This is a genomic window from Bacillus sp. FSL R10-2780 (genome assembly GCF_038006125.1).
GTDB classification, from domain to species: Bacteria; Bacillota; Bacilli; order Bacillales; family Bacillaceae_G; genus Bacillus_A; species Bacillus_A cereus_U.
The window spans coordinates 1,037,123-1,959,868 of the sequence record NZ_JBBOUQ010000001.1; the positions used below are offsets into that span (position 1 = coordinate 1,037,123).

Genomic DNA, 922,746 nt, shown 5'->3' on the forward strand with positions numbered 1-922,746 from the left:
AGAAAAACCTTAGTCGCATTAATTACCGTATTTACGTTTGGTTTAGTGACGCCTCCTTCCATATTACTTGATAATGCCAAAGCTGCGGACAAGCCTACGAGCACAGCTGGGCAACAAAATTTGGAGAGTACGTCCTATACATATGAAGAAACGAATGATAGGTTAACCACCGATACTTTTGTTAACTATGCGATGCAAGAAGCAGAGAAGCAATCTATGCAAAAATTTGGCTCTAAAATTGGGCCTGTAATTGAAGATGAATTTAAAGATGTTGTATTACCTAAAATTGAAGAGGCAATTGCGGAACTTGCAAATGATGTACCAGAAGAATCGTTACAATCATTAGCGATTTCTCAAAGACCAGCTGGCGGAAATAATGAAAAGATTTTTCATGTTTATGACACGAAATCAGGAAATGACTTACTGCGATTTCATGTAAGGAGAGATCATCCACCGCAAGATGGATATTATTTTAATTTCCACTATCATCGTTTTGATGATGGATACTCAGGACACCATGAGTTAGGAAATATTTATTGGAATACGAATGTACCGCCGAAATGGTTGTCTTAATGAAGAACAAGAGAAAATCTTGTTCTTTTTTTATGTGTATGAAAGGGTAAGACATTTATGCTGTTGAATAACATAGGTTTAGGAAAAAAACAAAGGGAGTCTGGGAATGCAAAAATACATTGTTTTTGACTTTGATGGCACGTTAGTAGATTCACAAAATATATTTGTACCAATTTATAATCAACTTGCTGAAAAGCATGGATATAAGACAGTTAGTGAGGAAGAAATCGAGCCTTTACGAAAACTGACTATTGCTGAAAGATGTAAACAACTCGATGTACCACTGTATAAATTACCGATATTAGCGTTAGAGTTTTATAAATTATATCAACCTGCTATAAAAGATCTCGTTTTATTCCATGGGATGAAGGATGTTTTAGATGAATTACATAAAAAAGGCTACGGGATTGCGGTTATATCTTCGAACTCAGAAGAGCATATTAGGGCATTTTTACGTAATAATAGAATAGAAAATATTCAAGAAGTGTATTGTTCTAAAAATTTGTTTGGTAAAGATAAAATGATAAAAAGATTTTTAAAGTCGAAAAAGCTAACAGAACAAGATATGTTGTATGTCGGTGATGAACAACGTGATATTGCAGCTTGTAAAAAAGCTGGTGTGAATGTCATTTGGGTTTCGTGGGGGCATGACGTAATTGAGACGGTAAAAGGAGACGCGCCAGATTACATGGTTAATACGCCAGGGGAAATTGTGCAAGTAGTACAGGCAGCACATTCTTAATATAAATAAACTTCGAGCAGGTATTCATCATATTGAATTTTGGGTTGCAAAGTTTCTTGCGGGTAATAAGGTGAAGGTTATACGTAGTCCTATTGAAATGAATCATTATTCGGATGGTTATACAATAGACTTTTATGACCCGAATGGCTTTATTGTAGAGGTTGCGTATACACCGAATACAGAAATGTAAGGAGAATAGACATGAAGATAATTACAACGTGGAAAAACAGTATACAAATAGTAAAAAATGCCGCAAACATTGAAGAAATCTCTAAAGGTTTCTCTCCTGATAAAAAATATATTATTACGACTACTGATGATGAAAAATATTTATTACGGGCAGGCAATATAAAAGAGTATGAAAGAAAGAAAATAGAGTTTCAAATTTTAAAAGAAATGCAAAAACGAAACGTACAAGCACAAAGACCGATTGAACTCGGTATGTTGGAAGAAGTAGGTTTATGCTATAGTGTTTTTTCATATTTAGAAGGGGAAGATGCGAAGAATCTGTTACCAACATATACGCCAAGAGAACAATATAATATTGGTATAGAAGCAGGAAAAGACTTAGCAACAATGCATACACATGAAGCTCCTAAGGATATACTCCCATGGTATGAAAGAGCAATGAAAAAACATAGAAAATATTTAGAGGCATATAAAACATGTGGAATAAAAATAAAAAATGATGATAAAATTATTAAGTTTATAGATGAAAATGAAATGTATGTACAAAATCGCCCAAATCGATTTCAACACGATGATTTTCATTTAGAAAATATAATTGTGCGGGATGGGAAATATGTAGGTGTTATTGATTTTAATGGTTATGATTGGGGCGACCCACTTCATGATTTCGTAAAAATTGCACTATTTGCAAGGGACATTAATATCCCGTATTCAATCGGACAAATAGAAGGATACTTTAATGGTAGAATACCAGAGGAGTTTTGGAAATTATATGCGGTGTACGTTGGCATGACGGTTTTCTCTTCAGTTGTTTGGTGTTTACGAGCAGCGCCGCATATGTTAGATGATACGTTAGAACGTCTTACTATAGTTTTAGAGGATCATAAAGACTTTGAGTTATCAAAGCCAATTTGGTTTGATGGTGAAATAATGAATAGAAAATAAGGATAGCAGGTGGGAGATCTCACACCTGCTATTTGTAAATAACTCATGAGATAATCTCTTTACATACTATATATGTAGTTTTTTTATGAAGGAATGAAAACCTTGACGTCTACTTTATAATATAAAAAGGGGGTGGACTATTGAAAATCAGGCAAGGCAAATATGAAGAAATAAAATTACGCGATAGAATTCCAGGAATGGTTGAATATATAGAGGATACAATGCTACCTACTGGTTTTCACTATTATATTCCTCCTCACTGGCATAGAAGTATTGAAATTAGCCTAGTCGTATATGGAGAAGTTTTCTTGTATGTGAATGGGCAAAAAAAGAAAGTATCCGCTGGCGAATTTATTTTTGTAAATAGTGGCGATGTTCATGAATTCGAAAAAGTTGAAAATACAAGTTGTGCAGTAATGATGTTAATTATTTCTTATGAATTTCTTAAAGAGGTAAATGGAGATTTTGATAAATATAGATTTAATATAAAAGAATCAGTTGTTCAGAAAACTAACCTCCAGCAAATATTTTATGAATTAAAGGAGTTAGTCGCAAATTCTGATGATTTAAGTTACATAAAAATTAATAGTCTAATTTATGAAATTGTTTATATTCTATTGCGATATTGCAAAGATGGAGAGAGTATAGACAATAATTATCAACTTGGAAATAAACAGAAAGAAATGATTACATATATTTATAAACATTATGATGAAGAACTTAAACTGAAAGATGTGGCTAAACATTTTTTTGTAAGTGAAGAACATTTTTCACGTATGTTCAAAAAATCGTTCGGATCAAATTTTACCACTTTTTTAACGAGATATAGGCTCTATAAAGCTTATGAAGATATTATTAGAAGTACAAATTCTATACAAGATATAGCAGTAAAACACGGATTTCCAAATGTAAAATCATTTATTTCACAGTTTAAAGAGAAATATGGATATACACCATTACAGTATAGAAAAAATATCATATCAAAAAATGCCTATAATTGCATCAAATATAAACAACAATAAAAAAACGTTCCATGTTACATTTTGTACATGGAACGTTTTTTTATTTAGTAATAGTAAATGAAGTGAGATTCAATAGAGATTTATCTAATCCGAAGAAATGAAAGCATTTAAAAAAGGGAGGATGAATACTAGATGACTAGAAAATATGACTTAAATCTATTAGAAAAAATTCAAGAAAAACAAGAAAACATCAATGTACAGGGGGCAAAAGTCTTAGTAAAAAACATACCAGATTGTGATGAAAAAGGAGCGATGGATCCACGTCTTTATAAGGATATGAAGGTTCAAATGAATATCATGAGGTTTATGCCTAAAAATATGATGAAAATGGACGCTTCTGAAAAATCGGTAAGGAATATGCGAAAACAATTTAATGGAATTAAAAGTGTTCCAATTGTCACTAAAGACATTAATATTACACATAAAACAGTGAAAGCGGAAGATGGATATGATATTCCGATAAGAATTTATAACAGTGTTTCTAAACAGGAGAATGCGCCAGTTTTATACTTTATTCACGGTGGTGGATTCATGGCAGGATCACCAGATGTAGTAGAAGAACTTGTGAAATTGATAGTAGAAAAAACAGATATACTAGCCGTTTCTGTGGATTATCGATTAGCTCCGGAAAATCCTTTTCCAACTGGGCATACAGATTGCTACACTACTTTAAAGTGGATTTATGAAAATGCTGATACATTAGGCGGAGATAAGAATAATATCTTTGTGGCAGGTGATAGTGCAGGAGGGAACTTAACACAGTATTGTACAACTAAAGATATGGAAGATGGTAGGAAGTACGTGAAGGGACAGTTGCTTCTGTATCCTACAATTAATATGTGTGATTATGAAGATGAATTTTATTCTTGGAGTATAGATAAATATGAAATTGCTCCTAAGTATAAAAAAGGATTAGAAAAAATGCTTAATATTATGCATTCAATGGTTGGAGGTATGTCAGAAGTGCTTGGTACGACAGAAATTCATTCTAAGTATTTAAGTCCATATGTTGATGTATCCTCAGATTATCCAAGTACATTTATTACGGTAGGAGAGCATGATTTTTTAATGATAGAATGTTTAGCGTATGCAGCTAAATTAACTAAAAAAGGAGTTGATACTGAAACAGTTCTTTATCGTGGTTTAGGGCACGCTTATGGAGATAACGTAGGTGTCTATCCTCAAAGTGAAGATTTAGCAATTGAGATGGGGAATTTTATATTAAAACATAGTGGGAAGTAGGAGGGATGATGAAAAGTAGAAAAGTGATATTAATTTCCAGCTTCGCTATTTTACTATGTATCTTTGCATTTACAGACTTACAAATATCCCATAGTTTATATGAACCAACTAATAAGATCGCTCTTTTTTTACAAGCTATAGGAGAAATTCCAGCGATGCTTATTGCCTTATTTTCTAGTATGTATTTATTTAAAACTAGAAAGAATAAAGGTTCAAGAGGGTATTATCTATCTGGAATTGGCTATGGAGTAATCATTCTTTTGTTCGCTTTCATAGCTTCATTTATGCTAGTACATTATTTAACTATTTCAAAAATATTGATTCCAACTTTTATGCTTTGCTTTATTGTAGCTTGTTATATGATTTCTAAATCATGGAGTAAATACGATGATGCAAAATTGAGAGACATTGCATTAATTGGATTATTAAGTGTAGTTATTGTGTTAATTACATTTAATCTAATAAAACTAGGATGGGGTAGAGAACGCTATCGTCATATGATTTCTATTGGATCATTTGAAGGATTTTCAAAATGGTTTATACCTCAAGGAATTGCTAAAAGTGATGAGTTTATGTCATTCCCTTCAGGCCATAGTGCTAATGCAGCGTTGGTCATTTTGTTTAGTTTATTACCAGAATATTTCGCTTCACTAAAAAGAAAAAAAATAGGTGTTTGGATTCTCATTCTTTTATGGATGATACTAGTACCAATGAGTCGTATTATGGTAGGAGCTCATTTTGCTTCAGATGTTACAGTTGGAGTCGCTATTTCAGTAACTGTGTTTATGTGTTTGAAAAAATTCATATGGAGAGATAAGAAAAATAAACGCACCAATAATAATGATGTTCTTCCACATTCATTGAATCGGTGATAAGAAAGTCTTGTCCGTTGAGGGAATATATAATAATTAATGCATCGCTTGTTCATTAAGCTGTTTTGATAAATGAGTTAGTATTTGGGTTATCCTCATTTCATTTATTAAATTCAATAATAGGATTATAGGTTTCAAGGTGGATTTCTAATTTCAAAATAATAGAGGGAAGAGTAATCTTCCCTCTATTTAATTTGTTATTTAATTTTCGTAAATGTAAGAGGCTGAGTACTTAAAGTTGCAGGTACATGTAATTGAAGAGTCGGGAATTCACCATTTACATTCATATCATAAGCGAATAAAAGCCCCATTTTCATTTGGAACAAACTAATTGATGCTGAGAAGATGTCGTAATGATGGTGCTGTAGTTTAATTTCCGTATCCATGAATTGTACATGTAAGGAATCATCTTGTTTGTATATTTTCAGTGTTCCATAAGCAGGGTGCTCAAAAGTTCCAGTGTAGTCATCTAATGTATGAGAAGGGGTAGTCCCATTTATTGCTTCAGGAAGTGATTCAGTTGCCTCTTTCATCATTTCTTTCATTTTTTCACTATCTTCTATAGCACGTTCATGCCAGTCGATATATTCTAGTCCGAGAAGTTCGTCGTAAATATGTTTTGTAATATAAGTAGGGAGTAAAGTTTGTCCAGAATTTGTTAGCACGATAACACCGATATTTTCGTTGGGCATAAATGACGCAAGTGCAGAAAATCCATCAATATTACCGCCGTGATGAATCAGTTTATAACCGCGGTAAGCGCTAATAAACCAACCGAGTCCGTAGCTATTTAATGGTGATTCAGTCGTTGATAACATTGGCTGATCTGGAATTGGAGTATGCGGTGTATACATTTCTTGGAGTAGTTCAGTAGAAATCAAATCATGATTTTCTGTTTTTCCTTTGTTTAAATGAAGTAGAACCCATTTTGCCATATCTTCAATGGTAGAGTTAATACATCCAGCTGCTCCAACGGTATCGATATTTCGGAATGGAATTTCTTTCATTTCACCATTATCTTCAGTGTAAGGTAATGCGTAATCATCTGTATGTTGTGAGTCTGTAACAGAGAAGTTTGTATGCCTCATATTTAAAGGTTCTAAAATATGTTCTGTAACGTATTGCTCCCACGTTTGATTCGTAATGCTTTCCACAATATAACTAATTGTCGCATACATTAAGTTGTTATAAAGAAATGCTGTGCGGAACGGTGCATCAAGTGATAAATGTTTTATTTTTTCTACGATATCTTTTCGAGTTAAGGAAGAACTGTACCAAAGAGCATCGTGACGACTTACCCCAGTACGATGAGAAGCTAAATCTCGTCCTGTAACTTGCGAGTTAGCGAGCATATCAGATAAAGAGAAGTTAGGTACGTAAGTTTGGACAGGAGTATCCCAATTAAACTTTTTTTGCTGTGCTAATAAGCTTAATGAAAGTGTACCGAATGCTTTCGTTGCGGAACCGATTGCGAATCGTGTCTGCGGAGTAACAGCCTCTTTTTTCTCTATGCTACGATAACCAAAACCTTCAGAAATAATGACCTCACCATCTTTTATAACGGCTATAGCAGCGCCAGGAACGTGTAAATCCCTCATCATCTTCTCAACCTTATGTTGTAACGTACTTAAAACAGGAGTTTTGATTTTAGACATGCTTCCAACCTCCAAATATAATTTTTATGTTCCGCACTATACTTTCTGTAATAGAAAAGTGAAAACCTTTTTTAATATTGAAAGTTAATAATTTTGTAAGAAATATTGAAAGAATTTTTATTAATTTGGATTATTAAATTCGCTGTTTTTCATGTTATGATAAATCTCATATAAGATTGAAAGAAGGTTTTCCTACATATGAAACATGCTGAATATGAATACTTAAATTTATGCCGTCATGTAATGGAGCACGGTACGAAGAAAGAAGATCGTACAGGGACAGGTACTGTATCTGTATTTGGATATCAAATGCGTTTCGATCTAAGTAAAGGATTCCCTTTATTAACTACCAAGAGAGTCCCATTTCGCCTTGTAGCAAGTGAACTGCTTTGGTTTATGAAAGGTGATACAAATATTCGTTATTTATTACAACATAATAATAATATTTGGAATGAATGGGCGTTTAAGAGCTGGGTAGAAAGTGACGAGTATAATGGCCCTGATATGACAGATTTCGGTCTTCGCTCTCAACAAGATGAGGAATTTAAGAAGCAATACGATGAGCAAATGGAATTGTTTAAAAAGAACGTTCTAGAAGATGATGATTTTTCGAATAAATATGGTTATTTAGGAGATGTATACGGAAAGCAGTGGCGAGCTTGGAAAACGACAGCTGGTGAGACGCTTGATCAGCTAAAAGATGTAATTGATATGATTAAAAAAACGCCAGATTCACGTCGCCTAATTGTTTCTGCTTGGAATCCTGAAGATGTACCGAGTATGGCTTTACCGCCTTGTCATACGCTATTCCAGTTTTATGTAGCAGATGGAAAGCTTTCTTGTCAGTTATATCAAAGAAGCGGTGATATTTTCCTTGGCATTCCATTTAACATTGCAAGCTATTCACTTTTAACACATTTAATTGCACATGAATGTGGTCTCGAAGTAGGAGAGTTTGTTCATACAATTGGTGATGCACATATTTATACAAATCATTTTGAACAAGTAGAAAAGCAGTTGGCACGTGAACCACGTCCGTTCCCTAAACTTACATTAAATCCAGATGTGAAATCTGTGTTTGATTTTGAAATGGACGATTTAACTATTGAAGGATATGATCCACATCCAGCAATTAAAGCACCAGTTGCAGTGTAATTGTAGAGGAGATGAAAAGATGATTATTTCATTTATGGTCGCAATGGACGAAAATAGAGTAATTGGTAAAGATAATAAATTGCCTTGGCATTTGCCAAGTGAATTACAGTATGTGAAGAACACGACAATGGGTCACCCGCTTATTATGGGAAGAAAGAACTACGAAGCGATTGGTAGACCACTGCCAGGAAGACGTAATATTATCGTAACTCGCAATGGAGAGTATCATGTTGAAGGTTGTGAAGTTGCTCATTCTGCGGAAGAAGTGTTTGAGCTATGCAAAGATGAAGAAGAAATCTTTATTTTTGGAGGAGCGCAAATTTATGATTTATTCTTACCGTATGTGGAGAAATTGTATATAACAAAGATTCATCATGCGTTTGATGGAGATACATTCTTCCCGGAAATAGATATGACTGATTGGAAAGAAGTTTTTGTGGAGAAGGGCTTAACGGATGAAAAAAATCCGTACACGTACTATTATCATATTTATGAAAAGCAACAATAAAAAAAGATTGATGTGAGCATTCACATCAATCTTTTTATTTATATTATTAAATGTATCTTTATAGAGGGGATTCGATAGTGCTATAATGAGAGTTAGCATGTATAGAATGCTATAAATCTTTAGAAGTACGCTATGTAATAAAAGGAGGAGAATCGGTTGAGAAAAATATGGGGGATTCTTTTTCTTTGCTTTGCATTAATGCTAGTCGGATGCGGCAAAGAAGAAAAACCACAAGAAGCGTTTGATACATATGTAAAAGCATGGAATAAACAAAAATTTGCAGATATGTATGATCAATTATCAGAAAATGCAAAAAAAGATATTTCACAGAAAGAGTTTACTGAGAAATATGAAAAGATTTATTCTGGTATTGAAGTGAAAGACTTAAAGGTAGAAACAGGGGAAGTAAAAGAAGATAAAAAAGATGAAGGCCCTGTTCCTTTTAAAGTAAGCATGGATACAGTTGGTGGTAAAATCACTTTTGGCCATGAAGCAAAAATGGTGAAAGAAAAAGATGGGGATAAAGAGTCTTGGAAAATAGATTGGACTCCTGATTTCATTTTCCCTGGCATGACAAAAGATAGTAAAGTGCGTATGCAGACAACACAACCAAAACGTGGTGAAGTTTACGATCGTAATGGAAAAGGTCTTGCGACGAATGGTAAAGCTTCTGAAATCGGAATGATTCCTGAAAAGTTAGGGGATGCTGCTCCGCAAACGAAAGAAACGGTAGCGAAGTTGTTAAATATGTCTGTAGAAGAGATTGATCAAAAACTAGCTGCGAAATGGGTAAAACCAGGGTATCTCGTACCAATTGGAATTTTGCCTGAGGGGGCAACGCAAAATACGTACATCGATTTACCAGGTGTTGCAACAAAACCTGTAAATGTTCGTACATATCCGTTAGGGGAAGCAGCAGCGCATCTTACTGGTTATATCGGAAAAGTAAATGCTGAAGATTTAAAAACGCTTCAAAAGAAAGGCTATCAAGCCGATGAACCAGTTGGTAAGGCTGGATTAGAGCAAGTATTGGAAGAACAGCTACGCGGGAAAAAAGGTGGCCGTGTCTTCATGGAAGATGCACAAGGAAAAGAAATTAAAAATTTAGCGAAAACAGATGCTGTTGATGGGGAAAATGTAACTTTAACTATTGATAGTGCTACTCAAGAAAAAATTTATAATGAAATGAAAGGAGAGGCTGGATCTAGTGCTGCAATTAATCCGAAAAGCGGGGAAACGATTGCACTTGTAAGTAGTCCAGCATACGATCCTAATCTTATTGCGAGAGGGACATCAAAAGCTCAACGTGAAGCTTGGAATAATGACCCGAAAAAACCGATGACGAATCGATTTACACAATTATCGGTTCCGGGTTCTGTATTTAAGCCAATTACAGGTGCAATTGGACTTGAAACAAAAACAATTGATCCGAAAGAAGAATTGAAAATTGAAGGATTGAAATGGACGAAAGATTCTTCTTGGGGCAATTATTACGTAACACGTGTAAAAGATGCAAATCCGATTGATTTTGATAAGGCAATGAAATACTCGGATAATATTTACTTTGCACAAGAAGCTTTGAAAATTGGAAAAGATAAATTTATGGCTGAGGCGAAAAAATTCGGATTTGATGAGAAATTACCAATTGAATACGGATTCCCGGTTTCTAAAATCGCAAGTGATGGCATAAAAAATGATATTCAAATGGCAGATACAGGATATGGACAAGGACAAGTCTTAATGACCCCTCTTCATTTAGCTTTAACGTATGCACCGATTGTAAATGATGGAACGATTCCGTCGCCATATCTTATTAAAACAGATAAACAACCAAAGGCCTGGAAAGAAAATGTGATTTCTAAAGGAACTCAAGATATATTGAAAACGGCTTTAACAAAAGTAATTAACGATCCAGATGGTACGGGGAAAATTGCGAAAATTGATGGTATGACCCTTGCTGGTAAAACAGGAACAGCAGAATTAAAAGTATCAAAAGAGGCAGAAGGAAAAGAACTAGGTTGGTTCGCTGCGTTTGATTTAAATTCACCTGATATGGTCATTACAATGATGATTGAAGATGTAAAAGGTAGAGGTGGAAGTAATATTCCGGCTGAAAAAGTGAAACATGTTTTTCAAAAGTAGTAATTGATGAAGACTATCTCCATGAAATATGGAGGTAGTTTTTTTATTTGATTAAAACCTTAATATTTATATACAAAAACCAACTGAAATAATATAACTTATTAACTTACGAAAAAAAAGCAGCTATTTTTTTATTGACAGCCATTAAAACTTTTTGTATTATACTTACATAAGGTAAGTTATTTACTATAAAATAATAAATCTCAAATTAAAGATAAATTTGAAAAAGGGAGATAATACAATGACAAAAGTACTATTTATTACAGCAAATCCAAATTCAGCAGAAGGTTCTTTCAGTATGGCAGTAGGGGAAGCTTTCATCGAAGCATATAAAAACGAACATCCACAAGACGAAGTTGTAACAATTGATTTATTCAATACAACTGTACCAGCAATCGATGCAGACGTATTCGCTGCTTGGGGTAAATTTGCAGCAGGCGAAGGATTCGAAACTTTAAGTGAAAATCAGCAACAAAAAGTTGCAGCAATGAACAATAACTTAGAAACATTTATGCATGCAGACCGTTATGTATTCGTGACTCCAATGTGGAACTTCAGCTACCCAGCAGTAGTGAAAGCATACTTAGATAACTTATCAATTGCAGGCAAAACATTCAAATATACTGAAAATGGTCCAGTTGGCTTACTAGAAGGCAAAAAAGCACTTCATATTCAAGCTACAGGCGGCGTTTACTCTGAAGGAGCATACGCATCTATGGACTTCGGTCGCAATCACTTAAATGCAGTATTAGGATTCATGGGTGTATCAGACACTGAATATATTGCAGTTGAAGGAATGAATGCAAATCCTGAAAAAGCACAAGACATTAAGGAAGCAGCAATTGTAAATGCACGCGAATTAGCAAAACGTTTCTAATATAGAAAACTTCAAAATGTCCAAACACTTGTTGTTTGGACATTTTTTCTTCTTTTTCCTTCGTTTGTCTAGTATAATGAAGGTCGGAATGATAATAGGTGGGGGTTCTGTATGATTCAAACGTTTTTTAAAATCTTTTATTTAATTTTAATCGTAATTGCGATTACACCAAGATTGTGGCGTATAAAAAGAAAAGCAAATGCGATGTCACCGCAAGAAAAAGATAGTGTTGTGTATAAAACCACAAACTGGTTTGGTAAGAAAATGGTGGGTGTAACTGGATCGACTGTAGAAGTAAAGGGACTTGAAAATGTTCCGAAAGACAAGCCAGTGCTAGTTGTAAGTAATCATCAAAGTAATATGGATATTCCTGTTTTACTAGGTTACTTAAATAAGCCAATTGGATTCGTTTCAAAAGCGGAAATTAAAAAGTTTCCGGTTGTACCAACATGGATGGAACTAATGAATTGTGTGTTTATGGACCGCAGCGATCGCCGTCAATCTCTTAAGGCAATTAAAGATGGAATTGAACTGTTAAAGAACGGGCATTCTATCGTAATTTTTCCAGAGGGAACGAGAAGTAAGGGTGGCGAAATCGGTGAGTTTAAAGCAGGGAGTTTTCACCTTGCTGTAAAATCTGGCGTATCTATATTACCAGTAACTTTAGATGGTACATATAAGATGTTTGAGGCTAATGGAAATCGTATGAAACCAGCTCATGCAACATTAACAATTTCTAAGCCAATTACACCTGAAGAATATGCAAGTATGGATGCTAAAGAGTTAACCCAGCATACAAAAGATATTATTGCATCTCAATTACATAAGTAATAAAAAAAGTTTCAGCTTAAACAAGCTGAAACTTTTTTTATGCTGCGGGTAAGACATAAAACAGTACGCAGAAAAACATCATTGTACTACCGCCTAGTACGAAGAGATGCCAAATGGCATGATTGAACGGAAGCTTTTCCCAAAGGAAGAATATAGCTCCGACAGAATACAAAATGCCGCCTATTAATAGTAGTGAGAAGCCGTGACCGGTTAAATTTTCATAAAGGGGTTTAATGGCAACGATGATGAGCCAACCCATAATGATATAACATAATGTTGATGTTTTAATAAAGCGACGAACAAAGAAGATTTTGAAAATAATTCCACCAATCGCAAGGGTCCAAATAATTGCGAGTAAAGTCCAACCGAGCGGGCCACGCAGTGTAATGAGTAGAAATGGTGTATACGTGCCGGCAATTAATAAATATATGGCGGAGTGATCTAAAATGGTAAATAACTTTTCTACTTTTGGATGATGGATACTATGTAGCAGTGTAGAAAATAAGTATAGCAAGAACATGCTTACGCCATAAACGGTAAAACCAACAACAGCAGATGCTGTACCATGTTTGGAAGCATGAATAATTAATATGATTAAGGCAGGGATGCTTAAAATGGCACCGATACCATGGGTAATTGCATTCGCAATTTCTTCTTTTACAAATTGGGTCATTCTTGTAATTTTTTGCGTCATAATGTTAATCCCTTTCACTGTATTGAGATAAGTTATATTTTCCTTAACCATATCATATACAAAAGGAATAGAAAATGATATTTGTATAATTGATTTTATTTTTGAATTTTTTTGACAAAAGACAACGGATACATTGACGTTTACAAAATTTTTTGACAAAATGAACTTATGGAATAGTAGGACAAGAATCTACTTATGAAGGGGATGGGGAAATGTTTTCAAATATTGGCTTTCCAGGGTTAATTTTAATTTTAGTAGCAGTGTTAATTTTATTCGGCCCAAAAAAGTTACCGGAAATTGGGAAAGCTTTAGGGGAAACGTTAAAAGAATTTAAAAAATCAACAAAAGAATTGACTGATGAGGCATTTCAAGAGAAAGAAAAAAATAAATAAAAGAATCTGATGAAGTTTTTCTAGGAATGGATAAATAAAGTGTGGTGAACGAGATGGAAGATCGGGAAATGAGCGTAGTAGAACATATTGTTGAGCTTCGCAAACGAGTAATATATACAGTATTATCCTTTGTATTATTTTTAATTATTGGATTTACTTTTACGAAGGATATTTATTTTTGGCTTGTAAAAGATTTACCAATGAAATTAACTGTTCTCGGTCCAAGTGATGTGTTGTGGATTTTTTTCTTGATTGCTACAGTATTTGCTATCGTTTGTACAATTCCTTTTGCTGCGATACAAATTTGGTTATTTGTAAAACCAGGTTTACATCCCAATGAACAAAAAATGACATTAATGTATATACCGGTATTGTCTATATTATTTATAGCAGGCCTATCTTTCGGTTATTTTATCGTCATGCCATTTTTATTTCATTTCCTAACTACAATTGGTAATGAGATGTTTAATACAATGTTTACAACGGAAAAATATTTTCATTTCGTATTAAATTTAACAGTTCCGTTTGCTGTTATATTTGAATTACCTGTAGTTGTTATGTTTTTAACGAGTATAGGTCTTCTAACGGCAGAATTTCTGCAGAAAATAAGAAGATATGCTTATGTCGTGTTGATTATAATTGCATCGTGTATATCGCCGCCAGATTTTTTATCACATAGTTTAGTAGCGGTACCGCTTATTTGTATTTATGAAATTAGTATCGCTTTATCAAAGATAGTTAGTAAACGAAAACAGAAAAGAGAAGAAGAAACACAGTCGAAAAGTGCCTCGTTATAAAGGCACTTTTTAATTTATTTGTTATACTCTAGCCATAATTGTATACAATATATAGAAGAAAAAAATTATAGAATCTCCAAAATTTAGACAAACTTTTCATTTTTATAAGGTTATACTGAAGTTATCAAGCTATATATGGGTAATAAGACTCCCGTCTCAAAGTATATATAGGACAGGGTTCGAATTAGGTGGATATAAATGAAGTATTAACTTCTAAACGGGGGCAGTTTAAGGATATTTTAGTATTCATAGGAAACCTACACTAAAAAACGTGTTAAAGAATAAAGTGGAGGAAGTTCAAAAATCCAACGAAAAAGAGGATTGATATTGTGATTACGAAAAGTTTTTATTTCACTCATGCAACAGGGAATTGTATTAAAATATTTGAAATCCCTGTCCTACAAACACAGCATCCATTAGCGTTTCTAATTCAGTCTCGTCTTCAATTGTTTATTGCAAAAATTCAAAAACATAAAAACCCAAGAGTCTCGTACTCTTTCCGTGAATATTTACAAAGTTGTTTGAAGTGGAATGATTATTCAAATGTATATAAAACAAATACTCTTGAAAAGAATGCATAATACACAGCAGGGACAGAGTTAGGTAGGCTCTGTCTTTTTTATTTTAGGTATAAAAATATAATTAATTTGGTGAAATTTATTCGAAATTGTTGAAAGCATCAGGAATGCTAGTATAATAACAGGGAGAGCGTATTCGAAAGGGAAGAATATAATATGCAAAAAATTAAAATTGTAACAGATTCAACGGCAGATTTAACTCAAGAAGTGATTGAGAAGTATGATATTCATGTTTTACCATTATCTATTTCTGTAAATGGACAAACATACTTAGATCGCGTTGATTTACAACCAGATGAATTTATTGAAGAAATGGCGAAATCAGGAGAATTACCAAAAACATCACAACCAGCTATGGGTACATTTGTAGAAATGTATGAAAAGTTAGGGGAAGATGGAAGTGAAGTACTTTCCATTCATATGACAGGTGGAATGAGTGGCACAGTTGCAACAGCAAATAGTGCTGCATCAATGACAGATACGAAAGTAACAGTTGTTGACTCTCAATTCATTAGCCATGCATTAGCATATCAAGTAATTGAGGCTGCTAAAATGGCAAGAGAAGGAAGTTCATTAGAAGCTATTTTAAAACGTATTGATGAAGTGAGAAAAAATACTCGTTTATACGTAATCGTAGATACATTAGAAAACTTAGTAAAAGGTGGGCGCATTGGTAAAGGTAAAGCACTTATTGGTTCTTTACTTAATATTAAACCAATCGCAAGTTTAGAGGGCGGCGTATATAATCCGGTAACGAAAGTACGTAGCCAAGGGCAGATTGTAAAAACATTGGCTAAAATATTCGAGGAAGATACTGCTGGAAAAGTGGTGAAGGCTGTTGCGATTCCACATGCTAAAGCAATTCCTTTAGCAGAAAGTGTAAAAGCTGCTGTTGAAAAAGTGAATGGATTCACTCAATCAGAGATTTTCTATACAACACCAGTTATCAGTACTCATACAGGACCAGGAGCAATTGGTTTTATGTATTTAGCAGAGTAATAAAAAAGCTACTTGAAATGAATTTTCAAGTAGCTTTTTTATGTGTATATGAAGTAAGAAATGAGAAGGGCAATACAGGCGCTTCCGCTAATGACATAGCGAGTCTGTAAATAATCTTTCATGGAAAACACCCTTTTCGATTTTTTAAAGTATATGATAAATTACTCGGAAAAATTAGTTCTATTATACAGGAGAGGTTTCTGTAATTTTTACGGGTTCTTTATCTGAGACAATAGGGCTATAAGTGAAAGTTTGGCCTAAAAAGAGAACATGTAGTTGTTCCCACGGTAGCATTCGTAAATTCCAGTTATTTCGTAGTCGTGTTACTGCTTCCCTTGGTGTTTCATCTGCTAAAGCAAAAGTACCGTAGTGCATGGGAATGAAATGTGTAGCTTTTATATCTAGATAGGCTTGCACAGCTTCTTCTGGTGAAACGTGAGACACTTTCATAAACCATTCTGGTTCATAGGCACCAATTGGCATAAGTGCAATATCGATTGAAAAACGTTTGCCGATTTCTTTAAATCCTTGGAAATAACCACTATCACCACAAAAATAAATGGTTTCTGAAGAAGTCATATTATCAATGATCCATCCTCCCCAGTGAGAGGTATTCATATCAAATAATGTTCTTCTCGTCCAGTGCTGGGCAGGTACGAAGTGAAAAGAGACTTCATCAATTGTTGTACTTTCCCACCAATTGTATTCTGCTACATTGGTGAATTTTTTACGAGTAAATAATTTTTTTAGCCCAATAGGAACTAGGTATAAAGTATCATCGTTTAGTTGACGAAGAGATGAAAAGTCTACATGATCGTAATGACCGTGTGAAATAAGAACGATATCGATTTTAGGTAGTTCTTTTATAGTGAGCCCAGGCTCAGTAAGTCGTGGAACTAACTTTAATTTATTAGCCCATACTGGATCTGTTAAAATATTTAAGCCGTTCGTTTGAATGAGAAAAGTTGAATGACCAATCCATGTGACAGTCGTTTTTTCAAAGTTATTTAGCAGAAATTTACTTTGTTTAACAGGTGATTGTTCTACTAGGAAAGAAAAGTCTTTTTTGTTTTGCTTTCTCTCTTTACGCCAGCGTAAGAAGGAGCGAATTGATTTTTTTGTACTTATATTATCCATATTTTCATAGCGCTTTGCCATGAACATCACCTCATTTAAAATCGTTGTAGTTGTATTGTACCGAAATGTTGTTAAGGAATACAGTGTTTAACATGGATTAATGTTTAAGTAATTGTAAAAAAATAGGGAGATTTATTTACAAATTTAACAATGAACTTTGTTTCGCAAATAATGGTTAGAGAAATAATAGTAGTAAAATATATTTTGTCTAGTAATTAGCTTGAAATAAAGAAGTAACATACGTAAATTCGTACGATTTCGTGAACAAATGAAGTAAACAATTTTCTCATAGTATTTACTTTTGTTATGATATACATAACTTACATAAATTAAGGATAGAGAAAAGAGGTTTAATAATGAAGCGTTATCAAAAATTAATTGGTCTTATGGTTGTATTTTGTCTCTTTGTACTTGCCGGTTGTAGCAGCTCAGGGTCAAAATTACGTAAACCGTTAAACTGGGATTTAGAAACTTTCCAATTTACAAATCAAGAAGGAAAGCCGTTTGGTACAAAAGATTTAAAAGGGAAAGTCTGGGTAGCTGATTTCATGTTTACAAACTGTCAAACGGTTTGTCCGCCAATGACTGCTAATATGGCTAAATTACAAAAAATGGCTAAGGAAGAGAAATTGGATGTTCAGTTTGTTTCGTTTAGTGTAGATCCTGACCTTGATAAACCAGAAAATTTGAAAGCTTTCATTCAAAAGTTTACAGAAGATACAAGTAACTGGAACTTGTTAACAGGTTATTCACTAGAGGATATTACAAAGTTTTCAAAAGATAACTTCCAATCGCTTGTAGATAAACCAGAGAATGGGCAAGTTATTCACGGAACATCATTTTTCTTAGTCGATCAAAATGGAAAAGTAATGAAAAAATATAGTGGTATTAGTAATACACCATACGAAGATATTATACGTGATATGAAGCGATTAGCTGATTAAAAAGAAGGGTGCTTAGCACCCTTCTTTTTTGTCTTTTAGTCTATGGATAATATGTCATGCTGTTGTGGTAGTTTCGGTGCGCGAATTTCTAACACACCGTTTTGATAAGAAGCTTTCGCTGTTTTTTTATTAATTAAATATGGTAACTTAATAATTCTTGACGCTTCTGAAATGGAACGTTCTCGGCGATAATAATTGTGAGAAGATTCTTCTTCTGTCTCTTCAAGTATATCTTCTTTTACAGAGACTTTTAAGTATTCGCTTTGTATTTCAATTTGAATTTGTTCTTTTTGTATACCTGGTAGTTCGGCTGTAACGACGAGTTCGTCACCAACTTCGTATAAATCTACTGGGAATGTTAATAAACGGTTTCCTTTTTGGAAAAAATGATTTAAATCAGCAATTACGCCACGAAGAGGTGTTTGTTCGAAAAAATCATCAATTTGTTTTAAGTAATTACGAACCGGTGGGCGAGAAGAATCTTTTTTTTCTTCACTCATGGTATTACCTCCTAGAAATCAATTTGCAATATCATATGACAAAAGCGGAGAAAGGTGAGTGCCTAGTTTTCATGTTTTCATAAAAAATTGTTAAAAATGTGAAATGGAGTGAGTTTTTTATAGTTTTTGGTCGCCATATTCAGTTGATTATGCTAGTATAAATAGGGTTGATATAGTAGTATAGAGACAGAATGAAAACTGAAAGAGGGTAAGAAGTATGTGTGGTTTTGTAGGATGTTTATGTGAAAACCCTAGAGAGTTTTCAGAAACAGAAAAACATCAATTTGAAAATATGAACACGATGATTTTCCACCGCGGTCCAGATGACGAAGGATATTTTCGTGATGAACATGTACAATTTGGCTTCCGCCGTTTAAGTATCATTGACTTAGAGGCAGGACATCAGCCGCTAACTTATGAAAATGATCGATATGTAATTATTTTTAATGGTGAAATTTACAATTATGTAGAACTACGTGAAATGTTACTTGAAAAAGGTGCAACTTTTGCTACACAATCTGATACAGAAGTTATTATTGCATTGTATGCACATATGAAAGAAAAATGTGTAGACTACCTTCGTGGTATGTTCGCATTTATGATTTGGGATCGTGAAGAAAAGAAACTTTTCGGTGCACGTGACCACTTCGGTATTAAGCCTTTATACATCGCACAACAAGGTGATACTACATTCTTCGCATCTGAGAAGAAAAGTATTATGCATGTAATGGAAGACAAAGGGGTAAACCCAAAGTCACTACAACACTACTTTACGTACCAATATGGTCCAGAGCCAGAAACATTAACAATTGATGTTAACAAAATTGAGCCTGGTCATTACTTCGTAAAAGAAATCGGTAAAGAGATGGAAATCCATCGCTACTGGAATCCTTATTTCAACGCTTCAAGCGCAACGAAAGAGGAGCATATCCAAGCAATTCGTGATGTATTATACGATTCTGTAAAAGTACATATGCGTAGTGATGTACCAGTAGGTTCTTTCTTATCTGGTGGTATCGATTCATCTATTATTGCTTCTATCGCAAGAGAAATGAATCCAAATCTATTAACATTCTCTATTGGTTTCGAACAACGCGGTTTCAGTGAAGTTGATGTTGCGAAAGAAACTGCTGAGAAATTAGGAGTTAAAAACCATAACGTATTCATTACAGCGCAAGAATTTATGGATGAGTTCCCAAAAATTATTTGGCATATGGATGATCCTTTAGCGGATCCAGCAGCTGTACCATTGTATTTTGTTGCGAAAGAAGCGCGTAAACATGTAACGGTTGTTCTTTCTGGTGAAGGTGCAGATGAGCTATTTGGTGGATATAACATTTATCGTGAGCCAAACTCTTTAAAAATGTTCTCTTACATTCCTAGCCCAGGAAAGAGTGTTTTAAAGGCATTAAGTGGTGCTCTTAAAGAAGGGTTTAAAGGAAAAAGCTTCTTAGAGCGTGGATGTACGCCAATCGAAGAGCGTTACTATGGAAATGCGAAAATCTTCCGTGAAGAAGAGAAAGCTGAATTAATGAAGTATTACGATGAAAGTGTTAACTATATGGATATCACGAAACCATTGTATAACGAAATTAAAGATTATGATGATGTAAGTAAAATGCAGTACATTGATATGTTCACATGGTTACGCGGCGATATTTTATTAAAAGCTGATAAAATGACGATGGCAAATTCATTAGAACTTCGTGTACCGTTCTTAGATAAAGAAGTATTTGACGTTGCATCTAAAATTCCGACAGAATTTAAAATTGCAAACGGAACAACGAAAGCTATATTACGTGAAGCTGCCCGTGGAATTGTTCCGGATCACGTGTTAGATCGTAAAAAGCTTGGATTCCCAGTACCAATTCGTCACTGGTTAAAAGATGAAATGCACGATTGGGCTGTAAATATTATTAAAGAAAGCAAAACTGAGCATTTAATCGAAAAACAGTATGTATTAAACTTACTGGAAGCACATTGTGCAGATAAAGGCGATTATAGCCGTAAAATTTGGACTGTACTTGCGTTTATGGTATGGCATCAAATTTATGTTGAGCATAAATACGATACGAATAAGTTCCACGAAGAAACAAAGCGTGCGTATAGCTTAGTTTAATAAAAAACCTTAAGGTCGCATTCGATCTTAAGGTTTTTTTCATAAATTGCATTTATTATTGATACAATAATAGTAAAAGGATGGACAACATATGATTACGTTTGAGAAAGTAAATATAGAAAATGAAAGCGCTGTAAAAGAAATGTTTCACTCACACAGCTTAGATGAGAAAAAGGTTCAGTATTGTGTAAAAGTTGATGATACATATATTGGTGTAATAGATTATAGCGTTCAAGAAGAGAGTGCTATTTTGTCACAGTTAATTATTCATTTTGATTATCAAGGTTATGGATACGGGACAAATACGTATTTTACATTTGAAGAAATGATGAAACAGAGAAATGTGAAAGAAATAAAAGTATTGCATGAGGTATTTACGGAACAAGCTAAATCTTTCATAGAGGGATCTGGTTTTATTGAGGAAAATGGAATATATGTAAAGAAAATATAGTGAATATTGATTGCTTGATGAAATGAATATGGGGTAGGTGAACGTATGACAATGACTGCTGGTCTTGCATTAGTTGGAAGTTGCTTTATTGTAGCAGAATTATGCCAGATTTTCATTCGAAAAAGAATGTATAAGAAGAGAAGACCATATGAATTACAATATATACCTGTGTTTGTAATTTTGTTTTGCATGTTATTTGTATTACAAAACGCATCTCATTTCCCGCCTCTTTTGAACATCTTTTTGAAGTTTGGTTTGCTATATAGCGGCGTTGGAATATTTCTTTTATTTCTTTTATTTTGCGTACGCTACATCCACTATCAATCATACATATTCATTTTAAATTGGTTAAAAAAAAGTGATAGAACCCCCCTTACATAAGGGGTTTTTTTATTTGTACTTGTAACGAAACTTGTACAATTAACATAAAATAGGACGAGTAGAAATGAAAGCTTATTACAATAAAGAAAGGAACGAAAAAGATATATGAAACTTGTTATAGACGCAGGGCATGGTGGATATGATTCGGGTGCTGTTGGTAATGGGTTAGTGGAAAAAGAGTTAACGCTTCAAATTGCTAGACGTGTACGAGATATTTTATCTGCAAATTATCCAATCAATATTAAAATGACACGTGATAGTGATGTGTTTATCTCTTTATCAGAACGTGCTAATATTGCTAATTCATTTGGTGCAGATTATTTTATCTCATTTCACATTAATAGTGGCGGTGGCACTGGATTTGAAAGTTATATTTACAACGCGCTATCTAATAGTAGTTCCGCATATGAAAAGCAACAAAAAATGCATGCAGCAGTCAATCCTGTATTAACAAAATACGGCCTTCGTGATCGAGGAGCAAAAAAAGCAAATTATGCGGTACTAAGAGAGACTGCAATGGATGCAATTTTAACTGAGACTGCTTTTATTGATACAACGTTTGATGCTAATTTATTGAAAAACCCACAATTTATTGAAGATTTAAGTCAAGCATATGCAAACGGAATAGCAGCTATTTTTGGAGTAGCTCCAAATCCGAATCCTCCAAATCCACAACCTCCAAATCCTCAGCCAACACCACAAACGAAGGGGATTGCTTATATCCTTGGGAAAAATGTGAATTTAAGAAGTGGTCCATCAACGTCTTCTTCGGTTATTCGTCAACTAAACTCCCCAGAATCGTATGTCGTATATCAGGAAAGTAACGGATGGTTAGACTTAGGAAATGGACAATGGGTGTATAATGACCCTTCGTACATTAATTTTGTAAAGACGAGCAATAGTGATGGAAGCGCAATTGGTGTCGCATATATTCAAGGAACGAATGTGAATTTAAGAAGTGGTCCATCAACATCTTCTTCAGTTATTCGTCAATTAAATAAACCAGAATCTTATTTAGTATTTATTAATCAAAACGGTTGGTTGAACCTTGGTGGAAATCAGTGGGCGTATAATGATCCGTCATATATTAAATATAATCAATATTGAAAAGTATAATTGAACATGTCTCCATCTTATTGCTGAGATGGAGACATGTTTTTGTATTACTTATGTTATTTGTTGACTGGAATAATAATTACTTTCTTATGGTCATTGATTTTTCAAATGTTTCGAATGAAAAAATGAGGGTTAAAGACGGATATATATGTATTTCGAATGGGGAAGAGTGTCTAAATTATATATATTTAAAAAGTTTTCTGATATATGTATTGACAATATGTAAGATATACATTACTCTTTTAAATGTTATTGATAATCACTTTCAACTAGGAGGACGTATGACACGAACTAAAAATATGCTTATACTTTGTATTATGTTACTAATGGTCATAATCGCAGGGTGTGGTAAAGAAGAGAAGAAAGAAAACGATACATCGGTAAAGGCAAAAGATTCATATAGTATCAAGCATGCAATGGGCGAAACGACAGTAAATGGGACACCGAAAAAAGTTGTTGTTTTAACAAATGAAGGTGCGGAGGCACTTTTAGCTGTCGGAGTAACGCCAGTTGGAACTACAAAACCACGTGCTGGTGATGAATGGTATCCTCATTTAGCGAAAGAGTTAAAAGATACGAAAGTTGTAGGAACTGAGCGTGATATTAATTTAGAGGCAGTTATGAAGCTTAAGCCGGATTTAATTATCGGGAATAAAATGCGTCATGAAAAAATATATGAGCAATTGAACGAAATAGCGCCAACTGTATATGCTGAAACGTTGCGCGGGGATTGGAAGGAAAACTTTACGCTCTATACAAAAGCTGTAAATAAAGAAAAAGAAGGGCAAAAGGCTCTTGAAGATTATAAAAAACGTATTAAAGGAATACAAGAGAAGTTAGGAGATAAATTGAATTCTAAAGTTTCTATTATTCGCTTCGTACCAGGTGATGTTCGGATTTATCAGAAAAACTCATTCTCAGGTGCTGTTTTAAATGATATTGGATTTAAGCGACCACCACTACAAGATAAAGATGAATTTGCGATAAAAGGAATTACAAAAGAGCAAATTCCGAATATGGATGGGGATTACTTATTTTACTTCACATCTGATAAAGATACAGATAAGAATAACGAAGGAACCACGTTAGCAAAAGAATGGACAGAAGACCCACTCTTTAAGCAGCTACAGGCTTCTAAAGACAATAAAGTATTTCAAGTGGATGAAGTAATTTGGAATACAGCAGGCGGTATTAAAGCTGCAAACTTAATGCTAGATGATATTGAAAAATATTTTTTGAAATAAATGAATGGTTGAGTGCATCACTTTAAATAGGTGATGTACTTTTTTGTTGAATTAAATACAGAAAATTCCTTCTTTTAAGTGTGGATAAGTTGTACAATAAAACCAATCATGGAATAAAGGAGTGGGAAGGAATGAAAGCTACTCATAAAGATTGGATTTTGTTTAACGGAAGACTTATCAATACGAAAGAAGAACAGCCAATGGTTGCGTTAGAAGAGCGAGGACTCCAATTTGGTGATGGTATATATGAAGTATTTAGGCTATACGATGGGAAGCCTCATTTATTAGACTTACATTTGGAACGCTTTTTTAAATCTATGAGGGAAATAAATATTGTTCCGCGGTTTACAAAGGAAGAGTTAGTTGAAGAACTTCATCAAATGATTGAAAGAAATCAATTTCAAGAGGATGGGAATGTGTATCTTCAAATATCACGTGGAGCTCAAGCTCGAAATCATGTGTATGAAAAAGATTTACAGCCAACATATTTTGCGAATATTGTTTCGTTTCTAAGGCCTACCGCTACTATGGAACAAGGAATAAAGGTTACTGTAGAAGAGGATATACGCTGGAAGTTCTGCCATATAAAATCTTTAAACCTTCTACCTAATATCATGATTAAAAATAAAATAAACGAGCAAGGGTATCAAGAAGCGATATTAGTACGAGATGGAGTTGTAACAGAAGGGTGTCATTCGAATTTCTTTATGGTGAAAAATAATAAATTAGTTACACATCCGGCCGATAATTTCATTCTACACGGTATTACTCGCCACTACGTTATTACATTAGCAAAAGTTTTACATATTGAAGTAGAAGAGCGTGAATTCTCATTGCAAGAAGTATACGAGGCTGATGAATGTTTCTTTACAGCGACACCACTTGAAATATTCCCTGTTGTTCAAATTGGTGATGAGAAGTTTGGAAGCGGCGAAAGAGGACCTATTACGAAAAAACTACAAGCTGCATATGAAGAAAGTATTAGTTTGTTTAAAGTGAGAAATTAATAATGAGGAAAAAAGCTGGTATTCCCCCAGCTTTTTTTCATGATATAATTCAACCGTAGGACAAATTTTGAAAACGCTGTAAAAAGGGGATTTAATGTATGAATTATGAAGATTTTAAAGAAGTAATTCACGGTAGAAGAAGTGTTAGAAAGTTTACAGAACAAGAAGTATCCACTAGTGATATAAAAGAAATTATTGATTGTGCTCGTTATGCACCGAGTGATACGAACTCACAAACGTGGGAGTTCTTGGTCATTATGAATCGAGAGAAAATTAAAGAAATTGAACAAATGACATGGGATGCATTACATAAACTCGCAGCAAGGGCGGCAGAAAATGGAGAAGAGAAAGCAGGGAAATTACTTACACGTTCTTTCGGTCCATATGCGACAGCTTTCTCTGAGGCGCCAGTATTAATCGTATGTTTGGCAACACCATATGAATCAAAGTTTCGTGAAAAGATATTTGACCCAATTGCCTTCGTTCCTGATTCAGTATGGGAAGAGGAAGGAATTAAGAGTAGCTGTTTAGCAGCACAAAACTTAATGTTGGCTGCACATGCGAGAGGACTTGGCACTTGTCCAATGACAGGACCTGTATTATTAGCTCAAGATGAACTGCGAAAATATTTACAAATTGAGCCTCAAAAACAAATTAATATGGTAATTTCACTCGGCTATCCGAAAGATAAGCCGAAGAAACTTTCTCGAAAAGAAGTTGATGAGATTACAACACTTATTTTCTAAATGTTATGTAGAAAAGACATTGAAATGCCAATGTCTTTTTATTTTGAATGAATATTTCTTTAGTGAATTGGGCTAAAATGATGAATAAGGTGGAATTACTATTTATTTCTTAAAAAAAATTAATGTTCTTAAAATGAAAGTATGGTACAGTAATCGTGAGCAAGCTAATATTTGTTCATGCAAGTGTTAAAAACTAGTTTTAAAATTAAGAAGTTATTTTTGTATAATAAATTATAATGAAATAACAGGGGGGATGAATTTTGAAGAAATTCATAATCACTGGATTGTCTGTATTGTTATTAGTAGGCTGTGGTGCTCCAAAGGAAAAAGAAGATGCACAGTCAAATCAGGAAGAACAAGTTGTAAATGCAAGTGATGAGAATATGGTCGTATTTCCGGAAGGAGCAGTGCCAATCGGAGAAGGGAAAGTAAAAGTAACTACGCCAGATGGTACTTCTGAAAATGGCAATATACCGACTGTATTTATCAAAAAAGATACTTTAATTCAGCAAGTTGAATTAGAACTTTCTAATTTTCAAAACGATAAAGAAACATTCGTATTTGTAGATCAAATATTTGCAGATAAACATCAAGTAACTAGTACAACACAGACAACAGTACAATTAAAAGAAAAGACACTTGAGACAGGTAGTCATACGATTACTGCAGCTCAGTTTGAAAACAATGACCCGAAAGGAAAAGTCATTAGCTTTAATCAAGCGACGTTTGAAACGAAGCCTGCGTCTTAATTATGGATAAAAAGTACATTACTTAAAGTGGTAGTGTACTTTTTAATTTGGATAGAATTAGGTTGTTGAGAATAATTTGTTTCACTTTCTAGTACGTATGAATAGTAAGAAATTACTCTTTACTACTACGAAAGTGAAAGAGGTTGAAGATGTGAATCGGTTTGTTCGTATCTAAATTAAGTTAAGTTATCAAATCCATGACTTGATAATAGGAACTGTATGTTTTGTCATTGTGTACCGATTGTAGGATAAACTCGGATTAAGGTAAGTATTGAGAGGGAAATGTAGGTATTTCATTTGTAATGTCGAATAGTACATACGATGTCGTAATAACAAATTTTCTATTGTTTACTGTGAAACAGAAGAAGGAGAGATTGTAGTTATGAAAAGAGCTCTTATAAATATTGATTATACATATGATTTTGTAGCTGAAAAAGGTGCTTTAACATGCGGGAAACCAGGTCAAGAAATTGAGAGGGAACTTGTAAGTGTGACGAAGCAATTTATTGAAAAAGGTGATTACGTAGTATTTGCGATCGATAAACATGAAGACAATGATGTATATCATCCTGAAGCGAAATTGTTTCCACCTCATAATATAGCAGGTACAAATGGAAGAGACTTATTCGGTGAATTACAAGATGTATACGAAAAATATAGAAATGCTGCGAATGTATATTATATGGACAAAACGCGATACAGTGCATTTGCTGGAACAGATTTAGAGATGAAGTTAAGAGAAAGAGGAATAGAAGAAGTTCATCTTGTAGGGGTTTGCACTGATATTTGTGTTCTTCATACAGCAGTAGATGCTTATAATAAAGGATTTAAAATTGTTGTATATGAAAAGGCAGTTGCATCTTTTAATGCGCAAGGGCATGAATATGCAATTGGACATTTTAAATCTTGTTTACATGCAGAAGTGAAGTGAAAAAGAGGCCTTCAAAAAGGTCTCTTTTTCACATTTAAATAGAAACGACTTGCTGTTGAATTAACTTTTTAATGAACGGGCTAATGTTTTCTGGTAGCCCATTTAAATCAAAAAATTGTACATGTAATGATTCAACTCCATCAGCTTTTAGCAAGCCACCTTTAATGTCTTTGCAAAGGTAAGCGATTGTTATAGGATAAAATTCATCTCCGTTCGCTAATTTCACAAAAAACTCTTTACCTGAAAATACACTTACTAACTGAAGTGTACCAATTTCAATACCTGTTTCTTCAAGCACTTCTCGTCTTCCGGCTTCTTCTGTGGATTCACCAAGTTCCACAAAACCTCCAGGAACACCCCACATGCCATTTCGTCTTTGTTGTAGTAATATTTGTTCTTGATCATTTAAAACAGCTACAGCAACTCCTGCTAAATTGAGTGGCCTTGACCCAACAATCTCTCTTAGTTCTTCGATATATCCCATTAATTGTAACCTCCGTGAAAAAAGTATCAAATGAACTATTCGGTGTTATGTGAATGTATTCCTTTGAACGAGGTGAGTATTACAAAGTTGTTTATAAAAATTTCTATTGTAATCTCCCTTTAGATTATTAAAAAGGGTATATTTATAGTAAATAGAAAAGAACATCTGAAGTGGAAAGATTGATGAAAGGGTTATATTGCTGAAGATGAACAATGAATACAAATACATAGTTAAGAAAGTACGATTTAAGATCAGGATGAAAGATGTTTCGAAAACAAGTGTTGGGATGATAAATGCGTATTTACAATAGAGTAGTTCTGTATGAAATTTTCATTAGTAAGGAAGTGGATAGATGAGTTTATTAGCGTATACTGAGGAGTTTTTTAATTATGTAAGGGAGTTTTTACTATTAAGGTTTTTACTATTTGCTTTAGTTCTTATGATTATTTCTTTTGTCATAAACCGCATTATTGATTGGTTTTTTAGAAAATCAAGCTTTTTTGATGAAGAGGTAGAGCAGACGATTCAAAGTGTAATTCGATCTATTTTTAGGTATATCATTATCATCAGTCTGATCATATATTTAATTAGTCAATTTGTAGATATAAAAAGTATTATTGCAGGCGCAGGGATAGCGGGAGTGGTCATCGGTTTTGCTGCACAACAGATGCTAAAAGATGTAATATTAGGCTTTGCAAGATTAGCGGACAAAGAGTTTCGTGTTGGCGATTTTGTTACTTTTAACGGAACAAATTCAGGAACCATTGAGGAAATTAGTATTCGTTTTATGCAAATTCGTGAATGGTCAGGAAAACTCCTTACCATACCACACGGAGAGATTAGAACGATACAAAATTTTAATAAAGGATGGATGCGAGTTATTGAACGCATCACGGTAAGTTATCAGGAAGATCCTACAAGAGTTAAGGAATTGTTAGAAGAGGTCTGTGTTATGTGTAATGAAAAATTGGATCAAAGTCTTTATAGAGTAGAGGATGAAGCTGTTGAACCATTTAAATATGTTGGAGTTACAGACTTAAATCCTAACCTTAAATATGTAGGATATGAATTTTGTATTACAGGTTTGATTAAACCGGAAGATTATTTTGAAACTTCAAGGCAAGTAAGATTTGAATTAATGTCTATGTTCCATAAAAATCAAGTACAAATGCCAGCAGCGAATATGTTCGTTACTACTGAAAGTTTACAAAATATCCATGTGGGGCAATCTTTATCAGACAGTTAATGAAAACCAGCTAATTTCTGTTTTGGTTTTGAATTTAGATTTGCAAATCAGCAGATTTGAATGCACTGTATGGGATATCTCCTAAAAAAGAGCTGAAGGAATTCAGCTCTTTTTTTGTTTGTAGTATTTAGAAATTTCTTAATGTTATAATGGTAGTTGGTGATGAGAATGAACATAGATGAAAAAGAGATGCATCGTTTAGAAGCTTTAAAAAAAATTGCTGAATTACTAAATGAAGCAACAAACTTACAGGACATGTTAGAAAAAGTGTTACATACATTGTTACAAGTTATGAATTTACAAACAGGCTGGATATTTTTCATTGATGAAAGAGGACAGCACCGTATGCTTGTAGATCAAAACTTACCCCCAGCTCTTACGTGGCAGGAAAAAAAGCCGATGTGTGAAGGAGATTGTTGGTGTGTAGAACGTTTTGTGAATGGACGATTGGAAAAAGCGACAAATATTATTGAATGTAAACGAATAGAGGATGCGATTGAATGTAATTGGGGCGAGACAGAAGATGTTACACATCATGCGACAATCCCGCTAAGATCTGGATCAGAGAAATTTGGTCTATTAAATGTGGCCTCGCCCCATAAAACACATTTTTCTGAGGAAGAGTTAGCGTTATTAGAAGCGATTGCATTTCAAATTGGAACGACAATACAACGTATTCAATTAGTTGAGAAAGAACGAAAATATGTAGTAGTAGCTGAAAGAAATCGACTTGCACGTGACCTACATGATTCCGTTAAACAATTGTTATTTTCAATTATGCTAACAGCGAAAGGGACTCTAAATATGACGAAGGATAGAGACTTGCAGGAGATGTTAAGTTATATTGGAGAATTATCACAGGAAGCATTGCAGGAGATGACACTTTTGATTTGGCAATTAAGGCCTGAAGGATTAGAGAAAGGTTTAGCAGAAGCGATTCAAAATTACGGAAAACTGTTAGGGATTCAAGTGGAAGTTCGAATTGATGGAATGGTTTTAATTGAAGATGAAATAGAAGAAGTTTTATGGCGTATAAGCCAAGAGGCATTACATAATTGTAAAAAGCATGCTTCGTGTGAAAAAGTATGTGTTTATTTAAGGATTGAAGATAATAAGCTGCACTTTTACATAGAAGATAACGGAATAGGATTTATACAGGATCAAGTAAGAGAGTCAGCACTTGGTTTGAAAAGTATGAAAGAACGAATTGAATTAATGAGGGGAATTTTTCGAATAAAAGCAGAACCGGAAAAGGGGACAAAGATAGAAATTCAATTACCGGTTTGAGAGGGAGAACATCAGTGAAAATTAAATTATTACTTGTAGAAGATCATCATATCGTTCGAAGGGGACTCGTATTCTTTTTGAAAACGAGAGAGGAATTTGAAATTATTGGGGAAGCAGAAAATGGTGAAGAAGCATTAACATTCGTCCAAACAGAAAGGCCAGATGTAGTATTAATGGATTTATCAATGCCGAAAATGGATGGTATTGAAGCGACAAAACGCATAAAACAATACGATGAGACAATAAAAATTCTTATGCTCAGCAGTTTTTCAGAACAAGATTACGTTTTACCAGCATTAGAAGCTGGGGCAGATGGTTATCAATTAAAAGAGGTGCAGCCAGATCAACTCGTTGCGTCAATTGTTGCGGTATATCAAGGAAATGCGAATTTTCACCCGAAAGTAACACCTGCACTATTAGGACGGTCAGCAGTCAAGAAAGAAAATGAGAATCCTTTTTCCATGTTAACGAAAAGGGAGCAAGAAGTACTTCGTGAAATTGCGAAAGGAAGGAGTAATAAGGAGATTGCAGCGGCGCTTCATATTACAGAACAAACGGTTAAAACACATGTTTCTAACGTATTGGCTAAATTGGAAGTAGATGACCGCACACAAGCTGCATTATACGCAGTAAAGCATGGGGAAAACTAGAAATAAGTATGAATAATTGTGTCATATGCTACGGAAGAATACATATGAGAAATTAAAATGTATAGAGATGACGAATAAAGGTTTTTCTTCTTTTAATAATTAGGTACAATAAAGTGAAACTTTAATCAGTGGGGGGGGCCATCCCCACTGATTATTAGTTGAACCAATCGGGTTTTTACGGGCAGTTGATCTCCCACCTAACTCCCTTGCATTCATCGAATTTTGAGGTGGGAGTCTTACTGCCCGTTAATACGGGATAAAGCTACTATGGAAGGGGAAGATACGCTATGCCTGGTACAAAAAGTGGGATTGGAAAGATTCAGGCTTCGTTAAATGGTTTATCACCGAAATTACGAAGTATTGCCGAACATATTTTGAAACATCCACAAGATGTTGTACATAAATCGATTACGGAATTAGCGGAAGTTACGAATAGTTCCGAAGCAACGATATTCCGCTTATGCAAACACTTAGGTTTTCAAGGGTTCCAAGACTTGAAAATTACATTAGCTCGTGAGATTGTACATACCCCGATGCAAAATATTCATGAGGAAGTATCGGTAGAAGATAATATGGTCACTGTTGCTAAAAAAGTTTTTCATTCACATATTACAGGACTGCAAGATACATTGCATTTGTTAAATGATAATGCGTTGGAACAGGCAGTAAGTGCGCTGAATGAAGCGAAACGAATTGAATTTTATGGAAATGGTGGGTCGGGTATTATTGCGATGGATGCTTATCATAAGTTTATGAGAACGGGTATTTCTTGTATTGCTCATACGGATTCTCATTTTCAAATTATGGGAGCTGGCTTGCTGACAAAAGAAGCAGTGGTCATTGCAATTTCTCATTCGGGTAGTAATAAAGGATTACTTGAAGCATTAGAAGTAGCAAAAGCAAGAGGAGCTCGCATTATTGCGATTACGAGCTATCAAAAATCGGCATTAAGCCAACTTGCTCATATAACGCTATATACTTCGACGCGTGAGACTGAATTTCGTACAGAAGCAAGTTCATCACGATTAGCGCAGCTTAGTTTATTAGATACTTTGTATGTGGGTTTGTCGTTGCAACGACAGGAGGAAACACTGCAAAATTTACAAAGCATACGTGAAACAATTTCAATGAAGCGAATATAAAAAGCTCTTCAAATGAAGAGCTTTTTAGTTTGTTGATATATCCTCAAGATCTACTTGTCCGTAGAAATACGCAACATGTTCATCTTTAGCCTTTTAATTAGTTTTATCCCGCTATTTGCGGGCAGTAAGACTCCCGTCTCAAAATTAGGCACAGGCGAGGAAGTTAGGTAGGAGAGTAACTGCCCGTAAAAGCCCGATCGGTGATATCCCATCACAATCAAGCTAAGAAAAGTAAATACCCCAAGATGAACTACAAAAAAATTGTTTGAAACGTTTTACTTATAGTCATAATCTCCCATCTTTACAACCATTCATTTTTTCTAACCTCTATATACTTCACATTTAAAATCAAAAGAATAGCTTGATAAATTCAAATGTAGATATAATAAAGTTTCAGATTTTCCTTTTAAATACATCAAAAATCCTTTATGTAATAATTCGAATATTGTTCAATATTTCGCAATTTGTTTATAAAATTCCATGTTATGATGAACCTGTAATGATGATTGAACACTTAAATTTGGTACAATAATTAGCCAAAACAGTGAGGACAGAATTTGTGAGATGAACTCATTAAAACTCTAAAACACTAAAGGGGAGATCACATATGAAAGCAGTAGTAGTTAATAAAAACAGCAAAGCAAACATTGAAGTTATTGAAAAAGAATTACGTCCGTTATGCTCAGGCGAAGCGTTAGTAGATGTAGAGTATTGTGGAGTTTGCCACACTGACGTACACGTTGCGAATCATGATTTTGGTAATACAGATGGCCGCATCCTCGGTCATGAGGGTGTAGGTATTGTTACGAAAATTGCTGATGATGTTACTTCACTTAAGCTTGGTGACCGTGTAAGTATTGCATGGATGTTCCAATCTTGTGGACGCTGTGAATATTGCGTAACTGGTAGAGAAACATTCTGTCGTGAAGTTAAAAATGCTGGTTATACAGTAGATGGTGGTATGGCTGAACAATGTATCGTTACAGCTGATTATGCTGTGACAGTACCAGAAGGATTAGATCCTGCTCAAGCATCATCAATCACATGTGCAGGCGTAACTACATATAAAGCTATTAAAGTATCAGACATTAAACCTGGTCAACCTATCGTAATCTATGGTTGTGGTGGATTGGGTAACCTAGCAATCCAATATGCTAAAAATGTATTTGGTGCAAAGGTAATTGCAGTAGATATCAATGACGACAAATTAGTCTTAGCAAAAGAAGTTGGTGCCGATATGACTATCAATCCAATTACTCAAGGTCCTGCTGATAAGATTGTTCAAGAGGCGTTTGGTGGCGCTTATGCTGCTGTAGTAACAGCGGTTTCTAAAGTAGCCTTCAACTCAGCAGTTGATACAGTACGTGCTTGCGGTAAAGTAGTTGCGGTAGGTTTACCAGTAGAAACTATGGATTTAAACATTCCACGACTTGTATTAGACGGGATTGAAGTAGTTGGTTCTCTAGTTGGTACTCGTAAGGATCTGGAGGAGGCATTTATGTTCGGCGCAGAAGGAAAAGTAGTGCCAGTTGTTCAAACGTGTTCTCTAGATAAAGTACAAAATGTATTCGAAGAAATGGAACAAGGTAGAATTCAAGGACGTATGGTAATCGATTTTAAACAGCATAATTGTGATTGCAAATAATTCACTTTAAATATAAAAAGCATGAGTCTAGCAAAGGACATTTAAAAAAGTTAGACGGCATAAAAAAGATGATCCCTCGTATTCAATAGGGATCATCTTTTTTATATTCTACTAATATCAATGCCAATTAATACTTGATTGATGAGACATGATTAAAAGTTCACTTTATTTGCAAACGAAAAAGAATCTTTATTTTCAACAAATTTTTTATGATCTGGAACGGTTTGAATTGCTACAACTTGCGAATCTCTTGCTTTCAGTGCATCTTGAATCCCGATTGTCATAAGCTTAATAAAAAGAATCGTAATAAAGAATGAAATGAGAGTATAAAAAATAATCCACCATGAAAGATTCATTTCATAACGATTTAATCCAATAAGACCTGCCCAATCATTAGATAGAGAAACAGGTTTGGGCACTCCGTCATAGAGTTCCCGCATTTGTATCCCGCCAATTACAATGTTAAGCAACGCTAAATGGATAACGAGTATGAGTGTTTGGACGATATGTTCCATAAATAACACAAATAAGCGATCAAGTAATAAGACTCGTAAGTGTTTTTTGATAATATGAAAACGGCTAGCACCCAGTAATTGTGAACTTAAAATGTAATCTCGTTTCATAAATTCATCAACCTCTGAGGAGATATATAAAGAAAGTGTAGGTAGAGCGACGAAAATAAGTACGAGAACTTGATAAAACGTAAATGAAATATTTGGATCTAATCTATCAGCATTTGATGTAATTACAATATTAACGGGCGTGATGAGTATGAATGCGATAAATAGAGTTGGGATATAATAAAAAACTTCTGAGCATGCCTGGAAAAATCTCTTGAATCTTGGAGCGTATAAACTCAAGAGGATTCCTATACATGTTCCGCATAAAATTCGAAAGAAGCTAATTGCCACGGCTAATAAAATGGTGAATTTTGCTCCTTCTACAATTTGTAAGAAAACAGACTCTCCAAAACGATCAGATCCAAAAGGCGGCATTAACGATGGCGAAAAGGGGGCCTTTCCAAGTAATTCGTTATTGTCATTGTAAAGTAACTGAGGAGGTTTTGGGATGTTATCTTTAAAGAACCAACTATAAATAAAACTAGCTGAAACAAGTATGAATAGATAAGTAAACCCGATTAAAAATCGTTTTGATTTCCAAATAGATTTCATAATGCTGCTCCTTTCAATTGCTTTTGCCATCTATTCATCATGAATGAGATTATTTGAAAAATGGCATAAAACGGTAAAATAATCATAACAAGTATGATAAATGCAGCTGGAGGTGAAATAAACGCCTTCTTAAATAAAAATTGAATAATGCCTTCCATATTAAAAACAAATTCTAAAATGAATAAGTTAGAAAGTAAGAAAACAAAAATCGTTTTTAAATGATGAAAGAAGTGGATAGATATATTTTTGAATAAATGAATGCATAGTATATAACTTGATGAAAGTCCTTTTCCATATGCAACCTCTACGTAATGTTTTTCATGTTCTTCTTTTATGTATAACACCATCATCCGAAACATTTGTAATGTAGGTAAGACTGCTAAAGATAAAATAGGGAGTAAATAAGCTCGATTTTCATTAAAAGAAATAATGGTGACAGGAGATTCCCCGAATTTCTGAAGTACCCATATGAAAAATATTTGCAAACAAATCATCATCATCATATCAGGGATAGCTTCTAATATGAATACAATTCGGTTTATCCATTTTTTTATATAATCTTTTGCTAAAAAATAAAAAAATGCCATACTAGATGATAGAAAGAGCGCAAGAAAAAAGGCTATAAATAATACAGTAAATGAATATAGGTAAGGTTCTAAAACAGTTGGAAATAATGGTGTCTTTTTGAAACTACCAAATTTTGGATCTGATCCTATAACTACTAATGATTCAGGTGAGAAAACCTGTTTTAACATAGTAACGATCTGATTAAAAAAATGAATTGGTTGAAAAGTGAATCCCTGTTGAGTGATAAATAAATAAGGTAAATTTAGTAATAGTAAGAGTGATAAAAGAATTGATGAAAGTTTTATTGTGAATTGAGATATTTTATTTAACATTAAATCCCTCCGACATCTTTTTACAACATTATACAATAAAGTTTATATTTTGTTTTGATTTTTCTGAAAAATATAAATGCTATTAGATTTTATAGTATGGAACATATATTTACAAGGTAAAAAAGTGATAGTAGGGAGCCGTGCTCTATGTCCATCAAGATAAAAGGACTAGTGAACCTAAAGCAATAAAAAGAGCAAAATGCACAAAATTTACGTATTGGTGGTAATTGCTTTTCTTAACTTGATAGCGATGTGATGTGACCCCTAATAATGAATATTGCTTTTCAACTCCTTTTTCATGCAAATGAGTAGAAAGTATGGAAGGACTATGTATGTGTTGTTAATGAGAGGAAAAGAGTGTGTTGCGAAACGAATATAATGCAACTTTACCGCACGGAAAAGCTAATTTTAGTTTGTAAATGAAATGGAATGAAGGGGTTTATTTTTTTGTTGTGAAAAAAATTTTCTTTCTAAAACTTGATTTATGAAAAAATATTTTATATACTAATTCATGTAAACGGTTTACTAGATCGTATTTTGCTAGAAACGAAGGGAAGATTCGCATGGAAACAAGGGGGAGAGTAATCGGGATTGACATCGGTACCACTAGTACGAAGACGGTTGTATTCACTGAAAAGGGAAAAGTCGTTGCTTCACATGCAATTGATTATCCAATCATTCAACCGAACGTCGGATGGGCGGAGCAAGATCCTGATGTAATATGTGCTGCTGTATACAAAACTGTAAGCGTTGCCATCGAGAAGGGTAATGTGTTACCGGAAGATATTTCTTCTATCGGGATTAGTACAGCAATGCATGCCTTAATTGCAGTAGATGAAAACGGTGCGCCGTTAACGCGCTCTATCATTTGGGCAGATAATCGAAGCACAAAACAATCAGAAAAACTTTTACAACAAATGAATGGTCATGACATTTATAGAAGAACTGGTACACCAATTCATCCGATGTCACCACTTTCTAAGTTACTGTGGATGAAAGAAGAAGAATCGGATTTATTCAGAACTGCTCATAAATTTATTTCTATTAAAGAGTATGTCATTTATCAATTGTTCTCACGCTATGTAGTTGATTATTCTATCGCATCTGCTACTGGGTTATTTAATTTAGAAACATTAAACTGGGATGAAGATGTTTTAACTATGTTAAATATGTCACCAGAACAATTATCAACACCTGTACCGACTACATATATTTTATCGGGAATGAAGCCGGAATTAGCACAAAAGATGGGGATTAGTGAGGATACTCCAGTTGTTATTGGTGCAAGTGATGGTGTTCTTGCAAATGTAGGTGTCGGTGCAATATCACCTGGCTCAGCTGCAATTACGATTGGAACAAGTGGAGCAGTTCGAACAATTTCATCAAGTGTTAATACAGATGAAAAAGGAAGAACTTTTTGTTACGCATTAACAGATGAGCACTGGGTAATCGGTGGACCGACGAATAATGGCGGGATTTTATTAAGATGGCTACGTGATGAATTCGGTAGTCCAGAGCAAGAAGTTGCAAGGAAGCTTGGGATTGATCCTTATGATTTATTAATTAAGTATGCAGAAAGTGTACCAGCTGGAGCAGAGGGATTGCTATTTTTACCGTTTTTATCTGGAGAACGTGCACCCTACTGGAATGCAAATGCTCGTGGTACATTCTTCGGTATAAACCTTCAGCATAAACGTGAACATTTCATACGAGCTGTCATGGAAGGAGTTTGTATGAGTGTGTATTCAGTTGCACTTGCCATTCGTGATTGTACGGGGCCACTTTCTGAAATACGTGTTTCAGGAGGCTTTGCAAAGTCTGCATTTTGGAGACAAATGTTATCTGACATGATGGGGAAAGAATTGCTTGTTCCAGAAAGTCATGAAGCATCTGCGCTTGGGGCAGCGGCACTTGCTTTGTATGCAATTGGGAAAATTGATTCGCTTGAAGAGGTGAAGGATTGGATTGATATTGTCCATCACCATGTACCGAATAAAGAAAATACGGCTTTATATTTAGAGATGTTTTATATGTATGAACGACTTTACAATCGTTTGAAAGAAGAATTTGATTGTATAGCTGCTTTCCAACGTAAACAATAGGGGGATTGGGAGAAATGGTAGTTGGGATCATACTAGCGGCTGTTGTCATATTACTTTTACTAATTACGGTAGTAAAATGGCATCCATTTGTCGCGTTAATTTTAACAGCAATCGGTGTAGGGCTAGCAATGGGGATGCCCTTAATTGGAACTTCACCACAACATCCAGGGATTATCGATTCTATTAAATTAGGTCTTGGTAATACGTTAGGATTTTTGGCGATTGTTTTAGCTTTAGGAACAATGCTTGGAAAAATGATGGCTGAGTCTGGCGGTGCTGAACGAATTGCTAACACATTAATTGGACGTTTTGGGAAAAAGCGTGTTCACTGGGCAATGATGTTCGTTGCATTTATAGTAGGGATTCCGGTATTTTTCCAAGTTGGATTTGTACTATTAATTCCGTTAGTATTTACAATTGCGTTAGAAACAGGGGTATCACTTATTACAATCGGTATTCCGCTAGTAGCAGGTCTTTCGGTTGTACACGGACTTGTTCCACCGCATCCAGCAGCTATGGCAGCGGTAGGTATATTTAAAGCAGATGTAGGGAAGACAATTTTATATGCATTAATTGTCGGACTTCCAACTGCAATAATTGCAGGTCCGCTTTACGGGAAATGGATCGGTGCTCGTATACATAAAGAAGTACCATTAGATATAGCGGAGCAATTTATTGAAAGAGATAAGAAGAAGGAACTTCCTAGCTTCGGAAATACATTGTTTACTATTTTACTTCCAGTATTTCTTATGCTAGGTGCATCGATAGCGGAAGTAGCATTAAATAAAACAAGCCAACTTGCACAAGTATTGCACTTTATTGGAGATCCAATAGTCGCATTATTAATTGCAACGATATATTCTTTCTTTAGTCTTGGCTATGCAAAAGGGTTTTCTAAAGACAAAGTCTTACAAGTCACAAATGATTGTTTAGGCCCAATTGCAAACATACTGTTAGTTATCGGTGCAGGTGGCGCCTTTAATAAAGTGTTATTAGATTCTGGAATTGGAACTACAATTGCGGAGATGGCGAAAGAATCACATATTTCACCAATATTATTAGGGTGGGGAATTGCTGCACTTATTCGAATCGCGACTGGCTCTGCTACTGTTTCCATGATGACAGCAGCAGGAATAGTGGCACCGATTGCGGCAAGTACACCAGGAGTGAATGTAGAGTTACTGGCACTTGCAACAGGAGCAGGGTCATTAATATTATCACATGTGAACGATTCTGGATTTTGGATGATTAAAGAGTATTTCGGAATGACTGTGAAAGAAACATTATTAACATGGACTGCAATGGAGACAATACTATCTGTTGTAGCACTTGGACTGATTTCGTTATTAAATATATTTGTATAGAATGGGAGATTGATTAATATGAAACTAGGTTTAATTGGATTAGGAAAAATGGGATTCCCATTAGCTGAACACTTACATGAAGACAAGCATGAAGTAGTTGTATACGATGTAAATAATGAGCTTGTTGAAAAGGCAGGAAAACTAGGGATTACTGCACGTCATACATTAAAAGAAATGATCGCTGAACTAGAAGCACCTCGTACAATTTGGGTAATGGTACCTGCAGGAGAAGTTGTTGAGTCAGTACTAAAAGATGTATATCCATTATTAGAGGAAGGCGATATTGTTATTGAAGGTGGAAATTCATTCTATAAGGATACGTTGCGCCGTGCTGAAGAAGCGAAAAGCTTTGGCTTACATTACGTAGATATCGGTACATCAGGTGGTGTAGAAGGAGCTAGATACGGTGCGTGCTTAATGGTTGGTGGAGAAAAAGAAATCTATGATCAATTAGAACCGTTATTTAAAGACTTAGCAGTAGAAAACGGTTATTCTTATGCAGGCCGCGTTGGAAGTGGTCATTTCTTAAAAATGGTTCATAACGGTATTGAATATGGAATGATGCAAGCAATCGCTGAAGGATTTGAAGTGTTAGATAAAAGTGATTTTGATTTCAATTATGAAGATGTTGCAAAAGTATGGGCAAATGGATCAGTTATCCGTGGTTGGTTAATGGACTTAACTGAAAAGGCATTTGCAGATGATCCGAAACTTGATGGTATTAAAGGTGTAATGAACTCTTCCGGGGAAGGAAAATGGACTGTTGAAACTGCGCTTGAACTACAAGCAGCGGCACCAGTTATCGCAATGTCATTATTTATGCGCTACCGTTCTCAAGAAGATGATACATTCCATGGGAAAGTTGTTTCAGCTCTTCGTAATCAATTCGGTGGACATGAGGTTGTGAAAAATTAGTTTTGTGAAACTCATACGAAAGTATGAGTTCTTTTTTATTTCTCATACTATTTTATGAAAGCTTTTACCTCTTTTTGCTGTATTTTGTATAGAAATTTCTGATAATATAAAGGTAGAATTTGAAAACAAAGGGGAGAAATGATTATGAAACTAGTCGTAATTAATGGTACACCAAGAAAGTTTGGAAGAACTCGCGTTGTGGCAAAATATATTGCAGAGCAATTTGAAGGGGAGTTATACGATTTAGCAGTAGCGGAATTGCCTTTATATAATGGAGAAGAATCACAACGTGAATTAGAGGCAGTAAAAAAATTAAAAGCTTTAGTGAAAGCTGCAGACGGTGTAGTATTATGTACACCAGAATATCATAATGCGATGAGCGGAGCGCTGAAAAATTCGTTAGATTACTTAAGTAGCAGTGAATTCATCCATAAGCCTGTCGCATTATTAGCGGTTGCTGGAGGAGGTAAAGGGGGAATTAACGCATTAAATAGTATGCGCATTGTTGCTAGAGGCGTTTACGCAAACGCAATTCCAAAACAAGTCGTGCTGGATGGATTACATGTGCAAGATGGTGAACTTGGAGAAGATGCAAAACCATTAATTCATGATTTAGTTAAAGAATTAAAAGCATATATGAGCGTATATAAAGAGGTGAAAAAACAATTAGGAGTTGAGTGATATGTCCTCTCTTTATCATGATTCTCGTTTGTATTACATTCTAGGAGCCAATAGTTTATCTGCTATTGGTTCTGGGATTGTTATGATTACGATTCCATGGCTATTGATTAGGGAAAGTGGAGGAGAGACGACATTTGGTTATGTTTCTATCGTTGCAACTCTCATAATGTTTTTATTAACGCCATTTATTGGGCAAAGTATAGATCGTTTTTCAAGAAAATATTTGTTGTTATGTAACGAAGGTATCGGGATAGCGATTATAGGAATGATGGCTATTTGGGGATTTGCTGGGCAATCATATAATTCTATTCATTACATTATTATTTATATAGCGGGTTCTTTCTATTATCTATTATTCTATCCTACAATTTTTGCATTCAACCAAGAAATATTTCAATCTGAGCATTATAAAAGTTTAAGCGGCACGATGGAAATACAAGGACAATTAACGCAAGTTATTTCAGGGGCAGCTGCTAGCTTTTTAATTGAGATCATTTCTTTGAAATGGATCTTGTTAGTAGATATGTTAACTTTTGCAGGAGCATTTTTTCTTTTCTTATGTATACCGTATGTAAAGAAAAAAGAAGTAAAACGGAAAGTAACATTTAAGAAGCAATTGTTCGAAGGTATTCATTTTATGAAAAAACGTCCTAAGTTCTTTTGGTTTTTACTTGCCACATATACATCAAGCTAGTAATATCAACCGTTTAGGCGGTTGTGGTAACGCTTTGGTAACGATTATAACAAATCTTCTTCCATAAATGCCACTACTTCTGCTTGTTTGGATGGATACAAGTGACTATAAGTGTTTAAAGTTGTTGCTACATTTGAATGACCTAAGCGTTGGGCTACGACAAGCGGACTTACACCTTTATTAATGAGGTAAGATGCATGAGAGTGCCTGAATTCATGAAGTACAATCTTTTTCACTCCTGATACCGCTAAAAAGAATTTATATTTTCTAGCTAATGTGGTAGTTGCTATACTATCATAAAATTCACCAAACACAACATAATCCTTTTTCAAAGGAACTTTTAATGTAGCATTATTTTTTATTTCTTTTAGTAGATCCATTACAATAGTAGGTAACATAATGATTCGGTTGGATGCTTTCGTTTTTGGTTTAGTAATATGTTTATTATAGCTTGTTTTATTGATATCAATTGTTTTTTCTTCAAAATTAACATCCTCCCAAGTTAAAGCTAAAAGTTCTCCTTTTCTAGCTCCACTATAATAGAGTGTTGAAAAAAAGGCTATATATATCGATTCGTCTACAACACTGATAAACCTTTTGAATTCTTCAAATTCCCAGAAGTTCATTCTTTTATTAGACTCAATCTCAAAATTTCCTGCAATTCGTGCTGGATTACGATTTAAGCCGTGGAACTTAATTGCAAAATTAAATATAGCGGAAAGTACGTTATGAATCTTTTTTAAAGTTTCAGCTGAATAGTCATGAATTATCTTATTTTGATAATTCATGACATGTTTTGCTGTAATCTTATCCATCTTCATTTTTCCAAATTCTTTTAGTAAGTGATTATATATCATATTTTTAATAGTGTTTATAGAAGACTGTTTTCTCCTCTGGCAGTACCATTCAAAATATTCTTCGGCTAATTGTGAAAAGGTTAGGCTGGGATTAGATTCTGTTTGAATGAGAGCTTTTGCTTCTGCAATTCGTGCTTCTTTTTGTGTTTTAAAGCCACGTCGTTTTACTTGCTTCAAAGTGCCATCAAACTGTCGAATTCTCGCGATAAAGTAATAAGTTCCTCTTTTTTCATCTTTATAAATTGTCATAAGAATCTCCTTTCTTGTAGTAAAAGAGTAGACCGTCGCCTACTCTTTGGTGTTAAATTGCTAGCGCTAGAAATTTAATAATTCTTTACTGCTTGTACAACTCGCCCGATTATTTTTACATCTTGAACTGAAAGATCGTAAGTCTGTGGTTCGTGGATAGGGTCATTACTCAATGGTATTAAAGTAATGATGTCTCCTGATTTTGAAATCTTTTTAACGGTAGCATCATAACCATTGACTTTTATAACAGCAATTTGTCCATTCTCAACAAACGGAGTTTCCTCCACAAGAACATAGGAGCCGTCAGGGAATTCAAGATTCATGCTAGTACCTGTAACAGTAAGGTAAAAATATTTTTTACGCCTATTTAAAAATGTACTTAACATTGGTAAATAACCTTCTATATTTTCTTCTGCTAATATCGGCATACCAGCTGCAACAGAACCAATGATAGGAATATGAATAATGTTTGATTGGTCGTTTCGAATAGTTTCGTATATAGAAACATCCTCTTTTATTGAATTATGCTTATCGTTTGCTAGTTTCTCTAAATCATCGGTAGTAAGCCCTAATCCTTTGCAAACTTTTATTACATTATCGACAGATGCTTTACCTATTCCTCTTGATAACATTGATTGCAATGTTGTAGGAGGAAGTCCAATTTTTTCTGCGAAAGCTCTTTTGCTATATCCAGCTTCTTTTATTAAGCGTGTTACAATCTCTGCTTTTTCCATTAATTTCACCACCTTTCTTATTAAAATGTATACGATATTTCGTATATCTACTTATATCATAACCTAACCATATTTGTATGTAAATAGAAAAACGTACGAAAATGAGTATTTTTTTTCGTTTTTCCGTTGACTTTGTACGAAAATGCGTTTATATTGAAATAGAAATGAACGCAATATCGTACAAAATGTTAGGTGGTGAGGAAGTGTATCCGAATTTGCGTGCAGAGATGGCGAGAAAAGGAATTATGATTACAGAAGTGTCTTCGCATCTGAATCTTCGCCACGCGACAGTGAGCGATAAAATAAATGGAAAGTTTCGTTTTTACTATGATGAAGCACTTGAAATTAAGAGAACTTTTTTTCCGGAACATAACTTAGAGTATCTTTTTGAGTTTGAAGAAAATAAAGTTAATTAAATTTCGAGGAGAAATCCTCATTTTTTTTCGAGATAAAATGTCGAATTTCGTCATTTTATAAAGGACAAATCGTTCTTAACAGAGAATTTTTTTTAGCGGAATGAGGTGATGAGATTATGTATCAAAATCTTTTTATCGCTCGTAGAGAGAGTAGGATGACTCAAGAAGTCGCTGGGAAAGTAATCAATGTAACAAAGCAAAGCTATCACTTGAAAGAATGTGGTAAACGAGATTTTACCCTTACTGAAGCAAAAACACTTGCTAAATATTTTAAAACAACAGTCGATAATCTTTTTAAAAGATAAAAAGGGATGGTGAAAAATATGAACGGAGTATTATCAGCGAGTAAATTAATGAAGGCATCTGATGTTGTAAAGAAATGTGCTGAAATGCGCAAGAGTCCAGCGTTGTTGCTTATTACTGAAATCGAAGCAAAGTGTCAGCTAAGGGAAATGAGCCGTAATGTTTCATCTCGAAGGGAGATGAGTTAATTGAAGAACGGTAAAAATCCAACCAAGAAGGAAAAGAGTCATATTAAGTCATACAATCTTAATCCTGATAATTGGTTAATCTTCAAAAAAGTAAGTAACGAATTACATTTGGTACATCGCAATATGAATAAAACTAAGGTTATTCCGTGTTTGTAGTTGGGAGGAAATTCAAATGAATCAATTAACTGTAGTGAATGAAACGCCAATACATAGTGAACTGGTATTTGAAAGCAACGGAGAAGTTGTTACAGATAGTTTGATGATTGCGGAAGTATTTGATAAAACCCATGACAACGTATTGAAGGATATTCGCAAGCAAATGGGTTATGCGGGTCGTGAATTTTCGCTCGTAAATTTTCACGAGCGAACTTATGAAAACAGAGGACGTCATTATCCTAAAGTTGACCTAACAGAGGAAGCTTTTACATTAGTCGTTATGAGTTATAACACAAAAGAAGCTGTTCAAATGAAAATTAAGTTTATCGAAGAATTTAAACGCATGAAACAACACATACAAAATCAGCAAAAAATACCTACAGATCCAATGGGTGTTTTAAAACTAACGTTTCAAGCTTTAGAGGGGCATACTCAAGAGATTCAAGTTATTAAATCTGAGGTAAAGGACTTACGAGAAAATGCTCCTTTATATGCTGTCGAATGTGATGAAATATCAAAGGCTGTAAGAAAGTTAGGGGTTCTTCTATTAGGTGGTAAGGATTCTAATGCATACCGGGATATTAGCCTTAGAAGAAAATTATATAGCGATATTTATAGTCAACTACATAGGGAGTTCGGTGTGAATAGCTATAAGGCTATTAAACGTCATCATTTAGATAGAGCTATTCAAATCATTAATGAAGAATATTCAATTCCAATTGTTTTAGATGAAGAAATTACAGCTACAAATGCACAGATAAATATGGCGGAAGTTCAATAGGAGGAAAAGAAAATGAGAGAAACTAAATATTTTGTACTTCACAATAGGGGATATGGTCTAAACGCTTACGAGTGTGAATCAAAAACTGAAGCAACTCGTAAGATTAAGAGGTTAATTGAAGATGGTGAACCAACATCATCTATCATACTTACACAACAGGTTCCCCTAAAAACACAGATTCACTATGTAACAGTTGAAATTGATGATAAATAATACGCTGAATTTATTTGGAAGGGAAGTGATTTTGTGGAAGATTCAACATCGTTAGCTTTATTCGGAGTGTTAATCGCATGTAGTGTATGGTTGTTTTACATTACTTACAAACCAATAAAACAATGGGCTTGGAGTGATGTAGAACAAAAGGAAAAGACCCACTGCAATGGGTCCCTTTAGAAAAAACACTTGTTATTAGTATATCACGGAAAGTAGGGAAATAGTACATGCACTTAGTGCATTATCAAGTGCTATTACCTAATAAGTTCTGGGAATTAGCAAAAAGAAAAGAAGAATTAAAACGAATGATTGAACAGTATTTTAGTGTTGGTTATCCGCATTATGAGATTCAACGAATTATCAAAAGTGGACAATCACATATAGCAGTTTGCATAAGGAGGTAAGGACTATGTCTGAAGTAAAAGTGAAATGGATTAAACTTTCAACAACGATGTTTGAGGATGAAAAAATCCGTCTAATTGAGAGCATGCCTGAAGCTGATACATTATTAATCATTTGGATTAAGTTGTTAGCTCAAGCTGGTAAAACAAATGCAAGTGGGTATATTTTTTTAAACGAGAATATCCCATATACGGAAGATATGCTAGCAACACTTTTTAATAGACCCCTAAATACAGTTCGAATGGCACTAAATGTATTTCAAAAATTCGGGATGATTGATATTGACGATAATCATTACATCAATGTCATTAATTGGGGAACCCATCAAAATCTAGATCGTTTAGAAAAGATTAAGGAAGACACTAGAAAACGTGTAGCCGCACACCGAGAAAGAAAAAAACAACAAACACTTAGTTGTAACGTTACATGTAACAATGACGTAACGGACATAGATAAAGATTTAGATAAAGATTTAGATAAAGATATAAAAGAAGAATATAGTCCTGAAAAATCTCAGGACAACGCTCCATCTATTCCGTATCAAGAGATTATTGATTACTTCAACATGAAAGCAAAAACCAATTATAAACATACATCTAAAAAAACACAGGATCTAATCAAAGCAAGATGGAAAGAAGGGTTCGAATTAATGCATTTCCAACAGGTAATTGACATCAAGACTTCACAATGGATTGATAATACGGAAATGAGTGGCTATTTGAGACCTATCACATTATTTGGAACTAAATTCGAAAGTTATTTAAATGAAAAGCCTGTGCAACGAAAAGGAACATTTAAAGGAGGGCCAACTAATGCAAGTAATCAAAAAAATAGTAGCTTCATCGACAAATACGACTTCAAGAAACACTAGTCAAAGATATGTATTGTCTCCTAATAGATGTACGAATGTCTTTTTAGTAGGGAAAGAAAAATTTAAAGACGTTTGCAGTAAACGCATGTTGATAGATATAGAAACAAATGAGGAATTTTGTCCTCAATGTAGATCGGTAGAAAAAGAAGATCAGAAATTAGCTATAGAGACACTAGCTATAAAAAAGAAAAATGAAATCATTCATTTATATGATTCATTTGCTGATAACAGCTTAATAAATGACAAACTCAAAAAAGCCACATTTGAAAATTATTTACCAACTAAAAAAGAATTGGCTGATGCGAAAGAAACGATTATGGATTTTGTTACTTCATTCAATAGAGAAGAACCAACAAGCATGATAATAACGGGTGATTACGGAGTGGGAAAAAGTCATTTGTGTGTGGCAGCCACTAAAGAACTTATGAAAAAGGGTCACAGTGCAATGTTTATTCAAATGAATAAGCTATTTACCAAAATCAAATCAACTTGGAATAAAAACAGTGAAATGACAGAGGACAAGCTTATGTCCCTTCTAGCAAAAGTTGATGTCTTGATTATCGATGACTTTGGAGCGGAATTCACGGAGAAAGATAAAGAAGGCGTCACTTGGAAGCAAACGAAGACAAACGAAATCGTAGATAGCCGTATAGGTAAGAGTACTTTGTTTACTACTAATTTTAATATCGGTGAATTAGCAGGAATGTATGGAGAACGTGATTTTAGTCGGATGATGGAAAATGCCGAAATGTTAGAAATGCATGGAGAAAATTACAGATTACGCAATTTTAAAAAGGGGGAATAACAATGTGTACTAAGCAATTAAATATTTTCGATGTAGAGCCAGCCATTTGTGAGTTTGATGTAATGAAAGCCAATGTGAAGAAAGGAACTGGACGCGTTACATATGCTGATGTACGTGTCCAGGTTCCAAAGAGTGCAAAGTGTACGGATGAATTGCCTCGCACAACTAAACAAGATGATCGTTATGACATCTTTGAACAATATGTAATGTCAATTTGGCGATTCCAGCGTGCGGTAGATACGTTTTTTAATTGGGATACAGCTGAAGAATTGTGTAAGGCAGCAAGGGATAAAAAAGAAGCTATTTCGGTAAGGATTTATTTAGGAAGTGGCTTTAAACCAGATGTTGTCGAGTACATGCGGTAAGAAAAGGGAGATGGACATATGAAAATTGAAATCGATGTTACAAGCAATAAGCTATATGTAGTTAAGGATGGAAATGTTATAGCTGTTAATCCACCAGTGAGCGGATTTGGTGAACAAGTTGCTGTTTGGGTTAATGGGAAGGTTGATCGCGTGGATACTAAGTTTACTGAAAAGATAAAATAATTATTTTTAGAAGGTAGGTTCGCTTATGAGCGTAGCAAGAAATCATGAAGCGATGAAGGAATCACGATTGGAAATATACATCGCTTTAGAAGAAGCTAACTTCATTTGGGATGAAAGAGATGTAATTCGTTTTCGTGAAATGTGGAGTCAAGGTATGAGTTTACCGAAGATGGCAAAAGCGTTAAGGAGACACCAAGCAGAGGTGGCGCTCCTCGTAATAGATCAGGCTGATAAGTATATGATTGAAAATCGTCCGATAGGATTAGGGATTTGCTAAATAGGAAGGGGAAATCAAAATGAAAGCAATGGAAAACGGTGTATATGCAACAACTAAATTAGTTAGTGAATCAAAGGGAGGACAAGCTGTAATGAATATCAATCAAATCTGTGAATTAGATCAATATCAAGAAGCGACATTACGAACTTGGAATAAGAGAAATGATTTTGGATTTCGTGTTTCTAATGCCGCTTTAGGACTTACAGGAGAAGCTGGCGAGGTTGCTGATCTAGTCAAAAAAGCAATTTATCATGGGCATGGATTTCAGCCAGCTCATTGTCCAGGAGAAGCGAACGGAAATGTTCACAAGCTCGCGTTAGAGTTGGGAGACATTATGTATTACGTAGGGATTATGGCGCACGAAATGGGATATACCTTACAGGATATTGCTGAAATGAATATTAAGAAATTAGCAAAAAGATATCCGGATGGATTTAGCAGGGAAGCAAGTCAAAATCGTGTTGATGTGAAGTAAGACCAAATTTGAATTTTATTCAGGATGGTAATTCAGTGCAACAAAAAATAATGAATAAAAGGGAAAATCCCTGCAAGGGACAGGGATTTTCTGGGAGAGATATCATTGTCGTAATCTGTCGAAAATTGTCGTAATCTGTCGAAAATTGGTGTATTCGACAGATTAATATTATCACGAATTTTAAAGTAATTGTGATGATTGAGGTGTCAAAAATGTGTACGACTTTCATATAAAAGCGTTATTTTGTACAAGAATTTTTACGATTATACACAAAAACAGCGGGCAACTGATTAAGTTGCCCGCCATGTTCTTGCACGGCACGGAGGAGCGCTTTCCCTTTTGAAAGAGTGCAGCCGGGGAGAGATCGGCTTAGAGGTAGTATGTGTAATACAAAAAAGATTATTCGTAAAGGGGAATGTAACGGTTCAAAACTAAACAAAATAGTTATTTTTTATTAAAAACTGCCCTTGTATTTTGGGGTCACAAGGGCAGAACAGATATATGGATTTGCAAAGGGGAATCTGCAAAATCATATAAATTGTAACATGTATATAAGCCTAAAGTGGTTACGGAAAAGTAACAAAATCGTTATTTGAAAAGAAAGGGAGAATGGATATGTCATTAGTTAAAAATCTGAAAGAAATTCAAGAAAAGGCTATCGATGAAAAAGTATTGGAATTTGCAGAAGAGATGGAAATTACAATAATCGAAAGCGCTGCAAGCGGATATTCAGGTTATAGATATAATATTCACAAGGAAAATCCAGATAAGCATATTATGCATTCAAACCTATTTATAGAAAAGTTACAAGAATTAATGGATGGTGTGAAGGTTGATTTTAGGACAGAAGAAACGAAGGGCATTTTAGGAATAACTTACTATGAACGTTACATTCACTTTAGTTGGAATGACTAATTACTTTATAAAAACGTCATTTTGTACAACAAGGTAGTCAGCGCAATTAACTAACTGTTTATTGAAAAAAGAAGCCCCACAGGAAATGTTAAAGGGCTTCATAAGATTGAGTTATGTCGTACTCACAAAAGATTTTAACATGAATTTCGCGGTAAATAAATTGGTAAATGTGTCCAAGTAGTTCGGAGCTATTATTTTAAACAAAAACGCTATTTTATACAATAAAACAGCTAGCGTGATTAGCTAGCTGTCCTGTTAAGAAAAGAAAACGGTGCTTATCAAATATTGCTGTTGTAATTGCGAATTACAACTATAGTATGAACAGAGTTGAAAATGTTATGCGAAAATAATCTAATAAAAATTTCATTTTGTAGAAAAAAGTAAAAAGAGCACTATCAATTAGTGCCCTTTGTAAAAATAGCGTAAGTGGCCAGCTCACGTTATAAAGAAAGGTAGAATTTAATATATTCTAACCCTGCTTAAATGGTGAAAACAAAAGAACAGCTAGCAAAAGCTAACTGCTCCATTGCAACTTGTTAACAAAAGAAAAAGGTCGTTATTCAGGAATTGAACAACTTGTAGATATTATGTGGAAGTTTTGGAATTTTATTCAGAAAAATTTAAAAAAGCAGCTAGCAAAAGCTAACTGCTTAGCCCCAAGTAAGAGAGAGGAGCGTTTTATTAGGTCTAAGACTGAAATAAGGGTTTTAGATGTTAAGACCTAAATATAGTATAGATCTCACTTCAGAAATTATGCATATAAATTGTATTCCTACAAAAATGGTTAAAAAACAAAGCAGCTAGCTCAATTAGCTAACTGCTCATCTCCAAGGGGGAACAAGGAGAAAATCTAATGTCATATACAGCATTGACGGAATATTGAGTTTTATTCAGGGGAGGAAAAGGAAAATAAACAATTCTAGACTGTCCCAACTTGGTTTTGGTCTGCAATATCAGAATCGTATGTGTTTGTTGCACTAACACCGCTAAAGGTATTGGCAACAAAAGCAACAGTGGATGATCCTGAACCATTATAAGCTTTTGTATTTTCCTTTGGAGAAACGTTATAAAAATCACCTAAATTGAAAGAACCGTTACTATTTTGTACAACCAGATTTCCAACAACAGATGGCATAGTTTTCACCTGCTTTCCTAGAAAGTATTTAAATTAGTATATGGTGTATGTGTCTAGAGGTTCATCTGGATCTGAAAATTTTGAAATGAAGTTTGTTAGAAAACATAACAAAATAATCCTTTTGTGGGGAAAAGGAATTTATAAAATAGGTACAATTCACGTTTAGATTATTTTTGAATGTAATAGGTATCAAAAGGAGTAAAACGCTCCAAAGTGGAAATGAGAGACGTTTGCATGAAAGGGATGAGAGGAATGGGAAATGCAAAGAAAAAGAAAATAAGAAAAGCTATCGTTCGTCGTGCGATATCCGTTGATAAATACCAAGTTAACAAAGCTTGGAGAAACATCTTTGTGCAGGCTGGTATTATCAAATAAATGAAAATAGAATACAGTCCGGCTAGAAAACTAGAGGACACCAATTTTTAGAGCAGTAATAAAGCTGTTTTAAGAAATGGTGTCCTCTTTATTTTTGAAAGGGGGATGGGTAAATATGAAAGCACTAAAGGATCAATTACGTGAGTGGAAAAAGCAATCGAACCAAACAAAAAAGAAAACTAAGAAAAAACGAAAAGAGAAGTTAAGCACTCGTGACATTGAAGATTTAATGGGAATTCATGGACCACGTTATGAACGCAGACGTGGAGCATTAAGACAAAAGTAATCTAAAAATAAAAAGGAGTGGTCTTACATGACTAAACAATTATCTTTCTTACCAAAAATCGATAGAACAGCAACACAAGAAGAATTAGAAGGTGTGTTGGAAAGCGTACGTATACATAGGCAATTTGGGATGATTCGTAAAGAAATGAAAGTCACTCCTTCTTATGAAATGCGTGAACACGGTCCTACACATGCAGTTGGTAAGCCATTAGAAGATGTTGCTATAGCAAATATTCAACAAAGCAAACGAGAAGAGTGGCTTGAAAAAATGTCATTACGTATTGATCAGTTTCTAAATCGATTAGGAAAGGGACGTGCAGGAAGTATTCAAAGGGATATTATTTGTAAACGTTATTTAGAAGAAGAGGATATGTGTGATTACATGGTTTATAACGAAATCGGAATGTCAGAGCGTACTTATCGACGTTGGAAGTCTAAAGCGTTTTATAAACTTGCTTTTGCACTTGGATTAGAAGTTTACGAGATAGAAGAAACGGGAGGTAATGAATAATGAATTTTGTTCAACCTATACGTGATCCAGAGCAAATACAACAAATTAAAGAGTATTTAAGGGAAAAGAGTGAACGGAATTATATTTTATTTGTAATGGGAATCAATACGGGTTTACGTATTAGTGACATTTTAAAACTGAAGGTTGGAGATTTAAAGGGAAGCCATATCTCAATGCGTGAAATGAAGACAGGTAAACAAAAACGTATTCACATTACTGCAGCATTAAGAAGAGAATTGAAATGGTACATTGAAGAGATGGAAGATCATGAGTATCTAATTAAGAGTAGGCAAGGAAAGAATAGACCAATAGGAAGAAGTATGGCGTATAAAATACTTAGCAGTACAGCGGCAGAGTTTGGTTTAGATGAGATTGGAACACATACACTGCGTAAGACATTCGGATATCATATGTACATGCAGACAAAGAATATAGCCTTGCTAATGGAGATATTTAATCATTCAAGTCAAAGAGTAACATTACGATATATAGGGGTAAACCAAGATGTAATGGATAAAGCAATGACCAGGTTCAAAATTTGAGATATAATCTAACCTATAACTATATTTATTTAGAAGAATATAGAATGATATGGCTGTAAGTTAGATTAAATTAATATAAAGGTGGATCAAAATGGAAAAAGGATTGGGTGTAGAGGTTCAAGAGAAAAAAGAATCATTCAGTAAGAAATGGTATGACATATTAGAGGAAATTGCAATTTTTAGAAGGGAATCGAAAGGGAATTGGATATGGTTTAGGGGACATGGTAATGAAAAATATAAATTAGATTCAGGACTATTTCGTGTGTTATCTCAAGGTGAAAAGTTACCTTTGAAAACCTACTTAGCTATAGAACAACACTTAATAGTGAATTTTAAGAATCAATCGCCTACTTTTGTTAGAGAAGATATGATTGATTTGTCTTTTCATATGCAACACCACGGTTTGAAAACAAGATTATTAGATTGGACAGATTCTTTTGGTACGGCTTTATATTTTGCTTTTGAAGGCTGGGATTATGACAACAATAATAATGCGTGTATATGGTTATTAGACCCGCATGTCTTAAATGAACAATTACAAGGTAATCCATCTATTCAAACTGCAGATTCGATTAGATTTGCAGCTGAAGATATAGATGGTATAATATGGGATTTGTCAGATGTTCTCGAAAAGGCAAATGTGAAGAATACTTTTGCAATGTATCCATCAAAAAATAACTCAAGGTTATTGGCACAGAATGGTTATTTTACAGTTCAAAGTAATAGCTTAAAAGATATAGAGGCTGAGTTAGAAGTAGTTTGTCCGGAATATAAAGAAAAAGTATTAAAAAAAATAATTTTAACACCAGATTTAGTAGAAAGTATATATGAGTATTTGACTTTAAATGGAATTAATCATTTTTCTGTATTCAATGATATTGATGGATTGTGTCATTATTTAAATAAAGAATTAACTGAAAATGCATATGATGAAAGATTGATGCGTATAGCTAAGTTCAGAGACATTAATAATATAAGATAGACAGAAATTACAGTGATTAAGACGCCCTTTGTTTTTGGGCGTCTTTTTGATTGGTGGATCTTAGAGTTAACCATTTTTTTAGTACTGTGTAACTCAATAGAGGAAGTGTTATAAAGCTATGAATATCAAGGGATGTAGCGTTTAGTTTAGTTACACAAAATATAAGATATGGGTAAGTGGTAAAGATGGTATTTATAAGTATAAAAAAAGGAACCTATGCAGGTTCCTTTTTTATTTATCACAAGCTAATCCGTCACCATCTCTATCTAACTTAGAGGAATAAGCAGGGTGATCTCTTGTGATATTTGAGAATCCAGCTGCTTTGGCTTCTTTACAGCTTTTAAAATTGTAATTTCCTTGGGGGAGATTATTGTTTGGTTGTTGCTGTATGCTTTGTTTCTGTTCTTCTTGTTTCTTTTGCTCTTCTTGTTGTTTTTGTAATTCTTGTTGCTTTCGTTGTTCCTCTTGCTTCTTTTGCTCTTCTTGTTGTTTTTGTAATTCTTGTTGTTTTCGTTGTTCCTCTTGCTTCTTTTGCTCTTCTTGTTGTTTTTGTAACTCTTCTTGTTTACGCTGCTCTTCAAGTTTCTGTTGTTCGTTATCTTTTTTAGTAGTATCTGTATCTACAACTTTTGTTGTTGAGGCCGCTGTATTTTCATTTTTATTATCTATCATTCCGCTAATCCCAGCTGTGAGAATAAATAAATATATTATACATGCTACAACCATTTTCCATTTTGTATTAGAACGGAAACCAAGTATTTTTTTGTACCACTTACGACGTACCTTATGTATTTCAATAGAGGTGTTATTTTCGATAAAGCGCTCGATGTCTTTTCCTTGTTCTGTTGGGATAAAACGAAATGGTGTTCCTGATCCATTAAACTCGAATACGGATTTAATAGCAAAGTGATCTACTAGAACAGTGGAATAATTAATAAAGTAGTATTTAGCAATACTGACAACATCATTTACATCTTTATTGTACTTGAATAATTGAATATGGTCAGTTGCTACAGCAGCATAACCAGTTTGCATACTTTCTAAGTTGGTAGAAACGATAATGGGTGTACTTCCATACTCTTTTTGATACTTTTTAGCAATTGCTTGTTTAGCAAGAGTAGATTCACTAGGCTTTTTCTTTTTCTTACTCATTATTTAGATCTCCTCTCAAATTTTACATAATATCTAATGTATATATTATCAGAAAGTAAGATTAATTCTAGTACGAATAATCTATTAAAAGGTAATGGTGAAGATACTGTTAATTATGCATGGCAATAAAAAAGAAAGATGTTTGTCAGTTTGTAAGGTATATAACTAAATAGATTTACTTGGTAATAAAACTTGAAAAAGGTTTATAAAGTTATTGGTATCAAGGAAGCTGGTATTTCAGTCAGCTATACAAAATATAAGATATGGGTAACTAAGCGCTGTTAAAAGATTGGTGCTGTTTGTTAGAATTAAAATAGTAAGGAGTTGAGAAGATGAGGACCTATAGTGTAAAAAAACTTTTTATAGAAGGGTTAGGAGAGGAAATCAATTATAATCAAGTTTATTTTAAGATGCATGGAGAAAAGAATTGTAAATGGACAATAGACATTGAATATCCAGGACCAAAAGATTTTTTCATAATGGCAGCATACTATGGTAAAGAAGTGGAGTTTACATTCTCTACAATTTATGTAACTGACATTAAAGGCATTGCTGAAGTTAAAAAAGTGCAAGCTAATAGTAACTATGTTCAATTAAGTGGAATCGGACTATTATAAGTAAGGATAACGGGAATAAAATAAGTGGCAGAGTCGTGACCGCTTTTTGGCAGTAAATGTACCGGTTGTTTTGGAATCATCGTGTTATATTTGTATTGTGAGAAGTGGCGGAAAACGTTACTTACAAAGATTGCTTTATAAAATTCTAAACGGCTTTATAATTGAGACACATAAAATCCGAAACCAGCAGATGGCACTGATTGAATGATACCGTTAATGAGGAGAGTTTTGCTCTTTTTCCAGTTCCTTAATAATGTTTGGTATACAGGAGTATAAAGCAACATTAGGTGATTGGAAGAAGGTTAAAACTTCATTTACCGTAATTGAAGAATAGAATAGTAAGTTATGAAAAAGCATCCATTTGGATGCTTTTTGTTTTGCTATCTTTAGCAAATATAAGGTGGTGCCTTAACTTATCAATTTAAAGAGGTTTAGAGTAAGTTTTATTTTGAAGGAAAAGAATCATACACCTATTATGATCCGCATATATTTTGAATAATTAAATGTTTAAAGGGAAATTTTCATTTTGTTCTAAAATATGACAAATTTCGACACCAAGAGATGATAAAATATATTAATGAATACATTTCTTGGGGGAAAGTAAATTGTCGACAATATATTTTGCTAAATTTAATATCAACGAAAAAATTTATGAAGTCTATGATGGAAAAGAGAATTTGGATGAGCTATTAACTAAGGTATTCTTAGGGATGCAAACAGATGTTGAATTGGGAGAAATTAGACGGAAAAAAAATGTGAATTTTAAATTCATTACATTAAATAAAGATCCTGATAAATTCACAGTAAATGGAAGGCTGGTCGCTTATGCACCAGGTGTTCATGTATCATATGATGAAGAGAAAGACGATGTTGTTGAGACACAAGATAATAAAAAAGCAACCTATGTTACTTTCTATTTTGATGTGAGAAGAGAAACTATTGGATTTGTTCCAAAAAATGATTTTGGTAGAAAAATGTTTATTGAACGTTTTAAAAAGTTAATTGAAGAATTAGTTCCTGATGTGGGTGAAGTGGAAATCATCCCAGAAAAAGATAGACAGATATTAGATGAAAAATTAAAATTGATAAATCATGTAGATGAAATATCTATAAATTTAATTCCACCAAATAACGATAAGAAATTATTTGAATCATTATTTGGAATGAATTCAGACGACTTAACCGATACTGGAGGTAGTAAATATACCTTTAACATCAAGGGGACAACGAAGAAAGGGTTGAATTTAGGTTCTACATTTATAAAAAATTTAGTTAATGGTGTTATTGTAGGTTATGGGAATTTGGTCGCGCGTGGAAAAAATACATCAGGGGAGCCGGTAAATGTAAATAGTGAAGATGAAGCGCTATATACTAAAGGAATTGCAGATATAAATAAAGATAGTATACCTGAAATTTCGGAAAAATCTAGGAGTGGTATTGTCAATTTAGCTGTCATGAAGGCAACTGCTAAAGATGATTTAATTCAAAGGCAACAGGAGTTAAAGCGTGAACTGTTGAGGGAGATAGAAAATGAGCGAACAAAAGCTGAATGAAGACGAAAAAATATTGGGTCAGAAAGACATTGAGTATTATTATAGAAAAAACAGGTTTTTAAATTTATTAAAAGATACAAATAAGCATAAAGATTTGTGGAAAAGCAAAGAAGCTTTTTTAAGTTGTGTTTTAGCTTTCGTAATCACTTTAGTATTAACGCTTATTCTTTTTGAAATATCATCATTGAATTATAATACTGCAATTACTGAAAAAGGTGTTTCAAACTTTCTTGAATCGATAAGACCAATTATTTTAACTGTATTAGGTGGCTTTTTTAGTCTTTTAGGTTTTACAATTTCAGGTCTTGCCTTATTAACGGGTACAATTGGAGCAAAAGTAATTACAAAAATAAGGGAAGAAAAAAAGATAGAGCATTTAATGAGTGTTATTTTCAATTTTTATTTTTGCGGAGTAATAATTGGTACAACTACAATCCTCTCTCTTTTAACGTATCTTGTTACTTTTGTACAAATGCCTTTAAATATGACTTTATTTTATGTATGGACTTTTTTATACTCTTACTTAATAGTTTTTTCAATTATCTATTCAGTAATGTTATTAGGTACATGTATCAGATTGTTTTTATTGCAGTATTTTTATACGAATCAATCAAAGGATTAAACAAATTTATGCAGATTATAGTAATAAATTTAAAATTAGAAACAAAATTCTATTAATGCTGAAAAAAGATTGAATTACCTGAAGCAAACCAAATGAAAACATGCCAAGCGAAAGCATTCCTTATGGAGTGCTTTTTAATTTGAAGAAAGATAAGGAGTGAGGATAGATGTGTGATGATAAGTATCAAGTGTTAGATAGTGAGACTACTTCTTTTTATTCTGATACTAAACATTATGGCTTGGATATCTCTGCTACTTTCTATTGTGAAAAGTGTCTTGATATCCAACATCGCGAGAAGAGAATTGATACAGGAGTGATTGAGGTAAAGATTAGTGAATGAATACAAAACCAAACAACAGAAGCGTAAGTTCTATGACAGTGGTGAGTGGAAGAGTCTTCGTGAACAAGTAAAGAAGCGTGACAACAATGAATGCCAAGAGTGTAAACGTAATGGTCATGTTCGTGTTGATACCAATGAGTATAGTGAGAGTGCAAAGCGTAAGAAGATACAGTTAGTTGTCCATCATATCAAAGAGCTTGAACATCATCCAGAACTTGCATTAGAAATAGATAATTTAGAAACAGTTTGTGTGGATTGCCACAATAAAGAACACGGTAGAACATTCAAAAAGAAGCCGAATAAATGGCAACACGATGAAAAGTGGTAAAAATAATTCGGAAACAATCCCCCCCCTTAAAAAAATCCATCAATTTTTCGTCTAAGGGGCACCGGAGGAGGGGGTTAACTGTCAGGTTTTTTTCGGAATTACGCACGTAAGGGGGGGTGGGTAGATGGCTGTTAGTATTGTAAGGTTAAAAGAACAGCTCTTGAATAGTATTGATATTACAGATCTAGTCGAAGTTGAAAAGGTAGAAAGATATATTGATCTTGTCAAAGCATTTAGAAAAATAAATAAAACTATTAATAAAGAAGGCGAGTCCGTAACAGTAAAAAACGGTTCTCAAGTTTTTGTTAAAGCCCACCCTCTTATAGGTGAAAGGAATAAAATTAACAGTTCTTTAATTGCGTTAGGCAGAGATATAAAGTTTGTTGTTAAGGCTAACATTCCTAATGCGGGTTATAGTGAAAGTGATCTAACATGATTAGGCAAAAGTACATTGATGAATATATTGAACTTTATCGAAGTGGAAAAGTGAAGTTCAATAAAGAAAGAGAATTGTTAATTGAATATCTAGAAAAATATGTTTTGAACAGAGACGATTTATATTTTGATGATGAAATGATTGAGAAGTGTATCCGCTTTGGTGAGAAGTGGTACTTTCCATTACAATCTTTTCAGAAATTCTTAATAGCATTCGTCTTTTTATTTTACAAGAAAAATGGGCGCGTATTTTATCGTAAATTCCTATGGATGCTTGGGCGTGGTGGCGGTAAAAACGGATTAATATCAGTCATCATTCACTTTTTAATTAGTGAAATGCATGGTATTCCGGAGTATAACATTTCCGTTGTTGCAAACAGTGAAGAACAGGCGAAAACAAGTCCTGATGAAGTTCATAAATGCGTTAAACGAAATGAAATATTGCAACGAGCATTTAAAACAACATTAACTCAAACTGTCTCTAAAGCTACAGGAAGTGTATTGAAGTTTAGGACATCAAATGGAGATACAAAAGATGGTTTGCGTGATGGTGCGGTTGTATTTGATGAAATCCATCAATATGAAAGTAATAAAGATGTTCGAGTCCATATCAGCGGTTTGGGGAAAAAGAAAAACCCACGAGAATTTTACATTGGAACAGATGGATATGTACGTGATGGTTTCTTAGATAAGCAAAAAGAAAAAGCAATGAAGGTTTTAAACGGTGAAGCCCGTCCAAACGCTATCTTTCCATTCATTTGTAAATTGAATGATGAAAAAGAAGTTGATGATCCAGATGATTGGGAAATGGCAAACCCTATGTTATCGCAGCCTTTAAGTGAGTATGCCGAAGGATTGCTTGAAACAATCAAGGAAGAATACGAAGATTTAGAAGATGATCCAAGTAACCGAGAAGAGTTCATGACAAAGCGTATGAACTTACCAGTTACAAATTTAGAACGTTCTGTTGCAAAATGGGAAGAAATTGTTGCAACTAATCGTCCATTTCCTGATTTATACGGTAAAGAATGTATTGGTGCATTAGATTTTGCAAGTATTCGAGATTTCGCATCGTGTGGCCTTTTATTTAGAGTAGATGGCGACTATATTTTTAAAACTCATTCCTTTGCCCGTAAAGAATTTGTTGATATTTATTATGGATATTCTAAAAAAGCAGGTGAGTATAAAAAGCAGAAGTTTGCCCCAATTAAAGATTGGGAAGAACAAGGTCTACTAACAGTCGTGGACGAGCCAACTATTAATCCAACGCATATTGTAAATTGGTTTGTGGAAATGCGTGAGATGTATGGATTAAAAAAAATCATAGGCGATAATTATCGATTAGAAGCTATAAAGCCCTTATTAATAGATGAGGGATTTGAAGTAGAGATTATCAGAAACCCTAAAGCAATCCATGGCTTATTGGCACCACGGATTGAAATGGCATTTGCAAATCGTCAAATTATTTTTGATGATAACCCTCTAATGCGTTGGTATACACAAAACGTATTGGTTGTTATTAAAGGTGATGGAAATAAGGTTTACGAAAAGAAAGAGCCAGTACGTAGAAAAACTGATGGATTCCAGTGTTTTGTCCATGCTCTTTATCGAGCGGATGAAATACAAGAAGCAACCGACTTCATACTAAGTGATATTAAGTTCTAATAAAGGGGGTGATAACCATTGGATGGTTAGGTTCAGTATTCAAAAGAAATAAAGAACTAGAATTTATGGTCGATCTGGATTTAATTGCTGATACAGCAAACAGGGTTCATATGAAACGATTAGCAATCGATACATGCGTATCTTTTCTAGGAAGAACGATTAGTCAATCTGAATTCAGAGTAAGAAAAGGTAAAGCATTTGAGAAGAATGAGCTTTATTATCGATTAAACGTTAGACCGAACAAAAACATGACGGCTAGCACTTTCTGGGAAAGATTTATTCGTAAACTTATTTATGATAATGAATGCTTAGTTATACAAGCAGATGATGGTGATTTACTTATTGCCGATGGCTTTCAACATAATGAGTATGCCGTGTTTGAAGATACTTTTACTGATGTAATAGTAAAAGATTATACGTTTAAGAGAAGTTTTAAGCAAAGTGAAGTTATTCATTTGAAATATCGGAATGATAAATTATCTCCGCTTATCGATGGTTTATTTTCAGATTACGGGGATTTATTCGGTAGGATATTAAACTCTCAAAAACGTAAAAATCAAGTTCGTGGCACAGTTGATATGGATATGATCGGTGCAAAAACAGAAGAACAGATAGCTAAGTTACAAGAGTTTATTGACAACATGTATAAGGCAATTGGTACGAAAGATATCGCTATTGTTCCGCAACAAAAAGGGATTGAGTACAAAGAAGTATATAACGGTTCCACTAACGGTCCTAGTGTGGAAGAAATCAACAAAGTAACCAATGGTTTTTTAAATCAAGTAGCAATGGCTATCGGTATTCCAACAGCTTTATTATATGGGGAAATGGCTGATGTAGAAAAGCAAACGAAAAATTACATGCTTTTCACAGTAAGGCCATTATTAAAAAAGCTATCTGATGAAGCGAATGTTAAATTCTTTGGAATGAATGAATATCTTTCAGGACAAAAGATTGAAGTTAAGGCTGTTTCCTATCAGAGTATATTTGATCTTGCGACAAGTATTGATAAGCTCATTTCTTCAAGTGCATTTACCGGAAATGAAATTCGATTAGAAGTTGGATATGAAGATTCTGATGATCCTAATTTAAATATCCATCATATTACGAAAAACTATACGAAATTAACCGAATCTGAAGGAGGTGAGAAATGATGGAGCATTTGAGTATGAATAAACTTTTAAATTTAAAACGAGATGTTCGTTTTGAAGCTAAAGGTGAAAATGAGTATAAGTTAACTGTTTATGGGTCAATCGGTGGATGGTTTAGTGAAAACAATGCTGAAGCAGTGAGAAGAAAAATTCAAGATATAAAAGCAGAAAAAATCCACGTTCATATTAATTCGGGTGGAGGCTCCGCGTTTGATGGTGTAGCAATTTGCAATCTGTTAAAGCAGCATGATGCTGAAATTATAGTTCATATTGATGGTTGGGCCGCTAGTGCCGCGTCTGTAATTGCAATGGCTGGCGATAAAATTATTATGCCTAGTAATACCATGATGATGATTCATCAAGCGAGTACTATTGAATATGGAAATGCAGATCTTTTTGAAAAAACAGCAAGAGATTTACGAAAAATCGATTCGGCTTTAGCAGCATCTTATAAAAAACGTTTTGTTGGAACAGACGAAGAATTAAAAAAGCTTTTAAAAGATGAAACTTGGCTAACAGCAGAGGAAGCAGTTGCTCTTGGTTTAGCTGATGAAATTGCTGATGAAATCGAAATAGATGATACGCAAGAAGAGGAAGAAGAGGAAATTGTAGAAAATTTCAAAGAAGATTTAGTAGCTAAGTATACGAAGCAGCCAAATAATCAAAATCCAAAAGAGTCTATTCAAGAGCCTGTTAATACGAAACAGAATCTGGGTACGCTCTTTTTAAATTTAGGAGGAAAATAAATTATGGTAATTAAATTTAATAACTTTGAGGAAAAGAAACTAGCATTTGCGAAAGCGACACAGGAAGGAACACCAGAAGAACAAGCAGCAGCATTAAATTCTATGATTGAAGCACTTGCTACAGATGTTCGTTCGGATATCTTGAATCAAGTCAATGAATCTATTGTAGACCGTTCTATTATGCAGTCTCGTGGTTCTAACGTATTAACGAGTGAGGAAATGAAATTCTTCAATGCAGTCGTTCAAGATGGTGGATTTAAAGATACTGAAACATTACCTAAGACAACACAAGAACGAATTTTTGATGATTTAGTTCAAGGTCATCCGTTGTTAGAACATATCGGATTAGAAAACTTAGGTGCTGTGACAGAATTTATCTATGGAGATCCAGAGGGTGCAGCTGTATGGGGACCATTATTCGGTGATATTAAAGGACAATTAAATGCTATATTCCGAAAAGAATCTATATCTCAACTTAAATTAACGGCATTTATCCCATTGGCAAATGACATGCTCAAACTTGGTCCAGTGTGGGTGGAACGCTATGTTCGTACAATGATTTCAGAAGCTATGTCTGTAGGTTTAGAACGTGGATTCGTAATTGGTACAGGTAAAGATGAACCTATCGGATTGTTAAAAGATCCAAGTGGAAGTGTTGTTGGAGGAGTATATCCAGATAAAAAAACAGCAGGGACTTTAACGTTTGAACCAGGTCGCAAAACAATCAATGAATTAAAAGGCGTTGTTAAATTACTGGCTAAAAAGCTAAATCCTGATGGTAAAACTGATGCAGACAGACCAAAAAATATTGCTGGGAAAGTAGTTATGGTAACAAATCCGTTTGATACTTTTGATATCCAAGCAAATTCAACAATTCAAAATGCAGCTGGGGTGTATGTGACAAGTTTACCTTTCAATCCAACTCCTACAGAATCAGTATTTGTACCTCAAGGTAAGGTGCTGTTTTTTGTTAAAGGAGAGTATATTGCAGCGATGGGCGGAACTGAACCAATTAAAAAGTATGAAGAAACATTAGCTTTAGAGGATGCAACACTTTATATCGCCAAGCAATACGCTACAGGTAAGCCAAAGGATAAATATACTTCGCAAGTTTACACATTAAAACTTGAAGAAACACCAACTCCGCCAGTTCAAGGGTGATGTGAATGGATACAGTAATTTCAAATGAAATATTACAGCAATTCAAAGATAGGATGCGATTAGGTGATGATGAAGATGATAACCTAAGACGTATCCTTTTTGCATCTAATAAAGATTTAATTAGGGTTTGCGGTAATTACGATCTTAATAATGACGAGGTGTTCAAGGAGTTAGTCTTTGAACGCTCTCGTTATGTTTATAACGATGCTTTAGAGTATTTTGATAAGAATTTTTTAAGTCAGATTAATAGTTTAAGCATTGAAAAAGCTTTAGAAGAAATCAAATTGGACGGTGATTAATATGCGTCCTTTTCAATATAAAAAGCCACTGAATACCGGTGATTTTAGGAATCGAATTATTATTGAGCAACCTGAAGTAATAAAAGATGAATTAAACCAAGTTATCGAAACGTCTTGGCAGGAATTTAAAAAAGCATGGTCGATGATAAAAACGGTGAAAGGGTCTGAGTACATTGAAGCTTCAGCTTCACAGGCGACACGAGTTTATCGATTCGTTATTCCGTACACCTCTGGTATAACGGAAGAAATGCGAATTAATATGAAAGGCCGTATCTTTGATATCATCGAGCCACCGATGAATGATGATGAAATGAATCAAACATTGACCATTATCGCAAAGGAGCATGTTTAATATGAACGATTTTGCGAGTGAGATTGCTAGAGAGTTACAAAGATATGCAAATGTTGTGGAAGAAGAATTAGAAAATGAGATCGATGAAATAGGAGATATTGCTGTAGGTAAATTAAAGCAAGGTAGTCCTAAAAAAACAGGGGGTTATCGTAAAGGCTGGCGTAAGAAAAAAGAAGGAAAGGGCGTTGTTCTTCATAATACAAAAGGACAATTAACACATCTTTTAGAAAATGGACATGCGAAAGTTGGTGGTGGTCGAGTCCCAGCACAAGTGCATATTCGTCCGGTTGAAGAGTATGTAATTGACGAATTGCCAAGACGTATCGAAAGGGCGATTCAACGATGACATTAGGTGAATTAACGAAAATTCTTGAAGCTACAGGTTATCCTGTGGCTTATTCGCATTTCACAGCAACGCCAACTAATCCAGTTCCAGCGCCACCTTATATATGTTTTCTTGTGGATGGCTCTTCAAACTTGATGGCTGATAACAAGGTTTATCACAAGATTAATGATTTAAATATAGAGCTTTATACAACTAGAAAAGATTTAGTTGCAGAAGCCAAACTTGAAAAAGTCCTAGACGATCATGAGATTCCTTATGATTCATACGAGACTTTTATTGAATCTGAAAAATTATTTCAAAAAATATATGAAACGAGGTTGATGTAAATGAATAAGGAAAATAAAGTTACTTTCGGTTTGAAGAATGTACATTATGTACCAATTGATATTGAAGAATTTTTAGTGAAGTTTGGTACACCAATTCCACTACCTGGTGGAGTTGAATTAACTTTCGAACCACGCGGTGATTTAATTGAATTCTATGCAGATGACATGCTTTATTATGCAGCAAGTAATAACCAAGGTTATGATGGAACGCTATCCATTGCGACTATTCCAGAGCAATTTGCTATCGATGCATTAGGTGAGCAATTAGATGAAACAGACGGTGTATTAAATGAGTTAGCTGATGCCAAAGGAAAATCATTTGCATTACTATTTGAATTCGATGGCGATGTGAACGCAACGCGACATGTTATGTATAACTGTGCAGCAAGTCGCCCAACAATTGGATCTAAAACAAAAACAAATTCTGCTGAGCCAAATACAAATGAATTGAAATTCGTTTCTAGTCCAATTGTTTTAGCTCCTGGTGGCAGGCCAATGGTTAAAACAAAAACAACATCTAAAACAACTCAAGCAATTTATGATAACTGGTATAAAAAAGTATATGTAAAAACAACAACACAAGGGGCGTAATTAGATGGAAAAAACAATTGTAATAGATGGTAAACAAGTTCGATTAAAAAGTACAGCAGCAACAGTTAAACGTTATAAAGCGCAATTTAGACGAAATTTATTTGCAGATATGATGGGGTTAGGAGCCATTAATGCATTAACTTCACCAGATGGATCACAACAACCTATCGATATGTCTAATTTTGATATAAGTAAGGTAGACTTTGAACTTATTTATGATTTGACTTGGTTATACGCTAAAACAGCTGATTCAAGTATTCCTGATCCTATGACGTGGTTGGATGAATTTGAAGAATTCCCGATTGAAGAAATTATGCCAGAAGTCATGGAATTAGTTCAAGTTACTATGGGAGCAAAAAAAAAATAAAGAAAAATAATGGAGAGCAAGGGACTTTCGGTGATGAAGAGTTAACAACCGATACGTTCCTTGCTCTTTGTTATAAATCAAAGTTAACACATGGTGATTTAGAAGATATGACAATCGGTGATTGCTTTGATTATATTGCTGAATTTGCTGAAATGGAAAATCCAGATAAAGAAAAAGTAAGAAAAGCGAATCAAAAAGATTACGATTCTTTCTAAGAAATGAGGTGAGAATATGGCAGGAAGAATTAAAGGAATCACGGTTGAAATTGGCGGTAATACCGTCGGTTTACAAAACGCCTTAAAAGATGTTAATAAACGCAGCAATGATCTAACAAAAGAATTAAAAGATGTAGAACGTCTTTTGAAATTTGATCCAGGTAATGTGGAAGCATTAGCGCAAAAACAAAAATTATTAACACAACAAATTGAAAATACAACTGAAAAACTAGATAAGTTAAAGGCTGCTGAACAACAAGTACAGGCCCAATTTCAAAACGGTAAGATTTCTGAAGAACAATATCGTGCGTTTAGGCGTGAAATTGAATTTACAGAAGTGTCACTTAATGGTCTTAAAAATAAATTAGGAAGCATGAAAGCCGAGCAAGAAAATGTAGCAAGTTCAACTAGACAATTAGAAACATTATTTAGGGCTACAGGAAAAAGTGTTGATGATTTTGCAGGAGCATTAGGAAATCGTCTTGTGAATGCAATTAAAAGTGGAACGGCTACCAGTAGACAGCTAGAACAAGCAATTGGAATTATCGGCCGAGAAGCATTAGGGACAGAAGCGGATATTGAGAAATTACAGAGAGCGTTACGATCTGTGGATGATGGAAATTCGATTCAACAAGTACGAAACGAATTACGAGATTTACAGCAAGAAGCCCAAAGGACGGAAAGAGAATTTAAAGAATTAGATATTGGCTTAGAAAACGTTCTTGGAGCAATGGTAGCTGGTGGCGGTATTGCCGGAACAATCGAACAAGCACTTGATATGTCAAAGTTAAAGACAAAAATCGATATCACTTTTGATGTTCCAGAGTCTTCAAAAAAGTCAGTTGAAGAAGCTGTTAGAGGGATAACTGCTTACGGTGTGGATGCAGAAGCATCTTTAGAAGGTGTGCGCAGGCAATGGGCGTTGAATAAAAATGTTAGTGATGAAGCGAATGCAGCAATTGTTAAAGGAGCGGCGGCAATCGCGCAATCATATGAAGGTATTGATTTTACTGAGTTAATACAAGAAACAAATGAAATTGCAAATGAATTAGGTGTTTCACAAGAAGGCGCTCTTGGTATGGCTGATGCCCTATTGAAAATGGGTTTCCCACCGGAACAGTTAGACATTATCGCTGAATATGGAGGGCAGCTTACACGAGCTGGCTACAATGCTGAAGAAGTCCAAGCTATTATGGAAGCTGGAATTGAAACAGGTACCTGGAATATCGATAACCTGTTAGATGGATTGAAGGAAGGGCGCATCAAAGCGGCTGAATTCGGTCAAGGTGTCGATAAAGCTATGAAGGAAACGCTAGAAGGTACTAATATCTCAGCTGAACAATTGCAAAAGTGGGGACAGGCTGTAGCTAATGGCGGTAAAGAAGGTTCAGCCGCTATGACTGATATTGCTCTAGCGTTATCACAAGTTGAAAATGAAACGAAGAGAAACGAATTAGGTGTAAAACTCTTCGGTACGATGTACGAAGACCAAGGGCAAAACATAATTAATACATTGCTAGGTGCAAAAGAAAAAACGGTCGATTTCAAAAATAATCAAGATCAATTGAATGACTCAATAAAGAAAATGGATGCGAATCCAGCTGTTAAAATGCAAAAGGCTTTAGGTGATTTAAAGATGGCGCTAGAACCAGTGTTATCAGTTGTAGCTGATCTGGTATCTAAATTTGCTGAGTGGGTCACAAATAACCCAGCACTTGCAGCGACACTTGCAGCCGTAGCAACTGCCATTGGTATAATTTCCGGTGCGATTATGGCACTTGCGCCAATAGTTGTAACGGTGATGAGTATTTTTGGAATTGGTGCGGCTGCAGCCGCTGGGATAGTTGCCATTGTGCCGATTATCATAGCAGCTATAGTCGCTTTAGGTGTAGCGATTTATCAAAACTGGGAATCTATAAAAAAATGGACGATAGATACTTATAATTTTATTAAAGAATATCTAGTCGAATTATGGAGTGGGATTGTCGAAACGGCATCAACTTGGCTATCTTCACTTGTAGAATCAGTTTCTGGTTGGTGGTCCTCTTTAGTAGAATCAACGACAACATGGCTGTCATCAATGGTCGAAACGGCATCAACTTATTGGTCCTCTTTAGTAGAGACGGCTTCTTCTTGGCTATCTTCTTTAGTTGAAACAGCAGTAGGATGGTTGTCTTCCTTAGTAGAGACGGCATCGACTTGGTGGTCATCCTTGGTTGAAACGGCATCTCAGTTCTTTATGCAATTGTTCCAAAAATGGCAAGAAATTTGGACTTCTATACTTACATTTTTAGATCCAATTATTTCTTTAATTTCAACCGTACTACAAGCTGGATGGTTATTAATACAGGCAGGAACGCAAATTGCATGGGCGGTAATAAGTCAATATATTATTCAACCGATTCAAGAAGCTTACAACTGGGTAAGTACACAAATCGGTGCATTAGTTACCTGGTTAAGCCAACAATGGGAAATTGCGAAATTGGCAGCCCAAATTGGATGGTCTTTATTCAAGCAATATATCATTCAACCTGTCCAAGAAACTTGGACCTTAGTCAAAGAAAAATTCACTGATTTAGTTTCATGGTTAAGTTCACAGTGGGAATTAGCGAAATCTTATACACTAGCAGGATGGAATTTAATAAAACAGTATGTTATTCAACCAGTTCAAGAATTGTGGAATACAACGAAAGAAAAACTTGGAGATTTAGCAAATTGGATATTAAGTAATTGGGAATCTATAAAATCCTATACACTCACAGCTTGGAATTTGGTGAAGAAATATGTGATTGATCCAGTCACTGAAACGTATAATCAAGCCAAGCAAAAATTCACCGATTTATATAATTCAGCTAAAGAAAAATTTGATGCTGTAAAAAATGCAGCGCAAGAAAAATTTGAAGCAGCTAAACGATTTATTATTGATCCAATAAAAGATGCGGTTGGTAAAGTAGAAGAATTAATTGGGAAAATTAAGGGATTCTTTAATGATTTAAAGTTAAAAATTCCGAAGCCTGAAATGCCTAAAATGCCACATTTTAGTCTGCAGACTGGCACGAAAAATATTTTAGGTAAAGAGATTGAATATCCATCTGGAATCAACATAGATTGGCGTGCGAAAGGTGGTATCTTCACTAAGCCCACAATTTTCGGAATGAACGGAGGAAACTTGCAAGGTGCTGGTGAAGCTGGACCAGAAGCGGTTCTACCTTTAAATAAAAGGACACTTGGATCTATTGGTGAAGGTATTGCTAAAACTATGATTGGTACTACCGGATCTATGAGTCAATTAATGGGTGATATGAGTCGCATGATGGATAGTTCTATGAGCCAGTTATCAGGATTAAAAACTGTTATGAGTGGTGTGTATGGAAGTATGTCAAATAGCAGACAAGCTATGACAAATACTACCGCAAACCAAGTATTCAATTATTCACCTGGTCAATCAGGTGTAAATGGAGTGATTCCAACACAAGGTGGAGATTTGGTTATTGAAGTACCAGTTGTATTAGATGGTCGTGATCTAGCGCGTGGAACGTATCGATATACAAAAGAGTATCAAGAAAGAGAAGAACGAAGAAACTCAGACTTTTAGGTTTGTGTTTCTTTTATTTTATATAGAAATGAGGTGTTAACATGAGTTCTTTTACATTTAACAACCAACGGAAAGATTTCATTCAAATAGAAAAGGGATGGAAAAGACCAGCATGGGCACCGTTAAAAAGGAATTTTCTAAGTGTTCCAGGTTATCCAGGGGCAAGGTTATTAAACACACAAACTGACATACGTGTTCTTTCGATTCCTGTTGGAATTATCGTCCCCGATGGATTGGATTTAGAAACATTGAAAGAAGAAGTAGCTGATTGGCTTATTACAGAACAGCCAGTAGAGCTTATTTTTGACGTAGAGCCAAACAGAACATATCTAGCTGTTGTGGACGAGGGGTTTGATCCAGATGAATTCGTCACTCTTGGTAAAGGAATTCTTAAATTTATTTGTCCGATGCCTTATAAGTTAGGTCCTGTACAGAAGAAAATGATGGCTATTGATAAGTATGGTGACTTAAAAGCTGGATTCCGTAACATTGGATCCGTGGATTCTAATCCTATTATAGATATCACTGTAGGAGCGCAAAGTCCTTTCCTTGACGTATGGAATGATGATGAATACTTTCGAATTGGATATCCTACTGGGATTCAAAACAAGGTAGTCAAGAAAGAAGACCGTGTTATCTATGATGAAATGAACACGCTTAGCCCTTGGACTAAAATGACAGGAAAACTTGGAGATTATTTTGCAACTGGGGAAATGGAAGTAATCAACAATGCATATTTCAAAACTAAATCGTTCGGATCTGATATGAATTGGCATGGGCCTATTTACACTCGTGATATTCCAAATGGTCCCTTAATCGACTTTAGAGCAGATATGCAATTAAAACTATTTTCTTCTTACTTTAATCAGGTAGGTAAAGTAGTTCTAATGTTCTTAGCGCAGGATGGTTCAATCATCTCAGAGTTGAACATGAATGATAAATACGACTCACATATCATTACAAAAGCAAGCGCCACTATTGGTGGGTTAAAGACCTTAGCAGATACGACTGGAACCTATACAGATACATTCAATGACTTCAACGGTCACTACTCAATCGCTCGCAGAGGCAAAGAATGGAGTGTTTACTTTGCTAAGTTTGATGGCCCAAACGGAGTAGATGGGACCTCTTTAGTTCAACGCTGGAATGATGTTTCCAATGAGAGCCCTGCTACTGCTAAGCCAGTCACAAAAGTCGCTATTGCTTTCTTACAATACGGCTCACAATATACTCCTATGGATATGCAAATACATGAACTAAAAGTATGGAAACTTTACAGTATAAACGTAGATGACACTCCTTATATTTTTGACGTAGGAGATAAAATTCATATAGATACAGAACGTTCACTTGTAACAATAAACGGAACAAACGCAATAGCGTTGAAAGATATATTCAGTTCATTTCCAATTGTAAAACGTGGACAAAATGAAATTATAGTACGTCCAGCCAATGTAGGGATAGCAGAATTAAGGTATAGGGAGCGATTTAGATGAGGACACCAAGTGGAGACTTACATGTTGTTGATTTTAAAACAAGTCAAATCGTTTCAGCTATACAACCCAAAGACTATTGGGATGACAAACGACATTGGGAAATTAAAAATAATATCGATACATTAGAGTTTAGAGTGTTTGAGAATACAGAGTATGCAGCAACGCTTGTACAACAAAATTTAGTGTTGAAAGAAGTACGTGGTGGTAGAATCGTTCCTTATGTCATTACGGAAGCAGAAAAAGATTCTGATGATAGGTCATTAATGGTTTATGCATCTGGTGAATGGATTCAGCTTGCTAAAGCAGGAATTATCGAACCGCAAAAAATTGAAAGTAAAACATTAAAACAATGTATGGAAATAGCCCTCAAAGGGACGAAGTGGGAAATAGGTAAAACAGAACATGATGGAGCACATTCTTTTACCGTTGATGAGTTTATTGATCCATTGAATTTACTTAAAAAGATTTCGGCTTCATTTGAGTTAGAGGTTCAATATCGTGCCGAAGTTGTAGGTTCCCAAATAGTTGCTCGTTATGTGGACATGGTTAAGAAAAGAGGACGAGATACAAGGAAAGAAGTAACTCTTGGTAAAGACTTGATGGGAATTAAACGTATAGAAAACTCTCAAAATATTTGTACTGCCTTATTAGGTTACGTTAAAAAAGAAAATGGAGAATTCATTACAATCTCAGAAATAAATAATGGTGTGCCTTATCTTGTGGACGATGCCGCATACCAAAGATGGAATGAAAAAGGAAAACATAAATTTGCTTTCTATACTCCACAAACAGAAGATCAAGATATGTCTCCACAGAGACTGATGACTCTCATGAAAACGGAAATGAATAAGCTTGTGAATACTTCTGTTTCATACGAAGTTCAAGCTCAAAGTATAGGGCGCATATTTGGACTAGCGCACGAACTAATCAATGAAGGCGATACAATCCGAATTATAGATACAGGTTTTACACCTAAGTTATATCTTGAAGCTCGTGCTATTGCTGGTGATGAATCATTTAAAGACCCTACACAAGATAAATATGTGTTTGGAGATTATCGTGAAATAGTTGACCAAAACGATGAGTTACGTAGATTGTACCAAAAGATACTAAGTTCATTGTATGACAAGGTTCCGCAAGACTTATTTGACCAATTAAAGGATAAAGTAAATGAACAAAACCAAGACATAATCGATGCTAAAGATAAAGCAGATCAGGCTCAAAAAGAAAGTCAAACAGCCAAAGATTTAGCAGAAGCTACCGTTGATTATGTGGAGAAGAATCTTGTAGATATCATAGAAGGGGTTAATCCTCCTACCGCTAATCTTAAACCAAATAAAACTCTATGGCGTGATATTAGTAATGGTAAGCCTGGTATTTTAAAAATATGGACGGGTACAACTTGGGAGTCGGTTGTTCCAGATGTAGAAAAAGTAAAGAAAGAAACATTAGAGCAGGTCAGCAAAGATATTAAGTCCACAAAAGATGAATTAAATCAAAAGGTTCAAACTGTGGAAAATAAAACGAAAGAAATAGCTGGACAAGTAGCCGATGTAGCAAAAGAAGTTGGAAATAAAGTAGATCAAACGTGGATTAATAACCAACTAAAAGATAAGGCTGATAAATCCGGTGTTTATACGAAAGATGAAATTAAAGATGGTTTCATAGGTAAACAAATTTATGAAACTGATAAGCAGGGTAATGTTAAGAAGTTCCAGGACATTAATACATCTATTGGTCAAACAAATGAAGCTCTTACACAAAAAGCAGAGAAGTCAGAGTTAAAGAAAACAAGTGAAGGTTTATCACAACTGGAGCAGAAGACAAATGAGATTAAAACAACAGCTGATGGTACGAAGCAAACACTTACACAACTTAAAACTCAAGTGGATAACACTAAGGTTGGCGGGAGGAATTTACTTGTAAAAGGCGATTTAGAAAAAACTAATTCAAGGGAATTCGTTAAGTATGCAGATTTAGCGCCGATCATAGACTTACACGGCTTGATTGAGTACACGATAAGTTTCGATATTAAGGTTGCGGTAGCTGGAGAAGTACAGGTTTATATGCAAAATGGAAGTGGAGCTAAATATAAATTCGCCAAAAATGTAAATGCTACTACTCAATATGAGAGAAGATTTATTATAGTTACGCCTACATTAGATAACAAAACCCTTACTGAATCATGGTTATCGTTTTATGGTACTTATGACTCAGGACGGTTCATAACTGTGAAAAACGTAAAAATGGAAAAGGGAAATGTTCCGACAGATTACTCTCCTGCTCCTGAAGAACAAGTAACAACAACTGACTTCACTAAGAAAACAGTAGAAATTGAGACTACTATTAAAGGCATAAATACTACCGTTTCCAATGTTCAAAACGAACAAGGGAAGCTTACTGAACGTGTTACCAAATCAGAGCAGACCGCTGATGGATTTAAACAAACCATTGAATCGTTGACAAAGAAAGATACTGAAATTAGTAATAAATTAAATACGGTTGAATCCACTGTGGAAGGCACGAAAAAGACTATTTCTGATGTGCAGCAAACAACAAATGACCTTAAAAAAACAACAACTGAAATTAAAGAGCAAGCTGGGAAGATTAGTGAGAAGTTAGAGAGTGTAGAAAAGAAAGCCAATACTCTAAATGATGAATTCACCAAGAAAACAACCGAGATTGAAAAAAGTGTGGATGGCGTTAAAACCACTGTAACAAACGTTCAAAACAACCAAACTGGATTTGAAAAACGTATGAATACCGTGGAGCAAACTGTAGATAAGAACTCTCAGACGATTACATCATTAAGCACAACTCAAGGTGAGCAAGGAAAGTTAATCCAAAAGAATACATCTTCTATTGAGCAATTAAATAATGAGATTAAACTATCAGTGTCAGAAACTCAAATGCAGGACTATATAGGCGAGATAGGGACGACAAACATATTCTTAAATACTCCGTTTGAAATTAAGGAGATAGATAAGGACGGTAATGTAACTAAAAGAACGCCTTCCCTAGATAAGTGGAGCTTTACAAGTAACACAAAACCGGGAATAATTACAGAGGCATCTGTATCGAGACACCATGCAGGTTATAACTCACTGCATATCCAATCTACAGGGCAAACAAGTAACGTATATGTGAATGCATTCCAGGATGCTCCTATGCTATCAAACTCAGGAGCTTATGTACTATCATTTTGGATGTATACAGAGGACGTTAATGCTATAGATGAAGGAGCCACTGTAGGTATGTATGTGTACGGTGGAGGCTCACAGGTAAGTAGGAAAGAGCTTGCACTTAAGCCTCTGCTGAAGTCAGGCGCATGGGTGTTTATCGTATTGAATGTAGATGCTCCCACAGTTCCAACTACACACGCTAGAATGTATCTAACTCTAGTGAAGAACGGATCTATCTACTTATCTCAGCCTCAGTATCAGCAAGGTACAAAACCTAGCACGTATATGCCAAATCCTAAGGATATTACGAACTATAAGGAAATGATTGACCTTGTAGGTAGTAAGGTAGCTACTTCAGATTACAACAAGCAGGTAACTAAGTATGATACTCAATTCGAACAGAATACCAGAGAAATCAACTTAAGAGCTACTAAAGAGAGTGTATATACGAAACAAGAAGGTGACGGACGTTACGGAGATAAAGCCATGGTTGTCCGTCACGAGTCAGAAATTAAACTCAACGCAGACCAGATACTCCAACGAGTTAAGTCAGGTGAGATAGCATCTACGATTAACCAAACAGCTCAGAGTGTATTGATTCAAGCTCAGAAGATCAATCTAGTCGGTGCCGTAACTGCAGAATCTATTAACTCAGGAATCTTGAGAGGAACGCAGATATACACGAACGCGGACGTATCAGGCGCTTATATCAAGCTAGAGAAACAGCACTTAACTTTAATGAATGGTACGCAACCACGTGGATACTTTGGTTTTATAACTCGTAATGACTCTAATACACAGACTGCTCTAGTTTTAGGTAATGACTATGCTGTAAATAAACAGCTTGAGGGCTCACTTGTTATTGATCAGGTTTCCCCAGGGACTAACTGGTCAAACGCTGTAGCATCTATTGGTATCGCCTCAGGTGGTAAGACAGGTAACGATATAAACAAAAACTCATACATCAACTTTAAAAGATATATGGGAGATATGGAGATTCGCGCTGAGGGTGGAATAGATATGAAGGCGCAAAACGGCATCATGAAACTCCAAACGAACTCTAGTAACGGAATCTACCTAGACTCAGCTAGTATTATTAACATCAACTCAAATAAAGGCGTGTATACATTCCAAAATGGGCGAGACTTAATGGGGAGATGGGCTCTACAGATTAAAGACTCAGATAGTGGAGTTGTAAACTCAGGTGACGTCGATTTAAATATCGGTAACCAGTTAATTCTTCGGGTAGCTAGACAGTATCCTTACACTCAAGAGGGACTGCAAGTTAAAAACAATAAAGGTAATGACTATGTAGGCATATCTTGTGGGGTTGTAACTTACAGCTCACTATCTCAACGTTCTACTCGCCAGCTGAAGACATCAATTAAAGATATTGGAGCTATTGACCCTCTACAGAAACTAATGGAGTTGCAACCTCGTCAGTATTACATGAAAGAGGACGTAAACAAACTCTATGAGAAGCGCCAGGCTATATTAGATAGTGAATCAGGTGAGAAAATGCCAACTTACGAGGATATCCCTCATCAGTATGGATTTATCGCTGAGGAAGTCCCTGAGGAATTTTCTACACCTCAAAGGAAAGCTGTCAATATGTATCCACTTATAACTATGGGTATTGCCGGGACTCAGGAAGTCTACAAGAAGCATCTAGATTTAGAAGAAACTGTCAAGGCGCAAGCTACTCAGTTAGCAACGCAAGAGGATAGAATCGCACGATTAGAAGAGTTACTACTACAACAATTAATAAATAAGAAACCAGAGCAGCCATAAGCTGGTCTTTTTTTATTGTCTAAAAAGGAGCTGAACCAATGCAAGAAGTTCTAGATTTAAAGCAAGAGATCCTCCAAATTAAGTCAGATCAGAAAAACATGCAGGATGATATTCGCAAATTAGAAACACGTACTATCATCAATGAAAAAGAAATTATAAATATCAATAAGCAACTCGAAAAGATTAGTGTTAATACTACTTGGATTCTTCGAATCATCATTGGTGCGATTGTAACAGCGCTTATTGGATTGCTTCTGAAAGGAGGTGTATAAGTTGGTTGAAGTCAGTGTAATAATTGCGGTTGTTGTAGCTTTATCTCAAGTAGCGAAAATGCTCGGATTACAAACTAAATACATTCCATTACTTAATTTAACGCTTGGCATACTGCTGGGCGTTTTATTTTTGCCTTTTGACATAAAAATGAACGTATTTCAGGGAATCATCATCGGTTTATCAGCAAGTGGACTATACGATCAGTCCAAAATAACGAAAAAGGATGTTGATAATAAATGAAAAAAACAATGAAACTAGCTTCCTCTGTATTTATGGCTCTATTGCTCCTGTTAAGCTTTACTACAGGGGCTTTTGCTGATAGAACACTTATTATTCCTGATTTACCAAAACAACCATACCGTTATGGAGTAGGTGCTTATGAAGGCGTTGTGGCTCATTCAACAGCGACTCCAGAAGCTCCGGCTATTAATATCCAAAAGTATGAGTCTCGTACATGGAGAAATGCATTTGTTCACTACGCAGTAGACTGGAACGAAACAATTCAAATTGCTGATACTAAATACATTGCTTATGGCGGGGGACCAGGTGCAAACAAACGCTTTGTACACGTAGAGCTTTGCGAAACAGCAAATTATGATAAATTCAAACGCAGCTATGATAAATATGTAAAGCTACTTGCTAAAATCCTACGTGACCGTGGTTTATCTGTTGAAAAAGGATTATGGACTCACTATGACGTAACGAAGTATCTTGGTGGTACAGACCATGAAGATCCATTGGATTATTTAAAAGGTCATGGTGTTTCTGAAGCGCAATTCCGTGCTGATGTGCAACGTGCATACAATAATTCCAATGTAGAAGTTTCTGTTCCAGAAAAACCATCTAAGCCAACTGAAGTGCCAACGGCTGTAACTGATGGTGTAGCTTATATTGAAGGTAAAAACGTTAACTTACGTAAGGGACCTGATACAAGTTATTCTAAGATTCGTCAGTTAAATAAACCAGAATCATATATTGTGTGGGGCGAAAAGGATGGTTGGTTAAATCTTGGTGGTGAGCAATGGATTAAAAACGATCCATCTTATGTGAAGTTTAATAAGAAAAGTACAGTAGATTCATCTATTGTAGGGAAGCGTGTTGTTTCTAAAGTAGATAACCTACGTTTCTATGATTCTGCTTCTTGGCAGGATAAAGATGTTGCTGGTTCTGTAGATGCAGGGTTAGGATTCACAATTGATGCGAAAGTAAGTGTCAATGGATCGTCACAATATAAAGTACACAACAGCCAGGGGAAAACATACTATGTAACAGCTAATGAAGCTTATGTGTATGTGAAGTGAAAATAAGAGCCGATTCCAATTAAGGAGTCGGCTTTTTTTATTTTAAACTACATGATTGCTATTTCCAGGTATGTATTTAAATATTCTTTCTCGTCCCTCTTCAAACTCATCATCCCAAATTAATTTTACTGTAATGGATTGTTCACTTAATAGATTAGTTCTAATTTGAAATGAAACTGATAAACCTGCACTAATTTCCGTTGGAACAAAGTTATTTTTTAAAGGAATTAATTTTATCCCATCAAAGGAATATTTAATCGGAACTTCGCTTCCTGGTATTTTATCGCTCTCTTGAAGCAATTCTATTTCTTTGTTATGGATCATAACTCGAAAGTTCTTTGCATCGGATTTCCCTGTATTACTTATTTTTATTGATTTGACACCGTTTAGAGCTGTACTTCCTTTAGTTTCATCCCAAATTATATTAGCTTTCTTTTTATCATCTTGCTCATGTTTAAACTTCTTTTTGTTAATGCTAGTATTCTGCCAATTTAAAAATAAAGCAATACAAGAGAAAATCAAGCTGATTACACTTATAACACCAGTCCAAGTCCAATTATTTAATATATAATCTAACAAAATAAACATCCTTTCTGTAAATATAGCAGTTAAAAACCGACTTCTGTAAGTCGGCTTTTTTATTAACATGATATTTAAAATTTACTTTTAGATAATGCTTTAAGGATTGGTTTTACAATTAAACCTATTAAACGGAATCCTTTAAATATAGAGCGTACAACCTTCATGAAGATGCCTCCCGTTTATATCAAGCGTTTATTAAAAAAAGGCTGGCTCTTAATTGAGTCGGCTTTTTTACTATGTATTAAACTTTAGCATTCATAAGTAACTCTTTTAATTCTTCTGTAGATAATTTGCTTTCTAACGATTTACTTAAGTCAAGTATAGAAGTTTTATAATCTACTACTACTTGTAAACTATCAGTCTTCTTTTTTTTTGCATTGTCTTTAGAACAACCTACCCCTGCTACTAACATAATTGGTAATGCTACTGCTAATAGTTTACGTTTCATTGTTATATACCCCTTTGTTTGGTTTCTTATTATTCGTTTTACGATTTTGTTAAGCTTAAAATAACTCCAAGTGACTCCATAAGACCGTCACTACCTTCATCAATCAGTTCACCTGACTTATTAATCTTTGTTTCATCTAATGTTGTAAACCCCTCTACCATTATGTCTAGACCTTTATCAAAAGTATATAGAGATTGAGATAACTCTGATTGCAAGTTATCGTACTCTACTGGTGGTTTAATTTCTCTTAATTTCTTGTTTGCTGACTTCATTTCACTTACTACTTGCTTTAATTCATCGTGTGTGTTAAGGAATGTAGGGTCTTTCTTTTCTAACTCACTGAATTTATTTTGTGCTTGTACCCAAACCATAGATATGTTTTGTACTTTTAAAACGTAATCTGTTTTACTCGTTAGTCTACCTTCTTCGTCTGTCTCAAATACCCTTTCGCTTACTGCAATGTTGTTAGACTTCTTTTTCTTATTCGTGTATCTCTTTATTATCCATGTTAGTAGAAGAATAGGTACTGCTATGGACATTACTCTAGCCACTACCGATGTTTCCCCAGTTCCTAAACTAGCTATTGCCCCTGCAAGAGCGAAAAAGAGAGCAGGAACTATGATTACGAACACTAGTATTTTTCGTCCCATATGTAAAACTCCTTTGTTTGAATACTGTTATTGACTATTACCTACGTTTTACTTGACGCATCACGCTACCATCGTCTCCTACCATCTTGTATCCCGTATCAGTAAAGTTCTCCATTTTATAGGTCATAGATTGTTTCATTTCACCAGGTTCAGCCTTTTTGCCGTCTTTTACATATTCGTCTATTGTCAATGTCATTTCTCTCGTGTCTCCATTGTAAGACCATTTTCCATCCATATGTGAGTTCTCATAAGGTGTGTTGTCTACATCATCAAATATAGTGTATGTACCATCTTGACGGAACTCTGTTCCTTTAGTGAATTTATCACCAACATAACTACCCCATTCACCTACTATTTCTTTACCGTCTTTTGATAAAGGGATAGCGTCAGGTCTTTTGGTATGTTCTACAGCTTCCTCAATTGGTGTCATACCTTTTTCTAAGTAGTTATTACCTTTGTACATTAAGTCTTTTAATTGCTCCGTCTTATTCTTTGTTACAGAACCACTTTTTGCTAGACTTAATTGTGTGTCAATCGCTTCTTTATAACAGTCTATTGCTTTTAAAACAGATTTGTGTTGTTCTTCAAACTCTTTTGGTGGGTCTATCTTGTAAAACTTAACATATATTTCTTGTAACTCATCTGCACTTTTTAAGATTTTCTTGTTTTGCTCTTTTACATCCTTGTCTTTTCCTTTTGATACTTCAGTTAGTTCTTCCATCTTCAACTTTAACTCATAATGTAAGTTTGACATACGTGAAGGGTATGCTTCTTTCGTTAGCTTTTCCTTTTCTTCTGCTTTTATTTCTACCTTTGTGTCTGCTTTCTTCTCTGCTTGGTCTGTTCCGCAACCTCCTAGTAACATGATTGGAAGTGCTAAACTTACTAGTCTCTTTGCTTTCATGATTGACTACCCCTTTTGGAAAGTATTGTAATTAATTAACATATTATACCGTAACATAAATTATATAAATAAGATATGAAGTTTTCTCATCCTTAAGAGGAATTTTGAGTGTTTTAACAATATGAAAACATGTATTACGGTTGTAGAAAATCCCGCTCTGTCTGCTTTTTGAAAAAATCCCCTTATTGGTTCCTCAATGTTTGGGAGCTTTTTTTACGCTCTCATAAACTCTTTATCAAAGTAGAACTTGTCCATTAAGTTGTTTACAATCCCGTTGAAATAAGCAAATTTACCCTTGTTCATTTTTGTTCCAGATTTAATTTTCATAACAAACTCTTTGATAGCTTTTAAGCCTATAGTAAGCTCTTGGTCTTTATTAAATGCTTTATCACCTGTAGAGAAGTTTGTAACTTTATTGCACTGTCTTATGACCTTCCACAGTTCTTGAATCGTTTTAGATTCACTGTAAAAAGAGCTAGTTAAAGAAATAAAACGTTCTGGTACCCAGTGAGCTACGAAATCAGCTTCTTTAATATTTTCCTCAGGTGTATTGCTATTCTCATTACTATTACGTTTGTTTATATCTTTTATATTTTGTTTTAAGGAAACAGGGGTTGTTTTAATGGTAGGACACTTTGTAGGACTTTTTGTATCTACCTTGTCGGACACTTCTTCCACAATTGGTTGAATGATAATGGCATTAGAAGTTTGAAGCATATCTTTTGTGCGCTTCATTGCTACCTGCTTAATCATCTCTAAATCCACAAGCTTCTTCATTAAACGTTGAACAGTTTTATATGAAACTTCCATCTTTGCAGCAATTCTATTTTTGCAAAGGAAACTAACACCTACATATTTACAGCTGTGGCGCTTTAAAATTTCAAGTAATGCAATTAATTTAGATTGTACGTCAGTACGTTTAATAGACATACGAATAGTGTCTCTGTATGTACGTACAGTTTTATTTAGTTCTTCGACTTCCTTAAATGTAGAAAGATTGTGGAAGGATTCTTTAGTTGCGATAACATCGATACGTTTCTTTTCCATCATTAATTAGCCCCTTTGTATAAACAAAAAAGCAACAGAATGCCAAGTGTAAGCAAACTGTTGCTAAGGAGCCCTTACGTACTGTAAAATAGTTCGTAAGAGTACAGCAAGTGTTTGCCTATCTAGAGTAGGCGGACGGTATAAGAGTGCTACCAACACTACTTATACACGCTGTGCTTTTTTGATTTGTGGTAACGTTTTGGTAACAAATGTGTAAAATTAAACGACTATTTGTGATTTTTATAGTTATAAAAAACGTTGATTTATCAGCTTTTTAGTTGATTTTTAGTACATTTGTTTCTACAAGTATTTTACTTGCCACTTATATGCCGTTTATCGGTGTTATGATGGCAAATTATTTAATCCCAGTTTATATTTCAGATATACTCAAAGCTAGTGCCTCTGTATACGCGATAGAAGGTATGATGTATGGTGTAGGGGCTGTTATTGCGGGAATAAGTATTCCAATCATGATGAAATATGTCAAAATAGAAGTTTCAATCGTTATGACGATGTTTATTTATGTAATTTCAATTACCGCAATGATTATTGAGCCTTCCATTATGTTATTATATGGACTTGCGATTTTTCATGCGATTGGAAATGCTGGAACGAGAGTGGCGAGAAATGTATTGATGATGGAAGAAGTCCCAAATGAATTAATGGGACGTGTGGACAGCTTATTTCGACTAATTGGTACAGGAATTCGAATTGTATTATTAATGTTGTTTACGGCAGGCGTATCTAAAGCCGGGGTAATGATCCCGTTTTACGTACTAAGCTTTATATTGATCCTATCATTAGGGATTGCTTTTTATTATGTAATTTCAAAACGTAAAATGAAAGCGAATGTTTCTAATAAATCAATTGTTTAAAAAATACTTCTGCCTCCTTTTCTTTTTCTATATAATAAAAAGAAAGGGAGTGTTAACTTATTTATGAACAAATGGATATTGCTTATAATCTTATTACTACCTCCGCTATACATCATTTATATGACGTTTCGAATGAATAAAGTTGCTCGTGAAAAATTGAGTAATCACTCTCCATACGTTCTTATATTAGGTGCAAAGTTATTTGGAGATAGGCCGTCTTTATCTCTTCAAAATCGTTTGGATGTGGCGCTCGAATATTTACATGCTCACCCTGAGGTGAAAGTAATTGTTTCAGGTGGTCAAGGGGAAGATGAAGATATACCGGAAGCTCACAGTATGAGAAACTATTTAATGGTACATGGTATAGATGAGAGCCGTATTTTAATTGAAGACCGCTCTACAAATACGTATGAAAATTTAAAGTTTAGTATAGATTTATATGATGTAAAGCATGCGGTAGTTGTAAGTAATACGTATCATTTATATCGAACGAAAATAATTGCAAAGCGGTTAGGGATAAAGATGGAAGCACTAGCTGCTGAAACACCGAGTCGTTCTAAGAAAAAAGCGTATGTGCGTGAATATGCTGCAATTATGAAAACGATATTGTTCGACCGTTAGAGCTCAAATGAGAGCTCTTTTTTTGTATAATAAAGCGTATCATTTGAAATGAATGCTATATTCCATCAAAATAAAGGAAACAACATGAAAGGAGTTGTGTCTGTGATTCAATTTAATCATGTGTCAAAAGCGTATGAAGATGGCACAAAAGCAGTGGATTCATTGCATTTAGAAATTAAAAAAGGAGAATTTTTTGTTCTCATTGGTCCGAGTGGTTGCGGGAAAACAACGACAATGAAGATGATTAATCGTTTAATTGAAACGACGGAAGGATCAATTTTAATCGATGGAAAAGATATTCAAGAATATAACATAAACGAACTGCGTTGGAATATAGGGTACGTGTTGCAGCAGATTGCGCTGTTTCCACATATGACAATTGCTGAAAATATTGCAGTTGTCCCTGAAATGAGAAAGTGGAGTAAGGAGAAAATAAAAACGCGTGTTGATGAACTGTTACATATGGTTGGATTAGAACCAGATGTATATCGTGATCGTATGCCAGATGAATTGTCGGGAGGACAGAAGCAGCGCGTTGGTGTCGTTAGGGCATTAGCTGCAAATCCGAAAATCGTTCTTATGGATGAACCATTTAGTGCGTTAGATCCATTAAGCAGGGAACAACTTCAGCAGGATATAGTGCAATTGCAAAAAAAAATTCAAAAAACGATAGTATTTGTAACGCATGATATGCAAGAGGCTTTATCACTTGGTGATCGTATTTGTGTAATGAAAGAAGGGAAAGTTGTTCAATTAGATACACCAGAAGGTATTATACATAATCCGAAAAATGAGTTTGTAGAGGAGTTCATTGGAAATCGTGGACGACCTTGGTATGAAGGGAAGGTTGTAGAAGATGTATTGCCGCTAGACGATAGCATACGAGTAGAAGGGAATGTTTTATCTTTAAATTCTCCTTTACAAGAAGCCCTAGTCCGCGTACAAGCTGAAGGTTCTGTACCGGTTGAAGAAAATGGTCGATATGTTGGAGCGTTAACAAGTCGTCATATAGTAAATTACATTGTTGAACAAATGAAGGAGAGAGGCTAAACAGTGACTGATTTTATTCAAACGTTTCAAGAACGAAAAGTAGAATTGCTGAGTGCGTTAAGTGAGCATTTACAAATATCGCTTATTTCATTATTTTTTGCCGTAATTATTGCGGTGCCTCTTGGCATTCTATTAACGAGAAAAGAACGGATGGCTGAATTTATAATAGGGACTTCTGCTGTTATGCAGACTGTGCCATCACTTGCATTACTTGGACTTTTAATTCCATTAGTAGGAATCGGAAAACTTCCAGCTATTATCGCATTAGTTGTGTATGCACTATTACCTATTTTGCGAAATACGTATACAGGAATACGGGAATTAGATGAATCACTTATAGAAGCGGCGAGAGCTATGGGAATGAATAGCTGGAGAAGATTGTGGAAGGTAGAGCTGCCACTTGCATTGCCAATTATAATGGCTGGTATTCGTACAGCGATGGTATTAATTGTTGGAACGGCTACATTAGCTGCTTTAATAGGCGCTGGTGGACTCGGTAAGCTCATACTACTCGGTATCGATCGGAATGATCATGCGCTTATCATTTTAGGGGCCGTACCAGCTGCGTTACTCGCTTTATTCTTTGATATAGTACTTCGCATGCTTGAGAGGCCCAAACGCTCATATAAGCGCGTTATATTAACGATATGTATAGTTGTCGTAATGATCGCTTCGCCATTTCTTTGGAATACAAAAAAGAAAGATATAGTTATTGCTGGAAAACTTGGATCTGAACCAGAAATTTTAATTCAAATGTACAAGCAACTTATTGAACAGGATACAGATTTACAAGTAGAATTAAAACCAGGCCTTGGGAAAACAGCATTTGTATTTGAAGCGTTAAAATCAGGTGAAGTAGATATATACCCAGAATTTTCAGGAACAGCTTTATCTACTTTCGTGAAAGAAGAACCGAAAAGTACAAATCGTGATGAAGTATATGAACAAGCTCGTATGGGAATGGAAAAGAAATATAATATGGTTATGTTAAAGCCAATGGAGTATAACAATACATACGCACTAGCTATGCCGAAAAAAATAGCAGATCAAAATAACATAAATACAATTTCTGATTTAGGAAATATTGCACAGGAAGCTAAGATAGGATTTACATTAGAATTTGCTGATCGTGAAGATGGTTATAAAGGTATGCAAAAATTATATAACTATAAGTTTTTAAATGTTAAAACGATGGAACCGAAACTACGCTATAGCGCAATTCAATCGGGGGATGTTAACGTAATCGATGCATATTCAACAGATAGTGAACTTGAGCAATATGGACTTAAAGTGCTAAAAGATGATAAAGGACTATTCCCTCCTTATCAAGGAGCGCCATTATTAAGAAAAGAGACGTTACAGAAATATCCTGAGCTTGAAAAAACATTGAATAAATTATCTGGAAAGATTACAGATGAAGAAATGCGAAAAATGAATTACGAAGTAAATGTGAATGGGAAAAGTAGTGAAGAAGTAGCAAAACAATTTTTACAAAAAGAGAATTTACTTCGTTGATTTTACAAAAAATATACAACTTTATATGTTTGAAATAACCGTTCATTACAAAATGAACGGTTTTTTTGTGCATACTTATACATTTTTTCAAAAAAGTATTCCATTTTTCTTCATTTTATTTTAGAATAAGTAATGTTTTCCTGAAAAAATATAAGAGAAACGTCTATTAGAGAAAAGGTGACTTTAATAGTTGAACGAACATAACACCTAGAATGACAGATGGGGTGGTACAAATAGAAAAGAAGTTAGGGTTTTTTCCGTTAATCGCATTAGTAGTTGGAACAATGGTTGGTGGCGGTGTTTTTAGTTTACCGCATGATTTAGCAGTAGGAGCAAATAGTGGTGCAACAATAATTGGTTGGTGTATTACAGCGATGGGAATGATTCCGCTTGCGCTCGTATATCAAACGTTAGCAAGACAAAGACCGGAGCTTGAGGGCGGAATTTATAGTTATGCACGAGCTGGTTTCGGTGAATATATTGGTTTTAACAGTGCGTGGGGGTACTGGCTGGCAGGGATTTTAGGAAATGTCGCAACAATTATGTTGTTGTTTAGCACATTAGGTTATTTCTTCCCGATTTTTAAAGGCGGGAATAATATTGCGTCTATCGTTGGTGCCTCTCTTTTATTATGGACACTTCATTTTCTTATTTTATTTGGAATTCGTGAAGCGTCCATTATGAATGTTATCGCAACAATTGGGAAATTAGTTCCGATCTTATTATTTATTGTTGTGATGGTAACGGCGTTTCGCTGGGATACATTTACACATGACTTTTGGGGCGAAGGAACAATCTCAGTTTCCTCTGTACTAGGTCAAGTGAAAAATACAATGCTTGTAACTCTTTGGGTGTTCATTGGGGTTGAAGGAGCAGTTGTATTATCAGGAAGAGCTAAAAATAGCAGAGATGTTGGAAAAGCGACAGTACTTGGGTTAATTTTAGTTATGTCTATTTATATTTTAATTTCTGTTCTGTCAATGGGAGCTATGACGAGAAATGAACTTTCGGTTTTAGAAACTCCTTCAATGGGACATGTATTAGAACATGTTGTTGGACCATGGGGGGCAGTTGCGATTAACATCGGTTTAGTTGCTTCACTTGTAGGGACATTGATTGGTTGGTTTTTACTTGTTTCTGAAATTTCGCATGTAGCAGGAAAAGATGGCGTGTTTCCGAAAGTCTTTACGAAAACAAATAAGAAGCAAACGCCGCATATGGCATTATGGATTTCAAATATCGTTGCCCAAATTATATTTATAATCGTTCTGTTTTCAGAATCGACATATCAAATTATGTATTTTATTGCGTCAACATCAATTTTATTACCGTATTTATTATCAGCGCTATTTCAATTGAAATTAGTCATTACGAAAGAGCTGAAAGTTGCGAGAGTAAAAAATGGCTTATTAGCTTTAATTGCTTGTGTATATTCTGTATGGCTCATTTATGCAGCTGGTTTAAAGAATTTATTACTTGTTTCAATTGTATATGGAATCGGGATTATCGTGTACGTTTTTGCAAGAAAAGAAAAAGGGAATCGTTGTTTTGTAGGTATAGAGAGATATGTGATGTGGGCAATTGTTATTGCAGCTATCACATCACTTTATATGTTACTGACAGGAAATATAAAAATGTAAAAGTCCTTTTAATTTAAAGGGCTTTTTTCCTTGTCTAGAGAATATTTAATACATAAGATATTCAGGAGGGATGAAAATGGAAGAAAAAGAACAGTTGTCTAGAATTATGGATTTAGCTAGTGATTTAAGGAAAGTATTAGTGCAAGAATCTTTTTTTAATCATCATCCTGAACTTCGAGGCGTGATTGAAAATTTAGCGAGTTCTGTAGAGAATTTGGCGAGTTTGCAGCAAAATAAAGATGAAAATGCCGAAGATCGATTACGGTACGTACTTGCTAAAATGAAAATCGCTCATAATGCCATTTTACAAGAAAAAAAAGCATTTCCTTCTCATTAATATACGTTTTAATTTTGAACCTGACGGATGACGTCAGGTTTTTTATTTCTAGTTTTAGATTGTAGTTCATACACTAAGAATAGTATGAAAAAAAGAAGGTGACTACGTTGAAGTTACATAAAGCTCTTCATCCAAGTTTTATAAAGCGAATGTATTATATGAGGTTTATTGGGAAGTTTGCAAAAGCTGAGGGAGAGAAGAATGGGGAAAATTTCTTTGTACAATGTCTTTCTCCAATACCTTTAACTTTACAAGAGTTATTTCCGACTGGAAAATATTTGTTTGAAGGATTATGCAGTAATAAAAAGAATGAAAAAATCTTTACTGATTTAAAGAAGCGTAAATTAGAAAAGCAACTGGTTATGTTTCGTCTTTATTATGATCGTGGAAATTTATTACTGGAATTAATATGCACAGAAGAGCCTCGGGAAATAGCATCTTCATATAAATTGATTCCTTCACCAAAGGTCTCAAATTATAAAAAGAGAGCGTCTTTGGAACGGAAGTTAGGCAACGGTTACTTATCATTTCTTATGCCTAAATTACCAAAAGACTTTGAGCCTCCAGAATTATTGTGGCATGAAGGAAGGCTATATGGAAATTTATCGTTAAAATCATCAATAAGTTCAATTTCATATTTTGAGCAAAGAAAAGAATGTAAATATATTGAAATACACGAGTGGATGAAACATGTAGAAATAGCAGTAGATGATGATTTATATTTTGTAAGTGAAAATGTGTATGACCAACTAAATAAACGAATTGTTGAAGAAGGTAAGTTAGTTGAAGTAGAAGATATTAAAATGCAAAAGGAGGACTGGGAATGGGATGAGCGTGAATCCTCTTTTTTGCAGTATGTACAAAGTATGGTTCGTAATAAAGGGCTATATTTGGATGATACAGATATATATAATTTTCACATTAGTATTAAAACCAATATGTTAACAATTGTTGGTGGTATACCAGGTGTTGGGAAATCACGCTTTGTGCAAGCTTATGCAGAAGCACTTGGGTTACGTTATGGTGAAGAATTAATTTGGATTCCGATTTCACCATCGTATCAAGAACCACATGATATTCTGGGTTACCTTCATCCGAATGGTAATTTTATTGAAAGTGAAACGAAGTTAGTTCGGACATTGTTAAAGGCTAAAGAAAACCCAAATCAGTTGTATATAATTGTGTTCGATGAAATGAACATGTCACATATTGAGCATTGGTTTACTCCGTTTCTATCTGTTCTTCAACTTGAAAAGAAAAATCGTATTTTGAGTTTGTATGAGAAAGTACAAGAAATAGAAAATCAAATTCCACCTTCAGTGGAAATTGGTGAGAATATTATTTTCGTAGGCACTGTAAATTTTGATGAAACGACGAAAGAGCTTTCCGATCGATTATTAGATCGAACAAATTTGATTACATTACAAAAAATTCCGTTTTGCGAGATGAGTATAGAACATGAGAAAGTTGTTCAGCAACCCCCGCTGAAAGTAACAACGGGAGAATTTCGACTCAATTGGTTTAGGAATAAAGAGATGATCGAAGTGTTTACTGAAGAGGAATTAGAGTTATTGGATAAGTTACATGATGTATTATCATCGCACGATATATCAAAAGGAATTTCTTTCCGATGTGCAAGCGCAATCGCTACGTATTTGCAAAATATACCGTTCCAAAATAATCAATCCTATATGATTAGCAGGGAAGAAGGTTTTGATTTGCAAATAAAGCAACGTGTATTAACGAAATTAAGGGGGACAGAAATGACAGTGGGCTCTCTACTTTCTGAAGAAGCAAAAAGGGGAGCGACATTGGTACCACTTTTACAGTCTCCGCTTGCAAATCGTGTATCTACATTTGAACATTCTCTAGCTTATATAAGACAAAAGCGTAGAGAACTGGAGCTGTATGGCTATGCAAAATGAGGAGCGTTATGAAACAGCAATCGTCGATACGAAAGAAACGCTCCCGTTTGTATTGAAGCTAATTATTGGTACTGAGGGGAAAGGCGATTTTATCCTTTTAAACCGGCTTTGTACGTCTACTACAGCACTAGTTCAATGTATTTATAAAGTACAGGAATTAAAACCACTGAAATTGCATTTCCATTATCAAAATCCAATGGATATTACATTCGTATGGAATAAAGTATATGAGGGACAAAAGAATATAAAAGAGTCACAATATGAATTAAATGAAAAAAAACAAAGAGTATTAGTGTATGAACATGGAAAAACTGAATTTTTTTATCCGTGGCGCTGTGGCTTATACCATTTTGAAGTGCGTATAGAAGATAGAACTTATTATGGTGCGTTTCAAGTTGTTCCTAAAAACTTTTTTGATGACCAATTTGAAATGATTCAAGATTATGTGAAGTCAATTTTAAACGAGTTAATTTTAGATAGAGGTTATTACAAGAAAACTTTCTCAGCACTTAGCGATATTGAAGATTCTTCTTATTTGGTACTGTTAAGAAAGTTGCCACAAAAAATGAAAAGAATAAAACAAATTTTTAAGAAAGTAGAATCGAATGCGGAATTTGTACACGAATATGAATGGGAAACGAAAGAGCGGAAGACAACGAGAAAAACTGCCATTATGACAGAAAGAAAGCTTTATGCGAAATATTACAACCGTAAATTTAAGGAGAAAAAAAATAGTATTGAAAATGCATTTCTTAAATTTAAAACGATGCAATTCTATTATTATTTACTTGAAGCAGAAAGTTTTGTACGCAAAACTATTGAAATACTAGAAGGAGAAAAGAAGAAAAAGTCAGATGAATTTCAGGCTGTTAAAACAATTATGAAAACGATTGAACGAAATGGATCCGTGACGGATAGGGAAAAACAAAAATATAGAAATTTACATTTACTGAAAGAAGCAGATTTACGGAAAAGTTCTGTGAAAATACAAGAATATAAAATATTAGCTCATATCGTATATGAAAGCGTGCAATACTTTCGAAATTTATTGTATTCTCCATTTTGGAGGGAAGTTTCTGAAACAGCTACCATTAATTCGAACACTTTATCTATACCGCATCAACAATTAATCCACCATTTAGAATTGTTACCGCAACATACAGAGCAACCCCCATCTTTATTATTCGTATATAAACCAACGTTTTTAGTGTATGAGTATTACGCTTTTTTTATCGTTATTTCTATATTAGAACAAATCGGATTTGAAGATAAGAATCCTATCCGTGAACAAATACAAGAACATTTTTATTTAGACGGATTACAAGATGGAACGACAGTGATATTACATCGAGATGATATAAAAGTGCACGTCGCGTTTAATGATTTAATTGAAACACACCCTCTTATCGCACTAAGCAAAGGAAGTAATTTTTATAACGGAGAGGACACAAAGAAGCCGGATATTCGTTTAGATTGTTATGTAAAGGAAGAAGAAAAGTATGTATATAAATCTTCTATTATTATCGAAGTGAAATACAGCCCTATGTACAATATTTTTCAGCCTGTCGGTAATACGAAAGCAACTGAGCAAATGTATAAATACTGGTCCATTAAGTATGTAGAAGAACAGAATGGCAAACGAATTTTTAAGCGAAGAGCGATTTATGAAGTGATTTGTGTATATCCAGGTAGCCATATGCATAGTAAAAAAATTGAATCTGGTTGTGGAGTGTTTTTACAACTATATCCATATAAAACGAAACAAGGAGAAGAGAAGTTGGCTGGGAAGCATGGGATGATTCAAATTTTTGAGAAATGGTTAAAAAGTAATAAAATGTAAAAGGAATCCTTTTTAATGAAGGATTTCTTTAGGTTAAGAAGAATTATATGCCATAAGGAAAGAAGCATAACGTGGGTCGAACTTGAAAGGATAAACATTTTTCATTGGAGCAATTAACTTTCTTTGTATGTATGATTGTATAAGAAAGTAAGAAATGGTACATGCGGGGGAAAAGAGTGTGAAATAGGAATTTAATTCAATTTGCAGAATATAATAAGACATAAATATTTTTAGTTGCATACGAAGATTTGTTCTTATATGATAGTAAGTGAAAGCGTTATCAAAAACAGAACGGCGATGGGAAAGGCGGGTAAATATGTTCCAGCGTGTTCAAACAAAGGAAGAACATTTTTGGTTCGAGCAACTGTGGGGAGATTTTTGTGAAGAAAGAAACTTAATGTTTGTAGAACGTAATTTAAATCCATCACGATTTTTATTAATAGAAGATGAACATCATATTGGTACAGTAGAATGTATTAAGTTTACAGTACCTGAACAATCAAATTCTGAGTTTTTCTATCCGTTTTCTAAAAATGATTTAGTGAAAGATTTGAAAAATGTGTATGAAATAGGAAAGTTAAGTATTGCGAAAACGTCTCGGGGGAGAGGACATTTCAAAAGGCTGGCAGCTATTTTATTTATGCATGCGTTAGAGACGAAAGCGGAATGGTATATTGCAGCAGTTACAAAAAGAATGTATATGTATTTACTTACACTCGGTTTTCCAATTGAACCGATAGATAGTCCATTCCAGTTTCATGATACTTTACAAGGTGTACCAGTGCGGATTCATGCTCGAAAAGGGGCTACACATCTGTATTCTTTGAAAGAATTCCGTGATATTATTCAAGGGAATGCTCATGCGCAGGTACTTATTGCAGAATACAGTAAAAATATTATGTTAACAAAATGAAAATATATGAATATGTATAGTATGAAGAAGGGTGTCATATTACAGTCATCTTTCTTCATACGAAAAAGTAGACCCTTATTTTTGTAATAAGGGTCTAAAAGGTTATAGTCCAAATATACTAAAAATCATTTTACGACGCTTCGGTTTCTTTTCTCTTTCATATGTTGGTTTTGCATCAGGAGTAATGTATATTGGTTCTTCTTTTTTTAGGGCAGCTTCTAGTTTTTGAATTCGTTCTAACATTTCCTCCATTTCGCGGCGATGTTGTAAAAGTTGGTATGTAACGACATCATTTGCTTTATCTTGCATTTGTTCTTCCATTCGATCTAGTCTTCTTGTAATTGTGGTTAATTGAGCTGTTAATTGTTTAAAATCATTCGATGATGTATTTTGAACAATTGTGTTTACTTGAGTTTTTAATTTTTCTACATCATTTGAAGATGTTTTTTGAGTAGTTTGAGAGTTTTGAGGCTGGTCCATTTGAGAACGATGGTATTCTAACATTAAATCTAAATCACCTTGTGTAAAAATAAAATGACCATATTTATTTTTTTTTATCGTAAGATTTAATTGTTGTGCAATCCGGACAACAGCCTTTGGGCTAACACCTAATTTCTTTGCGATAAATGGTGTTTTATATTCCAAAATAATCCCTCCTATATATATCCTGTTGAATGATTTCTAGTTATGTAGCAAGTTCCCTTCAGGTGTGACAAAAGAAGTGTGGAATCGGCAAAGAAAGTGTTTTTTCACGAAGTTCAGCTGTTTAGCACATACGATTTATATAAATTATTTTCAGTTATCGGAAAATTGGGCTTATTATAGTTTGACGATAATAAGCTAATTAGATTATCATAATTATAAATATCTTTTTTATGTATGCATATAATATATAAAAAGGTGGTTACTAATGTAGAATTTTATTAGAGTATAAGAATGCTTACTTCACTTGAATAAATTTAAGTAGGAGGTGGCTTCCTTGCTTACACTGTAAGTAAGGAAAAGTATTTGGACATATATAGTATAAGTATAGTGATTGTTTTAATTGCCTTAACGGCATTTTTCGTTGCAGCAGAATTTGCAATTGTTAAAGTGAGGAGTTCACGAATTGACTATTTAATTGCAGAAGGAAATAATCGTGCACTATCTGTCAAAACAATCATTACAAACTTAGACGAATATTTATCAGCTTGTCAATTAGGAATAACTGTTACAGCTCTTGGGATTGGGTGGTCTGGTAAACCTGCGCTAAAGCACATGTTTGATGTGTTGTTTGCAAATTGGAACGTCCCTACTCAACTCGCAGACATTTTCGCTATAATTTTGGTATTTTTGTTTATCACATTTTTCCATGTGGTAGTAGGAGAGTTAGCTCCAAAAACATTTGCGATTCAAAAAGCAGAACAAGTGAGTTTCTTTGTTGCTAAGCCACTCATTTTGTTTTATCGGATTGCATTCCCATTCATTTGGATTTTAAATGGATCAGCTCGGTTAATTACAAAGTTTTTTGGGTTGAAACCACCAAAAGGGCATGATGAAGTGCATTCAGAAGAAGAATTGCGGTTGTTAGTTTCAGAAAGTTATAAAAATGGTGAGATTAATCAATCTGAATATAAGTATGTGAATAAAATATTTGAATTTGATGATCGTATTGCGAAAGAAATAATGGTACCACGAACAGAGATGAATATTTTAAATAAAGAAATGCCTGCTGAAGAGGCTTTACAAAAAATGTCTCATGAAAAATATACGAGGTATCCGGTTGTTGATGGTGATAAGGACCATGTAATAGGCTTTGTGAATTTTAAAGATATATTTACAGATTTTGTGAAGCATCGAGTTGTTAGTGAAAAGACAGTGGAGCAATATATTAGGCCAATTATTTTAGTTATTGAATCTATCCCAATTCATGATCTATTTTTAAAAATGCAAAGAGAAAGGACACATATCGCTATATTAATTGATGAATATGGTGGTACATCAGGTCTTGTAACCGTTGAAGATATTTTAGAAGAAATTGTAGGGGATATTCAAGATGAGTTCGATACTGATGAACAACCGGAGATCCAACAAGTTAGTGAGACGAAAACGATTTTAGAGGGAAAAGTACTTGTTAGTGAAGTGAACGCATTATTAGGTTTGACTATTGATGACGATGATGTCGATACGATTGGCGGTTGGATTCTAACAAAAAATATTGAGATTTCCGAAGGTGATACCATTAAAATTGAAAATTATAAATTTTGTGTAAAAAAATTAGATGGACACTATATTAAGAGGTTAGAAGTAACGAAACCTTCAGAATCGATTGTTATTGTTGGAGATGAAAAAAAGATTTCGCTCCAAGAACAAATTAGTTCGTAAACTCTGCTTTGTAGCAGAGTTTTTTTGAGCAAAATGTTTTTTGATGTATTAGGGCTATGATACAATTACATAAGTCAGACCTTTCACCAGGTGAAATAAATGCAATGTATTATTGTATACATATATTCGGAAGGAGAACCAATATGAAAAAGCATTTATATATAAATGGGGTATGGAAATCAGTAGGGACGTATAAACCATTGTATGCACCATATTCTGAAGAAACATTAGCGGAGATTGCGCAAGGTACAGAAGATGACGTTAAGGAAGCAGTAGTTTCGGCTAAAAATGCAATGAAAGAAATGAAAAAATTATCTGCATACGACCGTGCAACTATTTTAGAAAAGGTTGCACAAAAAATGGATGAGAGAAGAGAAGAGTTTGCAGAGATTATCGCAAAAGAAGCTGCAAAACCAATTCGTGCTGCACGGGGAGAAGTAGATCGCACTGTTCAAACATATAAGTTTGCAGCTGAAGAAGCGAAGCGAATATATGGTGAGACGTTACCATTAGATGCTGCGCCAGGAGCAGAGGGCCGTATAGCGTATACAATTCGACAACCAATCGGGGTTATTGGTGCTATTACACCGTTTAATTTTCCGCTTAATTTAGTAGCACATAAAGTAGGCCCAGCAATTGCGGCTGGAAATACTATTGTGCTAAAGCCAGCAGACCAAACGCCACTTTCGTCGTATGCATTGGTAGAATTATTTGAAGAATCTGGTTTACCAAAGGGAGCTTTCAATATAATTTCTGGACCTGGATCTGTTGTAGGTGAGGCATTAGTAAAAGATGAGAACGTTGCTAGTATTACTTTTACAGGAAGTCCGAAAGTAGGTATTGGAATTAAGGAAAAAGCTGGATTGAAACGAGTGACGTTAGAATTAGGATCGAACGCTGCTGTAATTATTAATGAAGATGTTGAATTGACAGACGAAATAATTGAACGTGTAAAATGGGGCGCGTTTGTGAATAATGGACAAGTTTGTATTTCAGTACAACGTGTTTTTGTGCATGAATGCAAAATGGAGGAGTTTATTACAAAATTAACGAAAGCAATGGAAAGCGTTGTAGTAGGAGACCCGCTTCATGAAGAAACAGATGTATCGGCACTTATTTCAAAAAACGATGTAGAACGTATAAATTCATGGGTGGAAGAGGCAGTTAAGGAAGGAGCAAATGTTGTATACGGTGGTAACAAACGTGATGCAAGGATTTTTGAACCAACTGTATTAACAAATGTTCCAGAGTATGTATCTGTTCAGTGCCAAGAAGTATTCGGTCCACTTATGACTGTAAATACATTTAAAGAATTTGATGAGGCTTTAGAACAAGTAAATAATTCACGTTATGGATTACAAGCAGGTGTATTTACAAACAATCTATGTAAAGCAATGCGTGCAATTGATGAATTAGAAGTCGGTGGTGTCATGATTAATGATATTCCAACGTTCAGGGTAGATCATATGCCTTATGGTGGTGTAAAAGAGAGTGGCACAGGCCGTGAAGGGATTAAATATGCAATAGAAGAAATGACAGAAATGAAATTAATATGTATTAAAAAATAAAAGGTACACTTTTTTAATCAAGTGTACCTTTTATTTTACTTCATTTCTTGTTTGAAAATATCATCTTCGGCATAAATGTGTTCTTTATCTACAGCAGTGCTATGAGATAGTACTAAACCGATTGGTGTTTCTGTGCCTTTATTTTGAACAATTGTAAAAGGAACATTTTTTTCATTTGCTAATTTAATGTATTTTGATAAATGTGGGTAAGCAATGCTACCATTTAGGAATAGTTGTAATGATTGAGAAGAACGCATGCTACCTGTTACTTCTGTATACACATTACTTTGCATTACTTGACCGATGGTTAAAGCGATTTCTACACGCTCACGTAATGTAGTTAAGTACATATTACGTTCTTCTGGTTTGTTTTGCTTTTGGCCATATATGCCTTCTTGGAGATAGTCTTCCACATTTTTATTTACCATATTTTTCACACCTTTCACTTCTTATTGTACGCAAGAATTAAAAAGGATGCAAAAAAAGTAGTTTTGAACAGGAAAATAATTTAAAAAATGAGAAGGGAAAAGGGATATATGAATACAACTTATTTAAATAAGAAAGGAAAAATAAATTTTATCAACATAAATTAACAAAATGTGACAAAAATCTATTAACGAAATGTATTTTTTGTGTTAATATTCAAAATATAAAGGGTATTCGTCGTATGGAAATGGAGGGAATGGAGGTTTTTCCAATCGATAAGGATATTAAAGAAGTATTTTGTTCGCACTTGAAAAACAACAGGCACCAATTCGTAGAGAACTGGAAAAACAAAATGATAATTTCCGAAAAAGATCCATTTAAACAAGAAGTTGTTCAAAATGGAGAAAATTTATTAGAGTTAATTATCGAACTTATTATGGAAGATAAAGACATTAATTATCTTCAGCCATTATGTGAGAAAATGGCTATTGAGCGTGCAGGTGCAGATGCGAATATTGGAGATTTTGTTTACAATGCAAATGTGGGAAGAAATGAACTTTTTGAAGCAATGTGCGAATTGGATGTAAGCGCCCGTGAATTGAAACCGATTATGGCCAAAATACATACTTGTTTTGACAAATTAATTTATTATACCGTTTTAAAATACTCAGAAATTATATCGAGGAATTTAGAAGAAAAACAGCAATATATAAATGAAACACATAAAGAAAGGCTTACGATTCTAGGGCAAATGTCGGCTAGTTTTGTGCATGAATTTCGTAATCCGCTAACTTCGATTATGGGATTTGTCAAGCTATTGAAGACAGACCATCCTAATCTATCGTATTTAGATATTATTTCACATGAATTAGATCAATTGAATTTTAGGATTTCGCAATTTTTACTTGTATCGAAAAAAGAAATGTGGAATGAATCGGAACGTTTTTGGCTAAATGACTTATTTCAAGATACTATACAATTCTTATATCCAAGTTTAGTTAATGCAAATGTTTTGATTGAAAAGAATTTGCCGTATCCTATTCCACTCGTTGGTTACCGGAGTGAAGTGAGGCAAGTAGTTTTAAATATTTTAATGAATTCGATTGATGCTCTTGAATCGGTGAAAGAAGAGCGGAAAATTATCATTGATGTATTTGAAGAGGATCAGGCTGTGCGCATTGTTATAAAAAATAATGGACCTATGATTCCAGCAGAAAATGTAGAGACTATTTTTGAGCCATTTGTAACTACTAAAAAGCTAGGAACTGGTATCGGATTATTTGTATGTAAACAAATTGTAGAAAAACATAATGGATCCATATTGTGTCGTTCGAATAACGATTGGACAGAATTTCAAATTACGTTTCACAAGTAAACAGTCTACACCATACGAATGGTGTAGACTGTTTTAATTTGTAAGTATAACGGTCTCTAATTTTGGACCCTCAGTTGAATAACCTACCATTGAAATTGTGTAAATTGTATTTGGTTCAACGTTGAATTTCGGAATGGTTAATAGTACTTTTTTTGTATCCGCAAGTGAAACTTCAATATCTGCTGTACCAGGGCTAACTTGTAAAAAATCTGTTATTTGTTTAAAGAGTACATTTTCAAATAAATGATCCCCATCTTTTAAATTTACATTTACTACTGGAGTGTCTGGTGAAAAATGTGCAAACCGTATTTTTGCTTGACCAGATGGTAAATGAGTATTATCAAGAATAGGTTGTAATTGGAGATGATTATCGCTATTGACCGCTGCAAGGGTATAAGCGTGATTCCCCATTATTGGTACTAATGCTGAGAATATTGGAGTTTCGTTTCCGACAGGGACAATATCAATACGGTATTTACCTTGTACTAATGATAAATAAGGACTGAATTGTTTAAAAGAAATATTTTTAATAACCTTTTGTCCGTTTATTATAATATCAACTGCTGGTGTATAGGGAGCTGTGTGAAAAATTCTCATATGTGACGGTAAAGTTGCTTCTTGTGAATCTCTCTTTTCATATGCTTGTACAAGTTTTGTAATTGCATCATGGTATTTCATATAGAGTTCTACATATCTTTTAGGATTGCTATATTGATAGTAACGAGCGAGCTGTTCGTAACGTGCAGCTTCTTGTCCATACTTTTCAATTTCGGATTGAGTCATGAACATTCCTCCTTTATCATCATTACAAATATATGCGAAGCTAGAAAGAGGTTATGCAAAAAACTTACCTTTCTAGAAGGAAAAGTTAAAATGGGGATTTTTTTATTTATAGGCAAACACACATACAAATCGATAATTGTCCTACATAAATTATAAAGGAAAGGTAGTTTGACTTTTATGGAAGGAGTGGAACCCTAGGGATGGGGATATCCCAATAGTTATTGGGAATGAAGTTATGGAGGATTTGGTGCAATAGGCTGTGGGACGAATTATGGATTTGCATTATGAGTATTTCTATTAATTTTAGTGATGCGTTGGATAAGGTAATACTGATAAAAGAGCGTCGTGCCGAACTGATTAATATGGTTAATCGGTTCTTTTTTTATTGTTCTAAACAGGTGATACTATTTGTTAAGTAATAGTTACGATAAATATGGCGAAGTGAAATGTCGAATTTTGTTTGAAAATATGCAATATAAAGTAGGATAATAGGAAGGAGAATAACGGGAGTTCCGTCGAAGTTTACACAATGTCAGCAATTGAGGGGAGCTGATATTATGTTAAAAAAACATTCAATTTGTTGTTATCTTAAATCAGAGAGGGGTATTTAAGCGTACAGGTAAGGGTTGGTCTTCATTTTAAGTTCTGAATTTTCTGTTTTTAAAATAATATTTAGCACTCATTTGTATATTTTATAATAGTTTTTTGATAAATTCACTGCTTTCGCAGAGGGTTCTTTTTTATGAAAGAAACGTCAATTTTCTTCATATATATATACAAATTGGAGAAATGGGGGAGCGCTATGCGCGATTACTTAATTAAACCACTTGTTGGTCAGCCGTATCCAATGATTTCACATGGAAAAGGTGTTTATTTATATGATCAAAACGGAAATAAATATTTTGATGGTTCGTCAGGAGCGATTACGGCAGGTATTGGACATGGCGTAACAGAGATTGCGGAAGTTATTAAAAAGCAGGCAGAGGAGATTGCGTTCGTTTATAGATCACAGTTTACGAGTGAACCGGCTGAAAAATTAGCGAAGAAGTTGAGTGATTTAAGTGTAGGAGATTTGAACTGGAGCTTTTTTGTGAATAGTGGTACGGAAGCAAATGAAACAGCTATGAAAATCGCAATTCAGCATTTTCAGGAGCGTGGCATTCAAGGGAAACATAAAATTTTGTCACGGTGGATGAGCTATCACGGGATTACAATGGGAGCTTTATCTATGTCTGGGCATCCACTGCGCAGACAACGTTTCGTTTCTATTTTGGAAGATTATCCGACTATTCCAGCGCCATATTGTTTCAGATGTCCTGTACAAAAGGTATATCCAACATGTCAACTTTCTTGTGCGACTGAACTAGAAAGAGCGATTGATCGAATTGGTGCAGAGCATATTGCAGCTTTTATTGCTGAACCGATTATCGGAGCTGCTGGAGGCGCGGTTGTCCCACCGAAAGAATACTATAAAGTAATTAAAGATATTTGTAGTCATTACGATATATTATTTATTGCGGATGAAGTAATGACTGGACTTGGTCGTACTGGTGCATGGTTTGCTATGGAGCACTGGGGTGTAGAACCGGATATTATGACGCTTGGTAAGGGGCTAGGAGCGGGTTATACACCAATGGCAGCGACAATTGTAAGTGACCGTGTTATGGAGCCGATTTTACATGGATCACGTTCTGTAATGAGCGGGCATACGCTTAGTGCAAATCCATTGTCTGCAGCAACGGCTTTAGCTGTTATTGAATATATGGAGAAACATAATTTACCTGAAAAAACAGCAGAAAAGGGAGAGTATTTATTAAAAGGTTTGCAGAAAGTTCAACAACAATCGACAATCATTGCCGATGTGCGTGGAAAAGGGTTGCTAATTGGAATAGAATTGCAACCGTTTACAAAGGCATCAGAGCTTATTTCAGTTGCTGCTAAAAATGGACTGCTCTTATACCAAGCTGTTTCAGGGCAAGCAGGAAAAGAGGATAGTGCACTGCTTGTTGCACCACCAATGACAACTACATATTCCGAGTTAGATGAATTACTTTCAATTTTTGTACAGAGCGTGGAAGAGATGATGCAAAAAGGAGGGCATAGTATCGCATGACAACCATTACAAATACATTCGATAAATTAAAAGAAATAGAGGAAATAATTTCTTTGTTCCATGATGATATGACATTAATGTTTGGGGGGTTTGGAGGAATCGGATCCCCTCCATCTTTAATTCAAGCTGTTTTAGATAAAGGTATTACAAATTTAAATTTAATAGGAAATGATACTGGATTTCCTGATGTAGGAATCGGTCGTCTTGTTACGAATGAAAGGGTTAAATCTTTAGTTACTTCTCATATTGGGTCAAATCCAAATGCGGGAAGACAATTAAATGAAGGAAGATTGCAAATTGAATTCTCTCCGCAAGGAACACTCGCAGAGCGTATTCGCGCTGGCGGTGTAGGGCTTGGTGGTATTTTAGTTGATGTTGGTGTTGATACGATTGTAGAAGAAGGAAAACGAACAGTTGAAATGAATGGAAAGACATATTTAGTTGAAACAGCTTTAACGGCTGAAGTCGCAATTGTATATGCGAAAAAAGCGGATCCGTTTGGCAATCTTGTATTTGATAAAAGCGCTCGTAATATGAATCCACACGTAGCTATGGCTGGTGACATAACGATTGTAGAAGCAGAAGAAATTGTTCCACTTGGAAGTTTAGATCCAGAAGAAATTGTCGTCCCAGGTGTATTTGTAAATTATATCGTGCCATCGGAAGGAGTGAATTGGAAATGGGTATGGGCGTAGAAGTAAGAGATAAGATTGCAAGACGTGCAGCGAAAGAAATTCAAAATGGTATGCTTGTAAATTTAGGTATTGGGATTCCATCGCTTGTACCGAATCATTTGCCAGAAGATATGAATGTTATGTTTCATGCGGAAAACGGTATTGTTGGTATGGGACCAACGCCAAGTAAAGGGAATGAAGATGAGAATTTATGTAACGCAGCTGGTTTACCAACATCTCTTATTACAGGAGCAAGTTATTTCGATAGCTGCATGGCGTTTGGCATGATTCGAAAAGGATTACTTGATGTTACGATACTTGGTTCGTTACAAGTAAGTGAAAATGGTGATTTAGCGAACTGGATTGTACCAGGAAAACGCGTTCCAGGTATTGGAGGAGCGATGGATTTAGCGCAAAAAGCGAAGCGGGTCGTTGTTGTGATGAATCATGTTGATAAATACGGAAATGCAAAGATTGTTTCGGAATGTACATTGCCATTAACTTCGAAAAAATGTGTAGATTTAATTATTACAGAAATGGCTGTTATGGAAGTGACTCCAGGAGGACTTGTCTTACAAGAATTAATGAGTCCGTACACTGTAGAAGATGTAAAACAACATACGACAGCTGATTTTCATATAAGCTCAAATTTACTAGTAATTGAATGAGGGGAGTTGTAATATATGGAGCAATTAAAAAAACAAGTTTGTGATTATATTGAGAGTCATGAAGAAGAGAGCGTAAAATTTTTAACACGATTAATTCAAGAAAAGAGCGTATCTGGTGATGAAAGTGGTGCGCAGGCAATTGTTATTGAAAAGTTGCGTGAGTTAGGTCTAGACCTTGATATTTGGGAGCCTGCTTTTAATGAAATGAAAGAGCACCCTTATTTCGTATCACCTCGTACAAGCTTTACAGATAGCCCGAACATTGTAGCGACTTTAAAAGGAAGTGGCGAAGGGAAATCTATGATTTTAAATGGGCATATTGACGTCGTGCCAGAAGGGGATGTAAATCAGTGGGACCATCATCCGTATAGTGGAGAGAACATAGGAAACCGCATATATGGGCGTGGAACAACAGATATGAAAGGCGGAAATGTCTCACTTATGCTTGCGATGGAAGCAATTATTGAATCTGGTATTGAACTAAAAGGTGATATACATTTTCAAAGTGTAATAGAAGAAGAGAGCGGTGGGGCAGGAACATTAGCTGCTATTTTACGAGGATATAAGGCAGATGGCGTTATTATTCCTGAGCCGACGAATATGAAGTTTTTTCCGAAACAACAAGGGTCAATGTGGTTTCGTCTACATATAAAAGGAAAAGCAGCACACGGTGGTACACGGTATGAAGGAGTAAGTGCAATTGAAAAAAGTATGTTTGTTGTAGATCATTTGAGAAAATTAGAAGAGAAGAGAAACGGTCGAATTACAGATCCGTTATTTAAGGGGATTCCGATTCCGATTCCAATTAACGTTGGGAAAATTGAAGGAGGAAGCTGGCCAAGTTCTGTTCCCGATTCATTAATTTTAGAAGGAAGATGTGGTATTGCGCCGAATGAGACTATAGAGGCAGCAAAAGAAGAGTTTGAAGGCTGGATTGGTGAATTAAAAGAAGTGGATAGTTGGTTTGTAAAAAATCCTGTAGAAGTAGAATGGTTTGGAGCGAGATGGGTTCCTGGTGAACTAGAAGAAAATCATCCACTTATTACAACGCTTCAACATAACTTTGTTGAAATCGAAGGGAACGAACCGATTATAGAAGCTTCGCCATGGGGAACAGATGGAGGTTTGTTCACACAAATCGCTAACGTACCAACGATAGTATTTGGTCCAGGAGAGACGAAAGTAGCACACTATCCAAACGAATATATAGAAGTTGATAAAATGATTGCTGCCGCAAAAATAATTGCATGTACATTACTAGATTGGTGTGAGGTGAAGAAATGAAATACTATGAATCTTTTAGTGAACAGACAAAGCATTATACAGTAGAAGGGGTTTTAGATTATTTTAATAAACGTGTTAGAGTTGATCACTATACAGGAAATGTTGAAAGTATTATACAAACAATCGATGAATTAGCAGAGAAACATTCTTTCACTAAATGTATTATTAAAGGAAAGGGAGAGCATGTTTCAACATGGCTCTCTTTCGGTTTCTTACTGGAAGCAACGATACCTCATTATTTTCAAGGACACGATGCGCACTTCTTCGTGAAATATCATAATGATGAAAGACGAAATAGTATTCATTGGACTGAGGAAGATACCATTTTAAGTGGTGTAAAAGCAAAAGAAGTGAAAGAAAAAATAGTCCCAGAGGAATTTGTGTTAAGAAAAGCGACAGAAGAGGATGCGGAAGAATTAGCAATTGTCTTTGGAAAAGTATTTGAAGTTTATCCGACACCTTTAAATGATGCGAGTTATGTAAAGCAGACGATGAAGGAAGACGATACAATTTACTATGTTTATGAATTCGAGGGGAAAATTATTAGTACAGCATCTGCTGAAATGAACGTGAAAGAAGGTAATGCAGAATTAACGAATTGTGCTACATTACCTGAATATCGAAAACATGGTTTCATGAAAAGTCTGTTAATTAAATTGGAGGAAGAGCTCCAAGAAAAATCTATTTTTTGTTCTTATACAATTGCTCGCTCGCTATCTTTCGGTATGAATGCAGCCTTTCATCAATTAGGCTATACATATACGGGAAGGCTTGCGAATAATTGCTACATTTTTGATAAGTTGGAAGATATGAATATATGGGTGAAAGATTTATCCAGCTATTCGAAAGCAGTAAGACTCCCGCCTCAAAATTCGGCAGTAAAGCAAAGAAGTTAGGTGGGAGTCGGGTTAATAATCAGTGGGGATGAATAAAGCCCCACTGATTAAAGTTTCATTTAACCATAAATAAGCAATAGAAATATATATAAATTTCATCAAAATAATAGAACGGAATCGTCATGCTTATAATCGCACAGAGGGATGCCGAAAATCCGGCATGCATTTGCCGGATTTTCGGCAAGAGGGGGAATGACATTGCTAGCAGTTTCGACACAAGAAGTCATTGAAGCGATTTTGGGCAGTATTGATGAGGCTATACATGCAGTGGATGAAAATGGTATTACAATTTTTTATAATACAGTTGCTGCAAAACATGATGGATCGAAAATTGAGAATGTGCTAGGAAAACATTTATTAGAAGCATTCCCTTCATTATCTAGGGAAACGAGTACACTAATGAAAGTGTTACATACGAAAAAACCGATTGTACATCAAGTTCAGCATTATCAAAATTTAAATGGGGAAGACGTTTGTACGGTAAATACGACGCTACCTATTTTTATAGATGGAAATATTGCCGGTGCTGTTGAAATTGCGAAAGATTATTCTACAATTCAAACGCTTACTGACACAATCGTAGATTTACAATCGAAAATAAAACGGTCGACTAGCAAAAAAATGGTAAAAAAGCATGTTGCATTCGAGACAATTGTAACAAATGATTCCCGCTTTAAACAGACGAAAGAGTTAGCTCAAAAAGTAGCCCCAACTGATGCAAATGTTTTAATATATGGTGAAACAGGAACAGGGAAAGAGCTATTTGTGCAAGCAATTCATGAAGCTTCTAAACGGAAAAACAAGCCATTTATTGCACAAAACTGCGCAGCTTTGCCAGAGTCGCTATTAGAAAGTTTATTGTTTGGAACTACAAAAGGAAGCTATACAGGGGCAATTGAACGAGCGGGATTATTTGAACTTGTAGATGGAGGAACATTATTTTTAGATGAACTTAATTCAATGCCACTCGATTTACAAGCGAAGATGCTACGTGTATTAGAAGATGGAGTTATTCGTCGCATTGGTGATAATAAGACGAGAAAAGTAGATGTTCGCGTTATTACTGCAATGAATCAGCCTCCAGAAGTATGTTTAAGAGAAAATAAAATTCGCACTGATTTATACTATCGATTAAATGTGTTTTCATTATATATTCCGCCGCTTCGCGAAAGAACTGAGGATGTACTGTTATTAGCGTCTTACTTTTTGAAAGAATATAATAAAAGTTATAAAAAAGGTGTACTTCAAATTGATAAGGAAGCGAAAGAAAGATTACAAGCTTATCAATGGCCTGGAAATGTTCGTGAGTTAAAACATACGATTGAACATGCTGTCATTATTACGGAAGGGAATTCGTTAACAGCAAATTGCTTACCACGAACATTTCGGAAAGAGAAACTTCCGAAGAAGAAAAGTATATTACCACTTAGGGAAGCTCTTCATCAAACGGAAAAGGAATTAATAGATCAAGCATTAATTGAAACGGAAGGGAATATTTTGCAAGCAGCAAAAATGTTAGGTATTCCGCGTCAAACGCTTCAATATAAACTGAGCAAGTACGACAAAACCGCCGAATAATCGGCGGTTTTTGTGTGTTTGCACCAATAAAAGAGCGTTTACATATATAACGAGTAATGAATATGATAGTAAATATCGTTTTAGTACAGCACTTAAAAATATTTATTCTCTTATATAATAGGGTATTTCTCGCATTTACTTATCAAGTATATGAAGTTGGCATAATTATTGCTTATATAAAGGATGAGCGTATAAAAAGGGGGAATAGCAATGTTACATGATGTATACAAACCAAATCGTCACTGGAAGGATATTGAATTATGGAAAGATGTTACAGAAGAACAATGGAATGACTGGGTTTGGCAATTAACGAATACGATCAAAACTTTAGATGATTTAAAGAAAATAATTAACTTAACACCTGAAGAAGAAGAAGGTGTTAAAATTTCAACGAAGACGATCCCGTTAAACATTACACCGTACTATGCTTGGCTAATGAATCCTGATGACCCACGCTGTCCGATTCGGATGCAATCAGTACCGATTTCGGAAGAGTTATATAAAACAAAATATGATTTAGAAGATCCTCTTCATGAAGATGAAGATTCACCAGTTCCAGGATTAACGCATCGCTATCCAGACCGCGTACTATTTTTAGTAACGAATCAATGTTCTATGTATTGTCGTTACTGTACACGTCGTCGTTTTAGTGGACAAATTGGAATGGGCGTACCGAAAAAGCAATTAGATGATGCGATTGCTTATATTAGTGAAACACCACAAGTACGTGACGTTTTAATTTCTGGCGGTGATGGACTTCTAATTAATGATAAAATTTTAGAATATGTATTAAAGAATTTACGAGCAATCCCGCATGTCGAGATTATTCGTATCGGAACGAGAGCACCAGTTGTATTCCCGCAGCGTATTACAGAAAACCTGTGTAACATTATTAAAAAATACCATCCAGTATGGTTAAATACGCATTTTAACACTTCTATTGAGATTACAGAAGAATCGAAACTAGCATGTGAAATGCTTGCGAATGCAGGTGTTCCAATTGGAAACCAAGCTGTAATTTTAGCTGGAATTAATGACAGCGTTCCAATTATGAAAAAACTTATGCATGATTTAGTGAAAATTCGTGTTCGTCCATATTATATTTATCAATGTGATTTATCAGAAGGTATCGGTCATTTCCGTGCACCAGTTTCGAAAGGTCTTGAAATTATTGAAGGCTTACGTGGACATACATCTGGTTATGCAGTACCGACATTCGTTGTTGATGCACCGGGCGGAGGCGGAAAAATTGCGCTTCAGCCAAACTATTTAATTTCACAAAGTGCGGATAAAGTTGTTCTTCGTAACTTTGAAGGGGTTATTACAACGTATCCAGAACCAGAAAACTATATCCCAGGAAGAGCAGAAGGCTACTTTAAAGAAATTTATCCGACTTATGAAGAGAAACGTTCTGATATCGGCGTTGCAGGATTGATGAGTGATAGGAAATTTAATCTTGTTCCAGATGATTTACAACGTATGAATCGCCGTAAAGATTATGAAGTCAATGAAACGCATGCTTCTTTAAAAGATAAACGTGATAAGCGTGATCAATTAAAAGATAAAAAATATCAAGCACAAATGGCAAAGTTAGATGACGACAAAAAAAATGAGGGTGACGTAGTATGAATTGTATGTGGTGTGACAGTACAGAAGCGAAAGAAAGCTTGAATACTGTATATTGGGAATTACCAGATGGTACGAAAGCCATTGAAATCCAAGAGACACCATGTATTACTTGTTCCTCATGTGGAATGGACTATCAAGCAGACCATACTGTAAAAGAAATTGAAGATCAGTTGTTTTTAATTTATACGAAAGATTTGCCAAAACAACTAACATTCGAAGAGTTGATGGGAAGACCACGTTTATTAAAAAGGAATTATTTCGACTTTTAACCAGCTTTTATGCTGGTTTTTTTCTTTTTTGCCTTGTATAATGTACCCAAGTTAGAAAGGTAGGGAATATTTTTGAAAAAGACATTTTACCATTATATGATGAAGCACCGTGCAGCTTTATTTAAAAATGCAATATCAGATTTAGCAGAGGCGATGTATGATGATTTAAGTTTTCCGAAGCAATCTGAAGACTATGATGTAATTAGTTCATACTTAGAGTTAAGTGGAATGATAGAAAGTATGTCTATATTTGATGATGCATGGGATTTGTATATACAAGAGAGATAGAAAGTATAAAAAAACATACAGAATACTTCACTTTAAAAAAGTAATGTATTCTGTATGTTTTTTTATACGAAATTTCTTGATTTGAAGCTAGTCTATTTACTAGCTTTTTTTGCGTTTCACATAAATTTTTATGTAGTGATATTTTTTTATTGAAAAAATTTATGAATATAAGCTTCTGTGATAAGCGTTTTTATGTAGGTTGCATATACTGTTATCAAAATCACGACGTCAAAAAAAGGAGAGATAGAGATGGCAAGAAAAAAACAACCTAAATACAACGTAGGGGACATAGTCGTGATTACGCTATATGGAACCGTTGGAAAAATCACAAATATGAAGATTTTAGATGGAGTTTACGTATACGAAGTAAATAATCACGATGGGTTTTACGTTGAGCAAACTTTACAGCATGTAACAGAGCAAGAAATGAAAAAGGGAGACACAGAGTGGATTGAATTAAATTATAACTTTACGTTTGGTGATCTCGTGCAAGTAACTGGATATGATAAAGATGTTTTTCGTATTGTTGGTTTTCGTACAGAAGTATGGAGATATAAAAATGATGCATGGGAAGATACTATATATGAATTGTCACGAATTACTGATGGTGAATGGTTAGAAGCTGATGAATCTGATTTAACATTACTTGCCAATGCACAAACGGCAAATGCAATTTTGAAGAAAATGAAACAAGATAAAGCTGGTATGAATAAATTGGATTTAGGAAAATTGAAGTCAATTAACAATTCGAAAAAAGTAAGTGTAAAGACGAATCGCCAAGAAATTATTGATGGGTTATTAGATATTTATAATGATTATCATTTATTATTCGATACATTTAAAGATGAAGAATATAAAATTGTTATGGATGTTGTTCAAAATTATTTAGTTAAATTGACAGAGAAAAAATAGTTAACTAGAAAGAGAGAATAAATTGAACAACAACATATGCAGTATAAGGTATGCCTACAATTATTAAAAAAATAAAAAGCCATTTAATAAGAGAGTCTGCCCATTGATCTTCATGCATGAACTCTTCTTTTGTTTGCTCTACTTCGTATTGGTATTCCATTATTATTTCCCCCTTTGGATAGCTTGTACTAACATCGTATGCCCTTTGCCTACATGATATGACTTATAAAAAAGAAAAAACTATTTTTCTAATCTCATATACATAATTTTGAGATTTTTTCATAAAACAGAAATAAAGGAGTGATGCTCATGAAGGAAATTGAAGTCGTAATTGACACGGAAGAGATTGCGGAGTTTTTTTATGAGCGACTAATTGAAAGAGGGTACGTTCCAAAAAGAGAAGAAATTGAGGACCTGGCAGATATTACATTTGAGTATTTATTAGAGAAATGCATGATTGATGAAGTTTTTGATGAAGAGGAAGATTGAAAGTAACGGCGGGCTTAACTCGTCGTTTTTTACTCTTTACAAACTTGTCACAAATATAGACAAGAATTGTTGGTATAATTAAAAGAAAATTTTATACAAGAGGTGAAGGGATGTTCAAAAAAATTATTGATTCTTTATTAGGAAAGAAAAAACATCGTTCGTATTCAAGTAGTGATTATCGTCATAGAGGGCGCTCGTATTCAAGTAGCGATAATAAACGACGTTCATCTGGTTATGGGCATCAGCATTATAAAAGAAAACGTAAAAGCCGTAGCTTCTTTTCAAGTAGCTGATGAAATGGCGTCGTATACTAGCTTTATTTGATAGACCACTGCGAAAAAATACAATCGTTGCAGAGCGTTATAAGATTGAATCAGTAATTGGAATGGGCAGTTATGGGGTTACATATGTCGTTAATGATTTACAAATAAATAAATATAAAGTCTTAAAACAATTAAGGCAAAGTAAACAAAGATATGAGTCTGGTAGAAAATCATTTGAGCAAGAGAAAGTGATTTTACAAACATTAAATCATGCGTCAATTCCTAATCTACATGATCATTTCATATGGGAGAAAAAGAACTTTTTTGTGATGGAGTATATGCCGGGGGGAAATTTCGAAGATCATATTTTCTTAGATGGGCAAGTATATGATGAACGTGAAGTTTTTGAAATTTTATATGAAGTACTAGGAATTGTTTCGTATTTTCATAGTAAAGGTATCATTCACCGAGATTTACGTATTCCAAACATATTAATGAAAGAAAATCAGATTAGTATTATTGATTTTGGATTGGCTAAATTGAAAGGTGAGGGTGATGAGCGAGCTATAACTTATGAAGGTGAACAAGCTTTGATGCGAGAAGTTCACTTTCGTAGCGACTTTTATGCGCTCGGTCATTTCGTATTATTTTTATTGTATGCTGGTTATGAATCGACTGAAAAAAAGGAAAAACCTTGGTATGAAGAGTTAGTGCTGGAAGAATATAATCGCGACATGCTAATGCGAATGTTACAAATGAAAGCGCCATACTATGAAAATGTACAAGATTTGAAAAAAGATGTAGCTTACGCTTTAGAAAGGATGGAGACCCCATGTTTCAAAAGTTTTTAGCAAGCGTTGGAATTGGAAGTGCAAAAGTAGATACTGTTCTTGAAAGAGATGAGTATACAGTTGGAGAAGAGATAGTAGGGAAGGTTCATATAACTGGAGGTTCAGTTAGCCAAGAAATTGAAAGCATTTACTTAACGTTGTCGACGTCATATGTAAGAGAAGTGGATGATAAAAAAGTAACTGCATCGTATGATTTAGAGCGAGTTCGTTTAACAGATCCATTTTCTGTAGAGCCAAATGAAAAAGTGGAAATTCCATTTTCGTTTTTAATGCCAATTGAAGCACCACTAACACTTGGAATGAAAACGGTTTGGGTTCATACAGGTCTTGATATTAAACGTAGTATTGATCCAAGTGACCGTGATTATATTCAAGTATTGCCGAATGCGCTATTGAACAGTGTATTAGCTAGTGTAAATCAATTAGGTTTTAAAGCGCGTCATATAGAATGCGAAGAATTACCGTATCGATTACGTAAGCAAGTTCCATTCGCGCAAGAATTTGAGTTTATTCCAGTTTCCGGAGAGTATTATGGGAAATTAGATGAATTAGAATTATTAATTTTGCCAAGTGCCCACGACCGATTAGAAATCATTATGGAAGTAGATAGAAAATCACGTGGATTGGCTGGTTTATTCGCAGAAGCGCTTGATCTTGATGAGAAGGTTATTCGCTTTACAGTAACAAACGAAGATATTCCAACGATGCAGCAAAAAATTAACAATAATATTTTTTAATAAACTATGCATAAAAAAGAAATGGAGAGGAAAACTAAAACAACCGCTCCATTTTTTTGCATAGTGAGGTTATGTATGTGAAACGATACCGACATTTATACTTGTTAAGTTGTACACTACTCATTTGTTTTGTCGCACTATCACTTTCGTATCATACCGCTTGTATTGAAAAATTTGATAATGTAGTCGCACACTTTATTCAAAGTTTCCGAAACGATTATTTGACAAACTATTTTACTTGGGTATCCTTTATCGGTTCAAAAAGAATATATTTCCCGTTACTCATTATACTTGTAATGTATTTTCTTCTTAGAAAAAAAATATTAAGTGCATTACTTCTAACAATTAATTATTACGGATCACGTTATTTGAACAGTATGCTCAAACTATGGTACGAACGAGCAAGACCTGATGTGACGCAGCTTGTTACAGCAACTGGATATAGCTTTCCGAGCGGTCATACGATGAACGCTACTGCTTTTTTAGGATTTATTGCATACGTCACAATTACAGAAGATCGTATTTCATTGCATAAAAAGTTGCTGCTTATTTTTATAGCAAGCTTCGTTGTATTATCTATTTCAGTTAGCCGAATTTATCTTGGCGTGCACTATCCATCTGACATATTAGCCGGATGGGCAGCTGGCGGTAGCTGGCTCGTTTTATGTGTTATATTTCATAAGGCGTTCATTAAAAAAGAACCTATGTCATAATAGGTTCTTTTTGCATAGGCTCCACATGAATATGAGCATGGTAAATTCCGAATTTCTTTCGAAGCATATCTTCAATATTGTCAGTAATACAATGGCTTTCGCTAACATCCATTCGAGCATCTACTTCAATTGTAATATCTACATACGTTTGATTCCCATACATACGAGCGCGAATATCTACAATATGTTCCACACCTGAAATATGCTCGATAGCATCAGCATATTCATCCATTTTCTCAGGATCGATTCCATCCGTTAGCATATGAGAAGCTTCTACGAAAATTTCCCATGCAGTCTTACAAATAATAAAACCGACAATTAAAGCAGCGATAGGGTCTAAAATAGGCATTTTGAACTGTGCTCCGACAATACCTATTACTGTACCAATACTTACGAGAGCATCTGATAAATTATCTTTTGCAGCGGCTTCTAACGACTTACTCTTTGTTTGAATCGCAATCTTTTTCGTATATTTATATACGAAATACATTACGACGGCAGAAAATAAAGCAACCCACGCAGCGAGTACATTAGGCGCTGCTTGTTTCGGATTTAAAAACGATTGAATTGCACTAATCACAACTTCTAATCCGACCGTTGCCATAATAAAGGAAGCAACAAGTGATGCGATTTGTTCTGCACGCGAATGCCCATATGGATGATCTGGGTCACGAGGCTTACGAGAAATTTTTAGGCCAATTAATATTGCTAAAGAAGCACCAATATCCGTTAAGTTATTCAAACCGTCAGCACGTAATGCGCTAGAGAGGGTAATATAACTGATGATGATTTTCAAAGAGGATAAAAATATGTAGGCTATAATGCTGACAATAGCACCTTTATCAGCTTCTTTATGAGAAAGAGAATCCATTTTAATCACTCGCCTTTCTACAAGGAGTTTCTTTCTATACATAGAGTATCAAACGAAACTCGTGTGGGTCTATACAAACATTGTTGACGTTTTATAGCTTTTTAAGAAGGGGATAACAAAGTTTCGTTAAGGAAAAATATGTTGAAAAGCACAAAGTGGAAATTTATTAAACAATTAATGCTGATTATGGCAAAAGGAAAGAGGGCGAGAATAATGATTCTCATAATTTCTTTCATATATATTTTTCACAAAATGACTCTTTGTAATTCCCCGTGTGAGTAATATATAAGAAATGATAAAAAAATTCTTCAATAAGAAGAGGAGAAAGCATTATAATATTCACTTTCCAGAAAGAGACAAAGGCAAAGACCAATTTGAAAACGAAAAAAACCTCTGATGATTTTTCAGAGGTTTTTCGTTTCTTAGTATGCTTCTAAAAACTCAGTAACTTGCTCTTCCGTTTTTGCATTTGCACTATGTAAGTGACCTAACTTTTCGCCATTTTGATATACAAGTAGGCTTGGAATACCCATTACTTGATACTCTTCAGCAATACTTGGGAACTCATCTTTATTAATAGAATACCATTCAAACTTATTGAACTCTTCCATTACATCTCCGATAAAGTTGTCCATACGCACGCAATCTGGGCACCATGTAGTAAAGAACTTAACAACTACTGGCTCCTCGCTTGCGATGATGTCTTTGAATTCCTTGTCAGACTTGATTTCTCTCATGTTTTGTTGCTCCTTTTTCACTTATAATATTTTGGGTTATTTAGGCGGCGTTTTTGCCAAGAAAAGAAAACTTCTAACGAAAGTTCTTCTTTCCGAATAATTCTTTTGCAAATTGATCCACCGCAGTTTCCTGAAGTCCTGGTACAACATGTGAGTAGGTGTCCAGTGTGATACCTACTCTTTTATGTCCTAATCGTTCACTTACAATCTTCGGATGTATACCTTGTTTCAACATTAATGTTGCATGAGTATGCCTCAGATCATGGAACCGAATATCAGGAACCTCACTTTTCTTTATAAGCTTTTTCCAGAGCTGTGTCAAACTTCTGAAACGGCAGACCAAATCGCAGTCATTATAGCCTTCACCATATCGCTCTTTTTCCTCAGAGATTTTTTGCAGATGGTCATTTAGTGCCATTAAAGTAATGTCAGGCAAAATCAGCAATCTCTTTCCTGAAGAGGTTTTTAGTTCATGGAATCCCTTTGTAATGTGAGAGAGGGAACGGTTAACAGATAACGTTCGTCTCTCAAAATCAATATCTTTCCATTGTAGACCTAAGATTTCACCTTTACGCATTCCACATGTAATAGCAAGAAGATAAGCGATATAATAACGGTTTTCTTTTGCATGTTCTAAAAAACGAAGAACTTCTTCATCGATTAAAAAACTAGGGGGTTAACGCTGATTTAGTGGAAAGAGCTCATTATATCACTCTTTCGGAGGAGGTGAGTTAGGATGCGGAAATGGTTAAAGAAACTATTTTCGAAAAAAACGCCCACCCTGCATTGTTTGTGAGGAACAAGAAGGTGAGCTTCAATTAAACGAAACTGATTGGATTTGTGAAAATTGTGCCCAAATTATGCATGAACAAGGTATTGAAAGAGATGAATAGTACCCTTTACATCTTATTCCATATATAACAAAGCTGGTTAGCTTCTGATTCAAGTGCTATTAAATGATCATTATTAATAGAGTTATTCGTATACATTCTGTTCTTTTGGATGTTAAGAACCGTATAATTCACATCGTTATGTTCATTTGAAAATGTTGATTCGTTTAATAATGTCAGCGTTGAGTTGATGTTGTATTTATCAATTCGCTCTTTCTTTCCTTTGAAAAACAGTTTGATAAGATGCGGCTCATCATTAATGAGCAAACCGAGTTCAGGTGATGAGCGGACGATTAAATCATCTGATATCCAATGTGATTTACCTGGATCGAACCAAGAGACGTCGTTGTTTTTAATAAATTTTTTGTACTGCTTTATGACATCGATATAGTTTTGCTTTTTCCTTTGATCAACCGTTTGTACTAATGTTTCGAAACATTCAAAAGGTAGTTCATTTTGATGAAATTTAATAACAGTGTCTCGTAATTGTTGCCAGTAATCAAAAGCTGGTTGGTATTCAGGTTGAGATTTTAGATTTTTTACAAAGTTTGTTTTAGCTGCACTACTTTTCAGTGTGAAGTCTAAAAATTGTGTAAGTCCTACTTTAATTTTTGCCATGTTACACCCCCTTTCCAAACATTACTAATTCGATAATAGAAAGGAAAATCCTGCATTTTTTAAGGAGGCGAGCTAGATGCTAGAAAACCAGATGTCCATGCACAATGGCTATGGTAAAGCTGATCCACAGGAGCAAGAAGGTATCATGACAACGTCTATCGATGCCGAAAAGTTACAAGATGCCATCAGTCGAGCGGTAATGATTTCACAGGAATATCCAGAAGGCGCGGAACCTGAGGGTGTGAATGGGAGCATTAATGAAGCGTTGGAATTGTTACAAAAGTATTTGGGGCAATAAAAAAGGACTCACGGCAATGAGTCCTCATAAAAAAATATATGTTGGTATCAGTATAATATGGAAGGTGAGTGAATAGAACATGCAAGCAAAAGTATTGGTTAACACACTAAACATGGACCACGCTCAGTGGTTGCAAGCTATTGGTGGCTCAGATGTTTCTGCAATCGCAGGTTTAAATTAATGAAAATCAGCAGTTCAAGTATTCTTTGAAAAAACACAAGCGATTGAAAAGGAAGATTTACAAAGTGAATCGGCATATTTCGGAAACGTTTTGGAAGAGGTAGTTGCAAAAGAATTTTCCAAGCGTACGAATTTAAAGGTACAACGCAGAAATGCAATCCTGCAGCATCCTGAATACCCGTGGATGATTGCAAATGTAGACCGATTGATTGTCGGTGAGAAGATTGGCCTTGAATGCAAAGTAACGTCTGAATATTTTGAAAAAAAGTGGGGATCAAAAGAAGGAAGGTGAGCAAAAACGCTATTTGAATAAAAGCTAGTGGACTAGTTTTTAACACTCACTGAAATTAAGAATCATAACATACTTTGTAATAACTTATATGGAAGTGAGTTGAATAATAATGTTTTATTCATATTTTGATACCCGAGATAGAATGCGTCCGTATGGTACGGCGGGTATTACGTATAGCGGAGCACAAAGTACAATTCAAGCTGTTCAACAAGCGTTACAAGCACAGCAGCAAATGCAACAAATACAGCAAGGCATACAACCGTACTATTCATCTATGGAGTATTATTACCCAATGCATCATATTACACCATATGGAATTTCTGTTTCAACAATTCCATATGGAACTGTATACAATTTATAAAAATATACGGGGGAATAAATTTGAGTATTTATTATATTAGGGCGCAAGTACAGAGTGTCCTTATAAGAAATGATTCGTATCTAGGGAACAATTATAAAATTTTAGATATTGGAATGAGAATGTTACAACCTCATGAGTTATATGCAGCGCAAGGATTCCCAAGCAACTACATTATTGATCATGATTTTTACGGGAAGCCTTATCCGAAAACAGAACAAGTTGCCAGATGCGGAAACGCGGTACCGCCACCATTTGCTGAACAATTAGTCAGAGAAAACTTACCAGAAATGAACGTAGCGGAGGGGGATAATAAATTCAAGAGGGCAGCAGTAATGTAGGGTGTTATAAAACGAGAACATCCTAGGCCAAGGAATGCATCATTAAAGATACTACTTTAGTAATATAATTGGTGACGCATTCCTAACATTAAGCTTTGTTTTATACTTATACTTTCTCTTCAAGCTGTCTTATGGTAGCACGTTCTTATTTTGGTAATAGCAGCAAATTAGTCTAAACCTTCCAAATCTAGCTTGCATAATATGTAGTAATAGAGTAGAAAGGAGCGCTATATATGTCTTGTTATTACTACTGTAAGAATTGTGAGAGTTACCAAAAGAAAAATCATGATTGCTGTAAAAAAAGAAGTGAGTATTATAATAAGTGCGGTAAAAGATGTGATGACTGTTCTTGCGATCATAAGGAGAATAACCTTGTAAGAGCATCTGCCTTTAGAGCTGTAAATACAGTTAATCAAAACCTTCCAGCCAATACTTTTGTTAAAGTATTATTTCAAAATGAACAATTTGATTTAGCGAACGAATATAACCCAGCAACATCAGATTTTACTCCGAAGACTAGAGGCGTTTATTCCGTAATTGGAACGATTGGTTTCTTTCCAAACGATACAAATTTAAACTATAGAGCACGTGTAGAGGTTCGAGTGAATGGAAATGCGGCAATTGCTATTGATAACGACTTTTTTGGTCCAATAAATTTTGGTAATGTTGTAAGTGTTTCAACAATACTTCAATTACATGCAGGTGATATTGTCGAGATTTTTGCGCAAAGTAGTATAGATGGGGTTATTAGTAGTACAGAAGATGGTTCTCATTTTGAGGCTGCAAGATTCCCATCTCCAATTGTATAAATATTAAAAAGGAAAAAATTTTATTAACTCTGCTTTTCGGTGGAGTTTTTTTAATTTCATAATAGCAATAGCTCGTCCAAACTTTTTAAATTTATTTTGCATAGTATACAACAATAGATTTAGAAAGGGGATATAAATATGTCTTATTATTATTGTAAGCATTGCAATGGCTATAAAAAGACACAGCATACTTGTTGTAAGAAGAGTACAGATTATTACGATAAGTGTTGTGATAATGAGAAAGATAAGCTTGTAAGGGCATCTGCTTTTAGAGCTGTTAGTACAGTAGATCAAAATGTCACTGCAAATACTTTTGTTAAAGTATTATTCCCAAATGAACAGTTTGATTTAGCGAATGAATATAATCCAGTAACATCAGAGTTTATTCCGAAGACTAGAGGAGTTTATTCTATTATTGGTACAATCAGCTTTGCACCTAATGATAGTAATACGAATTATAGAGCGCGTGTAGAAATTCGGGTAAATGATAATCCAGCTATAGCGATAGATAATGACTTTTTTGGTCCACCCAATTTTGCAAATGTCGTAGCTGTTTCAACAATACTTCAATTACATGCAGGAGATGTAGTTGAAATTTTTGCTGAGAGTGATGTAGATGGACTGATTATACAAAATGATCCAGGATTTATTAGTACGCATTTTGAAGCTGCAAGATTCCCATCTCCAATAAAATAAAAGACATGTTTGTGATTTATGGACTATTTTTTAAAAAAAGGCTCTACCTTATGGTAGGGCCTTTTAGTTTAAGTTATTTAGAAGGTAATATATTAAAATAAGTTCATAAATACTTGATAAGCAACACCTAGAGTTAATACGATAGCTAACAGTTTTGCTACCCATCTCGGTGCATTTAAATTTAGTAAAAGGGAATGACATATATTAAATGTAATGCCGAGTGTTAAAAGAATTGCGATAAGATATAAAACTAATAGGAAGAAAGGTTGCTCTATGGAGCCGAAGTCAATTTTGGATGGATTCATGTAATATGTACCTCGTTTTTTATTGATATATTAATATAATAATGAAAAATACAAGAAATTGGAAGAGTAATGTAATAAATACTATAAAAGTAAATTTGAAGTTATGGATGGAGTAGATCAAATGATCTTTGAAAGACTATTCAAAGTCATCATTTGTTTAAGTTTGATATACAAGAACGAATGTTCTTGGTATACTGAAAAATAAAAAAGGTGCGTTTACATGACAAATTTTAGTAATATAATTGAAAAACTAGATGAAATGATTTATAAACCTAATAATCTATTAATTACTAAACGAAAAGAAGAAAAGCAAAATTCAGAATATGCAGGATGGGTATTCCAGCTAAATAATAGAAGCATACGATTTAGGGTATCGAAAATTACGCCTAATAAGATTGGACAATTTGTTTCTTTTTGGGAGAAAAATGCCTCTATGAGCAATCAGGCATTTTTTTATGATTCGGCTCCTAACCTTTTAGTTATCACTTGTATAGCGGATAATAAACTAGGACAATTTATTTTTCCAAAAGAGATTCTTCTAAAAGAAAAAATATTAAAAACGCAAAACCAAAAAGGGAAAATGGCTATGAGGGTTTACCCTATTTGGGATAAACCTGTTAGTAATCAAGCTAAGAAGAGTCAACTGTGGCAACTTCATTATTTTGTCGATTTAAGTGATACTGAAAATGTAGCTACAGATAAATTATTAAACTTATATTCATAGTGCATTATAAGAAAATGTTTTTTTGAAATATTCAATGTTTGGTTAGATGGATATTTGGAAATGTTAACAAGATAATCCGTTAAGTAAAGAATAAAAAAAGAGCATACAAACAAAGTATGCTCAAAAAAGATAGGTTTTATGAGTGGAGAATCTCCATACGATAATATATGCTCATTTCATTAATATGTGTAAAATATCAACAAAATATCAATAGAATATCAATTAATGAGTTATTTTAGTTTTTTAATGAAGTCATGTTTTTGTGAAATGAAAAAGAGCCGTTTCTTTTGAAAGATGCGGCTCTTTTTACTATTTTGTTATCGTACTGTTCGAAATGATAAATCATAAAATTATACGATTAACAATTTGATAATGATCGGACTTCAGTTATATATTTCTTAAAGTCTGGATATTGAGATACAGTTTGGCAGGTAGGGGTGGGTAGTTGATTAATTAAAGACACATTTGTAATTACTTCGTTACAAGGACCGTAGAATGTAACTTTTAGCTTTGAATTCGGGGGAACTTTGAATACGATAGGGATTTTTCTCATTAAATAAACTCCTTACATAACAGGGGTTATATGTTTATTTCCTTTTAATTAGGAAGACATATTAATATAATATGTAATTTTTATTGTAGTTGATTTAATTTCTAGTACGTATCAAAATAGTGTTGTAAAAAAATATATATCATGTTTATAAAAAGCTTAAAAACAGACTAATACGAGGGAATAAGCGGTAATTAACTTGTCTCTATATAATAAATTGTAAAAAGGCAGCTTTTTTTAGCTGCCTTTTTACAGGGAGATTGAAAAATCTTGGAGGTCATTCATGAGTATAAGCAAAAATTGCTTATATATAGTATGTGCATTATTTGTGATTTCATCCCAATATTTAGTGTGAAATAAACGTAAGTCTATCGTTTGCAAATGTAAAAAGAAGAACTTGTTTATTATGGATAAAAAGAAATTATTTAGTTTTAAAAAATGATGAAAATATATTTATTTGTCTTATAGAAGCTTGCTATTAGGCATATGGGTCTAGCAATAATACAAGCTTTGAATAAGATAATAAAAAGGAGTTGATTAGTAATGGGTTATATTGTAGATATTTCGAAATGGAATGGAAATATTAATTGGGATATTGCAGTGTCTCAGCTAGACTTAGTTATTGCTAGAGTTCAAGATGGTTCGAATACGGTTGATTTTATGTATCAAGGTTATGTGAAAGAAATGAAGAAACGTAGTATTCCATTTGGGAATTATGCATTTTGCCGTTCTATATCTATTTCAGATGCAAAAAAAGAAGCGCAAGATTTTTGGAATCGTGGCGATAAAAACGCTAAATTTTGGGTGGCAGATGTAGAAGTTCAAACAATGGTAGATATGCAAGGCGGGACTCAAGCATTTATTGATGAATTACGCCGATTAGGTGCAAAAAAAATTGGTTTATATGTAGGACATCACACGTATGTATCATTTGGAGCTCGCAATATTGATGCTGATTTTATTTGGATTCCTCGTTATGGAGGGAATAAACCAGCATATCCTTGTGATATTTGGCAATATACTGATTCAGGAAATGTTCCTGGTATTGGAAAATGTGATTTAAATCAATTAATTGGGAATAAAAATCTTTCTTGGTTTATAGGTTCAAATCAAACAAATCAATCTAGTATTGGAGATAGTAAGCAACCAAATGGAATTGGTATTGCAGTTTCAAAATATGATGATGGATACGGCATTAATTTATATGAAAATCCTGCGAATCCACAGTTTACAGGAAGACTTACGAAAAAAATCCCATATTTAATCTTTAAAGGTTATTGGGGAGGTGGCGAAAAAGATATGATTTGTTTAGGTAGTGAACAACAGTGGGCTAAGTTAGAACATTTTAATGTACAATGGTTTTATGCATATTCCAAATACACACCTGGATATGAAATTAGAACGTACGATGGACCAAACGGGAATGATACAGGTGCGGTCGATGGGAAGGTCCCTTATCGTATTTGGAATCGTCAAGATGGATATATAGATATAGGTGGGAACAAATGGATCAAAGAAGAACATGTGCAGATTAAATGATGTTAAAAAGTCGGCTTTATGCCGGCTTTTGTATTTAATAAAGCTTGTCTCTGGCATGAAGAGAAATACTTGCGGAAAACACATTAATTTCACAATAGCGCTGTATAGTTCCTAATATACATTTATCAAAGTGAGGTATTTGAATTGAAAAAGAAAAAGCTATTTATGGGAACTATTATTACATGTGTGGCGCTAACATTGTCTGCGTGTGGTTCCTCAGAAAATGTTGCAACATCAAAAGTAGGAAACGTGACAGAGAAAGAGTTTAGTAAAGAATTAAGGCAAACATATGGAAAAAGTACTTTATCTCAAATGATGTTAAATAAGGCATTGCTAGATAAATATGAAGTTTCAGATGAAGAAGCTAAAAAACAAGTAGACGCAGCGAAGGAACAAATGGGTGACAAGTTTAAAGTGGCTTTAGAGCAAGTAGGATTAAAAAATGAAGATGAATTAAAAGAGAGAATGAAGCCAGAAATTGCACTTGAGAAAGCGATTAGAGCGACTGTCACAGATAAAGATGTGAAAGATAACCATAAACCAGAAATGAAGGTAAGTCACATTTTAGTGAAAGATGAAAAAACTGCGAAAGAAGTAAAAGAGAAAATAAATAATGGTGAAGATTTTACTGCTTTAGCGAAACAATATTCGGAAGATACTGGTTCAAAGGAACAGGGCGGAGAAATAGCTGGTTTTGCTCCTGGTCAAACTGTGAAAGAATTTGAGGAAGCTGCGTATAAATTAGATGCAGGACAAGTAAGTGAGCCAATAAAAACATCTTTTGGTTATCATATTATAAAAGTGACGGATAAAAAAGAATTGAAACCATTTGATGAAGTGAAAGATTCGATTCGAAAAGATTTAGAACAACAAAGACTACAAGATGCGACAGGTAAATGGAAACAACAAGTAATCAATGATCTATTGAAAGAAGCGGATATTAAAGTAACAGATAATGAATTTAAAGATACATTTAAATTCTTAGATGCGAAGTAAAGTTTAGAAGTAAAACAGAGATTTAGCATAGTGCTATATTTCTGTTTTTTAATTTTTAATAGAAAAGGGAACTCATATAGAGTTCCCTTTTCTCGTTAGTGTGTGAGTTATAAATAGATAGTAAGACAATACAATATTACATTTAAATATTAAGAATTACAATAGAAAATTTTGGTGTAAATAAAAAGGAATAAACAATTACTTCGCAAAATGTTGAAATGATAATGTTTTAGTTAATTAATTTTGTTAAATATAAACTAAATATATTTTTGATATTTTCTTAGAAATTGAATAGAGGACATAATTTAAAGAATGGTACATATCATATTTATTGGAGTATAAACTAACTTTATAGGAAGTGAAATTTTGAACATTTATTACAAAAGGATGTTCTTAACGATGATATGAATTATTTATTAAAGTAGGATGAATATTTTTATATTTACTAGATTATTAAATTAACTTGGGGGAGAATATATGAAAGTTATTTTTAAGAGAGAAGGCGGAGGGAAAATTTTTGAATCATCTAATGAAAATATAAGCGTTCTATTAGCTGTATTAAAGGAAACAAAAGGGATAAAGATTGGGATGGTTGAGTATGAAGTAGTAGAATATAAACTGGAATACTATCGAAATCCGAAAAAAACAGAAACAGAGAGAGAATTACATATTATTATGCAACCTAAACTTATTCAATAAAGAAAGTGAAATATTAATCAATTTGAGTTTTGTTCGTTCTCACTGATTATTAGCCCGCAAATAGCGGGATAAATGGTAGTAATTGTCGATATGTATGAAACTTATGAGGAATGAATGGTTTTACATCATAAGTTTCTAAAGATTTGTGCGTTCGTTCATAATCAAAGTATATGCTTTTGTTGAAGGATGGTTAATGAGATGTAGCTGAAATTTGTATTCCAGAAAGAACGTTAGTTAGGATAGAAAAGTAAAATTAGAAATATAATTAGTTCAATAAAAGCGATTTCACATGAGGTGGAGTCGCTTTTATTGTTGCTACACGTATTCTATGATGCGATAGGAAGTGCAAAGAGAATTCATTAATTAAAAGGAGGAATCAATCAGTATGAATAAACTTCATAGATTAAGGTTGCATTTTGTTTAAAAAATTTACATGTTGTACTTCCGAAAGAACATTCGTTCGTGTATAATTAGAACTAACGTTCTTTTTGGGTGGAGATTCCTACAAATTCATAAATAATTTTGAATTGGAAAGCTACGCTACATATTAAATAAGAGATGGATAAAGTGTATTTAGAAGTGAAATTTATGAATGGATAGATGTAGAAAATTGAGGAGTAAAGAAAATGAATTATGTAAAGGTACAGGAAAAAGGAAGAGAGTGGGTTCCATTTACAGTAATGTCGGAACAATTATTAAGTATGAGAAAAATTATTGGAGAGAAATTAAAAGTCCAAAGGCCACTAATAACGAATGAAGCGAAAGAAAGTATTTCAGACAAATTATTAACTTCATTATTGTCTGAAAAAGAGATGTTAGTGACCTATTTTGAAGAAGGATACATACTTACGAGTTATATGACAGTGGTTCATATAAATCCAATTCAACAAATTGTAAAATGTACAGATGCATTTTATAAAACATATATATTTGCTGCAAGGGACATAATTGATGTAACTTAAAAGAAGCTGAATTTTGAAGTTTAGCTTCTTTAATTTATCTAGCTATTTGCGGGCAGTTAGATTTACGCCTCAAAATTCGGCTGTGAGTCAGGCTGCCTGTAAAAATCTAATTTTTTTGAAGAGGTGAAGAACTAAATGAAAAAGCAGCTAGATGCAAGCTAGCTGCTTAGTCCCGGGGAAAGGGAGAAAAAGATTGGCACTCAAAAAATCGACGATAGCTGTGTGTCAGCCTGAGTATAGTATAGACAAATTTTAAAATGTTATACAAAGATGATTACCGATCTGGTTAGGCCGTACCAACTTGGTTTTGATCTGCTAGATCAGAATCAAATGTATTAGTCGCGCTAACCCCACTAAAAGTGTTCACTACGAAACCAACGTTAGATGCGCCAGATCCGTTATAAGCTTTCGTATTCTCTTTTGGAGAAACGTTGTAGAAATCACCTAAGTTGAAAGATCCGTTACTATTTTGTACAACTAAATTCCCTACAACTGAGGGCATAAATTTCACCTACTTTATAAGTAATTGTTTGCATTACTATATGAAGGTATAGTCTAATTGGTTCATTTGACAAATATTGCGGAATAGAAAAATGTTTGAAGCTTTGTTTAATCAATCGAGCAAAAAGTATGTTAAAATTAACGAAGAGTTGAATTTTAAAAAGAATAAATTTGTATAATTAATATATACGGAATTAAAGGAGGCGAAATGTAATGGATAATGTTATAAAAACAGTGGATTTAACAGATGCAGAATCAAGTAAACTTGTTGCTTTTATTTATAGTAATGATGTTACATTGATCGAAAAAGCATTTTGTCCTAATGAAATAAAATTAAAGTTTAATGAAATAGCAATTTTATCGGCAATTAAAACCGCATATATTACGAAAGTATCTATAAGGAAAGAACTTGAAGCGATTTTTCACGATACAGGCGTTTTATTAGTGAAGCAAAATGTTGAAAGGAATAGTATTCAATCTATAACAATGCATTTTGAGCAATTTAAAAAGTTGCAAAATGAGATTGAGAATTTAAATAAAAGTATGCTATAAGACTAGGTGGAAATTCTTTGATAGAGATGGGCTCTGTTAAGTTGCAAAAGTGGATTGAAAAGTATTTGGATAAATCGAACCGTAAACATAATTATAGTTTCATTAAAATACAGGATAATGAAGATTATAAAAATGGTAAATTGGGTGTAGCTTTTATTCGTAGGTGTGAGAAATGTGGGGAAGAGAAAATAAAATTTAAAAATAATAATGACATAAACATTGATTTTTTTGATTGATAAACAAAAAGAGAGACTAGAAAAGTAAAATAGTACGTACAGTTTTGAAGGACAAACATATATTGAAGTATATAAGAAGCATTTGCTAATTACATCTTCACCGAGAAACTCCTCGTCAAAAAAGAGTGCCTGAAAGGTCATAGCCATCAACTCAAGGAAAGGGTGCCCTAATTCATTTATATTCATATTATGTAATCTAAGGTAAGGAATTCATATTGACTTTGTTTTTTATAGTTTTAAAATATCTTATCGCATATGAATCACCTTTTTCATATATTTTCTGTGTTCCGTAAGGTCTTCTTAAGCAGGGAGCCTTTTACTTCCATAAAATTAATTATTAAACTTCAAAAGCAAACATAATATAAAAGAAATAGCCAATATCATATGCGATACAAGCGATTATTGTAATGAATCAAATTTCTCCTTGTGTTGCTTCATATATTCACACGAAAATCCACTTTTTTCTCTTTAATTGCCCATTCCTTCAAATTTTTTTGTTTTTATAAACCTTTTTTTATAATTTACATAGTATATCAAGAAAAAACGCTCTATGTTCTATCTTCATCGTTAAATTCCAAAAATTGATTCCGATGAATCTATAAAATGATACTACTAAAGTTTCACCAAGCTCAGCCTCAAACGTATAACAACTTTTAGTTGAAAAACCATTTATTATAACAGGTGGAATTTTGAATATTAAAATTTGATATATGTAGATAGTAAAGTTTCGAACAATTTCTTTTCCTCATTTTTTATGTGTATCTTGAAATGTTACCTCTAATATACTCACAGTATGTAACTATTGTGTTTTGTTTTCTACACTTATGCTTATTTAATCAAAATGGATAAGAAATGACTAGAAAAGATTTTCTTTACTTTTTTACATTACAAAAAAATGGAAGGTAATTGTTTCCTCTGGAGGTGTTACAACTTATGTTTGAATGTAAAAACCAGCTAAGTCGTTCTAATATAGAGAACCTAAAAAACAATTCAAATATTCCTGTAATAGTAATAGCTTTTAATAATATTACCTATTTAAAAAAAATGTTAAATCAGTTACAAGAAAAAAAGGTGGAAGATGAAAATATATGGATTTGGGATAATAATTCAACTTTTCCCCCTCTACTTAAATTTTACGAACAAATATCAACCAAATATAATTTGATGAAAAATAATGAGAACTACGGACCACAATTTTTTACAAATCCTCAAGTTTTGAATTTACTTCCAGATTTCTTTGCTGTAAGTGATCCAGATTTATATTTTAATGAACAAATGCCGGATGATTTTCTTGGGTATTTGAAAAAATTAACAATCGACCTTTCAGTCTTTAAAGCAGGCCTTGCCTTAGATATTTCGCCTGATCCTAATTTTAACGAAGAGTTAAGAGCCGGTTTTCAATGTACAGTTAGACAATGGGAACAACAATTTTGGCTTTTTCCTCTCAGGCAATATAATAATCCAAAAGTTTATAAAGCTCACATTGATACAACTTTTGCTGTGTACAATAAAAAATTTATCAATAACGGTTTTTATGATGCGGTAAGAGTAGCTGATGATTTTACATGTAAACATTTACCTTGGTACAAAAACAATATTATTTCAGATGAAGAAAAGAAACTGTTTAATACTGAATGGAGTAATTGGAATTAATAAATAAAATTACACTTAACAATCTGATTTCGACACTGACTAATTAAGGAGATGTGATCGATGACTAATGATGTAATATCTATTTCTAAAAGAGAAGCTATGTTTGACGTAGTAGCAAGTCCACAAAGTGCTATGGTATGGGATTTAATAAAAAATAATAGTTGGGAAGAGTCTACATTCAATATTCTGGACAGATTTCTAAATGAACATAATAGCTATCTTGATATCGGAGCTTGGGTTGGACCTACAGTCTTATATGGGGCAAACCTAGCCAAACATGTCTACGCTGTGGAGCCTGATCCAGTTGCTTTTGAAGAATTGAATGAAAACCTTACTTTAAATACCCAAATCTCTTCAAAGGTAACTCCTATAAATGCTGCATTATCTGAAAAAACAGGAACTGCTAATTTATATATAAGAAGTGCATATGGTGACTCCACTCCTAGTCTTATTCCAACTATTTCAGATAATTCATGTACCGTAGATTGCACCACTGTACATGAATTAATTCATAAACATAATATCAAGGATTTGAATTTTATAAAAATAGATGTTGAAGGAAGTGAATACTCTTTAATCCCATCCATGAAGGAATTTTTAGAACTAGAGAAAACAACTTTATACCTATCCCTACATCCTCCATTCCTCAGAGAAAACCTTAATCGGCAGTACACTTGTGAAAATGAATTTAAGTACAATTATGATAAAATAAACAAAAATTTAATAGAAAGTTTACGAATGTATAGATATATTTATGATGCTCACGGAAAACTTGTAAATGAAGAAGTCCTACTAAATGAGGTTCACTTTAGGGAGTTTTTATTTACTAATGAATGCTTATAAATAAAAAGGTTTTTAATAACCTTTTTATTTCTCCTCATAGATAATGTGAACTTTAAAATCAATTCCTTCTTAATGTAATCTACTAATGTAACTTCATTATATTAATCAATAACCTCTGAAAGCAAATATCACATATAAGTAAGTGCCAATACCATAAGTAATTAAAATAATTAAAGTAACGAGCGGTTTTTCTTTACACTTTTGTACATCCTTTGAAAGTCCCCACAGAAGAAGTAAAATAGTCAATTGAATTGTAATAACTTCTGATTCAGCTATTAGGGTGGTTTCTGTAACGAATACTATTCATGTTCCTAATACCATATGTATAGCTGCGATAGCTATCAACTTAAGAAAAGGTATAAAATAACGAAATTTGTACACCCTTTCATGCGATACTGTATGAAAGGGTGTACAAATTAATGTCTATAAACAACTACAAGCTGCTTGAAGAGTTACTTATATTTAGTGGAAAATTTCGAATTGAATTATCTATCCATCACCTACAGAAACTTGCGTCTCAGTCGAAGCGCTTAATAAGCGTTGTAACGAGCGAATTATAGCCTTCCTCAAAGAGTAATTTCTGTATGCCTTCCTGCAAAAAGTTTGTTCCGCCACAGCACTATCTATTCGCTTTACAAGAATTCGTATTTTGGAATCAATATCCTTTCAACTATCTTCTTCCTATGCCGAAATTTATTAAGACTTTGGAGGAGGTTCTGAAGCGATTGTGAAGATTCAATTGGAGTAGGAGCTACTTTCGGGAGAGTTTCTAGGGATGACAGCAGACCACGCTTTTTGTACTTTACAATATCCTGTTTCAGTGCTTAACAGGCTTTTCCGAGGTGTTTCCAAAAAAATGTAAAAAGCGTCTCCGATGTTTTTGACATAAGAGACACATCTCTAAAGTTACTGGCTATGGCCTGAAAGATGCTCTTTTTGTATTATTAGTACATTATGTGATGCACAAAATTACATATGAAAAATAAAATAATGAATTAAAGGTGATATTTGTTTATTTCGAATGTACTAGAAAATTTTAATATAGGTGATGGGAAATGAACCTACGCGATTTAGAATTGACAGGGGCATGGTTTCAAGTAGGAGGAAATCTTATAGCAGCTATTGGAACAACTAGAGGGTTTGCAGGAGAAGAAAAGATTGAGTCGGATCTTGTTATTGTAGGGAGTTCATTACAAGCCCTAGGATATATATTACAAATTATAGCAACTATTGATGTGAAAGATGAAGATAAATGTGAGAAGCAAGATGTAACTATAGATAATAAAAATAAAGCGCTAGCGAAAACGGGGATTGAGTTATTAGCTTTAGGTAATATTTCTAATGTAATAGGAACGTATTTTAATCTAAATGAACAAATAAAAGAAAATGATTTCCTTATAATTACTGGAAATAGTTTGCAATCAATTGGAGCTTTTTTAGGAGTAGAAGTAGCATTGAATGAGATAAGTGGAATACAGTGGATTATTGTATTAGGGAATTCAATGCAAAGTTTAGGTGCAGGATTACAAGCATATGAAGGTATTCACAATATATCAAAAGAAGAAAAGGGAAATGAAGACAGTAATATAGATAAAGAAAATCAACGTATAATAGGGCTAATAGGTATTTGGATACAGGCAATAGGTACTGTAATTTCAGCAATTGGATTAACTGAAATAGTAGAGGAACAACGATTGGAATCTAAGAAAAGGCAATGAAATACTCATTTAAATGAAGTTTGGAGTATTTCAATTTTAGAAATAGGACAAGATTGATGTGATAATTCTTTTTGTAGGCTGTTTCATATAGGTGTAGAATATACATATAAACGAACAGGTGAAAATAGCTTGTTAACGTTAGTGAGAGGCTCCTCATTTAGTTATACTATTATATGTGATTTTTGTAATGATGAGTTCTTACATACGCTTTTAGAAATAACATGATTTCATAGGTTTGATAGTGTAGGAGATGGATGGGTAAGAATTGAAAAATAAACAGTAAGGAGTTTTTCAGACATGATGTACTTATTAGCAATTCTACTTCCGCCGGTAGCTGTTTTATTTTGCGGAAAGCCGTTTCAAGCGATTATTAATTTCATTTTAACCTTAATTTTTTGGGTTCCAGGAGCGATACATGCAGTTCTTGTCGTACATGATAAAAAAGCCGATAGGCGACTTAAAAGACAAGTTCAGGCGTACGATGAAATTAATAAAAGAAATAGAAGGTAAATTGCGATTGGAAACATACAAAAAAGAAAGGGAATTTGATTCGCCTTTCTTTTTTGTATGTCAATCAAGTTTAAATTTTAGTATAGCGGTAAGAATTTTTAATATAAGTATTATGATAATAACTTTTAGAGTGTGCGTTTAATAAACCGGTGTAAATGCTTTCTGGCACGTTAAAGAAATCATACATACCATTCTTTAGTTGAATACGTAAAATCATAGAAAAAGGATTATAGCCAACAGCAACTAAATTTTTTGAAATAACGGGAGAAAGCTTCATCATTACGCAACTCCTTACTTTTCATTTTAGATGGTTTCTTGTAGAGAAGGGGATTGTCGTGTTGAAATCCTAATAATTAAAGGGGTATTATACCTATATGCAATATATTAAATGTTCGTTATACGTAATTATAGGGAAGTTCACACGAAGTACATATCGTTGTGCTATTTTTATTTCACCTTTGATTTATAAATAAGAAAATATTGACCATTTGAAAAAAAGGTATATTATTTATACGAGGTATTAAAAATACACTTCTTACATTCTATGCTTTAAGGTGCAGCATTATTAGAAAAAATAGGAGTGAAAATAGTTTGTATAAGAAGTATTCTAAAATGTATAATCTGTGAATTGGGAAAATATTGAATGATCCAGGTCAATACACTTTCTTGACTGAATGTATCGGTGAGAGTGATCTCAATATTTTTAAGTAAATCAACGGGAGAATTGAAAGGCAGGAGAAAGTAACATGTCAGAAAATTATCGTTCTCGAGAGGAACGACGACAAGTTCAAAAGAAAAAACAGCCAGCTTCTAAAAAACAAAAACCAAAAGGTAAAACATCGTTTTTTCGTAAATTTTTAATTAGTTGTTTACTACTAGGTATTGTAGGTTTAGTGGCAGGGGTGGCTACCTTTTTCGTTATGATAAAGGACGCGCCGAAACTTGAGAAAACAAAACTTGTTAATCCGTTATCCTCAAAAATTTATGATAAAGACGGGAATTTGGTATATGAATATGGGAAAGAAAAGCGAACGAATGTTACGTATGATCAAATTCCTAAATTAGTAGAAAATGCATTTTTAGCAACAGAAGATGCACGTTTTTATGAGCATAGCGGAGTAGACTTCAAAGGGACTACACGTGCAGTTTTAGTTAGTCTTAAAGGAGATTATGGCTCTCAAGGTGGAAGTACGATAACGCAGCAAGTTATTAAAAACTACTTCTTATCGATGGAAAAAACGTCAAAGCGTAAGGTTCAGGAAATATATTTAGCGTATAAGCTAGAACAACAGTATTCAAAACATGAAATATTAGAGATGTATTTAAATAAAATTAATTTAGGTAACCGTTCATATGGAATCGCAACAGCAGCACAAAACTACTACGGTAAAGAATTGAATGAGTTAACATTACCAGAAGTTGCGATGCTTGCCGGTTTACCGAAAGCGCCGAATAACTATGACCCAACGAAAAAAGAAAATGTTCAAAGGGCAACAGAAAGAAGAAATACTGTACTAGGGTTAATGAATCGACATGGCTATATAACAAAACAAGAAATGGAAGAAGCATCGAAAGTTGACGTAGAAAAGGGACTTAAGCCTGCAACAGAACTACAAGCGATGCCATATCCTGCATTTATGGATGCGGTTGTGAAAGAAGTAGAAAAAGAACTACCAGATGCTAATATTGGTTCTGACGGTTTAGAAATTTATACAACATTGGATCCTAAAGCACAGAAATTGGCTGATAATATTTTAAATACAAATATTATTAATTATCCAAATGAGAGCTTCCAAGGTGCTTTCACATTTATGGATACGAAAACAGGAGAAGTTCGTGCTATAGGTAGTGGACGCGGCGAAAATAAAGCAGTATTTAAAGGACATAATATGGCGATTGAATTAGATCGTGCAGCTGGCTCGACAATGAAGCCAATCTTTGATTACGCTCCAGCTATTGAATATTTAAAATGGGCTACTTATCATCAAATTGATGACTCTCCGTTTAAGTACTCAGATGGTCAAGAAGTTAGAAATGCAGACAGAAGTCATTTAGGACCAGTTACAATGCGTGATGCATTAAAAATGTCACGTAACATCCCGGCTATTAAAACAGCGAAAGAAGTAGGGATTAGTAAATCAAAAGAATTCTCAGAGAAATTAGGTATTACATTTAATGTAGCACCGACTGAATCAACAGCTATTGGTACAAATGAAGTGTCACCAACTGAAATTGCAGGTGCTTATGCGGCATTTGGTAATGATGGTAAGTATACGAAACCACATTTTGTTAAGAAAGTAGTTTATCCAGACGGCAAGTCACAAAGTTTTGGACAAAAACCAAAACAAGTTATGGCCGATTCTACAGCATATATGATTACTGATATGATGCGTTCTGTTGTTTCATCTGGAACAGGTACTGCCGCTAATATAGGTTCTTTAGATTTAGCAGGTAAAACAGGTACAACAAACTATTCTTCAAAACAAATAGCGCAATATAAACTACCAGAAAGTGCAACTCGTGATAGTTGGTTTGCAGGATATACACCGCAATATACGATGGCAGTATGGACTGGATATATGAAAGATGGTAAAGACGAGTATATTAGTAGTAAAAATACGAAAATTGCACAGTTGATTTTTAAAGAAATGATGAGCGAGATGGCTACAGATAAATCACGCTTTAAAATGCCAAGTAGTGTTATTCAAGAAGGTAGTGAGTTACGTATAAAAGGTGCAAAACGTGATTCATCTCCAAATACGAGCGTGCCGGATACAACTGAACAACCGAAGCAAGATCAACAGCAAAAAACTGAAGAAGAGAAAAAGCAAGAAGAATTAAAGAAACAGGAAGAACTTAAGAAACAAGAAGAGCAAAAGAAACAAGATGAACTTAAGCAACAAGAAGAGCTAAAGAAGCAAGAAGAGCAAAAGAAACAAGATGAATTAAATAAGCAAAATGAACAAAATAATGGAAATGGTCAAGGAAATACAACGCCACCGAACAACGGTGGAGGCCAAGGAAATACAACGCCACCGAACAACGGTGGAGGCCAAGGAAATACAACGCCACCGAACAACGGTGGCGGCCAAGGGAATACAACGCCACCGAACAACGGTGGGGATCAAGGGAATACTACCCCACCGAATAACGGTGGAGGAGGCCAAGGGAATACAACTCCAACCCCACCAGCAACAACGCCACCAACTACTGGCGGGAACACAGGAGAAGTCCCTGCCAATAATGGACAATAAATAATGTATTTGAAAAGCACGTAAGGAATCGCAAAAAGCGGTTCCTTACGTGCTTTTTGTATTTAAAAAGGTCGTGATTTCTTACGATTTTTTTAAATATTAAAAGTACCATAGAAATTTTGAAAGTAAATTGATGGGAAATGATAAAAAATTTGAGTAGGAGGTATTGGAGGATAGCCCGGGTTATAAAAACCAGTACTACTAGGATGTGTGCTATGATTCCAATAAACAGGGGTGACTTGCCCAGGAGTTTGGAATTGTTGCCAAGTAGCAGGAAGCTCAATGCCAACATCGGAACTAGCTGTATGAACGGAGGGGACATGTATTGAAGGAACTGACGGAACCGCAGTAATTATTCTTGGTGATACCCACATGAAACGATCACTCCTAAGTTTAATAATAAAATAGTATATTCTTTTAGAACATATAAAGGTACATATATAGGGCTTTCGCTTAAAACATAGGTATAAAGTCGTAAGACCAATTTAAATTGATGGTAGACCATTTAGTATGAAAAGATACGTCCATTAGCGGAGGGCAAGGGAACATGAAAAATATACAATTGATGTGTTGATTGCAATATTTTACGTGTTTATGGAGGAATTTTAATGGAACGATTATGGACGAAATCATTTATTCAAATGACTATCGCGATGTTATTTTTATTTACAGGGTTTTATTTACTAGTTCCAACGCTACCGCTCTTTATTAAAGAGATTGGTGGAAATGAATCACAAGTTGGACTGATGATGGGAATGTTTACAATAGCGGCAGTTGTAATACGACCGATTATTGGAGGAATGTTAGATCAATATGGTAGAAGATCTTTTATTATTTTCGGACTCATATTTTTTGGGCTAACGATGTATTCGTATAATTTAGCATCTACTATTGTCCTTTTAGCTGTTTTACGCGTTATTCACGGAGTGACGTGGGCTGTTTCTACAACAGCAGTTGGAACAGCGATAACTGATATTATTCCAGATTCACGTCGTGGTGAAGGAATGGGCTGGTATGGCATGGCGATGACAATCGCGATGGCAATTGGCCCGATGATTGGATTATGGGTTGTACAAAATTATTCATTTCATGGCCTATTCTTATTAGCAACTCTTTTATCCTTTATGGCAGTCGTATTATCGTTAATAACGAAAATGCCATTTACACCACAAAAAGAAAAAGGGAAAATCCAGCTATTTGAAAAATCTGTTTTATCAATTACAATTGTTATTTTCTTTTTATCGTTTGCATACGGAGGCATAACAACATTTTTACCGTTATTTGCGTCATCAATTGATGTGAATCCTGGGACGTTCTTTCTTGTATATGCAATTGCTTTAACAATTGTACGTCCGATTTCAGGAAAACTATTAGATAAATACGGAGAAGTATTTATCATACTCCCGGCACTATGTATTACCATTTTAGCTATAGTTGTATTAACTATTTCAAATAGTTTAATGGGTATAATTATCGCAGCGGTATTATACGGTGTTGGATTCGGTTCAGCACAGCCCGCTTTACAAGCAGCGATGCTGACAATTGTTGATCCTAGTAAAAGAGGAGTTGCTAACGCTTCATTCTTTACCGCATTTGATTTAGGTATTGGATTAGGTGCGATTTTACTTGGAGTTGTTTCACAAATGTTTGGTTACCGTATTTTATTTGCTGGTAGTGCAATTTCTGGATTAATAGCTTTAATTCTTTTCGTTGTTTTTGTAAAACAACGATTAGGCAAAAAAGATTTTGCGTAAACAGGAAGAGCGAAGATGAAAATTTCAATTGAACATGATGCTCTACGATGGTTTAAGGAAGAATTGCGTATAAAGTATGATGAATCGATTTGATTTATCCCGCTATTTGTGGGCAGTAAGACTCCCACCTCAAAATTCGGCTGGAGCAAAGAAGTTAGGTAGGAGCCCTGCTGCCCGTAAACGCCCGATTGGTGTGGGCTAATAATCAGTGGGGGATGAAAAAACCCCCCACTGATTAAAGTTTCACTTTATTGTAAGGTACGGAGGAAATAGCGCAATTCATCCAGGATATTCTTTAGGAATTGTTTCTGAGAAACCATTTCGGGAAATAGTGTCAGTTGAGAAAGACGGTATTTTATTTTTATAGATTTTGATAATCTTTGGTACTTTCAAAACTATGATTTAGTTGTAAGTTATCGTAAAGGAACGGAAGAAATTTAATTTAATTATGTAAAATAATAATTTTATTGAAAATAAATAAATTTTATATAAGAATTATATTTTTGGGAATATGAAATAAATATTATAAAAAACGAGCTGTGCATGAATGCAGCTCGTTTTTTTATATTTGTTAAAGAAAAAGAGATTAAAGGTGTATTTAGTGGGATTATATGGATAATTGCTATATTTCGTTTTAGAAAATTGTAAAAGGATGTCTGTCCTTTCTTTATAAAAGATGAAAGTTATTTTTGAAAAATTGTATTATTACATCGGTAAAAGTATAGGAAACTTATCATTATAAAATAAATTGAAATCTTCTAAAAACTCTGATACATTGAAATAGAGAAATGTAGTTTCACAGTATTGTAAAGGCTTACAGTTATGTGCACGAAGATCTATTAGGATTGGAGGAAATAATGATGAAAGCTGAAGAAAAATTTTCCCCGGGATTAGATGGTGTAGTAGCAGCGGAGACGAAAATTTCGTTTCTTGACACAGTAAAAGGTGAAATTGTAATTCAAGGGTATGATTTAATCGAACTCTCAAAAACAAAAGAGTATTTAGACATTGTGCATCTTTTATTAGAAGAACAGCTACCGAGTGAGGATGAAAAAGCAACAATTGAAAAGAAATTAAAAGAAGAATATGCAGTGCCAGAAGGTGTATTTAATGTGCTAAAGGCATTGCCTAAAGAAACGCATCCTATGGATGGGTTACGTACAGGTGTGTCAGCATTAGCTGGTTACGATAGTGATATCGAAAACCGCTCGTTAGAAGTGAATAAAAGTCGAGGGTACAAGCTTTTAAGTAAAGTGCCAAATATCGTAGCGAATAGCTATCATATTTTAAATAATGAGGAGCCAATTCAGCCCCTTGAGGAATTGTCATATAGTGCGAATTTCTTCTATATGTTAACTGGTAAAAAACCAACTGAACTTGAGGAAAAGATCTTTGATCGTTCCCTTGTTTTATATAGTGAACATGAAATGCCAAACTCTACATTTACAGCTCGCGTAATTGCATCAACACAATCGGATTTATACGGTGCTCTTACAGGTGCAGTTGCATCTTTAAAAGGAAGCTTACATGGTGGTGCAAATGAAGCGGTTATGTACATGCTTTTAGAAGCTGGCAATGTTGAGAAATTTGAAGAACTATTACAGAAGAAACTTTATAATAAAGAAAAAATTATGGGCTTTGGACATCGCGTATATATGAAGAAGATAGATCCAAGAGCACTTATGATGAAGGAAGCTTTAAAACAGCTTTGTGATGTAAAAGGCGATTATACACTATATGAAATGTGTGAAGCTGGAGAGAAGATTATGGAGAAGGAAAAAGGTATTTATCCGAATCTTGATTACTATGCTGCTCCAGTATATTGGATGCTTGGTATTCCAATTCAACTTTACACACCAATCTTCTTTAGTTCTAGAACAGTAGGGTTATGTGCACACGTAATTGAGCAACATGCGAACAATCGTTTGTTCCGTCCACGTGTAAATTATATTGGCGAGCGACATGCATTTAGTAAATAAAAACAACTGGGGAGTTGTTAGCGCCGCCCGCCAGATGGGTGTTTGACCGACACCCATCATTAATAATAACGAATTTTCGACAGAAAGGGAAGAATAGTATGATTAAAACAAATGAAATTAAACAAAAAGATGCATTATTAGAAGAAATTACGGATTATGTATTAAATAAAGAGGTTACAAGTGCAGAAGCATTCAGCACTGCTCGCTACGTATTACTTGATACACTTGGATGCGGAATTTTAGCGCTACAATATCCAGAGTGTACAAAATTATTAGGACCAGTTGTACCAGGAACAATCGTGCCAAATGGTACACGCGTACCAGGTACGTCATATGTACTTGATCCAGTAAAAGGCGCATTTAATATCGGATGTATGATCCGTTGGTTAGACTATAACGATACTTGGCTTGCAGCAGAATGGGGACATCCATCTGATAACTTAGGCGGAATTTTAGCAGTAGCAGATTATATTAGCCGTGTTCGTATTTCAGAAGGAAAAGAACCATTAAAAGTACGTGAAGTACTAGAAATGATGATTAAAGCACATGAAATTCAAGGTGTACTTGCTTTAGAAAACAGCTTAAACCGTGTTGGTCTTGACCATGTATTATACGTAAAAGTAGCAACAACTGCGGTAGTTGCGAAAATGCTTGGCGGAACGCGTGAAGAAATCTTTAATGCATTATCACATGCGTGGATTGATAATTCTAGTCTTCGTACATATCGTCATGCTCCAAATACTGGTTCACGTAAATCATGGGCAGCAGGAGATGCGACGAGCCGCGGTGTTCATCTTGCAATGACTGCTCTAAAAGGTGAAATGGGTTACCCAACAGCATTATCTGCGCCAGGATGGGGATTCCAAGATGTATTATTTAATAAGCAGGAATTAAAATTAGCAAGACCACTAGAATCGTATGTAATGGAAAATGTATTATTCAAAGTGTCATTCCCAGCAGAGTTCCATGCACAAACAGCTGCAGAATGTGCTGTGAAATTATATCCTGAAATTAAAGAAAGATTAGAAGAAATTGATCGTATTACAATTACAACTCATGAATCAGCAATTCGTATTATCGATAAAGAGGGACCATTAAATAACCCAGCTGATCGCGATCATTGCTTACAATACATTACGGCAATTGGTTTATTAAAAGGAGATATCGTTGCGGATGATTATGAGGATGTAGCAGCGAATGATCCACGTGTAGATGAATTACGTAATAAGATGGTTGTTGTTGAAAACAAACAGTACAGTTTAGATTACCTTGATCCGAACAAGCGCTCAATCGCCAACGCTGTTCAAGTTCATTTTAAAGATGGTACTGTAACAGAAAATGTGGAATGTGAATACCCACTTGGCCACCGTTTCCGTAGAGACGAAGCGATTCCAAAAGTTGTTCGAAAATTCACTGCAAATATGGCAGGTCATTATTCTAGTAAGCAACAAGAAAAAATTCATGAAGTTTGTCTAAATGAAGAAAAACTAGAAAATATGAATGTAAACGAATTTGTAGATCTATTCTTAATTTAATAATAGGGGGAATTTAGAATGGCTTGGGTTGTGAATAAACAGTCAACACAAGAGGAGCTTGCGAATCGCTTCCGAGCTTTAGTAGAAGCAAATGAAATTTTACAAATTCCAGGTGCTCATGATGCAATGGCGGCTCTTGTTGCGAAAAATACAGGTTTTTCAGCTCTTTATTTATCGGGAGCTGCTTATACTGCAAGTAAAGGGCTACCAGATTTAGGAATCGTGACGTCTACTGAAGTAGCAGAGAGAGCAAGGGATCTAGTAAGAGCTACAGATTTACCAGTTCTTGTTGACATTGATACAGGATTTGGTGGAGTACTAAACGTAGCGAGAACAGCTGTAGAAATGGTGGAAGCGAAAATTGCGGCTGTTCAGATTGAAGATCAACAATTACCAAAGAAATGTGGACATTTAAATGGTAAGAAACTTGTTACTACAGAAGAATTAGTTCAAAAAATTAAAGCGATTAAAGAAGTTGAGCCAAGTTTATATATTGTAGCACGCACAGATGCTCGCGGCGTGGAAGGATTAGATGCAGCGATTGAAAGAGCGAACGCATATGTAAAAGCAGGGGCAGATGCAATATTCCCAGAAGCGCTTCAATCGGAAGAAGAATTCCGTTTATTTACTAGCAAAGTGAATGCACCTTTACTAGCAAATATGACTGAGTTCGGGAAAACACCATATTATAGTGCAGAGGAATTTGCGAATATGGGCTTCCAAATGGTAATTTATCCTGTAACTTCACTTCGTGTTGCTGCAAAAGCATATGAGAATGTGTTTACGCTAATTAAAGAGACAGGTTCTCAAAAAGATGCGCTTTCTAATATGCAAACGAGAAGTGAGTTATATGAAACAATTTCATATCATGACTTTGAAGACTTAGATACTGGAATTGCAAAAACAGTATTATCTGAAGATCAATAGGTAGAAGGATTTAGGCGATGAGAATACATCTTTGGCAAAACGAACTGCTTGATGTGAAAAATCATCGCCTTCTGTTTTCAATAGTAAGATATTCCACTCATCGTAGACGAGCATATGCAAAAAGCAATGAAGGCCGAAATGATAGGGGGATTCAGATGGAGAAAACGAAGTTACCATGGGATGAATTTTTTTCACTCAATAAAGATGTGAATAATACTTTCTTTACACCAGAAGATTTTTCAGGGGATGAAGATTTAATTGCAAAAACGACAGAACAATTCGTTAAACAAGAAATTGTCCCACAAATGGAGAATATTGAACAACATAACTATAAAGTTTCTCGTCAATTATTTGAGAAAGCTGGGGAACTTGGATTATTAGGCATTGAGGTACCAGAAGATTATGGTGGATTCGAGTTAGGAAAGGCTGTCTCAGGTCTTGTAGCAGAGAAAATGGGTTACGCTGGTGCATTTAGCGTTTCTTTTAATATACACGCCGGTGTAGGTACATTGCCTTACATATATTACGGAACGAAAGAACAGAAAGAAAAATATTTACCGAAAATCGCATCGGGAGAATGGATTGGGGCTTATGCTTTAACTGAGCCAAATGCTGGTTCTGATGCATTAAGTGCAAAAACGAGTGCAGTATTGAATGAAGAGGGTACTGCTTGGAAGTTGAATGGTGAGAAGCAGTGGATTACAAATGCTCATATGGCAGATGTATACGTTGTTTTTGCGAAGACAAATAAAGGAATGACAGCGTTTATTGTCGAAAGAACATGTGAAGGTGTATCAATAGGATTAGAAGAAAAGAAGATGGGGATTAAAGGTTCTTCAACAGCGACGCTTATTTTAGAAGATGTTGTTATCCCCGCTGAAAATGTTTTAGGGGAAGTTGGGAAAGGGCATCACGTAGCTCTTAATATTCTTAACTTCGCGAGACTAAAACTTGCTTTTGGAAATATTGGAACAGCAAAACAAGCAATTGGTTTGTCAGTTCAATATGGAAAGGAACGAAAGCAGTTCCAAACAGAATTAGTAGATTTTACGATGATTCAAGAGAAAATTGCAAATATGATTATTTCTACATATGGAGCAGAAAGTGCAGCTTACCGTACAGCGGGTGTAATTGATGAAGCAATTCATGAGAGTGATGAAGATCTTATGAAAAAAATGTCCCAATTTGCAATTGAATGTGCACTGAATAAAGTAAATGCTTCTGAAACACTTGGCAATATTGTAGATGAGGCTGTACAAATTCATGGTGGATACGGTTATATGCAAGAATACGAAGTAGAACGTTTATATCGTGATGCTAGAATTAGCCGTATTTTTGAAGGAACGAACGAAATTAATAGATTAACAGTTGCTAAAATGTTAATGAAACAATTTGAGCAAATTGAAGATCATGTAGTAGAAAGTGATATATCAAATGTAGAAAGAAACCATCGTTACATTTTATTATCGAAAAAATTGTTGAAACAATCTTTGAAAACGCTCTCTAAAACTCCGGACTTAAAAATTGATCAGGAGCAAGAATATTCACGTGTACTATCAAATATGTTGACGGACGTGTACGTCATGGAATCAGCATTTTTACGTACGAGGAAAGCAGTTAGTAAAAATGGTGAGGAAAAAGAGCGTACGAAGCAAATGATAACAGATGTTATTTGTGAAGAAGGATATCGTAAAGTAGAAGAAGCTTCGATTTCCATTCTTTCAGCAGCTGTCACAGAAGAACAAAATAGACAAGAAATATTAGCTGAAATCCGTCAATTATTAGTGCCTTTATACTCGAACTTATTTACGAAAAAGAGAGACATTGCGAAAGTTATTATAAATCGCGGGAAATATATTGTGTAAATAGGAGGAAAGCGATATGAAAAAGATTGGTTTTATCGGTTTAGGTAACATGGGTCTTCCAATGTCTAAAAATTTAGTTAAATCGGGCTACACAGTATATGGAGTGGACTTGAATAAAGAGGCTGAAGCTTCCTTTGAAAAAGAAGGAGGAATTATCGGCTTATCAATCTCAAAACTAGCAGAGACATGCGATGTGATTTTTACAAGTTTACCTTCACCTCGTGCTGTGGAAGCGGTATATTTTGGGGAAGAAGGATTATTTGAAAATAGCCATTCGAATGTAGCTTTAATTGATACAAGTACAGTATCTCCACAATTAAACAAACAATTAGAGGAATCGGCGAAGGAAAAGAAAGTAGACTTTTTAGCAGCACCTGTTAGTGGCGGGGTAATTGGTGCAGAAAACCGTACATTAACGTTTATGGTTGGTGGATCGAAAGAAGTATATGAAAAAACTGAATCTGTCATGGAAGTACTTGGAGCGAATGTTTTCCATGTTAGTGAGCAGATTGATAGCGGTACAACTGTTAAATTAATTAACAATCTATTAATTGGTTTTTATACAGCTGGTGTGAGTGAAGCTTTAACATTAGCGAAAAAGAACAATATGGATTTAGATAAAATGTTTGATATTTTAAATGTAAGTTACGGTCAAAGTAGAATTTATGAGCGTAATTATAAAAGTTTTATTGCATCAGAAAATTATGAGCCTGGCTTTACTGTAAATTTATTGAAGAAAGATTTAGGATTTGCGGTAGAGTTAGCTAAAGAAAGTGAACTTCACTTACCAGTAAGTGAGATGCTATTAAACGTATATGAAGAAGCGAGTGAGGCAGGATATGGTGAAAACGATATGGCTGCTTTATATAAGAAAGTTAGCGAACAATTAATTTCTAATCAAAAATAGTGCACTTATAAAAATCATGATAAAAAAGGAGAGAATATAATGATTACAACTGAAATTAAACGCGTGAAAAATCATATTAATGGCGAATGGGTAGAATCTACTGGTACTGAAGTAGAAGCGGTTCCGAATCCGGCAACTGGAAAAATCATCGCTTACGTTCCACTTTCTCCAAAAGAAGATGTTGAAAAAGCTGTTGAAGCGGCAAAAGCGGCATACGAAACATGGTCTAAAGTGCCAGTTCCAAATCGTTCAAGACAACTATACAAATATCTACAACTGTTACAAGAAAATAAAGATGAGCTTGCAAAAATCATTACGCTAGAAAACGGTAAAACGCTAACGGATGCAACTGGTGAAGTACAGCGTGGTATTGAAGCGGTAGAACTTGCAACATCAGCACCAAATTTAATGATGGGACAAGCCCTTCCGAATATTGCTAACGGAATTGATGGATCGATTTGGCGCTACCCAATCGGAGTTGTTGCTGGTATTACACCGTTTAACTTCCCGATGATGATTCCGTTATGGATGTTCCCACTTGCAATTGCTTGCGGTAATACATTCGTATTAAAAACATCTGAAAGAACACCACTTTTAGCTGAGCGACTTGTAGAGTTATTCTATGAAGCTGGTTTTCCAAAAGGGGTATTAAATTTAGTACAAGGCGGAAAAGATGTTGTAAATAGTATTTTAGAAAATAAAGATATTCAAGCAGTTTCGTTTGTTGGCTCTGAGCCAGTGGCACGCTACGTATATGAAACTGGTACAAAAAATGGTAAACGTGTACAAGCGTTAGCAGGTGCGAAAAACCATGCGGTTGTTATGCCAGATTGCAACCTTGAGAAAACAGTACAAGGTGTAATTGGGTCTGCGTTCGCAAGTAGTGGAGAGCGCTGCATGGCATGTTCAGTAGTAGCAGTAGTTGATGAAATTGCTGATGAATTCATTGATGTATTAGTAGCAGAAACGAAGAAGTTAAAAGTAGGTGACGGTTTCAACGAAGATAATTATGTTGGACCATTAATCCGTGAATCTCATAAAGAACGTGTTTTAGGCTATATTAATAGTGGTGTAGCAGATGGAGCAACTTTACTAGTAGATGGCCGTAAAATCAATGAAGAAGTTGGAGAAGGTTACTTTGTTGGTGCAACAATCTTTGATGGCGTAAATCAAGAAATGAAAATTTGGCAAGATGAAATTTTCGCTCCGGTATTAAGTATTGTAAGAGTTAAAGATTTAGAAGAAGGTATTAAGCTGACAAATCAATCGAAATTTGCGAATGGTGCTGTTATTTATACATCAAATGGTAAGCATGCACAAACATTCCGTGATAACATCGATGCTGGTATGATCGGTGTAAACGTAAACGTTCCAGCACCAATGGCATTCTTCGCATTTGCAGGAAACAAAGCTTCATTCTTTGGGGATCTTGGTACAAATGGTACGGATGGCGTTCAATTTTATACACGCAAAAAAGTTGTAACTGAGCGCTGGTTTTAATAAAGTGAAATGATAATGAGTGGGGTGCATTCCCACTCATTATAAAAATAATACAAACGAAAATACACTACCCATAATGGAGTAGTGTATTTTCGTTTGTATTGTGTTAACTATTTCTTTCAAAGGCCAATTTAATACCAAACCCAATTAAGACGATTCCTGTAATTCCTTGAATATAACGCTGTGTCTTCGGTTTTTTCATAAAAGCACTAATTTTATCAATTAAAAATATATAAAAAGCAAACCAAATGACTGTTAAAATGAGATAAGTAAGTCCCATAACGAGAAGTTGTATAAATGTATTATGATTTGGATTTAAAAACTGTGGTAAAAAAGTTAAAAAGAAGACTGCAATCTTAGGGTTTAGTAAATTTGTAAGAAACCCTTGGCGAAAGCAAGAAGTATGTTTATTGTCATTATTTATTGGAACGTCATTTGTATTTAAGTCTTCTGTGTTTCTTACTGCTAAAAGGGCTTTAATACCAATATAGACTAAATATACAGCACCAACATATTTAAAAATAGAAAATAAAAGAGCAGACTTTACAATAAGTGCTGAAAGACCAATTACAGCAGCTAAAGTGTGAATTAAAAGCGCAACACAAGTACCAAAAACAGTTTTTACGCCGCCGATTTTGCCAGCAACCAATGTGTTTTTCGTAGCCATTGCTGTATCAGGACCGGGTAGAATAATAAGACATATAGACATAATAATAAACAGAAAAAAATTTTCCATAATGTTATCCGCCTTCCTTTGTTGTTTTTAGAAAATTCGATTAACGTTAGTTTAACATACATTTTATTTAAATAAAATTAAATTATATTTAAAATTATTTAACTGAAAAGAAGAGGCCATATAGAGTAGCTGAGAGTGAGCTACAATATATGACCTCTTTGTTTAGGCGTTAAGTAAGTTAAAGAATCGATTTACATCTTCTTCTGAAACATCACTTAAGTGTTTATATTTATAATTTGGATTTTGGTCTTTATCAACTACAACGGAGCGTACTCCTTCAAAGAAATCTTCATGTCGCATGAAATTTTTAGCGAGTATAAGATCTGTCGCAAAACATTCTTCAACTGACTTTTCTTGGCCATCGATAAACTGTTTTAATGTTACCTTTAATGAAACAGGGGATTTTGATAATAACTGTTCTTTCGTTGTTTGGGAAAATGGACTTTGATTTTTCTCTAAAGATTGAATGATTCCTTCAATTGTATCGAATGCAAAATGCGAATTAATTTCTTCTAATAAAGAAGAAAGATTGCCATCTAAGTTTGGAGCGGTTGCAAATGTACGAATAACTTCTTTTAAATGAGTATGTACATCTTCTTTTTGCCAATTTACATTTTCAAGTGCGGTAAGGAAATTTGGTAATGAATCTGATGTCATAAAGTAATCAGCAGCGTTAATGTATAATACATCAGGAGCTTTTAAAATGGATGCTGTTAAAGCAACATATCGGCCAGTATATCCAGGCGCTTTATTTAAGAAATAAGCAGCACCTACATCAGGGAAGAAACCGATGTTCATTTCAGGCATTGCCCACTTCGTACGCTCTGTTACAATTCGATACGTAGCTCCATTTGTCAGACCGACACCACCGCCCATTACGATTCCATCTAAACAAGCGATAATTGGTTTTTTGTATTGATAAATAAATGTATCAATTTCATACTCTTCTTCAAAAAACTGCTCTGCATGTTGTAATGCAACTTCGTTAGAACGTGCTTCGTATAGCGTTTTAATATCACCACCTGCACAAAAACCTTTCGTCCCAGCTCCTTTTAAAACGATGAGTTCAATACGCTCATCTTGTTCCCATTCTTTAAGTTTTTGCCCAATTGGCTGTAACATGTCATAGGATAAAGAATTGAGTGCTTTTGGACGGTTTAAAGTAATTGATGCAACGCCGTTTTCGCTAACAGAAAATAAAACGTGTTCAGTCATTATAAATCCTCCCTTACTTATCTTCTTATTCTTATTTCTTGATACATGCTGAAATGTCCTCTATAATTTTTGTCTAAATTAGGTGCTTAATGTTATTATTTATTGCATATTTTGACGAGTTATATTTGCAGGATTTCAGAGAATGAAGAGGAATATTACAACATTACTGTAAGTGCTATTATTTGAAAACGTCGTGTTGAAGGCGCTATTATATGTATAACTTAAATTGAGTTAGTATACGTGGGGTAACAATACATTAAAGAGTGGATGTAGAAAAGATTAAAAGGCTGAATTATCTAACTTTTAAATATCGTGGGGTTTGTATATAATTAGAAATAGAGAAAGGAGAGATCGGAATGCCAGGACCTTTACTATTGTCGGTTATTATTTTGTCATCTCTTATGGTAGGAATTACACAGTATTTTCATCATACAGATACGACAGAAGAAGTGAAGGATAAGGTACGTCTCGTGTTTCCGATTTTTATAATATCTATTTCCATATGTTTTTTATTAAATAAAGATGGGTATGTTGTGGCCGTATTCGCGTTTTTTGTAGCGATTGTGTTAATAACTGTATTGTACTACGTTATGAAAGAGTACTTACAAAAATAAGGATGCCTGAAAGGGCATTTTTATTTTTGTAGATTAAGAATTTCACATACCGTATTTTATGTAAAAAAACATAAAATATTTATAAATAAAAAAGTATGTACATCGTAGTGTATTTACTTGTCAATCTTGCATGACCACTATACTATTAAAATGTAGAGATTAGAAAAAAAGGGGTTGTATCTAGCATGAAATTTGAGATGCACACAAAAATTATTTCAAATGAAAAAGAAGTAAGATTACATATAGAAGATAATTTATTTCAATTAATTTTAGATGGTTATCATCTATTTACTATTCAAGAAGTATTACCTTTATATAAATCAAACGAAGAAAGAATCGGTAGTGCAATTGTCCAAAAGTTAGAATGGGAGAACGGAAAAACTACACTAAACTATCAGCTTGTTTCACTACAATCAGTAAACTAAAAGGAGAAGGGTAATATGAAGTTTTTTCATACAGCGGATTGGCATTTAGGTAAGCTTGTTCATGGTGTATATATGACTGAAGATCAAAAAATTGTGTTAGATCAGTTTGTACAAGCTGTTGAAGAGGAAAAACCGGATGCTGTAATTATTGCAGGAGATTTATATGACCGAGCAATTCCACCTACAGAAGCAATAGACTTATTAAATGATGTATTACAAAAGATAGTTATTGATTTACAAACACCAGTAATCGCAGTTGCAGGAAACCATGATAGTCCGGACCGCATACATTTTGGTAGTAATTTAATGAAAAAACAAGGATTACATATTGTTGGACAATTCCAGTTTCCATACAATCCTGTTGTTTTAAATGATGAATACGGAGAGGTTCAATTCCATCTCGTTCCGTATGCAGACCCAAGTATTGTTAGACATATATTGAAAAATGAAGATGTTCGTTCTCATGATGATGCGATGCGTATTTTTATGAACGAACTCTCTGAAACGATGGATAAAGAAGCGAGACACATATTTGTAGGACATGCATTTGTAACTTCTTCAGGAGAGGCAGAGGAAAATACGAGTGATGCGGAACGCCCACTTTCAATTGGTGGTGCTGAATATGTAAATAGCCATTATTTTGATAAGTTCCATTACACGGCGCTTGGCCATTTACATCAAGCACATTTTGTACGTAATGAGACAATTCGTTATTCAGGTTCGCCACTTGCATATTCTATTTCTGAAGAAAAGCATAAAAAAGGATATTATAATGTGGAACTGGATGAAAAAGGTGAAACAACAATTGAAAAACGTTTACTTACACCGCGTCGTAAAATGCGTACAGTAGAAGCGAAAATAGACGATTTATTACTTCATCCAGTAAATGAAGATTATGTATTTGTGAAATTATTAGATGAAAATCCTGTCTTGCAGCCAATGGAAAAAATACGTTCTGTATACCCAAATGCAATGTATGTTGAAAGATCTATTCAAAGACGAGAGTTCACAGATGAAAATGAAGTAACTGTTTCAAGGCATAAAACGGATGATTTATCTCTTTTAAAAGCATTTTATAAAGAAATGAAAGGGCTAGATTTATCAGAAGAGAAAGAACGTCTATTTTTAGATGTTTTGCAAACAGTGCAAGAACGGGAAGGTGAGCGAGGATGAGACCGATTCAGCTTATAATGACCGCATTTGGTCCATATAAACAGAAAGAAGTAATCGATTTTAAAGATCTTGGTGAGCATCGTATTTTCGCTATTTCTGGAAATACAGGAGCTGGAAAGACAACGATTTTTGATGCGATTTGTTATGTATTATATGGAGAGGCTAGTGGAGAAGAGCGCAGTGATACAAACATGCTTCGTAGCCAATTTGCTGATGATGATGTTTATACAAGTGTGGAATTAACTTTTCAATTAAAAGGGAAAAGTTATGAAATTAAACGACAACTGGGCCATAAAAAACAAGGAAATAAAACAATTACAGGACATGCAGTCGAATTATATGAAGTAATTGATGAGGAAAAAGTTCCATGTGTCGATCGTTTTCATGTAACGGATGTAAATAAAAAAGTTGAAGATTTAATTGGATTAAGTAAACATCAATTTAGCCAAATTGTCATGTTACCGCAAGGAGAGTTCCGAAAATTATTAACATCTGAAACGGAAAATAAAGAAGAAATACTACGCCGCATTTTTAAAACAGATCGTTATAAATTAATGCGTGAGATATTAGATCAAAAGCGTAAACAATGGAAAGACGTCTTACAAGAAAAACAAAAAGAACGTGAGCTATATTTCCGTAATGTATTTAAATTACCAATACGTAATGGGGCATTATTAGAGACATTAGTGGAGCAAGAGCATGTAAATACACATCAAGTAGTAGAGGCATTAGAACAAGAAACAATTTGGTACAATGCAGAGGTTGAGCAATTACACTTAGAACAAAATGACAAAACGAAACAATTAAAAGAAGCAGAGGCACGTTTTCATGCAGCAAAAGCTGTAAATGAGAAATTCAAAGATTTAGAACAAAAGAATGAGAAGTACAGTACTTTACAAGAAAACCGTGCCGTAATCGAAATGAAAGAAAAATCTTTTAAACATGCGGAACAGGCGAAGCGATTATTACCATTTGAGCAATGGTATGAGGAAGCGATGCAACATGAACAGCAGTCTGAAAGTTTGTTAAAACAGATAATCGCAAAAAAAGAACATATAATGAACAGTTTTGCACTTGCTCAGGAGAAATATGAAGCATTAAAGAATAAGGCATCCGAGCGAGAAAATGCTAAAAAACAAGTTCAAAGACTAGAAGAGTTACAACCAATTATTGCATCATTAGCTGAGAAAAAGTTAAATTTGCAAAATGCTGAGATTCAAATAGGAAAATTAAAAGAAGGTATGCAAAAGTTAGATGAGCAAATAGAAGCGCATACAAATGAAAAACAAAGAATGTCTGGCGAATTACAGCAATTAGAAGTAGCGCTGGAACAATATGTAGCTAAAGTAGAAGAACTAACGAATATGCGAGAAGATGCAAAAGTATTAAAGCAGGCATATGATGTATGGCAAGAAAAACAAAAATACGAGCAAGAAAAAGAAATTGCATTTCATAAGATGCAACTGGCAGTTAGTGCGTATGAAGATATGGAACGCCGCTGGTTAAGTGAGCAAGCTGGTATATTAGCTCTTCATTTACATGATGGTGAATCTTGTCCAGTATGTGGTAGTATGGATCACCCGAAAAAAGCTACAGAGCAAAGTAATGCCATTGATGAAAAAGAGTTAAATGGGCTAAGAGAAAAGAAAAACGTTGCGGAAAAATCACATGTTCAATTAGAAGAAAAGTGGAATTTCTATCGAGTTCAATATGAACAAGTGATAGAAGAAGTGCTAAAGCGAGGGTATCGCGCAGAAGAATTAGTAGAAACATATAGGGCGCTCGTTCAAAAAGGAAAGCAATTAGCAGCAGATGTTAATGCGTTAAAAGCAAGTGAAGAAACGCGTAAGCAAATTGCTGTGAATATAAAAAGCGTAGAAGAAAAAGTAGAAGAACTCCAGAAACAAAAGCGTGAAGTAGAAACAATGCAGCACCGTACTGAAATGGAGTGTATGCAGCTTCGTACGTCATATGAACATGATAAGCAAAATATTCCGGAAAGCTTGCAAACGGTACAAGCTTGGAAAGTACAGTTTGACCAAGCTCTGCAAGAACTCAGGTTCATGGAAGATGAATGGGAGAAAGTACAAGAAGCGTATCAACATTGGCAAAATGAAAATATACGTATTCAAGCAGAACATGATAGTGCTTCTAATCAATTTAATGGTGCAAAAGAGAAGAAAGAAGAGACTTTCACACGCTTTATGAAAGAGCTAGAACAAAGCGGATTTACAGATCAATTAACATATACAGAATCCAAATTAAATGATGCTGAGATGGATAAGTTACAACAAGAAATCCGAAGTTATTACTCATCTCTAGAAGTACTTACAAAACAAATTGAAGAATTAAAGGCAGAATTAAAAGATAAAGAGTATATGGACATTTCTTCATTAGATGAGCAAGTGAAAGAATTGGAAATTCACCTTGATATTATTAAAGAGAAACGGCAACGTGCTCAAAATGCCGTATCATATATTACGGATTTACATGAAAATATTAAACGAATTGATGAACAAATTCATGAGGAAGAAAAAGCATTCCAAGAACTTGTTGATTTATATGAAGTAATGAAAGGGGATAACGATAGTCGTATATCCTTTGAACGTTACATCTTAATTGAGTATTTAGAACAAATTGTTCAAATTGCGAACGAACGACTACGTAAATTATCAAATGGACAATTTTATTTAAAACGAAGCGAACGAGTTGAAAAGAGGAATCGACAAAGTGGATTAGGCTTAGATGTATACGATGCATATACAGGTCAAACTCGAGATGTAAAAACATTATCTGGCGGTGAAAAATTTAACGCATCACTTTGCTTAGCGCTTGGAATGGCAGATGTAATTCAAGCGTATGAGGGTGGTATTTCCATCGAAACGATGTTTATCGATGAAGGATTCGGCTCATTAGATGAAGAGTCATTAACGAAAGCAGTTGACGCCCTAATCGACTTGCAAAAATCAGGCCGATTTATCGGCGTAATTTCACACGTTCAAGAACTGAAAAACGCAATGCCAGCTGTATTAGAAGTAACGAAGCAGAAGGATGGCTGTAGTCAGACGCGGTTTGTGGTGAAATAGGATTGTCAAATTGAAAGGATCTATCATTACTTTGAGCATCGTACCAAATCGGTATAACGTTTTTTCAATAAAGTTCAAATGAATTTAATAATGTTTTTATATAAAGCCGTCTCTATAGTAGAGGCGGCATTTGTATTATATAAAGGAATGAACGATGCAATTATGAATCATTTGAAGAAGGTGGCGTATTTGCCAAACGGTTATAACTTTTAAAGGCTGAAATTGCAGATATAACACCACCTGTTAAAAATAAAGCTGAACCACCAACTAAAATAATACGACTGACGTACGTTTCACGAGCTTCTTCAACTTGTTCTTGTGACGGTGTTGGCATATAAATTCCCCCTCAATAATAATGTGTTTTGCAATAGTATATACAAATGCCTAACATGTGTTAAAAAAGCTGGATAGTTATAGGTAGAATCATCTAGTTGTTTTTAGTTTTGTAATAAAAAGTTATAGAAAGTTAAATGAATTCTATAGTATCCAAAAGCGTTTCAATTATTTGAAAAATCTTCATCCTAAATTTACGCTAACTTCACATGCAGCACAAATTGAAATTGTATTATGTATATGTACCAAATAAATAAAATTGTATAGCATTGCTGTTTTTAAATAATCAAAATCCTATTATTTCTATATAAGGGTCTTAATTGTATGTTAGAGATTACATTTTATTTAGAAGCAGATTTTAATAAAAAGGAATTCAAACAAAAGGGGAATGTCTTATGACAACATATACGAGCGAGATAAAAAAAGGTTTAGTTACTGAAGAAGATGTGGACATTTTAAAAATAATGGCGCATCCAATACGATTACAAATTGTAAATGAATTAAGTGTACGCAAAACTTGTAATGTAACGCAATTAACAGAAATATTAAATATTCCTCAATCGACTGTTTCGCAGCATTTATCAAAAATGAAAGGTAAAGTGCTAAGAGCTGAAAGAAGAGGATTAGAAATTTATTATTACATTAATAATTTAAAAGCAAGTAAGATTGTTAGTGTTTTAGGATATGTAAATTAATGAAGTGTTATTATACAAAATAGCCTCCGCTGTTAAGCGGGGGCTATTTTGTATTGTTTTATTTATTTGCATTTAAAATTTTATAGTTTTTATGATTTACAATTGTTCGGTCAAATTCAAAAGTACCACCGCTTACATCTGTAACTTCAACTAAGACCGATTCAGTGTATAGTTTTAGTACAGATGCTGTGATCTTTAAGTTATTTCGTTGAAATAGTATAGTATCGCCTACGTTTGCTTTCATAGTACCTCCTTATAAAAGTCAGAAATGTTTGTTTATTATATATATTAAACCACGTATAGATATATTAGTGAATGTTTAGTTTTTATTTATCAATAAAATATTTGTTGTTTAATAAAAATTAAAGTGCAACATTATGTAAATAAATTATATATTTTCTACTTTTATGTAGAAAATTGTAAAAAAACGTTGTAATTCTGTATGTTTCGTTAGGAAAACAAGATATACGGAAGTGGAAATGTATAAATGATGGAATTTTTGATTACAAGCATTGTAATGAGAAGCCAGATTACAAGACTATTAAATGATTTGTATCAAGAAATACAGACGCAACATGTTATAAACGTTGAAGAGTTAAATAAGAATAGGATGTTTTTTGTTTGTATAGGATAAGCAAAATATTGAAGTCCAGCCATGGTATAATTCGATAATTTTTTTGTAAAAGAAGATGTAAAAGCCTCCGTAGGTCGTACTGATGCAAAACATTATAAAAGCTGCTACGTATTTAACAAACAGTTTTTTTGTATTTCACCCTTCGTTTTATGTAACTGGTTCCATATATTTGACGCTCCGTCTTGTAAGTGCTTACATAATCGGTAACATCCTATACAATGAAGTTGTTAAATCGAATGAGGTGGCGAAAATGAAAATGAAAAAAGCATATTTAGCGAATAGCATTGAAATAGAAAGAGGAGGAGAGATGGTATGAAAAAATCATCGGTTAATCCATGGCTTGTTGTCCTTGGAACAGTCATAGTACAAATGGGGCTTGGAACGATATATACATGGAGTTTATTCAATCAGCCCTTAGTGAGTAAATACGGTTGGAGTCTTAACGCTGTTGCTATAACTTTCTCAATTACTAGTCTTTCTTTAGCATTTTCAACTTTGTTTGCAAGTAAATTGCAAGAAAAATGGGGACTTCGTAAACTTATTATGATAGCTGGACTAGCGTTAGGACTTGGATTAATACTTAGTTCACAAGCTTCCTCATTATTAATGCTTTATGTACTAGCAGGAGTTGTTGTAGGTTACGCAGATGGTACAGCATATATCACTTCACTATCCAATTTAATAAAGTGGTTTCCAGAGCGTAAAGGTTTAATCGCCGGTATATCTGTCTCTGCATATGGTACAGGTAGCCTAATATTTAAATACATAAACGCAATGTTGATTGATTCAGTTGGTGTATCGCAAGCGTTTATATACTGGGGTTTAATTGTTACAGCTATGATCGTGATTGGCGCTTGTTTAATCCATCAAGCTGCTGATCAAGGTGCAGTTCAGGAAACAAAAACTAAAGAATATACAACAAAAGAAATGTTAGGCACAAAACAAGTATACTTATTATTTATTATGTTATTTACATCATGTATGAGTGGCTTATACTTAATTGGCATGGTAAAAGACATCGGTGTTCAACTTGTAGGGCTTAGCGCAGCAACAGCAGCTAATGCGGTGGCTATGGTTGCAATCTTCAATACATTGGGTCGTATCATTCTAGGACCGTTATCAGATAAAATCGGCCGTTTAAAAATCGTTACTGGTACTTTTGTTGCTATGGCGACTTCAGTCTTGGTTCTAAGTTTCGTAGATTTAAATTATGGTATCTACTTCGTCTGTGTAGCAAGTGTAGCGTTTTGCTTTGGTGGAAATATCACTATTTTCCCAGCTATTGTTGGTGATTTCTTCGGTATGAAAAACCATAGTAAGAACTACGGAATTGTGTATCAAGGATTTGGATTTGGAGCGCTTGCAGGTTCCTTTATCGGTGCACTTCTAGGTGGATTCAAACCAACCTTTATGGTGATCGGCGTATTATGTGTCGTGTCATTCATTATCTCAATTTTAATTCAAGCACCTAATCAGAAAAAAGAAAAAGAAGAAGAGTATCGCAGCGTAGCGTAAATATTTAAATTATCTATAACACTATGATAACTAAAAAGTCCCCTATTAAATAGGGGACTTTTTTCTGATACATAATAAAATTAGGAAAGGAAAGTGGATAACGAACCACTTTCTTTTTTTCTTCATGAACTATTTTTAATTGTTTTTCTCTACTCAGCCTTTATGATTTACATAATTTTACTAATGGAAGGGCCAGTAAGTACCTAATTGGATTATATTGGAATACTATTGAGTGATGCATAATATATGAGAATCTTTGATTATATATAGGATATTCATTGAGAAATGCAAGATGAAAAATAAAATATTTTCAGAAAAATGTTGAGAAAAGAAAAACTTAAATTTTTGATAAAGTATTGTAGGTGAAGAAATCTACAGGTTCTCTTTTGGAATTTCAAAAAAGATGATAAGAAATTATAGATTAAATTTTTATTTAAAGTACTATGTAATGCTTAAAGATGAAGCATTACATGGAAACGTAAAAAAAATTTTATCTGAAAAATAAAAAAAGATTGACAAGTATATTGAGAAACATTATCATTTCGATGTAGATACAGAAAATGAAAATCATTATCAATAGATTGGTTTTGTTTCCTTTTCTATAATTAAGTAATAGAAAACACACTTGACCAATTAGTTTAGTAAGTGTATTATTTTTTACATCATAATTGATAATGAAAATCATTATCGTTTATGTTGTTTAATGAGATTAATTTTTATATGAGAGGATAGAGGAAATGAACTTAGGGGAATTTGATGGAAAAACCGTTTTAGTAACAGGTGCCGCTCAAGGTATAGGTAGTGTTGTAGCAAAAATGTTTTTAGAAAGAGGAGCTACAGTTATTGCGGTTGATCAAAATGCAGAAGGGCTTAATATGTTTTTAAATCATTATGCATCAAATGAAAGTCGTATTAAGACGTTTTATTTAGATGTGAGTGATAGTGTCGCTGTTGAAGAGGTAGTAGAACGAATTGAAAATGATATAGCGCCAATAGATATATTAGTAAATGTTGCAGGGGTTCTACGTATGGGAGCGATTCATTCTTTAAGTGACGAAGAATGGAATAAAACATTCTCTGTAAATACTACAGGAGTTTTCTATATGTCCCGAGCAGTAAGTAAACATATGATGTTAAGGAAGTCAGGGGCAATTGTTACAGTTGGTTCAAATGCAGCAAATACTCCGAGAATGGAGATGGCTGCGTATGCTGCATCAAAAGCTGCAACGACGATGTTCATGAAGTGTTTAGGATTAGAACTTGCAGCATACAATATTCGTTGTAACTTAGTTTCTCCGGGTTCTACTGAAACTGAAATGCAAAGATTACTATGGGCTGATGAGAATGGAGCTAAAAATATAATTGCTGGTTCTCAAAATACATATAGACTCGGAATTCCTTTACAAAAAATTGCACAACCTTCAGAAATTGCTGAAGCAGTATTGTTTTTAGCTTCAGATAAAGCAAGTCATATTACAATGCACAATTTATGTGTAGATGGCGGAGCTACATTAGGAGCTTAATAAAAAATTCAGGAGGTTATTATACTATGAATGAACTTACAGCCGTAAAGGAACTGTCAGAAAAACTTTTAGAAGATTATAAGACTGAATCTTCATTCTTTTTTGCTTCACCAAATCGAACGATATTGGCAGAAGGAGAGTTTACTACAGTAAAACATAGTGAAATCGAAAGTTTTCCAGAGCTTGTAAAGGCGGTATTAAGTAATGCCAAACAGGATGGAAATCCAAATCCTATCGTTGTAGGAGCTTTGCCATTTGATCGTAGAAAAGAAGTTCAACTTATTGTACCAGAATATTGCAGAATTACTGAGCGTTTACAGTTAGAAAAAACAAATGAGATAAAACAAAATGAGAAACTGGCATTTGAAATGACACCAGTTCCAGAGCCTGAAGTTTACATGAATGGTGTGAAGCAAGGAATAGCAAAAATTCAGGACGGAGATTTAAAGAAAATCGTGCTATCTAGATCGTTGGATGTTAAATCTTCAGAGGTAATTGATAAACAAAAGCTTCTTCGTGAATTAGCAGAACATAATAAGCACGGCTACACATTTGCTGTTAATTTACCGAAAGATGAAAACGAGAAAAGTAAGACGTTAATTGGAGCAAGCCCTGAATTACTTGTTTCACGTCATGGTATGCAAGTAATTTCTAATCCGTTAGCTGGTTCAAGACCACGTAGTGATGATCCAGCAGAAGATAAAAGAAGAGCAGAAGAATTACTTTCTTCTCCAAAAGATTTACATGAACATGCGGTAGTAGTTGAAGCGGTTGCCGCTGCACTTCTTCCATATTGTCATACATTACATGTTCCGGAAAAACCATCAGTTATTCATAGTGAAGCAATGTGGCATTTGTCTACAGAAGTGAAAGGTGAACTTAAGGATCCAAATACTTCTTCTTTAGAATTAGCAATTGCTCTTCATCCTACGCCAGCAGTTTGCGGAACTCCAATGGAAGAAGCGAGAGAGGCTATTCAACAAATTGAGCCATTTGACCGTGAATTCTTTACAGGCATGTTAGGGTGGAGCGATCTAAATGGAGATGGCGAATGGATTGTTACAATTCGATGTGCTGAAGTGCAAAAAAATACACTTCGATTATTTGCAGGAGCTGGAGTTGTTGCTGAATCAAAACCAGAAGAGGAGTTAGCGGAGACATCAGCTAAATTTCAAACAATGTTAAAAGCTTTAGGGTTAAGTGATAATTCATTGAATGAAAAGTAGGGGGAAGAAAGAATGTTAACAGGTTATACGGAATGGCCAAAAGAATTAGTAGACCGTTATCGAGAAGAAGGTTGTTGGCTTGGAGAGACATTTGGTGCGATGTTAAGAGAACGCGCTGAAAAGCATGGAGATGAAATTGCGATTGTAAGTAGTAATACACATATAACGTATAGTGAACTTGATAAAAAGGTAGATCGCTTAGCTGCAGGTTTATTGAATTTAGGAATAAAGCAAGAGGACCGAGTTGTTCTTCAGCTACCCAATGTTATAGAGTTTTTCGAAATATGTTTTGCACTATTTCGAATTGGAGCGCTTCCTGTTTTTGCGCTACCTTCACATCGAAGCAGTGAAATTAGTTATTTTTGTGAGTTTGGTGAGGCGAGCGCTTACGTTATTTCAGATAAGGCACTCGGATTTGATTATCGAAAACTAGCAAGAGAAGTGAAAGAGAAGGTTCCAACCTTACAACATGTAATCGTAGTGGGGGAAGAAGAAGAATTTGTGAACATAAATAATCTTTATATGGATCCGGTTCCATTACCAGAAGTTCAGCCAAGTGATGTTGCGTTTCTCCAATTATCAGGAGGGACAACAGGGCTTTCTAAATTAATTCCTAGAACACATGATGACTATATTTATAGTTTACGTGTTAGCGCTGAAACTTGTAATTTGAATGCAGAAAGCGTCTATATGGCAGTGCTTCCAGTAGCACACAATTACCCGATGAGTTCTCCAGGAACTTTTGGAACGTTCTACGCGGGTGGAAAAGTAGTATTGGCAACTGGAGGTAGTCCAGATGAGGCATTTGCTCTTATCGAAAAAGAAAAAGTTACGATTACAGCGCTCGTTCCACCATTAGCAATGATTTGGCTTGATGCAGTTGATTCGCGTACCAACGATTTATCGAGCCTACAAGTGCTTCAAGTAGGTGGAGCGAAATTTAGCGCTGAAGTTGCAAAGCGAATACGCCCTACATTCGGATGTACGTTACAACAAGTATTTGGTATGGCGGAAGGGTTAGTAAATTACACAAGACTAGATGATCCAGAAGAAATCATTATTCATACACAAGGTAGACCGATGTCTACATTTGATGAAGTTCGAGTTGTTGATGAAAATGATAATGATGTTAAGCCTGGTGAAGTAGGTAGTTTATTAACAAGAGGACCATATACAATTCGTGGCTATTATAAAGCGGAAGAGCATAATGTAAGATCATTTACAGAAGATGGTTTTTATCGCACAGGTGATCTTGTAAAAGTAAATGAACAAGGTTACATCATTGTAGAAGGAAGAGATAAAGATCAAATTAACCGTGGTGGTGAGAAAGTTGCTGCGGAAGAAGTTGAAAATCATCTTTTAGCACACGAGGCAGTACATGATGTAGCAATTGTATCTATGCCTGACGATTATTTAGGAGAACGCACTTGCGCTTTTGTTATCGCTCGTGGACAAGTCCTAACTGCAAACGAATTAAAAATGTTCTTAAGAGAACGTGGTATAGCAGCTTATAAGATTCCAGATCGAATTGAATTTATTGAATCATTCCCACAAACAGGTGTTGGAAAAGTAAGCAAAAAAGAATTACGTAAAGTCATTGCTGAAAAACTTATTACAGTAAAACAATAATAAAAATCGGAAGGAAGTGATTAGATGGCTATCCCATCTATTTCAGTATATAAAATGCCAGTTGAATCAGAACTACCAAAAAATAAAGTGAATTGGACACCGGATCCGAAACGTGCAGTTCTTCTAATCCACGACATGCAAGAATATTTTCTTGATGCATATAGCGATAAAGAATCGCCAAAAGTAGAACTAATTTCAAATATTAAGGTGATAAGAGAAAGATGTAAGGAACTTGGTATACCGGTTGTTTATACAGCACAACCTGGTGGACAAACGTTAGAACAACGAGGGCTATTACAAGACTTTTGGGGTGACGGTATTCCTGCTGGACCGAATAAAAAGAAAATTGTCGATGAACTTACTCCAGATGAGGATGATATATTCCTAACAAAATGGAGATATAGTGCATTTAAAAAGACGAATCTATTAGAAATTTTAAATGAACAAGGAAGAGATCAACTTATTATTTGCGGTATTTATGCGCATATTGGCTGCCTTTTAACAGCTTGTGAAGCATTTATGGATGGTATAGAGCCATTTTTTGTAGCAGATGCAGTTGCTGATTTTTCACTAGAGCATCATAAACAAGCATTGCAGTATGCATCTAATAGATGTGCAGTAACGACATCAAGCAACTTACTGTTAAAAGATTTACAAAGTTTAAAAGGTGATGACGGTGAAGGGATCACTTTACAGGAAGTGCATGAACTAGTTGCACAACTACTTCGTGAGCCAATAGAGAGTATTGAAATTGATGAAGATTTATTAAATAGAGGACTTGATTCGGTCAGAATTATGAGTTTAGTAGAGAAGTGGCGTCGCGAAGGGAAAGAAATCACTTTTGCAGATTTAGCAGAACGTCCAACTGTTGATGATTGGTACCGTTTACTATCTTCACAAACAGCACAGGTGCTGTAACAAATAGACTACATAATAAAGGGGTAGTAAAGAATGCCTAACAGTCAAAAGATTCGTCATTCGTTATCATCTGCGCAGTCTGGTATGTGGTTTGCGCAACAATTAGATCCGCTTAATCCGATTTATAATACTGGGGAATATATAGAAATAAACGGAAATATTAATCAAGAAATTTTCGAGTTAGCTGTATGTAAAGTTATAACAGAAGCAGAAGCACTTCATGTTCGTTTCGAAGAGGATGAAATTGGCCCATGGCAAGTTATTGAGGAATCGTCAAAGTTTCATATGCATTTTATTGACGTTCGTAAAGAGGAAAATCCTGAAGAAGCTGCTAAGGTATGGATGAAAAATGATTTATCTATGCCCGTGGATTTAACAGAGGATAAATTATTTACTGAAGCACTTATTCAAATTGAAAATAATCGTTTCTTTTGGTATCAGCGCATCCATCACATTGTGATGGATGGCTATGGATTTTCACTTCTTAGCCAAAAGGTAGCGAATGAGTATACATCACTTATAGAAGAAACAAACAAGAATGAAAAGCCATTTGGCTCTCTTGCAAAAATTGTACAAGAAGATAATGAGTATCGTGAATCTAAACAATTTCAGAAAGATCGTACTTTTTGGTTAGAGAAGTTTGCAGATGAACCGGAAGTTGTAAATTTAGCAGAACGAGCGCCGAGAACATCAAATGGATTTTCACGAGAAACTGCTTATTTATCAAATTCTAGTACGAAAACGTTACTAGAAGATATCAATATTTCGTTAACGAGTTGGCCCGAATTTGTTGTAGCTGTAACAAGTATTTATATGCATAAATTAACAGGTGCAAATGATATTGTTTTAGGTTTACCGATGATGGGGCGTCTTGGTTCTGTATCTATTCATACACCAAGCATGGTAATGAATTTAGTTCCACTTCGTCTAAAGTTAACTCCAAATATAACTTTTGCAGAATTAATACAGCAAGTTTCTGAAGAAATTCGAGATATACGTCGTCATCATAAATATCGTCATGAGGAATTAAGAAGAGACTTAAAGTTACTAGGTGAAAATCAAAGGTTATTTGGGCCGTTAGTGAATGTTATGCCTTTTGATTACGGGCTTAACTTTGCTGGAAATCGTGGCATTACACATAATTTATCAGCAGGACCTGTCGATGATTTATCGATAAATGTATATAAGCGCTTCGATGAAAATGAGCTAATGATTCATTTTGATGCGAATCCGGAAGTATATAGCGATACGGAACTAGCATTGCATAAAGAAAGATTTATGAATCTATTAGAATTAGTGATAAATAATTATCACAAAGACGAGCCGATTGGAAAAATAAACATTACTCTTCCTGAAGAAAATCATAAAGTTTTATTGGAATGGAATGAAACTAAGAGAGCTGAAGAGCTAATTAATCTACCTATATTATTTGAAAAACAAGTACAAAAAAATCCAAATAATATAGCAGTTACTTGTAACGGGATAAAACTTACGTATAAAGAGCTAAATGAACGAGCGAATGAACTTGCAAACTATTTAGTAGAAGAAGGAATACAAGCAAATCAGTTTGTAGCCTTAGTATTTCCACGATCAATAGAAATGGTAGTTAGTATGTTAGCAGTTCTAAAGGCAGGTGCAGCATATTTACCAATAGATCCAGAATACCCAGCCGAGCGAATTAATTATATAGTAAATGATGCAAATCCGGTTTGTATCATAACACATTCATCTGTTTCATCTACTTTAGTTATAGAAAATGATATTAAAAAAATCATATTAGATAGCGAAGAAACGAAAATAGCGTTAAAAACATATTCTCATATGAATATATCATTTAAAAATAATGAATCACTTTTAAACCCAGCGTATACAATTTACACTTCAGGATCAACAGGAAATCCAAAAGGTGTAATTGTTTCTATGAAAGGTTTAAGTAACTTCTTATTGGCTATGCAACATACGTTTTCATTAAATGAAAAGGATCATTTATTAGCAGTTACAACGTTTGCGTTTGATATTTCTGCTCTAGAAATATATTTACCTCTTATTAGTGGTGCAAGTATAACAATTGCTCAAAAAGAAGTAATCCAAGAGCCTTCTGCATTAACGACACTTTTACAAGAAGAAAGAGTGACAATTATGCAAGCTACACCGACGCTCTGGCAGGCGTTAGTAACTGAATATCCAGAGCGGCTACAAGAGCTAAACGTACTCGTTGGTGGTGAAGCTCTACCAGCACATTTAGCAAATAAATTAAAAGAATTAGGTTGCTCTATAAGTAACTTATATGGACCAACTGAAACGACAATTTGGTCTACTTACATGAACATTGATGAAAGTGAAAGTGGTATACCTCCTATTGGAAAGCCAATTTGGAATACAGAAGTATATGTATTGGATGCAGGGTTACAACCAGTTCCACCTGGAGTTATAGGTGAATTATATATTGCAGGGGAAGGGCTTGCGAACGGATATTTAGGAAAACCGGAGTTAACAGCTGAACGGTTTGTTGCAAATCCTTATGGAAAAGCTGGAGCACGTATGTATCGCACAGGTGATCTTGTGAAATGGCGTAAGGATGGTGTGTTAGAGTACATTAGTCGCGCAGATCATCAAATTAAAATTCGCGGTTTCCGAATTGAATTAGCTGAAATTGAAACGGTATTACAACGACATGAAAATATTCAACAAGCGGTAGTAATGGTACGAGAAGATCGCCCAAATGATAAACGAATCATTGCGTATATCGTTGCCGAAGAGAAGGAACCAATTAATCTTTCGGAAATTCGTTCTTATGTTTCAGAAAGTTTAGCGAATTATATGGTACCATCGGCATTTGTTGTGCTAGAAGAATTACCATTAACGCCAAATGGTAAGGTTGATAGAAAGAAATTACCTGCTCCTGATTTTAATGGAATGAACAATGAGAGAGTTGCTAGAAATCCGAAAGAAGAAATATTATGTGATTTATTTGCTGAGGTACTTGGTGTTTCACGAATTAGTATAGATGATAATTTCTTTGAAATGGGTGGCCATTCGCTTCTTGCATCTCGTTTAATGGCAAGAATTCGTGAAACGTTAAGTGTAGAATTAGGAATCGGAAAACTATTTGAATTACCAACTGTTGCTGAATTAGCGAAACAATTGGATCATGCAAAAAGCGCAAGACCAGCTATTAAGAAAGTAAGTAGACCAAATGAAGTTCCACTTTCATTTGCACAGCGCAGGTTATGGTTCTTAAATTGTTTAGAGGGTCCAAGTCCTACTTATAATATTCCGTTAGTCATTCGTATGTCAGGAGAATTGAACGAGGAAGCACTGCAAGGTGCCTTTTATGATGTTGTTGAAAAACATGAAACACTTAGAACGATTTTCCCGAATTCACTTGGTAGTTCATATCAAAGAATTCTAGAAATGGATAAATTGAATCTAAAAATGACCATAACAAAAACAGGTAAGGATGAATTAGAAAGTGTACTTTCAGAGGCGGTAAAATATAGCTTTAACCTTGATGTTGAGCCAGCAGTTCGTTTACAACTTTTTAAAGCAAGTGAAAATGAGCATGTATTACTAATTCTTTTACATCATATTGTAGGAGATGGATGGTCATTACAACCGTTAACGAGAGACTTTACAGCGGCTTATAAAGCACGATGTCAAGGTGACAAAGTTCAGCTGGAGACACTTCCAATACAATACGCAGATTATTCACTTTGGCAACAGCAACTATTAGGTGATGCAACTACACCAGAAAGTCTTATTTCAACACAATTAGATTTTTGGAAAGAAGAGCTAAAAGGTTTGCCAGATCAAATAGAGTTACCTACAGATTATCAGCGTCCAATTGAAACGAGTTATCGCGGGGAAACAATTCATTTTCATATAGATGAAGGTATGCATAGTAGGTTAGTAGAGCTTGCTCGTAAAAATGGAGTTAGTTTGTTTATGGTGTTGCAAGGAGGACTAAGTGCGCTATTTACGAGATTAGGTGCTGGTACTGATATACCAATTGGAAGTCCAATTGCCGGAAGAAATGACGATGCGCTATCAAATATAGTTGGTTTATTTGTAAATACATTAGTGTTACGTACAAATACATCAGGAGATCCAAGTTTTAAAGAATTATTAAATAGAGTGAAACAGGTAAATCTTGCAGCTTATGAAAATCAAGATGTTCCATTTGAACGACTTGTTGAAGTGTTAAACCCAGTACGAACTCGAAATAGTCATCCGCTGTTTCAAGTTATGTTAGCTTTCCAAAATACGCCAGAAGCAACGTTTGATGTTCCAGATTTAGAAGCGAACCTTGAAATTCAAAGTGTTGGCTCTGCAAAATTTGATTTAACATTTGAAATTAGCGAGAGTAACGGAGTTGATGGGACTTCAAAAGGCTTACACGGATTACTAGAGTTTAGTGCCGATTTATATAAACGTGAAACGGTTCAAAAACTAATAGAACGATTCATTCTGTTATTAGATGATGCAGCGAAACATCCTGATCAATCAATTGGTAGATTAGAAATATTAACTTTAGCAGAGCGAAATACAGTTTTAGAAAAGTGGAATGGTGGTTTTCAAATTGTACCTGAAATGACATTGCCACAATTATTTGAAAAGCAGGCTCATGTAAATCCAAATTCTATTGCTGTCGTCTTTGAAGATGAAAAGCTAACTTATGAAGAGCTAAATAGAAAAGCGAATAAAATAGCTCGTTTGTTAATAGCGAAAGGAATCGGTCCTGATCAACTCGTTGCTTTAGCGATGCCGAGATCTTTAAATATGGTTGTAAGCTTACTTGCTGTTCTTAAAGCTGGTGCGGGATACCTTCCGTTAGATCCGGATTATCCGTCAGATCGTATCTCATTTATGCTACACGATGCGAAACCATCATGTATTTTAACAAATTCAGATGTGGAAATTGAATGTGAAGAGGCACTAAAGATTTTAGTTGATGATGTGAACGTAATAGAAGAAATTGAGAAATATAGTGAAGACAATATTGATGAAATGGAGCGCATTAAGCCGTTATCTCCTTCACATATTGCTTACGTTATTTATACGTCAGGCTCAACAGGTAGACCGAAAGGCGTTATGATACCTCATCAAAATGTAGTAAGACTTTTAGGAACAACTGATCATTGGTTCCAATTTGACGCAGACGATGTGTGGACGATGTTCCATTCATACGCTTTTGATTTCTCAGTTTGGGAAATTTGGGGACCTTTATTATATGGAGGGCGTCTAGTCGTAGTACCACATACTGTAAGTCGCTCGCCGAAAGAATTTTTACAACTGCTTGTTAAGGAAAAGGTGACTGTTTTAAACCAAACTCCATCAGCGTTCTATCAATTGATGCAAGCCGATCGTGAAAATGAAGAGATTGGTCAAAAATTATCTTTACGATATGTTGTGTTTGGAGGAGAAGCACTTGAACTAAGTCGATTAGAAGATTGGTATAGTCGTCATCCTCATAACTCACCGAAGCTTATTAATATGTACGGTATAACGGAGACGACGGTACATGTTAGTTATATTGAATTAGATGAGAGCATCGTCTCTTTACGGGCAAATAGTTTAATCGGGTGCAGTATACCGGATCTTAAAGTATACGTATTAGATAACTATTTACAACCGATGCCACCTGGAGTAGTTGGAGAAATGTATGTTGCAGGTGCAGGACTGGCTCGTGGATATTTAGGAAGAGTAGGATTAACTGCTGAACGTTTTATCGCAGATCCATTTGGTAAGCCAGGTACAAGAATGTATCGTACAGGAGACCTAGCGCGCTGGCGTCAAGATGGGACGTTAGATTATATAGGACGTGCAGATCATCAAATTAAAATTCGTGGATTCCGAATTGAATTAGGGGAAATAGAAGCGGTAATAATGAAACATCCTAAAGTTGAACAAGTAGCTGTTATTGTACGGGAGGATCAACCAGGGGATAAACGATTAGTTTCTTATATCGTCGCATCAAATAATGAAACGATTGATACGAATGAAATGCGTCAGCATGCTGGTGGTAGTTTACCAGATTACATGGTTCCCTACGCTTTTGTAGTAGTAAATGAGTTACCTTTAACTCCAAACGGTAAATTAGATAGAAAGGCATTGCCAGCTCCAGAATTTATTGCATCATCTTCTAGCCGCGGACCAAGAACACCGCAAGAAGAAATGTTATGTGACTTGTTTACAGAAGTTTTAAGTGTGTCTCAAATTGGAATTGATGACGGATTCTTTGATCTTGGTGGTCATTCACTTCTTGCAGTACAGCTTATGAGTCGCATTAAAGAGGCACTTGGAGTGGAACTAAATATCGGAACTTTATTTGCAGCACCTACTGTTGCAGGGCTTGCTGAAAGACTTGAAATGGGGAATGGTCAAAGTGCACTTGATGTGTTGCTTCCATTACGAGCAAGCGGAGATCAATTACCACTATTTTGTGCACATCCAGCGGGTGGATTAAGTTGGTGCTATGCAGGACTTATGAAATCTTTAGGAACAGATTATCCAATCTATGGTGTACAAGCACGTGGTATCGCTGAAAACGAAGAACTTCCAAAAAGCTTAGAGGAGATGGCGGCGGATTATTTGAAACACGTTCGTGAAGTACAGCCTCACGGACCGTATCGTTTACTCGGTTGGTCGCTTGGAGGAAATGTTGTTCATGCAATGGCAGCGCAACTACAAAATGAAGGGGAAGAAGTAGAATTACTCGTTATGCTTGATTCGTATCCTGGTCACTTCTTACCGAATACGGAAGCACCTACTGAAGAAGAAGCGTTAATCGCATTACTTGCTTTAGGTGGATATGATCCAGATAACATGGATGGTAAACCACTTACTATGGAAAGTGCGGTTGCAATACTTCGCAAAGATGGAAGTGCATTAGCAAGTCTTGAAGAAGAGACTATTTTGAACTTGAAAGAAACATATGTAAATTCGGTAGGGTTGTTAGGGAAATACGTACCGAAAGTTTATAACGGGGATATTTTATTCTTTAGATCTACTGTTATACCAGACTGGTTTGATCCTATTTCTCCAAATACGTGGCTAAATTATTTAGACGGGGAAATCGTGCAGTATGATATTGATTGTAGACATAAAGATTTATGTCAACCAGGTCCACTTACAGAAATTGGACAAGTATTAGCGAAATATTTGCAGAATAAGAAAGGGGTAAGTAAAGTATGACGAATCCGTTTGAAAATGATAATTACACATATAAAGTATTAATGAATGAGGAGGGCCAGTATTCTCTCTGGCCTGCTTTCCTCGATGTACCTATTGGTTGGAATGTCGTACATGAAGAAGCTAACAGACAAGTTTGCTTAGAATACGTTGAAGTTAACTGGAACGATTTAGATCCGAAAAAAAATCAAATTAGCGAAAAAATATTAGTAGGAAAACAATAATGAAAGCAAAAATAAATCCAAAAGTAGTTGTAAGCATCGTTTATATAACAGCGATGTTTATGGCTGCGATGGATGCAACGATTGTGAATGTAGCACTGCAAACGATAAGTAAAGAACTACAAGTGCCCCCGTCTGCAATGGGGACAGTAAATGTTGGGTATTTAGTTAGCTTAGCTGTTTTTCTTCCGATTTCTGGTTGGTTAGGCGATCGCTTTGGTACGAAAAAAGTATTTTTAACTGCCCTTTTCGTTTTTACAATTGCATCTGCATTATGTGGAATTGCTAATGATATTACTTCATTAAACATTTTTCGTATCATTCAAGGTGCTGGTGGTGGGCTTTTAACACCAGTCGGGATGGCGATGCTATTCCGAACATTTTCACCAGAGGAAAGACCAAAAATTTCTCGATTTATTGTACTTCCAATTGCTGTAGCACCAGCGATTGGACCAATTATTGGTGGTTTCTTTGTAGATCAAATGTCTTGGCGCTGGGCATTTTATATTAATTTGCCGTTTGGTATCATTGCCTTGCTATTTGGACTTCTATTTTTAGCAGAGCACATTGAAAAATCAGCTGGTCGTTTTGATTCTCTCGGTTTTATTCTTTCAGCACCAGGTTTTGCAATGCTCATCTATGCACTCAGTCAAGGTCCGGCAAAAGGTTGGATTTCTCCAGAAATAATAAGTACTGGGATAGCTGGGATTGTATTCATTACATTGTTTATAATTGTAGAACTGAAAGTAAAGCAACCGATGTTAGATTTACGCTTATTAAAAGAACCAGTTTTTAGAAAAATGAGTCTCATATCTTTGTTTTCATCTGCTGGTTTACTAGGAATGCTATTTATTTTTCCGCTTATGTATCAAAATGTAATAGGGGTTTCCGCGCTGGAATCAGGTCTTACGACATTCCCGGAGGCGATTGGATTAATGATTTCTTCACAGATTGTGCCATGGTCATATAAGAAATTAGGAGCTCGAAAGGTAATCTCTATTGGATTAGTAAGTACGGCGGTTATATTTGTTTTATTAAGTTTTGTAAATCATGATACGAATCCATGGCAAATTCGGGCACTATTGTTTGGCATTGGTATTTTCTTAGGTCAATCTGTCGGTGCGGTTCAATTTTCTGCTTTTAACAATATTGCACCACCTTCTATGGGGAGAGCAACTACTATATTCAATGTGCAAAACCGATTAGGATCTGCAATAGGAGTTGCTGTTTTAGCTAGTATACTATCTGGTTTTGGAAGTAATAACGTACAGAATAATGCACAATCAGATTTCTTACCATATCAAGCGGCATTAATTGGATCAGCGGTATTTTTACTTGTAGCATTACTATTTTCTTTACGTATTTCCGATAAAGAGGTAATGTCAAAGAAGAATAAAAAGCCGTTATCTGTATTACAAAAAGAGAAAGAAGTTGTAAATGAATGAGTTGCAGCATGCTAATACTCTTTTGAAATAAAGTAATATTGGCATTTAAAAGGAGAGAGTTTACATGATAGAGAGTAAAGTTGTAGATTCTGTACCAACTCTTAATGAGAATAGTTGTCAAATATGGTGGGCAAGAATTTCAGATTTACAATCATGGCATTACAATTTACTAAATGATGTAGAGAAAGAGAAAGCAAATTCATATCATCATTCGGCAGACCGTGCGCGTTTTATAATAGGTTGCGTAATTAGTAGATTAGTACTTGGAAAGGTACTTTCTATGTCGCCAGTTCAAGTGCCAATTGATCGAATGTGCCCAGTATGTAAATTACAACATGGCAGACCACAGTTACCAGAAGGTATGCCGCAAATATCAGTCTCACATTCGGGTGAGTGGGTTGTTGTTGCATTTACTAAATCTGCACCTGTGGGTGTTGATGTTGAGCAAATGAATCCAAATGTAGATGTTATGAAAATGGCAGAGGGCGTATTAACAGACATTGAAATAGCACAAGTTATGAAGTTACCTGATGAGCAGCGACTAGAAGGATTTTTAACATATTGGACTCGAAAAGAAGCAGTGCTGAAAGCGACAGGTGAAGGACTATTGATCCCACCAGTAGAAATTACAGTATCAGCTCCAAATGACCCTCCAAAATTGTTAATTTTTAAAGATAGACAAGAGTTAGCAGAAAATACAGTGATGGAAGATGTAAGACCTAGTTTAGATTATATGGCTTCCATTGCAATATTTAGTAAAGAAGTAACTGAAATTACGCAGTTAGACGCGGTATCGCTATTAAATTATAAATCAATTTAATAAAATATTTTATAGAAGAGGTGTTCCTCATGTTAGTGGCGGAAAATAGAAAAAGCGAATTAACTTATAATGTACAAGCAATTAAAAATATTTTATTTTCTGGAGATACATCATCTATTCTTGCTTTAGAAAAGCTTTTGAATGATACAGTTCAATTTGATGTTCTAGAACAAGAGGTAATTGATAGACAGTACATTCCGAAAGAAGCAAAAAATTTCTTTGATAAAAACGGAACATTTCTTTACCGCGTATCTAATGTTAGTTATAAAGGTAAGGTGTTATCTGAAAATCTAATTTTTGCAGACACTTCGTTTTTACCACATACTATAAAGCAAGAATTAGAGGATGGAAATATTCCAGTTGAAAAACTTATAGAAAAGATGGAAGTAAGAAGAAACGTATTATATGAAGGATATCAGCCATCTGGAAATATTATTGAATTGTTTGATGGATGTTCTGTTTCAGCGAATGTTTATCCAACTAGAAAATATCAAATTGTAAGGAACTGCAAATGTATATTTTATATTTGTGAAGTGTATCATGCAGAGAATATACAGGAACTGCTTAAATAAGAAATAAACAAGAAACCAGCCTATAAAATGGCTGGTTTCTTGTTTATTTTACAGCTTCTTTTAATTCTTTACCTGCTTTAAATGCTGGAACTTTACCAGCAGCAATCTGAATTTCTTCTCCAGTTTGCGGATTACGCCCTGTACGAGCAGATCTTTCACGCACTTCAAAAGTTCCAAAGCCGATTAGTTGAACTTTATCGCCAGATTGTAATGCAGTAGCAATTGTGTCAAATACGGATTGTACAGCTGCAGAAGCTTCCTTTTGAGAAATATCAGCTGATTGTGCCACGTTTTTAATTAATTCTGTTTTGTTCATGTTTTCACCTCATAAAAAATTTTTTAGAATGAATGTTTTAGTATAATGGTTAGTAAAGATAAAGCTAACTTTGTGATTAGAAAGAATGCTGTATATTTATGTTAATTTCGTTGAAAGAAACTGAATCCCTGCAAATTAAAGGGATTTATTAAGAATTGATGCATACGACAAGCTATAATATGAAGATGAGGGGGGAGTATACGGATGATTTTTCGTGAAAAGAATGAGAAAGAAAGTATATTAATTCGTCAACATGATCATGGTTTTTTAGCTGGTGAGATTGCAAGCCATATAAAAGAAGATATTTTTGAAGATAAAACATACTTAAAAGAGACAATTGATGCAATATACGAACATGATAGAGGATGGATAGAGCTTGATAAAGTACCAATTTTGAATGATGCTAAAAATATTCCATATACATTTATGGATTGTCCAAGTTCATTACGCTTTGTTTTTTATACGATTGGTTTGAATGCAATTGAAGAGTCAAATCCATACGGGGCGTTACTTTGTAGTAAACATTTTTTATCGTTTCCATTAAATGAGGAAGACGAAGAGATGATGTCATTTTATACAGGGGAATTGGGACGACAAAAAAGAATATTGAAAACGTTAACAAAAGAACAATTTGCGATGTTCGATAAACATTATAGGTTATTAAAGTTTTGTGATGAACTTTCTTTATATGTATGCATGAATAAGCCTGGTGTAAAAAAGAAAAATGAAATTGATTTGTTTAAAGATGGTTTTGAAGGAACAGAAATCTTTAATAGTAAGGATGAGAAACCTATTCGAGCTGATTGGGTGGATGAAGAAACAATTCGAATTACACCGTTTCCATTTAAAACGGAATTTCATACGTACGTAAAATATAAAACTATAAATAAACATGAAATTAATGAAAAAGGGATTGTAAAAGCTGATAGAGAATCGGAAATGAAGAAACAAAACATTCGTTTCATACAATAAGGAGGCGATGTAAATTGAAAGATTACATGTTAAAACAGTTTGATTATCATGTATGGGCTAATACACGCTTATTCAATCGATTAAAAGAGCTACCAAATTATGAGATAATCTTCAACGAAAAGGTTCAGAGTGTATTTCCATCAATTAAGGATACTTTTGCACATATTTATATTACTGATCACGTATGGTTACACATATTACATGGTAAAAGTATGAGTGAGGCAATACAAGATCGTGAAAAACTACAAAAACAAGTCGAAGCAAAGTCGTTACATGAATTAGAAAAAATGTTTATAAATATGGCCAATCAGTATAAAGAATTTCTAAGTACACTAAAAGAAGTAAATGCTGTATTTGTTATTGAGAACCCTTATGTAGGGAAATTAGAAACTTCAATTTTAGAGCTAGTACAACACGTCGTAAATCATGGTACATATCATAGAGGGAATATAACAGCGATGATTCGTCAACTTGGTCATTCCTCGACTATGATGGATTTTGTACTTTATTTACATATGGTTCAGAAGGATGGGGAATAATATAGTTTGAAAAAGGAATGCTCATTATATATGAGTCATTCTTTTTTTGATAGATTAACTGTGGCTTTAAAATAAAGTTATACTGTTTAAAGAAAGCGTTATTTATGTTAATCATGAAGGCATATTCTTAAACTAACAGTTGTGTTTGTTTAAGTGGATAATAATTAAAACCCACATATTTTGAACAATCATGTTTCAAAATGTGTGGGTTTATTCTATATACAATCGATATTTGTAATGAAATTTGAACTGACTTTATTTCAAGCAAACATTAACTTGCCTGTTTTTTATTGCTTTTTTTTAATTTCTCTGCTTGTAAAAACCGATTTGTTTCAGCGACAACTACACCACTTAATCCAATAAGACCAATTAAGTTTGGTATCGCCATAAGCCCATTTGCGATATCTGCAAATGTCCATACAACACCTAATTTTAAATTAGCACCAATAGCAATCATAACGATAAAGATTGCTTTATAATATCGTACAGCACCTTGTCCAAATAAATAAGCAACACACTTCTCTCCGTAATACGACCAACCTAAAATAGTAGAGTAGGCGAATAATATAATGGCGATACCGAGAATCATACTACCAGCAGTACCGAATACGGATTGGAATGCTAATGTTGTAGCTTCAACACCAGTTTTACCTGATTTCCATGCGCCTGTAGTAATTAATACTAGCCCCGTAATTGTACATACAATAAATGTATCTAGAAAAGTACCAGTCATAGAAACTAAAGCTTGTTTTGCAGGTGAATCTGTTTTGGCAGCAGCCGCAGCAATAGGAGCACTTCCTAAACCAGCTTCGTTCGCAAATACACCGCGCGCCATTCCGATTTGAATAGCTGATGCAACTGTTGCTCCAATAAAACCACCAGCAGCAGCTGTACCTTGAAATGCACCAGAAAAAATAAGTGAAAATGCTTCTGGAATTTGATCAAAGTGATAGAAAATAATAATAAGACCAGCAATTATATAAAAGAAAGCTTTAATAGGAACGATAAATCCTGTCACTTTCCCGATTTTTTTTACACCGCCTAAAATGACAATAGCGATTAAAAATGACATTAATATACCAGTTAAAGCAGGGGGGAAAGAGAAATTAATTCGCATTGCCTCTGCAACTGAGTTAGATTGCACCATATTACCGATACCGAAAGAAGCAGTTGTACCGAATATAGCGAATAAAACAGCAAGCCATTTCTTACCTAAGCCACGCTCTAAATAATACATTGGTCCACCTGAGTATTCACCATTTTCATTACTAACACGGTATTTCACCGCAAGAATTGCCTCGGCATACTTTGTTGCCATACCGAACAAAGCAGTAATCCACATCCAAAAGATTGCACCAGGACCACCAATAGTAACAGCTGTTGCAACACCTGCTATATTTCCCATACCAATCGTTGCAGCCATAGCTGTCATGAGCGCCTGGAAGTGACTAATATCTCCAGAAGAAGATGTATCTTCTGATTTTTTAAATGCAAGTTTATGAGCGTATAATAGTTTACTAAACTGTAAACCTTTTAGACGCACTGTGAGAATGATTCCAGTTCCGACTAGTAGCAATAAAGTCGGTAATCCCCACACATAATGATTCATTTGTTCTAATACTTTACTTACTGTCTCCATCTTTATTCTCCTTTTTTTAGAAAAAATAAAAACCACTTCAAGTAAATGAAATGGTCTCTGGAGAAACAAGGGATAGAAAAATAAACCGATATAAATCGGCATTTTCTTTCGCTTGTCTCTGTCCTTTTACCTGAGAGATTATCCGCTAAAGTAGCGGATTTGCTCCTTCGGTGCTCGTTTTCCTCCGCGCTATACAAAAGCGAGAGGGAGTCTCTCCAGAGATTCGTCCCCATGCAGTTCTACTTGTAACCAAGACCTGAGAGTTTCAAAGTTCGTTTAACAACTTCTTGCCCCGTCGGTAGATCAATAGATCTTCTCCTGAATGGTTCATCCGAATTATAAAATTCAAAACTTAAACGTATTGATTGTGTATAGAATCAATAAAAATATTATAGATATACAATTAGTGAAATGCAATCATTTTTTATTTTGAAATAGTAAATATGTAAGTGAGTTAAGAGTGAGATGTAATCCGTATAGGATTACACCCCCTTTAAATTCCGAATTATTTGAAATAAAATCAATTTAGTGGTTTGATAGATTTAGAGTGACTAAAAATGGTTATTTGTGTATTGAGTATAACAGCAGATACAATTTGTTTACATAATTTTATTATGTAAACAAATTGTTGCAAGAAGGAAATGAACCGTATCATAAGGGGGATTAGAAATGCTATTAAAAACAATATTTTGCAAGGTGGAAGAAGAGAAAAGGGAATTGTTTTCTGATGCACAAGAAAAATGGCGTGATTTACAGTATTTAGACGGATTCCATGGACAATTTGGTGGGTGGAATGAAGAAGAAGCGTGTGTATATACTTTATGGGAAGATAGAAATGCATATCAATCATTCATGAATGATGCTCATGATACAATTTTTTTAAATAGTAATCAAGAAGGCACATATATTTCCTGTAATATTGAAATGTTTCAAACGTTGTATGATATAACAGAAACTCCTTTGAAAGACGTAATTGCACAAGGGTCATTTGTAAGAGTTGCAATTTGCGATGTGAAAGAAGGAAAAGAAAAGAATTTTTTACATACGCAAGAAACAATTTGGAATAAAGGAATGGAAAATGAAAAAGGGATATTAGGTGGAGTTGTAGGGAAGTCTTTAAAGAATGAAAATCGTTACATAGTATTAACTTATTGGCAAGATGAAATAGTACATGAACGTTATATGAAAGAAATTTTTCCTGAGTTATATCAGTTAGCAAATGTAAATGAGTATGTTGAAAATATAAATGGAAAGAAAGTTATTAGGAAGGAAGAATGGTCTGTTGCCGCTTCGAAATAAAGTTAGAACTTGTTAAAGTAGCTGGTTTAGATAAAGTTGAAATGGAACGTTTGTTCTTGTATAATTGTTTTGTACAAGAACAAGAGGGGGTATTTAAATGAGTAAAGTTTTAAGATTTGAATTGCAAGTCCCAAACCCTGAAGAAGCTATTCAATTTTATACAAATAGTTTTGGATGGAAGTTTGAAAAAATGCTTGGGCCACATGACTATTGGTTCATAATTACAGGTGAGAGTGATAGACCTGGTATCGATGGTGGATTAATGAAATCACCTGATGGTGCTACTAGGACGACTAATTCGATTGAAGTACCTTCAGTTGATGAGTACATAAAGAAAGTTACTGAAAATGGTGGGCAAGTAGTTGTACCTAAAACTGCTATTCCTAATATGGGTTACTTTGCTTATTGTATAGATAATCAAGGGCTTCTTTTTGGAGTATGTGAAGAAAATATTGAAGCATAAAAAATTAGGGGCTTTTGAGATTACTTTGTTTGTTGAACGATATTGAATGATGTTTTCAATTAAAGGTTATAATTATTAAAAACCCTTTTGTATAAAAACTAGTATTATTTTAGCTGAAGAAGGATCCATTTTGATTATTTTCAAAAGGGTTCTTTTTTATTTTTCACATATTGTGAGTTATTTAGGCATTATTAATCCAACTTATATCGGTATATTATCTATGAAAAAAGTAAATAAATGATGTTATATTCAAGGGTTAATCTATTGACTGCTAAACAGTTTGAGGTGAAAAGGAAAAGAGGACCAATTATTTTCGTGTAAACATGTAATTAAGTGAAGACGCCATATACCCTTTCATGTTAATATATTTAAGTTATAATAGGAGGCTTACCCTTTTGTATTGTAGGGTAGAAGCAGTGTGAGCTTGAAATTTTTTATGAAAAGGATGTGCCTAACTTGCGTATAAATAAATTTATTAGTGAAGCTGGAAAAGCGTCTCGACGTGGAGCAGATAAGTTAATTAATGAGAGAAGAGTAATTATTAACGGTAAGGTTGCAAAAATTGGTGACCAAGTAAATCCAGGTGATGACGTACGAGTAAATGGAGAGCAACTTCGTATTGCTCGAGACCATGTGTATATAGCTTTAAATAAACCAGTAGGTATTACATGTACAAGTGAAAAAGCAGTAAAAGGTAATATTATCGATTTAGTGAATCATCCTTTACGAATTAGTCATATTGGACGTCTTGATAAAGACTCAGACGGCTTAATTTTGTTAACGAATGATGGCGATATTGTTAATGAGATTTTACGTGCTGAAAACAAGCATGAGAAAGAATATATCGTTTCAGTAGATAAGCCGATTACACCGGAGTTTTTAGAGAAAATGGCAGCAGGGGTTAAAATTTTAGATACAAAAACTCTTCCATGTGAAGTAACACAGTTATCAAAATATGAGTTCCAAATTATTTTAACACAAGGATTGAATCGTCAAATTCGCCGTATGTGTGAAGCTTTAGGTTATCAAGTATACACGTTAAAACGTACGAGAATTATGAATATTGAGTTGAATAATTTACCAGTCGGACAGTGGAGAGATTTATCGAAAAAAGAGAAAAAACGACTATTTTCAGACTTAAATTACGAACCACAAGATTGGTAAAATAGAGAAAAAGAAACCAAAAAATGTTTTTGGTTTCTTTTTTTTGAATAAAAAATATATTTTTAACACTTGTAAAAATAAAGTGAATAGGATATATTAAATAACAATAAATGGATTTGTTACAAAAGCAAAGAAAAGGACACGAGTTATTTTAACCGGTTATACAGAGAAGGAAGTAGAGCTGAGAACTTCCTAACGCAGAAAAATAACTTACCACCTTAGAGCTGCACTGGGGAAATCAAGTATCTAGTGCCGTGTAAGCGACGTTATCGCAAAAGAAGCCATTATGTTTTTTGTGATGGGAATCTGGGTGGAACCACGAATATAAGCATATTCGTCCCTATTTACTAGGGATGAATATGCTTTTTTATATTTTATTTCATAATAAGCGAAGAAAAGGACATGAGTTATTTTAACCGGTTATACAGAGAAGGAAGGAAAGCTGAGAACTTCCTAACGCAGAAAAATAACTTACCACCTTAGAGCTGCACTGGGGAAATCAAGTATCTAGTGCCGTGTAAACGACGTTACCGTAAAAGAAGCCATTACATTTTTGTGATGGGAATCTGGGTGGAACCACGGGTAAAAGCACACTCGTCCCTATTTTAGGGATGAGTGTGCTTTTTATTATGAAATGGAGAGATGAAAAATGAAAGAACAGATGATTGAAATTAAATTTCCAGATGGTAGCGTTAAAGAATTTGTGAAAGGCATTACTTTAGAAGAAATTGCTGGTTCGATTAGTAGTAGCTTGAAAAAGAAAGCAGTCGCAGGAAAAGTTAATGAGCAGTCTTTTGATTTACGACGAAACATTAAAGAGAATGCAGAAGTAGAAATTATTACTATTGACTCAAATGAAGGTGTAGAAATTGCAAGACACTCTGCGGCACATATATTAGCGCAAGCTGTGAAAAGAATTTATGGTGATGCGAAGCTTGGAGTAGGGCCAGTTATTGAGAATGGATTTTATTATGATATGGATCTTCAAAGTAGTGTAAACGTAGAAGATTTACCGAAAATAGAAAAAGAAATGAAAAATATTATAAATGAAAATGTAAAGATAGAACGAGTTGAAATCTCTCGAGAAGAAGCAAAAAAACTGTTTCAAGAAATGAATGATAGTTTGAAATTAGAGCTTTTAGAAGCAATTCCTAATGAGGAAAGTGTAACACTTTATAAACAAGGTGAATTTGTAGATTTATGTAGAGGACCACATTTGCCATCTACTGGTTATCTGAAAGCATTTCAATTAACTCATGTTTCTGGTGCATATTGGCGAGGTGATAGTAACAATCAAGTGCTTCAGCGTATATACGGTGTGGCATTTGCTTCACAAAAAGAATTAGAAAATTATTTGCATTTTGTTGAAGAGGCTGCGAAGAGAAATCATCGGAAATTAGGTAGTGAACTTGAATTGTTTATGTTTTCGGAAGAGGCTCCGGGAATGCCGTTTTACTTGCCAAAAGGACAGATTATTCGCAATGAATTAGAAGCATTTTTAAGAAAAATTCAAAATGAGTACAATTATCAAGAAGTGCGTACTCCATTTATGATGAATCAAGAATTATGGGAGAAGTCAGGACACTGGGGACATTACAAAGACAATATGTATTTCTCAGAAGTGGATAATAAAAGTTTTGCATTAAAACCGATGAACTGCCCAGGCCATATGCTTATGTTTAAAAATAAATTACATTCTTATCGTGAATTACCGATTCGTATGTGTGAGTTCGGTCAAGTGCATCGACATGAATTTAGTGGCGCTTTAAACGGATTATTAAGAGTTCGTACTTTCTGCCAAGATGATGCTCATTTATTTGTAACACCAGAACAAATTGAAGATGAAATCAAATCAGTAATGGCGCAAATTGATTACGTATATAAAACTTTTGGATTTGAGTATGAATTAGAGCTTTCTACTCGTCCAGAAGATTCAATGGGTGATGATAAATTATGGGAGCAAGCAGAAGCAGCATTAGCAAATGTATTACAATCATTAAATTATAAATATAGATTAAATGAAGGTGATGGTGCATTTTACGGACCGAAAATTGATTTCCATATTAAAGATGCTTTAAATAGAAGTCATCAGTGCGGAACACTCCAGCTTGATTTCCAAATGCCAGAGAAATTTGATTTAAATTATATAGATGAGAATAATGAAAAGAGAAGACCAGTTGTCATTCACCGAGCAGTTTTAGGATCTTTAGATCGTTTCTTAGCAATATTAATTGAGCACTTTGGAGGCGCGTTCCCAGCGTGGGTGGCACCGGTTCAAGTGAAAGTAATTCCAGTTTCAAATGCAGTGCATGAACAATACGCAAATAGGATTGCAGATAAATTAGCACAAGCCGGAATTCGTGTCGAACGAGATATACGAGATGAAAAGTTAGGATATAAAATTAGAGAAGCGCAAATGCAAAAAGTTCCTTATGTTCTTGTTATTGGTGATAAAGAAATGGAAAGCAAAGCTGTAAATGTACGAAAATATGGGGAAGAGAAGTCGGAAGTTGTTTCGCTAGATATATTTGCGGCAAGTATTGAAGAGGAAATAAAGGGTAGAAAGTAATAATTGATTAGAAAATACACCATTATAATGAAGTGAACTCGAATAGTGGTACATGAACAAAAACACCTCTTGAATTCGCATACTAAGTATGTCGATTCAACGGAGGTGTTTTTCATTTGAAGGGAGAGTACATTACCAGGAAGAATCAAAGTGGAAAGTGATTAATTTGATATTGAAAGGCCCCCAACATTGTAGACATATCTAAAATGTTGGGGGCCGATTTGTTTTCTAGTTAATCACTTATTAAAAGTAAAGCTGTTAACTTTCCTTACAAATTTTCTTCAAAAAGTTTCGGTAAAAATTTGCTGAACTGACTCATTTCTTCCACATTGTGTTTATATAAACCACTTAGATTAATAAATGGTGGTAATCCTTTCGGGAAAATGAATGTAGAAGTCATTACTGTACCGTTCTCAGATTTTTGGTATTGATGTATTACTTGTGAAATTACATCCTCATTATCATCTAAACATGAACCCATTAAAACATGGCTGTAATGGGTATTTATAGGACAATTTTTAGGATCTTCCCATCGAATCCTTAGCGGAAATTCTAGTCCATCCCCCGCAGATTCGATGGAAGCTGATATGGCTCCTACGTGTCCATGTACTTTAGGGTCAACTAACCACTTAAAATCAACATGTTCTTCTGGGTGCCATAGTTTATATCGTTCAGGGGTATCAATATTATCCCACCACCAGTCAATCATTTCTGGTTTTACGTCATTCAATTCATGTTCAACTACTAGTGATACTTGGTTTTTCATTTCTATACCTCCTATTTTTTAATCAACATAGTGTTGATTGTTTATAGTTAGTATTATAGTATGGGTATCTTAAGGGTTCAATAAACAGAAATAGTTGATCTGTTGCATTCTGAACATTATATAAAAATATGTCTAAAAAAATTTAGGAGGGAAACAATTGGAAAAATCATACACTGATTTACGTATAGCTCGTACTAAAGAAGCAATACGTGCTGCACTAACTGAATTAATAAATGAAAAAGGGTTTGATTCCATTACAGTTAAGGATATTACAGCTAGAGCCAATATTAATCGAGGGACATTTTACTTACATTATCGTGATAAATATGACCTATTGGAAAAATGTGAAAAAGAAATTATGCGTGATATTGTCGAAATTGAAAAGCAAGGCATTTCTACCGAACTTGTAAATCTTGAAGATATTTTACTACCTTTCCCCTTTGTGATTTCAGTATTTGAGTATGTAGATAAACATGGAGAATTTATGAATGCTGTGTTAGGTCCTAAAGGTGATATATCTTTTCAAATAAAATTAAAAGACTTCATGTGGGAAAACTTGTTTAAAAAAAACATAAAGCAACTTATAAAAAGAGAAAATTTACTAGTCCCAGATGAATACTTATCCCATTATATCGCTTCGGCACATTTAGGAGTAATCCAGCGATGGCTCCAAAGAGGCAGGAAAGAATCTCCTAAAGAAATGGCTCGTATCCTATCAACGATTACAGTCAATGGTCCTTACTTTGCAGCTGGTTTGAAGAGGTAATTATTTAAAGGGAATAGGGACAGTACCTATTTTGGGTCTGTTCGGCTAGTAGGTGTTGTAAAAGTAGGACGGCCGCCTTATTAAACCGTTGATTCAGTCCCTCAGGACTGATGAGGACTTCTGTTGATGCTTCTAAACAGCTAGATAACTGAGTTAAAGAAGTCATAGCTACATTTCGGCTCACCCATACACATAAAGCTACTAAATCTTTTGCTTGGTACTTACTGGTTCGCTGTACAAAACCAACATCTCTAGCAAGATCCCGTAAGGTATTTGGAGATAAAAAACTTTGAAACTCTTGAGCAAATGGTTGTAATTCGTCAGACACAGAAACAGACATAAAAAACGCCACCTAGATCATGGTAGCGCCTACGATAATTACTATTGGTTTAATCATTAACAAGTATATCTGGACCCTTTTTCAACATATACGCGAAACCTGAAATAAATACGATACTAAATATAATAATGGAAGACCACATATTAAAATAAAATTCTTTACCTACAACTAAATAATAGATGTTATGGACCAAGAAATTAGCACCTATGATAATCCCACCTAACATTGAACTAATTACAAGGCTAATTAAATAAAATTTGAGCTTCTGAAACATTTTCCCTCTACTCCTTTTCTAAAATCAACTTTATTCAGAATGTTTTAGAAAATCATACCATTTATTTTTCGGATATTCTTAAATCTATAATATATTTAAGGTTATTTTAAGAGAAGAAGGATTGCCAATCCAAATGTTCATTTTAGGGTCTCACCAACATGCCATCAAGGTAATGAAACTAGTTGCTCCAAAACAAAAATGTATATTTTTACCTGGATATGCCGGTTTTCTCGTTTTGGGGGTATTTGCTTTTCTTAGCTTGATGGCGATGGGGTCTTGCCAACATTTCGAAAAGTTTCTATGCTAAGCGAACTTCGGCTATGATTTTGCTATTTTTGTGTATGTTAAGCCCTTCCCAAAAACCATATTAGTCCAGATTATTGAAAATTTGTTTTTGGGAATGAGTTTCGGATCTGAAAATCAGCTATTCCCAAATAAAAAGCAGCTTTTCTAGATCCAGCACCAAAAACGAACGTTAGCGGAACATCCCTTTTGTATCAATAGTTGAAACTTTAGCGTACGTTTTTCCCGAAATGTTGTCTGTACGCCTATATAAAGATCATATAACATAGCCCATCCTCCAACAAACCGTTGACATACAATAAAATATGAATATAACAAAGATATTCATATTTATGGATCCTAATTCCATTCTAATTTTGGTTCGTTTATTTAATCTTATTATTTTTTTATTATCTCCTTGAAAAGTAAAGATATTGGACGTCTTCACTTTTTTGCAAAGAAAAACTCCTTCACTGATTTGAAGTGAACCCGAATAGTGGTACATGAAAAAACACCTCCTGAATTGGCATACTAAGTATGTAAATTCAACGGAGGTGTTTTTCATTTGAAGGGAAGAGTATATTACCCAGAAGAAGTAAAGTGGAAAGTGATTGAGATGAAAAAGGATGGCTATTCAAATCGTACCATTATGGAAATAATCGGAATTAAAAATGTTTCCCAAATTAAGACATGGATGAAATGGTATCGTACAGATCAAAATTATCGTATTCAACAACTTGTAGGAAAACAATATCCTTTTGGAAATGGGCCAAAAGAGTTAAGTGAATTGGAACAGATGGTTTAGGTGTTTTGATATGTGTCCCGATTTCGGGGTTCACTTCAAAGTGGTGTGTTTTATTTTTTACCTTACAAAAATGTAAGGTAAATGTAAGGTAAATCGAATGAACTGATTTTAGAAAAATGAGAATATTAAGTGGAGAAATCGTTCGTAATTCTTATGTATCTCAATTTATGTTTGAAAAATTTAAAAATTCTTAAGGATTTTTATGAGAAAAATATAAGAAATATATGGGAAATTAATACTATACAAAAGGGATGGAGTGAATGAGATGTCAACAAATGTAGTTACTGTAGAAAGTGTAGAAAAAACGTATGGGAAAAGAAATGAGAATCAGTCAAAAGCATTAAGGGGTGTTTCGTTAAGTATTAAAGAAGGAGAGTTTGTAGGGATTATGGGTCCTTCTGGATCTGGTAAAACGACATTACTAAATGTGATTAGTACACTTGATCAAGCGACAGGTGGCAGTGTAACAATAGCTGGCACAAATATTACTTCTATGAAGGGGAATGCATTATCAGATTTTCGTTCTCAAAAATTAGGATTTATTTTTCAAGACTTTAATCTACTAGAAAATTTATCAATTTATGAAAATATCGCTTTACCACTTTCCCTGCAAGGCGTACCGTCAAGTGAGATTACTGGAAAAGTAAATGAAGTAGCAAAGAAATTAGGGATTACTGAAATTTTAACAAAATATCCGACTGCTGTTTCTGGTGGGCAAAAACAAAGAACAGCGGCAGCACGAGCTTTAGTACATAATCCGGCAATCGTATTAGCAGATGAACCGACAGGAGCACTTGATAGTAAAAATGCAAAAAGTTTATTAGAAGCGATGCAAGATTTACATGAAAATCACAATGTCAGTATTTTGATGGTAACACACGATGCATTTAGTGCGAGTTACTGTGAGCGTATTTTATTTATTCAAGATGGTCTACTTTATAAAGAGTTAAATCGTCAAGGAACACGAGAAAATTTCTATCAAGACATTTTAGGGGTGCTTGCCCAAATGGGCTCAGCAACTGAGTCGAAGTAAGGGGGCGAGACTATGTTATTCAAATTATCACGTCATAGTATGAAAAAAATGTTAAAGGATTATATGGTTTTACTTATTGGTCTAGTCATAAGTATTAGTATTTTTTACATGTTCCAAACGATGGCGATGAATAGTGAATTTACAAAAGATAATAGTCTCATTAGTAGTATTAGGCTCGTCTTCTGGGTTGGTGCAATATTGCTCTCATTCATTACAGTTTTTTACATCATTTATGCCAATTCTTTTTTACTTACATTAAGAAGAAAAGAACTCGGTATGTACATGATGCTTGGAGCGAAAAAGAAAAAAGTAGCGCAATTATTATTTATTGAGACTTTTGGTATGGGTATTGTCAGTATTATTATCGGTATTTTAGTAGGAATCATACTAGCTAGTGTAGCAGGAAATTTTTTAATGAATGGAATGGAAATTTCAGCAAAAGGTAATTACGCATCTGTATACACACCAGCTATATTAGTTACATCTATTTTCTTCTTAATATTATTTTTCATTACTGGTGTAATGAATAGTTTCCGATTATTACGTAAAACAGAATTAGAGTTAATACGTGAAGACGAAACGCAAGATGAAGTGAAGAAAAGTAAAACTCGCACAGTTATTATGACAGTACTAGGTGTATTGCTAGTAAGTACAGGATACTATTTTATGGTAAATATAAAAATGTTTGCTGAACTAGGATTTATAATAGCGACAATTGTTACGACATTAGGAACGTATTTCATTTTTAGCTCGTTACTCCCACTTTTTGTAATGAAAATTAAGGGGAATAAAAAACGAAATGAAACGGGATTAAATAGTTTTACTTATGCACAGTTACGTTTTCGAGTAACTAGTTTATCGAGAGTACTAGGAACTGTAGCGATGTTAATTGCATTAGGTGCAGGTGCGATGACAGCAGGTATGGCGTTTCAAAAGAATGTAGGCATTATGACAGACTTCTCACGTGTATATGATGTCGTAATTCATGATCCAAATGAACAAGATAAAGCAGCATTAAAAGAAATGGAAATTGTTGAAGAAAGCAAGTATAAGTATAAAGTAGATGGAGAAGCGGTTTATTATTTACGTAACGACTTAACTGAAAAACCACCACTTATTTCAGATCATTTTGATACAAAAACTTTAAAAGAACCTGCTCGTAAACGCGTGGCTGAACCTTTAACTGAACCTGTCTATTCTGCTTTGGAAGCTCCTGAAGTAGTGAATAAGCTTCCTCGTATGCCAAAAGATTGGGAGGATGCGGTTGTAAGAGAGATACAAATTACACATAATCAATTTAACGGAAAACCTGTAAGAATTGCAGATGAAGAGTATTATAAAGGAATTCAAGGAACAGAACATACTGTAACATTAGCAAAAGTAGATGATATGAAAAAATATAAACCACTGTTGATCGAAATAGATAAGAGACAAGAAGAAGTAATTGAAAAAACAACAGGTACAAAAGTAGACTTATATACGAAAATGACAATTTATCAGTTCATGAATAGTTTCATGAGCGGAACAATGTTTATGGGATTTTTCCTTGGAATTGCATTTTTAGCAATGATGGCGAGTTCTCTTATGTTTAAAATATTAACAGGAGCTTCTCGTGATGTACGCCGTTATGAAATGCTGCGAAAAATCGGTGTGAGGCGTAGTATGTTAACAAAAAGTATATATAAAGAAATCTCATATTTATTTATCTTCCCAGCAATTATTGGAATTTCCCACGTTTTAGTAGGGCTTAACTTATTCAGCTTCATATTAGTTGACCCATTTGTAAAAGTGTGGATGCCAATAGGAATCTTCATAGTAATTTATTTCATTTATTATTGGATTACTGTCCAACTTTATAAAGGTATGGTAATGCCGAAAGAAGAGATAGCGAAATAGGAAAATAATTGAGTCCTTGTTATGAAAACAAGGGCTTTTTTCTGTGTTTGTGATACATAAATACGTGTATGCGAGATGTTTTCAAGTCTTTCTGTAATGAATATATAGAAAATTAAGGAAATGTTAAGGGTTTATGTAGTGGAAAGTTAAGAAGTGTATGGGAGACTAATAATGTACAAACAAATTTAGATGGAATTGATATTTTTATAAATTTAAAGGAAAGGAAACGTTGTATGAGGAAGATAAAAAAATTAATAAAACTTATCGGAGTCATTACTATACTATTACTAATCATAGCGTTGGTATTTCCTACATGGACCTCACAAATAAAGGTCAAAAACAGTATAAGTACATTAGAACAAGTAGAGATAAATGGAACTGGTCATGAAATTATGATACGCGGCAAAGATAAGAGTAATCCAGTTATTATCTTTGTACATGGTGGACCAGGTTCTTCGGAAATACCATATGCTCAAAAATACCAAGACTTATTGGAAGAGAAATTCACGGTTGTCAATTACGATCAAAGAGCAAGTGGAAAATCGTATCATTTCTTTGAAGACTATTCTAACCTTTCATCAGATCTACTCGTGGAGGATTTATTAGCTATGACGGATTACGTTTCAAAACGTCTAGGCAAAGAAAAAGTAATATTAATAGGCCATTCTTATGGTACATATATTGGAATACAGGCTGCCAACAAAGCTCCTGAAAAATATGAAGCATATATTGGCATTGGACAGATGAGCGATACAGTAGAAAGTGAGATGGATAGTTTAAACTATGTTATTGAACAGGCACAAAATGCTGGGAATGCGGATGAGGTTTCACATTTAAAAGGGTTAACTGAACAAATTAAAAATGGCGATACATATACCCCGCGAAATTATGTTGCGAAATACGGTGGAACTTCAAGACTTATTGAAAATCCAGAGGGTGATAACATAGGGATGTTATTCAGTAATGAATATAACTTGTTAGATGTAATTCGTTATAACGTTGGATTATCACACTCTCAAACTGTCTTATTAGAAAAAGACTTAAAGAATCCATTACCTACTAAAGTAACTAAACTGAAGTTACCGCTTTATTTTCTTATGGGTAAATATGACTATAATACTTCATTTTATGCAGCTAAACAGTATTTTGATAGGATTGAAGCGAATCAAAAAGAATTTATAGCTTTTGAAAACTCAGCACATTACCCTCAATTTGAAGAGAAGGAAAAGTTTTATGAGTGGTTGTGTGATACATTCGTAAAATGAAATTAAATAAAAAAGCACTTATTTTAAAAACAAGTGCTTTTTTATAGTATATAATCGATCGAGAAGGAAAATGTTGGATAATAGTCGAAAGATATAATACAACTTCAGAGAAATGACGAGAATCGATATGTTTTGTCGAGAGAGGAGTTATTTTATTAAAAGATATAGGTACTATACATAGTTTTAATTTCTGAATATTCATTTAAATATAAGGGGTAATAGTTATGTTCATTCGAATTGGTAAGTGGTGTGGGGTTACATGTTTACAATTATTTGCGGCGCTTATTTGTATTCTATTTTTAGGGGCACTCCCGCGCTTATTTAAGGGGCTGCAAATTGATTTAATCGGTTTTTGGAACACAGTTGTGTTTCTTGGAGAGAAGTTACTTCAACCAGGTGAAATTACGTATGGGTTTCGGAATTCAAGAAAGTTGTTTCCACAAATATGGATTCATTATGTAGAGACAATGTTTGTATTTATTTCAGCATTTATACTATCTTTACTCATTGCGTATTTTATCGTTGTTTGGGTATTACAGCGCTCTCAATCAAAGCAACGTATGTGGAATGGGATTTTCGTCGGACTTGAAAGTATTCCGGACATTTTATTAATTTTATTATCTCAACTTTTAGTAGTAATAATCTTTCAAAAGACAGGTTTTATGCCAGTGAAATTTGCAGGACTTGGAGAGGAAAGGGCTCGCCTGTTACCAATAATATGCCTTTCTATACCTACAACTTTATTATTTATTAAGCTACTATTATTACGTTTCAGAGAAGAATTAGAGAAAGATTATAGTATATTTGCTAAGAGTAAAGGGCTAAGTTTAAGACATATTTTGACGCACCATATTTCAAGAAATGTCTTGTTAACAACAGTCTATTATGCAAAAACAAATATTTTATTTATGTTATCAAATTTATATATTATTGAATGGCTGTTTAATACGTACGGTATGTTTGTTTTTGTAAAAGAAAATTCAAAATTAGAAATATTTACAGTGAGTTTAGTTTTATTATACGTACCGCTTTTTATACTATTTCGTTTATTACATACGCTTTTACAAAATGTTATAAAGGAGCGTGTGTAGCATGTGGAAAGTTGTAAAAAGAGATGTGAGATTTTGGCTAGGTGTTACTTTGTTAAGTGTACTAATGATTGTTAGTATTGGAAATACGGTGTTTTTTGACGGAAATATTCGTGAACTAACGATGATGTATAACGAAAAAGGAGAATTAGAGGCTGCTCCGTTTTCACCGTCGAGTAAATTTTGGTTCGGAACTGATGAGAAAGGCCGCGACCTGTTCCAGTTAATAATAGAAGGAGCGAAATGGACAGTTGGTGCAAGTATCGTTATCGCAGTTTTACGTGTAGTAATTGGCGGAGCTATTGGTTTATTATTTGGTATGTACAGTAAACGCTCATTTCCAGTTATCTCATCTTTTTTTGATCCGTTTAGTATTGTACCAATGATTATGATTTCTTATTTTATGTTAAATGCAGTTTTAACGTTCGAAAGTGGAGAGGCGGCTGCTCCGTTTCATTTGCGAGTTGCGTTTCAAGTAGTGGTTCTTGCGTGCCTTGCTGTACCAACTGTTATGTTGTATGTAGCGCAAGAAGTAAAACGTATTAAGAATGAAGAATTTATGTTGGCGGCCACTGTGCTCGGCGGGAGTAAGTGGCAGAGGTTGAAACGCCATGTATGGCCGCATATGCTACCATCATTTCTTTTATTAGTAGCCCAGCAATTTGTAAGTACTTTATTACTCCTCTTGCATCTTGGTTTGTTAGAATTATTTTTTGGAGGAACAATAATTTTTGGTACAGAGGCAGATAGTGTAACAAAAGAATGGACTGGCCTAATTGGTCAAAATTTCCGTCACTTAACTACACATACATGGATTGTACTTATACCAATTGCTTTCTATAGTATGACGATCTTGTCAGGGAATCTGATTAGTAATAGTATGCAAGATGCGATTAAACTAGGTAATGTTAGAAGAGCGAATCGGAAGAAGGAAGAAATGCAAGTAGAGAAACAAATACAACCTACTGTGAATGATTTTTCTTTCTATAGAGAGGTACAAAAATAAAGAAAGATAGCTGAAGACAAATTGTTTTCAGCTATCTTTCTTTTATATTTTAAAGTGGCGGTAAATCAATCTTACCTTCTTCAAATAATTCTTTTATCATATGTTTCGTATAACCGGCTGCTTGACCAAATGTGATTTTTGCTGGCATTGGTGCTTCATTTACATCTACAACTACATCAATAATGCACGGTTTATTTTGTTTTACTGCATTTTCAAAGGCAGGAAGTAAGTCATCTAAATGTTCTACGCGGTATCCAATACCACCGCACGCCTCAGCATATTTTGCGAAATCAGGATTCGTTAAGTCTGTACCAAATTCAATATTTCCCATAACTTCTTGTTCAAATTTAATCATAGCAATTTTATTATTGTTTAATACAACGACAACGATTGGTAGTTTATATTTAACAGCTGTTACGAAGTCATTCATTGTCATTCCGAATCCGCCGTCACCACAAACTGCAAACACTTGTTTATCCGGGAAAGCAATTTGTCCAGCCAGTGCACCAGGTAAACCGCAGCCAAGTGTTGCAAGCCAACTAGAAATGATAAATTTCTGGTTTGTCATACGGAAGTGCCTTGCAGTCCATACTGTTACATTTCCGACATCGACTGAAAGAATTGCGTCATCTTCTGCTACTTTCTGCAGTGCATGCATAACTCGCTGTGGTTTAATTGGAGTCGAAGAATCTTCTTCTTGATTGTGTAATTTTTCTTCCCACTTTTTCATCATTTCTTGATGATGCTCTAAGAAGGAATGGTCCTCGTGTTTTTCTACATTTTCAATTAACCATTTTAATGTTTTATCAGCATCACCAGCTAAGCCGATATCTGTCGTATAACGTTTCCCGATTTGTGCGGGGTCTGTATCAATATGAAGTGTTTTTGCTTTTTCGGGTAAGAAACCAGTGAACGGATAAGAAGTGCCCACCATAATTAAAGTATCTGCATGTTTCATTGCTTCATAAGAAGGTTTCGTCCCGATTAATCCTAATCCACCGATACAAAGAGGGTGTTCATCAGGAACAATCCCTTTAGCTGGTAATGTAAGTACGATTGGAGCACCGATATGTTCTGCAAATGCAAGCAAAGACTCTCTCGCATGTTTAGCTCCTTTCCCGGCTAAAATAACAGGTTTTTTAGCTTCATTAAGTGCGAGTTTTGCTATAGCTAAATCTTCTTCTTGCGGAAATATTTCAGGTAATGTAAAGGAAGAGTTTGTAATACGTGCACCATTTTTCACTTCGAATTTCGGAACATCATCTGGAATTGTAAGAACTGATACACCTTTTTTTGTATATGCCATTCGAATAGCTTGATTCACTACAGCGGGTAACTGTTCAGCTGACATTATTCGTTGGTTATAAACGGCAACATCATCAAACATTCTTTCTAAGTTTACTTCTTGGAAAAAATCCGTTCCGAGTAAATCGGTTTCTACTTGTCCTGAAATTGCTAGTACGGGAGCTTGATCGAGTTTGGCATCGTATAAACCGTTTAATAAATGAATAGCCCCAGGTCCTGCAATAGCCATACAAACACCAAGTTTTCCTGTTAATTTTGCATAGGCTGCCGCTGCTAACGCGCCAGCTTCTTCATGGCGAACTTGAATAAATTTAATTTTATCTTGTTTTTTTCTTAAAGCTTCAATTATAGAATTGATGGAATCTCCTGGCATACCATATATGTGTTCTACACCCCAGTCAATTAAAAGATCCACTAATGCTTCACCGGCTGTTTTACCAAACATAATCGTTCCTCCTTATAATAGGTAGATACTATTATGTTTTGGAGAAAAAGGAAAAATATACAAGTAATATAACTTATTTGTTTTAGTGATGTCCAGTGAAAAGAGTGAAGACTGTTATTAGTAAAAATCCACTAATAGACCACGATAGAAACGGAAGGAAAGGTAGCTGTTTTTTTGCTTTCCAAAGCATTTCGTGAATTGTGACATAGCCAAGAGAACCAATTGCGCTTCCCATAATAAGTCCTTGTAAATGGAGAGCTTTCCCGTCCATCATAATGCCAAAAACAGTACCGGTCCCTAGGATAAGAGAAAGTAATAAAGTTGTTAATAAAAATGAAATGTATTTATGTTTTGTAAAGAGAAATGGAATAATTAAAGCTAACCCTTCTGGAATATGATGAATGACAATCGCAAGTAAGAAAGGAATGGCAGAGTCATTATGATTTATAAACGCTGTTCCTAACGCAAATCCACTCGGCATATTATGAATGAATATAGCGAAAGAAAGAAAAAGGAAGGTTTGCCATGCTTGTTGATCTTTCTTATGTATAATCGGATGATGGCAATAGTTATCTAATAAGCTCATAACTAAAATACCGATAGCTATACCGAGCATAGGCCCAATTATTTCATAGCTTGAAAATGTTTCAGGAATAATTTCAAGTGATAATAATCCAAGTAAAATCCCACCACATAATGCGTATAAGCGATGCATCTTTTCTTCAATTAGTTGGCGTGTTGCTACTCCAACAGCACCTCCTAATAGTAATCCACCGAACGAAAAAAACGTAACGATTATTGGAATCCATAGACGTTCCATATTATCACACTCCGATTCTATACCCTTAATTTCAGCTTACTAATGGGGGAGGGAGATTAGTCCAAATAATTATGTTTGATTATAGAGAAAAATCTATCAACTCGTTACACCATTTGGTTAAAAAGGTATCTAGATGAAAGAAATAATGAGGAGCCTTGTTTGTTTATTACGGAAAGAAGGCCAAAAAGACGTATGAGTATTGATAACCTAAGATTTATTATCAAACGTATATCGAATCGTGCCGGGATTAAAAAGAGTATTCATCCTCATCAATTACGTCACAGCTATGCTACACATATGATTAACAACGGTGCGTCACTTGAAGTAATACAAAGCTTACTTGGTCATGAGAAGAGTGAAACCACGAGAATATATGCTCAGCTGAGCGGAAAGCTGAGACGCGATTTTTATATTGAATATTTTTGAAAGCTACTGAAATTAATCTTTAATCAAAATCGAGGCGTGCATATATAAAGACGTATCTTTTTGAATTGGGCCACTTAATGGAATATGCAGGAATTTCTTGAAAAGGTTTCGAAGTAGTTATTATACTGAAGTTATTCAAAGGAGCAGGAAAATGCAAGAAAATATATCAATTCTTTTAAGTAATGTAAAATTTAAATAGTTGAGAAAGAGAAAGAAATATCAAAAATACAGAGGTGGCTTGCTTGCTAAGAGAAGAATTAAAGAAACGTGCAATATCGATGGTCAAAATTCCTAGTCATTTTCAACCTCTCATAGAGGAGTATGTTGAGCGAGAGAATGGAGAAGGGGAGGCTATTTTTTCATGGACAAACGAAGAACAAGATGAGGGTATTACTGTTAACTTAGATTTATCTGGTAATTTGACTGGTTTAACAATTGATAATAACGATAAAAATTCAGATGTGATTCCTTTAAATATAGAGGAAAAAAGAGAATGTGCCGAACAATTCTTACTTAGCAATTATCCTGAAGCATTAAAAGATTTAACATACTATAAAACAAAAAAAATTACTTGTGCAGACCGTTTTTACTATGAACAAATCGTTATGGATTTACCGTTAGAACATGCTGGTTGTTATATTGATATAGACCTCGCGGGGAATATTGTTAATTTTATATATAAAGGTGTGAAAGGGATTCTTGTTATTCCAAAAATGTTGATTTCAAAAGAAAAACTGGTTGAACACGTACAAAATAGACTTGATTTTCAACTGACAATTGCAAAGTTGTCTACTGCTACTCATGATGTAGCAGTAGATGGACTCCGTCTTGTGTACGAACCTGAGCAATTTTTTATGAAATATAAAGCTGACGTTTTGAAACCAACGTTAACGATTATACATGACGAAGACGCTCCGCAAACATATGTCTTGCTTACTCCTCCTTCGAGTACGACCGTACGAAAAGATTTATCTATTGAAGATATCATTGGTATTACCGAGAGGATGGAAGTCATTCGTGAAGTAGATATGGGAGAAGAAACGGGCATAGTGTGGCGTAATCGGGACTGGGAGATGAAGGAAGGGGATTTATCTATAAATGACTTTTTCAAAAGACAGTCAGAAGATACAGTTAAAGCCTTCATTTCAAAGAAAACTGGTAAAATCAGAAGCTTTATGTGGTTTAATGAACGAAGTGGCGATCTTAGACTTAGTCGTGAGGCGTGTTATCAAAAAGCCATTGCGTTTTTACAAATGATTGTTCCAGATTATTATCGGTATTTACAACTGATTGTTCGAGAAAACGAGGAAGAAGAGGATGATTCTTCAATGAAAGAATCATTTACATTCCATATGCATAACGGTCATGGTATACCAATTCAACTTGAATTAGTTATGGTTGTTGTTAATCGTCAAACAGGACAGGTTGATCATTATAGTGGACCGCGTTTTGATATGGAACAATTGAGCCAAATCCCTGTTGAACCGGTTATTTCTAAAAAAGAAGCAAGTGAAATATTTATCAATCATTTGGATTTTGAATTAGCTTGGAACAAAAATTATGATAGTGAAACAGAATCCTATATCCTTGTTTATCGAGCGTGTGATCGTCATTCCAGGACCTCCATCCAGTACATTGATGCCATGACTGGAGCAGTTATTTCCAATATAGATAAATAACATGTGATGACGTCAAATTGCACAGGTTCAAAGGGACAAAATTAACTAACCAAACAACTATGTTTTCTTATTAAACTAAATCTATAGTTAATTAAGAATTAAGTGATTTTAAGATAGTTATTCCATTAAAGGGCGCGATTGTTGAACAATACAGACAGAAAATGATCAAACTTTTTTATAAAAGCTAAATAATTAATCTCAAAAGTTGAATCCATTTTGATCAATCTTGAACAGCTCCCACCCCAAGGAATGGGTAGGAAATGGACAAATTAGTAGGGGGAGATAAATGGCGGTTAGGAAAAAGCCTAAAGGGTCTTCTTGTTGAAGAATTAGTATAAGGTATCGTAATCAGTTCGTTCTTATAGAAAGAAAATGCTGCGGCTCCGAAGCGTTCTTACATCTACGGAATTGTTCCATTGTAAAAGTTTTATCAGCAATGGAAAGGGAAAAATATAGAAAAGATAAAAACTAACACGGTAGCCGAAACTACCGTGTTAGTTTTTATCTTATTATTTGTTCCGTAATAAACGCATACTGTTCAGGATTACAATAAGTGCAGCGCCAGTATCACTTAGGACAGCCATCCAAAGAGTAAGCCAACCTGGGAAGATAAAGGCAAGGGCGATAAATTTAATAATCAATGAGAACCAAATATTTTGTTTTATGATGTGCAATGCTTTCCGACTTAGTTTCATTGTATAAGGAAGTTTTTCAAGATTATCTGCCATTAATACAATATCTGCCGTTTCCATTGCGGTATCAGTTCCTGCACCGCCCATTGCAATACCAAGGTTTGCGGTAGCGAGGGCAGGGGCATCATTAATACCATCCCCAATCATGGCTACTGTTTTCCCTTCAGATTGAAGTTGTTTTACAGAATGAACTTTATCTTCTGGAAGCAAATTAGCAAAATAACGATCTACTTTTGCTTTCAGTGCAATATGTTCAGCTGTTCCTTCATTGTCTCCTGTTAACATAACAGTTTCTTGAATACCTGATCGTTTTAATTCTTGAATTGTTCCATAAGTAGTAGAACGGATGGAGTCTGCTACTGAAATCATCCCTAAAATAACTTTGTCTGTTCCAACAAGTATCACGGTTTGACCAATTCTTTGCATTTCCTGAATTGGTTCGTTCCACATTTGAAGTGAAACTCCAAACTCTTCGTATAATGCTTTATTTCCAGCGTAGTATGTTTCGCCATTTATCGTTACTTGCGCACCTTTTCCTACAATGGCGCGAAAGTCGGTTCCACTTTGAATAGAGGTCTGGTGTTCTTTCGCATATGCTGTAATGGCTTTTGCAATTGGATGATTAGAATATTCTTCAATCGTTGCTGCAATTGATAATAACTCATCTTCAGTACAATCTGAGCTTCGTACATGCATTACTTTTGGTTTTCCTTCAGTCAATGTACCTGTTTTATCAAATGCAATAGCATTTAATGAACCTGCGATTTCTAGAGCAGTACCACCTTTAATGAGTACACCGTTTCTTGCTGCATTTCCAATTGCAGATACAATAGCAACAGGAGTTGAGATAACTAAAGCACAAGGACACGCAACAACAAGAAGTTCTAATCCTTTATAAAACCATTCCATCCATTCGCCCATACCAAGAAGGGGAGGGATAATCATGACACCAATTGCTAATACAAAAACGATAGGTGTATAGATTTTTGCAAAACGATCAACAAATGCTTCTGTCGGTGCTTTATTTTCCTGTGCTTCCTCTACAAGGTGAATAATTCGAGATAACGTAGTATCCTCAACAAGTTTAGTGACTGTAATCTCAAGAGAACCTTCATCATTAATCGTTCCTGCATATACGGAATCACCAATTTGTTTATCAATTGGGATAGATTCACCAGTTATCGGCGCTTGGTTTACAGTAGAAGTGCCTCCTATAACTGTGCCGTCTAATGGGATTTTTTCACCTGGCTTTACAACAATCGTTGTATTTACTGCAATATCATCAATGGATTTTTTTATAAGTTCAGTTCCAATTTTTATCCAAGCTTCTGATGGTGCTAAATCAATTAATCCACGAATAGATTCTCGTGTACGTTCAATTGATTTATTTTGTAGCGTTGCCCCTAATGCAAATAACCAAACAACTGTTGCGCCTTCTAGCCATTGACCAATTAATGCAGCACCAATAGCGGCTGATATCATGAGAACGTTCATATCGAGCGATTTACTTCTAATTGCATAAAAGGCACTTTTAGCAGGTTTATAACCACTAATACCAATGCTCATAGCATAGAGAAGTGTAATAAGAAGAGGGGATATGATTGTAAAACTTCCTCCAAATCCTAAAGCTAAAAATAAACCTGAGAGAATCAAAGTTGTATTTTTTGATTTTGAAATAGGTGTTGCCCCTCTACGAGCGCCAGCTAGAGACGCTTCAAATCCTGCGTTAGACACTTCTTTTATAATGTCATCCACATTCCGGTCATGACGAATATGCATTTTTCCAGTAGCGAAGTTTACTCGAACTTCTTCCACGCCAGAAACATTGTGTAGATGCTTTTCGATTGTTAAAGCACATGCCCCACAATCCATACCTTCTACAAGATAAGTTTGTACGCCATCTCCTGATATTTTTTGAGTATTAAGAAGAGGTGATGGGTCACTACAGCAAGAAGATTTTGATGTCACTGGTTCTTTGGGTAGGTCTAATTCAGATGAACAACAGGTTTCAGTTTTAATAGAATTGTTGTTACTACTACAGCAAGAGATTTCCTTAGTAATAGGGATAATTGGAATCTCTTTTTTTGAAGAGCAACACGATGAAGTTTCCGTTGCTAATTCTTCTTTTGTGGGTGCTATGGAAGAATCTTGACAGCAATTCGTTTGTTTTTCGCTCTCCTTTTTATCTGTCATGTCAGTTCTCTCCTTTTTGAGATAAACAACCATCGTTTTTATCACATGATGCTACTTCATTTTGTACCTCATGAAAGACAACATCGAACATTGTAAGTAACTGTTCAATTTGTGTACTGCGTAAGGAATAGTAGATATATTTTCCTTCTTGTCTACCTAGGATGATGCCGCATCCCTTTAAACAGTTCAAATGTTGTGAGATATTTGATTGATTTCCTTTAGTGATTTCTACAATTTCGGATACCGTTTTTTCACCATCTAACATACATTGAAGAATCTGAAGTCTTGTTTTATCAGCAAAGCCTCGAATAAATTTGGCTTTAATATCTAAGTCATTTGAGTTGCACAATCGTATTCACTCCAATCGTATTAGTCATTACTAATATGTTTATTCTTCATTCATATTAGCATTGGCTAATATGTGTGTCAAAGTGTTTTCGAAAAGTCTGATAAAAATTACTGCGCTTTACTTTTTACTGTGAGAAGGAATGTAAATAATGAACAAAAAATAATATAGTTAGTGGAAGCGGAGGGTATGGTATAGTGTTTGGTGCACGCATTAAGAAATCTAAGGAAACAGGGGAGAGAAATTCTTTGTTTAATTTTCAGGGTATTTCAAATGTTAACGTTGACTGGGATTTATTTCTCATGCTAACATATAGATAATTTAATCAAGGCGGTGGAAATGTATTGGACTCAGATGTTGACTCGGATAGGTGGCTAAATGACCTCGATTTTCTCAGAGTACCCCTCATCATTTTGAGAATGTAGATTGTATACAATCTCATGTTAATGTGTATGAAATTATAGGTATGGAAAGAGAAAATATATCAGGAGGTGAATCCTTTAGTTTCAAGAAAGCTAAGGGAATTAGTTGGACATATTTAATTTAATCATGGTAGCGGTTTTAATCGCATGTACTGCATTTTTCGTGGCAATTGAGTTTGCTATTGTAAAAGTAAGAGGTTCAAAGATTGATCAATTTGTATTAGAAGGAAAGAAGGGTGCGCTGGCAGCTAAGAAAGTGACATCAAACTTGGATGAATATTTGTCAGCTTGTCAATTAGGGATTACAGTTACAGCAATGGGACTTGGAGCACTAGGTGAACCAACGATTGAGAGACTTTTACATCCTTTATTTGATAAGTGGAACATCAATCCTTCCATTGCAGGTGTATTATCTTTAGGAATTGCTTTTACTATAATGACGTACTTACATGTTGTAGTTGGTGAATTAGCACCAAAAACATTCGCGATTCAAAAGGCTGAGAAGGTTACTTTATTACTTTCGGCTCCGCTTATCTGGTTCTACAAAATCATGTATCCGTTTATTCGCTTGTTAAATGGCTCTGCAAGGATGATAACCGGAATGTTCGGCTTAAAACCTGCATCAGAGCATGATGTAGCACATACAGAAGAAGAATTACGATTGATTCTTTCTGAAAGTTATGAACGTGGAGAAATTAATCAAGCTGAATACAAATATGTAAATAATATTTTTGAATTTGATAATCGTATTGCGAAAGAAATCATGGTCCCTCGTACAGAAATTATAGGGCTACATGTAGATAATTCTTTAGCAGACCATATGAAAATAATCCGTGATGAAAAGTACACACGTTACCCAGTATTTGGGGAAGATAAAGATGAAATCATTGGTATGGTGAATGTGAAAGATTTCTTTATCCGTTATATGAATAAGGAAGCAAAAGAATTCAGTTCTATTCAATCGTATACGCGTCCAGTAATTGAAGTAATTGAGACCATACCAATACATAATCTTTTACTACAAATGCAAAAGAAACGTATTCCGTTGGCTGTCTTATATGATGAATACGGCGGTACGGCTGGTATTGTAACCATTGAGGATATACTGGAAGAGATTGTAGGAGAAATACGTGATGAATACGATGAAGATGAGCGTCCGCCCATTCAGCAAATGAATGAAGGACATGTTGTCGTAGAAGGTAAGGTATTAATTAGCGAATTAAATGATTTACTAGGATTACATATGAATGATAGTGATGTTGACACGATTGGTGGTTGGATTCTGATGCAGAATTATGATATCCAAGAAGGGCAAACAGTAAATAGCGAAGGATATGCATTTAAAATTCTTTCTAAAGACCCTCACCAAATCAAACGTGTTGAAATACAAAAAGAAATGTTGGAAGCAGCAACTGTATAGTTGCTGCTTTTATTCAGCTGATAACATGGTAGCCTTCCTCATTAAATTCATTGATTAATCAACTTTTTATCTGTTAACACATTACCGAAATAGGGAATGATTGTTTCCTTTGCATTCACGGTTCAGCACTCCTTCGATATTGTAAAATGTATCTCATTTATACAAATTGTAATATAATTTAAAGGCAAGTTCGTAGCGTAAAATAGATTAAAGGTAACAAATATCGAGAAAGGATTACCTGTCAAAATTATCATTAGTATTTGTATTTCACTAGATAATAAAAAATGTAGAATGATTTCATTTCTGACATTGTTATTTACTAGTAATCAAAATAAAGAATAAAGAAATTTCTCGGCTGGGAATTTTTACACAGTCATAAAATGGAGGCAATAGTTATGCAGCAAATTAAAAAAATAGGAAACGCATTTTGGTATATGACACCCGTTTCCGAGACTGATAGACCTATCTTAGGAATCGTAGTTGGAAAAGAAAAGACTTTGATGATAGATGCAGGTAATTCAGAAGCACATACACAATTGTTTTTAGAAATGCTAAAAGAGCAAAATATCTCAAATCCTGATTTTGTAGCATTAACGCATTGGCACTGGGATCATATTTTTGGATTGCCTGTATTACAAAATGCATTGTCTATCGCACATTTTGAAACAAAAAAAGAGATGAACACACTTGTTTCTTATGAGTGGTCGGATGAGGCATTGGACGCACGAGTGAAAGAAGGTACAGAAATTGAATTTTGTGCGGACTGTATAAAAAAAGAGTTCAGTGAAAAACCAAGAAATATTCAAATTCTTCCGCCGCCCTTAACCTTTCAGAAACAACTTGAATTAGACCTTGGTGATGTGACATGTGTGTTAGAGCATGTGGGCGGAGACCATTCTCATGACTCTGTTGTTATTTATATTAAAGAAGAAAAGATTTTGTTTTTAGGAGACTGTATATATGCAGATATCTTTTCTGAAAAGCGGAACTATACAACGAAACGAACGTTTAAACTGATACAAGAATTAGAGAAATTTGATGCTGAGACATATATTCTTTCTCATGGGACAGCTATAAATCGGGATGAGTTTTCACAAGAAATTCATTTGCTAAAAACAGTAGGAACTTATACGGAAACTCATAAAGGCGATGAAGAGAAGATAAAAGCAGCATATAAACAAGAACTAGATAGAGAATTAAATGAAGATGAGCTAGAAACAATAACGTACTTTGTAAATGGTTATGAAATGGTTAATCTGTAAAACCTAACTCAAATCGGATTGAAGCTTATTCTGATTTGAATATAGTTAAACTGCACAAAAAGAGTATTGAAATTTAATTCAATACTCTTTTTAAAAATTAAATATTAAGTTCCAACCAATTTCTAAATTTTTTGGCTGGCTCATCACCTGGGTTTATACGGCTTTCAACACTGGTTGTGATTAGCAGCTTTTTTAGCTAATTCAGTAATATATTCAAAGAATGCATCACGTTTCACATCATAAACGACATTTACTGGTCTTCCGTTAGCAGTTTCCACTGTACGTCCTTGACTGGGTCCGTATGTATGAACGATACTAGTAATCATTTGTGTTTTTACGAGATCAGTGTTTCCAACAAATGCAGTAGTTAATACATCCCACAAATAGTAGGTAGAGTTAGTTGAAAAGTGAACGAGAGGAGGGACCATTGCATAGCATTGACCAAGGAAGTCAACACCAATATACTTTCGCTCTTTTGCCCAACGTTCACGTACGTCTACAGTTAGTGGAACCTGATTAGTACTTTCTAGAGTTACTAAATCAATTACTATATTAGCATCCCAAACACGAGATACTGCTTCGGGATCCCAAAATGAATTCCATTCGGCTGTTCCATCGTGTTCAGGTTCATGAACATTTCCTGCAGTACGAAATGTGCCGCCCATCCAAACGAGACGTTCAATTTTTTCTTCGATTACAGGTACTTCATATAATGCACGGGCAAGGTCAGTCAGGGGCCCTGTAAATAATAAAGTTGTTTTTCCATCAGTTTGTAGAAGAGTCTCTATTATATGATGATGTGCAGGTTTAGCTGCTACGGGTGTTACAACTTTCCCAGACTCATTTAAAATTGGTAAAGCATCTACATAAAATGCATGCATCCGCCAGTCTTTTGGAAATGGATTTTTCCCACGAGAGTTTGACGCTGCTACTTCAATATTACCTTTTCCAAAGCGATCGATAATTTTACGACTTGCAGATATTGCTGGTTCTAAATAGCAATCTGCTGGGATAATAGAAACACCTGTGAGGTCAATATTGTCCATCTGAAGTAATAGGAACAATGAAATTAAATCATCTACACCACCATCATGATTGAAGTACACTTTTTTCATCATTGTAATCTCCATCCTATATTAATTAAATATGAATTGAGGAAAAATCATCGATAATTTCTACCACTTCAATTTTTCCATTAATTAATAGCTCAGGAAGTTCATTTCTAACGTTTCCTTTCCAATACTCTTTAGCCTGTTCAATTTTTTGAGCGAAAGGAATACCATCTTCTTTCGGTAAAAGATTTCCGTCACCTTCAAAAGAACTACCGATCACTCGTAGTTTAACAATCTGCAAAACTTTTCGATTGTAAGAATCAAATAGCGCTTTCCATTTCAAAGCATCTTCATAGCTTTTGGAAGCATATAAGCAAGACAACCTTGAAGGATATTCAGGAAATTCTTGCAGTCTAACCATTTCTACAATCGTTTCTCTAACCGCTCTAATTGTTTGATCTATATAATTCATAACTACTTTAGCATTTTCATTATGTATATGTAATTCCTCATTGAGATAATGACTTTTTAAAATTTGAATGGAGTCTTCATCATGAGAATTTAATTGTTCTCTTTCAAAAAAGAAGTGATAGAGGGTATTAGTTTGATTTTTGTCAAAATGAATGATTTGTCCGATACTCATTGTTTTCCTTGTAACGATGTGATATGCGTAAAATTCTGCTTTATTCATGGTTATCCTCCTAGTAGTAATTATCATATAATTCAATATTAAATTTAATAATTCAACATTAAAATATATAAAACCTTTATAAGTGAAAAGTTATAAAGTGGGAGGATTGGAGTGAAGCCTGAAAGAAATGCACGTAAACGCTTTAAAAACGTTCACAAAATGTTCACTTACGAAGGGGTTTCCAATATCGATATAATGGCAAAGACTTAAACAGAAAGGATGATAGAAATTGCCAACAACAAGAAAGGAAAACCTCCAATTCGGTATGATGATGTGCCTAGGGATGGTTATCGTTATGACGTTTTACAATTTATTAATGAATGGAGCAGGAGGGCCAATTCATATCAAGGAGATCGCATTAGAACTAATAATTGGATTTATTATTGCGCTATTAATTGAAATATGTATCGTAGGACCGTGTGCGAAAAAGATTGTATTTGCATTACCACTTGATAAATCCAAAAAAATAAACATGATTATTGCGATGGCAACAACAATGGTAATCGGAATGGTATTCTTCATGTCATTTTATGGAATGGCTATGATGTATTTACATAATGGGTTACATGGTGACTCATTCATTTCAATTTATTTCTCGGTCTTTATTAAAAATTTTATTATGGCGTACCCACTGCAATTAATAATAATGGGACCTCTTGTACGTTTCTTATTTGGAAAGTTTGTTTTGAAGAATAAAGCTGTTAATGTAGCGTAGTTAAAAATGTTTTATTTGATTATGAAAATTAAACAATAATATGAATTCAATGTATCGAAAGAATTTGAAATGCATGTTAACAAATGAATTATTGAAGTCATGTGAAAGTGATTTAGTTAGGATAATAAACCTCTTAGTGTATGTTGTTAAAAAGCTGTACCTTTTTTGTATAAGGGTACAGCTTTTGTTGTAATACTTGTTTGGAATTTATATAGAAACATGTAGCTAATCAGCTATTGTTTAAAAATCAAGAATTTGCAGAGTTAAATCGTAGTCTTTGGGAAGAAAATCATTTAAATAATACAGGGAAGATGAGTAAAGTTATTTTTGAAACGAAATCAATTGTATCGCTTATTGAGCGCATTAATGATTTGGAACAAGATACATGTGTCATTGTTGGAGCGCATGACTATAATACTGGTGTGGAAATGAGTAAAAGGATAACGAGTCATTTGAAAAATAGTAAACTTGTTATATTTGAAAATAGTGCACATTTTCCAGAAATCGAAGAAACAGATAATGTATGTGAAGCGATTATAGAGTTTTTAGAAATATAGTATAAAAACATGGAGAGGATTAATTATAGGGATATTGAATTATATAAGTTGTGAATTATTTATAATTGGGGAGGATGCAATATGATTGAATACAGAAAAGCAAGAGTAGAAGATATACAAGGGATTATTAAAGTGTGTTCAGACGGTTATAGAAATACATACCCAGGTTTGTTGCCCTGGCAATACATAGAAAGTACGATCAAGGAGTTTTACAATGAAGAAAGAGTGAGAAGGGAAATGTTAAATATTAGCCAAGAGTGGAATGGCTGGTTTGTTGCAAGTAATAATGGAGAAATACTCGGAGCTGGTGGAGGTGGGTTCACTGGCAAAGAAACAGCAGAGTTATTTGTAATATATTTAAATCCAAATAGAAAAAGAGAAGGCATTGGTACAGAATTACTTTCTATAATTACAAATGATCAAATTGAACGTGGTGCAAAAGAACAATGGGTTTCAGTTGCAAAAGATAATGCTATGGGGATTCCATTTTATGAAGCAGTTGGATTTAAATACCAAGATGAAAGACCAGCTTATGGACTACCTGTAGGTGAAGGTTTCACATCTATTCGATACAAACGTGAGTTAGCAATTAGCTTAGTTGAAAGATAAGTAAAAAAGACCTCGTCCGAATTATATTTAGGTTATAGTTGTTGAAGTCAATAAAAGTAAAGGCAAGGACCTATTTGATATGTATAATATGTTTTTGCCTTTATATTATAGTTAGTTTTGAAAAAAGTTTGATAAAAAGTTCTATTTTGTAGGGTAATTACCTATTCATAAAATAACACTAATTTTTTGTACACTGTTGCTATAAATTCTCGCGAGAGTTGGAAAATAGCCGGGTTTCCAACCTGATGTGGTGATGAGGTGCGAAGCTATTATGAGTGCAGTGACATAACTAGGAGGTTTCCACTATGACAACTTTATTTAAAGCTATGGAGTTCCAGCTGAAAACTGAACGACTTGATTTGAGTATGTGGGAGGAATCTGATTCAGCCTGGATGAGAGAATTAATTGGCGAACGTGGTGTGGATATGCCAACCCTTGACGCCGTTCGTAGCAAGCTTATCGAGATGCGTAAGAAAGCAAGTGAAAATGGTATTTCCCTTCTCACTATTCGCCGACGAGACGAAGGTGATTTCATCGGATACTGTGGCTTGATTATCGGTCGTTCCACACTGGAAGAGCCGGAGATCGCATACGAGTTGTTCCGCAGTGCTCATCGTAAAGGCTATGCGACTGAGGCAGCATCCGTTGTGCTGGACGCTGCGATTGCTACCGGGCGCCGCAGACTTTGGTCGACTGTAGGCGCTTGGAATGTTGCGTCTTTCCGGGTGTTAGAAAAGATAGGATTTGAGAGGCATCACAGTACGTGGGACGAGCGTGGTGAGATTGTTTGGAACGTACGCGACCTTTAGAAATCCCGGACCTAACTCGAAACTATTGAAAAGGAGAACAGCCCATTAGTTTTGGGGGAAATCCAGATAAAGATAAAATGACTGATTTATAACCCAAATAGTGACAAACTATAACTGAAGCATGTCTTCCTTCCGAATTCAGTAAAGGGTAAGCCTTTCTATTAACAATGGGTATTTCTTGAACTCTCATTAAAATACTCTCCCGTCCTTTGTTTATCTTTAGGCTACCTCTAATCAAATTAGGATTGTTTATTTAATGTCCTCGAAAGTGGAGTGCTGCCTTCGCACCGAGGCTTTGTCCTCTTCCCAAAACCAAACGAACGTTTCAAGGTATATATCTATATTATACTGATTAAACTGAATGTTTATTTTTTTGCTTATTTCATTCATTATGTAAATAAAAAAGGATAATTAGCCCTCATAATGGACTAACTATCCTATTATTATATGAATTTAATAAAATCGAGGTCTTTTTTGTATACGATATAATATATAAGCTATAGATTAATCATTTTTCAAACCGTATATGAACGAACTTCAACATCTTTATTAAATTTACAATCCGCATCATGATTCGTGTACTTCCATCCCAATCTTTATTTGTAGGTATATGTTTAAAGAAAGGGGAACAGCTTAATATTTTTATGTTAGAAGACCATCTTTCTATTGATTTTGGATTGTTTACATAAAAATACATCATAGCACCGTTATTACCAGATTTTTTTACAGTAGCATTCGAAAGCGTCAGTGCGAACTTTGATTCAGCATCAAAATATAACTCTCCTCCAGGAAAACGTTTTGCCATAGCGACAATTATCTCCTTCAGTTCCTCTTCTTTAAAGTAATAAAACACACCTGCTGATATAAAAAGAATACCGTCTTTTGGATCATATTTTATATCGTTGAACCAAGAAGTGTCAAAAAATGATTTGGCAATGTGTATATTTCGTGGTGTATCTTCAATTAATGTTTTGCGAAAAGCGATCGCATCAGGCAAATCAAGGTTATACCACTGTATTGTACCGTTATCAATTCTTGAAAAAGTAGTGTCTAGTCCAGAACCGATATTTACTATAGTAGCATTCGGATTCTTTGTAATAAATTGTTTTATAGTATCATCAATTTTTCGTGCACGGGTAATGTAAGTGATACATCCGTATTCGCCAAATGTATCTGCTATTTTAGAGAAATCAAAGTCGCATTCTTTAATAATCCGAATAGCTTCCGTATCATCTAAAATATCCTTGTTTTTCTCACTACCATATGCTCGTCCCCATAGTGGAATAAGCATAGTACCTTGAACTGATTGTAAATCTATTTCTTTAACCATGAAACGTCCTCCGTTTAATAATAAAAAATATTATATATATATGATTAGTCGTTATTTAGCATTTTTGATAGCATTTTATTTGTTTTATACAGTCCGTAAGTTAAATCATGTTGATCTTCTTCATTGAGTTTTTCAAGATTACTAGTGAAATTATTATAAATTTGTTTCCATCTTTCATAATGTGCTTTTTCAGCTTTATCTGTTAAGGAAATTAAAACAGCTCGTTTATCTACTGTATCTTGTTTTTTTATAATGTATCCGTTTTGCTCTAAATTACGAACGGTTACACTTAATTGTTGTTTAGGTATGTTTAAATAACTAGCAATCATTTTTAAATTTACAGCGACCTTTTGCTGGGCAATATACTCAACTATGTGTTGCTCTAAATGTGTAAATTCAGTGGATTTCTCTGATAATAATTTAAAAGTACCTGACATATTTAATAATAAATTCATGTATTCGTTTGTTAATTCTTTATTAGTCATTATTTTTCGTGTCCTTTATCAATTTAGTAATTATTTTATTACTATTTTCACTTAAAATCAAATAATTATATTGATATTAGTAATTATTTATTTACTAATACGATGTTATTTAAGTCGTGAGAAATACAGTAGAGGAAAAGTTAAAGTATTTTTATGAGAGGAGCATGGAAAAATTATAAAATATTACTTTATACATAAAAAACTAATGAAGCCAATGTCTTTTTCAGTCATTATACTATTAATAATTTTATGGTAAAATCTTTTACATAATGAAATAAAGGGGTAGTATTCTATGGGTTATTTCTCAAATAGTTTATTAGTTTTGTTTGTTCTTATCGTATGTAGCTGTATGATTTTCGGTTGATAATATAATGATAGATTGATATAAAAGAAGGTATCTCACAAAGATGAGATACCTTCTTTTTCTTATAATTGTAATTTAGATTCAGTATTTGGTGATGGTTGAAATGTATATATTTTATACTCACCATTAGTTGATATACTAAACAAATATTAAATAGAGAAATATATATGGTACCAATCTTATTAAGTTCCTTATGTTTTTAAAGAGAAGGAGTTTCCTTTTTTCTTATTGAAGTATTGTTCGAGTCAGTTTGACGACGGTCAAAATTTTTTGGGAATAAAAACAAAAAGGATGATAGGGAGTATTTACATGAAAACTATTTTAAAGTACACAATTGAACCCCCTAAAGATTTCAATGAATTATTAACTATGTATGAATCTTTAGGGTGGAATTCTCTTAACTTATCGGTTAATGAGTTAGAGAAAATGTGTAAACAAAGTTGGTATGCAATTTATGTTTTTGATGACCAAAAGTTAGTAGGGATGGGACGGATTATATCAGATGGTGTAATTACGGGCATTATTTGCGGAGTGTGTGTATTACCGGAATATCAGTCCAAAGGCATTGGAAAAGAAATAGTGGAACGATTAATCCGGCACTGCGAACAAAAACGAGTTATTCCACAACTTATGTGCGTTGAAGATTTAAAACATTACTATGAATCAATTGGATTTGAGGAATTTTCGATTGGTATGACGAAGCATATTATACGATAGCAGGGTTTTATTTATTAAGTTTTTTATGTATTCAAATCTATTTTTAGATTTTAAAAACCTAATAATAAAGGAGACAAAAGTCATGGAGATTGCTAAGGGAGTAGAGATGTTACATCTTGAATTTCAAGAGTATATTATTCACCCAATTCTTTTATGGGATGATGAAATGGCAGTTTTAATAGATACTGGATTTCCTGGACAAATTGAAGATATACGAGTAGAAATGGGTAAGGTTGGAGTATCGTTTGATAAACTAAAAGCCGTGATTTTGACGCATCAAGATATAGATCATATAGGTAGTCTTCCTGAACTATTACAAAACTGTGGAAGTAATATAAAAGTCTATGCTCACGATCTAGATAAGCCATATATCGAGGGGGAGTTACCTTTGTTGAAGGATGCACAAGTACAGAATCCTCCGAAAGGAAAAGTGGATGATACTTTGGTTGACGGCCAAGAACTTCCATATTGCGGTGGTATTCTTATTATTCATACCCCAGGGCACACTCCTGGTCATATTAGTTTATATTTGAGACAAAGTAAAACTCTTATCGCTGGGGATTCAATGTATAGCGTAAACGGAATTTTAGGGGGAATTCATGCCCCAACTACTTTGGATATAAAAGAAGCGCAAAATTCTTTGAAGAAGTATTTAAATCTAGAAATTGATTCGGTAGTTTGTTACCATGGTGGATTAAGTAAGGGGAATATAAATGCACAAATTCAAAAGCTGTAGATAAGAATTTTTTGTTAATCGGTGCTAAAGTATAATCTAATTGCTAGTATATAAATAAAACCCTTAAATTAATAAAGAGCATGTTTGAAGGGATTTCAAACGTGCTCTTTATTAAATATAATCAATTTAATTTTAATGACTTAACCCATTCCAATAAAACGAAACGATTTGTTTTGCTAATTCATCTATATTTGCAAGAGTAGGATTGTGATTCTCATCTTTAAAATTCCCGATTGATAATAAAGCTACGAAAGCATGGGCAGCAAATTTAGGATCTCCTTTAGGTATTTCTCCAAGGGCCGTCGCATTATCGAGTGCTTTTTCCAATACATCATACATGTTATCCTCGGCATTTTTTAATTCCTTCAATTGCTCTTCAGATAAGGATAGTTTTGCATCTTTCATAAAGTTCTTCATATCAATATCCATCGTTGCGTGTAAGTATACTGTAGCAAAGTCCAATAATCTTTCTTCCAAAGTCTTATTTGTAGAGAGGATTTGATCCATATTTTCTCTTATTCGTACCATCATTTGAATCATAGTAGCGGTAAATAAATCCGCTTTTGTTGAATAGTAATAGTAGACGGTTGCTTTTGTAACACCACATTCTTTCGCGACCTCATCCATCGAAACAACTTGATAATTTTGAGTGAGAAATAACCTAGTTGCAACTTCTAAAATGATTGCTTTTGTAGATTTTGTATTTTTATTTTGACGAGGCCTTCCGAGAGGACGTTGTTTTTGATCCAAATACATTCGCTCCTGACATTTATTATTGAGATAATTATAACATAATTTTTTAATCATTCTTGATTAATTAACCGACCAGTATATATAATTAATATTGGTGGGGAAAAGGAAGGTGGGTTTTTATGAAAAAGCACCCGTTAAATATGTTAGGGAAGCTTGTAGCAGGGAAGAATACGCAATGGATAACTTTATCGGTTTGGATTCTTATTACATTGGTACTTTCATTTACGTTGCCACAAGTAAACAGTATGAAAGAACCGAATCCGAAAAATTTACCTGAAACAGCTATGTCACAGCAAGCTGAAGCACTTATGAAAAAAGAATTTCCTAATAATGCAGGAAATCCGTTGTTAGTAGTATGGCATCGAGATGGTGGATTACAGTCAAAGGATTATAAACTCATACAAGATGTTTATAAAGAATTAAAGGCCAGTCCTTTAAAAGAACAATCAACATTACCACCATTTGATACAATTCCAGAGCAAGTATTATCAAAAAGTGCATCAAAAGATGGTACATCATTTGTTACACCAATATTTTTTAATAAATCTGCTGGAACGGATATATTAAAAGGTAATTTAGAAGAGTTACGAAAAATAGTGAATAGTAAAGTGGATGAAGATCCGTTCAAACAAAAAATTACCGACTCTGGTTTACATGTTCGATTATCTGGACCGGTAGGTATTCAAACGGATGCGGTAAGTTTATTCAGTCAAGCTGATGTGAAATTATTAGTTGCTACTGTACTTCTCGTATTAGTTTTATTAATTTTACTGTACCGTTCACCAATTTTAGCAATTTTACCTTTAATTGTCGTTGGATTTGCGTACGGTATTACAAGTCCTACACTTGGTTTTTTGGCCGATCATGGATGGATTAAAGTAGATGCACAGGCTATATCGATTATGACTGTTTTACTGTTTGGAGCAGGAACGGATTACTGTTTATTTTTAATTTCAAGATATAGGGAGTATCTGTTAGAAGAAGAAAGTAAATATAAGGCACTGCAACTTGCTATAAAAGCTTCAGGTGGTGCAATTATAATGAGTGCACTAACTGTAGTATTAGGATTAGGAACATTATTGCTTGCACATTATGGAGCCTTTCATCGATTTGCAGTACCATTTAGTGTTGCTGTTTTCATAATGGGAATCGCTGCATTAACAATTCTTCCGGCATTATTATTAATTTTTGGTAGAGTTGCATTCTTCCCATTCATACCGAGAACAACTGCAATGAATGAAGAGTTTGCGAAAAAGAAAGTTTTAAAAGTAAAAACTACAAAGGGGGCCTTTAGTAAAAAGATTGGTGATATTGTTGTACGTAAACCGTGGACAATTATTATGCTAACTGTATTTTTATTAGGAGGATTGGCTTCATTTGTACCACGTATTCAATACACGTACGATTTATTAGAATCATTCCCGAAAGATATGCCATCACGTGAAGGATTTACATTAATCACGGATCATTTTTCAGCTGGAGAATTAGCACCAGTAAAGATTGTAGTTGATTCAAAAGGAAAAGATTTACCTATTAAACAAGAAATAGAGAAATTATCCTTTGTTAATAAAGTGAAAGAACCAATGAAGGGAAAAGAAAATAATCAATTGCAAATGTATGAAGTTTCTTTAGTGGAAAACCCATACTCAATTGAAGCATTAGATCAAATCCCTGAATTGAAAAATAGTGTAAAAAAAGTATTAAAAGACACAGGGATTAGTAATGCAGAAAATCAATTGTGGATTGGCGGGGAAACAGCTTCCTTATATGATACAAAACAAATAACAGAACGTGATGAAGCGGTTATTATTCCTGTGATGATTAGTATTATCGCTTTATTATTGCTTGTTTACTTACGTTCTATCGTCGCGATGATTTATTTAATTGTAACTGTCGTTTTATCATTCTTCTCAGCGCTAGGAGCAGGATGGATAGTACTTCACTTTGGTATGGGAGCTCCCGCAATACAAGGCGCGATCCCATTATATGCATTCGTATTTTTAGTTGCCTTAGGAGAAGATTATAATATCTTTATGGTCTCAGAAATATGGAAAAATAGAAAGAAACAAAATCATGTAGATGCAGTGAAAAATGGTGTTATACAAACAGGAAGTGTAATTACATCAGCTGGTTTAATTTTAGCAGGAACTTTTGCAGTATTAGGTACGTTGCCAATCCAAGTTCTTGTTCAATTTGGTATTGTGACTGCAATCGGCGTATTACTAGATACGTTTATTGTGAGACCATTATTAGTACCAGCAATTACAGTTGTATTAGGACGTTTCGCTTTTTGGCCAGGAAAACTTTGGAAAGAAGAAAAGCAATTACAAAAAGAAGATACTTTATAAAAGAAGGTTGCCGATAAAGTCAGTAAAACTGATTTTTAGGCCACCTTCTTTTTTGTTGGTCTGATATAGAATGATCATTTTGAATATGCAACGAAAAAAATAGATGAAATGTATGATGAAGTTTTAAGTGCATTAAAATTTTTCTTATCAGACATAATAATTTATAAGAAATTCCAATTGAGTGAGGAATTTCTAAAATTATGTATTGTTATAGGATGATTAAAATGTGGGACACGATTGTTTCGTATGTACCTGAGTGGAAAGTTTTTATACAAGCCTTTATCGTACTGTTCATTCCATATATAATTTCAAGATTTTTTAGTTGGATTCGCGCATTAGAAAAAGAATAATATAACGAACTACATCCAAGTGAAAACAAATATTGATATGTAAAGAAGAATGGTATAAGAAGATTTTTTGGAGAAAGAGTGATGAAGGTGAAAGCTCAAGATTCAATGGTTAATCAAAGTAAAAATCAAAGTAATACATATGAAGATGAGCCTACTAAAGTTCCTGAAGCCTATTTTACAGGTGATTTCAACTTAGATTTAGAGGTAATAAAAAAAGAGGCTCTTGATAATTCGGACGTTTATTGTCGAGAGTTTAATATCGGCGGGACTAGCATCAGGGCAGTTCTTGTTTTTGTAGAAGGGCTGTCAGATAAAGATCTTATTGATATGCACATTATGAAATCATTAATGTGTAATTTTCCTGATGAGTATAAAGATGAATCATCTAATATGAAAGATAGTGTTTCAAAAGAGTTTATTAAAAACCGAGTTCTTCCTATTAGTGGAGTGGAAGAAGTACAATCTGTGCAAAAAATGATGTCAAAGGTGTTAATGGGTTCAACGGCATTATTAATTGATGGATTATCAGATGTTTTCATACTTAATACAAAAAAAGGAAAAACACGTAATGTTGAAGAGCCAGTATCAGAAGGGTCGGTCAGAGGTCCACGGGTAGGTTTCACAGAAATTTTGTCGGACAATACTGCTTTGTTACGGTTACACGGTGAAAATGAAGGATTATCATTAGTGAAATTTCATGTAGGAGAACGGGCTAAGAAAGACTTGGTTGTTGCCTTTATGAAAGAGATTGCTGATCCAGAATTAGTAGAAGAAGTTAAGAAGAGAATTGAGAAAATTAATATTGATAATGTGCCAGAATCAGGTTATATAGAACAACTTATTGAAGATAATTATCTTAGTCCTTTCCCGCAAGTACAGAGTACGGAACGTCCTGATAAAGTTATCGCTGCATTAATGGAAGGAAGGGTTGCAATTTTATTAGATGGAACACCTTTTGTATTAATTGTTCCGGTTACATTTAGTATGATGATGCAATCACCCGAAGATTATTATGAACGCTGGATACCAGGTACGCTGATTCGGTTATTGCGCTTTGGAACGGCTATTATTTCTCTATTTGCTCCCGCTCTGTACATTTCATTTATTTCATTCCATCCTGGATTGATTCCAACTAAGTTAGCCATTTCAATTATAGGAGGGCGAGAAGGCGTCCCGTTTCCTGCAATTATAGAAGGATTATTTATGGAAATTGCAATTGAAATTTTACGAGAAGCAGGGCTACGACTACCTAAGCCTATTGGTTCAGCGATGGGAATTGTAGGAGGATTAATCATTGGGCAATCAGCTGTATCAGCTGGAATTGTGAGTCCAATAATGGTAATTGTTGTGGCGGCCACAGCTATTTCTTCTTTTGCACTTTCGCATTATAGTACAGCAATTCCATTACGTATTCTTCGCTTTGTAGCAATGTTTTCCGCCGCAATATTTGGATTATATGGAGTTATTCTGTTTTTCCTCTTTATATGCAGTCATATTGCAAGGCTTAAAAGTTTTGGTGTACCTTATGCTAGCCCGGCTGTCTTATATCAATTTAGTGATTGGAAGGACTTTATCGTTCGTATGCCAATACAGATGATGAAGCGACGTCCCAAAATGTTGAATTTAAAAGACTATGTACGGAAAGGAAGTGAAGAAGAATGATTACTAACTCAAAGGATAAAATTCCTACTTCACAAGCAGCTGTTATTCTTATCAATTATATACTTGCTATCGGAATTCTCACTTTACCTAGAACAGCAGCTGAGAAAGTGCATACACCTGATGTTTGGATAACGGTTATTTTAGGAGGATTAATTGCGATAGTTGCAGGCATAATTATCGTGAAGTTAAGTCAACAATTTCCTGAAAAAACATTTTATCAATACAGCCAAGAACTTGTAGGGAAATGGCTTGGGGTGTTAATTAGTTTATTGATTATCGGTTACTTTTTAACACTTTCGTCATTTGAACTTAGATCGTTGGAAGGTATAACAAGTTTCTTTCTACTAGAAGGTACACCTGACTGGGCTATTATTATGCCGTTTATGTGGATATGTCTATATCTAAATTTAGGTGGAATAAATGCGATAGCACGTTTATTTGAAATTATTTTTCCAATTACAGTTTTTATTTTCTTAGTGACATCTTTTATGAGTATAGGAATATTTGAACTCGATAATCTTCGTCCTGTATTAGGATTAGGGATTGTTCCGGCATTAAAAGGCCTAAAAACAACAACTATGGCATATTCGGGTGCTGAAATTATGTTGTTACTTTTAGCCTTTATGAAGAAGCCATCTCAAGGTGTAAGGGTTGTAATAATTGGCACTATGATTCCTTTACTTTTTTATGTCATTACAGTTGTAATGGTTATTGGTGCATTTTCTATCGATGGGGTATTGATGAGAACATGGCCTACAATTGATCTTATGAGAAGTTTTGAAATTCAAGGTTTAATTTTTGAACGGTTCGAATCTTTGCTATTAGTGATATGGATTATGCAAATCTTTGCAACATATACGATTTGTTATTATGCAGCTGCTTTAGGGTTAGCGCAGCTTTTTAATAAAAATATTCATTTCTTCTTGTATGGATTACTCCCAGTCATATATATCGTTGCCGCAATTCCAAAAAACATAAATGAGTTATTTGAATTTGGAAATTTAATTAGTAACGCAGCAATAATTTTATTTGGTATTCTTCCGTTTCTTCTCCTTATGATTTCGAAGGGGAGGAAAAAAAGGCATGAACCAAAATGTTAAAGGTAGAAAAATTATTATAAGAATAACGTCAATAGTTTTTCTCTTATTACTTACAGGATGTTGGAGTAGTCATGAAATTGAGGAGTTAGGTTTCGCCGTAGGTTTAGCAATAGATAAAGAAAAGGAAACAAAGATTGAGAAAGAAATTGAAGAAAAGGGCGGCGGATATAAAAAGAAGAATTTAATAACAACCACCTATCAATTTGTTAAAGCACAATCATCATCAGACGGAGGGAAAGGTGGAGTATCACAACAAAAAGCTTATATGAATGTTGCAGAAACAGGAGATTCTCTTCATCAATCAATACGTGAAGTTGCATTAAGAAGGCAAAGGCCTATCATTTTTCATCATACGAAAGTAATAGTTGTTAGTGAAAGTATCGCCCGAACATATAATTTAACGCAGTTATTGGACATCTACGTTCGTGATAATGAGATGAGACCTAGTTGTTTTATTATGGTTAGTAAAGGGCTAGCTAGTGATGCGTTACAATCAAAAGAACCAGGGGAAATTCCAGCATTTCGCTTGATTGATATCGAGGATAATCAATATAGATCCTCACGAATTTTACCACCGATGCCGCTTGCTAAACTACCAGGAAAGGTGAAATCTGGCGCGAGTTTTCTTTTACCGAATGTGATTTCTATAAACGGAGAAGTGAAATATGTAGGTGCAGCTGTTATGAAAGGGAGTACAAAAAAACTCCGTGGTTTTTTGAACGAGAATGAATTAGAAGGACTAATGTGGATAACTGCAAAAGGGAAAAGTGGCTTGGTGAAAAGTTATGATAAAAAGACGGGAAAATTAGTTATGTATGAAGTAAAAACTATGAAAAGTAAAATTACGCCCCATGTAAAAGGAGATAAAATTTCTTTTGATGTAAATGTTCAGTCTGTGGGGCGATTATCTGAAAGTTGGGCGGAATCCGAGGGAGCTTTTAAAAACGCATTTCTCAAAAGAGTGGAGCAAGAAGCGGAGCAAGAAGTGAAGCGATTAGTGCACCGTACATTACAGAAAATTCAAAAGGAATATAAAACTGACGTTGCTGGCTTTAATACTAGTTTGAAAATCGAGTATCCAAAAGTATGGAAGAAAGTTGAAAAGGATTGGGATAAAGTATTTAGTAAAACTCCAATCAAATATAATGTGAAGTTAACAATTGAAGATTATGGTACGGAAGGTGCATAACGAAGAAACGACAAAAAATATATAAAAGCTCTAAATCGTGGACTTTTATTAATGCTCACGATTTAGAGTTTTTATGTAATGTAGGTCTAATTGTATTAAATCAATTAGTAGATATTAAATGTTTTATTTTAATGTTCTTTATTTTATAATTATTTCTAGATGATATTAAGGGGGATTCAAAATGGCTATGATATTTATTGAAAAAGCTACAATCTTAGATGCCGAAAAGTTGACAGAAATAATGAAAAGAACATTCGATGAAGAAGCAAAACAATGGCTATGTGGCCAAGAGGGTGTAATAGATTATAACATTCAACCACCAGGATATTCTTCAATTGAGATGACTATGTATTCGATCGAAGAATTGGATTATTTTAAAGTGATAATGGACGAAGAAATTGTCGGTGGAATTATAGTTACGATTTCTGGTAAGTCTTACGGTAGAATTGATCGTATATTTGTAGATCCTAAACATCAAGGAAAAGGGATTGGATCACAGGTTATTGATTTTATAGAAGAAGAGTTTCCAAGCGTAAGAATTTGGGATCTTGAGACGTCTAGCAGACAAATTAATAATCATCATTTTTATAAAAAAATGGGCTTTGAAACGATTTTTGAAACGGAAGATGAATATTGTTATGTGAAGAGAATAAAGACAGCTTCAAGCGAAGAGAACTTAGTTAATAATAATGATATGAAAACTGGGCGATATGAAAACTGTAATTTGGCAAATTCAGAGTATTATCAAGTGAATTTAAAAGATAGCTCATTTGTTTATAGCAATGTAATGAATATTAATATGAGTAATTGTAATTTAAGTCAATCAAAGTTTAAAAATATAAATTTAAGGAACTCCTCATATGCAGATTTAAATCTTTCGGGCAGTAAATTTAATTTGGTGACTTTAGGTGGAGTTCAATTCAAGAATACAAATCTTGGAGCGGAAAAGGAACCTATTTTATTTGATAGATGTGATTTGGAAGGATGTACAATAAGTAACAGTAATCTTAAAAACGTTGAGATAGAAAATTGTAATATAACTGGTATGAAAATAAACGGTATTCCAGTAGAAGAATTGCTTGAGTTGTATAATCGGGTGAAAAATTAAACAAAAAAACACTTAGTATCTTCTAAGTGTTTTTTTTATTTTGAACGAGAGAATATAAGAGATGATGTTCAAAAAATGAATATTATATCGAAATAATTATATAAAAATAACACAAAGAAATAAGGGTAGACAGGATTTTAATATTGGATATTAGAATATGATAATTGAATGGAGGGGAGAAAGATGCGGATTAACGTTAGAGCAGTAGAAACACAGGATGCTAGAGCAATTCATCGTATATGCATTCAAGATGATGTTTTACCATATATGGTTTTCCTACCTAGTATGCGTGTAGATGCAATGGAGAATAGAATTCGAAATTTAGCACAGAATCAATTTGAATTTGTAGCAGAATATGATGGAGAAGTTGTTGGATTTGTCGGTTTAACCCAAAGTCCAGGACGAAGATCTCACTCGGGTGATTTATTCATCGGAGTAGATAGTGAATATCACAATAAGGGAATTGGAAAAGCACTTCTTACAAAAATGCTTGATTTAGCTGATAATTGGCTAATGTTAGAGCGAGTGGAGCTTGGTGTATTAGAAACGAATCCTAGAGCCAAAGTATTATATGAAAAATTTGGATTTACCGAAGAGGGTGTAAAGGTTGGGAATTTGAAGGCTCATGGGAAATTTGTTAACGAAATCATGATGAGTCGTTTTAGACCAAATGGTTTGATTGTACATAATAAATAGAGGTGTAAATTGAACGGAAATATCGATTTGTTTTGAAAAAAGTATGGCAAAAGGACGCCATGCTTTTTTAGTTTGTTAAAAATAAAGAGCAATTTTTATTTAACGGATGTTTTAACGGGTGAAGCATTAGGAATCATCTTGATCCGGAAAGCATATGACTTAATAGAATCTATTTCTATGTGCAAGGGGAATGCATATGTGGAAAATTCAAAAACCTTGAAAAAACCATCGCATAAGTATATTTAAATTTTATTTATTTTCATACATAGCATAATTGCGCATTCAAGGAACAAGGAGTGATTGTAATGTCGACAGACCAACCTATTCCTGGACATTTTATTATGGACCCACAGCGGGCTATGCTGTTGCCACCGGAATTGAAAGCAGCTCCACCTGAATCATTAACAGAACAATTATTTATTGAACGATCTATAACTGAAAATAGATTTTGGTTACGTATTATGAAAGAGCATGCTTTGTTTCTTGGTGAGGGATTTAACCGTAACGATAAAAATTTAATTCAGCAGGTAGAACAATTTTATAATCAGTTTGATAGGCAGCTGCAAAAAGCATTTACTATTCCACAAACTGTTCAAGCGGTAAGGCAATTAAATGAAGAAAGCATTCAGTTAGTGTATGCTTTTCGTAATTATAAAAGAAATTTACTTATTTTAATCATCAATTGTAAAGTGAAAGGGTTTAATTTCCCACTTTTAGTGGATCATGTTGCACGAGAAGCAGAATATTTTATGCGGACACTTCAAAAGTTTAACGAAGGGAAAATGGATCCTATTCAAGATGCGATTATTAGTGAGAATGTTTTCTGGCTGCGTATTATGATGGAACACTCACGTTTTATTGGATCATTACTGGATCAATCGGAAAGAAATCTTGTTCATACAGCGTTGAAATTCGGTGATGATTTCGAAATTCTGCTTAACCAAGCTAGAGATGTTGAATCAATGTTATATCAAAAAGAACCGACATATCCAATTATAGGGAAAATGAATAAAGATAGTGAAAACGCCACTGTTGAGTTAAGGAATTTCAAAAAAGCAGGATTAGAGTTAATTCAAACATGCCAAATTCGAAGTGTTATTAATCCATTGCTTGCTGATCATGTTACAAGAGAGGCAGAGCATTTCCTCTTCATGATTCATGTATTGGAGCAAAGGCTAAAGCAAAAGCAAGTGGAACAATCCCCACAATAATAAATAAACAAGAAAAGCATGGCAAACTAATGCCATGCTTTTCTTGTTTATCCCGCTATTTGTGGGCAGTAAAACTCCCACCTCAAAATTCGGCTGGAGCAAAGAAGTTAGGTGGGAGATCAACTGCCCGTAAACGCCAGATTGGTGAAGGCTAATAATCAGCGGGGGATGAACAAAACCCCCACTGATTAAAGTTTCACTTTATAAATTGTGATTTGATTGTTTCGGTTGTAATAAAAATGATGCTAATCCAATGAAAATAAGTAGAATTCCTAGTCCTTGCTGTAAAGAAATTGTTTCATCTAAAATGAAATAGGCTAGCATACAAGTTCCAATTGTTTCTCCCAAAATACTCATCGAGATAACCGTAGCACTCATCCATTTTAATAACCAATTGAAAATTGTTTGTCCTAAAATCGTTGCAATGAATGCAAGACCTATAAAGGACCACCATGTTTGTGCAGTGTAATTGAAGAAAGATGACTGCTGTGTGTAAGCAAATATACCGAGAAAGAGTGAACTGCTGCCATAACTAATTACCGAGTACGGTATTAGGGATAGGTCTTTACGAACATGTTGACTAATGAAAAAGTAAGCTGTTATGACGCCAGCAGCAATAAAAGCTAAAATATCGCCGTATAAAGCCTCGCCACTGATTTGAAAATCTTGCCACCCAATCACGATACTTCCTGAAATTGCAATAAGGCAGCCTATAATCGCACCTTTCGTAAACCGTTCCTTAAATAAAAAATAACCACCGACCATTGAAAATAAAGGTTGCAACGTTACGATAACTGTAGAACTTGCTACAGAAGTATACTGTAATGATTCAAACCATAGGACATAATGAGTTGCTAGAAATAATCCAGATAAGAGTCCAAATCCCCATTGCTTTTTTGATAATGAGCGAAGTTCGCTTCGATTGTTTGTATTAAATATTAGAAACGGTAAAAGAATTACCGTAGCAAACAATAATCGATAAAAAGCAGTGATTGCTGCAGGGGCATCTGCTATTTTTACGAAGATTGCTGAAGTTGATAAGGCGAACACGCCGAAAAATAAGATGAAATATGAAAGAATAGGTGATTTCAAAGTTTGTCCCTACGTTTTGTTGTTTATTATAATGAACTGTATATAATATAATGTACAAAAGTTAGTATATAAGCCTAAGCTGAAATAAGGAAGGATTAATTGCCACTGTTTAGTATGTCAGCACAAAAGGGATGAAAGATGTATTATGATGGACGAAAGGAAGTTTTAAAAATGATTCATTATCGACTAGGTCAAACTGTTTTAAGTTATCGTAAGAAAAATAATATGACAATTCGTGAATTTGCTGATTATGCAGGAATCAGTACTTCACTTATTAGTCAAATTGAAAGAGGACATGCCAATCCTTCTTTAAATGTATTGGAATTAATAGCGAAAGCATTAAATGTACCGCTATTTACTCTTTTTATTAATGATATTGATACAGACTCGCTTATTTCTAAGAAGAAAGATCGGAAAAAAGTATATCGAGAAAATAATGATCATATTGTTTATGATGTATTAACACCAGATTTTATGAAAGCTCGTATTGAAATGTTAATGATGGATTTAAATGGATATGCAAATACAACAGAAAGCCACTATTCCCACGAAGATAAGGAAGAAATTGCAGTTGTAATGAAAGGGGAAGTGTATGTGGAATTGGAAGGGAATGAATATTTTTTAGAAGAAGGAGATGTTGTCCGTATTCCACCGAACGTGAAGCATAGATTTTTGAATAAGAGTGACGAAATGAACCGCATCTTATTTGTATTAACACCTTCGTTAAGCTAAGATAGTAGCTATCTAAAAATAGAGATATAAACTAAATAAATGGTAACATAATAGAAAATTTGAATTACGTAAAACTTCGCACTTGTAATTAATCAACCTTCCATAAATACATACACATTTGATTTTCACTTTGTACGTTAGAGAAAATAAGAAGTTTGACAAAAGAAAAAAACAAAAATATGATAGTGCCATGACTATCAAACAAAATAATTCAGATGAACAAAGAATGTTTCAAGAGTTTTCACCTGGCTTTTTGGCGACTTTATAGATGCTAAAAAGCCATTTTTATTAGGGCTTAGAGGGGATAATAATAATGGGAAATATAAATGTATTAAAAGATGGACTTTCAATTATATCTCAGTGTAAAAAAGAAACAAATGATATTTGGCATGCGCATTTCGGAGCAGCTGCAATTGCTAGTTATTTTTTTACTAAAAACAATAACATTGATGAAAAAACTGCCTGTAACATTTATTCTCAAGCGAAAATGATGCTCCATAAGCAAAGGTTAGGCGAAACAATTGATAATAAACAAGGTGTCAATTATCAAAGTGCTGAAGAAACGATAATCAAATCTTTGGAACAAACGATTGATGAACTCCATTGGGTTGGTCATAATGTAATTTACGCTTCTTTAAGTTTACTAGCCATTAAGGAGTTAAGTCATTGGGGGAGTGAGCAAGATATTAATAATATAGCAAACCTTATATTATCGTTTCAAAAAACAATTCCCGGTAGGTCTTGGATTGGTTTTACAACTAAAGAAGTAAAGCAATTAAGTATAAGTAATGATGAGATTCAAAGTGAAATTAAAAACCCAAAGCAATTATCAAAATTTATTTTAAATGAGTTATCAAAATTTCATGTTATATATAAGGCGGAATCACATCACGATTTAATTGGCCATATGCTTACCTTTTCACATGCGATTAATGTATTATATGACTTAGGGCATATGGAATTATTTCAACGAGGAATAAAACCACTATTAAAGCTAGTTTATGTACTTAGAAAAAGTCGCAATTTAATGCCGAATGCCCAAATAATATTGAATTCTCCTGTAGATCGTTTACCGCTCACAAAAGCAAAACAAGTTGATACACTTCCGCTAGATAATGCATTCTGGCTTAAAGACTACAGTGAATTTAATTGGGATTTTGGGCACATATTTAAATTTTCATATAGTTATTTTGATCACTTAACAAGGGTTCCAGAATATAAAGATAAAACATTTGAGAAATTCTGTTGTATATTAATGAGTAAAAGTCTCTAACTAATAGTAATTGGCAAGTATTCATAAGCTTCAGTAACATATTTATAAAAATACGAAAGTTTTTTGTAATAACTTATAATATTTTACGTGAGAGGATGTAGAATATGTTTATTTCTGTTACTAGAATGCGTCTAAAAGGAAAAAGGATGTTACCGTTCTTTTTTATATATACAACGAGAGCTGGATTACAGGCGAATAAAGCGAATGGCTTAATACATTCTTCATTTGCAAAAGAAGGATGGCATACGTTTTGGACGTTAACGGTTTGGGAGAATAAGGAATGTATGAAAGAGTATCGTAGTAATGGAAGCCATTTACAAGCCATGAAAATAGCAAGAAAGATAGCGAATGAATTAGAATTTACAAATTGGGAAAGTGATACGATTCCAAAGTGGGCTGATTGTAAGGACGTGTTACATAATAAATATGGTAGAAAATTATAATGATCTGTAATAAGGGACTTAGTTTAAGTCTCTTTTTTTGTTAGTAATATATTATTTTTTCAAATATGTAAGATTTTACATTAGTATGAGACTTTTACTTATTATGTAAGTAGGCTATACTAAAGTACATATATTTTAAAATTGGAGCGAATAAAGACGACATGGAGTTAGTAAAGTTAGAAAAAATAATTGAATTGAAAAAAGAAGAATTATTGAATCTAGTCTCAAATTATGGACTTCAATATGAAAAAGTAATAGCACTCAGCCAAGAAATTGACAAATTAATAAACTGGTTTATGTTTTTAAAATAGAAAGAACTATGACGTGAGTTGAATATGTTATAGTTCTTTTTTATTCATATATATTGTCTAATTTCTTACAGAATGCGCAAGCTGCTAGTCGAATATGAGGGATTTTGGGTATAATATAATAGGATTTATTAAATGTATCGGTTAGGAGCGCAGCAAATATGAAAACAGTCGTTGTCATCGGTGGAGGTATTACTGGACTTTCTACTATGTTTTACTTAGAAAAATTAAAGAAGGATTATAATATAGATTTAAATTTAATCCTTATTGAGAAAGAAGAGTATTTAGGTGGTAAAATCCACAGTGTGGAAGAAAATGATTTTATTATGGAATCTGGAGCGGATTCTATCGTAGCTCGTAATGAACATGTTTTGCCGCTTGTAAAAGATTTAAATTTAGAAAATGAAATGGTATATAACGAAACAGGCATTTCTTACATATACTCTGATAATATATTACAACCAATTCCTGCTGACACTATACTTGGGATTCCTATGAGTGTTGAATCATTATTTAGCAGTACGCTAGTCTCAAAAAAAGGGAAAATCGTTGCTTTAAAAGATTTTATTACGAAAAATAAAGAGTTTACAAAGGATACATCACTTGCTGTATTTTTAGAAAGCTTTTTAGGGAAAGAGTTAGTGGAAAGACAAATTGCGCCTGTGCTTTCAGGTGTATATTCCGGTAAATTGAATGAGCTTACAATGGCATCTACGTTACCATATTTACTTGAGTATAAAAATAAATACGGAAGTATTATTAAAGGTTTTGAAGGGAATAAAAAACAATTTCAATCAGCAGGAAATAAAAAATTTGTATCATTTAAAAGTGGACTATCTACGATTATTAATCGCTTAGAAGAAGTGCTGGCGGAGACTGTAATTAAAAAAGGTGCTGTAACAACATCGATAAGTAAAAAAGGGGATCGGTATGAGGTTTCTTTTGCAAATCATGAGACAATACAAGCTGACTATGTCGTTTTAGCAGCTCCACATGATATCGCACAAACTTTATTACAGTCTAATGAGTTAAATGAGCAGTTTAATAAGTTTAAAAACTCATCTCTTATTAGTATTTACTTAGGTTTTGACATACTAGATGAACAACTACCGGCTGACGGCACAGGTTTTATCGTAACGGAAAACAGTGATTTACATTGTGATGCTTGCACATGGACAAGCAGGAAGTGGAAACATACATCGGGTAAACAAAAGTTATTAGTAAGAATGTTTTATAAGAGCACTAATCCAGTATATGAAACGATCAAAAGTTATAGTGAAGAGGAATTAGTACGAGTAGCTTTATATGATATTGAAAAGAGTCTTGGAATTCAAGGTGAACCAGAAGTAATTGAAGTTACAAATTGGAAAGATTTAATGCCGAAATATCATTTAGAACATAATCAAGCTGTTCAATCATTACAAGAAAAATTGGCCGCTCTTTATCCTAATGTATACTTAGCTGGAGCTTCATATTACGGTGTAGGAATTGGTGCTTGTATTGGAAACGGAAAGAATACTGCCAATGAAATAATTGCGACATTGAATGAACAGTCAAAATAATAATATTAAATACATATGTAAATAAAATGTCCCTCCATTATGTTGGAGGGACATTTTATTTGTAATTATTTCACATTAATTGCAATCTTTTTATGAGATGTTTTATTTTCTTTAATAGTTAATATTATTTTTCCAGATTCTTCAAAGGAATACGGTGAGAGTTGATAAAGTTCTTTAATATTATGTTCTTCTTGTAATTTATTTGTAGGTATTATTGTTATATTAGGCTTCCATGTTTTCTGTTTGCCTGAAGGGTAGTCTACTATTATTTCTGGATTATTTAATTGTATTGTTTCCCAAGAGACAAAATACAGTTCAACTGCTGTATCTTTTTTTAGTAATTCTTCTGAAAAATAACCAAACTCACCAACATTACCGAAAACAGTAAAATTTTGATTTTGTAATTTAATATCTAAATATCTAGGTTGATATGTTGCAGCGTGATACATTCCGTATGAAAGAGAGAGTGTGGCAGCGATTAATATACCAACTGAAAATGTCGTAAAGCTATTTCCTTTAAAACTAGTCATCATGAATGAGTTTGGTGTGAATTTTTTTGCGAATAAAAAAATGAGTAAAATGAGCAAGAGGGATAAACCGATGAAAATATACATAAGAATTTTACACCTCCATAATAAAAAAACTTATTTTCTATATTTTAACATGAATGTATGAATTAGGTTGTCGTTTTAGAAGGGAAAGGAGGATATGGTATCGAAATTATAAAATAGCTTAGTACGAGCGGAGTGATAGAAATGAAAAGAATAAAATATATTTTTAAGTGAAGATGAGAAAAGAGTAACAGGAGGGGTGTAATTGTTACAGCCCTTTCCGAACGAGAAAGCCCATTGCCTTTAGGCATGGGATGAAAGTGAGGTTGGATACGGAGTACCACTAAAAATCGCAAGGTTCGTGGTACTTTAAGTATCCAAAGTATAGGTAGTTTCTCTAAGTCTTTTTGTTGTGATTTTCTGAGAATAAAAGATATATTGTAACGAGAATAAATGATTATAGAAGAACGGTTCAAAGTGTTTGAGAGAAAAATCTTCTCGTCTCATGCAGTTGCAAAGTTTATGGACACGTTCTCATTTTGTTTCTATTGCAGAAATGTATTAAATGAATGATGTTGAAAATCAAAAAACAAGGGGATGAAACGTATGTCACAGACCCTAACAGTGAAAGTGAAATTGATTCCAACAAAAGAACAAATCCGTTTATTAGAACAAAGTAGTCACGAATATATCAAAGTTATAAATACACTTGTATCGGAAATGGTTAAAGCAAAGAAAAGTACGAAAAAAAGCACAAAAAATATTGAAGCAAATATCCCAAGTGCGGTGAAGAATCAAGCGATTAAAGACGCAAAAAGTTTGTTTGCTACAAAAGTAAAGAAAAGCCATTATAAAATCATTCCGATTCTAAAGAGACCTGTTTGTGTATGGAACAATCAGAATTATTCATTTGACTCTACTCATATTTCAATCCCGTTTAAGAGAAATGGAAAATCGACTCGTGTAAAAATCCGAGCTTTATTAAGCGATAAAAACAATCGCAATCTGAATCTGTTAAAACATAAATTAGGTACACTTCGCATCACAATGAAATCGAATAAGTGGATGGCCCAAATATCTGTCACGCTTCCTACAAATGAAAGGGTAGGAACGAAAATTTTAGGAGTAGACTTAGGTCTCAAGGTCCCCGCGGTAGCAATCACAGATGATGATAAGATTCGTTTTTTTGGAAATGGTAGGCAAAACAAATGTAAGAAGCGTAAGTTTCGGTGTATTCGTAAGAAATTAGGAAAAGCCAAAAAAGTGAATGCGATTCGGCGATTGGATGATAAAGAACAAAGATGGATGCAAGATAAAGATCATAAAATAAGTCGTGAAATCATTAATTTTGCGATTGCAAATCATATTTCTGTCATTCGATTAGAACAATTAACGAATATAAGACAGACGGCAAGAACAAGCCGTAAAAACGAAAAAAACCTACACACTTGGTCATTCTATCGTTTGTCAAAATTTATTGAATATAAAGCGATATTAGCTGATATTCAGGTTGAATATGTGAATCCAGCTTATACAAGTCAAAGCTGTCCGAAATGCGCTGAAAAGAACAGGGCACAAGACAGAAAGTACAAGTGTCAATGTGGGTTTGAGACACACCGTGATATCGTTGGGGCGATGAATATTCGCTACGCAACTGTGATTGATGGTAACAGTCAATCAGCCTAAGCACCTATATGGTCTGGTTTAGGAGGGGCAATGAGATGCCCTCATCTTGAAGGCTGTTCAAAACAGAAATGGACTGCGAACGCTTAGTCATTCAAGAATCCCACCCGTAATTCCGTAAGGATTCGGGCTTGCGACTTTAGTCGTGGGAGTCTCAAGTACTCTTGAAGCGAAAGAAATGATTCAATTAAATAAGAGGCAAAAGATTATTGATATTGGAATTGGAACGGGTGCATTTGCTTCATTAGTAAGTGAAAATGAGGAAAAGCGTCGCTAGAAATGTTTGATTTGTGGGACATTGAGGACTTTCCTAATTATAAATACTTTTTCTGCTATAATAAATTAGTAGAGAGAAAGGAGTGATCCTATGGTTATGGCATTTCCTATATTAGAAACGGAACGCTTGCGCTTAGTTGAAATAGAACAATCTTATTGTCAAAAAATATATGAAATATTCTCATTGGATGAGGTAACGTGTTATTACGGTATGAATTCTTTTACTGAGTTTGGACAAGCTTCACGTATGATTGAATCTTTTTCGAAAAATTACTTTGAGAAAAAGGCAATGCGTTGGGGGATTGTATTAAAAGACACAAATACTTTAGTAGGAACAATTGGATTAAATAATTTACAACTTTGGAGTAAACGCTCAGAGATTGGATATGATTTGCATCCTCGTTATTGGGGGAATGGTTATGCTTCTGAAGCTGCTCGAGAAATTATTACGTATGGATTTCGAGATTTAGGTTTATTTAGAATTGGAGCTATTACATATCCTGAAAATATAACTTCGTGTAATATGTTATCTAAATTAGGTTTTCAACAAGAAGGGCTGTTACGCGGATACATTCATCAAGGAAATAAACAACACGATGCATTAATGTATTCTATTGTACGAACAGATGTAGAGGATATTCATTATTAATAAAAAAGCCCCTCTTATTTAAAATAAGAGGGGCTTGTAAAAATTAACCTATTTTAGGTAATAAACGTTCTCCACTTTTCATACTACTTTTACATAAAGGGCATTTAGGCTCTTCTTCAAATGAAAAGTTCTTTCTCATCCATCCTAAACAATCCTCTGATTCACATTCCCAAACAGGGGTTTGTTCTGGTGGTACTTCTGCTACATCGTTCTTTCGATTGCGATACATGTAACCACTCCTTTTATGTAAAAATTTTTAGTTATATATTAAAAAGGTTGTTAACCGAGCTGGTAACAACCTTTTTATTGATTGAATTATAGCTTTACAACGTTTTTAGCTTGAGGTCCACGGTTACCGTCTTCAACTTCGAAGCTAACTTCTTGACCTTCGTCAAGAGATTTGAAGCCGTCGCCAGTGATAGCTGAGAAGTGAACGAACACGTCGCTACCGTCTGCAACTTCGATGAAACCGAAACCTTTTTCGCTGTTAAACCATTTTACTTTACCTGTTAATGTCATGGTAATGCCTCCTAAAATTTAAAAAGATTACAATATGATCGGCCTTATTCGATTGAAAATAAAAGTTCACATATTATCAAAAATCCATAAGGAGTACAAAACATTCCTGATTGATACTTGATAATATGCAAAGAAAGTATAATGTTAAATTGACCTTAATTACTATCTTACAACAAATGGTGGGAAATAGCAAGTGCTGGTAATACCAATAAGTAATATGAGGAGAAATTGGTAAAAGGCACAAAGACATCTCTTTTATTTATATATTATTCCAAATCTGGATTTATTCTAAACCAAGATCATTTATATTAAAAAATAAGTTTAAAGGAAAGGCTATATATATTTTAATAATACTGAGGAGTACAATAATTAGGAGGGGATAGAATATTGCAAAATAAACAATTTAAAATAATTGAAGCAGCAAAAGAAGGAAGAAGAAAAGTTCATCCTATTTTAGCTGTACTACTAGCTATTGTATTTTTAACTTTAGGTGAATTTTTTATGTTATTTATGCTGTTTTTACCGAAAGCAGATACATCATTTGTAAAGGCAATTTATAATAATATTGAGATGATATTAGCGTTTGGTGGGACTATATTTTTTGTTTTTTTATGGATTAGGTTTGTAGAGAAAAGGTTATTTTCATCCATTGGTTTTTGGAAAGTGCAATGGATAAGAAAGTATTTGAGAGGTGCGTTAATAGGATTTGTCTTTATTTCAATACCAGTAATTGTACTTGTGTTAACAGGGATTGTAAAACTACAAATGCAACAAATTACGGCAACCGCCATATTTGGTATTGTAGGATCTTTAATTGCTTTTTTAATACAAGGTGCAACGGAAGAAATTATTGTACGAGGCTGGTTATTTCCAGTTATTTCTGTTAGAAGTCGTATATGGGTTGGGATTATAGTGACGTCCTTTTTATTTGGTTTTCTGCATTTACTTAATCCTGGTATTACAATTCTTTCAATATCGAATATAATATTAGTTGGTGTATTTGCAGCATTTTATGTTTTAAAAGACAGTAGTCTTTGGGGGATATGCGCGTGGCATTCAATTTGGAATTGGGCGCAATATAACGTCTATGGTTTTGCGGTTAGTGGCATGACGATATATTCAACGCCGCTATTTAAACCTGTAACAAATGGGTCAGAAGTACTTCACGGAGGCACATTCGGAATTGAAGGTAGTATTATTACAACAATAATGCTTGCAATTGCTTCAATCGTTTTATGGAAACAGTTATGGGGGCGAAAAGCGAAACAACGAATTATTAGCTAATGAAAGAGGGAGAAAATATGGGGATTATAGCGTTTGAGGGAGCGAGTGCTGTTGGTAAGAGTACAACATGCCGTGAACTAGAAAAAAATTACGGTGCATTTATTATTCCTGAAGTTAACTTTTTATTTGAAAGACCAAAAAAGGCACATAGAACATGGTATTTTGAAAAACAAGTAGAGCGCTGGAATATAGCAGTGCAGAAGTCGCAGCAATATGAGTTAGTAATACTTGATGGTGATATTTATCAGCCACTTAGTTATAATTGGTGTTTCCATTTTGATATATTTAATCAGCCGTTATCTTTAATAGAAAACTTTTATAAAGAAAAGATAATTAACGAAGAAATTGGTTTTCCAGATCAATATTTTTATTTATATACAAGTGAGGAAGAGCTTAGAAAACGGAAAGAGTCTGATGGGACGAGAAAAAGAAGAAACTTTGAAAAACATTTACATATAGCTAAACCGTTCCAACGTTATTATGAAAACTTAAATAATGTTACAAAAGGGTACTGCAAGTTAATCGGGGCGAAAAATGTAAAGACGAATGAAATGGAGATTATGAAAAGTTTAAAGGATTTGAAAGTGAATGAAGAAATACGGTTTGATGTTTCAAGGTTAGATGCTATAACGTGGTGGTTACAAGAGAATCGTGCATATTAAAAAGAAACGGGTGTCATATAAGGCGCTCGTTTTTTTATTTAAGTGCAATATTTTTTCATCTACTTTATAAGTGGAAATAGTATAAAGTTTCGTAGTTTTAAATGAAATACTTAGTATATGTAATAAAGATTAGAGAAGAAATTTTATAACGTGACAGAATAATCTTTTAATTTATCTGAAAAAGAAATACAATATAAGGAAATGTATGAAAAGTTTTGCTATATAGTTTAAGGAGGAATAGGTGCATCAAAAGTAATGAAAGTATTGATAAATTTATTAAAATAATTCTATTAATGTAAATAATGATAATTTATGAGAGGAGACTTAATTTAAGCATGAAGAAAGTTATTATTTCGGATCTAGATGGGACTCTATTAAGAAGTGATAAAACAATTTCAGAGAAATCTATTAATATTTTGAGGGAATGTAAAAATAAAGGGGATAAATTGATTTTTGCTACGGCAAGACCTCCAAGAGATATAAATCGGTATATTCCCAATGCGTTAAAGAATGACATTATCATTTGTTATAACGGAGCAATTGTTCTTAAAGGTAATGATATTTTATATAAAAAGGAGATTTCTAAGAATAATATTTTAGAAATCATAGAAAAAGCAAAAAAATATAACCTTAATCATATTTGTATTGAAATAAATGATAAGCTGTACTCAAATTTTGATGTTACTGATTACTTTGGTAATGTACATTGTGAAGTTATAGACGTAAAAGAGCTAGAATTCGAAAAAGCTTTTAAAGTGATCATTTGTAATAAGGGTTCAATAGATAAGAATTTAATTAAAGAACTTCCTGTCGAATGTAATGCAGTCATTACGGATGACGGAACATTGTGTCAAATTATGCATGCGGAAGTTTCAAAATGGAATAGTATTCAACATGTTCTTCAGCACATTAATTGTGACGTATCTGACGTAATTGCATTTGGAGATGACTATAATGATATGGAAATGATAGAGAAATGTGGCATTGGTGTTGCAATGAACAATGCTGTTGAGGAATTAAAATCCGTCGCTAAATTTATTGCCAAAAGTAATGATGAGGATGGAGTTGCTACATTTCTGGAAAGTAATAGTTATATTTATGTTAATTAGTATGAAAAAATGAATTGCAGTAAGTTGCGAAAAAAGAGAAGCTATATCTGTTTTTAATAGATAGAAATTATGAAAAGGGCTATGTGGGAGGAAATAGGCGAGATGAAAACATTATTTAAAATAATAGGAATTATAGCTGGTATGGCGGTAATCGGGGTAGGTGTAACGTATGGTATGCTGTATTATCTGAATAATAGTAAACCAGCTGCGAAAAAGGCATCACCAGCCGCTCCGGCAGTAGAAGTGCTAGCTGATAGTAATGTAAAAGCCGAAGATGCAAAGTTGTCGGAAAATGGAAATCATTCATTGCCGAATAGTGGTTTTAATAAAAATTTCAAATGGACAGATGAGAACATACAGACAGCATTACATGAAATGGCACATCAAAAAACGAAAGCTGATCAAAAATGGGGTTATATTTTTATTACACAAGAACGTATTGAAAGTTTACTTGAAATTATAAATAGTAATGATGTTGCACAAAAAAGTACATATGTGGATATTTTAGAACGATGGAAACAAGGAAAATATGAAAAGGTTGATGTGGACCACAACAAGATTTGGAAATTGCAAAGTGGGAATTTAGGAGAAGGGAAAGGAGTAATGTCAGAAAAGGAGCAAAAAGAATTAATTAATCAAGTTTTTATACAAAAAGGTACATATTCAGGTAGTAAATTAATTGCAGGTGAGGTACAAGCTAATAAATAATATACATATTGATTTTGAAACACCTTTACTGTTATGAACACAAATGTTTTAACAAAAATGAGTAACTGCTTTTTAGAGCAGTTACTCATTTTTGTTATTACTCGCTTACTTTTCTATTCTATTCTATTCTCTCTAATAATGTAAGAAACGATTGTAAAACTGGTGATATCCACCTAGATTTATGATAGATTACGTGGCTTTGAATGACGGCTGGAGTTTCGATGGGCTGAAAACAGAGTTGTTCTTTTTGATAACTTTCTTGTACAACGATGTAAGGGAGAATAGAAATTCCTAACTCACACATAACGGATTGTTTAATGACTTCAACATTGGAAGTCTCAAATGTTTTATTAGGATTTCTTCCGTTTTGACGTAAAAAACGATCTACCATTGGTCTATAGCCACAGCTTTGTTCTGTAAATATAAATTGAGTATCTTGTAATAAAAGGAGTGGATCAGTGTTTGAAGGGAAATGAGCAGGGAAAATCCATCCAAATGTTTCATTACATAAATTGCACGTAATAAAATCATTATGCTCTATACTTTCTCCAATTATGAAGATAACATCGGTTTCTCCTTCATGTAGTTTTTTCAATGCTTGCTCATTGGTATTTGTCTCAAGTACGATATTTACTTTCGAATTTTCCTGTTTGTAAGTACGTAATAATTGTGGTAATCGATACACTGCCAATGATTCATTAGATGTAATAGTCAATGTTCCTTCTAAATGGTCACTGTTTTGAGGGATTTCTTGCGCTTTATCATAAATAGTAAGTAATTCTAATGCGTACGGATGAAATTGATGACCTGCTTTTGTAAGAAGTATTTTTTTTCCTAATCGATCGAATAGAGGAATGTTTAAATCGTTCTCTAATGCTTTAATATGGGCTGTCACAGTAGATTGCGCATAACCTAATGCATGAGCAGCTTTAGAAAAGCTGCCATATTTAACAATGGCACAAAATGTTTTAACATGTCTCATTTCCATAAATGATACCTCTTTTATTATCATGATTTGTGAATGATTATATCATGTATTTCAATTTTTCAAATCATTAAATTTCTTTTAAAATTAAGTTGTGGAGAAATTCATTCAAGTGAAATTGGAGGAGAAAAAATGAGTGAAAAGAGCTATCATGTAGCTGTAGTTGGGGCTACAGGCGCAGTAGGGCAAAAAATCATTGCATTGTTAGAGAGAGTAACGAAATTTAATATAGAAGAAATTACATTACTCTCGTCAAAACGATCTGCTGGTAAGATAGTACAATTTAAAGGGCGAGAGATTAAAATACAAGAGGCAAAATCAACTAGTTTTGAAGGTGTAGACATTGCATTTTTTAGTGCTGGAGGAGAAGTTTCTAGACAATATGTAAATCATGCAGTTTCTAGTGGTGCAATCGTAATTGACAACACAAGTGAATACCGAATGGCACACGATGTACCACTCGTCGTTCCAGAAGTAAATGCACATACTTTAAGGGAACATAAAGGGATCATTGCAGTTCCGAATTGCTCAGCACTACAGATGGTAACAGCTCTTCAGCCAATTCGAAAATCATTTGGTTTAGAACGAATTATTGTTTCAACGTATCAAGCCGTATCAGGCTCAGGAATTCATGCGCTTCATGAATTAAAAGAACAAGCTAAGTCAATGCTTACAGGTGAAGAAGTGAAGAGTACTATATTACCAGCGAAAAAAGATAAAAAACATTATCCAATTGCATTTAATGTATTGCCGCAAGTGGATATATTTACAGACAATGATTTCACATTCGAAGAAGTAAAGATGATTCAAGAGACGAAGAAAATTTTAGAAGATCCAAATCTAAAAATGGCAGCTACTTGCGTCAGAGTTCCAGTTGTATCGGGGCATTCTGAATCAGTTTATATTGAACTTGAAAAAGAAGCGACCGTTGCAGAAATTAAAGAAGTACTACTGAATGCACCAGGTGTTATTTTACAAGATAATCCTAGTGAACAAATTTATCCAACGCCATTATATGCAGAGGGTAAAAGAGATACATTTGTAGGTAGAATACGTAAAGATCCTGATACATCAAAAGGATTCCATCTTTGGATCGTTTCTGATAATTTATTAAAAGGTGCTGCTTGGAACTCAGTTCAAATCGCAGAGACATTGGTGGGAAATGGGATTATTTAGTATGAATTTATATAAATATTGAAAATAGAAGGATATTTGGGAAACCGTTAATTATAATGGTTTCCCAGTTCTTGCTTGATGAGTATTTTCCTAACTTCAATTAGAATTTAATTTAAGTTAGTTTTTATAATGTTTTTATAAATATCAATTTTATCTGCAGAGAATTTTAAAGCTCTAGGCTCTCCGTTAATTGTGAGATTAATATTAAGTGATAAAGGCATTTCAACCGTTTTCACTACATCTTCTATAGCAATATACTCATCTTCTTTTTCGTTATAAAAAACAATGGAACTAATTAATACCTCATTATTTTCAATATCGATACTACACATCATAGGGAATTTCTCATTATTATGTATTATTAATTCGCCCAGTACTATTGAACCGTTTAACTCTTCTGTAAAATTTATTGTTTCCACTGGTTTTACCCACGTTTCATCGCACTCTTCGTTTTCCTCTTCATCTATTGCCCATTCCCATATTGGGTTTTGTTTCAAGTCTTCAATAGTTAATTCGCCAACTGGTTTGCTTTTATTCATAAATACTTTCCTCTCTTATCATGATAAATGGATGATTAAAAAACTTATTCTTTAACTGTTCAATGCGGCTATTTGTAATCTTATAAATACAAGTTTGCTTATTTCAAAAAATAGTTGATCGCCAATAAGTAGTTTCAACGTAGAGTTTTATCCATTTGGAATTATTTAATATAGTTTTGAAATGTTATACGCACATTAACAACATTTCGAATGTATGTTCTTGAAGTGATTTTAACAAGGTTTTGAGTAGACATCAAATAATATTTAGTTTAGCCAGTTGAAAAGAAAAAAGGAATGTAATAAAAGGAATTAAATGGTAAAATAAAGGGGGTGGAAATAGACAGGAGGGATTGCCATTGCTACAAGCTATGTTACCAATTGTTCTAATCCTTTTTCTAGTCGCTTCGATGTATATAACTTATCAAAAAAGAAAAAAAGCGGGGATAAAAGGGTTAAAAAGTTCATTAACTTCTATTTGTTGCTTTTTAATTGCAATCTTAAATCTGTTTGCATATTGGCTTGATTTTGGCGGTATTTTTACTTGGCTAGTCTCAATTGTATTGTTGCTAGTAGGGGTGTATTTTACGAAATATATTCCAATCTCAAAAAAGGTGCACTAATATTATATGAGTTTTTATGTAATGTTTTATTTCAATGTGCTATAGATGCCTTTAAATCAATGCTTTTGAACATTTCGATATGTGTTTGCAAACACATATCAAAATATACTCTTCGCGAATGTTTTCACTGCATCTTCTTGCATATTGGGTAAGACATGAGAATATACCCTTAAAGTTAAAGAGATATCAAATGCTAATGACAGAATTCATGAAGTTTGTAAAGTGCGAGAACGAAGGTGTTTTTGACATCAAGCAGATGTACAGCGCGGAAAAAGCTTTCAAGAAAATGCAGAACCACCGAAATCTACATTTTGCTTACATGGGTATGCGAGTAAATGTAGCTGGCAAGTGGGGGACGATCGTTGGAAACTGGAAAACTAATTTGTTCGTTTTGTTCGATGGGGAAATAGAAGCGTACAACGGCCACCCTTATTGGGAAATTGCTTAATTCGATGAAGAGGGCAATGTGGTTCATAGCTGTCAAAAGGGAGAGTATGCGATATAAGTAAAAAAGGACGAGCAGTCGTACCTACTGTCCTTTATAGGAGAAAAATTATTCTGGACTAGAACTACGAATAACCAGAAAGCGCGCTTTTAACCAGTGTTGTCAAAGATGTAATAATCTATGCAACAAAAAAGCTTAGTCGGAATTCAAAACACTAAAATGGCTTGCATTGGTAAACAGGCTCAAAAGTAGTATATGCAAAATGAAAAATTCCATACAAAAAGCAGACAACAATTTTGGTTGTCTGCCAGTGAGTCGAATGAGTTAGCTAATTGTGATAAATTGCTTTCCCATTACAAGAAGAGTGAAGCTGCTAGTTCAAACAGCTTGTAGGTAGTCTTTTCGATATTAAAAAAAATATACAGAGAAAGCAGATAAGTGACGAATCTACCTGCTTCTGCTGTAACAAAAGAAAGAAGTATTAGCCGTGGATACGGCGGCTTGAAAATAGTATGTATTGGTTTTGAAAAAATATTCAAGGAGTGAAGGGAAATGGGATCGGGACAAATTTGAGGGCTATTCACTCGAACAGCTTCGTACCCGTCACAGTCGTTATCCTATTGTGACGGGTATCTGACTTATATTATTGAGGGAACGGGACGGAAGGATGCCACGGTATTGTTGCAGGAATCCAGACGAACCTGCGCGCTTACCCCAGCATTCGCGAGCTGCGTCACGGCATTCAAGATAGCAGATTTTCTGCCAGATTTGACGGCTACGTTATAGTTCACGACTAGGGGACGAACTGGGTCCTGAGGGGGAAATCGATTGAGAATCGCTTGATGATAGGTTGTTTTTAACGTGACGTTCGCTGTCAGCGTGATACCTTCTATAGTAATGCCAGTCAGCGTTGTCTCGTTAAATGAGGTGAGTTTGACTGTAAGCATGTAACGGTTTTGCATATTTATTTTTCCTTTATTATTAGACTTAATTTATTTTATGCTTGTCTAACAATTTAGTGTAGACACTTGCATCATAATAAGTAGAAAGATATATAAGATTATATTTTGATAAGGCGTGGAGATTAAAAAAAGGCAGTTGAACAAAAACGTTATTTGAATAAAAGCTAGTGGACTAGTTTTTAACACTCACTGAAATTAATACTCATAATATACTTTGTAATAACTTATATGGAAGTGAGTTGAATACTAATGTTTTATTCATATTTTGATACCCGAGATAGAATGCGTCCGTATGGTACGGCGGGTATTACGTATAGCGGAGCACAAAGTACAATTCAAGCTGTTCAACAAGCGTTACAAGCACAGCAGCAAATGCAACAAATACAGCAAGGCATACAACCGTACTATTCATCTATGGAGTATTATTATCCAATGCATCATATTACACCATACGGAATTTCTGTTTCAACAATTCCATATGGAACTGTATACAACTTATAAAAATATGCGGGGAATAAATTTGAATATTTATATAACGGCGTAAGTACAGAACGCCCTTATAAGAAATGATTTGTATCTGATGAATTAATATTCAATTAAATGTGTAATTAAGGTTAATATAAAAATTTTATTTTGTATGTATTTGAAACACGAAAAGAGCACTTAATAAAGTGCTCTCATGACGAGATCATTCACTCAAAAGAAAGGAATACACCATATCATACGAAAATCTTTTGAAATGCTCTTGGGTAAATTAATTATTATTTGTAAAAAAAGCAGTTAGCAAAAGCTGACTGCTCATCTCCAAGGGGAATTCGGAGTTTGGTATTTAAATGACGGAATTTTAGATTTTATTCAGAGGGGAAAATAAAAGCTAGGATTTCTCCTAGCACTCAAACATAAGTCGTAGGGAAGGGTTTAATGTAGAACGTATGTCGCACTTTTAATATATAACAACTTCGGGATATTTTGAACAACAACGCTAATTTAAACAAAAAAGAACACTGTTTAACAGTGTTCAGTTACTGATATAAATTGTTATATGATACGTGTAATCCATCTTACTCGCTCTGCCTTGTGGCAGGGCTTTTTTATATAATAATATAAATTAAGTAGTTAAAGAGGTGTGTTTAAATGAGCTGGGAAGAATCATATAGAAGAGAGCAACCATGTCTATGTGGTAAGGGAAAATATATTGAAATTATGAAGGTGTATGCAATAGAAGAAATATAAAAAAGTGCTAACACGTATGCGGAATAGACATAAAACATCGCTGATTTGCCATTCATAAAAATAGACTTTTCTTAGCAGAAATCACTAATTATAAATACTTATAAAATTAGCTCTGATATAGCAGATATTGAAGCGAAGAAAAATAAAGATGGGAGTGCATATTGGAAATACGAAGATGACCAAACAAAGTTATGGAATATACGACTATAAAGCTAGAAAATGATGACATAAATCTAGATGTTATTGTTTAAATTTATATTTTATAATTTCCATTTATCCCGCATTAACTGCCCGGAAACGCCAGATTGGTTCAACTAATAATCAGTGGGAAATGAACAAAACCCCTACTGATTAAAGTTTCACTTTATGAAAATATAGTAAAAACAACCTAAAAATAGGCATATGAACAAGGTACATCATCTAGTGATAGGTCATATTTTGTTGGTGTACGTATTGAACTTAGTTTATCCCGCTATTTGCGGGCAGTAAAACTCCCACCTCAAAATTCGACTGGAGCAAAGAAGTTAGGTGGGAGCCCTGCTGCCCGTAGACGCCAGATTGGTTCAACTAATAATCAGTGGGGGATGAACAAAACCCCTACTGATTAAAGTTTCACTTTATAGCGCTATTTCTACTTAGATTTAACGAACAGAAATATAGGAAAGTATCGATGGGGTTGTAGTTTATAAACGGAGGTCATGAAGATGAATAATTTTCAACAAGAACTACAAGCGTTAAGCCTTAATGATTATCAGCCTGGAAATATTGTGTATTGGGACCAGCAAAATCAATATCCATATTACTATATTGAAGATGCTGCTCGTCGCTGTGGTGGTTGTGGTCGCTGTGGTGGTTGTGGCGGTGGTGGTCGTTGTGGTGGTTGTGGCGGTGGTGGTCGTTGTGGTGGATTCCGTTGTTTTGGTTGCTTCGGTTGCTTTAGTTGTTTTGGTTGTGGTGGTTGCTCTAATTGCTCTAATTGCTCTAATTGTTTTGATGGTTTTAATGGTACTACTGTAACATTTGAATATTGATAAGAGACAAAAGGAATCCATTTTGAAAAAAGATTGATCAAAACGGATTCCTACTTTGTGAAGCATTATACAATTTTTATAAAAAAGTGCTAATAAGTTTTCAAACGAACTTGCTAACACCTATACGAAATAGATATAAAATATCGCTGATATGTCGCTTGATAAAACGATAATAATTAAGCACTTATAATGAATACTAGGTTTTTAGAAAAGAAACCACAAAATGTAATGTTTTATTTCATTATGAAAAGAAATTATTCTAATAGGTCGTTGTGCATCGGCTTCATAGGATAATCTCTTTTATGCTTATTTTTGTAGAGAATGTACTGTTAACTTTAGTTGTTCAATAAATTCTCGGGTAGCAGCGCACATGTATTTATCTTTTCTATAAATAAGTCCTATATCTATTGTTGGAGTGGGGTTTTCAATTTTAATAGATTGAATGTGTTCGCTTTGCAAAAAGTCTATATAAGGTTTTGGTAATACTGTAATTCCCATACCTTTTGAGACCATTTGAATTAAAGATTCCAGTGTACTAATTTCTAAAATTGGCTTTGGTTTAAAGTTAAAGTTTTGGCAATGAGATGTAATTAGTTCTGTTAAATAGAAATTTTTAGGCAGAAGAATTAAAGGATAGTCCTGTAATTCTTCAATAGGTACATACTTACGTTCAGTTAAAGAATGGCTGGTTGGTACAACTAATGTAAGTTCACTTTTATATAGTGGGATAGAAACAATCTCTTTATCTTGCACTGGGAGAAATGTAATGCCAATATCTAATTCGTTTTGTAATAATTTTTCACGAATTTCTCCTGTACGAAGACCTAATACAGAAAGCTCAATATTAGGATATAAATTATTGAAATTTAAAATGGCTGGTGGTAGTAAATAATTTACGACGGTTAACAATGAGCCGATTGTTAAGGAACCGTGCTGTAATCCGTTTAAATCTTGAATGGCAGAACGGGCCTGTTCGACTTCATGAAAGATTGTTTTACTGTGCGATAATAAAACTCTTCCTGCTTCAGTTAAAGATATTTTTTTACCAATTCGATCGAAAAGTGGCATGCCTACTTCATGTTCTAATGCACGTATTTGTTGACTTAGTGAAGGTTGTGAAATGTTTAATTTCTCAGCTGCTTTTGTAAAATGTAACTCTTTCGAAACAGCTAAAAAGTATTCTAGTTGTCGTAATTCGATTGGAATCACCTCAAATTTAATCATAGGATATACCTATCATTATTATATAAATAATTGAATTGAACAATGGTTTTATGAGATTTATAATCACTTTATCAGAAATGGATTGATTATAAAAATTAGATGAGGTGAAGCAGAATTGTTGAAATCGAACGTATTACCAGGAAATTATTCACAAGTACTTCAAAAAAGGTATGAGGCGGCTGTACCGACAGGAATATATCATTTAACGCCTTTATATGTAAAAGAAGCAAGAGGAGCGATAATTACAGATGTAGATGGAAATCAGTTTATTGATTTTGCTGGTGGAATTGGAATGCAAAATGTTGGTCATTGTCATCCGAAAGTTGTAAGAGCGGTACAAAAACAAGCGGAATCATTTATTCACCCATGTTTTCATGTAACTCCATATGAAAATTACATTACTTTAGCAGAGAAAATTAATGAAAAAGTGCCAGGAACAAGTGAGAAAAAAACGATGTTTGCAAATAGTGGTGCGGAAGCGATTGAAAATGCTGTGAAGATCGCACGTAAAGTCACAGGGAGAAGTAAAGTAATCTCGTTTGAACGAGGATTTCATGGGAGAACATTAATGACGATGTCTTTATCGACCAAAGAAAATCCATATAAAGCAGGATTTGGTCCGTTCGTTTCAGACATGCATATATTGCCGTATCCGTACTACTACAGAGCTGAAGAAGGGGCTTCTCCTGAAGAAGTGGATTCTTAAGTCATCTATCAGTTTGAAAAGTTTTTAGAAGAAGTATCACCTGAAAAAGTAGCGGCAATCGTAATGGAACCAGTACAAGGAGAAGCTGGATTTATTGTTCCTTCTATTTTATTTGTAAAACGAATCCGGGAGATTTGTGATCAATATGGTATTTTAATGATAATGGATGAGGTGCAAACTGGATTTGGTCGAACTGGGAAATGGTTTGCAACGGAACATTTTCAAATAGAGCCTGACATTATTACATTATCAAAATCAATAGCTGGAGGCTTACCATTAAGTGCAATTGTTGGCCGTGCGGAGTTGATGGATATTCCTGGGAGAGGGAAAATCGGTGGGACCTTTGCGGGAAGTCCATTATCATGTGCAGCCGGTCTTGCTGTATTTGAAATTATGGAAGAAGAAAATCTAGTTGAAAGAGCTCAGCAAGTTGGAAATAGAACAATATCACATTTACATGAAATGCAATTGAAATACGAGGTCATAGGTGATGTTCGCGGAATTGGTGCAATGATTGCAATGGAACTTGTAACGGATCGTATAACAAAAGAACCAGCAAAAGAACTAACATTAAAATTAATTGATGAATTCTGGAAGAATGGGCTTATAAGTATTGGAGCCGGGATATTTGATAATGTACTACGCTTTTTACCACCTCTAGTTATCTCAAACGAAGAAATAGATAGAGGGTTTGAAATAATAAATGAGTCTTTTGAAAAGTTGTGCCGCAAGTAAGAGGAGGGATTTGAATGACTAAAGTATATGAAATCCTATCTTTAAATATAGGATTGCCAAAAGAGGTTATGTATGGTGGGAAGTTAATTCAAACAGGGATAAATAAAAAGCAAGTAAAGGAACCTGTTTTTTTATCATTTTTAAAGTTTAATGGAGATGGACAGGCGGATTTAGTTCATCATGGAGGGGTAGATAAAGCGGTTTGTGTTTATACTGGTGACCACTATCCGTACTGGGAAAAAGAATTGAATCAGGAACTTGTATATGGGGCTTTCGGTGAAAATATAACAGTAAGCGGAATGCGTGAAGAAGATGTTTGTATTGGTGACACGTTTCAACTCGGAGAAGCGATTGTACAAGTAACGCAGCCAAGACAACCTTGTTTTAAATTAGCGAAGAAATATAATATTCCAAAGCTACCATTATATTTTCAAGATACAGGATACACAGGTTTTTATTTTCGAGTATTAAAAGAAGGGTGGATATTACCGGTAGATACTTTGAAATTGTTGAGGCCTGATCCAAAAGGTGTGTCAATTTCGTTTGCGAATCGCATAATGCATAAAGAAAAACAAAACTCTGAAGGATTAAAAAGGATTTTAGAAGTAAATCCACTGTCTACTAGTTGGAGAAAGACGTTTGAAAAGCGTATTAGGGGTGAAGAAATAAGTACGAAGGAGCGACTTGAAGGAACAAAATAATAAGTGAATAATATTTTTATAAATGGTGCATTTCTATTAGTAATAAGTTAATTAGAAAGCACCATTTGTATATAATAAACTTATTAATATTCAAAAATCTTTATATGAGTTTATTTGACTTATTTTAAATAGTCAAAACAAAAAATAAATTAGACTATTTTTTTATGTTTTATGATAATATATTGATTTGAAAGGCCTATTATTCTAGGAGTAGGTCATATAAGTATATCTAATTTAATGGAATCGACGTATGGAGGGACAATATGGGGAATGTTGATAATTTTGCAAATCTTCTATTAGAAGAACCGAACAGAGAGCAGTTATTTCCTTTATTTGAAGAAGTGTTTGGGATTACAAGTCAAACGTTACATGATTTTTCAGAGAAAGGATATTGGGATTATACATATAAAGCTTTATCATTTATACAAGATGATAAAGTGATTGCAAATGTTGCGGCATTTTCACTTCCGTTACTAATTAATGGTGAAAAAATAAATGCAGCGGGTATTCAATCAGTAATGACACATCCGAATTTTCGCAGACAAGGACTAATGACACGATTGCTTAATAAGATGATAGAAGAAATTGATAAGCAATTTGAATGTGCTTTCTTGTTTACTGAAACCCCTGAACTATATAAATCATTTGGATTTCAAATTGTGCAGGAATATCTGATGACTATACCGTATGATAATAAGATTAATAAAGATTCTATACTTAGAAAGTTAGATTTTTATAATGAAGAGGATAGAAATTTAATAAATGAAATCATTGAAAATAGTCAAAGGCTTTCTAATATGTTTTCGACAATAAATTATCGATCTTCGTTTTATTTGAAAATGTATGACTTAAAATGGAATGAGAAACTGTATTATTCTAAGAAACTAGATGCGATGATTGTTTATGAAGTAGAAAATGAAAAGCTAAAGTTATATGGAGTATTTGCTCCAGTACTTCCGATTTTAGATGAATTATGTGAGGAAATCGCTGAATCATTTACAGAGATTGAATTTTATTTTTGCCCAGATCAATTAGGGATTGATGATGTACAATATACAGAATTACAATCTAGTAAGTATTTGATGGTTCGAAGTAATAAAGAATTAGATTTTAAAGGACATAAATTCCCAGTTTTAACGGAGTTTTAAATGTTTATATAGATGCTTTTGATGGAGGATAAAGGTAATAATCCTATTAAAATAAGTTTTCACACGTGAAACCCATCTAAAAATAATGATTCGCGATTGAATTTTACAATTGAACAAATATAAATAAAAAACCGCATTCTTTCTATTAAGAATGTGGTTTTTGTATTTACGTAAGATAAAGCACATTTATTGACCGGAAAGTCATAAATGCTTATCATTTAATAATGTTAAATATTAATTTACATAATATAATAGGACTAATGAAGAAATTACAGACTATATCGCTTAAATAAGGAGGAATATGAATTATTCAATGGTAATTTCATGAAAAAAGGAGATTATGTATGAAATCATTTCGCAAGTTGTTACAGTATTTAAAACCATACATGTTCTTCGCTATTATTGGACCGCTATTTATGGTACTTGAGGTTGCGATGGACTTAATTCAACCGACAATAATGCAACATATTATTGATGTTGGAATTGCAAACCGGGATTTGAATTATGTAATAAAAATGGGGCTTCTTATGATAGGGGCAGCAGCAATGGGTTTAGTTGGAGGACTTGGTTGTATGATGTATTCTACAAAAGCTGCTGTTAATTTCGCTACAGACATACGAAAAGATGTGTTTGCGAAAATAGAAACATTTTCTAGCAAAAATCGTGATTCATTTGGAACAGGTAAATTATTAACAATCGTGACAAATGATATTACATCTATTCAAGCGGCAATGACGATGACGTTACGTGTACTTGTCCGTGGACCGTTATTATTTATTGGAAGTATCATTATAGTCTTTGTAACAGCGAGAGAACTATTTCCAATTTTACTTGTTGTGGTACCCGTTTTATTAGTTGCAATTGTATTGATTGCAGGTCAAGCGAGCGGTTCATTTAAACGAGTACAAGAAGCATTAGATAAAGTAAATACAAAGCTACAAGAAAATTTATCCGGTGTACGTGTTATAAAAGCATATGTAAGACAAAAATATGAAATCTCACAGTTTGAGAAAGTTAATACAAGTTTAACTGAAATAAATATTCGTGCTATACAAATTATTTCATTGATGATGCCAATTATTATGCTAGTTGTAAATGGCGGGATTGTAGCAACTTTATGGATTGGTGGCGAGAAAGTTTTTAACGGTACACTCCAAGTAGGGGCCATTTTAGCTTTTATTAACTATTTAAATATCATTTTAATGTCACTTATGTCTATTAGTATGGTATTTATTCAAATTGCCCGTGCTTTTCCATCAGCTGATCGTGTACAACAAGTCTTACATACTGAAGTTGATATTACAACTGAAGGTGAAGTATATGAACCAAAACAAGTGAATGGTAATGTAGAATTTAAAAATGTTAGCTATAGTTATACGAAAAATAATGAATATGTTTTAAAAAATATTTCATTTACCGTACGTAAAGGTGAAAAAATAGGGATTATTGGATCCACTGGAAGTGGTAAATCTACATTGGCGAAACTATTGCCACGACTTTACGATGTTGATCAAGGTGAAATATGTATAGATGATGTTAATGTGAAAGCATACGATTTGCAAAAACTTCGTGCTTCCATTGGCTTCGTTCCACAAAAGGCACTTCTCTTTTCAGGAAGTATAGAAGAGAATTTACGTTATGGCAAAGAAGATGCCACTTATGATGAATTGGAATTAGCATCTTCATCTGCTTGTGCGACTGAGTTTATCAATAAGCTGGACAACTCTTATCGATATAACTTAACACAAGGTGCAACCAATCTATCTGGCGGTCAAAAACAACGTATATCTATTGCAAGAGCCTTAGTGAGAAAGCCATCTATTCTTGTATTAGACGATTCTACATCGGCAGTTGATGCGAAGTCAGAAGCTGTAATACAAGAAGCGTTAAGGTCAAGATATAGTGGCACAACGACATTTTTAATTGCATCAAAAATATCTTCTATTATAGATGCTGATAAAATCCTCGTTTTGAATAACGGTGAATTAGTTGGAAATGGTACGCATGAGGCTTTATTGGCAACTTGTGAAGTGTATCAGGAAATTTATCTTTCCCAAGGTGGTAGCCTGCAGCAAGAAGGAGGGGAAGAACGTGCGTAATTTTCAAGGACAATTTGGAAATAAAGGTGGACGTAACAATCCGAAAACGGAAAAAACAAAGAATACTAAAGGAACTATAATGCGAGTATGGAACTACATGGGGTATCAAAAAGCATCTCTTATGTTCGTTATTATTCTTGTATTTATCACGACATTACTAGGTTTACTTGGGCCATATTATATGGGGGTCATCATTGATGAATACATTGTACCGAAGGATTTAAGCGGGACAGCCAGAATGTGCATGCTGCTCATTGCAATATATGGGATAACCGTATTGTTAACATGGTTACAAACATTTGTAATGATTAATGTTGCATTAAAGACTATACAAAAAATAAGACAAGATATTTTTGAGAAAATCCAAACACTTTCTCTGCGATTCTTTGATGTACGTTCTCAAGGTGATTTAATGAGCCGTGTGACAAATGATATTGATAACTTAAATCAAGCTTTGACACAAAGTGTTGTACAAATTATTTCCTCAGCTTTAACATTTATAGGTGTAACAATTGCGATGTTTTCATTAGATTGGATTTTAGCGATTGTAACTTTAATTACAGTACCTATTATGTTTTTCGTTACAAAAAAACTAGTTGCTTATAGTGGTAAAAACTTTGCGAAGCGTCAAAAAGATTTAGGGGAATTAAATGGATTTATCGAGGAAGCTATTACAGGTGCAGACGTAACTACGTTATATGGAAAAGAAAAAGAAACCATACATAACTTTAATGAAATTAACGAACAGCTAAGAATTTCAGCAACGAAGGCTGAAACGTTTTCAGCATTTATTTTTCCAAGTATGAACTTTATTAATAACTTAGGAATGGGGCTTGTAATTGGAACTGGATCGGTAATGGTATTAAACGGAATGACAACGGTAGGTGTCATTGCAGCTTTTATTAATTATTCTCGACAATTTTCGAGACCACTTAGTCAATTTGCAACTTTAATGAATACGATTCAAGCGGCAGTTGCTGGAGGAGAACGTGTTTTTGAAATTATGGATGAAGTACCAGAAATTCAAAATAAAAAAGATGCAGTACTTGTACAAAATTTACAAGGACATGTTAGGCTTGAGAAAGTTTCATTTGGATACGCACAGGACAACATGATTTTAAAAGATGTGAGTCTGGAGGCAAATCCTGGGGAGACCATCGCTTTAGTCGGTCCAACTGGATCAGGAAAAACAACAATTATTAATTTGTTAACTCGCTTTTATGACATTCAAAAAGGGCAAATTAACATTGATGAAAAAGATATAAAGGATTATGATATTAATTCTTTGCGGAGTAAAATAGGGGTTGTTTTACAGGATACGTATTTATTTGCTGGGACGATTATGGATAATATTCGGTATGGGCGTTTGGATGCAAGTGATGAAGAAGTAATGGCCGCTGCTAAAGCTGCATCAGCACATTCTTTTATTAAGCATTTACCGAATCAATATGAAACAGAAATCGCTTCAGAAGGTTCGAATTTAAGTCAGGGACAAAAACAACTTCTTGCGATTGCACGAGCAATCCTAGCAGATGCAGATATATTAATTCTCGATGAAGCTACATCTAATATTGATACGAGAACAGAATTACAAATTCAAGCCGGATTAAACAATTTAATGAGAGGGCGAACGAGCTTTGTAATTGCTCATCGGCTGAAAACGATTGAAAAAGCAGATCAAATACTTGTAATAAAAGATGGAAGTGTTTTAGAGAGAGGAAATCATGAAACGCTCATGGAAGATGGAGGGTTTTACTTTGATCTGTATACGAGTCAGTTTAAAATTTAACGGAAATATTGATGTGATACGGTTTCTCGTGGGAAGAGAAACCGTATTTTTTGTATTTGCAAATATTGCTATCCGAATAGTCTCTCACTAAATGTTTTAACAGCATTCTCTTGCAATCCTGGTAAAACATGCGAATAGCGATTTAAAGTTATGAAAACGTCCTTATGACCCAATCGTTCGCTTACAATCTTTGGATGTACTCCTTGTTTTAAAAGAAGTGTTGCATGTGTATGGCGTAAATCATGAAATCTAATGTTGTTTAATTCTGATTTTTTCAAATAGGCTTTAAATGTATCATGAAAGCCACTTTTGTCCTCTTTTTCCGGTCTCTGGATCAGCTCCGATATCGACAATAATACACCACTTTGTTCCTCTTTTTCGAATATGTCCTTTCACTTAAAACATTCCTTCATTGATTTTTGAATCATGTTGTATAAGTCTAGTTGTAATTTTGCTTCTATGAAAATTACATGTTTGGACATATTAGCGATGGATATATTTTACCATATATAAATTAAATCATTTTGGAGTCGTCTATTTAGTAAATAAATTAAAATTATAAGAAATATGATTTTTAGTATATTTTTATCTGTTGGTGTATATATATTGTTTTTATTCTTTTTGGATTTCAAATGAAATTTCTTTAGCTGCTTCTAAAGCAATTTTTTTAGCTTCTGTTTTAAAATAGGATGCTGCTAAAACGTATCCACATCGATGTCCCATTGATGTAGGTGGTTTTAAGACCGTTCCTTTTTTAGGTCTTATATAGACTTTCTCTACACCAGGATATTTAGAACTGCGGTTTTTTCCTGTAACTCGAATTAGTTTTCCTTTAAATTTAACTGTTAGGTAATGAGCGTACACATATTTATAATGTTTTTTATTTAGTGAAGGTTTATTTCCTAACATTAACTGAATAGTCTCTTGCACTAAGTTGATTCCATGTCCAATTTCAATTATGTCATTCATTGCTCCACCTGATATTCTGGGGTTTATCTCAATTAATTTCCAAACATCATTTATTCTCCGGAGTTCTAGATGACAAGCTCCATTTTTCATATTAAAAGCCTGAATAACAGAATTAACTGCATTGAAAAGACTATTATATAGTCCTTTGTCTACCTGTCCTAATAAAGAATAACCAGTAACAATAAAGCGTTCAAAAAGTGTAATTTCTTGTTCAATTATTGCTATAATATGAACTTTTCCATTTTGAACTAAAACTTCGACTAAGTACTGAGGTCCATCTATATATTCTTCAAGTAGAATTTCTTCATTGGGTAGTTTTTTTAAAAGACTTTTCATAGATAAAATTAATTGATCTTTATCTTTTACTAATAATACATCTTTTGAACCTGTGGATTTAGGAGATTTTACAATAAGAGGAAAATTCGTATTTTTAGTTTTTTTAAGGAAAGATGATAATAATTCTGTTGGTTTATAAGTTAAATATTTGAGTGAGATTGGTAAATCTTTAAGTACATTACGAGTTAATATTTTGTTCTCCATACGATAGATTGCTTTAGTAGATACAATATTTGAACAAAATTTTTCTGATAAACGTGCAGCTACATAAACAAAAGGATCAATAAAACTAAAGATTCCTTTTATGTTTTTTCCTGATTTTATTATTTTTTCGATTATTGTAATTATATTATCATAGTCGTTTATATCAGTAAGAATCATTTGATGTACATCAGGGAATATATTTCGTTCTTCAATAAATTTTGTTTTGTTAGTTAACAAAACAGTAAAGAAATTAAGTTTTTCGGCTGCTTTGATTGCTTCTCTACTTGATCCAGATTTATTTGTTTCAATAAAAACAATAGTATCCATCCTTGGTCACCTTAACCTTAATCATTTTATAAAACCTCAAAATTATTATTTATATAGGTAGAATATTAAAATGAGGTAAAGCTTGTTCTTATTTTTTGAAAATTGGTTAAAATGAGGAGGAACATGAATATATATATAATAAATTTGATATTTATTTTGAAAAAGATTTTTTGAAAGAGGGGAAGGGGAACCAATATGACTATAATTGGTATGCTTCATCATCGGGAAGATCCGAATATAGTAAAAAAAGCATATACTTATGCTGCTGTAGCTAAAGCTGAAGGTGTGAACTTTTTTTATTTTACTTTAGGGAAAGTAAATATAGAAACTAAGAAGATTTTAGGTAAAACTTATGAAAATGGTAAGTGGATTGAAAAAGAATTTTCTTTTCCTGATGTTATTTACAATGCAAGTGTTCATGTTAGTGATAAAAATCAGCAAATCTATGATTATCTATATGAAAAAGTTCCGTTTACAAGTCATTCAATTGGAGATAAATTAAGTGTTTATAACAGAATAAATAGAGCAAAAAAATTTAAGCAATATCTTATTCCTTTTTATGAATTAAAAGATGTTAATAAGTTTTTTGACATGATTAATCATTATGAAAAACTTATTATTAAACCAATTTCTGGACATCGAGGTAATGGTATTATTTTCATTGAAAAAAATGGGATAAATTACAGTATGAATGAGTCAGAACAAATTTCATCTATTAATAAAAATCAATTACGGAGCTTTATATCTGATAAGATTCAAGAGAAAGGTTACATAGTTCAACAGTTTATTTCATGTCAAATGAAATCTGGTCATGTTTATGATTTTCGATTGCATGTTCAAAGAAATGGAGAAGGAAAGTGGGTTATTACTTCTATATTCCCGAGAATAGGTCCATTAGGAAGTATTGTATCAAATATGGCTAAGGGTGGTTATAGTACTTATTTAGATGTTTTTTTAAAAGCGGAGTTTGATAACGATTGGTATAATATTCAAAGGTATTTAGAACGATTTGCAGTAACTTTTTCTAACCATTTTAATTCTTTATATAAGGATGTATTATTTGATGAGTTAGGAATTGATGTTGGGATTGATAAGGATCAAAAATTGTGGTTATTTGAGGTGAATTGGAGACCAGGTGTACCTAATATATTTAATCTTGAATTAGATGTAGCTAGAAATTTAGTTCACTATGCTAGATATTTGGCTGATAAATATAAATAAGAAAAGGAAAATAGAAAAATATAGTGAGACCTAGAAACCTTTATATACCAATATTTCTACTAATCTCTCTTTCTATATCTCCTATAAGGCTTTTCTCCATGCATTCCGAAATTCGGCGGATGCTGGACTGTCGCCGAGCCGACGTACCTAAAACGAGGAAAATACCGGAACCTGGTAATACACCCTTCATTGTGGGCGGGGGCACCTATTTATAAAAAAATCCCCTTGTCCAATCCATTATCATTCTCCAGTCATTTAATACTACAAATGGGGGAGAACATAGAAAACAATGAAAAAATCACGTTTCGATTTGTAAAAAAAGATGGAGAAGAAATTAATTTAGGAAATCTTGCTAATAAATGAAAAATCGTCATTGTCATTAATAATCAGATTACATTTGCACCGAATACAACACAAATTGCCAGTGGAGCCGGACAAAACAGTGCAGCAGGAAGTAATGCAGCAATCGATTCATCGAATACCAGACAGCAACAAACGGTGGGTGCTGGAGGCGAAGCGATAAATAAAGGAATTAGTGGGGACCAGATTGAGCCGCATAAAATGAAAAAAGAAATTTCGGATGAAGAGGAAGAATTTGTACTTATCATCAATAATCAAATTAATGAAACCAGTAAGGAACAGGCTAGTGCTACTCAAGTGGCAAGTGGTGGTGGAGATGACAGTGCAGCAGGAACCAACGCTGCCATCGAAAGTTCTAGTACTAAACAGCAAAATGCAGTGGGAGGCGGAACGGATAGTTCGGCAGAAAATGCAGGTGAAGAAGGCGACCAAATAGAAAAATGCGATTAAAGAAAAGAGGCTGTAATTATTTCGTAGCCTCTTTTTCTTATTATGGATTAATTGGTCTATTACTTACCCAACCAAATTTGGAATATATTAAATGTCTTGATGCATCATATACTGTCCATAATCCTATCCGTTGAGAAGTATTTGGATTTTTATATACTGCGATTGTTCCATAAGATTTTCTATGACTAGCTAAAGTATTGTCAATATATACTGCAAGGTCATAAGGCTGAAGCTGTATTTAATAAAAAGTTGTAGCTTCCGATTTTGATGATGCGAAAAATCAAATTCGTCAACTGTATCCAGATGTGCATATTCGAGCTGTTTCGATAATCGATAATCCATATAATAACGAACAAGAAGAACAGCAAGAAACCAAGAATAATTTTGGGGATTTGTCCCGTTATCTCAGTCTTCAATTTGACTTGCTAATCTTGTGTGTTTAACAGGAATTGTACTACTAGGTTTTCTAGGGACAGCCATATTTGGAGGAATAATGTTTACTATGTCTTCGCTTGTATAAAGATTGGTACTTATAATAAAGGACACTCGTTAAGGTGTCTTTTTTTGTTTTTATTAAGGAAATCCAAGTTTCAGATAGAGGATGAACAAGATTATCGCTTTATAGTTACCCATTTTTATCGTACTGTGTAACTCAAAAAGGAAAGTATTATGAAACTATGAATATCAAGGGCTATAGCATTTGGCGAATTTACACAAAATGTAAGATGTGGGTAACTCGTTAAAGAAAGGTATGTAAGAGTAAATATAGGATTATCGACAGGGAAATACGGATTGATGAGGCTAAGAATATTACTTGATGATAATCTCAATTTTTATATTATATTTACAGGTATTACAAAAATCAGAAAAGTGATGTGAGAGGAGTAGCAATTATAGAATTCTGTGAAATAATATATTAGGTTGTGTAGAAGAAACTGTAAATAATATTTAGGGAGCATGTTAGTATTGTTATTTTTTAGACTATGAAGTCACCGTAATGGAATATCATGGAGGGATCTGCGACGACAAGGCCCGGGTTGGTAGGGTTGGAAATGCCAGATCCACCAACCACCTCTATTTCAGGTTTCCCACGTAATGGACGTTCTCCGACTAAATAATCTCCTGTAGATTTAATATAAAGGATGCCATTTACAACAGAGCTAATATTAAATTCTAACCGAGTACAACTTAATGGAGGTATAACAGTTAAACCAAGACCTTCAAGAAAAGGCATTTCATTCTCAGTAGTTATAAAGGGAAGTGAAACCTCTTCAGGTGAGAGTTGCTGAGAAGGACAATATTCAATTACTACATCAGCCTCAAGAGGTTTGTATGTACGAGTCAGTTTAAAATTTAACGGAAATATTGATGTGATGCGGTTTCACGTGGAAAGAGAAACCGCTTTTTTGTATTTGCAAACATTGCTATCCGAATTGTCTCTCGCCATAGAAGCATGTGCGTCTATTTTTGAAGAGCTATTAGTATTTGTACGGTTTCTAGTAATAAGTTTCGGATTATACATTCAAAAATAGAAAAAATATATCCAGCCTTATTTAGCAATGAAGCTTAGTAAGAAGCGTGTGGATGTAAAAATCGTTATTGAATAAAAAATCAAAAGAGCACGCCTATAAACGTACTCTTAGAAAGGCAAGAATCTTATGAGTGGAGGGGATCTCCATATAATAACATATGCTTGTCTAGTTTAAATGTGTAAAATAAAATGCTATTTTATTAAGAAATGAGAAATGATAGATAAGTAAATACATAAATTATCGGATGTTAATTGTTTTAATGAAAAAGAAACCTTTTTATAAAGGTTTCTTTTTCATTAAAACTAACAATCATAATCATTGTCTTCATGGTTACATTCATCGCAAGGGTTGTTCTGGTCATCACAGCAAATACAAAATGTTTTATTGATAAATATATCAATAAAATCAAATGTATTGGAATTATTTGTGAGAATAAGGCTTTGGAAATCTTCTACTTGAAAAATCCTTGTTTCATTAGGAATTAAAGTTGCATTAATTGGTATGTTAGAACTTCTTGTTTGAACTGTTACTTCAATGGGACCGGAATCGTTAGGAACAGATACTTGAAGTAATGTTTTGTTGTGATTAATAGTAAGATCTTCAAATACTGTTCTTGAGGTATTAGGGGGTACGATAATATCGAGAGGTACATTTCCAGCTAAGGTAGTTCCCGAACCAGCAATCGTATGAGTTTCGACAAAACAGTTACTATCTTCGTTAATAGAATATGAATGCTCTTTATAATAATCATTTTGTTCATTGCAACAGATGCAAAACGTTTTTTGGATATAAACACCAATGTCGCTACTTGTATTATTATTATTTGTGAGAGTGAGGCTTTCAAAATTTTCTACTTGAAGAATTCTTGTTTCACCTGAAGCTATTGTAGCTGTAATCGGTCTACGAGAATTTCTTGTACGAATAGTTACAACAATTGGTGCAGAAGTACCAGGAACATGAAACTGCAGTAATGTTTTATTGTGATTATTAGTAGCATCTTCAAAAACTATTCTTGAAGTGTTAGCTGGTACAATAATATCTAACGGTATATTTGAACCAGCAATCGTATGCGTTTTAGTGAAACAGTTCTCTTTTTTATTGTGAGAATATGAATAGTTTTTATAGTACTTTTTACCATGTTTATAAAAATAATCAGCCATTCTTTAATCTCCTATCTTTTATTTGTCTATATATTGTATTTAATGAGGATAAGAACTGTTTGTACAAGGTAGAAAAAAGTTCTATTTAGGAGAATAAGAGAAAAAGCTTAAGATATACGTACTGTAGCGTTTGGTTCAGTTAAACAAAATATAAGAATTAGAATGAGTATAGAACTAGTTAATAACAATTGAAATAGCGCTGAACACTAATAAAACTGCCATAATAATGTTAAATATTCGGTTGTGTTTTAATAAAAGTTTTTGAAACATCGATCCGAATAGACACCAACTAAACGTACTCATTAAACCGACTATGCCTAAAAATAATGAAAAGAGAAGGTAACTAGAATATGAATGGTAGTAAGGGAGAATAAAAGTTGATACTACAGTCAGTCCAAATAAAATTCCCTTTGGATTAACAAATTGAAGCATAATTCCTACTAAAAATAAGTTTTTATTACTTTTTTCATTTGTATCTGAATTGCTTTTACTAGTGAGTATTTTAAAAGCTAAATACAGCATATAAGCTACACCTAAAATTTTTAAAGGGAATTCAATTAATGGCAGCATATTTATAAGTACAATATTAAAGAAACTACATAATGAAGTGATAATAAAAAAACCGAAAGCCACGCCTAAGCAAAATGTAATGCTTCTTTTTAATCCGTTTTGCTTGGCGTATGTCATGGCTAAAAAGTTGTTAGGGCCTGGTGTGAAGCTACTAATAAAGACAAATAATAAAAAAGAAAATATAGGCATTTTAAAATCCCCCTCTGATTTGTATGTTATAATGACCGAAAAGAACAATATAACGTGTGCTTTTTATTATACATAATGGTCGTTATATTGTATATGGTATAGGAGTGTTTTTATGGAGGAAATTCAAATTATTCTTGCAAAAAATTTAAAAGCTATTCGTGAGAAAGAAAAACTGAGTTTGGAAAAGGTTTCACAATTAACAGGTGTGAGTAAAACAATGATTGGACAAATTGAAAGAGGAGAATCTAGTCCTACGATTACAACGATTTGGAAAATTGCTAATGGGCTAAAGGTTTCCTTTACTTCTTTAATAAATGATCCACAACCAGATACGACTATAGTTTTACGGAATGATATCCAAATATTGTCTGAGGACAATGGGAGGTATAGAGTATTTCCTTCATTTTCGTTCCAAGAAAATAGACAGTTTGAAATTTATATGATTGAAATTGAAGAAAAAGGAAGCTTGAGTGCGGAAGCTCATAAAGAAGGGACGGAAGAATTTATAACCGTGTTTGATGGAGAGTTAACAATTGAGGTGAATGGGGGTAAATATAATTTGAAAAGTGGTGATTCCATTAGATTTAAGGCGGACAGACCACATGCTTATTACAATTTAGGAGAAACATTAGCAAGAGTGAGTATGACAATTTATTATCCTGTTTCTTAATATATTATAAAAAGATACCCAGTTGAGTATCAAAGCAGTATTGCATATAGGATTGGAGAATGATTACCTTACGTATTGAGATGGAATAGCAAGGGGGGATTTCCTGTAAATTTAGATTAATGTTGATCCTGTAAGTTATGGAGTTGTTATATTAATTTGATAAGAAATATAATAACGTTCATTAACAGGAGTTGTAAATGTAAATGCGTTTTTTAACATTTAAAAGAAATATACATTTAATAATTATTAAGTGAAAGGGGGTGGTAAATTGAAGAACTATAATGAAACATCAATTTTTGAAAATATTGGACCTACATTTCCACCACTTCCAGTTATTCGAATTCCAACAGGTGTAACCGGAGCAACAGGTGTAACCGGAACAACAGGTGTAACCGGAGCAACAGGAGCAACAGGTGTAACCGGAACAACAGGTGTAACCGGAGCAATCGGAACGACCGGAGTAACAGGAACAACTGGAACAAGGGGAGAAACGGGAGAAACGGGAGAAAGAGGTGTAACCGGAGCAACCGGAGTAACAGGAACAACTGGAACAAGGGGAGAAACGGGAGAAACCGGGGCGACAGGTGTAACCGGAACAACCGGAGAAACGGGAGAAAGAGGTGTAACCGGAGAAACCGGAGCAACAGGTGTAACGGGAGCAATCGGAACAACCGGAGTAACCGGAACAACCGGGGCAACAGGTGTAACCGGAACAACAGGTGTAACGGGAGCAATCGGAACAACCGGAGTAACCGGAACAACAGGTGTAACGGGAGCAATCGGAACAACCGGAGTAACCGGAACAACGGGTGTAACCGGAGCAACCGGAACGACAGGTGTAACAGGAACAACCGGTGCAACGGGTCCTATTGGTAATATACAAACATCAAATATACTATATTTTACTTTTTCAGATGGAGAAAAGCTTATTTATACAAATGCTGATGGATTACCTGAATATGGTACAACACAAATTCTCTCTCCAGATGACGTTTCATATATTAATTTGTTTATAAATGGAATTCTTCAGCCACAACCTTTTTACAAGGTTACTTCCGGTCAGTTGATTTTAATAGATTCTGAACCGCCTTTACAAGGTTCATCAATCATTTTACAATTTATTACTATTCATTAAAAAAGACAGATTCTCATATTTGAGTAATCTGTCTGACTGAAAAAATAGATATTAAGTGATGATAAATTCAACTGTAATTGGAATTCCAGGATCTAATGCATCTCCACCTGGAATGGTAATTGCACCAGTAGGTCCTGTAGTGACAGTTGAGTTTACACTAGGTTGAATAACTCCATTGACATAAAAATTGTAGTATGTGTAAGTGGGAAATGCTGTTGCAGTAGTACCAGAGTCGTTTAAGCATGCTGTAGCGGCAATTGCGAAAGCCGCGCCAGTACCAGTACCAGCACCTAAAGTGGACGTGAATCTTCTGGATGCCATAAAAGGTTGAATGATGGGCATGTGATATTTCACCTCTATTTTGAATTTATGGGGCTAGTTAAGATGAAGCTTGTCCCATGTTTTATTTTATGATTTTTTTTTATAAGAGACGCGGCTACATACCTATATAACCAATATGATTTTTTGTATTTATTATGCCTCATTTGAATTGATTATTTTTGAGAATAAGATTATGTATTAAAAATAGAAATGTGGGATTTTAAAATGTGTTACTGAGTTTAGGTATATAATCTAATCATTAAATTTTTAGGGACATATAATTAATATGAGAGTCGTGAAGATAATTAAAACAGCGTTCTTTATTGTTTAATTATTAGTAGCGCTTTCTTTTCTAAGAGGAAATTATTACTCAAAGCTAATAAAATATAACTATATATTCAATAACTCTTAGAATAGAAAGGTACTCGGAAAATAAATAAATAAGGAGGAAAAACATGAAACATAATGATTGTTCTGATAATAATCACTGTGATTCAATTATTATTACAGGTGGTTGTTGTGATCCGAAGACAGTTTGTCCTAGCAATTCACGATTAATTGAATTACAGAGTTTACTAGTTGCTTTAAGCACAGCTATACCAACATTTTTGACGACCCCAAATGCTACAAATAAAACGGCATTAGTCGGTTTGTTTAATCAATTATTAGTTTTACTAAATTCATTAATACCTACTGCAGAAGTAGATTATTTGAAAGAATTAATTCAAAGTATTTTAGCTGTATTAACACCTATTACTCCAAACACGGCGCAATTGATTGTACTATTACAACAATTTTATAGCGCTCTTGCAGATTACTTCTTCTCTATAAAGACTTGTTTTGCTCCATCAACTTTACGACTTTTATTTGATCTATTAACGCTACTAATTAGTCTTACTCCAATTCCGCCAGGAGCAACAGGAGCACCGGGGGCAACAGGAGCACCGGGGGCAACAGGAGCACCGGGGGCAACAGGACCGTCAGGAGGTCCGCCAGGTCCAACAGGAGCACCGGGGGCAACAGGAGCACCGGGGGCAACAGGAGCACCGGGGGCAACAGGAGCACCGGGAGCAACAGGACCGGGACCGGGGGCAACAGGAGCACCGGGGGCAACACCGGGGGCAACAGGAGCACCGGGGGCAACAGGAACACCGGGAGCAACAGGAACACCGGGAGCAACAGGAGCAACAGGTGGCGGAGCTCTTATTCCAATAGCATCGGGGTTACCTGTTGCGTTAACGTCGGTTGCTGGTATAGCTGGTACTGCTGGGGCTGTCGGATTTGGAAATTCCGCGCCTGTTATAATTGTGGGTGGTACAACGATTGATTTGACAGGTAGTGCTATTGGTTCAACACTTCTTAATATGGCTTTTTCTGTACCACGTGCGGGAACAATTGATTCTATTGCGGCATTTTTTAGTGTATCGCCGATAGGGGTGGCATTAGGAGGATCTGCAACAATTACGGCGCGGTTATTCCAATCTCCAACACCTAATAATAGCTTCACAGCGGTACCAGGTGCTGTTGTAACACTAGCACCTACTCTAACGGGGCTTACCTTAGGCGCGTTTGCCCGTGGTCTTACAACTGGAATAGGGTTTACAGTAACTCCAGAGACACGTTTATTAATGGTTTTCTCTGTTCAAACTCCAGGTACGGGGACGGATGTTATAACTGGTTATGCAAGTGCAGGGGTGAATATTCTTTAGGTACAAGAGGATGTTACTAGTTTGTAAAAAAGGAAAGGCGTAATCTTAATGATTGCGTCTTTTCTGTTAAATAATTGTACTTGAGCACCTACTGAAGTTAGATGTATTAAAGAGAGGCTATATTTTTAGAATGTAGATCTATCATCTATACAATTTGTACGAAAAGAGCATTGAAAAAAGGAATACTCTTTTTTAAAGAGTATTCCTTTTTATATAGCTAAATATAGAATTTTGTGCTGAAAGATCTTATTTATTTTTATTACAATTACACCCTTTTTTCTTTACATAACCTTGTTGAGCTAAATCTTTTTGCGATTGAGAATTGGAAGATTGAGAAGAAGTTGAAGAACTACTATTTTTGTTATTAGAATTGTTTTTTTGATAGTTGCTATAATTACTTATAGTATCATCACCTCCAATTAAATATATAAATATTATATGTACTAACTCTATTAATCGTTACTATAAAGAATGGGATTTTAAGATGTTGATATAAAAAAATCTCCAAGGGTTTTCCAAGGAGATGAATTATAGCTTTCTAATAGAAATGACTTAAATCAGTAGCCCCAATATGGTGGGAAATAGTATGAATCTTGGTAATATAAATTTTGTGGTTGAGATGGGGATTGAGTTGCTTGGTTTATCGTCCCGCGGTTTTGATTACAATTTGCTGGTGGACCAATTACTGTAGTAGATTGAATTGGAGAAATGGCTTGTTTCCATTGTTGTTCATCGAGACAGTAAGTATGAGCCATCATATTGGCTGGAGTCAATCTTAAAATATCAGAACCAAAAATAACTTCTGGGGTTGGGGCATCGAAAATAGCTAATAAATGAGTATTATCTGCTGAAGCAATTTCATAATGCCACCATGCTTGTGGAATATTAGCAACTTGCCCTGGTTTTATCGGTAAGTTTAATATTTGATTCGTAAATGGGTTAAGTAAAGAAACAACAGCAGATCCTGAAATACAGTAAACAAGTTCAGCTGCATTTTGATGGATATGTGGTTCTACAACATTACCTGTACTTAAATAAATATCTAGTAATGAAGTGTTTTCTAAAGTGTTTAACTGTTTAATACCAAGTACGTTTATATAATTTTGGACATCTTTCTTAAAAAAATTACTTTTACTTAAATCATGAGTGAAATTAGTTGAGGGGGAAGTATAGTCGATATTAGAAGTCATTTGTATTACCCGCCTTTCTATAGGTAAGTTAGGTTACAAAATTAGGATATGTGTCTAGTGTTTGTTATGTGCCGTTGTCGGTAGCTTAATAAATTTACCTATTCCATAAAGAATATAGGTTGTACCTCGTACTTACATTAATATTAATACGGATATATAACAGTTAATATAGATGTTGGATAAAGATTAAAAAGTATAGAAATCTGTTTCGTCTATTTAGAAATAATGGTTACATTATGATAAAAGACCACTACCTTTTAGAGTGGTAGTGGTCTTTTATTTAAGATAGTTTTTGCTGGATAATTAATTGTGCTTTAGCGGTATTGGCGTAATTTAGCCAATCTAATTCCAAGTTTTGTTTTAAACCAAAATGGATTTCGATGACGTCAAAATGAGATACCTTTGTTTTAAGTGGAACGGGTATTCCATTTACTATTGCTTTTTTCATGTTATGTGCAATTTTTGGAAATGCAGAGAAAGAAAAATCAATAATTGTAGCACCCTCTGGTAAATAAATAGGTTGTAAATCTGTAGTATAAGCTGTAATGGTATTTTCAAATAGTTCATACGATACTAGATTGTGGAAGGCGATTGGATCTGTGTTTAATAAATTATTATTCACAATTGTATCATCCATTATTTTATAAGATATTGCTTGAACATCTACAATTCTATTATTCAATAAAGAAAAAATACCATTGTTTTTTAATGTTTTTGCTAATTGTGTTTGAATGATAATTGTTTGTTCAGTATCATTCATATTGATTTTAGTTTTTAAATTATTATTAAAATGGCTATTTTCAAGTGCTATATTATCTTCGAAATAGTTTATAGTTGGTTTGTATAATTGATGTATTATTCCAAGAATTTTATAGCAATCTAGTACACTTGTAGTTGTAATACAAATTTGTGAAATCCCTGATACGTTTTCTACTTTTTGTAATTGTGAGTAAGCAGTATAAATTGGAGGGAACTCATAGCTTATTTCAAATGAAAGGTTAGTGTCATAAAAAGAATGTATTCCTTTTCTTAAATGAGTTATATTTTTTTGAAGATGTGGCACATATCCGGTTAAAAATTTATGTACTTCGGTATATCTTTCTTTATGTAGATATTGAAAAGCAAGATTTTCTAATTCATGTTGGATTGTATATAACCCTAATCGTTTTGCAAGTGGCGCAAAAAGTGTTAATGTTTCATTCGCATAAGCTACTTGTTTTGCGGGTTTTTTAACACTCAATGTTTTTATATTATGAAGTCGATCTATAACTTTAATAATGCCAACACGTATATCTTGTTGAGAGGATAATAGTAACTTTTTAAAATTAATTGCTTCGTATAATACTTTCTTTTGATCTTGTTGTTTTTTTCCTTTTGTTAATCCATTTACAATATATCGAATAGTCGCACCAAAATGCGACTCAATTTCTTCTAGGGAGTGTTTTGTATCTTCTACAACATCGTGTAATAACGCAGCAATCAATGTTGTAATGTCAGCTTTATAATTTAGTAGTATTTCTGTAATTGCGAAAGGATGAATAATGTACGGTTCTCCAGTTTGACGGTATTGTCCATCATGCGCTTGCTCTGCAAATTGTATAGCTTTTTTCAAAAGTTTTAATTCATCAGTTTGTAGATAATTTGCCTTTTGTAATAAGACCTTGCTCATATAAATCCATCCCTTAAAATTATTTTTAATAATAATTCTATATAATAGAATAAATCCCCTTCGAAATTGTTTTAAATGTGTAAAAAAATAAAGGTGTTGAGATTAAACTATATTCGTATTCCCATTCATACTTTGGATTGATGGAAAAAAGTAATGAAAGTGTTAATTTAAAATTACATCAATCATTTATAAGGAGTGAATGTTCATGTCATTTAGTGAAATGATTAGAAATGAAGTGCTCAGCTGGGCGGGTGTTTCTGAAAAACCGCATCGATTTGGTGGTATTGAAATAAATTATGGTAGGAAGGAACTTGGCCATCTCCATGGTGATAAGTTAGTTGATTTACCATTTCCGAAGTTAAAGCGAGATGAATTAGTGAACCAAGGATTAGTGAAACCACATCACGTATTACCTGAATCAGGATGGATAAGTTATTATATAAAGAGTGAAGAGGATATTCCATTTGCAATCGAGTTATTTCGTATGCAATATGATCGAATAAAAAAATAATGAAATAAAGTAGATAAATAAAAATTTATTTTCATGTCACATCCCTCCTAAATCGTTCGTCTTGTATGCAGAACGATTTAGGAGGGATTTTATTATGAAAAATTTTGATGTGGCAATTGTTGGCGGAGGGCTTGCTGGGTTAACAGCATCTATATATTTAGCGAAAGCGGGAAGAAAAGTGATTGTGTTAGAGAAGTCCAGTCGTTTTGGTGGCAGAGCGATGACAATAAATAAAAATGGTATCTATATGAATCTTGGGGCACATGCTTTATACCGCGGAGGAGAAGCGTTCCAAATATTTAACGAGCTTGGTATGAACCTTACTGGAGGAATACCGTCCACGAAGGCACACGGAATATGGAAAGATGACGTATATACAATCCCAACTGATTTCCGCTCCATTTTATCAACGTCGTTACTTTCATGGTCAGCTAAAATACAATTTTCTCGCCTTATGATTCATTTAGGGAAATTGGATATTAATAAGATTCCAAAAATGAGTCTTTCTGTATGGGCAGAAAAAGAAATACAGGATCCTATGGTACGAAATATGTTTTATGCGTTATGCCGAACTACGACATACACATATGCTCCTACCATCCAATTAGCATCGTCTGTATTAAAGCAAATACAGCGTTCTATGAAAGAAGGAGTATTTTATGTAGATGGTGGTTGGGAGACGATAATAACAAAATTAAGAGATATAGCTATAAATGCTGGTGTTCAATTTCTGGCAAGTAAGCATGTTTTGGAAGTAGAACATTGTGAAGATATACAAAAAATACGCTGTTTAGACGATGATATATTCGAAACTGATGCTGTTATCGTGACGATTCCACCGAAAGAAGCTTGTAAAATAATAAAAGGTGCAGAAAAAACCAGTTTGCACCTATGGAGTGAACAATCATTACAAGTTACAGTAGCTGCATTAGATATTGGTTTGAAACGATTACCTAATCCTACACATCAATTTGCATTAGGATTAGATCAACCTGTATTTTTTACGGACCAATCGAGATCAGCTACATTAAGTGAGGATGGATCGATAGTTGTAAGTTTGATTAAGTATCATAATCCTATGGAAGAGATGAATAGAATCAATTACGATAAAGAACAGTTAGAGAAAACGATGGAGCTCTTACATCCTAATTGGGAACGAGAAGTTGTTGTAAAGCAATATTTACCTAAAATAACTGTTGTTCATGATTTCCCGCATATTGGCCGAGGAGAAATTCCGGGGCCTGCAATTCCTGAAATGCCAGGTATATACGTAGCAGGAGATTGGGCTGGGCATGATGAATTATTAGCTGATGCTGCGGTGGCAAGCGGAAAACGTGCAGCGTTACACATTATAAAGCATTTAGAAAGTGAGGCTATTCATCATGGAAACGGAGCAATTGTATGAAGCACATAAGCCTTTATTGTTTTCTTTAGCATATCGAATACTTGGGAGTGTTATGGATGCTGAAGATATAGTCCATGACGTATTTATCTCATTAAATAATATAGAAGATGTTCAGTCTGTTGAAAATATAAAAGCATATTTATGTAAAATGGTAAGTAATCGTTCAATTGATAAATTACGTTCTGCAGCGCATAAACGTAACGTATATGTCGGAATGTGGTTACCTGAGCCATTTGTGGAAGAGAGTGATGAGCCATCAGAGACATACGTAATGAAAGAATCTCTTTCTACGGCATATTTATTACTTTTACAACAACTGTCTGAGGTAGAAAGGATAGTTTTCATATTAAGAGAAATTTTTAGTTATGACTACGAGGAAATTGCTTCAATTGTTAATAAGAGTAGCGTGAACTGCCGGAAGATCTTTCAACGCGCACGAAAAAGTATTTTGGATAAACCAAATCAATCAAAATTAAGCACGAAGAAAATGGCTGCTTATGTTGAAAAATTTGTATCATCATTACAGAGTGGAGATGCGCAAGGGATGTTAGAAGTTTTAAAAACAGATGCGATATTCAAAGCAGATGGTGGCGGGAAAGTTACTACCGCTATTAATCCGATTTATTCTGCAGATAGAATTATACGCTTGTTCTTTGGAATCGCAAAAAGGTTACCAGTAGAGTATGCTGTTGATTTCAAAATGGTAAATGGTGGACCAGGGGTTATAGTTACAATAAATAATAAAGTGACTTATGTGCTTTCATTTGCATTTCATGATGGGGGAATTTCAAACATTTATATGATGGTTAATCCAGAAAAACTTATGCATTTTAATAAAAGTATATAATATAAAGACGTACTTCAGAAGAAGTACGTCTTTATTCATTTATCTCGTTATTTGCGAGAAGTAAGATTTCATCCTCAAAACTAAGTGAGAGTATAGAGGTTAGTTGGGCGAACAAAGTTTTATTTTATTTTTCTAACATTTCAAGAGGTACATCTTTTTCACCAGCTACCTCGAATTTAATTTCCCCGTCTTCTTCATAAATACGTTTAATAATCGGTATAGTAATCATTAATTTTTTATGCTGTTTTCGCTTTCTAGCAGCATCTAAGCTAATCACGTTCATTTGTAAGCATCCTTTCTTCTAGAAATATATAAACAAAAGAAAATGCGTCCGAAAAGGGCGCTTAGTTGAATTAGAAATACCGATTCATTTAAATGGGGTTTAGATTATCTTATAATTGAAAACTGATTGTAAAATAATGTGAATTAAATAATTGCACGTAGAAATTAACTTTACCAAAAAACGAAACAATATGCTATAAAAATTTTTAATTCTTTGTCGTATAACAGGAAAAAGGTGTGCATTTCGCATATAATGAAAAGTAGACGGGCATCATGTACTTTTTCATCATATTGCTTGGAAAGGCGATGGAGAAAATGAATACTCTAGATTCATTATTATTGCAACTTGAACAATATGGAGAAGAGCATGATCGACATAAAGAAAAAAGAGAAGAAAAATTAAGAAATATTTCTCGTGAAATGGGGCAGTTTTTATCAGTATTAGTAAAGGGGTGCAATGCAAAAAAAATTTTAGAAATTGGAACTTCAAATGGTTATTCTACATTGTGGCTAGCAAATGCGGTAGAAGAAACAAATGGAAAGGTTACAACTGTAGAACTTTCTTCAGAACGGGTGGGAGAGGCGCTTGGGAATTTTCGGAAGGTGAATTTTACACAGAGAATCGATATTCACAATCAAGAAGCTGGGGCATTTTTAGATTCGCAATTAGATCATTCATTTGATTTTATTTTCCTAGATTCAGAACGAACGCAATATATGTGGTGGTGGGAACATATAAAACGTATTTTAGAGCCAAAAGGTTTTCTTGTTATTGATAATGCAACTTCTCATGCGGAGGAACTAGCAGAATTTATAAAGATGATTGAAGAAGATGATATGTTTGAAACGGTGTTATTAGCTTTTCAAAAGGGAGCATTTGTTGCGCGGAAGAATAATTAGAAGTGGGTTTAATGTAATTATCACATTGAAAGATAGCATATGTCAAAAGATAGAGCATTGTATAAATTTAAGAAGGTAAATAAATGGAACTTCAACTTAATATTCAGTGGTGATAAGTAAGGTAATTCGTAAAGAATCCGCCTTCAGTATGTTACTCTCTAGGTCTTAAGTCTGAGGAAAATAATGACGAGAACAGGTATACTTATACTATGAAACAGGGAATGACTGCATAAGCAGGTATTTCTTGAAAAATCGATTTCAAGCAAGCAAAATGTATATGAAATACGATATATTAGATGAAATATAGTGCACATAAATTCGCACATATAAATAAAGGAGCGATTTTGTTGACTGAACTCGAGAAAAAAGAACCTGTATCGATTGTGAAAGATAATAATGTAGAAGTAGTAGTTGATACAGTAATAAAAGATGCAGAACTTGAAGAACTGAATAAAGAAGCAGATCTTTATGTACAAAAGTTAAATAGCGAGCAAAATACAGATTTATCAAAAGTATTGTCGCAGCTTGGAGACTTAGGGGATAAAGAGCAGCAAGCGGCAGGACAAACGCTATCAGCTTTAAAACGTCCTGTGACAGCGATGATGAATGGAAAGAATGAAGAAATTCCAAATACATTGTTAGAATTACGAAAAGTGGTATCAGAACTTGATCCAAACTCATTAAAAGCAACTGGTATGAAGAAACTTATGTTTAAAGTGTTTAAGAAAAATCCGCTTGAAAATTACGTGCATAAATATCAATCTATAGATAAGCAAATCGAGGAGATTATAAGATCACTTCTCATTGGCCGTGATAACTTGCAAGAGGATACGGTTGGTCTTGAAATGTTAAAAGAGCAATCACACGATAAAATTCACGCTCTTGATAAACAAGTATACTTAGGAAGAAAACTTGCTGGTATGCTGGAAGCTGAGAAACAAAATCCAGAACGTCAAAGGGATATTCCGTTAATAAATGATGCATTAGAAAAGATACTTGTGCGTACTCGTAATATGCAACAAGCAAAAAGTGTATTATTACAATCTATTGCGTCTGTAGATATTATTAAGAAAAATAATGAAAAGCTAGCAGAAGCAATTCGCAATGCAATTACGATGACACAAAACGTTGTAACGGTTTCAGCTGCAATTCAGCTCGCATTAACAAATCAACGTAAAACAATTGATGCAGTTAATGCGACAAATGAAGCGATTGAATCAATGGTATTAAGCAATTCTCAAGCATTAAAACAAAATACAGAAGAAACAACAAAACTCCTAGAAAATCCTGCAATTAGCATGGATAAATTACGTGAATCATTCCAAAATGTATTCGCTGCTATTGAAGCATCTGAGAAATCGTCAGAGCGTATTATTGAGTCTAGTAAGAAGTTTGTAATTGAACTTGACACATTTAATGATGAGATGAAGCAGAAACTCATTCAGCGTCCAAGGAAATAACAGATCATTAGAGGAGGTGAAAAAATGAGTTTCATTCAAGGAGTATTACTACTATTAGGGTCATTACTTTTAATCGCATTTACTGTCGTTGTTTTAGTTGTATACTTCGGACGTAAACTTTATTTTTCATGGACGAAACCATATAAGAGAGCGCAAGATTCTATTGAAAAATTATCGAACAAATCAACACCGTTTTTACAAGAATTTACGCAGCACCCACTCTTTTATCGCTGGATTCGTACAGAAGGGAAAAAAGAACAAAATACATTAAATACACTTTTCTGTTCATCGGGCCAACGTACGAGAGAGCAAGTTTTCTCAATGTTACCGAAAGAAAAGCAGAAAAAAGTGCATGTGATGGCAAAAACAACGAAAAAGCTTACGAATGAAGATATTGATATCGCAACAATGAAAGTGAAAGATTTCTTGAGACAAGAATCACAGCAAACTGTAAAACCGGCAGACTTATCGTTTTATAAATTGTATTTCTATGATCGATATCCAGATGCATTAAATACAATTCAAGCATATAAACGCTCGATTAATCCTTCACTACAAAGAACGGTTGATGACATTACAATTTCAGTATTAAATGCACTTCCGTACTATCAAGAACAACGCATGTTTGAACAACAACATAAACTTGAAACGTTCTTAATGAAAGATTTAACAGCGATGCTATCATTAGTGGTACAATTACCACCATCACAACGTCCTGAAAAAGAAGAAGAACTAAAAATATACTTGCAAAATTTCCAAAAAGAAATGGAAGTAGTAGAGCGAGACATTCGTGATTCCATTGATCACGATTTGAATGTAAAGATGAGAGCAGCGACTGAGAAGTTTAAGAATAAATAGAAAAAACCGCCTTAAAAGTTGAATGTTTCGGCTTTTAGGCGGTTTTTTGTGAGTTTGAGGAAGTTGATAATTTTAAAAATTGTATGGGAGAAGTTACATTTGTATCACAATCAGAAATGGCAGCGAAAAGAACATATTATTTGATGAAGGAAATATACATTAAAGTACAAATAGCTGAATGAGATTTTTTGTATGATTTGTAAAAATATGATGTTAAAATATATAAAGGGATGTAGAGTCAGAAAAGTACAATGTGCATAATAATTGAATAGTGTATAAGTATTCCCATGTAGAAAGTGAATGATTACATGATTAATAGTATGCAATTGTTGTATGTAGTGGCTTCTTATTTATTTGGAAACATATTGACCGCTTATATAGTAACAAAATGGAGACATAACGTTGATATTCGTGATGAAGGAAGCGGAAATCCTGGTGCAAGAAATATGGGGCGAGTATATGGAAAAGGGTATTTTGTCGCTACATTTATAGGTGATGCGATCAAAGGTGCAATTGTAGTTTATATAGCAAAATACCTTTTTGAAGATGCTACATTCGTAATGCTGGCATTATTGGCCGTTATCATTGGACATATTTATCCAATTTTGTTTAAAGGTAAGGGTGGAAAAGGAATTTCAACATTTATTGGAGGGTTAATAGCATTTGATTATTTGATAGCGCTTACTCTAATAGGCATTTTTATTGTATTTTATTTAATATTTAAAGGATTTACTAAGCCAGGGTTAATTACAATCGCTTGTTTACCAATTTGCATGATTTTTTATTCTTACTCTATTGGTACGACTATTTTAAGTGCATTTATTATTGTGCTTATTTTATATGTAAATCGAGAATAAAGTGAATCTTTTATAAGTGGGGGAATCTCCACTTATAATTTTTATTAATTTGATAGTGAGCGGTAAGTAGAGATAAAGGAGGTAAGAAATGGGGTTAATTTATAAGGTTGCTGATCAAGCTTGGGAATTTGAAAGTATACATAAATTGAACTATAAAACATTTGTAGAAGAGATTCCGCAGCATGAGGAAACGAAAGAACGTTTTCGTATAGATCGATTTCATGAAGAAAATACATATTTAATTTGTTTAGATGGTGAGAAATTAGTAGGCATGGTCGCGGTGCGGGGAAAACGACCATTCTCGTTAGATTATAAAATTTCAAATTTAGATTTTTATTTACAAGAGCATGGAGAAAAAGTATATGAAATTCGTTTACTCTCAGTAGAAAGTGAATATCGAAATGGAAGAGCACTGTTAGGGTTAATTCGCTTTTTACATCGTTATTTACTTCTAAATGGATATGAATTAGCACTCATTTCAGCCACAACACGTGAGCTGCCTTTATATGAGCAAATGGGGTTTAAACCTTTCCATACGCTAGTTGGAACAGAAGAAGCAGCTTTCCAGCCAATGTATGTTACACCCACTAAGTTTGAAGAATCGAGTGTTGGGGGGATTATGACGAAAGAATATACGTTTTTACCTGGCCCAGTAGACATCGAAGAGCATGTCCAAAAGGCATTTTCTACTAAGCCTATTTCCCATCGCTCCAAGTCATTTCAAGTGACGATGGGAAATGTAAAAAAACGATTACTTCAAATAACGAAAGCAAAACGTGTACAAGTTATGTTAGGAACAGGGACGTTAGCGAATGATGCAATTGCTTTACAGTTACGTTCATTAAAAGGTAAAGGACTAGTTTTAGCGAACGGGGAGTTCGGTAATAGATTAATTGAGCAGGCAAAACGTGCACATTTAAATTTTGATACGTATAAAAAAGAAATGGCAGAGCCGTTTATTTATACAGAATTAGAAAAAATAATGGCAATTGGAAATTATGAATGGCTTTGGTTTGTTCACCATGAAACATCAACTGGAATGTTAAATAATTTAGAAGAACTAGACATTCTTTGTAAAAAGTATCAAATGAAACTATGTGTAGATTGTATAAGCTCAATTGGAGCAATACGAATAAATTTGAAGGATGTATATTTTGCAAGTGGTGTAAGCGGAAAAGCGATTAAATCATTTACAGGATTATCTTTCGTTTTTCATAATCACATTGTAGAGAAAAATGAAGCAATACCTGTGTATATGGATATTGGTATGTATGAAATGAATGATAGTATTCCATACTCCCATTCATGGAATTTAATTTATGCATTGCAAGAAGCATTGAAGCGATTTGAAGATGAAGAGGCATTTGAAAAAATAAAAGAGGCGTATGCTTATATTGAACAAGCTATTACTACTATGGGCTTAAAGCTTGTTTCACCTAAAGATCATGCCGCTCAAATTGTTCTTACCATTCAATTAAACGAAGGGCAGTCTTCTAAGGCAGTAGGCGATGCATTAGCATTACAAGGATATATTGTTCATTATGAATCAGCATATTTACAAAAGAATAACTGGATTCAAATAGCATGTCTGAATCACTATAAAGAACGTGATATGAAGAGGATGTTAAATTGTTTGCAGATGTGTGTCTTAAAGAAGGGCGTACAGGTATGACGAATGTTTTCTTAACATAGTTGGTTGCGTATAAAGGAGTTATTATTTACGAAAACTGAGGAATGACAATAGAGTAGATCATAAATCATTGGAAGAGGTGTTAGTATGATAACTAGTAAACTACCATTACATATAGCAGACATTAAAAAGGCTCAAAAAATTCTTGATAGAAACGTTCGTAAAACACCATTAGTAAAATCTTTTTATTTGACTAGTAAAACTGGTGGAGAAATTCATTTGAAGTTAGAAAATATGCAATTAACGGGTTCTTTTAAATTCCGTGGTGCATTTAATAAAATGTCGCAGCTTACAGAGCAAGAAAAAGAGAAAGGCGTTATTGCATGTTCGGCAGGTAATCATGCACAAGGTGTTGCTTTATCTGCTCATTTACTTGGTATTAAGAGTAAAATCGTAATGCCAATTTCTGCACCTCTAGCGAAAGTCGAGGCTACCAGAGGATATGGATCAGAAGTTGTTTTATACGGTGAAACTTTTGATGATGCGAAGGCAAAATGTGAGGAGATTATAAGAGAAACAGGTGAAACATACTTACATCCATATGACGATGTAGAGGTAATGGCTGGTCAAGGCACAATTGGCTTAGATATTCTTGATGATATGTGGGATGTTGATACGGTTATTGTGCCAATTGGCGGAGGCGGAATTATTTCTGGTATTGCTGTTGCATTAAAATCTTTTAATCCATCAATCAATATAATTGGTGTACAAGCAGAAAATGTTCATGGGATGAAGGCATCTTATGATAAAGGGACAATCGTAGAACATTACGAGGCACCTACTATAGCAGATGGTTGCGCAGTTAAAATACCAGGGAATTTAACGTTTGAAGTTGTAAAAGAATTAGTAGATGATATTGTAACAGTATCAGAAAGTGAATTAGAGGTAGCAATGAAAGACTTATTACAACGTGGAAAGGCTGTAGTAGAAGGTGCGGGTGCACTAGCTACTGCTGCTCTGCTTGCAGGGAAAGTTGATCAATATATTAAAGGGAAAAAAGTAGTAGCGGTTATATCTGGTGGAAACGTAGATTTGCAGCGCATTTCGAGTGTTTGTGAGCAATTTTTTGTAGCTAATGAAGTGAAATAGTATTTTGAAAAATAGTTTTATGAAAGAGGAGCTAAGAGAAATCATCTTAGCTCCTCTTTCATTATGCTTGTGCTGAAGTAAATAATGACTCCATTTTTATTTTACTCTTTTCTCGAATTTCAGCGTCTGCATGTCGCATAACATATTTATGCGCTACAGCGATTGCTAAAACATCATCTAATAAGCCAATCCCGATAATAGCAGCTATATCTGGAATGAAATCGATTGTTAATACGTAGTAGGATAAAGCGGCTAATATAATGAGTTTCGCTTTAGTAGGTAACTCTTTCTTTTTCATTGTGTAGAATAAAATAATACTTTCATATACGCTGGATTTTCCGAGGTTTACTGAGCTTTTTTTGAATTTTTTCCAAAGTGTCTGTTTCTCCATATAAACACTCCTTTTACAAAAACATAGATTTTTTAAAAGGATGGACAAAGAAGCGAAAGAATAATCAATTTTATTATTTTTTCTTATTGTATATTTCCATAAGAAATAGGAAAGTACCTGTTCGAAAAAATAAAATGTGTACTTTATAATTACTGTATAAAATAATAAAAGGCCTATCTTTCCTATATCGGAAAGATAGGCTTTTCAATTCATAGATTCTGCAATTTGAATCAAATCCTGAGCATTGTATTTTCTTTTTATATGTAGTTTGTTACCAATGGCGATTTTATATTGAAAACCGTCTTTCTGAAATATAAGCTCATATGCCAAATCAAAATGAGGGTTATATAGTGCTTTCATATTATTTTTAAAATTATAGAACTTTGTTCCCTTGTGTACATATTGGTCTAATTTATTGTGAACGGGTGAAACAGTGATTTTAAAAATCCCATTAATATCATCATTATAGTAACGAAGTTCCAAGTTATTGTTATAGATGTAACCGTGAAATTGCTGAATTTCGAATGGGAATTTTGTTGGAGTAAGTATATGTTGTTTAAGTTTCATTTCATACTCTTTTACAATAGTAGCTTCTTTCATAAACGGATTAGTTCCATCATAAATTTGATTAATGTGAGATATTTTATTGTTTTTTGTTACTATTTCTAAAATGAAACCGATAGTACTTACATCATCAGTGTCTTTGAAATAAGAAATAAGAATTGTAGTGTCCTCTTTTGGAGATGGTACTACTTTAATTTCATGAATAGGTTTATCTTTTGGGAAAATAGGTAGTTTAATCCCTGCTGTTACATATGACTGCATTAATTTTTTATCATTTTTAAGTAAAGCGTGTTTGAATTTACTTATTATATCGGTTTGAGATTTCGCCATAATAATTGAGGTAGATTGAAAATATAGTAAGAAAAATATGCAAAAAATCTTTATTAATTTAGTGGTCAATTTTATCACCCTATAACTATATTTCCGTAACATTGAAATATATATGTATAGGAGAATGTATATAATTTAAAAGATGTTTTAGGAGGGGAAAAGATGAGTTTATTATTTGATGTAATAGCAGATATAATTTTATTTTATCCTCGAAATGATATGAAATTAAAACATCATATTGCGAAGTTAAGTGAGTTTGAGTGGTTTCGAAGGTTACACGAAGATACGAAGTATACAAGTTTAATTTGGAGTAATAGAAAAATTAAGAAGTACATTTTGTCTTCCGAAAATATGGAAGGATTATTAAAATCTGAAAGAAAACAAACCGAATTCGTCCAACTTGTATATAGTGAATATAAAAAGAGAAGGTAAGAATTTTTTTATTTTTCATATTTGGCGAAACAAATGGTACAATGAAAGCTAATGTGAAAAATAAGGAAAAGAAGTGGTCAATATGAAAAATTTTTTAGAATTAGGAATTAGTGAAACTTTTAATCATACATTACGTGAAAATGGAATCACAGAAGCAACACCAATTCAAGAGAAAGCAATTCCTGTTATTATGTCAGGAAAAGATATTATTGGACAGGCGAAAACAGGAACGGGTAAAACGTTAGCGTTCGTTTTACCTATTTTAGAAAAAATCAATCCAGAGTCTAGTGATGTTCAGGCTTTAATTGTTGCGCCAACAAGGGAACTTGCACTACAAATTACAGCTGAAATTAAAAAGATGCTTGTTCATAGAGAAGATATTAATGTGCTTGCGATTTATGGCGGGCAAGATGTTGCACAGCAATTGAGAAAACTAAAAGGTAATACACATATTGTTGTAGCAACACCAGGGCGTTTACTTGATCATATACGACGTGAAACAATTGATTTAAGTAATCTTTCTATGCTTGTACTAGATGAAGCGGATCAAATGCTTTATTTCGGTTTCTTATATGATATTGAAGATATTTTAGATGAGACACCTGACAGTAAACAAACGATGTTATTCTCAGCAACGATGCCAAAAGATATTAAAAAATTGGCGAAGCGTTATATGGAAGAGCCGCAAATGATTCAAGTACAAAGTGAAGAAGTAACGGTAGATACAATTGAGCAGCGTGTCATTGAGACGACAGATCGTGCAAAGCCAGATGCACTTCGTTTTGTTATGGATCGTGATCAGCCATTTTTAGCAGTTATTTTCTGTCGTACAAAGGTTAGAGCAAGTAAGCTTTATGATGATTTAAAGGGATTTGGTTATAATTGTGCTGAACTTCATGGTGATATACCTCAGGCGAAACGTGAAAGAGTCATGAAGAGTTTCCGCGAAGCTAAAATTCAGTACTTAATTGCGACTGATGTAGCAGCTCGTGGACTGGATGTAGATGGTGTCACTCACGTATTTAACTATGATATTCCTGAAGATGTAGAAAGCTATATTCACCGTATTGGCCGAACAGGACGTGCAGGTGGATCAGGTCTTGCAATTACGTTCGTTGCAGCGAAAGATGAAAGATATTTAGAAGAAATTGAAAAAACGCTTGGTGCACCACTGCAAAGAGAAATAATTGAACAACCGAAGATAAAAAATGTAGATGAAAATGGAAAACCGGTACAAAAGCCGGCTCCAAAGAAATCAGGTCAATATCGTCAAAGAGATAGCCGTGAAGGTTCAAGAAGTGGTTCAAAAGGTGGACCAAGAAACGATTCAAGAAATAGTTCGAGAAATGATAACAATCGATCATTTAATAAGCCAAGTAATAAGAAAAGTAGTACAAAACAAGGTCAGCAAAGACGTGGCCGTTAAATCTTAAAATAGTAATCGGGATAAAGAGGGTTGTTATTATTTGTCGATAAGTTGATAAATAATAACAATCACCGATAAAATTTCAGATATGATTGTAAATCATTTTATTTATTAGCTAGACAAAAAAGAGTCGCGAAAAATTGCGGTTCTTTTTTGTTCTTTATTTTGAAATTAGTATATACACGATAAGTTCGATTTATGAAGCAATTTAATTTCATTTACCGTAATAAAAGTAATTTTAAACATTTATTAAGAAAATAAAAAATGTTTGCGGAGCTCCTTTATTAATGGGGAGCTTTTCTTTTGTTTAAACTCTCTGGTGTGTTATTGTTGGATTATTCTGAATTTCTGACAGGAGGCCTTTTGATGAAAAATGAAACGTTACACACACAAGAAGATATTTTAAAGATGATGGATTCTTTATTAAGACCCGCAGTACCATTTTGGAATGAATTTTACACGAATAGAGAAAAGGATGTTCCTTTTTTTGCAAATGTTCCAGATGAGAATTTAGTTTCATATATACAAAAAGAATGGATTTCAAAAGGGAAAGTGTTAGAGCTTGGATGTGGTCCAGGAAGAAATGCAATTTATTTAGCGAAACAAGGGTTTGATGTAACAGCCGTAGATTTGTCTATAGAAGGAATTAATTGGGCCAAAGAGAGGGCGTTAGAAAACGGAATAGAAATACAATTTGTTTGTGAATCGATTTTTAATTTGGATTTTCAAGATGAATATGATTTTGTATATGATTCCGGTTGCTTGCATCACATTCCACCACATAGAAGAATGAATTATGTTGATCTAGTTAAAAACTCATTAAAATCGGGTGGTTATTTCGGATTAACATGTTTTGCAGCAGGTGATTTGAATGAGCGAAATGGATTGGAAATAACGGACTGGGATGTGTATAGAGGATGGAGTTTGCAAGGTGGTCTTGCATATTCAGAAGAAAAGTTAAGAGAGATATTTAAAGAATTTGAAGTAATTGAAATTAGAAAAATGAAGCAAATTGAACAACCAAATAATATGTTTGGAGAATCATTTCTTTGGACAGCATTATTTAAGAAGAAATAAAACATAGATAATTGACAAACGCATCGTTTTTATAGACAATACACTTATAGGAATATACGTTCGGTTTTATTGTCCGATGTATGTTTTGCATAAATACATAACAAGGGGATGTTTCTAAATGAGTAACATAAATCAAAAAATCACTACGTTTTTAATGTTTGAGGGAAAAGCTGAAGAAGCGATGAATTTTTACACGTCGCTATTTAATCAATCAGAAATTGTAAACATCTCTCGTTACGATGAAAAGGGACCTGGTAAAGAGGGAACTGTAATACACGCAACATTCACGTTAAATGGCCAAGAATTCATGTGTATCGATAGTTATGTAAAGCATGATTTTACATTCACTCCATCTATGTCTCTTTATGTAACTTGTGAAACGGAAGAGGAAATTGAAACAGTTTTTAATAAACTAGCACAAGATGGAAAAGTTCTTATGCCTTTAGGTTCATATCCGTTTAGTAAAAAGTTTGGCTGGTTAAATGATAAGTATGGCGTATCTTGGCAGTTAACTCTTGCTGGAGATGAATAATTAAAATAATATGGTGACAGTAACGTCATAACAAAAGGGATGATTCAAGACTAATATGTATCATCCCTTTTATTTTTTGTTTTACAAACGTCACTGGTTTTTAAAGAACGTTTCATTATTATAACTAAAGAAGAAAGACCATCGTTATTCAATAAGATTAAAATAGATTTAGCTACCCGTTGTATTTATAACAACTTTAGGTTTTTATATAATATAAAACTGCTAATTTAATTTTTTAGCTTATCTAGTAATGGAATTCATTAACTGGAAGAAGTATTCAGGTTTATAAGTCTTATTTAGGTTATACCATGAATGTAACGTATCTGGTGCAAATACATCAATTTTTTTCAGTACTTCCATTGCAAATTCCAGAGGAGCTACTCCTGATGCAGTAATCAAATTCTCATCACATACTGCAGGTTCCATCTTATAAAGTTGTTCTCCTTTATAATTAGGACAAACCATTTTAATATATTCTAAATCATTGCTTGTATGTTTTCTAGAATCTAGGTATCCAAAGTTCGCTAACCCCTCAGTTGCACCACAAATGGCAGCAACAATAGTGCCGAGTTTTAACGCTTCACCAATTTTTTTTAAGATAGGGTGATGAATGCTTTCTCCCCAAGTAGTCCCTCCAGGTAAAACTAAAAGATCGTTACTCTCAAGAGTACATGTATCAAGAGAAATATCTGGCTTTATGCTCAGTCCTCCCATCGTAGTAATAATTTCATTAGTAGCTCCTACTGTAACTACCTTTAAAGGGGCTAACTCTTTTTTGAAATATCTTCCTGAGTTTAGTTCTGCAATTAAATGTCCATATTCCCAGTCTGACATCGTATTAAATACATAAAGATAAACTTTTTTTGTTTGCATACAATAACACTCCAATCACAATTGAGTTTTTCAAAAAAATATTAATAAGTAAATTTTACAATATTTATCATTTGAATTTAACCTATTTTCTTAAGAAGTCTTTAAAAAGTAATTTGGATACTTTATTTGAAGGTATGGTTTACGAATTAAAAAACCTTCAAAAAATATAATAGTTGAAATTTGTTGGTTTTAGAATGAAGAAATTAGGCTCAATATACCAACTTAATTATTCATAATTGAGTTGTGGTATAATTTACATACAGGGGGAAAGTAGATGACACAACATAAAGAAGAGCAAATGAATGAGGCATTAGCATTATTTTACTTTGCATATAAAACTTTTACAGAAAAACCAGATGAAATAATAAAAGAGTATAGTATACAGCGTGTACATCATAGAATTCTGTTTTTTATCGCTCGTTTTCCAGGGCTTAGTGTAAATGAGCTGCTATCACTTTTAGAAATAAGTAAACAAGCTCTTCATGGACCGTTGCGCCAACTGTTAGATAAAGGACTTATTGAGAGTAATGAAGCTGAACATGATCGTCGTGTGAAACAGCTGTCTTTAACAGAAGAAGGAACAGACTTAGAGAAAAAACTGAGCGATGTTCAAAGAGAACAAATGGGAGCTATTTTCTCACAGTTTGGCGAATCATGTGAAGAAAGTTGGCATCAAGTTATGAATGAAATGGCAAATAGCCGTTCAGGATTTGATGCATGGACGTCTAAGCGTGAAATACCAGTAAAATAAAAGATAGAAATAGTATCTTGATTTGTAGTTTGAAAAATCATAAATTTTTATCTGTATATTTGGCAACTATGGATAAAAAATTCACATTACCAAAAACTTTATATGTGTACGTATTGAAATTTTAAAATTCATATTTCCGAGAGGGGAATTATAATGATAAAACTGGTACTCATTCGTCACGGACAAAGTTTGTGGAATCTTGAAAATCGATTTACAGGATGGACAGATGTAGATTTATCAAAGAATGGATTAAGTGAAGCGAGAGAAGCAGGAACAATATTAAAAAAGAATGGATATACGTTTGATGTTGCGTATACATCAGTATTAAAACGAGCAATTCGGACATTATGGATTGTACTTCATGAAATGGATCTCACTTGGGTCCCAATACATAAATCTTGGAAGCTAAATGAAAGACATTATGGTGCGCTACAAGGATTAAATAAAGATGAAACCGCAAAAAAATATGGAGATGAAAAAGTTCATATTTGGAGAAGAAGTATAGATGTGAGACCGCCTGCACTTACTGAAGATGATCCCCGATATGAAGCGAACGATCCGAGATACAAAACATTAAAAAAAGGCGAATTTCCATTGACTGAATGTTTAGAGGATACGGAGAAAAGAGTAGTTGATTATTGGCATGCAGAAATCGCACCGGCATTAAAGAACGGTGAAAAAGTAATGATATCATCGCACGGTAATACAATTCGCTCGCTAGTGAAATACTTAGAAAATCTCTCAAGTGATGGTGTAGTATCATTAAACATTCCGACTAGCATTCCGCTTGTTTATGAGTTGGATGAAAAACTACGCCCGATTCGTCATTATTACTTAAGTATGGACGGGGAAGTACCTGAAGGGAAAATTCCGAAACATATTTCTTTTTAACATGAAAATTTGAAACGCATGCTTGTCTACATATACAATGTAGATTCATGATAAAAGACGTGGCACTTTCTAATTATATGCGATATAGCTAAATTTAGAAGGTTGTCCACGTCTTTTGTCATAAAGAGAGCTGTTTGCGCATGTAATGATATCGTGAAGAGTTTTTGAATGGAGGGTGATGTGATTGATGATCTCTAACATTCGAATCGGTTTATTTATTCTAGTAATCGCCTTTGTAGTTCTTGTTTTCTTTTATTGGAGAAATGAAGAGTTGTACGAGGAGAAGAAACAACGAATTCGAAAAACTTGGTATGGTTTGTTTATAATATCAGTCACAGTTTATTTCATGATAAAAGGAATAGATTTAACCCTCTGGAAAAATCTTTTAATGTTCACTGCGATGGTAATTTTCGTTGATATTGCATTCATTTTGACACCTAATATTTCAGAAATATGGGGCGCAAAATTCAGCGATATTGGAAAGACGGTCCAATCAATTAAAAGGTCATTAATTGCTTCAAAAGCAAGAGGAGAAATATATACGACAATTATTCAAAATGTGAATCCAGCAGCCTTTGGGACAATGGAATGGCATACGGAAGAGGAATATACAAAAAACTTAAACGCATTTTTAGATTCATATGGGGAAAAGATTGGTGCGAAAATTGTTGTGTTTGAAGCGGTGAAGGAATTAAATACAAACTTTCGTGGTATCCGCTCTCAATTTAGTAGTATTGTTCCATTAGAACACATCGAGCAATTGAATGAACAGAAAGCGGTGCAAGTAGAAAATGTCGGAATTATACCAGCAAAAATAGTTAGTGATGTTTTCATTGTTATTGATGGGAAGAAAAATAACCTTCAAGATCGAGATTTTGAAAATGTATATAATTTAACAATTCATCATAGTTATTTTAGTAAATAAGGACAGAATCTTTTTCTGTCCTTTTCACCTATACATAAAGGGAGAACAAATTCAGACAAGCTTGTATAAAATCGGACAATCATTCCTACACTAGCACGTAGAGGTGATTGTAGTGATAAAAGATTATGACAATGATTTTTTTAAAGAAGATAATGAAGATACAACAGATTTTTCTTTAATAAAAGGAGATACTTTGCAGCAAGTAGAAGAGTTAGAAGAAGAATTAAAAAGAAAATGATACGTGTACACTCTGTTTGCATTTGCTATATAATATAAATAAAAGGTTGTATCTTTTTGAAAAGGGGGAGAAGAGATGGCTGAAATAAATGTACAAAATTCTTCGTTTTTTAAAGAAAAAAAAGAAGAAGTAAATACAGATTTCTCTCTTGTGAAGGGTGCATTAACGGAAAATATAAATCGTTTAGAAAAGCTTATGAATAGTAATAGTTCGAAATATATACAGGTAAAAAAAATAAAAGAAAATGCATAGAGCATTTTCTTTTATTTTTTTTCGTTATTTGTGGATTAATAAGTAGTAGAGTATGACAAGCCTTATTAATTAAAATAACAAATTTTTAAAATGTTAAAAGAAAGGTAAAATAATGAATCGTGGTATAATGATAAAGGACTTACATATTATTTCGTCATTTTGAGAGGAGCTTGAAAAATGTATTCTACTTTAGAACAATTAACAAAGCACCCTGTATTTTATCATTTTGCAGAAATTTCAAAGATTCCTAGAGGATCAGGTAATGAAAAAGAAATTAGTGATTACTTAGTGAGTTTCGCAAAGGAACGTAATTTAGAAGTTATTCAAGACGAAGCGTTAAATGTCATTATAAAAAAAGAAGCTACTTCTGGTTATGAGAATGTTCCAGCTATTATCATTCAGGGGCACTCTGATATGGTGTGTGAAAAAAACCAAGCGACAGTTCATGATTTTGAGAAGGATCCAATTGAATTAAGAATTATTGGAGATATGTTATATGCGAACGAAACTACTTTAGGTGCTGATAATGGTATTGCCGTTGCATATGCATTAGCATTATTAGATTCAACAGACATTCCGCATCCAGCTTTAGAAGTTGTTATTACAACTGAAGAAGAAACGACAATGGGCGGTGCATTCGCTGTCGATTCAAATAATTTTGACGGAAAAATATTTATTAATATTGATTCTGAAGAAGATCATAAATTACTAGTGAGTAGCGCAGGTGGTGCGAAAGCAGTTGAAACAATTCCAGTAATTTGGGATGAGGCACCAGTTGATATGGATACATACCGTCTATATGTTGGTGGACTTAAGGGCGGACATTCTGGTATGGAAATTGATAAACAACGTGGGAATGCGAACAAAGTACTAGGACGAGTTTTACGTGATTTATCAATAAATATTCAATTTGATATAAGTGATGCTCACGGCGGATTAAAAACGAATGCAATTCCACGTGAAAGTGTAGCTACAATTTTATTACGTCAAGAAGATGTAGAGCAAGTTGAAGAAAAGTTAAAATCATGGACACGAGTATTACAAGAAGAAATGCGTGCTGTTGATCCGGATGTTCATGTTACACTTACAAAATTAGATGAGAAAGTAGAAAAAGTATTTGCTAAAGAAACACAAAAACAGCTTATTTTTTCATTATTCTTAATTCCGAACGGCATTCAAAGTATGAGCATGGATATTAAAGGTCTAGTAGAAAGCTCAACAAATTTAGGCGTTATTGAAACGTTTCAAGATGAAATTAAATTACGTAACGAAGTGAGAAGTTCTGTAAGTAGTTTAAAACAACATGTTGCAGATGAAATTAAATGTATTGCCGAATTAGTTGGTGCAACATTTGAAATAGAGTCAGAGTATCCAGAATGGCCATACAATCCGAATTCACAGATTCGTAATTTGTTTGAAAAAGTGCATCAAGAAAAATACAATAAAGATGTTGAAATCTTTGCTGTACATGCAGGAATTGAGTGCAGTGTATTTGTTCAAAAAATGCCTGAATTAGATGCAATTTCATTTGGGCCAGATATATTCAACGTCCACACTCCAGATGAGCATATTAGTATTTCTTCTGTTGTGAACAACTGGGGATTCTTCGTTGACGTAATGCAGGGAACGAAAGAATTAGCTAAGTAATAACGATAAAATGAAAAGTAGCCTATAAAAATTTATAGGCTACTTTTTTGTATTGGAATTTATTAGAAGTTATTTTCCGCTAGTATGTAATATTAAGCTTGAACAATTAATAAGGATGAATTGTTGATGTTTTTTAGTACTTATGAAGGGGTGGAGAAATGAAGGGAAGAAAGCAATTTATTGTTTGTATGCTGTTATTGTTCTTCACATTTAGTTTTATTGGAGTTCACAAAATAATAGCAGAAGAAGTTGAATTTTCAGGAACAACTGCTCCATTGAATGTAAATGTTAGAGAAGAAAAAAGTTTGAATGCAAATATTGTAGATGTGATTCCCGGAAATACAAAAGCATCCTTTAAAGGATGGGAGTATGGTGAAGCGGTTAAAGATTACTGGACAGGAAATTTAGATAATCGTTGGTTTTATTATTTTAAAGATGGGAAAAAAGTATATGGAACGTCAGCTTATATTAATGGGAATCCTCCAAATATATCAACAGATCGTAAATTATCTGTTCCTAACATATTACAAGAAAGATCAAATTGGTGTTGGGCGGGCACTTCGGTTTCAGTTTTAAATTATTTTGGGAAAACTCCTTCACAAGATCAGTATGTTAGGTATGTCAAAGGTGGATCATATAATAATCCTGCAACTTCACGTGAAATACAATATGGATTATCGGGATATGGTGTTAGCTCAGCTATAAGTTCTGGAGCAAAATCGTATGATTGGTTCAAAAATCAAATTAATAGTAATCAACCGATGATTGCACTCATTATGTGGCAAAATGGAGCTAACATCGGACACTTTCTAGTACTTGATGGATTCTATAAAGGTACAAATGGAACAGACTATATAACATACATGGACCCTTGGTATGGTGATCATTATAATCATAATTTCAGTACGTTCTATAACAATAATAATTTTTGGTGGAATGAAACGGTTTATAATATCCATGCGAACTAATAATATTAAAAGTGTGGGGGTTCATTAATGGGAAAACTACTTAAGCTTGTGATACCATGCATTTGTTTAATGACTGTTATTATTTTCGCTAGTAAAATTAGTTATGCATCAAAAAATAAAAGTGAACCAGTACAATCAATCGCATTAAAAGATTATCAATATAGTAAGAGTAGTTCTTCTGAAAATGTAAGTTTTGAAAAAATAACAACCTCTCCATTTTCGTTACCAATCTATGAAACGATTCCAGCACAGCAAATTTTAAATAGCTCTGAATTTAAGCATATACTATTACCAACAAATGAAAAGTTGTGGTTTATTATGAAGGGTGAGCAACCAGAAGGACTAATTGTTGCGAATGATACTGAACCGATTCGAATGGGCGGAGAAAATAGAAGTAATACAGAAAATGAAAGAGAGAATCGTAACTGCTTTTGAATAGTTAATTATAAACTGAATAAATATATACGTATGTAATATAAAATTTCATGTACTGTATTAATTTTAGAAATAAATACATTCATAAAAAATACAGTAGAAGAAGCAGAAAAGATAACAAGTGAAAAAAGCGTGGGATGTTATAGGAATAAATGGTGATTATAGTAGCGATTTCGTATACTCTTCACGTTAGGATTAATGGCAGTATTAGGGTACCTCATCTATACTGTTATAAACCTAATAGTGCATATAAAAAGGTTAGAGAAGCTAATTCTCTAACCTTTTATATGAATTCCAGAATTTTTTTAAAAGGTTCGATTTAAATCGTGCTTCATATGTAATGATTTAATTAAAAAAGCTTGACCTTAACACTATGTAAAGGTTTACAGTAAGGCAGAAAAGGAGGTTAAGAAATGCAAAAAATAACGAAATTGTGTATGAGTGCTGTACTAACCACATCTATTATTAGTGGTTATGCTCAAGTTAAGGGAATTGAGAAAGTTCAGGCGAAGGAAATTGAAAAAACGCAGAGAGAAGATATGAAGAAAGTAGAGGTGCAAAAAAAAGTAGGAAAGTATACAATGCCAGATGAAAAAAGCAAACATGAAGGAACATGGCTACAATGGCCTCATGAATTTACATACGGGCCAAAATATCAGCAAGAAGTAGAACCGATTTGGATTCAAATGACAGAATCTTTAAGCAAAGGCGAAAAAGTTCATATTGTTGCATATGATCAAGAAGAGAAAGAAAGAATTATTGAAGTTTTAACGGATCAAGGAGTGAATATGGAGAAAATTGATTTCTTTATCGCACCTACTGACGATGTATGGGCTAGAGATACTGGTCCAATTTTTGTTTACGATAATGACAAAAATCTAAAGATATTAGATCCAGGATTTAACGGATGGGGAAAGAAAACGCCATATAAGAAAGATGCTCGTCTTCGTGAGAATCTTAGCAAACAGTTAGGCATTGAAAGAATTAATTGGAATAAATTTGTTCTTGAAGGCGGCGCATTTGAATTAGATGGTAATGGAACTGCTTTATTAACTAGAAGTGCTGTGACGAATAAAAATAGGAACGCTAAATTGTCAGAAAAGGATATTGAAAAATATATTAGTGAACTTGGGGTAACAAATTTTATTTGGTTAGATGGAGCACCTAACTTAGATATTACTGATTTTCATATTGATGGATTCGCCAAATTCCACGATAAATCTACTATTATAACGTTAAAAGAAAAAGATTTAGCTGAATGGGGAGCGTCTGACAAAGATATTAACAAGTTGCTGCAGGCAAAAGATGCTACAGGTAATAAGTACAAGTATGTATATCTACCGCTAAGCAAGAATAATGTTACATTAAAAAATGGGAAGCAGCTTGATTATAAAGGTTCCTATATTAATTATTATATAGCGAATCAAGTTATCTTAGTTCCTAACTATAATGATCCTAATGATAAAATAGCAAATGAGATGATTCAAAAACTTTATCCTGATCGTAAAGTGGTGGGGATTGATGTAAGAGAGCTTTATAAAAATGGTGGTATGATTCATTGTATTACTCAACAACAACCAATTAATTTAAAATAATATATTTATAGTTCTTTGGGAAGTTGTCTATTTCTTATGAGAACCTGTTTATCCATAGGATAGGTAAAGATGCCATGGCATTTTTACCTATTTTATTGTATTTTTTATGAGTTAATTATTACTTTCCTATAAACTGAAGAAACCCACCCTTTTTGAAAAAAAGCTTAATCAAAATGGATGGATTTTCTAAATTAAAAGCTATACTTGCTGTTGCGGAAAAATGGAGAATATGAAAAAAGTATAGGCATATTAAAGAAATGTTTAAGTAATTTTAATAGGATGGAATTTCCTAGAAATAAAGAAATTAAATTAAGAATTATTTATACTTTAACAAAATGTTTACATCTTACATATGAACATATAGAAGCAATAAAGTACAGTGATATAGGTATCAAATTAGCCATTAATATAAATAGTTTATACTTATTAGGGGAACTAAATTTCGAAAAAGGTTCAAATTTATTAGAACTTCAGCAATCTAGTGAAGATGGTTTTAATTATATTAATAAGGCTTTATTTATTATTGTTTTAATGTTCTTATTGCAGTATTACGCAGTTTAAGTTGTGTAATTTATTGCGTTATGCTTTTTTTAGTATAAAAGAAAGGCTTGAAGATAATGATTCGTCGTTTGAAAAAATTTAAAAATGTAGCTGTCGTATTAAGCTTCTAAGTGAATTGCAAAAATCTACCATACTTAGAAGCGAGGAATATAGTTATGAAGCATCCATTATATAATCATTGGTCTGAAACGAAGTATTTAAAAGACATAGTAACAAATCCACTTATTGAAGTAGGAGAGTACTCCTATTATTCAGGTTATTATGGTCATCAAAATTTTGAAGATGGCTGTGTAAGATATTTGTGGGGCGATGCTAAGTCTCGAGTACTTTTCAATCCAACTGAACAGATGGGTTGGCAACTTGATAAACTCATTATTGGAAATTATGTTTGTATTGCAAGTGGAGTTGTCATTTTAATGGGTGGGAATCATAATCATCACCCTGAATGGATTACAGTTTATCCATTCGTTGAGCAAATAGAGCAATCATATGAACCGAAGGGTGATACAGTCATTAAAAGCGATGCCTGGATTGGTATGAATGCTATTATAATGCCTGGCGTTACTATTGGTGAAGGTGCAATTATTGCAGCTGGATCTGTCGTATGTAAAGATGTTCCGCCGTATACAATAGTAGGTGGTAATCCTGCTAAAGAAATAAAGAAACGGTTCACTAATATAGAAATTAATATGCTAATGGAAATGCGTTGGTTTGATTGGGATAGAGAATTGATTAAGAAGGCAATTCCTCTTTTATCTAGTCCAGCCATTGAACCATTATTTGCTTTTTATAAAAATGAAGTGAAAAATAAATAAATCAGCTAGAAAAACTACATTCAATATAGGATGTAGTTTTTTTATTACAAAAAACTGTTACCAGTGTGTTTCGATATTTAATCGGGGCACACTGGTTTTATTTTTTTGTAAATGTGGAACAAATGTATTACTTAGATTGTCTATTAAGTGTAATCCTAAAAAATATGAAAGTACGGATCATTTTGAAAAATACAAGGGTATTAAAAATAGGGATGTGTGTGGGAGTACGAAGTGTCAGTGCGCCTAAAAGGGTATGATGAGATTGTCTATATGAAAGCGATCCTAATGTCTTATATGTATATAGAATTTGATAACACTGTCTATTTTTTGGGGAATTATGTTAGAATAACGTTTTTTTGAGTACAAAGATATTGGAGGTAACAGAAGTGAAAGGTATGTTTTGCAAGAGATTTATTGCAATAGTAACAGTGCTTACACTATTTTGTAGCATTGTTGTTACATCTGGAAGAGCATTAGCGGAAACAGTCCCAGTTTTAGACGTACAAGCAGGATCAGCAATTTTAGTAGAAGCGAATTCCGGAAAAATTTTATATCAGAAAAATGCAGATGAATTATTAGCAATTGCTAGTATGACAAAAATGATGAGTGAATACTTAGTCCATGAAGCGGTGGATAAAGGAAAACTTAAATGGGATCAAAAAGTTAAAGTTTCTGAATATGCATATAAGATTTCGCAAGATCGCTCATTATCAAACGTTCCATTAGAAAATGGTGGTTCTTATACGGTCAAAGAGTTATATGAGGCAATGGCAATTTACTCTGCAAACGGTGCAACAATTGCTTTAGTTGAAGAGATTGCTGGAAAAGAAGTCAATTTCGTAAAAATGATGAACGATAAGTCAAAAGAGTTTGGAATGAAAAATTATAAATTTGTAAACTCTACAGGTTTAACAAACCAAGATTTAAAAGGACATCACCCAGAAGGGACAACTCCAGACGAGAAAAATAAAATGTCTGCAAGAGATTGTGCGATTTTAGCACAACGTCTTATTCAAGATTTTCCGAAAATATTAGATACAGCAAAAATCCCCAAAAAAACATTCCAAAAGGGTGGCAAGTATCCGATTGATATGACGAACTTTAACTGGATGTTAAAAGGCTTAATTAAGCAATACGAAGGTGTTGATGGCTTGAAAACAGGAACTACTCCAGAAGCCGGAGATTGTTTCACTGGTACAGTAGAAAGAAATGGTATGCGTCTAATCTCTGTAGTGATAAAAGCAAACTCTCATACAGCACGTTTTGATGAAACAAAGAAATTATATGATTATGCATTTGCGAATTTTGAAGTGAAGAAGGTCTATGGAAAAGATTCAGTAGTTAAAGGGCATGAAACAGTACGAGTAGCAAATGCAAAGGACAAAGATGTGGTTGTTCAAACGAAGCAAGCTGTTTCACTTCCAATGCCAAAGGGCAACAAAGACGTTTATAAAAAAGAATTTAAAGTATCGAATAAAGAACAAGAAGCACCTATTAAAAAAGGCGTAACAATTAGCCAAATGATTATATCACCTAAAGATAGTACAGATCCTGGGTTTTTATCAGGTAAATCATTACAAGTAGACCTTGTAACAAAATCTGAAGTAGAACAAGCTAATTGGTTTACACGTTTAATGCGCGAAATAGGATCTTTCTTTAGAGGTATGTGGAATAGTGCGGTTGATATAGTAAAAGGCTAACTTTATAGGATAAAACTAAATATTAGCCTGAAACAAAAGGTTTCAAAGTATTATAGATTCTTATGTGGATGGCTTGAATTTAAAGATTGCATTAATTCTCAAATTTGATTCTTCGGAACTTTTGGTATTGCTATCAAGCTAAGATAAATTTGTATCCATATAATCAAAAAACGCTATTCTTTTTGTAGAAATATACAGAAAGGATGGCGTTTATTATGAATCTTTCGATTCAAAGGGTTCTGGTGCAAGGTTAGTTTAATAAAGTTACATGATGAAAAAACATTCATTATTCCATCAAGTGACAATAAAAATCAATACCTGGTACTTATTTCTGTTATTAAATTTTATAAAAATTTAATAAAATCTTTTCTTTCTATTAAATATTTTGTTTTAAATTAATTATATAAAGAAATGGAGGCCAGAAAACGAATTTTTTAAAGAAATTTAAGTATCTTTTTATAGCGTTTATCCCTATGTATATAGTTATTCTTTAATTTCAATCGAATAAAAAAGTAAGGTATTTGAGAAAAAAGTACGGTTTTAATGGGATGTACCATATGGAGGGAGAGGGAACCCCCAAATAATTTTACTTAAAAATCGGTAATTAATGAAACCAAGAATAATCAAATGATACACGACTACGAGTTAATATCCCCAAAAGATAGGATTACTAGAGACAATCTTTGATACTGACAAGTGAGGTGACGTCGATGAGAGGGCCATTAATAAAAATCGGAGTATTTATTTTGGTTTTAACAGTAGGGCTATATATTGCAAAATCCGCATATGATCATCATACTAACCGAGCTAAAGTAAGAGACACGATTCAACAAATATCAATAGAGCATGGTATACCGCCATGGATTCCTTTATCTATTGCATTCCATGAAAGTAAGTTTGATCGAAACGCAGTTGGAGATCAGGGCACATCATTTGGACTGTTTCAGCTTCATCGAGGTGGGCTAGCATCTAAAGATTTAACGAACGAAGATTTGAAAAATGCAGAAACCAATACTCGAATAGCAATATCTAATATGATAAATGCATATAACCGTGGTTTACAACAAAATTTAAAAGGGCCAGAGCTATTAAAACATGTTGCAAATACCTCAGGGTGGCCTGGCAATAAGGGTGTTCAGTGGACAGATAAACAGACAGACTATAACAAGGGTTTAGAAAATAGTTTTAAAATGTTTTCTAAACGACAATACGATTTTATAGAATGAGATTTCTTTTTTCTTTCTATTATTATATAACTTATGCCTAAATATGAAAGTTCCCTAAAACAGATACATAGATTGACTTTGTACTGCTTATATTAGGAATTTAAAGAAACAATATGTACAATTCTCCCACTACACTAGTATAGTGGCCTTTATTAACAGCAAAATCTACAATTTACAAGGAGAACATTTTATGAGTAAGAGAATAAAAGAATTAGATTCCATACGAGGGTTAGCGGCACTTACAGTGGTATTTGGACATTTTTGTTTAATGCTACCATCGTTGCCTAATTCTATTAAATTTTCCCCGCTTAGGTTTTTATGGGCGGGTGGAGAAGCTGTAATCGTTTTTTATGTACTAAGTGGTTTTGTGTTATCTATGGCACTTTATCATTCAAAAACAAATTATTGGGGATATTTAATTAAGCGATTTGTACGAATCTATATCCCTTATTATTTTTGGATAATCATTACCTTTGCTTTATTTATTTTGTTTTCGCCGTATGAAGTGGCAGGACTACGGGATTGGTTCTATGATAGATGGCAAGGGTCGATAACAACATTAGATATTATAAACCACTTTGTGCTTCTTAATAACTTTTTTACGGAAAATTATAATCCAGTTATCTGGTCATTGGCCCAAGAAATGCGTATATCTATTGTGTTTCCTTTGTTATTCCTTCTTTTTTATAAACTGAGTTGGAAGAAAACGATACTATTTGCTTTGAGCCTTTCTTTAATTAGTGTCTTCCTTAATATGTTGCATATTGGGAAAGCTGAGGGATTTTATAATGGTTATGCCGATACACTGCATTTCACATCGATGTTTATGGTTGGAATGTTACTTTTTAAGCATCAGGAAAAGCTTATCTACTTATATAGGAATATGAAAAAAATTAATAAAGGATTTCTTATTGCATTAGGGATTATGCTATATTTATATTCCATTTTAATTTATGGTTTGTCCCGTAATGATACTACTTTCTTATTAAAAGATTGGGGTGTCGTAATCGGTGTTAGTATATTTATTATAATGGCCATGAGTAACCTAAAAGTAAAAGCATTTTTAAATAAGAGTGTATTTGTATACTTAGGAGAAATTTCATACAGTATCTATTTGTGTCATTTTCCAATCATGATGGTACTATTTAAACTTTTATATACAAAGATACCTATCTTCTTCCTTCTTACTTTATGTATGACAATGACAATACTTTTTTCGATAGTTTCGTACCATTTAATTGAAAAGAAATGTATCAATTGGGCAAAACAAAGAACAACAAAATTCCCCAAAAAAGCGTAATACATGAAGGAATCTTATTTCTTTAGTAAATATACGAATATTACCGGTTCCTAAGTATATTAGGAATCGGTCAATTTTGGATTCTAAATATAAACATACTAAAATTGAACAAATTTTTAATTTTATACTTAACTCCCAAAATCCTCTTACTAAAGAGAATCTTCGTAACGTTTTATCCAAACATAGCCGAAAGTACAATTAATAAAACGCTAGTTTCCTTGTAGCCGCTTGGTCATATAAAGTTAGTTTCAAGAGGAAGAAATGCTCAATGGATACAGGTTTAATTCTGTATTAATAATTATTAGGGGTAACAACACATCGCTATCTATATCTAGAATGTTATATAAAACTATTGAATATTTTATTCGTAAAAACAGAGGTGTAAAATGAACTTTATTTCCGAACTACTTGTTACCGTTGTAATTCCTACAATACAACTCACATTCTTGTTACTACTCATTTTTGTTTTTAGCTACTTTGTAGTATACAAAAAGGTATGTAAAGGAGGAAAAAAATTTACGGTACAACAAATTATATTATTTATATTAATAATAGGATATTATTCCCTTGCATTATCAGCTACTTCATTTGGTCGTCCAGATGATATAACCTTTGCAAGAACAATTGACTTTGATGTACTTAGTGTTTATAAAAAAGCATGGAATACCTTTTCATTTTCTTCCTTTTTCCATATCATTGTGAATATAGGTATGCTTTTTCCGTTAGGAATTTTATTACCTTTATTTAGTAATGTTTTTCAAAAAACAAAATGGATGTTAATCAGTTCAATTATAGCAAGTTTATTGATAGAAATCCTTGAATTTACAATGCAACGTGGAAGTATGGAACTAGCCGATTTACTTCATAATACTTTAGGAATGATGCTAGGATATTCTATGTTAAATATAGTTCTTATATTGTTGAAGAAAAAAGAAACAGATACACAAATGATCAAATATTTATTCCTTCCGATTACAGTAAGTTTCGTTGCACTTGGAATAATGATTTCGTATCAAATGAAGGAATTTGGGAATATGCCTTTAGATCCCATTACAAAAACAGACATGACTGATGTCACTATAAAAACATCAATAGAGTTAAAAGACGAAGGTAATAAAATGCCTGTTTACAAAGAGGAAATTACAAAAATGCCTAATGACAATGAGCCAGTTACAAAAAAATCACATATTCGAGATGTCGAAATTCTGTCTCCCAAAGAAGTATTTCAAAAACTAAAACAAGGAGACTTTGATCCTATAATATCGTTCAAAGCAGGTGATACATTAGTCATTACAGATTATAATATAGGTTACTACGCTGATACAAAAGGCTTTTCTCAACCTATATATGTTTTTCAAGTACGCTTAAATGATAATGGAAAAGATAGTTGGTCTCAACCTATTTCTGCGAGAAGATAACGTAGATTTTCATGTTTTTGTTCATGTGAAATAGTTTAATCGAGTTGTCTTGCTCATTTGAAAAATCTCCTATGGAATTTAATTGAAATTGAAAAACATTTAAGAAGAACAATTACGCTGTGGGCTATTGTATAGTGTAGATATGAATAACAAAAAAGGGGGACTATATATGTGGAAGCGATTTGTAGCGATTGGTGATAGTTTTACAGAGGGGATAGGGGATGAAGTTGAGGGAATAGCATTAAAAAGCTGGGTAGATCATTTTGTTCAACTGTGTGTAAATGATTTAAAATATGCTAATTTTGCAAAACGTGGGTTAGTAACTAAAGAAATTCGCTCACAGCAATTGGAACAGGCATTAACTTTTAATCCAGATTTGGTTAGTCTAATTGCAGGTGCAAACGATGTTTTAAAAGGACGTTGGAATCATCAAGCATATAAGAACGATATGGAATTTATGATAGATACATTAAGTAAAGCAGGTACTGATATTATTATAGCAAACCTTCCAGATTTTACTGTTAGGCTTCCATTTCCTTCTGAAAAAAAACAAGTATTAAAAGAACAATTATTAGAGGCAAATGAAGTTATACTTTCACTGAGTAGAGAGTATAAGCTTCATCATGTTGACTTTTGGAATCATCATTTAGTTAATGACAATACGCTTTGGTCTACAGATTTAATTCATCCAAACTCAAAAGGATATGTAAAAGTTGCTGAATTGATTTTTAGTAGTTTGCCTGTACAGAAGTCAGAATAATAGTTCACGATTTAACAAATATGATATAATTTGTATTAAGAGATGTTTTTTTAAGGAATTCCATCAAGTTCTATATTGGTATCTTTTAGACAAGAAATCGAAAAAACCCTCAAGTATATAATTCATGCTTGAGGTTTTTTATAATAAACAAGAAAAGACACCCTAGGGTGCCTTCCTCTGACTTGAACCATCTTAATTTTAATAATATTGGGCTCCCATCCAATATTATTTTATCACGTTAAGTAATATTGTTCATTGAGAAATATGATTCAAATCTATATTTTGTTGTAATCCAAAGTAGACTTCTGAATCTTAAGCATCATTGCTACGTCTTTACCAATTTATCCGGATTGAGAGCTGTCGGTTTTATATGTCATAACATGATTTTTTGATTTCAGTAAACTCTTGTATTCCCACCTTTTTTGGGTAGTTGTCTAGAATCTATATTATAAAATTGATCACATTAATTAAGGATTGTAAAAAAAAGAGGTCATCCAACCTATGCCTAAATTGCGGTTAATACCTTCTGATTTGAAACATATTTCTAGAAGAGAACATGAAATCCCTCAAGGTGTAAAAATGATTAAGGCGCCAAATATTTGGGAGCACGGGAGTGAAGTTAGAGCAAATTTGAACTTTGTACAAAGGTGGGAAAGAAGAATCTCACTAATTGATGTTAAAAGAGAAGATCTAAATGGCATATAAAAATGAGCCATAACCTAGATTTATCATCCATAAAATGTCCCGTTTAACTGTTTGTCCAAATAGTTAGTTAAGAATTAAGGTTCTGGTGCAAAGATAAAATAATAGAGAATATAGCGCATATATTTCGAGCGGAATTGTATTTTATGCTGTTAGCCCAAACACTTGAATAGGTTTTGCTTTTCCATACTGATCACGTCCTTTTTTAGAGTACTAGTATCAGTATGTCCAAGTTTCAGAGATTAGTTACAAATGAATAGCATAGTTAAAACATTCTAGTACAAAAAAGATTGAGGAATATTGGATATAAAATATGATAAATACGAGTTATTAGAAATATTCGAGGATGAACCAGAAGATTATTATATTCCAGGTGCGGGTGCGTATAGATATAGCAAAATCGATAAACTTGGATTTGAATTGGTAATGATTATGTTCTATTATGATGCAACTGTTGAATTAAAAATGCTTTATGAAGACAAACGTATCATTGAAACCAAGATGGAGTCGGTGAAACAAATTTATACGCGTAATGACTCGCTATACATTCAAGGGGCAGAAGCAAAGCAAAGAAAAGAATCGAAGTGAAATTCAAGCCACATTTTACAGTTGAAATAGAAGAATTCTAAAAGCTGAAATATAAGAAAACGATTAAATGATGATACCAAGATTAAACTTGATAAGTGGATAGAGAGACAAGAGGTAGTGAATTTATTATAAATTTACTACCTCTTGTAACATCATATATTTTCACCGTATCTTGATATAATTACATGAGAAAGAAATATACTTTTGTTATGTTAACAAGGAATACTAATAGAAAAGCGTGTTCCTTTTCCTTCTTTACTCTCTATGTCTATATCTCCGTTTAATTCTTTAATAGTACTGTAGGCAATCATGGTACCCAGTCCAGTGCCTTTTTCAGTTGTTGAATAAAATGGTAAGGCAATTCGTTTTAGTTGTTCGGAGGACATTCCAATTCCTGAATCAATAATATCAATAACAACATTCCCTTTAATTTTTTGTATATTAATTTGCAATACTCCACCATCTATCATAGCCTCGATACCGTTTTGTATGATGTTAGTTAAACACAGTTTTAATTTTTCAGGATCAGCATTTATAAAAAGGGAGTCTGTAATATTCAGTTTTAATTTAACATTGTACGATAGAGCGATTGGTGAAATAGCATCTTTCACCTGATTTAAAATGTGATTAATATCTAGTTTCTCTTTTATAATGTTTTGTGGTTTGGTTAAAGATAAATAGTTATTTATAGTAGATTGTATTTGCTGCATTTCAAGTAACATAATTTCTAAGTACTTATCTTGAGACATCTTAGTGTTCTCATTTTCATTTAATAATTGAGTGAATCCATGTACCGTGGTCAGTGGATTATGAATTTCATGCGCAATAGATGCAGCTAGTTCACTAGCTATATAAAATTTTTCTGCTCTTTGCATTCTTTCTTTCATTTTAAATTTCTCAATCATTCCCTCTATTAAATAAACGGATAATAATACTGTAAAAATATTAATGACTATATAATTTAATAAAAATTCAATGAGAGTAGAGCCAATTTTACCACCTGTGTTTATTTGAGTTATAATACCGAAGATAGAAAGTGAAGTTGTACATATTAAAACAAGTAGTATGCTTAATAATATCTTTTTTTCCTTGAAATAAATGGGTAACAAGTAACGAAACATTATTGTAATACCAGTAATAATAGTAAAGATAATAAATGATGGGAAAACTCCGCTTCCGCCTAAGTAAAATCTATAAGAAAGATATAAAATTCCTATAGAAATAATGCTCTTTGTATTTCCATATAGAAAAACTAATATTATTGGAATAAAACGTAAATCATAAATAAACCCAGCATGTAAATGAAAAGGAAAAGTCATACAAAAAATAATTGCAATGGAGGAAAGAACAGAAATTAATATATTATTACATGCTATTTTTTCTTTATGTTCTAGCCAAAATACTTGATAGCTAAGGATACAAATAATAATAATAAAGGTATTTAATAATAGTGTAGAAATTCCCATAGTTTATGCCTCTCTGTTAGTTTGTATGTAGTATTATGAATGAATTTAATTTAGATTTTCTATCTTTAAAAAGAAAGGGAAGGGTATTTGAAAAGTGATCTTTTACTATATATATATTAGAACCGATGAGGAAGATAGAAAAATTATCTATTAAAAAAGCTATTTTTAGTTATGTGCATTACAAATTGAAAGTAGCCCTTGTATAGGTAACAGATAATGCAATTTTTAGAATAATTACGCTTTTGGAGGAGTGAATATTCCGAAAAATAAGTATGGATGGCGACAGATATTTCATGGCCTTCGCTATATTAACATGAAATTTATCGAATTACAAATTGAAAATTAAAAATTTTTATTAGTTTATTTTATTTGAAAACGAAAAAGTATTCAACAGAATGTCACGATTTCATTGTAATATTGCTTTCTTACTTTAGTTTCCATAACTATGATCAGTGCTATGACTTACATAATAGGAAGTGAATAACAGCTGATGAAAATCCCTTAAGGAAGTTCATATTTTTTCAAAATGTATTATGCTACAAGACAGATTAGTTTTAACGATTAAAAAACTGTTGGGGTATTCCAGCAGTTTTTTGTTTTTGTGAAAGAATTGGATCCGTTATATTAGAAAGTTGTAGTATGCAAGATTGTATGAGAAAGATGGTTGATATTTTATTAACAAAACTTGGAGAGTCACTACGTCCAATTATCCTATTAGTGAAGGAATGGGCGACTAATAATATGGAGAAGGTTTTGGAAAACAGAAATAACACTAAATAATATTTTAAACCTGTAATTGTTCATTACAAACAGCTTAAAAAGAAAAAACGATTGCCTCTTAGGATCCAAGCAATCGTTTTTTTATTTTTTTCGGAGATGAAATTTGTGTTTTTGTACTCTCTCTCCATCAAGTTAAAAAAATGTTTGTTCCCCAGTAATGAAAAAAATGAATTTAATTCTCATAAATAACTGTAAAGTGGTAAAAATTTCGTTTTGGGGGTAATTCAAAATCTTAAGTTAATGGGCATGGGTTGGAACCCTTTCTTTGTTTAGACCGGATATCCGCCTGTTGGCGGTGGCCAAGCACTAAATAATCTGCGAATCAGCACAATTTCTCCTAAATGGTAGGAGTTGTGAGATGCAATATTGCGTAGAACACCGCCCGGGGTTTCACCAGGCCATTCCTCCAATGTTTTGTCCAATTGAACGGTTTGGGCAATCGCGCATGCCTGTTCAATCCCCTGAAGAAAATACTGAATAATCTGTTGCCACTCTTCCTCACTGCCAGGACATTTTTCTTCAGGCCAGCTCTCTTTTACATGGGCAGGCAATGCAGGTTTCTTCCCCTGAGCGGATAATAAGAGAAAATCTTGCCAGTAGGTCATGTGTTTCACTAATTGATAAATAGAATAAGGCAGTTCCTCTCTGCGTTTTCCCGCAAGCGCCACGTCTATATCCGACAAAGCATTCTTGATGGGAAGATGTCCTCGTTCTCCTCTTAACGATTTTACTAATGCCTCGCTAAAGGCTTTATTTGATTGTTCCATAATAACTGACTCCCATCCTGTTTTATTTTCTAATTTGCTGATTTTATGGTTCCGTCTCTTTTATATGCACTAAATATATTATAGAAGATTTACGACTATTAAGAGAAAACAAAATAAGGGAAAAATAACAAGAATTACTGACTTCTTAACGTACAATTGTAGTAACAGATAAATCGAAAGTTCGAATAACAACATCCAGGTCTGCGTTAATGTCAGCCACTTTTGATTTTAGCTTTTCCGATCCCTCCTGAATTTTATCCAATTGATTTTATCGTGAATGAACTATGAGTCGATTATAATGATTAGAGTGAACTCTAAGTCAAGAAAAAAATAATAAAAGGATAGTTAGTCCATTATGAGGGCTAACTATCCTTTTCATTTACTAAAGCAAACCTTGATGAATGAAATAAATCTCGATGTAAACTATTAAATATCAGTTCACATTTGAAACCTTTATATTATTGAATTTATCGCAATTTACCCATTTTCTTCGAAAGCTTAAATTGTACCGCAGGTACCATCTTACTGTTAATAAGATTAGTCCAGGCTGATAATGTACTTGATTACGTCCTTTTTTAGAGTACTAGTATCAGTATGTCCAAGTTTAGAAGGTTACTTACAAACGTTGTGGAGTGTTTGCACCAGAACCCTTTTTTCTGTGAAAATACTTTGGATGAGATCGAACCATTACCATTATGATCAAAAATACTACCTCTTTCAACTAAAGAAGTAGTGATAGTAACTGAAATAAAATTGTCAAAACAACACTAATAATGATAACGATTGCTAAATATATTTGCTTCTTTTGTTTTGTAAGAATCTTAAAATTCTCCCTCTTCGAATGCCATTTAATCATAAATTTAATTTTTTTTGTAAATGTGGAACTATTTCATTACTTACACTGTCTATTAAGCGTTAAAACATTTTTTATTAAATACATTAAGAAAGGAATAATCATTTTTAACTAAGGGAGAAGATTGAATTGAAAAAATTATGGATGCTGTTTTTCTTTTGTTTTGGAGTTATGTTGGTAGGATGTAATAAAAACGAACCGCCAAAACAAGCATTTGAAGAATATATCAATTTATGGAATGATAAAAAATTTGCAGATATGTATGATCATTTATCAGAACATGCAAAAAAAACGATTTCTAAAAAGGATTTCACAGAGAAATATCAAAAAATCTATGAGGGTATAGGAGTTAAGAATTTAAAAATTAAAACCAAAGGAGAGAATACTAAAGATAAAGAACGTTTTCTTTTTGAAGTTAAAATGGATACGGATGGAGGAACAGTTTCATTCATCCATGAAGCAAAACTCGTGAAAGATAAGGAATCTTGGAAAATAGATTGGACACCAGACTTCATTTTCCCAGGTATGAAAAAAGATTACAAAGTACGTATGCAAACAGAGCAAGGAAAACGCGGAGAAATATATGATCGAAATGGAAAAGGGCTTGCAACGAATGGTAAAGCGACTGAGGTTGGAATTATTCCAGAGAAACTAGGTGAAACGGCAGCGCAAACGAAAGAAACAGTAGCACAACTACTTGATATGTCTACAGAAGAGGTCGATCAGAAGCTCGCAGCGAAATGGATAAAACCAGATTCCCTTGTACCAATTGGTATTTTAAAAGAGGGAACCAGACAGAATGATTATATTGAATTAGAAGGAGTTTCATCTCGCCCAGTAAATATTCGTACGTATCCATTAGGAGAAGCAGCGGCACACTTAACGGGATATATAGGAAAGGTAAATGCAGAGGAGTTAAAATCGCTTCAAAAAAAAGGTTATCAAGCAGATGATTTAGTAGGTAAGACAGGTTTAGAGAAAGTATTAGAGAATAAATTGCGTGGTGAAAAGGGTGGACGCGTATTTATGGAAGATGAGAACGGGAAAGAGATTAAAAACTTAGCAAAAAAAGAAGCAAAAGAAGGGGAAAATGTTACGTTAACAATTGATGCTGCAATTCAAGAAAAAATCTTTAATGAGATGAAAAATGAAGCAGGATCTAGTGCAGCGGTCAATCCTAAAACGGGTGAAACAATCGCACTTGTAAGTAGCCCTGCTTATAATCCAAATACAATAGTTAGAGGAGCATCAAAAGCTCAACGGGAAGCATGGAATAACGACTCGAAACTGCCAATGATGAATCGCTTCACACAAGCATTTGTACCAGGTTCCGTATTTAAAACGATTACAGGTGCAATTGGTTTGGAAACAAACACAATAAATCCTAAGGAAGAATTTAAAATTCAAGGATTAAAGTGGACAAAAGATTCATCTTGGGGAAATTATTATGTAACACGTGTGAAGGATGCTAGTCCAGTTGATTTTGATAAAGCAATGAAGTACTCTGATAATATTTATTTTGCTCAACAAGCTTTGAAAATAGGAAAAGATCAGTATGTAAATGAATTTAAGAAATACGGATTTCATGAAAAATTACCAATTGAATACGAATTCCCTATTTCAATCATTGCAAAAGATGGGATAAAAAATGATATTCAACTAGCAGACACGGGGTACGGACAAGGACAAGTATTAATGACACCTCTTCATTTAGCATTGACTTATGCACCGATTGTCAATGAGGGTAACATTCCATCACCGCATCTTATAAAAAAAACAAAAGAAGCGGGAAATTGGAAAGAAAATGTGATTTCTACCAAGAATCAAGAGATATTAAAAAGTGCGTTAATAAAGGTTATTAATGATTCTGATGGTGCTGGGAGAATTGCTAAAGTTGATGGTGTAACTCTCGCTGGTAAGACAGGTACAGCAGAACTGAAAGAATCGAAAGAAGCAGAGGGTAAAGAACTTGGATGGTTTGCAGCTTTCGATGCAAGCGCGCCAAACATGATTGTTACCATGATGATTGAAGATGTAAAAGGAAGAGGCGGGAGTAATGTTCCAGGCGAAAAAGTAAAACATGTTTTTCAGAAATAACACTAAATTATAAGGTGAAATCTTTTTCTAAAATTATTATATGTATGCTTAACTCAAAGGTGTAAATTGGGAAAAACAAAGAACAATAAAGTTTCAAAAAAGCATTCTTTCTAATCGAGAATGCTTTTTTGTTGTATCTCTAGAAAGTTGATACCTCATCTTTATTTTCATTTCTGAAAGGTTGGCATTGCTAATAGTAAATATAAGAGTAGAACAAATTGAAATGGACAATTGAGGGTAATTTTAAACTTTAACAAAACAGTTATTTAGTAAAAAATAAATAGAGCACACAAATAAGTATGCTCTTAGAAAAAATAGGTGATACAAGTGGAGTGTTGCGTGAAATTTAAGAAATAATAATCAGATTTTTATGAGTGAATTTTTAACATTGTATGCATTACTTGTTTTTTGGAGTCTGTCATCAAAAAGAATGTAAAGGTGATTATTTAATGAAATTTATTGTACACCTTTACATTTTTCAGGAGGATGCTTCTATCAAAAAAAAGATAAACAATGGAACAAATGAAACTTGCATCATGTCTATATATTGAAACCATAATAAAAGTGAGGGCAGTTTTATGTTTATTCAAATAAGTTTGAGGTGTGGAAATGGAACAGAAGTTTATTGAAAAATGTAATCATGATGAGCTTGACTATGTTATAAAAGACTATTGGCAAGATGTATGGAATTATTCATTTATTATTACGAAAGATCCACACTTATCAGATGACATCACGCAAGATGTATTTATAAAGGTTTTTAAACATTGGCATTCATTTCGAAAAGAGTCATCTATTAAAACGTGGATATTAAAAATCACAAGAAATACTGCAATAAACTATTTGAAATCCTCCTATTTTAAAAGGATTTCTTTAATAGGATTTTTTAGTGACGATAAGCAATCTTTGTCGGCGGAACAAGAATTTTTTAAGCAAGAGGAAATGAATGATGTGTGGGAGGTTGTATTAAAACTACCTAAAAAACACCGTGAAATACTAATATTGGACGCAAAATATGAATTATCTTATGAAGAAATGGCTGAAACATTAGGAGTGTCAATTGGAACTGTAAAATCTAGATTAAGCCGAGCGAGAAGTAAGGTTTCAAAATTAATAGAGGAGGGTAGAAGTGATGAACAATAAAAAAAATCCCGACTGGTATAGCAAATTAAAAAATGGACCAATGGAGCGTCGTAAAGATGAAGAAGCATTTATTTATAAAATAAAGCAATCGATATACCAAAATAGTGAAGTAGACTCTGTACCATACAAAAGACCATTTCGTAAAAAAGCATTGCCTATTGTAGTTGTTTTGGCTTGTACAATGTTATTTTTTATTGTTCAACAACCTTGGCTTGATGATAATAAATCACCGGTACAAAGTAGTACTCAAATTAAGCCTAAAACAAAAGATGAATCTGCTCAAGATCCATCATTAAAACAATTTATGAATGAGTTATATCGAAGTACAAATTCAAAAAATGAAAATGATTTGTATAGAGCATTAAATGATGAAGTTATTTTTAAAGGGAGTATGTATAAGAAGGATGAATTACAGCTTGATGAGGATATTTTTCATGAGTTGCAAGTTGCTCTTACAATGGGAGGAGAATTTGTGAATGATACGAAGCAAGTATACAAATTGCCAAGTGGATTAACAGAAAGTGATCAGCCAAAGCAAGACCATTATATATATGCAACTGTTATTGGAAACAAAACGAAAATTTTAGCTGAACCAAATCGAGAATCACAAGTTTTATATGAAGTATCTAATGAAATGGTGAAAGCTTGGATCCCGGAAAAAGTGCAGAAGGATGGATATGTAAAAATATCGACTATTAACGGTAATACTGGATATGTACAAAAAGAGTATGTTTTAACTGATATTAAATATTCTTTCATGTTAGAAAAAAATCATGAAGGTATATGGAAAATAACAAATATAGATTCTATATGGTAAAAGAGGAAGGTTCACTTTAATGAACCTTCCTCTTTATCTTTATCCTCTTTTTGAAGTGTATTCCAAGACTCTAAAACTTTTGATGTAACGAGAGCAGCGCTGTTTTTTTCTAAATTGCCACCAGGAATAACAACAGAAATGGCTATTTGTGGAGCTTTGGCAGGAGCATATGCAATGAAAAGAGAATGATTGATCACTCTTTCTTGCTCGTTCGGAGAACCTGTAATACCCGTTTTACCTGCGACATCAAAAGGTAAGTTTTTAATCTCATCTATATTTTGACTCATCCCACCTTGCACGACACTCCAAAATTTCATAGGATAACGATTTGAACTTTCTAAGATCGGTTTAAACTTTTTTGTTTCCTTACCGTCCTGACCAATAATAGCACTTACGATTTGAGGTTTATATTTATCACCTTTACTTGCCAAAGTTGCTGCATATTGAGCAAGTTGAAGAGGGCTATGCACTTCATTTCCTCCCCAAGAGGCATTTAATAAAGCGGAGATTCCATTTTCAAACTTATTAGATGGATGAAATTCATATTGTCCGTCTTCTTCAAAGGGTAAATCAATCCCAGTTTTAGAACGAAGGCCGAATTGCATTAAATAATCCGTCCATATATTTGCCACTTTTTCTATATTCCCATTATTTTGGTTGAATAAGGGTAGAGCTACTTTTGCTGTCATAAATGTATTAGATGAATTAATGATAGCCTGACTCGGTGTAATTTCACCTGTTGGCGTTCCAGGTGCATTAGTAATGTTATTTTGATTATCATACTGAAAAGTACCTTTATCTAAATAAGTATCTTCGGGTTGAAAAAGCTTTTCGTTTAATCCAATTAAAATAGTAAGTGGCTTTATAGTAGAGGCCATATTTACATAAGACTCACCATATTTTAATTTTTGAATTGCTTTATTTTGCGAAAGTGATTTAATGTTTTTCTTTTTAGATGATACATGTGTATGTAATATATTTGGATCAAAAACTGCCGAGTTGGCCATAGTCAAAATTGCGCCAGTTTTTACATCGGTTACTACAACATAACCAGCGTTAGCATCAGGTGTTTTTTTAATTTGAGACCTTAATGCTTCCTCTGTTTTTTGCTGCAATTTAGAGTCTAAAGCTAGCCGGACATCTTTTCCTTTTTGTACTTTTTGAATGTTCCATAAGAACTTTTTATTATTCATTTTAAAAATCAGAGTTTTTCCTGGTTTTCCTTTTAAATCATTTTCATATTGAAGCTCAATCCCACTTTTCCCAACAGGTCCATATTTAGAATTAAGGTCATTTTCTACATACCCAATTAGCTGTGAACCAATTTCGTGTTTGGGATAATATCGAATCAATTCATCTTTGATTATTACATTATTGGGTTTGTTCTTGTTTATGAATGTAAGTTCATTCTCATTTATGTCAGAGTATAACGGTATATCATTCATAGTCTGCTTTTTACAAGAATGTTGTAATTGCGATTTTATGTCCTCTGCAGAAATGTCATGCTGAAACTCGCTTGAAAATTGATTGACAAAAGCTAATGTGTTTGATGTATCTTGATTCGATAGCTTTTCATAATTAAAAGTACAATATAGAGACTTAACTTTCTTATTTGTAGCTAGTATTACACCATTTTGATCAAAAATTTTTCCTCTTTCAGCTGAAGAAGTTGCGATAGTAATTGAAATGAAGTTGATTTTTAATAAAATTAGTAAAATCAAACCTACAATAGAAAGAACCGCAAAAAATCTCCATCTTTTTGTATGTAACATATAACCCTCCCTTATGTAGCCTATTTCATCTTATAGTTAATTATTTTTTTTGTAAATGTGGAACAACTTTATTACTTAGGTTGTCTATTAAGTATTACAGCATGAAGAAAGGAATAATCAGTATGAAAAGTTACTAGCAAGTCTATGTGTAAGTTTAATATGAGTCATTATACAGTTTAGCATTTCTAAAGCAAGCGACAAAGAAATAGGGAAAAAAACAGGAAGGGAGATTTATCAATTACGCGGCTAAACGAAAAGGAATTGACGCTTACAAGGATTTAGAAAAAAAGATAAGACACTATTTATAACTGAATGGTGGTTTCTAATATATAAGGAACTTATTTAGTATATTTATTTACTAAGTATTAGTGAGGAGTTCCGGAATAATTATATGGAGGATTTATGAAAGAACAAAAAGGAAAGAAGCAGAAGACATATATATCTATTCGATTAAATATAATGTTCCTTTGCATATTTGTACTATTCTCAGCTATTATTATGCAGCTAGGAAAAGTACAAATCGTTGAGGGAGAGGCTTATAAGAACCAAGTGGAAAACAGTCAAAATGAAACAACTAGTATACCAGTTCCACGTGGACAAATTCTAGATCGAGAAGGGAAAACGGTCGTTAATAATAAATCTCTTCGCGCAATTACGTATACAAGGGTGAAGGGGATTACGAGTGAAGATATTTTAAAAACAGCAAAAGAATTGGCGAAAGTACTTGAAATGCCTGAACAAGATATAAATAAGTTAACCGATATCGATAAAAAAGATTTCTGGATGCAATTGAATACGAAACGTGCGGAATCAAAGATTACTAAAAAAGACATAGGAAAGTTTAAAGAAAAGGGAATAGAGGGAAAAGAACTAGACAAAAAAATTCAAGACTTAAGACGAAGTCGCGTTATAGAAGTAGAATTGGCAGAATTAACAGCACAAGATTTAAAGGTGTTAGCTATTAAAAGTAAAATGAGTTCAGGTTATCAACTGACACCACAAATTATTAAAAAAGATGTGACAGATCAAGAATATGCGCGGATAAGTGAAAACCTTGCGGAGTTTCCAGGAGTAGATACAACAGTTGATTGGGAACGTAATTATGTAAATGGTAATTTATTTCGTTCCGTGTTAGGTAATATTACAAGTAGTGAAGAAGGACTACCGAAAGAAAACTTAGATTCTTATTTGGTACGTGGATATAACCGTAATGATCGTGTAGGAAAAAGTTATATTGAACAACGATATGAAGATGTATTACACGGCACAAAAGAAGAAGTGAAAAACATTACTGATAAATCAGGAAACATTATAAACACAGAAATAATCTCTAAAGGAAAAAGTGGTAGTAGTTTAACATTAACGATTGATATGGAATTACAAAAGAAAGTGGAAGAAAGTATAGAGAAAAATTTGAGAGCTTTTAAGAGTTCAGAGCCACTGTTGGACCGAGCGTTTGTCGTCATGACAAATCCAAATAACGGACAGATTTTATCTATGGCAGGCAAAAAGATTGTAGAAAAAGAAGGGGAAATAGAGATTGAGGATTTGGCATTAGGTAACATGACAACTTCGTATGAGCAAGGGTCAGCTGTAAAAGGCGCAACGTTATTAACTGGATATGAGACAGGGGCAATACAGCCAGGAGATCAATTTTATGATGCACCGATGAAATTTAAAGGTACACAAGCCAAGAAATCATGGAATGTATCCGGATTTGGTAATATTAATGATTTACGAGCTTTACAAGTATCTTCGAATGTATACATGTTCCAGACAGCTTTAAAAATTGCGGGAGTTAATTACGTACCGAATGGTTCATTGGATATTAAACAAGAAGCATTTGATAAGATGCGTTATTATTTTAAACAATTTGGTTTAGGGGTACCAACAGGTATTGATTTACCGAATGAAATAATTGGGCAAACTAGAAAAGTAGATAGTCAACCTGGGTTTTTACTAGATTTTTCTATCGGTCAGTATGATACTTATACGCCATTGCAATTGGCACAATATATTTCAACTATTGCAAATGGTGGATATAGAATGCAACCCCAAATTGTACAAGAAATACGAGAGCAATCAATAAAAGAAGAGGAAGTTGGCAAAGTTATACGCTCTATAGAGCCTGTCGTATTAAATCGAGTTGATATGAAGAAAGAACATATTGATCGGATAAAAGAAGGATTTAGATGGGTATTCCAAGAAGGTGATGGAACTGGCGTGAAGTATTTCAACAATGCGCCATATAAACCAGCAGGAAAGACAGGGACAGCTCAAACTGTATATGGTGGAGATGATCCAATTGGTAGAAATGCAAAAGGAGAACGTATGGAATGTTACAACTTAACATTAGTTGGATATGCTCCATATGATAATCCAGAAGTAGCATTTTCTGTAGTAGTCCCATGGCTTCATGATGATAAAAATGGAATTAATTCTATAATTGGAAAGGAAATTTTAGATGTATACTTTGATTTAAAAAAGCAACGTATACATGGTGAAGCTGCTAGTACAGATAGTTCGAATCAAAATTAGTAAAATTTGTGCACTTTTCTCAGGGGAAGAGACCCTGTTTATATAAAAGCCTTTATAAGTTAAAGAAAAAGGAAGATTTGAAATAAGAGATAGCAGCTATCATAGTTGCTATCTCTTACTTTTGTTAATATCTTGGCTACTAGTTAAAAAGGTTTTGAATTTATGGAACAAACTTGTTTCTTAGATGGTCTATTATGTGTACGTATAAAAACAGGTGTTCAAATAGGATACAGTGTATTGAATTTACTACTTGTTTTCAGTATTGAAAATTTGAAAGGAATGATGATTTTGAAAAACAAGAGGATGCTAAAAATAGGTATATGCGTTGGTATATTAGGTTTAAGTCTTACAAGTCTAGAAGCTTTTACAGGAGGGGCATTGCAAGTTGAAGCGAAAGAAAAGACCGGACCAGTTAAACATAAAAATCATGCGACGTATAAAGAATTCTCTCAACTTGAGAAAAAATTTGATGCTCGATTAGGTGTGTATGCTATTGATACTGGTACAAATCGAACAATTGCTTATCGACCTAACGAAAGATTTGCCTTTGCATCAACCTACAAGGCATTAGCGGCAGGAGTATTGCTACAGCAAAACTCAATTGAGAAATTAAATGAAGTTATCACTTATACGAAAGACGACTTAGTGGAATATTCACCTGTTACTGAGAAACATGTAGATACCGGAATGGCACTAGGAGAAATTGCTGAGGCTGCTGTTCGTTCCAGTGATAATACTGCAGGGAACATTTTATTTCATAAAATAGGTGGACCTAAGGGATATGAAAAAGCGCTTAGACAGATGGGTGATCGGGTTACTATGGCTGATCGCTTTGAGACAGAGTTAAACGAGGCTATTCCAGGAGACATTCGTGATACTAGTACAGCAAAAGCAATTGCTACCAATCTTAAGGCTTTTACGGTCGGAAATGCACTTCCAGCTGATAAACGTAAAATTCTTACAGAGTGGATGAAAGGAAATGCTACAGGAGACAAACTTATTCGTGCAGGCGTACCAACTGACTGGGTAGTTGGAGATAAATCAGGAGCTGGAAGTTATGGGACACGAAATGATATTGCTATCGTTTGGCCGCCGAATAGAGCACCCATTATCATCGCAATTTTATCCAGTAAAGATGAGAAAGAGGCTACCTATGATAATCAACTAATTGCAGAGGCTGCTGAAGTTATAGTTAATGCTCTTAGGTGATAATCTCACAATTCTTTATTTAATGTAATTAAAAATATGAACTTGGAAAGCGATTCTTTTTAATGTGAAAAGAATCGCTTTTTGTATTCCTATAATGAATAGTAAGTATATAAGCAAAAATTATTATTTCATGGACAATTTATGCCTTAAAGTGCATGAGGGGAGTTTTCTCCTGTGGTGTTCGTAGCAACAATATTATTATGTATACGATAATAATATTTTGGCGTATTTAAGCTAGTTACTCCTATATGGATATGTAATTTTACATATCCATATAAAAGACACAAATGCGTCAATCACTATTAAATTATATTAAAATCATTTTTAGATGAGGGATTCATATAGGTTTAAGGGAATCAAAATAAATTTAAATTCTTAAAACCTAACTTGAATGCAGCGAAAGATAGGTGGAAAACATTAAGAGCAGATGCGTTTACATTAAACGAAGGGATAAAAACATTAAAAATGGATCCTGTTTCTTCAAAAAAATAGGGGAATACGGGTTTTGTTGCAAGGGCATTTATACAGTCATAAAATGATTTTTTATTCTTTATAAATTGAAAAGACGGAGGTGTAATAAAAGTAAATCAAATAAACAAAGACCCTGTAAAATACAGGGTTAAGGGAACACATAGTTTCTTAAAACCATAATAGCATATATTTTTTGTATAGTTATATGAGAGGTTTGACAAATTTAAGAACAAGATTAAAGATCTTTAAGAAAACAAATATAGTGCTAGAAAATTGATTTGTAATTTAAATGTTAATATATTGATATAGACGAAAACCCTTGGTAGCTCAATCAAATTAAACGATCAAGTTATGCAGAAATATGTTGATGTGTACCTATTCTATCAAGGTACATAGAACTAAAACTAAGATATTCTTACGAACTCAAAAAGCCGAAATTCCTTAACTTAGGAATTTCGGCTTTGATGTTTTATCTTGGGGTTGCTATTGGAATGAAATTTGGCACGTCCACTGCACCAGAATTATAAGTTCTCCGTTTCCTTAAATTAGAAACTTATACTGGATTATTGCAGTTAAATTGTTGTCATTTTAAAAGAACTGTTAGATAAAAAAGAAAAATCTATTGCTTTGTATTTAACTTAAAAATTTTTCTTTGAGTTAGCATCTTTTACATAATAATTATTGAGGAGGGAAAATTTTACTGAGAAATGCTATCAAATACAAGAATAGGCTAGTCTAATTTCTAATGGTCCCAGTATCTTTTATTTTGACGTGTGTCTTTACATTTATTTTAGCCTCTGCTAACGCTTGCAACCAATTTCCTTTTAGTTTTTTCCACTCTTTATATTGAAAAGCTCTAGCATATAGGGATAATCCGATTGGATCAATTTTATTCTGCTGTATTTCATCCAAAATATCTTGTAACTTCTTATTAATTTCTTTTTGAATAGCACTCTTTAAATTATTTATGTTTTTTTTATTATCATAATGTCCCTTAATTAAATTCGCATTGGTTTTTTCTATTAAAGCTACATTTGCATTTATATCGAGATTAAATACAAACTTTCCGTTTTGAAAATTAACATCTACCTTCCTTGTCGCATTCTGTACCAAGATAGAAGTGTTTGGTTTTTTGTTGGATTTTTTAGGAGGAAGCACAAGGTGTAGTATCATCCGGCCTTTATTTTTGGGCTTATTTATAAGATTGAAGAATTTAACATCTTTTTTAGGGATACGAGTTAAAAATTTTCCTTGTCGATCTAAAAGTGCAATTCCTATCGTGTCAATTTCATTTTTTGTTTTTTTGATAACTGGAACAGCTTGTGTCATTCCTTCTTCATTTTTTTCTCTCATTAATTGTTGAATAGTGGAAGAAACGGATTGATTATTTTGAATGGAGGATTCGATTACACTACTTATATAAGATGGTAGTGATGGTTTATCGGGCTTATTAATTGTGAAAATTTCTTCTACAGGTCCATCAACAAGTACTACTTTAGCATTAATGGTAGCGTAAGGATCACGGTAAGAAGAATCAAGCTCCTGCATCCAATTTGCTTCTTGGGCCAATTTTTTCCCAATTAAAATGATTTCAGCTTTGGAGGCTGTCATATAGCCCGTTAACTTCGTATCTATCTTACTGAATCCATTATATACAGTTGATGCCTGAGTCCAGTGCTCTATAGTACTTTTTGGCTGTCTATGATGAAAGAGTGGTATGCTTGTGCCCACCTTTACGTCTCCATTAGAGTTTCTATCCAAGGCAATTAAAAGGATTAATGAAACCTTCTCAAGAGGAATTCTCTGACTACAACCAATTAAACATACACAACAGATTACAATCCATATCCATTTTCGAATCAAAGCTGTTTCCTCCTAGTAAACCAAGTAAAAAGAATGCTGTAAGCGAAAAAAAAGATTGGTAATAGAATAAAGAAAATGATATTTAAGATATCCATAAGAGAATATATAAATAAATATTGATCCACATCGGGATTTAGAAAAACGAATAAGCCGACTATTAATAGCATAAAACCAACTAGCACCCAATTGCGAACGGTTTTTTGAAATAAAATGGTTACAGATTCGAAACTGAAAAATAAATACGGATATATTGTAGTGGAAAATACAATCAAATAGTAAGCGATATATATAATTTCTAATCGTTCTACGAAAGAAAAACGAACCCCTTTTAACAGATGAAATACTGGCCAAATTACGTCTTTTATCCCCTCCGGACTAAAGTATATATAAGAAAGAATAGTCACATATATATAGAAAAACATGGTTCCAGTATTCGCTATTAGTATTCCTTTTATGGCTTTTTGTTTTTTTTGTAAGAACGGATAAATAAAATATGCAATTTCTAAGCCTGCATAAGGAGTAATGGTTTCTTTTGTTGCCTTTACAATAGGGTATATGCCATCTTTAAAAATAGGTAGTAGATGTAAAGGATTGTAGTTACTTTTTAATGAAAAAAGAAGAAATAGTGGCATCCAAGTAGTGAAGAAGAAAACAAGCATAGAATAACTAGTAAGAGCCCTTAACCCACTCAGGGCTAAAATGATAAAAGGCAATAGTAATAATATTGCGATTTGATAAGCAGGAGTGGAAGGGAATATCCACACTTTTACAATATCAGTTGCCTTTAATAAAGTATTAAAACCAGCAAAAAATAGATAAAAGGCATATAAAAGAAGAAAAATTGTCCCTAGCCATTTACCAAAGTATGTATTTAAGATCTGAGAGAAATTTTTGTTAGGATTTTTTTGTAACATTAATATAATAATTACGCCAATTATAGAAGTAATTATCCATCCCAGAATGATAGAAATCCAGCCGTCTGTACCAGCGGTAGTGGCAAGAGGGCTTGGCATAATTAACATACCTGATGCAAGTTGTAGTGAATGAATGAAAACAATATATTCGAATAAGGTTATGCTTTGGAATTTAAGATTTCCCATGCGAACCACCTTCTTTTTTCTTTCTTTGTTTCGGCTGTCCTGTACTCGAGCGGGTGGTGATCATAGAAATAGGAAATCTTACAAAAGAATCTTTTAACTCTTGGAGACGAAATGGTGCAATTGGCAATCCATATGGTGAACCATAGGAAGTTAGTGAAACAAAATGAGCAAATAAGAGCATTAATCCACTAACAATACCTACAATCCCATAAAAATAGGCCAATAACATCATTGGAAAACGAATAAGCCGAATACAACTTGATAAATCATAATTAGACACAATAAATGATGCAATGGCGGTAATAGATACGATAATAACCATAACGTTACTCACAAGACCAGCTTGAACAGCCGCCTGCCCAATTACAATCCCTCCAACAATTCCAATTGTTTGTCCAATTGGTTGTGGTAAGCGAATACCAGCTTCACGTAGCATTTCTAGTGTGATTTCCATTATAAAAGCTTCCAATAAAGGAGAGAAAGGGACTTTAACTCTTGACGTTGCAATAGAAGTGTATAGATCTAAAGGAATGATTTCAAAGTGAAAAGAGACTATAGCAATATAAATTGCGGGTAAAAAAATAGCTATAATAAATCCTGCAAATCGTAATAAGCGAAAAAATGATGCAATGAGCCAATGTATATTATAATCATCTGGAGTCTGAAAAAATCCAATTAAATTCATTGGGACAATCATCGCACCAGGAGATCTATCAATTAACACTGCTACTTTTCCATCAAGTATATGATTAGAAATGGCATCTGGGCGTTCACTTAAATAAGCCTGTGGAAAAGGAGTCCAATTTTGATCCTTTGTAAAATTAGATAGTTCTCCAATGCTCAATACCGCATCCGTTTTAATTTTACAGATTCTAGTTTCTATTTCTTGGACCACATCTTCGTTTGCTACATCCCCTAAGTAAATTAAATAGACTAAAGAAGTGGCGCGTTCTCCAATTGTCAATTTTTTAATTTTCAATTCAGTAGAAGGAATATATCGACGAATTAAGCCTATGTTTTTTGTGGCATTCTCAATAAACCCATCATGTGAGCCTTTAATAGTAACTTCTGAAATGGGTTCTTGAATCGCTCTCTCTGCCCAACCTTTTGTATTTATTAGAAGGGACCTCTTTTCTCCTTCCATAAACAGTACACATTGTCCCTCAAGTAATCCTTCTTTAATTTCATTCCACGTATATACTATTTTGGTATGAGTAGCAATAATATTAGAATTAAATATTTGACTGTCTTCATTCACTGCTTGTAATAATGGTGTAACAACATTTCCTTTTAATGCAACACCATCTGTAAGGCCTTCAAAATAATATAGTAAAATATTCGTGTTTGTTTTTAATTGCAAAGGATGTTCAATCAAATCTGCACTAATATCAAAGATGTTATCTAATGTGTTTTTAAGTTCATTTAAGTTACTTGTTTGGATTTTTTCAATGGTTATATCTGTCTTAGTTTCTAAGGTCTCTTCATTTAAGGACAAAATTGACACCTCTTTAATATATAACGATTAGTTGTATTTATTATTATTATATGATTGAATTTTATTCACTAATTTAAACTGATTTGGATCAAGAATAACTAAGTTTGATGTGCTATATTATAAATTCAATAATTGAGAGCAAAAAAGTAGATGTAATTTGTGTAGAAATCTAAGTACAAGATAGAATTGAAATTTGAATGATTATAATAAAAAAGAACCCTCGATAGGTTCTTTTTTATAGTTGGTAAATATGTTGTCAACGATAGATGGCGATAAAGGTAGTAATTTAGATGTCTTTATGTTATTCAGCTGAATTTTGTAGGAAGAATTTTTTTCCATACCTCAATGCTCAATAAAAAAGGACATTTTATTTATTTGGGTGTTTTAGTGTATTTGAATTTTGCACGCTAACAAATTTTGTTTAGGGACAAAATTTGAAGTTTTATTCTGAAATAACAGAAAGTTAATACGGCAAAATTCCTATTGGTTATTTGGATAGGTATCAAATATTTCTTTGGCCTTATTTTCTTGATATGACCGTACGCTTATATGTTTCTAAAGGAAAGAAATATTTTCATTTTTATTACCATCTATTGTTTGATTAAGATGGTAACACGAAAATGAAACGTTTACAATCAGAAAATAAAGAAAAAATATTAAAATGCGACTTTTTTCGACAAATTTTCCTATAAAATGTTTTGTAGGAATTAGAAATAACTAAATTAGTAATAATAGCTTAATATATTAAAGTGAAATTCAATGAATATGAGCCCAAAGGCATGAATTTAAATGATAAAGTTTTAATTTTCTTTTTTGGAACCGTAAGTGTTTTAAAATTATGGCTAGACTTTAATCCAACTTGCATTTCTTCCTTTTGTAACTAGCTTAATATGACCAAACAATTGCAAGGAATTTAAAGCCTTACTGATTGTACTCTCGGCTATGTCTGGATATGTGTTACGAATATTCTCCTTAGTAAAGGGCTGCTTTTGTTTAAGTATAAAATCCTGAATTCTCTCCACTTTAGTATGTTTACATATAGAATCTAAAACTGTATTATGAAGATCTTTGTACGCCTCTAATATAATAGTTAAAAACGTTTTTAACCAAAAGCTACTATTATGTTCCTCGCAGTAGCAATTTACCGAAGATTTATAAATTGAATTGTAATATTCAGATTCATTTTTCTTGATATATTTATCTAAACATACATATTTTACAAATGTATGTCCATTCTGTATTAATAGCAATTGCATTAACATAAGTGCCAATCTGCCGTTTCCTTGATTAAAAGGGACTATGCAATAAAAATTAAATATAAAACGAGCTATTAATAAAAGTGAATGATGGACCTTACTAGAATTTAATGAGTTATATTGATCACATAATGTTACTGTTTTAAGAAATGAGCATGTAAGCATTCAAAAAGATGGGCAAGAAATAAACTTGCTAGGTATTGATGATCCAGAATTTACTAGTGGAAATCGTGATGAAGAACATATTGTTAAAAGTGAGATTAGGAAAGCTAAAGATGGAATGCATTCAGACGGTTTTAAGGTATTGCTATCTCATAGGCCTGAATTTTTTGAAGAGTATGCTGACGAGAAAGTAGATTTAGTTTTATCGGGTCATGCACATGGGGGACAAGTTCGGTTACCTTTTATCGGGGGATTAGTTGCTCCTAATCAAGGAATACTGCCTAAATATACAGCGGGTTTATATGAAAAACAAAATACGTCTATGATAGTTAGTAGAGGATTAGGCAATAGTATCATTCCGCAAAGAGTTTTTAATAGACCTGAGATTGTAGTCGTGCAGTTAAATTAATCTGTACGGCTTTTTTGTTCATGGGAATAATTTAAAGGTAGTTTTTCTTCAGTACAAGTTTCCATTACAATTTTGTTAAAATTTTTCAACGTTACATAAAGTAACAAAATTTGACCTATTGAGTTTGTTATAGTGTAAATAATCAAAAAACTTAAAAATTAGTCGAGTTAAAATAGTTATTATTAAGCGATATTAAAAATATAAAGGGGTGTACAAATGCATAAAGAATTTGAAATTGAAGAATATACGGCGATTGAGGAGCAAATTCATTATTATAGTACGTCTTTATTAGTAAGTCATCCTGAGCAAATTGTAAAGTATTTAGAAAAACGGTTAGAAAAGTATGCAGAAACGTTACAATATGCACATTTATATCCGGAAACGGTTATATTACCAATACAGCAAATAGTTATCGAATATTCTTTAGATGTTGCTAGAATTAGAAGGTATTTAAATTTAAAAACATAACTAAAATCGAATAATTTATAATGAAACAGAGTCGACTTTAAGAAAAGATATTCTAATGTCGACTCTGTTTCATTATTTTAGTAAATAACAGAAAAAATATTTATTTGTAAAGTTTGACATATGATAATTCGAGAGTAAAATAAAAGTGAGTACTCACTCACTTTAAAGAAAAGGGGGATTTTTAGTGCAACAACCTTCAATTATTTTACGAGATGTATCAAAAAAATTTGGAAAAAAAGAAGTTTTGCATAACCTTTCGTTGCAAATAGAAAAAGCAGAAATTTTTGGATTGGTTGGACCTTCCGGGTCAGGGAAAACAACACTCATTAAAATGATTGCAGGTATTAATGAGTCAACTACAGGGGATGTAATTGTTTTTAATACAAACATGCCTAACCTAAATGAAATGAAAAGAATTGGTTATATGGCTCAGGCTGATGCATTATACGAAGAACTATCGGCATATGAAAATGCAGATTTCATTGCAACGATGTATGGGTTAAAAGGTAAGCGTAAGAAAGAGAGAATCGGAGAAGTTTTTGAACTTGTACAATTATCAGAGCATATGAAAAAGCAAGTACAGCATTTTTCAGGTGGAATGAAAAAACGTTTATCATTGGCGATAGCACTCCTTCATGAACCTGAAATAATGATTTTAGATGAGCCAACAGTTGGGATAGATCCTCTTCTTCGAAAATCGATTTGGGAGAAGTTTTATGATCTTAAAAAGAAAGGCACTACTATTATTGTAACAACGCACATTATGGATGAAGCAGAGTTTTGCGAACGTCTAGGGCTAATTAGAGAAGGAAATTTAGTTGCGATTGGCACACCGGAGGAATTGAAAAAACAAACGTCATCCGGACGAATTGAAGATGTCTTTATGTTAGAAGGAGTGATTGAATCATGAGAGTTAATGGTGTAGTCATCCGTATCATTCGTCAATTTTTTCGAGATAAGCGTTCTTTAGCAATGATGTTTGGGGCACCAATGTTATTACTTTGGTTATTGTCGCTAGTATTTACACAAAAAGACTATATACCGCATATTGCTGTAGTCGATGTGCCTGCTCCTATAGTAAAAGCAATGAAAAATCAAGAAGCATCAATTTATGAATATAGTAAAGACAAAGCAGTTTCGGAGTTAGAAAAGCAAAAGGTAGATGCAGTAATTCATTTAGAGAATGGAAAAATGAATCTTCTATTAGAAGGCAGTGATTCATCAAAAAATCGTGCGGTACTTCAAGTATTGCAAAAGAGTACAGAGAAGAGTGATGTATCAATGATGAAGCCTGAAGTGGATTATTTACGTGGCTCTAAAGACATTACGATGTTTGATGGGCTTGGTCCCGTATTAATTGGTTTCTTTACATTTTTCTTTGTATTTATATTATCCGGAGTTTCTTTCGTAAGAGAACGTTTAAGTGGTACATTAGAGAGATTATTGTCCACACCAGTGAGAAGATGGGAAATAGTTGTAGGATATATTATTGGTTTTGGAATCTTTGCATTTATACAATCTATTATAATTGTAAGTTTTTCAGTTTATATTTTAGATTTATATGTAGCTGGCTCAATATGGCTAACGCTACTTATAACATGTATGCTTTCTTTAACTGCACTAACATTAGGCACATTTTTATCGGCATACGCAAATAATGAATTTCAAATGATTCAGTTTATACCGCTTGTTATCGTACCACAAGTTTTCTTTTCTGGGTTGTTTCCAATGGAATCCATGAATACATGGTTACAAATGTTAGGTAAATTATTTCCACTCACGTATGGTGCTGACGCAATGAGACAAGTAATGATTCGGAATCAAGGGTTTACAGAAATTGCTTTAGATCTTACTGTTTTACTTCTTTTTTCACTATTATTTGCAGTAGGAAATATATTTGCTTTAAAGAAACATCGCAAAATATAATGACGACAAAAAGGAGCTTTATAAATGAAGAAGGATTGGCTGGAAGAATTAGTTGCCGCAACGAATACTGATAAACGTAATGAACGTCAAATGCGTATATTAGAGGCAGCTGTTGATATGTTTGGAGAAAAAGGGTACGCCTCAACTTCAACAAGTGAAATTGCAAAGCGAGCTGGTGTAGCGGAAGGAACAATCTTCCGCTACTATAAAACGAAAAAAGATTTATTGTTTGCAGTCGTGATGCCGACCTTAACAAAGTTTGCTGCACCATTTTTCGTACAAGCCTTTGCAAAAGAAATATTTAAAACAGATTATGAATCGTATGAAGGGCTATTAAGAGTAATAATTCAAAATAGATTTGAATTTGCTAAAAAGCACTTTCCAATGATAAAAATATTAATTCAAGAAGTACCATTTCAGCCTGAACTAAAAAGTGAAATACAACAATTAATAGAAACAGAACTGCTTGTACATTTTAAAAAGTTGATTGCAAAGTTTCAAGAAGAAGGGACAATTATTGAAATACCACCATCTTCTGTATTACGACTTACGTTATCAGCTGTATTAGGATTACTCTTAACGAGGTTCTTATTATTGCCTGAAGAGAAATGGGACGATGAAGTGGAAATTGAAAATACGATTCAATTTATATTGTATGGACTAACGCCACGGAGGTAATGAAATAAATTATGCGAAATTCGCCGGTTGTTCAAGTTGCATAAAGGAACGAATTGCTGTTGAGACCGGCTAAATACCTATCGTTAATTCTGCTAGAAAATCTGAATTCAAACGCTGATATAACGATAACGACTCTTTAGCCATCTGATCACGCTGGAGTAGTGGTGAATCTAGTTGTTTAATACAGACTTTTAATAAGACATTATAATATGTATAAGAACTACAAAAGATACACGAAATTCAAAGCAATCGATATAAAATCGATTGCTTTTTTTTATTTCAGAAGAGAAGCGTAACATAATATTGGCTAAGTTAAACGAGCTAAGACAAAAAAACAACAATAGGCCACAGGATGAATTAACGTAAGAACTCGATGTGAATCGGACAACGCTTTGGAGTGACGTGAAAAGTAGTGGACTTTATGGACTTCCAAAACGAAATCATTGATAGTTTGCTAGCAGAAAAGCAGGAGTAAGTATACGCATAGTTTATGAATTTAATTGGATGGATTTTAAGATAATAGTCGAATGGATAAAGGTACTTTTACACGACGTGAAATGAAATCGAAAAAAATCGATTAAATTAAACGTTAAAATTAGGTGATTTAGAAAGTGGATTGTCGAATTTTATTATTAGGGAACATTTCTTTAAAAGTTCTTTAACAATCGCACATTTTAAAACGTTACAAATTAATTGAAATATGAATGCCATTTAAATTTATAACTTGATTAAAGATTTTTATTTAGGGCATATAGCCAGGTGAAGGATAAAAAATTAGGATGTAATGTTACCAACACAAAAGGTAGTATTTGGAAATCGCGAGAAGATCTTTTATTAGTTATTAATGCATACGCCGCTCTATTTATCAAATTGAAGTGTATGTGGGCATATTTTCAGGTATTATAAAACACAGTTTAAAAATAGCATGAGCATTAGCTGAGGTATTTCATAAATATGCAGGGAAGAGAAAAACACTTAGCGGTTTGATTACTATTTTAAAATCGTGGGCAATTTGATTTGATGAAAAGTATTATTAAAAACATATTTCGAACCATCCCCAGAAACGATAGTGATAATTTCTGATTCGGAAAAAGATAGAGATTATAAAACAAAAAAATACATATTTCGACACAAAGTACCCTATGTTGTTGTAGAACAATGTAGGAATTTTTTTGTGCATTGGTACAGAATCTGTTTTAAAATTAAGTTATGACAGAATTATAGCAATTGTCTAACTAATATTCGTGTCTTTTAAGAAGTAATGTTTGTAGTAGAAACTCGTACGCTGTCGAAACTCAATATTCGATAAGGGGTGTGTAGCGGAATGGAATTTACTCTAACTCGCGAAAAACAAATGATTAAAGAAATGGTACGTGACTTTGCTGAAAAGGAAATCGCACCGAAAGCTGTGTATTATGACAAAACTGCAGAGTTTCCATATGAAACATTTCAAAAAATGGGCGAACTAGGATTATTAGGCATCCCATTCCCAGAAGAGTATGGAGGTTCAGGTGGCGATACATTATCGTACGCGTTAGCAGTTGAAGAAATTGGTCGTGCTTGTGGTGGTACTGGTTTAAGCTATGCTGCAACAATTTCATTAGGTGCTTCTCCAATTTATTATTTCGGTACAGAAGAACAAAAACAAAAATATTTAGTTCCAATGGCGTCAGGGAAAACATTAGGTGCTTTCGGATTAACAGAGCCAAACGCTGGATCTGATGCAGGGGGCACACAAACGAAAGCAATATTAGATGGCGATGAATATGTTATTAGTGGCGAAAAGTGTTGGATCACAAATGCAGAGTATGCAAATACAATTATTGTAACCGCTATCAACGGTGTTGAAGACAATGGTAGAAAACGTATTTCTGCATTTATCGTACCGACTACTAGTGAAGGGTTAACGATTTCAAGCCCTTACGATAAGATGGGTGTTCGTGCTTCTAATACTTGTGAAATCGTACTTGATGGTGTGCGTGTACCGAAAGAAAATATACTTGGTGATGTAAATAAAGGATTTAAACAATTCTTATATACACTTGATGGAGGACGTATTTCAATCGCAGCATTAGCAGTAGGTATTGCACAATCTGCATTTGAACGTGCATTGCAATATGCGAAAGAACGTCAACAATTTGGTAAAACAATTTCTAATTTCCAAGCGATTCAATTTAAATTAGCTGATATGGCGACTGAAGTGGAATTAGCGCGTAATTTAGTACATAAAGCAGCTTGGTTAAAAGATAACGATAAACCTTTCGGTAAAGAAGCGGCTATGGCAAAGTTGTTTGCATCTGAAGCAGCTAGTCGTATCGCGAATCATGCGGTACAAATTCATGGTGGATATGGCTATATGCGTGAATATGAAGTTGAACGATATATTCGTGATGCAAAACTGTTAGAAATTGGTGAAGGAACTTCTGAAATTCAACGTCTCGTAATTGCAAGACATTTAGGATGTAGATAAAAAGGAGGAGTCACTATGTTTCAAAAAATATTAATTGCTAATCGCGGGGAAATCGCAGTTCGAATTATGAAAACTTGTCAAAAACTTGGCATTCGTACCGTTGCTATTTATTCTGAGGCTGATGAAAATGCCCTTCATGTAAAATTGGCAAATGAAGCTTACTTAGTAGGGGGCCCACGTGTCCAAGAAAGCTATTTAAACCTTGAAAAAATTATAGAAATAGCTAAGAAGACAAATGCTGAAGCAATCCATCCGGGGTATGGATTATTATCAGAGAATCCATCTTTTCCGATTCGCTGTAAAGAAGAAGGAATCGTATTTATCGGTCCTTCAGAAGAAATCATTACTAAGATGGGAAGTAAAATTGAGTCACGTATAGCGATGCAAGCAGCAGATGTGCCAGTAGTTCCAGGCATTACTACAAATATTGAAACTGCTGAAGAAGCAATTGAAATTGCAAAACAAATTGGTTATCCATTAATGCTTAAGGCATCCGCGGGCGGCGGAGGCATTGGAATGCAGTTGATGGAAACTGAGCAAACGCTCACCAAAGCATTTGAAAGTAATAAAACAAGAGCGCAAAATTTCTTTGGTAACGGGGAAATGTATTTAGAGCGCTATATAGCAGATGCACACCATATTGAAATTCAGCTTTTAGCAGATACACATGGTAATACAGTGTATTTATGGGAACGTGAATGTTCAGTGCAGCGCCGAAATCAAAAAGTAATTGAAGAAGCGCCTTCACCATTTTTAGATGAAGGTACACGAAAGGCTATGGGAGAAGTTGCTGTACAAGCTGCTAAAGCTCTTGGTTATACAAATGCTGGCACAGTGGAGTTTCTTGTAGATGATCAAAAGAACTTTTATTTCTTAGAGATGAATACGAGATTACAAGTAGAACATCCAGTTACAGAAGAAATTACGGGGTTAGATCTAGTTGAACAACAACTACTTATCGCATATGGTGAGAAGCTATCATTTACACAAGATGATGTAAAACGTAGTGGTCATGCCATCGAGGCTCGTATTTATGCAGAAGATCCGAAAACATTCTTCCCATCACCTGGGAAAATTACAGATCTAACGTTACCGACAAATGTACGTATTGATCACTTTTTGGAGAATCAAGTAACGATTACACCTTTCTATGATCCAATGATTGCGAAAGTAATCGCTCATGGCGAAACTCGTGAAGAAGCGATTTCAAAATTACAGGATGCGCTGCAAGAGTTAAAAGTAGAAGGTATTAAAACGAATACACCAATGCTATTACAAGTATTGGAAGATGATGTGTTCAAAAGTGGTATTTATACAACGGGTTTTGTAACGAAACAACTTGTTAAAAAATAAGATTTATGAATATTAAGGGGGAAAAAATGATGACGAAAGTATATGCATCGATGGCAGGAAATGTTTGGAAGGTTGTTGTAGGAGTAGGAGACACAGTAGAGGAAGAGCAGGATGTCGTCATTTTGGAATCTATGAAAATGGAAATTCCAATCGTTTCAGAAGAAGCCGGAACTGTTATGAAAATTAACGTACAAGAAGGCGATTTTGTAAATGAAGGAGATGTATTACTAGAAATTGAATAGGGAGATATAGGGGGAAGCGAATTGAAACTACCTAATTTTGCTGTCATTAAAGAAGTCGGGCCACGTGATGGCTTACAGAATGAAAAAAAGATTGTTGGCACAAAAGATAAAGTAAAATGGATTCAACTACTTACAGAAGCGGGATTGTCGTACGTTGAAGTTTCCTCATTCGTTCACCCTAAATGGGTTCCTGCATTAGCAGATGCAAGTGATGTATTTTCTGAGCTAAAAAGGGATCCAAATGTTACATATGCAGCGCTTGTTCCAAATCAAAATGGTTTGGAACGAGCTTTTTTGCAAAATGTAGATGAGGTGAATGTTTTTTTATCAGCAAGTGAATCTCATAATAAAAGTAACATTAATAAACCAATTAAAGAAGCATTAGGTGTAATTGAAGATATAACAAAACAGGCAACATTCGAAGGGAAAAAGGTAAGAGGCTATGTTTCTACTGTATTTGGATGTCCTTATGAAGGGGATATAAGTGTTGAAGCAGTTGACGAAATATGTAATCAACTATTCTCATACGGCATTTATGAAATCTCTCTTGGTGACACGATCGGTGTAGCAAATCCATTACAAGTAGAGCAAGTATTAGAGCATTTATTAAAGAAGTATGATGCTTCGCAGTTTGCAATGCATTTTCATAATACGTATGGAATGGCACTGGCAAATGTAGTTAAGTCTTTAGAACATGGTATTACAACGTTTGATAGTTCTTGTGGTGGACTTGGAGGGTGTCCTTATGCACCAGGAGCATCGGGTAATGTTGCTACTGATGACTTAGTACATATGCTCCATAAGTTAGGTGTCCAAACAAATATAGACGAAGAAAAGTTATTGAGAGCTAGTCATTTTATTCAAAGTAAGTTAAATATCCAATTACCGAGTCATGTGTATAGAGCGCTTCAACATAAAACGATAAGTAGGTGAGAATATGCTACAATTACAAAACATTTCCGTTGACTATGTTACACCGCATGTTGTAAAGATTTCGTTAAATCGTGAAAGACAAGCTAACTCATTATCTTTGGCATTATTAGAAGAATTACAAACTATATTAACTCAAATAAACGAAGAATCAAATACGCGCGTTGTTATTTTAACAGGGGCTGGCGAAAAAGCGTTTTGCGCTGGTGCTGATTTAAAAGAGCGTGCCAACATGAATGAAGAACAAGTTCGCCATGCTGTGGGTATGATTCGTTCTACTATGGAGATGGTTGAACAATTACCACAACCAGTTATTGCTGCAATAAATGGAATCGCACTTGGTGGAGGTACTGAATTAAGCTTAGCTTGTGATTTTAGAATTGCTTCTGACACTGCAAGTCTAGGTCTCACTGAAACTTCCCTTGCAATAATACCTGGAGCGGGTGGTACGCAGCGATTACCTAGATTAATTGGAGTTGGTAGAGCGAAAGAATTAATTTATACAGGAAGACGTATTTCGGCGCAAGAAGCGAAAGAATATGGTTTAGTAGAATTCGTAGTACCAGCTGATTTACTAGAAGAGAAAGCAATTGAAATTGCAGATCGAATTGCTAATAATGGTCCAATTGCCGTTCGATTAGCAAAAGAAGCAATTTCAAATGGTATTCAAGTAGATTTACATACCGGCTTACAAATGGAAAAACAGGCGTATGAGGGCGTAATCCATACGAAAGATAGATTAGAAGGATTACAGGCATTCAAGGAAAAACGCAAACCAATGTATAAGGGGGAGTAAATATGTTAGATCAAAAACAACAATCTAATTCATTTGAAGAACGAGTTGAAACAATTAAGCAAGGCGGGGCACCGAAATATCATGAACAAAACAAAGCAAAAGGGAAACTTTTTGTTCGAGATCGTTTGGCTCTTTTATTCGATAATGGTGAATATGTGGAAGATGCATTATTTGCAAATTGTGAACAAACTGGATTACCAGCTGATGGTGTTGTAACTGCGACTGGTAAAATACATGGTCGTACTGCGTGCGTAATGGCAAATGATTCGACTGTAAAAGCTGGATCATGGGGAGCACGTACAGTTGAAAAAATTCTACGTATTCAAGAAACAGCAGAAAAATTACGTGTACCGTTATTTTATTTAGTTGATTCTGCTGGAGCGCGTATTACAGATCAAGTTGAAATGTTCCCTGGACGCCGCGGTGCAGGAAGAATCTTTTATAACCAAGTGAAATTATCTGGTAAAGTGCCACAAATTTGTTTATTATTTGGACCTTCAGCGGCTGGTGGTGCGTATATTCCAGCATTTTGTGACGTTGTTATGATGGTTGAAGGAAATGCTTCTATGTATTTAGGGTCTCCGCGTATGGCTGAAATGGTTATCGGTGAGAAGGTAACTTTAGAAGAAATGGGCGGAGCACGTATGCATTGCTCAGTATCAGGATGCGGAGATGTTTTATGTAAAACAGAAGAAGATGCAATTACGCAAGCAAGACAATATATTTCTTATTTTCCAAGTAACTATTTAGAAAAGACTCCTTTGATTACACCTCAAGAACCGAAACAGTTCGATAAAACGTTAGAAGAAATCATTCCAGAAAATCAAAATGCTCCTTTCAATATGAAAGATCTCATTAACAGAATTATTGATGAAGGTTCTTTCTTTGAAGTGAAAAAATTATTTGCGCAAGAACTAATTACAGGTTTAGCACGCATTGATGGTAAGCCAATTGGCATTATTGCAAATCAGCCGCGTATGAAGGGCGGCGTATTATTCCACGATTCAGCTGATAAAGCAGCGAAGTTTATAAATTTATGCGATGCATACCATATTCCATTATTATTCCTTGCAGATGTACCTGGGTTTATGATTGGTACAAAAGTAGAACGTGCGGGAATTATTCGTCACGGTGCAAAAATGATCTCTGCAATGAGTGAAGCAACTGTACCGAAAATTTCTATCGTCGTTCGAAAAGCATATGGAGCTGGCTTATATGCAATGGCAGGTCCAGCGTTTGAACCAGATTGCTGCTTAGCATTACCGACAGCTTCTATTGCAGTAATGGGTCCAGAAGCAGCAGTCAATGCTGTATATGCAAATAAAATTGCAGCTTTACCAGAAGAAGAGCGCGCAAGCTTTATTGCTGAAAAACGAGAAGAGTATAAGAAAGATATTGATATTTACCGTTTAGCATCTGAGATGGTGATTGATGGTATTGTTCATCCAAACAATTTACGTGAAGAGTTAAAAGGCCGATTCGAAATGTATATGAGCAAATATCAAGTATTCACGGATCGTAAACATCCTGTATATCCAGTTTAAAAGCCCTATTTAGGGCTTTCTTGCTCAAAAAGTCAAGGAGGGGAAAACATGAAACAAGCAGTTTGGTTTCCAACAGAAGAATATAAAGAAAAAACGCGTTTATTTGGTTGGATGAAATCATTAGGCTATGAAGATTACGAAGCTTTTTATAATAAGTCAATTGAAGAAACAGCTTGGTTTTGGGGAGAAGCTGAGAGAGCAGTTGGCTATCAGTGGATGAAACCATATACAGAAGTGTTAGATTTAGAAAATGGTACACCGTTTGCACAGTGGTATACTGAGGGAACTTGTAACGTTGTAGAATCTGCTTTATCTCGCTGGCTTGCAGACGATAAAACGAAAACACAAGCAGCACTTATGTATGAAGGGGAAAACGGAACTTCGAAATCATTTACATATGAAGAGCTTGACAGCTGGGTAAGCCGTGTTGCCAACGGTTTGAAACATGCTGGTATTGAAAAAGGTGATCGTGTAACAATTTACATGCCAATGATTCCTGAAACAGTTGTTGCTATGTTAGCGGTAATGAAAATTGGAGCGATTATTTCACCAATATTCTCAGGTTTTGCTGCTGATGCAGTAATGACACGTGTACAAGCAGCTGGTTCAAAAATGGTTATTACCGCAGATGGCTTTTCACGCCGTGGGAAAATTGTTTCATTAAAAGATGAAGTAGATAAAGCTTGTGAACATTGTCCAACTGTTGAAAAGGTGGTAATTGTTCGTCATGCAGGAAATGATTTTACACCGCATAATTATGATTTTTCATGGAGTACGTTAGAAAAAGAAAAACCATTTATACATGCTGAAGAAATGAACAGTGATGATCCATTAATGCTTATATATACATCTGGAACGACTGGTAAGCCGAAGGGGACAGTACACACACATGCTGGTTTCCCGCTAAAATCTGCATTTGATGCAGGATTTGGAATGAATATAAAACAAGGCGACCGCGTATTATGGGTAACTGATATGGGCTGGATGATGGGACCATTTTTACTATTCGGCTCTTTAATTAATGGCGCAACAATGGTTATGTACGAAGGTGTTCCAGACTTCCCAGAAGCAGATCGCTTATGGGAGACAGTTGATAAATATGAAATTACTCATCTCGGTATTTCGCCAACGTTAATCCGTGCATTAATGGCAAAAGGTGATGAGTATGTAAATAAACATTCTTTAAAGAGTTTAGAAGTATTCGCATCAACAGGAGAACCTTGGAATCCAGATCCGTGGATGTGGCTGTTTGAAACAGTTGGAAAAGGAAAGGTCCCAATCTGTAACTACTCAGGTGGAACTGAAATTTCTGGTGGGATTTTCGGAAACGTCCTTATTAAACCAATTGCACCGATTAGTTTTAACGCATCCTTACCAGGAATGGCAGCAGTTGTACTTGATGATCAAGGTAAACCGATTCGTGATGAAGTCGGAGAATTATGTTTAGAAAAACCGTGGGTTGGTATGACGAAAAGTTTCTGGGAAGATGATGAGCGTTATGTGAACACATACTGGTCACGTTTTGAAAATAAATGGGTTCATGGTGACTGGGTCATTTATGACGGTGAGCAATATATCATTACAGGACGTTCAGATGATACGTTAAACATTGCTGGAAAACGTATTGGGCCTGCTGAATATGAATCTATTCTTGTGAAACATAATGATGTAATAGAAGCAGCGGCAGTTGGTGTACCGGATGATGTAAAAGGTGAAGTTTGTCATTGTTTTGTTGTATTACGAGACGGTGTAATATTCTCTGGAGAGTTAAAGAAAGAATTAATGAGTTTAGTAAACTCTCATATTGGTAAAGCTTTATGTCCAAAAGACATCCACGTTGTAGAAGATTTACCAAAAACACGAAATTCTAAAGTAATGCGACGTGTTATTAAAGCAGCTTACTTAGGAAAAGAGTTAGGAGATTTATCGTCACTTGTAAATCCTGAAGTAGTTCCGTTTATTCAGGGGTTACAGTCTAGCAAACTATAAAATTACGAATGAGCTCTATGTAAATAGAGCTCATTTTTAATGTTTACAAAAAGATAAGAGAGAAAAAGTAAATTTGAAGTTAAAAAATCTACTATTAGTGTTAAGTATGTCTGTTTGTTTTTAGTTTTTATCAAAATAGGATACTATGGCTGTCTATTCAATGGAGTGATTGAATTTTGTTAAGAATGAAAATTTAGTGAAGAAAAAAGTAATGAATAAAAGGAGAAATCCCTGGGGGACAGGGATTCAATAAGGGAGATATTATTGTCGTTCAATGTCGAAATTTGGCGTATCCGACAAATTAATATTATCACGAATTTTCAGGAGATTGTGATAGTGGATGTGTCAAAAATGTGTACGGGTTTCATATAAAAGTGTTATTTAAATAGGAAAAGGGAAAAGAATTAAGTTCACTGGTTCTTAAGATTTTTTCCCTTTTAAATTTACTGTTTGTTCGTTGTTCTATATACAGCTGAAATTGGTAAATCTTCGCCATGTAAAGCTTGAGTACTGTCCTTTTTGTTTGAATCATGTGCCTCCTGAGATGTTTCTTGCATTTGCTCTTGGGCTTTACTAGGAGTATTCAGCGCATCCGATGACACATAATCAAGTTGTTGACTTAATAGATTTTTTTTATCCATGTTATGTAGCTCCTTTTTGAACTTAGATATAAAAACGAAGTATTTTTAAATAGTTATGTGGATATTATGTATCTTTGAATGGAATTATATACACAAACTATATTGAGAATTTAACTAATTATAAAAATTACTTGTGATGACAAGCGGTTGTACTTTAATAAATTAAACAAAATAGTTATTTGATAGAAAAAGAAATTAGTATGTTTACTTTAGAAATTAAATATAAAAAGGCGATTATCGTCAAATCGCCTTTTGGATAATGCAGTGTAATTTTATTCAGTTATTTGAAATATAGTTTCATTCGGTTTGGAAAATCCATACAGTTTCCTTGCGAATTTTAAAATTTCTTCTTCACTACCTGTTAAAGCTTTAACATCATTTTTAAGGGAATGACCATCCTTCTTTAAAGAAGATAATTTTTGTTGCTCCGTATTAAGCGTGATTTGTTTTTCTTTAATCATTTCTTGTTGGTTATTAAGAAAATATTGAAGGACAAAAATTACAGATAATATAAAAGCCAAAGTAGTTATAATACGGCGTCTTGTTTTTTTATTATTACCTTGTTGGGTGTTAGGGTTCACTTGCTGTGAGGGTATCTTAGGATTTGATTGTTGTGATGATATTTTTGGGATGTTTCACATTAAAATGCCTCCATTACTGATTGTAGAATTTAAACCGTTTAAAAGTATTATAAATGTTCAATGGGAATTTTAGAAGATAGTTTAATATAGATGAGTTTTGTAAAGTTTAAACAAAATCCTTATTTAAATAAAAGGAACCCCGATTGTCTGCGGGGCTCCTAAGGGTAATCGTCAAGTAATGACGTACTCGACTAGTTAACGATATCATGAATTTTTTGGTAAATATACTGGTAAATGCGTCCAAATTAATGAGAGCATTATTTGAAACAAAAACGCTATTTTAATAGGGAGGGGAATAATGATGATTCCATGGGACAAGCGAGTATACATTGTATCAAGGTGATCATTTTATTACAGAGGGGACAATTTTAGAGGTTAGTGAAAAGGCGAATAAATCATTATATTGGCTTTGGTGCATGTTAGCTCCAAGCTATGAAAAAGTGTGCGGTAATAGTGCAAAGCGACTTCGGTTGATTCGGATAGATGATGACGAAGAATGATATAAAAATTTCATTTTGTAGAGAAATGAGGTGATTAAGGATGGGCATAGAATATGCCATGTTTGTATTAAAAAAGAGCAGAATTTAGCCTATATATAAAGATGTTGGAATTGTTCTAAAGGGGGGGATATCTGAAATATAAATAATTGAGGGGAGTGAACTAATAATGGAAACTAGTACTTTTTTAGGATTGTTTTGGGGATGGATAACGGTTATCGTATCGGGAATACTTTTCGTACGTCCATCGGTACTACGTGAATTGAAAAAATTAGTGGTTGAAGACAGAGGATTTGGTATTATGTATGGTTTTCTATCGATTTTCCTAGGGTTAGGTAGTGTAATCCTACATAATGTATGGGTATTCAACTGGCAGGGGTTCCTAACGGTTATTGCATGGCTTGCATTATTAAAGGGAATCTACATAATTGCATATCCTGAACCCTCCAAGAAAACAGACTTTGAATTAAGGGTACTATCTACACGTATAGCGCTCGCTATCATTGGCGCCTTGGCTTTATGGATGCTTATAGTAATCTATATAAAATAATCCTTTTCTAATAAGAACTATATTAAAATAAATCTCTACGTGTTCATTGACAAAAAGCTGACTATACTTAGTCAGCTTTTTGTATATTACATTCTAGTATTTATCGGTCACAAAAGACATGTTCTCTCTTTTAAGTCGATATTGAAAATATTACCAATTTTTTCTTTTACAATGACAACAAATAAAGAAACATTTACAACGACACTTATTTCGTTTAGAACTCCAATCATTATCACAATGATTCTTTTCTTTAGATTTCCACCAGTCATCACAACAATGCTTTTTCTTAGAACTCCAGCAATCATTTTTCCAGGACATTCTTTTATACCTCCCTTCAATAGGATTCATACTATTCTATGCTTTTGTCTCGTACACTTTTAAGCTATTGGACATACTTTACTAGTAGAAAGGATTAGGGGGTGAGGTTTTGGGTTCTCGATTTAATAATTGTAGAAAGAAATGTACGTGTAAGCATGATGATTGTTGGGACATTTTTGAAGAGTGTAAAAAGGAAAAGAATGAGAAATGTGACAGCTCTTGTGTACAAGGAATTAGAGATGAGCTTAAAAAATTAATTAATAAAACAGTGCGAATTAACACTGAAGGACGTACTTATATAGGTACTGTTTCTTCGGTAACTTGCGATGTTGTTAAGCTAGCTGCTATTCCTGATTCAGTTGCAGCAATTATATCTCTTTGTAAAATTGAAGCAATTTTACCACCTGCTACAACTGTTACTGATGAGTTTGATTTTAACGGTGTTGACGTAGCAAATAAAGATTAATTATGCTTTATTGATGCTAAGCCATTCTTATGAATGGCTTTTTATTTTGTTTAAAAGGGAATATATTTTTCATATAGAAATAAATTTGAAGGTGTATAAAAGGTTGTGTGAAAGGAGAATGAGAGTGATCAAGCTGCAACAATTTACAAGAACTGATTTCAAACAATTAATTAATTGGATCGATTCCGAAGAATTTTTAATACAATGGTCGGGAAATGCATTTACATATCCTTTAAATGAACAGCAATTAGAGAAATATGCAGAAAGTGCAAACACACTGGCATTCAAAATAATGGATGAAGAGACTAAAGCAGTTATTGGTCATATTTCTCTTGGACAAATAGATAATATAAATAAGTCTGCTAGAATTGGAAAAGTGCTAGTTGGTAATACGAAAATGAGAGGGCGTTCTATAGGGAAACATATGATGAAAGCCGTACTTCGTATTGCTTTTGAAGAATTAAAACTACATAGAGTAACTCTTGGTGTTTATGACTTTAATAAGTCAGCTATTTCTTGTTACGAAAAAATAGGATTTGTAAAAGAAGGTTTATTAAGAGAGGCAAAAAAAGTAGGAGAAACGTATTGGAACTTATGGGAAATGAGTATGTTAGAATATGAATGGAACAATAACTAGCAACGGTTCTTTATAATTATGTTATGTTAACTAAAGGGGTTTGGTGGGAAATCATGAATAAAAAAACAAAAATAATTTCAATTGCAGCCGTTTCAGGAGGGGGGAAAACTACAATTACAGAAAGTTTAACGCATGAGCTAACGAATTCAAAGGCTCTATACTTTGATAGTTATAAATTTGATAACTGTCCTGCTGATATTTGTAAATGGATTGATGATGGGGCGAATTATGATGAGTGGGTACTAACACCATTAATTACTGATATTCAGCATCTGCTACAAAATAGTAATTTAGACTATATTATAGTAGATTATCCCTTTGCCTACTTAAATAGTGAAATGCGCGAATTAATAGATGTAACTATATTTATCGATACGCCTTTAGATATTGCGATGGCTAGGAGGATTTTGCGTGACTTTAAAGAAGGTACAATTAGTGAAATACATAATGATCTAAAACATTATATAACACATGCGAGAAAAGCTTATTTAGAGGCAATTTATACTGTTAAGCCGAATTCAGATATCATTTTGGATGGATCTTTATCTGTAAGTGAAATAGTTGTGCAAATAGTAGAGGAACTCAGTAGAAGAAATGTGATTTTGCATAGTTAATTGGAAAATGAAGCATATACGAATGAAACATTTCTGGCTATATAAAAAAGTGGGGGTGCTCCAATTTGAAAACGCTATTTTATTACAATTGGCAAGTAAGAGATCATTGGTTTAAGTGGTGTGAACAGCTTACAGAGGAGGAATTGCTTCGCAAACGTGTTGGAGGTGTTGGGAGTATTTTAGAAACACTTTTCCATATTGTAGATGTTGAGTATAGCTGGATTAGTGTGCTTCAAGAAAAAGAGGATAACGAACCACAGTTTAAAGATTATCAATCAATCAATCAAAAAAGTGAAAGCATTATCTGATTTATATAGACGAGAATTAGATAACTTTTTGCGGTTATGGTCTGGCGACTTCGAATCAAAAATATTGAAAGCTTCATGGACAGATAAAACATATAAATACGGTGAAGTTTTAAGGCATGTAATTGCACATGAAATTCATCATATTGGTCAGCTATCTATATGGGCGAGAGATTTAAATCTTCAGCCCGTTTCAGCGAATTTAATTGGAAGGGGATTATAGATTTCGAAACCGACTTGCTAAATGCAAGTCGGCTTTTTATATAAAAGAGAACTTTTAGTTAAAATCCTCTGATTTTTTCTGACGTATATGTAAAAACATTAAGGTGGTAATGATTAAAAAGATCATAATCGTTTGTATGATTAAATTTTTAAACTGAAGCAAAATGGTCCAAGATGTAACAACGTCTTTGAAAGCTTGGAGTGCAGAATATGAGGTAGGTTCAAAACCGTATTGAAGTAACTTTTTTGTTTCAACAAAAGCCGTGTTTTCTTCATTGGCGTCTAATACTACAGAAATAAACCTTGTATCTCCTTGTTTTGCTGTACCAACAAAACTATAATTACCGTTAGTTGACAAACTAGTTTGCAAGCCATCAACACCTTTTAGTTTAATGTTTTTATCAAGAGAGTAAATCATTTTATTTGTGTTGAGAACTTGAAAATCTTTGAAGGTAAATGGGTAAGAGGTTAGTTTAGTTATATTTAATACATCTGGATAGTCTTTTATTAATTGTGCAGCTATTTCGGCTGCGTCTATTGCTGTTGTAATCGATTGTTTATTCTTCTCGCTATTTATTCCAGTGGAATTTAAAAATGGAGATTGTTGTGATAACTTTAGTTGTTTTGCTTTTTCATTCATTAACGATGTGAAATTATCTTCATTTCCAGCAATGTGTTCTGCTAGTTCAAGTGCAGAACGATTATTTCCGGTTAAAAGCAATGTATTTAGTAAATCACGAACGGTTGTTTTATCATTCGATGTTACATGTATAGGACTCGTTTCGGTTTGAAAAACGTCGTTACTTATTTTTACAGATTCATCTAATTGTATTTTGCCATCATGAAGTTGTTCCATCACAATATACTCAGTCATTAATTTAGATAAAGTGGCCGACTGAATGGGAGTACTTTCATTTTTTTTATAAACAATCTCACCAGAATTAGTATCTATTAAAATAGCTGATTTAGCTTGAATAATTGGACCATTTACATAAAGGTAAAAATATAAAACGATAAGTGCAGTAATGAGAAAAGATAATAATAAAACTGTTATTTTTTTCAAGAATTGCATAAGCGATCCTCCTACTATTACATCAATAATATTATTGTAAAAAGGAATGCTTAATTAGGAAGAAAGAAAAGGTAAAGAATTTCTAAAGAATTATAAAGGATTATTAAATTTTGGATATTGATGGAATATAAAAGGTTCAATTTCTTATATGATAAAAAATTGAACCTATAAATATGTGGTATTAAGCTTTATAAGGGAGTAGTTTTACAGTGAAAGTTGTTTTTTTATCATCGCTATATACTTCAATTGTTCCTTTATGCAATTCAACAATACTTTTTGCAATTGCTAATCCGAGTCCAGATCCACCAGTGTTTGTTGAACGTGATTTTTCAACACGATAAAAACGTTCAAAAATATGAGGTAAATCAGTACTAGGGATAGGTTGTCCGTAATTTGTTATATCAATTGTAATCATGTTATTGCTTTCGTAAGCGGTAATATCAATATGATCTCCATCATTTCCATAAGTAATAGCGTTTATGATTAGATTTTCAAACACACGTACTAATTTATCCCCATCAGCTAGTACCATTAGCTTTTGAGATGGGAAAGAAGGGCGACATTCAATATTAGCTTCTTGAAGCTGTATCCGAAATTGGACAGTTAATTGTCCAATCAATTCTACAATATCAATGGGAGCAGAATATAAACTTAACTCTTTATTTTGAACGCGTGTATATTCAAACAAGTCATTCATTAATGCATTAAGACGAGTTACTTTATCGTAAATGACTTGAATATAGTATCGTAATTCTACTTCATCTCTATAATTATCATGATGGATTAAATTTACGTATCCAACTATAGATGTAAGAGGGGTTCGTAAGTCATGTGATACATTTGTAATAAGTTCGCTTTTTGCTTGTTCTGCCTGTCTTTCTTCATCAATCGAAACTTTTAATTGCTCAATAATTTGATTGACCCCAGTTGCCAGTTCTTCTAAATAATTATGGTGTACGATGGAAACTTTATGATTAAAGTTTCCACTTGCAATATACCGAATCTCTTCAATCATTTTTTTTATACAAGTTTCATAGTAAACCTTTCTTTCATGACGATAAAAAATGTATAAATAGGATGAGAAAATAGAAAATAAAAACAAATAAGATACAATCATCATCCATAAAGACTCTTTTAATCCAATATATTTTTCATGGCCAAAAATTCTAATGAATTCTTTTCCTAGTTCACTTAAAGTAAGTGAACTCTCAATTACACTAGTAACGAGGCGATAAATAATTAATTCAGTAATAGGGGTTAGTGTGATAGCTAATAAGAGCCAAAAAATAATTTTCCATTTTGGGATATCTTTTAATATGTCAAAAGCTTCATTTCTCAATTTTATAGCCTACTCCCCAAACAGTATGAATAAACTTTTCTCCATTCATTACTGTTTCAAGTTTATCCCGCAAATTACTAATATGAACCATCACAGTTTTATTTGAACCATAACCATCTTCATTCCAAACGCGTTCAAAAATTTCTTCGGAACTAAAGACTCTTCCTGTATTACTCGCAAGTAAATATAAAATATCAAATTCAATAGATGTGAGTTTAATATATTCTCCATTTACTTTAACAGTATGATTATGTTTATGTATTTCAACAGAACGAATACGAATAATACCATCTTCATTCTTTTGGGAAGTAGCATTTTGGAAAGAGGATCTTCGTAATAAAGCTTTCACTCTAGCCACTAATTCTAGTGGATTAAACGGTTTAATCATATAATCATCTGCGCCGGTCATAAGTCCTAAAATTTTATCCATATCTTCAGCCTTTGCACTAAGCATAAGGATAGGTACAGTATTATTTTCACGCACTTCTTGACAAACTTCCAATCCGTTTCGTTTGGGCATCATAATATCCAAAATCATAAGGTCAACTTCATATGTAGATATCATTTGTAATGCTTCATCACCATCATAAGCTTTATAAATGTTATAGCCTTCATTTCGTAAATAAACAGCCAGTAATTCTACAATATCTTTATCATCATCAATAATTAATATGTTTTTATTCATTTTATAGTTAGTTCCTTTCCTTACAATTAATCAACATTACTATAATATCAAACATTTATGTATTTTGTAGTAATGTTTCTACATAAAATTTCATGTATCGTATTAAAAAGGAATTAAAACATTCATAACGAATATAAAATAAGAAGGATATTTAAACTCCACATTATACTGAAAGATAGTTATAAGGGGGACTTGCTATGTTATATAATGATATATATTCATTTACTCCAACTGGAAAAATAGAAAATGATATTAAAGCTTTTCTATTAAAATACAATAAAGAAGTTACATATAAACATTCAATTCGTGTGGCAAATGAGGCGAGAAAAATTGCGGGAATATTTTATGAAGATGAAGAAAAAGCAGCGATTGCAGGGTGTTTACATGATATTAGTGCAATCTTTCCGAATGAGGAGCGGATTGCAGTTGCTGAAAAATTTGGAATAGAAATATTACAAGAAGAACGAGAATTTCCAATGATTATTCATCAAAAATTATCGAGAGTAATTGCAAAAGAGATATTTAAAATAGAGGACGAAGAAGTTTTAAATGCAATCAGTTGCCACACTACTTTGCGTAAACATGCAACGAAGATGGATTTAGTATTATTTGTTGCTGATAAATTAGAATGGGATCAAATAGGGACACCATCATATTTAATTGAGGTGAAAAAAGGATTGGGAAAATCTTTGGACCATGCTGCTTTTGTATATATTTCATATTTGTGGGAAAGAAAAGATACATTAAAGGTCATACATCCGTGGCTAGAAGAAGCATATTGGTATTTAAAAGAAATTGTAGAGTAGAAAGGGTATAAAAATGCAATTAAAAGAATATATGAATCAAACATTTCCAGGAGTTACGTTAGTACCGTACATATACTTTCAGTGGGAAACTCATCTACATTTTGATTTTGGAAAAGATAAATACCAAAATGTAGAAGGAACCGACGATTTAAACATGGAATACTTCTCTCAACTATATACATGTAATAAATACTTATTTGAAGATATATTTTCAAAAGAAGATACCGTCTTTTTAGTCACAAATATTTATCGATTTAAACAGGAAAATATAAAAAATCCGCAGAAAATAAATGTATATAATAGATTTATTAAAAAGAGGGATTTAAAGTTTCATATAAGACAAGAAACATTACCTTTTCTATTTGAAGATGAAGAAGCTGACTTATATTGTACATATCAATTTTCTTTAAAATGTCTTGCTGAAGATGTTAAATATGAACCGCTTATTCAAGCAGCTAATCATGAAGATTTCCCTGACCTACGTCCACGTCTAGGGCGAAAAAAAGAAATTTCATATCCAGATGTATTTTTTATAAATATAACAAAGGATATTATCATGTTTATTTATGATGATAGAGGATGTGAAGTAATTGCGAAGAATAAAGAAAAGATACGGGATTTATATGAGAAGTATAAAGAGTGGATACCAGAATATGAACGAGAGAGTATAGATGACTTATTTACATGAAAATAGGAGGAAGTGAAGTGTGTAATGAAAAGGATCGCAATTGTATCTGCATGGGAACCAGAGCTTACGTATTTGCATCAACATTATCCAAGTGAGCGTGTAGAAAAAATAGCAGCTTGGGAATTTCATTTTCATTCTATTAATGAATTAGAAGTTATTTCAGTTGTAACTGGTGTCGGTAAAGTAAGTTGTGCTAGTTGTGTACAACTATTAATAAGTGAATTCCAGCCAGACCAGTTATTTATGACAGGAATTTGCGGGAGTTTATCAGATAAGGTGAAAAATGGACACATCGTTGTAGCTCTTAATACTTTGCAGCATGATGTTACAGCGGCTGGATCAGGAGAAGATAGTTTTAATCTATATGATGGTAGAACAGCACCTATTGAAACAACTAAATCACTCGTAAAACGAATGAAGAAATTACGTTCATATGACCCGGTCCATTTTGGTACATTTCTATCTGGAGATCAACGTATTCGAAGTTCAGAAATGAGGTATTTACTTCATACTGTATACGGTGCTTTAGCCGTTGATCAAGAAGTGGCAGCATTCGCTTATGTGTGTCATGTAAATAGAAAACCATTTCTATGTTTAAAAGCTGCCTCAGATCAAGCGAATGACAAAACGAAAGAAGAACAAAAGGTTTTTAAAATGTTAGCATGTGAACGAGCATGTGAGCATTTAATTACTTTTTTACGTGTTTATGAGATTACTGTAGTTAACAATAGATAACAAGAGGGGGAATATCCCACTCATTTCAAATTAAGAGGTGAATTATAATTGCATACGTATTATGGAGAACTTTGTACAAAGATGTATGGTTATGGATTTTCCTATAAGACTATATGATTTAAAAGAATTTGAAAATATACTTATTGCTAATGGATTTAGTCAAATTGTTGTTCATGAAATAAAAGATGGATATGGTGTAGGGAATTCATTTCATGTATTTGAATGTAGTATATAGCAAGCTAAAGTGGAGGATTATACTTATATGATTCAATATAAAAGATGTAGTGAAGTAAGTATAGATTTAGTGTATGAAGCTTTTAAGGAGGGATTTTCAGATTACATTATTAAAATGGAAGTTTCAAAAGAAAATTTTATCAAAAGATTTTTTGGACCAGAAGGGAATATGCTAGAACACTCCTTTCTTGCTTTAGATGATGACAAATCTGTTGGTGTAATACTTGGTGGTATAAAGGTTTATGAAAGTATAAAAACAATGCGCTGCGGAACTTTAGCTGTTCATCCGGATTATCGCGGCATTGGTGTAAGTCAAAAGTTATTTGGACTGCATAAAGAAGAGGCAATTCAAAATGGATGCAAGCAACTTTTTCTTGAAGTAATTGTAGGTAATGACCGAGCGATTCATTTTTATAATAAATTTGGTTATGAAAAAGTATATGAACTTTCTTATTATAATTTAAATGATGTAACTAAAATAATTAATAAGGATTTTAAAGGTATTGAAGTAAAACAAATAGAATTGCAGCCATTTAAATTTGGAATTCGGAAATGGCTTAACTTCCATATAAATTGGCAAAATGATATGGATTATATCGAAAAAACAAATAATACATTTTACGGTGCATATGTTGATAATGATTTAAAAGGCTCTATATGTGTAAATGAACAAGGGAAAATTAGCTTTATATTTGTAGACAAAGACTATAGAAATATTGGTATTGCGACGCAATTATTACAAGTAGCAAGTAAAGAATTGAAATTATCAAGATTATCAATTGGGTTTCCTAATAATAGTTTACTTGAGGGGTTTTTAAAGAAATGTGGGTTTGAAAAGAATGCATTAGAACAATATGAAATGTACATTTTATTATAAAAGCAGAAGATATCATTCTTTCTGCTTTTTATTTTTGTAATGAAAATAAGGAGGAGATAGTTAGCTTGTGCATAAAATGGGGGCTAATTAGTCGATAATCCCCCGTCGTGCCAATTGTTGGCGTATACAAAAAAATTGCCATTTTCTTTTTGTCCTTGGCAAGAACCCACCACATTGTAGCGATTATGATTGTCTTATCCATACCAACGTCAAGGCTTGGTTTTCGCTCTTTTGGTATGATGGCGAGTGATTGAAGATTTTACGGAACGAACCTTTTCTCGTACCAACCTCATATCTTCAGTTTTCAAAGAACAATCTGTATGAAATAATCATAGCGAATAGTTAGACAATAACAAAGCCCTTTATTGTAAAAACACCGTAAAAATTATGTTAATTGAGATTTATTTTTTTCGTAAAATCAAGTAAAATAATGAAAGGGAACATATATTCTATCCAAGATAGAAGGAGTGTTATGAATAATGATAGCTATAATAGAGAAGCAAAATAATGAATACTTAGTACAATTTGATCGTCATCTTCCATTTACGATAGAAGAGGTTTGGTCTGTGTTAACAGATAATAATAAACTAAAAAAGTGGATGTCTAACTTACAAATAGAAGACCTTAAGACAGGTGGAATTATAAAGTTTGATATGATGGATGGTACATTTATAAATATTGATATCTTAGAATGTCAAATGAATTCAGTTTTAGAATTCACATGGGATAAAGATCGTGTCCGATTTGAAATACATAAAAAAGAAAAGGGATCCCTATTATTATTTAAAGAATTCATTCATGAATTAACAGATCATACTCCTAAAGATATAGCAGGTTGGCATATTTGTTTAGATCTTTTTTCTTCAGTTTTAGAAGAGGAAGAGAAAGAATTTTCAAAAGATGATTGGGAATATTGGTTTGAAAAATATAAGGTTAAGACCGATGAGTTGAAAGGATATTAATTATATAATCGATATTTATTGTGTAATTATTATCTTATAAAAACGTTTTTTAAAAACAATAAGAATAGAGGTTAATATGAAAGTAAATCAATTAATTGCGAACAATATAAATAAATTAGATGCAGAAATACCGGTAAATAAATCATTTGGAATTGCTGGATTGTCTGGATCTGGTAAAACAACTTTTTGTCAAACAATTGGTGAAGAATCCAAGAAGCGCCTTGTTTCCTTATTACCAAAAGCTGAATATCAGTATTTATTTCCTAATATTATGGAAACTAATTTCAGTGCTATTAAGATGGAAGAAATGCCTTTAGTACTTTTTCTAGGAAAATCGTCTATTTCTTCTAATCCACGTTCAACGATTGGTACTCATACAGGTGTTTTTAAAGAGATACGTGAAAAGCTTGCTGGAAAATATAATCTTTCTCCTGAGGTCTTTTCATTTAATAATCAGTTAGGTTGGTGTCCTGGTTGTAAAGGACGCGGCACTACTAAAAATATTGAGTGTAAAAAATGCGAAGGAAGAAGATATAGTAAAGAAATTGAACAATATACAATTGAATTATTTGATAAACCACATACAATTTCAGATATTAATGATTTAAGTGTAGAATCTATTCTTTCATTAGCAGAAGTTTTAAATATTAGTGAAGCGAAACAACATATTCTTCAAAACATTGTTGATATGAATATTGGTTATTTAACATTAAATCGGATTATGGGTACATTGTCAGGTGGAGAAATTACACGACTGTACTTGGCAGAATTTATGGCAGTAAGTGAAAATACTGTAGTTATTATTGATGAAATTTCAGTAGGGCTTGATCATAAAACACTATTAAAAATTTTAGAAGAGATTAAACAATTAGGATGTAAGAATCAAATTTGGCTTATTGATCATTCAGACACAGTACTTGATACAACTGATGAGCAATTGTTCTTTGGGCCAGGTAGCGGGAAATATGGCGGAACAATTGTTGAAGAATCACCAAGGCCAGAGCCAATAATTTGGGGAATAAATCATGAAATACCAACAGAATATTATGCATTCCATGATTTATATTGCCGTAACATCCAAATGACTGAATTTCAGATTCCTAAAAATAGACTTGTAACGGTTACAGGTGAATCAGGATGTGGTAAATCAACACTTGTTAATGAATGTATATCTAAAGATTTCCTGAAACGATATCCAAAAGATAAACTAGTAATGGTAGGACAAGATCGAAACCAATCAATTACAAGTCGGTCAACCGTTGCGACTTTTCTTGATATTAAAAAGAAACTTACTAAATATAGTGAAGGTATTCATTACATTTTTGAACGTTCGATTGAGGATATCATTGATGAACTTCCTAATGAAGATATCGCTTATAAACGCTTGAGCCTATTAATCAAACTTGGACTTGGCTATTTGACATTAGAACGGAAAACACAAACATTATCAACTGGTGAGTTTCAATGCGTTCATTTAGTTTCGGAGTTATTTGCAAAATCAAGAAATCCACATACACTATTTATTTTTGACGAGCCTTCAAAAGGTTTATCACAAAATATATTAAATCAATTCATTGATAGTGTCAGGGGGATTTTACAAGATGAATCAGTCTCTATCGTAATGATTGAACATAATGCCTATATGTTAGAAAACTCTGATTTCATCATTGATTTTGGTAAAAGACAACATGCATCTGTAGAACATCTTGATGTTGTGAGTCATGATGAGTATTATCGTCAAAAAAATGATATAGATAAAGTTACTCCATTACAAATTTCTTCAACACTGAATCAACAAAATGGAATTAACTACTTAGAAGAAAATCATATTTCTTATTTTAAAAATGCAGAAAACATCTATAAGGGTGGCATATTAAAAAGCTTATCATCAATGGCTCGTTTAATTTACGGTGAATACGAATCTGATACAATTGCACCAGTTGTTGCTATTGATCTCGAAAGACATTTGTATAGTCAATATAGTTTTTTATATGAGATTGGTGGATTGATCAATCATATTGTAGCTGCTCATCCGGCTAATAAAGATACGAGAAGTTTCGATTTCTATTCTCAGGATAATCATTGCCCATCATGTTCAGGACGTCTTAAGATAGAAATCTTTGATAAGGAAATTGTAATTCAAGATAAAAACATTCCATTTTGGGATGGTCTATTCTATCCGGAAATCATGAAAGTATTAAAGTTTTATCAATATGAAAAAATAGAATTTCTATTTGAAGAAATTAAAAATGAGCTAGGTCATGATTTGACGAAAAGCTATAATGATATGTCTGAGGAAGAGAAACATACATTTTGGTACGGCTATTTTGATAAGTCCTTTTATGATAAGAAAGGAAAGACACGTAGAACATGGGTAGGATTTAATACGATTATTGGTGGGTATATTGTCATTTCCAAAGCAGCTATTAAAGAAGATATTAAAGCTTCTAAAGAAATGATGACATGTCCAATTTGTGAGGGGACTGTATTAAACCACCATAAATCGCTTAAGTTTGGAGATAAAGATATTCGTGAAATTATCAATCAGCCGCTTGAAGAAGTATTAAAAATAGTAGGTGATTTACCTGCACTAGTAAAATTGAAATCCATTTTAGGTGACGAGATGATTCTAACAGAAGACGTTTCGTTACTACCTAGAGAAACACAAGTTGCACTGAAAATGTTTGAACTAGAGCAAGCAAGCTTTTCAAACTATGAAATGGTATTACAAAATATATTACCATTCTGGGGCGAAATTAAAGGTAATGTCGAATCCATCAGCAATAAAAATAAGGTGACTATTTGTGATTTCCAAAATATCAATGAAACAAGAGAAACTATCATAGATAAGTATTTCACAAATGGAAAATATAAAAAACTAACATATGTATATGAAGCATTTGGTTATAAAAAATTAGTTACTCAAATTAATAAAATTAAAAAAAGCAACCCATGTCCATTCTGTAACGGAAAGAAAGTAATAACAGAAGATAACCTGCATGACGGCGTGTTTAAATTAACAATTCCGTGTGTAACTTGTAATGCAAGTGGTATTAACGATGAAGGACGTAAAGAAATCGTCGATGACATAGACGTAGAAACATGGTTAACTGGAAAAGTTAGTGATGTTGTGGATGAAAGCTTACGAACTGAGGATGTTGCAGATATTCTAATATTTAATCGAATTCGTGAGTTGAATAAGCGAGAAATGATGGCTGTTTATGAATGTCTTGAGCAGAATAATTAAACCAAAAAAAATTTTAAAAGCTAGTTGTCAGTTAATACTTAAAAACTCATTTGCAATAATCTGCAAATGAGTTTTTGTTTTGGAGAAGAACTTGTTGGTTTTAAAATGTTAATCTAGCTAGACAAAAGGTAAAAAAATTATTCGTAAATTAACAATTGATAAGCTGAAAGGTATAGCAGGTTGATATAACTGATTAAATCATTTTTTCTAAGTCTTAATAGTACACCGGTGTGTGAGTGAATCGGTGTAATAAAGTGTTAATGTTTTAATAATCATTATTTATTGTGTAATTATTATTGTATAAAAATGATTATTTGTCATGATAAATAATCATTTTGGTACTGAATTAAAGGGTGAAAAGAATTCGGGAAATTATTTGGAGTAAATCATATTGAAATTTTGCTGATTTTTTAATGAAAAAAACCGTTATTTTCTTAATTTTTAAATTTAACAGAAATATATACTTGAATGAAGTATATATTTCTGTTAAATTTATCCTATGGATAGAACAAGTTTAATTAAGGGTCATTTGGAAATGTGTGTATTGTCTATTTTGTCTGCAAAGAAAAGTTATGGTTATGAAATTATGAAAGAACTTGAAGGACATAATTTGAAATTGAAAGGAGTAGGAAGTATTTATCCGATTTTAACTAAACTGAAAAATCAAGAGCGGGTTAATACTTATCAAGAAGTAACGGATAGTGGTAAAGTTAGGATTTATTACGAAATTAATGAAAATGGAAAAATACGTCTTGAGAAGAAAATTAATGAGTGGTTAGAGTTGCAATTTGATATTAAAACATTATTAAAGAGTGGTTTGAAAGGAGACCTTCTGAAATGAGGAATGAATTAAACGATAAAGAACAGCAATTTTTAACTGGCGTACTTAAGGATTTAAAGCAATACGATATAAGTTTAGAAGAAAGGGAAAATATTAAACAACAAATTTTAGAACATATTCAAGAATGTCGTGAACATGGTGAAGAAAGTATAAATGATTTAGGAACGCCTCAGTTATTTGTTCAAGATTTTTTGGAAATAAATGAAATTGATCTGCGAGTAAAAATGAAACAACTTCGAAACGTAAATAAAAAATCTAGTACACTAATCATAGGTGGAATATTCATCTCTTTGATTACTTACCTCATCTCACAAACTACACTTTCAATATTTTTAACTGAATCATTTAGTCCAAACAATAGTAATAATACATTTAATTATAATATTTTATATCGAATAACAGAAAATCAATGGTGGAACTCTTTATTAATAATGATTAGTTTTACAATCTCCGTTTTAGTATTTATAAGCTTAGTAAGTTATAAAAAAAGAAAGTTATCTGAAATAAATTAAGATGAAGACATTTAAATATAAATTGTTTCTAATTTGTATATTTTATAATGTGTTAATGTTATGTAGTATACATCCAAAAGTTTACGCTCAGCAAAATATTAAAGTTACTTTAGACAAGTATATTGAAAAGTTTTTAAAGGAACAAAATATTCCAGGAGCTTCTATAGCAATTGTACATAATAAAGATGTATTCTTCAAAGAATCATGGGGGAATACCGGGGAGTCTGAAAAAAAGGTAACCAGTAAAACACCATTTGCAATTGGATCAATAAGTAAATCATTAACTGGCCTAGCTATAGTGAAGTTAATAGAAGATAAAAAAATTAATTTAGAGGATTCAGTTCAACAACATCTTCCTTGGTTTAAAGTAAAAGACAACCAATTCGCCTCAGACATAACAATAAAACACCTTTTAAATCACACTAGTGGCATAAGTACTTATACAGGATTAACCTTATCAGATCAGCAATCTAAAAACACTACAGCTATAAAAGAAAATGTGAAAAAACTTTCAAATGTAGAATTAACTGCTTCCTCCGGAAAAAAATATCAATATAGTGATGCGAATTATCTAATTCTTGGTGCACTTATTGAGGAAGTTTCAAAAGAAACATACTCTACTTATATGGAGAAGGAAATTTTTCAGCCATTAAAAATGAATGGTACAGCAGCAAATAGTGAGGATTCTTATAAAAATGGTTATTTAACAGGTTACCAATCATGGTTTGGAATACCAAGAAAAAGTACGGTGTCGTATGATAATGGTGGGTCACCATATGGCTATATTACAGCAAATCTAGAAGATATGATTCAATTCATTAAGTTTTTGAATCACAAAGAGCATACGCAATTTTTAAATAAAGATAGTATGGATCTTTATTTATCACCACTATATAAAGTAGATTCAGAAAAACATTATGGATTTGGACTGAGGACAACAAATATAAATGGAAACGAAAAGATGGTTTGGCATTCAGGGTCAACTCCGGATTCACATGCAGAAATATTTATTTTAAATGAAACTGGCTGGGGTGGTGTGATTTTAACGAATAAAAATCATATTTTAGAAGAAACAGCACTGCCAGCATTGAAAAAAGGTATTATTAATATTTTGAATGGTGAAGAACCTGTTAGTATACCCCGAAATATACCAATAGTTCAACTTGTTATGTCAATAGTAATTTTCACACTTTTCATTACAGCAATTATGCTAATAATAAAGTATAAACGTAAGAAAATCCGTAAAAAAATGATCTGGTTTTTTCTAGGGAGTTTGTTTCTAATATTATCTATTATTTTAATTCCACTTCTTATTTATAGTACAAATTCACCGTGGCAGACAATTAAAATGTTTGCTGCAGATGTAGCTTTACTCACTAGTATTATAGTTATGTTATTGACCGTAAATGGATTAATATCAATATGTATTGCATTGAAAAGTAAATTGGTAAATGAATCATAATGGTTTTTAATTATGTAAATATAATATATTAAATAATCACTTAAACCGTTATAAATAGTTGACTCTCACACAATGTCATTGTTTAAGCCTAAGTTGAGCTTCGAATAATGGTAATAAATAGGAGGGGCTAATGTTCAAAATAGGGGATTTTTCAAAACTTTCTTCGATTAGCATACGTATGTTGAGACATTACGATAAAGTGGAATTATTGCAGCCAGAAAAAGTCGATGAGCAGAGTGGCTATCGATATTATTTAGCAGCCCAATTAAAGAAATAGTAGAGAGTGAAAATATTGAAGTAATAAAATCACAATTTGAAAATCGTAGTGCTCAAATAAAAAAGGAATAGATGATCTCCAAAAACAATTACGTCTCCTCGAAGACTCAATGAAAACGGTGAGAGAGGATGTTATTGAAATGAACTATCATGTTTCATTAAAAGAAATTCCACCTAAAGTGGAATACAGCTTAACAGAACATGGAAAAACAGTAAGCACTGTTTTGGATAGTATGTGTGGTTGGGGAAGAGGACATTTAGAATATATCGATAAAGGTGAACTATAAAATTATTATGTAAACTAATTAGAGTGTGTGAGAATTTATTGTTTTAAAAATTTTTATTTTATAATATATAATTAAATAGTGTTAGAGATTATTAAACATATAATCTTCCAAATGAGGTGAAATTGATAAAGCTCCCTATTGTTCGAAGTAACTAGTTGTTTTGGGATGAAAAATGCGTACCGGATATCAAAAGAGACGTAAGCCCATTTACGAATATATCACCTTTGAGTCTATTTCGGGAATTATCAAAATTAGATATTTAATGCTTTTCTGCAAAGGGGAAATAATAAAATGAATGAATTAGATTATAAGAATTTTTATAATAAAGTGGGACGAGCAAACGGGTGGGACTTCAGTAAGCTGAAATGTGAAACTGTAGGTGACACTTGGGATTTTTATGGCGAAGTGAAAGAAAGATGCAAACCATCACACATTCTACTTGATGTTGGTACAGGTGGAGGAGAAAATGTACTTAACATAGCATCTTCAGCCAAATTATTAATTGGAATAGATAATTCTAATGGCATGATTGAAACAGCACATTCCAACTTAAAAAAAGCAGGTGTACAAAATGTTGAGTTTCTCCAAATGGGTTCTGAAGCTTTAACGTTTCCGCATGCTTATTTTGATATTGCTTCTAGTTGTCATGCACCGTTTATAGCATCTGAATTGGCAAAAGTAATGAAAAAGGGTGCTTTTTTCTTAACTCAACAAGTTTGCGAACATGATAAATTAAATCTCAAAGAAGCATTTGGCAGAGGGCAATGCTTAGGCGAAAGAGAGGGCATTTTAAAAGAAAAATATATGGATGAACTTATTAGTGCAGGATTTGAGCTCGTGCAAGTACGTGAATACGATGTTATCGATTATTACAGTACACCTGAAGATCTCATTTTCTTATTAAAACATACGCCTATTATTCCTAGATTTGGAGAAGAGGAAGAGGATTTTAATATTTTACAAAAGTTTATTGACGCTAATAGTTCTGAAAAAGGGATTCGTACGAATTCAAAAAGGTTTATGATTATTGCTGTTAAATCATAATGTATTTTAGCGTAAAAGCTGATTTTCTTTTAAAGAAAATCGGCTTTTTTGTGTGGAAAAGAATGCAGGGAAAACTTTAAAAAAATAGAAATAAGTTAAGTGTTAATCCAAAAATCAAAATATGGAGGATAATTATTATGAAACGTTACTTTATTAACAATGACCGGATAAATGTACATATTACTGAATGGAGGAATAATGACAAGCCGGTTATCTTTTGTTTACATGGGTTAGGTAGTACGAGTTTAAGTTTTATAGAAATTGCAGAGGAGTTAAAGGAAGAGTATAGAATCATCTCCATTGATGCACCTGGGCATGGTAAAACACCGCTCTTTGAAAGAACAGAAGATTATGAGATGCAGAATTTAGCAAATTGGTTAAATGAAATAATAAATGAACTGAAAATTGGACATTTCTATTTCCTATCACATTCTTGGGGAAGTTTTGTAGCGCTATTTTATTTATTAAATAATCCAGAAAAGGTATTAGGGAGTATTCTCATTGATGGAGGGTACCAAACGAAAAGGCTTCAAGAAGAAACTTTGGAAGAAGAAATCGCTTATTATGAAAAGGACTTTGAAGAGTATGTATTTAATAGTTGGGATGATTTCTTTAAAAGTGAAAAAGAAGTTTATACAAGGTGGTCTCCATTATTAGAACTTGCAGTTAAGGATCTTGGTATAGAAATAAATAATAAAGTATGTTGGCATGCGAGAGGTACAACAGCTGGTAATATCGTAAGAGGCATGCACAAGGATGAAACCATGGATATATATGAGGAGTTACCATCTAATATAATATTACTTCGTGCTACAGTACCCGAAATTTGGGATGAATATAGAGGGAAAACAGCGAGCATTTTTAGTGAGAGAACAAGAGCGACAGTAAAACTAATCCCAAATTCTACCCATCTGTTACATTGGGATTACCCGGAAGTTATAGTAGAAGAAATAAAAAACCATTGGTAATGTCTTTATACAATATAACTTAAAAAGGTTGATTCTTGTAATGTATAAGAATCAACCTTTTTGAAGCGTATGTAATAAAGAAATAACGTATAGAGAGTAAGTAAGATGTTTACTTAAAGTGTTATTTTTTAGCCGGTGTATTTCCCATCGCAATAGAAATTCTATTCCAACTATTAATTTGATTAATAATCAAGACAAGGTCAATATATTGTTTTTCATCATAATGTTCGCATACGCGTTTATATAAGGATTCAGGAACTCTTTTAGTAGGAATAAGTGTAATATGCTCAGCTAGTTCAATAGCGACTTTTTCTTCTGGTGTATAAAAAGTACATTCATCCCAAGTACTTAAGCAATAAATTCTTTGTTCAGTCTCTCCCATTTTTCGCGCATCAGATGTATGTAAATCTATGCAGTAAGCACAGCCATTGATCTGAGAAACTCTAATTTTAATAAGCTCTCTAGTCGTTCGATTAATCGTTGATTGCTTTGTGTATTTTTCCATGTCCATCATAATTTTCATAGCATCAGGTGCAGCATCATAGTAAGTAATTCTTTGAGTCACAATACAACACTCCTTTTAGCTTAAGATATTATTCATTATATCTTGATGTGGTCGTTCATACCAATTATTTGTACTAAAACGCAAACTGCTTGAAGTTAAGATTTTATTGTATTAGCCTATAATGTTAACTTAACTGTTCTAATACAAAAGTAGTAGTTTATTAATTAAAGTTTCAATCTCCAGATGGATTTTTCCTGTTAGTTTTTGAAATACAATACTAATAAATATAATGAATTTGGAGGTTTATTACAATGATTACACACATTTCAGATATTAAACTACAAACTGTTTCTATAGAAGGAGTAAAACAAGTATACGGAGATATACTATCTTTTCCAATAAAAAAAGAAACAGCATCATTTATTCAATTTGAAGTAACACCATACACAACAATTAGCTTTCAAGAAGTGTATGAAGCAATTGCACCTGCGCATTTCGCTTTTGAGATCCCATATTCAAAATTTCATGAAACGGCAAAATGGCTTAAAGAGTCTGGATTACTCATTGTGAAATGGAAAGATGGTCATACAATTGGTGAGGAGAGCGGTCTATTCAATTTATACTTTAAAGATGGTGATGGAAATCTTCTCGAAATTATCGCACATAGTTATGTTAAAGAAGAGGTATTAGCCCCGCATTCACCGTTAAACATTTTATACGTAAGGGAAATTGGTCTTCCGGTTAAAAGTGTACCTGTATTTACGGAATGGTTGAAATCAAATCTAGACATGAAAACGAAGGAAGATGGGGATATTTTCAACTTTGTTATAGGTGGCACTGCATATATCGTTGCAACCTGGTGGCAGCGACCGTGGATTCCAATCGCGATGAAAGCTTTACCACCGAAAGTACATGTTTCATTCGGAACAGCGGATCATGCGTTTTTACAACAAATCCAAAATAACTTTAAGAAAAATGGTGTTCCATTTGAAAGTAAACATACTGAAGTATTGTTTATTCAACAAGGGTATTCATTTTCTGTTTTGCATACACCGGAGTTTCATTCCGATATTCCTAGAAAATTAAACTTACCACTTTCTATATAATTATAGGGAGGGGTAAGTTTTTTTCATTTTCATGAAGAAGGGTTTCAGTATAATTACACTGAATTTATAGAGGACTATAAGGCGTTATTCTAATTTACTGTAAGGAGAGAAATGAATTGAATCTAGGAAATCCGATAGCCAAAGGAAATACGGCTGAAATTTATCTTTGTGATAATAAAGTTGTGAAATTGTTTAAAGAATGCCTCCCTAATACAGAATCTCTATACGAAGCACAAAAACAAAAGTATGCATATTCATGTGGTTTACACGTTCCTAAAGTATTTGAAGTTACAGAGATACAAGGTAGACAAGCTATTATTATGGAATATGTAGAAGGGGAAAGTGTTGGTGAGCTTTTGCTTAATAATTTGAGTAAAGCGGAGCATTACATAAGTATATGTGTTAGTGTACAACAAAAAATTCATGCTATATCTGTGAGCTCGGATGAAATAGAACCGATGGAAGAAAGGCTTTATCGTCAAATTAACTCCGTACATGATCTGGATGAAAAACAAAAGGGAAATATATTAAAAAAGTTAGATTCAATCACATTTGAACCTAGATTATGTCATGGTGATTTTCATCCGTTTAATTTAATTATGAGTAATGGTGATGTGAATATTATAGATTGGGTTGATGCTAGTTCAGGTGATATTCGTGCAGATGTGTTTCGGACATACTTATTGTATTCACAGAATTCAGTGGAATTAGCTGAAATGTATTTACATATATATTGCAAAAAAACAGGTCTATTAAGAGATGAAATTTTCCAGTGGGCTCCTATAATTACTGCGGCTAGATTGGCAGAGAATAAATCTCTATAAATAAAAGCTATCTTCATTTCTATATTTTTTCTTGCTAATTCTTTTCGATTTGTCATATACTAAAAAGAGACCAAACGTTTTCTTTTAGGAGGACACTATGCGTAAAGGTGAATTAACAAAAAGAATGATTCTTGATCGTTCCTCTGCCCTGTTTAATGTAAAAGGGTATAGTGGTTCTTCAATTTCTGATATTATGCGAGAGACTGGATTAGAGAAGGGTGGCATCTATCGTCACTTTAAAAATAAAGATGAATTAGCTATTCAAGCCTTCCAGCACGCAACTTCACAAATGGGAGTGCGTTATGTCGAAGAGATAAAAAAAACATCCAATACGTTGGATAAGTTAAAAACTTTTATTTCAGTTTTTACATCTCTCATTCATAATGATCCTCTTCCTGGAGGGTGTCCAATCATGAACGTAACGTTAGAAGCAGATGATTCCCATCCTCTCATGGCAGAACAAGCACAGATAGCGATGAATCAATTACTTGGAATAATTGAAAAGATTATTACGAATGGAATTGAGCAAGGAGAGTTAAAACCAGATACTCAAGCAAAGCAGATTGCTATCATCTGGATTTCTTCTCTTGAAGGAGCACTTGCCTTATCACGTTTATATCAAGATACAGTCTATATTGATGCAGTATCGTCTCAGCTTCTAGCTGAGTTGAAACAAAAAATTACGGCCAAGTGAGCCGTAATTTTTATCGTAAAAAAAGAGACCGTTCAGTTTCTTTTTTTAAGGGGGGTGATCCTGAATAGAAATTCCATGATGGAACTATGAAAAAACGGATGAGAGAAGAATGGTACTTTTACAAAATTGTAAATTGAAAAATGTGTAGAGTATAAAAGATTTTGATCTAGTGTTTTCCAATTTTCTTTTAGGAGTGTGAAAAGCTATATGAGAGAGATTGAAACAATCGTTATTGGTTCTGGACCTGGAGGATATGTTTCTGCAACTAGGGCTTCACAATTAGGACAACAAGTGGCAATTATAGAAAGAGAAAATATTGGCGGCGTATGTGCTAACGTCGGCTGTATCCCATCTAAGGCACTTATTTCTGTAGGTCATCGTTTTGAGGAAACAAAGCATTCAGAAGATATGGGTATTTTTTCTTCTGGTGTAAATGTGGACTTCGCAGAAGTACAAAAATTTAAAAACAACGTTGTAAAAAAATTAGTAGGTGGTGTAGAAAGATTATTAAAAAGTAATAAAGTAGAAGTGATAAAAGGTGAAGCTTATTTCATAGATGCTAACACTATACGAGTAACCAATAAAGATGCAGTTCAAACATATACATGTAAAAATGCAATTATAGCTACTGGATCACGTCCAGTTGAAATTCCAACATTTAAATTTACAAAACGTGTGATTAACTCTACAGGTGCACTTAGTTTAACTGAAGTTCCAAGTAAATTGGTTGTAATCGGTGGTGGTTACATTGGTACTGAATTGGGCTCTGCTTACGCTTCCCTCGGTTCTGTAGTAACAATTATTGAAGGAGGTAAAGATATTTTAACTGGCTTTGATAAACAAATGACTCAAATTGTGAAAGAAGACCTTATAAACAAAGGTGTTACAGTAATAGTAGATGCATCCGCTAAAGGTGTTGAAGAAGTTGAAAATGGTGTAATTGTTACCTGCGAAATTGGTGGTGAAGAAAAGAAAGTTGACGCTGATTACGTATTAATAACAGTTGGTCGTCGCCCTAATACTGAAAATATGGGTTTTGAAAAAATCGGTATTGAGTTTTCTGACCGCGGTTTATTAAAAGTTGATCAACAATGTCGTACTAACCTTCCGAACATTTTTGCTATCGGTGATATTATTACTGGTCCACAGCTTGCACATAAAGCATTTTACGAAGGAAAAGTAGCTGCCGAAGCTATCTCTGGTAAACTATCATTTGTTGATTATTTGGCAATTCCAGCAGTTTGCTTCACAACCCCTGAATTAGCAACGGTCGGTTATACCGAAGAGCGAGCAAAAGCAGAAGGCATGGAAGTAAAAATGGTTCAATCGCCATTTTCAGCAAACGGTCGTGCACTTGTATCAAATGAAGGAAAAGGGTTCTTGAGGCTATTGGTGCGTAGAGAAGATGGTGTATTAGTAGGTGCTCAAATCGTGGGTAATGGTGCATCAGAAATAATTGCCGAAATGGGTTTAGCAATCGAATCAGGCATGACAGTTGAAGATATTGCATTAACACCTCATGCTCATCCAACTCTAAGTGAGGTTGTGATGGAAGCTGCTGAGGCCTTAATTTACAAATTGAAATAGATAGTAATTTATAAAAATTTAATTGTTTCGCCTTTTAGAAATTCTAAATAAAATGAAGATGAAGTCTGAAGCTAGAGGACGGAGTAGATCCTTGTTCAAAAACGACAGTACATTTCAAATGATACATTATGGACAATTAATTGAGTTGTTTTTTACCAAAAAGAGACTGTTCGGTTTCTTTTTTGTTCAATTCATTAGAGATTACAAAGTGAAATCATGAAAAACAAATATGTGAGGAGAATACAAATGAGTCAATTTGTTAATTCAACAATAGAAGGTAAAAACTTTAGTGCTGTTCAAGTAGGAAAATGGGAGGATTTACTTCAATATAAAAATGGAAATCCATTTAAAGCTCCTGGAAAGGTATTTCTTAAAGATGACTTACAATGTACAGGGATGGAAGTTTCACTTAATGTTTTTCCTCCAGGTATTTCAATGTCTTTTTATCATAAGCATAGAGAAAATGAAGAGCTATATATCTTTGTCAAGGGACAAGGGGAATTCAAGATTGATGATGAAATCCTTGAAATCAAAGAGGGCACTGTCATTAGGGTAGCACAAGAAGGGGAAAGAATTTGGCGTAATAATTCAAGTGAACCGCTCTATTTTATCTGTATTCAAGCTAAAGCAGATACTTTGGAAGAAAGCAATATTGAGGATGGCATTAGGTTAAATAAATCTGTTGAATGGCTTGAGAAATAGGGTCCACTGTACGGTTAAATATTGTTTCACTACCTGTATATTGAAGGGTATTCAACTATAGAAAAGTGCCCCGAATTGTTAGACTATATCTAACAATTCGGGGCACTTCATAGGAAGAGAGTTTGTTTTTTGAATGAAACTATTCATATTTACGTAGGAATTGTATATTGGAAAGTATAGTGAACATGTGACAAACTTAGGTAGATGAGAAAATATGAAATTAAAAGATAATGCTGTTATTTAGTAGTTTTATATAATAAACCACAAGAAATATCAAAAGAGAGAAATTGATACCTCTTATAATTTTCGTTGAGGAGTGAAATAAATGAATGAGCATATACAACTTATGATCGATGGGATTGAGGGGAAGTTAAAAAGTGAATTTTCATTAGACGAATTGTCTCATTATATGGGCTATTCTCCTTATTATTGTTCTTTTAAGTTTCATCAAGTAACAGGTATAAGTATTAAGCGTTATATTCTTCTTAGAAGATTGTATTTATCTACTGAGGGTTTAAAGAAGGATAGAAAGATAATTGATATTGCCTTTGATTACGAATACTCCTCGCAAGAAGCGTATAGCCGAGCTTTCAAAAATATTTTTGGAATAAATCCGAGAGAATTTCAACTTAACAAAATGCCTATTCAATCATTTGTTAAACTCAATATAAATAATGGAGGAGAGTTTAAAATGAATATTTCTAGAAAAATAGAGGTTGAGCAGTTACGAAATGTGAGAAGTGAGCTGTTCGATAAAGATATACTTAACATATTAAATGGTCAATTTATGTATGAAGAATTTAAAAATAAAAAATTAATGGGGGAGTCTGATTACGCTCCATTTAATGAAGCGATGTGTGTAAATGCAACTACTGAACAAGTTTTTGATGAAGAGTTTATTAAAACCAGGGCAGAGGGACATAACAATTCAACAGAAAATTATATAAAAAAGGTCATTCATCCGTTAGAAGGTCTTTTTAAGAGTGAGTATAAATGTATCGTTTTATGGTTTGGTGAGGATATGTTTTGCCAAATGAACTTGCTCACATTACTTTCCTACCTTGAGCAGTCCGATTATGAGGGGAAAGTATATTTAAATAGCTTTAGAGAAGATGAATTCAAAGTCAGTCAAACTGAACTGAAGTTAGGTAACTATTGTTCTGTATACAAAGAGGTATTGGTAAATCATGAAAAACCATCTGTTGAATTACTTCCAGTGTTGTATCAGGCTATAAACTTATATTTAGATATGTTAAAAGAAGAGAATGCGGTAGTAAAATTCATCTCCAAAAATAAAGATTTACCAACCAAAGAATTATTAAAAAAGTTGTTTCATCTTTTCCCAACAATCGGATATGGAGACTCCCAATACATAGAACTTATCAATAGAATAAAATGAAATATCATTGGATTAATAGACTAAGAAGATGCACCTAAAAGCATAGGTGCATCTTTTTTAATTATATTTGTTCAATTAATTTCAATTCCTCTTCTACAAATGCCATTAATTCTTTTATTGTCTCACTAGAAAAATCAAAACGAATTCCAGCTGCTTCATATACTTCTGTTAAGGATTTAGAGCTACCTAAAGATAATGCTTTTTTATAATTTTGTAGAGCTTGTTTAGGATTCTCTTTATATTGTTTATACATTTGTAGTGCACCAAGTTGCGCAATTGCATATTCGATATAATAGAATGGTATTTCGAATATGTGTAGCACAGGTAACCAGCCAGTTGCTATCCAATTTTCATAACCTTCAATATTTACCACATTCGATTGGTAAGTGTTATGTAATTCTAAATATTTTCCATTTCTTTCTTTAGCAGTATGATTTGGATTTTCATACATCCAATGTTGGAATTGATCAACGATAAGCATTTGTGGTAAATACTTAACAATATCTTTAAAGAAATCTAATTTTGCTTTTATAAATTCTTCTGTATTCTCATAAAATGTATCCCAATACTCCATCGAAAACAATTCCATTGTCATGCTGGCTAGCTCAGCTGATTCTGAAGGGATTTCTAAATATTTTTGTAGCTTTAGCTGCTTCATACATTCATTATGAATACTATGGCCCATTTCATGGAGGAAAGTAGTAACATCATAATGTGTATGATTGAGATTCATAAAAATAAAAGATAATTGAGAAGCAGGTAAGTGTTCGCAAAATCCTCCAGGTGCTTTTCCTTTACGACTTTCTAAATCTAAGCAATCATTTTTATGCATACGGCTCAATAATGCAGAAAATTCTGGGTCTAGTTTTTGTAAAATATGAGAACTTTTTTCGATTAAATCACTCTCGTCTTCAATGGGTTTTAATACTTTTTGATTTGGTGCGGCTGCTTTTAGATCCCACGGACGAAGTGTATCTACTTGAAGTTCAGCTTTTTTCTCATTAAATATATTATCAATAAGTGGCACAACGTATTTACGAACGGATTCTGCAAGTTCATAGCAATCATCAGCCGTATAATCAAAACGTTCATATTTTTTAAACATATAATCACGATAATTATCTAATTGAATGTTTTTTGCCTTTTGGTGACGGATTGCAATTAATTCATTTAAAATATGTTGTAAATTATTTTCAACAGATAAGAATTTTTCAGAAATGAGCGTTTTTGCTTTTTTTCGTATATCACGATTCGGATTTTGTAAGTAAGACTGTAGTTCAGTAATTGTTTTTTCTTCGCCATCCCATAGTGCAGTCAAACTGCCTGTAATTTCGAAGTACTCGGTTACTAATTTGTCTTCTTTTACTTCTAAATCAATGTTCTTTTCACAAAATAATGTTTGCGCATTTTTTATTTTTTTATCTAGTAAGCTATAAGTTTTTGGATCAAGTTGCATTCGAAATGGTGACTCTAAATATTTATTATCAAAGGAATTTTGATAACGTTTCAAAAGAGGCTTTACATATTGTTGATCATATTCAAACGTATCTTTTATTTCTTTGTTATCTGTATTACATTGAAAGTCAATATAGTGTGATCTCAATTGTTCTTCGATTTCCCATATTAATTTCGACTGTATTTTCAGCCAATTTTCTAAATCTTCTCCTGAAGAAATGGGTTTACTTAATAAAGTAGATAATTCGTTCTCTAGCTCATGTATATTACGGATATCGATCGTATTAGAGTTCTGCATTATTTACCCCTCACTTTTTATTTACTCAAGGAGGTATTCTTCTTTTTCGCTATGATTCCTTTTTTTTCTAGAAAATTTGTGCCTATTACTCCAAGAACAATCATAAGTGTACCGACAATATGATAGTAGGCAATTTGCTCGTGTAAGAATACAACGCCTGCGATAATGGTAATAAGTGTAGATAAGTTGCTAAAAACACTTATTTTGGCTGCTTCAATATAAGATAATGAATAGTTTAATAATAATGCTGTCAGTAAGGAAGATAGTAATCCTAAATATAAAATGGAGATAAGGAATGTTCCATTCGTAAATGGCTTAAAGTATACAGTTATTGTACCTTTGTTCATATGGTCAATGATTGCGATGAAATTAAAACTAATAAAACCGATTGCTGTCATTGTGTATGTTAAATCCATCAGCTTGAATTTCTTTGTCATTTTTCGAGCTAATACATTGTAGCAAGCAGATGATAATGCCGATAATAAAATGAGATTAACACCGATAAAGCTCGTTTCATGAGCCCCTATACCATTCATAACAAATATATAAATGACACCTATGACAGAAATACATACTGATGTTTTTTGCCATGTATTCGTATATTCTTTTAAAAAATAGGAAGCTAGTATCATCGTAAATATAGGGATCGCTGCTTGTATAATTCCAGCTTCAGATGAACTTGTATATACTAAGCCAAATGCTTGGAAAGCAAAGAACAATGCTGGATAAAATATTGCGAGTGGTAAAAGTGTAAGTATGTTTTTAAATGATATATTTAACTTTACAAAACCGAAAATAACCGGAATGGTTGCTGCTATGAAGGCAACTGTAAAACGGTGAGCCAGAGTATCAAGAGGACTCGTAATGGTTAGTGCTAGTTTCACAAACATAAATGAAAACCCAATAATAAATGAATAGAGTAATGCTGATATATATGCTTTTGTTGTATTTTTCATAATTTCACCTCATAGTAGTTGATTTCTTACTGGCCAGTATACGTATATAGTAATCTTTCTGATCTAGTGCTACAATGTGAACAAATACAAACTGTACCGGTACAACTTAAATATTGGGGTGGTAATGATGTATAAGTATTTACATATTTTAAACGATTTAGAAAGTATGATTCAAAATGGTGAGATAAAAGAAGGAAAGAAATTACCGTCTATACGGTCACTCGTCACGCAATATGAATGTAATAAGGCGACTGTAATACGAGCGCTGCATGAATTAGAAAAGCGCCATATTATTTATTCTGTACCTCAAAGTGGATACTACGTTGTTAAGAAATCTGGGAGTTACATAGAAAATAACGAGATGATTGATTTTGCTTCCTCAGCACCAGATCCAGATGTTTTTCCATACTTAGATTTTCAACATTGTATTAATAAGGCAATTGATACATATAAAAATGATTTGTTTGTATACGGAACACCGAAAGGTTTACCATCATTAATTCCAGTCATTCAAAAACAACTGGCAAACTATCAAGTCTTTACAAAAGAAGAAAATATCTTTATTACGTCAGGTGTTCAGCAAGCACTTGTTATATTGACTTCTATACCGTTTCCGAATGGACATAGCACGATTCTAATTGAACAGCCAAGTTACCATTTATATATTGAATATGTAGAAACAAATAACATTCCTGTAATCGGAATTAAGCGTACGCATGAAGGGATAGATTTAAATGAACTAGAGAGGATATTCAGAACAGAAAAAATTAAATTCTTTTATACAACTCCAAGATTTCATCATCCACTTGGAACGTCTTATTCTAAAGATGAGAAAGAAAAAATCGTGCTATTGGCCAAGAAGTATAATGTATTTATAGTGGAAGATGATTATTTAGCAGATTTAGAAACAGATTCAAAAGCAGATCCGTTATATAGCTTACATAATTGTAATCATGTCATATATTTGAAAAGTTACTCGAAGATTATTTTTCCAGGTTTACGAGTCGGTGTGGCGGTTATTCCACCAGCTATTGCAAATGCTTTCCATAAATATAAAAAGATTTTAGACATTGATAGTCCAATGATATCTCAAGCTGCTTTAGAAATTTATATAAAGAGTGGCATGTTCGAACGCCATAAAAATAAAATTAAATCCTCCTATAATAATAGATCAAAAAAACTAGCAGAAACATTAGAAAAAGTGCATAATGAAAACCCACTTTTATTTACATATAAAAAGTATAATACAATAGGAATCCATACTTGTTTAGAAATAGATAAAACCAGTATTTTGGAAATATTTTCACAAAAATTGAGTGATATTCAAATAAATATTGATACTATTGATAAAAATTATCTAAGGGATTTTCCTAAAGAAAGACTGTTAAAGTTAAATGTATCGAATGTAAAAGAAAATCAGATAGAAGAAGGTATACGCAAAGTAATTGAGGAAATCAAACAATCAGAACGTCTAAATTTTCAATTTAAAAAAGAATAATACGAATAAGGAGGTTTGTTGTGAGACACAAATTAATAACCTTGTTTATATGTATTACTATAGTAATTGGAGCGATGGTAGTTACTAAATATTATATAGAAGATGATCAATGCATAGCAGTTGGTATGTATTCAAGAGGTATAATCGTAGATCAAAATAACGAACCTATATCAAATGTGAAAATTTATGAGGATTCAATTGAAAGTAAGGAACGTAGTATTTCAAATGAACAAGGTGAATTTGAAATTACAAATGGCGTTTGTGGTGACATTACGTTACAATTAGTTACTCCAAATAGCGAAATCTATACGAGGAAGTATGAAAGAAAGCATATACCCCAAGTTATAAAGTTGAATTATAAAAATGAAGGTGAATAAAATGAAACCATTACAAGGAAAAGTAGCAGTTGTAGCAGGTGCAACAAGAGGTGCTGGAAGAGGTATTGCGATGATGCTTGGTGAAGCCGGAGCAACTGTATATGTAACAGGAAGAAGTACAAAAGGGAATCTATCCTGTATGGGAAGAACAGAAACGATTGAAGAAACGGCAGAGCTTGTAACAAAGCAAGGCGGAATCGGAATCGCAGTTCGTGTTGATCATACGGTAGAAGAAGATATTAAAGTTTTATTTACAAAGATTCAAGAAGAACAAAATGGACAGCTTGATATTTTAGTAAACGATGTTTGGGGCGGCGATCCTTTAACAGAATGGGAGAAACCTTTCTGGGAACACAACTTACATAACGGACTACTCATGCAACAAAGAGCTGTTCATTCTCATATAATGACAAGCCATTACGGTGTACCATTAATGGTGAAAAATAAAATGGGACTTGTTATTGAAATTACAGATGGAGTCGATTATCAATATCGAGGTAATTTGTACTATAGTTTAGCAAAAGTCTCAACAATTCATTTAGCAGAAGCTATGGCGAAAGATTTAGAACAACACAATATTACAGCTGTCGCAGTTAGTCCAGGATTCCTTCGTTCAGAAGCGATGTTAGATATATTTGGTGTAACAGAGGGGAATTGGCGAGAAGGAGCTAAACAAGACCCTCATTTTATCGCATCAGAAACTCCTTTCTTTGTTGGAAGAGCAGTAGCAGCTTTAGCAAGTGATCCAAATGTTAATGAAAAAACGGGACGAGCGTTAAGTTCATGGGAATTAGGAAGAGAGTATGGATTTACAGATATGGATGGAAGGCGACCAGATTGGGGGAAATATTTCGAAGAAAATGTATTAAAACAAAATTAATATTTTTAGAGCACTCAATAGCTGAGTGCTCTTTTTCTTTATACTGTAAACAAATAATAAAGTCCTCTTAAAAAGAAAATGGTTATTTAAGCATTGGTATAAATGAAATAATGTCAAAAATAAGGTGACAAATCCAACTTACCCAAATACTTTTTGAATTTTTCCATATATAATTTAGTGCTAATCTAGCCGGGATTATAGTTATTAATAACTGCATTGGCACAAAACCATAAGATGGAATGTGCCATAAAGCGAACAACACACTACATATTAATGATGCCGTGCCAAATTTCAATCCTAATTTTTGTAATGCAATAATTATATTAGTGCATAGCAACTCTTCGCCCATTAACATAAAGGGAACACGATATAAAATCATAGAAATACTTATGACTCCAGCAACAGAATTTTTAGTTGCAGGTTCAAAAATGTAGCTGAATATTAAGCTGGAACCCATACCCACGATTATAGTTAAAGGCACACCCAAAAGTAATGTCTTAAACTTAAAATGTTTAAATTGATCTAACGATATTTTCCCTAAAAAATAGTATCCTATAATTCCACATAATGCAACATTCCATAAAGCTTCAAGAATCATTCTTAATACTTCGGGCATATTATCCCCTAAAAATGCGAAGAGTTGATATACAATCCCAGAAATAATTAATAAACCTAAAGCCAAAAGAGATTTTGAATCAATTTTCTTCTCTGTTCCCATAATCCTTGTTTCCACAACAAGCCCTTCTTTCTTATTTTTTGTTAATTATGAATATATAATAGCACATTATTTTCCGAAATAATGGTAATTGAGACGGCATAATAATTTTATTTTTTCAAATCAGTAAGTCCAAGATTAGGAGATTCCTTGCAAGAATCATTTACACCAAAACCTATTATTAATATCGTGATTAAATTAAAGCATTTTGAAAATGGTATGAAATAAAGTAATTATTAAACAAAAATAATAATCGCCCATCAAATTTTTGAGTAGGCGATTATTGTCTTTCTAAGAACAAAATTAAACAACTTTATTATCTCTACACATATATCGCATAAAACATTTTTAAAATTTTATTGAATAAATGGAAAATCATTACCAAATAAATGATATCCTTAAAGTATATTTTTTATTTTGTATAGGAGGGTGATGGAGTCTATGGCGGTACGTATAATCGATGATTTACAACAATTATCTTTGTTACTTATGTTTTTGAGTACATTAATATTTTACAGATACTTAAAGAAGATTAAACGAGAGAGAAAGCTGACTTTTTTCGAATGGACAATGTATTTTGTCACTCAATTCGCGACTTCCATTTGGGCAATTACTTATTTTATTAAATTCTTGTCTGAATCGTAAGTTACATTAAAAGATTTTAGTTTACTAAGTTATTGTTATCTATTAGGGATATAAATATAGTCCGTGTCTAAATCAATGACGACATCGCTCATAATGTCTTCTTGTAATGACTTTGGAATGTTTTCAAAATGATATCGTACACAAAATCAACTTACAAGATCCTCATTAGATAACTCTTCATTTTTTACGTTAAAATATATATTTTTCAACTCACTAATAGAACATTTATGACCCATAACATACTCATTAATTCCATATCCATCAAATTCAATTATCATGTTATCACTGTTGAGTGCTAGCCAACATTATAGCTTTAATTTTGGATGAATCTTTCATATTGATTATTATAGCTTAAAGTTTAGTGTGAATATATTTTTATAAAGTGAGAGGATATCAATGGAACAATATAAAATAGTTTTAGAAGGCTCTAAACAACTGAAGTGGCAAACGGATAAAATTAGGCCATTACAGGATGATGAAATTATCGTTAAAACAGTCGCAGGTGCAATAAGTATTGGGGCAGAGTTACCACAGTATCAAGAATCGGACATTTCAGATGTTAATCCTTTATATCCGAGAGAAACTGGATATGAAAGTTATGGTGAAGTTATTCAAGTTGGTAATAAAGTAACAAATTGGTCTGAAGAGTGTGTGAAATATCATAAAAATCCTTTAATGGGAATACTAGTAACATTCACTATTAAAGGATTGGGCTGTAATGAATATACTTTTTGAAAGTATTATTTTAATCCTCACTGGAATTATTGTTTTAAAATTGACAGGTAGTAAATCTGTTAGCCAAATGACGAGAGCTGAAATTATTATTGTTGTTTCTATAGGTCGTATTATTGTAGAACCTATATTAAGTAGGAAAGTAGTCCCATCTATTTTTGCTGCGTTTATTTTTGCGGGTGTTTTACTTATCATTCATTTTATTGAATTGAAATCACGAAAAGTAGAAAAGTTTCTAAATGGAACTAGCATTATTGTTATAGAAAACGGAGAAGTTTTAAAAAAGAATTTATTACGCGCAAAAATGTCAGAACAACAATTATTTATGCATCTGAGAGAAAAAGGTATACATGAAATCAAGAATTTACAACAAGCAACTGTAGAAACGAATGGACGGATTGGGTATCAACTAACTACTAAGGCACAACCAGTTACTTTGGAAATGTTAGAGAAGCTATTAGAGCAATACAATCTTAAAAAATAGTTTTAGACTGAAAAACGCTTCTTGTACATAAAGACACTTTTCACAAACATGTAAAAGTCCCTTCAGTAATACTGAAGGGACTTTCGTGTTATTTAATGTATCTATCAATTTGATTTGTGTCTATTAAGATTGGAAGGTATGATTTTTAACGGTCTCATCATATCATGGTCGTCATGCTCTAAACGATGACAATGCCATACATAATCTCCAGAATAGGGTTCAAACTTCATTATGATTCGAACGGTTTGTTCACCTGCTACTAGCACGGTATCTTTTAAACCGAAATCAGCTGGGAGAGGATCTAACAAGTTTCCATTCAAATCATGACGATCAAGAACTTGAAAATTAACTAGATGTATATGAATAGGATGAATCCCAACGGTCAAATTTACTAACTCCCATATTTCAACAGAATTAAGTAAAGGTGTTTCTGTCACGGGATCGTCCCATTCTTTATTATCTAATAAAAGCATTAGACGCCCAAATTCATCCTCTGAGTCATTTAATGTTAATCGTCTTACTTTCTTTACTTTTTCTACTGGAATAAAGTAAATGTTACTTAATTTGCATGGGATTTTACTTTTATCTGGGCAGGATAATGGTTTCGTTACTTGGAACTCCATAATCTCACCAGTTGGATTATCTAAATCACTTCCATTTTGTAATACTACTTTTTTTCCTACAAACCTTGAAAAATCAATAATAATGTCAATACGTTCTGCTGGTGAAACATCTAAACTTTGTACTTTAATCGGCCGTTTAAGAAGGCCACCATCAGTTCCTATTAAAAAGAATGAACTAAGGTCACTTAATTGGAACTTGTATGTGCGAGTATTGGAAGCATTTAATAAACGAAATCTATATTTGCGGGGCTCCGCTTTTAAAAATGGCCATACTTTCCCGTTAACTGCAATTGTATTTCCTAAAAATAGAGAAACAATAGAAGGGTATGGTAAACCTGGTGATGGGTCTTCTGGTTGAGCAGGATAAAATAGGGAACCGTCTGGATTAAAGGATTTATCTTGAACGATAAGCGGTATTTCGTGTTTTCCTTTAGGTAGGGGTAGTGATTTTTCTTCTTTATCACGAATCAAGTAAAGTCCTGCAAGACCCGCATATACATTTAAACGAGTAATCCCAAGTGCATGATCATGATACCAAAGGGTGGTTGCTCGTTCTCGATTCGTATAATGATAAATTTCTTTTACGAAACTAGGTCCTGTTTGTTGAAAGTTTTTCGTAAACCATGCTTCAGGATGACCATCGCTATCTGATTTACTTGGGCTTCCATGTAAATGTACAACAGTTCGTACTTCTGGGTTATCATGGGCCCCGTGAACGGTTGTATCAACAGGTAAGAAGTGTTTTTTAGGTAAATCGTTTGACCATCTCACATATACAGGATGATCTTTTTTAACCTCAAACGTTGGACCTGGTACCATTCCATTATAGCCCCATACTTTCGTCTTAGGTAAATCACTATGAAACTTGTGTAGCGTTTCAATCATACGTACATCATAAAACGGCTTACCTTTATATGTTCCTGTTGGTTTTATTGCGGAAGGAATTGGAAGGGGATCAATAAATTTTTTTAATTCCAAATATCGCTATCTCCTTTCATATAATAGAGTATAGTATATCTTATTTCATGAATGTGATATTGTTTGTATTTATCGTTATATTTTTAGTGTAATGAAGTATCTAATACGTTTAATAACACGCACTATCATTCCAACTGCAAAAATTTGTGTACATGGTTTTATTATTTTCATAACGATGGAAAGTAAAGAAACCTACATATAATATAAGTGTTGGTTTCTTTATTAAGAGAATAAGTAATAATCCATTATTATTTTTGATTTTCGGTCAATTATTTAAATGTAGCTATCGTATCATATAATCTTTCTAATCCAATCAACATATCTTTATCATTTAACATTGAATAACTAATTCGCAAGTGATTATATTGAGTTTCATGGTTTAATAGACAAGCTGTTCCGGGTAAAAAAGAAACATCTACTTCATTCGCTTTTTGTAATAATGTAAAAGGATCGATTGACCGAGGGAGTGTAACCCATAAGTTAAATCCACCATTAGGTATTTCAAATTCTAATTCTTTTAATGGAGATAATATATTAATTGTTAAATCACGTCTAATTTGTAAAGCTGTACGTAATTTTTCTAAATGATTTTTCATTCGTTCCGCTCGTAAAAAAGGAAGCAGTGCTTTCTGCGTTAATAAAGGGCTACCAATATCCATCGAGGCTTTCACTGCATATAACCATTCGAAGATATGTCCTTCAGCTACAAGCGCTGCAATGCGAAGACCTGGTGCTAACGTTTTACTAAATCCTTTTAAATATATAACATGACCATTTGTATCAAAGCTTTTTATCGTGGGAGGTACTATAGCATCCTCAAAATAAATTTCTCCGAAAGAGTCATCCTCAATAATGAAGAAGTTATAAAGCTCTGCTAGTTCTACAAGTTCCATTCTTCGTTTTTTACTCATTACTGTGCCCGTTGGATTCTGAAAAGTAGGATTCACATATAACAAGGCAGGATTTTTCCTTTGACAAATATCATCAATTAAGTCTGAGCGAATTCCGTTGTTATCAAGACTAACAGGGATAATTTGAACTCCTTTATTAACAAATACATCAAGCGCCGCTCCATAACATGGACTTTCTACTAACACTAAGTCTCCGGGCTTTAATAATGTTTGAGCGATTAAATCAATTCCTTGCTGGGCACCACTTGTAATTAATAATTGAGATGGATCTATAACTAATTGTTGGTGTTCTTTTAAGTAGTTTGTTATTTCCACTCTAAGTTCTTTATCACCTTGAACAGGTCCATAAGTTGCTAATATCATTTGATCCTTATTAAGTAATTTGTGCATTTCATCTGAAAGAAATGGATTTGGTAATAAACGTGGATAAAGAACCGCCTGTGAAAAATCGAAATATTTACGGTGTTGGTTCATTACATATTGAGAACGCATAACATTAATGGATTTCGTTTGTTGCCATTGATACGGAATTGGTTTGAAATCTTTATTCACACGTTTATGTATATAGGCACCTTTTCCTTGTTCAATTCGTATATAACCTTTCGTTTCTAACTGTTTATAAGCTTTACGAACAGTTAATAAACTAATTTGCAAATCATCGGCCATAGAACGTAAAGAAGGGAGGTAATCGCCATGTGAAAGCATCCCGCTTTGAATTCTCTCAACAATTTGCATATATATTTGTTGGTAATATGGTATGTTGGATTCTTTACGCAGTACTATCTTCATAGAATCACCTGTTTTTCTTTTTAATTCAATTAAAGCGAAAAACATGGAGGGAATCAACTATATTTTTATTCAACTGTTATATGCGTTGATACACTGTTATACACCATATCCTCTATACTCATTTCAAGAGTAAAAAGGAGGAAGAAAAATGGTCATTTTAAATTATATTTTAGTATGTATTATTTTTGGAACGACATTTTTAACGATAAAAATTGGAATAGAAGCGGGCGCACCACCATTATTTTCAGCTGGAATTCGTTTCTTTTTGGCGGGCCTTATTCTCATTATTATTTTTAAATTAAAGAGAAAGGATATTATGCCTTACTTATTATCAAAACGTATTATATATGCTGGTTTTTGTTTAACATTTATGACATTCGCGACCCTTTACTGGGCAGAACAATATATTTCTTCTGGATTAGCTGCAGTTCTATCTGCAACAGGTCCAATGATGATCTTGCTATTACAATCAAGGCGAAACAAAACAAAATTGCAAAAAGAACAACTTGTTGCTTTAGTTATAGCACTCCTTGGTGTTTTTTGCATTTCTTTACCTGGAATGCATCAAGAACTTACATTCATATGGAGTATCGCTTGCCTTGTTATATTAGTAGGAGAGTTGTTTTATGGAATAGGTTCTATTCGTTCAAAAGAAATACTTTCAGATTTACCTAACGTATCACCATTTCTCATTAACGGCATTCAAATGTTTTATGGAGGAGTTTTGTTGTTAATTGTATCTATCGTAATGGAACAGCCTAATCTAACGATCTTAACATCTTGGAATGTACAATGGCCAATTTTATATCTCATATTTGTAGGGTCTATCGGTGGACACGGTTTATATTACTGGCTTTTATCAAAAACAAATCCTGTATTTCCATCAACGTGGTTATATGTATCTCCGTTAATCGCTGTTATTGTAGGTTATTTTGTATTAGGAGAACCATTAAATCCTACAATGGGAATTGGTGCTTGTTTAATCTTGATTGGTGTATTTTTAGCAAATCGTACTACACTTGGAGTGTATTTCAAGCAAGGAAGGTTGTTAAAAAAAGAGATGTAGTTAAAGTTTAATGATGTGGAAAACAGCGGAAAACGTATTCAAACTTTAGAAGAAAATGATTAGCACATTAGAATACAGATTAGAGATAGTAAAATCAAAAACACAGTGGGGGAAATAACCAACTGTGTTTTTATATAGGGTATATTTAATTTTACACTTAACTAAATCGATCGCATATTGTTTGGTGGAAGAATGTTATTTTTTTATTACGGTATTGCCCATCGCAATAGAAATTCGATTCCAACTGTTTATTTGATTAATGATTAACACAAGATCAACATATTGTTTTTCGTCAAAGTATTCACGTACTCGGTTGTATAGATTTTCAGGAACTCTTTTAGTAGGAATGAGAGTAATATGCTCCGATAGTTCCAGAGCAACTTTTTCTTCAGGAGTATAAAAATCACAATCATCCCAAGCATTTAAGCAATAAATTCTTTGCTCGGTTTCACCTAATTTTCGAGCGTCAGAAGTATGCATATCGATACAATAAGCACAACCATTAATTTGAGAGACTCTAATTTTTATAAGCTCTCTAACAGCACGATTAATTGAGGATTTTTTCGTGTATTTCTCCATATCCATCATAATTTTCATACCATCAGGTGAAATATCATAGTAGGCAATTCTTTGACTCATAAGACAAAACCTCCATTATTATAAGTTTTTATAATAAAAACACACTAGGTCGCTATTGGGACTTCTAGTGTGTTTTCGTAATTAATTTACTTTTTTAATAAAACCTTTATAATGACGTTTCACAAGCTGACTTTCAAGCGTCTTCATCGTTTCTAATGCTACACCTACGATGATAAGTAAGCTTGTGCCACCGATTTGGGCAGAAGGTGGTAATGTTGCGATTTTCGTGAATACGAGCGGTAATATTGAAATTGCGCCTAAGAAAATGGCACCGATAAATGTTAAGCGATATAAAATTTTTGTTACATACTGTTCTGTAGATTTACCTGGACGAATACCAGGTACGTATCCATTTTGCTTTTTCAAATTCTCAGCCATTTGTTCAGGGTTCACTTGAATGAATGCATAGAAATATGTGAAAGCAACGATAAGACCTACATAAAGTGTCATTCCAAATGGATGTGCAAAATCAAGATTCGCAATTATCCATTTAGATACGCTTGAATCAGGGAAGAGCTGCGCAATTGTACGCGGCGTCATTAAAAAGGCAGAAGCAAAGATAACAGGAATTACACCTGCACTATTTACTTTAAGAGGTAAATGAGTGTTTTTTGCTCCTTGATATTGATTGTTTCCTGAAACAGCTTTTGCATATTGAATCGGTATTTTTCGAACTGCTTGCTGGATGTAAATAACACCAACAACAATCGCTAAAATAACAAGTCCAATTAAGACCATTTTTATAATGTGCATAAATAATTGATCGCCTGCGTTTTGGAATTGTTGTAAATAAATTTGATTTGCAACATTTGGAATCGCCGCAACAAGTCCTGCGAAGATAATCATTGAGATTCCATTCCCAACGCCATTAGCGGTGATTTGTTCACCTAACCAAAGTAAAAATGCAGTACCAGCAGTTAATACTGTCGCAATAAATAAGTATGTAGTCCAGCTTGGATCTGTAATTAATTGTCCACCTGCTATATTATTAAAACCATAAGACATCCCAATGGATTGTATGAATGCGAGAATGATTGTAAAGTATCGAGTAAATTGAGCTGATTTCTTACGGCCCATTTCTCCTTGCTTTGCCCATTCTGTAAATTTAGGTACAACGTCCATTTGTAGTAATTGTACAATGATAGAAGCTGTAATATATGGTGTGATACCTACAGCAAAGATCGAGAAGTGTTGCAGTGCTCCCCCGCCAAATACGTTTAGCATGCCTAAAACGTTAGCTTGATCTTGTATTTTTAATACCTCTGCGTTAGTATGAGGAACTGGAATAAACGTGCCAATTCGAAAAACGATTAGCATCGCTAGTGTAAAAAGAATTTTGTTTCTTATCTCAGCTACTCTCATGAAATTTGAAATCGTACGAAACATTATGTCGCCTCCTATATTTTTATCAGCTCAAAACTGATTATTATATCCCGATGAAGTAACCACAAACCTCCTTCCGCATTAAATTCATTTGACAAATGGAATTTCATACATTTTGTAGTTTTCACGGATATAAAAATATAAGGTGTTATACGAGCGACCTATTAACTTTTCGTAATCATTCAATACCCATAATATATCGAATAAATTAACAAATGTACATACATACGCATGAAAAATGAATAAATAGGCTGATTTTTAACATTTATTTAATGCTAGATTGATAATTAGGAACGTTTTATGCAGTTGTATTGAAAGAATTCCGTGGAAAGCATTATGGTGTAGCTGTAGTACATGTAAACCTCAAGGATATTGAGAAAACTCATATTTTTCGTCGTGAATTAGAGAAACTACTAAAGAAAAGATTGGATGGGAATAATAGTGAAGGAAAATCTTTTTTCCATAGAGAATATTTCTAGCGTAGGAATCTAAGTATGTAGGTTCTAATGAAAGGAGAATTCACATGAATACATTTGTAAATGACAAGTTTTATGAAACTAGAAATCAATTATTTGAGGAAATTACTTTGTTAAGTGATGCTCAATTTAATAGGAAACCAGATAAGGACAAATGGAGTATAGCACAAGTTTGTCATCACTTAGTTTTATTAGATGAGAGAGTTATAACAGTTATTTCATCGGGATTAAAAAAGATGGATAGTATCTTAAATGAGCGTAAAGAAATTCACACTATTTTATTAGATAGATCGATAAAATTTATAGCCCCAGAAATGATTGAACCAAGTATAGAACCATTTGAAGTGCAGCAAATGGTTGATTTGTTAAACGACTCTAGAAAAGAATTGATGCGTTTCCTGAGTACAATAGAAGATGAATCTATATTAGCGAAAAAATCAGTGACGCATCCAGCTCTTGGAGAATTACTTCTTGATCAGTGGATAGAACTGATCTATTTGCATGAACAGCGTCATATAGAACAAATCAAAGAGATAAAATTGCTTTGTGAAGTTGAAAAGTAAAAATCATTGTCTATTTTTTAAGCGATTTGGGATAGCATCAAGGTTTCGAGTGATAAAATAGAAGTCCTGATTAAAATTATGATGAATTTAGTTGAAAGCAACCAATAATCAGAAGAAAATACGAAACTAGCAGATTTTACTCTTGAAGAGGAAACGAACATTCGAAAAAATGCTGAATCCGATATGCTGTATAAGTGTAACCCCGTCTTAAGTGGAGAGCGGGGTTATTATTTTTGGAAGTACATATACATCTACCGTTGGTTTAGCACTCTTCACACGTTTGAGGAAGAAGTATTTTGTCAGAAAACGATAAAATACAATTCTGTTAGGGGATATATGCATTTTATTCTCTTTATTTTTGCAGTTGAATTTTTCCGAATAATAAGTTACATTTTTAAAGTTCAAGCAACTTTATGACAGTACAAAAAGGGGAGAAATATTGTTATTATGCAAAAAATGAAATGGAAGAACTATGTATGCTATTTTATTATTCTTATGCTTCTTGTAACAGCAGTAACAGTCAAACCAGCTATTTCTAAGGCTGAGGAATCTGATGTTAATATTACATTGTTAGGTACTGCAGATATTCATGGTAGATTTATGCCTTGGGATTATGCGCTTGATGGAGCAAATATGAGTGGAAGTTTGACTCAGCTTTATACGGTTATAAAGAAGGTACGTCAAGAAAATCCAAATACCATATTAGTAGATGCCGGGGATACAATTCAAGGAAACTCAGTAGAATTATTCAACGATAAGCCACAATCGCCAATGATGGTAGCGATGAATACAATGGGATATGACGCCTGGGCATTTGGAAATCATGAATTCAACTTTGGATTAGATACATTGAAAAAAGTTAGTGAGCAATATAAGGGAAAGACGTTAGCAGGAAATATTTATAAGGAAAATGGAGAGCGTTTTCTTCCTGCATATACGATTGTTGAAAAAGGTGGAATTAAAGTCGGGATTATTGGCATGAATACACCAATGATTAGTGATTTTGAAAAAGGGACAGATCATTTGGATGGTTTAGTAGTGAAAAATCCAGTAGAAGAGACAAAAAAGGCAATTAAAGAATTAGAAGGTAAAGTAGACGTAATGGTAGGGGTTATGCATATGGGACTAGAAAATGAGAATGGAATCCCAGGTACTGGTGTTCAAGATATTGCGAATGCTTGTCCGGAACTAAGCGCTATTTTTGCGGCTCATATGCATAAACTTGTAAAAAAAGAAGTTGTAAATGGCGTAATTATTACAGAACCAGATAAATATGGAACGCATATTTCACGTATTGACCTTACTTTTACAAAGCAAGATGGAAAGCTTGTTTTAAAAGATAAAACTGCTACCGCTATACCTGTAAAAAATGCTGATGGAACAACAGTATTATCTGATTCTACACTTGAAGAAACACTAACACCTTTTCATGAGTATGCGAGAGGAGATGCAAATGTTGTAGTCGCTCAATTAAAGGGTAGAAACCTTGTTCCTGAAAATGAAATAAAGGGTATTCCAAGTGTGCAGATTCAAGAGACACCTTTATCAGATTTCTTTCATGAAGTCATGCTCTATTACAGTAAAGCGGATGTAGTAGCCCATCAAATTGATAATGATTATGCCCGTTTGGATATTGGTCCTATAAAGAAGAAAGATATTGCGTATAATTATCAATATGCTTTGGGAGAAATTACAGTATATAAGATAACTGGAAAAGATTTAAAAGACTATATGGAATGGGCAGCAGGATATTTTAACTCATCTCGTGCCGGAGATGTAACAGTTAGTTTTGATAAAAACCGTCGTGCGTCTAAATACAGTACGAACGATTTCTTTGGAGGCGTAAAATACGAAATTGACTTAACAAAACCATATGGAAATAGAATTACAAATTTACGCTCTATTCGTACAAATAAACCAATCAAAATGAGCGATGTTATGACGCTAGGAATGAATGCGTATAGAATGGAGGCTCTTCAGGCAAAAGGGGGAGCTTTAGAGGGACGTAAATTTGAACAAACTTGGTCATCTAAACAAGAGAATGCATTCGGAGAAACAGGCGGAACCATTCGTAACCTTGCTATTACATATTTAAAAGAGGTAAAGAACGGTGTATACACGCCAAAAGTTATGCATAATTGGAAAATTACTGGTGTAGATACACATTCTTCCGAGCATAAGGCTGTAGTTGATCTTGTAAATAAAGGGATTTTAGAAATCCCAAAAACAGAAGATGGAAAATATACAAATATAGCATCTATAAATACTAAAGATTCAATTACAAAAGAAGAGATTGTAGCACTCTCACAAAAAGCTAATATTAATCCAAATCAGTTTAATCATGTAAAAAGAAAAGGTGAATTTTACAAAAAACTTAGTAGGATAATTAAATAAATATAAAAAAGATGGCTCTCGTGCAAAAAACTATTAAACTTGGACATACCATTATCCTAAAAAAGTTTGTGATCGGTATGGAAATATAGAGAATCATCGGTAAAAAATCCCCTGGATTGCTTTAAAAATTCAGGGGGTTTTTCATTTGAATAATTATTGTTTCATTTCTCACTATGTATATTTATAATATGCTTTAAAAGAACATACCTTAAGTTAATAACATGCAATAGATATGTCCTTTTCTATATTTAAATGGGGAGACAAATTTATCTTTAAAAGATATTTTTGACAAGATAAAAAAGCCTGAAACTCATATAAGACTTCAGCAGTCTCAAAACGTTACAATCCATGCAGCTATAGACATAAATAACAAAATTATATTGAAAAATCTAACTTGTATATGCGTTGCCTCACTAAAGTATTTATCTACTACTCTTAAAATAGTAAAGAGTGGGTTTTTATGTTGTTATTTAGATGTAAGTGTACTTTGATTAGAATGAATATAGATAATTAACAACTAACCAATTGGATGAGCGCCTAAAAGGGCTCATTTTTTATTGAAATTAATATACATATATGTGTCGTTCTTTATTTATATCATCGCCAAATATATGTAATTTGCATAATATTACATATATTTTGTATTTTCTCTTTTTTCGACATAAATAGACAGTATACTTTGTACAAGCTTTCTATTTCAAAAATTATACGAGGTGAAAAAATGAAAAACACAAAGACATTAACTAAGGTAGCGTTAACAACAGGCTTAGCTTTAACAGCTGTAGTACCATATGGAGTAGGTCATGCAGAGGAAACCGATCAACTACAAGTTCAAATTCAAGAGGATTCGTTCCGTACAGGTGAACTTACACAACCGTCACAAAAGGCACCAGAGAATGTAGTGAAAGATGCTCTTAAGGAGAAAACAGAACAAGCCTTGTCTCCAAAACAAGTAAATGGAGAAACTGGAGTGGATTATAAAGTTCTTCAAAAACGTGGTTCGTATGATGGAACTACACTTGTACGTATACAACAAACATATGAGGGGAAAGAAGTATATGGGCATCAATTAACTGCACATGTAGATAAAAAGGGTGTTATTAAAAGTGTTTCAGGAGATAGCGCGCAAAATTTAAACCAAGAAAATTTAAAAAAACCTAGTAATCTATCAGAAGAAGTAGCGAAACAATATATTTATACGAAGTATGGGAGCGATATCAATTATATTTCTGAGCCAGAAGTAAAGGAAGTTATTTTTGTTGATGAAAATAATGGACAAGCTAACAATGCATACCAAGTTACATTTGCGGCAGCAACACCAAACTATGTATCTGGAACATATCTAGTAAATGCACAGAATGGGGATATGTTAAAAAATATGGTTCAAGAATCCAACTTAAAAGCAAGTGAAAAGCTTGTTGGAGCCTTAAAGGAAAGTAAAAAAAGCAATCTTACATCATTAACTGGAACAGGAAAAGATGATTTAGGTATATCTCGTACATTTGGCATTTCTAAACAAAGTAATGGAAAATATGCACTTGCTGATTACACAAAAGGGCAAGGAATTGAAACATATGATGTAAATTACAGAGATATTACTAAAGAAGAAAGCTATTATCCTGGTACACTAGCAACTAGCAATTCGACAACATTTAATGATCCAAAAGCGGTAAGTGCTCATTACTTAGCAACAAAGGTATTTGATTTTTATAAAGATAAATACAAGCGTAATAGTTTTGATAATAAGGGACAAAAGGTAGTTTCAGTTGTACATGCTTGGGATTCTGAAGATACGAACGATCCGAAAAATTGGCAAAATGCATTAAGTGCTAATAATGGAAGTATGCTTGTATATGGCGATCCTATTGTCAAGGCATATGACGTAGCTGGACATGAATTTACACATGCTGTTACTTCTAGCGAATCTAATCTTGAATATTACGGTGAATCTGGTGCGATTAATGAGGCGCTATCTGATATTATGGGAACATCTATTGAGAAATACGTAAATAATGGAACCTTTAACTGGACAATGGGAGAACAAACTGGATCTGTTTTCCGTGATATGGAAAACCCAGCTTCCGTTCCATCTTCACTTGGAGTACCTTATCCAGATGATTATAGTGAATTTAACGATTTTAATGGATGGGATCAGGGCGGCGTTCATTTTAATTCAAGCATTATTAATAAAATTGCGTATCTTATTGCAAAAGGCGGAACTCATAACGGAGTAACTGTTAAAGGGATTGGTGAAGATAAAATGTTTGATATTTTCTATTATGCAAATACAGATGAGTTAAACATGACTTCTAATTTCAAAGAATTGAAATCTGCATGTATTCGAGTGGCAACTAATAAATATGGAGCGAATACAGCTGAAGTTCAAGCAGTTCAAAAGGCATTTGATGCAGCAAAAATTAAGTAAGTTAGAAATATAGTTTTTATTCATATATTAATACATTATAAAAAACAGCTAATGTCATTTTAAGGATATTACGCAGCAATGCATTAGTGAAAATAAACTTACTAAGCAATAATCACGCTGTCTATCTTTAATAAGTTGCGAAAAATATATAAGGTTTAAAGTGTATAAAAACAGAAAATTAATAATATATTGACCTCTTAATAGAAGGTGCTATAGAATGAAAGCGATAACAAACGATTGCTTTAAAATGATTTCCCTGATCTTTTAGTATTTACAAATATATGAAAGCAAAAACAAATCTATTTTTTTAAGCATTAATGCAAACGTTTTCGTATTAAAAGATCATTGAAATACATATGTGAAAATAGTCAATATGGGGGTGAAGTAAAAGAGATTTCTACATTAATTTAAGCAGTGTAATTTAGTACGAGCATAATAAATCGCTCGTACTATTTAAAGAAAGGGTGTATGTGGTGCAAATGACAAAAAGATTAATTAACAAATCATTTTTATTACTTGCCATAATCGTTATGTTATCATCTGTTTTTTCTTTTCAGAATGTGAAGGCAGTTTCAAATTCGAAAACAACTGAAGTTATCATTCATTACAAAGAGCAGCCTGGAAATACAAAAGACTGGAATCTTTGGGTATGGGGCGAGAATTCAAATGGTAAATCGTATGATTTTACTGGGGAAGATGAGTTTGGAAAATATGCTAAGGTGAAAATAGAAGGTGACTATAATCGTGTAGGATTTATAGTTCGTACGAATGAATGGGAAAAAGATGGCGGTGATCACTGGGTTGAAAATATAAGGGATGGTCGTGCTGAAGTATGGATCCTTTCGGGTGATGAAAAAGTATATGATTCTAAGCCTTCTTCTGATCTCTCTATTCAAAAAGCTACTATTGATAGTTTTAATGAAATCACTATAAATACTAATATTCCGTTTAATAGTAAGGAACAGAAAATTGAAATTGAAGGCGTTAAAATTAAGGGGATTAGTCCTTATGATACAAATAGTGGAGATATTACTAATAAGGTTAAAATAATTACGGAACAGAAAATTGATTTAAAACAAACATACAAAGTTAAAATAGCAACCTTAGCTGATGCGAATATTGAAATCGGTAAAGCCATTCGTAGCGAAGAATTTGATAATCTATTTTATTATAGTGGTAATGATTTAGGAAATGTATATACTCCGCAACATACAAAGTTCCGCTTATGGGCTCCTACTGCGAGTGAAGCGAAGTTAGTTTCATATAAAAATTGGAGCGATAAAATAGGTACTGAAATAAACATGCAACAAGGTGAAAAGGGAACATGGATAGCAGAACTTAAAGGGAACCAAAAAGGGCTCTTTTATACGTATAAAGTAAAAATTGGTGATAAGTGGACTGAAGCGGTTGATCCGTATGTGCGTGCTGCTTCCGTAAATGGAGATAAAGGTGTAGTCGTTGATTTAAAAGAAACAAATCCGAAAAAATGGAAAGCAAACAAAAAACCTAAATTTAAAAATCCGGAAGATGCCATTATTTATGAATTGCATGTACGCGATCTTTCCATTCAACCTGAAAGTGGTATTAAGCAAAAAGGAAAATATTTAGGTGTAACAGAAAAAGGAACAAAAGGGCCTGAAGGTGTAAAAACAGGACTTGATCATATGAAAGATCTTGGTGTTACTCACGTTCAGTTTTTACCGATATTTGATTATGCTTCAGTAAATGAAGAAACTTTAAATGAACCACAATATAACTGGGGATATGACCCGAAAAATTTCAACGTCCCAGAGGGCTCCTATTCTACAAATCCTTATGAGCCAACTGTTCGAATAACTGAATTAAAGCAAATGATTCAAACACTGCATGATAATAATCTTCGTGTTGTAATGGACGTAGTATATAACCATATGTATAATGCCGCTGAATCTAATTTTCATAAGTTAGTTCCAGGTTATTATTATCGTTACAATGAAGATGGAACACTTGCAAATGGAACTGGTGTAGGAAATGATACCGCTTCAGAACGAAAAATGATGAGGAAATTTATGGTGGATTCCGTCACGTACTGGGCAAAAGAATATAATTTAGATGGATTCCGTTTTGATTTAATGGGTATTCATGATTATGAAACGATGAATGAAATACGTAAAGGTGTTAATCAAATTGATCCTTCTATTATTCTGCATGGAGAAGGCTGGGATTTAAATACACCTCTTGCAGATGAATTGAAAGCAAATCAAAAAAATGCGGAGAAAATGAAAGGGATTGCTCATTTTAACGATAATATACGTGATGGATTGAAAGGCAGTGTATTTGAGGAGAAAGAAAATGGTTTTGTAAATGGAAAGCAAAACATGGAAGACCGTATTAAAAAAGGCATTACGGCAGGTATTGACTATGATACAAATTCGTCTACCTATCAAGATCCAGAGCAGGTGTTAACTTATGTGGAAGCACATGATAATCATACATTATGGGATAAACTTGAGCTAACTAATCCAGGTGAAAGTGAAGAAGTGCGAAAACAAATGCACAAATTGTCTTCTTCTATTTTATTAACATCACAAGGTATTCCATTCTTACATGCAGGACAAGAGTTTATGCGCACAAAATATGGTGATCATAACAGTTACAAATCTCCTGATTCAATTAACCAGATGGACTGGTTACGCCGTGCAGCATTTAATAATGAAGTAGATTATATGAAGGGATTAATAGATTTACGCAAAAAGTACTCAGCTTTTCGAATGACATCTGCAGAGCAAATTAAAAAGCATGTATCTTTTATTGATGCTCCAAAAAATGTTGTAGCTTATACAATAGATGGGAAAGGCAATGGGAATAAAAGCGAATACTTTATGGTGGTTCACAATGCAAATAGAGAAGACGTTGACATAACGCTTCCATCGAAAGGTCCTTGGAAAGTACTAGTAGACGGTAAGCAGGCGGGAAGTAAAACACTTTATGTAGTCCATGACAATAAAATCAAGGTTCCTGCATTAAATTCATTTGTTTTAAAAACAGAAAAGCCAATTAAATAAAAGCAAATAATGTGAAAGTATATACTGAGTTGAGCAAATTGAATAAGGATTACAAATATAAAAAGCGAAGTGAAGGTTGTTTTCACTTCGCTTTTAAAGTTAATGTAATATAATTTCACATACTGTAATTATATTACAATTTAATAAGGGAAATAAACAAGAAATTATTGCTATTGTAACAGTATGGGGAGGAAATATCTTTGCATTTATTTATAAAATTATCTGAAATACATTCTTAATTTATATAATTTCTATTATACATTCGAACATTTAACGAGCTAGATGTTCGAATGTATTAATTCCTACAAATCGTTTAAAAAATAGAAAAGGCGTAAAAGTATATGGAATTAAAATAAAGAAAAGACACCTTAAATGGCGTCTTTTCTTTATTTTAAATACGATATGTTAGTAACTCACTTGTATGTAATAGTATGTTACATTTTTACACTAACTTCTAAAGAAAAATTTTATCGCTATAACAAATAAAACTTTCTCAATATTATTTTGTTTAATAACTATATCCATCTGCTTTCCAATCCATTACAATAATTTCACATTGGGAATACACGAATATTCTTAATGTTCTAAATGGTTTATACCTTATAGGATTACTATGGGAAAGGATGTGGAATATCTAATTAAAAATCATTTTTTATAATGAAATAAAAAATTTTAATGAAGAAAAAGTTATTTCATTATTCTCAAGTCTCGTTGAAATACATGTATTTATAATCACTATGAGACAAGGGGCAGAATCTAAAAATTATTTTTTGTAGATTAGAAAACTGTATTTTAAAAATAAGTTAAACGTTTATGGAGGGTTATATGAGCGAGCAAATTTATTACTGGTCTCCTATTAAGCATTGGGAGAAGTTCCATAATGAAGTTTTGATAGGGGAAACGAGATTTACAGGCGTTCTGTCTGAGTGGTTTCCTGAGTTTTATTTTTTAACTCAAAAAGGTGTGAAAATTAGTGAACTAGTAGAGCGCTTTTCGTTAGGAAATGTAGAAGAGACACAAAAAACAATAGAGCTTATGATAAAAAATCGTGTGTTAGTAAGTAACATATTACACCCAAGAGAAGTATTTTCCACACAAGAAAAGATTTTTCCGAATCCATATAGCAACCAGATTCGCTTTTCTAAAAAAGATTTAGATAAGTATATGAGTGAACAATTGAATCGAACGCACCATGCTGTGCGGTCAACCGAAATTCAATTTGAAACAACAAATGAGCTACCCACTATAATCAAGGAGCGTAGGTCTTGTCGCCAATTTGATATGAAAAAACATATTAGTTTTTTAGAATTTTCCCAATTCACATCAACTCTAAAACAGGTTGGGGAAGAAAAAATATACTATCATTACGCAAGTGCAGGCGGACTCTACCCTATTGATATCTTTGTTTATATAAAACCAAAACGTATAGAAGGTATGAAAGCTGGTTTTTATTATTATAACCCATCAAAAAATAGTCTTGTGGTTGTAAACAATATTGATCAAGTAATCAAAAGTGATCATGAGTTAATTAACCAGGATTTATTTACTCAGTCTGCCTTTTCAGTTTATTTAGTCTATAATGCGAACGCTTCCATCCCGAAATACGGTTCAGATGGATATTTATTTGCTTGTATTGAGTCAGGCATCATCACTGCTACTTTAAATATGGTGGCTGAGACATTAAATTTAGGAGTTTGTTCGGTTGGTCATATGAAATTTGAAGAGATTGAGCGTTTTTTAAGTTTGGATAACCATCAAGTATTTCTCCATGGAATTGAAGTTGGCTTGAAAATTAACGAATAGATGAAATGAATATTAGGGGGATAAAGATAAAAATGCACATTAAAGATCGAAGTTCGATTCATGAGAATAAAGGGGTAGAGGCGTTTTGGAAGGAGCAATTATCTTCCGAGGTTCTCGATTTTTCTGTATTTAATAGCGGTTACCAACTAAATAAAGAAAATCCTTGCGAGCACGTTCAAGTCATAATGAATGTAGAGTTTAGTAAAAGTATACAAAAAGTAAGTAAGTCTCAAGATTTGTTATTATTTAGCTGGTTACAGGCCGCGTTAAGGATTTGTTTGGCACACTATACAGATCAAGAAAGGATTACTATTGGTATTCCTGTAATTGAAAAGAATCTTGAACAAAGCGAGAATCTTAATAAATTGATTCCTTTAGGAAGTGAAATCCATCCGCATCACAGCTTTAAACAACTAGTAAATCAGATTGAACAAACGACTTTATTCGGGTATGACAATCAGGAGTATCCACTTTCTGAATTATTAGCGAAACACCATTTAACTCCTTTTCAAATTGTTATTGGGATGGAAGGATTACATAATAAAAATTCGATAGAAGAATATGCAGAGAATAATTTAGCCATCTGGATACAAAGAAAATGGAATGAAATACATAATGAATTTGAAATTCAAATTTCTTTTAAGTCTCATTCATTCTCTTCTTTGCAACAGTTTGCAAATTCGTACCTTTATGTTTTAAAGCAAGTGTCAAGAAATTCGAATTTGGCTGTGAAAGATATTTGTATCATTTCAGAAGAAGAGAAAGAGTTGCTAGAAGAATTGAATCAAGATCAGACGGACATAGAATTTTCTCAAACATTTCAAGATTTGTTTGAAGAACAAGTGTTAAAAACCCCAGATCAAATTGCTGTTGTTTGTAATGATCAATCTTTGACATATAGAGAATTGAATAAGAAAGCAAATCAATTAGCTTCTATTCTTCAAAGTAAAGGTGTATCGAAAGAAAGTATTATTGGGGTTATGGTAGATCGGTCATTGGAAATGATCATTGGCATGATGGGAATTTTAAAAGCAGGAGCAGCGTATTTACCAATCGATCCTAACTATCCAAATGAACGAATTGAATATATGTTACAAGATAGTCAAGCAAAATGTTTACTGAGCAAGCGAACAGAAGTAGAATTGCCGCAATTTGCGGGTGAAGTACTGTATCTTGATGAGGAACATCTCTTCCAAGGTGAAGAAAGTAATTTAGTTCGACAAGGTGAGCCTAATGATTTGGCTTATGTTATTTACACATCAGGATCAACAGGAAATCCAAAAGGGGTAATGGTGGAACAGAAATCTCTTGTCCATTTTTTAAGCGTTATGAGAGAAAAAGTAAAAGATAATCAGTCGTTCTTGTTTCTTGCTAGTGTATCTTTTGATATTTCCTTGTTAGAAATATGTCTTCCTTTAACGCAAGGTTCGAAAGTAGTTATTGCTACAGAGGACCAGTTTGCAACAAAAGAATTGGCTCATTTGGTCAAAGTACATAAGGTGGATTTATGGGAATCAACCCCATCGCGAATGGAAGTGATTTTAAGTGATCCAGAAGGGGCAAATTTTCTAAAAGATTTAAAATCTATTTTGTTAGCAGGAGAAGCATTTTCCATTGATTTGGTTGAAAAAATTCGATGCATCAGTGAAGCGACAATTTTAAATATTTATGGTCCTACAGAAACAACCATTTGTGCAACAGTAAAGGATTTGAGCTCTGCCAAAGAAGTTACGATTGGAAGTCCCAACCCGAATTATCATTCCTATATATTGAATAAGTATGGTCAATTAAAACCATTTGGAATTCCGGGTGAACTCTGCATTGGTGGCGTGGCGGTAGCACGAGGGTATCTTGGGAAATCTAAACTGACAGATGAAAAGTTTGTACCGAGTCCTTTTACGGCAGGAGAAATGATGTATCATACGGGTGATCTCGTTCGTTGGTTGCCTAATGGAGAACTTGAATATCTAGGTCGAATGGATCATCAAGTGAAAATTCGGGGATATCGGATTGAATTAAGAGAAATCGAAAGCCAGTTAAGGGAATATCCAGAAATAAACCAAGCTATCGTTGTTGATCAAGTATATGGAAATAGGAAATTATTAGCTGCGTACTATGTATCGGATAATAAGGTCTCTTTTGATGAAATCAGAAAATATTTAAGTGATAAATTACCTGAGTTTATGATTCCTGAAAAAATGATTCAGGTGGAAGAGATTCCGTTGAATCCAAATGGGAAAGTAGATAGGAAAAGGTTATTAGATATAACACAAACAGATTATGTATCAATTCCATACGTTGCCCCGCGCAATGAAATTGAACAAAAATTGGTGCATGCATGGGAAGAAGTTATGGAGATTGAGGGAATCGGTATTCATGATAATTTTTTTGCTTTAAAAGGAGAATCGATTAAAGCACTTCAGGTAATTAATTTATTAAGAAAAGACTGCTTAAAAATAAGTACAACAGATTTTTTTAAGCATCCCACGATTGCTCAACTTAGTACTTGTGTAAAGTTAGAGCATAAAACGAAAAACTTTGAAAATAGACCAACCCATGTTAAAGATTTGTCTAAGCCATTTCCCTTAACAGAGGTTCAGACAGCGTACATGTTAGGACGGAATTCACAGTTTGAATTAAGTGGTATTTCACCTCAAACTTATTTTGAATATGAAACAAAATTGAATATCAATCGTCTTTCAAAAAGTTTTCAAAAGGTAATTCAACGTCATCCGATGTTACGAGCTGTAATTTTACCAGAGGGAGAACAGCAAATATTACAAAGCGTTCCTGATTACGAGATTGAAATAGTGAATCTCATAGATTTAGATGATAGGAATCAAAATGCTCGCTTACAAGAAGAACGTTCTCGAATGACTAATCATGTATTTCCTTTAGGGCAATGGCCTTTGTTTGAATTAAAAGCCTTTCTTTTAAAAGAAGACACGTATTTATTATGTTTTCGATACGATGCTTTATTAATGGACGGAGCAAGCATGAACATCGTTGGACAGGATTTGTTTCATTATTATTATAAACCAGAGCAAAGGTTAGAACCTCTATCTTTTGATTTTCAAGATTACATGTTTATCTATGATGAACTGGAACAAAGCACAGAATATAAAACAGCAAAAGATTATTGGACAAGTAAGCTTCCTGACTTTCCGTTTGCGCCTTCTTTGCTGTTAAAAAAGGATCCGGCAGAGATTGCTACTCCTAAGTTCCAATCACTTACTAAGATCCTGGACAATGAAATATGGACAAAGCTACGAAAGTTAGCACAAGAAAAAGAAGTAACTCCTTCAGCTCTGCTTTGTACAATATATGGTGATGTGTTGGCATATTGGAGTAATCAATGTCGATTGGCAATTAATTTGACTGTATTTAACCGTTATCCTGTTCATGAAGAAGTAGAGCAAATTGTGGGAGATTTCACTTCACTCATCTTGTTGGATGTTGATGTGAATCCAGATCAATCTTTCTTTACTAGAGTAAAAGAAACGCAATCTACTTTATTAGATGGCCTCGAACATCGCCATTACGATGGAGTTAATTTTATTCGAGATTTTACTCGATATCATCAAATGACGCCAAAAGCAGTTATGCCAATTGTTTTCACCTCGATGCTAGCAGGTGCGGGGGCTTTTGCTTGGGAACAGCTTGGTTCACTTCGCCATATTCATGCTCGGACTCCACAAGTGTATTTGGATAATGTGGTAATTGAAAAAAATGGAGAGTTATTAATTAGCTGGAACTATGTTGAAGAATTATTTGATGTTGATGTGATAGAAGCGATGTTTCACCAATTTGTTGACTTATTGGAACAATTAGTGAAACAAAGTGACGTAACATCTTTGCAGATGAAAGAGTCAGACCATGCTTTAATTAAGCAATACAATGAGACAACAGAAAAAATACCGTCGACTACTTTATATCAATTATTTACAGACCAAGTAAAACGTACACCGGATGAAGTAGCAGTAGTTTTTGAACAAGACTACTTAACATACTCGGAGCTTCATAAGCGCTCCAATCAAGTTGCGCACTTTTTAAAAGAACAAGGAATTTGTCTAGGTGACAAAGTTGGTCTTTTAGCACAAAGACGAGTTGACACAATTGCTAATATGATAGGTATTTTAAAAGCAGGTGCCGCTTATGTTCCGATTGATCCCGACCATCCTTCAGATCGCCAAACATATATTTTAGAAAATAGCTCATGCAAACTTTTATTAGAACCTAGTCTTTATGAAGAAAACCACTTGTCATTATATACAACAGAAGATATGCCTGCTATTGCTGGTCCGGAAGATCTTGCCTATATTATCTACACTTCAGGAAGTACAGGAAAACCGAAAGGAGTAATTATTACTCACCAAGCGGTTGCAAACACCATTCAAGATATTAATCAAAAATATCAGGTAAACGAAGATGATCGTATTATTGGTATTTCTTCTATGTGTTTTGATTTATCTGTATACGATATTTTCGGAACGTTAAGCACAGGTGCAATGTTGGTAATGATTCGTGAGCCAAGAGACATGCAAGAATTAATCCGTACCGTCGAACGTAGAGGAATTACAATTTGGAATACAGTACCTGCAATTATGGATTTGGCATTAGATCAAGTAGGTTCTCATTTTGAACATTCTTCCTTGCGTTTAGTTTTACATAGTGGAGATTGGATTCCACTTTCTTTACCAGAAAAAATAAAAAGACATTTTCCGATTGCGGAAGTAGTTTCACTCGGAGGAGCAACAGAAGCATCGATTTGGTCAATTTATTATCCGGTCAAACAGGTGGAATCGCATTGGAAGAGTATTCCATACGGGATACCTTTGGCAAACCAAGCGTATTATGTGTTGAACTATGAAAAGAAAATGTGCCCTGTTGGTGTAATTGGAGATTTATATATCGGGGGAGTGGGACTTGCTAAAGGATATTTAAATGATAGACAGAAAACGAATGAAGCATTTGTGTCACATCCTGATTTTGGTCTTATATACAAGACAGGAGACTGTGGAAAAATGCACCCTGAGGGATATATTGAATTTTTAGGACGCCAAGATTATCAAGTCAAAATTCAAGGATATCGAGTAGAGTTAGAAGAAATCTCCCATTGTCTTCTCACTTACAAACAAGTCGAACACGCTGTAGTGATTGATCAGACAGATGAGAATGGAATGAAATTTTTAGTCGCATATGTGGTAACTGAACAAAATATTAGCACAACAGAACTACGAAAGCATTTGCGAGACCACTTGCCAGATTACATGATTCCTTCTTATTTTGTTTATTTGGAACAACTGCCATTGACTCCAAACGGGAAATTAGATAGAAAAGCGCTCCCTGCTCCAGAGAAACAAAAGAATGAAGTATTTATTGCTCCAAAAACTGAAATGGAAAAAATATTAACTAGTGTATGGCAAGAAGTACTCAAAGTAGATCGGGTTGGAGTAAATGATCATTTCTTTGCCTTAGGTGGAGATTCGATAAAAGCGATTCAAGTTTCCGTCAGACTGTATAGACAAGGATTTGAGCTAGAGCCAAAAAATCTATTTTCATTTCCTATATTAGGAGACATGGCTCAATTTGTTAAAAAGCTAGAGCATCTTTCAAATTCACAATCAAGTGATGTAAACAAAATGAATGATAATCATTTTACATCACTAAATGTTAAAGATAAACAACTTAATCAACATACACTTATCAAAATACAAGAAAAAATGCCGGATATAAAAATAGAACGAATTTATCCATTGGCACCTTTCCAAGAAGTTATTTATGAGCATGCTGCGACTGAACCTGATACAAATGCATATTTTGAACAAACAATTTGGGCACTTGAGGGGGAGCTGGATATTAATCTCTTTACTCAGTGTTTCCAACAATTAGTTGATCGTCATGATTCTTTAAGAACGATAATTGTGCAAGATGAACAAGCACAACCTTGGCAAGCTGTTCTACATGATGTTCAAATGATTTCAGAGATAAAAAACTTGATTGAGATGACGAAACAAGAACAGCAAGAATTCCTAGACCAGTGGATGAATGAAAATATAAGTCGAGGATTTAAAAATGATGAACTCATGACCCGTCTCTGTATATTCCAACTAGGTAATAACGAGCATAAGGTGGTTTGGAGTTCCCATCATCTATTATGTGATGGTTGGAGCGTCAGCATTTTGATAGACGAATTATTCCAGCTCTATGAAACAATAAATGCGAGAACTACGGCGGAGTTACCTATGGTAAAACCTTTTGAAACATTCATAGAATGGACTTTAGCACAAGATCATGAGAAAGCACGTCATTTTTGGCGGGATTATTTATCAGGATACAATCGAAAAATTAGTATTCCTAAAAAGAAAATACCAACGCAAAGTGAAGGGTTAAACTTCACATTCATGGATTTAACATTAGACAAGGATTTGACTAATCAGTTACAGATATTTGTAACTAAAAACAATATAACTATGAATACGGCATTACTAGCTGTATGGGGAATATTGCTTGGTAAATACAACGGAATAAAAGAAGTAGTATTACCTAATCTAGTATCAGTCAGACCTCCCGAAGTAGAAGGAATTGAAAATATGTTCGGTCTGTTCACAAATGTTTTGCCTATCCGACTAGCATGGACAGAAACGCAATCTTTTGTGGACTTCCTGAAAAAAGTACAACTAGAAACATTGAAATGTAATGAGTATGCATACTATTCATTTGTTGATATACAAAAGCAAAGTGAATTAAAAAATCAGTTGACTGATCATCTTTGGGTTTTTGAAAACTATCCAACTAACCAAGCTATCTTTTCTTCAAATGAAAACAGAAATTTTGCCATCGCAGATTACGAAGTTGTTGATGAGCCGCATGTAAAGTATGGAATTATGTGCTTCCCTGAAGAAAAACTTACAATAAAGTTTGGATATGATCAAACTTTATACGAAGCGGAGAAAATACAGGAAATATTGAATCACTTCCATCAGTTAATCAACATGATTCTTCAAAATCCAATACAGGTGATCGGTAATTTCAAATTATAAAAAATGAAAAGGCGGGCAAGAACTCGCCTTTTTAAATAGAATAGGAGTAAACCAAATGACGAAAAACTTGCAGTTATCAGCCGAAGAGATGCGTCAGTTAGGATATCAAGCGGTTGACTTGATTGTTGATCATATGAATCATTTAAAAAGTAAACCAGTTTCGGAAACGATTGATAGTAATATTTTTAGAGACAAGCTAATTGAAACGATTCCAGAAAACGGATCCAATCCAAAAGAGTTACTTCATTTTCTTAATAACAATGTGTTTAATCAAATTACTCATGTGGATCATCCTCATTTTATGGCTTTTGTGCCAGGTCCTAATAATTATGTTGGTGTAGTAGCAGATTTTTTAGCAAGTGGGTTTAATGTATTTCCTACAGCTTGGATAGTAGGTGCAGGTGCTGAACAAATTGAATTAACGACAATCAACTGGTTAAAATCAATGCTAGGATTCCCTGATTCAGCTGAAGGGCTATTTGTCAGTGGCGGTTCCATGGCTAATTTGACTGCACTTACTGTAGCGAGACAGGTCAAGCTGAATAATGACATAGAAAATGCGGTTGTGTATTTTTCTAACCAAACTCATTTTTCTGTAGATCGAGCACTTAAAGTATTAGGTTTTAAACATCATCAAATTTGCCGAATTGAAACAGATGAAGATTTAAGAATTTCAGTTAGTACTTTAAAAAAGCAAATAAAAGAAGATCGATTAAAAGGGAAAAAACCATTCTGTGTTATCGCTAATGCAGGGACAACGAATTGCGGGGCGGTTGATTCCCTCGATGAATTGGCTGATCTTTGTAATGATGAAGACATATGGCTGCACGCGGATGGGGCTTATGGGGCTGCAGCAATTCTCAGTGAAAAAGGAAGGGAGTTGTTAAGCGGAATACATCGTGCCGATTCTTTGACGTTAGACCCGCACAAATGGCTTTTTCAGCCTTATGATGTTGGTTGTGTACTTATTCGAAATAGCCAATATTTAAGTAATACGTTCCGTATGATCCCAGAGTATATTAAGGATACGGAAACTAATATAGAAGAGAAAGTGAATTTTGGGGAGCGTGGAATTGAACTTTCTCGTAGATTTAGGGCATTAAAAGTATGGCTTTCTTTTAAAGTATTTGGAGTCACAGCTTTTCGCGAGGCAATTGATCATGGCATTATGTTGGCTGAACAAGTTGAAGAGTTTTTAAGGAAAGAAAAAGATTGGGAAGTGGTAACACCTGCCCAGTTAGGAATTGTTACTTTTCGTTATATTCCTTGTGAGCTAACATCTACAGATACAATTCATGAAATAAACAAAAAACTGGTGGAAGAAATTAATCAAAGAGGATTTGCTATGCTAAGTACGACTATATTAAAAGAAAAAGTAGTAATTCGACTTTGCTCTATCAACCCGAGGACAACAATAGAAGAAATACTTCAAATCATGATGAGCATTAAGGCGTTGGCAGAGGAAATAAACACATCGCCTAAACATCTTATATCTGTTTCTCAACCTTGATATATTAGGTGGATTTTACATATTAGTAGCCGATTCTAAATGAGAATCGGCTACTATACTATTTAAGAGTGTTTTTCTTGTAAAGGGATTAAGCCTCAACCTTAGAGACTCTTTTGAAACCAGTCTTTACTGCTTGTACCATTTCGTTCACAGCGTAAATAGATACATCGGCATTTGGATTTAATCCTTCAAACCAGTGATAGGCATTTGGATATAAATGAAATTCGACATCAACACCAGCTTGCGCTAGTTTGCTTACATAGGTTAATGTTTCACTGCGGAATGGATCTAATTGACCAACAAATGTGTAAGTATATGGCAAATCACTATAATCCTCTGCTCGAGAAGGCGCTGCATAGGCAGGGATTTGATCTGTTCCATACATTTCTCCTAAATACATTTTCCAACCAGCTTCATTTGCCTTTTGATTCCAAACAAATCCTTCTTTAATTTCATTCGCTGAAGGTGTATTATTTCGGTCATCAATCATTGGATAGAGTGGCATTTGTAAACAAATTGAAGGATATTTTCGATCTCGGGCTAATAATGATAATGCTGCTGTTAGTCCACCGCCAGCACTTACTCCTGCAACCCCAATTCGATTCGAATCAATGTTTAATGACTTTGCATTATCAGCAATCCATTTTAAAGCTGAATAACAATCCTCAATTGATGCTGGGTAAGGGTGTTCAGGTGCTAAGCGGTAGTCTACAGACACGACCACACAGCCAGCTTCTTTTGCAAACCTCATACAAGTATCATCGTTATCATCTATAGACCCTAAGATATAACCACCACCATGCATCCATAATAAGACAGGTAAAGGTTCATTATTTGATTTTGGACGATAAATTCTTAATGGTAACGGATTATCATCAGGTCCAACAATGACTTCATCTGTTAACGAAAGGGATTCATCAACAACGGTAGGTGGTCTCATTTGAGCTATTCCTTCTCTGATTGATTGCAAGTTTTCCGGGCGTAAATCGAGATCTGGAAACATCTCTAACCCTTGTAATAACTCTGGATTTACTCTTGTTTTCATTTTAGCACCTCTATTTGTAATTGTTTTCGAATAAATGAAGTGTATTCTAAGTAGTTTAATTGTGAAAAAACATCACAATTAAATTGTAAATTGGATATGTCTTAGTAGTCAACAGAATATTCGGAAATTAAAACCTTTCTCAAGAAGGAGTTTCATGCAGCCAGTAATACAAGTGGTTGATTTAGGAGTAAAGTGTTTTCATGTCGTTGTAGTTATTTACACTTAGTTTTCTAATTGAACCAAGAGGTGATCCGTTTTATTTTAATGACATATTGCAAGGGATACCTGTTCGAATTCATACTCGGAAAGGATTAATACATTTTCATTCCTTAATATATAATTCAGGGAAATACTCATGGGCAGGCATTAATATAGGAGAACAGTACAAATTAAAATAACTGTTTAAAAAAATTCCTTTTATTTGGCTAGAAAAGGAGTAGATTCTTTTTTCTTATCTAGACTCATGAAGAAGTATGAAAATCAGAATTTATAATTCAAAAGCCAGCTTAAAGTAATTGCAATAATTACTTTGGATAGTAATCTTAAAAAAATAAAAAAAAGAGAAGAACTCACCAAGGTTCTTCTCTTTTTTATGTGTAATTAGGGTATCCATAACTGTAGATATGGATAGTGTAAATTAATGGATGAATAATTTACTCTTTAAATTATAACAGAACAAATAAAGAATTTTATATGTAATATTGCATAAGAAGGGTAAACAACAATAATTTCTTTTCATAAAAATAAGCCACTGGTGAAAATGATGAGTAACCCTTTTCCATATGAAATGAACTTGGTATAAAATGAAAGATTACAAGTATAAGATTCTATACTTAGTAATCTCTCACTTTAAGGCATATCTTTGGGTAAGTGAGGGGAGTTCAATCGATTCTGAATAAAATTGATAGTATCAGTTGCAATTTTTTTACGTTTAAGAACAATCCCGGCATGTCCACATGTATAAATATATCTTGTAGGTCTTTCCCAGGATTCCCACAAATAGTCCGTATCCTCAGAGTGCACATATAGATCGTGCTTACCTGAAATTAATAAAATATTTTCTTTTTTTACTTTTGGTAACGCTTGACTCGGTTCAGTGATTTTCCAATAATCTATTAATTCATCATACGTTACACCATGGTGTTCCAAGTCTTCTCTAATAAATCTACCTGGATTTGTCTTCCAAATTGAATAAGAAAGTCGATTTGCGTAGAAAATGGATGCTAATACATCAATCTCTGATTCAACAAGAGCTGTTAGGTTAGTAATAACCCCACCTAAACTGATTCCTATTAAAATCAAGGGGCCATTATTATTTGCTTTAATCCATTTAATCAAAGCTCGTAAATCAGCTACCGCTTGTCTAGTGGCTTGTACAGTTCGTTCAATATTGGCACTTACCATGTACTCTCCACTGAATAAGGATTGGTTGGGTTTTCTTTCAAAATGATAGGGTAGAGTGAAATAATACATATTCCACTTCAAGTTGGTCATATGGTCGTGAAATATTTTTTTTACACGTTCGTTAGAATCCATTCTCCAACCATGAACAAAGATGACATGAGGTGCATCTGCATTTTTATGTAAAAATAATTCCCCAGTTACAGAGTCGTTGCGTGAATCACCAGATTGAACCGAGCTTTTATATTTGAATTGTCCAACCATGTATTCCTTTTCCTGTTTTGAATGCTTAATGTTAAAATGAATATCAGATGGTTTTACTTTATAAAAAAATTCTATGTCCTTTATATCTAGTGAGGTGTTAGAAAGAGAAGTATACTGAAACTCTACACTTCTTTTTTTGTGCAAATCATACAAGGCGTATCGATCAATGAGTTTTGAAAAAATCAAATTAACCTCCTCCAAAATACATATTGTTTAAAACATAGACAAAATTTATGTTTTATTTATGCTGTAAATTAATTATAAAATATTCTCTTTTCCTAATATTAGGTGCTTAAATTACAAAAATAGGTAATAAATTTGTATATTATATTATAAAGCTAGCAATAAAATAAAACCATAAATAATTTATACTAAAATCTAAAAAGCAAGTTAATATTCTCATTCATATAAGAGAACATTAACCTGCTTATTTTCGTATCAAAAGGTACACCTTTTGAAGTGACGTAATTTATATGAAAGACAATGTGTCAATTTGTATATTTAATACAGTGATAGTTACCATAATTTTCGAAGCCTATAGTTAATTAACCTTACAATATACGTCTTTTTGGTATATAAATAGCTATATTCATTAGAGAAAGAGTTTTAATCCTTCATGAGAATCTTTAAAACCTAATTTCTTATAAAAGTGTAAAGCTTCTTGTCGTTCTTTATCTGTTGTTAACTGTACTAAATGACATCCCCGTAATTTAGCACGTTGAATAGCCCATTTAATAAGTTTACTTCCTATACCTTTACCACGTTTTGATGAGGCTGTCCGTACACCCTCAATTGTAGCTCTCCAACCCCCTTGACGTACAATGTAAGGCGTAAATGTAATTTGTTGAATACCGACAATCTCCGTCCCATCACACGCTACAATCAACTCGTTATTTGGATCACAATCAATAGCATGAAATGCTCTTATATAACTATCAGGGAGTGGTGTTTCATAGCGCTCTCTTTTATTTCCTAAAACATCATCAGCAAGCATTTTTACAATTTCATCTAAATCATCTGCCGTTGCAATCCTAAATGTTATAGTTTCTATCACTATCAAAAAACCTCCTTAATGTATGCACTTGTTACTTTTATTTTACTTGTTTAAATACAAAAGGTTAAATTATAAAATATTATGAGTCTCTATAACTTTTTCTTATAGATAGCATAAAAGCCTAACTTATAAAATTATAATTTAGGCTTTTTAACGCAATATTATTATTAGAAAATCCGACCAACTTCAATAAACCTCCATATTCTTTAATGAATTTTCATATTTAACAAGCACACATAGAACCATTCAAATAGGGTGGTTTTTATTTGTTGTATAGAAATTACGTAATAAGCATGGATTTGTATGCTCTCATTCAATGCTATCTAAAGCCATAACTTCCTTGCCAATATTCAAAAACGATTACGTTTTTGAATATGTGTTCCGGTCTTTCTTGACCAGGTCAATGAATAACTACACATAAACTCCTTATATCTCTAGATAAACTACCGATTAGCTCCATATAGACTCTAGATAACCTATATAGAATACAAGTTATCAAGGAGGTAAGAAAAAATGAACTTTATGAAACGAGCAATTCTCAGTATGAAAAAAAGAGTAGGAACATCATTAATTTTGATGGCAGTTTTCCTAATTGTTACAAATTTAGTGTTGGCAGGATTCACAATCCAAAATGCATCAAAAAAAGCTGCTGATGCAGCAAGAAAAAAACTCGGTGCAGATGTTACTTTAAGTCTTGATTTTGACAAATTAGGTCAACAAGCTAGGGAAACTGGAGAGATGCCTAATCCACCGAAGCTTAATACAAAAGAAGCAGATCAATTAGCGAAGTCAAAGTATGTAAAAGACTATAATTACATAACTAGCACTCTCGGAATTTCTGACGGACTTAAACTAGTAGGAGCTTCAGAAGGAGAAGAAGAAGGAAAAGGTAAGGCGGGAATGACGGCTGTACGAGGCGGTTCAGGCTCCGGTACAGAAATAGATATGAATTCTTCTTTTATGATTGAGGGAGTTCGCAAAACTGCATTACAAGAAAGCTTTAAGAATGGAAAAAGTAAAATCATTGATGGGAAACCAATTACAGAACAGATGAAAGATCAGAATGTAGCTTTAATGGAAAAACGATTAGCGGAATTAAACAACTTGAAAGTAGGAGATAAAGTTAAAGTTCAATCAGGGGATAAGAAGGAAACTCTTGAAATTGAAATTATCGGTATTTACGAAACGAATGAGCAACCAATGGGGCAAAATCCCCCTCCTATGATGAATCCAGCTAATAAACTATATATGCCTCACTCTACTTTAAAAAAATTAGAAACAGATGAAGGTACTCGTAGTAGTATTCAAGTTGTGTACTTATTGAACGATCCACAAGACATTGATGCATTTAAAAAAGAAGCAAAAAAATCTGATATTGATTTTAATTATTTTAAGTTAGATGCACATGATTCATTATACAAACAAATGATTAGGCCTATCGAAAATATCGCTTCTACTTCTCAAATGATTATCTATATGGTATCTATTGCAGGTGCGATTATCTTAGGATTAATCATTATGTTATCGATTAAAGCACGTCGTAAGGAAATGGGGATTTTATTGTCCATTGGAGAGAAAAAATGGAAACTGATGGCGCAGTTCGTAGTAGAAGTAGTATGTATTGCTATTTTAGCATTTGGATTATCCGTAACAACAGGAGCTAAAGTTTCTCAATACATAGGGGATAATTTACTTTCGAGTGAAATTGCTACAGCAAGCGAAGAAACAGACACCCCACAAAATGGTAGTGTAATGGTGGCTGGACCTGGTGGTAGTCTACAAGACCAAAAAGAAGAGCCGATTGATAAAATTGATGTAAGTGTAACAGGAGCAGATGTAGGAAAAATGGGGGGGATTGGACTAGCTATTGCTATATTAGCAACGCTTCTTCCAGCATTATCTATTCTACGTTTAAATCCAAAACAAATTCTTTTAAAAGATGAATAAGGAGGCTCGATATGGAAACGATTTTACAATTTAAAAATGTGGACTATTATTATGAAAGTAATGGGAAAAATGTAGCGATACTAGATAATGTTAATTTTTCTTTTCAAAAAGGGCATTTCTACACGATTTTAGGACCATCTGGATCTGGTAAAACCACAACTCTGAGCTTAGGTTGTGGACTGGATGTCCCTAAAAATGGTTATGTACTGTATAATGGTAAAGATATTCGAAAAATTGGTTTGGATCGATACCGTAATCAAAATGTATCTGTAATTTTCCAATCTTATAATTTGATTACCTATATGACTGCTCTTCAAAACGTCCTAACAGCAATGGAAATTACAGGTGTTAAAGTGCAAAATAAAAAGGCAAGGGCATTAGAATTATTAGAGAAGGTAGGACTCACAGAAGTAGAAGCGAAACGTAACGTTCTGCAACTAAGTGGCGGGCAACAACAGCGTGTAGCAATTGCTCGAGCGTTATCTTGTAATGTTGATTTACTTATTGCGGATGAGCCAACAGGAAACCTCGACGAAGAAACGGCAATGGATATAATAGAACTGTTTCAAGAACTTGCACATAAAGAAAATAAATGTATTATTGTTGTGACGCACTCACAGGAAGTTGCTAAAAAATCAGATCGTGCAGTTTATTTAAGTAAGAAGAAGTTGGTAGTAAACGAAATCTAATATAAACACCCTAACTTTTTAATTCACATAATTTTCGAAAATCAGTTTCTTCAAATGTTTTTATTTGATATATAATAAAGCCAAGCCATAATCAAAATGGTCTCCCTGCTTTGAATGTTAAGATAGTTTGTTGTTCCCTTTTTAACAATATTTGAAAAAGAACTTGTAGGATTTTCTACAGGTTCTTTTTGTTATGATCGGTTAACTATATCATTGAGGAATCACATATGAAAAACGGAACATTACCTAGATGTATGATCTAAATACTGGCCCGTTCAACTGATTATCTGTATAGTTATTGAAGAATTAAACCTACAATCATAATTAAACTAAATACTATCATCCAACCAAACGCACAATAGCCGAAAATTCTAATCCATTTAGGTAATTGATTCATGTTAACATTGTTTGTGGGAACTCCTTGCATAAAAAACATCATTTTTTGATCTCTATCCCTATTATTTTGTTGTTCATACATAATATCATCACCCTTCTAGAACGATTGTGTATAGATCAGCCTGAAGATAACTAAGCATAGAATATTCGACAATTATAGTGAGTTAATCTGTTTTCCAGTGCTGCATACTAAATTTCAAAAAACTAAAATTTGATTACTCAAAAGCTATATATACTAAAGTATTTGCTCATTTAAAACATAGTAAACCTTTTAACAAGAGATGCTTATTATTTGGTATTGAATAATTTAAATACATTCAATAATACTTCTTAGCGTATAGATACGTATATGTCTTTCAAACTATATGTGCCGTAAAGTAGGAGCAGCTTACATTCATGACTATTATTATTTATTCGTTACTTTTAAAGCATCTAACACTATTTTGGTTGCGTCTGCAATAAGTTTATCATCGTGTTTCGCATCCTCTTTAGCATGATTAGAAAGTATCGCAAGAATAATTGGCTTTTTATTTGGTGGCCAAATGATTGCGATATCATTCCTTGTTCCATAAGACCCAGATCCAGTCTTATCGGCTACTTCCCATTCTCCTGGAACTCCAGCACGAATTAAGTTGTCCCCCGTAGTATTTCTTTTCATCAAATCTATTAAAAAGTTCTGTTTCTCAGTTGAAAGTATATCACCTAGCGCGTATGTTTGAAGACTAGTAGCCAATGCCTTTGGGGTACTAGTATCATGAGTGTCTCCTGGTTGCACTTCGTTTAATTCTGGTTCAAAACGTTCAGGATTTGTGACAGTATCTCCTATTTCTCTCAGTGTTTTTTTGAATTCACTTGGCCCACCTAATTGTTTAAGAATAAGATTTTGTGCAGTATTATCGCTATATCGAATGGAAGCATCCGCAAGCTCTTTCAGAGTCATACCTGTATCTACATATTTTTCAGTAATTGGATTGTAATTCACAAGATCTTTGCTAGTATATTTAATTCTTTGATCTAAATCTTCTATTGATTTCTTTTGTAACAGTGCTCCAACAGCAAGGGCTTTGTGGGTAGATGCGTATGCAAACCGTTCATCTGAACGATAAGTAACAGTTTGATTCGTACCTGTGTCCAATGCATAAATACCAAGTTTAGCATCATATTCTTTTTCCAGCTTTACAAAAGAATGATTACTTGTATTTTCTTGTTTGGTTTGTTTCGGTGGTTCGGATTGAATATTACTATTGGAACAACCTATAAGCGTTACACATGAAAGTAATACTGCAGGTAACATCTTTTTATAATGCGAAATGTGAAAAAACTTCTTTGAAACTATCATACATTTTCAACCTCTTTCAAGAATTTATGGATTTTGTATAGGTATTTTACATGCCGATACAATTAACAAATGTACAGGATAGCACTCCTCTTGTATTTCTTGCATTACAAAATGAGAGAACTACCAAAAACACCTTTTTTATACGTAATAGACAATCTAAGTAACACATTTGTTCCATTTATGATTAAGGTTTTGAATATATCCATTAATTTTATAAGAATCACAAAATCCTCCTTTTTTGAACTCTACTTAATTTTATGTGGATTTAGATTGAGTTTCCCTCGTAACGGGAATATCAATTGGATGGCGCATATATAACAACCTCGTTTCGGATAGAATAGGTAATAACAACTACTGATTTCATTTTAAGTGAGGTGTTATAAGATACATACGACAAAACAAAAAAGATTTGTGGTGCAAAGTATAACTACATTTAGTCTACTAATAACGACTATTTTCACACCCATGCTTATTTACATTGTTTATGGATTACAGATTTCGAAAGGCTTTGAGGGATACTGGCCATCAATCTTGTTTTATACAACTTATATGACGGGTGTGTTTATCTGGATACCTATTGTGAATAAGGCTGGGATTCACCGCTCCTTATATTGGGCTGTTTCTATTCTGATAGTATCATTACTTAGTGTTACTTTCTTTGGATGGAGTTCAAGATGGCTAGAAATAAGTGCGTTAGTTTCTGGTTTTGCAGTTAGTACAATTTCTACCATGACGAGTACTTTATTGTTTCTACATGTGGAAGGCGGGGGAAAGATTTATAATAAAAATCAACAAGCGATTATTATTGGTATCGTTTTTCTTTTACTAATAAGCGTATTGTTAGCGATTAGTTTTCTATCGCCGCCGCTGATAACATGCATATATGGGATTTGTTTAATCAGTATCCTTTTTGCTATAAAAAAGATGCCAAGAACGGAGTTAGCCAAAGGCTTTTTACCTATCTCCATCGTATCGGTAGTAGGAAAGTTTCTTTTTGTCTCAATGCTTATTCTTTTGATACGTACAAGTCGTAACATAAATAATGAACAATATATTTTCTATTTTTTTCTACTCTCTTTAGCGCTTATTTGTTTCATGTTTTTGAGTTTGTTGAAAGGAAAGTTCTTTCATAAACTTTCATCTTCTTTGCCAATTCGATTAAAGGCAGAATCATTTTTACTTGGATTAGGAAATGGATATTTATTTTTGATAGGTATTTTTTATAGTTTTACTTTCTATAACATGTTAACCTGTATTTTCATTGTAGTTGGCCCATACCTATTAGGGATTTTGATGTCTCTATTTTTAGATATCAAAGCTGCTAAGAAAATTAATCCAATCCATTTGTTTTTAGTAAGTACTTTAATCATGATATTCGGGTTTTATTCTCCACTATTTATAGTCCTTAGCGTTACATTTGGGAGCTATGCCATTAATAGTATTTCTTCTCAAAATAATATGAAAGTATATATGGTGAATGCTACACATAGAGAGCTTTCTTTACTCATTTACACAACATGGAGAAATATGGGGAATATATTTTTACAATTTTTTATATTGATTGTGATTGTGGGAGTAGGGGTGTTTTACGATGTCGAATGGTCGCAACTTTTCCAAACAATTGTTGGGAAGAGTCAAATGCAGATTGAAGGGTTATCCGTACAACGATTGATGTTTATGTTAGCAATTTGCTGTTGGCTTGGCATGGTGGGCTTAGGTATGTGGATTGTTAAAAAAGCTAATCCAAATTTTGCTTAAAAAGTATCTCGAAAAATACCGGTACTAAAAAATGGAATATCACAAATATCTGATTGTAGCTTTTAGTTTGTCCACGATCTAAGTAACATAAGTTGGATGGTAAAAATAAGGAGCTTAAAAAAACGAAAAGTCACCCTATTGATTCTTAATAAGTTTATACTTACTACAAAAACAAACAAACTCGTCCTACTAAGAGGGGAGTTTGTTTGTTTGTTGTTTAGATAATGGAATGTTCATGCAAAATTGTACACTATGTTCCGTATTCTTTATAGAATACTTTATATCTAGCGTTTCAAGAATTTGTTTAACAATATATAGCCCCAAACCACTTCCTCCAGTATTTCGATTCCTTGATTTTTCAATTCGATAAAATGGTTTGAAAATTTGTTGTATATCTTCTTCTTTAATATTGGCACCTGTATTTATAATTTGCGTTTGGATTTGACCTTGTTTAGAATCCTCACTTAACTTTATATAGACTTTTTCATTATTTGGTGAATACATAACCGCATTATGGATAATATTTTTACATGCTTTTTCAAAAAGAACACGATCTGTATAAACAGAAAGATCAGAATCAATTTCTTTTATTATTTGGATGCTTTTTTGAGAAGCAAAAAATTCAAGATCTTTTGTGATTGTACCTATTAACTTTGAAAGATTAACTTCTTCTATCTTTAGTTTAAAGGTGTGTTGTTCTAATTTCGACATGCTTAAAATTTCACGAACTAATTGTTCCATACTTTCAATAATTTGATGATTTTTCTTTAAATATTGATCACGATTTTGATAAGGGCCAATATTGTATATCATCCCTTCTAAGTATCCTTTCATTACAGTAAGAGGGGACTTTAATTCATGTGCTACAATCGCAAAAAACTCTCTGCGTTTTGTTTCTATTTCTCGTTCTTTTTCAATATCATTTTTTAATTGTTCATTTGCTTTTTTTAAATCAAACATAGCTTTTTGTAAGTTAATAGACATGTCATTCAAACTATTAGATAATTCTCCTAACTCATCTGTAGAGCGAACCTCAATTTTTTCGGAGAAATCTAAATTTGCCATCTTTTGTGCACCTTCATTAATATAAATAAGTGGCTTTGTAATAAACCGGGAATAGAAATAAGCACTCCCTACACCAATTACGATTACAATGATACTAATATAGGGAAGAAATCGTACTAAAACCTGTGAAGCTTCATCAATCGGTTGAAATGTTGCGAATACTACAAGCGTTAAACTACCATCTTGGAATTGAATTGGTTTCGTAACGTTATATGAATTGCTGAGGGTATCTGCATTCTCGAATCGTGTTGCTTTAGTAACCACTGTTGTTTGCATACCACTTTCAATAAAAGAAATTGAAGGAGAGTAAATAATTTTCCCCTCTTTATTTTGAAGCAAAAGCATCGCATTATTTTTTTTTGCGTATTCATCAAAAAGTGGTATCGCATCTTGAAACGTAAGATCTTTAGACTTATCAATTATTTCTTTTATCCCTGTTTGAAGTTGATCTGTTTTGTATTGCTCATAAAACGTTGGGAGAAAAAAGTATAAAGTTAAATAAATCAATACTGCAAAGGATAACAAAATGAGGGATGTAGTCAAAAAGAGTTTATAAGTAATTTGCTTCATCTTCATGATTTTTACAATACTATTCATCAATTTTATAACCAATACCCTTTATTGTTTTAATGTAAGGGATAGCTAATTTTTTACGTAGGTTTTTAATATGTGTATCAATTATTCGTGTTTCTCCAAAATAATCGTATCCCCAAACTTTTTCTACGATAATTTCTCTTGTAAGTACTTTTCTCTCATTTTGAAATAGTAGTTGTAGAATTTCAAACTCTTTTGTCGTTAATAAAATTTCAACGTCATTTACATATACTTTATATGCATCAACATCGACACGCACTTCTTTAAACACCAAATGATTATTTACATTGTTATCATAACTTCTTCTCAGTACAGCTTCGACTCGTCTAATCAAAACATGAAACGAAAAGGGTTTTGTTATATAATCATCGATTCCAAGATCAAACCCTTTCATTTGATCTTCTTCTTCTTCTAACGCAGTTAGCATAATAATTGGTATATTTGACTGGCTTCGAATCATCTTGGAAACTTCAAATCCATTAAGATTGGGCATCATTACATCTAGAAGAATTAAATCAAATGATTGCTTATTAAATTGTGTCATACCCTCTAATCCATCTGATGCAACTACAACTGTATACTGTTGTGTCATTAAAAATTGTTTAATTAGTTCCTGAATTTCTTGATCGTCCTCTACCACGAGAATATGATAGTTCCTCATAATATCACCTCTGGTAGTCATTATAGCCTTACTATCTGGAGTTTATGTGGAGATGAATAGGACGTATATCTTGTTAGCTCTACGTTCAAGATTGTGTGTTATCAACTAATAAGTATTAATAGCCACATTACTTTTTTACGGATAAATAATTGTATGCTTAAAAAAATACTCATCGTATAAAAAGATGAGCGATTAATATTTACAAAAAACTAATGTATAATAATGTAAAATACATGTAATTTCTTAAATTGTATGAAAATATATTTTCGCTTCTTTACCAGAAGGGGAAATAGGAAATGAATTTCAATAAAAAAGCTACCGAAATAGTAGAGCGTAGAGCGCGTACCACAAACTTTGGAGTTTTTTTATCTAGTTTCTGTTTAATCGTTAATCACCTACATAACAATTCTCCGGTTAAACCAAAAGTTTAAAGTGGGGGTATTTATATAATGTGAGAAAGGTTGTGAAATGATTTGAGGGGTTATAAAGCAATGCTATTTGATTTAGATGATACGTTACTTGATAGGGATATGGCAGTAGATAAATTGTTCTCCATTATTTTAGAGAAGTTTTATGAGGATGTTAAGCAACATGCAGTAAAAAACATTATGTTACAGAAATTCAAAGAATATGATAAAAAAAGCTATGGTCACAGTGATAAAGTAATGGTTTTGGAATCATTTTTTAATGAATTCCCATCGAAATATAGATTACCACGCAATAGCATTCAAGATTTTTGGAATAATAATTTTCCTAAATGTTTTTCTATAAACCAAAGTACTATTAATATTATAAATACTATAAAGTTGCATGTTAAAGTTGGAATTATAACAAATGGATCAACTCAGAGACAAAAAGCTAAAATAATTAACACGAATTTGAATCGTCATTTTGATACAATCATTATTTCTGAAGAAACGGGATTTAGTAAACCTGACAAACGCATATTTGAATTAGCATTAAAGAAGCTAAATGTGCAACAAGAAGATGTACTATTTGTTGGAGATGACTTAGAAAAGGATATTGCTGGTTGTCAAAATGTAAATATAAAGGGTATATGGTTCAATCCTAATATGATTAAGAATAACACCGACACAAAACCGTATGCTGAGATTATTTCTTTTGATAGTTTACTAAGTTTTTGTGGAGAAGTACATTTTCAACAATAGTGATAGATCACCCTTAATTTCATTGACCGTATAATAAGAGTAAAAATAATATTCATTTACAACAGCATAAGAGAAATATTGAGTCCCATTTATGTGTGTTAATCTAGCGCTACAAAGCATGTTTAATATATGCCTTATACATTATAGAGGAGTGAGACTATGGAATTAGAGAAAATAGTAACCGGCGGAATAAATATTGCTGTCGTAAGAAACGATACGTTAGTAATATCTGATGTTCAATCTGCATTAGATCTTTTGGCAACAGTTCAATATGAAGTAGATTCAAAGCGTATTATTATCCACAAATCTTTAATAAGTGAAAGTTTCTTTGACTTAAAAACACGTCTTGCGGGTGATATTCTTCAAAAGTTTATAAATTACAGAGTAAAGATTGCTATCGTTGGAGATTTCTCTATGTACACTAGTAAAAGCTTAAAAGACTTTATTTTTGAATGTAATAAAGGTAATGATATTTTTTATTTAGCAACTGAACAACAAGCAATTGAAAAGTTAAGCTCATTGAAGTAAATGATATAAAGTGTATTTCGAAAGAGGCATCCGTTATGGTGCCTCATATTTGTATTCTGATACAAATATGTTTTCGGAGTTTGTACCGGTACAGTAACTGTAAATATGCATGGATACAGTACCTCATAAAATTTACAATCAGCATATATTAGTTTAACTTATAATTTTTAAGGGGTGCTGAATATGACAAGTTTACAAGATCAGCTTTTTAAAAGATTGAACTTTGAAAAACATACTGAAGTGAAATTTGAAGAATTAAGTACAATGCTTTTTGCATTTGCGCATACAATACCGTTTGAAAATTTAGATGTTATAGCAGGTAATACAAACGAAATTTCAAAAGAGAACTTACAGAAGAAAATATTAACAAGTTCGCGTGGCGGGCTTTGTTATGAATCAAATACTCTTTTCTACTATTTTTTAAAAGACTGTGGTTTTAATGCTCAGCTAGCATTAGGAACAGTTTATAAAAATGATATTAATGCATGGGCACTTGAGGACGGACATATTACTATTATTATAAATTTTGATAATGAAACATATTTAATTGATGTAGGGATTGCTTCGTTGGTACCTCTTGTTCCAGTTCCGTTTTCTGGGCAACCGGTTTCTTCTAAAAACGGCATGTACCGTGTGAGACGGAAAGATACAAGCAAAGGAAACTATGTTTTAGAAAGAATGGATGTTGATGAAGAGTGGAAAGTCTGTCATGCTTTTTATAATCATGTTATTGATGAGTCAATTGTAAATGAGGTTCAAAAAAAGGTGATAGAAGATGAGAAGTCTATTTTCAATAAAGGGCCGATTGCAGTAAAGTTGACGGATTCTGGTCATGTTTCCTTAACGAATACTAGTTTAACTGAAATTATTTACGGAGAAAAAAGTAAGCGTGAAATTACAGGGAATCAATATAGAGAACTATTACATTCACTTTTTAATATTGAACTATGAAAAAGTGAATAGCCGACTCCTATTTGGAATCGGCTATTTTGTTATTTCGAGCCAAGTAGATTCCGTTCTCAATTTAAAGTTTGATTTTCTTAATAGATATAATACACTAGAACAGTATAAAAAATATATAAAATGAATATTGAATGTAGAGGAAGATTATTATGTCAGTTATCGATAAATTGAAACTTAATAAGTATACGAATATGGTGGTTATTAACGAACCGAACGATTATGAAGTGTTTGGAGATAAACCAACTACATTTTCTAAGGAACATGATGCTATTTTTATTTTTGTAGAAACGCTTGATGAGATGGTAGAGCATACAAATTTCATTATTAAAAATGAAGATTTGTTACTTGAGAAAGGTTATGTATTTTTTGCGTATCCGAAAAAAGGTAATGCTCGTTACAGTACTTTTATTCATCGTGATGAAATGTTTCCAGCGTTAAATGTTGGAGAAGATGGATATGTAGGAAATAGTGATATTAAATTTGCGCGAATGGTAAGTATGGATGACGTTTTCACTGTTGTTGGTTTAAAGCGTGAAAAGAAAAAAGCAAAGAAAACGCCTGCTGCGAGTCAATGTGTTGCTGATTATGCAGATCGAATTCAAGATGTTGAAGCATTATTAGCTAATCATCCGAATGAACTTAAGTTTTATCAAAGTTTAACACCTGGATATCAAAAAGATTGGGCGCGTAATTTATTTTCTGTTAAACAAGAAAAAACACGTGAAAAACGTCTTGAGAAAATGATTGAAATCCTTTCACAAGGATATAAAACAATTGAATTATTCCGTCAGAAGAAAAAATAACGATTAGGAAAGTCACAATGATGCAACAATTAATTGGGATGAGTACATTGAAAAAAGGAATCCTTACATTATACTAAAGGATGTTCTTATATTTTTATATTATGCAAAAGAGAAAAGGTGTTTGAAATGAAATCGTATATTGTTGTTGGATCTGGAATTTTAGGGGCATCTACTGCCTATCATCTTGCTAAGGCCGGTGCAAATGTAACAATTGTTGATCGTCAAGAGTTAGGTCAAGCAACTGATGCAGCAGCAGGTATTGTCTGTCCGTGGCTGTCGCAACGTCGTAATAAAGCATGGTATAAAATCGTTAAAGGCGGTGCACGTTACTATTCTTCGTTAATTCAGCAATTAGAAGAAGACGGTGAAACGGATACAGGTTACAACCGTGTAGGTGCAATTAGTTTACATACTGATGAGAAAAAACTAGATCAAATGGAAGAGCGAGCGTATAAACGCCGTGAAGATGCACCGGAGATTGGTGAAATCACTCGCTTATCAGCTGAAGAAACGAAAAAATTATTCCCAGCATTATCGGAAGAATATAGTTCTGTTCATATTAGTGGCGCTGCACGAGTAAATGGAAGATTATTACGCAACGCATTAATAAGCGCTGCGAAAAAACATGGTGCAACTTGCATAAAAGGTGATGCAGTATTAGTCCGTGAAGGGAATCATATTACGGGAGTTAAAGTAAACGACGAAACAATTGTAGCGGAAAAGGTAATGGTAACTGCAGGCGCATGGGCGAACGAAATCTTAAACCCATTAGGAATTAATTTCTTAGTTACGTTCCAAAAAGGACAAATTGTTCATTTACAAATGGAAAATACAGCAACAGAAAATATGCCAGTTGTTATGCCGCCGAACGATCAATATATTTTAACATTTGACAATGGCCATGTCGTAATTGGTGCAACGCATGAGAATGATACTGGTTTCGATCACCGTGTAACAGCTGGTGGTTTACATGAAGTATTCCATAAAGCGTTAACAGTAGCGCCTGGTTTAGAAGATGGTACAATGGTTGAAACAAGAGTTGGCTTTAGACCGTTTACACCAGGGTTCTTACCTGTTATTGGACCACTACCTAAATTTGAAGGTATTCTCGTTGCAAACGGATTAGGTGCTTCGGGTTTAACTGCGGGACCATACTTAGGATCTCAACTTGCTAAACTGGCATTAGGACAACCAATTGAATTAGATTTAAGTGATTATGATGTTGCTGGGGCAATGGAATAGTAATAAACAAAAAAGATTAGGAGTGATTTCCTAATCTTTTTGTTATGTTATTTGGGCGTAACTAAGTATTTTGGGAGGTAGGAGTTCTTTTAAACAAGGGGTACCACCACATCGTTATCAAGCTAAGAAAATAGATAACCCACAAAACGAAAAATTTTTGCCTTTTATAGCAACGAAGTGCATTTTTATCGTTTGAGGTATTAGAGAAGAAAGATGGATTTGTTCAATATAGAGGCGAAAATACATATCAGAAATATAAACAATAGCCTCAAAAACTGGAGGCTATTCAATTTCACAATCTATTATGATTAATTACAATAAATAGGTAAGCCCTTTAAAGTCTGTCCCATCGCTGCATTCGTAAAATGATGAATAACATCAAAACCCTCAACTTGATGGATGTTAGCGAACCGTTCCACAAATGAAATTAAAGCGATAGACGGGATCCCAATTAAAGTTTTTTAAACCTAATTGGACTTACCATTAAGAGAGCGAGGATTAATGTAATCCATGCATTGCTATATGAAAACAATCCCATACCGGCCAATGGTAATCCAGCAGCTGGAATAGGTAATCCCTTAAAATATCCAATGGTTGGTTTTACACTAAATTTAGCTAATCTTAAAGCACCCATCGTTGGGAAAAGGATAAATGCCAAAGAAGTTAAAATAGATGGTGTTGCTATCGAATGAAATAGAAGTGCAGGCGCAACTCCGAAGCTAACAATATCAGCTAAGGAATCCAACTGTACACCAAACTCACTGTTCACTTTTAATTTTCTCGCAATTCTTCCATCAAGGAGATCTAAAACAGCTGAAAAGAAAATGAAAATGGAGGCTACTTCCAAATAGTCACTCATATTCATGGTAATTGAAAAAACACCGCACAATAAATTTCCAATCGTAAATAAATTGGGTACAGCTTTTACTATCTGATTGAACAAGGTTGTCCCCCCTAAGTTGATCAAACTTCACATTTATGTAGCATTTTCTATATATTCTTCCGTTATTCTTGAAAATATATGACCACTGTATGCTAAGTAAATTCCGACAAGAGAAAAGCCGATTTCCTGTACGTTATGTTGGTTTATAAACATGTTTGATCAAAGGTAAGTCTATTCTCTCTAAAAGTTGCATCATATCTTTATATAGTCATAAAATTAATCTGTGGTAGAAAATACGTAAAGAGCTGCTGGAATGAATTACTGAGAATACGAAGAATAAAGGAGAGAAACGGAGTAAAAACTAAAAAAATTAGATAAGGAAAATGGAGAGATGAATTAAATGTTAAAGATCATTAAACATTTAAAACCATTTGTTGCTTCCATCATTGCAGTTGTATGTCTTTTAACTGTGCAGGCAGTATGTGATCTATCACTGCCAGACTATATGTCTAACATTGTCAATGTAGGGATTCAACAAAAAGGTGTAGAAAATGCAGTACCTGAGGTTATTCGTAAAAGTGAACTGGATAAACTTACGCTCTTTATGAATGAAAATGAGAAGAAAAAAGTAGCTGACAACTATGTGCTTTTAGATAAGAACAACCTCTCTCAAAGTGAACTAAAAAATGACTTAAAAGATTATCCGCAGCTTGATAAAGAGCCACTTTATAAGCTACATACAGAAGATAAAAATATAATTAATGAACTTAATAATATCTTTGGGAAACCAATGTTAATTACACAAGGAATCGAAAAAGGCGGCCCATCTGCTTTCCCTCCTGCTACGATAGGTGACAACAACACACCAGCTAAGCTTCCGCCAAATACAGATCCTTTTGCAATCATTGCGAAACTTCCTCAAAATCAAATCAATGCAATGAAAGAAAAGGCAGATGAAAAGTTTAAGAATATGCCAGGCAGCATGGTAACACAATCAGCCGTTTCATTCATTGAGAATGAGTATAAAAAGATCGGTATCAATATAGATAAGCTTCAATCTAATTTTATTCTTACTTCCGGCGGGAAAATGCTGCTTTTATCCTTAGTAAGTATGGCAGCTACCGTTATCGTGAGTTTACTTGCTGCAAAAGTAGCTGCTGGACTCGGCAGAGACCTTAGAAAGAAAGTATTCCGGAAAGTTACAAACTTCTCGAATGCGGAGTTTGATAAGTTTTCCACTGCATCTCTAATTACAAGAAGTACAAATGATATCCAGCAAGTTCAAACACTTATGGTTATGATGCTTCGCATTGTATTCTATGCACCAATTTTAGGTATCGGCGGCATTATTAAAGTACTTACTACAGATCTTTCAATGGGATGGATTATCGCAGTTGCGGTAATCGCGATTTTAAGCTTAGTCATTGGTTTATTTAGCATCGCGATTCCTAGGTTTAAGCGTATCCAAAAGTTAGTAGATAAAATTAACTTAATCACTCGTGAATCTTTAACAGGTATGCTCGTTATTCGTGCTTTTAATAATCAAAAACATGAAGAAAAGAAATTTGAAAAAGGAAATCAAGATTTAACAAACACAAATTTATTTGTAAGCCGTTTAATGTCATTTATGATGCCAATGATGATGTTTATCATGAATGCCGTTACTGTACTTATTATTTGGGTTGGATCACACCAAGTGGATATGGGACATATGCAAGTTGGTGATTTAATGGCATTTATGCAATATACAATGCAAATCATCATGGCCTTCTTAATGATTTCAATGGTATCTATTATGGTTCCGCGTGCTTCAGTTTCCGCACAACGTATCGCAGAAGTTTTAGATACTGACATTACCATTAGTGATGTAAAAAAGCCGAAAACATTTGCTTCAGACAAGAAAGGTTACGTTGAATTTAAAAATGTTGTCTTTAGATACCCAGGTGCAGAAGAAGATGTGCTTTCTAATATCACCTTTACTGCAAAACCTGGTGAAACGACAGCTTTCATCGGAAGTACAGGTAGTGGTAAATCAACATTAATCAACTTAATCCCACGATTTTACGATGTCACAAGCGGTCAAATATTAATAGATGGCACGGATATTAGAGAAGTATCTCAGAAGGAATTAAGAGAGAAGATTGGTTATGTACCGCAAAAAGGAGTTCTCTTCTCAGGTACGATCGAGAGTAATTTGAAATACGGTAAGAAAGAAGCAACTGAAGAAGAACTCGCAAAAGCGGCAGAAATCGCGCAAGCTATAGAGTTTATTAACGCGAAACCTGAAAGCTTCCGTACAGAAATATCACAAGGTGGTACGAACGTTTCCGGTGGTCAAAAACAAAGACTTTCTATTGCACGTGCTCTTACGAAAAAATCGGAAATCTTCATATTCGATGATAGTTTCTCAGCTCTTGACTTTAAGACAGACGCAGCATTGCGCAGAGCTTTAAACAATGAGATTACAGGAAGCACTGTTTTACTTATTGCCCAAAGAATCAGTACAATCATGACTGCCGATAAGATCATTGTACTTGACGAAGGAAAAATAGTTGGAACTGGTACTCATGAAGAGCTTATGGAAAACTGTGAAGTTTATAAGCAAATTGCTTTATCACAACTTTCAAGAGAGGAGTTGTCATCATGAGTGATAGAAAAATAGAAAATAGAAGAGAAGGCGGTCCTGGCGGTGGCGGTCCTATGGGCGGCGGCATGAGAAAGGTTGAGAAGGCAAAAAACTTCAAAGGAACGATGAATAAACTCCTTCAATACTTGAAGCCCTATAAATTATCAATCTTAGTCGTTATCCTTTTCGCAATCGGTAGTGCAGCCTTTACAATCGTTGGTCCAAAAATTTTAGGAAATGCGACAACAAAACTTTTCGAAGGACTCGTAAGCAAAGTATCAGGAGCACCCGGTGCGGCCATTGACTTTACCTATATCGGAAACATTGTCATTTTACTTCTTGGATTATATATACTGAGCACTGTGTTTGGTATTATCCAGGGGTACATTATTTCTGGAGTAGCTCAAAAAGTATCTTATAACTTCAGAAAAGAAATCGACGAAAAAATTAATCGTATGCCGCTGAATTACTTTGATAAAACAACGCACGGCGAAGTATTATCGAGAATTACAAATGACGTAGATACGGTGAGCCAAACGTTAAACCAAAGTATGTCGCAAATCATCACATCCGTTATTACAATCATCGGTGTACTTATCATGATGTTATCAATCAGCTGGCAAATGACATTAGTGGCGCTTTTAATATTGCCAGTATCGATGATTCTCATCATGGCAGTCGTAAAACGATCACAAAAATACTTCAAATCCCAGCAAGAATATTTAGGACACGTAAACGGTCAGGTCGAAGAAATTTATAGTGGTCACAATATTGTAAAAGCCTTTAACAAAGAAGAAGAAGAAGTAAAAAAATTCGAAAAGGTAAATGATACCCTTTACCACTCCGCATGGAAATCTCAATTTTTATCTGGAATGATGATGCCGATTATGACATTTATCGGTAATATCGGTTACGTCGCTGTATCTATTTTAGGCGGATGGCTTGCGGTAAAGAGAACCATCGCAGTTGGAGACATTTTAGCCTTTGTGCAATATGTTAGAAGCTTTACGCAACCAATCGCTCAAGTAGCGCAAATCGCGAACGTACTTCAATCCACTGCAGCTGCTGCAGAAAGAGTCTTCGAATTTTTAGAAGAAGAAGAGGAAGTGCCAGAAGCAGAAAATCCAGTGAAGCTGCAAAAAGTTCAAGGAGAAGTTACCTTCCAAGATGTTCAATTTGGATATAATCTAGATAAGATCATCATCAATAATTTCTCATCTAACATTAAACCTGGACAAAAAGTAGCAATCGTCGGACCAACCGGAGCTGGTAAAACAACGATTGTAAAACTGTTAATGCGTTTCTATGACATAAACAGCGGTGCAATATGTATCGACGGTCACGATATAAAAGACTTCACGCGAGAAGACCTGCGCAACATGTTTGGTATGGTACTTCAAGACACTTGGCTATTTAACGGATCCATCATGGAAAATATACGTTACGGTAGACTCGATGCTACAGACGAAGAAGTAATTGAAGCAGCGAAAGCAGCTCACGTTCACAGTTTCGTAAAAACATTACCAAATAAATATCAAATGGAACTAAACGAAGAAGCAAGCAACGTATCCCAAGGACAAAAGCAACTACTAACAATTGCCCGCGCCCTTATTGCGGATCCGAAAATATTAATACTCGATGAAGCAACAAGCTCCATTGACACTCGTACAGAAGTACTGATTCAAAAAGCGATGGAAAACCTTATGGAAGGTAGAACAAGCTTCATTATCGCTCATAGATTATCAACAATACGTGATGCAGATTTAATCCTTGTCATGAAAGATGGGGATATTGTAGAACAAGGTAATCATGAAGAGTTATTGAAAGCTGATGGTTTTTATGCTTCGCTTTATAATAGTCAGTTTGAAGGTGCGGATGCTTCTTGAGTTAGGTGTCCCGAAAGTCCATTTAAATGACTAAAACCCACGGTGAAAATTCATTTTCTTCGTGGGTTTTTATCATTTTTAGGGTTCTGTTACAAAGTTTTTAAAAGTAAGCTAGATTTTTGCAAAACAAAGTGAGGAGCATGATAAATGGGAGATTTTAAATGGAAACCATGATCGCGATAATCGTCGAGATTGGTAAATTCCTTTCAATGAGTGCGTTTCTTCACGGCACTCGTTTTTTTATTTATGGGTTTTCTGAATTCTTTATTGATGATATATAAAATACGAAGAATGTAGTTGTAATATATGGTTGTACAAAAATCTTCCCCATTAATTGTTGCATAACGGATAACCGATTTAATTAAAGGGCATTATCAAAAAGGGTAGTACTATTAAAAAGAAATGGATAAGGAGTGAGCAAGCGATGGACAACATGATTAATACGGGCAACTTTGGTTTACAAAGGGGACCTGCTCAAAAAACGGTTGGCCAGTATTTGTTCGATTGCCTGAAACTCGAGGGCATTACCGAAATTTTTGGTGTCGCAGGGGACTATAATTTTACACTTCTTGATACTTTGGAGTGTTATAACGGCATCCGTTTTATAGAAGGACGAAATGAACTAAACTCGGGCTACGCTGCAGATGGCTATGCAAGAATCAAAGGAATATCGGCTCTTATTACGACCTTCGGGGTCGGGGAGCTCAGCGCCTGCAATGCGATAGCGGGATCCAACAGCGAGCATGTACCAATAATACACATTGTGGGTGCGCCTCCTGAGAAGGATCAAAAAGAGCATAAGCTGATGCATCACGCATTAATGGATGGAAATTTTGACGTCTTTCGCAAGGTGTATGAGCAGATTACGGCATATACCGCGGTGCTTACGCCGGAAAATGCCAAGATTGAAATTCAGACTGCGATTCGCATTGCTAAGGAAAAGAAAAAGCCGGTATACCTGGTTGTGGCTAATGATTTAGTGACCAAGCCGATTAAAGTTTGGGCAGAGCCAATACCACCACGTCCAACATCCAACCCGAATACCCTTCAGGCTGCAGGGAATCATATCCGTTCGCTTTTGGAACGTGCCCACCGACCAGTTATCCTGGTGGATGTAAAAACGATACGTTTCGGCCTTCAAACAGCAACGCGGCAGCTAGCCGATGTAATGAACGTGCCTGTTGTAACGATGCTGTACGGGAAGGGGGGATTCGACGAGACGACCCATCCAAATTATATCGGAATGTATCTAGGCTCTTTCGGGAGGGCTGAAGTCCAAAGTACGGTGGAGAATGCAGATTGTATCATTGCGATTGGCATGGTATGGGCGGACACAAACACTGCAAGTTTTACCGCAAAGCTGAACCCGCTGATCACTGTCAATATTCAACCAGATATGGTTAAAATCGCTGAGGCGGAATATCCGAATGTTCTTGCAGCCGACGTGCTACTTGCCGTGCAGAAGGTGGGTTATAAGGGAAAAGGTTTGACAGAAAAAATTTCATTCCCTTACGATCAATTAACAACTACTGTCGACGGACCTCTATTGGCGGTCGACTATTATCCGCGTTTTCAGCGCATGCTGAAAGAGGGTGATATTGTAATCGCCGAGACCGGAACGTTCTATAATGGAATGGGAGAGGTAAGACTGCCGGGCAATGTAACATATATTGGGCAAGGTGGATGGCAGTCCATCGGTTACGCAATCCCTTCTGCGTTCGGTGCTATTATGGCCGCGCCGGAACGCCGAGTATTGCTGTTTACAGGTGACGGAGCCCTGCAGCTAACAGCACAGGAAATCAGTTCCATGCTCTATTACGACTGCAAGCCCATAATCTTTATATTGAACAACGATGGTTATACAATTGAGAAATATTTAAATGTCAAAACAGAGGATCAAAAGTACAACCAAATCCCTCGATGGTCTTACACCAAGCTGACCGAAGCTTTTGGAGGTAACGGGTTTACCGTTACGGTCCGGACCTATGGAGAGCTTGATCAGGCTATAATTCATGCTGAAAAGGAAAGCGCCGAAAGACTCTGTATAATTGAAATGATCGCAGGGAATCCGATGGACGCACCTGAATATATGCGACGGATGCGTAGTTATATGGAGAAGCAGGAAATGCAGCGCAGTCAGAAATAATATCCAATTCCCTAGTCCCTAATTGGATACTAATTGAACCGTTCTAATCATATTCTTTTAATAAAATGCAATTAAAGGGGTGTAAAGTAAGTTGACAAAAGTTAAGGTTAGTTTACGACCCATTGCAAGTAAGTTCAATTTACCTACTGTTTTGAAAACAACTATACTACCAGGTGACTCAATTGAAAGGTTATTTATTGCAACCCAGGTAGGAGAAATCTTTTACATAGGAGACGGAGTTATAAGAACTTTTTTAGATATTCGCCCGCGAATCATAAAATTAGGCACATCTGAAGAAGGGGTTTCTAGTAGTGGTTATGATGAGCGAGGATTGCTAGGACTAGCGTTTCATCCACAATTTTATCAAAACGGTTTATTTTACCTTCATTATTCAGTAGCTGGCACTCAAGGTCCGGGTGCCCTTTCTGAACCTTTTAAACCTAATCCATGTGATCCGAAAACTTTAAACTTAAAGTGGGTAAATAGAGATACTCAATATGATCATATTGATACAGTTGAGGAATGGATTTTACAATCACATGGTCAACCTCAAAAACGACGGACATTACTTAACATAAGAAGGCCCTTTTTTAATCATAACGGAGTCAATAGTTTAAACTTTTCACCTGAGACTGGAAAACTTGTTTTTACAAATGGAGATGGTGGATCGGGTTATGATCCATTTAATTTAAGCCAGAATGATTTAGAAATAGCGGGTAAAATAATTGAAATTGATGTAAGTAAAAATACATTAATGAATAACCCTCCAGTAGTTACGTACTTTAATGAACTTCCTTTATCTATACAAGAAACACTTACAGTAATTGCGAAAGGGATTCGGAATATAACAGGTATTTCATTTCAAAGGTTTTATAATCAGTATATCAAATATGCTGGAAATGTCGGGCAGGATATTGTAGAGTCTATTTTTTCGTTTGTTCATTATAAACCCATACCGGTTACCGAACTTGTTCAAACGCATTTAATGGGATCCACTCCCAATCAAGATGGATTTATTAATTTTGGTTGGCGAGGATGGGAAGGAGAATTACCTACTTCTTTTATAAGGCACTGTTCTGAGAACCCTACTTTGGATGAGGGAACAATGGCTTATTATAATGAAACAATTCAAACGTCAGTGAGACGTATTCAGCCTCTAATCAGTTATTTTCATAAAGATTCCAGACCGGATAAGTTTGTAGGAACTTCACTTACAGGAGTTCAGCCATATATGGGAACTACAATCCCAAATTTATCAGGTAGTGTCGTGTTTACTGATCTTGCCAAGAAAGAAGAATCTCAATCTCCAGTAAAGGGAGTGTTAGCTTATACTAGAGCAAGTATAGACGGTAAACGTAATGATTTTCATGTTATTGAAACCAATTATGATTTTGGTGTTCAATCAGCTTATTATGTTAGTTTAGGAACAAACTTAGATCAAACTAGATTATATTTAGGAGTTTACGGTTCTATGAAAGTAACTGATTTTAACAAAGGTGCTATTTATGAAATTGTTCCATGATACGATATAAATTCTAAGTCTAAAAATATAAGGAATTCATTCTTCTTCAAAATGCACGACCTGTTGTCCCCCTAAAAAACTTCTATGTATAAACGATTAGTAGAAAGTAACTCGTAAACTATAAGTTTATGAATAATTATAGTAAGTGATGAATTAGGTATCTTTAGGAGGTATTTTGATGAATCGCTTTAGATGCTATTGGTATCAATGGATGATAGAGCAGGATGCGAATTTTGTTCATAAAAGAAAGGTGACTCCTGCAAGTAGGTTAGTCATTACAGCTTTATTAGGTTCATTTGCTGCTGTTTTTCAATCTGCGGGGAACTTAATCCCTGGAATAGGGTTATTTATTAGTCCTTTTGCGACGCTACCGATTTTTCTAGCTATTTGTTATTCTATTCGTGAGGGAGTACTCTCGTATATTCTTACTATTTTCCTATTATTCATTATTGAGCCAAGTGAACTAATTGTCTTTCCCTTTACTACAGGATTATTAGGTATAGCGTTAGGAGTATCCTTTTTGCAATTCAAGAGGAGGATTTGCGTAATTTCCTTTTCGGCGATATGTCTACTTATAGGAATTATGATCATTCTCGATATCTTCCGTTTTCCTGTACTTGGTCCTACTATTCATACAACTATGGATATAAAAGTTATTACATTAATATTTATATTGAGTTTTCTATACTGCTGGATCTATGCAGAGCTGTGTAGAATAATAATGAATAGAGTATATAAAGTATGGTCTTAACAATTGTATAAAATCTTTTTGAACGAATACACTTTCTCATATATTTTCAAAGATTGGAGATGTAAGTCATGTATAACTTTGAAATTAGAAGGCCGAATTCGGATGATATAGATGAACTATACTTGTTTTTCCGTATAGTTATTACGAATACATATAAAAATGAAGGGTTATCCCAATTATTAGATGACATAGAAAATGAAATTAACTCGAAAAAGCAATATTTGAAAAACGATTTTGATAGTAATGGAGAAATTCGTTACTTTTTATTAGCAATAGATACAAATAACGATAAAATCATTGGAACGATTGAAATCGGTCCAGCAAGTACATTAATTAATAGTTGTACAGGCGGTGTACTTAAGGACTTATATGAAATCGGGACAGTGTTTGTACTTACGGAGTATCAAAGAAAAGGTATAGGAAGTTTGCTGTTAAATACAATGTTTTTTACTTTACTAGGTAAAGGAATAAAAGAATTTTGTTTGGATAGTGGATATAAAAACGCGCAAAAAATATGGAAGAAGAAATTTGGAGAGCCTAGTTATGTATTAAAGGATTATTGGGGCGCATCAATTGATCATATGATTTGGAAAAAAAGTTTGCATGATATACCTATAATATTCAAATTATGAAATGAAATATGCATCTGAACATAGCTTTTCTTACCTACTTATGCTATTATTTATCTTTATAATAAAAGAGGACGTGAATGAACTTGATTAAAATTAATATTCCTGAAACTGATGTTTCAATTACTGAACGTAAACAAGTTATTAAAGGAGACGAGCCATTAATTACTCCAATTAACGGTTTTATCGATTTCCACTTGTTCCCTAGAGATAAAGGCGGCATTTTTATGTTTTACAATATTAATGACGAACTTCTTTTCGTAGGTAAAGCTCGTAAAATTAGACAACGTATTAAAAAGCATTTTGAAGATAATGTTTCGCCAATCAAAAATAATCGTGATGAAGTATACCGTATCGATGCATGTATCGTAGAAGATCCAACAGAAAGAGAAATTTACGAAACTTACATCATTAATAAATACAAAGCGAAATATAACGTTGATAAAGTGTTTTATAAATAAACAACATTAGCGAAATAAAAACAATCCTAGTACATACACTAGGATTGTTTTTATTTATATAGCTTTGTAATTTTTGTCCGTAATGATTTTCCTCGCATTTGTTCCTCCTTATAAGGGAATATATTATTTAATCGGCAGAATTTTTTCGTATTTTAAAGTAATGAGCGACAACTAAACAAAGTACCCCTATAAATAATATAATAATTCCAAGAGTTTTATGCTTTCCTTCGAAGAAAGGTATGTCTGTAATTACATTTGTCATACATAAGCCTAAGAATACAAGAATAGGTCCAATCCAAAGTAATACGTTGCCTAATTTTGTGTGTTTCTCCATATAAACCCTCCTTTATTTTTACATATATATCCATCAATATTGCAATCCATAACTTCTAAATAAAAGTTAAAGTAAATCCCCAAGAGAAATATATTTTCTTTCATAACAAAAATTAAAGCATCATATATTGGTACAAGCAAATGAGAAAGGAGATCATCATGAATTGGCTAGAAGCTTTTATTTTAGGAATTATTCAAGGACTGACAGAGTTTTTACCTATAAGTAGTACAGGGCATCTTTACTTAGGGAGACATCTTTTTCAATTAGATGAAGCAGGTTTATTTTTAGATACGATGCTGCATATCGGAACGTTACTTGCAGTGTTTATTTATTATAGAAAAGAATTTATTTATTTAATAAAAAATCCATTTTCAAAGCTTATGTTTTTACTTATTGTCGGGACGATACCTGCGGTTGTAATCGGCTTATTATTTAAAGACTTTTTTGAAGATATTTCAAAAACAGGTATAACAATAGGTTGGGAGTTTTTAGTGACGGGCTTATTTCTTTATATGGCCGATAAACAAAAGAACGGTCGTAAAAAAATGAATGATATTACATATAAAGATGCATTCATAATTGGTTCATTTCAAGCAGTAGCTATATTTCCAGCAATTTCTCGTTCAGGAATGACAATTGTCGCTGCATTATGGAGAAAGTTAGACCGCGAAACAGCGGCGTACTTTTCATTTTTATTATCAACACCAGCCATTGTCGGAGCTATCATCTTGCAATTTGCAGATGTTTTTCAAGGGAAAGCAGAATCTATTTCTAGTACATCATTAATTGTCGGAACATTATCAGCAGCGTTCTTTGGTTACATAGCAGTTTCATGGATGATTCAATATTTAAAACGTCATTCTTTAAAAGTATTCGCGTATTACGTATGGGGATTAGGTATTTTAATTTTAACGTTGCAATTCACAAAGGTGTTTTAAATATAATTAGCAAGGAATTATTAGTTAAGATCCTGTTCCATTCATACACGACAGGATCTCTTTTCATTAAGGGGGAAAAAATGTTTACTAAGGCTATCGTTATCGGTGGAAGTATAGCAGGGAAACTCGTCGCAAAAGCTTTATCAAATACGTTTGAAGAAGTAATCATTTTAGAAGCCGGAGAAAGATGGGATGGAAAAGGACCTCGTAAAAGAGTTCCACAAAGTAATCATCCGCATGTGTTATTAAAAGGCGGCGAAGAAGCACTTGAGGAGTTGTTTCCTAACATTACTAATGAATTAATTGAAGCAGGTAGCATTGTAAATAACTTTACTCGCGATTTAAAATGGCATCAGTTCGGCCTATGGAAGCAGCCTTTCAAAGGCGAAATAAATATGATTCAGCAAAGTCGTCTTCTGTTAGAATCTCATATTCAAAAACGAATTGAACAAGTTTCAAATGTTACTACGAAGTATGAAATGTTGGTTGAAGGATTACTAGTAGATAACAAACTTAATAAAGTCTATGGAATAAGAGCTAAATGTTTGAAAACAGAAATGAAAGAAGAATTTCATGCAGATCTTGTTGTTGATGCAAGTGGATTTGGTTCAAAAAGTATAGATTGGTTACAAGAATACAATTTTGAAGTACAAGAAGAGAAAGTAAGAATTGATTTGTTTTACGCAACTAGAATGTTTAGGCTCAAAGAAAAAGAGAAATTAGACTGCTGTAATATGCTTATGTCTCCAAGTTTTCCCGAGAATCCGTATGGTGTTCTAATTCAAACGATTGAAGATGATCGTTATTTTGTTACTTTTAGTGGATACGCAAATGAAAAAGCACCGCAAACAGATGATGAATTTTATGATTTTGCTGAAAACCTATCAATCCCTAATGTTACAGAGTTTCTAAACAAATCTGAGGCGATTACCGATATAAAAACGTACAAAATTCCATATCAAGTACGCAGGCGATTTGATCTAGTTAATAATTTACCTGAAGGATTGTTAGTAGTTGGAGATGCGCATTGTCGTTTTGATCCAGTTTTCGGACAAGGTGTTTCAGTTGCAGCTATGGAAGCTCACCAATTGCAATTAATTCTTCAAGGAAGAAAAAGGCTTGATAAAACATTAACTCAAGAGTTTTATACGAAGTCTGCTATGATTATCAAAACACCTTGGGAAATGACGACAACGGAGATAGCACGTCATCCTAAGTTACAGAAAGAATTAACTATGAAACAAAAATTTCAGCAATGGTATACGAAACAAATATATCAGCTTTCTGCAAGTGATTCTGATATTTATATTCGGTTAGTCAGAGTTATGAACTTAATTCGAAGTCCTTTTCATCTTTTTCATCCTAGAGTATTACTTACTGTATTACTCAGACGAAAGAAATAGCAGGGAAATTATCGTTTAAAAAAGAATGTATAACAGTTAGTAAATTAAGAAGGGGTAAACGGGATGGAAATATACATAGAACAATTAAAGAATCAAGATGCTGAAGATTTATTTAATTTCGAACTCACGAACAAATCATTTTTTGAAACAATGGTACCAAGTCGTGGTTCTAATTATTACGTGTATGAATACTTTCAAAAGCAACTTGACGAACTATTAAAAGAACAAACTGAGGGGATTTCTTATTTTCATCTCATACGTAATACAGAAAAAGAAATTGTAGGACGTATCAATTTAGTTGATGTAGATAAGGAAAAACGAATTGGGTCGTTAGGCTACCGAGTTGGAGAGAAGTTTACAAAAAAAGGAGTTGCAGCAGCATCTGTAAAATTGATTTTGGCTCAAGCAAGAGTCTATGAAATTAATAAAATACATGCTATGACAACAACAAATAACATAGCTTCACAAATTGTATTAGAAAAGAGCGGATTTTCTCGTGAAAAGGAAGCGGATACAACTACTGTAGATTTAAACGGGGAAAACGTAAATTTCGTACATTATATTTGGAGGACTACTAAGGATTAAAAATAATAGGGGGACATGTACATGAAGGATTTACGTTATCCAATAGGCCAATTTACTTATGTAGGCACTATTACAGAAGAAATAATTGATAAATGGATTCAAGAAATTGAGGATTTACCTAATGAACTAGCAAGAGCGATAAAAGATTTAGATCAGAAGCAGTTAGATACACCGTATCGCGTTGGTGGATGGACCGTTCGTCAAGTCGTTCATCATGTTGTTGATAGTCATATGAATAGCTACATACGCTTTAAATTAGCACTGACAGAAAAGAATCCAACTATTAAACCGTACAAAGAAGAAAAATGGGCAGAGCTACCTGACTCAAAATTACCAGTAGATGTTTCACTTGTAATGCTAGATTCATTACATAAAAGATGGGTTAACTTATTATATTCTTTAGAACCGGCAGATTTAGAAAAGACATTTAATCATCCTGAATCAGGAGAAAAAAAACTTGCTGCTGCAATTGGACTATATGCATGGCACGGTCGTCATCATACAGCTCACATTACTTCTTTAAGAGAGCGTTTAAATTGGTAACCTTAGAGAAGGCGACAGAAATTGATGCAGAGATTATATTTCGAATGCAAGTAGAATCATTTAGTTCATTATTAGAAAAGTATAAGGACTATGAAACAAGTCCAGCAAATGAACTTATTGAAAGAACAATTTCAAGAATAAATAATCTGGACGGTGGATTTTATAAAATTTTCGTAAATACGAATCTTGTCGGAGCGATATGTATATCACGTAAAGAAGAAGCATCTAAATTTTGGATCAGCCCTATGTTTATTATTCCAAACTATCAAGGGAACGGAATTGCTCAAAAAGTATTAATTTTAATCGAGGAGATGTTTCCGGAAATAACGACTTGGGAGCTTGCTACAATTTTAGAGGAAGAACGAAATTGTTTTCTATACGAAAAGATGGGATATATAAAAGCGGAATTTAAAAAGAAATTAAATGATAAAGCAACATTAATTTATTATAAAAAAGAAAGGTAAAGCACATTTCAAATGCTTTACCTTTTTGTATCGTTTTAGATTAAATATACAAATTTAATGTATATTCTTCCGAAAAGTTCGGGTTAGTAATTTCTAATGTGAATAAATATACAAAAAATAAACTATTTCGTCGTATATGTTACTAACGCTTTTTGAATACTTAAAATGCTATCATCACCTTTAAATTCTTTCGTAATTGGCGTGCTCAAACTAGACACCCATATTTTAAGCTCTGCATCTAAATCAAAATGCCCAGCTGTTTCAATACTAAATTGTGTAATACTTTTATAAGGGATAGAATGGTATTCTGTTTTTTTACCAGTTACTCCTTGTTTGTCTACTAAAATAAGACGGCGATTTGTAAATACGATTAAATCACGAATTAATTTATAAGCATGCTCAACTTTCTCATCATCTAGCATAATCTTTTCTAAATCACGTTCAACGCTTTCTGTACTCGCACTTGATGCATTTCCTAAAATACCACTAAATAAACCCATATGAAATTCCTCCTTTATAATATGTGGAATGAGTTTCTTATATTGTACCATGCTATTGGATAAGACATTATGACATAAGTTCAATAGTGTTTCGTTATTGTTGCAATTAATTTATATAACCTCATCCTAAAATCTTGTGCTAACATGTAATTAAGAAAACAGAAGCAGAGGGATTAAGCATGAAGAATATCGGTTTAGTATTAGAAGGCGGCGGAATGAAAGGGTTATATACTGCAGGAGTACTCGAATATTTTATGGAAAGGGGCTTATTCTTTCCGTATGTAGTCGGTGTATCCGCTGGAGCGTGTATGGGAGCAACATATTTGTCACGTCAAAAAGGAAGAAATAAGAAAGTAAATACAGAGCTAGTAGCAGATCACAGGTATATATCTTATCGAAACTTAATTCGAAAACGTGAATTATTTGGAATGGATTTTTTATTTGATGAAGTACCAAACAAAATTGTACCGTTCGATTTTCAAACTTTCCTAAATTCAAATGAACAGTTTGTAATCGGAACGACTGATTGCGAATCGGGACAGGCAGTTTATTATAATAAAACAGAACATGGAAATGATATTTTGAAAATCATTCGTGCTTCAAGCTCTGTGCCATTTATTGCACCTGCTGTAGAATATGATAATCGAAAACTGTTAGATGGAGGGATTATAGATCCTATTCCAGTTTTCAAAGCACAGAATGATGGTTATAAAAAGAACGTTGTTATTATGACAAAGCCAGAAGGATACGAGAAGCAGCGGAATAAATTTTCTGGACTGTCTAAAATTTTATATAGAAGATATCCGAAAATCGCAGAACTTTTAGTAGAACATTATCGTTTTTATAATGAAACTGTATCTTATATGAATCACAACGAACAAAAAGATAATTTTTATGTAATTCAGCCAAGTATACAACTTCCTATAAGCGGTATAGAGAGAAATAAAGAAAAGCTCGTTAATTTATATAATCTTGGGTATAAGGATGCTCAATATCATTATGAAAACTTATTGAATTGGATGGAGAAATAAAGGGGTGGAACGTTGCTATTAGGAAAAAAGGTTATTTTTAATGAATTACAGAAAATGCATAGTCCTCTGCATAAGCCATTTCCCTATCGTGACACACGAAAATTGCAGAAAGACTATAAAAATACATTTACAGAAGATGACTGTATTAATGCCGATTTAAATTATTATTGGATGCATACAGCAGGACCTTTAAGTTATGTACTTAATAAAAACGAAGAGAAAATTACATTTCAACAATTAAGGTGGCTACGAATATCATTTTTCGAATGGTTTCCACAATATCGTTTTCTAGAAACAGAAATTGTGAAGTATCCTATTTTGCATAGAGATTTTATGAATTATGAGAAGGCTCGGAAACTGTTACTTTACTACCTTACTGAATAAAGACGAAAACGCACAGGTTAAATAACTTGTGCGTTTTTTGGTTCATAAAATATACAATATTTCCAACTTGTTTATATAGGAATTCTAATGAGAAGAAAGAAGTACATATAGAATGATGTAAGGGAGGGATGATAAGTTTAGTAGCCGTTTTCCTTTAAGTTATTGTCCAACTTGAATATAGTTATTTATGTTAAAATATTTCGAGTAAAATCAAGTTCTTAACGATTTTATCAAACATTAAACAAAATAATTTAGAAACGAAGAAGGGACAGCACTAAAATGGAAAACGTATCAAATGTAGATAAATTGGAATCAATAAAATCTTTACAATCAACAATCAATAAATTAGAAAATGCTTTGTCGCAGATGACTCAAAAAGGCGCAAATACTACTTTAGTAAAGAAACGACTGAAAGCTGTTTGCATCGGCTTAGCAATGCTAGAAAACGTTTGGAATCAAAGAACCCCTCATTACACCCTGGAAGAGTTAGCAGAAGCTCGTAATGTCATTACTGGTTTGCTGCCATCAATCGAGAAGTTTTATGATAAGTCAAAGGCTGGTAGTCCCCAAAGAACACTTTTAGAAAGAAGAATAAAAGCGTTGGAACAAGCTATTCAAGCAATTGATAATTTTTCTAATAAATAACCGATTTAAAAGGATGCGTTAGTGCAATAAGAATTAAACAACTTTAAAGAGCCTTATTACAAATAAAATGTAGCAAGGCTCTTATATTCTTCATATCAAAATTAAATAGCTATCACTTTACAGCAAGCTTTAAACATATTCTTTCTATAGTTCAATTTTAAATAATACACGTAAGATTCATCTTTATACACCACATGATTATTCTCGCACTTCACACCTTCAAGAAATTCTTATTACATCGGCTAACCAGTATACATTTCATCTTCAATTTCATACGAAATCAGGAAAACTTGAAAACGAACCTCTTTTAACGGTGAATAGACGTCTCTATAAAGATTTAAAAGAAAAAAGATACAAAACCATTTATGAAGAGTTTAAAGGCGGTCACGATGGCATTTGGTGGCGTAAAAAGCTACCTGGTGGATTGAGGACATTAAAGTATTCAAAAACAACACTATAAAATGAAAAGAGGAATGAATCTATGAATCAAGATGAGTTAGATAAAAAGCTAAAAAAACAAGAAATTCTAGTGAAAGATGAGAAAGTTTGGTCATTCACGTATGAGGATCATATTAGTTCTATTGTTAAACAGGCAGAAAAGAAAGGAGCTTTTAATGATTTACCTGGTAAAGGGAAACCTCTTAATCTTGATAAAGACCTTTCGTACAATCCTGAAAAGCAACTGTATAGAACTTTGGCAAATAATCATGTTTTACCTAGGTGGATTGAGCTTTCAAAAGAAATTGACGATTTAAAAGAAAGACTAAAAGAAAATACAAATACAGCAGAAGCAGCGGATTTAATTCGAACTATAAATAAAAAAGTTATAGAACATAATTTACTTTGTCCGCCAAGTGCGCAAAAAATGAGAGTGAAAACGGATTTTTAACAATTTTCAATCAAGCTATCTCTTGCTATATAATTAAGTTAGGTGTTTTCAATTCATTACTAAAGGGAGGTAAAAGCTGTGAAAAATACGTATCAACTTCAAATTCCGAAAGAACTAGAACAGTATCGTAGTATTTTAGAAGAAAGTGTGAAACCGTATATTAAAGTGTCTGGAACGCAAGCAGAGACAACCCTTTTTGAAAGTAAGTTTGGTGGATATCCGTATTTACCTATAAATCAAGAGCATCCTAAAGACTCTAATGGCCAACCTATGATGTTACTTGCGCAGTTAAACCTTGAAGAAATTCCGCATATTGAATATATGCCTCAAAAGGGCATGTTACAATTTTTCGTAAGTGCTGATGATGAGCTTTTTGGAGCAGATTTTGATCATCCAACAAGCCAAAAAGACTTTCGAATTATTTCTCATTCTACAATTACAGAAGATTTAACTAAGGTTATTACGGATTTTAGTTACTTAAACACATTAGAATTAGAGGATTTTATCATACCCGAAGCAGCGAAACTAAAGTTTGAATTGGATTATCAACCAGTAACATCAAGAGATTATCGATTCGAAAAGATTTTTAATGATAACATTGATTGGGAAGAAATTGTTGATAAAGAAAACAATACAGAATTAGGCGAACTGTATGATGATTTATGCGAAGATCAAGGACATAAAATTGGTGGTTATCCATTTTTCACACAGACAGATCCGAGGGAATGGGAAGAAAAATACCAACAACACGATATATTATTGATGCAAATTGATACAGACAATTCATTAAATATTATGTGGGGAGATTCTGGTGTTGCTAATTTCTTTATACGCAAGGAAGATTTATTAAACCTAGATTTTTCCAATGTTATTTACAATTGGGATTGCTATTAAAATAACAATTTAGAGCATTACTTATGTTTAAATAGGGAAAAGGACCCGATTTATTGGTGTATATATGTTTAAGTGCTAAAAAATCATCCTAACAGTTAGGATGATTTTTGTTTTGATAATATTTAATTATGTTAACTAAGTTAAAAGATAGCAATCATAATAAAAGTCAAGCGATGATATGAAATAAATAAAAATAATGTAACATGTAGCAAATCATATATGTAGCTAAAAATGATAAATCAATCAGTGGGAAATTTATTAGTAATAAAAACACTTTAATCAATTTTAAATTTTTGTTTTAAATATATTGTTACGTAAAATTTTTTTGTGTTTGTAAATAGAACGACTCATGAATTTTAAGTTCGGATTTGCTATGAACGGATTAAATATAAATTAAGTGATAAAAACGTAAAAAAGCATTTAAGTTCGATTTAGTATAAATCTCATTAAAAATCTCCCTTTCATCTCATTAAGTATAGTTTACTTGGTTTTTGATACAGAGAAACACTTACTCTATACAACTTTGTATAATATATATTATGTTAACTAGAAAAGAGTAATAAACTTATCATATGTTAATTATGATTGTTAGGCTCCCCTTTTTAATTGGGTTAATAATCTGTTATAGATTGTGTGGTTATTTGTTATTTTAAGTTGTTCACGTTGTGTTATTGATAAGAATGTTTCCGTGTATAATTTATATTTTAGTTAATAAAAAACGCAATTCTTTTAAAGTGAACGAATTGCGTTGATATGATTAAGAATAAGTTTTTTTAAATTAGTTTGCTACAGCGATTGCTTCGATTTCGATTAATAATTTATCGTTAATCAATTTGTTAACTTCTACAGCTGAACTTGCTGGTGGATTGTTTGTGTTGATGTATTGATCTCGAATATCTCTAACAATGGCCATTTGAGAAATATCCGTCAAGAAAAATATTAATTTTACTACATCATTAAAATTTAATTCTGAAGCTTCTAATGCTACTTTAATATTTTCAAATACTTGGCGCGTTTGTGTACCTAAATCTCCATTCCCGACTATATGACCATCAGCATTAATTGCTACTTGCCCAGATATGTAAATTGTTCGTGTAGCGTTACTAACTTCGACTACATGTGAGTAACCTAAAGTTGCTGGCAAAGTTTTCGGATTGATAAATTTCTTTTGCAATGTACTTCTCTCCTTTTAATATCGTATTTTCTTTATATATTAATTCTAATTATTTTCTGAACTATTATCTGTTCACAAATGATCTATTTTGTTGTATTCACTTATTTTCCATTGTTCTTGATGGTAATAGATGCTACTGATACAAGCAGTAAAAAGTTTTGTTTTTCCTGAGCCTATTTCATTATTGGATATAAGAGCAAGAATTGTGTTTATGACGGCGCTATGAGTAACTAAAATAACTTTACTATTTGGGTGTTGTTTCTGGATTATATTCAAACCGGTTATAATTCTTGTTTTTAGAAATCTTCTTGGTTCTTGATTTATATAATTACGATTTGGAAACATTTGCGTTCGCTCTTCTGTCGTTAATCCTGGAGCCATACCATAATCGCGTTCTATAAAATTCTCCATTTCAATAAGGTTTACTGGTATTAACATGTATGTATTTATGATTTCAGCTGTTTGCTTTGCTCTTGATAAAGGACTAGAAATAATAATGTCCCATTGTTTTTCACGTAAATATAGACCGCATTTTTCAGCTTGTTGTTTACCCTGTTTATTTAGCTTAATGTTCTCGCGACCTTGGAGCTTTCCAATAGCATTCCACTCCGTTTCCCCGTGCCTAACTAAGCATATAACAGCCATACACGTATCCTCCTGCTACAATGTGAAGTTAAATTCTACATACAGTTTAAAGAGTTATATATGTTTGATTCCCTCGAGAGCTGCTTTTAATTACGTCTTGTTTTATTAATTCATCAGTTACTTTTGTATAGAAAAAGTGATACCACCATATAAAAAATTCTTCATAGGTTATTTCCATTGAGTATCTGCTGCTTACGTAATATTCTTTAAGAGGTTGATCATTTTCCTTTAACAATAAGATTAATTCTTCACTAATTGTGTTAGCGATTTCGCTAAGAATAGATAAGTCGGTTGTTTTAAAAACTGGAATAATAGGCTGTGCATTTTGATTTAAGCCTAGTTTTTCGTAAAATACATTTAAATTTAAGTCTATTTGACTATCTACTGCTACAAAATTTTTTACTAATTGCTTTTTCGCGTAATTAATATCAGTAATAGCATCGTGAAAATGTTCTTCAAGTATTTCCTTATTCGCTGTTATTAAATTTAAGGTTGAATATCGCGTGTTTCCATAAAGGCCAATTTGAACTTCTCCTAAATCAAAATACGTATTACCATACATCCCGAATGCCCCTATGTCTGTTTGTGCCTGTTCTTGGATCGCATAATAATATCTTTTCTCATTTCTCAAAGGTCGTTCCGTTTCTAAATAGTTTTCTTCAATATTATCTATTTGTCCAAAATCTAGTAACACACCACTATAAAGTAATAGACTATACGATTCTTTAGGTAAATGATTAAATGTTTCAATTCTTTTAGAAATAATATCAATTTGATTAGAATATTTCTCAATCATTTTAAGTGTAGGCTTAATTAGAGGTTTACATAGGTTATACAATTTATCCTCTTCATAAGCTGTTATAACCATACACGTCGGATAGTAGCCTTCTCCTGTCCTTTTCAATAAGCCTTCTAATTCTAATAAATAAATGTGCTTTTCAAATTCTTCATTAGTCCAATTTAGTACTGTTTTTATAGTATTTGATTCAATTCTAAGATGAAGCATAACAAGTAAATATTGAAGATTTGTTTCACTTATTTTTATAGTTGGAGAATTATCTCCAGATGAAATCATTTTAGTCTCATAAGCTGTTTGCAGTATTTTCTCTGGGGTATTATTAGCAAGCATCATTACAGCCCTTCTTTTTAAATAAGTTAATTGTAAAATCTATGTATTTACTATGTTCTATAAATAAAAATAAGTACCCTTTAATAATCTCAAATTAAAAACCTTAGTATGCTCCTTTTGCATAATTAGTTACCTACCTGCTTCTATAACGTATAACGAAACGTACGTTCTTTGTTGTGTATGAGAAAGAATTTACTTAAACAAAACAATTTACAAATACATAATATTAGTTTTAGCTGCTGCTAAATGAATTCTATTCTTATTAAATGGGGTGTTTCACCTAGTAAAATTAGTGAGCATAATTGGTGGGATGAAATTACGTTTGATAATATTAAATTAGTTTGTACACCTGCAAGGCATTTTTCTGGACGAAGTATGACAGATAGAGATAGTTCGTTATGGTGTTCATGGGTTATCCTTGGTCAAGAAACGAAAGTCTTCTTTAGTGGTGATAGTGGATATGCTCCGCACTTTAAGGAAATTGGTAATAAATACGGTCCATTCGATCTTACTTTAATGGAATGCGGGCAATACGATACGAGATGGTCTGCAATTCATATGTTGCCAGAAGAAACAGTACAAGCTCATATTGACGTTAAAGGAGAATTGCTTGTTCCTATTCATTGGGGTGCTTTTACATTATCATTACATGAATGGAGTGATCCAATTGAGCGAGTTACGAAAGAAGCAAATCGTTTAGGGGTTAATATTGCAACGCCGCAAATAGGTGAATCTATTACGTTGAAAGCTAAAGATTATCCTACTTCAGATTGGTGGCGAGAAGTATAATCATAACAAAAAGCGAACTATATTAAATAGGTTCGCTTTTTGTTAATTCACTTATTTTGGAGTTCTCTTATATCTACTGGAATTGCATTTTTCATCTTTTCTTTAGTCCAATATTCTGTAGAGTCTTCTAGATGGTTTAAATCTTGAATAGTTAATGGGATATTTGGAGCTTTTTTAAATTGAGTAAGAGTATCTTTTTTACTAGATGCTGCAAAAGCTAAATAAATAATTGAGGATAATATAATAATCATACTAGTGGTATATATCCAAAATAAAAGCTTTTCTTTTTTCGTGAATTCCTCCTTCTTATATATTCCCCACTTAAAACAAATATTTACTATAAAGTATTCTTTATAAACTTCTCAAACTTCCCATGTGATGTTTCAATTTGATTTTGTTCAACATCTATATTTGTTTCTTCTTTTATTTCACGAATTGCATTTTCTAACGGTGTTCCTCCTTTTTCTATCTTCCCTCCTACACCGTTCCATAATCCTTTTACAGGATCATATTCTCTATTTAGCATAAGTAGTTCTTCATTTCTTTTTATAAAACATAAAGTGTGCTTGTACATAATTTAATTCCTTACTTTGTTCTTAATAAGTTCTAACAGGTGATATTAAATATATTGCTGCAGATTGTTCACCTGCTTCAATTAATATCGGTCTCATGGAACCACCAAAACTTAAAGTAACTCTATCTTCTTTTATTGCTTTTAAAGTATCGACCATATATCGTCCATCGAAAGATATATTTAATTGCTTTTCACCGTGAATAGCATCTATTTGTTGTGTCTCGGATATTTTACCAATCTGAGAAGCGTTAGAAGAGATTTGTATTGTGGATTCGTCAATGATTTCTAAGTTAACGTTGTTGTTTGCCCATTCACTAGCTAATAAACTTGACCGATCTACACCTTGTAAAATCTGTTTTCTATCTATATTAATAACCGTTTGGGATTCATTTGGAATTAGGCCGGATATATTAGGATATTTCCCTTCAATAAGCCTTGAATACAATGTAATTGTACCGAATTTAAAGATAATTTGACTCTCTGAAAGATATATGTATACTAAATTTGAATTACTGTTCATTAATTTTAGTAATTCACTAATAGTGGAACTTGGTACAACGCAATTCAATTTCGCATGTGAAGAAATGGTTATTTCACGTAAAGCCAGTCTGTGCGAATCAGTAGCAGCACAAATTAATTTGTTATGATCAATAACGAAATGTACGCCAGTAAGAACGGGTCTAGATTCATTTTTAGCAGCTGCAAAGACAGTTTGTTTAAAGATTTCAATCAACTGTTCCGTTTCTACTTGTATTTCTGCATGTTCGTCTATAAATGGTACATTTGGAAAGTCGTTCGCCGAGAGTCCATTCAAGTTTAAAGTAATTTCATCAGATTGAATTGTAATCATTTGCTTATTCATGCTTTTTATTACTGTATCACTTGGCATTTTCTTAATAATTTCAATGAAATATTTTGCAGGTACAACAATACTTCCGGCTTTAAAGATAGTTGCAATTTGTTCGTCTTCAATTGAAATAGGTATGAATTTTTCAATGAAAATATTCGAATTACTTGCGATTAAAGTAATTCCAAATTGATCTGCTGTTATTTTAATTCCGGATAATATAGGAATTAAAGTTTTTGCTGAGATAGCTTTACTTACTTCTGAAAGAGCTTGTGTAAAGTGTTTGTGATTAACGATAAACTCCATTTTTCCCCCGCCTTAAATGAAATACTATCTTTATGAAGATTGATGAATAATAGTTCCATTAAAAATATAAGGAACTGTTTCTTTCTTTTGTAAAAGGCTTTTTAAGTGTTCTGGTATACGTAAATAAGGTTCTGCTGAATCCAATTCCATCCAGGTAATCTCTTCAATCTCTTTTGGCCGTGATATACAGATTTCCCCTCCGATTATTTCTCCTAAAAAATTAAAGAAGATTGCATGATGTCCTCTCTCCTCAAAAAAGGCTTCACTAATGGAACAAACCCCTTTTACGGATATATCTAGCCCTGTTTCTTCTTTCACTTCACGAATTGCTGCCTCTTCTAACGTTTCACCGAATTTAACTGCTCCACCTGGTAAAGTGTAATAAGAACCATTTTTCCCTTTGTTTTTAACCATTAATAGCTTTTCATGAGTTTCATCATATAGAAGCGCGTATGTAACATTTACTTTTTTCATATGTAACCCCTTTTAATGATAAGAATTTTCTGTCTTCGTTTCATTCTATCATTAAATTGTTTTTATTCACAAAAGGAAATGAATTTCTATTCATAAACTCACAAAACATAAACTTACAAAAGAAAAAGAACGTGCTTTGAAAAAATTAATCAAAATACGCCCTCTATATGTTAAAATAATCGATTCGTTTAAAGAATATCAAACAATAGCAACTATAAATTCAATTCAGTACGTTTTTTACAACCTTTTTTCTAAATAGTAATGATTATGTCCTTTAGGATGATCTTCACTTACCCCTATCACTTTATACCCATGCTTCTTATAAAAATTAGGGGCTTGGAAACTAAAAGTATCTAATTTGATTAGCCTACATTCTTTTTTAATTGCAAATTCTTCAATAAGATTCATTAAATTGCTTCCGTAACCTTCGTGCCTGTATTCTTCAGAAACCCATAGGAAGTCAACATGTACATGGTGCCAAAATGTGATTGCCGTTATCCCTCCTACTATTTCTTCTTTTTCATTTTTCACTATAAAACTAATCTTTTCTGAAGGTGTTTTTTCTTCATTTGAAAGTTGTTTTTGGTTATATTCAATTACTTTTTCTCTTATGTAATCACTATCTTCTTGTACCCATTGCTTTACTATTTGCATTTTAACTATCACGCCCCTTTACATTATTTATTCAATTTAATAATCGGAATGTCCTATCTTCTTTAATGTTAGATTATGAAATGAGTACAAGGATAAAATTAGATTTTTTGAATGTCATCCATTATTTATACATTTTTTTGTAAAGCAAAAGAGCCCTAGTATAAGGACTCTTTCTTAGCATTAAGCTATTTTTCGATTTAACGATTTGATTTCCTTCTCCTTTTCTGCATTTGGAGGGCGGATTACTATAGAGATAACGAAAGATATAACACATAGAACACCGATTGTAATGAAGGTTGGTTGAAATCCACCAAGTAGTGCCCCAATGAATGATCCTGCAAGTGCACCAAATCCGAAACCTTGGTAAACAATCCCGTAGTTTGTACTATGGTTTTTTAATCCGAAGAAGTCTCCCACAATTGCTGGGAAGATGGTGATGTTACCACCAAAGCAAAAGGCAACACTTGCTACACAAGCAAAATAAATCCCGTAATTTAGTGGAATGAAACTTAAAGTGAAGACGGACAATCCAATAATAATAAATGTAGCAGAGACGATTTTTAATCGACCTATTTTATCTGATAACGTTCCAAGAATAATTCTACCTATTGTATTAAAGATTGCAATCATTGCGACGGCATTAGCGGCAGTCGCTGCACTAAGACCAACGAGCTGCACCCCAATGTCTTTTACCATACCGATTAAATATAAACCACCCATACAGGAAGTAAATAGCATGAAAAACAAGAAATATACTTGTTTAGTTCGCATCATTTCACGCGGAGTATAGTCATTGTGTAATGTTTCAGTTGCGGTGTTACTTACAATTGCTTCACGTAAGAAGAACGATCCGATTAATACTAAAAGTAAGACGATAATACCCCAATATAAAAATGCTTGTGATACACCAAGACTATCGATAAGATTTCCGTTTACATATCTAAAAATTAAGCTACCCATTCCATATGCTGAAACAGATATACCAGAAATAAGCCCTTTACGGTTTGGAAACCATTTAATTAAATTAGATAGTGATGTAATATATGCTGTTCCATCAGCATATCCAACGACAACACCGGCTAATAAATAAAGTAATGGTAATGAGGAAACTTGTGAACTAAGTATTAAACCGAGTCCTAAAACAATTCCAGCTGTAGCGATCAGTTTACGAAGTCCAAATTTTTGTTGTAGCTTTCCTGCAAATAGAGTTGAGAATGATAAAGAAAAACTCGTAATTGAGAAAGTGATCGCGACTGAATTGAGGTTCCATCCAAACTTACTTACAAGGGGTTGATTAAATAAACTCCATGTGTAAATTGTTCCTAGGCCAATTTGAACAATGATTGTACCTAGAACAATTAACAACGGATTTATAGATGTTTGTTTCATACTAACTGTCCCCTTCTTTTATCATGACATGAATTTTCACAGTTAGTATATCCATGATAAATTGCAAGATACTGTACGGAAAATGGAAATTAAGTTAGCTTACACAAAAAGACACTTCGTCAAGAAGTGTCTTTTTGTAGGTTATATACAGCATTTAAAGAAAGCTTTGTTAAGATAAGACATTTTCGAATGCTTATGTACATATGTTATCAAATAATTTGCTGAAAGTGATGAGACTTAAGACGTATTTTTCTTTCATAAATAAGTCGGAGAGAAAATTAATATTCAATTTCCTCGAAGTCTTTCGGTTGCGGAACAGTTTGCATATTAGCTGCATCTTTCGGATCGCTATAAATCGCGTTTTGTTCTGTGTTTACATCCTTTATATTTTTCTTTTTATTTTTATTCACTTCATTTTTCATTAAAGTTCACTCCTTTTTGTTATAGGAGTAGTTATGCCCTAACCACATTATTTTTACTGCTGCTAAATGTATCAGCGACTAAATTGCTAAATTCACGTAAATAATATAAATAATTATCTCCACCATAGTTGTATCTTTTATTGTACATTTTAGCAACGACAACATTATATTCTGGAATGACTAATATCGTTGGTCCTGTAATTCCTAATATTTGATAAGAACCTTTCGGAACTCGCTCACCAAGTTCACTAAATAAAGCAGGTACATTTTGAACGAGCCAAAACAACCCGTTTTGAGGTAGTTCTTTATTTGTATACTCTGGACTTTGTAAGCTCGTAGCAAGTGCTATAACTTCTTTTGGCACAATTTGTTTACCATTTAAAAACCCGTTATTTAAATGCAGGTTCCCCCAGTATGCAAATTCTCTCGCAGAGACAAACAAATTTTTCTCGGAGCCGTCATCTACTGCACCAACACTATTTATGGCATCTTCATTTGGATTTACAACAATCTTAACTAAATTATCATCTTGCTTTATTCTCCATCCAGTTTCTTTGAAATCAGCAGGTATGAATACACGCTCCTTTAATAGTTCAGGAAAACTCTTATTATACAGCTGATAAATAAGCTGCGTCACCATTCTTACATTAATATCTCTGTACCCCCAAGCTTGTCCCGGCTCAAACTCACGAAAAACTGTCCCATCATCGGTTTCATTTAAACCGTGTGAATGAGTTACTAAATGTCTTATCGTTGTCTTACCGAGTAATGAAGGATCATGTTTTTCAAAATAATTTACTGCCTCGTCATCAAGTGATTTTATTTTCCCCTCATAAACCGCATAAGCTACCATTAATCCTAAATAGCTTTTTCTTGCGGAAGCGACATTGAACTGTGAAGATATGGTTACTTTTTTACTAGTAGGAGTATTTGAATGCGTTCCACTATAATGCTCGAGCACAATCTTATTATCTTTAATAATACAAAGTGCTGCCGCAGAACTTTGATTAGTCTCTTTAATGTTTTCTACCCATGAAATTAATTTTTCATATTTGTACAAATAAATATCCCCCTAAAACATATAAAAATGACAGCATGAAAGAAAAGTTTCAATACATTATAACTTTGCATCTGCACTTTTCTTTCATGTGAAATATTATAGATCAATAATACTTAAATAACCCACCAGTTCCAGCAATTAGAACAGCTGAAACAACCAACGCAGCCTACACAACCTACACAACCGCCGCAACGTCCGCCGCCACAACCACCACAGCGACCACCACAACCGCCACAACGTCCGCCGCCACCGCATCCGCCACAACGACGTGCATCGTCTTGAATGTAGTAATATGGATATTGATTTTGTTGCTGATCCCAATAAACAACATTACCAGGTTGATAAGCATTAAGGTTTAATGCTTGTAGTTCTTGTTGAAAATCATTCATTATGAAACCCTCCATTTATAAATGTAAATTCCGTCCATATCTTTAAGTTTATTTACTTTTAAAAATAAAGTAGAAATAAGGCTATAGACTAAATGCGTACATCAACAAAATATGACTTTACACTAGGTGATGTACCTTGTTTATGAGCCTATTTTCTTTATATTCTTTTAGTGGACGTAATTAATATAAATAAAGACAATTAAAAGTTACTAATCCAGCAAGTTAATAGTTCATCACTTAATTTTCTTTCTAGTAATTCTTTTACGGAAGGTGTCGGCATTATTGTATAGGAGTTTATATTTTCTTTATTAAAATCAATCCAGTGAAATGCTAAATGGGACTCTTTAGATATTGGAGTAAAATCTGATTTTAACTCATTTGAATCTATTTCAAAAATGTGGTTAATTTCATGGTGAAGGGTTTCTTTGGCTTGCCATTGATTTTCTATGACGCCTAAAAATTGTTTTATACTGCAAGTTACTCCAAGTTCTTCTCGCAACTCTCTTAGTAGTGCATTCTCTGCGGATTCCCCAATCTCAACATGGCCACCGGGTAAAAAATAGTGATGTCCTATGTATTCAGCAACTAGTAATTTTTCATCTTTTATCATGATAGCTCGTACAATATGATGGAATTTACTTTTCATTTTGTATTCCTCCTAATCATTCACTTTATACTTGCTCGAAAATTGTCATTTAAAAGCGAGATAATATAAATCATAGGTGTTTCATATGGATGAACATTATTAATAACTGCAAGAGAACATTTTACATGTTTTCGTTTACAATTTAATTAAAACTAATAATTTTGATAAATAATTCTAAAAAAGAGTATGTTTATGAAAAAAATTATCAAAACATACTCTTAATATTTTTAGTTGATTCATTCTTTTACAAAAGATAATCCCCATATTCTATGAGGCCTCACAGTCGAAGCCGCTAGCTAAAGAATGCAATCTATTCTCAATTTCAAATTTACCTGTCTGTACAAATTTTAAACTCTTAGAGAACCACGAAAACCTCTTGCGGCATAGTAAGATTCTGCTCCATTGTGATAAACAAAGACATGCCCAAAGCGATAATCGCAAAAAATGGCACCGCCAAGTTCTCTAATATCAGAAGGTGTTTGCACCCAACTCGATGCCTTCAAATCGAAATTCCCAAGATTTTGCAACGCCCGATATTCGTCTTCCGTTAATAGTTCAATGCCCATGGCAGTTGCCATATCAATAGCGTTATTTTCTGGTTTATGTTTCTTTCTTGATTCTAGCGCTTCAAGGTCATAACAAACACTTCTACGACCTTTAGGACTTTCTGCTGAAAAATCATAAAAAATGTATTCGCCTTTTTCTTTATCAAAATCAACAACATCAGGTTCGCCACCAGTTCTTTCCATTTCATTGAGTGACCACAATTTTTCAGTATTAGCATCCAGCTTTTCTTGAACATTAGTCCATTCTAGGTCGTTATGGCGGTTCATATGATTCTCAAAACGATCTTTCAATGTTTGTAGTAATTCTTCACGTTGCTCTAGTGACAACTCCTTTTTATTACTTTCTTTCATATTAGTTCCTCCCATGATGTTTTTATTAATGATAGTTTAAGTATATATAAATACTGTTTTATAATAAAATGTTTAAATAATTGTGTGAATTCTGCTTGCAATAATTTATATGACTTAGTAACACCACTTCTCCGCAATTTGGATCTAAAACAGAACAACTTATTGTTTCTAAGCAGTTTCTTAATCGATCTTTCAATTCTAGATGTTCTTTTCTTTTTCACCATAAATACAAGATATAACTCTATTCAAAACAGTACATCTTTATTTCAACAACAATAAGCGATATATTTCCTCACCGTCGTATACATTTCCTAATGGTTTAAAACCATAATATTTATATAGTTTTTTTGCAGAAATATTATCTTTATGGACAGTTAATCTAATTTCCTCACACTCTTTAAAGTTATTTTTTATTAAGTTAATGATTTCCTTTAATGCTGCTTTTCCATATCCTTTTCCTTGCTCTTTTTCATCAACGATAAATCCGTTAATCCAATACATATCTGTTGATTCTCGTACATAAGCGTGCATAATAAAACCAACTATAAGGTCGCCATCATATATAGCGAATGGAACATATTCGACATTTTCACCATCTGGTTTTATGTATACTTTAGCAAGTGATACTGCCACTGCCGGAACAAATTGCATTTGATTTTCTTTAACTTGTAATTTCAATGCGTCTTCCCAATTTTCTCTCGTAACAATTTTTAATTGGACGTTCACTATTTTAAGCTCCTTTAAAAAGAGAATTTATCTTTTATATTCAACGGAGTGAAATGATTCCCTTTTTCGACATCACCTTATAGCATTATTTTTATAAAGTCTCGAATAAATTCTTTTTCATCTAATTCTAATGCTATTTATTATAGATATTTTCCGCTCTCGATTTGTTTATAATTATCTTTTTTAAATGTTAAATGAGTAATTATTACCCCTAATATAGTAATTACCCCTCCAACTATCGAAACAAAAGTTGGCACCTCACCTAACCATATCCAAGCAATATGTACGTTTATCGTATGGATATGCTTCGCCTGAACAATTTACTCAAGGTATTTATATATTAAGTCGAACTAACAATGTTATTCAACTTTTCTCCTATACTGCAATACTATAAAAATAAAAAGGAGGAATTATTATGAGCATTTTCAATATTCTTTTGACCATTCACATATTATTTGGAACCATATGTTTAATTACGGGAATTGTAGCTATGCTTGCTCAAAAAAAGAAAGGGAAACATACGGAATGGGGCGAAATATATCATGCATCCTATGTTGTAATAACTCTTACTGCAATTATATTGTCTATTATAAATTGGGATAAAATCGCATATTTATTTTATGTAGCAATTTTCTCTTATTCATTTGCGATTTATGGATATCTTGCAGGAAAAAAGCGTTGGAAAAATTGGATTCATCACCATATTAGAGGTATGTTAGGCTCCTATATCGGTGCCGTTACCGCACTTTTAGTAAACGTCGGAATTCATATTCCCATTATTAATTTACTGCCGCCTATATGGTTTTGGTTTTTACCGACGTTAATCGGTATTCCTCTCGTAGCCAGTGTATCAAAAAAATATAAAAAACAAATGAAAAATTAATTGTATTTTGGTTACTTTCTAATTTTTTTTGATATTCTATGTAGTGAATTGAATATTTTGTTTTTGCACTAAGGACATGGAATGGAAGAAAAATAAAAGGAATCCAAACTTTTGGATTCCTTTTATTTCTGTTTCTTTAAGGCATAAGTGTATCCAAACGATCTGGATAATTAGTAAACATCCCGTCGACGCCCCAAGAAATTAACTTTTTCATATCTTTTTCATTATCTACTGTAAATGGATGAACTTCTAATCCATAATTCTTTATTTTTTTTACGTAGGCTGCATCAATATATTTGTAATTCATACCAAGACCTATGCAGTATGTTTTATACTTTTCTATTTCTGATTCTGTTAATTGAACTGCTTTTTTATATGATAATAATTGTACTAGCGGTATATTGGCATTTAAATTATGAATCTTTCGCAGACTTTCTTCACTAAATGATTGAATAATAACTTTATCATTTATTTGGTAGTGATTAATAATTTCTAATAGTTTTTCTTCCATTCTAGGATATTCATCTGGCGATTTTGTTTCGATATAATAGTTAGCATTATGTCCAAACGTTTCAATAATTTCTTCTAGTGTTGGAACTTTAGCACCTTCAAATTCTTCCTTTGCTAAATTGGAATTCTTTTTATTGAAAAAAGATCCTGCATTTAGTTTCTTTATTTCTTCTAATGTATGTTCTTTAACTAATCCCATACCGTTTGTTGTACGGTTTAATGTTTCATCATGCATAGCTATTAAATGTCCATCTTTTGTCATTTGGAGATCTATTTCTATATAGTCACCTTTTAATTGTTGTCCTAATGTATAAGCCACTATTGTATGTTCTGGTGCATATGCAGAAGCACCTCTATGCGCAATGTTTTTTATATAATTTGATTGATTAGTAGCTTTTATATAATTATGTTCATTTACTTGTTGAAAAACAAAGATGCTTATTACTGTGAAGAAACAAATGATTGTAATTATAGATGTTTTTTTCATAACGGTATGTTAACTCCTATATTTAAAACAATTTGACTTGGATGATTTACTCAAATAAATGCCGATTTTCAAAAACAGTCATTTGTCCTACAACTTGAAAGCCGGATTTTTTATAAATATTTATTCCATCAGGTGAAGCTTGTAATACGCAATACGTATTTTTTAGTTGTTTAGCTTCTTGCAGTAAGAAATTAAACATAGTAGAGCCGAATCCTTGTCCTCTCATTTCTTCTTTAGTCGCAATATCATAAATACCGACACTATCTTTCGTACATACTAAAGAGCCAACAGATACTACCTCACCTTTATAAAGACCTAAGTATAGTTTCATGTCATCGCTATTCCATAAATCTAAAGAAGAAATTTGATTATAGTATGATTGAACATTAGAGCCTTCCGCTGATGTACCGAATAAAGCCGCTAATGTTTCGCCAAATTTTTGTATTTGTACCGGCGAAGTTGCTTTTTGTATTGTAAAACCTGCTGGTATGTCTATTGTAGGAAGAATTGTTTGTAAATCTGCAACCATTGCAATATTATTTTCTGCTTCTATTAATCTAAGTTTTAGTAACTCGTTCTTAAGTGTATTCTCTCGCTTTGCATCCCAACACCAAACACTCATGGGGAACCCTTTTTGATTAAAGTATTCTATCTCCGCACATAATTCCTCGTTTCCTTCCGTTAAGTTGTTGTTTAATAAAGTAATAATATTAAATGTATCTGTAGGTAAACCACAGTTAACGGCAATATAATCCTTCGTTTTCTTTACACTCATTCCTTGCACATGTCGAGCAACATATGTAGTTTTATATGTAAAATTATCTATAAGTAACTTTTGATAATTCATCAATCGTGCTCCTTTCATAGAAAGTAATAATTTAATAACTCCTATATTAAATATAACATATAAGAAATTTCACTTAATCAATGATATCCCCCTTTTTAACCCCTTTATATCACACGATGTAGCATAATAAGAATTAAAAATGATATAACATTGTCGGAATGAAAAAAGTGGTATATAATAAATATTAACATTACTAGTAATTATTTTAGGTATTCCTAGAATAAAGGAGCGATACATATGAAAATTACTATTTATTTCGGAAGTCATGAAGATCAAGATGTTCGTACTATGGACTGTCATTTAGATGTAGAAGATACAGAAGAGATTGTTTCTGTATCATAATATAAATAATCGGGATGAACCCTATTCCCTACAGCGTTTAAGACACCTTTTACAGGTGTCTTTTTTATTGTTTTTTCATCAAAAACCCTTTACTTTAGAGCGTTTTAATAGTAAAATATAAATATACGAACAAACGTTCTTTTTGATTTATTTGTACATGAAGGGATGATTTTAACAATGGCTCAAGCAAAGCGCAGAGGAAGAAAAAAGCAAACACCTATTATTTCAAATACAGGCTTTATCGGCTCTGTCTTTATTGATACATTGGAGTTACAAAAGAAATCCTATTATTTCGCTCGTAAAAAACTTCAAATTGTTCATCACGTACTAGATGGTCTATCTGGGGCAACGAGTGCATTATTTAAAGAACATAATATCTCCGCATACATGTCATGTGTGTATTTACATAAACAAAAGAAAATCGGCTTTGTTCTTTCAACAAAACCGTTTGAACAAAGTGATGGGTTTGCTTACTTTATAAATTATTTAATCGAAAAGAATTTTTACGGTAACGAAGAAGTAGAATATCAAGAAGTATTTAATACAGGTTTTATTGGTGTAGTATTCGCGGATTTATCTAGTATAGATCGCTTTAATTTTGAGTTTGAAATGGGTATGTTAACGAAATTAATGAAAGATATGATTATTCCGGTTAAAGAGCTCTTTTTACGCCACAATGTACCGGCTTACATCTCCACTTCTCATTTAGAGGAGCAAAATAAATTAGGTTTCGTTCTATCTGTAAAACCATATGATGAACGTGCAGAAGCAGATTTATACTTCGAAACATATTTAAAAGAGCGCGGGTTATTTATTGGTGATGAAGAAGATGATATTGATAAGATTGTTATTAGAAAGACAGCTGAATTACGATAGAAAAGCACAGGATAATGATCCTGTGCTTTTTAAATATTTAACAATATCATTTAGTTACGTTAAACACTATAATCTGTTGAATGAATTTCTAAATTCAACTTATTTGAGTAAGCCTTATTCAAAATAAGAAATACTATCCCTCCTGCAATTGGAAGCATGTAGGCTGGAATATAATTTAATAATAGACCTGATAATGCCAGTGCTATTGGCTGCATCATTTTACCTATACTTAATCCAATACTGAGCACTCTTCCCCTATATTCATCGGGAATCTCTTTTTGCATGAAATAAGTTAAAGGAATATCAATTAGTGCTATCATTAGTCCTAAAAAGAACATAATAATGCAATACATAGTAACGTATACAAAATTATCTACTTCAATACTGTTGAATAAAACTGGAATCCCTGAAATTATCATAAAAATTGCCAACATAAAACTTGATTTTTTCAAAAGATAGGAATAAGAAAAACAATCAGTTATCTTTTTTACTAATATTGCACCAACTATCATTCCTACTGGAAAAGTCCCATGAATTATGCCAAATTGCTTCGAACTAAGATTGAGAACTGTGTTTATTATGTACGGTAATGGAACGATTACAGCAAAACCTAGGAAGAAATTAAGTGAAGTTAAAATACGAAACGTATTTTTTAAGCTTTCCCTTTCAATTAAGTAAGAAACCCCCTCTTTTATATCTTTAATAAAATTAATTTCTCTTTTTGAACATTCCTCATTTATGTTGTACTCGAACAATTTAAAGTGAATAAACAATATGGATATGCCCGAAAGAATAAATGAAATACCATTTATAATTATAAAAGTTTTTATATCTAATACAGCAAAAACGATGCCCCCTAACATAGGACCGAGAATTAAAGATACAGAATCGATAATTTTACTTATAGAGTTAATACTCATTAATCTCTCTTTAGACACGATATTTGGTTTTGCTGCTTCTAACCCTATTCCAAAGAATGTTGTAAATACCGACATAAGAAAGGTAATAGCATAAATAATGAATAAGTTTAATCCATAATTGCTGCTTACTATATAAGTAACAATTAATAAACTTCCATTTAGTAAATCCATGCAAACGACCAGTTTCTTTTTATCAACTTTATCTGCAATTACACCGGCAAATGGATTCATAACAATCATTGGAATCGTTCCTAAAATGAGTGTAATTGCGAAATTTAATGCTGATCCGGTTATTTGTAAAACATATAATCCTAATGCGAAACTATAAATAGAGCTACCAAATATTGATATTGTTTTCCCAATTACATAGAGACAAATATTTTTTAGTTCGTGGTTGCTTTTTTCATTTTGTAACTGTATTCGTAAACTCTCCATAACTTTTCCCTCCCGCTTAACTTTGTATTACGTACAGTGTAAGTTCTCGGGTCAACCCAATATCAATATGCTAGTATTAAAAACTTTTAAAAGAAAAATTAAAAAAGATGGGGTTAACCCCATCTTTTTCCGAAAAATGAATATGTATAAATTTCTTCTCCTTGAACAAAGAAATCCTCGTATTTTCCTCCTCGTTCTATATATTCTGAAGTTCTTTCATCTATGGAATTAAACTGTAGCTTTTGGATTTCTCTCTTCACTTTTGAAGACGTAAAATTATCTCGAAATCTAGTTGTAATTTGGCTATTTATGCTGAAATTTTTAAATAAAATAAATGAACTTAATAAATAACAATCAGGTTTTAAAAGGGAATTTAATTCATGCAGCAAAAAGATTTCATTCTCAAAACTGTAATTACTTGTACCAGACTGATCAATTACAATATCAACAGAATGGTTCTGAATAGGTATACTTAAAAAATCAGCGCAAATAAAAAGAATGTTTCTTGTGGAGTTTCTTCTTTCAATTACATCTTTTAAAAATAGAAGTTTATTCAAATCTCGATCAACAGCAATATATAAGCAATCTTCTGGCAGCTCTTCATAAATATTTCGTAAAAAGAATCCAAAACCCGATCCTATATCAAGCAGTACCTTGTCATTTAAATCTAGTTGTTTTAGTTTCTTTTTCGCCCATTCTCCTGCTCTATGTATATTCTCCAAATAAGAAGAATCAGTTTTATGGATATAATCTGAAATAGGATCTTCAAAAGAAGCCCTGTCAGACGTTTCAAACGATTTACCTGCTGTTAAAATCCCTGAAGTAATAACATACTCTTCGCCGCAATTACAAGTTAATTTTCCCTCCATAATTTGATTGCTATTAATAATTCCATCTTGAAGAATTAAATTTCCGCTACACTTAAAACATGTAAGAAAATTAAGTACCCTTAAATCTATCCCTAAAATTGAATTAGAAATCTCCGTTGTTATAGATAAATCATTTAACGCTGCCTTTAATTTATCTCTTCTTTCCTTTAAAATTTTTATTTCATGTTCCATCTTTTCATATTTCAATTTAAATAAAGATTGGTAAAAAGTATCTTTTTCGTAATTCATAGATTTTGCTAAACTTTTATAAAGAAAAAGTTCTTTAATTTCATTCAAACTAAATCCTAGCCATTTGTACTCTAATATAAGCTCTATATCTTTTTGACAATACTCATCAAAAAAATAATGGCCCCCCTTCTTTTCGGGGATAATTAGCCCGAGATCCATATAATGTCTAATCGTATCTATACTTAAATTATTTTTTTCTCCAAATTTACCGATTTTCATAATATCACTACCATTTTAATATTTGTTTATAAATACTTCTTTTCTAATCATAGAAAATCCTTTTATCTATCTATACATAATTATCTTTAGTATGGGGTAGATTCAATGAATACTTTATATTTGTTATAGAAAAAAATAAAAAACCCGCGAATTATTCACGGGTTTTACTCTTAATAACTAATTGCTATTGTTCCTTCACCTGCATGAACAGCAAATGAAATTGGCAATGGATAAAGCTTGAAATCCATTTCAGGGAATGCTTGTTTAATATCTGAAATCCATTCTTCAGCTCCATCTTTATCGTTAGCATAGAACATATGAAGTACTTTTGGTAATTCTTTTTCAAGCTCATTTTTAATGTAGTCTCTACATTTTTGGATTTTACGCACTTTCTTTTCAAGTAAAAGTTCTCCGCCTTTTACTTCTAAGATTAAGTTGACACTTAATAAACTTCCAAGTAAAAATTGAACTCCCTTTACTCGACCACTTGCATATAAACCTTTTAGGCTTTTTGGAAATACATAAAAGGGCCTTCTTTTTTCATCTACTAATGTTTTATGTATATCTTGTAAAGTCATACCATCATTGTATAACGTTTTAGCTTTTCTCAAAAGTTCATCCATTGGATAACTTGTCGTTTCACTATCTAATACAGTTAAAGGGAAACCTGCCATATCAGCAGCTAACTTCATATTTTGATAGGTCCCACTTACTTTTCCGCTAATAGCAACTGCAAAGCCTTCTTCATATTCTTCTTTGCATTTAGTAAATAATTCTACCATTTCCCCTATGTTAGGTTGCGAAGTAGTAACTGTTCTTCCATCATTTAACGCTTCATAAAGACGTTTATGAACTCCTTCTTCACAATCCTTATAAGACACTCCATCAATAATAACTTCAATTGGGATAACAAAGTTATCACCATCTGTTGTAAAACTCGCAGTTGTACTATCAGTAAACCAAGCAACACGCTTCATGTTGTTCCTCCCTTATTCTGTTCCTCTTTTCTGACTTTTCTATATATTTATCTTACGAAAAGAGAATATCCCCTGTAATAGTAACAGGACTTTATTATTTTGGCTATAGTAGATGGATAATAAATGTGAATGTTTTTTGTCTATTTATCAAAAAAAAAGAAAACCACAAAATTTCTCGGTCTTCTTTTAACATTACATTACTTAAATGTTTCGTTATCTAAAATAACAACATAATCATTCGTCATTCGCCCCGCTTCTTTCGTATAACTGACAAGCCGCTGGATGTTATCACAGCAAATTTTTGCTCCCCATACGAGTAACGGTACACCAATAAAATCAATATGAAATCTTCTAGAAAACAAACCGCCTAAAGTCATTGGCAATGGAACTGTTGGTGATGTATTAGAAAAAATAATCTTATCATTGTTTTGATAATGTTTTTGCAGAATCTCTCCTAAATGCTTCATGGCAGGTACAACGACCTTTGATGCCCCGCAGCCAATTGTATATACAGGATTCCCATATTCATCTTGTCCATGAAAAATAATTTTCCCCATATCTTCTGTTTTCAATTTATTAAAGTACTCTACATTTAAAATTTCTTCTTTCGTTAACTTCCGATCAGTTGGTAATTTATTTAAATGATAAGCTGCAGCTAGCGAGGTTGTATGCGTTCCGCCGAAATCCGTGTAAATGAATATCATATTATCATCCCTTGTTGTAAAAGTTCAATATTATTTAGTATTACCGTTCACAGCGTTGTTAAACAAGGGACGAATGTATTTACGCTGTTTGTGTTAATTCATTATATTTTTTCCAAATATAATAGCGTCTACTAATTACGGTACCTAATGTGATACATAAAAAGGCATTCGTTACAACCATTAATGTGTGGTGAGTACTGCCAGGAAACATACTTTGCTTAATCAAAACCTTTGCACCTAAAATAACAAGGAGAATAATTGTACTTAACCAATTTCCTTTTCGTAATACATGACCTGTTTCACTATCTAATCGAAATGTTAAAGCTTTTCCTCTAATAACTCCAAGACCCAATCCAATTCCGAGCATTGCAACGAATAATAGTACGTGCAATATATTTAATTGTCCCATATGAATAATGGACTGGATTGTTACAAAGCACAGCAAAGCCGGAATGAGCCAAATACGATTAATATTCACTTTGTATTCCTTACCTTGCATTAATACAATTATAAGAATAACAAATAGAATATCCATTTAGAGTCCTCCTATATACTTGTTTACCTTTGAAAATTATATTCGCCTCTGTTCATACCATACTTGAAATACGATAGCTACTTTAATTTGTAAAATACGGAATGTGATTTCCCATCAGCCTTAAGCATTATTTATAAAAGTAAAAAGACGTACTTTCTACTCGTACGTCTTTAGTAGCTTTATTAGTACATTCCTAAACTGGTTTAAACTTTTATTTATCAATAAATTCTACACCTTTAGAGTTAGTTTTATCTAATACTTGAATGTTAAATGTAGCAGCTAATTTTAAAGTGATTTTATAAATGGAATATCCAATTATAGAACCTAGAACGTTACAGATTACATCATCAATATCGGTAATACGTCCCCATCCACTAACTAATGACTCGATTAATTGTAACAATTCTATACTAACCGATATGATAAAACCTAATAAAATAGTATTTTTAACTTTTTTGAATTTATTCCATATAAGTGGTGCTAAAAACCCTAAAGGCATTAATAATAAAACATTCCCGCCTACATTTCTTACGATTAGACCAATCATAAATAGGACATCACCATCATAAGCACTCCCTATTTGACCGATATCTTTAATAATTGATGCAAAAGGAATAATATTGACTGACCGATTAAGATTTTCAACACTAGAAGGAAACCCGATTGGTAAAGGGAATAAGGTTACTGCAACAACCATACAAATGTATACTGCAAATAGAAAACTAATTAACTCTTTCCACCAATTCACATGCTTTTTATTTTTGAACCCAATTAATATACTTCGGATAAATAAATAACAGATAACCCCAAAAATAATAAATAAACTACCGTTAATCATATGCAAATCGCTAACACATCCCTTTATCTTAATTATTCTATAGGACTTTTCGCAGGATGGTTTTGTCATACGGAATAATGCATCTTTATATTATTGTAAATTCATTAAAGAGAAACCTTCATTTGCGGGATTTTCATATTTTTCTTTCCCTCTAAGTACATTGTCATAATATGCTGTATCTAAAAAAGATAACGAACGGCAACGTACCCAGCCTATTTCGTCTTCTTTTTTATATGCTCTAATTTTTATATCCATGTAATTAAAAAACTCCTTCTATTTCTACCATGAATTTTTCGGGTCCTGCCCCTTTATTTGATGGAATAACTAATGTAATTCCTAAGTCCGGGTATACGGCCGAGCGGAAACTCACGCCTGGATCATATCCCATTACATGATATTTAAAAATATTTCCGTGTCTTTTCTCAATCCATATTCCATAGCCGTAAGACTGGCTATTATTCACCAAAATATGAGGAGTTAAAAGTAACTTCGTATATTCGTGGCTTAATATTTCGTTGTTAAATAGAGCTTCCCAAAATTTCACCATGTCTGGTGCAGTAATATAAGCACCACCATCAGAACCTCCTTTTATGGGTATAGAGTATGCATTTGTTCTCCATTTTTGACTATTTACATCCTTTATATATCCGAGAGTTGTATGTTTTGGTAAATTATCTAAAGAAAAATAGCCTGAATCATTCATGCCAACTGGAACGAATATGTTTCTTTCTATATATTCCGTAAATTCAAGTCCTGTCTGCTGTTCTATAATTAATCCAAGTATAATAAAACCTGCATTGTTATAGTAAAACTTACTTCCTGGTGTAAACATCATATTACTGTTTTGGAATAATGGTAAAAAGCCTTTTAAACTTTTTAAAAGATACATAGGGGTTTGTTTCCAAAGATCTTCAAAGTTATCCATGATACTTTCATCAAAATAATCTGGAATACCCGAACTATGCGTTAAAAGTTGATGTACTGTAATATCTTCATTAAAGTTTGGGAATTTAATATGTAGACAATCTTTTAACTTTGTATGAAAAGTAATTACACCTCTTTCAACAAGTTGACAGATACTGATAGCAGTGAATAATTTACATCCTGAGGCAATTCCAAATCTTGTTTGTAGTGTATTGTTTATACATTCACTTCGGTTAGCATATCCAAATGAATTTTCATAAATAATATCATCATCTTTTTTTATTAAGACTACCCCAGAAAAATCTATATTCCGATGTATTTCTTTTACAATTTTCTCTATTTGATCTTTTGTTTTTATCATAATAACCACCCTTATTTATTGGTATTGTTCTTTCCTCTTATTATTTTTCCATATATAGGGGAAAGAAACCTCCTATTCAACCCCCTAATTTTCAAATAAAAACCAAGGGAACTATTTCGAATTTATTGATTCAGCGGAATATACCTTAGACCGCGATGGTAATAAAGTAAACACGCACAATATGATAGTAATAAGTAGCATTACCAATACTCCTACAATGACTACAAGTTGTATAGAAGTGAATTGAGTTGCAACGCCGAACAGAATCGTTATAAAAATTGTAAAAACAGCTATAACGAGCCCGTATATACTCCCGATTCGTCCCATCATATGAACCGGAACGTTATTTTGATAAAATGTGTAAAATCCCGTATTTGCATATGCCATAGAGAAAGATAAAACAAAGAATCCGATAGCAGCTATTAAAAACTCACTTGAAAAAGCATAAATCAAATATCCGATTGCAATGAATAATGATCCTATCCCAATTAGAAATGAAGGTGCTAATTTTTTTGATAAAATTGTATTTGTTATGGCTCCTAAAATAAAACCCGCTCCAGCGATACTAACTAGGAAGCCATACTCACTATCTGTTAACAATAAAACTTCTTTCGCAAATGATAGTTCAAGTGAATCTATAGCGGTAGCTAAAACCATCATTCCTTGGAATAGGAAATAAACACATCCTATATACACAGATTTTTTGCTGAAATTTAAAACTATGTTCCAATCTTTTTTTAGTACAGTTAGAGATAACTTATCACTTGATGTATTAGAATCGTATTTTTTATCAAGATCAGGTAAAAGTAATGTAATTAACCCTGATAACAGAAATGCTATAGCATTCATATATATAGCAAACTCTGGTGTACCAGTTATTAATAATATCCCCGCTACTGCTGGACCAATTAAAAATGCACCAGATCCTATTAAACTACGTAGTGAGTTGAAACGTTGTCTTTGCTCTACTGGAATTAATTTCGTCATATATGTCATAGCAGTTGGTTCATAAATCGCACTGGCCATGCTTATAAAAAATACTAAGAGATAGACAATCCAAAGGGATGGAACCAAGGGTAAAATAGCGATAAATACTGCTCGATATATATCGAGGTGAATCATTAACTTTCGTTTATTTAAACGATCTATCATACTTCCTGACCAAGCGTTTGTAAATAAAGTGGCTAATGGTTTTATCACATATAAAGTAGCGACAGCTAAGGCTGAGCCACCCATATTATAGACAAGTACATTCAGTGCGATTAAATAAATCCATGCACCTAAATTCGCAATACCAACTCCGGACAATAGTAATAAAGGATATTTCCAATCTTCAAGTAATTTTTTCACTTTAGGCACCCGCTTTCTAAATTGTTTTAAAACAATAAAAAAATCCCACCCCCAAGACTTTTAGTCTTAGGGACGAGATTTATCATCGCGGTGCCACCCTAGTTTGTTAATATGTCACCATATTAACCTTATCAGGTACTGCACTATTTTCATGCTTATACCTTATCTCTATAACGGGAGCTCCCGTCACACCATCCACTTTTAAAAGGTTCCGATGTGCTGCTCAGAGGCTTGGTTCAATAAAGAATTTTTGCTCCTTTTCAGCTAAATAGAGCTCTCTGTGAAAAATTCATTTTATTTACTCTTCTCTTCACTGCATTTGGTTTTTTCCATATTATCACATAGGTTTTATATTGTAAATAATTAAAAAGAATAATCAGTTTTTTTAAAAGTGAGCATCCTTTATAATTTTGTAACTTGATTTTTTATTTATTAAAAAATACGGTGCGTGAAATTGCTTGTAACTCTAAAAAAAAGAGCCTATTATACTATAGACTCTTACAAAATTCGATATTAATTTGTACTCGCTTCTGCTAATGGTTCTAGAGGCGGTTCCAAATCTAGTTTTAAAGTATCACCTTCTTGTATATATTCTCCCTTTTCAATGCTTTGACTCGTTACATACCCTGTACCTGTTGTTTTTACATCTAATTTCAGCAACTTAGAGAAATACATAACATCACGCATTGACCAACCTTTTAGGTTAGGCATTTTCACATTACTTCCTACTAAAAATATGCGATCCCCTTCACTCATTACCTCGCCAGTCTGTGGATATTGTTTTATTATCTTTCCTTCTCCTAATAATACCGGCTGAAGTTTCTCTTTTTCTGCAATGTTTTTCACCGTATCCATCGTTTGATTTACATAATTTTGTACTTTTATTTCAGATTGCTTTGTTGCATCTGCCATTTTCTTTTCTGTATATGGTTTCACTTTTAAATATTCTAGACTATTTTTCATAACTGGTTTAAAAATTTCAGCAAGAGGCTGAGCACCGTATTCATTCCCCTTTAATTTAGGTTGCTTAATGGCTAAATATACGACTAATTGCGGATCATCAATTGGAGCCATTCCTAAGAATGAAAAAATATAATTATCTTTCCCTTCCATATATCGTCCATTTTCAGGATTCGGAATTTGCGCTGTCCCTGTTTTACCACCAATCGGATAACCATCAATTTTATACATCGTTCCCGTTCCTTTAGATGATGTTATAACACGCTCCATTAAGTTCCTTACCTTATCTGCGGTTTCTTTTTTAATCGGATTCCCTATTTCTTTAGGTTGATTTTCCATAATAACTTGTTTATTTGTTGGATTTACAACCTTATCAACAATATAAGGTTGCATCATTTTCCCGTCATTTGCTATAGCTGTGGCCGCTTGTACTATTTGAATAGGAGTTACAGTTGAGCCTTGGCCGAAAGATGTAGTAACTTGTTGAATTTGAGTATTTAACAATAATGTATTTTTACTTTCTCCAGGCAAATCTATCCCTGTTTTTTGATTGAAACCAAATAAATTCATATATTGCTTGAATTTATTTGGTTTCAGTAACTGATCTTCTAAAATAGAAAAAGCAACGTTCGATGACCGTTCAAACCCTTCATCAAATGTAATTGAACCCCATCCATAGCCGCCATTATGATCTTTAATCTCTGCTGAACCAACTGCATATTTTCCTGATTGGAAATATTCTTTCCCGTTATATACACCTTCATTAATTGCAGCAGCTAATGTAAAAACTTTCATTGTAGACCCTGGTTCGAATGCATTCGCAATTGGATCGTTTAAAAAATATTCAATGTCTCCTTTGTTAGGATTATAACTAGGCTTACTAGACATTGCTAAAATCTTACCTGTTTTTGGATCCGCAATAATACCTACTAACATAGAAGGATCATAGTGTTGCGCCGCTTTATTCATCGCGTCTTCTAAAAAACTATTAATTTGTTTATCAAGCGTAAGATATACGTTATTTCCATTTTTAGCAGGTTCTACTTTTCCTATATCATTTGTAAGTGGGATTCCTTTTCTTGAACCTACATATGAAACATTACCATTTGTAGAGCGCAAATATTTATCCAAACTTTCTTCAAGCCCAAACTTCCCCACCGCATTACCTTTATCGTCTGGTCTTGCAAAACCAAGTATATACGAGGCGAAATCTTCATTTGGGTATACTCTGGCTTTTTCTGTTGTGAAAGATACACCTGGTATTTTCAAATTATTAATCTCTTCCTTCGCTTCTCTAGATAAGTTACGTCCAATTTTACCAATTTCAACTTGCGTACGTCCTTCGTGAAAATTTTTCATGATCTCCTCTTTATCAACTTCAAGCGCATCTGCTAAACGTTGTGCGGTATCTTCTTTATCTTTTAATTTATCTTTTCCTTTTAGGTTTACAACGATGCGATATGTCGTTGAGTCTTGGACTAATACTTTCCCGTTTTGATCATAAATTGTCCCGCGATTTGCCTCTAAAACTCCATTTTTATTTTGTTGTTCCTTCGCAAGATCTTTTACATTAACATTATGCACGACTCCTACTGCTTGAATATAAAATATACGTAAAAGCATAGTAAGAAACAAAACAATAAAAGCAATCATCATATATCGAGCGCCTTTATTCGTTTGAAGTTTATGCATACTTATCTCCTTTCTTTTCCAATGTATTAATGCAAAGATGCGCTACTAAATATGTTCTTTAATATAGTAGATACTATATTTTTCGAAGTTTTTTTACTAATTCCTCTATAACAATAAGAAAACCAGTTCTGTTGCTATTTGTTTTTTATTAATTTTGTATTTTTAATATAAAATACGGTAAGTGAAATTTAAGAATCTTCAAATAAAAAGAACCTACTTTTTTGTAGGTTCTTACGATTAAGCTATATGGTTATATTTCGCTAAAAATGGCACTCGTTTTGCTACTAGTGCGTACATTTTGAAAATTAAACTAGCTAACGGTTCAAGTATACGTGTGCTTTGTATTACTAATCCACTTGTAATAAATGTTAAGAACGCAGCCCCAAGTATATCTAGAGGATAATGAACACCTACGTACATGCGTGATACACCGACTAATATTGCCCATATAAGCGCGATATATTTAAGTTTTTCTCCTCTTAGAATAAATACGAAAGCAATCGAAAATACAAGTACAGAATGATCACTTACAAATGATGAATCTGCTGCATGCGGTACTAATTGATTGACATGATGTGTAATAAAAGGACGCGGATGATAATATACCGAATGTATAAGAACATTTACTAATAATGCAATACTGACTGAAAGTGTTGTATATAATACTGTATATTGTTTTTTAATTGCATTCTCTTTCTTTCCGTTATTGAACCATAGGATAAGCATAAATAGAATAGCTACATATGCAGCACTATTTGTAATAGCGATCATTAGCGTATCTAATAGCTTGGATGATCCAGCAAAATTATTAATCCATTGAAATACTGTGTAATTCATATTACTCTCTCCTTATTATTTCTCATTGTACTTTAAATAAAGATACAAGTGTTCTTGATTTACACAGTATACAACATCAATATGAAAATGGGCTTAAGCTTTTCTCATCAAATTCTCATTTTGCTACTATTCATTTGACATTCGTGTAACTATTTGCAAGAGCTAAATATGTATAAAGGCTATAAAACATTTAAAATAGTATGGTAATCACTCTATGCATGAACAGAATACTTAACATGTTCATTTCAATATACTGTCAACGAAATCATATTTTCATTCCATACGAAGGGCAATATTACCGAATTGTTCTCCTTGTTGCATTCGATTTAAAGCTTGAATTGCTTCTTCTAATGGATATACTTTATCAATGATTGGTTTAATATTATGTTCCTCTATAAAATGAATCATCTCATTAAATTCCTCACTGCTCCCCATTGATGTTCCCATAATATCGATTTGATTATAAAATAATGCTCGTAACGGTAATTCAATTTTATCTCCTGAACTTGCACCAAAATTAACAATTCTTCCGTTTGGTTTTAATACATCAAAATATTTCAAGAAAGTCGCCGGACCTATACTATCTATAATTAAATCTACTTTTTCTCCATGTAAGCACTCTTCCCAAATACCAGAACTATTAAATGAAAAATCTGCGCCATAGTTTTCTGCAGTCTTTCTTTTACTCTCTATCCTTGAAGTAACACTTACCTTTGCTCCAATTGCTTTAGCAAATAACATAGCATAAGTAGCTACACCACCGCCAATTCCCGCAATTAGAACATGTTCTTCAGATTTCAATCTACCTTTTGTAAAAAGCGCTCTATATGCAGTTAATGCCGATAAAGATAAAACACCAGATTCTTCCCATGTAAGATATGGTGGCTTTTTTACTATATTTTCAGCTGGTACAATAACATATTCGGTAAACGTACCATTTGCTGGTCCACCTAATACTTCAGGTAACTCTGGTATTTCATGAATATTATTCCATCCAATACTAGGGTTAATAATAACCTCGGTATGTAGTGAAATATTTGAAACTCCTTCTCCTAGTTCTATAACAATACCTGCACCATCTGACTCTAAAACTAATGGTAGTTCCATTTCTTTCCTATTATTCATTATAAATAAATCACGATGATTTAAACCTGCTGCTTTTAATCTCACTTTAACCTCTCCAATGTTAGGAGTTATCTCAGGTGATAATTTATATTCTAAACCGTCTAATCCTTTTTTATGTTGATGTACAATAGCGTTCATTAATAATCCCCCTTAATAATTTTAATGCACTAAAAATATCGAAATAAATAAAATAATCTGATTGTAACAACTAAAAAATAATAAAAATCATTATGATGAAAAAACAAAATCCTCCCCACACTTTTTTGTAGGAAGGACTTTAATTGATACTACTTATACTTTGTTAATACTCTTTTTGGCCAATGTTAATATATTTCGAATAAACGGGGCTTTCGCATTTGTATATGAAACACGATCAAAAGGATATGTAGCAGCAAGTTTCTCTTTTAATTCACTATATTCTTTTCGTGCCCATTCATTATTTATGAGAAAATCTCTAAATAAGAGGTTGTTCTTCCATTCCTCACTATTATAAATATACACATGTAAGTGATGACTACCCGCTCTCCATTTCCCTTTTCTAAAAAAACGCCAATTAAGTGTTTCTTTTGGAACATATTCATAGCCAATTTCCGCTAGGGGTTCCCTCCAATTTTCGGTAATTTGTAAATTTGTTACGCCAATCATCATATCAATAAGCGGTTTAGCCCCTAATCCTTCTACGGCCGTGCTTCCTATATGTTCAATAGCAATAATTTCTTCATTTAGTAACGGCACAATTTTATTTTTTTCATTTAAAAACTCTGTATGCCAATAATGTTCGTACGGTTTAATTAAGATTTTCCCATCCATTTTCTTTCCTCCTTATAACTATACATCATTATATTTATAAAATTTAATTGTATTAACATAGGGATTTTACAAAATATGTCGAATATTATAATAGACAACTTAATTATACTAAATATGAGGTGAATCATGAAAGATATTCCAGTTGAAATTCAATTAAATACTGTCACATTCCAACTAAAAAAACATCATAATTTTGATTGGCTTACGAAACTAGGAACAGTATTTGCAGTTTTTGACCAACAAGATTCCGGTAATATAAGTTTCGGTGTTGAAAAGAATGGGAAAAAGAAGTTTATTAAATATGCAGGGGCACAAACACTCGCATATAATGCTTCTACAAATGAAGCTATAAAAAGATTAAAAAACTCAGTTACTATATACAATGAATTAAAACACGTTTCTCTTATAAATTTAATTGATCACTACCCTTTACAACATGGATATGTTTTGATTTTTGATTGGTTTGACGGTGAATGTCTTCACCCGCACTGGAATTTCCCACCCCCAGCAAAATACAATGATCCTAATTCACCATTTTATAAATATAAGAAATTATCCGTTAAAGACAGACTGATTTCATTAAATTCTATTTTTAATTTCCATACTTACGTTGAACACAAACACTATGTAGCTATTGATTTTTATGACGGTAGTATTTTATACAACTTTAAAACTAATGAAACAAAAATTTGTGATATTGATTTATACAGTAACACACCGTATGTAAATAAGATGGGGCGACTGTGGGGATCATCTCGTTTTATGTCACCTGAAGAGTTTCAACTTAACTCTATAATAGATGGAAAAACAAACGTATTTAGTATGGGGGCTATAGCTTTTGCACTTTTAGGTGGCGGGCAAGATCGTTCCTTTATAAAATGGGAAGCTGGCGAAGGATTATATGAAGTAGCATACCGTGCTGTAAATGAAAATCGTAGTAAGCGCTATGCGTCAATGGAAGAGTTTAATAATGCATGGTTAAAAGTCTATAACACTGAAAAGTTATAAAAACTACATACATTATAAAAGTACATGTAAAACTTGTACTTTTATAATGTATAATACATATGGGATTGAAATTCAGGATAACGGGGCATGTATTATGAACTTTGTTTACATTAATCAAAATGTTTTAAATAATCTTCTTTATATTTTAAGCAGTATTTTTGTTTTTTATTTTATTTATGATAGTGGGTACTTCGGGAAGAAATATAAGAAACTACTTATCATTCTTTGTACGAGCATCCCACTAATTTTATGTATGCGGTACCCTATCTATATGGATGAAAATTGTATTCATGATTTAAGACAAATACCCTTTTTAATTGGTACACTTTATGGTGGATTTCCTGTCGGTATTGCATTACTCATGATTTTATTAATTACACGTTTTATGTTTTATGGTTTTAGCCTGTTAACAATCATTGTTTATGGAACGATGTTAATAATTACAGCATTCGCATCATCAAAATTTAAAACATACAATCGGAAAACCAAAGTAGCTTCATCTATGTTTTTAACTTTTTTCCTTGCAATATTTACAACAGTAATTGTTTTAACTCTATCAGATTTTGAAGTGAATAATTTGTACATTATTTATTTCATTCTACTACCCACTATTTTAATATTATTTATGGTCTATTTTAATGAAGTTTTAAAAGATGCAATATTCATGCGATCAAAATTAATAAAAGTTGAAAAAATGGAGATTGTCAGCCAACTCGCTGCAAGTATTTCACATGAAGTAAGGAATCCATTGACTGTTGTAAAAGGATTTACACAACTTTTAAAAACACCAAATATAACTCAACAATCCAGAGATGAGTATATTGAACATATTCTTGAAGAGTTAAATCGTGCACAAGCAATTATTGATGATTACTTAACTTTTGCCAAACCGGCTTCAGAAAAACTAGATCATATTTCAGTGGAGCACGAATTAAATCGAGTTATTAATATGATGTTGCCTTTTTGTAACATGAATAATATTAATATTACAAAAGAGTTCTCAGAGGGCACAATTATTGGTAATACACAGCACTTCCATCAATGTTTTTTAAATTTAATAAAAAATAGTATAGAAGCAATGCCAAATGGTGGTAATCTAATTATTTCTGCAACTGTTAGTAATAATAAGGTCATAATAAGAATTCAAGATAGTGGAATTGGAATGTCGCAAGAGCAAATTAATCGATTTGGCGAACCATATTTTAGTACAAAAACGAAAGGTACGGGTTTAGGAACGATGGTTGCTGTAAAAATTATCGAAACGATGCGAGGCACATTGAAAATCCGAAGTGTTATAAATAAAGGAACTACTTTAACTATCACATTACCTAAATACAGTAATGAAGAGATTTCGTATAATAAATGAAAAAGGAGCTATTAAGCTCCTTTTTCATTTATTTCGATACAAAAAGTATCTGCTATGTTTTTTAAAGTTTACATTTTGGAGAGACTAATTAGAAATTAGTACCCTTAGCTCCAACAGCTACATCCAACAATAATTAATAAAATAAATAACACAACTAATAATGCGAAACCTCCACCAAAACCACAAGAACCGCCGAAACTCATATTTTTTCCTCCTTTTGGTTTGAAAACTAATAGGTAGTTGATTATTTTAACTGGTTCGTATTATACAGTATGTGTATCTCCCTTTTTTGAGCATGTCTTCATAAAATTAGTAAAAGCACTCTATTGAGAGTGCTTTAAAATGGGTACCAGAAACTCTTGAATACATTTACTTTTAAGTACACTGCAATAATTAAAATGATAATACCAACAAAAAGAGTGATGTAATCTACTTTTTGAGCATTCTTTGCATAGTACCACGTACGTTTGTCTTTCTTTCCAAACCCTCTTAAATCCATTGCATTTGAAACCGTATCAATTCTTTCTAAAGAATGAATAATAAGTGGCCAAAAAATCAAAATACGATTTTTCATACGAATCCATAAACTTGCTTCTCCCTTTTCAAAAGGTACGCCTCTTGCCTCCTGTGCATGTTTAATGATTATATATTCAGATTGAATGTTTGGCATATAACGCAGTGCAATATTTATTGCATATGTAATTTTATAAGGAATGGTAAATTTATTTAAGCTGCTGACAAATTCACTTGGATGAGTTGTATAAATAAAAAGAAGTGTAAATGGTAATAACGTAAAATATTTTAATGAAAGTGTAGCGGCAAAAAATAATGTTTCGTATGTAATTGTTGCATAACCTATATGAAAAAAAGATGTGTATGTTCCTGTTAATTCTGATCCATATGCTGGAGTAATAACAAGAATCATAACAGAATTTAATAAACTAAATGTAAATATAACACTGAAAACAACAATAATTTTACGAAACTGAATTTTAGCGATTAAGAGGCCGAGACATCCAACAATAAATAACATTAGCAATATACGAAAATCAAAAAATAAAAAAGTGAGTGTCATACAAAATATAAATAAAGATAATTTAACTGCACCATCCATACGATAAAAATACGTATTATGCATATTCCTCCCTCCTATTAGCCTCAATATAAAGTTTCACAAACGTTTCTGGAGTTGGAATTCCGCTTAATTTAGCTAGTTTTATTAATGAAATCTCCCGTAGATTAGCTCTTTGTAACGTTCCTTGATCCCCTAAAACAGCAGATACAGTATTGTTCGCAATGATTTTCCCTTCATGCAGAACTACCGCTCGATTTGCGTATTCTAAAGCAAGATTCATATCGTGTGTGATAAAAATAAAGGATATGCCCTTTTCAGCCAATGTTCTTATAAACGACATAAACTGTTTGTAATGGTAGTAATCTTGCCCAGCTGTCGGCTCATCTAATATAATAAGTTTTGGGTTTGTTGTAAGTACAGAAGCAATAGTTAGTCTCTTTTTTTGCCCGTAGCTTAATGCCTGAATTGGCCAGTTACGAAATGGGTATAATCCACAAATTCTTAAAGCTTTTTCGATTCTTGTCTCAATCTCATCTTTAGAAACCTTTTTTAATTTTAATGAATATGAAACCTCTTCTAAAACAGTAGGCTGTGTAATCATTTGATTTGGGTTTTGCATAACGTAAGAAATAACTTCCCCGCGTTTACGAATAGACCAAGAATTTATATTTTCTCCATCGAATATTATTCTCCCATTCTTTGTTTTATTTATTCCTATAAGAGTATGAGCTAATGTCGATTTCCCTGCTCCATTATGACCCAATAACGCTACTATTTCTCCCTCTCCTATTGAAAGGTTGATATCTTCTAAGGCTCTATGTTTGTTATTGTACGTAAATGATAAATTTTCTATCTTGCATAAAGCTTTTTTAATATATGTGTTTTTTGATGAAACTTGCTTCTGCATCCAGTTCTTTAATAGGCTATGAACGCCTGCATTACGAAGATTTTCAATTGGAAATACCCTAACATTATTACTGTCAAAATTTAATTTCTTTAGCGCCTCTATATAAATAGGTTCTCTTAGTCCAATATTTGGTAATATATTAGAATTTAAAATACTATCCGGTGAACCAATGGCAATAACTTCTCCCTCATCTATTAAAATAATTTTATCTAAATCAAGGTTTAAAATTTCTTCTATTCGATGTTCAATAATTACAATTGTTTTATTATATTTCTCATGAATATCTTTAATGAGTTCTATAGTATTCAAACTACTTGCTGGATCTAAGTTAGCTAACGGTTCATCAAATAATAATATATCTGCATTTGTCGTTAGCAGACCTGCAAGAGAGACTGTCTGTTTTTGACCTCCTGATAATTCATGAGGACTTTGTGCATGAAAATTCTGCATGTTTACTTTTTTTAAAGAATCATTAACAATTTTTTTCATTTCATTTTGATTTACACATTCGTTTTCTAATGAAAATGCTACATCTTCTTCGACAGTAAGACCAATAAATTGTGAATCTTGATCTTGTAATATTGTTCCTACATGTTTACTCTGTTCAAAAATACTTCCCTCTCTCGGATCCTTTCCAGCTATTAAAATATTACCAGTACTAATCCCTTCGTAAGAAAATGGGATTAGCCCATTAATACAATGAGCTAATGTTGACTTACCTGAACCACTTCTTCCAGCTATTAGTACCTTTTCCCCTGGATATATATGAAATGTAATTTCTTTTAAAGTAGGCTGTGCGGCATGCCCATATTGAAAGGTAAATTGTTCAAAAGATATAATTGGTTGCATGTATTCATCCCTACTTTTCAATTTTTAAATGTGTATGTTTCTTATTTGATTTCGCTAAGCCGATCGTGATTGGTAAGCCAAGAACTAAAAATACGATAACGTCTGCAATTGTTGCGCCTAGTACTTGTATAACGATTTTGTCAAACGGTTCTCCCATCACAATAATATCGAATGCACCAGCAAATATAATGGCAATGACAATTCCAACTAACCCCGCTATTGCAAAATAAGAAATATCACGGTTATCATACGCTCCATTTTTTACACTGAAACCAGTTCTTTTTTGTATAAGACCCATTGAAAATCCGATAATCCCCGAACTAAACACCCATCCCCACCAAATACCCCAACCAGCGATTGTATCTGTAACGGTATGACCAATAAGCCCTATTAATAGTCCTGCTACTGGGCCAAATAACGCACCAAAAACTGTTAATATAGCCAATGCTGGTTTAATAAATGTATTGGGTGCGATAGAAAATCCCCAAAGCCCTAATACCCCGTATAAAGCTGCTCCAATTCCGATTGCTACTACTAGTTTTGTCGTTAATTTGTTCATTACAATTCTCCTCTCCTATTATCCCGCTTTTAATACTCTATATTTATTTTGAAAATGAATTATGCATCGACACTTCCTTTCTATACAACAAAAAATGACCCCTTAAATTAAGAGGCCATTTTCTTTCACGTACAAGAATCCTCTTATCTTTCAAAAGACATATAAATGTCCTCTGCGGAATTAGCACCTTCCTATGCATTTACATAGGGGTTGCTGAGGCTTCATAGGGCCGTTCCCTCTACCTCTCTGGATAAGTATGTATTTGTAATCTGTATTATGGCACTAACAATAAATAATTTCAATACTTTTCTTACTATTTTTATTTTTCGATAAATAGTTCACTTAAACCATTGTATTCTTATCGGAATTATGAAATAATAAATTCAAAATTGTTACGGGAGGAATGCATGATGAAAGTAATTGGCTTAATTGGCGGACTAAGTTGGGAATCGACATCGTTATACTATAAACATATTAATACACTTACTCTCTCTCAATGTAATCAAAATGCGAAGCTTGTTTTATATAGCATGGACTTTGGTGAGATAACTACATTATTACAAAATCATCAATATGAAGAAGTGAAAAATGAATTAGTCACAGTAGCTAAAAAAGTAGAAAACTCTGGAGCTGAATGTTTACTAATGTGTTCCAATACTGTACATCTATTTGCTGAAGAAGTAGAAAAGGCAATATCAATACCACTCCTCCATATCGGAGATGTAAGTGCTAAAAAAATGATAGAATATAATATTAATCGTATCGGACTTTTAGGAACAAAACAAACGATGGAACAAGACTTCTATAAATCAAGACTAGCAAATTACAACATTGAGACAATTATCCCAAATGAAGAAGATAGAACTTTCATCCATCATGTCATTTTACAAGAACTCAGTAGAGGGATTATTTCAGAAACATCAAAAGAAAAGCTATTACAAATCACAAATACATTAATTCAAAAGGGCGCTGAAGGAATACTACTTGGCTGTACAGAAATTCCTTTGCTCATTTCACAAAGTGATCTATCGGTTCCTGTTTTTGATACTGCTTATATACATGCGAATACAGCTGTACAATTTGCGGATAACAATTTAAAAGTGAAAATTTAATTAGCTGAGGTTTTGTCCATACCCCACTGATTATCAGCCCTCATCAATCGGGATTTTACGAGCAATCGATCTTCCACCTAACTTCTTTGCTTTACAGCTGAATTTTGAGATGGGAGTCTTACTGCCCAAAATAGCGGGATAAATAATTATCAATCATCAACATAAAAAAAGGCATCTACAAAAGTAGATGCTTAGCTGTGATAAGGAGTGTTCAGTGAGGTAAGGTACAAGCTTTTTTGCTTGTCCTATGCTATCAATATATGCATTTATATATAAAAGGTGAATACTTAATAGAATACTCTTGAACTAAATTACTTTATTCTTTTCATTTGATCAATTGGCTAATAAACTATTTCTACTTTACCTATCACAATTGATTCATCCATAAGTCCAGGGTGTATTTAAAAACGTCTCTAGTCCATTTAAATACTAGAAACGTTTCATGCTTTCTAACTCTCTTTTGAATTATCTACTTTTGTAGCCTCACCATTTAATCGCTTATTTTTCAATTCGAAATAAGCATCTAAAACATCTTTTCCAATATCAGAGTTAATACCCGACTTATCATTTATAACCCATGGCACAACAACTGAAAATGCTACTTCTGGATCATCATAGGGCGCATATCCTGCTAATGTTAAATTATAACATTTTATTCGTTCACCTTTATCATTTCTACCTATGTCGCTTTCTCCACCATATACTGTCTGTGCTGTCCCTGTTTTACCAGCTGGTTTATATGGTGCCTTTTGGAACGCCCTTACTCCTGTTCCATCTCCTTCTTGGAATACTCTTCTAAATCCTTCTTTTACTTGATTTATATAATCTTCTTTCATATCCACTCTATTTAAAACAACTGGTTCTAATGAGTGCACGACTTTACCGATTTCATCTTTTTGCGCAGTTTGTTCTCTAATCTCTTGAATAATTTGTGGTTTCATACGATACCCACCATTTGCAATAGTAGAAATGTACTGTGCAAGCTGAAGTGGTGTATACGTATCGTACTGGCCAATAGAAAAATCTAATAAGAAACCAGGCTGATTATCTTTTCTCCCTATTTGTCCAGCTGTTTCATTCGGTAAATCAATGCCCGTTGGAACACCTAAACCGAATTGCCTGAAATAATATCTCATTTTATCAAAGTATTCTTGTTTAATATCTAGTGAACTATTTTTTACATAATCCACACCTGCAATTTTTAATGCTGTATTAAACATATAGACGTTAGAAGAAACTTGTAAAGCTCTTAGATCATCAATATTCCCGAAATCTTTCCAAGACTTTTTCTCCTTAGTTCCTTTGAATTTCATAGGTGCGTCATAAAAGTATGTACCTGGTGTTATAGCTTTTGTTTCAAACCCCGTTAATACTGTCGCACCTTTCACAGTTGATCCAAGCTCATATGAACTTGTCATCGTTCCTAAAGCGTAATCTTCAACTTCAGTTTTCCCGTCTTTTTCTACTAACTTTTTCCCAGCCATTGATAATACTTGACCATTTTTCGGATTCATCATTACAACGAAAGCACGGTCCAACATCGATTCTGAACCTTTGTATGCCTTTAATATTTTTTCTATGCTCTCTTCTATTTTTTTTTGTAATTCCATATCTATTGTTAAAGTTAAATTCTTGCCGCTTTTCCCTTCAGAAACGGTTTCCGTTCTAATTGTATTACCTTGTTTATCAGCAATACTTCTTACTTCTTTTTTCGTACCATGAAGCAGATCTTCGTATTGCTGTTCGATGTAACTTTTCCCAACCCGATCATTCCTGCTATAATCACGCACTAAATAATAATCTAATCGTTCACGTGGTAAACCTTCATCAGCATTCGAAACATTTCCAAGGACTGAACGGAATAAGCCATCATTTACATAGAGCCTTTCCCAATCAACTGAAGCGTCTACACCTGGGAGATTTGCTAAGTTTTCACTAATCACAGTATATTCCTTTTCACTAACATCTTTTTTAATAATTTGAGGTGCCATTTGATAACCCGAAGTCATTTTACTTTTAATAGCCAACACTTCTATATCTTGAGCTGTTAATTCTTGAAGGTTTTTATCTGAAACTCGTTTTCTCTTTAACTCTTCAGTTTTTTTATCTAGCTCTTTTCCGGCAGGTTCATTTTGAAATTTTGGTAAGTAAATTGTTACAGTTGTCCCGACACCAACATCACTCATAATACTAATAGTCCCATGGTGACTTTCAATGATTTTATAACTTAGCATCAATCCGATTCCTGTTCCTTTTTCTTTCGTACTATAAAAAGGTTCACCCAATCTCTTAATTCTTTCTTCTGGTATCCCTATTCCTTCGTCTACTACATCTATTATGATACCACCTTCATTCATTTCTTTAATATGAATTGAAATCTTCCCACCATCTGGCATCGCTTCAATTGAATTTTGCAAAATATTAATAAATACTTGTTTTAATTGATTTTCAGAGCATTCAATAATCATCTCTTTGGAATCTGTAAATAACTCAACTTGAATGTTTGTCATAATTGCTTTTGTGTTAATTAATGACACAACATTTTTGAATATTTGACAAATATTTTTCTTCTCAGTAGGGATTTCATCTGTTTTAGCAATCGACAAAAATTCCTGAAGGATTGCTTCAATTCTCTCGATTTCAGAAAGCATAAGATTAAAATATTTTTCTTGATCCTCTTTGTTAATTTGGAATAATTGTATAAATCCTTTTATTACAGTTAAAGGGTTCCTCACTTCATGTGCTACACCGGCTGCTAATTGACCAATTGCCGCAAGTGTATCTGATTTATTTAGCAATTCTTCTGCCTTTTTCCGCTCTGTAATATCGCGGACAACAATCATAATTTTATCTTGTAATAATGGTAAACATCTAGCTTCAAAGAAATCGATACTTTCATTAATTGTTAGAGGGTATTCTACAATTACATTCTTTCCTTCTTCTTTCAATTGGCGAATTGCTTCTTGAAATTGCTGTGCTACTGGAGACGGTAATATTTCGTAAAACTTTTTTCCCATAAAAGCTTCTGCGGGTACGTAAAATTTTGTAGGAGATCCTGCTTTATAATCTATAATTGTCCCATCGTCTTCTGTTAAAAAACATAAATCTGGTAAAGCTTTAAAAATTAATTCTAATTCAGAGGTTTGTTGTTTTAATTGCCCTTCTATCGCTTTTAAATGTGTAATATCTACCCCAACAGCCCAGTAACTAAATCCTGTTACAGGAAACTGCTCAGATATATTGGACCACATTATCGTTTTAATTTCACCATTTTTACATGTTAAACTCATTTCCCAATCTCTAAAATTTTTTCCACGAGTCAAAAATTTATTTTGTATTTGATGGCGATAATTATGGTCAGGATACAGTAATTGAAGAGCGTTTGGATTCCCAATTATTTCTTCAGCAGTATAACCTGTTACAATCTCGCATTCTCGATTCCACAAAACAAAATCTCCATTATAGTCAAGCGCATCAACCATAACAGGCATGTTTTGTAAGATCGTATGTAGTTCTTCCTCTTTTCGAGAAAGTAACGATGTATTTTTACTTTGAACTGCTTTTTTCACCCCAGCTATAATTAGGTTAGAAAGCATTTCAAAATATTTTTGGCAATTGAAAATTTCGCTTCGTTTGGACCATACAACAAAAGATCCTAAATATTGATTGTATAAGAAAAGGGGGATTTCAATTTTGGGAAGTTTACATACTTTCATTTCATTAATTCCAAATGAAAATATACATTCGTTTTCAGCATCAAGAAGTTGATGTGATATGTTGGTTAATTTATAAAATTGTTCTGCCATGGTTTCTATTGTACTCACATCAATAAGTTCCATTAGCCGCGCATTCATTCCTTTTTCACCTCGATATGTAAAATTTATACAAATTAAAAATTCATACTTCTTCATTATACGAAGAAAGTGCTCCTAGGTATATAGCTGTAGAATAATTATTCGAACAAATTCTATTTTTCAATTAAAAACAGAAAATAATATGGGAGTGTTACGCGCTGCTAGTAGCAGTATAAAAATACAATAAACGTAGAATTCACAAAAAATTCACAACTTTCATGAAAAATATAAACATTTATTCCAATATATTCTATATAATGAGGTGTAATAAGGCTTCTATGAATCTCATAGAATACCTTACCCCTAATAAAAAGAAAAAAAGAATCTATTTGGATTCTTTTTTTCTTTTTTTATTACATTACATATTTATATAAAGCATGTGCGACACCATGTTCTTCATTTGTTAACGTTTCGTATTGACACATCGCTTTTATTTCTTCAACTGCATTTCCCATTGCAATTGATATATTTGCTTTCTCCATCATAGAAACATCGTTTAAGCCATCGCCTATTGCTACAGTGTTTTCAACTGGAATATTAAGATGTTCTGCTAAAGTATATAATCCATTTCCTTTTTGAGCATCTCGATGATTAATCTCTAAATTATGCCAATAGGAAGATGTAATAGCTAAATCCGTATTATGCAGAAACGTTTCTTTTAATTTTTTTAATTTCTCTATGTCATAAGAAAACGGTAAAAGTTTATGCACATGTATATCCATTTCTACAATTGGTTTACAGCTTTCTGTACTATGAAATGCTGTATGCTCAAGGTATAATGCAGCAATCGTTTCTAACTCTTTCAAATCGAAATTTTCTTTTGCATTCTTCACATACTCGATTTCATTACGTACACTCTCTACTCCATAATCCGGTACATACACACCTTTATTAGTATAAAGCTGATAATACAAGCCATTCTCTTCAAGATATTCTACAATCTCAAGTGCCTGCATATTTTGAATTGGATATCTCTTCATCATTTTTTTATCTTTATATATAAGTGCACCATTTTCCGCAATAATCGGACACTCCAAATCAACTTCTAACAAAAGTCGTTCAATATCCACAATAGAACGTCCTGTACAAATTGCTACAACATGGCCAGCTTCTTGACATTTTCGAATTGCTTCTGCATTCTCTTTACTAATCATTTTATTCCCTGAAAGAAGAGTTCCATCTAAATCAATTGCGATTAATTTCATTATTTCTTCACCACTTTCTATAAATACACGAGTTTTTATTAAATAAAAGGTATCGTTTTCATACGAATCTCGTGAAGTACTCCTTATTTATAATTTATGAAAAGCGTTTCAGGTCAAGAAATAATTAAAAATAAAATCCAAAGCTGTTCTTTTTAAAGAAAAGCTTTGGATTTTATGCTATGAATTATAACTAATATATTTTGTCTCACACATGTATACGTTTTTTTCTTCTGTTGGGATATATACGGAAAACTTTTCTAAACGTTTTCCGTATATATGAATAGTGATTACGCTTTCATTTTCGGCTATTTCTAGAATATGACAATCAGCTGGTGGAATTACTTTATCTGTTTCGCCTTCTCCCAAATAAAGATTTCCTGTATGTGTTAAATAAGAAAGTGAATTTCCAAGCTGCTTCGTTTGAACAAAGTTCTGCACCATTATCCTTCCTGAAAAAACGCCTTCTACTCCCCATGTGCCATCATGATCATGTAATGGTGTAGATTGTCCATCTTTCCATACGAGAGCTAATACTTCAAAACGTTTTAATGGATCTTCATACAGTAAGTGTCGTGCATATTGAGCCGAATTCGCCTTCTGTTTATCTAACGGAAGCCATGTTTTCTTTTCTAAAAGTTCTTCTAATAATGTTTCAATTTCACACACGATTTGTTCTTCCAATAAATCACCATCTATTAAATCAGTTACAGCTTTAATAAATATTTGAAACGTTTTACTCCCATTGCACGTTAACATAAGCATCCTCCTCTACTCTTTTTTCACACACCTCCATACTATAAAACACACTAAAATTTTACAATTGAGAAATAAAAAACAAGGTACAATACAATGTACCTTGTTGAACGTTTTATTGAGTTTTTAAGCGAATAGGTAAGTATTTTAAGGTTTGTTCATTTTCCAATATACATGTTTCTAAATTGAAAGATGGAGATAACTCTATTTTTTCGAAAGCATTTATAAATGTATTTAATGCAATCTCAGCTTCTAAACGTGCAAGCGGTGCCCCTAAGCAAAAGTGAGGACCTTGTACGTATCGCGCTTTTCGACAAACTTGATTACGAGGCTAGAATAAAAATTTTAACTACGCGCCAAAACGTGCTTCAAGAACAACTTACAGCGATCCAATCCCTTGACGTTGTCTCACCTTTTGTTACAGAAGTTGTTGAATTTACTAAGTCACGTATTGAACATGAATTACATTGGATTACATCACTTATGAAGAAAATATAAAAAAATAACAAGAAAAGTTAAAAACAATGAATGAAAATGAGATTTATTATCAATACTATAATTAATAAAAGGGCAACCACGATTTGGCTACCCTTCAAAAACTTATATTTCTGGATCGAAAGTTTTACAATCTGTTTCTTCCGTAGTAGAAGCTTGTTTCCCTTTATTACTTACTACATAAATTGCATCTGCACTACATTTGTTACCGTTAGCCCAAAATTTACAGTTGTTTACTTCACATAAAACGTCTTGTGCCATAGTATCACACCTCCTTGTTCTATTATCATTAACAAAATTCGGAGGTATGATACTCTTTGTCATGCATTTTTTATTACCTTTTTAGCTTTCTTAATGATTCTATATCCCCTCGTACAATAGCATCGATATTTTCGGTTATCTTCTCAACGTCAAAATGCCACCATTGAATTTGCAATAATTCTTCTATTATTGCATTTGAAAATCTCTCTTTTATTTTATTTGCAGGGTTTCCACCAACAATTGTATATGGTGCGACGTCTCTGGTCACAACAGATTTAGCTGCAATTATTGCACCATCACCTATTTTTATTCCGGGCATAATAGTTGTATCCATGCCAATCCAAACGTCATTTCCTATAACTGTATCTCCTTTATACGGTAAATCAGACAAATTCGGCGTGAATTTCTCCCAGCCATTCCCAAAAATATTAAAAGGATACGCCGAAAATCCATCCATTCGATGATTCGCTCCGTTCATAATAAAGGTAACTCCAGATGCAATACAACAAAACTTTCCAATAACGAGACGATCTCCGATGAATTCATAATGATATAATACTCGCTCTTCTAATGTTTCCCCATGTTTCGCATCATAATAAGAATAGTCACCAACGAGTATATTAGATTTCGTTATTGTATTTTTTATAAAATGAACATTTTGATTTCCTTCAATTGGGTATTTAACATTTGGATTAGGATTCATGTTGCACAGCACTTCCTTTACTATCCATTTCACTTTCTACTACTATTACTGGCTTTAAATTGTATATAGGTAAAATAAACAATAATCCAATTATAAATAGTAGAGCCGTTCCCTCATACATCGTGCTTAATGAGAACATCTCCTTTAATGAACCAGCTATACTCATCGTTACTACCATTGAACCGGTGAATAGTGGACTTAAAATGCCGTTTACGCGACCAATAAAATCTGTGTCACTATTTTGAATAATGAGCGTATTAATCCCAATTTGAATACATGGTAGAGCTAGCCCACTAAAAAGTTGTGCAGTAAGTGTAACCCATAAGTTTGTGGAATAGCCTATAATACCAATTCCGATTGCCTGACCGAGCATACCTACAATTAACATCTTTTGCGGGGCCACGTTTTTCGCGAATATCATTGCTAAAGCTCCTCCGACAATCATCCCTGCACCATTTACTGTTAATAACCACTGTAAACTTTCTTTTGATAATCCTAGTTGTTCTGTCACAATAAATATTCCAAGTGGCTGGATAAGCCCTATACCGAGTCCAGCTGCCATAAAACATAGACCGAGCAAAGTTAATGCTTTTTTCTTTTTTACATATTGAATACCATCCAGCATTTCCTGTAATAGTGTGATTTCTTTCTTCTCATTATCATTTTCAAGATCTTTCGGAAGAAATAACAATACAACTGCAGCAAGTAAAAATGCGATACCAGTAATTATTATTGAAATGTAGATTCCAAAACTGTGAAAGATAAATGTTCCAAGAATCGGTCCTAACACCATAAATATTGCAAATATCGTTTGATATATAGACATTGCTAATTGAATTTGTTCCGTTGATAAATGCTGTTTAAACAACTTCATTCCAGATGGTTGAGAAAACTGCGAAAGGATTGCAGAGATGAGCGTCACAAAAAACACGATTTTCCACGTACCAAACATAAGAGTAATTAATACTACGAACACAGATAAAGAGCTTAACGTTTCGCACCATATCATTGTCCTCTTCGGCTTCCACCTATCAGCAAAAGTTCCTCCAATAAAGGAAAAAATGAAAATCGGTGCAAATTCAGCAACTGAAATCATCGAAATTGCGAATGCATCTCCTTTCGTCATTTCCATAACATATAGTAATACCGCAAAGTTCCGCACCCAAATTCCAATTTGTAAAAATAATGCTGATGCTAGAATCGCTTGCACAAATCGATTTTTTAAGACTTGTGCTACCCCATGATTTTGTTTCGTTTCTACAGTCGTCGACATAAAAAAGCCTCCTATTTCGTGTTCTGAATAGGAGGCAGCACAAATCATATGAAAAGCCTATATATTCGCAGTGCGAAATACATCCCTTTTCTATACATGCACATACTAATCCTATTCAGAAGAATATTTCGTTTTTTAACGAAGATCTCTTACAAATAGAATTAGTTGATCATTGGGATGTTTTCACCCTTCCGTTTCGAATTTAAATAACACATACATACTCTATGTTAATCATTTGTCGTGTATGCATGTCTCAATATAACTATTCTAAAAAGACAATGGTAATTCCTCTAAAGAACGCATTAAATAATTACCTTGCCAACTAATTTTTTCACGCTCACCTTTTATTTGTAACGAAGGCAAACGCTTTAACAAAGTAGAAATAGCTATCTTTGCTTCTAACCTAGCAAGCGGAGCCCCTAAACAGAAATGACTTCCATGACCAAAGGCAATGTGACGGTTATTCTCTCGTGTAATATCGAATACTTCTGGCTTTTCAAATACTGTTTCATCACGGTTTGCTGAAGCTAATGAAATAATAACCATGTCTCCTTTTTGTATTGTTTGATCGTGAATTTGAAAAGGTTCAGCCGCCCATCTTGCAGTTGTAATCTCAACTGGAGAATAATATCGCAATCCTTCCTCAATAGCTGAATCAATTAGTTTTGGATTTTCTTTTAATAACTGTAATTGATCAAGATTTTCGAGAAGTGCTAATACCGTATTTGTAATTAAATTCACAGTTGTCTCGTGTCCCGCTACGATAAGTAACATAATCATTGAATATAGTTCTGGGGCACTAAGTTTATGTCCCTCACTTTCCGCAAGTATTAAGGCACTGACCAAATCCTCTTTAGGATCTTGTCGTTTTACATCAACTAAATGTTGAAGATATGTAATAAATTCAGATAGTTGCTTTCCAGTTTCTTTTATTTCTTCTGGTGTTACTGGGGAGGCAATGACGGCATGCGACCAAATTCTAAACTTTTCTTGATCTTCTTTTGGAATACCGAGCATTTCACTTATTACAATGATTGGTAATGGAAACGCATAATCATCTACAAGGTTTAACGTACCCTTTTGCTGAGCATCACTTATTAAATCATCCGCGATTTGCTGAATTCTTCCTTCTAATTGTGTAATCATCTTCGGTGTAAAAGCTTTTTGTACTAGAGATCGTAACCGATTATGGTTAGGTGGATCTGAATTTAACATATGCGTTGTTAAATGATCACTATTGTCAACAGAAAGAAACATGTTCATTGTATCTTTAGAAAACACATTATTTGGATCTTTTTTTAAGCGATTATCTTTTAAAAGTGGCAAGGCATCTTCATATCTTGTAATGAGCCATTCTGTACCAATCTCGACTTTATTAACAAATAAAATAGGTTGTATTTTTCGCGACTCTTTATAAATTTCATAAGCATCTTCTTTAAACTGAGCAGAAGCTAAATTAATGCCATCTTCTATTTTTTGGCCAACCTTATTTTTTATTGACATTGCATTCCCTCACTCTCAATTATTTGTGTAAATCAACCCAACATTTGAATTATACTTCAATAAAAACTGGAAAATTGTAAATTTTTAATTAAAATCTTACTTCGTATATTGAAAAATAAAAAAGTGAGAGAGTAAAATTATTCTACTCTCTCACTTCCTATTATGCGAAGCACATAAAATTACTAATTTGTTGATATCGATAACTTACTTTACGGCGGCGACCACCTTGCCAAGTGTAGCCTGAGACCCCGTTTCTTCTTACCTCAGTTGGAAAGAACCATAAATCTCTTCCGAAAGGACCAGGTCGATGTAAACGTAAATAGCCCCATCTTCCTAGACAGTTACACATCCATGATTTCATATTACCTGCTTGTGCTGGAGAAGCAAATGTGGACGGTAACGACGGAGCTTGTGACGGTGGTGGTGACGTTGGAGCATCTTCCGCATCATCTGGTCTATAATCTTCTAGTTCAACCTCTCTAACTTCGATATCAGGTTCATATCCGTATTGTTGTGGATTATAATACATCGTTTGATCATATGGATAATTTTGTTGGTTATACATATTAACAAATCACCTTCTTTTCATTCATTACCTTTAACATTCATATGTGATATAACACCTATCGGAAGCTTATGTATAGCCCAAATTAAACTAAAAAAATAAAGCTCGTATCTTTTTTTCAAAAATACGAGCTTTTTTATAAACGGAATATATTATTATTTTTTCAACTTCACACTATAAAAACGCATTTCTTCTAATAAACCTTCAAATTCAAATACCTCTTGTTTAATTAATACTTTCAAGCGATACTCTAAGAAAGTATCCCCAACTAATTGCTCTACAAGACCAAGCGCTTCACCAATTACTCTCGGAGCTTTAAGGAAGTCTTTATCAGCACCTACTTTTTTCGCACACTCAATAATGAATTGGTCAAAATATTCTTCTTGCACAGAATGCACTTCATCGTCTTTCCAAACTCTTAAAAACTCCATGCTTTGCGATAATCTATTCCACTCATGTGCAAACTTCATTCGCTTCTCTTCAGTTAAATACGGAAATTGCACAAAACTTTTTTGGAAAAGAGCTAAACTTTCAGGAGATAATTCTCCAGTTCCACGAATATCATAATCTTGTTTTAATATTTCTCTACTCGCTTCAGAAGTATTCATAACACGAATATTTTTCTTATCTTTTAATTGCGCAATTGCAAAACAAATCCCTACATGCTCATGGGCATTATCCGCCTTCCAAATGGTAATCGGTGTTTCATTAGGAATAGAATGTAGTTCTTCTAAAGTTTCCATAAATCTTGGTAAATATTCTTCTTCAAAATAACTATCATAAGAAGTTAAGTTGTTTAATAACCATTGCTGCCTTGCGAGTTGCCCTTTATTCGTATGTAATTGATTAATCGGTCCAATTGAAAAGAATTCAGAGAATGCAACAACACACTCCTCAAATAGTTCTTCTTGACTTAACATATATTTTAAACACCCAGCTGTTGAATCATCAAAAGCGATATGAATGTGTGTACTTTCTTTTACATTTCTTTTATAAGATGTATTATTCGTCAGTTGCTTAGGTATACTCATCAAGTGTTTAATCGTATCTTCACTATAGTTTTCTTCTAATAAATCTAATTGTATAAGAATGCTTTGCAGTAAATGTTTTGCTTCATCTTCGTACATATCCTCTACAGCATTTTTGATTTTATCTATCACGCAAATCCCTCTATTCATTTCTAAAATAACGTAGATTATAGTGTATCATTTTAGTATAGATGTTTAAAAGTCTTTTTAAAATCAAATCGTTTATTACACAGATTGCTGCAGCCATCTAAGTTTTTAACAAAAGCTTTCTCTATATTCCTCTCAATCTATAGATTTATAATATTTTTTGCTTCCTCCTTATCTATCTCCCAAAATCACATTAGTTGCTAAATAATTTTTAAACACTTTGTAAATCTTTTTATTTAAATGTATAATTATATAGAAAATAAAAACTACAGGAGCAATATTAATGGCGAAAGTACTTACTAATTATAAACATTATTTAAAAAATTGGAGATTTATATTTATTTGTATATTACCTGCTGTCGCTTTATTGTATACATTCGATGTCATCTTTGAACTACTGTTTCACCAAAATTTCTATTTGTCTAATTTAATTGTTGCTATCATATTAATCTTAATATTTATTAACGTTAAAGATAAGTTTAATATCAAAGGTTAAAGAAAGCTATAATTGAAACGAAACCGTTGTGAAGCTACATTTTTCATAAAAAATTAGAGCACCCTGCTATTGGATTCCCTAATGTGATTAGAGGTTTTTTCTGAGTATTTAGTAGGACACGAAGATCTTGTCCTATTACATAATATATGCTTGTACTTATTACATTGTGCATTAAAAAGTACAATGTCCAGATGCCAAATAGATACATACACATTGGAGTAACTAACACGCTAGAAAAGACCTTCCTATATCCATTCATTCTTAATAGCCTACATTATTACTAATAAAATCTGCTCATACTTTCATTGTACAATTGCTTTATTTATAAACAAAAAACATCCCCATGGATGTTTTTTATCTAATTATCTTTAAACTTCCATAAATTTAGCAGGTACACCAATTTTTTCAACTACAGAAGATATATTAGTAGGGTTAATCATTACATTTTCAATACAAACTAATTTATTTTCTAATAATCCATTCTCTGTAGTAATAAGTTCTTCAAATCGTTCTAAACTCATTGAGAATTTGTGCTCACTTCCACCATTCATATTGACTTTTACAAACTTCATAGTGTCACCGCCTTTCTTAATTATCTATAATTCGCTAAGAATACGCTTACATCCTTTTTGTTAAAATTTCAATAAAATGTTTCTAGAATTATATATCTTTGGAAAAGATTATATAATAGTCCTGATTAAATATTAGGAGTGTTATTAATGCTTAATATAAGCCGCCTCTTAATCATCATACTTATTGCAATTTTTTTATTTTTATCAATTATTATGGAGTTTAAAAAACCTCACAAAAGTATGTTTTGGTTCTCAATTGAAGCCTTGTTTCTGCTGGGAATCGTACTTTTAATGAAAGAATTTTTCATCAAACTTTCCGCATAAGCCCTTAAGTAAAACATAATATCCATCAATAACGCAGGATAAATTATGATTGTTATTTTTTTCACTGAAGTTAATAATTTAACTTCCGATAGTTATCTTTTATTTATAACTACTTTATAAGCTTCTGCTAATTACTCTTTTTAGTATATTATCATGAAGACTAGAGCAAGCATGCCTTGTCATATATTAGATAAGGGATGTGATAACATTGGGTAACGATAACAATCAATTTGTTTTTCATGTAGTAAAAAGTTCGGCAATTAAAAGATTTATAATTATCGATATAATTGCTGGAACAGGAATTTATTGGACCGTAAATTTCATTTCTTCAAATGCATTACTCGCAATTATTAGTTGTATTTTGGGGACAAAAAAAATGAAGAAAATGCATCATTCATAGAAGCAATAACTAAATCCCAATTCATTTCTTTCAAATTTGTTGCCTTTACTCTTCTTGAAGTGGGAAAGCAATTTTTCACAGTTGGCTAATTCATCCGACTTTCTGGCAGACAATACTTTTGATTGTCTGCTTTTTGTATGAGATTTTTCGTTTTACATATACTACTTTTGAACCTGTATACCAATGCAAGCCATTTTGGTGTTTGGGATTTCCCTTCCTGAGATAAGTATTTTGTACTTATCCTTTTTTTGTATAGGTATGTATATTTGGGATAAAACTAATTACAAGCAGATTTTCTGTTTATTCGTAGTTCTTAACCAAAAGACTTTTCTCCTTTAAAGGACAGTAGGTACGACTGCTTGTCCTTTTTTATTAATATTTCACACACTATTTTTTGCTCCCTTCTAAGCATTCAATTACAGCTCCCAAATAGCCGATGTTTATATTCATACAAAATAAGCAGTTGCTGATACTTTCCTTTTTGAGTTACACAACACAATAAACATGTGTAACTATAGATTTGAATCCATGTCCCTCCTATCTCAAAAGCTCTCCTAAGTAACTAAAAAAAGAACACTTTAAGTGGGTGTCCTTTTTTCTTTATGTAAGAGAACATACAGATAACATTAATCCTCCAAATGTCACTGTTCCTAGTAACCCCAATACAACTCCTGTTAAACAAACACAATCAGCAAGAAAAATTGAAGATTGCGATAATGGAACAAATGACCTACTTGTGCTCGATCCATAATGTTTTATTTTTTCATAATTTATATCCAACATTAAATGTAGACATGATACACAACCCTCAATAGTTTGAAGAGATTCATTTTCTAACCGCTCCAATAACTTGTTATTTAAAGCAAATGGTAGAGGGTACTGCTTATCTAATTTTATATTTTGATAAATTAATTGTAAACAAGATAGCATACTATTTTTCTTTTTTTCAGATGCAGCTGTACATTTCATATTATTAAATTCATTTAATAACAGCGTCAATTCATCTCTGTTGCCGTATAAATCCCTAGCTATTCTTCTCTTTAGTTTGTACGAATGGATAATAGATTTAATTTCAATCATTTAATTACACTTCCTAATTAAATACTATTTCCCCTTATACATAATCAGTACTTTTAAACCCTATTAACAATACACTCAAACATCTTAATTTACTATCGATTATCATTAAATTAACCTTACATAGTTGTAATAATTTCTTTAACTACTTACCAACTAGAGGCAATCCATCCTCATAATTAATATTGTATATATCTCTATAGAAAGTGAAATCATAAATAAAAATAACTTGACTTTATTTGCTGGATTAACTCTTCTCTTTACTTTGTAATAAAGTATTAAAATAATACTGGTTATATGTTCACGTTATTATAGCTAATAAGAAGGATAAGGATAAAAATGCACAAAGCGGTACATATAAAACAGTATCCATTCTGGCAAACTGCGTATCTTTTTTTCGTTTAAAGATACCAAAATAATGAAACTCACCAATTACTCTTATGAAAAAAACAACCATACAAACCCAGGATCCCATTTGAACAAAAACATTGGGAAGTGCGAAATGAACAATATTTGCTTGTTGTAATAAAATCATTGCTGCCATACTTAATAATAACGCAATGAACAATGTCATTCCTGTACCTGGTGTAAACGCCTTTTCTCCAGCTTTAGTTGGAATGACACTATTTGTCGCCCACTTACCTCCGAAAGCCCAATAAACATGTAAAAAACTAACTAAGAATAATATGCAAACAGAAATATATGTAATAATAAGCATTTTGTCCTCCCATTATTTTATTTAAATCCTTACCTTTAAAATATGCTATGAATCCTTCATACGCAACCTATATTTAATTACATAAAAAACCCCTTAATGATTTATCAATTTTACGATAAATCATTAAGGGGTTAGTGAAATTTATTATGCATTATACCTATTTTTTCGACGTTCCATCCTAGTTTGTCCTTGAACAGTACTTTCTTTATATTGATCTATTTGCTCTGCCATTTCATATGTTACAACTGGTTCTTCGTTATTACGCTCATGCATTATTTCTGACGTTTTACGTTTAGAACCTTTTCCACCAAACTTAAATAATTTCATCTTAAATTTCGGTAATCTTGGAAAGCGGATCTTAAATGATAGCCTTTTACGTTTCTTTTTTTGTTTAAATAGATTTGTATTTTCTTTATTATTATCTTTCTCTTTTCGATGAATTAACGTCGCAAGTAATCCACCTAATATAAGTCCTCCAACCAAGAGTAAAAGATATACGTAATTGCTTGTCATTAAACTCGTCATACGCTCAAGTATGACTAACGACTGTACTTCTTTTATATCCCATAATAAAGCGACCCATAATGAGAATAAACCTAAAGTAAGCCCATATGTACGAAAGCGGAATATACAAGGTATTAAAGCGATACAAGCGGCAATTTTGGCATTTGCTATTATAGCACTTGTTGAAATATCCTGATTCCAAATAACTAACAGTAGTGTTATAAATGGTGCATATGCTATCCAGCTACATATACGTGAATATATCTTTTTCGCAAAGTAACTACCGAAACTAGTAAAAAATAAAAGTCCTCCAATATATAAAGATTGTTCAAGAGGGATTTGCTTTAACATTCCTGCAATTGGAAAGAGGCCGCTCAGTAGCATTAATAATACATCTAATTTCTTCACAATTCCCCATTCCTTTCAAATTTTCTTTTCAATTAATAAAAATCGCTTTTCCATATGATGTAGTTTTTGTATTTCTAAAAAACATCTTAATCCTGTATGTAAATAAAGTAAATACGTAAAAGAAAAGATACATGACAAAGGATAGCCTTATTTACATGAAAAAATGACAAATCCTGCTCATTATTACTAGCAGGATTTGTATATTATTATTTATATTAATATCAATGCATCTTCTTTTTCTAAAATTATTACATCTGCATCTAATTCGTCACTGAATTCTTTAAACTCCCTTGAATCAATATCTGTAGTATAATTTTTAATTAATTTAACCATATGCATTACATGCGTATTATGAATATTTTGTTCCGAGAGCAAGGTTGATTTACAGCACATGTAATGTATCATTTTGGCGATTTCTTCTCTTTTCTCAGATTTTACACCAAACGGGATAACTTCGAGTATGTGCTGCTGTACTATCTCATTGCCATTTAATCCGTATGCAGCCGTGCTATAGTAAATTCCCATTTGATCTACAAATAATCTCGTTTCATCCATAACATATTCTTGGTCTCTAACAATATAGTTCGGTACATCTGAGTTAGTATTAATTCTAATTATGTTTATATCCTCTTTAAAATTTGGGATTATTTCAGGTGAAACCTTGATATTAACGCTTTCATTTTGCAATTCCTCTATCCAATATTTCCTCATATTTGCATCTACAATAAAATAAACTTCTTTTTTTTGTTTATGTGCATCTTGTGAAATTTCAACTAATGTTTCTGACATAAATTGTTTAAAACTGACTCCTATATCATTCCTTTTTGATGGTTGTGGTAAAAACACTTTATTATTACCTATATTTAATAACGTATGATCAATTGTGCCCCATTCTTCTTGCCCATATAATTTATATACTATTTCTCTCCCATTTATTTTTGAAAAAATAGGTAAGAAATCATATTTAGACATTTTCTCAATTGATAAATTTACAATTATCCCCGGTAATTTTATCTTATTCCAACTACGCTTTAAGAATCCCTTTTGTTCTAACAAACTAAGAATGGCATTAATAATTTCTTTTTTAGATACACTTTGTCCAATAAATAAATTAATAAATGCTGAAATACGTTCCGTTCGAGCGAATCCTTCCCGAATGATTTGCTTTGGATTAATTTTTTCGCGACCATCACAATTTTTCATTGCAATTAATGCTAATTTCATTTCATTTTGCTCACCTGCCGTAACATGTACAGCTTTTACGACATCGTCTACAAGTTTCTTTTTGTTTTTATGGCTATATTGCATTCTATATGGATTTTGTAATAATTTTTCAATGTTGTATCTTTCAATTTTTAACAGCACCGGATTATCTGCATTTAATACATAGGATGAATCTTCATTTTGAGCTAAAACTATTTTGCTATCTAATAACGCTTGTTCTATCTCTATTATTATGTCATCTGACCATACTTCTAACGTAATTGTGTCTAATCCCTTTGGAGCAAATAAAGGTAATAACTCATTCTCATTATCAGTTAATACTTTTTCACATTCTGGAAGTGATGTAAAATATGGGAACCTTAGTTGGAATTCATTAAAAAGTTCCTCTTTTTCTCTTACTTTTATACCAAATCTTATTTTTGTTCCTTGAACTTTATATATATTTTCGTTATATGGAAGAAGCACTCTTACATTAGTTCCTCTAATATACTCTTTCGGACATTGGAGAATGTCCTCTAATTTAACTTCTCCACCTATCCTATACTCATCTTTTAAATTTCTAAAACGTTTAATCCATTTTATTCCTTTTTCAGCTTGTTGCACTTTTAACTTTATAAACCTTTGCTTTTTATTATTTAATTCAAATTCAGGAGTTGAAATCAGTATTTGGCTCCGCTTCCGCCCTAAAAGTATAGGAATATCTTTATGATTATATTGTTGATAAAACCGCCTAATCCCTACGGATACTTTTAATAGTGGAATATTCTCACCTCCACGAGTTACGTATTCAAACCGATATACATAAGCGAAATAATCATGTGTTTCTTCATCTTTAATTGGCTCAGACATCGCTTCAAAAACATCTTGTGATCGCAGTGGCGAAAAATATATTTCTTCCTCGTTTTTATTTTCCATACGTAAAGGCTGTTCGCAAAAAATATGAGTAATTAAAGCTGGTACCCATTTAGAAAACGTTTTTTTATCATGTAATACTGGTAAATTACTAATTAAATCATACTGCCATTCTAAATGTGGTGGATCTATTAATTTATTCGGTTTCCAATCATGAATAACCTCATACCAGCTTTGGAAAATATAGTCTAACTGTTCTTGTCTCATTGGTTCTTTTGCTACAATCCAAGGTGTATCTTCCTTTAATACATATGGATCATGCTGAATGAACAATATATCAGAAAACATATCATACAATCTTTCATTTACAAGTTTTAATTTGCTCGTTAATAAAAATGTTCTATAATGTATCTCTACAATCTCAAGCCATTCAATAGGAAAGTAAATATACGATACTTTCTCATTATAGAGGGGTTCTACTATATTTTTAAATGTTAATAACCGTAATTTTTCCATATTATTAATACTTCCTCTCTTAATATATATTGATCATAAATAATACTAGAAAAGATACCAATTTTTTTAAGCATAAACGAATCAAATTTAAACCAAGCATAGTTTAGGAAAAAATAAATTTAATTATAAGAATAATACAGTATAAAAACTAAATTAATAAAAAGTTACTATTACCATATAACTACCTCCTTATTTCATTCTATATATTACAAAAACATTATAATTCATTATTATATTTTTTATCTATGATTTACAAAATATTTACATAAATTAAACATAATAAAAGGTAACGCCTCTTTATATAGCGATACCTTTTATATACTCTTTATTAAATAACACCTTTAACTTCTTCATTCACCGGCCATTTTTCTAATGTATATGCCATTTCCCAAAATGAATATTCATATTGACTACTAAAAATAAAATGTTGTCTCATACGATTACGGTCTGCCTCTGTTACTTTTTCAGCGATCGTATCTAATCGTGTAATTTGCTCTTCTACTAGAGTACGGAACCAATCCGATCCATATGCAGAAATCCATTCTTGATAAATTGGCTCTTCTGGTTGACATTCTTTTAATCGTTCACCGATTTCATAATATAACCAATAACAAGGTAAAATAGCTGCAATAATATCTCCTAAATGCCCTTCATAAGCTGCACGATACATATGAGATGTATATGCATATGCAGTTGGCGCAGGAATAAAATTATCTTTTTCTTCTTTCGTAATCCCTAATTTCTTTGCGAAATTCTCATGTAAAGATAACTCAGCTTCATACGTATTTTGTGCATGATGCGCCATACGGGCCGTCGTTTCTAATTCAAGAGCCTTTGCAGCACCTAACGTTTGTACTCTAGCAAAATGACTTAAATAATAGGAATCTTGAAGCACATAATAACGGAAACTAGCTAAATCTAACGTTCCTTCGCCAAGTTTTTTTACAAAAGGGTGATTAAAACTTGCTTCCCAAATTGAATCTACTTCTTTACGTAATGATTGTGAAAAAGTCATTTAAATCCCTCCAATAATTTATAAAATATAAGTATTTATCCACATTTAATGAAATAAAAAAAACTTTCTTTACAGGCGTAAAGAAAGTGAAATAGACAATATTAATTTATGCATTAAATACCATGTCTTCCCCACTTTCCTACGCTGGCATTAACCAGATCAGGTACTAAGAGTCTCAAAATTACATTTGATCTCAGCCTATAAAAGGCCCCTCTAGTGGATAAATATTTAGTTGTCGTATTGTAATTATCATAGCATATTTCGTGGAACTATCAAAAGTTTTAATTGTACAATTATCTTAAAAATCTTCTTCTTTCCTTACTTTTAATGAAGTTTCAATGATCATATCTAATAGCTTACTATAGCTAATTCCCGCTGCTTCTGCACTTTTCGGCAGTAAACTTGATTGTGTCATCCCTGGTAATGTATTAACCTCCATTACATATGGAATTCCGTCCTTCACCATCATATCAACCCTTGCATAAACACTACATTTTAATGCTTTATAACAAGCCATTGACGCTTTATTTACACGTTCCTTAATTTCAGTTGGAAGTTCAATAACTTCTTCAATTGTACTAACATCATCGTATTTTGCATTGTAATCAAAAAACTCAGCTGCATGTCGAATCGAAATAATAGGTAACTGTTTACCATCAAAAATTGAACATGTAATCTCGTCACCTTTTATATACTTCTCAATTACTACTTCAGAATCCCATTCGAATACAGTTTCCAGCATTGAGATTAATTCATTTTTATCATTGACGATCTTTACTCCAACACTTGAGCCACCAGAGTTAGGTTTTACCACTAACGGAAATCCTATCTTATCTAATTCTTCAAGCTTTAGATCATCCATTTTTGTGAGTTCAATCCAATCTGGTGTTTCTACTCCTTCATAACGCAAAATCTTTTTCGAAATATTTTTGTCCATACATATACCGCTAGATAACATATTGCTACCGCTATAAGGAATACCTAAACTCTCAAGCGTCCCTTGAACTGTACCATCTTCTCCATATTTTCCGTGTAATGCTAGCAATGCAAAATCAATGTCTTTCGCTTTTTCAATTAAATCCATTTTTTCATTTAAAGTAATTGGAACTATTTCATACTTACTCTTATCTAAATGTGCAATCATTTCATTCCCAGTCATAATTGATACTTGTTTTTCAGAGGATACTCCTCCCATAATAACGCCAATTCTCATTTTCTCAACTCCAAGTTTCATTTTTTAATGTTTCACCAATTATTTGAATCCCGCTAACAATTTCCTTTTCTTTCAAACGTGAAAATCCTAATCGGAATGTGTTCGCTCCTCCTCCATCAGAGTAAAAAACATCTCCAGGAGAAAACGTAACTCCTTTTTCATAACACTTTTGTAAAAGTGTGCGGGCTTGAATTTTTTCTTCCAACTCTATAAACAAATGAAGTCCACCATCTCCAGTCATTCTTTTAAACGGAATGTACTGATTACATGCCCCAACAGCGAACTCATATTTTTTCTTATAAACAGACCTTGCTTTTTTTAAATATTTTTCAAAATATCCTTCATGTAAATATTGAAACAGAACAGCTTGATCTAACGTAGAAGTGTGAATCGTTCTTGCTCTTTTTACACTTTCTAAATAATATATCAGTTCTTTATCTGCAATGATCCAACCTACACGTAAACCGGGGAAAAGTACCTTTGAAAAGCTACTAATATAAATCACATTATTACCAGCCCCAGCAAAAGTTAATAACGGCGATAAATGTGAACCTGAATAACGTAATTCTTCATTAAATCCGTCCTCTATAATAGGAACCTTATATTTCGAAAATAACCTCATCAATTCCGTTCTTTTCTCCGAACTCGTAACAATACCAGTTGGATTATGATAAGAAGGAATTAAATACGCAAAATCAAAATCCTTTTCACGCAAACTTTTTTCTACTTCAGTCGTATCAATACCATCATCATTCATATCTATCCCATGAACTTCAAGTCCATGTAAGCGAAAAAGTTTCAATGCAGCATGGTGAGTTGGATTCTCACAAATAACACGCCCTGATTTTTTCGATAAGGAAGAAAGTACAATATCTAATCCTTCTGTAAATCCATTTGTAATTAAAATATCTTTGTTCGAAATATCTACACCTTTCATTTCCATGTAATGAAGTAGATAATTCATTAACGGTCGATAACCTTTTGCATATCCGTAGTTCAATACGATATCCCCTTCAATGGACATACGAGTAAGAAAAGCTCTTTTGAAATTTTCAACATCAAATAGCTTTTCGTCCGGGGCTATACTATTAAAAACAATCATTCCTTTTTCCCAGCGAACTCCATGTTTCATTAAGTCTAATTCATCCGCTAATGTGGTAACAGCATTAAGTTTATTTTTCCAATCTATTTCAACAGACGAGGTGTTAGATATATCCACCTTCGCAACGAAATTTCCTTTTCCTTTAACTGCATAAATGAGTCCTTCTTGTTCTAAATCCGCGTAAGCAGAGAGTACTGTATTTCTGCTCACTGATAATAATTCACTCAGTTCCCTTGTTGATGGGATTTTTTGATCCCCCAACAAATGCCCTTTCATAATCATCTTTTTTAAATAATCCTTTAATTGAATATAAACGGGACGATCTTTTACAACTTTAAAATCCTTAAACAATTCCTTACCCCCTGCAATTATTTTTGCATATTTATTTCATTCTCAAAAGGTCCACCACATATGTATTTTTTATGAATAGCGGTACGGTTATAAAGCCTATAAATCCTTTCGATATAGATTGATTACATCTTTCAAAGCGGCTGCGGCTGCCCCACGTGGGTTTGAGGCCCCTCCAAGTGTTGTCACTTGTCCCATTGAATCCGTAAAGAATGTAATTCCTTTTTCGGTACTATTTATATTTGCTAATGGATGTTCTTTCTCTAAATTACAAGGTTTTACACTAAGATTTACTTTTCCATTAGCATCTTTATATGCTGATGCAATCAATTTAATAGATTTATTTTGTTCCTTTGCATTTTGAATTTGTTGCGTTGTAACGTGCTCTATTCCGTTTATTTGTATATCTTTGAGTGAATAATCTGTTCCCATTAAACTATTCGTCAAAAGTAATAATTTACAAGCGCTATCCATCCCGCTTATATCTAATAACGGGTTAGTCTCCGCAATTCCTTTATTTTGTGCTTCTTGCAACGCTTCTTCAAACGTCTTATCTTCTTCATGCATCTTTGTAAGAATATAATTTGTTGTCCCGTTCAATATTCCTTCTATTTTTTCAATATGGCAACCTGCTAAACTTAGTTGTCCAATGTCTAATGTCGGTAACGCAGCCGCAGTTGCACCGCTATATCGAATACGTACATTTGCCATTTTTGCTGCTTCCTTTATTTCTCTCCAGTTTGTAACGAGTGCACCTTTAGAAATTGCGACTATATCCATATGTTTCTCAATCGCTTGTTTTATATATTGTTTTCCTGGATTTCCATCCTTTAGATTTGTAACAGTTGATTCTACCAATACAGTGCCACTTATCCCACTTGTTCCACGTTCCTCCGGATGATGTTCTATATATTTTTCAATCGCAGCAGTACCGCCACCATACATTAATAAATGATGAATAGATAACCCTCCCTCATTACGTATTGCAACATTTCTACCTAATACGCCACTTACCACTAAATTTATTCCATATGTTTCATTTATATATAAATATTTTTCATTTAATAATTTTATAAACTCTCTTCCTACTGTTCCATATCCAGATAGTACAATGTGAATTTTCATAATATCCCCCCATATTTTTCTACCAAATCCCTCTTTCAATATAATATAAAGCGCCCCCGAATTCCATCGAGAGCGCTTTATTATTAACTATTGCGGTAGCCGTGATAACTTTTCTGCAATTGTTCTATAAAATTCTTGAATATTAGAAAAACCTAACGTGTCTGAAACACTTAATCCTACCATATCGAGATGATCCCAATTTACTTTCGTTTCAATATGATTCCATTTTCCAACCTGTAAAGACTCATTATTATTTACGGCAATATTAGACGAAGGCGCAATCATAGAATTTGTATTTACTACACCGTCATTTTGCCACCAAGATGTATCAATTAATGGGCGATTTTCTTCATATCTTGCATAGGAACCTAAGAAAAATGCATTACCCATTAACACTTTGTTCATCGTAATATGAGGTAATTGTAAACCTGTTATAGGTGCTGCTTGCGATGCATGTCCACTATACGATAAGTAATATACATCCGATTGCGTCTTTACCCAATTATTTAACTCTTTTGCACCATCAGTACTTAAATCCCATTGACTTATATCTTTTGTATTTTTCCAAATTGAACTATTTAAAATCCGATCAGTATATTGGAAGAAGGACTCTCCGGCATTCTTTTTTATACCCCATTGTTCCAATTTAAAATCATATAATGATAAATTATTGTTTCCTCCTAAACTCGCAGCTGTAATGAGTAAATCTTTAACAAACGGAAGCAATAGACTTCCGTCCGCAAGTGTTGTACCATTGTGAGGAGTTGCTAATGTTGTAACACTATGAACATATGATTTTCCACCCTCAAATAGTGGTGATATCTTTGCGTTTGGATAGTTTTTCACATAATTTTTTTCTTCATAACTTCCTTCTTTTAATAGCTGTACTAATGTTCTCGTCGTTTGTCCTCCCATACTATGCCCAACTAAATGAACTTTATTTGTTTCACTCCAATTCGGTGCAAAACCACTATATGTTCTACCAAAACGATTATGTCCATGTTTCTCAGCATGTGCCGCACCATAATCTACTGTTCCACCGTTAATTTGCGCGTATAATTCACATGCACGGTCCCAATTACTAGAAACAGGGCCAACAGCAGCCGTATGAACTGTATAACCATTTCTTTTTAAATCTTCCTGTATATCATGAACACCACCCCAATATTTTACCCCTAGCATTTCTTCCCTACCCCATCCAGCAAATCCATTCGCTAAAATGATAGGATAATTATTTTGTTGCCTCTCTTCAGCGTAAGTTGTTTTCGCTACAAATGAACAAACAGTCACTAATGCAAAAAAACATATTTTTAAAAATAGCTTCCCCATACTTCCCCCCCTAATAAAACGTTTACATTTTTCCGTGAAAAAGATTTACACAATTCGTTTTTAACTTAAACATAATGTAAAGTATTTTATATACGTTGTATATATAGAAAACATACACAAATGTTGATAAATATTAATTCAAGCTAACATTTACTTTTTACAATACAACTTTTAAATCTGATTATTCAAATTTATAATTTAATGTAGTTTCCTCATGTTAAATGGATTTAATATTCATAAGAAAACTAATTTTATTGCTTGAAAAGGAGGAAAAAAGCATGCAAATCGGATCAAACATTCATACATTATCTCAACCTACTAAAATAACTCCATCTATTCTTGAGCATAATACTATCTCTTCTACTAAACTTGAAGATAAGAAATCAAATTTGATATTCGTTCATCTGAAAAAGAAATGAAACGACTTGAGCATAAATTTAGCGAATTAGATTTATGGAAGATGTTGAAAGATAAAGGTGTTCCTTTATGGATCATACTTGAAATGCTACAAAAAGTCCGTAAAGAAAAAGAAGCTCAAAATAATTCAGTTCAAAATTCAAATACGATTGAAGAAACGAGTGAGACTCGATTAAATGAAGTAATGTAAAGCATAATATTTGATTGGTCTATAAACTAAAAAGAGTTCAAGACTGATAAAGTTTTTATCAACCTTGAACTCTTTTTTAAGATTTTTCTCCAATCGTTACAAACTGAAAAGATACTTCTCCTTCCAAACCTTTAATTAGCCTTGTTACTTTGACATTTTCATTAACCAATGTATTATCTGTCGACATTTTAGGTTTTTCATCTCCTAAAGATTTTTTCAGATGAAGAAGGTGCATTTTCGTTTCATTTGCCTTTATTTCTTTATACACACTATTTTGTGCTACAATCACATACCATTGCGTTGGATATGTACGAGTGTTACCTATCCAAGCGTCACTATCGTATGAAACTGGAATCTCTTTTCCTTCTAATTCAATACTTTTCATATTCTTTTCGTCTTCATGTGTAAACAACAGCGAACCTTCTTTTGGGAATTTCGGTAACGTATCTATAATATAATTGGAGCCATTATCTCGTTTACGAAAAACTTTTTCTTTAATCAATGCTTGTGCTGTAGATTCATTTAAAATTAATACCTGTCCATTTCCAACTTTACCTTTTTTCACAGAAAACACTTCATTTTCTTTCGTAATTTCTTGATAACGATTAATAATTGGTGAAATTTTATTTTCATCTCCAATGATTAATAAACCGTTTGCAGGAAATGGATTTTCCTTTTTAGAGCATGCACTAAAACTTATTAAAAGTAGTATCGTTAACATAAAAATAGTTAAAGTTCTTTTCATCGCGTTTCCTTTCATCATACAGTTCATTTTTTCACATACTTTTGTGTAGTCTTACAAGCTAATATACTCTATTGCTCCATAACTTTATAAAGCTTTTGTAGGTAACGCCAACGAGTTATAAAGAAATATAAAACTTGTATACATATAAATGAAATTAAAATAACGATCGAGCTATTTAAAATAGAAAAATCGACTAATTGTTGCAGTGCTGTATACGCAACTACAGTATGAATCACTGCAATGATAATCGGTAAGAAGAACATTAATACTAACTGTCTCGTTACAACTTTTTTTAACTCTCGTTTACTTAATCCCATTTTCGAAATCATTTTATATTGTTGTTGATCACGGTCCAAATCAGTATATAATCGGAAATAAATAAAACTAGCAGCAAATGTAAAGAAAACGATTCCAACTAAAACACTTGCCATAAGTAATAAACCATTCTTTTGCTTTGCCTCCAACAAGTTTAATGTTAAAGCTTCAAAGTAGAAATCGCTGTCCCTAAGATCTTTATCGAATACATTCTTTAATTGATTTGAAATCTCTTTCGTTTTTATCCAATCATCTACAACAAATCCGTAAGTACGATGTTGAATATTTTCATCTTTTGGATTACTCGTATGAGGAATTTCATCATACACATGATCTTGAACAGCAATATAAATACTACTAGGATCATGTGGTAAAACTAAATTCCCCACAGTTTTTTTCACACGAAATGTCTTTGTCCAATCTCCTTGAATGACTTCAATATTTTTTTTATAGTCACCATTTTTAAATTCTTGTTTTTGTGACACCCTTCCAGGGATTAGTAAAATTTCATCTTCTTTTTCAATCGTTTCTTGTTGGTACCCGAGTGCTCTCGTAAGTTCGTTATATTCACTTAATTTCAATACATTTACGTTACTTTCTGTAAATTTATTTGAAGATGAAGCCATTCGGTACGGAATATTTGCATCCGCAAGATGTTTTTTTATAATAGAGAGATGTTTATCTACCAATTTGTTGTTTTCAGAGCTTTCATACAGAAATGTATATGGGTTTGTCATCCATACTAAATTCCTATTACCAAGAGCAGCTGTTGTACCGATTGCTGTAAATGCAACTGCTGAAATAATAGATACAATGAAAAACATCGTTGCGTTATCTTTCATACGGTAAATTAACTCTGAAAATGTTAATATATTTGTTCGCTTTAAAAAGAAAGATTCTCTCCTTTTCGCAAGGTGCAATATATAAACGCTACACTGTGTATATAAAAAGTACGTTCCTATAATTACTAGGAGCACCCCTATTCCAAGCGTAATAAAATTAGTACTTGGGATAAAGCGAAATACTGAAAAATATCCATACCCTATACTAATTAAAGAAAGTAGCGATAATAAAATTGATGCTTTCGGTTCTGGCTTTGGCTTTTCCTCTGCTTGTATAAGTTCCACAAGTTCTGTTACTTTTATCATTTTAAATGTAACGAGCGAAACAATTAAAAATAATAAAAGAAATGTGATGACTGTTAATAATACAGCCTGCACTGGTATATAAAAAGGTAAACCATTACTAATCATTAATACACTTGCGCTTATCAATAACACTAGTTTAGAAAATATGAGTCCGATGAAAATCCCTATACAAATTGACCCAAGTCCAATTAACATATTTTCAATTAATAATAATTTCTTAAGCTGCCTCATTGACATTCCTTGCATCATTAATATGCCAAATTCTTTCTTACGCGTTTTTAAAAACGAACTAACTGAATATAAAATAAAGAAAAATGAAAATACAAAAATCAATCCTTGCGAAACTGTAAATCCCAATGTACCGAATGCACTTATTGTTGCACTTGTCGATTTTAATTCTCCTTGTAAATCAGGATGAAATAATAAAAGAGCATACGTAAAGAAAATCATAATAGAAAATGCACTACTTAAAAAATGGGCAGCATATGTACGCTTATTACGAAAAATATTATTAAATGCGAACTGACGAAAAGTCATGTCTTTTCCCCCCTAACAAAGAAAGGACATCCATAATCTTTTGATAAAATGCTTGCCTGCTTTCACCACAATAAATTTCGTTATATAGTTGACCATCTTTAATAAATATAACTCTGCTGCAAAAACTCGCTGCATACGGATCATGTGTAACTAACATCATCGTTGCCTTTTCTTCCTTATTAAGAGCATCTAGCATCTCCATTACATCATTTGAAGATTTAGAATCCAAGTTCCCTGTTGGTTCATCTGCAAGTAATAATTGCGGCTTATGAACGATAGCACGAGCGATTGCTGTTCTTTGAGCTTGTCCCCCTGAAATTTCAAAAGTTCTTTTACTCAATATATCTGTAATATTTAATTTCTCTGCAATTTCTTCCACTCGTTTGTTCATTTCTTGTACAGAAACACCATCTAATGTCATCGGTAATACGATATTTTCCTTTACTGTAAGTGTGCTAAGTAGATTAAATGATTGAAAAACAAATCCTAATCGTTTTCTACGGAATAATGCTAAATTATCTGATGTTAACTGGAAAGGATTTGTGCCATTTATTAATATTTCTCCCGATGTTGGAGAATCGATAGTAGATACCATATTTAATAACGTTGTTTTCCCGCTTCCTGATGGTCCCATAATCCCTATAAATTCACCTTCTTGAATTGATAAATCAATATCTACCAATGCTTTAAAAGGTATTTTCCCCTTATATACTTTACTAATACTTTTTGCATGTAAAATTTCCATTTATATTCTCCCTTCATTTGTACTGCTCACTATAAAGTGTAAAGGAATTGTCTTACAGCTCATATTGATTCATCTTTCATTTATCTTACACGCTTGTAAGATTTCTAAAAAAACTGATAACAAATCTATTTTTAAGCTACAACCGGCGTATATCTATCTTATAATATATACATAGTAGCATGAAATACAATGCTACTTATCTCTGACGCCGGGACAACTTATATTCTTTATTAACTACATGCAATATATTATAAAAAATAACTATACAACTTCAAAATGATGAATAACAACTTATAATTCACAAGTAAAATCAAAAAGTAAATAGTACGTAAAAAAGCTCAGAGTTTTAGCTCTAAGCTTTTTTGTAATCATTTCATTATAGCTCCTTTTAAAGAGCTATATTTTTTATCCATTCTGATTTACTTAATAGATAATGATTATATAGTTGGTTTTCTATCGTCTGTTGACTCAGATAAGTAAATCCACATTTTTCAATAACTTTATTTGATGGTACGTTGTTAATTAAAGCAACTGCGTTAAGAACATCTACATTTGTATTTTTAAACAAATAATCAATCAACCCTTTAGTCGCTTTCGTAGCGTAACCATTATTTTGATACTCGCTGGAAATAGCATACATGATTTCTCTATTTGGTGAAGGGAGTTCTTCTTTAATGCTTGTGCAGCACCATCCAATAAATTCATTTGTATCTTTATTAAATATTCCTAGCTTTAATATATGATCATCTATGTTAAATGTATTTGTCACTGCATTAAGAAATGCTTTATTTGCTGGTATTTCATCATTGATAACCCAATCAACCCTTTGTTCTTTCGTTGATTTCCAGTCTGGCAAAAAATTAAATATTTCAGGTTGATTGGATATTTTATAAATACTCTCCGCATCTTTGGTGGAAAACTCTTGTAAGTAAATATCACCACAGTCTATTCTAAATAACTTAGTCGAATTTTCTTCTCCCATGATAATCCCCCTTAATCACGTTTATCCAGCTATTTGCGGGCAGTAAATGCCCGATTGGTGTGGGCTAATAATCAGTAGGGGATGAACAAAACCCCTACTGATTAAAGTTTCACTTTATAATTCAGTAATTATAGATACCTCCTAGCTAGAGGTACCCATAATTACATTAAAGTGCCTTTATTTGCTTCGTAAGTTCTTTAAATCGTTCGTCAAGTTCTTCATAGTCTTTGTCGTTAGAAGTTAAAAAGCTTAATTTACCTAATACTTCTTGTCTCTCTGTTTCTAACGTTAAACGTAGCTCTTCAATATCATCTCTTGTTTTAATAGATTCTTCTAGCTGCTTTTGTATCGTATTATTTGAAAACACGAGTTTCGTGTTAGTTGTTTTCTCCAGAAAATATTGATCGTGAGAAACTATAACTAGTGTTCCATTATACTCAGCCAATGTATTTTCAAGCTGTTCCCTTGAAGGTAAGTCTAGATGATTTGTCGGTTCATCTAAAATAAGAACATCTTTTTCTTCTAAAATATACGCCATTAGCTTACACTTCACTCGTTCTCCCATGCTCATTTGCTCAATCGGCTCTTTCCATTGAGAAGCCTGGAACCCTAAATGTTTCATTAAATTTTGGACTTTTCCTCTTTCTTCAAATGTCTCTTTAAAAAATAAATCTTCTGGTGCTTTATCCAGTGGTAAATCAAATACTTCTTGTGTTAAATAACCGATGTTTGCAGATGGTGACATCCATATTTCTCCTTGAACAGTTTCTGTTCCCATAATCATCTTCAATAATGTTGTTTTCCCACTACCGTTTGGTCCAACAATAGCAACCTTCTCACCGTGTTGGATTGTAAAATTAACGTTTTCAAATAAAGTTCTTCCATGAAAGACTTTTTTTAATTGCGTCACTTCTAAAAAGCGTTTTCCTACTTTTTTATTCGCTTGAATAGAGAACTCAACTGAATACTCTTCTTTAACACGTTCTACTTTCGTTTTCTCAAGCTCTTTTTCGAGACGTTTCCGTTTCGACTTCACTTGCGCATCCATTCGCTTCGCTTTCACACGATAAAATTCTTTAACGCCTTCTTGTTTTGTAGACTGTGCATGTGCCTTTTGTGACCATGAACTTAATTCGTTTATTTGTGATTCTACTTGTTCTATCTTTTTTTGCTGTTTTTCATATTCACGCTGCTGCGTCATTCTTTTTTGCTCACGTGCTTTCATATAACTCGTATAATTACCGCTATGGTCAATTAATTTTTTATCCTCAATTGACCATATTTTTGTTGCGACAACATCTAAAAAATATCGATCATGCGATACGACGATAACTGTACCTCTCATATTTTTTATTTGTTTAATGAGAAATTCCGTACTCGTCTCATCTAAATGATTTGTCGGTTCGTCTAATATTAATAAATTAGGATTTTCGGAAAACCCTTTTGCTAATCGAACTTTCAGCTTTTCACCACCACTTAAAGTAAGAAAATCGTTCGTTGGCACGCCCCATTTCGCAAGAAGTTCTGCTTCTTTTGCAATCACATCATTACTAATAAAGGATTCTGTTTCTTGTTCAACATATGCCGTTGTCACATTCATTTGCTGCCATTCAACAGTACCTTTTGATGGCTCAATCTTCCCATTAATTAATTGAAGTAACGTTGATTTACCAGCACCATTTTTACCAATTAATCCGATAACATCCCCTTGTTTTACTGTAACATTCATTTTCTCTAATAAAGTATTTTCTATTATTTCAACATAAACATCATTTAATTTTAAAAGTTCTTTCATATTACCGATCCCTTTCATTAAGGGAGAACAAAAAAATCCTCCCAAATTAATTTGGCAGGATTAGTCATTAAAATATTTATACCCAAATAAGCTATTAAGCAAAATAAATAGCAATACTATTGTATGGAAATCGGGCAGACTAATCCTATTTTTTATAAATTGAAATTTATTTAATTTCAACATTTAAAAATAAGATTAGTTAATCATCGTCCACCCATCATTCCTTTCCGTCGTTAGTAACCATATTGTACCATAGTAGTACTGTATGAGTAAATGTAATTATATGTGATACTGCTTTAGATTTTACTATCATGTAAACTTCTACGCGCTCCCACTTATATATTTTTTATATAAATCTCCAATAAATTATATATTATACATATTAAATTTCAGTTCTTATAATGAAGATATCATTTTAAAAGGAGGATACTACAATGGAGTTTAGCAAACTAGGAAACAGTGGATTAACAGTAAGCAAGATTGCATATGGGAACTGGATAAACCATGGTGGAAAAGTAGATGAGGATACTGCAAAGGATTGTGTGAAAGTCGCACTAGATGTTGGAATTACAACGTTCGATACTGCCGATGTTTATTCAGACACTATAGCCGAAGAAGTACTTGGCCGGGCTTTGCAAGGTATACGCCGAGAAAGTATAGAACTATGTACAAAAGTATGCCATCCGACTGGACCCGGAAAAAATGATCGAGGCTTATCACGAAAGCATATTTTAGAAAATTGTAATGCATCTTTACACAGGTTACAGACAGACTACATTGATGTCTATTATGCACATAGATTTGATACAACAACTCCTCTTGAAGAAACGATGTTAGCTTTCTCAGATCTTGTAAGGCAAGGAAAAGTCCATTATATTGGTGTAAGTGAGTGGACATCGGAACAAATTACCCGCGGTGCAGCACTTGCACGAGAATTGAAAATTCCACTCATCGCTAGCCAACCTCAATACTCGATGTTGTGGCGAGTTATCGAAACTGATGTAATACCAACATGTCAACGTGAGGGACTTGGTCAAATTGTATGGTCCCCCCTTGCACAAGGTATTCTCACAGGAAAATATCAACCTGGTAAACCATTACCGACTCAATCACGCGCTAACTCAGATGCTGGCAAACCATTTTTCCACAAACTCGTGCAACGTTGGATGAGTGATGATGTACTCACTGCAATTCAGAAACTCAATCCCATCGCGCAAGAAACTAATCTTACCCTATCTCAACTCGCAGTTGCATGGGTACTACAAAATCCAGCTGTTTCCTCCGCAATTATAGGTGCTTCAAACCCAGAGCAAATAAGAGAAAATGCAGTTGCTTCTAGTGTTAAATTACACCCTGAAATAATGGATCAGATTGATAGTGTACTAAAAGGTTTCATTGAGTACGATCCGAGCAAAACAGGTTGAAACATCAGTGAATTACTTTTTAAAAACCACAAAATACCTTGTAGTCTAACTTTAAAATAAAAATAGAAGTTTCACTTTCCAATTTCTCACTGCCCATCCTATCAAGATGGGCTTTTACTCTTTAAATTCAAATTGTGAAGTCGCATAAACCTCTCTAACAACTGTTAAAAAGTTCTCTAACACGACAGACTTTTCATCTTGTCTCCATCCAACATATAAATTTATTTTCGGTGTATTTTCTTGAATGTCTTTATATATGACACCCGATTTTTTATAACTTTCCACCGATGATGGAACGACAGAAATCCCCATTCCTGCTGCAACTAAATTTACAATCGTTTGCATTTGGATCGCTTCTTGAACAATATTTAAACTTACTCCATGTTCCCAAAAGTAACTAATAATTAAATCATAAAAATTTGTACCAAAATGACGGGGAAATAAAATAAATGGTTCATCAACTAATGATTTGATTGAAATGTTAGGTAACGAAACTAAAGGGTGACCTTGATGTAAAACCAATTTTAAACACTCCTCAGAACAAACTTCGGAAGACAATATTTCATTATTTTGCTTAGAACGAATAAATCCAATATGAATTTGTTTTTCATAGAGCGCTTTTATTTGCTGGTCTGTTGTCATCTCGCGTAATATGAGCTGTATTTTAGGAAAACGTTCTCGGAATTTTTTTAATATCTCTATAACGGTTTCTGTAGAATCGACAAAACCAATTATTAAATGTCCTATCTTCCCTTCATCCGCAAGCTGTGTTTCTTTAATGGTTCTATCTACTTGAAGCAACGTTTGCCGTGCACCTTCTAAAAATATTTTCCCAGCATCGGTAAGTTCAACCATTCTTTTTGTCCGGTGAAAAAGTTGAACTCCTAATTCTTCTTCCAATTTTCGAATTTCTTGGCTTAAAGGCGGTTGTGCCATCATAAGACGCTCTGCTGCACGACTAAAGTTTAATTCTTCTGCCACTGTTATGAAATATCTCATTTTACGAATATCCATTACAATCCCCCCTACCATAAACAAATAATAAACACTTCGCTTTTACTTCTCTAAGGTAAATAATTTTTTATTTTTAAATGGTACAAAACAAGGCTAAAAAACTTATCTCCAAAGTTCTTTAGCCTTAATCAATTGTTACACATTAAAAAATATTATTCGTACAACGGTACCTTTATCAACTTCTGAATGGATCTCTACACTATGTCCCAATTGTTTTGTAATTTCATATACAAGATATAACCCCATTCCAGTTGATTCTTTAAAATCTCTACCATTTTCTCCTGTAAAGAACGGTTTAAATACTCTTGGTAAATCTTGCTTCGGTATCCCGACGCCACTATCGGCAATTTCAAATACAACTGTATTACCTTCCCTACATGCTTTCACTTTAATCTTTTCTCTACTACCTGATGAGTATTTAATCGCATTCGATATAATTTGTCCAATTAAAAATTGCAACCATTTCGCATCACTTTCTACAGTAATACCTTTATCAATTTCAAGCTCTGGATATACAAAACTCCGGATAAAGAAGCGTTTATGTTCATGCACGGAATCATTTACTACTTTATGTAGTTGTACTCTTTCTACATAAAAATCTTGTGTGAATGCTTCTAAACGCGCGACATATAATGCCATCTCTAATCCCTTTTTTAACCGATCTGTTTCCTCATTAATACTTTCAAAACGCGAATCCACTTCATCCTGTGTAATTAATTCTATTACAGATAGAGGTGTTTTCATTTGATGAATCCACTGATTCATAAAGGTTAAATGATCATTATTTTTTCTCTCTTGTAATTGCAGCTGATTTTGATAATGACGATATTGTGCATCAAGCAAATCTTGGAGTACGGTAGATAAAACTGCAAAATCAGATTTTTGAACGGATTCATCCAAAGATTGCAATGGATTTGCTAAACGTTCATAAAAAGAACGATGTGTAAAATAACGAAATAATAAATAACTTATCATAAAAAAAGCACCTAAAAACATTGCATATAATGCCGTTGAAATATGATTATGCCCATCAAACCAATAAACTAGGAATATAGCTAGTAGTTGGATCGCTGTAAAACAAATAAGCGGTATATGATCACGAATAAACAACCTTATCATTTTTCCATACCATTATCCCAAGTAATATGTAATCTATATCCAACACTACGAATTGTTTCAATTGCTCCTTCAATATGTAACGTTTTTAACTTTTTACGCACACGTGTTGTATTTACACTTAATGTATTATCATCAACGTAAGATTCACTATCCCATAATTTATTAAGTAACACTTCTCTACTCACAACACGCGGGTGATTTTTCATTAGCGTCTCTAATAAAATAGCTTCGTTTCTCGTTATATCAATCTCTTGCCCCCTAAGTTTTAACACAAGTCTTTCTGGATATAAACAAAGACCTTGTTGCTCAATCATTCGTTCTTCTAGTTTCGGTGCATAGTCTCCGTAAGCACGTCTTAAATGACTACGAATTTTTGCCATTACAACTTCATAATGAAAAGGCTTCGGAATAAAATCATCGCCACCATTTTCTAACGCCATAACTTGATCCATCGTACCTTCACGGGCCGAGATAAATAAAATTGGACATGTGGAAACCGCACGAATTTGACGACACCAATAGTAACCGTCAAAGCTTGGTAAATTAATATCTAATAAAACTAACTCTGGTTGTTCTTCTAAAAATATGTCTAACACATTTTGAAAATCCGATATAACAATTCCTTGGTAACCGTATTTCGCAACATAAGTTGATAATAGCTCCGCAATTTTCATATCATCTTCTACAATCATAATTTTAACCATTCTTAAACTCCTTTTAATTCACAATCTCAAATATACTTACACAAAATAAATACTACCTCTTTTTATTTAATCCGTAAATTAAAAAAGGATACTTTTATAAAACAGCATCCTTCTTCTATTATTCTTATTTAATATTAAATTTACTCCAATTAAAACCCAGCTTCTCCACATAGTCCATTCTTAGTTCCATCCGCGTCGTTTTTAGTGGATCCACAACTTGACAAACTTTTAAATTACCTGCTGCTGATAATAAAAGGGTTGCATCAGCTTTAGACATTTCTAATTCCTCATGTAAAAATGTCACCATATTATGTACAGCACGATTCGCTGCATCGTCTAACAATTTCTCTGAAGCAATCGTCATTATTTTTTCTTTTTGGATAACCATTGGTAATGGCCATTTCTTTTCTTTTATAATTTGAACAGTTACAGTTACCTCTCCAGCAACTTCCACTCCACTAACACCAATTTCACCATCACCCATTGCGGCGTGTAAATCCCCTAATGCTAAAAGAGCACCAGAAACATTTACAGGTAATAGTAATGTTGTTCCTTCTTTTATCTCTTTACAATCCATATTCCCGCCGTGATCATGCGGCGTACCACATGAAATACTGTCTTCTTTAGGGGCCGTGCCAATGACACCAATCATCGGATTAATTGGAATCTGTATTTCATTTGAAAATATAACATGTTCATTGTGTATTGGGACAATTTTCACTGTATTTTCATTTAGCTCATCCCCCATTACACCAAGGTTCGCACCTGTTGTTAAAACACCCTGCTCTGAAATTTTAATCTTTTCAATCATTACGACTAATATATCACCAGGTTCTGCTCCTTTAATATATACAGGGCCAGTCGCTGGATTAATTCGATTCCAATCTAGTTCTTGAAATACGACATTTTCCGAATCAATTTGATTTTCAAAGCAGTCGTACGTTTCAAATACAATCCGACTCCCAGTGTCTACTTCTATACATGGCTCATTATTTGGTGACATTGCATAAATAATATGTTCTTTATGAATACGATACATACTACCTCTCCCTTTTCAATATTATCTTCTATAACTAATTAGCTCTAATTCATACAAGCTCCTTGTTAAAATTAAAAGTTATTTTCAGATTACAAAAGCACTTAGCTCATTTTGAAACATACACTCTTTACTATAACAAGTAAAGAAAGGTGGTATTACAATGCCCCTTATTCCATACAACGAAAGTGACGTTGATTTACTAGCACGTTTAATCCGTGCTGAAGCTGAGGGCGAAGGACGACAAGGTGAACAACTTGTCGGATGTGTTGTAGTAAACCGTGTATTTTGCGATTGCTTAGATTTTAAACAACTCCGTACCGTACCTGATGCTGTATATCAAAGCCCTGGCGGATTCGAAGCGGTTCAATACGGATACTTTTATCAACGTGCCCGTGAATCAGAAAAAGAAATCGCAAGAAAAGTTTTACAAGGTGAATGGCGCTGGCCGGCAAGGTGGGCTCTTTGGTATTTCCGTCCAGTTGGAGCTTGTCCGCCTGAATGGTATAATCAGCCGTTTGCAGGGCAATTTAAAAGCCATTGTTTTTACGAACCACGTGGTGATGAATGTCCGAAAATGTATTCACGATAGCAAAAATTAAGCAACGCAAGTACTTATTCTTTTGAGTACTTGCGTTATTTTTTAATGTACTTTAGAAATCTAATAATGTGACGAATTTTCTGGCGCCTACCACATGTATTAATAAAGGTATACGTGGACCACTTGATTGATTCATAATGAGCCTATATATAATGGCAAATAATTGTTTTTGATTTTCTTTCATTATTTTTTTATTTTCATGATGACAAATCGGATACAATTGTTCCATTAAGTTAGAATAATCTTTATTAGAACGTAATATTTTACAAACTTCCACTAGCCATTTTTTCTGCCTTTCATCTAATGTGTTATAAAACTCCGTATTTTTCTCTTGATTTACCTCAATTAATTTTTCAGATTGAAAGTTTCTTATCCAATGCTCTGCACGATTACTTATCGCTACCATTTCAAATAATCCATAGCTCCTATCTATTTTCTCTAATATATCTTGTAAAATAGATGAATCAAAATTTAATAACGGTAAAGTTCCTGCTACTTGATTAAACTTTGGATACTCTTTAAATCGGCTATCATGTCTAGAAAGTTTAATTGCATCAAATAAATCTTCATTTTTGAGTGTTTTATTTTCATAACTGTCCTTCAATCGTTCATACTCTGTATAATTACGTATCACATCTTCATCAAGTCCAATATGAAAAGCTGCATCAGGCTTATATTTTGCAAACATAAAAAGAATCACTTCTGGTAAATACACTTTTAATAAGTCGCTAGGTGTAATACTATTCCCTGAAGAACTGGACATTTTTTCATGATGCCCTTTAATTCCAATGAAATCATAAGCAACGTAATGAGGGGCTTCACAATTGAATATTTTCCTTGCAATTTCTTTTGATACATTATAACTACCTGTTTCCGATGAATGATCTCTTCCGCCCGGTTCGAAAATAACATCCTCTATCATCCATCTCATCGGCCAATCGATTTTCCAATTCAGTTTCATTTGATTTGTATTTAATACGGATAATTTATTTTGATTTCCACATTCACAATCATACCGAACTGTTTTTAATACTTCATCAAAATGTGTAATAGTTGTTGCATCTTTCCCGCAGCTCTCACAATATAACGTAACGGGATAAAAGTTTTCTCTATCTTCTTCTCGGTGTATTCCTGTTTTAAAACCCATTAAAATATCATATATTTCTTTTCTTTTATACAAAGACTCTAATATGTTTTCGTTATACCTTCCGCTTCTATATTCAGCATGTTGATAAATAAATTCTACTTCAATTCCAAATGCTTTGAGCGATTTCTCAAACTCTTTTTCAAAATGCTCTGCATACGAGTCATGACATCCATACGGATCTGGAATATCAGAGTATGGCATACCAATATACCTTGCAAAAGATGGATCAATATTTTGGGGAACTTTTCTAAACCTGTCATAATCATCCCATGAAAATATGAAACGAGTCTTTTTCCCTAAATTTTGAAGCGCCCTTACAACGAAATAAGTCGTTATTATTTCACGAAAGTTTCCAATGTGAACAGAACCAGATGGACTTATTCCAGATGCGCAAACAAAAGTTTCTTTGTTTGGATGCTTTCTAATTAATTCATGTGCTACTTCATACGCCCAATGCATATGTTACTCACCTCAATTGTATTTTTGTTTTCACATTTTCAGTTTTATGCAATAAAAAAACTCCCACCCCCAAGATTATTCATCTTGAGGACGAGAGTTATTAGCTTCGCGGTACCACCTCTGTTTGTTAATACGTCACCATATTAACCTCTTCAGGTACGGCAAAATATGCTTATACCCTATCTCTATAACGGGAGAACCCGTCGCACCATCCCTAAACAAATTAGTTCCTTGCGCAGCTCCAAGTCTTTTTTCATTAAGATGTATACCGCTCTTTCTCAGCTACCAGAGCTCTCTGTATGTATTCATTCTTAACTACTCTACTCTTCTCTTCAATGCCAATTTATATTAGTTTTTTACACAGGATAATTTATAACGTATATATTGTCAAATTTTTCTGAACAGAAATTAATAACACATATTTTCCCTATCTAAAAAATATATTCATTCAAGTTGAATGTTGTGACTACACCATCACAACATTATGTCACTTTCGGTTTCTCTTTAAATCGCTTATACTTTTCACTCCTTTTATATACTCGCAATACATTTTCACATGAAACATCCTATACCTCTTCCTCCTCATAGTTATATGCTATTTTCGAGTTACGTGAGAAGGCCTTCGTTTTTTCACAGTACATCTTTTTTATTCCAATCCGACAAAAGGTTTACCTACATTTTTATCGAATTTTATATGTATCTTTAATGAATTGAGGTGAAACATATTGCACAGAAATATTGAATTAGTCGTAGATGCAAAGGCAAGTTTAGGTGAAGGTCCTTGCTGGGATGAGAAAAGACAAATATTATATTGGGTTGATATTATGGAGAAGAAATTATGCCTCTACAATCCTGCTAGTAATATGAATCGAGTGATTACTCTCGACCAACAAATCGGTTGTGTTGTTCCATATCTAGATGATGTAGTACTTTTAGCTATGGAAAAAGGCTTTTACTCTCTTAATCTAAATACAGAAAAACTTACACATATTTATGATCCTGAACCACATTTAATAGAAAATCGTTTTAATGACGGGAAATGCGATCCAGCTGGTCGCTTCTGGGCAGGGACTACTGACTTATATGGTATAAGCGGCGCCGGTTCCTTGTATTCTTTAAATATTAATCTCAACGTAGAGAAAAAAGTGTCACATGTAAATACATCAAACGGCATAGCATGGTCTCCTGACAATACATACCTTTATTTTATTGATACACCTACTAAAAAAGTAGTCCGTTTTCATTATGATATACATACTGGTGTAATTAGCAATCCAACAGATGTTATCATCTTCCCAGAAAATGAAGGTATACCCGATGGTATGACAATTGATGTAGAAGGTTGTTTATGGATTGCACATTGGGGAGGATCGAAGATTACTAGATGGAATCCCTTGACTGGAGAATAGATTTTAAGTATTCCGATTCCTGCTTTATATGTAACGTCGTGTACATTTGGAGGGCCTAATTTGACCGATTTATATATTACAACAGCCAGAACAAGAATGACGGATGCGGAATTAAAACAGTACCCACATGCTGGTGGTATATTTCGAATTCAAATGAATGTTAAAGGTTGTCCAACCTATTCATTTCGCCATGAAACTATTGGAGCTGAAACACTATGAACAGAATCGATTACATAAGACAAGAAGAGAAAAAGTATCACGATCTTTGCTATGAACAATACAAATTATTCGAAGCAGGATCTTGGCTGTATAAACCTGTTAAAACAGTTATGGACATGCTGAACTATTTTGAAGGACAGAAAGACCTACACATACTTGACCTTGGCTCTGGTGTCGGTAGAAACAGTATTCCGATTGCACAAAAAATCATGAATAGTGGCGGCACCGTTACTTGTGTTGATCTACTTGATTCGGCTTTAACGAAGTTACAAGTTTATAGCAAAGAACATGGTGTATTTGAATACATAAAAACGGAACAAGCAGCAATTGAAGACTACTATATTCCCTCTAATACTTATAATTACATCATTGCAGTATCAAGCTTAGAGCATGTCAGATCAATAGAAGATTTTAAAAAAGTGCTTCACGCTATGAAAAATGGTACAAAGAGTGGTGGTATCAACTGTTTAATAGTCAACTCTAACATTCAAGAAATTGACTTGGAAACGAATCAAGCATTAGATGCTTTAATTGAAATTAACCTTTCTACGAAAGAAATGATACATACACTAAAAGATGTTTATACCGAATGGCAAGAAGTACAAGTTGAAATAAAAAATTTAACGTATGATATTGTACGAAACGGTACACACATTCAATTAAATACGAATGCGATTACTTTTGTCATGCAAAAATTGTAGTTTATACGAGTGGTGACAATTCTTATTTTTTATAGTCACCACTCATATATTTATGTAACCATCATTCAATTGTAATTACAATTTTCCCTCTAGTATGCTGACTTTCACTCAAAATATGAGCTTCTCTAACTCCTTTTTCATTAAACGGAACAACCTTGCTAATGATTGGTTTAATTTTTTCAGCTTGGATCAAACTAGTTAATTCGTCTAATTGCTTCCCACTTGGTTTCAACCATAAAAACCCTGATTTTATGCCCTTTACTTCATGCAGTGGTTCATGAACGATAGAAACTAGAACACCACCAGATTTAATAATTCGAAAACTTTTTTCTTGTACTTCTCCGCCGATTGTATCTAACACAATATCATAATCTGATAGTAGCTCTTCAAATTTATCTTTTTTATAATCAATAATGAGGTCAGCACCTAAAGACTTTAAAAACTCTTCATTTTTACTACTTGCAGTTGTTGCGATAAAGGCCCCAAATGATTTTGCGATTTGAATTGCAAAACTCCCTACTCCGCCCGCTCCAGCATGAATTAATACTCGGTTATTTTCTTTTATTTGTGCATAATCAACAAGACTTTGCCAAGCTGTTAGTCCTGCAAGAGGTATAGATGCTGCTTCTTCAAAATTAAGATTATTTGGCATTTGCGCTACTAAATTTGATTTCACTGTAATGTATTCAGAATAAGAACCTTTCCCTATATTTTCGGGTTTCGTAAATACTTTATCTCCTATTTTAAAATGATTCACATCTTCTCCAACTTCTTCAACTACTCCAGCAACATCTAATCCTAATGTAATTGGAAATGAAAATCGCAACTTTTTTTGTAAGTCTCCCTTTCTTATTTTCCAATCAACAGGATTGACAGATGTTGCGTGTATGCGTATTAATACTTCATTACATTTAACAACCGGCTTTGGAACTTGTCTTTCTTGTAATTCTCCAACACTACCATATTGATTAATAACAATTGCTTTCATTTCCTCGCCCCCTTGCTGTTTATTTTAATAACAAACAATTATTTTTCAAAATTTTTCGCCTTGTATGAAAATAAATATGTTTGGAGGTGATATTTATGCTACTCTACTAATTAAGCATCATGAGTGCAAAAAACATTTATTTCACTTAAATACAATCTAATTTACGCTTAAGAAACACCCAAAGTTATATTTCTCTTTATTTATTAATGACCTTTAAATGAAACGGAGAGTGTGCTATGAGTGAACAAGTTTTCAAAGTAAACGGTATTGATATATGTACAGAAGGCTTTGGAAATCCTAATAACCCAGCAATATTATTAATTATGGGAGCTACGTGTTCAATGGTTTATTGGGATGAAGAATTTTGTGAAAGGTTGGCTAGCACAGGAAGGTTTGTCATTCGCTATGATAACCGTGATGTTGGGCGTTCTGTTACATATGAGCCTGGGACTTCCAATTACACTGTAGCAGATATGGCTGAAGATGCAATCGGAGTACTCGATGCGTATCATATTGACAAGGCACACCTTTTTGGCATGTCATTAGGAGGTATGATTGCTCAAATTGCTGCAGTAAAACACCCAGAAAGAATTTTGACCTTAACATTACTAGCAACAAGCGTTATTGGATCTGATAACAATACTCGTGATTTGCCTCCAATGGATGAAAGAATTTTGACACATCATGCTAATGGTGCAAATTTAGATTGGACAAATAAAGATGTTATAGCGAAATATTTAATTACAGGATCACGTCTACTCTGTGGATCAAAGCGTATATTTGATGAAGCAAGAACTTTAAAACAAGTAAAGCAAGAAATAGAACGTGCTAACAATCTATTAAGTATGTTTAATCACGCCCTCCTTACAGGTGATGATTCTTATGAAGGTATACTTAAATCATTACTAGTACCTACTTTAGTAATTCATGGTACAGACGATAAAGCTCTTCCACTTGAACATGGACTCGCACTTATTGATGAAATTCCGAACTCAAAGCTATTATCCCTTGAAGGTACAGGGCACGAGATTCATCCCGATGACTGGGATAAAATTATTAAAGCAGTTTCAGAACATATATCCCGTATAAGATAAGAACAACTATTAGAAGGGGCACAAATTATTTTGCCCCTTCTATTTATAAAGATTACGATACAATATCAAAAACCCATCACTGCATTCGTATGTATAGTGATGGGCTCTACCTATATTTTTCTATGCTTAAAAAAATGGACAATCTAACTGGTCAACAGATTCCCACGATTTTTTTTTTACATTTTCGGTGGATTTACTATTTTCTAGTGGTACGTTTTTAAATGGATTCATTTCAACTTTTAATAGAGATGATGGTTCTATATATAAAGAAAAAACATGGCTACTTGGCAAAGTTTTTGATACATCAATATCTCCTACTTGTTTAAATAATTGCTGCGCTGCAAAGAAAAAGAAATTAGTTGGATTAGTTTGTTTATTAAGCCATGCAATCATTTCAGGTGATACCGATTTATTAATATTTATTTTCACTCGATCACCACGTTTAAATCGCCTAGATCGCATACTTCCACCAACTAACTTATCGTTAAGTTTGTGAATCCTAACTCTTTTTGCTTATGCTCTCTATATTTTGGCGAACATGTATATACTAAAAGACCACGAGCATTGGTGAATAACGGGTTATCTACAAAAATTACATTTTTCAAGCGTCCTTTTTGTTTCAAAATCATTTTTAAGCTATTTTTAATAATAACTGCGCCCCCACCATAAATAAATACATATGGATCGTCTTTCATATCATCAATTTTGTTAATAATATCCGTTGCAACGCGTGCTGCTAAACCTAAAAACGCTGGCTGCGATTCCTCAACTAACAATGCATTTCTTGGATGCTTTTCATTTAAATAAATTTGGTTGAATTCTGTAATACTATCAATTGTTTTCGTAGGATATTTCCGATTCCATCTCGTAATAATTTGTAGTAACGTTTCTTTTACACCGTACGATAATCCTTTACTTAATTGCGGACGGAAATTTACTCCTAATGAAACAACTTCTTCCGTTGTCCCCGCGCCAATATCAAAAGACAATAAAGTTTTATCTACAAAATCAATTTCTGAAACTTGATTTTGTTCACATTCTATTTTATGTTTCACAACATTTCCTTCCTCATCATATACAATCCCCCACGTCCCAGAAGCGCCTTCAGGTAGACATTTACAAAACTCAATAGAAACATTAATCGTAACATCGCGTCCATTTGGATAATGGAATATGACCTTGTGATTACCCATATACCGTTTCGAATTTTCAGCAGCGATTTCCTGTGTAATAAGTTGCATTGGAAGAGCAACAGATAAATCATAACGAATATTAATATGACTTGAAGTTGGACTTTGACGCATAGCACTTATCGCTAAACCTGAAAGGATTGTAATAACCATTAACTCATCAGTAGATTTATTTGATTTCTTCTCCACTTCAGTACCTTTTAATTGATCTTGAATCACTTTTTCTCCAACGATGTATCGTACATTATTTAACATTAGCGATGGAGAACTAATGGTCACATCAATGTGATTCTCTAATTCTGACGATGAAACTTCACCCTCATCTAACAACCCCGTAGGCTCACCTATATATAAGGAATAAATACTCGGAATAAAAATGGGTTCCTGCCCTTTCACCATTAACTTCAAACCATTATTTCCTGCATCTGCACCAGCTTTTAAAAGAATAGACATAACTACCCCCTAATTTAATCTGACATCCCTTCCAAATATATGCGAGCCCATTCTTTTACATTCAAATGTAATGTAATTTTTTCTTCATCCTTTAAACAAAATATCACAAATATTCATTTATCGTGTAAAAAGTATTTAACATAAAACTTTTCCAATTTTATACTATGGTTGTAAAGGTTTTTTGACAATGGTGGAGGTGCAATTATATATTGAATACTAAAAAGATTATTTTTGTAATCATTGTTTTATCGTTAATCGCGATACTCGGACATGGCGCATACAAATACGCAACTGAAGGTTCAATTTTGGGTGGAACGATTTTCGCTGCTTCTTTAATACTTAGTAATTTAATTAATCATATTACATGGGGAGATCCAAACGGAGTATCGAAAGAAAGTCAAGATGAGATGGGACAACAAATTACATATAAAAGCTTTAAAATCGCGTATTTTGTGCTTGTAGGTGTTATGTTCCTTATATTACTCTGCTCGGAAGGATTTTCTATGGTTTCCAATTTGGATGGTGTAAAAAACCTTCCACTCTTTATTGCGCTCTGTTCTTCCTTTCTTATTTTCCCTATCGTTGAACTCATTGTCGCCAAACAATATAAATAAAAAAAGTGGTTTTCTGTAAATAGAAAACCACTTTTTTATTTAAATCTCTTCTGCTATTGCTTTCAGCTTATTCACAGTCCGCCAGTTCCTTACTGTAGCTGGCGTATGTAATTTTTGAAACTGGTTCATTAGTTTAGAATTCCGAATGCTTTTTTTGAAAAATAAATACACTACCCTTCCTTCAATATGACAACCTTCTATTTCGCTTTTAATCGTAAGCAATTGATTACTGTCTTCTTCAGAAAGTGCATTGGCTAAAAAGGCAACATGTATGCTTTCTCCTTCTAACAATAAATCGGCTTCATAAGGACACGTTTTTATAATATTTATAAATTCATCTTTTGTTCTTAACATAACTGGAACATCGAAATCAAAAACATTCTTAATTTCACATTCAATTCGTTCCTTTAAAAAACTTATCTCTTCTTCTGACTCAAACACTACATTTCCACTTTGAATATATGTTTTCACTTTTTTTAACCCTATTGATTCAAAGACTTTTTTCAAATCCGCCATTTTGATTACTTTATGCCCACCTACATTTATTCCCCGTAGTAATGCAATATAAATTGTCATATGATTACCCCTCGCGTATTTACATGCTTAGCAATCGAATTGTTTTGCACCTTCATACTTCTCGAATACTTACCTTAATGCCTCTAACATATCATGTTTGGAAAATATCTCAAATGAAAAAACTTACTACATGATTTTTTTCAAGAGTAAGCTTTGTTATCTTATTATCTCGTTATAGGTAAATGTAATATGAATTGTTGTCCAATTGGTCCCATTCTTCTAAATCCTCTATCTTGAAATCCAACTTTCTCATATAACTGTTGTGCCGGAATATTTTTTTCATTTACAGCAAGAATTACTTCATTTTTTATTGGATAATAATATTTTACAAAGTCTTGTAATAACGCCAATGATTTTTTAGCATATCCTTTTCCTTGTTTATTATGATTAACAGAAAAAGAAGTTAAAAGTATGGCATCCTTATTTTCTGTAAACTCCTGTACTCTATCACCTGTTTGTAATATAAATACACCGACAGGTACTCCGTTATAGTCTAAAATAACAACTACATTTTTCGTTCGATCATTTTTCGCTTTCTCCAGTAATTCACCTGGATTCGCCGTAAATTGAACTTGTTCACTTGGTAAAGTAAATGATTGTATTATCTCTTTATACTGCTCCTTATACGGAACTAATTGTATTTCCCCTGTATGTATGTTCATGCTTAACTCTCCCACTCCTTCAAGTTATTAACTTAAACCTTGCTGTGTTTTAGAATGCACTTTTCCATCCAAAAATGTAATTTCAGCAAATGATTTTGGATCGTTGCCTTTCCAAGCAAAAATTTGTTTAATTCGTGTAGAATGTTCTTCCCCTTCTTCTATGAGTAAATCCCCTTCAAAACCGATTAAATCTTTCACTTCTAAATATGTCATTCCTTCATTAATATTTGAGAAATGATTTACATTAATGGATTTTTGATTTTTATTTTCCGTTATAGTAGAAGATGTAGCAGTTTTCTTCTTCACTTCTTTCTTCTGGTCACACGCTGTCATACTAAAACCTATGCATAAACTACACAATATGAGTGTGCTTTTTTTCATCATAACGGTTGTCCCTCCCCTCATTATTAAACCATATTTTCCCTTAAAAATAAACTGAATATTTAATTTTATAAAAAATCCCGTACAATTTAGTACGGGATTTCCACTATTTTTTCAAATGATTGTTGGACTGATCATCTTGTTCTTTTCGAAGTTCTTGTTCTTCATCTTTTGGTAATTGTTTATCATTATCTTTAATCGGGTTTGTTTCTCTATTTTCAATCATATCATTTGGAACTTGCGGCATTACACGGCCAACAATTGCTGCTAATTCATCAAGTATGCCTTCACCAGTTTTACCTTTTTTAATTTGCTTACCTATTTGTTTTAGTCTTTCATACGTATCAACATCTGCTACAACGACTGCATTCGCACCATTTGGGTCATTCTTCAAACTTTCTGCAACAGAATACTTAATTGACTCAACGCGAGTTCGATCAAGTTTCGCTTTTACATCAATACCTACCACAGCATATTTCCCAACTACCACTGCTGTCGCATCGTTTACACCAGGTATACTTGCAGCTAAAGATGCCAGATGATCAGCTGCCTTTTCATTTGGTTTATTTGATTTATTTGTATACGTAACATTTTTCATCGAGACATTTTTTTGTTCTGGCTTTTCATTAGGATTGTCTTTTTTTCCAATACTACATCCAGTAATAACGAAACAAAACATTAACATATATATAATGATTTTCATTATTTTCACCACTTTATCATTGATGTTTAATCATAAATTTTTTCAACCGCTTGCATCTTCTTCACTTTTTCTTCTGCCCCGCTATTTGCGTTAATGAAAATTTGGTACGTATCTTTCCCTAAAGTACCAATATATTCATAACAAAGTACTTCATTATGCAAGTCATTTACTACTACAGCTTTACGTTCTTCCATAACTTTTACATCGGGATTAATTTTCTTTCTCGCCTCAGCAGCAGTTAGCTTCGCACTCGGAATTGTTCGTTTTTGATGCGATGCTAAATATTCCTTTGCCGAAAAACCAACAATCGATCCATCATCTAAAGCAATTTTCATTTGAATTGCTTCTGGATAAATACGCACTCCATTTTCATTTACAACGTACGTAAACACACCGATATTATCATATTGAGAACTATCAAATAGCTCCATATTTGTAAACTTGTGATCCTTTAAAAACGTTAATCCTTTACTTCCTGCATCATTTAAACTAATTTTTTGTTCTTTAATTTCTCGATTATTCATTACCCAAATTGGGTATCCACCTTTTCCGGTAATATCCATGTAATATTCGTTGTTTGTTGCTGGATCTTTAATTTTCACACTGTAGAAAGATTCTTTTGCACCTTTTCCACTTTTCTCAACATCCACTTTTTCATTTCCTTTTAAATTCAAAAATGATTTTGCAATTTTTCCTGCCTCATCTTCTGAAATTGCTTTTCCTTCTGCTTCAAACCCACCTTTTTTGTTCTTTTGTGCACTTGTAAAAGTAGGTCCGAAATTAGTAGACGAGTACGACGTTACATTCTTTTCAACTGTTTTTAATCCATCAATAATTGTGTTATCTGCTGGATCTCGGTTTGATGCAAGTGCCATTTCAACGTCCATCCAGCGCAAGTTGTTTTTCAACACAAGGTGTTGCACTTTTCTTAGTTCATCTTGTATATTTCCTGCATTTGAATATAACGTTTGCAGTGTTTTATACTCTTGATCATTTAGCGGTTCTTTTTCTAAATCACGAATCGCTGCACGATAGCTAAAATCACCGATATTCGCTAAAAATTCTTCCGTTTTATTAAATGGCATTAATGTTAATGGTAGTTGACCTACATCAGAACGAGCTTCAGATGTTAAACGCCACACATCTGCTAATGCTGGCGATAGAGACGCGCGTGAATTCATCGCAAGTGTTGTCCCAATTTTATCGTGTAATAAGTCAACCTCATACGCTAAATCATGAAACGCGCGCTGATAACTATTTTCCGCTCTAATTAATACTGCATTTTTTTCTTGATGTTCTTTATAGCCCCAATATCCTGTTCCGACTACACCTATTGTTAATAGTACAATGATAATACCTCTTAACATGTTTCCACCTCCGCTCTATTTACAGAAAATGTGTTTACCGATTTTTTTAATTTGTGGACGAGTCCAAATCCATTTGCTTGTCGCAGTATCTGGATTGAAATAATATAGTGCATTCCCTGTTGGATCCCATCCATTGATTGCATCTAATACGGCTTTTTTCGCATTTTCATTTGGCGTTAAATATATTTGTCCATCTGCTACTGCTGTAAAGGCTCTCGGTTCAAAGATTACACCTGAAACGGTATTTGGAAACGATGCACTTGTGACACGATTTAAAATTACCGCAGCCACTGCAACTTGTCCTAAATAAGGCTCACCACGTGACTCTCCATATACAGCGTTTGCCATTAGCTGAATGTCATTTTGAGAATAACCATTTGGAACATTTGTCCCTTTACTTTGTGGTGGTTTATTTTCTTGCGCAGTACCACCGCTGTTCCCTTTATTAGTTGTTGTACCTTTATTAGCGGTCGACTTATCATACTTTGTTGCCTTTACAAGCATTTGCTTCGTTTTAGCACCCGCTAAACCATCAACTGGCAATCCGAATTTTTGCTGAAAGTTTCGAAGCGCCCAATATGTACCCCATCCGAAAACACCATCAACTTTTCCCGTATAAAATCCGTTATATTTCAAACGAGTTTGCAGTTCAATGACATCTTCTCCAGATGCTCCCCTTTGAATTACTTGATTAGAAAAGGCTTCTACATTTTTGGTTTGTATACTACTTACCATTAAAGATAAGCCAATAAAGGTAAGTAAAACTGCTAGCTTCAAAAAACCTTTTTGACGCATATGTTTCCCTCCTTAAATACAGAATGAATTCATGGTTATGTTTTGTAAATGTGAAGCTTTTATGTAAAGAAGACAAAAAAAGCCAAGCTTATATGCTTGAAGATATATGCACACAATATAAAAAAGAGTAAAAGGAGCTTATTATGAAGTATTTCTTCACACGTATAGCATTCGCGATTTTTTTACTAACAGCATGTTCAAATATATATACTGGTCCATCTATAGTTCACGCACAGCCACCCTATGCAAAATGGGGTAAACTAGCCGTTGAAAAAACGAAAGAACAATATCCGAAAGCTGAGATTATCGATTACCTTCATATAGGTAGAAAACCAAAAACTGTTCAAATAACAGTTGAAAAGTTTAAATTATGGCTACGTGAGGGTGGAAAAGAGTATGGTGTTTTTGTGGATATAGAGTTTGATACGAAAACAGAGAAATTTTTAAAGATGTCCTTTCAGAAGACAAATCGGTAAAACAAAGAAACCTCCGTCTTTACATACAGACAGAGGTTTCTTTATGTACTTCTTCCTTAATAAGGAGGATTATTTTTTATATGCAAAGATCGATTTCCTAACATTTTTACTAATCCGCAAATAGCTCCAATTACAACCGCTATTCCGATACTATATAAAAGCACTCTCCCATATCCGCCTATTCTCGGATCGAGAAACGGATATGGGTACCAATTCACGAATGGACCGCGGATTAAGCTATATACAACATATAAAAGCGGGAAAACAAGCCAACTCGCAGCCTGTTTCCATGTAACGGCCTTCGTAGGTGGATTTATAACCCAATCTAAAATCATCGCTAATGGCATGATGTAATGAAGCACAGTATTTACCCACGGTATCGCTGTTTGAAGTGACTCTTCTAATCCCCTTAATAACAAAAAATAAATAAGTCCTGTTGTCAGTATGTATACTGTAGCTGCGCCGCGAAGAACTCCAAACTGCTCGGAACGTCCGAATGTGGCTGTCCCCAAGCTACTTAATAGTAGAATTACCGCCACTAAAATATTACTTTCAATTGTGAAGAAACTAAAAAAGTTAACTGGATTGAACGGTTTCACTTGTGCCCTTGTAACAAATTGAGTAATAAGTGCACTAAACGCTAGAAGACTTAATAACATTCTATAAATCGCTATCATTTTTGCACTTCTCATAAAACACCTCATTTCTCTTCTTATTTATGATTGGAATTCTCTTTTATATGCTCTATAAATAACTTTAATGGTACGAGGCCACGTTTTGGCATGTAACTACTAATTACCGCTATGAGCTCTAACTGCGGAATGATAATAATGTATTGCCCTCCGTATCCCATAGCAAAATACATACAATACGGTATGTGAAATCTTTCGTTATGTAATACCCACCAGTGATATCCATATGCCCCGACATGTTCATACGTTTCAAATAGAGCTGTATTTGATTCTTCTAACCATTTCGATGATACAATTTCATTCCCCTTCCAATATCCATTGTTCAAACATAATTTCCCTAACTTTAATAAGTCTATAGATTTCATTTTCATACCGAATCCGCCAACATATATATCTTGCGGGTCTTGTTGCCACTCATACTCCGTAATGTTTAACGGCTCAAATAAATACTTTTTCGCGAACTGCTCCGTCGACATTCCAGTTGCTTGTTGAATGATGTAACTAAGTAAGTGAGAAGAGCCTGAATTATAATTCATTTTCGTACCCATTTCTTCAATGAGCGGCTTTTCTAAAATGTATTGCACCCAATTGTCTGATTCCACAAAGTCATTTGGGAAAATAACCCCATTTCCGAACTCTTGCCAATCTTCTCCTGTTGTCATCGTTAATAAATGATACAGCGTTAGTTCCCTCTTTTTCTCCGGTGCATTTTGAATCCATGTTGTGATTTGTGTATGTATATCATTTATAAATCCTTTATCAATTGCGATACCAATTAATATAGATACGATACTTTTTGTAATCGAATTAATTTTAAATAAGTCATTTGCACAGTCTATCGTTTTATAGTACTCAGTCGTTAATTCCCCTTTTTGATAAACAAGAAATGTATTAACTTTTTTCTTTTCAAATTTATTTTGTAATTGCTCAAAGTTCAAGAAATCTTCCTCCATCTAAATGATTATGTAATATTTGTTGTTCATCTCGTTCTCTCTATTAAATCATACTTGTTTTTAAAACAAAAAAATAAACTTGCCAGCATTTAATAGCTGACAAGTTTATTTTATAATTTCGTTCGAACATTCCAAAGCTCTGGGAAGAAGCATTGATCAAGCACTCGTTTTAAATAAGATACGCCAGAAGAGCCACCTGTTCCCATTTTATGACCAATAATTCGTTCTACCGTTTTCATATGACGGAAACGCCATTGTTGTAGCCAGTCTTCAATATCGATTAATTTCTCTGCAAGCTGATATAAATCCCAATATTTCTGCACGTCCGCATATACTTCTATCCAAGCCGCTTCTACAGTTGCATCCTCTTCGTAAGGCTGCGTAATATCACGGTTTAACACATCTTCATGAATTGGGAATCCTTCTTTAACAAGCGCTTGTATCGCCACATCATACAAACTTGGTGCATGAAGTGCTTTATGAAGACGAGCATGTAATTCTGGGTCCTTTTCATAAATCTTTAATGCATGTGGTGTTTTATAACCAAGTGCATACTCAATCATTCGATATTGATACGATTGAAAACCAGAAGCCTGACCAAGTGAATCACGGAACTCAATATATTCTGATGGCGTTAATGTCGCAAGAATATCCCAAGATTGAATAATTTGCGACTGAATTTTTGATACACGTGCTAACATTTTAAAAGCTGGTGGTAATTTATCTTGTTTAATAGATTCAATTGCTGCATTCAGTTCATGTAAAATTAGTTTCATCCAAAGCTCACTCGCTTGGTGAATAACGATAAATAACATTTCATCATGATGATCTGATAATCTTTGTTGACTAGATAATAAGCTATCTAGCTGTAAATACTCTCCGTACGTCATATTTTCCTTAAAATCAGTGTGAATCCCTTTTTCCATAATTACCTTTTCGTTTTCTTTCATATTAATCAAACGCCCCTTTTATATATTTCTATTTATATTGGTCTAATAACAGCGCGAACTGGGCTCCCATCTGCATCTGTTAATGCGAGTGGTAAGGCAATAAGTTCGTAATCGCCGTCTGCTACGTGATCGAGTACGACATTTTCTAAAATGTGAATTCCGTGTTTAAATAATTGATGATGTGCTTCTAGTTCTTTATCATCTAAAGGATCAACAGAAGGTACATCTACCCCAATTAAACGAATGCCCTTACTAGATAGAAAATCTGCAATATCAGCACGTAAATACGGGATTTTTTCTGGGAATTCTTGCGCTTTACCATGTGAAGATGTACGTAATAATAATCGCTCTACACCTTCTAATTTAAAACGTTCTAATTCCTTTTTACCGATACTCTCCAGCCCTGACACATCGATAACTCGTGCTGCGCCTACATATACGTGTATATCTAAATCTAACACCTTCTTACCGTCATTATCGAAATGAAATGGTGCATCAATATGAGTACCTGTATGGATACTCATCGTTAACTTTCCGACATTTACTGAACCACTGTCTTCTTTTGACCATGAAACTTCATACGAGAACGGTGTATCCCCTGGCCACGTCGCGATATCATTATTTAGCGGTTGTGAAATATCAATCCACTGCGATGTTTTCATGCTTATGCCACAACCTCTCGCTTATTTTCAAAGTTTTTATATTCTTCATTTTTCATAATTTTCTTTAAGATTTGTACAGAGTTCCATACTTCCTCATACGTATTGTATAAAGCAACAGGCGCAAGTCTAACTCCATTTGGAGCTCTAAAGTCTGGAATCACTCCATTTGCTTTTAACGCTTTACATATACGTGCCGCCTCAGCATGTTCTAAATAAATATGCCCGCCTCGTTTTTCATCCTCTAGCGGATTTCCGATTGTAAATCCCATATCATTTAACTCCAATTGAATTAAATCGAGCATATATCTTGTTATATGTAATGACTTTTCACGTAATCTTTCAATACGGGCATCTTTAAAAATTTCAAGAGAACCGATTAATGGTGCAATACTTAATACGTGAGGTGTCCCTATTTGATAGGCTCCAGCATGATCAGCCGCAGTTAATGAATGTTCCATATCAAACTGCTTATCCTTTCTAGAGCTAAACCAACCAGATAATCCTGGAAGTCTATCTAAATGTTTTTTATTCACATATAAACCTGCAACACCACCAGGACCTGCATTTAAATATTTATAATTACACCATACAGCGAAATCTACATCCCATTCGTTAAAATGATGCGGAATAGAACCGATTGAATGACATAAGTCAAAACCGATATGAATACCACGTTTATGAGCTTCAGCTGTTAATCGCTTCATATCGAGAATTTGTCCGCTTCTATATAGTACAGAAGGCAATAAAATTAAAGCGATATCATCTGTCATTGCCTGAATAATATCATCTTCAGAAAGTGTTCTTCCATCTCGACTTTTCACTCGTACTAAATGCTCATCTGGATCTAAGCCTTTTAAACGAATTTGACTTTGAAGCGCATAAATATCTGACGGAAATGTTAATTCATCCGCAAGAATTTTTGTACGTATTCCTTTCGGCTCATAAAACGTCGCAATAACTTGATGTATATTCGCAGTCGTGGAACCGGTTACAATTGTTTCTTCCGGCAAAGCTCCAATAAGAGGTGCTGTCAATTCACCTAATTTCTCCGAAAGGAAAAACCACGGATGCTCACCTTCAGTCCATCCATCAATTCCAAACTCTTTCCATGAATCTAGCAAAGTAAGTAACGATTTCTCTGCTCTTTTTGAAAGCAAACCTAAAGAGTTACCATCTAAATATATTGTTTCTTCTTTTTTATAAAATTCAGTTTGAAAATCTTTCAGTTCATCATGTTTATCACATTCAAGCGCATACTCATAAGTTGGTTGAAATGGTTCTTTATACATGGTGTCACCTTCTTTTAATTTTCTTTTTATTCTAACTAATTGAAATATATCACTTAAATTGATATAACGTCAATGATATTATGTCAGTTGACTTTATATACGAACTTCTTTTACAATACAATTATATTTTCAGATATTTCAGTATAAAGAGGTGATTCCTTGAAAAACACTACTCTTTCAACAAGAAAACACCGCTCCTTAGAAACGAAAAAGAAACTATTACATTCCGGTTATACTATTTTTATAAAAAACGGATTTCAGAAAACTACAATCACGCAAATTATTAAACATGCAGAAACTGGTTATGGAACAGCATATGTATACTTTAAAAACAAAGATGCTCTCCTCGTCGTTTTGATGGAAGGTGTGATGAATCGCTTTTATGATATTGCTGATCGATCTTTTTCCCCTCAAACAAAGGCCGAAGCACGAGATATGATTCAGAATCAAGTGCGCGCTTTTTTACAGTTAGCACAAGAAGAAAGAGCTATATTACAAGTTGTTGAAGAAGCAATAAGAACCTCAAAAGAAATACGTCAAAAATGGGATGAGATTCGCGAACGCTTTGTAACACGGATTATACAAGACATTACTCATTCCCTGGAAAATGAATTAGTACGAACTAAGTTAAATAAAGAGATTGTCGCATGCGGCTGGTTCTCTATGAATGAAATGTTCCTTTGGACAATCGTTCAAAATGATAAAAAAATTGATGTAGAAGAAATAGTGTATACATTGACGGAAATGTATACGACGGGGTTATATAAATAGCACATTATAACCTCAAATAAACCGTTACTAAGTATATTGAGTAACGGTTTATTTAAAATATTTTATTAACGATACAAAAATACAAAATAGCGATGCAAGTAAGAGAATAATCCCCAGATTTTTATTCTCTTTTTCATCTTTCTTAAAATTTTGTACCCCCATACCAGCTAACATAAATCCTAGAAGCAATTGTAGAATAAGCATACTTTGTTTCGAATCATCATTCCAACTATAGATGGAATAGACCATTACAATAATTGCGAGTATGAATGTGGTAATTCTAATCATAAGAACACCCCCTGTTTGATTCTATTGTTTTAACCTACTCACCATTCCAACAATAAACTTATACTCAGCTCTACTTTTTCTTACTTTCTTAAAGCCCTCTCTCGTATCAAAAATAAAACACGTTTTTCACAACCAAATTCGTACATATAAAAACTCAAAATAAATAGGTTTTATAATGCCGCGTTCCTCAAATTCAGTTCCGTCTTTATTTTCAGTTTCTGTTCGAACGAACCACCTATTCCCGATTCCAATTTCAATATACTTCACATGCTACCCCCCTTCTGGAAATCTTCTGTCTAACTATTCTATTATTTCCCCGGTAAGCGCACATTCCGACAGAACGTGAGCCCACAAAGAAAAAGTAGATTACAAAAATCTACTTTTATAGCCTAATTTTTTGCATTCGTTTATAAAATGTACTGCGTGGCACAGCAAATAATTTTGCAGCTAATGAAACATTTCCGTTTGTCTTTTCTAGCGCTTCAATCATGCTATAACACTGTAGTTTTCCGTGAAAATTCAGCGTATGTTTTTCTTTATTTCCATTTTGTAACTCAATTTGTTTTTGATTTCCCATCACCTTCTGTAATAAAATTACATTTATGTTCCGCATATTTCCCGTCCATTTATATTTTGAACATTGATTACAAATAACAACTTGTTCATCACTATCAATTACATCTAAAAAGCGGTGAATTAAATGTAGTTCGTTTTGATGTATTTGAATGCTACATTCACTTTCAATCACATGAGCAATTGAAGTTAACATACCGAGCATATACCGATGTGAAAACTCAATCGAACAGGAAAAATAGCGTTTTCAACACAATTAGAAAGGCGACACAAATATGTTGATAATTTGAATATCTTAATGAATTTCTTTATGTTTTTTTAACAACACTATATTTTGTATAATGGAAGCTACTAAAATACATAACCAAAACCACTTTATCGGATTGTCATTTAAAAAGAATATTGCCACCGCTATTGCGAATAAAATAGTGGATGCTAAACTAATATATAATTTCGTTCTCATCCCCATTTGGCTTCACTCCTCTATCATTTTACAGTACATAGTAACTTTTCATTTTTCATCTCTATTATGTACTCTCGTAAAACATATTCTTTCCCGCCATATTTTTCATACCAGTCATATATTCTTTTAACGTGCATTTTATCACTTCTAATTTCCGTTTCAATTTCTACATATTCTTCATAACTATCATATTCCCATATTGCAAATACTTCAGTCGTACCATCATTATTATCTTTCATCCAGCGTCCTATTAAACGAGAACCATATTTTAATTGATTAGGTAAATTAGTATCATTGAAATGATTATTAAATATTTCTATGAATTCATTTTTTACTACATAGTACTTCCTTCTGTAAAACATACTTCTTCACCTCTTTTATGAAAAGTATCAGTAAACCTTCCCATTACTACCGTATTATAATACTTACCATCCGACAGCTTTTTATCATTTTTTAGAATACCTTCTACCCCAAAACCTAAATTTTTATAAAGCTGAGTGGCTTTCTCATTTGTCTCTAGCACTTGTAATGCTATCTTTTTCACTGCATTTTCATCAGCCCAATTAATAGATTGTTGTAATAGGCACTTACCCATTCCATATCCCCAAAACTCTTTTAAAATACAAACTCCGAATTCTACTTTATGAGATAATCTCGTTAAATCAGATCCTTCACATCTCGAAAATCCAACGACACGGTTATGAACTTCCGCAACTAAAAAGAGATTTCTTGTTTTTTTACTATCCGTTTTTATTATTTCCTGGAATCCCTTCGTATCTATAAATCCCTCTCCAACTTCTCTATCCATATTTTCAGTTTCTCCATCGATCTGAACTCGTATTTTCGATAGCTGATCTGCATCTTGCTTAGCTGCAGGTCGAATCGTATACTCTAGTCCGTTTATACAAAACTCTTGTTCTTTTATAATCATTGCAAACTCCTTTTAAATGCAGTACATTGGCGCTATTACAATTTGTTTACCTTGTTTCTCAAATTCTTGAATAGTTTCTTTACTAGCCTCTTCATCTGTTATTATAAGGTCAATTTCTTTAAGTGACTCTCCTTTTATAAAGCAGTCTATTCCGAGTTTATTATGAGGAGCTAAACAAATATTTCTTCGAGCGATTTTGCTTACTGTTTTTCCAAAATGAGCAACTTCCGGTGTTGCAGTACTTATACCATGTAATGAAACTCCACCACCTGTAGAAAAATAAAGATCAATAGTAAAACTACTAATCAATTCCGAGGCAAGTGTATCAGTAATATTTCCTGAAGGTTTTACCTTACCACCAATTAAATACACTTCTATGCTTTTATATTCTCGTAACGAACTAGCTATCTCTATAGAATTCGTAATAACTGTAAATGATGTTTCGGGTAAAAATTTTAACATGGCACAATGAATTGAAGCCCCACCAATAAAAACGGAATCTCCTTCTTGTATATAAGAAGCTGCGATTTTTGCAATTGCATCCTCATATTTAGAGCCATTACTATAACGTTTAGATGGCTCTGCGGCTAAGTTCCTCACTCGGGCAAACTCTATTGCACCTCCATGAGTTCTTTTTAAAAAACCATCCTTCTCCATAATAGATAGATCTCTTCTTATAGAATCAATAGACATATCAAATATTTCTGCAAGATCTTTTGCGATTACTCTTCCGTCTTTTTTAAGTAGCTCTAAAATTTTCTCTCTACGCTCTTCAGTGAACATGTTCTCACCACCTTTATTGAAGATTCTGAAATTTAAACTTCATGTTAATTATATGCACGTTTCTTCCGTTTTACAATATTTTCAATTCTTATTTCCCCAGCTTTATGCGAGTTTTTTCTCTCTTTCTATTTCATTAATTTTAATACCAAATACATGCATATTTGCATATTCCACAAAAATACTTCCATTTATTTTCCTGCCGATGTAAAATTATTCCTATGTTTTACTTTTTAATACAGAAAGGAATTACTATGAAATCTTTAATTAAAGTAACTTGTACAGCATTAATATTTACAGGAATAATGGCAGGATGTAATAGCAGTGCTACACCAAAACAAGAAAAGAGCTCTCTCGAAAAGAATGCAATGCACTATGGGGAAATATTTAAAAACGGATACTATAGAGCAACAGTTGAAAATGCAAAATTTGAAAAAATAGACAAAGAGTGGCGTCTTACAACTCGTGTTATGATTAATAATGTTCGAGCCGATGGACAAACTATTGATCTTTCAGAGATAAAATATTTCATAAAAGATGAAAAAACTGGTCAAAAATATGAAGGTGAAGTTCATCCAGTAGATGATGAGAAATATAAAAATGTTCCACTCGAATTTTCTTTAACTACTGACGTTGTATTTGAAATGAAAACTTCGCCTAAAGACTTAAATAACATGTATTTGTATATAGATAGTAAAGTTGCTCCATTAACAAATACATATTGGAAGCTTGATAATTTAGTATCAAAATAAAAAACAGTCTTAAATGACTGTTTTTTTGTTATCGAACTTGTAAACTTCAGCAAAAGAAACTCTCTTTATTATAAATTAATATACAAATAACCAAGTTATTTTTTCTCAAGCAAGACATCTTTTGCACAAATCGTTATTTCTTCAAATGGGCAATCAAATAACATACCTAATTCAAATCCATCTTCAGTAAGCTCTATTTCATGGTACAGCCACCAAGCACCTTTAAGATTTTCCGGCATAGAACATTTCGTCACTCCTGTAAAAGTTACTTGAAGTTTATCGAAATCACTAAAAGTGCCACTGCAATCTACTGTTATAGATAAAATATCTTCTAAATTTCTCTCTACAGTTAAAATTTCACTATCATGTAGTGATGCCTCATGTAACTGAACAACATTTGACGGAAGCATTTTCTTAATGGAATTAAAATGTTCTAAGTATGATAGATCTAATTGAGCCATTCTTTTCTCATAATCTGCTGTCCACTCTAATAAAAGTTTCTTTAATCCATTAGGTGGATATTCTGAATCAATAGTGTTGTTATGAATATGTGGATGTAGTGTTTCAGGAAGAAAATTTAATAAATCTTCTTTCCTTTCTTCTACTTCGTCTTTCAAACTTTGTATATAATCAGGATTCACTTCTTTCCATTCTTCTATTGATCCTATGTAATTTACAAATCCTGAAATTTGCATTTCTTTATACCAATCTCTTGTGAAATATTTCAATGACATCTCTCCTAAAATATTTTAACATCCAAGAAAAGCAATATATTTATTTATTATATCATTCCAATAACCATTTTTTCTAAAGAAAAAATGTAAAACTGCAAATATTCCGCCTATTATTTCTAAAACTTCAGAATATTTACAAAATTATAAAACTAGATTACATTTTACTAGTACAAGATTTTCCTGTACAAAAATCTAAACAAAAAAAGGGATGGTTATATGTTGAAGAAATTAGTAGCAGGGACATTAGTAGCAGGTTTTGCATTAACTGGAGGATTAGGAGTAGTAAGTGCTGCAGAAAAAGATAATACAATTAAATCATTTGATTATTTAAAAGTTGATGAAAAGAATGTTAATTTATTCACAAAACTAAGCGATCAATCAAAAAAAGACATCCAAATTACTATGGTACTACCTAAGCAAAATGAAAATGGAGATTGGTTAGCTTATGGCTTTACTAGCAGAGAAACATTGAATGCTTTTATTGAAAAGGATAAAAAGGCACTTAAAAATCAAATTAACCCCTTAGGTAGTGGTGCTGGTAGTACCGATTTTTATGAGCATCAAAATAAAGGTGGACAGTATATTTATTGGAGCAGCGGCTTTAAAAACCTACCTTCTAGCTGGAACGACAGAATTTCTTCTGTAAGTACAGCTTCACCTTCTGCAAGTTATTCAACAACGCTATGGGAACATTCTTCAACTCAAGGATATGGAAAAGGTGTCTCCTTTAGACACTCTGATTGGTATGGTCAAACTGCTAATTTAGCTGCGGATTGGAACGATATTACTTCAGCAATTGAAATCAAATAGCAACAGGGCATCTCAATTGAATAGTTGGAACTACATTTTTATATAGTTTCACACAAATTGCTACTTAAATATTATTAGATAGTAGAAAGACCAGTCATTTTAGACTGGTCTTTCTACCTTCAAGCGTGCACAGCATGTCTTACGGCCTACAATAATGCTTCATGAATTGCTTCAGATAAATTAGAGAACCATTACACTATTCACTATCAAAACTCTTCTGTAATTTCCGAATGTAAATAATTTGACCAATATGATACGCATTATGAGTTGTTACATTAGCTAATACTTCCCACCACTTCGCAGATACAGGAAATCCAATTACATCACTTTCAACCTTGTCTTCATTTATGAGATTTTGCCATTGTAACAGTTTCTCTAATAGTTTTTCTCTTAACTCTTCAAATGTTTGATTATCTGATAGCATAAAACTTTTGTTATTATCACCAATAGCGGGCACGGCATTAACATTTGATTCTTTATACCTTGTTTGCCACGTCGAGTTCCAATACAGTAAATGTTGTACAATTTCAGCTATACTATTACTCTCTTCATTCGGTTTCCAGAAAGCTTCTCTCTCAGATAAATCCTTAACTGCATCTGAAAACGGAATATACCAACTAGGATCATTCGCATTTGCTAATAACTGATCTGCTAAAACATCTTTAACATGGAACATTTTACTTCCCCCCGTTAAAAAGATTCATTTCAAGACAATACTCACTTCTCTATATACGCTGAGTTTGCAAAATCCCCTCTTTTTAGCCTCAATCCCAAACATATGCACATAAAGAAACCGAAAGCACCTAATCCATAAGCTGTTGTATAACCACTTTCCCCGATAATCCATCCTGCAAGTCCTGGTCCAATCATTTGACCAACTGCATAGAAAACGGATATAAAACTAATTGCCATTGAGACATATTTCGGAGATACTTGCTTTGAGGCAGCAACTTGAATTAATAAAAGGATACCTCCGAGGCTGGAACCCCAAATAATTGCCGACATGATAAAGCCAATGATATGTCCAAATATAATTGGAATCATATCACCTATTACAGCTAATAAAAGTGAAATACATAACGTCTTCTTTATACCAATCCGATCCGAAATCAATCCCCAGACAGGAGCTCCTACGATTGAAAACATACCTGCAATCGCATAAACAGTTCCCGAAATTGATGCCGAAATACCATTATCAATCATAAAACTAGTTTGATATAAATTTGGAATTAAATAAACAACTCCAACAATAAAATACATCCATGCAATGATGTATAGCTCTTTCGTTTTCCATAAAAACGACTTATTATTCCTTTCCCCCTCATCTTCAGTAACTTCTGGATTTTTCAAAACAATTGAGGAAACGAATACAACAATACATGTAATAACGCCAAACAAAAGCCATGAACCACGCCAACTATACTCTGGAAATGTACGTACTATATAAGGAACAATTATTCCACTAAATAGCATGCCTATGCCAGCACCGCTTAATAACAGCCCCATTGCAGTTCCTCTTTTTTCTGGAAACCATCCTACTGTTATTGACATGAGTGGTGTATATACAAGAGCACTTCCAGCTCCAGCACATAGCATAAAAATAGCAGCTATCCAAACTGAAGGAACAAATGCTAATCCTATTAAACTTACAACGACGAGCCAACTCCCTATTAATAAAACTGATTTTGCTCCAAAATGAATGGTGAGTATTCCAGATGTTCCGACTGTTAATAAATAGCCTAAAAAGAGTATCGTTCCTAGCATACCTGATTGAGCTGTAGATAAATGGAGTCCTTCTTGCATAAACGGCAATATAATTCCATATGCCATACGTGCAAAACCCGTCGTTGTTATAATAAGAAACATTCCTGTTAATACAAATATCCAAAAATGACGCTCCTTCTGCTCTTTCATTTAAATCCCTCCATAAAAAGTTATTTCCAATTGGATGTTGATTGTAATTATAATGACCATTACAAAAAGCAACTACCAAATGACGGAGGAGTTTACGGTATAGCGGATTATTCCTGTTTTACGTTAATAAATACGTAAAAATTTTGATGGATTCATTCCATACTTTTTACGAAATAACTCTGAAAAATGACTGACATTATTGTATCCAACTGCAAATGCCGTTTCGGTCACATTACTATTTCCCGAACGCAGTAAATCTATCGCATGTTCCATACGTTTTTCTCGTAAATATGCAAATGTGGACATCCCAAATAATTCTTTAAACCCAATTTTTAATTTATAATCATTTAATTCTACTATTTTAGCCAATTCTAATAATGATGGGGGTGATTCCATTCGTTGAAGTAAAATTTCTTCAGCTTGTTTTATTTTATTCAAATCCTTTTTTGATAATTGACTCCTTTTATTGGCGTCACAATCATTAAGCAACACTCTCCCAAAATGTATAGAAAGCAATTCGAGCGCTTTACTTTCTATTTCTAGTTGATTAATACGATCCTTTTGGGGATGCTCTATCATTCTCTTAATAATATTAGATGTTATAGAATCAATTGGATTTTGAAACTTTTTAAAAGGTTGATTTCCTAATATAGAATGAAAATCAAGACTTTTTTCAATAGCATTATTCATCATGAAATGATTAAACAATTGTACAGGAATCCCAATCGCTAATGAATATAGAGGCGTTTCTTTTTCATATTCAAATAATACATCAAAATCATTCATAAAATATAAATAGCTATTTCCAGTCATTAATTCATACGAAGAATGACCAACTTGCACTTCTCCGAACCCTTGTAAACAAAAATTAAGCTCCACCATTGCTGCATCAGATGCAAACTGGATGCGATGATTTTTATGAAATTGATAATTTGATAACACAATTTCCATTCCTGAAAACGAAGTCCATCTTCGTATTTCACCCTTACCTATTGTTTTGGGCATATTCATATGTCTTTCCTCTACAACTTGTAAACCATAAAAATATTTATGAAAAATATCATGAAAACCGTTAGTCTCCATGAAACCCACACTCCTTTTATGTAAAAATCAAAATTTAATTGATAATTATTTTCAATTATATCAAATATCTTTATACGATAAATAGATTTTCTCTTTACAACTCGTTATGATAAAAGAAAAAGAAAGCGAGCGAACAATGAATAAAAAAATCGCGGTTATTACAGGGGCATCAAGTGGATTCGGACTATTAACGACACTTGAACTTGCGAAAAAAGACTATTTAGTCATTGCTACAATGCGAAATCTTGAAAAACAAGTAGACTTAATATCTCAAGCTACTAAACTCAACTTACAGCAAAACATAAAAGTTCAACAATTAGATGTAACAGATCAAAGTTCTATACATAACTTTCAATTATTTTTAAAAGACATGAATAGAGTAGACCTTCTCATTAATAATGCAGGATATGCAACTGGAGGCTTTGTAGAAGAAATTCCAGTAGAGGAATACCGTAAACAATTTGAAACGAACCTTTTTGGAGCTATTTCAATCACTCAACTTGTCTTACCATATATGAGAAAGCAGAAAAGTGGAAAAATCATTAATATAAGCAGTATTAGTGGCCAAGTTGGATTTCCTGGTTTATCCCCTTATGTATCTTCAAAATATGCATTAGAAGGCTGGAGTGAATCGCTTCGCTTAGAAGTAAAACCTTTCGGAATAGACGTTGCCTTACTTGAACCTGGTTCTTATAACACGAACATATGGGAAGTTGGTAAACAATTAGCTGAAAACCAATCTGATACAACCTCTCCTTACAAAGAATATATGGATAAAATACAAAAACATATTAATAGCGGCAGCAATACATTTGGTAATCCGATAGATGTTGCCAATAAAATCGTTGAAATTGCTGAAGCAAAACGTACTACATTACGATATCCGATTGGAAAAGGTGTTAAATTTATGATCTTTGCGAAGAAAATTCTTCCATGGAGATTGTGGGAGTTTCTTGTTTTGAGGAGTTTTAAGAAGATGTAACTTTAACACGAATAGTAACCATTTATCATCTTTCAGATAAATGGTTACTATTTACTTTATGATCTCAACATTTGTACCATCAATACCTATTATTATAAGTGATTGCTCTTTATATTTTTCACGAATCCATTTTAAAATTACGGTAAAATCCAAAATAATCCATCCTCTTATATCTCTCGCATCAATATTTTTTTATTATGTAGCTGGTGGAACGAAGTAAAATAGCATCGAAGTCATAAAAATAAATGCAAATAATCCAATTATCGAAAAAATATATTCTTTCGATTCTCTATCATACTTCCATTCCATCCATGTCCTTAGGATCCACGTAACCCCTAAATAAGTGAAAATGATAAACCAAATATTAGTGCTTTCGAATTTAAAGATGTAAATAAAACTAATTATTAAATATACAAAAAGCAGTCCTATTTCCAATTTTTTATGTAAGCTATTTACATATTTATTATATCCCCAAAACCCGCTCTTTGGCATATTCAATTTTTTTCTTAAAAATCGATCCAAAAAGTAGCCCGCTATACAAAAAACAAAAATTATAATCCAAAATGTATAGGTTCTCAATATCATCCCTCCTATTACTTCATTGAATTGTTTAAAATAAAGTGGACTATATTAACGGTTATTGAACGAGTATTCTTGAATGATCTTCATTAAAAATGATCGCCTCTGCACATAATAAAGGTCTTTTCATTTCTTCTCTCCTTCTTGCTTTAAATTCATACTATATTAAAGGAAGAAATATAGTATGAACCCTGTTATTATTAATGCTGCAACTCCTAATAATGAAATCAAAAACTCACGCGATTCCTTATCATATTTCCACTCCATATATGATTGAAATCCATATAACGTAATAAAAAATAAAAGAGGTACATAGCCCATAAATATACGATTTGGAAGAAAAGTGCTTATAGTAATAACAACTATATAAGAGAAAATGATAATTCTATTTCCCCACTTATGTGTATCATTCACATATTGGTTATTCCACCCTTTTTGTTTCGGTATATTTAACTGTCTTCTCGCTATTCTTTCAAAAACCAATAAAGATAGCACCCATAAAATTAATAAAGCTATTTTTGTAATTGACAGAAAATCCCTCCTTTTTATTTTTTTACTTTAATTTTCTCCGGCTGATCACTCGGATACGTAGCATATGCATCATTTTCATAATCCCAACTAATAATGGTAGCACTATCTCGTCCTAATTGATGATGAACGTGTTCTAACACATTATGAATATTTTCTTTTAGCCCAATATTATTTCCATTCATATCATTATAAAGATTTAATGGTGTTTCATAACAGCGTTCCCCGCATTCTAATACCCCATCTGTCACCATTACAATTCGATTCTTTCCAGTACGTAATTCACGAATTCCTGAAGAATAGCAAGGAACGGGTAAATCAAACGTGTTTACATTTCCAATCCATTCGTAAAAGTGGCGTTGATTCAATGTATATTGTCCTAATTTATGTAATTCTTCATGAAATACATAAACCAAGCAATCACCTATCGAAAGCTACCATATGTAATTTTCTTTTCTTACGCATATTAAGCAAGCAGTTTCACCTTTTACCCTTTCGCACTTTTCTTTAAATGAGGGGGATTGAAAAATCGTAAGTATATAATTTTCAACAGATCGAAATACGATTTCAATTGATTCTTTCATAATCGCTTTTATATTTTCATATTCTTTTTGGATTGTATTTACTACTAAATCAACACTTTCTGCACTATTATGTCCGTCTAATATAACGGTGAATTCCCAATCACCATTCGACCAAACTAATGCACCGTCTTCATTCTTTTTTGCTCCGGCACTTATATTCCCGCCGTATTTACCAAGTACGATATCACCATATTGCTTTACTGAAATTTCGTCTAAACACATTTCCCTACTTCCAACCCATGAATATTGTGTATTATTTGTTGTATGCATACTCATTTACCATATACTTTCGTATTCTTTCGCATAGTTTTTTAATTTTCTCTGAATCTCCATGTGGTGCACCAGTCCAATTTGCTACTTCAGTCGGTGACCAAAACTCTTTTGGTGTATTTGGATAACGCGGTATAATGTGCATATGCATATGTGGTACACCATTTCCTGAAACGAAAGTATAAATATGTTCTGCACCTTCGCATTCTTTTAGCGCTTTACTTACTCTACTTGTTATCAGCCCGAATGCTTTTGCCTCATTTTCAGTTAATTCAGCGAGACCAGGTACATGTCTTTTTATATCAATCATTACATAACCAAGATATGTTTCTTCTTTATCCCAATGGACATGCCCAACGTATATGAGAGCATCTTCATAAATAACACCACCTGGAACTATGATGTTTCCTTTATGTTTTTCGCAAATAAAGCAGTTTTGTTCTGCTTGCTTGTTCATTGGCATATCCATCACCATCCTTTTCATATATAATATCATAAAAAAAGGAAAAACAGGTTTTATATTCCGAAAATTCACTCACTTAACTTTACAATTCCATTAAAATCATATATACGATTCAATCAAAGTTCATATTTTAAATTTGCAACTCATTATTTCTTCAAAACTGTAATCCCCATTCCAATTACAATCCCAATCGCAATTCCGATTACTAAATTATCAACAAATAAACCAGGAACTACACCGATTACAATGCCTATAGCGACACCAGTTGCCATTGCGTCATTTCTTTTTTTATTATTAGTCAAAATAGCATCTCCTCTCATAATTTCTCCCAATATAATATCCATTTACATGAACGTTGCCATCTCCTAATATATTACTATCCCACTTGAGAATTTCCAAAAAATGTACTTTATTACTTTTCCATTTCCCCCACATAATCCTCTTCGTTTGAAAGAATTTTCAAGTCACCATTACATATACATAGGCATTTACTATAAGAAAGATCAGTAATTTATTGAAGGAGGAACGATTCAAATGTATCCTCATTGGAATCCAAATATAAATCAACAATATGCTTACTCCCCCCATCCAGTAAGAAATACACTGTATCATGATTCGCAATACATGATGCAGCGCATCGCAAGCCTTGAAAGCCAATTAGCTAAATTGATCTCTTTAATCGAAGAAAATAATCATTTAATAAAATCAATGGAACAACAGCAAAACCAAGTTTGTGCACCAGCTGGAGGTTCTGTTATTGTTCGGATGTAATTGGAATTCAAAAAACACACTTTGTAGTATAAAGTGTGTTTTTTGAATTATTTTCTTTTTGTATAAAACCCTTGCGTAATTCGGTCTAATATAATCGCAATCACGACGATAGCTAGTCCAGCTTCAAATCCCATTCCGATGTTTACTTGTGTTACAGAGCGATATACATCGACGCCAAGTCCTGGCGCTCCTACAAGTGAAGCTGTTACAACCATCGATAACGAAAGCATAATACTTTGATTCACTCCAGCCATGATCGTTCCGGTTGCGAGTGGTAATTGTACTTTAAATAATTTTTGTGATGCGGTAGAGCCAAAAGCATTCGCAGCTTCAATTAAATCTTCTGGAACTTGTCTAATTCCTAAGTCTGTAAATCTGATTGTCGGTGGCATAGCAAAAATAACGGAAGCGATAATGCCTGGTACGACGCCTACCCCAAAAAATGTTATCGCGGGAATGAGATAGACGAATGCTGGCATTGTTTGCATAAAATCTAATGTCGGTTTTAAAAATTTTGAGAAACGTTCATTTTGCGAAGCTAAAATTCCAATTGGGATTCCTACAATTATTGAAATAATAACAGATGTAAGTACGAGTGCTAATGTTTGCATCGTTTGTGCCCAGTAGTTAATATTTAAAATAAATAATAATCCAATGAGTGTAAAAATGACTAAAGATAATTTTCTCGTTGTGTACCAAATGAGGAAACATAGGATAATAATCATCAATATGGCTGGTATTATTGTTAAAAAATTAGTGAGTAAATCAACGAATCCGCCGATAATATAGGAGAATCCTCGGAACAAGCCTTCAAAGTGCTCATATAAACTTGCAACAAATGAATCGACCCATTCCCCTAATGGAATACGCGGTATACTATTCATCGTCTTTCACCTCTTCCTCAATGTTACCTGCAAGAGCTTGAATGACACTTTCACGTTTAATAATTCCTCTTAACCTTTTCTTCTCATCAATTACGGGTAACGGATATTTCATCTCCGCCATTTTTGCATACGTTTCTTCAAGTAAAGTATCTAAATACACATGCGGAATATCGTTAAGTAATAAATCAGCAATCGGCCACTGTTTTTGTACTGCTTTACTTGCATCATCCGCAGTTAATATACCTAAAAACTCATACTTTTTGTTTACAACATATACGGTAGAAACACCTGCATTCCTCATAATTTGAAGTGCTACACGTGGTCCACGATCAATTAATAAAGTCTCCGGTCGTTTTAATATAGATTCCGCCGTAATTACTTTTCCTAAATTCACGTCCGCCACGAATTTCTCTACAAATTCATTGGCAGGACTCATCATAATTTCTTCCGGCGTTCCAATTTGAACGATTTCTCCATCTTTCATTAATGCGATACGATCTCCAATGCGAAGCGCTTCATCTAAATCGTGTGTAATAAATATAATTGTTTTTTCCATTTTATCTTGTAACTCTAACAATTCATCTTGCATTTCTTTTCGAATTAGTGGATCTAATGCACTAAATGACTCGTCCATTAGTAATACATCTGGATTATTCGTTAGTGCCCTTGCGATTCCAACACGCTGCTGCATACCACCACTAAGTTGACTTGGGTAATTATCTTTATGATGATCTAGCCCTACTAACTGTAGCGATTCTAACGCCTTATTTTCTCTTTCCTCTACTGGAACTCCTTGAATTTCTAACCCGTACGCAACGTTTTGTATCACTGTACGGTGCGGAAATAAAGCGAACTTTTGAAACACCATGCTCATCTTCGTTCTTCTTACTCTTCGCAACTCTTCTTTTCCCATCGTTGCGATATCTTCACCATCTATGTATATATGCCCCGCTGTCGGTTTAATTAATTGATTTAGCATTCGAACCAATGTAGATTTCCCACTACCAGATAAACCCATAATAACGAAAATTTCTCCAGTGTATACTTCAAACGTTGCCTTTTTCACACCAACGTTCATTCCTGTCTCCTTTAAAATTTCGGATTTGCTTTTTCCTTCTTTTAATAAGGTAAGCGCTCGTTGCGGATGTTTCCCAAATACTTTTGTTACATTTTCAACACGTACCTTTGTATTATCCATGTCACTACTCCTTTTCTGCCCATCTATTTACATAGTGTTGCGATTTTGCAAAGAAATATTACATAAAAATGACATTCATAAGCTTTCTTTAAAATTCTCGTTTCCGTTCATAATAAGAATGCTTACTTATACATTTATTTAAAAAGGCAAACGTTTCTTAGGAGGGTTTCGATGAAAAAGAAAATATGGCTTATATGCCTTGCATTATTTATTACTATGATTTTCACTTCATGTAATGCAACAAATGCAAATTCGAAAGGGAAAATTAAAATAGGTGTAACAAGTTGGAAAGAAAATATTGCAACTGCAAACATGTGGAAAGTTTTATTAGAAGAAAAAGGCTACAAAGTTGAGCTCATGTATTTAGAAAAAGCTGCGATTTGGACTGGAGTCGCACGTGGTGATGTCGATGCAAATTTAGAAGTATGGCTTCCAGTTACTGATCAACCATTAAATGATCGTTATAAAGATGACATTGTCTTAAAATCAAAATGGTATGAAGGTACCGGGCTTGGTTTAGTCGTCCCTTCTTATGTGAAAAACATAAACAGCATCGAAGATTTAAACGCTCATAAAGATGAGCTAGATAATAAAATCGTCGGGATTGAACCTGGCAGTAGCCTTATGAATTTAACGAATAAAGCAATGAAAGAATATGATATAAAACTCAAACTTGTCCAATCTTCAGAAGCTGCGATGATGAGCGAACTAAAGAAGGCATATACGAAAAAGAAACCAATCGCTGTTACGCTTTGGAATCCGCATTGGGGCTTTTCAGAATTTGACTTAAAATATTTAAAAGACCCTAAGAAAGTATATGGTGAAAAAGATGACATTTATTACTCAGTTCGCAAAGGTTTTGAAAAAGATCATCCGGATATTGTGAAATACTTTGATCAATGGAAAATGAATGATGAACAGCTTGGTACGTTAATGGTCATGTTAAATAAAACGAAAGATCCAGAAGAAGCTGCTCGAAAATGGATAAAAAAGAATCAATCGTTAGTCGATGAATGGATAAAAGATTAAAAAAGTAGGCTAGAGAATAAAATATAATCTCTAGCCTACTTTATGTTATTTTTTCGTAACAACATCATCTACAATCCCATATTCCTTCGCTTCTTCTGCAGTCATAAAATAATCTCTTTCTGTATCATGAGCTACCTTTTCTACTGGTTGCCCTGTTCGATCAGATATGATTTTGTTAATATCATGTTTTAACTTTAATATTCTTTTTGCTGTAATTTCAATCTCCGTCGCTTGCCCTTTTACACCGCCGAGCGGTTGATGAATCATGATTTCACTGTTAGGGAGCGCAAATCTTTTTCCCTTTGCGCCAGCTAATAGTAAAAGCGCACCAAATGATGCCGCAAATCCCATACAAAGTGTTTGCACATCTGGTTTAATAAGGTTCATCGTATCCAATATTGCAAATCCCGCTGTCGTTGAACCGCCCGGACTATTGATATACAGGAATATATCTTTTTCTGCATCTTCCGCTTCTAAAAATAATAATTGTGCTACTACACTGCTTGCAACTTGATCGTTAATTTCTGAACCAATCATAATAATTCGGTCCTTTAATAATCTTGAATATATATCATAGGAGCGTTCTCCTAATTTCGTTTGTTCTACTACGTAAGGAATTGCATTCATATTAAATCCCTCCATCTATTTTATGCCGCACTAAGCATACAACTGTAAGAAGAAGGTTTTTTCATACTGAAGAATAACACCGGTTGTATTGATGGTAACTTAGTGAAATCTATTGTTGGGAGAAGTTTCGTCAACAATTCAGGTCTTTCTTCACGAATAGAAGTTACAACGATTTCAACATCATCCGTGTACTCCACTATTTCAATACCTTCTTCACTTACCGTTTTCAGCCTATTTCTACTCCTAAATAACGATGCTTTCACTGCACCTTCTGATACCGAACATACTTTAGCAATATCCGCGATACTATATTGAAAAACATCCTTTAATAATAAAATTACGGATTGTTGCACATTTAACGAAGATAATACTTTCCCTACCATTTCATGCAAATCTGCAATTTTTTCATGTGGTTCTTCAAATGTATTTTGCTGTTCTAACTTTTCTTGAACGGATTTTGATTTCATTTGATCTAACCATTGATTTCGAGCAATTTTATACAGAAGCGTTATACAAATTTTCTTCTCACTATACTTTTGAAGAACTTTGCAAATTGCTTCTTGGGCAAGGTCTTCCCCATCCCATTTATTCTTCGTCAAAAACGTACAGTACCTTTTTACCTCTGCATAATGTTCAATTAATAAATTTATATTTGAATGATTCATATCGATATGATCCTTTAAAACCTGAGTTACTTTTGTGCACAAAATAACCACTCCTTTTCAGCGCTTACTTATTAAACGATTGAACAAATAAAAAAGTTACGGGGCTTATAATAAATTTTATGTTTATGTTCATGAATACGGGTCATAAATATGTTATATAGCATTTTACATGAGGAGGAATCAATTTGCCAAAATTAACAGTTGAAGGTACCGGAACTTTTGATGTTGAGGAAGGAACGAAATTAGTATTAGCACTTGAAGATAACGGTGTACACATTCTTCATCGTTGCGGTGGCAAAGCAAGATGTACAACTTGCCGAGTTGAAGTCATTGCAGGTGATTTTTGTGAGGCTACAAATGATGAAAAACAAGCTATTACGGAAAAAGGAATTGAAGACCACTTACGATTATCGTGCCAAATGCGTGTACATAAAGATATTACTGTTCGCCCTATACTTACAGTTGAAAATTCCGGTTTAGATGCTGGACCACGTCCGGCGGAGTAAAATGATGAATTTAAAACAGCTAGCCGGTGAATATGCTGCTGGCTTTGTAAAAGATGGTATGAAGGTTGGACTTGGTACGGGTTCAACTGTATATTGGACAATACAAAAGTTAGGTCAACATGTAAAAGAAGGGTTATCTATTCAAGCTGTACCGACATCAAAAGAAACTGAAGTATTAGCAAAGCAACTATCTATTCCGTTAATCTCTTTAAATGAAGCCGATATACTCGATCTCACAATCGATGGAGCAGATGAAATCAATAATGATTTACAATTAATAAAAGGTGGCGGTGGTGCATTACTTCGCGAAAAAATTGTTGCCACCTCCTCTAAAGAACTTATTATTATTGCAGATGAATCCAAACTCGTTTCACACTTAGGTGCCTTTCCACTTCCTATTGAAATCATCCCCTTCTCTTGGAAGCAAACTGAAAAGAGAGTTCAATCTTTAGAATGTGAAACACGTTTACGTATGAAAGATGGCGGACCATTTATAACTGATAACGACAATTTAATTATTGATTGTATTTTTCCAAACAAAATACTGAATCCAAATGACACACATACAGAGTTAAAGATGATTACCGGTGTAGTTGAAACAGGATTATTTATCAATATGACGAACAAAGCGATCATCGGAACAAAAAACGGGATAAAAGAATATTAACCATTTTAAAGGCTGACTTTTGCAAGTCAGTTTTTTATTTTTCATAGTATAACATTACAGTATGATATACTATGAAAACACATTCATATCACACTAGAAAGGGCTGAACAATTTGCAATCCAAACTCATAACAGAACTTACTGATTTAGAAACTGCCTTTTACATTCGAAAAGAAGTATTCGTAAAAGAGCAAGGTGTCCCTCTTGAGGATGAATTCGATACATATGACCAAATTGGCGAGCCATGCAAACATATATTAATTTATTATAATGCGCTCCCAGTAGGAACTGGCCGTATACGATTCGTTGACGGAATGGGTAAACTAGAACGAATTTGTATTTTAAAAGACTATCGCAAATACGGATTAGGAAAAGTAATCATTCAAAAATTAGAAGAGATTGCTCGAAACAAAGAAGCAAATAAAGTGAAACTACACGGTCAAACACAAGCTGAAGGGTTTTATGAAAAATTAGGCTATCAAACTTCTTCTGATGTATTTATGGAAGATGGTATTCCGCACGTTCTTATGACGAAAGTGTTATCATAAGAAAAAGGTGTAATATAAATCTGCATTATTGGTTTATATTACACCTTTTCTGTATCCTATTCTAATTCTTCTATTTCATAAAACTTATCATATTCTTCTCTGTATTGAAGTTTTAATTTTTCTATTAAACTTGCATCTGCTGAAATAATATCAATTACATCTGAATTTATATATAACAAATAAGTATCGTTATAAAAAGAAATATACGCTTGCTGACCACCATTTACGATATACTTGCAATACTTATATACTTCATCTTTATGTACACCTTTAATCGTAGTAAATATTATTGTACTTTTAAGATCATCATCGTCTACTTGCGTTTCTGTCCAATTTTTAATCTTCATGAATCTTCCAATTTTTGTTTTCTCATTTATTCTCTTACTTTTACCATATGTTATATAACCGGAAGTAAATGAAATATCAATTGCATCAGGACTTTTAAAAAGTTCAGTCAAAATCCCTCTTAATTTTCTCAAATTACCCTCAAATAATTCAGTGTCAAATCTAATTCTATTTTTCGCCTCCACTTAGAAAAAGGGTGTGGCTCTCATATCATCAAAATTCACATTTAGTATTTTCATTCTTTCCATATAATCCATTCCTCGCTTCATATAGACACTTTTCACATGTATATTTTTAATACCGACTTGTAAATTTAATAATTTCATCAACAGCTTTTTTATACCCACCTGATTTTTGGAAAGACTCCTTCATATTCAAAGCAGTTTCTTTGAATGAAGAGTTATTTAATAATAGATCTACACTTTCACGTAGTTGATCCTCAGTTAATTCTTTCATATGTAACTTAATTCCTGCCCCAAGATTCTCCACTTGCTTTGCGATTACTGGCTGATCCGCACTTTGCGGAATTACAATTAGTGGCACCCCATTATAAAGTCCTTCATGTGTACTATTCATTCCACCGTGTGTAATAAATAATTTTGTATATGTAAGTACCTCAATTTGTGGAACATAATTTTTCACAATGAAGTTTTTAGGAATCTCACCTAAATCACTTATTTTAGTCTTTTCACCGATAGACATAACAATAGTATAATTGGTATTCTCAAACGCTTTAAAACAAAGTTTATAGAAAGTAATGGACTCGTTAAAAACCGTACCTAGTGAAATATAAATGAGACTTTTCCCTTCGATTGTAGTAAAATCGAAGTTTTCTTTTCTTAATTGTGTAGAAATAGATGGTCCTACAAATTTATATGATTCATCAAAAGTTTCTCCAAAAGGTTGGAACTCCCTCGTTGTATAAACAATTGTAAGTGGTGCAGGATTACAGAAAACTTCATAAGGTGATTTAATTTCAACACCATATTTTTCTTTAATTCCTATTGTTAAGTTTTGATAATCATTTTTAATTTTTTCAATAGATTCATCTCGGATATTTTTCGAAAGATGTTCTAACATTATTGTGAATGATTTTTCATCCTGCGCAAAAGATGTACATGAATTAATTGCTGGCAGCTTAAGAATTTGAGCAATTAGATGTCCACAGCCAAACATAGAATCGTGAATGATGTAATCAAAATGTTCTCCTTCAATTTGTTCAAGAACACTCGGTATAATAACATCTGCTGTATGTAAAAGACCATTTATTCTTTCTGGTAAATAATTTCGACCACCGGAAAGAAAAGCTTTTATAAACTTTTGGTCGTCAATTGTTCGTACAGTAGCCCCTGTTTTTTCAATACGCTCCCTGAAAGCTTCTATTGAAAAATAAACTACCTCTTCACCGCGGGAAATTAGTTCTTCTACAACTTTAATGGTTGGATTAATATGACCTTCTGATCCAGCGTTAATGAATAAAACACGTGCCAATGTAAACACTCCTTAGGTTAAATGATTTCTATGTTGTCATTAGAAGTACAGACACTTTCCGTACTCCTATCTTTTATTCTTCTTCTAAATGGACCTAGCAAGCCTAAAACCAAGATCATCTATATGAAATGTAGGATGGCTACGGCGGCGACAAGTAGCACCGCACCCTCTCGCTCCTTCAGCCCAGCTACCACCCCGGAAAATTCGGTACGATCCATACACCTTTTCATCATACAAATCGTAACACCATTCCCAAACGTTCCCTAACATATCATATAATCCCCATGCATTCGGTTCTTTTCCCCCGACCTCATGAATATGTCCATCTGAATTTTCATTATACCAAGCAATCTCTTTAAGCTCTCCATATATGTATCCAGTAGTTCCTGCCTTACACGCATATTGCCACTCTGCTTCAGAAGGTAATCGGTAGCCATTGGAATCTAAGTTACAACTAACAATTTGACCGCTATCACTAATAGAATAATACTCTTTTAATCCCGCTTTTTTTGAAAGTAAATTACAAAACACAATCGCATCATTCCATGAGATATTTACAACTGGTTCATTATTATATTTGAATATATTTGGTGTATTATTCGTAATAGCATCATATAATTCCATCGTTACAGCATATTTTGCAAGAAGAAATGGTTTAACTTGAACTTTCCATTCTTTTTTTATTCGATCATCTCTTAATACTACCTCTCCTGTTGGAACTTTTACCATATAAGAATCAGTCGAGCGAATGATTTCATTCAATATTATCCCTCCATTCAAAATGGAACATAAATTAATGCTTTTAACGCACCAATTTATACTTACTGCACTTCCTTTAAGAATCGTTGAACCTCATTTGGTGTTTTTAAAATAATAACTCTTTTATCCTTATTTAATTGATCGATTCTTTTTAAAATTGCAGGTCTTTTCGTCTTAGGATATTCCCATATCCATTTAAAAAATTGCAAGTCAAACCTTTCTTCACATCCAGCACCCATATCCGGTCTTGTTTTATTCCGATATTGCACAATTCTTTTAAAAGCACGATAAACACATATTGTTCTATGAATATCAAGAAAGATAATTGTATCCGCTGCGTTAATTCTTATGTCCATTGTCCCGCCATAATTCCCATCAATAATCCACTTTTCTTCTTTAATTAAGTCATTTTGAACTGTTCTTTGTTCCTCTCTCGGAACACCTACCCAATTCGGTTTCCAAAATAACGCATCAAGATGATACACCTGTATTTTTAGTTTATTTCCTAACTGCCTTGCTAATGTAGATTTGCCTGAACCACCAGAACCAATTAATATAATTTTTTTCATAAATGGCTCCTTTTTAAAATCCCTTATTTCTTCCGTAATATAAACTCACCAAGCATTCCTACTCCCACACCAATTGTGTAAGCCACTAAATCACTCCATAAAAATCCGTAACCTAATACGAGTCCGCCTAAAGTCGTTGCGCGAATGCTATCTATCCATTCCGCATGGTACAATTGGCTAATTTCAATCCCGTAGCAAAATATCAAACTAATAAAAGCTAATTTCCTCGTTTCTATTTTAGGAAACAAAAATCCAAATCCAGTGAAAATCATTAATGCCCATAATGCATCACCTAAGTAGTCATTTAATAGATCTGGCAATACAAAAGCAAACTTTCTCGAACTAAGACCTACAATAACAACAACTATAGTAAACAGTGCATATAGTAATCTGTTTCGTTTCGTATTCATTTCAAAATCTCCTAATATATAATCTAAAACTGCAAATAGCTAGTAAAATATAATCATTTTACTAGCTATTTATGGTCGACTTCACTTTGTATTTAATCCAATAACTCTTGCTGCTTTTTCTTTGAAAATGATTGTAGTACTAAATCATACGACCAATCAATCATTTTATTAATTTGTTCTTGTTCTACACCCTTATGTATATAAACTGTATTCCAATGTTTTTTATTCATATGATATCCAGGAATAATTGTTTCCGGATAATCTTCTCTTATTCGCAAGGCAAGTTCTGGATCACATTTTAATGTAATCGCAGCTTTTTCACCTTCTTCATGATTCACTATCGCAAATATTTTATTATTGATCCTCATACATGTTGCACTCCAGCCATCTGGAGAATCTGCTGTCGCTTTTCTTTTCGATAAACAATATGCTCTTGTTGCATTCATTCTAATTGGCACCTCTTATTCTTTCACTATTTGATTACGATGCATCACAATTTGCTTCGTCGCTTGAAACTGCTGTTCACCATAAAACTTTATTAGTTTCTCTCCGCAAAATAGACTAACAATATCAATATGAGATATCTCTTTCAGTAACATTGTTAGCATCTTCTCACCAATACCTTTATTTCTTACACTTTCATGTACGACAACATCTTCAATATACGCCCGAAAAACACCGTCAGTAACAACTCTAGTAAATCCAATTAATTCGTTTTCTTCCCATACTCCAATTGCTATACTATTCTTTAACATTTTTTCAATATCAATTACTTTTCTTTCTGGCCACCAGCCAACAGAATCGTAAAGTTTCTTTATTTTTTCTACACAGATTGGTTGTTCATGTTGTAATTTATACGTGTACATTTTTTTCTCCCATCAACTAGTATACATAATATTATTATAATCTCTTTTCTAAAAAGTGTTGACTATGCCCTTTAGGATGATTTTCAACAACACCATATTCTCGGTATCCGTGCTTTTTATAAAATTCTGGTGCTTGGAAACTAAATGAATCTAGTAAAATGAGTCTACATCCTTTTTCCTTCGCAATTTCTTCTATTGTATGTAACAATTGACTACCATAACCATCATGGCGAACTGATTCATCAACCCATAAAAAATCGATGTGTAGATGATAAAAATACATCATTCCTGTTACCCCACCAAAGATTTTCCCTTCCTCATCTTTCACTACGAAACTTACTTGTTCCATTGGCTGTTTTACTTCATCTGACAGCACAGACATGTTATATTGAATTAATTTATTTTTAATGTATTCTCCTTCAGTGCGAGTACCATTCTCTATGCGTTTCATATATTTCTTCCTTTCAACTTAGTAAGCTATATTTAATTTTTATTTCTTCTCTTTAATATGCTGATGAATATAAATCCGCCATATGTAACAAAGCATGAAAAACCAATTATTCCTGGTACAGAGACATAGCCTTTTCTTGCATAACTTATAACTGCAAAACTAACGATTGACAATAAAATAGATGACCAAAATATAAGAGCTGTTTTTCTTCGTCTCTGTTTCGATGTACTTTCTCTCTCTTCAGAAATACGAGTGCCAAAAAGCAATACAATACAAATGAGTATCGCTGCAAAGTAAATTGTATCTAATGACAAATTGTGATCGTATAGTGCGATTCCAACTTCCAAAGCAATAATCGTTACAATTAATATGATGATCGTTGAAATTTTTAAATTTCTTTTCAATCGCTCACTCCTAGCATGCTTTCACTATATTCTTTGTATATGTATTTCAAAGCTGTTGTAATAGTTTCATCAACCTCTATATTATGAACTCGCTCGGGTAAATCTTTCCCTCCAATTACATAAAGAAACGGGAGTTCATTAAACATTCCCATTATACCAATATTTATTGTAGTGGTGGGCAACCCACCTGTCTGACAGTCTGCATATTCATTCCTCTTTTTATATCATTTTATCATCTTCTCAAAATTCGATATTAAATTTTAAAACCCCTTTTTTTGTTAAACCATATTTGTGCTTACAACAAAAAGGTAGCATGAAATTCCTTCATACTACCTTTTGAAAATAATGAACTATAAACTATTATTTACAAGGTACAGCTCTTACCTTCCGATAATAATCTCTTTATAATTATCGGAACGAACATTTCTATTCCTCCGCAGGATTTTTTGGCCCATTAAGCTTCAATTGATAAAAAGCTAAGTCTAACCATCTATTGAATTTATAACCAGCCTTTTTTATTGTCCCTGAATGAACAAACCCAAAGTTTTTATGCATAGCAATACTTTTTTCATTTTCTGCATCAATCCCAGCAATTAACGTCATATATTCTCTTTCCTGTGCAATAGCTATTAGTTCTTTCATTAAAGACGTCCCAATTCCATTTTTTCTATATTCCTTATCAACATATATCGAATGTTCAACTGAATATTTATAAGCAGGCCATGCCCTAAATGGACCGAATGTTGCAAATCCCACTACTTTATTATCTAGTTCGTATACTAAAATTGGATAACCGTCAGTCTTTTTTTGTTCATACCAATCTATTCTATTTTCAAGGGTTACAGGTTTATAAGCATATACAGCTGTTGTATAAACTATCGCATCATTATAAATATCTAAAATACATGCTAAATCTTTTTTCGTTGCTTCCCTTATCATTGTTTTCTTCCTTTCATAATGGTTATCTTCTAAATGGTTTCATATTATCGGAATTCCTGATTCATTTCCACATACGAATACTAGCTTTTCGGAAACCATCAAATATATTTATTGCAGCAGACAGTGTGTAAATAAAAATTCCACCGCCGATTAACCACGTTTTAAATTCCTCTGGGGACATAGTAAACACATTTGCCACATACGTAATAAATCCTTCGTTAAATAAATGCGAATTTACTACAATTACAATGAATACTATTGTTCCAGCTACTTGAAGAATAGCATTCCCAATTGCCAACCTTTGCGTCCATTGTCCTTGTACTAATTTATAAAGTGATATACCTATTTCGAAAACGATCATAATAACAACGATTGGCCAGTACTGGAGTAAAACATCTTGATTGAAAGTTGGCGCGACAAAATTCAGTCCATTTTCAGTACCTTCATATACGCCTACAAGATGATTGGCATAAAAATAAAGCGTTGCCCATACTGCCGTCCACATCAGCCCTCCAAAAACTTCAAACTTTGAAATCGCCTTTTTCTTCGGGATATACGAGATGCTTTTCAAATCATCTGGTGTCCATTTTTTAAAACTTGTTGTTAATGGGTGCGCATCTTTTTCCTTATCCGTTCTTTCTAAAATAGCAAAAACAATTGTTACCCAGAAAAATACTTGGAGACCTACTTCCAATGTTCTTCCAATGCCTTCACCTATCATTTTTAAAATTACATTTAATACCGCCTGATCACCACTATAGCCAATAAAATTTTCTGCAACCATTGAAATAAGCGCAATAACAACCGCAATCGGTATAATCATTTTTAATAAAGTCATATACACATCAAAATAACGTGGTCCAATTAAATGCATCGGTCTATCCAAGTACCCATTAGCCAATGAGACTGGACTCCCTAATTTTTCAAGAACACTTTTTTCATCGTCTTCATTATAATCATCAGGTAACATATCCTCGATTGTTGACCGTAGTTCAAGTATAATATCTTCACGATTTTTTTCAGGTAATCTCTTCGCAACTTCCTCGACGTAGATATCAATCAAACTCATTCTCGTCCTCCTCCTTCAATAGGTTATAAAGTTCTTTCGAATCCTTTATCCATTCCTTTTTCAACTGTAAAAATATCTCTAATCCATATTCACTTAAAACATAATACTTTCGAGGTCTACTCTCCGTTTTATCCCAACTACTCGTCACTAGTTCTTGCTTTTCTAATCGGCGAAGTAGTGGATATAAAGTACTTTGATCAATTATAATCCCCGATTGCTCCAATAATTGGACCAGTGAATATCCATACTGCGGCGTTCTTAATTGGCTTAAAACCGCTAATGCTAATGTCCCTCTTCTTAGCTCAGTAATTAACGAATTTAATAAAGCATCCATTTATTCACCTCATTTCCATTACTATATGTCATACAGTATATGTTTTATACTATGTATCGTACAGTATTAGTGTGACAAAAACAATGATTATTTACCAAAAAAATACATAATTAAAAGCACAAACTATATGATTTGTGCTTTTCTAGCCAACTTAAATATCTATAACACGCTTAACTTTGTATCTCTGGTAATATAAACTCTCCTTTTTCTTTAGAAAATGGGACAACCTCTACAATCGCCTCAACATTGATTACTCCATATACATGCGGGTATTCTTGACCGTTTGAAGCAAGTTCATATTTTATTTCTGCTTTTACCAGGGATGGATTAATTGTAAGTAATAAAACCTCTTCTTCATGATTAAAATGTTTTTGAGCAACTTTTAAAGCTTGATCTAATAATGAACAATGAATAAACCCCTCATCTTTAAGAGAGGGTTCATTAATTTCTCCAGTTGTTTTTGCGACTTCCCAATTTCTTTTCGTTATTACTTTTGTAATCATACTCATTCTCTCCCCTATCTTTATATAGAAAAACAAGAGGATTTTCTGTTTATTACTAGAAAGTCCTCTTGAAGTTTTTATTTATTTTTACCCCTTAATTAAAGGTGATGCTTCCCCGCCATGGAAAATCCATAAATCATGAAGAGATCTCGTACATCCAACATACAATAACTTCGCATCATGTTTTGTATTTTTGTAATGCTCCTCATCAACGTCGATTAGAAGTACTGCATCAAATTCTAAACCTTTTGCTAAGTAGACAGGCACTACCGAAATACCACCCTCGTATTTACTTTGATCTGCTTCAATGACATTAACAGTCAACCCTGCATTTGTTAACTTCTCATATATATCACGGCATTCATCATCTGTTCTTCCAATTACCGCGATTGTTTTCACATCTTCATTTTGCAAATGCTGTAATGTCTTCAAAACTTCAGTAAATTGATCCTCTGCATGAATTACCTTTACTTCTTCACCACTACGGAAAACAGGTGTAGCAAGCCCTACAGGAATTTCTGCATTTTTAATTATTTCATTCGCAAATTCAATAATTTCTTTTGTCGAACGATAACTTCTCGTCAGTTCATAATAACCTGTTTCTTGAAAGACTTCCTTAAAGGCATTCCAGTCTTCAATTCCTTGATAATCATAAATTGCTTGCGATAAATCACCTAATATAGTGAAAGAATTACCTAGTGTAATTTCTTTTAGTACATAAACTTGGAATGGTGAGAAGTCCTGCGCTTCATCAATAACGACGTGATGAAACTTCTGTCCGATTTCAATACCTGTTATGCGATGATGTATGTAAATTAAAGCAGGTAAATCTTCTACATACACTTCTTTTTTACGACAATTCTTTTCTGTTTCTTGCACTAATTCTTCAGGTAATACGTCGAGTATTTCTTTACTTTTCAACATTGAACTGTATAGTGAAAGTGGGCTCATCTTTGGCCAAAAATTCATATATGTGTTCAATCTCTTTGTCGCTTCTTTTTTTAGTAACTTTTTCTCGTTTGTTTCTCCAAACTTTTTAAGTTCAATTTCAATCCAGCGCTTCATACGGCCGACTAAACGTTCTCTTCTTTTCTTTAATGGATAATGTTTATATTCAACTTGCATCCATTTTTTAACGTCTTCCACTGGAATAACTGCTTTATCCCACGCCTCAAAATCTTTTGTCGGTACTAAATCTTTTTCAAATTGAACCATTCTCTCTTCAGTAAACGACTTAAATTCCAGTGTGCCTTTCAATTTACCGAGCATAACCTTTTTTTCATCACGATTAATTGAAAAAGCTTCTTTCAATTTTTCTTCTGTCTGCTTCAGTTTCACCGAACCATCTAACGTACGTAATGCCCAATCTGGAAACGTTGTTTGACTAATATTGCCTACACCTAATTCAGGAAGTACACTCGAAATATAGTCTAAAAACAAACTGTTTGGAGCAAATACAATCATTCTCTCCGCCTCTAGTTGTTCACGGTATTCATAAATTAAAAAAGCAAGGCGATGTAAAGCGATCGTTGTTTTTCCGCTTCCCGCAGCCCCTTGAATTAATAATGGTAAGTTTCTTTCCGCACGAATAATATCATTTTGCTCCGATTGTATAGTCGAAACGATATCTTTCAATTTATTATCTTTATTCTCACCTAATCGATATAGAAGAAAATCATCAGCATGCGATACATCTTCATTTCCTTTCACATATGTATCAACAACACGTTCAAGCTCTCTTTTTCGAATAGAAATATTTCTTTTTAAATAAACATCGCCTTCTACTAACCCGTCTGGTGAATGATAAAACGCTAATTCTTCTCCACCGGTAAATGAATAAAACATACTTGCGACAGGTGCTCGCCAATCAATAACCATCGGTTTCATCGTATCTTTATCTGAAACACCTACTTTACCGATGTAAATCGGCATAACATCTTCTTTGCCATCCTCCTGGAAGTCTAATCTTCCAAAGTACGGCTCTTGCACACCAATACGTAAGTTTTGTCTATTAGACTCCCTCATACTTTCAAGAATTTGCTCTTTAAAATCTTCTCCATAATAAACCGGGATTTTTTCAAGCTGCTCTAATTGCTCATCCATCGTACATAAAATATCTTTCATTTTCTGTAATTCTTCTTCAAATATGTTACTCATTTGATGATTCCCTCCTGTCCGTTCCAATTTTTTCAGTCGAGATATAATTCTATAAAAAACACAATCATAAAGTCAATAGTTTAAGTTAGAATTTTCCAAAATAAAGAAAAGGTAGGGATAAGCCCATACCCATCAGCTAAGATTTTGAAGTATCCTCAAAGGAAATTTTTTCTCTATATTTATTTATGAGAATTACATTCATTTTTTTGTTTTGGGGAACAATCAATTTTTCACTTACATGCAGGAATTACATACTTACCAAATAAGTCTAAAGATGAAAGCACTTTATGATGTTCTAATCCACCAAAATTCATTACTGCCATAAAATTCGTAACACCTATTTCACTGTAGGACTGAATTTGTTTAATAACTTCATCAGGACTTCCTATTACTGGATCGAATTTATGTTTAAGGTCTTCATATGAAATATTCGTCCCACGCGGAGTATTCATAAATAGTTGATAAGGACCTTTTGCATTTGATTCAGCATCTGCATATGTTTCACCAACCTGAACATGAAATGCAATAGGGATTTCCAACTCTTCTGGATTACCGTATCCTGACTTTAGATACGTATTCTTGTAAGTATCAATCAGCTTTGCTAATTCATCTCGTGATTTACTAAACCCAAGCCCCATGAAATTGTTTCCCATACTAGCAACATGATTAACACCTTTTTCACTAGAGGTTGCAATCCAATGAGGCGGAAACGGAGCTTGTGTTGGCTGAACATTAAGCCTAAGGTCTTTGTATTGAAAAAAGTTCCCTTGATGAGAAAAAATCTTGCCTGACCATGCCTTACGTAGCACTTCTAGAGACTCGTTAAAACGCTCGGTTTTGTCCTCCAATGAAATATTATAACCATCAAATTCCTTCTGTGCATATCCACTACCTAGCCCCAAGTCTAATCTTCCGTTTGATAAAAGATCAACCATCGCATAATCTTCAGCAACTCGTATAGGGTTGTGTAATGGCAGTACTGAAACAACCACACCGAGGCGAATTCTATTCGTTCTTTGAGATACCGCAGCGAGCAGAACTGCTGGAGAAGGATTAATACCAAAATCTGAGAAGTGATGTTCTGCAAACCATACCCCATCAAAATTCACTTCTTCAGCCCGAACGGCTTGCTCTAATACCTCATTATAGAATTGTTTAGGTGTTCGGGATAATCGATTGGGGTAATTATCAAATATGGTTAATGTACTAAATTTCATTTAATATCGCTCCTGATACTTTATATTCATTTCTATATTTCATAGATCTTTTACATAAAATCTAAATGGTATTATTAATATTCTAGTTATCCGAATCATTCCACTTACGACTTATTTCTAGGCCATAATCCATATCGTAAACTTCTTTTATGGCTTTAACTTTTTCAAGACTTTCATCGCTAAACACAGGTTTGTTTTCAAAAGAATGAAGAACAATTCTTTCAAGAAGAACACCTAATGAAATATCATGATATTCTGCCATCGCTTTCAAAACTTTTACCATTCTTTTTTCCATCCTAATTCCAGTTTGCACACGTTCAACTTTAATTTTTATATTCTTTTCATTTATTTGCTCATTATTTTGTTTCATAATTTCACATCCTTACCGCAAATAATACTATTTTGTTACCTTGATAACAATGTAACATTATAACACCGATGCATATTTTGTCAATTGTGTCATTTTATTATTGGTTAAACATAATAGGTTCTCGCCTATTACTATTATCAAGATAATGTAAATTTGTATCCATATAACGAAAAAAAACGCTATTCTTTTTATAGGAATATAAAAAATGAGAAATTCGACTGAAAACAAAATAAAAAGCAGATAATGAATTATTCCATTATCTGCTTACCAATTTATCCTTAGCTGCTTTTATTATATTTTTTGATACACGATCCAATCCCCAGAATCAATGATTTTCTTTAATATCTCTTTATCCTGAGCAACATACACATATGCATGTATTTCTTTATCAGCAAAATATACCGTTTGTGTAATTCGATCATATAAATCAGTCTCTGCATTACCTGTATATTCTTCGAGTTCATCTAACTTTTGCAAAACCTCATCATCTACTTCGTAAACTTCACCATATACTTTCTCCTCACTTGGGCAAATCATTGCAGGATACCCTTCGTTTGTATCAAATAATTTGCCATACGTCCATGCTCCGTCTACGATGCATGTTGCTCCTTGCATATAATGAGCATTCGTTTGCCCTCTTCTTAACGTGCCATAAACGAAAACGTGATGCATATATCCCTATCCCCTTTATATGTCTCTACTTTCTTATTTGTAAATAAGCACGAATCATAAAGTAACTCACTTCATCTGGAAGCTGCTCTTTAATAGACTTTAATCCACCTTCTGCATTTTGCACGGCAGTTTCAATAAGAGATTCATACGCTGCTGGAACAAAGCTTTTCCAATCTACTTCCATTCCATCTTCAAAAGAGCGAATTAAATGATTTTCAATCGTTTGTCTCGATAGACCACGCTCTTTCGCAATCTCACTTAGATCAATGCCTTGTTTATACATTTCATACGTTTCTAAATGGGAATTTGCTGAAGCTTTTCCTGATTTTTTATGCTCTGTAACAACTTCCATCTTAATCGTTTCCGCATAGTCTGGATTTTCTTCAATAAAGTGCTGAACTGCTTGTAAGAAGTGAGAACCGTACTTCACAAGTTTATGTTCTCCTATTCCTTTTACAGCTAGAAGTTCGGAGTCACTTTGCGGCATTTTCGCGCACATATCTTTTAATGTTTGGTCAGAGAAAATAACGAAAGGCGGTACACCTTCTTCTTGCGCAATTTCTTTACGCACTTCACGAAGCACTTCAAATAAAGGATGGTCTTGGACGATTTGTCGCGTTTCAACTCGTTCTTTTCGTAAAACATTTTCTTTACCAAGCAATACTTCTTTCCCTTTTTCCGTTACTTTTAATGTCGGATATGTACCATGTTCAACTGCAATTAACTCGTCCGAAATTAAAAACTCAATAAACTCACTGACTTCTTTTACACTACGGTTTGATAAAAGGCCATACGTTGGTAAAGTATGAAAATTAAATTCAATGACTTTCTTATTTTTTGATCCAGTTAAAACTTGTGCAATCATTTGTTTTCCAAATCGTTGGTTCGTCCTGATCATACACGATAGAACCATTTGTGATTCTCTCGTCACATCAATACTTTCACGATCGTCAGTACAATTACCACAGCGGCCACAATCTTCCTTCGGTTCTTCTCCAAAGTATTGCAAAATAAATGATTGTAAACATTGTTCTGTATGACAGTAGTCCGTCATATTTTGTAGTTTTTCAAGTTCATTTGAAAAACGTGATTCTCCAGTTGATTGATCAATTAAAAAGCGCTGCACTTGCACATCTTGAGAAGAATATAGCAAAATACATTCACTATCTAATCCGTCACGACCAGCACGTCCTGCTTCTTGATAGTAACTTTCCATATTTTTTGGAAGTTGATAATGAATAACGTAACGAATATTCGATTTATCAATCCCCATTCCAAACGCTGATGTCGCTACCATAACGCTAATTTCATCTCGTAAAAAGAGTTCTTGCTGTTCATTTCGATCGTGATCGCTCATACCAGCATGATATTTCGATACCGAAACTCCTGCTTTCCCTAAATCTTCATATAACTGATCGACTACTTTTCTTGTAGCTGCATAAATAATCCCAGATTCCTTCTGATTTTGACGAATATAATCTGCTAAATACGCATTACGATCCTGTCCTTTAATTACTGAAAACGATAAGTTCTCGCGTTCGAACGTTGTCATAATTGTATTTTCTTGATTAATTTCAAGCGTATTACAAATATCATCACGTACTTGTGGTGTTGCTGTTGCTGTTAATGCTAAAACGAGTGGTTTTTCTGGAAGATAATCTAATATGCGATGTATATGCAAATAACTCGGACGGAAATCATGACCCCACTGCGAAATACAGTGCGCCTCATCAATTGCTATCATCGGGATTTTCATATCGATAAGTTGATCAACAAACTCCATAGAATCAAGACGCTCAGGCGCCACGTAAAGCAACTTGTAATGCCCTTGTTTCGCCAATTGAATTCGTTGATTCGCTTCTGTAATAGAAATAGAACTATTAATATATGTAGCGGAAATACCGTTTTGTATTAATGTATCTACTTGATCTTTCATAAGTGAAATCAAAGGTGAGATAACTAATGTCGTTCCTTCGAATACTAATGCGGGAATTTGATAACAAATTGACTTACCACCGCCCGTAGGCATAATACAAACTGTATCTTTCCCATCTAATACATTTTTAATTGTTTCATCTTGTCCTCTTCGGAATGACGAATAACCGAAATAAGACGCTAAAAGTTCTTGTGCTTTTGTAAACAAAAAAGATTCACCTGCTTTTCTATATCTTTCATCTATTCCTATTATATCATCACTTATGCGTCATGAAAGTGATGAATGCCAGAGTTATATAATCTGTCATCAAATTGATTCTCGCCACTTTGAATTTTATAAGTATTTGAGTTCTAGTTGCTTCCTACGTTTTACAATATAAAAAACACAAATCTAGTACATAAGAAGAAAAAATTTCAATATAAATATTCATTTTATTCCCCTTCCTAGAATACTACTAATCGTATACATATGAATTTGAGGAGGTTAAATTATGAAACGTAGTTACAATAGTTCCATCAAGCCTAAAGAGTCAAATAAACAACTCCAATTCTCTAATAATGATGCGTGGAAATATGAATCATTTTATAAGTATCAGCCCTTATTTTCTTATAGCAAGCTTATGAATTTCCTTTCTCAACTTTTTAAACGTTAATACATGTGCCAAATATATATTATTCAAACAAATTTTCTCAACATATAACTTATAGACTTACTACAATACAGTTGTTACCATATATAATAATCTGTTAGATAAACCCCTTATGTTGACCTGCTTAAAATTAGCAGGTCTTTTTTATCCTTACATATTGCAATGTATGATATCCTGGCTGAAAAGTCTTTTCTCCATTTTAGAACCCTATTCCACTCTCCACAAATGATTATAATTCCAAAAAGCAAAATATAAATCCGCTACATTCATACAAGCAATTCATTTTTTCTCAATACACAAAGTGAATTTCATTTGTTATTATGAAGATACTCTAGATGAGTCTTTGCTCATCAACATTATCTAGTTAAAGGGGTCTGCCGCGGGAAGCAGATCCCTTTAACTTTATTAAAAATTATCCTTTTCATTTGGTCGCATTTACCAGGTTATTTCGAAAGAATTTTATGCTAATATTACGTAGTCGAGTCCGACATCTCGGCAATACCCTTTTGAGGTCCTGCAATTTCCCTTGCAGGACCTCTATTACTTTAAAATTCTTTTAATTCATATATATCGTAATCATGTTTTTTATTCCCCTTCAACTTTCTCCTTTTCCACCTCTCAAAAAAACTCCTGGACACGTAACTTAAAAATAACGTTTATCATATTGTGAGATATACCTGTTCAAAGGAGTGTAACTATTTATGTATACTTATTGGCAATCGTATTACTCCCCTTATCATATCACTAATGGAAACTTCGATTCATTTGTACGGAATTACCGAGTTAGTAAAAACGAAAACTTTTTAAAAGGATATATGCGTTCTTTATGGGAACAACACGTCGCTTGGACGCGATTAGCCATTATAGGCATCATCTTTAACTTGCCAGACGTAAACGTTACTGTTGGACGTCTTCTACAAAATGCAACACATATGGGGCTTTCACTTGAACCATTCTACGGAGAAAATGCAGTAAAAAAATATAGTGCATTAATTAAAGACCACTTAGTAATTGCAGCTGATCTTGTTAAAGCCGCAAAAGCTGGCGATCAAAACGCAGCAGCCGCTATAGAAAAGAAGTGGTACTCTAATGGTGATGAAATTGTTGAGTTTCTAACCAGTATCAACCCATATATAGAAAAAGAAGAATTTAGAAAAATGTTTTATGAGCATTTAGCGTTAACGAAAGCGGAAGCACTCGCCTTCCTAAATAAAGATTATGATGCCAGTGTAAAACTATACGATAAAATTGAAAAAGAAGCATTAGAAATGGCTGATACTATAACAGATGCAATCGTAAAACAATTTCCGCAAGTATTTCAATAATAATGGGCCGATTTGTCTTCAAATCGGCTTATTATTATTTCTATCTAGTTCACATTTTACGCCTCTCCTCTTTACATTTAGCTTATATCGATATATTTTATTAATATCCGTTTTTTATAGGAGGAAATAGTTTGATTAACGCAATTGGTCTCGTATTTATCCTCACAAATAAGCACGAGAAAAAGAAGAAAGTTTATCTGAATGAAAAATTCGCATTAATAGACATTATTGATTCTAAAGAAGTATTTGATGATGAAGGTAACTCATTAGTAGAACTAACATGTAAATACAGCATATACTTAGATGAAAAATACTACTGTAAATCTCTCGATGATTATACTGGACAAGTATTCCCCTTCTTAAGCGCTAAAATAGGAAAAGGACTTCTCAGAAACTTAAATTACTACTTTTCTTACGTTGATGCCTATGATAAAAAACCACCTGTTAAGGAAATAAGACCTCTTATGAAACAAGTAACTAACAGATAGTGCTAATTGCCAAAAAGAAAGTATCTAACTTCGGATGCTTTCTTTTTGAATTACTTGATTGCTAGCTTTCATCCTCTTCTAAATATATGTATCCAAGCATACTTTAAAATAAAAACACTGGAGGATTAAGCTGAATGAAATATTCAGAAACAATCGTAAGTAAACGACTTCGAAAACTTAGAACAGCTGGTATGTTTTTTATATTATTTTTAATCGCATGGCTTGGATATACAAAATTCCTTTATGGAAATGGTTTTCTTTTAGAAAAGAAAAATTCAGTTGAAGTAATGAATATTAACTTTACTGGAGAAATAGAAAAGAATTTCGATGTAAACTTACAAGGCTTTCGTAAAACGAACCTTGATACTCTAATAAATGCTAGTAAAACTGATCCGAGTGAATTATCATTAATCGAAATTATTAACACATCTTGTTCTCAAGATTGCATAGGTGAACCTTCAACTTACGTAAAATCGAATCAAGGATATATCTTTTATAAAGAATCTAACGGTACCCCTGTATCTTTAAAAATTTAAAAGCAAGATTCATGGGAAATAGAAAAGAAATCCGTTCAAAATGGAATTTAAACATGCATTTAATATAAACTACCGTTAGCTTTTCACTATAGAAATAGCTCCTATCCCCTTAGGGGTTATATTTGTTTGACGAGTCTACTTATCACATAAATAAAAAGAGTACTTCAAAGTACCCTTTTTATTTATCATTCTTACCATTCTTCATGTTTACAATGACATTTTTCACACTTGCAATGGCATTTCGGTTTCTCTTTACAGCGACATTCGTCACAATCACATTTCGGTTTTTCCTTGCAACGACACTCGTCACAATCACATTTCGGTTTTTCCTTGCAACAACATTCGTGACAATCCTTACGTTTGCATCTACATCTTCCGAACATTAACTCATCCCAAAAACTATTACAATTATTTCTCATGAGAATATGATTCCTCCTTTATAGACTTCATCATATTCTATGTTTTAAAGTGTAAAATGGCTTGTTTGCTAGTCTAGTTTATTAGTATTAAAGTGAGTTGAATCTAGTATCAAATCATATCTATACTTCCTGCTGTGCTTCCACAGCATCATTCAACCTCTGCAACATATACCCAATTCCTTTACACCCTTTTAATGGATATGTAATGATTTCTTCTGGATATAGCTTCGTCACAACTTTTTTATGCTTCTTCCCTGCAAGTAAGACTATTTCATCAAACTGAAGTAAGCTTTTATCAATCATCTGTTGTTTTAATTGTTCTATACTAATAATTTCATTACTCTTTGAATCAAATGCAAGATCATAGTTTTCCTGTAAAATATCATTTGGTCGTAAAAATCCATGCTTTGCTGATAATATAACCCAGTTCTCGAAAAACTCAGCTGCATACGCCTGACATGCTTTTCCGAATGGACTAATATATACATCTTTTGCCTCTACCTCTCCGTAATCTGGGTACTTATCCCAAATTTTCTTCTTTCCGCATGGAATTATGCATAACCTTTTCATCGTTATTTCTTACCTCGCTTCTATCTTTCTTATGAAACATCAATTTCCCAGTACATTTTTTTACTGAATACTATATACTAATCTTGAAAGATAAAATTACATTATCTTCTATATTTAGTTTACTTTCTTTTAGAACAGTCGATTAAGCATATATATTATTACATAAACACACCGTACTAAAGTCACTTTCATACAGCATGCATACACCTCATCCTTTAGTGGATTTGTGAAGATTTCGTAAAATCAAGTACACTTAACCTCCCAATCACTATTCAATAGTACAGTATATATATCATTGAAAGGAGGTGAACAACTATGAAAAATATACTCCCAGCATTATTAGCTTATATTATTGTTTGTATCATCGCGATTATCATTCCAGCATCCGAGGGCTATAATACTGTAGGTTGGAAATTCTTTGTTGGGCAAGCGTACGCAATACCTATTTTCATTATTGCTGCTATTATTACATTTTATATAAATAAGAAACGATCTTATGAATAAACGATAAGTAGGATAGCTATTGCTATCCTTTTTTATTTCCATCCAATAGGCTCGTCTGTAATTTTATAATAAAAAAAGACAAGCAGCCAATCTGACTACTTGTCCTTTCTGTTTATCCGTACTCAATATTATTAAGCTTGGAATGTTTCTGTTAATACAGGAACGATTTGTTTTTTACGAGATACAACACCCTTTAAAGTAGCTGTGTTGTTTTGTAATGTTACGTTGTATGCTTTCTCAACAACGTTTGCTTCTTTACCGATCGCAAGACCAACAGAATCGTTAGTTAAGATGTCAGTTACAACGAATAAGAATAGGTCTAAACCTTTTTCTTCTACTACTGCAGAGATAACTTTTTCAAGTTCCGCTTGGTGTACAAGAACGTCGTTTGTATCAACAGCGTTTACTTGTGCGATTTCAACTTTCGCGTTACCCATTTGGAATTCTTTAGCGTCAAGAGAGATTAATTGCTCCATTGTTTTTCCGCTTAAGTCAGCACCAGCTTTTAACATTTCTAAGCCGTAGCTATCTGCATCTACACCAGCGATTTCCGCTAATTCACGAGCTGCTGCTACGTCTTGTTCTGTGCAAGTTGGAGATTTGAATAGTAAAGAATCTGAAATAATTGCAGATAACATTAAACCTGCAACTTCTTTACGAATTGCAACGCCGTTTTCTTTGTACATTTTGTTTAAGATTGTAGCTGTACATCCAACTGGCTCACAACGATAGTAAATAGGATCGCTTGTTTCAAAGTTAGCAATACGGTGATGGTCAATAACTTCTAACACACGAACAGATTCGATATCGTTAGCACTTTGTTGACGCTCATTATGGTCAACTAAAATAATGTTGTCCACTTCGTTTGCTACTGTCTCAACAAAACGCGGTCCTTCTACTTTAAAATGATCTAACGCAAATTGAGTTTCACCGCTGATTTCGCCTAAACGTACAGGCTCAGCATTCATTCCTAATTCTTTTTTCAATTCTGCATAAGCAATCGCAGAACAAATTGCATCTGTATCTGGGTTTTTATGCCCGAAAACTAGTACTTTTTCCATGATTTCCACCTCTTCATGAAAAGGATATCTTAAAGAAGCAAATATGACAATATTTTAGACACATTTTTTTATAAATAATTGCAGTTTCTTCTATATTTTTCATCGTTTTCACAAAAAAAGACCCTCTAAAATAATTTAGATGGTCAAAGGTTATCTTTTCTTAAAATAAAGGTGGTACTTGCACTACGTTGTTAAATGTGAAATTGACAAAGTCCGTCTAATTATCGAATAGCCCTCTTCCTCTCAAATTTGCGGAAACAGGCTCCTTTCCTATTTCACGTGCCCATATAGATAACTGGCCGATATGGTGGATTTCGTGGACAATGACATGACGTATTATCTCTCCGTGTGTACATTCAATGGCTCGGCGCCTAATTGGTGTGTCTCTAGAGCTAATCGGTTTTTCATTGAAATCAATTTCTGAAAGTTTCCGAGAATCCATTTCATTTGTCCAAGAGGTCACAAATGGCTTCACCTTCTCGTGGTATTGAGCTGAAAGATTTTTCACTTTTTGCAAGCTGGCATATTCTTCAAACAACGGCTCCTCAGGCACTGGTTCACCGCGCAAACCTAATATCCACATATATTCCACATCTACAATGTGAAATAGAGTATGCAGGATACTGCCGAACCCACCGACCCGTTTCTTTAATAGTTCTTCATCCGGCATGTCTTCGCACAATGTAAACCACTCATCACGAACTTGCCAGTTATATTGAAACAGTTTTAACATCACAACACCCTCCATCTTTTAGATTAACATTTAATACTCACCAAAGACTTCAAAATCCCTATTTAAATAATAACTCTAAAAAACCTATTAAAACCTTCTACAAACTGGCTCTTTAATTGAACATTCCAGATGAAGTTACAGGGTTTTATCAAACTTTATTTTAAATTATCAATCTTTTTTATAAATCAACACACAGACATAATAACAAATATGTCGTTTGAAATTATCTCCCTTTTCAAATAAAAAACTAAATCATTTTGTAATAAATTACCGTTGCATCTAACCCACCATTTGGAGAAATTGCATACCCTGGTATTTTACCGGATTCTTGATAGTCTAATGACTTATACAATCTATTGGAAGGATCTCCTTCTCTAGTATCTAATACTAAAAGAGTCCTGTTTTCTTGCTTTGCTCGTTCCTCTGCTTTTTGCATAAGTGAACGTCCAATACCGTTACGTCTAAAGTTTGGATGAGTCATTAACTTACAAATTTCGGCTCTATGGATCCCGTTCGGCTTTGTAACTAGATGTAGTTGAACACTGCCTGTCACTTCATTGTTTATTTTAGCAACATACAATATCACTTCTGGTGCTAATACAGTTTGCCAATACTTCGCTGCTTCTTTTTCTTCTAGTGGAGGTAAAAAACCTATTGACGCTCCATCATCTACTACAGTTTTCAACAGTTCAGAAAGCTCTTCAATATCATTTTCTAGTTGCTTAAGTTCTTCAATTACTATACTTCGCATTCCTTTTCCCCCTTTTGTTTCATTGTAGCAATTTTTAAAGCAGGAATAATGAAATACTAAGATGAAATTATTTAAAATATGATTTTTTAGAGAAAGGATAACTATATGAAATATATATTAGATAGGAAATATGCAAGAGAATTGCTGGATTGGGCATATGAACAAAACCCAGGTCCGTGGTTCGAACATTCACGTAATGTTGCCCTTGCAACTGAAAAGATAGTTGTAGAACTTATTAATAATGGATACGACCTAGATGCTGACATAGCATACAATGCTGCCCTCCTGCATGATATAGGAAGATATAAAGGTTTTACTAAATCTGTTATTCATTCCTATGATGGTTATATGTATATGAATGATTTAGGATATACAGGAAACGCCATTATATGTGTGACACATTCATTTCCTTGCAAAAATGAGCATATAGATATCGCAGCGGAGTGGAGCCTTGTTCCCGATTATATGGAAAGCCGGTTAATTGAAATATTGAATGAAAATAGTGACTACGACTTATACAATAAGGTTATTACCCTTTGTGATGCACTTGCTGATGCGGAAGGCTTTACTACTCTTGAAAAAAGATTGATTTCAGTTGGTTTACGACATGGAACAACCTCTCATACCTCTTTACATTGGAAGGGATTCTACACAATTAAGAATGAATTAGAATCTTTAATCGGTAAGAATATATACACACTTCTCCCTGATGTAGAGAAATCGATTTATAAAAATATAGAATATTAAAATAAACGAAACTTAAAAACGATAGAATTTGTATTTATGATTCTAAAAAACTCTTTGAAAAGTGGAGGGATAAATTATTAGTAAAATGGGATTTGACTTGATAGAACATAAAGATAACTTTGATTTTGGATATGAAGATATAGTAAGTATATCTAGGAGATGTAAATTTTCTAACTGTTCGCATACTAATGAACCACACTGTGCAGTTCAAAAAGCTCTCTCTGACGGAATTCTTTCTGAAGAAATATTTAATAATTATTATAGAGATATAAATGAGGCACAATATGTTTCTGCACAAAGTAATAAAACAAAAGCTATCGATTATATGAAACAACTGAAACTCTTTCAAAAAAATTAGGCTAAAATAAAAAGCTCTCCTTACAAGCTTATTTTAAGGAGAGCTTTCTCATGTTTAATGAATTTGATTTTTCAATTCCACCATACACTCTTGCACTAAAATCATTGCTTAGCACTTTTCAGTTCTCCTGAAATTGCAGCTAAAACACAACAAGCTTCTAAAATCACTTTACTAAGATCAGCCTTTTTGTTTACGACCAAACAAGGACCATATATAACCTTGATTAAAGATTGAATTTTCAGTTTTTTAATACTAGAAATTTGCATGTTTAAAATTTAACACTATCATCCGCCGATACTTTTTCTTTAGAATTTTTCCTTTCAACCTCTTTACTCCGCTCTTCCCAAATCGTTAAACCTTCAATTCCTACTTTTTTAGGATCAAAAACAGGATCTTTTCCTTCTTTTTTCTGCGTTTCATAATCTTTTAACACTTTTAATGCAGTTTTGCTTAACAATAGGATTGCTATAAGGTTTAACCATGCCATACTACCAATTCCTAAATCTCCGAGGTTCCATAAAAACGAAGCTGATTCTACACTACCGATGTATACCATAATTAAAAATCCAATTTTTAATACTGGTTTTAACCAGCTATATTTGAGCCCACCATCTAAATAAGTAAGCGTCGTTTCAGCGATATAGTAGTAAGCGAGTAAAGTTGTAAATGCGAAGAAGAAGATTGCGATTGAAATGAATATTGGACCAAATCCAGTCATAACAGTTTCAACTGCTTGTTGTGTATAAATTGGACCTGCTTCCACATTTCCTATATTCTGTACAATAGCGCTTTTCCCTTCAGGTATAACATTATACATACCTGTTATTAAAATCATGAGAGCTGTTGCTGTACATACTACAATTGTATCGATATATACAGAAAACGCTTGAACTAACCCTTGTTTTGCAGGGTGTGATACTTCAGCAGCTGCAGAACTATATGTTGCTTCTCCTACACCCGCAACGTTTGAAAATACTGCACGCTTTACTCCCCATGCAATAGCTGCCCCAACGATTCCTCCAAACATTTCATTTACACCAAATGCACTTGAGAAAATTAAAGCAAACATACTTGGAATTTCCGTTACATTCGCAATTAATACGATACATGTAACAATTACATACCCAATTGCCATAAATGGAACTAACATTTGTGAAACGCCTGCAATTCTCTTTACTCCACCAAAAATAATCGCTGCCAATAATACAACTAAAAATATACCAGTTATATATTTACTAATGCCAGAAGAGTTTTCAAATCCAACCGCGATACTACTTGATTGAATCCCTGGTAATAAAACGCCATATGAAAGTGTTACAACCACTGCTACAATGACCGCAAACCATTTCATTTTCAAACCTTTTTCAATGAAATATGGTGTACCACCGCGGTATTCATTTCCTACTTTACTTTTATATACTTGTGCTAATGTTGATTCAACAAATGCACTAGCCGCTCCTAATAGAGCCATCATCCACATCCAAAATACAGCTCCAGGTCCGCCAAAAGCGATAGCTGTCGCGACCCCTGCGATATTCCCTATTCCAACCCTACCTGATAACGCCAAACAAAATGCTTGAAAGGATGATATCCCAGTCTCTGAGCTCTTTCCTTCAAATAATAGTTTAATCATCTCTTTAAAATAACGAATTTGTAAAAAACGAGTTGCAATTGTAAAATACACTCCTGCTCCTAATGCAAAAACAACTAAACCAATACTCCATACTTGCCCTACTAACCATTCTACTAATTTCTCCATCCAAATCCCCCTTATAATTCTTTTGAAAAAGCAATTTTATATATAAGAAAAAGGACAACCTTTATCCTACCTACCAGTTGTCCGCATCTCTTACTATATTTCATCATTCTTTTATCCCGCTATTTGTGGGTAGTATGATTCCCACCTCATGCGTTGAACACAAAGGAAGTAAGGTGGAAAATCACCTACCCGTAAATGCCTGATTGGTTCAACTACTATTCAGCAGGGATGAAAAGACTCCCGACTGAATAGAGTATCACTTAATATTTACCCAAACACTTTTCACTTCTGTATAGTTATCAAGGGCGTATGAACCTAATTCCCGTCCAACACCAGATTGCTTATATCCACCAAATGGTGCAGCAGCATTTTCTAAGTTATAATCATTAATCCACACTGTTCCTGCCTTTAATTTATTGGCAACTTGATGCCCTGTTTTAATATTTTGTGTCCATACACCCGCAGCAAGCCCATATGAAGAGCGATTCGCTCTTTCAATTACTTCTTCTGTCGAATCAAATGGAAGTACAACGACAACTGGTCCAAAGATTTCTTCCTTAACAATTGTCATATCATCAGTAACATTTGTGAATACGGTTGGCTGTACAAAATAACCTTTTTCAAATGCACGTTCACCGCCAGCTGCAACAGTAGCACCTTCAGCTTTTCCTTGTTCAATGTAATTTAGCACACGCTCTTGTTGTTTTTTAGATACGAGCGGTCCCATTTCAGTTTCCGCCTCCATACCTGCCCCAAGCTTCACTTCATTTGCCATTTTTACAAGTTCATTTACGACTGTTTCATAGTGCTTTCGATGAACGAAAACTCGAGATCCTGCGCTACAATTTTGACCATGATTATACATAATTCCTTGGAACGCACCGTTAATCGCTTCTTCTAAGTCAGCATCTTCTAAAATGATGTTTGGTGACTTACCACCAAGTTCTAGTGTTACATGTTTAATTGTTTCTGCAGATTGACGCATAATATATTTCCCTGTAACTGTTGAACCTGTGAAAGCTACTTTATCAATATCATGATGGTTTACAATTGCAGCTCCTGCTTCTTGGCCGAAACCTGGTACAAAGTTTACAACACCGTTTGGAAAACCAGCTTCTTTAAAAAGCTTCGCTGTATATAGTAAAGATAAAGGTGTTTGCTCTGCTGGTTTTAATACAATCGTACAACCTGTCGCAAGAGCGGCTCCCATTTTCCAAGAAGACATAACGAGCGGAAAATTCCATGGAATAATTTGACCTACAACACCAACCGGTTCATGGCGTGTGTAATTTAAATAATCTTTTGAAATCGGAATTGTTTGCCCGATAATTTTTGTAGCCCATCCCGCGTAATAACGATAATTTTCTACAGTTGCTGAAATATCATCATCCAGTGCTACTTGATATGGTTTTCCATTGTCTAAAGCTTCTAGCTGTGCTAATTCTTCTCTATGCTCTTCAATTAAATCTGCTAATTTATAAATAAGATGTGCTCTTTCAGCAGTAGTCATCTCTGCCCACGGGCCTGATTCAAAAGCAAATCTCGCCGCTTTTACTGCGATATCAATATCTTCTTCTTGTGCTTCACATACGACGGCTAGCACATCTTCTGTCGCTGGATTGTATGTTTCAAATGTCTTTCCACTAATAGAAGGAACAAATTCGCCATTAATAAACATTTTAATTTCTTCATTTAAAAACGCTTTCACTTTTGGTTTCAACTCAATGTTTGTCGTTAACATATATGCTCTCCTCCGTGTTTAAACAGCTGCATGAGCTGCAATTTTTGATAAAATCGTTTGAAGCTTTTGATCTTCCTCTTCAGTTAATCCTAATCTCGGATAACGAGAAGGTCCGCCAACTTGCCCGTGTAGTTCCATTGAACGTTTAACGATTTGTACATATTTCCCTGATCCTTCAAGAAACTCGCAAAGTGGTAAAATAGCATCGTTCATTTCCCACGCTTTTTCTAATTCACCATTTTGAAAATGCTCATACATTTTCGTAACGAGACCTGGAACGATATTTCCTGCTACCGAAACCCATCCCGAGGCACCAACTAAATAAGATTCCATAACTAAATCTTCAGACCCACAGAAGACTTGAAAAGCACCTTCGCCTTGTCTTACTAAATCTCTCGCTTTTCGAATATCTCCGCTAGATTCTTTAATATGTGTAACATTTTCACATTCTTTTCCAATACGGAGCATTAGCTCTGTACTCATATCAACACCAGAAGTAAATGGGTTATTATATAGCATAATTGGTATATTTACAGCGTTTGAGATTTCTTTAAAATGAAAATAGATTTCCTCTTCTTTCGGTTTACAATAATACGAGTTTATAATTAATGCACAATCTGCTCCGTGCGCTTCTGCATGTTTCGTATATTCAATCGTTTCTTTCGTCGTCTCCGCAGCAGTTCCAACAATAACTGGAATACGGCCATCAACTTCTTTTAATACTGTTTCTACCATGTTAAATCGTTCTTCTTTTGATAAACTAACAAATTCCCCCGTACTTCCATTAATAATAATTCCAGCTACCTTTTGCTCAATAAAGTAGTTTACGTTTTGTTTTACGCCTTTCCAATCAATCTCTTGAAATTCATCCATCGGTGTTATTAATACTGGAAATGCCCCTTTAATTTTTTGCATCTTTATCTCTCCCTTTAACATATTATTTTAATAAGAAACCTGTTGGAAACGGATCAGTAGGATCTAATATAAATGTTTGCATACCTGTAATAAACCCTCTACTTTCAAATCGAAAAATGTATCCGAGTTCTTCTTTCTTCACTTTTTCTACTGTTATAAAGCTATTAAAAATACTTTCATTTCTAAAAGGTTTATCCGCTATATAATCATTTTTAAATAATGTATGAACATAAGACACAATAGTAGAAACAAAACCCGGCGAACGTACTATAAAGTTATCTTCATGAAATGTAATCGACTTTATATGGTTCTTTTCTTTTTGCATAGAATCTACTAAAATAAGTCTTTTTATTAATGACTGTTTTTGTATAGATTGAAGTGTAGCTTCACCCCATTTTTTTAATTTAGAGATGTTTTCAATACTGATTTCTGGCGAATACGTATCCTTTTCTACAACTGCATATACTTTATCTGCCTGTATGAGAGAGTAACTTATATTACCAACCTTTAAATTTTTCTCAATCATATAACATAGTTTGCTTTCAAACGAAACAGATACAACTTCATCATTCTCTACATATGCATCCACTGAAAATATTCCAGATAGCGTTTCGATTTTGTATTGATTAGACTCTCTCTTTTTTAAATACCCGCTTTCTAGTAACATCGTTATTACTGCGACAATACCTCCGTAATGAAGAGGAATAGATCCTTCATGATTAAAAAACAATACAGCTGCATCCACTTCATTATGAATAGAAGGAACGACAATACATCCATTTAAACCGATAAAACCACGTGGTTCATTTAATAAAAGCTTCATTTCTTCTGCTAATTCACCTGAAAATTGTTCGTTTAATTGCTCCAAACTGTAGTAGTATTTGCATGGTACGTCTTTCATTACACGAAATGCCTCGCCATTTACGTGTACGTCTACTGCTGTATACATTTTTTGAATGTTCATTTTACATCCTCCGTTTCATGTTCCATCGGCGGAATTAGCAAAAATCCTTCTTTAAGTGGATCCTTTTCATTGTAAAAAAATCTATGCATACCCATAAGCCAAGCGGATCCCGTAATTTTCGTTACTACAGCTTCAATATTTTCGACATATGTTGTATTCATGACACACCCTTTAAATAGAGAACCTACAATACTCTCATGAACGAATTCTTCATCAATGTCGATTTTTTTATGAGCGTATAATACAGCTAACTTCGCTGATGTTCCTGTACCACATGGAGATCGATCAATTCCCCCTGGTGGAACAACAACTGTATTTTTCACATGCGCACTTTCATGAGTAGGATCTGTGTAAAATTCAATATGTGTTAATCCTCTTATAAACGAATACTCTGGATGAATGATTTCAAACTTCTCATTAATTGTATTTCTAATATGAATCGCCTTATCAATGATTGTAGATGCGTTTTCTGGTACTAACTCTAGACCTACTGACTTCGCATCGATAATGGCATAAAAATTCCCTCCATACGCAATATCAGCCTCTACAGTTCCAACTTCTTCGACGTGTACAGAAATATTTTTCAGTAAAAAAGCTGGTATGTTACAGAAGGAGACTTCTTTCGCTTTCCCATCTTGAACAGAAATATCTACTTCAACTAAGCCAGCTGGCGTGTCTAACTTTAAAGAAGTGACCGGTTCAACTACCGGAATTAAACCTGATTCAACTAAAGCTGTACATACACCAATTGTATCGTGGCCACACATCGGCAAGTATCCACCTGTCTCTATGTATATAACACCTATATCAGCTTCAGGATGACACGGATCTGTTAATAGCGCTCCTGACATTACATCATGACCACGTGGCTCATTCATTAACAATTTCCGAATCCAGTCATACTCCTTTTTCATATGTAACATCTTCTCTGCCATCGTCTCTCCAATTAACTTAGGAAGTCCGCTAATTAATGTCCTCGTTGGATTCCCGCCCGTATGTGTATCAATCGTCGTAAAGACTCTTTGTGACCTCATCCGTTTAACACCCTTTCTGTAAAACGACTCAAACGAAGTTGTTCAATAGGAATGATTGTTTCTTTGTCATTTAATAACTCTTCAATTACTTTCCCGGTTACTGCTGCAAGACTAATTCCATCACCTTCATGTCCTGCTGCAATAAAATAATTCGGAATATGTTCCACTCGTGAAATGATTGGCAAATGATCTTCTGTCCACGGGCGTAATCCAGCATATGAGCGAATCACCATCATATCTGCCATTTTCGGATAAAAACGAATCGCTCTGTTCGCAATACATTTAATAACCTCGTTATTTATCCTCGTATGAAAGCCTACAAACTCTCTACTACTACCAATTAAAAAATTTTGGCTTTCTGTCGGTTCAAATACAAGTGCCACCCCGTACTTTTCAGTTAAAGCATCCACTTTTCGTTTTCCACCAAATTTAGAAATCAAATAACCAAATTCCATTACTTTACGGCAACCTACGTGTTGTTGCCTTGAAGCTACAATAATATGCCCTTTTCTCGGTTCGATTGGTATATTCACATCTAACATCTGTCCGATTTTAGGAGCCCACACACCGGCTGCGTTCACAACTTGTTTCGCAGTAAACGTTCCATTTGTCGTTTCTACAATAAAGGAACCGTCTATATCTCTTTTTATTTCTTTCACTTCTGTATGATTAAAAGCTTTTGTACCAAATTTCTTCGATTCTGCAAGAAGTGAAAAAGCAAGAAGATATGGATTTACAGTCGAATCAGTTGCGCATTCTAAACCACCCAATAAATCATCTGCAAAAAATGGTGATTCTTCTTTTATATCTTGCCTATCAAGCATTCGAAACGGTAATCCAGCTTCTTTTTGACGATTTACCCATTGCTGTGCTGCCTCCATTTCTTCGTCTGATTCACAAACGAGAATGCTTCCTGGCGCCCTATATTCAAATGAGTGCTCCAACTCTTCACTTAGTTCTGTTACTAATTTTTGACTTACTAACGACATTTGGCTATCAAACCCTGGGTCTTTATCAATCGCTAAAATATTCCCGTCACACCGTGAAGACGTTCCACTGACAAATTCTCCTTTTTCAATGATCGTTACGTCTCTTCCGTATTTTGAAGTGTAATAAGCGATAGAACATCCTATAATTCCACCGCCTATTATTAAAACGTCACAGTGCCTCATATATAGCACTCCTCCTTTCTCCTAAATCTCTCACTTTTTATTTATGCAATTGGTGTGCCAACTCTACATACAGAACTATTTATATGAAATAATTTTTATTTGTAAAAATATTTTAAATTTATCGTAAATAGGTGTATTATTTCTTTATCACTGTCTAAATTTTTATACATACCAGGAGGACACTATGACATTTTCATTTCCAACAATAAAAGAGTTTATAAAAATTTTATCAATTGATCGTACAAGCACCATTCAGCACATGAAACAGGAAGGTAAAAATTTTTATTACCTTCCTTCATCTACTGAAGAATGTAGTTGCGCAGTTATTTATGAAGAGGACTCTTTCACTACGTTAATCGAAGCTTTTTCTAACAATTCGGCAGTTGTAATTGTGAACGAAAATCTAGATCCTATATGCTGTGTAACTGCTCAACAAATGATTCCATTTCTTTATAAGTCTTACAATGATCTGCTAGCTTTTTATAACACTGTCATTCAAACGACTGATTCTTCTGTTACCGTCATTGATGAGAAAGAATGCGTTCGTACGTGGACAGATGGCGCTGAAAAAATCTTTTCAGTCAAACATAACGAAATTATCGGACAACCGATTACACGTTTTTTTGATTATAAAGATTTAGAAATTTTACAATCATTACATGACGGAAAAAGCATAATCGCCCAGTTCCATCAGCCTCGTCCGGATTTGTTCGTATTAATTAATTCAAATCCAGTTTATTGTAACAATGAAATTATAGGAGCAGTCGTTTCTGAAACTGATGTTACAAATCAAGTCGCTTTGAATGAAAAACTATTTAATATGTCGCATGAAATGCACCGATTAGAACAAGAAGTAGCAAAATATAAAGATACATCCGATCCTTTCCTTGCGATGAATGGAAAAAGCCCTGTTATACAACGAACGATTCAATTAGCTAGAAAGGTTTGTTCAGTGAAATCCACGGTTTTAATACTCGGCGAAAGCGGAGTTGGAAAAGAAGTGTTTGCGAAAGCAATTCATGAAGCAAGTGAGACAGCGAATGCCCCGTTTATTTCAATTAACTGCGGTGCAATTCCTGAAGCGTTATTTGAAAGTGAATTATTTGGTTACGAACGTGGAGCCTTTTCTGGTGCAAATAGTAAAGGGAAGAAAGGGAAAATAGAGCTCGCGCAAGGCGGTACTTTATTCCTTGATGAGATTGGAGAAATGCCTCTCGATATGCAAGTGAAACTTTTGCGTGTACTGCAAGAACGAAAGTATTACCGAGTTGGTGGAGAAAAAGAAATTAATATCGATTTCCGCATTATCGCTGCTACAAATCGTGATTTACAAGAAGAAATGAGAAAAGGAACTTTCCGGGAAGATTTATACTATCGCTTAAATGTAGTTAGCTTGCACATTCCGCCACTGCGCGAAAGACGAGAGGATATTATCGAATTAACCTACTCCTTCTTAAACGATTTTTCAATAAACTATAACAGGCCTATTCGTGACTTACCTTCAAGCATTATGCATGAACTGCTTCATTACAATTGGCCCGGTAATATTCGCGAGCTCCGCAACGTAGTTGAAAGACTCGTCGTATTTGCGACAGACGGCATTATAAAACAAGAATATTTACTGTTTCATACAAATGATACTTTAGAGAACAAAACATCTCATTCCCTATTACTCAGCAATAATAATATGATTCTTTCTTTACAAGAAGAAATGGATGAGCACGAGAAAAAGGTAATTGAAAGAGCTTTACGCATTTTAGATGGTAATAAATTAGAATGTGCGAAACAACTCGGGGTAACGAGGGCCACTTTATATAACCGCTTAAAAAGGCTTGGGTTACAATAACCCCTTCTCCTCCTCTATGTTGGCATAGTTATTGCATAATAATTTGTGTAAACCGAACTAGAGGAGGAATACATATGACGAATAAAGAGAATTTAATTGTTTGTCGTTGTGAAGAAGTTACATACGGACAACTTCAATCGACAATTGCTGAATATAATTGCTCAGCTCGTGAGTTAAAACTAAGAACACGTGCTGGTATGGGTTTTTGCGGCGGCAGAACATGTAGAATGACGATAGAACGAATGGTAGAAAATGCAAATCCTAACATATCCCAAAATGAAATTCCATTAAAATATCAACCGCCAGTGCGTGCAGTTACTTTTGGAGCAGTAGGTGACAATCAATGAGTAGAATTACACATCACCCTATTTTAGGTAGTTTAAATAGTAGTCAGCGTATCAATTTTCAATTTAATGGTCAACAATATGAAGCATATGAACATGAAACGATAGCGGCCGCTCTACTTGCAAACGGAATAAGAACGTTAAGAGTCCATGAAGATAGCGGGACGCCACGAGGTATTTATTGTAATATCGGGCATTGTTCTGAATGCCGTGTGACTGTAAACAATCAAACAAACGTACGAGCATGCTTAACGGTTGTAGAAAACGATATGGTTGTTGAAAGCGGAAAACAGCATCCAAATATCGTGAGAGAGATGGTGAAAAAGCGATGATCGATGTAATTATTATTGGCGCAGGACCAGCAGGATTATCAGCTTCCATCTCTTGTGCACGTTTTGGACTTAACGTACTTGTTATTGATGAATTTATGAAGCCGGGCGGGAGATTGTTAGGACAGTTGCATCAAGAGCCTACTGGGGAATGGTGGAACGGAATAGAAGAATCCAAACGCCTTCACGAAGAAGCAAAATCCCTTTCAGTCGATATTCGGTGCGGTGTTTCCGTCTATAATTTAGATAAAGATGAAAGTTCTTGGTTCGTGCATACAAATATCGGTACGTTAGAAGCACCGTTCGTACTAATTGCTACTGGGGCTGCTGAGTATTCTATTCCCCTTCCTGGCTGGACACTTCCAGGAGTTATGTCAATTGGAGCAGCTCAAGTTATGACAAATGTTCACCGCGTGCAAGTTGGAAAAAAAGGAATCATAATTGGCGCTAACATTTTGTCTTTCGCCATTTTAAATGAATTACAATTAGCTGGAATTAAAGTAGAACATATTGTACTTCCTGAAAAAAGTGAGTTAAGCCAAAAGGCTGGTGAACCAGAAGAAGTTTTGAACTCTCTTTTAAATGCAGCTCACCTCGCTCCTTCTGCTTTTCTGCGTTTAGGTAGCCGTTTTATGAAATATGATTGGATTCGAAAAGCTGGATTAACCTTCTATCCAAATAGCGGAATGAAAATAAACGGGACGCCGCTTCATCTTCGTAAAGCTGCGCTTGAAATTATCGGAACGGATCAAGTTGAAGGTGTCCGTGTGGCTAATATTGATTCTAAAGGAAATATTATTAATGGATCAGAAAAGATATATGAGGCTGACTTCGTTTGTATTGCCGGAGGTTTATACCCTCTTGCTGAGCTTGCCGCTGTAGCGGGATGCCCTTTCCATTACATTCCGGAATTAGGCGGACATGTTCCACTTCATTCAGAAGAAATGGAAACCCCTCTTCCAGGTTTATTTGTAGCTGGAAATATTACGGGAATTGAAAGCGGAAAAATCGCAATGGCGCAAGGAGCTGTCGCGGGTCTATCTATTGCTAAACATGCAAGTGAGAAACGTGACGTAGTCGACCAACAATTACAACAAGCAATGCAAAACGTTCACTCTGTTCGTCAAAAAGCAGCGATTCAATTTAATCCAATGATTGATGTTGGTAGACGGAAGATGAATGAACTTTGGTATGATTATTCTTCTACATATGCACATACTAAAAAGAGTTGCTGAGATTACTCTCAACAGCTCTTTTCACTACTCATCTGAGTTATTAAATTTCGCTAATGCGTAAATACCTTCTTCATCATCTAATTCAAGTTGCAATCTTGCTGCAAATGAATTGACGTTGTATTCTCGATCAAGTAGTAAGCGTAGTGCTTCGATTAAGTTCGCTTGAATTAATATTTGCTGGCGACCATTTACCTCTACTTCTGCAGAGAAACCGTAGTCATCATCATACATTAGTTCAACTGAAACTTCTTCTGGACCAACTTGTCTTTTTTCAGCGATATATATACAAAGCGCATTTATAAGCTCTTGTTCAGAAATTTTTATTGTTTCCATGCTACTTCATCTGCCTTTTTCTTACGTTGATCCTTGAAGTATTTAAATGCACGAACTGCTAACATTACAATACCAGCCATTACTAACATATTTACCATAAACGCTAATACAGAACCAAGAGCTCCCATATTTGCAAATAAGCTACCCATTAGTAAACCACCAAGACCACCTAGTAATAAACCTTTCATAAAGCCACCTTTATTACTTTTTGGTGCTGTGTTTGTTGCTTTTGTTTTTGAATCTGTTGTCGTTTTTTGTGAATTTACATTAGAATCTTTTTTGTTTAAATCAACTTTTGAATTTTGACCAGAACTTGGTGTATATGATTTTTTACCAGATTTGTAACTTTTCGCTTCCGCGTGATTTACGAACATAAAGCTACTAGCCCCAAAGATAACCATGAATGCTGTCATTACTGCTACAAGTTTTTTCAACATATTATATCCATTCTCCTTTTATATAGATATATGTGAAATCTACCTTTCTTTTAAAACAAGAATGATAGATTTATTTTAAAACCTTTTTAAAGGTTCTTATGAACTCATTATATGAACTTTTGTCGAAATATGCAAGTATTATTTACTATCGACAATAATTCCATAACAAAGGAAAAATTAAGAAAAACGGAATTGACTTTAAATGAAACAAAACATATTATAAGTTCATAAGAACTTTTTATAATTTTGGAGGTGAAAAGATGGAAACATTTCATCTCACACGAAACGAAATGGCAACGCTCCTTCTATCACTTAGAGGATGGAATCCGAAAAAGCCTCTTAGCATTTTACAAGAAGCTTGGGCAAAGTCACATAAAAAAGATATTGAAAGCGGACAAAGCGTTACAGCTTTTATTACAACCGCACTTTCACCTATTTTTGAAAAATTAATTAAAATCGATGATACGGATGTCGGTTTTTCTTTAAATGAAATAGTTGCGCTTGGTAATCAGATTGAAAACACAAGTTTCTCTGTAACTGCTATGCAAAACTGGGTGAAACGAGATATAAAAGAAATGATTGGCTCCCCTCAAAAAGGGAAGAAATACTCAATCGAACAAGCAGCCTTACTATTCATCGTCGAAGATTTAAAAACAGCACTTGATTTTGAATCTATTCGTAAACTATTACGACTCATCGTAAATGACCCGGCCGATCGAAGTGATGATTTAATTAACCCTGTTCATTTATATGTAGCTTATTCTTCTTTATTTGAAGAACTGAATCAAGGGAACTGCTTACAACTAAATGCAACAGATACCATTCATACGATCGAAAATATTGTAAAAGAAAAAGCTGATAAAATTGCAAGCAAGTTTGATCAAATTAATAACGAACAACGCGAAGCAATTCGTAACGCTATTATTATTGCTACCCTATCTGTACATACCGCATATGTACAAATGCTAGCGAAACGTTATGTTTCAGCAACATTGTTTTTACAAAATTTAGATGTGAAACCGTAAAAAGAGGAGCCATAGTTTAGGCTCCTCTTTTTGTATTTATAAAAGATAGTATATGAAATATCGATGTTGCAACTAGGAATAGCAAACCCTCCTCCCTATTTTTACCACATAGAAAATGAGGATTTTTTAATACTCCTTTCATTATCTCTTCATGAAAACTCAATTTATTTCCTTTATTATAAATACGAGAGATAAAAAGTATTGAAATAGCAATCCCCTATGTAAATAAGGTATAATTTACACATAGTGAACCTTTTATGTTGTTAAACAAAAGGTTCACTATATTCAAAAATCCATGAACTAGAAGGTGCAACAATGTTAAGTAGTTTTATTCATTCAGTATTAACATTTTTTGAAGGATTAGGTTATTGGGGCATAATGCTTGGACTTATGATTGAAATTATCCCAAGTGAGATCGTCCTAGCTTATGCTGGATACTTAGTATTCAATGGTAGTATCTCATTTGTAGGTGCAGTTATATTCGGTACAATTGGCGGTGTTATTGCCCAAATCTTTGTTTACTGGATTGGTCGATATGGTGGTCGCCCTGTATTAGAACGTTACGGTAAGTATATTTTCATACATAAAAAACAAATGGATGCTGCTGAAGATTGGTTTAATCGTTACGGAACTGGCGTAATTTTCACAGCGCGCTTCATTCCGGTAGCGCGTCATGCGATTTCAATTCCTGCTGGTATCACAAAAATGCCATTACTACGTTTCACTACGTTAACAGCACTTGCGATAATCCCTTGGTCTATCATTTTCATTTATCTAGGTGAAAAACTAGGTGAAAACTGGGAGAATATTAATGAAATTGCTGGACCGTATGTGAAATCGTTCGCTGTCGGTGGCGTCGTACTTATTCTTTTATATTTCGTAATAAAAAAGTGGACAAAAAAACGTAAACAGCTTGCTTAAGATTATAATAAAACCGCTATAAATTCATTTAGAATTATAGCGGTTTTTTATTATAGGCTTGTTTATATATTATAAATTGCATTATTTCTTCTTTATGTTTTAAATCATGTTGAATGAGTGATGAAAAATAATCGTTTAATCTCACTCTTTTCGTGCCGAATTGGTAGTCATCTTTAAAATTCCGGGCGGAAATTTGGTTAATTTGATCAACTAACTGTTTACGAGTAAAGCTAAATTGATCTATTAGTTCTTCTTTTGAAATACCAGACCTTGCATATTTTATTGCACCCTTATTCATTTCCTCAACATCTGTTGGAACGTTAGGTACAGATTGTCCACTTATAAAATATGGAATTCTATACTTCATTAAAAACTCATCCCAAACGATAAAATGTGAAATTACATCCGCAATTGCCCATGAACCTTTTTTAAATGGTGGAAACCATATATCCTCCGATATTCCATTCAATGTTTGGCACCATTCTATTAGACTTATCTTTTCTTCCAGAATCCTTTCTTTCTCCATAATGCACTCCTCTTCCACACTAATAATTCATTCATATTAATGATTTCTAGACATTTCATTAAAACCCTCCAGTTTAAGATTTACTTGGATAAGTTACAATTCATTTGTAACTTCGTATAGTAACTCAAAAGGAGTGATTCCCCTATGCATTGGCATCAAAAAGTACCATACTTAATCGGACGCCCTATTGGCATTTCCTTCATGAATGGACAAGGAACTTCCGGCGTTTTATGCGGTGTACAAAATAATCAATTATTTGTTTACGAATACCTTTACCAAGCTCAATTTGCAATGAAACATTATGATTTTAGACAAATTCAAGATATACACGCCTTTCCAAATTGCCCGCACCAAAATCCTTTATATTAAAAAACAGGAACGGCTTTATCGCCATTCCTGTTTCCATTGTTTATACATTATTTTTCAGAGTAAAACTTCTGCACTGCTTCATCAAAATAGATCCAGCCTTTCCAGCCTAAATGAATTGTATCTTTTAAGAAATACTTATCATATTCATGGCTAGAAAAATCAACTACTGGGTATCCTGCTTTTTCGACTTGATCGCGAACCTTGTTATAATACACATCACGGCGTTCTTTTGGGAAACCAGCGTAATCATACCACGGTCCGTTTACAGGCACAGAAATAAAGAGTGGTTTTACATTTTTTTCTTTGAAAAGATCTAAAACAATTTGTAAGTCATCATATTCTGGTGAATCATCATACGATTCATTTGCTCTAAAGTTTTTTAAACCTTTTAATTTTTTCTTTAAATTATGTTTATAGTAATATGGATTTTCAATTCCGAATGTATTTGTTGTGGATCCTACTTTACCTTCTTGTTCCGCATGTTTACGTGCATCTTCCCAAGAAAGTGAACGTAATCCCATATTTGTTTTCTCTTTCATCGGTTCGATTTTAAATAGAGAGTTAAATAGATCTCTATGATCTAAAATATTCCGGTACATGTATGCTAACGGTTTAGCTAGTCCAGCCTTTATGTTATGTTTTGTATCGTTATACACAATACTTTCTAGTGAGCTACTTAATATCGCATCCTTACGAACTACTTTATAATCTAGTAAACGTTTCGCAATTTTCTTCTTCATATCAGGATTTATTTCATCATTAAAAATAAAATGATATGCTTGTTGTTTAGAAAAATTATTTAAAAAATCCCCTTGTGATACACCAGTTTTTGTAAACCATTGTGGTGAAAGAACAAACACTACCTTTTTACCTTCTAATTCATCCATTGTTGACGTCATATTTAATATATGAGCCAAACTTTGCGTACCGCCAGTCCCGATTAAAAATGGTGTAAAGCCAGCTGGATTTACTTTAAAATAGTTAGACGGATGATATGCATCCATTCGTAAAAACTCTGATGAACCATACATCGGTAAGTACTGCGAATTCTCTAACATTTTCTGTTGCAAGAAAATACTTTGTAATTTCTCTTTTTGCAAGGAAGTTGCCGCATCTTCAACTTTCTTATCGCTAATAAGTGATACTAAACTTTTAGATGGGATAAGCAGAACAATGAAAAAGAGTAGACACGCTATAATAATTGGACCAAAAGCATGCTTCATCTTCATCGTTTATTCCTCTTTCTATTACGAATAAATTGTAACCCTTGTTTATGACACGTCATCATTTCTCTCCTTTTTCTCTATACATGTTCCATTCTATTTATCTATTATATACATGTATGTATTTCCTCCCTTGCTCTATTAAGTCCTATACAAATAGCGCAAGAAAATGTTTCCAAAGAAACACGTTAATTATACAAGATTCTACATATATTTCACACTGGAAATTTAGTAATAATTTTATTTTTAAACAGTGAAAAAATATATAAAATGTCTATAATTCATTGGAAGCTATAAGAAAAAACAGACTATCACATACGTGAAGTCTGTTTTTCCTCTTTCTTTACTTTTGTATGTCTGCCCATTTCAAGCTTGTTGCTGGGCCAAATTGATGTACGTATAAATCTTTCACGTATGGTTTTTGTAAGTAAGATAATCCGCGCTGGAATACTGGTGCGATTACTGCATCATCAAGGAGCATTTTTTCCGCATCTTGCAATGCCTTCCAACGAGCTTTTTCATCATTACCTAATTCTGTTTTAATCTTTTTAATTAACGCATCATATTCTGGATTTGCATATCCTGTATTATTGACAGTACTTCCCGAAAGGAATACTTCTAAGTAAGTCATTGGATCTGGATAATCAGGTAACCAGCGTGATAACGACATTTCATATTCTTTTTTCTTCTCTAGCGCTAGTTTTTGAGTATGGGGTTGTAATTTCACATTTACTTTTAGCCCTGGTAAGTTTTTCTCAAGCTCTTCTTTAATATACTCTCCTACTTTTTTAAAGTTTTCTAAGTCATAGTTTAAGAATTCTAACGTTACTTCATTTGTTCCCGTCTCTTGCTTTGCTTTTTCCCAATATTCCTTCGCCTGTTTTACGTTCGTCTTATTAAACTCTCCAGCCGTATCTCTAAAATCTTTCTTATCTGGGCCCTTTAAAAATCCTTTCGGAACGTAGTAGTTCGCAGCTACCGATCCATCATTTAAAAATGAAGTCGCAAGTCCCTTCTTATCAAAAACTGTGCTAAGTGCAAGACGTGCGTTTTTATTTTTAAGAATCGGTACATTTTCATTGAAACGGAAGAAATACATAACCGGATCTGTATATTGTTTCAGTTCTTTATTATTTTTATATTTATCTACGAATTCTGTAGAAATGACAGCTCTATCAACTTTATCTGTTTCATATAAATTTACCGCCGTTGAAATTTCTTTAACAACTTGATAGTTTACTTCATCTAACTTCACTTCTTTTTTATCCCAATATTTATCGTTTTTCTTCATTGTAAAACTTGCTTCGTGCTTCCACTCCGACAACGTAAATGGCCCATTATACACCGCTTTATTTGCCTCTAAACCGTATTTATCACCTTGCTCTTTCGCAAACTTTTCATTAATTGGATAGAACGACGGTAAAATAAGTAGTTTTGTAAAATACGGTACTGGATGTTCTAATTCCACAACAAACGTTTTATCATCTTTTGCTTTCACACCTAATTCTTCTAATCCTAATTGTTTCTTATTTATCTTTTCCGCATTTTTCACATCGTACGCAATATATGCATATTGAGAGGCAGTATCTGGATTAATAAGTTGCTTCCAAGCATATACGTAATCATGAGCTGTTACTGGATCGCCGTTAGACCATTTCGCATCACGTAAGTGGAATGTATAAGTCTTTCCGTCTTTACTCACTTCATATTTCTGTGCCCCAGCCTGGATCACTTCATCATTTTTCGATAAACGGAATAACCCTTCCATTACGTTATTCAAAACGTTAAACGATACGGCGTCTGTTACTTTCCCTGAATTTAATGATGGAATTTCACCCGTTTCTAGTAGCTGTAATACTTTCTTCTCATCTTTCGGCTTTGTAGTTGTTTTTTCTTTTGCACAGCCAACTAAAAATGAAGAAACTAATAGAGTACTAACTAATGAATAGCGAACTACCTTTTTCATTTCAAAACCCCCTCTATTTTTTAAGGTAAGTAACGACGAGAACCAGCGTATTCTTCTATATATCCTGGTGTATTTAGCGGTATAATTTCTACCGATCTTTCAGCTTTTGGAGAGTGAATCATATTTCCATCACCAATATACATTCCAACGTGATGAACACTACCTTTTCCTTGATTATGTGCAAAGAATATTAAATCGCCCTTTTGTAGGTTTTCTTTATCAACCGCAATTCCTGCTTTTGATTGTGGCCCAGAATCCCTCGGTATGGTAATGCCATGTGATTTATAAATCGTATGTGTAAATCCAGAGCAATCAAAACCAAATCCACTTGTACCAGCCCATATATACGGTAAGCCTAAAAACATCTTGCCGGTGTTTATTAAATCATCAGCTGTTGGCATAGAAATATCATTTTGAGAACGGTGAACCGTTCCATCATTTTTCCGTAGCCACGCCTTCTGACCATTTGGCAACAATACGCGGTATGAGATCGTATCTTCACTTAATAGCGGTAAACGCGTATTATAGCTGACTTCAAGCGATTTATGTTTTTCAGAAGGGTTAATATATACAATTGCTGTCGGTTTCGTTACTAATACAAAAGGTTCGTTTGTTTTATCTGCAAATTCCTGATTATACGTTAATTGTTTTTCGGGCATCCACCCCGGGTAACCTACTTCGTTTCGTGGTGTTGGCTGACCATGGACTAACACTTTCACCCAGTCACCTTTCTTATCAACAACCGTTACCTCTTGACCGAGTAGCGCTTGCGTTTCTAATTTATTTGCACTCGTTAACCAAAGCTTCTCATCAAGTGTCATTGATTTCGTCCACTTCCACAAATCAACTGGATTTGTTGCACTCGGTGCATCGATTGGCCGAAGCGAATCTGGTGCGGTCCATAACGTCGCAGCTGCCACATCAATAAATGCTTTCTTATCTTTTTTCTCTTCGGCATTTGCCGATGTGAAAGATGAAAAAATGAATAATGTCGTTAATAATGCAGTCCCCACTTTTTTCATAATATATCCCCCTTAAAAGATAGTTTACTAGGTACTCCTTCTAAGATTGTATATTCACTACAGAATGCAGGTTTACCTTTGGGCCAGTGTAAGTCATTCCTTCTGGCTCTTCTACTAACCATAACGGTGCATCAAGATCAAAGTAATGAATGTTCGGATGAGCCGCAGCTAAATGTGCAACAGCACTAACTGAAAGTGAAGATTCCATCATACTTCCAACCATACATTTCACACCTGCTGCTTCTGCTATATCTGCAATACGCCAGGCTTCTCGAATACCACCGCATTTCATTAACTTAATATTAAGTAGGTCTGCATATCCTCCTTGGACAATCTTTAATGCGTCGCTTGCCGAAAACATACTTTCATCTGCCATAATAGGCGTTTGTACATTGTCCTTCACGTACTTTAATCCTTCCCAATCTTTCGCATGAACTGGTTGTTCTACAAATTCTATATTTAAATTTCTATTCTCCATTTCTCTAATAATAGAAACAGCCTCTTTTGGTTTCCATCCTTGATTTGCATCTAAACGTAACGTCGTATTCTTTGGCACTACATTTCGAATTGCCTCTATGCGTTCCAAATCTAAATGTGCCTCTTTACCCACCTTAATTTTTAATGTTTGGAATCCCTTTTCAATATGCTTTTCTGCTTCTTTTGCCATTAATAAAGGTTCATCCACACTTACTGTAATATCAGTATAAATCTCTTTCTTTCCACCTAGTAATGCGTATAACGGTATGTTGTGAAATTGACAATACACATCGTATAAAGCCATATCTACCGCCGCTTTTGCACTTGTATTTCCTATACAACTCATTTGAATGTGTAACAATAACGTTTGAAATTGCAGTACATCTTTTTCAACTAATACAGAACGAATTGGTCCTAATATTGCTTCCTCCATCCCGTTGGCAAAATCACCTGTAATAACCGGCGTTGCTGCAGCAGCTCCTCTTCCAACAATTCCTTCATCTGTATGAATAAACACATCTATACTTTCGATTTCCGTTACAGTACGAAGCGCTGTTTTAAACGGTGTATGAAGCTTTACATGTCGGCGGTTTACCTTCACATCGGTAATTTTCATTTTGTTCATCCTTTCGTTGTTTATAGAGTGATACTTTAATACACGGGAGACTTTATTCTGCCCGTTAATGCGAAACAAAAAAATCCAGCCATAAGAAGATTCTTACGGCTGGATTTTGTCTATGAATGGGTAGACAAAGCAGCAATCTGATTATATTTTTTCTGTGCATCCTTTAGCGCTACAAGTAGCGCCTTTTGAGACGAACCGAAGTATCGATTTTTTATTTCTGTTACTAATGCTGGGTCATTAATATTTTTATGTAGAAACAAATATTTAACAAATTGAGATGTTAATGCAATTGTCGCTGAGCAATCTGCATCTACAATTTCCCCTGTATCCTTCTCAAGTACAAATGCTACAAAATAACTTTTGAACTTTTCGGTAATGGGATTATTTTGAGGTGCTTTCGCATCTCCTACGACGTAAATTGTATTTGAAGCGTACACAGCTATCTTCCTTTCTTATACGAGGATAACGGTTTTCTTAACAGACGTATAAGCTGTTAACTCAACGTTGATCAAAAATGTATCCGCTTACCTTATATTATATACAATTGACAGAATTTTAACAATATTTACTTTGACATATATTCCATAATTATGGAAATCTCTTAAAATAATTAAAAATGGCTCAAACTTCTCATTTTTACAATATGTCATTGCTCCTTGTACCATGACATTCACACTACAAACACCTTTTTCCTCATACATCAAAAAACAGTTAGCTATCGCTAACTGTTCCACCACTTCACTTTGGCAATACGAATATTGTTTCGTTTGACTTAGAAAATTGATACTCTTTTCTCGCAAACTTTAATATTTCTTCTTCATTATCCGTTAAATTCTCGATGTTAGTCTTTAAAGAACCTTGATCTTTCTTTAAAGAAACTAATTGTTTCTTTTGGTTCGTTATTGTATTTTGTTTGCCATTAATTACTTCTTGTTGTTTCGTCAAAATATATTGAACGTAAAAAGTAGTCGCAGCAATAAAAATGAACATGAAAATAAAACGCCTTAACTTCTTCTTATTTATAGTTCGATTGTCGTTAGGCTGTGATAGTTGCTCTGGTATATTAGGAACATTTACTCTTTTGAGTTTCCTCATTTTCAAATCCCCCTAACCCATATTTTTTCACTACCATAGGCACGATCTCTTATTAACTTAAATTCTATTCTTATAAAATAAGCTCCTTCACAAAAAAATCTCACAAATTAACCAATTAGAGATAGCGTTCGACGACATCTCTGTATTTAAAATGAGAATTTTTATTTATGCTGCTATAAAATAGTAGTTTATGTTATTCTTTTTCCTCTATTGTAGAAAACATTTTTACACATATAAATTCTAGTTTTGCATACCGATGTTATAACATGCTTACAAGGAGGAAAAATGATGCACTACCGCACATTGGGTAAAACTGGAATTACCGTTTCTGAAATTGGCTTTGGAGCGTGGGCGATTGGCGGCGATGAATGGGGTCCTGTTAACGACAAACAATCTATAACCGCTATGAAGAAAGCAATTGAATGCGGCGTAAACTTTATTGATACTGCTGATGTATACGGATTAGGACATAGTGAAAGGTTAGTAACTCAAGCGATAAGAGAGCACCGTAATAATATCGTTTTATCAACGAAAGGTGGTTTAATTGGACATCACTATGATCCAAGTGGAGAGCCTGTTTATAATACTGCCGAAAAAGTGATCGCAGTATTTGAAACTAGCTTACTGCGCCTAGAAACAGATTATATTGATGTTTATTTCTGTCACATTTGGTGGGATAAACAAGAAGAAACAGAAGCATTTTTACGCGCATTTGAAATATTAAAACGGGACGGAAAAGTAAGAGCTGTTGGTGTTTCAACTCACGACCTACAATATATAAAACACTTCAATAAAAACGATGAAATTGATGTTGTGCAACTTGATTACAACATATTAAACCGAAAACCAGAAAACGACATACTGCCCTACCTACAAGAGAACAATTTAGGAGCTGTTATACGCGGCCCTTTAAAAATGGGGATATTAACTGGAAAGTTTACAAATAAAACAACTTTTCCTGATGGAGATTTACGCAAAGAATGGCCAAAAGAAAAGTGGTTTCAAGAAGATTTACAAAAAGTAGAAAAATTAAGGTTACTCTCAAATAAAAATCAGACATTAGGACAACTTGCACTTCGCTACGTCCTCTCCCATCCAGCAGTATCGGTCGCAATTCCTGGCGCAAAAACAGAAACACAAGCGAAAGAAAATGCAGATGCAACTACCCGTCCGATCCTTACAGATGAGGAATTAGCGTATATTCAGTCAATATAAAACAAGACCAGCAGTTGGATTTTTCCAACTGCTGGTCTTGTTTTACTTTTAATATTGTAAATCAATATCATATTCCATTCTCTTCGCTGTTTCTTCAGCAACCCGAGCACCTAACAAATTTTTCACAATATGAAATGACATATTAATTCCGGCTGAAATTCCACCAGACGTAATAATATGCCCCTCATCTACAAACTTTACATTTTCTAATACTTCAATATTCGGAAAATCATTTCTAAAACTTTCAATACTTGCCCAATGTGTTGTCGCTTTGAAGCCATCGAGTAATCCAGCTTTCGCAAGTAAAAGCGCACCGGTACAAACAGAAGTCATTAACTTTACTTCTTTCATTTGCTCGCGGATCCAATTTGTTATTATTTCATTTTTCATTTCGTTTTCTCTAACACCTAACCCACCAGGAATAATTAAAATATCAACTGGAGGCAAGTTTTCGATACTATAGTCCGGTTGTACCTTTAATCCATTTCTCGCTGTAATCATTTCTCCATCTTGACTAACAGTATGAACTGTAAATGGTTGACCTTCACTTGTTGCTGTAACGGAAAAAACTTCAAATGGGCCCGCAAAATCTAACACTTCCACTTCCTTAAAAAGAAAAATCCCTACATTCCAGTGGCTAATCAAAAGCTCACTTCCTCTTGCAAATGATGTAATAGGGATTCATGCCCTTTTTCTAAAGCAATATCATATGCGGTTTTCCCATCATTTTTCTTAATCATTTTATTAGCACCATTTTCAAGAAGTAATATAATGATTTCTTCATCTCCTAATAACGCTGCTTCATGAAGTCCTGTCCAGCCACCACTTTGCACAGCATTCACATCTGATCCCTTTTCAATTAAGAAAGCTACAAGCTCGCTTTGCTTATTCGCAATTGCTGCTTGAAGAGGTGTATTTTCATTTTCGTTTTTTGCTCTAATATGTATTTCTGCTCCCTGTTCTAAAAAGAAACTTGCAATTTCTTTCTGTCCAAAATAAGCAGCTAAGTGAAGCGGTGTCCATCCATCTTCACTAAATGAGTTAACAACACTTGGATCCGTATTAATGATTTCTACTACCTTTTCTTTTTCCCCGCTTATGACTGCTTGTAATATTGATATGATTTGTTCCATAATGAACCTCCATGTATACAAATATTAAATACCCCTTAATAAATTCCATTAATAATCACATGTTCCTTTCTAAATAATTGAGTTTACATAATAATATTATTTTTATAATTCGTTATCCTAATAAAAAAAACAGCCCACTCTTAAGTAGATTGTTTTTGAATTTCATTTTTATAATTGTTTTAAAAAATTATCATTTTCACTTGCAACTAATTAACATTAATAAAAATGAAATGAAATTATATATTTAGCAGCCATGAACTCTTTACATATCGAAACCGGCTATTTACTTAAATCAATAGTCTTTTATCATTTGAAAACCAAAATGAATTTTATCCTTACATTTGAAAAATCCATATGTAGCAAGCGTCTATAACGGTACTCTTATCATACTAATCTATAACAATTCTGCCTTCTTCCCTTACCTGTATCCTTTAAAACATAAGACTTTAAAACGAGTGCTGTTAGTGAATCTGTTAATGTTTTATATGATAAATTTGAAAGGGCTAATAGATCGTTCGTATATAACATTCTATGCTTCTCTAATAATAATAGTACTAATCGTTCTGACGGTTTTAATGTTTCATCACTTTCTAGTATAAAATCTATATTTTTCATATTCCCTACTTCTTACTCCTTATATAAAAAAATGATTTTAGTAGTTATTTAATATAAAAATACTACATAACAAATTTGAAGATATATAGAAATAACATAACGCCCAAACACTTTTATACTATAACATAAAAAAGACATTTCCCCAAATTGAAAATGCCTTTTTATATCTACTTCTCTTTTTTATATAATTGATATGATTGTTCTAGCCCTTTATTATATTTCGTATTATTATCTGTCCATTCTCCCCCTAAATTTCCTGGCCACCCTGATGTATTAGCAACATATTTAAGCAACTCCCAATCCTGCAGTCCTTTTTTCACACCACGCTCATACGATTTGACCATACTTGAAATTGCTATCGTTGTATTTATACGTGAATCCACTAAACTCTCTTCCGATAATTGTGCTGGTGCTAATCCACCACGATGTAATTGGAATAATCCGAAAGATGTTCCGTTATCTCCTATTGCTTTTCGGTTAAATTTTGTTTCATGATCCGCAATTGATAATGGTATCCAATCTGGAATATCATACCTCTTTGCAACTTCACTAATTACTTGTTTATTATTTTTAATCTCTTTATGCTTTTCATAGTTGGTATGAATTACATAACTTAAGGTAAATAACGTAAGTAATATAAATATATATTGTAACGCTTTTTTCATCATTTCATCTCCTGATTTGTGTATGTTTCACTTTCTATATACACTATAAGACTTTTATGTGACATTCATTTGACAAAATGATATTAATTATACATAAGCTGTTACAGTTTTAACTATCAATCTAAAAACTACAATTCTTCTAAAAGACTCCTTCAACACATAAAAACAATCAGCCTTTCATGTATAGTACATGAAAGGCTGATTGTTTTTCACTACACTTTTTTATGTATACAGTATATCCCTGCTATAATAAAACAAATTGAAATTACCGATAAAATTGCACCCTGGATTTCATAAAATGCAGTAAAGAATTTTCCGCTTGGTCTATCCCAAATTTCTAATGAACCCGCGTAAATTGCGGAAGTTATATATGTAAGACCGAATAGGAGAACTCCCGAAAGAACATAGGTTACTCCACTATTTTTCATTATTAGCTCACCTCCATTAATTCTATTTGTGAATAAAACAAAAAAGACCTTTATACATTAAAGATCTTTTTCATCTTATTTTTGTTACAAAAAACGCCAGAATCTAAAACAAAAACTTACTTTAGGATAAAACATTTCTATATACAAATTAAATACTACAAGCATCTTCTCGATTAACATTTTTCACATTAAATATCTCTTGCAATATGCGGTTTACTATAATGGCTTGTTCCACCACCGCCTACTATTACTTTACCGCCTTTTTCAAAGATTAATAATTTTCTTGAACCATCAGAAAGTAAAACTACTACTTCCGCATTGTCACTTGTAGCCGTATATATTACATATCCACTTTTCGAAATACAAGTTGCCCAATTTTCATCAAATTCTGATCTTAATACTCGATTAGAATACACTTGATTTTCAATTCTTCCCGGCTGTTCATTTTCCAAATTTTTCTTAACTCCTTCCAAAGTTGTCATTTATATATAAATGACGGTTTCTCAATAAATTAGTGACCGTCCTTAATATAAATAGTATATGTAGTTAGTAGGAGAATGCTTGGACAATGAAAACGTAACAGCATTTAAGTATTTTACAATCGGAATTTTTCCTTAATCATTACAGCTACTTCTTTAGCACTCAAATGAGTATTATTAATTTTTATGTACTCTTCTTTTTCGATTTCACCATGAAGAGAGTTTAATCTATGCTTTTTCATCGTTTCTTTTAAATTTTTTTCGGACCATTCAATATCTCTTTTTTTTGGTTTATGCTCTAATCTATGGGGACTTTTATTACGCTCTAATCTTTCACCAATTTCTGCTTCAAGTTCTACAAAATATACTGCTGCACCTTTTGATTCAAAAATGCTTACTACATGATTTATATAATCCCAATCAGATTGAAGGTCAAATGCCCATACATATGTAAAAATCATTCCGTATAAATCACTTTTAGACACTTCTTCAAATATTTCATTACGAAACAAACTTACTAATCTTTTTGCTTCCTTTGTACTGTAATCAAAAAATGGACTTACTAAATCAATGGTCATGTGATTATGAAAAATTTTCAAATCTGTTAGTTTCGCTAATTCTTGTCCAACTGTCATTTTCCCGACTGCTTGTGGGCCAAATATTAAGATGAATTTCATTTGTTTTCCTCCGATCTTTCTCTATAAACAATTAAATAAAACATATCCTAAAATTGAAAATAAGGCAGTCGATGTTGTGTCGATTGCCTTATTTTCATGAATAGTTCCTATATTATTCTTTTCGTACAGCTTCAAAAGTAATAATTTGGTCTGCATTTGACGGTTGCTTTTCATAAACATAGTCAGCAGAGCAAGTAATGTCAGTGAAACCTATACTTTCTAAAAGGAGTTTAAACTCTTCTATTCCATACCACCGCATTGCAAAACGTTGTAGTTCAGTTTGTACTAACTTTCCTTTACTCCATTTTTCATATTTTAAATATGATACAGTTACTTGGTTAAGCCAATCTATTTCAATTGATTTATTTTCTAATGTAATCCCGTCTCCGCTTGGTAAGGAAAAAGTCGATGTATGAATCTCACCTGTCTTCCAATCATACGGAAGTCCAAGGTCTACAATTAAACGCCCACCTGGATTAAGATGTTCATAAAAACATTTCAAAGCGTTTATAGAATCATCACGATTTTCAATTAAACAAAAGGAGCCAGTAGGAATTATTATCGCTTCATATTTATGTGGCAGTGAAAATTGTTGTAAGCTGTCTTGATATAAATTAGGATTTAAACTTCTTTCTTTACAATGCTTTCGGCAAGAATCTAGCATTTCAGGTGAATAATCTATCCCATCAACTTTAAAACCAGCTTCAAGAAATGGAATAATGACACGCCCCGATCCTACCGCTGCTTCAAGAATTGTTCCTTTACAACTTTTTAAACGTTCTTGATAATATTCAATATCACCATTCAAAGAGTAACCGACAGGTTTTGTGTAATCATAAAGTTCCGTACAAAGCGTACTATAAAAACTAAACATTTATTTTCTCCTCCGTTTTATACGTACGGAAGATTTCAATTCAATTAATCTTCCTGTACCTTTAATTTTAATGAAAATTCGAAAGAGCTGACTGTCATAATATATCACTCACTTTCTATATAATATATTTACATTGTATAATATTTCCTAGCGATTGAACATATAAAACTTGAAAATTCTGATTATAAATAAAGAGCTTACTATAGTAAGCTCTTCATCAAAAACCCTTTATTTCACAATCGGCAATGTTAATTCACTCAATTTCACCGTTAACTTTGTCCCTGCTTTCGGTCTAATTGTATAATCGTAGTCACTTGCGATTAATACCACTCCAATTTGATGCCCTGCTTTAAATACATAATCATCTGGCTGCATGTCCCATGTAAATGTGTAATCTTTACTAGGTTGAATCGCTGTTGAATTCTCTATACTATTTAAGTTTTGCGGATCCATCCAACCTCTCGTTACGATTTCAGGCTTCGCTCCGCCGTAATCAACGAGTAAAGCTGTTAAATTTGAAACAGATCGATCAATATTTCCTGTTATTGAAATCTTAGGCGTACCACTTATTCGCATATCTTTTTGCAGTACAGGCATTGTATATACTAATCGATTCGCTACTTCTAACTCAGGGTTTTCTACTAGTTGATTTGACTTTATTTTAGCATCATCTACTAATGAGAAAACATTGTTTACTGATCCCATACTTAATGGCAAATTGATTGCTTTATTACTTAAATACATACGGACTTTTGATGGTACAGCCGCTGGATCTGGCCAATTTTTTATTTTTTGCCACGATTTATTTTCACGTTGGACATCTACCATCGGTTCAGCCATAATTCCATTTTCAATTCCATATAACCAATAATCGAACCATTTATTTTGCGTTTGTTGCCAGTTATTACTTGATGTTCCGCCGTGTCCACCTTGATGTAACCACATTTTACGAGGAACATTGTTGTCGCCAAGAGCTTCCCACCACTGTGAAAACTGCTTCGTTTTTACATTCCAATCATTTAGCCCATGAACTACAAATACACTTGCTTTCACATTTTTTACATCTTTTACATAGTTACGTTTATCCCAAAAGTCGTTATAATCGCCTGTTTTACGATCTTGTCCAGCTGTTAATTCTTTAATGACCTGTCCGCAAACTTCAGGATTCTTTCTTGTTAGTACTGCTTCAGCCATATTATCTGTATCTTCTCCTTGATAACCTCCTGGCGCAATTACTGCTCCATTTGCACGATAATAATCATACCAACTACTAATCGCTGCGATTGGAATAATTGTTTTTAACCCTTCAACTCCAGTCGTTGCGACAGCATTCGGTAACGTACCATTATAAGAAACTCCTGTCATTCCTACATTTCCCGAAGACCAATTTGCATTTACTTCCTTACCATCCTCTGTATATGCTTTTGCCCGACCATTCACCCAATCAATGACAGACTTCGTCCCAAGTATTTCTTGCTCATCTCCAGTTGTCGGACATCCATCTGATTTTCCAGTTCCGATACTTTCGCCTAAAATGACTGCATATCCTCTCGGAACATAATAATTACCATACGATCCAAGATTAACTGCCCCATACGGTTTTCCTTCATACGCATACAATTCTTCATCAACATTATAAACAGGAACATCTTTTAAACCAGATCGATATGGACTCATTTCATAAATAACAGGAACTTTTACATTTGATTCTGTCTTTGGACGCATAACTTTAATTGATACTCGATCTTTCTTACCATCTCTATCACTATCGACTTCTGTCTCTACAAATAAATTTTCAATAATTGCCTCATCAAGAGAATAGATTGGTTTCGTCATCCCATTTTCCAATTGAATTTTTGTGTTTGGAGTTAAAGCTTCTGAAACTTGACCATTTAACTTAACATCACTCCCTTTTACAGAGCTCCCTTCCTTATTTTCTGCATGTGCAGTCATACTAGAAACTCCTGAAGTAATTGTTAAAGATACTATAGCTGAAAGTGTTATTGCTAATTTCTTTTTCCTCATGCCCTTCCCTCCCCATATATTCCTTCTCTTACTATACATCAAAAATACAGAAAATTCAGTTTATATTTTATAGAAAGTTGAGAAATTTGTAAAACATTCGAATCTTTCAAGATAATAGAAAAGGAACTAATAACAATTAGTTCCTATCTATATACATATAAAATTGTATTTCCCCATCTACTACCGAAACCCCGTATTCAAATCCATGCCTTTCTAAAATACTTTTTACTATCGCTAGTCCTAATCCAGTACCTGATTTTTCTTTACTACGTGAAGATTCTAATACGTAAAAAGGCTCCCAAATTTTATCTATCTCTTTAATTCCCTCAGCAGCAATACCATTTTGAATTTGAAAATACACAACGTCATTTTTCTCTTCTAATGTGATTTTTATATTTTGATTCGTTGTATATTTTATCGCATTAGAAATTAAATTTTGAAAGACCATTCTCATTTTATTTAAATCAGCATAAACAATTGTATCACCAACATTATAGTTTACTTGCAACTTGATTTCTTTCGAATCCAGTTCAATTTTATGCTTATCTATTATACTTTGGACTAGTGGTTCAATAGGGAATTCTTCTTTTTGTAAAATATCTCTTTCTAGTTTAGAAAATCGCAATAACTCTTCAATTAAATTTGAAATTTGATCTGTTTGTTTAATGATTGTATCAACATATGTGCCATCATCTAAACCATCTTTTATTCCCATAGAATATGCTTTTACTAATGCGATTGGTGTTTTTAATTCATGAGTTACATCGCCCATAAATCGTTTTAAGTGGTCATTTCGATCTGTTAAATCTTGATGTGCTTCATGTAATTTATCACTCATGATGTTAATACTATTTGCTAAATCACCTATTTCATCATTCGTTTTAACTTTCGTCCGTTTAAATTTCAGACGTGAAATATCTTCTGCGACATCACTTAATTCTTTCAGTGGAGTAGTGATTGTTTTTGAAAGAATCCAAACGAGCACGATAATAAGAAAAATCGAAAATCCTAAAATGTATAAATAAAATGAATTAAGTGTTTTTATCACTTCATTTGAATTTGCGATAGAAACCCCTACTAAAATTAACTTATCTTCTTTCGCAATGTACTTTACAAAAAAACTAGATTTGATCTTCTCTTGATCATAAATTTTATTTGATTGACCGACGTTCTTCACTTTCATTATTTCTTCTTTTGTAATCCAAAGTTTGTTTAGTGCCACTCTCTTTTTTGTAAGTTGCATGCGTAACTCTTCATTAATAGCATCTTCTGAATTATTTATTGATGTATATGCAATCGTAACATTACCTTCATTTTCAATTCGATTTATAGCATCATCAAGTTCTTCACGCGGTATCGACTGTATTTGCGCTGTAATGCCTTCTAGGCTTTCACGTGTTTTGTGCACATTATATTTTGGTAAAAAATAGTTGATTAATAATAAAGAGATGGCAAAAATAAGGATGACTGTTAAAGAGATACTGAAAAATAACTTTTTACCGAGCTTATTCACACTCTTCCTCCAAACTATATCCTAAACCACGATGTGTCTTTATAATGTTTTCTCCTATTTTTTTACGTAATCTTCTTACATGTGTATCAACCGTTCGCTCTTCCCCAAAATAATCAAATCCCCAGACGATATCTAACAACTTTTTCCGCGTTAAAATCGTGCCTTTATGATTTAAAAAGCACTTTATTAATTGTAATTCTGTCTTTGTAATGTCTAATTCTTTCGCATTTTTATATACTTTATTTTTGGTGAAATCTATTTTTAAATCTTGAACTTGAATAACATCTTCATGCTGCACAAGCTTTTTCGCTCGGGTTATTAGCACTCCTGGATGAAATGGTTTTTTTACATACTCATCTGCCCCGCTTTGAAGAGCTACTAATTCATCTTCACTTTCACTTTTCGCAGTAAGCATTAATACTTTCACACTTGAATTCTTTTTTATTTCCTGACAGACAGTAATACCACTATTTTTCGGCATCATCCAATCTAAAATAGCTAAGTCAATTTTCTCATCATAAAATATTTGAAGTGCTTCCTCTCCATCCTTCGCTAATAAAACTTCGAAGCCTTCTTTTTCAAAATATGCTTTTAAAATTTTCAGCATATCTTGTTCATCATCTGCGATTAATACTTTCATTACATTTCCTCCATTACCTATAAGCAAATATCAATTTTATCATACAACTTCTTTGTTACATGAATGTGACAGAAAAATATTTACAACATTTGAGGGTATAGTAAGTGTGAGGTGTTGTTTCATGTTCAAAAAAATAGGAGTCATTACTTTGCTTTTCTTTTTATTATCAACAAATGCGCTCGCAAATACAAATAAACAAATTGAAGTATTTGATTGCAAAAAAGAAATGGTAGTCCAAAAACAATCTTTAGATCGGGCCATTCAAAAAGAAGCAGTTCAATACGCAAAATCAATTACCGGTCCATTCAAAAACTTAAATGTGGTTCCGAAAGATGGACATATGATAAAAATCCCTTTATCTAAACCTGTTTCTATTACAAATCAATGGTTACATACAACAATTGATGAAGTACTCATCCTTCTTCCACTTAATGAAAAACCTTATATTATGCTTTACGACGATGAGAATAATCCGCATTTTTATTATGTAAAAGGTGATCCGAAAACTTTATTAAAAGAAATGAATGTTAGAACGTAATTACAGTAGAAAGGTTCCACACATATGTATGGAACCTTTCTATAACCTTATATAGTGACTAGAGCCTTTATAATCTTCACCTTTTTCAAATCCATTTGCACTATAAAACTTATCACCTTGCTTTGTATCTGTATGTAGAACGATAACATGAAAATACTTTTCCGCATGACTTAATAGTTGCTTTAATAACAACTTCCCTAATCCGATACGCCGATAATCCTTTGAAATATAAAACCTTCTTAATCGGCCAATCTTAATATCTTTCGTATTTGGATTATTTCTAGATAGCTTGTTAAATTTAATGGTCAAAATTTGTTTTTTTGACCGTTTTTTTCATACAATTTTACTACTTGTTATTAACAAGGATAGCGCCATATACTTGAATTACGATAAACTTAATGAAAAGGATTTAACTACATGTAAACAAACATTCTAAAATTAGATCGTATGGTTAATTACATTTACCTAGTACATGGAAGACATCTATTATAAATCAAAATAAATTAAATGAACTTAATAGATGAATTATTAATATCATATCCTAGAAATTAGTTTGTCGAATTATTTTTTTAACACGAAAGGATGATAAACATGATTGTAAGACTTAAAGATGAATCTGCACGGAAAATAGTAAGATATGTTGGAGGCGCTGCTTTACTTTTAATAATCGCTTCTTTCCTTTATCAGTGGAAAAATGACTTAGTAATTGATCATACTGAAAGAGTCAGCTTTGGACTAGTTCTCATCACTTTCATATCTACCTTCTTTCCTATAAAACAAAGCACTCATAAATAATAAATTCTATATTTTATTTAAAGAAAAAGGATTGATCAAAAGATCAATCCTTTACTCTACTTCATTTAAGAAAAATAATGTTATAACACCAGGTCCTGTATGTGCTCCGATTGCTGCTCCAATTGTATTTACGATAAATACTTCACAGCCAAATTTTTCAGTAATTAATGCTTTTAATGCTTCAGCTGTTTCTAAATCATCACCGTGTGTCATACCGATTGTTTGACCTTTAAGGTCTTTTCCGCGCTCTTCCATAATATCAACAATTCGGCTTAATACTTTCTTTTTTCCTCTTACCTTTTCAAGTGGTACAAGTTTTCCTTCTTCCACATTTAAAATTGGCTTAATGTTTAATAAACCACCGATAAAACCAGCTACTTTACTTAAGCGTCCACCTCTAACAAGGTACTGCAAATCAGCTACAGTGAAGATGTGCTCCATATGGTTCATTAGAAAAGCGACACGGTTTAAGATATCTTCTTTTGATGCGCCGTCTTTTGCCATTTTTGCAGCTTCTAATACGACAATACCTTGACCGAGGGAGGCACATTTTGTATCGATAATTTCTAAATCTAAATCAGTGTATGTTTCTTTCACTTCTTTTTTAATGAGAACTGACGATTGATATGTACCAGACAATTCAGATGAAAAGGCTAAATATATACAAGGGTTACCTTCTTTTGCATAGGAAACAAATTTTTCTTGGAATGTTTCAAGTGAAGGCAATGACGTTTTATAAACTGCGCCTTCTCTCATTTTTTGCAATAAAGTAACTGATTTTAATGTAACCCCATCTAAATACTCTGTTTCTGCTTCATCATATACACGGAGTGGAATTAAATCTATATCATATGCTTGCAGCAATTCTACCGGTAAATCCGCCGCACTATCCGTAATGATTTTAACACTCATTTTTAAACCTCTATTCTGTTATAAATATATAAAAAAATAAAATAAAAATATTACTTTTAAATTATATACGTAAAACAAGAATGAAGAAAGGGAAAGTACTTTATATTGTATGCACTCTTCCTCAAAACTTGAACTGTTAAGAAAAATGATTTTGATTTATCCTCTTTTCACTAGTTATTGAGCTATATATAATGAGAATATTAATACTTTTCCAAAGGGGGTTACTTATGAGTATACAACTAGCTACTTCTAAAGATTTAGAATGGATTAATAATCAATACGAATCAATAGGATTTGTACCAAGTGATTTAAAGCGGGATAAAGTTGCGATTATTACATACAACGGCGAGTATGCAGGTGTAGGTCGTTTAGTTCAAATTGATAAAGATACTATTGAAATGGGTGGTATTTTCATACTTCCTAAATTTAGAGGGTTACAATTAGCGGGAGAACTCGTTTTATTTTTAGTACAAACAGCGAAGGAATTACATATTCAAAATGTATTTTGTCTCCCTTTCGAGGAATTAAAAAACTTTTATAAAAAATACGGCTTTACTGAAGTCGATACTACGCAAGAAGTTGTCCATCCAATTATTCTAAAAAAATATAATTGGTGTTTAGAAACGTATGATAAACATGTGTTGCTGTTTAAGTTGTGAGTTTTCTAAAAGGGGAACGTATACAATTTGTATTACACCTCATATATTAATAAACATTTATCTTTGTTATCTATTTAATTGACTCTCTTATTTTAAGCGACCGATTAACAATCCAATAATTCGTTAAAATAGATATGTTTTTTATTTCTTCTACATTATATAGCTGTATTCATCATCTACCTACAATTTGATGAATTTTATGTAATTCGCACCTGTACTTCCTGTTCTTGTAATACTTGGACAGTTAATCCCAATACAATATTTTGCATTAACTGATACACATTATCATGAAATGTACTTTGCTCTATAATATATTCAATATATTGAAAGATATAGCCTTCTACAAGTAAGCTCCCTTTTTCAACTGTAAACGGATTCTGTCCTGTCTTTTTTATTTTTGGTAATAAAATTTCATTTTTTGTCAAAATAATCTCCTGTGACACCCCTTTTATTTCTATGACTTTTTCTTTAAATATCACCTTTTCTCGCAAACTAATTTCCCCTTCATACCTCCCAATTTCTATTGGTAATGTCGCTGTTATATAATCATTAAATTCACCTTCACTTCCCTTCTCTAATATCATACTATGGATAGGAATCCACGAAGAGGTCTCTATCCTATTCTCTTTAATATCATCTTTAACTTTTGGATTAGAAAATTCTAAAAGTACTCTCTTTTCATGAAGATTTGAAGAAACTAATTTACAATAAGCCTCTCCATGATAATGTTGCACTGTAGTTAATAGCTTTGCATCTAGTTCTCGATACCCCTCTTCTTTTTCATTTTGGAATACAAATGTTTCTTGTTTTTTTACATTTATATTAGGATAGTTTAAAAACCTAGACACTTCCGAAATAATAGAAAATGGGATTTTCACTACCATAAAACGTACTGAAGTATTTATTTCTGATTCAGTTTCTACATCTTCTTTCTCTAATCCAGATTCTTTATCTTCTTTCTCTGACCCTGCTTCTACATCTTCTTTTTCTGTTTCAGATTCTCTATCTTCCTTCTCTGATCCTGTTTCTACATCTTCTTTCTCTAATCCAAATTCTTTATCTCCTTCCTCTGATCCTGCTTCTACATCTTCTTTCTCTAATCCAGATTCTTTATCTCCTTCCTCTGATCCTGCTTCTACATCTTCTTTCTCTAATCCAGATTCTTTATCTTCTTTCTCTGATCCTGTTTCTACATCTTCTTTCTCTAATCCAGGTTCTTTATCTTCTTTCTCTGATCCTGTTTCTACATCTTCTTTCTCTAATCCAGATTCTTTATCTCCTTCCTCTGATCCTGCTTCTACATCTTCTTTCTCTAATCCAGATTCTTTATCTTCTTTCTCTGATCCTGTTTCTACACATTCTTTTTCTATTTCAGATCCTTTATCTTCTTTCTCTGATCCTGCTTCTACATCTTCTTTCTCTAATCCAGATTCTTTATCTTCTTTCTCTGATCCTGTTTCTACACATTCTTTTTCTTTTTCTATTTCAGATCCTTTATCTTCTTTCTCTGATTCAGTTTCTAAACTTCCCTTTTTTTTTCTTATTTCGTATGAATCATCTTGAATATTCAGTTTTTCTTCCTTATAAATTTTGTTCCATATTCCCTTACCAATCCATGGCTTATTCATCACCATCCCCCCATCTGATGAAATTCATAAAAATATGTTTTTGTACGCGACCATTTCATCATTATATATGTTTTATAATAATAAAAAAGACATTGTCTTTTTAGTTCTATACTCGTACTTGTTGTACTTGTAAAACTTTTAAAGTAAGATCTAGTACAATTTTTTCACGAAGAGTATCAAATGGCTCGTTTAATTCTGTTGGACAAGGGGAAAAGTCTAATTCGAAAAATTGAGCGCTGACTAATTCGCAATATGGTTGTTCGTTATAAAAAACCGTATTTTCGAAGAAGTATTTGTCTAAACGTGGTATATCACCATTTTTAGGATTAATAAAGTGAGAAGTAGTATCTGAGGAAGCAGCTACTATAGCTTGTGATAGAAAATCTGCAAAACCAGAAAATGGAACATTTGCAATACGGTCATATAGCACTCCATTACACTCATCATTTGCATATTCGATATTTTTACGAATATATCCTTGTACAAATAATTTTGCTCTTGTAACTCGGCGGTAATTTGTACCTTCTACTGGAGTGAATGCTACAGGAACTAACTTACATTGTGTTAAAAATGCATTTTTTAAAATACGTTTAATTTCAACTGCTGGAGGATCTAATGAAATATCAGATTCTACAACGATTTGAATTGTTCTTTCTGCTAATACAACTGGTATCTTTACAATCGGTGCTCCTGGAGTATGAATTGGTGTTGCAGCTGCATCACTTAATGGCGTTTGAGTTTGTCCATCTACCTGACATGGTACATTAATTGGGCATTGTTCGCTCATATTTTATAATCTCCTTTATACAATATTTTGGAGTTTTTTAACTCTCTATACTGTATATGTATCTATTCTATTAATGCGTGGGTTCCTATAATAGTTACTTTCATCATTTACAAAAAAATAGCAATTTTATTGTTAGTTAAGCACTCATAACTAAATATATTGAGCCTTTATATGTATCTACCTATATAAAAAGAGAATTTCTGAACCCTCATCGTGGAAGTAGGAACTGATGTGTTAATTATATTCAATAGTAAAATCAATATTGGTATCACTCTACTGTTGAAAAAATAAAAACCGACTAAAAAAATTCGGTTTTTATACCCAAATTTTTCACTAGAATTTATCAACTCTTCTTAGGAAACCAATCTTGTCGTCATTCTTTTCCCTTAATTTCATTTATTAACATCTCTTTTAATGCCTTTTTATCTTTGGATAGTTTAGTTTTTGTTTGCAATTATAAAAAATAAGACTACTAAACGTTAATTTACTAGTCTTATGACCTTTTACAATCCGTACACGCTCCCGTTCATTCACCTATTGTTTACAAAATAAGTATCATACGCTTTATCAAAAACATATCCTAACTTTTCAGCTAGTTTAGCAGAAGTGCTATTCGCTGCATCCCAGTTTGGATATTTCCCATTTTCTAAACAATCCAATATTAACGCTGCACTAACTACAGTTGCCAATCCCTTTTTTTTATGATTCGGGTCAGTAGCAACTTCAATTTCAATACCATCATCATAAATACTATATGATGATGCACCACATACAACTTCTCCATTATACAAAATACAATAACCTATACCTCGATTTACATAATCATCTATTGAACGGAATTGGCTTATAAAATCTTCAGAAACCTTGTGTAATGATGGGTTATTCGCGATATGCTCATCTATCTGTCTTAATTCATATCCTTTTGGAAGTGCCGATATAAAAGATTGTAATTTTGTATGATTAAACAATTCTGGATTCCGTTTGAATTTATACCGTAAAAACTTATCTATTTTTATTTCGTGGAATGTTTCTAAACGCTTTTTCCATTCATCACTATTTACGATTACCAAAATTCTTTCAGGGATGTTACGTAATAACTCTTCTGTCTCTTTCGCATTTGGATCCCCAGCGTAAAATGTGAAAATTCCTACCGTAATCTGTGCTACTGTCGGGTTTTCAAGATTGTTCACCCAAGCGATGCCCATATGTCCTTGTAAATAAGAAAGTAGAACAACATTATTAAAATCCTCGAACATAGAAATTAATTTTTTTCTTGTATGTATATTTGCTTCATATATCATTTACATTCCCGCTTTCTTTAAAATCAACTAGGCTCAACATTTTCATGAGTTAACTTTTATTAGTATTTTTATACACACTTATTTATTATCTAAGTAAATGTCTATGAAACTCAACCTTCAAATATCAAATAATTATAAATTATACGTAAATGCAAATTTATTATAACATCTAATTCTATTGAAATGATTTTCCTATAAAAAAATGCTACATACTTATCTACTCATTAATTTAGAATTAATATTCCTACTTTCTGCAAACTTTACTCAGTTTCAGTAAAAATTTAAAGAATTAGAGCGATGGGATCCAAGATACATTTAATCGATTAATATATTTTATGTAACAACTCTCATACATAGCATAGTATAGTGTATGAGAATTAATTGAAATAGATACGTTATACCTCCTTCTTAGAAGTATAAGATTCCGTCTCACCATTTATATATAGTTTAGTTAACTTAATAATTGAATTGTACATCATACTACTGTCGTTAATAATCTCTTTTTTCATCTCTTCTATTTCGACATTACCTGTTCCACTCTCTATTTTTAAACAGTTCGTTATATTGAGGTATCCCCTTGATGCGAAAAGAATGATAAACGTAATATCAGGGAAATTAATAAATAGTAATCCGAATTTCAAAGGATTCCCAGCTGTATCCGATAAGATTAATCGAAAATCTAACAGTTCAGGTACCGGAACGAAATCTTTAGAAACAATCGCTTCACCTACTATAGTAATTTGCTTTACTACATTCCCAAGCTCATCTACAAATTCAATACATCTAGGTGGATCAATCGTTGTTGTCTGTAAAGATAAACTTAATTCAGGATTATTAAAATCGAAGAATAGTGTACTTCCCTCAGTTAAACAATGTGGACAAACATTTCCAAGTAAACTGAATTCCTCTTCAATAAATTTAACTTTCGTTTTACAACTACAAACTTTCCCTATTCGAATCGCATCAATTCTTGAACAATCTACAAATATTACCTCGCTGTCTTCTTGTGCAAACGACACTATACCTTTTATCTCGTTAAATGAAATAAAATAGGATACAACTATTTCGTTTCCGTCTATTACGATACTCTCAACTCTAGAATAAGGATTTAAACTTTTCAAAAATTCACATATACTATTTTGACAACACCCACAATCACGTTTCGGCTCACAATCCACTGATTCTCCATTCCTTTCCTATATGTTTTACCTAATAAATATAATATGAAAGGTATGTAAGAAAAGCTTGGACAATATAACTCTAATATTAGTCTAGATAAGTATACAGACATATGCCTGTCAAATTAAGAAACTAATCGTTCCTCAAATAAGTAATAAAATATATTTTTCACTATAAATGCATATAACAATTTCATCTTTCAACAAAAAAGCGTTATAATAAAGTGAAACTTCTATTAGCGGGGAGCTTTATCTCCTACTAATGGTTAGCCCTCACCAATCGGGCTCTTACGGGCAGTTATCTCCTGCCGTCCTCATCATTTGCTTCTTCACCTTGAGGCGGGAGTCTACTGCTCGTTATTGCGGGATGAATTGCAGCCTCTAAGATTACGTTATAAAGGAGATTAAAACAATGACTAAAATTAAAGTATATCAAGTAAAAGAAGAAAATATGGAAGCAGTAAAAAACATTATTGATGTTGAGGAACAAAACCCAACTGCTGAGAACTTACAAAATCTATATACATGTGTATTAGATACTGAAGATATGGCATTACCTGAATCATACGTTGAAGAAGATATCTTAATTGATTCTATGGAAGTTATGGTTAACGCTTCTCAAAGCAAGCTAAGAGACTTAGGTACATATGATGTAATTGAAGTTCAAAACAAAGGTAAGAAAACACACATTTTATTATTAGCAGACGAAGAATACGAAATTATCGAAGGCTAATTCGACTCCGTACATAAGAAAAAGCTCCTTTCAAAATTGAAAGGAGCTTTTTCTTTACGCTTTTGATGTTTCACTTTTCACCTTGTTTTGTTCTTTCTTATATACCATGCGCTCATTTCCCATAAAGAAAATGAATACGAACGCTAAACTTGCTGGGACTAACGCCCACATAAATGTCTGAACGATTGAACTAGAAAGAGCTTCAATAATTTTATCTAATATTTGCGGCGGAATTTGAGATCTTGCCGATTCTGATAGAATAGCTCTTGAATCTCCTAAAGCGTTTGTATTCATTCCCCCGCTCATACCTTTAAACGCTTCTTCTAATTGATCCTGGAAACCAGTTCTTTGAATCATTCCGAAGATTGTAATACCAAGTGTCATACCTAATGAACGAATGAAGTTACTCGTTGAAGTCGCAGAACCGCGTTGCTCCATACCGAAGTTATGAATAGCAGCCATACTTAGTACAGAGAATGAGAAACCAACTCCAAAGCCGATAATAACCATATAAATTGTTAATAATATACGACTTGTTTCTGGCGTTAATGTACTTAATAAGAATAATCCGATTAGCATAATTACAGCAGAAATAATCATAATGTTTCGGTAGCTAAGTTTTGATGTTAAAAATCCACCTAACTGCGCTGTAACTACTGATCCTAACATCATTGGTAATAACAATAATCCTGAGTTTGTTGCAGTCCCGCCGTATACACCTTGAATAAATAACGGAATGTACACAGTTGCTGACATAAATGCCGCCCCGTAACATAAGGCAATAATTGTACTCATTCCGAATAGACGTTGTTTAAACATCTCAAATGAAATGATTGGTTCTTCTACTTTTCGTTCAATAACAATAAAAGCAATTACTAAAATAGCGAACCCAGCAAATAAACTTAAAATAAAGCTAGAATCCCAATCATACTTTTGTCCGCCTAATTCTAAGGCGAACATTAAACAAATTACTGCACCAACTAAAGTAATTGCGCCAAACCAATCAATCTTTTGTTCTCTATGAACTCGTGACTCTTTATAAAATAATGTAATAAAAATAAGTGCTAAAATTCCAAGTGGTAAGTTAATATAAAACACCCAGTGCCAGCTAATATAATCCGTAATATATGCGCCCAGTAGTGGCCCGAAAATACTTGATAAACCAAATACTGCTCCGAATAAACCACCCATTTTCCCGCGCTTTTCTGGAGGGAAAATATCAAACACGATAGTAAACGCGATCGGCACTAATGCCCCGCCGCCAATACCTTGAATGGCACGATAAATGCCTAACTGTGTAATATTTTCAGCAGTACCACAAAGTGCCGAACCAATCATAAAGACGATTAAACCGAAAATAAAGAATCTCTTTCTACCATACATATCTGATAGTTTACCGAAAATCGGCATACCTGCCATTTCTGCGACCATATAGGCAGAAACGACCCATACAAAGTTTTCAAGGCCTCCTAAGTCACCAACAATCGTTCCCATCGCTGTTACGACAATGGTATTATCCATTGATGCCATTAAGATACCTAGCAATAAACCGGCAACAACGAAGCCGAGTTTATTATTCTTCTCAACCATATTTCTTGCTCTCCCTCATACTACTTATATTTGTTTGTTTTCTTTTACGACTGAATTCCCTTTTTGGTTGAAACTAGTATGATATTCTACAACACTAATTTCACAGCCAGGGCCAATCATAACATGATTTCCTCTTACTACGTCTGCTATTGTATGTTCTAAATAAATATCATCCCCCTCAATAATTGATGTTTGAAGGCTTCCTGCATGACTTGTAAAAGGAATAAATCTCGCTTTTTTACGTACTGTAATCTTTTTCCCACCGATTTCTCTCACTTTACTTCCTTCATAACGAAGTGAGATTTCAATATTTTCAGCATTAAGCAAACCATCACTTTCAAGACCACCAGTTAGTAATAATTCCTCTATTTCTATATCTCCCTTCACATTTAAAGCGCCTTTCACATCTACGAAATCACCGGATAGCTTCCCTTTAAATTCTATCATACCTCTAACTTTTGTTTTATTAATTTGTCCGTCACCTTGTACTTGGGCATTGCCATATACTTTTACATATTCCGCCTCCATATTCCCCTGTACTTCACTATCTCCATACACGACATAATTTTTCGCTTTCATATTGCCACGTACTTCACTCGTACCATACGTTTTAAAATCATTACAACTCATATGATTAGAGATTGTTCCTTCGCCGCGAATCTTCACTTTATTATAATCTCCACCTGCCGAGCTACCTGATCCATTTACAGTAAGACTATGTTGATTTTCCATATCGATTGCTCCCTTCCTTTAAACCTGCTTAATTTCTTTCACACTTGCGTTTTTATCAACATTAAGTACACCTGTATATTCAATAAGATCAATCTCACAGTTCGGTCCTACTGTAACATTGTTTCCTCTTACCGTTTTAATGTGAGCATAATCAATATCGATATTGTCACCTTCTAACAATTCAGCCTCTAACTGCAGGCCAAATACTGTTTTAAAAAGTTTACTAAAAGTACTCAATCTATGTCTTACTTTAATTGTTTGACCGCCAATTTCTTTCGCTCTACATGTACCGTGAATATTAATATTAATTTCATCTGCGCTTAATAAACCACCTACCGTAAACTGTCCCTCTGAAGAAAAAACATCAACCTCGCAATTACCATCAATCGTCGCTTGGCCATTGATTTTAAATTCTTCACCGGTGACATTTCCACCTATCGTACCTTTTCCTGCAATTTTTAAACTGTTCGCCTTTACATCTTGTGTAATTGTCGCTTTCCCATCGATTCGCATCATTTCTGCGCTAACTGTACCATCAACTTTACCCGATCCGCTAATTCTTGCATTACTACTTTTCAAATCACCAGTAACTGCACCGTAACCATTACATTCAAATTGCTCACATTCAACGTTTCCATTAACAGTTCCTTTTCCGTTTAGCTGTACTTTGTGAAACTCACCGCCATTCGATGTACCGTAACCGTTTATAATTAAATTTTCTGTACGCATGATTTCTCCTCCACTACAACAGTTTAGTTTTTAATGCTTCGGTATATTTCGTAATCGCTTCACGTAAAATAATTTTTGTTCCCTTTTCAAAAATTAAATCATCCACATTTGAAACTAAGAAACATGTAGAAATCCCTAACTTTCGAACGATAATTACGTCACAATTTTTATGCTTAATCGCTTCGTAATTTTCACTTAATACTTGTAAGACCATTTTCCCCTCTTCTAAACTAACGTCTCCTGATTGAAGAAGTTCTTCTAACATATACACGTAAAGAATATCTGCAAATTGAAACTCTGCCGTTTTATTCGTTTGTTCTATAAAAAATTGTAAGACTGGTTCTGATGCAATACCCTTACGTAACAAATCATCCTTTGTTAAAAGAATTTCTGTCACGCTCGGTGAAAACATATTTGCTAATTCATCAAGTGATAAATCCTCTTTCATCGTTTGGATTTTATCAATACGTTCTAATATCTTTTCTTTCGGAAAAAATGTTTCCTGGCCTGTGAACGTTGACTTCCGTACAAACCAATCTTCCGGTATTAAATTTTTTCTCTTCCACCTATATAACTGTCCGTATGAAATACCAGTTAGTTCTAATAAATCTTTTTTTGAAATTAAATCTGTACTCAACTGTATAACACTCCTTCCTGATAACAATGTAACATAACACTGTTACGCTGTAAACGGACTTTTATAATAAGTAGCGTAACAATGTGTAAAACAAACCTCCTTTTTATATAAAAAAAGGTTCTTACGCATTTCATCAAAATGCATAAGAACCTTTATATATCAAGCTTTAAACCATATATCGTAATAATCAATCCAGCCTTGTGAATTAATCATTACATTTTGTATTTTTTCGTGTGAACTTACTCGCTGTTTATTACGATATAAAGGAATGATATGTATTTCACGTAACAGTGTGCCCTCAATATCGCGTAACAGTGTCACCCGTTTCTCTAATTGATTTTCTGTAAAATAAGGCTGCAATACTTCGTTAAAGTTTATATCGCTATGCTGATGAATAAAGCTGTTTTTTGTAAGAAACATATATAGTAAACTATCTTCTATCCGTTCGCTAATTGTCGCACTATCGTGCATTATATCAGCCTTTTGTATCGTACTCATTTGCAATAACTCTTCTTGTTCAAGAAACTCAATATCAATTTTAATTCCGTATTTTGCACATTCTTTTTGTATCCAATGCGCATCTTCAACGTGATCTTGCCCTGTAAATGTATATAATCGCAGTGTTTCATTACGGTAAGAGCTGCATTTAATAAGTGTATGTATATCCCTGTTAATTTGAATTGTACCGTTCTTTGTGAGTACTAATTCATCCGCTACTTCTCCGCGCTCTCCCTGTAATTCTTCAACAATTTTATTACCATGAATAATTGTATATAAAGCTCTACGAAACATCACATTTTGCATAGGTCCTTCTTTTGCAGTATTTAACGTAATGTAAGTTACATTCGACTCAAGTCTAGATACTTCTTTATGATGGTTTTCTATATTTTTATAACGTGCTTTCGCTAATATATCGCACGTATTAACTCTGTGCTCTACATTCCATAATTCAATTCGGTCGAGAAAAGGTCGCTCGCGAAAATATAAATCATTTGCCTCTAATACGAATACATCCTCATTCTTTTCACATAACCGAAACGGTCCAGTACCGATTAACTTCCCGTCTTCATCTTCATTTACAATCGAACACTGTTCTGTACTTAAAGCATGTAAAAACAACTTATTATCTGTAGATAAACGAATCTGCACAATATAGTCATCAAGAATATGTAAACTTTCAACGTGCTGTAACATCCAAGCATGTGGATTATTTTTCGCTTTCAAGAATCGTTTAAATGTCTGTTCAACATCATAAGCGGTTAGTTCTTTTTTATTATGAAATTGAACACCTTTTCGTAAGTAGAAGGTCCATATATATTTCTGGTCATCATATTCCCAATAAAACGCAAGTCTTGGCTCTACACTATTTGTATTTCCGTCTACATACACTAATGTGTCGTATATATGTTTTACCATATGACATTCCGAACGCATCGTAGCGTATACAGGGTCTAATGCAATATCTAGATTCATTTGCACTTGCAAACGTAGCACATCTTTTCTTCCTTGAGACGTCCTTTCGACTTGATAACCGAATATCGAATCTATCCAAGTTTGAAATTGAGTTTGAAGTGATGGAAAATATGAGCTATACCTTTCAATAAATGCACTCCCGCTTTTTACATCCCCTTGTTTCGTTATTTCTTTTCCTCTTTCTAAAATTAAAGAAAGTGGATGTTTTTGAAATAACAACTTTGAACGATTCCCTCTCCCTCGGCCTGGAAACCACATAATCCAATTTAATTCTTCTAATTTTTTTATGATCAATTTACTATTTCGCTCTGTACAAAATAAAGTTTCAGATATATTTTGTATTGTTATTTCTAATCTTTCGTCCTCTGCTCTCCCTTTTCCATACTGGAGCCAAAGGTGCATATATTGCTCCAAAATAGTCATAAAACGCCCTCTAAAAGATGAAAAATCTTCCTCTTTCATTCTACCCTTTTTCATTTCTAGCTTCCATCTTATCATTTCAATATAGGGAGGAGGAATTAAAAATGAATCACCTTTTAAAACGTTATAATAAGCCCATCCTCATTCGGTTGTTCGGTGAATTGTTAGTCCGAACGACTGAAGCGATGTTAGCTATCATTTTTATTGTTCACGTTAATAAAGCTTTAAATGGTAATGTCATAGTTACAATGCTTCTTTTCGGATTACAGCCACTCGCTGATATTGTATTTACATTAATCGCTGGAGGTGTAACAGATAAATACGGCCGAAAGAAAATAATGTTACTCGGATTACTCTTACAAGCTTTTGCCGTAAGCGGATTCGTTTTTGCTGAATCGGTCGCCTTTTTCGCCTTATTGTATGTAGTAAATGGTATTGGCCGCTCTTTATATATTCCGGCACAGCGCGCTCAAATCGCTGACTTAACGAAGGAAGAACAACAGGCAGAAATATTTGCTGTTCTGCATACTACTGGAGCGATTGGCTCTGTAATCGGCCCATTAATCGGCGCCTTTTTCTATAATAGTCATCCTGAATATTTATTTATTTTACAAGGTGTAGCCCTTACGCTATATGCCATTCTCGTTTGGACGCAGCTTCCTGAAACTGCCCCACTTTTAAGCGACAATGAAAAAATGAAAGAAGTATATTCGCCAAAACAATTTATTTCGAAACATTATGCTGTGTTTGGGCTAATGGTTTCTACGCTACCGATTAGTTTTTTCTACGCTCAAACCGAATCCAATTATCGTATATTCGCCGAAAGTGTATTTCCAAATTTTTTATTCATACTCGTGTTTATCTCAACTTGTAAAGCAGTCATGGAAGTGCTTCTTCAAATTTTCCTTGTGAAATGGTCAGAACGATTTTCTATGCCTAAAATCATTGTTATCTCCTATACTTGCTATACGTTAGCTGCGATTGGCTACGGCTATTCCACAACAATATGGTCATTATTCTTCACATTACTCTTTTTAGTAATTGGGCAAAGTATCGCTTTGAATCACTTACTACGATTCGTTTCACAAATAGCTCCAAGTCATAGACGCGGATTATATTTTTCTATATACGGTATACATTGGGATATTTCAAGAACTTGCGGGCCTTTTGTAGGAGCATTGTTATTAAGTAAATTAAGCGGTAGTACTCTATTTTATATTTGTGCATTCTTATTAATAATTGGCGGTATCATTCAATCTGTTTTTGTTCAATCGTTAGAAAGAAACAAAGCAAAAGAGCTGTCCCTATAGGAGCAGCTCTTTCATTTAACCCGCCATTTTATTAATACTATCCTCCGGTGAAAACACAGAAATATGATGTACTTTACCAGTTGAATTTGGAATAACGAATTTCAATTCAAACTGGTTATTTACTTTATAAACGTAGATTTTGTCATTACCATTTACTTTAATCGACGTCGGTTTTCCTAAAGCCTTTTCTATTTCTTGTAACGTAATCACCTTAAGTTCTGAATGGTAAGATCGCACGTCAAAAACTTGTGATCCTTTATTAAAGCCAAATGCAACATTTTTACTTGTAAAAGTCGCATACGTCCCGTTCCCTGCTTGATCAGTTTTATCTGCTTTTCCCCACGCTTTTTCTATTTCCTCGATATCACCTGTATGTGCTGCATATGGTACATTAGGTACTTTACCTTCTTTCGCTTGCTCAAATAAATCTTTTACATGGTTAATTGATTTTTGATTAAGCACTGTATTTTTCGAATTAGACTCCGTTGAAGGTTTTACCGAATCTTGACCTTTTGGTGTTTCCACAGACTCTTTCTCTTTTTTCGAAGCGGTGTCCTCATTCTTTTTACCCGCTTCTGACGTATCGCTCTTTTTTTCCGTACTATTTTCTGATGTTGAATTCGTTTGTTTCTTTTCCTCAGCGTTATTACACGCGGTTAAAACAGCTACACACGTTAAAGTTAGGAATAATATAAGCACTTTCATATATACTTTCATCATTTTCAGCCTCCCTCTTCAACATATTCACTTTTGCAACCATTCCATAACACTGTCCCTTAAATTATTTTTGGTCCATAAAGGAAGTACTTCGGTTTACGAAAGTTTTAAAAAGCTTGGAATTGTATTATTAATCCTCTTATTGATCTCCTTGTATACACTTTCTCACCTTAATTGTTATATCCTTCTTTTATTAATTGACATGCGCTGTCACAAAAGCTCATGTCAATTAATAAAACGACAGTTAGTGGTGTTGCAACTGAAACATAGCAGGAATAAACAGCCCCCGTAACGATTGAATTTCCACTCTCAACTTGTTTAACCTATAAGGCTTGAGGGAATGGCACTTGAAATAATATCTTAATAAAATTAAAAAAGCTGTCCTATTTAAGAACAGCTTCAAATATGTATTTTTACACTTCGATTGATTTACCATCTTCAACGATATGGTAAAGTAAATGTGCTAAATGATGAATTGGACCATTTTCTTCCTCTTCTTCATTTGTCTCGCCTTGGAATTCAAGATCATTTAAGTATAGTGCTAAAAATTGATAGAATAATTTCAAATCAAATCCGTAGCAAGCACTTGGTTCTTCATGATCTCCTTCATATTGTAACATTAAGTATTGCTCGTTTCCTTCTTCATCTTCAGCATCAAAGAATACGAAGAAACCAACGTTTGTATCTAAATCAAATAGATGACGAGTACCTTTTTCTGTTGCTTTATCGAAGTCCTCTTCACTTAATTTATGTACTGTTGTTGCCTTTGCATTATCCTCTTGATGAAAATTTACTGTAAATGATTTCAATGCTGACACCTCCTGATTGTATAAAAGTAGCATAACAGATTAAACAACATAATACAAAGGGACTGCTCACAAATGTAAACAGTCCCTTTGTATTCATTTCCGCATTGCACGGAATATAAAGCTTACGATGAAAATCAAAACAATCGCGCCTATTAAAGCCGGAACAATCGCATATCCGCCTATAACAGGTCCAAATTTACCAAGTAATGCTGTACCAAGCCAAGAACCGACAATACCCGCAATAATATTACCAATTACACCGCCTGGTACATCTTTTCCAGTAATTAAACTTGCAAACCAACCTAATATACCACCGACTATTAAAGACCAAATCATATCATTTCCTCCTTTATAATTGACCAATAAAAATTATAATTAGAAACAATTGCTTACCATTAGTTATGTTTCATTTTTCGTAAGTTATTCGTCTTATGAAAATCATTCAAATCTACTCAACCTTTTAAGGACAATCTGGCTTCAATATTGTTCTCATAAATTCGTCTTTAAACGCTTGATAATTAAATTCAACGGCAATCCTTTGTATAGGACGATTATCAAACGTCGTTGGCTCAGCTATTTTTCTAAAATCCGCAACACTTTGACCTCTCGTTACATCATTTGTCGTACTAATCCAAACTGCTGATTTTTTATATTCAAAAATATCATCATTTATAAATGAAATGAACGGAAGTAAATCGTGAATCGGACTCCCAGCAATACCTGGATATTCTTTTTTGTAAAAGTTCTCGTAATAAAAATCAATCATTGGTTTAATAAGTTTTGCCTGCCCTGCTCCTTCTTTATCAATAATATCGACCATTTCAGGAGTAATAAGTGCTTCTTGCGTTACATTTAACGGATATATAGTAGCGTTCTTCGCATATCTCATTACAATATTTGCCGCAATTGGATCGCCGTAAAAATTGGCTTCAGATACCGGTGTAACATTACCTGGAAATAGAAAAGCACCGCCCATTATATAATAAGAACATACTCGATTCATTAAATTGGGGTACAATAAAAATAATGTTGCAAGTGTCGTTAATCGTCCCGTCGCCACAATAATAATATTTTCAGGACAAGGCTCAATTAATTTAATCAATTCGCAAAAATTTTCGCTGTCACAAAATCTCATTTTCGGTGGAATGATTGGACCTAAACCGTGATCCCCATGAATTTCAGGAAAAAACAAAGGATCTTCAGCTGTCATTGGTCTACTGGCACCTTTAATGATTTTCACTTTTGTAGCATAGTATCTTTCTAAAAAATAAACATTTTCCGTTACAATTTCTCTTGATACATTTCCATACTCTGCAACGATACCTATAATATCTAATTTGCATGTTTTATTCGCATAAATTAACGTTACTGCATCATCAATACCAAAATCTCCGAAAAAGATTATTTTTTTATTAACTTTTCTCACCCCTCTCCAGCATAATCTACTATCATTATTATGCAAAAAAGACAAGGCGGTGAAACGGAGATAATTAAAAAAGCCGCCTATTTATTGGCGACTTCAATCTTCTTATACGATAAATATGCTAGTACATTTTTGCTTGAATCATATTTCGGATTATTCCCTTTTCTCGGTTCTCTCATATGTGTTTTTTCAAACCCAGGAATGTCAGGCATTTTCTCTAAAAATTCAAGCATCTCTTCCTCAGTTCCCTCAATACGTACACGAATCATTATTGCTATTCCTCAATTCTCATTTTATCTGTACTAAGTATATCGTACATCAGAAAGACTGCAAGAAATTTATCTTTTTAATGTTGAACTTTTTTTACATACGAACAGTGCCATTTCAGTATAGAACGATTCTATTTTATTGTTTTCAAATTGAATTTTGAAAAATCCCTGCATTTCATTTGATGTTTTCATCATACACTCTGTTAACTTTACACGTTTTTGCATAGGTACATCCATCATATCGCACCACCAATCAAAATCGAACTTCTTGTCAAAAGTATGACATGACTGCATTTGCAAACCTTGTTTTTCTAATAAAGTAATCCATTCTGTTTTTTTCAAAGCTCGTTCATGGCTCGGATCTCTCTTCTTTTCGATAAAGTTATAAAATGTATCAAATTCATTATTTTCTGGTGAAACATTATCAATTAATATAAATAATCCATTATTTTCTAACGTTCGATGTACTTCAAAAATAAATTGCAAAGGATCAACAAAGTGATGTGCGGCAATTCGGCATGTAATTGTATCAAAGGCTTCATCAGCAAATGGTAAATTTTCTGCATTTCCTGCTACAAATGATACATTTTCATGTCCGTTCCCTTCTATAAAACCTTTTGCTTTTTCTAACATTTTTTCTGTTAAATCAAGAGCGACTACCTCTTTAAACATTGGGGCTAACAAATTTGCAACATGTCCACCACCAGTAGCAATATCAAGAAGACGAGTATTATGACGAGTTTCAACTTGCTGAACTACATATTGTAAATCCGGTCCATTTGCATGAATTTTACTTTTCACATACTTCTCTGCATTACTACCAAATTGTTGTTTCACAAGTTCTTCTTTACTCATTTTTATCATCTTCTTTCTATAAAGTATTATATTTAATTTATAAGTTCTCTCTATATAATTTCAAATCCTCTTTTAGTCTCGTCTCTTCTATTAGAGACCTTCTATCAAAAAAATTTAACTCTTTTATTTTTAAGTACAAAACAAAAAAGGTTATGGGAACTTATCCCACAACCCCACAAAGTATCTCTTATATTTGAGGATCTTCTTACACGTCTAAATAGCTTAATCCCCCTGTAACTTCACAAGAACTTCTACTTCGCTATTAGTAGCCTCTCTTGCATGAAATCCATATTGATCCATGCCAATCCATATCCACCCAGGACTATCATAAAGAATATCTATGTTGAAATGCTCCAACTTAGTAAGTTCTGACCTAATAAATTTATTCCTACTAGCGATTTGCTTATCAAGCAAACCATATTCTTTCCCATTTTCAAATAGCGCTATAATCTTTCCTGCAAGTGGATGTATACGAACAATAAAGTGATATTCCTTTTCATTTATATTCGCCACAATCTTACTAGAATCAGGTACATCCCATCTAGAATTAGGCATATTCATATCAATCAGCTCCTTTATTGGTTTCACTAACATCATAACAGATGAATATTTAAATATTATTAATATAATGTAAAAAATATAAAAGCTGACTTCCCTTTAGAAATCAGCTTTTACACATTGTTTATCTTTAAACTTTCTACAAATTTTATAATGTTTCTTTCTCTTCATCATTTCCGGAAACTAAATCTCCTAAAACATCCACCGTAACTTCAACTACAAATTCACAAATCCCTGCTACAACTTCTCCAATTACTTCCTCCATCTTTCTACCTCCTTGTTTTATGTAACTTATTTGTAGTATAGGAGATATTGGTTAATTTTAACTATCGTTAAAGGTGACAAAAACATTACAGATTTGTAAGCTGTTTCAATGTTTTTTTGAATTTATACTTCTTCCCTTTGAAACTTTAAGTATTATTAACAACCAGATAGGTCATCATAATAGAAAGTATTTAAGAATCCTAATTTAAAGGAGGCGTGTAAAATATACTACGTAAAACTAATTAAAGGTCAATCTTTCTATGCTTTTGATCATCGTTTCTTAATATCCGAGGAAAAAGAGGTTTCAGAGAAAATTTTTAATTACTTACGCCGGAATGAATTCTTCGAAGTACGTAAAGAAGAGTTTTCTGCCTAGCGTTTGAAAAATATTAAGAAACAACTCACATAAAAGTGTTACTAATTTTATCTATTTTTTATTTTTTGAGAAAAGTGAGACGTATTATCTACGCTCTTGCTTTTTTTATTTTCCCTACACATACTTTTCCTTTGAATTTACTTGTAAGTTTTTTTGTCTTTTTAGTTACCCATCGCATCACTTAATCCATCATTTTTCCACAAATCAAAAAGATTGAAATCCACTAATGAAACACGTAATATAGACTCTGACTCTAAAAAAGGCGCGTTAAAAAATAATGAATAAATTAGGAGGTTTTATATACGATTTTTTAATTTTAAAAGACTGAGAGGTTTTAATTATGTGGCGTAATAAAAATGTTTGGATTGTATTAATTGGGGAGTTTATCGCTGGTCTAGGGTTATGGCTTGGTATTCTTGGTAACCTTGAATTCATGCAAAAATACGTTCCTTCTGATTTCATGAAATCAGTTATATTATTTATCGGACTGTTAGCTGGCGTTCTAGTTGGTCCAATGGCTGGTCGTGTCATTGATCAGTATGAAAAAAAGAAAGTTCTTCTTTACGCTGGATTTGGTCGTGTTATTAGTGTTATTTTCATGTTTTTCGCTATTCAATATGAAAGTATCGCCTTTATGATTGCTTTTATGATTGTACTTCAAATTTCAGCGGCATTTTATTTCCCTGCATTACAATCTGTAATCCCACTCATCGTTCGTGAACATGAGCTATTACAGATGAACGGTGTACATATGAATGTTGGTACAATCGCTCGTATTGCAGGTACTTCACTAGGTGGAATTCTTTTAGTTGTAATGAGTTTACAGTATATGTATGCCTTCTCAATGGCAGCATACGCTTTATTATTCCTCTCAACTTTCTTCCTACAATTTGAAGATAAAAAATCAGCTACATTAAGTAAACAATCAGCTAAAGATAATAGTTTTATGGAAGTATTTCGTATTTTAAAAGGAATCCCTATTGCTTTTAAAGCACTTATATTAAGTATTATCCCTCTTTTATTTATAGCTGGATTCAATTTAATGGTTATTAACATTAGCGAAATGCAACATGACCCAACAATTAAAGGATTCATATATACAATTGAAGGTGTAGCGTTTATGTTAGGTGCATTCGTTATTAAACGTTTATCTGATCATTTCAAACCTGAAAAGTTACTATATTTCTTCGCATTTTGCACCGCTTTTGCACACCTTTCGTTGTTCTTTAGCGATATTAAATGGATGGCACTTGCCTCATTTGGTTTGTTTGGATTTAGTGTTGGCTGCTTCTTCCCTATTATGTCGACAATTTTCCAAACGAAAGTCGAAAAAAGCTATCACGGACGTCTCTTCTCATTCCGTAATATGTTTGAAAGAGTTATGTTCCAAATTGTCTTACTCGGCACAGGCTTCTTCTTAGATACGATTGGATTACAGTATATGGTTCTAATTTTCGGAGTCATTTCATTGTTGATTATTTTTATTTCCCTATCTAAGCAGAAACAATTTGAAAAACAAACGTCACAATCTGCAAATTTATAAAGTGAAACTTTAATCAGTGAGGGGTTTGTTCATCTCCCACTGCCCACAAATAGCGAGATAAAACTAATACTTCTTAAGACTGGATCAAGTATTTTACTTAATCCAGTCTTTTTCAATTCCTAAGATTAAACTTTATATACTTTGTATAGTCCAAATTTTTAAAGGTGGATCGCCTACTGTTTTCGAATACAATAAACAATAGATTTTTCAAAAAGGAGCTGTGGAAATGTCTGTTGATATGCAATTATTAATTACCCTTCTTTTTTCATTAGTTATGTTTGGCGTCCTTAATTTTTTAGCCATTTCCCTATCTCAAAATAACTTTAAAAGAAGAATTGTTGCAGGTTTCTTATTTTTACTGTTAACTCCCATTATCTTTTTGACTACTACAGCATTCGCTTCTATATTCGATAAAGGTGGTTTTGGTGCAGCTAACCTAGCCTTTATTATTACAGATGTATATATTGTAAACGGAATTTTCATTCTTCTTTCCGCTTCATTTATCCTCAAAAGACATAACATAAGATAGACTGTTAGGCATGAATCTGGTATTACACTAGATTCATGCCTTTTTATTTTGAAAATCTCATCTTTATCCAAATTTTTATGTGAAATTTAGTAATTCTTTATAAAAATTTAAACTTTATTTTTTACAATATTCCTATCGTATTCGCACGTTTATAAAAACTAATAAGAAAGGAGTACACAATGAAAAAGTTTCTACTTGTTTTTCCTATATTAGTCGTTCTACTTAGTGGATGTAGCAATAATGATATATACGGCTCTTGGGAAGTCATTGATAATAAAAAAGGTGAATGCCCTGTATATTATAAATTTGAAACAGTTGTAAAAGAAGAAAAGAAAGAAAAGGTTGTTCACAATTTAGTGGAAATGCAAACAACAAATAAAAAAGAGGATTTATTTAAAGGAACGTTTGTTAAAAATTCTAACGTTTATCATATTGATTATGGTAACTCGTTTACATCAGATCAATCTTTAAAAGTTGTCGATAATAAATTAAATGTATACTTTTTTACAACTGAAAAAACATGTACATATAAAAAAACAAACAATTAATCTCCATTTATAACGTAGAAAATATTTTCTGCGTTATTTTTATTTCTCTCCTTATTATCCTCCCTCTAAATTTGTCAATCGTTTTAATTTTCATAAAAAAATGATAAAATGTAAACATGTGTTTTCAGAATAATTAAAAACGCAGAAAGAAAACACTGTTTTTAGGAGGGATTTTGATGACTTACACGTTAGCAACTAGAATGAAAGCATTCCAATCTTCTATATTTAGTGAATTAGGGGCCTATAAAAAAGAGAAAATTGCAGCAGGTCATAAAATGATTGATTTAAGTATCGGGAATCCCGATATGCCTCCTGCTGATTTCGTAAGAGAAGCAATGGTACATACAGCAAGTGCAAAAGAAAGTTACGGATATACGTTATCTGGTATTCAAGAATTTCACGAAGCTGTAACTGAATATTACAACAACACTCATAATGTTATATTAAATGCTGAAAAAGAAGTTTTATTATTAATGGGTTCACAAGACGGACTCGTTCATTTACCTATGGTTTTTGCAAATCCGGGAGATATAATACTAGTTCCTGATCCAGGATATACAGCTTATGAAACAGGAATTCAAATGGCCGGTGCAACATCTTACTACATGCCATTAAAGAAAGAAAATGATTTCTTACCTAACTTAGAAGTTATCCCTAAAGAAATTGCCGATAAAGCGAAGATGATGATTTTGAACTTCCCAGGGAATCCAGTTCCAGCAATGGCTCATGAAGATTTCTTTAAAGAGGTAATTGCATTCGCGAAAAAACATAATATTATCATTGTCCATGATTTTGCTTATGCTGAATTTTATTTTGATGGTCAAAAGCCAATTAGCTTCTTATCTGTACCTGGTGCAAAAGAAGTTGGTGTAGAAATAAACTCTTTATCAAAAAGTTATAGTTTAGCAGGTAGCCGTATTGGATATATGATTGGAAATGAAGACGTTGTTGGTGCACTAACACAGTTTAAATCGAATACAGACTACGGTGTATTTTTACCAATTCAAAAAGCAGCATCTGCTGCACTAAGAAATGGCGCAGAGTTTTGCGAGAAAAACCGAAGCATTTACCAAGAACGTAGAGATACTTTAGTGGACGGATTCCACAAATTCGGTTGGAATGTCGATAAACCAGCTGGAAGTATGTTCGTTTGGGCTGAAATTCCGAAAGGATGGACTTCTCTAGAGTTCGCTTATGCACTTATGGATCGTGCAAATGTCGTTGTCACACCAGGCCATGCTTTCGGTCCTCACGGCGAAGGCTTTGTACGTATTGCACTTGTTCAAGATAAAGTAGTATTACAAGAAGCAGTTGAAAACATTAAAAATAGCGGTATTTTCTCTATTGAAAAAATAGAAGAATTAGTTAAGAATTAATAATAACTCCCCTGCTTAACTTTAGCAGGGGTATTATTATTCCTGGAGGTACGATATGAATATTAAAGATACTCTTCCACATCGCTATCCATTTTTAATGATCGATAAAATTACAAACGTTAAAGAATCTCAATCAGCTACAGGATACAAACTGATCACAAATAACGAGTGGTTTATTAATAACAATCAAAACTATATGCCTCATATGCTAATTGTAGAAGCACTCGCTCAACTTAGTGCTTTTGTAAGTACAGGTGAATCTGAAGGACTTGGTTTCCTCTCCTCTTTAGATGGGGTGGAATTTCATGAAAATGCGTATCCCGGTGATAAACTTGACTTACATTATGAATTAACACGTAACAGACGAGGTTTTATTCTTGGGAAAGGAATTGCCTCTGTAAACGGTCAATCAATCGTTACCATTGAAAAGCTATTAATATATCAAGCTGATTAAACAGATTACATAGTAAGGAGTAGAAAAATGCGGAATGTTGTTGGTATTGATGCTGGGGGAACATTAACAAAAATTGCTTACTTTAACGAAATGAACAAATTAGTTTTTGAAAAATTTTATTCATATGAACAAAAAAGAATTAAAGAATGGCTTCATAATAATAATTCAATTACACAATTATGCATTACAGGTGGTAAAGCTAAACAGGTAGAACAACTACTTTCAGGTTCATATAAAATAGTAGAATTAAACGAGTTTGAAGCTACTTTAGCAGGCGTACGCTACATACTAAAAGAAGAAAAACGTGCTATAAACAACTTTGTATTAACAAATATCGGTACAGGTACTTCCATTCACTATGTTCACGACAAGCAATACGTTCGCGCTGGGGGAACTGGCGTTGGCGGTGGTACTATTATGGGCCTTTCAAAACTATTAACAAATATAGATCATTTTGAAGATGTGATTCCGCTTACGAATATAGGCTCCAGAAAAAGTCTAGATATTACAGTTGGAGATATTTATGGTGGGATTCTCTCCCCTATTGATAATAACTTAACTGCTAGCAATTTCGGAAAAGCGGCCATTACAGATTTAAATTATAGTAGTTCAGATATACTAGCTACCGTTCAAGGACTTGTCGGTGAAGTCGTCACAGCATTAAGCCTTCAATTCGCCGAAACGAAAAATATTGACCATATCATTTACATCGGTTCTACTCTATGTAATAACGTACATCTTCAAAGTATTATAAGTAGCTATACAGAATATCAAAATAAAATACCAGTCTTTTTACAAGACGGCGGTTATAGTGGTGCGATTGGTGCTTTACTTCATGGTACGAAATAAAAAAGCTGACTTTTGTCAGCTTTTTTGCAATGGTACTTCAAATTCAATAATTGACTCTCCATTCTCACCAATTCGTTCCACACTAATTCTATTAATTACACAGTCCAACTTCTCATGAAAACTAGGAATCCCCTTCGCTATTTCAGTTGCTAACTCCGCGCTACCTTTTCTCCCAACTGTTACATGTGGTATGTATGGAATATCCGTTCTCAAAAATTGTAGTAAAGGACCTGTATACAATCTATCGTGCAATTCTTCTATTTTCTCTTTCCCTATCACTTAGATTCCCGCACAGGATGTTCATCAAAAAATTGCTTTCGAAAATCTTTATTATTAACTAGCTTTTCTATTTTTTCTTGATTACCGTAAAAGAAGTTCATTACGATTCCCTTATTCCATATAAGATCATCCTTTGGCAAATCATTAAATTCTTTATAAAGTATGGGTAAAAGTTCTTCTCTTTTCAATGCAAAACTTTGATTTTTAACCTGAAACTCACACCCTTTCGCATTTGGTACTAAAATTGCAAGATAAATAGCATTAAAGAGAAAGTTCTTTTTCATCGTATCCTTCCCATCAAACCAATACGTCTCAATCATGTCATCTGTAAGATTTCCATTCTCTTTTGCACCATATTTCACTTTAATATTTTCATTTTCTAAACTGATACTTTGAACTGTTTCTCCACCAGATAAGTTTTTAACAATCGCAAACACGTCGGAATTATTTCCAACGTATGTCCCCGTATATTTTTTAAAAACCCCAGGTTCAATATGTGATATTTCTTTTATTTGTTCCCCATTAGAACAAGCAGTAACAAATAAAAAAATTGTTAGCATAACACCTGCTATTCTAATCATATACTTCATTAGACACCCCCAAGTTCTATTTATTATCCAATCTATACAATGTATCCATTAAAAACCCTTTAAAATATACGCATTTTAATCAAAATTAAAAATTTTCAATTTTTATGTTTACAATTATCCATTAATTGTATATAATTACTAACGTAAGAAAAATATTCTAAAAGGAGGTCGAAGGAAATGATGAAATTACAATTAGATGCTTTAACTTTAGCGTTAACTGCACCTGTGTTTTTCGGACAATTAAATATGAATTCGACCACCCTAATGGAGAATTGAAAATCGCACTTTATTTCTATTAATTCATAAATTCGCCACAGGAGGTCGTATACTTTCCTGTGGCTTTTTCACGCCCAGCCATAGGAGAACGATATCTTCCTGTGGCTTTTTTGTGCGATTTTTTAGTCTCATACATTATTTTTTAAAGAAAGGAGCAACATTCGATGACTATTAGCGTATTGTTTTTAAGTATTACGATTCAAAGAAATACACTTTCCAAAGCTGAAATTCTTCATAATGAGCAAATTGCAAAAGCTATGAATGATGTTAAGGAGCGCCAAGTGCTTTATTGTGATCACCTGTAATTCCTTTTCGAAAGGAGGAATTCGTCTATGACTTTTCATATTTTCTTTTTTACGACAGCACTTCAGAAAAAAACGTTATCTGAAGCTGAAATATTTCGTAAACAACAATTAAAACAAACTATGGATAAAATAACGGACATTAAAAGTTCGTATTATACACAAATGTATTAAAAATATTTTTTAAAGGGGTAATAATCTAATGAAATTTAAAGCTTTCTTTTTAACAATCACCATTCAAAAACGCAAACTTTCAAAAGGTGAAATTTCTCACGAACAACAAATTAAAAATATTATGGACGGAGTAAAAGAGCGCCAGTCCTCTTATTACAATCGTCTTTACTAAATAAATTATAAAGGGGCAATATCCTAATGAAATTTAAGGCTTTCTTTTTAACGATTACCATTCAAAAACGTAAACTTTCAAGAGATGAAATTTCTCGTGAACAACAAATTAAAAATATTATGGACGGAGTAAAAGAGCGTCAGTCCTCTTATTACAATCGTCTTTACTAAATAAGTTATAAAGGGGTAATATCCTAATGAAATTTAAAGCTTTCTTTTTAACGATTACCATTCAAAAACGCAAACTTTCAAAAGATGAAATTTCTCGCGAACAACAAATTAAAAACATTATGGACGGAGTAAAAGAGCGCCAGTCCTCTTATTACAATCGTCTTTACTAAATAAATTATAAAGGGGTAAAAATCCAATGAAATTCAAAGTATTATTTTTAACAATTACCATTCAAAAAAATAAACTGTCTGAGTTTGATATGCTTCATGGCCAACAAATTGAACAGGCAATGGACAACGTAAAAGAACGACAAAGTCATTATTGTAGTCACCTGTAATTCCTATTCGAAAGGAGGAATTCATGTATGAAGTTTCACCTTTTCTTTTTAACCATTACGATTCAAAAAGAAACTATATCTGCAAATGAAGCAAAACAAGAGGAACAGTATAAAAAGATTATAGATGAAATTCGTGATCGTAGAAGCAAGTACTACACTCACCTATAATTGTTTGAACTTATATTAGAAATGAAAGGAGTCGATTATGATGTTAATGACGCAGTGTAAAGAGATGATTTGGATAGTTCAGAGGGATTCCACATAGTTTATAAAGTTTATTTAACAAAAAATTATCGCCTGATTTGATGTGTAAAAAATATATAATAATAAGTATTTCATACACTCTAAAAAAATAAAAGATACACCAATTTAAGCGGTGTATCTTTCTCAACATATTCTATTTCCGTTTACTTCGTTTCGTCTTAAACAATCTCACTAAGTTCGAAACAACTGTTTTCGTTACCGCATAAACAGGCACTGCTAAAATCATTCCGATAATTCCCGCGAAATTACCTACCCCTAAAATAAGGATGATAATTGTTAACGGATGGATGTTTAATTTCGAACTCATAATACGTGGAGATATGATGTTACTTTCAAACTGCTGTACAATTGTTACAATAATAATTACGTACAGAGCTTGCATCGGAGATACGAACAGCCCTACAATTACAGCTGGTGCTGCTCCGATAAATGGACCTAAGTTCGGAATTATATTTGTAAATGCTGCGATAATCCCTAAAACGAAAGCATACGGTAAACCGATAATTAAATAACCAGTAAATGTAAAGGCACCTATAAATAAACAAACGAGCGCTTGCCCTTGAATATATGCAGATAATGTTTCGTTCGTTTCCTTTATGATACGAAGTCCTTCTTCACGGTAAGACTCTGGTAATACACTAACAGCTTTTCCTGGAAATGCATGTCCATCTTTAAACATATAAAATAAAATGAACGGTACTGTAAAAATAACTAACGCCACGTTCGTGATAATACCAAATAAAGCCGTTGCACTCGACGTAATTGTGTTTGGTATTTCCTTTAAGTATTCAATCGCATTTTTCTCAATTGTTTCAATGGAAACGTAGTTTTGTGTAGATAACCATTCAAATAACCTATGATGGGATAGATCTTGTATGTATACTTTCCCCTCTTTTATATAAGTCGGCATGTTTTTCACTAGATCCATTAGCTGTTGTGAGATGGTTGGAACAACTACTCCAATAGCAACTCCAGTTAATGTGATAATAAAAAGATACAGTAGTAAAATCGCTAAACCTCTAGGTACTTTTTTATTCTCCAAAAAGACTAACAATGGGTTAAATATGAAGTATAAAAATAACGCGATTAAAATTGGGAAAAATAATGTTGATATGAAGATACCAATCGGTTGAAATAGAAACGATATTTTTGTGCAAATAAATATAATTCCTACAACCATCAGCACTTCTAATGTCCAAAAGTGCACTTTCGATTTCAAAAAAACGTCCTCCTTTAAACTAGCACTTCTCTTCATTGTACCAAATTAAACTTAGATTTCACATAATATTTTCCTTTACAATATTCCAAAATCCCATTAAATACACTACAATGAGATTACAGACAAATTTGCAGGTAAAGGTGATAAATATGACACAATGCATCATTTGCAGAAAAGATACGAAAGAACTTAGTGAACAATATGTCATTCCAGAGATATTATGTGGATATTATTTCACAAACTCAATTTGTGATTCCTGTCATGAACATATGACAACAAATATTGACCGTCCTTTAATTAGACATAAATTAAGTCAATATAAGATTGAGCAAATGAAAAAACAAATCGACTCCCCTCTCTATACGAATGAACATGGTGAGGAGCTAGCAGCCGCTGAGACAGATGTAGTCGAAGTAAGTGATGAGATACTTTATTCTAATGCATTAATTATGAAACTATGTAAAAAGCACGATATTTCATTACATAATGAAATTTGGAAAGAGGAGCGCGTAACAAAAGTAGCTAGTTCTATTCAACGTGAATTGCTTTTAGATAACCGTAAATATAAGATGAGTGTATTAAAAATGGCCTATACTTTTGCTGTACAAACAATTGATGGCTACTTTGACGATCCAGATGCGATTGATATTTCTACCATTCTATTAAATGCCGATTTCATGGAATTAAAGGAAAAGAGTATCGTTCGTGACTTAAGCAAAAGCTCTTTATGGAATACATTAAATACAACGAGCGAAAACCATTACTTTATTTTACTTAGTGATAAAGACGGTCTGTTCTGCTTCATTCGCCTATTTGATATTTTTGATGTTGTTGTTCATTTATCAGAAAAAAGATACAATCTTCCATCACCAATTGTCGGCGTAAATAATGTAGACAAAAAAGGATTTTTTGTGGAAAGTTTAAAACAGTATATGGATGGGCTATTTAAAGAAACTACACGTTCTATTTAATCCACATAAGAACATACGGTCTCCTTTCTTCATGAAAAGACACTGTGTTATAATGAGTATGAAAAGAACAATACAATCACATAAAACAATTAAAAACTGTATATAAATAAAAAAGACTAGTGTGCGGCTACACACTAGTCCACGTAACTTAGCAGATTGGATTGTTCATTTATCCTATTTGTTTCGTACAAACACAACAACCCACATTCTATAGGCATAGGTGGGTTGTTATTTTTTGAGTTTGTCAATTAAGACGACAATAAACGTTAACAATGCAATGAGAAACAGTCCACCTTGCAGTAACAACGTAATTTCACTCACTTATTATCACCCCCCTCCTACTCGGAGAAGTGATAATTGAACAACCAACCGTACCATAAGTTACCTCTTAATTTTATCATATTTTTTAATTGTTTACGACGAAAACCCGCAAGCTATTAAGTTGCGAGTTTTTTTATTTTTCACTATTTTTACTCCTATTTCAACTTCTCCATAACCGCATCATAAAATTTCCGTTCATCGTCTACATTTAAGTGAATACGACTTACTGTTTTAGAAAATCCATATAACAACTGTGCTTTAATTGGCTCTTTTAACGTTATTTCAAAAGTTGCAGGTTCTTTTATAAATTCCATAACAGTTGCGTCAAGAACCTCTTTCTCTTCTTCTTTCGTTAAAGGTTCGCCTTTATAAAACGCAATGTTATCAATTTGTGTATATGGTATAACGATTTTCTTTCCTAATCCAATTTGAATGATCACTTTTTCTTCCGCAACGATAATTGGATTTTTACGCATCGCTTGGATTTCAGCTAAAAAATAAAACATCGCATATATGTTCAAAATGAGTAAAATCCAAGCTATAACTGGATTCCATTGATGAAGTAAATAATGAAAACCGATACTTTCAATTAATGTTGCATGAATAATCATGATATAAACACCTATTGCACCGGTCTTCTTATGATATGAATATATGAATTCACTTTCTAGTACTTTTTCACGCCACGATAAAAAAGCATAATAGAGTAATTTACACTCTGTTAGAATGATATTTACTGTCTTACTTCTCTTCATATTAGCATCAAATGCTGCATCAATCGCATAAGAAAATGAAGAATACTCACTTCTATATTCTTTATATCGTTTTATTATTTTAGGAAGTACTCTTATAATTTTATATATCAGAATCAGTTCAAAACATACGAACACAATTTCTCCAGCAACTATTACATACGAAACAAATGAAAAAGCTTGTAAATAATCACTAGGAATTATAAATCTTGCGAACACATATCCAGCTATAACTACAGGAAACATATACGTTAACGAATATCTTTTCCTTATAATAAAGAAATATGTGATGATTGGAATTACAAACATAAAATCTAATAACGAACCAAGCACTACTTCTTTCGGGGCAGCTGGCACTATTGGAAGGGCATACAATAAATAGTTTGATAACATAATTAAAGATATGAGCCCAATCCAAATGCCTTTTCGCCTTCGTGAAATTGATGGATTCATTCCTTCTCTCCTCTATTCAAAAACCTCATTTAAATGATCTTTATAAAATGAAATGGCACGTTCAAATTCTTTTACTTCCTCTATTTTTACGACCATTTCAAGTAGTAATTTCATCGCGGATTCATGATCGTTTACGTTATATTTTGCTAATGATAAAAATACTTTCATCACGTCATTTTCCGGGAACTTCTTTATCCCTGCTTCTAATACAGTAATCGCTTTATCATATTCCCCTATACAACGATACGTACTGCCAAGACCGATATACGCACCGCGAAGTGATTCACCATCAAGTCCGTTCGCAATCGCCTGTTCATAATACGGAACCGCCTCCATTTCAAGACCCATGACATCATGTATCCAAGCGCATTGATATAGCACTTCTGCATCTCTCGTAAAATTTGTTAATCCTATAAGTATCTCTCTAGACTGCGCATATTTCTTTTCATTTCTAAGTTTAATAGCTTGCTTTAATAAATGTTCCATACAATCCACTCCTCACAAAATGTTCATTATGCATATATCATGTATTACACATTTACGAGCAGCTAATGGCCTATTCCATTGATTTGATTCAATTTAATACTTAGTGAGGGATACGTTCCCCCACTAAGTTAATATTAACTCCATTATATACTATGCGACTGCAGCTCTTTCTAAAAGCTTAAATTTACATCGCAGTAATACGATTGCATAAACGCTCTAACATATTGACAATTTCTTTTGCAGTTTCATCTTTCCCATTACATAACTTCACATTACCATCTTGTCCAATGACGTGATGCACGGCGCCGCGGGAATATAAAGAATGCGGTGAGTTCGCTACCATCACACTCGCTTTTGCACCTTCCATTCTTTTGCTTGCTCTTTCAATAAGTTCTGCTTCATTTACATCACTTTCAAGTTTAAAGCCAACGAGTATCGTTTCTGGATCCCAACTCTTTATTTGTTTTAATATTTTTGGCGCTTTTTGAAAATGAATAATTGGTGCGATATCACTTGAAATCTTTCCGTTCATATTAAGAACATTTCCATCTTGATCACAAATTTTTTCGACAACCCAATCTGAGCCAGCTGCAGCCATAATAACTGCATCTACTTTTTCATGTGTAATAATACTTTTCATCTTATCTTGTAAATCAATAATCCCTTCAAATGGGTGCAATTCTAATTGGTTATTTACAGCCATTGGCTTCTCAGCAAAGTAGCCATGCAAATATATTACATTTGCTCCTTTTGTCATTAGCTCTTCTGCAATGATTCTTCCAATCGTACCTTTTGCTAAATTTGTATGTCCGCGTACTTGATCCCATTTTTCTAGGCAACCGCCGCTCGTAATTAATACTTTTTTCCCCTTCATAATAACCATCCCTTACTGATTTTTCGCACGAAACCACTCTGTTCCAAAGTCAACTGCATCACGTTGCCTCATAAAGCGGCACGTTGCATTCCCTATCTTCCCACGCGTAACTGTTCCTTTACGCTCATATTCAACTCCGATTTCTACAAACGTGTCAGAATCGTAATCCATTTCAACGAATTCTTTCCATACTCTTACCCCTTCTTCTATAATAGGCGCTCCTACCTTTATTAACTCACGTGCACCTGTACGTACCTCAGATAAATGTATGGACGTATTGGAGTCATAACCGACACCAAGTAATAATATGTATCCATCTAAATCGTATATTTTTCGTAATGGCGATTCTTCACCAAAACTTATGGAAAGTGAATGATTCGCTGTAATTTCTTCTGCGTGTTTCCCCCATGCTGCAAAACTACTGAGCGGATGATTACTGCGCAATACATTCGGATATGTACGAAAACATTCAACTACTTCTCCCATTGCCCTTGTTGGTGTTATACGTGGGTCAAATGCTGGGACGTTATCCCGAATAATTTGCCACCAGTCTTTTGGTACAGGTGGTCTTGACCAATGTTTTGGATCGGATAAGTCTGAAGATTGGGTTGGCATAATGATTGTTCCCTCTTCCGTAATGACTTTCATTAACGCCTCTACTACTGCAACTGCTCCGCCAGATACCCAACCAATCGAACTTAATGATGAATGAACAATAACTGTCATTCCTTTTTCTATCCCTAATTCTTTTAAATCATTTGTAATTGTTTCGATTGTATTTGGAAGTTGTGTACTCGCCACTATTTCATTCATTTTCACGATTGTTCCCCCATTTTACTTTAAACTAATACATACATATATTATCATATTTTTCTTAATTTTTAACATAATCATTTTCAAACAAAGCATAAAAATAGCTGTTCCAATTCTTTCTCTGCCAACAGTTCCTTTTTCCTTGCAAACCTATTTATTACCTATACCCTTCATTTTTAAATTTGTCTTAATGTTTAATCCTTTGTGAAATTTCATACGCCGTATGTGAATTTATTTATTTTTACATTCAAATTATATAAAAACAATGGTAAGATTACTTCGATTTATCTTACTACTTTAAGGAGGTATTTTTATGAAAAAAATTGTCGGGTTGTCTCTAGCTTTTGTTTCTGTCATATCTATTACCATTCCTTCTTCGACATTTGCAGCAAATCATTATGACACATTCGGAGGGAAGTTAACGGGTGGTGTAGGAAATTGGGGGAAGTCCACACAATATTATTGGATTGATAGTTCAGCTTCTGGAGAATCCTCTAGAATTAATAGTTCTATGAGCGCTTGGGTTCATACAGGTAAAATTGTATCGACGCCTATTTCTTTTAGAAATACTTCAAACAAGCCTTCTAGTGTAATAGATATTTACAAAGGCAATTATTATCCACGTTCAAGTGGTATTCTTGGTGAAACAAAATTTTATAGAAGCGGTAGTCAAATTGATCCGTCTTCTAACTATTCTTGGGCAAAAATTCAACTCAATTCATCGTCATTCGATTCTCTAAATACTTATCATAAGTCAGGAACCATTGCTCATGAAATGGGACATGCATTTGGCCTTGCTCATAACAATTATGAAGGTGACTCTATTATGTGTCAGTTTGGCTCAGGTAGAACTGTAAATACACCAGATTCAGGTTCACTTTACGGAATTAACTCATTGTATTAATTAGTATTCTATATTAGGAATGGAGTGAATTATATGAAAAAGAAATTTATTGCGAGTGGACTTATATGTATCATATTAACTTCAAGTGTTGCATTTTATATTTATAGTGGTTCACAAGAAGTAGAAATGAAGCAAAGCTCTCCCGTATCTTTGCTAAAAGTATCATCAAAAAAATCTGTTTTCAAAACAAACGATATTACACAAGTAATTCATAAGGCCGACTTTGAAAAAACATATAATGATGTAAAAGAATTAGCTTTAAATGCTGATATTATAGTAGAGGGGACAATTATTGAATCTCAGTATTTTGATTTTAATACAAATACATTTACGCGTTCAAAAATTCAAGTTTCAAAAAGCTTTAACAATGCAGTGAACCCCGGTGATATAATTCAATTTATTGAAATTGGTGGTGTCACAACAAAAGGTAAATTACAAGAGTATGATCCAGAAAAAATTAAAATACAAAAAAATGAATTAAACGAACCGATTGAAGTTTTACTAGATGGTGCTCCAACTTCTAAAAAGAATGAAAATGTTCTTCTATTTGCCAAAGAAGATATGGAGGATTTTTTCAAACTTAAAGAAAAAGTGTTCATTTCTTTAAATTCTTATCAAGGTAAATTTACAATTGATGAGAATAACAAAGTAAAACGGTATACTGAAAAGTATGATCACAAACTAAACAAACCGGCTTCTCATTCTACTAATAAATATAATTCAGGCGAAGCAAATTTATTAAATGATACTTCCTTAGAAACTACATTACCTGATATGGAAAATCAAATTACTAGTAGTTTGAAAAATAATTAAGAGAATAATAGTGTTTTCATGAGATATGTAAAAGTAAAAAAGAAGCCGTCCAAAAAGTATTCTGGGACGGCTTTCTTTTAGTAATAGGTTTTGTCATATTTTGTCGTTAAGTCGATATAATGTGAATTGTGTTCGATATAATTTCATTTACTATCGTTATCTTAACAAAAAGATTAAACTTTTGGGACAGCCCCTTTTTACGCTACGCTGTTATTTTTTCTTCTTTTTTCACAACTACAGCTACATAACTATGCAATATCATTCCGACAATAACGAGGCTCATTCCAATCCACGATAAAGAAGACGGGATTGGAGCAGATAACCAGATAAGCTCTCCTACTAACGCAAATAAAACTTCACCAGACTGTGTCGCTTCGACTGTTGCTAATTTTTGCGGATCATCTTTTACAAGATCTGTCGCATAGAAGAATAATACTGTCGCAATTAAACCTGAACTAATCGCAACGATAAAACATTGAAAAACTTGACTACTTGACGGTAAACCGCTTGTAGATACTTCGTAACCAGAAAGTAAAAACCAAAATGGTAAACTTGCTAATGTCATACCGAGAACTCGTTGGAAGACATCTAATTCGCCCTTACATACTTGCATCATTTTTCTATTTCCAAGTGGATACGCAAACGCTGCAATGAGTACCGGAACTACACATAAAATGGTTTCACGAATTCCTAAAGAAGAAGCGTGTTCTACTTGCATAAGAACAACACCGAATAAAATAATGCCTGACATTACTAATTCCTTCATCGGAAGCTTCTTATGTAATGGGTCTACCGCGAAAAATGGTGTTAATAAAATTCCTGCAACTATCGTAATTTGCCAAGTTGAAGCAACGAGCCACCCCGGTCCAAACGCACCCGCGAAACTAAGCGGTGCATAAAAGAGACCAAATCCAACAATACTCCATAACAACCATTCTTTCGGATTGTTTTTCATATATTGAAAGAGTTGTTTTAAGTTCCCTCTATACATAACAATAAGTAATAGCATGGGAACCATAAAGTAATACCGTAGTGATGCACTCCAAATCCAACTTCCGCCTTCTAAGTCCATCGACCGGTTTAACACAAAGGTAAAGGCAAAGAAAAACGATGCCACTATCCCTACTGCAATAGCTTTCATTATAAAACCCCTTGTTTAGTTTCTTGTTATACTATACAACAAAATGAATATAATTAATATTCGAAAATCTCATTATGGATGTAGTCTTTAAAGAAACAACACCATATTTTCATCATCACTATACACACCATTCATCTTTATAGCTCTTTTTTCAATTGCATACGTTTTAAAGCCCATTGATTCGTACAATTTTTTTGCTGGTTCGTTTGTGGATACAACCCCTAAGTTCAATTGCTCTAGTTCTATTTCTCTCGCTCTTTGAATTGCATTTGCAATTAACTCACGTGCCAGTCCATTACGTCTATTTTGTGCATCTACATACATCGCAACGATATGACCTTTATGTTTATATGCCTCTTTCTCTTCTGTTAGTAAAGTGACAACTCCAATTAATTGATTTTTCTCATTAAAAGCACCGAATGTACAACTAGTTGTAGCTGTTAAATTACTTTCCACTCGCTTAATAGGATTTTCCTGGCGAATCGCCTCTTCATAAGTTGTTACAAATGCCTCTGGGTTTACTTGTAATGCTTGTAAACGTAAGTCCCAATATTGCTCCGCATCTACTTTAGAAAGTAATCGAATCATTTTCCCTATCCCCTTTAAGTTTACATAATATTTTTATAGACTATTAAATAAAAATTGATATTCTTCTTTTAACATACTATAACGATAGCGATGAATGAACTTACCTTGACGTAATCGATCATTTCTCATTATTCCTTCACAAACAAATCCAGCTTTTTCATAACTCTTTCTTGCTTGTAAATTATCTTCGTCTACTCGTAGCCAAACTTTTTCTAATTGGAATTCAGAAAAGCCGATTTGTAACATACTGTATAGAGCTGCCATTCCATATCCTTTACCCCAATATTCTTTATTTCCAATTGCAATCCCTAGTTCGGCATTTTTATTTGTATTATCAAAGTTTTTTAGGTCTACCCATCCAATGTGTATACCTTCCTTTGTAACGATAGCTCGTTGTTCATAACCATTCTCTCGACTTATGCATGCTTCAATCCACCTTCTCGTATCTTCACGAGTGAACGGTGGATATTGATTTGGTACAACTAAATGCTTTGTTACTTCTGTATCTAATGACCATTGATATCGATCTTCTACATTGTCTAGTGTCAATTCTCTTAATTGAACGAATGGTATATTCACTTTGCTATCCCCTTCTCATTTCCCTATAGAAAATCCTTCGAACATTCTTCCTCCGTATTGATCTAGCGTGTTTTCTACAAACGTAATTAATTCATTTTTCTCCTCTGTTTTATAAAAATGATCAAAAGCCGCTACAAAATGTTCTGCATATTGCTCGTCATACCTTCTTAACACTCTAATAAACCATTTTGAATTTCCAAGCCATTGACCATTTACCCTTAAAACATATTCATGTACTAAATCAGCTAATAAATTTGCGATGAACAATTCTTCTTCTCTCTTTGTTGCACCAATGAAGTCATCCAAAGTATCCGTAATAAAATAGCGTTTCTGTTTCATCGTTTCTTCTGACCATTTCTCTGGTCCTTTATTTAATAATCCATTCGCTTCTCTTTTGAGTATCTCTACAATTTTATCTTTACCTTTTAATTCAATCCCTTCTGAAACTAATTGAGGTAATGAAGGTCGCCCGCGCTCACAATCACTTTTAAAAAAGGTTTTGTACGTTTCAAAATTATGTACGAATACTTCAACAGGCCAGCCATTACTATAGAAAGATTCTCTATAACAAGATGACAAACTTTGGTCAAATATTACAATATCAAGGTCAGATGTTTTCGTAGCCTCTCCTCTAGCAACACTTCCCCCTAGTAAAGCAACATCACAATTCGAAAATTGTGATGTAATAATACTTCGTGCCGCTTCAATTGGTTTCATAGCCTTTCTCCTTCTCTTATTTTACTTTCTTCTTTTCAGCTCTTTCTCGTGTCTTTTTAATATAGGATTCTGCATCTGGTGTTTTGCATGACGTTTCACCGTGATCAACTTCTACTTTTCCAACTTCACGTGAGATTTCAATTGCTTGTTGCTCTAAAGCTTCATTTCGAACCCCTAACGCAATTAAAGCTCTATTCATCGCTTCTCTTTTACGATTTTTTTCATTATGTATATGAACTTTAATCTCTTCTAAATACGGTAAGAAAAAGTCATCGTCAAACGTTTTATTTTTTATTGCGATATTCGCTAATAATGACCAACCAGCTCTTCCAATCCATTCATCATCAGACTTCGTCCATTCTTCCATTCTTTCTATCGCGATTGGCGACGTACATATAGCTGTCATAAGAACGTCCATTAAACAATAATAATCAACATCTTGAACCCATCTATTTAGCTGTTCTGACGTTAGTTTCTTCGGATCTAAAACCATTGTTGCTAAAGTCATTGCGTCCATATTTTTTGTTTCCCATAATGAGATTGCTAAATCATGATCTTTTTTTATCTTCTTTTTCAACAATTTTAAATTTGCAAAACTAACTCCAAATAACGGCTCTTTCGCCCCATGGTTTTTATACGTCTTACGAGTTTGTTCTGTCCCATATTCTTCTAGTTGCTGCATTACTTCTTCAAGTAACATAGGTCCACCTCTTTTATATATTCTGTTGACTTCACATATGTATGTACGATATATTCTACATTACTTTTTGGTTTTCCTATATTTATTTTTAAAATACGGTATGTGAAATTTTAAAACTGGCCTCAAAAAATCTTTTCATCTTTTTAGCCCATAACCATTTCACTTCCTAAGCAATGCAGTATAAGTTGGTCCAATCTATATCGTTGGACCGATAATCTATTAATAAGAATGACCTTTCTAAAGGAATGTTTAAAACGTATAAAAGCCACTTTCCTTAAATGAAGAGAAAAGGGCTTTTATAATTTAAAGTTACTTATTTCTATTTTTATGCTGTAAATTTTACTAATCCGCAATTACTCATTTTCTTTTTTCTCTTTTCTTTCTTCGGAAGGTTCTTCAGTTGGATCTGGCTCCTGTTCATCCTTTTTATTTAACTCATTATTTTTTTCTTTAGAAGGATCTTGCTGTTTATTCTCATCCTGTTTTCTTTGCTCAGAAGGTTCCTCCGTTGGATCTGGTTCCTGTTCATCCTTTTGAGCTGTATTACACCCAAATAGCAGTCCTACTGTAAATATGCTTGTCATACATATAGAAAGTATTTTTTTATACTTCAATTAAAGCACCTCCTAAAATTAATATCCTTTGTAGTGTTTCCTATTAAAGATTAAGATTATCCATTTTTTTATCCCATTTATTTAAGACGCAATTATTATAAAATCTTGCATACTTTTGGACAAACTTTTTTGCGCTTGTAAAAAAGTTTTTTTGCATTTCCCCCTCTAAAATTGCTAATATAGTAGAGTAGAACTTTTATAGAGAGTAGGAAAATTATGCACAATGGAATTCGGATGACAACTTTAGTGAAAAGGGCTCTGTTGATTTGCGCCGGGGTATTATTTACATACGAAGCTGCTTACGGATCAACACATATCGCTCTAGCAAGTACAGAGGATGACGCTAAATCTGTTCAACTTGTAAGTGAAATTCAAACATCCCTTGCTCCGAAAGAAGCTCCAAAGCACTATAACGGGCAAGTTAGAAAAGTCGCTTACTTAACATTTGACGATGGTCCTGGAAAATACACAGCTGAGCTTTTAGATATGTTAAAGAGTGAAAATGCAAAAGCAACATTCTTCCTAATTGGTTCAAACGTAAAAGCTTTCCCTGATCTTGTAAAACGTGAAGATGCTGAAGGCCACTATGTTGGGATGCACAGTATGACTCATAACTACAAGAAGCTTTACACAGAAGGTCATTACGTTGATGAAATGAAAGAAGACCAAGGCTTAATCGCTGGCGTTCTAGGCAAATCACCAGTATTAACTCGCCCATCTTACGGCTCAATGCCAGGATTAAATGAAGCCCTTCGCAACAAAGTTGTTGAGAATGGTTTAAAAGTATGGGATTGGACAATTGATTCATTAGACTGGAAATACAACAAAATGCCAGTTGATGCTGCATCTGCTAAAATCGTAGAAAACGTTCTAGCTGGTGCTACAAATCCAACAGAAGTTATTCTTATGCACGATATTCATCCACAATCAGTTAAAGCAGTACCTGGAATTATTAAAGGGCTGAAAGAAAGAGGATATGAATTAGAAAGCTATCATGAGAACGAACACTTCCCATTAAACTTCTGGCATGATAATCGTATTTAATGAAAAAGACTTGATTTCCTCTAGTAGGTTATCAAGTCTTTTTATTATCGTTTTGGGAATTTCTTTCGCTGCTCTTCAATAGAACGAATAATATTCTCTCTATTATCTTGAGTGATACTGATAGAGAATTCGTACTCCTCTTCCTTACACCATGAGGGATTAAGTTCCAGCGATAAGCGAATGATAAGGTGAAACTCCCCATCTTTTTCTCCCATAAATTCAAACGCTAAATTTATCCGTATTTAAATATAAAATTTTCACTCTTACATCAGTCATTAACGTACTCATTACGATGATTATGTATGCTGATTTAATTCTTTTACCGATTTACTTGCAAAATGGACGAGGTTTCACTGCTTTTGAATCCGGTTTACTTCTATTACCTGGCGCTGTAATTAATGCCTTCTTATCACCTATCACAGGTAAAATGTTTGATAAATACGGGGCAAAACCACTCTTTATTACAGGTTTAATATGTATCATTATATCAATGTGGGGTGTAATTGACTTGACCGAATCCACCACTTATATGTATTTAATGGTTCGTACTATTATTCTACGCATTGGACTAAGTTTCATTTCGATGCCTTTAAATACAGCAGGTTTAAACGCTTTACCAAGAGAATTGGGTTCACATGGCTCCGCAGTGAATAATACCGTACGTCAATTAGCTGGTGCTATAGGAACAGCAGTCATTATCACTGTGTATACAATTCAATCCACTTCACATACTTCACAGTTATCTAGTGAGAACGGAAGCATATCAGCTATGCAAGTAACGAAATTAGCTTCTATCTTCAGCTCAAGTGATGCCTACGTATTTATGTTAGTCTTATCCTTTGTAGCTTTGATTATTGCATGTTTTATGCCTAAAAAAGTAGCACTCCAAAAATTCGAAAGTAAATCTTAAAATAAAAAATCCTACCCGTATGGAATACGAGTAGGATTTTTTATTATTTATTTTGTTTCCCCGTCTTCAGTCGTCTTCACCTTCGTTTTATCTTTATCACGATTGTTATAGTTATATTTAGAAGGTTCTACTGGTGTAAATCCTTCTGGTGTGTAGAATCGTAATAAGTCACCGTTAACAACTTGATCGGAGTATTTTAGTGATTTTTGAACCATTTGTTCATTTTGTTTTATTTCATCTGTAAATTCTACAGGTTTCCCAGTCGCTGTATCATAATATTTGCCGTTAAGTGCTGTAACTGTTGGGCTTACGTAGTTACCGTTACGGAACGGAACGACTTGTTTATGCTCTGGTGATAATAAATCTGACCCGAATTGGACATAATTTTTCGTATCTGTACCTAGTAAGTGTAATAACGTTGGTAGAACGTCAATTTCTCCGCCGTATTGATGTTGTACACCGCCTTCCATTCCTGGTACGCGAATGATTAAAGGTACACGTTGTAATTGAGCATTTTCAAATGAGTTCATTTCTTTACCCATTATTTGAGACATTGCTGCACTATGATTATCTGAAATACCGTAATGGTCACCGTACATAACGATAATTGAGTTATCGTATAAACCAGATTGTTTCAAGTAATCAATGAATCCTTTTACAGATTCATCTAAATAGCGTGCTGTTTGGAAGTACGTATCTACTGATGAATCACCTGTTTTCGCTGGTTCAATCGTTGCCTCCGCTTTATCAATCGGATAAGGGAAATGGTTCGATAACGTAATGAACTTCGAATAGAACGGTTGCTTCAACGTTTGTAATAACGGAATTGATTCATTAAAGAACGGTTTATCTTTTAAGCCATAGTTTACTACATCTTTTTCATTCATATCATAGTATGACGCATCAAAGAATTTATTAAAACCAAATGATTTATAAATTTCATCACGGTTCCAGAACGTTTTGTAGTTACCGTGGAACACTGCTGATGTGTATCCTTGTTGACCTAAAATAGCTGGTGCTGATTGATACGTGTTATTAGCTTTATTTGTAAAAACAGATCCTTGTGGTAATCCGTACATTGAGTTCTCTAACATAAACTCCGCATCAGATGTTTTACCTTGTCCTGTTTGATGGAAGAAGTTATCAAAGTATAACGTATTCGCATCTTTTGTAAATGAGTTTAAGAATGGTGTAACCTCTTGGCCATTTAGCTTATAGTTTAGTAAAAAGTTTTGGAATGACTCTAAATGAATATAAATTACGTTCATTCCTTTTCCTTTACCGAAGTACTCAGGATTTGGACTTGCATATGTTGATGTAAGATAGTTTCTAACTTCTGTCATATTATCTCCATCCGCTAATGCTCGTTCTGTTGATGCTTTCGCACTTTGAATACCATCATAAATCGTAAAGTTATACACTCCTAAATATTTCACAATATAATTGCGGTCAAACGTTCTAGTTAATAACTGAGGACGATCCGATTCTGCGAGTCCTAGGTTAATACTAAAGAATAAAATACCTGCTACAAATACTAGCGATAATTTATGCTTCGCAACACGGATTGGTTTAGGATTTACAAATTTCGTTGCGACTAAAACAATTAAAATGATTGTATCTAAGAAATATAGTGGATCATATAAGTGTAGCAATGCAAAAATACTATTACCTAAATCTCCAAAGTTATTCGATTGTGTTAATGTCGGGAACGTAATAAAATCGCTGAAAAAGCGGTAATATACTACGTTTGCGTATAAAAGTATAGACATTAGCAAATTAATAATAATTAACCAAATGTAAGCTCGTTTCCCTTTTGCGAATAATGCAAGTCCTAAAAATAGAACTGCTGAGCTTAACGGGTTAAAAAACAGTAAGAACTTTTGGATTGTATTCGATATCCCTAAATTAAATTCTATCACATATGCTGCATATGTTTTTAACCAAAGTAAAATAACTGCAAATACGAAAAATCCAAAATGATTACTTAATACTCGTTTACTCTTTAATAACAATTGTTGCATCTCTCCACCTCTTTTAATCATCCAAGGCTTATTTTGTATAAGTCTTTCTCTCTATTCAATTTTTCTTCTTCACATAGATTTTATTTATTTAACTATATGAAGAATATTAGTAATTATAATTTGAAGTTATTATTTATTCAACTATTTCTTTCTAAACATTTTGACCTTGGTTTCTATTTAACAAAATACATTTGTAACATTTCCTGTTTTCTCCCAAGACTCATCCACTAATTATGACTCCACAAACTATAATCCTTTATTTCCTCATTTGCAAACTAATCTATCTCCAATTTTGGTACATATTTCACATAAGAAAAAGTGTAGTTTGAAGTAATTGCTCAAACTACACTTTTTCTACAATCCTATCCTTTATAACTAACTTCCCCAATTACTCGATAATCTTTTCCATCACGATGATCAACAATTTCCTAACTTACTCCTACTTCAGGAGTATTTTCCGTTACTTTATTCGTCCCTTCCAATGTAAAAAACCATTTCTTCAGGTGCAACATCAAAATTTCTTATCATCACTAATGTTATTTTTGAATAATTATTCATTTTAACTCTCCACCACTTCATATTAAAACGAATGTTTTTTTCTTGAAAATATTACACAAAACCCCCGCTCTCATAAAAGAGAGCGGGGGTTTTAATCATTCATTATTGACCTTTGTACATTGCATCAACTTGTTTTTGAAGTTCTTCATTTTCTAAGAACTCATCATACGTTGCTACCTTATCAACTACACCGTTTGGCGTTACTTCGATAATACGGTTTGCAATTGTTTGTACGAACTGATGGTCATGAGAAGTGAATAGTAATGTTCCTTTAAATGTGATTAAACCGTTGTTTAATGCTGTAATAGACTCAAGGTCTAAATGGTTCGTTGGATCATCTAATGTTAATACGTTTGCACCGCTTAACATCATTTTAGATAACATACAACGAACTTTTTCTCCTCCAGATAAAACAGAAACGTTTTTCTTTACTTCTTCACCAGAGAATAGCATACGGCCTAAGAAACCACGTAAGAAACTTTCTGATTCATCTTGTGGAGAGAACTGACGTAACCAATCAATTAAAGTGTAATCACTGTTCTCGAAGTACTCAGAGTTATCTCTTGGGAAATGAGCCTGAGATGTTGTTACACCCCATTTGAATGAACCGCTATCTGGCTCCATTTCACCCATAAGAATTTTAAATAATGTTGTCATCGCAATATCGTTACGTCCGATAAATGCAACTTTATCACCTTTATTTAAAGTGAAGTTCACATTATCTAATATTTTTTCGCCATCAATCGTTTTCGAAATACCTTCAACTGTTAATAGGTCATTTCCTACTTCACGTTCTGGTGTGAAACCAACGAACGGATAACGACGTGATGATGGTCTAATATCATCTAATGTAATTTTATCTAACAATTTTTTACGAGAAGTTGCCTGTTTCGCTTTAGATGCATTTGAGCTAAAGCGTGCAATAAAGTTTTGTAACTCTTTTACTTTTTCTTCTTTTTTCTTGTTAGAATCTTGCGTTAGTTTTAATGCTAATTGGCTTGATTCATACCAGAAGTCATAGTTACCAACGTATAATTGAATTTTACCGAAATCAAGGTCAGCCATGTGCGTACATACTTTATTTAAGAAGTGACGGTCATGGGATACAACGATAACTGTATTTTCAAAGTTCATTAAGAAGTTTTCTAACCATTGGATCGCTTTTAAGTCCAAGTGGTTGGTAGGCTCATCTAGTAATAGAATGTCAGGTTGACCAAATAAAGCTTGAGCAAGTAATACTTTTACTTTCTCTGCCCCTGTTAATTCAGACATCTTTTTATCATGAATATCTTCACCGATGCCTAATCCTTTTAGAAGGATTGCAGCTTCTGACTCAGCTTCCCAACCGTTTAGCTCAGCGAACTCACCTTCAAGTTCTGCAGCACGCATGCCATCTTCATCACTAAAGTCTTCTTTCATGTAAATTGCATTTTTCTCTTGCATTACTTTATAAAGACGTGTGTGACCCATCATTACTGTTTCTAGTGCAGGGAACTCTTCATATTCGAAGTGATTCTGTTTTAATACTGCTAGACGCTCACCTGGCGTAATATGTATGTCACCTGTTGATTGGTCAACTTCTCCAGATAAAATCTTTAGAAATGTTGATTTACCAGCACCGTTTGCTCCGATTAAACCGTAGCAATTACCTGGCGTGAATTTTATGTTAACATCTTCAAATAATTTGCGATCTGCGAAACGCAAACTAACGTTACTTACTGTAATCATTTGTGTCCTCCTACTAATACCGCTTATTTCAGCGTTTTCTCACCGATTGTCCTAAAAAATCGCATATTACGACTCAATTATTGTAGACTATAGCTATTATATAGTAGAAGCTGGATGAATAGCAACGATTGATTACTTTTATAGTGTGGTTATTATATTGATTTACTAGCTAATACAGCGTTTTAAAGAAATGTTATTTACATAATACTAGTAACAATACTCGAAACAAACGGAAACACACGATATTCCATTGGGATATTATGTATTTTGAAAAAGAGAATATAAATGAATCGGTCATTTCGTTATACAAATTAATATCAAAAAGATATTCACACAACCTCAAGAATATAATTGCCCCAACAAAACTTAAAATACCATACAATAAACGAATGATCTGGTTGTTACCCATAAACCCCTCTTACTGCAAAAAAGAGCGTGGATATTTTCCGCATCTCCCTAACTATATTTCACCATATATTAGAAAGTGTTTTTCCGTTTATTCGCAAACGTTCTTCACTCTGTTTTTCAATAAAAAACTGTAGAGAACACACTCTCTACAGTTTTTTATTACTTCGTATCAATTATTTTCTTTTTATAACTTTGTATTTTACTCGTTAACCCTATTAAAGCTGGTAATAAAATTGGCATAACAATTAAAGCTAGTAGTATAAGGGCAATGCCAACAACTAATGCCACTTGTATTAGCGTTAATACACCTGAAGGAATTAACGCTGCAAATGTCCCGCCTAAAATAAGTGCCGCTGATAATACGACTCCTCCTATATGACGAGATGCATTTACAATTTTCGTTACTGAATCCCCTTCTAGCTCATTGTATCGCATCATTATGAAAATGCTATAATCCACTCCTAAAGCGACAATCATAATGAAGCTAAAGAATGGAACATTCCAGCTTAATGACTCTACGTTTAATACATGTGCACTAATTTGTTCACTAATACCAAGCGATGCAAAGTACGCTAAAATTAACGATCCAATGATAAAGATTGAGTTTAAGAATGAACGTGTGATCACGATTAAAACAAGCGTAATACCAATTAACATAATCGTAGCAGTACGTAAGAAATCTTGCCCGGTTACTTCTTTTAAATCAACGTTTCTAGCTGTTGTCCCGCCAATTGCTTTTTTCGTACTTTTTATTTCAGTTCCATTTAAAGTACCATCTATTGTTTTATTAATTTCTTGAATAATTGGCATCGCTTCTTTTGAATACGGATTTACATCTAAAATGATTGTCATTTTAGTAGTTTTTCTATCATGTGACATGTACGTATTCAAAGCTTTTTGGAAATCTTCTCCCTCTAAAACTTCTTTTGGAATATAAAATTTCTCAGAACTTTTTGATTCATTAAGCTCGCCTAAATATTTTTGAGCATCTCCTAGACCGTTACTTACTTTGCCTAAACCTTCTGTACTTTTAGATAAGCCTGATTGTAATTGCCCCATCTTTTCTTGCAAATCCTTAAGCCCAGTTAATAACTGTCCTTGCCCATCATTTATTTTCGTTAAACCGGATTTTAACTCAGCTGATTTGTTTGCAATTTGTTTTGAACCTGTGGCTCCTTCATTTAATCCATTTTCCAGCTCACCAGCGCCTTTTTGTAATTGTGTAACGCCATTATTCATTTCTTTTAAACCTTTATCTACTTTCAGTAACGACTGATTCGCTTCTTTAAATGAACCCATTGCTGCTTTATGCTGCGTTGCTAATTGATTTAATTCATTTGAAAGTACACTTAATTGCTTCTGAGCTTCCTTTGCAATTCCTAATGTTTGCTGAATGTTAGGATCATTTGCTAATTCTGGTTTCGTTTGAATGAAATTGTTCATTAACATTTCAATTTGTTCGTATCCTTTTTTCGCACCATCAATCGCTTGAGAAATACTTCCGAAATATTGATTGTAAGAACTTAAACCTTTTTCTAGCTGAGCATAACCAGCATGAAGTTGCGAAGTTGCATTAGATAACACATTTATATTTTCGTTTAATGAAGCTAACCCACTCTCAATTTGCTTCGCTCCTTGTGCTCCATCGTTTATTCCATTCGATAATTGATTTAAAGCTGTTCCTAATGCCGATACCCCATTTTTCGCCTCGTTCGTTCCATCAATTAACTTTTGAACATTCGCAAGACTATTTGAGTCATTACCACCCATTTTATTTTTAGCATCCGTTAAACCATCATTAATTTCTTTTATGCCACCATTGGCATCTCCTAATCCTGTATTTAGTTCTCCTGCCTGTTTGTTTAAATATAATTCTTTTATCTTTTCACCGGTTGGACGCGTCGGTGAATATACTTCTGAAACTCCTTTAACTTTCGAGATTTTATCAGTTAGTTCATCTAAGGTTTGTAGAGAAGTCGCCTCATCTAACTTTTTATCCGATTGAATGACTAACGTACTTGGTGAAGAAAAACCAGGCGAAAAATGCTCTTCTATTACGTTAATCCCCATTTTTGATTCATATTTATTATCCACTTCAAATAAATCATTGTAATTAAGCGTGTTAGAATATTTTAATACGAAAGGAATCGATATCACTAATACAATAATTAAAGCGATAAATGGTCTTGCTACTGAATTTTTCGCAAAGAATCCCCATAAACGACTATCCTCATGTCCTTTAAATGTTTTAACTGGATAAAACATTCCTTTTCCTAATAGCACCATGAAAAATGGATTTAAAGTGGTTAATACGAGTAGTAATACTGCGACACCAATTGCTACCGCTGAAGTAGATTGATATAATTTAAAACTTGCTAAAGCAAGTGCTGCAAAACCAATTAGCACTGCAATTCCGCTATATAAAACGGTTTTACCTGCTGATTTAAATGTTTCTTTCGTAGCTAAATATGCATTTTCTTGTTTACTTAATTCTTCTTTAAACCTCGTATATAATAAAATGTTATAATCTGTTCCCACTCCAAACAGTACGACAACTACAAATACTTGCGTAAAGTTAGAAAACGGAAAATTAAATTGATCTACAAGATGAGAAATAATCCCCATTGAGACTAAATACGATACACCAACTGTAAGAAGAGAAACAATCGGAACAACTGGTGAACGGAATACAATGATTAATACTACAAGAATGAAAATGATTGAAATAACTTCTGTCTTTTTCACTCCCTCTTGAGAGGATGTAAGAAAATCACCCGCTATTAAATCACTTCCTGTTAAGTACGTTTTAACTCCTTTCGGTTTAATTTTATTATGAAGTACATTTGCAACTTTTGATATTTCACCATGTTTTTTGTCTACCGATATTTGCGTTAAAATAGTCGTATTATCTTTAGAAACTAATTGTTTCTCAAGATCTTTATTATCTAAATGTGAAACTACTTCCTTAATTCCCAATTGCTCTTTTTCATTTTGTAAAGCGTTGATTGTTTTTGTTATTTCCTCTTTTTGTTCCTTCGTTAAAGCGTTTTTATCTCCACTATTAAAAACGGCTATAATTTCATACTTTTGAGCCCCTTCTTTATCCATCTCTTTTATCATTTTGTCAGCAATACTGCTTTGTTCTGTATTAGGAATCGTAATTTGCCCTTTTTCTTTCACTAATTTATCCATATTAGGCATCGTTACGACCATTGTAATAGTAATAACTATCCATAATAGAAAAGATAAACTTCTCCAACTTTTTAACTTGCTCATATTAATCATCTCCCACTTTTAGAGGTTTATGTTTCCTTCGGAATGAATATTCATTCCTATTATTTGAAAACTATCATTTTGGAATGAACGTTCATTCCTATTAAATTATTTTATAAACGCTATTAAACTACTCTTACCAGAATGAATATTCATTCCTTTAGCTATACAAACATATCATCTCCAATTTTCATATCTATTTAGGAATGAATGTTCATTCCTATCCTTATAAAGCTATAGAATCAAATGATTCTAATAGCATTCCAAGAGCTTTCTTCCAATTCTTTTACTAATTCTTTTGAGTATTCTAATTGCCCTGTCGCCATTACTTTTGTTAATTTTTCAAGCGGCTGATATACAATAATAATTAAAGCAACTGGAGGTAATGGACGAAGAAGGCCTTTTTCAATCCCACCCTCTATAATATTCATAAAAAATCCTATAAAGTCGTCAAATATTTTCTTACTCTGTTCATCAAGAAAATAACTATCACAGTGAGAATTTGTAAAAAGAAAAGCATCCACATTGTTTCTCGCAAATTCAAATAAACGATTATACGTATGACTAAATTGTTCACGAATATTTGCTTCAACAGGAAAATCTGTTTTTATTGTTTCAGATAGTTGTAACATACTTTCTGAAAATAATGAGTTAACGAGTGCCTCTTTATTTTCAAAATAGCGATAAATAGTACCAGCGCCGACATTAGCTTTTTCAGCGATCATCGGAATCGTCGTACCATCGTAACCTCGCTCTGCGAAAAGTTGCATCGCAGCATCAAAAATATCCTCTTGTTTATTTTTAGCCACTTTTCCCACCTCAATTTCCAGGAATGAAAATTCATTCCGTTTTTAATTATAAATTACATGGGTTAAAAGTCAAGTGTGCGACAAAGTAATGTAGCATTTTTATATCCCATGATTGTGAATAAAATTATATCAGCGATTTTCAAGATATATCGACTCACCGACAAAAACTGACAACGATTAGAGAAAGCTGTACCAAAATTTCTTTTGGAGACAGCTCGATTTCATATTTCCAAATTAAAAGAAATCATATATAAATGCTTCACGCACCGGTACTACATTTTCAAATACTCGTATCTCCTCTTCGCTTCCACTAATTAATTCCAGTTCATTTAGTTCTAATGGGCGCTTGTAGCCAAACATTATTGTAGATAGCGCATTAATATCCAGCCTAATTCCTTTATCTATTGTTTCTTCTTTCATAATTGTTATTTCATGATTTGCAAGTCTCACTGATACGTTATTCCACGGAGCAAATGAATCTGTAATCTGTAAGATCACTTCTTGCTGCGCATTGTTCCAATTAAACTCATATTGCTTTAAAAACTGCTCCACATCTACAATTCTACCCATAAAATATGGTTTAATTTCTGCCTTCACTCGTGGCTCTTGCAATGTGTAAAGAAGTGGTTCTGTCTCACTTAGTATCATTTCTAGATCTTTTATCATAGAATCATGTTGGCAAATGAAATTCCAAAGGCCATTTCTCGCTTCATTATGTAATGGGACAAATTCTTCTACTGTCATTTTAGAATTCTCTATTTTGTATAAAATGTAACCAGCTGCATTCTTATTTTCATCATAGTAAACTGCCAATGTTAATTCATGATATACCGCTTGTAGCCACCATTTAGACCCTCGAACTAACATACCAGAAAAACGTTCTGCAAATGTTTCATAGATCTTCTCGACCTCTTCTGGGTGATTTTCTTTATTGAATCGTTTCACAGTACCATTCACTTGTTTTTTCATAACTAAATCGCTCTTCGTCATATGACATGTAAGGCGATTCGCACAAAGTTCCCAGCCGTATTTACGGTAAAATGAAACGGCAAATGGATGTAGCATCGATACACTATATCCATCTTTTTTCATCGTTTGAAGGGAGTGCTGAAGCAACTCTTTTACATATCCGCTTCTTCTAAACTCTGGATACGTCGCTACCCCTGCAACGCCGCCCATTTTAAACTTTTCTTTTCCTATGTAAGTATGAAACGGAATAAGATGCAGTTTTGCCGCTAACTCTTCACCTTCCATAATGCCGTATATTTGATGACTTTCCTTCATTCGTGTAATTTTCTGCTCTACCGATTCTTCATTTGCTTTATATTGAAAAGCATATTCTGATAAACGTAATGCTTCTCTAAACTTATCTTCTTTTAATTGTATAACGTTCATATATTTCTCCTCCATTCCTTGTTTGAATTGTACCATAATTCTTAATATTCCAGTACAGTGAATGAAATTATATCGACGCTTCGACAAAGAATATCGACACCTATCTTATATAAAAAAGCAGATACATTACGCATCTGCCTCTCATCAATTTATTTAGCTAATATTTGAAGCTCTTCAAAAAATGTAGGATACGATACACCTACTGCTTCTGCATCTTCAATTGTTGTTTCTCCTTCAGCAATGCAGCCAGCAATCGCAAGCATCATTCCAATGCGGTGATCACCGTGACTATGTACTGTAGTTCCTTTTAGCTTACATTTACCGTAAATAATCATTCCATCGTCGGTCGCTTCAATGCGAGCTCCTAGTTTCGTTAGTTCAGCAACGACTGTATCGATACGATTCGTTTCTTTCACTTTTAGCTCGTGTGCATCTTTAATGACTGTAATTCCGTCTGCTTGTGTTGCTGCTAAGGCGATAATTGGAATTTCATCGATTAGTCTCGGAATAATATCCCCGCCGATTTCGATTCCTTTCAGTGACGATGTTTCAATTGTAATGTTTGCAGCTGGCTCTGATGCACCTTCGTTAATTGGCTCTACAGTAAACGTAGCACCCATCTTCTCAAGAACATCAATAATACCTGTACGAGTCGGATTCATTCCTACATTTTGTAATAATAGTTTACTATTTGGAATAATTGCACCTGCTACTAAGAAAAATGCCGCAGATGATACATCACCCGGAACTTGAACGTCTGTTCCTTTTAGATTTTGTCCACCAGCTAGTTTTACAGTTTTCCCTTCGCGAGTTACTGTAACGCCAAACGCCTCAAGCATTCTTTCTGTATGATCACGCGAAACGTGAGGTTCTGTAACAGTTGTTACACCTTCAGCACGAAGACCTGCAAGTAAAATAGCTGATTTCACTTGCGCGCTTGCGACAGGTGAAGCATATTGGATCGCTTTTAAATCTCCTCCGCGTATTGTTAGCGGCGTAAACGTTCCTTCTTCTCGACCATCAATTTTTGCGCCCATTTGCTTTAGTGGATTTGTTACACGCTGCATCGGTCTCTTCGCAATTGAAGCATCACCTTGCACGCAAGAAAAGAATGGTGTGTTTGCAAGTATTCCTGACATTAATCGAATCGTTGTACCAGAATTACCAACATCTAATACAGCTTTTGGCTCTTGTAAACCTTCTAATCCTTTTCCAATTACCGTAACTTCGTCTTCATTTTGCGTAATCTCTACTCCCATTTCTTTAAAACAAGAAATCGTACTTAAACAATCCGCACCAGGAAGAAATCCTTTAATTGTTGTTTTTCCATCTGCAATTGCGCCAAACATGACAGCGCGATGCGAAATTGATTTATCACCTGGGATTGTAATTATTCCATTCAATCCATTAGTTACAGGTTGTATTTTTGTTCCCTTCACGTTCTCACCTTCTTTTTTAAATTGTTTCATACGTTTGGTATTCTTCTTTTCCTAGCGCCAGCTTTGCCTGCATGCGGTCTTCTTCTCTTTGGAAGCTAATTCTAAGCACCCCAAGCAATCCTTCGCGCGCTTCTAATATTTGCAAGTTTGTAATGCTAATTTCTTCTTCTGCTAAAATACTCGTAATATGAGCTAATGCCCCTACTTTATCTAAAACATCGACGTATAAGTCGTGATAGGCAGGAATTGCGCCTCTCTTTCGCACCGGTAAAGAGTCACGGTATTCTTTCGCATCTGCAAAATAGCTTTGTATTTCTCCTGCATCTCCTTTAGAAACCGTCTTATATAACTCTTCCATTTCTGAGATCCATTCTTCTAATAGTTCCAATAAATGACCGCGATTTTGTTTTACGATATCACTCCACATTTTCGGACTACTTGATGCAATGCGTGTTATATCTTTAAATCCACCTGCCGCCAGTTGATGAATAAGTGGGTTATCCCCTGCATGTTTCTCAACTTGTTTTACTAATCCTGCTGCGATTAGATGCGGAAAATGACTAACAATGCCAGTTACATAATCGTGTTCTTTTGTATTTAAAACGAGAAAATGTGAACCTGTTCCTTTTAACCATCCTTTTAGCTCATCTACTTGATCAGCCTGCACGTGATTCATTGGCGTTAAAATGTAAAATGCGTTTTCGAAAAGGTGCGCCTTTGCACTTTCAACACCAGTTTTATGAGAGCCTGCCATTGGATGTCCACCGATAAAAGAAACTTTCTTTGATAATAAAGCTTCCGCTTCATTCATAATTGTCCCTTTCGTACTTCCTACATCGGTAACAATAACATCTTCTCGTAAATGAAATGATGCAAGTTTGTGTAATAACTTTTTCGTTTCTTCAACTGGAGAGGCAAAAACAATTAAATGTGCCTCCTCACATGCACTCTGTAAATCTACTGCTACTTCATCAACTACATGTAATTCTTTTGCGCGCTCTACTTGCTCTTTAAATATGTCATAGCCGGTAATCGTTACATCGTGCTCTTTTTTTATCGCTAATGCAAGTGAGCCTCCTATTAATCCTGTTCCAATTAATACTACCTTTTTACACATTTGCCTCATCTCGAGACTTACTTTTTTTATTTTCAAAGTGTTGTTTTAACACTGAAATCACTCCCTCATTTTGTTCCCTTGTTCCAATTGTAATGCGCACGCCATTTGGAAACGGACGAATAATAAAACCAGCGTGCGCGCAAGATTCATAAATTTCTCCAGCATCATCTACTGGTAAGAAGATAAAGTTCGTTTGCGACGGATAAAACGGGATTTCATTTTCTGTACAAAAACTTTCGTACTGGTGTAATCCCTCTTTATTAATACGTACTATTTCCTCAATAAACGCTTCATCACTAAAGGCAATCGTTGCCGCTTTTTGCGCTAATGAAGATACGTTAAATGGCAAACGGACAACATTTAATTTCTCAATTAACTCTTCCTGTCCAATTGCATATCCGACGCGGAAAGAAGCTAATCCGTATGCTTTAGAAAATGTTCTAAGTACAAGAATGTTTTTATGCTTTTCCAGAAGTGGTAATATCTCTGGAAAATCTTTTGCTGTTACGTATTCATAGTACGCTTCATCAATGACAATTAACGTATTTTCACTAATACCTTCAATAAATTGAGTCAATTTTTGCTCATTAACATATGTGCCTGTCGGATTATTCGGATTACAAATCCAAACGATTTTTGTATGTTCATCAATTGCTGAAGAAACTTCGTCTAGATCATATACACCGTTATTTAAAGGAACTTCTTTCACTTTACATCCTTCAATAACCGCATGATGACGATATTGAGGGAATGTTGCACCAGCAGTAACAATGTTATCTCCTGCTCTGAGCACTGCACGGCTTATAATTTGAATGACTTCATCGAGCCCACTACCACAAAGCACTTGTTCCATTTTCACTTGTAATTTCTCTGCAATCGTTTGACGGAGCGTTGTAGCTCCGCCATCTGGATACAATGCATGTTCCTGCCACGATTTTTGTAATTCTCCTAAAACACGAGGTGAACAGCCAAATGGATTTTCATTTGATGCTAACTTAACAAATGAATGATTCCCGTATACTTCTTTCATTTGCTCTGGTGATTTACCTGGTTTATACGGTTGTAATGATGATAGTTGATCTTTTACTCGCATGTTAACCCCGCCTTTTCATTAAAATTCTTTTGCGTATTTGTTATGTTGCGTAATGTTTTGCTTTAGTAATTCCATGCGGTCTTTTCCGAATTGTTCGACTAGTGCATCTGCAAGTTCCCACGCAACAACAGCTTCAGCTACAACACCTGCTGCAGGTACTGCACAGCTATCAGATCTTTCAATACTCGCTTGGAACGCTTCTTTCGTATCAATATCTACACTTGCTAACGGTTTATATAATGTAGGAATTGGCTTCATTACGCCTCTTACGACAATTGGCATTCCCGTTGTCATACCGCCTTCTAAACCGCCGGCATTGTTCGTTTTTCTCGTGTATCCTTTTTCTTCATCCCATATAATTTCATCGTGCACTTTACTTCCTGGCTGTCTTGCCGCTTCAAAACCAATTCCGATTTCAGCACCTTTAAACGCATTCACGCTCATAATAGCCCCGGCAAGTTTTGCATCTAATTTACGGTCGTAATGAACATAGCTACCAACTCCAATTGGCATACCTTCTGCAATTACCTCAACAATACCACCGATTGAATCTCCGCTACTTTTCGCATCATCAATCGCATCCATCATCTCTTGTTCTACTTCTTTATCTAAACATCGAACAGGTGAGTTTTCAGTAATCGTTTGAATTTCTTCTATCGGCAACTGAGTAATAGGCTTCGCTTTTACACCGCCAATTTCAAGAACATGTCCTGCGATTTCCACACCTAGTTCTTTCAAAATTTGTTTCGCAACTGCACCAGCCGCAACTCTAACAGTCGTTTCTCTTGCAGAAGAGCGCTCTAATACGTTTCTTATATCACGATGACCGTATTTAATTGCCCCGTTTAAATCCGCATGTCCTGGACGTGGTTTTGTAATCGTACGCTTCATTTCTTTACTTTCTTGCTCTGAAATTGGTTCTGCGCCCATTACTTTCGTCCAATGTTTGAAATCATCATTTTTTACGATTAACGTAATCGGTGAACCGAGTGTCATCCCGTGACGTACACCACTTACAATTTCAACAGTATCTGTTTCAATTTGCATGCGTCTTCCGCGCCCATGCCCTTTTTGTCTTCTTAATAATTCTTTATTAATATGTTCCGCTGTTAATGTTAAACCTGCTGGTACACCTTCTAAAATAACTGTTAACTGCGGACCATGTGATTCTCCAGCTGTAATGTATCTCATTTCTCTTACCCCTTTATTATTTTTTTGTACAAAAAAGTCCCTACTGAGCGCTCAGTAGGGACGATGTTTATCGCGGTACCACCCTAGTTGTAGACTTATTTCGTCTACCTCTCTTCTTCTTTAACGATCGTTTGACCGTCCTTCCCTTCAAAAGCTGGCGGGAAAGATGCTCCAAGGCTGTAATTCATGCTTACCTTTGTACTGATTCACACCGACCATCAGCTCTCTTTAACAGTGAGATAAGCACTACTATTTCCTCTTCAGCGCATATATGATATGGAATTAAGATAATTTATTTTTGAAACCTTTTAACTCATCCATGAATCTATGGAATTCTGGAATATCCATTTGTTGCGCAGAATCTGATAACGCAACTGCTGGGTCCGGATGTACTTCCGCCATTACTGCATCTGCTCCAATTGCAAGTGCCGCTTTCGCTGTTGGTAATAATAAATCTCTACGCCCTGTTGAATGTGTTACGTCTACGATAACTGGTAAATGTGTTTCTTTCTTTAAAATCGGTACTGCTGAAATATCTAATGTGTTACGTGTCGCTCTTTCGTATGTGCGAATACCGCGCTCACAAAGAATAATTTGGTCATTACCTTGTGCAATAATGTATTCCGCTGCATTAATGAACTCATCAATTGTTGCTGCTAAACCACGTTTTAATAATACTGGCTTGTTAACCTTACCTACAGCTCGTAGTAAATCGAAGTTTTGCATGTTACGTGCTCCAACTTGAATTACATCAACGTATTCTAGCGCCATTTCTACGTCATTCGGATTTAAAATTTCACTAATAATTGCTAAGTCAAACTCATCTGCTACTTGGCGTAAAATTTGTAAACCTTCTACTCCTAAACCTTGGAAATCGTATGGAGATGTTCTCGGTTTGAAAGCACCGCCGCGCATTAATTTAAGTCCTTGATCTTTCATCGCTTGCCCTACTTGGCGAACTTGCTCTAAACTTTCTACCGCACAAGGTCCCATAATGAACGTTTGTGTTCCGTTTCCAATCAATTCACCTTTAACATTAACGATTGTATTTTCTTTTTTCTTTTTACGTGAAACTAGTAATGCTTTACGGTTATCATCTTCTTGCAATTCTAAGCTTGCTTTGAAAATCGTTTTGAAAATATGTTGAACCGTTGACGTTTCGAATGGTCCTTCGTTATGCTCTGCAAGCATATCAAGCACTTCACGCTCACGTACTGGATCGAAGCGTTTCGTACCTTGTACTTGTTTTTGCTCTCCAATTTTTTGAACGATTTCACCGCGTTTGTTTAAAAGGTGTAATAGTTGTAAGTTAATTTCATCTACCTGTTTACGTAATTGATCTAATTCATGATTTGCCATTTGGAAATCCTCCTCTAATGTTTTAAAAGTATAGTAAGAGAATGTAAAATTCTCTATTTTCTGAACTGATAAATTATACAATTTCTTCGTGGAATCGATACCTCTTCTTATTTTAAACTAATAATTACCATAAAGACACTATCTACTAGTTAAAAATCACTTTTTTTGTACAAAAAATCCCTACTGATTCAATCAGTAGGGACGATATTTATCGCGGTACCACCCTAGTTGTAGACTTCTTTCGTCTACCTCTCTTCATTGTTAACGATCAATATGACCGTCTTTCCCTTCATAAAGACAATACTATCTTTACTACGAAAAAGATGCTCCAGGACTGTAATTCGCTCTTGTTTTTGTACTGGTTCGCACCAACCACCAGCTCTCTGTTACAGGGAAACAACAACTACTCCTTTTCCTTTCAACGCATGACTATTTTATTTTCAAGTTGGACCACTAAAATACAAAAAGTCCCTACTGAATAAATCAGTAGGGACGATATTTATCGCGGTACCACCCTAGTTGTAGACTAACTTTCCGTCTACCTCTCTTCACTGTTAACGATCATTTGACCGCTCTTTCTTCATAAAGACAATACTATCTTTACTACGAAAAAGATGCTCCAAGACTGTAATTCATGATTATCCCTGTACTGGTTCACACCAACCACCAGCTCTCTGTTACAGTAAGACTAACCACTACTGTGATCTCTTCATTGCACTTTGTTTATTCAAATGTTTTTGAAATTGAATAAGTATGATTCGTATTATAGAACGCTTTTCAAAACACTGTCAATAACTTTTTATTTTTTTTAAAAAAATTCCACTTCTGCCCTATAATTCCCCTTGTAAATTCCCCATTACAATTCCGATACGAATCATCTCATTTTCAATTAAGTTTAATACATGTTTTTCTACTTCATACTGGATTAATAGTTCTTTTATTTGTATGATTTCATTTTCAAGTAAATCAGCTTCTTGACGTGTTTGAAGTAAAATGAAAAACACATTTGCATACTGTTCTTTATACGCTTTCATGCTATCCTTCTTTTCAAGCATCTCAATAAATAACTGTTTCATTTCCTCTTGATTGCATTGCCCTTCTACACCTAGAAATTTACTCGAAATAATACAAAGCCCTTTTTCTAAAATCTCATCCATACATAATACAATACGTAAAAGCATCATATATTCTCTCGTTGATATTACGCCCATTTTCGGACGTTCTCTTAAAAATACATGTAGCCACGCTGTCCAAAATTTTTGTTGTTCTTTTCCGCTTAACGTTTTTACGTAGTAGCATACATACTGCATAAATTTAATTTTATTCTCTTCGTTTTCTTGCATTAAAAGTGGATATAACCAATCTGTTTTTTGCTCCCAATACAGCACACATTTAATAAATACAAAACTAAGCCATTTTAAAAACGCTTCTCTCGTATACGGATGTAGCAGCTCTAAATGCTCTACCGCATATTTAATATATCTCTTCATCTCTGTAAATAAAGGTAAATTAATTTGCGTATAACATAATCCCGCCCACGCATACTTGGTCAACTCATTTTCTTTCTTTAAATCTAAGTAAGGTAATACATATTTTCGGCACCATTGCTTCTCAATATGGTATAAAAACGTAATATCTGCTGTTAAACGGGCTAACATAAAGTTCGTTCTTTCCGAAGTAACCCTTACCTGTTCCTCAAATAAAAATAAATATTCATACACATTACGATCATATAAGTGATCGTATGATAACAGTTTTAGTAATACAGCGGTCATCTTCCCAACAGGATGCTGTATAGACTCATTGTAAAACTCTTGTTTTCCAATTTTAAAATCCGTTTCCCCTCTCATAACTTGTGGAAATACTGAAAAAGCAAAGCGTTTTATAACCCGTATACTATTCTCTTCTAGCTCTTCTAATCGATTGCTAATTTCATATAGAAAACTACTAATTAACCAATGAAAAGTAGTATTTCTAACAAACTTCTGCAATAACGGAATGATCCTTTGAATCTGCTCACTCGTTAAATTCCTATTATTTCTCCACTCTCTAATACAAACAAACCAAACTTCATTACTAATTTCATGTACGCCTACTAGTTGATAAGCAAACGAAATACTCCACTCTACATTTAATTTACATGCTTTTGATAACATCTCTACAAAATGGCGTTGTTCAAAAACACCATCTTGAGAGAACTGCCGAACTTGCTTCATTATTTCATCGTCTTTCAGCTGTAGTAATCCATCAGCTGTTACATTACAAGTTATGCTTTGTTCAATATATTCTTTCTTTGGAACACTGTATCGATCAGAAGAAAAATGAGGGTGCTTCTGTTTCATTAATTCATATCCTTCTATCGTGCATCGACTATTCGAATCACATGCAAATAATGTATCTAGAACGAGACAAGCATCAAACGCCCTCTCTTCTGCAAGATGTTCTAATACAGTTTGAATAATTTCCTCTTTTGTTTCTTCTAAAGCATCTGCATAATAATTCTTTAAAAGTTGAAACACTTCATGTTTATATGTGACATCTAGCAGAAGACCTTCATGTAGTAACCACTTCAGTTTGGCATCCGCAGTAACGAATACATTTTTACTCATTGCTTCAATCGCAATTCGCTTTTGAAGTACACTATCTGTTTCTATCATTTCTGTAATATAATAATTCGCTTTTTTCTCATTGTTTTCACATAAATATGTAAGACACTCTTTTACAATTTGAATTAAAAACGTAAAATCATTTTGCTGTAACTCCTGCTCTGAAATTTCTCTATCTCTTCTTTTCAGTGCATTTTGTCTTAATGACAATAGTTGTATTTTTTCTAACCCCGTAACCATAATTGGATTTGCGTAGTAAGTAATATGTGGTCTCATTTTCTCTTTCCAAATTCGCTCCACATGAGAAAAAATAGGCATTGGTATACGACTCGATTCCTCGAGTTCAATCGACTCTTGCGTATCATTTCCCCATCTTCTTACACGCTTCAATTTTAGTTTTCCATCTAAAATAAACGTTAACAACAACAAGCCAATTTCTTTATGCTCAGGGAAAGAACATTTTTGCAATAAGTATGAAATCATTTCAATAAAGCTACTATCTTTCTCTGCTGTTTCTAATAAAAGTAATGTCCATCTTGCAAACAACAAAGGGTCCATCGCTTCTTTCGTTTCGTTTAAGTAAGTACAAATTGTTCGCCACCATAACGGGGATATTTTAGAATGATTTTTAAAAATCAATTGAAATAGTTCTTTTTGATGACTAAATAGAAATTGCTCCACTAACCATTCTGCAAGCAATTCATCTACTTCATCATAATTTGCTGTAAGCAAAAATAAATTTCGTAATTTCCCTTCCGCTTCAAGCCATTCTACCCATTCGTAATCACGAGCAAATTCAACGAAGTACCGAACGGTTTCAATTTTTTTTATTGACTGTTTTATATAGGATAATTGCTCCTGCTCTACTGATGGAGGTACGGTTACAATATCACGAATACGCATTCTTTTCGTAATATAATTATCCCCCATTAATTCCGCCCACCGCTTCACCGCTTTCACAAGTGCCTGATGATTATTTGCTTTATTCGGATACACAATCGGTCTTATCCCTAAATGCTCCCAATGATATGTATTATCCCCTTGTGCGACGAAAGCATAACGCCTTGTACTCGGTGGTAAGCCTGTTGCTAAATATTTCATTACAGGATCATTATGACTATACCCAACGAATAAAACAGTGTAATTTGAAAATAAATCAACTAAAAATCGTCTCGCCCATCCTTCTGTTAAGTAAGCCCTTCCAAAATCACCATCCGTTAAAATTAAAGCTTCTTTCTCTTGTTCTACATTCCCATGTATGTAAGCCAATCCTTTAAACGCTCTCCCTGTCGGTAAAGCAGGTGCATAATAAATATTCAGCTCTCTATTCATTTCTGTAATTACAGACGTAAAATGTTGATCAAAGTTTGTCGTTACAATTCGAACATCCGTATCTAACGGAAACAGCCTTGGAATCGCATAGTGTAATGGATTTGGTTTTGATTTTTCTATATTAACGAGGTCTCTTGCAACTTGATGCACATCTTTCGTTTTCGCAATTTTACCGAGATAATAATCGTGGGGTTCTGTCATCTCACGCCTTTCGACATATAAAGCTTTCGAAATTTCATCAACTAAATCATCGAAATTCGGTAAGTTTGATTTCCCCTTCATAGAAACTCCTGCTCCAACGAATAATACTAACTTCCCTTGTTCAAGGTGATCGATTAACTCATCTGGAATTTCTACTTCTGAAGTAATCCACATCCCGGATTCCCCCTTACCTAAAATGTCATACGCTCTCATTTTACTATAACATTTTTTAATTGTTTTTTTAATATTTAGATAAAATTTCGACGTGATAAAGTTTTATATAAATTAAACCGTTCCAATGTATGAACTCCTGAATTTATTGTAAAACTATGTATAAATGGGAGGTGTAAATATTGAGTGATATTACTGTAATACTTATCAAATTTATATCATGCATCATCGCTTTTAGTATCGGACTAGCTCTATTTTTCCCAGCAACGCTCGTCCAAATCATTTCTTTTAGTCTCTTCGTCACAATCGTTTCTTATATGTTTGTTGATAAAATTATTTTAAATCGAATTGGCAATTCCGCTGCCATTATGACGGATTTCTTACTTACGTATTTAAGCGTCTGGATTTTCGGTAATATTTTATTAGACAACTACATGCAAATTGCATGGGGCAGTATCCTTTCTGCCATCGTCTTTACATTATCAGAAGTAATCGTCCATCGCTTTTCTAATTCCCACTCAAGGCACAACAATGATAACATTCGAATTAATCGCCGGTTTGCATATGGTACGGAGTTTGCTGAAGAACAGAATGTGTTGGATAAAGATAAGAAGAAATAAAGCCATAATTACTGGTGCAAAAAAGGAGCTGTCTCATCCGTCGAATTTTTGACGATGTGGCGCTCCTTTTTATTTTTTGTAATATCAATACGGTGAATGAAATTATATTAACGATTTTTTGAATATATCTATCGTAACTCTAATTATATCAACGATTCGACAAAGAATATCGACAATGTTTGACGACCTATCCTCTAATAAAAAAGCTGCCCCCATTTAGAGACAGCCACTTCAATACTTACGCTTCTACTTTTAGATCTTTCAATGCAACAACATCCGCAAATGATCCAAACACAACATTATGATGCTTTACAATATCTTCAGCACGCAATACATCTGTATCAAACGTACTATGCGCATCACTCACTAATGTTACTTTATATCCTTCACTAAACGCTCTGCGCGTTGTCGTATCAACACAGTACTCTGTTTGCATTCCTGAAATAATAACATGCTCAATCCCTTTTTCTTGTAACACTTCGTTTAAGTTCGTCTTATGGAATGAATCTGGCGTCGTCTTTTCAATGATATTGTCCCCTTCTTGCGGTGCAATCGCCGCATGTACTTTCCAGCCATCTGTACCTTTTTCTAACGGATGATCTTTTGGCCCGTTATGTTGTACATAAATAACCGGAATACCATTTGAACGACATTCCCCAATAAGCTCTTGCAACGTTTCTAAAAACTTTTCCCCATTATGTACTGGGATTCCTGCTGTATACATACCCGCTTGCACATCAATAACTAGTAATGCCTTTTTCATTTCACACAGCTCCCTTTGTTTGTATAAGCCCTTTCATAAATCATTATAATTGTTTATATTCCATCATCCAACAATCTTCTAATTTCCCCTCATGCAGTTCATGTTCCTTTAAAATCTTCACTTTTTTAAATCCGCATTTTTCATAACAGCTTATCGCACGTACATTATTTACTCTAGGATCCATCGCTATCGCTTCTGCTCCTAAGCTCTCCATAATGTATGTAATTGCCGCTTCAACAAGGGTTGTTCCAATCCCTTTTCCCCAATACGCTGGTTCACCGATAAATTGGTCCATTCCCCACACATTTTTCATTTCTTCATATCCATATAACGCTTTCCATTCGGAATCAACAGGATATATTTGTATGTAACCGATCGGTATTTCATTGAACTCTACTAAACATCTTTTTTCATTACTATTTGGATTATGTATAAAATGATCGAGTACCTTTTCTACAGACTGCGGATTATCTCTTCCTTCGTAATACTGTAAAATTTCTGGATTTGTTAACCATTTTGAAATGATAGGTGCATCGTCTTTTGTTACATATCTAACTAATAAATTTTCTTTTTGAAATAACATGTAGCACCTCTTTATTAGCATTTTATAAACTGTTAAACTTTATTTCAAATCAACATCATTCTTATTTAATAACCCCTACTCCTCCCATGTATGGACGCAATACTTCTGGGATTATAACTGAGCCGTCTTCTTGTTGGTAGTTCTCTAAAATAGCTGCTACTGTACGCCCTATAGCTAACCCAGAACCATTTAATGTGTGCACAAATTCTGGTTTTGCACCTGGTGTACGACGGAAACGTATGCTTGCACGACGCGCTTGGAAATCTTCACAGTTTGAGCAAGAAGATATTTCACGATATACCCCATAACTTGGTAACCAAACTTCAATGTCATATGTTTTCGCAGCTGGAAATGCTATATCAGCTGTACATAATACGATAACTCGATAAGGTAATCGTAATAATTGTAGTACTCTTTCGGCATTCGCAGTTAATTTTTCTAACTCATCGTATGATTCTTCTGGCTTAGTATATTTAACCATTTCAACTTTGCTAAATTGGTGCTGGCGAATAAGTCCTCTCGTGTCACGTCCTGCACTACCAGCTTCAGAACGGAAACATGGCGTATGAGCGGTAAAATTAATAGGTAATTCTGCACCATTTAATATTTCGTCACGATAATAGTTCGCTAATGGTACTTCCGCCGTTGGAATTAAAGAGTAATCTGTGTCTTTTAATGTAAATACATCTTCTTTAAATTTCGGGAATTGTCCGGTTCCTATTAAACTATCGCTATTTACGATAAACGGTGGAATCACTTCTGTATATCCATGTTCTTCAACATGTAAATCTAGCATAAAGTTAGCTACTGCTCGCTCTAAACGTGCTCCCAAGCCATTGTAATATACAAAGCGGCTTCCTGTTACTTTTGCTGCTCGCTCAAAATCTAGTAATCCTAATTTTTCAGCAACTTCCCAATGTGGTTTTGCTTCAAATGAAAATTCGTTTATTTCTCCCCACTTACGTAATTCAACATTATCATCTTCTGATGCTCCAATAGGCACTGTTTCATTAGGTATATTTGGTAATGCCAATAATATAGAATTCAATTTCTCTTCTACATTATGTAACTCATCATCTAACGTTTTAATACTTTCTCCTACTTCACGCATTTCACTAATAAGTTCATTAGCATCTTGTTTTTCACGCTTTAACTTCGCAATACGATCAGATACTCCATTACGTTTACTTTTTAATTCTTCTACTTCTACTAACAGTTCACGACGATTTTGATCTAATTCTTCAAATGTATCCAATTCAAGAAACTCTCCACCGCGATCAATCAATTTTTTCTTTACTTCTTCAAAATTAGCACGTAATACTTTTACATCTAACATGTCTTATCTCTCCTTTAATAAGTGACTAATGTCATCTTCTTCGTTCACGTTAAGCTTTTAAGATAGGGAATTTCACTAAAAAAACACAAAAAACTCCCGTCCCTATAAAAGGGACGAGAGTTAACCCGCGTTGCCACCCTAGTTGAAAGCATAGAAAATGTAAGATTTCCACTTAAAAAATTAACGGTTTTTAACCGGAAACGATTACTAACTTCACATTGAAGGGTTCCACATTTCGCTCAAGGACGGATTCACAAGCGCTTTCTATCGGTTTACACCACCCACCGACTCTCTAAAAAAAAAGATACTTGTTACTACTTCCTTTCATAGCTTTTAAACAATATAAATTTTAATTATCATTACTTTACAATAATTCTGTTTATTTTTCAAGAAAATATTGTATCTTTAAAATAAAGAGTTCCTATAATCAAACCACAAATAAACTGGAGGTTATTTACGATGTCTCATATCACTTTGAAAGCAATAACTTCTATAAACTGGCGAGAAGCGCTTACTAAAACAATTTTCAATGTAACAAAGCAAAAAACTAAAACAATTTGGAGATGAGACTTTGAAATCGACATTAATCATTCTTCGCGGAAACTCCGCAAGTGGCAAAACAACAATCGCAAAGGAACTGCAAGAACATTTCGGGCAAGGAACACTTCTAGTCTCACAAGACGTTGTGCGCAGAGATATGCTAAAAGTTCACGATACAATAGGTAACTTATCTCATGATTTACTATTTGAAATTACGAAGTACGGAAAAGGAAAATGTGAATTTGTTATTTTAGAAGGTATACTGAACAGTCGTAGATACGGTGATATGCTGAAAGAATTAATACATTATTTCGAAGGAAACGCTTATACATATTATTTTGACTTATCACTTGAAGAAACGATTAGACGGCATAATACGAGAGAAAAACGACTTGAATTTGGAGAAGATTTATTGAGTAAATGGTATAACCCGCACGATACAATTGAAGTTGATAAAGAAACTGTTTTTACAGATGATTTCACGCAAAAAGACATATTTCATGCCATTGTTAATGATGTGACACATCAAAAATAAGACGGACAGGATGAGTCAGTCTTATTTTCATTATGTTCCTTGTATTTCAGTTTTGATAACTGAACAATCTTTACATAAGTAATAATATATCTTCATTTCACCAAACTGAAAATCAACTACTGAAATAAGTTCCCGTTCCTCAAGGTCTTGTGTAATTGTAGCAACATATTTCATCTCTTTAGAACAAGCTGGACATCCCAAATCTTCTGGAACTTCATCGTATAAAGGCGCTCCTAACAATCTACATATATATTCCGAACCGAATAAGTCAAAAGCTTCCCAGTAACGATCTTCATCAGTAGGTATATCTTCATTTTTCATATTTGTTAGCTTTACATTAGTTTTTGGTAGATCGACCGGTAGTTTATCCTCATCTTCCATTATCCAATCTTCCGTATTGTCCTGCTTTATTATTTGTACCGTTTTACCACCATTACTTAACTGAAAATATTGCGGCTCCCACACCATCGAACAATTCAAGCAAGAAACGAATGGTAAAACATTCATTTCATCATTTTTAAGTTCAACAAGCCTATCATCTTTCAAATCTAAACTAAAGATTTGATGCATTTTCTCATTGCATAGCTTACATAGTGGTAAGTCACAATCTTGACCACCAAAATAATGATTATATGAATCTTTCCCTTCAATTACTCTATACCCTTTTATTTCATTGTAATGTGTGCCATATAATTCTGTTGTCATATTTAATCCTCTTCTCGCTTATAAAGGTGATCCTCGATACTAATCTTTTAATAACTTTCGGTACATAAAACATTTTTTATTGTTGCTAATCATCATTTTTCTTATTCTTATCACCGTTATCTTTTTGGTATGAATACGATAATAAAATAATAACAATTTACCAGAAGACTGAGTTCTGTATCCATTCTGACACTATAGGGATTTGGAACGTTATAAACCCTAGTATAAGACTAAATAGAATAATTACTATTTTATGAATATTTTTCTCCTATTTATCTAATTGTATTTTAATAGTGATAGAAGAACAATATGGTTGTCAGAAATACAAATAAGGATTAAATAATTCAATATGGTTACTTTTACTGCTCACTGTACTCAGCAGCAAAAGTAAGGTTTTATTCTTTTACATATCCTTCAAATTTTTTCAATGAATCACATTAAGGCAAAAAATAAAAGCCAGTCTCAATAAAGAGAACTGACTTCTATTTGGATAACCATTATTATAAAACTTTTACTTTAACAGTTTGTCTTCCCCAGTTCATAGCTTTACTTTTTGAACCCATTAAAACATCAATACGATTTCCTTTAATAGCACTACCAGTATCACCAGCAATAGCTTCTCCATAACCTTCTACCCATACTTTAGATCCTAATGGGATTACCTTCGGATCTACTGCGATAATTCTCATATTAGGATTTGCCGTTAAATCATGACCCATCGCAGTTAAAACGCGTCCACCATATGTACCATTTTCACTTGGATCAGCAGTATATGCTGTCGCTACTACCGTTAATTCACGTTTAGCAGACTGTGAGTTATTTTTAGATACTTCTTGTGTCTTTGTTGCTTCTTTTGCTTTCGCTTGTTCTTGCTCTTTCGCTTTCGCTTGTTCTTGTTCTTGTTCTTTTACTTTCGCTTGTTCTTGCTCTTTCGCTTGTTCTTGCTCTTTCGCTTTCGCTAATTCTTGTTCTTTCGCTTTCGCTTGTTCTTGTTCTTTTACTTTCGCTAATTCTTGTTCTTTCGCTTTCGCTTGTTCTTGTTCTTTTACTTTCGCTAATTCTTGTTCTTTCGCTTTCGCTAATTCTTGTTCTTGTTCTTTCACTTTTACTTCTTCTTTCGCTTTTACTTCTTCTTTTGCTTTTACTTCTTCTTTCGCTTTTACTTCTTCTTTCGCTTTTACTTCTTCTTTTGCTTTTACTTCTTCTTTCGCTTTTACTTCTTCTTTTGCTTTTACTTCTTCTTTCGCTTTTACCTCTTCTTTCGCTTTTACTTCTTCTTTCGCTTTTACTTCTTCTTTCGCTTTTACTTCTTCTTTCGCTTTTACTTCTTCTTTCGCTTTTACTTCTTCTTTCGCTTTTACTTCTTCTTTCGCTTTTACTTCTTCTTTCGCTTTTACTTCTTCTTTTGCTTTTGTTGCTACCTTAGCTTTTGCAACTTCCTGCACTTTTGCTTCTTCTTTTACTTTTGCAACTTTCTGCGTTTTTGCTTCTTCCTTCGCATTTACCGCTTTTTGTACTTTCGCTACTTGCTTCGTTTTCTCTTCAGCTTTCTTTTCAATTGGTGCTGTACTTGATAGGAAAGAAACGTTTGCATAAGCTGTTTTTCCTTTATACTCAAATTGTAGCCATCCATCTTTTACTTGATGCGTTGATTCAATTACATCATCTTTTTTCAGTCTGCCAAGAATTTCTGATTCTGTGCTCGCTTCAGAACGTACATTTAATAGGTTTGCTGTTACATGATAAACATCTTTTGTAAATTCCGAACTTACAAACAATTCTTTACCATTTAAATCAATTTTTGACCATCCTTCTTCAGTATTTATAACTTTTAACTTTTGTCCTTCTTTTACTTTTTCGATAACTTTTGATTCCGTTGTTGGCTTTTCACGTACGTTGAGTACATCCGCTGTTACGATAGTTTCTGCGATAGCAGATGTTGTAAAAGCCCCCAATCCAAAAACTGTTGCTGTTGCTGCGCCAATTAATTTTTTCATAATAGCCTCCATTGCGTTTTTTGGGGTTTTATCAAATGCTTCCATAAAATTAGGTGATTTCACGGAATATCAAAACATTTGCAAAGGTACATTGATATCGCTTAATATACCGTTATTAAAACCCTTTACTCCAATAGTATCAAATTCTCATTTTTAATTCTATACATTATAAATCTACTTATCTTATATAAACGTTTCCTATCCTTCTTCTTTTTACTAAATGGTTGTCGCAATTCCTGCCAGAAATAAACTTACGATTGCTAAAAATTGAGTACCGACTATAGCCCCTCTTAAATGAAACTTGTAATCTTTATATCCCTTCATCCCTTCCGTACAAGGAATAACAACAAATCTCGGAGTAATCCAGCAAAATATAAGCCAATCGATTATTAATAAATCTACTAAATTGAAAATCATTAAAATGCTAAAACTATGTAAATAGGCCTCAATATACAATAGTTTTTCATGTTGATGTAATATATATGTTGAAACGAAAGGAGTACCGAAGAGAATCACATTGTATGCAATACTAAAGTAAATCGTTTGCTTTTTTTCATTAATCGATTTCGGAAAAACTACCTTTTGAATATCTTTTGGATAATCATTTAACCAAAGACGAGGATTATAATATAAAGACCCCAAAATCATTACGGATAGTACAATAGACATGATGACACCAACGTACATTGTTTGCTCTAATTGACTCATAAGTCTCATTCACCCTTTTCTGTAATTCCTATGTAAGTCATTCACTTAATTACACATTGTATGTACGTATACAACCAAAAATTAACAATTACCTTTAACACCGAATCAAATTTCTTGCAATGTACATGCAACTTTTATACAGTGGAAGCCTAATTAGTACAGATAGGATTGGTGAAACCTATGAAAATCGAACATATCGCAATTTGGGTAAATGATTTAGAATTAATGCGTACTTTTTATACGAAGTATTTTAATGGCAAGGTAAACTCTTTATATCATAACGAAGCAAAACAATTTGAATCTTATTTTATTACGTTCGAATCTGGAGCAAGGCTTGAACTTATGCGTAAGAAAGGTATAGAAAACGAGCCTAATCTTAATATAACTGGCTATGCACATATGGCTTTCTCTGTTGGCAGTAAGGAACGTGTGAATGAACTGACAAAAACGTTAAAAGAAGCAGGCTATTCTTTATTAAATGGACCACGTTTCACTGGAGATGGCTATTATGAAAGTGTAATAAGCGATCCAGAAGGCAATCAAATAGAAATCACGATTTAACTATCGTTTATCTTTTCTGAAGAACAAATGAAAATTAGTTTGGAGGAATACTATGCATAAGCTATATTTTAGTAAATTTGAAGCGACAGACTTCAATTTATATTTCCAGCTCGTATCAAATGAAAAAGTGATGGCACAAATTACGGAACGTACCATTCCGTTAGGCGAGGCGCAAAACGACTATAAAAAATTGTTAAAGCGTAATAAAAAACATAGATTATTCGGCTCCTACAAAGTGTATGACTCTATTACAAATGAATTTATCGGACTTGGACATATAACAGTAAATGAGGCTGATTTTAAAGAAGCAGAACTTGGCTATATGATTTTGCCAGAGCACTGGGGAAAGAGATATGGTAGTTGTATTGCAAAGGAATTAATAAATATAGCGAAGCAGACAGATGTAAGCGTACTAAAAGCAATTATCGATCCGAGCAATATCCCCTCTCGGAAGATTTTACTAAACGTTGGTTTTACATCAGATATAGTTTGTGAGATTGATGGATTACCTGGGGAGATTTTGAGTACATATATTTAACTATATAAAAAAGCAATGCTACATTTGAACTAACCGTAGCATTGCTTTTATCTTTTATTATTATAAAAGTCCATTTTCACTTTAATACGAACTAAATCATTATTTCTTTATCTCGTCTACTACACTTTGAACTAAAGAGATAAGAGCTTTCTTTGTATCCTCATCTGTTATTTTTGCATCATCACTAAATTTAGTGCGCACAGATGGGATTAATAGCGAACCATTTTGAACGACAATTGTATCTAGCATACCTAGCGTAAGTAATAATGATTCATGAGCTTTATCCCCTCCAGCAATCGACGGTGAAGCTGTTATAATAGCAACTGGCTTTTTATAAAGTTCCGCTGATGAAACAAGCCATTCTAATGCATTCTTCAAAACTCCTGGAATACTTTTTGCGTACTCTGGTGTACAAATAATAAGTGCATGTGCTTCACTTAATGTCTTTCGAAATTCTTCAACAACAATCGGTGCTCCAACTCGATCTACATCCGGATTAAAATGAGGTAGTTCCCCTATCCCATTATAAATAGTGTAATCTATACCTTCTGGAATAAATGCTGCTAAAGTTTTTAATATGTTTGTGTTGGATGATCCTTCCCTAATACTTCCTGAAATCGCTATGATTTTTTTGTGTATACTCATATGATCCCCTCCTACAAACATCATACTTATGCAGCCATAGAAAAATCAAAAATATTGAACTATTTAACAAGCTGTACATTCATCAATTTTGTTTACATAATAATATTATGGTTTATTTTTAACCTTTTATAAAATAGGTAAGGAAACTCCATATTTGTTATCCTATTTGAGAACGGACAAATCATGTTTGTAAATGGTTTTCACGACTATTATGAATGTTGGCCAGCTGGGGTCCAATGTGAGGATTTGCTTGTAGTTGCTGCACCTGTTATCAAAGGTGAAAAGTGGGTTATGACGCAATGGATGAGTAGAAGAGCATTGTTGTAACAAGTAAATTTACCGACTTTATCATTTTAACCGAGAAGCCCTCCTCCTCTAGACCAAGTGAAGGTTGGGATAGTTCAATTCCAATCTACAATTGAAGTTTTTTGTGAAATTCATTAAAAACATACAAACAGCCATCGTTTCATGGAATGATGGCTGTTTCTGTTTACCATTATACATAATCTTAACTTGGTGGCTGCGTTATTTATAACAGCCGATCAACCTTCCTACTATACAATAGAAAACATCATGTACACTCCAACAACGAAGAAAACGGCTAATGTCTTAATTATCGTAATACCAAAAATCTCTTTATAAGCTTCTCGGTGTGTTAATCCTGTAACTGCAAGTAAAGTTATAACTGCTCCGTTATGAGGGAGAGTATCCATACCTCCCGCTGCCATTGCAATTACACGATGCAGCACATCTAACGGAATATCAAAGTTCGCTGCCGCTTCAATATATTTATCTGCCATTAAACCTAATGTAATACTCATTCCACCCGAACCTGATCCCGTCAGACCGCACAAAATATTCGTCATGACCGCTCCGCTAATTAAAGGGTTTGAAAATGTACCTGTCAAAGAATTTTGAATCATGACAAATCCGGGTAAAGCTGCTATAACGGCACCAAATCCATACTCGGCTGCAGTGTTCATGGCAGCTAAGATTGAACCACTTACGCCCACGCTTGTAATAGATTGAAACTGTTCTTTTACCGCTTGGAAGTTTAATAATATAGCAGCAAGTATTCCGATAAGAAGTGCCATTTCCACTGACCAAATACCTACGACTTGTCCCATATCAATCGTTCCGTACTCCTTCAAACCTATAGATGCAAAATCAAATCCCTTTGTATACCAAACCGGGATGAATTCTGTAAAGACTTTATTCATCACTCCGACCAGTACAAGCGGAAGAAAAGCTACCCAATAACTAGCTGGAATAACCTCGCTGGAAACAATAGGCGCTTGCACCAATTGCGCGCTAGTTGTGGCAGCCAGTTCAGAAGTGGCACCGCTTTTTCCGAAGTACCCCTCTCCCTTAGCGGCAGCCTTCTTCCTGCACCTTTCCAAATACATCATGCCACATATAAAGATAAACAGTGCTCCGATAATCCCTAATGTAGGAGCTGCATAAATATCTGTTTTAAAGAACGTAGTTGGAATAACATTTTGGATTTGAGGTGATCCAGGAAGTGAATCCATCGAAAACGTGAATGCACTGAATGCAATTGTCGCTGGAATGAGACGTTTCGGAATATCCGCCTCGCGAAATAATTGCGCCGCAAACGGATAAATCGCAAATACTGCGACAAATAAACTGACACCACTGTATGTAAGAATCGCTCCCATTAACACGATGGAAAGAATAGCTCTTTTCACGCCTATAAAATGGATGATAATTTTCGCGATTTTTTCTGCTATTCCAGTGATTTCTACCACTTTACCGAATATCGCTCCAAGCAAAAATACAGGAAAATATAATTTTATGAATCCGACCATCTTCGCCATAAAAACATTAGAAAAGAATGGTAAAACATTCGCCGGTTCCGTTAAAAATACAGCCAACAAAGCACATAACGGAGCGAATAAAATGACTGAGAATCCTCGGTAAGCTACAAATATAAGCAAGCCAAGCGATAGCAATACAATCAATAAATCCATAACCGCATTCCCCCTCAATAAAATAGATTCTCTTAAATTTACTTTACACCCTTTTATATTTATATATATTATTGCAACACCTGCCAGAGGCAGGCATTACTTTTTGTTATTTTATTTATGATGAAAAAGCGGTACCCTCTTTTCTATAAAAGCCTCCACCCCCTCTCTTACATCACTCGTTTGAAATACATGGCCGAAATTCTCAGCTTCTATTTTTAGCCCGTCCTCAAGAGAAGAAGATAATCCCTTATTGATAGATTGCTTCATCAAAGATAAAGCAGGAAGGGAAAATTGAGCCATCTTCGCGGCTAGTTCCTTCGCCTTATTCAGCGCTTCGCCACGCGGAACAACATGATTCACCAAACCAACTCGCCAAGCTACCTCGGCAGTGAACGGTTCACCAGTGAACATCATTTCTTTCGCACTTGCAGTTCCTATTAATCGAGGCAAACGTTGCGTGCCTCCCGCACCTGGAAACAATCCTAACTTCACCTCTGGAAGTCCGATTTGGGCATGTTCTTCTATAATCCGTAAATCACATGATAAGGCTAATTCACACCCGCCCCCAAGCGCTAATCCGTTAATAGCAGCGATTACAGGCTTCGACAATCTTTCTATTTTATTTAATGGATTCTGAAGCCACAATGATTTTCCCTCTGCATATTCATTCCCTTTCCCAATCCATTCCGGAAATGACTTGATGTCTCCTCCTGCAACGAAGGCCTTTTCTCCAGCGCCAGTTAGAAGTACAGCAATTACTTCATCATCCCGTTCGATTTCATCGACCACCACCGTCAGTTGCTCAACCACAGCACCGCTCAATACATTCACAGGAGGATTATCAATGATGATTGTCGCGATTCCTTTTTCTTTGGACCATGTAACAACCCGCTTATTTTCCAATTCAATCCCTTCTTTCCAATATGTAATGAGATACTTTTACTACCGTCAGCACATCAACTCGTTCTTTTAATTACATAGCCGACCTTTTCACTATCCCAAGCAGTACCGATTCCTTCCTCCTTCAGCTTGAACTTCTGAATCCGTTCCGTCGCAGTTTTTGGAAAAGTTTCACTGAACTGAACATATCGCGGCACCATGAAGTAAGCCATACGTTCTTGACACCAATCTATAATCTCTTCATGGGACATCGTTTCTCCTTTCTTTACAATCACATATAATTTGACATCCTCTTCTCCCACTTCCGATGGAACACCGATGGCCGCTGATTCAAGTACTTTCGGGTGATTATTCACTACCTTTTCGATTTCCCAAGAGGAGATATTTTCTCCACGCCTCCGGATACACTGTTTGATTCGATCGCAAAAATATAAGTAACCTTCCTCGTCTAGATAACCACGATCTCCTGTATGGAACCATCCCTCCTTCATCGCCTCTTCTGTTTTATCCCGCATTTTATAGTAGCCTTCCATGAATGCTTGTCCCTGTAAGGAACGTATAAAAATCTCTCCAATTTCACCAGTCCGCGCTTCATTTCCATCCTCATTGACAATCTTCGTCTCTACGTAAGAATAAGGCTTTCCAATAGAAGGCGGCTTATTGGCATTCAATGGATTCGTTACACAAAAACCCGTCGTTTCCGTTAATCCGTAACCTTCTACAATCTGGACGCCAAACCTCTCCTCAAACGGCTTCCAAAATCCCTTAGGCGTAGCAGCACAAGCCGTCACCCTTACAAAATTTTCATTATCGTTTTCCTTTTCTGGTTGCTTGCAGAGAATAGGAATCATAGATCCTAAAGAATTAAAAATGGTTGCGCCATGACCACGAATTTCATCCCAAAATCTAGAAGCACTAAACCGCTTGCCAAGAGCAATCGTCGCATTGGAAGAAATAGCACCGAGTACTGTATGGGCCTGGGCGTTAATATGAAATAACGGCAACGCTGTAAATAAAATATCTTTCGAACTTGCGCCAACCATATAGGTGGCAAATGACTGCGCAGAATTTACATAGGCAGAATGACTTAACATGACCCCTTTAGGTAATCCAGTCGTTCCAGAGGTATAAAGAATACTGTTAATAGAAGAGGAGGAAACAAATTCAGTTGGAAGGTGATGATTATTTGTATTCAGTACATCTTTCAATTCGATTACCAGCGGTTCTTTACCATCGTTCAAATTGATTACGCTTTCATCATTTCCGTAAACGACAATTTGAATGTCCCTTTGTATAAATGGCAAACAAGAAGCAATTTGAGGAACAAATTCCTTATCAACGATAATCAGCTTGCAATCAGAGTGAGATAAAATATACTGTAGGCCCTCTCCTTTTAAATGCACATTCAGAGGCACCGCAATTGCTCCCATAAAAGATAAAGCAAACCATACATCCAGATATTCAGGAGTGTTATGAAGCATAATACAAACCTTGTCACCTTTTTGAATACCGAGCTCACAAAATCCCGCTGCGGCTCTAGTAATTCGATGATAGAGCTCCTCATACGTAACTCTTTGTTCTTCAAATTGTAAATAGACCTTACTTGGTGTTTTTTCAATACTTTGCATAATAAAATGTGGCAAACTGTGATTTTCCAGCATTGAATTCCATCCCTTCTTGCTATAATCTTTTTTATTTATATAGCAAGAAACATGCCAAAAATCGACTCATTCTCTATTCCCTTATTCCTTCAGGGATATACCCAAGTCTCCCTTACATGTCCACCTTCACATGTCGCATTTGCGCTACAAATGATTACGATCATGTCGCATCTATAAGAAAGTGTCGCAAAAAAGAGACAGTATGTATTACTGCAAACCAAACAAAAAAAGGGCCTGTTTGCCCTTTGCTTCCTTTCACAAAATTCCATATTTTTCTATTTTACGATATAAGCTAGCCCGATGAATCCCTAAAAGCTTGGCTGCCTCTTTTATATTTCCAGCTGTCTTTTCCAAAGCCCTTGTAATCGCCCGTTTTTCAGCCGATTCCACTTCCTCCTGCAGTGAATAACTCATCTCATTCTTCTCTTGATCCACCGCAAATATTTCATGATATAACTCTTCTTCCAAATCTTTTTTCCGCAAATATACAGGAAGATGATGCACTTGAATAATCATTCCTTCTATAACATTCATCGCTCGTTCTAACACATTCTCTAGCTCCCTAATATTGCCTGGCCAATCATGCTCCATGAATATATCCCTTACTCTCTCATCCAATGAAAGAACGCTACTACCCAGCTCCCCATTCAATTTCCGAATTAAAAATTCCATTATATGTATCATATCTTCCTTTCTCTCTCGTAACGGAGGAATATCGATCGCAAACACATTCAACCTATAATATAAATCCTCCCTAAATTCCCCTCTTTGCACCATTTCACGAAGATTTCGATGTGTCGCCGCAATGAAACGGACATCAATCTTTTGAATTTTCGTACCACCAATTCTTTCAATCTCTTTCTCTTGCAACACACGCAGCAACTTCACCTGCATGTCCAAAGACATATCACCGATCTCATCTAAAAACAACGTTCCCTTATGGGCCAACTCAATCTTCCCAGGCTTACCACCTTTTTTCGCTCCTGTAAAAGCCCCCTCTTCGTATCCAAATAATTCAGCCTCCAAAAGATCCCTCGGAATCGCAGCACAATTCAAACGAATAAATGAACCCCTAGCACGCGGACTTGCACGATGTACCGCATGCGCAAAGAGCTCCTTCCCTGTACCGCTCTCTCCTCTTATCAAAACGGTAGACCGACTTTTAGAAACCTTCAAGGCCATCGTTTTAACTTCTTTCATTTTCGCACTCTCTCCTATAATACTTTGAAAGGACAACCTACCTTCTTGCAACCGCTGTAATTCAGTTTGATAGTAAGATAACTTTGATTCCATTGCACTAATCTGATCCCCCAAAGCTTTAAACTGCTGTATATCATGAAACATAATTTTACCAATCGCACCAATAACCTCACCGTCCTTAACAATAGGTATGCGAGTTGCGATAATATTCCGATTACTTATACGCTGGATATGCCCAATTTCCACCTGTCCCGTCTTCACGATAATATGCATCCTCGTATTCTCAACAACCTCCGTACAATGCTTACCTATCGCTTCCTTTGGATCATCAATCCCTAAAAATTGTGCATAAGAACCACTTAAAAAATTGACAATCCCTTGTTCATTTACCCCTAGAATACACTCCGACAGTAAATTCAAGGCATTTTCATACCGACTGATGATACTTTCCAAGGACTGTATACTTTTTTCCTTGTTTTCCAAAATGGCAATTGATCCATCTTCTTTCCCGCTCTGATATACACGGGATTCATTCATAATCAATACTTGGTTGCCCACCTTACACTCGTACTTGTACAAACTATCATTTTGATTCACTACTAGCTTTTTACGATCAGGAATAATCGTTGATATATGCTTACCTATTATTTCATTTTCTTTTTTATGTAACATGCTGCAGAATGGTTGGTTGCTGAATGTGATGATTCCATCATGACTTATGACAGCAATTCCGTTATTCATTACCTGAAGAGCCTGGCTTGTTAACTGCAAATTCATTCTTTCATCCATATGCATTTGGAAGCCCCCCCTATCAAATTGTGCTCTTTCTCGCATGTATTATATATTCATTTTAAACATTTACTTTCCTTCGGCTCTTCCGTTTGAAGTAATAATTTCTTGAACCAGTAATATAGCTGATTAACCGGTAGGTTCTTTTTTGACACCTGTCAGGTTTTAATAATCCAATTTCTTTAAATCCTTGGATGTAAGAAGATGAATCTCATGGGCTATTTACAACTTGTAGGTGAGGAATATTTGACGCTTACCTTAGATACCTAATGAGTTTTATGAAAAGTAAAAAACAGTTGATGGAGTGTCTTCCATCAGCTATTTTAATTACGAATTTTGGTGATGAAACCCATAATTATTAGATTTACTTTAGCATAGCTTCTTATCCCCCAATCCCCAACTAAACCATCTCCCATGCCCTTCCGTTTCCCCAACAGTTTCACAATATTCGTTTCCGTTAATATAATAATCAATATGAAGGTCCCGGTCCCACATGTTGTTATATAGGTGGAATACATCACGTTTTGCACCAATGTCTTTAATTTGTTTTTCTAGCGTATGTTTTACATTTTCAGGTATTTGGTTTGCCACATGTGTATGGAAAATACAAATCACTGCATCTTCCCTTATTTGATCTGCAATGGCCGGAAGAAGTGCTACACCGTCACCTTCTATTAATCTCACTGATTTTTCTTTTACAAGCGCTGCTGCTTGATCGAATAGTTCAAGTCTTTCTTTATGTTCTGGCCAAATAAGCGCGCGTAACCATAAATAATCTTCATCGGCATTTAAATCATTCACATGTAAATCTAGTCCGATTCTTTCTACGACAGGTGGACTTTGTTTTAGAAAACGGGGCACATTCTCCCCTCTTATTTCAGAGGTTAAATGTACATTCGAATTTATATTTCCATATGTTTCATCTGTTCCGTACGAATAGCTATATTGGTCCCAGAACAGTTGTAATCCAGAACTTGTACCAATTTCAATTACCACTAACGGTTTATTCACTTTGTTAAATATGTAGCAGAAACTTGGGTATAAGTATGCACATCGTCTTACTTCATTCGTTTGAACGAGTTTCGTTTGTAATAAAGTAATGATTTCTTCTCGGTACTCATTACAGAAATCTTTAAATTGTTCAAAAGCTTTATCTAAATTTGTTTTAGCATTTTCAACTAAGCTACTATAATACGTTTTTAAATGATGGTCTTTCCCTTTTAGCAATAAATAGTGTACTGCACCTAATAATAAGTTTGGGACTGGTTGACCAGGTTGTGCGTAGGAAGCTAACGTAAGAACTTCCTCATCTTCAGAAATTTTTATTGATAAGTATTCGTATAAAGGACTCGATCCTTTACATTCATTTACAGAAAAATCCCGAAATAAGTTTGCGACTTGTTCTTTTGTAAGCATTGGTATCCCTCCTTGGTTATTTTCAGAATAATCTTATCATTTATTTGTTATTTACTCTATTTTTTCAAATTAGATGTTACAAAAATAGAATTTTACTAGTTCCCAAAGATAAAACATAAAAATAGAAGTTTTTTTGGGATAACATCAAACTGGAATTCTTCTCCAAATTCCGCTTTACTACTATGCTTTTTACCCTTATGACAGAAGAATTCTATGAAATAAAACGTTAAATAGTTTAAAATTATCAGATAACACTAGATATTTTAGTCTATTAATTATTATAATAGACTATGAGATGGTTATATAATTGAGACAAAAAAGGTAAATACCTAGGTGGGGCCTAGGCGGTGTTTTCTTTTTACGGCTTAGATATAAAAACACCTACTCTTTTTTGCCAATATAGGGGATGGAGAGATTATCATGAGCAACATGCAGCAAAAAACAGACGTTATCTTAATTGGCGCAGGAATTATGAGCGCAACGTTAGGATCATTACTTAAAGAATTGGCACCTGAATGGGAAATTAAAGTATTTGAAAAACTCGCTAATGCCGGAGAAGAAAGTTCTAACGAATGGAATAATGCTGGTACAGGACATTCTGCGCTATGTGAGCTTAACTATACGTCCGAAAAATCTGACGGGTCTATAGATATTGGTAAAGCTGTAAAAGTAAATGAGCAATTTCAACTTTCAAGACAATTTTGGGCGTATCTTGTTAAGAGAAACTTAATTCGTAATCCACAAGATTTTATTATGCCACTACCTCATATGAGTTTGGTGCAAGGAGAAAAAAATGTGGAGTTTCTAAAAAACCGTTTTGAAGCGCTTTCAAAAAACGCTCTATTCCAAGGAATGGAATTTTCTGATGCTCCTGATACATTAAAAAAATGGCTTCCACTCATTATGGAAGGTCGTAACTCTAATGAACCGATGGCTGCAACGAAAATTGACTCTGGAACAGATGTTAACTTTGGTGCGTTAACGCGCATGTTGTTTGATTACTTAAAAATTAAAAATGTCGAGCTAAACTACAAACATAGTGTTGAAAATATTAAACGTACGAAGAACGGTTTGTGGGAAGTAAAAGTACACGATATGAATAGTGGTAAAATCGAACACCATACTGCAAAGTTCGTCTTTATCGGCGGCGGTGGTGGTAGTCTACCTCTACTTCAGAAGACTGGTATTCCTGAATCAAAACATATTGGAGGATTCCCAGTAAGTGGACTATTTATGGTATGTAAAAACCAAAAAGTTGTAGAGCAGCATCATGCAAAAGTATACGGAAAAGCTAAAGTTGGCGCTCCGCCAATGTCTGTACCTCACCTTGATACAAGATATATAGACAACAAAAAAGCTTTACTGTTTGGACCATTTGCAGGTTTCTCGCCTAAGTTCTTAAAAACTGGATCAAACCTTGATTTAATTGGTTCTGTAAAACCGAATAACGTCTTAACGATGTTAGCAGCTGGTGTAAAAGAAATGGGATTAACAAAATACTTAATCCAACAAGTTATGTTATCACACGAAAAGCGTATGGAAGAATTACGTGAGTTTATTCCGAACGCTAAAAGTGAAGATTGGGATACTGTCGTTGCTGGACAACGTGTGCAAGTAATTAAAGATACTGATGCAGGTGGTAAAGGAACACTTCAATTTGGTACAGAAGTTGTTAGTGCAAATGACGGATCAATCGCTGCGTTACTTGGCGCTTCTCCAGGTGCTTCTACTGCGGTTCACGTTATGCTTGAAGTATTAGAAAAATGCTTCCCAGAACGTATACTAGCATGGGAGCCAAAAATAAAAGAAATGATCCCTTCTTATGGCGTATCACTAACGGAAAATCCAAGACTGTTCCAAGAACTTCACGCTTCAACAGGACGCACACTTGGGTTAAATGAAAAAGAAGCTGTTCACAATTAATGAATAGATTAAAAAAACGACATAATAAAAACGTCCGATATATTCGGACGTTTTTATTTTCTACTAGAAATTATACTTATCGATATTATCTTTCGTAAATACAACTCGTTCAGGTAATACGATAATACCATTTCCTTCTGCCTCATAGTCATACCCTTGAATAGAGTTCGGCTCTACTTTCACTTTTCCGATTCCTTTTACTTCAAAGCTATCCCCGACTTTTAACTTCTTCCCTTTTACAACAATTTCATTTGCAACATAAGTTGCTAGTGCACCTTGTTGTTTTACATCCCATAATCCAAATTGTTGTACTGTTTCTCGTTTCACATAATCACGCATAACGTTCGGTGTCGAAAACCCCGTTACGACTACTTTCTTATCCATTTTCAAATTCTCAGCTGCTTGTGCCATTGCTGGTAGTGCTGTTGCATCTGGACATATTACTGCGTTAATATCTGGATATGTTTTTAAAATGCTCTCTCCAACTGATAAAGATTTTTGCGCATTATTTTCACCGTATTGCGTTGTTACAATTTCCCAATCCGGATATTTCTCTTTAATAATCTCTTTCGCCTTCGTTACCCACTGATTTTGATCTGTTACAGTCGGGCTTGAATAAAAGAATGCTACTTTTCCTTTATCCCCAATTTGCTTAGAAGTCATTTCAATTAATAAGTTTGCAAGTTGATCTGGTGTACCTTGGCTAATATAAAACGAACGGTCTTTCGGATTCACATCAGAATCCCACGTTAATACTGTCATCCCTTTTTTCTTTGCACGTTGTAATGATTGCGAGAGACCATCAACTGACGTAGATGAAACCATAATTGCATCATAGTTTTGGTTAATAAAATTGTTTATATATTTTACTTGCCCTGATACACTTGCCTCAGACGGTCCATCGTACTTCACTTGTACACCTAACTTATCTCCCATCTCTTTTGCACCTTCACCACCTGATGTGAAAAAGCCAACTCCCGTTAATTTCGGAATGAACGCAAATTTTACATCATCTGCTTTTTTCTTATCCGCAGTTTGGCTAGAACAAGCAATTAAACCGATTAAACAAATACACATAATAATAACAATCCCCAGTTTTCTCTTCATGACATTTCCCCCTTATGCAAATTCCTTCTTTTCCCCGTAGTGAATCGTTGTAATTTGAAATGTCTCATAATAACAGAAACAATAAGGATAATACCTATTACTACATTAGATTGTTCATTCGTTAAGCCCGTCATTTGCAAACCGTACTGCATGAGTCCTATAAAAACACTCGCTAGTACTGTCCCAATAATACTCCCTTTTCCGCCTGTAATTAGTGTGCCGCCTAATACAACTGCCGTAATAACTGGCAAAATGGTTTCACTTCCAATATCAGCACGAGCAGAACCGAAATACGCGGTTAAGAAAGCTCCTCCTAATCCACCTCCTAACCCAGAAAGTACGTAAGCAGTAATCACTACTTTCTTCGTTCGAATTCCGGAATATTTCGCCGTACTTTCATTTGCGCCAGTTAATTTTGCGTGGCGACCGTATGTTGTACGGTGAAACAATATCGTAAATACTATCGTTAAAATGACAAGGAGCCATAATAAATTAGGTATACCGATAAAACTACCATTTGCCAGTTGCACATACGAATCTGGTAAACCACTTATTCCTTCATAGCCCGCTGCACCCGAACCACCTGAAATAACAAGGGCGATTCCTGCATATAAAAACATCGTTCCAAGTGTAACGACAAGAGGTTCTACATCTGTCATTTTTATAATAAGTCCATTTAATCCGCCCGCTATGCAACTTATTACGAGCGCAATGATAACGGCTAACAGTATAGGCATGCCATTCATCCAAAGTACTCCGATAAGAATCGAAGTAAGCCCCATAATAGATCCTACTGAAACATCAATTCCGCCAGTTACAATGACAAATGTCATCGGAATAGCCGCGATTGAAATAATGAGGAAATCGTTCATACTAAAAAGGAGGTTACTAATGTTTAAGAAATCACTATTTATGAAACTAAAGAGAATGAATTCTACGAGAAGCAATATGAGAAGAACCCCTTCCCATCTATACAAGCTACGTATTCCCCTCATAGATTCACCCTCCTTTCTTCTAATTGCCGGAGTTTCTTCCATTTTTTTAAGACACTATCTAATATGATGATGAGTAAAAGTAAAAATCCTGAAATAGCACTATTCCAAAATGCAGGTATTTTTAAAAAGACGAGTGAACTGCTTATCACTTCTAAGAAGAATGCACCTAATGCCGCTCCAAATATTGAACCTGTTCCTCCTTTTAAATGAATACCACCTAAAACAGCAGCAGCGATAACTTGCAATTCTATCCCTGTACCTGTTTGATTTGGAACGAATCCAATATTCATTACGAATATACATCCAGCGAACCCAGCGCTTATGCCTGATATGATAAACGCGTATATTTTCACTTTATCTACATGTATTCCAATAAGCCTTGCACCATCTTCATTATCACCGACCGCATAAAAATATCTTCCAATTTGAACTTTCATTAAAAAGAAATATAGCAGCAGTAATATGATAAGAACGGTCCATACCGTTATCGGAATCCCTAACATCATAATAGAAGAAATTTGTTTATACTCATTCGGAATATCTTCAATCCACTTTCCGCCCGTAAATATTAACATTACGCCTCTAATAATCCCGAGCATTCCTAATGTCATAATGATAGCTGGCACCCTAAATTTCGTAACGCCAATTCCGTTTACCATACCAATAAGGGCGCTAAGTATAATTGCCGCAAATATTGAAATAAAGGCACTGTATCCATCTGTTAACAACATCCCGCAAACCGCAGCGCTTAATCCCATAATAGATCCTACTGATACATCTATATTTTTCGTAAACAATACGAAAGATTGACCAATTGCCAAAACAACTAAAATAACGCTTGATTTCATAATTAAAGATAAAGAGCTAAACTGAACAAAACTAGGGTTCATTACTCCAACGAAGGCTATGTAAAGAAGTAATAAAATAATAATAGACGTCTCATGCATTTTAAATAAACGGTTCACTCCGTTACACCTCCCTTTCCTCCGTACGCAAGGCGTGTAACTTCATCAATACAAATTTCCTTCTTCTCCAAATGAGAGACGAATTCTCCGTTTCTCATCACATAAACACGATTCGCTAATTGAACGATTTCTTCCATATCTGAAGAAATTAATATGATCGCAAGTCCCTCTCTCTTCAAACTTTGTATCGTTTCGTATACTTCTAGTCTTGCTTTCGCATCAATACCACGGGTCGGTTCATCAAGAATAATCACTTTCGGATTACATGCAAGATATTTCGCTAACACGACCTTCTGTTGGTTCCCACCTGATAAAGACGTCATTTTCTCATTCATATGAGGGACAACAATTCTAAACTGTTTTATATACAACTCTGATAAAGCGCTTTCTTTTTTGTTATTTAAAAAGAAGCTACTCATACTGTTTAAAGATGCAGCTGTTATATTTTCTTTCACAGACGCAATTGAAAAAATGCCATTCCCTGCCCGGTCCTCCGGTACATACACCATACCTTCCTTTATTCGCTTATGTACCGAATACTTCGTAATGGATTTTCCCTCTAATAAAACAGAACCTGATTTCAAAGGCATTAATCCAAATATTGATTCAGCTAATTCAGTCCTACCTGATCCGACGATACCTGCAATCCCGACAACTTCTCCAGCGTGTACAGTTAATGATACATTTTGAAACGCATAGCTTGACGCATTCGTGACATCTAATAGTTTTTCCGAATGCTCTGTTTCCTCTTGTATGATCTCTTTTTTCTCCTCAAATTTATATCCTTTCGGTAATAACCCCTCCATTAGCATGTCATATGTATACCTTGATACATCACCTTGACTTACAATCATTCCGTCACGTAAAATTGCTACTTTATTCGCAATTTCAAAGATTTCTGGAAAACGATGCGTAATGTAAATCATGCCAATTCCTTTTTCTTTTAAACTTTTCATCAACACAAAAAGACTCTTAATTTCGTGAGTTGTTAATGTCGATGTTGGCTCATCTAAAATAAGAATCTCAGCTTCCCTTATTAATCCCCTCAATATTTCTACTAATTGTTGCTGGGCAATGGATAACGATAATCCTAAATCCTGAAGTTGAATGTTCCAGCCTAAGTCTTCTAGCAACTTATTAATTTTATTTCGAAGTTCTTTCTTTTTCGCTTTCATTCCGATACAAATATTCTCTTCAATTGTCATATGCGGAAAGATGAGTGGCTCTTGTGGTATTAAATATATGCCATGTTGATGTGCTTCTGCTGTGTTTGAAAACTGTTGTATTTCCCCTTTCACATACATCTTGCCAGCATCGTATGAATACAAACCCGTTAATATTTTCATTAATGTTGATTTCCCGGCACCATTTCCTCCGACTAAAGCGTATACATCTCCACGCTCTAATTGTAAATTGACTTCTTTTAATACGAGTTGACCTGAAAAAGATTTACTCATTTTTGTAACTTCTAATAAGGGCACGTTCTCCACATGTTGTCACCTGCCTTTATGCAGAACATTTTTTGAGAAAATGATTTTTTGTTCTACTTGTTTTGTAGCATTGTATATTTATTTTTTCATATCTAGAACACTTTTTTCACTGGACTATTTTATCGCTTCAACTGGAATAAACAAAATAACGAACACATATGTTTAAGCAGTGGTCAATTGTTGAAAGGGATGAAGAGTATGTCACAGCTCAACTTTGAAGACAATTTGTTAACAAAAGTAGCTTGGTACTATTATAAAGATCAATTAACCCAGCAAGAAATTGCTTCACTTCTTCACATTTCAAGAAATAAAGTCGTTCGGTTGTTAGATAAAGCACGGACGGAAGGTGTCGTCACATTTCACGTAAAAGGTACTGGTTTGCACTGTTTAAGCATCGAACGTGACCTTATGAAAAAATTCCATCTAAAAGATGCTTTCGTTATTCCAACGCCAACTGAGGATTATGCATTTTCACTCGGAAAAGCTGCCGCACAATATTTAGAAACTCATCTGCAACAAGGAGATTTACTTGGGATTGGCTGGGGAGAGACGATAAGTAAAATGCTAGAAAACATTCATTTTGATAGCTCTATGAATCTTTCAATCGTTACTCTTACAGGAGGCGTAAATCACTATATTCCAAGAAACCAAAGCTATTTAAACTACATGCAAGGCGATCTTCATATTATTCCTACCCCTTTTCTTACATCTACAAACGAAATGACGCAAATTATTCTATCTGAACCGAGCGTGAAAGATATGCTTCACGTCGCTTCACTCGCTCATACAGCAGTAGTTGGCATTGGAAGCTTATCTCAAGACGCCACAATTGTGAAAGAAGAAAAACTAACGCTACGTGAAATGACTTATATACGTAGTCAAAACGGGGCCGGAGATATTTTAGGGCAATTTTATAATACTAACGGAAAACAATTAGAACTTCCTCATCATAATCGTCTTATCGGCACACCACTCTCTGTTCTTCAAAATATGAAACATGTCGTTGGTGTAGCTGGCGGTACGGAAAAGATAGATGCAATTTACGGCGCCTTAAAAGGAAAGTTCATTCATACATTAATTACGGATGAAGAAACTGCCCTCTCCTTATTAAGAAAGGAAGGTGACTCTTAATGTCTACTCTATTAGCTTACGACGCTGGTACAGGGAGCATTCGAGCAGTTCTTTTTGATTTAAACGGTAATCAACTTGCCGTTAGTCAAAAAGAGTGGGTTCATAAATCAGATAGTCGTTACCCTGGTTCTATGAATTTTGATGTAACAGAAAACTGGCAGCTCGTTCAAAAATGTACGAAAGAGGTTCTTCAAAAAAGTAATACGTCCCCCTCTTCTATTAAAGGTATTAGTGCAACGAGTATGCGTGAAGGCTTTGTTTTATACGATAAAAACGGGCAAGAAATATGGGCTTGTGCAAATGTTGATGGCCGCGCATCAGCGGAAGTTAGTGAGCTAAAACAAATTCGTTCCGAAATTGAAGAAGGTTTATATAGAAAATCAGGTCAAACTTTTTCGTTAGGTGCTTTACCTCGCTTACTTTGGATTAAAAAACATGAACCAGACGTGTACAAAAACATTCATTCCTTTACGATGTTAAACGATTGGATTTTATATAAATTGTGCGGCGCACTGCAAATTGATTCTTCAAATGGATGTACATCCGGTATATTCGATTTACAAAATAGAGCTTGGGATAACTGGGTTGCTGAGCAATGCGGTCTTACTCTAGCCTTTTCTCCAAAAGTAAATGAAGCTGGTACAGTTATCGGAAATATCACAAAACGAAGTGCTGAATTAACAGGATTACATGAAGGAACACCGGTCGTTGCTGGCGGCGGTGATGCTCAAATGGCATCACTCGGAACTGGAGTTGTTAAGCAAAATCAAACATTAATATGCGGGGGTAGCTTTTGGCAGCAAGAAGTAAATATAACAAAACCAGAAACTGATCCAAATGCGGCGATTCGTGTTAATTGCCACGTCATTCCTAACCTATGGCAATACGAAACAATCGCCTTCTTCCCTGGCCTTGTTATGAGATGGTTTCGAGATGCTTTTTGCCAAGAAGAAAAAAGGCTCGCTGAAAAACTCGGTGTAGATGCTTATGAATTACTAGAAGAACAAGCAAAAGAAGTACCTGTAGGTTCACATGGCATAATCCCCACTTTTTCAAATGTAATGAATTATATTTCTTGGCGACATGCTGCACCATCCTTTTTAAATTTAAGTTTAGATGCTGAAAAATGCGGTAAGAAAGAAATGTTCCGCGCAATTGAAGAGAATGCCGCCTTCGTTACACTCGGCAACTTGAAATTAATAGAAGCTCTCACAGGTAATTTCCCTTCTGAAGTAACCTTTGCTGGCGGCGCTGCTAAAGGTAAACTTTGGCCACAAATACTAGCAGATGTCCTCGGAATCCCTGTTAAAGTACCCGTTGTAAAAGAAGCCGCTGCTTTAGGTACGGCAATTGCCGCTGGAGTTGGCGTAGGCATTTTTGAATCGATGGAAGAAACTGCCGAACAATTTGTACAGTGGGAAAACACATTTAAGCCAAACGCTGAAAATCATGAGCTTTATAAAGGATTCTATGAAACATGGAAAACAGTGTATGCTAGCCAACTTTCTTTAGCTGATAAAGGCCTCACATCACATATGTGGATTGCCCCAGGTGCGCTGTAACACATTACATAAAGGAGTGATTTCTATGCTTAAAGTGAATGAGGATGATTTCACCTATCGCTTCGGTGATAACGGGCCTAAATATTTAATACAAGGTCCAAATATCGATCTTGGCCTAGTCGTTATTCAGCCTGGGCAAGAGTTTCAAAATCACTATCATACAACTTGCGAAGAAGTCTTCTATGCGTTAGAAGGCGAAATAGATTTCTATGTGAATAACGAGAGAGTTCCGATCAAACAAGGTGATGTCTTGCAAGTTCGACCTCATGAATCTCATTATCTTATTAACCATTCCGATAAGCCTTTTAAAGCTGTTTTTATAAAGTCACCACATTTACCAAATAAAGATACTGTACAAACTGAAAATCCAACATTAACGAAGGAGTGATTCCTAATGACTTGGGGATTTAAAAATCGATTAAATACAATTTTACCTGACGGCAGAGCAGTTATGTTAGCGATAGATCACGGCTACTTTTTAGGACCGATTCACGGACTTGAACAACCGTTAGAAACAGTTAAAAACTTGCTTCCATATACAGACTCCCTCTTTTTAACACGAGGTGTACTCAGCTCCTGTATACCTGAAAACTGCAGCACACCGATGGTTATGCGTGTATCAGGCGGGGCAACTGTAGTCGGCAAAGATTTAGCGAATGAAACAATTGTTACACCTGTGAAAGAAGCAGTAAAACAAAACGCAATTGGCGTCGGCGTTTCTGTCTTTGTCGGATCAGACTATGAAACACAAACTGTTTCAAATCTCGCAAATGTAGTATCTGAAGCTCACGATTACGGCCTGCCAGTACTCGGTATTACCGCCGTTGCGAAAGAATTACAAAAACGTGAAGCTCGCTTCCTAGCACTCGCTTCCCGCGTATGTGTTGAAATGGGAGCTGACATTATTAAAACATATTACTGCGAAGGATTCGAAAAAATTACGAGCACATGCCCTGCCCCAGTCGTAATCGCGGGCGGCCCAAAACTAGATTCAATCGAAGACGCATTAAACATTACGTACAATGCGCTGCAAGAAGGCGCAATCGGCGTAGACATGGGCCGAAACATATGGCAGTCCGAACATCCAGCTGCGATGATTCAAGCAATTCATGGCATTGTGAAAAATAGATTGAATGTGAAAGAGGCGCTGGAACTATATAATGATGTGAAAAATTAAGGGGAAAATGACAGACTATATATTATAACCGGTTCGGTTCAGGGGTGTAAAACTTGTTTTGACACTCAAAATACACAAAGAAAAGGATGGCAAGTGCCATCCTTTTTGACATACATTGAACTTTTATTGTTTTCAAGTTAACTTCTTCGACTAACGAGCCAGAAATTTTAATCAACCTTTAACTTTATAGCTTTTGTAGCAATAAAAGTTTTAATATGCTTATCTAATATCCTTGTTCCACCAAAATCATCCTCATAAAAACCCATTACAACAAAACCAGCTTCAATTTGACCTTGGATTTGATCTTCTAGAGTATGTGCGTATTCTATTGTTTGATTTGAATTAATGTAATCTTGAACTTCATCCTCTGGTAAATAATCCAATGTTGATGAAGGTATTGAATGTTTAACATCCAAAATACCTTTTTGTTCTTGATTGTCATCAAAAATCCATAGTAAAGGATTTGTAAATCCAGAAATAAGAATACCTTTATTCTTTAAAACCCTTGAAATCTCATTCCATACAAGATGAACATCTTTTACAAACAAATTAGAAACAGGATTTACGACAATATCAAAATATTCATCTTCAAAATCACTAAGGTCTGACATATCTCCTTGTACTGTTTTTAAAGTTAATCCATCCCGTTCCGCTACCTTTTCATCTTGTTCCAATTGCTTCTTAGATATATCAGTAACTGTTACATCTGCTCCAGCAGCAGCCAGTACTGGTGCTTGTTGCCCTCCACCTGATGCTAAACAAAGTATCTTTAATCCCTCTAATGACTTCGGAAACCAATCTCTAGGAACTGATTTTTCTGTGGTGACTGTGATCTCCCATTCACCTGATTTACTTTTTTCAATAACCTCACTACTTACAGGTTGAGTGTATCTCGAACCTTCTTCAACCTTCTTATCCCATGCATTACTGTTTTGTTGTGTAGTATCCATTATAATGATTCCTCCTAACTATCTAGTTGCATTTTAATTGTGACATTATTAACTATTTATACCCTTTTTCTATTAACCTGCCGATAGTTAATAAATGGTTTTCTATATTTATTTTAACACATAAACATCCTATTTTCGCAATATTTAAATTAATTGATTATATTGTAAAAAATGAGAATTGTTTCAGTTATAATAAAATATGAAACCAAAAATAAAGGAAAAGAGGAATGATTATGCAACGAATGTCTTTTGAACGCCCTACTGATCATTACGATGAACGCTTATACTCTATTGATGAAAAAATTTGCGCCCTATTAAAAGAAAGAAAAGAACTTTCGAATGGGAACCCAGGATTTCCGCCTGATGAGGCTACTTCTAATTGGGCAAAGCAGTACGGATTTTATCCAAACTATTTAAATTCATTATTCTCTTCCATGATGGACGAAGAAGAATTTAAACCTCGGGTTGAACCGGCTAAGTTTAAAAAACATATACCCGTTTTAAAAACTTATGAACGTAATGGAACAGTATATACTGTAACCTTTATTCGTCAATATTCTAATGCTAGCGTAATTTACTTATATAAAGAATGGGATTCGAAAAACAAAATACTTAATGAAATAAATACACATAGCCTTGTTGAATTATCTATAAATACTACATACGATTGCTGGTCAGAAGGATGGACTGGAACAGATGGACATGTTAGCTACCAATTTGTAGTTTCCCCTACTCTTCCTAATAATCTCTCTGGAATTAGCTTATTATTTAAAGAACAAAGTATGCCATTTATGAAAGATCAAGCTATGCTTGAGTTTGAAATTCGGTTAGATTAATAAATAAATAAATAAAGGAGCTGTCTCATAAGTCGGATTTCTGACTAAAAGATGCGTTATTTTATCCCTTTTAATCTATTTATCTAAAGGCGTGTATTTATAGTGAAAAATGAAAAGAAGATCGGAACTGAAAGGCTGATTAAGGAACTATTGGGTAGTAATAAAGTTACTCCACTAAAGGGCCATATTGTGTAATTGGAATATGATTAATAGAGAAGCAGAATGTTTTATACTAATGTAGAATGCTTATCTTGAATCTTTGCGAAAGGAATGTCTATATATGTCTAAAATGGTTAACATGCTTTCTATTTTATGGCTCCTCAAAACGAGAAAACAATTGACTGCTAAGGAATTAGCAGAGGAATTAGAAATCAGTATTCGTACGGTGTACCGCTATATTGATGCTCTGTGTGCAAGTGGAGTACCAATTATTTCAGATGCAGGGCATAATGGTGGGTACAGTTTACTGAATGAGTTTACAAAGGCACCTTTGTTTTTTAATTTGGATGAGCAGAAAGCGCTTGTCCATGCTGCAAAATTTGCAATAGATGCAGGGTATCCCTTTAGTGAAGCGCTAGATGCATCAATTTCTAAATTGAAAATGTATACAAACGAGGAACAATTGAATCATATCAATCGTCATTTAAGAGGGTTTGAAGTCATCCATCCTACTGTCGAACCCTCTTTGAAATCTATTCTTCAAGATTTAGAAATTTCTGTTGCCGAAAGTTATAGGTTATTTATTGTTTATCGTAAGGGGGGAGAAATCGAACCTCAATCACGTCATATTGATCCTTATGGTCTTGTTTATTGGAAAGGCAAGTGGTACACAGTGGCTTATTGCCATCTGCGTAAAGAAATTCGAAGTTTTCGAATCGATCGTATTCAATCATTATCCAGAACAGATAAAAAATTTGATCGGCCCTTGGAATTTTCAGCGCGTTCTTTCTTTCTAAAAGACATTTTACCTGATTCAAACCAACTTAAAGAACTCATTTCTGTCCGTATCCAAGGCATGCCACATGCGCTTGATGATTTATGTCAGCATTGGTTATTTAACCATGCTTTAATAGAACGAAAAAACAATCAAGCTCTTTTTAAGGTTGATATAGAGTCTATTCATACTTTTGTACCTTACTTCCTTCTCCCTTATGGTAAATCTATTAGCATTCTGGAACCAACTTTATTACAAGAAAGATTGGCAACTATCAGCTTTGAATTATTCAATCATTATAAAAACCCTTCACTTCACTGACCGTAATTGTCAGTGAAGTTTTTTTATAATGTACATGTAGCGAATTAAATTTTTAGGAGGCATAAAAATCATGAAGAATTTGATGTATGAATTTTATATTGCAGGCTCACCAGAGGCAGTTTGGAAGGCATTGATCTCTCCTGAGGGTACAAAACAAATTTATTATGGGTCCATCATTCGATCTACATTTCAAGTGGGCGATCTCTTGGAATATGTAGGTCCTGGATTAGATGGAAATGAAACGGTGCATGTATACGGAAACGTATTGGAATATGAACCAAATCAGTTACTTCGATTTACTCACTATCCTGGAAAGTCTTATATGAAAGATGATCGTGCATTTGAGTCAAGAATTTCTTATATTCTAAAACCTATTGGATCATGCACGAAATTAATACTCATTCATGACCAATGGAAAGAAGATGATCCTTATTATGAGAACAGCAACAAGGCCTGGTGGATGATATTAAATAATACAAAGACTTTAGTAGAAACAGGAAGTACACTAGACTTTGGTGAAATCTCATAGGTCCATCATAAATGATTTAACAGAAAGAAAATATTGGATTTCAGCTCCTGAACGAATTTGTATTTTAAGAATTATGTTTTTTGGCCTAGCTCACTGATTGTGAAGTAAACAACTTAAATGTGACTTAAAAAACTTAACCGTGACCTAGAATTTTTCTATATAACTGATTTCTTTGAGAAAATGATTAAACTTTTTTATAACACCATAACTGAAAACTGCTAGAGAATAATCCATTTTGATTATTCTCTTTTCAAAATGGATTATTCTTATTTACCATATAATATGGGTTTGTGGAGTGTTTTTGATTAAACTTTATTTCAAGTCAACACATTGATACCTCCATATTTCCCCTATTATTTATCTTAACTAAAAAAAACAGCTAGTTAACCTGTTAAGTGAGAGTAGTTCAAATGATTAAATTTAGCTTTTTGAATAACGAGCATTATGATAACAAGCCCCTTCCCAAACTCGATAAGGGGCTATATATACACCTTCAAACAATTACTCTTGATGAATGCTATTTAGTTTTGAAACTTTCTTACCATCTCTATAATCAAGGCAAGACACTTCAATTAACAATCCATTAAACATTGTAAAATAAAAACCATAACTACTACCTCTCATTGTATAAGGTTCCTTGTCTATTTCAATGCCTCCGGCTACTAAACGATTATATGCTCGATCAACTTCACTTGAAGTTTCCACCAAAAAACCAATATGAAAAGCTTCAGGATATGTAACGTCCTTTTTCCCCTTGAACGCTTTTGGATCACTTAACACCAGTATAAATCCATTCTCATCACTCATCACTACAAGCGCCTTTCCCTTTTGCTCCAAAAATTGAAAATCAAAAAATGTTTCAAAGAAATGTCTAGCTTCTGATAAATCATCAACACATAGATTCAAATGATTCAACCTCATTCACCCATCTCCTTTTAAACAGGGGTTATACAGAAGTATATTGACCCATATTGATAACACTTGAATGTTTAAGGGAAGGTATTCAAGTGTTCATTTTTTAATATTCTAATACTTTATTCTATCGTCTAGAACGTTTTTTTAATGCAACATTTGGAATACAGTAAATGAAATTATATGAACGATTCGACACGGAATCTCGATTTACCGATAAAGATTGACAATCGTAGTAATCTACTTAATTCTTTGTGCAATTGGGTGATCATCTTTTAGTTGCAGCAGGTCCCATAAATTCCCGTATAAATCCTTAAACACTGCAACAATTCCATATGATTGCTCTTTCGGTTCTCTCACAAATTCTATTCCTCTTGAAATCATTTCATTATAATCTCTCCAAAAATCGTCAGTATTTAAGAAAAGAAAAACTCTACCACCTGATTGGTTACCAATAAAGGGCTCTTGTTCAGGTTTAGATGCCCTAGCTAGTAATATTGTGGTGCCGACTGAACCTGGAGGAGATACCACTACCCAACGTTTGTTTTCTTCTGGCTGATAAATATCTTCAACTAATGTGAAATTTAGTTTCCTTGTATAAAACTCTATTGCCTCATCATAGTCTTTTACTACTAATGCAATATGCACTATCGATTGAACCATTACTGTCCCTCCTAATCTTACTCACTAATCGAGTTTATATTATAACATTTCTAATTTTAACCTGTCCGTTAATTCTTCTTACATCACATACGAATCATTCTCTTTATTCAATGTTAATAACCATCTATCAGTAAACAGATAGATGGTTATATATTTGAAAAATTATAATTAAACAAATGTATTATTACGACTTCTGATAAGCCGATTTCGATGATTTCACATAATAAACCCCATGTTCAACGTTAATGATATGATCTGGTTTTGGTTTACCGCGGCCCGCTCTATGTCCAGCTAAATGCTCTTCACTTGTTTCCCAGTTTTTCCATGCTTCTTCAGATTCCCAGCGAATCATAACTACAACTTCTTCATCTCCGCGTCTCACTTTTTTCACGAGAACACTTAAGTCGATGAAGCCTTCAAATTTTTCAATAATGCCTTCTCCTGTAAAACGCTCTACAACTATATTAGATGTACCTTCTTTTACTGTAAATGTTTTAGTTTCGATAAACATATAATCCCACTCCCTTTTTTATAATACGAATACTAGTATTCTTCCATTATAATTGATTATGATAATTATTTTCAATTATAAAGTTTTAAATTTTTAGAATTATGCAGACTTCTCCGCAATCGACTCATCCAAAAATTTAAAATATGGAAGCAATATCCCTATTAAAGAAGTAACACATATAATCGAACCTATGATAAAGTATAATATTCTCACTCCCCACATTTCACTCAGTATTCCCCCAAGAAACACACCTAATGGCATTGCCGATCGTATGAAAAATAATCGCACTGAAAATACTTTTCCTATCATATTATTTGGGACTGTTTGTTGGCATATCGTCGTGTTATGAACATTGAAAAATGCAATACATATACCAGCAATTACTTCAATTATTACCGCAATTATAATACTATGATTGAACCCTAGAGAAATGTATGTGAGGCCCCCTATAAACAATCCTCCGAGCATAAGTATACGCCGACTTTTATATGTTACTTTTCCAACTAATATGGAACCAACTACATAGCCAAGCGGGAAACCTGCCATGAAGTAACCGTACTCCGCATATCCCGCTGCCAGGTCATCTTTTATATAAGGAAGGTTTGTGACCATCGTTACCCCTACTCCAAACTGTACGAAAGTAAGAAATACACCGAGCCAAACGATTATTGGTTTTGTGAAAAAGTATGTAAAACCGTGAAGAAACTGTTCTAGCCACGTTTTTCTCAATTTTTGTTTTACTCTTTTTTCTTTTATGAAAAGTAACAATCCTCCACTAATGAATAGACAAACACATACGAACAACATTGTTAATTTGATTCCAATGAATTTAATAACGATACCACCTAATACTGGCGCAAGAAACATCATAAGACGAGTCATCCCATCAATATATCCATTTGCATCTTGAAGCTGTTCTTTACTTACAACGCTCGGTGTAATCGCTTGACTTGCAGGTGTATAAAGCGGTGTAATGAGCCCTATTATAATTTGAACGACATACACGTGCCAAACTTCTATACTACTAGTAACTAACATGACTAAAGGTAGTAAGAAAACAGATGCCCGTATCCATTGTGAAAAAATCATAATCCACTTTCGGCTCCATTTATCAATAAATGGACCACTTATTAGTTGTAGTATGAGTGACGGGATAAAATATAATAGCCACATGCTGCTTAATGCTGTTTTTGATCCTGTTAATTCATAAACGAGAATTGAATTACATAACGTCCCAAAAGCCCCGCCTAATTCTGAAATTGCACTACCTATCCACATAAAAAAGAATGAACGGTTTTTCAATACACTTTTCACTATATCTCACCAACTTTTCTATTAAATTCCTCCCTTTATGTACATTCTCGTTGTATATTATCTATTCAAAAATGTATCTAATTCTTTCGCTAAAGACTGCACTGCTTTCTTTCTCAACACATATTTTCCGTCTTGAATATCAACTAACTTTGCTGAACGTAAAAGTTTCAAATGATGATGTACTGTCGATTTTCCTAGTTGTAATCTTTCCGTTATTTCTTGCAGCGTACGCTCTTGTTCAAATAGTAGTTTTACAATACGGAGCCTTGCCTCGTCCCCGAGCGCCTTATGTTTATGAACTAAAAAATAATTCGGTTCGTATGGATCTTCAGGATGTATACTTTCGTTCGCGACTGGATAATGAAATACTTTCGTATCTTCAATATCCGCTTCTATGTTCCACGGTCTGTACGTCATTTGCGGGATAAGAAGTACGTGATGGACACTTGGCTCTGGCATATAGTTCACTCCACCAGTCGCCCACTCGACAAACTCTTCCGGTTTCATCTTTTTATTCATTTCATTTTTCGCTTCATAATCTCGCTGTAGTATAGAAACAATTTCTTCTGCCTCTTTTTTAACAACACAGTCATACCACCCTGTCATAATGGCGATTAAATGCGTTTTTAGTTCGCGCACATCGACATGACATATAAACTCAATATACGTAGAGAAAAACTGATGATCATGTGTCAGTTCCTTTAGTTCATGTATTACAGATACTTCTCCGCTTGCAGCTAAACGTCTTTTCGCTTGATACGCTTCTCCTAAAAACGGTAAACATATATACTTTAAATCTTCTTCTAAAAGTGAATCGATATTTGCAATAAACTGTGATAGATCCTGAAAATCTCCCTCATACAATAACTGAAGCAATGCTTTCCATGTATTATTTTCTTCTACAAACTGTAAATGCTCTCTCATCTCTACCGATAATGATTGTCTAATTTCTTCCCATTCGCTTTGAGATTTTTCAAGCGTGTCGATTAACCTCTTATGCGTAATTGCCGCAATGCCAAGTGCGCATTCGAAAAGTATCGAATACTTCATTTGAACGTTGTACGTTTCCCTCTTTCTACTCGTTACGTGAAAGACTTCCATTTTATCCCCTCCTTATTTGCTATGTATTGAATTCTATATTTATCGAATTATACCTTCTAACTTTTTAGAATTATAAAACTTTCTGAAACTTTATATTGCTACAAGTTTTTAAATTTAAGCTGCAGTTAATTTTCTTGTTCAACTATGAGGCAGGTTTCTTGAAGAGAAAGGAGAATTTATTACATTTAGAAAAATGATTTAGAAAGCATAAGTTTATTTCTACAATTACTACAACGACGCCATATTGTTCTTTTAGAAACTTCCAAACATCAATCAGATAATAAGTAGGTCCGTTTCTACCTACTTTCTCTAACACTTATTGTTGGTCTATCTCATAGTTAAGGAGGCTATACGAATGGGTAAAAAAGAAATATTACAAAATGGAGTCAAGCAAGTTTTTTACGAAGAAGAATGGTACCCACCGATATCAGAAGCGTTAAAGAATCTTACCGCTGCCCAAGCATGTTGGCACCCAGAAGGAAAGGCCAGTAATACGATTTGGGAAAATGCAAACCATTTACTAATCTTTAAAGAGCGCTTACTTTCCCGCTTACATCAAGATGACACATTTGTTGCTCCACAAAATAATGATGACACGTTTGTCCAAGGTGGACCTAATGATGATGAAGCGTGGCAACAAACAGTGAAGCGAACGCTTCAAGTACATGATGCCTTGCAATCTTCATTAACATCCCTTCAAGAAGCAGAACTGGATCAACCAAGTCCGTCTCTACCAGTTTGGTAACAATATCTGAATATCCTTTTGCACGATGCTTATCATACAGGACAAATTATACAACTTCGTAAACTCCAAGGTTCATGGCCATCGCATCGTTCATATTTATAAACAATGATTAAAGATGATAGACCAGCATATGATTCTATATTTGGCAGAATAAGTACAAAAAAAGGCAAATGAGATTCTAACTCTCATTTACCTTTTTTGCATGTTGGAGAAACGTCCTACATAGATAAAATAAAACTTTAATCAGTGGGATTTTGTCCATCCCCCACTGATTATCAACCAAAACCAATCGGACATTTCTGGGCCATTATCTCCGACCTCACTTCCTCGCATTCGCCGAGTTTTAAGGTAGGAGTCTTACCGCCCATTAATACGGGATAAAAAATTCATTCACACTTATTAATTCATCTGTGCATCGTTCAATAGCCCAATTATTTCACTCAACATTTCTTCTGTAAAAGCACCTGCGCTAAAGTTCACTAATGCTCGTAATGGCATATAGTTCAGCATAGCATCCATCATTTCAGAGGCATCACTATCCCCTTCAGTCATACTACCAAACGGACTGTCTTTTAATGCTTTTTCCATAAGTCCTTTTGCTATTGGTGCTAAAATTGGATCCGTAAATATGTCCCCAAGTAACGTATTACGATGCACTGGTTTTTGAATTATAGTCGTTGATTGAACATACATGCTATCCTGTAAAACGATCTCTTTTGAAGACTTTCCTACTAAAATTTCAAATTCACCTGTTTCAACATGCCAGTCCTTTAATTCAACATTATAATAAGTAAATGATCTTTTATTTAAAGTAAAGCTAACCGTTTTTTCTTCTCCCGGCTGCAATTCTACTTTTTCAAATCCTTTTAGCTCTTTTTCAGGACGGGTCATACTGCTTTCAACATCTTTTATATAAAGCTGAACAATTTCTTTCCCTGCTCTACTACCAGTATTTTTCACGTTCACAATGATAGAAACAGTTTCCGTATCCGTTATCTCTTTCTTATTTATTGAAAGATTACTATACTCAAAATTTGTATAGCTTAAACCAAAACCAAATGGGAACAACGGTTCAATATTTTTCGCATCGTAATAACGGTATCCGACGAACACACCTTCTTTGTATTCTACTTTGTCACCTTCACCAGGGAAGTTTAAGTAAGAAGGATTATCGCTTAACACTTTCGGGAATGTTTCCGCTAATTTCCCGCTTGGATTCGCATCACCAAATAATAAATCAGCAATCGCTCCGCCTAATGCTTGTCCACCTAAATAGCCTTCAAGTATTCCTTTTACTTTACCTATCCATGGCATTTCAATTGGAGCACCGTTACTTAAAACTACAACGATATTACTTTGAACTTCAGCAATAGCCTCAATTAATTGCACGTGATTTTCTGGCATCTGTAAATGTTTTCGATCAAAGCCTTCAGATTCATAACGATCTGGAAGTCCAACGAAAAGGACCGCTGTATCTGCTCGCTCTGCTATTTTTTTCGCTTCATTAACCATGCTTTCATTTACATCATCACTGGCAATGTCATAGCCTTGGGCAAATAATATGTTCGTTTTTTCACCTGATACAGTTTCAATTTCTTCAAGAATACTTTCAAGATTTGTTGGATTAATATGAGAGCTTCCGCCGCCTTGAAAACGCGGTTGCTTTGCAAATCCTCCAATTACTGCTACCGTTCCCTCTTTTTTCAGCGGAAGAATTGCATCTTCATTTTGTAACATAACCATACTTTCACTTGCAACTTCTCTTGCAAGCTGATGATGCGCATCCTTACTATACACAGCGTTTTCTAATTGGTTATCATAAGCTTTAAAAATAATGTCAAGAAGACGCTCTGCTGCTTGATCAAGTTTTTCTACAGATAGCTCACCACAGTTAACTGCATCAACAATTTTCTTCTCACCAATTCCAAAGCTTGAAGGCATTTCTAACTCCAAGCCGTTCGCTAAACTTGCAACACGCTCATTTACCGCACCCCAATCAGAAACGACAAAACCTTCAAATCCCCATTCATCTTTTAAAATATCATTTAATAAATAGTTATTTTCCGAAGCGTATTCGCCATTTACCTTGTTGTAAGCGCTCATTACTGTCCAAGGCTGTGCTTCCTTAATGACATCTTCAAAGCTAGCAAGATAAATTTCACGCAATGTTCTTTCATCGACAATTGCATCTACAGACATTCTGCGATGCTCCTGATTATTAGCAGCGAAATGTTTTAATGACGTTCCAACCCCTTGACTTTGTACGCCTTTAACATGGTTTGCAGCCATTTGTGCTGATAAATATGGGTCCTCTGAAAAGTACTCAAAGTTTCTTCCGCAAAGTGGCGAACGTTTTATATTTGCACCTGGTCCAAGGAGAACACCTACATTTTCAGCCTGACATTCTTCTCCTAATGCAACTCCTACTTGTTTTATTAATTCTTTATTCCATGTACTTGCTAATCCTACTGCTGATGGGAAACAAGTCGCTGGAATACTGTTATAAATCCCTAAGTGATCTGCTCCCTCTGCCTGTTTTCTAAGCCCGTGTGGTCCATCAGTTACCATAATAGAAGGAATTCCTAATCGCTCAATCCCTTTTGTATTCCAAAAGTCTAATCCAGAACATAGACTTGCCTTTTCTTCTAATGTCATTTGTGAAATGATTTTCTTAATATCTCTTTTCATGATAGCCCTCCTAAAAAATAATTAAGTAAACGCTTTCTTAATGTCATTATAGTTATTATTTTTTAGATATTATGGTATATTTTTTAGAATACTTGTAAAAATTTTAGCTGATTTTTAAAGAATAGAGGTTACAATAATGAGTTGCTCCAAACTAGAGGATTTATATTATATTTGTAAACTAATCTTTGACGTACATAAAACACCTATCTATTTTCTTAATAACAAAGGAGATTTAGTATTTGAAATCTCGTCCAATATTCAGCATAACCCTATGTATTCTTCAAAAGAGGCGATACTTAATGAACTATTTAAGGAACAGCCCCCCTTTACTTTTCCGTCATTAGAAGAGACAGCCTTTCTTGAAAATTTTTTCGCAATTAATCTGCGTTTGAACGACCAAATTAGTGGGAATATCATTGTTGGACCCGTCCTTTATTCCAGGCTATCAGAAACATCAATTAAAGGTATCGTTAATGATCTTCAACTAAAAATAGACAAAGAAGAAATGATTCGATATTATCGTTCTCTACCCGTATTAAATAATTTGAGTTTTTTAAATATAAGTTTAGTGCTTTATTACATGCTGTATCAGAAACAGTTAAACATAGCAGATGTTCTGCAAAAAAACATGCTTGTAAAAAAGGTGGAATTTAAAATTGAACAGCCCGAAATACATATATCAGAGCAACGACAAAGTACATTAACTCATATCGATCCACTAGCTGAGAGGAAAATATTTGAGTGTATTAAGCAAGGGAAAAAGGAGGATTTAATTAAAAGTCTAAGGAGATTACCTGAATCAGGAGAGCTTGGGGTGTTATCAAAGACAAGTCACCTACGAAGCCAAAAAAATTCTGCCATTGCAGCTATTACACTTGCAACTAGATCTGCTATAGAAGGAGGACTTTTCCCTGAAATCGCATATACTCTTAGTGATTTATTTATACAAAAACTCGAAGAAATACATAAAAATGAAGCCATTTCCCCTTTTTTGGAGAATGCTTTACTTGAGTTTGCAGAACGTGTCAAAAATGGGACTATAAAAAAACATTCCAAACCTATAAACGAATGCCAAAATTATATATTTACTCATCTTTATGGTGATATTACACTAACTATCCTTGCAGAAATAGTCACATTAAACCCTAGTTATCTATCTTCCCTTTTCAAAAAAGAAGTTGGAATTTCTCTAAATGAATATATTCAGCGTGCCAAAGTAGATGAGTCAAAAAAGTTAATGACTTATACGAGACATTCTATATCCGAAATTTCTACATTATTAAATTTTCACGACCAAAGTCATTTTACAAAGATCTTTAAAAAACATACTGGTATTTCACCTAAACAATTTAAAAATGGATGCAGCTATTAATTGTCCTTCGTTCTACCAATAGATTTATTTTGTTGTTTTACATTATTAATAAATATCCTTTATACAGCGAAAAAACATTAATTTTTAGTACATAAATTGAAATAGATTGATCCCAACATAATTTACATTCTTCATAACTTCTGATCATAATCCAAATTTGGAAGAATAGAGGCTTTTTTATATACAAATAATAAGCCTCAAGGAGTTGTTGACATGCATTTCATATTAAATATGTTAGGGATTTTCATTGTAATATTATTCGTTTTCCTATGTTCGCCTAATAAAAAACAAATAAAATGGAGACCAATCGTTATTCTAATAATATTGGAGCTTTTTATTACGTGGTTTATGTTAGGCACCAAATTGGGCAGTATTATCATTAATAAAATTGCCTCATTTTTCAGTTGGCTATTATCATGTGCGAATGAAGGTATTCGATTTGCATTTCCTTCAGCTATGGAAAATCAAACAGTTGATTTCTTCTTTAGCGCCTTACTTCCTATCATTTTTGTTATCACTTTTTTTGATATCCTTTCTTATTTTGGAGTCTTAACTTGGATTATTGATAAAGTAGGTGCAATTATTTCAAAGATTTCTCGTTTACCAAAGTTAGAAAGCTTCTTTTCCATTCAAATGATGTTTTTAGGAAATACGGAAGCACTTGCAGTTGTTCGTGATCAATTATCTGTGTTAAAAGAAAATCGTTTATTGACTTTTGGAATTATGAGTATGAGTAGTGTCAGCGGATCAATTCTTGGTGCTTATCTATCAATGGTTCCAGCAACATATATTTTCAGCGCTATTCCTTTAAACTGTATTAACGCATTAATTTTAGCCAATGTTTTAAATCCTATTGAAGTTACTAAAGAAGAAGATGTTATTTATAAACCTTCAAAAAATGAAAAAAAAGATTTCTTTTCTACTATTTCTAACAGTATGTTAGTCGGAATGAATATGGTTATCGTTATTTTAGCTATGGTAATTGGATATGTAGCTTTAACAGCATGTTTAAATGGTATTTTAAGCTTTTTTATAACAGGTTTAACAATTCAAAAAATCTTCTCGATTATCTTTAGTCCCTTTGCTTTTTTACTCGGTTTAACAGGCAAAGATGCTATGTACGTAGCTGAATTAATGGGGATAAAAATCACAACGAATGAATTTGTTGCAATGATGGATTTAAAATCAAACTTAAAGTCTTTACAACCGCATACGATTGCGGTTGCAACTACATTTCTAGCTTCTTTTGCAAACTTTAGTACAGTAGGTATGATTTATGGAACTTACAATTCATTATTTGGCGGGGAAAAATCATCCATAATCGGTAAGAATGTTTGGAAGCTTCTTGTTAGCGGAATGGCTGTTTCCTTATTAAGTGCTATGCTTGTGGGGCTTTTTGTGTGGTAAATGAATATTGAATTCTTTTTAATTACAAAAGACACCCGAATTAAACTGGGTGTCTTTTGTAATTATTTCACTTGTTTTTTTATAATTCTTATCTTCGAATTTGTCCATTTCCACGAATCACATATTTTGTGGAAGTCAATGCAGGTAGCCCCATTGGTCCCCTTACGTGTAGCTTTTGCGTACTGATGCCAATTTCTGCGCCGAATCCGAATTCAGATCCATCTGTAAAACGAGTCGATGCATTATGGTAGAGTGCCGCGGCATCAACAGATGTGAAAAATTTGCTGACGTTTTCCTCGTTCTCTGTAATAATCGCTTCGGAATGCATGGATCCATACGTATTTATGTGATGAATTGCTTCTTCCGTAGTGGAAACCACTTTAACTGCCAGTGTGAGAGATAAAAACTCTGTTTCCCAGTCTTCTTCTGAAGCTAATGCAATAGAAGAATCAATTGCCAACGCTTTATTATCACCACGTAGCGCTACTCCTCTTTCCTTCAAGGAAGAAAACAGCTCGCTACCAAATTGCTGCGCCCAATTCTCATGAAGTACAATCGTTTCAATTGCATTACATACAGATGGACGCTGCGTTTTTGCGTTTATAATAATATCAAATGCCATTTGTTTATCCGCTGTTTCATCAATGAAAATATGACAATTTCCCGCACCTGTTTCAAGTACTGGAACAGATGCTTCTCTCACTACAGTATCTATTAACTGCTTGCCGCCTCTTGGGATAAGAACATCCAAGTACTCATTCAATGTAAACAACTGCTTTGCACTATCGCGCGTTGTATCTTCTATGAGCTGTACACTTTCTGAAGGCAAGCTTGTTTGTTTGAGCGCCCGGTGAATAACGCTAACGATGGCTTTGTTAGAATGAATAGCAGAAGAACTACCACGTAGTATTACTGCGTTTCCTGTTTTTAAGCAAATTGTAGCAGCATCCACTGTCACATTCGGCCTTGCCTCGTAAATCATTCCGACAACACCAAGTGGTACGCGCATCTCCTGAATAGATAATCCATTTGGTCTTTCCCATGCACTTACACATTCTCCAACAGGATCACGTAAATCAATTAGTTGCTTAATACCTTCAGTCATATCAATGATACGCTGTTCATTCAGCATAAGACGATCAAGAAGAGAATCAGAAAATCCTTTTGCCTTACCTTCTTCGATGTCCTGTTTGTTTTCCTCTAAAATATAAGCTGTTTCTACTATCAACTGATCAGCAATCGCGGCAAGTGCTTCGTTTTTTTGATCTGTAGATTTAAGCACAAGTTCTCTAGCAACCTGTTTCGCTTTTTTCCCCTTTGCCAACACTTCATTCATTTTTATTTCCTCCTTTTTTAAGGTTAATCAGTATAAAATCCGAGATCTTTTTAACACTAGTAATGCACTATCCTACCTATTAGAATTAGAGCGGTCTCTATTCTTAAAATGAAACCCAATGATCTCTATGGATGACTTCATAGCTATGCCTTTCCCCTCTTGCTTGAATATCTTGGCTCTGCATACCTTTTAAATCCCTTAGTTCCTCTGCACTGTATCTGCATTGTCCTTTCCCTATTACGTGCCCTTGTTGCGTGATTACCTCCACAACTTCACCGACTTGGAAAAATCCTGATACATTAGTAACACCAGCAGGAAGAAGACTCTTTCCATGTTGAATGATGGCAGTGGCTGCCCCCGCATCTACTTCAATTTGTCCGCTAACAAGCGAATGTAGTGCGATCCATTGCTTGTTCATCTTAATCACTTTTTGAGGAGCATTCCCTATATATGTTCCATCACCTTTGCCCTTCATAACATCTAAAAACTTCTCCTGTCCACATCCCGTTCCGATAAATACACTCACTCCAAGAGATAGTGCCGTCTTTGCAGCATCGATTTTTGATTTCATACCGCCAGTCCCAAGTTTTGAGCCAGCATCTCCTGCAAGAGAAGCAATTTCTTCCGTTACCTCAGGAAGGAAATGATATTTTTTCGCATCCGCATTTTTCTGAGGATTTTTGTCATATAAACCGTTCACATCGGTAAAAATCATGAGCATATCTGCCGAAACAAGTCCGCTTACTAAAGCTGACAGCATATCATTATCACCGAACGTCAGCTCTTCTAAAGAAATGGAATCATTTTCATTGATTATAGGAAGAGCAGAACGGTTTAGTAGCTCTCCTAAAGTAGCGTAAGCGTTACTGTATTGTTCTTTTCTAGAAAAATCATTTCTCGTTAGTAAAAGTTGTGCAGTAACAATACCATATTTACGGAATTCCTCCGTGTATGCCTGCATTAATAAACTTTGCCCGACAGCGGCAGCAGCCTGTTTCCCTTTAATTGTCACAGGTCTGCTAGGATACCCTAGAGCAGAAAAACCTGCAGCGACCGCCCCAGATGTAATCAACAAAACTTCATGTCCTTCCTCTTTCAATCGTGCCAATGCAGCAACGTGATCTGAAAGCTGTTCTTTACAGATGCCTCCATGACTCGCTGCCAAGGAACTACTCCCAATCTTTACAACAATTCTTTGCTTTCTCACTTTTTTATCCCCCAAGTCTAAAATCAAAGTTTTTCATAAATTACACTTCTATCCATACAGTGTGCATCGATTTCTATCCTCATCAATGCTGCATCTATAGTATTAAAGGGTAAAATAAAAATGACCGCTTCGCCCTTAATAAAATAAAAAGGACGAAACGGTCATTGTTCCGCGGTACCACCTTAATTGATATACATAGATATCCACTTGGCGCCTATAACGCAGGCGTACGCCTAAACTTTCATTTAAGACTCAGGGATAGGTTCGATACATTCTATACGAGGAATCTTTCAGCCGGTGAATTCCACTCTCTTTCGCAAGAAGACATATGTACTATTTCCCTTCAACGATTTTCAATTTAATTTTTTATATTATGCTATATAGTTCCTTTTTGTGTCAAGAGGTATTTTGCAAAATGAATATGATGACAAGTTTCTTGTATGAGATTATGGACATACTGGATGATAGTGAAAATTGATATAACTATACTCATATTCATAAACATAAAATCTTTTAAAAAATCTCTCCTGTCATTCATGCGATTAATAACATATATTGTTCTCCATACCAAGGTATATAAAGTGAAACTTTAATCAGTGGGGGTTTTGTTCATCCCCCACTGATTATTAGCCCTCACCAATCGGGCGTTTACGGGCAGTTGATCTCCCACCTGAATTTTGAGGTGGTAGTTTTACTGCCCACAAATAGCGGGATAACATAAAATCTTTAAATATAATGCGTGTACTTACATAATGTCGAATATAATTTATTTTTATATTTTGTATTGCAAAAAAGCACACACTCTCTTAAAATGTTTCTTTATATTGCATGGAGATATCATCATTATTTTAGAATAACAATATCAGACCGATATAATTTATGATAAAAGGAGCCAGATTGAGTTATTATGGACAAACAAATTGGATTCATCGGATGCGGAAATATGGGGATGGCTATAATTGGCGGAATGCTAAACAAAAATATAGTGTCTTCAAATAAAATCATTTGTTCAGATTTAAACACTACGAATTTAAAAAATGCCAGTGAAAAATACGGGCTAACTACAACTACTGACAACAATGAAGTAGCTAAAAATGCTGATATTTTAATTTTATCAATTAAACCAGACCTATACGCATCAATAATTAACGAAATAAAAGAAGTGATAAAAAACGATGTTATCGTCGTAACGATCGCTGCAGGAAAAAGCATCAAAAGTACTGAGGATGCTTTTCATAAAAAGTTAAGGGTTGTAAGAGTAATGCCTAATACACCTGCTCTTGTTGGAGAAGGAATGTCTGCGTTATGTCCTAATGAAATGGTGACAAAAAGAGATCTAGAAGATGTACTAAACATTTTCAATAGTTTTGGTCAAACAGAGATAGTAAGTGAAAAATTAATGGATGTTGTAACTTCTGTAAGTGGTTCTTCGCCAGCATATGTATATATGATTATAGAAGCGATGGCAGATGCAGCTGTATTAGATGGTATGCCACGAAATCAAGCATATAAATTCGCAGCTCAAGCTGTGTTAGGCTCTGCAAAAATGGTACTAGAAACAGGAATGCATCCAGGTGCATTGAAAGATATGGTTTGTTCCCCAGGCGGAACAACAATAGAAGCTGTAGCAACATTAGAGGAAAAAGGCTTACGAACAGCCATCATTTCAGCTATGCAGCGTTGTACGCAAAAGTCTGTTGAACTATCTAGGCAAACTAAAGAGTAAAAACTGTAAAAGAGATCACTTTAGCTGAATACACATATCTTTAAATAGTTTTAGACTATATGCACATTTCATTTACATACTCCTCCTTTTTCACCAGTAACTGAACGGACAAATTCAAGGATAATTGAGTTTGTCCGTTTTGTATTTTGTTATTCTAAAATAATTCACCTATTCTTATTATCATTTATTTCATAGCGTAATACCCTTTGATTTATTAAGGTAACATCATTTTCATATGTATTTGCTGCAGATTTTATCAAGTTTTAAATCATACGTTTCTTGTAAGACATGATACACACCAGATGAAATATACTCAGAGACTAAGCATAATATCTATTGAAAAAAGTAATATCAATCGTCTCAAATTGTTAACATAATATTTTTATCGTCTTCTTATATTAATACCTACTATTTCCTAATCCACCTCCATTACAATTTGAATCATTTAAGTTTTCTCCATATCGTACATCTACTATTTAAACAAAAACTCCCCTTAAATCGAAAATGATTAAGGGGAGTCAGTTATATGTGGTGAAGTTATAGTTCTGATTTTACTGGAATAGAAACATTGTTTTTCACTAATTTTTTGACGTCTTTAAAGCTAACAAAATTGTTGTTTTGCTCATCCCAAAGACGGAAACTGAGTGACCGCAAACTTGTAGCAAGAGTAATCGTTGGTACATTTTTTAAAGGAAGCGTATTATTGTGTGCCTCTTCTAATTGATAATTAGGTACTCTTGGACTTAAATGGTGAACATGGTGAAATCCAATATTACCAGTTAGAAATTGCAAGATTTTTGGAAGTTTATAAAAAGAACTTCCTTCCACTGCCGCTTTCACATATTCCCACTCTTTATCTTCTTCAAAATAAGAATCCTCGAATGTGTGCTGTACGTAAAACAGCCAAATACCTATTGAACCTGCTATTAAGAATATGGAACCATGTACTAAAAGAAACGATTGCCATCCGATTGCCCAGCAAAGTAACCCTACTAAAGCAACAATTAAAACATTCGTCAAATAGGTGTTCATGCGTTCCTTCTTTCTAGCACCTTTTCGGTTAAATCTATTTTTAAGTAGGAAAACATAAATCGGACCTAATCCAAACATAACGAATGGATTGCGATATAAACGATATGCTAAACGGAGTCTAAATGGCGCTGCCAAATATTCATTCACTGTAAGGGTCCAAATATCTCCTGTACCTCGCTTATCCAAATTACCACTTGTAGCGTGATGAACGGAATGCTCATGCCCCCATTGATCAAACGGGAATAAAGTTAAAACACCCATACATGTCCCTACTATTCTATTTACACGACGACTTTTAAAAAAAGAATGATGGGTACAATCATGAAAAATAATGAAAACCCGTGTCATAAATCCAGCGGCTAACAGAGATGGAACTAATGCTAACCAATAAGAAACGGACAGGCTTTTATAAGCAAGGTACCATAAGATAATAAATGGCACTACCGTATTGATGATTTGCCAAACACTTTTTTTTGCCGTTGATTTTTCAAAAGGAGCAACTTGTTTTTTTAAATTTTTAGTATTTTGTAATGTCATTTTTTCTAATTCCTTTCCTTTATGTTGCTAATTCGTATTATAACACATTATTAGTAGTAGGTGTTATACGCAGGTATAATAAATATTTTATACTATGAAAACCTCTTTTTTCTTACTCATTCCTTACAAATTGCTTACGTCCAAAATAGCTTCTATTATAGGATAGAAGGAGCATTTGTGCCGGAAATTTCGAAGTTTTTCCCAATAAATATATTAATTAAAAAGAAACACAGAGTTTTTTTCACTTCTGTACTGCCCCGTTTCCACAATAAGAAGTGAGCTGTCCCATAAGTCGGTGACACCGACTTTGATATGCTCCGCTTAGTTTCACCTTATTCTATCGATGAACGTAATGTTCACTTGTTGCAACTGATTTTACCGGAACTGGATCTATTTCATGAAACAAATCAAATTAAACTAGTCTATTTTGAAAACTTCCTTCACTTTTATTTAACTGTTATTCTTTATAAAATATAAAAATTTAATGTCCGTTTATTTAATTTTAAATCTATGATATATTCAAAATATTAATCATACAAAGTTAATATAATGAAAATAAGGGAAATTCATGAAAAAATGCATTTTATATTCATACTAAAATCACATAGTTTTTAGTATAGAAAGGAGATTCAAAATTTGAATAAGAATTTAACCAAAATTACATTAATAAGCGGTATCGCTCTTATACTTTATCATTTTTTTAAATGGTATTTAGTTGAATTCCTTACCCCATTTGTTATGCCATTTCTTTCAATAATAGTTCATGGATTGTTTTTCTTAATATTAATTTTCACAATCATACATCTCATAAAATACAAAAATTGGAAACCATTAATTATTCAACTAATCATAGTAATTACTTGGATATGTATACCATTTAATGAGATTTATATAAATTTAGATTTTATTATCTATAAAGAAGACCGTGAAAAAGTTATAGCACTTATAGAACATAAAGAGTTAACTCCTAATGTTCATTATGATAGTAGACAAATTCATTTACCTAAACAGTTTGCATCCACTTCCAAAAACGGTGGGGATGTAATTATTCAACAAAATAAAAATGGTATTTCTGTTTTCTTTTTTACTTATCGTGGTATATTAGATAATTTTTCAGGATTTATTTACACACCAAATGATACTAGACCAAACAAATACGACTTTAATAATGAATATAAAGAAATCACAAAAATAGAAAAAAACTGGTATTATGTCAAATCATATTAAAGAACACAAAAATTTTCTTTTAATTATATTAAAAACATACCGTATTTATAGAAAGGGAATGCTTGTATACTATATACTGATCTGTACTGCATTCCCTAATTAGGCCCGATACGAATTCTTGTCGTATTAGCTCATTCAAGGTGATGCATTTTTTTTACAAGCGATACATCTTTTTTATCATATACGTCGCTTTAACACCACTCAATATAGAGGTTGCTGTTTCAAATGAATCGAACCTTAACATAGGAGTAGCATCACACATCCATCAACTTAAGAATTTTCTCGTTTTGGATTATTTGTTTTTCTCAGCTTGATTGTGACAGGGCATTGCCAACAAAAAGCGATATTCGTACGCTAAGATTCTTTCAACATAAAGATTGTTGATAACTTGTACGTGTCAGTAATACCATCTAGCTGTAGAGTGCCGAAAAAAAGTGAAGCAAACAAAAAATAACTCCAAAATCAACTTGTATTGTATATTTTGGAGTTACTTGACGTTTACTTTGCAACGAAAGAGAACCGCAACACTGCCTAAAACCTGGGCGCTTATCACATCCACAAACACACAAAATTAAGAAGCCTTCTTCATTCGTTGTTGCTCTTTAATTTGTTCAGCAATAGCTGAAGCAACAGCTGCAACATGAATACATTCCATATATAGGTCGTCAGCATCTGTATCTTTCACGCTAACTTTTATACTTGTATACTCAAAATCCCTTTGATTTGTTTTTGGATGGTAAAACATGTTTCTCTACTCTTTCATATAGAGTAAGCAATTGCTTGATAAAAGAAAATTCCGGTACTAACCAATACGAAAATAACGCTGAAACACATCCTATTAAAGCCCCTATTACAACATCAAAAGGATAATGAACCCCTACCCAAATACGAGAGATCGCTACACAAAATGCAAGTATAATCCATAACCATCCAGTCTTTTTACGAACAAGCAAAAACGAAAAACAAATCGAAAAAAAGAGAATCGTATGGTCACTAGGAAATGAATTATCTACAGCATGGTCGACAAGTTTATTAACATCAGGCAATACTGCAAACGGTTGATAATTCAAATGAAATTTCCCTGCTATTTTTCCAATCACCTCAGCAATCACAAAAGCAACCATCGCTTGAATAACCATCATCCTACTTTTTCTGGACCCGGTAAACCAATAAGCTATAATAATTAAACCAAAAATATATACCATATATTCTGCCAAAAATACCATGGCTGAGTTTAGGAATGAATATTGTTTACCTAAATCATTAATTGCTCGAAAAATATCAATATTGAATTGAGAAAAAGACATTTTCAAATTCAGTTTCAAAACTCATTACCAAAAATAAACGCTCCTAACATATTAGTCATATACAATATGTTAGGAGCGTGATATTTTAAGTGTTTTTTGGATTTAGGTCTTGATAATATACGCTAAGCAATCTTTTATATAAAAAAGCCGATTCCCTGTAATCTAAAGGATAATCGGCTTTTTGCTATTCATTTATTTGTAGTAGTTGAAGAAATTCTAAAGGTATAATCATATTAATTATTATCTATAAAACAATCCGTTTCTCAGTTTCTGAATCAAAGTAATGAACTTTGTCCATGTTTAAACCGAGCTCTATATTTGATTGACTTTGCACATCTAAAGATGTGTCCACACGTGCAACAAAAGATTGTCCATTAATGTTAGAATATAGATATGTTTCTGCTCCCATTAGTTCTGCTACATCAATACATACCGTTACTTTTGCGTTATATGGTAAATCCTCGATTTCTTTTCCATAATAAAAGTCTTCTGGACGTATTCCTATTATGATTTCTTTATTCGTATAGCCCTTATTTCGCAAGCCTTTCATCTTCTCTTCTGGCACTTCAATTTTCCACTTATCAATCATAACTGCATTATCTGTTAATACTCCTTTGAAAAAATTCATTCCAGGAGAGCCAATGAATCCGCCGACAAATACATTCTCTGGATTATCATACACTTCTTTCGGTGTACCGACTTGCTGTATAATCCCATCTTTTAGTACAACTAAGCGCGTCGCCATCGTCATAGCTTCAATTTGATCATGCGTGACATATACAGATGTCGTTTGCAGCTGTTGATGTAATTTTGTAATCTCAGCACGCATTTGAACGCGCAGCTTCGCATCTAAGTTTGATAAAGGCTCGTCCATTAAAAATACTTTTGCATTTCGAACAATCGCTCGGCCTAAGGCAACACGCTGACGCTGACCACCTGAAAGTGCTTTTGGCTTCCGGCTTAAATACTGCTCAAGCCCAAGAATTTTTGCTGCATGTTGCACACGTTGGTCAATTTCTTCTTTACTATACTTTCTTAGTTTTAATCCAAATGCCATGTTTTCATACACACTCATATGCGGATAAAGTGCATAGTTTTGAAATACCATTGCAATATCTCTATCTTTCGGTGTAACATCATTTACACGCTTTCCATCAATATAAAAGTCGCCCTCTGAAATCTCCTCAAGTCCTGCAATCATACGTAATGTTGTAGATTTCCCACACCCTGAAGGGCCAACCAAAACGATAAATTCTCCATCATTTACTTCTAGGTTAAAATCTTTTACGATTGTCACATCATGATCATATTTTTTGTAAATGTTTTTGAATGATAGTTGAGCCATAATATCCTCCTAGAATTCGAGCTATATTTATAGATATTGTTAAAAATTATGATGACATGAATTATAAAATCTTCGAAATATCCTTCATACTGTTTAAAATATAATCCGCTTTTCCTTCTAAATCTTCCTTCCTGCTCGCACCCGATAAGACGCCCACTACTTTAATGTTACTATTTCTTGCAAATGTAACGTCTGTTAATGTATCACCTACCATAAGCACATCTTCTTCAGTTAGTGAAAATTTTTCTTTAAACATATGATAAAAGTCACTTTCAGGTTTTGTTCTATTCACACCATCATCTGCACCTAAAAAATCTACATAATCATATAACTCAGTCATTTTCAGAGAATGAATAGCTGCATCAACATCGTCTGCCGTAACAACCCCAATAATATATTCATTGTCTTTTAAATATCGTAACGTTTCCTTTGCACCTTCCACTTCTGTAAATACAAGATCATCTGCAGTAGAGTACTTTTTGAATAGAAGACATACATTTTGAATAAAATTCTCTTTATCCACATATTGATTTTCTAATAACGAATACCATGCAGCCGCAATAAAGTAATTTGTGCGACAAGCTAGTAAACTCGTACTCTCAAAATCGTTATCATTCATACCAATAATCGTTAAGTAGTCATCTCGTTTACTTTTTTCATTTGGATACGTTTGAAATATATCATCTAACACACGATGCACAATTTTGTACCAAACTGAATCTAACTGTATTAATGTTCCATCTTTATCAAAAATAATCGCTTTATTCACCTTTTATTCCCCCTATAACTTCATTCCATGTTTTTATATTTTTATTCTGAACTTTATTATGAATAGGATTAATAAATGCTACTAATTCGTCCTCTTCCCATCCCTCAACTCTAGCGTACGCCCCTTCATTTAAAGTGAATGCAAAGGTTACATCGCTTCCGTATTCTTTTTCAATCATTCTTCCATTTATAAGTAATCTCCACTCACACGGTTTATCTGCTTGAAGGTTATAAATAATATTTCCTTTAGCCTCATCGCCGACAGCAATCGTTTCACCTTCGTTTTGAATATCTATCGTTAGTTTTCTAAATCGAGAGAAATAAATTCTTCCTTTTTGAATCGCAAATTTCAAGTTTTTAATAGATAAACCGTTACATAATACATATGTTCCTGGATCACCGTAAATGGATGGGTCTTTTGATCCTGGGAATGTTTTAGATGGATGTAAATGAGAATCACTTCCTCCTATTCCCCAAATTTTAAGACCATTTGACCACATTTGATCGAAACAATGTAAAGCTTCTAAAGTAGATGATTTACTTTTTTTATAAGTTGGATCACACATAATTTCCATCGTATGAACATTTTCTAAATTAATATTAACTTGGTTCGCCCAAGGCTTCATAAATGGATGATTCACACTCAATAAATAACCTTTTTCTTTCATGAGTGAAAATAGTGCATTCATTTTTTCAGCACTAAATGATTCATCTACATACTCTGTAAAATCAACAAATTCTCTTATGCCAAATATATTGTAATGACCATAAGGAGTTGTAAGTTCCATAGATGGTATAATTAATGTGTTTCCTTTTTCATAAGATGGCATAATAATATTGTGCTCCGTCGCATATAAAAAATCTAATTCTTGTTTTTCACATACTTTCATTCCAAGTTCATCATCTATCTCGCCATCTGTTAAATCTGTATGTTCATGAAAATCCCCTTTGTACCAGCGATGTTCTTCATTTACTACCTTATTAAAACGGTCTTCATCGATAAAAACATTGCCCTTACAAAAATGCTCTCTATTATACTTTCGCTCCAACTGATCATTCACTTCTATATTTACTGTATAGTCAACTTTTTCCCCAGTAAATTTCACTACTTTCTTTGCACAATGAGGGATATATACGACTTCTAATTCCCAATTACCTGACTGTATGTCTCCTCCAATACAACCAGCAGAACAAAACTTTGAATCTTTCGAAACGACTAGTTTTTCATTTACAATTGGAGTTTGATATTGTATACGTACATAACCGTTAGGATCTCTTAAGATTAGTAAAAGCGGAATTTTTCGGCTATCCCCTTGATCAATTGTTAATGTAAAGTTTGTAATATCAGTTTCATCCATTTGGAAACAGTGTTTATTTTTTACGAATGGAGAGAGTGTTATCGTACTTGTTATTTCGATCATAGTTCTCACACCTTTTCAAGTGAATTTTAGAGGCACTTCCTTCGTTCAAAAGCACCTCACGTTCGTACTACAAACAGGTTTACTTCTTCTTTTTCAAAACTTTATCTAACTCTTCTTGCGCAACTTTAGCTGCTTCATCTAATGCTTTCTTTGCTGGAACCCCTTCAATCTCTACTTTATCTTTTGCTACATTTAAAGCGTCATTGATTTTTCCGCCCGTTGGATCTACAAATGGTCCCACTCCATTATTGTTGGCTTGTTCTAACGGAACTAATGCTTGTGGTTGTTTTTTAACAAATTCAGCATATGGACCGTACTCTGTTACATTGTTACGAACAGGAATATAGCCTGTTGCCATTGACCATTCAGCCGTTTTCTCCGTACTTGTCGCAAATTTCATAAAGTCATATGCGCCTTTTGCTACTTCTGGATCAATATTTCTCGTTAATGTGAACAAATATGTTTCTAGTTTTGGCGCTGGTTTATTATTACCCCAAGCAGGCTGAGGTAATGCTTCAAATGTGTTAAGACGTTCTTCTTCCGTCATTCCTTTACCTAATGATTTGAAAACAAATCCTTGGTCACCAGATGATCCTGTAAACCCTAATGTTCTGCCTTCTACTAAATCAATTACTGTTTTATCCCAATATTCCCATCCAGTACCACCTGAATGTATTTTCATAATTTTATCTTCATGAAGCCATGTGCGGAATTCCTCCCATACCGTAACCCAAGTATCATCGTTAATTAATACTTTTTTACCATCTTCACTTAATACATTACCGCCAGCACTGCGAACTGCATCAATTAAGTTTGACGTCCCCCACATTGGCATCCAGCCAGCATATGAAACATTTCCGTTTTCACCACGTTTTGCGACTGTTTTTGCTACCTTTTCTACACCTTCCCACGTCTTTAAATCCTCTTTTGTAAAGCCATTTTCCGCTAATGCTTTTTTATTGTAATAAAAAATTTGTGTTGTACCGTAAAACGGAATTCCATATAACTTTCCGTCAATTGTTGCTTGCTCCATAAACCCTTTCCCATAATCTTCTTTTTTGAAATTGGTATCATTTTTAACATATTCATCTATAGGTACGATTAACTGTTTTTTAGCATATTCTTGAATGACATCTGAACCTAGTAATGCAATTGCTTCTTGGTTATTCGCTGCAAATCCACTTTGTAGCTTTTGATATGACTCATCGTAGCTACCCGCTTTTGTCGTTTTCACTACATATTTGTCCTGATTTTTATTGTATTCTTCCACAATCTTATCTACACGATCTGCAAGAGAACCACCTACTCCATTAATGAATGGAACAACAACCTTCTCGCCTTCTTTACTTGCCTTAACCGTACTTCCTTTTCCGCCTGAACAACCCGCAAGTGCACTAACAAACAATGTTAAAACTGTTAGAAGCATGAATAGTTTTTTCATCCCACATATCTCCTTTACTATTTAATTACCCCTTTATTCCTGAATCAGTAACACCAGATAAGAACCATTTTTGTAGAATTAAAAATACGATTAAGAGCGGCACCATTGCGATTGTACTTGCAACCATAATGTGTGACCAATCTCGTCCTAAAGAACTATTAATGAAATAATCAGCAATTCCATTCGTAATTAGTTTTTGTGTATTATCTTTCAAAATAAGAGCTGGCCAAATGTAATTATTATAGTTACCAATAAATGTGACCAATCCTAGAGTTACAAATGATGATCGTGTCATTGGAAAAATAATCTTCCAAAGAATTCGCCAATCACTCGCTCCGTCAATTTTGGCTGCTTCTACTATTTCAAAACCAACTTTATGGAACGTTTGTTTCAAATAGAAAATACCGAATACGCTAACAGCCATAGAAATCATGTATCCAAAATGTGAATCAAGCAAACCAAATGTCCCTAACATTACATATACAGGAACATACGATACAGCTCCAGGGATCATATAGGTTGCCATCACAACACTAAACGTAATATTCTTGCCTTTAAACTTATAAAATGCCAACATATAAGCAAAAAGCGCTGACGAAACAAGTACATATATAGTAATGATGAAAGAAGTATAGAAACTATTAAATAAATATGTGCTAAATGGAAGTATATCTAATACTTGCTGATAATTTTCCCAGTGAAATTCTTTAGGCCAAAAACCTCCTTGTAATACTTCACTAGATGTTTTAAACGAACCAAGCACCATCCATATGAATGGAAAAATAAATAGTATACTTGATAACGCTAGAAAGAGATGCTTTACGATTAATGGACCTTTTTTCATATTATTCACCTTAATAGTTCACCCACTTGTCACCTATTATTTTGTTTATAACAGATAGTAGTATTGTAATGATTAGTATGATAAATGCGATTGCTGTTGCAGATCCCATATCAAATTGTTCAAACCCTTGTTGGAAGAATAAATAAAGTAACGTACGCGTCGAACCACTAGGTCCACCTTGTGTTAAAATTTTTATTTGATCGTAAGCCTGCACTGAAGAAATTGTATTGACAACAACTAAGAAGAAAGTTGTTGATGAAACCATTGGCAGTGTTACATATCGAAATTTCTGCCATGAATTTGCTCCATCAATACTAGCTGCTTCATATAAACTATCTGGAACTTTTTCTAATGCGCCAATATAGAAGATCATCGTCCAACCAACTAATTTCCAAACTGTCACAATAATGACTGCTAACATCGCTGTTTGACTACTTTGAAGCCAGTCCAAACCTGGTATCCCAAAAAAGTTTAGAACTTTATTAATAACTCCAAATTGAGGTTCATATAAAAGTGACCACACAATGGATACAGCTATTGTTGGCGTTACCCAAGGTGAAAAAATCATTAATTGGTACAATGCAGAACCTTTAAATTTTTTTCGGAAGAATAATGCGAAACCTAAGCCCAATGCAATCGTCGGAATGACTGTTCCAATTCCGAAATAAAACGTATTGAGCAATGCTTGCATAAAAGAATCTTGTGTAAATAAATTAAAATAGTTTTCTAAACCAACAAAGTTAAAATCATTCGTCATAAAATCCCAATCAGTAAAACTAATACCTAAACTAATGAAATTCGGAATAATCCAAAACAAGATTAGAGGTATTCCAACTGGTAGTAAAAAGAACACAGCTTTTGATAGTTTTATTTGCATTCTTGCCACCTCCTAATTCATATTGTACGAGTATATTATTAACACAATGTTGTTAATTTGTTAACTAATTGTAAAAACAACAAATAAACAAAATAAAACAACATATAAACAAAAAGAAGACTATTTCTCAACTTACTAAGAAATAGTCTTCTTTTTGTTTTCTATACTGTTATTACTTCTACCCCATTACTTGTTAACACATTGTGCCACGCCTCATCGAGCTTAGCGTTTGTATATAATGCATCGATGTCACTGAAATTCCCGCTTTTATAGAACTTTGTTAAATTAAACTTTGACTCATCAGCCATCATGACAACTTGTTTTGCATTATTCTTTAACTGCTTATATATTTGTGCATCTTCAATATACGAACATGTTAGTTCTTTTTCTAAAGAAATTCCATCACAAGAAGCAAATAACTTATTAACAGTGAAATGGTCAAGATAGTTTAACGTCATTTCTCCAGACAATGCTAATGAATTTGTATTCAATATTCCTCCAATGACTATTAACCTGCAATCAAAGGAATCATATTGTTCTTTAAGCTCAATAATTTTATTAACAGCTGGTATCGAGTTTGTTAAAATCGTCAAATTCTTTTTATCGTGTATGTAATCCAAAATTTGCATTGTGGTTGTCCCAATTTCAATTGCGATAATATCATTATCTTCTACGAGTTTACTTGCTTCCATTGCAATTTTTCGTTTTTCTTCAATATTCTCAGCTCGGCGCCTATCAAAATGAAATTCTAGTGTTTGATCTTTTTTCTTAATTGCACCACCATGTATTTTCGTAAGCTGCCCTTCCTTGTGCAACATATCTAAATCTCTTCGTATCGTTTCTGTTGTAACATTTAGTACCTTCGCTAAATCATTTACCATAACTCGGTTGTACTTTTCTAACTCATCTAGTATGTGTTTTCTTCGTTCAAATTGCGTGTACGATTTCATTTCATTAACACCTCTTCAAATTACGAAAAATATTGTTTTTCTAAAAACTCTTATTATTAGAACGACTTAATCGTTACTTTTAACATAACATCATTTACAGAAAGAAGGAACGATTATCTGTACTATATTTCGTCAAAGGAACAATGGTATATATCACCATATTCACCATACTTTTTTATTACAAGAAGTCTATTTGTTTGGCACCCTTTTTTATAAAGAGCAGTACTTTTTATTTTCATCTGAAATTCAAATTTACTTAACAATAAAAACACGATTATAATAAATAAAAATTTATTGTTAAACGATAAATTTCATGTTAGATTAAATAGATAATTAATAAATGAGGTGCTTTATATGAAACAAAGATCAACACTCTTTTTAAAGACAGCTATTATTCTGATTGGAATCCCTGTTCTTGCTTTGTGTATATTTTTAGTTCCTAACATAGGGAATTATGCAGCGGAATTGTATCCCGATATTGCATATATAAAATATCTTATTTTAATCAATCTGTATGCAACGGTGGTACCTTTTTATTTCGCTCTGTATCAAGCTTTTAAACTTGTAAGCTTCATTGACAAGGGTAACGCTTTCTCGAAATTATCTGTTAGAGCTTTAAAAAAGATAAAACAATGTGCAGTAACAATCAGTATTTTATATGTGGTAGGTATGCCACTCTTCTATCTTGTGGCGGAAAGAGATGATGCACCAGGTATTATTATACTTGGCATGCTCCTAATCTTTTCTTCAATGGTTATCGCAGTCTTTGCTGCCGTTCTCCAAAGACTTTTAAAAGATGCGATAGATATAAAATCAGAAAATGATTTAACGGTCTGAGGTGAATAACATGGCAATAATAATTAATATTGATGTAATGCTAGCGAAAAGAAAAATGAGCGTAACTGAACTTTCAGAGAAGGTTGGAATTACAATGGCTAACCTTTCTATATTAAAAAATGGAAAAGCAAAAGCAATTAGAATTTCAACTTTAGATGCTATTTGTAAAGCATTAGAATGCCAACCTGGAGATCTTTTAGAATATCAACCTGAAGATACCGAATAAAAAGAGTCCTTCTTATATGAAGGACTCTTTTTATTGCTCATTACGGCGCAAAATTTATTTGGCCAGTAAACAATAAGATAATCGCGATAATCCAAAAAATAAAGAACGATGAGGAAAGTATTAATGAGATAATTGCAATTGCCTTCTTCTCTGTTTGTTTCGTGATTCCAATTGTTGAAAGTATAATACCTACGCCTGTCAGAGCAATTGTAATATAATCTCCCACTATATTACCCGCATTCGCTATTCTTGTCGGAGTTATAAAAACGAATAAAAAACACATAATTCCGATGAGTAAAGATACATAGCTTATTATGCTGTACTTCTTTTTGGAAACTATTTCTGTTTTCATAATTACCCACCCCTTCTATATAGCTATGAGTTCATATTAGCATGAATAACCATAATTTGGTTAAAATAATAAAAAACAGATAAAGCGGACACTTCCACTTTATCTGTTTTTTATTTAATATATAAACCTGCTATTTCTTCTTTATCATTATAAGTTACGATAAAGGTACGTTGTTCTTTACTATATTTCGCTACAAGAACAACTGTATATAAACCATCTTTTTCTTCAATCGACTTTTTTTCAATCTTTTCGAATGTACCAGCTTTTTCAATTACAGGAGTAAGATCTTTCATTTTCTCCTCTGATAATGCAGTTTTCATCTTGCTATCAAATTTGTCATGCACTTCTTTATACTTAGATTCATTTAGTAACGTTACAATTTCTTCCGCTTTCGGAATAAACTTTTTTGAAGTACTTTCATCTACTTTATTACCAGTACATGCTGCAAGTGCGAACGCCGCAATAGCACTTATAATAATGAGTAACATTCTTTTCATTTTAATACACCCTTTCTTTTTAAGATGAAACTATAACTAAATACAAGTAACGCACAAATTGCTATTGTAACTTCTACAGTAAATATAGCCCTATCTGCTGGTACGTATAGCGGTATGATACCTGCTAGTGCATTTACAGTCCCATGGATGAAAATTGCATATACAACATAACGAAATTTCTTTTGGACAACAGCTTGCAATACAATGAATGACAGACCGACATGGATTAACATCGCAAAGATACGTTCCACTCCACCGACAAAATAACTATCCGTATTTCCGCTAACTGTTTGCGATAATAATAGAGATACTACTGGAATACCGACTATCAACACAGCTTCAATACCACCGTGCCCTACTCCGAATAAAAATCCTGACTGCCAATCTCGTTGTTTCATAAAATAGCGCATTGCAATAAAACGAGCTATCTCTTCAAAAATACCAGCTGACAAACTAAGCATAATCGCAAATAATATAGGCTGCATGACACTAAACATTGAAAAAGCTGTGCTATTTCCATTTAAATAATTCAGTATTGGTATACGGATTAAAATTTGTGATACAACAAATGCCAATACGCCTAGCATATACGGGATATAGCGTTTCTTCCAAAAAGCATATAAAAGTGCAACAAGCGGTAACCCTATACTTATAAACGCTGTAAAAATAAGACCATTCATCTCGTTTCACCTCTTACTTGAAGTGTATAAAAACGATTGAAGAAAGTATGTAGTTATTTCTTATTCGGTTTGATTTCCATCATAAATGGTTATCTATTTTTTTAGTATGAAAGTTTGCGTGAAATGAGGACTCATATAAGTCGTTTCTAGCGTTGCATTATTCGTTTTATTTATAATACGTTTTAATGAGAATAACCCATATCCTCTGCCCTCTTCTTTACTCGAATAATTCTTCTCATAAATTTTTTGCAAATCAATCTCTTTATAATTGGAGCTATTACGAACAACAAAATATTGCTCTGCATCCATTTCAAAAAAGGCAATTTGCAGTACCTTTTCCTCACTATGTACCGCTTCTTCAGTTGCATTATCTAATAAGACTGAAATGATACGAATAAAAGGAACTATAGGCATCGAAACCGTCGCTATTTTTTCCGGAATATCAAGCATTACTTTTATTTGTTGTTGCTGGGCAGTACCCACTTTTGCTCTTAATACACTTTTCACTTCAGGTATATGTATACGAGATAATTTCGCAATATCGAGTTCATGATCATTGATTAATTTTAAAGTAGGAGTAATAACCTCATAATAAACTTGCTCGATTTCATTCACATTTTTTGTACGTATTCCCGCTTCTAACGCAAGTAACACATTAATATAATCGTGGCGGAAACTGGCCAATTCATCATGCATCGATTCTAATTTCTCAACATAATCGAGTAATTCTTTATCTAACCTTGTTTCATGTTCTTCTACCAACTTCTCTTTCGCCAAATGCGAACTCAGTAATACAATAAGTAGTAATACTAAGAACAATATAATTGCTGAAATAAAACTCAATTCACCATATTGCTGATTTAACTTTGCTAAAAAATCAGTGGATGGACTCGTTAAAATTAATCCAATAATAAACCCAATAATTAACAAAATATAAGTAACATAATATAGTGGACTTCCTACTATGTACTGAGCGATACTTTGAATTCGTTTACGAGCTAATACAATACCTATAAAAGTTATGAGCGACACGATAAGATGAATTATACTCGCTGTCCATAAATAGAAATCAAATGGTGTTAACATAAATAGTTTCATACCCACTTCGAGAAATAGCATTTTCACAAGCGTAATAATAACCATGCTAACAAGCGCAAAATATAAATTCCGCATAAAGTTCAATTCATTTTGCATCAATCCTAAACTTATTAGAAATAACACAATTGTACTATTAAGCTCTGGATATCTCGTTACTGTTACGACAATTACAAGTAAAATAATAAATACAACACTTAAAGACGCTAACATTCTATATGACAATCTATTGTACCGGATTAATTGAATGTATAAGAAGGTATGACTCATACTAGTGAGCAAAAGTGCAAACACATCATAAATATACATTACATCTCACCCTTTAACATTGTACGTACTTTACTAACTAAACGCCGCGATACTGGAATTCGTTTCCCACTTTTTAATATCATCATCTTCTGCGTTGTATCATAAGAAGACATTTGTATAATATTCACGACATATGATTGATGACAACGAAATAACCGTTCATCTACTATTTCAATCTCTTTTAATGTTCCATAAAAATAAACGATACGATCTAACGTCACTAAAGCTAAACGATGTGGATCATCGGTCATAATATATTCGACTGCATGAAATGGCAGTCGCACAGTAGCGTTACTATTTTCAACAATAAAATCATCCTTAGGAATAGTAGTCTTATTGCGTGCCTCATATTGAAGCAAACATTGCTCAAATACTTGATATCGTTCTTCATAAGGCAAACCTTTATCAATAAATGTTAAAGCTGATACCATGTATTGATACGAGATCGGTGCAAATTCTGAATGCGTCGTTACAAACACAATAATCCCTTGCGTATCATATTTACGAATTTCTTGCGCTACTTGCAACCCTTTACGTTCTTCTCTTTTTATCTCAATATCTAAAAAATAAATTGGTACATAAGTCGCCCGTGGAATGTTTTTAATAATGTTTTCACTTTTACTAGTTACTTCGATAAAATCGTACGGCAACATATATTTCTCACAAATCTCTTCAACTAACCGCTTCATTTGCTGCGCTTGTATGACATCATCTTCTAAAATGAAAATACTCATATTATCACTCGCCTTATAGAAATCTTTCACTTACTTAAAAAAGTTCAAAAACATAACTCTTTATCTACAGATTTATCTATAACTATATAATTCACATTATTATAACAATCTCCTTCTATACACTTGAAAGTATTAATCCACTATAGTTTTTTTAAACATAGAAAATAACCTCTACTTTCCGAGTAAAAAGTAGAAGTTTTAATCAAGCCGTTTATAAAGAAAACTCTCTATCTCTATCAATAACTACCTTAAAAAACTCAGAGTAATGCGATAAAGAATAGTCCGCTACATCACATTTATCTTGAAACATACATGTTGAAATACCTAATTCCTTCGCAGGCAATAGATCTAACTCTCTATCTCCAATTGCTAGATCAATATTGTGCTTTTTATGTAAATGATCATAAGCTAAAGAGTTCGGTTTTCGAGGGAAACCATCGTCAATTGTAACCATATCGACGAAGTATTTGTCCCATCCATAATACTTTAAGATTTCCATAACTCCTGTCCTATGTTTATGTGTCATAATCACGTTTTTATGCGCAAATTTCAAAATCTCTTCGACACCTTCAAACGGTTTCATATCTTTTGGAGTAAACTGTTTCTTCAAAACTTTAATCTGTTCTTCCTGTTCATTTGAAATGTTGTAATATTGAATTGCGTGGGAATATGATATTTTTAAGTTTTTGTATATTTCTTGTTTATCTACTGCATCACCTAATATTTCAGAAAGCATCATTGTATATGCAGGATACGTATTAAATAACGTCCCATCAAAATCCCATAAAATATTCATTTTATACATCTTCTATTTTGTACTTACATTGTTACATATTGCGTATTACGAAATCCGCCAAATCCCTCGGTGATTCCTTTTCCAAATAATACTCCTCAGCTTTCCAATACCTACTTTGAAACTTTGGAAGGTTCTTCTGCGTTTCCTCACTCTCGCGAAGAAACCTTGTCTCTCTTGAACAATCCAAATACACCATATAATGAAAGAAATTTCTCCATTCTTTTCGCTGCAGAAAAACACCTTCAACAATTATTACACCTACTAAAGGAAGCTGTATTTCTTTCATTTCACATATGTCTGTTTCATCATGATAGAAAGGCAATTGTACTTGTATATCGCTTTGTAACTTCCAAAAAAAGTTTCGCTGCAACCACTCTATATCCCATTGAAGGTTGTAGTACTCATACCATTCTGCAAATCCAGTATTATATCGCTTATTACGCTCAGTAATATGATCGTCAATATGAAAAATATGAAACGGGATTTCACTTTGCTTCAAATCTTCTTCCAACTCTTTAACCAATGTTGTTTTACCTGAACGACTTAGACCATCTATACCTAATATAAATCGCTCATCTTTATGCTCCTTAATAACTTTCATTATTTCACTTGTGCTCATTACTTTTGCCAATCTTCTTTTAATAATGAATAAACGACCGTGTCATGAGCAACATCATTTTGAATCATATATTTTCGAAGTAATCCTTCTTCTTGAAATCCGGCTTTTTTTAATAAATTACGGGAAGCTTCATTTTCTATATATACGACAGCTGCAATTCTTATAAAGTGCAACGTTTCAAATCCGTAAGCTAGCATTGCTTGCAGTGCTTCGGTTGCGTATCCTTGTCCCCAATATGTATCATCTAGCTCATAACCAATTTCAGCTCGTTTATGATGATTGTTAATTAAATGAAATCCACACGTACCAATTAATTGATCTGTGCCTTTCTTCTCTATTCCCCAGCGAAATACACTTCCCTCTTCATTACGCTTTCTAAACGTTTGAATAGTCGTTTTCGCTTGCTCAACATTTTCGAAAGAGTCCATTCCAAAATAACGAATAACGGATTCTTTTGAAAAATAATGGAACATTGTTTCTGCATCTAATAGTGTAAGTTCTCTTAATAGTAAACGTTCTGTTTCTAATTTTGGAAACCCCATCCTCTTTTTCTCCTTCTATTCTAATGAACTACAAATTTCAATATAATTACCGTCTGGGTCAGCAATGTAAGCAATTGTTTGTCCCCACGGTTTTACGATTGGCTCAACTAGAACTTTAACCCCTTGTTCTTTTAATTTCTCAATCGTTTCCTTAACATCATCTACAACAAATCCTATTTCAAAATGAGAAGATTGTAGTACACCTTCTGTAAGAGGTAGTCCCGTTAACTCCTTAACATCCTCTCGTGTATTCATCGCTAAAATTGTTGCTCCTGTTTCAAATTCGATATATGTACCGTGTTCAGCTCTTATTGGTAATTTTAAAATTTCTTTATAAAACTGAAGACATTGTTCAAACTTTTCTACATATAAAATAATGTATTTCATTTTTAAGTTCATAATTATTCCTCCTTTACCTTCACCTCTAAAAATTCGACAAATGTTTTTAAAAACCTTGTACCTTATAGAGACGAGCACAAAAAAATGAGGCCGATTTCTCGGCCCCCAGCTTATTGGCATAAAACAGGAGATTTGGTTTGGACATAACCAGTTCTTACATTTATTATATTTTATTTTTTCTGAATTTTAAATATAATATACACCTATTTATGTTGAGAAAGTTTTTTCTACGTGATCATAAAACTATGTGCATAAAATCATACCGCTTAAGAAATGCTACAAATGGAGGTGTATACATATGGAACCAATGCTATGTCCAAGCTGTAAAACGAACCGAACTCGCTTTAATATTCTTGAGCAACAAGTAAAACCAGTGAAATTAAATCCACAAACTGGTCAAGTAGAAGAAGAATACACAAACGAAACGATGAATGCTTTTCATATGGCTTATCAAGGACCTACTTATCGCGTCCAATGTGCTGTATGCGGGCTTGTTGAAAACCCAGAGCAATTTATAAAACCTGCGCAAAATCAGTCTTTCTCATAAAATCGTTACTATCCCTTATAGAAATAGATTTTTCTATAAGGGATTTTTCCGTTTAATACGGTAATAAAAAATGTATTTCTTCCTTATTATATTTGAAACTCCACACCCTTCTGGTAATATTTACATAAAAGAGGTGAAACAAATGATTTTAAATAAAAAGTTAATGATTCCATTTACATTTCTACTATTAACTTGTCACATAGGCATTTTTTACTTTTGGATCTTCGATTGGAAGAAGATCTCGACCCCTTACGGTCTAGCTATATGGATTATTTCTACTGTTTGCGGCTTTTTACTTTATTACCACTTTAAACATCAAAACTCTAATAAAATAGTATTAATCGGTAGTTCATTATTATTAATCGTTTTTTCATCATTTATGATTTTTTTAGGTATTATCACTGGTATTATCTTTGTAACTGTTAGTTCTATGCCTTAAATATATAGTTTTTTATTGTGTAAAAAAGAGTGAACAAAATAGAATTATGTAAAAATTAAAGAAGATGATTCCGGTAATCATCTTCTTTTAAAATCCAATCTTTATTATAATATTTCGCTTTTCAATTTCTTAATTTTCCAAGAGAGCCTTATAAAGAGATACATCCACATACAACTAACAACCCCCACCATAACTTTCGCCCAAATAGGCACTCTTGATTCTATCGGACTTAAAAATACGTTATACATTGATGGTAATATAGTTGCTAACATAATAACAAAGAATAGTGATAACTCCTTTAGTTTTTGTATCCTCGTCTCCTTTTCTGAATATATATCAGGCAACTCATTTTCCTCTTCTACTTCCTTACAAAAATAATTCCATTTTGTAAAACTCGTTACATGTTTCCACCCACACATTTCATATATATCAATATATTCTTTTTGTTTTTCTTTTGAATCTTTATAATCCAATCTGAAATCCGCTTTATATACTACATCTTTCGGCTTAGTTTTCTTAAATGTATACATTATATTATATTTTTGTAATGCCCAGCCTTGTTGGTGCATATTCCGTAAAAAAGCTTCTTCTTTTTCTACGCTCCATACCGCGAAAGGTTTGAATATCTTCTTTGTCTCCATCTTCCATTCACTCCCCTAATATACTGTTTCCATTTCTTACAGATCTCTGCAACCTGTTATACTCTAGCTCTAACACTTCTCTACCAAACGGCGTTAACTCATAGCACTTCTTTCTGTCTGTTGAGGCAACTTCAACAATTAACTTTTCTTTTAATAACTTCGTCGTATTCCCATATAAAGTACCAGGACCTAGCTTTACTTCCCCATTTGTCATCTCTTCTACCATTTGCATAATTCCATAGCCATGCATTGGCTTTACGAGTGACAATAGTATGTAATACGTTGCCTCGGTTAATGGAATATATTTTTGTGCTTTCACATTCATTATAACTACCTCCGATACATCGCCTTATGATATATCGACTTACGATACATCGTATACCGATATTGTATAATCATATTCCAAAATATGCAAGAGTAATTTAATAATTAAATATCTATTTCTTCGGATTAAAAAATCATACCAATTTTCTGAATAATTTGTTAAAATATAGAAATACTAACTCTTTTATTATGGAAGGAATGTTACATATGATAAATAAATTAAAAGAAAATATAGGGTCTGTTTTTGTCGGTAAGGAGAATATTATTGATCTACTACTCGTTTCATTACTTGCTGACGGACATGTACTACTTGAAGATGTGCCTGGTACTGGGAAAACTTTGTTAGCAAAAACCATTTCAAAAAGCATTGGTGGTAATTTTTCTCGCGTTCAATTTACCCCTGATGTACTTCCGAGTGATGTAACAGGTATTGAATATTTCAATCCGAAAACGAGTGAATTCGAATTAAGACTTGGACCAGTTATGACAAATATTTTACTTGCAGATGAAATTAACCGTGCGATGCCAAGAACACAGTCTAGTTTGTTAGAAGCGATGGAAGAACGACAAGTAACGCTTGAAAAGCAGTCTACTCCTCTTCCAAAACCGTTTTTTGTTATTGCGACGCAAAATCCGATTGAATCACAAGGAACTTTCCCTCTTCCAGATGCACAGCTTGATCGCTTTTTAATGACGATTTCAATTGGTTATCCGTCTCCTGAAGATGAGCTAAAAATGATGCGTCGTTTTCGTAGCGTTGCACCTTTAGAAAGCGTCACATCTGTCATTTCTTTAGAGGACATTTTAGAAGCGCAGCAACAAGTGAAAGAAATTTTCGTATCAGAACCGTTAGAACACTATATTATTAAACTTGCTCACGCTACAAGAAATCATGATTACATTGCCAATGGTGTAAGCCCACGTGCTACATTAGCTTTAGTACGTGCTGTTCAAGCATTAGCCTTTTTACGCGGCAGAGAATATTGCACGCCTGAAGATATACAATTTTTAGTTCCTTCTGTTTGGAATCACCGTATCGTCTTATCAATGGAAGGTGCATTACGTACGACAAAAAACGAATTAATGCAAAGGATTTTAAAAGAAGTTGACGTACCCGTGGAGATTGAGCAAGCATGAATGGACAGCGCGTTGTAACTGTACCTTTATTTTTTCAAATCCACATTATTCAATTAACTGTGCCCATCGCTTTACTATTTACGTTTTTTCTACCGCAACGAATTATTATGTTTCTCTTTTTCTTCTACTATTTATTTGCGATTTTTATTTATAAATATGTTGCTTACATAGAGAAAAGATTTCAAGTTATAAATGAAAAACAAACAACTCGGCTTTTCCCTGATGAATCCGGACAGTTTTTTATTCATTTAAAAAATGGGGCAAATATACCACTCGTTAACGGTGTTTGTTATTTTCATTTAAATTCGTCCCTTATACCGCATAAAGATCAAGGGATTGAACAGATATCAAAAACGTTATTTTCTTTCCCATTTTCACAACCTGCTCATTCAGCGCAAAAATGGGATTTAACATTAACCGCAACGAAGCGTGGTGTCTTTCAAATTGAACAATTTGAATGTGTTTTAAAAGACCCTTTTCATTTATTAACTGTCCATTTACCTGTTTTCGATAAATTAAAGACTGAAATTATTGTATACCCTACTCCTAAAGAAGTAGCCGGTTTACAAGAACTCCAGCAACTATTAACAGGTTCGTATCGAACGAATTTCTCTTTTTACAATGATGAAACATCCATTATCGGTGTTAAACGATATGAACGTGAATCTTTCCGCTCTATTCATTGGAAAGCGTCTGCTAAAATGCAGGCGTTACAAGCGAAGCAATATGAACCTGTAAAAAATTATAGTTGGACGATTTGTCTTTCTTTAGCTGCTGATCGAGGATTCGGTTGGAAAGAGAATATAGAAGACCTTATTTCATTTACCACATACATTTGTCAATTCGCAACGAAGCATCAAATTCCGTTTGAGTTATTTATTAGTGTTTTAGCAGAAGGTGGTGCATTACATTTACCGTTAAATGAAGGACAAACGCAATATGCAAAAGCTTTAGAGGAATTAGCACGTATTACAGATGATAGTACACTACTTCCGAAACAAGGATTTCTTCACTATGTAACGAGAAAAAGAGAACGCTCGTCTACAATGATATACATTGGTTTGCAGAAGAATGAGCTTCCTCTTCTATCTCAGCCTACGTTTCTCATTAATAATGAAGGGATGGTGGAACCAGTTGAAAACTTGGCTCTATCACGTTAATGACTTTATTCTGCTCCTCCTTCTTTCATTATTAACGGAAAGAGATGAACTCATTGGTATTGCTATATTTTTAGCGACCGGTTATGTAGGAGTATTTCTTATTCATAAACTAATGAAGAAAAAAACAACAGGATTCGTAATACTTTTAGTTATTCAAATAGTCGGTTTTTCTTTATTTCTACCGTTTTCTCTTTTTGGCACAATTATATTACCACTATTTTTCTTTATCGTACACGCGGTCGGACCTGGATATCCGGTTCAAAAATCGTTAGGCGGTATTGTATGGTTTGTCGTTACAGCTATATTTTATGCACCCTTTCCGCCGTTATGGAAATTATTAATGTTAGCCTTACACTTAATGATTACATTTTGGCTAACCGGGGCAAATCGTAAACAACAACTATTACGTTTCGCTTCTATCATTACGATTGGTGTAATGAGTATGTTAATTGTTCAAGTGTTCCCTTTTATTCGACTTATGTTTGGTTTTATGACTGAATTTATCGCATTGGGAGTCGGCTATGCTCTAATGCCATTAATTAAAGCAGCTGAAATGAAAGATACAGAAGGAGTTTGGGCAAATAAAGGACATCTCTTAAACCCTCGAATTGAAGACGGTAAAAAACTTCCTGACTTTGACCCGATACTCATAAATAGCGCTACAATAATAGTCTGTACAGTCATTGCTATTTATGTCGTAAGGAAAATAGTAAAAAATCGAAAACATTTAAGTTTACCAAATATACCAGTCTTCGAATCTACAATCATTACTGATAAAGAAGGAATTAGCCAAAAACGTATGAAGCGAAATAACCCACCACATAATGAGATTCGAAAAGAAATTTTCAAACTTGAGAGTAAACTATCCCCTCCTTTAAATCGTGAACGAGGAGAAACTGTTGAAGCTTGGCTAGAAAGAGTAAATCATGAAGAAGAGGTAAATATTCAGAGTCATATCATTATAGATGCTTATAATGCAGTACGTTATTCAAACAGTGAAAATGCTGTGCTTTTGCATGAATTTAAGGAAGAGGTTCATAAGCTTTATGCTTATCAGAAGAGTTTGAAGAAGAAGAGAAAATAATGTATACAAAAAGACTCCTATTAAACTAGGAGTCTTTTTGTATAAAAGTCCACGTTGCTTTTCACAAATTATGCTTTTTTTCCTGCTTCAATTTCTAAAGATTCTTCATGCCACCAAAGTGTTTCTTCAGGATCCTCTTTAGCGATTTGATGTGCTTCTTTCTTCGATTCTACGGTAGGATAAGATCCTTTTAATGCACGTCCTGATGTTGTAACAAACAGTACACTAAATACAACTAATCCAATTACACTTACACCTGTTAAATAAAATGCTGGTGCCAGTGGATTACCAGTAGCATGAACTAAGTATGAACATACAAGCGGCGTTGTACCACCGAATATGGATACAGAAATATTAAAGGAGATAGAAAGTGCACGATAACGTACATCGGTGAAAAAGAGTGCTGGTAATAACGAAGGCAATGTTCCTTCATAAACACTAAGGAAGAAACCTAAGACGAAAATACCCGCAAACATGGCTACAATATGTCCGTTACCAATTAATAAAAATGCTGGAATTGAACATAATGCTAAACCAAGTAAACCAATTTGTACTACGCGTTTATTACCTACTTTATCACTTAATTTACCGAAATAAAGTGCCAGTGGAATCATAAGTGCCATCGTAATTGAAATAATTAATAAGCCAGTTGTTTCTTTGACTTTTAGTACTTGTGTTAGATAAGAAGGAATATACGAAAGGATCATATAGTTTGTAATGTTAAAGAAGGCAACAATTACTGTGCTTAATAAGAAGTCTTTTTTGTGATATTTTAATATATCCATAAATGAAAATTGTTCGTTGTCTTCAGATTCCTCTTGTGCTTTTTCCATCTCTTGAAAGATTGGAGATTCATCTAAATGACGTCGTAAATATAAACCGACCAAACCAATTGGTGCAGCAATTAAGAAAGGAATACGCCATCCCCAGCTGAGCATTTGCTCATCTGTTAATAATAACGTCAAAATGGTAACAATTACCGAGGCAGCAATGTAACCTGAGAGTGTTCCAATTTCAAGACCACTACCGAGTATACCACGCTTTTTATCTGGAGAAGATTCTGCGATATAAACCATTGCTCCTGAATATTCGCCGCCTGTAGAGAAGCCTTGAATCATTCGAGCAACTAAAAGTAGTATTGGTGCCCATACACCAATTTGTTCATAGGTTGGTAGTAATGCGATGAATAATGTAGAAAGTGCCATTAAAATAATAGTTGTACTTAAAACGATCTTTCGGCCGTATTTATCTCCTATTCTACCAAAGAAAATACCTCCGATTGGTCGAACGAGAAAGGCCGCTGCAAATGTACCAAATGTAAGTACAAGTTGCAAACCACTATTATTCACACCTGAGAAGAATAATTGACTTAATATTACCGCTAAATACGCGTATAATCCAAAGTCAAACCACTCCATTGCATTCCCAATGCCAGTAGCAACAACTGCTTTCCTAGCTTGTTTAGGATTGACAATATTAACGTCTTGAGGTTCAAAATTTAAATCATTATTTTGTTGCATATAGTAAAACAGCCCCTTATTTAATTTAACTTCTTTCAGCACACCTTCTCTTACTAGAATAAATTCAATACGAAGCACTTAAGGAAAAGCAACGTCTCCTTATCTGTTATTATTGTTTCACATAATTAATTATTTGTCCAATTAGATTCTTTCTAGATTAAGTAATTAAGTATTTTAAAAAGCTGAAAAAGCGCTGTATGAGTGCCTTTTTCAGCTTTTTATTTTAATATATAAATTTATTTTTTGTCCCTATTTTCTTCCTGTACGAATTATAAATAAGGTACTTTTTATATTTGTATTTTCATCAAAATTCTTAAACACTTGCTATAGCTGCCACACTATGAATAGCGAATATAAATTCATTAATAAATGCATCAATTTCCTCTTTCGTAATTATATACGGGGGAAGTAAACGGATGATATTCCCTTGTGTAACATCGACTAACATCCCTTTCTCCATTAATTCTAACTGTAATTTCTTTACGTTTTCATTTGTATCATTCATACTAATTCCAAACATCATACCAGCATGACGTACTTCCTGAATATAATAAGAATTTTCTTTCTGAATTTCTTGCAGTTTTTCATTCAAATATAGTGAAGTTTCATATGCTTCTTCCATTAAACCATCATCAATTAATGTTGTTAATACCGTTAAACCTAAAGCCGTTCCGATTGATGAATGAGCAAACGTTGTTCCATGATCTCCTGGTGAAAATACATTACATAACTTTTCACCTACAATGATTCCTCCTAGCGGTATCCCGCCTCCTGCTCCTTTACCAAATTGAATAATGTCTGGTGTAATATTGAAATTTTGATAAGCAAATAGTTTCCCAGTTCTGCCCATACCACTTTGTACTTCATCGACTATGAGGAGTACATTATACTTTTCACACAGGAGCTGAATCCCTTCTAAATATTCACTTGATAAAGGATAGATCCCACCGCTTCCTAAAACAGGCTCTAGCATAATTGCAATGGGATGTTCATTAACAATTGTATCTTCTAATTCCTTTATATTTTCACACTCCACTTCATATACAGGAATGGATGTTTTCGGGAAATTTTGATAAACATTTTCTTGTCTCGTAAAATGAAGAGCCCCTAATGTTCGCCCGTGGAAACTATCTTTCAGTACAACGACTCCTTCACGCTCTTCATTCGTAATAGATCTATATTTATCAATTAATTTTAATGTCGTTTCTGTCGCTTCTGTACCAGAGTTTGTAAAAAAAACTTTTCCATTTTTTAAAGAGCAATCAACTAATCTCTTTGCATACTCAATCGCAACTGGATTTAAAAAATGAAATGGAAGATGCAACGATTTCGTAACTTGCTCCATGGTCGTTTGCACAATTTTAGGATGATTATATCCTAATACGTTTACTCCTACGCCAGAAAATAAATCTAAATACTCTTTACCCTCCACATCATACAGTTTACAACCTTCTCCTCTTTCTATCGCAACCTCCGTGCGACAATACGTAGGCATCATATATTCTTTATCTAATTGAAACCAATCCGACATGTTAAATTCCTCCTAGTTATTTTTCCCGTTTTTTATATTCATTATCTATACAATCATTTATAAATTAACTTTTAAGATTGAAATTTTAATAGTGATTTTCTTCTACCTTTTACTAAAACGTGTTATTTCTCTTCCCGATATTCATTTTTCCATAATTTCTTCTATTTCAACAGGTCCACTGTATGTGCCTTTTTTTCATCTAGCGGTATGTTACTAATTTGAACTTCGTATGTAATACATAATCAAGGCTAAAGAATCATATTTAGTAACAATCAACGAAAAAATTTTGGAGGCTATATCGATGAATGAAAAACATGATAAACAGAGGCAATCTTTATTAGGAGAAGACTTAAATAGCAATCGAGAACTTAATGAACCAGCTAAACTTCACTCTCAAACAGTTGGTTCACGTGGACCTATTTTAAAGCAAGATAATGTACTGCACGAGGCGTTACAAGAATTTATTCATGAAAAGATTTTAGAAAGACCTGTTCATGTAAAAGGATTTGGTGCATTTGGTTATTTCCAAACGATATATCCGATGGCTGAACATACAAAACTTAGCTTTTTACAAAATTCAAATGAGAAAATTCCTGTTATGGTGCGATTTTCATTAGCTGTTAGTACGAAAGGAACACCTGATACTTCTAGAAATGTACGCGGTTTTGCTACAAAATTTTATACTAAAGAAGGCGTATTTGATCTTTTATGTAATCACCTTCCTGTCTTTTCTGTTCGTGATCCGATGCGTTTCCCTGAAACTATTAACGCGTTATTGCCTTCACCTAAAAATAACTTACTAGATCCTAATAGATTTTGGAGTTTTGTCGCTAGAGCACCCGAATCCATTCATTTTGTTGTCCGTTTATACTCTGATGCTGGTACGGCAAAAAGTCTTCGCCACATCCCAGGACATAGTGTAAATACATATGTTTGGAGAAATGCTCAAGGTTATCGAAAGTACGTAAAGTATCATTGGTATCCATTTGAAGGTGTACAATCCATTACTAGTGAGGAAGCAAATAAACTAGCTGCCGAAAATCCTGATTATAGTGGAAAAGATTTATACGATGCAATTGAGGCTGGTAAACCAGTGGAATATGGTTTATATGTCCAGCTCATGGATCCAAAAGATGAAGCACATCTTTCTTATGACCCTTTAGATGATACAAAAGTATGGGATGAAAAGGAGTATCCTCTTATGCCCGTAGGCAAAATGGTATTAAATAAAAATCCTGAAAATTATATGGAACAAGTAGAAAAAGTCTCCTTCTCCCCTTCTAATTTACTAGACGGTGCAGAACTATCAGATGATAAAATGCTGCAAGGTCGCGCTAATATTTATAGTGATTCTCAAAGAAGAAGAATTGGACCCGAATTTCGTAAATTAGCGATCAACCAACAGCAAGATTGGACACCCGCTAATCAAATTACAAGCGGTGACGGAAGATACGTTGAAGGAAAACTCGAAAGAACTTCTATAACTAAGCAAGATGATTTTGGGCAGGCTGGTGAATTTTATGCGAAGTTATCACACATTGAAAAAGAACATCTTGCTGAAAATTTAGCTAATGATTTGAAAGTTATATCCAATGATATTAGGAAGATAGTTTTGGGGTATTTCGATCAAGTATCAACTGATTTGAAAACAAGCATTGAGACAAAAATGAAAGAGCATTAAGAAGATTAAAACATGCTTTACGAATGAGAATTCAAATCTATATTAATTATTTTCTTGTCAAAATCCAATGAGGTTATTTAATTTAAAAATATAAAGCCAATATACCCCTGTTCTATAATTAGAACAGGGGTATATTGAAGTAGTTTAACGTTTAACATTAACTACTTTACTTAGCTAAAAAATGCAATAAGTAGCCTTTCAAAACAAACTATAGTAAATTATTTTACTTGCACTGTATAATTCCCTGTTCCACCGCCATACTTATATACACTTAAGTAATATTTCCCTGGCTTCGCATTATAATTTCCAAGCAATTTGTTTCCATCACGTTTTGTTGCATAAGCTACATAATTATATAGATCTGATTCAGAATATAATACCCAGTTCAGTCCAAGGTTTTGTTCGTTCGTAACAGAAATCTGTAAATCTTTTTGATCCTTTACATCGATAACAAATTTATCCCCCTGATCTTGATCGCTTAAGTTTCCTCTTAATAAAGTGTTCAAAGATAGTGGATTCGCTGTATCAAATGAATTATTCGGTTCTTTTTCTACAGCCGTACCTTCTTCCGTATTCAGCCCGCTAAATACAACATCATATTCAAATTGTCCAGCATTATTTACACGGTAATTTACAAAATAAGCAGTCAATGTTTTATATCCCGTCCACTCTTTTCCTGAAAGACGTTTCAACATATCATTCGTTGCTTGATTCATTACTTTCCAATCCTCAATCTCTCCTTTTGTCGCACTTCCAGTATATGTCCCCTGTAGTGTAAATGTATTAAAGAATTGTGATTTATTCTTTGTTACTTTCACATCTTTTAACTTTGATTCATTAGTGATATCTGAAGTAACGTCCGAAAGCGATTTTGGATCATGCTGCGCTAAGTACTCATCTGATACTTGTGGAATTGTATACTTATCACGATTATCAATAAGCATTTGCATATAAGATTGATATTCTTCATTTAATTTATTATCTTTGCTTAATGTAGAACGGTATGCGTCGTAACTTGAAACATCATTTGCACGAATTAAATCATGCACTTTATCGAACATTTCAGGACGGTTATTATACATATATGATTGCAATGCAAACGAATAGTTATAAAAATCAAACGTTCCATATTTCGCATTTAATGTTTGTGCTGCTGTGTATCGTTTTGCAGGATCATTAGATAATCCACCAATTATACTTTTTCGCGGTACTACACTATCTAATCGCGTTGCACCTGCAAAGAACTCTGCATTCCCTTCTTCAAACCATGTTAAACGTTCATTTTGATACATTTCCCCTTGGCCCCATAATCCCTGAACCTCGTACCTTCCCTGTAAGTAGTGCGTAAATTCATGGCGGAATAATTCTTCCAAACTATAAATACTTTGCTGTGGTGTACGTTCATATGTAAAGAAAGTCCCTGTTCCTTCAATGTACATTCCACCATTATTCGTTTCATATCCGTACAGTTGACGATTAAATTGATACTCATCTGGACTATTATAAATAACCATCGTTAACACGTCATCAACATGTCCACTTTCAAGTGGGTTATCACTACCAACTGTACGATAAAATTGAGAGCGTACTTCTTTTGCCGCCCAGTATAGACGTTTAATTTTCTCTTCGCTAACTTTATCCCCAGCCTTAAAGACAATCGCTCCATCATCAAATGTATACGTTTTCGGTAAATATTTCTTTTTTCCATCTTCTCGGATTTGATCTAAACTTATTGTTTTTCCGTTCGCATCTACTCCTCCGTAATTTGTAGTAATTTGTTCTGCTGCAACAAAATATTGCTCCCCTAAATGTGGATAAATCCTCATCGCTTCTGTAACAACTTGTTGTCCTTTTGTTGGCGTACTATGAAGCTTTCCTAATCGACCAGCATAGTAAATTCCGTTATTAATTAACCATCCATTTTTATCTGATACAGTACCAATTAGTGCGAAACGACTTACTTCATTAATAAAGTTATCGATATTTCGATACCACATCGTATCTTTCGGCTTTTTTCCAGTCGTGTACATATCCGTCTGAATATCAAAGTCAATTCCCTTCATCAACTCATATATAGCGTCTCCTTTTGTTCGGTCTTCAATGAAAGTTGCAATGTTATCGTTATATTGTTTAAAAATTTCACCTGCATATAAAACCGTTTCAACATCAGCCGATGCATTTCCAATTAATTTTCCATATGATGAAATAACTTTATTTTGTTCTGATGTACCAAGTTTGAAATTCGGATTTTTTGCAATTGTTTTTAAAGCCGGTAAACATTTATCATGGTAGCTACGCTCATTTAGTTTGCTTAATTCATCATGGTAAAAACCTAAATAAAATGCTGCACGTAGAGCTTCTACTAATGTTTCAATCCCTTTTGAATCATCTTTCGTATAAGCTTGTCCTTGTTCTGCTAGTTTATTAATAATCGCTTGCATTCGGCTATCATCTTGATAGAATTTGAGACTATCACTATTAAACTGAAATAATTCCGGAATTTGATACCAATTAATTGTCACAAGAAGATCAGTTAATTGTTTGTTACTTAATTGATTTAACTCAGCCATCGAATACTTTTTTTCTTCAGCTAACGGTTTAACATCCTCGTTTGGTGCTAGCGGACGCTGCGATAAATCCGATAACTTTAACCGTTTTGTAAAAGATGCATTTTCTTGTACTTTTGAAGAGTGTGCCAACTCATCAACGGATTTCTGTATGCCTACCGGCTCCATTTGTAATACGTTCTTCACATTTTTTTCTTTTGTCTCTGCTTGAATTTGCAAACCATTACATGATATTGTCACTAGTCCAACACCAAGAATCAACTTAGAAATTTTTGAATATTTAACCATACCATTGCCCCCTAATAATTTTAAAGAAAATTCTGAATTTTAAAACCAGAACATACTTATTTGTATGTACTTACAGTTCCGCTATAAATACAAGTATGATCAATGATGCAATAGTAGCTTGTTTTATACTATTACGAATACAGATTCCTTAAATACAATTCCCCTTCCTTAAATTTAATACAAGCAAAAACTGTGCCAATGCTATTTCTTATGAATAGCCAACATTCTTTTATTAATACTGTAGAATAAAATATACATAGATGTTTCAGCAATGTATAAATATTTTGACACAAACTCCTCTTTTTACGATGAAGGATTCGTTAGAAATTATTTTTGCATTAGCCAGCAAATAGTTTTCAACTAACCCCATTCAAAAAGGTAAATAAACATATTACAGTCCTTTCCGAACGAGAAAGCCCATCGCCTTTAGGCATGGGATGAAAGTGAGGTTGGATACGAAGTGCCCCTAAAAATCGCAAGGTTTGTGGTACTTTAAGTATCCAAAGTAGTATCTTTTATTTTTTCTCCTTTATGTTGTAATTTTTGATAAGAACTGATACGTTGTAACTATGATAAATGATTATAGAAGAACTAAAACAACCGTATCATTCATTAACTATCATTTTGTGTTTTGTCCAAGATACAGAAGAAAGATTTTTCTAAACACAAAAGTAGAAGAACGTTTCAAAATGTTGGTTCAAGAAATATGTAACGAACTGGATATTGTTATTGTCGCAATGGAATGTGAAAAAGACCACGTTCACTTGTTTTTAAATACACTGCCAATACTTAGTCCTGCCGATACAATGGCAAAAATTAAAGGAGTGACATCAAAGCGTTTGAGAGAAGAATTTCCTCATCTTATGCACTTGCCAAGTCTATGGACACGTTCCTATTTTGTTTCTACTGCTGGAAATGTATCAAGTGAGACAATAAAACAGTATGTTGAGAATCAAAAAACAAGGGGGTGAAACGTATGTCACAAACCATAACAGTTAAAATTAAGTTGCTTCCAACAAAAGAACAAATCCGTTTATTGGAACAAAGTAGCCACGAGTATATCAAAGTCATTAATACACTTGTATCTGAAATGGTTGAAGCGAAGAAAAGCACTAAAAAAAGTACAAAAGATATTGAAGCTAATATCCCAAGTGCGGTAAAGAATCAAGCGATTAAAGACGCGAAAAGTTTGTTTGCTACAAAAGTAAAGAAAAGCAATTATAAAATCATTCCGATTTTAAAGAGACCTGTTTGTGTATGGAACAATCAAAATTATTCATTTGACTCCACTCATATTTCAATTCCGTTTATGGTAAATGGAAAGTCAACTCGTTTAATGGTCCGTGCTTTATTAATCGATAAAAAAAATCGCAATTTGGATTTGTTAAAACATAAGTTAGGTACACTTCGTATCACAAAGAAATCGAATAAGTGGATGGCCCAAATATCTGTTACACTTCCTACAAATGAAAGAGCAGGGACGAAAATTTTAGGAGTAGACCTAGGTCTCAAAGTCCCTGCGGTAGCAATCACAGACGATGACAAGGTTCGTTTCTTTGGGAATGGTAGGCAAAATAAATATAGGAAGCGTAAGTTTCGTAGTGTTCGTAAGAAGTTAGGAAAAGACAAAAAAGTGAATGCGATTCGGCGATTTGATGATAAAGAACAAAGATGGATGCAAGACCAAGACCACAAAATAAGCCGTGAAATCATTGATTTTGCAACTGATAATAATATCTCTGTCATTCGATTAGAACAACTAACGAATATTAGACAGACGGCACGAACAAGCCGTAAAAACGAAAAAAATCTACACACTTGGTCCTCCTATCGTTTATCACAATTCATTGCGTACAAAGCGACATTAGTTGGTATTCAGGTTGAATATGTAAATCCGGCTTATACAAGTCAAAGCTGTCCGAAATGTTCTGAGAAGAACAAGGCGCAAGACAGAAAATATAAGTGCCAATGTGGGTTTGAGAAACATCGTGATATCGTTGGGGCGATGAATATTCGCTACGCAACTGTGATTGATGGTAACAGTCAATTAGCCTAAGCACCTATACGGTCTGGTTTAGGAGGGGCAATGAGGTGCCCTCATCTTGAAGGCTGTTCAAAACAGAAATGGACTGCGAACGTTTAGTCATTCAAGAATCCCACCCGTTAATCCGTAAGGATTAGGGCTTGCGACTTCAGTCGTGGGAGTCTCAAAAAAGGATAATATGTTTACTTACCTTTTCCTATTTTATATAGATAACAAGCTATCTGTTGATAAAAACAACGTTAATTAGCATTTTGTTACATCAGTTCATATTATGATACTCATTTCTCTTTTTCAGATAATCCTTTTCACATTGTAACGGTTTGTATTCCACCTTTTTCCCTTGCTTCTTTTTCGTTTCGGTAACAACCCATTCCCCTTTTTCAAGTTCAAGATGTTTTATTACATTTGTATCGTCTATTTCTTTATAAAGTACAAATGCTTCAAGCGGCTTTACAAATAACCTAGGCTCTCCTCTATATCCACCACTTTCAAAAACTTTAGTTAACGAATTATAATAAGTATCATCAACCCGGCCACCATACATTACGTGTGCAGCTTCTAAATCTTTTTTACTTACTTCCCAAAAGCTATTTTCATCAAAATTCAAATTAAACGTGGATCTAATATCCCTCATTATATTTTTCACATACTTTTCATCTCGAACTTTTCTTTCTTTGAGACAATCCGAAGATAAGCTTGGTGCATCTGATTGGGAATGTACAACATGTTGAATAGATACACATAAAACAAATACGCTTAAAATATACAATAGTTTTTTCATATTTACGTATCACCTCAAATAATGTAGATACTATATTATTTGAGGCTTAAGATATTCTTATGCTATAAATGAGAAATGTCCTATAAAATAGACTTTTTATAGGACATTTCCTTTTAATATTGCTTTATTAGATTTACCGGTGAAGCAAGTACTTTACTACTTTTCACATCATATAATCCTATAGGCGTTACCCGTATAAAAGGCAAGTGCGTCGCAGAAAAGAATAAAATCGTAAATGCTGGATCGTTATAGGCATATCCTCGCTCTTGTAGTAATTTCACCATTTTTTTCTCTTTATATATTAATTCGCTCATTTTTAAATCGGACATAATCCCGAGCAACGGTAATGCAATTTCGTGTAACACTTCATTTCTTTCCGCTATTACCATACCGCCACCTAGCTCTTTTACTCTATGAAAAGCTGTAAGCATATCTTCTTTACTTTTTCCAATAAGAATGATGTCACCTGTACCAGAATAAGAACTTGCAAGACCTCCTAATTCTTTCGCAAAACCTTTCACAACTGTATTCACTCGCCAAGTGCCATCACGAGCAATCATCATAAGGAAACATTCATCATGCTCAATAGAAAGTTCCTCACCGTTTAAGTCGATTTCAGTTACATATGGTTTTGAAATAACATCATTTAATAATTTTATACCTGTTGTTTCAGAAAAAATCATATCTTCTTTCTTTAAAGACCAGTCTAGTTGTAGAGGGGTTACTTGAAATTTATCCCATTCTATACGTAATGCTTCATTTTTGTTTACTCCGTTACGCTTCACCCATCGTCCCTTTGCAATTACACTAATCGGCACCGGGTTTTCTTTACTTTCCAAAATATTAATATTTGCAATTCTTCCTGTCGCAATCGAGCCGTGTAAATGTTCCATATTATAATAACGAGCAATATTATAGCTTGCCATATTATAAGCATCAATTACTGGTATTCCTTGCTTAATCGCTATTTCTATCAATCTATTTGTCATTCCGTTTTCATAAAATGACGGATGTGAACCATCTGTTGTGAACATGAATCTATCAAATTGTTTAACACCTAGTTCTAGCAATTCTTTTACTAAAATTTCTAAATCTGGACGGATAGAAGAATTTCTAAGAGAAACGGTGTAACCTTGCATAAGGCGTGTTAATGCTTCCTGCCCTGTCATCGCTTCATGATCACAATCCGTACCTAACAATTTTAACTTTGCTAAAGTTGTTTCAGACGCTCCGGGAAAATGACCTTCTACTTTCTTCTGTAATCGTTTTGTTTCCTGTACCCAATTTAACATGTCCTCATCGCCGTGTAATAGTTTTGGCCATGCTGTTAGCTCGCCGCCTTGAAGAACATCTTCATGGTTAAGCCATTCCATTATTTCTTCACTATTAAATAAAGATTGGCCATTTTGCAGCTCAGTCTGTCCATCGAAACGACACCACCAATACATACTTGCTGGAATCTTTTTAAATTCATCTAATAATTGAAACGCTACTTCACGCTGTAATGTGAAAAATAAAGTTAGATTATCATTAATGAAAGTTGTTGTCCCAAATTGCATCGCATGATTTGCTAAAGTCTCTGGATTATACAACTGATATGGATGCGCATGCGGTTCTATGTAACTTGGAACTATATACTTCCCCTCGCAATCAATAACTTCACAATCAGTTAATCGCTCTGGCAGTTTTTCTCCTACGTATACAATTCGATCATCATATACCCAAATATTCGCTATCGTCCATTCACGTAAGTATGAATTTAAATACGTTGCATTCTTTAATAAAATGTGCGGACTTCTCGTGCCATCTAGTACTTCAACATGTTCTCGTAATTGCTTATTACTCCATTTATAATGATTTTGTCCCAATGTACTCAACTCCAAATCTATTAATTGTTATATTGGTTAAAACGAGAAATAGTTAATCAACTAAAGTATTCTCCATTCATAACTCCCCTGTATAAATCCCTATAACCTTTATTATATGGAATGGTTGCAAAAATAACAATTTTCAGAATTAAAGGTATACCTCTTTGCTCCAAAATAAAAAGGATGTCATGCAACTGACATCCTTTTTATTTTTATACTAAGCAATAAGATTGATTTTCACTTTGAAATACACTTGATGCCATATCATAGATGCTAATACTGTCCATAGTTACAAAATTTAAAAAGCACCTCTTTTATATACAACAATAGCAGAATCCAATTCATTTTCTTTTTTCTATTTATTAAATTCAATTTTCATCATTTTATTAAACTGCGTAATAATATCAATCGCACCTAAAGAGTTAATACTGACAGCCAATGTATGTTTGCCCCCAATTACTCCCCCAACAAAAGTTGTAAACCCAGGAATTGCCCCTCCGTGACCCCAAATTGAAACACCGTTTGGAAGTTTAGTCTCATAGATTCCAAGACCATATCCGTCACCAACGCCTTCTCCTTCTGTAGGAACTGTAGTAAGCATTTCTTTTAATTGATTCTCCTTCAGTAACTTACCACCGAGTAGAGATGAAAAGAACGTATTTAAATCGTCCGCATTAGAAATCATATCTCCAGCTGAATTAGCTAAACTCGGATTATAATACGTTATGTCTTTCAACTCGCTTGTTCCGTCAATTTTCATATACCCTCGAGCATGATTCTTTCCTGGGATAACGGTTGAATTCCCTGGTAAAAACGTATTTGACAGATCCAAAGGTTCAATAATTCGCTTTTCAATTTCTTCTGCATAACTATTTCCAGTTATTTTTTCAATAAGCATTCCCAATATTACGTATCCTGTGTTTGAATACGACCACCCCTTACCTGGCGAAAAATCAGGTGGTAGAGAAAGCCCCATTTTCACTATTTCTTCTGCTGTATACGTTTTTTTCGAATTCATTATGTCAGCGTCTTTTGACTTTAAATATTCAGCTATACCACTCGTATGATTCAAAAGTTGACGTATCGTAATTTGATTGCCATCATACCCATTTCCTTGAATGAGACCCGGTAGCCACTTTTCAATTGGATCGTCAAGTTGTATACGATTTTCTCCTACTAATTGAAGAACAGTCGTGGCAGTAAACGTCTTCGTCACGCTACCAATCCGAAAACGATAATCCGATTTCATTGGTTTCTTTGTACTTAAATCCGCCACGCCAGCAGCATAGCTACTAGTTTTTCCGTTGTTAAACGTCTTAGCTAATACCCCTGGTGTTCCAAACTGTACTGATTCCTGCATTACTTGTTTCCAGCCATTCCGATTCTTTTGATCATGTGATTGTGACGGACTTGATATATTTTGTACTGACTCTGCTTTCACAGTAAAACCTGGTGTGAATAGAGTAGTACCTGCTAATAGAACTGACAAACTTGCTAGCTTTATTGAATTACATTTTTTCATAAGGCTCTCTCTCCTCTATTAATATCGTATTGATTCAAGTTATACTCTAATCCTATATGATAAATCTCTCTTTTTTCTTATCCATTCCTTACGAAATACTTACGTTCAAATCTTGATACGATAAGCTGAGAAAGAGTTGCGTATGAAACTAAAAAGGTAAAATGAAAATAAGGACAGTCACTTAACTGCCCTTATTTTCATTCCACCTCGTCTTTATTATTTTTAAGATGATTCATTAATTGTGTTCGCTTCAAAGGTACATATATGTTTGTTTCAATAACATATATTTTATCCTGATTGGATTATCTTATGAATATAATGAGTTCATATTAAGATTAACAATAAAAAAGAACGTGTTTTCATTTTTTATGTAAACACGCTCTCTTAAATATTTAAAACCCTATATCAATTTTTTATTCCATTCTATCCTTTAAATCACTATTCTCTATTCACTTTTACCATCCTGCACTAGCATTCATACCATTTCCAAGAATAGTAAGAAATAGTGGCCACAATACTGGTCCTAACGTAAGAAATATATTTAGAAGTATAAGTATTCTATATCCCACGGTAAAATTATGATTCTTACGATTTACCAATACTAAAATAACTAATAATATTATGGTCGTTAAAAATAAAAGTAGAATTAGCAACCAATACCAAACCATTAAACTGAGACTCCATGGTGTTAATAGCTCGTGTATTATACCAAATGTGATTCCTAATACTCCAAAACTAAAGGTAGTAACTGTTGATTTTATAAGCAATTTATTTAATGTTTTTTCGTATGTATTTTTACAATATAAATCTATTAAAGTGTATAAAGATAAATATGCCATTAATACACCTATCCAAGACAATAGCCAGTCTCCGCCCCCTCTAAATAACATGAACAGCAGCCAACACATCCCTACTGCAGAAAAAGCAAAGGAAATAAGTATGCTTTTCAATCCCGGTTTCATTATATTTTCACACCCTTAAAAATAAATTATACGTTTTTACTAAACTCATGTAATTTTTTATTAACATGCTACCCATTAATCGTTTAGCTTTAATACATCCTTTTTTCATTCTATATTAATAAAACAAAGATACACTCATGAACAATTAAAGAAGCAATACTCTACAAAGAGTTACATATAGCTTGTATATTCTTTTTCCATTGGTAGAGATATTAAAAAATTAACTATACATTAACATGCAATTAAATATAAGTAAATTAATTTTATTTACTTATATAATTTTTACATTCAGATTAACCCCGCCACCTTTTTTATCTTGATATAGTACATTCTACTATTCATACCGACCTTTTCCATCCCGTTCTATCCACCGCACAGTCTTCTCTACATCTAATTCCGTATACGTCTTTTCACCATAGCGAACAGACTCATATATCGGAATAATATCTCTCGTTCGACATATTCGTTTTAACCATTGTTGTATCGTTTCATAAGACCTTCTCTGTTCATGAAATGGTAAAGTTCATTCACATCAAAATATTCGAGGCCAATGACATCTCCAGGCAAAGTATCAGCTGTGAATTGAATTCTTTGAAACTTAGCGTCCACACTTTTCGCTAAAGTTGTTTTTCCTGTCCCGGGTACATCTTCTAATAAAATATGTCCTCTTGCTATAAGAGCTATAGCTGCTAGTTCAATCGATTCATTTTTTCCTATAATAACCTTCGAAATATTGCTAGTGATTTTCTTTAATGTGCTCATATATTTATCTCCCGCCTCTTATATTTCTGAAAATTAAGATTTTTTCCAAATTATAACACATTGTTTTAAAAGGAAATATAGGAATAACTTATATAAAAACAAAAAAGATGACCCCAGCAATACGCCAAAGTCACCTTCTGTAAACCATATTATTTTACTAACTCTCCATTATAAACTTTTATATTAAGCGGAGCAGTTAAAAATTGTTGTGCTTTACTAACGAAAGATGTGAAGTGTTCACTCGTATTATGACTCGCAACTGCTGCTTCATCTTTCCATACTTCTACCATCGTATAAACATTTTCTTTTTCTGTATCTTTATATAAGTCATAAGATACATTTCCACTTTCTTCTCTTGAACCATGGATGAGTGGCTGAATTTCTTCTAAAAATGATTGTTGTTTTGCTGGATTCACTTGAAATATTGCGTGAATAATAATCATGGTGTTTCCCCTCTCATATCTCACTTATTTCTATTTGTGTAAAATTACTTCCACTCAGCAACTTTTTCAATTGGAAGACGTACTGATGGATAACCACTGTCAGCAGCTTTTCCGATTGAAATTAACATAACTGGTACGTGGCGTTCTTTATCTAATCCGAATGCTTCTGCGATTTGGTCTTTTTCAAATCCACCAATTGGGCAAGTGTCATAACCGTGAGCACGAGCTGCTAGCATAAATTGCATTGCTACAAGACCACCATCAATTAAAACTGTATCTTTCATTACTTCTGGTGTAACCATTGAGAAGTAACCTGAAAGTTTTTGTATTTGATCTTCTTTTACTTCAGCTGGCATTAAACCACGCTCTACTGCTGTACCGTAAATTTCTTCTGCGTTATCAAAGTTGTTTAAGTCACCAAATACAGCGATCATTGCTGAAGATGTTTCTACTTGAGATTGATTGAATTTCGCAAGTGGCGCAAGTGTTGCTTTTGCTTCGTCACTTTCAATAACTAAGAATCTCCATGGTTGCATGTTTACAGAAGATGGTGCAAGTGTTGCTTCTGTAAGAATTTCAGTCATCTCTTCTTTACTAATTTTCACTGAAGGATCGTACTTACGAATTGAACGACGTCCTGTTAAAATTTCGTTAAAATCATTTGTTTTTACTGAGTTAGTCATAGTTGTATTCTCCCTTTTTTATAATTCTTTTATGTTTTCTTGAATGCGGTCTAACATCGTTAAAAGATTGTCGCGCTCTTCTTCACTTAATCCTTTAAATGCTGAAGTAGCGAAACGCTCTTTTTCCTCTTGATACACTTGAATTTTATTTCGCCCCTCTTCTGTAAGAGAAACTAACGTAATTCTGTTATCATCTGGATTTTTACGTCTTGTAATCATTCCATTTGCTTCCAGCTGTTTTAAATGCCTCGTAATCGCGGCATTATCAATATTCACTTCTTGCTGAAGTGCTTTTTGACTAATTTCATCTACTTCATATAACTGAAGTATAAGCTCTAGTCTAGATTGACTCATACCCGTACAACCTTCAAACTTCGAACTTACTTCTTTATTGAGGAAGTGTAATTTATATAAAATTATTGCTTCTTTTGAGCATGAACTTGTCAAATTACCCCTCCTTTACATCCAAACCAAAAATGTTTGATGCATCAATAGTTGATATGTCAATTAATATAATCTATATCGATTTATAATGCAAGCATTTTGTTTTTCCTGTTTATTTTTTAATGTTCGCCTATTAATATTTTTCCAAAACAAGGGACTTTATCACATTACAAAAAATGTTAATTGCATTATAATAGTACTAATTTAAATGACTGGAGAGTGATTGTAATGCGGCAATACACAAATAGAAATGCGGAAATAAAAATGGAAAATGAAATGAGGATATTTATATATGACAACAATAAATATAGGGATTGTCGCGCACGTAGACGCTGGCAAGACGAGTTTGACTGAGCGTATTCTTTATGAAACGAATGTGATTAAAGAAGTTGGCCGAGTAGATAGTGGCAATACGCAAACTGACTCAATGGAATTAGAAAGACAACGCGGAATTACGATTAAAGCATCTGTCGTTTCTTTCTTTATTGATGATTTAAAAGTAAATGTCATTGATACACCCGGACACGCTGATTTTATCGCTGAAGTGGAACGATCATTCCGCGTTTTAGACGGTGCCATTTTAGTTATCTCTGCCGTTGAAGGTGTGCAAGCACAAACGAAGATTTTAATGCGAACACTACAGAAACTAAACATACCGACTGTTTTATTTGTAAATAAAATAGACCGTAGTGGCGCAAATACTGAAAAAGTTGTGAAACAAATAAAAGCAATTCTTTCAAAGGATGCATTCCCCTTCTACTCTGTAGAGAACGAAGGGACAAAGGAAGCTCGTATTATTGAATATAAGTCATATGACGATTGTATTGAACGATTAGCACCATATAAGGAATCATTGCTTGCATCATATGTAAATAACGAAATAGTACCGGATGCACTATTAAGAAAAGAACTCGAAAAGCAAATACAGCAAGCAAATGTGTTTCCTATCTTTTTTGGTTCAGCAATGACAGGTATAGGTGTAACTGAACTACTTGAAAATATTTCAGCCTTAATTCCAACTACTAAATCGGCACAAGATGAAACATTATCCGGTGTTGTTTTTAAAATTGAACGCGAATCTTCTGGGGAAAAGATTGCTTATGTAAGAGTTTTTTCTGGTTGTTTACACGTTAGAAAATATGTTGATATTCAGCGCAGTGAGTCTCTGTCACATAAAGAAAAGATTAAAAAAATGTGCATATTTCATAATGGAAATGCAATTCAAGCTTCTACTGTTCAAAATGGAGAGTTTTGCAAAGTGTGGGGACTTACGAATGTTAAAATTGGTGATATTATCGGTGAACGGACAGATTATATTAAAGACATTTACTTTGCCGAACCGCAAATGGAAGCAGCAATCGAGGCAGTTCCTAAAGAGCAAATTCATGATTTATACGCTGCACTTATGGAGCTATGCGAAGAAGATCCACTCATTAAAGTGTGGAAAGACGATGTTCATAATGAACTATACATTCGCCTTTTCGGTGAAGTACAAAAAGAAGTTATCGAAACAACACTTTATGAAAAATACAATTTACAAGTTACTTTTTCAAATACGCGCGTTGTATGTATTGAAAAACCAATTGACATAGGGAATAGCGTTGAAGTAATGAGTGAAAAAGAGAATCCTTTTTACGCAACAATCGGCTTCAAAGTGGAACGTGGTGTGCTTAACTCTGGTATTACGTATAACTTAGGCGTTGAACTTGGATCACTACCTTTAGCATTTCATAAAGCGATTGAAGATACAGTATTTCAAACGTTAAAACAAGGTTTATTTGGATGGGAAGTTACTGATATTATCGTCACGTTAACACATACTGGTTATGCAAGCCCTGTTACAACAGCGAGTGACTTTAGAAACTTAACACCGCTCGTATTAATGGCTGCTTTAAAGCAAGCTGAAACATGTGTATATGAACCATTAAACGAATTTGAATTAACTGTTCCAGAGCACGCAATTAGTACCGCAATGTATAAACTAGCTGCCATTCCAGCAACTTTCGCAGAGCCTATATTCTATAATGACTCTTACCATTTAACAGGATTATTACCTGTTGCGAAAACAGAGAATTTTAAACGACTGCTCCATTCATTTACCGAAGGAGAAGGTATCTTTATAACAAAGCCAACTGGTTTCACAAAGCTGAAGGCTCCCTTCCCTACTCGAAAACGTGTTGACTTTAATCCGCTAAATCGGAAGGATTATTTGCTTCATGTTTTGAAGGCTTATTAAATTAAAAAAGAGGTGCAATTCGCACCTCTTTTTGCATGTATTGAAAACTTAAATTAGTTTGTCCTCACAACTTCTTTAAGTCTCTCTATTACTTTCGCTATAGCTTCAATCGAATTTTCTGTTTCAAATTCCCCAACATTTAAAGAATGGTTTGCATTTTTGACAATTTCAATCTTTAACTTGGATTGTTCTAATTGATCCATTTGATTTGCATTGTATTGATGATCTTTGTCTCCAATAACTAATAGCCCTTCATGATGACTATGTAAGATGGAATCAAAAATCGCATCAAACGTCAGTAAAGGTGTAAGTAATATCATCTTTGACTGTACGTATTCTTCTCTCTTCATTAAATCATTCGCAATTGGGATTGTTCCGAGTGATTTTCCTAAAAACATCGAATTGCTATATTGCCCACTTTTTAGCACTTCAATAATGACAGGATTAATATCATCCATCATTACTTTCGTTATTTCTTCCATTGGTTTTTCCATTAATTGTCCATCGTAGGAATAATGAATATGTACTACATCTATTTTATTTTCAAGCATAAGCATCGTTGCATAATAGAATAACGGTTTATCATAATTGTAGCCTGAACCTGAGAGCATAAAACAAATTGTATTAGCACCTTTTTCGATATGTGTGTAACGAATGACTTTATCATCTATATGTATCTCTTTTTTAGTCCCCTTCACCGTTTTCCCCCTCCGGACATGTTTACTTTTGTAAAACGATATGTTCTGTATGAACTGATACGTCCTTTACTTTCTCTTTTATAAACGCTGGCTGTAAGTTATATGCATCTAACTCTTCTACCGGCACCCACTTAAACATATATGTTCTACCCTCTTCATTCAGAATATAGTGGTCGGCTCCATTCGCGGGTAATTCATGCAGCTCTACTTCATAGTAAAAGCTAATTTCATGAAACTTTCGCTCAGAAAGTGTAAAGAAATTTTCTACTGACCATATTAACCTCTTTACTTCAATTGGAACAGCTAGTTCTTCTGCAAGCTCTCGTTTTAACGCATCTTCACTATTTTCTAACATTTTCACTCTTCCGCCTGGTACATACCAAAAATCTTCACCGTCACCTTGCAGAATGAGTATTTTATTATCCTGTTTACAAATTGCTCCGACTCGGTAATTAAAACATGTTTCCTCTACTTTAAACGTAAGATCCATCCCGATTTTCCCCTATCTATTAAATATCGAATTATTTCAAAACTATTATGTATGTACTGTATAAATAAGATTACTAAATTTTTCTATTCCGTTCAATGATTTTTGATTTTTTCAAAAACTCGATACACTTGATTTGTCATTACAAGTAAATATACATATGTTACAATCACATTGCACACTAGAAAACATTATGGGGGTACGAATGGAAACGTTATTAATCCAGCAAACTGAGAAATCAAATAAGTTTTGGAAAATCGTTGTGAAAGATAGAGACTACGTTGTGTTTTACGGGAAAATTGGCACAGCTGGTAGTGTGAAAGCGAAAGAGTTTGAAACAGAAGAAGAATGTATAAAAGAAGCTAACAAACTAATCACTTCCAAACGAAAAAAAGGATATACAGACCCTATTCTAGGGGAAGATTACATAAAAGAAAAAACGATAACGGAAGAAGAATTTTGGGAGCTACTCGCTCGTGCCAAAACGAAAGGTGAAGATCAAGAAGAACAACTAGAATGGCTTACTTCTCACCTTGCTAAACGTACAGTACATGAAATTGTAGCTTTTGACACACATATGCATCGCATATTAAAAGATTCCTATACGTCTCGTTTATGGGCAGCGGCCTATATTATTATGGGTGGTTGTTCGGATGATTCTTTTGATTACTTCCGTGGATGGTTATTGTTCCAAGGAAAAGAAGTTTATGAAGCGTGTATTGAAGATCCAGAACTGTTAATTCCTGCGTTAGAAAATCTGAGCGAGTATGACGTTCCAAACATTGAAGAACTTTCTTTATATTTCGGTTTCACTGTATATGCAGAAAAAACCGGGGATGAAGATGATACTTACTTTACACTTTATCATGTCTTATCTAATCAAGAATTCGACGAGATAGATATTGAGTTTGACTGGGATGAAGATGACGAAGAAGGATTGAAAAAGATGTTTCCTAGACTGTGGGAGATGTACGGGGAAGAACCGATTGAGTGGTAGATTTACATACGAAAAACGCCTTGTTTCTTTAGTAACAAGGCGTTTTTTATTAATACTATGGTTAAATTGTTATTCTCCCAGTCCCCCACCACTTCATAAACATTTCTCCTCCTTATGTGCAATCAAGTATATTCAAATGGCTCATCTAAATTTATTGATACCACTTTTCTAACAAACCCTTCTCCCTCTCGCCTGAAATACCTGCTTTTAATTCCCATTCATCCATACTCTTCATCCAGTCATACACGTCTTTAACTGTCTCTTCTAACCTTCTAAAAGTAAGCCCTTCTTTAACGGCACTCTCGATACTAATAGAGAATCCACCTTTCCACGGATCTGTTTCACCTTCTAATGCAAAAGTTTCAGGAAGCCATAATGGCATTTTCGTCCATGGCTGCACTTTATTCTCATGCATAAATGATTCCTCAACCCAAACGAATTCAGCATCACTATTCGTAACTTTTTTACACGTATTTAATAGCTCTTCCATCGTCAATTCATCATTTGGACCTGTTATATTGAATGTACCTGCTTTATTATTTTCTGCCATGTTTAGTCCAAAGCTCGCAACATCTTTTATATCAACTAACTGTACTGGACGGTCTTTTCTTCCTGGCACTAACACTTTTCCGCCCTTTGCTACGCGCTGAATCCAGTATGGAAGCCGATCTGTATAATCAAACACTCCCGAAAGAAGTCCCGCTCTTACGTGTAAAACATGCCCCGGCCAATACTTCTCTGCCTCTTTTTCACATAATACTTTAAGCGCACCATAATGCTCGTAAGGCGATATTTCACCATTCTCTACAGCCTTTATCTGATCACTCGTCGGTTCGGGTTGTAATATATAGTCTTCTTTTATGTGATGAGGGATCCAATCTTTATATACGGAAATGCTTGAGATAAATATATAGTGTTCAATATTATCTTTAAGTACTTCTCCAACATTCCTAATATGATGTGGAGAAAATCCACACGTGTCTATGACAACATCCCATTTTCGATTTTTTAAACTTGATACATCGTTATTTCTGTCACCGATTAACTGCTCTACTTTAGGAAAAATTTCTTTGTTTGTTCCACGGTTGAATAATGTAACTTCATGCCCTCTCTGTAAAGCCTCATCTACAAATGCTCTTCCTAAAAATCGTGTACCGCCTAGTATTAGAATTTTCATGGTTTTCCCCCATTCGTGATTAAAAATCTATTCTTTTGTTTAACGATTTTCTATTGTGGAAAGTTACGGATGAATAATTTATTTTTTCACTACACTTTCAAATTCATATACTAAAAAGAAACCATTTTAAAAAGTTAATCGTCATGGTTTCTAAAATAAAAAGTAAGTGTATTTTATATGTATCTTAGCTGAATTGCTAACTCTCATTCTGTTCATTAATTCTTTAACTCCGCACAACTTCCCCATCAACTAACTCAATAATTCTATTACACTGATTAGCTACTTCAATATCATGCGTTACAATAATAATCGTTCTTCCTTCTTCATTTAGTTGTAATAATAGATTCATAATTTCTTCTCCCGTTTTCCTATCTAAATTTCCAGTCGGTTCATCGGCCAAAATTAATTCTGGTTCGCCTACTAACGCTCTTGCGATAGCTACCCGCTGTTGCTGACCACCTGATAGTTCATCGGGTGTTTTATGCATTTGTTCTTTTAAACCTACTTTTTCCAAATAGAACTTCGCCTTATTTTCTCTTTCCCGTTGCTTTAACTTTCTATATGTTAGCGGTAGTGCTACATTATCCAGTACAGTATGTTCTTTTAACAACGCAAAGTATTGAAAAATAAACCCGATTATTTCATTTCTTGTTTTATGAACTTTATTCCTTCTTATTTCACTTAATGTTTTACCATTTAAGGAGTATTCCCCCTCATTTGGCATATCAATTAACCCTATAACATTTAATAGTGTACTTTTGCCTGAACCTGATCGACCCATAACCGCTATAATTTCGCCCTTGTTTATCGTTAAGTTTATACCGTTTAACGCGAACGTTTTGTGATTCTTGTTGCTATACACCCTTTTAATATCTTTTAGCTCAATTAAACTCATTATTCCATCCCTCCTATTAATGTTTTAGGTTCAAGCTTCCTAATAAACCAGAAGACAATGAAATTTGAAACAATGATGATAAGAAGTAAGAATAGGAATACTAAAAATAATATTGGTAGATTTAAATTTAAGTCTAGTACAGATGCCACATTTAAGTCCTTTGAAAATTGTAGATGAGCCTCATATCTCCAAAGAAAATACACCATGGACATAACCATGCCAGCTATCGCAATACATATGTTTTCTAAAACAATTTGAAATAACATCCCATACTTACTCTCTCCAAGGACCATCTTAATACCAAATTCACGCTTCCTCATGATTATGGAAACGATTGTTGTTACGACAATTCCCGCCATTATAAATAAAATAATTAGACTTCCTACTATAAGTCCAATAATTTCAGAATGTCTACTACTAGTAACATCTTCATTTATTTCTTCACCTAAATTTTTCAGGTATAACGTAACGTCGTTTCCTTTAAGTTGAATCGTTTCTTGTAGTTTTTTTACATCTGCATCTTTTCGTAAAGTTAGAATCGTACCTTGATGTAATCTTAAAAAAATCGATTCATAATTTTCATATCTATCAATCGGCATGGGCATTATCATTGCCTTTTCTAACTTTAGGTATGTGTTCGCTCCGTTATTATTTACAATGAATTTATTTTCCGGCAAAAAACCAATAATTGTATATTGATTATTGATTGTATCCCCTATGCGAAAGTACTTTTCAAAATAAGAACCAACTAAAACATTCATTTTTTCTCCACTGTTTTTTTGAAAATCTTGATGTGAGAATCCTTTTTCAGTTTTTATAGGTAAGTTCAGTAATTTATAGTAATTTTCATCTACTATGATTGTCCTAATAGTTGGACGTTCCTCATGATATGTTTTATTTGTCAAATCAGTAAGCATGCTGTCTTTCAATGGTCTATTGCTTGATTCTAGTTCGATTATTCTCTCTTCGTATGTACCATACGAAATTACATCTTTATTTTGTTGAATTTTATTGTAAATCTCTTCTATATGCTCTTTATTAAATTGTTCTTCTTTCAACCTATCCGTAGTCATATCAAAAGTAATTAAATATGTAATGTCCTTATTTAACACTGAACTGGAGTTATTGGTGAGATAGTATAAATTGTAAAAAATATTGACTGAAACAGTTATTGTTGATAATCCAAACGTAAATTGTAAAAGGAGAAACATCGAGATTAGCAATCTGTTTTTCAAGGCTATTAGAGCACTTTTTATTCTCATCATATTTTTTACTCCTTTAAGGCTTTAGCAGGTTCAATGTTAATGATTTGGATGAATGAAATTACCGAGGTGATGAAAGAAATAGAAAGAGCGATACATACACTCATCACAATATGAAAGAAGTCTATACTAATGTGAAAACCTATAGAATGTATAATACTTTTACTCAGTGCACTTAACATCCATTGAATACATGTTGCACAGATCGCTGCAGAGAGTGCACATATAAATAATTGGCTAAATATAAAAACAAAAAGATTCAAATTACTTGCTCCCAAAGCTTTCCTTAAAGATATACTCTTTCTCTTCTTATAAATCCAAAAATAACTCACAATAATACAGTTAATTAAAGCTATGAAGAGCAATCTATACGGAATACTTAACTGCTCTGTCATAGCTTGACTTGAGTTTTTTTCGTTCTTGTAATTCTCGTTTTCATTTACCACTTTAATCTCTTTGTTGTTCTGTTTAATTTGCTGAACGAATGTATCTATCTCTTTTTCAGGGTTTTCGTTAGATCTAATTATCATTTGAAATGTTTGTTCATTTTGTATACGTCGTTTTATCTCATCTGGCATGTCATTTAGTGGTACGAAAATTTTATTATTATATTCATATTCAGTATTCGTTCCACTCACTCCTTTAACTGTATACTCTCTACTAAATAGTTGTATTGTTTCAGAATCTTTATAAAGACTCTTTCCCACAATTACACTATTTGCTTCATCCTGTTTAATACGAGAGCCTTTTACTAACGGCGGAGACCAGCTCTTATTATTAATAAGACCAATCATAGTCACATGACCTAGATCTGGAATTTTACTATTAATATCATTTGTAATAACACTAGCGTTTGTAAAGTTAGCTTGTGCTAGCTCTTGAATTTCATTAAAACTTAATTCCCCTTTACTCGTAAGATGAATAGAATAGTAATATTTAAAGTAACCATTTTTACGCTCATAAAATTTCTCATCATAATACTCACGAGTAGATATAGCTATTAGTATCGGCAATATCGTTAATACAAATCCAATAAGTAACATAATGAATATTTTTCTGTTCACTGCTATTTCTTTTAAAAGTAGCTTCATATTCCCTCCGCATTTAAAAAATAGTGAATTAGATATTTCTCCATTTGCCACCGTTTTAATGGTTTTTATTAGACATGAATGGACTTTTCTTTTTACTATGCAATTACTGAGTGAACCTAATTCATCGAGATACATTAAGGAAATTAACTAATGATGTTTGAATTAGAGTTTACATATGTACGGAAATATTTAGTATTTTCATTATACTTAGAAAAACACGCCATAAAATTAGGTATGGAAAATTTTACATTCCCAAAACATAATTTACATTCAATTAATAACAAACCTCTATTCCTTATGTCTATTCATTACTCTATAGCGTAAAGTCATCCAATCTATGAAAATGCTTATTTATACGGAAAATGCTCCTGCCAAGTTGACAGGAGCATTGCTTTTTCAAAATTTATTTACTTTTATATACTTGAATTAAAATTAATATGAAGTCCAGCCGCCGTCTACAGAAATCACTTGTCCGTTTACGAAACTAGCTTCGTCTGAACCTAAGAAGATAGCCAGTTGTGCAACTTCTTCTGGTTGTCCAGCACGTGGATTAATTGCCATACCTAATGCTTGGCGGCTCGCACCAAATTCGCTCACATTTGTCATTGTAGAAGCAATGTTTGTTATGACTGCTCCAGGAGCGATACCGTTACAACGGATGTTGTTGTTCGCATACATAAAGGCAGTGTTTTTTGTTAGGCCAACGACCGCATGTTTAGATGCTGTGTAAGCGGCGCCAGCACGTGCACCATATAATCCACCTGCAGAAATATTATTGACGATCGTACCGTGTCCTTGTTCCAAGAATAGATTCACTGCAATACGCATTGTTTTCATTACAGATACTGTATTCACAGAGAAAACCTTCTCCCAGCGTTCGTCTGAAACTTCACCAACAGGCTCCATTCCATCCATGATACCTGCATTATTAACAAGAATATCTAATTTCCCATAAGCTTGTTTTGTTTCATCGAAAAGACGTTGGACATCTTCATCGGAGGTAACGTTTGTTTGAACAGCAATGGCCTCTGCACCTGTAGCTTTAATTCCTTGTACTACATGTTGAGCCCCTTCTAAGTTTAAGTCTGATACAACGACTTTTGCTCCTTCTTTTGCATAACCTTCTGCAATTGCTTTCCCCATGCCTGACGCAGCACCAGTGACAATTGCTACTTTACCTTTTAATCTCATCTGAAACGGCCCCCTTTGTCTTTTATTGCACAGTTGTTCAATAAAAATTATAATAATATAAAAGAACGCTTACAATGAGCAAAAAAACGATAAATGTTCAATAATTAACAAATCGTATGAAATGTGTTCAATAAGAGGTGAAAAAAATGATGCGTACAGATATGCGTATTGTGAAAACAAAAGAGGCGTTACATAACGCATTGTTAGAATTATTAAATGAAAAAACTTTAGAAGTCATCTCCATCTCGGAAATTTGCAGAAAGGCAAAAATAAATCGTGGTACATTTTACTTGCATTATAAACAAGTAGAAGATTTATTTGAGGAGTATTTTAAAGAAATTACAGCAGATTTGACACGTTCTTATCAAGAACCTTATCGCTACGTATCAGTATTGAAAACTAGTAAATTAGATCCTTCTACAATTCGAATTTTTCATCATATCGAAAAATATAAATCATTCTATAGAATTGTTTTTTCCAAAAAGGTTCCTTTAATGTACTATTATTTATTTTTTGAGGAAATAAAGCATTTGTTACTTCAAGATAATGAGGCTTTGCTTAAAGAAGGAGTGAACCATTCACTTTATTGTTCCTACCAAGCAAATGCGATTATTGGCATCATTATTGAGTGGTATCAAAATGATTTTTCTTATAATACAAGTTATTTAAATGATCAACTTGTTCAATTTTTAAATATGGGAGTAGACGGTTAATTTAAAACAAAATTGTTTTATGAAATTTTTCATTCCGTCTATTTTCATTTCATATATAATTAAAATATCGGATATTCGATTAACAACTTATATATACTTAGGTAGGTGAAAAATATTAATAGAAACATAGTTTATCATTCAACATTATGTATTTATTTTCTCACATCGATTGTATATATCATCTTGCTGAACATAGAAAATGGTCGTAATTATTTGGGATTTACGATGGTTGTTCCGCTTTTAGCAGTTATTTTGTATCAAAAATTATATAAGAAACAAAAAATAGTTCATACATTGGGAATTTCACGTCCAAAAATAAAAACACTAATCTTCTCCATTTTATTTCCACTACTTCTAGGACTATGTCTCCATTTTTATTTTTATATTTATGATATTAAGTTCTTATATAATCATTGGAATGAATTAGGATTTCTCTTACTCGTTGGTCTTACAGTCGGATCTTTATCTGCATTATTAGAAGAGATTATATGGCGCGGAAATTTTCATTACTATTTACGAAAAAAATATTCATTCATACACACAGCTATTATTACAGCTTTTCTCTGGTCTTTATGGCATATACCAGTAGCAATCTTTTATAAAAATTATGAGTTTTGGTTTGTAGGAATATTAAGTTATTTCTCGTTATTATTCATGTTATCTATAATTTTGACGTACACGAGAGAGTATGGTCATTCTGTAGTACCACCCGCAATTTTACATGGTATGTTTAATGTATTTTATTTAACAGATGGATTGCAAAACAAGTGGGATGCCAGCCTAATAGAATTTATTAAATTTATCTTGCTAGCAATTGTGCTCGGCATGATGTACCTTATACCTCGAAAAGTTAAAGAATAGTTAACAATTACAGAAAAAAGGTATCACGGGGATGTTTTATTTTTCACTACAATTTCTAAGTTCCCTCTTTCGCATCTTTTAATTTTTCATTTTTAATTCCTAATGTAGCGAGAGCTAAAAAAGAAACCCTTTTGAAAAATTAATCAAAAGGGTTTCTTTTTATATTAACTTTTCATTTTATTAAAAGAGATATAAATAAATTATACTACTCTATTGTAATGCTCCAATCACCATCTGCTTTTACCGCAAAGCTATACATCCCTGAATTCTTGAAAACTTGAGAAGATGACCCTTCATACGTACCAATTTTATTTACTAACAAATTCTGATCGTTCACTTTAATAATAAAATTCCTTGAACCTGTATGTTTTAATTTAACAATGTGGTTTCCACTTGGAACATCGATGAAAACTACGTCATCACCATGACCATTAATCGTACCTGGAACCTTTTCAGATACAGGTGGTGTTTCTTGTGTTACAGTAGCATTCCAGTTGCTACTTGATTTTACTTCTAAATAATATTCTCCACTTACCGGAATAGCAGTAGATACTTTTCCTGAATAATTTCCGATAGTGTTTACTAGCAATTCTATCGTATTACCACTACTATCTTTTAGATGTACAATAAAGTTTCTTGAACCCGTATTATTAAAATCAAAGAATACTAATCCTGAATTTAGTTGCATTTTATTTGTGACTGAGTCTCCAGAACCTTCCATTTTATTCTTTTTACTTTCATATAATTCCTTTAATTGCTTATTCGCTTCTTCATTTGCAATTCTTTTTTCTTCGTTCATCCTATTTTCTTCATCTTTAATGAAATTCCCTAATAATTCTTGATTATTTAATGTTTCAACTTTAATTACTTCCTTTGCATTTAATACTACTGCTACAATTTGTCCCTCTTTAGTATCAAATGTGTATAATCCAGCTGGATTATAGTTATTATAATTTCGTACTTTTATTTTACTCTCTTCTTTTTTATCATCAAATTCCTTAGTACTCATACCAGTAATAAACAAAGATTTTATTTCTTCTGTACTATACTCTTTATATATAGGCTCTTTATCTTTCTTTACTTCATCCGACGAAGTTACTTCTTCTTTTTTTGAATCCTCTTCATTTGTCGTTTCCTCACTTACTTTCGATTCATTTACCGTAAAAGTGTCCTTTTTCGGAACAAATACAATACAAATGAATGCAACTGAAAAACATCCGAGACATGCTACAATTGCTTTCATTCTTTTTTGCCAGTCCATTCTCTTATGAAATCTAACAATGAATAACCCACTGATTATCATTCCTAATACTAATAAAAACATAAAAATACCATACATACCTAAATACCTTCCTTTTCCCTTCTTACAACAAAACACCCTATTTATTCATGCGGAAAATGCACATACCTTTCTCCATTCCAGCTATGATATTAACATATTATACTTATACATGAAATGTTTTTATTATACAAATATAATTATATTTGCATTAACAGCTAAACTAGTAGGCTAGAATTAGTAGCAAATATACAAAATAAACAAAAAAGGATTTTTTAAATTTTAATTTTCAAATAAACTTTAGTAAAAGAAAAAATCCTCCTGCAGTGTAGGAGGATTTTTAAAGTTAACTATAGGCATCGCTTAATTAATTCCCATATATCCTTCGCTTCATGTACAATTTCAGATGCAATCGCCACCACCAATTCCTTCTCCGGTATACAACAAATCACATTTCCACCATCGCCCATGGCACAATATGAAAAGATACCATCTTCTTCTCGTAACCACCATAAGTACCCATATAGATTTTCGTTCATTATTGTCGATTCTTTTACCCATGATTTTGAAAGAATTTGCTTTCGACCATAAATACCTTCATTCAAATACAATTGTCCAAACTTAGCCATATCTCTAACCGTTAACGTAAGTCCCCAACCGCCCGTCGAAATACCATTTGGATCGTGTACCCATCCTTTCACATCTTTTCCGAATAAGTCATCAAATCCAAATGCTTTCATATTGTAGTTTGGAATTTCTCTCATATCGATTGATTGAAATAAGTATTCATTCGCAAACTCACGAGCACTTTTCCCTGTTACACTCGTAATAATTGCTGATAGTAAATGAGCTCCTGCAGATGAATATTTAAAAGAGCCAATTTGCCCGCCGTTCCCAATTCTACTGAGTGTATACTGTACCCAATCCTTTTGTGTACACAGTTCTTCTAGCGGTTCCTGCCAATCTGCATAAGGATATGGAGCTGTCATTGTAAGAAGATGCCGCACTGTTATTTCAGATGACTTAAGATTATATTCAGGAAAAAACTCTATTACTTTTTGATCAACATTTTTTATATAACCTTTATCTACACATATCCCAATTAATGCAGAGATTATCGTTTTTGTTACTGATGCTACATGACATGCATCATCTGGACCGTAACCATTATAATAGTTTTCAAAAACGACATTACCTTTTTGTACAACTAACACACCATTTATATTTTTGTATTCTTCTTTTACAACACAATCTAACTGTTCAGCAGTTTTCATCGTTCTTCCCCCTTAATCTATGATTAAAAAGGTTCGATAGGTACATATATATCGACTATATGTTTATTTTCCGGATGCTGCCTTGGATCATTTCTATATACTTCAAAAGGATACGAATCTCTCGGTTTATATCCGCTATTCGGGAGCCATTCACCATATAAAAAGTTCCATGCTCCTTTGTATTCATCTTGGAATATTTCAAAGTGGCCTACTGCATATTTCCCTGATGGTATTGTCATTAGTCCCACTTCACTATTTCCTTCTTCTACTCCATTTGGAATTGTTATGCATAGACTTGTTCTTAAATGATAGTCCTCAGTAAACTCATGATGATCATGATAAATTGTTAATATCTTCGTATCCTCAAATACATGATAGTTTTGCTCCGCTGCGTAATGAAATAGCTTTCCTATCATTTTTGGAAAATCTATAGCTAAATCCTTATATGTACCTACGTGTCTTATGTATGCGACGTTTACTTTGTCCGCTGTTACAATTTCGACCTCTCCTCGAACCTTCTTACACTCATTGTATTGAGAACCTTCGCTAACGTCTTTGCAATTCTTGCTATTGTGATTTCTATAGTGAGACGGACTTACTCCGTACTGACTTTTAAATGTCCGGGAGAAAATTGCTGAATCCGTAAAACCATAATGATAAGCAATATCTGTAACCGTCATATCCATACGATATGTAAGTAAATGTGTTGCCCTCTCTAATTTCAAACGATTCACATACCGAGATAACGGCTCTTCCATCATCCCTTTAAAAATTCTATGAAAATGAAATTTTGAAAAGCCTGCAACATTAGCTAAATCTTCAATGGAAAGCGAATCATTTATATTTGATTCTATATAGTCTTGCACTTTATAAATACGTCGTAAATACTCGTTTCTACTTTGAGAACTCTCCATATTCATACCTCCTCACAACAAAAAGGCTAACTTTAAGTTAGCCTACTTTACACATATTTTAAAAATAATACTCTACTCCCGCCGTTCCCGTCATAATTTGTATGTATGGATACACCTTCTATTTCATCATCCCCAGCTTCAATTTGAAAGCCAATTCCTTGATGAAATTGTATTGATTTTTTATTAACTGGTGACGTGATTGCTTTTACAACTTTACGATTGTTTGCGCGAGCAACATCAAAGAAATAAGAATACAATGTCGATGCGATTCCTTTTCTTCTATATTTCGGATTTACACCGATAAAATGAACGTACGCTTCCTCTTTATGAGTTTGTGAAAAGAATCCGCATAAGAAACCTAACGTTTCTCCTTCTTCTTCAATGATAAAACTCGTTTCTTGAAAGTGAACGAAAAACAATTTTGGCAACATATTAGCCATATCTCTTCCGCCCCACCAATCATTTAAGACGGAATGAATCTTTACATAATCTTCCCCTTGAATGTTTCTTACTCGCATGTATTTCTCCCTCTCACTCACTTCATTTTCTCATAAATTTTAATAACCGTTTCTACTAAAAGAATGAATACCCAAATACCACAAAATACAAGAGCAGATTGGAATATTGACCCTAGCATAATAATGCCAACTGCACCTGATCCTGAAAATGATAGTTTAACAAAGCCTGGATCATGTATAAGTGTTCCAGCGTATACGGCCATTAAAACGGATGATATTAAATAAATAACACTCATTATTTTGAATATTTTTATAGAAAGATACGAAGTTTGTTCTTTCTCCACTTGTGATAATTCGATTTCCCCGCTCGCAATTCCTTTTTGCAGACAATCTTCACACAAAAATTCTTCATTTATTTTTTTACCACCATGTATTGTACCCGTTATTTCTTTACACCTTGAACATTTTCGATTTATCATTTTGTTATCACTCCAATCAACTATGATTATCTTAATATAATTCGACATTTACCTTATTATCCCTTTTATGTATTTTATAGAGAAAGGTCGTTTTTTATGATTTCGAAACTCACATTTGGTTCTAAAATAACTACTGTTCAGTATGTATTATGGCCGAGCTGTTATGCGGTTATTTTTGATCCAACTACTTCAAACATAGCTATCATTCAAAATGGAGAACGTTACTTTTTACCAGGTGGCGATATGGAAGGTAATGAAACAAAAGAAGAATGTTTGCATCGTGAATTACTCGAGGAATTAGGATGGACAATTGAAATCGAACAGTATATCGGTAATGCAGCGCGATATTTTTATGCGGAAAAGGAAGATACATATTATTTAAACGATGGGTTCTTTTACATTGCGAACATGGTACATAAGCAAACCGAAAATTGTGAGGAGGATCATATTTTAAGGTGGATGTCTCCATCGCTTGCTATAGAACATTTACTTCACGATCATCAAAAATGGGCTGTTGAACAAGCGCTTTTATCGCATAAACAAAAAGGATCTCCTTCTATTTGAAAGAGATCCTTTTCACTATTAACTTGCTTTTTTTAAATTGAAAGCTGGCTTCTTCACTCCGCCTTTTTTTACAACATATAATCCGATGAAGATAATAAACCCGCCAACTAATTGCATCATGTTTATTTGCTCTCCAATTGTTACAGCCGCAAAGATAACTGCGAACAATGGTACGAGATACATATAAACCATTACTTTCGTTGAACCGATTTTACTAATACCGACATACCACATTGCAAGGCCGAAAATTGTCGCAAAGACGATTGAATATGCTAGAGAACCCCAGCTTGGCATATCTACTGGCCACGTTAATGTATTTACGTTGAATAAACAATATACAACGAGTGGTACAATTCCAATTAAAGTAGACCATGATGTGACTCTCATTGCGGAGTATTTTGTAATAAGAGGTTGCGCTAAAATTGGATACCATCCCCACGCGACTGCTGCGACTAATCCAATTACATTTCCGAGCCACGCATACTCATAATTTGCTCCTCCTGAATGCCCTGTCAATAAAACGAGTGCTGCACCAATAAAGGCTACTGTTGAACCAATTTGTACTTTCATCGAAAAGCGTTCTTGTTTGTGCAATACTGCTAATATCCCTGTAAATATAGGTGACATCGCAATTAATAATGAGGCGTTCGTTGCTGAAGTATATTTCACAGATAGCATAAACATCGTTTGATACATTGTCGTACCAACGATACCGACTGCTAATAATCGTAACCAATCTTTTCTTTCAATACGAAGTGAGCGTTCCATAATAAATGTAATAAGTAATAATACCGGTGATGCTACTAAAAATCGTAAACTATTAAATTGAATGGATGACATAAATGCCACGCCATACTTTCCAATTGTATAATTTGCTCCCCATACTAACGCAACTGATACTAGGAGCCATTCCATTTGCCATCGTTTCATCCGAATCTCCCCTTCCCTATTTAGCATAGTAAAATTGGCTGGATATAACACCGTCCAATTGGCTGTTTTTTTACCCAGCCAATTTGTTATACTTGATGTAGTTAAGAGATGCGGAGGCGTTTGTATGGAATGGAAGCTAGATAACGACAGCAAAATCCCAATTTATCAGCAAGTTGTTGACTTTATTGAAAGACGCATTACATATGGAGAGCTTCCCCCAGGTAGCTTCCTCCCTTCAGAACGGAAATTAGCTACGCAGTTAAATGTAAACCGCAGTACGGTAACGACTGCTTATAATGAACTTCGCGCAATGGGAATTGTAGAAAGCACGACCGGTAAAGGTACACGTGTGAGTACACATATGTGGGGCGTTTCTCCAACATTTACGCCGAACTGGAGAGGTTTCGTAGAAGGCGGGACTTTCTTACCAAATTTACCGTTACTTCGCCATATTCGGGCAGAAGTACAGCAAAATGAAAACATGATTGATTTCGCAAACGGAGAGCTCGGTTGTAACCTTTATCCTCACGATCAACTACAAATGATTTTACGAGAACAACCGTTAACACAGTCATTAAGTTACGATCATCCGCAGGGCTATCTCCCGCTAAGACAAGCGGTAGTAAAATATATGAAGGATTATTTAAAAATTGAAGCGACCGAACAGTCGATTATGATTACATCTGGCGCGCAGCAAGCACTTCACCTTATCGTACAATGTTTATTAAATCCAGGTGATGCAGTCGCTTTCGAAAGTCCTTCTCACTGCTATTCATTACCGCTATTCCAATCAGCAGGTATTCGTATTTTTCCTTTGCCTGTCGATGAACACGGTATTAATCCAGACGATGTGCAAGAGTTATATAGAAAGCATCGTATTAAAATGATCTTTTTAAATCCAAATTTCCAAAATCCTACTGGAACGATGCTGCATCCAAATCGGAGAAAAAAACTGCTATCACTTTGTGCGGACTTACGAATTGCAATCGTTGAAGATGATCCGTCTAGTTTACTTACGCTAGAAAATAAACAACCTTGCCCTACTTTGAAATCAATTGATGAAAATGGAACTGTCATTTATGTACATTCTTTATCAAAAATGATTGCGCCAGGGTTACGAGTTGGCTGGCTTGTCGCTCCGCAGTCAGTAGTAGAACGATTATCCGATGCACGGCACCAAATGGAATTAGGAATGAGTATATTCCCCCAGTGGCTTATGCAACAATTTTTCGAAACCGTTCCATTCCAGTCACATATCGTACCGTTACGAAAACAACTGGCAGAAAAAAGAGATATTATCGTCCGCGCTCTAAACGAGCAACTTCATGATAAAATCTCTTTTTCAAAGCCTACTGGTGGTATTTATATATGGGGAAAATTAAACGAACCGATAAACGAAAAACAGCTCATTATGCAAAGCTTAAAACAAGAAATCGCCTTTATGCCGGGTAGTATTTTCGGCGCGAAAGATGGTTATATTCGTTTATCTTACGGGAAGGTGAATATTGATCAAATTGAGGAAGGTATTTCTCGTTTGCGTGAGGCAATTTTGATTTGTGAAAAATAACTTTAATCAGCGGGGGTTCTGTCCATCCCCACTGATTATTAGCCTTCACCAATCGGACTTTTATGGAGAGTTGATCCACCACCTAACTTCCTCGTAATCACTTATTTTTGAGGTTGGAATCATACTGCCCGTTAATGCAGGATAGAGCATTCTCGTTTGACAAAACCTAAATCTACCATTATTATCAACTCGAACCTATTTATAGGAGTGATAAATATGAAAATTTATGTTGATGCAGATGCTTGTCCTGTAAAAGATGTGATTATTTTTGAAGCTACGAATGCAGAAATTCCTGTTACTCTCGTTACTAGCTTTTCTCATTATTCTAATGCTAAGCAGCCAGCAGGTGTGGAAACAATTTATGTTGATTCCGGAGCAGATGCTGCGGATTACCGAATTATGCAGTTAGCAAAAAAAGAAGATTTAATCGTAACGCAAGATTACGGTCTTGCTTCGCTCGCTTTAGCAAAAGGCTGTATCGTTCTACACCATAAAGGCTATAAGTATACGAATGAAAACATTGACCAACTATTGCAAACACGGTATTTAAGTGCAATGGTTCGAAAAAGCGGCAAGCGTACAAAGGGGCCAAAACCATTTACAGCAGAAGATAAAGAGAAATTTAGAGAGCTCTTTAAAAGTGTAATTTCACTTTAGAAATGAACATTCTATTTGTAGGGAAAGCTTAGCAAAAAAAGAAGAGAATATCCAAATGAACATTCTCTTCTTGAGGTTTACCCGTTCAAAAAGACGGTAAGTTATCTAAGTTATTCTCTTTCATACCATCCGGTTCACTACGTATAATATCCCTACCATACTTATGAAATACGTCTACATGAGCTAACTTCCCTGATTTTGCTTCATCAAGAGCAGTAATATAATCTAACTCTCTTCCGCCACTTGTTTTAAAAGCAATCAAATCCCCATCATCATTTTTACGAACAGCAACAATGTGTTCTGCTCCTGAATCGACTTCCCTGGCTACTTCCAATTGAGCTTGCTCTTCTCCTTGATGTAAGTAATCATTATAAACTTTTTGAAAGTCTTTTTTATCCAATAAACTCACCTCCAAAACATTTTATTAGTATGTTTGGAAGGTATTGGTTTTATGTACTTCTTCCATCAAGTTCACAAAAATACACTCCCTCAAAGAGATAACCCGAATCATAATTTTTTCAATCTAATACAAATTCATTTTAGAATCCTATAGAGTATCTCTCAATTTAAGCTTAATTAAAGTGTTAATATTTTCCTGATAATATTATAATTTATTTATATCGAAAAAAAATATGAAATGGAGAATGATTATGTTGAATATAGATATTAATCGTTTAACTGATATTTGTTTAGACTATCAGCAGTCTAGATTTTATGTTACTAGAATACCTAAAGATTTCTTATCAATTGCAAATACACGTTTTTCTATACCAACAGATGACCAAATTATCGCTTTTTTAAGTTGTAATTTGTTTGGATCAGGAAAATATGGCGTTTACTTTACAAGTTCAGGTTTATACTGGAAAAATTGGTTATTAGGTACAGGGAATATGACATGGGATCAATTAAATGAAGTGCAACAAATTGAAATTGATAAAGATGGCTTTTTATCTTTTGATGCACAAAAAAGCTTTAATATTAGCGGAAGCGATTATCCGCCACTGTTATTTAAAGAATTACTTATGACTCTTATAAGTTCTTTCCATAATTCAAAGAAAAATGATATACATCCAGTTATAAAAATTAATGAGATAAAATCAATCTGTTCTTTGTTTGAGACGCATGATGAATTATTAGAACCTGATAATGGTTTATTTGTAGATACTCATATTTCACACAAAAAGTTAAAGGAAATTGGAGCAAAATATATTATTCCAAAAGAAGAAAAAATCATTGCTTTTTTAGATACATCAGTCCTTGGTAATTTGGGTAAAGGATCCGATGGAGTATTAATTTGTGAACCTGGTATATATTTTAGAGAAACTTTTGTACACTTGTATTTCCCATGGCATGCCTTTAGAAATGTTCCTATTACTTTGACTTCAAACGAATTAGAAATCGGAAAAGGAAACATATTTCATCTTCAACATGCTAGAATGCCTAGTCAGGATATTCTATTATTCATCAAGAATTTAAAACAATATGTGAATACTTTATATGAGGAAAATCCGCAACTACATATTTAATAAATTCGTTACATATAAGCTCGTGTATAATTAATTCTAAAATTTCAATTCAACTAAAAAACCGATTATTTTTGTAGGGAACCCACAGAAATAATCGGTTTTTAAATCTTATTCTTTGTTTAAATGCTCTTTTATGATGGAATCTGGTGATGAACCACATGCTCTAATTCGGTAGTCTTTTTAATATCTATGTCGTTTCTTCAAAATCTTCAATATAGCATCTGTGTAAAAAACGTACTCCACTCTTCTTCAGTTAAAAGCTTTTGGTTCTGTAACGACATGATAGATGTTACTAATACAACTTACACTAGAAATTTAAATATTCTTTTGAGTGTTTTCAAATGAAAACATAGTCCCCTCACTATTTGATTGTAAAGTGTATTTTATATCGAACATCTTTGATATATCTTCAATATTTTTTAAGCCGAGCCCCGTTCCTTTACTATTCATATCAAACCCAATCCCGTTATCTCTAAAGAAAACAATATCATCACCTATGAGAATCTCAAGTTTGTTAGCTTTTGAATGTTTAAGCACATTTTGAAAAATATTATCGAATAGCCTTTGAATCCATAACTCATTACTATTCCATATCAACTCTTTTTCTTGTGGATTATATACTAATTCAATTTTATGAATGCTATACAAATAGCTCCATTTTTTAACCATGTTTTCTATTAAATTTTGTATATTCACTTCATCCTTCACAATATAAGTATTCTCTAATGTCTCTGTAGATTGAATATTAAATTCGTTAGTTAAATCACTTATATATTGTATCTGCCCATACATTGATTCAAGTACTGGTGCTTGTCCTTCGTATTCGCCTTCTAAATAATATAATTGTAATCTAACCGCTGTTAAGGGTGTATTAATATCATGCCGTAATTTATTTAATAGTTCCTTTTTTATTTGATCCTGTTGTTGTAGTTCTAATTCTCGATAAGTCGTTCTTTCTATAAGCAAGTTTACTGATTTAATCAGTTCCCCCATCTCATCATCGCTTTTGACATCTATTATATTTGGAATTTTTTTATCACTTGCTAAATCTCGAATCGTTTGATTTAATACATTAATTTTATTTAATAATGTATTAATTGATTTTGAAAATACAAAAGCTAATACTAATAGTGATAATAAAAATATGATTAACATAGTAGGATATGCAAAGGATTCATGAAAAGGAATGTTCTTGTTTTTAGTTTTAAAGGCAACATTATAAATAACTGATACAAAGATACTAATCGACAGTAATAACAATGGTACGCTAATAATAGCAGTGAATAGTAATAACTGATATTTCTTCTTTAATTTCATTTCTTCATAAAGGTATTTAATCTATACCCTTCTCCATATATGTTCTGAATAATGTTACCTGTTTTATCATCGATTTTGGTCCTAATTTTCTTTATATGTACGTTCATGATATTTTGATTTCTATCTTCGAGTTGCCATAAGTAATCAAAGAAGTGTTCTTTTGTTAGAATTCTATCCCTATTTTCATACAAATAGAAAAATATTTTACGCTCAATCGCTGTAAACACAACTTCATCACGCAAACCATTAATGAAAACCCTTTTATATTCTGCATCTATAAATAAATGTTTAATTTGCGTGAAAGTACCATATTGATTATCTAACATTTTCTGAATTCTTAACAATAATTCTCGAGGATCAAAAGGTTTTATCATGTATTCTTCTCCAATGGTAAGACCTTTTAGTTTACTATCAATATCATTCCGAGCTGATAGAAATATGATTGGAATATTTAATCCTAGATTTTTTATTTTTTTTGTAATTTGATAACCATCTTCACCTGGTAACATAACATCCATTATGACTAAATCTATTTCATGAATTACATCAAGAACATTCTTTCCTTCTTTCTCCCAATACACTTTATACTTCTCACGCTGCAAAATTTTTTGTAATAAATTCCCTATCATCAAATCATCTTCAACAATTAATATGTTATATTCTTTCATTATGTAGACCTTCCATCACTAAAATAACAATAGCTTAGTTCTTCACTACTTTATTATTAATAAAATCCATTGCAAGTTTGTATATTTCATCAGGAGCGTGTAAATAAATACTATGTGTACCTTCAATTTTTTTCACATCAGCTATCAATAACTTGCTAGCAAACTCCTCATAATCTCTGTTTTTTTGCTTTGTATATTTCGAGTTTTTATTTTCCCTAGCAATCGCATCTATAAATAAAATTGGTGTTTCTTTTGGGAATGATAAGGAATTAGATTTGTTACTGTTATTGTAACTTTGTAAAAGTTCTTGCTTCATATTATCATTAAAAGCTTGTTTATATGAGAGCGCTTTATAAATAGTTTTTTCCTGTTCGGTTAAAAAGGATTGCTGAATTACTTCGGGATTATAAGTAATAGAAGGAGCTAATCGCTGAAAACCAATTTTCGTTAAAATATTCATCCCTTTTATTATTAATGAATCAACCTCGTCTATTTTATGAGTTACGTACTGATTAGGTAAACCAATATCTAACCCAATAATCCCTTTTACTTCACTTGGGTATTTTTGTGCCCAATAAATAGCCTCTATACCCGATAGAGAATGTGGCACTAAAATATAGGGAGGTTTATTCCCACTTCTAATAAGCGCTTCTCTCGTTTGTTCTAATATCGTATCAATATCTCTATCATCATGAAAAACATCACTGTATCCATAACCAGCCCTCTCAATTACAGAAATCTTGTTTTCTTTCGAAAATTCACTATATAATCCTTTCAATTCATAAACAGGAGCGGCAATTCCAGATCCGGCCATAAATACAAACGTATCCTTCCCGCTCCCCTCGTCATAAACATTCACTTTTTTATTATTGAAATTAACAAGTTCCCCTTCATTGTTCATTAATTTCGATTCCATTCTTAATTGATAGTTATGATATATAAATACAGCGCCTGTTCCAAGGAAAATAATGCTGCTACACACCAAAAATATAATCTTTACTATCTTCAATAATTTTTTCATTTGACACCCCTTTCAGCCTATACTGAAAGGGTACAATGTAAAAATAAATTTCTAATAAATTTTTCAAAATTAATATTTTCTCTTTGTTTCTAAGTATGGATTTCTTTTAAAATTTCCAATTCAAAGACCTTTTTTAATACCTACGCAAATCCTTCAAAGTCTCCAATATATCATCTGTAAAGGCAGTAACACCCTCATTCTCTAAAGCTGTAAAATATAAACTTCTTAAGAAAGCTCTAATATTTTGTACTAAAATAGCATGCTGAGGATGTCGGATGTCTTCAACAATTGCTATACTATGTAGCCAGTTGCTCCACTCTTCTTCAGTTAAAAGATTTTGATTACGTAACGACATAATTGGCGTTACTAATCTCTCATCCTCAAAGTGTATGTATACGTAGTCACTCATACGAACTTTTTGACGAACAGCAGCTAGTATTGCATATGAAAACTCACGATTTTGTATTGTACGTGCTAAAGCATCTAGTGCATCTGCCGCATGTGCAGTAGAATGTGCCCAGCCTTTTCCTTCTACGTAACCCCTTACATCTTCTTCTAAATATACATATTCCAGAACTTGTTCTGCCACACTATACAGTTGTTCTTCAGATAACAGTGGTTCTCTTTCATGAACAGATAAAATAAGTGGTGGAATCAATACGGAGAACGCACGTTTAAAAACAGAGTCTGTTCCCTTTTCACCAATTTTATAAAATAAATAATCAGGACTAATTGCTTGTAGCATTAATCCTCGTAATTCTTTTTGTCGAAATACATCATTTGTAATCCACGTGTGAAGCGTACTATAAATCAAATCATCACGTAATTCAGCATCAGGTGATCCGATATAATCTAGCATCCATTGTGCATATGGATATGCATCTACATCTTCTGGTACAGCATAATTATTATTTTTAATTTGTTGTAATTCTGCTTTTAATTCTTGTACTTCTGTCATTATATTTCCTGTCCCCTTTTTACGTTTTTTAATTGCCTTATCCCCTGTTATTCACTTCATAAAATTACTCTCATTATACAAGAATTATAACAACAAATATAATGCTATACATATATTTCTGATTTTGTATTACTTTCTTTCCTGAAATATAACTTCTGGATTTTCTAAATCACTATTCTGAAATATAACATTCGCACACTCTTTCGGGTTATGCTCTTCAATATACATCTTACAAGCCGCATGATACCTGTTCAAAAACATCTTCTCTGCTTCTTCATAACTTCCAAAAACTTCTGTTTCTCGCTTTGCACCACGATTTCTCGCAATCTCAAAATCGGTATCTACAAAAATTTTATAATCAAATAGATGCTCAATGTCTTTTTTCAATAGAAATGTTCCATCTACTATTAGCACCATATTTGACAAGGCCACTAGCGGCTCATTATGTACAGAGACATCCGTTATTAAGTTATGAGAAATCGTTTCATACTGTAAATTCCCGCTAGGTCCTAAAGGCTTTAATAATCTTTCTTTGAAAGCTGTATAATCGTGTGCATCTTCGTAATACCCTCTTGCTGATTCTTTACCTTGTGTATAGCGAATTGCTCTCGGGTTATGAAAATCATCAATGCTTGCACGTGTTACTGGTACTCCGCACTGTTTCAATTCCTCCGCTAGTTCATTTGCAAATGTTGTCTTTCCTGAGGCTGTAATACCACTCACTCCAACTCTTATTGGATGAGTTAAATTTAACGTTAAAATATGATCAGCAATTTCTTTCATTCGTTTTTGGCGATGCACGATATGACCTCCTCATTTTTGTTTACATAACAAAATTATGATAAATAAAAATATCACTACTTGTCGGTATATTTTTATTTATATACATATTCCTTATTTCCCTTTAAACCCTCGATATAAAGCAGTCCGTAACTCTTGCTTGTATTCCTCAATTTCTGGCATATCCAGCTCTTCTGCTAATCGAATTGCTAATTCAATATCATACGGTACACGTACGAGTTGAATGGAAAAGCTCGCTGCTTCTTTTTCATTGTAAGTTCCTTCAAAGATTAAATAGGATGCTTGTGTAATCTCAAGAGGGTTTCCTACGCTACCAGCATTACATAACGTTTTCCCTCTAAAATTTTGCACATACGCTTGGTGAACGTCACCGTAGCAAACGACATCTGGTTTTCTTTCCCCTTCTATATTTTCCGTCAAATCGCTATTTTCGAACATACTAACACGCTCTTCTCTTGAAGCGTGTGGTTGAACTCTTTCATATAAACTTCTCGGTGAAGCGTGGAACATACGAATGAGTTTCCCGCTCATATAAAACTCGATGGAAAATGGTAAACTCCTTAAATATTCATTTTGTTCTTCTGACAGTTGTTTTTGATGCCATTTTAACGCTTCAAATTCAGTTGGCTTTGTAATGAAATCATCCCAGTTCCCCATTACAACTCCTTCACATTCTTTACGAATGATTTCAATCACTTCGCTAGAATGAGGACCTTTTCCTACTAAATCTCCAAGACAAATAATGCGTTCGATTCCTCTTAATTTAATATCTTGCAGTACTGATTCTAAAGCCGGAATATTACCATGAATATCTGAAATTATCGCTATTTTATCCAAATGAACCCCTCCGTTATTTATTGTTTATTATATCCATATGATATGATTGATACCATTTCGGAATATAGGATAAAAAATGATTATGGTCTTCTAAAATTCGGTTTAATCTCTCCTTCATATCCTTTACTAAATGCGGTGTCGTTCGATTTGTCCATACTATATCGGATGGGAAAATCATTGCTGCGTATAGCGAATACAATTTCCAAAAATGCAGCGATGGTTCACCTCCGCAATAACCGTGAACTTGTCCTACAGCGAATGGTACGCTTATATTAGTCGTAAATAACGCTACTTTATAAAAATCATGAATTGGATCACCAAAATCGAATCTAGCAAAATCAATGACAGCCCTAAATTCATTATGTTCAATCATTATATTGGCTGGATGAAAATCGTCATGTAAAAATACAATTGGACGATTTTTTAATAAGTCTTTATGATTTCCTACAAAGTCTAACACTGTATTTAAATTTAGAAAGTCTACCTCATATTCTTTCAACGCTTCTAAGTATCTTTTATATTTACTCCATATAGACATTTCCCATGAATTACTTGTACCCTCTTTTTCGACTAAATGAATCTTTTTTAGCACTTCTCCGGCCTTTTTTCCAGCCCTATACTGCTCTTCGATAGACAAATTTCTTAATATGTCTTCACCATCTAGTCCATCAATCCACTCAAAAACTTGTACACATTTCTTTAATTCGGTAAGGCTTATAAAATAAATTAGTTTCGGCATGGGAATATGTAACGGCTCTAGCAGCTGCATATATTCATATTCTTCCTGCTTCCGTTCAAAATATGAAAAATCGCATACCTTTATAAAATATCTTTCACCATTCTCTAGTTCAATTTTATATTTCTCATCGAACGAAAAACCTTTTGAAATAACAGTCGCTCTTAAAATACGAGGCCAGTCTAATTTTCTTTCTATCGCTTTTAAAATTGTCTCCATAAAACTCACCTCTATTAATATATGTACATACTACCTAGTACTTCGTGTACTTGTTTACCTTCCTCTTTAAACTCCACCGCAAACGGATATTCCCCATACTGCATTAAACGTTCTTTTACTATCCCTTCCCCAATCGGTTCACAAAACTGCACACTAATACCACCAAACAATACACTTTGACACTCCGCATTCCATTCTTCATTTTTCATGACTGAGCTTGCAGTTAGCTCCATTACTTCTTCCCATTTCCGCACTGTTTCTCGAACATTTTTCACTGCGTAATGAATCGTTTCAATTTGTTGTACTTTGTTTTTATGTTCAGTGATTGTTCCTATGTTACGTAAATCGTTTCTTCTTTCTTCGTCCGTTTCATTCCATTGTATAAAGAAAGGTAATTTCGGTCCGTTCTCTTCTTGCTTTACAAATAACATTTTCCATTCTAAAAGACGGCCATCTTTCCTCATACGTTTTCCTTCAAATGGTCCTATCGTATGTAAGCCGTGCTTGTTAAGCTTAACTGCTAGTTCTTCAATTTCATCTGTTCGAATTGCGATTTGTAGCATCCCTTCTCCATTTTGCAATTTAACAACCGTTTCCTGTACTAATGGATTTTCTGCTTCTTTCGCTTTTTCTTCATGCTTAACTGCTAAAAATTCTATATATGATAAATCAAAGTAACATAAACTATTCCAAGTCCCCCAGTTTGTATGCTCACCGCCTAACGCAGTATGAAAACCTAGTGCCTGCATTTGTTTTGTCGCCTCCTCAGGCGTACAATGAACTGCGTGAACGAGATGATCAAATGTTAACATTTTCTTTCTCCCCTTTCTCTCCATCCTTTTATTGTATATTTTCTTTTTATTTCATTCAATTCAAAAAAATTTAAAACCTAGTTGATTTATACGATTAATATGTATTATAATAAAACAAATTTAAATATTGCTGATTGGAAAAACCAAAGGCACTTTTCTCATACGGGAAAAGTGCCTTTTTATTTATTATTACAGGGGGATTATTTATGCAGAAATTAATTATCTTTGCTATTATCGGATTTTTCGCTCAATTGATTGATGGAGCACTTGGAATGGCGTACGGGGTAACGTCTTCCTCTTTATTATTAATGTTTGGTATCGCACCGGCTGTTGCATCTGCATCGGTTCATTTAGCTGAAGTCGTTACAACTGCGGCTTCTGGTGCATCTCACATCCGATTTGGAAACGTTGATAAATATACAGTTTCCAGGCTTACATTACCTGGAGCAATTGGTGCATTTGTTGGGGCATGTTTTTTAAGTAATTTACCTGGCGATGTAATTAAACCGTATATTTCCTTATTTTTATTTACTTTAGGAGTTTATATTTTATTACGATTCATCATTCAAAAACAAATTGTTTCTTCAAATAAGCGTATGTCTGCTAAACAACTTGTACCGCTCGGTCTGTTCGCAGGATTCGTTGATTCAACTGGCGGTGGTGGCTGGGGGCCTATTACGACACCTGTTCTTCTTGCAAAAGGAAATGATGCTAGAAAAGTTATTGGATCTGTAGATACGAGCGAATTTCCTGTTTCACTCGCTGCAACAATCGGCTTTTTCATCTCACTTGGTTGGGAACAAATAAGCTGGGTTTGGGTATTTGCCCTAATGCTCGGTGGTATTGTTGCCGCACCAATCGCAGCATGGTTAGTACGCATCGTTCCTTCGCATTTACTTGGCGTACTCGTTGGTGGACTTATTATCTTTACGAATATACGTACATTACTTACATCATTTAAAGTTGATCCAACTATTATTACACTTTCTTATGTTGCAGTTAGCCTTATCGTTATTATCTCTATTTTCATTTCTGTCCGTAACCATTCGAAACATTCAACAATTGGATACCCGGCAAATCAAAAACAAATGCTACCATAATTACGTAAAATACCGCCCGATTTACTTCGAGCGGTATTCTTTATTTTTCAATCTTCCAATTTATCATTGTTTCAGTACTATTTACTCTTTTCATATGTAATTTCTCTAATACACGAATAGAGCTATAGTTATCAAGGAGTGTCTCCGCTATAATCGTTTCCACTTCTCCTGTTTGAAAAGCCCATTTCATTAATTCACTAACTGCTTCTGTTGCATACCCTTTATTCCAATATTTCTCAATAAATCCGTAACCAATTTCTACTGTATGTTGCTCGTTCGGTTTCCCTTTAAATCCTATATCACCTAGAACAACATCATCCTCTTTCCGAATAACATACCACGCGCCCCACGGTAATAAAGCCGCATCTTGTTTCACATTTTCTATATGCCCTAAAATATGCGGGCCACTATTGTATCCTTGATTATTCGCAATTTGAACCCATTCTTCCGTACATGGGATAATATGTAATCTTTCAGTTTCTAATTTCATAACGATGTCCCCTTTTCAATTAAACAATACTTCAATTTTACTATAAATATATAGAATATTCATTCTTTTTCGTAATATTCATTCTTTTTCGTATACACATATATTTATTCTTTGAAACAAAATAAAAAACTAATCCCCTTTAATAGTTATGTCGAATTATATTTTCTGAATTTTCTTTTAATTTTAAAGGGTTTTTCATTATTTTTTGCGAAACTTTTGTATAACAACTTTTTATTTGTTAATTGTTACATAACAGTAGGTTCGGGTGGAGTTTTGCAAGCGTTTCCTGTACAATAACCGATATTTTTTGACTTTTCCCAACAAAATCCCTTGCAATATATTCAGAAAGTCATTACAATTGCCATATATTAAAAATCTTAGCAATATATAAATCCTCATCAATCCGATGAGGTAGAGGTTGCAACTTTTAAGAGTAGAACGGCCGAGACACAGAGAATGTCACCGACTCCGTTTGAAAGGAAAAGTTGCCGAAGTTTATATTTCTTCTCTGGAAATATTGGCTGGGGCTGTCTCCGAAAGGAACAGAACTGTCACGTTTACAAAATTACCGTGTAGACGTGGGGTGCTATCTTAACGGAAGGGTATGATGGGGTGGTTATTTGTGAAACGTTCCGCCTAATTCTTTTGGCGGTTTTTTGTATTTTTCTCCCCCGCTCCTTCCTATCTTACAAGAAAAGGAGTGTTGAACATGAATAGCGCAACGAATCAAGCTACCTCTAAAACGCAAACTACACAAGGACAAGGTGAATTAAAACGTGGATTAAAATCTCGTCACCTTACGATGATTTCTCTCGGTGGTACAATCGGTACCGGACTATTTCTTGCCAGTGGTGGTGTTATCCATTCGGCTGGACCTGGCGGTGCACTAGTCGCATACGCTGCAATTGGAATTATGGTTTATTTCTTAATGACAAGCTTAGCAGAACTCGCAGCTTACATGCCTGTTACTGGATCATTTAGTACTTATGCAACAAAATTTGTTGATCCATCACTTGGCTTTGCACTTGGATGGAACTACTGGTATAACTGGGCGATTACGATCGCTGCTGAACTAGCGGCCGTAACATTAATTATGAAATTTTGGTTCCCAGATACCCCTTCTCTTATTTGGAGTGGACTTTGTTTAGCTATTATTTTTCTCTTAAACTATTTATCTGTTAAAGGTTTTGGTGAATCTGAATATTGGTTCGCACTTATTAAAGTAGTTACTATTATTATCTTTTTAATTGTCGGTTTTATGATGATTTTTGGAATTATGGGCGGCGAATCTGTCGGCTTTAAAAACTTCACTGTTGCAGATGCACCATTTAACGGTGGTATCATGGCAATTATCGGTGTATTTATGGCTGCTGGTTTCTCATTCCAAGGAACTGAATTATTAGGAGTAGCTGCTGGTGAAACTGCTGATCCAGAACGCAATATTCCAAAAGCAATTCGTTCTATCTTTTGGCGTATTTTATTATTCTACATTTTAGCAATTCTCGTTATCGGTTTATTAATTCCTTATACGACTGAAAGCCTTGCAGCGAGTGATGTTACAGTAAGTCCATTTACACTTGTATTTGAAAAAGCGGGCGTTGCCTTCGCTGCTTCTGTTATGAACGCTGTTATTTTAACTGCAGTTCTATCTGCTGGTAACTCTGGAATGTATGCATCAACTCGTATGCTTTGGGATTTAGCTCGCCAAGGAAAAGCACCAAAGTTCTTAGGCAAATTAGATAGCCGCGGTGTACCTGTTAACGCATTAATCGCAACATCAGTAGTTGGTAGCGTCGCTTTCATCGCTTCTTTATTCGGTGACGGTGTTGTATACATTTGGTTATTAAATGCTTCTGGGATGTCAGGATTTATTGCTTGGGTAGGGATTGCTATTAGTCATTACCGTTTCCGTAAAGCTTATATTGCACAAGGGAAAGATTTAAAAGATTTACCATATCAAGCGAAATGGTTCCCGTTCGGTCCAATCTTTGCATTTACACTTTGTGTTATCGTTATTTTAGGACAAAACTACGGGGCATTTACGGGAGCATCTATCGATTGGAACGGTGTACTTATTTCTTACATCGGTTTACCACTCTTCTTAGTACTATGGTTAGGTTATAAATTTATTAAGAAAACGAAAGTAATTCCACTTGATAAATGTGAACTGAAATAGAATAAAGTATAGCAAAACGAGCAAACAAATTTGTTTGCTCGTTTTTTCATTACAATTCATCTCCCTTCCCTATTGCCACTGTTTTTGCAATAATAGAGGAAATATAAATAAAGGTTGGGATTACATGAACATTCGTATTACTGATGAAGCAATAGCAGCTATACATAGACTAGAACGTGAAGACAAAAAGATTATTCGCATTAGAGGAACAATGACAAACTCTTGCAGCATTTTCGTTGATGTTGATTTAATTTGGGATACATATAATACGGATGATGTTGTATATGAAGATGAACAGCTTATTGTACAAATGGACTCATTCACAAAAGACTACACTGGTGATACGGTGAAACTTGATTATAAGACGACAGGTTTTAGTATAACGACTCCTAGTGAGACGTTGGTGTATGGGTTGTCGATTAAAAAATAAAAATTGTTTTTATCTGACCAATGAGGTGAAAAAATGGGTAAATACGTTCCATTAAAATTTTTATTCAATAAAGAATTAGCAGAAAAAATGGCTGATTCTATTTGTAAACACGAGCCTAATTTCTCTAAAAAAAACTTTGTAGATTCTGTAACATGTAAAGTTGAAAATTTAGAGTTAAAGCAACGTGTCGAAGTAATAGCAGATGAATTACACAATGCATTACAAAAAGATTTTAATGAAGCAATACATATATTACTGAAAACATTGGGACCAGAAAACACAACAGAAGTAGGCACATTTACAAACGGATACATGTACATGCCTATCGCAAAATACGTTGAAAAATATGGACTTAACGATTTTGACTCCTCATTCCATGCAATGTATGAAATAACAAAAAGGAATACTGCTGAATATGCCATTCGTCCTTATCTTGAAAAATACCATGAAGAAACCTTAGACATATTACAGCAGTGGTTACGTGACGAAAACAGCCACATTAGGAGATTAGTTTCAGAAGGTACTAGACCAAGACTTCCTTGGGCAAAAAAAATAGGAGCTCTGAAAGGTGACTTCAGAAATAATTTAAAGCTTCTTGAGCCATTAATGAATGACCCTTCTAAGTATGTTCAAAAATCTGTAGCCAATCACATTAATGATATTACGAAAGAAAATAACGAACTCGTTCTTCAATGGTTGCAACAATTACTCGATAAACAGCATCCTGTTAACCCTTGGATTATGAAACATGGATTAAGAACGATGATAAAAAATGGCACTTTACCAAAAGATTTTTGTTTTTAAGTATTTTAAACAAAAACGCTTATGCTTCAAAAATGAAGTATAAGCGTTTTTTCTCTTTAAAGCATTATCCCTGCCTTAATATATTTTGAAACATTTCTGGCTTACTTTGTTCAAAGCTCTCTATTAGTTCTTTTCCAAATATCGTTATACTCTTTTCCCAAGGATGACCTAAATAGCCCCACTTAAAATCCTTCTGAATAAAGAAATAATAATCTCCATTTGGAAAAATCGGGATAGTCCACTCATCAAATTCATTTCTTTCAAACTCTAAGTGTGGATTCACCCAATAACATTCATGTTGCCAATCAAGTGCCATTATATATTCATTCAATGCTGTATTTTCTTTAAAAACTTGTACCGCTTTATCTTCCAGATCGTCATATGCATTTAAATCTACCGATTCTCCGAAGTAATGAGATATATCATATGTAACAAAAGGACTTGGCACCTTAAAAGATGGAAATACAGAATCACTTGGCGAAAACTTAAGCTCACTATATATCCTGTCCCCAATTTGGTCGTACTCTTTGTCTGTAAACTCCATCCAATTTTTCATTAAACAACTGCCTTCTCTTATAAGTTCAAAGGATTTCCACTCAATTATCCCGAATATATAAATAATCATTCTCGCAAGGAGCCAATTTATATGAATCTATTCGAACACGAAACGTAAAACCGCTTCATTTTAATAAGAGGTCCTCCCTTTCTCTTTTCTTACTATATCATTCATTAACGAAATAGGAGGATACAATTATGAAACGTGATCCATTATTTTCAACTTTATTAGAACGTGCAAAGACAAACTTTAGCGGCTGGGATTTTTCTTTCATTTCAGAAACTGGCCGAATGAAGAGCGAGCCTTTATCATGGTCATATGGCAGTACTGCTTTCCAACTTATGCTGCGTGCAAAATCTATGCTAGATATGGGTACTGGCGGCGGAGAGTTTTTATCTATGTTACAACCATTCCCGCCAACTATTTATGCTACTGAGGGCTATGCTCCGAATGTCCCAATTGCACGAAAGAAATTAGAACCTTTAGGGGTTACAGTCGTAGAAGTGACCGATGATACTGTTTTACCATTTCAAGATGGTCAGTTTGATTTAATTGTGAATCAACATGAATCCTATTCTGCTTCTGCAGTGAAAAGAATTCTTTCCACCAATGGAACATTTCTTACACAACAAGTCGGTGGTCTTGATTGTGCGGAACTTAATGAGCAGTTTGGCACACCGCTGAATAGCGAATTTTCAAGTTGGTCACTCAAAACGGCATGTAATGAACTAAAGGAGAATGGATTTACTATTTTAGAGGCCAAGGAAGAGTTCCCTCTTCAGCGTTTTTATGATGTCGGTGCTGTTGTCTATTACTTACAAGCAATTCCGTGGCAAATTCCTGATTTTACAGTAGAAAGCTATAACGAGGAATTGTATCGCATACATGAAATCATCTTGCAAAAAGGGTATTTTGATGTGAAGCAACATCGTTTTATTATAAAAGCGAATTATGTAGAGTAAAACTTGAATTAGCATTCCTTGCAAAAAAGCCAAATTCTTTATTGGAATTTGGCTTTTTCTTAGTATTTTAACGCATCTTATCCTATTGAGAAATGAGATGTTTTTCATATCGTTTTTTCGTATCATCTTCTGTCAGAATAGACGTTTTGTAATCAACAATATTCCGGGATACAATCTCATTTATTTTTCTTGGTGTTCCGCATCCCATTCACTTAAATAGGATGCATATTCTAATTCATCTGGATTATCATGTAACATAGAAATAAACTCTAATTTATTTCCATCACAATCCAGAAAGTATACACTTGCAGCTGGCATCCATCTTTGGACAATTGGCTCTTGATTTCCTTTCTCCTGGCTTCCTACCACTTCTATTCCACGATTCTCTAACCACAATTTAGAAGTCTTTAGAAATTCTAAATCTACACCAAAAGCAAAGTGTTTCATCTCAAAATCTTCAATATTTTTTACTTCCCATAGTCCAAGCATTTGCTTTTTACTTTCCCCTACCCAAAAGAAAGCCACTTTTCTTTTGGAGAGTTTTCTTGCTAATGCTAACCCCAACTTATTTTGATAGAAATCTATAGCCTTTTCTAAATCTCTTACATGTAAATGAGTTTCGTATATGTTCCGTATCATTCTGCTTATTCCTTTCTTTATTGGTAACTACGGGTTGAGTAGTTACTATTATTATATCGAAATTGAAATATGATAAATCTAACTGAGGTAGCAAATTCAAATAAAAATTCTACTACCTTTGTAGGAAAAATCTCCATTAAATTCAGATGAAATCATATTTAAATAATGAAAAAACGCTATTCTTTTAGTATGAATATAAAGAAGGGATAGCATTTTTTACTCTTGGGGTAGTTAATATTTTCAAGTTGATGGGTATGGAGTAGCATCAACGCCATTCCACATTCCCATTGTTGGCTTTTTGTTTCTATTTAAAAGGAGTATGATATTGTGTACTTATACATATCATCATACCCCTTTCTATTTCCTAACCGTTAACTTACTATAAAAGTGTTAATTATCATCCTCTTTATAGGAGCACCTGCGGATTAAAAGTTACTTCTAATTCATTGAATGTTTTTTGAGGAAAATAAATAAAAATACTAAACTAGTCTAGTATTTTCATTTTTGAAAAAGGATAATATATAAATTCCACCTTGCCAATAACGTTATCTTCTTCAATATAACCTAAACCATTCCGACTATCCTTACTATGTTCACGGTTGTCTCCCATTACAAATAACTTATTTGGCGGAATCTTTGTCTTTTGAAAGTTGTAAAACACTTGTGTATTGTTATATAAATCTTTATTTATATAAGGTTCCTCTTGCTTTTTGTCATTTACGTATACAGTTCCATTCGTTATGTTAATTACGTCACCAGGAAGTCCTATTACGCGTTTCACATAATATTTCGACTCATCTTCTTCCTTAATAATGACGATTTCTCCGTGCTGTAAGCTAGAAAAATGTACAGCGGCTTTATTTACAAATACGTAGTCTTCTTCCTGTAAAGTTGGCTGCATTGATTTTCCTTCCACTTTACATAAAGTGAACGACTGGTACGTTACTACTAGGACAAATATAAATAGTATGTACTTTCCCCAACCTCTCTTAATCTTCTCTTTCATATCCATTCCCACCTTATCAAAACACTTTTTAACTCAAAAATATATCACTGCACCTGTTCATTTGCGCAGTGATATACTACAATTTGAATTTTTTTACTGTGCCTTATTCGGCTATTGTGTTACTGGGACTGGACTTACACCCGATCTCTGCGTTTTCAAATCAAAATATGCATCCAAAATTTCTTTACCAATTGCAGAATTAATACCTGATTTATCATTATTCACCCATGGCACAACAACAGAAAAAGCGACTTCCGGATCAGCATCATATGGCGCATACCCGGCGAGAGTTAAATTATAACATTTTTTTCGATAGTTGTTTTCATCTCTGCCAATATCACTTTCTCCACCGTACACTGTTTCTGCTGTTCCTGTTTTTCCAGCCGGTTTATAAGGTAATCCTTTAAAAGTTCCAGCACCTGTCCCATCAGTCTCCTGGAAAACTCTTCTAAATCCTTCTTTCACATGATTTATATATGACAGATCCATATCCACTCGGTTTAACACGACTGGTTCCATCGAGTGAATAACTTTTCCGACTTCCTCTGGTCTATTTGGTTGCTCTCTAATTTCTTGTACAATTTGTGGTTTCATTCGGTAACCACCATTTGCAATCGTTGACATATATTGCGCAAGTTGCAGCGGCGTATATGTATCATATTGCCCAATCGCATAATCAAGTAAAAAACCAGGTATATTATCGGTTCTACCCATTTGACCAATCGATTCATTTGGAAGGTCAATACCAGTTGGCACTCCTAGACCAAATTGTCTAAAATAATAGCGCATTTTATTAAACGCTTCTTGTTTAATATCTAGCGGATTGTTTGGTACATAATCAATCCCCGCAATCTTTAACGCCGTATTAAACATGTAGACATTGGATGAAACTTGCAATGCTCTTAAATCATCAATATCTCCAAAGTCTTTCCACGATTTCTTCGGCTTCGAACTTCCTTTAAAGAACATTGGTGCATCAAAAAAATGCGTATATGGCTTAATCGCTCCTGTTTGATATCCAGTTAACAACGTAGCTCCTTTTACCGTCGATCCTAACTCATAAGAGCTTATCATCGTTCCTAAAGCGTAGTCTTCTATTTGCATCCCGCCGTCTTTATTTACAATTTTCTTTCCTGCTAATGATAGAATTTGACCATTTTTCGGATTCATCATAACGACGAATGCACGATCCATCATCGGTTCAGAAGAATGAAATGCCCTTAAATTCCTTTCAAGACTTTCCTCCACTTTCTTCTGCAAATCCATATCAACTGTTAACATTAAATTATCTCCACTTTTTCCTTTTGTCACTTTTTCAGTCCGAATAATATTTCCAGCTTTATCAGTAATATTTTTAGACTGTTCTTTCGTTCCATGTAACATATCTTCGTATTGTTTTTCGATGTAACTCTTACCAATACGATCATTTCTGTTATAATCTCGTACTAAATAATAGTCTAATTGCTCCCTTGGTAATCCCTCATTCTCAGTAGAAACACTACCAAGTACAGAACGTAGTATTTTATCATTTGGATATTCTCGCTCCCAATCCACAGTCGTATCTACGCCTGGCAAGATCGATAATCTTTCACTCACTACTGCATATTCATTTTGACTTACATCTTTTTTGACGATTTGTGGCGTCATTTTATATCCCGCATTCATTTTGCTTTTAATTGCTAGTACTTCTATATCCTCTTTCGAAAGCTCGTTTAATTCTTCTTGTGTAATTCTTTCTCGTCTCAACTCTTCTACTTTCTTATCTAAGTCTTTCCCTTCTATTTCCTGCTTCCTAAATTTACTCTCATCTTCTTTCGTTACTTTTGTTGCTGCGCGTTTTTCATTTAACTGCATCCAAAAGTCTTTTTTATCTGTCTCTGTTAACTTGTCCATATCTTCTTGCGGCATTTCAATGAGCTTTGCTAAATTTCTTGCCACTATTAAAACCTCTTTTGAGTCCACTCCTTTCATCTTCGTATATGTAACAGTTCGTAACGGTTTATTATTTACAATAACTTTCCCTTCCCGATCAAACATCTTCCCTCTCGGAACTGGAGTACTCACCGTTACATCTTCCTTTTTATTCACTTCATTTCGATACGTTTCTCCGTCAATGATTTGTACTTTACCTAATTGAATAATAATAGCTGAAAATAAAAGAAACACGATAAAAAATAGTACATTTAACCGAAACGGAATATGAGTCTTTTTCTTTTCCGACTGCTTCTGCTTCTCCTTTTTCTGTCTCATTTTGCTCCCTCGCTTCATTCTATTAACATTTCTCTACATAAAACATACGTTCACTACAGTGCAATCAAATACATCATTATGTATCAAATTTAATTTTATGATATATATAGAATTTTATATTAATTACAAAAGAAATAAAAGATTTAATTTTCAGTTTTTGTATTTTATATCCTATTTATTACCATTCCCCTTAATACGCAATAACATGAATATAATTCATACAAAAAAATTGAGGTGGACATCATCCACCTCAGTTTCTTTACGAAAACAAAAACTTATTTAATCGAAGATAACCCTTTGGCAAATTCACCAATCTTATTTTGAAAAATAAAATCAAAATTGTATTCTTGTCCCGTTAATTCTTCATTTACTAAAATTGTTGTTGCGCCTACTTCCCTCTTTGCGATTTCTGGGAATGACGCGACAGGCTGTACTTTGAGTGACGTCCCCATTACAAGAAGTACATCTGTTTCATATAAACGTTTGATCGCATTTTGATACTGAGGTAACGTATCTCCGTATAAAACAACATCTGGATTTAGTATGAAATTACACTTCTCACAACGCGGCACTTCATGATCAATCATATATTGTAAATCATATCCCGTTTTACACTTTGGACAATGCGCTGTTTGCAGTGTTCCGTGTAAATCAATTACATGTTTACTACCACCTACTTGATGTAAACCATCAATATTTTGCGTTAAAATCGTTATGTCTTTCCCTTGTTCTTCTAGTTCCGCTAAAAAGCGATGCCCACGATTTGGTTTATATTGATGAAACGTATTAATTTGAAAGATTTCTTTATAATGCTTCCAAAACTCTTTCGGACTTCGGTTATAATATCCTCTTGATAAGTACATCTCTACCTTCGCATCAGCATACAATCCATTTGATGAACGAAAATCTGGTATACCGCTTTCCGTACTTGCGCCAGCGCCTGTTAACACTGTAATTTTCTTCGCTTTTTCTAAAATTGAACGTACTTCTTCAAATTGCTGCACAAAAATCACCTCTATGTATATTCCTATACTTATTATACCAGTTGTTTACAGTAGGTGTTGTACAATTCGGTTTACTTACTACGTTGCATTATCTAAACCCAAACCAATTTAATGGTGTAAGAAAGTTATCTTGGGATCAACCATCCTACACTATCACTTCTCATATTGCAAAGGATGGTAGAGAGTTTTATTCATCCGCAAAAAAATAGAAGGTTAACCGTTCTAGAATGCTTAAGATTAATGAGTGTTCCAGATACATACGTTATTCCGCCTCATATACCATTAAGTCAACAATATACACTTGTTGGTAATAGCGTAGCATTCTTAGTAGCTAAAGCACTCTCACAATCAATTTTGGATTGTTTAGAGGTAGATTCAGTGAAAGGTGTGTCTAATGAGCAAATGACGATTTTTCAATTCATTTAGAAAGTAGCCAGAAGGCTGCTTTTCTTCATCGATGGGCTTAGATAGTTATGGACTACTGGGAGCCTCTTAAGTTATACTTGTATAATATAAAAAATTAATAAGGGGTAATATTAACATTATGAAAGAAAAAAACGAACTTGTTCAAAGTATTCCTCAAACAGGATTTTTTGGGCATCCAAAAGGATTATTCTCTTTATTCTTCACTGAGTTTTGGGAAAGGTTTTCTCATTACGGAATGAGAGCTATTTTACTGTATTATATGTACTATTCGGTCGCAAAAGGTGGATTAGGAATTGATCAATCTACCGCAACCTCGATAATGGCAATTTACGGTTCCTTACTGTTCATGTCTAGTATTATCGGTGGATGGATATCGGATCGTTTATTTGGTCCAAGTAAAACCGTATTCTTTGGTGGCGTTTTAATTATGATTGGCCATCTTATTTTAGCTTTACCGGGTAGTAAAAGTGCGTTATTTATCTCTATGGTCTTCTTAGTTCTAGGAACAGGGTTGTTAAAGCCTAACATATCGAACATCGTAGGAAGTTTATACAGTGAAACAGATGCGCGTCGTGACTCAGGGTTCAGTATATTCTACATGGGTATTAACTTAGGTGCCTTACTTGCACCTTTAGTTGTCGGAACATTAGGTCAGCAATATAATTTCCACCTTGGTTTTGGAGTTGCGGCAATTGGTATGGCAATTGGGTTAGGGGTATTTGTTGGAACAAAACAGAAAAACCTTGGTCTAGTCGGTACACAAGTACCTAATCCATTATCAGATTCGGAAAGAAAAAAGACTATCAAGTATTTCAGTGTTGGTCTGGTTGTATTAGCATTGCTAGGTGTGGTTACAATTCCAACTGGGTTGTTAACTATAAATCGTTTTACATTCTTGATTAGTATCTTAGGGATTGTTATTCCAGCCTATTATTTCATTTATATGTATCGTAGTCCTAAAACAACAAAAGTAGAGCAATCTCGTCTTCTTGCGTATATACCACTCTTTATTGCAGCTACAATATTTTGGTCTATACAAGAACAAGGTGCTATTATCTTAGCGACATACGCGGATCAACGAACTCAATTACAGTTCAATGGAATTACATTGCATTCCGCTTGGTTCCAATCATTAAGTCCAATCTTTATCGTAACGCTTGCCCCGATTTTTGCATGGGTTTGGATAAAGTTAGGCAAGAAGCAGCCTTCAACGGCAAAAAAATTCGCTATTGGATTGCTATTTGCAGGTTTCTCATTCTTAGTTATGATTATTCCGGCTTTAATCAACGGTACTCACTCTTTAGTGAATCCTATGTGGTTAGTCCTTAGCTTCTTTTTAATTGTAATTGGAGAAGTTTGTTTATCTCCTTCAGGGTTATCAATAACGACGAAGCTGGCTCCAGCTGCTTTCTCTTCGCAAACCATGAGCTTATGGTTCTTATCAACTGCGTCTGCGCAAGCAATAAATGCCCAAGTTGTTAAACTGTATAATCCTGCAACAGAAGCAATTTACTTTGGTGTTATTGGTGCTATCTCCATTTTAGTTAGCATCCTGCTGTTTGCATTATCATCAAAAATCCAAAATTTCATGAAGGGACTTCAATAACGGTCTCTTATTGAAATGAACAAATACAAGTTTCTATGTGAAGAGTAGCCAAACGGGTTACTCTTTTTTTGTATAACCATAGCAACCTCCACACAAACGCAATATAATGTGATATTTCTAGGAAAACAAAACATAATGCAACTTGGTAAGAGAGCTGACAAATAGGTAAATTGCTCTCCAATTCTTACATAAGTAATATCCATTACGTATTTTTGATTTTGTTTTTCTGCTTGAAACTCTCGGTTCAAATGGTTTTTAAATACCACAGATGTTTTTCTTCCATAAAACGGACGTTTTTTTCTGATGATAGATTGAACGCCCAGCTCTCTCATCAGACGGCAAACACGTTTATGATTCATTATCATTCCTTCCCGCGTAGATTTGGATTGCGCTTTTTTAAATACTCAACCTGCGCCTTCAAATAAGTATTTTCTTCTTCAAGACTATTAAAATTCTTTCAATTCCAAACACCACGTTGATCCTCAAATGACTCCCCTTGTTGAGCTCGTTTTACCCACTCTACAATTTGAGCATCACTCTTCACACCAAGTTGTTCACGAATTTCTCGTAATGATTTTCCTTCTTCTAATCGAAGACGAACTACTTCTCGCTTTAGTTCTTCTGTATATTTTTGAAATGATTGTCCTTTTTTTGCCATAAAAAAATCCCCTCCAGATAAACCAGTATTGAGTCCATCATGCCAGATGGACTCTTTTTTTACTGTCTACCTATAGGGGATAATACCAATGCCTCTCTTTTATATTTGGAATTCTGCTTGTTGTTCTTCCGTAATAGTCTCATATCCGTCAGGGTTAACTGTATTACTAAAGATTAACTTAGCTGATGTAATCTCCTCAGGCTTCCCTTTAATAATAAGACCTACACTTCCCTCTTTTTTTACTTTACCATAAAATTTACTATCATTATCTTCTCTTTCCCAAATGAAATCATTTCCAATTGCATCCAGCTGTTCACCATTGTTCAGAACAACTTTTTGAAGACCATAGAAATCTACATTTTGATCACTAGTGTTTTCTACACTGTACTGAATTTGTATGTAATTTAGATCCTCAGGCAACTTGTTCCCGCCTGTATATTGAAGTAAAAATTCTGTCATAGACTTATTAACTTTATTAAGCTTAATAATCTTCATATCTTTTACAGTATATTTAATAGGTGCAATATCTACAGTTTGGTTAACTTCTTTAATTTTCATTAATTCGGCTTCATTACCATCTGATTTGGCTTTCTGTCCTACTTTAGATAAGTTTACAGTACCTTTCTCCTCTTTTTCGGACTTGTTAGAAACATCTTTTTGCTCAGCAGAAGTTGCTTTTTCCTTATCCTCTGTGGATGCTTTTTCATTTCCACAACCTGTAAGAATGCTTCCAGTCAGCATGATGCTGCCTAATAAAATTGAAATTTGTTTTTTCATAATGTACCCTCCATGGTGTTTCTCATACTTAATTTTCCCTTGAAAACTTTACCATGGAATATTATATTATGTAAATAGTTACATCAAATTAAAAAGAAATCCAATTTTCGGATTTCTTTTCCTTTATTACCAGTTATTCTATTATTTTTGCAAACATTTTTTAAACTTGCTATTTAGCTACTTTATCATCTTGAAGTTGCTTTTTTATTTCATTTTATATTTCTAATAAATCCTTATCGAATAACAAAATATTAAAATTAGATTTAACCTTCTATACGCGTGACACATAATATTACTCCGAAGAATAGAATTTTACCCATTGCCCTCACCTTAACTATCTCTCCAAAACTTTGTGAAATCATCTATGGAATATGATTGTATCCCAATTTATTCTTCTATTTAATGCGTCGCACCGCCGCACGCTACAATATCTACTTCCACTTCCGTCGTTACCTCGATTGCTAATTCTATCCCTTTACTAATAGTAGAAAGTGACATACTCGGTTGACCTGGATAGTTAGTAGCTTGTTCTGGTAAGAACGGAATATGAACAAATCCACCTTTTATTTTCTTATCATGTTTCTCTAGTTCGTGCATAAGACCATAAAATAAATGATTACAAACGAATGTACCTGCCGTTTGTGAAACAGATGACGGTATACCTTCTTCGCGAAGTTTTTTCACGATTGCTTTCATCGGAAGTGTGGACCAATATGCAGCAGGTCCTTCTTCTACAACCGGTACATCTACTGGCTTGTTCCCTTCATTATCAGCAATTCTTGCATCATCAACATTAATTGCTATTCGCTCTATCGTAACATCTGGTCTGCCCCCAGCTTGTCCAATACATATAATAATGTCAGGCGACAACTCTTCTATATACGCTTTTAATACTTGTATCGATTTATGAAATACCGTTGGAACTTGTTTACTTATAATCTTGTATTCTCCAATTGTTTTTTCATGTAAACTTTTTGCGACTTCCCAAGCTGGGTTGATGCTTTCTCCTCCAAACGGATCAAATCCTGTTAATAATACTGTTTTCATAGTTTCACTCTCCTAATTAGAAACGATATACAAGGCCGTACATGATAAACATATTGATAATGAAAATGGAAAGAGCAATTGGTACTTGCGCCTTAATAACAGCATTCTTATCTTTCAATTCTAAAAGCATCGCTGGAACAATATTAAAGTTTGCCGCCATTGGCGTAATAAGCGTTCCGCAATATCCAGCAAACATACCGAGTGCTGCCATAATTGCTGGGTTCCCGCCGTGCATTTGAACAATTAAAGGCAAGCCAATTCCGCCAGTAATAACCGCAAACGCAGCGAAAGCATTTCCCATTACAACTGTGAATAGCATCATTCCTAAACAGTACGCCATAACAGCAACGAATGGATACTCTGTTGGTAACACTTGTCCGACTAAATCAGAAACGACCTGGCCAACGCCAGATTTTGCGAAAATACCGCCAAGCGCTGCTAACATTTGTGGTAAAATAACAGCCCAGCCGACAGCCTGTAGTAATCTGCTTCCTTCTTGAACAGGCGTTGTTATTCTCGCTTTTGTAATACGCATCGCTGCAACGAATGCGAGTAATGCACCTAACGCTAATGCAACTAACGTTACTTTATCAGGATCAACAAGAGAGACATTTCCCCATTTGATTTTCCCTAATGTCAGTGTACCGATAATTGTAAAAATAGGTATTAACAGTGCAGGCATAAAAATTTTATTCTTTAATTTCTCAGCATGTTTCACACGTTCTTGCACTGGTACTTCTTTCTCCTCGGATTTTGTTACTTTATTTAATGAAGCTAACACGACCATAGCGAGTACGATACAGCCAACGTAAAACGAAGGTATTACATTTCCAAATAAAAATGTAACTGCAAACAATGCCCAAAATAAGCTAGAACCGAATCGGTTTGGATGTTCACGATCAAATGCAATACGAACAGCGATAAATGCAACGATTATTCCTAATACATAATAAATTGTATCCATTGTTATGATGTTCATCTTATATAGCCTCCTTCTCTTGTTTTTCTTCTGCCTTCATTGTTTTCTCTATATACTTATCAAACCTTCTAAACCTAATCCAGCTCACAATTAGTGCGGATATCGCAGTTGGAATACCCCAAAGCGCCATATCCCATACACCGACATGCATACCTACTGAATCGAAGAATCCCTTCATTAATAAAATGGCACCAGTTGCGATAAAAATATCTTCTCCGAAAAACCAAGCTGTATTTTCCGCAGCTGCTGCGTTTGCTTTAATCTTTTCTCTCAATTTTTCAGGTAGTTTACCATATTTACCTTGTGCAGCTCCTTCTGCCATTGGCGCAACTAGCGGTCTCACTGTTTGCGCATGACCACCGATATTAAGTCCAAGTGCTGCTGATGATTCTCTTATCGTAAAATATGACATTAATACTCTTCCAGTTGTTGCTCCTTTTGATTTCGTTATAAGTGCTTCTGCTCTTTCTTTTAAACCGTAACGCTCTAAAATTCCGATTACCGGTAAAGTTAATATGATTGGCATAGACATATATCTGTTTTCTATGAAAAATTTACCGAACATGCTGATCACATCATAAAAGCTTAAACCAGAAACCATACCAGTAACAATACCCGCAACCATTACTACTAACAGTGTATTTAGTCTAAATAAAAACCCAACTGCAACAAGTAGTATCCCAATTAATTTAATCATTTCCAGCACTTCCCCTCATTTATTATTTCGGTGCACTTATAGAAACACCATTAAGTTCGAATGTTCTGTATATTTTTTCCGCAAATTGTACTGCTTTCTCTCCGTCCCCGTGTAAACATATCGTTTGCGCCTGAACTGCTACTTTCTCCCCATTAACCGATTCTACATACCCTTCCTTCACCATTTGAAGTACTTGTTTTATTGCTTCATCTTCATTTTTTATAAGAGCATTTTCTTCTGTACGGCTCGTTAAAGTTCCATCCTGCTTATACGTACGATCAGCAAAAGCTTCTTGTACGAGAGTTATATTATATTTTTCTGTTGCCCTTATAAACGCCTCACTATTCGCTAATCCGTAAAGTAATAATCCAGGGTTAATATGATAAATTGCTTTTGCGATTGCATCCGCAATTTCCGAATCAGTTGCCGCCATATTATATAACGCACCGTGCGGTTTTACATGTTGCATTTTCCCTCCGGCAGCTCTAACAAATCCTTCTAATGCGCCAATTTGATATAAAACATAATCGTACACTTCACTTGCTGAAACATGCATATTCCTTCTTCCAAATCCAATTAAATCAGGAAATCCAGGATGCGCTCCTATTGCTACGTTATGCTGCAGAGCTTTTTCAACCGTTTGCCTCATAACGGCCGGATCACCCGCATGAAAACCACAAGCAACATTTATAGAGGAAACGAACGGAAGAATTTCATCATCATTCCCCATTTTATAAGCTCCAAAACTTTCTCCTAAATCACAGTTTAAATCAATTGTAGTCACGATTTTTTCCTCCTAATCTCAGCTTCGTAAAGCGATGAATTTCTTTAATAGACTCATACTTATTTCCTGTTCTATATATAAGTGTGCAGCTTCTTCCATAGTTATTTTTTCAAAAGTTACATAGTCTCCTGGTTTCAGCTGCGCTAGAAGAGGTAAATCTACTGAAACTACATTTCCAATTCTCGGATAACCACCTGTCGTTTGTCTATCCGCCATTAATATAATAGGCTGTCCACCATTCGGTACTTGAATTGTTCCGAATGTAACTGGGCTCGATAAAATTTCTATCTCTTCAACTCTATTTAAAACATCTCCGTCAAGCCTATATCCCATGCGATCAGCATAATTGGATACTTTATACTCTTTCGAAAAAAACGACTTTATACTTTCTTCTGTAAATTGATCATATTCAAAGTCTGTTATGACGCGAAGAATAGGCTGCTTCTTATATTTTGGTAAAGTATTGTTACAAATTGCCCACTTCGTTTTTATACGCTCTTCTTCTTGTAAATTTCGAATGAAACGACTCCCAACTTCTGCCCCTGTACCAATTTGAAAATAATCTCCTTTTTTCAGCATTCTCCCTTCAATACCGCCAAGAGCAGCACGTATGTAAGTACTTTTACTTCCCATCGTACGATCAATATTTATACCACCCGCAAAAGTCACATACGCCCTGCAACCGCTTTTCGCTTTTCCGAGACAAAGCATGCTTCCTTCTTCAGCTAATACGGGACGCCATAATGGAATGCGTTCTCCATTTAACAACGGTTCCATATCTGCTCCACCAATCGCGAGCAAAGTCGTTTTCTTGATTAACAATTTAGGTCCCATTATTGTAATTTCGAGTCCAGCCTCATTCTCCTCATTACCTACTAACATATTAATCATCCTGAGCGCATTTTTATCCATAGCCCCGCCAACAGGTACACCGTATTGTTGATAATGAGATCGTCCTAAATCTTGGACTGTTGTAAACATTCCTGCATGCAAAACCTCTACATCCATTCTTTAGCCCCCTCAAGCGATACGTACTCTTCCTTTGTTATTGGTATAAATCGTAAATACATACCACTTTGAATATATGTTGGTGTTTCTTCTTTTGGATTAAATAGAGAAATAGGTGTTCGGCCGATAATATTCCAGCCTCCTGGTGTTTCAAGCGGATAAATACCTGTTTGATTTCCGCCAATACCTACTGAACCAGGAGCAATTTGTAACCGCGGCGTTTCTTTTCTAGGTGTTTCTAGTTCTTTCGGTAATCCGCCTAAATATGGGAACCCAGGTGTAAAACCTAACATATACACGAAATATGTTGTTTCACTATGTATTCGAATAACATCCTCTACTTGTAATCCTTGATAATATGCAACCTCTTCTAAATCAGGTCCATATTCTCCCCCGTAACACACCGGTATAGAAATATGTTTCACATCTCGGTTCACTTCTTCTTTATAAGAATCACACAGCTCCTGTATATACTGGCAAACGTGATCATATGGCCTTTCACTTCTCTCGTTTTGCTTCCATACTTCGTACAAATTGTAGTACACCGCTAATGAAGTAAACGACGGAACGCATTCAACCATTCCTGCAAACGGATGCCGCCTCAGCGCTTGAAATAATCGTTGTACTTTTTCGTATATATCCATCCCAATTTCTTCACCAAATGTAACAATAATTGCTTGATCCCCTAACGCAGAAAATTTCATCCCACTCCCTCTTTCTATGCCCAAAAGCCGAGTTCTTTCGAAATGCGGTATGCTGTTTCTTTCACTTTCGCAGTAAAATATGAAATGTTACTTTCGCTATACTCAATTGCTAATCCCGAAATACTAATGCCAGCTACAACCGTTCCATCACTTGCAAAAATTGGTGCTGCTATAGCCGCTGTATGATTTTCTAATTCAGAGTAGCTAATTGTGTACCCTTCTTTTTTCGCCATATGTAATACTTCTAACAAATGCTCCTTATTCACGATCGTTCCATCCGCAAACTGCTTTAAATCTGTTTCCTCTACGTACTTTCTTTTCTCTTCCTCTGAAAAATACGATAGTAAAATTCTAGGACATGCACCAGCATATAGCGGAGCCCTTCTTCCAACCGCCGTATAAACACGTACCGGCTGAACTCCTTCCATCTTCTCAACATAAATTGCATCATTACCATCTTGAATAATTAAATTTACTGCTTGCCCTAAACTATCTCTAAGCTCTTTCATATAAGGTATCGCAATATTTCTTACGGATAACCTTTGTGAAACAAGTTGACCAAATCGTAAAAAAACGACTCCGAGACGATACTTTCCCTTTTCTGTTTTTTGTAAAAAGTCCATTTCTTCTAACGAGCCAATTAAACGATAAACAGATGTTTTCGGCATATTCGTAAGCTGAACCATCTCTGTTAAACTTAGCTCCTCATGCTCATAAAACAACTCTAAAATATCCATTGTCTTAACTGCCGTTTTATTTATACTCATCCTATCTCCTTTTCGTTCCGAATTTCGGAACTTAAATTCCGTTTTTCGAAACAAACCTATAATTTAAAATTATAAAATATTCTTTCAATTCTATCAATATATTTTTCACAAACAAAAAAGTATGGAAGAATATTTCTCCCATACTTTTGCTTTACTTTATAACGCTCTCACTTGTTTCAATGGCCAGAAAACAGCTTGTCCTTTTCCGACAATTTCATCTTCTGAAATAAACCCAAACATACGACCGTCTTTAGATACTTCACGATTATCTCCTAAAACAAACACTTGGCCTTCTGGCACTTTCGTTTTCCCTGTGATTTGTTCTAACGTAAAATCAGGAGTTAATACACGACCTGCTGCCTTTTCTTTAAATTCTTTTAAATACGGTTCTTCCATCGCTTTTCCGTTTACATATAAAACATCATCTTTATACTCAACTGTATCACCTGGTAAACCAATTACTCGTTTTACTAAATCGTACCCTTCTTTTCCGTGGAAGACGATAACGTCAAAACGGTCTAACCCGCTTATACTATAACCAATCTTATTAACGAGAACTCGCTCATTATTTTCTAAAGTTGGCATCATCGACTCACCTTGTACTAATGACGGCGTAAATAGCACCCCACGAACGATAAAGGCAATCGCAAGGGTAATACCTATCGTTTTAATCCATGAGATCAATTCTTTCTTCGTATTTGTCTTCATCGTCTCTCCTCTTTCTTAAATACTTACTTTATTATTTCAACTAACTCTTGTACTAACTTTAGGTCAATTTCAGAAAAACATGACTTACCTTCTCTAACCGCTGTACCTACATGCGCCTGCGTAATTCCAGTTTCATCTAGCAATTTTTTTACATTCTCTTTCGTTACTCCGCTTCCGACAACAAGCTGTATATTCCCTTCACTTTCCTTTTGCATCCCTGTAAGCACCGGAATATTATCTACTACATTTCCTTGTCCGCCTGAAGTTAACACGTGAGTAACTTTATTGAATTTCTTCAAAGCTTTCATCGCTTCTACTGGATTTTCAGTATCATCTATCGCACGGTGATACGTGACATTTATTCCATCTACAACAGATAATAAATCTGCTAATTTCTCTTCATCAACTTCATTTTGTTCGCTTAATACACCTAATACAACACCAGCAGCCCCAAGATTTTGAGCAACTACAATATCTTCTTTCATCATTTCAATTTCTTCTTCCGTATATGTGAAAGACTTTGCATGCGGACGAATCATAACATGAACTGGTATTTCCACTGTTTCTACTGCTTTTTTTATAAAAGCATAACTCGGTGTTAAACCACCTTCTGTATACGATGAAATGAGTTCAATTCGATTTCCACCAGCCTTTTCAATTCGCTTCACATCTTCTAAACAAGTTGCAATAACCTCTAGCATGAGATAACCTCTTTTCGTACTTTTTTCTTATTATACAGTAGGTGAAATAAGAAAAATAGCATTCCACTATAAAACTACAAAAAGAAGAATGAAAAGAAAGATTTATCAATTTTATAATAAATGGAATATATGTTATGTTTTTCTAGTTATTATACATTCTTATATTCTTATAAAGGGAGAAAAATATATGATTCTTACAAAAAAGCGGTTCGTTATCTCTAGTTCATTTATTCTCATCGCATCACTTTGCACGATTACTTTATTAACAAAGCAAAATACAAAACTAGATTCCTCATCTTCAAGTATAGAAAAAGAAACTATTACAGAATTTATGATGCGGGAAAGCCCACGCAAGACTTTAGTCCGTCTTTAGACGTGGGATGAAAGCATCGTTTTTGCATAGCAAAACATGGTATACTTTATTTATAGTCATGCAAAAGACTCTAAAACGACTGTTCTCTGAAAACAGAATACATATGAGGTTGGGGTAGCAAATTCTTCTACTCCGTAAAATGTATTAAGTCGTCATGCAAAAGACGTAAAAACATTTGAGAACCAACAATCTGTACGGTATGGTCACAGTACCGTAGCCCACGAACCTATATGGTCTGTTGTGGGAGTGGTGATGGCACACCGCAATCTTGCACGTCAGCGATACCAGAAATGGACTTCGCCTTTGGTAGCAAGAATCCCACTGACGTTAGTCAGCTTGCCCCTTTAGGGGTGGGAGTGTCAATTATTCAATTAAATTCAAAGAAGATCGTTTAGTCAAACACACGTTACAGCCAAATGAAAGTAAATCCTTTACTTTACGTTCACTCATCGCCAATCCTTTACCAGGTGATTATTCGTTATTTGCACATAATCAAGACGGTTCTGAAGGTAGTATGAATCTTGAAGTACAACCACAATAGAACAAATTAAAAAGGCTATCCTCTTATCAAAAGGATAGCCTTTTTAATTTGTAAAACGAGAATTCCCTATTCTTTGAACAATGACATAATACATGGAATTATATCAACGATTTTTCAAATATATCTATCACAACTCTAAATATATCAACGATTCAACATAGAATACTGATTCACCGACAACGAAAAGTCTGTTCCAGAACGGAACAAACTTTATATTTCTTCATTACGACCGAAACGCCGCATCCGCCAGCATAGATAGCGTTGCATCATCCATCGGCGGATTGTGTAGTCCTGCTCTGACGTTTAAATAATAGCGATGAAGCGGATTTTTTTCTGATAAACTTTTCGCCCCTACGATGCGCATTGCTTTATCTACAATAGATATTGCCGCGTTCGTTACAACATATTTCGCAGCTGCTAGTTCGGCTTGCAATGATAATTTATCTTCTGCCTCATCGTATTTTTTCGCAATTTGATATAAAAAGACGCGAGCTTGCATAAGCTCAAGTTCTAATTCTCCAACTAATCTTCTAACATTCGGTAATAAACTAATAGAATGATTTAAACTATTTGGCTTGTATGATTCCGCAAACTGAACCGCATAATTTCTTGCCGATTGTGCGATTCCTAAATAACATGCTGGTATATGAAGTAACCAGCCAATCCCCTTAGCTTTAACCTTTGAACCCTTTATATCAGTGAAAAAGCGATCTGGTATCTCTACATTTTGTAAAACGAGATCATGGCTCGCAGTTCCTCGCATTGCGATACTATCCCACGTTTCTTCAATTGATACGCCTATCGTATTCTTTGGAATGACAAACTCTCCGATTTCTTCCTGGCCTTCAACACTTGCTGAAATGATAAAATAATCAAGTACTGGCGCCATTGTCGTAAACGTTTTTCTTCCATTTATAATCCACTTCTCACCTTTTTTGACAGCTAACGTCTCTGGTTTCCCGCCGCGCGTAGGACTACCTGTATTCGGCTCTGTCGCTGCTCGATTAAAAAGCGCACCATTACGCACTTCTTCACAAAACCAAGTGAACATTTCCTCATTCCAAGAGCGATTTTCAGCTAATTCCTTTACAATGCCCAGGTGCCATCCAATTGATAATGCGGTAGCACCGCAGCCTTCTGCTATTTTCTCTTGAAATAAAACGAAGTCATATAAAGAAATCGCATTGCCTCCCAATTCTTTTGGCAACGTTAATTTCGTATATCCGATATCTTTCAAATTATTAATATTTTCATACGGAAATGATCCTAATTCACTTAGTTGATGCTCCCTTTCCATGAACTTCGGAATCAATTTATTTATTTTCTCAATAACTAAAGATTGTTCTTCTGTTTCAACAAATGAGAGTGCCATACATAATCTCCTTTATGTTCGATTCATAAACCGTTCATTTTGTCATTATGATTATATGAAGTTACCTCTCTATTGTTTCACTATTCCGATAAAAATACAATGCTTTTGAACAATAAGAAAAGTTCCTATATGAAAGGATAGGTTCTTTTCTTATATTAATCCCCTTTCAATGCCTTTAATGGCAAAGAGGTTACATATCCAATATACGAGCATAATTCTTTAAAAAAGAAAGGGATTTCTGTATCTAACGTTTTATACGCTGACGTTGGAGTTGGTGATGCATACGCTTCAATTTTAAGATGTTTTGCAATTTTCATCGCACGTTTCATATGAAGTGGATCACTCACGATCGTATATGTGCGTATTCCATTCTCTATCCCAACTTGCTTTGCATTCTTTAAATTCTCCTCTGTGAAAAGAGATTTTGTTTCAATTAAAATATCCTCATCTTTTACACCATGTTTCAGTGCATACACTCTAGCAGTACGCGCTTCCTCAAGCTCTGCCTCAAACTTTGTACCACCTGTAAAAATAATCTTTTTAATATTACCGTTCTTATATAAAGAAATTGCATGATTAATTCTTTCTTTAAATACAGGAGATGGTTTTCCGTTCCATGAAGCTGCTCCCAGCACGATACCAGCATCTGTCTTCACATCATCATCTGTTTTAAAGCGATAACTCCAAATATCGTAAGCTGCATAACTTACATATAAAATAATAGAACAAATCATAAGCAAGAATACTTGCAAGATTCTTCTTTTCTTACTTTTCTTATTTTCTTTCATTTATAACTGCCTCCGTACATCATCCATACTTCTATATAAAAACGTATATATCAAATCATTTTGTTTGAATTTGTTTAAAAGAAGGAATTTTTCTTGTCATATATATTCATTAAAGGGTTTTCATTTAAAATTGAGGATTATCAATTCATTTTTCGTTTGCGGTTTCATTACATTTGTATAATTTATAAGTTTATTACCATACAACTACATTGTAACGAATTTTTTATCATAATGGAATGATGAAACAAAAGAAGTAACTGTTTTGTAAGAAAAAAGGTATATTTTTCATCTTGACGATCAATACACCTTTCTTAATATGAATTATCGTTTTTCTTTATACGACTCTAATTTTTCTAATAACCGTTCTTTTACAGCTGGCCATTCACTTGCAATAACACTGTATACAACTGCATCTCTAACATGTCCACTCGGTAATTTTCTTTCGTTTCTAAGTACACCCTCTTTTACTGCACCCAGTCTTTCAATTGCTCTTTGTGCTTTTTCATTTCGGGCATCCGTCTTAATTTGTACTCTCCGCATATGCAACTTTTCAAAAGCATATTGTAATAACATATACTTACATTCTGTATTCATACTCGTACGTTGTACACTCGGGTCATACCACGTTTTTCCTAACTCAACAGTCTTATCTTCAACTGAAATGTTATATAAGCGTGTACTTCCTACTATTTCATTCGTCTTTTGATCAACAACAACAAATGGCAAATCTTTACCTGCCCCATAAGCTTTTATCGCCTTTTGAACATATTGCTGCATATCTTGAACAGTATCCATTTTAAAGATTAAATACGCCCAAATTTCTTGATTTCCTTCCACGATTGAAAACATTTTTTCGACATCATTGCTATCCATTAACCGTAACTTTGCTCTTTTGTGAACAATTTCCATTTATTACCCCTCCTCTCTTGTAACTATATCATACTGCCTTAAATCGTTTTATGTTTATATAAAAATATAATATATCTTTAAAATAAAGGTTTATCCCAAATACCTCGTAAACTGTATTTTATGATAAATAAAAATGCGATGCCTTTTATTCAAGCATCGCACTCATAAATTGAATTGAAATTTACTTCTTTTCCATTACCGCAAAATAGTTATTTTCGCTATCTGCAAAATTAAATATTCTACCTGTAGGCATATTTACAATTTCTCCAACTGTAACATTTTTGTTTACTAAATCACTATATAAACGATCGAATTCTTTTGAGAAGAACATTAAAGAAGGTGTACCAAGATTTAACTCAGGCTGCATTTTAGCAATTAACTCTTTATTGTGGAGAATAATACTTGTTTCAGCTTCTTTAGTTGGAGCAATTTCAATCCATCGCATTCCTTGACCGTTATCTTCCTCTGAAATTACAATAAACCCTACTTTTTCTGTCCAAAATTTCTTCACTTCATCTTGGTTATTCACATACAACATAATTTGACCAACATTATTAATCATTTATTTTAACGCTCCTTTATAAACAATTTTTATTAAACTCCATACACTTAAACTTAATTATCACCGAAAATAAAGTTGCGGTACAAAAATCTATTTCAACGACTCCAATCGTTCGTTCAAACGATCCCAAGTTTCGGTGATACCTTGTAGCATGCCCATGTCCATAACGGTCTTGAGGGCCTCTTTGTTAACATATTCAGCACGGTTTATTAGCTTTGTCTTTCCACCTAAATCGATGAATTCCAATGTCATCTCGGTTGACGGCATAGAATCATTTACATTACCTTCAGCATCTGAAAAGTAATCGGTATAGACGATTTTCTCTGGCTCAATAATCTCTTTATAGACTCCTTTGCCCCATGATTCCATACCAAAGAATTGCCCCAGGTTCTGATCGACACACTTCATACAGTAGTGCCAAACGCCTCCCGGACGGAAGTCGACAGTACATGCCGGAATTTCCCAGCCTCTTGGCCCCCACCAATGTTTCAAATGCTCTGGTTCTTTAAACATACTGAATACTAAATCGCGCGGCGCATCGAAAACGCGCTCCAGTACTAATACCCGATCGTTCTCCACTCTTGATACCATTGTATTGTTTGACATGTTAATTCCTCCTTAAATATGAACTGATTTTATGACTTTTCCTTGTTTTGCAATTCCTTCAAATACTCATCTAAATTATCGAATCTCTCTTCCATCACACGCTTAAATGACTGTACCCAACAATCAAGCGCTTGGAAAGGTTCAGGTCGTAACTTATAAATCCGGCGATTAGCTTCAGCTTGCACTTCCACAATTCCAGTATCACTTAGCACCTTTAAGTGTTTCGAAGTTTGTGGCTGCCTTAATCCCAGATGATCGGCAATTTCCCCAACAGTTAGAGGACCGTCACGCAACAGTTCAACGATATTCATACGATTCGGTTCAGATAAGGCATTCAGCGTCGCCACGTTCACGCCCGAAATTTTCTCCGACATATCACTCACCTCGTTAAGTGATGGTCTCCGGTTATAACACATTAATATCATCACTAATATTATCGTCTTGTTGAATTGATTATATCCAAACGGGAATATTCCTGTCAAGGAATATTAAAAAACTAAATTCACACTAAATGTGACTTTCATTTTGAAATAAAGTAAAACTTTAATTCGTGTTTTTTATTTCTCTCCACTGATTATTATCTCGCACGAATTGCGATTTTACGATAAATAAAAAAGAAGTCATTTGAATCAAAATGACTTCTTTTCTGTTTGAATAAATATTAACTTTTATTAAACAGATCATAATTTTTCCATGCTCTATTACTTTATCCCTTTTAACCTCACTTAACCTAATTCAATTTCCCTCAACATCTCTTCCTTAGGACCAAACATACGAATTCCTTGTCGAATATACTCTTCCCATATAGGGTGTGAAAGCTCATCAATAATAGTTAATATCGTACCGATTAAATAAGAGAAATAAGAAGAAAATACAACATTTGGTTCTAATAACATTAGTTCTCCTTTTTTCTGACCATCGATTATTACTGAAGAAATACTCTCCTTTGATTCCTCCCAAAAAACGAGTATTTTACTCATTATTTGTGGAAATTGATCGTGATGAGCAATTACATATTGTACTAATCTTAAAGAACTACTTTATTGAATAAAAAATTTCATTTGTTCATATACCATCTTTGAAATTCTCTCTAATGGTGAACCATCGAATTCATGAACTAATAAGAATAGTTTTCTAAAATCTTCAAAAGGTGCTAATACTGCTGCTTCAAACAATTTCTCTTTACTTTCATAGTAATATGCTACACTACCAAAGCTTACTTCTGCCGCCTCTGCTATTTTAGACATAGTAGTCGGAAAATGGGGCAATCTGCTCTGTTAGGTTGATAGGCATATGGAGGTACCTATTCAAGGGAAAATCTGGATAAACCCCAATAAATACTATATACTAATAAACGGGAGGGGATAAAAATGCTAGATCAAATCACTTGGGGAACGCCAGCCAGCTTATTATGCTTAGGATTCTTTTTTGCAGGGTTAGGAATCTTCTTAAGAAGTATTACGTCATATACGAAAAATAAATAAAAGTTCAAAAAAACACAAAATTTTCGTTTAGAGGATACTTTAAAATCTTAGGTTGATGGGCTTGCAGATTGCCCCCAAAACAAAAAATTGTACATTTTCACCTGGAGATATAAATTTTCTCGTTTTGGGGTATTTGCTTTTCTTAGCTTGATAGCCATGTGGGAACACCCTGCTTTTAATAAAAAATAACAAACAAAAGAATCCTTCTTTTTACAGAAGGGTTCTTTTTTATAGCTTTATCTTTTTAAAATAATAATTTTCAATTCTACTTTATTTATATTTTTCCAGCTTTACCCTTTCATTACCTATACCTTTATAAAGTTAACATGATTTTGATGATACTTTTCCTTTTTTAAAGCAACAAATAAGCAATCGGCGTAATAATAAGCAACGTTAATATCGTTCTCTGTACATATAAAATAATAAGTTCAGATACTTTTAACGGAATATCTGTTGATAATATACAAGGGATTGATGCGGAGAAAAACAAAATAGATGATTGGGTAGGGACCAAAATGACTGCTCCGGAACTAGACCAACCTTGGCAAACACCTCAAGGAAAAACCGTAAATGGATACAGAAATACACATACGATTATCATAACTGGTGTAGATGATCACTTTATATACTATAATAATCCATTAGACGGTAAAAAGGATGTACCCACATCAAAATCTCGCTTTGAGTACAGTTATAACCAAATGGGTAAAAAGCTTTAAGTATCGATTAATAAAAAAGCCTATTTTGATCATATGATTCAAAATAAGCCTTTTTCTATTACCTCTCATAATCATCCACAATCACTTGAATCACACGATACGATTCTTCGGCTACTTTCTCATTACTATCCCTATTCGCATCATATGTAATTAAAGCCTTCCAAAGCGCCCATCCTCTCGCTCTATTCCACGTTTCTTCATCCATACTTAATACTTCTTTAAATACATTTCTACTATTTTCATCAAAAAACGTCCATGCCATCGCTGCATCACAGGCAGGATCTCCTACTCCTAAAATACCAAAATCAATTACGGCACAAAGCTTTCCATCTTTAACAAGTAAGTTACCCGGTGCAACATCTCCATGAACCCACACTGGTTTATGGTCCCATGTTGACCTAAGTGTTAAATCCCAAAGATGCTTTAATGATGTCTCATCAAAAACTTCCCTATTATTTGCAATGGCCACTCTCGCTTCTTCATCGTATACAGATATAAGCCCGCCTCGGTAAAAATTGTGTGCTCCAGCTATTGGCCCGTTACTCGCATCAATTGATTGTAACTCTATTAAAAATGAGCCTAAGTCCGCCGCAAATTCATCTAAGTCACGAACATTTTCTTTCGTAACAGTCTCCCCATCTATCCACTTATTAATAGACCAAGGCCATAGATACTCTTCAGATGGATTCCCTTTCGCAATTGGTGCAGAAATTGGTAAAGAAAGTTCCTTACTTAATATAGGAAGCCACTTGTTTTCTTTCTCTACTTGCGGTGCATATGCTGCAGCGCTTGGTAATCTGACACTCATCTGATCTCCTAAATGAAACGTTCTATTATCATGCCCGCTAAGCTTTACAGGCTTCACTTCTAAATGTGCCCATTCAGGCAACTGTTCCTGTATTAACTTCTCAACTAAACTTACGTTAATTGGATTCATTCACTTTCTCCTTTTCTTTTGAAATTTACTAAGCCCATCCGTACTATCGATATACTCAAAATCACATCGCTTATAAAAATCATTCAACAGTTGGTTATGCCCAACACAATCTAACTTCAAATACTCTTTATCACTTTGTACATTCTCTTCTACCCATTGTAAAATCCATTCTCCTATTCCATTCCCCTTATACTCCCGCTTCACCGCAAATCTATGAATATATAAAGAATCAGAAACTTCCTCTTTACCAAAAATACGTTCATCCCATTCATTTTGTTTAGGAGATACTGTAACCGTACCGACAATTTCATCTTCCTTCGTAACAACATACGTATATTTCTCGCTTATGCCTTCTAATATTTCAGCTGTAGCTTCTCCTCCTAAAAGATACTGCCATTGATTCACTTCTTTATGTTGTAGCCACTGTGCTACTTCTTTTAATAGAGTGATAATGCTATTACTTTCTTCTTCTGTAGCAATTCGAATTGTATATTCTTTAACTGTATTTCTCTCCATATTGCGTTCTCCTTTCATATTACTACCATACTGACAAACGCGTTCTACCGTCATTTTCATCTGTAACGTATTCAACGTAAAAACCTTGATTCAGTGCATTTTCATACATCAACTCAATCGCCTTTTGATTTTTCGCATAAATTTGTATGTAATCACCATCCGCCACTAGCACGACTACTTCGCACTTACTCTCTTTAAATTCTTCATATGTTTCGACCTCTTCTAATACTTCCCCTTTTGGATATGCTTTTAAATCTGCAAAAATGAGATAATATATGTTGTCTTTTATTAATTTTTTAAATTCTAATCCATTCATTATTTTTTTATCTTCCGAAAATAATTCTGAACCTAGGCCATCACGCACTATTAAATAAGATTCCTCATTTTCCACTCGCCAATCAAATACAGTAATATCCACTGGTTTTAACACTTTCCAAAGTAAATTGCTGTATTCATTTGGAATATCTACAAAAATGCCTCTTTTCATTTGTTTGCTCCTAGCTTATTTATTTTCATTTTCGTTCCATACATTATATACCAAATTCAACTACTATATTTTGTCGATACTCTTTGTAACTTGTATTTCATCGCAAAAAAACCGCCCCACTCACTACTAATGAAACGGTTTCCTTCTACTTGTATTTAAGTATTTCACTCAATTACTGCACTACGTTTTAAACTAATTTCTAATATATTCACCACATCAACCATTCATTTTTCATATTCACTTCGACTTCACAAAATAATATAAAAACCATACCGCATGATTTTGTTCATCTGCAGCGATTCTCCGTAACAAATCTTTCATAGATGCATCCGATGTTGCATCTGAAATTTCCAAATAAAAATCTACGGTCTTTTGCTCATCTTGTATAGCGAATTCTAATCCTTGTAAGTACGTATTCGGGCAGTCTTCAGTAATCTGTGGTTTCGGCTGCCTGCCAGTTAAGTTCGTATAGATTTGTACAAAATTTTGAAAATGCCTTATTTCATCATTACGAATTTCAAGAATTTGATTTCGTTCTGCCTCGTTTGGAGCCATGTTAGCTAATTTAGCATAGCAGCTTATAGCGCTATACTCTCCGTTTATAGCTTTTGCAATATCACTTATCAACTTATCATTCTGCCTATAACAATCATGATAATTCGAATTATACATCGTATCCCCTCCATAATTTCGCATAACATTCTATGCACTTTGAAATAGTAGGAGCATGTATACAAAAAAGAACCGCAAATACTAATTCTTCAATCACCTTTAAAATATTGAAAAAGCCTATCTATCGCTGCTTAATTTCCTTATCAATTCATAATGAATTCATCAAAAAAACGCTTCACTACAAGTGAAACGTTCTTTACCTTTTAAGCGCTTAATTCAGTTTTATGTTCCTTTATTGCACTACGCTTGAAAGCCGTTACTAAAATGATAACCATACTTATCACACCAATCCAAACGAGCACAGTAACAGGTGTACTCCAGCTTAACCCTTTTCCAAAGAAGAATATTTCTCTAAGTCCTTCGATCATAAATTTCATCGGTAACCAAGAGTAAATCCAGTCTTGATAAAATGGCGACATCATTTCAGGCGCTAGCGCCAATAGCGGTGCACCAAAGAAAAGTAACAGTGCAAATATACCTATTCCCTTTAATCCCATTAATGAAAGAACAGCCGAAATCATTAAGAAGAAACTACATGATGTAATGGATAAAAATAAAGCCGTATCCATGAAATTCGGGATATTTAATCCTACCATGCCATCCGCGATCCATGTTAGACCAAATCCAATTACAAGCGCCGCGATAGCTCCAGCTAATATTTGTTTTAGTTTTAATACAAAGTTTTCTTTTCTTGTACCTACCGGCATTTTGCTAATCGCAATAAAGATAATCGCTGCGCTAGCTAAACTTGCAATCCATAACGGTTGGAATAAAGAAATTGGCGAGTTACCGTTTGCACTATTTTTGCCAATTTCATTCACATTTGTTACTTTCTTTGTAATCGGTGTTACTAATTTCGAAACTTGATCCGTTGTTAAAGTAGTCCCTTTTGCTTTAAATCCTTCTAGTAACTGCGTACGAACGTTATTGTTCATATTATCAACTACGCCATTTAACATTTGCCCTGCCATAGTTGAAGCCGCCGTATTCATTCCTTGATTTATTAATATTTCTATCTCTGGCGAAGATGGCTGTGGTGTTCGTAGCGATGCTTGTTTTACGCTAAAGTCTTTCGGAATGACTAGTGCTGCGTAATACTCTTGATTATTTAAACCTGTTTGAACAGATTCCTTATTTTTTACTTCTACCCACTTTACCGCAGGTTCTTCATCTGATTTCGATGTTTTTTTAATAGTATCAACGATTGTTTGCCCCATATTCATTTTAGCTTGATTCGGAATTTCCACTCCTTGATCCTCATTTACAATTGCGATTGGCAAGTTTTTCGGCTTAGGTTGAACCGTTGGAAATAATGTTAATGAAAAAATAAAAACAACAAGTAGTGCAACAACTGGTGATAACAATAAAAGTTTATTTTTAAACATATTCTTTTATCCTCCTATAATTTGATTTATAATAACCAACAACGTGTTGTTTATTTATATTTTGAATTATATGTTTGAGTTAAATCTTATACAATAATCAAAAATCTTGAATGTGTCGGTTAAAAGACACTTTCTTTAAATGTGTTGGAAAAAATTAAGGAGGGACATGCTTTGCGTGATAGTAATTTAGATTTACGTGTTATTCGTACGAAAACTGCCATACGAAATGCATTGGTGGCGTTAATTGAGGAAAAAGGTTTTGACGCCATTACAGTGAAAGATATTACTACGAAAGCAAACATAAACCGTGGTACTTTTTATGAACACTATCAAGATAAATTTGATTTAATGACAAAATGCCAAGAAGAAATTATGTATGAGTTTTCTAGCATCGCCAAACAGAAATTTCCGGAAGTTATTGCTGACCTTGGATCAAATCCTTCTCCAACAACGCCGTTTGTACTTATCACTTCTATCCTTGAATTTCTAAATGAAAATAGTGATTTTATGAAAGCTGTACTAAGCACAAAAGGAGATTTATCTTTCCAAACAAAATTGAAAGACTTTATGTGGAAAACGCTATTTGAAGATACGAATGGTGCTCTCATTAATAAGGAGAATTTACTTGTCCCAAGCCAATACTTAGCTTCTTATATGGCATCTGCTCATATAGGTGTTATTCAACAATGGTTAAATAATGGACAAAAAGAAACACCGGAGGAAATTGCTCGTATTTTATCAACAATCGCAGTTCATGGACCCTTTTATGCAGCTGGCTTAAAAAAATAAGCTTGCCTGCATAGAAACATGATTTAATCAATCTGAACATCAACAAACTTCTAAATGAAATATATGGCTGAGTAGTTACTATTATTATTAATAACTTGAAATTTATGTTCCTATGAAAAAAGCTGTTGAAAGGAATCCTCTTCAACAGCTTCTCCATTATTAACGATATAAACGAACTGCACCTGCAGTATTATCATCTGCTTGTCCAACTACTTCAAATTTCAATCCAAACTTCGGTACTTTACGTCCTGCATCTGGGATTAAATCGTTCATATACAATTTAGAATCATCAAACTTCGTTACACCTGGTAACCCTTTGTAATCATATGTTCCGCGTGTTGGAGATACAACTTTCCATGCTGGCGTTTGGTTAAAGGAGAACGCAGCATCTGCGATTTGGTATCGTGTACTATTTTTAACAGTTGGTTTGCCGTTTAGCGTTCCAACAATTGCCTCTGGGTGAGAGTCAACAACCCCTAAGAAACCTTCGCCTGGATGCATACCAACCCAATTATCTGTAAAGCTAGAGTCTGCATACCATACAACAAGACCTGTATTATACGGTACACCACCGCTATATTTTAACGCTTGATCAGCACCAGCGTAGTTTCTCCACTCTAAATAATAGTTATGTTTCTTCTTATCAAAACCGTTTGCTGTAACGAAACCATTTAATTTTAATTTCGCTTCGCCTTCTGCATCATCAGAGAACACAACATTTCCATCTACAGTTAATGTAGCGTTATCAAGAGTAAAACCGTTCGGTGCTAAACCACCATCTGTAATGTATTCGAATACCAGTTTTATTTTTTGTCCTTTAAATTGGCTTAAGTCATATGACTTATCTACCCATTTACCATCCGTTGTGTCTAGACCATTTTTCACATTCTTTTCGCCAATTCGATCCACTAACGTTTTCTTATCATCCTCTGTCACTGCATGTACTTCAAGGAAGTCATAATCTGTTTCAATTTCATACAATGATTTGTAATCAAACTTCGCCATTGTTGCATTTGTTAAATCAAACACTGGCGTTTCTATTGTTGTATGAAGATTATCACCTTTTGTACTATAGTAATATTTCTTACCGAATGCAGGCTGAATACCTTTTACATCTTTATCTGGTAAGTTAACGCGAATCAGACCAGGACGAGCTGATTTCGTTACACTTTGATCTAAGTACGTCGCAAGACCTATACCGCGATTTAATTTATCATAGTCAATCTCTACAATATTTGCCCAGTTTCCACCCATGTTCTTTTGAAAGAACTCTTTGTTTTGCGGAGAGAAACTCGGTGGCGTTGAACCTGCAATTTTACCAGCCCAGCTGCCGCCGCTCATAACAGACCAAGAATTAATTGGCTCACCTGATCCTGAGTACTTCGTATCATACTCATCTGGAAGACCTAAATCATGACCAAATTCATGTGCGAATACACCAACTGCTCCGTCTTCTGGCTCAATTGTGTAATCGTATGCTGCCATTTTTCCGCCCCAGTTATCAACTTTTGCTTTTGTTCCTTCAATTGGATATGGTGTTCCAAGGTTCCAGCGATGTGACCAAATTGCATCATCACCTAGTCTACCGCCGCCTCCATCTTGCCCAACTCCAGCGTGAATAACCATTAAGTGATCGATAAGACCATCTGATTCGTTTTTATTGCCATCACCATTATTGTCATATTGATCGTATTGGTCAAATTCTGATAAATCAATACCACTTTCTACAGCTGCATTTAATGCCTCTTTTACAAAATCACGAGGTCCTTTTGGTCCTTTATTATCATGACCGCCATCTCCTGCATCTGCACCATAATCCGCTGCTGTACCTGGAACTGTCAACCACTTTGTTACTGTCCCATCGACTGTATAACTACCACCAGATTGCTCTTCATAATATTGTTTAAATGTTGGGACTTTTGAACCATCAAAGAGTGTAAACGGCTCATTACCAAATAACATTTTTTGATAATGTTCTGGATTAAAATCATTTGAATACATATAACCTGGTACTTGATCAATATTGTTATGCTTAAAGTCAGCAAACTCTACTAGCAATACAAGAACTTTATCTTTACGAACATCACCGTTATATTGTTTTTGCTTCGCTGAAGTAGTTGGTACTTTGCCGTTTAATCCCCCTTTAACCGGCTCTTGTCCAGCTACCGGGCCACTAATAGGTTGATTTGCTTTTTCTTTCTCATCTGCTTTTGCATCTTTAACCTTTTTCAAAAAATCAGAAGCTTCTCTCGTAACACTATCCCCCGCTGCTGGTTCTTTTCCAGCATTTTCGCCTTTTTTCTTCTCTACGTATTTTTCAACAGCTTTTAATGTGTCTTCTTTCGACGTAGATTCACTAATTACACCGCGTTTCTTGAGCGCATCTGCTAAACGCTCCTCTGGAATTAAATTTTCATCAATTGGACTTAAAGCTCCTACACTAGACGGCGTTGCCGCATAAACAGATTGACTACCAAATCCAAATGTGCAACTAAGCACAGCTGTCGCCGCAAGCGTAGACAGCACTTTAAAAGGCTTTTTCTTCATCCCCATTCCTCCCCAATATTAAATACGTTACAACGTTTATATAATAAAGAATATTCTAATAATTTGCAATATACTGTCTTAATTTGTAATATTTTTGAAAATATTCTTTGTTTTAGATTGGTGTACATTCTGATTCATCGATATTTATGGTTGCTTCTTGCATGTGAATTAGAATCGTGGCATGTATGTTTTCTTCTACGACAAGGACATCCAAAGAAATCCAATCCATATGCTCATTTTTATTTTGATCTTCAGTTTCAGGTGATAGCAGTTGACTTAAAATCATAAAGAAATCGTCCACTATATTTAGTGGACGATTTCTTTATTTATCTAAAATACAACTACAGTATCTCAATATACCCTTCTGTTCCATGTACCCGAATTCGTTGCCCGTCTTTTATTAGTTTTGTAGCATTCTCTACCCCGACGACTGCTGGTAATCCATATTCACGTGCAATAACTGCTCCATGTGTCATCAGTCCGCCAACTTCGGTGACTAACCCTTTTATAGACACAAATAACGGTGTCCATCCAGGGTCAGTAAATGCGGTAACTAATATATCTCCATCTTCTAAATTCGCATCTTCCATGTTTAAAATAACGCGAGCTCTCCCCTCTATAACTCCTGAAGAAACAGGTAGACCTACAATTGCCTCGGCAGGGAGATTTTCTCGTTTGTACTTACCTGTAATGATTTCTCCATCAGACGTAATAACACGTGGAGGTGTTAGTTTTTCATATAATTTGAACTCATTTTTTCGATTATTGATGACTTTGTAATCTAGTTTATTTGTACAAACAACTTCGTGAAGCTCTTCAAAAGTTAGATAGTATATATCTTCTATTTCATGAATAACACTATTTTGCACGAGTTGCTCGGCTTCTTTTAATATTGCCTGCTTATATATGAAATAGCGATTAATCATGCCGTACTTTGGATATTCACGATAACCGATAAAATTCCGGATGTTACTAATCATTCGCTTCGTCTCTTCTATTTTTTGTTTACCATCCGGCAAGTGCTGCAATCGCTCTAATAACTCTTCTTCTTTTTTCAAAGCTTCCTGCAGCCCTGCTTCAAATTTCCGTTTACTAGCACCAGTTTCAAAATCTCTTATGTTATTTAAAATCATAGGGATAATTGTAGTTGGCTTTTCACTCCAGCGCGTTTTTGTGATATCGATTTCTCCGCTACATCTCATTCCGTATTTATTCAGAAAAGCATAGATTGCATCTTTTGCTTTATCCCCGCCTTCAAACTTAACTAGCTCATCTAAAAAACTGTCATCTTCTATATGCTGTAAATACGCAATGACTTCTGGATATGGCCGAATCACATCTGCAACATCGAGTAATGCTAGACCCATTTCCGACGTAATATTGTTTTGTACAGATTGTGAAAGTGTGTCTGCTACGTTTTTTTCACCTAGCCATTGCTCCATCTTTTCATTGATCCATGATGAAGCATTCATACCTGCCATAAGGACAGCCATACTTTGCGGGTGAAATAATATTTTCTTTAATTGCTGGATATCTTCTAAAATAAAATCAATTACATCCAGCCCTGATTTCGTTTGAATGTTTTGTTTTAACTCTTCGATCGATGCTTGACTATTCTTTATTAAATCCATAACGATTGCCGGATCGCTTTCGATTTGTGGTTGTGAACTTGCAGGTGGCATACTTTTACCAAGACTCTTTTCTTTTTCATCATCCGGTAACAATTTGATAAAATTATCTCGCTCTATTACAGTCGTTAATGCATCTTTAATAAGCGGCTCCGAGTTCCCTATTGTATTTAATAAAAGTTCTCTACTAGCAGGCGACGCCAATCTTTGTGCAACATCAACAAACAGCCTTCCTCCAGCTTGAAACCTCGGTCCAAAGGATGTTAACTGGAATAAAGACATTCCTAACGGCTTCAAAGGATCGGTCATCATTTGTTGGTGACCAACCGATACATACACATGATTTTCCTGATCATTTGCTTCTGGAATTGGATATAAAGTCGTGATTGGCCTGCTTTGAACAATATAAAATGTGTCATTAACTAAACACCATTCAATATCTTGTGGGCAGCCAAAATAAGCTTCGATCTGTCTTCCAATCTGTGCTAGTTGTAATATTTGTTGTTCCGTAAGCGTTTGAATCTTTTGCTGAGCGAGATTGATTTGTTTCGTCTCTGTTCCGCCCTCTTTTAAGGCATAGATAGCCAATTTTTTAGTTGCGATCATCTTCTCGGCGATTTCGCCTTCTTTTACTTTATAATTATCGGCAGAAACCAGTCCTGATACTAATGCCTCGCCAAGTCCAAAACTGGCATCGATCGATAACACCTTTCGGTTACAAGTAATCGGGTCAGCAGTAAATAAAATTCCCGAAGCCTGCGGGAAAACCATTCTTTGAACGACAACACATATAGAAACTTGGCTATGTTCAAAACCATTTTGCATGCGGTAAATGACTGCTCGATCTGTAAATAAAGAAGCCCAGCACTTTCTTACATGCTGCAAGATCGCTTCTTTTCCGATGATATTTAAATACGTATCTTGTTGACCAGCAAATGAGGCATATGGTAAATCTTCAGCAGTAGCGCTAGAACGCACTGCATAAGCATGTTCATTTCCAAAACGAGAGAGATAATGAGCCACCGCTTCCACTACATCAGAAGGGATTTCTACTTCCATAATGGTTTCTCTAATCTTCTTACTGATTTCAGCAATTTGAGCCCGGTCTTCAATTTTTAACATTGCTAATTGACTCAACAAAGCTTGAAACGCTTCATTTTGTTCGATGGCTTTTTCATACCCTATCGTTGTAACACAAAACCCTTCTGGCACTTGTATCCCTTGAATATTTGATAATTCCCCTAAATTCAATCCTTTTCCGCCAACGAGCGAAAGCTGTGTTTTTTCTATTTCCTGAAAATCGAGAACGAAAGAACTCATTCGGCACCTCTCCTTACTGTTCATGTGCTATTGATTGTAGCAGTAGTAAATGAGAATAAACAGTCTATTTTGAACGTGATTTACATGATATAATTAAGTTAGGAAGAGATAATTATTTTTATTCCCCCTCTAATTCACTTCAATTACATCACCAAACTTAAACATTCTCTTATTACGAAAAACATCAGTACATATAATCGTCTTATTTAATGGATGAATATCAACTACTGTTATGTAATTTTTATATAAGTAGCCACTTCTGTAATATGTAATGTTCAATTTCACGACCATTACGACAAAAAAATCACCAACTTCTTTACGTACAGGAAATCGGTGATTTTTGTTTAAATAGTCCCTTAAGGAACTATCAGTTTTTTGTTATGTTCAGATTTTCCAAAACTAGTTTCTTATACTCATCACATATGGATACATTGGATCTCTTAATTCAAAGTCATACGTTTCTCCATTCACAATTCCTACCACCTTCTCACTATCATATAAATTGAGTAAGAAACCGGCCATTTGTTCAGCTGTATGGAACTTAGGAACAACATTATCATATTCAAAATTATCAACATCATAAGACCGTTTTGCAAATTCGGTCTCTGTAGCAGCAGGAGCCAACACTTTTGCTTGCATTGCCGCTCCTTTTTCTTTTAATTCTTGTGCTAGACCTTCTGTAAAGGCACTTACATAGAACTTTGTCGCGCAGTAAGTCACAGCATCGGCAACAATCCTATATCCTCCTCCTGAAGATATATTGATAATTTGAGTTCCTTCAACATCTGCATAATCACGTACATAAAGAGAGGACAGAACGGTTAAAGCCTCAATATTCAAGTGAAGCATCGTCTCAATTTTATTTAACTTTTGCTCCCCAATGGAAGCAAAGTTTCCAAATCCAGCATTATTAATCCAGGTGTCGATTTGATAAACCTGAAGACTTTCATAGAATTCATAAACATTTGCAGTAACAGATAAGTCAACGGTTCGAATGACAACATCCAGGTCTGGATTAATTTCAGCCACTTTTGACTTTAACTTTCCTAATTCCTCCGTTCTGCGTGCTGCTATAATTAAGTTTTTTCCACGAGTCGCAAAAGCAAGAGCGGTTTCATATCCAATTCCTGAGCTAGCCCCTGTAATAACTGTATATTTCATATAAATCCCTCCTGAATTTTATCCAATTGATTTAATTGTAAACGAACTATGAGTTGATTATAATGATTAGAGTAAACTCTAAGTCAAGAAAAATTTATATGGAGGTTTCTTATGTACACTATTGGTGAAGTGGCTAAAATGTTAGAGATAAGTACATATACATTACGGTATTACGAAAAAGAAAAAATTATAATTCCTGTTCGTAACATTAACGGAGACAGACGATATAACGATTCACATATTAAATGGCTGCAATTTGTTATCAAGTTAAAAGAAACACAAATGCCAATTGCGAAAATAAAGAAGTATGCTGCATTAGCTTTGGAAGGAGAACATACCACGACAGAGCGTTTAAATCTTTTAGAAGAACATAAACACTCTATTAAGGAACAAATTAGAACGTTAAAAGCTGCGGATGAGATGCTTGAATATAAAATTACCACTTACAAAGATTTCATCAATAAACGAGATTAAATACAGGTTTTATAAGGAAAATCGCCACAGATCTATGGAATAGAAAGAACCATAACCTTGCCGTTTCCCTCTTATTCCCCACTATTTTTTGGGATTGAACAGTTAAAGATATAAGCTGGTGGTACATTTCTAAGTTCCCTTTTCACATCTATTCTATTAAAAAACTGATTAAGAAAATTCTTTTTAAATTTAGTATATTGAAAGGTAATAAAATTCCCACCTTCCTTTAAAATTTTGGTGGTAGTTAATAATATTTTTTTTGAAACATTTGGGGGTAAACTAGAAAAAGGAAGACCAGAAACAATATAGTCTGCATAAGGAATGCAATAGCCCTGTAGATACTCGTCAATATTTTCCGCAGACCCTAATACAATGAATACATTTTTCTCTTTTTTATATTTTTCTTTCAATAATAAATAAAACTCTTTATTATTTTCCACTAATAAAAGAGTAGTATTCGAACTTCGTTTTTCAAGCAATTTATTCGTGAATACACCCGTACCTGGCCCATATTCAACAATATATTTAGCTTCCTTAAAATTGATGCTTTCCACCATTTTATCTGCAAGAAACTTTGAACTTGGAAGTACTGCACCAACGTTTCTTGGATTCGTTATATATTGAGATAAAAAAGACAGAGGCTTCATATTTAATCACTCCAATAGTTTGAATTTACTACTATAGTTTAAAATTCAAACCTGAAGAAACTATAGTGACATCCTTAAGATTTGAATAAGCTCTCTAAAAATAGTTTTTCTTAAAGGACATACCTTATAAAAACTCCCTCTCTCCCCTTTACCATAGTTTTTTCAAACGTCAGATACAGAAAACCATATATTTCTCATTCGTTTTTCAAAGAAAACCTATAAGATTACCAGTAATTATACACATACTTGCGGTCATATCCATGAAAAATTCGTCGGTGCAACGTTTTGTAAGGCTAAACTTGTTACATAATTGGATTTACAATCATTATGTCCGTACATTTTCATATTTCGTACAACCTAATCATCTTTTCATCCATAGCACTTTTGAAGGTACTTCTCCTACTACAGCCCACTTTATATACCGCGAATCGAGTCTTTTTTTAATATATGAAACAATTACATAAAAGTTACGAAGATCTACACAATGTCATCACTCCAAGTGATAAACATAAATGAATCCCACGCTCGCGTAAATAATACGTAAACCGTACTTGCTCTTTCAATTGTTCATTTAAAATACCTGTCTTTTAATTTTAAACAGGTGTTTTTCTATATTTAAGCAATACTATTTGACGGAGGAATCTTTACCGAAATAATTAAAGCACAAACAAAAAAGCCGCATTTGCGGCTCATAAACTTATAGGACTAACACATGCGTTCATTGAATTACTTACCGTTTAATCGCATCAACAATTAACGATGGAAAGCCAAGTTTGTCTCCTTGATTTCTAGAATCATATCTTTTTGAACGGAAAATAACACCATCGTTCGCGTCCCATTCTTTGTAATAAAATTGCCCGTTTTCATCGCAATATTCCAGTAGAACTACTTCAAATCCAGCAGTTTCAAACATTTTCGTTAATGTTTTATAATTATGAACGATTTTATGGCTTGCAGCTGGATGGTCTTTTGGGCCAGGTCCGCCTACTTGAACTATGTTTTGGTACGTTTCATCTGGGAAAAATGCATCAGGGACGCCGCACCTAATATGGCCTGACGGTTTTAAAAATTTATAACAAATCCCAGCTGCTTTTACCCCTTCTTCAAAAGTAAGATGCTCCCATACATGCTCTGCTAAAATAGCTGAAATGGAGTTATGTTCAAATCTTTCTTCCCATGTCCGTTCAACTAATAAGTTCAGCTCATCTTCTTGCGTTTGAATCCAACCTGGATTGTTATTAAATGCCCCAGCTCCCACTACTACTTTCATTTCTTCTTGTTTTATTACCATCATTTTCACCTCGTAAAAATTTCAAGTCATTCATCTTTTTCTATGCTTACTATAAATTCCCCTTCTTTAGCTAAACTGCCGGTTCGTTCAAACAGAAGAGCTATACCTGTATTATGTAAGCCTTTTGATCTTGTAAAATAGTTGGAGATAAAGACTTTGAAACTCTTGAACAAATAGTCAAGATCCATCAAATACAAAAACGCCATTCTACAGAAAGAATAGCGTTTTTTTCATTTTAGTTTTATTAGTTATTAGCTTGATAGTGGTATCCCGTACAATGCTTGATACTAATATAGAAGATTATTTTTTTCTAACTCAACCAAGCCTCTGCCAAAACCGTCTCACACCCATTGAATAACGCAAACTTTTGGAAACAACTGTTCAAGGCTGTTCGCAATTGTATTGTTTGCTTCACACCATTCTCGTACCAGATGTTTTTAACAACGAGCGTTCCAGTTTTTCGTTCCGCGATTATCTCGGCTCGTCCAATGAAGCTCTCTCCATATAATAGTGGCAGTACATAATAGCCGAATTTCCGTTTGATTGCAGGCGTGTAAATCTCCCAGGTGTAATCGAAGTTAAACAATTCGCTGATAAGTTTTCTATCCCATATGAAATTATCTAACGGTGCAATAAGTTCACAACGTAATTTCGGTTTCTGATGTTGCAGAACTGATTCAATAAGCGGTAAATCCTCCGTGAGACAATACAACCTATCCTTCGTTTGTTCAACAGCAACAGCAATGATGCGAGCTTCGTGCAATAGCTGGCGGAAAACCTCGTTGCGCTGTGTTGCTTTCAACCCCCATATGTTCAGCCATGCGTCTGACGCACGATTCCATAAAAGACCTACAGAGCCGATTCGACGCAGTATGCGCCACTTATGATGCTCAAGCTCATCTTCCAGCGGCTCTGGTGCATTCAGCAAATGCGGCTGTATGTACTTCTTGGCGATATCGTAATATTTACGCGTTCCTTTTTTATGATGGATAATTAACTCACCCGTCGAATACATCTGTTCCAGCACCGAACGAGATGTATTGTTTCCGCCGCTCCAATGGATGGCCGATTGCCAAGAGAAATCTCCATTCAATTTTAAATCACTCGAACTTAGCGCACCGTGATTTTGGATATGATCCCGTACATGCGCTGTCAATACTTCCATTTCGGGATAGCGTTCTGCATGCTGGCGGGCGACTTTCCTATATCGCCCAAAATACGGCCAATCCTCGACAGGGATAATGGCCAGGTTCTTGTCGGGATAATCGACAAGACTTCTATCCTCATATAACAACTCGGCAAGCATTCCCTTAGTAAATCCCTTGATTCGCGACTGTAGCACTAATTCAGCGTTCTTTCCACAAGCATCGATGGGATCGTATTGAATACAGCTAGCTTGCCGAACAAAGTCCAATACACCTTGCTTCCCGCTAAATTTATATTCACCTAAAAGTCCATGTTTCAACAAAAGAAATTGCCGTGCCTGACGGTTTGTTAATTGAATCATGTGCGTACCTACCTCTAGTTTATTTTTTTTATTATATTACAGTGGGAGATGAATGAAAAAAAAGCGCAGGAGCGAAGAGAAATTTGCTTACTGCCTCGATGGGGACTTGGATTTTTTGTTACTTGGTTTGAGTCCAGTACAATACCGAACTCAAACCAAGCAAGTGTACTATGTCCTAATTTATCATCTGTTACGGCTTGTAATATTTTCAATGTCCCTTTCACAGCCACTGTCCATTTCTTATAAAAACATCCACTTGTCGATATATCCAAACGCCTTCTCTAAAAATCACTTCTTTTTAAGAATACAAAATATTCTACCAAAAACAAGAACGAACGTTCCCTCACAGAAGAATGGAGGTTCTGGTGCAAAGCTCACAATATAGTAAAAAAGAGCCAATCCCCTATGCAATAGAAGATTGACTCTTTCCTTTATTCACCTAGTCAAAAAAATTGTTTCATACGTTGCAATTCAGACCACTCTTTTTCCTATCTGATCATCAAATCCCCAATGAACATGTGAGGGTATAATTGGAGACATATAATCCGTATGACTACAAAGAGTAACGACTAAATCAAAACTATTTAAAACTCAACCAAGCATCTGCCCAGTCCGCATGATCATTTCCATTACCGTTACCTGCGTCCTCAACTACTAGTTTTAATTCTTTCTTACCCGTCAGATCAACATCAACAAATTTGGCCGGAGTATTATAGTACATTGTGCCGCTATTAAATACTTCCACTCCATCAAGTAGTACTTTAAACACAACCGAACCGCCTTTACCACCAGGTTCCTGATCAATTCCTACATAGGAATTAAATTGTTTGTACGTTGCATTTGATATATCATAGGTAACTTCTGATTTTGCATGAGTTCCTATCCCTTTTTTATACGTAATCGGCCCTGTAGTTCCAAGTAATGACAGTGGGTTTCCGTCGGTGCTTTTATCTTTTTGAACCGTTGCCCATCCGGCAGTTGCTTTTATCCATGGAATATCACTAAGATAGATGCCGCCAGAAGCAACTTGCACTTTTGTTGAAGTTACCACCGCATTCCCCAGTTTTACAGAGACTCCAACCTCTTTCATTCCTTTAAACTGAGCTGGCGGGGAAATAACAAACGAATATGTCTCCTCTCCTCCTGCAGGTAATTGAAAGTCCGTTGTTGATGGCTGTGCATTCCATCCGTCTGGTAATTGCAATTCAATTTTGCCAGGTGTCACTTTTTCCTTTATTTCATTTTGAACCTTTACCTTTAATGTAGTAGAACCACCTTCAGCGCTAATTGGATTTGGTTCTACCTTTGCCGAAATTAGCTTTACTGCTGGAGTTACTTCTATTTGATTAGATTTACTAACCGTCCCATTATCTGTGTTTACTTCAGCTTCAATGACGTAATTATTAGCAACTGCATCAATAGGGACAGGTAAATCTGCCTCAATTGTTTTCGATTGCCCTGGTTCAACGCCTTCAAAAGCTACTGTAATCGGTTTAACATTCCAGCTCTCTGGAGCCTTTACAACCACTTGCCCTGAAGAAGATTTCGATGTACCAAAGTTTGATAAATGAGCCTTCACCTTAACTGTATTTCCTGCAGTTACACTGTTCGTAGATTCCAAATCAAAATTGAGCATAGACTCAATTTTATAACTTTTACCTTGTTCAGTTTTAAATGAAATTGTATCGCCAGCCTTCGTAAATTTCAACGGTGTATTCGTTCCGACTCTTGTCACAGTAAATGGTGTATTGAACATTGGACTTTTTAACTTTACATCGTTTCCGTGATCGGAAGTCACACGAATGACTGTAGGCATACTATTTTTCCAGTTCGCATCAATCGTAAATGCACCGCGTGCTCTTAGTCCTTTATAAGAACCATCCTTCCAAGCTTTCGGAAGGGCAGGCAACAATTGAATGGAGTCGGTATGGCTTTGAATTAACATTTCAGCAATTCCCGATGTTGCACCAAAGTTTCCATCAATTTGAAACGGCGGATGAGTATCAAATAGGTTACTGAGCGTACTTCCAGTAATTTGCCCTTGCAGAATTTTATAGGCATGGTCACCATCTAACAAACGTGCCCATAAGTTAATTTTATTCGCTTTACTCCAGCCTGTTCCCTCGTCACCACGATGGTTTAAAGTAACTTTAGCTGCCTGAAGCCATTCCGGTGTATTGTGGTTAATCATACTTCCTGGATATAACGCCACTAGCTGCGATATATGCCGGTGCGTTTCAGCAGGATCGTCTATATCATCCTTCCATTCTTGCACTTGACCATATCTGCCAATTTGAATTGGCGAGAATAATCGATCCCTTTTAGCCGTTAACTCATCTCGAAACGCCTTATCAGTATTCAAAACCGCACTAGCTTCGATTACATTTGAGAACAACTCATACACTAACTGTTGGTCAAAGGCACATCCATTAGAAATACCACCAATCTCTGGAGACCAGCACGGAGAAACAACCAACTTCTTATTTTTATCTTCAACTAAAAACTTACTATGAAACTCAGCCGCTTCTTTAATTATCGGATAAATCTTTTCTTGTAAGTATTGTTTATCATCCGTAAACTTATAATGTTCCCAAAGATTTTGGCCAATGAAGGCATTCGCACTAGGTGCCCATCCCCAGCCTAATCCCCATCCAGGAGCAGTAAATCCAAATGGATTATTCATCGTGTTAACGGTCCATCCACCGCCTTTAACACCGAAATGTTTTTCTGCTGAAACCCTTCCTGGTTCTCTTAATGAGTCCACATAATCCATTAATGGCAAAGCGGTTTCAGACAGATTCGTCACTTCTGCAGGCCAATAATTCATTTGCAAATTAATATTGAAATGATAGTCACTCTCCCACGGTGGTGTGTTCGAATTATTCCATACCCCTTGTAGATTTGCAGGAAGTGTTCCTGGTCTTGAAGAAGAAATGAGCAAATACCTTCCATATTGGAAGAATAGTTCTTCCAAATACTTACTGTTTTCTTTACTGTAAGATGCTAGTAGTTCATTTGTTGGAACAGATGGTTTTTCCCCTCCTAAATTTAAAGAAACACGATTAAATAAAGAGTGATAGTCTTTAATATGTGTATATTTTAAAACCTCATAACTCTTTTTAGAAATAGCGGCCATGATTTTTTCAACCTTTTGATGTGGATCTTCCCCTTTATAAGTAGGATATTTATTTTCATAATCAGTAGCCGCAGTCATAATAATTGTTAATGTATCAGCATTTGCTACTTTAATTTTCCCATTCTCTGCTGTTAATGTACCGCCCTCATTCAGTACTTTGAATTCTGATTCATATTTCATTCCATTATTCGCTATTTGTCCTTTGATGGTGATTTTGTTATCTACGGACGATACTTGCCCTCCCTGTGCGCTAGTAGGTCTAACATCTAATGAAAGCTGTTTAGATTCACTAGCAGTTAAACGCATGACCATCACACGATCAGGATAACTTGTGAAATATTCCCTATTATATTGAACACCTTTATAGTTATAGGAAACAGTAGCAATTCCCTCATTTAAATTTAATTCCCTGCGATAATTGGAAAATGCAGACGCATCTGGCATATTAAAATCTAAGTATATGTCTCCAAAATTTTGATAGGAACCAAACCCTTTTTGAAGACCTGTGAGAAATTGTGAAGACTCCTTTTCTGCCCCTGATTTATCCCCTTTTGCTACCTTTTCCCTAATGCTATCTAAGTGACTCGCTGCCCATCACGATTCCCGTAAGTATAATCACTTGCACTGTTTGGTCCGCCAGTCCAAAGTGTTTTTTCATTAAACTGAATACGTTCTTGCTGGACTCCACCAAAGACCATTCCGCCCATATAACCATTACCAATTGGCAATGCTTGTTTTTCCCAATCTTTTGCTGGCTGATTGTACCAGAGTGATAGTTTCTTTCCCTCTGGTTTTGGAGTTTCAATCGTAATAGGTGATGTTGCCTTTACCTTACTAACTTCTCCAGCTCCTCCTAAAGAAAATAATAAAGTACCAAAAAGCAATCCCCCTGTTAATAGGTTTCTAAGCTTCAAATTTCCATCCCCTTTTGAAAAGCGAATGTAAAGTGTCTCCTTTTACATATTGACTTATTCTCTCCTTGAAATTCGCTATTCTTTTATATTGAAGCATAATAGGCAAAAATATATTCGCCTATTACACCCCGTTTTATATACCTTTTCACAAGCGAAATGATTATCGAATAAATGCTGCTGGTACACCACCGTCAACTGTGATCATGCATCCCGTTGTTTTATCCGCCTTTGAAGAGGCAAAGAAAGCAATCGATTCAGCAATGTCTTTCGAATAAATATTGACCAATAAGGTTGTGCGTTTACGGTAATGCTCCTCTAACTGATCAGGCTCAATACCATATGCCGCAGCACGTTCTTCACGCCATCTTGAACCCCAAATGGCTGATCCTTGAAGAACCGCATCTGGAAGAACTGAATTTACACGAATGCCATACTCACCGCCTTCAGCTGCAATACATCTCGCTAGGTGCGTTTCGAGTGCTTTTACAGAGCTGTATGCCGTAGCATTTTTCCCTGCATACACAGAATTTTTCGAACCGACAAATACCATATTCCCTCCAATACCTTGCTGTTTCATTTGCTTGAACGCTTCACGTGCCACTAAAAAATATCCCGTTCCAAGCACATTCATATTTAAATTCCATTCCTGAAGCGTCGTTTCATCGAATGGACTAGACGTTGCCAGCCCTGCATTGTTCACGATACTATCAACGCCTCCGTAAGCAAGGGCTGCCTGCTCAAATGCTGCCTGTACTTCTTCTTCTTTTGTTACATCCATTTTCACCGCGAGCGCACGACCTTCGCCATACTTCTCGTTAATTTCAGCCGCAACTTTTTCTGCCCCTTCAAAGTTCAAATCAGCAAGCACTACATGCGCACCTTCTGAAACGAGGCAGCGTCCCGTCTCGCTTCCGATTCCACCAGCACCACCTGTAATAAGGGCAACCTTGCGAGAAAATTCAGCTTCAGCTGGTGCTAACGATAATTTATATAGCTCCAATGGCCAGTACTCAACATTGTAAGAGTCATTTTCATTCAAAGAAACAAAACTTCCAAGTGTTGTGGAACCTTTCATTACCGAAATTGCTCGGTGATACAGCGCACCACTTACTTTTGACATCACTAGATTTTTACCGGTATTCACCATACCGATACCAGGAATTAAAATAACGCGAGGTGCAGATTCAAACATTTGATCTCCTTCGTATTTGTTACGTTCAAAGTAAGCTTTATACTCGTTTTTAAAGCTTTCCACATCAGCTTTCATTTTCTCTATTAATCCGTTCACGTCTTTTGTTTGCGGATCCCAATCAATATACAAAGGAGTGCGCTTTGTGTGAACTAAATGGTCAGGACAAGCCGCTCCAACTTGAAACAACTCTGGTGCATTGTGACTGTTTACAAATCGGAGTACTTCATCCGTATCGTCATAGGATAAAAGCATTTTCTTTTCATCACTAACTGCCCCGCGAATAATCGGCATTACTTTTGCAAGAATGCTTCTACGCTCTTCTACTGAAAGTGCTTCGTATTTTTGACCTCCGAATACAGTACTTTCATTCACTCGCTCATTGATATACTGCTCTGCCTCATTAATAACCGCAATCGTTTTTTCATAACTTTCCTTCGCCGTTTCTCCCCAAACAACTAAGCCGTGTTTTTCCATTAATACTAGTTCAGCATTCGGATTATTTTTCACGCCTTCTGCAATCATTTTAGATAAGGTAAATCCAGGACGTACATATGGAACCCAAACAAAACGGTTACCGTAAATTTCCTCGGCAATTTGTCTTCCATTATGTGCGCAGCAAAGACTAATAATGGCATCTGGATGTGTATGATCCACATGTTTAAAAGGCAAGAAAGCATGCAATAATGTTTCGATGGACGCACGCGGATGTTTGCTGTCAATCATACAATGCGATAAGTACTCTACCATTTCTTCGTCTGGCATTTCTTCACGCTCAATTAATAAACGAATGTCTTCCATTCTTAAACCAGTAAAGTTTTGTGCTTTCATAGTCGCTAAATCGGATCCACTTCCTTTAACCCACATGACCTCTACATCATGACCACGAAAATCCTTTTCCACTGTCTTTACCGATGTGTTTCCGCCGCCCCAATTACATACTGCACGGTCTGTTCCAATTAAATTCGAACGATAGACTAATTCTTCTACTCCTTGCGGTAATTGAGATACCTTTGTTTCGTTCCATAAGCTTTTAACCATACTTTTACCCCCGTTGTTTTTTTGTTTTTGGAGTTCTATTATTTCGGATACCATCTTACTTCTAATAAAGTGAAACTCTATGTTCAAGAGTTTGATATTACTTGCGATTATTTTGAGCACTAGAATCCTTTTACATATAAAACACCTTAATCAATTCCAATAACTTATTTTTATCGGACATGTTTTGTATAGTAACCCCCCGATATACAATCAGGGGGAATCCTTGCATTAATGGTATAATGGCCCAAAGTTTTGGCAGGCACGGTAATCTGCTGCTTCCGGATCTTTTGTTCCGAACATTCCCCATGCACTCGGTCTAAAGATTTGTTCTTCTTTGACGTTATGCATATTTACAGGAATTCTGAGCATCGAAGCAAGAGTAATTAAATCGCTGCCAATGTGTCCGTAGCTTATTACACAGTGATTGGCACCCCAATTATTCATCACGGTGTAAACATCCTTAAAGGCGCCTTCTCCCGTTAGATTTGGAACAAACCAGGTTGTTGGCCAAGTTGGATCAGTTCTCTTATCCAATATATCGTGAACCTCTTCCGGTATTTCAACCGTATAGCCTTCTGCAATTTGTAAAACAGGGCCTAATCCTTTAACAAGATTGAGACGAGCTGCTGTTACAGGCATATTTCCCTTTGTTAAGAAATCACTCGAGAATCCGCCTCCGCGGAAATACCCTGTTGAAGCTGGTCTCCAGGAAGTAGCTGCCAAACAGTTTTGAACTTCTTCCTCTGTAATTTCCCAAAACGGTTTTATAACAGGCTTTCCATCTTTCGTTTGTTGTCCTGTACCATCAAGTGCAGCTGAACCGGAGTTAATCATATGAATAAATCCATTTGCCGCCAATCCTTCAGGTTTATGCCCTGTCACACGTTCTATTGCCTCTTTACTCCAATACGTTCTTACATCAGCAAAAACTTGAGCCGTATTTGTTAATAAATGGCCAAATAGCATCGTAACTCCATTTAAGCTATCATTTTCAGTAGCCATAATGTATGGCGGACGAATTCCATTCCAATCAAAGGAGGAATTTAAAATCGTTTCCATAAAGTCACCATTTGGGAAATGATCCGTCCATTGACGCTGACCTTGGAAGCCTGCAGAAATGGCGTTGTATCCTTGCGCTTCCTCACCATATCCAAGTTCCTCCAATTTTGGATTTCCAACCATGAGATCCCTTGCAATTAATGTCATTTTAACGCTAGTTTCCCAATCTTTATTCTTTTGCTCTCTTGATCTTTGCATTTCTTCCGTATTATTATCTGGGCCTTCTGGACAATACTCCTTCACCCAGTTTAAAGCTACTTCATATTCTTCCTTATCATAAATCTCTTCATCTATCCTTCTTACAAATTCAGACATGTCAATGTATTCATTTCTCATTCCCAAATAATCCTGGAAAAATTCAGGTTGAACTGTACTGCCAGCAATCCCCATGGATACAGATCCCATCGAAAGATACGATTTTCCTTTTAGAGCGGCAACAACAAGACCAGACTTTGCAAATTGAAGTAGCTTTTCCTGCACATCCTCAGGAATAGATGTATCACTTAAATCCTGTACATCTTTCCCGTATATTCCGAAAGCCGGAATACCCTTTTGATTGTGGGCGGCTAGCACCGCCGCCAAATAGACTGCTCCAGGACGTTCTGTTCCATTAAATCCCCATACTGCTTTTGGAATATCGGGATTCATATCCATTGTTTCAGAACCATAGCACCAGCATGGTGTAACCGTAATGGAAACACCGACTCCCTCTCCTGCAAATTTTTCAGCCGCTTGAGCAGCTTCAGCCACACCGCCAATACATGTATCAGCAATGACACATTCTACTGCTTCACCATTATAGTGACGCAAATTTTCAGTTAATAAGTTTGCTACCGATTTTGCGAGATTCATCGTCATATCTTCAAGCGATTCACGTACACCATTTCTTCTGCCATCAACAGTTGGTCTTATGCCGATTTTTGGTAATTTATTATAAAATCTATTATGAACAGTTTTCATTTTAAAACCCCTTTTTCATTACATTTTGGTCAATTATTTCGGTAAAACGGCCGTATGCTTCCTGCCATTCTGATTGATTTTGAGGTTGATAGTGCTTAACAGTAAACGAATTTTCAACAATTTCTCTACCTTCCTTTAAATCTTTTATTTTTCCTAGTGTGATCCATTGAGATAATGAATTTCCAATCGCACTCGCTTCAACCGGTCCCGCTATAACAGGGCGGTTTATCGCATTTGCGGTAAATTGACAAAATAAATCATTTTGAATGCCGCCGCCGCCCATATGGATAACCTCTATTGATTTTCCAGTTAAAACTTCCAGTTTCTCTAAGACCCACCTGTATTTCAATGAAAGACTCTCCAAAATACAACGGAGGAAACTTCCTTCCGTTTCAGGCGGCTGTTGACCACTCTTTATACAGAAATCCCGGATTTGTTTTGGCATATTTTCCGGATTGAAGAAAGAAGGGTCATCTGGGTCTATGAAATGTGCAAATGGTTTTGTATGTCGAATCAATTCTGCCTCTTCTTCGTAAGTAAAAAGCTTGCCTTCTTTTGCCCAAACCGCTCTACATTCTTGCATGAGCCATAATCCCATAATATTTTTGAGCAGCCGAAACTCGCCATCTGCCGTTCCTTCATTTGTAAAGCCCCATTCCAAAGCCTGTTTACTCATTACTGGATCCTTTACTTGAACTCCCATTAAGATCCACGTACCGCAGCTCATGAATACTGAATTTTCTGACTTTATAGGCAGTGCTGCAAGAGCACAGGCAGTATCATGTCCCGCTCCAGCAATAACCTTAACAGGTCGTATGCCAAATTCGTTGTGAATCGAAGAAAGGGTCGGACCAAGAGTCGTTCCTGGCATCACAATATTTGCCATGATCTCTATAGGCAGGTTTAACTTTTTCATAAGAGCAGTATCCCAATTACGCTCATGAATATTAAATAACGATGTCGTTGTACTGATCGTATATTCATTCGCCTTTACACCGGAAAATAAATAACTAAGCAAGTTTGGTGTTAATAAAAGAGTTTTTGCCTTTTCCATTAAATCCGGGTTATTCTTTTTTATCGTATAAAGTTGGCAAATCGTATTAATTGCTGCTGGTTCAACTCCCGTTCGAGAGAACAAAACATCCCTTGGAATGACTTCCATTATTTCTTTTAGGCTATCATTTGTATGTGGATCTCTATAAGAATAAGGATTGATAAGTAGTTCACCAGTTTCAGATAGAAGCCCGAAATCAACGCCCCATGTATCGATGGACAAACTTTCAATCGACTTATGCCCTTTTCCAATACTTTTACCAATTCCATTCTTCATTTCCTGGAATATCCTTAAAATATCCCAATAATAATGACCTGTTACGTAAACAGGGCGATTGGAGAACCTGTGAACCTCTTCAAGATAAAGGCGTTTCCCATCAAATCCACTTACCATTAAACGCCCATTGGATGCACCTAAATCAAAAGCCCAAACTTTTTTCATTCATTCACACCCTTCGAAAACATTTCAACTACTCCGCATCTTTTAGTAGTTTTAATCTATATTTCTCAGAAGATAGATTTCTTAAATCCTGACATTCTTCCTCTGTAAGGACCCTTGGGACTCCTACTGTCGATGCAATCGTATATACTTTTGCCGCTTCCTCTAGAATTTGCAAAAGAAAATATGCTTCTTTCATTGTTTTACCAACCGTCAGTACGCCGTGATTCCTCATTACTACTACATCATTTTCTTCAATCACGCCGGATACCGCATTAGCCAATACTTCTGTAGTCGGAATCATATAGTCAAGGTAAGCCACGCTTTTAATCATTGCCGGAAAATCCGGGAATAGACTCGGAATGGTATGACCGGAACATGATACACCTACCGAATAACTTGGGTGGGCATGTAAAACAGCTGTTATATCAGGACGTTTACGAAAACATTCCAAATGCATTAAAATTTCAGAGGATGGTTTTAAATCATCCAATATCTCACCGGTTTCAATATCAACACGTACCCATTGATGGTCTTTTATCTCTTGCAAATCAAAACCGCTAGGAGATATATACATGATATTTCCATCTCTCATACTCAAATTTCCACCTGCTCCTACAACAAGACCAGTTTGCACAATTTTATTTGCATATAATTTCAAATCATTTATTACATTGGACAATGTTATACACCTCAGCTTCTATGTTATTGTTATTGCTTGTTTAGATTTTATTGATAAAGAACTGCTTTAATTTTTGGATCATCAATGTTCGTTTTATCATACCAATAGAAACCAGTGTCGATTGTTTTTGATACTTGTTTACCATCTAAGTTCTCAACAGCAGCTTTAACAGTTTCATAACCAATTCCAATTGGGTTTTGTGTAATCGCACCTGCCATTACTCCGCTCTTAATCGCATCGATTTGTAGTTTACCTGAATCAAAGCCAACCACTACTACACTCTTTTTGTTCAATTCTTTAACAGCATTTACTACCCCAATCGCAGAACCTTCATTTGTACCGAAAATACCTTTTACAGTTGGATGCGCTTGCATAATTGCCTTAGCAGCATCAGTCGATTTTAATTGATCACCACTACCATATTGGATATCGACAATCTTGATGTTCGGATACTTTGATTTGATTGTATTTACAAAACCATCTCGGCGTTCAACACCTGTTTTACTCGTTTGGTCATGAGCAACGACCGCTACTTCCCCTTTTTCACCAATTAATCCAGCCATTTTCTCAGCAGCAAGAGCTGCTGCCGCTTTGTTATCTGTTGCAGCTGTTGCTACAGGTATATCTCCCTCAACACCTGAGTCAAATGCAACAATCGGAATTTTTTTGTTTTTTGCTTGTTCTAATAAAGGAAGAGCAGCCTTAGAATCTAGTGCCGCAAAGCCAATCGCATCTGGTTTTTTATCAAGTGTGCTACGAAGCATCTCAACTTGTTTATCAACCTGTGCTTCCGTTTCAGGACCTACAAATGTAATATTCACCTTATATTCATCTGCTGCTTGCTCAGCCCCTTTTTTAACTGCCTGCCAGAACTGATGCTGGAACCCTTTTGAAATGATCGCAACATAACGCTTGCCGTCATCTTTTGCAGGAGCATTACTATCCTTACTTCCCGTGCTTGCATTGTTTGAAGAACACGCCCCCATAAACATTGAGATTGCGAGAATTGACGATAAAACTATGCCTTTTTTTGCTTTTTTCATCTGAAATTCCCCCTATATATTTTTTTATAAAAAACAGTATCACAGTTAATTCTTTGCTTTTTTGTTTCGCAACACATCTGCGTAAACTGCTAATAAGATAACCGCCCCAACAACTACTGTTTGCCATTCTTGAGGAACTGAAAGGATTTGAAGACCATTTGTTAACACACTCATAATCAATGCACCGATAACAGTACCAAGAATTGTTCCTTTACCACCACTTAAAGAAGTTCCTCCGATAACTACTGCTGCGATTGCTTCCAATTCATATCCTGCTCCTAAAGCTGGCTGAGCAGAATTTAGACGAGATGCCATTATAATACCTGCAACACCAGTAAAAACACCTGCAAGCATGTAGATAATTATTTTCCACTTATCCACATTCACTCCAGAAAGACGAGTTGCTTCTTCATTGCTTCCTAGTGCAAATGTATACCTTCCGATTATCGTTTTATTTAAAATTAAGCTTGCGAAAATGGCCATTCCAAAAAAGATAAAAACAGCATTCGGAATAGCAAAACCAGGGATAATAGAACCCATCGCAATTTTGTTAAAGCTCGGTATAGAAGTGAAATAGATTGGAGTAGCTTTAGAAATAACAAGTGCCAATCCTTTAGCAATCATCATCATAGCTAACGTTGCAATAAATGGTGGAATCTTCAATTTTGCAATTGCAGCTCCAGAAATCAAACCTACTACGGCACCTATTAAAATCCCTAAGGTAACAGCTACCCAAACCGGTAAACCTAAGTTGACAGCAAAAACACCTGTCATAACCGAAGATAAAGTCAGTACGGTTCCACATGATAAATCAATTCCACTTGTAACGATAATCATCGTTGCACCTAAAGCAAGGATGCCTGTAACAGCTGTCGATAGAAAGATTCCTATAATGTTATCAAATTGTAGAAAATTAGCTGAAGCAATTGAAAAAATCACAACAAGTACAATTAAACTTGCAAATGCTAGAAGCTGCTGAAGAGCATTTGAATTAATCCCTCTCCTCATCTTCCCTTCAACCGGAAATTCTACTGCTTTTGGCATTTCCATTCCTGTTCACTCCTTTATAATCCGTTAATATCCATTACATAATTCGTTTTGTCGCAAGAGTCATAATTGCTTCTTGCGATGCTTTTTCATCATTTTTCAATTCCCCAGTTATCTTTCCTTCACACATGACAATCACACGATGACTTATCCGTAAAATTTCAGGAAGTTCTGAGGAGATCATAATGATAGATTTTCCTTGCTCAGCTAATTCATTTAGTAACTTATAAATTTCGTCTTTTGCCCCGATATCAATTCCGCGTGTAGGCTCATCAAAGATTAAGATATCTGAATCTCTAGTCAACCACTTGCCAATAACCACCTTTTGCTGATTCCCTCCTGAAAGATTTTTCACTAATTGATTACCTGACGGCGTTTTTATTTTTAACCTTTTAATGAGTTCCTCAGATTGTTGATCAATTTTAGATACATGCATTAAGCCAAGAGGTTTTACATAATCTTTCATGGATGCCATTGCAATATTTGTTTTTACATCCATCCCAACTAGAAGCCCAAACTGTTTTCGATCTTCGGACAAATAGCCAATTCCATGTTGTACTGCATCAGTCGGGCTTTTTATACTCAACCTTTTTCCATTTATGAAAATCTCCCCTGAATCTAATGAATCTGCCCCAAATATGGCACGGGCTACTTCAGTTCTTCCAGCCCCCATCAATCCAGCAAAGCCAACGATTTCCCCTTTATACAGTTCAAAACTTACATCCTTTATCGTGTTCCCTCTCTTTAAATTTTTTACTTCAAACACTTTTTCTCTCGTTTTCTCTTTCATTTCTGGTTTTTGATTGTTATCAATTTTTCTTCCAACCATCATAGAAATAATTTGTTCAATGGTTGCATCCTTCGTGTTCATCGTTCCTACGTATGTACCGTCTCGCATAATCGATACACGGTCAGTAATTTTCTTTAGCTCTTCCATACGGTGGGAGATATAAACAATTCCCACACCGTCCTGACGTAGTTTCCGAATCATAACAAACAATGCATCGATTTCGGTATCAGTTAAGGCTGCGGTTGGCTCATCCATAATCAATACTTTTGAATCAAAGGAAAGAGCCTTAGAGATTTCCACCATTTGTTGTTTTGCAACTGTTAAATCGCCTACCAATTCTCTTGGATCTAGATTAATGTTTAACCTTTCAAATAGTTTTTTCGCCCTGTTATTTAGTTTTTTTTCATCCAAAAAAAGATTAAATAACCCTTTAGGTTCTCTTCCAATAAAAATATTTTGGGCAACTGTTAAATGCGGAGCTAAGTTAAGTTCCTGATGAATAATGCTGATTCCGAGTCTTTGTGCTGCTTTTGTATCTGGAACCTCTATTTCTTTTCCTTCGTACGCAATCGTTCCGGCATCTCTTTGATAGATCCCTGTTAAAATTTTCATTAATGTGGATTTCCCGGCTCCATTCTCCCCCAAAAGTGCGTGAACTTCGCCTTTTTTTAATTCAAACCTCACATTAGAAAGCGCTTGCACACCAGGGAACGATTTACTAATTCCCTCCATTTTTAGTAGCAATTCACTCATCCCATCACCTACTGCCCTATCAATTTTTTTATCAAATAATATATTCGTTTAATACTGCGCTAATCAGTAACCACGCCCTTTTTTAAAATCATATTGGCATAGAGAGCACTCTCACTAGTTGCAACAATTGCATAAGCCTTCTTTGCCCTCTCATAAAATGTAAAGCGGTCAATCATCTCAAAACCATCAAAATGAGTATCATATTTTTTAATCACTGCATCATACGTTTCCCAAATGGAAGGCGCGATAGGATCCCCCTTTACAACCTTCATTAATGAAACAGAATGATTACTATACGTATCGAGTGGAAAGAATTGCAAAATTGCCTGTAATACTTCAAGAACCCCATGTCCTTCACATCGAATTAGCTTCGTTGCGCAAGAGGCAGCAGGAAAATTTCCATCCGCTAAAACAATCTCATCCCCATGCCCCATTTCTAAAAGAATTTTCATTAAATCCGGACTAATTATTTTCGGTATTCCTTTTAACATTTCTATCTCCCTTCCGATTTTTATCTTAACGAAAATCATCATTTCAAATCGTTTTAACTACGTACACTTTGTGCATCTATTAGTAATTTCGGTGTAAATATTTCATTAAAAGGACCTTCTTCATTATTTAAACGTTTCAGTAATATATCACCCACCCTTTCCCCCATTTCATATGGTTTGTGAGCTACTGATATAATCCCAGGTGCTTGTAATAATTGGGCTGCTTCAACGTCACCAAAGGAAGCTATCACTATGTCCTTCGGGATAGAATAGCCTCTCCTCGTTAACTCAAGAAGAACACCGAATGACATTTCATTATTCAAGGATAGAATCGCTGAAGGTTTCTCAGTAAAGTTAAGAAAATAATCAACTGCTTTCATTCCACCCTCTCTTGTGAAAGTGCTATTAAACGTATAGTTTTCATCTTCCTGAATCCCAAACTCTTCCAAAGCTTTCTGAAATCCTTCATAGCGCTCTTTACCTGTACTAACGTTTAACAATCCATTCACAAGACCAATAGATCTATGCCCCTGTTTTAAAAGATAGCTCGTTAATTTATAAGCACTTTCAAAATTACTTTCTATAACCGAATCTAATTTTGAGTCTCCAATCTCAACAGTCCGATCAACTAAAACAATTGGCACATCAGCTTGATGAATACTTCTTACCCTTTCTTCACAACCCCCAGCAGTCGCCAATACAATAGCATCTACTCTTTGCTCTACCAATAGCTGCAGCAATTTATCCTCTTTTTTAGGATTTTCATGACTGCTACAGAAAATAAGATTATAGCCCTTTTGCTGAACAATATCTTCAATAGCCTTTGAAATTGTCATGTAATACTGGTTTGTGATATCTGGAATCACAACACCAATCGTGTATGTTTTATCTTGCTTTAAACTTCTAGCAATCGCATTTGGTTGATAATTAAGTTTTTTCACAGCTAAATAAACACGATCTTTAATGTCGTCACTAACAAATCCGCTGTCGTTTAGCACCCGAGATACTGTAGCTGTAGACACATTCGCTTCCATTGCAACATCTTTAATTGTAGACTTTGCCATTTCATCACTCTTTCTAAGTTTTCAAGAAATCGTTTACTTCAGTTTTGCTTAAACCCTTAATTCATCCATGTAAACGATTACTTAGTAGTTTATACGGATAATAATAATTTAATTTTCAGAATAATTCAACACTTTTTAAAAACATTTTTTCTCCAAAAAAATATGCCTATACATCAGATAACCTGTAAAGTGTGAATGAGATCATTTTTTTATGATTACATGGCTTTTTTAGACTTTCTGTTGCCCTATATTCTATAGAAGGAATGCTGCAACATCGTTCTATTACGAAGATTCGTAGTACATAAAAAGAAAGAGCCTACTCGTATGAGTTGGCTCTTTCTCTACTTACCAATACAGATAGATTTTCTCCTCTTATTTTATAAGCTCTCAAATGTTCCTCTACTTCTCTCTCGTCACCTAATAGACTCATCGTCTTTTTAACAAAGTTCCAATTTAAACTACCGGATAACCATAGTAACGAAGAAAATCTTTTATAATCATTTGAAGTTAAAATGTTACTAGCTTTATACCCTTCTAAAAATGCTCTAGCAACTTTCGAGCATACTTCATGTGACTCTATTCCTTCTGTCCGGGAATACCACTTTATTAAAAAGGCTAGTCCTTCAATACGATCAACATATCCAATAGATTCAAAATCTACAATACCTTTCACACATTGATTTGAGTTCCATACAACATTTAAAGGATTTAAATCTGTTTGTACAATAAACTCCAAATTACTAGTATGTGCGCATTTTATATGATACTTAGCGAGATCTATATACTCCTGCAATTCCTTGCAGGTACTGCTCTTATTTTCTAATAGCTTTATAAACTCACCATATCCATCTAAATGAGATTTCTTTTGAAAAGTCGAGCTTTGAAATGTACTAGAAAGATCATGTATCTTTCTTGCTTCCTTTCCAAAGGCTTCTGCCATAGTTTCTGTACAACGAGTAATCTGTTCTCCTTCAATCCAAGTAGACAATACAAATCGGTACTGTTCATCATTCCAATTGACAAACGTAAGTAACTCTTCCGCCCTATTCTTGTTAATTCGCATAAAAGGAATCCCATGCTCTCGTAAATAATAAGTAAACCGTACTTGTTCTTTCAATTGTTCATTTGATAACGTCCCAAAAGCTGGGTTGATTATTCGATTGCTATTTATAAACCGTGCGGAATATCGCTTTCCATTTACCATGATTTTATAGTGTAGATCTGTATTCCAACTATCCTTATGTAACTCTTCTTCCACTACTAATGAATGGATTTCTTTAAAATAATTTATTAATACGTCTTTTATTATGTGTTTCACCCTATTCTCCTTTCATGTAAAAATCTTTTAAGATGAGAGATTTGTAAAATACACCTAATTTACTCAAAAGGAAAATAATATCCTACATAATTAAACACATTTGCAAACCCTACATTTTCTACAACGGCAACAGAAGGCTTGTTTAATTCCATACAGTCCCAATATGGAATAATGTTATACTCCAAACACTCTTTTACAAAACTATGAGCTACCTTTTGTGCTAATTTTCTCCCCTGATGACCTTCTATCGTTTCAATATCTATACAATGTATATTTTCAAAAACGAACCCTGAAAAACAAACACTTACGATCCTATTGTCATAAACAATACAATAGCCTATTCCCTCATGAAAAAACTCATCCGTTGAGGACCAAAACTCTAAAATTTTTGATTGTAAAAATTCAATATTCTTCAATACGTGCCCTTGATTTTCATAGAGAGTTTTACTCATTTTCAACACTGTATATCCTTCTTCAATTTTAGGTCCATAATGATCTTCATAGTCTTCTTTTTTTAGCGTATACCCTCTTTGGTCCCAATTCTTTAATTTACGATACTGGAATATTCTTTCGATTGTTTTATTCCACTTTGAATGATTACCGATTGCTTCAAAGCAATTTAGTCCAACCTTTCTTGCCTCAGGCTCTATTACATTATCAATAAAACTACTAATTTCATTATTAAACTTTTCATTCTCTGCACTTCCTATAAAAAAGAAGCCATCGTTATTACCTAACCAAATAAGTCCTGAATTAGGAGAATAAATATTATCTACAAATATACGACCAGGATTAACTCCTGCAATTACAGCTTTTACTTCTAATTGTCCTTTTTCATTTACTAAACTGTTACATTTATAAAAATCATTCTTGTTTAATTCAGAAATCATACGTTACACCGCCTTCCTGAAACTATTCTATTCTAACTTTACCACTATGACAGAATATTCTCTATTCGTTTTAATAGTTGTTTTAAACAATGAAATAATAAAAAAAGAGCCAATCCCCTATACGATAGAAGATTGGCTCTTTACTTTACTCCCCTGTTTCAGAAAATCGTTTAATACGTTCACCGATTTCATTACGAACACGTTGAAATTCAGACCACTCTTTTCCTGCTGGATCATCAAATCCCCAGTGAACACGATTCACGTGCGGAGGAGTAGATGGACAAACAGAATCCGCATGACTACAAAGCGTAACGACTAAGTCAGCACTATTTAAAATATTTGCATCAATTATATCCGATGTTTGATTTGTTATGTCGATATTTACTTCTTTCATCGCTTTAATAGCATTTGGATTTACTCCGTGTGCTTCAATGCCTGCAGAATATACATTCCACTTATCTCCTAAGTATTGCTTGCCCCAAGCTTCTGCCATTTGGCTTCGGCATGAATTTCCTGTACATAAAAAGTAGATTGTTTTTTTGTTTTCCATGTTGTTGTCCACCTTTGTTTTTAATTTTATACTAGTTCGTCATTAAAGTATTTACGCTTAAACCAAAAAGCAACATTTACAAGTGCAATCATTACAGGTACTTCAACTAACGGTCCGATAACAGCTGCAAATGCTGCGCCTGAGTGAATACCAAAAACACCAACTGCTACAGCAATTGCTAACTCAAAGTTGTTGCTACCTGCTGTAAATGCTAACGTTGTTGTCACCTGATAATTTGCACCAATTTTTCTTCCCATAAAGAAAGAAACAAAGAACATCACAATAAAATAGATTAATAGCGGAATCGCTATTCTTACTACATCAAATGGTACGCTAACAATCATTTCTCCCTGTAAAGAGAACATAATGATAATCGTAAATAGCAATGCAATTAATGTAATTGGACTAATCTTAGGTATAAACACCTTTTCATACCATAGTCTTCCTTTTAGTTTCACTAATACGAATCGTGTCAATATACCGGCTATAAAAGGAATTCCCAAATAAATAAATACTGATTTCGCTACTTCTGCCATTGTAATATCTACAATAGCCCCTTCAATTCCTAACCACTCTGGAATTACTGTTACAAATACGTACGCATAAACTGAGAAAAATAACATTTGAAATACCGAATTAAAAGCAACTAAACCTGCTGCATATTCTTTATCCCCATCAGCAAGATCATTCCACACAATTACCATTGCAATACAACGTGCTAAACCAATCATAATGAGCCCGACCATGTATTCTGGCTTATCAGGAAGAAAAATAATTGCTAAAGCAAACATAAGTACAGGTCCAATAATCCAGTTTTGTACTAAAGATAGAACCAACACTTTTACATCTTTAAATACCCGGCCCATTTCCTCGTAACGAACCTTCGCCAACGGTGGATACATCATTAAAATCAAACCAACAGCAAGCGGGATAGATGTCGTTCCAACTTGTAATGTATTAAGTCCGTCTACTACACTAGGAAACACAAATCCTAAACCAATTCCAACAGCCATAGCTAGAAAAATCCATAATGTTAAATATCGATCTAGAAAAGATAAACGTTTCATTTTATTTTCCATCTCCTATTAACAACAAGAATTTTTATCTACTACGTTAGAAGTCGTGCAACAAGATGGATCTTCAATTTTATGAACATCACTATCTGCTTTTGTATAAAAGAACTCCCACTCGTTACCATCAGGATCCGTTACCCAAAACTTATCTTGAACCGCATAACAACAAGTAGTATCCATCTCATCACGTGCAAAGAAACCTTCTTTTTCTAATTTTTCTTTATGAAATGTAATTTCTTCAGCTGTCTCTACTTGGAAACCAAAATGATTTACCTGATTTCCCTTCACTTCATCTCGTACATTCAGTGTAAAATTAAGCCCTGGGTTTTCTAATAAAAATTTTGCATAATCCATTTTCACCTTAACTGGTGACACACCAAATACCTTTTCATAAAATTCAATAGACTTCTCTAAATCAGTAACATTTATACCAACATGAACATATCTCATAACTTATTCCTCCTCTTAAAATAATATTAATCAATTTTTTTTGATTAATAGGGCAAAATTTTAACAACAGCTCCCTTTTCCTGTTTTTCTAAAGATACAGCATAATTCTTCTGATAATAAATTATTTACTTCCTCATCATTTAAATCATAATAACTCCACGTACCTTTTGTTTCTTTTACAATTAAACCGGCATCTAACAGGATTTTTAAATGATATGACAACTTAGATTGTGTCATTTCGAAAACCTCTGTTAAATCACACACACAAGTTTGTCCTCGCTGACAAAGTTCATACATAATCTCTAAACGCTTCTGATCAGCTAACGCTTTAAACTTTTTCTCATATAGCTGAAAATCTTGTGCCACTATCATTCACTCTCCCTTCATCAATTTTTTTTGATGTTTATAGTATATACGCTGATTAGTTCTTTATGCAACTTATTAATCAATTTTTTTTGATTAATATTACACTTTCCTCAAAAAAGAAAAAGGGAGTGGATCATCCACTCCCTTTAACCTCCTATCCCTGATTCCTCTGCTCCTCTCTAAACTCCTCCTTCACCTTCTCTAACAACCCTTCTTCTGTAATTAATCGATACGCTGTATTCGCTAGTGCTTTTGCCGATGTAATTAATGCTTTGTCTCCTAATTGTGAACGTGCTGCTTCTCTAAATTCATTCGTATGAGCAATTAAGTCATCTGGTCCGATTTTAATGTACGGATGAATTGTCGGTACGACTTGGCTTACGTTTCCTGCATCTGTTGAGCCAATTCCTACTCTTTCTTTACGGTTTACGTCTTCACCTAGTAATTCTAACTCTTCGGCTACGACGTCATTAAATGTTTTTGTTACGAGTAGTTCATCGATTTCATTTTGAAATTGATGAATTTTCACTTTCGTACCGGTTGCTAACGCTGCCCCCTGTGCAATATTTCTTACTTTTTCTGTTACTTCCGCACATCTTTTTCTCGTTGCAGCACGGATGAAGAACCTTGCCGAAGCGTAATCAGGAATAATATTAGGTGCTTTTCCGCCTTCTGTAATGACTCCATGAATTTTCACATCTGACGGCAGTTGTTGGCGAAGCGCATTAATACTGTTATACAGCTGAATAATCGCATCTAATGCGTTAATTCCTTCTTCTGGTGAAGCTGCTGCGTGAGCTGTTTTCCCGTAAAAATGAAAATCAAGTGGATCGACCGCTAGTGATGGACTCGTTGTCGCTGTTTTTCCGCTCGGATGAATCATAAGCGCCGCATCAATATTTTTAAATAAACCAGCTTTTACATAACTCGATTTCGCGCTACCGTTTGGCCCGCCCTCTTCTGCTGGTGTTCCGAACACGACAACTTCTCCGCCGATTTCTTCCAGTATTTCTGATAATGCGATCGCTGCCGCAACGCTAATTGTGCCAATTAAATTATGACCACACGCATGACCGAGTCCTGGCAAAGCATCATACTCCGCTAAAAATGCGATAACTGGTCCGTGTTTTCCTGAGCTTTTTCGCGCGATAAATCCTGTTTCATGACCAGCTATATTATGTTGCAATTGAAATCCTGCACTACCTAGCAATAAACTTAACGTTCTTGATGCATAAAATTCTTGGTTACCAATCTCCGGATTCGCATGAATATCATGACTTGTTTTTATGTACTTTTCCTTATTTCTTTCTATACTCTCTTCAATTGTTTTTCTTTGTGACGTTACTCCTGTCGCTCCCATTTTTCTTCCCCCTTTATTTTTACGTAAAAAAGCCTCTTTCTAAAAGATAGAAAGAGGCTTTGGCATATACAGTCAAAATGAGCTTCTTTCTTATCTTTCAAGTTACCTTGCTGGAATTGGCACAGTATTCATAAAGAATCCGCTGCCGAGGTGTCATAGGGCCAGTCCCTCAACCTCTCGTGATAAGAATTTTCATAAAATTATATTAAATTATTTTTATTCTAAGTTTATTCCAAGTAAAAGTCAAGGAATTCCTATCCGAATTTACCGAATATCTAAAAACCCTTTTAATACACCAATTGTTTCAGGTGCTTGCATTCTTGCACATATGTACGGAAATTCCATACTACCTTCAAACATCATTTGAGATGTAAGAGGTGCTCCTGCCCAAAAGATTTCATCATCGATTAATATAAACGGGAATGCTTTATTTTGCCTTTGTAACTTTATATTTTTCAATGGAACTGGTCCATCACTATAAACTGTTATTTGCGCATTCGTACGCATTAACGCTTGCCATACTCGTTTATCCACTTGCCTTGTACTTGGAAGGGAAATGATAATTTTTCGTTTTGCCGCTAAAATATCTTTTAATAGCCCTTTCGGCTCTTCAAGATTCATTTCCATAAACCAGCGTAATCGTTTCGAGATTTTTCGCTCCCACACTTGTCTTGATGTCGTGCGATCATACACATCTCCGTGACGTTCTATATGAGCGGTTAATTGCGATAACGCTTGTTTTCTCGACAAATTTTTACGCATGTAGTGGCAATCTGATAATTGAATGAACTTTCCTCGCGCTCTCGTTACTGCTACATTGACGAGACGATGGTTTTTATGATCAAAGAATAACACGCCAGGACGTTCTTGCGGATAACTATCAACCGTATCAAATATCATCATATCTCTTTCAGAACCTTGAAACTTATGAACTGTCGCCGCTAACACTGGTATGTTTTGATATTTCGTTTTCTGCAACATTTCTCTAATACACGTTGATAAAAAGCGCGACTGCGCCCTGTAAGGTGTAACGACACCGATCGATTGAACACCGTCTAACAGTCCAATTAACATCATTTGCATCGCCACTAAACCAGACATAATATTAAAACGCGAACCAGACGCAGCATCTTTTAAAGAAAATGCTCCCATTAAGCTCGTATCAAATAAAACACTGGCTTCATTTGCGAACGGTTGTAGTTTTGCAAGTTCCTTACGCTCTGAAACAGATGCATGATCATACACTCTATTTTTATAAATAAATGAATTGGTAAACTTCGATATATCCGCATGCATACGTCTCTGTTCCTGCAACATAAAAAGATTGGGATGTGCTTCTGATTTATTTACAGAATCAACAATCCCTGCATGATAAAACATATCTTCGCCGAGCCACTTTCGAACAAGTTCATGATTCGCCATCGCAATCGGAGGCAATTGTAAAAAGTCGCCACAAACGACAATACGTTTTCCAAGAGAAGCAGCTAATGCAATTTGCGGAACATACGCCATACTTACTTCATCTACGACAACTAAATCAAATGTACGCTCATAAATAAGTGAATCAATGGCACATTTTGATAGCGTTGCACCGATTACTTGCGCATTTTCAATATATTCTTTTTCTACTTCTTTAATTTTCGCTTTTTGCTTTCGAAGATCACTTTCAATCTCTTGTATACGCTTCTTATCAGCAGAAGTCGCTTTATATGATAAAATCTTTTCACGAAGATCTTGTCGTGTCTCTTCTAAATAAAGTCTTTCTTCTCCCCAAGATCCGTTCGTCGTTTCAACTAACTTCGATGCAAGTAACGTTTCATGATTTCGTATATGTTCATGTTGGCTAAAACCGTAACGGACGATTTCACCAGGTGTCCATTTCTTTTTCTTCTCAATTTGCTTCGTTACTTCACTCATTAATACGTCAACTGCCGCATTACTATGAGCTAACACAAGTACCGATTTTCCTTTTTGATAATGAGCCGAAATAATACGTGATAAATTGTACGACTTCCCTGTTCCAGGTGGTCCCCACACATACGTTGTCGGATTGTAAAAAGAACGGTAAGCCAATTCATTTTTCGTATTTTTCATCTTTTCAAGGTGTTTCGGACTGCTCGTCCCATCAACAAGACGCTTTATACGATTACGTTTCAGCTTATCTTTATGTGCTTCTTTCAATCTCTCTTGCAACTGTTCTAACAATTGCCACGGTTCACTATATAACACAGCTTCTCGTATTTCACCTTGTATATAATCATTTAACTTCAGTTCTATTTCTAATCCATGTACAGATAATACTTCTCCTGTCGCTTCCTCACCATCGAACTCAATTCGAATCGGTGAACCTTCAGGTAAGCTTACTTCAGAAATAAGCTGAAATACGTATACTGTACTTTCATAATCTGTATATAAAAAACGACCGTTAATGATAGAAATTTTACTACCACCTATCGTTTTCCAATGTTTAATTTCATAAGCTAATGCATAATGCCACTCTTTCATCGTTTCCGATAATGAAGGAGTTTGAGTAGTTGTATTCATAAAATAAGCTCCTTCCGTCTCCCCAAACATACTTTCTCACTATAACATATAACGCTCTAAAATTTTTAACAATTATATCTTGCTTATTTTCTTAATTTTCAATATTATGTTATGTATAAAATTTTCAGAAAGAAGGAATCTACATGCCAGTCAGAAGAATCGAACACGTCGGACTTATGGTCGCAAACTTAGAAACATCTATTTCATTTTATGAAGACGTAGTCGGCTTACAGCTCATTAAACGTATGGGACATCCAGACCCAAACTTAAAACTCGCATTTTTAGGTGTAGAAGAATCAAAAGAAACGATACTCGAACTAATTGAAGGTTATAACTCTTCCCTTCCGGCAGAAGGAAAAGTACATCACATTTGCTTTAAAGTAGATTCATTAGAAGATGAAATCAAAAGACTAGAAAACCACAAAGTAACGTTTTTACTAGGAGAAGAAATCGAAACATTACCAGATGGAACACGTTACATATTCTTCGCTGGTCCTGATGGAGAGTGGATTGAGTTTTTTGAGACGGAGAGATAAAGTGAAACTTTAATCAGAGGGGGTTTTGTCCATCCCCCACTGATTATTAACCTTCGCCAATCGGGCGTTTACGGGCAGCCCGACTCCCACCTAACTCCTTTGCTTCAACCTGAAAATTCACCCAGATTAAGAAACAATCATTTTGTTAGGAGTATAAAATGATGAATACAGCCTATATTATTGTTTTTTGGGTGCTTATACTATTTCCAATCCTTTATGTAATCAAGATAAAGAATTGGAATATAAAAGTAGCTATCGTATTAGTCGGAAGGATCTTATTAAGTATTGTCTTTTTCTTAAATGGAATGTATTTAGGACTGCAACGAAATTGGGTACAGCCCCCCTATGAAAAAGAATGGGATTTCTTTATTAAATCTTTACAAAATGGAAAAACAGAAGTACTTTTAGAATTATTACTTCTAATTATTATCGTCATTTTCGACTTACTAATTATATTTTGTTATAGAAATAAAAAGAAATAGAATACCCTATTTCTTTCCTTTAAGTTATATATCTGAACAGAATTGTTACAACCTGAGCGTGCAGCAAAATATCTAATTTTTTCAAGAATATAAAAATAGAGGTCTTTTTTATGGGTGCTATTCACATAATTCTCTAAAGCTAGATTGAAAAATACCCCTTTCTACATACTTTCTAACAACATAAACACACAACTTCCCCCTTTATTTTAACCTCTAAAATGAAACTTTTGTTTCATAATAACAGCAAAAAACCTTACCTTTGATAGTAAGGTAAGGTTTTTTGTAATCGGATAAGACAATATTCATCTTAAAATATAATAACGTATACAAATCAACCCCACGGCTCTCCATGCGTATATTGTATACTACTTGTTGTATTAACCTTTGTTTGGTCCGTTGAAACATTTACTCCATTTAATAGCACGACTGTTATTATTAATCCAATTGTACTGTTTATGATTCTTTTCATTTTAAAGCCCCTTTCTGAAAACCTTTTTCTTTTTCTTTATAGCCTAAATAGAAGTATTCACTAGATTTTATTGAATTTCCTTCTTTATGATATTTAACCGCTAATTTTTCAGCATATTCCTGGACATATTGCCATAAACCTACTTCATTAAAGAAAGAAATGCCATTAGAAATAGCTACCTCTAATTCTTCAGCAGAAACATTCTCATTCATTTCTTTTAAAATTGTAAAATGATGTTTATATTCTTTTTGTTCTAGTTCATTACAGATTACTAATCCTTTTTCAATTAGGGACGCTGCAAGCTTTGTTTCTCCTAACTTAAAATTCTCTCTAGCTTCCAAAAAAATCGCTCTAAAGTGATTCGGGATTTTTTGTGATACTTCTGATAAATAACGAAGTGCTAACTCAGATAGATCTTGTTCTGCATACATAACCCCTAAACTATGCCGAACTCGTAACATTAACTCTTCTTCATTCTGCTTTTTCAAAATATCCAGAGACGACATAAAATAAACTTCTGCCTGTTCAAATTCATTTAACTTTATACATGCTAAACCCAGAACATTGTCACATGCTGCAACCTTCCTGTTACACCCGTACAGCCCTTCAAATGTATTTCTTGCTCTAGTTGCATATTGAATTACTAAAATAGGCTGGCAAACATGGTAATAATAGTTGGATAGCTTAAAGTTAAATTCTGCTTTTTCGATTGGATCCTGAATATTTTCCAACAGTGATTCAGCTATCCCATAATGCTTTTCAGCCACTTTAAAATCACCGTTTATCGTAGCATGAGAAGCCTTAAAGAAATGGTAATAATATAATAAAGATTCATCTGATGGAACTTCATCTAACTTCATTTTTCTTAGATCATTCTTAGATATATCAGATTGATTGGGATAAAACTCTGCACTTAACATTTTAAACCTAAAATCTAAAAGTGAATAATACTCTGTATTCTTTTGATCTTCTTCCATGCTATTAACTTTTGTATCAATACTTTGTTTTAATTCCTTTGCCTATAGATTACTAACATAATAACAAAAAATAGTTCAAAAAAACTTTCTCAATAAAACCTCATCATTTCTACTCTTTAAACTTATAGCTTGTTCCTTATTCTTTTCTATTAGGGCTACCGCCACACATCTATCAACTTAAGCGAGTAATTGTCCCAAAAATGAAAAAGATGAGTGTATTTCTTAACTTGATAGCGATGTAGCGGCTCCCCTTTTAGAATAGTAGAGTATAAACGTGAAAAAACTCCTAACAAATTTTGTTAGGAGTTTTTTAAAATACGTGATATTTTATTTGTCAATATTTCTTCAATCTTCATTATTGATTTCTATTGTGCCTGTTCTAGCACTAACCTTTAAAATATTTAATAGATTATCAGGTGTCTTGATTTCCAATTCATATTCAAATTTAGATTGTGCTAAGTTGTCATCTTCTAATTCGAATTCTTTTTTCACATTAATAATTTCTCCATTTGTATGAGCTAAAGAAATTTCACGAACTTGTTTCTCTGTGTAGTTTTCATTCTTTTTTGCATAATTGTAACCCATACCATAATATCCACCAACAATAGCAATACCACTTACTAAAATAGCAATTACACTTATAATTATTTTCTTTTTATGTTTTAACATTTTCATCCACTCCTTAATGATTAATCATCTATTCCAAATCTTGCTTCAAGTGTATTTTCTGCTTGCTCTAATTGATCTTCAAGTATATCTTGTTCTCTTTCTTGTATTTGATATTGTTCAACAGTTATCGTTCCAGCGTGATAATCTGCTTCTAACTGATCTTCAGATAGATCTATCTTGTCATCTAATTGGTCAATTTCTTTTTTTGCTGCTAAGTACGTATTTAAGTTATCTTCTTTTGCTCCAACTGGTTTCGTGTTATTTGCCTTTTCTACAATAGATGTAACTTCGTTTTTGAAATCTTGTGTTTGCTTAGTATCATTCATAGCAGATTGTGTTTCGTGTGGTTCTTGTTGTAGTTGAGCACCTTCCTTTTGTGATTTATCATTTTCTACTTTCAGTTGTTGCACTTCTGTATCGTTATCAGCTTGAGTAGAACAAGCTGTTAAAAATAAACAAGACATTGCTCCAATCATCATCCATTTTCCCATTATGTTCTCCTCCCTTTACATATGCACCTTATCCTTGTCTTTATATTACTGAACAAACATTAAAGGAAGATTAATGTGCAAAAAATAAAATGATATAATTAAATAGTTTCTAATCTTTCTTTAATGTTTTGGAATTATAGTGATACATATAAATAAGAAGAAAAGGAGAATGTTAATGCGAGTTCTTATTGTCGAAGATGAACAAGACTTACAAAATATATTGGTAAAACGATTAAATGCAGAATATTATAGTGTCGATGGATGTGGGAATGGAGAAGATGCTTTGGATTATATAAGCATGGCTACCTACGATTTGATTGTGCTTGACATTATGATTCCCGGAATAGATGGTTTACAAGTATTACAAAGATTACGCGCGGACAATAATACAACTCCTGTCTTGCTTCTTACAGCTAAAGATACAATCGATGATCGCGTAACAGGACTCGACTTAGGTGCGGACGATTATTTAGTAAAGCCGTTTGCTTTTGACGAACTGTTAGCAAGAATTCGAGTGTTGATGCGAAGAAAAACAGGAAATACATCTAATGTGTTTGAAATCGCTGACCTAGTGGTGGATTGCAATATGCATAAAGTAACAAGGGGAGATCGAGTTATCAATCTTTCCAGTAAAGAATTTGCTATTTTAGAATATATGATTCGTAATAAAGAAGTTGTGTTGACACGAGATAAAATTGAGCAACATGTGTGGAATTACGACTATGAAGGTGGCTCGAATATTATTGATGTTTACGTCCGATACCTTCGTAAAAAAATTGATAGCCAGTTTGAAACGAAGTTAATTCATACAGTACGAGGCACTGGTTACGTATTGCGAGTAGAATCATGAAAAGACTATCAATAAAAATGAGAGTGACCCTGTGGTATACGGGGCTAATTGTAATTATTATGGCACTCGTGTTAGCTTTTATTTTAACTTCTTCAGATAAAGTTTTGCTGTTTAATATGAAAGGTCAATTGAAGAGCACAGTAAAAGAAAGTATTGAAGATATCGAATATAAGCATGGACAGTTAAAGATTGACGATGATTTTGAAACCTTAGAAGATGGAGTAAATATCCTCATTTATAGTAAACAAGGTGAGCTGCTGGCAGGAAATAGTCCAACAAGCTTTAATAAAAAGGTACCGCTTAAATCCGATGAAATACAAACCATTAAAGACGGTAATAAAGAATGGATAGTATATGATTTTCTCCATAATGTAGGCGGCGATGAGCAAGTCTGGGTTCGTGGAATAATGACCATGAATCAATTATCATCAACCATGAATACGCTTATTGTGGTAACACTCATCTCATTTCCATTACTTATTCTCATTGCGGCAGTGGGAGGATATTTTATTACGCAAAGAGCGTTTCGACCTGTGCAACAAATGAGTGATTCAGCTAGTAAAATTGGTGATGGTAAAGACCTTTCGAAGAGAATTAATTTACAAGGTTCATCGAAAGACGAAATGTATCATTTAGCACAAACCTTTGACAAAATGTTTGAGCGATTGGAGACATCATTCGAAAGTGAAAAACAATTTACATCTGACGCATCTCATGAATTAAGAACACCAACATCTGTTATTATTTCGCAATGCGAATACGCTTTATCACAGAGGAATAATCCGAAAGAAATGGAAGAATCGTTAGAAATAATTTTAAGGCAATCACGTAAAATGTCCGCGTTAATCTCGCAACTCTTATTATTAGCAAGAGTTGACCAAGAAAAGCATAATACTTTTCAATTTGAATGTATCAATATGAGTGAATTAACGGAAATCGTTGTAGAAGAGCTTTCATTAATGGTTCAAGAAGCTTCGATTGATATAACAACTAATATAGAGGAAGACCTGTTTATTAAAGCAGATCAAACATTGATGATGCGTTTATTAATGAATTTACTAACGAATGCGATTGCTTATAGCAAAGCGAACGGCACTGTGAATATGCAACTGTTCCGGGATGAAACCAACATAATAGGTAAAGTCTCCGATAATGGCATAGGCATCAGCGAGCAACATATTGCGAAAATATGGGACCGCTTCTATCGAGTTGACACAGCACGAACATCTTCAAACAATGGAAACACAGGTTTAGGATTGTCGATGGTAAAATGGATTATAGAACTACACGGAGGAGAAATTACCGTTGAAAGTGAATTAGGAGAAGGCAGTACTTTTACATTTAAACTACCAATTGAAAAACGAGCATAATGTATGCTCGTCTGTAGCTTCAGAATAAAGATTGATTAAAAAGCTCTCTTCACTCCTTATTTAAAAGTAATTACAAAAACTCCATTTTGAAAAAGAGTGATCAAAATGGAGTTACTCTTTTTAGCTATATATGAGATTTTATAAAACCGTCCACTTAAATCTATTTTCCAAATATACCATTCAACACTCTGAAATATTCTAATCAACATAATCACTCAATTAACTAAAGAAATTAGTTAATTGCATAACGCTCTTCTGACTTTTCTTGCGAAAATTAGTGGATCATCAACGTCTTCAATATTAACGTAAATCAAATTTGGATTATCACATAACCACTCATTGTGTATAGACGAAACTATTATTCCTTGTTTAATAATTGTAGCAACAAATTCAGTAACTTCCTTTTGCAAGAGTGCTACCCGCCCTAGACATAATGCCCGTCCAGTTTTATTATCTCGTGATTCGAATGAGAAGGAAGTTGTTACTCTAAAACGTTTTCCCAAGATTGTTGCTTGTATTTCATCCCGATTTATTGTTGCTACACATTTTCCACCGGCGAATCCTTCTTGACCGCCGATGATTCTTGCAAACTGTTGACAAATTGATTCCTCATTAATCGCCATACCTTCAATCATCCCCCCTTTTACTGTTAGGTTATGAATGAATACATAGGTCTGAAACGGTAATGAATCTATTCTATTATAAAAAAGATGATGGCAATCTAACGAAATCTGTTAGCTCAAGTATTCTTGATCACATGAATTGTTACCCGAGTTTAAATGGTGCAGAATTTTTTGTTTTATAAACTATAAATTTTTATAAGTAAAACCCCAGAAATCCAAAGGTCTCTGGGGCTTCATTATATATTTAGCTCTTTTTGTTTTTTATTTTGCTTATGTCTATACAGCAATTTTCGACTTATGAGAGAAATCAGTAATAAGATCAGTATTAGTACGAAAAGTTGCATAAATGATAAATCAAAATATTTAGCACCTGTAACTATTAAAAGTGTAGAAATCGTACCTTTTACAATGAAAAAAATAATAATCCATAATCCGCCTTTTTTCCAGTTCATTTTTATTTTACCCTTTCCTACGTATAAATTCTTAAATGTGACACCTTAATAGAAATCTATTATATTAATAAAAAAGTAAACTTTTTCACAAAAATCATATCCAATTACATGTGACGATTCCATAATAAATGAAAATGATATTCAGTGTCAATTTTATTGACTATTTGAATACCTATTTTTCACCTCAATCTCTTTCCACTTCTTTTTTTACAGGCAATGAACTCTTGTCTTCAAACAAAAAACACCTCCATTGAATTTGCACACTAAATATGCGAATTCAAGAGGCGTTTTTTCATGTATCATCAGGTAAAATTTCCTGCTTTGTTTATTCGTTTAAGTTTTTGATAGTAGCTATTTTCTAGTACACGATAACTGGATCATAAGTGTTCAAACTATCATACACAGTTTTTGCAACATTAGGAAGAAGGTTAACACATCCGCCTGATCCCCCTGTTAAATAAGCATTATTTGCCCAGTTTGTTCGCCAGCCTGCATCATGGAATCCTTGACCGCTATTTGTGAATGGAACCCAGTAATCTACTTTAACTGCATAATCAGCTTTACCTACTGCGCTGCCTTTCAGCGTGTATGGTGTTCGTTTATATAGGACGTACCACACACCTGGTGATGTATCTTCACTCGTGCTATGTTTACCAGTTACTACATTTGTTGTAACTACTAATTTTCCATCTTTGTAAATCCAAATTTGTTGCTCTGCAATTGAAACTTCCGCATACGTGTCTCCGATGCCATTATTCGATGTTGTTTTATAACCGATACCTTCCTTCTCCCAACCATTTCCGTGAATATTAGAAGCAGAAAGTGATTTTTCGCCTTTCTCAAAGGCTTGTTGAACTTGTTTTGTTTCTTTTTCAACATCTAGTGCCCAGCCATAGCCTTGCCCTTTTACTGATATGACCGAACCAGAATGAGTTTTAAATGCGAAATCTTTATTTAATGTTGATTTAGCATTATTAATTTCAGCAATCTTATTCTTAATATCGCTCGCATCGATTGTAACTTTCATATCCTTTGACATAGAAGCATTTTGAATTAAATCTTTCGCTTTTAAAGGATAAACTTCATTCTGTACTTTATACTCAACGGACTGTTGAAGAAGATTTTGTAGTGCTTCCTCCTCTTTTTTGACAATCGGATCGTCTTCTTTAATAGGCTTTATGTATGTAGACTTCAGATGAATTTCACTTTTATACTTCTGCTTGTCATAATCTTTCAGTAGACTAGTAACGTCATACTGTTTTCCATCAACGCTCTTCGAAATAACAACTTTTCCTTGTTCAAGCTTCGCCATAGCATCTTGAGGCGCTTTTAATTTTTCATTCATAGAGATGAGCTTTTCTTCTACAAGTTTTTTCATCGTTTCACTACGATACTGATCCGCCTCGTCCGGTAGCAATGAATAATTTTTTTCCTTTGAAGAAGGGAAAAATGTCCACTGGCTTTTTAATAGTTTCTTAATTTGAGGCAAATCTTTTTCCGTAAGTTCCGTTTTTGTATCTTTTTCATCTAAAATTTGTTGTTGATCGACATAGACTTTGTTTGCTAGTCCAGATGTTTTTAATTTCTGTATTGCCTGATCAGCACTCAAACCACCGACTTTTGTGTCATTAATCGTAACATTCGAATTGAAGTGAGTTGCCTGATAATAACTCATTCCCCCAATGAGAAGTGCAATTATACCAACACCCGCTGCGATAAGCTTCCAATTTGTAAAACGTTTGCTTGATCTTACTCGTTTTCTATCAACTTCTTCAACTGATTCATTTACTGTATTGTTGTTCATCAATCTTTCCCCCGTATACATTAACGTCAATCGATTTTAAACCAAAACCATTGACTAGTGTACCTTATTTTTCCTGAAATTTCATTATTTTTAACTAGATTTTATCGCAATTAATTGATTTAATTTAGATTTCTTAATAGAACGACACATTGAATAGTCCCTTACACGTAGTAAATCATTACAATAAACACCAAAAAGTTAAGTACCATATACTTTTATTCAGCTAACTTCTCTCCCGTAACAATCCAAAACAAAGTGGCTGCATTTTTTCCTTCTAATTGAGCATACCGATTATCCCCCGCCATTACTTCTACTTTATCTTTATTAGGACTTATCCAAATTTGATACAACACAGCTTTCGCCTCTATTTTCGGATTTTTAAATTGAAAAACAAAGTGATAATCAGCTGAACGAGACATTTCCACTTTTTTATTTTCAAAATGAATTTCATTTAATATTTTCTTTACTTGCAACACCTGATTATTGTCTGTCACTATCTTAAGATCTTCATATTTATCATCACCAACACGTTTTTGCACTTCGATTCTTTGATCTTCATTTCCTAGTATATTTGAACAGCCTGTTACTATGAATATACAAATAGCAATAAACACTAAAGTCAATTTTCTAATTCGCATATTAGTCCCTCTCTTTTTAATAAAAAGCATCCCTAATTGTAAAATAAAGGTAAATAACTTGCGATTAGACATATAAACACTAATAAGGAAGGAGTGCCCTTCGATGCAACTAAAAACATACACTTGGAAAAGTTATACGTTTCTTATTGTAAGTATATTCGTTACTATTAATCTATTTCTCTTCTCACCTATTTTAGACAGAGTTGGTGTAGAATATGTGGTTCCTTTCGCATACTTCATATTAGCTTCCGCTGTTATAGCAATTATATTAGCAGTTATCTCTTTTTGTAGTCGTACCGAAAAGAAAATTTTATCTATTATCGGTTTAACCTTTACGTTATTTAATACAGCAATTATTTTATTTTTCCTTTGGTTCGGTTACCATTTCACGTAAAATATAAATATAATCCGTAACCTAAAAGAAGTATTAGTATTATAGAAATGCTGAGTATCGTGTATATGACCCATCTTAACGTTGTACTCATATAATCACCCTTCTCATGTTTCGATAATTCCATTATATAACAAATGTTTCATTGAAAGTTTAGAACATGTTTTAAACCTAAATTAAGCGAAGTAAGGGAAGCCATTTGACTTCCCTTACTTCGCCTTTAAAGAATAATGAGTAAGCGTGAATAGCTTACTCATCCGGCTTATTAAGTAACAGTTCACTATTTTTTACACAATTGTAATTATAGTGTTTTTTGACATTTGATCATTATAAATTTAAATGGAGGTTTACTCTCCATATTCTTATGTGGCTCCACAATTTCTGTAGTTTCCATCAGTCCATATTTTCCAAAGTCTTGTTTTACCGAGTCAACATCATAAAAGTACATTTTGACCCCTTCCATTATCTCGAAGTAATCTTTACCTAGTTGTTTACCCTTCCCAAACATTGGGGCATCTTTTGAAATAGTAGTAAAAATCATATACCCGTTTGGTTTTAACTGACTATAACAATCTTTAATAAACTTCTCTCTCTCATCCTTATTCAATAAATGAATAAGTGCATAACAAAATATACCATCATACAGTTTGTTATCAAAAGGCATATCAGTTACTGAACCATGGAAGAAATCAGCATTAAGTTCATTTGCCCTCGCCAATTCAATCGCTGTTTTTGAAATTTCAATACCTGTTACGTTTATTCCGTTATCAATAAAAACCTTTGCATTTCTTCCATATCCAATACCAGGAATCAATATATCCTTCACTTTCTTTTCAAGGAAAAAGTCCTTCGCTAAAATTGCGGAGTCTGAAGGTTCAAATCCCCACATCATTTGATTTTCTATAAAACTTGCTTCCCAAAATTCTGTCATATGTCAATCTCCTATATATATATATCGTTGTTTACCATTGAATGTTGAAAAATCATCGCATATTCACGAAATTGTATCAAATTTCAATATTAATTCAAAACAAAAAGCATTGGATACCCAATGCTTTTTCACACTTACGCAAACAGAGACGTATTCGCATATAAAGCTGGTGAGCCACCTGAATGTACGAATAAAATGTTGTCTTCTTTATTAAATTTACCTTTTCTAATTAAGTCAATTAGTCCCGCTACTGCTTTACCTGTATAAACTGGATCAAGTAAAATACCTTCAGTTTTCGCAAGTAACTGTACTGCTTCAACCATTTCTGGTGTTGGTAAAGCGTATCCTGGTCCTACATATTCATCAAAGCATGTAACAGCTTCGCGTGAAATAAAGTTTGGAATACCAACGTGAGCTGAAGTTTCATCTACAAGTTTTGCAACTTTCTCTTCTTGCTCCGCTTTTCCTCTACTTACATTTATTCCGATTACAGGAATTTTGCTTTGTGTTCCGGAAAAACCAGTAATTAAACCAGCATGCATACCAGCACTACCACTTACACAAACAACTGAACTGAAATCAATTCCTTGCTCAAATGATTGAGCCATAATTTCTTGCGCACAAGCAATATATCCCATTGCGCCAGTAGGGTTCGATCCACCAACTGGAATGACGTATGGTGTATTTCCTTTTTCACTTACTGCTTTCGCTACTTTATGCATCTCTTCCATAAGGTCTGTTCCATTTGGCACAACAATTACGTTTTCAGCACCTAATAAATGATATAAGAAGTAGTTTCCGTTAAAGTCTGGCTTTTCTTCTGGCTCAAGCCCTTCTTCTAACACAAGAATACATTTCATTTTTTCTTTTACCGCAGCTGCAAGTGTGAGACGACAATGGTTTGATTGAATACCACCAGCTGTAATTAACGTATCTGCACCTTTTGCCTGTGCATCCGCAACTAGAAACTCTAACTTTCTCGTCTTATTACCGCCAGCTGTTAAACCAAGTAAATCATCTCGTTTAAAATAAATAGTCGGCCCACCAAGTGCTTCAGAAAAATTGTTTAATTTTTCAATTGGTGTATATGATTCTGTATATTTTTTTCTCGGAAATTTAGCTAAATTCATCAATAACGCTCCTTTTATACTCTTTTACAGTAAATGTAACCATACTATTATTACATGGAAAAATGATGAAGTCACCTTTCCTGATTAAAAATGTAGGGAATTTCGAATACGGTGAATGAAATTATACGAACGATTTTTTCAATATATCGTTCATTACTTGCAACATATCAACGATTTTTCAAATATATCGATCGTAACTTGAAATATATCAACGATTTTCTTAATATATCGATTTGCCGACAAAAAATCACAAACAGAAATACTTTCTCATCAATCAAAAAAGAGCCCACTCTTCTTGAGATGGGCTCTCTCCAATCACTTATTTGCCAAAAAACGAAGAAGCTGTGTTAATCCCGGCTCTAAATTCATTTCTCCTTTATGACGAACATATACGATTTTGTCGCCATCAAATTTTGGCGGGTTTCCTGGATTATACGTATTCCACTCGTTCGTTCCTTCTACAGAGTACTCCATATATTCTGTTGCACCAACGATTACATTATTTCTATCATCAGCCGTCACATCTGGTGCCATTTGTGCGATTTTCGCATCACTAATTGATAATTTCTTTATATCCTTATCACGTTTGTAATCGTAAGCTGTTACGATTACATCGTTACCATATGCTTTCACTTGTAATCCTTGTTTAAATGAATATCCATCTGGAGCATTCTTCTCGCCACCATTTGATCCAGCTGACATCCAGCCTGTTTCAATTCCGCCCGTATTTACAACCGTAAATCCTTTTTCATCTCCGCCTTCAATTTTCTTTTTACCAGCCCAATCTGGTAAGTTTAAATCCCAATGCGTATGACTTGTGAAGAAAACAACTTGCGGATAGTCCTTTAATATATCGTACAATTTATCAATGTTTAAATAATCTTGTAAATACGGATTTTGTCTTGATCCAGATACCGTATCCGGTAAAACGTGATGAGAGAAAATGAAAATTGGTTTATTTTTATCTTTTTGACTATACTCTTCTAAATTTTGTTTTAACCATCCTAATTGCTCATCACTCATATATACTTCATCCCACATTTTCGAATCGTGGTATTTCATATATTTTTCAGTTCCTAAAAATAAAAGCGGATAACCGTCTAACTCTTTTTTATGATATACCTTATCTTGTCCGCTAAATTTTAAATATCGATTAAACAATGTTTCTTCCGTTACACCATTTGGCCATGTATTTTGAGAGAGTTTCCCATCAGCTGTCCATTTACCAGCGTAAAATTCATGATTCCCAACAGTTGACCATACATTTTCCGGATGCTTATTCTTGTTTAACACACGCTTTACATCATCATATTGTGACTGCTGTCCAGTTGGCGTTATATCCCCATTCATAATAAGCGCTCTAGAAAGTGGCGTTACTTTATTCATATCTTTTAATACGTGATCAAAATCCCCTAAATCCCCTTGAATGTCACTAATAACATTAAACATCGTAGCTGTTTTTCTTACTCGCTCTTTCTCTTCCGCGTGCATTGTAAATGTCGGTAATAATACCGCCATAACAGCTAATGAAGCAACTGCCTTTTTCATACAATTTCTCCCCCTAATAATAGAATGTATAAACTGACATGTTCTGCGTTCTCTTAGTTGCTTGTCCAATTCATATTATAAGGAGGGATTGTAAAGATAGATGGAGTAAAAATTTAAGTGTTTTTTAAGAGATTTTGTCTTTTTTACACTACCCATTCAACAATTGGCACCAATTGTTCTATTTACCTATTAATATTAAATGAGTGTAAAATCACACGATAAATCGCTTAGTTTGATACGTTGTGTTTTAATCTATTTTACATAATCTCAATAAAATACTTTATCTTTTCAAATTCTCTTCATTTAATCCGAACAACTCTGACAAAATAAAACGTCCATCTTTTCTTATCAGTACGTCATCAAACCAAATTTCACCACCGCCATACTCCGGTCTTTGAATGTTTACTAAATCCCAATGTATCGCTGATTTATTCCCGTTGTCTGCACCTTTTAATGAATCTCCAATCGCTAGGTGAAAACTACCATTTATTTTTTCATCAAATAACGTATTATTCATCGGATGTAGTATGTATGGGTTAAAAGCCAGCGCAAACTCTCCAATATATCTCGCTCCCTCATCCGTATCAAGAATTCGATTCATTCGCTCTGTATCATTTGCATATGCCTCTATTATTTTCCCATGTTTAATATGTAACTTTATATTTTGAAACGCATAACCTTGTTGAACTGATACTGTATTAAATGTTATTATTCCATTTACTGAATCTTTGACAGGTGCTGTATATATTTCACCATCAGGGATATTATCCGTACCATCCCCCTTTAAAACGCCTATTCCTTCAATTGAAAACTCCAAATCCGTTCCTTCTCCAATAATCCTCACTCGTTTTGTCTTTTCCATTAATTCTTTTAATGGCTCCATTGCTTTCGACATTTTCTTGTAATCTAACGTACATACATCATAATAAAATTTTTCATAAGCCTCCGTGCTCATATTTGCTTCTTGCGCAGAAGCCGCATTCGGAATGCGAGTTGTCACCCATCTCGTTTTATACACTGCTTCACTATGTGCTTTTCCAAATATCTTTTGATATAACTTCATTTTTTCTGCCGGTACATCTGCTAATTCATATGCATTTCTAGGACTACGGAGATTAATATAAACTTGCATTTTACTTAATCGATAACTCTCCCAATCTGCAAATAACTTAAATTGTTCTTCAGATCCTGATAGAATTAATTGCCTTGTAACAGAAACATCGCGCATTGATACATGCGCATATCCCCCTGCTTTTTCCACAGACTTAATAATTTCACGAACTACTGCGGGATCTATTTCAGTAACACTTTGAATTAACACATGATCACCAGGCTGCACTTTAGTCGAATGATTGACTAGTACATCCGCTAATTTCGATAGTTCTCGCTTCATTACGCTCTCGTCCCTTCACTATCGTTTCAATAGCTTAATAAAAAATAAAAGGCTCTTTTCGTAAAGATTGTTGCTTATAATTAAAATAAAGGTTAATTTTCTTAATACGGTATAGTATTTACAGCAGATTATTCAGCAAACGGGCAGGATTGTGAAAGTATTGAGTTCGAGATATCTTCCTAAAAACCATTACTATAATAAAAGGATGACAAAATTTTTATGGTTAGTATGATAATTTGGAAACAGAAGTCAGCTTAATCTATGAAAACCTTATCTGAGGAGTGATGTAGGTGAAACAAAATATTTACGATAATCCGAATTTCTTCAAAAACTACACAGCATTGCGTGAAAGTGGAATAAACGCTAATGACTTCATAGAACAGCCAGCAATCAAATCATTAATTCTGTGTTTGAAAGGAAAATCGGTATTAGACTTGGGTTGCGGTGATGGTCATTTTTCAAAGTATTGTATAGAAAATGGTGCAAAAAACGTAATAGGTGTAGACATATCCAAAAATATGATTGAACGTGCTAAAAAGTTAAATCAGGATGATAACATAGAATTTATGTGTCTTCCTATGGAGGATATGGGACTAACCAATCAAAAGTTCGACCTGATTATAAGTTCCCTCTCTATACATTACATTGAAGATTACTCGGCAATGATTCAAAAGATTAATGAACTATTAAAAAGCAGTGGTGAATTTATCTTTTCAACCGAACATCCAATAGCAACAGCTCGCAAAGGAAGCAACCATTGGATAAAAACTGAGGATGGTAATACATCACACTGGGCATTAGATAATTATCAAGAAGAAGGAATCAGAGTACACAACTGGTTTGTTGACGATAGTGTGGTTATTTATCATAGAACTGTTGCCACATTAATAAATACTTTGATTGAACACGGGCTTTCGCTGGATAAAATAATCGAACCACAATCAACTTTGGCAGGGATAGAGAAAATGCCAGATTTAATAAACGAATCGCGAAGTCCATCTTTTATTATAATCAAGTCAAAAAAAACAAAATAATATTTAAAAATATCTACCGCAATCTGGGAGCTTTTATTGAATTACAAAAACAGCCGTTTCACTAAGGAATGGCTGTTTTTTATACTTCACGCAGAAAATTCACAGTGATTTGATTAGAATTTTGACAGGCACTAAGTAGCATTTGATTTATCTGTTCTTTTTCCGCCAATTTTTTGCTTTGTTGAAGAAAGTTGAACCAATAAAGGTAATTGTCCAAGTATTTGGTTGCTACTCCTTGAAACCTATTCATCCACCCTTTTAATCGCTTGTGATAGTTGTTGACGTTTTGGAGATGGTAGATGCCCTTTTTTACATATCCTTCTTTGCTTAGATTAATAGGTTCGTGTTTCAGAGCTTTAATTAGAGCAAATTTCTTGTAGTTCGTTGCTGTGTCTGTGCATAGCAACGAAGAAGGGTCAATGTAGCATCCGATAACCGCATCAATTTCTTCAGCTCTCACACGACCAGTTCCAGCTTTTTGGGCGATAACTTGTTCATTACGGTCCTGAGCCACCACAACGGCAATTTTAAGATTGCTAATCCCTCTCTTTTTGTCTCTTCCTCCGCGTTTCTTGGGCTTTCTATCTAAACCCCTACGCCCTTTTAAAGACTCTTTAAAAAAGGTCTCATCGCTCTCGATAATCCCGTTCAACATTTGAAACCCCATCGAACGGAGGGAATAACCTTCGACCATCATTTGAAAATATTTCGACCATTTTCCAAGATAACGTGTCCCTGAAATAGGGGTATTAGATAAGTCATTGAAAGACTTTCCACAGTCACGACAGAGATAACGCTGTCTATCTCTATACTTGCCGTTCCGCTTTACCTTGACACTACCGCAATGGACACAACCTAACCCTTCTTTAAAACGCATTTCCCTAATGGTGGTAAAAGCATCCTTCATATTCTCTTCATCGTTAGAAAAAAAAATCTTCTGTTAATAGATTAAACAGCTTGATTTGCTCATGTTTTGGCAAATCTGAAAAATTGGCATAAACGTCTTTCCACATACTAAAATCCCTCCTGAAAGAGAATTTTATTATCTCTCAGAAGGATGGTCAAAATAGCAACAATCTATACAAAAAGAGCCAAATAAAAAGAGAACTACTCTCTTCAAGCATTTCTCTTTTTCATCCAAACGATAGATATAAAATAAATCATTAAAAATATAATATATAAATTCCATAACGCCGGCATTGAAACTACACTAAAGTAAAGTGTCCCAGGTAATAACCAACCTCCACAAAGGATCATCAAAATCTTTTTCCTAACAAGCACTGCAATAACTGCTAAAAAAGACGGAAGCAAAAACATGAAAAATACAGTAATATATACTTCCTTATCAAGCATTTGATTACTGTAAGGATTAAAATAAAGGAAAACTATAGAAAGGATAAAAATGTTTATAGCCGCTGCTATCCCTATATAAACATTTACATTATTCTCCACAATCCTCCTACTCTACTCCCAATAGTAATATACTGACCACTTTCCAATACTATATTTCATTACAATACACGTTACTCATCTTTTAATTAGCCTTAAAATTGTAAATCGGCTTAATAATATGTTTGATATCGATTGTTTCTTTTGTATTTTCAACGATTTCATTCATTGGCTTATATACCATTGGAGCTTCATCTAAGGTACTTTCTGCAACAGATGTAGTCCAAACCGCTGTCATTGTATTTTGAAAATCCTCTAAGTTAAGTACTTCTTTAGCCTTTTTACGGCTCATAATACGTCCTGCTCCATGCGGTCCAGAAAAGTTCCAATCTGGATTACCTTTACCAAATGCAATAATTGAACCGTCTCTCATATTAATCGGAATGATTACTCGTTCATCTTTCTGAGCTGAAATAGCACCTTTTCGTAAAATCATATTTTCCATATCGATGTAGTTATGAATTGTAGTGAATTGATCTATTACTTTCCAATCCATTCTAGTGACGATTTCATCCATCATTGCTTTACGATTTAACTCCGCATACTGTTGAGCAATTTTCATATCATTCATATAGTCTTTAAATCCTTGACCTTCTAAATAAGCTAACTCTTTACGAATTGCCGGCTTCTTAATCCCTCGTATAGCTTCATGTATTTCTTGTTGTCTACCTTCTCTTGTGAGACGCTCAATGATTTCTTCTTTAATAGATTTAACGTTGATAAGTTGCTCATAAGCAAGGTTTTGATAATACTCTGCTATTTGTTTACCTAAATTACGAGAACCACTATGAATGACAATGAATACATTCCCTTTATCATCCTCATTCAGTTCGTGAGGTGGGCTACTGACGCCTTTCTGTGTTTCCACAGTAGGTTTTCAATAGCCTCCTCCCAAACCGTACGTACACATCTCTGTGTATACGGCTTTCCATTTACAAATATCTATCCCTGAGGGTGTGCAATGTTGTTATGACAATCATGGCACAGCACTAAGGTCTTTCTATTTCGAGCAATCATCATTTTCTCCCATAGTTCTTTTCCTTTTAGGTCTTTTAATCTATGAACATGATGAATCTCAAATGGTACATCTTCTTTTCCACACCATTCACATTTTCTAGCACTAATTCTTCTCTCTAATTCAGTAGTAGATAAACTAAACATCTGCGTATTTGGAATAACATTAGGGTCATCCTTCCTAATCGTCTTATCTCTGACGAAACCTTTGTTATAAAAATAACAGAAAGATTCACCTTTTTTGGTGTTGTATTTAATCCCCCAATGTTTCCCATTTCTAAGTTTATTAATCATTTTGTGAACACTCGATTGGTGTTTTCCAGCCAAGGTTTTCAAACAACTATATTCCATTACATATCTTAACTGCCACATTTTGTGGGTGACATTTTCTGCTAGTCGAAAGTAATTATACATACCTCGAATTTCAGCATTGTAGATATTTACAATTTCAAGGTCGCTAAGTCTTAAATACTGATTTCTATGAATCGGTTTCCAAACTTTTGCGTTAATGTCCTCAACTAGTTTATTTTCAGATATAAAATTTCTTAATGTTTCCTTTGACATCATTAGACGAATGTTTCTTCTTGCATTTCTGATTGCTATACCTTTCGAGTTCTTATAGGTTTTATCATTGTTACCTACGCAGATATTGTAACTTAGAAACTTCGCATACTTACTACTGTGAGTGATTAGCGTCTTTTCATCTGAAAGTTCTAACTTTAGTTGGGTCTCAAGAAAATCTTTTATTTTCTGCTTAATCTTCTGACAGTCTTCCTTACTTCCATTAATACCAATGATAAAGTCATCGGCATATCTAACGTATTTGATACGCTTAAATTCAGTTGAATCAATAATATATCTAGTATTAGACATTTCTTGTTTAATCAACTTATATTCCTGGAGTAATTTCTGTCTTTCTGTTTCGATTTCGCAGTGGTTGATTTTCTTTTTTAGGTTTCCTGCTTTAAATTCAAGATTTCGGTATACTGGATTTCGCTTTTGGTCTTTCTTTCTGTCACCTTTGTCATAGTCCTTCTTTAATTCATCAACAACATATTTATCAAGTTCATTCAGATAAATATTCGCAAGAATTGGACTTATAATGCCCCCTTGAGGTGTTCCACTATAAGTCTTTTTGAATTTGAAGTCTTCAACATAACCTGCTCGAAGAAATTTCCACATTAATCTGATGAATTTTTCATCTTTAATGGTTTTACGCAAAAGGTTAATGAGTACGTTGTGATCGATATTATCAAAGAAACCTTTAATATCTCCCTCAACAAACCAATTTACTCCTGTATAAAGTCTTGAAATCTCCATCAGAGCAGTATGGCAACTTTTATTTGGTCGAAATCCATGAGAGTGATCAGAGAAATTCGGTTCATAAATAGCCTCTAACACCATTCTACAAATTTCTTGAACAACCCTGTCCATGAAAGATGGTATCCCTAAAGGTCGTTTCTTACCATTTTTCTTCGGAATGTATACCCTTTTTGCAGGTTTGGGTTGGTAACTCTCATCTTTTAGAGAATCAATGATCTTATTGATTCGTAATTCATTGAATCCATCAGCAGTTTCACCATCAATCCCACTTGTAGAACTTCCATCATTTTTGTAAATGTTGGAGTAAGCCTTGATATACATTTGTGGGTTATACAATATCCTGTATAACCTATCGAAATAGTAATCTCCTTTTTTCGCCTGCTTTGATAGATTGATTAAGACTATTTCAGAATTTTGCAAGAGCCTTTCGCTCCTTTCCATATAGTATTAATCTTTGTAAACTGCTCCCCTTCGCCATGTAATAGGCTTTCCCTATCTCGGACTACTACGAGAACTCCGTTACCTTGCGGAATATTCAGAGTCAATACTCATAGCCAATTGGCGTTTCCGTTTAGGTAATCCCCAGTTAGTACAGTAAATATAGGAAGATTGTTGTCGGATAGTTCTTTCACGCTTTCATTACATCTGTAACTGCGTTAATCCTCAAACGAAAACCATTGCAATCTGATTCGCGGATTCAGTTACAACACCTTTGGAATATTTTCCGATTATCCCAAAGTAGGATTAATGTTAGGTTTCAGTTGGCTTTCCTAACAGTGAACCATAGCACCGCTTACGCTCGAACTTCAAACATTACAGTCTTTATCCTCATACAATCCTTTATGCCTCGATATTCAGTCGCAATCTTACCAACTGATTGACTTATACCTTTACAACCATGCTACACTCCCTGTTCACTTTCGATTCCAGATAAGGTTGTTGGCATTACCCCAGTTTTCTTAGGGTATCGCTACCTATTTACGCAATATTTACTGCCCATCTTGGGCGCACGACAAAATGATTCCCTCCACCAAGTGTACCAATACTCTTTTGAGCACGTTGTAATGTGAACGGGGCTCTTACACTATCAAAATCAATTATTTTTGAAAATCTATGTTCCTTACCTCGAATACGAAAACCACTTGGGACAAATTTACGAATTGTTTCGTCTAAGTGATCGAAGTTGATTTCCTCTTTCTTCTTATTAATCATAACAACTTCCATGCCACAACCAATATCGTACTTACCTCCCAGTTTCCTGAAAGAGTGGACTATACCTTCTCTACGGTCATCGAGATATGCAGTCTCTACCGTAGGCTCACCGTATTAATTATCCCTCTTCAACTCAAAATGGATGAGGAATAATTCTGTATCTCAGTCTGCTAACCTGATACAAGTCTCTGAACCATTCGATTATGTCACCATAACCACTGGCTGCTGATTGCCCTCGCCTTTTATCGTTAGGGGTCCCAGTCAATTGAGTGAGTAGTTTAAAGTCTGAGCCGATTAATTAACCCCGACTAAATTAGGCACGATTTTATCTTGAATCGTCATTGTTGTCCCAATCGTACAACCTGCGCCTGCATGTGTATCTGGCATAATACGAATCTTGCTATCCTTTACGAACTCTTGATTACAAAGATCAATAATTTGACCTGCTGCAGTTTCTTCTACGTTAGTAGTAAACACTTTCGCTCCATTGTATTTTCCTTGTAATTTCAACATTTTCTATTTCCCCTTTCCTTTAGTTTCCACAAAACAGTACTCATATATATGTAGCAATATATTTATAATTATATTTTCCATCACTACATTTAATTTCCTTGTTTTTCCTAAAAAAAAGACACAGAGATTTCTCCCCATGCCTACTTATAGCTTTAAAAATTAACTACTGAATATTTTTATTGCGCTCTAATTGGTTTTGAATTCCTGACCTATCAATTTGAATCCAATACTCTGCAATTTTTCCATCTTCTACTCTATACACTGCACTTGCTATTTGAATTATTGGAAGTCCTGTAGGTTGATATCCATCAATTTCTCCTACATGCATACCTACTTGTTTCCAACGTACATATACTTTACTTCCTTGTACTAAAAATTCTTGAATTTCTAAAGAAAAATTACCATATACTTCAACCATCTCTCTTACATGTTCGGCATAATCTTCAGGTGTTCTACAAACTGTTTGTTCTTCAGATACAATTTGATGTGCCAATACTTTTTCTGCCATTAATTGATTTGCATAGTCAGGATGATTCCCTGAACGTACTTCATCAAAAAATTTTCTAACAATTTGTTCTGGCGTCATTTTAAAACCCCCTTATTAAGAAATCCAATACTAATCATATCATAGTTTATTGTAATCTAACTATTAAAGTAAACTGATTCGTGTATACAATAAATAGATAAAATCTCTTCTTTCTTAAGAAATTCCACTTGTTCCCCCTGAAAATTCACAATAATAATTATCTACTTCTTCACCGCATGAATATAATGCACCGTTTCAAAAGCTTTCAAATAATCATTTCGACCTTCAAAATATAATGTATGGATATCCCCTGGTGATAAGTGCTCATAAATGAGTAAGCCCGCCTTCTCTAACAGTACTTCCATTTCGGTATAAGAATAACACGCTGTCATCGGTTCTCCACCTACCGAAGCCATTTTCACCATTTTTTCAACTCGATTGGACAGCCCTTTTTCTGTAAATAAGTTTTCATCCGGATAATCGAAAACGATAGAACTTCCTACTGGAACCATTTTGAATAAACATTCTATTAAACTGGAAAGTTCCTCTTTCATTAAATAATACGTAACCCCTAACAAGCTGAAGAAAGTCTTTTTATTTTCAAATCCTTCATTTATTAATTCTTGTTTAGAGAAATCCTTAGTGAAATCCATTGAAACAAAATGAAGATTATTTGGAACTTCAAGTTCTGCTTCTTTTATTCTTTCCTTCTTAAACTGCTGTGTAGAAGGATGATCTACTTCAAATATTTCTATATTATTCTCTAATTCTCGGTGTCTAAAACTGAACGTGTCTAAGCCTGCACCGAGTATGACGTATTGCTTTGCTCCTAATACCATCTCATGTAGCAATACTCTTTCACAATATGCCGCGCGTGCCAAAGGCGTTGGTGATAACTGAATTTGCGTAATCCATTTTAATACTTCTTTCGGATCATCTTGAAACTGCTCTGCAATGTCTTTATTGAACAGATGTATCCCTTGAACCATGTTCATTTCAATATCATGACGTTCTTTTGGCGAAATGAACTCTTCAGCAAGATAGTCATCAAAAATTTTAGGACTATCAAACTCACTATGATACGCCCTTCCGAAAGCTGATACTAACGACGTTATACTTGCTTCACCTTTTTTCATGCGCATACACTCCTTCATTTTCACAACAAAAATAGGGTTCCCCTGTCCAGGAGAACCCTATTATACGCCGTATTTTTATATCGGTAAATTATAGCATAAATAAGTTTTTTTGTCAAGTTTCCAGCTCTCTTTAACACTTCAATAAATTGTATGTTTTCAAGAGGAAAATTGAAAATACATACAGAATATTCCTGTTTTAATGAACAGGCCCTTTTGAAAATAAAGAAAAAACACTCTAAGATTCCTTTCTCCTACTTCATTTTTCATATCAGTAGAGGATTTTTATCGGTATAAATATTGAATATTCTAAATTATTCATTCATTCTTTTTTGAGCATTATTAGTATCTTGAGATACTGGTATGTGTTCGGTAGCTCTAGATAAACCTGTTTTTGGCATATTAACATAGATTGCTTCAGAAGCACCTTTTTCTATTTGATAGGTTTCGTGAAAAACACCGACACTCCCATTATCTTTAATCTTATTATTGTATGATTTCCAAGCATATGAATGGTTTTCTCCGTGAGCATAGTTTACTAATTCGTCGAATCCCTTCCAGTATTGAATTAAAATTACTTTTCTCCAACTAAATAAGAATTCTGTATGTAAGAAACCCCATTGTGGATTTTGATACAATTCTTTAATCATAGGTCCCATAGCATTAAAAACTGGTATCCACTTCCAAAATTTAAATAAGTTATTAATACGCATACCAATAATAAAAACAACAAATTCTTTATCCTTGCAATTGGCTATATGCCTGCCGTTAAAAATTTTAGCTCCCACTTTAATCCCCCCCTTTTTTACTGAACATAAATAATGTGCAGCTCCCAAATAAACCATAACACTTTCCTAATAATTTTCCAATTACTTTAACATAGATTATGAAAGGCTGTACTTAACAATAAAAGGTATATGTTTCCCACCTTTTTTATTATTAACAGCTATCATTAACATTTGCCCTAGATCTCCTTTTCGCCAGGAACATTTCCATACTTCAGGGCTTTTTTAAAGCTTCAAATGATTGTTCCTTATGCTTCGCCTCGAAAGGAATAAACGAAATTAAATTTCCTTCTAGATATATCTATTTCAATAATCATAGTATTGCTGCCTCCTTTCTAAACAGAATATTTTTAGTTCATTTGAGTTAAGACAACATCACATCACAACACACTCCTTCACATCTTTTACAAGATTAGCGTTCAAACAAAGCTGATCAACTCCCCTACTCTATAAAGTAAATAATAGAATTTAAAAATTACATACTCATAGATTATTATGCAAATACTTCCTCTGAGCGCCGCACATGGTATATAATAATAAAATAATCTACTTCTATATGCTCAAGTCTACACAAAACAGCTCATGCATATGAAAGAAAAGAGGTACAAAAATATGAAAACAAAACAAACAATTGCTGCATCTACACTAGCTTTAGCAATGATTGCGGGATCTACCCCTACTCATGCAGAAGTAAATGATGCTACTGCTGGGCAAAGTACTGGAGATCGCTTAGCTGAGATTAAGCAACATAGACAAGAGTTAGATGCGAAATTGCAGCAGCACAAAGAAAACGTGGATCAAACATTGAATGAACTTAACCAAGTTAAGGAAAATGTTGATACAAAGGTGAATGAACTACATGAACGTAAACAAGTTGCTGATGAAAAAATTAGTGAGATTAAACAGCAGAAACAAGAGTTAGATGCAAAACTTCAGCAAGACAAACAAATCGCCGAGGATAAAATCGCTGAAATTAAAGAGCATAAAAAACAAGTAGATGAAAAAGTTGCTGAAATTAAAGAGCATAAGCAAACTGTTGATGAAAAGGTTAACGAGATTAAAGAGCATAAACAAACTGTCGATGAAAAAGTGAATGAAATTAAGCAACATAAAGAGAACATCGATCAAAAGGTTAATGAACTTAAGGAAGTTAAAAAACAGGTAGATGAAAAATTAGCTGAGTTAAAGAAAGCGAAACAAACTGCTGAGGACAAACTTGCTGAGCTAAAAGAAAATAAGCCGAATACTGGGAACACGTTAGAGGAACTTAAGAAAATTAAAGGCAATTTAGATAGTCTTTCCGCTAACTTAGAACTAGCTAAACAAGATATAAAAAACAAACTAGCTGAATTACAAGAAGCTAGACAAGATTTACTAAATAAAATAAACGAAATGAAACAATCGAAACAAACTGTTTCAGATGATTTAACAAAGAAAAAACAAGACTTAGATATTAAAATCAACGACTTTAAACATACTGAGAAAAAAATTGATGACAAATTAGCTGAGATACATACAACGCAGCAAAATGTAGATAACAAGATTAATGAAGTATCACAACCTAAACAAACGAAAGTGGATAATAACACTACTGCTACTGTTCCTGCAAAAGATAATGCTAGAGAACTTCCTAACGCTGGTAGTGAGCAATCAAATAACGTGCCACTCGGAATGTTATCAATTATAGGCGGACTTTTATTAGTTACGCGCAACAAAATTAAAATACTTTTCTCAAAATAATGCTATTATAACTATCTTAATATATTCTATAAAAAGGACAACCGCACATATGTGTACGGTTGTCTTTTTTCTTTATATTAACTTCCCATCTCTAAGCGTCAATATACGATCACATACATCAAGCATTCTTTCATCATGTGTAATCATAATTGCTGCTTTTTGACTTTCTTTCACTTCACGTTTCATCATCTCAACTACTTCACGTGCGCGTTTTGAGTCTAAGCTTGCAGTTGGTTCATCAGCTAATATTAAATCTGGATTGTTCATGAAAGCACGAGCGATTGCGACCCTTTGTTTTTCCCCACCAGATAGTTGATTTGGATAATGAGTTTTTCTTTCGCCTAATCCAAATGCCGCTAATAAGTGATCCGCACGTTTTTCAGATTCTTGTTTGTTGTCTTTTTTTAGCTTTGCAATGTAAAGCAATTGTTCTTTTACATTTAAATATGGAACAAGATTTGCAAACTGGAAAATGAAGCCGATTTTTTTCAAACGAATGTCTGTCATTTCCTTTTGTGATAACTTCGTAATATTTTTCTCACGAATGTAAATATCCCCTTTTGACGGTGATAGTAATGCACCCGCGATTGATAATAACGTACTTTTCCCTGATCCAGAAGGACCGACGATTCCGATAAACTCTCCAGCTTTCACATCAAGCGACATCGGGTGAAGGGCTGTTACTTCAGTATTCCCTTCTCCGTACACTTTACTTACTTTGTCTAATTTTAATAATGAAGTCATTACATCCCGCCTCCAATTGCTTCTAATGCATCAACTTTTAATACTTGGTATAACGAAATAAGTGTTCCTAAAATACTAATTACGATAAAGATTGCTGCATATTGTGCAATCATCGGTGTTGTTAATAAGAACGGCATACCTGCTGGTAAAATTTGTTCTAATCCTTGTACAAGAACAATACTGATTATCATCGCCACAACTGATAAGAATAACGCCTGTACGACTAAGCTATTTGCTAAATAAGAATTTTTCGTACCGATTGCTTTTAATACACCTAATTGCTGTGTTTTCTGCAACGTAATTACGTAGAAGAATACACCGATTAGTAACGCAGCGATAACAAGTAAGAACGCAATGATCATTGTTAATGTTCCTTGCTCTTCTTTAAATCCTGGAATACTTTGTAATACTTCTTTTTTGTCGATAACATGTGCATTTTTAATTTCTTTATCTGTATTAAGTGCAATTGCACTATAATCTTTTTGGTTTGGTTGTGAAATAGCGCCCCATACGTCTTCATTTACATAAACGACTGGTGTATGGCTAAACATTTGATTTTTCGTAAATCCAACGATTTTAAATTCTTTCTTTGAAACAGGATCAATAATTGTATCCCCAATATCGATTCCTTTTTCTTTAATTGATTCATCAGCAACCATTTCATTGTTTGCTGTACCTAACTTCTCACCTTCTACAATTTTCGGTTCTAAAAATGAATCGCGTTCACTTGAGAAAATAGCGACATCAACTTTTTTCGAACTACCTTTCTTTTCATAAGTTGAATTTTTCACACGAAACGGAACGGCCTCTTTCTCGCCTACTTGATTTACTACGTTATCTACATCATCTTGCTTAATTTGTGAACGAAGTAATTTATTTTCCGCATCATCCGCTAATACAAATTTATTTGCCTCCATATTTTGAATCGATGAAGCATTATCATATGATAATCCATTTGCTAATCCTGAAATTACAAGGACTAAAAATGATAATAACACCATAATAAGTCCGATTAATCCATATCTTAATTTTGATTGTTTTAATTCACGCAGAGCTAAAAACATTTCGCTCGCTCCTTCCTATTACTTTCTATGCACTTATAATAAAAAAGAAATATGAACGGAATATGAACAGAAGATTACAGAACGAAAATTAAATTACAGCGGATACTTTTTGGGGTTCGGTTTAAGGAAGAGTGCGGGAAAGGTGCGGCTTTATAGTAGAAAGACAGTAAGTGAAATTTTTATCGGCGATTTTTCAAATATATCAGCGCAACTCGAATTATATCAGCGATTTTTCGATTATATCGACTTACCGACAAAAAATGACAAAAAAAAGAAGAGGCCGTTCGCAAACAGCCTCTTCCATCTATTTAGGAAGTTCAACCTGAACAGTCGTCCCTTCCCCTTTCGTGCTATATACCGAAACGGTTCCTTGATGCAGTTCAACAATTTTCTGCACAATCGATAACCCTAAACCGCTACCTTCTACGTTTCTTGCCCTTGCTGTATCCACTTTGTAAAAGCGATCAAATATACGATCCATTTCTTCTTTTTCCATGCCGATTCCGCTGTCTGATATAGAGATCATAACGCTAGACTCTAATTCTTCTACAACAAATTCAATTGTCCCACCATCGTTTGAAAACTTAATGCTATTCGTAAAAATATTACTCCATACTTGATGAAGTAAGTTTTCATCACCTTTTATGACGATGTCTGGCACATCAAATTCAACAGCTATATCTTTCTCGCGCCATTTCCATTCGAGCATAAAAATGACGTCCTTAATTTGCTTTTGTAGATGGAATTCTTTTATTCGCAAAACCTTCTCTTCTTTATCTAATGAAGCGAGCGTAAGTAACTGTTTACATAAACTAGACATTCGCTTACTTTCGCCCTCAATAATTTTCAAGTAATGTTTTCTTTCCTCTTCACTCATACTCTCTGACTGTAATGTTTTCGAAAAGCCTTGTATAGAAGAAAGTGGCGATTGAAATTCATGAGAAACGTTAGAAACGAACTCTTGTCTCATTTGATCTAATTCTTTTATACTCTTTGTCATCTTTTGAAAATTAGTTGCTAGCGTACCGATTTCATCTTTTCGATTTTCATCTAATTCGATATCATATTCACCACTTGCAATCTTTTGAGTCGCTTTCGTAAATGTTCGAATAGGACGAACGATATAACCTGCTGCAATCGCTATAAAAATAATACTTAATAAAACGATAAACCCAAGTAATACCGCTAAGAAAATTCTCATCTCGCCAAACTGTTGCTGAATGTCAGGACGAATAAATAAAGCGTACTGTTTATCACCATGTTTTAACGGGACACCGACACTATTAATTAATTCATTATCGAAAAATCCTGTAATAAACAAGCGGGTTGGATAGGTGGAAACACCATTATACGTTTCACCTTGCAGTACTTTATGAACTGTAGCATCACTAATTGTTATCTTACGAAACGCATTCCCGATACGCTTTCCATTCTTTTGGTCATCTACAATATAAATTTCATATCCTAATTTCGCAATAGACTGTAAGTATGCCTCTTTATTTTCTTCACTTTGCTTTTCATATAATGATTTTACTTCCTCAGCATACATTAAAATCTTTTCACTATTGTAAGGTTTTAACTTCACTTGATAGTACACATTTGTTAATAAAAAGCCAATTATACTACTAAGTAGCATAATCCCGACCGTCATAAAAACAAATCTAGAATACAATGATTTCATCTTATTTCAACTCCAACTTATAACCGAGTCCGCGCACTGTCGTAATTTGAAAATCGTCTGTTCGTTTTGAGAAACGATCTCGTAGTCTCTTCACATGAACGTCAACCGTTCGTTCGTCCCCTTCAAAATCCATTCCCCATACTAGCTCAATTAATTCTTCTCTTGAAAATGTTCTTCCGGGATAACTAGCAAGCTGTGATAATAATTCAAATTCCTTTAAAGGAAGCAAAATCGTTTGACCGTTACACTTTACTTCGACACCTTTTCGATCAATTGTCGTTCCGTGTAGTGTTATAATGTCAGCACTCAGCATTTGATAACGACGCAATAATGCTTTCATACGAAAAATCACTTCAGCTGGCTCAAATGGTTTTACAATATAATCGTCCGTTCCAGAAATGAACCCTTTTTCTTTATCAACTAACTGATCTTTCGCCGTTAATAAAATAACAGGAATATCATGATACTTCCGGATTTCTTCACATAACGTATAACCATCAACAAACGGCATCATAATGTCTACGATTGCAAGATGAATATTTTCTTCCTCTAATACACCTTGCGCTACCTTTCCATCTTCAGCCTCAAAAACTTTAAACCCCTCTTTTTGTAAATGGTAATGTAATAACTCTCTAATATGCTTGTCATCATCAGCTAATAAAATATGTATCATCTTCATTAAACCCTCTCTTGTTCATCCTTCTACATCCTTACATTAAGAAACAATTGGATTTTTTGCAAGAAAAAGAAAAACAATTACAGCATTAATTTTTTCATGGCAATGAGCTAAATTTTAAAATCCATTAAGTGAAATTATTGAGGTTATCAAAGATACTACGCATTAGAACCGCAATACAGTACAACAGATCGTATGATAATGTAGCTTTGGAATAAAGGTTCATAAATAATACCTACAAGCCAATATTTTACGATAAATAAAAAGAATCCATTTTGAAATAGATTTTAAATAGACTAAACTAAGAAGAGGATATTACGTTCAATATATGAGTATATATCCTCTTTTCTTATAAACATTAGATTACTTATACAGATAATAAAAATAAAACTCTATATGTATACTAAATTCAGAAAAGTTTGTATAATCTAGGTGGCTAACGTATCTCATAACGGAAAGCGTTGTGAGGTCTTTAGACTGAGCGTTAATTTTTTTAGGGGTGAAGTGCTATGAGAGTACAAGAGGTTCTCATAGAGAATAACAACAAAGGATACATATTACTGGATCAAAAAAGATTCCCTGTAATAAATCATTTAGGAGGTGACAATTATTAATGAAACAACAAGAACGTATTATCTTTCGTGAGGTTCAGCGACCACAACAAATTTGGGTATGGATACTCATATTTGGGATCGCAGCACTGATGTGGTATGGATTCATTCAACAAATTATCCTTGATACCCCGTTTGGAGATAAACCAGCTCCCAATGGTGTGTTAATTGCTTTGTGGTTGTTTTTTGGGATTGCCTTTCCTGTATTAATGCTTGGGGTATTGAAACTGATTATAGAAGTCCGTGAAAAAGGTCTTTATGTTCGTTTTGTTCCTTTTCATTTTCAATATAAACAGTACCTTTTCAAAAATATATGTCACTATGAAAGCATTACTTACAGTCCACTAAAAAGATTCGGAGGATGGGGAATTCGTTTTAACCTTAAGGGTGAAACGGCCTATAACATGAATGGAAAGAAAGGTATAGAGTTAAAGTTGAAATATAACACAGTGGTAATCGGCACTCAAAAACCGGACGAATTAAAAAAAGCATTGGACTCGGCACAAAAAGCATAATGAAAATTAATCGTCAACAAACGGGTATCATTGTGGAATAAGAAAGGACATTACATATTAGTCATATAAAATATATAATGTCCTTGAATTTATTTGTTTTTTTAAAATTTAGGTCTTGATAATTAAGTGATCAAAATAGATTCTCATATTTTCGCATTAAGATTATTTCAATAAAAAATATTGCTCATTTTCTGCCTTTTTAAAAACTAATTCTAACTCTTATTAAGCCTTAGAAATATCAACAAATCCTTCTCCAAACACATCACGAACATCGTGTATAGCGATGAACGCAGCCGGATCCGTAGTTTGAACAATCCGCTTTAGCTTCACTACTTCTTGCTTATTAATAACAATATAAAGAATTTCCTTCGGAGTTTTTGTGTAATAGCCATGACCTGAATACACAGTAACCCCTCTGCCCATTAAAGTAGTCACCTTTTGAGCAATTTCATTCGGGTTATCAGAAATAATCGTAATAGCCTTTTTCGGATTTAAACCTTCAATTACAAATTCCATCACTTTCGTTCCTACGTATAGCATAATAATTGTCAGCATCAGTTTTTCTGCACCAATGATGAAATAAGATGAAAACGCAACGATTAAATCGAAGAACAGTAGACCATAGCTAATGCTCCAACCTAAATACTTATGTGTCATCCTCGCTAAAATGGTAGTACCTGCTGTTGTTCCGCCAACACGAATAATTAGACCAATCCCGCATCCTATAAATATTCCTCCGAAAATGGCATTTACCAGCATTTCATCCGAAGTAATATACCAGCCCTCTGTCAAATGAAGAAATAGCGAGTTAGTAACTACAGCAATGATCGTATAAATTGTTGTTATCTTATTCAAAAATTTATAGCCAGCTATTAACAAAAACGCGTTTAGAATTAAGTTGACTAAGCCTGGTGACCATTCAAATAAATAGTAGGTAATAATCGTGATACCCGTTACTCCACCCTCACCAAACTCGTTCGGGATAACAAACAAATTCACACCTAACGCAAAAAGAAATGCACCAATAATAATAAAAATAATGTCTGTCGTTCTTTTTTTCATACAGTACCTCACTTCTTATGTAAATATTTATTCTGCCATAAACTCTCACCATTATATCGTGGAATATTCAAATCGAACAGTGGTTTGTTTTTATTTTAATATAGGATGACAAACAAATTTTCCCTAAATCCGTATGTAATTAAAAAAGTAAAATAACTGTATTTATTATGTACTACAAATAAAGTTTTGATTTCACATACAATTCACGCTAAAAAATGTATATGAACACTCTCACTCGCACAAACTTCGAATACAAAACAAATAGGCGAAGCTATAGAATAGACTTCGCATCAAGCATTTGATCACAGAGATTTATATGAGATTTTATATTCATACACTCCAGAAATAAATTTACTTATCTTTCTCCATATATTCTTTAATCTTTCGTTCTTCCCACTCTTTTCCGAATATCCCAATTGGAAAAGTTGTCAAACCGTGTATAACGATACCGATTCCCCAACCTCCAAGTGGATATAAAAACCATAATTTACTTGAATCAGAGCTTATATTTATAAAAAAAAGCATCAAATTAACTAGTATATAGACCGTTAAATGAATGTAAAACGCTTTTAAATTCTCCATCCTTTTTTTAGCTCGTAAATAAACCTCATCTCGCTCCACCCTTAAACACCTCTTTCATTATTGTATTTTTTAAACTCGCTCCGATTTAAACATCATATTCTAATCGAAAATCCCTTATTCTCAAAAATTTACAAAATAAAAAAGATCGTCTTCGTTGCAGAAAAATTGCAGGTACCAGTAGACACCCTCCTTTTTGTTCGTAGTACGATACTTTACGAAAAAAATGAAAAATCAAATTTTATAATAGAAATAAAATCTTTAAATCTGTATAATAAAATAGAAAGTGACATTTTAATACAGAAAGGTTTTGATAACATGCTAGGTATCGATGTCAAAAAAACAGATAAAGAATTAATTATTTCATGGCAACTAGCTAAGGTTCAAATTCCATTAAGTGAAATTATTGAAGTTACAGAAGATGAAACCTATGCTGGTGTAGAAGAAGAAAACGTAATCCGAATTGGAACAGCATACGCTACAACAGATCGGATTTTAATCAAAACAGTAAAACAAAATTATCTATTATTTACGACGAATAGAGTCGCAATTTTGAATAAAATTAATGCATAAGCAGTACGCTAAAACACTTGTCTGTATATTTTTATCCAACTCAACTGTATACCCGCATTTTTAAAATTATTATAGATCCAATGATGTACCTTAATCCCGAATATAAAATAAACAAAAGGTACCCATCAAATTATCATACACATGATCATTTGATGGGTACTGCATGATACATTTGTTATTTACAGAAGTCTAATTAAGACCAAATCCAAACATCATCATTATTTTCAACGTTGCTCTTTACCTCATAAACCTTTTCGATATGATCCGTTGTGTTCCAGTTAATAGAACTTCCGCCCCAGCCCACATACTTCATATCAATTTTTACTTTCTCACCCGTATTGAATACTTGTCCCTTTGTTAAGAAAACATCAATAATAACTTTCTTCCCGTTTAGCGATGGATACTCAACTACGACATATTTAGTAGAAACGTCCCCCTCATCTTCCATCGTTCCTACTTTTGATACTTCTCCAATTACATAATCAGGTGAGCCATCTTCTTTCATGTGCATGCCTAACTTGTTTGTTGTATTTTCAACTGCAGTTGCAACCATATATTCTGTAAAATTACGCATCATAGATCCAGTAGCTTTTACTTCATCCCCTACTTTCACATTTGAACGTGAATCAATATAAACACTAACAGGTTCTTCGTATTGCTTAGATTTAACGATAATCACACCATTATCCACTTCTACTACTCGCCCTTCTAACGTCGAGAAATTCGACTCAATAGAAGCCGCACTCGCTTTTGACAGTTCTAATCCTGGTAAATTCGTTCCTGATAATGCTGCGATCCCTAAAGCACCTGCTAAAATTAATTTTTTCATACCCATTATGAAACATCTCCATTCATGATGATTTTATTTTTTCGATTGGATACGACCAACCTGTAACTATTATAGTTACAGACAATAAGGAATAGCAACCATCTTTCTCATGCAATGTTGCATACTGTAATTTTTAAATTTAAATCGATTATTCCTATATTCAACACGAATGCCAAATACTTGAATAACAGCAGGTAAACTGATTGATGATGAAGAAACTAATGTCATGCATCATATTTTTTCAATGCTACATTTTGTATAATCGTAGTCCATTAAATTATGTAGGAGCGGAATTAAAATGTTAATGAAACCAAAAAGATTACAGTCGGGAGATATTGTGGCAACAGTAAGCCCTTCGTGGGGAGGATCAGGTGATTCTGAGCTAAGATGGCGTTATGAGCAAGGAGTAAAAAGATTAGAAAAAGTTTTCGGTCTTAAGGTTGTCCCAATGCCAAATAGTTTAAAAGGTAGCGAATTCATTTATAACAACCCAGAGGCTCGTGCGAAAGATTTAATGACAGCATTTAAAGATACGCGCGTGAAAGCAATCATTGCGAATATTGGCGGAGAAGATAGCATCCGTTTACTTCCTTATATAGATTTTAATGTGATACGTGAAAACCCGAAAATTTTTATGGGGTACTCTGACGTTACCGTTTCACATTTATTTTGTCATAAAGCAGGAATTTCTTCTTTTTACGGTCCAGCAATTTTAACCGATTTTGCCGAAAATGTAGAGATGGATCCATATACAATTGAAATGGTGAATCGAACTCTCTTTTCAAATGAGAATATTGGCGAGATTCAACCAGCTCATGAATGGACGAGTGAGCGTTTAGAATGGATAGAGGCGAATAAGGATCAACGGCGTACGATGCAGCAAAACAATGGATATGAGCTACTTCAAGGCTCTACCACTGTACAAGGGCGTTTAATTGGTGGTTGTATTGAAGTACTGGAGTTTGCAAAAGGAACGGAGCTTTGGCCTGAGAAAAAGTATTGGGAAAATAGTATCCTTTTCTTTGAAACCTCTGAAGATCATCCAGAACCAAGTTATATAAAGTATTGGTTACGAAACTATGCTGCGCAAGGCATTCTGCAAAAAGCAAAAGGAATCATTTTTGGTAAACCGAAAGACGAAATGTATTATGAAGAATATAAACATGAAATACTGAAAGTTATGAGGGAATATAACTTAGAAGATTTGCCAGTTCTTTATAATTTAAATTTCGGGCATACTGAACCGAAGTTTATTTTACCTTACGGTGCGATGGCAGAAATTGATTGTGAAAATAGATCTTTCTCTATTTTAGAAAGTGGCGTGGAATAAAATAAGTGTGGGGTTTCCCCCCACACTTATTTCATTTCCTTTGCCTACTGATTAAAGAATAATCCCCGAAAAACTCCCCTTCATTACTTCCTTTTCAAGTTGATTCCTACATATAAACATCGCAATAATCTTTGTGCGATTTTTTTCATCTGGTTCAAATTGTTCAATGGTTACGTCACAACGAATCGTATCACCGCTAAAAACAGGACGTAAAAATTCAAAATCCATTTTGCGAGCTAGTACGTTATAATCACCACCCATTTTTGTAGGCAGCGTTGCTGTTAAAAGTCCTTGTACAACAAATCTCCCCTGCTCATCTGGTGTAACATGATGAACGCCCTCATCTTTAGATACTTCCGTAAATAACGCAACATCCTCTTTCGTAAAAGTTCGCTCAAAAGTGATTTTCTCCCCTACTTGCAATTCCATCCATACCCCTCCTCAAAAACACTTTTAAAATAAGAAAAACCGAAACTAAAAATCATTTCGGTTTTTCAAACTAAAGAAGTTTATTTTAACGAATGTACAAACAACCCACTACGAAGTTTCGGTTCAAACCATGTTGATTTCGGCGGCATTACTTCTCCAGCGTCTGCGATTGTTAATAAATCTTCCATTGATGTCGGATATAACGCGAACGCTGCTTTGTATTCACCGCTATTCACAAGACGTTCTAGTTCTTCTAATCCGCGGATTCCGCCGACGAAATCAATGCGTGAATCAGAGCGCGGATCATGTATTTCAAGCACCTGACTTACTAAATGATCTTGTAAAATAGATACATCTAAACGTCTAACAAGATCATTCGCATCAAATGTTTCCTCTTTCACTGTGAGCTTATACCACTTCTCGTTTACATACATTCCAAATGATTTTGGCTCATTTGGTTTATACGGTGAAACCCCTGCTTCTTCCACATAAAAATATTGCGCCACTTGCTTTAAAAATTGCTCTACCGATAAGCCATTTAAATCTTTCACAACCCGGTTATAATCCCAAATTGATAATTCATCATGAGGGAATAAAACAGATAGGAAGAAATTGAATTCCTCTTCTCCTGTGTAATTCGGATATTGCTCTCTTCGCATAACTCCTACTTTTGCAGCTGATGCAGAGCGGTGATGTCCATCTGCAATGTACAAGTTAGGGATATCTTCAAATGCATTTACTAAAGTCGTAATCACTTCTTCATCTGCAATCTTCCACGCAACATGCTCGACTCCGTCTTCTGCCGTAAATTTATAAATTGGCGCATGTTCTTCTTTCCAGCTTGCAATTAAACGTTTCACTTCTTCTTTTGTACGATAAGTTAAAAAGATAGGACCCGTATTTGCATCGCACACATCTACGTGACGAATGCGATCTAGTTCTTTTTCATGACGCGTTCTTTCATGTTTTTTAATTGTATCATCTTCATACTCGTCAATCGATGTACAAACGACAAGGCCTGACTGCGTTCTTCCTTGCATCGTCAGTTCATAAATATAAAGCGCTGGCTCTTCATCTTGAACGAACACTTCTTCTTGTATAAATTGCTTTAAATTTTCACCCGCTTTTTCATATACGCGATCATCATACGGTGAAAGTGCTGGATCTAAATCAATTTCTGCTTTATCAACATGTAAGAAAGAATATGGATTCCCTTTTACAACTTCTCTTGCCTCTTCACTATTTAATACATCGTAAGGTAAAGCTGCCACTTGCACAGCTTTTTCTTCTACTGGACGGATGGCCCGAAACGGTCGGATATTTGCCAAGTTCCTCTCTCCTTTACACAATCATTCGAACGGCTACAACACCTGTAATTTTGCTTATATTTTCCACAATATTCTCTTTAATTATATCATCAATACCATTATCAATATCAATCATTGTGTACGCCCAAGAATGTTTACTACGATTAATCATATCCGCAATATTAATATGATGTTCTGCTAAACATCCTGTAATTTGCCCTACCATGTTCGGAACGTTTTGATGCATAATCGTAATTCGTTTTTTTCCAATGTACGGAAGTTCTACGTTCGGATAGTTTACTGAATTACGAATATTTCCTGTCTCTAAATATTCACGTAATTGACGAGCTGCCATTACCGCACAATTTTCTTCAGACTCAGACGTAGATGCACCAAGGTGAGGCGTCGCTGTTACATTTTTCATCTTTATAACATTTTCATTCGGGAAATCTGTTACGTAATGTGTAATAATATCTTCTTCTAACGCTTTTTGAAGAGCTGTTTCATCTACAAGTTCTCCTCTTGAGAAATTGAATAGACGCATTCCTTTTTTCATCGTCTCTATAGCGTGTTCACCAACAATCCCCTTCGTTTGGTTCGTAAGAGGAATGTGTAATGTAATATAATCACAAGTTGCAAAAATTTCATCTAAACTAAATGCTCTTTGCACTTGCGTAGAAAGACGCCATGCTGTTTCAACAGATATATATGGGTCGTATCCGACAACGTCCATTCCTAAAGCTAACGCATCGTTCGCAACTAAAGCACCGATTGCACCAAGACCGATAACACCTAGACGTTTCCCTGCTATCTCTGATCCAACGAATTGCTTCTTCCCAGCTTCAACAAGCTGTGGTACTTCTTCTCCATCCAACTCTTTCGTCCAGCTCACTCCATTTATAATATTACGGGAAGACATAATAAGACTTGCGATAATAAGTTCCTTCACTGCATTCGCATTAGCCCCTGGCGTATTAAATACTACAATCCCTTTTTCCGTACAACGCTCAACAGGAATATTATTTACACCGGCACCAGCTCTTGCAATCGCCTTTAAATCTTCTGAAAATTCTTCTTGATGTAAAGAATAGCTGCGAAGTAAAATACCATCTGGATGACCTACTTTGTCTCCAATTTCATAGCGATTCCCATCAAAAATTTGCAAACCCTTTTCCGCAATTTGATTTAACGTCTGAACACGAAACATATCCCCATCTCCCTATCTATTCTCAAGCTCGAATTCCTTCATATAGTCTACTAATTCTTGTACACCTTGGGTTGGCATCGCATTGTAAATGCTAGCGCGCATACCACCTACTGAGCGATGTCCCTTTAGCGTAACGAAACCGCGTTCTTTCGCCTTTTGTAAAAACTGATTGTTAAGCTCTTCTGACGGTGTTGTAAACGGAATATTCATAAGTGATCGATACGTAGGGTCAACTGGTGAAGTAAACAATTTAGATTCATCTAAAAAATTGTAAAGAAGTGAAGATTTCATTCTATTTTGTTCTTCAATCGCAGATACCCCGCCTTGTTCTTTCAACCACTCTAGTACAAGTTTCGTCACATAAATACTAAAGGATGGCGGTGTATTATATAGGGAGTTATTTTTACTGTAAGTTTCATAGTTTAGCATGGTAGGACAAGCACTACTTGCACTGCCAATTAAATCTCTTTTTATAATTACAATCGTTAAACCCGCTGGCCCTAAATTCTTTTGCGCACCCGCATATATGAGACCAAACCTCGTAACATCATATTGTTCTGATAAAATATTTGAGGACATATCCGCAACAAGCGGCACTCTTTCTACATGTGGAATATCCACATATTTTGTCCCCTCAATTGTATTATTTGTTGTAATATGTATATAATCTAGTTCTTCATCATTTGGTAAATCATCCATTTTAGGAATCGTAGTAAATTTCTCTTTTTCAGAAGAAGCAATCACTTGCACTTCCCCTACTTTTCCGGCTTCTTGCTGCGCCTTTTTAGACCATGAACCTGTCAGTACGTACCCAGCTTTTTTATACGTACTCATTAAATTTAACGGTATCATAGAAAATTGTAATGACGCACCGCCTTGTAAAAATAAAACTTCATAATCATCAGGAATGTTCATTAATTCACGAAGTAAGCTGCTGGCTTCATCAATAATACTTTGGAAATAAGAAGATCTATGGCTCATTTCCATAACAGACATGCCTGTCCCGTTATAATTTACAAGCTCCTTTTGCACTTTCTCTAAAACCGGCAAAGGGAGTATAGATGGTCCTGCTGAAAAATTATACACTCTCTCCATCACCCAGATAACCTCCCTATTTCTCATTTTTATTATTTTTTAAACTTTCTGAATTATAACCTATATACAATACACGGTCAATTTGTTTTCCGTTATTACGGCGTAAGACGCAATGGAATCGCTTGCATGTGCAAATATTTTTTTATATAAAGTGAGCAGAAAACATATCAACAAAACAACAGCCTAGATGCATAGTGCTCTCCTTTCAAATTTGATAGGTTCTTCTCTTATCTATTTTACTTTTTATACATTAGAAAAAGAGCGAATCTACATTCGCTCTTTTCCACATATTTATGGCCCAAAGCTTATCATCCAACCTAACATAAATCCAAATATAGAAAACAGCAGCATAAAAATAAATAAACTACATGCCCACAATGCATATTTTCGACTTTTGCTTTTTGTGATCATACCTATGACTGAGCACACCACTCCAATACCAACTATTTGCAGAAAACTTTTACCTATAAATGTTTCTTGAATAAGCAATATAATGTTCAAATACAATAACGCTAGAAAGGCAATAATTAATGAAATAGTCCCCATCCACGTTTCCTGTTTATACATATGATTCTTTCCTTTTTTTAAGAATGCCAATTCCATAACCTCGCTTCACCTACTTTCAATTTTCTAACTTTTTCGTGGCTCATCAATTTTTCAACTTCTACTTTAGGCCCAGTTACAACTGCCCCGTATGTTTTTATCCCATTTTTTTCAAGGAAAGAAATACGCTTTGACAACTCTAATACTTTCGCTCTAGATAGCTTCACTGCTAAATTTTCATGCTTCTGTAATGACTTTAACACATCAATAAATTGTTCCTCATGAGGTAAATCACTTACAAAAGCACCACTTGGACTTGAAATCATTTCTGCTGGAAAGCCAATCGGGGCTACATACATACCCTCTTCATTCGTTTGCTTCTCCTCTAATCCTGTATTAACGGCATACCACACAATATCAATAGTAGGAAACATATTCGTTACCTCTTGTACACTTAATAATTCTCTAAAAGATACAAATGCTTCTACAACAGATTCTTGCGGAAGACCCTTTAATACCTGCGCTTCTTCGCTACTATTATAGGACGCATTATAATTATTAGGATGAGACAACACCTCGTTATCTATATATGGGACTTCTGGAATTTTTTCATCTGTTGTATATTCACGGCTTACTTTCGTTGCTCTACTTAATACATAATCTGTTTTCTCTTCTCCTATTCGAATATCTTTCTTTCCTACCCTTTTATACAAATCAAAATGCAATTGCAAACTAAGCGGTAGCAATGTTTGCTCCATGTCCCTATCTTTCAAAAATACATTTGGTTCTGTTACACTTAACGTTTGATTTACTACATTCCGTATCTCCATTGCGTTTGTAGGTGCCACTGTATAATATAAGAGTGTAGATATATATAAAATAGGTTGAATAAGTAGTAAAAAAGTAAATACAATCAAAACATTCGTAATACGCGCTCTTTTTTTACCTATTTTCAACACTTGCTCCTGTTTTCCATCAGGAAGTGAAGCCGGTCTTTGATCAAGAGCTTCTTGTAACAATTCTTTATAATCATCTTGTTCAGAATGAGGTTTATCATTTGTCATTTTGACTCTTTTCCTCCTTTAACAATTCTTTTAATCTCTTTCTCCCGCGAAATATGTGACTTTTATACGTGTTTACCTTTAAATCTAATACAGTAGCACCCTCTTCGTACGTTAATTGATGTACGTCACATAATAAAATAGATTGTGCCTCTACCACTGGTAAAGTATGAATAATCTGAATTAATTTTTCATAACTATTTTTTGCGACTACATACTCTTCTGTAGATTCCCCTGCTTGTATTGTCTCTAATTCTTCCGTTCCTACAAAAGTTACTTTTTTCTCTTTCCTAACAAAATCAATAAACGTATGATATGCCACTTTAAATAGCCATGATTTTACCTTTTGGTTTTCATAGTCTTCTAGATAAAGATACGCCCGATAAAAAGTCTCCTGCATCAAGTCCTCCGCTACGTGATGGCTACGAGAAAGGGAAAATAAATACCGGTACACATCGTTTATATAAACTTTATATATTTCTTCAATTTCCATCCCCCTCCTCCTTTCATATATAACACGAATAAGCGCGTTAAAAAGTTGCATTATTTTTCCTTTTTATATTTTTTATTTATTAAAAAAGAAATAACATTTATAGATTTCAATAACTATTTACAATTATAAACAAAATATGAGATGTTATAACTGTAAATTCCTAAAAAAACTCCACATGTAGTATGTACGGAGATTATCTCATGGGTTATTTACAAATTATAGGTGGGGAATATTTGACGCTTATTTCATAAACATACAAAAAAGTGTTAAGTACATAATCATACTTAACACTCTAGTAATAAAGTATAATAGCTACTTACTCGTAAAGAACCGATCAAAAATTTGATAAATAGCTGAAAGACCAAAGAGCCAATAAATAGTATCCACAAGCGCCGGCATAGAACCAAACCATTTCTCAACTACATTATAATCTAACGCTACAAACAACCAATTCAAACCGCCAAGAATCACCAAAATTACTGTAAGGTATGACAAAAATTTCATTATGATTGCCCCCTAGGTGATAAGATGGTGAAAGGCCTTTCACTAAAATATATGTAATGGATTCTAAAACTTACCTATTTTATAAAATTTATTTTCGATACCATCCATTAATAACTGCCTCTGCTTCTTTACTATGTATTTGATATGAATGATTACTATCATTAGAGCCAATAAACCAAATTGAAAAACCTTTAAAATACGGCTTCGGTTCTAATACATCTCGGTAAGCGCGCCATCCATTTAATTGTACATCTTTTGAAAATACATTTGAAACATCTGGATTCCATGGATTTTGTAGTCCTAGTTCACGCGCTGGTACGTTAAATCCACCAAAATAAACTGGCTTTCCTGTTGCATTATGTAATTGTTCCAGTTGTTGAACAACATTTTGTCCACGATTATATACTGTTGTCGCAAATAAACTTTGCTTCACTTCTTCGTATGATGGATTCCTTTTTCCTGAAACTTCAAACCAACTATCGATACTAACAATATCCACCTTTTTTAAATACGGACGATTTATTTTCTCTTTAAACTTCGCTTCATACGATGGATCCCAACTTGCTGTTAACCACCAGTTCATTTGATACAAAATATTTCCTTTATACTGCTGACGGACAAAATTAATCGTATCGTTCCAATATCCTTCTGCATATTCCATATTCACGAAATTAGAAGCGATTTTCAGCCCATAAATATTGTACTTACTTGTAATGGAATTAAAAATATCTTGTAAAACAACCGTTTTCCAATTCCAGAAGAAATCGTTAATATTACTCGGGTTCCATTCCGTCTCTCCAATATTTCCTTGCTGAATAAATGGGAATGGCTCCAGTATAACTTGAATATTACGCTTTAATAATTCTTGAATTAAAATAATAGCTTGTTTCTTTTGTGCCTGATTAATTACCATGTTAGCAGAATTCACATTCGGAATATCAACTTGAATCGGTACATTCACCGTATTTAAATTCAAGCGCTCTACATCAGCTAACACTTTCGCTACATTTCCTACTTCCCATACCGTTACGTTTCCTGATTTTATTTTTCCAGATTGAACAGTATTTACATCTGCCTGTATATTTCCTTGGAAACAAAAAGAAAACAACATGATACACACTCCTAAAATACTTACTAAACTCTTACTTTTCTTCACAAGTTTCCCCCTATAATTTTTGACATACTTGCTTATTCTATACAACGTTTCACATATATTCCATAAAAAAAAGAGTGGAATTTTCATCCATAAAAATGCTATTCATCCTTTATTCATACCTTATTCATACTAACCTCCTAAAAATAGTAAGGTAAATAAAAAAGGAGCGTATTTCCGCTCCTTTTTTATCTTTTCACGATTGAAGTTATTGAATTTTTTCTGATAATCTAACCACATCTATCTTTTCGCATAAATAAATTTTTATACTCATAAATGTATCAAAAAATTTTTATCTATATTCGCTTTTTGTTTGTATTACTTTTACATTTACTTCATTCGTATTACTTTCATATCTTTGAATATTCATGATTACACCTCCATTATATTTGTATATAACATCCGCCTAATTATGATATTTGGTAAAATTCACTATTCGAGACGTAATTATTGCAGTAATCAAGATAATAAGAGCAGTTATCAAGCCAGATTCTCCAATCCAAATCTCAGTTTGATATCCTGTACTTGCACGTGCGAAAGGTCCTTGAATAATGGCATTCCAAGTAGTATGGATGATAACCGAAGGCCAAACGCTACCTGTGATAAGTCGTAAATAAGCTGTAATATAACTGAATGGCACAATACAAAAATAGATGCCAAGTACTGAAAGAAGGACAGATGTTCCCTCTACATATAGACCAGCAATAACAATTGGAACATGCCACGTTGCCCAAATCAATCCACTAATAAGGATGGGCCGTGAAAACTCTGCATCGACTAGCCTTGTGAGCATATAACCTCGCCAACCCATTTCTTCTCCCAAAACTGGGATTAAGTTAAGCAAACTTCCTAAAATGCCGCTCAATACTACTAGATAAATGAAACTGAATGGTGCCGTTAGATACTGAAGCCCAAGTATATTGTAGATTGGTTCTAACATACCACCTTCGGGATGCTGAAACCCCGCAATTCCGCTCAACCAGGCGATAGAATAAGTAATTCCACAAATAATCATAGGTATTAGCAGAGCAAAACCAATCCCCTTCCATATCTTTAAGTTACCGAGACTAAAAGATACATCTTTAAACCCTTCTTTCAGTATTATGCGAGTCAAAATAGAAGAAAATGCTGGGGTAAACATATATACCACAATAAGCGGCATACTTTTAGTAATTATTACTACTACATTTAGGATAATAGAAGTAATGATTAAGATACTCAGAAAGAGTTGAAGTCCTATTTTAGCACGTTGGATTTTATCTTTATTGTGGAACGATTTTGCGTGTAATATCATTGTAATCCGCCCTTCCCCTTTAATTCACTTGTTTATCGAATTTACTTCTTGTCATTTCCACAGACACAACTTAGAATAAAAATATTTTGGCATACAGATTAATTCATCTTTAAAATCCCTCCCAAATTTATAATCTAGTCTTACTTGCGACTCATCAATGTAATTATTATTTATAAGTTGTCATAGCCGATAGTACAAAAGTGTAATGATTAGTCTATGACCTGTGTCAATTAACCTTATGACAATATGTAACTAGAAAATATGATATGGGATAGATAACAATTGAATTAAGGCAATTGATTCGTGCAAGTGCATGAATCAATCTCGCTTTTAAAAATAATTCAATTGAGGTGGAAAAAAATGAATAAGAAAAGAATAATTGCAATGGTTAGTACAGCTTTATTAGTCACAGGATGTGGAGAAGTAGGAAAGGCTCAAACAGTAGCAGTCGAAAATTCAGGCCAATCTATCCAAAAAAATATAGTTAAATCAATACAATCACAGGCTAACCCATTAAAAACGATAGAGCCGTCAAAACCATTTGAGGATTTAAAACCACTTAAGAAAATGATTGGGAGTGCACAATATGTAGGATTAGGAGAAAATACTCATGGAAGCTCTGAAATTTTCACTATGAAGTTTCGACTTGTGAAATATTTGGTTACTGAGATGGGTTTTACAAATTTCACAATGGAAGAAGATTGGGGAAACGGCTTAAAGCTAAATGAATATATCCAAACAGGAAAAGGAAACCCTAGGGAATTTTTAAACTTGTTATATCCTACTGATGAAATTATAGCCATGATTGAGTGGATGAAAGATTATAATGCTGATCCATCCAATAAAAAAAAGATCCAATTTATTGGGCTCGACTTAAAGGAATTGGACCAAGGTTGCTTTAATAAAGTAATTGATTATGTAAGGCTGCATCGACCAGATTTGCTGGTAGAAGTAGAAGAAAATTATAAAGAATTGTCGGCTTTTAATGGAAGTACACAGGAATATATGGACCTTGCTCCTGAAATAAAAGAAAAGTTCAAAGCAAACGCTGAGAGAGTAGCTCGATTACTAAAAGATGAGAATAAGCAAGCCAACACAGAAATAGTTTCACCCGAGTACATCTGGGCGAAAGCAACGGCAAGTGCAATAGAGAAATTTACCACAATGCTAATTCCTAACGACTATCCAAGTATGTTAAAGCTACATGAGCAATACTTGGCCGATCATGCAATGTGGGCACAAGAGGCATTGGGTGGTAAAACTATGGTATGGGGACACAATATTCATATAGCTAAAGAAATTATCGATGAGGAATTATACCCTTATGCTGCGGGGCAGTTTTTGAAGGAACGTTTAGACAATAATTATGTCACAATTGGTAGTACAACTACGGAGGGGAATTTTACCTTATACAGCGAATATGATCCTTCCACCGGAGGTAAGATTACAACGGGTACGATTCCACAAGATGTAAATAGTTTCAATTATACCCTCGGAAAAGTACCATATAAAATGTTTTTATTGGATAACCGTCACCTTAAAGGACAAGCAGAGAAATGGGTTAAAGCAAAAAGGCCATTACTAAGTATAGGGGGACAACTCCTCCCGGACGGTTCTTTATACTTTGATACTTCATTGCTTGAGCAATTTGATATTATTTTTCACATTCGAAAAACAAGTCCATCTCATATTAAATAAAAGTACAAAACAATCCCGTTCTTGCATCTGCAAGAACGGGATTGTTTTATGGAGATTAATATAAGCATCTTTTTTAACCAGAAGTAAGTTACTCTCCCCTTTTTAGCATCATTTAGAGATGTCATATGACACTTTTACACTAGTGAGAATGACAAAAAAAGCAATATAATTCGTTTATTACATAGATAGGAGCGATGAGCTTTATGAAATCAAGATTCATCCAGAATGGTTATTTTTTATTACTAACTTTCATTACAGGTTTGTTTTATTTTTGTTTTTATCTAATAGCTCTGCTATTCAGTTTCACCCTTTCATTTACGGTAGTTGGGATTCCATTAGTTATACGCGTACTACAAACTACCACACCCTTTATCCAATTCGAGCGCATACAAACGAAAATTTATACTGATATTTCGACAGAATCTTACGATAGAAGTGTAACAACGGATACATCGGACTGGGCGCAAGTAAAATTAGGACTTACGGATCGCCACACCTGGTCTGCTGTCTTTTGGTTAATGCAGAAATTTGTGATTGGCATTTTCAGTCTCATTAGTGCAATCATTTTTTATGTAATGCCACTTATGTTCCTGTTAGCACCACTATTGTATCGATACATCGATATGAATATTATTTTCATACAGATAGATACTTTTCCCAAGTCACTCCTTGTAATGTCTATCGGTATAGTGTTTACCGCCATAAGTATTAAAATAGTAGATGGTTTAACGAAAAAATTTGGAGGTTATACACGCAGTATGATTCAGCAACTAAATCGATAGAAGTTTGTAGTCTACGAATAGTAGGCAGTTTAAACTTAAAAATATAACAATGTAAGAAGGATTATTCTATAATATAGGAAATGAGAAAGAAGGCTACTTAGGGGGTAAATAAATTGTTTGATATGGTTAAATATTGGTTTTGGTATGATTGGATTATGTTAGGAATCCGTCTACTTGTTAGTGTGTCTACCCTCCTAGCAACATTAAATTTCCAGGATGGTTTAACATTACCACTTTGGATTATTATTATTTGGGAAATTATTGCCTTCTCTATTCCATGGGTAGCCTTACTATTCAATTATAAATATTACTTATTCACAGAAATATTGCTATATGGTGGACTATGTATATTCTTAACCTCTTTATTTCCAGAAGCTTACAATATCTTTCTTATATCGGTATTTCTTATCGCAGCAAATAGTAAGCATTTGTCCTATTATTGGACAGCTCCAACAACAGTTTTTATAACAACTGGAATTTTCTATGCGGTTGCGCAAAGTAATAGCTATTGGGTTATGGTCACCTATTATGGATTCGCTTATGTAATGGGATTCGCCTTTCATTTATTAATCGTCAATCATAAGCAAAATGAAGCAATTCGTAAACAAAACGCAGTACTTGAGCAATATATGTCTCAGATTGAACGCATAACACTGGCAGAGGAACGAAACAGACTGTCGGGTGAGCTTCATGATACAGTTGGTCACGCTTATACTTCTATTATTATGGGGATGGAAACGTTGCGCACCGAACTTGCTACTGAAATGGGTATACAGAGGCTAGATTCTCTGCTTGAAATGGGACGTAAAAGCATCGAGGACGTGAGAGGTTACCTACATCAAATGGAGTCTCCGTGTCAATCGCCCTCCTTAATTCAATCTCTACAAAATCTTGGAGCCGAATTTCAGGAGCACGCTCAGGTTACTGTAAGTTTTCGGGCATACGGAGAGGAATATCAATTGTCTCGGCAAGCGAAGATAGCGTTCATTCGTTGCTTACAAGAATCTCTTACAAATGCAGTACGTCATGGTCAGGGGACTGAAATTATAGTTTCATTACAGTTTGAACAACAATATACGAGGTTAGAAGTTCAAGATAACGGAAAAGGAAATGTAGAATGGCAGGAAGGCTTCGGTATGAATGCGATGAAAGAACGGGCAATGAATTTGCAAGGTCAATTGTCTGTATATACAAAGCCAGAGGAAGGAATGCTTGTTACATGTACCATACCGCGACAAACTGAAATAAAAGATGGACTTATTCGTTTGTTAATTGTAGACGACCAGCCATTTGTTCGGGAAAGTTTGAGGACACTACTCGATAGATATGAAGATTTAAATGTAGTCGGTTTGGCTGAGGATGGCAATCAAGCCATCGATTTGTGTGGGCGCCTTCAACCCCACGTTATACTTATGGATTTAGATATGCAGCACATGGATGGAGTCGAAGCAACCAAAAAGATTAAGCAACAATGGCCACATATCCGCGTATTGATTTTTACAACTTTTCAGGATACCGAACAGGCGTTGGAATCACTTCGCAACGGTGCGGATGGTTTTTTACTCAAATCTATTGAAACATTGGAGCTAGCTAATACGATCCGACTTATTCACAAAGGTGGGACACTGATTGATCAGGGAATGTCTCACAAAATATTTGAGAAGTTTGATGAGCAAATCGAGACACCACAATCAAAAGCAACTGCTTATGAGCTAACAGCTAGAGAGATAGAAATATTGCAGCTAGTAGCAAAAGGACTTCGATACACTACCATAGCATCAAGGTTATATTTATCGAATGGTACGGTCAGAAACTATGCTTCCACAGCTTATACAAAGTTAGGAGTCCGTAACAAAGAAGAAGCTGTTCAAAAGGCTCTAGAAATTGGAATTATTGAATAACAAAATGTTATGCGGTGTATAAAAATGAGCAACAAAGAAAAAGAACGCTTTGTGTGGTTTCTTTTGTAACAGAGTAAATAAGGCCCGTTATCGTATAAGTAAATGTTAAAACACTTACTGTTTTGTCATAATAAAATCATTGAATCTTATTCTCTAAAATACAAAAGCCTACTATCAATTTAACTGATAGTAGGCTTTTAAAATGATTTAAGAACTGGGTTATGTTCTAATTTAACAGTTTTCATCAGTGGAAATATTATCACTTCGGCTGTAAAGTTAACACTTTCCCTTCTATTCCCTCCATATTAAGTGTAGTCGTATGATACTCACCATTCACCCAATCATCTATTTGATCATGATACCAATCGCTTCTAAAATGTCCTGACTGTCCCGGCCCCACTATATGATAACCGTTTGACATATCTTTCGTATCAATGACAAATCTCCATGAAGCACCGTGATTTACAATACCGTTATCTCCGTAATTCGCTGCTTGAACCGTAACTTGACTTCCTCCAATTGGAACTGGTTTCTCACGATTAAATGCGAGTAGTGCTAATATACTAGATGATCTCGAAATTGGATGTGTAAAAGCAAGTTGATGGTAATCGCCCCACTTCCATTCTCCAACATCGGATCCATACTCCTTCTGCAATTTCTTCATTACATTTGCATACGACGTATGTACAACTTCCGTGAAGCCACCATACTTTGAAAACCAAGTGCTATTTTCACCATTTACTTGTTTACGAATTAATTCATCGACAACTTGTTGCTTACCTTCAAATAACTCCATCACATCTTTCGGAATTTCTTTTGAAAATACTGTATTAGAAATCTCTTTCATTACTAAATGAAAAATTAATGGTGCTGCTTCATCCTTACTATCGTAAAAATTCCACTTCGATAATTCTTTTACTCCTTCTTTCTCTACTTCTGATAAATTTGTTTTATTTAACTCATTCAAAAATATAGGAACAAACTCTTTCCCATATAAATTTTTTTGATCCATCTGTAACTCTTCTAAATCTTTTACCGTATACTTATCCTTCTCTTGCAAAAACTCTTGAATACGCATTTGTCTGTACGGCTGCGCCCACGTATTACTAATATGGTATGGATAAGCGTCATCAACAATTTTATTATTCGCAGTTGAAATGAACCCTTGTTTTGGATTTATTACTTTCGGAAGCTGATCAAACGGAATATACCCTTCCCATTCATATTCATCTGTCCATCCAGGTACAGGCAAACTACCATCGCCTTTTTTACGCACTGGTATATTTCCGTTCGCTTTATAAGCAATGGTTCCGTCGTTTGATGCAAACAAAAAGTTTTGAGTCGGTGTGTGAAAATCTTGAAGAGCTGTTTCAAACTCATTCCAGTTTTTTGCTTTATTCATATTTAATACTGCCCTTAATTCAGCTGAAGGCTCTAAAGCAGTCCACTTTAAAGCGAATACTGTTTTCGTTTTCTCCTTACCCTTATCCGCAAATTCTGAAATTACTGGACCGTGCCTCGTAATTGTAACTTTATAAGGGATTGTTTTTCCGCCCTTTACCTTAATAGATTCGTCAACAACAGCAGCCTTTTCCCACTTATCGTTATACAAAAATTCATTTTCATTATTAGGATTGCGCTTTTCAATGTATAAATCTTGTACATCTGGTCCTGTATTCGTAACGCCCCATGCAATTTCCTTATTGTGCCCTAGCATAACACCAGGTACGCCTGCGAAAATAACTCCACTCACATTTATATCTTTCATTTCTAATTCAGTTTGATACCATATAGACGGCGTTGCGAGAGATAAATGAGGATCATCCGCTAAAATCGGCTTACCAGATGCACTCTTCTCACCGCTCACAACCCAGTTATTACTCCCATTAAACTCTGGTGGAATGATCGTCTTTGAAAAACTTTGTGCTACATTTACATTTGTATTTTTCAGTTCAGCTAGTAATCTAGGTGCATCTTTCGGATAAGCCGGAAATAGTTCAGCTGCTTGCTTTTCCGGAAGATTTTTCAACGCCCAATATCGAAATGCTTGTCCATGCCAATGTCCTCCTAAATCAAACGCCATATACTTTCCGATCGTTAAAGAATCAACCATTGACCATTCAGTAGGTTCATAACCTAATAAAGTAAACTCAACCGGCAATTTCTTTTCCTCTTTTGCCTCACATATAAAAGCGTTCACTCCATCAGCAAATGACTGTAAAGCATATTTCGCTTCCCCATCATATTGACTAACAGATGCTTCTGCCGCTCGCCGTAAACCGAGCGTTCGAAACAACTTATCTCTATCAACAGCTGCTTCCCCTACAACTTCACTTAACATACCAGAAGCTTGCCTTCTACTTAAATCCATTTGAAACAAACGATCTTGCGCTTGTACATACCCTTGCGAAAAATATAAATCATGTGCATTTCCCGCTTTAATATGCGGTACTCCTTTACTATCTCGCTTCACCGTAACAGCGTGTTGTAAATCCTCTAGCTTTATCGTTCCATCTATCTTTGGCATAGAACTAAGCGTATATATGTTCAAAAAAATCATAACGCAAATAAACAAAAAAAGAACGATACTACTAGACCAAATGAAAATTCTTTTTCCCCTATTTCGTTTCTTTTTTATAACGACTTCCATACAATCCCTCCTCTCTCAATCTATTCGCTTCTATTGTAAAAGAACCTTTTAGAAAAGAAGAAATCATTACTTGCTCATGCTATGGATCATACAAACTGAACACTTCTCTCTTACGCACTATTTCCTTTCCTTTACTGAATCTTACTCGTCCTTTCTTACACCAATTCCTCAAAATCCCATTTACATAAGCAAGTGTTCCCTTATTATTTTCAAACGCGATTTTAAGCGCCTCTAATACTGTCTCTCCTGAAACTTTTTGTATCCACTCCTTCAATTCCTTCACGATATATGGAGATAGACTACTTATATTTTGTTCGTAAAACTTATAAACTTTACTATGCGAAGTAGCCTCTTCTACCGTTTCTACCTCTTTCATATCTTCTTTCTCTTCAATAACTGCTTGTGAACCCTCTTCTTTCGGCATACCAAAATACTGTAGTAATAATGGAATCTTGTATTCTTCTTCAAGACATTTACGTAAAAACATATGTATGAACTCGTTACTTTTCACAGTCTTTAACTCACGTAACACACACTTCTCTACATTCGTATTTAAAATAGGGTTATAATGTAGCCAATTTATTATGAATAACTCTTTCGTTTCCGCATCATATAAAATCTTCCCGTATTCCACAAACCGGTTCAATAACTTCTCAACAGTCTCCATACTGTAACCAGTTTCAAGCTCTGCCAAACGCTTTGGCATTATGTAAATACCACATTGCTTCGTTTTCGTACCAGTTAACAAATATATATAAAAATAACGCTCTTCTGGCGTTAAATCTAATATGAATTCATCTTGCCAAAAGTTCACCTGCACATTACGGTACACCGCCATCAGTTTCCCTCCACTCTTTGCTAGCAAATAGGAAAATTCCAATCCTTCAATATAAATATAGGAATGAGGTAACGGTTTTGGCATTCGAATTTCAATTTTTTTTACTACTACTACACCGGTTTTATTTTTTCGCGCTTTTTTGTTCTTGTAGTTGTTTTTGTTTTTGTTTTTTCTTAGTGATTTATTACTTGGTAGGTGCTTATAAGGGGCTTTGAAGGGGGTTATATAGTGTTTGCATTCCCCTCTTATCTGATGTCTAATTACAAAGGTCTCCAACAAACTTCATACATTGCAGACAGCCATTATGATTCACCTGCTCATATTTACCCGAAAACAAAAAGCACTTGTTGCCTTCGTAGACAATTCAGTGCTTTAAGGTTGAAAGTTTATAAATAAAAGTGTCTATAATCGACATAGTTGATTGAAATACAATTCTGTTACATTTATTTTAGTAACGATAATATGATACATACCGAATTATCTATAACTGAACGTTCTGGACGAGATTTCATTAACACTGTTAATCCAATTAATGAAGTGACTAGCGTTTGTGCTAATGCTTTAGCATTCACATCACTTTGCAGTTCTCCAGACTGAATACCTTTGGCGATTAATTCTTGAAATATAACTGAAAGATACATTTGATGTTCTCTAGTCAACACTTCAAATTTTTCATTATGAGGGGCAATCTCAACCATTGTGTTAATACAAAAACAGCCTTTATTTGATTCTCTTTTATATTCCTCTTCCACCATATTTTCAAAAAACATACGAATTGATTCTTTGACAGATTGTTCTTTTTGAAGTTTTGTTCGAATGCTAGCTGCGTGTAAATTCGTGTATCTCCGTAATGCAGCTTCAAACAGCCCTTCTTTATCACCAAATGCCGCATATAAACTCGGTCTTTGTATTTCCATTTTAGCAGTTAGATCACTTAATGAAGTAGCAGCGTATCCTTTCTCCCAAAAAAGTTGCATAGCAGCATCCAAAGCTTTTTCTTCATCAAATTCGCGTAGTCGAGCCATTTAACCCCTCCTCTTTCTTCATCTGTTTTCTAAATTACAAATCACGATTTTATGTACTAATCAGTATATTATATATCGTATAAAATTATAAATGATATGTCAAAAGAAACTGAAATCACTTTACAATTCACTTGACATAGTAACTTCTCCCTGTTTATATTTTACTTACGAAATAATATACCGTTCGGTACGTTATTTTTCAAAAAACAAAAGGAGATGCTATTATGGATGCTAAAGAAAAAATGACAACTACTCTTACTCAGAATCATGATCAGTTCCAATTACCTACCAATACAATCATGCCTCGCTATATAACTCTATTATTTTCAATAGCTTGCGGGATGGCTGTGGCGAATATATACTTCGCTCATCCTCTACTTGATTCTTTATCAAATGAGTTTAAGATCAACCATTCAACTATTGGTGTCGTTATTACGATTACTCAAGTTTGTTATGCACTCGGATTACTTTTATTAGTTCCACTTGGTGATTTATTAAACCAAAAAAGACTTATTATTGTTCAAATGCTTTTATCCGTTTTCGCTTTAATTGTGGTCGGAGTCGCTCCTTCAAGTACCGTACTTTTTATAGGTATGGCCTTCGTCGGAATTCTTGCGACTGTTACGCAGACACTCGTCGCATACGCATCCATTTTAGCTAACCCAAAAGACCGTGGGCGAATAGTAGGTTTCGTCACGAGTGGTGTCGTAATAGGAATTCTACTTGCACGTACATTTGCCGGAACATTAACAGATCTAGCGGGATGGCGTTCCGTTTATCTTACCTCTGCTGTACTTATGCTCTTCGTAATTGGTTTGTTATATCGTAATTTACCTAATCTTGAACATAAAAAAACGGCTATGACCTATCGTAAACTATTACGTTCTGTTCTCTTATTATTTGTAGAAGAAAGGATCTTACGTATTCGCGGAATATTAGCATTGCTTATTTTTACTTCCTTCAGTATTTTATGGACTTCATTAGTTTTACCTCTAAGTGCTGCACCATATAATCTATCACATACAGCTATCGGAGCATTTGGTCTTGCTGGAGTTGCTGGTGCATTAGCTGCCACTAAGGCCGGACAACTCGCTGATCGCGGATTCGGAGAAAGAACTACTGGCATAGCCTTATCCTTATTATTACCTTCATGGCTCCTAATTAAATTAATGAACCATTCTCTATTCCTACTAGTTATCGGCGTTATCCTTTTAGATTTAGCTGTGCAAGCTGTACATGTCACGAACCAAAGTATACTTTTCACAGTGCGTCCTGAAGCGCGAAGTCGGCTCACTGCTAGTTATATGATTTTTTATTCTATCGGCAGTGCTACAGGTGCAATTCTTTCCACAAACATTTATGCAAGCTACGGATGGAACGGAGTTTGTATATTAGGTGCATCTGTTAGTGCTTGTGCTCTTTTATTCTGGGCAATGACCTTACGACGATCATCACAACTAAAAGAAGAATAATTCATTTGTGTATTTTTTAATACGTGTTTTTCTACAAGGCTATAAAGTGAAACTTTGATCAGTGGGGGTTTTGCTCATCCCCCACTGATTATTAACCTACACCAATCGGGCGTTTACGGGCAGCCCGACTCCCACAAATAGCGGGATAAAATATCATTTACTTTTTAACATAAATCAACGGCATTTTTAATATAAAAATGCCGTTGATTCCAAATTTTATGTATGCGATTCGCCATTTCATGATAATAGATTATATACTAGCGAAATATATCTATTACAAATTACCTTTAACTTGTCCAACAATCTCATTTATCGTATTTCGATCAAACTTATCACTAATTTCGTATGGCTTACGATCTCCTACTAATTGTACCCCTACGATGTCTTTGCGGTCCTTACCATATTGCACTTCAATAATAGATCCGCGCTCTATTTGTTTCCAAATGTAACCAGCTTCATCTTTATTATCTAAAATAATACAGTCCTCAATATTTTCATCAATCCCAATTAACTTGTTATCATCCATATACCCAACCTCGTATTGTAGACGTTCTTTCGCTTTTCCGCTTACTAATATACCTTTGCTACCATATGAGTAATCCGTATAATCCTTTTTCTCCGCTTGTACCGCTTTCGGCTCTTTTGCTTCAGTTTTTTCAGCAGTTCCACACCCCGCAATAAGACCGATTGGCATCACCGCCGTTACTACTACTCTAGTAAATTTCTTTATCATTTGTAACCAACCTCACATACTTATTTGTATTAAATGATAACTCATTAAATAAATGTAAGTTATTTCCATCCTAATCTTGAACTTTATATGCTAACTGATTGTTTGGGATTATATTTTCCACTCCATTTTCTAAACGTTTATTAAGGTGTAAATAGATTAAGAAAGCTTCCTTACCTTACTTGTGACCTTCTCACAACTATAGATAGCTTGTAGCAGTTACAAAATCAAAGCCTTCAAAATAACTAACTGAATTGCCATACTGAAAATTATAAATTAAAACAATAGAATTATAGGATTTATTTAATTTAACTCCTTCCTTAATTCGAGAAAATATTTTATCATCATATGAACATCCTGCTAATAACACAGAAATATCATCACTCGCTTCTTCTAACACTTTCTTTTCAATAAAATCCTCATCTACATCAATCATATCAATATTAAAATCAACAAAAAACCTTGCTGGTATAGAGTCTCCTTCTTCATCATACGTAGCATCCGTATATACATCTAACTGATCTTGCGTTTGCATATTACCCAACCATATTGAAACCATTCCATGTACTTCCATCAATAGTGTCCTCCATTATGAAAATATATTATACTTTCTCGTTCAACTTATACTTTAAATATTCAGCAATTTTCATCTCCCCTCTTTCAATAGCAAATGTATAAGCATCCATATCTTTCATATTATTACCGGAATATTTTATCGTGATATCTATACCATTCATAACTAGCAATTTAACAATTTCAAAATGACCACTATATATTGCAGCAAACAGAGGACTTCTATCCGATTCACTTGTATCCATTTCAACATGATGTTTAATGAGATACTCTGCAATATGTAAATATCCTTTTGTAGCCGCTCTTTCAAGGACATTTGTAGAAAAAGTACCACCCTTTGCATGAATATCTATCCCTGAATTGACTAAGTACTCTATTATTTCTAAATGTCCATGAGCTGTCGCTACATGTAACCACGTACCAAATGGCTTCACATATTCCAACATCTTCGGCTCTCTCTCAAGTAAATCTCTTAACGTGTTTAATTGACCACTCTTTATAGACTCTCTAATTCTTTTCGCAATTTGAATCTTATCCATTGTATTTCTCCTTTAATTCTTATCTTGCAGAACTAATTTTATAACTTATCGACTACTTTAAAACTCATGATTCCTATCACTCACTTTTTCTATATTATACCATTCTCTCAATTAGCTCTGTCTTCATTTACAATAAAATGCAATTCATTTTATTCAAAAATCAGACCGAATGTCGAGAAACTATAGAAAGTAAACATGCCTCTTGAATACAATTATTATTAAATTTGAGAAGTATGGAAGACTTGATACAAAATACAAACTAGATAATTACAATTAAAAGGGTCTTTATATTAAGAAAGGAAGTGCACAGCTATGGATTTTAAAACAGTGATGCATGAGCTTGAATCCCTCGGTAAGGAAAGAACGAAAAAAATATACATATCTAACGGTGCACATGAGCCAGTTTTTGGAGTAACTACGGGCGCTATGAAACCAATCGCTAAGAAAATAAAATTAAATCAAGAGTTAGCTGAGGAACTTTATTCCACAGGTAACTACGATGCAATGTACTTTGCAGGCATTATTGCAGATCCAAAAGCTATGAATGAATCTGATTTTAATCGTTGGATGGATGGGGCGTATTTTTATATGCTATCCGACTATGTTGTAGCAGTAACTTTATCAGAATCAAATATCGCACAAGACGTTGCCGATAAATGGATTGCAAGTGGGGACGAGCTTAGAATGTCTGCAGGCTGGAGTTGCTACTGCTGGCTTTTAGGGAATCACAAAGACAATGAATTTTCCGAAAGCAAAATTCCCGATATGCTTGAACTGTTGAAAAATACAATTCATGATTCGCCATAACGAGCAAAATCCTCTATGAATAATTTTCTAAACACTGTGGCAATTTCATATGTGCCACTACACGAAAAGGCAGTCGAGACTGCAAAAGAAGTTGGTATAGTTGAAGTAAAACGTGACAACAAAAAAGTAGTTTGCTAAATGCTCACGAAAGTATTCAGAAAGAACTTGATAGAGGAAGACTTGGTTTCAAACGTAAATATGTAAGATGTTAAAAGTATAAAGGTGTCAATCTAAGCAAGATTGACACCCTTTTTGTAGATATTAAAAGTTACGGGGCGGGGAACCAATCATTCATTTCCCACTGTACATCTTATCCGTTAGAAACTTCTTCTTTCAATTTATATACCCTATCTCTTTTCTCATCATTTTTGATAAAAGTAAGCTTCCCTTCCGTAACAAAACCCTCTAATATTAAGCATACTTGTCCATATGCTTTCGGCTTATTCGTAGTGAATCTTTCATCGGGTATTTTACCAGATTGTATTAATCGTTCGCATAGCTCAAGTGCACTTATTTCTTCAGAATCAATTAATTCCAAAATATCTTTTTGTAATGGCGATAAAGGAGCTGGTATCTTAGATACCTCAGCTACCTCCACCTTTTCTTTTTCTTCTTCAAATAAATCTTCAAATGAAATTTGATTCATTACATCTTTTCCTTTCTGACAATGGATTTGTATAACATGAACTGAATCCTATATGTACTAGAACTTTTAAATTTAGTTATTGTCATGTAGTCCTTACCCTATTACATGAATTTCATACATTATGTACAGCGTTTCAAGTAGTATGTTTCGATTATACCAAATATACGTTCTGTTATCTATTGTAAAATTCGTTATAGCAGGACTGAAAGCAATAGTGAACATCATCTGATTTGTTAGTTGCACAAAACATGTAACAAATCTATACTCATCTTTTAGTTTGTCAGCCACTTCTATAAAAGTAAGACTAGAGCCACCTAACCCATGTAAACAAAAGATAACCGGATTTTTCTTATTATCCCATTCTGTGATGTGTACTTTCTTATTTCGATTATTAACACAATTTGTAAGATGCTAACAAATAAACAACACTACCAATCGCAGTGTTTGGGCTGCCTCCACATGTCTATCAAGCTAAGAAAAGCGAACATCCAAAACAAAAAAGATGGCGAGGTTAATGTTGTAGCATCTGGAAAGCAGGCAGTCTCTAAAGCCTAGTTAAGCAGATACAGTAATCAAGTATTCTATGTTACGAATGAAAAAGGATCTGATATGAATATCAGATCCTTTTTCACTGCTTCTTTTATAAATTTAAGTTCTTCATACATACATCGTTTCACACGAGGTTGCTATTTACTAGTACACGATAACCGGTTCATACGTGCTTAAATTATTATACACAGTATTTACAATACTAGAAGGCAGGTTCACACATCCTCTAGATCCGCCTTTTCCCGTAGCAATGCATAATTTATTTCCTTTAAGGAAAGGAAATATGTCCACTGGCTTTTTAATAGAATCAAAGTGTATTTTTATTTGTCGGACTTAATCTTTTCGCAATACTCTTCTAAAGTTAACCCATTTTCTTTTAGATAAATAGCAACTTCTTTTCCTACATAACGATAATGCCATGGCTCATACTTAATACCAGTAATATTCTCTTTATCTTTTGGATAGCGGAGAATAAACCCATACTCTGCAGCATTCTTATCTAACCATTTGAATGCATCAGTCGTTTCAAATTTTGCATTTAAATCTTCTACCGTATTCTGCCATTCAACTGAAATAATGTCTAACGCTAATCCAGTATGGTGTTCACTTGCACCAGGATACTGAAGATATTCCAATGCCTTAGCACTAGCCTCTTTATCCGACAAACCTTGAGATTTATAGCTTTTAACTGAAGCATCATAATAAGTTTGTTGTAATTTTATAGCTCGATAACCTGATCTTAAATAAAGGTTGATTCCCTCTTTTTTTGCAGCTGTTACCATATCCTGATAGGAAGTTGCAATTCTGCTATCGATTTTCATATTTGGCTTAGCATTTTGAGTGATACTTGTTAATTCAATTCCTAGTTCCTTTGATAACATATGCTCTCTATTTACAAGGATAATTCTCCAATCATTAAGATCAGAGATAGGTAAAACATCTTTTTTATTCGCATTTATCTCATTTTTATTTTTATCGTTATTATTAGTAGTTTCCTGAGATGTTTGCTTTCCACTACAAGCAGCAAGGCTCCATCCCATTGCCAATACCAATGCTAAAATTATAAATTTTTTAATTGTATCTCATTCCCTTTTTGTTTATTAGTCTTTATACCAATTTCCCAACACATCTCTAGGAATCTCCTTGAAATCCTTCAAAGAAACGGGGCCGACAAATTTTTTAATCCCATGATTTTTAGAATCTTCATCCGAATAATCTTTTAAAAATTGAATTTTAAATTGTTTCTTACCATCAGCATAGTCGGTTACTGTCGGTACGAGTGCCGCTTGTCGTATACCAAAAGTTTTATCTTCATACTTGACGAATTGTATATAAGATAGTCCTCCAACCAATGTTTCTAATTTTTCTTGAGCAGAAATAAGATTTCCAAGAGAATAATAGATTAGCGTTTCATGTCCATCTTTATTTTGTTTCCACTCAATTGGTTGAATTACATGTGGATGATTTCCAATTACTACATCTACACCTAAATCTGTTAAATATTGAGCAACTTCTTTTTGTTGCTTTGAAGGTGTAGTGGTATATTCTACTCCCCAATGCACCATAACAATCACCATATCAGAGCTATTCTTTGCCTTTTCCACATCATTTTGGATCGCCTTTTTATCAATTAAATTTAATGCCCAAGACTTATCAGCTGCAACTTTAATTCCATTCGTACCGTATGTATAATTAAGTAGCGCAAAACGAATACCATTTTTTGTAATCGTTTTTATTTCATTGCGTTCATTTTGACTCTCATTAATGCCTAACGGGATAACATCCGGATATTTCTTCCAGTATTCTCTTGTATTCATAACACCGTTAATACCCATATCCATAGCATGATTTGTCGCTTGAGTCACTATATTGAATCCAGTGTCCACTAAAGATTGACCTACTTCTTCAGGTGTATTGAAAGTAGGATATCCCTGTACTTTTAGATTATTTCCTGCAATTGGAGTCTCCTGATTCACTATAGCAAGATCACTTGATTGAACAGCTTTTTTTATATTTTCATAAATATAGTGATAATCATATGAACCGTCTTTTTGTTTGCCATCTTTAATTACTGCATCATGATATAAATTATCACCCGTTGCTATTAAATTCACAGCCGATTTTACTTTTTTATCTTCAATAAAATTAGGAGATTGTTGAATAGGACTTTTATCTACCCAATTTGGTGCTTTTAATGATTTATCTATATTTGATTGAGCCGGTGGTAATGAAGCTTTAGATGTCTTAACATCCGTATTACCACAAGCGGTTAAAAGCACTAAAAAAATAAGACATAATAAAAAAATTCTTTTACTTCTCTGTAAATTATGTAACATGTGATCCTCTTTTCTGTTTTATTACTTATAACCAGTTCTAACAAATAACTTTTTAAAACAGCGTATTTTGGTTTTACACTTAATCATGGAAGGGTTACATCTACTTCGGAATATTCGGATAATCGTTTTCCACTTTCTAACAATCTATCGATTCCATCAGAATTGATAGATTGCTAGAAAAACATTATCCACCAGGGTGTCGACCAGATTTTAATCAGCATCCTCCAGATATTGAATTTGATATACTTGTTCCAATTGTAGTAGCTGGTTAATCTAAACAAGAAAGGAGAATAGTTCATATAGCCTCCTCTCTTGCTTTACGTTTGTGAGTGGCTCCAAAAAGAGGGAATCGTTGCCGGACCCCCTTTAGATATTGCGAAATCTTTGTAACTAATTTCTTTAAGTTGAGCGACAATCATTCTACTGATAACAACAAGTAAGACCCAAGAACTTATTTTACCAATATACGAAAAAAGTATCAATATTTTCTGCGATCCGTATAAAGAAGCCAATTAGGAGAAATGAAAAAGGAAGTGGCATTTTATATGTGTTGTTTCGCACTGTGAATTGTACATAAGTTTTAGCAAAAATAATAAATAAAGGCTCTATTGCAAAGTTTTCTACATGAAGCTACACTTTAGAAAACAGGATCTAGGAGAATTGGGCATGTCTTTTCGTTCTTCCCAGAAAATATATTTTCCTTCACTGATCAATTGTAAAAAAACAAGCCATCCAATTCATAGAGGATGAATTGGATGGCTTGTTCTGTATCAAAAAGAAAATCTGTTATTTGATTACTTCAATTTCCCCTCAAAAACAATTTTTCTACCACACGGTTCAACTTCTGTTTTCCCGTCTTTCTTCACCTCATGAAAGATTGGCTCTTCCATGCGACGAGACGGTGCATATCCTTCTTGTTCCATACGTGCTAAACAGTCTGTAATTGTTTCGTTTTCTAGTACTTCAAATTTCTTTTTATTAGGTTGTTTTGTCATGCCCTAACCTACTTTCTATTTTTCTTGATGCGAATTGATTCTTCATGTAAATAATATATAACATTGCGAGAATACCCATTATAATCATAACTGCAATAAAAAAGCTTGTATACTGTATTTTTTCTATAAATACGCCTCCTAATACAGGGCCCATAATACTTCCTATACTAAAGGCGATTCCGGATAATATATTACCTGCTGGTAGTAAGTGCCTCGGTAATAAATCTGTCATAAATCCAAGACCTAATGAGAAGCACGAGCCAATGACCATACCAGCTAAAAGCATACAGGCAAAGACGATCCAGTAATATTGATCAAATACTGCTGCAAGTAGGAAAATGCCAGTACTTACGCTGAACATCCACGTTAAAATACGATCTCTTCCGTATTTATCACTTAACATACCGAGCGGGATTTGTGTAATAATACCTCCAACTGCGAATGCTGGTAATAAGAAGGAAACTTCCGCTACAGACCATCCTTTGCGAAGTGCGTATACTGGCAAATTACTATTTAACATCGCTTCAAGTACACCGTATGCAAGCGGACCAATTAACGCAATCCACGCTAATCCAACGACTTGTTTATAACGAGAAAAGGATGATTCACTTTCAGCTTTCGCCTCATCTTGTGCTGGAAATGCATTTTTCGTTGGTAGTAGTAAAAGCCAACCTATTAAGCAAAGTATAGTAGATACGATAAATGGTGTTGCAAGACCGTACTGAACAGTGCTTGCTAAATACGGACCAACTGCGAAACCAATTCCGAAGAATACACCGTATATCGATACTTGTCTACCTATTTTACTAGGATCTGACGTTGTCGTAATCCATGTTTGCGTTCCGACATGGAGCATATGATCTCCAACACCAACTAGGAACCTAAGAATAAACCATACCCAAAATGAAAAAGTTTGTGTAAAAAAGAATAATGAAATAATAACGAGAAACCCACCAATTACGATAATTGGTTTCATTCCAAACTTTTGCATCGGTTTTTCAAGAAACGGTGAAATAAATAATATCCCGATGTATAATGCCGTTGCATGAATACCGTTAATACTTGAACTAACCCCTTCTTGTTCAAAAATCATTGCAATGGCAGGTAAGAGCATACCTTGTGATAAACCTGAGATTGCCACAATCCCAACCATAATCCAAAAAGTAAAACGCATCGACATCCTTTTCCCTCTCTTTCTCACGCTTTCCAACTTTCATTATAAACTGTTTCTTTACATGCGTGTACGAATATTAGCAATAAAAAAGAAGCTAAAAGAATCAACCTTTTAGCTTCTTATCCTTCCCAAACTTGTGCTTTCACATGGTAATGAAAATGTTTAAAATATGGATTTTCATAAAATGAAGGCCCAAATAAAATCGGATGTGTATGGACCATTGATTGCTGCACTTGTAAAGGAACTACAGCTGGTGAAACTTGCATATACATCGGATCAATAATAATTTTTACATATTGGTGATCATTATATGGAGAATGATATATTAAAAATGGATTATGCATTGACTCTCTCCCCTTATACATACAAATGCTATAGTATATGCAAGTTTTGTATTTCGGGAATTATTTATTGTCTAACCAATCCTCTACATGCTGTATAAACACATCTAAACAATCAATAAACGGTGAATGCCCACAGTCTTCTAACACCTTCAACTCCGCATTTGGCAAATGTTTCGCTAATTCCTCACCAACTACTTGTGGTACGACATAATCGCGGTCACCTTGTATGACGAGTGTTGGGGCTTGAATACGGTGAATATGTCCATTTCCTCGTACAACACCATTATGTTCATCTGAAATATTAAATGTAACTAATGAATAGTTCACATCAACGAAATTGCGCTGCGTTAACATATCATCTAAATACTTTTCATAACGATCCGGTTCAGGTTGATTATGTGTATATATTAATAGATTCCATACTGTACGGTAATATACTTTATTCATATTTTTTATTGCATCTAGTACGGGGGCAATTTGCACTGGATCTTGCGCAATTTCTTCTTTCGTTTTTAATAAACTCGATACGATTGGTTGCCCGTTAATATCTTTTTTAAATATCGGGTATCCTTTCATCCCTACCGATTCTACTAATATTAGTTTTTCTACAAAAGTTGGGTGGCTCGCTGTAAACTCCATCGCAACACCGCCGCCCATTGACCATCCCATTAATGAAAATTTCTTTACATTTAATTTATCTATAAAAAGTTTCACATCTTCCGTAAAGTCTTGCAAAGAATCTATCGGCTTATTATACGTTGATTGTCCAAATCCTCTTAAATCAATTGCGTAAATATGATATTGATTTTGTAGTTTCTCAATAACTAAATCAAAGTGTTGTGACGATGTCATATTTCCATGAATGAGCACGAGTATTTCTTCATTTTGCCTTCCAACTTCTTGATATGCAATCGTTTCTCCGTTCGATAGTGAAACATACTCCATTGTTGCAGGCTTAATCATCACAAGTTCCCCCATTCTTTTAATAGAAAGAAAATTCTTTACTTAATTAAAGAATACCACACAGAATGTATGTTCTCAATATAAAATCTATACGAAATTTCCACATAAAACTGCATGTCTATTACTAGACAGTTATTATAAAAAAGTATATAGTTAGCTAGGTAACTAATTTGAAAGGATCCAAATACATGGACGAAAAACAACATTTTTTCCACATTGTCAGTCAAACTTCTCGTAAGTTTACGAAGAAATTTAATGAACGTGTATCTCCAACAGGATTATTTAGTGCGCAATGGGCTGTTATTTTCCGCATTAATCAAACTGGATCTTGTACTCAAACAGAATTATGTCAGTATTTAAATGTTGAATCACCAACGATGACCCGCACGTTAACACGTATGGAAACGATGGGCTGGATTATTCGTACGGAAGGAAAAGATCGCCGTGAGAAGCTCATTTCCTTATCGGAAACAGCAATAGAAATGATTCCAGTATGGCAAGAAGAAGTTGATTCCTTTGAAGAAAAGACGCTAGAAGGTATTAAAGAAGAAGACTTACATGAAGCTTTTCAATTGTTACAACAAATTATCAAAAATTTAGATCATTAATATGGAGGGATGACGATGCAAAGTGAAAAACTTTGGACGAAGGATTTCCTCGGAACTTGTTTTAGTAGTCTGTTTCTCTTTTTAACATTTTACATGCTTATGACTACTCTGCCTGTCTATGTTATAGACAGCCTAAAAGGAAAACCTGAGGAAATTGGTTTAGTTGCAACTGTTTTTCTTATTTCATCTGTTTTATGTAGACCATTCACAGGAAAATGGCTCGATGATTTAGGAAGAAAGAAAATATTATTCATTTCACTTTCACTATTTTTAGCCGCTACTGTTATGTATTTCGGTACGCAAAGTTTATTTTTATTACTTGCCCTTCGCTTCTTACATGGTATTGGATTCGGAATGGCAACAACAGCAACTGGAACAATTGTAACTGATGTAGCACCAGCTCATAGACGCGGTGAAGCACTTGCTTATTACGGCGTATTTATGAGTCTACCGATGGTAATTGGTCCTTTTTTAGGTTTAACAATTATTTCTCATTTTTCATTTACTGTACTATTTATCGTTTGTTCAGTATTTTCATTACTCGCATTTTTATTAGGATTACTAGTCGATATTCCGCATGAAGCACCAGTAAACAAACAAAAACGAGAAAAAATGAAATGGAAAGACTTAATTGAACCATCTTCTATTCCGATCGCTCTGACAGGATTTGTTTTAGCCTTTTCTTATAGTGGCATTTTATCCTTTATTCCTATTTATGCGAAAGAACTCGGTTTAAGCGAAATTGCAAGTTACTTCTTTATTCTATACGCACTTGTTGTGGTCATTTCTCGTCCATTTACAGGGAAAATATTTGATCGTTTCGGTGAAAATGTACTTATTTATCCAGCTATCATTATTTTCACAATTGGGATGTTCATTTTAAGCCAAGCGCAAACTTCATTTTGGTTCCTTGGCTCAGGTATGTTAATCGGTTTAGGATACGGAACATTAATTCCAAGTTTCCAAACGATTGCAATTTCTGCCGCTCCAAACCATCGACGTGGTTCTGCGACAGCTACTTACTTCTCGTTCTTTGATAGCGGCATTGGCTTTGGTTCTTTCATTTTAGGTATAGTCGCTGCCAAATCAAGTTATCATAATATGTATTTTATCGCAGCTATTATCGTTGCGTTCACTTTACTTCTTTATTATGGATTACACGGACGAAAACAAAAATTCAAGAAACAAAGTACAGATGGACAAATCTCTGCATAACGCTCATAAGGAAAGTAAACTTACCCGTTTACTTTCCTTATTTTGTATTTCTTTTAAGACGAGCGTATACTTATAATAGAAACTAAAGGAGGTACATACATGAATGTAAAGAAATCTCCCCTGCTATTACTGTTACTAGTATTACTATTCGTAGTTACAGGGCTTGGGTTTACTTTTTTTAAACATAATAAAACGACCCCCACTAAAGATACTGTCACAAAAGAAAACTGGTTAGACGATCCTTACTTACGCTGGTCGTATACACATATGAAAGAATTTACTTTAATTAATGAAGTAAAAAACAATCCTGACCAAGTTGCTCCCTTCCCTACCGCGTTACAAAACTTAGACGATTTTGCTGTGGAGCGTAGATTTGGAAATACAACTCCTCTAAAAAAACTTTTAGACGAAAACAAAACAGACGCTTTTGTCGTTGTACATAATGGCCAACTTGTTTATGAGCGATATTTCAATGGATATAACGGGAGTGATCCTCATGGAATGGCATCATTAGCAAAGGTGTTTACTGGTGCAATCATACAATCTCTCGCTGAAGAAAATCTTATTGATGTAGAGAAAACAGCTGACACTTACATAAAAGAATTAAAAAATACACCGTTTGGTAAAGCAACACTTCAGCAATTACTGGACATGCAAGTTTCCGCTGAATACCCTACTCACGGATATATGCAGCTAGGACTAGAAAATCAAGATGCACAACTATATTTAGCTAGTAATATTTTACCCCGAGGTAAAAATTACGAGGGGCCTATGAAAATTTATGATATGTTACTAGAGGCAGAAGAAACTGCACCGCCTGGCTCCGCTTTTTCTTACAATAACGGCTCAAGTGAAACACTCGCTTGGATTATCCGAACAATCACTGACAAATCATTAGCGGAAAATGTAAGCGAGCAAATTTGGTCTCAAATTGGTATGGAAGAAGACGCTTATTACGTTACAGATGAAACAAAAGTAGAACAAGCAAGCGCTGGTTTAAATGCAACTGCTAGAGATATGGCGAAGTTCGGGCAATTACTTTTAAATAATGGTCAATATAACGGAAAACAAATCGTCCCTTCTTCTATTACAGAAGGTGTAAAAAATGTACAAGAAGGCGAACTCGCAATTGGCAGCGGCGCTTCAATTTCTTATCATAATCAATGGTGGATTCCGCATAATGAACAAGATGCTTTCGAAGTGTTAGGCAGTTACGGACAAACTCTTTACATCGATCCGACAGCAAATATGGTAATCGTCCACTTCTCTTCTAACGCTGCGCCTAGTAATGAAATCCATTCGGTTTATTCCGATATGTATGTTGATATTGCACATCATTTGGAGAAGCTTCCGCGGTAGTGGAGGCTTTTTTATTTACACAAATCCTATTCCAGTTATCACTTGGTTATTAGAAGTTGCTGAAAGGATTACTATTTGAACCACGCCTAAACCCTATTTATAGTGATAATATTTTATAAATTTGAAAAGACTAGTGCTTAGGAAAGGAGGGATTGTGAATGTCTGTGAAAAAGCTATTAACTGGATTAATCATTTCACTTGCGATGATTGTAGTTATTACTACTTTAGGATCACTCCGCGTATTGGCCGAACCCGACGTTGTGAGACAGCCTATCGAGGTTGAATTGAATGATGATTACTTTAATCCGAATGTCATCACTGTTCCGGCTGGGAAAACGACAACGTTGCTATTAAAAAACAAAGGAAATAGAGATCACACCTTTACGGTGAAAAAGCTCGGAATCGACGCTGAGGTCCCGCCAGGAAAAGAAAAAACAATTACCGTAAAACCTGAAACTCCCGGTACATATGAACTAATATGTCGGTTCCACTACTTGAAAGGAATGGATGGAAAAGTAATAGTCAAATGACAAAAAGTACCGACCAATCCTTACTTTTTTAAAACGTGAAACTCAGATCCTTGTGGGCCATCCCCCCACTGATTATTAGCCCTCACTAATCATTTTTTTACGGGCAGCATAAAATCTTTACGCTGTCGTAGCGTACGAAATTTGTGTTTTGTTGCTGCTATCCCATGCCCATCAACTTAAGAAAATAGATTCACCCCAAAACGAAAAAATGAGCTTTTCTGTTAAAAGTTAGCACAAAATTTCGTTCTGGGGGTATTTGTTTTTCTTAGCTTGATAGCAATGTGGCGGTACCCCATTACGAAAGAATAGAATAAAGAAGAAATATTCCTTAACGTACAATTTTCTTTTTTCGATCGTGTGACCCCTAGTAACTGAGTAGTTATAAAATAGCTTCCTTCTCAGCTTCATTCCTTTCAGAAACTTCAAGTTTCATATATATAGAAGAAACATAGTTCCTTACAGTCCCTTCAGATAAAAATAATTTTTTTGCAATTTCTTTATATCGAAGTCCCTCTTTAAGAGCACCTAAGACCTCAATTTCACGTCGTGTCAATTCATAAGGATACTTTTTGGGTATTGAGCTATATGCTTTAAACAAACGATTCGCAACACCTTGAGACAACATAGTCTCTCCTGAATTTACCAATCTAATTGCCGCTACTAATTCTTTAGGTGGGGCAGATTTAAGTACATATCCTTCAGCCCCTGCTTTAAGTGCTTCAGAAACACTAGAAGATTCTTCAAAAGTCGTCACTATAATAACTTTCGTATTTGTTTTGATATTTAACTGCTTTTGTTAGATGTAAAGTATTCCAGATACTGATGGCATTGATAATTATGTTTAAGGCACTGGCCCTTTGCAATTGATGCTGTATGGTTTGTTCCCTAAGCTCACCTTATTTTCCGAAGAAAATAGCTCTTGCAAGTCCATTCATGGCTTCTCCTTTAATTCGAATGGTGGCAGCACCTTTTATTAGAATTGTCCCCTTAGTTTAACAAATGCTTTTTTGTAAATAATATGTTTGTTAAACAATTAATTAAGGGGGACTTGTATGCCACAGGATCGGAAAGCAGAAGTTCAAAACGATGCATACGAAGGAAAAGAGATCATGCCAGATAATCCACAATATCTACCGCGTCACGTGCAAATGGAGCTGCCTCACGAATTTTCTGTAAATCCTCTGTTTGCCCGCGAAGGAGAATCAGTCGTTCCGCGCTTTCACATGCCTGATGAAGGCATGTTACCAGAAACAGCGTATCAAATCGTCCATGATGAAATTGCTCTTGATGGCAATGCCCGCTTGAATCTTGCAACATTCGTTAGCACATGGATGGAGCCTGCCGCAGAGCACTTATATGCCAAATCATTCGACAAGAACATGATTGACAAGGATGAATATCCACAGACAGCCGAAATTGAGGAGCGGTGTGTCCGCATTTTAGCCAACCTCTGGCATTCGCCCACCCCCCTTACGACTATGGGCGTTTCAACAACTGGATCGTCGGAAGCATGTATGCTCGGGGGGCTTGCGTTAAAGAGACGCTGGCAAAATGCACGCAAAAGCGAAGGGAAGCCGGTGGATCGGCCCAATATTGTGTTTAGTTCTGCTGTTCAAGTCGTTTGGGAAAAGTTCGCGAACTATTGGGAGGTTGAACCACGCTATGTGAAGGTTAGCCCAGAGCATCCCCGATTGGATCCTCAGGGGGTCCTCGCTGCCGTGGATGAAAATACGATTGGTGTGGTACCGATTCTCGGTGAGACTTATACCGGGCTTTACGAACCGGTTGCCGCCATTGCGAAAGCGTTGGACGATTTACAGGAGAGGACGGGCCTCGACATTCCCATGCATGTGGATGCGGCTTCGGGGGGATTTATAGCACCGTTTCTTCAACCAGATTTAGTCTGGGATTTTCAATTACCGAGGGTGAAGTCCATCAATGTATCCGGACATAAATATGGATTAGTCTACCCTGGGTTGGGTTGGATAATTTGGCGGGAAGCTGAAGATCTCCCTGAGGATCTAATCTTCCGCGTCTCCTATTTGGGCGGGAACATGCCGACTTTTGCCCTGAATTTCTCTCGACCTGGCGCACAAGTGCTCCTGCAATATTACAATTACCTGCGTTTGGGGAAAAGTGGGTACTATGATGTCCAAAGGGCTTCTCAGAAAGTCGCTCTTTTTCTTAGCAAGGCGATTCAGAAGATGGAACCGTTCGAACTTTTGTCCGATGGTTCGGATATTCCGGTTTTCGCTTGGCGACTGAAAGATGGTTACACATTAAACTGGAATCTTTATGATTTATCTCGACAATTGCGTGTGTTCGGCTGGCAAGTACCCGCCTATCCATTGCCTCCAGATATGGAAGCGGTGACGATTATGCGCGTTGTGGTTCGAAATGGATTTTCCATGGATCTCGCGCATTTATTTTTGAGGAACCTCAAACAGACCGTTGCCTTTCTGGATTCCCTGGACGGGCCTATGCCACATGATACGAAATGTGATAATGGGTTTCATCACTAAATGAAAAAAGCCTAATTTCTTCACATTAAATTGAGAAATTAGGCTTTTTAATATTGAAATTTCCTTAACGTTGTAAATCCGCATTTTTCTGACGCTACCCCATAAAGAAAAGACACCCTAAGGTGCCTTCCTCCGACTTGAACCATCTAAATTTTAATAATATGTATTGGACTCCCATCCAAATATTATTTTACTATGTTAAGTTATATTGTTCATTGAGGGTATCGCCAGCATTTCGAAAAACCCCAGGTTAAGCAAAAAATATAATAAGCCGCCCATATGGACAGCTTATTTACATAATTATCGTTATCGGAAGATATGTTCATAAATAATGAAAACTCTTCTTTATAATAAACATAATAAATAAAGTATTTGCATTTAAACTTTATAAAACTCAAATGTATTTTTTTCTAAACATATTGTTTCATTAGAATTTTTGATAATAATATTAAAACTTTGACTATACGGATGCATAAACACTTCATACTGAATCCGACGTTCTTCATGAGACTTCCTTAAATAATTAATATCGGCTCCTCTTTCAATAATATCACGGCTAGACCTTCTCATTAATTCTGTTTCTCCATCTGTATAGAAGTAAATTTTCAAATCAAATAAATTTGGATTAATAAATGCGACACTCATTCCTTCTACAATCGTCACCTTATTTTTCGAAGAAATTAACTCACTTTTTATATAATGTGTATCCATTGTATAAAAATCTAAACCAGCTCTTACCATTTGAACATCTCTTTCTAACGCAGACAAATGATGGGCTGATGGATGACAAGCTGTCATTTTATCATAATGATTTTCATTCTGATATGTATAGTGGATATTTGTATACTTTCGTACATTTGAACTAACAATGTATGGATCTGTATTAATATAATTCACTTTATTTTGATTTAATTGGTTTATGAGCTTATTGGCGAACGTTGTTTTTCCGGCAGCACCGTGTCCTGAAATGCCAATAACAATCTGTTCATCGGTCATACTAATCCAATTTATAATTTCTTGTAATAACTTTTTCATTATTCTCCCCCTGTTACTAATATATCCCTTTATTTATATCATCTTAATATAGAGGTATCCTTCTATAAAATCATACACGAAGTGAAAAAATGGTATGATTATCCATCATATCATCTCTATTTTAAAAAAACTATATTAATTTTCGAAGAATTTTATTGTTATTTAAACAACAACTTTATTATTTAATAAAAAATTCTTTCTCTAGGGGTAGTACCACATGCCCATCAACTTAAGAAAATAGATTCACCCCAAAACGAAAAAATGAGCTTTTCTGTTAAAAGTTAGCACAAAATTTCGTTCTGGGGGTATTTGTTTTTCTTAGCTTGATAGCAATGTGGCGGTACCCCACATCCATCAACTTAACGTAGTTTTTTATTATCTTTTATAGATGTTATAAAAGTAGGCACATCAAATAAACCCTGACGGGTTTCAAATTTTTCGCTATGCTACCTGATGGGCAGAAGTGGTATACTCATACACAACACCTAAAATATCAAAGACTGTTTTTTTCTCATATCTGTGAGATTTTCGTCCGTTTCGCTGTAGGAGGTTAAACAGACGAAGGAGAATCTTTGATAATTCTTGGGTGTTTTTATGTAGTGCTTGATGAAAAAGTAAGAAATAATCTTTAATTATGTACATCGCTTTATATTCACTTAGTTCTTTCTGTTTCTTACGTAACAGGAGTTCTCTCATTTTAAACATAGTAGAAGAACATAATAGGATACTAATGAGTTGTCCATAAAGGTGGCATTCTAATCGCTCTTGTTTAATAGATTTACAACGATGAATTCGAAACCAAGATTTCCATATTTTAAATAACAGCTCAATTTGCCAACGCAGTGAATATAAATCATAGATTTTCTCTTTCGGTACCCATTCCGTAGGAATGTTTGTCATATATACCGTAATTCCTTGTAAAAGTTTCGTACGCTCTGTATATGTAATCCCTTTTTTCTTTTCACGAATAGCTCGATCATGTAGACGTTTCTGTTTTTGCTCCTCTGTACATCTATAAACCACAATGCGAGTGGGTAGTTTGTCTTTGCTCCCTACATATACATCATGTAATTCATACACTTGGCCAGGTTGTAATTGGTTCATGATGTCTTCCAAATGAATTTGTATATATACCGGTCTCAATTGAGCAGGTTTTGTTTTAAATACCACTGTTTCGAATTCTTTTCTATATATTTTAGTTGGTAATTTAAGACGCGATAAATAATACCCTTCCTTATCTTGGATCGATTTAAAGTCTTGTAAACGAAAATACCCTAAGTCACGAATATATAGTTCATTCTTTTGTGTCATGTCCATTCGAGTCGCCCCATATGCCTGATCACTTCGTTTTCCTGGTTCAATTTTCACATCAGAAAACTCTCCACTCAACAAGTCATACTCTAATTGAATTTTCACACCAGCTGTATGACTACAGCCTCCGGCACCAGGATAAGTAGCTGCGAATCGATCTGGAACTTGAAAGGTTGTAGAATCAAGGATGCGAATCCGCTCAAAGTAAGCAGAAAGAGAATGAGAAATTGTAGATGATCCTCCAATTTTAGCTTGTAGAAGTGTAGTAAATACATTTCGAAAGAAGGCTACAGAAGCCGAGTTAAATCGTCGATTCAGTCCCTCAGGACTTAATAAAATTCCTGTTGAAGTTTCTAATTGACTACAAAGTTGAGTAAGAGAGGTTGTAGCGATTTGTTGATTTAACCATACACACAAAGATAAAAAATGGTGCCCATGGCACTTACGTTTTCGTTTCATTCCACCTGCTTCTATAGCTAATTGATTAAGTGTAGCGGGAGACATATATCGATATAACTCTTCGGCAAATAAAGACAGCTCTTGTTTTTGATGCATATTCATAAAAAGCACGTCACCCTTTCTCATTAACATAAGAGAATAGTAACGTGCTTTTAAGTTTAAGAATAGTCTAAATCCTTAAGTTGATGGATGTGGGGTAGTACCACATGCCCATCAACTTAAGAAAATAGATTCACCCCAAAACGAAAAAATGAGCTTTTCTGTTAAAAGTTAGCACAAAATTTCGTTCTGGGGGTATTTGTTTTTCTTAGCTTGATAGCAATGTGGCGGTACCCCACATCCATCAACTTAACGTAGTTTTTTATTATCTTTTATAGATGTTATAAAAGTAGGCACATCAAATAAACCCTGACGGGTTTCAAATTTTTCGCTATGCTACCTGATGGGCAGAAGTGGTATACTCATACACAACACCTAAAATATCAAAGACTGTTTTTTTCTCATATCTGTGAGATTTTCGTCCGTTTCGCTGTAGGAGGTTAAACAGACGAAGGAGAATCTTTGATAATTCTTGGGTGTTTTTATGTAGTGCTTGATGAAAAAGTAAGAAATAATCTTTAATTATGTACATCGCTTTATATTCACTTAGTTCTTTCTGTTTCTTACGTAACAGGAGTTCTCTCATTTTAAACATAGTAGAAGAACATAATAGGATACTAATGAGTTGTCCATAAAGGTGGCATTCTAATCGCTCTTGTTTAATAGATTTACAACGATGAATTCGAAACCAAGATTTCCATATTTTAAATAACAGCTCAATTTGCCAACGCAGTGAATATAAATCATAGATTTTCTCTTTCGGTACCCATTCCGTAGGAATGTTTGTCATATATACCGTAATTCCTTGTAAAAGTTTCGTACGCTCTGTATATGTAATCCCTTTTTTCTTTTCACGAATAGCTCGATCATGTAGACGTTTCTGTTTTTGCTCCTCTGTACATCTATAAACCACAATGCGAGTGGGTAGTTTGTCTTTGCTCCCTACATATACATCATGTAATTCATACACTTGGCCAGGTTGTAATTGGTTCATGATGTCTTCCAAATGAATTTGTATATATACCGGTCTCAATTGAGCAGGTTTTGTTTTAAATACCACTGTTTCGAATTCTTTTCTATATATTTTAGTTGGTAATTTAAGACGCGATAAATAATACCCTTCCTTATCTTGGATCGATTTAAAGTCTTGTAAACGAAAATACCCTAAGTCACGAATATATAGTTCATTCTTTTGTGTCATGTCCATTCGAGTCGCCCCATATGCCTGATCACTTCGTTTTCCTGGTTCAATTTTCACATCAGAAAACTCTCCACTCAACAAGTCATACTCTAATTGAATTTTCACACCAGCTGTATGACTACAGCCTCCGGCACCAGGATAAGTAGCTGCGAATCGATCTGGAACTTGAAAGGTTGTAGAATCAAGGATGCGAATCCGCTCAAAGTAAGCAGAAAGAGAATGAGAAATTGTAGATGATCCTCCAATTTTAGCTTGTAGAAGTGTAGTAAATACATTTCGAAAGAAGGCTACAGAAGCCGAGTTAAATCGTCGATTCAGTCCCTCAGGACTTAATAAAATTCCTGTTGAAGTTTCTAATTGACTACAAAGTTGAGTAAGAGAGGTTGTAGCGATTTGTTGATTTAACCATACACACAAAGATAAAAAATGGTGCCCATGGCACTTACGTTTTCGTTTCATTCCACCTGCTTCTATAGCTAATTGATTAAGTGTAGCGGGAGACATATATCGATATAACTCTTCGGCAAATAAAGACAGCTCTTGTTTTTGATGCATATTCATAAAAAGCACGTCACCCTTTCTCATTAACATAAGAGAATAGTAACGTGCTTTTAAGTTTAAGAATAGTCTAAATCCTTAAGTTGATGGATGTGGGGTAGTACCACATCGCTATCAAGTTAAGCTTTTGAAGACCCCCCAAAACGAAATTTTATCTCGCTACAGTTAGTTACTTATAAGAATTTAGATTCGTTTGAGATAACAATAAATTTCTTAACCTGATGGTGATGAAGCGAGACCTCGTTTAGAAAAAGCATCCTATTTGGATGCTTTTTCTAAATGAATATATTACTATCTAACTGCTGCTATTGATCGTCTCAAAAAATCCAGTAACTTCATCATAAAAAATACTCCTAGATTTATCTAGGAGCATTTTTTATGAAACAGTATTTTTTATTTGCTTATGAACCACTTTATTATAGCAACCATGTTTTACTACTTGCCTAACATCATCTACTTCTATTCCCATTATCTCTGAAATATCTACAACAATTGTATTCTGTAGAACACTCACTACATATCCCATTAATTGCAAATTAGAATTTTTACGATATGAAAATTGAACGTAATTCCCAATGGTTACCTTTATTTTATACTCCATTTGGTACCCTCTGAATCATCTTTTTCACTTAACTTAGTGTACCATCTCCAATTGCTGCGTAATTTTTCTGTCTAACTTTTCGGATTCAGTTCATTATATTTTCTACTTTGTCTTTATATACAACATATTCTTTCCCATCCACTACTGCTATCACCGCAAATTCATCTTTTGGATTGAATGAAAGCCAGTCAGCCCACATATTTGTATTTGGTCCTCCACTCCACATATTATGAACAGTGTTTTTAGTTAAATTCATAACTTTATAAGACGCATTTGGTGCATTTGTTCCAGTCTTTATTTCAAATGTATATGCGTTATGAATTTTTTTATAAAAGTAGAAAACGTTTGATGGACGAAGCTGATTCATAAAATCCTGTTCTTTTTTCTCTGCAATTTTTATCCCTTCTTGTAATGTGACAACATCTGTTCTTAATGTTTTCCAACTGTCTTTAGCTGCATTCAAGTTAGGGTTTAAGAATTTATATCTATTTTGATCAGCTTTTTGATCAGCTTTATCAATATGTCCCAGTACGCCCGTATATTGAGAGTCTAAATCATCCCATTGCGTGGACATATAAGTAAGAGCAGTAATAGCATTATCAATCGCACTATGCATATCACTAATATTATGAAACGCAACTCCAACTACACGATTTAATGTTATTTTATAATCTACATTCTGACGTAATTTTGCTAATTCCGGCTCTAGCCAGCCTAACTTACCTCTTGCATCACCTATCATTATACCACCAGCAATCAATGTGGGAAGAAAGGGGATTTTCACCATGTCCAATCCCTTAGATTCTATGTCTTTCTGATAGTTTACTTGCCCTAAAAGGTCCTCTAGTCGCTTTTGATCATCCTCAACCGCAGCTCCTTGGCTTTTTAAAATAGACTGCAAGAGATCTTTATTACTTCCAAATGCTCTAATATCTTGTCCAATATTTTCATTTAAATTAGTTAATTCTTCTATTAATGCTTTTGCAGACTTTTGATTTTGTTGAATTTCCCCCCGTAAATCTGTAATCCCTTTTTTTAAAGTATCTCCATTCCCAGTATTGATCGCCTCTACTAATGTTTCATAATGATTTTCAAATTTTTTATCGTATTCAATAATGCCTGTCAATGTATCTAAAAGCTGTTTTTTTACTTGCGTATTCCATGTAACTGCATGTGCTCTTGCATTCTTTTGATCTTGTACAATTTTACTAGGTAAATCTTCATAGCCATTAATAGTAATTCCTTCAAAACTCACATCAGGATTATTGATTAACAAATAAGAATATTCATTCATAGATTTCAAAAATAAAACAGCATCTTGCAAAGATTTTTTCATCTGTTCTTCATTTGCTGAAAAAGACATATCTCCATTGTTAGTTTGTTCAATTTCACTTGCAAAAGCTGCTACTGATGTGACTGCATAAGTAGTTGTCATAGTTAAAAACGTTGATACAGCGAGTATTTTGTAAGGGATTTTTTTCAGCATTTCATATTCCTCCTATATAGGGTTTGATTTCAAGTTCTATTCTTCTTTAAAAGCAATTTCTTTCGAAATGAGTTCTACATCTTTAATGAGTATCATTCTAACTTTCTTTAGCAGCCTTTAAATCATCAAGCATTAAAGAGAATCTATATTGTTTCATAGAGTCGATATTACCAAGCAAATCTATATAATCTGTCCCCAATTAATCGCTTCTGTTGCAAAGTTTTAAAAAACAAGTAAAATTGCAAGGTTATCTTTTTATTTTGGATGAAACTTATATAAGTGAAAGGCGAAGTCATTAATGAGACTCCGCCTTTCTGGTGTATAAGGATTTATTAATTGTCGTATTACTATTTAACAACGTAATCATAGATTCTATATGTTTTAGGTGACTTTGCAACAGAATTAATATTTCCCTATTTTTGTGGAGTAACAGGTTCCACTTTTAATTCTTTTATCCCTTCTTTTAATGTGACTGCATCTGTTCGTAATGTTTTCCAACTGTCTTTCGCTGCATTCAAGTTAGGTTTTAAGAATTTAAATTTATTTTGATCCGCTTTTTGGGCTGCATTCTCAATATGTCCCAGCACCCCCGAATATTGAGAATCTAAATCATGCCACTGAGTGGACATATAAGTAAGAGCGTTAATAGCATCATCAAGTGCCTTATGCATCTCACTAATATTAATATACGCAACTCCAACTACACGATTTAATGTTACTTTATAATCTACGGTCTGACGTAATTCTGCTAATGTAGGCTCTAACTTAGATAAATTACCTTGTGCTCCGAGTACTATTAGACCACCAATTAACGGTAGGCCAAAAAGGGCACCCTTCATTACATTAAATCCATCAGATTCTAATTGTTTATAATAATTTACTGATCCTAAAATTTCATCTAGACGTTTTTGATCGGCCTCAACATCAGCTCCTTGGTTTTTTAAAATCGATTGCAAGAGATCTTTATTACTTCCAAATGCTCTAACATCTTGTCCAATAGCGTCTCTTAATTTTGTTAATTCTTGTATTAATTGTTGTGCTTGCTTTTGGTTTTGTTGAATCTCACCTCGTAAATCTGTAATGCCTTCTTTTAAAGTTTCTCCATCACCTGTATTAATCGCATCTACCATTGTTTCATAATAATTGTCAAATGTTGTGTCGTATTCAACAATGCCTGTCAATGTATCTAAAAGCTGTTTTTTTACTTGTGTATCCCATGTAAGAGCATGTACTCTTGCATTCTTTTGATCTTGTACAATTCTACCAGGTAAATCTACATATCCATTAATAGTAATCCCTTCAAAGTTCACATCTGGATTTTTAATTAACATATAAGAATAAGCATTCATAGATTTTGCAAATAACCCAGCCTTTTGCAAAGTTTCTTTCATCTTCGCTTCATTTGCTGAAAGAGACGTATCTCCATTGTTAGTTTGTTCAATTCCACTTGCAAAAGTCGCTACTGGTGAAACAACAGAAGTTGTTGTCAAAGTTAAAAACGTCGATACAGCGAGTAGTTTATAAGGGATTTTCTTCATCATTTCATATTCCTCCTATATAGGTCTTAATTTTCAGTTCTATTCTTGTTTAAAAGCGATGTCTTTCGAAATGAATTCTGCATCTTTATGAATATCATTCCAGCTTTGTTTAGCAGCTTTTAAATCATCAGGTATTAAAGAGAATTTATGTTCTTGCATAGAGTCGATATTATCAAGTAAATCTGTATAGTTAGCCCCCATTGTATTCCATTGCTTTTGAATATTTGTTAGAGACAGTATCGCTTGATCCACTGTCTGATACAGATATGCCAATGTGTCTTTCGCGTTAGTAAGCGAAATAACTGCTTGGCTAGCAAGATCAGCTTTCGTACCTAATTCTCCGATTTTTTTAGAGATTTCGTTATAGGAGTTCATATGATTAGACGCCGTGACACCAGCTGCTGTTCCTAAACCGATACCAGCTGCACCAAGAGCCGACAGGCCACCAATAACAGCCGGTGTTGCTGTACCGCCAGTTACGACAATTACTACCGCTCCTCCAATAGCTGCAATAACTAAAATAGCTGCTCCCAATCCACCACCAATTGACCATGCTAATACATCATCAAAATGTTTTTTCTGAGTAGAACGGAGTTGCTCAATTTCAGCTTGAAGTTGTGGAATTGTTGCCTGCTGACCTGCTAATATTGCCGTTAATCCACCTTTACCATCTGGGCCACCAACATTATTTTTAAAATCTGTAGAATTTTGATATAGTTTCCCTTTGAAGTCTTGTAACATCTTAATTACATCTGTAACTTCTTTTGAATTTGTATTAATTGTAGTGATTAAATCATTTATGCCCTCTTTTAGGCCTGCCTTATCTTTCTTTTGTACAGTATCTACTAATGTGTCGTAATAATTTTGAAATTGTTCATCGTAATTTACAATATTACGTGCTGTTTTTTGAATCTGCGGTTTTGCTGTATCTAGCCAATAATTCGCATTGATTCGAGACAGTTCCTGATTAAGGTGAATATTTTTGATTAATTCTCCCCCTTCTGAACCTAAATCAATATTGGATAAATTTACATTCGGTTGCTTAATCATTGTTTTTGCGTACAAATCCATTACAAGAATATGAGATCCTGTTTCAGCCAATGCTTTCTTCAGTCCTTCAGGCCCTAATGCATAATTCCCTATTTTCTGTTCTTGAGCGGTCTGTTCTTGTGCAAATGCATGAATAGTGTTACCGGCAGTAGAAGTTATAACCGTTGCCAGTGTGGCTAAAGTTAACACTTTAAATGGAAATTTCTTCATATCTATTTTCCTCCCTATTTTTCGATAGATTCTTATAACCTTCATGTTTTTATTAATTCCTAATATTAAAATTTATAAACCTGCTCTTCAAGATAACTTGTCATGTTTTTTAATCTTCTTAATGTATCTTTTTGAGACTCCTGGTTAGTAGTATCAACATTAGTAGATAAAGTTGTAATACTATTTTTTATTAGATTCAAATCTTCTTTATAGCGTTTCATTAGATCAAGTTCTACATCTACTTGATTTGCAAACGTATGCAAATCATTTTGCATAAGAAGAAGCATTGATTTTTGTAAATCTGCTATTGATAGTTTCGTTGTTAAATCATATAACTTTTGGTTTTGTTTCTCTAAATCATCTAAATGTGCTCGCTGTTCTGCTGTTAGTTTATTCATTTCAGCGAAGGCACCAAATGTTTTCTTAATTTTTTCAGTATCAATAGCTTTCATCAAGTCATACTCTTGCGTTTTTGCGGCTGCAGCTGCAGCTATTTCACCTTGTTTGCTTTTCTCAATTGCTTCACGAGCTGCTTTTTTTACCGATTCAATCTCTAAAGCAGTCTTACCCTTTTCCTTCGCTTCTTGCGCTGCTTTTGTCTCTGCTTCTAAAATAGAGTTATTAATTTCTTTTCCTTTGTTATACGCTGCCAACCCTGCTTGTGCAGCCGGTTCAATGATTTCTTTTGAAAGACTATAGACTTCTTTGAAAATAACAAATCCTTGTTCATTTAAAGCTCCTGGTACTAATGCTATTTGTTGTAAATTATTTTGAATTGCTTTTTTTGTATTTAGTAATTCATTTTTTAGCTGGTCTATTTTCCCTGTTCCATCTGAACTTAGTACATCCTGTGCTTTTGTCACATCAGTATCGAAATCTTTAAGTTTTTTATCAATCTGTAATTTAAGATCTGTTAATTCATTAATCTGACGTTGTACATTGTCTTGGTTCGTCATAGCCATTTCTTGAAGAACTTCAAGTCTATCTACAAAACCTTCTTTATCTTCTTTATTGTCTACAAATGCTTTTAATGTTGGATAATAGCTATTAAACTTAGTTACAAACCCTTTATTTTTTGAATTTAATAGAATTAAATGCGGATAAAGTTCTGATGACCATTCCTTCATATCTTGCTTGATTAGGAATTGATTTGTATTTAAAGCTGGGACTTCCTCAAGCTGTACATTAGGACTCATTAAAGCTTGATCAATATATGTTTGGATTAATTTAGATTGTGCACCTAATTTTCGTAAGGATGAGGAAATATCCGTATTCTCTTGTTGCGTTTCTGCCTGAACGATTGGCATTGCGAGAGTATTGATAGGAATAGTCGCCCCAGTTACTATTGATGTTATTAAAAAACCTTTAATTATTTTATTTTTCATTCCGTACACCTCTTCACTATTGTCTGTTTATAATCTTATACATACATCTTGAACGACCTAACGCTAGGCTCTTTTCTTGCACATACTTGAGGAAGGAGAATTCTTTCGGATAGAGAGTGTTAAACCCTCGTTATTATTTACTTTTTATAGAATGTAAGGACCTTACTTCCCCCTCATTTAAATACTATGTTTTTCACAAGTAAACAATAAAAGTTCATCACCTATATTTGAATTAGCTGTCAAATGAATAGTATAATATTGATTTTTCTCTGGAGTTGCTGCTTGACTTACAGGAGCCCAGATAGATAAACTCATTGTTCCTAAAGCTAACCCTGCCATGACCTTTTTGATAATAATTTCATAATATCTCTCCTAGTTTTGTCGGCAAGGCCCTACAAGATTACAAAAGATGAAATTATACTGTACATTGCTTATACTTTTATTACGGAATAAAATCATTTTTGCTATGTAGAAACTTAAAACACTTTTTCAAATGTGATACTTTTGAGATTCTAGACCCTTTTAGAAATGAACGAATATTGCGATAATTAATTTCGACATAATGTTACTTGCAACTTTAGTGCACATTTATTATTGCAATCTTCTCCCCCTCGAGTGGTCATACCAATTGCACCTTTATTAAAACATCAATTTTTTAATACGTAAATAGTAGAATTTTGTCGATTATATTCAATAATTCGACTATCGAGTATTAATGTGAATGAAAATATTATACTTATAAAATGATTTTTTAATATAATTTAAGTAATTACAGCAGTTACAACTTGATATAATTAGTTAAAAAGGAGTTATTTTAACTATATAAAAAATAGCTAATATAATTTGAATTTTGTTTAATATAATTTAATCACACTCTGCATATCGATCCCCTTTATTTAGATATGCATAATTACATATTTACCCATGACAAAAACCAACAAATAAACAACAAATAAACAACGAATAAACAACGAATAAACAACGAATAAACAACAAATAAAAGATAAATAAGCAACAAATAACAATATTTCTAAAAAACATGTCGTTATTTGTTATTTTTCGTTATAAGATGTATAACTTAATATGAAGATTTAATAAAATTCGGTTTAATGTCAGCTCTAAAAAACAGTAAAATTGGTACAAAGTTGAATACATTAATGATTACAGCTAGTATCGTATGGGTTCTATTACAAAGTTTTCTAACTAGGGTACACTCTAGAAAAAGGAACGAGGAGAATCATACATGCAATATTTTAATGGGAAACAGTTCAAGAAAGATTTTATTTTGGTAGCCGCTGGCTACTACTGTCGTTTTTCTTTAAACTATCGGGATGTATCTGAGATTTTGAAAGAACGTGGGATTTCCGTACACCCTACAACTATCATGCGATGGGTTCATGAATATGGTAATCTTATTTATCAGATTTGGAAAAAGAAAAACAAATCTGCGCAACTCTCTTGGCATCTGGATGAAACCTAAATTGGGTAAAAACAAATCAAGACTAAAATGAAGAAAATATAGAATAAATAAGGCCTCCTACTTTGGTTATATGAACACAAAGTAGAAAGCCAGTTTAGTTTATGTTGTTCAACAATCGCACTCTTCACCTTAAGTTCTACTCGAGTTAAAACAACAATTGTTGTAATATGAAGTTATTAAAACATTTGTTGTTTTAAAGAAATTACGGGAAAACAATTTGTTTTTATGGCACGATATCGAAAAAAAGCAAAAGAACTTGGGAGGAACTTTTAAAAATATCCTCCGTATGAATAAAGCCTTTGATAAAATTAGTGCGATTGCCTTTGTTCGGCAAACGCGCCCGATTACGGAATAGTAGCGCCCCCCAGTATAATCAACTTTTTACGAAATAAATGCTCCCATCATAAACTTTTGGCCTATTAAAAATAATCCCCAAGCAGCTATTCCTAGTGAAATCGCTAGAACTAAATGAACAGATTGCTTTAATGCGATATAGATCACAAACAGCATTATCGCTGTTGCAGGAAATCCTACTAAAACGCCAAGTGTAAATTTGTTGATGTTTTGAGTAGATTCTCCTTGAATTGTTAGCCAAATAATACTTAGGATGCTGATTAAAAGAAGAGCAGCTACAATGCCTCCATATACAGGGAATCGCCTAGCCAATTCTGTTACGATGCCAATAATGGCAGCTGAACTTATAATTTTTATTAGCAAATACATTTATTTTGATACCTCACTTAAAATACGAAATGCTTCAACTACCATTTCCCTTTCATTAGCCGATAACCTGGTAAGTGCAGCTTGCAGTTTATTTTCATCTAACTCTGTATTCTTCTTTAATATTGCGGAACCTATTTCTGTTAAATGTAGATACACCTTACGTTGGTCTTCTTCCGACCTTTCTTTATACAACCATCCATTACCCACTAATTTTTTTACATGTTCCGAAGCTGTATTGTGTGAAATTGATAATTGCTCAGCAATGTCACGAATCATAACATATTGCTTTTTCTGAACCGTTTGTAAAATACGAACACTTTGATGCGAAATGGCTTCCTCTTGCTTAGGATGTAAATTGAAGTAAATATCGGAAAAGTAATTATTTATATTTTGAATCATTAAACCACGCTCCTACATTAATCGTATAATACGATTACATCGCAAATGACGATATATTATCAATAAAAAATTCTCCCTGTCTTTTCTATTTTAGTAACGGGGATCAGAGTATAAAATAAGCGCTTATCCTTTTTCAAGGATTGCGCCCGTTTGTTAAACATTATTTAAAAATATCTTCTAGTTCATCTTTTAATATTTCCTTGGTCTTGCCTAGATTGAATTGGGAATTATCAAGCCAAATTTTCTTCATATCAAGATTGTCGTAGATTTCTTTTTCGAGCAACTTCATAGCCTCTAACACCTTAATAGTTCCATCTACTCCATATAATTTGTGGCTTTCCCCGTAACCTTGTTCAGTATAATATTCGATAAACCCCTCCGACCATGCTTTTGGCCGTTCATCTAAAGCTTTTTTAAAGGATGTTTCAAGGTTGTTTTGATCCACATATATTAATAACGGATTTAAACTTTTTATATTCTCGGCTAACCCTAAAACGTAGCCTGAAACCTCTTCCATCGATCTATTATATTTGACCAATCCGATAGTCAATGGGTTTTGCATAAAACAACATTCAAATACATAAGGTGAATCTTCATGAAGTGCCTTTTCACCAAAGTCCTTCCAACTTTCCGTTATGAGTTCTGTATTTTTTTTAAATGAAAGTTCATAAATATCACGAGTGCAAATTTCATTGAATAGCTGATGAGGTATTTGTTCCCCATATTTTTCCTTGATTTTAACATACGGAATAAAATATCCGTTTCCTTTCATCACCACGTTATTTTTTAGCATTTTTTGGTACTCAGGGTATTCTTCTAGAAGTCTTCTATATTCGTTTTTATCAAAAAAAGCGACACTATCATAATCAGCAGGGTGATCTAAATTGCCTTCTAAAAAGAGTTGGGCATCCAACCCTTGTTTTTTCAAAAGCTCGTGTACAAGTTTTGCAATAGTTGTTTTTCCTGATCCGGGTAAACCTTCGATCAAAATTAATTTTGTATTCATCCTGTCTCCTTTGTTTAATTCTTTTTCAGTTAAATGGCCCGATTCTTGAAGATCAAAGAAAAACAAGCCAGCTTTTCCGTTGCATTTATTTAACGGGCAACGTATTAAACCTTTTCATATATTTTACCATATAGTCGTTTATTTTCTCCTTTCAATCGCTTATTTTCACCCTCCAGTTCCTTAATGCGCTCACGTAATAATTGAATCATTGCATCCTTACTCTCATCGCTCATTTGGCGTTTTACAGCTCCAGGTGACTGTTGCCATTGTTTACGAAGCATTTCAATTCGACTTCGAAAATTGGGATGGTTATATAAGTAAGACTTAGAAACCCCTGATTCCACCGAAACGGAGTTGAAGTTAATACGCTCATTTTTTTTAATCAACTGTTTGATTGCCTGCTCAACCTGTTGAGCCGTTTCTTCGCTCTTCATCTTAGCTAGGGCCACAATGGCGTCTGTAGATCGTTTATGTTTCATTGTAATACACCTTTTTCTTTAGTGATTTGAGCATCAAATAGGATTTTCTTTGCGCCATCTCCTCGATGAGACTTCCCTTCGGCAAGTTGATC

The 922,746-nt window shown here is 34.0% G+C and carries 889 protein-coding genes, 65 pseudogenes, 5 riboswitches and 9 other annotated features (2 of these 968 only partly in view); of the genes and pseudogenes, 449 read left to right on the forward strand and 505 right to left on the reverse strand.

The genetic code is table 11. From position 1 onward, the window contains the following. The 7 genes and pseudogenes from NSQ47_RS05450 to NSQ47_RS05480 form a co-directional block, all read left to right on the forward strand. On the forward strand, nucleotides 1-573 hold the 3' portion of the coding sequence (locus NSQ47_RS05450; RefSeq protein ID WP_002031682.1) for a YpjP family protein. 15 nt of this gene lie to the left of the window's left edge; the window shows 573 of its 588 coding nt (coding positions 16-588); its start codon lies beyond the left edge, outside the window; it ends in the stop codon at nucleotides 571-573. 106 nt (nucleotides 574-679) lie between these two features. Continuing rightward, nucleotides 680-1,315, forward strand: a complete 636-nt coding sequence (locus NSQ47_RS05455) for an HAD family hydrolase (protein WP_340823546.1) — start codon at nucleotides 680-682, stop codon at nucleotides 1,313-1,315. Between the two features lie 43 nt (nucleotides 1,316-1,358). Then, nucleotides 1,359-1,505, forward strand: a pseudogene (locus NSQ47_RS05460) (VOC family protein); the annotation flags it as partial. An 11-nt stretch (nucleotides 1,506-1,516) separates the two neighbouring features. Further along, the gene (locus tag NSQ47_RS05465; protein WP_340823548.1) at nucleotides 1,517-2,449 is read left to right on the forward strand and encodes an aminoglycoside phosphotransferase family protein; all 933 of its coding nucleotides are present in this window, start codon (nucleotides 1,517-1,519) and stop codon (nucleotides 2,447-2,449) included. A 140-nt stretch (nucleotides 2,450-2,589) separates the two neighbouring features. Next, on the forward strand, nucleotides 2,590-3,471 hold the full coding sequence (locus NSQ47_RS05470; protein ID WP_002158021.1) for an AraC family transcriptional regulator: 882 nt from the start codon (nucleotides 2,590-2,592) through the stop codon (nucleotides 3,469-3,471). A gap of 132 nt (nucleotides 3,472-3,603) precedes the next feature. Then, nucleotides 3,604-4,713 (forward strand): alpha/beta hydrolase, encoded by a 1,110-nt coding sequence (locus NSQ47_RS05475; RefSeq protein WP_215572761.1) that lies wholly within the window; start codon nucleotides 3,604-3,606, stop codon nucleotides 4,711-4,713. Nucleotides 4,714-4,721: 8 nt separating this feature from the next. Then, complete coding sequence (locus NSQ47_RS05480; RefSeq protein ID WP_341036300.1) at nucleotides 4,722-5,585, forward strand: phosphatase PAP2 family protein; 864 nt, start codon at nucleotides 4,722-4,724, stop codon at nucleotides 5,583-5,585. A gap of 197 nt (nucleotides 5,586-5,782) precedes the next feature. Here the strand turns inward: NSQ47_RS05480 and NSQ47_RS05485 are convergent, their stop codons facing one another. Further along, nucleotides 5,783-7,240: a serine hydrolase gene (locus NSQ47_RS05485; protein ID WP_002158018.1), complete on the reverse strand. Its 1,458-nt coding sequence runs from the start codon at nucleotides 7,238-7,240 to the stop codon at nucleotides 5,783-5,785. 198 nt (nucleotides 7,241-7,438) lie between these two features. On the opposite strand from NSQ47_RS05485, the gene NSQ47_RS05490 reads away from it, so the two are divergent. The 5 genes from NSQ47_RS05490 to NSQ47_RS05510 all read left to right on the forward strand — a co-directional run bounded on the left by NSQ47_RS05490 (nucleotide 7,439) and on the right by NSQ47_RS05510 (nucleotide 12,753). After that, nucleotides 7,439-8,395, forward strand: coding sequence for a thymidylate synthase (locus tag NSQ47_RS05490; RefSeq protein ID WP_016104733.1), 957 nt, complete (start codon nucleotides 7,439-7,441; stop codon nucleotides 8,393-8,395). A gap of 19 nt (nucleotides 8,396-8,414) precedes the next feature. After that, nucleotides 8,415-8,903, forward strand: a complete 489-nt coding sequence (locus tag NSQ47_RS05495) for a dihydrofolate reductase (RefSeq protein ID WP_016104734.1) — start codon at nucleotides 8,415-8,417, stop codon at nucleotides 8,901-8,903. 156 nt (nucleotides 8,904-9,059) lie between these two features. Continuing rightward, nucleotides 9,060-11,045 (forward strand): penicillin-binding protein 3, encoded by a 1,986-nt coding sequence (gene pbpC / locus NSQ47_RS05500; RefSeq protein ID WP_340823554.1) that lies wholly within the window; start codon nucleotides 9,060-9,062, stop codon nucleotides 11,043-11,045. A gap of 241 nt (nucleotides 11,046-11,286) precedes the next feature. Beyond that, a complete protein-coding gene (locus NSQ47_RS05505; protein WP_002158014.1) occupies nucleotides 11,287-11,922 on the forward strand; it encodes an FMN-dependent NADH-azoreductase in 636 nt (211 codons plus the stop codon). Between the two features lie 111 nt (nucleotides 11,923-12,033). Then, the gene (locus tag NSQ47_RS05510; protein ID WP_002158013.1) at nucleotides 12,034-12,753 is read left to right on the forward strand and encodes a lysophospholipid acyltransferase family protein; all 720 of its coding nucleotides are present in this window, start codon (nucleotides 12,034-12,036) and stop codon (nucleotides 12,751-12,753) included. Between the two features lie 37 nt (nucleotides 12,754-12,790). Here NSQ47_RS05510 and trhA read toward each other — a convergent pair whose 3' ends face one another. Continuing rightward, a complete protein-coding gene (trhA, locus tag NSQ47_RS05515; RefSeq protein ID WP_002118985.1) occupies nucleotides 12,791-13,447 on the reverse strand; it encodes a PAQR family membrane homeostasis protein TrhA in 657 nt (218 codons plus the stop codon). A gap of 212 nt (nucleotides 13,448-13,659) precedes the next feature. Between trhA and NSQ47_RS05520 the strand changes: the two genes are divergently transcribed. From NSQ47_RS05520 to NSQ47_RS05535, 4 genes are all read left to right on the forward strand, one after another. After that, nucleotides 13,660-13,839 (forward strand): twin-arginine translocase TatA/TatE family subunit, encoded by a 180-nt coding sequence (locus tag NSQ47_RS05520; RefSeq protein WP_002012719.1) that lies wholly within the window; start codon nucleotides 13,660-13,662, stop codon nucleotides 13,837-13,839. Between the two features lie 53 nt (nucleotides 13,840-13,892). Then, nucleotides 13,893-14,636 (forward strand): twin-arginine translocase subunit TatC, encoded by a 744-nt coding sequence (gene tatC / locus NSQ47_RS05525; protein WP_033714706.1) that lies wholly within the window; start codon nucleotides 13,893-13,895, stop codon nucleotides 14,634-14,636. A 329-nt stretch (nucleotides 14,637-14,965) separates the two neighbouring features. Beyond that, nucleotides 14,966-15,217: a DUF2535 family protein gene (locus tag NSQ47_RS05530; RefSeq protein ID WP_002158010.1), complete on the forward strand. Its 252-nt coding sequence runs from the start codon at nucleotides 14,966-14,968 to the stop codon at nucleotides 15,215-15,217. A 153-nt stretch (nucleotides 15,218-15,370) separates the two neighbouring features. Next, complete coding sequence (locus tag NSQ47_RS05535; RefSeq protein WP_002202148.1) at nucleotides 15,371-16,213, forward strand: DegV family protein; 843 nt, start codon at nucleotides 15,371-15,373, stop codon at nucleotides 16,211-16,213. Nucleotides 16,214-16,396: 183 nt separating this feature from the next. On the opposite strand, the gene NSQ47_RS05540 is transcribed toward NSQ47_RS05535, so the two are convergent. Continuing rightward, nucleotides 16,397-17,371 (reverse strand): MBL fold metallo-hydrolase, encoded by a 975-nt coding sequence (locus NSQ47_RS05540; protein ID WP_341036303.1) that lies wholly within the window; start codon nucleotides 17,369-17,371, stop codon nucleotides 16,397-16,399. Nucleotides 17,372-17,706: 335 nt separating this feature from the next. Here NSQ47_RS05540 and NSQ47_RS05545 point away from each other — a divergent pair, with 335 nt between their 5' ends. Continuing rightward, nucleotides 17,707-18,294: an SCO family protein gene (locus tag NSQ47_RS05545; RefSeq protein WP_341036304.1), complete on the forward strand. Its 588-nt coding sequence runs from the start codon at nucleotides 17,707-17,709 to the stop codon at nucleotides 18,292-18,294. Nucleotides 18,295-18,329: 35 nt separating this feature from the next. Here the strand turns inward: NSQ47_RS05545 and NSQ47_RS05550 are convergent, their stop codons facing one another. Beyond that, entirely contained in the window at nucleotides 18,330-18,794 is a 465-nt protein-coding gene (locus NSQ47_RS05550) for an Hsp20/alpha crystallin family protein (RefSeq protein ID WP_144506186.1), read from the reverse strand. Nucleotides 18,795-19,011: 217 nt separating this feature from the next. Between NSQ47_RS05550 and asnB the strand changes: the two genes are divergently transcribed. From asnB to NSQ47_RS05595, 9 genes are all read left to right on the forward strand, one after another. Beyond that, a complete protein-coding gene (gene asnB, locus NSQ47_RS05555) occupies nucleotides 19,012-20,913 on the forward strand; it encodes an asparagine synthase (glutamine-hydrolyzing) (RefSeq protein ID WP_002158005.1) in 1,902 nt (633 codons plus the stop codon). A gap of 91 nt (nucleotides 20,914-21,004) precedes the next feature. Then, nucleotides 21,005-21,364 (forward strand): GNAT family N-acetyltransferase, encoded by a 360-nt coding sequence (locus NSQ47_RS05560; RefSeq protein WP_002158004.1) that lies wholly within the window; start codon nucleotides 21,005-21,007, stop codon nucleotides 21,362-21,364. A 45-nt stretch (nucleotides 21,365-21,409) separates the two neighbouring features. Beyond that, entirely contained in the window at nucleotides 21,410-21,745 is a 336-nt protein-coding gene (locus tag NSQ47_RS05565; RefSeq protein WP_002158003.1) for a hypothetical protein, read from the forward strand. A 105-nt stretch (nucleotides 21,746-21,850) separates the two neighbouring features. Then, nucleotides 21,851-22,852, forward strand: a complete 1,002-nt coding sequence (locus NSQ47_RS05570; RefSeq protein WP_002158002.1) for an N-acetylmuramoyl-L-alanine amidase — start codon at nucleotides 21,851-21,853, stop codon at nucleotides 22,850-22,852. Nucleotides 22,853-23,142: 290 nt separating this feature from the next. Next, on the forward strand, nucleotides 23,143-24,105 hold the full coding sequence (locus NSQ47_RS05575) for an ABC transporter substrate-binding protein (RefSeq protein WP_033710377.1): 963 nt from the start codon (nucleotides 23,143-23,145) through the stop codon (nucleotides 24,103-24,105). 131 nt (nucleotides 24,106-24,236) lie between these two features. Next, on the forward strand, nucleotides 24,237-25,112 hold the full coding sequence (gene dat, locus NSQ47_RS05580) for a D-amino-acid transaminase (protein ID WP_341036305.1): 876 nt from the start codon (nucleotides 24,237-24,239) through the stop codon (nucleotides 25,110-25,112). Nucleotides 25,113-25,210: 98 nt separating this feature from the next. Continuing rightward, nucleotides 25,211-25,858 carry a nitroreductase family protein gene (locus NSQ47_RS05585; RefSeq protein WP_341036306.1) on the forward strand — a complete coding sequence of 216 codons (648 nt, stop codon included), beginning with the start codon at nucleotides 25,211-25,213 and terminating at the stop codon, nucleotides 25,856-25,858. A 260-nt stretch (nucleotides 25,859-26,118) separates the two neighbouring features. Then, nucleotides 26,119-26,607 carry a hypothetical protein gene (locus NSQ47_RS05590; RefSeq protein ID WP_002157997.1) on the forward strand — a complete coding sequence of 163 codons (489 nt, stop codon included), beginning with the start codon at nucleotides 26,119-26,121 and terminating at the stop codon, nucleotides 26,605-26,607. Nucleotides 26,608-26,989: 382 nt separating this feature from the next. After that, a complete protein-coding gene (locus NSQ47_RS05595) occupies nucleotides 26,990-27,538 on the forward strand; it encodes a cysteine hydrolase family protein (RefSeq protein ID WP_341036307.1) in 549 nt (182 codons plus the stop codon). Nucleotides 27,539-27,572: 34 nt separating this feature from the next. Here NSQ47_RS05595 and NSQ47_RS05600 read toward each other — a convergent pair whose 3' ends face one another. Continuing rightward, entirely contained in the window at nucleotides 27,573-28,022 is a 450-nt protein-coding gene (locus tag NSQ47_RS05600) for an NUDIX hydrolase (protein WP_070128315.1), read from the reverse strand. A gap of 352 nt (nucleotides 28,023-28,374) precedes the next feature. Here NSQ47_RS05600 and NSQ47_RS05605 point away from each other — a divergent pair, with 352 nt between their 5' ends. From NSQ47_RS05605 to adhP, 5 genes are all read left to right on the forward strand, one after another. Further along, nucleotides 28,375-29,268 carry a mechanosensitive ion channel family protein gene (locus NSQ47_RS05605; RefSeq protein WP_002157994.1) on the forward strand — a complete coding sequence of 298 codons (894 nt, stop codon included), beginning with the start codon at nucleotides 28,375-28,377 and terminating at the stop codon, nucleotides 29,266-29,268. 189 nt (nucleotides 29,269-29,457) lie between these two features. Beyond that, nucleotides 29,458-30,555 carry a GAF domain-containing sensor histidine kinase gene (locus NSQ47_RS05610; RefSeq protein WP_229163519.1) on the forward strand — a complete coding sequence of 366 codons (1,098 nt, stop codon included), beginning with the start codon at nucleotides 29,458-29,460 and terminating at the stop codon, nucleotides 30,553-30,555. Nucleotides 30,556-30,569: 14 nt separating this feature from the next. Further along, a complete protein-coding gene (locus tag NSQ47_RS05615; protein ID WP_341036308.1) occupies nucleotides 30,570-31,205 on the forward strand; it encodes a response regulator transcription factor in 636 nt (211 codons plus the stop codon). Between the two features lie 287 nt (nucleotides 31,206-31,492). Further along, nucleotides 31,493-32,347 (forward strand): MurR/RpiR family transcriptional regulator, encoded by an 855-nt coding sequence (locus tag NSQ47_RS05620; protein WP_001119626.1) that lies wholly within the window; start codon nucleotides 31,493-31,495, stop codon nucleotides 32,345-32,347. A 607-nt stretch (nucleotides 32,348-32,954) separates the two neighbouring features. Continuing rightward, the gene (gene adhP, locus NSQ47_RS05625; RefSeq protein ID WP_341036309.1) at nucleotides 32,955-33,992 is read left to right on the forward strand and encodes an alcohol dehydrogenase AdhP; all 1,038 of its coding nucleotides are present in this window, start codon (nucleotides 32,955-32,957) and stop codon (nucleotides 33,990-33,992) included. A gap of 152 nt (nucleotides 33,993-34,144) precedes the next feature. On the opposite strand, the gene NSQ47_RS05630 is transcribed toward adhP, so the two are convergent. Both NSQ47_RS05630 and NSQ47_RS05635 read right to left on the reverse strand, forming a co-directional pair. After that, a complete protein-coding gene (locus tag NSQ47_RS05630) occupies nucleotides 34,145-35,164 on the reverse strand; it encodes an ABC transporter permease (RefSeq protein WP_016104746.1) in 1,020 nt (339 codons plus the stop codon). Continuing rightward, nucleotides 35,161-36,063 carry an ABC transporter permease subunit gene (locus NSQ47_RS05635; RefSeq protein ID WP_002157988.1) on the reverse strand — a complete coding sequence of 301 codons (903 nt, stop codon included), beginning with the start codon at nucleotides 36,061-36,063 and terminating at the stop codon, nucleotides 35,161-35,163. Before NSQ47_RS05635 ends, NSQ47_RS05630 begins: the two co-directional genes overlap by 4 nt. 563 nt (nucleotides 36,064-36,626) lie before the next feature. Between NSQ47_RS05635 and gntK the strand changes: the two genes are divergently transcribed. The 5 genes and pseudogenes from gntK to NSQ47_RS05660 form a co-directional block, all read left to right on the forward strand. Continuing rightward, a complete protein-coding gene (gntK, locus tag NSQ47_RS05640) occupies nucleotides 36,627-38,165 on the forward strand; it encodes a gluconokinase (RefSeq protein ID WP_002157987.1) in 1,539 nt (512 codons plus the stop codon). A 14-nt stretch (nucleotides 38,166-38,179) separates the two neighbouring features. Then, nucleotides 38,180-39,529: a GntP family permease gene (locus NSQ47_RS05645; RefSeq protein ID WP_002157986.1), complete on the forward strand. Its 1,350-nt coding sequence runs from the start codon at nucleotides 38,180-38,182 to the stop codon at nucleotides 39,527-39,529. Between the two features lie 18 nt (nucleotides 39,530-39,547). After that, on the forward strand, nucleotides 39,548-40,444 hold the full coding sequence (gene gnd, locus NSQ47_RS05650; RefSeq protein ID WP_002119040.1) for a phosphogluconate dehydrogenase (NAD(+)-dependent, decarboxylating): 897 nt from the start codon (nucleotides 39,548-39,550) through the stop codon (nucleotides 40,442-40,444). Between the two features lie 144 nt (nucleotides 40,445-40,588). After that, nucleotides 40,589-41,125: an NADPH-dependent FMN reductase gene (locus NSQ47_RS05655; protein ID WP_000780366.1), complete on the forward strand. Its 537-nt coding sequence runs from the start codon at nucleotides 40,589-40,591 to the stop codon at nucleotides 41,123-41,125. Between the two features lies 1 nt (nucleotide 41,126). Further along, nucleotides 41,127-41,807 (forward strand): annotated as a pseudogene (locus tag NSQ47_RS05660) (MFS transporter); the annotation flags it as partial. Between the two features lie 56 nt (nucleotides 41,808-41,863). Here NSQ47_RS05660 and NSQ47_RS05665 read toward each other — a convergent pair. Both NSQ47_RS05665 and NSQ47_RS05670 read right to left on the reverse strand, forming a co-directional pair. After that, nucleotides 41,864-42,925, reverse strand: coding sequence for a tyrosine-type recombinase/integrase (locus tag NSQ47_RS05665; RefSeq protein WP_215572770.1), 1,062 nt, complete (start codon nucleotides 42,923-42,925; stop codon nucleotides 41,864-41,866). A 74-nt stretch (nucleotides 42,926-42,999) separates the two neighbouring features. After that, nucleotides 43,000-43,659 (reverse strand): LexA family protein, encoded by a 660-nt coding sequence (locus NSQ47_RS05670; RefSeq protein ID WP_341036310.1) that lies wholly within the window; start codon nucleotides 43,657-43,659, stop codon nucleotides 43,000-43,002. A 203-nt stretch (nucleotides 43,660-43,862) separates the two neighbouring features. Here NSQ47_RS05670 and NSQ47_RS05675 point away from each other — a divergent pair, with 203 nt between their 5' ends. From NSQ47_RS05675 to NSQ47_RS05735, 14 genes are all read left to right on the forward strand, one after another. Next, entirely contained in the window at nucleotides 43,863-44,075 is a 213-nt protein-coding gene (locus NSQ47_RS05675; RefSeq protein ID WP_215572772.1) for a hypothetical protein, read from the forward strand. A gap of 116 nt (nucleotides 44,076-44,191) precedes the next feature. After that, the gene (locus NSQ47_RS05680; RefSeq protein WP_215572773.1) at nucleotides 44,192-44,380 is read left to right on the forward strand and encodes a helix-turn-helix transcriptional regulator; all 189 of its coding nucleotides are present in this window, start codon (nucleotides 44,192-44,194) and stop codon (nucleotides 44,378-44,380) included. Nucleotides 44,381-44,398: 18 nt separating this feature from the next. Then, the gene (locus tag NSQ47_RS05685) at nucleotides 44,399-44,566 is read left to right on the forward strand and encodes a hypothetical protein (protein WP_341036311.1); all 168 of its coding nucleotides are present in this window, start codon (nucleotides 44,399-44,401) and stop codon (nucleotides 44,564-44,566) included. After that, nucleotides 44,567-44,722, forward strand: coding sequence for a DUF6906 family protein (locus NSQ47_RS28175; protein ID WP_445662089.1), 156 nt, complete (start codon nucleotides 44,567-44,569; stop codon nucleotides 44,720-44,722). Nucleotides 44,723-44,738: 16 nt separating this feature from the next. Beyond that, nucleotides 44,739-45,503, forward strand: coding sequence for an ORF6C domain-containing protein (locus NSQ47_RS05690; protein ID WP_215572775.1), 765 nt, complete (start codon nucleotides 44,739-44,741; stop codon nucleotides 45,501-45,503). Between the two features lie 12 nt (nucleotides 45,504-45,515). Beyond that, the gene (locus tag NSQ47_RS05695; RefSeq protein ID WP_097807552.1) at nucleotides 45,516-45,716 is read left to right on the forward strand and encodes a hypothetical protein; all 201 of its coding nucleotides are present in this window, start codon (nucleotides 45,516-45,518) and stop codon (nucleotides 45,714-45,716) included. Nucleotides 45,717-45,943: 227 nt separating this feature from the next. Beyond that, nucleotides 45,944-46,120, forward strand: a complete 177-nt coding sequence (locus NSQ47_RS05700) for a hypothetical protein (RefSeq protein WP_341036312.1) — start codon at nucleotides 45,944-45,946, stop codon at nucleotides 46,118-46,120. Nucleotides 46,121-46,125: 5 nt separating this feature from the next. Continuing rightward, nucleotides 46,126-46,989: a phage replisome organizer N-terminal domain-containing protein gene (locus NSQ47_RS05705; protein WP_341036313.1), complete on the forward strand. Its 864-nt coding sequence runs from the start codon at nucleotides 46,126-46,128 to the stop codon at nucleotides 46,987-46,989. Beyond that, nucleotides 46,931-47,794 carry an ATP-binding protein gene (locus tag NSQ47_RS05710; RefSeq protein WP_341036314.1) on the forward strand — a complete coding sequence of 288 codons (864 nt, stop codon included), beginning with the start codon at nucleotides 46,931-46,933 and terminating at the stop codon, nucleotides 47,792-47,794. Before NSQ47_RS05705 ends, NSQ47_RS05710 begins: the two co-directional genes overlap by 59 nt. Before the next feature lie 2 nt (nucleotides 47,795-47,796). Further along, entirely contained in the window at nucleotides 47,797-48,159 is a 363-nt protein-coding gene (locus tag NSQ47_RS05715) for a cell division protein SepF (protein ID WP_341036315.1), read from the forward strand. An 18-nt stretch (nucleotides 48,160-48,177) separates the two neighbouring features. After that, nucleotides 48,178-48,342, forward strand: a complete 165-nt coding sequence (locus NSQ47_RS05720) for a DUF3954 domain-containing protein (protein WP_081085896.1) — start codon at nucleotides 48,178-48,180, stop codon at nucleotides 48,340-48,342. A 25-nt stretch (nucleotides 48,343-48,367) separates the two neighbouring features. Next, on the forward strand, nucleotides 48,368-48,619 hold the full coding sequence (locus tag NSQ47_RS05725) for a helix-turn-helix domain containing protein (RefSeq protein WP_341036316.1): 252 nt from the start codon (nucleotides 48,368-48,370) through the stop codon (nucleotides 48,617-48,619). Between the two features lie 19 nt (nucleotides 48,620-48,638). Continuing rightward, nucleotides 48,639-49,094, forward strand: coding sequence for a nucleoside triphosphate pyrophosphohydrolase family protein (locus NSQ47_RS05730; RefSeq protein ID WP_341036317.1), 456 nt, complete (start codon nucleotides 48,639-48,641; stop codon nucleotides 49,092-49,094). A 615-nt stretch (nucleotides 49,095-49,709) separates the two neighbouring features. Further along, nucleotides 49,710-50,009 carry a hypothetical protein gene (locus NSQ47_RS05735; RefSeq protein ID WP_341036318.1) on the forward strand — a complete coding sequence of 100 codons (300 nt, stop codon included), beginning with the start codon at nucleotides 49,710-49,712 and terminating at the stop codon, nucleotides 50,007-50,009. A 919-nt stretch (nucleotides 50,010-50,928) separates the two neighbouring features. Here NSQ47_RS05735 and NSQ47_RS05740 read toward each other — a convergent pair. Beyond that, on the reverse strand, nucleotides 50,929-51,144 hold the full coding sequence (locus NSQ47_RS05740; RefSeq protein ID WP_002084597.1) for a spore germination protein: 216 nt from the start codon (nucleotides 51,142-51,144) through the stop codon (nucleotides 50,929-50,931). 234 nt (nucleotides 51,145-51,378) lie between these two features. Here NSQ47_RS05740 and NSQ47_RS05745 point away from each other — a divergent pair, with 234 nt between their 5' ends. The 5 genes from NSQ47_RS05745 (at nucleotide 51,379) to NSQ47_RS05765 (ending at nucleotide 53,839) form a co-directional block, all read left to right on the forward strand. After that, entirely contained in the window at nucleotides 51,379-51,519 is a 141-nt protein-coding gene (locus NSQ47_RS05745) for a DUF3983 domain-containing protein (RefSeq protein WP_445662090.1), read from the forward strand. A gap of 115 nt (nucleotides 51,520-51,634) precedes the next feature. After that, nucleotides 51,635-51,805 carry a hypothetical protein gene (locus NSQ47_RS05750; protein ID WP_341036319.1) on the forward strand — a complete coding sequence of 57 codons (171 nt, stop codon included), beginning with the start codon at nucleotides 51,635-51,637 and terminating at the stop codon, nucleotides 51,803-51,805. Between the two features lie 27 nt (nucleotides 51,806-51,832). Next, complete coding sequence (locus NSQ47_RS05755; protein WP_341036321.1) at nucleotides 51,833-52,315, forward strand: ArpU family phage packaging/lysis transcriptional regulator; 483 nt, start codon at nucleotides 51,833-51,835, stop codon at nucleotides 52,313-52,315. Next, nucleotides 52,315-52,857, forward strand: a complete 543-nt coding sequence (locus NSQ47_RS05760) for a site-specific integrase (RefSeq protein WP_341036323.1) — start codon at nucleotides 52,315-52,317, stop codon at nucleotides 52,855-52,857. Before NSQ47_RS05755 ends, NSQ47_RS05760 begins: the two co-directional genes overlap by 1 nt. A 91-nt stretch (nucleotides 52,858-52,948) precedes the next feature. After that, nucleotides 52,949-53,839: an FRG domain-containing protein gene (locus NSQ47_RS05765; RefSeq protein WP_341036324.1), complete on the forward strand. Its 891-nt coding sequence runs from the start codon at nucleotides 52,949-52,951 to the stop codon at nucleotides 53,837-53,839. Nucleotides 53,840-54,070: 231 nt separating this feature from the next. On the opposite strand, the gene NSQ47_RS05770 is transcribed toward NSQ47_RS05765, so the two are convergent. Continuing rightward, nucleotides 54,071-54,991: an excalibur calcium-binding domain-containing protein gene (locus NSQ47_RS05770; RefSeq protein WP_341036325.1), complete on the reverse strand. Its 921-nt coding sequence runs from the start codon at nucleotides 54,989-54,991 to the stop codon at nucleotides 54,071-54,073. 332 nt (nucleotides 54,992-55,323) lie between these two features. Here NSQ47_RS05770 and NSQ47_RS05775 point away from each other — a divergent pair, with 332 nt between their 5' ends. The 22 genes from NSQ47_RS05775 to NSQ47_RS05880 all read left to right on the forward strand — a co-directional run bounded on the left by NSQ47_RS05775 (nucleotide 55,324) and on the right by NSQ47_RS05880 (nucleotide 77,743). Beyond that, complete coding sequence (locus NSQ47_RS05775) at nucleotides 55,324-55,608, forward strand: hypothetical protein (RefSeq protein WP_341036326.1); 285 nt, start codon at nucleotides 55,324-55,326, stop codon at nucleotides 55,606-55,608. Between the two features lie 605 nt (nucleotides 55,609-56,213). Further along, a complete protein-coding gene (locus tag NSQ47_RS05780; protein WP_341036327.1) occupies nucleotides 56,214-57,161 on the forward strand; it encodes a hypothetical protein in 948 nt (315 codons plus the stop codon). Next, the gene (locus tag NSQ47_RS05785; protein WP_341036328.1) at nucleotides 57,139-57,783 is read left to right on the forward strand and encodes a hypothetical protein; all 645 of its coding nucleotides are present in this window, start codon (nucleotides 57,139-57,141) and stop codon (nucleotides 57,781-57,783) included. The genes NSQ47_RS05780 and NSQ47_RS05785 overlap by 23 nt, the downstream gene beginning before the upstream one ends. A gap of 166 nt (nucleotides 57,784-57,949) precedes the next feature. Beyond that, on the forward strand, nucleotides 57,950-58,123 hold the full coding sequence (locus NSQ47_RS05790; protein WP_341036330.1) for a hypothetical protein: 174 nt from the start codon (nucleotides 57,950-57,952) through the stop codon (nucleotides 58,121-58,123). After that, the gene (locus NSQ47_RS05795) at nucleotides 58,116-58,451 is read left to right on the forward strand and encodes an HNH endonuclease (protein WP_341036332.1); all 336 of its coding nucleotides are present in this window, start codon (nucleotides 58,116-58,118) and stop codon (nucleotides 58,449-58,451) included. The genes NSQ47_RS05790 and NSQ47_RS05795 overlap by 8 nt, the downstream gene beginning before the upstream one ends. Before the next feature lie 124 nt (nucleotides 58,452-58,575). Beyond that, nucleotides 58,576-58,887 carry a P27 family phage terminase small subunit gene (locus NSQ47_RS05800; RefSeq protein ID WP_341036334.1) on the forward strand — a complete coding sequence of 104 codons (312 nt, stop codon included), beginning with the start codon at nucleotides 58,576-58,578 and terminating at the stop codon, nucleotides 58,885-58,887. Then, the gene (locus NSQ47_RS05805; RefSeq protein ID WP_341036335.1) at nucleotides 58,884-60,551 is read left to right on the forward strand and encodes a terminase TerL endonuclease subunit; all 1,668 of its coding nucleotides are present in this window, start codon (nucleotides 58,884-58,886) and stop codon (nucleotides 60,549-60,551) included. The genes NSQ47_RS05800 and NSQ47_RS05805 overlap by 4 nt, the downstream gene beginning before the upstream one ends. An 8-nt stretch (nucleotides 60,552-60,559) precedes the next feature. Continuing rightward, on the forward strand, nucleotides 60,560-61,705 hold the full coding sequence (locus NSQ47_RS05810; RefSeq protein ID WP_341036337.1) for a phage portal protein: 1,146 nt from the start codon (nucleotides 60,560-60,562) through the stop codon (nucleotides 61,703-61,705). Further along, nucleotides 61,705-62,448: a head maturation protease, ClpP-related gene (locus NSQ47_RS05815; RefSeq protein WP_341038209.1), complete on the forward strand. Its 744-nt coding sequence runs from the start codon at nucleotides 61,705-61,707 to the stop codon at nucleotides 62,446-62,448. Before NSQ47_RS05810 ends, NSQ47_RS05815 begins: the two co-directional genes overlap by 1 nt. A 3-nt stretch (nucleotides 62,449-62,451) precedes the next feature. Beyond that, nucleotides 62,452-63,609, forward strand: coding sequence for a phage major capsid protein (locus tag NSQ47_RS05820; protein WP_341036339.1), 1,158 nt, complete (start codon nucleotides 62,452-62,454; stop codon nucleotides 63,607-63,609). A 5-nt stretch (nucleotides 63,610-63,614) separates the two neighbouring features. Further along, nucleotides 63,615-63,908, forward strand: a complete 294-nt coding sequence (locus tag NSQ47_RS05825; RefSeq protein WP_016079273.1) for a hypothetical protein — start codon at nucleotides 63,615-63,617, stop codon at nucleotides 63,906-63,908. 1 nt (nucleotide 63,909) lies between these two features. After that, nucleotides 63,910-64,260 carry a phage head closure protein gene (locus NSQ47_RS05830; RefSeq protein WP_341036341.1) on the forward strand — a complete coding sequence of 117 codons (351 nt, stop codon included), beginning with the start codon at nucleotides 63,910-63,912 and terminating at the stop codon, nucleotides 64,258-64,260. 1 nt (nucleotide 64,261) lies between these two features. Continuing rightward, nucleotides 64,262-64,606 carry an HK97 gp10 family phage protein gene (locus NSQ47_RS05835; protein ID WP_341036342.1) on the forward strand — a complete coding sequence of 115 codons (345 nt, stop codon included), beginning with the start codon at nucleotides 64,262-64,264 and terminating at the stop codon, nucleotides 64,604-64,606. Continuing rightward, nucleotides 64,603-64,932, forward strand: coding sequence for a hypothetical protein (locus NSQ47_RS05840; protein ID WP_341036344.1), 330 nt, complete (start codon nucleotides 64,603-64,605; stop codon nucleotides 64,930-64,932). Before NSQ47_RS05835 ends, NSQ47_RS05840 begins: the two co-directional genes overlap by 4 nt. Then, nucleotides 64,933-65,523: a major tail protein gene (locus NSQ47_RS05845; protein WP_341036346.1), complete on the forward strand. Its 591-nt coding sequence runs from the start codon at nucleotides 64,933-64,935 to the stop codon at nucleotides 65,521-65,523. Between the two features lie 4 nt (nucleotides 65,524-65,527). Next, complete coding sequence (locus NSQ47_RS05850; protein WP_341036348.1) at nucleotides 65,528-65,890, forward strand: hypothetical protein; 363 nt, start codon at nucleotides 65,528-65,530, stop codon at nucleotides 65,888-65,890. 231 nt (nucleotides 65,891-66,121) lie between these two features. Then, entirely contained in the window at nucleotides 66,122-69,700 is a 3,579-nt protein-coding gene (locus tag NSQ47_RS05855) for a DUF2207 domain-containing protein (RefSeq protein WP_341036349.1), read from the forward strand. A gap of 41 nt (nucleotides 69,701-69,741) precedes the next feature. Next, nucleotides 69,742-71,196, forward strand: a complete 1,455-nt coding sequence (locus NSQ47_RS05860; protein WP_341036350.1) for a distal tail protein Dit — start codon at nucleotides 69,742-69,744, stop codon at nucleotides 71,194-71,196. Next, nucleotides 71,193-76,169 (forward strand): phage tail spike protein, encoded by a 4,977-nt coding sequence (locus tag NSQ47_RS05865; protein WP_341036352.1) that lies wholly within the window; start codon nucleotides 71,193-71,195, stop codon nucleotides 76,167-76,169. Before NSQ47_RS05860 ends, NSQ47_RS05865 begins: the two co-directional genes overlap by 4 nt. 38 nt (nucleotides 76,170-76,207) lie before the next feature. After that, on the forward strand, nucleotides 76,208-76,441 hold the full coding sequence (locus NSQ47_RS05870) for a hemolysin XhlA family protein (RefSeq protein WP_341036354.1): 234 nt from the start codon (nucleotides 76,208-76,210) through the stop codon (nucleotides 76,439-76,441). 58 nt (nucleotides 76,442-76,499) lie between these two features. Then, nucleotides 76,500-76,682, forward strand: a complete 183-nt coding sequence (locus NSQ47_RS05875; RefSeq protein WP_445662100.1) for a holin — start codon at nucleotides 76,500-76,502, stop codon at nucleotides 76,680-76,682. Beyond that, nucleotides 76,679-77,743 (forward strand): N-acetylmuramoyl-L-alanine amidase, encoded by a 1,065-nt coding sequence (locus tag NSQ47_RS05880; protein ID WP_341036356.1) that lies wholly within the window; start codon nucleotides 76,679-76,681, stop codon nucleotides 77,741-77,743. The genes NSQ47_RS05875 and NSQ47_RS05880 overlap by 4 nt, the downstream gene beginning before the upstream one ends. Before the next feature lie 42 nt (nucleotides 77,744-77,785). On the opposite strand, the gene NSQ47_RS05885 is transcribed toward NSQ47_RS05880, so the two are convergent. The 5 genes from NSQ47_RS05885 to NSQ47_RS05905 all read right to left on the reverse strand — a co-directional run bounded on the left by NSQ47_RS05885 (nucleotide 77,786) and on the right by NSQ47_RS05905 (nucleotide 81,374). After that, on the reverse strand, nucleotides 77,786-78,322 hold the full coding sequence (locus NSQ47_RS05885) for a hypothetical protein (RefSeq protein WP_341036358.1): 537 nt from the start codon (nucleotides 78,320-78,322) through the stop codon (nucleotides 77,786-77,788). A gap of 244 nt (nucleotides 78,323-78,566) precedes the next feature. Next, complete coding sequence (locus tag NSQ47_RS05890; protein ID WP_341038261.1) at nucleotides 78,567-78,773, reverse strand: hypothetical protein; 207 nt, start codon at nucleotides 78,771-78,773, stop codon at nucleotides 78,567-78,569. 38 nt (nucleotides 78,774-78,811) lie between these two features. Beyond that, nucleotides 78,812-79,423 carry a DUF7018 domain-containing (lipo)protein gene (locus NSQ47_RS05895; RefSeq protein ID WP_033799034.1) on the reverse strand — a complete coding sequence of 204 codons (612 nt, stop codon included), beginning with the start codon at nucleotides 79,421-79,423 and terminating at the stop codon, nucleotides 78,812-78,814. A gap of 37 nt (nucleotides 79,424-79,460) precedes the next feature. Further along, nucleotides 79,461-80,327, reverse strand: coding sequence for a DUF7018 domain-containing (lipo)protein (locus tag NSQ47_RS05900; protein WP_341036359.1), 867 nt, complete (start codon nucleotides 80,325-80,327; stop codon nucleotides 79,461-79,463). A gap of 213 nt (nucleotides 80,328-80,540) precedes the next feature. Further along, nucleotides 80,541-81,374, reverse strand: coding sequence for a helix-turn-helix domain-containing protein (locus NSQ47_RS05905; RefSeq protein WP_341038210.1), 834 nt, complete (start codon nucleotides 81,372-81,374; stop codon nucleotides 80,541-80,543). Between the two features lie 311 nt (nucleotides 81,375-81,685). On the opposite strand from NSQ47_RS05905, the pseudogene NSQ47_RS05910 reads away from it, so the two are divergent. From NSQ47_RS05910 to NSQ47_RS05950, 9 genes and pseudogenes are all read left to right on the forward strand, one after another. Continuing rightward, a pseudogene (locus NSQ47_RS05910) lies at nucleotides 81,686-82,249 on the forward strand (hypothetical protein); the annotation flags it as partial. 63 nt (nucleotides 82,250-82,312) lie between these two features. Next, the gene (locus NSQ47_RS05915; RefSeq protein ID WP_341036360.1) at nucleotides 82,313-82,870 is read left to right on the forward strand and encodes a YdcF family protein; all 558 of its coding nucleotides are present in this window, start codon (nucleotides 82,313-82,315) and stop codon (nucleotides 82,868-82,870) included. 102 nt (nucleotides 82,871-82,972) lie between these two features. Continuing rightward, nucleotides 82,973-83,920 (forward strand): ABC transporter ATP-binding protein, encoded by a 948-nt coding sequence (locus NSQ47_RS05920; RefSeq protein WP_131231918.1) that lies wholly within the window; start codon nucleotides 82,973-82,975, stop codon nucleotides 83,918-83,920. Between the two features lie 3 nt (nucleotides 83,921-83,923). After that, nucleotides 83,924-85,435: an ABC transporter permease/substrate-binding protein gene (locus tag NSQ47_RS05925; RefSeq protein WP_341036361.1), complete on the forward strand. Its 1,512-nt coding sequence runs from the start codon at nucleotides 83,924-83,926 to the stop codon at nucleotides 85,433-85,435. Between the two features lie 212 nt (nucleotides 85,436-85,647). Then, nucleotides 85,648-87,075 (forward strand): basic amino acid/polyamine antiporter, encoded by a 1,428-nt coding sequence (locus tag NSQ47_RS05930; RefSeq protein ID WP_341036362.1) that lies wholly within the window; start codon nucleotides 85,648-85,650, stop codon nucleotides 87,073-87,075. A gap of 76 nt (nucleotides 87,076-87,151) precedes the next feature. Then, nucleotides 87,152-87,412 (forward strand): hypothetical protein, encoded by a 261-nt coding sequence (locus NSQ47_RS05935; protein WP_002085825.1) that lies wholly within the window; start codon nucleotides 87,152-87,154, stop codon nucleotides 87,410-87,412. A 107-nt stretch (nucleotides 87,413-87,519) separates the two neighbouring features. Further along, entirely contained in the window at nucleotides 87,520-89,337 is a 1,818-nt protein-coding gene (locus NSQ47_RS05940) for an AAA family ATPase (RefSeq protein ID WP_341036363.1), read from the forward strand. Beyond that, a complete protein-coding gene (locus tag NSQ47_RS05945; RefSeq protein ID WP_078181616.1) occupies nucleotides 89,327-91,177 on the forward strand; it encodes a hypothetical protein in 1,851 nt (616 codons plus the stop codon). The genes NSQ47_RS05940 and NSQ47_RS05945 overlap by 11 nt, the downstream gene beginning before the upstream one ends. A 316-nt stretch (nucleotides 91,178-91,493) precedes the next feature. Further along, a complete protein-coding gene (locus NSQ47_RS05950) occupies nucleotides 91,494-92,090 on the forward strand; it encodes a hypothetical protein (protein ID WP_002157977.1) in 597 nt (198 codons plus the stop codon). Nucleotides 92,091-92,192: 102 nt separating this feature from the next. Here NSQ47_RS05950 and racA read toward each other — a convergent pair whose 3' ends face one another. Further along, nucleotides 92,193-92,735, reverse strand: coding sequence for a chromosome-anchoring protein RacA (gene racA / locus NSQ47_RS05955; protein ID WP_002157976.1), 543 nt, complete (start codon nucleotides 92,733-92,735; stop codon nucleotides 92,193-92,195). Between the two features lie 363 nt (nucleotides 92,736-93,098). Between racA and NSQ47_RS05960 the strand changes: the two genes are divergently transcribed. Both NSQ47_RS05960 and NSQ47_RS05965 read left to right on the forward strand, forming a co-directional pair. Then, nucleotides 93,099-94,454, forward strand: a complete 1,356-nt coding sequence (locus NSQ47_RS05960; RefSeq protein WP_002157975.1) for a hemolysin family protein — start codon at nucleotides 93,099-93,101, stop codon at nucleotides 94,452-94,454. Between the two features lie 143 nt (nucleotides 94,455-94,597). After that, nucleotides 94,598-96,022, forward strand: a complete 1,425-nt coding sequence (locus NSQ47_RS05965) for an aldehyde dehydrogenase family protein (RefSeq protein WP_002157974.1) — start codon at nucleotides 94,598-94,600, stop codon at nucleotides 96,020-96,022. Nucleotides 96,023-96,057: 35 nt separating this feature from the next. On the opposite strand, the gene NSQ47_RS05970 is transcribed toward NSQ47_RS05965, so the two are convergent. Then, nucleotides 96,058-96,450 carry a YueI family protein gene (locus tag NSQ47_RS05970; protein ID WP_002157973.1) on the reverse strand — a complete coding sequence of 131 codons (393 nt, stop codon included), beginning with the start codon at nucleotides 96,448-96,450 and terminating at the stop codon, nucleotides 96,058-96,060. 239 nt (nucleotides 96,451-96,689) lie between these two features. On the opposite strand from NSQ47_RS05970, the gene NSQ47_RS05975 reads away from it, so the two are divergent. Further along, nucleotides 96,690-97,823, forward strand: coding sequence for a BA2291 family sporulation histidine kinase (locus NSQ47_RS05975; RefSeq protein WP_087947236.1), 1,134 nt, complete (start codon nucleotides 96,690-96,692; stop codon nucleotides 97,821-97,823). Between the two features lie 33 nt (nucleotides 97,824-97,856). Here the strand turns inward: NSQ47_RS05975 and NSQ47_RS05980 are convergent, their stop codons facing one another. Continuing rightward, nucleotides 97,857-98,606 carry a DUF4397 domain-containing protein gene (locus tag NSQ47_RS05980; RefSeq protein WP_341036365.1) on the reverse strand — a complete coding sequence of 250 codons (750 nt, stop codon included), beginning with the start codon at nucleotides 98,604-98,606 and terminating at the stop codon, nucleotides 97,857-97,859. Nucleotides 98,607-99,408: 802 nt separating this feature from the next. Here NSQ47_RS05980 and NSQ47_RS05985 point away from each other — a divergent pair. The 10 genes from NSQ47_RS05985 (at nucleotide 99,409) to NSQ47_RS06030 (ending at nucleotide 108,917) form a co-directional block, all read left to right on the forward strand. Then, nucleotides 99,409-100,719: an aspartate aminotransferase family protein gene (locus tag NSQ47_RS05985; RefSeq protein WP_002157971.1), complete on the forward strand. Its 1,311-nt coding sequence runs from the start codon at nucleotides 99,409-99,411 to the stop codon at nucleotides 100,717-100,719. Further along, on the forward strand, nucleotides 100,716-101,414 hold the full coding sequence (gene atoD / locus NSQ47_RS05990) for an acetate CoA-transferase subunit alpha (RefSeq protein ID WP_341036366.1): 699 nt from the start codon (nucleotides 100,716-100,718) through the stop codon (nucleotides 101,412-101,414). The genes NSQ47_RS05985 and atoD overlap by 4 nt, the downstream gene beginning before the upstream one ends. Then, nucleotides 101,399-102,061: a CoA transferase subunit B gene (locus tag NSQ47_RS05995; RefSeq protein ID WP_002157970.1), complete on the forward strand. Its 663-nt coding sequence runs from the start codon at nucleotides 101,399-101,401 to the stop codon at nucleotides 102,059-102,061. Before atoD ends, NSQ47_RS05995 begins: the two co-directional genes overlap by 16 nt. Before the next feature lie 15 nt (nucleotides 102,062-102,076). Beyond that, on the forward strand, nucleotides 102,077-103,345 hold the full coding sequence (locus tag NSQ47_RS06000; RefSeq protein WP_002157969.1) for a peptidase: 1,269 nt from the start codon (nucleotides 102,077-102,079) through the stop codon (nucleotides 103,343-103,345). Further along, the gene (gene ablB, locus NSQ47_RS06005) at nucleotides 103,342-104,241 is read left to right on the forward strand and encodes a putative beta-lysine N-acetyltransferase (RefSeq protein WP_002200607.1); all 900 of its coding nucleotides are present in this window, start codon (nucleotides 103,342-103,344) and stop codon (nucleotides 104,239-104,241) included. The genes NSQ47_RS06000 and ablB overlap by 4 nt, the downstream gene beginning before the upstream one ends. Before the next feature lie 192 nt (nucleotides 104,242-104,433). Then, complete coding sequence (gene rocR, locus NSQ47_RS06010; protein ID WP_087952667.1) at nucleotides 104,434-105,819, forward strand: arginine utilization transcriptional regulator RocR; 1,386 nt, start codon at nucleotides 104,434-104,436, stop codon at nucleotides 105,817-105,819. Nucleotides 105,820-106,029: 210 nt separating this feature from the next. Then, nucleotides 106,030-107,448, forward strand: a complete 1,419-nt coding sequence (gene ablA / locus NSQ47_RS06015) for a lysine 2,3-aminomutase (RefSeq protein WP_002148177.1) — start codon at nucleotides 106,030-106,032, stop codon at nucleotides 107,446-107,448. Further along, nucleotides 107,445-107,717, forward strand: coding sequence for a YokU family protein (locus NSQ47_RS06020; RefSeq protein WP_002202113.1), 273 nt, complete (start codon nucleotides 107,445-107,447; stop codon nucleotides 107,715-107,717). Before ablA ends, NSQ47_RS06020 begins: the two co-directional genes overlap by 4 nt. 72 nt (nucleotides 107,718-107,789) lie before the next feature. Further along, entirely contained in the window at nucleotides 107,790-108,005 is a 216-nt protein-coding gene (locus NSQ47_RS06025; RefSeq protein WP_002157964.1) for a YozE family protein, read from the forward strand. A 249-nt stretch (nucleotides 108,006-108,254) separates the two neighbouring features. Beyond that, complete coding sequence (locus NSQ47_RS06030; protein ID WP_002119090.1) at nucleotides 108,255-108,917, forward strand: hypothetical protein; 663 nt, start codon at nucleotides 108,255-108,257, stop codon at nucleotides 108,915-108,917. A 4-nt stretch (nucleotides 108,918-108,921) separates the two neighbouring features. On the opposite strand, the gene NSQ47_RS06035 is transcribed toward NSQ47_RS06030, so the two are convergent. Then, complete coding sequence (locus tag NSQ47_RS06035) at nucleotides 108,922-109,077, reverse strand: DUF3930 family protein (protein WP_002018281.1); 156 nt, start codon at nucleotides 109,075-109,077, stop codon at nucleotides 108,922-108,924. 149 nt (nucleotides 109,078-109,226) lie between these two features. Here NSQ47_RS06035 and NSQ47_RS06040 point away from each other — a divergent pair, with 149 nt between their 5' ends. From NSQ47_RS06040 to NSQ47_RS06060, 5 genes are all read left to right on the forward strand, one after another. After that, a complete protein-coding gene (locus NSQ47_RS06040) occupies nucleotides 109,227-109,406 on the forward strand; it encodes a YozD family protein (protein WP_002012644.1) in 180 nt (59 codons plus the stop codon). A gap of 110 nt (nucleotides 109,407-109,516) precedes the next feature. Then, nucleotides 109,517-109,699, forward strand: a complete 183-nt coding sequence (locus tag NSQ47_RS06045) for a hypothetical protein (protein ID WP_002141661.1) — start codon at nucleotides 109,517-109,519, stop codon at nucleotides 109,697-109,699. Beyond that, nucleotides 109,699-110,520: a serine/threonine protein kinase gene (locus tag NSQ47_RS06050; RefSeq protein ID WP_002202112.1), complete on the forward strand. Its 822-nt coding sequence runs from the start codon at nucleotides 109,699-109,701 to the stop codon at nucleotides 110,518-110,520. Before NSQ47_RS06045 ends, NSQ47_RS06050 begins: the two co-directional genes overlap by 1 nt. Further along, nucleotides 110,502-111,257 (forward strand): sporulation protein, encoded by a 756-nt coding sequence (locus tag NSQ47_RS06055; RefSeq protein ID WP_002157963.1) that lies wholly within the window; start codon nucleotides 110,502-110,504, stop codon nucleotides 111,255-111,257. The genes NSQ47_RS06050 and NSQ47_RS06055 overlap by 19 nt, the downstream gene beginning before the upstream one ends. A 77-nt stretch (nucleotides 111,258-111,334) precedes the next feature. Beyond that, a complete protein-coding gene (locus tag NSQ47_RS06060) occupies nucleotides 111,335-111,970 on the forward strand; it encodes a phosphatase PAP2 family protein (RefSeq protein WP_341036368.1) in 636 nt (211 codons plus the stop codon). Here the strand turns inward: NSQ47_RS06060 and NSQ47_RS06065 are convergent. The 4 genes from NSQ47_RS06065 to NSQ47_RS06080 all read right to left on the reverse strand — a co-directional run bounded on the left by NSQ47_RS06065 (nucleotide 111,960) and on the right by NSQ47_RS06080 (nucleotide 115,086). Beyond that, entirely contained in the window at nucleotides 111,960-112,841 is an 882-nt protein-coding gene (locus NSQ47_RS06065) for a cation diffusion facilitator family transporter (RefSeq protein WP_002157961.1), read from the reverse strand. The genes NSQ47_RS06060 and NSQ47_RS06065 overlap by 11 nt on opposite strands. 422 nt (nucleotides 112,842-113,263) lie before the next feature. After that, entirely contained in the window at nucleotides 113,264-113,578 is a 315-nt protein-coding gene (locus NSQ47_RS06070; RefSeq protein WP_001206934.1) for a thioredoxin family protein, read from the reverse strand. 73 nt (nucleotides 113,579-113,651) lie between these two features. Beyond that, nucleotides 113,652-114,185, reverse strand: a complete 534-nt coding sequence (locus NSQ47_RS06075) for a site-specific integrase (RefSeq protein WP_229163518.1) — start codon at nucleotides 114,183-114,185, stop codon at nucleotides 113,652-113,654. Between the two features lie 292 nt (nucleotides 114,186-114,477). Further along, on the reverse strand, nucleotides 114,478-115,086 hold the full coding sequence (locus NSQ47_RS06080; protein WP_341036369.1) for a hypothetical protein: 609 nt from the start codon (nucleotides 115,084-115,086) through the stop codon (nucleotides 114,478-114,480). A gap of 76 nt (nucleotides 115,087-115,162) precedes the next feature. On the opposite strand from NSQ47_RS06080, the gene NSQ47_RS06085 reads away from it, so the two are divergent. From NSQ47_RS06085 to NSQ47_RS06110, 6 genes and pseudogenes are all read left to right on the forward strand, one after another. After that, on the forward strand, nucleotides 115,163-115,384 hold the full coding sequence (locus tag NSQ47_RS06085; protein ID WP_002148161.1) for a hypothetical protein: 222 nt from the start codon (nucleotides 115,163-115,165) through the stop codon (nucleotides 115,382-115,384). Between the two features lie 223 nt (nucleotides 115,385-115,607). Further along, the gene (locus tag NSQ47_RS06090; RefSeq protein ID WP_341038211.1) at nucleotides 115,608-115,856 is read left to right on the forward strand and encodes a YqaJ viral recombinase family protein; all 249 of its coding nucleotides are present in this window, start codon (nucleotides 115,608-115,610) and stop codon (nucleotides 115,854-115,856) included. A 109-nt stretch (nucleotides 115,857-115,965) separates the two neighbouring features. Continuing rightward, the gene (locus tag NSQ47_RS06095) at nucleotides 115,966-116,217 is read left to right on the forward strand and encodes a DUF3947 family protein (RefSeq protein WP_002136277.1); all 252 of its coding nucleotides are present in this window, start codon (nucleotides 115,966-115,968) and stop codon (nucleotides 116,215-116,217) included. Nucleotides 116,218-116,300: 83 nt separating this feature from the next. Continuing rightward, nucleotides 116,301-116,555, forward strand: a pseudogene (locus NSQ47_RS06100) (DNA cytosine methyltransferase); the annotation flags it as partial. Between the two features lie 233 nt (nucleotides 116,556-116,788). Continuing rightward, nucleotides 116,789-117,364: a C1q-like domain-containing protein gene (locus tag NSQ47_RS06105; RefSeq protein ID WP_002157954.1), complete on the forward strand. Its 576-nt coding sequence runs from the start codon at nucleotides 116,789-116,791 to the stop codon at nucleotides 117,362-117,364. 138 nt (nucleotides 117,365-117,502) lie between these two features. Further along, entirely contained in the window at nucleotides 117,503-118,060 is a 558-nt protein-coding gene (locus NSQ47_RS06110) for an ABC transporter permease (protein ID WP_078181916.1), read from the forward strand. 92 nt (nucleotides 118,061-118,152) lie between these two features. On the opposite strand, the gene NSQ47_RS06115 is transcribed toward NSQ47_RS06110, so the two are convergent. Further along, nucleotides 118,153-118,365 carry a hypothetical protein gene (locus tag NSQ47_RS06115; protein ID WP_002157952.1) on the reverse strand — a complete coding sequence of 71 codons (213 nt, stop codon included), beginning with the start codon at nucleotides 118,363-118,365 and terminating at the stop codon, nucleotides 118,153-118,155. Nucleotides 118,366-118,585: 220 nt separating this feature from the next. On the opposite strand from NSQ47_RS06115, the gene NSQ47_RS06120 reads away from it, so the two are divergent. Beyond that, nucleotides 118,586-119,089, forward strand: a complete 504-nt coding sequence (locus tag NSQ47_RS06120; protein ID WP_016104770.1) for a MepB family protein — start codon at nucleotides 118,586-118,588, stop codon at nucleotides 119,087-119,089. A 358-nt stretch (nucleotides 119,090-119,447) separates the two neighbouring features. On the opposite strand, the gene NSQ47_RS06125 is transcribed toward NSQ47_RS06120, so the two are convergent. Next, complete coding sequence (locus NSQ47_RS06125) at nucleotides 119,448-119,642, reverse strand: hypothetical protein (RefSeq protein ID WP_016104771.1); 195 nt, start codon at nucleotides 119,640-119,642, stop codon at nucleotides 119,448-119,450. Nucleotides 119,643-120,182: 540 nt separating this feature from the next. Here NSQ47_RS06125 and NSQ47_RS06130 point away from each other — a divergent pair. The 4 genes from NSQ47_RS06130 (at nucleotide 120,183) to NSQ47_RS06145 (ending at nucleotide 123,835) form a co-directional block, all read left to right on the forward strand. Continuing rightward, on the forward strand, nucleotides 120,183-121,178 hold the full coding sequence (locus tag NSQ47_RS06130; RefSeq protein ID WP_341036370.1) for a glycoside hydrolase family 25 protein: 996 nt from the start codon (nucleotides 120,183-120,185) through the stop codon (nucleotides 121,176-121,178). A 144-nt stretch (nucleotides 121,179-121,322) separates the two neighbouring features. Beyond that, nucleotides 121,323-122,174, forward strand: a complete 852-nt coding sequence (locus NSQ47_RS06135; protein WP_341036372.1) for a peptidylprolyl isomerase PrsA — start codon at nucleotides 121,323-121,325, stop codon at nucleotides 122,172-122,174. A 477-nt stretch (nucleotides 122,175-122,651) separates the two neighbouring features. Then, nucleotides 122,652-122,873, forward strand: a complete 222-nt coding sequence (locus NSQ47_RS06140) for a hypothetical protein (protein WP_341036373.1) — start codon at nucleotides 122,652-122,654, stop codon at nucleotides 122,871-122,873. 626 nt (nucleotides 122,874-123,499) lie between these two features. Beyond that, nucleotides 123,500-123,835 (forward strand): YolD-like family protein, encoded by a 336-nt coding sequence (locus tag NSQ47_RS06145; protein WP_002012722.1) that lies wholly within the window; start codon nucleotides 123,500-123,502, stop codon nucleotides 123,833-123,835. Nucleotides 123,836-124,121: 286 nt separating this feature from the next. On the opposite strand, the gene gerPF is transcribed toward NSQ47_RS06145, so the two are convergent. Then, nucleotides 124,122-124,337: a spore germination protein GerPF gene (gene gerPF, locus NSQ47_RS06150; RefSeq protein ID WP_001141569.1), complete on the reverse strand. Its 216-nt coding sequence runs from the start codon at nucleotides 124,335-124,337 to the stop codon at nucleotides 124,122-124,124. A 212-nt stretch (nucleotides 124,338-124,549) separates the two neighbouring features. Between gerPF and NSQ47_RS06155 the strand changes: the two genes are divergently transcribed. From NSQ47_RS06155 to NSQ47_RS06185, 7 genes are all read left to right on the forward strand, one after another. Continuing rightward, on the forward strand, nucleotides 124,550-124,888 hold the full coding sequence (locus NSQ47_RS06155; protein WP_002012726.1) for a hypothetical protein: 339 nt from the start codon (nucleotides 124,550-124,552) through the stop codon (nucleotides 124,886-124,888). A 26-nt stretch (nucleotides 124,889-124,914) separates the two neighbouring features. Continuing rightward, nucleotides 124,915-125,124, forward strand: a complete 210-nt coding sequence (locus tag NSQ47_RS06160; RefSeq protein WP_070139280.1) for a hypothetical protein — start codon at nucleotides 124,915-124,917, stop codon at nucleotides 125,122-125,124. Nucleotides 125,125-126,057: 933 nt separating this feature from the next. Next, nucleotides 126,058-126,777: a glycosyltransferase gene (locus NSQ47_RS06165; protein WP_070128332.1), complete on the forward strand. Its 720-nt coding sequence runs from the start codon at nucleotides 126,058-126,060 to the stop codon at nucleotides 126,775-126,777. 60 nt (nucleotides 126,778-126,837) lie between these two features. Beyond that, nucleotides 126,838-127,620, forward strand: coding sequence for an FkbM family methyltransferase (locus NSQ47_RS06170; protein ID WP_070139243.1), 783 nt, complete (start codon nucleotides 126,838-126,840; stop codon nucleotides 127,618-127,620). 419 nt (nucleotides 127,621-128,039) lie between these two features. Continuing rightward, the gene (locus tag NSQ47_RS06175) at nucleotides 128,040-128,180 is read left to right on the forward strand and encodes a hypothetical protein (protein WP_165763953.1); all 141 of its coding nucleotides are present in this window, start codon (nucleotides 128,040-128,042) and stop codon (nucleotides 128,178-128,180) included. Nucleotides 128,181-128,675: 495 nt separating this feature from the next. Further along, nucleotides 128,676-129,338 (forward strand): DUF6944 family repetitive protein, encoded by a 663-nt coding sequence (locus NSQ47_RS06180; protein ID WP_002157943.1) that lies wholly within the window; start codon nucleotides 128,676-128,678, stop codon nucleotides 129,336-129,338. 297 nt (nucleotides 129,339-129,635) lie between these two features. Beyond that, nucleotides 129,636-129,848, forward strand: a complete 213-nt coding sequence (locus NSQ47_RS06185; RefSeq protein ID WP_002065263.1) for a YqaE/Pmp3 family membrane protein — start codon at nucleotides 129,636-129,638, stop codon at nucleotides 129,846-129,848. 70 nt (nucleotides 129,849-129,918) lie between these two features. On the opposite strand, the gene NSQ47_RS06190 is transcribed toward NSQ47_RS06185, so the two are convergent. Beyond that, nucleotides 129,919-130,128, reverse strand: coding sequence for a KTSC domain-containing protein (locus NSQ47_RS06190; RefSeq protein WP_002157941.1), 210 nt, complete (start codon nucleotides 130,126-130,128; stop codon nucleotides 129,919-129,921). A gap of 466 nt (nucleotides 130,129-130,594) precedes the next feature. Here NSQ47_RS06190 and NSQ47_RS06195 point away from each other — a divergent pair, with 466 nt between their 5' ends. Then, the gene (locus NSQ47_RS06195; protein ID WP_002157940.1) at nucleotides 130,595-133,102 is read left to right on the forward strand and encodes a transglycosylase domain-containing protein; all 2,508 of its coding nucleotides are present in this window, start codon (nucleotides 130,595-130,597) and stop codon (nucleotides 133,100-133,102) included. A gap of 92 nt (nucleotides 133,103-133,194) precedes the next feature. Here the strand turns inward: NSQ47_RS06195 and NSQ47_RS06200 are convergent, their stop codons facing one another. Then, on the reverse strand, nucleotides 133,195-133,476 hold the full coding sequence (locus NSQ47_RS06200) for a hypothetical protein (protein ID WP_341036374.1): 282 nt from the start codon (nucleotides 133,474-133,476) through the stop codon (nucleotides 133,195-133,197). Between the two features lie 234 nt (nucleotides 133,477-133,710). On the opposite strand from NSQ47_RS06200, the gene NSQ47_RS06205 reads away from it, so the two are divergent. The 8 genes and pseudogenes from NSQ47_RS06205 to NSQ47_RS06245 all read left to right on the forward strand — a co-directional run bounded on the left by NSQ47_RS06205 (nucleotide 133,711) and on the right by NSQ47_RS06245 (nucleotide 143,569). Then, entirely contained in the window at nucleotides 133,711-134,856 is a 1,146-nt protein-coding gene (locus tag NSQ47_RS06205) for an MFS transporter (RefSeq protein ID WP_204209282.1), read from the forward strand. A 247-nt stretch (nucleotides 134,857-135,103) separates the two neighbouring features. Beyond that, nucleotides 135,104-135,297, forward strand: a pseudogene (locus tag NSQ47_RS06215) (HesB/YadR/YfhF family protein); the annotation flags it as partial. Nucleotides 135,298-135,713: 416 nt separating this feature from the next. Further along, nucleotides 135,714-136,835, forward strand: a complete 1,122-nt coding sequence (gene mmgD, locus NSQ47_RS06220; RefSeq protein WP_341036375.1) for a citrate synthase — start codon at nucleotides 135,714-135,716, stop codon at nucleotides 136,833-136,835. A gap of 98 nt (nucleotides 136,836-136,933) precedes the next feature. After that, nucleotides 136,934-138,370: a 2-methylcitrate dehydratase gene (gene prpD, locus NSQ47_RS06225; RefSeq protein WP_088078507.1), complete on the forward strand. Its 1,437-nt coding sequence runs from the start codon at nucleotides 136,934-136,936 to the stop codon at nucleotides 138,368-138,370. Nucleotides 138,371-138,388: 18 nt separating this feature from the next. After that, nucleotides 138,389-139,297 (forward strand): methylisocitrate lyase, encoded by a 909-nt coding sequence (gene prpB / locus NSQ47_RS06230; RefSeq protein WP_341036376.1) that lies wholly within the window; start codon nucleotides 138,389-138,391, stop codon nucleotides 139,295-139,297. Between the two features lie 155 nt (nucleotides 139,298-139,452). After that, entirely contained in the window at nucleotides 139,453-141,162 is a 1,710-nt protein-coding gene (locus NSQ47_RS06235; protein WP_033714149.1) for an acyl-CoA dehydrogenase family protein, read from the forward strand. A 16-nt stretch (nucleotides 141,163-141,178) separates the two neighbouring features. Continuing rightward, nucleotides 141,179-142,069, forward strand: coding sequence for an NAD(P)-dependent oxidoreductase (locus NSQ47_RS06240; protein ID WP_016104779.1), 891 nt, complete (start codon nucleotides 141,179-141,181; stop codon nucleotides 142,067-142,069). A gap of 39 nt (nucleotides 142,070-142,108) precedes the next feature. Then, nucleotides 142,109-143,569: a CoA-acylating methylmalonate-semialdehyde dehydrogenase gene (locus NSQ47_RS06245; protein ID WP_340823640.1), complete on the forward strand. Its 1,461-nt coding sequence runs from the start codon at nucleotides 142,109-142,111 to the stop codon at nucleotides 143,567-143,569. A 106-nt stretch (nucleotides 143,570-143,675) separates the two neighbouring features. Here NSQ47_RS06245 and NSQ47_RS06250 read toward each other — a convergent pair whose 3' ends face one another. Both NSQ47_RS06250 and NSQ47_RS06255 read right to left on the reverse strand, forming a co-directional pair. Then, nucleotides 143,676-144,308, reverse strand: a complete 633-nt coding sequence (locus tag NSQ47_RS06250; protein WP_087946739.1) for a LysE family translocator — start codon at nucleotides 144,306-144,308, stop codon at nucleotides 143,676-143,678. Between the two features lie 159 nt (nucleotides 144,309-144,467). Then, nucleotides 144,468-145,520 carry an enoyl-CoA hydratase/isomerase family protein gene (locus tag NSQ47_RS06255; protein ID WP_283747452.1) on the reverse strand — a complete coding sequence of 351 codons (1,053 nt, stop codon included), beginning with the start codon at nucleotides 145,518-145,520 and terminating at the stop codon, nucleotides 144,468-144,470. Nucleotides 145,521-145,876: 356 nt separating this feature from the next. Between NSQ47_RS06255 and NSQ47_RS06260 the strand changes: the two genes are divergently transcribed. From NSQ47_RS06260 to NSQ47_RS06275, 4 genes are all read left to right on the forward strand, one after another. Further along, nucleotides 145,877-146,134 (forward strand): hypothetical protein, encoded by a 258-nt coding sequence (locus NSQ47_RS06260; RefSeq protein ID WP_001119412.1) that lies wholly within the window; start codon nucleotides 145,877-145,879, stop codon nucleotides 146,132-146,134. 185 nt (nucleotides 146,135-146,319) lie between these two features. Then, nucleotides 146,320-146,559: a DUF2584 family protein gene (locus NSQ47_RS06265; RefSeq protein ID WP_016104781.1), complete on the forward strand. Its 240-nt coding sequence runs from the start codon at nucleotides 146,320-146,322 to the stop codon at nucleotides 146,557-146,559. A 15-nt stretch (nucleotides 146,560-146,574) separates the two neighbouring features. Beyond that, nucleotides 146,575-147,732, forward strand: a complete 1,158-nt coding sequence (locus NSQ47_RS06270) for an exonuclease SbcCD subunit D (RefSeq protein ID WP_341036377.1) — start codon at nucleotides 146,575-146,577, stop codon at nucleotides 147,730-147,732. Then, complete coding sequence (locus NSQ47_RS06275) at nucleotides 147,729-150,818, forward strand: SMC family ATPase (protein WP_341036378.1); 3,090 nt, start codon at nucleotides 147,729-147,731, stop codon at nucleotides 150,816-150,818. Before NSQ47_RS06270 ends, NSQ47_RS06275 begins: the two co-directional genes overlap by 4 nt. A 160-nt stretch (nucleotides 150,819-150,978) precedes the next feature. On the opposite strand, the gene NSQ47_RS06280 is transcribed toward NSQ47_RS06275, so the two are convergent. Then, entirely contained in the window at nucleotides 150,979-151,152 is a 174-nt protein-coding gene (locus tag NSQ47_RS06280) for a hypothetical protein (RefSeq protein WP_002157923.1), read from the reverse strand. A gap of 394 nt (nucleotides 151,153-151,546) precedes the next feature. Here NSQ47_RS06280 and NSQ47_RS06285 point away from each other — a divergent pair, with 394 nt between their 5' ends. Next, nucleotides 151,547-151,846, forward strand: a complete 300-nt coding sequence (locus NSQ47_RS06285) for an ArsR/SmtB family transcription factor (protein WP_002157922.1) — start codon at nucleotides 151,547-151,549, stop codon at nucleotides 151,844-151,846. Between the two features lie 58 nt (nucleotides 151,847-151,904). Here the strand turns inward: NSQ47_RS06285 and NSQ47_RS06290 are convergent, their stop codons facing one another. Beyond that, on the reverse strand, nucleotides 151,905-152,090 hold the full coding sequence (locus tag NSQ47_RS06290; protein ID WP_002012762.1) for a YkvS family protein: 186 nt from the start codon (nucleotides 152,088-152,090) through the stop codon (nucleotides 151,905-151,907). 472 nt (nucleotides 152,091-152,562) lie between these two features. On the opposite strand from NSQ47_RS06290, the gene NSQ47_RS06295 reads away from it, so the two are divergent. From NSQ47_RS06295 to NSQ47_RS06345, 11 genes are all read left to right on the forward strand, one after another. Then, entirely contained in the window at nucleotides 152,563-152,796 is a 234-nt protein-coding gene (locus tag NSQ47_RS06295; protein ID WP_033710371.1) for a hypothetical protein, read from the forward strand. Next, nucleotides 152,793-153,995: an L-lactate MFS transporter gene (locus NSQ47_RS06300; protein WP_078174211.1), complete on the forward strand. Its 1,203-nt coding sequence runs from the start codon at nucleotides 152,793-152,795 to the stop codon at nucleotides 153,993-153,995. Before NSQ47_RS06295 ends, NSQ47_RS06300 begins: the two co-directional genes overlap by 4 nt. A 737-nt stretch (nucleotides 153,996-154,732) precedes the next feature. After that, nucleotides 154,733-155,518, forward strand: a complete 786-nt coding sequence (gene dhbA / locus NSQ47_RS06305; RefSeq protein WP_341036379.1) for a 2,3-dihydro-2,3-dihydroxybenzoate dehydrogenase — start codon at nucleotides 154,733-154,735, stop codon at nucleotides 155,516-155,518. A 26-nt stretch (nucleotides 155,519-155,544) separates the two neighbouring features. Next, nucleotides 155,545-156,744, forward strand: a complete 1,200-nt coding sequence (gene dhbC, locus NSQ47_RS06310; RefSeq protein WP_341036380.1) for an isochorismate synthase DhbC — start codon at nucleotides 155,545-155,547, stop codon at nucleotides 156,742-156,744. 12 nt (nucleotides 156,745-156,756) lie between these two features. After that, nucleotides 156,757-158,373, forward strand: coding sequence for a (2,3-dihydroxybenzoyl)adenylate synthase (locus tag NSQ47_RS06315; RefSeq protein WP_341036381.1), 1,617 nt, complete (start codon nucleotides 156,757-156,759; stop codon nucleotides 158,371-158,373). Between the two features lie 24 nt (nucleotides 158,374-158,397). Then, entirely contained in the window at nucleotides 158,398-159,291 is an 894-nt protein-coding gene (locus NSQ47_RS06320) for an isochorismatase family protein (protein ID WP_341036383.1), read from the forward strand. Between the two features lie 33 nt (nucleotides 159,292-159,324). Then, nucleotides 159,325-166,485: an amino acid adenylation domain-containing protein gene (locus NSQ47_RS06325; protein WP_341036384.1), complete on the forward strand. Its 7,161-nt coding sequence runs from the start codon at nucleotides 159,325-159,327 to the stop codon at nucleotides 166,483-166,485. Beyond that, entirely contained in the window at nucleotides 166,482-166,706 is a 225-nt protein-coding gene (locus NSQ47_RS06330) for an MbtH family protein (protein ID WP_098776332.1), read from the forward strand. The genes NSQ47_RS06325 and NSQ47_RS06330 overlap by 4 nt, the downstream gene beginning before the upstream one ends. After that, nucleotides 166,706-168,148: an MDR family MFS transporter gene (locus tag NSQ47_RS06335; protein ID WP_340823661.1), complete on the forward strand. Its 1,443-nt coding sequence runs from the start codon at nucleotides 166,706-166,708 to the stop codon at nucleotides 168,146-168,148. Before NSQ47_RS06330 ends, NSQ47_RS06335 begins: the two co-directional genes overlap by 1 nt. Nucleotides 168,149-168,212: 64 nt before the next feature. After that, nucleotides 168,213-168,968, forward strand: coding sequence for a 4'-phosphopantetheinyl transferase Sfp (sfp, locus tag NSQ47_RS06340; protein WP_340823664.1), 756 nt, complete (start codon nucleotides 168,213-168,215; stop codon nucleotides 168,966-168,968). 29 nt (nucleotides 168,969-168,997) lie between these two features. Further along, nucleotides 168,998-169,540 carry a chorismate pyruvate-lyase family protein gene (locus NSQ47_RS06345; RefSeq protein WP_078181582.1) on the forward strand — a complete coding sequence of 181 codons (543 nt, stop codon included), beginning with the start codon at nucleotides 168,998-169,000 and terminating at the stop codon, nucleotides 169,538-169,540. A 43-nt stretch (nucleotides 169,541-169,583) separates the two neighbouring features. Here NSQ47_RS06345 and NSQ47_RS06350 read toward each other — a convergent pair whose 3' ends face one another. Next, nucleotides 169,584-169,856, reverse strand: a complete 273-nt coding sequence (locus NSQ47_RS06350; protein ID WP_002157910.1) for an HU family DNA-binding protein — start codon at nucleotides 169,854-169,856, stop codon at nucleotides 169,584-169,586. A gap of 204 nt (nucleotides 169,857-170,060) precedes the next feature. Here NSQ47_RS06350 and NSQ47_RS06355 point away from each other — a divergent pair, with 204 nt between their 5' ends. Further along, nucleotides 170,061-170,828, forward strand: coding sequence for a DUF3891 family protein (locus NSQ47_RS06355; RefSeq protein WP_340823668.1), 768 nt, complete (start codon nucleotides 170,061-170,063; stop codon nucleotides 170,826-170,828). Between the two features lie 14 nt (nucleotides 170,829-170,842). Continuing rightward, nucleotides 170,843-171,367: a DinB family protein gene (locus tag NSQ47_RS06360; protein WP_002157908.1), complete on the forward strand. Its 525-nt coding sequence runs from the start codon at nucleotides 170,843-170,845 to the stop codon at nucleotides 171,365-171,367. Between the two features lie 271 nt (nucleotides 171,368-171,638). Here the strand turns inward: NSQ47_RS06360 and NSQ47_RS06365 are convergent, their stop codons facing one another. Then, nucleotides 171,639-173,006 (reverse strand): alanine/glycine:cation symporter family protein, encoded by a 1,368-nt coding sequence (locus NSQ47_RS06365; RefSeq protein ID WP_340823670.1) that lies wholly within the window; start codon nucleotides 173,004-173,006, stop codon nucleotides 171,639-171,641. Between the two features lie 108 nt (nucleotides 173,007-173,114). Continuing rightward, a riboswitch (glycine riboswitch) is annotated at nucleotides 173,115-173,235 on the reverse strand. Nucleotides 173,236-173,675: 440 nt separating this feature from the next. On the opposite strand from NSQ47_RS06365, the gene NSQ47_RS06370 reads away from it, so the two are divergent. From NSQ47_RS06370 to thrS, 4 genes are all read left to right on the forward strand, one after another. Further along, nucleotides 173,676-174,305, forward strand: coding sequence for a DUF4937 domain-containing protein (locus NSQ47_RS06370; RefSeq protein ID WP_341036386.1), 630 nt, complete (start codon nucleotides 173,676-173,678; stop codon nucleotides 174,303-174,305). Nucleotides 174,306-174,402: 97 nt separating this feature from the next. After that, nucleotides 174,403-174,768: a VOC family protein gene (locus NSQ47_RS06375; protein WP_002202077.1), complete on the forward strand. Its 366-nt coding sequence runs from the start codon at nucleotides 174,403-174,405 to the stop codon at nucleotides 174,766-174,768. 456 nt (nucleotides 174,769-175,224) lie between these two features. Further along, nucleotides 175,225-175,932 carry a pseudouridine synthase gene (locus NSQ47_RS06380; protein ID WP_341036387.1) on the forward strand — a complete coding sequence of 236 codons (708 nt, stop codon included), beginning with the start codon at nucleotides 175,225-175,227 and terminating at the stop codon, nucleotides 175,930-175,932. Nucleotides 175,933-176,053: 121 nt separating this feature from the next. Continuing rightward, nucleotides 176,054-176,277: a binding site (T-box leader), on the forward strand. Nucleotides 176,278-176,314: 37 nt separating this feature from the next. Next, nucleotides 176,315-176,537 (forward strand) — a binding site (T-box leader). 44 nt (nucleotides 176,538-176,581) lie between these two features. Next, on the forward strand, nucleotides 176,582-178,501 hold the full coding sequence (thrS, locus tag NSQ47_RS06385; RefSeq protein WP_341036388.1) for a threonine--tRNA ligase: 1,920 nt from the start codon (nucleotides 176,582-176,584) through the stop codon (nucleotides 178,499-178,501). A gap of 268 nt (nucleotides 178,502-178,769) precedes the next feature. Here the strand turns inward: thrS and NSQ47_RS06390 are convergent, their stop codons facing one another. After that, nucleotides 178,770-179,267, reverse strand: a complete 498-nt coding sequence (locus NSQ47_RS06390; RefSeq protein WP_340823682.1) for a DAPG hydrolase family protein — start codon at nucleotides 179,265-179,267, stop codon at nucleotides 178,770-178,772. Nucleotides 179,268-179,424: 157 nt separating this feature from the next. Here NSQ47_RS06390 and NSQ47_RS28180 point away from each other — a divergent pair. Next, nucleotides 179,425-179,632 (forward strand): annotated as a pseudogene (locus tag NSQ47_RS28180) (TetR/AcrR family transcriptional regulator); the annotation flags it as partial. Between the two features lie 59 nt (nucleotides 179,633-179,691). Then, nucleotides 179,692-180,033 (forward strand): annotated as a pseudogene (locus NSQ47_RS28185) (TetR-like C-terminal domain-containing protein); the annotation flags it as partial. A 40-nt stretch (nucleotides 180,034-180,073) separates the two neighbouring features. Here the strand turns inward: NSQ47_RS28185 and NSQ47_RS06400 are convergent. Together NSQ47_RS06400 and NSQ47_RS06405 are read right to left on the reverse strand one after the other, a co-directional pair. Continuing rightward, nucleotides 180,074-180,373: pseudogene (locus tag NSQ47_RS06400) on the reverse strand (IS4 family transposase); the annotation flags it as partial. A gap of 49 nt (nucleotides 180,374-180,422) precedes the next feature. Beyond that, entirely contained in the window at nucleotides 180,423-180,647 is a 225-nt protein-coding gene (locus NSQ47_RS06405; protein WP_002109836.1) for a hypothetical protein, read from the reverse strand. 847 nt (nucleotides 180,648-181,494) lie between these two features. Here NSQ47_RS06405 and NSQ47_RS06410 point away from each other — a divergent pair. The 6 genes and pseudogenes from NSQ47_RS06410 to NSQ47_RS06435 all read left to right on the forward strand — a co-directional run. After that, nucleotides 181,495-181,728: pseudogene (locus NSQ47_RS06410) on the forward strand (helix-turn-helix domain-containing protein); the annotation flags it as partial. Between the two features lie 262 nt (nucleotides 181,729-181,990). After that, nucleotides 181,991-182,767 (forward strand): ABC transporter ATP-binding protein, encoded by a 777-nt coding sequence (locus tag NSQ47_RS06415; protein WP_078174198.1) that lies wholly within the window; start codon nucleotides 181,991-181,993, stop codon nucleotides 182,765-182,767. A 12-nt stretch (nucleotides 182,768-182,779) separates the two neighbouring features. Further along, on the forward strand, nucleotides 182,780-184,663 hold the full coding sequence (locus NSQ47_RS06420; protein ID WP_340823687.1) for an ABC transporter permease: 1,884 nt from the start codon (nucleotides 182,780-182,782) through the stop codon (nucleotides 184,661-184,663). 233 nt (nucleotides 184,664-184,896) lie between these two features. Further along, complete coding sequence (locus tag NSQ47_RS06425) at nucleotides 184,897-185,928, forward strand: alpha/beta fold hydrolase (protein WP_340823688.1); 1,032 nt, start codon at nucleotides 184,897-184,899, stop codon at nucleotides 185,926-185,928. Between the two features lie 224 nt (nucleotides 185,929-186,152). Continuing rightward, nucleotides 186,153-187,019: an ABC transporter permease subunit gene (locus NSQ47_RS06430; protein ID WP_340823690.1), complete on the forward strand. Its 867-nt coding sequence runs from the start codon at nucleotides 186,153-186,155 to the stop codon at nucleotides 187,017-187,019. Between the two features lies 1 nt (nucleotide 187,020). After that, nucleotides 187,021-188,022 (forward strand): ABC transporter permease, encoded by a 1,002-nt coding sequence (locus NSQ47_RS06435; protein ID WP_131231888.1) that lies wholly within the window; start codon nucleotides 187,021-187,023, stop codon nucleotides 188,020-188,022. Between the two features lie 49 nt (nucleotides 188,023-188,071). On the opposite strand, the gene NSQ47_RS06440 is transcribed toward NSQ47_RS06435, so the two are convergent. After that, nucleotides 188,072-189,772, reverse strand: a complete 1,701-nt coding sequence (locus tag NSQ47_RS06440; RefSeq protein ID WP_002109846.1) for a pyruvate oxidase — start codon at nucleotides 189,770-189,772, stop codon at nucleotides 188,072-188,074. 82 nt (nucleotides 189,773-189,854) lie between these two features. Continuing rightward, complete coding sequence (locus NSQ47_RS06445; RefSeq protein ID WP_002031888.1) at nucleotides 189,855-190,592, reverse strand: ZIP family metal transporter; 738 nt, start codon at nucleotides 190,590-190,592, stop codon at nucleotides 189,855-189,857. Nucleotides 190,593-190,691: 99 nt separating this feature from the next. On the opposite strand from NSQ47_RS06445, the pseudogene NSQ47_RS06450 reads away from it, so the two are divergent. Together NSQ47_RS06450 and NSQ47_RS06455 are read left to right on the forward strand one after the other, a co-directional pair. After that, nucleotides 190,692-191,018, forward strand: a pseudogene (locus tag NSQ47_RS06450) (tyrosine-type recombinase/integrase); the annotation flags it as partial. Nucleotides 191,019-191,260: 242 nt separating this feature from the next. Continuing rightward, nucleotides 191,261-192,697, forward strand: coding sequence for a YcdB/YcdC domain-containing protein (locus NSQ47_RS06455; RefSeq protein ID WP_340826895.1), 1,437 nt, complete (start codon nucleotides 191,261-191,263; stop codon nucleotides 192,695-192,697). Between the two features lie 509 nt (nucleotides 192,698-193,206). Here NSQ47_RS06455 and NSQ47_RS06460 read toward each other — a convergent pair. Both NSQ47_RS06460 and NSQ47_RS06465 read right to left on the reverse strand, forming a co-directional pair. Further along, nucleotides 193,207-195,582 (reverse strand): heavy metal translocating P-type ATPase, encoded by a 2,376-nt coding sequence (locus tag NSQ47_RS06460; protein ID WP_340823695.1) that lies wholly within the window; start codon nucleotides 195,580-195,582, stop codon nucleotides 193,207-193,209. 1 nt (nucleotide 195,583) lies between these two features. Then, nucleotides 195,584-195,931: an ArsR/SmtB family transcription factor gene (locus tag NSQ47_RS06465; RefSeq protein ID WP_340823697.1), complete on the reverse strand. Its 348-nt coding sequence runs from the start codon at nucleotides 195,929-195,931 to the stop codon at nucleotides 195,584-195,586. A 525-nt stretch (nucleotides 195,932-196,456) separates the two neighbouring features. Here NSQ47_RS06465 and NSQ47_RS06470 point away from each other — a divergent pair. After that, entirely contained in the window at nucleotides 196,457-197,770 is a 1,314-nt protein-coding gene (locus tag NSQ47_RS06470; RefSeq protein WP_016104808.1) for a hemolysin family protein, read from the forward strand. Nucleotides 197,771-198,150: 380 nt separating this feature from the next. Continuing rightward, nucleotides 198,151-199,032, forward strand: coding sequence for an MBL fold metallo-hydrolase (locus tag NSQ47_RS06475; protein WP_340823699.1), 882 nt, complete (start codon nucleotides 198,151-198,153; stop codon nucleotides 199,030-199,032). A gap of 164 nt (nucleotides 199,033-199,196) precedes the next feature. Here NSQ47_RS06475 and NSQ47_RS06480 read toward each other — a convergent pair whose 3' ends face one another. Together NSQ47_RS06480 and NSQ47_RS06485 are read right to left on the reverse strand one after the other, a co-directional pair. Then, a complete protein-coding gene (locus NSQ47_RS06480) occupies nucleotides 199,197-200,162 on the reverse strand; it encodes a nucleoside hydrolase (RefSeq protein WP_195743333.1) in 966 nt (321 codons plus the stop codon). Between the two features lie 10 nt (nucleotides 200,163-200,172). Next, nucleotides 200,173-200,775 carry a DUF2441 domain-containing protein gene (locus NSQ47_RS06485; protein WP_340823703.1) on the reverse strand — a complete coding sequence of 201 codons (603 nt, stop codon included), beginning with the start codon at nucleotides 200,773-200,775 and terminating at the stop codon, nucleotides 200,173-200,175. Nucleotides 200,776-201,004: 229 nt separating this feature from the next. On the opposite strand from NSQ47_RS06485, the gene NSQ47_RS06490 reads away from it, so the two are divergent. From NSQ47_RS06490 to NSQ47_RS06505, 4 genes and pseudogenes are all read left to right on the forward strand, one after another. Next, entirely contained in the window at nucleotides 201,005-201,490 is a 486-nt protein-coding gene (locus tag NSQ47_RS06490) for a DUF2798 domain-containing protein (protein ID WP_335471011.1), read from the forward strand. 227 nt (nucleotides 201,491-201,717) lie between these two features. Further along, nucleotides 201,718-202,047, forward strand: a pseudogene (locus NSQ47_RS06495) (alpha/beta fold hydrolase); the annotation flags it as partial. A gap of 81 nt (nucleotides 202,048-202,128) precedes the next feature. After that, on the forward strand, nucleotides 202,129-202,656 hold the full coding sequence (locus tag NSQ47_RS06500; protein WP_340823708.1) for a GNAT family N-acetyltransferase: 528 nt from the start codon (nucleotides 202,129-202,131) through the stop codon (nucleotides 202,654-202,656). 305 nt (nucleotides 202,657-202,961) lie between these two features. Next, nucleotides 202,962-203,465 (forward strand): GNAT family N-acetyltransferase, encoded by a 504-nt coding sequence (locus NSQ47_RS06505; protein ID WP_002157880.1) that lies wholly within the window; start codon nucleotides 202,962-202,964, stop codon nucleotides 203,463-203,465. Between the two features lie 508 nt (nucleotides 203,466-203,973). Here NSQ47_RS06505 and NSQ47_RS06510 read toward each other — a convergent pair. Together NSQ47_RS06510 and NSQ47_RS06515 are read right to left on the reverse strand one after the other, a co-directional pair. Continuing rightward, entirely contained in the window at nucleotides 203,974-204,795 is an 822-nt protein-coding gene (locus NSQ47_RS06510) for a class I SAM-dependent methyltransferase (protein WP_341036393.1), read from the reverse strand. Nucleotides 204,796-204,839: 44 nt separating this feature from the next. Beyond that, entirely contained in the window at nucleotides 204,840-205,280 is a 441-nt protein-coding gene (locus NSQ47_RS06515) for a MarR family winged helix-turn-helix transcriptional regulator (RefSeq protein WP_016104817.1), read from the reverse strand. Between the two features lie 673 nt (nucleotides 205,281-205,953). On the opposite strand from NSQ47_RS06515, the gene NSQ47_RS06520 reads away from it, so the two are divergent. Both NSQ47_RS06520 and NSQ47_RS06525 read left to right on the forward strand, forming a co-directional pair. Next, nucleotides 205,954-206,361, forward strand: coding sequence for a GNAT family N-acetyltransferase (locus NSQ47_RS06520; protein WP_002157875.1), 408 nt, complete (start codon nucleotides 205,954-205,956; stop codon nucleotides 206,359-206,361). An 82-nt stretch (nucleotides 206,362-206,443) separates the two neighbouring features. Next, complete coding sequence (locus tag NSQ47_RS06525) at nucleotides 206,444-207,097, forward strand: MBL fold metallo-hydrolase (protein ID WP_215598371.1); 654 nt, start codon at nucleotides 206,444-206,446, stop codon at nucleotides 207,095-207,097. A 132-nt stretch (nucleotides 207,098-207,229) separates the two neighbouring features. On the opposite strand, the gene NSQ47_RS06530 is transcribed toward NSQ47_RS06525, so the two are convergent. Further along, complete coding sequence (locus NSQ47_RS06530; RefSeq protein WP_078174335.1) at nucleotides 207,230-207,847, reverse strand: TetR/AcrR family transcriptional regulator; 618 nt, start codon at nucleotides 207,845-207,847, stop codon at nucleotides 207,230-207,232. A 122-nt stretch (nucleotides 207,848-207,969) separates the two neighbouring features. Here NSQ47_RS06530 and NSQ47_RS06535 point away from each other — a divergent pair, with 122 nt between their 5' ends. From NSQ47_RS06535 to NSQ47_RS06565, 7 genes are all read left to right on the forward strand, one after another. Next, a complete protein-coding gene (locus NSQ47_RS06535) occupies nucleotides 207,970-210,198 on the forward strand; it encodes an MMPL family transporter (protein ID WP_341036394.1) in 2,229 nt (742 codons plus the stop codon). 431 nt (nucleotides 210,199-210,629) lie between these two features. After that, nucleotides 210,630-212,210, forward strand: coding sequence for a spore germination protein (locus NSQ47_RS06540; protein ID WP_341036396.1), 1,581 nt, complete (start codon nucleotides 210,630-210,632; stop codon nucleotides 212,208-212,210). Continuing rightward, entirely contained in the window at nucleotides 212,207-213,310 is a 1,104-nt protein-coding gene (locus NSQ47_RS06545; protein WP_341036398.1) for a spore germination protein, read from the forward strand. The genes NSQ47_RS06540 and NSQ47_RS06545 overlap by 4 nt, the downstream gene beginning before the upstream one ends. Then, a complete protein-coding gene (locus NSQ47_RS06550; RefSeq protein WP_341036399.1) occupies nucleotides 213,294-214,499 on the forward strand; it encodes a Ger(x)C family spore germination protein in 1,206 nt (401 codons plus the stop codon). The genes NSQ47_RS06545 and NSQ47_RS06550 overlap by 17 nt, the downstream gene beginning before the upstream one ends. 181 nt (nucleotides 214,500-214,680) lie before the next feature. Further along, the gene (locus NSQ47_RS06555; RefSeq protein WP_341036401.1) at nucleotides 214,681-215,607 is read left to right on the forward strand and encodes a GNAT family N-acetyltransferase; all 927 of its coding nucleotides are present in this window, start codon (nucleotides 214,681-214,683) and stop codon (nucleotides 215,605-215,607) included. Nucleotides 215,608-215,790: 183 nt separating this feature from the next. Then, nucleotides 215,791-216,303: a GNAT family N-acetyltransferase gene (locus NSQ47_RS06560; protein WP_341036402.1), complete on the forward strand. Its 513-nt coding sequence runs from the start codon at nucleotides 215,791-215,793 to the stop codon at nucleotides 216,301-216,303. Nucleotides 216,304-216,608: 305 nt separating this feature from the next. Beyond that, complete coding sequence (locus tag NSQ47_RS06565; RefSeq protein WP_002109881.1) at nucleotides 216,609-217,514, forward strand: DUF2935 domain-containing protein; 906 nt, start codon at nucleotides 216,609-216,611, stop codon at nucleotides 217,512-217,514. Nucleotides 217,515-217,715: 201 nt separating this feature from the next. Here NSQ47_RS06565 and NSQ47_RS06570 read toward each other — a convergent pair whose 3' ends face one another. Continuing rightward, complete coding sequence (locus tag NSQ47_RS06570; protein WP_246908466.1) at nucleotides 217,716-218,606, reverse strand: DMT family transporter; 891 nt, start codon at nucleotides 218,604-218,606, stop codon at nucleotides 217,716-217,718. A 138-nt stretch (nucleotides 218,607-218,744) separates the two neighbouring features. Between NSQ47_RS06570 and NSQ47_RS06575 the strand changes: the two genes are divergently transcribed. The 5 genes from NSQ47_RS06575 (at nucleotide 218,745) to NSQ47_RS06595 (ending at nucleotide 222,924) form a co-directional block, all read left to right on the forward strand. After that, on the forward strand, nucleotides 218,745-219,338 hold the full coding sequence (locus NSQ47_RS06575; RefSeq protein ID WP_033710369.1) for a helix-turn-helix domain-containing protein: 594 nt from the start codon (nucleotides 218,745-218,747) through the stop codon (nucleotides 219,336-219,338). Between the two features lie 313 nt (nucleotides 219,339-219,651). Next, nucleotides 219,652-220,611 (forward strand): hypothetical protein, encoded by a 960-nt coding sequence (locus NSQ47_RS06580; RefSeq protein ID WP_002157861.1) that lies wholly within the window; start codon nucleotides 219,652-219,654, stop codon nucleotides 220,609-220,611. Between the two features lie 104 nt (nucleotides 220,612-220,715). Continuing rightward, on the forward strand, nucleotides 220,716-221,054 hold the full coding sequence (locus NSQ47_RS06585; protein WP_002109886.1) for a hypothetical protein: 339 nt from the start codon (nucleotides 220,716-220,718) through the stop codon (nucleotides 221,052-221,054). Between the two features lie 161 nt (nucleotides 221,055-221,215). Next, nucleotides 221,216-221,365 carry an aspartyl-phosphate phosphatase Spo0E family protein gene (locus tag NSQ47_RS06590; RefSeq protein WP_341036403.1) on the forward strand — a complete coding sequence of 50 codons (150 nt, stop codon included), beginning with the start codon at nucleotides 221,216-221,218 and terminating at the stop codon, nucleotides 221,363-221,365. 158 nt (nucleotides 221,366-221,523) lie between these two features. After that, nucleotides 221,524-222,924, forward strand: coding sequence for a protoporphyrinogen oxidase (locus tag NSQ47_RS06595; RefSeq protein WP_341036404.1), 1,401 nt, complete (start codon nucleotides 221,524-221,526; stop codon nucleotides 222,922-222,924). A 65-nt stretch (nucleotides 222,925-222,989) separates the two neighbouring features. Here the strand turns inward: NSQ47_RS06595 and NSQ47_RS06600 are convergent, their stop codons facing one another. After that, entirely contained in the window at nucleotides 222,990-223,538 is a 549-nt protein-coding gene (locus NSQ47_RS06600; protein WP_078181906.1) for a hypothetical protein, read from the reverse strand. A 543-nt stretch (nucleotides 223,539-224,081) separates the two neighbouring features. Here NSQ47_RS06600 and NSQ47_RS06605 point away from each other — a divergent pair. Both NSQ47_RS06605 and NSQ47_RS06610 read left to right on the forward strand, forming a co-directional pair. Then, the gene (locus NSQ47_RS06605; RefSeq protein ID WP_341036405.1) at nucleotides 224,082-225,161 is read left to right on the forward strand and encodes an RNA-guided endonuclease InsQ/TnpB family protein; all 1,080 of its coding nucleotides are present in this window, start codon (nucleotides 224,082-224,084) and stop codon (nucleotides 225,159-225,161) included. Between the two features lie 370 nt (nucleotides 225,162-225,531). Then, entirely contained in the window at nucleotides 225,532-226,083 is a 552-nt protein-coding gene (locus tag NSQ47_RS06610; RefSeq protein ID WP_033710605.1) for a GNAT family N-acetyltransferase, read from the forward strand. A 43-nt stretch (nucleotides 226,084-226,126) separates the two neighbouring features. Here the strand turns inward: NSQ47_RS06610 and NSQ47_RS06615 are convergent, their stop codons facing one another. Both NSQ47_RS06615 and cspD read right to left on the reverse strand, forming a co-directional pair. Beyond that, on the reverse strand, nucleotides 226,127-226,312 hold the full coding sequence (locus tag NSQ47_RS06615; protein ID WP_000286202.1) for a cold-shock protein: 186 nt from the start codon (nucleotides 226,310-226,312) through the stop codon (nucleotides 226,127-226,129). An 86-nt stretch (nucleotides 226,313-226,398) separates the two neighbouring features. Beyond that, nucleotides 226,399-226,602: a cold-shock protein CspD gene (gene cspD, locus NSQ47_RS06620; protein WP_002012849.1), complete on the reverse strand. Its 204-nt coding sequence runs from the start codon at nucleotides 226,600-226,602 to the stop codon at nucleotides 226,399-226,401. A gap of 387 nt (nucleotides 226,603-226,989) precedes the next feature. Here cspD and NSQ47_RS06625 point away from each other — a divergent pair, with 387 nt between their 5' ends. The 4 genes from NSQ47_RS06625 to NSQ47_RS06640 all read left to right on the forward strand — a co-directional run bounded on the left by NSQ47_RS06625 (nucleotide 226,990) and on the right by NSQ47_RS06640 (nucleotide 230,365). Then, nucleotides 226,990-227,886 carry a CPBP family intramembrane glutamic endopeptidase gene (locus tag NSQ47_RS06625; protein WP_341036407.1) on the forward strand — a complete coding sequence of 299 codons (897 nt, stop codon included), beginning with the start codon at nucleotides 226,990-226,992 and terminating at the stop codon, nucleotides 227,884-227,886. After that, nucleotides 227,886-228,548: an AAA family ATPase gene (locus tag NSQ47_RS06630; RefSeq protein ID WP_215558459.1), complete on the forward strand. Its 663-nt coding sequence runs from the start codon at nucleotides 227,886-227,888 to the stop codon at nucleotides 228,546-228,548. Before NSQ47_RS06625 ends, NSQ47_RS06630 begins: the two co-directional genes overlap by 1 nt. Nucleotides 228,549-228,883: 335 nt before the next feature. Further along, entirely contained in the window at nucleotides 228,884-229,657 is a 774-nt protein-coding gene (locus NSQ47_RS06635) for an HAD family hydrolase (RefSeq protein ID WP_340823759.1), read from the forward strand. A 102-nt stretch (nucleotides 229,658-229,759) separates the two neighbouring features. Then, nucleotides 229,760-230,365, forward strand: coding sequence for a PRK06770 family protein (locus tag NSQ47_RS06640; RefSeq protein WP_215581682.1), 606 nt, complete (start codon nucleotides 229,760-229,762; stop codon nucleotides 230,363-230,365). 118 nt (nucleotides 230,366-230,483) lie between these two features. Here the strand turns inward: NSQ47_RS06640 and NSQ47_RS06645 are convergent, their stop codons facing one another. Beyond that, nucleotides 230,484-231,353, reverse strand: a complete 870-nt coding sequence (locus NSQ47_RS06645) for a LysR family transcriptional regulator (protein WP_340823764.1) — start codon at nucleotides 231,351-231,353, stop codon at nucleotides 230,484-230,486. A gap of 129 nt (nucleotides 231,354-231,482) precedes the next feature. Here NSQ47_RS06645 and NSQ47_RS06650 point away from each other — a divergent pair, with 129 nt between their 5' ends. After that, the gene (locus NSQ47_RS06650; protein ID WP_341036410.1) at nucleotides 231,483-232,526 is read left to right on the forward strand and encodes an aspartate-semialdehyde dehydrogenase; all 1,044 of its coding nucleotides are present in this window, start codon (nucleotides 231,483-231,485) and stop codon (nucleotides 232,524-232,526) included. A gap of 107 nt (nucleotides 232,527-232,633) precedes the next feature. Here the strand turns inward: NSQ47_RS06650 and NSQ47_RS06655 are convergent, their stop codons facing one another. Then, complete coding sequence (locus NSQ47_RS06655) at nucleotides 232,634-233,065, reverse strand: hypothetical protein (RefSeq protein ID WP_340823768.1); 432 nt, start codon at nucleotides 233,063-233,065, stop codon at nucleotides 232,634-232,636. Nucleotides 233,066-233,421: 356 nt separating this feature from the next. Here NSQ47_RS06655 and NSQ47_RS06660 point away from each other — a divergent pair, with 356 nt between their 5' ends. Then, on the forward strand, nucleotides 233,422-233,685 hold the full coding sequence (locus NSQ47_RS06660) for a hypothetical protein (RefSeq protein ID WP_341036411.1): 264 nt from the start codon (nucleotides 233,422-233,424) through the stop codon (nucleotides 233,683-233,685). Nucleotides 233,686-233,783: 98 nt separating this feature from the next. Here NSQ47_RS06660 and NSQ47_RS28190 read toward each other — a convergent pair. Further along, nucleotides 233,784-233,873 (reverse strand): annotated as a pseudogene (locus NSQ47_RS28190) (tyrosine-type recombinase/integrase); the annotation flags it as partial. Nucleotides 233,874-233,875: 2 nt separating this feature from the next. Here NSQ47_RS28190 and NSQ47_RS06670 point away from each other — a divergent pair. Continuing rightward, complete coding sequence (locus tag NSQ47_RS06670) at nucleotides 233,876-234,133, forward strand: hypothetical protein (RefSeq protein ID WP_445662091.1); 258 nt, start codon at nucleotides 233,876-233,878, stop codon at nucleotides 234,131-234,133. A gap of 635 nt (nucleotides 234,134-234,768) precedes the next feature. On the opposite strand, the gene NSQ47_RS06675 is transcribed toward NSQ47_RS06670, so the two are convergent. After that, complete coding sequence (locus NSQ47_RS06675; protein WP_340823775.1) at nucleotides 234,769-235,092, reverse strand: hypothetical protein; 324 nt, start codon at nucleotides 235,090-235,092, stop codon at nucleotides 234,769-234,771. Between the two features lie 249 nt (nucleotides 235,093-235,341). Here NSQ47_RS06675 and NSQ47_RS06680 point away from each other — a divergent pair, with 249 nt between their 5' ends. Together NSQ47_RS06680 and NSQ47_RS06685 are read left to right on the forward strand one after the other, a co-directional pair. Next, on the forward strand, nucleotides 235,342-235,593 hold the full coding sequence (locus NSQ47_RS06680) for a DUF3947 family protein (protein WP_002136277.1): 252 nt from the start codon (nucleotides 235,342-235,344) through the stop codon (nucleotides 235,591-235,593). A gap of 1,436 nt (nucleotides 235,594-237,029) precedes the next feature. Then, nucleotides 237,030-237,356, forward strand: coding sequence for a heterocycloanthracin/sonorensin family bacteriocin (locus NSQ47_RS06685; protein ID WP_341036414.1), 327 nt, complete (start codon nucleotides 237,030-237,032; stop codon nucleotides 237,354-237,356). A gap of 306 nt (nucleotides 237,357-237,662) precedes the next feature. Here NSQ47_RS06685 and NSQ47_RS06690 read toward each other — a convergent pair whose 3' ends face one another. Next, a complete protein-coding gene (locus NSQ47_RS06690; protein WP_341038212.1) occupies nucleotides 237,663-238,565 on the reverse strand; it encodes a LysR family transcriptional regulator in 903 nt (300 codons plus the stop codon). Between the two features lie 130 nt (nucleotides 238,566-238,695). On the opposite strand from NSQ47_RS06690, the pseudogene gabT reads away from it, so the two are divergent. From gabT to NSQ47_RS06715, 5 genes and pseudogenes are all read left to right on the forward strand, one after another. Further along, nucleotides 238,696-240,021: pseudogene (gene gabT / locus NSQ47_RS06695) on the forward strand (4-aminobutyrate--2-oxoglutarate transaminase). Nucleotides 240,022-240,035: 14 nt separating this feature from the next. Next, nucleotides 240,036-240,722 (forward strand): MOSC domain-containing protein, encoded by a 687-nt coding sequence (locus NSQ47_RS06700; RefSeq protein ID WP_341036416.1) that lies wholly within the window; start codon nucleotides 240,036-240,038, stop codon nucleotides 240,720-240,722. A gap of 263 nt (nucleotides 240,723-240,985) precedes the next feature. Beyond that, a complete protein-coding gene (locus NSQ47_RS06705) occupies nucleotides 240,986-241,870 on the forward strand; it encodes a GNAT family N-acetyltransferase (protein WP_341036417.1) in 885 nt (294 codons plus the stop codon). Between the two features lie 344 nt (nucleotides 241,871-242,214). Beyond that, nucleotides 242,215-243,969, forward strand: a complete 1,755-nt coding sequence (locus NSQ47_RS06710) for an ABC transporter ATP-binding protein (RefSeq protein WP_341036418.1) — start codon at nucleotides 242,215-242,217, stop codon at nucleotides 243,967-243,969. After that, entirely contained in the window at nucleotides 243,962-245,758 is a 1,797-nt protein-coding gene (locus tag NSQ47_RS06715; protein WP_341036420.1) for an ABC transporter ATP-binding protein, read from the forward strand. Before NSQ47_RS06710 ends, NSQ47_RS06715 begins: the two co-directional genes overlap by 8 nt. A 68-nt stretch (nucleotides 245,759-245,826) precedes the next feature. Here the strand turns inward: NSQ47_RS06715 and NSQ47_RS06720 are convergent. Together NSQ47_RS06720 and NSQ47_RS06725 are read right to left on the reverse strand one after the other, a co-directional pair. Then, nucleotides 245,827-246,036 (reverse strand): annotated as a pseudogene (locus tag NSQ47_RS06720) (tyrosine-type recombinase/integrase); the annotation flags it as partial. 334 nt (nucleotides 246,037-246,370) lie between these two features. Beyond that, nucleotides 246,371-247,594: an ATP-grasp domain-containing protein gene (locus NSQ47_RS06725; protein ID WP_341036422.1), complete on the reverse strand. Its 1,224-nt coding sequence runs from the start codon at nucleotides 247,592-247,594 to the stop codon at nucleotides 246,371-246,373. A 195-nt stretch (nucleotides 247,595-247,789) separates the two neighbouring features. Between NSQ47_RS06725 and NSQ47_RS06730 the strand changes: the two genes are divergently transcribed. From NSQ47_RS06730 to NSQ47_RS06740, 3 genes and pseudogenes are all read left to right on the forward strand, one after another. Beyond that, a complete protein-coding gene (locus tag NSQ47_RS06730) occupies nucleotides 247,790-248,815 on the forward strand; it encodes a YheC/YheD family endospore coat-associated protein (protein ID WP_341036424.1) in 1,026 nt (341 codons plus the stop codon). A 279-nt stretch (nucleotides 248,816-249,094) separates the two neighbouring features. Then, nucleotides 249,095-249,625, forward strand: a pseudogene (locus NSQ47_RS06735) (hypothetical protein). A 391-nt stretch (nucleotides 249,626-250,016) separates the two neighbouring features. Then, a pseudogene (locus NSQ47_RS06740) lies at nucleotides 250,017-250,145 on the forward strand (homoserine dehydrogenase); the annotation flags it as partial. 1,314 nt (nucleotides 250,146-251,459) lie between these two features. Here NSQ47_RS06740 and NSQ47_RS06745 read toward each other — a convergent pair. Beyond that, a complete protein-coding gene (locus NSQ47_RS06745; protein WP_341036426.1) occupies nucleotides 251,460-252,317 on the reverse strand; it encodes an exosporium protein D in 858 nt (285 codons plus the stop codon). A 174-nt stretch (nucleotides 252,318-252,491) separates the two neighbouring features. Beyond that, the gene (locus tag NSQ47_RS06750) at nucleotides 252,492-253,076 is read right to left on the reverse strand and encodes a LysE family translocator (RefSeq protein ID WP_341036427.1); all 585 of its coding nucleotides are present in this window, start codon (nucleotides 253,074-253,076) and stop codon (nucleotides 252,492-252,494) included. A gap of 112 nt (nucleotides 253,077-253,188) precedes the next feature. Between NSQ47_RS06750 and NSQ47_RS06755 the strand changes: the two genes are divergently transcribed. Both NSQ47_RS06755 and NSQ47_RS06760 read left to right on the forward strand, forming a co-directional pair. After that, nucleotides 253,189-253,746, forward strand: a complete 558-nt coding sequence (locus NSQ47_RS06755; RefSeq protein ID WP_341036428.1) for a helix-turn-helix domain-containing protein — start codon at nucleotides 253,189-253,191, stop codon at nucleotides 253,744-253,746. Nucleotides 253,747-254,014: 268 nt separating this feature from the next. Continuing rightward, nucleotides 254,015-254,881 carry a DUF4183 domain-containing protein gene (locus NSQ47_RS06760; protein WP_445662092.1) on the forward strand — a complete coding sequence of 289 codons (867 nt, stop codon included), beginning with the start codon at nucleotides 254,015-254,017 and terminating at the stop codon, nucleotides 254,879-254,881. A 51-nt stretch (nucleotides 254,882-254,932) separates the two neighbouring features. On the opposite strand, the gene NSQ47_RS06765 is transcribed toward NSQ47_RS06760, so the two are convergent. After that, nucleotides 254,933-255,223, reverse strand: a complete 291-nt coding sequence (locus tag NSQ47_RS06765; RefSeq protein WP_002200491.1) for a DUF4183 domain-containing protein — start codon at nucleotides 255,221-255,223, stop codon at nucleotides 254,933-254,935. Nucleotides 255,224-255,657: 434 nt separating this feature from the next. Here NSQ47_RS06765 and NSQ47_RS06770 point away from each other — a divergent pair, with 434 nt between their 5' ends. Beyond that, on the forward strand, nucleotides 255,658-256,911 hold the full coding sequence (locus NSQ47_RS06770; protein ID WP_341036430.1) for an exosporium glycoprotein BclB-related protein: 1,254 nt from the start codon (nucleotides 255,658-255,660) through the stop codon (nucleotides 256,909-256,911). Between the two features lie 557 nt (nucleotides 256,912-257,468). On the opposite strand, the gene NSQ47_RS06775 is transcribed toward NSQ47_RS06770, so the two are convergent. Together NSQ47_RS06775 and NSQ47_RS06780 are read right to left on the reverse strand one after the other, a co-directional pair. Further along, the gene (locus tag NSQ47_RS06775; protein WP_341036431.1) at nucleotides 257,469-258,101 is read right to left on the reverse strand and encodes a cupin domain-containing protein; all 633 of its coding nucleotides are present in this window, start codon (nucleotides 258,099-258,101) and stop codon (nucleotides 257,469-257,471) included. A gap of 280 nt (nucleotides 258,102-258,381) precedes the next feature. Then, on the reverse strand, nucleotides 258,382-259,770 hold the full coding sequence (locus NSQ47_RS06780; protein WP_341036433.1) for an HD domain-containing protein: 1,389 nt from the start codon (nucleotides 259,768-259,770) through the stop codon (nucleotides 258,382-258,384). Nucleotides 259,771-259,975: 205 nt separating this feature from the next. On the opposite strand from NSQ47_RS06780, the gene NSQ47_RS06785 reads away from it, so the two are divergent. The 3 genes from NSQ47_RS06785 to NSQ47_RS06795 all read left to right on the forward strand — a co-directional run bounded on the left by NSQ47_RS06785 (nucleotide 259,976) and on the right by NSQ47_RS06795 (nucleotide 262,533). Next, nucleotides 259,976-260,281 carry a luciferase domain-containing protein gene (locus tag NSQ47_RS06785; protein ID WP_341036435.1) on the forward strand — a complete coding sequence of 102 codons (306 nt, stop codon included), beginning with the start codon at nucleotides 259,976-259,978 and terminating at the stop codon, nucleotides 260,279-260,281. A 94-nt stretch (nucleotides 260,282-260,375) separates the two neighbouring features. Next, on the forward strand, nucleotides 260,376-261,686 hold the full coding sequence (locus tag NSQ47_RS06790; protein WP_341036436.1) for a phytoene desaturase family protein: 1,311 nt from the start codon (nucleotides 260,376-260,378) through the stop codon (nucleotides 261,684-261,686). Next, the gene (locus NSQ47_RS06795) at nucleotides 261,664-262,533 is read left to right on the forward strand and encodes a sigma-70 family RNA polymerase sigma factor (RefSeq protein ID WP_341036437.1); all 870 of its coding nucleotides are present in this window, start codon (nucleotides 261,664-261,666) and stop codon (nucleotides 262,531-262,533) included. The genes NSQ47_RS06790 and NSQ47_RS06795 overlap by 23 nt, the downstream gene beginning before the upstream one ends. Before the next feature lie 124 nt (nucleotides 262,534-262,657). On the opposite strand, the gene NSQ47_RS06800 is transcribed toward NSQ47_RS06795, so the two are convergent. Continuing rightward, entirely contained in the window at nucleotides 262,658-262,816 is a 159-nt protein-coding gene (locus NSQ47_RS06800) for a hypothetical protein (RefSeq protein ID WP_002157830.1), read from the reverse strand. Nucleotides 262,817-263,121: 305 nt separating this feature from the next. Between NSQ47_RS06800 and NSQ47_RS06805 the strand changes: the two genes are divergently transcribed. From NSQ47_RS06805 to tdcB, 6 genes are all read left to right on the forward strand, one after another. Beyond that, a complete protein-coding gene (locus tag NSQ47_RS06805; RefSeq protein WP_341038213.1) occupies nucleotides 263,122-263,715 on the forward strand; it encodes an O-methyltransferase in 594 nt (197 codons plus the stop codon). 347 nt (nucleotides 263,716-264,062) lie between these two features. Next, nucleotides 264,063-265,175: a toxic anion resistance protein gene (locus tag NSQ47_RS06810; protein WP_002109928.1), complete on the forward strand. Its 1,113-nt coding sequence runs from the start codon at nucleotides 264,063-264,065 to the stop codon at nucleotides 265,173-265,175. Between the two features lie 24 nt (nucleotides 265,176-265,199). Next, a complete protein-coding gene (locus NSQ47_RS06815) occupies nucleotides 265,200-266,033 on the forward strand; it encodes a DUF3974 domain-containing protein (RefSeq protein WP_341036440.1) in 834 nt (277 codons plus the stop codon). A 308-nt stretch (nucleotides 266,034-266,341) separates the two neighbouring features. Then, nucleotides 266,342-266,890, forward strand: coding sequence for a glycerol-3-phosphate 1-O-acyltransferase PlsY (gene plsY, locus NSQ47_RS06820; RefSeq protein ID WP_002109931.1), 549 nt, complete (start codon nucleotides 266,342-266,344; stop codon nucleotides 266,888-266,890). 88 nt (nucleotides 266,891-266,978) lie between these two features. Continuing rightward, nucleotides 266,979-268,562 (forward strand): aminotransferase class V-fold PLP-dependent enzyme, encoded by a 1,584-nt coding sequence (locus NSQ47_RS06825; RefSeq protein WP_341036442.1) that lies wholly within the window; start codon nucleotides 266,979-266,981, stop codon nucleotides 268,560-268,562. A gap of 105 nt (nucleotides 268,563-268,667) precedes the next feature. Further along, nucleotides 268,668-269,669: a bifunctional threonine ammonia-lyase/L-serine ammonia-lyase TdcB gene (tdcB, locus tag NSQ47_RS06830; protein WP_341036443.1), complete on the forward strand. Its 1,002-nt coding sequence runs from the start codon at nucleotides 268,668-268,670 to the stop codon at nucleotides 269,667-269,669. A 61-nt stretch (nucleotides 269,670-269,730) separates the two neighbouring features. Here the strand turns inward: tdcB and NSQ47_RS06835 are convergent, their stop codons facing one another. Next, a complete protein-coding gene (locus NSQ47_RS06835) occupies nucleotides 269,731-270,060 on the reverse strand; it encodes a YkvA family protein (protein ID WP_002109937.1) in 330 nt (109 codons plus the stop codon). A 204-nt stretch (nucleotides 270,061-270,264) separates the two neighbouring features. Beyond that, a complete protein-coding gene (locus NSQ47_RS06840; protein WP_341036444.1) occupies nucleotides 270,265-271,023 on the reverse strand; it encodes a hypothetical protein in 759 nt (252 codons plus the stop codon). 93 nt (nucleotides 271,024-271,116) lie between these two features. On the opposite strand from NSQ47_RS06840, the gene NSQ47_RS06845 reads away from it, so the two are divergent. The 4 genes from NSQ47_RS06845 to NSQ47_RS06860 all read left to right on the forward strand — a co-directional run bounded on the left by NSQ47_RS06845 (nucleotide 271,117) and on the right by NSQ47_RS06860 (nucleotide 274,421). Then, a complete protein-coding gene (locus NSQ47_RS06845) occupies nucleotides 271,117-271,386 on the forward strand; it encodes a hypothetical protein (RefSeq protein ID WP_341036446.1) in 270 nt (89 codons plus the stop codon). A 73-nt stretch (nucleotides 271,387-271,459) separates the two neighbouring features. Continuing rightward, on the forward strand, nucleotides 271,460-272,812 hold the full coding sequence (locus NSQ47_RS06850) for a DEAD/DEAH box helicase (protein WP_341036447.1): 1,353 nt from the start codon (nucleotides 271,460-271,462) through the stop codon (nucleotides 272,810-272,812). A 366-nt stretch (nucleotides 272,813-273,178) separates the two neighbouring features. Next, nucleotides 273,179-273,889 carry a class I SAM-dependent methyltransferase gene (locus tag NSQ47_RS06855; protein ID WP_341036449.1) on the forward strand — a complete coding sequence of 237 codons (711 nt, stop codon included), beginning with the start codon at nucleotides 273,179-273,181 and terminating at the stop codon, nucleotides 273,887-273,889. 118 nt (nucleotides 273,890-274,007) lie between these two features. Beyond that, entirely contained in the window at nucleotides 274,008-274,421 is a 414-nt protein-coding gene (locus NSQ47_RS06860; protein WP_341036451.1) for a VOC family protein, read from the forward strand. Nucleotides 274,422-274,661: 240 nt separating this feature from the next. Here the strand turns inward: NSQ47_RS06860 and NSQ47_RS06865 are convergent, their stop codons facing one another. Next, nucleotides 274,662-275,294: a type 1 glutamine amidotransferase family protein gene (locus NSQ47_RS06865; RefSeq protein WP_341036453.1), complete on the reverse strand. Its 633-nt coding sequence runs from the start codon at nucleotides 275,292-275,294 to the stop codon at nucleotides 274,662-274,664. A gap of 274 nt (nucleotides 275,295-275,568) precedes the next feature. Here NSQ47_RS06865 and NSQ47_RS06870 point away from each other — a divergent pair, with 274 nt between their 5' ends. From NSQ47_RS06870 to NSQ47_RS06950, 17 genes and pseudogenes are all read left to right on the forward strand, one after another. Then, nucleotides 275,569-276,045: a MarR family winged helix-turn-helix transcriptional regulator gene (locus NSQ47_RS06870; protein ID WP_070170152.1), complete on the forward strand. Its 477-nt coding sequence runs from the start codon at nucleotides 275,569-275,571 to the stop codon at nucleotides 276,043-276,045. A gap of 153 nt (nucleotides 276,046-276,198) precedes the next feature. Then, complete coding sequence (gene gpmA, locus NSQ47_RS06875) at nucleotides 276,199-276,936, forward strand: 2,3-diphosphoglycerate-dependent phosphoglycerate mutase (RefSeq protein WP_078174381.1); 738 nt, start codon at nucleotides 276,199-276,201, stop codon at nucleotides 276,934-276,936. A gap of 187 nt (nucleotides 276,937-277,123) precedes the next feature. Beyond that, entirely contained in the window at nucleotides 277,124-277,861 is a 738-nt protein-coding gene (locus tag NSQ47_RS06880) for a type II toxin-antitoxin system SpoIISA family toxin (RefSeq protein WP_341038214.1), read from the forward strand. Nucleotides 277,862-277,973: 112 nt separating this feature from the next. Next, entirely contained in the window at nucleotides 277,974-278,099 is a 126-nt protein-coding gene (locus NSQ47_RS06885) for a hypothetical protein (RefSeq protein WP_000588712.1), read from the forward strand. A 75-nt stretch (nucleotides 278,100-278,174) separates the two neighbouring features. Continuing rightward, nucleotides 278,175-278,351, forward strand: coding sequence for a stage II sporulation protein SB (spoIISB, locus tag NSQ47_RS06890; protein WP_002200471.1), 177 nt, complete (start codon nucleotides 278,175-278,177; stop codon nucleotides 278,349-278,351). A gap of 177 nt (nucleotides 278,352-278,528) precedes the next feature. Further along, nucleotides 278,529-279,998 (forward strand): beta-Ala-His dipeptidase, encoded by a 1,470-nt coding sequence (pepD, locus tag NSQ47_RS06895; protein ID WP_341036456.1) that lies wholly within the window; start codon nucleotides 278,529-278,531, stop codon nucleotides 279,996-279,998. A 158-nt stretch (nucleotides 279,999-280,156) separates the two neighbouring features. Then, on the forward strand, nucleotides 280,157-280,966 hold the full coding sequence (locus tag NSQ47_RS06900; RefSeq protein ID WP_341036457.1) for a papain-like cysteine protease family protein: 810 nt from the start codon (nucleotides 280,157-280,159) through the stop codon (nucleotides 280,964-280,966). A gap of 27 nt (nucleotides 280,967-280,993) precedes the next feature. After that, nucleotides 280,994-281,362: pseudogene (locus tag NSQ47_RS06905) on the forward strand (hypothetical protein); the annotation flags it as partial. A 452-nt stretch (nucleotides 281,363-281,814) separates the two neighbouring features. Next, nucleotides 281,815-282,996, forward strand: a complete 1,182-nt coding sequence (locus NSQ47_RS06910; RefSeq protein ID WP_002200467.1) for an agmatine deiminase family protein — start codon at nucleotides 281,815-281,817, stop codon at nucleotides 282,994-282,996. Between the two features lie 216 nt (nucleotides 282,997-283,212). Next, nucleotides 283,213-283,557 (forward strand): annotated as a pseudogene (locus tag NSQ47_RS06915) (XRE family transcriptional regulator); the annotation flags it as partial. A 155-nt stretch (nucleotides 283,558-283,712) separates the two neighbouring features. Next, complete coding sequence (locus NSQ47_RS06920) at nucleotides 283,713-284,372, forward strand: CatB-related O-acetyltransferase (RefSeq protein ID WP_070170158.1); 660 nt, start codon at nucleotides 283,713-283,715, stop codon at nucleotides 284,370-284,372. 386 nt (nucleotides 284,373-284,758) lie between these two features. Further along, entirely contained in the window at nucleotides 284,759-286,072 is a 1,314-nt protein-coding gene (locus NSQ47_RS06925) for a D-alanyl-D-alanine carboxypeptidase family protein (RefSeq protein ID WP_286675239.1), read from the forward strand. A 710-nt stretch (nucleotides 286,073-286,782) separates the two neighbouring features. Beyond that, nucleotides 286,783-287,298 (forward strand): transglycosylase SLT domain-containing protein, encoded by a 516-nt coding sequence (locus NSQ47_RS06930; RefSeq protein WP_341036460.1) that lies wholly within the window; start codon nucleotides 286,783-286,785, stop codon nucleotides 287,296-287,298. Between the two features lie 190 nt (nucleotides 287,299-287,488). After that, nucleotides 287,489-288,598, forward strand: a complete 1,110-nt coding sequence (locus NSQ47_RS06935) for an acyltransferase family protein (RefSeq protein ID WP_341036461.1) — start codon at nucleotides 287,489-287,491, stop codon at nucleotides 288,596-288,598. 386 nt (nucleotides 288,599-288,984) lie between these two features. Further along, nucleotides 288,985-290,016, forward strand: a complete 1,032-nt coding sequence (locus NSQ47_RS06940; RefSeq protein ID WP_341036462.1) for a VanZ family protein — start codon at nucleotides 288,985-288,987, stop codon at nucleotides 290,014-290,016. Between the two features lie 142 nt (nucleotides 290,017-290,158). Beyond that, complete coding sequence (locus NSQ47_RS06945; RefSeq protein WP_340823872.1) at nucleotides 290,159-290,776, forward strand: SGNH/GDSL hydrolase family protein; 618 nt, start codon at nucleotides 290,159-290,161, stop codon at nucleotides 290,774-290,776. A 1,002-nt stretch (nucleotides 290,777-291,778) separates the two neighbouring features. Next, nucleotides 291,779-292,107 (forward strand): annotated as a pseudogene (locus NSQ47_RS06950) (hypothetical protein). A 171-nt stretch (nucleotides 292,108-292,278) separates the two neighbouring features. Here NSQ47_RS06950 and NSQ47_RS06955 read toward each other — a convergent pair. From NSQ47_RS06955 to NSQ47_RS06965, 3 genes and pseudogenes are all read right to left on the reverse strand, one after another. Beyond that, complete coding sequence (locus tag NSQ47_RS06955) at nucleotides 292,279-293,532, reverse strand: ATP-binding protein (protein ID WP_002109975.1); 1,254 nt, start codon at nucleotides 293,530-293,532, stop codon at nucleotides 292,279-292,281. A 1,049-nt stretch (nucleotides 293,533-294,581) separates the two neighbouring features. Next, nucleotides 294,582-295,079, reverse strand: coding sequence for a DinB family protein (locus tag NSQ47_RS06960; RefSeq protein ID WP_002109976.1), 498 nt, complete (start codon nucleotides 295,077-295,079; stop codon nucleotides 294,582-294,584). A gap of 151 nt (nucleotides 295,080-295,230) precedes the next feature. Further along, nucleotides 295,231-295,326: pseudogene (locus NSQ47_RS06965) on the reverse strand (SDR family NAD(P)-dependent oxidoreductase); the annotation flags it as partial. A gap of 735 nt (nucleotides 295,327-296,061) precedes the next feature. Here NSQ47_RS06965 and NSQ47_RS06970 point away from each other — a divergent pair. From NSQ47_RS06970 to NSQ47_RS06980, 3 genes are all read left to right on the forward strand, one after another. Continuing rightward, complete coding sequence (locus NSQ47_RS06970; protein WP_341036464.1) at nucleotides 296,062-298,029, forward strand: penicillin-binding transpeptidase domain-containing protein; 1,968 nt, start codon at nucleotides 296,062-296,064, stop codon at nucleotides 298,027-298,029. Nucleotides 298,030-298,638: 609 nt separating this feature from the next. After that, nucleotides 298,639-299,172, forward strand: a complete 534-nt coding sequence (locus NSQ47_RS06975) for an RNA polymerase sigma factor (protein WP_215581757.1) — start codon at nucleotides 298,639-298,641, stop codon at nucleotides 299,170-299,172. Beyond that, nucleotides 299,162-299,989: an SH3 domain-containing protein gene (locus NSQ47_RS06980; protein WP_078182092.1), complete on the forward strand. Its 828-nt coding sequence runs from the start codon at nucleotides 299,162-299,164 to the stop codon at nucleotides 299,987-299,989. Before NSQ47_RS06975 ends, NSQ47_RS06980 begins: the two co-directional genes overlap by 11 nt. A gap of 11 nt (nucleotides 299,990-300,000) precedes the next feature. Here NSQ47_RS06980 and NSQ47_RS06985 read toward each other — a convergent pair whose 3' ends face one another. Then, complete coding sequence (locus NSQ47_RS06985) at nucleotides 300,001-301,761, reverse strand: peptidoglycan D,D-transpeptidase FtsI family protein (protein WP_340823880.1); 1,761 nt, start codon at nucleotides 301,759-301,761, stop codon at nucleotides 300,001-300,003. Nucleotides 301,762-302,163: 402 nt separating this feature from the next. On the opposite strand from NSQ47_RS06985, the gene NSQ47_RS06990 reads away from it, so the two are divergent. From NSQ47_RS06990 to NSQ47_RS07000, 3 genes and pseudogenes are all read left to right on the forward strand, one after another. Further along, entirely contained in the window at nucleotides 302,164-304,299 is a 2,136-nt protein-coding gene (locus NSQ47_RS06990) for a peptidoglycan D,D-transpeptidase FtsI family protein (protein ID WP_340823882.1), read from the forward strand. 282 nt (nucleotides 304,300-304,581) lie between these two features. Next, a complete protein-coding gene (gene bla, locus NSQ47_RS06995) occupies nucleotides 304,582-305,508 on the forward strand; it encodes a class A beta-lactamase Bla1 (RefSeq protein ID WP_372343020.1) in 927 nt (308 codons plus the stop codon). 354 nt (nucleotides 305,509-305,862) lie between these two features. Then, a pseudogene (locus NSQ47_RS07000) lies at nucleotides 305,863-306,000 on the forward strand (hemolysin); the annotation flags it as partial. 714 nt (nucleotides 306,001-306,714) lie between these two features. Here the strand turns inward: NSQ47_RS07000 and NSQ47_RS07005 are convergent. The 4 genes and pseudogenes from NSQ47_RS07005 to NSQ47_RS07020 all read right to left on the reverse strand — a co-directional run. Further along, the gene (locus NSQ47_RS07005) at nucleotides 306,715-307,842 is read right to left on the reverse strand and encodes a Ger(x)C family spore germination protein (protein ID WP_340823884.1); all 1,128 of its coding nucleotides are present in this window, start codon (nucleotides 307,840-307,842) and stop codon (nucleotides 306,715-306,717) included. Continuing rightward, a complete protein-coding gene (locus NSQ47_RS07010; protein WP_002109990.1) occupies nucleotides 307,839-308,942 on the reverse strand; it encodes a GerAB/ArcD/ProY family transporter in 1,104 nt (367 codons plus the stop codon). The genes NSQ47_RS07005 and NSQ47_RS07010 overlap by 4 nt, the downstream gene beginning before the upstream one ends. Beyond that, nucleotides 308,929-310,437 carry a spore germination protein gene (locus tag NSQ47_RS07015; RefSeq protein ID WP_002161729.1) on the reverse strand — a complete coding sequence of 503 codons (1,509 nt, stop codon included), beginning with the start codon at nucleotides 310,435-310,437 and terminating at the stop codon, nucleotides 308,929-308,931. The genes NSQ47_RS07010 and NSQ47_RS07015 overlap by 14 nt, the downstream gene beginning before the upstream one ends. A gap of 842 nt (nucleotides 310,438-311,279) precedes the next feature. Further along, nucleotides 311,280-311,825 (reverse strand): annotated as a pseudogene (locus NSQ47_RS07020) (Fic family protein); the annotation flags it as partial. Here NSQ47_RS07020 and NSQ47_RS07025 point away from each other — a divergent pair. From NSQ47_RS07025 to NSQ47_RS07080, 12 genes and pseudogenes are all read left to right on the forward strand, one after another. After that, a pseudogene (locus tag NSQ47_RS07025) lies at nucleotides 311,821-312,264 on the forward strand (metallophosphoesterase); the annotation flags it as partial. The pseudogenes NSQ47_RS07020 and NSQ47_RS07025 overlap by 5 nt on opposite strands. Nucleotides 312,265-312,480: 216 nt before the next feature. Then, entirely contained in the window at nucleotides 312,481-312,732 is a 252-nt protein-coding gene (locus tag NSQ47_RS07030) for a hypothetical protein (RefSeq protein ID WP_002017002.1), read from the forward strand. A gap of 184 nt (nucleotides 312,733-312,916) precedes the next feature. Then, on the forward strand, nucleotides 312,917-313,642 hold the full coding sequence (locus NSQ47_RS07035) for an ABC transporter ATP-binding protein (RefSeq protein WP_340823891.1): 726 nt from the start codon (nucleotides 312,917-312,919) through the stop codon (nucleotides 313,640-313,642). Further along, on the forward strand, nucleotides 313,639-314,658 hold the full coding sequence (locus NSQ47_RS07040; protein WP_340823893.1) for an ABC transporter permease: 1,020 nt from the start codon (nucleotides 313,639-313,641) through the stop codon (nucleotides 314,656-314,658). Before NSQ47_RS07035 ends, NSQ47_RS07040 begins: the two co-directional genes overlap by 4 nt. A gap of 24 nt (nucleotides 314,659-314,682) precedes the next feature. Then, nucleotides 314,683-315,336 (forward strand): TetR/AcrR family transcriptional regulator, encoded by a 654-nt coding sequence (locus NSQ47_RS07045; RefSeq protein WP_016104900.1) that lies wholly within the window; start codon nucleotides 314,683-314,685, stop codon nucleotides 315,334-315,336. 1,324 nt (nucleotides 315,337-316,660) lie between these two features. Next, complete coding sequence (locus NSQ47_RS07050; RefSeq protein WP_016104901.1) at nucleotides 316,661-317,806, forward strand: acyl-CoA dehydrogenase; 1,146 nt, start codon at nucleotides 316,661-316,663, stop codon at nucleotides 317,804-317,806. A gap of 15 nt (nucleotides 317,807-317,821) precedes the next feature. Continuing rightward, nucleotides 317,822-319,159 carry an acetyl-CoA carboxylase biotin carboxylase subunit gene (locus tag NSQ47_RS07055; protein ID WP_002200449.1) on the forward strand — a complete coding sequence of 446 codons (1,338 nt, stop codon included), beginning with the start codon at nucleotides 317,822-317,824 and terminating at the stop codon, nucleotides 319,157-319,159. Nucleotides 319,160-319,185: 26 nt separating this feature from the next. Continuing rightward, nucleotides 319,186-319,401, forward strand: a complete 216-nt coding sequence (locus NSQ47_RS07060; protein WP_340823897.1) for an acetyl-CoA carboxylase biotin carboxyl carrier protein subunit — start codon at nucleotides 319,186-319,188, stop codon at nucleotides 319,399-319,401. A gap of 21 nt (nucleotides 319,402-319,422) precedes the next feature. Continuing rightward, complete coding sequence (mvaB, locus tag NSQ47_RS07065; protein ID WP_215581775.1) at nucleotides 319,423-320,334, forward strand: hydroxymethylglutaryl-CoA lyase; 912 nt, start codon at nucleotides 319,423-319,425, stop codon at nucleotides 320,332-320,334. Between the two features lie 4 nt (nucleotides 320,335-320,338). Continuing rightward, nucleotides 320,339-321,127: an enoyl-CoA hydratase gene (locus tag NSQ47_RS07070; RefSeq protein ID WP_002161717.1), complete on the forward strand. Its 789-nt coding sequence runs from the start codon at nucleotides 320,339-320,341 to the stop codon at nucleotides 321,125-321,127. A 2-nt stretch (nucleotides 321,128-321,129) separates the two neighbouring features. Continuing rightward, nucleotides 321,130-322,671 (forward strand): acyl-CoA carboxylase subunit beta, encoded by a 1,542-nt coding sequence (locus NSQ47_RS07075; protein ID WP_002017014.1) that lies wholly within the window; start codon nucleotides 321,130-321,132, stop codon nucleotides 322,669-322,671. Between the two features lie 48 nt (nucleotides 322,672-322,719). Beyond that, complete coding sequence (locus NSQ47_RS07080) at nucleotides 322,720-324,660, forward strand: AMP-binding protein (protein WP_340823900.1); 1,941 nt, start codon at nucleotides 322,720-322,722, stop codon at nucleotides 324,658-324,660. A gap of 443 nt (nucleotides 324,661-325,103) precedes the next feature. Here the strand turns inward: NSQ47_RS07080 and NSQ47_RS07085 are convergent, their stop codons facing one another. After that, the gene (locus NSQ47_RS07085; RefSeq protein ID WP_002110011.1) at nucleotides 325,104-325,301 is read right to left on the reverse strand and encodes a hypothetical protein; all 198 of its coding nucleotides are present in this window, start codon (nucleotides 325,299-325,301) and stop codon (nucleotides 325,104-325,106) included. A 272-nt stretch (nucleotides 325,302-325,573) separates the two neighbouring features. Continuing rightward, nucleotides 325,574-325,933, reverse strand: coding sequence for an FtsB family cell division protein (locus NSQ47_RS07090; RefSeq protein WP_341038216.1), 360 nt, complete (start codon nucleotides 325,931-325,933; stop codon nucleotides 325,574-325,576). Nucleotides 325,934-326,271: 338 nt separating this feature from the next. Between NSQ47_RS07090 and NSQ47_RS07095 the strand changes: the two genes are divergently transcribed. Both NSQ47_RS07095 and NSQ47_RS07100 read left to right on the forward strand, forming a co-directional pair. Next, nucleotides 326,272-326,442: a hypothetical protein gene (locus NSQ47_RS07095; RefSeq protein ID WP_002200442.1), complete on the forward strand. Its 171-nt coding sequence runs from the start codon at nucleotides 326,272-326,274 to the stop codon at nucleotides 326,440-326,442. A gap of 166 nt (nucleotides 326,443-326,608) precedes the next feature. Next, a complete protein-coding gene (locus NSQ47_RS07100; protein WP_002127497.1) occupies nucleotides 326,609-326,989 on the forward strand; it encodes a hypothetical protein in 381 nt (126 codons plus the stop codon). 107 nt (nucleotides 326,990-327,096) lie between these two features. Here the strand turns inward: NSQ47_RS07100 and NSQ47_RS07105 are convergent, their stop codons facing one another. Next, nucleotides 327,097-327,327, reverse strand: a complete 231-nt coding sequence (locus NSQ47_RS07105) for a hypothetical protein (protein ID WP_340823903.1) — start codon at nucleotides 327,325-327,327, stop codon at nucleotides 327,097-327,099. Between the two features lie 89 nt (nucleotides 327,328-327,416). Between NSQ47_RS07105 and NSQ47_RS07110 the strand changes: the two genes are divergently transcribed. From NSQ47_RS07110 to NSQ47_RS07125, 4 genes and pseudogenes are all read left to right on the forward strand, one after another. Further along, on the forward strand, nucleotides 327,417-327,773 hold the full coding sequence (locus NSQ47_RS07110) for a hypothetical protein (RefSeq protein WP_340823906.1): 357 nt from the start codon (nucleotides 327,417-327,419) through the stop codon (nucleotides 327,771-327,773). 124 nt (nucleotides 327,774-327,897) lie between these two features. Further along, nucleotides 327,898-328,410, forward strand: a complete 513-nt coding sequence (locus NSQ47_RS07115) for a GNAT family N-acetyltransferase (protein WP_340823908.1) — start codon at nucleotides 327,898-327,900, stop codon at nucleotides 328,408-328,410. A 53-nt stretch (nucleotides 328,411-328,463) separates the two neighbouring features. After that, nucleotides 328,464-329,024, forward strand: a complete 561-nt coding sequence (locus tag NSQ47_RS07120; protein WP_341036466.1) for a hypothetical protein — start codon at nucleotides 328,464-328,466, stop codon at nucleotides 329,022-329,024. Nucleotides 329,025-329,089: 65 nt separating this feature from the next. Next, a pseudogene (locus NSQ47_RS07125) lies at nucleotides 329,090-329,552 on the forward strand (DinB family protein). Between the two features lie 54 nt (nucleotides 329,553-329,606). On the opposite strand, the gene NSQ47_RS07130 reads toward NSQ47_RS07125, so the two are convergent. The 3 genes from NSQ47_RS07130 to NSQ47_RS07140 all read right to left on the reverse strand — a co-directional run bounded on the left by NSQ47_RS07130 (nucleotide 329,607) and on the right by NSQ47_RS07140 (nucleotide 332,647). Then, nucleotides 329,607-330,623, reverse strand: coding sequence for a D-alanyl-D-alanine carboxypeptidase family protein (locus NSQ47_RS07130; RefSeq protein WP_340823914.1), 1,017 nt, complete (start codon nucleotides 330,621-330,623; stop codon nucleotides 329,607-329,609). Between the two features lie 181 nt (nucleotides 330,624-330,804). Continuing rightward, nucleotides 330,805-331,962 (reverse strand): sensor histidine kinase, encoded by a 1,158-nt coding sequence (locus NSQ47_RS07135; protein ID WP_002110024.1) that lies wholly within the window; start codon nucleotides 331,960-331,962, stop codon nucleotides 330,805-330,807. Next, entirely contained in the window at nucleotides 331,952-332,647 is a 696-nt protein-coding gene (locus NSQ47_RS07140; protein WP_002110025.1) for a response regulator transcription factor, read from the reverse strand. Before NSQ47_RS07140 ends, NSQ47_RS07135 begins: the two co-directional genes overlap by 11 nt. A 197-nt stretch (nucleotides 332,648-332,844) precedes the next feature. On the opposite strand from NSQ47_RS07140, the gene yqeK reads away from it, so the two are divergent. The 13 genes and pseudogenes from yqeK (at nucleotide 332,845) to NSQ47_RS07210 (ending at nucleotide 345,586) form a co-directional block, all read left to right on the forward strand. Further along, nucleotides 332,845-333,453, forward strand: coding sequence for a bis(5'-nucleosyl)-tetraphosphatase (symmetrical) YqeK (gene yqeK / locus NSQ47_RS07145; RefSeq protein ID WP_002110026.1), 609 nt, complete (start codon nucleotides 332,845-332,847; stop codon nucleotides 333,451-333,453). A 13-nt stretch (nucleotides 333,454-333,466) separates the two neighbouring features. Next, nucleotides 333,467-334,141: a DUF3885 domain-containing protein gene (locus NSQ47_RS07150; RefSeq protein WP_340823919.1), complete on the forward strand. Its 675-nt coding sequence runs from the start codon at nucleotides 333,467-333,469 to the stop codon at nucleotides 334,139-334,141. Between the two features lie 24 nt (nucleotides 334,142-334,165). Beyond that, nucleotides 334,166-334,876 carry a 5'-methylthioadenosine/S-adenosylhomocysteine nucleosidase gene (gene mtnN, locus NSQ47_RS07155; protein ID WP_002110028.1) on the forward strand — a complete coding sequence of 237 codons (711 nt, stop codon included), beginning with the start codon at nucleotides 334,166-334,168 and terminating at the stop codon, nucleotides 334,874-334,876. A gap of 88 nt (nucleotides 334,877-334,964) precedes the next feature. Then, a pseudogene (locus tag NSQ47_RS07160) lies at nucleotides 334,965-335,111 on the forward strand (SAM-dependent methyltransferase); the annotation flags it as partial. Nucleotides 335,112-335,138: 27 nt separating this feature from the next. After that, complete coding sequence (locus NSQ47_RS07165; protein ID WP_340823924.1) at nucleotides 335,139-335,987, forward strand: GNAT family N-acetyltransferase; 849 nt, start codon at nucleotides 335,139-335,141, stop codon at nucleotides 335,985-335,987. A gap of 479 nt (nucleotides 335,988-336,466) precedes the next feature. Further along, on the forward strand, nucleotides 336,467-336,949 hold the full coding sequence (locus NSQ47_RS07170) for an SRPBCC family protein (protein WP_341036467.1): 483 nt from the start codon (nucleotides 336,467-336,469) through the stop codon (nucleotides 336,947-336,949). A gap of 76 nt (nucleotides 336,950-337,025) precedes the next feature. Then, nucleotides 337,026-340,196, forward strand: a complete 3,171-nt coding sequence (locus NSQ47_RS07175) for an ATP-binding cassette domain-containing protein (protein WP_341036469.1) — start codon at nucleotides 337,026-337,028, stop codon at nucleotides 340,194-340,196. Between the two features lie 499 nt (nucleotides 340,197-340,695). Further along, entirely contained in the window at nucleotides 340,696-341,037 is a 342-nt protein-coding gene (locus NSQ47_RS07180) for a PadR family transcriptional regulator (RefSeq protein WP_340823932.1), read from the forward strand. After that, complete coding sequence (locus NSQ47_RS07185; protein WP_340823934.1) at nucleotides 341,034-341,549, forward strand: hypothetical protein; 516 nt, start codon at nucleotides 341,034-341,036, stop codon at nucleotides 341,547-341,549. Before NSQ47_RS07180 ends, NSQ47_RS07185 begins: the two co-directional genes overlap by 4 nt. A 1-nt stretch (nucleotide 341,550) precedes the next feature. Beyond that, a complete protein-coding gene (locus tag NSQ47_RS07190) occupies nucleotides 341,551-343,011 on the forward strand; it encodes a serine hydrolase domain-containing protein (protein ID WP_340823936.1) in 1,461 nt (486 codons plus the stop codon). Between the two features lie 130 nt (nucleotides 343,012-343,141). Then, nucleotides 343,142-343,574, forward strand: a pseudogene (locus NSQ47_RS28195) (MerR family DNA-binding transcriptional regulator). A gap of 291 nt (nucleotides 343,575-343,865) precedes the next feature. Next, nucleotides 343,866-344,618: a class I SAM-dependent methyltransferase gene (locus NSQ47_RS07205; protein ID WP_340823941.1), complete on the forward strand. Its 753-nt coding sequence runs from the start codon at nucleotides 343,866-343,868 to the stop codon at nucleotides 344,616-344,618. A 137-nt stretch (nucleotides 344,619-344,755) separates the two neighbouring features. Further along, a complete protein-coding gene (locus NSQ47_RS07210) occupies nucleotides 344,756-345,586 on the forward strand; it encodes an alpha/beta hydrolase (RefSeq protein ID WP_340823943.1) in 831 nt (276 codons plus the stop codon). Between the two features lie 121 nt (nucleotides 345,587-345,707). Here NSQ47_RS07210 and NSQ47_RS07215 read toward each other — a convergent pair whose 3' ends face one another. Continuing rightward, nucleotides 345,708-346,151: a carboxymuconolactone decarboxylase family protein gene (locus tag NSQ47_RS07215; RefSeq protein WP_002161692.1), complete on the reverse strand. Its 444-nt coding sequence runs from the start codon at nucleotides 346,149-346,151 to the stop codon at nucleotides 345,708-345,710. Between the two features lie 251 nt (nucleotides 346,152-346,402). Between NSQ47_RS07215 and NSQ47_RS07220 the strand changes: the two genes are divergently transcribed. The 6 genes from NSQ47_RS07220 to NSQ47_RS07245 all read left to right on the forward strand — a co-directional run bounded on the left by NSQ47_RS07220 (nucleotide 346,403) and on the right by NSQ47_RS07245 (nucleotide 352,403). Continuing rightward, nucleotides 346,403-347,197, forward strand: coding sequence for a VOC family protein (locus tag NSQ47_RS07220; RefSeq protein WP_341036471.1), 795 nt, complete (start codon nucleotides 346,403-346,405; stop codon nucleotides 347,195-347,197). Between the two features lie 116 nt (nucleotides 347,198-347,313). Continuing rightward, nucleotides 347,314-348,021 carry a phosphotransferase family protein gene (locus tag NSQ47_RS07225; RefSeq protein ID WP_340823947.1) on the forward strand — a complete coding sequence of 236 codons (708 nt, stop codon included), beginning with the start codon at nucleotides 347,314-347,316 and terminating at the stop codon, nucleotides 348,019-348,021. A 97-nt stretch (nucleotides 348,022-348,118) separates the two neighbouring features. After that, entirely contained in the window at nucleotides 348,119-348,715 is a 597-nt protein-coding gene (locus NSQ47_RS07230) for a TetR/AcrR family transcriptional regulator (RefSeq protein WP_340823948.1), read from the forward strand. A 207-nt stretch (nucleotides 348,716-348,922) separates the two neighbouring features. Further along, nucleotides 348,923-350,302, forward strand: coding sequence for a dihydrolipoyl dehydrogenase (gene lpdA, locus NSQ47_RS07235; protein ID WP_341036472.1), 1,380 nt, complete (start codon nucleotides 348,923-348,925; stop codon nucleotides 350,300-350,302). 246 nt (nucleotides 350,303-350,548) lie between these two features. Then, nucleotides 350,549-351,004 (forward strand): cupin domain-containing protein, encoded by a 456-nt coding sequence (locus NSQ47_RS07240; protein ID WP_002161687.1) that lies wholly within the window; start codon nucleotides 350,549-350,551, stop codon nucleotides 351,002-351,004. 325 nt (nucleotides 351,005-351,329) lie between these two features. Continuing rightward, nucleotides 351,330-352,403, forward strand: coding sequence for a helix-turn-helix transcriptional regulator (locus tag NSQ47_RS07245; protein ID WP_341036473.1), 1,074 nt, complete (start codon nucleotides 351,330-351,332; stop codon nucleotides 352,401-352,403). A gap of 61 nt (nucleotides 352,404-352,464) precedes the next feature. Here the strand turns inward: NSQ47_RS07245 and NSQ47_RS07250 are convergent, their stop codons facing one another. Further along, nucleotides 352,465-354,156 carry a M3 family oligoendopeptidase gene (locus NSQ47_RS07250; protein ID WP_341036474.1) on the reverse strand — a complete coding sequence of 564 codons (1,692 nt, stop codon included), beginning with the start codon at nucleotides 354,154-354,156 and terminating at the stop codon, nucleotides 352,465-352,467. A 17-nt stretch (nucleotides 354,157-354,173) separates the two neighbouring features. Then, nucleotides 354,174-355,112: a DMT family transporter gene (locus NSQ47_RS07255; RefSeq protein ID WP_340823959.1), complete on the reverse strand. Its 939-nt coding sequence runs from the start codon at nucleotides 355,110-355,112 to the stop codon at nucleotides 354,174-354,176. A 127-nt stretch (nucleotides 355,113-355,239) separates the two neighbouring features. Between NSQ47_RS07255 and NSQ47_RS07260 the strand changes: the two genes are divergently transcribed. The 3 genes from NSQ47_RS07260 to NSQ47_RS07270 are packed head-to-tail and all read left to right on the forward strand — an operon-like array spanning nucleotide 355,240 to nucleotide 357,867. After that, on the forward strand, nucleotides 355,240-356,610 hold the full coding sequence (locus tag NSQ47_RS07260) for an aminotransferase-like domain-containing protein (protein ID WP_088078590.1): 1,371 nt from the start codon (nucleotides 355,240-355,242) through the stop codon (nucleotides 356,608-356,610). Nucleotides 356,611-356,630: 20 nt separating this feature from the next. Beyond that, complete coding sequence (locus NSQ47_RS07265) at nucleotides 356,631-356,987, forward strand: carboxypeptidase regulatory-like domain-containing protein (protein WP_088078591.1); 357 nt, start codon at nucleotides 356,631-356,633, stop codon at nucleotides 356,985-356,987. A gap of 1 nt (nucleotide 356,988) precedes the next feature. Beyond that, a complete protein-coding gene (locus NSQ47_RS07270) occupies nucleotides 356,989-357,867 on the forward strand; it encodes an SDR family oxidoreductase (protein ID WP_340823964.1) in 879 nt (292 codons plus the stop codon). 82 nt (nucleotides 357,868-357,949) lie between these two features. Here NSQ47_RS07270 and NSQ47_RS07275 read toward each other — a convergent pair whose 3' ends face one another. Beyond that, a complete protein-coding gene (locus NSQ47_RS07275) occupies nucleotides 357,950-358,600 on the reverse strand; it encodes a CPBP family intramembrane glutamic endopeptidase (RefSeq protein ID WP_340823966.1) in 651 nt (216 codons plus the stop codon). Nucleotides 358,601-359,023: 423 nt separating this feature from the next. Here NSQ47_RS07275 and NSQ47_RS07280 point away from each other — a divergent pair, with 423 nt between their 5' ends. Then, on the forward strand, nucleotides 359,024-359,227 hold the full coding sequence (locus NSQ47_RS07280; RefSeq protein WP_088078594.1) for a hypothetical protein: 204 nt from the start codon (nucleotides 359,024-359,026) through the stop codon (nucleotides 359,225-359,227). Between the two features lie 35 nt (nucleotides 359,228-359,262). Here the strand turns inward: NSQ47_RS07280 and NSQ47_RS07285 are convergent. Continuing rightward, nucleotides 359,263-359,505 (reverse strand): annotated as a pseudogene (locus NSQ47_RS07285) (hypothetical protein). A 118-nt stretch (nucleotides 359,506-359,623) separates the two neighbouring features. Here NSQ47_RS07285 and NSQ47_RS07290 point away from each other — a divergent pair. Beyond that, nucleotides 359,624-359,914: pseudogene (locus NSQ47_RS07290) on the forward strand (hypothetical protein); the annotation flags it as partial. A 31-nt stretch (nucleotides 359,915-359,945) separates the two neighbouring features. After that, nucleotides 359,946-360,443: a DUF421 domain-containing protein gene (locus NSQ47_RS07295; RefSeq protein ID WP_144507301.1), complete on the forward strand. Its 498-nt coding sequence runs from the start codon at nucleotides 359,946-359,948 to the stop codon at nucleotides 360,441-360,443. 104 nt (nucleotides 360,444-360,547) lie between these two features. Here NSQ47_RS07295 and NSQ47_RS07300 read toward each other — a convergent pair whose 3' ends face one another. Together NSQ47_RS07300 and pdxR (NSQ47_RS07305) are read right to left on the reverse strand one after the other, a co-directional pair. After that, nucleotides 360,548-362,044 (reverse strand): multicopper oxidase family protein, encoded by a 1,497-nt coding sequence (locus NSQ47_RS07300; protein WP_341036476.1) that lies wholly within the window; start codon nucleotides 362,042-362,044, stop codon nucleotides 360,548-360,550. 269 nt (nucleotides 362,045-362,313) lie between these two features. Continuing rightward, entirely contained in the window at nucleotides 362,314-363,744 is a 1,431-nt protein-coding gene (gene pdxR, locus NSQ47_RS07305) for a MocR-like pyridoxine biosynthesis transcription factor PdxR (protein WP_340823973.1), read from the reverse strand. Nucleotides 363,745-363,892: 148 nt separating this feature from the next. Between pdxR (NSQ47_RS07305) and NSQ47_RS07310 the strand changes: the two genes are divergently transcribed. Beyond that, on the forward strand, nucleotides 363,893-364,810 hold the full coding sequence (locus NSQ47_RS07310; protein WP_088078601.1) for a DMT family transporter: 918 nt from the start codon (nucleotides 363,893-363,895) through the stop codon (nucleotides 364,808-364,810). A 195-nt stretch (nucleotides 364,811-365,005) separates the two neighbouring features. On the opposite strand, the gene NSQ47_RS07315 is transcribed toward NSQ47_RS07310, so the two are convergent. Further along, nucleotides 365,006-365,449, reverse strand: a complete 444-nt coding sequence (locus NSQ47_RS07315; protein WP_088078602.1) for a carboxymuconolactone decarboxylase family protein — start codon at nucleotides 365,447-365,449, stop codon at nucleotides 365,006-365,008. Between the two features lie 81 nt (nucleotides 365,450-365,530). Next, nucleotides 365,531-366,835 carry a preprotein translocase subunit SecY gene (gene secY / locus NSQ47_RS07320; protein ID WP_340823976.1) on the reverse strand — a complete coding sequence of 435 codons (1,305 nt, stop codon included), beginning with the start codon at nucleotides 366,833-366,835 and terminating at the stop codon, nucleotides 365,531-365,533. A 520-nt stretch (nucleotides 366,836-367,355) separates the two neighbouring features. Here secY and NSQ47_RS07325 point away from each other — a divergent pair. The 7 genes from NSQ47_RS07325 (at nucleotide 367,356) to NSQ47_RS07355 (ending at nucleotide 386,090) form a co-directional block, all read left to right on the forward strand. After that, nucleotides 367,356-367,871, forward strand: a complete 516-nt coding sequence (locus tag NSQ47_RS07325) for a DinB family protein (RefSeq protein ID WP_088078604.1) — start codon at nucleotides 367,356-367,358, stop codon at nucleotides 367,869-367,871. Nucleotides 367,872-368,318: 447 nt separating this feature from the next. Beyond that, nucleotides 368,319-370,265, forward strand: a complete 1,947-nt coding sequence (locus NSQ47_RS07330; RefSeq protein ID WP_002200394.1) for a bifunctional metallophosphatase/5'-nucleotidase — start codon at nucleotides 368,319-368,321, stop codon at nucleotides 370,263-370,265. A gap of 721 nt (nucleotides 370,266-370,986) precedes the next feature. After that, nucleotides 370,987-372,690 carry a M4 family metallopeptidase gene (locus tag NSQ47_RS07335; RefSeq protein WP_341036478.1) on the forward strand — a complete coding sequence of 568 codons (1,704 nt, stop codon included), beginning with the start codon at nucleotides 370,987-370,989 and terminating at the stop codon, nucleotides 372,688-372,690. A gap of 473 nt (nucleotides 372,691-373,163) precedes the next feature. After that, nucleotides 373,164-375,734, forward strand: coding sequence for a type I pullulanase (gene pulA / locus NSQ47_RS07340; RefSeq protein WP_341036480.1), 2,571 nt, complete (start codon nucleotides 373,164-373,166; stop codon nucleotides 375,732-375,734). 825 nt (nucleotides 375,735-376,559) lie between these two features. Continuing rightward, nucleotides 376,560-377,537 (forward strand): SagB/ThcOx family dehydrogenase, encoded by a 978-nt coding sequence (locus NSQ47_RS07345; protein WP_340823987.1) that lies wholly within the window; start codon nucleotides 376,560-376,562, stop codon nucleotides 377,535-377,537. Nucleotides 377,538-377,569: 32 nt separating this feature from the next. After that, nucleotides 377,570-384,580, forward strand: a complete 7,011-nt coding sequence (locus NSQ47_RS07350) for an amino acid adenylation domain-containing protein (RefSeq protein ID WP_340823989.1) — start codon at nucleotides 377,570-377,572, stop codon at nucleotides 384,578-384,580. 55 nt (nucleotides 384,581-384,635) lie between these two features. After that, entirely contained in the window at nucleotides 384,636-386,090 is a 1,455-nt protein-coding gene (locus tag NSQ47_RS07355) for a pyridoxal phosphate-dependent decarboxylase family protein (RefSeq protein WP_002161664.1), read from the forward strand. Nucleotides 386,091-386,178: 88 nt separating this feature from the next. Here NSQ47_RS07355 and NSQ47_RS07360 read toward each other — a convergent pair whose 3' ends face one another. From NSQ47_RS07360 to NSQ47_RS07370, 3 genes are all read right to left on the reverse strand, one after another. After that, the gene (locus tag NSQ47_RS07360; protein WP_340823992.1) at nucleotides 386,179-387,135 is read right to left on the reverse strand and encodes an alpha/beta hydrolase; all 957 of its coding nucleotides are present in this window, start codon (nucleotides 387,133-387,135) and stop codon (nucleotides 386,179-386,181) included. 849 nt (nucleotides 387,136-387,984) lie between these two features. After that, nucleotides 387,985-388,986: an alpha/beta hydrolase gene (locus NSQ47_RS07365; protein ID WP_340823994.1), complete on the reverse strand. Its 1,002-nt coding sequence runs from the start codon at nucleotides 388,984-388,986 to the stop codon at nucleotides 387,985-387,987. A 406-nt stretch (nucleotides 388,987-389,392) separates the two neighbouring features. Beyond that, nucleotides 389,393-389,854 carry a GNAT family N-acetyltransferase gene (locus tag NSQ47_RS07370; protein WP_002013294.1) on the reverse strand — a complete coding sequence of 154 codons (462 nt, stop codon included), beginning with the start codon at nucleotides 389,852-389,854 and terminating at the stop codon, nucleotides 389,393-389,395. A gap of 513 nt (nucleotides 389,855-390,367) precedes the next feature. Here NSQ47_RS07370 and NSQ47_RS07375 point away from each other — a divergent pair. Both NSQ47_RS07375 and NSQ47_RS07380 read left to right on the forward strand, forming a co-directional pair. After that, nucleotides 390,368-391,801 (forward strand): ABC transporter permease, encoded by a 1,434-nt coding sequence (locus NSQ47_RS07375; protein ID WP_340823998.1) that lies wholly within the window; start codon nucleotides 390,368-390,370, stop codon nucleotides 391,799-391,801. A gap of 11 nt (nucleotides 391,802-391,812) precedes the next feature. Next, nucleotides 391,813-392,490 carry an ABC transporter ATP-binding protein gene (locus tag NSQ47_RS07380; protein ID WP_002161658.1) on the forward strand — a complete coding sequence of 226 codons (678 nt, stop codon included), beginning with the start codon at nucleotides 391,813-391,815 and terminating at the stop codon, nucleotides 392,488-392,490. Nucleotides 392,491-392,785: 295 nt separating this feature from the next. On the opposite strand, the gene NSQ47_RS07385 is transcribed toward NSQ47_RS07380, so the two are convergent. Then, complete coding sequence (locus tag NSQ47_RS07385; protein WP_002161657.1) at nucleotides 392,786-392,968, reverse strand: hypothetical protein; 183 nt, start codon at nucleotides 392,966-392,968, stop codon at nucleotides 392,786-392,788. 324 nt (nucleotides 392,969-393,292) lie between these two features. Continuing rightward, entirely contained in the window at nucleotides 393,293-394,225 is a 933-nt protein-coding gene (gene bla / locus NSQ47_RS07390; RefSeq protein ID WP_002161656.1) for a class A beta-lactamase, read from the reverse strand. A 465-nt stretch (nucleotides 394,226-394,690) separates the two neighbouring features. On the opposite strand from bla (NSQ47_RS07390), the gene NSQ47_RS07395 reads away from it, so the two are divergent. Beyond that, nucleotides 394,691-395,983 (forward strand): hypothetical protein, encoded by a 1,293-nt coding sequence (locus tag NSQ47_RS07395; protein WP_341038217.1) that lies wholly within the window; start codon nucleotides 394,691-394,693, stop codon nucleotides 395,981-395,983. Nucleotides 395,984-396,172: 189 nt separating this feature from the next. Here NSQ47_RS07395 and NSQ47_RS07400 read toward each other — a convergent pair whose 3' ends face one another. After that, a complete protein-coding gene (locus tag NSQ47_RS07400) occupies nucleotides 396,173-397,645 on the reverse strand; it encodes a sensor histidine kinase (RefSeq protein ID WP_002161654.1) in 1,473 nt (490 codons plus the stop codon). Next, complete coding sequence (locus NSQ47_RS07405; RefSeq protein WP_002161653.1) at nucleotides 397,638-398,303, reverse strand: response regulator transcription factor; 666 nt, start codon at nucleotides 398,301-398,303, stop codon at nucleotides 397,638-397,640. Before NSQ47_RS07405 ends, NSQ47_RS07400 begins: the two co-directional genes overlap by 8 nt. 491 nt (nucleotides 398,304-398,794) lie before the next feature. Between NSQ47_RS07405 and NSQ47_RS07410 the strand changes: the two genes are divergently transcribed. From NSQ47_RS07410 to NSQ47_RS07430, 5 genes are all read left to right on the forward strand, one after another. Next, entirely contained in the window at nucleotides 398,795-399,472 is a 678-nt protein-coding gene (locus NSQ47_RS07410; protein WP_341036484.1) for an HAD family hydrolase, read from the forward strand. 159 nt (nucleotides 399,473-399,631) lie between these two features. Beyond that, nucleotides 399,632-400,000, forward strand: a complete 369-nt coding sequence (locus NSQ47_RS07415; protein ID WP_002110118.1) for a DUF4180 domain-containing protein — start codon at nucleotides 399,632-399,634, stop codon at nucleotides 399,998-400,000. 183 nt (nucleotides 400,001-400,183) lie between these two features. Beyond that, nucleotides 400,184-400,951: an arylamine N-acetyltransferase family protein gene (locus NSQ47_RS07420; RefSeq protein ID WP_341036485.1), complete on the forward strand. Its 768-nt coding sequence runs from the start codon at nucleotides 400,184-400,186 to the stop codon at nucleotides 400,949-400,951. A 161-nt stretch (nucleotides 400,952-401,112) separates the two neighbouring features. After that, the gene (locus tag NSQ47_RS07425; protein WP_341036486.1) at nucleotides 401,113-401,766 is read left to right on the forward strand and encodes a YdeI/OmpD-associated family protein; all 654 of its coding nucleotides are present in this window, start codon (nucleotides 401,113-401,115) and stop codon (nucleotides 401,764-401,766) included. 126 nt (nucleotides 401,767-401,892) lie between these two features. Further along, nucleotides 401,893-403,008 (forward strand): NAD(P)/FAD-dependent oxidoreductase, encoded by a 1,116-nt coding sequence (locus tag NSQ47_RS07430; RefSeq protein WP_341036487.1) that lies wholly within the window; start codon nucleotides 401,893-401,895, stop codon nucleotides 403,006-403,008. A gap of 451 nt (nucleotides 403,009-403,459) precedes the next feature. Here the strand turns inward: NSQ47_RS07430 and pssA are convergent, their stop codons facing one another. Continuing rightward, nucleotides 403,460-403,951 (reverse strand): CDP-diacylglycerol--serine O-phosphatidyltransferase, encoded by a 492-nt coding sequence (gene pssA / locus NSQ47_RS07435; protein WP_002085344.1) that lies wholly within the window; start codon nucleotides 403,949-403,951, stop codon nucleotides 403,460-403,462. Nucleotides 403,952-404,291: 340 nt separating this feature from the next. Here pssA and NSQ47_RS07440 point away from each other — a divergent pair, with 340 nt between their 5' ends. The 7 genes from NSQ47_RS07440 to NSQ47_RS07470 all read left to right on the forward strand — a co-directional run bounded on the left by NSQ47_RS07440 (nucleotide 404,292) and on the right by NSQ47_RS07470 (nucleotide 413,912). Beyond that, nucleotides 404,292-406,538, forward strand: coding sequence for an ABC transporter ATP-binding protein (locus NSQ47_RS07440; protein WP_341036488.1), 2,247 nt, complete (start codon nucleotides 404,292-404,294; stop codon nucleotides 406,536-406,538). After that, nucleotides 406,535-408,403, forward strand: a complete 1,869-nt coding sequence (locus NSQ47_RS07445) for an ABC transporter ATP-binding protein (RefSeq protein WP_341036489.1) — start codon at nucleotides 406,535-406,537, stop codon at nucleotides 408,401-408,403. Before NSQ47_RS07440 ends, NSQ47_RS07445 begins: the two co-directional genes overlap by 4 nt. A 424-nt stretch (nucleotides 408,404-408,827) precedes the next feature. After that, nucleotides 408,828-410,549 (forward strand): alpha-keto acid decarboxylase family protein, encoded by a 1,722-nt coding sequence (locus NSQ47_RS07450; RefSeq protein ID WP_341036490.1) that lies wholly within the window; start codon nucleotides 408,828-408,830, stop codon nucleotides 410,547-410,549. A 91-nt stretch (nucleotides 410,550-410,640) separates the two neighbouring features. Continuing rightward, on the forward strand, nucleotides 410,641-412,071 hold the full coding sequence (locus NSQ47_RS07455; protein ID WP_341036491.1) for a PQQ-dependent sugar dehydrogenase: 1,431 nt from the start codon (nucleotides 410,641-410,643) through the stop codon (nucleotides 412,069-412,071). A gap of 178 nt (nucleotides 412,072-412,249) precedes the next feature. After that, nucleotides 412,250-412,822: a hypothetical protein gene (locus tag NSQ47_RS07460; RefSeq protein ID WP_341036492.1), complete on the forward strand. Its 573-nt coding sequence runs from the start codon at nucleotides 412,250-412,252 to the stop codon at nucleotides 412,820-412,822. Between the two features lie 68 nt (nucleotides 412,823-412,890). Continuing rightward, a complete protein-coding gene (locus NSQ47_RS07465) occupies nucleotides 412,891-413,454 on the forward strand; it encodes a GNAT family N-acetyltransferase (protein WP_341036493.1) in 564 nt (187 codons plus the stop codon). 77 nt (nucleotides 413,455-413,531) lie between these two features. Next, a complete protein-coding gene (locus NSQ47_RS07470) occupies nucleotides 413,532-413,912 on the forward strand; it encodes a nucleotide excision repair endonuclease (RefSeq protein ID WP_071151297.1) in 381 nt (126 codons plus the stop codon). Nucleotides 413,913-414,039: 127 nt separating this feature from the next. Here NSQ47_RS07470 and NSQ47_RS07475 read toward each other — a convergent pair whose 3' ends face one another. Next, complete coding sequence (locus NSQ47_RS07475; RefSeq protein WP_078173656.1) at nucleotides 414,040-414,246, reverse strand: hypothetical protein; 207 nt, start codon at nucleotides 414,244-414,246, stop codon at nucleotides 414,040-414,042. Nucleotides 414,247-414,404: 158 nt separating this feature from the next. Between NSQ47_RS07475 and NSQ47_RS07480 the strand changes: the two genes are divergently transcribed. The 5 genes from NSQ47_RS07480 (at nucleotide 414,405) to NSQ47_RS07500 (ending at nucleotide 418,179) form a co-directional block, all read left to right on the forward strand. Beyond that, nucleotides 414,405-415,184: an undecaprenyl-diphosphate phosphatase gene (locus NSQ47_RS07480; protein WP_341036494.1), complete on the forward strand. Its 780-nt coding sequence runs from the start codon at nucleotides 414,405-414,407 to the stop codon at nucleotides 415,182-415,184. A gap of 80 nt (nucleotides 415,185-415,264) precedes the next feature. Further along, nucleotides 415,265-416,587 (forward strand): glutamate synthase, encoded by a 1,323-nt coding sequence (locus NSQ47_RS07485; protein WP_341036495.1) that lies wholly within the window; start codon nucleotides 415,265-415,267, stop codon nucleotides 416,585-416,587. 63 nt (nucleotides 416,588-416,650) lie between these two features. After that, entirely contained in the window at nucleotides 416,651-417,172 is a 522-nt protein-coding gene (locus tag NSQ47_RS07490; RefSeq protein WP_002161636.1) for a GNAT family N-acetyltransferase, read from the forward strand. 21 nt (nucleotides 417,173-417,193) lie between these two features. Beyond that, nucleotides 417,194-417,715 (forward strand): YfiT family bacillithiol transferase, encoded by a 522-nt coding sequence (locus NSQ47_RS07495; protein WP_002119716.1) that lies wholly within the window; start codon nucleotides 417,194-417,196, stop codon nucleotides 417,713-417,715. After that, nucleotides 417,655-418,179: a GNAT family N-acetyltransferase gene (locus NSQ47_RS07500; protein ID WP_070139359.1), complete on the forward strand. Its 525-nt coding sequence runs from the start codon at nucleotides 417,655-417,657 to the stop codon at nucleotides 418,177-418,179. The genes NSQ47_RS07495 and NSQ47_RS07500 overlap by 61 nt, the downstream gene beginning before the upstream one ends. Nucleotides 418,180-418,301: 122 nt before the next feature. Here NSQ47_RS07500 and NSQ47_RS07505 read toward each other — a convergent pair whose 3' ends face one another. Next, a complete protein-coding gene (locus NSQ47_RS07505; protein ID WP_341036496.1) occupies nucleotides 418,302-418,679 on the reverse strand; it encodes a PH domain-containing protein in 378 nt (125 codons plus the stop codon). 179 nt (nucleotides 418,680-418,858) lie between these two features. On the opposite strand from NSQ47_RS07505, the gene NSQ47_RS07510 reads away from it, so the two are divergent. The 5 genes and pseudogenes from NSQ47_RS07510 to NSQ47_RS07530 all read left to right on the forward strand — a co-directional run bounded on the left by NSQ47_RS07510 (nucleotide 418,859) and on the right by NSQ47_RS07530 (nucleotide 422,522). Beyond that, entirely contained in the window at nucleotides 418,859-419,710 is an 852-nt protein-coding gene (locus NSQ47_RS07510) for a patatin-like phospholipase family protein (protein WP_341036497.1), read from the forward strand. A 12-nt stretch (nucleotides 419,711-419,722) separates the two neighbouring features. Next, entirely contained in the window at nucleotides 419,723-420,094 is a 372-nt protein-coding gene (locus NSQ47_RS07515) for a YxiJ-like family protein (protein WP_088078630.1), read from the forward strand. A 279-nt stretch (nucleotides 420,095-420,373) separates the two neighbouring features. Beyond that, entirely contained in the window at nucleotides 420,374-420,739 is a 366-nt protein-coding gene (locus NSQ47_RS07520; RefSeq protein ID WP_341036498.1) for a hypothetical protein, read from the forward strand. A 196-nt stretch (nucleotides 420,740-420,935) separates the two neighbouring features. Next, nucleotides 420,936-421,628: pseudogene (locus NSQ47_RS28200) on the forward strand (DnaJ family domain-containing protein); the annotation flags it as partial. A 78-nt stretch (nucleotides 421,629-421,706) separates the two neighbouring features. Continuing rightward, entirely contained in the window at nucleotides 421,707-422,522 is an 816-nt protein-coding gene (locus NSQ47_RS07530) for a YwqG family protein (RefSeq protein WP_341036501.1), read from the forward strand. A 778-nt stretch (nucleotides 422,523-423,300) separates the two neighbouring features. Here the strand turns inward: NSQ47_RS07530 and NSQ47_RS07535 are convergent. From NSQ47_RS07535 to NSQ47_RS07545, 3 genes are all read right to left on the reverse strand, one after another. Then, entirely contained in the window at nucleotides 423,301-423,696 is a 396-nt protein-coding gene (locus NSQ47_RS07535; RefSeq protein ID WP_341036503.1) for a RidA family protein, read from the reverse strand. A gap of 72 nt (nucleotides 423,697-423,768) precedes the next feature. Continuing rightward, nucleotides 423,769-424,341 carry a histidine phosphatase family protein gene (locus NSQ47_RS07540; protein WP_341036505.1) on the reverse strand — a complete coding sequence of 191 codons (573 nt, stop codon included), beginning with the start codon at nucleotides 424,339-424,341 and terminating at the stop codon, nucleotides 423,769-423,771. Between the two features lie 46 nt (nucleotides 424,342-424,387). Then, nucleotides 424,388-425,470: a hypothetical protein gene (locus NSQ47_RS07545; protein ID WP_341038218.1), complete on the reverse strand. Its 1,083-nt coding sequence runs from the start codon at nucleotides 425,468-425,470 to the stop codon at nucleotides 424,388-424,390. A gap of 258 nt (nucleotides 425,471-425,728) precedes the next feature. Between NSQ47_RS07545 and NSQ47_RS07550 the strand changes: the two are divergent. Next, nucleotides 425,729-426,259 (forward strand): annotated as a pseudogene (locus NSQ47_RS07550) (MBL fold metallo-hydrolase); the annotation flags it as partial. A gap of 47 nt (nucleotides 426,260-426,306) precedes the next feature. On the opposite strand, the gene NSQ47_RS07555 reads toward NSQ47_RS07550, so the two are convergent. The 13 genes and pseudogenes from NSQ47_RS07555 to NSQ47_RS07615 form a co-directional block, all read right to left on the reverse strand. After that, nucleotides 426,307-426,510: a hypothetical protein gene (locus NSQ47_RS07555; protein WP_078182359.1), complete on the reverse strand. Its 204-nt coding sequence runs from the start codon at nucleotides 426,508-426,510 to the stop codon at nucleotides 426,307-426,309. Nucleotides 426,511-426,641: 131 nt separating this feature from the next. After that, a pseudogene (locus NSQ47_RS07560) lies at nucleotides 426,642-426,833 on the reverse strand (NUDIX domain-containing protein); the annotation flags it as partial. Between the two features lie 22 nt (nucleotides 426,834-426,855). After that, complete coding sequence (dnaN, locus tag NSQ47_RS07565; protein ID WP_341036508.1) at nucleotides 426,856-427,986, reverse strand: DNA polymerase III subunit beta; 1,131 nt, start codon at nucleotides 427,984-427,986, stop codon at nucleotides 426,856-426,858. A gap of 30 nt (nucleotides 427,987-428,016) precedes the next feature. Beyond that, complete coding sequence (locus tag NSQ47_RS07570) at nucleotides 428,017-428,460, reverse strand: NUDIX hydrolase (RefSeq protein ID WP_002147574.1); 444 nt, start codon at nucleotides 428,458-428,460, stop codon at nucleotides 428,017-428,019. A gap of 237 nt (nucleotides 428,461-428,697) precedes the next feature. Then, a complete protein-coding gene (locus NSQ47_RS07575) occupies nucleotides 428,698-429,114 on the reverse strand; it encodes a GNAT family N-acetyltransferase (RefSeq protein ID WP_016104977.1) in 417 nt (138 codons plus the stop codon). Nucleotides 429,115-429,294: 180 nt separating this feature from the next. Further along, nucleotides 429,295-430,503 (reverse strand): L-lactate MFS transporter, encoded by a 1,209-nt coding sequence (locus NSQ47_RS07580; protein ID WP_002161621.1) that lies wholly within the window; start codon nucleotides 430,501-430,503, stop codon nucleotides 429,295-429,297. A 278-nt stretch (nucleotides 430,504-430,781) separates the two neighbouring features. Then, nucleotides 430,782-430,925, reverse strand: a complete 144-nt coding sequence (locus NSQ47_RS07585) for a hypothetical protein (RefSeq protein ID WP_215558553.1) — start codon at nucleotides 430,923-430,925, stop codon at nucleotides 430,782-430,784. Nucleotides 430,926-430,956: 31 nt separating this feature from the next. Further along, a complete protein-coding gene (locus tag NSQ47_RS07590) occupies nucleotides 430,957-431,985 on the reverse strand; it encodes a serine hydrolase domain-containing protein (RefSeq protein WP_341036512.1) in 1,029 nt (342 codons plus the stop codon). Nucleotides 431,986-432,098: 113 nt separating this feature from the next. Beyond that, entirely contained in the window at nucleotides 432,099-432,374 is a 276-nt protein-coding gene (locus tag NSQ47_RS07595) for a heterocycloanthracin/sonorensin family bacteriocin (protein ID WP_002161619.1), read from the reverse strand. A gap of 199 nt (nucleotides 432,375-432,573) precedes the next feature. After that, a complete protein-coding gene (locus tag NSQ47_RS07600; protein ID WP_283750234.1) occupies nucleotides 432,574-433,020 on the reverse strand; it encodes an NUDIX domain-containing protein in 447 nt (148 codons plus the stop codon). A gap of 347 nt (nucleotides 433,021-433,367) precedes the next feature. Beyond that, complete coding sequence (locus NSQ47_RS07605; RefSeq protein ID WP_341036519.1) at nucleotides 433,368-433,937, reverse strand: DUF4256 domain-containing protein; 570 nt, start codon at nucleotides 433,935-433,937, stop codon at nucleotides 433,368-433,370. Between the two features lie 261 nt (nucleotides 433,938-434,198). Beyond that, a complete protein-coding gene (locus NSQ47_RS07610; protein WP_002161616.1) occupies nucleotides 434,199-434,663 on the reverse strand; it encodes a GNAT family N-acetyltransferase in 465 nt (154 codons plus the stop codon). Nucleotides 434,664-434,803: 140 nt separating this feature from the next. Further along, nucleotides 434,804-434,944: pseudogene (locus NSQ47_RS07615) on the reverse strand (EamA family transporter); the annotation flags it as partial. Nucleotides 434,945-435,078: 134 nt separating this feature from the next. Between NSQ47_RS07615 and NSQ47_RS07620 the strand changes: the two are divergent. Continuing rightward, complete coding sequence (locus NSQ47_RS07620) at nucleotides 435,079-435,546, forward strand: DUF2306 domain-containing protein (RefSeq protein ID WP_016104982.1); 468 nt, start codon at nucleotides 435,079-435,081, stop codon at nucleotides 435,544-435,546. A gap of 136 nt (nucleotides 435,547-435,682) precedes the next feature. On the opposite strand, the gene NSQ47_RS07625 is transcribed toward NSQ47_RS07620, so the two are convergent. Together NSQ47_RS07625 and NSQ47_RS07630 are read right to left on the reverse strand one after the other, a co-directional pair. Next, nucleotides 435,683-436,543: a glycerophosphodiester phosphodiesterase gene (locus NSQ47_RS07625; RefSeq protein ID WP_016104983.1), complete on the reverse strand. Its 861-nt coding sequence runs from the start codon at nucleotides 436,541-436,543 to the stop codon at nucleotides 435,683-435,685. A 46-nt stretch (nucleotides 436,544-436,589) separates the two neighbouring features. Further along, on the reverse strand, nucleotides 436,590-437,390 hold the full coding sequence (locus NSQ47_RS07630) for a GNAT family N-acetyltransferase (RefSeq protein WP_016104984.1): 801 nt from the start codon (nucleotides 437,388-437,390) through the stop codon (nucleotides 436,590-436,592). A 519-nt stretch (nucleotides 437,391-437,909) separates the two neighbouring features. Between NSQ47_RS07630 and NSQ47_RS07635 the strand changes: the two genes are divergently transcribed. After that, entirely contained in the window at nucleotides 437,910-438,608 is a 699-nt protein-coding gene (locus NSQ47_RS07635) for a hypothetical protein (protein WP_016104985.1), read from the forward strand. A 59-nt stretch (nucleotides 438,609-438,667) separates the two neighbouring features. Here NSQ47_RS07635 and NSQ47_RS07640 read toward each other — a convergent pair whose 3' ends face one another. From NSQ47_RS07640 to NSQ47_RS07700, 13 genes are all read right to left on the reverse strand, one after another. Beyond that, nucleotides 438,668-439,963, reverse strand: coding sequence for an MFS transporter (locus tag NSQ47_RS07640; RefSeq protein ID WP_341036524.1), 1,296 nt, complete (start codon nucleotides 439,961-439,963; stop codon nucleotides 438,668-438,670). Between the two features lie 113 nt (nucleotides 439,964-440,076). Further along, nucleotides 440,077-441,300 carry a methyltransferase domain-containing protein gene (locus tag NSQ47_RS07645; RefSeq protein ID WP_341036526.1) on the reverse strand — a complete coding sequence of 408 codons (1,224 nt, stop codon included), beginning with the start codon at nucleotides 441,298-441,300 and terminating at the stop codon, nucleotides 440,077-440,079. 170 nt (nucleotides 441,301-441,470) lie between these two features. Then, a complete protein-coding gene (locus NSQ47_RS07650) occupies nucleotides 441,471-442,277 on the reverse strand; it encodes a DegV family protein (RefSeq protein ID WP_002110177.1) in 807 nt (268 codons plus the stop codon). A gap of 197 nt (nucleotides 442,278-442,474) precedes the next feature. Next, on the reverse strand, nucleotides 442,475-442,981 hold the full coding sequence (locus tag NSQ47_RS07655; RefSeq protein WP_002110178.1) for a DUF3189 family protein: 507 nt from the start codon (nucleotides 442,979-442,981) through the stop codon (nucleotides 442,475-442,477). Between the two features lie 79 nt (nucleotides 442,982-443,060). Next, a complete protein-coding gene (locus tag NSQ47_RS07660; protein ID WP_341036529.1) occupies nucleotides 443,061-443,516 on the reverse strand; it encodes a DUF1453 domain-containing protein in 456 nt (151 codons plus the stop codon). A 211-nt stretch (nucleotides 443,517-443,727) separates the two neighbouring features. Further along, nucleotides 443,728-444,360 (reverse strand): VanZ family protein, encoded by a 633-nt coding sequence (locus NSQ47_RS07665; protein ID WP_341036531.1) that lies wholly within the window; start codon nucleotides 444,358-444,360, stop codon nucleotides 443,728-443,730. An 84-nt stretch (nucleotides 444,361-444,444) separates the two neighbouring features. Continuing rightward, nucleotides 444,445-444,609: a hypothetical protein gene (locus NSQ47_RS07670; protein ID WP_002161602.1), complete on the reverse strand. Its 165-nt coding sequence runs from the start codon at nucleotides 444,607-444,609 to the stop codon at nucleotides 444,445-444,447. Nucleotides 444,610-444,613: 4 nt separating this feature from the next. Further along, nucleotides 444,614-445,639, reverse strand: a complete 1,026-nt coding sequence (locus tag NSQ47_RS07675) for a serine hydrolase domain-containing protein (protein WP_341036532.1) — start codon at nucleotides 445,637-445,639, stop codon at nucleotides 444,614-444,616. A 111-nt stretch (nucleotides 445,640-445,750) separates the two neighbouring features. After that, nucleotides 445,751-446,989, reverse strand: coding sequence for an MFS transporter (locus NSQ47_RS07680; protein WP_016120295.1), 1,239 nt, complete (start codon nucleotides 446,987-446,989; stop codon nucleotides 445,751-445,753). 65 nt (nucleotides 446,990-447,054) lie between these two features. Next, nucleotides 447,055-447,312, reverse strand: a binding site (T-box leader). Between the two features lie 190 nt (nucleotides 447,313-447,502). Beyond that, nucleotides 447,503-449,641, reverse strand: coding sequence for a penicillin-binding protein (locus NSQ47_RS07685; RefSeq protein ID WP_341036534.1), 2,139 nt, complete (start codon nucleotides 449,639-449,641; stop codon nucleotides 447,503-447,505). A 237-nt stretch (nucleotides 449,642-449,878) separates the two neighbouring features. Next, nucleotides 449,879-450,478 carry an undecaprenyl-diphosphatase gene (locus NSQ47_RS07690; protein ID WP_341036535.1) on the reverse strand — a complete coding sequence of 200 codons (600 nt, stop codon included), beginning with the start codon at nucleotides 450,476-450,478 and terminating at the stop codon, nucleotides 449,879-449,881. A 273-nt stretch (nucleotides 450,479-450,751) separates the two neighbouring features. After that, the gene (locus NSQ47_RS07695; RefSeq protein WP_341036538.1) at nucleotides 450,752-451,741 is read right to left on the reverse strand and encodes a zinc-binding dehydrogenase; all 990 of its coding nucleotides are present in this window, start codon (nucleotides 451,739-451,741) and stop codon (nucleotides 450,752-450,754) included. A gap of 153 nt (nucleotides 451,742-451,894) precedes the next feature. Beyond that, a complete protein-coding gene (locus NSQ47_RS07700) occupies nucleotides 451,895-452,413 on the reverse strand; it encodes a GrpB family protein (protein ID WP_002161596.1) in 519 nt (172 codons plus the stop codon). Nucleotides 452,414-452,539: 126 nt separating this feature from the next. Between NSQ47_RS07700 and NSQ47_RS07705 the strand changes: the two genes are divergently transcribed. Both NSQ47_RS07705 and NSQ47_RS07710 read left to right on the forward strand, forming a co-directional pair. After that, nucleotides 452,540-453,421: a protein kinase domain-containing protein gene (locus NSQ47_RS07705; protein WP_341036540.1), complete on the forward strand. Its 882-nt coding sequence runs from the start codon at nucleotides 452,540-452,542 to the stop codon at nucleotides 453,419-453,421. Nucleotides 453,422-453,467: 46 nt separating this feature from the next. After that, nucleotides 453,468-454,787, forward strand: coding sequence for a sensor histidine kinase (locus NSQ47_RS07710; protein WP_002161594.1), 1,320 nt, complete (start codon nucleotides 453,468-453,470; stop codon nucleotides 454,785-454,787). Nucleotides 454,788-454,891: 104 nt separating this feature from the next. Here NSQ47_RS07710 and NSQ47_RS07715 read toward each other — a convergent pair whose 3' ends face one another. From NSQ47_RS07715 to NSQ47_RS07730, 4 genes are all read right to left on the reverse strand, one after another. Next, nucleotides 454,892-454,990: a YjcZ family sporulation protein gene (locus tag NSQ47_RS07715; RefSeq protein ID WP_000007808.1), complete on the reverse strand. Its 99-nt coding sequence runs from the start codon at nucleotides 454,988-454,990 to the stop codon at nucleotides 454,892-454,894. 134 nt (nucleotides 454,991-455,124) lie between these two features. Next, nucleotides 455,125-455,925, reverse strand: coding sequence for an energy-coupling factor transporter transmembrane component T family protein (locus NSQ47_RS07720; protein WP_341036543.1), 801 nt, complete (start codon nucleotides 455,923-455,925; stop codon nucleotides 455,125-455,127). Continuing rightward, on the reverse strand, nucleotides 455,918-457,618 hold the full coding sequence (locus tag NSQ47_RS07725; protein WP_341036544.1) for an ABC transporter ATP-binding protein: 1,701 nt from the start codon (nucleotides 457,616-457,618) through the stop codon (nucleotides 455,918-455,920). The genes NSQ47_RS07720 and NSQ47_RS07725 overlap by 8 nt, the downstream gene beginning before the upstream one ends. 10 nt (nucleotides 457,619-457,628) lie before the next feature. Continuing rightward, nucleotides 457,629-458,177, reverse strand: a complete 549-nt coding sequence (locus NSQ47_RS07730) for an ECF-type riboflavin transporter substrate-binding protein (protein ID WP_341036546.1) — start codon at nucleotides 458,175-458,177, stop codon at nucleotides 457,629-457,631. Nucleotides 458,178-458,317: 140 nt separating this feature from the next. Next, nucleotides 458,318-458,434, reverse strand: a riboswitch (SAM riboswitch). A 150-nt stretch (nucleotides 458,435-458,584) separates the two neighbouring features. Between NSQ47_RS07730 and NSQ47_RS07735 the strand changes: the two genes are divergently transcribed. Then, nucleotides 458,585-459,289 (forward strand): aspartate/glutamate racemase family protein, encoded by a 705-nt coding sequence (locus NSQ47_RS07735; RefSeq protein ID WP_199714872.1) that lies wholly within the window; start codon nucleotides 458,585-458,587, stop codon nucleotides 459,287-459,289. Nucleotides 459,290-459,738: 449 nt separating this feature from the next. Here the strand turns inward: NSQ47_RS07735 and NSQ47_RS07740 are convergent. The 5 genes and pseudogenes from NSQ47_RS07740 to NSQ47_RS07760 form a co-directional block, all read right to left on the reverse strand. Continuing rightward, nucleotides 459,739-461,424: pseudogene (locus tag NSQ47_RS07740) on the reverse strand (peptidoglycan D,D-transpeptidase FtsI family protein); the annotation flags it as partial. A 15-nt stretch (nucleotides 461,425-461,439) separates the two neighbouring features. Then, nucleotides 461,440-463,200 (reverse strand): annotated as a pseudogene (locus NSQ47_RS07745) (ATP-binding protein); the annotation flags it as partial. Nucleotides 463,201-463,496: 296 nt separating this feature from the next. Next, the gene (locus NSQ47_RS07750; protein ID WP_002161587.1) at nucleotides 463,497-464,348 is read right to left on the reverse strand and encodes a Cof-type HAD-IIB family hydrolase; all 852 of its coding nucleotides are present in this window, start codon (nucleotides 464,346-464,348) and stop codon (nucleotides 463,497-463,499) included. Nucleotides 464,349-464,525: 177 nt separating this feature from the next. Further along, on the reverse strand, nucleotides 464,526-465,104 hold the full coding sequence (locus NSQ47_RS07755; protein ID WP_341036551.1) for a cysteine dioxygenase family protein: 579 nt from the start codon (nucleotides 465,102-465,104) through the stop codon (nucleotides 464,526-464,528). 112 nt (nucleotides 465,105-465,216) lie between these two features. Next, a pseudogene (locus NSQ47_RS07760) lies at nucleotides 465,217-465,396 on the reverse strand (cytochrome P450); the annotation flags it as partial. On the opposite strand from NSQ47_RS07760, the pseudogene NSQ47_RS07765 reads away from it, so the two are divergent. Further along, nucleotides 465,378-465,599: pseudogene (locus tag NSQ47_RS07765) on the forward strand (PadR family transcriptional regulator); the annotation flags it as partial. The pseudogenes NSQ47_RS07760 and NSQ47_RS07765 overlap by 19 nt on opposite strands. Before the next feature lie 102 nt (nucleotides 465,600-465,701). Here the strand turns inward: NSQ47_RS07765 and NSQ47_RS07770 are convergent. The 6 genes from NSQ47_RS07770 to NSQ47_RS07795 all read right to left on the reverse strand — a co-directional run bounded on the left by NSQ47_RS07770 (nucleotide 465,702) and on the right by NSQ47_RS07795 (nucleotide 471,061). Beyond that, nucleotides 465,702-465,857 carry a DUF1540 domain-containing protein gene (locus NSQ47_RS07770; RefSeq protein WP_000046093.1) on the reverse strand — a complete coding sequence of 52 codons (156 nt, stop codon included), beginning with the start codon at nucleotides 465,855-465,857 and terminating at the stop codon, nucleotides 465,702-465,704. Between the two features lie 73 nt (nucleotides 465,858-465,930). Beyond that, the gene (locus NSQ47_RS07775) at nucleotides 465,931-466,560 is read right to left on the reverse strand and encodes a Vat family streptogramin A O-acetyltransferase (RefSeq protein WP_002161584.1); all 630 of its coding nucleotides are present in this window, start codon (nucleotides 466,558-466,560) and stop codon (nucleotides 465,931-465,933) included. Then, complete coding sequence (locus NSQ47_RS07780; protein ID WP_341036552.1) at nucleotides 466,550-467,833, reverse strand: MFS transporter; 1,284 nt, start codon at nucleotides 467,831-467,833, stop codon at nucleotides 466,550-466,552. Before NSQ47_RS07780 ends, NSQ47_RS07775 begins: the two co-directional genes overlap by 11 nt. A 267-nt stretch (nucleotides 467,834-468,100) precedes the next feature. Next, entirely contained in the window at nucleotides 468,101-469,336 is a 1,236-nt protein-coding gene (locus tag NSQ47_RS07785; protein WP_341036553.1) for a cytochrome P450 family protein, read from the reverse strand. Between the two features lie 160 nt (nucleotides 469,337-469,496). Next, nucleotides 469,497-469,901: a hypothetical protein gene (locus NSQ47_RS07790; protein WP_000282706.1), complete on the reverse strand. Its 405-nt coding sequence runs from the start codon at nucleotides 469,899-469,901 to the stop codon at nucleotides 469,497-469,499. Between the two features lie 155 nt (nucleotides 469,902-470,056). Continuing rightward, on the reverse strand, nucleotides 470,057-471,061 hold the full coding sequence (locus tag NSQ47_RS07795) for a DUF1835 domain-containing protein (protein ID WP_002161581.1): 1,005 nt from the start codon (nucleotides 471,059-471,061) through the stop codon (nucleotides 470,057-470,059). 298 nt (nucleotides 471,062-471,359) lie between these two features. Between NSQ47_RS07795 and NSQ47_RS07800 the strand changes: the two genes are divergently transcribed. After that, nucleotides 471,360-471,572, forward strand: coding sequence for a hypothetical protein (locus NSQ47_RS07800; RefSeq protein ID WP_002161580.1), 213 nt, complete (start codon nucleotides 471,360-471,362; stop codon nucleotides 471,570-471,572). A gap of 368 nt (nucleotides 471,573-471,940) precedes the next feature. On the opposite strand, the gene NSQ47_RS07805 is transcribed toward NSQ47_RS07800, so the two are convergent. Continuing rightward, nucleotides 471,941-472,144, reverse strand: a complete 204-nt coding sequence (locus NSQ47_RS07805) for a hypothetical protein (protein WP_002161579.1) — start codon at nucleotides 472,142-472,144, stop codon at nucleotides 471,941-471,943. Nucleotides 472,145-472,676: 532 nt separating this feature from the next. Between NSQ47_RS07805 and NSQ47_RS07810 the strand changes: the two genes are divergently transcribed. After that, a complete protein-coding gene (locus NSQ47_RS07810) occupies nucleotides 472,677-472,868 on the forward strand; it encodes a hypothetical protein (RefSeq protein ID WP_033710969.1) in 192 nt (63 codons plus the stop codon). A gap of 600 nt (nucleotides 472,869-473,468) precedes the next feature. Here NSQ47_RS07810 and NSQ47_RS07815 read toward each other — a convergent pair. The 9 genes from NSQ47_RS07815 to NSQ47_RS07855 all read right to left on the reverse strand — a co-directional run bounded on the left by NSQ47_RS07815 (nucleotide 473,469) and on the right by NSQ47_RS07855 (nucleotide 484,299). Continuing rightward, complete coding sequence (locus NSQ47_RS07815) at nucleotides 473,469-473,948, reverse strand: homoserine dehydrogenase (protein ID WP_341036554.1); 480 nt, start codon at nucleotides 473,946-473,948, stop codon at nucleotides 473,469-473,471. A 298-nt stretch (nucleotides 473,949-474,246) separates the two neighbouring features. Further along, nucleotides 474,247-474,663 carry a DUF3995 domain-containing protein gene (locus NSQ47_RS07820; protein ID WP_002161575.1) on the reverse strand — a complete coding sequence of 139 codons (417 nt, stop codon included), beginning with the start codon at nucleotides 474,661-474,663 and terminating at the stop codon, nucleotides 474,247-474,249. Between the two features lie 144 nt (nucleotides 474,664-474,807). Further along, a complete protein-coding gene (locus tag NSQ47_RS07825; RefSeq protein WP_341036556.1) occupies nucleotides 474,808-475,575 on the reverse strand; it encodes a DUF3959 family protein in 768 nt (255 codons plus the stop codon). Nucleotides 475,576-475,785: 210 nt separating this feature from the next. Continuing rightward, nucleotides 475,786-478,167, reverse strand: coding sequence for a pPIWI_RE module domain-containing protein (locus NSQ47_RS07830; RefSeq protein ID WP_341036558.1), 2,382 nt, complete (start codon nucleotides 478,165-478,167; stop codon nucleotides 475,786-475,788). A gap of 328 nt (nucleotides 478,168-478,495) precedes the next feature. After that, the gene (tenA, locus tag NSQ47_RS07835; RefSeq protein ID WP_002032475.1) at nucleotides 478,496-479,182 is read right to left on the reverse strand and encodes a thiaminase II; all 687 of its coding nucleotides are present in this window, start codon (nucleotides 479,180-479,182) and stop codon (nucleotides 478,496-478,498) included. 119 nt (nucleotides 479,183-479,301) lie between these two features. After that, nucleotides 479,302-479,407: riboswitch (TPP riboswitch) on the reverse strand. A gap of 73 nt (nucleotides 479,408-479,480) precedes the next feature. After that, a complete protein-coding gene (locus NSQ47_RS07840; RefSeq protein ID WP_002200305.1) occupies nucleotides 479,481-480,395 on the reverse strand; it encodes a D-alanine--D-alanine ligase in 915 nt (304 codons plus the stop codon). 4 nt (nucleotides 480,396-480,399) lie between these two features. Continuing rightward, nucleotides 480,400-481,848, reverse strand: a complete 1,449-nt coding sequence (gene pdxR, locus NSQ47_RS07845) for a MocR-like pyridoxine biosynthesis transcription factor PdxR (RefSeq protein WP_341036559.1) — start codon at nucleotides 481,846-481,848, stop codon at nucleotides 480,400-480,402. 96 nt (nucleotides 481,849-481,944) lie between these two features. Next, nucleotides 481,945-482,970: a homoserine dehydrogenase gene (locus NSQ47_RS07850; RefSeq protein WP_341036560.1), complete on the reverse strand. Its 1,026-nt coding sequence runs from the start codon at nucleotides 482,968-482,970 to the stop codon at nucleotides 481,945-481,947. 87 nt (nucleotides 482,971-483,057) lie between these two features. After that, a complete protein-coding gene (locus NSQ47_RS07855) occupies nucleotides 483,058-484,299 on the reverse strand; it encodes an esterase/lipase family protein (RefSeq protein ID WP_341036561.1) in 1,242 nt (413 codons plus the stop codon). A gap of 278 nt (nucleotides 484,300-484,577) precedes the next feature. Between NSQ47_RS07855 and NSQ47_RS07860 the strand changes: the two are divergent. After that, nucleotides 484,578-484,906: pseudogene (locus NSQ47_RS07860) on the forward strand (DUF3914 domain-containing protein). A gap of 76 nt (nucleotides 484,907-484,982) precedes the next feature. Here NSQ47_RS07860 and NSQ47_RS07865 read toward each other — a convergent pair. The 5 genes from NSQ47_RS07865 to abc-f all read right to left on the reverse strand — a co-directional run bounded on the left by NSQ47_RS07865 (nucleotide 484,983) and on the right by abc-f (nucleotide 491,173). Then, nucleotides 484,983-485,666, reverse strand: coding sequence for a lipoprotein BA_5634 family protein (locus tag NSQ47_RS07865; RefSeq protein WP_078173675.1), 684 nt, complete (start codon nucleotides 485,664-485,666; stop codon nucleotides 484,983-484,985). 53 nt (nucleotides 485,667-485,719) lie between these two features. Continuing rightward, nucleotides 485,720-487,651: an ABC transporter permease gene (locus NSQ47_RS07870; RefSeq protein ID WP_341036562.1), complete on the reverse strand. Its 1,932-nt coding sequence runs from the start codon at nucleotides 487,649-487,651 to the stop codon at nucleotides 485,720-485,722. Next, the gene (locus tag NSQ47_RS07875; protein WP_341036563.1) at nucleotides 487,626-488,396 is read right to left on the reverse strand and encodes an ABC transporter ATP-binding protein; all 771 of its coding nucleotides are present in this window, start codon (nucleotides 488,394-488,396) and stop codon (nucleotides 487,626-487,628) included. Before NSQ47_RS07875 ends, NSQ47_RS07870 begins: the two co-directional genes overlap by 26 nt. 388 nt (nucleotides 488,397-488,784) lie before the next feature. Beyond that, on the reverse strand, nucleotides 488,785-489,378 hold the full coding sequence (locus NSQ47_RS07880) for a GNAT family N-acetyltransferase (RefSeq protein WP_341036564.1): 594 nt from the start codon (nucleotides 489,376-489,378) through the stop codon (nucleotides 488,785-488,787). Between the two features lie 166 nt (nucleotides 489,379-489,544). Beyond that, entirely contained in the window at nucleotides 489,545-491,173 is a 1,629-nt protein-coding gene (gene abc-f / locus NSQ47_RS07885) for a ribosomal protection-like ABC-F family protein (protein ID WP_341036565.1), read from the reverse strand. 434 nt (nucleotides 491,174-491,607) lie between these two features. Between abc-f and NSQ47_RS07890 the strand changes: the two genes are divergently transcribed. After that, on the forward strand, nucleotides 491,608-492,597 hold the full coding sequence (locus NSQ47_RS07890) for an aldo/keto reductase family protein (RefSeq protein WP_341036566.1): 990 nt from the start codon (nucleotides 491,608-491,610) through the stop codon (nucleotides 492,595-492,597). A 114-nt stretch (nucleotides 492,598-492,711) separates the two neighbouring features. Here the strand turns inward: NSQ47_RS07890 and NSQ47_RS07895 are convergent, their stop codons facing one another. From NSQ47_RS07895 to NSQ47_RS07910, 4 genes are all read right to left on the reverse strand, one after another. Beyond that, nucleotides 492,712-493,611, reverse strand: a complete 900-nt coding sequence (locus NSQ47_RS07895) for a LysR substrate-binding domain-containing protein (RefSeq protein ID WP_341036567.1) — start codon at nucleotides 493,609-493,611, stop codon at nucleotides 492,712-492,714. 135 nt (nucleotides 493,612-493,746) lie between these two features. Further along, nucleotides 493,747-494,730, reverse strand: coding sequence for a sensor histidine kinase (locus NSQ47_RS07900; RefSeq protein WP_341036568.1), 984 nt, complete (start codon nucleotides 494,728-494,730; stop codon nucleotides 493,747-493,749). Next, nucleotides 494,727-495,434 carry a response regulator transcription factor gene (locus NSQ47_RS07905; protein ID WP_341036570.1) on the reverse strand — a complete coding sequence of 236 codons (708 nt, stop codon included), beginning with the start codon at nucleotides 495,432-495,434 and terminating at the stop codon, nucleotides 494,727-494,729. Before NSQ47_RS07905 ends, NSQ47_RS07900 begins: the two co-directional genes overlap by 4 nt. Before the next feature lie 124 nt (nucleotides 495,435-495,558). Next, complete coding sequence (locus NSQ47_RS07910) at nucleotides 495,559-496,473, reverse strand: acetamidase/formamidase family protein (RefSeq protein ID WP_002161556.1); 915 nt, start codon at nucleotides 496,471-496,473, stop codon at nucleotides 495,559-495,561. 160 nt (nucleotides 496,474-496,633) lie between these two features. Here NSQ47_RS07910 and NSQ47_RS07915 point away from each other — a divergent pair, with 160 nt between their 5' ends. Further along, the gene (locus NSQ47_RS07915) at nucleotides 496,634-497,062 is read left to right on the forward strand and encodes a cell wall hydrolase (protein ID WP_002119861.1); all 429 of its coding nucleotides are present in this window, start codon (nucleotides 496,634-496,636) and stop codon (nucleotides 497,060-497,062) included. A 61-nt stretch (nucleotides 497,063-497,123) separates the two neighbouring features. Here the strand turns inward: NSQ47_RS07915 and lysS are convergent, their stop codons facing one another. Then, a complete protein-coding gene (gene lysS / locus NSQ47_RS07920; protein ID WP_341036571.1) occupies nucleotides 497,124-498,677 on the reverse strand; it encodes a lysine--tRNA ligase in 1,554 nt (517 codons plus the stop codon). A gap of 83 nt (nucleotides 498,678-498,760) precedes the next feature. Next, nucleotides 498,761-499,022, reverse strand: a binding site (T-box leader). A gap of 380 nt (nucleotides 499,023-499,402) precedes the next feature. Between lysS and NSQ47_RS07925 the strand changes: the two are divergent. Beyond that, a pseudogene (locus NSQ47_RS07925) lies at nucleotides 499,403-500,305 on the forward strand (SMP-30/gluconolactonase/LRE family protein). Next, complete coding sequence (locus NSQ47_RS07930; RefSeq protein ID WP_341036572.1) at nucleotides 500,302-501,006, forward strand: class I SAM-dependent methyltransferase; 705 nt, start codon at nucleotides 500,302-500,304, stop codon at nucleotides 501,004-501,006. The pseudogene NSQ47_RS07925 and the gene NSQ47_RS07930 overlap by 4 nt, the downstream one beginning before the upstream one ends. A 61-nt stretch (nucleotides 501,007-501,067) precedes the next feature. Here the strand turns inward: NSQ47_RS07930 and NSQ47_RS07935 are convergent, their stop codons facing one another. Further along, a complete protein-coding gene (locus NSQ47_RS07935) occupies nucleotides 501,068-501,994 on the reverse strand; it encodes an NADP-dependent oxidoreductase (RefSeq protein WP_341036573.1) in 927 nt (308 codons plus the stop codon). Between the two features lie 236 nt (nucleotides 501,995-502,230). Between NSQ47_RS07935 and NSQ47_RS07940 the strand changes: the two genes are divergently transcribed. Next, nucleotides 502,231-503,088, forward strand: coding sequence for an alpha/beta fold hydrolase (locus tag NSQ47_RS07940; RefSeq protein ID WP_341036574.1), 858 nt, complete (start codon nucleotides 502,231-502,233; stop codon nucleotides 503,086-503,088). A gap of 126 nt (nucleotides 503,089-503,214) precedes the next feature. Here the strand turns inward: NSQ47_RS07940 and NSQ47_RS07945 are convergent, their stop codons facing one another. Further along, entirely contained in the window at nucleotides 503,215-503,550 is a 336-nt protein-coding gene (locus tag NSQ47_RS07945; RefSeq protein ID WP_078173600.1) for a hypothetical protein, read from the reverse strand. Nucleotides 503,551-503,561: 11 nt separating this feature from the next. Beyond that, nucleotides 503,562-504,731, reverse strand: a complete 1,170-nt coding sequence (locus NSQ47_RS07950) for a ParM/StbA family protein (protein ID WP_002161548.1) — start codon at nucleotides 504,729-504,731, stop codon at nucleotides 503,562-503,564. Between the two features lie 209 nt (nucleotides 504,732-504,940). Here NSQ47_RS07950 and NSQ47_RS07955 point away from each other — a divergent pair, with 209 nt between their 5' ends. After that, entirely contained in the window at nucleotides 504,941-505,345 is a 405-nt protein-coding gene (locus tag NSQ47_RS07955; RefSeq protein WP_341036575.1) for a hypothetical protein, read from the forward strand. 39 nt (nucleotides 505,346-505,384) lie between these two features. Here the strand turns inward: NSQ47_RS07955 and NSQ47_RS07960 are convergent, their stop codons facing one another. The 6 genes from NSQ47_RS07960 to sleB form a co-directional block, all read right to left on the reverse strand. Further along, nucleotides 505,385-505,921 carry a DUF1697 domain-containing protein gene (locus NSQ47_RS07960; protein WP_002161546.1) on the reverse strand — a complete coding sequence of 179 codons (537 nt, stop codon included), beginning with the start codon at nucleotides 505,919-505,921 and terminating at the stop codon, nucleotides 505,385-505,387. A gap of 164 nt (nucleotides 505,922-506,085) precedes the next feature. Next, nucleotides 506,086-506,583: a GNAT family N-acetyltransferase gene (locus NSQ47_RS07965; RefSeq protein ID WP_002161545.1), complete on the reverse strand. Its 498-nt coding sequence runs from the start codon at nucleotides 506,581-506,583 to the stop codon at nucleotides 506,086-506,088. Between the two features lie 27 nt (nucleotides 506,584-506,610). Then, nucleotides 506,611-506,967, reverse strand: a complete 357-nt coding sequence (locus tag NSQ47_RS07970; protein ID WP_002110242.1) for a hypothetical protein — start codon at nucleotides 506,965-506,967, stop codon at nucleotides 506,611-506,613. A gap of 103 nt (nucleotides 506,968-507,070) precedes the next feature. Continuing rightward, entirely contained in the window at nucleotides 507,071-507,667 is a 597-nt protein-coding gene (locus NSQ47_RS07975) for a YhcN/YlaJ family sporulation lipoprotein (RefSeq protein WP_016105042.1), read from the reverse strand. A gap of 26 nt (nucleotides 507,668-507,693) precedes the next feature. Continuing rightward, on the reverse strand, nucleotides 507,694-509,034 hold the full coding sequence (gene ypeB / locus NSQ47_RS07980; protein ID WP_078173598.1) for a germination protein YpeB: 1,341 nt from the start codon (nucleotides 509,032-509,034) through the stop codon (nucleotides 507,694-507,696). Between the two features lie 15 nt (nucleotides 509,035-509,049). Next, entirely contained in the window at nucleotides 509,050-509,829 is a 780-nt protein-coding gene (gene sleB / locus NSQ47_RS07985) for a spore cortex-lytic enzyme (RefSeq protein ID WP_002161543.1), read from the reverse strand. Between the two features lie 143 nt (nucleotides 509,830-509,972). Here sleB and NSQ47_RS07990 point away from each other — a divergent pair, with 143 nt between their 5' ends. Beyond that, on the forward strand, nucleotides 509,973-510,305 hold the full coding sequence (locus NSQ47_RS07990; RefSeq protein WP_078181338.1) for a YqzG/YhdC family protein: 333 nt from the start codon (nucleotides 509,973-509,975) through the stop codon (nucleotides 510,303-510,305). A gap of 56 nt (nucleotides 510,306-510,361) precedes the next feature. Here the strand turns inward: NSQ47_RS07990 and NSQ47_RS07995 are convergent, their stop codons facing one another. From NSQ47_RS07995 to kynU, 5 genes are all read right to left on the reverse strand, one after another. Continuing rightward, complete coding sequence (locus tag NSQ47_RS07995; RefSeq protein ID WP_341036577.1) at nucleotides 510,362-510,997, reverse strand: Pr6Pr family membrane protein; 636 nt, start codon at nucleotides 510,995-510,997, stop codon at nucleotides 510,362-510,364. A 20-nt stretch (nucleotides 510,998-511,017) separates the two neighbouring features. Beyond that, nucleotides 511,018-511,935, reverse strand: a complete 918-nt coding sequence (locus tag NSQ47_RS08000; RefSeq protein ID WP_341036578.1) for a serine hydrolase domain-containing protein — start codon at nucleotides 511,933-511,935, stop codon at nucleotides 511,018-511,020. Between the two features lie 125 nt (nucleotides 511,936-512,060). Then, nucleotides 512,061-512,900 (reverse strand): tryptophan 2,3-dioxygenase, encoded by an 840-nt coding sequence (kynA, locus tag NSQ47_RS08005; protein WP_002110249.1) that lies wholly within the window; start codon nucleotides 512,898-512,900, stop codon nucleotides 512,061-512,063. Between the two features lie 32 nt (nucleotides 512,901-512,932). Continuing rightward, nucleotides 512,933-513,562 carry an arylformamidase gene (kynB, locus tag NSQ47_RS08010; RefSeq protein ID WP_078173595.1) on the reverse strand — a complete coding sequence of 210 codons (630 nt, stop codon included), beginning with the start codon at nucleotides 513,560-513,562 and terminating at the stop codon, nucleotides 512,933-512,935. A gap of 2 nt (nucleotides 513,563-513,564) precedes the next feature. Beyond that, a complete protein-coding gene (kynU, locus tag NSQ47_RS08015) occupies nucleotides 513,565-514,851 on the reverse strand; it encodes a kynureninase (protein ID WP_341036579.1) in 1,287 nt (428 codons plus the stop codon). A gap of 159 nt (nucleotides 514,852-515,010) precedes the next feature. Between kynU and NSQ47_RS08020 the strand changes: the two genes are divergently transcribed. Beyond that, nucleotides 515,011-515,622, forward strand: a complete 612-nt coding sequence (locus tag NSQ47_RS08020; protein WP_002110252.1) for a TetR/AcrR family transcriptional regulator — start codon at nucleotides 515,011-515,013, stop codon at nucleotides 515,620-515,622. A gap of 48 nt (nucleotides 515,623-515,670) precedes the next feature. Here NSQ47_RS08020 and NSQ47_RS08025 read toward each other — a convergent pair whose 3' ends face one another. From NSQ47_RS08025 to NSQ47_RS08055, 7 genes and pseudogenes are all read right to left on the reverse strand, one after another. Continuing rightward, nucleotides 515,671-515,910: a YczI family protein gene (locus tag NSQ47_RS08025; RefSeq protein ID WP_002110253.1), complete on the reverse strand. Its 240-nt coding sequence runs from the start codon at nucleotides 515,908-515,910 to the stop codon at nucleotides 515,671-515,673. A 21-nt stretch (nucleotides 515,911-515,931) separates the two neighbouring features. Next, nucleotides 515,932-516,177, reverse strand: a pseudogene (locus NSQ47_RS08030) (DUF3977 family protein). 115 nt (nucleotides 516,178-516,292) lie between these two features. Next, nucleotides 516,293-516,562: a helix-turn-helix domain-containing protein gene (locus NSQ47_RS08035; RefSeq protein WP_445662101.1), complete on the reverse strand. Its 270-nt coding sequence runs from the start codon at nucleotides 516,560-516,562 to the stop codon at nucleotides 516,293-516,295. A gap of 216 nt (nucleotides 516,563-516,778) precedes the next feature. After that, a complete protein-coding gene (locus tag NSQ47_RS08040; RefSeq protein WP_341036580.1) occupies nucleotides 516,779-516,952 on the reverse strand; it encodes a hypothetical protein in 174 nt (57 codons plus the stop codon). 17 nt (nucleotides 516,953-516,969) lie between these two features. Beyond that, nucleotides 516,970-517,308, reverse strand: coding sequence for an NIPSNAP family protein (locus NSQ47_RS08045; RefSeq protein ID WP_341036581.1), 339 nt, complete (start codon nucleotides 517,306-517,308; stop codon nucleotides 516,970-516,972). Then, nucleotides 517,281-517,877, reverse strand: a complete 597-nt coding sequence (locus NSQ47_RS08050; protein WP_341036584.1) for a GNAT family N-acetyltransferase — start codon at nucleotides 517,875-517,877, stop codon at nucleotides 517,281-517,283. Before NSQ47_RS08050 ends, NSQ47_RS08045 begins: the two co-directional genes overlap by 28 nt. A gap of 12 nt (nucleotides 517,878-517,889) precedes the next feature. Continuing rightward, the gene (locus NSQ47_RS08055) at nucleotides 517,890-518,660 is read right to left on the reverse strand and encodes a DeoR/GlpR family DNA-binding transcription regulator (RefSeq protein WP_002161531.1); all 771 of its coding nucleotides are present in this window, start codon (nucleotides 518,658-518,660) and stop codon (nucleotides 517,890-517,892) included. A gap of 251 nt (nucleotides 518,661-518,911) precedes the next feature. Between NSQ47_RS08055 and NSQ47_RS08060 the strand changes: the two genes are divergently transcribed. Beyond that, the gene (locus NSQ47_RS08060) at nucleotides 518,912-519,409 is read left to right on the forward strand and encodes a hypothetical protein (RefSeq protein ID WP_002200270.1); all 498 of its coding nucleotides are present in this window, start codon (nucleotides 518,912-518,914) and stop codon (nucleotides 519,407-519,409) included. 95 nt (nucleotides 519,410-519,504) lie between these two features. Here NSQ47_RS08060 and NSQ47_RS08065 read toward each other — a convergent pair whose 3' ends face one another. After that, nucleotides 519,505-520,137 carry a DUF4085 family protein gene (locus tag NSQ47_RS08065; RefSeq protein ID WP_341036587.1) on the reverse strand — a complete coding sequence of 211 codons (633 nt, stop codon included), beginning with the start codon at nucleotides 520,135-520,137 and terminating at the stop codon, nucleotides 519,505-519,507. A gap of 222 nt (nucleotides 520,138-520,359) precedes the next feature. On the opposite strand from NSQ47_RS08065, the gene NSQ47_RS08070 reads away from it, so the two are divergent. Further along, nucleotides 520,360-520,953, forward strand: coding sequence for a hypothetical protein (locus tag NSQ47_RS08070; protein ID WP_341036588.1), 594 nt, complete (start codon nucleotides 520,360-520,362; stop codon nucleotides 520,951-520,953). Nucleotides 520,954-521,149: 196 nt separating this feature from the next. Here the strand turns inward: NSQ47_RS08070 and NSQ47_RS08075 are convergent, their stop codons facing one another. The 3 genes from NSQ47_RS08075 to NSQ47_RS08085 all read right to left on the reverse strand — a co-directional run bounded on the left by NSQ47_RS08075 (nucleotide 521,150) and on the right by NSQ47_RS08085 (nucleotide 523,950). After that, nucleotides 521,150-521,629, reverse strand: a complete 480-nt coding sequence (locus NSQ47_RS08075; RefSeq protein ID WP_002110268.1) for a DinB family protein — start codon at nucleotides 521,627-521,629, stop codon at nucleotides 521,150-521,152. 41 nt (nucleotides 521,630-521,670) lie between these two features. Continuing rightward, entirely contained in the window at nucleotides 521,671-522,867 is a 1,197-nt protein-coding gene (locus NSQ47_RS08080) for an MFS transporter (RefSeq protein WP_002161527.1), read from the reverse strand. A gap of 123 nt (nucleotides 522,868-522,990) precedes the next feature. Beyond that, nucleotides 522,991-523,950 (reverse strand): helix-turn-helix domain-containing protein, encoded by a 960-nt coding sequence (locus NSQ47_RS08085; protein WP_341036589.1) that lies wholly within the window; start codon nucleotides 523,948-523,950, stop codon nucleotides 522,991-522,993. Nucleotides 523,951-524,086: 136 nt separating this feature from the next. On the opposite strand from NSQ47_RS08085, the gene NSQ47_RS08090 reads away from it, so the two are divergent. Beyond that, nucleotides 524,087-524,932 carry an oxidoreductase gene (locus NSQ47_RS08090; protein ID WP_002110271.1) on the forward strand — a complete coding sequence of 282 codons (846 nt, stop codon included), beginning with the start codon at nucleotides 524,087-524,089 and terminating at the stop codon, nucleotides 524,930-524,932. 195 nt (nucleotides 524,933-525,127) lie between these two features. Here NSQ47_RS08090 and NSQ47_RS08095 read toward each other — a convergent pair whose 3' ends face one another. From NSQ47_RS08095 to NSQ47_RS08115, 5 genes and pseudogenes are all read right to left on the reverse strand, one after another. Next, complete coding sequence (locus NSQ47_RS08095) at nucleotides 525,128-525,511, reverse strand: DUF4181 domain-containing protein (RefSeq protein ID WP_001261511.1); 384 nt, start codon at nucleotides 525,509-525,511, stop codon at nucleotides 525,128-525,130. Between the two features lie 165 nt (nucleotides 525,512-525,676). Next, nucleotides 525,677-525,994: a DUF4181 domain-containing protein gene (locus NSQ47_RS08100; RefSeq protein WP_078174708.1), complete on the reverse strand. Its 318-nt coding sequence runs from the start codon at nucleotides 525,992-525,994 to the stop codon at nucleotides 525,677-525,679. 62 nt (nucleotides 525,995-526,056) lie between these two features. Further along, a pseudogene (locus NSQ47_RS08105) lies at nucleotides 526,057-526,893 on the reverse strand (PP2C family serine/threonine-protein phosphatase). Then, nucleotides 526,877-527,377, reverse strand: a complete 501-nt coding sequence (locus NSQ47_RS08110; protein WP_341036590.1) for an HIT family protein — start codon at nucleotides 527,375-527,377, stop codon at nucleotides 526,877-526,879. The pseudogene NSQ47_RS08105 and the gene NSQ47_RS08110 overlap by 17 nt, the downstream one beginning before the upstream one ends. A gap of 125 nt (nucleotides 527,378-527,502) precedes the next feature. Next, on the reverse strand, nucleotides 527,503-527,676 hold the full coding sequence (locus tag NSQ47_RS08115) for a hypothetical protein (protein ID WP_002161523.1): 174 nt from the start codon (nucleotides 527,674-527,676) through the stop codon (nucleotides 527,503-527,505). 214 nt (nucleotides 527,677-527,890) lie between these two features. On the opposite strand from NSQ47_RS08115, the gene NSQ47_RS08120 reads away from it, so the two are divergent. Beyond that, nucleotides 527,891-528,127 carry a hypothetical protein gene (locus NSQ47_RS08120; protein WP_078182070.1) on the forward strand — a complete coding sequence of 79 codons (237 nt, stop codon included), beginning with the start codon at nucleotides 527,891-527,893 and terminating at the stop codon, nucleotides 528,125-528,127. A gap of 47 nt (nucleotides 528,128-528,174) precedes the next feature. On the opposite strand, the gene NSQ47_RS08125 is transcribed toward NSQ47_RS08120, so the two are convergent. Beyond that, complete coding sequence (locus tag NSQ47_RS08125) at nucleotides 528,175-529,011, reverse strand: ABC transporter permease (RefSeq protein WP_341036592.1); 837 nt, start codon at nucleotides 529,009-529,011, stop codon at nucleotides 528,175-528,177. After that, nucleotides 529,004-530,209, reverse strand: coding sequence for a quaternary amine ABC transporter ATP-binding protein (locus tag NSQ47_RS08130; RefSeq protein ID WP_000370622.1), 1,206 nt, complete (start codon nucleotides 530,207-530,209; stop codon nucleotides 529,004-529,006). The genes NSQ47_RS08125 and NSQ47_RS08130 overlap by 8 nt, the downstream gene beginning before the upstream one ends. A 171-nt stretch (nucleotides 530,210-530,380) precedes the next feature. Here NSQ47_RS08130 and NSQ47_RS08135 point away from each other — a divergent pair, with 171 nt between their 5' ends. Next, complete coding sequence (locus NSQ47_RS08135) at nucleotides 530,381-531,238, forward strand: glycine betaine ABC transporter substrate-binding protein (protein ID WP_002110276.1); 858 nt, start codon at nucleotides 530,381-530,383, stop codon at nucleotides 531,236-531,238. A gap of 45 nt (nucleotides 531,239-531,283) precedes the next feature. Here NSQ47_RS08135 and clpP read toward each other — a convergent pair whose 3' ends face one another. Both clpP and NSQ47_RS08145 read right to left on the reverse strand, forming a co-directional pair. Further along, complete coding sequence (gene clpP / locus NSQ47_RS08140) at nucleotides 531,284-531,865, reverse strand: ATP-dependent Clp endopeptidase proteolytic subunit ClpP (RefSeq protein ID WP_002161520.1); 582 nt, start codon at nucleotides 531,863-531,865, stop codon at nucleotides 531,284-531,286. A 20-nt stretch (nucleotides 531,866-531,885) separates the two neighbouring features. Further along, the gene (locus tag NSQ47_RS08145) at nucleotides 531,886-532,572 is read right to left on the reverse strand and encodes an RNA polymerase subunit sigma-70 (protein ID WP_002161519.1); all 687 of its coding nucleotides are present in this window, start codon (nucleotides 532,570-532,572) and stop codon (nucleotides 531,886-531,888) included. A 143-nt stretch (nucleotides 532,573-532,715) separates the two neighbouring features. On the opposite strand from NSQ47_RS08145, the gene NSQ47_RS08150 reads away from it, so the two are divergent. The 3 genes from NSQ47_RS08150 to NSQ47_RS08160 all read left to right on the forward strand — a co-directional run bounded on the left by NSQ47_RS08150 (nucleotide 532,716) and on the right by NSQ47_RS08160 (nucleotide 534,250). Then, nucleotides 532,716-533,036 (forward strand): 2Fe-2S iron-sulfur cluster-binding protein, encoded by a 321-nt coding sequence (locus NSQ47_RS08150; RefSeq protein WP_002110280.1) that lies wholly within the window; start codon nucleotides 532,716-532,718, stop codon nucleotides 533,034-533,036. Nucleotides 533,037-533,040: 4 nt separating this feature from the next. Continuing rightward, nucleotides 533,041-533,703: a ribose 5-phosphate isomerase A gene (gene rpiA / locus NSQ47_RS08155; RefSeq protein WP_341038221.1), complete on the forward strand. Its 663-nt coding sequence runs from the start codon at nucleotides 533,041-533,043 to the stop codon at nucleotides 533,701-533,703. Between the two features lie 112 nt (nucleotides 533,704-533,815). After that, a complete protein-coding gene (locus NSQ47_RS08160) occupies nucleotides 533,816-534,250 on the forward strand; it encodes a GNAT family N-acetyltransferase (protein ID WP_341036593.1) in 435 nt (144 codons plus the stop codon). A 56-nt stretch (nucleotides 534,251-534,306) separates the two neighbouring features. On the opposite strand, the pseudogene NSQ47_RS08165 reads toward NSQ47_RS08160, so the two are convergent. The 19 genes and pseudogenes from NSQ47_RS08165 to recQ form a co-directional block, all read right to left on the reverse strand. Beyond that, nucleotides 534,307-534,843: pseudogene (locus NSQ47_RS08165) on the reverse strand (phosphatase). Between the two features lie 46 nt (nucleotides 534,844-534,889). Then, nucleotides 534,890-536,086, reverse strand: a complete 1,197-nt coding sequence (locus NSQ47_RS08170) for a macrolide family glycosyltransferase (protein WP_341036594.1) — start codon at nucleotides 536,084-536,086, stop codon at nucleotides 534,890-534,892. A gap of 84 nt (nucleotides 536,087-536,170) precedes the next feature. After that, entirely contained in the window at nucleotides 536,171-536,815 is a 645-nt protein-coding gene (locus tag NSQ47_RS08175; RefSeq protein WP_445662102.1) for a formylglycine-generating enzyme family protein, read from the reverse strand. Nucleotides 536,816-536,907: 92 nt separating this feature from the next. After that, a complete protein-coding gene (locus NSQ47_RS08180) occupies nucleotides 536,908-537,414 on the reverse strand; it encodes a DNA topology modulation protein (RefSeq protein WP_341036595.1) in 507 nt (168 codons plus the stop codon). A gap of 23 nt (nucleotides 537,415-537,437) precedes the next feature. Next, complete coding sequence (locus NSQ47_RS08185; protein ID WP_341036597.1) at nucleotides 537,438-537,824, reverse strand: ribosomal maturation YjgA family protein; 387 nt, start codon at nucleotides 537,822-537,824, stop codon at nucleotides 537,438-537,440. 92 nt (nucleotides 537,825-537,916) lie between these two features. After that, nucleotides 537,917-538,270 carry an MmcQ/YjbR family DNA-binding protein gene (locus NSQ47_RS08190; RefSeq protein ID WP_002161512.1) on the reverse strand — a complete coding sequence of 118 codons (354 nt, stop codon included), beginning with the start codon at nucleotides 538,268-538,270 and terminating at the stop codon, nucleotides 537,917-537,919. A gap of 15 nt (nucleotides 538,271-538,285) precedes the next feature. Further along, a complete protein-coding gene (locus NSQ47_RS08195; protein ID WP_341036598.1) occupies nucleotides 538,286-538,690 on the reverse strand; it encodes a GNAT family N-acetyltransferase in 405 nt (134 codons plus the stop codon). A 34-nt stretch (nucleotides 538,691-538,724) separates the two neighbouring features. Further along, nucleotides 538,725-539,141, reverse strand: a complete 417-nt coding sequence (locus NSQ47_RS08200; protein ID WP_341036599.1) for a GNAT family N-acetyltransferase — start codon at nucleotides 539,139-539,141, stop codon at nucleotides 538,725-538,727. A 32-nt stretch (nucleotides 539,142-539,173) separates the two neighbouring features. Further along, the gene (locus NSQ47_RS08205; RefSeq protein WP_341036600.1) at nucleotides 539,174-539,545 is read right to left on the reverse strand and encodes a hypothetical protein; all 372 of its coding nucleotides are present in this window, start codon (nucleotides 539,543-539,545) and stop codon (nucleotides 539,174-539,176) included. Further along, nucleotides 539,542-539,736, reverse strand: a pseudogene (locus NSQ47_RS08210) (serine hydrolase); the annotation flags it as partial. The pseudogene NSQ47_RS08210 and the gene NSQ47_RS08205, both read right to left, overlap by 4 nt. A 235-nt stretch (nucleotides 539,737-539,971) precedes the next feature. Further along, on the reverse strand, nucleotides 539,972-540,484 hold the full coding sequence (locus tag NSQ47_RS08215) for a GNAT family N-acetyltransferase (RefSeq protein ID WP_341036601.1): 513 nt from the start codon (nucleotides 540,482-540,484) through the stop codon (nucleotides 539,972-539,974). A 61-nt stretch (nucleotides 540,485-540,545) separates the two neighbouring features. Beyond that, on the reverse strand, nucleotides 540,546-541,553 hold the full coding sequence (locus tag NSQ47_RS08220) for an HAAS signaling domain-containing protein (RefSeq protein ID WP_002200244.1): 1,008 nt from the start codon (nucleotides 541,551-541,553) through the stop codon (nucleotides 540,546-540,548). After that, nucleotides 541,540-541,887: a PadR family transcriptional regulator gene (locus NSQ47_RS08225; RefSeq protein WP_215578706.1), complete on the reverse strand. Its 348-nt coding sequence runs from the start codon at nucleotides 541,885-541,887 to the stop codon at nucleotides 541,540-541,542. The genes NSQ47_RS08220 and NSQ47_RS08225 overlap by 14 nt, the downstream gene beginning before the upstream one ends. Nucleotides 541,888-542,057: 170 nt before the next feature. Beyond that, nucleotides 542,058-542,390, reverse strand: coding sequence for a DUF952 domain-containing protein (locus tag NSQ47_RS08230; protein ID WP_341036603.1), 333 nt, complete (start codon nucleotides 542,388-542,390; stop codon nucleotides 542,058-542,060). Between the two features lie 87 nt (nucleotides 542,391-542,477). After that, nucleotides 542,478-544,547 carry a HelD family protein gene (locus tag NSQ47_RS08235; RefSeq protein ID WP_341036604.1) on the reverse strand — a complete coding sequence of 690 codons (2,070 nt, stop codon included), beginning with the start codon at nucleotides 544,545-544,547 and terminating at the stop codon, nucleotides 542,478-542,480. 230 nt (nucleotides 544,548-544,777) lie between these two features. Beyond that, complete coding sequence (locus NSQ47_RS08240; protein ID WP_341036605.1) at nucleotides 544,778-545,764, reverse strand: LLM class flavin-dependent oxidoreductase; 987 nt, start codon at nucleotides 545,762-545,764, stop codon at nucleotides 544,778-544,780. 82 nt (nucleotides 545,765-545,846) lie between these two features. Next, complete coding sequence (locus NSQ47_RS08245) at nucleotides 545,847-546,134, reverse strand: hypothetical protein (RefSeq protein WP_088229249.1); 288 nt, start codon at nucleotides 546,132-546,134, stop codon at nucleotides 545,847-545,849. Nucleotides 546,135-546,425: 291 nt separating this feature from the next. After that, nucleotides 546,426-546,806 carry a gamma-glutamylcyclotransferase family protein gene (locus NSQ47_RS08250; RefSeq protein ID WP_215578716.1) on the reverse strand — a complete coding sequence of 127 codons (381 nt, stop codon included), beginning with the start codon at nucleotides 546,804-546,806 and terminating at the stop codon, nucleotides 546,426-546,428. 25 nt (nucleotides 546,807-546,831) lie between these two features. Next, entirely contained in the window at nucleotides 546,832-548,949 is a 2,118-nt protein-coding gene (recQ, locus tag NSQ47_RS08255; protein ID WP_341036606.1) for a DNA helicase RecQ, read from the reverse strand. Between the two features lie 1,143 nt (nucleotides 548,950-550,092). On the opposite strand from recQ, the gene NSQ47_RS08260 reads away from it, so the two are divergent. The 3 genes from NSQ47_RS08260 (at nucleotide 550,093) to NSQ47_RS08270 (ending at nucleotide 551,740) form a co-directional block, all read left to right on the forward strand. Next, entirely contained in the window at nucleotides 550,093-550,716 is a 624-nt protein-coding gene (locus NSQ47_RS08260; protein WP_340824227.1) for an acetylglutamate kinase, read from the forward strand. Between the two features lie 131 nt (nucleotides 550,717-550,847). After that, the gene (locus tag NSQ47_RS08265) at nucleotides 550,848-551,204 is read left to right on the forward strand and encodes a hypothetical protein (protein ID WP_000606233.1); all 357 of its coding nucleotides are present in this window, start codon (nucleotides 550,848-550,850) and stop codon (nucleotides 551,202-551,204) included. A 134-nt stretch (nucleotides 551,205-551,338) separates the two neighbouring features. Continuing rightward, entirely contained in the window at nucleotides 551,339-551,740 is a 402-nt protein-coding gene (locus NSQ47_RS08270; protein ID WP_341036608.1) for a hypothetical protein, read from the forward strand. A gap of 178 nt (nucleotides 551,741-551,918) precedes the next feature. Here the strand turns inward: NSQ47_RS08270 and NSQ47_RS28205 are convergent, their stop codons facing one another. Beyond that, nucleotides 551,919-552,056, reverse strand: a complete 138-nt coding sequence (locus NSQ47_RS28205; protein WP_445661751.1) for a hypothetical protein — start codon at nucleotides 552,054-552,056, stop codon at nucleotides 551,919-551,921. Between the two features lie 223 nt (nucleotides 552,057-552,279). Then, complete coding sequence (locus NSQ47_RS08280; RefSeq protein ID WP_341036610.1) at nucleotides 552,280-552,729, reverse strand: DUF6884 domain-containing protein; 450 nt, start codon at nucleotides 552,727-552,729, stop codon at nucleotides 552,280-552,282. A gap of 315 nt (nucleotides 552,730-553,044) precedes the next feature. Between NSQ47_RS08280 and NSQ47_RS08285 the strand changes: the two genes are divergently transcribed. Then, nucleotides 553,045-553,233: a DUF4017 family protein gene (locus tag NSQ47_RS08285; RefSeq protein WP_002012993.1), complete on the forward strand. Its 189-nt coding sequence runs from the start codon at nucleotides 553,045-553,047 to the stop codon at nucleotides 553,231-553,233. Between the two features lie 131 nt (nucleotides 553,234-553,364). On the opposite strand, the gene ppaC is transcribed toward NSQ47_RS08285, so the two are convergent. The 3 genes from ppaC to NSQ47_RS08300 all read right to left on the reverse strand — a co-directional run bounded on the left by ppaC (nucleotide 553,365) and on the right by NSQ47_RS08300 (nucleotide 555,778). Beyond that, complete coding sequence (gene ppaC / locus NSQ47_RS08290; RefSeq protein WP_215578726.1) at nucleotides 553,365-554,294, reverse strand: manganese-dependent inorganic pyrophosphatase; 930 nt, start codon at nucleotides 554,292-554,294, stop codon at nucleotides 553,365-553,367. A gap of 217 nt (nucleotides 554,295-554,511) precedes the next feature. After that, nucleotides 554,512-555,027, reverse strand: coding sequence for a DinB family protein (locus NSQ47_RS08295; protein ID WP_215582091.1), 516 nt, complete (start codon nucleotides 555,025-555,027; stop codon nucleotides 554,512-554,514). 247 nt (nucleotides 555,028-555,274) lie between these two features. Continuing rightward, the gene (locus NSQ47_RS08300; RefSeq protein ID WP_215578728.1) at nucleotides 555,275-555,778 is read right to left on the reverse strand and encodes a GNAT family N-acetyltransferase; all 504 of its coding nucleotides are present in this window, start codon (nucleotides 555,776-555,778) and stop codon (nucleotides 555,275-555,277) included. A gap of 105 nt (nucleotides 555,779-555,883) precedes the next feature. On the opposite strand from NSQ47_RS08300, the gene NSQ47_RS08305 reads away from it, so the two are divergent. Both NSQ47_RS08305 and NSQ47_RS08310 read left to right on the forward strand, forming a co-directional pair. Beyond that, entirely contained in the window at nucleotides 555,884-556,525 is a 642-nt protein-coding gene (locus NSQ47_RS08305) for an HD domain-containing protein (RefSeq protein WP_215578730.1), read from the forward strand. An 85-nt stretch (nucleotides 556,526-556,610) separates the two neighbouring features. Next, nucleotides 556,611-556,883 carry a hypothetical protein gene (locus NSQ47_RS08310; RefSeq protein ID WP_002200231.1) on the forward strand — a complete coding sequence of 91 codons (273 nt, stop codon included), beginning with the start codon at nucleotides 556,611-556,613 and terminating at the stop codon, nucleotides 556,881-556,883. Nucleotides 556,884-557,151: 268 nt separating this feature from the next. On the opposite strand, the gene NSQ47_RS08315 is transcribed toward NSQ47_RS08310, so the two are convergent. The 6 genes from NSQ47_RS08315 to NSQ47_RS08340 all read right to left on the reverse strand — a co-directional run bounded on the left by NSQ47_RS08315 (nucleotide 557,152) and on the right by NSQ47_RS08340 (nucleotide 564,468). Then, nucleotides 557,152-558,642 carry an alanine/glycine:cation symporter family protein gene (locus NSQ47_RS08315; protein ID WP_341036611.1) on the reverse strand — a complete coding sequence of 497 codons (1,491 nt, stop codon included), beginning with the start codon at nucleotides 558,640-558,642 and terminating at the stop codon, nucleotides 557,152-557,154. A gap of 256 nt (nucleotides 558,643-558,898) precedes the next feature. Continuing rightward, entirely contained in the window at nucleotides 558,899-560,383 is a 1,485-nt protein-coding gene (locus NSQ47_RS08320; protein ID WP_002110322.1) for an aldehyde dehydrogenase family protein, read from the reverse strand. An 18-nt stretch (nucleotides 560,384-560,401) separates the two neighbouring features. Continuing rightward, the gene (gene dapA, locus NSQ47_RS08325) at nucleotides 560,402-561,298 is read right to left on the reverse strand and encodes a 4-hydroxy-tetrahydrodipicolinate synthase (RefSeq protein WP_098498402.1); all 897 of its coding nucleotides are present in this window, start codon (nucleotides 561,296-561,298) and stop codon (nucleotides 560,402-560,404) included. 22 nt (nucleotides 561,299-561,320) lie between these two features. Then, nucleotides 561,321-562,262, reverse strand: a complete 942-nt coding sequence (locus NSQ47_RS08330; RefSeq protein ID WP_002161489.1) for a proline racemase family protein — start codon at nucleotides 562,260-562,262, stop codon at nucleotides 561,321-561,323. After that, complete coding sequence (locus NSQ47_RS08335; RefSeq protein ID WP_078182060.1) at nucleotides 562,259-563,296, reverse strand: proline racemase family protein; 1,038 nt, start codon at nucleotides 563,294-563,296, stop codon at nucleotides 562,259-562,261. Before NSQ47_RS08335 ends, NSQ47_RS08330 begins: the two co-directional genes overlap by 4 nt. Beyond that, complete coding sequence (locus NSQ47_RS08340) at nucleotides 563,293-564,468, reverse strand: NAD(P)/FAD-dependent oxidoreductase (protein ID WP_204210033.1); 1,176 nt, start codon at nucleotides 564,466-564,468, stop codon at nucleotides 563,293-563,295. Before NSQ47_RS08340 ends, NSQ47_RS08335 begins: the two co-directional genes overlap by 4 nt. A 184-nt stretch (nucleotides 564,469-564,652) precedes the next feature. Between NSQ47_RS08340 and NSQ47_RS08345 the strand changes: the two genes are divergently transcribed. The 4 genes from NSQ47_RS08345 (at nucleotide 564,653) to NSQ47_RS08360 (ending at nucleotide 568,222) form a co-directional block, all read left to right on the forward strand. Further along, the gene (locus tag NSQ47_RS08345; protein ID WP_341036615.1) at nucleotides 564,653-566,314 is read left to right on the forward strand and encodes a sigma-54 interaction domain-containing protein; all 1,662 of its coding nucleotides are present in this window, start codon (nucleotides 564,653-564,655) and stop codon (nucleotides 566,312-566,314) included. Between the two features lie 74 nt (nucleotides 566,315-566,388). After that, the gene (locus NSQ47_RS08350; protein ID WP_002012972.1) at nucleotides 566,389-566,661 is read left to right on the forward strand and encodes a (2Fe-2S)-binding protein; all 273 of its coding nucleotides are present in this window, start codon (nucleotides 566,389-566,391) and stop codon (nucleotides 566,659-566,661) included. Continuing rightward, nucleotides 566,658-566,990 (forward strand): 2Fe-2S iron-sulfur cluster-binding protein, encoded by a 333-nt coding sequence (locus tag NSQ47_RS08355; protein WP_199673674.1) that lies wholly within the window; start codon nucleotides 566,658-566,660, stop codon nucleotides 566,988-566,990. Before NSQ47_RS08350 ends, NSQ47_RS08355 begins: the two co-directional genes overlap by 4 nt. Beyond that, the gene (locus NSQ47_RS08360) at nucleotides 566,987-568,222 is read left to right on the forward strand and encodes an NAD(P)/FAD-dependent oxidoreductase (RefSeq protein ID WP_215597780.1); all 1,236 of its coding nucleotides are present in this window, start codon (nucleotides 566,987-566,989) and stop codon (nucleotides 568,220-568,222) included. Before NSQ47_RS08355 ends, NSQ47_RS08360 begins: the two co-directional genes overlap by 4 nt. A 24-nt stretch (nucleotides 568,223-568,246) precedes the next feature. Here NSQ47_RS08360 and NSQ47_RS08365 read toward each other — a convergent pair whose 3' ends face one another. Both NSQ47_RS08365 and NSQ47_RS08370 read right to left on the reverse strand, forming a co-directional pair. Beyond that, entirely contained in the window at nucleotides 568,247-568,555 is a 309-nt protein-coding gene (locus NSQ47_RS08365) for a YxcD family protein (protein ID WP_002110338.1), read from the reverse strand. After that, nucleotides 568,543-568,992, reverse strand: a complete 450-nt coding sequence (locus NSQ47_RS08370) for a hypothetical protein (protein WP_002012966.1) — start codon at nucleotides 568,990-568,992, stop codon at nucleotides 568,543-568,545. The genes NSQ47_RS08365 and NSQ47_RS08370 overlap by 13 nt, the downstream gene beginning before the upstream one ends. A 260-nt stretch (nucleotides 568,993-569,252) precedes the next feature. On the opposite strand from NSQ47_RS08370, the gene NSQ47_RS08375 reads away from it, so the two are divergent. Beyond that, entirely contained in the window at nucleotides 569,253-570,017 is a 765-nt protein-coding gene (locus NSQ47_RS08375) for a DUF1836 domain-containing protein (protein WP_002110340.1), read from the forward strand. Between the two features lie 315 nt (nucleotides 570,018-570,332). Beyond that, nucleotides 570,333-570,938 carry a DedA family protein gene (locus NSQ47_RS08380; RefSeq protein ID WP_002110341.1) on the forward strand — a complete coding sequence of 202 codons (606 nt, stop codon included), beginning with the start codon at nucleotides 570,333-570,335 and terminating at the stop codon, nucleotides 570,936-570,938. A gap of 24 nt (nucleotides 570,939-570,962) precedes the next feature. Here NSQ47_RS08380 and NSQ47_RS08385 read toward each other — a convergent pair. Then, a pseudogene (locus NSQ47_RS08385) lies at nucleotides 570,963-571,464 on the reverse strand (DinB family protein). A 144-nt stretch (nucleotides 571,465-571,608) separates the two neighbouring features. Between NSQ47_RS08385 and NSQ47_RS08390 the strand changes: the two are divergent. After that, nucleotides 571,609-571,833 carry a hypothetical protein gene (locus NSQ47_RS08390; protein WP_002110344.1) on the forward strand — a complete coding sequence of 75 codons (225 nt, stop codon included), beginning with the start codon at nucleotides 571,609-571,611 and terminating at the stop codon, nucleotides 571,831-571,833. Nucleotides 571,834-571,880: 47 nt separating this feature from the next. Here the strand turns inward: NSQ47_RS08390 and dltD are convergent, their stop codons facing one another. From dltD to NSQ47_RS08425, 7 genes are all read right to left on the reverse strand, one after another. Further along, nucleotides 571,881-573,062, reverse strand: a complete 1,182-nt coding sequence (gene dltD / locus NSQ47_RS08395; protein WP_215578745.1) for a D-alanyl-lipoteichoic acid biosynthesis protein DltD — start codon at nucleotides 573,060-573,062, stop codon at nucleotides 571,881-571,883. A 337-nt stretch (nucleotides 573,063-573,399) separates the two neighbouring features. Continuing rightward, nucleotides 573,400-575,022, reverse strand: coding sequence for a peptide ABC transporter substrate-binding protein (locus NSQ47_RS08400; protein WP_341036618.1), 1,623 nt, complete (start codon nucleotides 575,020-575,022; stop codon nucleotides 573,400-573,402). A gap of 20 nt (nucleotides 575,023-575,042) precedes the next feature. Next, the gene (locus NSQ47_RS08405; RefSeq protein ID WP_341036620.1) at nucleotides 575,043-576,044 is read right to left on the reverse strand and encodes a C40 family peptidase; all 1,002 of its coding nucleotides are present in this window, start codon (nucleotides 576,042-576,044) and stop codon (nucleotides 575,043-575,045) included. 40 nt (nucleotides 576,045-576,084) lie between these two features. Then, nucleotides 576,085-577,146 (reverse strand): dipeptide epimerase, encoded by a 1,062-nt coding sequence (locus NSQ47_RS08410; protein ID WP_341036621.1) that lies wholly within the window; start codon nucleotides 577,144-577,146, stop codon nucleotides 576,085-576,087. Nucleotides 577,147-577,256: 110 nt separating this feature from the next. Further along, nucleotides 577,257-577,583 (reverse strand): DUF3870 domain-containing protein, encoded by a 327-nt coding sequence (locus tag NSQ47_RS08415; protein ID WP_002012954.1) that lies wholly within the window; start codon nucleotides 577,581-577,583, stop codon nucleotides 577,257-577,259. 87 nt (nucleotides 577,584-577,670) lie between these two features. Continuing rightward, nucleotides 577,671-577,946: a hypothetical protein gene (locus NSQ47_RS08420; protein WP_341036622.1), complete on the reverse strand. Its 276-nt coding sequence runs from the start codon at nucleotides 577,944-577,946 to the stop codon at nucleotides 577,671-577,673. Then, entirely contained in the window at nucleotides 577,885-578,241 is a 357-nt protein-coding gene (locus NSQ47_RS08425; protein WP_002161475.1) for an FtsB family cell division protein, read from the reverse strand. The genes NSQ47_RS08420 and NSQ47_RS08425 overlap by 62 nt, the downstream gene beginning before the upstream one ends. A 288-nt stretch (nucleotides 578,242-578,529) precedes the next feature. Between NSQ47_RS08425 and NSQ47_RS08430 the strand changes: the two genes are divergently transcribed. Continuing rightward, entirely contained in the window at nucleotides 578,530-579,456 is a 927-nt protein-coding gene (locus NSQ47_RS08430; RefSeq protein ID WP_088078724.1) for an aldo/keto reductase, read from the forward strand. A 48-nt stretch (nucleotides 579,457-579,504) separates the two neighbouring features. Here the strand turns inward: NSQ47_RS08430 and NSQ47_RS08435 are convergent, their stop codons facing one another. The 11 genes from NSQ47_RS08435 to NSQ47_RS08485 all read right to left on the reverse strand — a co-directional run bounded on the left by NSQ47_RS08435 (nucleotide 579,505) and on the right by NSQ47_RS08485 (nucleotide 588,505). Further along, nucleotides 579,505-580,101, reverse strand: a complete 597-nt coding sequence (locus NSQ47_RS08435) for a DJ-1/PfpI family protein (RefSeq protein ID WP_016105111.1) — start codon at nucleotides 580,099-580,101, stop codon at nucleotides 579,505-579,507. Next, nucleotides 580,098-580,589, reverse strand: coding sequence for an ankyrin repeat domain-containing protein (locus NSQ47_RS08440; RefSeq protein WP_002161472.1), 492 nt, complete (start codon nucleotides 580,587-580,589; stop codon nucleotides 580,098-580,100). The genes NSQ47_RS08435 and NSQ47_RS08440 overlap by 4 nt, the downstream gene beginning before the upstream one ends. A gap of 384 nt (nucleotides 580,590-580,973) precedes the next feature. After that, a complete protein-coding gene (locus NSQ47_RS08445) occupies nucleotides 580,974-581,204 on the reverse strand; it encodes a hypothetical protein (protein WP_000789035.1) in 231 nt (76 codons plus the stop codon). Nucleotides 581,205-581,371: 167 nt separating this feature from the next. Beyond that, nucleotides 581,372-581,872: a hypothetical protein gene (locus NSQ47_RS08450; RefSeq protein WP_002110354.1), complete on the reverse strand. Its 501-nt coding sequence runs from the start codon at nucleotides 581,870-581,872 to the stop codon at nucleotides 581,372-581,374. Between the two features lie 209 nt (nucleotides 581,873-582,081). Next, nucleotides 582,082-582,297 (reverse strand): hypothetical protein, encoded by a 216-nt coding sequence (locus tag NSQ47_RS08455; RefSeq protein WP_002110356.1) that lies wholly within the window; start codon nucleotides 582,295-582,297, stop codon nucleotides 582,082-582,084. A 188-nt stretch (nucleotides 582,298-582,485) separates the two neighbouring features. Next, on the reverse strand, nucleotides 582,486-582,749 hold the full coding sequence (locus tag NSQ47_RS08460) for a hypothetical protein (protein WP_002110358.1): 264 nt from the start codon (nucleotides 582,747-582,749) through the stop codon (nucleotides 582,486-582,488). A 143-nt stretch (nucleotides 582,750-582,892) separates the two neighbouring features. After that, complete coding sequence (locus NSQ47_RS08465; protein ID WP_341036624.1) at nucleotides 582,893-583,453, reverse strand: AAA family ATPase; 561 nt, start codon at nucleotides 583,451-583,453, stop codon at nucleotides 582,893-582,895. A 112-nt stretch (nucleotides 583,454-583,565) separates the two neighbouring features. Then, nucleotides 583,566-584,327, reverse strand: a complete 762-nt coding sequence (locus NSQ47_RS08470; protein WP_341036625.1) for a class I SAM-dependent methyltransferase — start codon at nucleotides 584,325-584,327, stop codon at nucleotides 583,566-583,568. Nucleotides 584,328-584,555: 228 nt separating this feature from the next. Beyond that, the gene (locus tag NSQ47_RS08475) at nucleotides 584,556-586,352 is read right to left on the reverse strand and encodes a Xaa-Pro dipeptidyl-peptidase (RefSeq protein WP_341036626.1); all 1,797 of its coding nucleotides are present in this window, start codon (nucleotides 586,350-586,352) and stop codon (nucleotides 584,556-584,558) included. Nucleotides 586,353-586,488: 136 nt separating this feature from the next. Further along, the gene (locus NSQ47_RS08480; RefSeq protein WP_283747130.1) at nucleotides 586,489-587,865 is read right to left on the reverse strand and encodes a sensor histidine kinase; all 1,377 of its coding nucleotides are present in this window, start codon (nucleotides 587,863-587,865) and stop codon (nucleotides 586,489-586,491) included. Beyond that, the gene (locus tag NSQ47_RS08485) at nucleotides 587,858-588,505 is read right to left on the reverse strand and encodes a response regulator transcription factor (protein WP_002110372.1); all 648 of its coding nucleotides are present in this window, start codon (nucleotides 588,503-588,505) and stop codon (nucleotides 587,858-587,860) included. Before NSQ47_RS08485 ends, NSQ47_RS08480 begins: the two co-directional genes overlap by 8 nt. A gap of 121 nt (nucleotides 588,506-588,626) precedes the next feature. Here NSQ47_RS08485 and NSQ47_RS08490 point away from each other — a divergent pair, with 121 nt between their 5' ends. Beyond that, nucleotides 588,627-589,043, forward strand: coding sequence for a hypothetical protein (locus tag NSQ47_RS08490; RefSeq protein ID WP_341036628.1), 417 nt, complete (start codon nucleotides 588,627-588,629; stop codon nucleotides 589,041-589,043). A 39-nt stretch (nucleotides 589,044-589,082) separates the two neighbouring features. Here NSQ47_RS08490 and NSQ47_RS08495 read toward each other — a convergent pair. Then, nucleotides 589,083-589,319, reverse strand: a pseudogene (locus NSQ47_RS08495) (GNAT family N-acetyltransferase); the annotation flags it as partial. 315 nt (nucleotides 589,320-589,634) lie between these two features. Here NSQ47_RS08495 and NSQ47_RS08500 point away from each other — a divergent pair. Beyond that, a complete protein-coding gene (locus NSQ47_RS08500) occupies nucleotides 589,635-589,838 on the forward strand; it encodes a hypothetical protein (RefSeq protein ID WP_002120078.1) in 204 nt (67 codons plus the stop codon). Nucleotides 589,839-589,889: 51 nt separating this feature from the next. Here NSQ47_RS08500 and NSQ47_RS08505 read toward each other — a convergent pair whose 3' ends face one another. Continuing rightward, nucleotides 589,890-590,750 (reverse strand): DegV family protein, encoded by an 861-nt coding sequence (locus NSQ47_RS08505; protein ID WP_341036629.1) that lies wholly within the window; start codon nucleotides 590,748-590,750, stop codon nucleotides 589,890-589,892. 227 nt (nucleotides 590,751-590,977) lie between these two features. On the opposite strand from NSQ47_RS08505, the gene NSQ47_RS08510 reads away from it, so the two are divergent. Then, entirely contained in the window at nucleotides 590,978-591,409 is a 432-nt protein-coding gene (locus NSQ47_RS08510) for a GNAT family N-acetyltransferase (protein ID WP_341036630.1), read from the forward strand. A 197-nt stretch (nucleotides 591,410-591,606) separates the two neighbouring features. Here NSQ47_RS08510 and NSQ47_RS08515 read toward each other — a convergent pair whose 3' ends face one another. The 4 genes from NSQ47_RS08515 to NSQ47_RS08530 all read right to left on the reverse strand — a co-directional run bounded on the left by NSQ47_RS08515 (nucleotide 591,607) and on the right by NSQ47_RS08530 (nucleotide 596,303). After that, complete coding sequence (locus NSQ47_RS08515; protein ID WP_341036632.1) at nucleotides 591,607-593,037, reverse strand: BC_2427 family protein; 1,431 nt, start codon at nucleotides 593,035-593,037, stop codon at nucleotides 591,607-591,609. A gap of 106 nt (nucleotides 593,038-593,143) precedes the next feature. Continuing rightward, nucleotides 593,144-593,824, reverse strand: a complete 681-nt coding sequence (locus tag NSQ47_RS08520) for a CsxC family protein (RefSeq protein WP_341036633.1) — start codon at nucleotides 593,822-593,824, stop codon at nucleotides 593,144-593,146. Nucleotides 593,825-594,354: 530 nt separating this feature from the next. Next, the gene (locus NSQ47_RS08525) at nucleotides 594,355-595,125 is read right to left on the reverse strand and encodes a GNAT family N-acetyltransferase (RefSeq protein WP_341036634.1); all 771 of its coding nucleotides are present in this window, start codon (nucleotides 595,123-595,125) and stop codon (nucleotides 594,355-594,357) included. A gap of 395 nt (nucleotides 595,126-595,520) precedes the next feature. Continuing rightward, on the reverse strand, nucleotides 595,521-596,303 hold the full coding sequence (locus tag NSQ47_RS08530) for a BC_2878 family exosporium-associated protein (protein ID WP_002161453.1): 783 nt from the start codon (nucleotides 596,301-596,303) through the stop codon (nucleotides 595,521-595,523). Nucleotides 596,304-596,715: 412 nt separating this feature from the next. On the opposite strand from NSQ47_RS08530, the gene NSQ47_RS08535 reads away from it, so the two are divergent. After that, nucleotides 596,716-597,036 (forward strand): hypothetical protein, encoded by a 321-nt coding sequence (locus NSQ47_RS08535; protein ID WP_002110396.1) that lies wholly within the window; start codon nucleotides 596,716-596,718, stop codon nucleotides 597,034-597,036. A gap of 54 nt (nucleotides 597,037-597,090) precedes the next feature. Here the strand turns inward: NSQ47_RS08535 and NSQ47_RS08540 are convergent, their stop codons facing one another. The 5 genes from NSQ47_RS08540 to NSQ47_RS08560 all read right to left on the reverse strand — a co-directional run bounded on the left by NSQ47_RS08540 (nucleotide 597,091) and on the right by NSQ47_RS08560 (nucleotide 602,659). Further along, nucleotides 597,091-598,626 carry an MDR family MFS transporter gene (locus NSQ47_RS08540; protein WP_002110397.1) on the reverse strand — a complete coding sequence of 512 codons (1,536 nt, stop codon included), beginning with the start codon at nucleotides 598,624-598,626 and terminating at the stop codon, nucleotides 597,091-597,093. Between the two features lie 24 nt (nucleotides 598,627-598,650). Continuing rightward, on the reverse strand, nucleotides 598,651-599,358 hold the full coding sequence (locus tag NSQ47_RS08545) for a polymer-forming cytoskeletal protein (RefSeq protein WP_341036635.1): 708 nt from the start codon (nucleotides 599,356-599,358) through the stop codon (nucleotides 598,651-598,653). An 18-nt stretch (nucleotides 599,359-599,376) separates the two neighbouring features. Then, nucleotides 599,377-600,087 carry a polymer-forming cytoskeletal protein gene (locus NSQ47_RS08550; RefSeq protein WP_002110399.1) on the reverse strand — a complete coding sequence of 237 codons (711 nt, stop codon included), beginning with the start codon at nucleotides 600,085-600,087 and terminating at the stop codon, nucleotides 599,377-599,379. Nucleotides 600,088-600,100: 13 nt separating this feature from the next. Further along, the gene (locus NSQ47_RS08555) at nucleotides 600,101-600,724 is read right to left on the reverse strand and encodes a YhbD family protein (protein WP_341036637.1); all 624 of its coding nucleotides are present in this window, start codon (nucleotides 600,722-600,724) and stop codon (nucleotides 600,101-600,103) included. Nucleotides 600,725-600,883: 159 nt separating this feature from the next. After that, nucleotides 600,884-602,659 carry an SgrR family transcriptional regulator gene (locus tag NSQ47_RS08560; RefSeq protein ID WP_341038224.1) on the reverse strand — a complete coding sequence of 592 codons (1,776 nt, stop codon included), beginning with the start codon at nucleotides 602,657-602,659 and terminating at the stop codon, nucleotides 600,884-600,886. A 62-nt stretch (nucleotides 602,660-602,721) separates the two neighbouring features. Here NSQ47_RS08560 and NSQ47_RS08565 point away from each other — a divergent pair, with 62 nt between their 5' ends. Further along, nucleotides 602,722-603,927: an MDR family MFS transporter gene (locus tag NSQ47_RS08565; RefSeq protein ID WP_341036640.1), complete on the forward strand. Its 1,206-nt coding sequence runs from the start codon at nucleotides 602,722-602,724 to the stop codon at nucleotides 603,925-603,927. 15 nt (nucleotides 603,928-603,942) lie between these two features. Here NSQ47_RS08565 and NSQ47_RS08570 read toward each other — a convergent pair whose 3' ends face one another. The 7 genes from NSQ47_RS08570 to NSQ47_RS08600 all read right to left on the reverse strand — a co-directional run bounded on the left by NSQ47_RS08570 (nucleotide 603,943) and on the right by NSQ47_RS08600 (nucleotide 608,561). Then, nucleotides 603,943-604,647 (reverse strand): YjgB family protein, encoded by a 705-nt coding sequence (locus tag NSQ47_RS08570; RefSeq protein ID WP_341036642.1) that lies wholly within the window; start codon nucleotides 604,645-604,647, stop codon nucleotides 603,943-603,945. Between the two features lie 410 nt (nucleotides 604,648-605,057). Continuing rightward, nucleotides 605,058-605,453, reverse strand: a complete 396-nt coding sequence (locus tag NSQ47_RS08575; RefSeq protein WP_002161447.1) for a hypothetical protein — start codon at nucleotides 605,451-605,453, stop codon at nucleotides 605,058-605,060. Nucleotides 605,454-605,546: 93 nt separating this feature from the next. Then, the gene (locus NSQ47_RS08580; protein WP_002013368.1) at nucleotides 605,547-605,789 is read right to left on the reverse strand and encodes a GlsB/YeaQ/YmgE family stress response membrane protein; all 243 of its coding nucleotides are present in this window, start codon (nucleotides 605,787-605,789) and stop codon (nucleotides 605,547-605,549) included. A 124-nt stretch (nucleotides 605,790-605,913) separates the two neighbouring features. Further along, the gene (locus tag NSQ47_RS08585) at nucleotides 605,914-606,879 is read right to left on the reverse strand and encodes a nucleoside hydrolase (RefSeq protein ID WP_002161446.1); all 966 of its coding nucleotides are present in this window, start codon (nucleotides 606,877-606,879) and stop codon (nucleotides 605,914-605,916) included. Between the two features lie 77 nt (nucleotides 606,880-606,956). Then, nucleotides 606,957-607,145 (reverse strand): DUF3970 family protein, encoded by a 189-nt coding sequence (locus tag NSQ47_RS08590; protein WP_002110407.1) that lies wholly within the window; start codon nucleotides 607,143-607,145, stop codon nucleotides 606,957-606,959. A gap of 69 nt (nucleotides 607,146-607,214) precedes the next feature. After that, a complete protein-coding gene (locus NSQ47_RS08595) occupies nucleotides 607,215-608,000 on the reverse strand; it encodes a class I SAM-dependent methyltransferase (protein WP_002161445.1) in 786 nt (261 codons plus the stop codon). A 222-nt stretch (nucleotides 608,001-608,222) separates the two neighbouring features. Further along, nucleotides 608,223-608,561 carry a hypothetical protein gene (locus tag NSQ47_RS08600; protein WP_204210073.1) on the reverse strand — a complete coding sequence of 113 codons (339 nt, stop codon included), beginning with the start codon at nucleotides 608,559-608,561 and terminating at the stop codon, nucleotides 608,223-608,225. Nucleotides 608,562-609,045: 484 nt separating this feature from the next. On the opposite strand from NSQ47_RS08600, the gene NSQ47_RS08605 reads away from it, so the two are divergent. The 7 genes from NSQ47_RS08605 (at nucleotide 609,046) to coaW (ending at nucleotide 614,497) form a co-directional block, all read left to right on the forward strand. Next, entirely contained in the window at nucleotides 609,046-609,198 is a 153-nt protein-coding gene (locus NSQ47_RS08605) for a YqbF domain-containing protein (RefSeq protein ID WP_078174330.1), read from the forward strand. 340 nt (nucleotides 609,199-609,538) lie between these two features. Continuing rightward, complete coding sequence (locus tag NSQ47_RS08610; protein ID WP_002161443.1) at nucleotides 609,539-610,741, forward strand: MFS transporter; 1,203 nt, start codon at nucleotides 609,539-609,541, stop codon at nucleotides 610,739-610,741. 226 nt (nucleotides 610,742-610,967) lie between these two features. Continuing rightward, complete coding sequence (locus NSQ47_RS08615) at nucleotides 610,968-611,270, forward strand: hypothetical protein (RefSeq protein ID WP_341036644.1); 303 nt, start codon at nucleotides 610,968-610,970, stop codon at nucleotides 611,268-611,270. Between the two features lie 179 nt (nucleotides 611,271-611,449). Beyond that, on the forward strand, nucleotides 611,450-611,818 hold the full coding sequence (locus tag NSQ47_RS08620; RefSeq protein ID WP_002161441.1) for a hypothetical protein: 369 nt from the start codon (nucleotides 611,450-611,452) through the stop codon (nucleotides 611,816-611,818). A gap of 176 nt (nucleotides 611,819-611,994) precedes the next feature. Beyond that, nucleotides 611,995-613,194: an LL-diaminopimelate aminotransferase gene (locus NSQ47_RS08625; protein WP_340824338.1), complete on the forward strand. Its 1,200-nt coding sequence runs from the start codon at nucleotides 611,995-611,997 to the stop codon at nucleotides 613,192-613,194. A gap of 55 nt (nucleotides 613,195-613,249) precedes the next feature. Further along, nucleotides 613,250-613,648, forward strand: coding sequence for a 3-hydroxyacyl-ACP dehydratase FabZ family protein (locus NSQ47_RS08630; protein WP_016105142.1), 399 nt, complete (start codon nucleotides 613,250-613,252; stop codon nucleotides 613,646-613,648). Between the two features lie 27 nt (nucleotides 613,649-613,675). After that, nucleotides 613,676-614,497: a type II pantothenate kinase gene (coaW, locus tag NSQ47_RS08635; RefSeq protein WP_341036646.1), complete on the forward strand. Its 822-nt coding sequence runs from the start codon at nucleotides 613,676-613,678 to the stop codon at nucleotides 614,495-614,497. 15 nt (nucleotides 614,498-614,512) lie between these two features. On the opposite strand, the pseudogene NSQ47_RS08640 reads toward coaW, so the two are convergent. Beyond that, a pseudogene (locus NSQ47_RS08640) lies at nucleotides 614,513-614,770 on the reverse strand (hypothetical protein); the annotation flags it as partial. 2 nt (nucleotides 614,771-614,772) lie between these two features. Then, nucleotides 614,773-615,366: a DUF4825 domain-containing protein gene (locus tag NSQ47_RS08645; RefSeq protein ID WP_340824345.1), complete on the reverse strand. Its 594-nt coding sequence runs from the start codon at nucleotides 615,364-615,366 to the stop codon at nucleotides 614,773-614,775. A 440-nt stretch (nucleotides 615,367-615,806) separates the two neighbouring features. Between NSQ47_RS08645 and NSQ47_RS08650 the strand changes: the two genes are divergently transcribed. The 7 genes from NSQ47_RS08650 to NSQ47_RS08680 are packed head-to-tail and all read left to right on the forward strand — an operon-like array spanning nucleotide 615,807 to nucleotide 616,965. Further along, nucleotides 615,807-615,947, forward strand: a complete 141-nt coding sequence (locus tag NSQ47_RS08650) for a YrzI family small protein (protein WP_002110421.1) — start codon at nucleotides 615,807-615,809, stop codon at nucleotides 615,945-615,947. Nucleotides 615,948-615,974: 27 nt separating this feature from the next. Beyond that, entirely contained in the window at nucleotides 615,975-616,118 is a 144-nt protein-coding gene (locus tag NSQ47_RS08655) for a YrzI family small protein (protein ID WP_000142704.1), read from the forward strand. 28 nt (nucleotides 616,119-616,146) lie between these two features. Then, nucleotides 616,147-616,290 carry a YrzI family small protein gene (locus tag NSQ47_RS08660; protein ID WP_256415964.1) on the forward strand — a complete coding sequence of 48 codons (144 nt, stop codon included), beginning with the start codon at nucleotides 616,147-616,149 and terminating at the stop codon, nucleotides 616,288-616,290. Between the two features lie 26 nt (nucleotides 616,291-616,316). Next, complete coding sequence (locus NSQ47_RS08665; protein ID WP_002120144.1) at nucleotides 616,317-616,460, forward strand: YrzI family small protein; 144 nt, start codon at nucleotides 616,317-616,319, stop codon at nucleotides 616,458-616,460. A 26-nt stretch (nucleotides 616,461-616,486) separates the two neighbouring features. Next, nucleotides 616,487-616,630 (forward strand): YrzI family small protein, encoded by a 144-nt coding sequence (locus tag NSQ47_RS08670; protein ID WP_016100548.1) that lies wholly within the window; start codon nucleotides 616,487-616,489, stop codon nucleotides 616,628-616,630. Between the two features lie 26 nt (nucleotides 616,631-616,656). Further along, nucleotides 616,657-616,797 carry a YrzI family small protein gene (locus tag NSQ47_RS08675; RefSeq protein WP_070146635.1) on the forward strand — a complete coding sequence of 47 codons (141 nt, stop codon included), beginning with the start codon at nucleotides 616,657-616,659 and terminating at the stop codon, nucleotides 616,795-616,797. A gap of 27 nt (nucleotides 616,798-616,824) precedes the next feature. Beyond that, nucleotides 616,825-616,965, forward strand: a complete 141-nt coding sequence (locus NSQ47_RS08680) for a YrzI family small protein (protein ID WP_241875651.1) — start codon at nucleotides 616,825-616,827, stop codon at nucleotides 616,963-616,965. 229 nt (nucleotides 616,966-617,194) lie between these two features. On the opposite strand, the gene NSQ47_RS08685 is transcribed toward NSQ47_RS08680, so the two are convergent. Beyond that, on the reverse strand, nucleotides 617,195-618,280 hold the full coding sequence (locus NSQ47_RS08685; RefSeq protein ID WP_002110426.1) for an AI-2E family transporter: 1,086 nt from the start codon (nucleotides 618,278-618,280) through the stop codon (nucleotides 617,195-617,197). A gap of 149 nt (nucleotides 618,281-618,429) precedes the next feature. Here NSQ47_RS08685 and NSQ47_RS08690 point away from each other — a divergent pair, with 149 nt between their 5' ends. Further along, nucleotides 618,430-619,251: an HNH endonuclease gene (locus NSQ47_RS08690; RefSeq protein ID WP_002110427.1), complete on the forward strand. Its 822-nt coding sequence runs from the start codon at nucleotides 618,430-618,432 to the stop codon at nucleotides 619,249-619,251. A gap of 228 nt (nucleotides 619,252-619,479) precedes the next feature. Here NSQ47_RS08690 and NSQ47_RS08695 read toward each other — a convergent pair whose 3' ends face one another. The 5 genes from NSQ47_RS08695 to NSQ47_RS08715 all read right to left on the reverse strand — a co-directional run bounded on the left by NSQ47_RS08695 (nucleotide 619,480) and on the right by NSQ47_RS08715 (nucleotide 622,950). Further along, on the reverse strand, nucleotides 619,480-619,572 hold the full coding sequence (locus NSQ47_RS08695) for a putative holin-like toxin (protein ID WP_087945754.1): 93 nt from the start codon (nucleotides 619,570-619,572) through the stop codon (nucleotides 619,480-619,482). A gap of 155 nt (nucleotides 619,573-619,727) precedes the next feature. Further along, nucleotides 619,728-620,777 (reverse strand): hypothetical protein, encoded by a 1,050-nt coding sequence (locus NSQ47_RS08700; RefSeq protein WP_340824356.1) that lies wholly within the window; start codon nucleotides 620,775-620,777, stop codon nucleotides 619,728-619,730. A gap of 12 nt (nucleotides 620,778-620,789) precedes the next feature. Then, nucleotides 620,790-621,263 (reverse strand): tetratricopeptide repeat protein, encoded by a 474-nt coding sequence (locus tag NSQ47_RS08705; RefSeq protein WP_002161428.1) that lies wholly within the window; start codon nucleotides 621,261-621,263, stop codon nucleotides 620,790-620,792. A 184-nt stretch (nucleotides 621,264-621,447) separates the two neighbouring features. Next, nucleotides 621,448-622,137 (reverse strand): phosphopantothenoylcysteine decarboxylase domain-containing protein, encoded by a 690-nt coding sequence (locus tag NSQ47_RS08710; RefSeq protein WP_340824357.1) that lies wholly within the window; start codon nucleotides 622,135-622,137, stop codon nucleotides 621,448-621,450. A gap of 12 nt (nucleotides 622,138-622,149) precedes the next feature. Continuing rightward, nucleotides 622,150-622,950, reverse strand: a complete 801-nt coding sequence (locus NSQ47_RS08715) for an aminoglycoside N(3)-acetyltransferase (RefSeq protein ID WP_340826900.1) — start codon at nucleotides 622,948-622,950, stop codon at nucleotides 622,150-622,152. Nucleotides 622,951-623,263: 313 nt separating this feature from the next. Here NSQ47_RS08715 and NSQ47_RS08720 point away from each other — a divergent pair, with 313 nt between their 5' ends. Together NSQ47_RS08720 and NSQ47_RS08725 are read left to right on the forward strand one after the other, a co-directional pair. Further along, on the forward strand, nucleotides 623,264-623,854 hold the full coding sequence (locus NSQ47_RS08720) for a hypothetical protein (protein ID WP_002161425.1): 591 nt from the start codon (nucleotides 623,264-623,266) through the stop codon (nucleotides 623,852-623,854). Nucleotides 623,855-623,887: 33 nt separating this feature from the next. Continuing rightward, nucleotides 623,888-624,667, forward strand: a complete 780-nt coding sequence (locus NSQ47_RS08725) for a hypothetical protein (RefSeq protein WP_340824361.1) — start codon at nucleotides 623,888-623,890, stop codon at nucleotides 624,665-624,667. 202 nt (nucleotides 624,668-624,869) lie between these two features. Here NSQ47_RS08725 and NSQ47_RS08730 read toward each other — a convergent pair whose 3' ends face one another. The 6 genes from NSQ47_RS08730 to NSQ47_RS08755 form a co-directional block, all read right to left on the reverse strand. After that, on the reverse strand, nucleotides 624,870-625,808 hold the full coding sequence (locus NSQ47_RS08730; protein ID WP_078174309.1) for a DMT family transporter: 939 nt from the start codon (nucleotides 625,806-625,808) through the stop codon (nucleotides 624,870-624,872). 87 nt (nucleotides 625,809-625,895) lie between these two features. After that, complete coding sequence (locus tag NSQ47_RS08735; RefSeq protein ID WP_286097669.1) at nucleotides 625,896-626,396, reverse strand: GNAT family N-acetyltransferase; 501 nt, start codon at nucleotides 626,394-626,396, stop codon at nucleotides 625,896-625,898. Nucleotides 626,397-626,429: 33 nt separating this feature from the next. Then, nucleotides 626,430-626,975 (reverse strand): GNAT family N-acetyltransferase, encoded by a 546-nt coding sequence (locus NSQ47_RS08740; RefSeq protein WP_340824367.1) that lies wholly within the window; start codon nucleotides 626,973-626,975, stop codon nucleotides 626,430-626,432. Nucleotides 626,976-626,990: 15 nt separating this feature from the next. Then, nucleotides 626,991-627,692: a nucleotidyltransferase domain-containing protein gene (locus tag NSQ47_RS08745; protein ID WP_341036648.1), complete on the reverse strand. Its 702-nt coding sequence runs from the start codon at nucleotides 627,690-627,692 to the stop codon at nucleotides 626,991-626,993. Nucleotides 627,693-627,708: 16 nt separating this feature from the next. Next, nucleotides 627,709-628,392 (reverse strand): DNA alkylation repair protein, encoded by a 684-nt coding sequence (locus tag NSQ47_RS08750; protein WP_340824372.1) that lies wholly within the window; start codon nucleotides 628,390-628,392, stop codon nucleotides 627,709-627,711. Nucleotides 628,393-628,745: 353 nt separating this feature from the next. Beyond that, the gene (locus tag NSQ47_RS08755; RefSeq protein WP_002161418.1) at nucleotides 628,746-629,006 is read right to left on the reverse strand and encodes a hypothetical protein; all 261 of its coding nucleotides are present in this window, start codon (nucleotides 629,004-629,006) and stop codon (nucleotides 628,746-628,748) included. A 216-nt stretch (nucleotides 629,007-629,222) separates the two neighbouring features. Here NSQ47_RS08755 and NSQ47_RS08760 point away from each other — a divergent pair, with 216 nt between their 5' ends. Then, entirely contained in the window at nucleotides 629,223-630,050 is an 828-nt protein-coding gene (locus NSQ47_RS08760) for a peptidoglycan-N-acetylglucosamine deacetylase (protein ID WP_340824376.1), read from the forward strand. Between the two features lie 44 nt (nucleotides 630,051-630,094). Here NSQ47_RS08760 and NSQ47_RS08765 read toward each other — a convergent pair. Beyond that, nucleotides 630,095-630,292, reverse strand: a pseudogene (locus NSQ47_RS08765) (WapI family immunity protein); the annotation flags it as partial. Between NSQ47_RS08765 and NSQ47_RS08770 the strand changes: the two are divergent. Further along, nucleotides 630,277-630,960 (forward strand): annotated as a pseudogene (locus NSQ47_RS08770) (MFS transporter); the annotation flags it as partial. The pseudogenes NSQ47_RS08765 and NSQ47_RS08770 sit on opposite strands and share 16 nt — an antisense overlap. Nucleotides 630,961-631,007: 47 nt before the next feature. On the opposite strand, the gene NSQ47_RS08775 reads toward NSQ47_RS08770, so the two are convergent. From NSQ47_RS08775 to NSQ47_RS08825, 11 genes are all read right to left on the reverse strand, one after another. Next, nucleotides 631,008-632,981, reverse strand: coding sequence for an LTA synthase family protein (locus NSQ47_RS08775; RefSeq protein WP_341036651.1), 1,974 nt, complete (start codon nucleotides 632,979-632,981; stop codon nucleotides 631,008-631,010). Between the two features lie 660 nt (nucleotides 632,982-633,641). After that, nucleotides 633,642-635,267, reverse strand: coding sequence for an ABC-F family ATP-binding cassette domain-containing protein (locus NSQ47_RS08780; RefSeq protein ID WP_002161410.1), 1,626 nt, complete (start codon nucleotides 635,265-635,267; stop codon nucleotides 633,642-633,644). Between the two features lie 567 nt (nucleotides 635,268-635,834). Next, nucleotides 635,835-638,951, reverse strand: a complete 3,117-nt coding sequence (locus NSQ47_RS08785; RefSeq protein ID WP_078181104.1) for an MMPL family transporter — start codon at nucleotides 638,949-638,951, stop codon at nucleotides 635,835-635,837. 239 nt (nucleotides 638,952-639,190) lie between these two features. Beyond that, nucleotides 639,191-639,757: a TetR/AcrR family transcriptional regulator gene (locus NSQ47_RS08790; protein WP_016105167.1), complete on the reverse strand. Its 567-nt coding sequence runs from the start codon at nucleotides 639,755-639,757 to the stop codon at nucleotides 639,191-639,193. A 234-nt stretch (nucleotides 639,758-639,991) separates the two neighbouring features. After that, nucleotides 639,992-641,152 (reverse strand): GNAT family N-acetyltransferase, encoded by a 1,161-nt coding sequence (locus tag NSQ47_RS08795; RefSeq protein ID WP_078174298.1) that lies wholly within the window; start codon nucleotides 641,150-641,152, stop codon nucleotides 639,992-639,994. A gap of 149 nt (nucleotides 641,153-641,301) precedes the next feature. Next, complete coding sequence (gene aroA / locus NSQ47_RS08800; protein WP_340826901.1) at nucleotides 641,302-642,591, reverse strand: 3-phosphoshikimate 1-carboxyvinyltransferase; 1,290 nt, start codon at nucleotides 642,589-642,591, stop codon at nucleotides 641,302-641,304. Between the two features lie 16 nt (nucleotides 642,592-642,607). Then, on the reverse strand, nucleotides 642,608-643,708 hold the full coding sequence (gene tyrA, locus NSQ47_RS08805) for a prephenate dehydrogenase (RefSeq protein WP_340824385.1): 1,101 nt from the start codon (nucleotides 643,706-643,708) through the stop codon (nucleotides 642,608-642,610). Further along, nucleotides 643,701-644,801, reverse strand: coding sequence for a histidinol-phosphate transaminase (gene hisC / locus NSQ47_RS08810; protein ID WP_340824387.1), 1,101 nt, complete (start codon nucleotides 644,799-644,801; stop codon nucleotides 643,701-643,703). The genes tyrA and hisC overlap by 8 nt, the downstream gene beginning before the upstream one ends. A gap of 18 nt (nucleotides 644,802-644,819) precedes the next feature. Further along, nucleotides 644,820-645,992: a chorismate synthase gene (gene aroC / locus NSQ47_RS08815; RefSeq protein ID WP_002161402.1), complete on the reverse strand. Its 1,173-nt coding sequence runs from the start codon at nucleotides 645,990-645,992 to the stop codon at nucleotides 644,820-644,822. 53 nt (nucleotides 645,993-646,045) lie between these two features. Next, nucleotides 646,046-646,265 (reverse strand) — a binding site (T-box leader). A 9-nt stretch (nucleotides 646,266-646,274) separates the two neighbouring features. Beyond that, complete coding sequence (locus NSQ47_RS08820) at nucleotides 646,275-647,351, reverse strand: bifunctional 3-deoxy-7-phosphoheptulonate synthase/chorismate mutase (protein WP_002161401.1); 1,077 nt, start codon at nucleotides 647,349-647,351, stop codon at nucleotides 646,275-646,277. Between the two features lie 194 nt (nucleotides 647,352-647,545). Beyond that, nucleotides 647,546-647,782: a binding site (T-box leader), on the reverse strand. Nucleotides 647,783-647,836: 54 nt separating this feature from the next. Continuing rightward, nucleotides 647,837-648,073: a binding site (T-box leader), on the reverse strand. 108 nt (nucleotides 648,074-648,181) lie between these two features. Further along, nucleotides 648,182-651,664 carry a DUF4020 domain-containing protein gene (locus NSQ47_RS08825; RefSeq protein ID WP_341036656.1) on the reverse strand — a complete coding sequence of 1,161 codons (3,483 nt, stop codon included), beginning with the start codon at nucleotides 651,662-651,664 and terminating at the stop codon, nucleotides 648,182-648,184. A 179-nt stretch (nucleotides 651,665-651,843) separates the two neighbouring features. Here NSQ47_RS08825 and NSQ47_RS08830 point away from each other — a divergent pair, with 179 nt between their 5' ends. Then, on the forward strand, nucleotides 651,844-652,281 hold the full coding sequence (locus NSQ47_RS08830) for a YndM family protein (RefSeq protein ID WP_002110461.1): 438 nt from the start codon (nucleotides 651,844-651,846) through the stop codon (nucleotides 652,279-652,281). Between the two features lie 238 nt (nucleotides 652,282-652,519). Here NSQ47_RS08830 and NSQ47_RS08835 read toward each other — a convergent pair whose 3' ends face one another. The 3 genes from NSQ47_RS08835 to serS form a co-directional block, all read right to left on the reverse strand. Continuing rightward, a complete protein-coding gene (locus NSQ47_RS08835) occupies nucleotides 652,520-653,044 on the reverse strand; it encodes a cysteine hydrolase family protein (RefSeq protein WP_340824394.1) in 525 nt (174 codons plus the stop codon). A 43-nt stretch (nucleotides 653,045-653,087) separates the two neighbouring features. After that, nucleotides 653,088-653,627 carry a GNAT family N-acetyltransferase gene (locus NSQ47_RS08840; RefSeq protein WP_340824396.1) on the reverse strand — a complete coding sequence of 180 codons (540 nt, stop codon included), beginning with the start codon at nucleotides 653,625-653,627 and terminating at the stop codon, nucleotides 653,088-653,090. 61 nt (nucleotides 653,628-653,688) lie between these two features. Further along, on the reverse strand, nucleotides 653,689-654,963 hold the full coding sequence (gene serS, locus NSQ47_RS08845) for a serine--tRNA ligase (protein ID WP_340824398.1): 1,275 nt from the start codon (nucleotides 654,961-654,963) through the stop codon (nucleotides 653,689-653,691). Nucleotides 654,964-655,069: 106 nt separating this feature from the next. Continuing rightward, nucleotides 655,070-655,300 (reverse strand) — a binding site (T-box leader). A 234-nt stretch (nucleotides 655,301-655,534) separates the two neighbouring features. On the opposite strand from serS, the gene NSQ47_RS08850 reads away from it, so the two are divergent. Beyond that, a complete protein-coding gene (locus NSQ47_RS08850) occupies nucleotides 655,535-656,038 on the forward strand; it encodes a kinase (RefSeq protein ID WP_016105177.1) in 504 nt (167 codons plus the stop codon). Between the two features lie 30 nt (nucleotides 656,039-656,068). On the opposite strand, the gene NSQ47_RS08855 is transcribed toward NSQ47_RS08850, so the two are convergent. The 3 genes from NSQ47_RS08855 to NSQ47_RS08865 all read right to left on the reverse strand — a co-directional run bounded on the left by NSQ47_RS08855 (nucleotide 656,069) and on the right by NSQ47_RS08865 (nucleotide 659,448). Then, entirely contained in the window at nucleotides 656,069-656,743 is a 675-nt protein-coding gene (locus tag NSQ47_RS08855; RefSeq protein WP_215596650.1) for a hypothetical protein, read from the reverse strand. Between the two features lie 500 nt (nucleotides 656,744-657,243). After that, complete coding sequence (entB, locus tag NSQ47_RS08860) at nucleotides 657,244-658,740, reverse strand: cell wall-binding protein EntB (RefSeq protein ID WP_341036657.1); 1,497 nt, start codon at nucleotides 658,738-658,740, stop codon at nucleotides 657,244-657,246. 216 nt (nucleotides 658,741-658,956) lie between these two features. Next, entirely contained in the window at nucleotides 658,957-659,448 is a 492-nt protein-coding gene (locus NSQ47_RS08865) for a hypothetical protein (protein WP_002110474.1), read from the reverse strand. A gap of 180 nt (nucleotides 659,449-659,628) precedes the next feature. On the opposite strand from NSQ47_RS08865, the gene NSQ47_RS08870 reads away from it, so the two are divergent. Together NSQ47_RS08870 and NSQ47_RS08875 are read left to right on the forward strand one after the other, a co-directional pair. Further along, nucleotides 659,629-660,009, forward strand: a complete 381-nt coding sequence (locus tag NSQ47_RS08870) for a VOC family protein (protein WP_002110475.1) — start codon at nucleotides 659,629-659,631, stop codon at nucleotides 660,007-660,009. 52 nt (nucleotides 660,010-660,061) lie between these two features. After that, nucleotides 660,062-660,547, forward strand: coding sequence for a GNAT family N-acetyltransferase (locus NSQ47_RS08875; protein ID WP_340824406.1), 486 nt, complete (start codon nucleotides 660,062-660,064; stop codon nucleotides 660,545-660,547). A 99-nt stretch (nucleotides 660,548-660,646) separates the two neighbouring features. Here the strand turns inward: NSQ47_RS08875 and NSQ47_RS08880 are convergent, their stop codons facing one another. The 6 genes from NSQ47_RS08880 to NSQ47_RS08905 all read right to left on the reverse strand — a co-directional run bounded on the left by NSQ47_RS08880 (nucleotide 660,647) and on the right by NSQ47_RS08905 (nucleotide 669,149). Further along, nucleotides 660,647-661,192, reverse strand: a complete 546-nt coding sequence (locus NSQ47_RS08880; protein ID WP_215588273.1) for an NADPH-dependent FMN reductase — start codon at nucleotides 661,190-661,192, stop codon at nucleotides 660,647-660,649. A 554-nt stretch (nucleotides 661,193-661,746) separates the two neighbouring features. Next, entirely contained in the window at nucleotides 661,747-663,183 is a 1,437-nt protein-coding gene (locus NSQ47_RS08885; protein ID WP_340824409.1) for a GntP family permease, read from the reverse strand. Nucleotides 663,184-663,294: 111 nt separating this feature from the next. Next, nucleotides 663,295-664,086, reverse strand: coding sequence for an enoyl-CoA hydratase (locus NSQ47_RS08890; protein ID WP_002161387.1), 792 nt, complete (start codon nucleotides 664,084-664,086; stop codon nucleotides 663,295-663,297). Between the two features lie 53 nt (nucleotides 664,087-664,139). After that, the gene (locus NSQ47_RS08895; RefSeq protein ID WP_340824410.1) at nucleotides 664,140-665,744 is read right to left on the reverse strand and encodes an ATP-dependent acyl-CoA ligase; all 1,605 of its coding nucleotides are present in this window, start codon (nucleotides 665,742-665,744) and stop codon (nucleotides 664,140-664,142) included. A gap of 255 nt (nucleotides 665,745-665,999) precedes the next feature. Next, nucleotides 666,000-667,739, reverse strand: coding sequence for a sigma 54-interacting transcriptional regulator (locus NSQ47_RS08900; protein ID WP_078181120.1), 1,740 nt, complete (start codon nucleotides 667,737-667,739; stop codon nucleotides 666,000-666,002). A gap of 363 nt (nucleotides 667,740-668,102) precedes the next feature. After that, nucleotides 668,103-669,149, reverse strand: coding sequence for a DUF2332 domain-containing protein (locus NSQ47_RS08905; protein ID WP_341036658.1), 1,047 nt, complete (start codon nucleotides 669,147-669,149; stop codon nucleotides 668,103-668,105). A gap of 420 nt (nucleotides 669,150-669,569) precedes the next feature. Here NSQ47_RS08905 and NSQ47_RS08910 point away from each other — a divergent pair, with 420 nt between their 5' ends. Further along, complete coding sequence (locus NSQ47_RS08910) at nucleotides 669,570-671,072, forward strand: malate:quinone oxidoreductase (RefSeq protein ID WP_341036660.1); 1,503 nt, start codon at nucleotides 669,570-669,572, stop codon at nucleotides 671,070-671,072. Nucleotides 671,073-671,135: 63 nt separating this feature from the next. Here NSQ47_RS08910 and lsrB read toward each other — a convergent pair whose 3' ends face one another. Genes lsrB through NSQ47_RS08930 form a run of 4 tightly spaced genes read right to left on the reverse strand, consistent with a single transcriptional unit; the run spans nucleotide 671,136 to nucleotide 675,629 of the window. After that, nucleotides 671,136-672,179, reverse strand: a complete 1,044-nt coding sequence (lsrB, locus tag NSQ47_RS08915; RefSeq protein ID WP_341036662.1) for an autoinducer 2 ABC transporter substrate-binding protein LsrB — start codon at nucleotides 672,177-672,179, stop codon at nucleotides 671,136-671,138. Next, the gene (locus NSQ47_RS08920) at nucleotides 672,176-673,174 is read right to left on the reverse strand and encodes an ABC transporter permease (protein ID WP_002110489.1); all 999 of its coding nucleotides are present in this window, start codon (nucleotides 673,172-673,174) and stop codon (nucleotides 672,176-672,178) included. The genes lsrB and NSQ47_RS08920 overlap by 4 nt, the downstream gene beginning before the upstream one ends. Then, nucleotides 673,171-674,139, reverse strand: coding sequence for an ABC transporter permease subunit (locus NSQ47_RS08925; RefSeq protein WP_002110490.1), 969 nt, complete (start codon nucleotides 674,137-674,139; stop codon nucleotides 673,171-673,173). Before NSQ47_RS08925 ends, NSQ47_RS08920 begins: the two co-directional genes overlap by 4 nt. Then, entirely contained in the window at nucleotides 674,136-675,629 is a 1,494-nt protein-coding gene (locus NSQ47_RS08930; protein ID WP_340824420.1) for a sugar ABC transporter ATP-binding protein, read from the reverse strand. Before NSQ47_RS08930 ends, NSQ47_RS08925 begins: the two co-directional genes overlap by 4 nt. A gap of 198 nt (nucleotides 675,630-675,827) precedes the next feature. Here NSQ47_RS08930 and NSQ47_RS08935 point away from each other — a divergent pair, with 198 nt between their 5' ends. From NSQ47_RS08935 to lsrF, 4 genes are read left to right on the forward strand one after another with little or no spacing between them, the layout of a single operon-like run. Continuing rightward, nucleotides 675,828-676,760: a sugar-binding transcriptional regulator gene (locus NSQ47_RS08935; RefSeq protein WP_199692884.1), complete on the forward strand. Its 933-nt coding sequence runs from the start codon at nucleotides 675,828-675,830 to the stop codon at nucleotides 676,758-676,760. Further along, entirely contained in the window at nucleotides 676,760-678,322 is a 1,563-nt protein-coding gene (lsrK, locus tag NSQ47_RS08940; RefSeq protein ID WP_340824424.1) for an autoinducer-2 kinase, read from the forward strand. The genes NSQ47_RS08935 and lsrK overlap by 1 nt, the downstream gene beginning before the upstream one ends. Nucleotides 678,323-678,347: 25 nt before the next feature. Then, the gene (locus NSQ47_RS08945; RefSeq protein ID WP_000921867.1) at nucleotides 678,348-678,710 is read left to right on the forward strand and encodes a cupin domain-containing protein; all 363 of its coding nucleotides are present in this window, start codon (nucleotides 678,348-678,350) and stop codon (nucleotides 678,708-678,710) included. A gap of 6 nt (nucleotides 678,711-678,716) precedes the next feature. Continuing rightward, nucleotides 678,717-679,499, forward strand: a complete 783-nt coding sequence (gene lsrF, locus NSQ47_RS08950; protein ID WP_002084866.1) for a 3-hydroxy-5-phosphonooxypentane-2,4-dione thiolase — start codon at nucleotides 678,717-678,719, stop codon at nucleotides 679,497-679,499. Nucleotides 679,500-679,666: 167 nt separating this feature from the next. On the opposite strand, the gene NSQ47_RS08955 is transcribed toward lsrF, so the two are convergent. Beyond that, on the reverse strand, nucleotides 679,667-680,449 hold the full coding sequence (locus NSQ47_RS08955) for a class I SAM-dependent methyltransferase (RefSeq protein ID WP_340824427.1): 783 nt from the start codon (nucleotides 680,447-680,449) through the stop codon (nucleotides 679,667-679,669). 233 nt (nucleotides 680,450-680,682) lie between these two features. Here NSQ47_RS08955 and NSQ47_RS08960 point away from each other — a divergent pair, with 233 nt between their 5' ends. From NSQ47_RS08960 to NSQ47_RS08970, 3 genes are all read left to right on the forward strand, one after another. Next, nucleotides 680,683-681,285, forward strand: coding sequence for a hypothetical protein (locus tag NSQ47_RS08960; RefSeq protein WP_340824429.1), 603 nt, complete (start codon nucleotides 680,683-680,685; stop codon nucleotides 681,283-681,285). Nucleotides 681,286-681,565: 280 nt separating this feature from the next. Further along, on the forward strand, nucleotides 681,566-682,540 hold the full coding sequence (locus NSQ47_RS08965; RefSeq protein ID WP_002200118.1) for a helix-turn-helix transcriptional regulator: 975 nt from the start codon (nucleotides 681,566-681,568) through the stop codon (nucleotides 682,538-682,540). A 70-nt stretch (nucleotides 682,541-682,610) separates the two neighbouring features. After that, on the forward strand, nucleotides 682,611-683,069 hold the full coding sequence (locus NSQ47_RS08970) for an SRPBCC domain-containing protein (RefSeq protein ID WP_002147085.1): 459 nt from the start codon (nucleotides 682,611-682,613) through the stop codon (nucleotides 683,067-683,069). Between the two features lie 501 nt (nucleotides 683,070-683,570). Here the strand turns inward: NSQ47_RS08970 and NSQ47_RS08975 are convergent. The 5 genes from NSQ47_RS08975 to NSQ47_RS08995 form a co-directional block, all read right to left on the reverse strand. Then, complete coding sequence (locus tag NSQ47_RS08975) at nucleotides 683,571-683,990, reverse strand: VOC family protein (RefSeq protein WP_340824436.1); 420 nt, start codon at nucleotides 683,988-683,990, stop codon at nucleotides 683,571-683,573. Nucleotides 683,991-684,221: 231 nt separating this feature from the next. Next, a complete protein-coding gene (locus NSQ47_RS08980; RefSeq protein ID WP_002161374.1) occupies nucleotides 684,222-684,644 on the reverse strand; it encodes a VOC family protein in 423 nt (140 codons plus the stop codon). A 184-nt stretch (nucleotides 684,645-684,828) separates the two neighbouring features. Beyond that, nucleotides 684,829-685,155, reverse strand: a complete 327-nt coding sequence (gene hmoA / locus NSQ47_RS08985; RefSeq protein WP_070139454.1) for a heme-degrading monooxygenase HmoA — start codon at nucleotides 685,153-685,155, stop codon at nucleotides 684,829-684,831. A gap of 99 nt (nucleotides 685,156-685,254) precedes the next feature. Next, the gene (locus NSQ47_RS08990; protein ID WP_340824440.1) at nucleotides 685,255-686,469 is read right to left on the reverse strand and encodes an MFS transporter; all 1,215 of its coding nucleotides are present in this window, start codon (nucleotides 686,467-686,469) and stop codon (nucleotides 685,255-685,257) included. 57 nt (nucleotides 686,470-686,526) lie between these two features. After that, nucleotides 686,527-687,570 carry an ArsR/SmtB family transcription factor gene (locus NSQ47_RS08995; protein WP_340824442.1) on the reverse strand — a complete coding sequence of 348 codons (1,044 nt, stop codon included), beginning with the start codon at nucleotides 687,568-687,570 and terminating at the stop codon, nucleotides 686,527-686,529. 355 nt (nucleotides 687,571-687,925) lie between these two features. Between NSQ47_RS08995 and NSQ47_RS09000 the strand changes: the two are divergent. Continuing rightward, nucleotides 687,926-688,417: pseudogene (locus tag NSQ47_RS09000) on the forward strand (DinB family protein). Between the two features lie 297 nt (nucleotides 688,418-688,714). Here NSQ47_RS09000 and NSQ47_RS09005 read toward each other — a convergent pair. Next, nucleotides 688,715-691,003 carry a glycoside hydrolase family 3 C-terminal domain-containing protein gene (locus NSQ47_RS09005; RefSeq protein WP_340824443.1) on the reverse strand — a complete coding sequence of 763 codons (2,289 nt, stop codon included), beginning with the start codon at nucleotides 691,001-691,003 and terminating at the stop codon, nucleotides 688,715-688,717. Nucleotides 691,004-691,139: 136 nt separating this feature from the next. On the opposite strand from NSQ47_RS09005, the gene NSQ47_RS09010 reads away from it, so the two are divergent. Both NSQ47_RS09010 and NSQ47_RS09015 read left to right on the forward strand, forming a co-directional pair. Further along, nucleotides 691,140-692,375 carry a helix-turn-helix domain-containing protein gene (locus tag NSQ47_RS09010; RefSeq protein WP_340824445.1) on the forward strand — a complete coding sequence of 412 codons (1,236 nt, stop codon included), beginning with the start codon at nucleotides 691,140-691,142 and terminating at the stop codon, nucleotides 692,373-692,375. A gap of 213 nt (nucleotides 692,376-692,588) precedes the next feature. After that, a complete protein-coding gene (locus NSQ47_RS09015) occupies nucleotides 692,589-693,782 on the forward strand; it encodes a nucleoside transporter C-terminal domain-containing protein (RefSeq protein ID WP_340824447.1) in 1,194 nt (397 codons plus the stop codon). Nucleotides 693,783-693,870: 88 nt separating this feature from the next. Here the strand turns inward: NSQ47_RS09015 and NSQ47_RS09020 are convergent, their stop codons facing one another. Both NSQ47_RS09020 and proB read right to left on the reverse strand, forming a co-directional pair. After that, a complete protein-coding gene (locus NSQ47_RS09020) occupies nucleotides 693,871-695,118 on the reverse strand; it encodes a glutamate-5-semialdehyde dehydrogenase (protein WP_340824449.1) in 1,248 nt (415 codons plus the stop codon). A gap of 103 nt (nucleotides 695,119-695,221) precedes the next feature. Continuing rightward, entirely contained in the window at nucleotides 695,222-696,325 is a 1,104-nt protein-coding gene (gene proB, locus NSQ47_RS09025; RefSeq protein WP_078182174.1) for a glutamate 5-kinase, read from the reverse strand. A 145-nt stretch (nucleotides 696,326-696,470) separates the two neighbouring features. Next, nucleotides 696,471-696,681, reverse strand: a binding site (T-box leader). Nucleotides 696,682-697,232: 551 nt separating this feature from the next. Between proB and proC the strand changes: the two genes are divergently transcribed. Next, nucleotides 697,233-698,051, forward strand: coding sequence for a pyrroline-5-carboxylate reductase (proC, locus tag NSQ47_RS09030; RefSeq protein WP_340824452.1), 819 nt, complete (start codon nucleotides 697,233-697,235; stop codon nucleotides 698,049-698,051). Between the two features lie 537 nt (nucleotides 698,052-698,588). Here proC and NSQ47_RS09035 read toward each other — a convergent pair. Further along, a complete protein-coding gene (locus NSQ47_RS09035) occupies nucleotides 698,589-699,620 on the reverse strand; it encodes a fatty acid desaturase (RefSeq protein WP_340824454.1) in 1,032 nt (343 codons plus the stop codon). A gap of 636 nt (nucleotides 699,621-700,256) precedes the next feature. On the opposite strand from NSQ47_RS09035, the gene NSQ47_RS09040 reads away from it, so the two are divergent. Further along, complete coding sequence (locus NSQ47_RS09040) at nucleotides 700,257-700,847, forward strand: hypothetical protein (RefSeq protein ID WP_002161362.1); 591 nt, start codon at nucleotides 700,257-700,259, stop codon at nucleotides 700,845-700,847. A 571-nt stretch (nucleotides 700,848-701,418) separates the two neighbouring features. Here NSQ47_RS09040 and NSQ47_RS09045 read toward each other — a convergent pair. The 9 genes from NSQ47_RS09045 to NSQ47_RS09085 all read right to left on the reverse strand — a co-directional run bounded on the left by NSQ47_RS09045 (nucleotide 701,419) and on the right by NSQ47_RS09085 (nucleotide 709,800). Further along, the gene (locus NSQ47_RS09045) at nucleotides 701,419-701,592 is read right to left on the reverse strand and encodes a hypothetical protein (protein ID WP_002200104.1); all 174 of its coding nucleotides are present in this window, start codon (nucleotides 701,590-701,592) and stop codon (nucleotides 701,419-701,421) included. Then, nucleotides 701,555-702,154, reverse strand: coding sequence for an undecaprenyl-diphosphatase (locus tag NSQ47_RS09050; protein ID WP_002127913.1), 600 nt, complete (start codon nucleotides 702,152-702,154; stop codon nucleotides 701,555-701,557). The genes NSQ47_RS09045 and NSQ47_RS09050 overlap by 38 nt, the downstream gene beginning before the upstream one ends. 244 nt (nucleotides 702,155-702,398) lie before the next feature. After that, nucleotides 702,399-703,499 (reverse strand): ABC transporter ATP-binding protein, encoded by a 1,101-nt coding sequence (locus NSQ47_RS09055; protein WP_340824457.1) that lies wholly within the window; start codon nucleotides 703,497-703,499, stop codon nucleotides 702,399-702,401. Between the two features lie 61 nt (nucleotides 703,500-703,560). Then, complete coding sequence (locus NSQ47_RS09060; protein WP_215557041.1) at nucleotides 703,561-704,268, reverse strand: HAD family hydrolase; 708 nt, start codon at nucleotides 704,266-704,268, stop codon at nucleotides 703,561-703,563. Then, nucleotides 704,261-705,688: a CehA/McbA family metallohydrolase gene (locus NSQ47_RS09065; protein ID WP_340824461.1), complete on the reverse strand. Its 1,428-nt coding sequence runs from the start codon at nucleotides 705,686-705,688 to the stop codon at nucleotides 704,261-704,263. The genes NSQ47_RS09060 and NSQ47_RS09065 overlap by 8 nt, the downstream gene beginning before the upstream one ends. Before the next feature lie 79 nt (nucleotides 705,689-705,767). Beyond that, a complete protein-coding gene (locus tag NSQ47_RS09070; RefSeq protein ID WP_340824463.1) occupies nucleotides 705,768-707,129 on the reverse strand; it encodes an extracellular solute-binding protein in 1,362 nt (453 codons plus the stop codon). Nucleotides 707,130-707,154: 25 nt separating this feature from the next. Next, complete coding sequence (locus tag NSQ47_RS09075) at nucleotides 707,155-707,973, reverse strand: carbohydrate ABC transporter permease (RefSeq protein ID WP_340824465.1); 819 nt, start codon at nucleotides 707,971-707,973, stop codon at nucleotides 707,155-707,157. A gap of 10 nt (nucleotides 707,974-707,983) precedes the next feature. Further along, nucleotides 707,984-708,850 (reverse strand): carbohydrate ABC transporter permease, encoded by an 867-nt coding sequence (locus NSQ47_RS09080; RefSeq protein ID WP_002165547.1) that lies wholly within the window; start codon nucleotides 708,848-708,850, stop codon nucleotides 707,984-707,986. 161 nt (nucleotides 708,851-709,011) lie between these two features. Then, nucleotides 709,012-709,800: a DeoR/GlpR family DNA-binding transcription regulator gene (locus NSQ47_RS09085; protein WP_002127921.1), complete on the reverse strand. Its 789-nt coding sequence runs from the start codon at nucleotides 709,798-709,800 to the stop codon at nucleotides 709,012-709,014. Nucleotides 709,801-710,154: 354 nt separating this feature from the next. On the opposite strand from NSQ47_RS09085, the gene NSQ47_RS09090 reads away from it, so the two are divergent. Both NSQ47_RS09090 and NSQ47_RS09095 read left to right on the forward strand, forming a co-directional pair. Continuing rightward, nucleotides 710,155-710,637 carry a DUF2975 domain-containing protein gene (locus NSQ47_RS09090; protein WP_340824467.1) on the forward strand — a complete coding sequence of 161 codons (483 nt, stop codon included), beginning with the start codon at nucleotides 710,155-710,157 and terminating at the stop codon, nucleotides 710,635-710,637. A 10-nt stretch (nucleotides 710,638-710,647) separates the two neighbouring features. After that, on the forward strand, nucleotides 710,648-710,863 hold the full coding sequence (locus NSQ47_RS09095; protein ID WP_002110519.1) for a helix-turn-helix domain-containing protein: 216 nt from the start codon (nucleotides 710,648-710,650) through the stop codon (nucleotides 710,861-710,863). A gap of 40 nt (nucleotides 710,864-710,903) precedes the next feature. Here NSQ47_RS09095 and NSQ47_RS09100 read toward each other — a convergent pair whose 3' ends face one another. The 9 genes from NSQ47_RS09100 to NSQ47_RS09140 form a co-directional block, all read right to left on the reverse strand. After that, the gene (locus NSQ47_RS09100) at nucleotides 710,904-711,215 is read right to left on the reverse strand and encodes a hypothetical protein (RefSeq protein ID WP_002110521.1); all 312 of its coding nucleotides are present in this window, start codon (nucleotides 711,213-711,215) and stop codon (nucleotides 710,904-710,906) included. A 110-nt stretch (nucleotides 711,216-711,325) separates the two neighbouring features. Beyond that, complete coding sequence (locus NSQ47_RS09105) at nucleotides 711,326-711,712, reverse strand: DUF3887 domain-containing protein (protein WP_340824469.1); 387 nt, start codon at nucleotides 711,710-711,712, stop codon at nucleotides 711,326-711,328. Beyond that, the gene (locus NSQ47_RS09110; protein WP_078174267.1) at nucleotides 711,709-712,392 is read right to left on the reverse strand and encodes a YhfC family glutamic-type intramembrane protease; all 684 of its coding nucleotides are present in this window, start codon (nucleotides 712,390-712,392) and stop codon (nucleotides 711,709-711,711) included. The genes NSQ47_RS09105 and NSQ47_RS09110 overlap by 4 nt, the downstream gene beginning before the upstream one ends. A gap of 93 nt (nucleotides 712,393-712,485) precedes the next feature. Next, nucleotides 712,486-713,796, reverse strand: a complete 1,311-nt coding sequence (locus tag NSQ47_RS09115) for a GHKL domain-containing protein (RefSeq protein ID WP_016127181.1) — start codon at nucleotides 713,794-713,796, stop codon at nucleotides 712,486-712,488. Further along, on the reverse strand, nucleotides 713,796-714,530 hold the full coding sequence (locus NSQ47_RS09120; RefSeq protein ID WP_002165542.1) for a response regulator transcription factor: 735 nt from the start codon (nucleotides 714,528-714,530) through the stop codon (nucleotides 713,796-713,798). The genes NSQ47_RS09115 and NSQ47_RS09120 overlap by 1 nt, the downstream gene beginning before the upstream one ends. Before the next feature lie 211 nt (nucleotides 714,531-714,741). Next, a complete protein-coding gene (locus NSQ47_RS09125; protein ID WP_002161345.1) occupies nucleotides 714,742-715,326 on the reverse strand; it encodes an HAD-IA family hydrolase in 585 nt (194 codons plus the stop codon). 31 nt (nucleotides 715,327-715,357) lie between these two features. Beyond that, nucleotides 715,358-715,945, reverse strand: coding sequence for a kinase (locus NSQ47_RS09130; protein WP_340824479.1), 588 nt, complete (start codon nucleotides 715,943-715,945; stop codon nucleotides 715,358-715,360). After that, the gene (locus NSQ47_RS09135; RefSeq protein ID WP_002200088.1) at nucleotides 715,945-716,487 is read right to left on the reverse strand and encodes a GNAT family N-acetyltransferase; all 543 of its coding nucleotides are present in this window, start codon (nucleotides 716,485-716,487) and stop codon (nucleotides 715,945-715,947) included. Before NSQ47_RS09135 ends, NSQ47_RS09130 begins: the two co-directional genes overlap by 1 nt. A gap of 15 nt (nucleotides 716,488-716,502) precedes the next feature. Further along, nucleotides 716,503-716,886, reverse strand: coding sequence for a VOC family protein (locus tag NSQ47_RS09140; RefSeq protein WP_070139481.1), 384 nt, complete (start codon nucleotides 716,884-716,886; stop codon nucleotides 716,503-716,505). A gap of 298 nt (nucleotides 716,887-717,184) precedes the next feature. Here NSQ47_RS09140 and NSQ47_RS09145 point away from each other — a divergent pair, with 298 nt between their 5' ends. Together NSQ47_RS09145 and NSQ47_RS09150 are read left to right on the forward strand one after the other, a co-directional pair. Then, nucleotides 717,185-717,433: a hypothetical protein gene (locus NSQ47_RS09145; RefSeq protein WP_000433610.1), complete on the forward strand. Its 249-nt coding sequence runs from the start codon at nucleotides 717,185-717,187 to the stop codon at nucleotides 717,431-717,433. A gap of 142 nt (nucleotides 717,434-717,575) precedes the next feature. After that, the gene (locus NSQ47_RS09150; RefSeq protein WP_340824482.1) at nucleotides 717,576-717,872 is read left to right on the forward strand and encodes a hypothetical protein; all 297 of its coding nucleotides are present in this window, start codon (nucleotides 717,576-717,578) and stop codon (nucleotides 717,870-717,872) included. 104 nt (nucleotides 717,873-717,976) lie between these two features. Here NSQ47_RS09150 and NSQ47_RS09155 read toward each other — a convergent pair whose 3' ends face one another. Next, on the reverse strand, nucleotides 717,977-718,513 hold the full coding sequence (locus tag NSQ47_RS09155) for a DUF2812 domain-containing protein (RefSeq protein ID WP_002110529.1): 537 nt from the start codon (nucleotides 718,511-718,513) through the stop codon (nucleotides 717,977-717,979). A 7-nt stretch (nucleotides 718,514-718,520) separates the two neighbouring features. Further along, nucleotides 718,521-718,838 (reverse strand): PadR family transcriptional regulator, encoded by a 318-nt coding sequence (locus NSQ47_RS09160; protein WP_002110530.1) that lies wholly within the window; start codon nucleotides 718,836-718,838, stop codon nucleotides 718,521-718,523. A 206-nt stretch (nucleotides 718,839-719,044) separates the two neighbouring features. On the opposite strand from NSQ47_RS09160, the gene NSQ47_RS09165 reads away from it, so the two are divergent. The 3 genes from NSQ47_RS09165 to NSQ47_RS09175 are packed head-to-tail and all read left to right on the forward strand — an operon-like array spanning nucleotide 719,045 to nucleotide 722,218. Further along, nucleotides 719,045-719,974 carry an AAA family ATPase gene (locus NSQ47_RS09165; RefSeq protein WP_002161339.1) on the forward strand — a complete coding sequence of 310 codons (930 nt, stop codon included), beginning with the start codon at nucleotides 719,045-719,047 and terminating at the stop codon, nucleotides 719,972-719,974. Beyond that, nucleotides 719,971-721,134, forward strand: coding sequence for a DUF58 domain-containing protein (locus NSQ47_RS09170; protein ID WP_002161338.1), 1,164 nt, complete (start codon nucleotides 719,971-719,973; stop codon nucleotides 721,132-721,134). Before NSQ47_RS09165 ends, NSQ47_RS09170 begins: the two co-directional genes overlap by 4 nt. Further along, nucleotides 721,109-722,218: a DUF4018 domain-containing protein gene (locus NSQ47_RS09175; protein ID WP_002161337.1), complete on the forward strand. Its 1,110-nt coding sequence runs from the start codon at nucleotides 721,109-721,111 to the stop codon at nucleotides 722,216-722,218. The genes NSQ47_RS09170 and NSQ47_RS09175 overlap by 26 nt, the downstream gene beginning before the upstream one ends. 68 nt (nucleotides 722,219-722,286) lie before the next feature. Here the strand turns inward: NSQ47_RS09175 and NSQ47_RS09180 are convergent, their stop codons facing one another. Together NSQ47_RS09180 and NSQ47_RS09185 are read right to left on the reverse strand one after the other, a co-directional pair. Continuing rightward, nucleotides 722,287-723,738 (reverse strand): MFS transporter, encoded by a 1,452-nt coding sequence (locus tag NSQ47_RS09180; RefSeq protein WP_033711045.1) that lies wholly within the window; start codon nucleotides 723,736-723,738, stop codon nucleotides 722,287-722,289. A 313-nt stretch (nucleotides 723,739-724,051) separates the two neighbouring features. Beyond that, nucleotides 724,052-725,269: an aspartate aminotransferase family protein gene (locus tag NSQ47_RS09185; protein WP_341036670.1), complete on the reverse strand. Its 1,218-nt coding sequence runs from the start codon at nucleotides 725,267-725,269 to the stop codon at nucleotides 724,052-724,054. 301 nt (nucleotides 725,270-725,570) lie between these two features. Here NSQ47_RS09185 and NSQ47_RS09190 point away from each other — a divergent pair, with 301 nt between their 5' ends. Beyond that, nucleotides 725,571-726,950, forward strand: coding sequence for a catalase (locus NSQ47_RS09190; RefSeq protein WP_215578881.1), 1,380 nt, complete (start codon nucleotides 725,571-725,573; stop codon nucleotides 726,948-726,950). Nucleotides 726,951-727,168: 218 nt separating this feature from the next. Here NSQ47_RS09190 and NSQ47_RS09195 read toward each other — a convergent pair whose 3' ends face one another. After that, on the reverse strand, nucleotides 727,169-729,805 hold the full coding sequence (locus NSQ47_RS09195; RefSeq protein WP_341036673.1) for a collagenase ColA: 2,637 nt from the start codon (nucleotides 729,803-729,805) through the stop codon (nucleotides 727,169-727,171). A gap of 569 nt (nucleotides 729,806-730,374) precedes the next feature. Between NSQ47_RS09195 and tnpA the strand changes: the two genes are divergently transcribed. After that, complete coding sequence (gene tnpA, locus NSQ47_RS09200) at nucleotides 730,375-730,776, forward strand: IS200/IS605 family transposase (protein ID WP_033710939.1); 402 nt, start codon at nucleotides 730,375-730,377, stop codon at nucleotides 730,774-730,776. 5 nt (nucleotides 730,777-730,781) lie between these two features. Further along, nucleotides 730,782-731,861 (forward strand): transposase, encoded by a 1,080-nt coding sequence (locus NSQ47_RS09205; protein ID WP_341036675.1) that lies wholly within the window; start codon nucleotides 730,782-730,784, stop codon nucleotides 731,859-731,861. A gap of 247 nt (nucleotides 731,862-732,108) precedes the next feature. Here the strand turns inward: NSQ47_RS09205 and NSQ47_RS09210 are convergent, their stop codons facing one another. The 9 genes and pseudogenes from NSQ47_RS09210 to NSQ47_RS09250 form a co-directional block, all read right to left on the reverse strand. Then, nucleotides 732,109-732,630 carry a hypothetical protein gene (locus NSQ47_RS09210; protein WP_340824499.1) on the reverse strand — a complete coding sequence of 174 codons (522 nt, stop codon included), beginning with the start codon at nucleotides 732,628-732,630 and terminating at the stop codon, nucleotides 732,109-732,111. 113 nt (nucleotides 732,631-732,743) lie between these two features. Further along, nucleotides 732,744-734,498: an adenine deaminase gene (locus NSQ47_RS09215; protein ID WP_340824501.1), complete on the reverse strand. Its 1,755-nt coding sequence runs from the start codon at nucleotides 734,496-734,498 to the stop codon at nucleotides 732,744-732,746. A 355-nt stretch (nucleotides 734,499-734,853) separates the two neighbouring features. After that, on the reverse strand, nucleotides 734,854-736,020 hold the full coding sequence (locus NSQ47_RS09220; protein ID WP_340824503.1) for a serine hydrolase domain-containing protein: 1,167 nt from the start codon (nucleotides 736,018-736,020) through the stop codon (nucleotides 734,854-734,856). 455 nt (nucleotides 736,021-736,475) lie between these two features. After that, complete coding sequence (locus NSQ47_RS09225; RefSeq protein ID WP_340824505.1) at nucleotides 736,476-736,982, reverse strand: DUF3902 family protein; 507 nt, start codon at nucleotides 736,980-736,982, stop codon at nucleotides 736,476-736,478. Between the two features lie 334 nt (nucleotides 736,983-737,316). Beyond that, nucleotides 737,317-737,505: pseudogene (locus NSQ47_RS09230) on the reverse strand (signal peptidase II); the annotation flags it as partial. Next, nucleotides 737,505-737,744, reverse strand: a pseudogene (locus NSQ47_RS09235) (AAA family ATPase); the annotation flags it as partial. The pseudogenes NSQ47_RS09235 and NSQ47_RS09230, both read right to left, overlap by 1 nt. A 149-nt stretch (nucleotides 737,745-737,893) precedes the next feature. Continuing rightward, entirely contained in the window at nucleotides 737,894-738,187 is a 294-nt protein-coding gene (locus NSQ47_RS09240) for a putative quinol monooxygenase (protein ID WP_340824507.1), read from the reverse strand. Nucleotides 738,188-738,231: 44 nt separating this feature from the next. Further along, nucleotides 738,232-738,870, reverse strand: a complete 639-nt coding sequence (locus NSQ47_RS09245; RefSeq protein WP_340824509.1) for a nitroreductase family protein — start codon at nucleotides 738,868-738,870, stop codon at nucleotides 738,232-738,234. Nucleotides 738,871-738,888: 18 nt separating this feature from the next. Next, nucleotides 738,889-739,317 (reverse strand): MarR family winged helix-turn-helix transcriptional regulator, encoded by a 429-nt coding sequence (locus NSQ47_RS09250; protein WP_000204168.1) that lies wholly within the window; start codon nucleotides 739,315-739,317, stop codon nucleotides 738,889-738,891. A gap of 289 nt (nucleotides 739,318-739,606) precedes the next feature. On the opposite strand from NSQ47_RS09250, the gene NSQ47_RS09255 reads away from it, so the two are divergent. Then, a complete protein-coding gene (locus NSQ47_RS09255) occupies nucleotides 739,607-741,550 on the forward strand; it encodes a translation factor GTPase family protein (RefSeq protein ID WP_341036676.1) in 1,944 nt (647 codons plus the stop codon). 53 nt (nucleotides 741,551-741,603) lie between these two features. On the opposite strand, the gene NSQ47_RS09260 is transcribed toward NSQ47_RS09255, so the two are convergent. Beyond that, nucleotides 741,604-742,248 carry an alpha/beta hydrolase gene (locus NSQ47_RS09260; protein WP_340824513.1) on the reverse strand — a complete coding sequence of 215 codons (645 nt, stop codon included), beginning with the start codon at nucleotides 742,246-742,248 and terminating at the stop codon, nucleotides 741,604-741,606. A gap of 22 nt (nucleotides 742,249-742,270) precedes the next feature. Next, complete coding sequence (locus NSQ47_RS09265; protein WP_002110576.1) at nucleotides 742,271-742,738, reverse strand: NUDIX hydrolase; 468 nt, start codon at nucleotides 742,736-742,738, stop codon at nucleotides 742,271-742,273. A gap of 202 nt (nucleotides 742,739-742,940) precedes the next feature. On the opposite strand from NSQ47_RS09265, the gene NSQ47_RS09270 reads away from it, so the two are divergent. Continuing rightward, complete coding sequence (locus NSQ47_RS09270) at nucleotides 742,941-743,732, forward strand: DUF4240 domain-containing protein (RefSeq protein ID WP_340824517.1); 792 nt, start codon at nucleotides 742,941-742,943, stop codon at nucleotides 743,730-743,732. A gap of 151 nt (nucleotides 743,733-743,883) precedes the next feature. On the opposite strand, the gene NSQ47_RS09275 is transcribed toward NSQ47_RS09270, so the two are convergent. The 5 genes from NSQ47_RS09275 to NSQ47_RS09295 all read right to left on the reverse strand — a co-directional run bounded on the left by NSQ47_RS09275 (nucleotide 743,884) and on the right by NSQ47_RS09295 (nucleotide 749,348). After that, a complete protein-coding gene (locus tag NSQ47_RS09275) occupies nucleotides 743,884-744,909 on the reverse strand; it encodes an SDR family oxidoreductase (protein ID WP_341036678.1) in 1,026 nt (341 codons plus the stop codon). A gap of 223 nt (nucleotides 744,910-745,132) precedes the next feature. Next, nucleotides 745,133-745,804, reverse strand: a complete 672-nt coding sequence (locus tag NSQ47_RS09280) for an ABC transporter ATP-binding protein (RefSeq protein WP_340824521.1) — start codon at nucleotides 745,802-745,804, stop codon at nucleotides 745,133-745,135. Next, nucleotides 745,804-747,066, reverse strand: a complete 1,263-nt coding sequence (locus NSQ47_RS09285) for an ABC transporter permease (RefSeq protein WP_340826903.1) — start codon at nucleotides 747,064-747,066, stop codon at nucleotides 745,804-745,806. The genes NSQ47_RS09280 and NSQ47_RS09285 overlap by 1 nt, the downstream gene beginning before the upstream one ends. Nucleotides 747,067-747,074: 8 nt before the next feature. After that, nucleotides 747,075-748,157 carry an ABC transporter permease gene (locus NSQ47_RS09290; RefSeq protein ID WP_340824523.1) on the reverse strand — a complete coding sequence of 361 codons (1,083 nt, stop codon included), beginning with the start codon at nucleotides 748,155-748,157 and terminating at the stop codon, nucleotides 747,075-747,077. 432 nt (nucleotides 748,158-748,589) lie between these two features. Continuing rightward, entirely contained in the window at nucleotides 748,590-749,348 is a 759-nt protein-coding gene (locus NSQ47_RS09295; RefSeq protein WP_002200050.1) for an SDR family oxidoreductase, read from the reverse strand. A gap of 146 nt (nucleotides 749,349-749,494) precedes the next feature. Here NSQ47_RS09295 and NSQ47_RS09300 point away from each other — a divergent pair, with 146 nt between their 5' ends. Together NSQ47_RS09300 and NSQ47_RS09305 are read left to right on the forward strand one after the other, a co-directional pair. Continuing rightward, entirely contained in the window at nucleotides 749,495-750,061 is a 567-nt protein-coding gene (locus NSQ47_RS09300; protein WP_088078835.1) for a TetR/AcrR family transcriptional regulator, read from the forward strand. A 105-nt stretch (nucleotides 750,062-750,166) separates the two neighbouring features. Continuing rightward, the gene (locus NSQ47_RS09305; RefSeq protein ID WP_340824525.1) at nucleotides 750,167-750,922 is read left to right on the forward strand and encodes a CPBP family intramembrane glutamic endopeptidase; all 756 of its coding nucleotides are present in this window, start codon (nucleotides 750,167-750,169) and stop codon (nucleotides 750,920-750,922) included. Nucleotides 750,923-751,127: 205 nt separating this feature from the next. On the opposite strand, the gene NSQ47_RS09310 is transcribed toward NSQ47_RS09305, so the two are convergent. The 5 genes from NSQ47_RS09310 to NSQ47_RS09330 form a co-directional block, all read right to left on the reverse strand. Further along, a complete protein-coding gene (locus NSQ47_RS09310) occupies nucleotides 751,128-752,261 on the reverse strand; it encodes a tripartite tricarboxylate transporter TctB family protein (protein ID WP_341036681.1) in 1,134 nt (377 codons plus the stop codon). A gap of 290 nt (nucleotides 752,262-752,551) precedes the next feature. Then, a complete protein-coding gene (locus NSQ47_RS09315; protein ID WP_340824529.1) occupies nucleotides 752,552-753,475 on the reverse strand; it encodes a serine hydrolase domain-containing protein in 924 nt (307 codons plus the stop codon). Between the two features lie 23 nt (nucleotides 753,476-753,498). After that, entirely contained in the window at nucleotides 753,499-754,389 is an 891-nt protein-coding gene (locus NSQ47_RS09320; RefSeq protein ID WP_340824532.1) for an AraC family transcriptional regulator, read from the reverse strand. A gap of 47 nt (nucleotides 754,390-754,436) precedes the next feature. After that, nucleotides 754,437-754,907, reverse strand: a complete 471-nt coding sequence (locus tag NSQ47_RS09325; protein ID WP_340824534.1) for a GNAT family N-acetyltransferase — start codon at nucleotides 754,905-754,907, stop codon at nucleotides 754,437-754,439. A gap of 17 nt (nucleotides 754,908-754,924) precedes the next feature. After that, entirely contained in the window at nucleotides 754,925-755,326 is a 402-nt protein-coding gene (locus NSQ47_RS09330) for a DUF3980 domain-containing protein (RefSeq protein WP_341036682.1), read from the reverse strand. A gap of 96 nt (nucleotides 755,327-755,422) precedes the next feature. Between NSQ47_RS09330 and NSQ47_RS09335 the strand changes: the two genes are divergently transcribed. After that, entirely contained in the window at nucleotides 755,423-755,890 is a 468-nt protein-coding gene (locus NSQ47_RS09335; protein ID WP_340824538.1) for an NUDIX hydrolase, read from the forward strand. Between the two features lie 18 nt (nucleotides 755,891-755,908). Here the strand turns inward: NSQ47_RS09335 and NSQ47_RS09340 are convergent, their stop codons facing one another. Continuing rightward, nucleotides 755,909-756,820, reverse strand: coding sequence for a DMT family transporter (locus NSQ47_RS09340; protein ID WP_340824540.1), 912 nt, complete (start codon nucleotides 756,818-756,820; stop codon nucleotides 755,909-755,911). Nucleotides 756,821-756,944: 124 nt separating this feature from the next. Here NSQ47_RS09340 and pdxR (NSQ47_RS09345) point away from each other — a divergent pair, with 124 nt between their 5' ends. Beyond that, nucleotides 756,945-758,387, forward strand: a complete 1,443-nt coding sequence (gene pdxR, locus NSQ47_RS09345; RefSeq protein WP_340824544.1) for a MocR-like pyridoxine biosynthesis transcription factor PdxR — start codon at nucleotides 756,945-756,947, stop codon at nucleotides 758,385-758,387. Between the two features lie 216 nt (nucleotides 758,388-758,603). Further along, nucleotides 758,604-759,044: a YaiI/YqxD family protein gene (locus NSQ47_RS09350; RefSeq protein ID WP_002161286.1), complete on the forward strand. Its 441-nt coding sequence runs from the start codon at nucleotides 758,604-758,606 to the stop codon at nucleotides 759,042-759,044. An 85-nt stretch (nucleotides 759,045-759,129) separates the two neighbouring features. Here the strand turns inward: NSQ47_RS09350 and NSQ47_RS09355 are convergent, their stop codons facing one another. After that, nucleotides 759,130-759,444 (reverse strand): DUF3892 domain-containing protein, encoded by a 315-nt coding sequence (locus tag NSQ47_RS09355; protein WP_002161285.1) that lies wholly within the window; start codon nucleotides 759,442-759,444, stop codon nucleotides 759,130-759,132. 250 nt (nucleotides 759,445-759,694) lie between these two features. On the opposite strand from NSQ47_RS09355, the gene NSQ47_RS09360 reads away from it, so the two are divergent. Further along, nucleotides 759,695-760,570, forward strand: a complete 876-nt coding sequence (locus NSQ47_RS09360; RefSeq protein WP_340824548.1) for a hypothetical protein — start codon at nucleotides 759,695-759,697, stop codon at nucleotides 760,568-760,570. Between the two features lie 315 nt (nucleotides 760,571-760,885). Here NSQ47_RS09360 and NSQ47_RS09365 read toward each other — a convergent pair whose 3' ends face one another. From NSQ47_RS09365 to NSQ47_RS09400, 8 genes are all read right to left on the reverse strand, one after another. Next, entirely contained in the window at nucleotides 760,886-761,887 is a 1,002-nt protein-coding gene (locus tag NSQ47_RS09365) for a sensor histidine kinase (RefSeq protein ID WP_340824549.1), read from the reverse strand. Next, nucleotides 761,884-762,555 carry a response regulator transcription factor gene (locus tag NSQ47_RS09370; RefSeq protein WP_340824552.1) on the reverse strand — a complete coding sequence of 224 codons (672 nt, stop codon included), beginning with the start codon at nucleotides 762,553-762,555 and terminating at the stop codon, nucleotides 761,884-761,886. The genes NSQ47_RS09365 and NSQ47_RS09370 overlap by 4 nt, the downstream gene beginning before the upstream one ends. Nucleotides 762,556-762,589: 34 nt before the next feature. Continuing rightward, nucleotides 762,590-763,576, reverse strand: a complete 987-nt coding sequence (locus tag NSQ47_RS09375) for an alpha/beta fold hydrolase (protein WP_340824555.1) — start codon at nucleotides 763,574-763,576, stop codon at nucleotides 762,590-762,592. Between the two features lie 133 nt (nucleotides 763,577-763,709). Then, a complete protein-coding gene (locus NSQ47_RS09380; protein WP_340824557.1) occupies nucleotides 763,710-764,534 on the reverse strand; it encodes a DUF2785 domain-containing protein in 825 nt (274 codons plus the stop codon). A 129-nt stretch (nucleotides 764,535-764,663) separates the two neighbouring features. Continuing rightward, complete coding sequence (locus NSQ47_RS09385; RefSeq protein WP_340824559.1) at nucleotides 764,664-765,335, reverse strand: hypothetical protein; 672 nt, start codon at nucleotides 765,333-765,335, stop codon at nucleotides 764,664-764,666. A gap of 93 nt (nucleotides 765,336-765,428) precedes the next feature. After that, nucleotides 765,429-766,172, reverse strand: coding sequence for a metallophosphoesterase family protein (locus NSQ47_RS09390; protein ID WP_002161280.1), 744 nt, complete (start codon nucleotides 766,170-766,172; stop codon nucleotides 765,429-765,431). Between the two features lie 13 nt (nucleotides 766,173-766,185). Continuing rightward, entirely contained in the window at nucleotides 766,186-767,127 is a 942-nt protein-coding gene (locus NSQ47_RS09395; protein ID WP_340824563.1) for an aminoglycoside phosphotransferase family protein, read from the reverse strand. Nucleotides 767,128-767,141: 14 nt separating this feature from the next. Beyond that, complete coding sequence (locus NSQ47_RS09400) at nucleotides 767,142-767,939, reverse strand: VOC family protein (RefSeq protein WP_199709711.1); 798 nt, start codon at nucleotides 767,937-767,939, stop codon at nucleotides 767,142-767,144. A 206-nt stretch (nucleotides 767,940-768,145) separates the two neighbouring features. Between NSQ47_RS09400 and NSQ47_RS09405 the strand changes: the two genes are divergently transcribed. Further along, complete coding sequence (locus NSQ47_RS09405) at nucleotides 768,146-769,039, forward strand: sulfite exporter TauE/SafE family protein (RefSeq protein WP_199709710.1); 894 nt, start codon at nucleotides 768,146-768,148, stop codon at nucleotides 769,037-769,039. Nucleotides 769,040-769,079: 40 nt separating this feature from the next. On the opposite strand, the gene NSQ47_RS09410 is transcribed toward NSQ47_RS09405, so the two are convergent. Beyond that, nucleotides 769,080-769,529, reverse strand: coding sequence for a GNAT family N-acetyltransferase (locus NSQ47_RS09410; protein WP_340824566.1), 450 nt, complete (start codon nucleotides 769,527-769,529; stop codon nucleotides 769,080-769,082). A 404-nt stretch (nucleotides 769,530-769,933) separates the two neighbouring features. Then, nucleotides 769,934-770,126: riboswitch (Lysine riboswitch) on the forward strand. 112 nt (nucleotides 770,127-770,238) lie between these two features. On the opposite strand from NSQ47_RS09410, the gene NSQ47_RS09415 reads away from it, so the two are divergent. From NSQ47_RS09415 to NSQ47_RS09425, 3 genes are all read left to right on the forward strand, one after another. Beyond that, the gene (locus NSQ47_RS09415; RefSeq protein ID WP_340824567.1) at nucleotides 770,239-771,705 is read left to right on the forward strand and encodes an amino acid permease; all 1,467 of its coding nucleotides are present in this window, start codon (nucleotides 770,239-770,241) and stop codon (nucleotides 771,703-771,705) included. A gap of 124 nt (nucleotides 771,706-771,829) precedes the next feature. Then, nucleotides 771,830-772,135: an iron-sulfur cluster biosynthesis family protein gene (locus NSQ47_RS09420; protein WP_002161275.1), complete on the forward strand. Its 306-nt coding sequence runs from the start codon at nucleotides 771,830-771,832 to the stop codon at nucleotides 772,133-772,135. Nucleotides 772,136-772,168: 33 nt separating this feature from the next. Next, nucleotides 772,169-772,939, forward strand: coding sequence for a DNA alkylation repair protein (locus NSQ47_RS09425; protein ID WP_340824570.1), 771 nt, complete (start codon nucleotides 772,169-772,171; stop codon nucleotides 772,937-772,939). 64 nt (nucleotides 772,940-773,003) lie between these two features. Here NSQ47_RS09425 and NSQ47_RS09430 read toward each other — a convergent pair whose 3' ends face one another. Continuing rightward, nucleotides 773,004-773,495, reverse strand: a complete 492-nt coding sequence (locus NSQ47_RS09430; RefSeq protein ID WP_340824572.1) for a DUF2716 domain-containing protein — start codon at nucleotides 773,493-773,495, stop codon at nucleotides 773,004-773,006. 197 nt (nucleotides 773,496-773,692) lie between these two features. Here NSQ47_RS09430 and NSQ47_RS09435 point away from each other — a divergent pair, with 197 nt between their 5' ends. Beyond that, the gene (locus tag NSQ47_RS09435) at nucleotides 773,693-774,457 is read left to right on the forward strand and encodes a class I SAM-dependent methyltransferase (protein WP_341036686.1); all 765 of its coding nucleotides are present in this window, start codon (nucleotides 773,693-773,695) and stop codon (nucleotides 774,455-774,457) included. Nucleotides 774,458-774,637: 180 nt separating this feature from the next. Here NSQ47_RS09435 and NSQ47_RS09440 read toward each other — a convergent pair whose 3' ends face one another. The 5 genes and pseudogenes from NSQ47_RS09440 to NSQ47_RS09460 all read right to left on the reverse strand — a co-directional run bounded on the left by NSQ47_RS09440 (nucleotide 774,638) and on the right by NSQ47_RS09460 (nucleotide 779,356). After that, complete coding sequence (locus NSQ47_RS09440) at nucleotides 774,638-775,096, reverse strand: VOC family protein (RefSeq protein WP_340824576.1); 459 nt, start codon at nucleotides 775,094-775,096, stop codon at nucleotides 774,638-774,640. 252 nt (nucleotides 775,097-775,348) lie between these two features. Continuing rightward, a pseudogene (locus tag NSQ47_RS09445) lies at nucleotides 775,349-775,437 on the reverse strand (NUDIX hydrolase); the annotation flags it as partial. 143 nt (nucleotides 775,438-775,580) lie between these two features. Further along, nucleotides 775,581-776,102, reverse strand: coding sequence for a signal peptidase I (gene lepB / locus NSQ47_RS09450; protein ID WP_002110612.1), 522 nt, complete (start codon nucleotides 776,100-776,102; stop codon nucleotides 775,581-775,583). Nucleotides 776,103-776,213: 111 nt separating this feature from the next. Then, complete coding sequence (locus tag NSQ47_RS09455) at nucleotides 776,214-778,370, reverse strand: peptidoglycan D,D-transpeptidase FtsI family protein (protein ID WP_340824579.1); 2,157 nt, start codon at nucleotides 778,368-778,370, stop codon at nucleotides 776,214-776,216. A gap of 257 nt (nucleotides 778,371-778,627) precedes the next feature. Next, on the reverse strand, nucleotides 778,628-779,356 hold the full coding sequence (locus tag NSQ47_RS09460; RefSeq protein ID WP_002161269.1) for an NAD-dependent protein deacylase: 729 nt from the start codon (nucleotides 779,354-779,356) through the stop codon (nucleotides 778,628-778,630). Nucleotides 779,357-779,596: 240 nt separating this feature from the next. On the opposite strand from NSQ47_RS09460, the gene NSQ47_RS09465 reads away from it, so the two are divergent. Together NSQ47_RS09465 and NSQ47_RS09470 are read left to right on the forward strand one after the other, a co-directional pair. Continuing rightward, entirely contained in the window at nucleotides 779,597-779,782 is a 186-nt protein-coding gene (locus NSQ47_RS09465) for a hypothetical protein (RefSeq protein ID WP_341036689.1), read from the forward strand. 118 nt (nucleotides 779,783-779,900) lie between these two features. Further along, nucleotides 779,901-781,388, forward strand: coding sequence for a peptide MFS transporter (locus NSQ47_RS09470; protein ID WP_002161268.1), 1,488 nt, complete (start codon nucleotides 779,901-779,903; stop codon nucleotides 781,386-781,388). A 146-nt stretch (nucleotides 781,389-781,534) separates the two neighbouring features. Here the strand turns inward: NSQ47_RS09470 and NSQ47_RS09475 are convergent. The 11 genes and pseudogenes from NSQ47_RS09475 to NSQ47_RS09525 all read right to left on the reverse strand — a co-directional run. Further along, nucleotides 781,535-782,046: pseudogene (locus tag NSQ47_RS09475) on the reverse strand (transposase); the annotation flags it as partial. A 99-nt stretch (nucleotides 782,047-782,145) separates the two neighbouring features. After that, nucleotides 782,146-782,823, reverse strand: coding sequence for a hypothetical protein (locus tag NSQ47_RS09480; RefSeq protein ID WP_002161265.1), 678 nt, complete (start codon nucleotides 782,821-782,823; stop codon nucleotides 782,146-782,148). 399 nt (nucleotides 782,824-783,222) lie between these two features. Next, nucleotides 783,223-783,870 carry a pyroglutamyl-peptidase I gene (gene pcp, locus NSQ47_RS09485; protein ID WP_070146698.1) on the reverse strand — a complete coding sequence of 216 codons (648 nt, stop codon included), beginning with the start codon at nucleotides 783,868-783,870 and terminating at the stop codon, nucleotides 783,223-783,225. A gap of 16 nt (nucleotides 783,871-783,886) precedes the next feature. Then, nucleotides 783,887-784,849 (reverse strand): DUF979 domain-containing protein, encoded by a 963-nt coding sequence (locus NSQ47_RS09490; protein ID WP_340824586.1) that lies wholly within the window; start codon nucleotides 784,847-784,849, stop codon nucleotides 783,887-783,889. A gap of 1 nt (nucleotide 784,850) precedes the next feature. After that, nucleotides 784,851-785,546: a DUF969 domain-containing protein gene (locus NSQ47_RS09495; RefSeq protein ID WP_000593391.1), complete on the reverse strand. Its 696-nt coding sequence runs from the start codon at nucleotides 785,544-785,546 to the stop codon at nucleotides 784,851-784,853. A 22-nt stretch (nucleotides 785,547-785,568) separates the two neighbouring features. Further along, the gene (pxpA, locus tag NSQ47_RS09500; RefSeq protein ID WP_002161263.1) at nucleotides 785,569-786,330 is read right to left on the reverse strand and encodes a 5-oxoprolinase subunit PxpA; all 762 of its coding nucleotides are present in this window, start codon (nucleotides 786,328-786,330) and stop codon (nucleotides 785,569-785,571) included. Between the two features lie 18 nt (nucleotides 786,331-786,348). Continuing rightward, complete coding sequence (locus NSQ47_RS09505) at nucleotides 786,349-787,338, reverse strand: 5-oxoprolinase subunit C family protein (RefSeq protein ID WP_002161262.1); 990 nt, start codon at nucleotides 787,336-787,338, stop codon at nucleotides 786,349-786,351. Further along, nucleotides 787,329-788,042 (reverse strand): 5-oxoprolinase subunit PxpB, encoded by a 714-nt coding sequence (gene pxpB / locus NSQ47_RS09510; protein WP_002127997.1) that lies wholly within the window; start codon nucleotides 788,040-788,042, stop codon nucleotides 787,329-787,331. Before pxpB ends, NSQ47_RS09505 begins: the two co-directional genes overlap by 10 nt. 14 nt (nucleotides 788,043-788,056) lie before the next feature. Further along, a complete protein-coding gene (locus NSQ47_RS09515; RefSeq protein WP_002161261.1) occupies nucleotides 788,057-788,809 on the reverse strand; it encodes an IclR family transcriptional regulator in 753 nt (250 codons plus the stop codon). 156 nt (nucleotides 788,810-788,965) lie between these two features. Then, nucleotides 788,966-789,517, reverse strand: coding sequence for a signal peptidase I (gene lepB, locus NSQ47_RS09520; RefSeq protein WP_002110627.1), 552 nt, complete (start codon nucleotides 789,515-789,517; stop codon nucleotides 788,966-788,968). Between the two features lie 23 nt (nucleotides 789,518-789,540). Further along, nucleotides 789,541-790,218, reverse strand: coding sequence for a copper homeostasis protein CutC (locus NSQ47_RS09525; protein ID WP_340824597.1), 678 nt, complete (start codon nucleotides 790,216-790,218; stop codon nucleotides 789,541-789,543). Between the two features lie 187 nt (nucleotides 790,219-790,405). Here NSQ47_RS09525 and NSQ47_RS28210 point away from each other — a divergent pair, with 187 nt between their 5' ends. Continuing rightward, nucleotides 790,406-790,591 carry a hypothetical protein gene (locus NSQ47_RS28210; protein WP_445662093.1) on the forward strand — a complete coding sequence of 62 codons (186 nt, stop codon included), beginning with the start codon at nucleotides 790,406-790,408 and terminating at the stop codon, nucleotides 790,589-790,591. A 355-nt stretch (nucleotides 790,592-790,946) separates the two neighbouring features. Then, nucleotides 790,947-791,132: pseudogene (locus NSQ47_RS28215) on the forward strand (hypothetical protein); the annotation flags it as partial. Nucleotides 791,133-791,355: 223 nt separating this feature from the next. On the opposite strand, the gene NSQ47_RS09535 reads toward NSQ47_RS28215, so the two are convergent. The 9 genes and pseudogenes from NSQ47_RS09535 to NSQ47_RS09575 form a co-directional block, all read right to left on the reverse strand. Then, nucleotides 791,356-792,504 carry an acyl-CoA dehydrogenase family protein gene (locus NSQ47_RS09535; RefSeq protein WP_078181189.1) on the reverse strand — a complete coding sequence of 383 codons (1,149 nt, stop codon included), beginning with the start codon at nucleotides 792,502-792,504 and terminating at the stop codon, nucleotides 791,356-791,358. 155 nt (nucleotides 792,505-792,659) lie between these two features. Beyond that, nucleotides 792,660-793,292, reverse strand: coding sequence for a YdcF family protein (locus tag NSQ47_RS09540; protein WP_088078866.1), 633 nt, complete (start codon nucleotides 793,290-793,292; stop codon nucleotides 792,660-792,662). 321 nt (nucleotides 793,293-793,613) lie between these two features. Further along, entirely contained in the window at nucleotides 793,614-794,201 is a 588-nt protein-coding gene (locus NSQ47_RS09545) for a GNAT family N-acetyltransferase (protein WP_341036693.1), read from the reverse strand. Nucleotides 794,202-794,382: 181 nt separating this feature from the next. Next, nucleotides 794,383-794,763: a VOC family protein gene (locus NSQ47_RS09550; RefSeq protein WP_105587238.1), complete on the reverse strand. Its 381-nt coding sequence runs from the start codon at nucleotides 794,761-794,763 to the stop codon at nucleotides 794,383-794,385. Between the two features lie 90 nt (nucleotides 794,764-794,853). Next, nucleotides 794,854-795,369, reverse strand: coding sequence for an SRPBCC domain-containing protein (locus NSQ47_RS09555; RefSeq protein ID WP_002161254.1), 516 nt, complete (start codon nucleotides 795,367-795,369; stop codon nucleotides 794,854-794,856). Nucleotides 795,370-795,398: 29 nt separating this feature from the next. Next, nucleotides 795,399-795,743 (reverse strand): ArsR/SmtB family transcription factor, encoded by a 345-nt coding sequence (locus tag NSQ47_RS09560; protein ID WP_340824604.1) that lies wholly within the window; start codon nucleotides 795,741-795,743, stop codon nucleotides 795,399-795,401. A gap of 351 nt (nucleotides 795,744-796,094) precedes the next feature. Further along, on the reverse strand, nucleotides 796,095-796,265 hold the full coding sequence (locus tag NSQ47_RS09565) for a hypothetical protein (protein ID WP_002161252.1): 171 nt from the start codon (nucleotides 796,263-796,265) through the stop codon (nucleotides 796,095-796,097). Between the two features lie 144 nt (nucleotides 796,266-796,409). Then, nucleotides 796,410-796,637, reverse strand: coding sequence for a TetR/AcrR family transcriptional regulator (locus tag NSQ47_RS09570; protein ID WP_235712888.1), 228 nt, complete (start codon nucleotides 796,635-796,637; stop codon nucleotides 796,410-796,412). Between the two features lie 568 nt (nucleotides 796,638-797,205). Next, nucleotides 797,206-797,373: pseudogene (locus NSQ47_RS09575) on the reverse strand (YjiH family protein); the annotation flags it as partial. Here NSQ47_RS09575 and NSQ47_RS09580 point away from each other — a divergent pair. After that, nucleotides 797,369-797,572, forward strand: a complete 204-nt coding sequence (locus tag NSQ47_RS09580) for a hypothetical protein (protein WP_340824607.1) — start codon at nucleotides 797,369-797,371, stop codon at nucleotides 797,570-797,572. The pseudogene NSQ47_RS09575 and the gene NSQ47_RS09580 sit on opposite strands and share 5 nt — an antisense overlap. Nucleotides 797,573-797,630: 58 nt before the next feature. Here NSQ47_RS09580 and NSQ47_RS09585 read toward each other — a convergent pair whose 3' ends face one another. From NSQ47_RS09585 to NSQ47_RS09605, 5 genes are all read right to left on the reverse strand, one after another. Next, nucleotides 797,631-798,509 carry an aminoglycoside phosphotransferase family protein gene (locus NSQ47_RS09585; RefSeq protein ID WP_341036695.1) on the reverse strand — a complete coding sequence of 293 codons (879 nt, stop codon included), beginning with the start codon at nucleotides 798,507-798,509 and terminating at the stop codon, nucleotides 797,631-797,633. Beyond that, nucleotides 798,510-799,025, reverse strand: a complete 516-nt coding sequence (locus NSQ47_RS09590; protein ID WP_341036697.1) for a GNAT family N-acetyltransferase — start codon at nucleotides 799,023-799,025, stop codon at nucleotides 798,510-798,512. It lies immediately after the preceding gene. A gap of 22 nt (nucleotides 799,026-799,047) precedes the next feature. Beyond that, nucleotides 799,048-799,512 carry a DUF2691 family protein gene (locus tag NSQ47_RS09595; protein WP_340824613.1) on the reverse strand — a complete coding sequence of 155 codons (465 nt, stop codon included), beginning with the start codon at nucleotides 799,510-799,512 and terminating at the stop codon, nucleotides 799,048-799,050. 237 nt (nucleotides 799,513-799,749) lie between these two features. Next, a complete protein-coding gene (locus NSQ47_RS09600; RefSeq protein WP_341036699.1) occupies nucleotides 799,750-800,184 on the reverse strand; it encodes a ferritin-like domain-containing protein in 435 nt (144 codons plus the stop codon). A 203-nt stretch (nucleotides 800,185-800,387) separates the two neighbouring features. Further along, nucleotides 800,388-801,569, reverse strand: coding sequence for a YhgE/Pip domain-containing protein (locus NSQ47_RS09605; protein ID WP_341036700.1), 1,182 nt, complete (start codon nucleotides 801,567-801,569; stop codon nucleotides 800,388-800,390). 171 nt (nucleotides 801,570-801,740) lie between these two features. Between NSQ47_RS09605 and NSQ47_RS09610 the strand changes: the two genes are divergently transcribed. After that, the gene (locus NSQ47_RS09610) at nucleotides 801,741-802,358 is read left to right on the forward strand and encodes a TetR/AcrR family transcriptional regulator (protein ID WP_341036702.1); all 618 of its coding nucleotides are present in this window, start codon (nucleotides 801,741-801,743) and stop codon (nucleotides 802,356-802,358) included. Between the two features lie 159 nt (nucleotides 802,359-802,517). Here the strand turns inward: NSQ47_RS09610 and NSQ47_RS09615 are convergent, their stop codons facing one another. The 5 genes and pseudogenes from NSQ47_RS09615 to NSQ47_RS09635 all read right to left on the reverse strand — a co-directional run bounded on the left by NSQ47_RS09615 (nucleotide 802,518) and on the right by NSQ47_RS09635 (nucleotide 809,014). Then, the gene (locus tag NSQ47_RS09615; RefSeq protein WP_341036706.1) at nucleotides 802,518-804,905 is read right to left on the reverse strand and encodes an immune inhibitor A domain-containing protein; all 2,388 of its coding nucleotides are present in this window, start codon (nucleotides 804,903-804,905) and stop codon (nucleotides 802,518-802,520) included. Nucleotides 804,906-805,017: 112 nt separating this feature from the next. Beyond that, the gene (locus NSQ47_RS09620) at nucleotides 805,018-805,191 is read right to left on the reverse strand and encodes a hypothetical protein (RefSeq protein WP_157263604.1); all 174 of its coding nucleotides are present in this window, start codon (nucleotides 805,189-805,191) and stop codon (nucleotides 805,018-805,020) included. Between the two features lie 55 nt (nucleotides 805,192-805,246). After that, the gene (ppsA, locus tag NSQ47_RS09625) at nucleotides 805,247-807,853 is read right to left on the reverse strand and encodes a phosphoenolpyruvate synthase (protein WP_341036709.1); all 2,607 of its coding nucleotides are present in this window, start codon (nucleotides 807,851-807,853) and stop codon (nucleotides 805,247-805,249) included. Nucleotides 807,854-807,982: 129 nt separating this feature from the next. After that, nucleotides 807,983-808,126, reverse strand: a pseudogene (locus tag NSQ47_RS09630) (YolD-like family protein); the annotation flags it as partial. Between the two features lie 126 nt (nucleotides 808,127-808,252). Further along, a complete protein-coding gene (locus NSQ47_RS09635; protein WP_002110647.1) occupies nucleotides 808,253-809,014 on the reverse strand; it encodes an SDR family NAD(P)-dependent oxidoreductase in 762 nt (253 codons plus the stop codon). A 111-nt stretch (nucleotides 809,015-809,125) separates the two neighbouring features. Between NSQ47_RS09635 and NSQ47_RS09640 the strand changes: the two genes are divergently transcribed. After that, nucleotides 809,126-809,488: a MerR family transcriptional regulator gene (locus NSQ47_RS09640; protein WP_002110648.1), complete on the forward strand. Its 363-nt coding sequence runs from the start codon at nucleotides 809,126-809,128 to the stop codon at nucleotides 809,486-809,488. A gap of 71 nt (nucleotides 809,489-809,559) precedes the next feature. Here the strand turns inward: NSQ47_RS09640 and NSQ47_RS09645 are convergent, their stop codons facing one another. The 23 genes and pseudogenes from NSQ47_RS09645 to NSQ47_RS09755 all read right to left on the reverse strand — a co-directional run bounded on the left by NSQ47_RS09645 (nucleotide 809,560) and on the right by NSQ47_RS09755 (nucleotide 837,175). After that, nucleotides 809,560-810,135 carry a class I SAM-dependent methyltransferase gene (locus NSQ47_RS09645; RefSeq protein ID WP_002110649.1) on the reverse strand — a complete coding sequence of 192 codons (576 nt, stop codon included), beginning with the start codon at nucleotides 810,133-810,135 and terminating at the stop codon, nucleotides 809,560-809,562. 730 nt (nucleotides 810,136-810,865) lie between these two features. Continuing rightward, nucleotides 810,866-811,429, reverse strand: coding sequence for a class I SAM-dependent methyltransferase (locus NSQ47_RS09655; RefSeq protein WP_341036711.1), 564 nt, complete (start codon nucleotides 811,427-811,429; stop codon nucleotides 810,866-810,868). A gap of 307 nt (nucleotides 811,430-811,736) precedes the next feature. Further along, nucleotides 811,737-812,933, reverse strand: coding sequence for a winged helix-turn-helix domain-containing protein (locus NSQ47_RS09660; RefSeq protein ID WP_340824628.1), 1,197 nt, complete (start codon nucleotides 812,931-812,933; stop codon nucleotides 811,737-811,739). A 443-nt stretch (nucleotides 812,934-813,376) separates the two neighbouring features. Continuing rightward, nucleotides 813,377-813,524: pseudogene (locus tag NSQ47_RS28220) on the reverse strand (arsenate reductase); the annotation flags it as partial. Then, nucleotides 813,514-816,639, reverse strand: a complete 3,126-nt coding sequence (locus tag NSQ47_RS09665) for a glycosyl hydrolase family 95 catalytic domain-containing protein (protein ID WP_341038226.1) — start codon at nucleotides 816,637-816,639, stop codon at nucleotides 813,514-813,516. The gene NSQ47_RS09665 and the pseudogene NSQ47_RS28220, both read right to left, overlap by 11 nt. Nucleotides 816,640-816,644: 5 nt before the next feature. Next, a complete protein-coding gene (locus NSQ47_RS09670; protein ID WP_341036713.1) occupies nucleotides 816,645-816,983 on the reverse strand; it encodes a glycoside hydrolase N-terminal domain-containing protein in 339 nt (112 codons plus the stop codon). 160 nt (nucleotides 816,984-817,143) lie between these two features. Then, nucleotides 817,144-819,213 (reverse strand): bifunctional aldolase/short-chain dehydrogenase, encoded by a 2,070-nt coding sequence (locus tag NSQ47_RS09675; protein ID WP_341036715.1) that lies wholly within the window; start codon nucleotides 819,211-819,213, stop codon nucleotides 817,144-817,146. 228 nt (nucleotides 819,214-819,441) lie between these two features. Next, nucleotides 819,442-821,232, reverse strand: a complete 1,791-nt coding sequence (locus NSQ47_RS09680) for an L-fucose isomerase (protein WP_340824635.1) — start codon at nucleotides 821,230-821,232, stop codon at nucleotides 819,442-819,444. A gap of 1 nt (nucleotide 821,233) precedes the next feature. Then, nucleotides 821,234-822,727: a rhamnulokinase gene (locus NSQ47_RS09685; RefSeq protein ID WP_341036716.1), complete on the reverse strand. Its 1,494-nt coding sequence runs from the start codon at nucleotides 822,725-822,727 to the stop codon at nucleotides 821,234-821,236. Nucleotides 822,728-822,755: 28 nt separating this feature from the next. Then, complete coding sequence (locus NSQ47_RS09690) at nucleotides 822,756-823,406, reverse strand: class II aldolase/adducin family protein (protein WP_340824639.1); 651 nt, start codon at nucleotides 823,404-823,406, stop codon at nucleotides 822,756-822,758. A gap of 47 nt (nucleotides 823,407-823,453) precedes the next feature. After that, nucleotides 823,454-824,449 (reverse strand): ABC transporter substrate-binding protein, encoded by a 996-nt coding sequence (locus NSQ47_RS09695; RefSeq protein WP_341036718.1) that lies wholly within the window; start codon nucleotides 824,447-824,449, stop codon nucleotides 823,454-823,456. Between the two features lie 45 nt (nucleotides 824,450-824,494). Beyond that, nucleotides 824,495-825,499 carry an ABC transporter permease gene (locus tag NSQ47_RS09700; RefSeq protein ID WP_340824643.1) on the reverse strand — a complete coding sequence of 335 codons (1,005 nt, stop codon included), beginning with the start codon at nucleotides 825,497-825,499 and terminating at the stop codon, nucleotides 824,495-824,497. A gap of 34 nt (nucleotides 825,500-825,533) precedes the next feature. Then, nucleotides 825,534-827,039 (reverse strand): sugar ABC transporter ATP-binding protein, encoded by a 1,506-nt coding sequence (locus tag NSQ47_RS09705; protein ID WP_341036719.1) that lies wholly within the window; start codon nucleotides 827,037-827,039, stop codon nucleotides 825,534-825,536. 59 nt (nucleotides 827,040-827,098) lie between these two features. Then, nucleotides 827,099-827,530, reverse strand: a complete 432-nt coding sequence (locus NSQ47_RS09710; protein WP_340824649.1) for an RbsD/FucU family protein — start codon at nucleotides 827,528-827,530, stop codon at nucleotides 827,099-827,101. 53 nt (nucleotides 827,531-827,583) lie between these two features. Then, the gene (locus NSQ47_RS09715) at nucleotides 827,584-828,594 is read right to left on the reverse strand and encodes a LacI family DNA-binding transcriptional regulator (RefSeq protein WP_341036720.1); all 1,011 of its coding nucleotides are present in this window, start codon (nucleotides 828,592-828,594) and stop codon (nucleotides 827,584-827,586) included. Between the two features lie 316 nt (nucleotides 828,595-828,910). Then, a complete protein-coding gene (locus NSQ47_RS09720; protein ID WP_341036721.1) occupies nucleotides 828,911-829,912 on the reverse strand; it encodes a phosphotransferase enzyme family protein in 1,002 nt (333 codons plus the stop codon). Nucleotides 829,913-829,971: 59 nt separating this feature from the next. Further along, nucleotides 829,972-830,802, reverse strand: a complete 831-nt coding sequence (locus NSQ47_RS09725) for a GNAT family N-acetyltransferase (RefSeq protein WP_341036722.1) — start codon at nucleotides 830,800-830,802, stop codon at nucleotides 829,972-829,974. A 145-nt stretch (nucleotides 830,803-830,947) separates the two neighbouring features. Then, entirely contained in the window at nucleotides 830,948-831,352 is a 405-nt protein-coding gene (gene arsC / locus NSQ47_RS09730) for an arsenate reductase (thioredoxin) (RefSeq protein ID WP_341036723.1), read from the reverse strand. A gap of 26 nt (nucleotides 831,353-831,378) precedes the next feature. After that, entirely contained in the window at nucleotides 831,379-832,419 is a 1,041-nt protein-coding gene (gene arsB, locus NSQ47_RS09735; RefSeq protein WP_341036724.1) for an ACR3 family arsenite efflux transporter, read from the reverse strand. An 18-nt stretch (nucleotides 832,420-832,437) separates the two neighbouring features. Next, nucleotides 832,438-832,875, reverse strand: a complete 438-nt coding sequence (locus NSQ47_RS09740; protein ID WP_341036725.1) for an ArsI/CadI family heavy metal resistance metalloenzyme — start codon at nucleotides 832,873-832,875, stop codon at nucleotides 832,438-832,440. A gap of 60 nt (nucleotides 832,876-832,935) precedes the next feature. After that, nucleotides 832,936-833,247, reverse strand: a complete 312-nt coding sequence (arsR, locus tag NSQ47_RS09745; RefSeq protein WP_002161234.1) for an arsenical resistance operon transcriptional regulator ArsR — start codon at nucleotides 833,245-833,247, stop codon at nucleotides 832,936-832,938. Nucleotides 833,248-833,395: 148 nt separating this feature from the next. Beyond that, nucleotides 833,396-834,601 (reverse strand): M20 family metallopeptidase, encoded by a 1,206-nt coding sequence (locus tag NSQ47_RS09750; protein ID WP_341036726.1) that lies wholly within the window; start codon nucleotides 834,599-834,601, stop codon nucleotides 833,396-833,398. 87 nt (nucleotides 834,602-834,688) lie between these two features. Beyond that, nucleotides 834,689-834,790: riboswitch (SAM riboswitch) on the reverse strand. Nucleotides 834,791-834,865: 75 nt separating this feature from the next. Further along, nucleotides 834,866-837,175, reverse strand: a complete 2,310-nt coding sequence (locus tag NSQ47_RS09755; protein ID WP_341036727.1) for an AAA domain-containing protein — start codon at nucleotides 837,173-837,175, stop codon at nucleotides 834,866-834,868. 113 nt (nucleotides 837,176-837,288) lie between these two features. Here NSQ47_RS09755 and NSQ47_RS09760 point away from each other — a divergent pair, with 113 nt between their 5' ends. Together NSQ47_RS09760 and NSQ47_RS09765 are read left to right on the forward strand one after the other, a co-directional pair. Next, on the forward strand, nucleotides 837,289-837,681 hold the full coding sequence (locus tag NSQ47_RS09760) for a VOC family protein (RefSeq protein ID WP_341036728.1): 393 nt from the start codon (nucleotides 837,289-837,291) through the stop codon (nucleotides 837,679-837,681). Between the two features lie 158 nt (nucleotides 837,682-837,839). After that, on the forward strand, nucleotides 837,840-838,163 hold the full coding sequence (locus NSQ47_RS09765) for a hypothetical protein (RefSeq protein WP_078181064.1): 324 nt from the start codon (nucleotides 837,840-837,842) through the stop codon (nucleotides 838,161-838,163). Between the two features lie 331 nt (nucleotides 838,164-838,494). Here NSQ47_RS09765 and NSQ47_RS09770 read toward each other — a convergent pair whose 3' ends face one another. The 4 genes and pseudogenes from NSQ47_RS09770 to NSQ47_RS09785 form a co-directional block, all read right to left on the reverse strand. Next, nucleotides 838,495-838,632, reverse strand: a complete 138-nt coding sequence (locus tag NSQ47_RS09770; RefSeq protein WP_088078878.1) for a Phr family secreted Rap phosphatase inhibitor — start codon at nucleotides 838,630-838,632, stop codon at nucleotides 838,495-838,497. Further along, nucleotides 838,629-839,639: pseudogene (locus NSQ47_RS09775) on the reverse strand (response regulator aspartate phosphatase); the annotation flags it as partial. The pseudogene NSQ47_RS09775 and the gene NSQ47_RS09770, both read right to left, overlap by 4 nt. Before the next feature lie 315 nt (nucleotides 839,640-839,954). Then, nucleotides 839,955-840,278 carry a PepSY domain-containing protein gene (locus NSQ47_RS09780; RefSeq protein ID WP_002110675.1) on the reverse strand — a complete coding sequence of 108 codons (324 nt, stop codon included), beginning with the start codon at nucleotides 840,276-840,278 and terminating at the stop codon, nucleotides 839,955-839,957. Nucleotides 840,279-840,298: 20 nt separating this feature from the next. Next, nucleotides 840,299-840,769 carry a hypothetical protein gene (locus NSQ47_RS09785; RefSeq protein WP_341036729.1) on the reverse strand — a complete coding sequence of 157 codons (471 nt, stop codon included), beginning with the start codon at nucleotides 840,767-840,769 and terminating at the stop codon, nucleotides 840,299-840,301. Nucleotides 840,770-840,944: 175 nt separating this feature from the next. Here NSQ47_RS09785 and NSQ47_RS09790 point away from each other — a divergent pair, with 175 nt between their 5' ends. Then, nucleotides 840,945-841,619: a response regulator transcription factor gene (locus NSQ47_RS09790; RefSeq protein WP_002161191.1), complete on the forward strand. Its 675-nt coding sequence runs from the start codon at nucleotides 840,945-840,947 to the stop codon at nucleotides 841,617-841,619. Continuing rightward, complete coding sequence (locus NSQ47_RS09795; protein WP_341036731.1) at nucleotides 841,616-842,989, forward strand: sensor histidine kinase; 1,374 nt, start codon at nucleotides 841,616-841,618, stop codon at nucleotides 842,987-842,989. The genes NSQ47_RS09790 and NSQ47_RS09795 overlap by 4 nt, the downstream gene beginning before the upstream one ends. Before the next feature lie 236 nt (nucleotides 842,990-843,225). Here the strand turns inward: NSQ47_RS09795 and NSQ47_RS09800 are convergent, their stop codons facing one another. The 4 genes from NSQ47_RS09800 to NSQ47_RS09815 form a co-directional block, all read right to left on the reverse strand. After that, a complete protein-coding gene (locus NSQ47_RS09800; RefSeq protein WP_341038227.1) occupies nucleotides 843,226-843,612 on the reverse strand; it encodes a DUF1259 domain-containing protein in 387 nt (128 codons plus the stop codon). Nucleotides 843,613-843,848: 236 nt separating this feature from the next. Then, nucleotides 843,849-844,064 carry a hypothetical protein gene (locus tag NSQ47_RS09805; protein WP_002161189.1) on the reverse strand — a complete coding sequence of 72 codons (216 nt, stop codon included), beginning with the start codon at nucleotides 844,062-844,064 and terminating at the stop codon, nucleotides 843,849-843,851. Nucleotides 844,065-844,422: 358 nt separating this feature from the next. Next, nucleotides 844,423-845,868: a L,D-transpeptidase family protein gene (locus NSQ47_RS09810; RefSeq protein WP_341036732.1), complete on the reverse strand. Its 1,446-nt coding sequence runs from the start codon at nucleotides 845,866-845,868 to the stop codon at nucleotides 844,423-844,425. Nucleotides 845,869-846,083: 215 nt separating this feature from the next. Beyond that, a complete protein-coding gene (locus NSQ47_RS09815; protein ID WP_215596718.1) occupies nucleotides 846,084-846,506 on the reverse strand; it encodes a hypothetical protein in 423 nt (140 codons plus the stop codon). Between the two features lie 103 nt (nucleotides 846,507-846,609). Between NSQ47_RS09815 and NSQ47_RS09820 the strand changes: the two genes are divergently transcribed. Continuing rightward, nucleotides 846,610-846,900 (forward strand): hypothetical protein, encoded by a 291-nt coding sequence (locus NSQ47_RS09820; protein ID WP_242245989.1) that lies wholly within the window; start codon nucleotides 846,610-846,612, stop codon nucleotides 846,898-846,900. A gap of 298 nt (nucleotides 846,901-847,198) precedes the next feature. On the opposite strand, the gene NSQ47_RS09825 is transcribed toward NSQ47_RS09820, so the two are convergent. From NSQ47_RS09825 to NSQ47_RS09840, 4 genes are all read right to left on the reverse strand, one after another. Then, a complete protein-coding gene (locus NSQ47_RS09825) occupies nucleotides 847,199-847,828 on the reverse strand; it encodes a class I SAM-dependent methyltransferase (RefSeq protein ID WP_341036734.1) in 630 nt (209 codons plus the stop codon). A 134-nt stretch (nucleotides 847,829-847,962) separates the two neighbouring features. Beyond that, the gene (locus tag NSQ47_RS09830; RefSeq protein WP_341036735.1) at nucleotides 847,963-848,958 is read right to left on the reverse strand and encodes a D-cysteine desulfhydrase; all 996 of its coding nucleotides are present in this window, start codon (nucleotides 848,956-848,958) and stop codon (nucleotides 847,963-847,965) included. Nucleotides 848,959-849,273: 315 nt separating this feature from the next. Further along, entirely contained in the window at nucleotides 849,274-850,506 is a 1,233-nt protein-coding gene (locus tag NSQ47_RS09835; RefSeq protein WP_341036736.1) for a DUF4073 domain-containing protein, read from the reverse strand. Between the two features lie 280 nt (nucleotides 850,507-850,786). Continuing rightward, nucleotides 850,787-851,899 carry an aminopeptidase gene (locus tag NSQ47_RS09840; RefSeq protein WP_341036737.1) on the reverse strand — a complete coding sequence of 371 codons (1,113 nt, stop codon included), beginning with the start codon at nucleotides 851,897-851,899 and terminating at the stop codon, nucleotides 850,787-850,789. Between the two features lie 290 nt (nucleotides 851,900-852,189). Here NSQ47_RS09840 and NSQ47_RS09845 point away from each other — a divergent pair, with 290 nt between their 5' ends. After that, complete coding sequence (locus NSQ47_RS09845; RefSeq protein WP_002066207.1) at nucleotides 852,190-852,933, forward strand: class I SAM-dependent methyltransferase; 744 nt, start codon at nucleotides 852,190-852,192, stop codon at nucleotides 852,931-852,933. 79 nt (nucleotides 852,934-853,012) lie between these two features. Here the strand turns inward: NSQ47_RS09845 and NSQ47_RS09850 are convergent. From NSQ47_RS09850 to NSQ47_RS09890, 9 genes and pseudogenes are all read right to left on the reverse strand, one after another. After that, nucleotides 853,013-853,946: pseudogene (locus tag NSQ47_RS09850) on the reverse strand (IS1595 family transposase). 103 nt (nucleotides 853,947-854,049) lie between these two features. After that, nucleotides 854,050-854,385, reverse strand: a complete 336-nt coding sequence (locus tag NSQ47_RS09855; RefSeq protein WP_002161180.1) for a hypothetical protein — start codon at nucleotides 854,383-854,385, stop codon at nucleotides 854,050-854,052. 82 nt (nucleotides 854,386-854,467) lie between these two features. Then, nucleotides 854,468-855,250: an RtcB family protein gene (locus NSQ47_RS09860; RefSeq protein WP_341036738.1), complete on the reverse strand. Its 783-nt coding sequence runs from the start codon at nucleotides 855,248-855,250 to the stop codon at nucleotides 854,468-854,470. Nucleotides 855,251-855,324: 74 nt separating this feature from the next. Then, nucleotides 855,325-857,139 carry a group II intron reverse transcriptase/maturase gene (gene ltrA, locus NSQ47_RS09865; RefSeq protein ID WP_341036739.1) on the reverse strand — a complete coding sequence of 605 codons (1,815 nt, stop codon included), beginning with the start codon at nucleotides 857,137-857,139 and terminating at the stop codon, nucleotides 855,325-855,327. A gap of 591 nt (nucleotides 857,140-857,730) precedes the next feature. Continuing rightward, nucleotides 857,731-857,943: pseudogene (locus NSQ47_RS09870) on the reverse strand (RtcB family protein); the annotation flags it as partial. A 282-nt stretch (nucleotides 857,944-858,225) separates the two neighbouring features. Further along, the gene (locus NSQ47_RS09875) at nucleotides 858,226-858,444 is read right to left on the reverse strand and encodes an RtcB family protein (RefSeq protein WP_341036740.1); all 219 of its coding nucleotides are present in this window, start codon (nucleotides 858,442-858,444) and stop codon (nucleotides 858,226-858,228) included. Between the two features lie 163 nt (nucleotides 858,445-858,607). Beyond that, complete coding sequence (locus NSQ47_RS09880; protein WP_341036742.1) at nucleotides 858,608-859,030, reverse strand: ester cyclase; 423 nt, start codon at nucleotides 859,028-859,030, stop codon at nucleotides 858,608-858,610. 161 nt (nucleotides 859,031-859,191) lie between these two features. Next, nucleotides 859,192-860,106, reverse strand: coding sequence for a class I SAM-dependent methyltransferase (locus NSQ47_RS09885; RefSeq protein ID WP_341036744.1), 915 nt, complete (start codon nucleotides 860,104-860,106; stop codon nucleotides 859,192-859,194). Between the two features lie 311 nt (nucleotides 860,107-860,417). Next, the gene (locus tag NSQ47_RS09890; RefSeq protein WP_341036746.1) at nucleotides 860,418-860,891 is read right to left on the reverse strand and encodes a DUF4188 domain-containing protein; all 474 of its coding nucleotides are present in this window, start codon (nucleotides 860,889-860,891) and stop codon (nucleotides 860,418-860,420) included. A gap of 609 nt (nucleotides 860,892-861,500) precedes the next feature. On the opposite strand from NSQ47_RS09890, the gene NSQ47_RS09895 reads away from it, so the two are divergent. After that, nucleotides 861,501-862,628: an LPXTG cell wall anchor domain-containing protein gene (locus NSQ47_RS09895; protein WP_341036747.1), complete on the forward strand. Its 1,128-nt coding sequence runs from the start codon at nucleotides 861,501-861,503 to the stop codon at nucleotides 862,626-862,628. Nucleotides 862,629-862,700: 72 nt separating this feature from the next. Here the strand turns inward: NSQ47_RS09895 and NSQ47_RS09900 are convergent, their stop codons facing one another. From NSQ47_RS09900 to NSQ47_RS09915, 4 genes are all read right to left on the reverse strand, one after another. Then, on the reverse strand, nucleotides 862,701-863,372 hold the full coding sequence (locus NSQ47_RS09900; protein WP_341036749.1) for an ABC transporter ATP-binding protein: 672 nt from the start codon (nucleotides 863,370-863,372) through the stop codon (nucleotides 862,701-862,703). Then, nucleotides 863,372-864,436 (reverse strand): ABC transporter permease, encoded by a 1,065-nt coding sequence (locus NSQ47_RS09905; protein WP_016105370.1) that lies wholly within the window; start codon nucleotides 864,434-864,436, stop codon nucleotides 863,372-863,374. The genes NSQ47_RS09900 and NSQ47_RS09905 overlap by 1 nt, the downstream gene beginning before the upstream one ends. A gap of 304 nt (nucleotides 864,437-864,740) precedes the next feature. Further along, nucleotides 864,741-866,117, reverse strand: a complete 1,377-nt coding sequence (locus NSQ47_RS09910; RefSeq protein WP_199710075.1) for an ATP-binding protein — start codon at nucleotides 866,115-866,117, stop codon at nucleotides 864,741-864,743. Between the two features lies 1 nt (nucleotide 866,118). Next, on the reverse strand, nucleotides 866,119-866,796 hold the full coding sequence (locus NSQ47_RS09915) for a response regulator transcription factor (protein WP_176108039.1): 678 nt from the start codon (nucleotides 866,794-866,796) through the stop codon (nucleotides 866,119-866,121). Between the two features lie 610 nt (nucleotides 866,797-867,406). Between NSQ47_RS09915 and NSQ47_RS09920 the strand changes: the two genes are divergently transcribed. Then, complete coding sequence (locus NSQ47_RS09920; RefSeq protein WP_002033084.1) at nucleotides 867,407-867,919, forward strand: DUF6141 family protein; 513 nt, start codon at nucleotides 867,407-867,409, stop codon at nucleotides 867,917-867,919. A gap of 222 nt (nucleotides 867,920-868,141) precedes the next feature. Here the strand turns inward: NSQ47_RS09920 and NSQ47_RS09925 are convergent, their stop codons facing one another. Then, nucleotides 868,142-868,981 (reverse strand): YitT family protein, encoded by an 840-nt coding sequence (locus NSQ47_RS09925; protein WP_002161166.1) that lies wholly within the window; start codon nucleotides 868,979-868,981, stop codon nucleotides 868,142-868,144. Nucleotides 868,982-869,332: 351 nt separating this feature from the next. Beyond that, nucleotides 869,333-869,602, reverse strand: coding sequence for a 2TM domain-containing protein (locus NSQ47_RS09930; protein ID WP_078174921.1), 270 nt, complete (start codon nucleotides 869,600-869,602; stop codon nucleotides 869,333-869,335). A 276-nt stretch (nucleotides 869,603-869,878) separates the two neighbouring features. Between NSQ47_RS09930 and NSQ47_RS09935 the strand changes: the two genes are divergently transcribed. Further along, entirely contained in the window at nucleotides 869,879-870,133 is a 255-nt protein-coding gene (locus NSQ47_RS09935; RefSeq protein ID WP_341036750.1) for a SunI/YnzG family protein, read from the forward strand. 193 nt (nucleotides 870,134-870,326) lie between these two features. On the opposite strand, the gene NSQ47_RS09940 is transcribed toward NSQ47_RS09935, so the two are convergent. Further along, on the reverse strand, nucleotides 870,327-870,968 hold the full coding sequence (locus NSQ47_RS09940) for a hypothetical protein (RefSeq protein WP_340824726.1): 642 nt from the start codon (nucleotides 870,966-870,968) through the stop codon (nucleotides 870,327-870,329). Nucleotides 870,969-871,260: 292 nt separating this feature from the next. Here NSQ47_RS09940 and NSQ47_RS09945 point away from each other — a divergent pair, with 292 nt between their 5' ends. Continuing rightward, nucleotides 871,261-872,292: a S66 family peptidase gene (locus NSQ47_RS09945; protein WP_340824728.1), complete on the forward strand. Its 1,032-nt coding sequence runs from the start codon at nucleotides 871,261-871,263 to the stop codon at nucleotides 872,290-872,292. 51 nt (nucleotides 872,293-872,343) lie between these two features. Here the strand turns inward: NSQ47_RS09945 and NSQ47_RS09950 are convergent, their stop codons facing one another. From NSQ47_RS09950 to NSQ47_RS09995, 10 genes are all read right to left on the reverse strand, one after another. Continuing rightward, a complete protein-coding gene (locus NSQ47_RS09950) occupies nucleotides 872,344-872,721 on the reverse strand; it encodes an enoyl-CoA hydratase (protein ID WP_078174928.1) in 378 nt (125 codons plus the stop codon). Nucleotides 872,722-872,801: 80 nt separating this feature from the next. Then, nucleotides 872,802-874,049: a DUF1015 domain-containing protein gene (locus tag NSQ47_RS09955; protein ID WP_016105380.1), complete on the reverse strand. Its 1,248-nt coding sequence runs from the start codon at nucleotides 874,047-874,049 to the stop codon at nucleotides 872,802-872,804. Between the two features lie 13 nt (nucleotides 874,050-874,062). Then, nucleotides 874,063-875,235, reverse strand: a complete 1,173-nt coding sequence (locus NSQ47_RS09960; RefSeq protein WP_016105381.1) for a 3-phosphoglycerate dehydrogenase family protein — start codon at nucleotides 875,233-875,235, stop codon at nucleotides 874,063-874,065. A gap of 12 nt (nucleotides 875,236-875,247) precedes the next feature. Beyond that, complete coding sequence (gene serC, locus NSQ47_RS09965) at nucleotides 875,248-876,330, reverse strand: 3-phosphoserine/phosphohydroxythreonine transaminase (RefSeq protein WP_341036752.1); 1,083 nt, start codon at nucleotides 876,328-876,330, stop codon at nucleotides 875,248-875,250. 291 nt (nucleotides 876,331-876,621) lie between these two features. Further along, the gene (locus NSQ47_RS09970) at nucleotides 876,622-876,933 is read right to left on the reverse strand and encodes a hypothetical protein (RefSeq protein WP_002110719.1); all 312 of its coding nucleotides are present in this window, start codon (nucleotides 876,931-876,933) and stop codon (nucleotides 876,622-876,624) included. Continuing rightward, a complete protein-coding gene (locus NSQ47_RS09975) occupies nucleotides 876,915-877,937 on the reverse strand; it encodes an anti-sigma factor (protein ID WP_002110720.1) in 1,023 nt (340 codons plus the stop codon). The genes NSQ47_RS09970 and NSQ47_RS09975 overlap by 19 nt, the downstream gene beginning before the upstream one ends. Beyond that, nucleotides 877,927-878,427, reverse strand: a complete 501-nt coding sequence (locus NSQ47_RS09980) for a sigma-70 family RNA polymerase sigma factor (RefSeq protein WP_033714735.1) — start codon at nucleotides 878,425-878,427, stop codon at nucleotides 877,927-877,929. The genes NSQ47_RS09975 and NSQ47_RS09980 overlap by 11 nt, the downstream gene beginning before the upstream one ends. Nucleotides 878,428-878,739: 312 nt before the next feature. Then, entirely contained in the window at nucleotides 878,740-878,931 is a 192-nt protein-coding gene (locus tag NSQ47_RS09985; RefSeq protein ID WP_002084566.1) for a DUF378 domain-containing protein, read from the reverse strand. Nucleotides 878,932-879,019: 88 nt separating this feature from the next. After that, nucleotides 879,020-880,087: a glycoside hydrolase family 113 gene (locus NSQ47_RS09990; protein ID WP_341036755.1), complete on the reverse strand. Its 1,068-nt coding sequence runs from the start codon at nucleotides 880,085-880,087 to the stop codon at nucleotides 879,020-879,022. Between the two features lie 403 nt (nucleotides 880,088-880,490). Continuing rightward, nucleotides 880,491-881,378, reverse strand: a complete 888-nt coding sequence (locus NSQ47_RS09995; protein ID WP_070128741.1) for a CPBP family intramembrane glutamic endopeptidase — start codon at nucleotides 881,376-881,378, stop codon at nucleotides 880,491-880,493. Between the two features lie 360 nt (nucleotides 881,379-881,738). Here NSQ47_RS09995 and NSQ47_RS10000 point away from each other — a divergent pair, with 360 nt between their 5' ends. From NSQ47_RS10000 to NSQ47_RS10010, 3 genes are all read left to right on the forward strand, one after another. Next, nucleotides 881,739-883,076, forward strand: coding sequence for an erythromycin esterase family protein (locus NSQ47_RS10000; protein ID WP_215579027.1), 1,338 nt, complete (start codon nucleotides 881,739-881,741; stop codon nucleotides 883,074-883,076). 203 nt (nucleotides 883,077-883,279) lie between these two features. Beyond that, a complete protein-coding gene (locus tag NSQ47_RS10005; protein WP_002084562.1) occupies nucleotides 883,280-883,858 on the forward strand; it encodes a sensor domain-containing protein in 579 nt (192 codons plus the stop codon). Between the two features lie 113 nt (nucleotides 883,859-883,971). Then, the gene (locus NSQ47_RS10010; RefSeq protein ID WP_215579029.1) at nucleotides 883,972-885,759 is read left to right on the forward strand and encodes a helix-turn-helix transcriptional regulator; all 1,788 of its coding nucleotides are present in this window, start codon (nucleotides 883,972-883,974) and stop codon (nucleotides 885,757-885,759) included. Nucleotides 885,760-886,018: 259 nt separating this feature from the next. Here the strand turns inward: NSQ47_RS10010 and NSQ47_RS10015 are convergent, their stop codons facing one another. The 3 genes from NSQ47_RS10015 to NSQ47_RS10025 form a co-directional block, all read right to left on the reverse strand. Next, nucleotides 886,019-888,409, reverse strand: coding sequence for a penicillin acylase family protein (locus NSQ47_RS10015; protein ID WP_340824749.1), 2,391 nt, complete (start codon nucleotides 888,407-888,409; stop codon nucleotides 886,019-886,021). Nucleotides 888,410-888,488: 79 nt separating this feature from the next. After that, entirely contained in the window at nucleotides 888,489-889,247 is a 759-nt protein-coding gene (locus NSQ47_RS10020) for a DnaD domain-containing protein (protein WP_341036756.1), read from the reverse strand. 443 nt (nucleotides 889,248-889,690) lie between these two features. Then, nucleotides 889,691-890,272 carry a TetR/AcrR family transcriptional regulator gene (locus NSQ47_RS10025; RefSeq protein WP_002161157.1) on the reverse strand — a complete coding sequence of 194 codons (582 nt, stop codon included), beginning with the start codon at nucleotides 890,270-890,272 and terminating at the stop codon, nucleotides 889,691-889,693. A 224-nt stretch (nucleotides 890,273-890,496) separates the two neighbouring features. Between NSQ47_RS10025 and NSQ47_RS10030 the strand changes: the two genes are divergently transcribed. Next, nucleotides 890,497-891,744, forward strand: a complete 1,248-nt coding sequence (locus NSQ47_RS10030) for an MFS transporter (RefSeq protein ID WP_341036757.1) — start codon at nucleotides 890,497-890,499, stop codon at nucleotides 891,742-891,744. A 274-nt stretch (nucleotides 891,745-892,018) separates the two neighbouring features. Here the strand turns inward: NSQ47_RS10030 and NSQ47_RS10035 are convergent, their stop codons facing one another. From NSQ47_RS10035 to NSQ47_RS10050, 4 genes and pseudogenes are all read right to left on the reverse strand, one after another. Next, nucleotides 892,019-892,477 (reverse strand): hypothetical protein, encoded by a 459-nt coding sequence (locus NSQ47_RS10035; RefSeq protein ID WP_078181543.1) that lies wholly within the window; start codon nucleotides 892,475-892,477, stop codon nucleotides 892,019-892,021. Beyond that, a pseudogene (locus tag NSQ47_RS10040) lies at nucleotides 892,458-892,649 on the reverse strand (hypothetical protein); the annotation flags it as partial. The pseudogene NSQ47_RS10040 and the gene NSQ47_RS10035, both read right to left, overlap by 20 nt. A 24-nt stretch (nucleotides 892,650-892,673) precedes the next feature. Then, the gene (locus NSQ47_RS10045) at nucleotides 892,674-893,048 is read right to left on the reverse strand and encodes an immunity 22 family protein (RefSeq protein WP_341036758.1); all 375 of its coding nucleotides are present in this window, start codon (nucleotides 893,046-893,048) and stop codon (nucleotides 892,674-892,676) included. 28 nt (nucleotides 893,049-893,076) lie between these two features. Further along, a complete protein-coding gene (locus tag NSQ47_RS10050) occupies nucleotides 893,077-893,586 on the reverse strand; it encodes an ankyrin repeat domain-containing protein (protein WP_341036760.1) in 510 nt (169 codons plus the stop codon). 312 nt (nucleotides 893,587-893,898) lie between these two features. On the opposite strand from NSQ47_RS10050, the pseudogene NSQ47_RS10055 reads away from it, so the two are divergent. Continuing rightward, a pseudogene (locus NSQ47_RS10055) lies at nucleotides 893,899-894,605 on the forward strand (DNA alkylation repair protein). A 98-nt stretch (nucleotides 894,606-894,703) separates the two neighbouring features. Here the strand turns inward: NSQ47_RS10055 and NSQ47_RS10060 are convergent. The 9 genes and pseudogenes from NSQ47_RS10060 to phaZ all read right to left on the reverse strand — a co-directional run bounded on the left by NSQ47_RS10060 (nucleotide 894,704) and on the right by phaZ (nucleotide 901,400). Continuing rightward, nucleotides 894,704-895,039 carry a DUF3895 domain-containing protein gene (locus NSQ47_RS10060; RefSeq protein WP_088078909.1) on the reverse strand — a complete coding sequence of 112 codons (336 nt, stop codon included), beginning with the start codon at nucleotides 895,037-895,039 and terminating at the stop codon, nucleotides 894,704-894,706. A 249-nt stretch (nucleotides 895,040-895,288) separates the two neighbouring features. Continuing rightward, nucleotides 895,289-895,408: pseudogene (locus NSQ47_RS10065) on the reverse strand (alpha/beta fold hydrolase); the annotation flags it as partial. Between the two features lie 500 nt (nucleotides 895,409-895,908). Next, nucleotides 895,909-896,640: a M15 family metallopeptidase gene (locus NSQ47_RS10070; protein ID WP_321145680.1), complete on the reverse strand. Its 732-nt coding sequence runs from the start codon at nucleotides 896,638-896,640 to the stop codon at nucleotides 895,909-895,911. 48 nt (nucleotides 896,641-896,688) lie between these two features. Continuing rightward, nucleotides 896,689-897,924 carry a CapA family protein gene (locus NSQ47_RS10075; protein ID WP_016100474.1) on the reverse strand — a complete coding sequence of 412 codons (1,236 nt, stop codon included), beginning with the start codon at nucleotides 897,922-897,924 and terminating at the stop codon, nucleotides 896,689-896,691. A 317-nt stretch (nucleotides 897,925-898,241) separates the two neighbouring features. Beyond that, a pseudogene (locus tag NSQ47_RS10080) lies at nucleotides 898,242-898,524 on the reverse strand (DUF817 family protein); the annotation flags it as partial. Nucleotides 898,525-898,718: 194 nt separating this feature from the next. Beyond that, nucleotides 898,719-898,919 carry an NETI motif-containing protein gene (locus NSQ47_RS10085; RefSeq protein ID WP_000166302.1) on the reverse strand — a complete coding sequence of 67 codons (201 nt, stop codon included), beginning with the start codon at nucleotides 898,917-898,919 and terminating at the stop codon, nucleotides 898,719-898,721. Beyond that, complete coding sequence (locus tag NSQ47_RS10090) at nucleotides 898,903-900,099, reverse strand: MFS transporter (protein ID WP_088099277.1); 1,197 nt, start codon at nucleotides 900,097-900,099, stop codon at nucleotides 898,903-898,905. Before NSQ47_RS10090 ends, NSQ47_RS10085 begins: the two co-directional genes overlap by 17 nt. Before the next feature lie 113 nt (nucleotides 900,100-900,212). Beyond that, nucleotides 900,213-900,437: a hypothetical protein gene (locus tag NSQ47_RS10095; RefSeq protein ID WP_002161145.1), complete on the reverse strand. Its 225-nt coding sequence runs from the start codon at nucleotides 900,435-900,437 to the stop codon at nucleotides 900,213-900,215. Nucleotides 900,438-900,497: 60 nt separating this feature from the next. Beyond that, entirely contained in the window at nucleotides 900,498-901,400 is a 903-nt protein-coding gene (gene phaZ / locus NSQ47_RS10100; RefSeq protein ID WP_002110842.1) for an intracellular short-chain-length polyhydroxyalkanoate depolymerase, read from the reverse strand. Between the two features lie 188 nt (nucleotides 901,401-901,588). Between phaZ and NSQ47_RS10105 the strand changes: the two genes are divergently transcribed. The 4 genes from NSQ47_RS10105 to NSQ47_RS10120 all read left to right on the forward strand — a co-directional run bounded on the left by NSQ47_RS10105 (nucleotide 901,589) and on the right by NSQ47_RS10120 (nucleotide 905,112). Next, nucleotides 901,589-902,008, forward strand: coding sequence for a MarR family winged helix-turn-helix transcriptional regulator (locus NSQ47_RS10105; protein WP_002013810.1), 420 nt, complete (start codon nucleotides 901,589-901,591; stop codon nucleotides 902,006-902,008). Nucleotides 902,009-902,023: 15 nt separating this feature from the next. Then, nucleotides 902,024-903,223: an MFS transporter gene (locus tag NSQ47_RS10110; protein WP_002110844.1), complete on the forward strand. Its 1,200-nt coding sequence runs from the start codon at nucleotides 902,024-902,026 to the stop codon at nucleotides 903,221-903,223. 99 nt (nucleotides 903,224-903,322) lie between these two features. Further along, nucleotides 903,323-904,582 (forward strand): serine hydrolase domain-containing protein, encoded by a 1,260-nt coding sequence (locus tag NSQ47_RS10115; RefSeq protein ID WP_070139690.1) that lies wholly within the window; start codon nucleotides 903,323-903,325, stop codon nucleotides 904,580-904,582. A gap of 158 nt (nucleotides 904,583-904,740) precedes the next feature. After that, complete coding sequence (locus NSQ47_RS10120; protein WP_341036762.1) at nucleotides 904,741-905,112, forward strand: cupredoxin domain-containing protein; 372 nt, start codon at nucleotides 904,741-904,743, stop codon at nucleotides 905,110-905,112. A gap of 379 nt (nucleotides 905,113-905,491) precedes the next feature. On the opposite strand, the gene NSQ47_RS10125 is transcribed toward NSQ47_RS10120, so the two are convergent. Beyond that, nucleotides 905,492-905,866: a response regulator transcription factor gene (locus tag NSQ47_RS10125; protein ID WP_341036764.1), complete on the reverse strand. Its 375-nt coding sequence runs from the start codon at nucleotides 905,864-905,866 to the stop codon at nucleotides 905,492-905,494. Between the two features lie 4 nt (nucleotides 905,867-905,870). Then, nucleotides 905,871-906,059: pseudogene (locus tag NSQ47_RS10130) on the reverse strand (Tn3 family transposase); the annotation flags it as partial. 105 nt (nucleotides 906,060-906,164) lie between these two features. Here NSQ47_RS10130 and NSQ47_RS10135 point away from each other — a divergent pair. Then, nucleotides 906,165-907,634 carry a glutamate decarboxylase gene (locus tag NSQ47_RS10135; protein WP_097834529.1) on the forward strand — a complete coding sequence of 490 codons (1,470 nt, stop codon included), beginning with the start codon at nucleotides 906,165-906,167 and terminating at the stop codon, nucleotides 907,632-907,634. A 378-nt stretch (nucleotides 907,635-908,012) separates the two neighbouring features. Here the strand turns inward: NSQ47_RS10135 and NSQ47_RS10140 are convergent, their stop codons facing one another. From NSQ47_RS10140 to NSQ47_RS10180, 9 genes are all read right to left on the reverse strand, one after another. Beyond that, complete coding sequence (locus NSQ47_RS10140) at nucleotides 908,013-908,669, reverse strand: uridine kinase family protein (protein WP_002199897.1); 657 nt, start codon at nucleotides 908,667-908,669, stop codon at nucleotides 908,013-908,015. A gap of 441 nt (nucleotides 908,670-909,110) precedes the next feature. Beyond that, nucleotides 909,111-910,541, reverse strand: a complete 1,431-nt coding sequence (locus NSQ47_RS10145; protein WP_080019313.1) for an IS4-like element ISBce2 family transposase — start codon at nucleotides 910,539-910,541, stop codon at nucleotides 909,111-909,113. A gap of 328 nt (nucleotides 910,542-910,869) precedes the next feature. Next, nucleotides 910,870-912,300 (reverse strand): IS4-like element ISBce2 family transposase, encoded by a 1,431-nt coding sequence (locus NSQ47_RS10150; RefSeq protein WP_080019313.1) that lies wholly within the window; start codon nucleotides 912,298-912,300, stop codon nucleotides 910,870-910,872. Nucleotides 912,301-912,673: 373 nt separating this feature from the next. Next, entirely contained in the window at nucleotides 912,674-912,898 is a 225-nt protein-coding gene (locus tag NSQ47_RS10155) for a DUF2187 domain-containing protein (protein ID WP_002144097.1), read from the reverse strand. Between the two features lie 85 nt (nucleotides 912,899-912,983). Beyond that, entirely contained in the window at nucleotides 912,984-914,384 is a 1,401-nt protein-coding gene (gene hblB / locus NSQ47_RS10160; protein WP_341036766.1) for a hemolysin BL regulatory component HblB, read from the reverse strand. 413 nt (nucleotides 914,385-914,797) lie between these two features. Further along, the gene (hblA, locus tag NSQ47_RS10165; protein WP_341036767.1) at nucleotides 914,798-915,925 is read right to left on the reverse strand and encodes a hemolysin BL binding component B; all 1,128 of its coding nucleotides are present in this window, start codon (nucleotides 915,923-915,925) and stop codon (nucleotides 914,798-914,800) included. Between the two features lie 36 nt (nucleotides 915,926-915,961). Then, complete coding sequence (gene hblD / locus NSQ47_RS10170) at nucleotides 915,962-917,182, reverse strand: hemolytic enterotoxin HBL lytic component L1 (protein WP_341036769.1); 1,221 nt, start codon at nucleotides 917,180-917,182, stop codon at nucleotides 915,962-915,964. 65 nt (nucleotides 917,183-917,247) lie between these two features. Then, nucleotides 917,248-918,567, reverse strand: a complete 1,320-nt coding sequence (hblC, locus tag NSQ47_RS10175) for a hemolysin BL lytic component L2 (protein WP_341036770.1) — start codon at nucleotides 918,565-918,567, stop codon at nucleotides 917,248-917,250. A gap of 177 nt (nucleotides 918,568-918,744) precedes the next feature. Further along, entirely contained in the window at nucleotides 918,745-918,906 is a 162-nt protein-coding gene (locus tag NSQ47_RS10180) for a hypothetical protein (protein WP_154214316.1), read from the reverse strand. 904 nt (nucleotides 918,907-919,810) lie between these two features. Here NSQ47_RS10180 and NSQ47_RS10185 point away from each other — a divergent pair. After that, a pseudogene (locus tag NSQ47_RS10185) lies at nucleotides 919,811-920,044 on the forward strand (IS6 family transposase); the annotation flags it as partial. Nucleotides 920,045-920,428: 384 nt separating this feature from the next. On the opposite strand, the gene NSQ47_RS10190 reads toward NSQ47_RS10185, so the two are convergent. From NSQ47_RS10190 to NSQ47_RS10210, 5 genes are all read right to left on the reverse strand, one after another. Continuing rightward, the gene (locus NSQ47_RS10190; protein ID WP_341036771.1) at nucleotides 920,429-920,770 is read right to left on the reverse strand and encodes a DUF3147 family protein; all 342 of its coding nucleotides are present in this window, start codon (nucleotides 920,768-920,770) and stop codon (nucleotides 920,429-920,431) included. Continuing rightward, on the reverse strand, nucleotides 920,771-921,169 hold the full coding sequence (locus NSQ47_RS10195) for a MarR family winged helix-turn-helix transcriptional regulator (RefSeq protein WP_002199889.1): 399 nt from the start codon (nucleotides 921,167-921,169) through the stop codon (nucleotides 920,771-920,773). Nucleotides 921,170-921,329: 160 nt separating this feature from the next. Continuing rightward, nucleotides 921,330-922,175 (reverse strand): hypothetical protein, encoded by an 846-nt coding sequence (locus tag NSQ47_RS10200; protein ID WP_341036773.1) that lies wholly within the window; start codon nucleotides 922,173-922,175, stop codon nucleotides 921,330-921,332. A gap of 104 nt (nucleotides 922,176-922,279) precedes the next feature. Next, nucleotides 922,280-922,654, reverse strand: a complete 375-nt coding sequence (locus NSQ47_RS10205; RefSeq protein WP_078181423.1) for a DUF6262 family protein — start codon at nucleotides 922,652-922,654, stop codon at nucleotides 922,280-922,282. After that, nucleotides 922,651-922,746, reverse strand: the final stretch of a protein-coding gene (locus NSQ47_RS10210; RefSeq protein WP_341036776.1) for a recombinase XerD. It continues 459 nt past the right edge of the window; only the last 96 of its 555 coding nucleotides appear in the window; its start codon lies off the right edge, out of view — the gene reads right to left on this strand; its stop codon occupies nucleotides 922,651-922,653. Before NSQ47_RS10210 ends, NSQ47_RS10205 begins: the two co-directional genes overlap by 4 nt.

What these genes read in the sequence shown, in the direction of transcription:
- NSQ47_RS05455 (WP_340823546.1), top strand. Translation starts at nt 680, where the DNA reads ATGCAAAAATACATTGTTTTTGACTTTGATGGCACGTTAGTAGATTCA.
- NSQ47_RS05465 (WP_340823548.1), top strand. Translation starts at nt 1,517, where the DNA reads ATGAAGATAATTACAACGTGGAAAAACAGTATACAAATAGTAAAAAAT.
- NSQ47_RS05475 (WP_215572761.1), top strand. Translation starts at nt 3,604, where the DNA reads ATGACTAGAAAATATGACTTAAATCTATTAGAAAAAATTCAAGAAAAA.
- NSQ47_RS05480 (WP_341036300.1), top strand. Translation starts at nt 4,722, where the DNA reads ATGAAAAGTAGAAAAGTGATATTAATTTCCAGCTTCGCTATTTTACTA.
- NSQ47_RS05485 (WP_002158018.1), bottom strand. Translation starts at nt 7,240, where the DNA reads ATGTCTAAAATCAAAACTCCTGTTTTAAGTACGTTACAACATAAGGTT.
- NSQ47_RS05490 (WP_016104733.1), top strand. Translation starts at nt 7,439, where the DNA reads ATGAAACATGCTGAATATGAATACTTAAATTTATGCCGTCATGTAATG.
- NSQ47_RS05495 (WP_016104734.1), top strand. Translation starts at nt 8,415, where the DNA reads ATGATTATTTCATTTATGGTCGCAATGGACGAAAATAGAGTAATTGGT.
- NSQ47_RS05505 (WP_002158014.1), top strand. Translation starts at nt 11,287, where the DNA reads ATGACAAAAGTACTATTTATTACAGCAAATCCAAATTCAGCAGAAGGT.
- NSQ47_RS05510 (WP_002158013.1), top strand. Translation starts at nt 12,034, where the DNA reads ATGATTCAAACGTTTTTTAAAATCTTTTATTTAATTTTAATCGTAATT.
- trhA (WP_002118985.1), bottom strand. Translation starts at nt 13,447, where the DNA reads ATGACGCAAAAAATTACAAGAATGACCCAATTTGTAAAAGAAGAAATT.
- NSQ47_RS05520 (WP_002012719.1), top strand. Translation starts at nt 13,660, where the DNA reads ATGTTTTCAAATATTGGCTTTCCAGGGTTAATTTTAATTTTAGTAGCA.
- tatC (WP_033714706.1), top strand. Translation starts at nt 13,893, where the DNA reads ATGGAAGATCGGGAAATGAGCGTAGTAGAACATATTGTTGAGCTTCGC.
- NSQ47_RS05535 (WP_002202148.1), top strand. Translation starts at nt 15,371, where the DNA reads ATGCAAAAAATTAAAATTGTAACAGATTCAACGGCAGATTTAACTCAA.
- NSQ47_RS05540 (WP_341036303.1), bottom strand. Translation starts at nt 17,371, where the DNA reads ATGGCAAAGCGCTATGAAAATATGGATAATATAAGTACAAAAAAATCA.
- NSQ47_RS05545 (WP_341036304.1), top strand. Translation starts at nt 17,707, where the DNA reads ATGAAGCGTTATCAAAAATTAATTGGTCTTATGGTTGTATTTTGTCTC.
- NSQ47_RS05550 (WP_144506186.1), bottom strand. Translation starts at nt 18,794, where the DNA reads ATGAGTGAAGAAAAAAAAGATTCTTCTCGCCCACCGGTTCGTAATTAC.
- asnB (WP_002158005.1), top strand. Translation starts at nt 19,012, where the DNA reads ATGTGTGGTTTTGTAGGATGTTTATGTGAAAACCCTAGAGAGTTTTCA.
- NSQ47_RS05560 (WP_002158004.1), top strand. Translation starts at nt 21,005, where the DNA reads ATGATTACGTTTGAGAAAGTAAATATAGAAAATGAAAGCGCTGTAAAA.
- NSQ47_RS05565 (WP_002158003.1), top strand. Translation starts at nt 21,410, where the DNA reads ATGACAATGACTGCTGGTCTTGCATTAGTTGGAAGTTGCTTTATTGTA.
- NSQ47_RS05570 (WP_002158002.1), top strand. Translation starts at nt 21,851, where the DNA reads ATGAAACTTGTTATAGACGCAGGGCATGGTGGATATGATTCGGGTGCT.
- NSQ47_RS05575 (WP_033710377.1), top strand. Translation starts at nt 23,143, where the DNA reads ATGACACGAACTAAAAATATGCTTATACTTTGTATTATGTTACTAATG.
- dat (WP_341036305.1), top strand. Translation starts at nt 24,237, where the DNA reads ATGAAAGCTACTCATAAAGATTGGATTTTGTTTAACGGAAGACTTATC.
- NSQ47_RS05585 (WP_341036306.1), top strand. Translation starts at nt 25,211, where the DNA reads ATGAATTATGAAGATTTTAAAGAAGTAATTCACGGTAGAAGAAGTGTT.
- NSQ47_RS05595 (WP_341036307.1), top strand. Translation starts at nt 26,990, where the DNA reads ATGAAAAGAGCTCTTATAAATATTGATTATACATATGATTTTGTAGCT.
- NSQ47_RS05600 (WP_070128315.1), bottom strand. Translation starts at nt 28,022, where the DNA reads ATGGGATATATCGAAGAACTAAGAGAGATTGTTGGGTCAAGGCCACTC.
- NSQ47_RS05605 (WP_002157994.1), top strand. Translation starts at nt 28,375, where the DNA reads ATGAGTTTATTAGCGTATACTGAGGAGTTTTTTAATTATGTAAGGGAG.
- NSQ47_RS05610 (WP_229163519.1), top strand. Translation starts at nt 29,458, where the DNA reads ATGCATCGTTTAGAAGCTTTAAAAAAAATTGCTGAATTACTAAATGAA.
- NSQ47_RS05620 (WP_001119626.1), top strand. Translation starts at nt 31,493, where the DNA reads ATGCCTGGTACAAAAAGTGGGATTGGAAAGATTCAGGCTTCGTTAAAT.
- adhP (WP_341036309.1), top strand. Translation starts at nt 32,955, where the DNA reads ATGAAAGCAGTAGTAGTTAATAAAAACAGCAAAGCAAACATTGAAGTT.
- NSQ47_RS05630 (WP_016104746.1), bottom strand. Translation starts at nt 35,164, where the DNA reads ATGAAATCTATTTGGAAATCAAAACGATTTTTAATCGGGTTTACTTAT.
- NSQ47_RS05635 (WP_002157988.1), bottom strand. Translation starts at nt 36,063, where the DNA reads ATGTTAAATAAAATATCTCAATTCACAATAAAACTTTCATCAATTCTT.
- gntK (WP_002157987.1), top strand. Translation starts at nt 36,627, where the DNA reads ATGGAAACAAGGGGGAGAGTAATCGGGATTGACATCGGTACCACTAGT.
- NSQ47_RS05645 (WP_002157986.1), top strand. Translation starts at nt 38,180, where the DNA reads ATGGTAGTTGGGATCATACTAGCGGCTGTTGTCATATTACTTTTACTA.
- gnd (WP_002119040.1), top strand. Translation starts at nt 39,548, where the DNA reads ATGAAACTAGGTTTAATTGGATTAGGAAAAATGGGATTCCCATTAGCT.
- NSQ47_RS05655 (WP_000780366.1), top strand. Translation starts at nt 40,589, where the DNA reads ATGAAACTAGTCGTAATTAATGGTACACCAAGAAAGTTTGGAAGAACT.
- NSQ47_RS05665 (WP_215572770.1), bottom strand. Translation starts at nt 42,925, where the DNA reads ATGACAATTTATAAAGATGAAAAAAGAGGAACTTATTACTTTATCGCG.
- NSQ47_RS05670 (WP_341036310.1), bottom strand. Translation starts at nt 43,659, where the DNA reads ATGGAAAAAGCAGAGATTGTAACACGCTTAATAAAAGAAGCTGGATAT.
- NSQ47_RS05680 (WP_215572773.1), top strand. Translation starts at nt 44,192, where the DNA reads ATGTATCAAAATCTTTTTATCGCTCGTAGAGAGAGTAGGATGACTCAA.
- NSQ47_RS05685 (WP_341036311.1), top strand. Translation starts at nt 44,399, where the DNA reads ATGAACGGAGTATTATCAGCGAGTAAATTAATGAAGGCATCTGATGTT.
- NSQ47_RS05690 (WP_215572775.1), top strand. Translation starts at nt 44,739, where the DNA reads ATGAATCAATTAACTGTAGTGAATGAAACGCCAATACATAGTGAACTG.
- NSQ47_RS05695 (WP_097807552.1), top strand. Translation starts at nt 45,516, where the DNA reads ATGAGAGAAACTAAATATTTTGTACTTCACAATAGGGGATATGGTCTA.
- NSQ47_RS05700 (WP_341036312.1), top strand. Translation starts at nt 45,944, where the DNA reads ATGCACTTAGTGCATTATCAAGTGCTATTACCTAATAAGTTCTGGGAA.
- NSQ47_RS05705 (WP_341036313.1), top strand. Translation starts at nt 46,126, where the DNA reads ATGTCTGAAGTAAAAGTGAAATGGATTAAACTTTCAACAACGATGTTT.
- NSQ47_RS05710 (WP_341036314.1), top strand. Translation starts at nt 46,931, where the DNA reads ATGCAAGTAATCAAAAAAATAGTAGCTTCATCGACAAATACGACTTCA.
- NSQ47_RS05715 (WP_341036315.1), top strand. Translation starts at nt 47,797, where the DNA reads ATGTGTACTAAGCAATTAAATATTTTCGATGTAGAGCCAGCCATTTGT.
- NSQ47_RS05720 (WP_081085896.1), top strand. Translation starts at nt 48,178, where the DNA reads ATGAAAATTGAAATCGATGTTACAAGCAATAAGCTATATGTAGTTAAG.
- NSQ47_RS05725 (WP_341036316.1), top strand. Translation starts at nt 48,368, where the DNA reads ATGAGCGTAGCAAGAAATCATGAAGCGATGAAGGAATCACGATTGGAA.
- NSQ47_RS05730 (WP_341036317.1), top strand. Translation starts at nt 48,639, where the DNA reads ATGAAAGCAATGGAAAACGGTGTATATGCAACAACTAAATTAGTTAGT.
- NSQ47_RS05735 (WP_341036318.1), top strand. Translation starts at nt 49,710, where the DNA reads ATGTCATTAGTTAAAAATCTGAAAGAAATTCAAGAAAAGGCTATCGAT.
- NSQ47_RS05740 (WP_002084597.1), bottom strand. Translation starts at nt 51,144, where the DNA reads ATGCCATCTGTTGTTGGAAATCTGGTTGTACAAAATAGTAACGGTTCT.
- NSQ47_RS05745 (WP_445662090.1), top strand. Translation starts at nt 51,379, where the DNA reads ATGAAAGGGATGAGAGGAATGGGAAATGCAAAGAAAAAGAAAATAAGA.
- NSQ47_RS05750 (WP_341036319.1), top strand. Translation starts at nt 51,635, where the DNA reads ATGAAAGCACTAAAGGATCAATTACGTGAGTGGAAAAAGCAATCGAAC.
- NSQ47_RS05755 (WP_341036321.1), top strand. Translation starts at nt 51,833, where the DNA reads ATGACTAAACAATTATCTTTCTTACCAAAAATCGATAGAACAGCAACA.
- NSQ47_RS05760 (WP_341036323.1), top strand. Translation starts at nt 52,315, where the DNA reads ATGAATTTTGTTCAACCTATACGTGATCCAGAGCAAATACAACAAATT.
- NSQ47_RS05765 (WP_341036324.1), top strand. Translation starts at nt 52,949, where the DNA reads ATGGAAAAAGGATTGGGTGTAGAGGTTCAAGAGAAAAAAGAATCATTC.
- NSQ47_RS05770 (WP_341036325.1), bottom strand. Translation starts at nt 54,991, where the DNA reads ATGAGTAAGAAAAAGAAAAAGCCTAGTGAATCTACTCTTGCTAAACAA.
- NSQ47_RS05775 (WP_341036326.1), top strand. Translation starts at nt 55,324, where the DNA reads ATGAGGACCTATAGTGTAAAAAAACTTTTTATAGAAGGGTTAGGAGAG.
- NSQ47_RS05785 (WP_341036328.1), top strand. Translation starts at nt 57,139, where the DNA reads ATGAGCGAACAAAAGCTGAATGAAGACGAAAAAATATTGGGTCAGAAA.
- NSQ47_RS05790 (WP_341036330.1), top strand. Translation starts at nt 57,950, where the DNA reads ATGTGTGATGATAAGTATCAAGTGTTAGATAGTGAGACTACTTCTTTT.
- NSQ47_RS05800 (WP_341036334.1), top strand. Translation starts at nt 58,576, where the DNA reads ATGGCTGTTAGTATTGTAAGGTTAAAAGAACAGCTCTTGAATAGTATT.
- NSQ47_RS05805 (WP_341036335.1), top strand. Translation starts at nt 58,884, where the DNA reads ATGATTAGGCAAAAGTACATTGATGAATATATTGAACTTTATCGAAGT.
- NSQ47_RS05815 (WP_341038209.1), top strand. Translation starts at nt 61,705, where the DNA reads ATGGAGCATTTGAGTATGAATAAACTTTTAAATTTAAAACGAGATGTT.
- NSQ47_RS05820 (WP_341036339.1), top strand. Translation starts at nt 62,452, where the DNA reads ATGGTAATTAAATTTAATAACTTTGAGGAAAAGAAACTAGCATTTGCG.
- NSQ47_RS05825 (WP_016079273.1), top strand. Translation starts at nt 63,615, where the DNA reads ATGGATACAGTAATTTCAAATGAAATATTACAGCAATTCAAAGATAGG.
- NSQ47_RS05830 (WP_341036341.1), top strand. Translation starts at nt 63,910, where the DNA reads ATGCGTCCTTTTCAATATAAAAAGCCACTGAATACCGGTGATTTTAGG.
- NSQ47_RS05835 (WP_341036342.1), top strand. Translation starts at nt 64,262, where the DNA reads ATGAACGATTTTGCGAGTGAGATTGCTAGAGAGTTACAAAGATATGCA.
- NSQ47_RS05840 (WP_341036344.1), top strand. Translation starts at nt 64,603, where the DNA reads ATGACATTAGGTGAATTAACGAAAATTCTTGAAGCTACAGGTTATCCT.
- NSQ47_RS05845 (WP_341036346.1), top strand. Translation starts at nt 64,933, where the DNA reads ATGAATAAGGAAAATAAAGTTACTTTCGGTTTGAAGAATGTACATTAT.
- NSQ47_RS05850 (WP_341036348.1), top strand. Translation starts at nt 65,528, where the DNA reads ATGGAAAAAACAATTGTAATAGATGGTAAACAAGTTCGATTAAAAAGT.
- NSQ47_RS05855 (WP_341036349.1), top strand. Translation starts at nt 66,122, where the DNA reads ATGGCAGGAAGAATTAAAGGAATCACGGTTGAAATTGGCGGTAATACC.
- NSQ47_RS05860 (WP_341036350.1), top strand. Translation starts at nt 69,742, where the DNA reads ATGAGTTCTTTTACATTTAACAACCAACGGAAAGATTTCATTCAAATA.
- NSQ47_RS05865 (WP_341036352.1), top strand. Translation starts at nt 71,193, where the DNA reads ATGAGGACACCAAGTGGAGACTTACATGTTGTTGATTTTAAAACAAGT.
- NSQ47_RS05870 (WP_341036354.1), top strand. Translation starts at nt 76,208, where the DNA reads ATGCAAGAAGTTCTAGATTTAAAGCAAGAGATCCTCCAAATTAAGTCA.
- NSQ47_RS05875 (WP_445662100.1), top strand. Translation starts at nt 76,500, where the DNA reads ATGCTCGGATTACAAACTAAATACATTCCATTACTTAATTTAACGCTT.
- NSQ47_RS05880 (WP_341036356.1), top strand. Translation starts at nt 76,679, where the DNA reads ATGAAAAAAACAATGAAACTAGCTTCCTCTGTATTTATGGCTCTATTG.
- NSQ47_RS05890 (WP_341038261.1), bottom strand. Translation starts at nt 78,773, where the DNA reads ATGAAACGTAAACTATTAGCAGTAGCATTACCAATTATGTTAGTAGCA.
- NSQ47_RS05895 (WP_033799034.1), bottom strand. Translation starts at nt 79,423, where the DNA reads ATGGGACGAAAAATACTAGTGTTCGTAATCATAGTTCCTGCTCTCTTT.
- NSQ47_RS05900 (WP_341036359.1), bottom strand. Translation starts at nt 80,327, where the DNA reads ATGAAAGCAAAGAGACTAGTAAGTTTAGCACTTCCAATCATGTTACTA.
- NSQ47_RS05905 (WP_341038210.1), bottom strand. Translation starts at nt 81,374, where the DNA reads ATGGAAAAGAAACGTATCGATGTTATCGCAACTAAAGAATCCTTCCAC.
- NSQ47_RS05915 (WP_341036360.1), top strand. Translation starts at nt 82,313, where the DNA reads ATGAACAAATGGATATTGCTTATAATCTTATTACTACCTCCGCTATAC.
- NSQ47_RS05930 (WP_341036362.1), top strand. Translation starts at nt 85,648, where the DNA reads ATGACAGATGGGGTGGTACAAATAGAAAAGAAGTTAGGGTTTTTTCCG.
- NSQ47_RS05935 (WP_002085825.1), top strand. Translation starts at nt 87,152, where the DNA reads ATGGAAGAAAAAGAACAGTTGTCTAGAATTATGGATTTAGCTAGTGAT.
- NSQ47_RS05945 (WP_078181616.1), top strand. Translation starts at nt 89,327, where the DNA reads ATGCAAAATGAGGAGCGTTATGAAACAGCAATCGTCGATACGAAAGAA.
- NSQ47_RS05950 (WP_002157977.1), top strand. Translation starts at nt 91,494, where the DNA reads ATGTTCCAGCGTGTTCAAACAAAGGAAGAACATTTTTGGTTCGAGCAA.
- NSQ47_RS05965 (WP_002157974.1), top strand. Translation starts at nt 94,598, where the DNA reads ATGAAAAAGCATTTATATATAAATGGGGTATGGAAATCAGTAGGGACG.
- NSQ47_RS05970 (WP_002157973.1), bottom strand. Translation starts at nt 96,450, where the DNA reads ATGGTAAATAAAAATGTGGAAGACTATCTCCAAGAAGGCATATATGGC.
- NSQ47_RS05975 (WP_087947236.1), top strand. Translation starts at nt 96,690, where the DNA reads ATGGAAATGGAGGGAATGGAGGTTTTTCCAATCGATAAGGATATTAAA.
- NSQ47_RS05980 (WP_341036365.1), bottom strand. Translation starts at nt 98,606, where the DNA reads ATGACTCAATCCGAAATTGAAAAGTATGGACAAGAAGCTGCACGTTAC.
- NSQ47_RS05985 (WP_002157971.1), top strand. Translation starts at nt 99,409, where the DNA reads ATGCGCGATTACTTAATTAAACCACTTGTTGGTCAGCCGTATCCAATG.
- atoD (WP_341036366.1), top strand. Translation starts at nt 100,716, where the DNA reads ATGACAACCATTACAAATACATTCGATAAATTAAAAGAAATAGAGGAA.
- NSQ47_RS05995 (WP_002157970.1), top strand. Translation starts at nt 101,399, where the DNA reads ATGGGTATGGGCGTAGAAGTAAGAGATAAGATTGCAAGACGTGCAGCG.
- NSQ47_RS06000 (WP_002157969.1), top strand. Translation starts at nt 102,077, where the DNA reads ATGGAGCAATTAAAAAAACAAGTTTGTGATTATATTGAGAGTCATGAA.
- ablB (WP_002200607.1), top strand. Translation starts at nt 103,342, where the DNA reads ATGAAATACTATGAATCTTTTAGTGAACAGACAAAGCATTATACAGTA.
- rocR (WP_087952667.1), top strand. Translation starts at nt 104,434, where the DNA reads ATGACATTGCTAGCAGTTTCGACACAAGAAGTCATTGAAGCGATTTTG.
- ablA (WP_002148177.1), top strand. Translation starts at nt 106,030, where the DNA reads ATGTTACATGATGTATACAAACCAAATCGTCACTGGAAGGATATTGAA.
- NSQ47_RS06020 (WP_002202113.1), top strand. Translation starts at nt 107,445, where the DNA reads ATGAATTGTATGTGGTGTGACAGTACAGAAGCGAAAGAAAGCTTGAAT.
- NSQ47_RS06030 (WP_002119090.1), top strand. Translation starts at nt 108,255, where the DNA reads ATGGCAAGAAAAAAACAACCTAAATACAACGTAGGGGACATAGTCGTG.
- NSQ47_RS06035 (WP_002018281.1), bottom strand. Translation starts at nt 109,077, where the DNA reads ATGGAATACCAATACGAAGTAGAGCAAACAAAAGAAGAGTTCATGCAT.
- NSQ47_RS06040 (WP_002012644.1), top strand. Translation starts at nt 109,227, where the DNA reads ATGAAGGAAATTGAAGTCGTAATTGACACGGAAGAGATTGCGGAGTTT.
- NSQ47_RS06045 (WP_002141661.1), top strand. Translation starts at nt 109,517, where the DNA reads ATGTTCAAAAAAATTATTGATTCTTTATTAGGAAAGAAAAAACATCGT.
- NSQ47_RS06050 (WP_002202112.1), top strand. Translation starts at nt 109,699, where the DNA reads ATGAAATGGCGTCGTATACTAGCTTTATTTGATAGACCACTGCGAAAA.
- NSQ47_RS06055 (WP_002157963.1), top strand. Translation starts at nt 110,502, where the DNA reads ATGTTTCAAAAGTTTTTAGCAAGCGTTGGAATTGGAAGTGCAAAAGTA.
- NSQ47_RS06065 (WP_002157961.1), bottom strand. Translation starts at nt 112,841, where the DNA reads ATGGATTCTCTTTCTCATAAAGAAGCTGATAAAGGTGCTATTGTCAGC.
- NSQ47_RS06070 (WP_001206934.1), bottom strand. Translation starts at nt 113,578, where the DNA reads ATGAGAGAAATCAAGTCTGACAAGGAATTCAAAGACATCATCGCAAGC.
- NSQ47_RS06080 (WP_341036369.1), bottom strand. Translation starts at nt 115,086, where the DNA reads ATGGCAAAAATTAAAGTAGGACTTACACAATTTTTAGACTTCACACTG.
- NSQ47_RS06085 (WP_002148161.1), top strand. Translation starts at nt 115,163, where the DNA reads ATGCTAGAAAACCAGATGTCCATGCACAATGGCTATGGTAAAGCTGAT.
- NSQ47_RS06095 (WP_002136277.1), top strand. Translation starts at nt 115,966, where the DNA reads ATGTTTTATTCATATTTTGATACCCGAGATAGAATGCGTCCGTATGGT.
- NSQ47_RS06105 (WP_002157954.1), top strand. Translation starts at nt 116,789, where the DNA reads ATGTCTTGTTATTACTACTGTAAGAATTGTGAGAGTTACCAAAAGAAA.
- NSQ47_RS06110 (WP_078181916.1), top strand. Translation starts at nt 117,503, where the DNA reads ATGTCTTATTATTATTGTAAGCATTGCAATGGCTATAAAAAGACACAG.
- NSQ47_RS06115 (WP_002157952.1), bottom strand. Translation starts at nt 118,365, where the DNA reads ATGAATCCATCCAAAATTGACTTCGGCTCCATAGAGCAACCTTTCTTC.
- NSQ47_RS06120 (WP_016104770.1), top strand. Translation starts at nt 118,586, where the DNA reads ATGACAAATTTTAGTAATATAATTGAAAAACTAGATGAAATGATTTAT.
- NSQ47_RS06125 (WP_016104771.1), bottom strand. Translation starts at nt 119,642, where the DNA reads ATGAGAAAAATCCCTATCGTATTCAAAGTTCCCCCGAATTCAAAGCTA.
- NSQ47_RS06130 (WP_341036370.1), top strand. Translation starts at nt 120,183, where the DNA reads ATGGGTTATATTGTAGATATTTCGAAATGGAATGGAAATATTAATTGG.
- NSQ47_RS06140 (WP_341036373.1), top strand. Translation starts at nt 122,652, where the DNA reads ATGAAAGTTATTTTTAAGAGAGAAGGCGGAGGGAAAATTTTTGAATCA.
- NSQ47_RS06145 (WP_002012722.1), top strand. Translation starts at nt 123,500, where the DNA reads ATGAATTATGTAAAGGTACAGGAAAAAGGAAGAGAGTGGGTTCCATTT.
- gerPF (WP_001141569.1), bottom strand. Translation starts at nt 124,337, where the DNA reads ATGCCCTCAGTTGTAGGGAATTTAGTTGTACAAAATAGTAACGGATCT.
- NSQ47_RS06155 (WP_002012726.1), top strand. Translation starts at nt 124,550, where the DNA reads ATGGATAATGTTATAAAAACAGTGGATTTAACAGATGCAGAATCAAGT.
- NSQ47_RS06160 (WP_070139280.1), top strand. Translation starts at nt 124,915, where the DNA reads ATGGGCTCTGTTAAGTTGCAAAAGTGGATTGAAAAGTATTTGGATAAA.
- NSQ47_RS06165 (WP_070128332.1), top strand. Translation starts at nt 126,058, where the DNA reads ATGTTTGAATGTAAAAACCAGCTAAGTCGTTCTAATATAGAGAACCTA.
- NSQ47_RS06170 (WP_070139243.1), top strand. Translation starts at nt 126,838, where the DNA reads ATGACTAATGATGTAATATCTATTTCTAAAAGAGAAGCTATGTTTGAC.
- NSQ47_RS06175 (WP_165763953.1), top strand. Translation starts at nt 128,040, where the DNA reads ATGTCTATAAACAACTACAAGCTGCTTGAAGAGTTACTTATATTTAGT.
- NSQ47_RS06180 (WP_002157943.1), top strand. Translation starts at nt 128,676, where the DNA reads ATGAACCTACGCGATTTAGAATTGACAGGGGCATGGTTTCAAGTAGGA.
- NSQ47_RS06185 (WP_002065263.1), top strand. Translation starts at nt 129,636, where the DNA reads ATGATGTACTTATTAGCAATTCTACTTCCGCCGGTAGCTGTTTTATTT.
- NSQ47_RS06190 (WP_002157941.1), bottom strand. Translation starts at nt 130,128, where the DNA reads ATGATGAAGCTTTCTCCCGTTATTTCAAAAAATTTAGTTGCTGTTGGC.
- NSQ47_RS06195 (WP_002157940.1), top strand. Translation starts at nt 130,595, where the DNA reads ATGTCAGAAAATTATCGTTCTCGAGAGGAACGACGACAAGTTCAAAAG.
- NSQ47_RS06200 (WP_341036374.1), bottom strand. Translation starts at nt 133,476, where the DNA reads ATGTGGGTATCACCAAGAATAATTACTGCGGTTCCGTCAGTTCCTTCA.
- NSQ47_RS06205 (WP_204209282.1), top strand. Translation starts at nt 133,711, where the DNA reads ATGGAACGATTATGGACGAAATCATTTATTCAAATGACTATCGCGATG.
- mmgD (WP_341036375.1), top strand. Translation starts at nt 135,714, where the DNA reads ATGATGAAAGCTGAAGAAAAATTTTCCCCGGGATTAGATGGTGTAGTA.
- prpD (WP_088078507.1), top strand. Translation starts at nt 136,934, where the DNA reads ATGATTAAAACAAATGAAATTAAACAAAAAGATGCATTATTAGAAGAA.
- prpB (WP_341036376.1), top strand. Translation starts at nt 138,389, where the DNA reads ATGGCTTGGGTTGTGAATAAACAGTCAACACAAGAGGAGCTTGCGAAT.
- NSQ47_RS06235 (WP_033714149.1), top strand. Translation starts at nt 139,453, where the DNA reads ATGGAGAAAACGAAGTTACCATGGGATGAATTTTTTTCACTCAATAAA.
- NSQ47_RS06240 (WP_016104779.1), top strand. Translation starts at nt 141,179, where the DNA reads ATGAAAAAGATTGGTTTTATCGGTTTAGGTAACATGGGTCTTCCAATG.
- NSQ47_RS06245 (WP_340823640.1), top strand. Translation starts at nt 142,109, where the DNA reads ATGATTACAACTGAAATTAAACGCGTGAAAAATCATATTAATGGCGAA.
- NSQ47_RS06255 (WP_283747452.1), bottom strand. Translation starts at nt 145,520, where the DNA reads ATGACTGAACACGTTTTATTTTCTGTTAGCGAAAACGGCGTTGCATCA.
- NSQ47_RS06260 (WP_001119412.1), top strand. Translation starts at nt 145,877, where the DNA reads ATGCCAGGACCTTTACTATTGTCGGTTATTATTTTGTCATCTCTTATG.
- NSQ47_RS06265 (WP_016104781.1), top strand. Translation starts at nt 146,320, where the DNA reads ATGAAATTTGAGATGCACACAAAAATTATTTCAAATGAAAAAGAAGTA.
- NSQ47_RS06270 (WP_341036377.1), top strand. Translation starts at nt 146,575, where the DNA reads ATGAAGTTTTTTCATACAGCGGATTGGCATTTAGGTAAGCTTGTTCAT.
- NSQ47_RS06275 (WP_341036378.1), top strand. Translation starts at nt 147,729, where the DNA reads ATGAGACCGATTCAGCTTATAATGACCGCATTTGGTCCATATAAACAG.
- NSQ47_RS06280 (WP_002157923.1), bottom strand. Translation starts at nt 151,152, where the DNA reads ATGCCAACACCGTCACAAGAACAAGTTGAAGAAGCTCGTGAAACGTAC.
- NSQ47_RS06285 (WP_002157922.1), top strand. Translation starts at nt 151,547, where the DNA reads ATGACAACATATACGAGCGAGATAAAAAAAGGTTTAGTTACTGAAGAA.
- NSQ47_RS06290 (WP_002012762.1), bottom strand. Translation starts at nt 152,090, where the DNA reads ATGAAAGCAAACGTAGGCGATACTATACTATTTCAACGAAATAACTTA.
- NSQ47_RS06295 (WP_033710371.1), top strand. Translation starts at nt 152,563, where the DNA reads ATGCAAAACATTATAAAAGCTGCTACGTATTTAACAAACAGTTTTTTT.
- NSQ47_RS06300 (WP_078174211.1), top strand. Translation starts at nt 152,793, where the DNA reads ATGAAAAAATCATCGGTTAATCCATGGCTTGTTGTCCTTGGAACAGTC.
- dhbA (WP_341036379.1), top strand. Translation starts at nt 154,733, where the DNA reads ATGAACTTAGGGGAATTTGATGGAAAAACCGTTTTAGTAACAGGTGCC.
- dhbC (WP_341036380.1), top strand. Translation starts at nt 155,545, where the DNA reads ATGAATGAACTTACAGCCGTAAAGGAACTGTCAGAAAAACTTTTAGAA.
- NSQ47_RS06315 (WP_341036381.1), top strand. Translation starts at nt 156,757, where the DNA reads ATGTTAACAGGTTATACGGAATGGCCAAAAGAATTAGTAGACCGTTAT.
- NSQ47_RS06320 (WP_341036383.1), top strand. Translation starts at nt 158,398, where the DNA reads ATGGCTATCCCATCTATTTCAGTATATAAAATGCCAGTTGAATCAGAA.
- NSQ47_RS06325 (WP_341036384.1), top strand. Translation starts at nt 159,325, where the DNA reads ATGCCTAACAGTCAAAAGATTCGTCATTCGTTATCATCTGCGCAGTCT.
- NSQ47_RS06330 (WP_098776332.1), top strand. Translation starts at nt 166,482, where the DNA reads ATGACGAATCCGTTTGAAAATGATAATTACACATATAAAGTATTAATG.
- NSQ47_RS06335 (WP_340823661.1), top strand. Translation starts at nt 166,706, where the DNA reads ATGAAAGCAAAAATAAATCCAAAAGTAGTTGTAAGCATCGTTTATATA.
- sfp (WP_340823664.1), top strand. Translation starts at nt 168,213, where the DNA reads ATGATAGAGAGTAAAGTTGTAGATTCTGTACCAACTCTTAATGAGAAT.
- NSQ47_RS06345 (WP_078181582.1), top strand. Translation starts at nt 168,998, where the DNA reads ATGTTAGTGGCGGAAAATAGAAAAAGCGAATTAACTTATAATGTACAA.
- NSQ47_RS06350 (WP_002157910.1), bottom strand. Translation starts at nt 169,856, where the DNA reads ATGAACAAAACAGAATTAATTAAAAACGTGGCACAATCAGCTGATATT.
- NSQ47_RS06355 (WP_340823668.1), top strand. Translation starts at nt 170,061, where the DNA reads ATGATTTTTCGTGAAAAGAATGAGAAAGAAAGTATATTAATTCGTCAA.
- NSQ47_RS06365 (WP_340823670.1), bottom strand. Translation starts at nt 173,006, where the DNA reads ATGGAGACAGTAAGTAAAGTATTAGAACAAATGAATCATTATGTGTGG.
- NSQ47_RS06370 (WP_341036386.1), top strand. Translation starts at nt 173,676, where the DNA reads ATGCTATTAAAAACAATATTTTGCAAGGTGGAAGAAGAGAAAAGGGAA.
- NSQ47_RS06375 (WP_002202077.1), top strand. Translation starts at nt 174,403, where the DNA reads ATGAGTAAAGTTTTAAGATTTGAATTGCAAGTCCCAAACCCTGAAGAA.
- thrS (WP_341036388.1), top strand. Translation starts at nt 176,582, where the DNA reads ATGAAAGAACAGATGATTGAAATTAAATTTCCAGATGGTAGCGTTAAA.
- NSQ47_RS06390 (WP_340823682.1), bottom strand. Translation starts at nt 179,267, where the DNA reads ATGAAAAACCAAGTATCACTAGTAGTTGAACATGAATTGAATGACGTA.
- NSQ47_RS06405 (WP_002109836.1), bottom strand. Translation starts at nt 180,647, where the DNA reads ATGTTTCAGAAGCTCAAATTTTATTTAATTAGCCTTGTAATTAGTTCA.
- NSQ47_RS06420 (WP_340823687.1), top strand. Translation starts at nt 182,780, where the DNA reads ATGTTATTCAAATTATCACGTCATAGTATGAAAAAAATGTTAAAGGAT.
- NSQ47_RS06425 (WP_340823688.1), top strand. Translation starts at nt 184,897, where the DNA reads ATGAGGAAGATAAAAAAATTAATAAAACTTATCGGAGTCATTACTATA.
- NSQ47_RS06430 (WP_340823690.1), top strand. Translation starts at nt 186,153, where the DNA reads ATGTTCATTCGAATTGGTAAGTGGTGTGGGGTTACATGTTTACAATTA.
- NSQ47_RS06435 (WP_131231888.1), top strand. Translation starts at nt 187,021, where the DNA reads ATGTGGAAAGTTGTAAAAAGAGATGTGAGATTTTGGCTAGGTGTTACT.
- NSQ47_RS06440 (WP_002109846.1), bottom strand. Translation starts at nt 189,772, where the DNA reads ATGTTTGGTAAAACAGCCGGTGAAGCATTAGTGGATCTTTTAATTGAC.
- NSQ47_RS06445 (WP_002031888.1), bottom strand. Translation starts at nt 190,592, where the DNA reads ATGGAACGTCTATGGATTCCAATAATCGTTACGTTTTTTTCGTTCGGT.
- NSQ47_RS06460 (WP_340823695.1), bottom strand. Translation starts at nt 195,582, where the DNA reads ATGACAGATAAAAAGGAGAGCGAAAAACAAACGAATTGCTGTCAAGAT.
- NSQ47_RS06475 (WP_340823699.1), top strand. Translation starts at nt 198,151, where the DNA reads ATGGAGGCAATAGTTATGCAGCAAATTAAAAAAATAGGAAACGCATTT.
- NSQ47_RS06480 (WP_195743333.1), bottom strand. Translation starts at nt 200,162, where the DNA reads ATGGAGATTACAATGATGAAAAAAGTGTACTTCAATCATGATGGTGGT.
- NSQ47_RS06485 (WP_340823703.1), bottom strand. Translation starts at nt 200,775, where the DNA reads ATGAATAAAGCAGAATTTTACGCATATCACATCGTTACAAGGAAAACA.
- NSQ47_RS06500 (WP_340823708.1), top strand. Translation starts at nt 202,129, where the DNA reads ATGATTGAATACAGAAAAGCAAGAGTAGAAGATATACAAGGGATTATT.
- NSQ47_RS06505 (WP_002157880.1), top strand. Translation starts at nt 202,962, where the DNA reads ATGACAACTTTATTTAAAGCTATGGAGTTCCAGCTGAAAACTGAACGA.
- NSQ47_RS06510 (WP_341036393.1), bottom strand. Translation starts at nt 204,795, where the DNA reads ATGGTTAAAGAAATAGATTTACAATCAGTTCAAGGTACTATGCTTATT.
- NSQ47_RS06515 (WP_016104817.1), bottom strand. Translation starts at nt 205,280, where the DNA reads ATGACTAATAAAGAATTAACAAACGAATACATGAATTTATTATTAAAT.
- NSQ47_RS06520 (WP_002157875.1), top strand. Translation starts at nt 205,954, where the DNA reads ATGAAAACTATTTTAAAGTACACAATTGAACCCCCTAAAGATTTCAAT.
- NSQ47_RS06525 (WP_215598371.1), top strand. Translation starts at nt 206,444, where the DNA reads ATGGAGATTGCTAAGGGAGTAGAGATGTTACATCTTGAATTTCAAGAG.
- NSQ47_RS06535 (WP_341036394.1), top strand. Translation starts at nt 207,970, where the DNA reads ATGAAAAAGCACCCGTTAAATATGTTAGGGAAGCTTGTAGCAGGGAAG.
- NSQ47_RS06540 (WP_341036396.1), top strand. Translation starts at nt 210,630, where the DNA reads ATGAAGGTGAAAGCTCAAGATTCAATGGTTAATCAAAGTAAAAATCAA.
- NSQ47_RS06545 (WP_341036398.1), top strand. Translation starts at nt 212,207, where the DNA reads ATGATTACTAACTCAAAGGATAAAATTCCTACTTCACAAGCAGCTGTT.
- NSQ47_RS06550 (WP_341036399.1), top strand. Translation starts at nt 213,294, where the DNA reads ATGAACCAAAATGTTAAAGGTAGAAAAATTATTATAAGAATAACGTCA.
- NSQ47_RS06555 (WP_341036401.1), top strand. Translation starts at nt 214,681, where the DNA reads ATGGCTATGATATTTATTGAAAAAGCTACAATCTTAGATGCCGAAAAG.
- NSQ47_RS06560 (WP_341036402.1), top strand. Translation starts at nt 215,791, where the DNA reads ATGCGGATTAACGTTAGAGCAGTAGAAACACAGGATGCTAGAGCAATT.
- NSQ47_RS06565 (WP_002109881.1), top strand. Translation starts at nt 216,609, where the DNA reads ATGTCGACAGACCAACCTATTCCTGGACATTTTATTATGGACCCACAG.
- NSQ47_RS06575 (WP_033710369.1), top strand. Translation starts at nt 218,745, where the DNA reads ATGTATTATGATGGACGAAAGGAAGTTTTAAAAATGATTCATTATCGA.
- NSQ47_RS06580 (WP_002157861.1), top strand. Translation starts at nt 219,652, where the DNA reads ATGGGAAATATAAATGTATTAAAAGATGGACTTTCAATTATATCTCAG.
- NSQ47_RS06585 (WP_002109886.1), top strand. Translation starts at nt 220,716, where the DNA reads ATGTTTATTTCTGTTACTAGAATGCGTCTAAAAGGAAAAAGGATGTTA.
- NSQ47_RS06590 (WP_341036403.1), top strand. Translation starts at nt 221,216, where the DNA reads ATGGAGTTAGTAAAGTTAGAAAAAATAATTGAATTGAAAAAAGAAGAA.
- NSQ47_RS06595 (WP_341036404.1), top strand. Translation starts at nt 221,524, where the DNA reads ATGAAAACAGTCGTTGTCATCGGTGGAGGTATTACTGGACTTTCTACT.
- NSQ47_RS06600 (WP_078181906.1), bottom strand. Translation starts at nt 223,538, where the DNA reads ATGTATATTTTCATCGGTTTATCCCTCTTGCTCATTTTACTCATTTTT.
- NSQ47_RS06605 (WP_341036405.1), top strand. Translation starts at nt 224,082, where the DNA reads ATGTCACAGACCCTAACAGTGAAAGTGAAATTGATTCCAACAAAAGAA.
- NSQ47_RS06610 (WP_033710605.1), top strand. Translation starts at nt 225,532, where the DNA reads ATGGCATTTCCTATATTAGAAACGGAACGCTTGCGCTTAGTTGAAATA.
- NSQ47_RS06615 (WP_000286202.1), bottom strand. Translation starts at nt 226,312, where the DNA reads ATGTATCGCAATCGAAAGAACGATGTAGCAGAAGTACCACCAGAACAA.
- cspD (WP_002012849.1), bottom strand. Translation starts at nt 226,602, where the DNA reads ATGACATTAACAGGTAAAGTAAAATGGTTTAACAGCGAAAAAGGTTTC.
- NSQ47_RS06630 (WP_215558459.1), top strand. Translation starts at nt 227,886, where the DNA reads ATGAAAGAGGGAGAAAATATGGGGATTATAGCGTTTGAGGGAGCGAGT.
- NSQ47_RS06635 (WP_340823759.1), top strand. Translation starts at nt 228,884, where the DNA reads ATGAAGAAAGTTATTATTTCGGATCTAGATGGGACTCTATTAAGAAGT.
- NSQ47_RS06640 (WP_215581682.1), top strand. Translation starts at nt 229,760, where the DNA reads ATGAAAACATTATTTAAAATAATAGGAATTATAGCTGGTATGGCGGTA.
- NSQ47_RS06645 (WP_340823764.1), bottom strand. Translation starts at nt 231,353, where the DNA reads ATGGAAATGAGACATGTTAAAACATTTTGTGCCATTGTTAAATATGGC.
- NSQ47_RS06650 (WP_341036410.1), top strand. Translation starts at nt 231,483, where the DNA reads ATGAGTGAAAAGAGCTATCATGTAGCTGTAGTTGGGGCTACAGGCGCA.
- NSQ47_RS06655 (WP_340823768.1), bottom strand. Translation starts at nt 233,065, where the DNA reads ATGAATAAAAGCAAACCAGTTGGCGAATTAACTATTGAAGACTTGAAA.
- NSQ47_RS06670 (WP_445662091.1), top strand. Translation starts at nt 233,876, where the DNA reads ATGCTAATGACAGAATTCATGAAGTTTGTAAAGTGCGAGAACGAAGGT.
- NSQ47_RS06675 (WP_340823775.1), bottom strand. Translation starts at nt 235,092, where the DNA reads ATGCAAAACCGTTACATGCTTACAGTCAAACTCACCTCATTTAACGAG.
- NSQ47_RS06680 (WP_002136277.1), top strand. Translation starts at nt 235,342, where the DNA reads ATGTTTTATTCATATTTTGATACCCGAGATAGAATGCGTCCGTATGGT.
- NSQ47_RS06685 (WP_341036414.1), top strand. Translation starts at nt 237,030, where the DNA reads ATGAATAATTTTCAACAAGAACTACAAGCGTTAAGCCTTAATGATTAT.
- NSQ47_RS06700 (WP_341036416.1), top strand. Translation starts at nt 240,036, where the DNA reads ATGACTAAAGTATATGAAATCCTATCTTTAAATATAGGATTGCCAAAA.
- NSQ47_RS06705 (WP_341036417.1), top strand. Translation starts at nt 240,986, where the DNA reads ATGGGGAATGTTGATAATTTTGCAAATCTTCTATTAGAAGAACCGAAC.
- NSQ47_RS06710 (WP_341036418.1), top strand. Translation starts at nt 242,215, where the DNA reads ATGAAATCATTTCGCAAGTTGTTACAGTATTTAAAACCATACATGTTC.
- NSQ47_RS06725 (WP_341036422.1), bottom strand. Translation starts at nt 247,594, where the DNA reads ATGGATACTATTGTTTTTATTGAAACAAATAAATCTGGATCAAGTAGA.
- NSQ47_RS06730 (WP_341036424.1), top strand. Translation starts at nt 247,790, where the DNA reads ATGACTATAATTGGTATGCTTCATCATCGGGAAGATCCGAATATAGTA.
- NSQ47_RS06745 (WP_341036426.1), bottom strand. Translation starts at nt 252,317, where the DNA reads ATGGCTGATTATTTTTATAAACATGGTAAAAAGTACTATAAAAACTAT.
- NSQ47_RS06750 (WP_341036427.1), bottom strand. Translation starts at nt 253,076, where the DNA reads ATGCCTATATTTTCTTTTTTATTATTTGTCTTTATTAGTAGCTTCACA.
- NSQ47_RS06755 (WP_341036428.1), top strand. Translation starts at nt 253,189, where the DNA reads ATGGAGGAAATTCAAATTATTCTTGCAAAAAATTTAAAAGCTATTCGT.
- NSQ47_RS06765 (WP_002200491.1), bottom strand. Translation starts at nt 255,223, where the DNA reads ATGCCCATCATTCAACCTTTTATGGCATCCAGAAGATTCACGTCCACT.
- NSQ47_RS06770 (WP_341036430.1), top strand. Translation starts at nt 255,658, where the DNA reads ATGAAACATAATGATTGTTCTGATAATAATCACTGTGATTCAATTATT.
- NSQ47_RS06775 (WP_341036431.1), bottom strand. Translation starts at nt 258,101, where the DNA reads ATGACTTCTAATATCGACTATACTTCCCCCTCAACTAATTTCACTCAT.
- NSQ47_RS06780 (WP_341036433.1), bottom strand. Translation starts at nt 259,770, where the DNA reads ATGAGCAAGGTCTTATTACAAAAGGCAAATTATCTACAAACTGATGAA.
- NSQ47_RS06785 (WP_341036435.1), top strand. Translation starts at nt 259,976, where the DNA reads ATGTCATTTAGTGAAATGATTAGAAATGAAGTGCTCAGCTGGGCGGGT.
- NSQ47_RS06790 (WP_341036436.1), top strand. Translation starts at nt 260,376, where the DNA reads ATGAAAAATTTTGATGTGGCAATTGTTGGCGGAGGGCTTGCTGGGTTA.
- NSQ47_RS06795 (WP_341036437.1), top strand. Translation starts at nt 261,664, where the DNA reads ATGGAAACGGAGCAATTGTATGAAGCACATAAGCCTTTATTGTTTTCT.
- NSQ47_RS06800 (WP_002157830.1), bottom strand. Translation starts at nt 262,816, where the DNA reads ATGAACGTGATTAGCTTAGATGCTGCTAGAAAGCGAAAACAGCATAAA.
- NSQ47_RS06805 (WP_341038213.1), top strand. Translation starts at nt 263,122, where the DNA reads ATGGAGAAAATGAATACTCTAGATTCATTATTATTGCAACTTGAACAA.
- NSQ47_RS06815 (WP_341036440.1), top strand. Translation starts at nt 265,200, where the DNA reads ATGAGTTTCATTCAAGGAGTATTACTACTATTAGGGTCATTACTTTTA.
- plsY (WP_002109931.1), top strand. Translation starts at nt 266,342, where the DNA reads ATGATTAATAGTATGCAATTGTTGTATGTAGTGGCTTCTTATTTATTT.
- NSQ47_RS06825 (WP_341036442.1), top strand. Translation starts at nt 266,979, where the DNA reads ATGGGGTTAATTTATAAGGTTGCTGATCAAGCTTGGGAATTTGAAAGT.
- tdcB (WP_341036443.1), top strand. Translation starts at nt 268,668, where the DNA reads ATGATAACTAGTAAACTACCATTACATATAGCAGACATTAAAAAGGCT.
- NSQ47_RS06835 (WP_002109937.1), bottom strand. Translation starts at nt 270,060, where the DNA reads ATGGAGAAACAGACACTTTGGAAAAAATTCAAAAAAAGCTCAGTAAAC.
- NSQ47_RS06845 (WP_341036446.1), top strand. Translation starts at nt 271,117, where the DNA reads ATGAGTTTATTATTTGATGTAATAGCAGATATAATTTTATTTTATCCT.
- NSQ47_RS06855 (WP_341036449.1), top strand. Translation starts at nt 273,179, where the DNA reads ATGAAAAATGAAACGTTACACACACAAGAAGATATTTTAAAGATGATG.
- NSQ47_RS06860 (WP_341036451.1), top strand. Translation starts at nt 274,008, where the DNA reads ATGAGTAACATAAATCAAAAAATCACTACGTTTTTAATGTTTGAGGGA.
- NSQ47_RS06865 (WP_341036453.1), bottom strand. Translation starts at nt 275,294, where the DNA reads ATGCAAACAAAAAAAGTTTATCTTTATGTATTTAATACGATGTCAGAC.
- NSQ47_RS06870 (WP_070170152.1), top strand. Translation starts at nt 275,569, where the DNA reads ATGACACAACATAAAGAAGAGCAAATGAATGAGGCATTAGCATTATTT.
- gpmA (WP_078174381.1), top strand. Translation starts at nt 276,199, where the DNA reads ATGATAAAACTGGTACTCATTCGTCACGGACAAAGTTTGTGGAATCTT.
- NSQ47_RS06880 (WP_341038214.1), top strand. Translation starts at nt 277,124, where the DNA reads ATGATCTCTAACATTCGAATCGGTTTATTTATTCTAGTAATCGCCTTT.
- spoIISB (WP_002200471.1), top strand. Translation starts at nt 278,175, where the DNA reads ATGGCTGAAATAAATGTACAAAATTCTTCGTTTTTTAAAGAAAAAAAA.
- pepD (WP_341036456.1), top strand. Translation starts at nt 278,529, where the DNA reads ATGTATTCTACTTTAGAACAATTAACAAAGCACCCTGTATTTTATCAT.
- NSQ47_RS06900 (WP_341036457.1), top strand. Translation starts at nt 280,157, where the DNA reads ATGAAGGGAAGAAAGCAATTTATTGTTTGTATGCTGTTATTGTTCTTC.
- NSQ47_RS06910 (WP_002200467.1), top strand. Translation starts at nt 281,815, where the DNA reads ATGCAAAAAATAACGAAATTGTGTATGAGTGCTGTACTAACCACATCT.
- NSQ47_RS06920 (WP_070170158.1), top strand. Translation starts at nt 283,713, where the DNA reads ATGAAGCATCCATTATATAATCATTGGTCTGAAACGAAGTATTTAAAA.
- NSQ47_RS06930 (WP_341036460.1), top strand. Translation starts at nt 286,783, where the DNA reads ATGAGAGGGCCATTAATAAAAATCGGAGTATTTATTTTGGTTTTAACA.
- NSQ47_RS06935 (WP_341036461.1), top strand. Translation starts at nt 287,489, where the DNA reads ATGAGTAAGAGAATAAAAGAATTAGATTCCATACGAGGGTTAGCGGCA.
- NSQ47_RS06940 (WP_341036462.1), top strand. Translation starts at nt 288,985, where the DNA reads ATGAACTTTATTTCCGAACTACTTGTTACCGTTGTAATTCCTACAATA.
- NSQ47_RS06945 (WP_340823872.1), top strand. Translation starts at nt 290,159, where the DNA reads ATGAATAACAAAAAAGGGGGACTATATATGTGGAAGCGATTTGTAGCG.
- NSQ47_RS06955 (WP_002109975.1), bottom strand. Translation starts at nt 293,532, where the DNA reads ATGGGAATTTCTACACTATTATTAAATACCTTTATTATTATTATTTGT.
- NSQ47_RS06960 (WP_002109976.1), bottom strand. Translation starts at nt 295,079, where the DNA reads ATGGAACAATCAAATAAAGCCTTTAGCGAGGCATTAGTAAAATCGTTA.
- NSQ47_RS06975 (WP_215581757.1), top strand. Translation starts at nt 298,639, where the DNA reads ATGGAACAGAAGTTTATTGAAAAATGTAATCATGATGAGCTTGACTAT.
- NSQ47_RS06980 (WP_078182092.1), top strand. Translation starts at nt 299,162, where the DNA reads ATGAACAATAAAAAAAATCCCGACTGGTATAGCAAATTAAAAAATGGA.
- NSQ47_RS06985 (WP_340823880.1), bottom strand. Translation starts at nt 301,761, where the DNA reads ATGTTACATACAAAAAGATGGAGATTTTTTGCGGTTCTTTCTATTGTA.
- NSQ47_RS06990 (WP_340823882.1), top strand. Translation starts at nt 302,164, where the DNA reads ATGAAAGAACAAAAAGGAAAGAAGCAGAAGACATATATATCTATTCGA.
- bla (WP_372343020.1), top strand. Translation starts at nt 304,582, where the DNA reads ATGATTTTGAAAAACAAGAGGATGCTAAAAATAGGTATATGCGTTGGT.
- NSQ47_RS07010 (WP_002109990.1), bottom strand. Translation starts at nt 308,942, where the DNA reads ATGGGAAATCTTAAATTCCAAAGCATAACCTTATTCGAATATATTGTT.
- NSQ47_RS07030 (WP_002017002.1), top strand. Translation starts at nt 312,481, where the DNA reads ATGCATAAAGAATTTGAAATTGAAGAATATACGGCGATTGAGGAGCAA.
- NSQ47_RS07040 (WP_340823893.1), top strand. Translation starts at nt 313,639, where the DNA reads ATGAGAGTTAATGGTGTAGTCATCCGTATCATTCGTCAATTTTTTCGA.
- NSQ47_RS07045 (WP_016104900.1), top strand. Translation starts at nt 314,683, where the DNA reads ATGAAGAAGGATTGGCTGGAAGAATTAGTTGCCGCAACGAATACTGAT.
- NSQ47_RS07050 (WP_016104901.1), top strand. Translation starts at nt 316,661, where the DNA reads ATGGAATTTACTCTAACTCGCGAAAAACAAATGATTAAAGAAATGGTA.
- NSQ47_RS07055 (WP_002200449.1), top strand. Translation starts at nt 317,822, where the DNA reads ATGTTTCAAAAAATATTAATTGCTAATCGCGGGGAAATCGCAGTTCGA.
- NSQ47_RS07060 (WP_340823897.1), top strand. Translation starts at nt 319,186, where the DNA reads ATGATGACGAAAGTATATGCATCGATGGCAGGAAATGTTTGGAAGGTT.
- NSQ47_RS07070 (WP_002161717.1), top strand. Translation starts at nt 320,339, where the DNA reads ATGCTACAATTACAAAACATTTCCGTTGACTATGTTACACCGCATGTT.
- NSQ47_RS07075 (WP_002017014.1), top strand. Translation starts at nt 321,130, where the DNA reads ATGTTAGATCAAAAACAACAATCTAATTCATTTGAAGAACGAGTTGAA.
- NSQ47_RS07080 (WP_340823900.1), top strand. Translation starts at nt 322,720, where the DNA reads ATGAAACAAGCAGTTTGGTTTCCAACAGAAGAATATAAAGAAAAAACG.
- NSQ47_RS07085 (WP_002110011.1), bottom strand. Translation starts at nt 325,301, where the DNA reads ATGGATAAAAAAAATCTATTAAGTCAACAACTTGATTATGTGTCATCG.
- NSQ47_RS07100 (WP_002127497.1), top strand. Translation starts at nt 326,609, where the DNA reads ATGGAAACTAGTACTTTTTTAGGATTGTTTTGGGGATGGATAACGGTT.
- NSQ47_RS07120 (WP_341036466.1), top strand. Translation starts at nt 328,464, where the DNA reads ATGAATAAAAAAACAAAAATAATTTCAATTGCAGCCGTTTCAGGAGGG.
- NSQ47_RS07130 (WP_340823914.1), bottom strand. Translation starts at nt 330,623, where the DNA reads ATGCAATTCTTGAAAAAAATAACAGTTTTATTATTATCTTTTCTCATT.
- NSQ47_RS07140 (WP_002110025.1), bottom strand. Translation starts at nt 332,647, where the DNA reads ATGAATAAAAACATATTAATTATTGATGATGATAAAGATATTGTAGAA.
- yqeK (WP_002110026.1), top strand. Translation starts at nt 332,845, where the DNA reads ATGTTATATAATGATATATATTCATTTACTCCAACTGGAAAAATAGAA.
- NSQ47_RS07150 (WP_340823919.1), top strand. Translation starts at nt 333,467, where the DNA reads ATGCAATTAAAAGAATATATGAATCAAACATTTCCAGGAGTTACGTTA.
- mtnN (WP_002110028.1), top strand. Translation starts at nt 334,166, where the DNA reads ATGAAAAGGATCGCAATTGTATCTGCATGGGAACCAGAGCTTACGTAT.
- NSQ47_RS07165 (WP_340823924.1), top strand. Translation starts at nt 335,139, where the DNA reads ATGATTCAATATAAAAGATGTAGTGAAGTAAGTATAGATTTAGTGTAT.
- NSQ47_RS07170 (WP_341036467.1), top strand. Translation starts at nt 336,467, where the DNA reads ATGATAGCTATAATAGAGAAGCAAAATAATGAATACTTAGTACAATTT.
- NSQ47_RS07175 (WP_341036469.1), top strand. Translation starts at nt 337,026, where the DNA reads ATGAAAGTAAATCAATTAATTGCGAACAATATAAATAAATTAGATGCA.
- NSQ47_RS07180 (WP_340823932.1), top strand. Translation starts at nt 340,696, where the DNA reads ATGGATAGAACAAGTTTAATTAAGGGTCATTTGGAAATGTGTGTATTG.
- NSQ47_RS07185 (WP_340823934.1), top strand. Translation starts at nt 341,034, where the DNA reads ATGAGGAATGAATTAAACGATAAAGAACAGCAATTTTTAACTGGCGTA.
- NSQ47_RS07190 (WP_340823936.1), top strand. Translation starts at nt 341,551, where the DNA reads ATGAAGACATTTAAATATAAATTGTTTCTAATTTGTATATTTTATAAT.
- NSQ47_RS07205 (WP_340823941.1), top strand. Translation starts at nt 343,866, where the DNA reads ATGAATGAATTAGATTATAAGAATTTTTATAATAAAGTGGGACGAGCA.
- NSQ47_RS07210 (WP_340823943.1), top strand. Translation starts at nt 344,756, where the DNA reads ATGAAACGTTACTTTATTAACAATGACCGGATAAATGTACATATTACT.
- NSQ47_RS07220 (WP_341036471.1), top strand. Translation starts at nt 346,403, where the DNA reads ATGATTACACACATTTCAGATATTAAACTACAAACTGTTTCTATAGAA.
- NSQ47_RS07230 (WP_340823948.1), top strand. Translation starts at nt 348,119, where the DNA reads ATGCGTAAAGGTGAATTAACAAAAAGAATGATTCTTGATCGTTCCTCT.
- lpdA (WP_341036472.1), top strand. Translation starts at nt 348,923, where the DNA reads ATGAGAGAGATTGAAACAATCGTTATTGGTTCTGGACCTGGAGGATAT.
- NSQ47_RS07240 (WP_002161687.1), top strand. Translation starts at nt 350,549, where the DNA reads ATGAGTCAATTTGTTAATTCAACAATAGAAGGTAAAAACTTTAGTGCT.
- NSQ47_RS07245 (WP_341036473.1), top strand. Translation starts at nt 351,330, where the DNA reads ATGAATGAGCATATACAACTTATGATCGATGGGATTGAGGGGAAGTTA.
- NSQ47_RS07250 (WP_341036474.1), bottom strand. Translation starts at nt 354,156, where the DNA reads ATGCAGAACTCTAATACGATCGATATCCGTAATATACATGAGCTAGAG.
- NSQ47_RS07255 (WP_340823959.1), bottom strand. Translation starts at nt 355,112, where the DNA reads ATGAAAAATACAACAAAAGCATATATATCAGCATTACTCTATTCATTT.
- NSQ47_RS07260 (WP_088078590.1), top strand. Translation starts at nt 355,240, where the DNA reads ATGTATAAGTATTTACATATTTTAAACGATTTAGAAAGTATGATTCAA.
- NSQ47_RS07270 (WP_340823964.1), top strand. Translation starts at nt 356,989, where the DNA reads ATGAAACCATTACAAGGAAAAGTAGCAGTTGTAGCAGGTGCAACAAGA.
- NSQ47_RS07280 (WP_088078594.1), top strand. Translation starts at nt 359,024, where the DNA reads ATGGCGGTACGTATAATCGATGATTTACAACAATTATCTTTGTTACTT.
- NSQ47_RS07295 (WP_144507301.1), top strand. Translation starts at nt 359,946, where the DNA reads ATGAATATACTTTTTGAAAGTATTATTTTAATCCTCACTGGAATTATT.
- pdxR (WP_340823973.1), bottom strand. Translation starts at nt 363,744, where the DNA reads ATGAAGATAGTACTGCGTAAAGAATCCAACATACCATATTACCAACAA.
- NSQ47_RS07310 (WP_088078601.1), top strand. Translation starts at nt 363,893, where the DNA reads ATGGTCATTTTAAATTATATTTTAGTATGTATTATTTTTGGAACGACA.
- NSQ47_RS07315 (WP_088078602.1), bottom strand. Translation starts at nt 365,449, where the DNA reads ATGAGTCAAAGAATTGCCTACTATGATATTTCACCTGATGGTATGAAA.
- secY (WP_340823976.1), bottom strand. Translation starts at nt 366,835, where the DNA reads ATGTTTCGTACGATTTCAAATTTCATGAGAGTAGCTGAGATAAGAAAC.
- NSQ47_RS07325 (WP_088078604.1), top strand. Translation starts at nt 367,356, where the DNA reads ATGAATACATTTGTAAATGACAAGTTTTATGAAACTAGAAATCAATTA.
- NSQ47_RS07330 (WP_002200394.1), top strand. Translation starts at nt 368,319, where the DNA reads ATGCAAAAAATGAAATGGAAGAACTATGTATGCTATTTTATTATTCTT.
- NSQ47_RS07335 (WP_341036478.1), top strand. Translation starts at nt 370,987, where the DNA reads ATGAAAAACACAAAGACATTAACTAAGGTAGCGTTAACAACAGGCTTA.
- NSQ47_RS07345 (WP_340823987.1), top strand. Translation starts at nt 376,560, where the DNA reads ATGAGCGAGCAAATTTATTACTGGTCTCCTATTAAGCATTGGGAGAAG.
- NSQ47_RS07350 (WP_340823989.1), top strand. Translation starts at nt 377,570, where the DNA reads ATGCACATTAAAGATCGAAGTTCGATTCATGAGAATAAAGGGGTAGAG.
- NSQ47_RS07355 (WP_002161664.1), top strand. Translation starts at nt 384,636, where the DNA reads ATGACGAAAAACTTGCAGTTATCAGCCGAAGAGATGCGTCAGTTAGGA.
- NSQ47_RS07360 (WP_340823992.1), bottom strand. Translation starts at nt 387,135, where the DNA reads ATGAAAACAAGAGTAAATCCAGAGTTATTACAAGGGTTAGAGATGTTT.
- NSQ47_RS07375 (WP_340823998.1), top strand. Translation starts at nt 390,368, where the DNA reads ATGAACTTTATGAAACGAGCAATTCTCAGTATGAAAAAAAGAGTAGGA.
- NSQ47_RS07380 (WP_002161658.1), top strand. Translation starts at nt 391,813, where the DNA reads ATGGAAACGATTTTACAATTTAAAAATGTGGACTATTATTATGAAAGT.
- NSQ47_RS07385 (WP_002161657.1), bottom strand. Translation starts at nt 392,968, where the DNA reads ATGTATGAACAACAAAATAATAGGGATAGAGATCAAAAAATGATGTTT.
- bla (WP_002161656.1), bottom strand. Translation starts at nt 394,225, where the DNA reads ATGATAGTTTCAAAGAAGTTTTTTCACATTTCGCATTATAAAAAGATG.
- NSQ47_RS07395 (WP_341038217.1), top strand. Translation starts at nt 394,691, where the DNA reads ATGCTTATTTACATTGTTTATGGATTACAGATTTCGAAAGGCTTTGAG.
- NSQ47_RS07400 (WP_002161654.1), bottom strand. Translation starts at nt 397,645, where the DNA reads ATGAATAGTATTGTAAAAATCATGAAGATGAAGCAAATTACTTATAAA.
- NSQ47_RS07405 (WP_002161653.1), bottom strand. Translation starts at nt 398,303, where the DNA reads ATGAGGAACTATCATATTCTCGTGGTAGAGGACGATCAAGAAATTCAG.
- NSQ47_RS07410 (WP_341036484.1), top strand. Translation starts at nt 398,795, where the DNA reads ATGCTATTTGATTTAGATGATACGTTACTTGATAGGGATATGGCAGTA.
- NSQ47_RS07415 (WP_002110118.1), top strand. Translation starts at nt 399,632, where the DNA reads ATGGAATTAGAGAAAATAGTAACCGGCGGAATAAATATTGCTGTCGTA.
- NSQ47_RS07420 (WP_341036485.1), top strand. Translation starts at nt 400,184, where the DNA reads ATGACAAGTTTACAAGATCAGCTTTTTAAAAGATTGAACTTTGAAAAA.
- NSQ47_RS07425 (WP_341036486.1), top strand. Translation starts at nt 401,113, where the DNA reads ATGTCAGTTATCGATAAATTGAAACTTAATAAGTATACGAATATGGTG.
- NSQ47_RS07430 (WP_341036487.1), top strand. Translation starts at nt 401,893, where the DNA reads ATGAAATCGTATATTGTTGTTGGATCTGGAATTTTAGGGGCATCTACT.
- NSQ47_RS07440 (WP_341036488.1), top strand. Translation starts at nt 404,292, where the DNA reads ATGTTAAAGATCATTAAACATTTAAAACCATTTGTTGCTTCCATCATT.
- NSQ47_RS07445 (WP_341036489.1), top strand. Translation starts at nt 406,535, where the DNA reads ATGAGTGATAGAAAAATAGAAAATAGAAGAGAAGGCGGTCCTGGCGGT.
- NSQ47_RS07450 (WP_341036490.1), top strand. Translation starts at nt 408,828, where the DNA reads ATGGACAACATGATTAATACGGGCAACTTTGGTTTACAAAGGGGACCT.
- NSQ47_RS07460 (WP_341036492.1), top strand. Translation starts at nt 412,250, where the DNA reads ATGAATCGCTTTAGATGCTATTGGTATCAATGGATGATAGAGCAGGAT.
- NSQ47_RS07465 (WP_341036493.1), top strand. Translation starts at nt 412,891, where the DNA reads ATGTATAACTTTGAAATTAGAAGGCCGAATTCGGATGATATAGATGAA.
- NSQ47_RS07470 (WP_071151297.1), top strand. Translation starts at nt 413,532, where the DNA reads ATGAACTTGATTAAAATTAATATTCCTGAAACTGATGTTTCAATTACT.
- NSQ47_RS07475 (WP_078173656.1), bottom strand. Translation starts at nt 414,246, where the DNA reads ATGGAGAAACACACAAAATTAGGCAACGTATTACTTTGGATTGGACCT.
- NSQ47_RS07480 (WP_341036494.1), top strand. Translation starts at nt 414,405, where the DNA reads ATGAATTGGCTAGAAGCTTTTATTTTAGGAATTATTCAAGGACTGACA.
- NSQ47_RS07485 (WP_341036495.1), top strand. Translation starts at nt 415,265, where the DNA reads ATGTTTACTAAGGCTATCGTTATCGGTGGAAGTATAGCAGGGAAACTC.
- NSQ47_RS07490 (WP_002161636.1), top strand. Translation starts at nt 416,651, where the DNA reads ATGGAAATATACATAGAACAATTAAAGAATCAAGATGCTGAAGATTTA.
- NSQ47_RS07495 (WP_002119716.1), top strand. Translation starts at nt 417,194, where the DNA reads ATGAAGGATTTACGTTATCCAATAGGCCAATTTACTTATGTAGGCACT.
- NSQ47_RS07500 (WP_070139359.1), top strand. Translation starts at nt 417,655, where the DNA reads ATGGCACGGTCGTCATCATACAGCTCACATTACTTCTTTAAGAGAGCG.
- NSQ47_RS07505 (WP_341036496.1), bottom strand. Translation starts at nt 418,679, where the DNA reads ATGGGTTTATTTAGTGGTATTTTAGGAAATGCATCAAGTGCGAGTACA.
- NSQ47_RS07510 (WP_341036497.1), top strand. Translation starts at nt 418,859, where the DNA reads ATGAAGAATATCGGTTTAGTATTAGAAGGCGGCGGAATGAAAGGGTTA.
- NSQ47_RS07520 (WP_341036498.1), top strand. Translation starts at nt 420,374, where the DNA reads ATGGAAAACGTATCAAATGTAGATAAATTGGAATCAATAAAATCTTTA.
- NSQ47_RS07540 (WP_341036505.1), bottom strand. Translation starts at nt 424,341, where the DNA reads ATGGCTGTTATATGCTTAGTTAGGCACGGGGAAACGGAGTGGAATGCT.
- NSQ47_RS07545 (WP_341038218.1), bottom strand. Translation starts at nt 425,470, where the DNA reads ATGCTTGCTAATAATACCCCAGAGAAAATACTGCAAACAGCTTATGAG.
- NSQ47_RS07555 (WP_078182359.1), bottom strand. Translation starts at nt 426,510, where the DNA reads ATGATTATTATATTATCCTCAATTATTTATTTAGCTTTTGCAGCATCT.
- dnaN (WP_341036508.1), bottom strand. Translation starts at nt 427,986, where the DNA reads ATGGAGTTTATCGTTAATCACAAACACTTTACACAAGCTCTTTCAGAA.
- NSQ47_RS07570 (WP_002147574.1), bottom strand. Translation starts at nt 428,460, where the DNA reads ATGAAAAAAGTAAATGTTACATACGCGCTTCTATATGATGAAACTCAT.
- NSQ47_RS07575 (WP_016104977.1), bottom strand. Translation starts at nt 429,114, where the DNA reads ATGCAAATAGTAAAGCAATGGGTACAAGAAGATAGTGATTACATAAGA.
- NSQ47_RS07580 (WP_002161621.1), bottom strand. Translation starts at nt 430,503, where the DNA reads ATGAAACAAACATCTATAAATCCGTTGTTAATTGTTCTAGGTACAATC.
- NSQ47_RS07585 (WP_215558553.1), bottom strand. Translation starts at nt 430,925, where the DNA reads ATGAAAAATGAAGTGAATAAAAATAAAAAGAAAAATATAAAGGATGTA.
- NSQ47_RS07595 (WP_002161619.1), bottom strand. Translation starts at nt 432,374, where the DNA reads ATGAATGATTTTCAACAAGAACTACAAGCATTAAACCTTAATGCTTAT.
- NSQ47_RS07600 (WP_283750234.1), bottom strand. Translation starts at nt 433,020, where the DNA reads ATGAAAAGTAAATTCCATCATATTGTACGAGCTATCATGATAAAAGAT.
- NSQ47_RS07605 (WP_341036519.1), bottom strand. Translation starts at nt 433,937, where the DNA reads ATGAAAGAAAGTAATAAAAAGGAGTTGTCACTAGAGCAACGTGAAGAA.
- NSQ47_RS07620 (WP_016104982.1), top strand. Translation starts at nt 435,079, where the DNA reads ATGAGCATTTTCAATATTCTTTTGACCATTCACATATTATTTGGAACC.
- NSQ47_RS07625 (WP_016104983.1), bottom strand. Translation starts at nt 436,543, where the DNA reads ATGAAAAAAACATCTATAATTACAATCATTTGTTTCTTCACAGTAATA.
- NSQ47_RS07630 (WP_016104984.1), bottom strand. Translation starts at nt 437,390, where the DNA reads ATGAATTATCAAAAGTTACTTATAGATAATTTTACATATAAAACTACA.
- NSQ47_RS07635 (WP_016104985.1), top strand. Translation starts at nt 437,910, where the DNA reads ATGGCTCAAGCAAAGCGCAGAGGAAGAAAAAAGCAAACACCTATTATT.
- NSQ47_RS07640 (WP_341036524.1), bottom strand. Translation starts at nt 439,963, where the DNA reads ATGGAGAGTTTACGAATACAGTTACAAAATGAAAAAAGCAACCACGAA.
- NSQ47_RS07645 (WP_341036526.1), bottom strand. Translation starts at nt 441,300, where the DNA reads ATGAAAATCGGTAAATTTGGAGAAAAAAATAATTTAAGTATAGATACG.
- NSQ47_RS07650 (WP_002110177.1), bottom strand. Translation starts at nt 442,277, where the DNA reads ATGAAGCGTGTTGCTTGGTTTACTGATAGTACAACTGCGAGTTTTACA.
- NSQ47_RS07655 (WP_002110178.1), bottom strand. Translation starts at nt 442,981, where the DNA reads ATGATATTCATTTACACGGATTTCGGCGGAACGCATACAACCTCGCTA.
- NSQ47_RS07660 (WP_341036529.1), bottom strand. Translation starts at nt 443,516, where the DNA reads ATGGATATTCTATTTGTTATTCTTATAATTGTATTAATGCAAGGTAAG.
- NSQ47_RS07670 (WP_002161602.1), bottom strand. Translation starts at nt 444,609, where the DNA reads ATGGATATAAAAATTAGAGCATATAAAAAAGAAGACGAAATAGGCTGG.
- NSQ47_RS07675 (WP_341036532.1), bottom strand. Translation starts at nt 445,639, where the DNA reads ATGATAAAAACAAAAGATCAAATAGAGAAAATTGTAAAAGAAATACAT.
- NSQ47_RS07685 (WP_341036534.1), bottom strand. Translation starts at nt 449,641, where the DNA reads ATGCATAAACTTCAAACGAATAAAGGCGCTCGATATATGATGATTGCT.
- NSQ47_RS07690 (WP_341036535.1), bottom strand. Translation starts at nt 450,478, where the DNA reads ATGAATTACACAGTATTTCAATGGATTAATAATTTTGCTGGATCATCC.
- NSQ47_RS07695 (WP_341036538.1), bottom strand. Translation starts at nt 451,741, where the DNA reads ATGAACGCTATTGTACATCAACATAAAAAAGGATTAGACGGTTTAGAA.
- NSQ47_RS07700 (WP_002161596.1), bottom strand. Translation starts at nt 452,413, where the DNA reads ATGGATGGGAAAATCTTAATTAAACCGTACGAACATTATTGGCATACA.
- NSQ47_RS07705 (WP_341036540.1), top strand. Translation starts at nt 452,540, where the DNA reads ATGAAAGATATTCCAGTTGAAATTCAATTAAATACTGTCACATTCCAA.
- NSQ47_RS07710 (WP_002161594.1), top strand. Translation starts at nt 453,468, where the DNA reads ATGTATAATACATATGGGATTGAAATTCAGGATAACGGGGCATGTATT.
- NSQ47_RS07715 (WP_000007808.1), bottom strand. Translation starts at nt 454,990, where the DNA reads ATGAGTTTCGGCGGTTCTTGTGGTTTTGGTGGAGGTTTCGCATTATTA.
- NSQ47_RS07720 (WP_341036543.1), bottom strand. Translation starts at nt 455,925, where the DNA reads ATGCATAATACGTATTTTTATCGTATGGATGGTGCAGTTAAATTATCT.
- NSQ47_RS07725 (WP_341036544.1), bottom strand. Translation starts at nt 457,618, where the DNA reads ATGCAACCAATTATATCTTTTGAACAATTTACCTTTCAATATGGGCAT.
- NSQ47_RS07730 (WP_341036546.1), bottom strand. Translation starts at nt 458,177, where the DNA reads ATGAACAAATTAACGACAAAACTAGTAGTAGCAATCGGAATTGGAGCA.
- NSQ47_RS07735 (WP_199714872.1), top strand. Translation starts at nt 458,585, where the DNA reads ATGATGAAAGTAATTGGCTTAATTGGCGGACTAAGTTGGGAATCGACA.
- NSQ47_RS07750 (WP_002161587.1), bottom strand. Translation starts at nt 464,348, where the DNA reads ATGAAATTAATCGCAATTGATTTAGATGGAACTCTTCTTTCAGGGAAT.
- NSQ47_RS07755 (WP_341036551.1), bottom strand. Translation starts at nt 465,104, where the DNA reads ATGTTAACGTGCAATGGGAGTAAAACGTTTCAAATATTTATTAAAGCT.
- NSQ47_RS07770 (WP_000046093.1), bottom strand. Translation starts at nt 465,857, where the DNA reads ATGGCACAAGACGTTTTATGTGAAGTAAACAACTGTAAATTTTGGGCT.
- NSQ47_RS07775 (WP_002161584.1), bottom strand. Translation starts at nt 466,560, where the DNA reads ATGAATCCTAATCCAAATGTTAAATACCCAATTGAAGGAAATCAAAAT.
- NSQ47_RS07780 (WP_341036552.1), bottom strand. Translation starts at nt 467,833, where the DNA reads ATGTCGACGACTGTAGAAACGAAACAAAATCATGGGGTAGCACAAGTC.
- NSQ47_RS07785 (WP_341036553.1), bottom strand. Translation starts at nt 469,336, where the DNA reads ATGTCAATAAAAAATAAGGTTGGCCAAAAAATAGAAGATGGCATTAAT.
- NSQ47_RS07790 (WP_000282706.1), bottom strand. Translation starts at nt 469,901, where the DNA reads ATGTATAACCAACAAAATTATCCATATGATCAAACGATGTATTATAAT.
- NSQ47_RS07800 (WP_002161580.1), top strand. Translation starts at nt 471,360, where the DNA reads ATGGCGAAAGTACTTACTAATTATAAACATTATTTAAAAAATTGGAGA.
- NSQ47_RS07805 (WP_002161579.1), bottom strand. Translation starts at nt 472,144, where the DNA reads ATGAAGTTTGTAAAAGTCAATATGAATGGTGGAAGTGAGCACAAATTC.
- NSQ47_RS07815 (WP_341036554.1), bottom strand. Translation starts at nt 473,948, where the DNA reads ATGATTGAAATTAAATCTATTATCCATTCGTACAAACTAAAGAGAAGA.
- NSQ47_RS07820 (WP_002161575.1), bottom strand. Translation starts at nt 474,663, where the DNA reads ATGCTTATTATTACATATATTTCTGTTTGCATATTATTCTTAGTTAGT.
- NSQ47_RS07830 (WP_341036558.1), bottom strand. Translation starts at nt 478,167, where the DNA reads ATGGAAAAATTACGGTTATTAACATTTAAAAATATAGTAGAACCCCTC.
- tenA (WP_002032475.1), bottom strand. Translation starts at nt 479,182, where the DNA reads ATGACTTTTTCACAATCATTACGTAAAGAAGTAGATTCAATTTGGGAA.
- NSQ47_RS07840 (WP_002200305.1), bottom strand. Translation starts at nt 480,395, where the DNA reads ATGAGAATTGGCGTTATTATGGGAGGAGTATCCTCTGAAAAACAAGTA.
- NSQ47_RS07850 (WP_341036560.1), bottom strand. Translation starts at nt 482,970, where the DNA reads ATGAAAATTCACATTGTACTATCTGGATATGGAACAGTAGGAAGAGAG.
- NSQ47_RS07855 (WP_341036561.1), bottom strand. Translation starts at nt 484,299, where the DNA reads ATGGGGAAGCTATTTTTAAAAATATGTTTTTTTGCATTAGTGACTGTT.
- NSQ47_RS07865 (WP_078173675.1), bottom strand. Translation starts at nt 485,666, where the DNA reads ATGAAAGGAAACGCGATGAAAAGAACTTTAACTATTTTTATGTTAACG.
- NSQ47_RS07870 (WP_341036562.1), bottom strand. Translation starts at nt 487,651, where the DNA reads ATGACTTTTCGTCAGTTCGCATTTAATAATATTTTTCGTAATAAGCGT.
- NSQ47_RS07875 (WP_341036563.1), bottom strand. Translation starts at nt 488,396, where the DNA reads ATGGAAATTTTACATGCAAAAAGTATTAGTAAAGTATATAAGGGGAAA.
- NSQ47_RS07880 (WP_341036564.1), bottom strand. Translation starts at nt 489,378, where the DNA reads ATGGGAGAAGAAAATTCGACTAAGTTATTTAGAATAGACTGTGGTGAT.
- abc-f (WP_341036565.1), bottom strand. Translation starts at nt 491,173, where the DNA reads ATGAAAGAACTTTTAAAATTAAATGATGTTTATGTTGAAATAATAGAA.
- NSQ47_RS07890 (WP_341036566.1), top strand. Translation starts at nt 491,608, where the DNA reads ATGGAGTTTAGCAAACTAGGAAACAGTGGATTAACAGTAAGCAAGATT.
- NSQ47_RS07895 (WP_341036567.1), bottom strand. Translation starts at nt 493,611, where the DNA reads ATGGATATTCGTAAAATGAGATATTTCATAACAGTGGCAGAAGAATTA.
- NSQ47_RS07900 (WP_341036568.1), bottom strand. Translation starts at nt 494,730, where the DNA reads ATGATAAGGTTGTTTATTCGTGATCATATACCGCTTATTTGTTTTACA.
- NSQ47_RS07905 (WP_341036570.1), bottom strand. Translation starts at nt 495,434, where the DNA reads ATGGTTAAAATTATGATTGTAGAAGATGATATGAAAATTGCGGAGCTA.
- NSQ47_RS07910 (WP_002161556.1), bottom strand. Translation starts at nt 496,473, where the DNA reads ATGTATCGTATTCATAAAGAACATATTATTTATGCAATGTCACCAAAT.
- NSQ47_RS07915 (WP_002119861.1), top strand. Translation starts at nt 496,634, where the DNA reads ATGCCCCTTATTCCATACAACGAAAGTGACGTTGATTTACTAGCACGT.
- lysS (WP_341036571.1), bottom strand. Translation starts at nt 498,677, where the DNA reads ATGCATTGGGCGTATGAAGTAGCACATGAATTAATTAGAAAGCATCCA.
- NSQ47_RS07930 (WP_341036572.1), top strand. Translation starts at nt 500,302, where the DNA reads ATGAACAGAATCGATTACATAAGACAAGAAGAGAAAAAGTATCACGAT.
- NSQ47_RS07935 (WP_341036573.1), bottom strand. Translation starts at nt 501,994, where the DNA reads ATGAAAGCAATTGTTATTAATCAATATGGTAGTGTTGGAGAATTACAA.
- NSQ47_RS07940 (WP_341036574.1), top strand. Translation starts at nt 502,231, where the DNA reads ATGAGTGAACAAGTTTTCAAAGTAAACGGTATTGATATATGTACAGAA.
- NSQ47_RS07945 (WP_078173600.1), bottom strand. Translation starts at nt 503,550, where the DNA reads ATGCGATCTAGGCGATTTAAACGTGGTGATCGAGTGAAAATAAATATT.
- NSQ47_RS07950 (WP_002161548.1), bottom strand. Translation starts at nt 504,731, where the DNA reads ATGTCTATTCTTTTAAAAGCTGGTGCAGATGCAGGAAATAATGGTTTG.
- NSQ47_RS07960 (WP_002161546.1), bottom strand. Translation starts at nt 505,921, where the DNA reads ATGACAATTTATATTGCATTACTACGGGGAATAAATGTAGGTGGGCAT.
- NSQ47_RS07965 (WP_002161545.1), bottom strand. Translation starts at nt 506,583, where the DNA reads ATGAACATACATACAGGGGAAATACAATTAGTTCCGTATAAGGAGCAG.
- NSQ47_RS07970 (WP_002110242.1), bottom strand. Translation starts at nt 506,967, where the DNA reads ATGATGAAAAAAAGCACACTCATATTGTGTAGTTTATGCATAGGTTTT.
- NSQ47_RS07975 (WP_016105042.1), bottom strand. Translation starts at nt 507,667, where the DNA reads ATGAAAATCATTATATATATGTTAATGTTTTGTTTCGTTATTACTGGA.
- ypeB (WP_078173598.1), bottom strand. Translation starts at nt 509,034, where the DNA reads ATGTTAAGAGGTATTATCATTGTACTATTAACAATAGGTGTAGTCGGA.
- sleB (WP_002161543.1), bottom strand. Translation starts at nt 509,829, where the DNA reads ATGCGTCAAAAAGGTTTTTTGAAGCTAGCAGTTTTACTTACCTTTATT.
- NSQ47_RS07990 (WP_078181338.1), top strand. Translation starts at nt 509,973, where the DNA reads ATGAAGTATTTCTTCACACGTATAGCATTCGCGATTTTTTTACTAACA.
- NSQ47_RS07995 (WP_341036577.1), bottom strand. Translation starts at nt 510,997, where the DNA reads ATGAGAAGTGCAAAAATGATAGCGATTTATAGAATGTTATTAAGTCTT.
- kynA (WP_002110249.1), bottom strand. Translation starts at nt 512,900, where the DNA reads ATGAAAGAAAACGAAAAGGTAATTATGGAAAAAGGGATTCACACTGAT.
- kynB (WP_078173595.1), bottom strand. Translation starts at nt 513,562, where the DNA reads ATGAAAACATCGCAGTGGATTGATATTTCACAACCGCTAAATAATGAT.
- kynU (WP_341036579.1), bottom strand. Translation starts at nt 514,851, where the DNA reads ATGTATAAAGAACCATTTCAACCAACTTATGAGTATGCGCTTGAATGT.
- NSQ47_RS08025 (WP_002110253.1), bottom strand. Translation starts at nt 515,910, where the DNA reads ATGATTAGAATTACCACATTCATACTCGCAATTATTGTAATGGTCTAT.
- NSQ47_RS08040 (WP_341036580.1), bottom strand. Translation starts at nt 516,952, where the DNA reads ATGGGGATGAGAACGAAATTATATATTAGTTTAGCATCCACTATTTTA.
- NSQ47_RS08045 (WP_341036581.1), bottom strand. Translation starts at nt 517,308, where the DNA reads ATGTTTTACAGAAGGAAGTACTATGTAGTAAAAAATGAATTCATAGAA.
- NSQ47_RS08050 (WP_341036584.1), bottom strand. Translation starts at nt 517,877, where the DNA reads ATGATTATAAAAGAACAAGAGTTTTGTATAAACGGACTAGAGTATACG.
- NSQ47_RS08055 (WP_002161531.1), bottom strand. Translation starts at nt 518,660, where the DNA reads ATGTTCACTGAAGAGCGTAGAGAGAAAATTTTAGAGCTACTTAAAAAA.
- NSQ47_RS08060 (WP_002200270.1), top strand. Translation starts at nt 518,912, where the DNA reads ATGAAATCTTTAATTAAAGTAACTTGTACAGCATTAATATTTACAGGA.
- NSQ47_RS08070 (WP_341036588.1), top strand. Translation starts at nt 520,360, where the DNA reads ATGTTGAAGAAATTAGTAGCAGGGACATTAGTAGCAGGTTTTGCATTA.
- NSQ47_RS08075 (WP_002110268.1), bottom strand. Translation starts at nt 521,629, where the DNA reads ATGTTCCATGTTAAAGATGTTTTAGCAGATCAGTTATTAGCAAATGCG.
- NSQ47_RS08080 (WP_002161527.1), bottom strand. Translation starts at nt 522,867, where the DNA reads ATGAAAGAGCAGAAGGAGCGTCATTTTTGGATATTTGTATTAACAGGA.
- NSQ47_RS08085 (WP_341036589.1), bottom strand. Translation starts at nt 523,950, where the DNA reads ATGGAGACTAACGGTTTTCATGATATTTTTCATAAATATTTTTATGGT.
- NSQ47_RS08090 (WP_002110271.1), top strand. Translation starts at nt 524,087, where the DNA reads ATGAATAAAAAAATCGCGGTTATTACAGGGGCATCAAGTGGATTCGGA.
- NSQ47_RS08110 (WP_341036590.1), bottom strand. Translation starts at nt 527,377, where the DNA reads ATGAAAAGGATGGTGATGGATATGCCAATGAACAAGCAAGCAGAACAA.
- NSQ47_RS08115 (WP_002161523.1), bottom strand. Translation starts at nt 527,676, where the DNA reads ATGAGAGGAGATGCTATTTTGACTAATAATAAAAAAAGAAATGACGCA.
- NSQ47_RS08120 (WP_078182070.1), top strand. Translation starts at nt 527,891, where the DNA reads ATGTATCCTCATTGGAATCCAAATATAAATCAACAATATGCTTACTCC.
- NSQ47_RS08125 (WP_341036592.1), bottom strand. Translation starts at nt 529,011, where the DNA reads ATGAATAGTATACCGCGTATTCCATTAGGGGAATGGGTCGATTCATTT.
- NSQ47_RS08130 (WP_000370622.1), bottom strand. Translation starts at nt 530,209, where the DNA reads ATGGATAATACAAAGGTACGTGTTGAAAATGTAACAAAAGTATTTGGG.
- NSQ47_RS08135 (WP_002110276.1), top strand. Translation starts at nt 530,381, where the DNA reads ATGAAAAAGAAAATATGGCTTATATGCCTTGCATTATTTATTACTATG.
- clpP (WP_002161520.1), bottom strand. Translation starts at nt 531,865, where the DNA reads ATGAATGCAATTCCTTACGTAGTAGAACAAACGAAATTAGGAGAACGC.
- rpiA (WP_341038221.1), top strand. Translation starts at nt 533,041, where the DNA reads ATGAATTTAAAACAGCTAGCCGGTGAATATGCTGCTGGCTTTGTAAAA.
- NSQ47_RS08175 (WP_445662102.1), bottom strand. Translation starts at nt 536,815, where the DNA reads ATGGTAAAAGTTCCAACAGGAGAGGTAGTATTAAGAGATGATCGAATA.
- NSQ47_RS08180 (WP_341036595.1), bottom strand. Translation starts at nt 537,414, where the DNA reads ATGAAAAAAATTATATTAATTGGTTCTGGTGGTTCAGGCAAATCTACA.
- NSQ47_RS08185 (WP_341036597.1), bottom strand. Translation starts at nt 537,824, where the DNA reads ATGAATACGAAACGAAACAGATTACTATATGCACTGTTTACTATAGTT.
- NSQ47_RS08190 (WP_002161512.1), bottom strand. Translation starts at nt 538,270, where the DNA reads ATGAATGCAACAAGAGCATATTGTTTATCGAAAAGAAAAGCGACAGCA.
- NSQ47_RS08195 (WP_341036598.1), bottom strand. Translation starts at nt 538,690, where the DNA reads ATGTACACGTATAAATTACAACATGAACAACCAATCTGTGTAGAAAAA.
- NSQ47_RS08200 (WP_341036599.1), bottom strand. Translation starts at nt 539,141, where the DNA reads ATGAAACGCATAGAGAATGGTACTCGCACTGAAGGAGAATACATTAAA.
- NSQ47_RS08215 (WP_341036601.1), bottom strand. Translation starts at nt 540,484, where the DNA reads ATGATAAGGGAAGCAACGAAAAAAGATTTAGCATGTATTTTAGATATT.
- NSQ47_RS08220 (WP_002200244.1), bottom strand. Translation starts at nt 541,553, where the DNA reads ATGAGTTTGATTGATATCTACGTCGAGGAAGTTGCGAAGAGATTACCT.
- NSQ47_RS08225 (WP_215578706.1), bottom strand. Translation starts at nt 541,887, where the DNA reads ATGGATGCTTTATTAAATTCGTTAATTACTGAGCTAAGAAGAGGGACA.
- NSQ47_RS08230 (WP_341036603.1), bottom strand. Translation starts at nt 542,390, where the DNA reads ATGATTACAAAAGTAATAACGAAAAGAAATTGGGAAGTCGCAAAAACA.
- NSQ47_RS08235 (WP_341036604.1), bottom strand. Translation starts at nt 544,547, where the DNA reads ATGAGTAACATATTTGAAGAAGAATTACAGAAAATGAAAGATATTTTA.
- NSQ47_RS08240 (WP_341036605.1), bottom strand. Translation starts at nt 545,764, where the DNA reads ATGAAATTTAGTACATTAACCATATTTGATAATTACCCCAATCGATTA.
- NSQ47_RS08245 (WP_088229249.1), bottom strand. Translation starts at nt 546,134, where the DNA reads ATGAAACAAAATAATGAGCAAATAAATGAAAAGAATATAAAAATTAAA.
- NSQ47_RS08250 (WP_215578716.1), bottom strand. Translation starts at nt 546,806, where the DNA reads ATGCATCACGTTTTCGTTTATGGCACGTTAAGAAGAGGGCAAACGAAT.
- NSQ47_RS08260 (WP_340824227.1), top strand. Translation starts at nt 550,093, where the DNA reads ATGTATACTTATTGGCAATCGTATTACTCCCCTTATCATATCACTAAT.
- NSQ47_RS08270 (WP_341036608.1), top strand. Translation starts at nt 551,339, where the DNA reads ATGAAATATTCAGAAACAATCGTAAGTAAACGACTTCGAAAACTTAGA.
- NSQ47_RS08280 (WP_341036610.1), bottom strand. Translation starts at nt 552,729, where the DNA reads ATGAAAAGGTTATGCATAATTCCATGCGGAAAGAAGAAAATTTGGGAT.
- NSQ47_RS08285 (WP_002012993.1), top strand. Translation starts at nt 553,045, where the DNA reads ATGAAAAATATACTCCCAGCATTATTAGCTTATATTATTGTTTGTATC.
- ppaC (WP_215578726.1), bottom strand. Translation starts at nt 554,294, where the DNA reads ATGGAAAAAGTACTAGTTTTCGGGCATAAAAACCCAGATACAGATGCA.
- NSQ47_RS08295 (WP_215582091.1), bottom strand. Translation starts at nt 555,027, where the DNA reads ATGTTAAAACTGTTTCAATATAACTGGCAAGTTCGTGATGAGTGGTTT.
- NSQ47_RS08300 (WP_215578728.1), bottom strand. Translation starts at nt 555,778, where the DNA reads ATGCGAAGTATAGTAATTGAAGAACTTAAGCAACTAGAAAATGATATT.
- NSQ47_RS08305 (WP_215578730.1), top strand. Translation starts at nt 555,884, where the DNA reads ATGAAATATATATTAGATAGGAAATATGCAAGAGAATTGCTGGATTGG.
- NSQ47_RS08310 (WP_002200231.1), top strand. Translation starts at nt 556,611, where the DNA reads ATGGGATTTGACTTGATAGAACATAAAGATAACTTTGATTTTGGATAT.
- NSQ47_RS08315 (WP_341036611.1), bottom strand. Translation starts at nt 558,642, where the DNA reads ATGGAGAAATTAGTAGAATGGTTAGTAGGGCAAGTATGGAGTATTGGT.
- NSQ47_RS08320 (WP_002110322.1), bottom strand. Translation starts at nt 560,383, where the DNA reads ATGTTAACGACAAACATTGAGTTGAAACCAAAAGTGAAAGCGTTTTTA.
- dapA (WP_098498402.1), bottom strand. Translation starts at nt 561,298, where the DNA reads ATGCAAAAAATTAAAGGGGCATTTCCAGTATTAATAACACCGATGGAT.
- NSQ47_RS08330 (WP_002161489.1), bottom strand. Translation starts at nt 562,262, where the DNA reads ATGAACATTCAAAAAATGTATACAGCAGTAGACGTACACGTAAATGGC.
- NSQ47_RS08335 (WP_078182060.1), bottom strand. Translation starts at nt 563,296, where the DNA reads ATGAGGTCACAAAGAGTCTTTACGACGATTGATACACATACGGGCGGG.
- NSQ47_RS08340 (WP_204210033.1), bottom strand. Translation starts at nt 564,468, where the DNA reads ATGAGGCACTGTGACGTTTTAATAATAGGCGGTGGAATTATAGGATGT.
- NSQ47_RS08345 (WP_341036615.1), top strand. Translation starts at nt 564,653, where the DNA reads ATGACATTTTCATTTCCAACAATAAAAGAGTTTATAAAAATTTTATCA.
- NSQ47_RS08350 (WP_002012972.1), top strand. Translation starts at nt 566,389, where the DNA reads ATGACGAATAAAGAGAATTTAATTGTTTGTCGTTGTGAAGAAGTTACA.
- NSQ47_RS08355 (WP_199673674.1), top strand. Translation starts at nt 566,658, where the DNA reads ATGAGTAGAATTACACATCACCCTATTTTAGGTAGTTTAAATAGTAGT.
- NSQ47_RS08360 (WP_215597780.1), top strand. Translation starts at nt 566,987, where the DNA reads ATGATCGATGTAATTATTATTGGCGCAGGACCAGCAGGATTATCAGCT.
- NSQ47_RS08365 (WP_002110338.1), bottom strand. Translation starts at nt 568,555, where the DNA reads ATGGAAACAATAAAAATTTCTGAACAAGAGCTTATAAATGCGCTTTGT.
- NSQ47_RS08370 (WP_002012966.1), bottom strand. Translation starts at nt 568,992, where the DNA reads ATGTTGAAAAAACTTGTAGCAGTAATGACAGCATTCATGGTTATCTTT.
- NSQ47_RS08375 (WP_002110340.1), top strand. Translation starts at nt 569,253, where the DNA reads ATGGAAACATTTCATCTCACACGAAACGAAATGGCAACGCTCCTTCTA.
- NSQ47_RS08380 (WP_002110341.1), top strand. Translation starts at nt 570,333, where the DNA reads ATGTTAAGTAGTTTTATTCATTCAGTATTAACATTTTTTGAAGGATTA.
- NSQ47_RS08390 (WP_002110344.1), top strand. Translation starts at nt 571,609, where the DNA reads ATGCATTGGCATCAAAAAGTACCATACTTAATCGGACGCCCTATTGGC.
- dltD (WP_215578745.1), bottom strand. Translation starts at nt 573,062, where the DNA reads ATGAAGATGAAGCATGCTTTTGGTCCAATTATTATAGCGTGTCTACTC.
- NSQ47_RS08400 (WP_341036618.1), bottom strand. Translation starts at nt 575,022, where the DNA reads ATGAAAAAGGTAGTTCGCTATTCATTAGTTAGTACTCTATTAGTTTCT.
- NSQ47_RS08405 (WP_341036620.1), bottom strand. Translation starts at nt 576,044, where the DNA reads ATGAAAAAAGTGGGGACTGCATTATTAACGACATTATTCATTTTTTCA.
- NSQ47_RS08410 (WP_341036621.1), bottom strand. Translation starts at nt 577,146, where the DNA reads ATGAACAAAATGAAAATTACCGATGTGAAGGTAAACCGCCGACATGTA.
- NSQ47_RS08425 (WP_002161475.1), bottom strand. Translation starts at nt 578,241, where the DNA reads ATGAGGAAACTCAAAAGAGTAAATGTTCCTAATATACCAGAGCAACTA.
- NSQ47_RS08430 (WP_088078724.1), top strand. Translation starts at nt 578,530, where the DNA reads ATGCACTACCGCACATTGGGTAAAACTGGAATTACCGTTTCTGAAATT.
- NSQ47_RS08440 (WP_002161472.1), bottom strand. Translation starts at nt 580,589, where the DNA reads ATGGAACAAATCATATCAATATTACAAGCAGTCATAAGCGGGGAAAAA.
- NSQ47_RS08445 (WP_000789035.1), bottom strand. Translation starts at nt 581,204, where the DNA reads ATGAAAAATATAGATTTTATACTAGAAAGTGATGAAACATTAAAACCG.
- NSQ47_RS08450 (WP_002110354.1), bottom strand. Translation starts at nt 581,872, where the DNA reads ATGATGAAAAAAGCGTTACAATATATATTTATATTACTTACGTTATTT.
- NSQ47_RS08455 (WP_002110356.1), bottom strand. Translation starts at nt 582,297, where the DNA reads ATGAAAAATAGTGGAGTAACCTATGTTCTTTCGGGAGTTCTCCTATTC.
- NSQ47_RS08465 (WP_341036624.1), bottom strand. Translation starts at nt 583,453, where the DNA reads ATGAAATTCATCTTAATATTTGGCCCACAAGCAGTCGGGAAAATGACA.
- NSQ47_RS08470 (WP_341036625.1), bottom strand. Translation starts at nt 584,327, where the DNA reads ATGTTTAGTTTTTATAGTACGCTTTGTACGGAACTTTATGATTACACA.
- NSQ47_RS08475 (WP_341036626.1), bottom strand. Translation starts at nt 586,352, where the DNA reads ATGAGGAAAAAGAAATTAGCAATAACACTTTCAGCTATAGTATCTTTA.
- NSQ47_RS08485 (WP_002110372.1), bottom strand. Translation starts at nt 588,505, where the DNA reads ATGAAAGTATTAATCGCAGATGATGAACAAGATATGCTGAAAATTTTA.
- NSQ47_RS08490 (WP_341036628.1), top strand. Translation starts at nt 588,627, where the DNA reads ATGTTCAAAAAAATAGGAGTCATTACTTTGCTTTTCTTTTTATTATCA.
- NSQ47_RS08500 (WP_002120078.1), top strand. Translation starts at nt 589,635, where the DNA reads ATGATTGTAAGACTTAAAGATGAATCTGCACGGAAAATAGTAAGATAT.
- NSQ47_RS08505 (WP_341036629.1), bottom strand. Translation starts at nt 590,750, where the DNA reads ATGAGTGTTAAAATCATTACGGATAGTGCGGCGGATTTACCGGTAGAA.
- NSQ47_RS08510 (WP_341036630.1), top strand. Translation starts at nt 590,978, where the DNA reads ATGAGTATACAACTAGCTACTTCTAAAGATTTAGAATGGATTAATAAT.
- NSQ47_RS08515 (WP_341036632.1), bottom strand. Translation starts at nt 593,037, where the DNA reads ATGAATAAGCCATGGATTGGTAAGGGAATATGGAACAAAATTTATAAG.
- NSQ47_RS08520 (WP_341036633.1), bottom strand. Translation starts at nt 593,824, where the DNA reads ATGAGCGAACAATGCCCAATTAATGTACCATGTCAGGTAGATGGACAA.
- NSQ47_RS08525 (WP_341036634.1), bottom strand. Translation starts at nt 595,125, where the DNA reads ATGATATATGAAGCAAATATACATACAAGAAAAAAATTAATTTCTATG.
- NSQ47_RS08535 (WP_002110396.1), top strand. Translation starts at nt 596,716, where the DNA reads ATGACTAAAATTAAAGTATATCAAGTAAAAGAAGAAAATATGGAAGCA.
- NSQ47_RS08540 (WP_002110397.1), bottom strand. Translation starts at nt 598,626, where the DNA reads ATGGTTGAGAAGAATAATAAACTCGGCTTCGTTGTTGCCGGTTTATTG.
- NSQ47_RS08545 (WP_341036635.1), bottom strand. Translation starts at nt 599,358, where the DNA reads ATGGAAAATCAACATAGTCTTACTGTAAATGGATCAGGTAGCTCGGCA.
- NSQ47_RS08550 (WP_002110399.1), bottom strand. Translation starts at nt 600,087, where the DNA reads ATGCGTACAGAAAATTTAATTATAAACGGTTACGGTACATCGAATGGC.
- NSQ47_RS08560 (WP_341038224.1), bottom strand. Translation starts at nt 602,659, where the DNA reads ATGAAAGAGGAAGATTTTTCATCTTTTAGAGGGCGTTTTATGACTATT.
- NSQ47_RS08565 (WP_341036640.1), top strand. Translation starts at nt 602,722, where the DNA reads ATGAATCACCTTTTAAAACGTTATAATAAGCCCATCCTCATTCGGTTG.
- NSQ47_RS08570 (WP_341036642.1), bottom strand. Translation starts at nt 604,647, where the DNA reads ATGATGAAAGTATATATGAAAGTGCTTATATTATTCCTAACTTTAACG.
- NSQ47_RS08580 (WP_002013368.1), bottom strand. Translation starts at nt 605,789, where the DNA reads ATGATTTGGTCTTTAATAGTCGGTGGTATATTAGGTTGGTTTGCAAGT.
- NSQ47_RS08590 (WP_002110407.1), bottom strand. Translation starts at nt 607,145, where the DNA reads ATGATTCGTGTACGTATTGAGGGAACTGAGGAAGAGATGCTTGAATTT.
- NSQ47_RS08595 (WP_002161445.1), bottom strand. Translation starts at nt 608,000, where the DNA reads ATGAGTAAAGAAGAACTTGTGAAACAACAATTTGGTAGTAATGCAGAG.
- NSQ47_RS08600 (WP_204210073.1), bottom strand. Translation starts at nt 608,561, where the DNA reads ATGAATATGCCTAATTCTAGATGGGATGTACCTGATTCTAGTAAGATT.
- NSQ47_RS08610 (WP_002161443.1), top strand. Translation starts at nt 609,539, where the DNA reads ATGTGGCGTAATAAAAATGTTTGGATTGTATTAATTGGGGAGTTTATC.
- NSQ47_RS08615 (WP_341036644.1), top strand. Translation starts at nt 610,968, where the DNA reads ATGTCTGTTGATATGCAATTATTAATTACCCTTCTTTTTTCATTAGTT.
- NSQ47_RS08620 (WP_002161441.1), top strand. Translation starts at nt 611,450, where the DNA reads ATGAAAAAGTTTCTACTTGTTTTTCCTATATTAGTCGTTCTACTTAGT.
- NSQ47_RS08625 (WP_340824338.1), top strand. Translation starts at nt 611,995, where the DNA reads ATGACTTACACGTTAGCAACTAGAATGAAAGCATTCCAATCTTCTATA.
- NSQ47_RS08630 (WP_016105142.1), top strand. Translation starts at nt 613,250, where the DNA reads ATGAATATTAAAGATACTCTTCCACATCGCTATCCATTTTTAATGATC.
- coaW (WP_341036646.1), top strand. Translation starts at nt 613,676, where the DNA reads ATGCGGAATGTTGTTGGTATTGATGCTGGGGGAACATTAACAAAAATT.
- NSQ47_RS08645 (WP_340824345.1), bottom strand. Translation starts at nt 615,366, where the DNA reads ATGAAGTATATGATTAGAATAGCAGGTGTTATGCTAACAATTTTTTTA.
- NSQ47_RS08650 (WP_002110421.1), top strand. Translation starts at nt 615,807, where the DNA reads ATGACTATTAGCGTATTGTTTTTAAGTATTACGATTCAAAGAAATACA.
- NSQ47_RS08655 (WP_000142704.1), top strand. Translation starts at nt 615,975, where the DNA reads ATGACTTTTCATATTTTCTTTTTTACGACAGCACTTCAGAAAAAAACG.
- NSQ47_RS08660 (WP_256415964.1), top strand. Translation starts at nt 616,147, where the DNA reads ATGAAATTTAAAGCTTTCTTTTTAACAATCACCATTCAAAAACGCAAA.
- NSQ47_RS08665 (WP_002120144.1), top strand. Translation starts at nt 616,317, where the DNA reads ATGAAATTTAAGGCTTTCTTTTTAACGATTACCATTCAAAAACGTAAA.
- NSQ47_RS08670 (WP_016100548.1), top strand. Translation starts at nt 616,487, where the DNA reads ATGAAATTTAAAGCTTTCTTTTTAACGATTACCATTCAAAAACGCAAA.
- NSQ47_RS08675 (WP_070146635.1), top strand. Translation starts at nt 616,657, where the DNA reads ATGAAATTCAAAGTATTATTTTTAACAATTACCATTCAAAAAAATAAA.
- NSQ47_RS08680 (WP_241875651.1), top strand. Translation starts at nt 616,825, where the DNA reads ATGAAGTTTCACCTTTTCTTTTTAACCATTACGATTCAAAAAGAAACT.
- NSQ47_RS08690 (WP_002110427.1), top strand. Translation starts at nt 618,430, where the DNA reads ATGACACAATGCATCATTTGCAGAAAAGATACGAAAGAACTTAGTGAA.
- NSQ47_RS08700 (WP_340824356.1), bottom strand. Translation starts at nt 620,777, where the DNA reads ATGAATCCATCAATTTCACGAAGGCGAAAAGGCATTTGGATTGGGCTC.
- NSQ47_RS08705 (WP_002161428.1), bottom strand. Translation starts at nt 621,263, where the DNA reads ATGGAACATTTATTAAAGCAAGCTATTAAACTTAGAAATGAAAAGAAA.
- NSQ47_RS08710 (WP_340824357.1), bottom strand. Translation starts at nt 622,137, where the DNA reads ATGAAGGGGAAAAAAGTATTAATTACGAGCGGCGGTTGCCTAGAAAAA.
- NSQ47_RS08715 (WP_340826900.1), bottom strand. Translation starts at nt 622,950, where the DNA reads ATGAATGAAATAGTGGCGAGTACACAACTTCCAAATACAATCGAAACA.
- NSQ47_RS08720 (WP_002161425.1), top strand. Translation starts at nt 623,264, where the DNA reads ATGAAAAAAATTGTCGGGTTGTCTCTAGCTTTTGTTTCTGTCATATCT.
- NSQ47_RS08725 (WP_340824361.1), top strand. Translation starts at nt 623,888, where the DNA reads ATGAAAAAGAAATTTATTGCGAGTGGACTTATATGTATCATATTAACT.
- NSQ47_RS08730 (WP_078174309.1), bottom strand. Translation starts at nt 625,808, where the DNA reads ATGAAAGCTATTGCAGTAGGGATAGTGGCATCGTTTTTCTTTGCCTTT.
- NSQ47_RS08735 (WP_286097669.1), bottom strand. Translation starts at nt 626,396, where the DNA reads ATGATTCGATTACTTTCTAAAGTAGATGCGGAGCAATATTGGGACTTA.
- NSQ47_RS08745 (WP_341036648.1), bottom strand. Translation starts at nt 627,692, where the DNA reads ATGAAACCAATTGAAGCGGCACGAAGTATTATTACATCACAATTTTCG.
- NSQ47_RS08750 (WP_340824372.1), bottom strand. Translation starts at nt 628,392, where the DNA reads ATGTTACTTGAAGAAGTAATGCAGCAACTAGAAGAATATGGGACAGAA.
- NSQ47_RS08760 (WP_340824376.1), top strand. Translation starts at nt 629,223, where the DNA reads ATGCACAATGGAATTCGGATGACAACTTTAGTGAAAAGGGCTCTGTTG.
- NSQ47_RS08775 (WP_341036651.1), bottom strand. Translation starts at nt 632,981, where the DNA reads ATGCAACAATTGTTATTAAAGAGTAAACGAGTATTAAGTAATCATTTT.
- NSQ47_RS08780 (WP_002161410.1), bottom strand. Translation starts at nt 635,267, where the DNA reads ATGATTACAGTAAGTAACGTTAGTTTGCGTTTCGCAGATCGCAAATTA.
- NSQ47_RS08785 (WP_078181104.1), bottom strand. Translation starts at nt 638,951, where the DNA reads ATGAGCAAGTTAAAAAGTTGGAGAAGTTTATCTTTTCTATTATGGATA.
- NSQ47_RS08795 (WP_078174298.1), bottom strand. Translation starts at nt 641,152, where the DNA reads ATGAACGTTATACAATTAAAAGAAGATAAGTTTAGAGAAGCATTACGT.
- tyrA (WP_340824385.1), bottom strand. Translation starts at nt 643,708, where the DNA reads ATGTGTAAAAAGGTAGTATTAATTGGAACAGGATTAATAGGAGGCTCA.
- hisC (WP_340824387.1), bottom strand. Translation starts at nt 644,801, where the DNA reads ATGCGAGTAAAAGATCAACTATCATCATTACAACCGTATAAACCAGGT.
- aroC (WP_002161402.1), bottom strand. Translation starts at nt 645,992, where the DNA reads ATGAGATACATTACAGCTGGAGAATCACATGGTCCGCAGTTAACAGTT.
- NSQ47_RS08820 (WP_002161401.1), bottom strand. Translation starts at nt 647,351, where the DNA reads ATGGCAAATCATGAATTAGATCAATTACGTAAACAGGTAGATGAAATT.
- NSQ47_RS08825 (WP_341036656.1), bottom strand. Translation starts at nt 651,664, where the DNA reads ATGTGGATTACTTCAGAAGTAGAAATTCCAGATGAGTTAATCGATCAC.
- NSQ47_RS08835 (WP_340824394.1), bottom strand. Translation starts at nt 653,044, where the DNA reads ATGAAAAAGGCATTACTAGTTATTGATGTGCAAGCGGGTATGTATACA.
- NSQ47_RS08840 (WP_340824396.1), bottom strand. Translation starts at nt 653,627, where the DNA reads ATGTTATTTCAAAAAGAAAATTTATTAGTTAGATATGTAACAAAAGAC.
- serS (WP_340824398.1), bottom strand. Translation starts at nt 654,963, where the DNA reads ATGTTAGATGTAAAAGTATTACGTGCTAATTTTGAAGAAGTAAAGAAA.
- NSQ47_RS08855 (WP_215596650.1), bottom strand. Translation starts at nt 656,743, where the DNA reads ATGACAACAGAATTATATGGCACACATTACAATGAAATAAAAGGGTAT.
- entB (WP_341036657.1), bottom strand. Translation starts at nt 658,740, where the DNA reads ATGAAAAAATTAATTGGCGCAGCAACAGCAACAGTTTTTGGATTGGGG.
- NSQ47_RS08865 (WP_002110474.1), bottom strand. Translation starts at nt 659,448, where the DNA reads ATGAGTCAATTAGAGCAAACAATGTACGTTGGTGTCATCATGTCTATT.
- NSQ47_RS08870 (WP_002110475.1), top strand. Translation starts at nt 659,629, where the DNA reads ATGAAAATCGAACATATCGCAATTTGGGTAAATGATTTAGAATTAATG.
- NSQ47_RS08875 (WP_340824406.1), top strand. Translation starts at nt 660,062, where the DNA reads ATGCATAAGCTATATTTTAGTAAATTTGAAGCGACAGACTTCAATTTA.
- NSQ47_RS08880 (WP_215588273.1), bottom strand. Translation starts at nt 661,192, where the DNA reads ATGAGTATACACAAAAAAATCATAGCGATTTCAGGAAGTATTAGGGAA.
- NSQ47_RS08885 (WP_340824409.1), bottom strand. Translation starts at nt 663,183, where the DNA reads ATGGATTTATTGATTGTATTGCTATCGCTTGGCTTGCTTATATTTGTA.
- NSQ47_RS08895 (WP_340824410.1), bottom strand. Translation starts at nt 665,744, where the DNA reads ATGCTGGAAAATCACAGTTTGCCACATTTTATTATGCAAAGTATTGAA.
- NSQ47_RS08900 (WP_078181120.1), bottom strand. Translation starts at nt 667,739, where the DNA reads ATGCATATGGATGAAAGAATGAATTTGCAGTTAACAAGCCAGGCTCTT.
- NSQ47_RS08905 (WP_341036658.1), bottom strand. Translation starts at nt 669,149, where the DNA reads ATGCTTACAAAAGAACAAGTCGCAAACTTATTTCGGGATTTTTCTGTA.
- NSQ47_RS08910 (WP_341036660.1), top strand. Translation starts at nt 669,570, where the DNA reads ATGAGCAACATGCAGCAAAAAACAGACGTTATCTTAATTGGCGCAGGA.
- lsrB (WP_341036662.1), bottom strand. Translation starts at nt 672,179, where the DNA reads ATGAAGAGAAAACTGGGGATTGTTATTATTATGTGTATTTGTTTAATC.
- NSQ47_RS08920 (WP_002110489.1), bottom strand. Translation starts at nt 673,174, where the DNA reads ATGAGGGGAATACGTAGCTTGTATAGATGGGAAGGGGTTCTTCTCATA.
- NSQ47_RS08935 (WP_199692884.1), top strand. Translation starts at nt 675,828, where the DNA reads ATGTCACAGCTCAACTTTGAAGACAATTTGTTAACAAAAGTAGCTTGG.
- lsrK (WP_340824424.1), top strand. Translation starts at nt 676,760, where the DNA reads ATGTCTACTCTATTAGCTTACGACGCTGGTACAGGGAGCATTCGAGCA.
- NSQ47_RS08945 (WP_000921867.1), top strand. Translation starts at nt 678,348, where the DNA reads ATGCTTAAAGTGAATGAGGATGATTTCACCTATCGCTTCGGTGATAAC.
- lsrF (WP_002084866.1), top strand. Translation starts at nt 678,717, where the DNA reads ATGACTTGGGGATTTAAAAATCGATTAAATACAATTTTACCTGACGGC.
- NSQ47_RS08955 (WP_340824427.1), bottom strand. Translation starts at nt 680,449, where the DNA reads ATGGATACTACACAACAAAACAGTAATGCATGGGATAAGAAGGTTGAA.
- NSQ47_RS08960 (WP_340824429.1), top strand. Translation starts at nt 680,683, where the DNA reads ATGCAACGAATGTCTTTTGAACGCCCTACTGATCATTACGATGAACGC.
- NSQ47_RS08965 (WP_002200118.1), top strand. Translation starts at nt 681,566, where the DNA reads ATGTCTAAAATGGTTAACATGCTTTCTATTTTATGGCTCCTCAAAACG.
- NSQ47_RS08970 (WP_002147085.1), top strand. Translation starts at nt 682,611, where the DNA reads ATGAAGAATTTGATGTATGAATTTTATATTGCAGGCTCACCAGAGGCA.
- NSQ47_RS08975 (WP_340824436.1), bottom strand. Translation starts at nt 683,990, where the DNA reads ATGAGGTTGAATCATTTGAATCTATGTGTTGATGATTTATCAGAAGCT.
- NSQ47_RS08980 (WP_002161374.1), bottom strand. Translation starts at nt 684,644, where the DNA reads ATGGTTCAATCGATAGTGCATATTGCATTAGTAGTAAAAGACTATGAT.
- hmoA (WP_070139454.1), bottom strand. Translation starts at nt 685,155, where the DNA reads ATGTTTATCGAAACTAAAACATTTACAGTAAAAGAAGGTACATCTAAT.
- NSQ47_RS08995 (WP_340824442.1), bottom strand. Translation starts at nt 687,570, where the DNA reads ATGGAAGTCTTTCACGTAACGAGTAGAAAGAGGGAAACGTACAACGTT.
- NSQ47_RS09005 (WP_340824443.1), bottom strand. Translation starts at nt 691,003, where the DNA reads ATGAAAAGAGATATTAAGAAAATCATTTCACAAATGACATTAGAAGAA.
- NSQ47_RS09010 (WP_340824445.1), top strand. Translation starts at nt 691,140, where the DNA reads ATGAGTTGCTCCAAACTAGAGGATTTATATTATATTTGTAAACTAATC.
- NSQ47_RS09015 (WP_340824447.1), top strand. Translation starts at nt 692,589, where the DNA reads ATGCATTTCATATTAAATATGTTAGGGATTTTCATTGTAATATTATTC.
- NSQ47_RS09020 (WP_340824449.1), bottom strand. Translation starts at nt 695,118, where the DNA reads ATGAATGAAGTGTTGGCAAAGGGGAAAAAAGCGAAACAGGTTGCTAGA.
- proC (WP_340824452.1), top strand. Translation starts at nt 697,233, where the DNA reads ATGGACAAACAAATTGGATTCATCGGATGCGGAAATATGGGGATGGCT.
- NSQ47_RS09035 (WP_340824454.1), bottom strand. Translation starts at nt 699,620, where the DNA reads ATGACATTACAAAATACTAAAAATTTAAAAAAACAAGTTGCTCCTTTT.
- NSQ47_RS09045 (WP_002200104.1), bottom strand. Translation starts at nt 701,592, where the DNA reads ATGTTTTACCATCCAAAAACAAATCAAAGGGATTTTGAGTATACAAGT.
- NSQ47_RS09050 (WP_002127913.1), bottom strand. Translation starts at nt 702,154, where the DNA reads ATGTCTTTTTCTCAATTCAATATTGATATTTTTCGAGCAATTAATGAT.
- NSQ47_RS09055 (WP_340824457.1), bottom strand. Translation starts at nt 703,499, where the DNA reads ATGGCTCAACTATCATTCAAAAACATTTACAAAAAATATGATCATGAT.
- NSQ47_RS09065 (WP_340824461.1), bottom strand. Translation starts at nt 705,688, where the DNA reads ATGATCGAAATAACAAGTACGATAACACTCTCTCCATTCGTAAAAAAT.
- NSQ47_RS09070 (WP_340824463.1), bottom strand. Translation starts at nt 707,129, where the DNA reads ATGAAAAAACTATTCATGCTTCTAACAGTTTTAACATTGTTTGTTAGT.
- NSQ47_RS09075 (WP_340824465.1), bottom strand. Translation starts at nt 707,973, where the DNA reads ATGAAAAAAGGTCCATTAATCGTAAAGCATCTCTTTCTAGCGTTATCA.
- NSQ47_RS09080 (WP_002165547.1), bottom strand. Translation starts at nt 708,850, where the DNA reads ATGCAAATAAAACTATCAAAAGCTGTGTTCTTTTTACTACCAGTTGGA.
- NSQ47_RS09085 (WP_002127921.1), bottom strand. Translation starts at nt 709,800, where the DNA reads ATGAAATCGTACACGCAATTTGAACGAAGAAAACACATACTAGATGAG.
- NSQ47_RS09090 (WP_340824467.1), top strand. Translation starts at nt 710,155, where the DNA reads ATGAAACAAAGATCAACACTCTTTTTAAAGACAGCTATTATTCTGATT.
- NSQ47_RS09095 (WP_002110519.1), top strand. Translation starts at nt 710,648, where the DNA reads ATGGCAATAATAATTAATATTGATGTAATGCTAGCGAAAAGAAAAATG.
- NSQ47_RS09100 (WP_002110521.1), bottom strand. Translation starts at nt 711,215, where the DNA reads ATGAAAACAGAAATAGTTTCCAAAAAGAAGTACAGCATAATAAGCTAT.
- NSQ47_RS09105 (WP_340824469.1), bottom strand. Translation starts at nt 711,712, where the DNA reads ATGAAAAGAATGTTACTCATTATTATAAGTGCTATTGCGGCGTTCGCA.
- NSQ47_RS09110 (WP_078174267.1), bottom strand. Translation starts at nt 712,392, where the DNA reads ATGAATGGTCTTATTTTTACAGCGTTTATAAGTATAGGGTTACCGCTT.
- NSQ47_RS09115 (WP_016127181.1), bottom strand. Translation starts at nt 713,796, where the DNA reads ATGTATATTTATGATGTGTTTGCACTTTTGCTCACTAGTATGAGTCAT.
- NSQ47_RS09120 (WP_002165542.1), bottom strand. Translation starts at nt 714,530, where the DNA reads ATGAGTATTTTCATTTTAGAAGATGATGTCATACAAGCGCAGCAAATG.
- NSQ47_RS09125 (WP_002161345.1), bottom strand. Translation starts at nt 715,326, where the DNA reads ATGAATATTTTATGGGATTTTGATGGGACGTTATTTAATACGTATCCT.
- NSQ47_RS09130 (WP_340824479.1), bottom strand. Translation starts at nt 715,945, where the DNA reads ATGAGCACAAGTGAAATAATGAAAGTTATTAAGGAGCATAAAGATGAG.
- NSQ47_RS09135 (WP_002200088.1), bottom strand. Translation starts at nt 716,487, where the DNA reads ATGGGGTTTCCAAAATTAGAAACAGAACGTTTACTATTAAGAGAACTT.
- NSQ47_RS09140 (WP_070139481.1), bottom strand. Translation starts at nt 716,886, where the DNA reads ATGAACTTAAAAATGAAATACATTATTTTATATGTAGAAAAGTTTGAA.
- NSQ47_RS09145 (WP_000433610.1), top strand. Translation starts at nt 717,185, where the DNA reads ATGGAACCAATGCTATGTCCAAGCTGTAAAACGAACCGAACTCGCTTT.
- NSQ47_RS09150 (WP_340824482.1), top strand. Translation starts at nt 717,576, where the DNA reads ATGATTTTAAATAAAAAGTTAATGATTCCATTTACATTTCTACTATTA.
- NSQ47_RS09155 (WP_002110529.1), bottom strand. Translation starts at nt 718,513, where the DNA reads ATGGAGACAAAGAAGATATTCAAACCTTTCGCGGTATGGAGCGTAGAA.
- NSQ47_RS09160 (WP_002110530.1), bottom strand. Translation starts at nt 718,838, where the DNA reads ATGAATGTGAAAGCACAAAAATATATTCCATTAACCGAGGCAACGTAT.
- NSQ47_RS09165 (WP_002161339.1), top strand. Translation starts at nt 719,045, where the DNA reads ATGATAAATAAATTAAAAGAAAATATAGGGTCTGTTTTTGTCGGTAAG.
- NSQ47_RS09170 (WP_002161338.1), top strand. Translation starts at nt 719,971, where the DNA reads ATGAATGGACAGCGCGTTGTAACTGTACCTTTATTTTTTCAAATCCAC.
- NSQ47_RS09180 (WP_033711045.1), bottom strand. Translation starts at nt 723,738, where the DNA reads ATGCAACAAAATAATGATTTAAATTTTGAACCTCAAGACGTTAATATT.
- NSQ47_RS09185 (WP_341036670.1), bottom strand. Translation starts at nt 725,269, where the DNA reads ATGTCGGATTGGTTTCAATTAGATAAAGAATATATGATGCCTACGTAT.
- NSQ47_RS09190 (WP_215578881.1), top strand. Translation starts at nt 725,571, where the DNA reads ATGAATGAAAAACATGATAAACAGAGGCAATCTTTATTAGGAGAAGAC.
- NSQ47_RS09195 (WP_341036673.1), bottom strand. Translation starts at nt 729,805, where the DNA reads ATGGTTAAATATTCAAAAATTTCTAAGTTGATTCTTGGTGTTGGACTA.
- tnpA (WP_033710939.1), top strand. Translation starts at nt 730,375, where the DNA reads ATGATAAATGATTATAGAAGAACTAAAACAACCGTATCATTCATTAAC.
- NSQ47_RS09205 (WP_341036675.1), top strand. Translation starts at nt 730,782, where the DNA reads ATGTCACAAACCATAACAGTTAAAATTAAGTTGCTTCCAACAAAAGAA.
- NSQ47_RS09210 (WP_340824499.1), bottom strand. Translation starts at nt 732,630, where the DNA reads ATGAAAAAACTATTGTATATTTTAAGCGTATTTGTTTTATGTGTATCT.
- NSQ47_RS09220 (WP_340824503.1), bottom strand. Translation starts at nt 736,020, where the DNA reads ATGAAAAAATGTAATTCAATAAAGCTAGCAAGTTTGTCAGTTCTATTA.
- NSQ47_RS09225 (WP_340824505.1), bottom strand. Translation starts at nt 736,982, where the DNA reads ATGAAACCGGGATTGAAAAGCATACTTATTTCCTTTGCTTTTTCTGCA.
- NSQ47_RS09240 (WP_340824507.1), bottom strand. Translation starts at nt 738,187, where the DNA reads ATGATTATTATTCACGCAATATTTCAAGTGAATCCAGCAAAACAACAA.
- NSQ47_RS09245 (WP_340824509.1), bottom strand. Translation starts at nt 738,870, where the DNA reads ATGACTAACTCAGTAAAAACAAATGATTTTAACGAAATTTTAACAGGA.
- NSQ47_RS09255 (WP_341036676.1), top strand. Translation starts at nt 739,607, where the DNA reads ATGACAACAATAAATATAGGGATTGTCGCGCACGTAGACGCTGGCAAG.
- NSQ47_RS09265 (WP_002110576.1), bottom strand. Translation starts at nt 742,738, where the DNA reads ATGGATCTTACGTTTAAAGTAGAGGAAACATGTTTTAATTACCGAGTC.
- NSQ47_RS09270 (WP_340824517.1), top strand. Translation starts at nt 742,941, where the DNA reads ATGGAAACGTTATTAATCCAGCAAACTGAGAAATCAAATAAGTTTTGG.
- NSQ47_RS09275 (WP_341036678.1), bottom strand. Translation starts at nt 744,909, where the DNA reads ATGAAAATTCTAATACTAGGCGGTACACGATTTTTAGGAAGAGCATTT.
- NSQ47_RS09280 (WP_340824521.1), bottom strand. Translation starts at nt 745,804, where the DNA reads ATGAGTTTAATTGAGCTAAAAGATATTAAAAGGGTGTATAGCAACAAG.
- NSQ47_RS09285 (WP_340826903.1), bottom strand. Translation starts at nt 747,066, where the DNA reads ATGAGAATAAAAAGTGCTCTAATAGCCTTGAAAAACAGATTGCTAATC.
- NSQ47_RS09290 (WP_340824523.1), bottom strand. Translation starts at nt 748,157, where the DNA reads ATGAAGCTACTTTTAAAAGAAATAGCAGTGAACAGAAAAATATTCATT.
- NSQ47_RS09295 (WP_002200050.1), bottom strand. Translation starts at nt 749,348, where the DNA reads ATGAGATTAAAAGGTAAAGTAGCAATTGTCACTGGTGCTGCGTCAGGC.
- NSQ47_RS09300 (WP_088078835.1), top strand. Translation starts at nt 749,495, where the DNA reads ATGATGCGTACAGATATGCGTATTGTGAAAACAAAAGAGGCGTTACAT.
- NSQ47_RS09310 (WP_341036681.1), bottom strand. Translation starts at nt 752,261, where the DNA reads ATGTATGGTATTTTTATGTTTTTATTAGTATTAGGAATGATAATCAGT.
- NSQ47_RS09315 (WP_340824529.1), bottom strand. Translation starts at nt 753,475, where the DNA reads ATGAAAACTGCTGAACAGTTAGATTGTGTTGTAAAAGAAGAATACAAA.
- NSQ47_RS09320 (WP_340824532.1), bottom strand. Translation starts at nt 754,389, where the DNA reads ATGGAGAGTTCTCAAAGTAGAAACGAGTATTTACGACGTATTTATAAA.
- NSQ47_RS09325 (WP_340824534.1), bottom strand. Translation starts at nt 754,907, where the DNA reads ATGCGAGTAAGAAACATTCAAGGGGAAGATTATGTAAAGATTCATTCC.
- NSQ47_RS09330 (WP_341036682.1), bottom strand. Translation starts at nt 755,326, where the DNA reads ATGATAAATCGAAAATGTTCAAGGTGTAAAGAAATAACGGGTACAATA.
- NSQ47_RS09335 (WP_340824538.1), top strand. Translation starts at nt 755,423, where the DNA reads ATGATTTCGAAACTCACATTTGGTTCTAAAATAACTACTGTTCAGTAT.
- NSQ47_RS09340 (WP_340824540.1), bottom strand. Translation starts at nt 756,820, where the DNA reads ATGAAACGATGGCAAATGGAATGGCTCCTAGTATCAGTTGCGTTAGTA.
- pdxR (WP_340824544.1), top strand. Translation starts at nt 756,945, where the DNA reads ATGGAATGGAAGCTAGATAACGACAGCAAAATCCCAATTTATCAGCAA.
- NSQ47_RS09350 (WP_002161286.1), top strand. Translation starts at nt 758,604, where the DNA reads ATGAAAATTTATGTTGATGCAGATGCTTGTCCTGTAAAAGATGTGATT.
- NSQ47_RS09360 (WP_340824548.1), top strand. Translation starts at nt 759,695, where the DNA reads ATGTTGAATATAGATATTAATCGTTTAACTGATATTTGTTTAGACTAT.
- NSQ47_RS09365 (WP_340824549.1), bottom strand. Translation starts at nt 761,887, where the DNA reads ATGAAATTAAAGAAGAAATATCAGTTATTACTATTCACTGCTATTATT.
- NSQ47_RS09370 (WP_340824552.1), bottom strand. Translation starts at nt 762,555, where the DNA reads ATGAAAGAATATAACATATTAATTGTTGAAGATGATTTGATGATAGGG.
- NSQ47_RS09375 (WP_340824555.1), bottom strand. Translation starts at nt 763,576, where the DNA reads ATGAAAAAATTATTGAAGATAGTAAAGATTATATTTTTGGTGTGTAGC.
- NSQ47_RS09380 (WP_340824557.1), bottom strand. Translation starts at nt 764,534, where the DNA reads ATGACAGAAGTACAAGAATTAAAAGCAGAATTACAACAAATTAAAAAT.
- NSQ47_RS09395 (WP_340824563.1), bottom strand. Translation starts at nt 767,127, where the DNA reads ATGGAGACAATTTTAAAAGCGATAGAAAGAAAATTAGACTGGCCTCGT.
- NSQ47_RS09400 (WP_199709711.1), bottom strand. Translation starts at nt 767,939, where the DNA reads ATGTTAACATTTGATCATCTCGTTCACGCAGTTCATTGTACGCCTGAG.
- NSQ47_RS09405 (WP_199709710.1), top strand. Translation starts at nt 768,146, where the DNA reads ATGCAGAAATTAATTATCTTTGCTATTATCGGATTTTTCGCTCAATTG.
- NSQ47_RS09410 (WP_340824566.1), bottom strand. Translation starts at nt 769,529, where the DNA reads ATGAAATTAGAAACTGAAAGATTACATATTATCCCATGTACGGAAGAA.
- NSQ47_RS09415 (WP_340824567.1), top strand. Translation starts at nt 770,239, where the DNA reads ATGAATAGCGCAACGAATCAAGCTACCTCTAAAACGCAAACTACACAA.
- NSQ47_RS09420 (WP_002161275.1), top strand. Translation starts at nt 771,830, where the DNA reads ATGAACATTCGTATTACTGATGAAGCAATAGCAGCTATACATAGACTA.
- NSQ47_RS09425 (WP_340824570.1), top strand. Translation starts at nt 772,169, where the DNA reads ATGGGTAAATACGTTCCATTAAAATTTTTATTCAATAAAGAATTAGCA.
- NSQ47_RS09430 (WP_340824572.1), bottom strand. Translation starts at nt 773,495, where the DNA reads ATGAAAAATTGGATGGAGTTTACAGACAAAGAGTACGACCAAATTGGG.
- NSQ47_RS09435 (WP_341036686.1), top strand. Translation starts at nt 773,693, where the DNA reads ATGAAACGTGATCCATTATTTTCAACTTTATTAGAACGTGCAAAGACA.
- NSQ47_RS09440 (WP_340824576.1), bottom strand. Translation starts at nt 775,096, where the DNA reads ATGATACGGAACATATACGAAACTCATTTACATGTAAGAGATTTAGAA.
- lepB (WP_002110612.1), bottom strand. Translation starts at nt 776,102, where the DNA reads ATGAAAGAGAAGATTAAGAGAGGTTGGGGAAAGTACATACTATTTATA.
- NSQ47_RS09455 (WP_340824579.1), bottom strand. Translation starts at nt 778,370, where the DNA reads ATGAAGCGAGGGAGCAAAATGAGACAGAAAAAGGAGAAGCAGAAGCAG.
- NSQ47_RS09465 (WP_341036689.1), top strand. Translation starts at nt 779,597, where the DNA reads ATGAGTGTTCCAGATACATACGTTATTCCGCCTCATATACCATTAAGT.
- NSQ47_RS09470 (WP_002161268.1), top strand. Translation starts at nt 779,901, where the DNA reads ATGAAAGAAAAAAACGAACTTGTTCAAAGTATTCCTCAAACAGGATTT.
- NSQ47_RS09480 (WP_002161265.1), bottom strand. Translation starts at nt 782,823, where the DNA reads ATGAAAAAACAAATTTCAATTTTATTAGGCAGCATCATGCTGACTGGA.
- pcp (WP_070146698.1), bottom strand. Translation starts at nt 783,870, where the DNA reads ATGAAAACAGTATTATTAACAGGATTTGATCCGTTTGGAGGAGAAAGC.
- NSQ47_RS09490 (WP_340824586.1), bottom strand. Translation starts at nt 784,849, where the DNA reads ATGAACATCATAACAATGGATACAATTTATTATGTATTAGGAATAATC.
- NSQ47_RS09495 (WP_000593391.1), bottom strand. Translation starts at nt 785,546, where the DNA reads ATGATTAAATTAATTGGGATACTACTTGTTGCAGTTGGGTTTTTATTT.
- NSQ47_RS09505 (WP_002161262.1), bottom strand. Translation starts at nt 787,338, where the DNA reads ATGGATGTAGAGGTTTTGCATGCAGGAATGTTTACAACAGTCCAAGAT.
- pxpB (WP_002127997.1), bottom strand. Translation starts at nt 788,042, where the DNA reads ATGAAATTTTCTGCGTTAGGGGATCAAGCAATTATTGTTACATTTGGT.
- NSQ47_RS09515 (WP_002161261.1), bottom strand. Translation starts at nt 788,809, where the DNA reads ATGAGTATAAATAAAACGGCAGTTAAGACAATGGATATTTTAGAGTTG.
- lepB (WP_002110627.1), bottom strand. Translation starts at nt 789,517, where the DNA reads ATGAAGACAAATACGAAGAAAGAATTGATCTCATGGATTAAAACGATA.
- NSQ47_RS09525 (WP_340824597.1), bottom strand. Translation starts at nt 790,218, where the DNA reads ATGCTAGAGGTTATTGCAACTTGTTTAGAAGATGTGAAGCGAATTGAA.
- NSQ47_RS28210 (WP_445662093.1), top strand. Translation starts at nt 790,406, where the DNA reads ATGATTCTTACAAAAAAGCGGTTCGTTATCTCTAGTTCATTTATTCTC.
- NSQ47_RS09535 (WP_078181189.1), bottom strand. Translation starts at nt 792,504, where the DNA reads ATGGCACTCTCATTTGTTGAAACAGAAGAACAATCTTTAGTTATTGAG.
- NSQ47_RS09540 (WP_088078866.1), bottom strand. Translation starts at nt 793,292, where the DNA reads ATGAAAGAAAATAAGAAAAGTAAGAAAAGAAGAATCTTGCAAGTATTC.
- NSQ47_RS09545 (WP_341036693.1), bottom strand. Translation starts at nt 794,201, where the DNA reads ATGGAAATTGTTCACAAAAGAGCAAAGTTACGGTTAATGGATAGCAAT.
- NSQ47_RS09550 (WP_105587238.1), bottom strand. Translation starts at nt 794,763, where the DNA reads ATGATTAATAATGTTGGTCAAATTATGTTGTATGTGAATAACCAAGAT.
- NSQ47_RS09555 (WP_002161254.1), bottom strand. Translation starts at nt 795,369, where the DNA reads ATGTCAAACAATACAATGGTATCAAGAGTGGAGAACGATCGGGTATTA.
- NSQ47_RS09560 (WP_340824604.1), bottom strand. Translation starts at nt 795,743, where the DNA reads ATGTCGGAGAAAATTTCGGGCGTGAACGTGGCGACGCTGAATGCCTTA.
- NSQ47_RS09565 (WP_002161252.1), bottom strand. Translation starts at nt 796,265, where the DNA reads ATGTTATTAGAACCAAATGTTGTATTTTCTTCTTATTTCTCTTATTTA.
- NSQ47_RS09580 (WP_340824607.1), top strand. Translation starts at nt 797,369, where the DNA reads ATGACTGCTCCGGAACTAGACCAACCTTGGCAAACACCTCAAGGAAAA.
- NSQ47_RS09585 (WP_341036695.1), bottom strand. Translation starts at nt 798,509, where the DNA reads ATGAATCCAATTAACGTAAGTTTAGTTGAGAAGTTAATACAGGAACAG.
- NSQ47_RS09590 (WP_341036697.1), bottom strand. Translation starts at nt 799,025, where the DNA reads ATGGAGAGAAATACAGTTAAAGAATATACAATTCGAATTGCTACAGAA.
- NSQ47_RS09595 (WP_340824613.1), bottom strand. Translation starts at nt 799,512, where the DNA reads ATGAAAAGAGGCATTTTTGTAGATATTCCAAATGAATACAGCAATTTA.
- NSQ47_RS09600 (WP_341036699.1), bottom strand. Translation starts at nt 800,184, where the DNA reads ATGTATAATTCGAATTATCATGATTGTTATAGGCAGAATGATAAGTTG.
- NSQ47_RS09605 (WP_341036700.1), bottom strand. Translation starts at nt 801,569, where the DNA reads ATGTTTAAAAATAAACTTTTATTGTTATCACCAGTTGTTGCACTACTT.
- NSQ47_RS09615 (WP_341036706.1), bottom strand. Translation starts at nt 804,905, where the DNA reads ATGAAGAAAAAGCCTTTTAAAGTGCTGTCTACGCTTGCGGCGACAGCT.
- NSQ47_RS09620 (WP_157263604.1), bottom strand. Translation starts at nt 805,191, where the DNA reads ATGATTTTAAGTCAACTGCTATCACCTGAAACTGAAGATCAAAATAAA.
- ppsA (WP_341036709.1), bottom strand. Translation starts at nt 807,853, where the DNA reads ATGAGTTCTTTCGTTCTCGATTTTCAGGAAATAGAAAAAACACAGCTT.
- NSQ47_RS09635 (WP_002110647.1), bottom strand. Translation starts at nt 809,014, where the DNA reads ATGAAATATACAGTTATTACAGGGGCTAGCTCAGGAATTGGATATGAA.
- NSQ47_RS09640 (WP_002110648.1), top strand. Translation starts at nt 809,126, where the DNA reads ATGTACACTATTGGTGAAGTGGCTAAAATGTTAGAGATAAGTACATAT.
- NSQ47_RS09645 (WP_002110649.1), bottom strand. Translation starts at nt 810,135, where the DNA reads ATGAAGCCTCTGTCTTTTTTATCTCAATATATAACGAATCCAAGAAAC.
- NSQ47_RS09655 (WP_341036711.1), bottom strand. Translation starts at nt 811,429, where the DNA reads ATGATGGTAATAAAACAAGAAGAAATGAAAGTAGTAGTGGGAGCTGGG.
- NSQ47_RS09660 (WP_340824628.1), bottom strand. Translation starts at nt 812,933, where the DNA reads ATGATTCAATTAACAAACCGTCAGGCACGGCAATTTCTTTTGTTGAAA.
- NSQ47_RS09675 (WP_341036715.1), bottom strand. Translation starts at nt 819,213, where the DNA reads ATGGTTAAAAGCTTATGGAACGAAACAAAGGTATCTCAATTACCGCAA.
- NSQ47_RS09680 (WP_340824635.1), bottom strand. Translation starts at nt 821,232, where the DNA reads ATGAAAACTGTTCATAATAGATTTTATAATAAATTACCAAAAATCGGC.
- NSQ47_RS09685 (WP_341036716.1), bottom strand. Translation starts at nt 822,727, where the DNA reads ATGAAAAAAGTTTGGGCTTTTGATTTAGGTGCATCCAATGGGCGTTTA.
- NSQ47_RS09695 (WP_341036718.1), bottom strand. Translation starts at nt 824,449, where the DNA reads ATGAAAAAAGCAAAAAAAGGCATAGTTTTATCGTCAATTCTCGCAATC.
- NSQ47_RS09700 (WP_340824643.1), bottom strand. Translation starts at nt 825,499, where the DNA reads ATGGAAATGCCAAAAGCAGTAGAATTTCCGGTTGAAGGGAAGATGAGG.
- NSQ47_RS09705 (WP_341036719.1), bottom strand. Translation starts at nt 827,039, where the DNA reads ATGAGTGAATTGCTACTAAAAATGGAGGGAATTAGTAAATCGTTCCCT.
- NSQ47_RS09710 (WP_340824649.1), bottom strand. Translation starts at nt 827,530, where the DNA reads ATGTTAAAAGGAATACCGAAAATAATTAGTCCGGATTTAATGAAAATT.
- NSQ47_RS09715 (WP_341036720.1), bottom strand. Translation starts at nt 828,594, where the DNA reads ATGGCAAAGTCTACAATTAAAGATGTTGCAATGGAAGCGAATGTGTCT.
- NSQ47_RS09725 (WP_341036722.1), bottom strand. Translation starts at nt 830,802, where the DNA reads ATGATTTCTGAATTAAACAAGAATGATTTTTATAAATGTAACAGTTTA.
- arsC (WP_341036723.1), bottom strand. Translation starts at nt 831,352, where the DNA reads ATGGAAAACAAAAAAACAATCTACTTTTTATGTACAGGAAATTCATGC.
- arsB (WP_341036724.1), bottom strand. Translation starts at nt 832,419, where the DNA reads ATGAAACGTTTATCTTTTCTAGATCGATATTTAACATTATGGATTTTT.
- NSQ47_RS09740 (WP_341036725.1), bottom strand. Translation starts at nt 832,875, where the DNA reads ATGAGATATGTTCATGTTGGTATAAATGTTACTGATTTAGAGAAGTCT.
- arsR (WP_002161234.1), bottom strand. Translation starts at nt 833,247, where the DNA reads ATGATAGTGGCACAAGATTTTCAGCTATATGAGAAAAAGTTTAAAGCG.
- NSQ47_RS09750 (WP_341036726.1), bottom strand. Translation starts at nt 834,601, where the DNA reads ATGGGAGCGACAGGAGTAACGTCACAAAGAAAAACAATTGAAGAGAGT.
- NSQ47_RS09755 (WP_341036727.1), bottom strand. Translation starts at nt 837,175, where the DNA reads ATGTTTGGGGAGACGGAAGGAGCTTATTTTATGAATACAACTACTCAA.
- NSQ47_RS09760 (WP_341036728.1), top strand. Translation starts at nt 837,289, where the DNA reads ATGCCAGTCAGAAGAATCGAACACGTCGGACTTATGGTCGCAAACTTA.
- NSQ47_RS09765 (WP_078181064.1), top strand. Translation starts at nt 837,840, where the DNA reads ATGATGAATACAGCCTATATTATTGTTTTTTGGGTGCTTATACTATTT.
- NSQ47_RS09770 (WP_088078878.1), bottom strand. Translation starts at nt 838,632, where the DNA reads ATGAAAAGAATCATAAACAGTACAATTGGATTAATAATAACAGTCGTG.
- NSQ47_RS09780 (WP_002110675.1), bottom strand. Translation starts at nt 840,278, where the DNA reads ATGTTAAAACATAAAAAGAAAATAATTATAAGTGTAATTGCTATTTTA.
- NSQ47_RS09785 (WP_341036729.1), bottom strand. Translation starts at nt 840,769, where the DNA reads ATGGGAAAATGGATGATGATTGGAGCAATGTCTTGTTTATTTTTAACA.
- NSQ47_RS09790 (WP_002161191.1), top strand. Translation starts at nt 840,945, where the DNA reads ATGCGAGTTCTTATTGTCGAAGATGAACAAGACTTACAAAATATATTG.
- NSQ47_RS09795 (WP_341036731.1), top strand. Translation starts at nt 841,616, where the DNA reads ATGAAAAGACTATCAATAAAAATGAGAGTGACCCTGTGGTATACGGGG.
- NSQ47_RS09800 (WP_341038227.1), bottom strand. Translation starts at nt 843,612, where the DNA reads ATGGCGATTAATGAGGAATCAATTTGTCAACAGTTTGCAAGAATCATC.
- NSQ47_RS09805 (WP_002161189.1), bottom strand. Translation starts at nt 844,064, where the DNA reads ATGAACTGGAAAAAAGGCGGATTATGGATTATTATTTTTTTCATTGTA.
- NSQ47_RS09810 (WP_341036732.1), bottom strand. Translation starts at nt 845,868, where the DNA reads ATGAACAACAATACAGTAAATGAATCAGTTGAAGAAGTTGATAGAAAA.
- NSQ47_RS09815 (WP_215596718.1), bottom strand. Translation starts at nt 846,506, where the DNA reads ATGCGAATTAGAAAATTGACTTTAGTGTTTATTGCTATTTGTATATTC.
- NSQ47_RS09820 (WP_242245989.1), top strand. Translation starts at nt 846,610, where the DNA reads ATGCAACTAAAAACATACACTTGGAAAAGTTATACGTTTCTTATTGTA.
- NSQ47_RS09825 (WP_341036734.1), bottom strand. Translation starts at nt 847,828, where the DNA reads ATGACAGAATTTTGGGAAGCAAGTTTTATAGAAAATCAAATGATGTGG.
- NSQ47_RS09830 (WP_341036735.1), bottom strand. Translation starts at nt 848,958, where the DNA reads ATGAATTTAGCTAAATTTCCGAGAAAAAAATATACAGAATCATATACA.
- NSQ47_RS09835 (WP_341036736.1), bottom strand. Translation starts at nt 850,506, where the DNA reads ATGAAAAAGGCAGTTGCTTCATTAGCTGTTATGGCGGTATTATTACCG.
- NSQ47_RS09840 (WP_341036737.1), bottom strand. Translation starts at nt 851,899, where the DNA reads ATGAAGCGAGAACTATCGAAATTAGCGGATGTACTAGTCAATCATTCG.
- NSQ47_RS09875 (WP_341036740.1), bottom strand. Translation starts at nt 858,444, where the DNA reads ATGTTGAAATTACAAGGAAAATACAATGGAGCGAAAGTGTTTACTACT.
- NSQ47_RS09880 (WP_341036742.1), bottom strand. Translation starts at nt 859,030, where the DNA reads ATGACGCCAGAACAAATTGTTAGAAAATTTTTTGATGAAGTACGTTCA.
- NSQ47_RS09885 (WP_341036744.1), bottom strand. Translation starts at nt 860,106, where the DNA reads ATGAAAAAAGGTGAAGCAAGTATAACGTCGTTAGTATCAGCTTTCGGA.
- NSQ47_RS09895 (WP_341036747.1), top strand. Translation starts at nt 861,501, where the DNA reads ATGAAAACAAAACAAACAATTGCTGCATCTACACTAGCTTTAGCAATG.
- NSQ47_RS09900 (WP_341036749.1), bottom strand. Translation starts at nt 863,372, where the DNA reads ATGACTTCATTATTAAAATTAGACAAAGTAAGTAAAGTGTACGGAGAA.
- NSQ47_RS09905 (WP_016105370.1), bottom strand. Translation starts at nt 864,436, where the DNA reads ATGTTTTTAGCTCTGCGTGAATTAAAACAATCAAAATTAAGATATGGA.
- NSQ47_RS09910 (WP_199710075.1), bottom strand. Translation starts at nt 866,117, where the DNA reads ATGAAATCATTGTATTCTAGATTTGTTTTTATGACGGTCGGGATTATG.
- NSQ47_RS09915 (WP_176108039.1), bottom strand. Translation starts at nt 866,796, where the DNA reads ATGAAGATGATACATATTTTATTAGCTGATGATGACAAGCATATTAGA.
- NSQ47_RS09920 (WP_002033084.1), top strand. Translation starts at nt 867,407, where the DNA reads ATGAAACAACAAGAACGTATTATCTTTCGTGAGGTTCAGCGACCACAA.
- NSQ47_RS09925 (WP_002161166.1), bottom strand. Translation starts at nt 868,981, where the DNA reads ATGAAAAAAAGAACGACAGACATTATTTTTATTATTATTGGTGCATTT.
- NSQ47_RS09935 (WP_341036750.1), top strand. Translation starts at nt 869,879, where the DNA reads ATGCTAGGTATCGATGTCAAAAAAACAGATAAAGAATTAATTATTTCA.
- NSQ47_RS09940 (WP_340824726.1), bottom strand. Translation starts at nt 870,968, where the DNA reads ATGGGTATGAAAAAATTAATTTTAGCAGGTGCTTTAGGGATCGCAGCA.
- NSQ47_RS09945 (WP_340824728.1), top strand. Translation starts at nt 871,261, where the DNA reads ATGTTAATGAAACCAAAAAGATTACAGTCGGGAGATATTGTGGCAACA.
- NSQ47_RS09950 (WP_078174928.1), bottom strand. Translation starts at nt 872,721, where the DNA reads ATGGAATTGCAAGTAGGGGAGAAAATCACTTTTGAGCGAACTTTTACG.
- NSQ47_RS09960 (WP_016105381.1), bottom strand. Translation starts at nt 875,235, where the DNA reads ATGTTTCGTGTTCAGACGTTAAATCAAATTGCGGAAAAGGGTTTGCAA.
- serC (WP_341036752.1), bottom strand. Translation starts at nt 876,330, where the DNA reads ATGGAGAGAGTGTATAATTTTTCAGCAGGACCATCTATACTCCCTTTG.
- NSQ47_RS09970 (WP_002110719.1), bottom strand. Translation starts at nt 876,933, where the DNA reads ATGGAATTGGCATTCTTAAAAAAAGGAAAGAATCATATGTATAAACAG.
- NSQ47_RS09975 (WP_002110720.1), bottom strand. Translation starts at nt 877,937, where the DNA reads ATGACAAATGATAAACCTCATTCTGAACAAGATGATTATAAAGAATTG.
- NSQ47_RS09980 (WP_033714735.1), bottom strand. Translation starts at nt 878,427, where the DNA reads ATGGAAATTGAAGAAATATATAAAGTTTATATAAACGATGTGTACCGG.
- NSQ47_RS09985 (WP_002084566.1), bottom strand. Translation starts at nt 878,931, where the DNA reads ATGAAATTTTTGTCATACCTTACAGTAATTTTGGTGATTCTTGGCGGT.
- NSQ47_RS09995 (WP_070128741.1), bottom strand. Translation starts at nt 881,378, where the DNA reads ATGATATTACACGCAAAATCGTTCCACAATAAAGATAAAATCCAACGT.
- NSQ47_RS10000 (WP_215579027.1), top strand. Translation starts at nt 881,739, where the DNA reads ATGAATAAGAAAAGAATAATTGCAATGGTTAGTACAGCTTTATTAGTC.
- NSQ47_RS10005 (WP_002084562.1), top strand. Translation starts at nt 883,280, where the DNA reads ATGAAATCAAGATTCATCCAGAATGGTTATTTTTTATTACTAACTTTC.
- NSQ47_RS10015 (WP_340824749.1), bottom strand. Translation starts at nt 888,409, where the DNA reads ATGGAAGTCGTTATAAAAAAGAAACGAAATAGGGGAAAAAGAATTTTC.
- NSQ47_RS10020 (WP_341036756.1), bottom strand. Translation starts at nt 889,247, where the DNA reads ATGGCGGTGTACCGTAATGTGCAGGTGAACTTTTGGCAAGATGAATTC.
- NSQ47_RS10025 (WP_002161157.1), bottom strand. Translation starts at nt 890,272, where the DNA reads ATGGCTCGACTACGCGAATTTGATGAAGAAAAAGCTTTGGATGCTGCT.
- NSQ47_RS10030 (WP_341036757.1), top strand. Translation starts at nt 890,497, where the DNA reads ATGGATGCTAAAGAAAAAATGACAACTACTCTTACTCAGAATCATGAT.
- NSQ47_RS10035 (WP_078181543.1), bottom strand. Translation starts at nt 892,477, where the DNA reads ATGATAAAGAAATTTACTAGAGTAGTAGTAACGGCGGTGATGCCAATC.
- NSQ47_RS10045 (WP_341036758.1), bottom strand. Translation starts at nt 893,048, where the DNA reads ATGGAAGTACATGGAATGGTTTCAATATGGTTGGGTAATATGCAAACG.
- NSQ47_RS10050 (WP_341036760.1), bottom strand. Translation starts at nt 893,586, where the DNA reads ATGGATAAGATTCAAATTGCGAAAAGAATTAGAGAGTCTATAAAGAGT.
- NSQ47_RS10060 (WP_088078909.1), bottom strand. Translation starts at nt 895,039, where the DNA reads ATGAATCAAATTTCATTTGAAGATTTATTTGAAGAAGAAAAAGAAAAG.
- NSQ47_RS10075 (WP_016100474.1), bottom strand. Translation starts at nt 897,924, where the DNA reads ATGTTACATAATTTACAGAGAAGTAAAAGAATTTTTTTATTATGTCTT.
- NSQ47_RS10085 (WP_000166302.1), bottom strand. Translation starts at nt 898,919, where the DNA reads ATGACAAAACAACCTAATAAAAAGAAATTTGAAGTACTAGAAAACGAA.
- NSQ47_RS10090 (WP_088099277.1), bottom strand. Translation starts at nt 900,099, where the DNA reads ATGTCGATGCGTTTTACTTTTTGGATTATGGTTGGGATTGTGGCAATC.
- NSQ47_RS10095 (WP_002161145.1), bottom strand. Translation starts at nt 900,437, where the DNA reads ATGCATAATCCATTTTTAATATATCATTCTCCATATAATGATCACCAA.
- phaZ (WP_002110842.1), bottom strand. Translation starts at nt 901,400, where the DNA reads ATGATTAAGCCTGCAACAATGGAGTATGTTTCACTATCGAACGGAGAA.
- NSQ47_RS10105 (WP_002013810.1), top strand. Translation starts at nt 901,589, where the DNA reads ATGGACGAAAAACAACATTTTTTCCACATTGTCAGTCAAACTTCTCGT.
- NSQ47_RS10110 (WP_002110844.1), top strand. Translation starts at nt 902,024, where the DNA reads ATGCAAAGTGAAAAACTTTGGACGAAGGATTTCCTCGGAACTTGTTTT.
- NSQ47_RS10115 (WP_070139690.1), top strand. Translation starts at nt 903,323, where the DNA reads ATGAATGTAAAGAAATCTCCCCTGCTATTACTGTTACTAGTATTACTA.
- NSQ47_RS10120 (WP_341036762.1), top strand. Translation starts at nt 904,741, where the DNA reads ATGTCTGTGAAAAAGCTATTAACTGGATTAATCATTTCACTTGCGATG.
- NSQ47_RS10135 (WP_097834529.1), top strand. Translation starts at nt 906,165, where the DNA reads ATGCCACAGGATCGGAAAGCAGAAGTTCAAAACGATGCATACGAAGGA.
- NSQ47_RS10140 (WP_002199897.1), bottom strand. Translation starts at nt 908,669, where the DNA reads ATGAAAAAGTTATTACAAGAAATTATAAATTGGATTAGTATGACCGAT.
- NSQ47_RS10145 (WP_080019313.1), bottom strand. Translation starts at nt 910,541, where the DNA reads ATGAATATGCATCAAAAACAAGAGCTGTCTTTATTTGCCGAAGAGTTA.
- NSQ47_RS10150 (WP_080019313.1), bottom strand. Translation starts at nt 912,300, where the DNA reads ATGAATATGCATCAAAAACAAGAGCTGTCTTTATTTGCCGAAGAGTTA.
- NSQ47_RS10155 (WP_002144097.1), bottom strand. Translation starts at nt 912,898, where the DNA reads ATGGAGTATAAAATAAAGGTAACCATTGGGAATTACGTTCAATTTTCA.
- hblB (WP_341036766.1), bottom strand. Translation starts at nt 914,384, where the DNA reads ATGCTGAAAAAAATCCCTTACAAAATACTCGCTGTATCAACGTTTTTA.
- hblA (WP_341036767.1), bottom strand. Translation starts at nt 915,925, where the DNA reads ATGATGAAGAAAATCCCTTATAAACTACTCGCTGTATCGACGTTTTTA.
- hblD (WP_341036769.1), bottom strand. Translation starts at nt 917,182, where the DNA reads ATGAAGAAATTTCCATTTAAAGTGTTAACTTTAGCCACACTGGCAACG.
- hblC (WP_341036770.1), bottom strand. Translation starts at nt 918,567, where the DNA reads ATGAAAAATAAAATAATTAAAGGTTTTTTAATAACATCAATAGTAACT.
- NSQ47_RS10180 (WP_154214316.1), bottom strand. Translation starts at nt 918,906, where the DNA reads ATGGCAGGGTTAGCTTTAGGAACAATGAGTTTATCTATCTGGGCTCCT.
- NSQ47_RS10190 (WP_341036771.1), bottom strand. Translation starts at nt 920,770, where the DNA reads ATGTATTTGCTAATAAAAATTATAAGTTCAGCTGCCATTATTGGCATC.
- NSQ47_RS10195 (WP_002199889.1), bottom strand. Translation starts at nt 921,169, where the DNA reads ATGATTCAAAATATAAATAATTACTTTTCCGATATTTACTTCAATTTA.
- NSQ47_RS10200 (WP_341036773.1), bottom strand. Translation starts at nt 922,175, where the DNA reads ATGAATACAAAATTAATTTTGATCGAAGGTTTACCCGGATCAGGAAAA.
- NSQ47_RS10205 (WP_078181423.1), bottom strand. Translation starts at nt 922,654, where the DNA reads ATGAAACATAAACGATCTACAGACGCCATTGTGGCCCTAGCTAAGATG.